Here is a 922,746-nt window from a genome sequence, read left to right as displayed (position 1 = left end):
AGGGTCTCAATCAGGACGGTATAATAGACCTCGGCCCCTTTGCGCACCCACGACCGCGCGGGCCACAGGAAGACGTTCTTGGCGGTTTGCTGAGATATGGTCGAGGCCCCGCGCTTTTTCTTAGTATGGCGGGCATTATATTTCTGGGCTTTTTCGATGGCTTCAAAATCAAAGCCGTCATGGCTACAAAAGCGGGCATCCTCGGCGCCAATCACGGCGGTTTGCAGGTGAGGGCTGATGTTTTTCATCGACACCCAGCGATGATCATAGCCTTCGCCTTCAAACAGGCGCTGGACCATCAGGAAGGTCACCGGCACCGGCACAAAGCGGTGGATCAGGACTGAGGCCACACTGAAGACAAAAAACCCAAGCACCAGCCCTAACAAAACCCGTCCCCACTTGACGGATTTAAGCTTTGCGAACAACCCCGACATCAAACGCCCTGAATAACCTTGCCCTGGAAACTATAGCTGATAAAGATTAATGGGTCGATTCAAACAGCCAGACATGGCCGTCTTCGTTGCCGAACAGGATGCGGGCCGCATCCCCTGATACCGCCAGCGCAGAGATGGGTGAGCCTTTTTCGCGCTGGATGTATTCAATACCCGTCGATTGCAGCTCAGCCACCCAGACCCGGCCATCGTCCAGACCTGCGGCCAGCACTGTATCATCTGGTGCGCCAGCCACAACCGTGATCATAGACGACTCATCGGCATTGATCTCAGACGCCTCTTCGCCCATCGGCCCGTTAGCCTTCAGAAACGGCCAAACCACCGCACCATTGGCCCCGGAAGTGGCCAAAAGCTTGCCCTTTGCAAAGAAGTCGATCGACTTGATCTTGGTCGGATAGCCACCCATGCGCATATCTTTGGAGTCGGATAACCGCCAGCCGTGCAGGGCGTTTTCCTGCATTGAGGTAACCACAAACTTACCATCAGGGGAGATGGCAATGCCGGTGTGCGATCCGGCCCATTTCAGCAGTTGCGGCTTTTGCGGGTGGATGCGCGAAAACCAGACATAGGCCCCATTATAAGAGGCGCAGTATAACTTACGGCCCTTCGGGTCGAACACCAGCCCTGAGACGCTGTTCGGGTGCTCGAAAATTTTGGGTTCAGTTTTTTTTGCCAGGTCATAGATATAGACCTTTTTGCCCGATGCCGCCGCCAGAAGCATGGCCTCGGCATTCACGGCCACAGAATCAAACCACGCACCCTTGATGTTCAAAAGCTCTATGGGCTGAGAATCCTTGGTCGTCCACACCACGCGCCCGTCATCACCGCCAGTAACCACGCCGACGCCGGTCGGGTGCATGACCGCGCATAAAATCCCGGCATTGGGGTGGGCGTCGAAACTCATATCGACATCGACAAACACCACCCGCCCATCGGACAAGGCGACAATCGCCTCATCGGCGGCATCAAACAGGGCGCTAACGACATAGGCGCCGTAGTTGTTTTGAACAGCAAAGGTCATTTTTATATTCCTCCTCCCCGGCGTGCGGGGGAGGTGTTGTCGAAAGCCTGAGACAACGGAGGGGGCAACACCGTCCTCCGTATTGCCCCCTCCGTCTTTTTGCTAAAGCAAAAATCCACCTCCCTCGCAAGCGGGGGCGGAGGCATTGCGAGCTTTAAGCCTTGATACAGGCTTCAAAACCGGCGCGCAGAGCCGCGTCATCGAGATGGCGACCGATAAATACTGCGCGCGAGAAGCGGTTTTCGCTGTCTTTCCACGGCGCTTGCAGTTCGCCTTCAAGGATCATGTGGACTGCCTGAAACACCAGACGCTTGTCTTCGCCCGCCACATCGATAATGCCCTTGGCGCGCAGAATATCCGGGCCTTTGGTCGCCAGAAGCTGGTCAATCCATTTGGTGAAACGCACCCCGTCCAGAGGCTTATCCGACGACAGAGATACCGAGCGGATTTCATGGTCATGGATCGGGTTCAGATGCCCATGATCATGAGCGTGACCATGATGGTGATGGTCGTGACCGCAGTGTTCGTCATGGACATGGCCCGCCTCACCGTGGGCCGGATTATGGTGGTGGTGCCCGTGAGAGTGATCATGATCATGGCCGCAATCATCGGCACAGTCCGGGCCGTGGTCGCCATGATTAGCGATGCCATCCATCTTCGACAGGTCAAAGCGGTGCTGGTTCAGCAGGCTTTTGATATCGACACCTGAACGCTCAGCCCGCAGAATGGTCGCCAGCGGGTTCAGGCCGCGGATACGGGCTTCAACTTCATTAAGCTCCTCCGGCGTCACCAGATCGGTCTTGTTGAGGATAACCTGATCGGCAAACGCGATCTGTTCCTTAACCACCCGATCGGCGTCCAACGCCGATTTAAAGTGCTTGGCGTCCACAAGGGCGGTCACACTATCCAGATAGGTTCTGGCCTTAACGTCTTCATCGACAAAAAAGGTCTGCGCCACCGGCCCCGGATCGGCCAGACCTGTGGTCTCGACGATAATGGCGTCAAACTGGCCTTTGCGGCGCATCAACCCTTGCAGGATACGGATCAGGTCGCCGCGCACCGTGCAGCAGACGCAGCCGTTATTCATCTCAAACACTTCTTCGTCGGCACCCACAATCAGGTCATTGTCGATACCGATTTCGCCAAATTCATTGACGATGACTGCGTATTTCTGACCGTGGTTTTCCGACAGAATACGATTGAGCAGCGTCGTCTTGCCCGCCCCCAAATAGCCGGTCAGAACCGTTACAGGGGTCTTAGTGGATACGGATGCAGTATCGGCCATAAATGCGCCTTCGCGATAATATACAGGACAGAAGTTGGGCTTTAAGTATGCTTTTTAAGTCTGAAATCAAGCGGCAAACGCTGCCCTGATCGTGCCTTGCGATATTTTTTGGTCATACCCCGGCCAATAATGCAGATTTGCGGCGGCTTTGCGATTGACTCAACAATAATCGTCTGTATAAGTCCGCCCCTCACGCCGGGCAGGCTTTTTCGTCTGTCGGGTTACCCGTTTATGGCGCGGGCTTGAAGTCACCTAATTCGGTTAATTTCAGGGTCTGCGCATTAGTCTATATAGATAAGAGGCGCTTGACCATGTACGCGGTCATTAAAACTGGCGGTAAGCAATACCGCGTTTCAGCCGGCGACCTTCTGGTCGTTGAAAAGCTTGAAGGCGAAGCGGGCGCACAAGTCCGTTTTGAAGAAATCCTGATGATCGGCGACGAAGCCGGTGCCGTCGTCGGCGCTCCGCTGGTTGATGGCGCTGCCGTCGTTGGCACTCTGGTCGAAACCCGTAAGGGCGACAAGGTTAAGATCTTCAAGAAGACCCGTCGTCAGGGCTATCGCCGTACCCGCGGCCATCGCCAGCATGAAACCGTGATCCGCGTCACCGGCATCGATGGTGCAGGTAAGTCCGGCACATGGGATGGCACGGTCTCGCTGACCACTAAGGCCGAGCTTAATGCCCGCGCCCGTAACCTCGCGCCTCGTGATGTTGCGGCTGCTGTCGAGACCCCTTCGGTTGCTGACGTGGCTGTGGCTGAAAAGCCCGCGAAAAAGGCTCCGGCCAAAAAGAAAGCCGACGCTTCGGACACCGAAGCTTAAGCGACAACCATTTTATTAGGAGGCCACCATGGCTCACAAAAAATCTGGCGGTTCGTCGCGTAACGGTCGCGATTCAGAATCCAAGCGCCTTGGCGTCAAGAAGTACGGCTCTGAAAACGTCCTTTCCGGCAACATCATTGTCCGTCAACGCGGCACCAAGTTCTTCGCGGGTGAAAATGTCGGCATGGGCCGCGATCACACCCTGTTCGCCACGGCTCACGGCCAGGTGAAGTTCACTACCAAGCGCGATAACCGCTGTTATGTGTCGATCATTCCGGCTGCTATTGCTGCCGAATAAGCCGATCTAAGACATGTTTCAGATCGTGCTTAACCCTTAAGCCCGATCTGAACTAAAGCGATAAGCGGGGAGTTCGGATCATACCGGCTCCCCTTTTTCTTTGCCCCGCGTTCAGTTTTCTAAGGACACACTCCGATGATATCGAAAGATTTCGGGGGCAGAGACTTAAGTTTAACGCCCCCCAGATTACACACGCCGCCCACAGCGACACGGATTGAAACCGACCGCCTGGTGTTAAGCCTGCTGACGTTCTCTGATGTCACCGCGCTGACGCAGGTGTTCGCTTCGGCGGAAACCGCGCGCATGACCCATGACATCCCGCATCCGTTCACGTTAGAGGATGCGTTTGGCTTTTTAAGCATGGCCATGACCCAACATTCGCGCCGCTTCCCTAAGTGGGGCGTGCGGTTGGGAGACAAGCTGATTGGCGTCCTGCTGTTTTCCGAAACCGTAGGTCAGGACAGCTTTGGCCCGCAGTTAAGCCTGTTCATTGCCCACCCGTACCAGAACCACGGTTATGGGACTGAGGCCGTAACCGCCGCACTTGGCTGGCTGCGTACACATGGCAGCTCAAAAGTCGTTCATGCGGCGCACTTTGCCGATAATGCCGCATCGGCTCAGGTTCTGATCCGTACGGGCTTTCTCTATACCGGGCGGCGCACGCAGGAATCCTCCCTGATGCGTCATGGCCCGCACACCGCCCTGCACCTGATCAAAATCCTCTAAAGTATAAGGGCCGCGTCCCTTATACTCACAGAGACTATTTGATATTTTTTCCCTTTTAGTTCACATACCCCTCATGAAGTTCCTCGATCAGTGCAAAATTTTCATCCGTTCCGGTAACGGGGGCGCGGGTTCCGTGTCGTTCCGCCGTGAAAAGTTTATTCCAAACGGTGGCCCCGACGGCGGCGACGGCGGTAAGGGCGGCGACGTGTGGATCGAAGCGGTCGAGGGCCTGAACACCCTGATCGACTATCGCTATCAGCAGCACTTCAAGGCCAAGACCGGCACCCACGGTATGGGCCGCCAGATGCACGGCGCCAATGCCGAAGACATCATCATGAAAGTCCCGGTCGGCACGCAGGTGTTTGAAGAAGATCAGGAAACCCTGATCGTCGACCTCGACACGGCCGGTCAAAAATATATGCTGGCCAAGGGCGGCAACGGCGGCTGGGGCAATACCCGATTCAAGGGCCCGGTCAATCAGGCCCCGACCTTTGCCTTGCCGGGTCAGGACGGCGAAGAACGCTGGATCTGGCTGCGCCTGAAACTGATCGCCGATGCGGGATTGCTGGGATTGCCAAACGCCGGTAAATCGACCTTTGTGGCTGCGTCTTCGGCGGCCAAGCCCAAGATTGCGGATTATCCGTTTACGACGCTCACGCCCAATCTGGGGGTGGTCGATCTGGGGCCGGAGCAGCGCTTTGTGATTGCCGATATTCCGGGCCTGATCGAAGGCGCATCTGATGGCGCAGGCTTGGGCACCCGTTTTCTGGGCCACGTTGAGCGTACCAAGGTGCTGATCCATCTGGTGGACGGTACACAGGAAGACCCGATCGGCGCCTATAAGATTATCCGCAAGGAACTTAAGAAGTACGATCCTGAACTGGCCGAACGTCCCGAAATCCTGGCGATCAATAAGGTTGACGCCATGGATGCCGACGCCCGCAAAGAGCTGGCCAAGGCGCTGAAAAAAGCCGCCAAGAAGACACCCTACCTGATTTCCGGCGTGACCGGAGAAGGTGTGCGCGAACTTTTGTTTGTCGCGTTCGGTATCATCAGCGGTAAGTCAACGGTGACTGAGGACAGCGACGATACGCCGGAAGCCGCCCCCTACACCCCGTGGGACAACTAAATCAGACATCATGTGGTTCGCCGGTCCCGCCCCTCTTTATCATTCTGTGCGGCCCGGTGCGTTGCGTACCGGCCTGCATCTGGAGCGCGGCATGACCATCGGGCTGTTCGGCGGCTCATTTAATCCAGCCCATGAAGGCCATGCCCATGTCGCCAATACCGCGCGCATCGCCTTGGGGCTGGATAAGATCATCTGGCTGGTATCTCCGCAGAACCCTTTGAAATCAAACCATGAAACTGCACCTCTGTCCGACCGCATCGACGCCATTCGCCCCTTCATCGGGCCGCGTGACATAATATCTGATTTTGAAACCCGCATTAAGGCGAACTATACGCTCGACACCCTACGCGCCCTCAAAGCCCGCTATCCCGGCGTCAGGTTTGTCTGGATCATGGGCGGCGACAGTCTGGCCTCATTCCATCGCTGGCGCGGCTGGACGCAGATCGCCCATATGATCCCGATGGCCATAGTGTCGCGGCCGGGTGCCTTGATGAACAGCCGTTTCTCACCGACCGCACGCCGTTTTGCCCATGCCCGCCACCCGCAAACCGCGGCCAAAACCCTTGCCCGTCAAAAGGTTCCAGCCTGGACCTATCTGACCGGCCCGCTCCATACCGCCTCATCGACGGCATTACGTAATTTACGGCGTAAAGCGGTCACATAGAGGTGGTCGCTCTTTCGTATCCATCAAATGATACCATTTGATGGGAAAACGCTCTAAAATTACCCACAGCCCTAACCAACGCGGATGACCTTGGCGATTTAATGTGCTAAGGTCTGCGCACTATCTGTAATCTAAGGAACCATGACACTGTCTCGTCAACCGGCCGAAACGGCCCCGTCCACCCTCGCTGATACCGGCGACTCTGCCATTGATCTCAGTAGCCTGTCCCCGGCGGACGGCGAAGATCTGGCGCTTGAAACCCTCATCCTCAACCGTCTGGATGACGATAAGGCGCAGGATATCGTCTGCATTGACCTGCGCGGTAAATCGTCCATGGCCGATACCCTGATCATCGCGTCGGGCCGTTCGCATCGCCACGTCGGCGCTCTGGCTGACCATGTGCTGCGCGCGCTTAAGGACTCCGGACACGGTAAGGCCAAGATCGAAGGCCTTCCGGCGTGCGACTGGGTATTGATCGATGTGGGTGATGTGGTCGTACACCTGTTCCGCCCGGAAGTGCGCGCCTTCTACAACATTGAGAAAATCTGGTCGGTTTCCGCGACCGGCACTGGCCATACGGTTTCTACCAACTAATCGCCCGCTCATATGAAGCTAATATTGGCGGCGGTCGGGCGCTTAGGTTCGACCCCTGAAAATGCCCTTGCCCGTGACTACCTTCAGCGCGCCTCCAATACGGGGCGCGCTTTAGGTTTGGGGCCTGCTGAACTGCTCGAAATCGAGACTAAGAAAACCAATAAGGCCCCCACGAAAGCTCAGGAAGCCGAAGCCATTCTGGCCGCCCTCGGCGAGGGTGTGGCCATCGTCACCTGCGACGAACGCGGGGAGCTTCTGACCTCACGCCAGATCGCCACCCGTATCGATAAGTTCAAGGATCGCGGTGAGCGCAAGATGGCGTTTGTGATTGGCGGGGCCGATGGTCTTGATCCGGAACTGGTGAAGACCTCCGCCTTTTCGCTGGCCTTTGGCCCTCAGACCTGGCCCCATGCTCTGGTTCGTCTTATGCTGGCCGAACAGATGTACCGCGCCACCACCATCCTTGCCGGGTCACCCTATCATCGGGATTGAGCGCGCCGCCGTTCCGCGGTATCTCTGCGTCATGATTTGGCGGTCAAACAGGGTCATAAGGTTTACCGGTCTGGCGGCAGCAGCCATGAGCGCGGTCGTGCTGGTGGCTGTCCCTGTGATGAGCCAATCGAAACCCCCGCTGTCCAAACAGGCGCAGGCCGAACTTGACGCCATCGATGCCCGCCTGAAAGCGGCTGAACGCACGACCGAAACCCGCCGCGCGTCGGCCCGCCAGATTGCCTCCGAGATCGAAAAGTTGCGTGAGCAGATCGTCGCGATCTCACGCCAGCAGGGCGCTTCCGAAAAACGCAGCGCCATCTACCGCGCCAAGCTTGAGACCCTCAATCAGATGGAAGCCGACCTGACCCGCAGGCTGGGGGCGGTACGGGCCAAGCAGTCGCGGCTGCTGTCGGCCCTGCAACTCTATTCGCGCAATCCGCCACCGGCGATTTTTGTGTCGTCACGCCGCGCCAATGACGCCGTGGTTGCCGCCATCATCATGAAGGAAATTACGCCGGAGCTGAAACTGCGCGCCGCCAAACTGTCCGAACAGAACAAAACCCTGATCAATGTCCGCCGCGCCGCCGCCCTGCAATCGGAAGCCCTGTTCGTGTCTGAGAGCGACGTGTCGGAACAGCAGGCCAAAATCGAAGCTCTGATCGCGGAAAAATACGGTCTGGAAGACCAGCTTTTGCGCGAAGCCGATGCGGCGGAACGTCAGGCCCTGTTGCTGAAAAGCCAGTCCGACCGGCTGCGCGGTAATCTGCCGCTTAAGGGACTGTTGGGGGCCACAAAAGATACCCGCCTCAAAGCCCCTCTGCTGGGTCGCAAGGTCGGTGATTTCGGCGTGGACGGCAGTCGCGGCCTGACGCTGGAATCGGCCCCCGGCGCGCAGGTGACAGCCCCCGGTGGCGGCACGGTCGAATATGCCGGGCCACTCGATACCTATGGGCAGGTCGTGATCGTGCGCACCGGCGCGGATGAACGGATCGTCCTGACCGGCCTTGGGCGGGTCTATGTCGATGCGGGCCAGACCGTGATCGCCGGTGAGCCGGTCGGGCGCATGCCCAACCTGTCGTCAAAAAAGACCGAACTTTATCTGGAGCTGCGCCGGGGTGAGACGCCGGTAAACCCCAATGCGCGCTTTGATCTGGCGGCATCTTGAGCGTTAACCGCCTGTTTGCCTCTGTTACGCCATAGTTGCATGTCTGGATAATTTTACGGTCACCCGCCTCGCCCCCTTGTAAATTATGGCAAGGCTCGTAACCTATGATGTTAGGCCAGTTGCGGCATATCTTTGTTTGGACAGCGTTTATGAAGAAGTTTTTGACGGGTGGCGTTGCGGCACTGGCCTTGGGGGTTGGTGCTATGGCCTATGCCAACCAGCCGGTATTCTCGCCAAAATCCGACACCTATGAGATGCTGGAGCTGTTTGGTGACGTCCTCGCCCTCGTTCAGCAGAACTATGTGGTCGAAACCGACGACAAAAAACTGATCGAAGCCGCCCTTGAGGGCATGCTGTCGTCCCTCGACCCCCACTCAAATTATCTGCCCGCCGAAGATTTTACTGATCTTAAGGAAAAAACGCGCGGCTCCTACGGCGGTCTTGGCCTTGAGGTGCAGTCCGAAGACGGCGCGGTCAAGGTCGTCACCCCTATGGACGACACCCCGGCGAGCAAGGCCGGGATCATGTCCGGCGACTATATCACGGCCATCAACGGCACCTCGATCCTGGGGCAGCGGCTCAATGACGCCGTCTCCCAGATGAAGGGCGAGCCCAAGACCGACATCACCATCACCATCGTCCGCGAAGGCCGCGATGAGCCGTTTGATGTCACCCTGACGCGCGAGATCATCAACGTCAAATCGGTCAAGGCGCGCATGGAAGGCGATTTCGGCTACCTGCGTATTTCTTCGTTCAACGAAAACACCGCCAAGGAAGCCCGCGACGCCCTGACCGAGCTTAAGGCCAAACATAAGCTCAAAGGTCTGGTGCTCGACCTGCGCAACAATCCGGGCGGTCTGCTTGATCAATCCGTAGGCGTGGCCGATATGTTCCTGGAAGGCGGCGAAGTCGTCTCCCAACGTGGGCGCGACACCTCCGATATCGTGCGTTATCACGCCAAAAAGGGCGACATGATGAAGGGCCTGCCCATCGTCGTGCTGACTAATCCGGGCTCGGCCTCAGCGGCGGAAATCGTTGCCGGTGCCTTGCAGGATCAAAAGCGCGCCTCGATCGTCGGTCTTACGACCTTTGGTAAGGGCTCGGTCCAGAGCGTGATGGATCTGGGCGAAGGCCGTGCCGTCAAACTGACTATCGCCCGCTATTTCACGCCGTCTGGCCGGTCGATCCAGAAAACCGGCATAGAGCCGGATCTTGAGGTAGCCCAAACCAAGGAGCAGGCCAAGATTATCGCCTCTTCGGCCTTCCAGTATTCGGAAGCCGCCTATAAAAACGCGCTCGATGCCGACGAAGGCAAGGCCCGCCGTGAAAAGCACGAGGTCTCCGAGGTGCCGCCAGAGGATTATGATACCAAAGCCGGTGACTTCCAACTGGCGCGCGCCCTTGATGTTCTGGGCTATAATGGCGATGTCAAAATGGCCGCAGCCCACCCGCGCGGTAAGGCCTACGCCGCCGCCGCAGACGCCAAGCCCGGTTCGCGCTTTGAAAAGAAGATGCAAGCCAAGGCCGCCGCTGCCAAAGATCCGGTGAAGACCACGCCTGCAACGCCAGCAGCCCCGGCCAAGCCACCGGAAACACCCGCTGAACCGGCGAAACCCGCCACGCCGAAACCCTGACAAATTTAACTTTCGTTAGTCTTTGTTAACTGTGAGTCGCGCATATTAGGTCAATGATCTAATATGCGCGTTTATTTTTACGATGCGCTTTCGGGTACGTCAGATGTTCGCTAAATTTAAGGCCACAAGCGCAGCGGCAGGATCGGTGTTTGGTAAGACACCGGCCAAACCCGGCCTTGACCTTAAGACCAGGCTGGCTCCCGTTCTGGCCACCCTCAGTAAACCCTATGTGGCCCCAAGTCTGGCGCTTGTGGTGTTTCTGGGGTTGGGTGCCACCTTTATCGCCCTGTCCTCCGATCCGGACGCCGGTTCCCCCAGCATCCGCGTTAAAATGTCGAAAGAAAAACCAGCCACCGCAGCGGTTACGACGGATGTACCCGTAGCCCCATCCGGGGCCGATGCCTTTACCATCGACTCTCTGGGTCTGTTTGCCGATGCCCCCGTAGGCATGCTGGACGCCAATGGTCAGCCGGTTGATAATCGAGCGGTCATTACCCTGCCCGGCGGTGATGGCAGCACGGCCAATGCGCCGAAACTGAGCGCCCAGCCTCTGCCGCCCGCGCCCATTTCAGGTTTATCACAACCGTCACCCCAAGGCCCGCTGCCAGCCATCGGGCCGAATGGCCAGACCCCGGCGCAGGCCTATGCCCGCCCATTCCGCAGTGATGGTCGCCCGATGGTCGCCCTGATTGTTGGCGGCTTAGGCATCAATCCCGCCACCACCAAGGCCGCGATTGAGCAATTACCCGCCGATGTGACCTTAAGCTTTGTGCCCTATGCCGATAATCTGCAGACCTGGATTGATCTGGCGCGCGCTCAGGGCCACGAAGTTCTGATCGAAATCCCGATGCAGCCGGTCAACTACCCCGATAATGACACCGGCCCGGACACCCTTTTGATCAATACCCGCGCTGATGACCTTAATCTGCGCCTAAACCGGGTTTTGGGCCGCGCTACCGGCTATTTCGGCGTCACCAACTATCAGGGCAGCGCCTTCCTGAAAGATCGCACCGGTGTCGGCGCTCTGACCGGCAGCCTGCGGGCGCGGGGCCTTGCCTTCATTGATGATGGTCAGGGCCGCGCTATTGACGGTGCCGCTGCCAACATGCCGCGCGCCAGTGCCGACCGCATCATCGATCAGTCCCTGACCGCCGCCGCCATTCAGGCGCAACTAGCAGGGTTAGAGACCGCCGCCAAAAGCCGTGGGCAGGCGCTGGGTACCGGCTTTGCCTATCCGGTGACGGTCGCGGCGGCGATTAAGTGGACGCAAACGCTCAATCAAAAAGGGCTGCAACTGGCCCCAGCTTCGGCTATAACGCGCCGATGAACGAAGATCATCTGAAAGCTTACCGCCCCAATGTCGGCATTGTGGTGGTCAATCGTGACGGCAAGGTATGGCTGGGCCATCGCTTTGGCATGACCGGGGCCTATGTCTGGCAGTTTCCGCAAGGCGGGGTCGATGACGGCGAAGAACTGGAGCCCGCCGCCAAGCGCGAGCTTTATGAAGAGACCGGCATGACCTCGGTCGAACTGATCGGCCGCACACAGGATTGGGTCATCTATGATTTCCCGCCCGAAGTGCTGGCACAGAAAAAGATCGGTCGCAATTTCAGGGGCCAGAAGCAGATATGGTTCGCCTACCGCTTTTTGGGCGACGATTCTGAGGTAAACCTGCAAGCCCACGGTGAGCAGGAGTTTGAGGCCTGGGAATGGTGTGATCTCGATAAAGTCATGGACCGGGTCGTGTCGTTCAAGCGCGAGTCCTATCGCGCGGTGATCGATACGTTCAAACCGCTGATTACCGGCTAAATTCGAGTATGACCGGATAATCAGGCAGATCGACAGTCACCTGCCCTTCACCGCCATAGGTTTTGACCGGTTCGTCGCTAATCAGCGGATCATAGAGCGCGCGGGCCTTGGCCCCATCGGGCAGCTTGACCGCCAAGGGCACCGTTGGATTATCCTTGCGCTTCCCCGCCTCACGGACCCAGATCTGGGTTTCGCGCCAGATCACCAGTTGCGTCACCCCATTCGCCTTATCGAGCGCCAGCGCGAAGGTTCCTTCCGGCAAGCTCAGGCGGACCTCAAGCGGACGCGGCGTGAAGTCCTTAGCGCCGCCAGCCTTGTCCTCAATGATGCGGATCAGGTTGCGCACAGCCGTCGCCGCCGGTTTGGGCTTATAGTGGTAATCAAACAGCCCAAAGTGCATCTCACGATGCGGCTCCAGCTTCTGATCCAGAAGTTCATAGAGATATATGCTCGACGCCCCCAGATGGTAGGCATCAAAAAGGCCCATCAGTATGCCCTTGGCCTGGGTGCGTTCATCGACCCCGATGACCAGCCAGTCGATTTCGGGATAGGTCGCATAGCCAAATTCAGTGACTACCCATGGCTTAAGACCATTCAGGCCCTTATGCGCCCCCTCGAAATGCGGGCGCGGCGGATTGCCGTTCTGGGCATAGACGTGCTTGTTGGCATAGTCCCCGCGCGGCCCCAAGGCCTGCGGCGCATCCGCACCTGTCAGGTCATAGATCGGCAGGGATTTCAGGCGCTTACGCTCACGGATCAGGCGAACGGTTTCCAGATGCGCCGCAATCGATGACGCCTCGGTCCGTTCATCGCCATAGGTCACCGGCGCATGGTCGATTTCGTTAAAGCCTTCGATAGCCACAATCCCGCCGGGATAGGCCCATTCGAGATTATCGATCAGATCAACAGGAATCTTTGGATCGTAGTTAGCCCCCGGCCCTTGCCCAAAGACCAGAATATTGAACTTCACGCCCTTTTTCATCAGGTTGGTATAGGTGTTCACACCGGTGCTGCCGCCGACCCAAGGAAACGGCGAGGAGTCGCGGATCAGCTTGATGCCGAGGTAATCCAGCGCCTTATAGACCTCATCGGGCGCGCGATATGATCCGTCAGTGTAGTTGATATGGGTATTTATACCTATCGAGTCGCGCACGTCCTGCGCCCGCAACGGGGTCAAGGTTTCGGCCCAGGCCGGGACAGCAGCGGCGACCAGCAAAGCGCACAGCAGGGTCTTGATCGGTTTCATGTTCAGGGCCTTGTGCAGATTATACCCGCACCCAACCTGCCATAAAAAAAGCCCCGCCGGAAGCGAGGCTTTGATCTTATGCGTTTGCCGACAGAATTAGTGCACGGTCTCAATATATTCGTCGGCGTGTTCGGCCAGAATGGTCATACCCGATGCGTTGACATCGGCAAAGCCGCCACGGACGTTGAACACCCGGCGCTTATCGCCATCAAGGATCACAACTGACCCTTCCGCCAGCGTCGTCATGAACGGTGCGTGGTTAGCCAGCACACCAAATTCGCCTTCGGTGCCGGGGGCGATAACCTGATCGACATCACCGGAAAAAAGTTCCTTTTCCGGGGTCACCAGCGAAACGTGAAGTTTGTCAGCCATGTTGGCTTCCCTGCTCCTGCGGTTTGCTAACGGCAAACCTCAAACAAAAATGCGAAACATTCCCGACGGGCCGCCCCTAGGGAATGTTTCACGATGCTGAACCGGGCTAAAGTACACTGAGCGCAACGCGCGAAGGACTTTAGTCCGAAGTTCTTAGGCCTCGCCCGCCAGACGTTCGGCCTTGGCGATAGCGTCTTCAATCGTGCCGACCATGTAGAAGGCGGCTTCCGGCAGGTGATCGTAATCACCGTTGCAGATGCCCTTGAAGCCCTTGATGGTGTCTTCGATGGTCATCAGAACGCCCGGTGTGCCGGTGAAGATTTCGGCAACGTGGAACGGCTGCGACATGAAGCGCTGGATCTTACGGGCGCGGGCCACGATCGCCTTATCTTCTTCGGACAGTTCGTCCATGCCGAGGATGGCGATGATGTCTTTGAGCGCCTTATACTGTTGCAGGATTTCCTGAACGCGGGTGGCGGTCGAGTAGTGCTCTTCACCGACAACGCGCGGATCAAGAATACGCGAAGTCGAATCGAGCGGGTCCACAGCCGGGTAGATGCCTTGCTCGGCGATTGAGCGCGACAGAACGGTGGTCGCGTCCAGGTGAGCGAACGAAGCGGCAGGAGCCGGGTCGGTCAAATCGTCGGCGGGGACGTATACGGCCTGAACAGAGGTGATCGAGCCCTTGTTGGTCGAGGTGATGCGTTCCTGCAGCTTACCCATTTCGGTCGCCAGCGTCGGCTGATAGCCCACGGCGGACGGGATACGGCCCAGCAGAGCCGACACTTCGGAACCGGCCTGCGTAAAGCGGAAGATGTTGTCGACGAAGAACAGAACGTCTTTGCCTTCGACGTCACGGAAATATTCAGCCTGAGCCAGACCGGTCAGGGCGACGCGGGCGCGCGCACCCGGAGGCTCGTTCATCTGACCATAAACCAGCGAGCAACGTGAGGTGCCGCCACCGCCATGTTCGTTCACCTTGGATTCGATCATTTCGTGGTACAGGTCGTTACCTTCGCGGGTACGCTCACCCACGCCAGCAAACACCGAATAGCCACCGTATGCCTTGGCGATGTTGTTGATCAGTTCCTGGATGGTCACGGTCTTGCCGACGCCGGCGCCGCCGAACAGGCCGATCTTACCGCCCTTGGCGTATGGGCAGATCAGGTCGATAACCTTGATGCCCGTGACCAGCAGTTCTGCCGAGGTCGCCTGATCCGCAAAGGCCGGGGCGTCAGCGTGGATCGGGTTGAAGAACTTGGTTTCAATCGGGCCAGCTTCGTCAATCGGCTCGCCAATGACGTTCATGATACGGCCAAGGGTGGCAGGCCCCACCGGAACGGTGATCGGGGCGCCAAGGTCGGTGACTTCCTGACCACGCACCAAACCTTCGGTGGCGTCCATCGCGATGGCGCGGACGGTATTTTCACCGAGGTGCTGAGCGACTTCGAACACCAGACGCGCACCCGAGGCGGCGTTCGTGGTTTCCAGAGCGTTCAAGATGGCGGGCAGATTACCATCGGGGAATTCGACGTCAACGACGGCGCCGATGATCTGGGTGAGGCGGCCTTTATTAGCCGTAATCTTTTGATGGGCGGACATGATAACCTCGTTTCACTTGAAAGTCCCTCGCGGTGCTCGGTGTACTTTCAAGTGGGTTGCGTTAAGGCCAAATTCTGGTTTGGGGCGGCCATGTTTGGGCAGTCTGGCACCAGAATTTGAAGTTGTTTACATTACTCATTTTTCTAAGGAAAAGTACACTTAAGCGTAAGCGAAGGACTTTTCCTTAGAGTCGTTTAGATGGCTTCAGCGCCAGCGATGATCTCGATCAGTTCGGTCGTGATCTGGGCCTGGCGTTTACGGTTATATTTCAAGTTCATCGCTTTGATCATTTCGCCCGCGTTGCGCGTGGCGTTATCCATCGCGCTCATCTGGGCGGCGTAGAAGCCGGCGGTGTTTTCCAGCAGGCTGGACAGGATCTGCACCGTCAGATTGCGCGGCAGCAGGGTTTCCAGAATCTCTTCTTCCGACGGCTCATACTGGTAAACCGCGTCCGACCCGCTAGAGGGCTCTTCGGCAGCATCAATCTGGGCCGGGATCAGTTGCTTGGGCGTCGGCACCTGCGAGATGACCGACTTAAAGCGCGAATAGAACAGGGTCACGACATCGGCGCGGCCATCGTTAAATTCAGCGACCGCCGCATCGGCGATCGGTTGCACGGCGTCCAGCGTCAGGACTTTGTGCGCCGACATATCAAAAGTTGCGATGATACGGTCAGCATATTGGCGCTTAAGCTGGTCATTACCCTTACGGCCAACGGTGATGATCTTGACACCCTTGCCCTCAGCGATCAGGCCGTTGATGTACTCGCGGGCCGCGCGCACGATCTGGGAGTTAAAGCCGCCGCACAAACCGCGATCAGAGGTCGATACGATCACCAGATGATTTTGCGTAGAGCCATTGCCACCCAGCAACACAGGCGCGCCGTCACCGGACACGCCCTTAGCCAGATTGGCGATGACAGAGGCCATACGCGCGGCATAGGGACGGGCATTTTCCGCCGCATCTTGAGCGCGCTTAAGCTTCGCCGCCGCCACCATCTGCATGGCTTTGGTGATCTTCTGCGTGGCTTTCACGCTGGCGATCTGGTTGCGCATGTCCTTAAGACTTGCCATTGGAACTCCTCTCATTCGAAAAACAAGTTTTCGAATGGGTTTATCTTGTTAGACAAGACCTGAGCTGGCTCAGGTCTTGGGTTTAGGCGAAGTTGCTGCCGAAATCGTTCAGCGCGCCTTTGAGCGTTTCTTCGAGTTCCGGCGACAGGGCCTTCTTCTCGCGGATGCTGGTCAGGAGGGCGCTTTGCTTGCCGTGCAGGTAGCTGATGAATTCACGCTCAAAACGGCCGATGTCGGACACGGCGATCTTATCGAGGTAACCACGGGTACCGGCATAGATCACACAAACCTGCTCTTCGACCTTCAGCGGCGAATATTGCGGCTGCTTCAAAAGCTCGGTCAGGCGCGCACCCCGGGCCAGCAGGCGCTGGGTGGCGGCATCGAGGTCAGAACCGAACTTGGCGAAGGCCGCCATTTCGCGGTACTGAGCCAGGTCACCCTTGATGGCGCCGGCAACCTGCTTCATCGCTTTGATCTGAGCGGAGGAACCGACGCGCGACACCGACAGACCGACGTTCACCGCCGGACGGATGCCCTGATAGAACAGGTCGGTTTCGAGGAAGATCTGACCATCGGTGATCGAAATCACGTTGGTCGGGATATAGGCCGACACGTCGTTGGCCTGGGTTTCAATGATCGGCAGGGCCGTCAACGAACCGGAACCATTGTCTTCGTTAAGCTTGGCGGCGCGTTCCAGCAGACGTGAATGGAGGTAGAAGACGTCGCCCGGATAGGCTTCGCGGCCCGGCGGACGGCGCAGCAGCAGCGACATCTGGCGATAAGCCACAGCTTGCTTGGACAGATCGTCATAGATGATCAGGCCGTGCATGCCATTATCGCGGAAATATTCACCCATGGCGCAGCCCGAGAACGGGGCCAGGAATTGCAACGGGGCCGGCTCAGAGGCGGTCGCGGACACCACGATGGTGTATTCCAGAGCGCCGTTTTCTTCGAGCGTCTTGACGATCTGCGCGATGGTCGAACGCTTTTGACCAATGGCGACGTAGATGCAGTACAGCTTGGCCGACTCGTCGGTACCAGCGTTAGCGGCCTTCTGGTTCAGGATGGCGTCGATGGCGACGGCGGTCTTACCCGTTTGACGGTCACCAATGATCAGCTCGCGCTGGCCACGGCCAACGGGGATCAGGGTGTCGATCGCCTTGATGCCGGTTTGCACCGGCTCATGGACCGATTTACGCGGGATGATGCCAGGCGCCTTTACGTCAACGCGGCGGAATTCAGTCGCTTCAATCGGGCCCTTGCCGTCGATCGGCTCACCCAGCGGGTTGACGACGCGGCCGAGAAGGCCCTTGCCGACCGGAACCTGCACGATTTCACCGAGGCGCTTAACTTCGTCGCCTTCCTTGATTTCGCGGTCTTCGCCGAAGATAACGACGCCAACATTGTCTTTTTCCAGGTTCAGGGCCATGCCCTTAACACCGGCCTTTGGGAATTCGACCATTTCACCGGCCTGAACCGAATCAAGGCCGTGAACGCGGGCGATACCGTCACCGACCGACAGAACCGAACCGACGTCGGAGACATCGGCGTCTTCACCGAAACCGGCAATCTGAGCTTTGAGGATGGCCGAAATTTCGGCGGCATTAATGTCCATGAGTATTACGCTCTCTTAAGGGCGAATTTGAGGGAATCGAGTTTGGTTTTGAGGGACGCATCAAACAGACGCGACCCGACGCGGACCTTAAGCCCGCCTAGGATGGCCGGATCGACCAAAGTAGTAATATCAGCCTCACGGCCCAGCGCCTTGGCCAGTTCCGCCTTGAGGTTTTTGAGTTGACCATCGTCAAGCGCCACCGCCGACGTTACGGTCGCGGTCACAATGCCTTTGTGGGCCGCATAAAGCGAATTGAAACCTGCAATCGTCGCCGCCAGTTGATCCAGACGGCCTTTTTGGCCCATCAGGTTCAAAGCTTTTGTGGTCAGGGCGTTCAGCTTGGCTTTCTTGGCAACCGCCAAAAGACCTTTAAGTTTCAGGTCACTGGCGAAGGCTTGTGACCCCAGCACGCGGCGCAGATCAGCGCTTTCCGTGATCAGGGCCTTAAGCGTGGCGAAGTCTTTGTAGACCGCTTCAAGGGCACCGCCATCGCGCGCCAGCTCGAAGATCGCTTTGGCATAACGATTGCCGACTTCGTTCTCTCTGAAAATATCGCTCACAGCTCATCCAAAAGATTTAATTATAAAGCACACGGACACCGCTACACGGATGGCGTTCTCATGGCGTGGATCGCGGCCTATTAGCATGTGACTTTGCGCATCGCAACCAAGCAAAACCGCATTGCCTGAAAAAATCTTGACACAATTCGCAAACAAAACCGCACAGAGTGCATTGCGCTATAGTATAATTGCCCTATCTAAGAATCTTATGCCCGGTTGCGCACGGCATGACAGCGTTTACCGCAACCGGCACAGTTCTTTATTCATGGCATCCGGTGCGATGCAAGGGGAGATAAATTCTAATGGACCAGATTCTGGCCCTGTTTGCTGATCCCGCCGTTTGGGCGGCGCTCGTTACACTTATTGTCATGGAAGTCGTCCTTGGGATCGACAATCTCATCTTCATTTCCATCCTGACCAATAAACTGCCCGAAGCCCAGCGCGCCCGAGCCCGCGCCATCGGTATCGGCGGCGCCTTGGTTATGCGTATCCTTCTGCTGTTCACCCTGTCGTGGATCGTGGCGTTGAAGGAGCCTGTGATCACGCTGATGGATAAAGGCTTTTCCTGGCGCGACATTATCCTGATCGTGGGCGGCCTGTTCCTGGTCTATAAGGCCACCAAGGAAATCAATCATGCCACCGAAACCCATGTTAAGGACGGCGAACTTGAGACCCACGAAAAGCCGCCGGTAACCAGCAACATCGCCGCCGCCATCGCTCAGATTCTGCTGCTCGATCTGGTGTTTTCAATCGATTCGATCCTGACCGCCGTCGGCATGACCGATCACCTGCCCATCATGGTCATCGCCGTGATGTTCGCGGTGTTTGTGATGTTCGTGGCCTCTGGCCCTATCGCCAACTTCATAGCCAAGCATCCGTCGATTGTCATGCTGGCGCTCGGCTTCCTGCTGATGATCGGTATGGTGCTGATTGCCGAAGGCTTCGGCGCTCACATCGAAAAAGGCTATATCTATGCGGCCATGGGTTTCTCGGCCTTTGTCGAGTTCCTGCAGATGTTCCGGCGAAAGAAATCCGGCACGGCGCATTAAAATACGCAAACCAGCCTGAGTTTTACGCCCCCGTCATCAAACGGGGGCGTTTTTATGAGAGGGACAGATGTGCGGACGCTTTAAACGCCACAGTAAATTCTGGGATTGCATCTTTGAGATTCTCAGCATGACGGCGCCAGCCCCGGACATTAGTGGCGATGATGAGATACGCCCGACCGACCTTTATCCGATTATCGGCGCGCGCCCGGAGGGTTACGCCGTAAAGTCCGCCCGCTGGAGCCTGATCCCGCGCAGCCACGTTGGGCCGGTCAAAGCGTTTAAACTGACAACCTTTAATGCCCGCATCGAGACCGCCGCCACATCAAACGTGTTTGCAACGCCGTGGCGCAAGCGCCATTGCCTGGTGTCCGCTGACGCCTTTTGGGAATGGTCGGGCGACAAGGGCCACAAGCAAAAATGGCAGATCACCCGCGCCGACAATCATCCGCTGATGTTTGCGGGGTTGTGGGACCGCGCCGAAACCGCCGATGGCCCCGTCACCAGCTTAACGATACTTACCCGTCCGGCCGGTGAAGACATGGCCCCCATCCATACCCGCGAGCCGGTCATTCTGCATCCAGACCAATGGCGGGACTGGCTCGACCTCGCATCTATCGCCGATCTGTCTCAACCGGCACCTGTCGGCACCGTTCGCGCTCTGACGGTAACCACCAGCGGTTCATTGTTATAGAAAACTATACGGGTCGATATCGGTGACTACGCGAATAATATTGGGCTTTTTCACGGTTCTCAACCACGCCGCCATAAAGGCCTGAAGGTCGCGGTTACGGTCAGCGCGCACTAAAAAGCGTTTGCGCCACTGCCCGCGTACCAGACTTAACGGCGCATCGGCTGGCCCGTAAACCTCGACCCCATCAGTATTGGGAATGGTCAGGGCGAGTTCGCGTGAAAACCGGTTAAGCTCAGCCTGATCCTTTGACGACATGATCACCGCCGCCAGCCGCCCGAACGGCGGAAACTTGGCCAGTTCGCGCGTCATCTGCTCATAGGCGTAAAAGGCCTCACGGTCCTGGGCCTTAAGCGCCTGCATCACCGGATGTTCAGGGCTGTAGGTTTGCAGCAGAGCCATACCCGCCTTGTGCGCGCGACCCGCCCGCCCGGTCGCCTGAGCCAGCAACTGAAACGTCCGCTCCGCCGCCCGTAAATCCCCGCCCTTAAGACCCAGATCAGCATCGACAATCCCGACCAGCGTCAGATTCAAAAAGTTATGACCCTTGGCCGCTGCCTGAGTGGCGACCAGTATATCGGTGTCATGGTCCTGCACCCGTTTGATCAGGGCTTCGGATGAGGCCGCATCGGGCGTGGTATCGGAGGAGAAAATCTCAGCCCGTGCCGCCGGAAAGCGCGACCGCACTTCCTCCAGAATACGCTCCACCCCCGGCCCGATCGCCGCCAGACTGTCGAGCGCCCCGCAGTGTGGGCAGCGATCCGGTTTTTTCATCGAAAACCCGGTCAGGTGGCAGACCAGCCGCCCGGTTGCCCGGTGTTCCACCAGCCAGCTATCGGTATTCGGCGCGGTCATGCGCTCTCCGCACGCCCGACACAGCACCAGCGGCGCATAGCCGCGCCGGTTCAGGAACAACAGCACCTGCTCCTTGCGCGCCAGAGTGCGCTCAATCTCAGCCACCAGCGGGGCCGACAGCCATAGCGGATCGCCCATCTCGGTCTTGCCCGGCGGATGGGCCTTCATGTCGATCAGGTGGATATCCGGCAGTTGCGCTGTACCGTGGCGCTCCGTTAGGCGTATCCACGCATAACGGCCCTTTTGGGCATTGCTCAGGCTTTCCAGCGACGGGGTCGCCGAGGCCAGAATGATCATGAACTTGTCACGGTGAGCGCGCACCACCGCCAGATCGCGGGCCTGATAACGCACACCCTCTTCCTGCTTGTAGGAGCCGTCATGTTCCTCGTCGACCACGATCAGATCAAGTTTACGGTACGGCAAAAACAGCGCTGAACGGGCCCCGACCACCAGCCGCACCTCACCGGAGGCCACCCCTTCCCAGATTTTGCGCCGCTGTGAGGGCGTGAGAGCCGAATGCCAGGGGACGGGATCGGCCCCAAACCGCGCCTTTAACCGCGCCATAACGGCTTGGGTTAGGGCAATTTCCGGCAGCAGGATCAGAACCTGCGCCTCTAAGTTGCGCAACAATGCGCGGGCGACCGATTCCAGATAAACCTCGGTCTTGCCCGATCCGGTCACCCCATCCAGCAGCACCGCACAAAACCCGCCCACGGCCTGTTTTTGACGCAGCAGTTCGTCGGCGGCGGCCTGAGAGGGATTAAGTGCCGGAGTCTTAAACTGTGGATTTGGGGCGGCGAATGCTTCAGCCTCGACCTCAACCCGCGCCAGTACGCTCTCAGTTTCCAGCCCCTTGATGACGGACGACGATACGCCTGCCGCCAAAGACAACTCGGTCAGACTGAGCGGGTGGACGGCCTGCTCCATGACCCGTTCCCGGGCCTTGGTCAGTTTCGCCGGTTGTGCGCCCGTCAGGACATAGGCCTGTTTTATGTGCGCCTTCGGGGTTTTAAGTGCACCAATGCAGCCATTCAGGAACACCCCCGGCGGGGTCAGGGTCCAGCCCGCCGCCCACAACCAGAACTCAAGACTGGCGCGCGGCACTGGCGGATCGTCGATTTTCGCCACGACGGCTTTGAGTTTGAAATGGGTCGCCTGCGTCGCCTCAACCGACGCCACCACCCCGCGCACCTTATGGTGGGCCAACGGCACCATGACATGATCGCCAACCTCAAGCGTCATCCCGTCCAGCACCGCATAGTCCAGCACCTCGGCCATCGGCGCTAAAACCGCAACCTTTGCCACCACCTGAGACGGCAGATCAAAATCTAACAGGGTGGGGTTGATATCGGACGGGCTCATAATCTAAAGTGAGATATAGGTTTTACGCGGGTTATCAAGACCGTTACGGTTAATCCGCCTGTTGGGGCTTAAGGGCATATGGCGACCGAAATCAGCGATAGCGAAAACGCGGCCCCTTCTGGCGTCCATGACGACTGGGCTGATGTGCGCGCGCGCCTGCCGCAATTTGCCGATAAGCTCAAGGCCGACCGGCCCTTGCTGGATAGTCTGGGCCTGAAACCGGCCTCACGTAATCTGATTGATTTCGGCCCGGCGGCGCTGGCGCGGCTTGAGGCTAAGGCCCTGAAAGATATCGATGTTCGCCGCCAGATGGAAGCCACAGCGCGAGCCAATTTCGATGCCCAAAACCAGACTCACGGCATGGTACTGAACCTGATGGAGGCGCGCAACCACTCCGATCTGGCCCGCCGCCTGAACGAGGAGGTCAAGCACCGCTTTGGGCTTATGGCCGCCACCATCGCCTTAGAGGATACCGGGCCGGTGCCGCTGGGGTGGAAGACGCTTGATTACGGCGGCGTCGATTACATCATCGGCGAAGAGGCCCTGTCGCTGCTGGGGCCCGATGCCGTGGCGCGGGTTCTGTTTGATGAGGACGTTAAGCGCATCAAAAGTGCGGCCGCCCTGCGCATTTCTCTGTGGCGTGAAGGCCGGCCGGGGCTGGTGTCATTCGGGTCGGCCGATTTCGACGGCTTTACGCCAGACATGGGCGCAGAACTGGTCGCCTTTGTGGCCCGCGTGGTCGAACGGGTAGCGGACCGGTGGCCGGTTTTGTAAATCGCAAAAAAGTTTGGCCTGAAGGCAAAATACGTTTTCTTTGGAAGTATCGTAAACAAATCCTTACGATTGAGCCCTAGCTTGTTACCATGATCCCGATTGATGAGGCCCGCCATCAGTGGTTACTGTACCTCAAGGCTCAGCGGCGCGTGGCGCCCAAGACGCTTGAGGCCTATGCCCATGCGACCGCGCTCTATTTCGGGCATCTGCGCGGAGCGATTGGCGATAATCTGAATCTGACTGATCTGTCTGAGCTGACGTCCGCCGATATCCGCGGCTGGATGGCCCATTTGCGCGCCAAAGACCTGCCCCTGTCGCCGCGGTCGCTGGCCCAGCATCTGTCGGCGATAAAATCGTTCCACAGCTATCTTGATCTGCATCTGGGGATCGCCAACACCCATGTCGCTCTGATGCGTGGGCCGCGCCTGAAAACCACATTGCCCCGCCCGCTCAATCAGGATCAGGCCATCGGTCTGATGCAGGACACTCTGATGCGCGACGACCTTGAACCGTGGGAAGCCGCGCGCGACCGGGCGGTGTTTATGCTGCTGTATGGCTGCGGGCTGCGCATTTCTGAGGCGCTGTCGCTGACGGTCAAGGACACGCCGCTGTCCGATACCCTGCGCATGATGGGTAAGGGCAACAAGATGCGCATTGTGCCGGTGCTGGATGAAGTGCGCGCCGCCATTGACGCCTACAAAGCCCAACAACCGTTTAGCCTGAAACCTGCTGACAAACTGTTCCGTGCTAAACGGGGCGGAGACCTGTCCGCCCGTCAGGTGCAGACCAGCATGGCCCATATGCGCGGACGATTAGGGCTGACCGATCGCGCCACCCCCCATGCCCTGCGCCATTCCTTTGCCACTCACTTGTTGGGGGCAGGGGCCGATCTGCGTTCCATTCAGGAATTGCTGGGCCACGCATCGCTCTCAACTACCCAAAAATATACTCAGGTCGATACGGAACGCCTGCTGAATGCCTATGCCGCCGCCCATCCGAAGGGCTAAAACAACTCCAGAAACCGCTGATACTGTGCCTCACCGCCACAGACCGCACCGCCATCGGCAATCGATGCCTTGGCACCCAAAGCCTGCGCGCAGGCCACCGCGGCAGAAACTATATCGCCCGCGATCACCGGATCATGAACCTGGACACTTTGCACCGACCCCGATAAGCCCTGACGCACCGGCGGCTGGTAGAGGCTAACGTTGCGCGACGTGGATGCCAATGAGGCTTTGCGAACATAGTCCATGCCGGTCAATTGCTCAGCCAGCGAGCCACGTCCGCTAATCAACGCCAGCCCCAGGGTCAGTTCGGCATAAGGCCCGCCGGTCTCGGCCTTTTGACGCAACACCGGCATGGGATCGGTCAGAGCCCTTTCAACATAGCCCATAGCAATTTTTCGACCGGCATCGTTGAGGCCCACCGGATCATTGGTGACGCAACCGCTCAAAGCCAGCAGCGCCGTTAACACCATACCTTTGAAAATGCGCATGACACCCCCGAAAACATCCCTCACGGCCTTATGCCATGAGGGCTGCAAGCTGAGAACCCGAAAAGGCTACTGCCCCTGCTTTTGTTTGACGGCCTCTTCCTTGGCGGCGGCGCGGTCTTCGGCATCAAAGGTCACCGGTGCCGGGGCGGCAGGGGCGGCCACGCCGTAGTCACGGCTCTTTTTAGCCAGGCGTTGCATGGTCTCGCGCAGAGCTGATTTATCAACGGCCATGGATTTGGTGCGTTCAATCCCCACGCCATCGGCATCGGAAAAGTTTGAGAAATCAGCGCCCAGGAACACCACTTCCCAACCGCGCTTTTTGGCGGCATCGAGGGCGTCTTTAGTACTTTTCTGGGTCATTTCGCGTGAGGCATTTTCCTGCCCGTCGGTCATGATGACGATGACGGCTTTTTTGGGATTATCCTTAGAGGCGGTGGCGATAATCTGGCCGATCGCATCATAAAGCGGTGTCATGCCGCGCGGTGAGGCTTCGGCATTGGTGAGATCCTGCCAGTTCAGCGGTGCCACCTTATCACGCAGAACATTGAATTGCAGGCCGTCCTGCGCATCAAACACCGCCAAAGTGACCCGCGTGTTCAGATGCCGGTCAAAGGGTTTTGAGGGATCGGACTTACCCACATTTTCAGCATAGGCGTTGACCGAACTTAAGGCCTCCGCCCACATCGACGACATGGAACCGGTACGGTCGAGCAGAATATAGGTATTGAGATCGGCAGGCTTTTGGCGAATATCAGCCTGAACATTGGACGCAACGCTTAATGATACTGTGAGGGCCATAGCGGCCAAAAGCAGCTTGCGCATCTTTCATTCCCCGTGCGGATCACAATGATCCTGAGACTGAGGCTGCGCGTGGATAAAGGCGCATACACGGCGCAATCATGGCGCGATATTTGTCTTTTAACGTCGGGATTGTGGCAGGGTTTTAGGCGCGCAGTTCGACCCGGATTTCGCCGCGGAACAATTGCTTGAGCAGATCGGCGTCTTTTAGCCCGATGATCGGCTTATTGCCGTCGAACATTTCCTCGGCCGCGATGCCGAGCGCTTCGCAGTAATCCAGCACCAGCGCCAGTTCATCGGCGTCGTAACCCTTAGCCACGCCAAAGGTTTTCATGCGCGTGCTGAAATCCTTGGGGCCGGACTCTTTGCCCAGCACATGGTCAATCAGCTTTTTGCGCCCGCGCGGGCCATTGAAGCGATAGAGCGCCGACATCAGCATCTGCGCCGCCTCGGTCAGATCAGTCGGTTTCGTGCGCGACAGGCAGTTATCACAATGGCCGCACGGCTTGCCCGCCCCTTCACCGAAATATTGCCGCACCATGTCCTGACGGCAGCCGGGTTCCATCATGAAGCGGTGAAAGCTGAGGGCCTTTTCCTGTGTGTGGCTTTGGGCCGGCACACCCTCACGATCGCGCAGGTTCTGACGGCGTAGCGCCCAGCCGAGATCGGTCGAGGTATAGAAGCACACCCCCGCCGCCGGTTTGCCGTCGCGCCCAGCCCGACCGACTTCCTGCCAATAGGCCTCCAGTGAGGCCGGCGGATCGGCATGGATCACAAAGCGCACATCGGCCTTATCGATGCCCATGCCAAAGGCGATCGTCGCCACCATGATCGGAGTATAACCGCTTAAAAACCGTGTCAGCCGGTCTTCGCGCTCCACCGCCGACAACCCGGCATGATAGGCTTCGGCGCGGTAGCCCTGATCTATGAGTTGCCGCGCCAGCTTTTCGGTGCCGTCGCGTGAGCCTGAATAGATGATACCCCCGGCCTTGGGCTGTTTTTTCAGCACCTCCAGAATGTGCTTGATCACCGGCCCCTTGCGGCGCACGAAGCGCAACGACAGATTGGGCCGGTCAAAGCTGCCTATAACCTCAGTAGCGTGGCCAATGCGCAGCGCGGCTTTTATGTCCTGACGGGTATGGGCATCGGCGGTGGCAGTCAGCGCCAGGGTTGGCACATTGGGAAACAGTCCCTTCAGTTGCCCCAGAGCACGGTATTCAGGCCGGAAATCATGGCCCCACTGGGACACGCAGTGGGCTTCGTCGATTGCAATCAGATTAACGTCAAGCTGCGCCAGCCGGTCAAGCACATAGGGCTGCACCAGTCCTTCGGGTGACAGATACAACAGATCAAGATCGCCGTCGCGGGCGGCATCCCACAGGCGGGCGCGCTCAGCCGAATTCAGCGACGAATCCATGCGTGCGGCGCGCACACCCTTGGCCTCAAGGGCCTGCACCTGATCGCTCATCAGGGCAATCAGCGGCGAAATCACCAGACCAAACCCTGGCCGGATCAGGGCGGGGATCTGATAGCACAAACTTTTCCCGCCACCGGTCGGCAGAATGGCCAGCACATCATCGCCGCGCAAAATCGCCTCAATGACCGGGGCCTGCTGGCCACGAAAGCGCTCATAGCCAAAGGTATCACGCAGGCACTTTACCGCCGCCGCCATATCAGCGGGCGCGGATGCGTCTGATAATTGCCGTAAGGCCTGACTCATTAAGCACTTTTCATGTGATTCTATATATCCTATGAGCTATAAGCCTATTCGGGGGGCCTTTCACAGTTCAAAAACAGGCGTGACGCTGCTTTAAAACGCGCGCATAATTTTGACGAAATTAACCCTGAAACTAAAGCGCTTTCCGAAAAGTGTAATGCGGTTTTCGGATACAAAAGCGCGACAGTCTGAAATTATTGATTTTTGGTGACCAGAGGACGTGCATGGCCCTGCAATTTAAACGACCCCCGCTGAAGGCGTTCATCTATTGGGCCACAGTGCTTGGGGTGTGGGCGATCATCTTTGTCACCGCCTTTATAGCGGTGTTTTCGTTTGGCCTGCCGTCGATCGACGATATCGATAAGGTCGAAAAACAGCCCGCCATCACCTATCTGGATCGCTCAGGTGCCCTGATCGCCGTGCAGGGGTCGCAGTCGGCACCGCCGGTTAATCTCGATGAATTGCCGCCCTATGTGCCCGCGGCGTTTCTGGCGGTTGAGGATCGCCGATTTTATCACCACCCCGGCTTTGATCCGGTCGGCATCCTGCGCGCTGCCATGCGCAATGCGACCAAAAAGGGTGGCAATCTGGCCGGTGGCTCGACCATTACCCAGCAGTTGGCCCGAAATCTGTTCCTGTCGTCTGATCAGAATATGAAGCGCAAGATTCAGGAACTGATCATGGCGGTCAAGCTGGAGCTGAAATTCACCAAAAAGGAAATTCTGGCGCTCTATCTCAACCGCGTCTATTTCGGTGCCGGTGCCTACGGAATCGAAGCCGCCTCGCAGCGTTATTTCAATAAACCGGCCAAGGAACTGACCATTGCCGAGTCGGCTTTGCTTGCCGGCATGATGAAGGGGCCGTCACGCTATTCACCCTTATCCGACAGCGAACGCGCCCAGAAACGTGCCGATATCGTGCTCAACGAAATGGTCGAAGCCCGCGTGATTACGCCGGAACAACGCAATGAGGCCGTGTCTAAACCGCTGAAAGTCACCAAGACTCTGGCCACCGCCCACGCGCTCTATTTCATCGACTGGCTAAGCAGCGAAGTCCAGCCAATCGCAGCTTCTGCCAAGGAAGATCTGATCGTTGAGACGACGCTTGATCTGGCCATCCAGACTGACGCCGAACGTGCCGTGCAGCGCATTATGGAACGCGATGCCAAGAAAAAGGTCGAACAAACCGCCCTTGTTGCCATTGATGGCGAAGGCCGGGTGCGCGCCCTGATCGGCGGGGTTTCCTATGCCGACAGTCAGTTTAACCGCGCCATCGAAGCCCATCGTCAGGCGGGATCGTCGTTCAAGCCGTTTGTCTATCTGACGGCTATGGAAGCCGGTTACAACCCGCTGACACCCGTGGTCGATGAACCGTTTGAAATCGGTGGCTGGTCGCCGGAGAACTACACCAAAAAGTTCTTAGGCCCGATGGATTTGCAAACCGCACTGGCCCAGTCGATCAACACCGTGGCCGCCCGCGTCGCCAATGATGTTGGCCGCGAAAATGTCGCCCGCACCGCCCGCCGCTTAGGCATCGATTCCAAGATCAATACCGATCCGGCTATGGCGCTGGGCACAGCCAGCCTGACCCCGCTTGAGATGGCGCGCGCCTATGTGCCGTTCTCCAACGGCGGCTATAAGGTCGCGCCCCACGGCATCATCCGCATCCGCACCACGTCGGGTAAAATCCTTTATCAGTACCGCGAAGATGTCCGCACTCAGGTCATCGCCAACACGCCGCTGGCCTATATGAACCAGATGATGCGTCAGGTGGTGATATCCGGCACAGGCAATGGCATCAAGATCCCCGGCAACTATGATCTGGCTGGTAAGACCGGCACGACCAGCGACTACCGCGATGCCTGGTTCGTCGGCTATACTGGCGGTTTCACCACCGCGGTGTGGGTCGGCCGCGACAACAATACCCCTATGGCCCGCGTGACCGGCGGCGGCACCCCCGCGGCGATCTGGCGCGATTTTATGGCTTCGGCCCTGACCCGCATCAAGACCAGCGCCATCCCCACCGGCCCGGTCAGCGAAATGGATGAGGCCGCCAGCGCGGCGGTCGATGAATTGCTGAACTCAAGCCCTGCGGCCAATGATAATGCCGTACCGCCGATGGTGACTATGGAGCCGATCCCAAACCCTGAAGATCAGCAACCAGCACCGACCGATGCGGACGACATTTTCTCCGAGGCCCAAAGGCGCAATCAGTAAGCGCTAACCGGCACCAAAGGCAAACAGGCTGTGGCCGTGGGTTTTCAGCCATTGCCGGGCCGGTTTGTAGTCGCCATATATGCGCTCAACCTCGGCCCAGAACGGCGGCTGATGATGCGGATGTTTCAGGTGGGCCACTTCGTGCGCGCAGACATAGGCAAACACCGGCTCCGGAGCCATGATCAGCCGCCACGAATAGCGAATGGCTTGACGCGACGGGGTGCATGATCCCCACCGGCCCTTGGGGTCGAAAATGGCCACTTTCACGCCGCTATAGCCAAGGCCTTGCGCATAGTCTTCTGTATAGGTTTGGGCGAACTCCAGCGCCTGCTTTGACAGATAGCGTCCCACCCGTCGGGCATAGGCGTCTTCCTGCCCGCCTGCGGTTAAGGTAAGCCCATCATCGGTTTTCAGAAACCGGGCCGCCGCCATATTGCCCGAAGATTTAAGCGCCAGAGTGCCACCCCGGTAAGGAATGTCCATATCCGGCGCAAACATGGCGACTTTAGGTTTTTTGGCGCTGAATTTGCGGACCCAATCAAGGCGGGTGCGCGCAAAGTCAATCGCCTGCGTAATCTCACGCACATGCGGCACGCTTAAGATCGCTTCGCCGGATTTATTGTCGATGCGCAGGGAGATACGTCGGGCGCGGCCATTAATTTTAAGGCGCAACGAGACGTCGTCCAAGGTCACGACATCGCCGTGCGTTAAGCCTTTAAATTCTGGCGACTCACGTTTCCATAGCATGAACCTAATTTAAAGCGCTTTCCGAAAAGTGTCAGCGGTTTTCGGAACCAAAAGCGCGACTTAAAGATTCGCATCCGTTTTCGCAATGAAGTCGCGGATTTTCGGATAGATGCTTTCGCGGAAACGGCGACCGTTAAATACGCCGTAGTGTCCGGCCCCCGCCTGCACATAAAGCTCTTTCATATCGGCGGGAATATTGGGACAAATTTCATGAGCAGCCTGAGTCTGACCCACGCCGGAAATATCGTCTTTTTCACCCTCGACCGTCATCAGGGCTATATCGGTAATGGCTTGCGGCTTCACAGTACGGCCGTTGTGGACCAACTCACCCTTCGGCAAGGCATGTTTCTGGAAGACCAGATCGATAGTTTGCAGGTAAAACTCTTCGGTTAAGTCAAGCACCGACAGATATTCGTCATAGAACTCCAGGTGCTTTTCCACGCCGTCGCCATCATCTTCGACCAGATTGCTGAAATAGCTTTTGAGCGCATCCATATGCCGCTCTTCGTTCATGCTCATGAAGCTATAGAGTTGCACAAAGCCCGGATAGACCCGGCGCCCGACCCCCGGATAAGGCGGCGGGACATTGTGAACCATGTTCGATTTAAACCAGGCGAACGGGCGTTCTTCGGCCAGATTATTGGTGACCGTCGGGTTGAAACGCGCATCAATCGGTGAGCCCATAAAGGTCATGGAGGCCGGACGGTTGGGATGATTATCCTCCGCCATCAGGCAGGCCGTAGCCAGAACCGGCGGCCCCGGCTGGCAGACCCCGACCACATGGATGCGTGAGCCGATGAACTCCAGCATCTGCTGGATGTGGTCCATGTAGCTATAGAAATCAAAACGGCCTTCCAGCACCGGCACCTGACGGGCATTGACCCAGTCGGTGATATAGACATCGTGATCGAGCAGAAATTCCTGCACCGTCCCCCGCAACAGGGTCGCGTAGTGACCCGACAGAGGTGCTACGATCAGCACCGCCGGCGCGGTTTTCTTGACGCCGGCCCGGCGCAGATCGGCATTGTCGCGCTGAAAGCGCAGCAGCTTTACCCACGGCGTCGACCAATCTTCGACAATCTGCACACGCACCGGGGTATCGTTGATGGTCACGCTGTCGATGCGCCAGTCCGGCTTACCGTACCGGCGTGTGACGTTGGAAAACAGCTCCGCCGAGGCATAAAGCGTGCGCCCCAGCGCGGTGTCGGAGGCCAGATTAGCTTTTGACCCCCAGAAATCACGGGTCATTTGCGCCAGTGCCCGCATAGGGGCTGCCGAATAATAGGCGTACTCATGAAGCGAATACAGCATCTGACTCTACCTTGGTTTATCCTGCCGCGGAGCGACACTTCACTAAACCCTATCACAGCAAAGCTGCCAATAGGTTACTGCGGCGCAAACCAAGATGTGATGAGCAGGTGCAGCATTTTCAAGCACCTGCCCTGAACTGATGTCACCGCATTTCCTTGCGTATCATGTCAGCGCTGTCTTTGGGGGATATTTCGCGCCCAAGGGGTAAGGCGAACTGTCCTTCCGGGTTCATCAGATAGATCACGGCCGTGTGGTTCATGGTGTAGTCGTCGCCTTCTCCCGATTTGGAATAGGTGGCGCGGTAAGCCTTGGCGATACCATCCACCTGTTCAGGCGTGCCGGTAAGACCAATGACACCACCGGGAAAGCCAGGGCTTTCGATATAGGACTTCATGGCTGCCGGACTGTCGCGTTCAGGGTCAACGGTGACGAACACGATCTGGAAATCCTTGGCCTTATCACCCAGCTCCTTTTGCACCGCCGACAGGTGTTGCAAGGTAAGCGGACAGATATCCGGGCAATAGGTAAAACCAAAAAACACCGCCGACCACTTACCTTTGAGAATGTCTTGCGTGACCACACGGCCATTCTGGTCGATCATGGTAAAATCACCGCCGACCTTGACTGACGGATCGACCTGAGCCGTGCCGCCGCCGGGTGCCGCCTTAAGCGTCGTGTACCAGTAAGACCCAATGAGTGCGAATAATCCCACAAAAATAATAAGGATAATTGTCAGGCGCGATTTCGTCATCTATTTACTCACCTCTGATAAGTTCCCGCCTCAATAGGCCATTCATGGATTTTAGCCAAACCTTTAAGCGGATCGGCCTTGATTTCAAGACGCTGGATCTAACCGCCGCCCCGCCTCTGGGCGGACGCGATCACCTGCGCCTTCGTACGCTGGTGTTCCTGCGCTGGCTGGCCATCATCGGTCAGACCGGCATGGTCTTGCTGGTGGCGTTTGGTTTTGGCTATGAAATCAATGTCGGTCTGTGTCTGGCCATCATCGCCGCTAGCGTCTGGCTCAATGCCCTGTTTATGCTGGGCGGGCGGTCGCGGTCACAACTTAAGGACTGGGAAGCGGCGGTTCAGTTAAGCTTTGATACCCTGCAACTGGCGGTGCTGTTGGGGGTGACCGGCGGGCTCAATAACCCGTTTTGCCTGATGCTGATAGCACCCCCGACAGTCGCTGCCGCCAACCTGCCGACCCGTCAGGGGATCGTCGTCATAGGCGTGGCACTCGCGGCCTCCGTCAGCCTGTTTTTCTGGTCGCTTGACCTGCCCTGGCATGAAGGTCAGTCGCTATATCTGCCGCCCATGTACCGGGTCGGGTTTCTGGCTGCCCTTCTGATCGGGATTGTATTCACCGCGGGCTATGCCTGGCAGGCCGCACTGGAAGCCAAACGCATGGAGCAAGCGCTTGAGGCCACCCGCGCCGTCATGGAAAAAGAGCACCGCCTATCGGCGCTTGGGGGCCTTGCCGCCGCGGCCGCCCATGAACTGGGTACGCCGCTGGGCACCATTCAGGTCGTGGCTAAGGAAATGATGCTGGCGCTCGATAAGGACGATCCGCTCCATGAAGATGCCGCCCTGCTGGTGTCGCAGTCAAAGCGCTGCCGCGACATTCTCAAGACCCTGTCGCAACAGCCGGAAACCGTCGATGAGGTTTATGACCAGATGCCGCTTAGGGCCTTTCTGGAAGAGGTCGCCGAACCGTTTCAGCATTTTGGCAAGACCATCCATATCGACATTTCTATGGACGGCGCAACCAGCAGCGCCATCACCATCAAACGCCGCCCCGAATGGCTGCATGCCCTGTCGGCCTTTGTCGAAAACGCCGTCGATTTTGCCGCCACTCAGGTGTGGATCAGGGTCGACATTTTTGATGCCCATGTGGCCTTAAGCGTCGAAGACGACGGTGCGGGCTTTTCTTCGGAAATCCTGGGCCGGCTGGGTGAGCCCTATGTGTCAACACGCCACAGTGACGTTAAGGCGCAACTGCGTCATAAGCCCGGTGGTATGGGGTTAGGGTTTTTCATCGCCAAGACCCTGTGCGAATATTCCGGCGCGGTGGTCAGCTTCGGCAACCGCGCAAGCCCAGATCGCGGGGCCTTCGTCAAGGCGATGTGGCGGCGCGATCAGATGCAGATTTCAGGACTGGAGCTATAAAATGGCCGATGCGGTAAGTGAAACCATAGCCAATCTGGCGGACAAGACCCTGATCCTGCTCGATGACGACGCGCCGTTCCGTCAGCGTCTGGCGCGCGCGCTGGAGGCGAGAGGCTTTCAGGTCACCGCCGTAGACAGCGTGGCTGGGGCTCTGACGGCTATTGCCGCCAACCCTCCGGCGTTCGGTGTCATGGATATGCGCCTTGAAGACGGTAATGGCTTGAAAGCCGTCGAGGCCCTGAACGCCAAGCGGCCAGATGCCCGCGCCATCATGCTGACCGGCTATGGTAATATCGCCACCGCCGTTGCGGCTGTGAAATCCGGCGCGATCGATTACTTATCAAAACCCGCCGATGCCGACGATGTGGTTAAGGCATTGCTGGCGATTGAAGACCACAGCCCCGCCCCGCCGGAAAATCCGATGTCAGCCGACCGGGTGCGCTGGGAGCACATTCAGCGGGTCTATACCCTGTGCGGCCAGAACGTGTCGGAAACAGCCCGCCGCCTCAACATGCACCGCAGGACCCTGCAACGTATACTGGCCAAGCGCGCGCCCAAATAATCACTCATCCGCGATAATGATATTGGGATTATCCGGCGGGATAAATTCAAACAGACCAATGTCCAGCGCCTTTTGCGGGCGATATGACATGAGCGGGTTTGCCGCCAGGGCCTGCACCTCTTCGGGGGTGAGGGCCTGACCGAGCGCTTTTTTACGCACGGCCCGCGCCTGAATATAGGGCTGAAGTCCTGCCGCCGGTTTCGCCACACGCTTGGGGATAATCTTCCAATAGGACAGGCTGAGCTGCCACACCGATGTGACTGGCTTTGTCGGTGCAGGCCAGCGCTGGCCCTGGGCCATAACGGGTGTGGTGCGTTTGGCTGATTTTACCGGCTCGGCCCGGCACATCAGGCGGGCAAAATTATCCGCCGCATCCGGTGTAAACCTTAATCCGGGCCGCGCATCCTCAAGCAGTTCGGGGTATTGCGCGCCGTAATAATCAAGGGCGGCACTTTCCGTCTCAAATTTCGGCCCCACGACTTCAGACACAAATTGTACGGATTTGCCGGATTCGGCCATGGCCTCAGATTCACGGGCCGCACGCGCAAACCCCTTCGATGCCCAGCTATTGAGGACATCGATGCCATGTAGGGCGATGGGGTAGCGCACGCTGGCCATGATCAGAACCTATCCAAAACCGTTGCCACTCTATAACGCGACCACAGGTTTCCAAAGGGTGAAGACGGTATGTTAAAAACAAATTTGACACGGCTCTATATTTTGGTATTTTACGAATTACCAAAATAAGGTATCTCTATGGCTGAAATCTATAAGGCTCTGGCTGACCCAACCCGAAGGCGGATTTTGGAACTCCTTCGGGAACAGGCCATGAGTGCGGGCGACATTGCTGATCAGGTTCAGGTGTCAAAACCGACCCTGTCCGGTCATTTCACCGTGCTCAAAACTGCGGGGCTGATCGATGTGACGCGGCACGGCACGACCTTAATCTACCGGCTGAATGTGTCGGTTCTGGAGGAGGCCATAATGTCCTTGATGACCACATTCAAGGTAGGGGAAGCGCGTGAGGTTGTATCGGAAAATGTCATCACAAAGACAACGGGGGTTTAAATGAAGTCGGGATTTGCGATCTTTTTTAATGTGGTGGTTTTAGGGGCTCTGGTAGCCGTTTCGCTCTGGGCCCACTCGATCCTGCCGGATGTTCCTATTGCCACCCACTTTAATGCTGCGGGTATGGCTGATGGCTTTCAACCCCGTGACATAGGTCTGGCCATCATGCCGGGAACACTATTAGTCATAGGCCTTTTGTTATGGGTTTTACCAAGGTTGATGCCGAACCAGAAGACACTTGAACGCTCGTCCGCAGCATATGCCGCCGTATGGATTACAACTGTCGCAGTTTTAGCCGTCGCCCACGGTTTCATAGTCAGCCGCGCCTTAGGCATTGATATGGATGTACGTCTGATGCTGATCGCACCGGGGGTAGTTTTCATCATACTCGGCAACTTCATGCCAAAAATGCGTCAAAACCGGATCATGGGCATCCGCACACCCTGGACACTCAAGAATGAGACGGTATGGGATCGCACGCACCGTTTTTCAGGAATTATATTCATGATGGCGGGGTCTATAATGATAATTGCGAATTTTATTCTACCGCCGGAACAGGCTGGTATGGCCATTTTTGTGTGCGGCATTGTCCCCGCATTTATTTGCGTGGCCTATTCCTTTCTTGTCGCCCGACAGCTCAAAGTCCGAAATTTACCATAATCGCATTTTGTTGAAGGCGGCGGAATCAAGTTGATTTACTATACAAAATCATCTGATTCGTTTTCGTCATCTTGAAAAGCCTGAATGTAGCGCATGGACGTATCCGCCATAGCCTTAGCCGTTGCCGGGGGATCGCTCGCTCTGGCTTTGTCGACGACCTTTTTGTCGTGGCGGCAGCGCGGCACTCTGGGGGCGCAGCGTGATGCGCTCAAAGCCGATCTTGGCCTGAAACAGACCATGCTGTCGGGAACTGGATGCCGCGACCTCGGCCTTTGATGAAGCGTTTCTGGCAGTCGAAGATGATATGGTGCGGCTGGTGTGGGGGGATGAAACCTTAAAAGCCTGCGCCGAGGCTCTGGGGGTGTCATATGGTGATTGTGATATTACCGACTGCGCACCGCAGGTCTTAGAGGCCTTGAGCCAAAGCTCCCCGCAGGCCGAAGCCGATCTCAAGGCCCTGATTGAGGCGGGTAAGCCGTGTCGGTTTGAAATATTCGCCGAAAAGGCCGTGGGCGTGGCGGGTAAGACCCTGATTGTCGAGGGCCGCCCGTCGGGTGCCACCGCCTGGATCAGGCTAGCCATAGCCGGGGCGCAGACCTCCCTGTCGTCGGGGCCGTTCGCCCAGATGGCCGAGCATTTGCCCGCCCCGTGCTGGATCGTCTCCAAAGACGGGCGTCTGGTCTGGGCCAATAGCGCCTGGTTGAAAGCCGTTGAAGCGGAAAGCCTTGCCGACGCCCGCGAACGCGACCTTAGCCTAGATCGCTCGGCTGACGCGCTGGTGCAGGAAGCTGTGGCCACCGCCAGCCACCGCGAAGGCTTCCGCTGGCTGACCCTTGATGGCCAAAGACGGGCCTTTGCCGTCACGGTCGAGCCGCTGTCCGAAGGCTATTTTGCCGCCTACGCGCTGGATGTCACCGAGGCCGAGGAAAGCCGCGATGCGCTGAAACGCCACGCCAAGGCCCACGATGAAACCCTTGACCGTCTCGAAGACGCCGTGGCGATCTTTGGGCCTGAAAAGCGCCTGACCTTCCATAACCGGGCGTTCGAGACCCTGTGGGATCTCGATCCGGCGTGGCTGGCGGAACGTCCAACCCACGGTGAGTTGCTGGATCGTCTGCGCCAGAAACGCCGCCTGCCGGAGATGGGCGACTATGCCAAGTGGAAGGCGCAAGAGCTTGAGTTTTATGGTCTCAAGGACATAGCCCCGGATGAGATGTGGAGCCTGCCCGGCGGCCGATCCCTTAAGGTCGTGCGTCAGCCGCATCCCCTGGGGGGACTGCTTACTCTTTATGTCGATAAAACCGACGAACTGAAACTCAAATCCCAGTTCAATTCTCTGATTCAGGTGCAGCGTGCCACGCTCGATCAGCTTCTCGATGCCGTCAGTGTGTTCGGGTCGGATGGACGGTTGCGGTTGCGCAACGCCGCCTTTGATGCCTTCTGGAACCTGTCGGCTGAAGATATGGTCACCATGATGGATTTTGCCGTCATGGCCGAACTGTGCCTGCCGCTGGTTCACGATAAGGGCTTCTGGGCCGAGCTTAAGGCGCGCGTCACCGATACCGATCCGATCGCCCGCGCCCCGCAGATGGGCGAGGTCCGCGTTTCGGACGGGCGGCTGGCGCGCTGGCGCGCCCAGCCTCTGCCGGATGGGGCGACCCTGGTGGCCTTTGCCGACATTACCGCCACCCGTAACCTTGAGCAGGCTATCGAAGACCGCGACATGGCGCTCAATGAATCGGTGCGGCTGAAACGCGAATTTGTGGCCAATGTGTCCTATGAACTGCGCACGCCGATGACCACCATTGTCGGCTATTCGGAACTGATGACTTCGCAGTCAGCGGGCCTTAACGAGAAACAACTAAACTATCTGACCGCCATCCAGAGCGCCGGTCGTGAACTGGCCCGCTCCATCGATGACGTACTTGATATGGCGCAAATGGATGCCGGGGAAATGCAGATTTCCCTATCGGACGTGACGTTTGGCACCATCCTGCATGATCTGTCACTGAGGCTGGATGGTGTGCTGGCCACGCGCAATCTGCGCTTTGAGCATATGGGCCTGAGCGATGATACCATGATCCGGGTCGATCCGCGCCGGCTGGGGCAGATGCTGGATCACCTGATCGACAATGCCCAGCGCAATGCGGCGGCGGATACGGCGATCGTGCTCAAAACCGACCGCGACGGCGACACCCTGCGTCTTGAGGTCAGCCACAAAGGCCGCGGGATTCCTTACGATAAACAAGCCCATATATTTGACCGCTATGTCGGCCGAGAGCGCGGCGGGCCGGGGCTTGGGCTGGCGCTTGTTAAGGCCCTGACCGAACTGCACGGTGGCTGGATCACCTTAGAGTCTGAGCCGTCCGAAGGGGCGACCTTCTCGATCCACCTGCCCCACCAGAACGATATCGAAGCGATAAAACCAGAAGCCGCACCGCAGGATGATGCCGCAGATACCGACGATAACACCGTCTGGGTGGCGTGAAAAAGGCGCGGGCTTAAAGCGCATTACGAAACGAAGTTCGGCGAAGCCAAAAGTGTGCAGCGGTTTTCGTACCCAAATGCGCGTAAAAAACTTTAGAGTATCGTCCCGATCCAGTCAGATCGGGACGATACTCTCACCCGCGCCCTAGTTTTTAAGCCTCTTCAATTGCCTTTCCGAACGGTTCACGCCCGTACCAGTTAATGTTGCGCGTCAGGATCATGACAATCGCAATGACCAGGAAGGCCGACACGGCACCGACCAGCAGGGCATAATCTTCCATCCGCATCAGGATATAGATCAGGCCGTAGAGCAGGCTGAACGCCCCAAGTGCGCCGATAAATCGCCACAGGCTTGAGAAAATCAGACCGGCATAGCCTGAGATCAGCAATACTGTCGCCCCGGCCGCCACCGCAAACGCAGCATCAAACCCGATCCGCTCCGCCAGCGACAGCAGAAGCAGGTAAAAGGTAATCTGCGCCAGTCCTACCAGAATATATTGCGCTGGATGCAGTTCCCGCTTTGAGGTGGTTTCAAACATGAAGTAGGTCAGAAAGACCAGACCGATAAACAGCAACGCATATTTCAGTGACCGGCCCACCGACTGATAGGGGTTGGTCGGCTCAACGAACGTCACCGACAGTTCCGAACGGCCAAGGTTAGACAACTGGCTGATGTCGACGGCGGCAGGCATACCCCGCGCCACAAACGGCACCGACCAGCTCGCCGCAAAGCCTTTTTTGGTGACCAGTTCACCCTGCGAAGGGGCGACCGCCGGATTGCGCGGCAGGCTGCGGGTCACAGGCAGGAAACCACCCCCAAAAGACGGGAAGTTCCAGTCGCCGGTGATTTTGGCCTCGGTCGTCTTGGCGAAGGCCAGAAAGGCGATTTTTTCCGCACCCGTAAAGGTCATATTGAGCGCAACATCGACCGGCTGATCCGGCGTCAGGCCCGCTACCGGCGTTGAAAACAGATCCATCGATCCGCCGCCTTCGTCGCCTGTGCCGGCCATGCCTTGCTGGCCATAGCCGGACGGCGCCAGCGTCAAAGCCGCGCCATTGACCCTGGCTAAGATATCGGTGCGCGCACCACGGCTATCCGAAGCGCCTGACAGAACCTGCGCATCCGCCCAGTTCAGCGTGGCCGTGGGCATGGCGGTCTGAACCTTAGTCAAATCAAAATGGGCTTTGAAGGCAATATCAGAGGTATAGACCGGCACACGGAACATCGAGCGGGCACGGACTTCGCTTTTGGTCGCGGCCGAGGCCTGCCCCGTGGTCGGGAACACGATCAACGTGCCGGATTCAGGCGCGCCAACCGTTCGGTTGCCCTTGGCATCAATGGCAACCTTTCCGGGGTTCGTATAGGGCACGGCGATCACCGGCCCCATAAACACCTGACGGCCGCCCATAAGGCCGCCAATTTCACGGGCCACGGTATCGGCCCGGTTGGTGCGCTCCATCAATAGACCGAACACAAGAAAGGCCGGAATAGACATAAGCACGGCCAGTACGCACACAATAATCAGTTTGCCGCCACGGGTGCGCATGGCCTGGGGTTTCGCTCTGAGCAGCGGGGGCGGCGAGGAGGTTGGGGTGACGAGGGGTTCCGTCATGGATAATATTCCTGAACCGGACATCGAGCAGGGATTGCCGTCCGGACGGGCAGAAACTAAAACATTTTTGAACGCCGTTCAAGATAAAATATGAACATAGTTCAAATTAAGTTATATGGTGCTATTTTGCCGCCGATGACCGCCCACGGCTGGGCCAGAGGCGAGAACGTTGCGCAGGCGTGTGTCATGACTGACAGGTAAAGGCTTAGGCCAAAACGCCTGAAACCACTGGGTGGTAAAGACCGCTATGTAATTCCCGTATTTTATTTAGGGGGACTTACAGCTTAGTGCTGGTTCTCTGGCAACTCGACCGTCAGGCCGTCGAGCGCGTCGGTGATGCGGATTTGGCAGCTAAGGCGCGAGGTCGGGCGGACATCCTGGGCGAAATCGAGCATGGACTCTTCCATCACCGACGGATTACCGACCTTTTCGAACCATTCCTCGGCGACATAGACATGACAGGTCGCGCACGCACAGGCCCCGCCACAATCAGCGTCAATGCCCGGCACGTTATTTTTGATCGCGCCTTCCATGACGGTGTTGCCGACCTTGGCGTCGATCTCGTGGCGCTCGCCGTTTTGTTCGATATAAATAATTCTAGGCATAAAGTTAATATGTAGCTCTGACGCTCTTTAATCTTGAGGAACCATGACACACGGCTCCAGAACCATCTAAAACCACACAGTTAAATTCTGGGAATTTTTCCAAGAACCTTGCAGCTATCCACTCGCTGACCGTGTAGTCATCCTTAGCTTTTTTCTCGTAACCATATTGTCGGCCTAAAACCATATCATCTCTGACATCACGCCCGTCTTTATGAACGAAACGAATGTTGAAATTCTCAAACTCTTTAATTTTACGCTGCATAGAACCGACAGTAATTGGCATACCCTTCTCCTACACGAGCTATTTTCCCGGCATAAGTTTTTTAATCTCAGCAATCGCCTTGGCGGGGTTAAGACCCTTGGGGCAGACCTGAGCGCAGTTCATGATGGTGTGGCAGCGGTAAAGCTTGAACGGGTCTTCGAGCGATTCCAGACGCTGCTTGGTCTTATCGTCGCGCGAATCCGCGATCCAGCGATAGGCCTGCAAAAGTGCTGCCGGGCCGAGGTACTTGTCCTGATTCCACCAGTAGGATGGGCACGAGGTCGAACAGCACGCACACAGGATGCACTCATAAAGCCCGTCCAGCTTATCGCGCGACGCCGGCGTTTGCAGGCGTTCTTTTTCAGGGTCAGGCGTCGTCGATTGCAGATAGGGCTCAACCGAGGCGTACTGCGCATAGAAGCCCGACAAATCCGGCACCAGATCCTTAACCACCGGCATGTGCGGCAGAGGGGCGATGGTAATCTCACCGGAAAACTCATCGTGGCCCTTGGTACAGGCCAGAGTGTTGCGGCCGCCGATGTTCATGGCGCACGATCCGCAAATGCCTTCGCGGCAGGAGCGGCGGAACGACAGGGTCGAATCGACGTTGTTCTTGATGTAGATCAGGCTGTCGAGCAGCATCGGCCCGTGAGCCTTGGAATCGACTTCGTACTTGTCCCAGCGCGGGTTCTCACCGGTTTCCGGATCAAAGCGATAGATCTTATAGACGCGGACATTCTTGGCACCGGACGGGGCCTTATAGCGCTTTCCGGTCTTGATCTGCGAGCGTTTGGGGAGGGTTAATTCAACCATAGTCTTGCAATCCCCTTAATAAACCCGCGCCTTGGGCGCGATATAAGCGATGTCATTGGTCATGGTGTAGGTATGGACCGGACGGTAATCGATATTGACCTTGCCTGACGACAGATCCAGCCACGCCAGGGTGTGCTTCATCCACTCATCATCATTACGGTTCGGGAAGTCCTCACGGGCGTGCGCACCGCGCGATTCCTGCCGGTTCAGGGCCGAGTTAACGGTAACCACCGCCTGACCGATCAGGTTGTCGTATTCCAGCGCTTCGATCAGGTCGGTGTTCCAGATCAGGCCGCGATCCTTGATGCCGATATCGCTGGAGGCCGCATAGATTTCGGCCATCCGGTTGACACCTTGCTGCAGGGTTTCACCGGTACGGAACACGGCGGCGTCTTCCTGCATGGCGCGCTGCATCTTAAGGCGCAGATCAGCGACCGGGGTCGAACCCGACGCCGTACGGAATTTCTCAAGGCGAGCCAGATGGGCATCAACCGCCGACTTGCCGATATCTTTGTGGGCCACACCGGGCTTGACCACTTCCTTGGCGCGCAGGCCGCAGGCGCGACCGAAAACGACAAGGTCGATCAAGGAGTTGGAACCCAGCCGGTTGGCGCCATGTACCGACACGCAGGCCGCTTCGCCCACGGCCATCAGGCCCGGAACCACAGAATCCGGATCGCCGTTGACCTTATTCAGCACTTCGCCGTGATAGTTGGTCGGAATACCGCCCATATTGTAGTGGACGGTTGGGATGACCGGGATCGGTTCCTTGGTGACATCAACGCCCGCGAAAATCTTTGCGGACTCTGAAATCCCCGGCAGACGCTTATGCAGCAGGTCGGGCGGCAGGTGATCCAGGTGCAGGAAGATGTGATCCTTATTGGGGCCCACGCCACGGCCTTCTCGGATTTCCATGGTCATCGAGCGCGATACGACATCGCGTGAGGCCAGATCCTTGGCCGACGGCGCATAGCGTTCCATGAAACGCTCACCCGCCGAGTTGGTCAGATACCCGCCTTCACCGCGCGCGCCTTCGGTAATCAGGCAGCCGGAACCATAGATGCCGGTCGGGTGGAACTGCACGAACTCAAGATCCTGCAGCGGCAGACCGGCGCGCAGTACCATCGCATTGCCATCACCGGTGCAGGTGTGGGCTGAGGTCGCCGAGAAATAGGCGCGGCCATAACCGCCGGTGGCCAGAATAACCAGATGGGCGCGGAAGACATGGATCGTACCGTCATCAAGCTTAAGACAGGTTACACCCCGGCAAACGCCGTCATCCATAATGAGATCCAGCGCGAAATATTCGATAAAGAACTCAACGTCTTCGCGCAGGGACTGACCATACAGGGTATGCAGCATGGCGTGGCCGGTACGGTCAGCCGCGGCGCAGGTGCGCTGCACCGGGCCTTCGCCGAAGTTCTTGGTCATACCACCGAACGGGCGCTGATAAATCTTGCCGTCTTCGGTGCGTGAGAACGGCACGCCCCAGTGTTCTAGTTCATACACCGCCTTGGGGGCGTTGCGCACGAGATATTCGATGGCGTCCTGATCGCCCAGCCAGTCCGACCCCTTAACGGTGTCGTACATATGCCATTCCCACTTGTCCTCACCCATATTGCCAAGCGAAGCGGCGACACCGCCCTGGGCAGCAACCGTGTGCGAGCGGGTTGGGAACACCTTAGTGATACAGGCGGTCTTAAGGCCTGCCTGACCGGCCCCAAGGGCGGCGCGAAGACCCGCACCACCGGCACCCACGACCACCACGTCATATTCGTGTTCAATGATCTTGTACGTCATGGATTAGACCTTAAAAGCGAGAAACAGGCCGCCCAGTGCTGCGATCAGCAAAAGCAGGCAAAAGATAAAACTGACCAGCTTGATCAGCCGGGAATTAGGGAAGTAATCGAGCACGTTGGCGTTAAGGCCCATATAGGTGTGCCAGACGGTGATCACAAAGGTGAGCGCCATCAGGCCCGCATTCAAAGGCATTCTCAGGAACGCCAGCGCGGCATCATAGCCCTGCCCCATCAGGCCGTAAGCGCTCCACAGCGCCCAGCCGGTCAGCACGATCAGGGCGATTGATGTCCAGCGTTCCGCCAGCCACTCCGCAGCCCCATGCTTTTCTGATTTCTTCCAGTCCTTTGAAGACCGTTCACGCAGATATGAATCGACCATTACAGCACCACCTTGCCCGTCGCTAACAGAACCGCCCAGAACCCGACCGTGAGCGCAATCCCCAGTATCAGCCCCCACCACGATAAGGCATTGGCTGACTTAAGCTCAAAGCCCAGCCCCATGTCCCAGATCAGGTGCCTGATGCCACCGGTCAGGTGAATGAACCCCGCCAGCGACAAACCGAACCATATGAACAGGCCAAAGGGCGATGCGGCAAACGACAAAAAGAGCGTGTAGGCTTGCGGGCAGCAGCCCGACGCCGTCAGGCCAATCGCCACCAGCCATGCGGCCACCAGAACCGCACCCACGACCAGCGCCAGCCCGGTCGCCCGGTGCAGGATCGAGGTCAACATGGTGATGTGGAAGCGCCAGACTTGCAAATGGGGGGAAAGTGGCCGGTAAACGGCTTTAGGAGCATTGGGCGGCTGCGTCATGGTATGGCCTTAGAGTCGCAGGAAAATCTATCCGAAATGTATGACAATTCGGCGTGGAACTTTTGGCGGTGTTTTAGACCTTGCAAGTCATCTGTCAATGATACGCGCCATCCTGCAAAGCGGTTTTTTGCCGGATTTGGGTATTTATTGACGAAATGTGCGATCAAGGCCCTTGGATTGACAAATTTATCGGTCTTTAATCATCTTTTAGATGAATGGGCTTTAACCAATTCTAAAAGCCGTGGCCAAACGCCGCAGATTCAAGCAATTGATTTTGATAATTATTATCAAGTTTAGTTGCCGAAGCTCGACCGCCCTCGCCGCCCATGATTTGCGGCGTCATCTGTTAACTTTCAGTGATGAGTAAACACCGTGTTGCAGGCTATTTTCTATCTGTCTCTGGCGCTTTCGGCCTCGCCATCCGCTGACCTGGCCACTGAAGTGCTGACGCGCGCAGATGCGCCTGCTTCCGCCGCGCAAAAACTGCAAGCTTCGTCCAAAAAGGCCGAGGCCCAGAAAGCGGCCAAGAAGAAGGCTGAGCAGAAGAAAACCTCATCCAAAAAACCGACCGCCAAAAAAGCAGCACCAAAGACCGAGGTCGCGAAAACAAAACCGGTTGAAACCGCAAAGACCCCGTGGGTCATGCCGGATAAGAAAGCCATCGCCGCGCAGCGCGCCAAGCCGCAGATGACGCAGGTAGTTAAGGCACCTGCACCTGCACCTGCACCTGCACCGTTAATTACGCCCCCTGCCGTACAGGCCGCAACACCTCAAACTCCGCCAGTTACTCAGTCGGGCACTCAGCCAGCCACTCAATCAGTCACTCCGGCGTCACAGCCTGCACAATCGATTGCCGCCTTCGTCGCCCCGGCAACTGTTACGCCACCCGTGTCCCCGCCCGCTGAGGCCAGCGAAACCCAGACCTCGCCGCTTAATCCCCTAGCCGATATATTGCCGCCCGAAGTTCTGGCTGCCGCCAAGGCTGAAGCCGCACAGCCTGAGACGAAGCGTCCTGAACCTGCCCCCTTGCCGGTCACCACTCCGGTGGCACCCGAAGTTAAACCCGCCCCGGTCATAACACCGGCTACAACCGTCGCTTCGACACCTGTGCTGACGGCCAAAACGCCTGATGCTGTCACCCCGCCCGCAACCCTTAGTGCGCCGATGGCCTCCAATATCGCCCCGGTCATGGCTCAGCCCAAGGCCGTCCTGCCCCCGGCGGGCCTGCCAACCACCGCCGCCAAAGCCGTTAAGGTCGAGGCCTATAACCGCGACTACGAAGGCCCGAAATCAGGCCGCGAACTGCAATATGATGCGGGCATTGCCCGCGCCTTCGGCTCCAAGGTCGGGCAAATGGGCAGCCTCGAAGGGTCATGGCTGGTGTCCGGTCAGGACGGTCAGCGTCTGTTGTCGCTGGAGCTGCGCGGCAAAACCGGCGGGCAGGTTGATGGCGCGTGGCGGGCCTTGTCGGGCGGGTTTGGGCTTAATCGCTCAGGGCTAGTGTCTGACGCTTCCTTAAGCGACAGCAATGAACTGTCGCTCAGCTATATGGAAAGAGGGGCGCGCACCCCGTCGCACCTTAAGTTACAAAAAAGCGAAGACGGGCGCTGGCGCGGCACCCTGACCGATGGCAGTGGACACGCGACCCCGGTGATCATGATGCCGGATCAGGCATCATAAGGCTTTGCGTAAAGCCGCAATCATATCGTCTGTGTGTGCATAAGGCTCGCTCTGGCCAAAGCCCCATACCGGCCCCGGCCAGGCAGGATCGGTAGAATTGCGGCCTATGACATGGATATGCAGTTGCGCGACCATATTGCCAAGATTGGCGATATTCAGTTTTTCGACCTTAAACCCCAGATGATCGGCGGCGGAGCGCACCAGAGTTTCAGCCACCCTGATGTCGCTCATCACATCCATAGTTTGCGCGTCCGATAGCTCGGTCAGTTCCCTGAAATCCGCAATCGTCGGCACCAGCACCAGCCACGGAAAGCGCGCGTCGTTTTGCAGGCGCACCTGACACAGGTTGAGATGCGCGATAAAAAGGGATGACGCTTCGATGCGGAGATCAAGCACAAACCCGTCATCAAGCCGGTAGTCGCAATCGAGACAGGGAACAGGTACGGTTGCGGTCATGGCAGGGCTCCTTCAACGCCCGTCTGTGCCAGATTTGTCGTCCTTTTGCATCACTATAAAGCTGACCGCGTATCAAAGACTTGCGAAAGGGTCTTAAGAGGATTAAGGCATCGCCATCTATTGCCGCACTGCAAAGAGGAGTTCCCATGGCGCGCGCTAAGATTGCTTTGATTGGTTCGGGTATGATCGGTGGGACGCTGGCCCACATCGCGGCCCGCGAAGAACTGGGCGATGTCGTCCTGTTCGACATTACCGAAGGCGTGCCGCAGGGCAAGGCGCTAGATATTGCCGAAGCGACCGCCGTGTTTGGCTCGGATGTCGCCCTCAAAGGCGCCAATGACTATGCCGATATCGCTGATGCTGACGTCTGCATCGTGACCGCCGGTGTGCCGCGCAAGCCCGGCATGAGCCGCGATGACCTGCTGGGTATCAACCTCAAGGTCATGAAGGCCGTGGGTGAAGGCATCAAGAAATATGCCCCGAATGCGTTTGTAATCTGCATCACCAACCCGCTCGACGCTATGGTATGGGCGCTGCAAAAGTTTTCGGGTCTGCCCGTTGAAAAAGTCGTCGGCATGGCTGGCGTTCTCGACTCAGCGCGCTTTGCTTACTTCCTGGCTGAAAAGACCGGCATTTCGGTCGAAGACATCCACGCCTGGACGCTCGGCGGTCACGGCGATGACATGGTGCCGATGGTGCGCCATTCGACCGTTGGCGGCCTGCCTCTGCCGGAACTGGTCGCTCAGGGCTTCCTGTCGCAGGACGAACTGGACGCGATCGTTAAGCGCACCCGTGGCGGTGGCGGCGAAATCGTGGCCTTGCTCAAGACCGGCTCGGCGTTTTATGCTCCGGCTGAATCCGGTATCGCCATGGCCAAGTCCTACCTGTCGGATAAGAAGCGCGTCCTGCCGGTCGCAGCTTTCCTCAATGGTGAATACGGCCTGTCGGGTCTTTATGTCGGCGTACCGGCGGTTATCGGTAAGGACGGGGTTGAAAAGGTCATCGAGTTCTCGACCAACGAGGACGAAAAGGCCATGTTCAAGAAGTCAGTCGAAAGCGTTCAGGGCCTGATTGCCGCCTGTAAGGAAATCGATCCGTCGCTGGCGTAGTTCGCTTCGAGCGAACTTTTCTTGACTTTTTAGCCAACATTGTGCATATTGCACACACGGAAAACAGACTGGCTGTGACAGTTTCCCCCGCCCGCTAAGACTACGGTCGATAAACGGGTTCTCGTGCAAAGCGGAATATTCAAAGGGTTGCCAGATACTTAAAAGGGCCTCTTCGGAGGCCCTTTTTCGTTACCTGCGGTTCGGAAATTTAGCCTTTTCACCGCGCAGGATTTTCGCCAAGGCCAGATCGAACTTCATTTCACCCGTATCCGCAGGGCGCTTACCCTTTTTCAGCGGATAGGCGCTGACGACAAACAGGTCAGCCCGCCTAGCATTATGACGCCGCAAGGTGAAAAAAACCGCGTAGCCGTCGCCGGATTGCGTCTCGACTCTCACCATATTGCCTTCACGAGTGGAGGCGACACGTTTAGTACCTAAAGCGCGAATAATCACGGGCAGAGAAAGGCTGTGTTCATACCTGACCTCACAAAATACACGCTGCTCATGACGCGCAGATTGGGTGGTGGCTATACAGTCGGCCAGAACATGCAGGCTTGGGTCAAATGCCTTAGTGAAACAATGGTCATTGAAGCGCACACTCACCGTTGCCGGTTCAGCGCTATCTCTGGGTAAACAAGAAAATTCAAATGGCTCCAGATGCAAAAGATCTATAATTACATCATTGACCCGACATTCGCTCCAATAGCTCATACTTGTATTTAGAAACGATTCCCGTTTTCAGGCAATATCATGACCCTGCCCCTGACTTCGCCGCTTGGCCCGACGCTTGAGACTGAGCGCCTGATCCTGCGGCCGCCCGTGCTTGAGGATTTCGACGCCTTTTGCGCCTTTCATGCCGATGCGGACGCCATGAAATTTCTGGGCGGTGTCAATTCTCCGCCCATCGTCTGGCGCGTCATGCGTATGATCGCTGGGGCGTGGGCGCTGGATGGATTTCACATGTTCAGCGTGATTGAAAAATCATCCGGTCAGTGGATCGGCCGGATTGGCCCGCTGTATCCGCACGGCTGGCCTGATCGCGAAGTCGGCTGGGGTATTTTGTCATCAGCCCAAGGCAAGGGCTACGCCAAGGAGGCTGCCACCGCCTGTATAGACTATGTGTTCGATGTGCTGGACTGGGATCATGTCATTCACACGATTGCGCCCGAAAACCACCCTTCCGCCAATCTGGCCAAGGCGCTGGGGTCATACAATCAGGGCGCAGGAAAACTGCCTGATCCCTATGCCAATGAGCCCATCAATATCTGGGGCCAGACGCGCGACGAATGGAAGCAGCGCAAACGCTGACCGAGTTCCTTATTGACGAAGCTAGATCACCGGCGCACGTTCAACACAAAACAGGAGCGCCCCATGATCGACACCCCCGTCATCGTCCACACCCACCGTCAGCCGACCGCGGTTATTCATCTGACCATACCGCGCGATCAGATTCAGGTGGTTATGGGCCCGGCCATTCAGGAAGTCATGGGCGTGGTCGGCGCCGAGGGGATCATCCCGCAGGATGCTTTGTTTTCATACCACTTAAGCATGTCGCCGGATGTATTCGATTTCGAGGTCGGCGTGCCGGTGGCGGAACTGATCGCGCCAAACGGCCGGGTTATCCCGTCGCATTTGCCCGCCGCCAGGGTCGCGCGCACCGTCTATCACGGTCCCTATGAAGGTCTGGCTGAGGCGTGGGGCCAGGTTGATCAATGGGTGGCCGATAATGGCTATGAACCCGTTGGCGATCTGTGGGAAGTTTATCAGGCCGGGCCGGAAACTGGCGATGACAGCTCTAAATGGCGCACAGAATTTAACCGTCCGGTAAAATAAAATCGCGTAACCCCGATTTCTGAATTGACTCATCTGGTCACACGGTTTATTTAACCATTTAGTTAATCATGAGTGTGCGTAATGTCCCTGAATACCCTACCTCCCGATCGTCTGTCGTTGACTCTCAACGCGCTGGCCGACCCGACGCGGCGGGCCATATTGGCGCGGCTGTCGCTTGGGGAAAGCACGGTCAATGAACTGGCGGAACCGTTCGAGATGAGCCTGCCCGCCGTCTCCAAACACTTAAAAGTGCTTGAGCGCGCGGGCCTGATCAGCCGCAGCCGCACGGCCCAGTGGCGGCCGTGCAAGCTGGAGCCAGAGCCGCTGAAGGAGGTCGATATGTGGCTCAGGGACTATCGCAAGATGTGGGAACAACGCCTCGATCGGCTGGAGGCCTATCTCAAGGAACTACAGGCCAAAGAGACGCCGGTGCAATCGGCAAAACCGAAAGATGATAGAGACGGAGATATCAAATGAGCGCAGCCCTGAAAGAGACACTGATGTCGGGCTTTGAGGTCAGCTTTCCGTCTGAAATCGAAATCGTCATGACCCGCGCGTTCAACGCCCCCCGCGCACTTGTCTACCGGCTGTGGTCGGAACCTGAGCATGTCCGTAACTGGTGGGGGCCTGCGGGGTTTGTGAATATAAATGTCGAGATGGATTTCCGTATCGGCGGGCGCTTCCACATCGACATGCGCGCCCCGGACGGCGTGGTATATCCGTGCGAAGGCACCTATCAGGACATCGTGCCGGATGAGCGCATCGTCTATGAAGGCGCACCCCATATCGAGCATCCGTGCGGCGCGGGTCTGCCGCCGAAAGCGACGGTTTTCATTACTTTTAAGGATGAACCTCAGCGCGACGGCACCTTGGGTACGAAATTGGTGCTTCATAGCCGGATGATCAGCGCCCAGCAGCGCGAAGACGCCATTGCCGGTGGCTTTGCGCAAGGGTGGGCGGAGGGCTTTGAACGGCTGGCGGATGAGCTTACTCAATTGCCGCGCTTTGAGATTGTCACCACCCACCGGCTTGAGGCGACACCGTCAGAGCTGTTTGCGCTGTTTGCCGACCCGGCGCACCTCAAACAATGGTGGGGGCCGGAGGGCTTTACCAGCACCATCCCCGCGTTCGAGTTCATTGAGGGCGGCGCATTTCGCATCATCATGCACGGCCCGGATGGCCGCGATCATGACAATCACAAACGCTTTGTCGAAATCGTCGCGGATGAGCGCATCGTCTTTGATCACTATCAGCCGTCGCACCAGTTCCGCATGACCATCGAATATGTGGGAGATGGCGATCATACTGACATGATCTGGCGCATGGATTTTGCACCGTCTGAACATGAAGCCATTCTCAAGGCCTTCATCCCGCAGGCCAATGACCAAAATTGCGCGCGGCTTATGGCCTATCATGCTCAACTAAAACAACAGGGGGAGATCTGATGCTGAAAACCATCGCCATAATTGTGGGACTGGCCATTGTGGCCGTGCTCGTCATCGCCGCGTTCCGGCCAAACAGCTTTCGCATCGAACGGCGCATCACCATCAAGGCCCCGCCCGAAGTCATCTATGGCCACATCAATGATTTCCACAAATGGCGTGCCTGGTCGCCGTGGGAAAACCTCGATCCCGATCTGGAGCGCACCTATATGGGCTCACCGTCCGGACTTGGGGCCGTCTATGTCTGGGAAGGCAAAAAGGCCGGGGCCGGACGTATGGAAATCATTGAACATTCGCCGTCCTCGAAACTGGTCATCAAGCTCGATTTCGTAAAGCCGATGACCACGACCAACACCACTGAAATTACCCTGACCCCGCAGGGCGATGAGACCGTCGTGAGCTGGGTCATGTACGGGCCCTCGCCCTATATGTCGAAGTTGTTTGGCCTGATTTTCAACATGGACAAGGTTGTGGGCAAGGATTTCGAAAAAGGCCTGCAATCCCTCAAAACCTTAAGCGAGCAATAACCCCGAACCCTCACACAGGAGCGATCATTATGCGTATCGAAGTCCACCTGAGTTTCAACGGCAACTGCGCCGAAGCGTTCGCGTTCTATAAATCCATTCTGGGCGGGGAGCTTTTCCTGTTCAAATACGAAGATGCCCCTGCCGATTCTGGCGGCACTGATCCGGCCCTCAAAGACCGTATCATGCACGCCACGCTCAATGTGGGAGAGACATCTTTCATGGGAGCGGATGCCCCGCCGCAGTGGGCGAGCACACCGCAAGGGTTCTGCGCCTCGATCGGGGTCGATACGGTTGAGGAAGCCACGCGCATCTGGGACGGCCTGTCTACGGGTGCCAAAATGGTGCAGATGCCGCTAGCGCCGACCTTCTGGTCGCCGATGTTTGGCATGTTGATCGACAAATATGATCAGCCGTGGATGATCAATACGGCGGCCCCAGAAGGCTATATGCCGGGCTAAACGCTTACAGACCAACTGACAAACACTGGCAAAATTAAACGGCCTGACCGCCGAATAATGATCTGCGCCCTCAATTCGCCCGCTTTTGGGCACTGAAATCTTACAATTCTAAGGATAAGGAAACATCTCATGACCACTGCAACCGACGACCGTGAACTGGTTCTGACCCGCACCCTTGATGCCCCACGCCATCTGGTTTGGCGCTGCTGGACTGAGCCGGAGCTTTTGACTCAATGGTTCTGCCCAAAGCCCTGGTATATCGATCAGGTCGCGTGGGACCTTCGCCCCGGTGGCCGCTCGGCTTTTGTCATGCACGGCCCGGACGGCGAGGTCATGCCCAATGACGGGGTTTTTCTGGAGGTCATAGATCAGGAAAAGATCGTCTCGACCGACGCCTATTCGGTCGGCTGGGTGCCCTCGGCTGATCCGTTCATGACAGCCATCGTGACCTTTGAGGACGCGCCGGGTGGCAAGACACTTTATGTCGCCCGCGCCCGCCACTGGTCACCGGAAAAGAAGCAACAACACGAACAGATGGGCTTTCACGACGGTTGGGGCGCTGCCGCCGACCAACTCGAAGCTTTAGCTAAGACTCTCTGAATAAAAGGAAACGCTGATGATAAAATATAGTCCCATGCTGTTTGGATTTTTGGCGCTGATCGCCTGTTCGCCCAAGCCCGGCGATGCACCGCCGCCGCAACCGGCCACCCTGCCGTCGGATATCGAGCAGATCGCCTCGACCGAAGCGCCAGCGGGTGATTATAAACTCGATAAATCCCATGCCAGCTTGACGTTCAAGGTCAACCATACCGGCTTTTCCAACTATACGGCGCAGTTCAAAAGCTTTGACGCCAACCTGAAACTCGACCCGAATGCGCCCGAAACCGCCTCGGTCAATGCGACCGTCGATGTCAAATCGCTGGATATCCCGACCCCGCCCGAAGGATTTTTGAACACGCTTCTGGGGCCCGTCTGGTTTGACACCGCCAAGTTCCCGCAGATCAGTTTTCGCTCGACCAAGGTTGATATGACAGGCCCAGATACCGCCAAAATCGACGGCGATCTGACGCTTAAGGGGGTGACCAAGCCGATCACGCTGGAGGCCAAGTTCAACGGCGGCTATGCAGGCTTTGCGCCCTATGATCCGGCGGCGCGCGTTGGGTTTTCGGCCAAGGGCAAGATCAAGCGTTCGGACTTTGGCATGACCTACGGCATCCCTGAACCCGGCACGACTATGGGCGTAGGTGATGAGGTCGAGATCATGCTGGAGGCCGAATTTACCGGGCCGCCGCTGGAAGCTGCCACCTCATCAGCCAGTGCGACGCCGACGAGCTAGCGGCTTACAGCCAACCATCGGCTTTCAGCGCTTTCTGAAAACTGCGGCTAACGGGCGCGCTTACCTCACCTTTCAGGCGGAAGGTGACGCGCCCGTTGTCTTTGATCACATCGTCTATGGCATCCTTGGCGACCCACCATGACCTGTGGGTCTGGGAACCTTCGATGCCGTCAAGTTCGCGAATAGCATCATAAAGCCGCATCAGGATCAGGGTCTGGCCCGCACTGGTGTGCACCCGCAGATAATGATCCTCCGCCGACAGGGCATAGATGTCGGCGTGTCGGAATTTAAACGGCAGGCGCTGGCGGAAAACACCCGCGTCCGACGCCATCTCATCTGAAACTGCATGGGCATGGCTCTGCATCGGTGTGCGGTTAAGCATATAATGCAGTCCGGTCATCGCCACGCAGATCGGCGCCACCGGCCCGATCAAAAACAGCAAATGCCGTAGCGTCAGGGATGAACCGGCCATCAGGTGGTTACCCAGCCAGACCATGGTGGTGATCGGCACAATGATCAGCCCCAGATGAATCAGTATCCTGACATTGGGGCGGTTATGGATGCGGATCACACGATCCATTATGAGGCTTACGCCCTGCGCGATCAGCGACCCGCCAATCATAAAACCCGTCCAGTACAAAAACCGCACATGCAGGGGAAGCGCCTGCGTGCCTGATGCCGCAATCGCCGTCAGAAACAGGGCCATGCCAATCGCGATACCATAGGTCTTGGCCCACGGCATCAACGCCTCGGTTATTCGCGAAGCGCGAACGACGGATGACGGCAGTTCACGAATTTCACGCGCGGATTGGCGCATAGCGGCAGGCGTCCTTTCAACATTTGCGCAAACCTACAGCCATCACTTGCCCATCGTCAAAGGAGAACCACCTGTGATCCGTAAACTGTTGCAGCATTTCATCCTGCCCACCCTGATTACGGTGGCGATTATCTACTTTGCCCTGCGCGGGATTGATAGTGGCGTCAAGGACAGCATGATCGCATCTTTCGGCAATGTCAGATCCCATGCGCCCAATCTGGCGCTGGTGATGTTGCAACCGACGGCTATCCAGATCCACCTGACGGCGGCGCTGCTGGCCTTCATTCTGGGGCTGGTTCAGATTCTTGGTCCCAAGGGCAAAATGCCCCACCGGATACTGGGATGGGTCTGGGTCGGACTTATGCTGGTCACGGCCATATCGAGCTTTTTCATCAAATCGATTAATCCGGGTCATTTCAGCCTGATCCACGCCTTGTCTGGCTGGACGGTGGTGGTTGCCCCCATGGTCATTTACTGGGCGCGTAAGCACGACATCAAGCGCCATCGTTCGACCGCCATAGGGTTGTTCATGGGCGGGCTGATCATAGCGGGTGCCTTTACCTTCCTGCCAGGACGGCTGATGTGGCGGGTCTTTTTTGGGTAAATATCAGCGATGTTAGCGCTAAAATAATATACCTTATACATACCGTTTCCTGAGATATGACAGCGCTAACATTATTTTTATAGCATGAATTTATACGATTTAATGGGCGTATTTTGTGTTTTGAGATTGCAAAATAGATGCAATTTAGCGCCTTTGAGCGGTTGCACACAAGTGTTTGGGACTTTATAAGGCAGCTTGGTCGCGGGACGGACAATGAGGTTCGCCCTCAAGTACCGTTCGCCAGGGGCTTACGCCCCAAAGATATTTCCAAGCTTTCGCAAAGCACAGACGGGTTCCATGAACATTCACGAACATCAAGCCAAGGCCGTACTGAAAGAGTTCGGCGTTGCCGTTCCGCGCGGCTATCCCGCGTTTTCCCCCAAGGAGGCCCTTGAGGCCGCCAAGAACCTGAAAGACGACTCCACCAAGGTGTGGGTGGTCAAGTCGCAGATCCACGCGGGTGGTCGCGGCAAGGGCAAGTTTGAAGGCTTAGGCGCCGATGCCAAGGGCGGCGTGCGCGTCGTCAAGTCTCCGGCCGAAGTCGAAGCCAATGCCGATGAAATGCTGGGCCGCGTCCTCGTGACCCACCAGACCGGCCCTGCGGGCAAGCAAGTCAACCGCCTTTACATCGAAGAAGGCGCTGACATTAAAAAAGAGCTTTATCTGTCTCTGCTGGTTGATCGCGTCACCTCGCGCGTTTCGATCGTCGCTTCGACCGAAGGCGGCATGGACATCGAAGAAGTCGCCCATTCGACGCCTGAGAAGATCCACTCCTTCACCATCGATCCAGCGACCGGCGTCTTCCCGACCCACGGACGCACCCTGTCGGCGGCGCTTGGCCTCAAGGGCGACCTGTCCAAGCAAGCCTATAAGCTGCTCCAGCAACTGTACGCGGCGTTCAACGCCAAGGACATGGACATGCTGGAAATCAACCCGCTGATCATCACCGGCGACGACCAGCTTCTGGTTCTGGATGCCAAGGTATCGTTCGATTCGAACTCCCTGTTCCGTCATCCGGACGTTCAGGCCCTGCGTGACCTGACCGAAGAAGACCCCAAGGAAATCGAAGCTTCAAAGTTCGACCTCAGCTATATCGCCCTTGACGGTGAAATCGGCTGCATGGTCAACGGTGCGGGTCTGGCCATGGCCACGCTCGACATCATCAAGCTTTACGGTTCTGAGCCTGCCAACTTCCTCGACGTCGGCGGCGGTGCCACGACTGAAAAGGTCACGGCGGCGTTCAAGATCATCACCTCCGACCCCAAGGTCAAAGGCATTCTGGTCAACATCTTTGGTGGCATCATGAAGTGCGACATCATCGCGACTGGTGTGATCACCGCCGTGAAGGAAGTCGGCCTTAAGGTTCCGCTGGTTGTCCGCTTAGAGGGCACCAATGTCGAACTGGGCAAGAAAATCATCAATGAGTCGGGCCTGAATGTCATCGCTGCCGACGATCTGGCCGATGCGGCCGCGAAAATTGTCAAAGCTGTGAAGGGCTAAGGTTCAGACATGTCAATCCTGATCAACAAAGACACCAAGATCATCACGCAAGGGTTTACCGGCGCGCAAGGGACCTTCCACTCCGAGCAGGCCATTGCCTATTACGGCACCAAGGTTGTTGGTGGCGTAACGCCGGGTAAGGGCGGCACGACCCATATCGGTCTGCCGGTTTATGACTCGGTCGCCGAAGCCAAAGAGCGTACCGGTGCCACGGCCTCGGCCATCTACGTGCCGCCGCCCTTCGCGGCTGACGCCATCCTTGAGGCCATCGAAGCGGAAATCCCGCTGATCGTCTGCATCACCGAAGGTATTCCGGTGCTGGACATGGTCAAGGTCAAGCGCGCCCTTTCGGGTTCCAAGTCGCGCCTGATCGGGCCGAACTGCCCCGGCGTCCTGACCCCGAACGAGTGCAAGATCGGCATCATGCCGGGTAACATCTTCTCCAAGGGCTCGGTCGGCGTGGTTTCGCGCTCCGGCACCCTGACCTACGAAGCTGTGTTCCAGACCACCAATGCCGGTCTCGGCCAAACGACGGCTGTTGGCATCGGCGGCGATCCGGTCAAGGGCACCGAGTTCATCGACGTGCTGGAGATGTTCCTGGCTGATGATGAAACCAAGTCGATCATCATGATCGGTGAAATCGGCGGTTCGGCCGAAGAAGACGCCGCTCAGTTCCTGATCGACGAAGCCAAGCGCGGCCGTAAAAAGCCAATGGCTGGCTTCATCGCCGGTCGCACGGCGCCTCCGGGCCGTCGCATGGGCCATGCCGGTGCGATCATCTCCGGCGGCAAGGGCGGCGCGGAAGACAAGATCGCCGCCATGGAAGCCGCGGGCATCAAGGTGTCGCCATCTCCGGCAGCCTTGGGCGAGACGCTTCTGTCAGTCCTTAAGGGTTAATCAATATCCTTAAATTATTCAGAAAAGGCGGTTCCGTAAGGTGCCGCCTTTTTTGTGGGCGAAAGCCATTTTCAGACACGAATGTCCGGTCATAAACGGAAATGAAAAATTCTTGTCTGACAATTGATTCACCCGTTTTTGCCGGTTCTCAACGGTCAAAAAAAAGAGTATGCGTAACGGGTGCTGCGAATGGTCTCAGCGCATCTTATCTTTGCCTAGTGCTCAAGGCAGGCGGTGTCGTCATTGGCCGCCTAAACCGAAACATGAAAGGGAAGCGGTGTCGTAATTGGCCGCTTCAGCAGGTAACCTCATGGCGGATGATTCCGGCCGACTAAATCAGGTGTTCGCAGAAACCTCGTTTCTGTATGGCGGCAATGCCGTTTTTATCGAACAAATTCAGGAAAAATGGGCCAAAGACCCCAGTTCCGTCTCCCCCGCATGGCGGGCCTTCTTCGATCAGTTGATGGACAGCCCATCGGTCGTCGCGAACAACGCTGATGCCGGGTCCTGGGCGCGCGACATTCCCGCCGTCCGCGATGAGCTGACCTCGGCCATGGACGGGTTTTGGCCCGCCGTCGAAGCCAAGGCTGCCAAGATGCCGGAAAAAGCCGCTGCAGCAGTGACCGGGTCTGCCGCTCCGTCACCGGAAGCCCTGCGCGCCGCATCGCGCGATTCCGTGCGGGCCCTGATGCTGATCCGCGCCTACCGTATTCGCGGTCACCTGCAATCGAACCTTGATCCGCTCGGTATTTCGCCCAAGGGCACCAACCCTGAGCTTGAGCCCTCGCACTGGGGCTTTACCGATGCTGACCTGAACCGTCCGATCTTCATCGATGGCGTTCTGGGCTTAGAGACCGCGACCTTAACCGAAATCATCACCATCCTTAAGCGCACCTATTGCTCGAACGTCGGCGTGCAGTACATGCACATCGCTGATCCGGCTGAAAAAGCCTGGATTCAAGAGCGCATCGAAGGCCGCGACAAGGAAATCACCTTCACCAAGGAAGGCAAGATCGCCATCCTGAAGAAGCTGATCGAAACCGAAGGCTTTGAGCGCTTCATTCACCGCCGCTTCCCCGGCACCAAGCGCTTCGGTCTTGATGGCGGCGAAGCCATGATCCCGGCGCTGGAGCAGATCATTAAGCGCGGCGGCGCGCTCGGCATGAAGGACATCATCCTCGGCATGGCCCACCGTGGCCGCCTGAACGTGCTGGCTGGTGTTATGGGCAAGCCCTATAAGGCCGTCTTCCATGAGTTTCAGGGCGGCTCGTCCCTGCCGTCGGACATCGAAGGCTCCGGCGACGTGAAGTACCACATGGGCGCGTCTTCCGACCGCGCCTTTGACGGTAACAACGTCCACCTGTCGCTGACCGCCAACCCGTCGCACCTTGAAATCGTCAACCCGGTCGTTCTGGGTAAGGCGCGCGCCAAGCAGTATTACCAGATCAAGGAAAAGAACGACGGCACGCTTGATCGTTCAGGCACCCTGCCGCTGCTGATCCACGGCGATGCCGCCTTTGCCGGTCAGGGTGTCGGCATGGAATGTTTCGCCCTGATGGGCCTTAAGGGCTATCGCACCGGCGGGACGATACATTTCATCATCAATAACCAGATCGGCTTCACCACCTCGCCGCACAATTCGCGCTCAAGCCCGTATCCGTCGGACGTGGCGCTGATGGTGGCGGCCCCGATCCTGCACGTCAATGGCGACGATCCCGAGGCCGTTGTGTTCGCGGCCAAGCTGGCGACCGAGTTCCGCCAGACCTTCGCCAAGGACGTCGTGGTCGATATGTTCTGCTATCGCCGCTTTGGCCATAACGAAGGCGATGATCCGACCTTCACCCAGCCGTTGATGTACGCCCGGATCAAGGATCACCCCTCAACCCGTGAGCTGTATTCGCAGCGCCTGATCGCTGAGGGTACGGTCTCTCAGGCCGAGGTTGATGGCTTTATCAAAGACTTCGACACCTTCCTCGATTCCGAATTTGAAGCCGGTAAGGTCTATAAGGCCTCTAAGGCCGATTGGCTCGACGGCAAATGGTCGGGCCTTGGCCTGCCTGAAGAAGATGAGCGTCGCGGTACCACCTCTGTGCCCCGCGCCAAACTTCTTGAAATCGGCCGCAAGATCACCGAAATCCCCAACCATGTCGATATGCACAAGACGCTGAAACGCGTTATTGAGGCCCGTCGCGCGGCGGTGGATTCCGGTGAGAATATCGACTGGGCTTTGGCGGAGCATCTGGCCTATGGCTCACTGCTCGACGAAGGCTTCCCCGTGCGCCTGTCCGGTCAGGATTCGGTACGCGGCACCTTCTCTCAACGTCACTCGGCCTTCGTTGATCAGACCACGGAAGAACGCTACTTCCCGCTTAATAATCTGCGCGAAGGTCAGGCTCAGTACGAAGTGATCGACTCGGCCCTGTCCGAAGAAGCGGTGCTTGGGTTTGAATACGGCTACAGCCTCGCCGATCCGAATACGCTGACCCTATGGGAAGGCCAGTTCGGCGACTTCGTCAACGGCGCACAGGTCGTTATTGACCAGTTCATCTCATCGGGTGAGCGCAAGTGGCTGCGCATGTCGGGCCTTGTGATGTTGCTGCCGCATGGCTACGAAGGTCAGGGCCCGGAACATTCGTCCGCACGCCTTGAACGCTTCCTGCAAGCCTGCGCCGAAGACAATATGCAGGTCGCTAACTGCACGACGCCGGCCAACTATTTCCACATCCTGCGCCGTCAGATCCACCGTCCGTTCCGCAAACCCCTGATCATCATGACGCCGAAATCGCTTCTGCGTCACAAGAAGGCGGTATCGACTCTGGCGGATATCTCTGAGGGGTCTAGCTTCCACCGCGTCCTGCACGACGACGCCCAGACCCGTCCGGAAGTCGCCGGCGTCAAGCTGGTGGCAGACGACAAGATCCGCCGCGTCGTTCTGTGTTCAGGTAAGGTCTATTACGACCTGCTCGAAGACCGCGAAAAGAAGGGCATCAAGGACGTTTATCTGATGCGTCTGGAGCAGTTCTATCCGTGGCCGATGAAGTCGCTGCTGACCGAGCTTGGCCGCTTCAAGAACGCCGAACTGGTTTGGTGTCAGGAAGAACCGAAAAATATGGGCGGCTGGACGTTTGTTGAGCCGTGGCTGGAACTGACGCTGGATAAGCTGAAAGTCAAAGCCAAGCGCGCCCGTTATGTCGGTCGTCCGGCTTCGGCCTCGACCGCTGCCGGTGTCATGAGCCGCCACCTCAAAGAGCTTGAAACCTTTCTCAATGAGGCGTTCGCGTAAGCGCGAGCGCCTTTTCCCCACACGCATTTTTCAAAATTCAAAATCGGAGCCTGAAACCTCATGGCTGATATCTTAACCCCCGTTCTGGGCGAATCTGTTGCCGAAGCCACCATCGCCCGCTGGACCAAAAAACCCGGCGACGCTGTCAAGAAGGACGAAGTCCTGGTCGAGCTGGAAACCGATAAGGTCTCCCTCGAAGTGGCCGCCCCCGCTGACGGCACCCTGTCTGAAATTCTGGTCGGTGAAGGCGATACCGTTGTCCCCGGCACCATCCTTGGCCGCATCGGTGCCGCCGGTGCCGCCGCCGCTCCGGCCCCAGCGGCAGCTCCCGCTGCTACACCGGCACCGGCCGCTCCGGCACCCGCCGCATCATCCCCCGCTTCGGGCAATTTGGTCGAAGTCAAAACCCCGGTCATGGGTGAATCGGTGGCCGAAGGCGCTATCGGCACCTGGCTGAAAAAGGCCGGTGACGCCGTCAAAAAAGACGAAGTTCTGGTCGAGATCGAAACTGATAAGGTTGCCGTCGAAGTCGCTTCTCCCGCGGATGGTGTACTGGCTGAAATCGTAGCCGCTGACGGTGCCACCGTCACGCCGGGTCAGGTCATCGCTAAGATCGCTGCTGGCGCATCGGCTGGTTCCGCTCCAGCCGCACCGGCACCGGCTGCAACGCCGGCACCCGTGGCGGCTGCGGCTGCCGCCCCCGCCGCATCTCAGCATCTGTCGCCGTCGGTGCAACGCATCACGACCGAGAACAACCTCGACACCTCCGCCATTGCTGGCACCGGCAAAGACGGTCGCATCACCAAGGGCGACGCTTTGGCGGCCCTGTCATCGCCTGCCCCGACACCCGTCGCTTTGGCGCCAACACCGTCGACCCCGGCAGCCCCGCGTCCCGCCGCCGCCCGCGAAGAGCGCGTAAAGATGACGCGCCTGCGTCAGACCATCGCCCGTCGCCTGAAAGAGTCGCAATCGACCGCCGCGCAATTGACCACCTTCAACGAAGTCGACATGTCGACCGTTATGAACCTGCGCAACACCTATAAGGATGCCTTTGAAAAGCGTCACGGCGTCAAGCTGGGTTTCATGTCGTTCTTCGCCAAGGCTGTGGTTGCAGCCCTGAAAGACATTCCGGCGGTTAACGCCGAAATCGACGGCACCGACATCATCTATAAGAACCACTATGACCTCGGCGTTGCCGTCGGCACCGATAAAGGCCTGGTGGTGCCGGTCCTGCGCGATGTCGATCAACTGTCGCTGGCCGGCATCGAAAAGGGCATTGCCGGTCTGGGTAAGCAGGCCCGTGAAGGCACCCTGTCGCTGGATCAGCTTCAGGGCGGCACGTTCACCATCACCAACGGCGGGATCTACGGCTCGCTGATGTCAACGCCGATCCTCAACATGCCGCAGGTCGGTATTCTGGGGATGCACAACATCGTCCAGCGCCCGGTGGTCGTGAACGGTCAGATTGTCGCCCGTCCGATGATGTATCTGGCCCTGTCCTACGACCACCGCATCGTCGACGGTAAGGAAGCCGTGACCTTCCTGGTCCGCATCAAGGAAGGCCTCGAAGACCCGCAGCGCTTTATCCTCGACGTCTAAAGTCAGTTACTGACTACCAGAAGGCCGCTCCATCCGGAGCGGCCTTTTTTGTTGGGCGATGCGACAGTCCATAGTAGGATCAGGCCGCAACTATCGGGGGGCGACTATGGATCGGTTCAGGATCTGGCTTTTAGTGATAGCGCTGGCCTTAAGCGGCTGTGCCGGAATCGAGCGCCCGCAGATGACCGCGCTTGAGCAGGCGACGGCTTTCCCCGGCGGCTTTGAGCGCGCCCGGTTTGCCAGCGACGACCCGCAATTGGCCCAAAAACTGGAAGCCGATTTACGCGGCAATTTCGCCGCTCACGGTATTGATGATTTCAACGTGCTGGCCTTATCCGGCGGCGGAGCCGATGGTGCCTTTGGAGCCGGGGTGCTCAATGGCTGGACAAAGCGCGGTGACCGGCCGCCGTTCCGGGTGGTGACGGGCGTGTCAACCGGCGCACTTATGGCGCCATTTGCGTTTCTGGGCACTGACTATGATGATGAACTGAAAGATGGCTATACCGATGGGCGCGCCAGCGGCTTATTGCAATCGCGCGGCGCACTCGCCCTATTCACGCCCGGGCTTTATTCCTCCAATCGCCTTAAAGCTTTAGTAGACAGCTATATCACCATCGACATGGTGATGGCGCTGGCGCGTGAGCACGCCAAAGGCCGGCGGCTGGTGGTGGCGACGACCAATCTCGATTCCCAGACCGGCGTGGTCTGGGACATCAGCGGCATAGCCCGTGAAGCCGTTGAATATGGCTGGGATCAGCGCCTCATAGATGCCCGCGATCTGATCCGTCAGGTACTGGTGGCCTCGGCGTCTCTGCCCGGCGCTTTTGAGCCTGTCATCATCCGCTCACGCAGCCCGGATGGCCGGATTCTCGAAGAAATGCATGTTGACGGGTCAGTGACGATGCCCTTCTTCCTGCTGCCAGAATCGCTGACCGATTGGGTTCTGCCACCAGACCTGTTTCGCGGCGGTCATATTTATGTGCTGATTAATGGCAAGATCGCGCCCGGGTTCGCAGTCACACCCTATAAACCCCTGCCTGTCGTGACTCGCAGCCTTGAGACCCTTACCCGGGCACAGGCGCGCACGACGCTGAACGATCTGTCCGGCTACGCAACCCGCAATAATATGAAGGTGTCGGTCATGGCCATGACGCCGGGCATTACCAATGGCGGGCTGATCGAATTCGATGCCGAAAGTATGCGTAAGGTCTATGACATCGGCTATCAGATGGGCGTGTCCGAAACCGCCTGGCAGGAAAAATAATGCACCTTACCGCCATGAATTAGCCTGTGGGCAAATTACGGTTAATAGGCTAATATCGCGCAGATTTCAGATGATCCGTAGGGGGCTCTAATGGATGCGGCTATGAAAATTCTGCGCTGGTTTATCGCAGCACTGGTGCTGGCCTATACGGTCTGGATTAGCTGGCCGGTCATTCAGGCCAAGGTGCTGGGTGGGCCCGATGAGCCGTTTGTGTCGTCCCGCGCCGCCGATGACATCGATCATCGTGGAGGTTTCAGCCTGCCCCCGTCGCGGGACCCTTACGCCCCGCCCTTTGAAGAATCCATTCAGGGCCGCACCGCCCTTGAAGCGATTGAGACCGACAATCAGCCGGTGATATGGTTGTGGGCGTCGGTCGTGGCGCTATATGTCATCGCCGCGTTTTTGTTCGCCAATGGCAATTTGCGCGCCGCCTTTGCTTATGGCCTGGGATTTATCGCCGATGTCGTCCTGACCTATCTGACCAAGGGCGAAGCGGGGGCCGGTATATTCGATAAGGTGCTTGAAATCCTGTCGGGCTGGGACCCGCGCTATGTGCTGACCTTGGTGGCGCTGGGCTTAGGGTTTATCATGGCGATGGCCCGTCTGCGGCCCGTTAACCGCCGCCCGTTCTGATTGTCGGCGCGTCCCCTAAAAAACATGCGATTTTCCTGCCAACAGGCTTGACCCATGGGGCTTAGGCTCCTAGGTCAAGGATACCATTTGATATGAAAAAAGGCAGCTATCATGGCGGACACGAACTTTGACGTAGTCATCATCGGCGGTGGCCCCGGCGGCTACAATGCGGCGGTGCGCGCCGGACAACTGGGCCTGAAAGCGGCGATCGTGGAATCGCGCGGCGTACTGGGCGGCACCTGCCTGAACGTCGGCTGTATGCCGTCAAAAGCTCTGCTGCACGCCTCGGAACTGTTCGAAGCCGCCTCCGGTGAATTTGCCCATATCGGCATCGAAGTCCCCGCGCCCAAGCTCAACCTCATCCAGATGATGAAGGCCAAACAGGACAGCGTCAACGCCCTGACCAAGGGTGTCGAATTCCTGATGAAAAAGAACAAGGTCACCTATTTCGTCGGCTTCGGTAAGATCGAAGGGGCCGGTAAGGTTTCGGTCACCGCCGCTGACGGTAAGGTCGAGCAACTGACCACCAAGCACATCGTCATCGCCACCGGCTCTGAGCCAACGCCGCTGCCGGGTGTCACGGTTGACCAAAAGCAGATTGTCGATTCCACCGGCGCCCTGTCGCTGCCGGCGGTCCCTAAGCACCTCGTCGTCGTTGGTGCTGGCATCATCGGCCTTGAGCTTGGCTCGGTCTGGCGTCGTCTGGGCGCCAAGGTGACCGTGGTTGAGTTCCTCGACCGCATCACGCCGGGCATGGACACCGAAGTCGCCACCCAGTTCCAGAAAATCCTGACCAAGCAGGGCTTTGCCTTTAAGCTCGGCACCAAGGTCACCTCGGCCAAGACCGGTAAGTCCGGTGTCAACCTGACCTTAGAGGCCGCCGCCGGTGGCAATGCCGAAACCCTGGAAGCCGATGTGGTTCTGGTCGCTATCGGCCGTCGCCCGTTCACCAATGGTCTGGGCCTTGATACGGTTGGCATCACGCCCGATGCGCGCGGCTTTATCGCCACCGATCATTTCAAGACCTCGGCCCCCGGCGTGTGGGCCATCGGTGACGTGATCCACGGCCCGATGCTGGCTCACAAGGCCGAAGAAGACGCCGTCGCCGTTATCGAACTGATCGCCGGTAAGGCCGGTCACGTCGATTATGATCTGGTGCCGTCGGTCGTCTACACCTTCCCCGAAGTGGCGTGGGTCGGCAAAACCGAAGACCAGCTTAAGGCCGCGGGTGTGCAGTACAAAACCGGCAAGTTCCCGTTCATGGCCAACAGCCGCGCCAAGATCAACCATGAGACCGACGGCTTCGTGAAGTTCCTGGCCGATGCCAAGACCGATAAGGTGTACGGCGTGCATATCCTTGGGCCGCAAGCCGGGGAAATGATCGGCGAAGCGTGCGTGCTGATGGCCTTTGGCGGCGCGTCCGAAGATCTGGCCCGCACCTGCCATCCGCACCCGACCCGCTCTGAGGCCGTTAAGCAGGCGGCTATGGGCGTCGAAGGCTGGACGATGCAGGCCTAGTGGCCTCACTCAAAAGTCCTTCGCTACGCTCAGTGTACTTTTGAGTGGTTCAATTAGCTTTAAGCCTCGGCAGCAATGCTGAGGCTTTTTGTTTTGAACAAATCACTTCAAAGAATCGTGAATTTATCATAGCCTCTAAATACAACTCATAATGTATCGGGGCTATTATGGCTGAAAACTTACCTTATCTAGTATCACCAGGCTCAATCAAAACTGCTTTAGAGCGCATAAGAAATGCCAGTGTGCCAGAGAGAGTTAATATAGATTTCATCTCCACAAAAATCTTAATTAAGGGCGGAACTGGGAAAGCAATCATACCATTTTTAAAAAAGATCGGCTTTGTATCTGCAGATGGAGTGCCGACTGATTTATATAAACAATTTCGCAATAAATCATCTGGAGGATCAGCCTTAGCAAAAGGCATCAAAAATGGTTATTCAGCGCTTTCATCAGCTAATGAATACTTTTATGATCTAAAAGATCATGAATTGAAAAATCTCATCATACAAGTATCTGGCCTAGATAAAGATAATAAAGTAGTTAGCCTTATATTTTCCACCCTTCAAAATTTGAAAAGTATGGCAACTTTTGATGCTGAAGAATCAGAAGAATTGGAACAAGAAATTCCCGTTTTGCCGATAAATTACAATGAAACCAAAGAATTTAAACAAGAAAAAACGGTTGGACTAAACCTATCTTATACAATAAACTTAAACCTTCCGGCCACAAGTGACCAATCAGTTTTTAACGCGATATTCAAAAGCCTGCGCGAAAATCTATTAAAGGTTGAATAAATGGATGCCGAGCACAAGATTAAATCATTTATTATGGGAAACCACATAATAAATGATGATTTAAATTCTGTAGAGAGTTTATACGCGATAAAATTAGGCCATATCTCGACTACAGAAACAAACATAGAGGATGTGTACTATCCTCAGTTTGAAGCTGCGGTTCGGACAGAGGCCGCATTAATGGCCAAACATTATGAGGTCATATATTGTCTCGAAAAATCAATCCGACAATTGATTTCCGAAACAATATCCGAAGTTGAAAAAACAGAAGAGTGGTGGGAAAGCCCGCGTGTACCGCCTCATATTAAAGGTGAAGTATCGAGCCGAATTACCAAGGAACGAGATGCAGGCGTAACACCTCGCTCAGATGATGAACTGGATTACACTACACTAGGTGAGTTAGCGGCCATAATCACCAGCAATTGGGACATTTTTGGCGGCATATTCTCTAAAGGGAAAAAGGCCGTTGAAAGAGTGATGGGTAACCTAAATACTTTAAGAGCCCCGATTGCACATTGCAGCCCTTTAGCCGAAGATGAAGTCCTACGCTTACAACTAACCATACGAGACTGGTTCAGGTTGATGAGCTAACCCAAGATTTTGGGTGCAGGGGCCGTGCCCCTGCTAGGCGTCGACCTCGGCGTCGAGGGCGTTTTCCTGAATGAACTCGCGGCGCGGTTCGACCAGATCACCCATCAGGCGGCTGAACATATCGTCGGCCAGATCGGGGTTTTCAGCATCGACCCGCAGCAATGTGCGCACGTCCTTATCGAGCGTGGTTTCCCACAACTGCTCGGCGTTCATTTCGCCAAGGCCTTTATAGCGCTGGATCGACAGGCCCTTACGGCCCGCATCCAGCACCGCCGCCACCAGATCAAGCGGCCCGCGAATGTCAGTGACCTTATCCTTGCGGCGGAAGATTGAGGCTTCGGTATAGAGATCGCCAATCGCCTCCGCACGCTCAGACAGACGACGCGCATCGGCTGAGTGCATCATGGCTTCGTCCAGAACGACCCGCTCCGTCACGCCCCGACGGATACGGGAGAATACATAACCGCCGCCTTCGCCGATCACCACCGACCAAGGGCCATCGCCGTCTTCGTTGCGGCGATCAAGGCGGATCGCGGCCTGAGCCATATCGGGGTTCGCGCCAAACAGGCCTGACAAAGCCGCCTGTTCGATGGCAAAGGCTGGGGCGCGCGACGACAGACGATCAACGCTCTGCTTTAAGGACTTGGCGGTGCGCACCTGTTCTTCGAGATCAAGGCCCATGACGCGCTCACCATTGCGCAGTTCCAGGGTCGCGTCCTGCACACCTTCTTCGATCAGGAAGGCGTCCAGTTCAGCGTCATCCTTGAGGTAGCGCGACGACTTACCCTTGGCGACCTTATAGAGCGGCGGCTGGGCGATGTAGAGGTAACCGTTGCGGATGACTTCGGGCATCTGACGGTAGAAGAAGGTCAGCAAAAGTGTGCGGATGTGCGCGCCGTCAACGTCAGCATCGGTCATGATGATGATCTTGTGGTAACGCAGCTTTTCGATATTGAAATCGTCGCGGCCAATGCCTGCCCCCAAGGCCACGATCAGGGTGCCGATCTGCTCAGACGATAGCATCTTATCAAAGCGGGCGCGCTCGACGTTCAGAACCTTACCACGCAGAGGCAGGATGGCCTGATTTTCGCGGTTACGGGCTTGCTTGGCCGAACCCCCGGCGGAGTCACCTTCGACGATGAAAATCTCAGATTTGGCCGGATCGCGTTCCTGACAGTCGGCCAGCTTTCCCGGAAGGGACGAGATATCGAGCGCCGATTTACGGCGGGTCAAATCGCGAGCCTTACGGGCGGCTTCACGCGCCGAGGCGGCTTCGATGATCTTGGAGACGATCTGCTTGGCTTCGACCGGGTTTTCTTCAAACCACTGGGTCAGCTTATCATAGACCAGCCCTTCGACCGCCGGACGCACCTCAGATGAGACCAGCTTGTCCTTGGTTTGCGATGAGAACTTGGGGTCCGGCACCTTGACCGACAGCACGCAGGTCAGGCCTTCGCGGGCATCTTCGCCGGTGACGGTGATCTTTTCCTTTTTGGCCGCACCCGACGATTCCATATAGGCCGTCATCACCCGCGTCAGCGCCCCACGGAACGCCGCCAGGTGGGTGCCGCCGTCACGCTGAGGGATGTTATTGGTGAAACACAGCATGGTTTCGTGGTAGCTGTCGTTCCATTGCAGCGCCAGATCCAGCTCAACCTTGTCACGTTTGCCGCGCACCGAGACCGGCGCCTTGATGATCGGCGACTTGGCCTTATCGAGATGGCGGACGAACTCAACAATACCGCCGTCATAATGCAGGATGATGTCGTAGGGTTCGGCTTCGCGCAGGTCGGCAAAGCGGATATGAACACCGGAGTTCAGGAACGCCAGTTCGCGGAGACGGTGCTCCAGGGTTTTGCGGTCAAATTCGATGAAGGCAAAGGTCGTGAGCGACGGGAAAAACGTCACTTCGGTGCCGGTGTATTCCTTGCCGTTGTCGCGCAGGGGCGCTTCGCCGGTGACTTTCAGTGGGCTGACGGTCACGCCGCGTTCAAAGCGAACCTCGTGCTTCTTGCCCTGACGATAGATGGTCAGATCGAGATAGTCGGATAGCGCGTTCACCACCGATACACCCACGCCGTGCAGACCGCCGGAGACCTTATAGGAGTTCTGGTCGAACTTACCGCCGGCGTGAAGTTCGGTCATGATGACCTCAGCCGCCGACACGCCTTCGCCTTCGTGGATATCGACCGGCACCCCGCGACCATCGTCGGTGACCGTGCACGAACCATCGGCATTGAGGATCACTTCGACGCGCGTGGCGTGGCCCGCCAGGGCCTCATCGATCGCGTTATCGACCACTTCGTAGACCATGTGATGCAGGCCCGAACCATCGTCCGTATCACCGATATACATGCCCGGACGCTTACGCACGGCGTCCAGTCCTTTGAGCACCTTAATCGAATCAGCGCCGTATTCCGCGGCCACCTGGTCTTCACCTTCGGCGAGGGTAGGATCGATAGGTTCGTCGCTCATGATTTTTCCAAACTTTAATCAACAAATTCCGTGAGTTGCCCGCCATCTATGCGGACACCAAGGGCGCGCCCGCGTAAGGCGTCAAACAGATTTCCATCCGTTCCCGTAAACAGTGTTTGTAGCCTTAAATGGGTGGTTTCGTCAAACAAAGCCGCCCTGCGGACGGGGTCTAAGTGGGCGGCGACTTCGTCCAGCAGCAGCACCGGATTGGGCAGGTCAGAGCGGCGAGACAGGCGCGACCCTTGCGCCAAAATCATGTTGAGCACCAGCGCCTTTTGCTCACCCGTTGAGCAGTCCGAGGCGGTGCGGTTTTTGTCGCGGTGAAAGACGCTAAGGTCCATGCGGTGTGGCCCGAACAGCGAGCGACCCGCCGCCGCATCACGGACGCGGGCACGACGATAACCGTCCAGCAGATCATCAGGATTATCGGCCCCCAGCAGGGCCAGATCAGCCTTGGGGAAGGCGCCGTGATGGTCTTCGATCTCAGCTTGCAAGGCCGCCAGCGCGCGCTGCCGTGACGCGATCATGCGCGCGCCGGATTCGGCCAGCCGTTGCTCAAGCACACTCAGCCAGCCGTCATCGGCAGGGCCGTGCACCAGCAGCTTCAGCCGTTCGCGCAAGGCTTTCTCATAGGCATTAACGACACTGGCGTGGGCAGGCTCATCGGCGAACACCAGCCGGTCAAAGAACCGCAACCGCTCGGCGCGGGCTTCAAGAAAGATGCGGTCCTGCGCAGGCGTTAGCCACACCAGCCGCAGATGATCCAACAACCGTGCCGCAGAGACGCTTTGGCCATCCAACCGCACACCGCGTTTATTGAGGTCGCGCGGGTCAGAGCCGGTGCCGATATTGATGTCATCGTCTTCGCTGATCAGCTTTGCGGCCACCCCCCACGGACGGCCCTTAGCCTCATCCGGGTTCTTGCGGCCCAGATCAGCCAGAGCGGCCCCGCGCAAGCCCCGGCCGGGGTTCAGGACGCTGATCGCTTCAAGGAGGTTGGTTTTGCCCGCGCCGTTGGGCCCAAACAGATAGGCGCTGCGCCCTGCCAGATCAAAATCCAGCGACGTATAGGATCGGAAATCGGTCAGGGACAGGCGGTGGATATAGGTTTTCACAGCCGGATACCTATCCCACTAAACCAAAAAAGCCAAATCAAAGCGAAGGGCAGCCCCTAGCTTTGATTTGACCTTATTGGATCGGTTAAAATGTACACCGAGCGTTAGCGAGGGACTTTTAACCGCTAGACTCGGAGCGGCATCAGCACGTACTGCACGCCCTGATCAGCCGGATCGATCACCAGCGTCGGTGACGACGCATCGTTCAGACGCAGTTCCACCACATCGCCGGTGATTTGCCCCATGACATCAAGGATATAGCGGGCATTGAAGCCGATTTCGATGGTGTCGTTATCGTAGTCAATCTCGGCCTCTTCGACGGCCTGACCGGCTTCGATATTGCGCACGGTCAGGGTCAGACGACCGGGTTCAATGGCCAGCTTAACCGAGCGGCTCTTTTCGGCGGAAATGGTCGACACCCGGTCAACAGCCTTGGACAGGACGCCGGAATCGACGCGCATGATCTTTTCGTTGTTCTTCGGGATCACGCGGCCATAGTCAGGGAAGGAGCCGTCGATAATCTTGGACGTCAAGGCCGCCTGACCGAAGTTGAAACGGATCTTGGCGGGGCTGACCGTCACTTCGACCGAGCCGGAACCATCATCGAGCAGACGACGGGCCTGATCGATGGTCTTGCGGGGCACGATCACGCCGGGGCCACCCATGGAGCCATCCGGGGCGGGCATTTCCGCCAGCGCCAGACGGTGACCGTCGGTGGCGACCGCACGCAGATAACCGGAGCCCTCTTCGGTCAGGGTGTGCAAATAAAGGCCATTGAGATAATAACGGGTTTCTTCGGTTGAGACCGCAAAGCGGGTCTTATCGATCAGGCGCTTAAGGTCTTCTTTCAGAACCTGAAAGGTCACACCTTCGTGGTCGCCGGACATGACCGGGAAATCTCCGGCCGGCAGCACCGGCAGGGCAAAGCGCGAACGGCCGGCCGATACGGTCAGGCGCGGGTCTTCGCCGGACGCGAACTTCAGTTCGACATCAGCGCCTTCCGGCAGTTTGCGCACAATTTCATAAAGGGTGTGGGCGGGTGCGGTGATCTGGCCCGGAATGGAGACAATGGCTTCGGCGACATCGACAATTTCCATGTCAAGGTCGGTCGCTGAAAACGACACCTGAGAGCCTTCGGCAGACAACAGCACATTGGACAGAATGGGGATCGTATTGCGGCGTTCCACCACGTTTTGTACGTGACCCAAAGCCTTTAAAAGCGCGCCCCGCTCGATGATCAATTGCATCTTATCGTCCTACTGGCAGTCTGTCCGGCGAGCCCTTTTGCCGTACCGGGAGGCGGACATTAGAAGTAAAATTTACCGGCGTAAAGGTCAATTTGCCCAATATAGTGGGGCGTGGGGTCTTAAGACCCCACATCTTCTTAAGGCATCTAAAAGGCAAAAAAAGATGCGGGGTCACAGACCCCGCACCCCATAACTTAATATGTGTTTTAGCCGGATTAGTTGCTACGCAATTTGCGGGTCAGGGCTTCTACATCGCGGGCGATCTGTTCGTCCGATTGCAGCAGTTCCTCGATCTTCTTCACCGCATGAAGAACGGTAGTATGATCCCGGCCACCAAAGCGGCGGCCAATGTCCGGATACGACCGCGTGGTGTGCTGCTTGCACAGCCACATCGCCACCTGACGCGGACGGGCCACGCTGCGCGTGCGGCGCTCCGACAACAGGTCGGCTTGTTTCAGGCTGAAATGATCAGCCGTCAGTTTTTGAATCTCATCAACAGTTACACGGCGCTCAACGGAAACCTTAAGGTTCGGTTGCAACAGGGCCATAGCTTCGTCCAAAGTCAAACTCCCCAGACGCGTACCTGCCGAAGCGGCAAGCGTATTCACCGCCCCTTCGAGTTCACGAATGGAACCGGGTACGCTGTCTGCTATAAATTGTAATACGTCGACATGCGGCATCCGGGACAATCCCAGACGACGCGACAGTTGTTCGAGCTTGCGCTCGATGATGCCTATTCTCAAGGCCTGATCGGCCACGTCCAAAGCACAGACGAGACCGGATGACAAGTGTGATCTTAGCCGTGCCTCGATTTCCGTAAGCTGGGTGGGCGGACGATCGGCGGTAAACACGACGCGGCGGTTCTTTTCGATCAGCGCCGTCAGGGTATGGAACAGTTCTTCCTGCGAAGAGGTCTTGCCGCCGATGAAATGGACATCATCGATGAGCAGCAAATCGGCGCTGCGGATGTCTTCCTTGAAGACGCTTTGCGAGCGATCCATCACCGCCTTGACGAAGGTATTGGTGAACTTTTCCGCCGTCAGATAGACAATCTTGGCGTCCGGGCGGCGCATCTTAGCTTCCCAGGCAATCGCGTTCAGAAGGTGGGTCTTACCGTAACCATAGGGGCCATGAAAAAACACCGGATTAAAATGACCATCGCCCCAACCGGCTACCTGCCGCGACATGGTGTAGGCGAACTCATTGCCGCGGCCGGCGACAAAGGTTTCAAAGGTCAGGCGATCCTGCAAACCGGCAATGCGGTTGAGATCAGCCCGCGCCTGAGCCAGAGCCTGAACGTGCGAGGCCTCATGACCAGACACCTCATTTGATTTTGCGACACCGGTATCGGCCATGATCGCCGCATCGTTTGCCTTCACCGACGACAAAGGCACGTCAGACTCTGAACGGCTTGCCGATTTCGCCACATCTAAGGTTTCCGACAGGGCCTTCTGGGCCTGCCGCTGACGCTCGCACGTATCGAAGTCGATGCGCGATTGCAGATCGAGCACCCGGCCTTCCGGATCAAACTGCGCCCATAACTCATGGATGCGACGCAGGGCATTACGCTGAAACCAGTCACGCGCATATACTGTCGGCGTCACCAGAACCGGATCACCGTCGATAGTGACCTTCAGCGCCGACGGCGCTACGTAAGAATTATAAGGCCCGTCACCCAATTCCTGGCGAAGCGCCGAAGCCACTTTGGACCATACCGTTTCAGGCAGGATCGGCGACCAGTTTGTTAAACCTGGCATTTTATTATCGCCCCGATCAATATTCCCCAAACCAACACTCAACTCTACCACCCTGAATTTTAAGCCACGCCACCTAAGCCAGACCCGCCATCTCAACAAACATTCCCCTGCACACCCAAACCTTTTAGGTGATCAATGCCTGTCGTCTTTTTAGTCAGCCCCGTTTTCACAGACGTTCATACCGGCCGCGCAGTTGCCTGCCCACCACCGGGATAAAATCTGCATTGTCTCTGTTTCCGGGCTCAAGGCTTTGTGAGTTTGCGCCCCAGATTATTGGCCTGAAAACCGCAAACGCCCCGTACACCAGAGACAGATTCTCCCGCACTGCCTGAGCATAACTCGTGCAATGTCCAATTCATCCGTGTTGGGATGGAAAGGGTGAAGAGACCTACAACTTAATCAAGCCAGCGCCCCGGTCAACGAATCTATTTGCAGAGCAGTGCGGAATTTTCTGTTGACTCCGGTAACCTATTCGCCCGCAAAGAGAATTTAATAAATCTTTTACGATTTATTTTTCGGTTTTTCCGAGTGGTTTTTGCGCACGCAATTCCACGCTTTCGGAAGGTTTAACGACACCTCACAAAGTGAAAAACTGAGATCACAATAGCGTTGAAATGACACCCATCAGCCATAACAAAAGGGCCCGTGCATAAGCGGTCGGGCCCTTCTGGAAAGGCTTAATCAGCAGTGGCCGCCCGCATCAGGGATAAACCCCGCACCGGCAGATCTTTAGTTAGGCAACCGCCAGCTTCTTCAGGGCTGCCGCCAGACGCGACACCTTGCGAGCGCCGGTGTTCTTGTGAACCACGCCCTTAGACACCGCACGCATCAGCTCGGATTGCGCTTCGACAAAAGCGGTCTTGGCCACAGCCACGTCGCCCGCACTCAGGGCTTCTTCGAACTTACGAACGAAGGTACGCACGCGCGAACGACGCGCCTTGTTAACTTCAGTGCGGCGGGCGATCTTGCGGATCGCCTTCTTGGCGCCGGGATTATTAGCCATTCATCACCTTTGGGGACGAGAGTAAACGAAATGCCTGCAAAAGCCGCCACGCGGCCCTCAAAGACAAGAATTTCAAGAGGGGCGGGATATAACCGAACGCCAGCTTGAGGTCAATAACGTAATTTGCAAATCTTCCCCATGTGGACAGGTGGCAGGGCCACCCGCCGATACGCCTTGCGGTGCAACGTCTTCATTTCTGACAAGTCGAACAAAAAAAGGTTGAGCGACCGGTGTGGACTTTGCGCTCAATTAGGCCCGCGCAGCCTTGCGTGAGGCACGGCTGGCCCTTGCGGTCATAGACCTTGAAGCGGTGCTGAAAATAGCCCAGTTCTCCCGACGTGGCCGCAAAATCGCTGATCGATGACCCACCCGCCGCTATGGCCTCCGCAATCACCGATTTAATCGCCGCCGACAGACGCTCTGCACCAACTGGGGCCAGGTCACGTCCGGCCATGTCCGGGCTCAAACGGGCCCGGTATAGCGCCTCACAGACATAGATATTGCCAAGACCCGCGATCAGCCCCTGCGCCATCAGCAGCGTCTTGAGATTGGCGGCACGGCCCGCAAATTGTGTCAGTAAAAATTCCGCATCCAGCGCCCCATCCAGAGGCTCAACCCCCAACCCCTGAAACCATTTCGAGGCAGAAAGCTCATCGGGCGTCATCAACAGCATAAACCCGAACCGGCGCGGGTCGTAATAATCGATCAGATGGGTCTGGTCATCTTTATTTGCGGTTACCGACATGTGCAGGTGTTTAGCGCCCGTATCGACCGAATGATAATAATTACCATCCAAAGCTTTCGCGGCATTGCCCCCCAATGGCGTTACCTGAAACCGGCCAGTCATACCCAGATGGGTCACCCACACATCTTCGCTATCCATATAGGCCAGCAGATATTTCGCCCGCCGCTCCAGTCGCACAACCGTAGCCCCATTCAGGCGCTCAGCAAACTGATCGGGGAAGGGGTAACGCAGGTTTGGCCGGTTTAGTCGCACATTCGACAGCACGGCACCTTCCAAAGACGGTGCTAATCCGCGCTTTACGGTTTCAACTTCGGGTAATTCGGGCACAAAACACTCCGCTGGGGGTCTGCCCCCTCCGTCACGTCGCTAACGCGCCGCGCCACCTCCCCCGTAAACAGGGGAGGAGAGATATACGAATACGGATTTATGTTGGCAACCTCTGGTCAAACGGGTGCAGGGTCTGCGACCCTGCTAGGCGGCTTTGATGACCTGAGAGGCTGGTTTTTGCGGCAGGTCTTCGTCCGGCAGGAACCACAGGCGCGGATCGAGGATGCGGTCTTCGGTGAGGGCAAAGCTCGCCCAGGGCAGGTCAGGCTTGGGGCGCTCAGAGGCGGCCACAATGGCGCGCAGTTCGGCGGCTGAGGTGACACCGACGATAACCGTCGATACCCCTTTGAGGTTCATGACATAGCTCAGGGCGGCATGAAGCGGGTCAGTCCCGGCCTCAGCCATGATCCGGCGCAGCTTTGACAGATGCGGCCCGAACGGCTGCAGGCTGGCGGGCAGGGTCTCACGCGGCACAAACAGCAAGCCCTGGGTGAAGACCGAGCGCACCTGCACTTCAACCCCCATGTCGGCCAGAGCCTCAAGCGTGCCGTCTTCGACCAGACGCTGGTCAAGGATGGAGACCGGCACCTGCATGATATCGGGCTTGAAGCGCTTGGCCAGCAGCAGGGGTTCATCGTCAATATGGGCGCTGATGCCGATTTTGGAGATCATGCCGTTGCCGCGCAGGGTTTCCAGTCGGCGCCACAGATCGGCACCACCGGCACCCATTAAATCTTCGGGGCAATCGACCAGAGCCGCATGGGCGCGCGCCAGACCCATATGGTCGACACTGCGTTTGAGGCGAGCTTCGATCCAGTCAAGTCCCTTATCAAGGCTTTGTGTGCGGATTTGCGGCTTGAACGGGGACGGAAACGGCCAGCAACGGCCTAAGATTCGTTCGACATCACCATCATAAAAGGCGACATCTATGGGCAGGATTTTGCAGTCGGCGGCATATTGCAGGATGTGGCGCACCTCATCCTCCGTCACCCGGCCGCGCGGGTTAGAAATACCGTAGTCGGTGCCAAACTGCGCCGAGCCAAGACCCAGGGCTGCGGTCATAGGCAACCGTCCGCCGTATCGCTGGCGCGGCCACTAAACCCATTGAAGATAAAGGTTTTCAGCGTCATAAAGCCTTGTTCAACACCCGATATTATGGCGCAGCCGACACGTAACGAATCCGCTGCTTTGGGCCATTACATCGAAAAGTGCTAAACAAGTTCTGAAGATTTCGGGGCCGTCGTGATCACGGCCCCTATTTTTATGGGTTATTTACAGCTTTCACCTGAAAAACCGTTACACCCCATATTTATTCGCCATTTAGATCATTATGTTTTCAGGTCAAAACATAATGATCTGGTTTAGTTTCAGTCCCTAGCCGGGCGGTGGCTTCGCCACCTTGGCCGCCGCCTCAATGGCGGCTTGAGCGGAATGTTTCCATTAAAAATCATTCCGCTCTAATCAGATGTCGAACAGGCGCTGACGGTCGGCCATACTGCGCACCGACACGTTCATATCGGTGACCAGACCATTGGCGATCGAGTACACCCAGCCGTGAATAGCGACCTGATGGCCCTGTACCCAGGCTGAGTGAATGATCGGATTGACCGACACGTTACGCACCTGAGCGATGACGTTCAATTCACACAGCCGGTCGATCTTGGCGCTATCGTCGTCAAAGGCCGACAGTTCGTGACGATGATCATGGGCGACATCGCGGATGGGCGACAGCCAGTGATCAATCAGGCCGTGATCCTTGGAGTCGATAGCCGCCCGTACACCCCCGCAGCCATAGTGGCCGACGACCAGCACATGCTTTACCTTAAGCACATGGACGGCATATTGCAGCACCGACAGGTAGTTGGCGTCCTGCGCCGGGGCCAGATTGGCGACATTGCGGTGAACGAACAACTCACCGGGATCGAGATTGACGATTTCGTTGGCGGGCACACGACTATCCGAGCAGCCAATCCACAGATAGTCCGGCGCCTGCTGGCGCACCAGCCGCGAAAAGAAATCCGGATCGACCCGCGTTTTTTCGCGCGCCCACAGGCGGTTATTTTCAATGAGGCTGTCAACCATGTCGCGGTGTCCTTTTCACTGAGAAAAACTACGTCACTGAGAGAAACTACCGGCGAGATAAGGCCAAGCCGCACCCCTGACAACCCCAAAAATGGTAAATGACGTGCCTATCCGATAAGGCCGCGTACAAAACCGATCACGATAGCGATCCCCTCGACCGCTTTGGTTAGGCCCACATCCATAAAGGCCCCGGCCTTAGTGAACGAGCCTTCTTTCAGCAGCAGGATCAGCACCACCGCCCCCAAAAGGCTTAATATCCCAGACAAAACATTGATCAGGCTCTGGGTCGGCGACACGGATTTACCCGACGCATAGCTGTCCACCCCTTCGGCGCGGCGCGTCATAGCTTGAAATTTCATCACAAAACCCCCGTCTGTTATCCCGTGCCAAGCTTACACGGCTTAAGGTAAATTACCACGAAGTTTCTGTGAAATCATCCGGTGTTACAGGGCCTGCCACAAAACACTTGTCATTGCTGAGCCTGTTTGCCAGACAGGGTAAACAAAATCAGGGAAAACCGTTCATATGGCCCATGACACCGCACCTGCCACTACCGAAAACGGCAGCAAAAAATCAGGACTCAGAACTATTGTCGCGGCCTCCGCTGCCGGTACGACCTTTGAATGGTACGATTTCTTCATCTTCGGCACCCTGACCAGCATCATCACAAAAAACTTTTTCAGCGGCCTGTCCGACACAGCCGGGATGATTTTGGCGCTGCTGACCTTTGCGCTCGGCTTTATGTCGCGTCCGCTCGGGGCGCTGATTTTTGGCCATATCGGTGACCGAAAGGGTCGCAAAGGCACATTCTTATACACCATCCTGATCATGGGCATAGCGACGGTTCTGATCGGGTTTTTGCCGACCTTTGAGCAGGCCGGGATCATAGCACCGCTGTTGCTGATGGCTTTGCGCATCGTTCAGGGTATCGCCATGGGCGGGGAATATGGCGGAGCTGCCATCTATGTCGCTGAACATGCCCCAGCCGATAAGCGCGGCGCGTTCACAAGCTGGATTCAGACCTCGGCCGGACTGGGGCTGATTGCGGCCCTGGCGGTCATTCTTTTGACCCGTACCCTCACCGGCGAAGAAGCGTTCGCTGACTGGGGCTGGCGGATACCGTTCATTATCTCGATCGGCCTTTTGGCGGTTTCGGTCTATGTGCGCACCAAGACGGCGGAAAGCCCGTCGTTCAAGGCCCTGCACGATAAGGGTGCGGTCGTCAAAGACCCGTTCCGTCAAAGCTTTGGCAAATGGAGCAATCTGAAAAAGGTTCTGATCGCCCTGTTTGCCTTCATGACCGCGCAGGGCGTGGTCTGGTACACCACCTTTTTCTACACTCAGGTCTTTCTGGAAAAGACGGTCAGGCTTGAACCCGCGACGATCAATTATCTGGTGATGGCCATGACCGTGCTGAGCGCGCCGCTCTATATTTTCTTTGGGTCTTTGTCGGACAAGATAGGGCGTAAAAAAGTCATGGTCACCGGCATCGCTGTGGCGGTGATCAGCTTCTTCCCCGGCTTTCATCTGATGGTGAAGTTTGCCAATCCGGCGCTGGATCAGGCCATATCAAAGACCCCGGTTCTGATCTTTGCTGATCCGCGCGATTGCTCGGTGCAGTTTGACCCGGTCGGCAAGGCGCAGTTCACCTCCCCCTGTGATCTGGCCAAGGGGATCGTGTCCAATCTGGGCGTGCCCTATCAGAGCCGCGCCTCTGAACCCGGTGCTGTGGCCGCGACCGTGCAGGTCGGCACGGAAATGGTCGCCATTCGCTCCGGTGCTGGTTTAGATACGGCTGAGGTGCGCGACCTTAAGCTTCAGGCCACCACTCAGATCAAGGCCGCACTGATTGCCGCCGGTTACCCTGAAAAAGCCGACCCGAAGCGGGCTAATCTATGGGGTGTATTCGCCGTGCTGATGGTCTTTGCGCTGGGGGCCACCGCCCTTTACGGGCCGATGGCGTCAATGCTGGTGGAGATGTTCCCGACCAATGTGCGCTATACGGCGCTCAGCTTGCCCTATAACATTGGCACCGGCTGGTTCGGAGGGCTGTTGCCCGCCATATCATTCTCGATGGTGGCGGGCTCAGGCAATATCTATTTCGGCCTGTGGTATCCGGTCATCATTGGGTCATTGGCGGTCGTGGTCGCGCTGATCTTTCTGAAAGATCATACCGGCCGCGACCTAGACACCATACCGGATGATGAATAATCAGCCTTAAACCGGCATCAAATCCGGATCGAACAGGGTCGTGAGACCTAAGATTTCCATCTCACTGGCCTTGGTGCGATAGACCGGAATCCCTTTCAGGAAGCTGATCACCCGGCCCTTATCGTAAAAGCGGGTCGCAAACGCCTCAATATCAAACAGGTCGCCGACAAGGTCGCCGATCCCGCCCGACAGGTAAATGCCACCGCGCGCCCCCATCATCAGGGCCGCATCTGCTGCCATCGCCGCATACCAGCCCAGACTGAGGCCAATGGCGCGTTTTGAGCGCGCTTCGTCGGCATAGGCGCGCGCCACAATCTCTTCGGGAGCCGGGGTCGGCACATCATCCTTGTCCAGTATAGCCAGGCAGCGCCACACTTCGGCCAGCCCGGAAATCGACACCGCCCGCTCGCGCGATACATGGCCGAACTTCTTTGCCATCAGCTCCAGCACCGCCGCCTCTTCGGCATTGGTGGCGGCAAGATCGGCGTGACCGCCTTCAGACGGCATGGCCGTCCAGTTGCCCATGCCGTCTGGCACCAGCAGCGCTACACCGAGCCCATGCTCAGGCCCGATAACCGCAATCGGCTGATCCGGTGTAGCATCCCCGCCGAAAATCTTTTCGCGCTCATGGGCTTCAAGCTGCGGCACCGCCAGCGCCTTGGCCACCAGATTATTGACGATATTGAGGCGCTGAATCCCCAACAGGTTACGGATATCGCCGCGTTTTAAGTGAAACCCGTAACGCACCAGCTCCACCACGCCATTGGTTTCCCAGCCCGATGTCGAAAAGGCCGCGCCCCTCAGACGCGGATTGCCGTTGGCCGACAAAAACTCCGTGATGTCGGCGTTAAACTCATCAAGACTTGAGCAGGTATAGTGCATAAACGCCCCCGGACGCTCACCCGGACGTGCCAAAGCCAGTTTCAGATAGTTGCCGCTTGAGATATCACTTAAAAGTACCGATTGTACCATGTTCCTGTATGCCCCTGTAATTTATGTCCGTTTTCGGATTTTCTTTATGTGTTACCGCTCACAGTAGGCGATAAGTCTTGATTAATCTTAAAAGCCACCGCAAATAAGCGCGAAATACGGTATGGCCTTCTCATGACTGTCTTAGCAAAAATCTGCGGTATCAATAGTTTTTCAGCCGCTCAGGCCGCCATAGATCATGGCGCGGGCTTTTTGGGGTTCATTTACTTCCCGAAAAGCCCGCGCCACTTGGGCGTCGATGCCGCACGATCATTGATGGAACAAGCAAAACAGCACGCCTTTACACACCAACTCAGAGTAAAGCGCGTCAGCGTCGTGGTAAACCCGGACAATGAGCTTTTGGATCACATTCATCGTGAGCTACAGCCGGATTTTATCCAGTTGCACGGTCATGAAACACCAGAGCGGGTCGCTGATATTCGCGCGCGCCTCAATGTGCCGCTCATTAAGGCCATCACCGTATCCTCAAAGGACGATGTGGCCGCCGCACGCGCCTATGAACCGCTGGTGGCGCACATGTTGTTTGACGCCAAACCACCGGCGGATGCGGGCCTGCCTGCCGGGGTCGGGGCCAAGTTCGACTGGACGCTGATGGAGGGCCACAAAGGCTCGGCCCCATGGTTTCTGGCGGGCGGGCTTGATCCGTGGAACGTGGCGGACGCTGTCGCCACCGCAAAAGCGCCGATGGTAGATGTTTCCTCTGGTGTAGAGCGCGGTCCTGGCTTAAAAGACGCCTCCCTGATCTCAAACTTTCTTAAAGCCGTAAAAGGCATTTAGAACTGATTGACCCCATAAGGAATGTCTCCCGTGTCCACTGAGTTATCCGAACCGGCTGTCCTGACCAACAGCTATAATCTGCCGGACGCCAAGGGGCGTTTTGGTGATTTCGGCGGGCTTTATGTGCCCGAAACCCTCATGCCGCTCGTGTTAGAACTGACGCAGGCCTGGGAAGACGCAAAAAAAGACGAAGCCTTCTGGGCCGAATATCATAGCCTTTTGAAGTTCTTTGTGGGCCGCCCGTCCCCGCTCTATTTTGCTGAGCGCCTGAGCGACTATTACGGCGGCGCCAAGATCTATTTCAAGCGCGAAGAACTGAACCACACCGGCGCGCACAAAATCAACAACTGTATCGGCCAGATCCTGCTGGCCAAGCGTATGGGCCGCACCCGCATTATCGCGGAAACCGGCGCGGGCCAACATGGCGTGGCCTCGGCCACGGTCTGCGCCCGCTTTGATTTACCGTGCCTCGTCTATATGGGCGCTCTTGATGTTGAGCGTCAAAAGCCCAATGTCTTCCGCATGAACCTGTTGGGAGCCACAGTTAATCCGGTGACGGCGGGCAATGGCACGCTCAAAGACGCCATGAACGAAGCCCTGCGCGACTGGGTCACCAACGTCCACGACACCTATTACATGATCGGCACCGCCGCCGGTATGCATCCCTATCCTGAGATGGTGCGCGATTTCCAGACTGTGATCGGTAAGGAAACCAAGCAACAGATCATGGAACTGGAAGGCCGCCTGCCCGATGCGGTGATTGCTGCCGTTGGCGGTGGCTCCAACGCCATTGGCATGTTCCACCCGTTCATTGATGATGAAAACGTCAAGCTGATCGGTGTCGAAGCCGCAGGGCACGGCCTTGATGTCTATAATGGTCACGCCGCCTCCTTAACCGGCGGGCGTCCGGGCGTCCTGCATGGCAACCGCACCTATCTGCTGCAGGATGACGACGGCCAGATCCTTGAGGGCCATTCGATCTCCGCAGGCCTTGACTATCCCGGCATCGGGCCGGAGCACGCCCACCTGTTCGATATTGGCCGCGCCCGTTATGTCAGCACGACCGATACCGAAGCATTGGAGGCTTTCCAGCTCACCTCACGGCTTGAAGGGATCATACCGGCCCTTGAATGCGCGCACGCCCTGGCGCGGGTGGGTGAGATCGCCAAAGACGTCGGCAAAGACGGCATTGTTGTGCTTAACCTGTCCGGTCGCGGCGATAAGGACATTTTCACGGTGGCAAACGCTATCGGTCAGCCCATGAGCGGTATGTAATGAGTATTTCCCGTATTGATGCCCGTTTCGCCCAGCTTAAGGCGGACAACAAGGCCGCGTTTGTGGCCTATATCATGGCCGGTGACCCCGATGTTGAGGCCTCATTCGAGGTGCTCAAAGGTCTGCCCGCGGCGGGCGCCGACATCATCGAACTTGGCTTTCCGTTCTCCGATCCGATGGCCGAAGGCCCGACCATACAGTTGGCGGCTGAGCGTTCGCTCAAATCCGGCACGAAAATGGCGCATGTGTTTGACCTCATTAAGCGGTTCCGCGCATTGGATCAGGACACGCCGCTGATCCTGATGGGCTATATGAACCCGGTCGAAAACATGGGCTATGAGCGCTTTGCCACGACCGCCTCTGAGGCTGGTGCCGACGGGGTGATCGTCGTCGATTGCCCGCCCGAAGAAGCTGATGGCCTGACTGATGCGCTGGATGCCAACGATATGGCGCTGATCCGGCTGGCGACCCCGACGACCGATGATAACCGCCTGAAAACACTGGTGAAACGCACCAAGGGGTTTGTCTATTACGTCTCAGTCGCGGGCGTCACAGGTGTCAAGTCTGCCAGTGCCGACAGTGTCAAAGACGCCGTCGCCCGCGTCCAAAAAGCCTCAAATCTGCCGGTCGTCGTGGGCTTTGGCATCAAGACGCCAGAGGCCGCCGCCGCTATCGCGCGGGTGGCCGATGGGTCGGTTGTGGGCTCGGTTCTGGTCGACGCCATCAAAAATTCTTTACCGGAAAAAGCGCCCGTTAACACAAAAGTGCTGGAAACGGCGGCCATTTTGGCTCACGCTGTTCATACTGCACGGCTATAAGCGTCTGGAGTCATCATACATGGCTATTGCCGACAAATTGGGTAAGGGTAGAGTATTGCCTACGAACGTCAGATCAGGTGACAAGTCAGGCGAGCGTCGTGAACGCGGCGGTTGGCTGGCCAAGATTGCACCGGGCGTCTCAAAGCTGGTGTCCAAGCGTGAAACGCCGGAAAATTTGTGGGTCAAGGATCCCGATACCGGTGAGATGATCTACCGCCCGGATCTGGAGGCCGCCCTGTGGGTCACCCCCAATGGTCGCCATATGCGCCTCAATGCCGAAACGCGCCTGCGCTATACCTTTGATGACGAGCAGTGGGAAACCATCGAATCCCCAAAAGTTTTTGAAGACCCGTTGAGCTTTTCCGACGGCAAGGCCTATACCGAACGCCTGAAAATCGCCCGCGAAAACACCGGCGAAGACGACACTATGGCGATCGGCTATGGCAAGGTTCAGAGCGTGGATTGCGTCGTGCTGGTGCAGGACTTTACCTTCATGGGCGGATCGCTCGGCATCGCCGCCGGTGAAGCCTTTATCTGTGCGGCCCGTGCCGCCGTTGCCCGCAAATGCCCGATGGTCGCCTTTACCGCGTCCGGTGGGGCGCGTATGCAGGAAGGCACGCTTTCCCTGATGCAGTTGGCGCGCACGACCCTGGCCATTCAGGAACTTAAAGCCGTTCAACTGCCCTATATTGTTGTCCTGACCGATCCGACCACCGGCGGCGTGACCGCATCCTACGCCATGTTGGGTGATGTGCATCTGGCGGAACCCGGCGCGCTGATTGGCTTTGCTGGCCCACGTGTGATTGAGACCACCATCCGCGAAAAACTGCCCGAAGGCTTTCAGCGCTCGGAATACCTCGTTGAAAAAGGCATGGTTGACCGCGTCGTCCCCCGCGACGAACTGCCCGCTGTCTTAGCCGCCCTGATGTCGATGCTCATGGGCGGCCGCCGGAAGGCAGGGTCTTAGACCCTGCACCCGTAAGTTATTTATTCAACGCTCACGAAAATAGCAGAATGATCAAAGCTCTGTTAGATGTACTTCCTATGTCAGAGTTGCATAAGTCCATGATTGCTGCTCCTTGGCTTATAGGTACTTTCGTACAGGAATGGAGCAAATTAGAATATACTACTACATCAACTATCTGCGCATTTAATGGCGCCGAATTTGATAAGCAAAGGTATGAATTTTTAAAAAATACATCTGAACAACCAAATTTACTGTTCGGAGCCGTAATATCTGAATTCCCAACTGAAGCTGATATTGTAAAGTCTAAATACTCTTACCTTTGTCCAATCCGCCATGACATCGTTCACGGTTTTTGGAATGGAATTGATGATGACGGAAACCTGTATGCAAAGCGTACTAAAAACAAAGTGAATAATACTTATAAAGTAAAATTCAGCCCACCTGAATTTGAACAACACATTAATTCCGTCAAGACGCTTAATCATGACATTTGGTGCTTACGATTAATGCATCAAAAGAAAGATTTTGAGTTTTTGCTTCCAAAATTTAAGCCTTTAATAGCCTAAATAGTTCGTCGTCCCGATTTGGACGATAAAACACCGGGTTAAGGAAAGTAAGAGCCCCCACCACCCTCTTCGCTACGCTCGACGGTCCCCCTCCCCAAACAAGTTAGGGAGGTATGATTAAGGTTATTTCTTATACCTCCCTGCCTGTGGCGGGGAGGGGGACCGCAAACCGTAAGGTTTGTGGTGGTGGGGGTTCTGGCTTTTCTTTATAAGGCCATATGACCGATAGATTGCTCCCCTTCGACGCCCCCCTGGAACGCCTCAAAGCCCTGCACCCCAAGCGGATTGACCTGACCCTGGAGCGCATGCTGCGGGTCTGCGCAGCGCTAGGCAATCCGCACGACAAACTGCCGCCCGTCGTCCATGTTGCGGGCACCAATGGCAAGGGCTCGACCCTCGCCTTCCTGCGCGCAATGGCCGAATCTGAGGGCTTAAGCGTTCATGTCTATACCTCGCCCCATCTGGTCAGATTTTGTGAGCGTATCCGCCTCAACGGCGCCCTGATCGATAATGACTATCTGGCCGATGTCCTAAACCGCGTTGAAATCGCCAATAACGGTCAGGCCCTGACCTTTTTCGAGGCCACCACTGCCGCGGCATTTCTGGCCTTTTCAGAACGGCCCGCCGATCTGTTGCTACTGGAAACCGGCCTCGGCGGGATACTGGATGCCACAAATATTATCGCGGCCCCCCGCCTGAGTATCATCACGCCGATCGACTATGACCATCAGGCGTTTTTGGGCAACGACCTGACCACCATCGCCAAACAAAAGGCCGGCATTATCAAACCCAACTGTCCGGTCATCAGCGCCCGTCAGGCCGAAGAGGCTGAAACTGTCATTGAACGTGCAGCCCTGCAACACCGCAGCCCTTTGTCGGTCATGGGGCAAGGGTTTGACGCTTACCGCGAAAACGACCGGTTGGTGTTTCAGGATGACGACGCCCTGTTAGACCTCTCGCTGCCGCGCCTGTCCGGCCCGCATCAGATTGATAATTCGGGATTGGCCATCAAGGCCGCGTTAGCGCTTAATTTTTCATCAGACGCCATTGATCGCGGCCTCAAAACCGCCGTCTGGCCAGGGCGGTTGCAAGCGCTCAAGGCTGGGCCACTCCATACCGCCCTGACGGACAAGGCCTCTGAGCTTTGGCTGGATGGCGGTCATAATCCTCATGCCGCCAAGGCTTTACGGGCGCACCTAGATATTTTGGGATCCAAAGACCCCAAACCCCTGAAAATGATCTGCGGATTGCTGAATAACAAAGACGCCGATGAATTTTTCGCGGCCTTTGACGGTTTGTCTCTGGAAATTGTGTGTGTGGGTTTCTCATCAGAGGCCGCCACCGATCCGGCGACACTGGCCGCCGCCGCCCAAAGCAAAGGGCTTACCGCGACGACCGCGATAAGCCCCTTAGAAGCCGTTAAAACCTTGCAAACCGATGCGCCGGTGCGCATCCTGATCTGCGGCTCACTCTATCTGGCGGGCGATGTGCTGGCTCTCTCTGAAGAGACTTGGCCCATCTAACAACTAAGCCTTAAGCGACGCCAGACTCGGCAAGCCATTCCAGAAGTTTAGCCTTCGGCATGGCGCCGACCTTCATCGAGGTCATCTGACCGTCCTTGAACAGCATCATAGTCGGAATACCGCGCACGCCAAAGCGCGACGGCGTCATAGGTGAATCTTCGATATTGATCTTGGAGACCACCAACTTATCGCCGTAAGCCTCTGACACTTCCTCAAGGATCGGCGCGATCTGCTTACACGGGCCACACCATTCTGCCCAGAAATCTACCAGAACCGGCTTATCGGACTTTAAGACATCGCTCTCAAAGGTCTCATCGGTAATTTTCACAGTCGCCATAATCAGCTTCCTATCCAAAGCGCATCCCGAAAAGTGTAAGCGGCTTTCGGATCAGATGCGTGACTTAATAAATTGTCACCGAACCAATTACGATTGATGACCAACTGTTCCCATAGGTAGTGAATGCTATGAAATAATCAATGGCGAATAATTAGCGCGACAGTTCAGCTAACCTAACCGTGATCAACTCATCGGAAAACGGCGTCAGTTTCGGCCCATCCGTCCACAACAGCGCCGCTTCGACTTTCGCCTTCGGATAGATTTGCCGCAGCAGGGCGACATAACCGGCCATCTGACGCTGATAGTCGATGGCGGCATCTTCGGCCCGATCAGGTGCTGGGCGATTTGATTTATAATCAATTACCCAGACGCGATCCTCACTGACCACCAGCCGGTCGATCCGGCCCGACAGATAGACCGGCTCACCACGCGCGTTGACACCGATCTGACCGGCCAGAGCCACTTCGGGACGGGATTTGGGCGAGAAGGCTTCGGCAAAGCGGTCATCATTCAGCACCGCCATGACCGAACCTATAATTTCCGCCCGCTGATCGTCATCAAGGTCAATCTGTTTGGCGAGATATTTTGCCGCCACCGCCTCGCGCTGATCAGCCGCCAAATCCGGCAGGATTTCAAACAGCTTATGGATCAGATTGCCGCGCCGGTACCGGCCTAAACCCTTTTGCATAGCCAGCGGCGACGGCGACCGCTCAGTCTCCGTCCGGTCGTCATCGCCCATTTGCGACACCGCCCGCCACACCGCCGACGTATCATCCTCACCGTAAGCGCCCGCGGTAAGAAACGCGGGCAGAGGCGATTTCACCCGTACGGACTTTTCGTCCGCCACATAGGTTCCAGCCCTGATGCCATAGATCATGACCTGCGCCCGACCCGGGTCATCGAGTCCAAAATCGGCCCGCAGCGCCATATCGACCGCCGATACCTCACTAGCTGGCAACCGTGAAAACGCATCCGCCGCCAGACCGTACCATGACCGGCCGGTGCCTGCCCGTTTGCCCTGATAGCCGCACACCGTCAGCCGATCGCGCGCCCGAGTCAGGGCCACATAGAACAGCCGCAAGGCTTCCTGCTCATCCTTTTCGGCCTTGGCGTCTTTGAAGCGGACAATCGCGTCGACCTTGCCGCGCTCCGGTTTGACATCGACAAACAGGCCGCCATCGTCATCCATCAGCAGCAGATCATCATTGCGGCTCGATTTGAAATTCGGTCCGATGGGGATGATCACCCACGGCGCCTCAAGACCCTTTGAGCCGTGCACGGTCATAACGCGGACGCGCTCACCGCCCTCTTCCTGCTCGCGCTTGATGTCGGAAGCATTGAATTCACACAGGTTTAGAAACGCTTCGACGCCGATATCGTCAATGCCTTCGCCCTTGAGCGCCAGCGCCAGGGTCTCATCCAGCACGTCCTCACACTCAGGCCCCAGCCGGCTCAGAAAGCGTTGCCGCATGGTCAGGCCGTTACCGTCACGCCGGTTCAGCAGCCGCGCCAGAAAATCGAACGCGGCCCGACGGGGCGCTTCGGCCAGAACCCACTGCATTAAACTGCGGGCATCATCAAACCGCCCGTCGTCGGACGGTTTTTGTAAAAGCGCACCCCACAATGAACCTGATCGACCTTGCGACAGATCGTACAAATCCTGTTCGCTCAGGTCGCACAACGGGGAGCGCAATACGCACGCCAGCGACAGATCATCACCGGGCTGCATCGCAAAGCGCATCAGCGTACGCAGGTCCTGAAAGGCAATATGCTCGGACAGTTTCAACCGATCGGCGCCGGATACCGGCACACCCTGTTGTTTCAGTTCGCGGATGATATTTTCAAACAGAGCATCGCGTTTGCGCACCAGTATCAGCACATCACCGGCGTGCATGGCCCGCCATTTATCCTTGACCATAATCCCACGGCCAGCGGAGATTTCGGATTTGATATGAAACGCCAGTTGCTGAGCCAGCCGCTTGGCTGGCGTCGCTCCGGTTTTATCGACCGGATCGACTTCGGTGCCATCGTCCTCAGTATCATCCGTCTCAATCGGCATAACCAGAGGCCACAATTCGATGCAGCCAATGTCATTACGCACGGCTGCGTGCCTCACCACATTGCTGGTGAAGGTCAGGGCGTAGGACAGATCCGGGTCGCCGTCATAGATCGCATCGACAAACCCCAAGACCTGCGGCAGGGAGCGGAAACTGTGGACCAATTCCGGGACTTTGAGCACCTGACCAGCACTGACGGCGGCCATATCGTAATATTGCCGCGTCTCAAGAAACTTATCCGGTCGTGCGCCCTGAAAGCCATAGATCGATTGCTTTTCATCACCGACCGCAAAGACCGTCCGCACGGCTTTGGTCAGTTTAAGGCTGGCTCCCTCACCGGCAAAAAACTCGGACGTCAGGGCCTTGACGATCGCCCACTGATCCTCAGACGTATCCTGCGCCTCATCGACCAGTATGTGCTCCAGCCCGCCGTCGAGCTTATAGAGTACCCAGGACGACATATCGGTCTGGTGTAGTAACCGGCGCGTCTGGACGATCAGATCCTGAAAATCGAGCGCCCCCGACCGGCGTTTCAGCGTGCGGTAAATCGCGCTGAAATCCATGAACAGCCGCAAGACATCAAAAGTCGTAAAGGCAATTTTTGCTGCATTATGCTGCGCATTAAATGTGAAGGCGTTCTGTGCCAGTTTGTCGATTGTCTCACGATCAGAAGCCAGCGTCTTTTGCGTATAAATACGACTGTTTATGTCGCCATCTTTTTTAAGAAAGATAGCCGCAAAACCCGTCGCGTTAAATTCTTCCCCCCTGAGATTTGCTTCGCAAAATGACAACAAGGCTGAACTGATTTTCTGGTTTGTTGCGTCATTCACGCTGGCAACAGATCGTGTCAGCGCAGCGATAACTTCCCAGTTAAGGCCACGCAGATAATTGCGCTCGATCTGCTCTGGCGTGACTACCTGATCAAATCCAAGTGATTGGTAAATAAATTGAATCCAGTTTGAACCCTCAGACTCTGCCTTTAGTTTAAGTTCCTCGAATTGTTCGGTTATATCTTCATGCTGCATCGAAAACTGGCGCAGCAATTTTTCGAAATTATTAATCCTGAGTGTACGGATAAGGCGGTCTCGGCTACTGATATCGCCATGTACCCCCTGATCATCATGAAGAGTCAGTAACTGCTCTTGCGCCCGTTCTTTAAGCGCCTTAGCCTCCAGGTCATCAAGGATTTTGAACGATGGTGACAGCCCCGCTTCCAGCGGAAACCGGCGCAGCAATTTTTCACAAAATCCATGGATAGTCTGAATTTTCAAACCGCCCGGCGTCTCCAGCGCGCCTGCAAACAAAGTCCTTGCGCGGGTCAAGTTTTCCGGGCTGATGTCCTCACCGATTTTGGCCAGTTGCTGCGACAGTTCCTCGTCCGCCATAACCGCCCAACCGCCCAGTTGCGCGAACAGCCGCCCCTGCATTTCCGCCGCCGCCGCCTTGGTGTAGGTGACGCATAATATATGCTCAGGCCGTGCTCCGCGCAGCAATAAGCGCGCCACCCGGTTCACCAAGGTCGAGGTCTTACCCGACCCGGCATTGGCGGTGACAAAGACATGGGCGGACGGATCAGCGGCGACATTTTGCGGGGTCATTCTTCGCCCTCCGAAGCGGGCTCAGGCGACGCATCCTCATCACCCATAATATGCCACTCATAAAGCCGGGCCAACTGATCGTAGTCGCCTTTTTTCTTAAGGTATTTCGGCGCGACCCACGACCGGTAGGGCTGTGACGTCTTGCCGTAAGCGTCGATGCGAGCCTTGAATTTATCTAGCGCCTGATTGGCCAGTTCGTCCGAGCTAACGCCTTTTTCCGCCACCGGTTTCAGCTTGGCCCCGTCCGGCGACAGGCGCACATAGAGCAGGTCGCCAATGGGCTTATCATGGCCCGTCCCGTCAAAAGTGCCATATTTCACAATCGCCGCCGTCAGGGTCAATTGCGGGAAAAAGCCCGCCACCGCCTCCTTCGCGGATGGCGGCTGACCGGTCTTGAAATCGAGAATATCGATGCCGTGCTCACGCACTTCGATCCGGTCGGCGCGGGCCTTAAGGGTGAACTTACCGCGCGCGGTTTCAAAATTATAAGCGCCCTCTTTTTCGATAATGAAGCGCGGTTTACCGGCGCGGCGCTCAGTTTCAAAACTCACAAAGTGCCGCGCCCAGTCACCAAACAATGGCCGTTGCAGCGCAATCTCGGCTTCGGTCAAATTCTCAGCGCGCAAGGCCTGTTCCATCAGATCCATAAACGCTGCCTCACCCGCCTCACCCAACGGATGTCCTTGCAGCACAAAGTTTTCCGCCGCCTCATGGACGGCATTGCCGCGCCGTCTTTGCTCAAACGGCTCATTGGCACGGTCGCGCAGTTTCAGATTCAAAATCCGCCCAGCGTATATGGCATAGGGATCGCGCACAAATTTTTCGACTTCGGTCACACTCATGGATGTGGGCCGCACTTCGGCGGGCGGACGCGGCTCCGGCCGCGCCGCCGGTTTTAGACTATCCGGCGCATCTGCCACCGCTTCGGACAGTTGATGGGCCCAGTCGGCAATGTGCGGGGCATCCGTGATCTCAACCTTCGCCCCCTGACACAGGGTTTTCAGCCGCCACAGCCAGCGCGACATAACCTGCGGCTCCCCTTCGCGGCGCTTACGGGTGATCAGCCAGACATCTTCCGCAGACGCCGCCTGGACAAAATCATGGGCGGCCAGTCCCGTGCGACGCTCCGGCGACGGCAGCCCCAGTGCTTTACGCATTGGGCGGGACAGAAACGGGTCAAGCGGCGGCGACTGCGGCCACACCCCGTCCTCAAGCCCCGCCAGTATGAGCCGGTCGGCCTTAACCAGACGCGCTTCGATCGCCCCCAAAATCAGCAGACGCGGATGGGTGTTGCCGCCGGTGCGCAGGGTCTCCGTCTTGATCATGTGGCCTATGATGCTGGCAAAATCATCGGCTGAGGTGACGTTAAAACCTTCCCCTTCGGTGATCAGGCCGGACAATAGCGCCGAGGCTGACGCCCCCGCCGCCCCCTGCCATAGCGCTTGACCGTCTTCCCGCGTCAGAGTTTCCGCCGCCGCGACAAAGGTGCGCACCAGTTCACTCAGGGCGCGCGGACCATCAAACCCATCGTGCCAAACGCTTATGTGGCTTGAAAAATCCAACCAAACGCTCTGCGCTTCCGGATATTTATCGAGCCGTGCCGTGACCTCCGCCATGTCACGCGGACGCACGGTTCTTAAACCCACCCGATCAATCAAATCGGCTTGATTGTGATACCGCCCGAATGGATGTTTAAGCACCGACAACAGCCGGACCGGATCAAGCGGGTCCACCGACAGCGCCAGAATATCCAGCAAAAACCGCCCGCTCAGGCTATGTGCCAACGGCTCACCGGCTGACGAGTCCGCGGCCAGCCCCCAACGGCTCAGGTGCGCACTGACCCGCCGCGCCAGACCGATATCCGGCGTGATCAGGGCGGCAATCTTATCCGGTATCTCCAGCGTTTCGCGCATCAACACCGCGATTTGCGTCGCCGCATCTTCGTCCTGACGCGCCTCAATCAGAGTTAAGCCCCGCAAACCTTCTGTGAACGGATCAAATCCCGATGAGTCAGCCTCAGATTTCATAATCGCAATCTGCTGCAGCCAGTCCTCAGTCGCCTGAGCCGGCCTGAGCGCCTCATTCAGCAGCCTGCGTCGCGCCCGTGGGCCGCGTTCGGTTTCAACCGATGCCGGCCATGTCTTTACCCCTGCCCGCTCGACGCCGTGCCGTTCCAGCAGCCGCTTCATCCCCCCCTGGGGGTGGGAATCCTCAACCTGACGCCACGCCTTATCATCCAGTGATAAATCAAGCCCCGGCAGCACCACCGCCCCTTGCGGCAGGTTCGCCACCAGCCCCATCAGATCGGCCATGGACGGCGCCGTGCCGGTCGATCCGGCCAGCACCAGCGGATGTTGCGGTGGGCGCAGGGTCCATTGTTCACCCAGCTTGCGGATCAGCGCCACCCGCCGCTGGGACGGGTCCATCAGGCCCAATTCATTCAGCCGCCGCGGCCATTCATGCACCACGATCGACAGGAATTTCGCCGACACCTGCCAGTGCCTGGCCCACTCATCAATCACATATTGCGACGCGGCTTCGTGATGAACCAGATCGTCCAGCCGGTCTGAGGCGTCCACCTCCTCCAGCGCCAGAGAGTCAAAAAACCCGCAGAGGGATGATGCCAATTCCAGCGCCACCTTCGACGTCATCTCATAGCCATCGGGCCGATAGTGGGCCATGACCAGCCGCGCCAGTTCAAACCGCCGCCGGGTTGAACTTAAGGCCGGCGGCAGATCGAGCGCTAGAAACTCAAGATCGAACGGCGGCTCGCCCTCATCCAGATCACCGATTGCCCGAACCTGCGGCAGCAAAAGCGCGCCGCCGTGCGCCAGTTCTGAAAAGGCCCGCGCCATGGCTCGCGCCCCACGCCGCGTCGGCGTCAGGATTTGCGCTTCGCTTAAGCCCAGCGATCCCAGATGGTCATAAAGCCCGCGCGCCAGATCATCCAGAAACGACCGCCCCGACGGGATCGAGTACCAACGAGGGCCCTCTGACGAAAATAGTCCGCTCATTAAACTACCTTAGCCAGTCTGGCTTCGGCGACATCGCGCGCGACCGGATCGCCGACGTGCATCCAGTCGCCGTGCATGACGCAGCCAAACAAACGCCCCGCCATAGCCTTTTCGCGCCATATCGGCGACAGAGAAAAGGCATCATCGGCCACATGGTCGGCAATATCGGGCTTGGAGATATGCACGCCCATATAGTTATAGGGGGCCGATGGCGCGTCGCCTCTGAACGCAATTCGTCCGTCATCGGACAATATAAAATCTCCTGCGCCGTCAAAGCCACTGGAACACTGCATTTGCGCCAGCATCAGGATCGCATCCATGCGCTCAGGGTCCCAGCGCGCGACCATATCGGCCATCGCCGCGCCGTCATCATCCTCAATCCACACACTGTCGATATTGGCGACAAAAATGGGATCATCCCCCAACAGGGGTCGGGCTTTTTTTAAGCCACCGCCGGTCTCCAGCAGCTTTTCGCGCTCATCAGAAATAACGATCTCGACATCGGAGCGTACCCTGAGATGCGCCTCCAGCCGGTCGGCAAAATAGTGGACATTGACCACACAGCGCGTAACCCCCGCCGCGATCAGCCGATCAATCATGTGGTCTATCAGGGCCTTACCGCCGACCTCCACCAGAGCCTTGGAACGGTCATTGGTCAGCGGCCGCATACGGGTACCGAGGCCCGCCGCCAGGATCAAAGCCGTTGTCGGTGCGTTCATGACAGCATGTCTCCGAAACCGTAAGTCTCAAACCAGTTGCGCACGGGTTTCAAATGCGCAGCCTTAAGATTACGCGACATGTGACCCCACATACGCGGCATAAAAGCTTCGTAACGCGGCTTTTTGAAATGAATGATCAGGCGGGCAAACACGCCCAAAATGCGCGCTTCATTGAGCGTCGCCAGCGCCTGATACATCTCCATAAACACATCCCGATCAATGCCGGGTCGTAATCTGAAATAATGCTCTAAGGCCGCCGCCTCAATTTCCGGTGATACATCCCGCCGCGCATCCTGCAACAATGAATGCAGATCCCAGCTTGGGTGACCTTTCAGGGCGTCCTGAAAATCAATCAGGCCAACGCGGCGATAGCCGTCACGATCCGGCAGCCACAGCAGGTTTTCGGCATGGAAATCGCGGTGAATAAAGACCGACGCCCCCGCCTCAGCCCGCGCCCGGATCGGTGCCCAGACCGCCTCCCAATCGGCCCGCGCCTGATCACTTAAGCTATGAGACGGATCATATTTTGGATACCATTCGACAAACAGATCGGCTCCGGTTTTCAGCGCCAGATCATCATAAACCAACAGTGGCCACCCACCCGGCAGGGTCTCAGGCGGCGGGGCTTGGTGCAGCACCGCCAGCGCCTCAACCGCTGACAGATAGAGGCTCATTTCGTCCTCGCCCTGCTCGATCAGCCGGGCAAACAGGCCGTCGCCCAGATCTTCGGACACTAGAAATCCGGCCTGCGCATCAAAGGCCACAATTTCCGGCGCCGACAGGCTTTGGCTGCGTAAATAGTCAGCGCAGGCCGCAAACGCCTCGATCCGGCCCGCTGACAACCGCGTCATGGCGAAATAGCCTAACCGTTTGCGCTCAGCATAATCAGCCAGTGGCGGACACGGGATCAACTCCGGCGACGGTGCCTGATCCATTAGCATCAGACTACGGCCACCCTCGCTCAACCGCTCATAACGGCGCGTCGACGCATCCCCCGGTAAGGGCTGGCGCGCCATGCCCTCAAGGCCGTGCGCCTTAAGAAAAGCGGTTTTTTGCGTCTCTCGGTCAGGGCTCATCGGTCTCTTATCTATAGTGGCCATGCGGGGTCAGGGTGGCGATACGTCCCTGATGTCCGTGCTCATCCTGACCCGCTTCGAGGCGGATTTCCAGATAATCTTCAAAGCTCAGATGGCCCAGTCGCTGCGGCCACTCAATCAGGCAGGCATGATCCTCCGCCAGTTCAAACAGGCCGATCTCATGAACCTCTTCGGGATCAGTCAGGCGGTAAAGATCAAAATGGGCGATATCTACGCCCTCAGCCTCATAGGTCTGCACGAGGGTAAAGGTCGGCGAGGGCACATCCTGATCAGAACTTGTCCGTGTACGGATCAATCCACGCGCCAGGCAGGATTTCCCGGCCCCCAGATCACCGGTCAGGTAGATAATATCGCCCGTTTTCAGGGTTTGGCCGACCCGCGCGCCTAAGCTTTCAGTCGCTGCCGCATCCTTTAGCCATACCGTTTCCGGCATCATGGCCCAACCTCCGTAAAGGCAGCGTCACCATGACAAAGCTGCGTTTCCACATAATCCTTCACCGCCGCACATACCACCGATACCTCTCCGGTGAGTTCGTCAGGTGTAATCACCGGCCCGACCGTCAGGTCAAAGCGCTTACCGGCCTTATTGAGCAGCTCCAAAAAAAGGGTCACATCGCGCAACTCTTTGGAAATCTTATCAAAACTATGGAACCACACGGAATTGGGGCCAGCCACATGCACCGGCACCATAGGGGCCTGATATTTCTGTACCAGCGACACCGCCGTGGTCGCCCAGTCCGGATCGCGCAACACACCGCCCCGCTTTCGCGCCAGCCGACCCGCCGGAAACAGCACCACGCACCGCTCTGCCTCAAAGGCCGCCTTAGCCGCCATCAGGGTGGCGCGGGTCTTTTCACGGGTGCGCTTGGCCTCAACCCACTCGACCGGGATCAGAACCTCACCAAGGCGCGGGCTGACGCGCAAAGCATCAGCATTGGCAAAAAAGATCAGGTCGTCGCGGCGCGTTTTCAGGGCATCATAGACCACCACGCCGTCCGCTATACCGGTCGGGTGATTGCACACCACTATACACCGGCCGGAAGCCGGCACGCGCTCAAGGTTTTGCATCACGACTTTAAGCGACAGCAGATTTGATACATGATCTAGGGCGGCCTGACCGGACAGAGGCGCTATCGCATCGGCCATGCGCACCGCTGCGCCGTAACCCAGAATGTTGTAAAGAGCGGGTCGCACCACCGGCCACAGGGGCGATGCGACCAAACGCGGCGCCCGCTCATGGATCAGCACATCAACAATATGCAGGCCGGACGGGTTAGCGGTTTTGGCCACGGATAGGCTATCAACAGTAAGGTCGTGCATGGGGCAGATGTTGCCCAAATGCACCTGCTTGGCAAGGTCAAATCTTTGGGTATAGACTGTGATCACAATGCACAGGAGGCCGTCATGAAAACCATTGCCCACTTTATCGACGGCGCGTATCGCCTCTGTCCCGATCAGCGCATGGGGCCGGTGTTTAACCCGTCTTTGGGCACGCAAAACGCGCAGGTTCAGCTTGGTGATGCCGCTGACCTGGAGGCCGCGGTGGCATCGTCTCAGGCAGCCTTTAAGGACTGGTCGCGGCTGAACCCTCAGCGGCGCGCACGGGTCATGTTCAATTTCAAGGCCCTGTTAGAGGCCCACATGGATGAACTGGCCGAACTGATTGCCCATGAACACGGTAAGGTCATCAGCGACGCCAAGGGCGACATTCAGCGCGGGCTTGAGGTCATTGAATTTTGTTGCGGCATCCCACATGCGCTCAAGGGTGAGTTCACCTATGGGGCGGGGCCCGATATCGACGTCTGGTCGATTCGTCAGCCGCTAGGCGTGGTGGCTGGTATTACCCCGTTCAACTTCCCGGCCATGATCCCGATGTGGATGTTTGGGCCGGCGATTGCCACCGGCAACTGCTTTATCCTTAAGCCATCGGAAAAAGACCCGTCCGCGCCCAACCGTCTGGCAGAACTGCTGTTGGAGGCGGGGGCACCCAAAGGCGTGCTCAATGTCGTCCACGGTGACAAGGACATGGTCGAGGCCATCTGCGCCCATCCGGCCATTCGCGCGGTCAGCTTTGTCGGCTCATCCGACATCGCCCACAGCGTCTATAGGATGTGCGCCGACACAGGTAAGCGGGTGCAGGCCATGGGCGGGGCCAAAAACCACGGCATCATCATGCCCGATGCTGACCTTGATCAGGCGGTTAAAGACATTATGGGTGCCGCCTATGGCTCAGCCGGAGAACGCTGCATGGCCCTGCCGGTTGTGGTAGCCGTCGGTGACAAGACCGCCGAGCGTTTGCGCGAAAAGCTGATCGCCGAGATCAAGACCCTTAAGGTGGGCGCAAGCACTGACCCATCCGCCCACTATGGCCCGGTGGTGTCGGCAGCGCACAAACAGCGCGTCTCGGACTATGTCGATCTGGGGGTGCGTGAAGGCGCGGAAATCGTGGTCGATAATCGCCATATCACCGTCGCGGGCTATGAAAACGGCTTCTTCATTGGGCCGGTGCTGTTTGATCATGTTAAGCCGCACATGAAAACTTATCAGGAGGAAATCTTCGGCCCCGTCCTGCAAATTGTGCGTGCTGAGAGTCTGGAGGAAGCCGTTACGCTGGCGTCCGACCACCCTTATGGCAATGGCGTCGCTATCTTCACCCGCGAAGGCCGGGCCGCGCGTGATTTTGCCCTGTCGGTTCAGGTCGGTATGGTCGGCATCAATGTGCCCATTCCCGTGCCGGTTGCCTATCATTCCTTTGGCGGCTGGAAGCGTTCGGCCTTTGGCGATATGAATCAACATGGTATGGAGGGCGTCAGGTTTTACACCCAGGTTAAAACCGTCACCGCCCGCTGGCCGCAACATCAGGCAGGGGACGGCGAAACCTCCTACATCATGCCGCAAATGGGGTAAGTATGACCAAGCCAAATGAGGCCAAACTTAATGAGGATAAGCGCCATCCCAAGGCGTTGAAACCTTACCTGACCCTGTGGGCCATCATGGTGGTGTGTGTGGTATTTGCCCTGATCGGTTTATATAATCTGTCCTGACCCTTAACAAACGCCGTGATAACAGTGTATCATGGTTAATATGGCTGCGTCGCAGCAGGGGTTTCGGGGGTTTTCATGCGTAAGTTTTTTCTGTGGGCGGCTTTAACGCTTCTGATCGTATCGACGGTCGTAGGGGTCGGCTGGTGGGCCTACTGGAACTATTTTGAGCGCTATAAGCCCATCACGGTCGAAAAAGAACAGGCCGCCATCCAAAAGCTGCTGGATTCGGCAGGCTATGTCGCCTCCGGCACCGAAGGCCCGCCGCTTTATGTGATCACCTTCCGCGACTGCAAGGAATGCAGCACCTATGAGGATCAGGAGTTTCCGAAATTCGCGGCCATTGGTGTCGACCGCCGTGTGATCGCCTTTGCCCCGGCTGATGTCGAGGGTCTGCAAAAATCAACACCGGCTGAGCGCTCGACCATTGCGGAGCTATGGCTGAACCGTAACTGGTCGCTGTATGAAGCCTGGCGCACCACGCCGGTTAAGGCCTGGGCCGCGCCCGGCATCCGTCCCGCTGATGGTGACTTGGCGCGCTCTGCGGTCGTGCAGGCCAGCCGCGATTTCAAGGATCAGCTTGAGCCTCTGTTGCGGGCCAATGGCGTCGAAGTGCGCTATCCGATCGTTATGTGGCGCGATAAGGACAATAAGCTTAAGGTCTGCGCCTGCTCGGACGAAAAGATGTATCATTTCGTGCGCGAGGATTTGGGTGCACCTGAAAAAGCTCCGGCGGGCAGCTTAGGTGAGACCGTGTCCCCCGCACCCGCATCATCTGAGGCAGCCGAGGCGGTCATCATCGCGCCCGAAGCCTACAGCGCCTCAGCCGAGCCCCAAGCTACCGGCGACTATGGTCCCGGCGCCCCGGAAGTCACCACGGTACAGTAGAAGCGTACGCTTTACGATCCCTGCCCTTGAAGGTACCTCCAAACTGACCCATTGGCAGTGATGATTAATTTAGGGGTGAGAAATGGCTTGGTTTAATAATCCAAAAATTGAGGCCGCAAGCCAGCCTTTTCGGCTGATGCTTCTCCCTCTGATTGGCGATGCCGTTGCTTCAATCTTTGAGCAGCAATGGTCTTTTCATCTGCCCTTTTTGTATCCATTAGCGGCGTTGATAGGCATCATACATGGTATTTGGAATTTGAAAAACAGGAAAGCATAGGCACATTTTTATGATTGGTCCCCGTGTCCCTCAAAACCATATAGGTAAATCGTGAGTAGCGCCGCATTGGTTTAATAACGGGGCGTGGGGTCTGTGACCCCACTACTTCGGCTGTAAGCGCACGATCCGGCCATCGACACTGTCATAGGCGACATAGATCAGACCATCCGGCCCCTGAATAACGTCGCGGATACGCTCGGCTTTGTCTTCCAGCAGCTTGGTTTCCGACACGACCTTAGTGCCGTCGAGCTTTAGATGGCTTAAATACTGAAATTTCAGTGCGCCGATAAACAGATCGCCCTTCCATGAGGGGAAGGCGTCGCCGGTGTAGAACAACATGCCCGATGGGGCGATCGACGGGTTCCAGTAATGCAGCGGCTGTTCCATGCCGTCCTTGGCCTTACCTTCACCGATCTTGGCACCGCTGTAATCGACACCCAAGGTAATGACCGGCCAGCCATAGTTTTTACCGGCTTCGGGCGCGTTGATTTCATCGCCGCCCTGCGCGCCGTGCTCATTGGTCCACAGCTCGCCCGTCGCCGGATTGATCGCCGCCCCTTGCATATTGCGGTGACCGTATGACCAAATTTCCGGCTTGGCATCGCTGCGGCCCACAAACGGGTTGTCCTGCGGGATGGTGCCGTCGCTGTTGATGCGGATGACCTTGCCGAAGGTATAGGTCAGATCCTGCGCCTTTTCTCGGTAAGATGCCCGGTCGCCGGTCGTGATAAACAGCTTGCCATCGGGCGCAAATACAATGCGCGACCCCCAGTGATTGTTGCTTTTGACCTTTGGGATTTGCTGCCAGATGACCTTGAGGTCGGTCAGGGCTTGCCCGGAAAATTTAGCGCGCGCCACGGACGTGCCCGCAACGCCCCCTTCACCGGGTTCGGAAAACGACAGATAGATATATTGGTTTTTGGCAAAGTCCGGATCGACCGCCACGCCCAAAAGCCCACCCTGTCCCGCGTCAGCTACCGCAGGCGTACCGCTGACCAGCTTAGGTTTGCCGTCCTTGGAAATGACCTGTAGCCGCCCGGCTTTCTCGGTCACCAGCAGACGCCCATCCGGCAGGAAGGCCATGCCCCACGGCTGCTCCAGCCCTTCGGCGAAGGTTACGACCTCAAAGGATTCAGTGACCGCCGCAGCAGGTGCCGCATTTTGTGAGGTCGCGGGTTTATTACACGCCGCCGTCACCGCCATCACACTTAGGGCAATGCCCATCATCCAGTTTGAGCGTTTCATATAACCACCTGCTGCTTTTATATTCAGGCTAGTTTAGAGCGCATCCCAAAAAGTGTTAAGCGGTTTTTGGATAAGATGCGCGTCAAAAAAAGCCACAAAAAACCCCTTTGTGAGGTCACAAAGGGGTTTAATGGTTTTCGTATAAGGTTTCGATTAACCTTCGGAAGCCTCGCTCTTGCTGGCCATCTGGGCGCGCAGTTCAGCACCCTTGGAGCCGCGAGTCGAGTTTTGCGAACGCTCGACGATACGGGCCGACTTACCACGGCGGTCACGCAGGTAGTAGAGCTTGGCGCGACGGACGACACCGCGACGCTTGACTTCGATACCGTCGATCATTGGTGACAGCAGCGGGAATACGCGCTCTACGCCTTCGCCGAAGCTGATCTTACGGACGGTGAAATTTTCATTGATGCCGGAACCGGCGCGCGCGATGCAAACGCCTTCGTAGGCCTGGACGCGTTCACGGTCGCCTTCCTTGATCTTGACGCTGACGCGGACGGTGTCGCCCGGCTGGAATTCAGGAAAGGATTTGCCGGCGCGCAGCTTGGCACATTCTTCGGCTTCGAGCTTTTGAAGCAGGTTCATCATAGTCTCCAATATTGTAGGTGCCGGTGGGCACACTGTTGAGGCTTAATCGCCTTTTGCCTGTGATTTGGAAAGATGCGCCGCCCACAGATCGGGACGTCGTTCTTTCGTGGTTGCCTCTCGCATCTGTTGCCGCCAGAGCGCCGCCTTTTTATGGTCGCCGCTTAACAGCACTTCGGGGATGTCGAGGCCCTCAAACGTCCGCGGTCTTGTATACTGCGGGTGTTCAAGGAGACCATCCTCAAAGCTTTCGTTATCAAGGCTGGCCGATGCGCCGAGAACCCCCGGAATAAGCCGCAACGTCGCCTCAATTGTCACCATCGCCGCCGACTCTCCGCCCGCAAGGACGGCATCGCCAACGCTGATTTCTTCGAACCCGCGGGCATCGAGCACTCGCTGATCCACCCCTTCGAACCGCCCGCACAGGACAATAAGGCCTTGGGCCTTAGACCATTCGCGAACCCGACCTTGCGTCAGTGGTTTGCCACGGGCACTCATGTAAATGAGCGGTCGATTGGAAACATCAATCGAATCAAGCGCTTTGGCGATTACATCCGCTTTGAGCACCTGTCCGGGGCCGCCACCCGCAGGGGTGTCGTCAAGGAAGCCGCGCTTATCGCTCGAAAAGGCGCGAATGTCCACCGTTTCCAGCGTCCAAAGCCCAGATTCTTTTCGGGCATTGCCGATGACCGATACATCCAGCGGCCCCGGAAAAGCTTCCGGGAACATGGTCAGCACCGACACAGCGTAAGGTCTTTGAGAATCTTCAGACATTGAATAATCCAGAATTGCCCCCCCTATATACCTCCCCAACTTGTTGGGGAGGGGGACCGCTTTGCGATAGCAAAGGGGTGGTGGGGGCACTTATCACGAAGCCCCCACCTTAGCAAATCAGTGTCTTAGCCGCAAAGTAAGTCCGATGGTCCGGGGCTGCGACAGGAAGGCGTTAAACGTCCCTGACTGGAACGGGGCACCAAACACGACCTGATAATAGGTCTCGTCGGTCAGGTTCTGACCCCACAGTTCGACCGCTACACTATCATCCGGTCTCAAAAGGGACAGACGACCGTTAAGGAGCGTAAACGCTTCCTGTATCTTAATCGCCGCCAGATCAGAGCCGGTATTATAGGCCGAATTATAACGCGCCGTCAGATTGGCCCGCAGCATCCAGTTCATCACCTCACGCTGGTAATCCACACCGGAAGTTACCGACCATTTGGGCGCAAAGGCCGCTCTGTGGTTGGTAAGCTTGGGCAGCCCCGCCACGGCTTGCGGCCCGAATTGGGCCTCGGCAAAGGTCGCCCCGCCCCACAGTTTCAAGCCCATCGACGGGATGCTGTAGCGCGTTTCAAACTCCACACCCCGCGATTTCAGCTCCGGGATCGATTTTACGAGAAAGCTGGTGCCCAAAAAGGTATTCAGCTGGAAATCCTCGAACGCCTGATCAAAGACAGCGGCATCCAGCGCCAGCCGCCCCCGCCACCACCGGCCTTTGAGACCGACCTCATAGGATTCGGAAGTTTCTGCCGCAAAGGATGTATCCTTATCGGCCGCAAACGTCGCCGTCTGCTCACGGTCGAGGTTGTAGCCCGCCCCTTTCCAGCCGCGCGCATAGGACACATAGGTCATCAGCGAGGGCAGGGCCTGCCATTTCAGACGAAACGATCCGGTCGTGGCGTCTTCTTCATGTTTTTGGCCATAGGACAGATTGTTAAACGCCGGATTGGCAAACGACTGACAGATCGTGCCGACCCCGCCGATATTGAGGCTTTGTGCCGCCGCACAGGCCACGCCGCCGTCAGAATTCGTATGGCGGCTGATCAGGGTCTTGTCCTGTTTATTAACGCGCAGACCCAAAGTCGCCGTCACGGTTTGAGTGAAATGCCAGCTATTGTCCGTGAACAGAGCGATATTACGCTCTTTCTGGTTATAGACATCATTCATGCCATCTCCCGCCCCAAAAGACTGGCCCACAGGCCGTCCAGTAAGCTGGGACACCCGGTTGATATTGCCACCAGCCGATAACAGCAGACCCAGATAGGGCTCATAGGCCGCGCCATAAATATACTGATCATGGCGGGTCAGGTCTTCGGACGACAGATAAAGACCCACCATCCAGTCCAGCTTAGGCGTGCGACCAGCCACCCGCAGTTCCTGGCTTAAGGTATCAAAGCGATTGCCAAACGCGCCGTCCGGTTCGCGGTAATAGATATCGGCTGATGAGAAATCCGCATCATAGCCATTGGTGTGATCCCAGTGACGGGCGGCCGTGATCGAGGTCAGATCGATCGTATCGGACAACCGCACCACGGTTTCAACTGACAGGCCCGCATCGACCAGCACCTGCGCGGTTGAACGGTTGGACCAGACTTCGCGGCCCTCGAGATTGATCGTCTGGGCCACACCGCTGTCGGGGGCCAAAAGGTCGATATAGGCCGAGGTCGCACCCTTTACCACGGCCACACCCGCGCAGCAGTTTTCATCGCGCTTGGTATAGTCACCGATCACACGCACGGTCACGGTGTCATTGGGCGCAAACAACAACTGACCGCGCACGGAGTAATAGTTCTGATCATTGTCGCGGTCGTCGCTACGCGGGCCATTGCCGGTATGGACTTTGTACTGACCCTCACGGCTGCGATAGGTCAGGTTCAGCGACCCGGCCACGGTCTCACTAAGCGGCCCGGTAGCATAACCGGAAACCCCTAGCGTGCCATGTTCACCGGCGGTCAGCTCCAGGGTCTGGCGTGGGGCCATTTCCGGTGCCTTGGTGACGACCTGAATAAGGCCGGCCGAGGCGCCCTTGCCAAACAGGCCCGACTGCGGCCCTTTCAGGATTTCAATACGATCCACCTCGCCCAGATCGCTCATGGCCGTGGCGGTACGCGCCCGCACCACGCCGTCGATCACCACACCGACCGAGGATTCCAGACCCGGATTATCGCCGACCGTGCCGATACCGCGCAGGCGGGCCGTGGTCTGGGCCTCGTTGGCGGTCGAGGTAATGATCAGCGATGGGGTCAGGCTTTGCAGGTCTTTGAGGTCATGGGCGCCTGCTTGCCTGAGTTGGTCGCCTGTGACGACCGCAACCGACAATGGCGTGGTCGCCAGCGGTTCAGCCCGTTTCTGGGCCGTGACCACGACTTCAGTTACATCTTCAGTGTCCGCATAGGCCGGTACGGCATATGCGCCCGCCATCGCCACGACGCTTGTCATGGCGGTAGCAGTTAAGGCCCTAGCGCTCCCCAGCGAGGCCTTAAAGGTTTTTGAGTGCATTAAATTTTCCAGTTACAGCTATGTCACCGTCAGGCAACAGGCGTTGCGTAGCCGGTTTTCAAACGGGTCACAAGCTATTTGCGGTTGATGATAACGCTTACCTTACGCTACGGAAACCAGAGCCGGTTTATGAATACCGGCCCATCCCTTATAGCACTTTCAAGCCCAGTTCGGACAGAAGTTCTGCGGCCTGAGCGCGCGAAATGGTCGCCCCTTTGAAGCGGCGGGCATCCTCAAGACGCACCCCGCCGATGTCCGTACCGCGCAGGTCAGCGCCTTCGAAACGGGCATTATCCAGGATCGCATCGCGCAGGGAACAATCCTCAAACACCGCTTTTCTGAAATCACAGCGTTGCAGATCGGCATTGTGCATATCCAGCGATTTCAGCGTCTGCTTGCTGAACGAAAACCCGCGCAAATGAGCATCGTTCAGGCGGCATTCTTCAAAGGTCACATCGATATTGCGACTGTCGCTGAAATTGGCACCGGTCAGCTTACAGCGCTTAAAGGTCGCCTGCGGCAGGACGGTGCCCTTGAATGAGGTGTTATTGAAATCGCAGGCGGTGAATTGCGCTTCGGTCAGATCAGCGGAGGTAAAATCAGCCTGCCCGCCCTTGCAGCCGATGAACTGCGCATGTTCCAGCTTGGCGGATTTGAATTTGGTTTTGCGCAGGATGCAGTCCTCAAACACCCAGCCGTTGAGAATAACATCCGACAGATCGATGGCTTCGACCTCGCAGCCGATAAGCTTTACCGGCTCGCCCTTATTGGCCAGCAACAGGATCGCGCCACGGTCAAGGATTTGGTCGGTGATTTGCATTTTTCCAGTTTTTCAAATTGATACAACGGTTTGAAATATAGCCTTGAGAATGTGGACGAAACAGAAAAATCGCGATATGTTGCCAAATTGTTCCCGCTTTATAGGTGAAATAATGACAGATAAGGACGCCGAACCCGTTCATCTCATAGAAGATGCAGATACCGGAGACAGATTTCTTGTTTATGGAACTGATAAAGGTTTGCGACTGGACATCCGATATGAAGGGGAAGCGCTATGGATGAGCCAAGCCCAGATCAGCCAACTTTTTGGTAGGGATGTTTCAACAATTTCCCGGCACATTAATAATGTGCTTGATGAAGGCGAACTGGAAGAATCGACTTCTTTGCAAAAAACGCAAACAACGACAGGTCGTCCAGCCATACTTTACAGCCTAGATATGGTTATATCCGTTGGCTATCGGGTCTCATCAACTCAAGCTACTATTTTCCGGCGTTGGGCAACCAGCGTTTTGGTTCAGTTCGCTACAAAAGGCTTTGTTGTAGATTCACAGCGCCTGAAACAGCCGGAAAATTTCGACCGGGTTACTGAGCTTCGCGAAATAATCCGCGATATTCGCTCAGACGAAGCTAACCTGTATCGAGAGCTTCGTTCGATATGCGCCATGTGCCAAGACTATGATGGAACAACAGAGTTGGCTCGCGAGTTTTATCAAAGAACTCAAGCTAAATTGGTCTATGCAGTGACATCATTTACGCCAGCCGAACTTATCGTAAAAAGAGCAGATTCAAGCGTAGACAATATGGGGTTACAGACTTGGCCACATGAAAATATTAGAAAGATAGATGTTACTGTCTCAAAGAATTATTTGGCACAAACTGAAATAAAAGAATTAAATCGATTAACATCCATACTTCTTGATATATTCGAAGATCAGCTTGATTTGGGTCGTTTGACGACAATGCAAGAAGCGCAGAACATTCTTGACCTACAATTAAAGCAGCTTGGTCGTACCGTCTTAAATACAGGTGGTTCTATAAAAGCTTCTGACGCTAAACGTAAAGCAGAATCTCAGTATGAGAAATATATACAAATTCGAAAAGAGGAGCGTCAACGAGAAGCGGATAAACAAATATCTTCCATAATTAAAGAAGTAAAAAAACTACCCAAAACGAAGAAAAAATAAAAGGCGACCCCTCAACGGGATCGCCTTTCGTTATCCTTACCCGTTCGGCTTTGCCAAGCTAACGGGTGCAGGGTCTAGACCCTGCTAGTCGCGGCGCGGACGGCGCGGCGGACGGCGGTCGCCGCGATCACCACGGTCGGAGCGCTCAGCACGTTCTTCCGACGGCACTTCTTCACCGGCTTCGATGCGGGCCGCGCGTTCAGCCGCCAGCTTTTCGGTCAGGTCTTCGCCGGTTTCCTGATCGACGACCTTCATCGACAGCTTAGTCTTGCCGCGATCATCAAAGCCCATGAACTTGACCTTGACTTCGTCGCCTTCTTTCAGAACGTCGGCAACCGTGGCGACCTTTTCGTTCTTGATCTGGGAGACGTGGACCAGGCCGTCCTTGGCACCAAAGAAGTTCACGAATGCGCCGAAATCGACGACCTTCACGACCTTACCGTTATAGATAGCGCCGACTTCAGGCTCAGAGGCAATCGACTTGACCCACTCGCGGGCGGCGTCGATCTTGGACTGCTCAGAGGCCGAGATCTTGATGGTGCCGTCGTCAGCAATATCGATCTTAGCGCCAGTCTTTTCGACGATTTCACGAATGACCTTACCGCCGGCGCCGATCACTTCACGAATCTTATCCGTCGCGATCTTGATGGTTTCGATCTTAGGTGCAAACTCACCCAGCTCTTCACGGGCGCCGGAAATGGCCTTGTTCATCTCTTCCAGGATATGCAGACGGCCTTCGTTCGCCTGACGCAGCGCCTTGGTCATGATTTCCTCGGTGATGCCGGGAACCTTGATGTCCATTTGCAGCGATGTGATGCCGTTGACGGTACCGGCGACCTTAAAGTCCATGTCGCCCAGATGATCTTCGTCACCCAGAATGTCCGACAGAACCGCAAAGCCGTCTTTTTCCAGGATCAGGCCCATGGCGATACCCGATACCGGCGACTTCAGCGGCACACCGGCATCCATCAGCGCCAGCGACGTACCGCAGACGGTCGCCATCGAGGATGAGCCGTTGGATTCGGTGATCTCAGAGACCACGCGCACGGTGTACGGGAATTCTTCCGCCGACGGCAGCATCGGACGGATAGCCCGCCAGGCCAGCTTACCGTGACCGATTTCGCGGCGACCGGGCGAGCCCATACGGCCGGTTTCACCGACGCTGTATGGAGGGAAGTTATAGTGCAGAAGGAACTTTTCTTTGTAGGTGCCTTCCAGGCTGTCGATGAACTGCTCATCATCGCCGGTACCCAGCGTCGCGACCACAAGTGCCTGAGTTTCGCCGCGGGTGAACAGGGCCGAGCCGTGGGTGCGCGGCAAGATGCCGACTTCCGACACGATCTGGCGAACCTTATCGACCGGACGGCCATCAACGCGGCGGCCGTGATCGATGATGTCACGACGCAGAACGTCGGCTTCACATTCCTTAAAAGCCGAACCGAAGATGGCGGCATCGACGCCGTCCGGGTTTTCATCGGATTTCACGAGAGCCGCGGCGGCCTTTTTCTTGGCGTCGCCGACGGCATTGCGGCGTTGCTCTTTACCCTGATGGGTATAGGCTTCGCGGATGTCATTGCCGACCAGAGCCTTGATCTGAGTGACGACCTCTGAGAAGTCTTCGGCTTCGAACTCGAACGGCTCCTTGGCGGCATGCTCGGCCATTTCGATGATCGCTTCGATTACCGGCTGCATGCCGGCATGAGCGAACATCAGCGCGCCCAGCATCTTGTCTTCGCCCAGTTCCTGAGCCTCGGATTCGACCATCATCAGAGCGTCTTGCGTACCTGCGACAACGAGGTCGAGCGAGGATCCCTTGGTTTGGTCGAGGGTCGGGTTCAGAACATATTCGTCATTGATCAGGGCCACGCGAGCACCACCGATCGGGCCCATGAACGGCACGCCCGACAGGGTAAGCGCTGCAGACGTGGCGACCATGGCCAGAATGTCCGGATCATTTTCCATGTCATGCGACAGGACGGTCACGACGACCTGAACTTCGTTCTTGAAGCCCTTAACGAACAGCGGGCGGATCGGACGGTCGATCAGACGCGACACCAGGGTTTCTTTTTCAGACGGGCGGCCTTCGCGCTTGAAATAACCACCGGGGATCTTGCCGGCGGCGAAGGTCTTTTCCTGATAGTTGACAGTCAGCGGGAAGAAATCCTGACCCGGCTTTGGCGAGCGTGCGTACACGACGGTGGCCAAAACTGTGGTTTCCCCGTAGGTGGCCAGAACCGCAGCATCTGCCTGACGCGCGATACGGCCGGTCTCAAGGGTCAGCTTACGGCCAGCCCAGTCAATTGTTTTTCTTTTGATATCAAACATATGTTTTTCTTTCAGTTCCCATCAGGCCCATTCCCAATGGTGCGAAGCGCTATCCGAAAAGTGCCCGTGTGTTGTTTTGGGGATTTTCGGACTCGAAGCGCGACATTTTAGATGTGCATCGATATTTTTAACTATGCCCGCGCCCAATATCGCATTTTACGCGAAAGTTCCATTGAACTTTTTGTTGAGGGGCGAATAGCCTGAATTCGCGGTAAAGCCCCGCGAATAAGCAAAAAGGGCTTGAGGTTTGGCCCCAAGCCCTTTTTGTGATTTTTACCGCAAAGATTAACGGCGGATACCCAGGGTCTCGATGATCGCCTTATAGCGGTCGGTGTCACGAGAAATGAGGTAGTCCAGAAGACGACGACGCTGCGAAACCATCTTCAGAAGACCGCGGCGGCTGTGGTTGTCTTTCTTGTGCGTCTTGAAGTGTTCGGTCAGATTGGTGATGCGCTCGGTGAGGATTGCAATCTGGACTTCAGCGCCACCCGTATCGGCTTCGGTGCGGGCGTGGGTATGGATCAGTTCGGCCTTACGGTCGGGAGTGATCGACATCGGGTTTCTCCTTATTGAGAAATTAAGGGTTTAAAATCCGGGTGGGCCATAGCTGGCCTGCCCGCAATTCGCACAGGGCCTGAACCTCACCTTCGTGACGCGCCTGAACTGTTCTGAGGTGTTCTTTGCGGCCCGCCTCACGGCGGATTTCAAAGGCACTTTTGAGCAGTTCCACTTGACGCGGCAGAAGGGTCAAAGCCTGACCCCGCTTGAGCTTAAAAGCCTCATCTTCGGTCACAGGCAACGCCGGGATGTCGTCCAGCGCCGTCTCAACCGGAAGCAAAGCCTCCAAGGAGGCGGCTCTATGCACCATTTCCGTCAGATTATCCAGTGTTTTTGTGTTGGTCAGGTCAAAGGCCCCGACGCGCTCCCGGCGCAGGTACGACACATGGCCGCACGCCCCCAGATCAAGACAGATATCGCGGGCCAGTGAGCGCACATAGGTGCCCTTGCCACAATGGAGTATAAACTCGGCTTCGTCAGGGCTAATGATGACCTCAAGGTGCAGATCAAAGACCCGAACCGTGCGGGCATCCAGCTCAACCTCAATGCCCTCGCGGGCCAGATCATAGGCGCGCTTGCCATCGACCTTGATGGCCGAAAAGGCGGGCGGCACCTGCTCGATGTCCCCAATATAGGCGGGCAGAACCTTAACGATGGCAGCCTCAGCCGGGCGCACATCGGACGCGGCCGTGACCTCGCCCTCAGCGTCATAGGTGTTGGTGGTCTGACCCCATTTGATGCGAAAGCGATAAACCTTATCGGCCTCCATCAGGTAGGGTACGGTCTTGGTCGCTTCACCGAGGGCTATCGGCAAAATCCCCGACGCCAGCGGATCGAGCGTCCCGGCATGACCGGCCTTCTGGGCATTGAACAACCGGCGGATTTTCGAGACCGCGTCGGTCGATCCCATATCATAGGGCTTATCGAGACAGACCCAGCCGCTGACCGGATCGCCTTTTTTAGTGCGCCCCATCAGTCTTGGTCATCTTCATCATGCGCCAAATCCTGCGCCACTTCCGGGCGGGAGAACAGCGCATTGAGGCGCGAGGCTTCGTTGAAGCTTTCGTCATGCAGGAATTTAAGCGCGGGCGTGAACTTCATGTCGATCATTCGGCCCAAAACGCCGCGCATAAACTTGGCATGGCGGTTGAGCGCATCAATGGCCGGCTTGACCTTCTCAGGAGAAACCCCCGTTAGCAGCCCCGCCCCCAGCGGCTCGACAAAGATAGTCGCATGACGCAGATCAGGCGAACAGCGCACTTCGGTCACAGTGATCGACACCCCGTGCAGGGCTTCGTCATGGATCTCTTCTTCGCGCAGGATTTCAACCAGCGCATGGCGGACCAGTTCCCCGGCGCGTAATTGTCGCTGTGTGGGGCCTATAGCTTCGGCCTTTTGGCCTTTGCCGGATGTATAAGATGCTCGTTTCATCCGCGCCTTATAAATCATTTTAATTAAAGCGCATCCAAAAAGTGTGACGCGACTTTGGGCGCCCTATTCGCATCTATGTTGCACCGCCGAAATATTTCTGCTTTTTAAGATGTGTAGGGTAGTGACGACCACATAAGGCTTAGTCACCGACAAAACTTCTGAAAGTCCCGATATTTGACACGGCCCTTGGTATGGGATTTGCAGTAACCACGGTCTAACCTGCCCGACACCGGATTATCGCATGGCCACCGCCTCGTTTTTCAGTTTGACACACCCTTCGCGTTCGATCGCCCTGATCGAGGGTGATGTCAAAATCAGCTATGGCGACCTGTCGGCGCGCTGCGATGAGCTGATGCAGCACCTGAAAACCTGCCTGCCGGGTCAGCGGTCGCTGGTGTTTTTAAGTGTGCGAAATGATGCCAAGTCGGTCGTGCGCTATCTGGCCTGTCTGCGGGCGGGCTATGCCGTCCATCTGTTTTCGGACTATGAGCCGGCGCGTCTGGATGACCTGATCACGCTATATAATCCGCATTTCGTGATCCGGCCCGAAGCGGCTGACGGTGACATCACAGCCCGCCACGCTCAGGATCTGGGCCTGCACCCGGACGTCAGTGTTTTAATGTCCACTTCGGGCTCAACCGGCACGGCCAAGCTGGTCAAGCTGTCGGTCAAGAACCTGCAAGCCAATGCCCGCTCGATTGCACAATATCTTGAACTGACGGCCAAGGACCGGGGGCTGCTCAATCTCAAATTCAGCTACTCCTTCGGTCTTTCCATCCTGCACAGCCATCTGTTGTGCGGCGGATCGGTCGTCTTAAGCGAAGCCTCGGTCACTGACGCTGACCTGTGGCAGGCGGTGAAGGCCCACAAAGTCACCGGCCTGTCCGGCGTGCCCTATAGCTTCGAAGTGCTGGAACGCAGCCGTTATCTGGGCAATCTGAAAACCCTGCGCTACGTCACTCAGGCCGGTGGTAAACTGTCGCCTGCGCTGGTCACCCGCTATGCCGGACTCAGCCAGCAACAGGGCTGGAAGTTCTATGTGATGTACGGCCAGACCGAGGCCGCCCCGCGCATGGCCTATCTGCCGCCTGACATGGCGACCCGCTACCCTGACTGCATTGGTCGCGCCGTCCCCGGTGGCCGCCTGTGGCTTAAGGGCGAAGACGGTACGGAAATCACCACCCCTGACACGCCCGGCGAACTGGTCTATGAAGGCGACAACGTCATGATGGGCTATGCGGAAAGCCTGCCCGATCTTGCCCGTGACGACCGGCTTGATCACCTGCTGACCGGCGACATCGCCTGCCGCAACGCGGACGGCCTGTTCTATATTATTGGCCGCGCCAAGCGGTTTATCAAACCCTTCGGTGTGCGGCTTAACCTTGATGATGTCGAACACAGGCTGCGGGAGCGTTTAGGCGAGGTTGCCTGCACCGGCACGGACGATAAGATCGTCATCGCCACCACCGCCGATACCGACATAGACGCTTTGAGCGCATGGGTCTGTGAAACCTATAAACTGCCGCCCTTTATGGTGTCAGTCCTTAAGGTTGAGGCTATTCCACGCCTGTCCAATGGCAAAACCGATTATCAGGCTTTGTTGCGACAGGCCGAACAGCCAAAGACCGTAGCCAATGGCCATTCGGCGCCCAGATCACGCTGGGACAGCATTGCCGCCATCTATACCGCCCTGTCCGGTGCCAAAATCATTTCCGGCCAATCGACCTTTGCGTCCCTCTCCGGTGATTCCCTGTCCTATGTGCAGATATCCCTGGCGATCGAGGACTATCTCGGTTTCCTGCCCGAAGACTGGGAAGTGCAAACCATAGATGCCCTCGAAGCCCTGCGCGGTCAGGTGGTGCCTGAGACCGCAGGCAACCGGCTGCATTATCTAAACACCTGCCGCGTGCTGATGCTGCTGATGGGGATTCCCTACCACGCCGCCATGGTCTTCAGTGAACATAAGGATTGGCTGATCACCTCAGCCCAAACCTCCCATACGGCCACGATTTTTGCGGCCACCACCCACAGCTTTCGGATGTTCGCTTTCTTTTTCATCAGCGGCTGTTTCTCGCTGTTGATCCTTAAGCGCGCCGATGTCAGAAAATGGCTGGATCGTCAGTTCGTGCGCCTGGGCGTGCCGGTCATTCTGGGCAGTCTGTTGCTGGCCCCCCTTGAAATGGCCGCCATAGCCTTTACCCCCGGTCGGGAGGGGCCGCCCGCCTCTGACTACTGGCTCAGCATGGTCACAACCCTGTCGCCGCAGTGGCTGACCCACCGCTGGTTCCTGATTACCCTTATGGCCCTGATTAGTCTGCTGGCGCTATTTTGGGTGGCCCATAAACGCGGCCTGGCCGGCCACCTGCCGCAGCGCTTTATCGATAAGGTCGGTGCCAGGCCCAATCTGGTCTGGGGTCTGATGCTCGTCTTTCTGTCCGGATGGGGGCTTGGGCTCGCTGCCTTGGGCCGGATTTTGAGCGCAGAACATGACCTGCTGTTTGGTGTGTACGAATATCGCTCGATACTGGCGTTCGGGCCGGCCTTCTTTCTGGGCGCTATACTGGCGGGGCAGCCTAAGCTGTTTAACTGGTTCCTCAAGCCGTCAGCCTTTGCCTATATCTTAGGGGCCGTGCTGATCTGTGTCTTTGTCTACTATGATCACTCTCAGACCCTCATCGGCAAGATTGCGCAAAACATCAACTGGCTGCCGTGCGGCTTATTGGGGACGCAGATTTTCCTCAGCCTGATGCACAAATGGGCCAATAAACCGCATCCGATGGTGGCACGGCTGCTCGATGCCTCCTTCGTCATCTACCTATGGCACATGGTCTTTGTGCTGGTGTTCAGCGCGGTGTGTATTGAGCTTGATCTCAATCCGATCCTGTCGATTGTCCTGACGACCGCAGGCACCCTGATCTGTTCGTGGGGCGTTTATCTGGGCATTGCCCGTTCAAAGATTTTAAGCTTCATCTTCAACGGCGGGCCATTGCGGATGGTTTGACCCGCGCTGGCCCGACGCTCCAAATCCTGTTATACGGTTAAAAAAACGCCTGCCCGATCAGGCGAAAGAACAGATATGGGGAAAATACCGTGGCGCCTGTCAAACCTGAATTCACTCCGCGGATGGAGGGTCTCGACGCTCTGCGGGGCTTTGCCCTGTTTGGGTTGTTCATCGTCCACATGCCGGAATTGTTTGAACTTTATTGGGCCCATCCGGTTACTGATCCGGCTCAGCTTATCTGGCACGATGTCATCTTCACGGTCTTTGCCGGTAAGGCCTTTGCGTTGCTGGCCCTGTGTTTTGGCGTGTCGTTTGTCATCATTATGGATCGGTCGGCCCAGAAGGGCGTCGATTTCACAGGCCGGTTTGTCTGGCGGTTGACCATTTTATTTCTGATCGGCTGCGCGCACGCCGTCTGGTATCGTGGTGATGTGCTGCAGGTTCTGGCGGTTATGGGCCTTTTCCTGCTGCCATTTTACCGGGTGAAATCCAATGCGGTGGTGGCCGCCATTGGTGTGCTGTTACTGCTCCAGCCGCTGATGTGGGTGCACATCATCAGCGGTCTGAACGGCGCCGACTGGGCCAATCAGCCCCTGAAATTCTGGAGCGCCGAAATCCCCGAAGTTTACTTAAGCGGCGGGTTTGCTGAGACCATCGCCATGAACATCAGCGACGGCCACGCCTTTAAATGGCTGTTCATGTATGAATCCGGCCGCCTCAGCCAGATTTTAGGTTTGTCGCTGATAGGCATGGTGTTGGGCCGGATCGGATTTTTCCGCGAACCGGTACGCTTTTCCGGCGAGCGCCTGACAGGGCTGGTTATAGCCTTCGTCGCCGCTATCGGGCTTTATTTCAGCCGCGGGTCTATCGCCGACCTCATGCCCGCAACCGAGGCCATGTTTATGCCCAAGTCTCTGTTTAGCGCATTTTTGTCGAGCCTGTTCGACCTCAGCGTCATGACCGTGCTGATGCTGGGGTTCATGAGCCTCTACTATAGCTTTGCCCATAAGGCGCTCAATGTGCTGGCCCCTGCCGGGCGGATGACTCTGACGCTCTATGTGGCGCAATCGCTGATGTTCGTGCCGGTCTTTTACGGTTACGGACTTGGGATGCACGCCACCATGACCCAGTCCGAGGCCGTACTGATCGGGCTTGCCGCCTTCGCCGCTCAGGTCGCCTTTGCCCATCTGTGGTTCAAAGCATTTCTTTACGGCCCGCTGGAGTGGTTGTGGCGGGCGGCGACCTATTTAACCGTCAAGGTGCCATTTACGAAGTCAAAAACGCCCTGAGCGGCACATATAGCCCCAACCGGTTATTCCACGCCGCCCGCTGCATCAAGGCGCTCAACCAGGCCACATAGGCCTGCGCCATCAGGAATGACAGGTCATAATAGGCGCGGATCATGTCGCTTAAGGCATCGGCCTGAGGCAACGGCATCTCAACCTCGTCGGCAATGGGTTGAAAACGGATCGGTTGGGCGGGCGAACCTTCCGCAGGCCTGAGCCCCATCGCCAAACCATACCGGACATAGGCCTCAAGCCCCGCACCATCATAGGCCCGAAGATGCGCTTCTGCCTCCGGCTGAGTTTGCCGACCCGCGTCAAAGGCATAATAGGCGAGAATTGCCCGACAGACCGCCATATCATAGGTGTGCTGGATGCGACCCTTATGGCTCATGACGCGGTGAGGGCTTGGGCGGTTTTCATTGACCGTTTCAAGCCGCGCCTTAATCGCCCGGATGCGTGGCTTATCGGTGTGCCAGTCGGCGCTGATCGTGCCGATATGGGCGTTTTGCACCCCGCACAGTCGCGCCAGACCGCGCTGGGTCAGATAGAGACTGTCGTCACTGAGACAACCCATGCCGACGCCATCATATTCGCCATAACGCGTTATGTAAACGTTTGAAATCTGGGGTTGTTTTCGCTTACGCCCTTTTTTTACAACCGTTTTGACGGCATCGGACATGACTTTTGACCCCTCTGTAGGGTGCCGATACTGCAACGCCAAATTGCGCCTGACAAGGGCAATTAACCCCGTATTAAGAGAATCTTTTGCGCGCGTTCACACGGTTCAGGAGAAGACAACCGTTTTACTGCCATTGATAATCACCCGCCGTTCCGCATGCCAGGTCACGGCCCGCGCCAGCACCCGCGCCTCGATATCCTGACCAATGGCGACCAGTTGTTCCGGGGTATGGCCGTGGTGAACGCGCTGCACGTCCTGCTCGATGATCGGGCCTTCATCAAGGTCTGAGGTCACATAGTGCGCCGTCGCCCCGATGATCTTGACGCCGCGCTGATGGGCCTGATGGTAGGGCTTGGCGCCCTTGAACGACGGCAGGAACGAGTGGTGGATATTGATGCAGCGCCCATCCAGTTTGCGGCTCATCTCATCCGACAATATCTGCATGTAACGCGCCAATACCACCAGATCGACGCTGTGATCATCGATCAGTTTCAGGAACTGCGCTTCCTGCTCGGCCTTGGTGTCCTTGGTGATCGGCAGATGGACATAGGCCAGGCCGTTCCATTCCACAAAGGAGCGCATGTCTTCGTGGTTTGAGACCACCGCCGCGATATCGACCGGCAGCAAACCTGCCCGCCAGCGGTGCAGCAACTCATAAAGGCAGTGGCCGAATTTCGACACGGCAATCAGCACCTTGGGCTTGACGCTCAGGTTATGGATTTTCCATTCCATCGCAAAGCGGTGCGCGATGGGCTTAAACCCTTCTTCGAGGATCTGCATCGGCGGCATACGTCCGCCCGCCTGACGGAAGACAACGCGGACATAGAATGTATCACCTTGCGCATCATTGAACTGGTTCGACTCGACGATCGAAATATCGTTGTCGTTCAGATAGCCCGACACCGCCGCCACGATACCGCGCGTATCCGGGCACTTAATGATCAGGACATAATGGGACGGATCGAAAAAGGTCGTATCAGGCACAGGCGTATTCCAAAGGTTTCCCCGCTATAGCAGGCAAATCTTTCGAAAAGTCAAAGGTTTCAATTGAAAGAAAAAAGGCGTGGGGTCATCGACCCCACACCCCTTAAAATGTCAGCGGCGAATCGAAAATCAAGCCTGAAAAACACAAAGGAGCGCGCGGCAAAAAAATGATAAATTAAACTTAGAAAAATTTTAGGAATGTTAACGAAAGATTAACATTTAACTTAAAGGACAAGTCGTGTAAATTGAATGAAAGGAAGCTAGGAGATTATGAAATGGACGAAGAAATTTTAAAAAGAGTGGGCAAAAGAATCGGGGACATGTCCGACCTTCCTGAGTCCCTAAAAAAACAACTCCAAATTAACAAGATGGATGAATTAGAGGAGAAAATTATAAATGTTATTGATTCATTTGATAAAATCGCAAACATAGATGAAATTTTAGTGGGTTTATATCGAAAATATGAACTTCTTTTAGAGCGTACATACCTATCTAACAAGCTGTACAGAATGACAAAAGCCAACCTGATAGAAAGCGTACGCGAAAAGAAGGGGGTTTATCGCAAGAAAACCGCGCGGGAGGATTGATGTGGGGATTGATTTTTAAATGAGGTGTGCTAGATATGGTTAAGGCCAACCGAACGAGTCGATTGGCCTTAACTGGGACAAGATGCATCTGCCCCATGCTGTGACAAGCTTGGCAAGTATAGGGTGTCCTTTCATTTTTTGCAAGACCGTCCCCGCTGAAGACGCTCTTGCGCCAACCTGAAAGGGTCATTCGATGACCAACGCTAACTCACTGTATCAAGCAGATAAGCCCGTCTTTGAAGTTTTTCCGACGGTTAACGCGCAATATTATTGGCGTGCAAAAGCCGCAAACGGGCGCATTTTGTGTCATTCGGAAAATTACACAACACGACAAGCGGCTGTAGATGGTGTTAACTCACTGATACGGAATATAAAAAAATATTATTAACTAAAAAAACACCCCGCCATTATTTGGCGGGGTGTTTTTAATAGCTTCGCTTAGGCCCAAACAACGTCTGGGCCTAAAACTTTTACATTAGGCTTAAAGCGTCCGCTTGATCTCTTCGACGGTGAAACATTCGATGAAGTCACCGGCCTTAAGATCCTGGAAGCCGTTGAAGGCCATACCACATTCCTGACCGACCACAACCGAATTGACCTCGTCCTTGAAGCGCTTGAGCGTCGAAAGGACACCCATTTCCTGAATGACGATGTTGTCGCGCAGGATACGCACACGCGCCCCCTTCTCGACACGGCCTTCGGTAACGCGACAGCCCGCAACCCTGCCAACCTTGGAGATGTCAAACACCTCAAGGACTTCGGCATTGCCGAGGAAGGTTTCGCGCTGGATCGGCGCCAGCATGCCCGACAGCACACCTTTGATATCATCGATCAGGTCGTAAATGATCGCATAATAGCGAATTTCCACGCCTTCACGTTCGGCCAGATCGCGCGCCTGCTTGGAGGCCCGGACGTTAAAGCCGATGATCGGAGAGTTGGAACCCTTGGCCAGTTGGACGTCAGATTCCGTAATCGCACCGGCACCCGAATGGATGATCCGTGCACGGACTTCGTCGGTCGCCAGCTTATCGAGCGAACCAATAATCGCTTCGGTCGAGCCCTGAACATCAGATTTGATGATCAGCGGCAGTTCCTTAAGGCGCTTATCCTGCAACTTCGACATCATGTCGGTCAGAGAGACAGCCCCCACCGGAGCCACCATCTTTTCACGACGCAGACGCTGACGGTACTCGGTGATTTCACGGGCACGGGCGTCGCTTTCGACCACGGCCAGAGTGTCACCGGGATCAGGCGCGCCGTCCAGACCGAGGATTTCCACCGGCTCAGACGGACCGGCCTCAGCCAGTTGTTCATTGCGCTCATTAATAAGGGCGCGCACACGGCCCCAGCTTGAACCAGCCACCACGATATCGCCACGCTTCAGCGTACCGCGCTTAACCAGAACCGTTGCCACCGGACCACGGCCCTTATCGAGCTTGGCCTCAATCACCACGCCTTCGGCGGTACGGTCAGGATTAGCGCGCAGATCAAGCACTTCGGCCTGAAGCAGCAGAGCTTCGATCAGATTATCAAGGCCGAGACCGGTCTTGGCCGAGACTTCGATAATCTGCGTGTCACCGCCCAGCGATTCCACCACGACTTCATGTTGCAGAAGCTCGTTGATGATGCGCTGCGGGTTCGCCTCATGCTTATCCATCTTGTTGACGGCCACGATCAGCGGCGTCTTGGCGGCACGGGCATGGTTAATAGCTTCAATCGTCTGCGGCATGACGCCGTCATCGGCTGCCACCACCAGAACCACGATATCGGTGACATTGGCCCCACGGGCCCGCATGGCCGAGAAGGCGGCGTGACCTGGGGTATCCAGGAAGGTAACCTTTTCACCCGCAGGCAAACGCACCTGATAGGCACCGATATGCTGGGTGATGCCACCGGCTTCGCCCGCAGCCACATCGGCTTTACGCAAAGCATCCAGCAGCGAGGTCTTACCGTGGTCAACGTGACCCATGACGGCCACGACCGGCGGACGCACAACGGTGTCGTCCGAATGGTCTTCAGCGTCGATAAAGCCTTCTTCGACGTCAGATTCCGAGACGCGCTTAACGGTGTGACCAAATTCGGTAGCGACCAGTTCGGCGGTATCGGTATCAATGATGTCGTTGATCTTGAGCATCATGCCCTGCTTCATCAACATCTTGATGATGTCAACGGCGCGGACAGCCATACGGTTAGACAGTTCCTGTACCGTAATGACGTCAGGAATAACCACTTCACGGGCCGTACGGGTCTGTTCGGCCTGTGAGCCTTTGCGCTTTTCGCGCTCACGTTCACGCGCACGTCTGACCGACGCCAGTGAGCGCATCCGGTCAGCCGAGCCCTCACCGTCACCGACAACAGCTTGCAAGGTAAGGCGGCCTTCACGGCGCTTAGGTTCACCACGGGTTTGCGAAACGGCCTTGACGGGCGCGCCGGCCTTGCCGCGCTTGCCGCGGGCATCATCATCTTCACCGACGCGGCCACGGACATCAGCCGGCTTACCGGCAGGCACAGCGCCGCGCGATGAGCGGATGCGGTCAACTTCGGGTGTCGCGGGCGCATTGGCCGAAACGCCTACGCCAGGACGCGGCGGACGCGGCGAATTGGCAGAATAACGAACGGTTTCACCACCGGCAGGCCTTGGACGATCGCCTTGCGGTCTGTCACCCTGCGGACGGTCACGGTTAAACGGCGGACGATCCCCTTGAGGACGATCACCCTGCGGGCGGTTGCCCTGATAGCCCGGACGATCCCCTTGGGGGCGATCACGGTTAAACGGCGGACGGTCACCTTGAGGTCTATCGCCTTGAGGACGATCGCCTTGCGGACGATTGCCCTGATAGCCAGAACGCTCACCTTGGGGACGATCCCCCTGCGGGCGGTCGCGGTTAAATGGCGGACGGTCACCTTGAGGGCGGTCGCCTTGCGGACGATTACCCTGATAGCCCGGACGATCCCCTTGAGGACGGTCGCCTTGCGGGCGGTCGCGGCCAGCTTGATAGGTCGTGGTTGGCCGATCCCCTTGCGGGCGGTCATTGCGGCTATCGGGGGTGCGCTGATCATAGCGCGGACGCGGTTGATCTTCGCGCGGCGCACGGGCCGGACGCGACAGGGCCTGATCGATAGCCGGATTAAGCTGAACCGAAGGCGCTTCCGCCTTAACGGGCTCAGGGGCCGGTGTCGGGGCGGGGGCGGGTGCTGCCACAGGCGCAGACGCCTCTGACTTAACAGGCTCAGCCGCAGGTGCGGGCTTTGAGGCGTCTTCGGCGGCGCGGCGGGCGGCATCGGCCTGCTGACGCTGACGGGTTTCAGTCTCACGGCGCTCCTGATCAACGCGCGCTTGCTCGATCACGCGGCGACGGGCATCCAGTTCTTCCTGACGCAACCCGCCGGGATTACTACCTTGCGGCGGACGCCCCCCAGATTGAGGACGGGACTGGCCCTGATTTTGTGTATTTTGCGGCTTAGGCGCGGCCATATTGCCTTCGATACGCGACCCGCCACCGGCGGGCGGCGGCACACCAATACGGCGCTTGGTTTCCACCACCACGGTCTTGGAACGGCCATGGCTGAAGCTTTGCTTCACCGTGCCGGTCGACACACTGCCGCCGACACGCGGCTTCAAGGTGAGAGGTGCCCGTGTATTGTCGCCTTTCGGCCCGTCGTTCTTATCGTTCGCGTCGCTCATTCGCTAGCTTATAATCCTTTAGGAAACGAAGATCGTTTCGCTCAACTACCAAGTCCGCAATATTGCCAAAAATGCAGGCTGTGGCCCGCTTAAGCAATGAATTGTGGCGTTCTCATACTGCCTTGGGCCTCAAAATACTAGGCATAATAGCCCCAAGGTCGATAATTCATCCGCGTATTAGCGCATTAATCGGGTGCTGTGGCTTGCGCACCCTCCGTATAGTTCCAGCCCGGTGGCACCAGCGGCACAAACCCTGACAGGCGCGTCACTTCATGCTTCCAGCGCCTGATGCGCTTACCGTTCACCAGCGCCAGATGGACCGCGTTCTCAAGGCCCAGCGCCAGACTTAGCTCGTCATTACTGAATAGTCCGCACACCTTCGGCGAAACCGAAGGGCCGCTGCCTACAGCTCTGGCCAGCGCCAAAATCTTTGAACGTCCGTCATCGGCACTATCCGTCGCTTCGATAATCCACGCGGCCTTACCGGAGCGGATACCGGCCATGACTTTTTCAAAGCCTAAGATAATCTCGCCTTCACGGCGCGCCATCCCGAGCAGATCAAGGCAGCGCCTGCGCAACAGATGACATACTGTGTCCGCCAGATCGGCATTCGCCTTGACCTGACGCTTAGCCGCGCGGGCAAACAGGTTCTTTTTGACCGCCAGATTAAGGCTGTCACGCGACGCCTTAACCCACAGGCCACGGCCCGGCAGCTTTTGCAGCAGATCCGGTGTCACCTGCCCGTCCGGGCCAATGACAAAACGGATCAGGCCCGCCACATCCGCCGCTTCACCAGAGGCGATGTCACGACGCTTCAGCCCCTTCACATGGGCAGGCTCGCACAGGATTTCAACCCCGTCCTCCGCAATCCGTTCAAAATCGGATGGGGAGGACAGGTTTAGATCATTATGAGGAACTACAACCGGATCATTGTTCGGGTTCGGCGACGTCATCTGCGGTCGCGCTCCCTTCATCATCTACGCCTTCAACACCTAAGTCATCAAGATCGGCATCCTCAAACTCAGGCTCAGGCGGGGCTTCAGGGGCTTCGATCCAGCCGGCAGCGACGCGGGCATTGAGGATCAGGCTTTCCGCGTCCGGCACCGACAGGCTAAAGCTTTCCAGCGCGCCAGCAATCTTGACCCGGTCAGCGCCGCGCTGCTCATAGCCGCCACGGATTTCGTCGGTCGCCAGATCGGCCAGATCTTCAACCGTCTTCACACCGGCTTCACCGAGCGCCACAGCCATGGCCAGGGTGAGACCATTAACGGTCAGCAGATCGTCATCGACGCCCAGAGCGACGCGCTTGGCATCCAGTTCCGCCACTTCTTTTTCAAGGAAGTCACGGGCACGGGCCTGAAGCTCAGAGGCGGTGTCTTCGTCAAAGCCTTCGATGACGGCGATTTCGTTTTCATCGATATAGGCCAGATCTTCGACCGTCGTGAAGCCTTCGGTCACCAGAAGCTGAGCGATAACCTCATCGACATCGAGCGCTTCCTGGAACAGGGCGGTACGCTCGGCAAATTCCTTCTGGCGGCGCTCAGAGTCTTGGGACTCGGTGATGATATCAACTTGCCAGCCGGTAAGCTGCGACGCCAGACGCACGTTCTGGCCGCGACGGCCGATCGCGAGCGACAGTTGCTCATCCGGCACGACCACTTCGACGCGGTCTTCTTCTTCGTCCAGAACCACCTTCGACACTTCGGCAGGTGCCAGAGCGTTGACGATAAAGGTCGCGTCATCGGGCGACCATTGGATGATATCGACTTTTTCGTTTTGCAGTTCGGCGACCACCGCCTGAACGCGCGAACCACGCATACCGACGCACGCCCCGACCGGGTCGATCGACGAGTCGTTCGAGAACACCGCCATCTTGGCGCGCGAACCAGGGTCACGCGACACCGACTTGATTTCGATTACGCCGTCATAAACTTCCGGCACTTCCTGGGCAAAAAGCTTAGCCATGAAGCCGCCATGAGCACGCGACAGCATGATTTGCGGGCCCTTGGTCTCACGGCGCACGTCATAGATATAGGCGCGGATGCGGTCATTGATCTGGAAGGCTTCACGCGGGATCGACTGATCGCGGCGCATGATGCCTTCGCCACGGCCCAGATCGACAACGACATTGCCGTATTCGACCCGCTTAACCGTGCCGCTGATGATTTCACCCACGCGGTCCTTGTATTCATCGTACTGCCGCTCACGCTCCGCTTCACGCACCTTATGGGTCACCACCTGACGGGCCATCTGGGTCTGGACGCGGCCCAGTTCAAACGGCGGCAGAACCTCTTCGTAGGCCTTGCCGACAAAGGCTTCCTTGTCGTCTTTCAGGGCGTCGGTCAGGGATTTTTGAGCGTATTCGTTTTCCAGCTCTTCGTCCGGCACCACGGTCACATAGCGGGTGATGGCCATTTCGCCGGTCTTGACGTCGATCTTGACGCGGATGTCGTGATCAGCGCCGTAACGCGAGCGCGCGGCCTTTTGGATGGCCTCTTCGATGGATTCGATAACCACATCCTTGCTGATCTGCTTTTCGCGCGCGACCGCGTCGGCAATTTGCAGCAGTTCAAGGCGGTTGGCGCTAATTCCGGTAAAGCTCATTGGGTGCGATCCTTATCGTCTTCATTATCTTGTTCGTCATCGAAGTCGTCATCATCAAACGCTTCGTAATCAAAATCTTCGTCGTCATTGGCAACGACACCATCATCGGCGTCATCGCCCCCGTCAAAATCGTCTTCGTCCTCATCCTCACCGGCTTCCCGGCGCGAGGCAGCCTTTTCAGCCCCCTGCTTCAGCAGCTCGTCGGTCAGGATCAGCTTGGCCTCAACCACCCACGCGAACGGCATAAGCGCGGTCTCTTCTTCGCCCTCCAGGTCGATGGCGACATGATCATCTTCGATACCGGCCAGAATCCCGCGAAAGCGCTTACGTCCTTCTGCCAGCCGGTCAAGCTCGATGCGGGCTTCTAATCCCTCATAGGTCACAAAATCCTTAAGGCGCGTCAGTGGCCGGTCGATACCGGGCGACGACACTTCAAGAATATATTCGCCGGTGATCGGATCAGCTTCGTCCATATAGGCCGAAATGGCCCGCGACAGACGCGCGCACTGGGCGACATTGATGTCACCGTCCACTTTACGTTCCGCCATGACCTGCAACCGGCGCGCCCCGTCGGGCTTATTGGAGCCCATCAGGCGCACTCGCACGATATCAAGGCCCAAAGCCTCGGCAATCGGGTCGAATATCTCGATAAGCTTACGATCTTCGGTCGTTTTGGCGCGCACGCTAGGTACTGTCTCCGCGATATATAAGTCCGGCCTTGCTGTTGTTTAGGCAACAAAAAAGCGGCTGGCCTTTCTATGGGCCGCCGCCGATAGCCCGAAGGCATCCGGTCGATGTTGAAGCCTGTATAGAACCGGATTTCGCATTTGCCAAGTTCTTTCTTGAAGACACGTTTTCAAGCCGTCCCGCGATCATACTTGCAGCAGTAAAGCTTTTATGGTTTGGCTGAGCGCTCATTTTACGGACGCCACAACCTTGTCTCAGACCGAACTGCCTGCGGAATCCAAAGCCCCGAAATCGACCGGACTGGTCAAGTCGTCGATGATCTATTCGGGCTTTACCCTGATCAGCCGGTTCATGGGTCTGGCGCGGGATCTGGTGGTCACGGCCGCTTTGGGGGCTTCCGGCACGATCATGGCCGATGCCTATGCGACCGCCATCAGCTTTCCCAACCTGTTCCGCCGCATCTTTGCCGAAGGGGCCTTTACGGCTGCCTTTGTCCCGGCCTATTCGCAGGTGCTGGAGAAAGACGGTAAGGACGCCGCCGATAAGCTGGCCCGTGATGCGCTGGCGACGTTGAGCGCCTTTACGATTGTCCTGACCGTGATCATCCAACTGGCCATGCCGTGGCTGATGACGGTTTATTCGTCCGGCTATCTCGACAACCCTGAAAAGTTCAACTGGGCGGTGCTGCTGACCCAGATCACCATGCCCTATCTTCCGTGCATGGTCATTGTCGCTTTGCTGTCGGGGGTTCTAAACGCGCGCGGCCGGTTTATAGTCTCAGCCGTCGCCCCCACGGTTATGAACCTGTTCATGCTGCTGGCCGTTTTGCCGTTTCGTAATAATCCGCAAGATGCCGCCGTCGCCCTGTGCTGGGCCGCCGCCGCATCAGGCGTCGCTCAGGCTGGCCTGCTGGTGTGGGGATGTCGCAAAACGGGCGCCAAAATCGGTCTGGCCCGCCCGACCTTGAGCCCCGAAATCAAGGGCCTGATCGTACTGGCGGTGCCCGGAGCTTTGGCTGCCGCCGCCACCCAGATCAATATCTTCGTCTCGCAATGGTTTTCCGGCAATGTCGATGGGGCGCGCACCTGGATGAGCGTGGCCGACCGGCTCTATCAGTTGCCGCTAGGTCTGGTCGGCGTGGCCATCGGCGTGGCGTTACTGCCCACCCTGTCAAAAGCCGTGCAGGCGCAAGATCACGACCGCGCCCAGACGGCCATGGACGAGGCGATGGTGTTTTCCATGGCCCTGACCCTACCCGCTGCCGCCGCCCTTTTGTTCATGCCGTTCTTCCTGATCGACGGCCTGTTTTCACGCGGGCTGTTTACCGCCCATGACGCTATGGAAACCGGCAAGCTGCTGTTCCATTACGGCTGGGGCGTTCCGGCCTTCGTGCTGACCCGCGTGCTGACCCCGGCCTTTTTTGCGCGCCGGGATACCAAAGGTCCGATGAAGTTTGCGCTGGTATCCGTCGCCCTCAATGTCGCCCTGTGTGTTGCGCTTTATCCCATCATGGGCGTGCCGGGACTGGTGGTCGCCACCTCCGCCTCCGCCTGGTCGAACGTCATACTGATGGTCTTTACCCTAATGCGCCGAAACACCTGGTCACCGTCACTTAAGGCACAAGCCTCACTGCTGAAAATAATCATAGCGGGCCTCGGCATGGGTGCGTTTTGCGCCGCCGCCAGCTATTTCCGCACAGCAATTGAAAGCCCCCTGCCCGATGCCGCCTCTAAGGAAATCGCCATTTTAGGCGTTTGTTTCGCGGGCATTTTGGTTTATGGCGGTCTGCTGATCTTGACCGGCGCGGTTCGACCTGCCGATCTTAAACGCATAATGAAACGTCAAAAGTAATCATGGCCACGCAACGCATTCTGTCCGGCATTCAGGCGTCCGGTTCGCTTCACCTCGGCAACTATCTGGGCGCGCTCAAGAAATTCGCCGACATGCAGGCGCTTGACGCTGAGCGCTATTACATGATCGCCGATCTGCACGCCATTACGGTCTGGCAGGACCCGGCGCAGCTTTTGTCACAAACCCGCGAAATCGCCGCCTGTTACCTGGCCGCAGGCGTTGACCCGGCAAAATCGGTGATCTTCCCGCAATCGGCGGTGCCCGGTCATGTCGAACTCGGCTGGCTGTTCAACTGCGTGGCGCGTCTAGGCTGGCTCGACCGCATGACCCAGTTCAAGGACAAGGCCGGTAAGGACAAAGAGCGCGCCTCGATCGGGCTTTACACCTATCCGGTGCTTCAGGCCGCCGATATCCTGCTCTACAAGGCCACCCACGTTCCGGTCGGTGAAGACCAGCGTCAGCACCTTGAGCTGACGCGCGACGTCGCCAAGAAATTCAATCACGACTATAAGGTCGATTACTTCCCCCTGCCGGAAACCCTTTATCAGGGGCCGGGGGCGCGCATCATGTCGCTTCGGGACGGTACCGCCAAGATGTCGAAATCCGACCCATCGGACAATTCGCGCATCAACCTGACCGACGATGCCGATACCATCGCCTCCAAGATCAAAAAGGCCAAGTCCGACGCTGAGGTATTGCCGTCCGAAGAGGCCGGTCTTGAGGGCCGTGCGGAGGCCAAAAATCTGATCGGCATCTATGCGGCTTTGGCGGGCGTGACGGTAGCGGATGTACTGGCCGATTTCGGCGGTAAGGGCTTTGGCGCGTTCAAACCGGCCCTGGCCGAGGTGGTAGTGGACAAAATGTCGCCTATCTCTGAGCGTCTGCGCGGGCTATTAAACGATCCGGCTGAAATCGACCGCGTGCTCCGCGCCGGTGCCGATAAGGCCAATGAAGTTGCCGCGCCAGTGGTAGCCGAAACCAAAAAAATTATGGGCCTTTGGAATTAGGGATATAGCAATGAAAAAGTTTGCCGTCTTTGCTTTTGCTGCGTTAACCTTAATAGCTTGCGACAACAAACAGCAAGCCAGCGTAGTTGCAGAATATGGCACTGCTTTTTTAACAAAAACACACGTCAAGCTTATCTTGACCGATTTTGGTATGCGCACGCCTTTGGGGCAAAATCCAAATACCGGTGCCTATGTGACTATCGAGAATAAAGGGAATGCCAATGAGCGTCTAATCTCGGCATCCTGTACGTGTGCAGCCCGTACCGAACTCCACACTATGTCGATGGCCGACGGTCAGATGTCGATGGCGGCCGTCCCCGAAGGGTTTGAAATCAAGGCGGGCGAAACCTTGGTGCTCGCCCCCGGTGGCAATCACATCATGCTATTTGACCTGACCACCCGCCCAACCGAAGGCTCTACGCAAAAAGTCACCCTGGTATTTGATATGGTCGGTGAGGTAACGCTCGATATGCCGGTGTCCATGACCCCCGCCGCACCCGCCGAACACTAAATCCCTTTCAGGAAATCCACAAAGGCGGCGATGGTGTCTTTGGTGGCTTGCGCATGATGACGCATCGGCTGGTTCGGCGGCCAGTCGATCGCAAAACCCGGTTCATCATAGGCATGGGTCGCGTCGAAATTTCTGGTTTCCAGCGGCAGACCTTGCGCCTTCAGATCACCAAACACCGAATGGGTAAAGTCTTTGGCCGTAATATGATCCTGACCTGAAACGATCAGCATTGTCTTCGGCCACCACCGCCAGCCATGTGTCGGCGTGCGTGATTTTGGCCCGATATAGGGATAGACCAGAAACAACCCCGCAACTCCGTGCAGCAGATCCGAGGTCTCCGGCTCCAGCGTCATCAGGTCCATGATCGTCCAGCTCCCGTGGCTCCAGCCGGCCAGCACGATCGTGTTCGTATCAACATCAGGACGTTGCTTCACCCCCCATAAGGCCGCTCTGACATCGACCGTGCGTTCATGGCCATGAAATAAAATCAGTGTACTGACGAATATGAATGAAAACCAGCGCTTCCAGCCACGGTGGCCGTAGGAATCGACCACAAACGCCCGCCAACCTGCCTCCGCCGCCGCCTTCGCATAGTCATGCAGGTGCGACCTTATCCCGCCGGAGCCATGAAACAGCAGCACCGCCGGACGCGCCACATCATCGTCCGGCCCATAGACCGTTATGTGCGGCATCAGCTTTGCCCAGTGGCCGCCGATATCGAACCCCGTCGTCACAACTCAACGTCCGTAAATTCAAACACCCGGTCGATAAATGCCATCATGGCCTGCAAAGACGCTTCGGTTGCCGCCTGATCATATTTCATGATCGCATTGCCAAAGCTTTCTTCCTCAAAGGCATGGGTGGCCTTGAGCGTCAGGGTCTCAATCGGCACCCCATCATCCTTAAGGCGCTGATACACTTTTTGCGCCGCCTTCACCGCCGACAGGTGATCCTTATCGGCCATAACCGCGAAGGTTTCCGGCTTATAGTGCCAGTTCTTAGATATGCTACGCGCTGGAAACGACAGGTAACTATAGACCAAAAACAAGCCCGCCACGGATTTCAAAATCGAAGGATCGGGATCGGTAAGCCCGACTTCACCTTTGCGGGTCAGTTTATGGGTCATCAGATCCATGATCGACCAGCCGCCGTGGCTCCACCCCGCCAACATGACCTTATCGGCGATCACATCCGCCCGTCGCGCTACACCCCACAGGGCTGCCAGCACATCCCCGGCCCGCTCATCGCCCTGAAAGACCGCACCGGAGCAGACCATGCTGGTCGCAAACAAACGACCCCAACCGCGCGGGGCAAAGGAATCGACCACAAAGGCCCGAACCCCCGCCAGCACTGCCGTTTCCGCGTAAAGGTGAATATGCGGCCGCAAGCCCCCGCAGCCATGAAAAAGAATGATCGCCGGACGCGGCAAATCATCCTTCGGGCCCAAAACCTCTATATAGGGTTCCAGCTTATGATAACGTGCGCTAACCGTATCCAAAACGCCCCCATAAACTCAGCACAAACCGCCACATTCACGGTTGCAATTCAATCTATGTTGCCATCATAGTGCCTGCCTACCCATATCTGTCAATCGGACGCGCCTAAATGACCACACCCAGAACCCCCCAACACTCGATCCTGCCTATGTTCACTGAGCGTTGGTCGCCGCGTGCGTTTTCGGAAAAGGCCGTGACTGACTCTGATATTCTGACCCTGCTTGAGGCCGCGCGCTGGGCACCGTCAGCGTCAAACCTGCAACCATGGCGGTTTATCTATGCCCTCAAAGACACGCCGGAATTTGATCAGATGGTTGAACTTTTGGTGCCGTTCAATCAGGGCTGGGCCAAATCTGCCGCCGCTTTGATCTTTACCGCCGCCGTGACCACCTTTGACGGTGAACGCCCCGTCGCCACCCACGCCTTTGATGCCGGAGCGGCGTGGATGTCGCTGGCGCTTCAGGCCCACAGCATGGGCCTGATCACCCACGGTATGGGCGGGGTTGAGTTTGATAAGGCGACCACGGCCCTGAACCTGCCGGATAATCTCAAACTAATCATGGCCATTGCCGTCGGTTATCAGGGCGATCCGGCCACCCTGCCCGAAGGTTTGCAAGCACGGGAAGCCCCGTCCGGTCGCCAGCCACTTGAGGTTATGGCCTTCAAGGGCTCGTTCTCTGGTGAGATCAAAGCTCCGTAAAACGTAAAAGGGCGGGAATTAATCCCGCCCTTTCTATTTAATGTCTAAACACGCGGATGCCGGTAAAGGCCATGGTCAGGCCCGCATCATCGGCGGCGGCAATGACATCAGCATCCTTGATCGACCCACCCGGCTGAATAACCGCCGTGGCCCCTGCTGCTGCCGCCTCAAGCAAACCGTCCGGAAACGGAAAGAAGGCTTCCGACGCACAGGCCGAACCCTTAGCCAACGAGTCGGTCAAACCCAATCCCTCCGCCGCTTCTTTGGCGCGCAAGGAGGCAATGCGGGTGGAATCGCGCCGGTTCATCTGACCGGCACCTATCCCCGCCGTGCGACCATCCTTGGCAAAGACCACGGCATTGGATTTGACGTGCTTGGCGACGGTAAAGGCAAACAGCATGTCCTGAATTTCGGTCGGTGTCGGCTGGCGCTTGGTGACGATTTTCAGATCCGACGGGGTGATGCGGGCCGTGTCGCGCGACTGGATCAAAAGGCCACCAGCGACCGAGCGGAACACATTACCGCCCGCCAGCGGATCAGGCAACGAACCCGTGACCAGCAAACGCAGGTTTTTCTTAGCCGCAAACACTTCAATCACATCGTCATCAACTTCGGGGGCGACGACCACTTCGGTAAAGACCTCGACGATCTTTTCGGCGGTCTTGCGATCCAGGCGACGGCTGAGGGCCACAATCCCGCCAAAGGCCGACACCGGATCGCACTCCAGCGCGCGCTGATAGGCGCTGATCAGATCCTCACCGACCGCCACACCGCATGGATTGGCATGCTTGACGATGACGCAGGCGGCGTGTGTCGCCGGATCAAACTCAGCCACCAGTTCAATCGCCGCATCGGTATCCGCGACATTGTTGTAGCTCAGTTCTTTGCCCTGTAGCTGACGGGCCGTCGCCACACCCGGACGGTTCTCACCGGTCTTGTAAAAGGCCGCGCTCTGGTGTGGGTTTTCGCCGTAACGCATGGTCTGGATGCGCGCCGCCCCGATGGTCAGGCGCTCAGGGGCCGCATCGTTCAGTTGCGCCGCAAACCAGGTCGAGACCGCGCTGTCGTAAGCCGCGGTGCGGGCAAAGGCCTTGGCCGCCAGCGATTTGCGGAGCGCCAAGGTAGTGCCGCCGGTCTCAGCTATGGCGGCCAACACCTGATCAACGCCCGCCTTATCGACGCACACCGCCACATAACCATGGTTCTTGGCGGATGAGCGGATCATGGCCGGGCCGCCGATATCGATGTTTTCAATCGCCGCCTCGAACGCGCCACCGGCCGCGATGGTGGCTTCAAACGGATAAAGGTCGATCCAGACGATATCGATCGGCGCAATATCATGGTCGGTCAAGGCCTTGGCGTGTTCGGGTGCGTCACGGTAGGCCAGCAGCCCGCCGTGCACTTTCGGATGCAGGGTCTTAACGCGGCCATCCATCATTTCCGGAAATTGCGTCAGATCGGCCACGTCCTTGACCGGGACACCCGCCGCGCCAATCGCCGCCCGTGTCCCGCCGGTCGAGATGATCTCAACCCCCGCCGCATGCAGGGCCTTAGCCGCCTCAATCAGTCCGGTCTTATCGGACAGGGAAATCAGGGCGCGGACGGGTTTGGCGAAATCGGGTGCAGGGGGAAAATCAGGCGCGGCAGGCATGGGGCATCCATATGTGGGGGGAGGAATTGCGCGCGGTTTACAATACAAACACCCGGATGACAACAAGGGCCACAGGCCCTTGACCCGTTAGTTAGAGCTAAACCTTCACCTACCATTCAATCCGATTAAAGCGTTCCAGTGAGTCGAGAAGCCTTAGCGATCGAGAAACGCAGCGCAGCGTACTTAAGTACGTGAGCAGCGTATCGCAGATTGATGAGGTTTTCGCAGACCACTGCAACGCTTTAATCGGCGGGTGCTAGTTTCCAGCGAACGCGCGTCGGGCCGTCAAGTCTGCACACGCCCCTAAGCGCCACGGTCGAGGTTTTACGCAACTGGCCTTTTTCAAACAGGTTGCCATGCTCTATGGTAACCTCTTTGGCATCATGGCGCAGTGTCCAGCCGCGCCCACTTAAACCGCGCAACAAAACACTTTTACGGTCACGCGACAACGACACCTGCACATCAGGGTGCAGCAGGAACCGGATCGTGAAGGGTGCTGCCATGGGCAGGTCAGGCTTGGCCTCGACCGGCACCAAGCGGTCTTCGCCGCGCAATTCGTCCTTATGCGGATCAACAAACAGCCGTCGCTCATGTTTCAGGCCGTATTTCGGCCGCCAGCCTTCGTGTTCCATCTCAAGCAGGGCGCCGGACTCATCGGATTCCACCCGGCGACTGCGCACGCGGTAACGTAAGCCCTCCAGCGTAAAGCCCAGCAGTTCAGCAAACTTGCCGCTGATCGGATTGAGGATGGCGCTTTCGCCGATGGTGACCGTATTGGCAGCCCCCGCGACCCGAAATTCCTGGCGCTCAGACTGCGGCGGCGACCAGCCCGGCCCGATAATCAGCTTATCAAACCCGCCCGATACCTCGAACGTCAGCGGATGATCGCAGGCGCCATAGCCCAGCAGCCCCGACTTAGGCTCACCGGCATCAGCAAATACCAGCAAGGATCGCCCATTCAGCCGGTGATAACGGCCATGCTCAAGGAATGTGGCGACCCGCGCCTGCGCATTGGGGCGGTTATCCTCATGCACCAGAGCCGGTGTCACCTGCTCTGCGGGCAAGGACTCTGAGCCCTGAAACGCACACAGCGATCCGTCCGGGTGGGTAAGCGTGCGTACGGCCCGCGTCAGTTTTTCGATATAGTCGGCCAGGTACTCCGGCAGAGGCAGGCCGCGTTGCGACAGGGCATCTTCGAGCAGCAGCAGATCATAGAGCAGGTTTAAGCCCTGCTCCGGATTGCGCGACGCATGGCACCCATCCGGCAGGACGGTGCGCTTCAACGCCTTGGGCAGCAGCCGTAAGCCGGTCTTGCGCAGATTATCACCGGCCTTGCCGCCCAGCACGCAGCCAACCAGCACCAGCGCCACCGCCTTTTGCGCAAACCACGACAGGTTGCGCGGCAGCCGCAGCAGATGACGCGCCTGCTGCACCAGAGACTGAGCCATAACGCCAGCCTCTTCCTCGCTGGCAAAGGTCGCAATTTTACGCGCAAACACGCTGACATTAATCAGACGGCGCGCCAGAATTTCCTGACCCCACACAAATGGCGTCCAGGTGCGAAAGGTCTTATGCCACAGCATATAGAGCCGCAGCCCTTCCTTCGCCCCGGCGTCGCCCTGCGTCATCAGATGCATCAGCCACGAAAAGCGGTGCAGCTCCAGCGCAAAGCCGCGATTGGGGCTGGGCCGGTTCCAAGGATCGCCGGACCCCTGCACGCTCATGCGCGCGCCCGCAAAGGCATAGCGCCCGGATAGAATGGCTTTGCCGATCTGGCTTGAGGCCGGTCTCACCTCATGAGGAGCGGCCTGAAACCCGTCCACAGCGGCACCGCCCAGCGTAAAGCGATAGCCCGGCATACCAAACACTTCGGCGCCGATCTGCTTTAAGGCAAAGGCCTTGACCACGGCCAACCACGGCACGCGGGCACCGGATTGCTGGCTTACAGGGCTGGACGACTCGTAATTCAGCATAGGCGGCTTAAAGGCCTTTCAGGGTCTTGATGTTCGTGGCATACATCATTGGGCCGCCCTTAAATACAGCCGTACCCGCGACCATGGCTGTGGCCCCGGCGGCAATACATTTGTGGTAATTCTTATCGTTGACGCCGCCATCGACCTGCAGGATCGCCGGGTGGCCGACGCGGTCAAGCTTTGTGCGGATCGTCTCAATCTTACGCAATTGATCGTCGATAAAGCTCTGACCGCCAAAACCCGGATTGACGCTCATGACGAGGATAAGATCAAGGTCATCCATGATCCATTCCAGCCCCTCGATCGGGGTGGCCGGATTAAGCACGACACCGGCCTTGGCGCCCAAAGTGCGAATCTGGCGCAGGGTGCGGTGCAGGTGCGCGCCGGATTCCGGGTGCACGCTCATGATGTCGGCACCGGCGGCGCGAAAGGCCTCAAGATACGGATCGACCGGTGCGATCATCAGATGCACATCGAACGGCAGATGTGAGTGGGGACGCAGAGCCTTCACCACATCCGGCCCGATGGTGATATTGGGCACAAAATGGCCGTCCATGACATCGATATGCACCCAGTCCGCGCCCGCTTCGGTAATAGCGCGCACTTCTTCGCCCAGTTTGGCAAAATCAGACGCAAGGATCGACGGGCAAATGAGGGGTGTGGTCATGACGGTCTCAGATGGTATCAGGTTAAAGACAGTGGGCGGCAGATGGTAAATGAAAGACTAATAGTGCGGATATCATCACACTCTTTTCAGATGCGCGACAAAGAATCCGTCCTGCCCGCCTTTGCGATGATGGGGTAGCAACCGTAACCAGCCCTCCGGCGTCACATCGCGGGCATCTAAGCCCAATTGGTCCTGAGCAAAAGCGGTATCAACGGCGGCGGTAGTAAAGTCTTTGTGACGACGCAGGAAAGCCAGAATTTGAGTCTCCCCCTCTTCGCGTTCCAGCGAGCAGGTCGCATAGACCAGACTGCCGCCCGGTTTAACGCGCGTAGCCACCGCATCCAGCATCCGGTGCTGAACGTCAGCCAGCTTTGAGACTTCTGAGGGCTTGGCCGCCCATAGCACATCGGGCTGACGGCGGAACGTACCCGTGGCCGAACAGGGCGCATCCAGCAGCACCACATCGAATTGCCGATCATCGTCAAAGCTTTCCGCGTCGACGCAGTGGGTTTCAGCGCTGAACTTCAGGCGGGTCAGGTTTTCCTCAACGCGCTTCAGTCGGTTTTTGGAGCGATCCAGCGCCACGACCTGCGCCCCCTTGGCCAGCAGTTGCAGGGTCTTGCCGCCCGGTGCGGCGCAGATGTCGATGGCGGTTTTTCCGGTCAGATCACCCAGCAAGGCGACCGGGATCGCCGCCGCCGCATCCTGCACCCACCACACGCCGTCGTCATAACCCGACCAGGTGCGCACATCGCCACGCAGGTTGGAGCGCAGGGTCAGTCCGCCAATGGCTTCGCCCTCCAGCGCCTCCGTGTGGGCCTTAAGTGCGTCCACATCGCGGAAGGTCAGGTCGGTCGCCGGTTCTTCGGTCAGGGCCATAGCGATGCCGCCCGCAGATTCTTCGCCGTAGGTTGCCTTCCAGCGCTGCCACAGCCAGTCGGGCACCAGCCGTTGCGGATTGACATCCTTAAGGCCACCCTCACGGATCAGACCGCGCAGGATCGCGTTGATCAGGCCCTTAAACGGGCGGGTATTGTTATTGCGCTCGGCCAGTTTGACCGTGGTTGATACGGCGGCGAAATCCGGCACCTGCATGAAGAAAATCTGCGCCATGCCGATACGCAATAGGGCCTTGGGCGCATCGGGTGGCATTTTCTGGGTTTTCTTGGCAATAATAAAATCAAGCTGACCCAACCGGCGCAGTACCAGCAAGGCCAGAGCGCGGGCAAAGGCGCGCTCGGATTCGCTCAAAGCCATAAATTCTGCCGACGATCCGGCCTCATCAAACCCGTTGCGCTTGGTTTGTGCGGCCGCGATCAGGTCAAGAGCGGCAATCCGCGCCCGCAAACCGATATCGTTATCCAGCGTTTCAGCATCATCCGAAATACGGGGATTAGGTTTGCCACCCGATTTCGGGGCAGAACGCGGTTTTGACATAAAAGAAGATCCTGAGAATAATAAAGCCGTCCTTTACAGGAAAGGACGGCTCCACATCAACCTTGCAAAAACAATTAAACCGCCCGACTAAACCGTTGGCACGCTGGTATAGCCCTGCGGCTTACGGCTGGCCCCCATGCGACCGGCCAGTTCAAATAGCGCCTTGACCCGGTTATCGGTATTGGGGTGGGTCGAAAACAGATTGTCCATGCGCTGCCCCGACAGCGGGTTGATGATGAACATATGCGCCGAAGCTGGATTGTGCTCGGCCTGATGATTGACGATCCCGCGCGCATAGGCTTCGATTTTCTTCAAGGCCCGCGCCAGACTTTCCGGGTCACCGCAGATTTCGGCACCCATACGGTCGGCGTCATATTCACGCGTTCGCGAAATCGCCATCTGCACGATCATGGCCGCAATCGGCGCCAGAACCGCCATCAGCAGCACGACGACGATATTGGGGCGATCTTCGTCCTGACCACCGCCAAAGAACATAGCGAAATTGGCCAGCGATGAAATCGCACCGGCCAGGGTCGCGGTCACCGTCATGATCAGGGTGTCGCGGTTTTTAACGTGGGCCAGTTCGTGGGCCATCACACCGCGGATTTCATCGCGATCCAGAATTTGCAGCAGACCGGTCGTCGCCGCCACCGCCGCATTTTCAGGATTGCGACCCGTCGCAAAGGCATTAGGCTGATCGTTCTGGATGATGTAAACCTTGGGCATCGGCAGATTGGCCCGCTTAGCCAATTCCACAATATCGTCATAATAGTTGCGCACCAGCGATGACGGCGCATTCGGCCCGACCTCTTCGGCGCGGTAGGCCTTAAGCACCATCTTATCCGAATTCCAGTAGGCGAAAATGTTGAGCGCCAGCGCTAAGCCCAAAGCGATCAGCATCCCCGTAGGCCCCGCCAAGGTCAGGCCGATCACGCCGAACACGGCGGTCATCCCTGCCAGAAGCATAAAGGTCTTAAACGGGTTCATCGGGTGGTATCTCCTTGTGAGAATGGGGGTTCAGGTTTAGATATTGCGATGACCCCCCGCGATTTCAAGAGGATCACGCCCTATGGCCAGCGATAAACCTGACACCGCATCCGAAACGCCGGAACCTTTGCCCGCTAAGGCTTTAACGCCACAAGCGCAGCGCGCTCTGGCCGAGGCCGCTGAGCGCCGCGCACAGGCTGATGCCGCCGAACAGGCCCGGCAAAAAGCGATCGAAGAGGGCGGCCCCGCAGGCTTAGAACCCACCCGCTACGGCGACTGGGAACGCAAAGGCATAGTCACGGATTTTTAGCAGGGTCACAGACCCTGCACTTGGAGCGAACCCGTCATTAGTTTTGAGTATCGGGGTGCAGGGGACAAGTCCCCTGCGAAATCCCTCATAATTACTTAGCCGCCGGACGTACAATACGCGGTTCAAGGTTTTGCTTCACTTCGCGGGCATCAAAGGCCATGGCGTCATTGGCGGGCTTCGGACCCTTACCGAAGATAACCTCGGCATTGGCTTCGTAGCGGCGGAATTCCTGGGTATCGACCTCATCAAAGGCGCTGTAGCCAAAGCCCCAACGGCTCCAGCGGTTGCGCTGATAATAGCGCCACGACAAAGATCCATAAAACGGGCTGTAGAACGGATCGCGGCTGACCGTGGTGCGATAGGTCTTGTTCTCTTCGGTATTGCGGTGGGCCAGCGTAAACCAGTCATAGCCGTTTTCCAGCGTCAGCTCCGCCGCGCGGAACAGCATATAGTCTTCAACCGTCTCACGCGGGGTTGAGGTATTGCCGGAGAAGCTCAGGCGGTAACGATTGCTCTCAATCCGCTGCTCCTGATAGCCACGGGCAAAGCTGGCCGACGATTTCGGGTCGGCTGGCTGATAAGGTGTCGGCGTCGCACAGGCCGCGAGCGTCAGGGCCGCAACACTTGTAAGAGCCAGTAAAATTTTACGCATTGGTTTCATGTCAAATTCCCCCGCTGTATGCGGTTATACTATCTCCCCCAAAGCTTATACGTCAATGTGGCTTTAATAGGTCACTTATAAAGGCCGCATCATCAGTAGCTCGTGAGCCGCATGGTAAAAGATCATGGCGGCAATCCCCATCAGCAGCACGCCGACCAGCAGATCGAACTTTTGCTTATTGTGCGGATCATTGAGCACTTTCGCCAGCCCCACCGCCCCAAGGCCATAGGCGGTCATGGAAATCATATCCATGCCGATGGTCGTGGCGGCAAAAACACTCATCTGGGCAGGCATGGGCCGGGTGATATCGACAAACGGCGGCAAGACGGCGCTGAAAAACAGGGTAACTTTTGGATTGAGTATCTGCACCCCAAAGCCGCGTTTAAACGTCAGCCACAGGCTATCTGAGGCAACGGCTGTGGGCAGAGCCACCGTTTCCCCGGCCAGATTGAGCCCGCCTTTGAAGGTATTAAACCCGATCCAGCCGAGATAGAGCGCACCCAGAACCGCGATGACCTGAAACACCATCGGCACGGCGAGTATCAGCAGATGAAGCCCAAAGGCCGCGGCGATAAACCAGATCAGGGTGGCGGCATTCAATCCGGCTATGGCGGAAAAGACGTGGGCGGGCTTACCTGACCGACCGGTAGCTATGGCAAACAGGTTAGCGGGGCCAGGCGCGATCGCCATCACGAACATGGCGACCAGAAAGGCAGAAAACTTGGACGGATCGACGGGCAGGGTCATGAGGGCGCTGAGTTTATGGGGCGCGGGGTCTGAGACCCCGCAGTTACTGTTCAATAGAAAAGCCCGACCTCATGGCCGGGCTTTTCTATTGAAGGATAAAGGCTGGGGCCACAAGCCCCAGACCCCCAAACTTATCCCCTCTGGTCGCGCTTAGCCGCCACCCGCAGACGCAGCGCATTAAGCTTGATAAAGCCTGCCGCGTCACGGTGATCATAGGCAACCTTGCCCTCTTCGAAGGTGACCAAATCCTGATCGTAGAGGCTGTAAGGGCTTTCGCGGCCGGTGATCGTGACATTGCCCTTATAGAGCTTGACCGTCACGCGACCGGTTACCTTGGCCTGAGAGTAGTCAATCGCGGCCTGCAGCATTTCACGCTCCGGCGAGAACCAGAAGCCGTTATAGATGATGCTGGCATATTTCGGCATCAGCTCGTCTTTCAGGTGCATAGCCCCGCGATCGAGCGTGATCGACTCGATCCCGCGGTGCGCGGCCAGCAGGATCGTACCGCCCGGAGTCTCATAGACGCCGCGCGACTTCATGCCCACAAAGCGGTTTTCGACCAGATCAAGACGACCGACGCCATTGTCGTGGCCGAGTTGATTGAGCTTGGTCAAAAGGGCTGCGGGCGACAAAGCCACACCATCAACGGCCACCGGATCACCGCGCTCAAAGTCGATAGTGAAGACGGTCGGGGTGTCGGGCGCGGCTTCCGGCGAAATGGTGCGCTGATAGACAAATTCGGGGGCTTCGACCGCCGGGTCTTCCAGCACCTTGCCCTCGGATGACGAGTGCAGCAGGTTGGCGTCGACCGAGAACGGCGCATCACCGCGCTTATCCTTGGCGATGGGGATCTGGTGCTGTTCGGCAAAAGCCAGCAGGGATTCGCGTGATGCAAACTCCCACTCACGCCAGGGCGCAATCACATTGATGTCCGGCTCAAGGCCATAATAGCCGAGTTCAAACCGCACCTGATCGTTGCCTTTGCCGGTCGCGCCATGACAGACGGCATCCGCGCCAACCTTGCGAGCGATTTCGATCTGCTTCTTGGCAATCAGAGGACGGGCGATCGAGGTACCGAGTAGGTACTGGCCTTCATAGACCGTGTTGGCGCGGAACATCGGGAAGACGTAATCGCGCACAAATTCTTCGCGCAGGTCTTCGATATAGATGTTTTCCGGCTTGATGCCGAGCAGTTCGGCCTTTTTGCGGGCGGGCTCCAGCTCTTCGCCCTGCCCCAGATCGGCGGTAAAGGTCACGACCTCAGCACCATATTCGGTTTGCAGCCACTTCAGAATGATCGAGGTATCCAGACCGCCGGAATAGGCAAGGACGACTTTTTTCACTGAGGGTTTATGGGCCGAGGTCATGGGGCAAAACCGCCTTAACAAGAGGGGACAAACTATGTCCGCGCGTTTAAGGCCACAGGGGTCGCGATGCAAGGATTAATGCAGACGCATCCGCTAAAGATCATCGTCACTAGTTGCAATAATCGACCCCGGTCACGTCGACAATTACGCTTTGCGCATTTTGCGAAACCCGGATTTTTCCAGAATAAAGCTCTTGACCATACTTATTCTTGCCGGTGGTGAGCACTATGGGCTCAAGACGAGTTTTGGTTCTTGCATCCTCATAGACATACCAGCCCGTAGCGGTCTTGGTTTCTGTTCGATTTAAAATCACAGCCTTACCATTAAGACGCAGCGTCGCTTTGCTGGTGAACTCAACAAGTGTGGGTTTGAATCCCTCTTTGTCCGCCTTATCCGATGCGCGTGACAGGCCGACAAAACAGTCACATTCACAACTGTCCTCAGTTGTGATCGGCTCCAGTTTAAGGCTGGCGCTTTGCGCCTCTGAGACAGCGAAAAAGCTCAACAACAAACCAGTAATATAACGCATCATTTGCCCCCCCGAAGTTGTTGAGACTTAAGGTATCAAACAATCGCCTTCATAAAAACTGAAAAACACCCGTTGGGCCGCCCCAAGGGTGTTTTTCACAGTATTGACCCGCTCAAAAGTACACTGAGCGTAGCGAAGGACTTTTGTGCGATCAAACCGTCACTTGCGTTCCAAGCTCGACCACCCGTCCCGGCGGAATATGGAAATATTCGGTCGGATTGGCGGCGTTTTTCATCAGGAAGATATAGAGCTTATCCTGCCACAGCGGCATACCGGAATTGGCCGAAGGCACCACCGAGCGGCGTCCTAAGAAGAACGAGGTCGACATGATGTCGAACTTCAGACCCTGTTTGCGGCACAAACCCAGCGCCTTGGGCAGGTTCGGGCTTTCCATAAAGCCGTAGGCAATCACCACTTTTTTGAAATCGGCATTGATGATTTCAATCGTCACCCGGTCTTCGGGGGCGACGCGCGGGGTGTTGGCGGTCTTGACGGTCAGGATGACGTTTTTCTCATGCAGAACCTTATTGTGCTTAAGATTGTGCATCAGGGCGACCGGCGCCACATCAGGGTCTGAAGTCAGGAAAATCGCCGTGCCTGATGCCCGGTGAGGCGGGCGGGCCTGCATCATGTCGACCAGATCATTGAGACCCACACTATCGCGGCGGGTCTTTTCGGTCAGGATCTGAGTACCGCGCACCCAGGTTGCCATGACAATAAACAGGGCCGTAGCAATCAGGATCGGCAGCCAGCCGCCGGTAAAGAAGCGCAAGGCATTGGCCGTCAGGAACGCCAGATCAAGGATCATGAAAGGAATGACAAAGGCCAGCACCTGCGCCCAGCGCCACTTCCACATCTGACGCATCACAATGGCTGCCATAGCGGTGGTGACCACCATAGTCCCGGTCACCGCCAAGCCGTAGGCATGGGCCAGAGCCGAAGAGGTCTGAAAGCTCAGCATGACCACCAACACCCCGATCAGCAGCATGGAATTGATCTGCGGCACGAAAATCTGACCCGATTGGGTCTCCGACGTGCGCAGGACATCCAGACGCGGCAGGAGACCAAGCTGGATCGCCTGCTGCGTCAGGGAAAACGCGCCGGTAATCACCGCCTGAGAGGCAATAAAGGTCGCCGCCCCGGCCAGCAGCACCAGCGGCAACCTGAGCGCCAGCGGGGCCATCTCAAAGAACCAGTTCAGCTCCTGAAACGGTGCGCCACTTTCGATCGATAGATCGAGCATCGACAGCGCCAAAGCGCCTTGGCCCAGATAGTTGATCGCCAGACACGGCAGCACAAAAAACAGCCACGCCGCCTGAATGGGCCAGCGTCCGAAATGGCCCATATCGGCCGTCAGGGCCTCGGCCCCCGTCACGGTCAGGAACACCGCCCCCAGCACAATAAAGCCCGCCAGACCGTGCTCAGCCAGAAATGTCACAGCATAATGGGGGCTGATCGCCAGCATAATATCGGGATGGGTAATGAGCTGACCGACACCGAGTGCGGCCATGACCGCAAACCAGACCATACAGATCGGCCCAAAGAACCGCCCGACTTTTTCCGTGCCGTGGCTCTGGATAAAGAACAGCCCCAGCAGCATGATAATAGCAATCAGCATCACCATCTGGGTGCTGATTGAGTCTTCAAGGCCCGGAATGGTGCGCAAGCCTTCAACCGCCGACAGAACCGAAATGGCGGGCGTAATGACCGCATCGCCGTAAAATAGCGCCGCCCCGATCACCCCCAACACAAAGATAAACGGCGTGCGCTTACCCATCGCGCGCATGGCCAGCGCCATCAGCGACAACACCCCGCCCTCGCCCTTGTTGTCGGCGCGCATGATGAAAAAGACGTACTTGACGGTCACGACAAGGATTAGCGCCCACAAGGCCAGCGACACCACGCCTAAAATCTCAGAACGGGTTACCCCGTCATGGGACGCCGCATGAAGCGCTTCCTTGAAGGCATAGAGCGGCGACGTACCGATATCACCGAACACAACCCCGACCGAGCCAATGGCAAGCGCCAGAAATCCGGCACCTTTGGCAGCCCCGTGGCCACCACCATGCCCGCCATTATGGCCAGAGGCAGCGGACTCGCCCGCAGGGGTGCCATCGCCGCAATCTGTTTTTGCAGCCGCCTCTTTATTCGAGGCCGCAGCATCCTTAGATATAGCGGTGTGAGGAGCGGTTTCGCCCGAAGTAGCTCCGGGTGTTGGCGACGCGGAGGAGGCGGCGTCGTCTTTTGGGGTATCCCCGATCATATGGTGTACTCTCCTGAGGGCGGAAACTACGTTACGCACACACGCACTACGTAAATACCCTCGTTTGAACGGCGGGCCTATTACGCCCTTTTTAAGATGGTTTCAATCGTTCTCCCTGCTTTTCACTATGAACCGGCCCAAAATTATCGTAACAATGTTTTGATCATGTCTGACAGTCAAAGATTTCCCGTAGCCGCCCATACGCTGGCTTATCTGGCTCACAGAGGCGCCTATTCACGCGAACAGGCGGTGTCATCGTCTGTGCTGGCCGCCTCCATTCCGACCAATCCGGTGGTCATCCGCCGCATGACGACCCAGCTTTCCAAGGCCGGTCTGGTTGCGACCTGTTCAGGGGTCTCCGGCGGGGCATGGCTATTGAAAAAAGCCGATGCCATTCATCTGGATGAAGTTCTGTCCGCCGTGCATGGCTGCGCGCATCTGGGCAGCGCCCCTCCCGGCGCCAAGGGCTGCCCCGTCGGGCAAGCCATCCCCAAGGCGGTCAATGAGGCCATGAAGGTCGCCAATAGTGCGGCGTCCGGGGCTTTGGCCAAAATCACCGTGGCCGATCTGATTGATAATATCTGAGGTATCCGTGTCACGACGTCTGGTTTTAATCACAGGGGCTTCCGCCGGTATCGGCCTGGCGTTCGCCCGCGTCTACGCCTCACACGGTTGGGACGTCGTGGTCACCGGCAGGCGGGCTGACCGGCTGGAAAAGCTGGTCGAAGAGATTAAGCTGCGCTTTGGCGTCGAAGCCTTTGCCGTGCCGGGCGACCTGTCCGATCCGGCCACCCCTGAAAAGCTGATGGCCGCCGTAACCGCCCTTGGCCGTCAGGTCGATGGTCTGGTCAATAATGCGGGCTATAGCGTCCCTGAAGGCTTTGTCGGCAATGTCTGGGACAGCCACCGCCATTTTCTTCAGGTTCTGCTGCACGCGCCAACCGAACTGGCCCACCGCGTCCTGCCCGGTATGATCGAGCGCAAGTTTGGTAGGATCATCAATGTCGCGTCTCTGGCAGCCTATCTGCCCGGATCGCCGGGCGATACGCTGTACGGGCCGGTCAAATCCTATCTGCTGAAGTTTTCGCAAGGCCTGCATCTGGAAACCCGCGACCACGGCGTCCATGTCTCGGCCCTGTGTCCCGGCTGGACTTACTCCGAGTTCCATGACGTCAACGGCACGCGCTCAAAACTGTCGCAGTCATTTCCGGAATGGGTATGGATGGGGGCCGACGAGGTTGCGCGCGAAGGCTATCTGGCGGCTGAGGCCAATCGTGCGGCGTGCGTGCCCGGTGCCCCTAATAAGGTTGCCGCGGCGGTGCTCAAGGTTCTGCCCGATGACTGGACGCTGGAGTTGGCCTCCGAGCGCCTGCGTAAGATCAACCGCTAAAGGTTTCTGAATTTACGCCCCATGCGCCGTCGCATAAGGGTGGGCAGCGGCGGGCGTGATGATGTCCTGCGTAATGACGCTTAAGGACGAGATAATGATCTGGATCGCCAGCGCACACAGGATCAGCCCCAGCACACGAATCACCACCACCATGCCAACCCGGCCCAGCAGTTTTGAGATCGTACCTGTAAAAAAGAACGTCAAAAAGATCGCCACAGCCGTCGACAAAATTGCCCCCAGACCGACCAACATCCCGGCCCAGCCATATTTTTGAGCTTCCCCGGCCTGAATGATAACGGTCGAAATGGCTCCCGGCCCGATCAGCAGGGGTATTGCAAACGGCACCACCAGCTTTTCAAAGCTGATATTGGCCGACGCCCGCCCGGTCAGGATTTTGACCTGCTTGTCTGCGTCCGGCTTTTCATTGACGTGCTCGACCTCTTCGAACATGGCCAAAAAGTCGCCGCGCGTCATATCAAGGCCCAACAGGAACAGCAAAATGCCGCCCGCGATGCGGAAGGCATCCATAGAAATGCCGAAAAATTGCAGCAGTTTCAGGCCTGTAAAGAAAAAGAAGCTTAAAAACAGCGCCGAAAATATCGCGATATAAAAGGTCAGCCACTTGCGCGTCGATTTTGAGTGCGACCGCGTCGCCGCCGCGAAAATCGGCACATTGCCAATCGGGTCAAGCAGGGCGAACAGGGTGATAAAAAAGTTGACGTAAAACTCAACCAGGTTCATGGGTGACCCGAATTTTGATAAGGCGAAGCAGGGATTTCGCGACCCTATCAAATCCCACCGTTCGGTTACAGCAGAAACTTTGAGGATTCCCCCATGATCAAGGCTGATCCGCGTCTTATCGTCGCTCTCGATGAACCGACCCTTGATGGTGCCCGCGATCTGGCCAAACGGTTGGGCGATCAGGTAAGCTTTTTCAAGATCGGCCTGACCCTGATGGCGCAGGGCGGTCTGAAACTGGCCTACGAACTGCGCGATCAGGGCAAGATGGTGTTTCAGGACTGGAAACTGCACGATATCGGCGCTCAGGTCGAAGGGGCGGCGCGCGCCGCCTCACTGGGGGCCTGTGATTTCCTGACCGTTCATGCCGAGCCGCAAGTGATGCGTGCCGCCGTCAAAGGGCGCGGGTCGTCCAAGACCAAGCTTTTAGGCGTCACCGTCATGACCACCCTAACCGATGCCGATCTTAAGGAAATGGGGTATACGGACAAAGCGCTCGATCTGGTGCTGAAACGTGTCGATCAGGCGCTGGAGTGCGGCATGGACGGCGTGGTCGCCTCGCCCTTGGAAGCCAAAATCATCCGCGCGCGCGTGCCCGCAGATTTTCTGATTGTGACCCCCGGTGTGCGCCCGATCTGGGCCGCTGCCAACGACCAGCAGCGCATCGCCACGCCGGAACAGGCGCTAGGCGACGGCGCGTCTCACCTTGTGGTCGGCCGCCCGATCACCGCAGCCGCTGATCCGATTGAGGCGGCACAAAAGATTTTAGCGGCGATTGCTTAAATCTCCTCCCTGCTTTGCGGGGAGGTGGCACGGAGCGAAAGCGACGTGACGGAGGGGTACGCTCGGCTTACCTATACCCCTCCGCCTCGTAAACTCGGCACCTCCCCACTGCGTAGGGAGGAGGAATTGAGATCATATCCACGAACCACTAACAGCCATTGCTGATAGCAAACACATAAACATAGTAAAAGCCGTTACCGCTATTCCTGACATAGCTGTAAATGCGCGCATTCCTTTGGTGTAGTAAGCCACTATAATTGTAAGAATTATACTTACAATCGGTAGAACGATTAAAATATCTGACATCCACTGAGAATTTGTAAGCGTCCCTGGCTCCACTCCAAATAGACGCCCCCAAAGAAAAGCTAAAAACGGAGCTATAAGCAAAAGAAGTAATTTCGGAAGGCCGATACGCGCTTCTTTATTTTTCCAAGGAAAGAAAATGAGTGCGCCAACAATACCAAAAACAAAAGCAGTCGGCGTGACTATAAAAAGCATTTTCAACGCTTTCTATTAATTGGCCGCGGGGCTTCAATCGCTGATTTCAAGCGGCGACGCACCATATGCTCTGCCGGTGCATCAGCGTCTTCGACCGGAATTTCGCCCTTAAAGTAAAAGCGCTGCCAGGCCTGTTTCATCGTCTCCGGATCGCGTTCTTCCAGCTTGGCATTAAACTCGGTGCGCTTTTCGGTCCAGACCTGATATTGCTTGAGCAGCTCCGGATCGGCATCCAGATATTTCAGCACCGGCTGCACCGTGTCCATTTTTTGATGCTCAACCAGATTGATAAAGCAAAACGGCTCGCCCTTATTGAAATAGACCCGACCCGGCCGCGTCATGATCCAGTTCATCGTAAACGGAAACGGCAACCAGTCGGTCTCGATCAGGCCTTCCAGCGCCTGAACCCCGTCCTTGACATGGTTGGGTGCGCCTGAACACCACACGGCCCAACCCGGCGGCGTGCGAAACAAATAGCCCGTGTGCATGGTCAAAATACCGTGCGTAAAATGCGACTGCACGAAATGGCCAAGGCTGTCGGTGGGATCGAGCGGGGTCAGTTTCAGGTCTTCGTTGCGCGGACCACCGTTCCATTCGGCCATGAAATCAACCGGACACAGGATTTCCCAGCCCGTCGTATTGGCCATGGTCAGCGGCAGGCAGCGGTAAGGAAAGCGCGATTGAAAGCTATCCATCCAGGCGCGGTCGGGCCGTCCGGGCACGATTTCCGGCGCGGGATCCTGCATCCTGAAGCACTCTAATTCCATTGGCCAATTCCCTAATGCGGTACACTCATGTAATGACCTTTCAAACCATTACCCTTAGCGAAAATCAACCTGCGAAAATGCCACATACCCAAGACAGCCTTTTGAAAATCCTTGATGATCTCGGTTTGGATACCACAACCCTCGAACACGAAGCCGTTTTCAAGGTCGGCGAAGGCGATGACATCAAGGCCGCCCTGCGCGGTGCGCACACCAAGAACCTGTTTTTAAAGGACGATAAGGGCAAACTGTGGCTGATCAGCGCTGAACAATCGACCCAGATTAACCTCAAGGCCCTGCCAAAATATATCGGCTCAGGGCGGCTGTCGTTCGGGTCAGAAGACCGGCTTTATGACGCGCTGGGCGTCAGGCCGGGATCGGTGACGGCGCTCGGCCTTATCAACGATCCCGACCACCGTGTGCAGTTTATTCTGGATAAACATCTGGCGGACGCCGATCACGTCAACTTTCATCCGCTGGTCAATACCGCCACCACCACCTTATCTCAGGCCGATTTCCGTACATTTATTGCCCATCTGGGGCCGGATCTGGTGGTCTTTGATTTTGATCAGGTTGAAGCCCGTCCGATTAGCTAAGGCCACCACTTAAACCCTTGCACCGGTTGCGGCCGCACCCCATCTTGATGTAAACAAGCTTTCCAATTCACAGGTATCCCAATGGCCGACAGCGACCTTATTATCGACGGCTCCGACGCCAATTTTCTGGCCGACGTCATCGAAGAATCCAAAATCCGTCCGGTAATCGTCGATTTCTGGGCGACCTGGTGCGGGCCGTGTCGGCAATTGACGCCCGCGCTCGAAAAGGTCGTCAGGGACGCCAAGGGTGCCGTTAAGCTGGTCAAGATCGACGTCGATAAAAACCCGATGATCGCCGGTCAGTTGCGCGTGCAATCCATCCCTACCGTCTATGCTTTTGTGGACGGTAAGCCGATGGACGGCTTTTTAGGCGCAAAGTCCGAATCCGAACTGCGCACCTTTATTGAACGCCTTGGTGTCGGCGGTGCAGGTGATGGCCCGACCATTGATGACGCGCTCGAACTGGCCGCGCAATCGGCCACCCAAGGCGATGTCACCAGCGCTATGGAAGCCTTCAGTTTCGTGCTGGAGCAAGACCCGCAAAACCTGAAAGCCATAGCGGGCGTTGCGCGCCTCTACCTCAAGGTCGGTGAACCGGAACAGGCCAAGGGCTTCCTCGATATGGCCCCCGCTGATACCAAGGACAGCGATATTTTGAGCCTGCGCGCCGCGCTTGAGCTGGCCGAAGATGCACCCGCCGATCTGTCGCCGCTCTATGATGCCATAAGTGCTGATCCGGCCAACCATCAGGCCCGCTTTGATCTGGCCAGGGGCCTCGCGGCCCACGGCGATATGGAAAAGGCTGTCGATGAACTGCTGACCATCATCAAGGCGTCGCCTGACTGGAACGACAGCGCCGCCCGCGATTATCTGGTCAAGATTTTCTTTGCCATCGGTCAGATGTCGGAACTGGCCAAATCCGGCCGCCGCCGCCTGTCCTCCATCCTATTTAGCTGAGTAGCTGCATGACCGATACGACCGAAAAACCGAATATCGAGATCGATCCGCGCCTGTTGGAGGTACTGGTCTGCCCGGTCACACGCCGTCCGCTGACCTATGATCGAACAGCGCAGGAACTGATCAGCCCAACCACCGGTCTGGCCTTCCCGATCCGCTCCGGCGTGCCGATCATGCTGGTCGATCAGGCCCGTAAGTTCGAGCCTCTAAAAGGGTAATGAAACTCCGTCAAAAGTCCTTCGGCTGCGCCTCAGTGTACTTTTGACGGTAAGCGCTAAAGTTCTTGGCCTTGTAGCAATCGCGGCAAATCGCCCGTTGCACCCCCGGCATCTTCCATAAAGAACCGCCGGAACACCCCGATCTGGTTGACCATGCCCATGCCTAAGCCCCGCAAAGGTCGCAGGATGGGGTTATTGTTGGAAAACAGATGCACAAACCCGTCGGTGGCCAGTGAGGTCGTCACATTGTCGAACCGCCGCCATTTGGCATAGCGTTCCAGCACCAGTTCCGATCCGATATCTTCACCCAGACGCGCCGCCTCAATCACCACTTCGGCCAAGACGGCCACATCTTTCAGACCCAGATTCAACCCCTGCCCCGCAATCGGATGAATACCGTGGGCGGAATCCCCTAAAAGCGCCAAACGCCATTTGTACATATCTTCGGCCAGACTTAAACCGAGCGGATAGATGAATTTCGGCCCGACCAGCTCGATCTCACCCAGAAACTCCCCGAACCGTTCCTGAAAATGGGCGAAAAACAGCTCATCACGCACGCCCATCAGGGCCTTGGCCTTATCATGGCTTTCCGACCAGACGATGCAGGCGCGATTATCGGTCAGCGGCAAAATCGCAAACGGGCCGGAGGTGAGGAAATACTCATAGGCGACGTGGTTATGGGGATGCTGCATCTTCACCGTCACCACCACAGCACTTTGGCCGTAGTCCCAGGCGATATTGCGGATACCGGCCCAGTCTCTGAGTTTCGATTGCCGCCCCTCGGCCCCGACCAGCAGCGGCGCACTTAAAACATCGCCGGTGTTCAACGTCACCGAAATGCGCGATGGGTTTTCTTCAATGGTTTCAATGGTCGCGGGGGCGATGACCTCAATCCCCGACGCCTTAATTTCGTTATAGAGCGCCGTGCGGATATGGCGGTTTTCGACCATATAGCCCAGCGGTTCATCGCCGGAGCGGTCTGAGATTTCCTGCGCGCGGAAATGCAGATAAAATGGCAAAGGCGCTTTGGTCGCCGCGCCCGGCAGATGGCCATCCGTGACCATGATCTCATCCATCCGGCACGACAGCGGGGCCAGCTTTTCCCCGACCCCCAACACATTCCATTGCCGGAAACAGCTATAGGCAATGGCCGAGGCCCGCCCGTCATAGCCCGCATCAAGCTGATCCGTTACCGGCTGCCGCTCGATCAACACAGGCTTAAGGCCATTTTTCGCAAGCGCCAGCGCCAAGGTCATGCCCGCCATGCCGGCACCGGAAATGATTACGTCACAGGTTTTTTCCATAGCGGTTTGATACCACTTTCAGCCGATGAAAACAGGTCAAAAAACCATAGGCTTTTTTTGATTTCGTAAACAGCTCTTAACCATATCCGTGGCAATTAGTCCCATTGTATCCGTTTAAAACCTTCGACTGAACCTATGGCCAGCCTGACCGCGACGATTATCACTCAACTGGAAACCCATGCCCGCCTGATCTGGCGCTCTGTGCCTATGGCGCGTCTGCGCGGCGCGTTTGTCATGTTGCTCGGTCTGGCCTGCCTGTTTGCGTTCGTAAGCTTTGATGCCAATGACCCCAGCCTGAACACGACCTCATCGCAGTCACCGCACAATATCCTGGGCGGATTTGGCGCGATTATCGCCGATCTGGGCCTGCAATCGCTGGGGGTCGCCGCCTGGCCGATGGCGCTGTTCATGGCCTATTTCGGCTTTCTGCGCATGATGGAAACCGACCCCGACGCCACCCGTAATTTCCTGCGCCGCCATAGTTTCTGGTCATTCCTGTTTGGTCTGGCCCTGGCCGCGACGCTGGCGCCCATCCATACCGGCAACCCCGATCCGGTGCTGGCCCAAAGCTGGGGTGGGTTCTGGGGCGAAGGTCTTCATGGTCTGCTGGCCAGCCTGTTCCATTTCATGAAGCTGCCCTATGGCGACATCATCGCGGCCATCATCTTTGCCGGTCTGGGCCTGTGGTGCTTTAACAATGCCCTGCGCCTGCGCGGCGACACCTACATGAAGATCGGCTCAAAGATCGCCTTTGGCATCCAGAATTTTGCCGCCACCATCGGCGTCAAAGCCCATGATCCGGACGCCGATTTTGATGAGCCGGTACGCAAAAAACCCAAAGCCAAGGCGACCAAGACCTTCATCGATGATACCCCGCCATTTGATGTGGCGCCTCAAACCGAACCGATGGTCGCCAGCCGCGAAGCCGCCCCGTTTGACGACGACGATGCGGATATGCCGTCTTATGACGACGACTACGCACCGGCGCCCAAAACGTCCCATGAGCCCAAGCTCGCCATCAAAATGCCCAAGGCCCCAAAGCCGGTGGTCGATGAGCGCCAGTCCAGCTTTGAGTTCTTAAAACCCGGCAATTTCCGTCTGCCGGAATTGAATATTCTGTCAAAACCCAAGCCCCGCGCCACCAGCTTTGACGAAGATGCTCTGCGCCAAAACGCCCGTATGCTGGAAAGCGTGCTGGCTGAATTTGGCGTCAAGGGCGTGATCGATCAGATCCGGCCCGGCCCGGTCGTCACCCTTTACGAACTGGCCCCGGCCGCGGGTGTCAAAGGTGCGCGCGTCGTGGCTCTGGCCGATGATATCGCCCGTAACATGTCCGCCCGCTCCTGCCGTGTTTCGATCGTTCAGGGCCGTAACGCCATCGGGATCGAACTGCCCAACGCCGTGCGCGAAACCGTTTACCTGCGCGACATGCTGGCCTCCGCCGAGTTTGAAAAGGCCGGTCACATCCTGCCGATGGTTTTGGGTGAAAATATCGGCGGTGAGCCCTATGTCACTGATCTGGCCAAAATGCCCCACCTGCTGATCGCCGGGACCACCGGTTCGGGCAAGTCGGTCGGGGTCAATGCCATGATCCTGTCGATCCTGTACCGCCTCGATCCGGAGCAGTGCAAGTTCATTATGATCGACCCCAAGATGCTGGAATTGTCGGTCTATGACGGCATCCCGCACCTGATCGCGCCCGTGGTGACCGACCCGAAAAAGGCCGTAGTCGCGCTCAAATGGACGGTCAAGGAGATGGAAGACCGCTACCGCCGCATGTCCAAGATCGGCGTGCGCAACGTGGCGTCCTTCAATGAACGCGCCAAAGCGACCGCCGCTGAGGGCAAGAACTTTATCCGTAAAGTCCAGACCGGCTTTGATGAAACCGGCCAGCCGATCTTCGAGACCGAGGAAATGGTGCCTGAGCCCATGCCCTACATCGTCGTGATCATCGACGAAGTGGCCGACCTGATGATGGTGGCCGGTAAGGACATCGAAGGCGCCGTTCAGCGTCTGGCTCAGATGGCCCGCGCCGCCGGTATTCACCTGATTATGGCCACGCAGCGCCCGTCGGTAGACGTTATCACCGGCACCATTAAGGCCAACTTCCCGACCCGCATTTCGTTCCAGGTGACCTCAAAAATCGACTCCCGCACCATTCTGGGGGAACAGGGTGCTGAGCAACTGCTGGGGCAGGGCGATATGCTTTATATGGCTGGCGGTGGCCGCATCACCCGTCTGCACGGCCCGTTTGTCGGCGATAATGAAGTCGAAGCCGTGGCCGAATATCTGCGCTCGCAAGGCTCGCCGCAGTACCTCGAAGACATCACTGCTGGCGGCGATGATGACGGTGAGGGCAGCGGCGATGGCGGCATGGGCGAAGGTGGCGGCTCCGGCGACGACCTGTACGATAAGGCCGTCTACTACGTCACCTTCGACCGCAAAGCCTCGACCTCCTACATCCAGAGAAAACTGCAAATCGGCTATAACCGTGCCGCCTCCCTGATGGAAAAGATGGAACTGGAAGGCGTCGTCGGCCCCGCCAACCATGTCGGCAAACGCGATATCCTCGTCGGCCCACCCCCAGGCCACTAGGGGCAAGCCCCTAGAACCGGAACTTAAGAACCTCCCCTGATTTCAGGGGAGGGTGGCTGCAAGCGCAGCGAAGCAGACGGGTGGGGTTAAATGTCAGGCTGTAACTGCGCCGGTATATCCATTTGCTGATGCAGAACCCGAATTACATCTATGTAGTCGGCCTGACTGATGTAAAAAACGACATAGGGAAATCGCGTTAATAAGCGATGGCGCAGTTCCGGTATATCAAGCTGCTCACCATAATGATTTGATCCAGCGTCCGGGTACTGCTCAATATGTCTGAACAGCGCATCGACGGCTTCAACAAAATCAGAAGCTACAGCGCCTCCCGCCTCGCGCAAATAATATGAAAATGCCGCTTCAATATCTGTGTCGACAAGCCTGCGGGTAATAACGGGCTTCATTCAGGAGGGTTTTTAGCGCGCTTTAGGAGTTCAGTCTTCGTTTCCGCCCAAGGACGCCCCAAAGGCGAATTCAGCCCGTCAATGATAAGGCCGCGCATTTTTTCTTTGTCGGCTTCGATAGCATCTTTGCGCACCAAATCACGCAGATACTCACTATGTGAACCATAACCACGCGCTTTGACACGCTCATCAATGAACGATTTCAACGTGTCTGGCAGAGAGATATTCATGGTGGTCATGTGGGGAGATTAACATCAATGGCAAAATTTGCCAACCTAACTATATGCCCACCCGATTATTCATGCCCCATTCAGGCGTAAACCGCTAAATCCATAATCAAGCGCAATCCAAAAAGTGGTTCCGGTTTTTGGAATAAATTGCGCGACTAAGGTTAAAGCCGAAAAAATGCCGCGCTCGGCACATAAAGCATTCGATAATTATGATTTTGGATTTATGGGTAAGCTTATGACGCACTACACCAAACGCGCTTTCATCGCAGGACTGGCAGCCCTTGCCGCCACGCCTGCGCTCGCCCAGAACAAGACCACCGGCACGACGTTCGTGCGTGTGCCAACCTTTGCGGCTGAGGATCAGGCCCGCATCAAACGCGCCACCGCCTATCTGCAAGCCTTAAGCGCCGCCTCCGGCCGGTTCGAGCAGACCGATTTCCGGGGTCGCGTGACCTCCGGTCAGTGGTGGCTGCAAAGGCCGGGTAAGATCCGCTTTGAATATGACGCCCCCTATTCCGTGCTGGTCGTGGCCGATGGCAAGAACGTCAATATGTGGGACCCGCGCCTGAAATCGTTTGATCAGTACCCGCTGTCGTTCACGCCGTTGTCGCTGTTTTTGTCGAAGCAAATTCGCCTCGATCAGGGCGTGATCGTCACCGAAGTCACCCGCACCACCGACGGTTTCCGCCTGAAAGCCCGCGATCGCCGCAAAGACGTCGAGGGCGCCATCACCATGACCTTCCGCGATCAGGCCGGTAAGCTAACCCTTGGCGACTGGACGGTGGTAGATGCGCAGGGCAAATCGACCCGCGTAAATTTGCTGACGCTCAATACCGCCGCGTCCCTGAAACCGTCGCTGTTTGTGCTCAATAAGTCGTCGGTCTCCAAAAACTGATACGCCAATTAAGCGAATTTAGCGCTTGCGGAAATATGTAACGGTGTTACGGTTTCGTCATGTGCTGAGAGCGACCTGTTGAGGTTAGCGGCTTTACAGACCCTCACGCACCTCTCTTGTGTGCATTTCCTTACGCTTTCGTGTTAAATGCCAATCCTTGAGCCCGCCCTGTTTGCAGAGCGGGCTTTTTTCTTTATATGCGCTCAGGAGCCGCGCAGGCTCGCCGCATTAGCGGCGGCGCACGGTCGTGCTTGCCAAGCCTCAAGACGAGGCTTGGAGGTGGTCTGTTAGGAATTATTTTATGCGATTGTCAGTGGTGTCATGGAACGTCAATTCGGTGCGTCTGCGCATGGAGCAGATCGCCAAATTCCTGAACGCCATTGATGTCGACGTCATCTGCCTGCAGGAAATCAAGTGCCAGGAACATGAATTTCCGCGTCAGGCCTTTGCCGACATAGGTTTCCCGCACATTCACATCGCCGGTCAAAAAGGCTGGCATGGTGTCGCCATCGCCTCACGCTATCCGTTTGAAGCCAATGAGCTTTTGCCGTTCTGCCGCCGGGGCGAAGCGCGCGTTCAGGCGATTGTCATAAATGGCGTCGAAATCTGGAACTTCTATATTCCGGCGGGCGGCGATGTGCCTGACCGCACCGCCAATGACAAGTTCGACCATAAATTGGAGTTCTATGAGCGGGTCAGCGCCCATCTGAAAACCCGCAATAAAGACCATCCGCTGCTGATCTGCGGCGACCTTAACATCGCCCCCGGTGAGTTTGATGTCTGGAGCCACCGCCAGATGCTCAAAATCGTCAGCCACACGCCGCAGGAGATCGAGGCGTTTGGTGAGTTTATAACTTCCGGCGACCTGTATGATCCGTTCCGCGACGCCTATCCGCTGCCTGAGAAAATTTTTACCTGGTGGAGCTACCGCTCTGCCGATTTCCGTAAATCAAATCGCGGCCTGAGGCTCGACCACATCCTGCTTAATCAGGCACTCAAAGCCCGCGCCACCGGCGACATTACCGCCAAAATCCACGACTGGGTGCGCGAATGGGAACGCCCCTCTGACCATGCCCCCATACAGGTAGAGTTTACGATTTAACTTTTAAGAACTCCCCCTGATGCAGGGGGAGCTGTCTGTGAGCGAAGCGAGCGACAGAGGGGGTTATTAACCCCACCCGTCATCCGATCCCAAGGGATCGTCTGCCACCCTCCCCTGTAATCAGGGGAGGTTCTAATTGAAGGCCACACAATGACTGATACCCCTCTAGAAGCCCAATTGCCCGCCCATATCTTAGCCAAGGCTGATGTTCAGCACGGCGAATATGCATGGCGGGTCAAAGACATCCCCCAAGTCGTCAAGGCGGCGGCGGACATGAACCTGCTGAACTTAGGCGGGCAGCTTCAAGTGCGCATTCCCGGCTGTATCGGTGAATGTGACTGGGTGGATGCCGACCCGGCAGCCATGGTGCCGCCCGATTTACCGTGGGAAGTGCGCGTGCGCATGGCGGCTGAGCTGTCCCATCAGGAAATGGCCGACCTGCAACAGCACTTTGATTTTCATCAGCAAATCCGCGAAGCCTTCCCCGCCCACGTTGAGCCCTATCTGGCCAGCGGCGGCAAAATCGAAGACGCCACCTGGTTTGTCTGGTACGTCATGGACGAAGCGGGCGATGCAGAGCATCAGGCGTCCCTTACAGAAGAATAGCTACAAAAAATCCCGCAGGCTTAACCTGCGGGACCATATTGATACCGTTAAAAGTACACTGAGCGAAGCGAGAGACTTTTAACGGAGTAACTAAAACTGCAACCGGTACCCGCCTGCATCGGTCATCAGCAGCCGCGCATTGGCCGGATCGGGTTCGATCTTCTGACGTAGACGATATACGTGGGTTTCCAGCGTGTGGGTGGTGACGCCGGCATTATAGCCCCAGACCTCGGTCAGCAGTTCTTCGCGCGTGATCGGCTTACCGCCCGCCCGATAGAGATATTTGAGGATATTAGTTTCTTTCTCGGTCAGGCGGACTTTTTTCTGAGCCTGATCGATCAGCAGCTTAAGCGCCGGTTTGAACTCATACGGCCCGATGCGGAAGGTGGCGTCTTCACTCGTCTCATGAGAGCGCACCTGAGCGCGGATACGCGCCAGCAGGACGGCAAAGCGGAAGGGCTTTGTGACATAATCATTGGCGCCCGCGTCCAGCCCCAGAATCTGATCGGAGTCGGTCGATTGCCCGGTCAGCATGATCACAGGCGTGGTCAGGCCCGATTTGCGCAGCAGGCGACACGCTTCACGCCCGTCCATGTCCGGCAGATCAACGTCCAGCAAAATGATATCGGCATTGATCGTCTTACCCAGCCGAATGCCTTCGGTGCCGTTATTGGCCTGGGTCACTTTGAACTCTTCGTGCAGCTCAAGCTGTTCAGCCAGAGCTTCGCGCAGTTCATCGTCGTCATCAACTATAAGCAGGGTTTTTTGTTGCACCATATTCCTGTAACTTATTTTTCTTTGAGTTTTGCCAACAATAGTGACGAAATGGTCAAGATTTTTACCGCAACCGCCCATGATATACCAGAGCAAAACCGCGGCGAGGTCGTTCTAAACCAACATAGGGTGCGTTGCGCGCTGGGGAAAGAGGGCGTTATTGCCGCCGAGGATAAAAGAGAAGGCGATTTGCGCTCTCCGCTGGGGGTGTGGCCGATCCGCTTTGTCTATTACCGGCCTGACCGTACCCCCGCCCCCAAGACCGTGCTGCCGCTTGTGGCGCTTACGCCCGATGACGGATGGTGCGACGATCCGGCCGATGAGGCCTACAATCAGCCGGTCAAACTGCCCTATAAGGGCCGCACGGAAAGCCTTTGGCGCGAAGACCATGTCTATGATGTCATTATTGTGCTGGGTTATAATGACGATCCGGTCGTGGCGGGGCATGGTTCCGCGATCTTTGCCCACGTCGCGCGTGAGGGATATGTCGGCACTGAGGGCTGTGTGGCGATGAAAATCGAGGATGTTCTGATGCTGCTGGAGCTGGCCGAACCGGACAGTGCGATTGAGATCAAATCTGCGTGAAGGTTGGTCAGTCTGTTCAGCGGCTACCAAATATTGCCGTACCGACACGAATTTCGTTCGATCCAAACCGTAAGGCGACCTCGAAATCGTCGCTCATGCCATAGGACAGGTGCGTGATCCCGTTTCGCGCGGCGATCTTTTGCATCAGGGCATAATAGGGGCCTTTGGGGCCATCGACCGGCGGGATGCACATCAGCCCTTCGATAGTCAGGCCATAGTCACGCACAGTTTTTTGCAAAAATGTATCTGCCTCGTTCGGTAAAATCCCTGCTTTTTGAACCTCTTCGCCAATATTGACCTGTGCAAACAGGCGCGGACAGCGGCCCTTTTTTTGCGCCGCATCAGCAATGGCGCGGGCGATTTTATCGCGATCAACCGTTTCAATCACATCGAAAAACCCAACCGCTTCTTCAGCCTTATTCGACTGCAATGGCCCGATCAGGCGCAGATCGAGACCGCTATAGACATCATCCCGCGCCGGCTCCCAGCGCTCGATCGCCTCCTGCACACGGTTCTCGCCAAAGGTGCGGTGTCCGGCCAATAGTACCGGCTCAATCACCTCCCAGGGCTGGTTTTTGGACACGGCGGTCAAGCGCGCAGCATCCGACGGCCGACCAGCAAGCTTTAAGGCCTTCGACATTTGCGCTACAATGCGCGCGTAAGCGACGGCCGATGCCGCCGGTTGGGTACTGATGACCATGACCTACAAAACCCGTTTTGCGTATATGATGAACAAGGCCAAAGACATAGCCCGAAGCGCGCGTATGTCCAGCCCCTTGATACATCTCAATGGCCACGCCCCAAAGACTCAGGGTCATGAACCGGCAACCGATCTGCCGCCCTTGTTTTTCTTTACCGACCCTGAGCGCACCCCGCATCCGGAAGATGTCGCCAGCCTCCTGCCCGCAGATTGCGGCATCATCTATCGCAGCTTTGGTGACAAACACGCCCCCGCCCATGCTCGCGTGCTCAAAGGCATAGCCGAGCAACGCGGGCTTAAGCTGTTGATCGGTAACGATGTCGATCTGGCGCTGGAGGTCGGTGCCGACGGCGTCCATTTGCCGGAACGTAATCTGGAGGCGGCCACAGACATACGCCGCCAGTATCCGCAGCTTTACATCACCGCCGCCTGTCATAGCCTGAAAACCCTGAACAGCGGCGGGATCAATGCGCTCGATGCCGTGTTTATCTCCCCGGTGTTTGCGTCAAACAGCCCGTCCGCCAATGGGATTGAACCTTTGGGCGCCAAAGGGGTTAAGGCCTTTTGCGAGCTGTCGCCTGTGCCGGTTTATGGTCTGGGCGGTATCAGTGTGGATACGGTCGACGCGTTAATGGGCACGGGCTTACGCGGTCTGGGCGCTGTCGATGCCTTCATGATCCAAGATGAGATGAGGGTTTAAGCGTGAAATGGCTTAAAATCGCCGCTTAAAACTTAAAGCGGGTTTCCAGACGAACGCGCGGCTTATCCTCGGCGTCCTGCTGTTGCTTGGTGACCGGCTTCAAAGCATTGGTCTTTTCGCCAAAACCGACCGAACCGCCGACGCGCAGCTTTGGGTTCACCTTATAAAAGGCCCCGGCTTCGACATCGTTCCAGCCCGAAGGCCGAACGGGCTGTTCGCTGACATCGACCTGCACGCCCCAGCGGCCACGGCCGTTGAGCTGGATCGACTTGGATTGCGGCTTGTTGAAGTTCGACGCCGGACTGGCCGCGGGCTCAGTCGTCACATTGGACGCCAGCGCCAGAGTGGCCTCAGACAGGCCTGAAACCTGAGTAGATGCGGACGGTTTAACTGATTTGCCTTGAGCAAGCGCAGGCATGGCCGAACCGGCTAATGCCAGTACCGCAACTCCCGCCAATATTTGCCCGAACCATTTCATCTTTTTATACTCGTTAAACGCGCTACACGACCTGAATATCGTCAGTATCTGCACCTAAAAATAACGGGTGTCACCCTTAGTCAGATTTTGCGACGGATATATGTCAAAAATCAATTAAGTCTGATCATATCAGTGGTCAAGCCAATCACGAAGAGTCAAACCGGGTTGCCCGGATTCCCTTGGACATTGTGTCACTTTAGCAACGCCTTATGGCTAACCTGCGCTTAACACCGCTTAACCGCGCCGTTCTGCGCTTAAGTTCACGAAACGCTTGTCAGACCCCCGCATCGCCATGCTATAGAACCGCAAACGGCGGCTAAACAGGGTTTGGCGGCTGTTTCAAAGCGGCTTATAATCATGACACACTTAAGTCCAGTTTCGCGACGATAAGGGTGATCATCCTAAAAGACTAATGCGGAGTGATCCTTCAGATGACCATTATTCGTAGCGCTGTGTTTGGTTTTACCGCGTTATCACTGCTTTCTTTAAGCGCCTGCGCCATGATTGGCAAAAAAGACGACACCGGCCCCGTCGCCGTATCGTCTGAAAACAAAGGTTTTTTAGGAATGTTCAAAGGCAGCCAGCCGGTTGCTAACACGACCGAAGCCGGTATCGGGGTCAATGCCTATCTGTGGCGCGCCTCGCTTGACACCATCTCCTTTATGCCGCTGACCTCGGCTGACCCCTGGGGCGGCGTGATCATTTCTGACTGGTACGCCAACCCGGAAAAGCCGGATGAGCGTTTCAAGACCACGGTCTATATTCTGGACTCGCGTCTGCGCGCCGATGCCCTCAACGTCACGGTCAATAAGCAGGTCATGCAAAATGGCGGCTGGATTGACTCGGCGGTATCGGCTCAGACCGAAATCGACGTGGAAAACGCCATCCTGACCCGTGCCCGTCAGTTGCGCCTGTCCAACGTCAATAAGTAAAACCAGACCGCCTTTAAAGCCTTAACTTCCCAAAACCCACCGGTTTAATGTCACGTTATAATCCCAAAGAGTCCGAACCCCGTCAGCGTCAAAGATGGGATGATAAAGGCGTGTTCCTGACACGCACCCCCGAAGAGGCAGAAGCTAAGGATAAGTACTATGTCCTTGAAATGTTTCCCTATCCTTCGGGCCGGATTCACATGGGCCATGTGCGTAACTACGCGATGGGGGACCTTGTCGCCCGTTATAAGCGCGCGCGCGGCTTTAACGTGCTTCACCCGATGGGCTGGGATGCGTTCGGTATGCCAGCGGAAAACGCGGCTATGGAGCGTGGCATCCATCCTAAGGGCTGGACCTACGACAATATTGCCGCCATGCGCGCGCAACTTCAGCGCTTAGGCCTGTCGATTGACTGGACGCGCGAATTTGCAACCTGTGATGCCGCCTATTACGGTAAGCAGCAAAAGTGGTTCCTTGACCTGCTGAAGCACGAACTGGTCTACCGCAAGGAAAGCGTCGTCAACTGGGACCCGGTCGACAACACGGTTCTGGCTAATGAGCAGGTTATCGACGGTAAGGGCTGGCGCTCAGGTGCCGTGGTCGAGAAGAAAAAACTGACCCAGTGGTTTTTGAAAATCACTCAGTATGCCGATGATCTGACCGAAGGTTTGGAGACGCTCGACCGCTGGCCGGACAAGGTACGCCTGATGCAGGCCAACTGGATCGGCCGCTCTAAGGGTTTGCGCTTTAAGTTCCAGTTTTCTGAACCGCGCACCGACCTGTTCGAAACAGGCCTGGAAGTTTATACCACCCGTCCGGATACGCTCTATGGTGCTGGCTTTGTCGCGGTGGCCGCTGATCACCCACTGGTCAAGACCCTCCCGCAAACCACTGAATTAACAGCGTTTCTTGAGACGGTTAAACGCGGCGGTACCACTCAGGAAGAGATCGACACCGGTGAAAAGCTGGGGTTCAATACCGGCCTTAAGGTCGCGCATCCGTTCGATGCCCACAAAACGCTCGATATCTGGATCGCCAATTTCGTCCTGATGGACTATGGCACCGGCGCCATTTTCGGCTGTCCGGCCCATGATCAGCGCGATCTTGATTTCGCCCGCAAATATGACCTGCCGGTTATTGAGGTCGTCCTGCCGCACGGTGAAAACCCGGATACCTTCAAAGTCGGTGATGAGGCCTATACGGGCCCCGGCAGCATCTTTAATTCCGGCTTCCTCGACGGGCTTGATATTGAAACCGCCAAGGAAACGGCGATTGCCACCATTGAGGCCAAGCATCTGGGCCGCGGCGCCACGGTCTACCGTCTGCGTGACTGGGGCGTATCGCGTCAGCGCTATTGGGGTTGCCCGATTCCGGTCATCCACTGCGAAGACTGCGGCGTCGTGCCCGTGCCGGACGATCAGTTGCCAGTGGTTCTGCCCGAAGACGTGACCTTTGATGTGCCCGGCAATCCGCTCGATCGCCACCTGACCTGGAAGCACGTCAAATGCCCGCACTGCCAAAAGGACGCGCGCCGCGAAACCGACACGCTGGACACCTTTGTCGACTCGTCGTGGTATTTCGCCCGCTTTACCGACCCGAAGGCGGATGCCCCGATTGATAAGGCCGCGGCCGATTACTGGCTGCCGGTCGATCAGTATATCGGCGGCATCGAGCACGCCATCCTGCACCTGCTCTATTCGCGCTTCATCACTCGTGCCCTCAATACCTGCGGCTATCTGGATGTGAAGGAGCCGTTTGCCGGTTTGTTCACTCAAGGCATGCTGACCCATGAGACCTATAAGACCGCCGCTGGCGATTGGGTCGAACCGGCTGATGTCGAACTTACCGCTGAGGGTAACAAACGCACGGCTGTCAAGCTTTCGACCGGCGAGGCTTTGAAAATCGGCGACATTGAAAAAATGTCGAAGTCAAAAAAGAACGTCGTCGCCCCTGAAGACATTTTTGATACCTACGGCGTCGATGCAGCCCGCCTGTTTGTATTGTCGGACTCGCCGCCTGAGCGCGACGTGCAATGGACGGCCTCCGGCGTTGAAGGGTCATGGCGCTTTACCTCCCGCGTTTGGGATCAGGTTGACAGTTTTCCGTCGGAACATATTACCGCAAAAAACGACGCTGCCGCGCAGGAAATTCGCAAGGCCGCCCATAAGGCCGCCAAATTCGTGACAGACGGTTTCGAGTCCTTCCGCTTTAACTCGGCCATCGCAAAACTATATGAATTCGTTAATGTTTTGCGCAATTCCGACGTCAATGAAACTGGCTCTGAAGCCCGCCGTGAAGCCCTCACGATCCTCGCCGGACTGATTGCACCCGTCACGCCACACCTGGCCGAAGAGTGCTGGACGCGTTTGGGTCATGACGGCTTGATCGTGGATGCCGACTGGCCGAAGTTTGATCCGGCTCTGGCCCAGGACGATGTCTACACCCTGCCCGTTCAGGTCAATGGCAAGAAACGCGGTGAGCTTCTGGTCAGACTTGGGGCGACCGAAGAGGAAATCCGCACATTGGCGCTTGAAGACGAAGCCGTTAAGCGACATCTTGAAGGCGTTACGATCCGTAAGGTCGTGGTGGTGCCGAACCGCATCCTGAACTTTGTCGTAGGATAACAGGTCATGATAAAGCCCGCAAAACTGGTTGTGGCGACCCTGATGGGGCTCAGCCTCTTAGGCGTGAGTGCCTGCGGGTTTCAGCCACTCTATGCTGACCGTGGTCTGGTCACGTCTCTGTCGCAAGTGGATATCGTGGTGCCCGATACCCGCACCGGCTACTTCCTGAAACAGGATCTGTCTAAGGGCCTGCTTGAGGATTCCAAGGCCGCCAAGCGCTATAAACTCGATATCACCCTGACCGAGCGTCGCTTTGGTGTGGGTCTGGGGCTGGATGACACGGCGTCACGCTATGAAATATCCAATAGCGTGGCCTATAGCCTGACCGATCTTTCAACCCGGCAAGTGGTCTATAAGTCCAATTTTGTTGATGCCACCACCTATGACGCCGCCGAAAGCCCGTATGCGTCTATGGCCTCGCAACAGGACGGGCAAGAGCGCGCCGCCGTCGGTATTTCCCAGAAAATTCAGGCCGATCTGGCTTTGTACTTTCATAATAAGAAATGAAGCTGGTCAAACGGCCTGAGATCGAGGCTTTTCTGGCCAAGCCGCAAGCGCCGATCAATGCCTGTCTGATCTACGGTAAGGATCGTGGGCAGGTTTTAGAGCGCGCCAATCTGCTGGCCTCCAAGATCGTCGCCGATCCGAAAGACCCGTTCAACGTCTCCATTCTGACCGACAGCGATATTGACCATGATCCGGCTAAGCTCGATGACGAGCTGACCGCGCAGTCGCTGATGGGCGGGCGGCGGCTGGTGCGTATCAAATTCAGTTCCGAAAAAGCCACGCTCGATAAGGCTATCGCCGCCAGCCTCAAGGCCCATGCCGCCGGTGAGTTCAACCCGGACGCCTTTTTCCTGATCGAGGCCGGGGGCTTAGGCACGGACTCAGCCCTGCGCCGACAGGCCGATAACGACAAGAATGTTGCTTCCATCGCCTGTTACGAAGACGAAGCCGGGGACGTGGCGCGCATGACCCGTGAAACCCTGCAGCAAAACGAGGTTAGCCTTAGCCCCGAAGCGCTCGATATCTTTGTCGCTCGTCTGCCGCGCGAACGCGGTGTGGCCCGTCAGGAGATTGAGCGCCTGTGCCTGTTCATCGGACCGGGTTCCAAACGCACGCTGGATGCCAAAACTTTAGAGGATTTCTTAGGGGTCGAGCCCGAAGCGTCTTTGTTTCAGGCCGCTCAGGATGCCTTTGGCGGCAAGATGAAACCTGCGCAAGCCGCCCTGCGCCGGGCCTTTGCCGAAGGCGAGGCCGGGACCGATGCGGTACGCGCCCTCAGCGGCCATTTCGCTAAAATCCGTCTGATCCAGACCCTGATTGGGCAAGGCATCGGCGCCAAGGAAGCCGCTAAATCGGCGGGAGTTTTTTGGAAACAGGAGGCTGAATTTTTGCGTCAGGTCAGATCGTGGCGGGAAGATGTGCTTGATCCGATTGCCCGCGAACTGATTGAAACCGATAAGGCCTGCAAATCGACCGGTATGCCCGACCTGCTGATCTCTGAGCGGCTCTATATGAGTATTGCCGGCCGCGCCAAGCGGCTTGGACTTTAATAAGCCGCGCCAAGCGGGGCCTCTGACTAAGACATCTTCATCAGGCGGCGGCAGACCTCATCAAGTTGTTCCAGGGACGCATAGCTCAGACGCAGTTCGCCCTTGCCGCCCTTGTCGTCCAGCCGCACCTTAAGGCCCAGCACATCCTGCAAATCCTGTTGCAGGGCCTTGGTGTCCGGGTCATCCCAATGACGAGGTTTAGAGGTCTTGGACGTTGTGCCCTGCCCTTCCTGACGGGCCAGCACCTCAGCCTGACGCACCGACAGACCTTTTTCAATAATCAGTTCGGCCAAGGCTGCCGGATCAGACGCCGTGGCAATGGCGCGCGCATGACCTGCCGACAAACGCCCTTCAAGTACATGATCCTGCACACTTTCGGGCAGGTTCAGCAGACGCAGCATATTGGCAATGTGTGAGCGGCTCTTGGACACGACCTGCGCCACCGCATCCTGGGTGCGCCCAAAGCGCTCCATCAACACCTTATAGGCCTTGGCCTCTTCGATCGCGTTGAGATCTTCACGTTGAACATTCTCAATAATGCCGATTTCCAGCACCTCAAGATCATCCAGATCGCGCACCAGCACCGGCACATTGCGCAGACCGGCTTTTTGCGCGGCCCGCCAGCGGCGTTCCCCGGCAATGATTTGAAATTCGTTCGTGCCGGCAATCGCGCGCACCAGAATGGGCTGGAGCACCCCTTTTTCCTTGATAGATGCCGCCAGACTGTCAATTTCAGCCTCACTGAAAACCTTACGCGGCTGATCGGGATTGCGTTTCAGCAACTCAATCGGCTGTTCCAGGCTCATCGATACCGGCCCTACCGGTGCATCCGCCGATTTAGTTTCAGCCTGCGGCGGTGTGACCGGCACGGGTGTTGCGGCTTCCCCCAACAGCGCTGACAAACCCCGGCCTAAACCCCTGTGTTTTTCTGACATATCAAATTCCATTAGATTTAGGGTTAAGCGGCCAGTTGGCGCTTACGGCGTTTTTCACGTGTGACCACTTCCTTGGCCAGCTTCAAATAGGCCTGACTGCCCGAACATTTAAGGTCGTAAATCAGCGCGGGCTTGCCAAAGGATGGCGCCTCGGACACGCGCACATTACGCGGTATCACCGTCTCATAGACCTTTTCACCGAAGTGACCGCGTACATCCTGCGCCACCTGGCCGGACAGAGCATTACGGCGATCATACATGGTCAGCACAATCCCTTGTATCTCAAGCTTCGGATTAAGGCTGCCACGTACCAGATCTATGGTGCGCATCAATTGCGTCAAACCTTCGAGCGCGAAAAATTCACATTGCAGCGGCACTAAAACCGCATCCGCCGCCGACATGGCATTGACGGTCAACAGGTTCAGAGACGGTGGACAATCAATCAGCACATAGGAATAGAGCATCTCAAATTCCGCCATCCGGTCCAGCGCATCGCGCAGCCGGTAAGAGCGGCGCTCGGCCTGCCCCAGTTCGATTTCAACGCCCGACAGATCGGGGTCAGACGGCAGGATATAAAGCCCCGGTACCAGGGTTTTGATGGCCATATCGCCGATCGGTTGCTGATCAACAATGACGTCATAGATGGTGGTGGTACGGGCAGACCGGGGCACACCGAGGCCGGTCGAGGCATTACCTTGCGGGTCGAGGTCGATCAGCAGCACGCGCTCACCGACTGCGGCCAAAGCCGTACCCAAATTAATCGCGGTCGTAGTTTTGCCGACGCCGCCTTTTTGGTTGGCAATCGCCAGCACGCGGGGTTTTTGGATGGCCTTATCTGACATTTTTCAAACTCCGGATATGCACCACACGCCCGCGCGGGTCGCTTAGAGATGAATACTTGTTTGAGGCGAATTGCCAAGCCTTTTCGGCTTCCTCAAGCTCGCTATCCACATTTTCACCTTTTAGAAACCATCCCTCAGCACCACGTGAAAAGAAACCATCGGCAAAGCCCAGCAGTTTTGGCAAAGGCGCCATGGCGCGGGCCGTCACCACATCGACTTTGAGCTTAACATTTTCAGCCCGGTCGTTGATAACGGTGGCGGGCAGATCAAGCGATTTTACGACTTCACTCAGAAACAGACAGCGCTTGGTCAGGCTATCGATCAGATAGACATGGGGTTTGGTTCCCGACGGTTCGGCGTGCTTCAAAAGTATGGCCAGCACCACACCGGGGAACCCTGCCCCTGCGCCCAGATCAGCCCAGGTTTTAGCGTCGGATGCGTGGTTGAGAAGCTGGGCAGAATCGAGCACATGCCGCGACCAATAGTGCGGCACAGTCGCCGGCCCGACCAGATTCATGACCTCATTTTTATCGGTTAGAATTTGCTGAAAGCGGGTGAGGTCTACGATCGCCTCGTGTTTCACGTGAAACACCAGATGCGACGCCATCTGTACAGGCGTCATAGGTACACTGTCACTCATCAGGCGACACGGGCTTTCAGGCCGCGCACATGGAACAAAAGTGCCGTCAATGCCCCCGGCGTCATGCCTTCGATACGACCGGCCTGGCCGACAGTTTTCGGACGGATGCGGTTAAGCTTTTCGCAGGCCTCGTTCGACAAAGCTCCGATGGCATTGTAGTCGAGATCGTCCGGCAGTTCGAGATTTTCATCCTTACGGAAGGCATTAATCTCGGCTTCCTGACGGCCCAGGTAGCCGGCATAGAGCGCGTCGATTTCGACCTGTTCAAACAGGTGATCGGCCCAGTCGCGAATTTCCGGCCAGATGGCTTCCAGCTTTGCACGGTCGCAGGTGTCATAGGCCAAAAGCTGCATGACATTACGTTTCTGACCGTCGCTGTTGACCTGAATACCGTGAGTGCGAGCCTCGTTTGGCGTTAGTTTCAGCTCTGCCGCACGGGCGCGCACCGTCTCAAGATTAACCTTTTTCGAGAGCCAGTGAGCTTTACGCGCCTCACCCATCACGCCAATGTTCAGGGCGATATCCGACAAACGCTGATCAGCATTATCGGCCCGTAATTTCAGACGGAACTCAGCCCGGCTGGTGAACACACGGTAAGGCTCGGTCACGCCCTTGGTGACCAAATCATCAATCATGACGCCGATATAGGCCTGATCACGGCCAAGGATGAGCGGGCTCTTGCCACCGGCCTGAGCGGCGGCATTGATCCCGGCCATAAGCCCCTGCGCCCCGGCCTCTTCATAGCCGGTCGTGCCGTTGATCTGTCCCGCCAGAAACAGGCCCGGCAGTTTTTTCAATTGCAGGGTCGGATACAGTTCGCGCGGGTCAACATAGTCATATTCAATCGCATAGGCGTAGCGTTTGATGACCACATTTTCCAGCCCTACGATCGTGCGCAAAAAGGCTTCCTGAGTGGCCTCAGATACCGAGGTCGAAATGCCGTTGGGATAGACGGTATCGTCGTCATAGCCTTCGGGTTCCAGGAAAATCTGATGGCTGGTCTTATCGGCAAAGCGCACCACCTTGTCCTCGATCGACGGGCAATAGCGCGGACCCCGACCCGACAGATAGCCACCGTAGACCGCCGATTCATATAGATGATCTTCGATGATCTTATGCGTTTGCGCATTAGTATAGGTAATGCCGCAGGTGATTTGCGGGCGGTCTATGCTGTCCGTCATCATGGAAAACGGCTGTATCTGAGCGTCACCTTCCTGTTTTTCAAGGATATCCCAGTTGATGGTTGTGCCGTCCAGACGCGCCGGCGTGCCGGTTTTCAGGCGGCCCATATCCAGTTTGAGATCATAGAGCCGCTGTCCCAGACCATTAGCGGGTTGATCCCCAAACCGTCCGGCCGAAGTGCGCTTATCACCGATATGGATGATCCCGCGCAAAAAGGTGCCTGTCGTCAGTACGACCGCCTTCGCGCGATACTCAACCTCTTCGGCATCAATCACCCCCACGACCTGATCGCCGTCCAGGATCAGGTCTTCGACGGCGGCGGCGATGATCTCAAGATTTTCGGTCGTAAACAGTTCGGCCTGCATGGCCTCGCGGTAAAGTTTGCGGTCGATCTGGGCGCGCGGACCGCGCACGGCAGGCCCCTTTGATCGATTGAGCACTTTGAACTGAATACCGGCCTTATCGGCCATCCTCCCCATGACGCCGTCCATGGCATCAATCTCACGCACCAAGTGGCCTTTGCCCAACCCGCCAATCGCTGGGTTACACGACATCTCACCGATGGTTTCCAGGCGATGGGTCAACAGCAGGGTCTTGGCACCCATGCGCGCCGACGCGGCCGCAGCTTCGCAGCCGGCGTGGCCCGCGCCAACGACAATAACATCCCAAAAGCGCAAGTGCGATTGCGACATATTCGGTCAAACTTTCAAACGGTATGAAGGAACGCTGCCTATATCAGATAGGAACGGGTGCGTCGAATCTTCAGAGGTTAAGGCGGCAATAATCTTCATTAACGAAGTGTTTCACGTGAAACACAGCGGTGTTTGCGCCTCATCTTTATCCAAAAACCGCAAACACTTTTTGGGATGAGGCGGGTTTACTTACCAATGCAAAAACTTGAGAAAATATGGTCGAGAACCTGCTCTACATCGGTGCGGCCATAAAGCGCATCAAAGCCGCTCATAGCCTGACGGATATCTTCGGCCATCAGTTCAGGCACGTTGAACCCGATGCCTAAAGACCGTTCCAGACTAAGGTCGATATCCCGAAGACGTTCAAAATGGCGTTCGCGTGTGGCGGAGGGAAATGTCGATAGGGAGAGTGCTTGCTCCAGATGGCTTTGCAGGGCCGATCTAACGGTTGCAACGCCCCGCTCGGTCGTCAGATCCGTTTCAAATATCTTCAGACCCAAACCAGAAAGTTCTCGTTTGACAGCACCGCGTACATCCACTGAAGACTGATCGATCTTGTTTAGGATAAGATAATCCCCCGTCTGAACCTGCGGCCAGCCAGAACTTAGGGCCTGTGAACTATCCACCACCCAGATGCGCAGATCGGCCTGCTCGCCCCGCACCCGCGCCCGACGGATACCCTCAAATTCCACCACATCATCGGTCTCACGCAAACCGGCGGTGTCATAGATCAGCGCGCTATAGGCCCCGATATGGATCGGCGCTTCGATCACATCGCGGGTCGTCCCGGCTATGGGGGCGACGATCGCCGCATCCGTTTGCAATAGCGCGTTGAACAGGCTCGACTTACCGGCATTAGGTTGACCCAGGATGGCAATCCGAAAACCTTCCCGAATTTGCCGGCCTTTTTTGGAGTCACTGATCGCCTGACCCAGTTCCGATTTCAGGCGGATAATATCGCCTATGACCTGATCAGCCAGTGCTTGCGGAATATCTTCGTCTGGAAAATCTATCAAAGCCTCAATATGAGCCAGAATTTTCAGCAGATCGCCATGCCATGTCTGGTACTGGACTTTCAAACCGCCGTCCAATTGGGTCAGAGCTTGACGCCGCTGAGCCTCAGACTCGGCATCGACCAGATCAGCAATCGCCTCGGCCTGGGTCAGGTCGAGCTTATTGTTTTCAAAGGCGCGCCGGGAAAACTCACCGGCCTCCGCATGACGCAACCCCATCTCGTTGAATATATGATAGAGCCGATCCAGAACGGCTCGCGAACCATGAACATGAAATTCGGCGCAGTCCTCGCCCGTAAAGCTATTCGGGCCTTTAAAGATCAGCACCAGCGCTTTGTCGACTACATCACCTTGCCAGGCCAGTTCGCCATAACTGGCAAATCGCGGCTTCGGCAATCGGCCAAGTAAGGCCGTGACAACCTCAAACGCCTGCGGGCCAGAGATGCGGATAACCGACACGCCCGCCCGGCCCTGTGCGCTGGCCAGAGCGAAAATCGTATGTTTCACGTGAAACACCTACTTTTTGGGAAACCCGCTCATGCCTGCGGACGCTGACATCTGGAACAGTTTCAGGAAATTATCCTGCATCTGAACGCCCAGACCTGACCAGGTCTTGAGCAGTTCTTCGGGCTGCATCTGGTGGATGTTCTTCTCAAAGCTGGCGCGGGTTTGTTCGACCAGAAATTCATTCAGCGGTGCGACGTCCGGCAGACCCAAAAAGGCGCGGGCTTCTTCAGGGGTACATTCGCAGTTTACGGTGACTTTCATCTCTATCTCCCAACAAGGCAAAACATAATTTCCTGATCACAATGATAGTCTTATTGTGATCAGGCAAGGGCGCCATATTGCCAACTTGGGCCGTCGCTGCTTAATGCAGCGAGCCTGCGCGGCCTCTGAGCGCATAAACAACCTGATGCATATGCATCAGGTATTCATGCTTTGGAAGAATTCGCCATTGGTTTTTGTCTGGCGCAGCTTATCGATCAGGAATTCGATCGCATCCTGAGGTCCCATCGGGTTGAGGATACGGCGTAGGACATAGGTCTTTTGCAGCACATCCTTCGGCGTGAGCAGGTCTTCTTTACGCGTACCGGACTTGAGGATATCCATCGCCGGGAAGACGCGCTTATCGGCAACCTTACGATCCAGCACGATTTCCGAGTTACCGGTGCCCTTGAATTCTTCGAAGATAACTTCGTCCATACGTGAGCCGGTATCGATCAGGGCGGTGGCGATAATGGTCAGCGAGCCGCCTTCTTCGATATTACGCGCGGCCCCAAAGAAACGCTTCGGACGTTGCAGAGCATTGGCATCCACACCACCGGTCAGCACCTTACCTGATGACGGCACAACGGTATTATAGGCACGGCCCAGACGGGTGATGGAATCGAGCAGAATGACCACATCGCGCTTATGTTCGACCAGACGCTTGGCCTTTTCGATGACCATTTCCGCGACCTGAACGTGGCGGGTGGCGGGTTCATCGAAGGTTGAGGCAATGACTTCGCCGCGCACAGTGCGCTGCATGTCGGTCACTTCTTCCGGGCGCTCATCGATCAGCAGCACGATCAGGTAACACTCAGGATGGTTGGCGGCGATAGATTTCGCGATGTTTTGCAGCATCATAGTCTTACCCACCCGCGGCGGCGCCACAATCAAGCAGCGCTGACCTTTACCCAAGGGTGCGACGATATCAATGATCCGGCCGGAACGATCGCGAATGGTCGGATCTTCCATTTCCATCGTCATGCGCTCATCAGGGTAGAGCGGCGTCAGGTTATCGAAATGAACCTTGTGACGGGTGGCTTCAGGGTCTTCAAAATTGATGGTCGCGACTTTGAGCAGGGCGAAATAGCGCTCACCCTCACGCGGGCTGCGGATCTGGCCCTCAATCGTGTCACCGGTGCGCAGACCGTAGCGGCGGATTTGCTGAGGGCTGACATAGATGTCATCGGGGCCCGGCAGATAGTTGGCTTCGGGCGAGCGCAGAAAGCCGAACCCGTCCTGGAGCACTTCGATCACGCCCGAACCTGAGATTTCGACACCCTCTTCGGCCAGAACCTTGAGGATCGCAAACATCATGTCCTGTTTGCGCATATTGTTGGCGTTTTCCACGCCGAGCGTTTCCGCGAACGCCAGCAGGTCCGCCGGGGACTTTTCCTTCAGTTCCTGAAGCGACATGGACTGCGGGTTGGCAATTTCTTCGGCGCCGTCCCCAGACTCATCACCCTCAGACTCATCACCGTTCAGGTCAAGTTCTGTCTCTTCAACCTCTTGCTCTGGCGTCGGTTCAAATTCGTTTTCGTCTTGCATAGACCTGGTCTCACGATGGCGGCGTCCGCGATGAATCACAGACGGTTTGTCTGCGATGCGCGAACCCATAAGGTTTAAATAGGACGCCAATAGCGAAGCGTCTTGAATGAATTTTTCTTGAAAAGGCCGTCCAGCAGAACCGTGGCGCCTGTCTTAAGATTTGAGGATCAGATCTAAACCCGATACATACCCAATTTAAGCGAAACCCTTACACCACGCTAAATTTGGGTCAAGTCAATTTTAAAGGAAGGATCAGGCCCCAAACTCCAGCGTCACGGCCAGAACCATGATGATGGCGATGACAAACGGCACTTCGTTGACGATACGCCAGTATTTTTCGGAGCCGATATCCTCACCGCGATCGAGCTTTTTAAAGGTCGCCGTCAGGTAATGATGCCAGCCGGTGATGGCGATAATCCCGGCGATCTTAGTCAGAAACCACGCTTGGGTAAGGAACCCTGCCCCACGCGCCTTATAATCGATATAGATCAGGCCGCACCCGAATATCCACGCCGCGATTATGGCCGGGTTCATAATCAGCTTGATTAGCTTGCGCTCCATCACCCGAAAGACGGAAACAACCTCAGCCTTATCGCGGTTCTGAATATGATAAATGAAAATCCGCGGCAGATATAACAACCCCGCCATCCACGCGATCACCGACAGAATATGCAGGGCGCGAAACAGATCGTAGTTCATTTTAAGCCGCCTTTAGCTTAGGGCAGTGGCTGTGGCAAGCCGCACAGGCATGGTCGCTAATGACCGCTTCGGTGGTCGCCAGCGCTTTCAGCACCTGATCCCCCAAGGCGCGGATATAGTCAGGGTTCGTGCCAACCGCCGGCACGCGAATATAGTCCTTCACCCCGGCTTCATCGGCCAGATGCTTATATTCGATATCCAGTTCCACCAGCGTTTCGATATGTTCCGACACAAAGGCAATCGGCACCAGGACGATGTTCTTACCCATTTGACCTGTTTTTGTGATGGTGCCATCGGTCGCCGGTCCAATCCATTTCAGCGGCCCTACCCGGCTCTGGTAACAGATCACATGATCGATGTCGGTGTTAAGTTCGGTCATGACCTTAGCCACGGTCGCTTCAACCTGCGCCTGATACGGGTCGCCTTCCTGAATGACTTTTTCCGGCAGACCATGCGCCGAAAACAGAATCCGGTAACCTTCCGGATTTTTGATATCCTTGATCGCCGCGCGGATCAGATCAACCTGCGCCTTAATGAAAAAGTCATTTTCCGGATAGCAGCACACCGCCGTCACCTTAGCGCGACCCTTATAGGCTTTCTTAAACGCCGACAGCGACGACAGGGTCGTGGTCTTGGAAAACTGCGGATAGAGCGGCAGAAGCACAATCTCATCCGGCCCCCACGCTTCGATCTCTTTGACCGTATCCTCAACAAACGGATGCCAGTAGCGCATACCGATAAAGGTCTTAACCTCAGCGCCAGTGATGGTTTTTTGACAGTGCGCCGCCAGAGCTTCACTTTGCGCCTGGGTTTGCGCCAATATAGGTGAGCCGCCGCCCATGAAATTGTAATTGGCCTGAGCCGATTTTTCGCGCGTCGCCGATATCAGCCGGGCCACAAAATGGCGCAGGCCAAACGGCAGGCTGATGATATATTTATCTTTGAACAGATTATAGAGAAACGGTTTGACGTCCTTGGATTCCAAAGGCCCGCCCAGATTGAACAATAAAACCGCAACTTTTTTCATCAGCCTCTGATCCGTTTCAGTGCATTTTCGACATGGGCGATCGGCGTATCGAGAAAAATACCATGGCCGAGATTAAAGATGTACGACCCCTGCCCCCAAGCCTCAAGCAACCGGTCAATGGCGGCCTCAAGGGCCACACCGCCCGATCTTAACACTACGGGATCAAGGGCGCCCTGGATTGGTTTTATCTTTTGTAACTCACGACCCAGTTTCAGAGGCGTGGCCGTCCCTAACGCCAGAGCCTCGACATTCACGGCCGCAAGGTAATCAAACAGCCGCACCTCAGACCCACGCGGAAAGCCGATGATCGGGAGGGTCACACCCAGTTCCCTCACCCGTGCGATCAGCTTTTTGTGCGGCTCAATGATCAGTTGGTCAAAGTAAGGATCGGGCAACCCTTCCGCCCAGCTTTCAAAGATTTTAAGCACTTGCGCCCCGGAATCGGCCTGCATCTTCAGGTAATGGGCCGACGCTTCGATAACAATATCCATAAGTTGCTCGACATAGACCGGATTGTCATAGACAAAGGCGCGGATCAGGGTGCGATCCTGGGCTTTGCGACCGTTGAGCATATAGGTCATGACCGTCCATGGCCCGCCGCAAAACCCGATCAGCGTCGTTTTATCCGGATCAATTGCGGCCCGCACCCGCATCAGGGTTTCACCGACGTTTTTAAGGTGCACGCCCGCCTGCCCCGCCAGATCGCGCATGGACTCTAATGACGGTAGTTCTCCTAAGACCGGCCCCTCACCGGCTTCAAAGGCGACGTTCTGACCCAAGGCCTGTGGGATCACCAGTATGTCTGAAAACAGGATCGCCGCATCGAATCCAAAGCGCCTTATCGGCTGCAAAGTGGCCTCAGCCGCCTTCTCCGGATTGAGGCAGAACGAGATAAATTCAGGTGTGGTGGCGCGTAAAGCCCTGTATTCCGGTAGGTAGCGTCCGGCCTGACGCATGAACCATACCGGGGGTATGGCTTGGGTCTGCCCACTTAAAGCCTTAAGGATCGGGGCCATAAGCACTGAGGAAGGTTCAATCGTCATATCTGCCACAACTATCTGGGTCAAGCCTGCCGTATTATCCGGATATGGGCTCCAATGACATAATAAAATAATAAAAGGAAGCAGTGGTAGTAGGTGGCTTAATGAACGGGACAATTTGGCGCACGCGGACGCTTATCACGGGTTTTTCACAGATCGGAATTAATGAAAAATTAACTTTTAACAGCCTGTGAAAAGTCGGGATAATTAACCAAATATTAGGAATCCTTAAAAATTTCTTAATGCTTAACGAGAGGTAAATATACAGGGTTAATGAAAGATTAACTTACCCACAACGGGCCCGATATAAAACCCCCAACGCGCCGGATTGGGGAAAATCACGGGGCGCTTGCAGGATATCTTAACCCTTTTCCCCAATCACAGGGGCAGGGCACAGAGCTTGACTTGACGGGGGAATTACGCACGAACTTATACGCGGGTTTTCCCCAAATTCGATACACAGATATATTTTTGAAAGTCTGATTTTATGACCTCGGACAGCCTGAAAACCTTATCCTCTAAGATCGGCACCTATTTTCATGTCCATCTGGTCTCGGATTCGACTGGTGAGACCCTTAATGCTCTGGCCAAGGCCGCCGCGGCCCGCTTTGAGGGCATTTTGCCGATTGAGCATATCTATGTGCTGATCCGCTCGCCTAAGCAGCTAGAGCGGGCACTGGTGGAGATCGAAAGCTTTCCCGGCATTGTGTTGCATACGATTGTCGATTCTGAACTGCGCACCAATCTGGAAATCCGTTGCCGGGAACTGGATATCCCCTCGATCGGTGTGCTTGACCCTATGGTGGTGGCGTTTTCGCGTTATCTTGGGGCGGCGGTCTCTAAGCGCATCGGCGCCCAGCACAATCTTGATAATGAATATTTCGAGCGCATCGAAGCGCTGAATTACGCCATTGCCCACGATGACGGCGCACTCGCCGACCGTCTGGCCCAGGCCGAGGTCATTCTGGTTGGTGTATCGCGTACCTCAAAGACACCGACCTGCATCTATCTGGCTCACCGCGGCATCAAGGCCGCCAATATTCCGCTGGTGCCGGGCCGTCCGCTGCCCGAAGAAATCGATAATCTGACCGAGCCTTTGATTGTCGGCCTGATTGCCTCACCGGAGCGGCTGATTTCTATTCGCAAAAACCGTCTGCTGTCGCTCAATAATGACGACCGGCCCTCGACCTATACCGATACCGAGGCCGTCCGCAACGAGATCATCGCCGCCCGCCGGTTTTTTGAGCGTAAAGAGTGGCCTGTGATCGATGTCACCCGCCGCAGTATCGAAGAAACCTCAGCCGCGATCATCAGCTTACTTAATGAAAAGCGGACAGGCAGGTTAGGCGGGATTTAAGTATCGCAGGGGACTTGTCCCCTGCACCCCGAAACTATAGTCAGGGCTAATCCGGTTAGCCGATACAACACCAAGTTATGGGTGCAGGGGGCTAGCCCCCTGCAAAAGGCCTTTACTTCATGACCTTAATCCTTGCCTCCGGCTCCAAAATCCGCGCCACCTTGCTGACCAATGCGGGTTTAGGCTTTGACATCATTCCCGCCCAGATCGACGAAGAGGCCATTAAGGATGAGTATCTTGCCCGCGCCCATAGCCCCAAATCGGTGGCCCTGAAACTGGCGCAGGAAAAGGCGCTCCACATATCCCTGCGGCACGACGGTCTGGTGATCGGGGCGGATTCGGTGGTTGAAATCGAGCGCGACCTGATCAGCAAATCAGACACCTTCGAGGCGGCCAGAGCCCTGCTTAAGCGCTTCAGCGGCCAAACCCATTATCTTCATTCCGCGGTGGCGCTGGCGCAAGGTGGGCAGATCATCTGGTCCCATGTCGGCACGGCTGAACTGAGCGTGCGCCGTCTGAATGATGCCTTTATCGACAGCTATCTGGCGCAGGCTGGCGAAGAGGTGCTGAAAAGCGTAGGCTGTTACCAACTCGAAGGGCTGGGCCTGCAACTGTTTGATGACATTCGCGGCGATTATTTTACCATTCTGGGCTTACCCATGCTGCCACTGCTGAACCAACTGCGTCATCTGGAGGTCATTGCATCATGATTGAGACCTTGCCCACAGGGGCGGCGAAAGTGGCTGGCGTGGTTGGCCAGCCGATCCATCAGTCGTTGAGCCCGTTTTTGCATAACGCCTGGTTGCGCGAATTGCGCCTCAATGGGGTCTATGTGCCGTTTTCGCCAAAAGATGAGCACGGCTTTGAACGGCTGATCCTGTCGTGCCGCACCAATGGCATCAAAGGATTGAACGTCACCGCACCGTTTAAGGAAATTGCCCTTAAACTGGCCGACAGCTATTCGGACATCGCACTTTCCTGCGGTTCGGCCAATCTGCTGACCTTTGATGACGAAGGCCATGTCCATGCGGATTCGACGGACGGGTTCGGTTTGATCCGGGCCTTTGAGCTACAGTCACCAGACTGCGACCTGACAAAGCCGGTGGCGATCATGGGGGCAGGGGGTGCGGCCCGCGCCGTGATCGCGGCCCTGCTGGCCAGGGGTTGCACGGATGTGCGCATTGTCAACCGTACCATCGCCCGTGCCGAAGAGTTGGTGTTTGTGTTTAAGGACGGCGTATCGGCATACGATGTTACCCAGATTGAGCGTGCCTTTGATGGGGTGACGGCCATCGTCAATGCCGCGTCCGGCGGGCCTTTGCCGCTGTTTGACCATGCGCCGGATCAGGCCACGGCGATGGATATGACCTATCGGCCACTCAAAACCGCGTGGTTACAGGCGGCGGAGGCGAGGGGGCTTAAGTTGGTCGATGGCCTGAACATGCTGATCGAGCAGGCGCGGCCATCGTTTGAAGCCTTTTATGGCGAAGCGCCGTCTGCTGAGTTTGATATCCGTGATCTGGCTCTGCGCTATCTTGGGGAAAGCCTGTGATTAAGCTGGGCCTGACCGGCTCAATCGGTATGGGCAAATCGACGGTCGCGAAGATGTTCGCGCATCTGGGCGTACCGGTCTGGGATGCTGATGAGGTCGTCCATCGGCTCTATGCGACCTCACAACCTCTGAAGGATAAGCTATGTGCGGCGTTCGGGGTGATCTTAAAAGACAACAGCATCGACCGCGCCCGTTTGTCGGAAATCCTGAAAGCTGATCTGTCGAAGTTTGCGGTGCTGGACGCTATTGTCCATCCCCTGGTGCGCGAAGACCGCGCGGTATTTATGGAAAGGCACGGGGACTCACCGCTGGTTCTGGCTGATATCCCACTGCTGTATGAGACCGGGTCTGAGAAAAACCTCGACTATGTTGTGGTGGTTAGTGCGCCGGCTGAGGTGCAAAAAGCCCGTGTCATGGCCCGCCCCGGCATGACTGAGGCCAAGTTTAATGACATCTTATCGCGTCAGATCAGCGATACTGAAAAACGTCAGCGGGCGGACTTTCTGATCCTGACCGATCAGCCGCTTGAGGCCACCCGCGCCGAGGTGGCGGCTCTCCACAAGAAATTACTATCTGGCGATCTGGACAAGCCCCAGCGAAGCAACCCATAAACTTTTTTAGTCGCTCTTTCTTATCCAATAAGTGGGGGCCACTTATTGGGAAAACGCTTAAGTATGGCCAGAGAAATTGTCTTCGATACCGAAACCACCGGCATTGACCCCAGGGCGGGGCACCGCTTGATTGAAATCGGCTGTGTCGAGCTTGAGGATCTTCTGCCGACGGGGCGCAGTCTGCACCGCTATATGGACCCTGAGCGCATTATCGAGGCCGATGCCACGCGCATCCACGGCATCACCAATGAGATGGTGGCCGGTAAACCAAAATTTGCCGATCTGGCCGAAGAATTCCTCAACTTTGTCGGGGATAGCCGCATCATCGCCCATAATGCCAGCTTTGACCGTGGCTTCATCAATATGGAACTGGAGCGCCTAGGCCGTGTGCCGCTGCCGGAAACCCAGTGGCTCGATACGCTTGAGATTGCGCGCAATGTCTTTCCGGGTATGGCCAATTCGCTGGATGCTCTGTGCCGGCGCTATAATATTTCGCTGGCCGAGCGCGATAAGCACGGCGCGCTTCTCGATGCGCGGCTGCTGGCCGATGTCTATCTGGAACTGATGGGCGGCAAGGAGCGCGGCCTCGATCTGGCTATGGCCAGTGACTTTGGCGAGGATGGACTGGCCTATAAGGCCAAACCCTATGGCTTGCGCCCGAAACCTTTGCCATCGCAAATTCATCCGGAGGAGGCGCAGGCTCACAAAGCCTTTATCGCCAAGTATCTGAAAGACAAGGCCCTTTGGCCTGCCGATACAAATTACCAATAAAAAAGCCGCCCCTGATCGAAGAACAGCTTCGAGATCAGAGGCGACCATTTAAATCCACTTAAAAGTACCCGAAAGGCGACTTTTTATCGCAGTCGGTTATGCCTGGCCGGCGGTTTCACCGATAGTCCCCGCAGACTTTTGCGACATGTAAAGCGCCGCGAAATCGATTGGCTCAACCATGAACGGCGGGAAGAAGCCGCCGTCAGCGGTGACATCCGCGATAATGCGACGGGCAAACGGGAACAGGTAGCGCGGACATTCGACCAGCAGAGTCGGCTCGACCATATGTTGCGGGACATTCGCCAGTTGGAACAGGCCGCCGTAAACCAGCTCGATATTGAATACCGGACCTTCAGGATTAGTGGCCTTAACCGACAGCTTAAGATCAACCTCAAACAGGCCATCCGGGCGGCCCTTGGCGTTCATTTCGACGCCCATATCGACTTCGGGGCGGACATCCATGCGCAGCGACTGAGGGGCGCGCGGGTTTTCAAACGAAAAATCGCGGATAAACTGGGCCAGAACCTGCATATTGGCGGGCAGGGCGGTGAGGCCATCGGTCTGGGCCCCGTTTTGGGTGTTGGCTTCAGGAGCCACGGTATCAGTCATAACAAAACAACTCCGGCTATGGGCGCAAGGGTGCTGCGACCCGCGCTTTTTAGTGTAAAAACGCTGCTATCACGCAAGAAAACAATAAGCAATCGAACTGAACGGTTCCGTTTCCTTAAACTTTCCCTATATAGATAGTAAATCAAACACGCAAAGTAAGAGAGTTTAAAGGGATGTCGGTCGAACTGGTTATATTTGCGGTCATTGCCGTAGTGGTTTTGTTCCAGCTTTATAATGTCTTAGGCCGTCGCGTGGGCTTTAAGGTCGAGGACAAGCCGACTCCCCGGATAAGCGAGGATGGTGACGGGCCGGTGCGCATCGAAAAAAAGCCCGAAGCGCCGAAGTTTCCCAACCTCGAAGCGCTCAAGGCTCGCGACCCGCAATTCAATGAAATCAACTTCATTGAAAAGGCGCGCGAAACCTATGAAGGCGTGGTCGTGGCCTTCACCAAGGGCGATGTCGATCCGGTCAAGGATCGTTTGGCCGACAATGTTTATAATGTGTTCTCAAAAGCTGTGCAAAACCGCGATCCGTCAGCGCCCAAAGAAACGGTCACCTTTGTCGATGGCCCCAAGGTCGATATGGAATTGATCGATTTCAAGGATGACTTTGCCCATATTCGTGTGCGTTTCCTGTCAGAATTGCTCTATCAGACCGAGGCCGCAAAGCCTGCGGAGCAGGCCGTGCCGGAAACCGATGTCCTGCCGGTGCCTGCTGAGGCGAAGAAAACCCATAAGCGCACCGCCGAATACTGGACGTTCCATAAGAACCTGAAATCCGGCAATAATCCGTGGCTGCTGGCCAAGGTCGAGGCGGCCAAAGCGTGAGGCTAAAGCTATTAGCGGGCCTTGCGCTGTCGGCAATGTTAGCCGCGTGCGCGCAAACCCCTAAACCTGTAACGCCGACCCCGCTGCCGCCGGCAATACCGAAGCCTGCGCCGGTTCCCGAACCGTCTTCGTCCCTCAAGCCCCTGGCCAGTTTGCCTGGATGGGGTCTGTCGGATTCTTTTGTGGCGTTTGAAGCCTTGCGCGGGACCTGCGCCTATAAAAAAGGCCGACAGTATCAGCGCGTGTGCGAAAAACTTAGCCACACCGATTTTGCCGATCCTGATGACATAAAGGCCTTTTTCGAGGCCAATTTTGCGGTCGAGGGTCTGGACGGTGAGGGGCTGCTGACGGCCTATTTCGTGCCGGAATATGAGGCTGTCAGTACACCCGATGCCGAATTTTCGCAACCTGTGCGGCTTAAACCTGCTGATCTGGTGATCGTGCGCGGCGATCAGATGTTCCCACCGCAAACAGCCACTAAGGTCGCGGCGCGCGTGGTTGATGGCCAGTATGTCCCCTATTACACCCGCGCCGAAATCGAAGCCCAGCCCGCCGAAACCCCGCTTTATATGCGACCGGAAGACTATTTCTTCATGCAGCTTCAGGGGTCGGGCTATCTGGAGTTGCCGGACGGTTCTAAGTTTCTGGCCGCCTATGCCGCCGATAATGGTCATCCTTTTGTGGGGATCGCAAAGCCCATGGTCGATCGCGGGATACTGGAAAAAGACAAATCTTCCGGCGACAATATCCGCGCCTGGCTGGCGGCCAATCGCGGCGACGTGGCGCGTGAGATGATGAATCTTAATCCGCGCTATGCCTTTTTCAAGATCGAAGATCCGCATGATCCCTTGGGTGCGGCGGGTGTGCCTTTGCCGGGCGGGTCAGCGATTGCGGTTGATCCGGCCCACCATCAGTACGGCGATCTCTATTGGATCGATGCCAATGCGGGCGCGTTAAAAGACGCCTTCCCGCAGTATCAGCGCATGGTTTCTGCGCTTGATACCGGAGGGGCCATTAAGGGTAAAATCCGCGCCGACCTCTATATGGGCCACGGCGCCCGCGCCGGCACCGAAGCGGGCAGGGTCAAGCATAAGCTCAAAATGTGGCGGATCGTGCCTAAACATTAAAGGCGGGCGTAACAAGCCTGAGTGTTAGCTCGCGGCAAGCGGTAACAAAATGTGTTAACCGCACGTTTCCAAATACTAACCATAATAAATGAGACAAGGCAGTAAAAGTGTAGATTCGGCGTGAACCTGTATGCGCACAGGCTTACGTCTTTAAAGCCTCTGCCATTCGGGAAACGCGTAACAGTATTAGGGCAACATAAATGGCAAGGTTTCTGACAGATCTTAAGGTTCTGAAAAAGATAGGGCTGGCTTTTGCCGCCATCGTTATAACCAGCCTGTGCGTCAGTGCGACGATCTGGATCGTGCAGGGTAAGCTGGCTAAATCGGCCCAGATGACCACCCACACCTATAATGTGCTCGATGAACTGACCGCCATTCAGTCCGCCCTGATCAATCAGGAGACGGGCTTGCGGGGATATCTGGTATCCGGCGATCAGGAATTTTTGGAACCGTTTCATGCCGGGGCAAAAGATTCAGTCACCGCCATAGCCAATGTTCGCAAATTAACGGCCGACAATCCTGAACAGCAGGCCCGGTTGGATGAGGTTGAAGCTTTGGTCAAAACCTGGAAGACGCAGGTTGCGGCCAAAGAACTGGAACTGATGGCCGATCCGGCTACGCAGGAGCAGGCCCGCAGTCTCGAAGGATCGGGTGCCGGTAAAGCTTCAATGGATGGGCTGCGCAAAAAAATTGGCGAAATGGCCGCTGAGGAAAAGACCTTGCTGTCTGAACGCACAATTGAGGCCCAGCACAGTCGCGACCTGATAAGCACGGTGACCGTTGCGGGCGGCCTTATCATACTGGCTATATCTGTCGGGGCTCTGGCGGGTCTTAACCAGGTGCTGGTCAAACCCCTGGTGGCGCTCACCAAAGCCATGCAGGACATATCCCGCGGCGTTGATAACATTCAGGTGCCCGGCACGGACCGCAAGGACGAACTGGGCGATATGTCCAAAGCCTTTGACGCCAATGCGCAGCGGATAGCTCGTATTGCCTCCGAGCAGGCCGAAACCGAAGCGCGTCAAATCATTGATCGGCGAAATGCCATACTGGAACTGGCTGACAGTTTTGAGCGCAATGTCGGCGGTATTGTCGAACTGGTCTCTGCGGCGGCCACGGAAATGCAGGCATCAGCCTCACAGCTTACAGCCACAGCACAGGAAACGTCGGCGCAGTCGGCGGCTGTTTCCGGTGCGGCCGAAGAAGCCGGGGCCAATGTCACTTCGGTTGCGTCTGCCGCTGAAGAATTGGGTGCGTCTGTCGGTGAAATCGGCCGTCAGGTGTCAACCTCATCCCAGATTTCCCATGATGCCGTGCGTCAGGCTGATGCGGCCGGCAGTGTCGTCAATGAACTTAATGAGGTCGCCGCCAGCATCGGCGGTGTGGTTGACCTGATCGCCGGTCTGGCCGGACAGACCAATCTGCTGGCGCTGAATGCCACGATTGAATCGGCGCGCGCCGGTGAAGCGGGTAGAGGGTTTGCGGTCGTAGCCTCAGAAGTTAAGGCGCTGGCGGCCCAGACGAGTAAGGCGACAGAGGAAATATCCAGGAAAATCAACCAAATTCAGGGCGCTACGGCCAAGGCCGCAGAGGCGTTCCAGAATATTACTGGCACGATTCAGAATATCAACAGCACCAATGCGGTCATTGCCTCAGCGGTCGAGCAACAGAGCGCGGCCACTCAGGAAATCATTGCCGCGGTTAATCAGGCCTCCATGGGCACTCAGGAAGTCACGCTCAACATTTCAGGTGTTGCCCAGGCGTCGGAACAAACGGGAGAAGCGGCCACCCAGGTCCTGGCCTCGTCCGGTGAATTGGCCCAGCAGGCCGAACGGCTACAGGCCGAAATGGATAAATTCCTGCAAACGGTGAGAGCGGCCTAAATAGTTATAAAGCTGGCCCGTGTGTCGTAAGCCATCGGGCCAGGCCTATACGTTCAAGGCGACCCTGATCGTCCGGATCAGCATATAGCCCAATATGCCGGTGGCGCACAAAAACACACAAAAGCGCAAAATGACGATGTTGTGCAGTGCTTGTATCAGCGAATGGACGATCCGGAGGCCCACATAGATCCACGCCAGCGTGATAAACAGTCGGTCGCCCCAACCGCTCAGATGAATGACGCTGCTTAAGGCATAAAACAGCACGGGCTGCTCCAGCAGGTTGGCGTAATTATCGGCCGGATTGTGGGCATAGGGCGGCAGTTGCGCCAGCATTCGCTTATCGGTCAGACGCTGTGGGTCGACCTTATGGGCAAACAAAGCTGTTATGCGGGCGGCATAAAGCCAAACCAGCATCAGCATCGTCCACGCAATCAGGGCCAGAACCGGGTGCAACATATCCGGTACTATAATCTGAAATTCCTAAGATAACGCCACCGCCCTCAAGAAGCGTAGCGTTAGGGCAACTAAAAGCACAAGGGGGCCGCGCTCAAGCAGCGAAGCGGTAGCGCGCCTAAAAAAATGCCCTCAAGCAGCGCAAGGGGGCAAGCCCCCTTGACCCGTAACGGGGAGCAAATCTCCTCCCTATTGAGCCTTTTGGCGAAGATGGGGAGGGGGACCGCGAAGCGGTGGAGGGGTATAACCCACAGAGTACCCCTCCGTATTTTGTCGCTACGCTCCCAAATCCACCTCCCCATGCCTATGGCATAGGGAGGAGAGTTTTTACCGCCGCTTGGTCGTTTTCTTCATCGAGCCCAGCAAGCCGCGCACCAGTTCGCGCCCAAGCGTGACGCCAATGGTGCGGATGACCGAAACTGCTACTGAGGTCACCGCTTTTTCGGTCGATGAGGCTTTGCGCGCCGGTTCCTTGACCGTGGTTTTGGTGATTTTCGCCTCTTCTTCTTCGACCACCTCGGCCTGTTTGCGTTTGGACAGGATTTCAAAGGCGGATTCACGGTCTTTGGCTTCATCGTAAACGCCACCAACGGGTGATTTGGCGAATACCGCCTGACGTTCCGCGTCGGTGGTTGCCCCCAGACGCGAGGCGGGCGGGCGGATCAGGGCGTGTGCGGTCACCGTCGGGCGGCCCTTTTCATCCAGCAGCGACACCAGCGCCTCACCGACGCCTAGGCCCTGAATGGCCTCGATGGTGTCAAACTCAGGATTGGCGCGGAACGAGTTGGCGGCGGCTTTCAGGCCCTTTTGTTCGGACGGTGTATAGGCGCGCAGGGCATGCTGGATGCGGTTGCCAAGCTGGGCCAGAACCGAGTCCGGCACATCGGCCGGATTTTGGGTGACGAAATAGATGCCGACCCCTTTGGAACGGATCAGACGCACGACCTGCTCGATCTTTTCCAGCAAGGATTTCGGCGCTTCGTTGAACAACAGATGGGCTTCGTCGAAGAAAAACACCATGCGCGGTTTTTCCGGATCGCCGATTTCCGGCAATTCCTCGAACAGTTCAGATAACAGCCATAGCAGAAACGTCGAATAGAGGCGGGGGCTGCCGATGAGTTTGTCCGCACACAGAATATTGATGTAGCCCTTACCCGACAAATCCGTGCGCATCAGGTCTTCGAGGCGCAGCGCCGGTTCGCCAAAGAACCTGGCGCCGCCCTGGGTTTCCAGCGTCAGCAACTGGCGCTGAATGGCACCGATTGAGGTCGTCGATACCTGACCATAGGTCGCCGAAATTTCCTTGGCATTCTCAGCCACATGGTTGAGCAGGGCGCGCAGATCGGCCAGATCCAGCAGCAGCAACCCTTCTTTGTCGGCCACATGGAAAGCGATGTTGAGCACACCTTCCTGCACGTCGTTCAGTTCAAACAGCCGCGATAGCAGCAGCGGCCCCATCTCAGAAATCGTCGCCCGGATCGGGTGGCCTTTTTCGCCAAAGATATCCCAGAAAATGACCGGCGCGGCCTTGGGCGCCAGATCAAGGTTCATGATCCTGGCGCGTTCGAGCAGTTTTTCATTTGGGCTGCCCGCCACCGCCACGCCCGACAGGTCGCCTTTGATATCGGCGGCAAACACCGGCACACCCGCATCGGAAAAGGCCTGCGCCAGGATTTGCAGGGTCACGGTCTTGCCCGTACCCGTGGCACCAGCCACAATACCGTGACGGTTCGCGCGGGTGAACAGCAGGGTCTGCGGGCCGCCAGAGGTCGGCGACTGCGAATATCCGACCAGAACGCCTGTTGTATCCGCCATGATCCTTAACCCTTCACGTTTTTGTGCAATATCGACCCCCAAAACCCTATGGCCTTAAGGGGGTGATATTCAAGATGTTTTTCGCGTAAACGGCGATTTGATCCGCGCGTGACTCACACAACTGTGATGCGAGCGCTTATGGTGCAATTCGCCTTTTGTGATAGTCTTTTATCATAAGCTTTTCATTGAGAAACGCTTTGATGGATTGTCCCAACGACTTCCCCCCTTAAGCTAGGACAGTCCCTATTTGAAGGCCCCTTTCCCCCATAGAGGCGCTTTCAAACAAGCCGTCAGCCCTGAATAAGGGCTGGCGGCTTTTCATTTGGACGCAAAGCGGCCGCTAAATAGTCACCCCATAGGTCACCGTGCCGGTATAGCCGTTTGTGGTGTCGCCGCTTAAGGCAATCGTCTGGGCGGCAAGCTGGGCCGCACTGTTGTCAGAGAAGACATTGTCGCTGGCAAAGGTAATGCGGCTCAGGTTGCTGACGCTGGCGCTATAGCCGCTGACATTGGCGTAGACGTATGCGCAGACATCGCGTGGCAGGGCAAACTGCGATGTCTTTAGCTTATTGGCGTAGGAGGTCGCCGCCGCCAGCGACGGATAAACCTCAACATGTAGGTGCGGCATCCGTCCGTCATAGCAGCCCGGGAATATGGTGGTAAAGGTCACCTGACCATTGGCGTCGGTCACCTGCACGCCGCGCAGATAGTTTTCGCCGGTCAGGGTATAGAGCGAATAAAGCCCGTCGCGGGTGCAATGCCACAGATAGATGACATATCCGGCCAGAGGCGCACAGCTATTACCCGAATTGACCAGAGTGATCGTAAGCGTCATCGGCAGGCCGGGAGCTGTACCGGACGCCGAACCGACCGAGGTGCGGATATCTGAGCGATTGATGCCGGATAAGGCCAGTACATTGATCACTGAGCCTGATGCCGTGTTGGAGCCATCACCGGGATAGGGACCGGCGGTTTCTTCGGCATAGGTGGTGCAGGTGCCGCTGGCGGTTGAGGATGACGAGGCCGAACTGGAAGTCGAACTGCTGGATGATGAACTTGACGAAGACGAGGCGCTGCTGCTGACCGTGGCGGTGGTTGTCCCGCCCCCTCCGCCGCCGCCACAGGCCGAGGCGAAGGTGGCCGTAAACAGCCCGCCGCCGATAATGGACAGGGAGCGCCTGCGCGAGGCGACGGATTTAATCAGATCCTGAAGGCTGCCTTCGTCCTTATGGAAAGGCTCATTGGGGGCGTGGGGGTGGGTCAAAGCTTTAAGTCCTTATTTTATGTGGGGACTTAAGGCTTACAAAGCCAATGCGGCAAATTCAGTAGCGCGGTTATGTCGGCTCTGTAACGATCAAACCGGACAGTAGATATCGCTGATGCCGCGTTCGCCGCCGGATTTCGACAGTTGCACCACCACATCAATCAGGCTGGACGCATAGGCCAGCGTCTCCTGGCGCGACAGGCTCATCCCGCCCTGCATGACCATCAGCGCCAGTTGTTCCAGCGCCCCTTGCGGTGAGTTGGCGTGGACAGTTGTGAACGATCCCGGATGGCCGGTATTGATGGCGCGTAAGAACGTGACCGCCTCAGCCCCCCGAATTTCGCCGACGATGATCCGGTCAGGCCGTAGCCGCAATGACGCTTGCAGCAGGTCATTGACCGTGACCTTGGCTTCGCCCAGTTCGCCCTTAACGGCCACAAGGCCGAGCGCGTTGGGTTGGTGAACGATGATTTCGGGCGTGTCTTCGACTAGAATAATGCGCTCAGACTCCGGCACGGTTTGCAGCATCGCGTTTAGAAACGTCGTCTTACCGGATGAGGTGCCGCCGGAAATCAGCACGGTCTTGCGCGCGAGCACGGCTTTTTTCAGGAAGCCGACCGGATCGCGGCGGGCGGCCACCTGATCCTGCTCACGAGTGGTATAGGTCGCGGCCTTGATCGGCCCGCGGTCATAGGCTTCAAGCGGGCGATTGACCATGACGTGGCGGCGGATCGCCAGAGCCCAGTTTTTACGCGTGGCGGGTGGGCCGATGACTTGCACCCGCTCACCGGTCGGCAGGGTCGCCCCCAGCAACGGGTTTTCGCGGTTAATGCCCTGATGGCTGATGCGGGCGATCTGGGCCGCCAGCCGACTGACCAGATGGTCATTGATGTCGGGCGCATCGAAACGCTGCATGTTCGGCTGACCGGAAATTTCCACCCACACTTCGCCGGGACGATTGACCATGACTTCGGTCACATCGGCGCGGTCCAGCCACTGACGAAAGGGCGCCAGATAGGTGCGGAGATAAACGCCTTCGGGGTGGAGCGGTTCAACGGCCATTAAAGCTGGCTTTCAATGGTAGCGGACGAATTCGTCCTGATAGGTTTCGGGTCAAGGGGGCTTGCCCCCTTGCTACTGGGTAAAATCGAGATCGCGGGAAGCAAACACCTGAATCGGTGTCCCTTGCGCGACCTTGATGGTGGGGGAGATCTTGGAGTCGGATTCGAGGGCTGCGGTCGCGGCATTGTTGGCGCCGCTGGCCGTGCCGATGACTACGGTGTTGGAGTTGTTGTCGTTGAGGGACGACGACAGGCCGCCGATGATCGACAACAACATGGCCGAGCCAAACCGCTTAAAGAAATGGCTGTCAACATCACCGGTGAGGCCCGCCTGACCCAAAGGATCGGTGGACGGATCAGCCAGTTGAATGGCCGTGCCATCAGGGCGGATCAGGCGCGTCCAGGTCACAAACAGGCGCTTTTGACCGCTCGACAGACCCGAACGATAGGCCCCGATCAGGCGCGAACCGCGCGGAATGATGACGCGACTGCCGTCAAAGCTTTTGATATCGCGCGACACCAGCGCCCGCGTATAGCCGGGCAGGTCGGAATTGAGCGCGGTTTCAAGCACCGCCGGGATCATGGTGCCCTGGGGGACCACAAAGCCCGGATTGTTGATCCGTGAGGCGCGGGCCTGAAAGGTGGCATCGACGCCGGTCAGGTCACCGACGCTGGGGCCACGGGCGGCCAGAACTGGCGATACCGGTGCTGAGCCGGGGGCGGCGGGCGCATTGGCACCGGGTTCAGGCGCGCTGACGTCATAGACCAGCGTATTGGCGCGGGGATTATTGTCAGGGCTCGCGGGCGGCGGTGCCCCATTTACCGGAACTGGCGGCTGCGGCTGCTCAATCGGGGGCACCGGCATGATCGGCCCCTCAGTCAGAGGTGTGGCCGGTTGATCCATAACCACCGATCCCGGCGGGGTCTGTGGCTCGGTTTGTGGCGGTGTTTGCGCGGCCGTTGGGTTTTGGCGATTATTGCTGAGTGTCACCAAGGTGACGGCCCCCAGAAACACCGCCCCCAATATGCCACCGGCCATGACCAGCGCGTCCTTGGCGTTTGATTTTTGCGCCACATCGGGCAGGGCGCGCGTCGAGGCGGCCTTAAGCTCAGACGAATCCATCTGGGTGCGCGGGTCTTTTTGCGGCTGAGGGGATGAGGACAGGTTATATTTCATTTTACTGGCCCTCCGACGGGGCGGCGGCATCGGTGTTGCAGCCGAACAGGCAGAATTTCTTCTTTTCCGGCTCCGGGCGCGGCTGAGGCGAATTGGCATCTAGCTGCGGCGGCGTGAAGCCTTCGTTATAAAGCACGGTACGGCCCTCACCTTTGCGCAGGGCGAAGGCCGGGGCGATTTGTTCGATCACGATATAGCCTTCGACATGGGCGAAATTGACCATGCTCTCGCTACCGTCATAGCCCAGCGCATAGATGGCCGGGATAACCAGACCCTGCGACCAGCGCATATAGGTTGAGGTGCCATCATCGAACACGCGCAACGGCACCAGATCAGCCTGACCCGAAAACGTATAGTCGGTATTGCGTTTTTCCGGCAGGCGGGATGCGGGCTCAACCTTTATCTGACCATCGGCGGTGGTCGTCATGGCAGTGGGTTCGGGATCGTACTGGAACCGCAGATCATAGGTGACCTCGCCGCGTTTACAGGCCGTCGTGTCGCGCGCGTTAAGCTCAAAGCTGTAGTTTCGCTTATCGGTCACCACCGTCATATTGGTATGGGCCGATCTGACGAAGGGCTTGATGAACATGATATTGCCGCGCTTATTGGGCGTGGCCTGCCACTGGGCGGCGTCACCGATGGCGATGTTCTCAACCTTTTCGTTGTCGGCAAACGACAGCATGGTTTGAAAGCCAAGGCAGGTATCAAGCTGAACGACCGCGCCGTCATCAAATTTGATGGTGCGAATACGGTCATCCGATCCGACCGCACTGACCTGAGCCAGGGCGGGCGCGCCAAAACTGAGCGCGGATGCGGTTAACAGGCAGATAAGCGGTAAGTGTCTCATGAACCCGGTGTCTTTGATAAGGGGGCGGTGGCCGGGGAGGGCGCATTTGCGCGGAACCTCTGGCCAAGGCCCTGAACAGTGTTGGCGCGGCGGGTGCCGGATGATGATGAGGCAGATGAGCCTGCGGCTGATTGCACGGTGCTCAAAGAGGTGCTGACGCTTTGCAGGCGGCTGGAATTAGAAACGGAGGTGGCGGTGTTTGAACCGGCGGTTCCCATCCGGTTGATCAAGCCTTGGGTTTGCAAAGCGGCAGATTGTCCGGCAGCCAGGGTCTGGGCAACCTGAATATTTTCAGGGGTTTGTGGCTCAGAGCGGCCTTTGAGCGGGTGCCAGCCTTTGAGCATATTAAACGCCGTCCACATCAAAAGCAGCAACAGCGTGGCATAGATGATCGAGCCCATGAACAGAATGACGATCGGTTGAATGTCATTGAGCGCTTTTAAGGGGTCGTTCGATATGGCCAGAATGACCGGACTGAGCAGGGTCAGGCAGGCTGAACCGCCTAAGACCACCAGCATCGGCACGAAGGCAAACCCGACGGCGGTGCGTAGCCAGCCCTCAAACAGGCCGCGCGTGGATGAAAACAGCGCAAAGATCACGAAGATCGGCCCGGTCGCCAGCAGCAGGGTCAGGATCAGGCGCGACAGGATGAGCGTGCCGACCGTTGATAGCAGCAGGATAAGCCCTGACCCCCACAGCAGGTCAGACGCGGTCGTCTTACCGTTGCGCATCAAAGATGTGGTGGTCTGCGCCGTCTGGGCGGTGGAGTTTTCTAGCGCGGTCGCGGCATCGGCGAAATGGATAAACAGCACATCCAGACGCCGTGAAAAGGCGATGGTCGCCCCGCCGGGGGAGCCGGTCAAGGCGGCGGCGATCTCATCCGGCCCACGCGTCAGCAGGTTATAGACAACCGTCTGATAGGCGGGCCAGGCGGTGACAAACGTCAGCACAAGACCGATCGCCAGCACACGCGGGCTCATGGTCGTTAAGGTCATGCGCGTCCGGCCGGTGATCAGGCCATAAGCCAGAAAGGCGATATAGAGCGTCAGAAGTGCGGTCAGCACCGAGCCCAGCATCCCGCCCGACCCGAACAGGCGGGCAAAGCTCGATTCCACGACCTGACTGATCTGGCAGTCGACGCTGATCAGGGCACCGGAAATACCCGTTGAACCTTCGAGTGGCATGGATGGGCAGGCGGATATCACCGGGGTCATGAGGCCCCCGCTTTCAGACGCGGCTCGTCTATCGCAGCGGGTTTGCCCGGATAGGGTGTCCCGACCAGAGGCTGCCACCAGTGGGCCGGATTGTCGCCCAACTCAGCGCGCAGTTCGTCCAGACGGCGCACGGTCGATTCGCGGCCCGACAGCACGGTCAAGAGGTCAGGCATGGCCGACAGATCAAGGCGGGCCACGACCGAATGATTGCCGTGCTTGACCAGAAATGCCCGCGCATGGGACGGCAGGGCGCGGATAAGGCCGACTTCGTGTTCGGACAAACCAAAGCCTTCGCCGTAATCGTCCATCTGGGCGCGCGGATTGGCCATGAAAATCTGGGTGGCGGATTGTTCGATAATCGCCGAGGAAATGCGGCTGTCGAGCGCATCTGATGCGCTTTGCGTGCCAAAGCCCAGAATGGCGTTGCGCTTTCTGAGGGTTTTCATCCAGTCGCGGATGCGGGCGGCAAAGATTTCGTCATCCAGCGCCTTCCAGCCCTCATCGATCAGGATCATGGCCGGATTGCCATCCAGCCGTTCTTCAACCCGGTGGAACAGATACATCATGATCGGGGTGCGCAGCGCCGGCTGATCCAGAAACTGGGTCATGTCAAAGCCGAGCACGCGGGCTTCGAGGTCGAGGTGATCGACTTCGTTGTCAAACAGCCACGCCCACTCACCGCTGCCGACCCACGGGGCCAGACGGGTGGCCAGATCGCCTTGCGACGGACGGCGTGACCCGCCGAGCAGTTCCTGGAAATAGCGCAGGCGACGATAGCGTGGTTCCTGCTCGAACTGGCTGTCGACGGCGGCGGCAATGACGGCGTCTTCGTCGGGAGCCAGCGGCGTGCCATCTCCGGTGATCAGACGGCTGATGAAATCGCGCAGAAACGCCCGGTTGGTCGCGGTATCGGGCAGTTGCAGCGGGTTAAAGCCGGTTGGCTCCCCGGCCCGCAGAGCGGCATAGTGACCGCCAATGGCGCGGATAAAGATTTCCGCCCCGCGGTCTTTGTCGAAGACGATGGTGCGCGGATTTATCTTCTGGGCCTGAGCGGCGAGGAAGTTCAGTACGACCGTCTTACCCGAACCGGACGGGCCGATAATGGTGAAATTGCCAAGGTCAGCCGCGTGGAAATTAAAGAAATAGGGCGTGGCCGAGGTCGTCTCCAGCACCGTAATGGCGTCGCCCCAGTGATTGCCGGCGGCCTTACCGAGCGCAAAACCGTGCAGGCTGGCCATGCCGGCAAAGGCCGAGTTGGAGATCAAAGCGCGGCGGGCGATATAGTTTTCATTGCCCGGAAACTGTGCCCAAAACGCCGGCTCCAGATTGATATCTTCGCGCACGGATATTGAGCCGATATCGGCCAGCGCCGAGGAACATTGCGCGGCGGCCTGATCGAGTTGCTCTAAGGTTGGCGTGCGCACCATGACCGACAGGTGATGCTCACCCAGCGTCGTCTGGCCGGATGCCAGCTCATCCTTGGCGTTCATCAGCCCGGCCCGCAGGGTCACGCCATCATCGTCGGCGGCGCGCAGACGGCGCAGGGCCAGACCCACCCGCTCAAGGCCAATTTGGCGATCCACAAACTGAAAGCTTTGCGACAGGGTCATTTCATAGGGCAGGTGCAGCAAGGCATCCAGCATCCCTGGCACCGCATGAGGTGGGTATTCCTTGACCGACAGCATGGCCCCGAAGCTTTTGGTATCACCGGCCGATTTCAGCTCCAGCGCATCGACGCCGACGCTTAGGCGCTGATAGGGGATGTAATGCCCAAGGTCGTCCTTGGCGGTCAGGGTCGGGCGCATAACCGGGCGCATTTCGCCGTGAAAAATGGCCGACAGCAGCTCCAGCGGCTCATTGCAGCGGCCATCCTTGGTGTCATAGCCGCCGAGCAAACGCGGGCCATAGCGCCCAAGGGCGGCCATTAGGGCTTCGCGCGCGGCATCGAGATCGCGCATATCGCGGTGGATTTCGGCTTCGCGGTCGGTGGCGCCACCGCCGAACATCTTGGCCAGACCTTCGGCCAGACCCGCCTTGCCCTTGGCCGGACGGCGTACGATGGTGATGAACAGGTCGTTGACGAACAACTGGCGCGAGCTTAAGCGCGCCTGCCAGCGGTCATTGATATGCTCGGCCACGGCATTATCGAACTGGCCGGAGGTTTCGACACTGACCTTACGGCGCAGGATATGGTGGTGCAGCACCAGCCGCGAATGACCGATCGCCTTAAGCGCACTTTCACGCAGGGCATGGAGCGTATTGAGGTCGGTGGTGTCGGCGGTTTCAAACCCGAACCCGTCGATATAGAGCGCTTGCATCAGCGAGCCATCGCGCAGCACGACGGTGGAATCGTTGAACAGGTGCGAATAGGGCAAGCGGTCGCCTATTCTCTGTTCCTTTGGCCCCAGACCTAAAAATCCGTTTACGGACATACACTAAAACCTAATTCAGGGCTTATAAGAATTACACCGCCAGAAGCGATAGTTTTTGATGCGCGGGCATTTCGAGACCTTAGTCAGCCACAGGTCGAAAATGCGCGGTTCACGCAGGCAGGCCAGATATCCGATCACATGGACCAAAAGCGCTATACCAAACGCCCAGAACGAGCGTGTGATCAGAAAAAACTCGGTCGTGACCACGCCATTGATGATGAAATAGCTGTAGGTCACGCCGCCAAACATCTGCGGCTGGGTCAGGGCGCGAAAGATGGGCGCTTTGACAAGATCGGTCATGGCCTGATCCTAACCGGCGGCGGACTGGATGCCGGCCACAATGGTCGCTGCCCCAAACAGAATGAACAACCCTAAGATCACGGTTGCCCCAAAGCGCCAGTTCATTCGTCCGGTGAGCATCATGAAGCCGACGGCGGCGACGGCAATCACGCCGACGGCCGTGGCGACATTGCCCAGCAAAGTGCCCTGTATCCAGTTAACGGCGCCCAGGATCGGGCTAGAGCCTTGTGGGTTCGACTGGGCGGTTTGAGCGGCTGCGGTTGTGGCGCTGATCGCATAGGCCAGAAGGGCAGCTACGGGGGCTAAAAACGAAGGGCGTTTCATGGCATATCTCTTAAGGAAAGGATCAGGAACAGGCCGTTTGCGTCACGGGTGTTTGGGTGTCATTTGGCATGGCTTTCGCCAGACTGTCGAGATTTTTGTCAATATAGCTGCGCGTCTCACGGTAAGGCGGAACACCTCCGTAGCGATTAACCGCCCCGGCCCCGGCATTATAGGCGGCCAGTGCCAGATCAAGCTGGCCATCAAACCGGTCAAGCTGCTGGCGAAGATAGGCGGCGCCGCCATAGATGTTTTGTTCCGGATCATGGGGATTGACCCCCAATTCGCGCGCGGTGGCCGGCATAAGCTGCATCAGCCCGATGGCACCACGCGGTGAGACGGCGGTTTGATTAAAGCTGGATTCCTGACGGATAATGGCGGCGATCAGGTCGGGACTTAGGTCAAAGTCGGCGGCGGCGCGGTTGATGGCGGCTTGATAGGGGTAGTTTGCCAGTGGCGATAAAGGCTTAACCGGCGGCAGAGACGCGCACACCGCTTGCAGGTCGCCCGCGCCATTGACCTCATACACCTGAGCGTGGGCAGTTACGACCAGCGCCGGGGCGCTGAGCATGATCATGACTGCATAGGTCGCTCTGATCGTCATAAATCCCCGTAGGCGTGGCTGAAGTCCTTCAAAAAAGCGCTTTATACGGACTATATGACGATTTGATGAATTACCGCCATTGCGTGTGACACAACCGTGTTTAGCTGGCGGTCGCGCGACCATACAGATGGCCCTTTTCGGCAAGGAAAACCAAACCAAAGGCGACCGCACCGCACAGGGCGGCCCCGAGCGGCAGTAGCGCGACATCACCGGTCCAGTGCTGACCGATAAAGCTGCCGATTATCGCACCCCCGACCATCGAGGTCACCCCTTGCAAGGACGCGGCGGTGCCCGCGACATGGCCGACCTTTTCCATCGAAATGGCTGCGAAATTAGAGGTCGACAGGCTCATGCAGGCCATGGTCAGGGTCTGGAAAATGATAAAGCTGATCAGGCTTTCATGGCCGGTTACCGCCCATAGCCAGTGCGCCAGAGCGGTGACGTTAAAGACACTGAGGGCTATGTGTGAAATCCGGCGTGACCCCAGCCGCTCAACAATACGGGCATTGAGTACCGAGCCCACCGCCATGCCGATGGCGCAGACGGCAAAAATCGGGGCCAGCAGTTGCGGGGCTTTAAAACTTTCGTTGAATATCTGCGGCATCAGCGAAATATAGGCGACGATGGTGGCCGTCATGAAGGTAATGGCCAGACTGTAGCATAAGGACGTGCGTTCGGTAATGATGAACGCGCTGACGCGCTTCAGGTGCGCCGGATTGGGGGGATTGCGGCGCTCCACAGGCAGGGTTTCCGGCAGCCGACGCCAGATCCACAGGGCCACAATGATACCGGCACCAGCCAGAATAAGGAAAATCGCCCGCCACGACGGCAGAACAAACAGAATGACCTGGCCCAGGCTGGGGGCCAGTACTGGCACCAGCAGGAACACCACATAGATCATCGACATGACCTTCGCCATGGTCGATCCGGCGTAGCGATCGCGCACGATTGAGCGCGGCACGACACTGGCGGACGCGGCTGCAATGCCTTGCAGAAAGCGCAGCAATATCAGCGCCCATAACTCTGTCGCGGCAGCGGCGGCCACAGACATGATAATATAGGCAAGGATCCCGAACAGCAGCACGCGTTTTCGCCCCAGCCAGTCCGACAGGGTTCCGAACAAAAGCTGACCCGCGCCCGCACCGGAGAAAAAGGCCACGACCACCCACTGCAGATGGTTCTGGCTTTCGGCCTTAAGATCAATGCCCATGAGGGGCAGGGCCGGCAGCATGGTATCAACCCCAAGTGCGGTCAGGGCCATGCAGGCGGCCATCATGGCCACAAATTCGCTGAATGACGGTTCAGGCTTTGCCGGGGTAAGGGGAGGGGTCATGACACGCACACACATACAAAAATGAGTGCGGTCTTTAACAGTTTACGGCCTAAAGCGCTAACGACATTTGCGCTGGTGCGGGGGCGTCATCGTTTTGGCTGTCGTCATCCAGAGACGACAGGGTCACCCCCAAAAGGCGTATACCTTTCATTATCGGAAACACGCCTGTCAGCAGGTCATGGCAGGTGGCGGCCACATCGGTGCGGCTATCAATGAGGGTGGTGCCGGTGCGTGAGCGGGTTATCTGCTGAAAATCGGCAAACTTGACCTTGAGCGTGACCGTACGGGCGCGGGTGTCGTGGTTTTCGACGTAGCGCCAGACCTTATCGATAATGGGGGTCAAGCGCATCTGTGCGTCCTCAAAGCTGTGGATATCCTCAAAAAAGGTATTCTCGGCCCCGATCGATTTACGCACCCGGTCGGGCTTGACGCGGCGATGATCGATCGCACGCGCCAGACCATAATAGTACGGGCCGGAAACCCCGAAATGATGCTGCAAAAACGGCAGGGTCTGGGCCTTGAGGTCAAGGCCGGTATAGATGCCGAGCCGGTTCATTTTGGCCTCGGTTGCAGGGCCTATACCGTGGAATTTGCCGACTTTGAGCGCTTCGACAAAGGCTGGGCCAGTCTTTGGGGTAATCACAAACTGGCCATTGGGCTTGTTCTGGTCGGACGCCATCTTGGCCAGAAATTTGTTGTAGGATATTCCGGCTGAGGCAGTAAGGCCGGTGATGGCCAGAATTTCGGCCCGGATATTTTGGGCAATTTCCGTGGCCGTGGGCATGGCTTTCAGATTTTCGGTTACATCCAGATAGGCTTCATCCAGCGATAGAGGCTCAATCAGCGGCGTGTAGGCGGCGAAAATCTCACGGATCTGGTTGGAAACGGCGCGGTACACCTCAAAACGCGGGGGCACGAAAATCAGTTCCGGGCATTTGCGCCGCGCCGTCACCGAGGGCATGGCAGAGCGCACCCCCCATTTGCGCGCTTCATAAGACGCCGCGGCCACCACACCCCGTTCGCGCACCCCGCCCACGGCCACCGACTTGCCGCGCAGGTCAGGGTTATCGCGCTGTTCGACCGACGCATAAAAAGCGTCCATATCGACGTGAATGATTTTTCTTAAGGCAGCGTCCATCTTCCTGTTCCATTATTTGTCGCTCTTTCTGATCCATCAAATGGCATCATTTGATGGGAAAACGCTTTAGAACAAATATAGAACATAACAGAAAATTCGGGCTTTGCAAGCCGGTCGGCGGTTCGGACTATTCCTCAGCCGAGGTCGGGATATAGGCCTGCACCTCAAGCTCGACCATCGCGTCGAACGCAAGACCCGCCACGCCAAACGCCGTGCGTACCGGCAGACGCGAGGGGTGGAAATAGGTGCGGTAGATTTTGTTGAACTCGCCCCACTTGGTCATATCGGTCATCATCACCGTGACCTTGAAGACATGTTCAAGGCCCAGACCGTACTTACCGAGGATTTCAGCCAGATTCGACAGGGTCTGCCGGGTCTGCGGCTCAAAGCCTTCGACCAGTGTGCCCTCAGAGTCGAGGCCGATCATGGCAGAGATATAGAGCACGTTGCCGACCTGCACGGCCTCAGAGAAAGGCGAACGCGGATGCGGGTGCAGGAAGAACTGAACCTCATCGGAGGGGGTCAGGCGGGTGCCGGGTTGGTGGGCGCCGGGCTTAAGCATGAGGGTATCTCCCGAAACAGGTATGACGTCTTTGTCCTTAAGGGCAAATTATGCGGGGACTTGTCAAGCCGTATATAGCTCACCGTCACGCACAATTAGGGGCCAGGGTGTAAGCTTTGCGCCCGCGCACGGCCCGCCGATGCAGGCGCCGTCATGGATTTTGAACAGGGCGCCGTGCCAGGAACACATGATTAGGTCGCCGCCGGACGTCAGGTAGTGATCCGGCGCCTGCGCCAGTGGCAGGCCGGCGTGAGGACAGGTATCAACATAGCCAAAAGCCGCCTCGCCCTGACGCACAATAAAGCCGTGGAAATAGGCGTCCCCGATTGTCAGCACATAGTTACGCGCAGTGCCGTCAGGGATTTGCGCAAGCGGACCGAGCGCAATGCCGGCGGGCGTCGAGGTTAAGCGTTCAGTCAGGTTTGTACTCATGCCGGATCGGCATCCGGTTGCACGGACGGGTGGGCCAGTCTTAACGCTTCATATTCGGATGCCCTTGCCTCGACGGCCAGAAGATGTGGATAGGAGCTCAGATCGGTCCCGAACCGGCGGGCGGAATAGAGCTGCGGGATCAGGTAACAATCGGCAAAGGTCGCGGTCGGACCAAAGCAAAAGCCGCGTCCATGCCGTGCCACCATTTTTTCCAGCGCGTCAAAGCCGGCGGTGATCCAGTGGCGCGCCCAGTCATCAATATGATCCTGATCGTGACCCAGTTTTTTGAGCCGCTTCAGCACCCGCAGATTATTGAGGGGGTGGATATCGCAGCCGATTAGGGCCGACATAGCGCGGACTATCGCCCGTTCATCTGTGCTTGCGGGCAAGAGTGGCGGGTTCGGATAAGTCTCCTCCAGCCACTCAAGGATAGCCGGGCTTTGGGTCAGCGTCAGGTCACCATATTCCACGGCGGGCACTAAGCCTTGCGGCGCAATGGCGGTGTAATCGGCGGCCGATTGTTCACCTGCACGCAGGTCATGGGACACCTGATGGTACGCAAGGCCCTTGAGGTTGAGCGCGATACGCACGCGGTACGCGGCACCGGAACGCCAATAGCCATGCAGGGTAAGTGTCGTCATCGAGATACCCTCATCACCCTCATTTAAGAAGCGGCGTGTTGAATCGGAATAGATTACAATTTTTGACGGTTTTGCCAAAAACATGTTAAGCTAAAACCACATGTAACTTAAGAGAGGCCAAATGAGTACTGCCTTAGTTACCCGGCTGTCCGTTGACGCCCTAAACAGCCTGAGAAAAACGCTCCCCGACTGGGACTTAGTTGGGGATGATGCCGCCTTGGAGCGCCACCTGCAATTTAAGGATTTTCGCGCCGCCTGGGCCTTTATGACCGAGGTCGCCCACTATGCCGAAGCGGTCGATCATCACCCGGACTGGCGCAATGTTTATAACCGTGTGGCCATACACCTGACGACCCATGATGCCAAAGGGTTGACTGAAAAAGACCTTAAGCTGGCGCGTTTCATTAATGATGCGGCGGCAGAACATCAGGGCGATACCATACATGCGCCGGTTCCTCACCGTTGAATAGATGGGCGCAAATGAAATGTCAGGCGTCGCTGCCGGTCTTGTGCGGATGACGAAAAAAGACCAGCAGGCGCGACCCGAAAAAATTCCAGAACACGACAATGGCGGTCGCCATTAATTGCGCCACCAGATAATGCAGGCCCATATTGTGGAACAGGCCAAACAGAAGGCCGTTCAAACAAAAGCCGATCCCCGTCACGCCTAAAAAGCGCACAAAGCGGAAATTGGCGGCATTTCCGGCCCCGGCCCCGGCGCGGAAGGTAAAGCGGCTGTTTAAGATATAGCTGACCGTCACCCCGCCGCAGAAGCCGATAGCATTCCCGATCTGCGGTTTCAGGTGCGCATATTCCACCAGCAAAAACAGGATCAGCGAATGGGTTAAGGTCGCCGTGGCCCCCACCATCAGAAAGCGGGCGAACTGACCGACCATTGGCCGGGCCAACAGCTTCATAATGCGGTGCAGCATGGGCTGTGTCACCGGATCGGGCGTGAACTTAAGGCCGGGTATCAAGAGGTCACCGTGAGCAAACGAAAAAAGCTTAAACGGCACTGAGCCTGTCAATAGCGTGAAAGTCAACGGCTTACACTCTGGGGGTTGAGCTATGCAATTTCAGTGGCATGACCGTCACACCTCACCAATATTGCAAACTATTCGATGTTGGAGAACCTTGTTCTTACAGCGTGGTTTATGCTTTATTAATTATTTAGGTGCGGCGCAGCATAAGCACTGGGTACGAGCGTAGTAGATTTTAAAAGCCATAAAAACGAAAGCCTTGTGATGACCTTTGCCCTCAAAGATATTCTTCGTCTGCCGGAACGGGCGATTGAACTTCAGGGCACGCTTGCCCGACACAATACGGGTGAACGCGTTAAACTGGATCGGCTGGATACCGCCATCGCGGCAGCCCTGGGGATTTGCGGTCTGATGGTGTCTTTGTGGGGCTTCAACCAGCTTGGGATGACCCTGGAAGACACGCGCGGACTTGATTTGTGGTTCCAGGGCGATATCTACCGCGTCACTCAGAACATGACCGATGCTGGCAGCGAACATTATCGTACCACAGTGCATCCGGCGGCCTCGATCCTGATTTCGCCCTTTGGCATCATCCTTACCAAGCTGGGCATGGCACCCTATGAGGCGGCTAGAAACATTATCCTGCTGTTTTCAGCCCTAAGCCTTGGGCTGATGTATGTCGCGCTGAGGTTACTGGCCATGCCCAGGGCGGTCTCGGCTTTGTTTGTCGGCGTCATGGCCTCCAGCGGCACGTTCATTCACTGGAACAGCGTCATCGAGCAGAGCCTGCCGTCGCAGATAACCATCATTCTGGCGCTGGTCCTGCTGGCCTATGGCCGCACAAAATCGCATATCTGGTGGATACTGATGAGTGCGGGCACGCTCAGCATCACGATCACAAGCTGGATGTTCGGGCTGATCGTGACCTTGGCGCGCTGGCCGATGCGGCCGGAAGGCGAGGTGGCCCCGCAGAGCAAGTTTTCCCTAAAAGCTTGTGTTGCCTATTGGATGAAGTCGCCCGTGATCCGTATCTCAGCCCTAGCACTGGGGATTATTTTTGTGCTGGCGGTGGTGCAGTTTTTCACCTTTAACGATGCCGGGCTGTTCTTTGATCCGCGCATTGTGAAAACCGAAGCCTATTTCGTGCAGCCGGTCGCAGGCGCCGCAGGCCGGCCGGGCTGGACGCCGTGGGAAAACCTTCAGTCGCTCTATATCACCACCCAGATTTCTCCGGCCCCCTATCTGCAGGTCATGGAGGTCTCGCAGTGGGTCAAAAAAGAATATTACATCATCAATAATCAACATTCGGGCTTTAGCCACACCGTGCCGGGCATAGCCGCGACCGTGGCGTGGGTCGTGCTGCTGGCGCTCGGCATCTGGGGGGCGATTGTCCATCAGCGCCTGCGTCCGGTGGCGATTGCGGTTGCGCTGATGATCGTGGCGGAGGGGGTACTGCATGTGCTGTACGGCGAACTGACGTTTCTCTATGCACCCTATGTCTTGCCGCCCCTGATCATACTGGCGGCCTTGTCGTGGTTCAGCCCGCACCGGCTTAAGGCGCTGGCTCTGGCGGCGGTGGTCATGGTGTGCGGCGGCATTAACAATGTCGGTCAGTTCACCACGGCGGTCGATATTGCCAAACAGACCGTGGCGGGTAATCCCCCAAAGATCGACCCGCCTTACTAAGGATATTATGTTGCGGGATGTGCTTTAAGCCAGCGCTTCGTGCATGATGCGTGTGGCGTTGGCCATCAGGGTAAAGGTCAGGTTCTTGGCAGGCAGGGACGTAAAGGTCGAACCGTCCGCCACAATCAGGTTCTCAAAGGGCCGCAACCGACCGGCGCGATCAGTCGTGAAGTCGCCGCCGTCACTCAGCATCGGCATCACACCGGCATAGTGCACGCTGGCCCCCATCGGGCGCAGCCGCGTCATCGGTGGCGGGGCGAAACAACCCATATCCATCAGGAAGTTGCGGAACTTTGGCACCACCCGCTTGATACGATCAGCTTCATCCGCCGACGGGGTATAGGTGATCACCAGCCGATGTTTGCCATCTTTACCCGGCTCCAGCGACACGGTGTTATCCACTCTACGGGTATCAGCGAAGTTGATATTGACCAGCCCCAGCGCGCCATGAATATTGCGGAAAATCCCAGTCGCAGTGCGCATTCCGACGGGTAAGGACTGCGCCACCGGATGAATAAGCGCAGTGGTCAGCGTCGTCATCAGCCCATGCACATAGTCATGGGGATGATCCATAGGCGCACCGATGGCGAGCTGATTATACTGATAGCTGTTGTCATCAAACGGTGAGCCGACCCGCGCCAGATTGATGAACGGCATCAGCACCTGACGATTATCCATCAGGCCCGATAGGGCTACGTCCTGCCCTGTGTGGTGTAGTGACTGCAACAGTATGCGTGCGCTGCCGATCGTGCCCGCCGCCAGCACCAAAGTCTCAACGGGCAGGGTAAGGGTTTCACCATCCTCAAGACGATGGGCCACGATCTGTTTCACACGGCCACCATCGTCAAATTCAAACCGGTCGACGCGCACACCGGGCACATAGGTAAAGCCCGGTTGTCGGCGCAGATGCTCCAGCGTGACCGACGGCGTATAGATCGACTGGGTCGGGCAGCCCCACAGGCACCGACCGCAGCGCGAACAGGCGGGACGGCCGTCATGATCCTGAGACAGGGAGGCGATACGGGCACGGCCCAGATACATATTGTGTTTGGCGGTCAGCTTGGCGCGTTTGGCCGAATAGGTCGCCAACAGATGCTGCGAGTGCTCATCCATCGGGATCGGCGTTTGCAAGGCGTCGTGGGTCGGCATGAAGGCCGACAGGTCATCATCGGTGACCCCGCTGACACCGATGCGGCGCGCAACCTCGCTATAGGCCGGCTCCATATCTGACCAGCCAATGGGGAATGCCTCAAGCTCGCCATCCGTGAACGGATAGGACCCGGCTGTCCAGGCCTGCGCCAATCCGCCACCGGCATAGGACGACAAGGGCGCAATCCCGGCGACCTTTTGATCGGCACCGATGACATCCCGCAGGACGTATTCTTTTGATGGCGGAAAGCCGTAATATTCGCTGCCGTTTGAGGGCAGTATCAGGGATGAGTAGTCCTCGCCCAGAAAATAGGATACAGGGTCTTCGAGGTCGGTTTTCAGGCCATTGAGCGATGTGCCGGGCAGGGCCGGTTCAGGGCCGGTAACGCCGATATCGATCAGGGTCACGGTGCGACCTTTCTCTAGCGCAGTCTGGGCGGCATGGACAGCAGAGGCCCCGCCGCCGATGATGACGAGGCTTTGTTTTGTCGCTCTTTCTGATCTATCAAATGATTCCATTTGATAGGAAAACGCTCTATCGCTCATGACCGCGCTCCCTTACCCTTACGGCCCAAAATCAGCTTGGCCGGAATGAAGATCAGCGCCCCCAGCACCACCCCAAAGGCCGCTTCGATCCCGCGCAAAACCATGAATGGCCAGGCCATGCCCTTCGGGTCAGGGGCATCCAGTTCATGAAAACTGGGCGGGGCCGATTCCAGCAGAGCCATGGTCAGCACCAGCTTGGCGCGCACGACCGATTGCCGCCCCAACAGGCCGGTGAAACTGTCGGTCAGCCACACCCCAAACGCGCCGGAACGCGCGACCTTGAGCAGCAGGCCCTCAAAAGCGCCAATGGGCTCCAGCGGATGGCGGCGGTGGAAATCGATATATTTGCCTTCCTGATAGGCCGTGCCACCGATCCGGGTCAGGTGGCGGGCGAACAGGTAAAACTCCTTGCCCAGTGCTGAATCGGAGTTCGTATGGGCGCCTTTGGGCGGAACGATCCGCGCATCCAGCGCCTGCGGGGCGGGCAGATATTTGGCCATCAGCGGATGCGGACTGGCGACCGCATCATTGGCAAAGGCCGCTAACTGACCGCTGGTGAACGGCAGGAATTTGAATAACAGGCCCTCAACCGCCGCCAGCGATGCGCGCATGACCGCCAGCGGCAGATGCACAAATTTCGCGGGTTTTTCGGCGTGGTTAAGGGTGCGCAGCTTGGTCAGCAGGCCATGCATATCAAAGGTTTCCGCACCCCCGACTTCGATGGTGGCACCATTGGCATCGTCTGCAAAAGCCAGTTGCGCCAACAAACCGGCCACGTCATCTGAGACCACCGGCTGCACCCGGCTCAGGCCATCGCCAAACACGGGGGTGACAGGCAGGCCCGCCAGCTTTGACAGATTGGCCTGCACGGCTGAATCCGGCCCGAAAATCATGGTCGGGCGAATAATGGTCCAGCTTAGCGGCGCGGCCGATACCAGCGCTTCGGCGGCATTGCGCGAGTCGGCATAGACATAGTGCTTACGATCGGTGAATTTGGCGGCAATGCTGGAGATATAGATGAAGCGCGCCACCCCGGCGGTGACCGCTGCATTAACTAGGGTACGGGTGGCTTCGACGTTTTCGCGCATATAATCTGCCGGTCTCGCCTTACCGGCAAGGCCGGCACAGTCGATGACGATCTCATAGCCGTTGAGGGCATGGGCGTAGTTTTGCGGTTCCAGCAGATCTGACCTGATCCAGACCACGCCTTTGGGGGCATCCTGCGGGCGGACATTGCGATCGATGCCAAGCACTACATGACCGGCGTTTGCCAGTAAGGCGCACAACCGGCTGCCAACCTGACCCGCAGCACCCGCGACCACAATTTTACGCACCTTGAATAGCCTCTTTCAAAATCAGATTACCAGATCGGCAGCGGTTGAATATAGGTGAAGTTTTGCATGGTCAAAATCACACGATAGAAATTCCACAGAATGGTCACGACCATAAAGGCGCTAAACGCCTGCTGCCAGCGCCCTTTGAGTGAGGCCCAGTAAACGGCGGTCAGCATCACAAGCGCCGGGACAAAGTGGGCAAAATGCTTGGTCTGACGCCAGTCAACCAGACTAAAGCCAATCGCGCCGATGGCAAACCACAGCACCAGAAACCCAACGCCCTGGCGGATGCGCCGCCCGCCGTAGATGAGCGCCAGACCAAAGGCGATCATGGTCAGCCAGCCATAGTGGGTAGTGAACTGCATCCACAGCTCACCGGCGGACGGGTAAACCCAGTCGCTATGGGCAACGACCTGATCCTCAGCCGCCTTAAGCCGCCCGATCAGATGATCATAGATATGCTCTTCGTAAAAGTCGCGGGGATCAACGGCAAAGCCGTAGGCGATAAACGCCATCCAGCCGACGAGAAACCCCAGACAGATGCCAAGCCCGGCCCGCACGTCAGTACGCGCTATAACCTTTTGCCACGCCCCTTTGATGCCGTCGCTAAACAGGCCCTTTAGCCCGCCGTCCATAAGGAAACGCAAACCGACATGCACCGGTGTGGCCATGGGCAAAAGCGCACCCTTCTGATCGGAGATTGACGACATGAATGACGCCCAGAAACCCCGGCGGCGATCGCTGTCAACCGGATCGGTCACATTCGGGCCGTGGGTGAACAGGCCGGTGGCGCGCAGATAGAAATAGGCGCTGCACACCAGCCAGAAATTACTGATCGCCATATAGCCGCCGTAGCTGGAGCGAACATAGATTTCCGGGAAGGTCGCGTAAAATACCCCGGCCCCGGCCGCGGCAATCAGCGATCCCGACAGGCGATGGACCAGAAAGCCAAGCGGGAAAATGATCAGAAAACTCAGGAAAATATTGGGTGTGCGCGTCGCCAGCAGCAGAGGTGTTGCATTAAACTGCACAAACGACTGATCCCAGGCCGCCTTACGATCAAAGGCCGGGTCTTTGGCAGCGACGGAGGCGTCATAATAATATTTGAAGCCGTCGATCTGGTCTTCAAACAGAGCCCCTTCGCCGATCCAGAAATGCAGCATCAGCGGGTGGGCCAGATAGAACCGTGTGCCGCGATTGGTGACCATGTTGGGCGTGCCGTCATTGATCATGCCATAGGCGGTCGCCTGAAGCTCCATGTCCTGATCTTCGAGCTGCGGCACGAACTTGGTCGCCCCCATGAACGATTGCAGGTAAAACAGGGCCGCCACTGCCAGCAGAACGGCGGGCAAGGGCTTGACGATCTCGGTCAGGTCGAACCACTGACGCTTAGTGCCAAACCACAGGCCCGCATTGACGATGAGGGCAAGACCGACCACGAACGCGATGCGGCTGGTTGGGCCCGGCAGGGGCATCAGCAACAACCACACGGCGGCTGAGGCCAGAATAGAAATGATAACGACCCGAAACAAAAGGACGACAAAATCACGCTCGCGCATGTCCGACCAGGCCAGACCGGGCAGGATCATCATCATCAGACCCGCAAAAAACGGCTGAAAAACTTCCGGCAGGACTTTGAGGCTAAAAAGCCCAAGCACCAGCGGCAGATTGAACGCCAGTACACGGATAATCAGGGCGGTGGGCACGGATTTGGGTGTCACGGGGGTCAGGTCAGAGGTCACAATCTATCTCCGGCCGTGTTCGGCAAAGGCTGCCATCGAGGCAGGCGTTTCAAGGTCGTTGGTGATGGTCTCAGCGGAACTGGCGACTTCCTGCACGATATAGACGGGGCGGGGTTTAATCTCGTTGAAGATACGGCCGAGATATTCGCCTAAAATCCCGATACAGATTAACTGCACGCCCCCTAAGAACAGCATGGCGACCATCATGGTGGCCCAGCCTTCGACCGTGATGCCAAAGGCCCACTGCACGAACACGGACGCAAGGTAAAGAAACGCCAGCGCCGACGCGCCGTAGCCCATCCAGGTCGCGACCTTAAGTGGGGTATTGGAAAACGAGGTAATGCCGTCAAAGGCAAATTTCAGCATTTTCTTGAGCGGGTACTTGGTTTCCCCGGCAAAGCGTTCATCGCGGTCATAGAGGACGAAGGTCTGCGGGAAGCCGACCCAACTCACCAGCCCGCGAATGAAGCGGTCTTTTTCACGCATGGCCCGCAGTTCATTGGCCACCCGGGCAGAGATCAGGCGGAAATCACCGACATCCTGCGGGATGTCGATATTGGAAAGCGAGCGCAGCAAGCGGTAAAAAATTGCTGCGGTCCACAGCTTGAACCTGGTCTCACCTTCGCGGCGGGCGCGTTTAGCATAGACCACGTCAAAGCCGTCGCGCCATTTTGTGATCATCTCGTGGATCAGTTCAGGCGGGTCCTGCAGGTCGGCATCGATAAAGACTATGGCGTCGCCGCATGCGTGATCAAGGCCGGCGGTAATGGCGATCTGGTGGCCGAAATTACGCGAAAACTTGACGACCTTGACGCGCGGATTGGTGGCCGCAAATTCGCTCATGATCTTAAAACTGTCATCACGGCTGCCGTCATCGACATAGATCATTTCATAATCCAGCCCATCGAGGCTTTCCATGACGGCCTGAGCGCGCGCATGAAACGCCTGAATACCTTCCGCTTCGTTATAAGCGGGGGTCACCAGAGACAGCAAAGGTTTGCGCGTCATGTCACTTGCTCCGTATTGGGTTGCGGCCATGACGCGGTGCAACACCTGTGCCATATGAACCTTTGAAGATCAGGCAAGAACCTGATCCAACCTCACGCCACTCAAACTCATAAAACTCTGAAAAATAGTGCTTTAGGTACTAATGCCACCATCGATGATCAGGGTCTGACCCGTGATCATGCGCGCCCCATCGCTCAGGAAAAAGCGTACGGCGTTTAGGATATCATCCTCATCAGCCAGCCGCCCCAGCGGCGTGCGGCCCACAATCTGCTTGAGCTGTGATGGGCTAAGGGTCGATGACATTTCAGTCGCCACATAGCCGGGGGCGACGCTGTTGACCGTGATTTGACGCCTACCCAGTTCGCGCGCCAGAGCCCGACTAAACCCATCGACACCCGCCTTGGAGGCCGAATAGGCCGACAGACCATTATAGCCACGCGTGCCGATGATCGAGGAAATATTGATGATCCGCCCGCCCTGGTTCTCGGATGGCTTTTGCGCCAGCATGACCTTGGAGGCGGCGCGCGCCATCTGAATGGTGCCGAGCAGATTGATCTTTATGATCCGCTCGCTCTCGACATTGGGGAAGGAGGCCAGAATCCCGGCCTGAGCGACACCGGCATTGTTGACCAGACCCCACAGGCCATCCTCGCCCGCCCATGCGACGGCGGCTTCGACAAAGGCATCAACCTGATCGGCTTCACCGACTTCGCAGGCCTGCCAGAAGAAGTATTGACCATATTCGGGATGGGCCTCAAGGCGGGCAATATTGTCGGTTTTCTTGCGACTACAGGTCGAGACGCGATAACCGTCGGCCAGAAGACCTTCGATCATCACCGCGCCCAAACCGCGGCTGCCGCCGGTGACAATAACGTGACGCATAACTATCCCTTTTTATTGGCAGCCGAGACCGCGATCTTATCGACAAAATTAAGTGATCTGGGCACCGAATAGGCGGGCAGGGCTTCGCGGCAGGCGGTCAGGATCGCCTTACGGGCAGCCTTTTCATCGGCCCCGGCCTCAAGCACCACATCGGCCGCGACCAGCGCGCCGGTGACCGGATTGGGCTGACCATAGACGCGGGCCTCAACCACCCCATCCTGTTTCAGGATCAGGGCCTCAACCGGCAAAGGGTAGACCTTTGAGCCGCCGACATTGATGGTATTGTCATCACGGCCCAGCACCTTAACGCGGTCTCCGGCCAGTTCGACCAGATCGGCGGTGGCGAGCCAGCCATCATCCAGCAGCGGTTGTGACGCCGCTGACAGGTAACCCGACATCATATGGGGGGTCTTGATTTGCAGGAAGCCGTCCTTGATACGAAGGGCCACGCCGGAGGGTGCAGCCTCAAGCCATGCCGCCGGAAAGCCTTCAAGGCCGTCGTGAACCGCATAGACCACGCCCGCTTCAGTTGAGGCATAGGTGTGGGTGACGCGGGTGTCGGGGAAGGCTTTACGGATACGGTCAAGCGTCGCCTGATCCGCCGCTTCGCCGCCCAGGGTAATCTGTTGAAGGCTTAATTGCGTGGGATCAGCGACCATCAGGAACGACCGCCAAAAGGTCGGCGTGCCGGAAATATGGGTGCCGTTCCAGTGGCGGCTAACGTGATAGAATCCGCCGATAGTGCGCTCGGACGGTGTGATCAGCAGACCGCCCCACAGAGCCGCGGTCAATGACACTTGAATACCGGCAAAGCCGGTCGGCTGATAGGTCAGCACCCAGCGCCCGCCCTGATCGGGACGGCGCTTGACGCCGGCCTTGGCCTTGGCCAGCAGGCTTTGCAGGGAGTGGCCAGCGACCTTGGGCATACCCGTCGTACCCGACGTCATCATATAGATGCGGCTCTCAGATGGCGATGGCGTGGCGGTGCGCCAGTCCCGCTCTCCGTTCAGCACCAGCCCAATGCCGTGTTCGGCGCAGATGGCCTCTATACGGTCCTCGGCAATCGTGGTGTGGGCGATGAACAGATCCGCCCCCGCCCGGTCGCAGGCATCGATCGCTTCAAGGATCAGGGCGGAATCGTCACTGCGCACCAGAACGCGGGAAATCCCGCGCTCGGTAATGGCCGCCGACAGGTCATCGGCGCGTGCCCGGATATCGCCGCGGGTGAACAGGGCTTCGCCCCGCGCCACCAGCGGCGTGTCGTCTCCGGGTATGAGATCCAGCCCCATCCGCATGTGATTAACGCACGTAAAGCTTGGTCAGCTCACCGACCGTCTTGAACTCAATGAAGCCCTTGGCGAATGGATCAAAACCGATCTTCTTTTCCAGCTCGGACACGAGGGTAGCCAGATCAAGCGAGTCGATACCGAGCTCATCACCCAGAACTTCGGTGGCAGGGGTGATTTCCGGCACGTCGAGGCCCTTATCGTCCAGGGTCTGGCTGATGATTTCAACGATGGCGGCGTAGATTTGGTCTTCGGTCATAGGATACTCCTTAGTTTGGTTTAGAACAGGTGGCCGCGTCTTTGAGCGTGGTGCGCAGATCGCCCACCACTTGCTGGACGCGGAGGTGACGGGTTTCGGCCTTGAGGTGATAGACCGTGTCGAAAAACAGCGATTCATCGAACACATAATCCGACGGCGGGCGCGGGGCCTTGACGGCATCAGGGCCGGTGGTCAGCGCCGTATGAACGCTGTCGATCTGGGTTTTGTTGGCGGCGTAATAATGGCGCATGGTCGGGGTGTAGGACATGACCACATGCACGCCCTTGGCCTCCATCGCCTTGGCATAGGCCTTGATGGCGGGCACAACCGTGGGGTCGATGCCGGTGTTGTACAGTTTGGTGCCCTCTTCGATGTCGCCGGTCCAGGTCACACCCTTATGGCCCACCAGGTCGCCGGTCGGGGCAAAGCTTTCAAAGGATTCAACCTCAATCAGCGTATCCAGCAGGTCGTCGCCGGCCTTATCGTCTTGGGGTTTGAACAATTCACCGCGTGCCGCCTGATTGCCGATGCGCAACAGCTTGGATTGAGCCACGAACGGGATGGCCGAGACGGCCTCACCGATTTGTTGTGGCGTAAGATAAGTAATAGCGGCAGGGTTGGTCTTGACGATGGCGTAAAGATCCTTGCCCGACCCTTCGATCGGCTTGCCAAAACTGTCCCATTCAAAGGCGATGACGATGATGTCGCCGGGCTTCACATCGTCAGCCACTTCGCGCATCAGATAACGCACGCCGAAATAGCCGTTAAGGCCCATATTGACCGTCGGACAGCCGGTTTCGCGCTCAATCAGGGTTGAATCCATACCGTAGGACAGGTTCGATCCGCCGACCAGAACAATCTTCTTACCCGGCAGGGTCGATAGGCGGTCGTGCTTCAACAGGGTCGCGCGGGCATAGTCATTATCATCGGGGATGCCCAACACCACCGCCATTAGGGTGGCGACGGACGCTGCACCCAATAGCGCCAGACGGCCTAGCAGACTAAGTGCACCCTTGGGCTTTGCGGCCATCTCTGGCAGCGCCGCGTCACCTTCATTTGGTTTTGGCGTTTCGCTGTCCATCATCAGAACCTGAAATAGATGAATTTTTGGTCGAGGTTGTAATAGGCCCCCAGAATGACGACAGCGACCGTGGCGGCATAGACCAGACCCCAGCGCTGCCATGACGGCAGAGCGCGGTAGATAGTGCCGACCTTGGCATGATCCTTATACCATTCCGGAGCCATGACCACGATGATGCCGAGGATCGCCAGCGCCATTTCGGCCAGCTTACCATCGATCACAGAACGGATGCCGCCCGCAAAACTACCCCAGCCGGTGTGCATATGGGTGATGATATAGCCGGCATCGGCCAGCGAGTCTGAGCGGAAGAATATATAGGCAAAGCAGACCAGGAAGAATGTCACGCCGATTTTGAGCGCGCGGTAGGTCTTGGGGCGCTTGGTCAGGCCGGAGTTTTTGGCAAACTTGTTCCACGGCTTTTGCGCCAGCAATGACACGACCACATAGGTGCCGTGCAGCGCGCCCCAGACGATGAACGTCCAGTTGGCGCCGTGCCAGAAACCCGATACCACAAAGGTCAGCATCATCCCGGCCAGCATCAGATTATACATCTTAAGCCCGGTCCAGCGGCTGCGCGAAAACGGCGTATAGACGTAGTCGTTAAGCCATGAGCTCAAAGATATATGCCAGCGCTTCCAGAAGTCCTGAATGGAAACCGCAAAATAGGGGCGATTGAAGTTTGGCAGCAGCTTGATCCCAAACACCATGGCGGCACCGAGCGCGATATCGGTATAGCCGCTGAAATCAAAATAAAGCTGAAAGGCATAGAGCCAGGTTGCAAACACCATGGCCACGCCGTCAAAGGCATGGGGATCATCATAGACACGGTTGACGAACGGCGCGATCCGGTCAGCGACCACGACTTTTTTGAACGCGCCCCACAGCATCAGTTGCAGGCCCGCGGTCATTAAGGCGTAGTCAAAGCCTGTGAGGGGGCTGCGCAGTTGCGGCAGCAGGTTCTTGCCGCGCTCAATGGGGCCCGCGATCATTTTGGGGAAGAAGAACACAAAGGTGCCAAACACCCATGGATCGCGCTCGGCTTTGTCACCTCTGAAGGTGTCGATCAGATAACCGATCATCAGGAAGGTGTAGAACGAAATCCCAAGCGGCAGGATGATGTTCAGAACCGGGACATCATAGGACGCCCCAAACCAGCCAAACAGGCCGCGCAAAGTTTCATTGAAGAACGAGGTATACTTAAAACCGACCAGATTGAGCACCAACAGCACAATGGCGATGGTCAGGATCATCTGCTTTCGGGGCTTATCCTCGGCCTTTTCTATCGCGAGTGCGAAATAGTAGACGAGGGTTGCTGCCACCAGCAAATGCACAAGAAACAAAGGCCCTGACCAGCCATAAAATACCAGACTGGCGATCAGCAAAAGGGGTAGGCGCAGACGCTGTGGCATCAGCATGTAGCTGACCACAGTCGCTATAAAAAAGACAATAAATTCAATTGAATTGAACAGCACTTGTCAGTCAGCCCGCTTTAAAAATTACCTGTAAAATCCATACTCCGGCATCACCAGAAACGGGACGAAAAACCCGCCGGTGCGAAACGCTGAGCAAGGACCATGCCTAAACTCCGCGAGTGTCTGGATAATACCCCAAAATAATATACGCCAACTTTCAGGCGGTCTGACGGGATTCTGCAAATAATAGATAATTAAGCATAAATTACACTTGCCCGTCGCAATCCTGCCCATCGGTCACCCAATATGACACCTTAACGTCAAATAACAGCGTTGGGAAGAGCGAACACGGACAAATGTTGCAAAGCAGCATAGGCACTGCGCCTATATGGCCACAGGTGCGGGATTGTCAGTTATGAGCGGCCATTGCTGGCCGCCTGAATTTTTAGCCTTTGCGCTTGATGTGTTTTAACTCAAAGCCATCAACCGTGCCATTCCGGTCAGTCTCGGCCATATCAAAGGCCATGGTCGGGCCGCTGGTGAATTCTGTGCGGCTGACGCGGCCATCATTATTGCTGTCAAAGGTCAGCATCATGGCTTTGAACTTTTGGCTGCGTTCGCCGTAGGCGGCAAGCCGGGGTATGTCCTTATCGGTGAGGTAGCTATCGCCGTTGCGGTCGAACTTGCTGAATTGCGTGCCGCGATGGGCTATAAATTCCTGACGGGTTACCATGCCGTCGCGATTGGCATCAGCCGCTTCGAGGCGGTCGGCCAGACGGTCAGGGTCGGCGGCTTTGGGCTGGGCGTGGACAGAGGTCGCGTTCAAGGCCAGCACGGCGGCCAGGGCATAAAAGGTTCGAATCATCGGAGTGTCCTAAGTTAAAATGAAAGCGTGTCCGGTTCCGCCACCGCCGTGGGGAGCTGCGGCAACGGAACCGGCGTAACCAGTGTGGAAGGGTAAACACACCGGAAGGGGAAAGTTTAACGAGTGGGGCAGGCGATGGTGGCGCCTGATGCGTCACGGCAGGTCGCTGACCGGGTCACGCCGGTGGTGGAATCGTAGCTTGTCGTGCCGCTATAGCTGTTGCCGGTCTGGGCGTTGGTGACATCCGTAGCGCGCGAGCCGCTTACCGTACCGTCGGCCGTGCGGGTAAAGCCACCGTCTGAGGTGGCGGTGCCTCTGTCGCCGGTGACGCCGAACTTGCCGGAGTGGGTTGCTGAGCCATCCGGATTGACGGTTGTGGCTGATTTGCGGGCACCGGCGGCGCCGTCATCGGTGCGGAAAGCCCCGCCACTGGCGGCCGTGGTTGAGCCATCGGCATTGGTGCGGGCACCGCGGGCGCGGACATAGGCATTGCCATCGTTGGAACCGGCGGCGGCGACACCGTTCTGGCCACGGGCACGGATGCGGCCTTCGGCGGCAATCGCGCTCTCGGCCAGGGTGATCAGACTGAGGGTACAGACGGTAAGGGCGAGTAATGACTTTTTCATAGCGGATCTCCAGTATATCGATCAGGTTAGGGGCCAGGATTTTTAGCCATGTCGTGATGACGCCCCGATACTGGAACCAGCGGGTTACGACGCCATGTCGCCAAATGGCGAAGGTGTGACCAGACGTGACATAAGGCCGCCGGTGTCATGGTTTGTAACATCTTGGGGCGGGTGCGGCGGGATCCGTGCGGCTATAGATATCGGCATGAGCTTCGGGAACAGACCATGGGCATGACTAAGGGCAAGATTGCGGTACTGGATGACGATCAGGAAATGCGCGGTCTGCTGCAACGGTATTTGAGCGAAAATCAGTATGGGGTGCGCACCTTTGGCGAGGCGGCGTCCCTCTATAAGCACCTGACGCGCGAAGTGGCCGATCTGATTATTCTCGATCTGATGATGCCGGGTGAGGATGGCCTGTCGGTGTGCCGAAGGCTGCGGGCGGGTGGCGACATGACGCCGATCATCATGCTGACCGCCAGAGGCGATCCGGTTGACCGGGTGATCGGCCTTGAGATGGGGGCGGACGATTATCTGGGTAAGCCCTTTCTGCCGCGTGAGCTTTTGGCGCGGATCGATGCCGTGCTGCGCCGCCGCTCAGGCACGTCCACGGCCCTGACCGGAGACGGGCAGGTTCGGTTTGGCCGGTTTTGCCTCGATCTGGCGCGCATGAGCCTGACGCGGGACGGGGTGAACATTGACCTGTCGACGCGGGAGTTTGTGCTGCTGAAAACTCTGATCGATCATGCGGGCAGGCCTCTGACCCGCGCCCGCATCATTGATCTGGCGCTGGGGCGCGATGCCGAGGTTACGGATCGTGCGATCGATGTTCAGGTGGCCAGATTACGAAAGGTCATCGAAGATGATCCCGCCAACCCGGTCTGGATAAAGACGGTCTGGGGTCACGGCTATGTCTTTGCGTCGGATACAGGGGTGCAAAATCCATGAGACCGACAACGCTTTTACGCCAGACCTTGGCGGGCACCATACTGATTGTGATCCTGAGTCAGGTTCTGACGATTGCGGCGATGAGCCTGCTGGTCGTGCGGCCCCAGATCGACCGGGCCGCCCGCATGATGGCCCAGAATGTCGTGACCCTGACCCAAGGCTATAATGCGGCGGCCCCTGAAACGCGCACCGCCATGATCCAGCGCTTGAAAAACTCTACATATCTTGAGATTTGGACGGGTGATACGCCGCCTGACCGCTCCGGCCCGCCGCCGCGCTATATGGAGCGGCGGTTTATGCGCGCCCTGGCCGATCAGCTGGATACCCAGAGCCAGATGTCGTGGCGAACCGACGGTAACCGCAAACTATGGGTACAGGTCTATCTGGGGGATGATCCCTATTGGATCAGCTTTAAACCGAGGGCGTTTACGGCCCCCAATGGCGTCATCATCGTTTTGGGCGTGATTGCGGTCGCCCTGTCGTCGGCCATGGCCTACTGGCTGAGCCGCAAGCTGGTTCGCCCGCTGGAGGACTTACGGGTCGCGACCGATGAGTTACACCTGTCGTCAGGGCCTCCGGCCCTGCGCGAAGACGGCCCCGCCGAGATCGCCGCCCTTAGCCGCAGTTTCAACGCCATGACGGCCCGGCTCAATCAGGCCGACGCCGACCGGACGTTGGTTCTGGCCGGAATTTCCCACGACCTGAGAACGCCTCTGGCCAAGCTGCGGCTGGTGCTGGATATGGCCGATATTGAGGATGCCGATCTGCGCGCCAGTGCGGGCCGTCAGATCGATACCATTGAGCGCATCCTGTCGCAGTTCCTGCAGTTCGCGCGCGGCTATGAGCAGGAACCCAAGGGTCTGATCGCGGCGGGCAGTTTTATGAATGACCTTGGCCGGGATTATATCGACCGTGACGTGTATTTTGAGGCGTCACCAGGTCTTGTCTTTACGGGGCGGCGTGAGGCCCTGCGTCGGGCGGTCATCAATCTGATTGAAAATGCCCTGCGTTATGGGGCGGTGCCGGTTGAGGTCAGTGCGTGCGCTGTGGCGGGCGATATCATCCTTACAGTGCGTGATCAGGGGGCGGGCTTTGGTGCGGATGAGGCTGCACTCTATCGCCAGCCCTTTGTGCGCGGTGACGATGCCCGCCAGCCGCATCTGTCTGAGGCAACCGGCGGCACAGGTCTGGGGCTGGCCATGGTCGATCAGATTGCCGTTTTGCATGGCGGACAGTTAGAATTTGAGCGTTCTGATAACGGGTTTGAGACGCGATTGGTGCTCAAGGACGCGCTTCGCCGTTAAGCTATTTCACCGCCAGCACAATACCCACAAGGATAGCGACATAGTGGGCCGAGGCGCCCGCCAGCACATGGCCATGCCAGATGGCGCGGCGAAATTTCAGGCGCTTATTCATGTAAAAAATCGTGCCCACGCTATAGAGCACGCCACCCGCCGCCAGCATAATCAGAGCGGGCATGGGCACTTCGCGGATCATGGGCTTGATCGCAATCAAAATCAGCCAGCCGAGCGCCAGATAGAACACGATCCAGATGACCTTGCTCAGGTGCGGCAAAAACAGCTTTCCGGCCATGCCCAAGCCCGCCAGCGTCCAGACCGCCACCGTCATGCCGATCGCCCAGCCGCCCTCCAGCGCCTGAGTGGTAAAGGGCGTGTAGCTGGCGGCAATCATCAGGAAAATGCCAGCGTGGTCCAGCCGTCGCAGAAACGGCTGCCAGTTCGGCTTGGCGAAGTTATAGGCGGTCGAAAAGGCCAGCATGGCGACAAAGCCAAGCGCATAGACGCTGACGGCGGCGACCTTGCCCAGATAGCCGTGGCTTATGGCTAATCCGAGTGCAATGCCGCCCCCAAACAGGGCCATGCACAGGCCGACCACATGCACGATCAGGTCGGCGCGACGTTCCGTAGGTGTGGGGTAATGGTCAGATGTAACGACAGATGAGGTCATGGAGTTGGAGCCTGCAAGCGACGTAACGACTTTTCGTCACTATAATAGGGCCTCAAAACCAGATCAAGCCAATCACATTCGGTTCAGAATGATTACACCGTAAGGGTTTCCTTAACGTCACCTGTCTTTTTGCGTCGGAAATGCCAGTAGGTGAGGGCGCTTACCAGTGCGGCAAAGAAACACCACACGGATGGGTAGTTAAGCCTGAAAAAGCTGTAGGCCACGGCAAAGCCCACCACCATGGCCGTGCCAATCACACGCACGCTGACATGGCTTGAGATAAAGAACGCTGCGCAGGTCGCGACCACATAGGCGCTGCGGATCCAGAACCCGCCCCCGACCGGATTGGTGTAGACCAGACACTGATTGACCATTTGCACGGCCACGCCGTATTTCAGGATGATCATCAGCGTAAAGGCGGCCACGGCAACCCCCAGCAGCAGAACCACCTGCATCAGCCGTTTGCGGATCAGGTCAGGCTCGATCAGCAGAATCGACAGGGGTATGATGATCGGCCAGATCACCCCGATAAATACGGCGTAACCCTGGGTCAGGGCGTGGGTGGCCGCCCCGGTTCCCATTTGTGGTAACAAGACCCACAGGCAGCCTTCGATAAATTGCTGGATGGCAAACAACAGCGGCACAGACGCGAATGGCCGCTCAGTCTTTAATTGCGTTTCGCGCAGGGCCATGACGCCGGCCGTGGCGATAAAGGCGCTGGCGGCAAAGCTGACCGGGGCCGAAAAACACATGCTGATACCCTCCGTATACCCGGCAAAGGTGACGTGCTTTTCGGTAGCTGTAAACTAATTCCCCGGTGCATAGGGAAATTTCAGCGACTTATAATAGTCCAGCGACTTTTCCGGCGCGGCATAACCGGCGGGCAGCGGGCGTTTGGAGATCGACTGGAAATAGGCCACCGACGCATCGCGCCACCATTTGGCCTCGCGTTCCTGAATCATCAGATTGGTCGCCACCGCCTCAAAGCGTTGCGCATCGACATAAGGCTTAAGCGACGCCCAGCGATTGCGCATTGTGGTCACATCAGATGCGCCTTTGGAGTAGGTCACCGCCACTTCATCCCACAGGGTACGTCCCGATTTGACCGTATAATCCCACGGCAAATGATGGAACCACAGCAGATAGCGCTCATCCATGGTCTTTGGGTCAGCCCAGAGTTTGGCGGCTTTTGGGGTGTACTGAGCAATGGCGTTCGAGCCGTTGTTCATCCGGTCAAAGCCAATCCCGTTCGCATCGGCCTTATGATAATAGACCGGGTTCCAGTCGGCGCGCTCCAGATTATCGACCCACGGTCCCGGCCCATAGTGGTGGCCGGTATCCATCAGATGATGCAGCCCCAGCGGCGTCATGTAATCGGCCACGGTTTCGCGTGAGGTCATCATCATATCGACCACCGGTGCCACAAAGGCCGGATCATTGGAAAAGGTCATACGGGCCCAGTCATCGGCAATGGCGCGCGATGAAGCCTGCGGGTTCCAGGCCAGCCGCCCGAAAGCGTACCAGTTGGCCTGATCGAAATCAGAACCCGACCAGTTGCGATCCATGCCGATATTGGCCACACCCGCAATACCGGTCAATGTGTGGTTATCGACCGTACCTTCGACGACCTTGGCGACGGTGTTGCCCGCCTTACCGTTTGCAAAGGTGTCGGTTTTCAGCGCCTCTTCGTAATATTGGCCGAGGTAGGCGAGGTGGGTCGAAAAGCCGAGATATTCTTTAGTGATCTGGAATTCCATCATCAGCGGCGTCTTCGGCATGGCCCCGAACAGGGGGTGGAAAGGCTCACGCGGCTGAAAATCGATGGCGCCGTTCTTGACCTGCACCAGCACATTGTCAGCAAACTGACCATCCAGCGCCTTGAACTCATCATAGGCCTGCTTGTGGCGGTCATCGGGCTTTTCGTGGCTGTAGACAAAGGCCCGCCACATGACGATGCCGCTATGCGGTTTTAACGCCTCGGCCAGCATATTGGCCCCATCGGCATGGCTGCGCTTATAGTCCTGCGGGCCGGGCTGGCCCTCACTATTGGCCTTGACCAGAAAGCCGCCAAAATCGGGAATAGCGGCATAGATTTCATCCGCCTTGGCCTTCCACCATGCGCGCACGGCGGGGTCGAGCGGGTCGGCGGTTTTGAGACCTCCCTCTTCTATCGGGGCCGAAAAGCGCGCCGACAGATAGACCTTAATACCATAGGGGCGGAAGATATCGGCCAGGGCCGCGGTCTTGGCGATATAGGTTGGGCTCAACGATACCGCATTGGAATTGACATTGTTCAGCACCGTGCCGTTGATCCCGACCGAGGCATTGGCGCGGGCATAGTCGGTATAGCGCGGGTGCTTAACATCCGGCAGCTTCCACCAGTCCCAGATGGTCGTCCCCGCATAACCGCGCTCAACTGAGCCATCGAGATTATCCCAGTGATTGAGGACGCGCAGCTTGACCTTTGGGGCCTCGGTGATGTTGAGGCGTTCCAGCGGCTGGCGGGTCTGGATCAGTTTCAGATATTCAAACACACCATAAAGCACGCCGATATCGCGGTTGGCGGCGATGATCGTCACCGGCTTATCGTTCAGGCGCACGGTGCGGATAACATAGCCTTCTTCGCCAGTCTTGGTCAGGTCAGGATTAATGAGGGCGATGGCCGCAGAGCCGGACGGCGTGCCAATGATGATGGCGTTATCGCGGAGGGTGCCGGTCTCGATCATCTTGCCCGACAAGCCGCTCAAGCCGCGCTCAAGCTCTTGCGCGGCGGCGATCAGCGTGGGGGTGGCACCTTCGGAAACGATCGCGGTGGCAGGGATGACATAGCCCGCCTCGACCGGACGGTATCTCTGCCACAGGTCATAGCCGTCCTCGGCCTGCGCCGGTAGCGCTAACATAAGGGCGCAAACCGCCACTATCCATCGCAACATCTCAAACCTCCCGTATTTTCGTTTATAATTTATAGGCCTGCTTGGCCAGTTTGTAGCTTAGATCATAGGCGACCTCGGCGGCCTCATCTTCATCAAGGCGATGCTCCGCCACCAGTCGCGCCAGATGCCCGCAATCCATGCGGCGCGCGACATCATGGCGGGCGGGAATGGAGAAAAAGGCGCGGGTGTCGTCATTAAAGCCGACGGTATTATAATAGCCGCCGGTCTCGGTCATCTGGTCGCGGAAACGGCGCATGCCTTCGGGCGAGTCGTGGAACCACCACGGCGGGCCGAGCTTCAGCGCCGGATAATGACCGGCCAGTGGCGCCAGCTCACGCGCATAGACGGTTTCATCGAGCGTAAAGACAATAAAGGTCAGGCGCGGATCGTTGCCATAGGCATCAAGCAGAGGTTTCAGCGCATGGACATATTCGGTCGCCAGCGGAATATCCGCGCCCTTATCACGGCCAAAGCGACTGAGCACATGCTGGTTGTGACTGCGGTACACGCCCGGATGCAGTTGCAGCACCATACCGTCGTCAAGGCTCATGCGCGCCATTTCGGTCAGCATCTGCCCGCGGAACAGGTCGGCCTCATGGGCGCTAAAATTACCGGAGCGGATTTTGTTATATAGGGCCGCCGCCTCTGACGGCGACAGATTGGCAGTGGTGGCGCGGACATGGCCGTGGTCGGTTGAGGTCGCACCGGCTTCGCGGAAAAAGGCGCGGCGGTTTTGGTGGGCCTTCAGATAGCCCGCAAAGGTGGTTATATCTTCGCCCGCCAGTTGCCCGAACCGTTCAAGATTATCCGCAAATCCGACATGCTCCGGGTCCATGACCGGATCGGGGCGATAGGCGGTAACGACACGCCCGCCCCAGCCACTGTCGCGGATTTTCTTATGGTGGCGCAGGTCATCGAGCGGCCCTTCGGTGGTGGCGATGACCTCGATATTAAAGCGCTCAAACAGGGCGCGTGGCCGAAAGGCGTCGGTTTTAAGGCTTGCGTCCATCACCTCATAATAGTGATCGGCGGTCTCTGGCGTCAGGGTGACGTCAATGCCGAACACGTTTGAGAACACCCAATCCAGCCACATGCGCGACGGGGTGCCTCGGAACAGATAATAGTTTTCGGCAAAGGTTTTCCAGATTTTGCGCGGGTCGGCCTCAAACGGTGTGCCGTCATGGGTGGCGATCCCCAGCGCTGCCAGATCCACCCCTTGCGAATACAGCATCCGGAACACATAGTGATCCGGCACGATCAGAAGCTGCGCCGGATCGGGAAAGGCTTCATTATCGGCAAACCATTGCGGGTCGGTATGGCCGTGCGGGCTGATGATCGGCAGGTCTTTGACCGTCTGATAAAGCCTGCGGGCAATATCGCGGGTGGCGGGATCTGCCGGCAGCAGCCGGTCGGGATGCAGTTTCAGCACGGCCATGAACTTAAGGCCCCTACCAGTTAAACAGGGTGCCGTCCTGCAGGCGGTTCACCGGCAGATAGGCGCGCTGATACGGATACTTGGCGGCCAAGTCTTCGTCGATATCGACCCCCAGACCCGGCGTTTCATTGACCATCAGGTCGCCGTCCCTGAAATAATATTGATGCGGGAAAACCTCATCGGTGGCCTCGGTGTGGCGCATATATTCCTGCACCCCGAAGTTCGGGATCGAGACATCGAAGTTGAGCGCTGCGGCCATACAGACCGGCGACAGGTCGGTAGCCCCATGACAGCCGGTGCGGACATTATAGATGTCGGCAAAGGCGGCGATCTTCTTGAGGTGGGTCAGCCCACCGGCATGGACGACCGTGGCGCGGATATAGTCGATCAACTGGTTCTGGATCAGATCCTTGCAGTCCCAGATCGAGTTGAAGATTTCCCCAACGGCCAGCGGCGTGGTCGTGTGCTGACGGATCAGGCGGAAGTTTTCCTGATTTTCGGCCACGACCGCATCTTCCATCCAGAACGGACGGTAGGGCTCCAGATCGCGACCCAGACGACCGGCCTCGATCGGGGTCAGGCGGTGGTGAACATCGTGCAGCAGGTGAACCTCGTCGCCCAGGGCGTCACGGGCGGCGGCAAACAGTTTCGGCACGACGCGCATATAGGCTTCCGTCGACCAGACATTCTCAGTCGGCAGGTCGGCATCGGCGGGTTCATAGAACATCTTGTCCTTGGAAACGCCGTAGGTCGAGGCCAGACCTGGCACCCCGCATTGCAGGCGGATGGCCTTATAGCCCATGGCCTTATAGGACTGTGCCACCTCAATGGTGTCTTCAATCGAGGTGCCGTTGGCGTGGCCATAGACCATCACCCCGGTGCGGCACTTGCCACCCATGAGCTGATAGACCGGAAGCCCCGCGACCTTACCCTTGATGTCCCACAGCGCCATATCGACGGCGGCGACGGCCGACATGGTGACCGGCCCCCGACGCCAGTACGCACCGCGATACAGGAACTGCCAGATGTCCTCGATCTGGTGCGGGTCGCGGCCGATCAGGCACGGGATGACATGGTCTTCCAGGTAAGACACAACCGACAACTCGCGGCCATTGAGCGTGGCATCGCCCAGACCATAGACACCTTCGTCGGTCATGATCTTGAGCGTCACAAAGTTGCGGCCAGGACAGGTGACTATAACCTTGGCGGACGTGATTTTCATATAGCGTAAGACTCCAAAGCCACAGCCTGAGACGACCCGCGTCATATTCAAAAACGCGATAGAGGTAGGTCAGGCCGTTGTATTAAAAGAAGTTCCGTTCCCTGGTGTCATGACCTGTGGCCATGATCTGTGGTTTTAGCAAGCCGATGGGTTTTACGATTGCGCAACTTTGTCACGCAATTGGTATGACCTATTTTCATATATAACTCAAATCTGCCGCAAGAGTGCAAGCTTTTTCTGAAAGGCGTGTGGCATTAAGATAGACTGGAGCCGCCAATTTCGGAGGAATTTGTATCATAAGGCGCTTATTTATAGTACAAGTAAGCGCTGTCATACAGCGATAAAGTCTGCGTCCTTATTGGCCTGACCAGGGGCAAAACGGTCAGGGCCGTTATTAAGCGTTAAGTCTTTCTAAAGCGGTGCAAATCAGGCATAGGTAGAGCGCTGATACGGCTTTGGGCCGTCCGGATACATGAACACAGATGTCTGAACCGAAGAAACTTTACCGCCGAATTGCCGATTCTATTGCGGCTGATATTCAGTCTGGGCGCTACAAACCCGGAGACCGCCTGCCGCCGGAGCGTGATCTGGCCGTGCAGTACGGCGTCAGCCGACCCACCTTGCGCGAAGCCATGATCGCGCTGGAAATCTTAGGCATGATCGAGGCCAAGCATGGCTTAGGGATCATTGTCACCAAGACCAAACCTGATCCCCTGCCGTTCTCAGATTCTGAAATCGGCGCCTTTGAACTGATCGAAGCGCGCCGGCTGCTTGAGGGCGAAGTGTGCGCCCTGGCGGCGACCCTGATCACTGATGAGCAGGTGACGGAGCTTGAGGGGCTGGTTAATCAGATGCACCACGCCGACCCTGAGCGGGCCGAGCGGGCCGACCGAGAGTTCCACGTCCTGATTGCCAAGATCAGCGGCAATGGCGCGATTGCGTCCTGTGTAGAAAACCTGTGGGACTGGCGTTACCGGTCACCGCTGGCGCGCAATATTCTGGCGCGGGCGGCTAACCTCGGCATGGGGGCGCGCATCGATGAGCATGGCGGCATTCTGGCCGCGCTCAAAAGCCGCTCTGGCAACGCCGCCCGTCAGGCCATGCATGACCATCTCGACCGGGTGATTGAGCATCTGTTGAACGCGACCGAAATCGTAGCGGTTGAGCGCGTGCGTCAGGCCAATTCCGAACGTCGTCAGGCCATCGCCCGCCGCCTCAAAGGGGTGACAGATTAAGGCATTGCCAACGCCTTAATCTCGCGACACACCCGTCAGTTATTACCGCCGATCAGATCACCAAAGCCGCCCAGCACCGAGCCTTCGCCGCGCGACTGACCACCACCGCCAGCGGCGGCCAGAATCCGGCCCGACAGGCGCGAAAACGGCAGGGACTGAATCCACACCTTACCCGGCCCGGTCAGTTGCGCAAAGAAAACGCCTTCACCGCCGAACAGCATGGATTTCACACCGCCCGCGGCAATCAGATCGAAATCAATCGTATCGGTAAAGGCGGCAACGCAGCCGGTATCGACATGCAGTTGTTCCCTGGCTTTCAATTCGCGCTCAATGACCATGCCGCCGAACTGCACGAACACCCAGCCATCGCCTTCAAGCTTTTGCATGATGAAGCCTTCGCCGCCAAACAGGCCGGTCATGATCTTGCGCTGGAAATGGATGCCGATCGATACGCCCTTGGCTGCGGCCAGAAACGAGTCCTTCTGGCAGATCAGACGCCCGCCATATTGATCGAGCTTAAGCGGCACGACCACGCCCGGTACCGGCGCGCCAAAGGCCACCCGCGCCTTACCGGTGCCATTATGGGTAAAGACGGTGGTGAACAGGCTCTCACCCGTCAATAGGCGCTTACCTGCCCCCAAAAGCTTGCCCATAAAGCCGCTTTGCTGGGCTGAGCCGTCGCCAAATACGGTAGTCATGCCAACATGGGCATCTTTCCAGACCATGGCGCCGGCTTCGGCGACCGCGCTTTCGCCGGGATCGAGCTCGATTTCGACAAACTGAAGTTCTTGCCCTTTGATTTCATACTCAATGTCATCGGCCACGCCTGACGCCTTATGGTGGGTGCGTTCGCCAAAGCCTGTGGGATAGTCAGTCATGAAATTTATCCTGTTGTGAGTGCGCCTGATATTTAGCACAGGCCCGCGACCCGCTTCACCTTAAAACAAATTCACCTGACGCAATGGCGCGCAAAATCGATTGGCAGGGCTAAGATTTCACCTTATGGTCGCAGCGGGTTTGTACGGGGGGCGTGGGGTGAATTTTTTAATCGGCAAAGCACTGGGGATGGGCTTTTCAATATTATCGCGCTGCGCTGTGCCGATTATTGCTGCGGCTCTGATCATATATGTTCTGCCTTTTATAGCCTACTATTACACGGTCGAAATGCCGATGGGCTATGTCGATGACGGATTCCGGTCGTGGGTGGAAATGCCGACGGTCGGCATGCCAAAGCTGGTGCTCGGTTTGATAATCGATGCTGTCTCTAAAATCATATTCATCACTGTAATGGTTGCGGCGGGCCGGGATGAACACGCGTCGTTTGCAAGTGTATTCAAAGCTTTAGGCAATAAGTTCCTGACGATGTTGGGGATCATAATTACATCAAATCTGCTGATAATTACTGCAGCTATTTTTTTCGTAATACCCGGCATCTATGTGGCGCTGATCCTGTCTGTAGTCTTGCCTGTAGCGGTCATTGAAAACCGCGGCATCGACGGCAGTCTCAGGCGTTCCGGCGATTTGACGCGCAATCAGCGCTGGCGATTGCTTGGATTTTTCATGATTGTCGGTGTGATATTGATAGGTGTAGCCGCACTCCTTTTTACACCAATTGAGTTCCTGTTGGACGGCGGCACTATCCCGCTTCTAACGTCAGCCCTGCCTGTGTTTAATCTGCTGTCAGAAGCCGTTATTTCCGTGTTGCTTACTGCGTTTACGGTTTCTGCATACCTTCGCCTGCGCGACCTCAAAGAAGGCCACCGTCCTGAAACTGTGGCCGAAATCTTCGCCTAACTCATATACTCAAAAAAGGGAGAGCCTTATGAAATTTACGATTGGAAACACGCTCAACGAAGGTTTTGGCCTGTTGTCGCGCCACTTTAGCACGATCTTTATGGTCGGGCTGGTCACCTATGCCTTGCCGCTGGTGGCGGGGTTGGTCATTCTGGTGATGACCACCGGCTTTAATCTGGCGGGCAATCCCGATCCATCGACAATGGATAGCTCATGGTGGAGCGGCTTTGGCATATATATGGTGATCGCCATAGTCGCCAGTCTGGTCACCTTGTCGATGATCACAGAGATTGTCGTCAAAGACCGGTTTGAGTTCGGGGCGGCGTTTGGCCGGGCGCTTAAAAACATCATCCCGCTGATTATCATTACCCTGCTTTATACGCTGGCCATGATGCTGGGCATGATCCTGCTGATCGTACCGGGTTTTATCGTCATGCTGATGTTTTATGTCGTCATGACAGCCTATATCGCCGAACCGGGCCTTGGCATCGGCGGCGCATTTAAGCGCAGCCGTGAACTGACCAAGGGCCACCGCTGGGGCATTTTGGCGATCCTGCTGATCGTCGGCATCTCGATCGGGATCTTAAGCGCCATCATCACTATTCCTTTGGGCATGGTATCGGAAAGCTCAAACAGCCCCGTTGTCGTCGCCATATCGGGCCTGGTGAGCGCGTTCACGTCGATCATCAGTCTGGTATTTGCGATTGCCGTCTATACCAGCCTGCGCCGCGCGAAAGAAATCCACACGCCGGATGCGGTCGCTAACATCTTTTCGTAATTGAGCGTTACTCTTGATAATAAAAAGCCTCCGCAATCGCGGAGGCTTTCTTTTGATTAGCGCACGTCGTCGTGCTTATCTTTGCGGCGTTTGCCGAGCAGCATCCGGCTTTCCAGATGGGCCCGCAACGCCGCATAAAAGGCGCGCAGGAAGGCTTCATCGGTCGGCATATCGTTGGTATTTTTAGGATCGTCCCAGCCGATGCGGGTCTTGATACGGGTGGCTACCGCCGCCATGGTCGCGGGCCTGCGTTCGCGTAAGACTTCCTCCAAAACCCCCAGTTCTTTCTCGCCATAAGCCTCAATCTGGGCGCGGGTAAAGATAATGCCGCTGCGACGGTCAGCCTCGGTGTCGGCCAGATCAATCCCCAGACTTTGGCGCGGCATATGAACGACGCGGGTGCCGCCCAGAAAATCGCCCAAGCGGGCCTGATCGCGATTAAACAGCGGCAGCAGGGCCAGAACCAGCGTCCACAAAAACGCCGACAGCGCCACCCAGCCCCCGCCCTGCATGGTCATGCCCATCAGGGTCAGCGGCAGATAAAACTCGACCTCACGCAGCATATTGCGGGTAATGACCATCACCGGCGTCAGGTGGCCGCCGTCATTGGCAATGACCCTGATTTTCAGCACCCGCTTACCCGGCGTCGCGGCGCGCGGCCCCATCTCAAACGCCATGAAATAGCCGGTGCGCACAAAGAACATGGCCATGAAAAACAGGATCATCAGGATGTCGCCCAACCCCTTGGCGCGCTTCCAGTCGACCTGCTCAAACGGCAGAATAAAAAACAGCAGGATCAGGGCCACCGGGGCGGCAATGATGATCAGGTAATCAAGGATAAACGCCCCCAAGCGCTCGGCAAAGGTGGCGGTAATGAACGGCAGGCGCACGCCTTCGGGGGTGGTGATGTAGGTGACGCGCCGCTGATACTTGCCCTGCGCATCAAAGCTTAAGGTGTCATCCAATATAGGGGCGGTCTTAACGGCGGCCATGATCAGCCTCCTCAAACCTAAGCGTCAGACGTTTCCCAGCTTGCGTAAAATAGACCACCCAGACCACCAGCATGACCGCACCGACCCCAAACCGCGCCGAAGTGCCGGTGATTAGCTGTCGCCCAAAGCCTTCGAGCAGTCCGGCCAGCAGCAGCATGATGGCGACCCCCAGCATGACGGAGCCGGTCAGCTTACCGGCGTCAACCAGAGCGGCTTTGCGCGTCAGATTGCCAGGGAACATGATCCGCCGCGCCATGTGGAAACCGGCGGCACCGGCCAGCACAATGGCCAGCAACTCGGTCGTGCCGTGAATGCTCAGCCAGCCCGCGAAATCGACCAGCAGACCCTGGCGCGCGAACAGCCACAGCATGGCCCCCAGCAACATGCCGTTATGCAGGATCAAAAGGGCGGTCGGTATACCCGCAATCACCCCCAGCGCAAAGGCAAAGATCGATACCTGCGTGTTGTGCGACATCAAAAAGACCGAAAAAAACGCCAGTCCATCGGTGCGGCCCTGAAGCGTTTCTTTCAGATCGGCGGCCGAGGCCGACAGATTGCGCCCGCCTGCCATGTCTTCGCCGACCAGTGCGGAATACCAGCTCTGATCACCCGCACACAACAGCCAGCCCGCGACGATGCCGATCACCAGGCAGGCCAGAGATAACCAAAATTCAGACCCGATGCGGCGCACACTTTCGGGCCACTGCCGCCCAAAATAGCCGGTCAGAATGTCCTTAAACCGCGCATGGGGACCGTAGATGCCCATATAGGCGCGGGCACATAAGCCCTGAAGATAGCCGATCAGATTGCGGTCGAGCGAGATCGAGCGCGCCATCGACAGCGACGAGACGGCCGAGCGATAAAGCACCGGCAGGTTCAGCAGTTCATCGGTCGAAAAGCTGTTGAGTTTGCCCTGATCGAGGCAATCCAAAGCCCGGCTTAAGGTGCGCCAGTCCCGTTCGCGCGCATCACGAAACTTCTGGCTCTTGAGTTGCAGGGCAGGTCTTGCGGGGTCTTCATTGTTCATGTGATCCTCCTACAACCGGTCGGCTTGCTTGAGCGCCAGATATTTGGTGACGATGAGCGTAGCCATTTGCTCGGTCGGGGCTTCCAGCACCTCAATCCCCTGCCGGCGCAGCAGGGCATGGACGGTTTCGCGCTGGGTCAACAGGCGCTGGGCGAAAATAGCGCGGCTGACATCTTCGGGTGTCAGCGGTGGTCTGGAGGCAAGGTCTTCGAGCACTTCATCGCGGAAGGCCACAAAGATGATGACGTGCTTTTTCGACAGGCGATTGAGCGCCTCCAGCATCAGATCGGCGCTGATCTCATCGATAAAATCAGTGAACAGTACGATCAGCGAGCGCCGCCCAATGCGCGAATTAAGATCGGCCAGAGCCAGGGTATGATTGGACTCTTCGGCCATATCCGATAGCGACGATAGCTGATGTTTCAGCACCTCATAGCCCTGCATGCCCGACACCTGCGGGGCGATATGATAGGGCTGTGACGCAAAGGCAAAGCTGCGGATATTGTCGCCGATTTTAAGCGCGCAATAGCCGAGCAACAGTCCGGCATACAGCGCCCGATCCAGCCGTTTGATGCCAAGCAGCGGCTCCCCCATCAATCGTCCGGTATCAAAGGCCAGCACGATGTGGTGGTTACGTTCGGCCTGAAATTCCCGCGACAGCAGTTTGAGGTGGCGAGCCGACGAGCGCCAGTCAATTCGGCGCGGGTCCTGACTGGCGTCATATTCGCGCAGGGCATGAAATTCCGAGCCATTGTGCAACTGGTTTTGTACCCGGACACCGTAGATGCTGTCGTAGGAAAACAGCTCAGATGCGTCGTGTTGCACACCTTCTATATCCGGGGTCACAATGATCTGGCGATCCAGCGTCAGGCGCTTTTGTATCCAGATCAGGCCCAGAACCCCGCGATAACGGATATGGATATCCTCCAGGACCGCGACGCCGCGGGCGTGGGCTTTGAGCGCCAGTTCGGCGTGGAAGGCCCCCGCGTCGTCTGTGATCGGCTGGGCCATGTCTGTGACGACCAGCAGGTGATTGGCGCCAAACCGCACCTCCAGCGAACCCGGTCTGCGACCCGTGAAGGTCAGGCTAAATGGCCAGACATAGTCCCGGCCCACGCCCATACTGCGCGGAGTTTTCAGATCGAGCGTCAGCGTGCGCGATAGCGGCGCAAACAGGCCGTCAAACAACCCTAGCCCCAGAACCCCCAGCATGACCAGCGGCGCCCAGACCCAGCCTTGCGGCCACGCCAAAGCCAGCCCGACGCTTAAGGCGACGCACAGGATAAGGATCGTAATGAGGCGGGCGGTGGGATACATGATTATCTGGGGATCTCAACGCGTTCCAGCAGGCTTTGCAGCACGCTGTCGACATTGGCGCCTTCGATCTCCGCCGACGCCGACAACAGCACGCGGTGGCGCATACACGGGGCATAGAGCGCCTTGATATCGTCGGGCAGCACATAGTCACGGCCATCCAGTGTGGCGCGCGCCCGTGCGGCCCGGGCCAGCAGCGCACCGGATCGCGGCGATGCGCCGACGCTCAGTTGCGCTACTTCGCGGGTAGCCCGGATCAGATTGACGATGTAGTTGAGATTGGCATCATTGAGCTTGACCTGCGCCACTGTATCAATGGCCTGAGCCAGGGTTGTGGCATCGATGACGCGGCTTATATTCAGCGTGGTGTCAGTGGCGGCGGCATTGCCCGACAGGCTGACGATGCGGCGTTCTTCCTCGATGCTGGGGTAGCTTAAGATGTGCTTGAATAAAAACCGGTCAAGCTGGGCTTCGGGCAAGGGATAGGTGCCCTGCTGTTCAATCGGGTTCTGGGTGGCGATGACCGTAAAGCGTGCGCCCAGATCGTGGCGGGTGCCATCCAGCGTCACAAACCGTTCCTGCATGGCCTCAAGCAGGGCGGCCTGAGTCTTGGGCGGGGTGCGGTTGATTTCGTCGGCCAGCAACAGATCGCAGAAGATCGGCCCTTTGCTCAAGGAAAAGCTGGAGGTCTGAAAGTTAAACAGGTTCGACCCCAGAATATCGCCGGGCAGCATGTCTGGCGTGAACTGGATGCGGCCAAAGCGCAGATCAAGCGACTGACAAAAGGCCCGCGCCAACAGGGTCTTGGCGGTGCCGGGCGGCCCTTCGAGCAGGATGTGGCCGCCGGAAAACAGCGCCACCAGCATAAGCTCGACCGTATCGGCCTGACCCACCACCGCCTTGGCGATTTCGGCCCTGAGCTGGTCCGCTAAGGATTTAATGTCGGATATTTGCACGGTGTCAGCTCTCCGTTTTGGATGGGATGGTGCGGGATTTAGGGGCACCCGTTTCAAGACGCCATTGATGCAGGCGCTGACACAGGCTGATGAGGTTGGCGGGCGTGGTCACTTTGGTCGCGTCGCGGGCGATGGCGCTATAGGTTTCGGTGGTTCCCGTGCGCGCGCTCAACTGATCGGCCAGCTCATCGGACGACAGGGTGGCGTGGCCCATATAGCCGCGGGCTTTAAGGGCGGCATCGCGCATCATCTGGGCATAGAGCGGGGCCAGTTTCGGCTCGCGTCCGGCCTTACCCAGCAGGCGCGCGGCATTGTCCGCCAGTATGCTAACCCCGCGCCCCAGCGGTGCCGATTTGGTCATATCATGGGCCGGGCCAAAGCGAGCAAAGGCCGCCCACATCAGCCCAAGCCCGAGCACCATAAAGCTCAGAGGCACAGCAATAAACGGTGGCGTGGCGATATGGTGCAGCAGGCTTTTGTCGACCGAGTGGCCATTAAAGGTCAGGTTAAACACAACCGACGGCGGGGTGGATGATTTGCCACGCACAGCATCAATCAGGGTCAGGGCGGTTATGACTTTTTGCGGGTCGCCCAAGATCTGGTTGTTGAGTAGGTCGGGGTCGGTCAGTAGATAGACCGGCTGTGTGTACGGTTTCTCACCCGTCAGGGCATTGACCCGGGCCAGTACGATTTCACCCTTTGGGCCGGTCAGGATAGGGGTGAGTTTAGCCGTCGCCACGACCGATTGCAGGCCCTTGATCTTACCCACCTTAAGCGGGGCCGTGAACAGGGTCTGTCCCGCTGTGGGTTGCAGGGTCAGGGTGCGCGAGACCTTGGTGGGGGCGCGGGCAAACTGATAATCGACTGGCACCACAGGCCGGGTCATGATTATCTTTTCACCGGCTTTTTCAAGATCAGATGTCTCGGTTCGGGTGTCCGACAGCAATCGCATCAGATCAAGCAAAGTGCTGTAAGGCTGGGCCCATTCGTTTTGCGACCAACGCGGACGGGTACGGTGCGGTGCGGCCTGCCATTTCGGCAGTACGATCAGGACAGCGTCCCCTTGCGCGTCGTAAAGGATGTAATCGGATTTGGCCTTATCCGCGCCACGGGTGGCTTCACCTATGTCTTCGGGGCCACTGACCGATGTGCGCGTTTCCGCCACCTTGCGTCGGGCGAGGATGGCTTCATATTCACGGTCTGAGCTATCTTCGGATGCCGCCTCCTCCGCGCTCGCTGAAGACGCCGTCTGACCGCTTTCAGCAGTATCAATCGTGTCAGCGGCAGGCTTTTCCAAAGCATAGAGCGCAAATACGCTATCGACATCTTCGAGCGTGATAATCTCAAGATCATAGCTCTGTTGCGGGCCGGTTTCGCGCCGGTTGATATCGCTGCGGTAACCGCGCGCCTCCAGCAGTTTATAGATACCCTTAAAGCCGTGGGGCGAGATTGCGCCGGCATCGGCTGACTGCGGGCTGTCCGGATCGAAGGACGGCGAAATCAGGATCAGGGCCGCCGTCGCAAACAGGCCGACACACAACAGGCCGACGATCATCGGCAACATACGATTAAGCGGGGGCAGGCGGAAGTTAAGTTTCATCAGCCGATCCCTTCGATGGCGACGAAATCGACATAGGCCTGACGGCAGGCGTCGAACCCTTCGCGCCCGACCCGGATACCGGCGAAATAGCTCATTTCAACCCAGCGCGTGATTTCCCCGAACGCGGGCCGTGCATCCAGCGGCAGCAGCGGATGGCTTAGGATATCGCGCGACGAATAGTGGGTGCGCACCAGATCAGGCCGGTAAGCGTTCAGATCAGCCACCGACCTCAGTAGCAGCAAGTGCACGGCTTCATCATAGTCACCCTTGGCCGCCAGGGCATCGATATCGTGCAGCAGGGCGGCGGCGGCATCCTTGGTGGGCCGCCACATCGTCTCAGGTTTCATGACATCGCGCGGCAGGAAGCGCTCAATCTGCTGGCGGATCAGCATCCGCACAAACGGCGACAGCACCAGCACCGCCAGCGCAAACACCAGCAGATAAATCAGCCACGGCAGGATGGGCCCCAGCGGCGCCAGAATTTTGCCGATTGCGGTGATGACATCGCCCAGCCCGTGCAGCACGTCTTTGAGCCATTGCGGCATCTCGGTCTTGGGCGGGTTAACCTGAGTGAAGTGGGTCTGGATATAGCCGCTGCCATTGACGTCATTGATCAGGCTGCGGGCCTGATCCGGTGTGACGGGCGCGTTTACGGGCGCGGCCGCCGATGCGGAAACGCTCGCGTCTGTCTGATTGCTGGAAAGCCTAAGCCCCATAACCTCTCCCCACCCCACGACCATAGGCTGAGCCCGGAAATGGGTCAATCGGCAATTGGAAGTGGGTGACTTTTAACGGTAATTTTTGCCCTCTCCTGACCGAAAACAGATCACCCATAAAGGGTCTACAGAGCGCCGTTAAGGCGGCACTGACAGCCCGCGCGTTTGAGTCCCATTCAAAACTTATATTTGGCCCCCTATAAACAGGTTCAGGTTTACGGAGGTTTTCGTCATGCGTCACTTAAGATTTGCCGCCGGTATTTTAGGCGTGGTTGGCTTTGCCCTGCGTCTGGCGGAGGATGTTCGTTTGCATCGTCTGCGCAAACGTCTGGCACGGGTGTCGGATGAAACCTTCCTGAAGACGGCCCGCAGTTTGAATGCCTTTGAGGGCAGTCTGGCGCGTCTGGCTTTGGAAACATCCGTAAATGACGATGTGCGCGCCTTTGCCGATCATGTGCTGGAAAAAGAAGGCGATGTGACGGGCGACCTGATTGAGATCATGGATGTGGATCAGGCGCCAGATCAGCACTTTAAGCCGATTTACCATGGCTGGGTCGACGATTTACAAAAGGCGAAAGCGGCTGAGTTTGATCAAGCCTTTGTCGATGTGGGACAAACCGTTTATCAGGGCGCCTTGTCGGTATTCGAAGCCTATGTCCGTGACGATGGTGCCGGCACACTCAAAACCTATGCCGCCCGTAACATCCCGCGACTTCAGGCCCGCCTCAGTCAGCTTCAGGCGCTTGATCTGTCCGCGCCCCAACCCATTGAAGCGGTGATTTAACCCGGTGATGGCCGGGCGCGCGGAAGGCGTCGATAACGCGCTGATCACGGAACTCATCACACCTCTGTCACCTGAGTTGTTTTAAGGCGATAATACACTTAAGTTGGTAGGCTTAAGAGCGCATCCCGAAAACCGGAGGCCTGCCGTATGATACCAGAACTGACTACACCAAGACAGACCGCTATCGTTCTTGGCCCCGGTGAGGGCCGCCGCTATCCGCTCGGTCGCATGACCAGCATCTTTAAATCCGATGGTGAAGAAACTTCCGGCCGCTATTCGATCTCGGAATGGTGGCTTGAGCCCTATACCCGCGGGCCGGGCAAGCACGTCCATAGCGACAACGAAGACATCTTTTATGTCATCGAAGGCCGCGTCGCCTTTCTGGTTGGGGATCAGTGGATTGATGCAGCCAAAGGCTCGTTCGTGCGCGTGCCCGCCGGTGTGATCCATGATTTTGAAAACCAGTCGCCCGACCGTGCCGGTCTGCTCAATATCTACATTCCCGGCGGTTTTGAGGATGATATGCCGGGGATCGTTGACTGGTTTCAGAAAAATCCGGTTGATTAAGCGCATCCCCAAAAGTGTGAAGCGGTTTTTGGATAAGATGCGCGCAAAAACAAAAATTTAGCGCACAAAAAACCCCGGCAGTGATGCCGGGGTTTTTAACTTGATTACATCGGCCCGCCGCCACCGGGGCCACCGCCCCAGTTGCCGCGTGGCCCACGCGGGCCTTGCTGGGTATCATCGGGCTGGTTGCCGCGCACCTCACCAAAGACGTAACGCAGAGACAGGTAGGCGATCTGGCCTTCCTGAACCCGTTTGCTATAGCCGCGTTGAACATCGCTACGGAAGTAGGTCGTGGTATCTGCCGATTCTAAAACATCGCTCACTCTCATCGTCAGGTTCAGCTTATTGCTGAACTTATGGGAGTAGTTGATGTCGAGGGTCGCGAGCGGATCGGTGTAGCTTTCGCGGTCGATGCGCTTACCCTGAGTGTTGATATTAAGCCCCAGCCGATCCTTGGCCGTCAGATCATAGTCGAGATTCACTCGACCGCTGACATTGGTCCCGGTGCGGACATAGGGCACGCTGTTGCGGTCGACGGAGTCGATTTCAAAATAGGTAACTGTGCCGCTGGTGCGTAGCCGTAGTTTGGGCGTCAGGCGACCGTCATATGAGGCTTCAAACCCGCCGGATTGCTGCTCCCCCAGGTTGGCGCGGGTCCGCAGCAGAACCGTATCGGAAATGAAGTAGCTGACCGGCGCAATGACCTTAGAGTCTTTGCTGTAAAAGGCTTCAACATTATAGCTGTGGCCGCTTTTCTGGTATTCATAGCGGACGCTGAACTTATCGGTTTCCTGTGGCTTCAGGTCAGGATTACCGGCACTGGCATACTGATCATTATTGTAAACAATCGTGCCATCAAGTTCCTGACCGAAGGGGCGGCGGATACGGCGCGAATAACCGACCCGCAGACGTTCCGCCTGCGACAGGACATAGCTGACATTCACGCTGGGGCTGACATTGGTATAGCTGTTTTTCGTTCCAAGACCCGTCTTGATCTCAAAGTCAGTTTGCTCGACACGCAATCCGCTGCTGACGCTCAGCTTATCGGTATAGGCCTTGCTGTAGTTGACATAGCCCGCGCTGATGGTCTGCTCGGTTTCAAAGCGTGTGTCCTGCGGAGGAATATTTGTGGTCCCACCCGTGCGCACCGTGACGTTGCGGCTGCTGTTTTCGCGGCGTTCAATTTCAAAGCCGGTAGCAACATCACCGCCCCAAAGGCCATGGGTATAGTCGCCGCTGAAATCGAGATTCTTGTCTTCGGATTCGCGCTCACGAATATCACTGCCATCCGCCACGGCCGGCAGGGCATAGACGGTCGTGCCGACATCCTGCCGGTCGCCGGTACGCACCGAATAACGAAGGTTGAATTTCAGGGTTTCGCCTTCGGTGTCGCCTCTGTGGTCGTAACGCAGAGTACCTTCGACATTATCGCTGTTATCGGCGCCACGGCTTATGCGGGCATAATCACGGGTCAGAATGCCATTCTGATCGTAGTCCTGGCTGCTGGTGACACCGTTGCTGCTGCCTTCACGGCGGAAGTAATTAACATTGGCGGCCAGGGAGTCATTGTCATTGATCTGATAGGTCAGGCCACCATTCATCATTACCATGTCACTCAGTGATGGCGACGAAGATTGGGTCACTGACCGCGTTTCTTCGCCGGTCAGTTCATTGATGCGGGTTCTATCCGACATGCTCTCATTGGGGCGGCCATCGTGGCGCATGCCGATGCTGCCGTTAATGACCAGTTTGGGCGTGAGTTGTTTCCCGCCGGAGAGATTGGCACCGTAGCGATCATTTGAACCGCCGTTAAGGGTGAGCGACGGGCGCTGAACTATGGCGCGCCCACGCTTCATCACGATATTAATGATGCCGCCTGAGCCTTCGGAAGAAAACTGCGCGCCCGGATTGTTCATGATCTCAATGGAGTCGATATCGTCCGACGCCAGGGATTGCAGGGTTGTCGCCCGATTATCGCCCTGCAAGGCCGCAGACGGCTTGCCATCAACCAGAATGGTCACGCCCGATCCGCGCAGGGTGACATTGCCTTCAGGATCGACATTTACGCCCGGCAGCTTGTTCAGGGTCTCACCAACAACACTGGTGGGGGTGTCGGGATCGGCCTTGGGGTCGAAAACCTGACGGTCGGCGCGGTTTTGCGGGCGCTCGGCAGCCACGGTCACGGTCGTGGTCGGGCCTTCCTGCGCTTCGGCCTCAATCGGGGTGGTTTTGAGGTCTTCAGGTTTCTTTTCGGTCGCAGGCTGCTGGGCCTGAGCCGGGGTTGTCGTCTGAACAGGTGTCTGAATGGGCGTTTGGGCCGGTGTCTGAGGTTGCGTTTGCGCCCACACAGGCGCGGCCAACACCAGCGCCGCCAGAGTGCTGAGCGCCGTGCCGTTCCTCAAAGCCCGAAAACGCGAACCGGCCAAGGAACCAGACAGAGATAGATTATTATTTTTCATTATTAGGTCTTCTTCGGAAGAGTGGTATTTGTCGGATTATACGCAAGGCCTGTTAAATTTCCGTCGGATATATGGCAAGGAGTCTTGCGGCCAAAAGATGTTCAGTCCGGATTGCCATTGCGCAGATGCAAAAATGACGCACTTTATGTCAGGGGTGTATGAATCTTTTCTTTAGTGAAAATATATGCGCGAAACCTTTACGCTTTTACCGGGATCGCTGCCTGTGTATGATCTGAATTGACTGTTTAAGATCAATAATAACATAGCGGGAGAAAACCATGCGATCTTTATATCTGGCCGTGGGCCTTATGTGTGCGGCTGCACCCGTAATGGCGCAGGGTACGGCTGAGGCCCCTAAGCCGCTTTACCGTGATCCGGTGTTTGACGGGGCGGCGGATGCGTCGATTGTCTATGATGCACCTAATGCTCAGTGGAAGATGTTCTACACCAACCGGCGCGCGTCCCTCAAATTCCCGGATCCCAAGGATGCGCGCTGGGTGCACGGCACACCGATTGGTGTTGCGACCTCGACCGATGGTCTGACATGGCGCTATGGCGGGCAGGCGGCGATTCCGCAAAGCTGCACCGGTGAGACCCTGTGGGCGCCGGAGGTATTCAAGGACGGTGACACCTGGCATATGTGGCTGACGGTTGTGCCGGGGGTATTTACTAACTGGAACCATCCGCGCCACATTGTCCACCTGACCAGCTCTGATCTCAAAACCTGGGACTGCGGTGAAACGCTCGATCTGGGCGATAAGGTGATCGACGCCAGCGTCATCAAGATTGGTGACGGCTACCGCCTGTGGTTTAAGGATGAGCGCAAGGGCTCACGGCTGTTTGCCACCGATTCCAAAGACCTCAAGACCTGGGTGCAGAATGACACGCCGGTGGTTGATATCGCTGCCGAAGGGCCAAAGGTATTTCGCTTTAAAGGTCGCTACTGGATGGTGGCGGATGCGTGGAAGGGCTTAATCGCCTTAAGCTCTGATGACGCGACGAACTGGACACTGCAAGCGGACCGTCTTCTGGAACGGCCGGGCACCCAACCCACCGACACCAACAAAGGCCAGCATCCTGATATCGTCGTCAATACTGATGATAAGGGCAATGAAAAGGCCTTCATCTATTACTTCGTCCATCAGCATAATGAGGTTGAGGCCAAAGCCGATCCATACTGGAACCAGCGCACGGTCATCCAAGTCGCCGAACTGAAATATGTGGATGGCAAGCTGACGGTGGATCGCAACGCGCCGGTCGATGCCACACTTTATGCGCCGAAATAGGGTTGATCCGGTCGGACGCGGGGGGCTATGCTAGAGGCCTCCCCAATCTTTTGTGAGTTACCCATGTCCCATCTGTTCGACCTGACCGGCAAACGCGCCCTGATTACCGGCGCCAATCGCGGACTGGGGCAGGCGATGGCGGTCGCTCTGGCCGAAGCAGGGGCCGATATTGCCGCCGTCGGCAACAATACGCCGGATGAAACCAAGGCCAGGGTTTTGGCGCTTGGCCGCAAGTTCGTGTTCATCAAGGCCGACCTGACCTCGACCGCGCCGATCAGTGAGATCGTGTCCATGACGATTAATGCGCTGGGCGGGATCGATATTCTGATCAACAATTCCGGCATTATCCGCCGCGCCGACAGCGTCGATTTCACCGAAGACGACTGGGACGCGGTGATGAACGTCAATATCAAATCGGCATTCTTTATGTGTCAGGCCGTGGGCCGCCACATGATCGCGCAGGGGTCGGGCAAGATCATCAATATCGCCTCCATGCTGTCGTTTCAGGGCGGCATCCGCGTACCGCCCTATACGGCCTCGAAGTCGGGCATTGCCGGCATCACCAAGCTGCTGGCGAATGAATGGGCCTCTAAGGGCCTCAATATCAACGCCATTGCGCCGGGGTATTTTGCCACCGACGTGACGTCTCAGCTACAGGCTGATGCCGAGCGCAACAAGGCGATCCTTGACCGTATCCCGGCTGCGCGCTGGGGCGAGCCTGACGATCTGAAAGGGGCAGCGGTGTTCCTGTCGTCAAAGGCGTCGGACTATGTTAACGGCGCGATCATCCCCGTCGATGGCGGCTGGCTGGCGCGGTGAGGCGGTCGAGGATAGTTTTGGGCGCAGTCATTATCGTGACCGTTCTGGCTGCGATTTGGGCATGGCCAAAAATATCCCGCTTTTTAGATGTGGACGCATTTCTGGACTCAGGTGGCCGGCTTGCAGAAGACGGAAGTTGCGAACATTAGGTTGGCATTATTCGTCCGTAGTCCTACATTATGTCGATGAGTGTTGCCTTTACCAAAGACGAAGATCACGAAGCCGCCGCGGCCAATCTGCCGGATCGGCCGATCTCGCCCCATCCTAATCTGGTCACGCCGCAGGGCCTGAGCCAACTGGAAGCCGCCTTTGCTGAGGCCAAGGCCGCCTATGGTGCCGCGCAGGCGTCGGGCAGCATCAACGAAGACCGCACCGCTATGGCGCGGGCGACGCGCGATCTGCGTTATTATACGGCGCGTTTAGGCTCAGCCCAGCGCATCGCGCCGGTCAGTCATCCCGAAACGGTCGTATTTGGCTGCACGGTCACAATTGCGCGCGAAGATGGCCGCACTCAGACCTTTCGCATCGTCGGTGAGGATGAGGCCGATCCGGCGCAGGGCAGCATTTCCTATGTCTCGCCGCTGGCCCGCGCCCTGCTGGGTAAATCCGTGGGCGATGAGGCGCAGGCGGTGGGCGCCGACATCGAAATCACCGCTATCCGCTAAGCTTTACGGCACAATCGTTACAAACAGATAGGTGGCGAAGATCACCAGATGGGTCACCCCCTGAAGAATAGTGGTGCGGCCAGTGCCGAGGGAAAAGATCGAGACGACAAACGAAAGCAACAATAATATCATCGACTTGGGATCAAGCCCCAGCGCCAGCGGCCAGTTCATAACAACCGACAGTACCGCCACGGTCGGAATGGTCAGGCCGATGGTCGCCAGCGCCGACCCTAGCGCCAGATTAAGGCTGGTCTGAATCCGGTTGCGACGGGCAGCCTTGACGGCGGCCAGACTTTCCGGGGCCAGCACCAGACCGGCGATCAGCACCCCGACAAAGGCTAAAGGTAATCCTGCGGCCCCGACGGCGGCTTCGATATGGGGCGACAGGCTTTTGGCCAGAAGGACCACCCCAACTAACGCAACAATAAGCGCACCGACGGCGATCCAAGTCTGCATGTGGGTGGGCGGCTCGGCATGGACATCCTGCGGCAGATCGCCATCGCCTGCCGGCAGGAAATAATCGCGGTGGCGAACCGTCTGTACCAGGACAAAGGTGCCATAAAGGATCAGCGATACCACGGCCACGAAGATAAGTTGCGGCGGGGAATAGAATGAGCCGGGTGCGGAGGATGTAAAATTAGGTAGGATCAGCGACAAAGACGCCATCGCCGCCAGTACGCAAAAGGCCGAACTGACGCCGCGCAGCACAAATTTCTGCTCATGGTGGCGTGCGCCCCCGACCAGCAGACATAAGCCCACAATCCCGTTCATAATGATCATCACCGCGGCAAACACCGTATCGCGCGCCAGCGTCGCCTTTTCGCCCGGATCGGACATCATCAGAGACACAATCAGGGCGACTTCGATAATGGTGACCGCAATGGCCAGCACCAGAGTCCCGAAGGGTTCACCAACCTTATGGGCCACCACCTCGGCATGGTGAACGGCGGCCAGCACACAGCCCATCATGATGATGGCGGCGACAATAACCCCGAAAAGCCCCAGATAGGCGGCGTGCAGCGCTATGGCGAGCAAGCCGGCCCCAGGAACCACCAGACTCCAGATCGGCAGCACCGGCACGTCCTTGGTGTGGGGCGTCTTAGCGGTGTCGGGATTGCCGGATTGGGCCATGCTTAGTCCTTAAAAATATCGTTTAGCTCGCCCCCATAGAATTAATCCCCTATCCGGCCGGTCATGTCCACCTCAAGGGATTGATTTAGTTCGATTTCAGGCCAATTTTTTATGACGGCAGCCAACCGTTAAAGGCCCGGCACTGTCCCCAGACGATCCTCAGCCCAGATTTGGGCTTGAGTTTCAGGGGCGACATTGCCGCCGGACAGGATCACCAGCACCGTTTGCGGCTCCGTCTGTGTGCGCAGATATGCCACCACACCGGCCATGCATCCGGCTGAGGTTGGCTCAATAGTCAGTTTCAGCAGATGGGTCAGCCATTGGGTCCAGTAGATGATATCATCTTCTGAAACCTCAAGCACCCCCGCGGTCTGTTTCAGAAAGGCCAATGTCCGTTCACTGACATAAAGGGTGCGCACGCCGTCGGCAATCGTATCGGGCGCCTGATCCCACTTGAAGATTTTACCGTCGCGCAAGGTGCGGGCGGCGTCATTGGCATTGAGCGGCTCGACCCCAAACACCTTTGTGGCCGGGGAAGCGGCCTGCGCGGCCAGATAAGTACCCGATACCAATCCGCCACCGCCACAAGGGGCGAACACCGCATTAAATGCGGGGCCATCCTGAAAGGCTTCCAAGGCCGCGGTGCCCTGACCGGCCATGACGCGGTCGTCGTCATAGGGATGGATGAACGCAGCACCTTGGTCGATGACGGCCTTAACCGCGCTTTCGGCTTCCTGGCGGGTTTTGGTGACCACCACCTCAGCCCCATGGGCGCGGGTGGCGGCGATCTTAAGCGATGACGCCGTTTGCGGAATAAAAATGGTCGCTTTCAGGCCCAGGATTTTGGCTCCATAGGCCACGGCCTGAGCGTGATTACCCGACGAAAAACAGGTGACGTGATCAGGCATTGCCCCCTGTTCTTTCAGAGTCAGGAGGGTGTTCATCGCCCCGCGCACCTTGAACGCGCCAATTTTTTGCAGGTTCTCGCACTTAAAGATGATGCGATGGCCAAGCATGGCGTTAAGCGTGGCCGACTCCATCAGCGGCGTGCGGTGAACGAAACCAGCGATGCGGCGCTGGGCGGCAATAATATGATCGGGCGTATTCATACGGGTCTCTTAGACGGGTTTATCAGCGCCGTCAGATCATCTTTGGTGTCAATATCCTGCACTATAGCCTCGGTGCCGACCTCAAGCCGCAAAACGCGGTAACGACCGCCGGTGATCAGGCCGCGCGCGCCTGTGTCGCCGGACAATGCGCGCAGGTCATCGAAGCAGGCGGCGGCAAACAACACCGGATGGCCGTCGCGGCCTTTATGGGTGGGCACCACAATATCGCTACCGGTGAGATGATCCGCCAGTTGCCGATAGACCTCCTGCGGGATCAGCGGCATATCCCCCAGCACCACAAACACGCCGTCGCACAGGTCAAGTGATGCTACTCCGAGCGCCAGCGACCAGCCCATACCCGCATCGGCATCAGGATTTACAATCACCCTGACGCCATCGGGGGCCGGGGTCTGTGCGCGGGTGACGACGATGCGCTGATCCAGTCCCTCAGTGGCCGCAATAGCGGCGTCAAGCACGGTGCGGCCATTTATCTGCGCCTTAAGCTTTTCATCTGTCCCGAACCGCCGTGACGCCCCGGCCGCCAGTATGATCGCCGCCAGTGTCATGATTTGCGCCAGTGTTCGATAATCTGCGCCATGATGGACAGGGCGATTTCCGGCGGGGTTTTGGCCCCAATATCCAGCCCGACCGGCCCATGGATACGCGCCACATCGGCCTGACCGCGCAAGGTTTCCAGACGGGCCTGATGGGCGCGTTTGCTGCCTAAAGCCCCGATATAAAACGCCGGACTGTTAAGAGCGGCCTTAAGGATCTGCGGTTCAAAAGCATGGTCATGAAAAAGCGTCACCAAAGCGCTGTTGGCATCCAGTAAATCAGCGTCGAAATCGCCGTCGCCGCGCAGAGGCCGCACATTAGGCAGGGCCTGCTCAATCATAGTGTCAGGGCTATAGATAACCGTTTCCATCTCGGCCATAACGGCCAGTTGCGCCAGCATAATCACTATCGGGCCTTGCCCCACGATCACGATCCGCCCATTAGGCCGGTAGTGGCGCACAAATCCGCCCGTCACCATCTGCGCGGGCTTACGGGCGGCGTGCGCATCCGCAATTTGGCGCACCTCATCATCGCTAAGGGTCACGGCAAAATGGATGTCTAGCCCGGCCCCGCACGGCAAAGTAATGTCCTTAAAACGCGAGCCTTCACCGTAGCGCTCAATATAATCCGAACCCTGATCAATAGCGGCGATCGCATCATGCACCAGTGCGGCTTCAGCACAGCCGCCGGTGATCATGCCGACGTGGCGACCGTCTTCGCACACGGCCATCTGCGACCCCACCGGGCGCGGCGACCCGCCGGTGGTAGCGATCAGGGTCAGGAGCGCGCACCGCCGACCCTCACCCCGCCAGCCGAGGTAGGTATCGAGCACATAGTCCTGATAGTGCGGGGGGTCGATCTGCACTCAGGCCCGCGCCGCTTTCGCAATGGTTTCCGGCAGCAGGGGCAGCTTCCTCACCCGTACGCCGCTCGCCGCAAAAATGGCATTGCATACGGCGGGTATCACGGGGGGCAGGGCGGGTTCACCCAGACCTGTTGGCCCATTATCCGACAGCTCAAAATGCAGGTCGATATGCGGGGCCTGCGGCATACGGATCATGGGTATGTCCTGGAAATTGCTTTGAACCGCGCGGCCTTTTTCAAAGGTAATCTCTGACATCATTTCCCCAATGCCGTCCATGACCGAGCCTTCGACCTGATTGGCGGCCCCGGTTGGATTGATGATGGTGCGGCCAACATCGCCAACCACCCAGACCTTAAGCACTTTCCAGGTACCGTCGTCTTCGACCTTGACCTTAGCCACTTCGGCAAAATAACCCTGATGGCTGAAATAGGTCGCCACACCATAGCCTATACCGTTACCCGATTTCGCCGTGTCCCAACCGCTGCGGCGTCGCAAGGTGTTGAGCACAGCCTTCATACGCTTGGCATTATAAACCGGGCCGCGCCCTTCGGCAGGCTGCGGAGGGTTCGCCAGAGCCGCCTCGACCAGTTCCTGACGCAGAGTGAAGGGGTCTTTCCCTAATGCGCCTGCGATTTCATCAAGGAAACACTCATGGATAAAGCCGAGCGCATTTGATGACGGCGCTCGCAGATACCCGGTCGGGATCAGGGTTTCAATCAGGTGCTGCTCAAGGGCATAGTTTTTACTTACCAGCGGCACAAATTCATGGGGCGTGATGCCCGCCCCCTGCGCCACCTTGCCGTCGCGCGCAAAGGTCACAGCGCGGGCCTTATAGGCTGTGATCTTATCCCCCTCAATCGCCGCCTCCAGTTTGTGATAATTGCCGGGACGGAAATAGTCATAGGCGACATCATCCTCGCGCGTCCAGACCAGCTTGACCGGCACGCCCGACTTTTGCGCAATGACTGCCGCCTCGACCATATAGTCGTTTTCCAGCCGGCGCCCAAAGCCACCGCCGCAGCGGATCATATGGATGGTGATCTTATCTTCGGGCACACCCAGCGCCTTAGCGACATGGGGCCGGCCCCAGGACGGAGCCTGAGTGGGTGCCCAGATTTCAACCCCATTAGCCGTGACTTTTGCGGTGCAGTTCTGCGGCTCCATCGGGACATGGGCCAGAAATGGCGCCTCAAACCAGGCCTCAATCTTTTTAGACGATTTCGCCAATGCCGCGTCCGCATCGCCCTGGGCTTTGATGGATTCACCCTTGGTTTTTACCAACTCCGCAGCCTTGGCGGCATAGGTTGCACTATCGTGGGGCGCGCCCACCCCGTCATCCCAGACGACCTCTAGCTGTTCGCGTGCGGCCCTGGCGTACCACCATTTGTCGGCAACAATTGCCACCCCATCCTGAAGGCTGTGGAAATCGCCGGAGCCTTGCAACGTAAAGACATGGGTGATGCCTTTTAAAGCTTTGATGGCATCGATATTGGCCGATTTCAGTTTCGCGCCGTACACCGGCGGCTTGACGAAGACGGCATATTTCATGCCGGGAACCACCACATCAATACCGAAGATCGGCTTGCCTTCGACGATGGCCGGACTGTCGTAACCGCCTTTGGATTTACCGATAATGGTAAAGGCGCTGTCCGGTTTTAAAGTCACACTGGCCGGATCGGGCAGCTTCAGCTTAGCCGCAGTCGCCACCAATTTGCCATAGGGCACCTTCGTGCGTGAGGCTTTGTGGTGGACGACACCGGCTTCGACCGTCAGTTCGGCGGCAGGTTTTTTGAGCACCGCCGCCGCCGCTTCGATCAGCACGGCCCGCGTGGCCGCACCCACCCGGCGCATGGGTTCATAGTTCATCGGGGTCGACATCGACCCGCCCGCAAACTGCGCCCCAAAGCGTTTTTCGTCAGCCGGAGCGGTCTCGATTTTTACCTGTTCCCACGCCACATCCATCTCTTCGGCGATCAGCATGGGCAGCATGGTTTTGATGCCCTGACCGATCTCAGGGTTCTTGGCGCGGATGGTGACCGTGCCATCAGGGGCTATGGCGACATAATCGCCCACACGGGTAGCCCCCTCATTGGCCGCCACGGCATCAAAGCCGAACCCGACCACAAGCGTACCACCGGTCGCCAAACCCGATGCCAGAAACAAACGGCGTGAAGGTTTAAAAGAAGCGTCATCCATAGTTTAAGCCTCCCGCGTGTCGGTCAGTGCCATGCCGGCGGCTGATTTAATGGCCTCACGGATGCGCTTATAGGTGGCGCAGCGGCACAGATTGCCTTCCATAGCCGCATCAATGTCATCGTCCGTGGGTTTGGGGGTGGTTTGCAGCAAGGCCGCCGCCGACATGATCTGCCCGGCCTGACAATAGCCACACTGCATGACATCCCACGTCCAACCACGCCTTTTGCAGAGCCTTGCCCTGAGCGGTGGCCCCTATGGCCTCAATCGTCGTGATCCTGGCCCCGGCGTCCAGAGATCCCACCGGTGTGGCGCAGGCGCGGGTGGCCACCCCATCAACGTGAACGGTGCAGGCTCCGCATTGGGCGACCCCGCAGCCGAACTTTGTGCCAGGAAGCTCAAGCTCATCGCGCAGCGCCCATAGCAGCGGCATGTCTTCGGGCACATCAAGCCTGTGCGCCTTGCCATTAACGGTAAGTGTGATCATCCGCCTGCCTCCCGAATTCCCTGATGCCAATAAGGTTATATCAATTCGGGATCATGGCAACTCTGTGGCCAGTAAAACTCGCGTGACGCAAATTTCATCTTTACAGTCAAACTTAATAAGGATATTTAATATCCTTAAGGATAAAATACATCCTTATTAATCTCGCAAGGAGCCTGAAATGACCCAACGTCTTAATTATTTTCAACAATCGCCCGAACTGGTTAAGCCCTACATGGCCTTGGCCGTGGCCTTGAAATCCAGCGCCATCGAAGACACGATCCGATCATTAGTGGAAATCCGCGCCTCTCAGATGAATGGCTGCGCCTTCTGCGTCGACATGCACATTAAGCAGGCCCGCATCCACGGTGAGCGCGAACTGCGCCTGCATCATGTGGCTGTGTGGCGGGAATCGCCGCTGTTTTCGGCGCGCGAGCGGGCCTGTCTGGAATGGACGGAGGTGCTGACCAAACTGCCGGAGCATGGCGTGTCGGACGACATCTATAGCCGTGTCCGCGCCGAGTTGTCGGAAAAGGACATCTCTGACCTGACTTTCCAGGTCATGGCCATCAATAGCTGGAACCGCGCTAATGTGGCTTTTCAGACGGTTCCGGGATCGGCGGATGCCCAGTTCGGTCTGACGGCGGCGGGCCTGAACTGATCTCAGGTTTTGGCCAATACCCAGTTGGCGCTTTTGGTCCACAGGTCGGCAGGCACTTCCTGCTCCAGTGTGCCGATCAGCGCCGACAGGGTTTGGCTCTTAAGGCTTTCGCGCCACGCATCATCGGCCTGCCACATGATGCGGGCGATGGCGCAGGGTTTATCATCACAGTGGTCAGCGCTGCGGCAGGGGTTATTATTACGGATATTGTTGCACGCAAAGGTGCGGCCTGACCCTTCGACCGCCTCAACGACATCCAGAAAGGTAATCGCGTCTGCGGGCCGTGCCAGCCGGTAACCGCCGCTGGGGCCGAGCGTGCTTTCGACAATCCCCGCCTGCGACAAATGTTGCAGAGCCTTGGATAAATACTCTTTCGGCACGCCGTGAAATTCCGCCAGATCCTTGGTCGAAAGATATTTACCTGCCGGAAGCCCTGCCAGAATAGCGCAGCAATGCAGCACCCATTCGACCTGATTTTTGAGGATCATCGCACACCCGATCACGCTCTGAACCCGTCGATATTACGGATTTGTATTGTCCTTAATAAGGTGGTCGGTGTTGAAAATCAAGTTACTAGATTATCAGTATCGTAACCCCCTGATGGTCAAGGGTAATATCAACGGACTTTTATGGCGCGGACTTTACCGTTAGGTTGTCGCGACGATTGCAAAAAGGCGTTGCCCATGCTGGCCATTATCGGCGGAACCGGTCTTTATCATCTGGATCACCTTAGCGTTATCGACACAGTGGAGGTTGATACGCCCTTTGGTGCGCCGTCAGGGCCGATTGTGCGGGCCGAACTGAATGGGCAGGCGGTGTGTTTTCTGCCGCGTCATGGCCGCCACCATCAGTTCCTGCCCCATGAGGTCAATTACCGCGCCAATATCTACGCCCTGAAGGTTTTAGGGGTGACGCAGATTCTGGCGGTGTCAGCGGTGGGGTCTCTGCGCGAACACCTGCAACCGGGGCAACTGGTGCTGGCGTCGCAATATATCGACCTGATCAAATATCCGCGTGAAAAGACCTTTTTCGGCGGCGGCTTGTCGGCACACATTTCGACGGCAGAACCCGCCTGCCCCGACATGACGCGCTGGGTGCGAAAGGCGGCGGATCAGCGCAATCTTCTGGTGCATTCCGGGGCTACCTATGCCTGCGTCGATGGTCCGCGTCTGGGCACTAAGGCCGAGAGCGAATTTTTGCGCACCATCGGCGCCGATCTGGTGGGGATGACTCAAGTGCCGGAGGTCTTTCTGGCCCGTGAAGCCCAGATCAATTACCTAAGCCTCAATATCGTCACCGACTATGACTGCTGGCGCGACGATGATCACGCCAGCATCGCTGCGATCATGGCCCGCTTTAATGACACGCTCGACCATGTGCGCGGTCTGCTGAGCGATCTGGTCGGAGGTGAACGCGCGCCAGTCAACGACATCTATCGCCGCACGCTGGAGGGTGCTTTGATGGTGCGGCGTGAGACCTTAAGCCCGGATAAGGCCGCTTTGCTGGACGTGCTGTCATCATAAATCTCTGCTCTGGTAGCGGGCCGGTTGCCGGTCAGGCTGTTCCTTAAGCCAGACGCGGAAATCGGCGTGCAGGGCATGGAAATCCCAGCCGCGGTAATGTTTGCGCAGATGTTCCAGCGTGTCTTCGGTAATGTAGTTGACCGGCTCAAGCGGCACGGCTTCGGGCATGCCTGCCGGTTTCGGCTTTGCGGGCTTCACGGGCGCGGCCCTCCCCTGCCCTGCTGTCGTTGTTGTGGCTTCGGGTTCCGGGTCAGCCTTTACTTCGGTTTTGGGGCGACGCACCATATGCAACAGCGGTTCGCGCGACGTGGCGGCCTCAATCAGGCTAAGATCAATCCCGGGCAAATCATTGCGTTTGACGATAGCGTTGATCTCGAACTTAAAGCGCCGGTACTGACCTTCGGCGCCGGACTTTTCAAACAAAGTCGGCAGCGCAATGGCAAAGCCCGCCTCCCCGGCCCCGCCGGCATGTTTGCGCGCGACCTTATAGAGCCAGCGCTCGCGCCCGCCGGTAATATCGAAATAGGCCTGATCGATCGACAGAACGCCGCCCGCCATCAGCACGCCGTCATAGAACCAGCTTGATAAGGACAGGCTTAAGCCGCGCGAGCGCTGTGTCTTTTCGTCGATGAGCTGGCTCCAGTTATCGAGCCAGGAAAAGGTCGCTTCACGGCGGTTGTCGGGGCTGCGGATATTGGTCTTGACGGTTGTCGATTGCAGCCGGTCCAGCGCTTGCCCCAGCAGTTCATAAGACCGCCCCGAGGGGCTGCGACCGATGGAGCGCAGCAGGTCGTAAGGCATGATATTCAGGGTGCGCGGTATGTCGTTGAGCCGGCGCTGCTTCATATCATTGAGCACACTGGCGCAGTAGATCAGTATGTCCGCGTCCCAGATGGTGGCCATACCGTAATCGGGATTACCCGACACATGGACAAAAGTCTTACCGTCGGGGGAGGTGTAGTCGATGGGCTTGAGGCGCTTGGACTTGGCCAGCGAAAAGAACGGTCGCTCCATCATCTCGCGCTGGTCGCGCAGGGCAAGATCGGCCAGATAGGGCAGGAAGAGATCGATCTGTTCGGACTTGTCGGTGGACATGATGGCCTTTAGTGAAAAGTTTCTTTGAGGAAACTTTGGGGTCACAGACCCCAAACCCCATAACAATTAAAGCGATTCCAGCAGGGGTGTGACTCGATAGTATTGGGGCGAGGGGCCTGCGGCCCCTCAAAGCTAAAATTTAGGCCTGCGGCCCCTCAAACTCTAAATTTGTTTCCTCAAGGAAACTTATGGCTTCAACCCCTTGCCCTGTGCGGTGAGCGTCATCAGCGCCTGTCGGAACAACTCCATCAGTTCCGCCTCGGACGCACCCGATCCGGCATGAAGCCGCAGCGACACCCCATTGCGGTTAGAGGCTGTGACACTCAGCGCCACCCGACCGGACGGGGCGGGCAGGGTGACAAGGGCGTCATTGGGTTCAGTCTTGCCCGTATGGGTCAGCAGGCGCACCACCTCCGCCGCGGTCACCGGCGCGATCCCTTCGGCTTGGCGGTTGGCTTGCAGGGCGGCAATCTTTGCGGCCCCTTCACGCAGGGCCTCCAAAAACGCCGTATCACCCGCCGCTTCCAGCGCCTGAATACGCTGTGCCAGTGGGTAGCAGGTCGCCAGTTGAATATCTGCCGGGGTGGCAAAGGCCGAAACCGCCCAGTCGGGCAGGGCGCCCACGGTCAACATCTTCGACAGCCAGCCCTTCGACAGGCGCAACCGTTCGATCATGCGCACCTGCTTGCCGCCGTAATGCAGGTCAAGGGCCTTAAGGTAGGTGCGGGCGCGCTCAAAATCCGAGACATCCTTACGGGCGCGGTTTTCAATGTCGGAAATGCGAAAGGCCGCTTCGTCATCCAGCGTATAGACCTGGGCCAGAAACAGCAGGTCGGGATAGCTGTTGGCCCGCAGCCAGCTAATGGCGAAATGGCGGCGCGATCCGGCAATGACTTCGTAATCGTGCGCAAGGTCGCCCTCGACCCGGCGGACAATAGCCGGAACTTTCTGGCCGCCTTCGGCCAGTATGGCGTCGATCAGGTCGCGGCAATTATGTTCCGTGAGTGACGCCTGATGGCGTGGATTGCCGCCCCAGATGCGCACCCGGGCCGGATCGAGCCAGAGCTGGGTGACCTGACGGACTTCACCCGACGCCACGCGGGCCAGAGCCGACTCGCGCACCATGAGGGTGGCGGCGGATTGGGTTGAGGCGGGTGCGGATGAGGGCGGCGGGGCGGATACGGAGGGCAGGGGGGCCGTATCCGGTGCGCTTTCGCTTAAGGCATCATTGAGCAGGGCAGACAGATAATCGGACTGACGTTTTGACATGAAAAGGTCTCCTTAACCGGCAATTTCAAGAGCGGGCGTGCGCTCAGTATCGCCGCGTCCCCAGCGATGGCGGATAAGTTGTTCGATCTGGCCCAGAGCTTCGTCGATATTGGTGCGGCAGCGCTTATGGGTCTTGGGCGTGCCGATGGGCCGTTCCAGCTCATAGATGGTCATCATGCGCAGGGCCGCGTGGCTGATTTCGGCCGATTCCAGTATGGGCACCGGAAGGAGGGCCGGACCAAAGGTCTGGGCCATGATCCGCTGCAACATGGTGTGGCTGGGGTCATTGGCATCGAATTTGGAGCATAGCAGGCGGCAAAAGTCATACTCTACGCGGATGCCGGCAGCCTGAAGCTGGGTAATCACCTGCGACATCATCGACAAAAACTGCACGGTCGAGCAGAAATCCGGCGTGGTCGCCGCCAGCGGCACCAAAAGGGCATTGGCCGCCTGCATTACCGCCAGGGAGATTGTCCCCAGAGCGGGGGGCGGGTCGAGCAGCACGACATCATAGTTTTGCGCCAGTTCAGCCAATCCGGCCTTCAGCTTACGGAATCGCGCCGCCAGTGTGCCCCCGCCGCCAGAACCGGCCGCCGCCAGAACCGGCCGCCGCCAGCTCATATTCGACATCGAACATCTGCAGGTTGGACGGAATGATATCGACATTGGGCCAGATGGTCGATTTGACCGCGTAGTGCAGGCTGTCCTCGGTCGGCTCGATCGACAGATAGGGATACAGCGTCTCTTCGCGGCGGATGGCAAAGTGCGGATTGAACCCGAACAGGGTCGTGGTCGTGGCCTGACTGTCGCAATCGACGACCAGCACGCGATAGCCCTTGACCGCCAGATAGTGAGCCAGGTGGGTGGTCACGGTCGATTTGCCGACCCCGCCCTTAAAGTTCTGCACCGTAATGATGGCGGGCGGCGCATTATCGGGGCGGCGCGGGGACGCCCCTAAGACTTGGCGCATATTGAGCAGGGCGGGCATATCATAGCCCAGACGCCGACCGGTTTCGCTTTCCGGCGGGGCGGGCAGGCGGCCGTCCTGTTCGGCCATGCGAATGCGGTTGGTTGAGCAGCCCAACAGTTCCGCCGCCTCGGCAATCCCTAAGCGGACATTCAGCGCCTTAACCGCGCCGGGCAGAAAGGCCGTCCGGCGCAGGCGCTCGACCATCTGCTCACCGGATGAGGCCAGTTGACCGATACGTTCGGCCTCGGCAGAATGATGGGCGCCTAGTTCCAAATCCGGGTATGTGATCGATAAATTATGGTTTTATCGATCATGATGATCTATAAAGTGATCGATAAGCGAAGGGTTTATCGATCATGACCGAGGCGATCTGGAACTGGCAGCATCCGCAATGGCCTGAATTCATCTGGGACGCGCACGGTTTGCGAATCGCTGAGGCCCGCTTTCTTGAGCGGGCCGGGGTGGTCATTGGGGCCTCCCGCCATCTGAGCGACGATGACAGGGCCGGGCTTCAGGTCGATATCCTCAGCCTTGAGGCGCTCGATACCTCTGCCATTGAGGGCGAGCGGCTGGACCGCGTCAGTGTGCAGTCATCTATCCTCAAGGAACTGGGCCTGAGCGCACCGCCGCGCCGCGCCGGGCCTGCCGAGACCGGTATTGCCCAGGTGATGGTCGATCTTTATCAGAACCTGACCACGCCCCTTACCGAAGCCGACCTGAAATACTGGCACCGACTGGTCATGAATGGCCGGACCGACATTGAACGGGCAGGAGACTATCGCACCGACCATGAACCGATGCAGATTGTCTCCGGTGCGGTGTATGACCCGAAGGTTCATTTTGAAGCGCCGCCGTCGGAGAGGGTAGGGGGCGAAATGGCCCGTTTCATGGATTGGGTGACGGCCACGGCCCCCGACGGGCCGCGCGCCTTACCGGCCATCACCCGTGCGGGCATTGCCCATCTGTGGTTTGAGAGTATCCACCCGTTTGAGGATGGCAATGGCCGGGTTGGGCGGGCGATCATCGAAAAACTGCTGGCACAGGGACGAGCAGGGGGCTCAAATACCGATCAAAGCACGGGTCTGATTACCGGTATCGCCGGGGCTGTCCTTAAGCACCGTAAGGCCTACTATGCCGAACTGGACAGGGCCTGCCGGCGGCTGGATATCACCGAATGGCTTGTCTGGTTTTCTGAGCGGGCGCTTGAGGCCCAGACCCGCACCCTCAAGCAGATTGAGTTTGTACTGGCCAAATCGCGCTTCATGGAGCGTTTTCGCGGGCAGCTTAATGCGCGTCAGGAAAAGGCCATTTTGCGCCTGTTTGCCGAAGGCCCGGATGGGTTCAAAGGCGGCTTAAGTGCCGCCAATTATATGACAATCACCGGCGCTTCCACCGCCACCACGACCCGCGACCTGTCCGACCTGACTGAGCTTGGCGCCCTGACCCGCACCGGTGAGCGCAAATCCACCCGCTATCACCTTAGGCTGGAGTAGGGGGGTTACGTCCCTTCGACCTGCCGACGCAGAATACCAGACACCGTCAGGATCATGAGGGATGTTACCAGCCAGCCCATAAGGGAGTAGAGGGCCTTGGCCCAGCGCCAGGCAACGGCAGAGTCGCGCGTTGATATTTCACACTGGGATTCCTGATGCAGATCGATAGCCGGAATAAACACGTCAATGGCGTACAGGGACGGTTGAATATTGTTGCCGCACGGGAGTTCATCTTCAAACTGATCCGGTGCCTTGGTTAAATTTAAGGGGTTGTCGTAGATAAGGCTTAGAGTATCGCCCAAAGTCTCAGTGTTTTGAGCTGGTCTTTGGGCGAACCGTGGTTGAATCTAAATTCGCATTCTTTGAGGAACAAGAAGAAGTTTTGACGAGGAATGCCGTTGTATTTTCGCAAGACACGCTTGGCCTGGTTCCAGAAATTCTCGATGCCATTGATGTGGTTCTGCTTGTCGGCAAACGGCTTGGAGTGATTGATACGGCTGTGATGGAACTCGGATACATCAAGTGCGCTGTAACTGCTGAATGTATCTGTATAGACGATGCTATCGGGTTGAATTTTCTTGCGAATAATCGGCATTAGGGTCGCCGCCTTTGCGTCTGGTATGGGCACGACATAGACCTTCCCGCCCCGTTTCAGCAAGCCGAAGACAGGCACCTTGCCAAGCGCGCCGCGCCCTCTCTTGCCTTTGCGCACGCCCCCGCAATAGCTCTCGTCAACCTCGACTTCCCCGCCGAGCAATTCTTCCTGTGCTGCAGCCTGCTCAACAATCAGTTCTCGGACTTTGTGGTAAAATAAGGCTGCTGTGTTAACCTGCAAGCCTAACACATCCGCAGCCGAACGCGCGGTCACTTCCAGAACGAAAAATTCCAGAAGCCTATTCGGCACTTTTCGGCTTAATTTACAGCGCTTTATTCCCATATGGCCACCATAGATAAGTTGCCTTATCTACGACAGCCCCATCCTGAGATTCTGATTATGCCCGACCCGGCCATGGAGTTGTCACGGCTGCTGGGCGTTGAGCGCCTCACCGCCAGTTCGCGGGCCCGACTTGATGAAGCCCTGTCCCGAAGCCAAGAACTGATGTCATGACCTTTCGCTTTTTGCATAGCTCAGACCTGCATCTGGGCAAGCCGTTCGGCAATGTTTCCGATGATCTGCGCGGGCGGCTGCGCGAGGCCCGCCACACCGCCATAGACCGGCTGGCTCAAAAAGCCCGCGACCACGGCGCACAGACCATACTTCTGGCAGGTGATACCTTCGATACCGAAACCCCCAGTGCCCCCGTGCTGCGGCAGGCGCTGGCCGCCATTGCGGGGCATAGCGATCTGACTTGGGTGATGCTGGCGGGCAATCACGACAGCCTGATGGCCGAAGACCTGTGGCAGAAGATCAGCGCCGATCAACCCGGCAATCTGATGCTTGTGCCAGAGACTAAACCCGTGTGGATTGCACCTGATGTCGCTGTCCTGCCCGCCCCGTGCACCACCCGCCGTCCGGGCCGTGATCTGACGGCGTGGATGGATGAGTGTGATACGGGTAATGCGATCCGTATCGGTCTGGCCCACGGCGCGATCCAGACCTTTTCCGAGGACGGTAATGTGGCGGATGTTATCGCCCCTTATCGGGCCCAGCGGGCGCGGCTCGATTATCTGGCGCTGGGGGACTGGCACGGTCAGATCAGGGTCAATGACCGCACCTGGTATAGCGGCACACCGGAGCCTGACCGCTTCAAGCACAATAAACCGGGGGCGGCGCTGATGGTCACCGTCGATGGGCCGGGAGCTACACCTCTGACCGAGCCGGTGGAGACGGGCAGTTTTGAATGGCGCACGCTGAACCTTGAGCTTTTGTCCGGCGAAGATGCGGCCGCCACCCTGCTCCAGCGCCTGCCGGTTTCGACACTGCGGCGGCAGATATTGCTGCGCGTGATGGCGCAGGGGCGCACGACTCTGTCCGGCCGTACCGCCCTTGAGGCCGCCCACAGGCGGGTCGCGCCGGAATTTGCTGAGGCGCAGTTGCGCGCAGAAGGCCTGATGACCGATTGCGACCAGACCGATCTGGCGGGCCTTAACGGGGCCGGTGCGCTTAAAGGGGCCGCGCAAAGCCTGATGGATCAGATCAACGATGAGACCTTATCGCCTGAGCGGCGCGATGTGGCGCAAGCTGCGCTTATCCGCCTGTTCAGCTATTGCGAGGCCTATCCGGCATGAAACTAACGGCCTTAAGACTGCACAATGTCCGCCGGTTCGCAGGGTCGGGTATCGCCATTGAAAACATCGGCGACGGCGTCAACATCCTGTGCGAAGCCAATGAATTTGGCAAATCGACCTGCTTTGACGCCCTGCATGCCCTGTTTTTCCAGCCCGCCTCAGGCAGGCCAGCGGCCATTCAGGCCCTGCAACCCTATAGCGGCAGCCCGGTTATTGAGGCTGATATTACCACCCCAAAGGGTCAGTTCCGGCTCAGGAAACAGTATCTGGGCGGCAAGAAAGCCCAAGTCACCGATCTGTCCGCCGGGCGGCTTATCGCTCAGGCCGATGAGGCCGAAGCCTTTATTTCTGAGCTGATCAGCGGCGGGGCGGCGGGTCCGTCTGGACTGTTGTGGGTGCGTCAGGGCGTCACCGGCCTTGAAACGCCGTCAAAGACCGAACTCAACGCCGAAACCAAGGCCCGCGAAACCATACTGACCTCGGTGCAGGGCGAGGTCGAAGCCATCACCGGCGGCAGGCGGATGCGCGCCATCATGGAGGCGTGCGAGTTTGAGTTATCAAAGCTGGTCACTGCCACCCATCGCCCTAAAGCCGGCGGCCCTTATGAGATCGCCCTGTCCGCGCGAGATGCTTTACAAGCCCGCGTCACAACCCTTCAGGCAGAGGTTGACACCCTGCACGCCGCGCTGGAACGCCGGCGCACCGTGCGGCTGCGCCTGAGCGAACTGGATAACCCCGACGAAGACGCTGCCCGTCGTCAGGCTGTTGAAACCGCCACCCACGCCCGCGATGCCGCCCGCCTCTATGATGAGCGTTTTAAAGCCCTCACTGCCCAGGCCGATCTTACCCAGTCTCAGGCTAAACTCACCGCCGAAACCCGCGATAGCTACCAGAACGCCCTGAGCCGCTACGACGCGATCACCGGTGACCTGAAGACCGCCACAGAGCGCCACACTCAGGCGCAGCATGAGCGCGAAACCGCCCAGACCGCCAGCGACCACGCCCTCACCGCCCAAGGTCAGGCCGAGGCCGAGGAAAAGGACATGCGCACCCTGCTCGACCGGCTGGAGCGGGCCTTGCGGGCCAAGGCCGCCGCCGAACAGATCAGCCGCCTCAAAGACGCCCTTACCGAAGCCGAGACCTTGCGTCAGACCATAGAACGGGCCGAAGCTGACCTGCGCGCGCTGGCATTACCGGCCAAAGAGGTTGAGGCCCTCGAACAGCTTGAGATGGACATTGCCCGCCTTGATGCCGCCGGTAAGGCTCAGGCGACGCGGGTGCGTATGGACTATGCGCCCCAAACAGCCGCGCGGATCAGCCTCAATGACACCCACCTACCCGATGGGGCTGAGGTTGCGGTGACGTCCCCGTCGTCGGTATCCCTGCCGGGTCTGGGCGTTCTGACCCTCTGCCCGGCCCCCGTTGATGAAAGCGTCTTGCAGGCCCTGATGGGCGATCGTGCCGCCCTTTTGAAGCGGCTTGGGGTGGATCATCTGGCGCAGGCCCGGCTCAGGCAGCATCAGGCCCAAGCCCTGAGCGGGCAGATCGCCCTTGACCGGCAGCGCCTCAAACACCTGGCTCCTGACGGGCTGGACGCTGTGCGCGATAGTTTGGCGCGGTTGGAGGCCGAAAACGCGCCCCAAACTCAAGAGGATTTGGAACTGAAAGGTGACCCGGTTCAGGTGCGCGCGGCTCTTGAGGCTGCGGGCGCACGGGTCGCCGCCGCCCGTCATCAGGTGACTGAGACCCGACCCTTGCGCGATATGGCCGTGCAATCGGTCATGGATCGTCAGGCCGATCTGACCCATCTCAGCAATAGCCGCGATGGCCTTGAGGCCCTGCTGGGGGCTGCGAGTGAGCGCCCTGCCCATCTGCAAGGCCTGATTGACGCAGCCCAATCCGCCCATGAGGCGGCGGTTACGGTGCAGGCGCAACTCGAAACCTTAAGCGCAAAACCGATGAATCTTGAAAATGCCGAGGCCGCCCTGCGACGCGCGCAATCGGTGCTCGAAGGGGTTGAGCGCGAAAAAAACGATCTGCGGCAGGCGCTGGCCCAACTTACCGGCAGCATCAGCGCCCAATCCGGCCGCGCGGTCGAAGAAGACCTGGCCGAAGCGCTTGACCAGCTTCGCAACCGGGACGAAGCGGTTAAACGCTTTGAGCACGAAGTGGCTCAGCTGCGTCACCTCAAGGAGACTCTGGGGGCGGCCCATACTCAGGCGCGTGAGCATTATTTTGCGCCGGTTTTAGGCGAACTGCGCCCGCTGCTAGGGCTGTCTGCTGCCGGACGTCATGACACGCAATGGCCTGGCCGAAGAGGTCGGGGTTTTAAGCGGCGGCATGAGGGAGCAACTGGCCATATTGACCCGGCTGGCCTTTGCGCGGTTGATGGCCCGCAACGGTCGCCCCGCACCGGTTATACTGGACGATGCTCTGGTCTATTCCGATGATGACCGGATCGAGAAGATGTTCAACGCTCTGCACCGTCAGGCTATGGATCAGCAGATCATCGTCTTTTCCTGCCGCCAGCGCGCCTTTTCCAACCTGGGCGGCCACCGGCTGCGGATGACCGACTGGACGCCGCAAATCACCTGAAACCCAACACTATCTTCTGAACAGGGCGATATAATCGTAAAAGACAAACAGGCGGTTTCGCCTTTGGCCCGTGATTTCCGTCAGGACATTTTGCTGGACAAGGTCGCTGATCAGAGATGCGGCTGTATTGTGGGTTGTCCCTAAAATCCCTGCTGCCATTTTCACATCAATGACCGGCCGGGCATACAAATGACGCACAAGACTATGTACATTTTCCTGCCGCCTATGGCTAAAGCGCGGCAAAACTTCGCGCTCAAGGCGTTCCTTCAGCGCCAGTATGGCCTTGAATACGCCCGCCGACGCCCGCGCCGTTTCTTCAACGCCATGCAGGAAAAAGATCAGCCAATCACGCATATGGTGGCCTTGTCGCACACCCATCAGGTGATCAACGTAGGCGGTTTTATTGCGCTCAAAATAATCCGATAAATAAAGGGCAGGCTTAATCAGCAGTTTCTCGGAAGCCAGATAAAGTGAAATCATCAACCGGCCCAACCGTCCGTTACCATCTAAAAACGGGTGGACAGTCTCAAACTGATAATGGGCTATGGCAATCCGGATAAGTGGCGGCACAATCACCTGCTCATCATGCAGAAATTTTTCCAGATCGCTCATCAAATCAGCCACATGATCATGATGCGGCGGGACGAAGACCGCGTTTTTCAAGCTGACACCGATCCAGTTTTGGCTGATGCGAAACTCGCCAGGACGCTTGGTTTCACCGCGCACCCCTTCCAGCAGTATGGCATGGGTTTCACGCAGCAAACGATTGGATAAGGGCAGGTGCTCAAGCCGGTTTATAGCAAATGTAATCGCCCGGATATAGTTTTGCACCTCGCTCCAGTCATCGCGCGCTTCGGGTGACAGATCATCAGCATCCATAAAGGCATCTTCGATACTGGTCTGGGTACCCTCAATCCGGCTGGACTGAGTGGCTTCCTTGGCCACATACATGCGGATAAAGAAATCGATGTCAGGAATGAGTTGGGCAAAGGCATTCAACTCCCCCAGCGCCCGGTCGGCCTGCCCCAAAAGCTGCAACACTTGCGGATCATCAATAACCCAATCATGGTGGATCAGGGTTGGCCGGAAGCTTTTATATTCCAATTGGGGTTCAAGATTTCCGGCATGATAGTCACGTAAGTACATATCAAAAAACCACCCAGTTTCTACAATAAGAAAATTCTTATGTCAGATCCGCAGACAATTCTATCCATTATTTCAAATTTTAGTGAGTTTCTGACATAAGCGTCGGCCTAATGTCAGAATTTATCGTTTTCCAGGCTTGCTGTTCTGTAGCTCGCGGCAATCCTGTAAGCACCAGACTTGGGTAAAGCCTGCGATACTGCATCAAAGTTAGGCTCGAACCGGGTCAGGAGTTTGGTCATCTTGTCAGAGATTTCCTTGGCGTCCTGAGTGTTGTCGATTTCTTCAGAGTTTTTCTTAAAAAATCTCGAATATTTTGTTCCTGTATCTGTTGCCTTAACTCCAAAACCAATGCTTTTAAACTCTTTGTTTTCTGTCACGCTCTTGATTGTCTCAATGAGATTATTTCGGGAGTTTTGATCAGACATTGGGCCAACCTCGGCAATAAGCCTTAGCTTCCCCTTCATATCTTTAGCTTCCACTAGTTCAAACCGGCAGATCAGCGGTAGACCCGCCCACCATTTTTCACAGCCCGGCCATTCAGTCTCCCAGCCACCCAACGCATTGACCCAGGTTTCCGGCAGGAAACTCCATTGATAATGGTTGATGCCCGAATAGACATAGGCGTTCGATCCCACACTAAACCGGTCACCCGCGTGACGGTTTTCGCCGCACAGGGCTTCGGCGGCAAAGTTGAAATCGGTACCCGCCCCGTGATCCATGATAAAATCCAGCACCTTTTTGTGCTGGCGATAAAGGTCGCGCGCCAGTTGTTCCGCGTCGTTCTGTTGCTGGCTCATGCCGGTTTCTTCCTCAATGATTTCGATATAGTGGCGCAGGAAGGTGGTCACTTCCGCGCCTAGGGTCTGGCCCGCCTGGGCGATCAGGGGCGACAACAGGCCCGCCACCGCTTCGTAATTAATCGGCGCATAGGCCGGATCGTGCGGCTCCTCGTCCCACAGGGTCAGGAAAATGCCGCGCACGGTCATGCCGGGATAAATCGCCATGACCTTTTCGGCATATTTGGAAAGCTGGCCTTTGTGCTGACGGCTGTAATATTTGTTCTCGATCACAAAGGCCCACTTTTTCAGGGGCGAGAAAACGAAGATATCGATATGCTGCCATTCGCGCCGGATTTCGACATCGCGCAGATCGGCCTGCACAATATCAAGCGCGGAAGGTGACCCGCCCTGCCCGCGCAAAGCTTCACTTAAGAACGCTTTCAGGAACCGGTCGCCCAGACCGTGGGTTTCGCGCGGATCCATCAGCCAGCTTAAGATCGACGAATGGCGGATTTCCATCCCCTCCATCTTCATGACCCGGATCGGATTGAAGCGGTTGAGATAGGCCCCCAGCCGTTCCAGATCGCCATTGTTGACGAATAGGGCCTCAAGATCTTCAGTGGTCAGTTCGGTATCCATGGCCCTCCCCTATCTTTCCAGTGCGCGCACAATCAGGCTGCACCGGCGCGTGATCGCCTCAACGACCCGGTTCAGCCCCCTATGACCCCCAGCGGGCAGGGCTTCGACGGCCGCGATGGCCGCCGGTAACTGATCGGTGACCGCCCCGGCCAGAACCCGCACCCGCTCAAGGGCCAGCTTTGACGACAGGCCGCAGGTATCGGCTTCCCGCGCCCAGTGGTGGCCCTCGATATAGTCGCCGCGCCGTTTGCCCCCGACATCGAGCGCCAGATTTTCAGTAATCCCGTCAAAGACTTTCGCGCACATCACATCATAGATGGGGGCCAGTTCCACCCCCTCAGCGCGGATCAGCACCGAATAGTTTTTCAGGTGCGCATCGGTATTGCAGCACAGCACATTGAACACCAGCATGTCCCATAGCCGCAGCACATCGGCCCCGCCGCCGATGGCGCGCAGGCGGTCCATCATGGCCGCAAAACTGCCTTTCGTGTCAGTTGTATGGTCGTGCTGATACTTGGCCGAGGGCGGCAGGCCCAGAGCCTGACAGAAATCCTCCTGATGCAGACGGCGCAGATGGTCGCCTTGCGTCAGGCGGTCATAGCGTTCGACCAGCAGATAAGTCCGCGCACCCGCCCGACCGGTCGTGACCTTGGGGGCGCGCAAGCCCACCATCCCAGCCAGGGTCAGACACAGGGCCTCATTATGCACCCCGCCGGGCAGGCGCGGGCTGTCGGGTTTCAGGATATGGCTGGACGCCGCGCCATTGAGGGGAATGGCCACCGCCCCCTCACCCGTTAGCCGTACGGCCAGCTTGGTCTGCACGCCGGCCAGCGACATCGACACCCCGTCCTCACCGGCCAGAAACGGCTTTTGCGGCAGTTCATTAATGACGCGCTCAAGGTCGGCCTCTGAGCCAATTGCGCGCGCCTCGCCGCCCGTCGCCCCCCGCTCGCCAAAGGAGATCGCCCCCGACGTGTCGCGCCCGATGCGGGCCAGCAGCCCCAGAATGTCCGTATACGGCACATCCAAAAGCCGGGCCATCATCCGCAGGGCGTCGCTGTCTTCCGGCAGCAGATTGATCAACCACGGCGCGACCACTTCCCATGGATAGGGTTCAGCCCGCAGCGGCAAAGTCGTTGAGATGGGAAACGCCCCCGGCTGTGCCAGCCAGTCGCGCGCATAGCTAAACCCCGGCGCGGCCTCACCGGTAATGATCTCGCCCACAAGATAGCGCTCATAAAACAGTTTCATGGCGGGTCGGCTCACAAGGGCGGCAGGGCGGACGACGCCCCGGCCGGTGCAAACAGAGTATCAATCCGCATGCCGAGGGCTTCCGCCGCCGCTAAGGCGGGCGCCAGATAGCTGGTGCCCTTACCGCGTTCCAGCTCGCTGATGAACCGCCGGTTAACGCCGATCAGACCGGCCAGATCATCCTGCGTATAGCCCAGCGCCTTACGTCGGGCCTTGATGGCCTTACCAAACGCCTGCGCCAGTCTCTGTTCTGCGGTTGTCAACGCCATGCCCTGCTCCGTGATACGCAGGTGTATCATAGGGCGTCCCCATTAACAATAAGCTACGCAGGTGTAACATTTGCACCTGACCGCTTTAAATGCTGCATAGGTGTAACATTTTAGGGCTTACGTCCCCAACCCGCCAAACCAGCCCTTAACGGTCGTTGCCCCCTGCTCTATGGCGGATTTATTATTTAACCGCGCATGGGCCCGCAGGACAGCTTCCTGATTGGTGGCACTCAAGCGGGCAAAGGCCGGCTGGCCCGGCACCGGCGCATTATTGACGCAGGCCATTTTGAGCTGCGGGATTTCGGTATCGATGCACAGGTTCAGATCAGCCACCGCCGCGTCCTGCTGGCCGGTCGTAAAGCCCACCAGAACATAGGTCGGCAGGAAGGGTTTGCGATCGTTAAACGCATTACTGCCCATATCGGCAACCGCCTTGGCCTGCGGCCACGATTTGAGGGTCACCAGAATATCAACGTGATCCTGATAGGCCGCGCCCGACTGAAACGGCAGCTTATGGGCGGCGGTGAAAATGGTACTGGCCAGCTTTAGATTACCCTCCGCCGTCAGCACCCGCGCCAGTTCATTTTGCACCATGGTGGAGGTTTTATAGGGCGTCAAAGCGGCCCGGTTAACCGCCCGTCGCGCGGCCTTGATGTCACCGGCCTGCCGGGCAGCAATGCTTTCATCGACAGCCAAAACGGCGGTTTCGGCGTCTTTAAATTCCTTGCGGCCCTTAACGACGGTGAGCCAATCGGCCGGTTTGGGCAGATCAGTGCCGCCGTAAGCTTCTTCGATATATTCGGTCAGTTCTTTCAGGCGCACCTCCGGGTCACGGTGCTGGGCTTTCATGGCTTTTTTGACGGTTTCGGTGACCCCTTTGCGGACAGTCCGGTTCACATCGTTCCAAACCGAGGACAGATTTATCTTTTGCAGGAAATTCGCATCCGTCGCCGCCGAGGCCTGCAGCGACTTGGCCTGAACGGCGGACACTTCCATCAGGGAGGTTTCGACGGAATCGCCCAGCGCTTCAAACAGTTTTCGTTCCCGGCCCTCAACCTCGGCTATGGTCTGAAACGCCTTACCCGCCCCGCCTTCGGCATCGTAGCCCGCCTTGGCCGCCAGATCAAAGCCTATGGCATCGGCCTCGTCCTCATTGGCCTTGGCGACCACAGGATATACCGCAACGTCCAGCATCATACGGATCTGCGCCGAAGAGTCCCCGGCCCGCTGCTGGGCCGAGACCAGCTTAATCTTATCCTGACTGCTGATGGTCAGGGTCTGGCTTGTCTCCGACCATTCCTGTTTTGAGACCTTGGACGCAAAATAATAGGCGTCCGAAAGCTTGGACAGCATGGCGTTGCGCTTGGCGATCTCACCGTTGCGGCGCAGGTGTTTAAGCGCCAGGTGAGCATATTCGTGCGCCAGAATAAACGCTACCTCGTCCTCACTTGTGGCCCCGACCAGCAGCCCCAGATGCACCTTAATGCTGTTGTCCGCCAGCGCTTCGGCCCGGTACGCCCCGGTGCCCGCGATATGGATGGTCACCCCTTCCGGCTTAGGATAGGGCCATTGCGCCGAAATCCGGTCCAGCATCTGCTGCAACGATTTGCGGGTCTCAACCATGTTCAGCCGGCGATCCTGATACTCGACCCGGTTCATGGCGCTGAAACCGGCCTTAAGGGTTGGGTCGCTCATCGGTTCGGGCTTAAGATCCTGCGCGGCAATCTGGCAGATGAATTTGCCCTTTTTGCCATCGACCGCGTATTTCAGCCCCCCCATGCTGGGCAGGCTTAACCGTGACTTGGGCACCGGCCCGCAGCCATAGGCCGCTTGAGCCGCCGGTGTCATTTGCGCGTCGGCCCCTGACGCCGCGATCATCATCAGAGCGATCAGGGATGTGGCGCCAACCCGCCCCCTCTTCACAATGGCCAGGTGCGTCATCTGGGCCCTCCGGTCGATGGCTTACATCCGCCTGAGCCAGAGGAACTGCCGGCATTGTGACCGGCGTTTTGCTGACCGGACGCTACCGCTGCCGTAACATAACCCGTAGGGCAGACACTGCCGGTCCACATTACCTGCGCCTGCATGACGTAGATGGTCTTGTCGTCATTATTCTTTATACCGAGCAGCGCAGGTTCAGCCCGATCAACGACCTGGGCTTGCAGATGTGGCAGCCTGCGCTTATCCTTTTGCAGCTTTAAATCCTCTTTAATATCCACATTATCTATGAATTTGCCCTCCTTATCGAAAAGCTTGATCTTCGCGACCCTCCATCCGGTAATAAAATCCTCAGCCGTTGCCGAAGTCGCTAATGTAGATGCCAGAACTAAAGCACTCAGACACACAATAAGACACTGTTTCATCATGATCTCCTAGGCTTGAATCGGTTTATGCTTGATCGGGAAATTAACGGTCATCCAAAGTCTGGGTCGGCTTCAATTTAGCCGCTTCGATCTTGGCGAATTTCTCAGTAATTGAGTCCAGATTGAACCAACGCTGCACCCCTTCCAGATGCAGGATCAAAGGCTTTAATTGAGATATGCTCTTCAGGCCGTCCGACACAGACGCGGCAATCTCTTTTCGCATCTGGAATATGCCAAAGCCGATAGAGGTCTGATAAACACCTAACCAGTTGATCGGCTCCGGAGCACCTATATTCTGAGCACAAAATAGTGCCAGCCACAGCAATGAAACGCTAAACAGAAACATAGTCAGGTATAAAATTATGTTGGTGCGTTGGATAAATTCTATAAACCGCAGCCACCAACTTATTTTTTCAACCCGCACCTTTATCAAGGTTATGCTTTCACGCTCCACCCCTGCCGCGGAAACATATTCAGCGTGAGCCTCAACCGTAGTGACATTGATGCTTTCGGTCGCAATCTCGCTGTCGTTTTTGTTCAGATTTTGCCTTTTGTGAAAACACAGCCCAACCGTACCTAGAATAAGCAATGCCCACAAAAGGCCCGTTTCAATAAAATCGCTTTTGTCGAAAACACCGCCGCTAATCTGACGGTAACCAGGTCCCCATTTGATAAGGTTATCCAGGGCCATGGCGTGCAGGAACACACCTGGTACATTTCCGTGTACGGGACTTAGTATCCAGTCGGCGCCAGCAACATCCTTAATGCCAACTAGAACCAGGCGGTTGTGTAGCAGCTTGTGAACTAACTCGCTGGGCAAAACCCCGGCCACATCGTGATATGGAGCATTTAAGCTATGCAGACACGCCGTTTCCGTAGTCTCAGAGTGGTTCCTCAGAGCCGTATCGATCTGTCTCCACAAATGTCTCTCCGCACAGACTGGTGTAACCCGAGAGGCCCGATTGATAATATGCTGCAAAGCTATACCGTCGTCTGCGGGTTCAGCAGTTTTTGCGAAGGGTTTCAACCCCGCGCCCCACACAACGCTTTGCGAGTTATAGAACGCCGCAGGCCAAGGGATATGCTCCGGCGTAAATTCTTTGATGTCCTCAGACTTAAAACTGAGATCAGGAGCCGGGTCCGGCAGTTCCAGTCTGTTTACCAGTGCGGCGCATTTTTCGTCCGGGCTGGTCCCTCTGGACAGACAATGAGCAGCGAACAAAGCACTGGCGGGTGAGAGATCATAATGAGCGACACCGCGCTCGCTATGCTCGCCCTCCCACCTAAGCGTTGGGTATTCACGGGGATTAACCGTAACCGTCGACATGACACTGCGTAAGGCCAGTTGACTTTGGAAAGGCGTCCAGCGGTTGGTGATCTCCGGCGTGACCCGGCCTAGAATGACCGGTATTCCCCCAGCATCAGTTATACATTCAATTTTGTTAACGGGTGACATCTGACATTCAGGTAGCGATCCCCACGCGCTATAGTTGGTGGCCTCCTCAATGGCTTCTAATAACCTGAACTGACCGCAATGGATGGCTTCATAATTCATGCCTTCTAAGGGCTCGCAACCGGCCTTTTCTCTGTCTAGTTCAACCAGACTGCCCGTGAAGATGAAATCTAAAAATACCGCCTTCGGTTTAATATCGTGGCTCTTGCCGGCTTTATCCGTATGAAGGCCAGTCGTTAGCTGGGTCAGAATATTGGCATAATCCGTATATGAAGGCGGCCAGTACCGGATCGAGCCATAGTCATACATGCTGTTGGCATAGGCATCGTCGAGATAAACCACACTAACTGGTGCCCCCTCTTTGTCAGGTTGATACTGGTTCGCCAGCAGACGCTGGTAAATCTCTTCGCTTTTGCGCTTGGACTCGGAATCCAAACCCAAAATATTGAGCTTAGAGACCAGAAGGGCCCCTAAGGTGAAAACGAGACTGGCCAGAATTATCCGCACCAGAGGCAAGCCTTTGAATAACCGGAGAACCCATAAGGCCGGCTTCATAATGCTATCGAGTAATCTCTTGCCCCTGTGTAATGTCACATCCCTTCCGGGGTTTCACGCCCGGCCCCTGCCCTGATCCCCTCAGGCCCAGATAAGGTAACACGAATTTTACAATGGTAAACCCTTAGTTAATAAGCCCGCGCGCTCCACTCATAGGGGTCATTTTGACTTCAAAAAATATCTAATAAATCAAACACCTCGTTAGAGGGGTTATAGATAGAGTTAGATAAGTTAAGAGCCGTGCGGGTATGTAAAAAGCCTTGAAAACCAAGGATTTCGTAAAACGTCCGGTTCCTGATGTACCGGGTTTTTGTTCCTGATGTATCAAGGCAGGTGTTCCCGAAGTACCGGGGATGTGTTCCCGATGTGCCGATAGACGTTCCTGATGTATCGAAGGTCTGAGGATAGGGGCGGTTTTTTGAATCAGTTTTGGCGAATCAGCGGCCAAACTCGTTCAAATGATTCGGTGATAAGGGCGGGGATGGATGTCTGTGGATTTGGACATGTCACTTCAGGAACGCTTTTTGGTTTCGGCGTAAAAGCGCGGACGTTCAGCCCTTATAGATATTGAGCTGAAAGCGGTTCTTTTCGTGATAGCGCTTCACAAAGCCGATAAAATGCGCAGCGCAGTGACTTAACTTGCCCTGCCTGACGTGATTTTGGTGGGATAACGGTTGCGCTCAACTAAGGTTCACAACGGCTCGGCCTATAGTAATGTTTGTTATCCAGGGAGATACGATGTGGCTCGCTCGCTGGATGTGCGGGGCTGCGGGGCGTGGGAGGTGTGAAAATGCTTTCTTCCGTGGGCGGTGCACCGTGGTGGACGGCAGCTACGACTCTTTGCGGCGGATCGGCCTTGAGGGCCACATTTCTTCGGCGTGACCTGTCAGACGTTAAAGAACAGAAAAGCCGCCGAATACAGGTTCGGCGGCTTTTTCACTACATGGCCGGTTCGGGCTGAGGCATGGTTTTCATCTGCTGTTTCTTGAGCGCGTCCATTGCCTTGGCCAGATCCTTGGCCTGAGTGTCGCTCAGGTACTTTTTGGCCTTTTCGAAAATCTCGCCCTCTTCTTCTTCGACGTGATGTTCGACCGAGTGCTTAAGCTCGCCGAAGTGGATCAGCCATTCGGAACTGTCCGCCGACAGGCCGCTGAGTTTATCGAGGAATTCACGGATTTCGTCATGCTCATGATCGGCATGTTCCATCTTTTCCTCAACCGACTTAGCGCGGGTGGCGTCAAGCACCGCCTGATAAAAGGTCTTTTCTTCCGTGTCGGCGTGCAGGGTCAGTTCCATCTTGATCTGCTGAAACAACTGTTCGCGCTCACTGGCCGTCGGTGACGCCACCACCTGCTCCATCAGATTAGCAACCTTGCGGTGGTCTTTTTTGAGATAGCCGTAAATATCCATGTCCGTATCCTCGTTTTAAGCCCCGCTTGCCGCCGAGATAATGTCGGGATGGGGATAAGGACGATATGGCGGAACCGCTCACGCCTGCAAAGAATGGATAAGACCGAAGTTATTGATTTTGCGAATTATTTTCAGTTATAATTTCAACGCTTCGGTCATCAGATCAAACCCTTCGGCGATGATGGCCTCGGATGCGGTAAGCGGTGCCAGCAGACGGATGGTATTGCCGTAAACCCCGCACGACAGCAGGATCAGGCCCAGACCTTGCGCCTTCGTGGTCACCGCCTTAGTCGTGGCGGCATCGGGGGTAAAGCTGCCGCGCTCAGACACGATATCAAAGGCGACCATGGCCCCTAAGCCGCGCACCGCACTGATCGGCACAATATCATTACGCTGAGACAACGCGTGCAGCCGGGCCAGAAAAAACGCCCCCTGACGGTTGGCGGCGTCGAGCAGGTTTTCCGTCTCAATCACCTCAAGCACGGCCAGAGCTGCGGCACAGGCGACCGGATTACCGCCATAAGTGCCGCCAAGGCCACCCAGCTCCGGCGCATCCATAATGGCGGCCTTACCCACCACGCCGGACAGCGGATAGCCGCCCGCCAGTGACTTGGCCATAGTGATCAGGTCGGGTTTGACGTCATAGTTTTCCATGGCGAACATCTTACCTGTGCGCCCAAAGCCGGTCTGAACCTCATCGGCGATCAGAACAATACCGTGGTCGTCACACAGTTTGCGCAAGGCCCGCATCAGTTCAGGCGGCGTGATCAGGAACCCGCCTTCACCCTGCATCGGCTCAATGATAATGGCTGCGACCGCCGAAGGGTCAATATCGGCCTTGAACAGATAGGACAGGATTTTCAGGCTGTCTTCAACGGTGATGCCGCCCGCTTCGGTCGGGAACGGAACGTGATAGACCCCCGCCTGAGACGGGCCCAACCCTTTCTTGTAGGGCACAACCTTGCCCGTAAGCGCCGAGGTCAGGGCGGTGCGGCCATGAAAGCCGCCGCTAAAGGCGATCACCCCATCCCGGCCGGTATAGGCGCGGGCGATCTTGATGGCGTTTTCGACCGCTTCGGCACCTGTCGTCAGAAAGGCGCTTTTGGCCGGCCCGCCGATGGGGGCGAGCGCGTTCAGCTTTTCGGCCAGCGCGATATAGGGCTCATAGGGGGCGACCTGAAACGCGGTGTGGGTATAGGCGTCAAGCTGGGCCAGAACGGCGGCCTGTACCTTCGGGTGACGATGGCCGGTATTTAAGACCGCGATCCCGCCCGCAAAGTCGATATAGCGGCGTCCATCTACGTCCCACAGTTCGGCATTTTCGGCGCGAGAAGCGAAAATCGAGGTGGCGTGACCAATGCCGCGCGCAACGGCTGAGTGGCGGCGGGCCATGAGGTCGGCGGCTTTGGATGACATGGTAAGCCTCAATAAATGTGATCACAAAGTTTTGGGCTGAAACGGTATAATGTCAAGTCACGGATCAGTGGGTCAGGTTAGCTTATCGGCTGATAATAAAGACAAATTTCTATTGAAACCAAACGTGATAAATCATCATACCAGTTAACCAAATAAAAGGCTGTACGGGCATATTATGCCCGTATAGGTTATTTTTTGTAGCGTGTTTCAAAGGGTTAATGATGCGTTAATTTCATTACGGGCTGAGTATTATTCAGGGGCAATTGATATGACGGTCGCGGTTATTGATAACCGAGCGCTGCCTTTGTGGTGGTTACTGCCGCTTTGGGTGGTTATCTGTCTGAATATCTGGAGTCTGGGCAAGGGCGCTCAGGCTGTGGTGGACATGCCGGAAACTGCAGCCCCTGATGTCATTGCCTCAACCCAAACGGTGCCGTGGACCTTCTTTCATAATGTGTTCGACTTTCCGCTGGTGGAGCGGGAAGAGATTGTGGTGCCGGCTGTGCCGGGCCACCGGGCGCTCCGTGTTAAGGTGCCTAAGGCTGGTCATGACCCGTGGAATGTGCTGGTTCATACCAACACCGCAAAGCCAATCCAGCGTGGCGACCGCATCGAAGGGCGGGTGTGGCTGCGGCTGGATCGCGCAACGCAAGGACAAGATACCGGCCGGGCGACCTTAAAGCTTCAGAACGCGCGCTCTCCGTATACCTCCATGCAGGTGCTTCATCTCATCCTGACGCCCCAATGGCAGGAATTTACCGTCACCGGCATTGCCCCTCACGACTTTAAGGCCGGTGAGGCCAATCTGGTTGTTTATCTGGCCGGTCAGGCCCAGACTGTCGATGTCGGCCCCGCGACCCTCTATAATCGCGGTCTGCCCCAACCTTAAGAGGTTCGTCTGGACAGACTCGGGGTTTCCTCAATAATCACGGCGATCGCCTTGGTGATCAGATCGCGCATCAGGGCTTCGGCGGCCGCACCGTCACCGGCCTCAATCAGAGTGTACACGCGCACATGGTCATTGTGACTGTCGGACGGCTCGCGCGCCAGGCTGGTCAGGCTGATCGACAGGGTCAGCGCCGTATCGATCAGGGGGCGTAACTGGCGGTAAAACGGATTGCCCGACGCCTCCAGGATGTGGCCGTGGAATTCGATGTCGTGACGGATGCTTAAGGCCCGGTCATTGTGATGGCGGATCATCAGGTCGAGGCTTTGTTTGATGCTCTGTAAGGCCGCCGGGTCGCGTCCCTGTCCGGCGTGACGGGCCGCCAGTTGCGCCGCCATCGGCTCAAAAGCCAAACGCACCTGATTGAACTCAAGGATAAGTTCGGGCGTCAGGGGGCGCCGCGTCAGCCAGCGCAGCACCTGCGGGTCGAGCAGGTTCCAGCGGCTGAGTGGTTCGACCTTGGTGCCCAGCCGCGGGCGCGCACTCAACAGCCCCTTGGCGGTCAACATCTTTAGCGCTTCACGGGTTACGGTGCGGCTGGTGTGGTTGCGGGTGCAGATATCCGCCTCGGTCGGAAATGGCGTGGCGTCATAGGCACCCATGACAATGGCCTGCCCCAGATGTTCCAGCAGGCTGTGGGTCAGGCTTAAACCGTAAGACGGGATCATCGGCAGCTCGCAGGCTCTGTGTAAAGTTACACCTTTGCGATAGTGGCCACACCTTAGGGTGTTTGTCCACTGCGGCAGCGAAGGCGATATTACCGCTTTCTTATAAAGTCATCACCATAAACCCATATAGAATTTCAGGCACGGGCCGTAGGACAATGGTCATCAGTATTTGTGGTGACCGGAGTTTGATCATGAAGCACGACCTCAGCATCGACCGCGCCGATATCGACAGCCCGCTTAATGGCCTGGGCTTCGGGCGTTTTAGCGACATCGTCTCAGGGTCTCTGTTTCGCGGGACGAATGACCGGGTGCGTAGCCGTGTGATCAGTGAGTGCGATCTGGGCATTGATTTCGGCGCTTTTCGCACCAGTCCGACCGAGATTATTCAAACCGATATGGGCCGTGATACGACATCAGGCCGCAGGTTTAGTCTGGCGCAGATTGTGACATTGGCCCTAGTGAGTGTGATCGTTATGGCGGTGGCGGCCTATGGGTATATCTATGCAACCGAACCCTATAAGGTGTCGGGTCTGCTCGAATACTATCTGATGTATCTGCCCATTCCGGTTGATTATAACTAGAGCGGAATGATTTCAATTGAATCACTCCGCTCAGCCGCCACCAGCGGCGCGGCCAAGGGGACGGAGCCCCGCTTAGGCTGAGGGAAACCCCCTGATGTGGCGGGCAAAGAACGCCAGTTCAATCGACACCAGTTGCCGGTAGCTCTCGTGCATTAGCGTTGTGGGCGAAGGCGCACCCTTGGCATCAAGCGTGAAAAGCCCTAACTCAGCGCCTTCGTGAACCAGATTTGTGACCTGGGTTTTCGACAACCCGAACTGCGCGGCAATCGCTGAGCGGCTGGGGCACTCACAACCGTTAAAGTGAGCGTACATAAGGGCAAATGTCAGGGGCGCACCCCCTTCCCGTCCGCGGAAGAACGGAAAAAACACCGGCAGGGCCTCATTCATAGCGGGGCCTAGGGCAAACTCAAAACCGCCCGTGGCCCACAGCCGGACAACAGCCATTTTATCTTCCATCAGAATCTGGCTGCAGCGCAGACGTGGGTGCAGAATATCAAGGCTGATGGCGGCGCACATCACCCGCTTACGAACAAATCGCATAAGACGATCGGTCGGCACATAGAATTTACGCCGGTTATCATCAGGATCACGCTCGACCTTAACAAAGCCGACCACCTGCATCAGCCCCAGCATGGTCTTAAGGTGGCGGGGGCTGCTGTCATAGGTGGCGCAGGCCTGAGCTAACTCAGTATAGGTTACGCCGCCGCGCTGGTCGTTAAGCCATTTCACCGCGTGCCGGTGCAGCAGATACCCGATAATTCTGAACCTGTGCTGCTGGGCAATAATCTTATTGAGGTGGCGCTGGCTTTTGCGAAACTGAATAAGATCAGAGGTATATTCGATCAGGGCCGTGTCAAACTCAGGGTGGACACTAAGTTCGCGGGCTTCGTGAATTATGTGCGCAACGCCGCTGCGATCAACCTGGCCGTCCAAAGCTTACCCCCCACACCTCACAGGTTCTATACACACCGTATGTCGAATCAGGTGCGTTTGTGATCACGCATTTAACCCATAGCCCCCCGCCCGTGTCTACCAATGTACGCATGAGGAGGCAATGAATGGCGTCGTTAAACAGACCAGAGGATACAGCCGGCATACCGGAAGCGCTTATTGTTGAGGATAGCCTGGCGCAGGCGCACATCATATCGCGCATGATCGAGGCTCAGGGCTGGGCCTGTCGGCATTGCCCGACCCTGCAGGAAGCCTATGATGTGCTGAGCGCCCGAAAAGCCCGCGGACGGACTATTCAGGCGCTGTTTCTGGACGTGTTTGTGGGCGCCTATGACGCGCTTGCCCATGTCACCCGCATGAAAACCTTTACCAAAGGGGCGCCTCTGATCCTGATGACGGCGGGGGGCGGCCATGAGGCCACAGAGACGACGCTGAACCGGGCGCGCCAGACGGCGGCGGACTTTGTCCTGCGTAAACCGTTCGCGCCGAACCATGTCTGTCACATTTTTGAGACCTGTTTTGCCGTACCGGGACAGGCTGTGCCACGTAAACACGTTGTGGTTATCGACGGTAATGCCGGGATAAGGGCGCACATCCGGCGGGTTCTGGAGACGGGCGGCTACCGCGTCAGTGATTTTGCCGATGTCGATAGTGCCGTTGAGCGCGTCGATATGGTCCATGTCGATCTGGTGCTGTGTGAGGTCATCATGCGCGGCACCGGCGGTCTGCGCGGTATGCACCGTATCAAACAGACCTTTCCGCACATTCAGGTGGTGGCCATGTCGGCCGGGGTTGAGGGCCGGATCAGCGGGGCGCGGGCCTTAAGCATGAGCCGCCAGATGGGTATTGATGCGCAACTGCCCAAACCCTTTGGCGACGATGATCTGACCCAGTTGATCGGGCTGATGCTGACCGATGCGGCTCTGATCGATTAGCGCCCGCTTTACGAACGGCACCAGCCACCGTATCCTTACACATCATCAGCAGGATACGCATCATGACCGGAACAATCCGCATTGGCATTGGTGGCTGGACCTATGAGGACTGGCGCGGGCCGTTTTATCCTGACGGTCTGGCCCAGAAGCGTGAACTGGAATATGCCGCACGCCAGATGACGGCGATTGAGGTCAACGGCACCTATTATGGGTCTATGAAACCGGCGTCCTACATCAAATGGTTTGAAGAGACGTCGGAGGATTTTGTCTTTACGCTCAAAGGGTCGCGCTACACCACCAACCGGCGCGTGCTGAGCGAAGCGGGTGAGTCGATCGAAAAGTTCATCACCTCTGGCATCACTGAGCTTAAGCACAAACTGGGGCCGATCAACTGGCAGTTCATGGCCACCAAAAAGTTCGACCCGGTGGATTTCGAGGGGTTCCTGAAACTATTGCCCAAACGTCATGACGGCATCGATCTGACGCACGCGGTTGAGGTCCGCCATGACAGCTTTCGCTGCGCGGAATTTGTGCAGATGGCGCGCCACTACGGCGTCGCGGTGATCACGGCGGCGGACTCGGAGTTTCCGCAAATCGCCGATGTGACCGCGCCGTTTGTCTATTTGCGTCTGATGGGTACGCGGGAAGGCGAGGCGAAAGGCTATAGCGAGGCCGAACTTGATGCCTGGGCGACGCGGCTGAAAACCTATGCCGCCGGGAAGGTGCCGGATGATCTCGACGCGGTTGAGCGCACGACCGATAGCAAGGGTCGCGATGTCTATGCCTTTGTCATCAGCGGCCATAAGGTGCTTAATCCGGCGGCGGCCATGGCGTTGATTGACCGCGTGAAGGGCTGAGGGTTACGGGTGGTTGGAAGAGCCCCCACCACCCCTTTGCTACGCAAAGCGGTCCCCCTCCCCGGCGCGCCGGGGAGGTATAATTTTCTTATACTCCCCCGGTGTACCGGGGGAGATGTCACGAAGTGACAGAGGGGGGCCTTGCGAACTTTTGGGACTTAACTGCTGTCGGTGATGACACTCGGAACACTTTCCGGCAGGACCAGCTTGACCTCACCGCGGGCGACGCGCCAGTACATCTCGCCGCCTTCGGCCTCAAACCACGGCGGATGCTGCGTGGCCAGAATCGTCCGCTCATCCAGCCACAACAGGCCGGTTTTCGGATCGAGACGCGGCGGGCATTTCGGCGCCTCCTCTGCCTCGTCCAACAGATCATCATCAAGGTCGTCATTAATCTCAGAACCAAAATCGGGTTCCGACAAATCAAGGCCCTTGATGCGCGTGATCAGCTCATCGGGTGTGAGGGTTTGCGCCTCCGAAACAGGCTCGATTTTGGGGCGGAGTTTTGGGGCCAGTTTCGCGCACACCGTCTCATGGTTTTCGCGCAAAGCCGCCAGCTTCAGGCCGAGCTCTTCGCGGCTGCGGGCGACCTCTTCGGGGGTGAGTTGTTTAGATTCCGTGCGCTCTGACGCATCGACGCGGGCGTAGATGCGCTCTATCAATAGGCCCGTGCGCGTCATTTGCTCCAGTTCCGGTACATCGCCCGGCGACGGCAGATCGCCCAACCGCTCCAGCATCCGGTCGGCAAAGGCCCGCAGACGCGCGCGCCGCTCTTGCGGCGTGTAGCGTTCAGCTGTGTGCGGGTCGGATGTCATCCCCTAAGCATGGGGGGAATTGCGAACTGAGGGGATAAGTTCTCTTCTCCTCCCCGTGCCATAGGCATGGGGAGGTGGCTGCAAGCGTAGCGCAGCAGACGGAGGTGGCGGCGCAGACAGTGCCAGTGCACAGACCTTATACCCATGAGCGGTGGTGGACACCAGGGCGGCGCTGTACCCCTCCGTCTCGTCGCTCACGCGCCGATCCACCCCCCCCATCTTCGCCCAAGGCTCGATAGGGAGGAGAAAAAGGCGCCGACTTGTCCGTCTGCATCACGTTACGGGTGCAGGGGCGAGCCCCTGCCGGCTCAAAACATCGTGAACAGACGGTGTTTTAAGGTCTTAATGCGTTCCTGACGGTTGATTTTTATAATTACCATGGCTTTCTTATGGGAAATAGCACAGGTATTAAACGTACAATTTGTGCCAGCCACCGTTACTAAGTTGTTTGCGGTTAAAGGCGGCGTATTTACGCCGGACCCTACTTCAAGATACTGGAATTTTACCTGACAAACCCGGTTTGTCAGCCGGTGGAGGTGCGCGTTCATTTCATATTTGAGGTCGGATCATGCTGCAAGAACAGACTGTGGGAGTGGGGTCATCGGATATGGCCTTTGAAATAGCTGATTTACCGGTGGTGGCACCGCAATCCAGCCAACGGGCGCAGTCTGCCCCTAAAATCCGCCGCGCGGCCATTATGGGTAATTTTCCGCCGCGTATGTGCGGGCTGGCGACCTTTACCCGCGATATGTATGCCTGCCTGTCGCGCGCCTTACCCAAGGCCGGCTGGCGGGTGATTGCCATGAATGATCCGAATGGTGCCTATGACTATCCGGACGTGGTCACCGACCAGATTGCGCAGAACGACCCGGAGGCCTATCGCCGTCTGGCGGCAAGCCTTAATGCGGACGGTATCGATGTGATGTTCGTGCAGCATGAGTTTGGCATTTTCGGCGGCCCGGCCGGAGAATACCTGATCGAATGTCTTGAGCGCCTGAATATGCCAGTGGTGACGACCCTGCATACGGTGTTGGAAACGCCCAATGACGACCAGAAGCGCGTCATGGCGGCGCTGATCCGCGTATCATCGACCTTGATCACCATGGCCGAGCGCGGGGCGAAAATCCTGCGCGAGGTCTATAAGGTGCCCGATGCCCAGATCCTTGTGGTCCCGCATGGCGCGCCGTCGCGCCCGCTGGGGGATACGGAGCGATTTAAAGAAGTGTTCGGCGTGGGCGGGCAAAAAACCCTTATGACCTTTGGCCTTTTGTCGCCTAACAAAGGCATAGAGACCATCATCAGGGCCTTGCCGGATATTCTCGATAGCACGCCGGACTTAAGTTATCTGATCGTAGGTGCCACCCATCCGCATCTGGTGGCCGCTCAGGGCGAAGCCTATCGTGAGGGCTTGATGGATATGGCGCGGCAGTTGGGTGTTGAGGATCACATCGTCTCTGTGAACCGCTTTATGGATGATGCCGAACTGATCGATATTCTTCAGGCGACCGATATCTATGTGACACCCTATCTGACCGAAACCCAGATCACGTCGGGGACCTTAAGTTACGCACTGGCGCTGGGCCGCCCGGTGGTGTCGACGCCGTACTGGCATGCGGCAGAGGCGCTGGCGGACGGGGTTGGGATCATCTGCCCGTTTGAAGACAGCGCGACCTTTGCGCGCGAAATCTCCAACCTTCTGACCTCGGACGAGCATCGCGCCGCCATGTCTCAGCGCGCCTATGACTATGCCCGCCCGTCGCGCTGGAGTGCGGTTGCGGACTCTTATGTCAACCGCGCCGCCGCCGATATAGACACCGGAAAGATCGCGGCCGGAAACATCGCAGGCGTGCCCATAAAGCCTGAGCGCCCCCGCGATTACCTGACCCATCCGCCGTCGTGGGAAGCCATTGAGCGCATGAGCGATGACTGCGGCATTTTTCAGCACGGCAAGTTCCGGCTGGCCGATCGCAACCATGGCTACTGCACCGATGATAATTGCCGCGCTTTGTCGCTGATCGCCCTGCAATCGGGGTGGGTCGAAGAAAGTGCGACCCGTGACCGGCTGGCCTATACCTACGCCGCCTTTGTCAATCACGCCTGGACGGGTGAGCGGTTCCGCAACTTCATGGACTATGGCCGTCACTGGCTGGATGACGGCGGATCGGACGATTGCTGTGCGCGCACGCTGGAGTCCCTGATCGACACGGTGCGCTCAAACCTGCCTGATGACTTAAGGTTATGGGCCAAGGAACTGGCGCAGCGCGTTATCCCTCAGAGCGAAAACTGGACGTCGCAGCGCTCGCGCGCCATACTGATCCGGGTGCTGTCGCGCGCCCTTGGCCAAGTCGGGGATGAAGGCGATATCCGCGCCCGCATCCGTGAACTGAGCCGGTTGCTGCGCAACGGTCTAAGCGACCATAGCAACGGTAGTCATGCATGGTTTGAGCCTACCTTGAGTTATGACAATGCCCGCCTGCCGGAAGGGCTTATTCTGGCCGGCGAAACCTTAAGCGATCAAAGCCTGATTGATGAGGGGACGGAGGCTCTGTCGTGGCTGATGGCGCAGCAGACCTGCAGCAAAGGCGGTCATTTTCGACCCGTGCCGACCTCGCGCTTTGATCAGGGCGGCCAGACCGTGGCGCTATTTGATCAGCAGTCGCTGGAGGTGCAGGCGACCCTCAATGCCTGCCTGACAGCGTGGCGGGTAACACAGGATACGCGCTGGAAGGACGAAGCGTTTCGGGCGTTTGCGTGGTTCCACGGCGAAAACGATCACGGCCTGTCGCTGATTACTGCGGATGGCGGCTGCTTTGACGGCCTGACGCCGGAAGGCTGCAACCAGAATCAGGGGGCGGAGTCACTTTTGGCCTATCACCTGAGCTGGACTGCCATGATGGCCAACCTTTAAGTGAACACAGTACGGGGACAACCAATGACCAATCTTAACCACAGCCCGATCGTGCTGACGGCCAATCCTGAGCGCGTCGTCTTGCGTCCGTTCTCAATCTCGGTGCAGCCGACCGGGTCGGCGCAGGGCAGCGCATCGCGTGCTCACCGGATTTGCAACCAGCTTGTCAGCCTGACGCGGGAGCAGTGTCAGGCGGAGCTGGCCAATGTGAACCGCGACTTTCAGGGCCGGCACTGGCAAACCCGTGAAATCTTCATCGACCGCTTCAATCAGATTCAGCAACTGATCGGCGGTATGGATAATCTGGATGACGATCACCGGGCGCTGATCGGGGCCTATTTTTCCCATGAGTACAGTTTTGAAGCCGCCGCCGTCATGAACCCGTCGGTTGTGCCGCACCCGGATCAGTCGGCCATGGCGGAAGGCCATGTGCGCTTTATCATGTCGCTGCGGACGGTGGGCGAAGGACATATTTCGACCATCTCCTTCCGTGAGGGTGTGCTGAGTACCGACGGCAATATCGAGCTTAAGGACGAAAGCGATTTTGTGGTCGCCGCCTCTCCGGCCAGGGATTTTGGTGCGGACGGGCCGGTGGAACTGCGCCGTCATGCCGCCTGTAATATTTCCTCGACCGTGATTTTTCCGATCACCCGCGCTCAGGCCAACGGGATTGAAGACCTGCGCATGGTGCATTTTCAAGATGAGAATGGCCGCTCGACCTATGTCGGCAGTTACACCGCCTATTCCGGGCGTGAGATCGGGTGTGAGCTGTTTGAAACCGATGATTTCATGACCTTCCGCCTGTCGCCGTTTCGCGGTGAGGCCGCCCGCCATAAGGGGCTGGCGCTGTTCCCGCGTAAGATCAATGGCCGTTACGCCGCCATTGGCCGTCTTGATCACGAAAGCCTGTATTTCCTGGAGAGCGATGACCTGACGGTGTGGAACTATGGCGACCGGTTCATTGAGCCGGTCTATCCGTGGGAACTGGTGCAGATGGGTAATTGCGGCTCACCGATCGAACTGGACGAGGGCTGGCTGTTGCTGACCCACGGCGTCGGGGCCATGCGGCGCTATTCGCTGGCGGCGGCCCTGCTTGACAGGCACGACCCGCGCAAGGTCATTGCGCGCTCAACCGTGCCCTTGCTGTCGCCGGATGAGGAAACCCGCGAAGGCTATGTGCCGAACGTGGTCTATACCTGCGGCGGTATGCGGGCGGGTGAGTGGATCATGATCCCCTATGGTGTCGCCGATTCGTCGATCCGGTTCGTGACGGCGCGCATCTCAGATATCCTGAATCATCTGGGTGTCGGGGCCGAACAGGCAAGCCAGCCGATAGTCGAGCCGGTGAAGTAGATGTGAACGGCGCACGGTCTGGGTGATGGGTCTTAGGGGATTGTTTTGTTAAGAAATGTGGATCATCATCCCGCGCCAAACGCCCTCTGATTTGACTTAAGGCAGACCGAATATGGACGACAATGCCCTCCGCCGCCCCGCAACGACTGGACAGGATGAAGCCAGGCTGGATGAGGGCGGAGCAGGGCCTGCACTGATCGCCGCCTTTGCTGCGGCCCTTGGCGTGCCGCCTGAGCAGCTTATCCCGGCGCAAAGTGCCTTTGTCCACCAGATTGTTGAGGATTACGATCCGGAAGAACTGTCCGATCTCGCCCCCGCTGATCTGGCGCACCATCTGGCCGAATTCTGGGCCATGGGCGATGTCCGCGAAGGCGGCAATCAGGTGCTGACCCGTCTTACGGCGGCGGGCGGCTATGATATTTTAAGCGTCATTCAGTCGGATGCGCCCTTCATCGTCGAAAGCCTGATGGGCGAGCTGATCGATCAGGGCGTGTCGATCCGTTCGATGTTCCATCCGGTCGTGGCGGTTGACCGCGACGATACGGGCCGCCGGGTTGAAGGCGAATCTGGCAAAGAATCGATGATCATGGTGTTTGTCGAGCGCCAGCCGACGGAGGTTCATGGCCGGATTCTGGAGGGGGTCGATAAGACCCTGAATGATCTGAGGCTGGCGGTGCTGGATTTCCCGCGTATGCTCAAGTTGCTGGCCCATGAAATCGAGGCGCTGGAGGGTTTAAACGCTAAAATCGATCCGGCCATACTGGATGAAAACCTGGCCTTTCTGCGCTGGGTGCAAAACAACCACTTCGTCTTCTTAGGCGCCAAGGGCTATGTCTATCCGCGTGACGCCGATGGCGGTTATACGCAGGAGGGGCCGCTTAACCTGCTGCAGGAAGGCTTTGGCATTTTGCGTGATGCCGACCGTCCGATCCTGCGCCGCTCATCGGAGCCAGCGGTTCTAAGCGCGCAAATTCTCAATCAGCTTGAAAACTCTGAGCCAGTGACGGTGGCCAAGGCCAATCTTAAATCCCGCGTCCACCGCCGGGTTTACATGGACTATATTGGCATCAAGCGGTATGGCGAGGATGGCAAACCGTCCGGTGAAGTGCGTTTTGTCGGCCTGTTCACCTCTGAGGCTTATGATCGTCCGGCATTCGAAGTGCCGCTGATCCGCAAAAAGGCCGATTATGTCCTGACCCAATCCAAGGTCATTGGCTTCAATAACGGCGGCTATGCCGATAAGCGCCTGAAAAACATCATTGAGACCTATCCGCGCGATGAACTGTTCCAGATGGAGGCGGCGGATTTGCTGCGCATTTCGCGCGGTATATTGCACCTGTCGGACCGGCCGCGGGTGCGGATATTTACCCGCCCTGATCCGTTTGACCGCTTTATCTCTGTGCTGGTATACATCCCGCGTGAGCTTTATCAGGTCGTCCTGCACCAAAAAATCGGGACGCGTCTGGCCGATGCCTTTATGGGGCGCGTGTCGGCGGTTTATCCCTATGTCAGCGACAGTTTGCTGTCGTGCCTGCACTACATTATCGGCGTGACGCCGGGCGATCATTTCGATCCGTCGGTGTCCGACCTTGAAACCGATATCGAAAACCTGACGCGGGCGTGGCCGCAAAAGGTTGAGGCTCTGGTTCACGACGGTGACCCGCAAACCCTATTGGGGCTGGACGCCTTTCCAGGCGATATCCGCTGGCATGCCTGGGCGCGGGCCTTACCGAGCGGCTATCAGGAGCGTTATGACCCTTATGAAGCCGTTAAGGACATCTGGTATCTGTCGCGGCTGGAGGCGTCATCGCCGCTCAATTTGCGCGCCTATCAGCGGCTGGAGGATTCAGAAACCCAGTTTGCCTTTAAGCTTTATCAGCGCGCCCGCACGGCCATTGCCCTGTCGGATATCCTGCCGATCCTTGACAATATGGGCCTGAAAACCCTCGAAGAAGACGGTAGCGAGGTCATTGTCGACGGGCCGGACGGTAAGACCTATTTCTGGGTACACGAATTCATCGTCCATTCGCCGACAAAGATCACGGATTTCGCTGCCTTCAAGCAGCGCTTTGAGCAGGGGGCCTTGGCCCTGTGGCAGGGGCTGACCGAAAACGATGGCTTTAACGCCCTGCTGGTGACGGGGGCGGATTGGCGTCAGACCGCCTTGCTGCGCGCCTTGTGCCTCTACCGCCAGCAATCGGGCCTTGATCCGTCGCCCGGGGTGCAGCAGCAGGCCTTGCGTGAAAACCGCGACGTGACCGAAGCCCTGTGGCGCTATTTTGAGCTGAAATTTGATCCCGCAAGCGGTGATGTTACGGCCCGCACAACCGAGGTTGAGGCGGCCAGAACGCGCATCGATACCCTGCTGCAAACCGTATCCAATTTTGAGCAAGACCGTGTGCTGCGCCGTCTGGCGGCCCTGATCGGGGCTATGGTGCGCACCAACTATTATCAGTTGAATAACGATGGCCAGCCGAAAACCTATATCTCGTTCAAGGTCAAAAGCCGTGACCTGATCGACCTGCCCGACCCCAAGCCGTTCCGCGAAATCTTTGTCTGGTCGCCGGATGTCAATGGTATTCATCTCCGGTTCGGGCCGGTGGCGCGCGGGGGGCTGCGCTGGTCCGACCGCAAGGATGATTTCCGTACCGAAGTGCTGGGCCTCGTTAAGGCGCAACAGGTCAAGAACGCCGTCATTGTGCCGGTCGGCTCCAAGGGCGGGTTCTTCCCTAAATCCCTGCCCAAGGGCGGCACGCCCGATGCCATCCGCAATGAGGCCATTCGCGCCTATAAAACCTTCCTGTCGGGACTGCTCGACCTGACCGACAATATCGGCCCCAAGGGTGAGATTGTGCATACGGCCTCGGTCGTCATGTGGGATGAGCCCGACCCCTATCTGGTGGTGGCCGCCGACAAAGGCACGGCGACGTTTTCGGATATCGCCAATGGCGTGTCAGCCGATTACGGCTTCTGGCTGGGCGATGCCTTTGCCTCGGGCGGCAGCGTCGGCTATGACCACAAGGCGATGGGCATTACCGCGCGCGGAGCGTGGGAGGCGGTTAAGCGCCACTTCCGCGAATTGGGCAAAGACATTCAGTCTGAACCGTTCACCGTCGTGGGTGTGGGCGACATGTCGGGCGATGTGTTCGGCAATGGCCTGTTGCTGTCGCGCCAGACCAAGCTGGTCGCGGCCTTCGATCACCGTGATATTTTCATTGATCCCAATCCGGATGTGGCGGTTTCGTTTGCCGAGCGGGAACGGCTGTTTGCCCTGCCGCGTTCCTCCTGGCAGGACTATGATAAATCCCTGATCTCGTCAGGCGGCGGCATCTTTTCGCGCGGCCTGAAATCGATCGACCTGACGCCGGAAATCAAGGCCCTGCTGGGGATCGAGGCCGATGCGGTCTCTCCGTTCGATCTGATGCAAGCCATCCTTAAGGCCGAGACCGAACTGCTCTATTTCGGCGGCATTGGCACCTATATCAAAGCCCCGGCCCAGTCCCATCTTGAGGTCGGTGATAAGGCCAATGACGCCATCCGCATCGATGCCACCGACCTGAGGGTTAAGGTGATCGGGGAGGGGGCTAATCTTGGCATGACCCAGGCCGGCCGGATCGCGGCGGCGCAAAACGGGGTGCGGCTCAATACCGACGCGATTGATAATTCGGCGGGCGTCGATTGCTCCGACCATGAGGTCAATATCAAGATTCTGCTGGGCTCACTGGTCACCAATGGCCGTATGACCATGCCGGAGCGCGATGCACTGCTGGCTTCGATGACCGATGATGTTGCAGCCCATGTGTTGCAGCATAATTACCGCCAGACCCTGGCCCTGACCCTGCAGGAAGCCAGCGCCTTTGCCGATAATGGCGCGGCCCAGATGTTCATGTCGGGGCTTGAAAAACGCGGGAAACTGGATCGCAAGGTCGAGGGCCTGCCGTCCAATGCGGCGCTGGAAGCCCGTAAGGCCCAGTCCCAGGGGCTGTTCCGGCCGGAACTGGCGGTCACGACCGCCTATGCCAAGATCGTTTTGTTTGATGATATTGTGGCCTCATCGGCGCCTGATGATGCGGCCTTTGAGCGGATGCTGATCGATTATTTCCCGCACGCCCTGCATGGCTATGTCGCTGAAATCAACGGCCACCGTCTGAAGCGGGAAATCATCAGTACGGTTCTGGCCAACGATATCGTCAATATGACCGGTGCCAGCTTCCCGGCCCGGCTGATGAAATCCGCCGGTGTCGATGCGAAGACGTTTGTGCTGGCCTTTGAAGGGGCGCGGCGGCTGTTTGGCCTTAATGCCTTGTGGGATCAGGTCTCGGCGCTGGATAATATCATTCCGGCGTCGGCCCAGACCGCGCTCTATCAGGAAATCGCCCTGTTCCTGCGCCGGCAAACCTACTGGCTGGCGCGTCGGTTCGGCACAGAAGGTAAGGCGGTTGATGAGTTGGTCTCAGATTATCAGGCCGGTGTCTCTGAATTGTTGGCCCATGGGCCTGATCTGATCAGTGTGTATGACAGCGGCAATGTCGCGCGCCGACTTGAGCGCCTCAAAGCGGCGGGTGCGGATGAAGCCCTGGCGGGCCGGATCGCCTATCTGCGCTCGTTCACCAGCGCTACGGATATTATCGACCTGTCGGTAAAGCATGGCTTTGACCTTAAGGCGGTGGCGCGGCTCTATTATCTGGCCGGTGAGCGGTTTGGCTTTGATCGCCTGCGGGCCGGGGCGAATGAGCTGTTCAGCGCCGATCCGTGGGACCGCATGGCCCTGCGCCGCCTGACCGAAGACCTGCTGGCGGAGCACAAAAGCGTTGTGGCGGCGATTTTAGGAAGTGGTCCGGCGCTTGACCATCCCGCGGCGCAACTGGCCGATTGGGCTGAGGCGCACAAAGCGCTTATTGATCCGGCCCGTCAGATGATAGAAGATATCGAGCAATCCACTCAGGGGGCCGCCGCCTCCTGGAGTTTTGCCAAGCTGACCATCGTCAATGCGGTGCTCAGGGAATGGATCAACAGGTTATAGGGCCCCTTCGTGCGCAAATTTTTGATTATTGCCGACGATTCCCCTGAGTTTCAGGCCGCGCTCACCTATGCCTGCGGGCGCGCGAAAGCGACCCAAGGGGTGGTGACCTTGCTGCGGGTTCTGCCGGAAACCGACTACACCCAATGGGCCGGTGTGCGCGATGAGATCGAGCGCGAACAACGGGCTGAGGCCGAGTCCCTGCTGTCCAAACTGGCCGATATTGCCGCTGTTAAATCGGGCCATCCGGCGGAAATCATTATCAAGATCGGGGCCGTGCGTGATGCCATCAAGGCCCTGATCTCTGAGGATCGCGGCTTGAAAATTCTGGTGCTGGCGTCGGCTTCGGGCCGGGATCCGGGGCCGCTGATCTCCAGCTTGATGCGTGATGGCGTGGCCAGTCTCGGCGGGGGGCGGCCCATACCGATCACCATCGTGCCGGGCGATCTGGATGAGGCGGCGATTCTTGATCTGGTCTGATGGGGCTTGTTTTTTGGGCGCTTTAGGGCCATCTACCGGTTAATCATAGGAACTGCCCATGTTTATCCAAACCGAAGCCACGCCTAATCCCGACGTCATCAAGTTCATCCCCGGCCGTGAGGTTTTAAGCGGCGGCTCACTGGATTTGCGCACTGAGACTGAGGCGGAAAAATCACCGCTGGCTTTGGCCCTGTTTCAGATTGACGGCGTATCGGGCGTCTATTTCGGCCATGATTTTCTGACCGTGCGCCGTGACCCGGAATCGGGACTGATCTGGGCGCAAATCAAGGCACCGATACTGGCCGCCATCATGGATTTCTATAGTTCCGGCAAGCCAATTTTGACGCAAGCCGAGGCCGAAAAGGACGCGGTCGTCTATGAGGGCGAACTGGGTCAGATCGTGGCCGAGATCAAGGAACTGCTCGATACGCGGGTGCGTCCGGCGGTGGCTCAGGACGGGGGCGATATCGAGTTTGATCGCTTTGATGAAGATAGCGGGACATTATGGCTGCATATGCGCGGGGCCTGTTCGGGGTGCCCGTCATCATCGGCAACCTTGAAACAGGGTGTTGAATCGCTGATGAAGCACTATGTCCCCGAAGTAAAGCATGTGGAGTCGGTGCTTTAGGTGCTGGGACTGGTTGTCGATACCTCGGTCGGTGCCTGCACGGTCGGACTCTATGAAAACGGCCCGAATGGCCTGACATGCCTTTATGATGATACCGCACTGATGAACCGTGGCCATCAGGAACATATCGGCCCGCAAATCTGGAATTGTTTCCATAAAGCTGGAATTAATCCAAAAGCCCTTAATCGTGTCTGTGTGACGCTGGGGCCAGGGTCATTTACCGGGCTTCGGGTAGGTTTATCCTTTGCCAAAGGTCTAGCCGAAGGCGCGGGCGTTGCTTTACGCGGCTTTTCAACCTTAGAGGCGATGGCCGCGTTTGAGGGGCTTACGGACACGCGGCGTCTGGTGGTGATCGAGGCCGGACGTGGGCAGGTCTATGTGCAGGCCTTTGACGGTATGGCCGCCATAACGTCGCCTATACCATTGAATATTAATGATAATGAGGGCTTAAGTGCCTATGCGAACACCCTGCCGGACGTGGGGATTCTGACCGGCAATGGCGGCGATCATGTCCGGTCATACTGGCCGCAAGCTTTGGTCATACCGCAGATTTGCCCCTCAACTCAGGCCATGGCGCGTCTGGGATTTGATGATTTAGACCGTTCAGATGTTAAACCGGTCTATATTCGTGAGCCCGACGCCAAGGTGTCCGACAAACGGATTGTCCGCTTCGATACGGAGCGTCCACCGGCATGATTATTGAGGATATTGGTCAATATACGCCTGATATTTCTATAATCCACGAACAAAATTTCGATTTTGGCTGGAAAGATTCTGAATTTATAGAAATATTGTCCAAAAATACGACCTTGGCTAAATGCGTAAAAATAAATGATGAAATTCAGTCATTTATGTTTTTGTCATTTATTTCCCAAGAAGCAGAAATATTAACGCTGGCGACCCGTAGCGATGCGCACAACCGGGGTCTGGCCACCGCGCTGTTGGCCGCCGTTATCGATGACCTGAAAGGGCGCGGATGCGAGAGCATTTTCCTAGAGGTCGCGGTCGATAATCCGGCCGCACTGGCACTTTATAAAAAGCTCGGCTTTGAGCGGGTGGGCAAGCGTAAATCCTACTATAGTCGCCGCATCGGCCCGCCGGTCGATGGTCATGTGCTGCGGCTTGATCTGTCCGGAGGCTGAATTTGGCGTGACGCCTGCGACATTCTGTCTTGCGCTTGCGGTCATCAATCCTTAACCTGTGCTTATCGCGTTGAAACCGCGTCGAATAAAGCTAAATACGGGAGCGTTGTCCTCATGGATCGTATCGAAAAGCAGTGCATTGAAAAAGGCATGCGCATGACCGATCAGCGCCGCATCGTCGCGCGCGTCCTGTCTCAGGCGACCGATCACCCGGATGTTGAGGAGTTGTATCGCCGCGCCGCTGCTCTTGATCCGCATATTTCGCTGGCGACCGTGTACCGCACCGTGCGCCTGTTTGAAGAAGCCGGTGTGGTCGAACGCCACGATTTCGGTGACGGTCGCTCACGCTATGAACAGGCTGGTGACGACCACCATGATCACCTGATCAATATCAAGACCGGTCAGGTCATCGAGTTTTTCGATCAGGAAATCGAGTCCTTAAAGGAAGCCCTGGCGCAAAAACTGGGCTTCAAGCTGGTCGGCCATAAGCTTGAACTTTACGGCGTACCGCTCGACGAAGACACAAAGGTTTAAGACGTCCTTAAAGTCGCCTATACACACGGAGCTTCAATAGAGCCTTGTGGATAAAATCCTGTCTTCTCTCTTGAAAAAAAAGGCCCAAACGCTCATAAGCACCCCATGAGTGAAACCGCATCTCCCGAACAGCCCGCTGTTCAAACGACGGGCCAAAAACGCCTGCATATTAAAACCTACGGCTGTCAGATGAACGTCTATGACAGTGAGCGCATGGCCGATGTTCTGCGCCCGCTCGGCTATGTCATGTCCGATGCCCCCGAAGATGCCGATCTGGTGTTGCTCAACACCTGCCATATCCGTGAGAAGGCCGCCGAAAAGGTCTATTCCGAAATTGGCCGCCTTAAAGAGTTGCGCGAAGACAAAGAGGCTCGCGGGGGCGGACGCATGACCATTGCCGTCGCCGGGTGCGTCGCTCAGGCCGAAGGGGCTGAGATCATGAACCGGGCGCCTGCGGTTGATCTGGTGGTCGGGCCGCAGGCCTATCATCAGTTGCCGGAGTTGATTGCCCGCACCACCCGCGCCCGTGGTGAGCGCCTGATGGCTGATTTTGCGGCCGATGAAAAATTCGATAAGCTGCCGGTTGAGCGCGAAGTTTCTGGCCCGACCGCATTCCTTACCGTGCAGGAAGGCTGCGACAAGTTCTGCACGTTCTGCGTGGTGCCCTATACGCGCGGCGCGGAATGGTCGCGTCCCGTGGCGCAGATTATGGACGAAGCCCGCCGTCTGGCCGATAAGGGTGTGCGCGAAGTCACCCTGTTGGGGCAGAACGTCAATGCCTTTAATGGCGCGGACGCAAGCGGTGCAGAATCGACCCTGGCACGTCTGATTGAGGCGCTGGCCGGGATCAATGGCCTTGACCGCATCCGCTATACCACCAGCCATCCTAATGACATGGGCGACGACCTTATCCGCGCCCACGCCGATATCCCGCAACTGATGCCTTACCTGCATCTGCCAGTGCAGTCGGGCTCGAACAAGATTTTGCGCGCTATGAACCGCAAGCACAGCCGCGAAAGCTATATCGAGCTGATTGCGCGCATCAAGGCGGCCAATCCCAACATCGCCATGTCCGGTGACTTCATCGTCGGCTTCCCCGATGAAACGGATAAGGATTTCGAGGACACGATGGACCTGATCCGTCAGGTCGAATACGCCTCGGCCTTTTCGTTCAAATACTCAAAGCGTCCGGGTACGCCCGCTGCCGCCATGCCGGGTCAGGTTGATGACAAGGTTGCCGATGAGCGCCTGAAAGCGCTTCAGGCCCTGATCATCGAGCAGCAGCAGGATTTTAAAGCCGGTCTTGTGGGCCGCACCATCGACGTGCTGTTTGATAAGCGCGGCCGCCATAACGAACAGGGCATTGGCCGCTCGCCGTGGCTGCATTCGGTCTTTGCCGAAGACGCCGCCCATCTGATCGGAAAGATCGTGCCGGTCAAAATTGTGGCTCTGGGTAATAACAGTTTGCAGGGTGAACTGATTAAGGAACTTGTTTGAGCACCGTAACTGACGACTTTATCGAACTGAGCGAAGACGGGGTTCTGGCCCTGACCGGACCGAATGAGCGCTATCTGGCGCTGATCGAAGCGGCCTATAATGTGCTGGTCGAAACACCGGGCGGGGGCTTAAGCGTCACCGGCGATGTGGCGGGCCGTCAAAAGGCCAAGGCGATATTTGCAGCCCTCAAAAAACGCTTTGATAAGGGCCTTGATATCTCTGAGGCCGATGTGCGGTTACTGATCCAGAACCCGATGGGTAAGACCCCGGCCTGGGCCGATCATCACTCTAATTCCCATGTCGTCGTCATGGGCCGCAAGGGCGCGGTCGTGCCTAAGACCGAAGGTCAGGCCGGTTATTTTCAGCAGCTTTTGACCAAATCGTTGGTGTTTGGCCTCGGGCCCGCCGGATCGGGCAAGACCTTTCTGGCGGTGGCGCACGGCACGCAGCTTTTGATGAAGGGCGCGGTCGATCGGCTAGTGATCGCACGCCCTGCCGTTGAAGCCGGTGAAAAGCTGGGCTTTCTGCCCGGTGACCTGAATGAAAAGGTTGACCCCTATATGATGCCGATCTGGCAGGCGCTGGACGATATTCTGGGGGCGGACGGTTTGCGCAAGCGGCGTGAGCGCAATGAGATTGAGGTGGCGCCCCTGGCCTATATGCGCGGCAGAACGCTGTCGAACGCCTATGTCATTATCGATGAGGCCCAGAACACGACTAAGCAGCAGATGAAGATGGTGCTGACCCGTCTGGGCGAAGGCTCCAAGATGGTGGTGACCGGCGATCCGTCGCAGGTCGATCTGCCCAATGCGCGTGAATCAGGTCTGGCCCACGCGGTCAGTCTGCTGGGGCGGCTGGAGGGTGTCGGCGTATCGCGCCTGACCGCCGATGACGTGGTGCGTCATGAACTGGTGGCGCGGATCGTACGCGCCTATGATAACGAATTTAAGGAATCCTGATGGAAAGTCCGGTTTTGGTGGATATCGAAGTTGAGCATGAAGACTGGCTCGACGTGCTGCCGGAGGCCCCGCACCTGATCCAGACGGCGATTGAGGCGACCTTTGCGCATCTGGAAACCAGCCAGCAGGCCGATATCGTCGTGTTGCTGACCGACGATGCCGAGATGAAAGATCTCAACAAGCAGTACCGCCAGAAGAACGCCCCGACCAATGTGCTGTCGTTTCCGGCCCCCAAGATTGCAGGCGTGACCGACATCGCCCATCTGGGGGACATGGCGCTGGGGCTTGAGACCTGCGTGCGTGAGGCCAAGGAGCAGAACAAGACTCTGGCCAACCATGTCACACATCTCAGTATACACGGCGCACTGCATCTATTAGGCTATGATCATATGGTTGAGGCGGAGGCCCAGGAGATGGAAGATCTTGAGCGCGCCGTCCTCAAAAGCCTGAATATTGCCGATCCCTATTTGACAGACGAGACCTGATATCCTTAGGCCGTAAACTCATAAATTTCATGATATTGGTGTGAGGCCGTTTGTGCGGATACCAGGAGGGAAATTGCTGGAAATGCCTACATTTTCAAAATTTTACGACGCCGTAGTCCGTGCAGACGGACCACATCCTGCGGACGGCGAAATGGCGTCATACTGCGTCGGAAATAGACTTGAACAGGGGACGGCCCTGATCTGCGTCGATTTCCTAGCATTATTTAGCCCTTTCAGCCGCCAATATCATGAAATTTATGAGTTTACGGCCTAACATCATGCCCAGCTCCGACGACCCGGCGAGTCCATCGCCACAGACATCCTCAAAAAAATCCATTCTGTCCCTGTTTGGCTGGGGCAAACCCGCCGCTGAGGACGCCGACGCGGACCCCCTCAGTCCGGCTAAGGATGTCGCCGCCGACCTCATTAATCATGCCCGTGAATTTCAGACCCTGCGCGTGGCCGATGTCATGACGCCGCGGGCGGATATTGTGGCGGCCGATGTGTCTTGTACTCTGGCGGACGTGGTCAGGATCTGTATCGAGAGCGAACATTCGCGGGTGCCGATCTTTCGCGAAACCCTTGATGATCCGATCGGGGTTCTGCATATCAAGGACCTGCTTAAGGTGCTGTCGCCGGAGAATGCCGACGGCTCAGGGCTGAACTGGGCCGAGCCGATCCTGCACCGCCTGAGACGGGATGTGCTCTATGTGCCGGTGTCGATGAAGGCGCACGAACTGCTGCTGCGGATGCAGGCCGAGCGCACCCACATGGCCATGGTCATTGATGAGTTTGGCGGCACCGACGGTCTGGTGACGATGGAAGACCTGATCGAAGCCGTGGTCGGTGACATCGATGATGAATATGATGATGACGCTGCCCTTGATGTTATCGAACATGGGGCGGGCGTGATTGAGGCTGATGGCCGGGTTGAGCTTAAAACCCTTGAGGAGCGGTTGGGGTTGGAGCTTTACCCTGAAGATACCGAAGAAGAGGTCGACACACTGGGCGGGCTGGTCGCCGTTCTGGCGGGGCGGGTGCCGCGCCGCGGGGAAGTGGTGCGCCATAAATCCGCGGGCTTTGATATCGAAGTCATGGATGCCGATACCCGTCGCATCAAGCGCCTGCGCCTGCATCCGCTGACTGAGGCGCAATTGTCCGAAGATACCGACAGAGACGAATAAGGGTGCAACATGCTTTCAGCGGATCTCCGAACACGGATTGCGGCGTTCGGCCAAAAGCTTTCGCCCTTAAGGCGTTATCTGGGCCCCAAACGGCTGGCGGCGCTGGCCGGGGCGTTGGCGGCGCTGACTCATCCGCCGTTTGGGTTTTTGCCGGGTCTGTTGGGGTACGGCCTGCTGCTTTATGTGCTTAATGGCGATCTGGGGCCAAAACCGCTGAGGCGGGCGTTTGCGGTCGGATTCTGGGCCGGGTTTGTCTATTTCCTGATCAGTTGTTTCTGGGTGGCCGAAGCGTTTCTGGTCGATGCGGAAACCTTTGGCTGGATGGCCCCGTTTGCGGTCATGATCCTGCCCGCCATGATTGCCTTTTTCTGGGGTCTGTTTGGCATAGTCTATGCGCAGTTCGCGCCCAAATCCGGCGTGAAAAGCCTGTTGTGTTTTGCGGTGTGGTTCTGTGGCTTTGAAATGATCCGTGGCTGGATATTCACCGGCTTTCCGTGGAATCCGGCGGGCGCAGGCTGGATGGCGGGCTCGGCCCTGTCGCAGATGGCGGCTTTGGTCGGGGTTTACGGCCTGAGCCTGATCACCGTCATGGCCTTTGCCAGTGTCGCTATCATCAAACCGGCACTGGGTCTTAAAGGCTATCGGCCGGTCATGGTCGCGGCGGGGGCCTTACTGGTCTGTTTTGCCTTTGGTCAGTATCGTTTGATCAGTACGCAGATCACACCGTCCACGACCTCGGTGCGGCTGGTGCAAACCAATATCGGTCAGGAGGCCAAATGGACGGAAAGCGAGTTTTCCCGCATTGTCCGCGACTATGTGACCATGACCCACGCGACCCCCAAATATGCCAAATGGTCGGCGACGGGTGCGGATTACGGGCGACGTCCTGATATTGTGATCTGGCCCGAAGGGGCGTTACCGGCCTCGGCAGAAGAATTATTCTCAGCCAGTTCATGGACATCAGAGGTGTTTGCGCGGCTTCTCGAACCGGATCAAACCCTGATGATGGGGGTCTATCGCTCTGATCTTGATAAGGGCGGGAATATGGTCTGGCGTAATACCATGCTGGTTATTCAGCAAAAAGCGCATGAAACGCGCATTGTGGCGGCATACGATAAATTTAAATTAGTCCCGTTCGGAGAATTCCTGCCGTTTGAAAATTTACTGACTAAGATTGGTGTGAAAAACCTGGTCAATATTGGCGACGGTTTCACGCCCGGCGACAGAACAAAAGCGATGACTGTAGATGGTATACCATCTTTTTTGCCGCTTATTTGTTATGAGGGACTGTTTCCGACGCTTGATCAAAGTAATTACAGCTTTGGAAAACCGGATAAACGGCCGCAATGGATTGTTAATATTTCAAATGACGCCTGGTTTGGCCCAACAAGTGGCCCGATTCAGCATTTAAATCTGTCAGCCTATCGGGCTATAGAGCAAGGTTTACCTATGGTGAGATCAACACCAACGGGAATATCTGTGGTTGTTGATCCGCTGGGTCGAGTAATACCGTCAACTAAACTTGGGGTAGGGCGTGCGAGTTACATTGATGTAATGATACCAAAAGCGGTAAAACTAACCACCTATGGAAAATTCTATGTCATTTATGTAATCTTTATTTCAATTTTTAGCTTGATTCTTCTGCCGTATAATACTTTGTTAGGGCGGGTCAAAAAAACCAGTTAAGCGATAGCGGCGTATGTGGCTCATAGCGATTAAATCTGGTGACCCAAGCCTTTAAGGTCAGGCATAGTTTTTTACAGAGGCAAAAATTGGACGATAATTCAAAAACGGACCGGTCTCCTAACCCGGTCGATCTCCATGTCGGGGCGCGCGTGCGTATGCGCCGTAAATTTTTGGGCATGTCACAGGAAGGTCTGGCCGAAACTATCGATCTGACGTTCCAGCAGGTTCAAAAATATGAGCGCGGGTCGAACCGCATCAGCGCCTCAAAACTTTATGAAATCTCTAAGGCCCTTAAGGCGCCGGTGGCCTACTTCTTTGAGGGCTATGGTCAGTCAGAGGCGGTCGAAGGGTTCTCGGAGTCCGAATCTGAACAGTTCGTGCACGGGTTCCTGATGACGACCGAAGGCATCGAATTGGCCGAAGCCTTTCCGCGCATTAAAAACAGCAAACAGCGTCGGCGTATTCTCGAACTGGTTCGCACCCTGGCTGAAGACGAGGACGCTTAACTTTATTCGTCTAAAGTCTGCACATTTCGAGCCTGCAAATAGGCCCCGTCAACTGGCGGGGCCTATTTGCGTCATGATAGGCCTTGAACTCATATAAACATATCTTTATATGGTTATGACATTATTCATGCGGTGGAGCCCATTATGCGTCCTTCCTATATCTTTACATCCGAAAGCGTTTCTGAGGGACACCCTGATAAGGTGGCTGACCGCATTTCCGACGTCGTAGTCGACGCTTTTTTAGAGCGGGACCCAGAAGCACGCGTCGCCTGCGAAACCATGGTTACCACTAATCGTATCATCCTGGCCGGTGAAGTGCGTGCCGGTGACGACCTTATCGAGGATATCATCGGCGGTCTGGAACATAAGGTTCGTCACGCGGTTAAGGACATTGGCTACGCTCAGAAAGGCTTTCACTGGGCCGCCGCCGACTATGCCTGCCACCTGCATGCGCAGTCGGCCGATATCGCCATGGGCGTTGATGCCGGTGACGAGAAGGACGAGGGTGCCGGTGATCAGGGCATCATGTTCGGTTATGCTACCGACGAAACCGAAGAAAAAACGCCCGCCCCGCTGCAATGGTCGCATAATATCCTGCACCGTCTGGCGCTGGCCCGCCATAGCGGTGAGGCCAAGTCTCTGGAGCCTGACGCCAAGTCCCAGGTGACCGTGCTTTATGAAAACGGCGTGCCCAGCCGTATCCTGAAAATTCTGGTGTCACACCAACACCATGATGGCCTGACCCCCGCAGATGTAGCGACCATTATCAAACCCCTGGCGCTTGAGGTTTTGCCCGAAGGCATGGTGACCGATGAGACCGAATGGCTGGTCAATCCGACCGGCAACTTCGTCATTGGTGGTCCTGATGGTGACGCCGGCCTGACGGGCCGTAAGATCATTGTCGATACCTACGGCGGGGCCGCTCCGCATGGCGGCGGCGCGTTTTCGGGTAAGGATCCGACCAAGGTTGACCGTTCGGCGGCCTATGCCCTGCGCTATCTGGCCAAGAATGTCGTGGCGGCGGGTCTGGCGAAAAAATGCACGCTTCAGGTATCATACGCGATTGGGGTGTCAAAGCCGCTGTCGTTCTATGTCGATACCCACGGCACCGGCGAAGTCGATGCTGAGGCGCTGGAAAAACTGTTGCCGGAACTGATCGGGGGCCTGACGCCGCGCGCGATCCGCACCCATCTGGGCCTGAATAAGCCGATCTATGAGCGCACGACCGCCTATGGCCACTTTGGCCGGACGCCGGATAATGACGGTGGGTTCTCATGGGAAAAGACCGATCTGGTGGATGCGCTTCGCGGAGCGTTCTAGTCGAGCCTAATTGAAAGTTTTAGGGTCTAGGGGGCTTGCCCCCTAGAATTACTGACTAATTGGCCCTAAAAGCGCCGCATGACCGACGACACCAAATCTCAAGATACCCCAACCTGGGGGCCGATGCGCTCATTCGGACGCATAAAGGCGCGCACTCTAAAGCCGCGTCAGGCCAGCCTGTTCGACAGCCTTTTGCCGCAGATTGTGCTGGATGACGCGCGGGTGGCAAGGATCGTGGCTGATCCCCGCACCGAATATGCCGATGCTACGGAAGTCTGGCTTGAAATCGGTTTCGGTGGGGGTGAGCATATGGCCGCCCAGGCCGGTCGTCATCCGCATGCCCTGATCATGGGCGGGGAGCCGTTTTTGAATGGTGTCGGTTCGGCCCTGCGCTATATTGACGAAGCGGGACTTAACAATGTCCGCCTGCTCGCCGGGGATGTGCGCCCGCTGATAGACCAGTTGCCCGACGGATTTATCGAGCGCATCTTCATCATGTTCCCCGACCCGTGGCCCAAGGCGCGCCACCATAAGCGCCGCTTTATTCAGTCGGATACCATCGCCGCTTTTGCAAGGGTGCTAAAAGACGGCGGGCGGGTGCGCTTTGCGACCGACTGGGCCGACTATGCCGACTGGACGCTGGAGCGGTTTTTGAAAAGTCCGGATTTTATCTGGCCCGCCGAAGGTCAGGCCGCGTGGAATTTACCGCCCGCTGATCATGTCACCACGCGCTATGAAGAAAAAAAGCTGGGCGATTGTGCGCCGGTCTTTTTCGATTTTGTCAGAAAGGCGCGGTAGTCACTTAATGGTGCCGCAAAACTCGCCTGACGCGCTAAAGTTCGGCACGAATGCAACAAAAATCAGATTTAGATAAGTTTTTTGAAAAAACCCCTTTTCAGCCGACTGAAAATGAGACTTAAATGAGGCACGGTTTCGAGGGGCGGGGGCCCGCAGCGTACAGATGGAAAGCCTGCATAAGACTTCGGGGGCAGTGGTCTTTGCTTTCCTTATTTTACATCTGACAAATCATCTGGTGGGGCTGCTGGGCATGGACGCGGCCCTTCAGTTCATGGACGCTGTGCGTCTGGTCTACCGCCATCCGGTGGTCGAGATGGGTCTGTTTCTGGCCCTGACCTTACAGATCATCACCGGCTACGCCCTGTGCCGCGACATCTGGACGGAGCGCAAGGACATCATCCATCAGCTACAGGCGGCGTCCGGTATCTACATGGCCGTCTTTATGATTGTGCATGTCGCCATGATCGGGGTGGCGCGCTATGTGTTCAATCTCGACACCAATGCCTATTTCATCGCCGCTCAGTTTCAGGTCTGGCCGTGGCAGTATGTGGCGTACGGCTTTTATGGGTTGGCGATCATGGCGCTGTTTACCCATATGGGCTGCATCACCTTTGATATCTTCAAGAAAAAGAACCGGCCCGCCGCATGGGTTATGCTGTTGCTGGTCGTCGGTATCGGCGGTTATGTGACCTGGCTGCTGATGGCCATGTACGGCGGCTATCTCTATGGCATTGAGGTGCCCGAAGAATATTCCCGTTTCGGAATATAGTGTTAGCGGGCGAGTGACGCCCGCGCCTTGGCCAGAACCTTTCCGGTCTGCTTCATCTCCGGATCAAGCACTTTCAGCAGCTCTTTTTTAAGCAGGGATTTCTGGTTCTTGTTAAGATGCGCGTGATCGTCATTGGCCGGATTGACGTAGAACGCATCGACCGCGCGCTCCCCGTAACAATCAATATGGGCCGAGGCGATATTCAACTTCGCCTGACTTAAAGCGTCGACGATATCCGCCAGCAGCCCGGAGCGGTCGCGTCCAGACACTTCGATAATGGTGGCGTGATTGCAGCTATCGTCGTCAAACACCACCGTCGGCGCAATCGCAAATGCCGCCATACGCGCCGCCAGCGGTTTGCGGCCCATCTCCAGCGGCTTGGCTCCGCCCACCGCCGCCTTTTCAAGGGCGCTTTGGGCCAGTTTCAGGTTGCGTTCGGTATCGTGGCCATAGGGCAGGCCCTGAATATCCTGAACGTAGAAAATATCGAGCGCCAGCCCGTCTTTTGAGGTGAACACCTGCGCGCCGACGACATTGGCCCCTAAATTCGCCAGTGCCCGTGACAGGTCGGCAAACAATCCGGGCCGGTCCTTGGCGGCCACAGACAAAGCCGTAGCGTTGCGCTTGGGGTCAACATAGGCCAGAGCCGAGGGATGACCGGCCTCGGCCGAGCGCGCCAGCACGGCATGATCCAGCACTTCGCTTTCGCTAAACGCCACCACATAGGAATCTTCCATGGTGGCCAGCCAGTCGCGGATATCCGGCTTTTGGGCAATCAGATGGCTGCGAGCGGCCTCAGAGCGTTCGCGGATATTCTCACGCGCAAAGCCCGCCGCATCAGCTTCACGGCCACCGCGGAACACGGCCTCGGTGGCGTGCAGCAGATCGCGCATCAACTGGCCTTTCCAGCCGTTCCACACACCGGGCCCGACCGCGCGGATATCGGCCACCGTCAGCACCAGCAGCAGCCGCAGACGCTCAGGGGTTTCGACTATGCGCGCAAAGGCGGCGATAGTTTCAGGGTCGGACACATCGCGTTTTTGCGCAAAATCCGACAGCACCAGATGATTGCGCACCAGCCATGCCACCTGATCAATCTGCCAGTCCTTGAGGCCCAGCCGCTCGCACGCCTTACGCGCCGCCCGTTCGCCGCCGATTTCCTGACCGTCCTCGCCGCCCTTACCGACGTCATGCAGCAGCATGGCCAGATACAGCGTCTCTTTGTCGGCCAGATGCGGCAGGATCGACGACGACAGCGGGTGGTCTTCGGTATAGCGGCCGGTCTCGATATCGCGAATAATGCCGATGGCGCGCAGGGTATGATCATCGACCGTATAGGCGTGATACATATTGAACTGGGTCTGGGCGACGATATGGCCGAACTCAGGGATATAGCGGCCCAGCAATCCGGTCTCGGTCATCAGGGACAAGGTGCGGTACGGATTTTTGCCACGCACCAGAATATCAAGAAACAGCTTGGCGGACTTAGGGTCGCGCCGCAAAGCCGGATTGATCAGCTTCAAATTGCGGTTGATGGCGGTAAAGGCGTCCGGGTGCAGGTCAAGCTCCAGCCGGTCAGCCATCTTGAACAGCGAGAACATCGCTTCGGGCGACTTGATGAAGATGTCCGGCGATTGCACGCTTAAGCGGCCCGCGTCGATAATAAAGCCCGGATGGTCGGGCTTGGCCAGCGACATGATCGACGACTGGATCATGTAACTGAGTTTACGCAGCGGCTTGGTTTGTTGGGCCTCAAGCTTGGTACAGAAAATGCGGGTTAGCGCGCCCACTTCCTTGGTGACCACAAAATAGCGGCGCATGAAGCGCTCAACGGCCGGCTCACCATTTTTATCGATATAACCCATGCGCTGGGCGATTTCGGGCTGAACATCGAACCCAAGCCGGTCATCGCCCCGTCCGGAAATGATGTGCAGCAGGATGCGCACCTTCCACAGAAACTCAAAGGCGGCGAGGAAGGTGGTGCGTTCCTTATCGGTCAGGATGGTTTCCAGCGCGAACCAGCCCTTATTGACCGGTGACGGCGTGGTGCCCGCTAAGAACTTGGCCAGCCAGAACAGGGTATGCAGATCGCGCAGGCCCCCCTTGCCCTCTTTGACATTGGGTTCAACCACATAGCGGGCGTCGCCTAACTTGGCGTGGCGGGTGTCACGTTCATCAAGCTTGGCGGCAATAAAGGCATAGGCGCCGTTGCGGATAACGTCCGACGCCAGCTTGTCTTTCAGGTTCTGCACCAGATCAAGATCACCGGCGATGGGCCGGAACTCCAGCACGGCGGTCAGGATCGTGTGATCATTCCTTGCATATTTCAGGGTTTCATCGACCGTGCGCGAGGCATGGCCTACCTTGAAGCCCAGATCCCACAGGCTATAGAGAATGAATTCGATCACGCTTTCTGAGTGCGGCGTTTCGCGCCAGGCCCTAAGAAACAGAAGATCGATGTCGGAATAGGGGGCAAGCTCACCCCGTCCGTAGCCACCCACGGCGACCAGCGACAGGCGCTCACCCTCGGTCGGGTTGCGGGCGCGGTAAACGTGGGTCAGGGTAAAGTCCCACAGGGCGCTAATGATTTCATCGGCACATTTCGACACGGCACGGGCAGTCGATAGCCCGCCTTTTTCCTGGTCGATATTGGCCAAAATGCTTTCGCGGCCCTGATCCCAGGCCTCTTTCAGGATCGCAATGGCCCGCCGCCTGAGATCATAGACATCGCCCGTCGAGTCCTCATAGGCCTGCGTCAGCTTCTGACGCAGGAGCTGTCCGTTGATGCGGAACTGGTAAGGATGCGGGTGGGTATGGGTCAACATGTACTACAGGTGGTTATGCGGCTAAGGTTTAGCAACTTAAGCCTCGATCTTAACCAGAGTCCGTAAACGATAGATGACCTCTAAGGCTTCTCTGGGGCTTAAATCGTCAGGGTTTAGCGCCAATAACGCTTTTTCGGCTTCGGATTGTTGTTGCGGTGCAGCATTTTTGACCGGCTCCGGTTGGAGGCTGGCAAACAACGGCAGATCATCGAGCTTAAGCCGGGTGGCGTTTTCGGATTCCAGCCGCTCCAGAATATCGCGGGCGCGGGCGACCACCCGTGGCGGCATACCAGCCAGTTTGGCGACCTGCACGCCGTAAGAGCGATCCGCCGCCCCTTTTTTAGCTTCGTGCAGGAAGATCAGATCGCCATTGTGCTCCTTGGCGGTCAGCGAAATGTTCTCACAGGCCGACAGCAGTTGCTCCAGCTTTGACATCTCATGATAGTGGGTCGCAAACAAGGCTCGGCATTTGATAGTTTCATGCAGATTTTCAGCCGCCGCCCAAGCGATGGCCAGTCCGTCAAAGGTCGCCGTACCGCGCCCGATTTCATCCAGAATAACGAATGATCGATCCGTCGCCTGACTTAGGATCGCGGCGGTTTCGACCATTTCCATCATGAAGGTTGAACGGCCCTGCGCCAGATCATCCCCGGCCCCGACGCGGCTGAAAAGACGGTCAACCACCCCAAGCTTAAGCGATGCGGCAGGCACATAAAGCCCTGCCTGCGCCATGATGATCAGGATGGCGTTCTGGCGTAAAAAGGTCGATTTACCGGCCATGTTCGGGCCGGTGACCAGCGACAGCCGCGCGCCCGCTTGCCCCGACGCATCAAGGCAGCAGTCATTGGGCGTAAACGGCTTGCCCTCAGACCGCAAAGCTTGCACCACGACCGGGTGTTTCGCACCCTTGGCATCAAACAGCGGGCCGTCGAAAATAACCGGACGGGTGGCCTCATGATCCTCAGCCCATTCGGCAGCGGCGCAGGCGACATCGAGCGCGCAGACCGCGTCGAACATCTGCTGCAATTCGTGGGTCAGATGACGCACCTCTTCGCGCAGGTCCTCGAAAATGGCCAGTTCCAGCGTCAGGGCATCGGAGGCGGCGCGTTGAATCCGGCTATCGAGATCGATCAGTTCGGTGGTCGAATAACGCACCTGATTGGCCAGGGTCTGGCGATGGATGAAATGCGCGGCATTAGGTAACGTGGCAATACCTTCGGCCTGCTTGGCCGACAGTTCGATAAAGTAGCCGAGCACGCCATTATATTTGATCTTGAGCGGCAGGCCCGTCTCGCCCTGAAGTTGGGCTTCCAGTTGCAGAATGACCTGACGGCTATCGTTCCTTAAATTGATCGCAGCGTTGAGATTAGCGTTATAGTTCGGGCGAATAAAGCCGCCGTCGCGCGCCATAAGCGGCGGTTCATCGACCAGCGCCTGACCTAAGCGGTAGTTCAGCGCCTCCACCGCTTCGGAAGGCGTAAGCGACGTAATCTGGGCCATAATCTCAGCCGGATGGGTATCGAGCGCCGAGCTATCGCGATCCGCCGATTGCAACAGATTGATCAGTCCGCCCGCATGGCTCAGGCAGTCCTTGATGACCTTAAGGTCACGCGGGCCGCCGCGCCCAAGACCGAGCCGTGACAGGGCGCGCGCCATATCCGGCAGGCCGCGCAGGGTATTGCGAACCTCCTGACGAAGGCCTCTGCGTTCGATCAGCCATTCGACGGCATCAAGGCGGGCGTTGATCGCAAGCGGATCAATCAACGGTCGCGCCAGCCGCGCCGACAACAGGCGCGAACCGCCCGACGTCATGGTGCGGTCGATGGCGGCGATCAGGGAACCTTCGCGCCCGCCGCGCTGGGCCCGGTCAATTTCGAGCGAGGCGCGGGTTGACGGATCAATGGCCAGAAAGGTCTGGGCCCCCAGCCTGCGCGGGGCTTTTAAGACCGGCAGCTTACCGGCCTGAGTGACATCGATATAGGCGGCAATCAGGCCAAGCGCCGAGACTTCTGCCGGACTGAACGCGCCAAAGCCGTCAAGCGTTTCAACGCCATATAATCGTTTCAGGCGGGTAAGTCCGGCTGCCGGATCGGACAAGGCCGCAGCTTGAGGCTGAATGACGCCGCCCAAAACCTTGACCAGACCGTAAACCGCCTCATCGCCCAGCAGGCGGTCGGCCACCAGAGTCTCAGACGGACGAAGCGCCGACAGGTGCGACCCCAGACTTTCCGGTGTGACCTCAAGACATTCGACGTCGCCGGTCGACAGTTCCACACATGCCAGCGCCATGACCCCGGCCCGCGCAGATATGGCCACCAGCCGGTTGGCGCCACTGGCCTCCAGCAAACTGTCTTCGGTCAGGGTGCCGGGGGTGACGATGCGCACAATGCCGCGTTTGACGACCGATTTTGAGCCGCGTTTCTTGGCCTCGGCCGGGTCTTCGAGCTGATCGCACACGGCGACGCGGAAACCGGCGCGGATAAGCTTGGCTATATAGGCTTCGGCGGCATGGGCAGGCACCCCGGCCATAGGGATGTCTTCGCCCTGATATTTCCCGCGTTTGGTGAGCGCCAGCCCTAACGCGGCGGCGGCTTTTACGGCATCATCAAAGAACACCTCATAGAAATCGCCCATGCGAAAAAACAGCAGCGCATCGGGCTGAGACGCCTTGGTTTCAATATATTGCGCGATAACGGGCGTCGCACCTTCTAAGCGCGCCGCCAACTCATCAGGGGTAATTTCGGGTGCGGAAAACGAAGCATTCATGTCCATAACTTAAACACTGTTAACCTTTGTGCCTAGCTATTATGCAGCACATTACACAGTCATTTTTCAAAGCCTTAGTTGACCCAAGGGTAAGTGTGCGCGCCCAAAGAAACAAACGCATATTTTAAGTGAAGTTTTGTGCGCACAAATTTTAGTCGCCTTTGTCGTTAAGGTGTTGATATAAAGCCCGTAAAATAAAAATCACCGGGAATTTATAATATAAAAGGCCGAATTGAGTATCTCATGCCAATTGAAAAACAAACCTTCAGTGATGAAGAAGCGCTAAACCTTCACCAATTTCCGCAACCGGGCAAGATTGCCCTGATGGCCACCAAGCCTATGGCGACGCAGCGCGATCTGGCGCTGGCCTATTCGCCGGGCGTGGCCGTGCCGGTGCGCAAAATTGCTGAAAACCCGGACCTTGCCTACGATTACACCGCCAAAGGGAACATGGTGGCGGTGATATCGAACGGCACGGCTATTCTGGGGCTGGGCAATCTGGGGGCGCTGGCCTCAAAGCCGGTCATGGAAGGCAAGTCGGTGCTGTTTAAGCGCTTTGCCGATATCGATAGCTTTGACATCGAAGTCACGACGCAGGACCCGGATGAGTTTATCACGGTGGTGAAAAACATCACGCCAGCGTTCGGCGGCATCAACCTCGAAGACATCAAGTCGCCGGAATGTTTCATTATCGAGTCCGCCTTGCAGGATATGGCGGATATTCCGGTGTTCCATGATGATCAGCACGGTACGGCCATTATAGCCGCCGCCGGTTTGATCAACGCGCTTGAGGTCACCGGCAAACGCTTTGAAGACGTTAAGGTCGTGCTGTGCGGTGCCGGGGCTGCGGGCCTGTCATCGCTGGGCCTGATCAAAGCCATGGGCGTGAAACCTGAAAACACCACGGTCGTCGATATCCACGGCGTGGTCTATAAAGGCCGCACCATCGATATGGACCAATGGAAGTCGGTTCACGCCACTGATACCCCTAAGCGGACTCTGGCTGAGGCTATGGTCGGGGCGGATGTATTCTTAGGGCTGTCGGCCAAGGGCGTGCTGACGCCGGAAATGGTCGCCACCATGGCCCCTCAGCCGATCATCTTCGCCATGGCCAACCCCGATCCGGAAATCACCCCCGAAGATGTGGCCAAGGTCAGATCCGACGCCATCGTCGCCACAGGTCGTTCAGACTATCCCAATCAGGTCAATAACGTCCTGGGCTTCCCCTACATCTTCCGCGGGGCGCTCGATGTTCGCGCCCGCCGCGTGAACCATGAGATGAAGATCGCCTGCGCGCAGGCTCTGGCCCAACTGGCGCGCGAAGATGTGCCGGACGAAGTGGCCGCCGCCTATCAGGGCCGCCATCTGAAATTCGGGCGCGACTACATCATCCCGTCGCCGTTTGACCCGCGCCTGATCTGGTACGTGCCGCCGTTTGTCGCCCAAGCCGCCATGGACACCGGTGTGGCGCGCAAGCCGATCGAGGATATGGAAGCCTATCGCAAGGAACTGGCTCAGCGCCTCGATCCATCGGCGGGTTTCCTGCAAAACATCACGGCCTCGGTGCGGTCGCGCCCCTCTAAGCGCATCGTGTTTGCCGAAGGCGAAGACATTCGCGTTATCCGCGCCGCCCATGCCTTTAAGGCGCAAGGGCTCGGCACGCCGATCCTGTGTGGCCGTGAAAGTCTGGTCCACGAAAGTATGCGCAAAGCCGGCCTCAATCCGGCCGAAGAGGGCATTGAAATCATCAATGCCCGTCTGACCGACCGTCGCGACGCCTATGCGCAGCTTTTGTATTCCCGCCTGCAACGCAAAGGTTACCTGAAGCGCGATGTGGAGCGTCTGATCAACCTCGACCGTAACTCGTTTGCCGCCGCCATGCTTATTTCCGGGCATGCCGACGGCATGGTGACCGGCCTGACGCGGTCTTTCGATCAGGCCTTTGAGGACGTGCTGCGCGTGGTCGATCCGGCACCCGGCGGGCGTGTTATGGGTATGTCGATTATATTGGCTAAGGGCAAGACGGTGTTTATCGCCGATACGACCGTGGCCGAACTGCCGACCCCGGAAGAGCTTGGCGATATCGCGATCGAAGCGGCTATGGCGGTGCGCCGCATGGGCCATACGCCGCGCGTCGCGTTCATGAGCTACACCACCTTTGGCAACCCGGCGGGGGAGCGCGGTGAACGTGTGGCCCGCGCCGTGGAACTGCTCGAAAAGCGCGGCGTCGATTTCGAGTTCGAAGGCGATATGCCGCCTGACGTGGCGCTCAATCCTGATACCTGGGCCAACTATCCGTTCCAGCGCCTGACGGCTCCGGCCAATGTGCTGATCATGCCGGCCATCCAGTCGGCCTCTATCGGCACCAAGCTGATCGAGGCTTTGGGTGGCGCGACGGTGGTCGGCCCGCTGCTGCTCGGTCTGTCAAAGCCGGTGCAGATTTGTCAGTTGTCGGATTCGGTCTCGAAAATCCTGACCATGGCGACCTTTGCCGCCTATGATGTGCGCGCTGATATCGGCGGGTAAATATATTCCTGAATGCATTATATGCATTCAGGCAAGACCGACCGGTCGTCCGAACTTATGTGAGGAGCCCTGCGGCGCGTGAGCAAAAGAAATCAAACCGGCTGAGTATCCTCAGCCGGTTTTTTCATGTCCGGATCATAGGCGCGGATCACCCATATGGCTAATATGATCGCCACCACGCCGATCAGGGCTGTGTAGGTGAAAAACAGCATATAGCCCGCGCCTAATGCGTGGGGTGATACGCCCAAAGTCTCCGCCGGTTTGGCATAGGCTATGGCAGGGGTATTGGCAAAAACCCCACTGACCCACGATTGCCCGTCCGAAGCCTTGGCTGACTCTTCGACAATCTTGCCGGATTGTGATGCCAAAAGCTTACCCGGTAAGGCATAGAGCGAGGTAAACAGCGCATATTGCTGCGCCGCATAGCCTTTGGAGATCAGCGACGACATATAGGCGATCAGCACTGTGCCCGCGACCCCGCCGGAGGCATTATCGATGCCGAGCGCGATTGAAAACGCCATCACGTCATTGCCTTTGGTCGCCAGCCACGCATAGGCGAGGTTGGACAACGACCCCACGATCGCACCGAAAATCAGCGAAAACTTGATGCCGAAACGGGTCATGACGATCCCGCCCAGCGCCACCCCGGCCATGGTCATGATGACGCCGAAAATTTTACGCACCTCAGCGATAACCGGCAGGTCAAAGCCCAGATCGACATAAAACGCACCGTTGACGTTGAGCACAAAATCCGAGACACGGTAGATGCAGATCATGGCCAGTATCAGCCAAGCGATGTTTTCGTAGCGCTCAAAAAACGCCACGATAGGCACCACAAAGGTCTGGCGCAGATAGGCTCCGGGACGTGTCGGTGTGCCGGGCAGCGGCAGGCACGCCATGACCAGCAGCCCTAGCCCGGAAAGCACGGCGGGTAATTGCAGAAAGATGCCGGTTTCACGCGCCGTCCAGACGGTTTTGACGGTATCAAAAGCTGACTCACTTGGGAACAGGCCTTTGAACAGGTCGACATTGGCGGTAAGGCCTGCGCCCAACAGGCAGATGGCGATCAGCATGACCAGCAACCGACCGGCCCATTCCAGTGCCTCCAGCGCCGGGCGGGCTTCGGTGTCGCCATAGTCGATGGGCCGCACCTTATGTTCGGTTTCCTTGGGCGCAAACAGCACGGCCAGAACGCCTATGCCCATCAACGCGGCCATCAGCGCATAGGCAAAGCCCCAGCCCAAGGTGTCGGCCAGCAGCAGCGGCACAATACCGGACACGAACGGGGCGATGCGCGCGCCCCAGGCGGTGGCCGTGGCCAGAACCGCCTGATTATCGGTGGAATCGCCCGCGGTTTCGATCCGCCAGGCATCAATCACAACGTCCTGTGTCGCCCCGGCAAAGCCGATCAGTATGGCGACCAGCGCCATGAGGGGAAGCTGAGTTTGCGGATTAAGCGTCGATATCGCCCACAGCCCAAACATGATCACGACCTGACTGAGCAATATCCAGCCGCGGCGATGGCCCATCAGGTAGGTCAGGCCGGGGATGCTGATGCGGTCAAGGACCGGTGCCCAGACGAATTTCAAACTGTAGACAAAGGTCACCAGCGAGAAGTAGCTTATGGCGGTCAGCGATAAATCTACGCTGCGCAGCCATATCGACAGGGTATCGAAGATCAGCGACAGCGGCAGGCCCGACGCGAACCCCAAGCCTATCATCACCAGAGTGCGGCGCTGAAAAAAGATTTTCAGAACATCCTTGAAACTCTTTTTGGGGGCCGCCCCTGTTTTATCAGTCATGAACGCTATGAAATCCCGTCGATCAAATCACGCCTTAGCCAATTTGGTAACGCGAAACCGGACGGGGATAAAGCCTTAAGTTTGCGCGGTTTTGGGGGTCCAGGTCACCAGCATCTGACGCAGGGCGTTTATCTCGATCGGCTTGGTCAAAAAGTCGTTCATCCCGGCTTGAAGGCAGGCGCGGCGGTCTTCGTCATAGGCATTGGCGGTAAGGGCTACGACCGGGGTGGTAATGTTCATGGCCCGGATCTGGCGGGTGGTGCCCAGACCATCAATGCCGGGCAGGCCCAGATCCATAAACACAATATCGAAATTACGCTCTGGCAGGATGGCGATGGCGTCTTCACCGGAGCAAACCCGCTCGACCAGACAGCCCTCCCGTTGCAGCAGGATCTTCGCCAGCAATGCGTTGACGGGGTTGTCCTCGACCAGAAGCACATGCGGTTCACCGCTAATCTTTACCTCATCTGTGCCGGTTATGCGTTCATCGTCATCATTGGCGGGCCGTGCGGTGGTGCGATTAGGGTTTTGGCTGTGCAGGGCTTCGATTTGTTCTTTGAGCGATTTCCGGCGCAGAGGTTTGATGAGATAGCCTGCCCAGCCCAGTTCCCGCCATTGTGGGATCTCGGCACGCTGCTCAGGTGTCAGCAGGATCAGGCAGCGCAGACCGGGTGCAGTGACGGGCCCTTCGCTCATATGGCTGCGGTCGGCAAGGATTATGCTGGCCCCTTGCGCCGTGTCACTCAGGTGAACCTCTGTGCCATAGGCGCTCAGGTGGGCCTGTGCGCCCTCAAGCAGGGATTGATTGGCTGACACCAGCGTAACCTCAGACGGCATATCTAGGTCCGCTGTCTTTTTTCGCAGGCTGTAGGGGGCGCGAAATTCAACAGCGAAGGTTGAACCCGTGCCTATTTCGCTGTCGAGGGTAAGCGTACCGCCCATGGCCGCAACCAGTTTTTTGACGATCATCAACCCAAGGCCCGCGCCGCCGTAACGTGCCGCATCGCGTTTAGGGTCAACCTGGCCATATTCTTCGAAAATACGGGTGCGGGCCTCAAGCGGGATACCGGGGCCGGTATCGGTGACGCTAAACCGGATAAGCCCGGCGCGGGTCAGCCCGACATGAATAAGCACCCCGCCGGTTGTGGTGAATTTCAGAGCATTGCCGGCCAGATTGAAGAGGATCTGACGCAGGCGGCCTTCGTCAGCCTGAATGGTTTCAAGCTGGGGATCAAGGCTCCAGACGATCTCAATGCCCCCGCTATAGGCGCGCGGCGACAACAGCTCGGCCACCCCTTGCAGCAGGGATTCCAGATCGACGCGCGTGGTTTCAAGCTCAATATGACCGGCATCAATGCGCGCATAATCCAGCAGGTCATTGACCATCGACAGCAGATGTTCGCCGGAATCGCGGGCGGTGCGAATATAGGATTCCTGTTCCGCGCTGATGTCGGTGCGCGACAAAAGCGATAACATACCCATGACCCCATTTAGGGGTGTGCGGATTTCGTGGCTTAATAGCTTGAGGAAATCTTCGCGGCCTTTTAGGCTTTCTTCGGCGGCAAGCGTTTCGGCAAGCTTTGCCTCAAACTCATCCGCACTGAAATTTTGCGCACCTTGGTGAGCGGTCATAGACTCCCCCATACAGATAATTCTTACCAGACCCTGATCTTAGACGTAAAAAGTTAATGTCCCGCCAAAAAGCTTGCCGCTTTCGGTGAAGAAACCATTTGTGCCCCTTCGCTTTGCGTGGTGCGACGGTAAATCAGAGCTTCGGCCATGTGGCGACGCAGGATGGGTGTGGATATACCTGACATGGCGCTTTCCAGATCCGCAATGGTGCGCGCCAGTCGCACGCAGCGCGTCCAGCCGCGTGCGGACAGGCCGCTTTGCTGTGCCGCTTGGGTGAGCAGGTCGCGGGCGGTGTTATCCAGCGGACTAATGGCGTCAAGGCCCGCGCCGTAAGCCGTGGCATTAAGTGTGTTGTCGGATGATAGCCCAAGCTGTTCTGCGCGCCTGATTTGAGCTTCGCGGGCGGCTACCACGCGCGCGGCGACCTCTTTTGAGCCTTCTACCGGCGGGGGCAGGGCCATGTCGGCGGCCGTCACCGGTGGGACATCGATTTGCAGGTCGATGCGATCCATCAGCGGGCCGGAAACTCGGCCTTGATAATCGCGCAGGCATTTTGGAGCCTTACCGCACGCGCCCTTGCCGACGCCGCCATAACCGCATCGGCAGGGGTTCATAGCGGCGACAAGCTGAACTCGGGCGGGATATCTGATGTGATTATTGGCGCGCGCCACCACAATTTCGGAGGTTTCCAGCGGTTGACGCAGAGAATCCAGCGCCTGTGGTGAGAACTCCGGCAGTTCATCTAAAAACAGCACCCCGTTGTGGGCCAAGGACACTTCGCCGGGTTTGGCGCGCATCCCGCCGCCGGTCAAGGCCGCCATAGAGGCCGAGTGATGAGGGGCGCGGAACGGACGATCGCGCGTCAGTTCGCCCTTATTCAACAGGCCTGCCATCGACCAGATTTGCGAGGTTTCCAATAATTCGCGTGAGGTCAGAGGCGGCAATATGCCCCGCAGCCTTTGGGCCAGCATCGACTTGCCCGATCCCGGTGGACCCACAAATAACAGATTATGGCCGCCCGCCGCAGCGATTTCGAGCGCGCGCTTGGCCAGTTCCTGACCCTTGACCTCATTGAGGTCCATCGGTTTGGAAGGTAGTGAAATTTCACCCGGTTCAGGCCGCGACAGCAGGCTATGGCCCTTAAAGTGGTTGATCAGGGCAATCAGCGACCGCGGCGCAAGGATAGGCACATCACCGGCCCAGGCGGCTTCGCGGCCGTTGTCTTCAGGGCAGATCAGTCCCATACCAAAGCTTGAGGCGGCCATAGCGGCGGGCAGGGCACCGGTGATAGCCCCGATGGAACCATCGAGTTGAAGCTCACCGACACAGACATAGTTATCGAGCGCGTCCTGCGGGATAATGCCCATGACCGACATCAGCGCCAAAGCGATGGGCAGATCGAAGTGAGAGCCTTCCTTGGGCAGGTCGGCAGGCGCCAGATTGACGACGATACGCTTACCCGGCCACCCTAAACCCAGTCCCGCAAAGGCCCCACGCACCCGCTCCCGGCTTTCGGCGACGGCCTTATCCCCCAGACCGACGATGGAAAAGGCTACCTGTCCGCCGGTGAGCTGAATTTCGGCTTCGACCCGGCGGGCCTCTGCCCCTTCAAAGGCAATGGTAGTTACGCGCATGTAGAAATGCCTTTTACGGAATAATTATGCGGGGAGTGTGGAATCAAACGCAGAACTTATCCACAGCTCATCATATTCTCAAAGACAAATCAAGAACAAAAAATGAACAAATGCGCAATAAAGCCCATGCGCCGTTTAGGGCGTGCCCAATAGGGCTTACGGATAACGATTTAAGGTCAGGTGGGGAGGCGTTTCTGTTCTATCCGATCCCACAAAATATCCCCGGCATCAACCCCCTCAAACGCCTTAAGTTGTACCGCGCCCGTGGGTGAGGTGACGTTGATTTCGGTCAGGTAATCGCCGATGACATCAAGGCCCACAAACATAAGACCTTTTTCTTTGAGCACCGGGCCTACGGCAGCGCAGATGTCCAGATCACGTTTTGTTAATTGCACGGGCTCGGCCACGCCGCCCACGCGCAGGTTGGAGCGTACCGCATCTTTTGGGGGGACACGGTTAATGGCACCGACAACTTCGCCATCGACAAGGATGATGCGCTTATCGCCAAGGCTTACGGCGGGGATGAATTTTTGTAAGACCAGCGGCTCCCGGCTGATCGAGGCGTGCAATTCAATCAGGGCATCAAGATTACGGTCACCGGCTTTGAGCTTGATGATGCCGGAACCGGCCGCGCCATGCAGGGGCTTTAGAATGACATCGCCATGCTTTTCGTGAAAGGCGTTGAGGGCGACCGGATCGGCGCTGATCAGGGTCGGGGGCTGAAGGCCGTCAAAGGCGGTTGCGAACAGCTTTTCCGGGCAATCGCGCACGGCGGTCGGGTTATTGACCACCAGAGTCTGCGGGTGGATGCGATCGAGCAGGTAGGTGGCGGTGATGTAGGCGATATCAAACGGCGGATCCTGGCGCATCAGCACGACATCTATGTCGGTGTGCAGGTTCAGGGTTTCATAGTCACCGGCGCTGACATGATCGCCCTTGATGGGGCGCAGGGTGACCTTGCGGGCGCGGGCATAGACCTTGCCGTCTTCGAGCGAGAGGTGGGCGGGATCGTATACCCAGAGGCTGTGGCCCCGGTTTTGTGCGGCCATCATCAGCAGAAAGGTGGTGTCGGACGCGATATTGATATTTTCAATCGGGTCCATCTGGATGGCGACGCGCAAGCTCATAACACACCTCTTAGTTTAAGCTTTTATATAGGCCAATCAAAAGCCCGCGCAATGACGGCGCGGGCTTTTAAATTTATAGTCTCAGCCGGGGCTTACTTCTTTTTCAGTTCCGCCAGAATATCGGCCAGAAGTTCCTGTTCGGTAGGTCCTGCCACCACGGCGGGCGGCGGCGGGGGTGGCATCAGGCGGTTGATCGCCTTGATGATCATAAAGATAGCCGCGCCAATAATGACGAACTGGATCAGGGTGTTGATAAACAGGCCGTAGGATATGGCAACTTCCGCCACATCACCGGCGGCGGGTTTCAACACCCACTTAAGCTCGGAAAAATCAACGCCACCGGTCAGCATCCCGATCGGTGGCATGATGATATTGTCGACCAGCGAGGATACGATTTTACCGAACGCGCCGCCGATGACCACACCGACCGCCAGATCGATGACGTTGCCGCGCATTAGAAAGGTTTTGAATTCAGAGACAATGCTCACAACCGGCATCCTTTGAAGTTATAAATTTCGGACGTTAGGTTCAGCGGTTCGCTAAACTAATGGCAGCTATGATTATTCGTTGTCGTCGCCGCTCAGGTTCAGGCGCTCACGCAGTTCTTTGCCGCTTTTGAAAAAGGGCACATGCTTGGCGGGGACGTTGACGGATTCGCCGGTGCGCGGGTTGCGGCCAACGCGGGCCGGGCGCGAGCGCACCGACAGGGCGCCAAAACCACGCAGTTCAACGCGACCGCCTTTTTCGAGGGTGGAGATCATCGAGTCCAGAATCAGATTCACGACCCGCTCGACATCTTTTTGAGTCATATGCGGATATTCCGACGCCAGACGCTCAATGAGTTCGGACTTCAGCATTTACTCCCCCAAGAGTTTAAAGAAGATAATGGGTTAAACCAGCCAATGTAACCTTGAAGCGGTGAGCATGATTTAAAATGAAAGGCAGTTCAAGGGGTTATTTAGTGTTAACGCTTATGTTACCGCTAACAAATGCAGCGGCTGTGCGGTTTAAGCAATTATACCTTGGTAAAAAATATGGAAACCATAAAAAAGCTCCCGCATCCGGTATTGGGTGCGAAAACCCTATAGGATGCGGGAGCTTAATTGGATAATGCCGACAGAGCCGCGTGAGGCGGCCTTGTCGGCATTATATCAAGGATTACTCCTTAGTGGCGCCGCGCAGAGCTGCACCCAGGATGTCGCCGAGCGAAGCGCCCGAGTCCTGAGAGCCGTACTGCTCGATAGCCTGCTTTTCGTCGGCCATTTCAAGCGCCTTGATCGAAACGCTGACCTTGCGGGCCGCCTTATCGATGTTGGTCACCTGAGCGTCGATGCGGTCACCGACAGCAAAGCGTTCAACGCGTTGCTCGTTGCGGTCGCGCGACAGGTCCGACTTACGCACGAAGGCGCTCATCGGGGCATTGTCGTCGCCGAACTTGACTTCGATGCCGCCCGTGGTGACTTCAGTGACGGTAACCGTCACGGTCTGGCCCTTACGGTAGGTGTCGCCGGTCATTGGATCTTCGGCCAGTTGCTTGATGCCGAGGCTGATGCGTTCCTTGTCGACATCAACGTCCAGAACCTTGGTCTTGACGACATCGCCCTTCTTGTACTTGGCGATAGCTTCTTCGCCGGCCACGTTCCAGTCGAGATCCGACAGGTGAACCATGCCGTCGATGTCGTTTTCAAAGCCAACGAACAGACCAAATTCGGTCGCGTTCTTGACTTCACCTTCGATGGTTGAACCGATCGGGTGGGCCGAAACGAAGGCTTCCCATGGGTTTTCCTGAGCTTGCTTCAGGCCCAGAGACACGCGGCGCTTGGAGGCGTCAACTTCGAGGACGACCACGTCAACTTCCTGAGACGTCGATACGATCTTGCCCGGATGGACGTTCTTCTTGGTCCACGACATTTCCGAAACGTGCACCAGACCTTCAACGCCCGATTCCAGCTCAACGAAGGCGCCGTAGTCGGTGATGTTGGTGATACGACCGGAGAACTTGCCGTTGACAGGGTACTTAACGTCAACATTTTCCCACGGATCGGATTGCAGTTGCTTCATGCCGAGGCTGATGCGCTGGGTGTCCGGGTTGATCTTGATGATCTGAACGCGAACCTGATCGCCAACCGCCAGAACCTGCGACGGATGCGACACGCGCTTCCAGGACATGTCGGTGACGTGCAGCAGGCCGTCAATGCCGCCGAGGTCAACGAACGCACCGTAATCGGTGATGTTCTTGACGACGCCGTCACGGATTTCGCCTTCGGCCAACTGACCGACCAGCTCAGTACGTTGTTCTGCACGGGCTTCTTCGAGGATGGCACGACGCGATACGACGATATTGCCGCGCGGACGATCCATTTTCAGGATGGCGAAAGGCTGTTCCTTGCCCATAAGCGGAGCCACGTCGCGCACAGGGCGGATATCGACTTGTGAACCCGGCAGGAAGCCCGAAGCGCCGTCCATATCGACCGTAAAGCCGCCTTTGACACGACCCACGATCGTACCCATGACCGGCTCGCCCTTGTTGAAGATAACTTCTAGGCGGGTCCAGGCTTCTTCGCGGCGGGCTTTCTCGCGGCTGATGACCGCTTCGCCCATGGCGTTCTCGACGCGCTCAAGATAGACTTCGACATTGTCGCCGACCTTAAGTGCGGCGCCGGCTTCGGTCGAGCCAAATTCTTTCAGCGGGATACGGCCTTCGGTCTTCAGACCGACATCGACGATGACGAAGTCTTTTTCGACACCGACGACCAGACCGTGGACGACCTGACCTTCAAGCATTTCGCGGCCATGAAGGCTTTCGTCGAGAAGCGCGGCGAAATCGTCGCGCGAGGGATTATAATCGCTCATATAGATCTTTGACTTTGTTGGCGCATGTCTCAGGGGCGTTGATGGCGATACGTCAGGACATAAGGATATCCGGCGCATGGCCTGACCCGAAGGGGGCGGCTTTCGTGAGTAGATTTTTAAGGGGATTCAGAGTCCGGTTGGTGTTAGGACGCTAAATGAGAAACCGCAGGTCAAAGACCCTGATAGCGACCGTAGTGATCCTTATAAGCGCAGCGCCGGGTAAATTTGGTGACGTTTAAACGCCACCACGGCGGGCCTTCACGATGGATCGCGCAGCTTCGATGGCCGCTTCTATATCTAAATTAGTGGTATCAAGCAAGACCGCATCGCGGGCCATCTCCAGCGGGGCGCTGGAACGCGAGCTGTCGCGCTCATCGCGGATGCGGATATCACTCAGCACATCCTCAAACGTAAGCGCCGAATTGGCCTTGATCAGTTGCAAAAAGCGGCGTTTGGCGCGGGTCTCAGGCTCTGCGGTGACAAACAGCTTAACCGTCGCGTCGGGGGCAATGACCGTGCCGATATCGCGGCCATCGAGCACCGCGCCGGTAGATTGATGGGCAAAGTCGATCTGGAATTGTTTTAACGCCGCGCGCACTTCGGGGATGGCGGCGACGCGGCTGGCCCACTCACCGGCCTCACGCCCACGTAAGGCATCGTCTTCGAGCAGGGTCGGGTGGATGAACTGGGCGGCTTCGCCTAAAGTCTTGGCATCCTCCAGATCAAGGCCCCGCTCGCGTGCCACATGTCCAACCGCGCGGTACAGCAAGCCGGTATCGAGAAACGGCAGGCCGTAGTCGGCAGCAATGATTGAGGCCAGCGTGCCTTTGCCGGACGCCGCCGGACCATCAAATGCGATCAGAAGAGGGGACATGGAAACCTGATTTAGCGAACGAACTACGGATTAAACCGGAATGAATTTTTAGCAAGGCTATAGATGGTTGACCTGCGAAAATGCAACGTCTTTAGCGTGAAAAGGTGACGTACAACAAATTGGGGTTACATTTTCAAAAGAGTTAACTAATAGTAAACCATGGAGCCGTCGGGGGGCGTATGGATATCTCATCGGAACAATTTTGGTCTGGAGCTATTTTCGCTTTAAGCGTCATTTGCGGACTCCTGATCATTGCTTGGCCCTTTAGGCGCAATCGTAAGCAAAAAACCGATATCACTAAAGCTGCAATCTCGCTTCAATCCGAGGTGGTTAAAGCAAGAGATATGTTGCAAATTTATTTCGACAAAATAAGTAAAATTGAGGAAAAGTATAAAAATGGTGATATTGACCTATCAAGACAATTGCCAATGCTAAAGCTTCATTTGGATGATGTTCAGTTAAGTCAAAAGTATTTAACCGATTGCGCTAAAATAGAAAAAAGAGGTCAATCTTTTATTCTACCTTATAATAAAAGATATCTTTATGAAAGAGTGGCGCGATATGCTGTTATGTTTTATTTTATGATAGGGCTTTTAAAAACCTCAAAAGTTTCAGGATTTATGAGATCAACAAAAATGCTTGAGGAATACATAACTCAGAGGCACAATAGTTCTGTAAAAAAAGTTATAACTGATGCATTTGCAGAGGATTATTTCGACGAAAATGCTTATAATATTTATGTAAATTTAAGCTCGGAAAGATCTATATTTATAGAGCCTGACGGAAAAGATGTAACATTCAAAGATTTGATAACAGATTTAGAATCGGTCGTTCGCCACAGTCAGGCCCTGTTCTAGCTCGCTATTCAAACGCCATCTCAACGCCGACACTATTCAGGTCGCGCCAGTAGCCGGGATAGGTCTTGGCGGTGCAGGCCGGGTCAAGGATACGCAGGCCTTCAATCACTAACGCGGCCTGTGAAAAGGCCATCGCGATACGGTGGTCATGATAGGTGTGGATATCGGCCTGTATCGTTTTTCCGATCAGGGTGCGGTCGGGTGTAATCAGCAAATCGTCACCAATCTCTTCGGCCAGACCGGGTTGGATGCGGTTCAGTTCGGTGGCTACGGCATTGATGCGGTCACATTCCTTGACGCGCAGATTGGCAATGCCCACAAATCTGACCGGATGGTTATTAAAGGCGGCCAGAACAGCAATGGTCGGAATGGAGTCCTGCATCTGGCTGCCGTCAATGACGGCGGGCAGGTTAGGGAACTGCGAAATAAAGTCATAAGCTTTGGCGTCGGGCTGCATCATATCGCCGGGGGCGATGCCTATGTCGATGTCAGTACCCAGCAGCGCATTGATGCCCCAGATATAGGTGGCGGCACTGGCGTCCGGTTCGACCCAATAGTCGCGGGCCGCATAGGGGCGGTTGGCGATGTCCCAGCTTAACGGGCTGGTCTGGGTGATGTCAGCGCCGAACGCCTTCATACATTCTAAGGTTATGTCGATATAGCCGCGCGCGCCGATATCGCCGTCCTTGACCTTAAGGCTGAACGGTGTGTTGCCCTTGGTTCCCGCCATCATCAGGGCGGAGACATATTGGCTGGACAGGCTGGCATCGACCTCGATGGCGCGATTGGCAAAACCGCCATTGCTGGTGACTGTCACCGGCGGACAGCCGGTGGGGGCGGTGGCCGTCACACCGGCCTCATTCAACGCCTGAACCAGAGGGGCGATTGGGCGTTTCTGCATATGCTCATCGCCGGTCAGGATGGTGGTGCCGGTGATATTGGCGGCGGCGGCGGTTAGAAAGCGCACAGCTGTGCCGGCATTGCCCAGAAACAACGGCTCAGATGACGGCTTAAGCGTGCCTGAGCTATCGATCACAAAATCGGTTTCACCCGCATCCTCAACCGTCACGCCAAGCTGTCTTAACGCCCGCGCCATATAGGTTGTGTCATCGCTTTTGAGCGCGCCGCTGATGTGGCTCTTGCCGCTTGCCAGAGCCGCGATCAGCAGCACCCGGTTGGTGATCGACTTCGATCCGGGCAAGGCGATCTGGCCACTCAGGACGCGTTTCGGACATTTCAGCCTTACGGCAATGGCAGGATTGGGCATGTGAAAGGAGGTCATGAGGGCTTACTAGCAAATAATGGCCAATTCACAATCATCATTTGCGGGCATTTAGCGACGCGTCATCAGGCGGCTTTGCGTTAACCCGCACGCTTGCAGTGCAAAAACACGATAAATTTTAGGGGCGGGGCATATTTAAGCCTTTGACAGATGGCCTCTCTAGTGGCATGGGCCAAGACTCAAAAATTTCTGTGTGCCCGGATGACCGGGCCCGCAAACCAAAGCTGAAAATCCTGACGAACCGCTTCAAAGGATTTTCTCCGTATATTCTAAAGAAGGACGTCTCGTGGCTGATCCCGCCTTAGGTACCAAACAGCTTTGCCCGAATTGCACGGCAAAATTCTACGATCTGCAAAAACGCCCGGCCCACTGCCCCAAGTGCGCCTTTGAATTCGATCCCGAAGAAGCGATCAAGGTTCGCCGGGTGCGCACGCGTGCCACGCCGACCGACTATGAAGATACAGACGAAGAGGCCGAAGATCAGGTCAAGGGCAAGGTCGGCGATGACGAGGATGATGAAGAAGAACCCGAAATCATCACCCCGGAAATCGACGAAGTGGTTGCCGATGATCCGGTGCTGATCGACGAAGACGAAGACCTCGATCCTGCCGATCCGGCGCGCATTACCCCTGATGCGGTCGATATGGACATCGAAGATGCCGACCTGGTTGACGATGCTGACGATGATGATGTGCCGTTCCTCGAAGATGAGGATGACGATACCTTCGATGAAGATATCGATGGCATCGGCCCGGAAAAAGACGAAGACATCTAAACACGCTTACTTTAAGTTTGGGCCGCATCCCGCAAAGGGTGCGGCCTTTTCTTTGGGCGCAAAGATTCAAGATAACGGCTTGCGAAAAATTTGGAAAAGTTTGAAAAAGGGCTTGCGCTCCAAATTTGCCTGCACTAGAAGTCGCCGCCTCGGACGCGACACGCGGTCTGAGACCATTTTGATAATGGGGCTTTAGCTCAGTTGGTAGAGCGCTTGCATGGCATGCAAGAGGTCAGCGGTTCGACCCCGCTAAGCTCCACCAAAACAACCCCGCCATTGTGCGGGGTTTTTTGTTGCCCTGATCACGGGATTTCCACGGAACTTGTTTTGCCATAAGCTGCGTATCGATATTTTATCGCGCCATTTCATAAACATGATCGTAGTGGCTAAGGGGGGGGAAATGATCTCAGAACATTTCGTGGGTGCATAGGATATGCGCCTTAAGCCTGAACCCACACCGGTAATTCTAAAACGTCAGGGCGGCTTAAATGTCTGGCATTCCCTGTGGCTGCGGGCGGTGCTGGTATTGGGGCTGGTGGGGATTGCTTTAGCCGGACACTGGTTTGACCGTGAGGGGCTAAGGGATAATATCGACGGTGAGGTCTCATTCTCCGATGTCGTCTATTTCACAGCGATTACGGTCACCACGGTCGGCTACGGCGATATCGTGCCGGTCACGGATCGCGCACGGATGTTTGATACCTTTGTGGTCACGCCGGTGCGTCTTTTCATATGGATTATTTTCTTAGGCACGGCCTATACTCTGGTCTTAAAAAGTACATGGGAGCAGTTGCGAACGTGCATGATCCGTCAGGGGCTGAACAATCACATCATCGTCTATGGTTATGGCGCGACCGGCGAAGCGGCGGTCACTGAACTGCTGCGTCAGGGCGTTAAGCCGCAGGATATCGTGGTCGTCGATCAGTATACGGCGCGTATTGCGCTGGCCATCGAGCGCGGCGTGACCGGCATCGAAGGTGACGCCACCATGAATGCCGTGCAAGATGCGGCCTGCATCAGGACGGCGCGGGCGGTGATAATTTCCACCCATCGCGACGATTCCGCCATTCTGATTGTGTTGAGTGCGCGCCAGATGAACCCGCACGTCTCGATCAGCGTGGCGGTGCGGGCGGCGGAAAACGAAGACCTGATGCGTCAGGCTGGGGCCAATAATGTCATCAATCCCGTCAGCATGGGCGGGCATCTGCTGGCGCGCGCGTCCGAAGGCCGGCATGTGGTCGAATACATCACCGATCTGGCCTCTGCTGATGGCCGTGTGGTTTTGAGGGAGCGCGAAATTACCGCCAAAGAAGTGGGGAAATCTCTGGAAGCGCTAACCACCGGCAAGGGCGTGCGCATCTGTCGGGCCGGTAAAATCTACGGTTACTGGGAGGTTGAGACCCATGCGCTTCAGGCCGGTGACGTGATCGTGGAAATCGCGCGAACCCATCCCCATGAGACGGTTCAGGCCTGATCACAGTGACTCTGACCGATTACATATCTGCGCCGATCCTAAGTTCGGCCATTTTGGTTATGGCGCTGGCGCTGTTTGTGTCGGAAAAAGTGCGTCATGATCTGGTCGCCCTGATTGCGCTGATGGCCTGTCTGCTGACCGGTTTGGTTTCACCAGACGACGCCTTGAGGGGCTTTGCTGATCCGGCGGTCATTGCCGTGGCGTCTGTGCTCGTGGTGGGTCGAGCGCTTGAAATGACCGGCGTGGCGTCAAAACTGGCGCGGGTTATCATTCCGCCCAAGGCCCCGTTTAGCGTGCAACTGATCCTGCTGATGGGCGGGGGTGCGCTGTTGTCGGCCTTTATGAACAATATCGCGGCTCTGGTCATCACCATGCCGCTGGCGGCGGAAATCGCGCGTCAGAATAAACGGCCGGTCGGGTCAACCCTGATGCCGTTATCGTTTGCAACCATTCTGGGCGGGATGACGACTTTGATCGGCACGCCCGCCAATATGATCCTGTCGTCGGTGCGTGAAGACCGGCTGGGCCAGGGGTTTGGTTTTTTCACTATGGCCCCGGTCGGGATCATCGTCACCGTGATTGGGGTTGTGTATCTGGGCCTTGTCGGCTGGCGGCTGTTGCCGGTGCGTAAAGGGGCTGGGCGGGCTGCGGATACGCCGTGGCGGGTGCTGGAATTGCAACTGACCGAAAACCTTACCCGCACGCGCAAAGACATTGTCGCCGAATTGCGCGGTACGACCTCACGCTTGCTGGCCTTTATCCGGCGCGAAAAGGTGCTGGAATGGCCATCGGATAATAAGCTGAAACGCCTTGATAAACTGCTGCTCTTGTCGCGCTCAGGCCGCTCACTGATCGAAGAGAAGATTAGCTTTAAGGTCGCCCCGGCGCTCACCGATCCCGATCATGTCACCGCGCGCATGGTGGTGGCGCACGGTTCCCCCCTGATCGGGGAATGGCATGATGCTGTCCGGCAACGATCCGACGGCGATCTGCGCGTGACCGCCGTAGGCCCAAAGGCAGCCGTGATGCGTAAACCCTTATCACAACTGACCATTCAAACCGGTGATCAACTTTATATCACCGGACGGTCGGAAGCGATTGCAGCGTTTGGGGCGAGAGAAAGATTGTTGGAAATCGACCGCAATGACCCGGTGCCGGTCAATCTGCGCACCGCCGCCTGGACCGTGGGTATTTTCGTCACCGCCATTTTGGCCATCGTCTTTGCCGATGTGCCGCCGGCAATCAGCTTTCTGGCCGCGGCCATTATCATCGCAGGCGCAAAGCTTATTCCGGCGCGGGAAACCTATAAGTCAATCGACTGGAGCATTATTGTTCTGTTGGCAGCCATGATCCCGGTCGGCGGCAGTTTTCAAGCCAGTGGTGCGGCCAGTATTGTGGCTGAAACCATTGGCGGCGTCCTGACCGGATTGCCGCTGGTGGGGTGTCTGGCGGCCATGTGCGCCCTTACCTTGCTGCTGTCGATCCTGCTCAACAATGTCGCGACCGCCGTGATCATGGGGCCGCTGGCGATCCAGTTGGCAGGGATATTGGGCGTGTCACCTGATGCTATGCTGCTGGCGGTACTTGTTGGGACATCGTCGGATTTTCTGACGCCGATTGGTCACCAGAACAATCTGTTGGTCATGGGGCCGGGGGGGTATCAGTTCACGGACTATATCCGCATGGGCTTCATATTGTCGCTGATTGTGGTGTCGACCTCGGCCTTTGTACTCAGCGCGATCTATAGCTGATACCCACATAAAGGGCGCGGCCTTCGCCGGGGTAAAAATGGCGGCCATCATTGCCAAAGGCATTGGCGATGACATTGGTGGTGGTGACATAGGTCTCATCAGTCAGGTTGCGCAGGTCGGCATAGACTGACCAGTCCGCATCCACAGGCTTCCAGTTGGCGCGCACGCCCCACACCGTATAGCTCTCAGTTTTTAAGGTATTGGCCATATCGACCGGATAGCCCTGCGGTGTCCATTCGACATTGGGAGTCACCGTCACAGGCCCGATATCATAGCCCAGTTCGGCGCGCACATAATGTTCCGGTGCCCCCGGCAGGACATTATCGCCGTAAACCGGATCATTGCGGAACCGGAAGCGGCTATAGGTATAGGCGGCGTTAAACGACACCGTGTCGCTCAATCGCCCGCCCGCGCCCAGTTCAAGACCGGCATGACGTGTGCGGTTGGCATTAACGGCTTCGGAGGAGCCATCCGGCTGACGCAGGATGATAAATTCTCCGTCGATTTCGCTATTGTAGACGGCGGTCTGCCAGTGGATATCGTTCAACTTCCCACGCGCACCTACCTCAAGCGTGGTGGCGCTCTGATCATCAAGGCTGTTAAAGCCCGGCCCGTTACCGCCGGACAACTCGCTTAAAGTGGGCGGCTCATAGGAACGGCTGAGATTGCCAAACACCGTCACGGCTTCACCATCATAGCGCAACCCAAGCCGCGGGCTAAGGCCGTTGAAATCACGGTCGCGCCATTCAGAGGTGGGAAAATGCTGCGCAATATTACGTTGAACTGTGGCCGCCTGAAGTCCGGCAATGGCGGTGGTATGGTGGGCGATCAGGTGCTCATATTGCGCATAGGCCTCAGTCGTCAGGGCCTCAAGGTCGCGCCGGACAATGGCGGTGGTAGGCATGCCGCCCGAATTGACGAAACGCTTTTCTTTTTCAAGCCCGTAATAGACATTCAATCCCGCCGTAAAGCGATTGGGCCGGAGACCGTAGCCGTACTTAAGGCGCACACCGGTTTCGCGCGACTGGCTCTGGATCGCGACGGTCACCGGCGTATCCAGAGCGCGGTAGCTGGCGTAGATCACGCCCTGCCATTCCGACAGACCGTCAGTGTATGTACCACGGTACGCTACCCGCCCCAGATCGACATCGCGCTGGAAACGCCCCGTCACATTGGCCGGATTGGCGCGGCGCGGGTCGGCGGCGAGTTCAGCGAGGGACAAGGTGCCGGGTATTTGCGCCTCGGCGTGGCTGAGTGTCAGGAACAGACGCTGCTCGAACTGATCGGTGGTCTGCCAGCCGAAATTGGCGGCGATGCGGGTGGATTCCTGGCCATTATTGCGGCGGTAGCCATCTTGCGCCAGATAGGTGGCGGCGATAAATCCATCCACCGCGCCATGCGCAAAACCGTACCGCACAAGATGATGCTGATGGCTGTCCGGCCCGCCCTCTAACCGCAGGCCGTAACCGCTGTCACGGCCCGTTGGGGTGATCATATTGATCGAGCCGCCAAGCTGCGTGGCTCCCTGCTCCAGCGCATTGGCCCCTTTGAGGATCTGCATATTGGCAATCAGCCACGGATCGATGGTGTTAAATTCAAATCCGCCGTCGGCCGAATTGACCGGCACCCCGTCCTGAAGCAGCAAAATCCCCCGCCCCTGAAAGGTGCGGGTAAGCCCTGATCCGCGCACGGATAGCCGCAGCGATTCCGCCCCGTTGCGCGGTTGCGCCACTATCCCCGGCGTGAAATCGACCATGTCTTTGAGCGTAATCGCCCGCCGGTCAGCCCAGTCATTTTCGGTAAGGAACTCGGTCGCTCCGGGAACATCGCCGGTTTTCTGACGCAAGCTATCCAACGGATCGCGCGCGGCTCTGTCACCCTCAACCACTACGGTCGGGGTTTGAGCCAGTGCGGAGCTGGCCATGAGCGCCATCAGGTAGGGCAGCCGGCAGATCACCATTTGACCGGCTTTGGATTGCGTTCGTCAAAGTCCATCTGGTGCCAGTACGGATAGGGCTTGGGTCGCGTAGACGCCCCATCCAGGCGCGCCACCTGATCCGGCGTCAGATCCCAGCCAAGCGCGCCGAGGTTCTGCGTCAATTGCGCTTCGTTGCGGGCGCCGACGACGATATTGGCCACCGTCGGGCGTTGCAGCAGCCAGTTAAGCGCCACTTGTGGCACGGTCTTCTCGACCTCAGCGGCAATCTCGGTCAGGATATCGACGACATCATAGAGATAGTCCTCATCGACTGTTGGCCCGCCGGCATCACCGCCCTGAGCAATGCGGCCTTCGCTGGCTTGAACGCCGCGGCGGATCTTACCGGTAAGGCGTCCCCAGCCGAGCGGCGACCACACCATGGTGCCGACGCCCTGATCCTGCGCCAGCGGCATCAGTTCCCACTCATAGTCGCGCCCGATCAGCGAGTAATAGCCCTGATAGGCCACGAACCGGCTCAGGCCATAGCGGTCGGCGGTGGCCAGCGACTTCATCAGGTGCCAGCCGGAATAGTTGGACGCGCCGATATAGCCGACCTTGCCCGACGTGATCAGGGTATCGAGTGCTGACAGCATTTCTTCGGGCGGGGTCAGGGCATCATAGCCGTGCATGAAATAGACATCGATATGATCGGTGCCAAGCCGTTTCAGACTGGCCTCGGCGGCGCGCACAATATGATAACGCGATGAGCCTTTGTCGTTGGGGCCGGAGCCTGTGGTAAAGGTCGCCTTAGTCGAAATCAGCACCTGATCGCGGCGACCCTTGAGGGCCGCGCCCAGAATTTCCTCTGATGCGCCTGATGAGTAGATATCGGCAGTATCGAAGAAATTGAGGCCGTGATCGAGGCAGACATCAATCAGGCGTGAGGCTTCGGAGACATCGGTCGCCCCCCACTTGGCGAACATATCGCCCTTGCCGCCGAAGGTGCCGGTACCGAAGCTTAAGACAGGGACTTTCAGACCCGATCGGCCAAGTTGACGATATTGCATGGGGTAGCTCCTTATGAATAGGCATTGCTCATCTAAGGCGTGGCATTCAGGATTTAAACCACCTGTGCCGTCAAAATGTGAATATCTTTTACAAGCCGGTTGGAACGACAACAGCCATGCACAAAAACATCTTGATCCGTTACAGAAGACAATCGTACCTCTAGGCGACAGTAATTTTACGGAGCTTGCACATGGGACAGCTTATTGATCTAAAACGACCGGACGGTGGCCAGTTCCAGGCCTATGTGTCCGACCTTGATCCGTCACGCGCCAGCGTGATCGTGCTTCAGGAATGGTGGGGCCTGAACGATCATATCAAGTGGATCGTTGACCGTATGGCGGGTGAGGGCCGCTTTAACGCCATCGCCCCCGACCTTTATCATGGCCGCGTCACCGGCGATGCCGATGAGGCCAGCCACATGATGAATACGCTCGATTTTCCGGGCGCGGTCCATCAGGACATTGTGGCTACCCGTGACTATTTGAAAACGAAAGGCGGCAAGGTCGGCATTATGGGCTTTTGCATGGGCGGGGCGCTGACCATTGCGGCGGCGGCCCGCCTAGACGGCTTTGCGGCGGCGGTCTGCTATTACGGTGTGCCACCGAAGGAATTTGCCGACCCTAAGGATATCAAAATCCCTCTGCAGGGCCATTTCGGCAGTCAGGACGATTGGGTCACTCCGCAGGTCGTCTCCGACATTCAGATTGCCATGGTTGGTGCCGGAAATCCACCGGAACTGTTCAGCTATGAGGCTGACCATGCCTTTTTCAATAAGACCCGTCCGGAGGTCTATAAGGCCGAAATTGCCGAGCAGTCGTTTGCGCGCACTCTGGCCTTCTTCAAGACCCATCTGGCGTGACGGCGTTTACCACAAGATCAGTCAAATCCAATTGTCGGCTGTAGTTTTGCGAACCTAAACTAATGTATAGGTATGGATAGACTTCCATTGACTAGGCGCTTCCCCTTGCCGGGGCTAAGATTGAGCGACAGATCGCAATAGACATAGCAAGGCAATGGACATGGCAGAACCAAGCCGGACGGCAGGGGCCCCCGCTGATGGTAACGGCAACGTGGGGCAGGTCACGCTGCTGGCCATGGCCGTTGCCTGCGGCATCGCGGTCGCTAACATTTATTATAATCAACCCATGCTTGGCATAATCGAGGCCGAGTTTCAGCATCAGCCGATTACCGGCATGGTACCAACCGCCACTCAAATCGGCTATGCGCTGGGGTTGTTCCTGTTGCTGCCTTTGGGTGATCTGATCAATCGACGGCAGATGATTATTGTCCAGTTCATCATTCTGGCGGCGGCATTAGCCTTGGCGGCCCTTGCCCCATCTGCCTGGATGCTGGTCGCAGTCTCTGTCATCGTCGGAGCCTGCGCCACTGTCGCCCAGCAGATCGTCCCTTTTGCGGCTTCGCTGGCCGTGCCTGAAAAGCGTGGGGCTACCATTGGCACGGTGATGGCTGGTGTGCTTTCGGGCATATTATTGAGCCGGACCCTGTCAGGGTTTGTCGGCGAACACGCCGGATGGCGGGACATGTTCTGGATCGGCGTACCGTTAGCACTGGTTGCCGCCGGCCTCATGTTTGCGGTTCTGCCGCATCACACGCCGACCTCGACGTTGCGGTATCATGAGGCGATCCGCTCACTTGGGCACCTCTGGCGGCGTCATCCATCGCTCAGGGCCGCCACGATCATTCAGGCCTTAATGTTTGCGTCATTCACAGCGTTCTGGACGATTCTGGCGCTTTATCTTGAAGGTCCGAAATTTCGTCTCGGCGCGGATATCGCGGGCCTGTTTGGCATTATCGGTGCGGTCGGGATATTTGCTGCCCCACTTGCAGGGCGGGTGGCGGATAAAAGGGGGCCGCATTTCGTGGTCTGGCTGGGGGCCGGCCTGACCATTGCGGCCTGGCTGATCTTTGGCGTCTGGGCATCGATCATCTCACTGGTCATCGGGGTCATAGTGCTCGATTTTGGCATACAGAGCGCGCTTATTTCTAACCAGCATATCGTCTACGCCCTTGATGCCGATGCGCGCAATCGGCTCAACACTGTGTTCATGACCGGCATGTTTTTGGGTGGGGCGACCGGCTCAGCGCTGGCGATGCTTGCCTGGGGTAAGGGGGGATGGGGCGCTGTCTGCTGGCTTGGCGCCGCACTGGGCCTTACCGCGTTTGCAGTCAAATTCACCCATCATCGCCGCCATCCGTAAATGATTTCCTGAATGACTTGGGAGCGCTCGCAAAGCTTAGGGCTGCGTGGATTTGCGAGACGACGACGGCCCCTTCACCCACGGCGGCGGCGACCCGCTTAGTTGATCCCGCCTGGACGTAGCCTATGGCGAAGACATGGGCAGACTGGTTTCAAGGGCTATGGCTACAGTGCCGGTGCCCTGTGCAACTGTTGCGGCGAAATATTTTAGCGAACTATTCGCTGCTGGCTGTGGCTGCTCCTGACATATTAATAAGCCAGAGCCGTGGAAATTGCATAACACGTAGGTTATAGCTGCCCGGTCGAAGTTCGGGGGGCTTGTTTAAATTGTGGGCAGTTTGCAGGCGTTACGTCATAAGATTGTTACCTGTTGTGGTAATGCCATAATCTTTGCCAACCTAAGCGGCGTTCAACCGGCATCTGAGGGTAATGGCGAGGTTTTTAATGTCTCGCCGCCGTCACTTGAAACTGCCTTGTCGGCATTTGTACGTCCCCCAAATATTATGAATTCAGTGTCTTAACAGTTAGAAGAAAGTTCAGATCTACTTGATCAAGGCGTTTTTCGCTAAGGGGGCATAACTTTTAAAGGTAACAGTATGGCGCGACGTGATCTCTTACCCACGGATATTCTGACTCCGGCCCTCGATATGGTGGCCGAGGAGGGGTTAGGAGCGCTTACCCTGCGTCCGCTGGCACAGCGCACCAACACCAGCGTTTCAGCCCTGACCTACCATTTCGGCGTCAAGGACGATCTGCTGCGTCATCTGATCAGTACGGCCCGCACTGAGGATCAGGCGTTTTTCGATGGCTGGCGGCGGCGGTTGGATGCGGTGAATAGCCTGTCATCAGTCGAGATGGCCAATCTGGTCGAAGCCATACTGAGCGATATGGTCAACTGTCATCAGCGCCGCGCCCTGTTTTTCAGCGAACTGGTGCAGGCCAGCGCCCATCAACCGGGCGTGGACATAATGCTTTTGCCGTGGCTGGACGATCGGCTTCGGTTCTGGCGCGACCTGACGGGGCGTCTCAGTCCGGCAGCAGATATCGATATGGCCGAGGTGCTGCACGCCTATGCGATTGATGAAACCGTGCACGCTCTGGCGCTGGAGGCGTTGCCCGCCTATCGCTGGCTGCGGCGTCTGACGGTGCGGCGTCTGTTTACGGGTTTTGTCAGTGCAGGCCCAGCGGCGGGTGATGCTGATCTGTTTCGGGTGTTTTACGACGAACTGGGACAATTGCCGGATGCCTTCGGCGTTGACCATGAAGCGGCGGCCCTTAATCACAAGCAGGCCGCCATTGTCGGTCATATCTCCGAACTCATCGTCAGTGCGGGGATTGAGGCCGTCACCCATCGGGCGGTGGCTGGGCGGGCAGGGGTGGCGGCCTCAACGCTCGCTTATCATTTCCGCACGCAGGAGGATCTGGTCAAGGCCGGGTTAGAGGACATCATCCGCCGGCTCCAAACGCAGGTCAGCGACCTGACGGCCGATGGCGGACGGCAGACCTTTGTGCGTGAGGTCAGCCATCGGCCCTATTCCAGTATTGAAATTGCCCGCGCCACCTTTGCTGTCGCCCTGTCGGCGACCCGCAGGCCGCAGCTTTTGGCCTGTGCCGCCGACATGCGCCGTCGCCGCGGGATCAATCTGCACAAAATACTTAAGGCCGAATTTCCCGACCCGCGCTTTGATCCGCTGGCCGCGCAGGCTCTGTCGGTGGCGGCCATTGGCCAGATTGTTCTGTCTGGTTCCAAAGGCCATACTGAGGCGTCGCGCGATGCCACCGAAAGGCTTGAGACTTTAAGCGGCATCATCCGCCAAAAACTTTCATAGCCATATGTTATCACGTCCGGCGACCTGACGGGGAATGTACCACATGACGCCTTCACGAACCGAACCGCTGAGTTGGGCGCAGGTTATGGCCCTGTCAGCCCCGACCTTTGCCTTTGTGGGCTTCGAAGGTTCGGTCAGCATTTTTTTGCCCACCTATCTGAGCACGCATATCGGCCTGTCCTTGGCGACGATTGCGGCCCTGATGTTTGCTATACGGCTGTGGGATACGCTCAATGACCCGCTGATGGGCGCGGTTTCGGACGCGACGCGCTTTAGCTATGGACGTCGTAAGGTCTGGATCGTGGCGGGTCTGCCGTTGGTGCTGTCCGGCACGGGCTTTGTCTATTTTGCGCCGCCTGACCTGAGCCTGTGGCAGATGGCGGCGGGCCTGTTCGTTCTGACGGCTGGCTGGACGATGATCAATGTGCCGCATGGAGCCTGGGCGCTGGAGATTGGCCAGACCCCGCAGGCGCGTATGAAGATCTTTGGCCTGAGGTCTGCAGCCGGTCTGCTGGCCATGCCTATATTTGTGCTTGGCCCGGCCGTGCTGGAGCGCATGGGCCACAACAATGTCGCCGCCCATATGGCCCTGATCGGTGCTTTGATTCTCATCGTGCTGCCGGTGGCTGTGGTCTGGATGCTGTGGCAGACGCCGGATACGAGCGGTCAGGGGCGGCTTGACGTACGGACGGTGTGGCGGGGTTATGGTCTGGCCTTTTCAAAGCGGGCCTACTGGCCGCTGGCGGCCCTGTTCGGCGGGGCCGGGGCCTATTACGCAGTGGATGCCGGGCTTTATCTGTTTCTGGTGCGCTATGGCATGGGGTTGCCGGAGTGGGGGGTTAGTCTATTGCTGGTTCAGACCGTCTGCGGGCTGATAGGGATTGGGGTGTGGATCCAGCTTCACCATCGCTGGGATACCCGCCCGACGCTCAGGCTGGTTCTGGGGCTTCAGATTGTGTTCTGTCTGATCCTGCTGATCCTGCCGAAAGGCGAGGTCTGGCCATTTGCCCTCTATAGCGTGGCGCGCGGCCTGATGAGTGGGGCGGTATTTACCTTGTTGCGGGCCCTTCTGGGGGAATTACTGGATCAGGAACGCGACGCCGATGGGCGAAAACCGGCGGGGGCATTTTATAGCGCGTTTCATCTGGTGCTGAACCTGGCGGCGGCGTCGGTCACCTTTATTCTGTTCCGGGCGCTGGGGGCGGTGGGTTTCGATCCGCGCCTGCCGGTAACCAGTGAGGCTCAGGCCGAGGCCGTGCGCCTGGCGGCTGTGATCGGCCAGTTCATACCGTTGGTGTTTATGCTGTGGGTGCTAACGCGACGGATGGTGACGCCCAAGGTGTGAATTCGTACAAATGTAACGCAATGGTCGTTTAAGTGGCTTTTTAAGGCGATTAAAATCGAACAATCGTCACGCAACCGTCATGTGTTGATGCTATTTCCCCGCCATCATAATCGGCCAGAGGGGTTTGCCATGTCTTTTTCCAAAACGTCTTCAGGGACTTTCCGCCGCGTCCTGAGTGCGGCGTTTATCACCGGCGTCAGCGCCTTGCCATTCGCACAAGTGTCTGCCCAGAACGCCGACCAAAGTGCCGCGCCTGTTGAGCTGGAAACCGTTGTCGTCACGGCCCAGAAGCGGTCTCAGGCCGTTAAGGACGTGCCTCTGGCCATCACGGCCTTTACCGCATCGGATATCGACCGCGAAAATTTCACGGATTTCGAACGTCTTTCGACCCGCACGCCGGGCTTTTTTGTGCAGCAATCGACCGACTCGTCAGCTAGTTTTGTCATGCGCGGCATCGAGGCCGGCAATGCCGGAGCCATTGCTGAGCCGTCGATTTCGTTCTTCCTAAATGATGTTGACACCTCACGCTCGCGCGGCCTGCTGAAGGAACTGTTTGACGTTGAACGTGTCGAAGTCGCCAAGGGCCCGCAGGGCACGCTTTATGGCCGGGGCTCCGAAATCGGCGCGGTGGCGGTCTATACCAAAAAAGCCAATACCGGGCTTTATGACTGGAACCTGGAAGGCCAGCTTGGCAATTATGATCTCTATAGCGTCGGCGGCATGATTAACGTCCCGCTGGTGGAGAATAAGCTGGCGTTACGTGTCGCGGCCCGCCGCCGTGAGCGTGAGGGTTTTCAGGATATTCTGTCCGCCAGCAAACCTGCCGGCAGCGACGATCTGTGGGCGGCGCGCGTATCGCTGCGCTATGAGCCGTCCGACGAGATGGCCTTTGACCTGATCGTTGATCATCAGGCCGATAATGATAACGCCACCATCACCAAGGCCCTGTCGGTGGCCTCACCCGGCACCGATACGAACCCGTTTACAACCTTTGACCGTAACGCGTTGCCCGTGCCGCAGCAGCGCCGCCAGACCGGTGTGACCCTACTGGGCGACTGGAAACTGAGCGATAGCTGGACGCTGAACTCAATCACCGGCTACCGCGAAGTGACGTTTCAGGAATCGTGGGACGGTGACGGCACCAGCTATCCGTTTATCCTGCCGGTCAATAATCCCGACAATCAGTGGCTGACCAGTCAGGAATTCCGCCTGCGCTATGACAATCAGGGCCGCTTCAAGTCGGTGATGGGTGTGTCTTTTTATAAGGACCGCACCAAGAACGAGCTGAGCTTTATCATCAATGAGCAATATCTGCTGGCGGGCTTTCCGCGCGTCCTTACGCCGGTAACGACCTTTATGGGCATGCCGGTGACCACAGGCAACCAGACCGATCTTTATAGTGCCCTTAGCCGCGATTCGGTCTCGGCCTATGGTAACATCACCTATGCCGTCACCGACCGACTGGTGGTCGATGCGGGCCTGCGCTACACCCGTGACGACGCGACCGTCCGGCAGCGCTCCACTGTCTCGACCATCGATGGCATTGCCCCGATCGCCTTGAGAAACGGTTTGTCCAATTCGCTCGGTCAGACCTTTAGCCATTCGGAAACCTACGGCCTGACCACCCCGCGTCTGGCCGTGACCTATAAGCTCAATGACACCATGAATATCTATGCCGGTGTTTCCAAAGGCATTAAGGCCGGTTACCCGCAGATCAGCTTTGCCGCCCCGGTTGGTGGTGTCGCTCAACCCGCCTACAGCGAAGTTAAATCCGAAGAGGTCATCAATATCGAGGTCGGGTTCAAGGGCAACATCGCCCCGCGCACCTATGTCGAAGCCATCGCCTTTAGCTATGACTATAATGACTTCCAGACCCGCTCACAGGATCTGACCAAGGGCACGATCAATGCCGGTAAGGCGTCAGCCTATGGGCTTGAACTGCTGGGCCGCACCAAGATCACGCCTGAACTGACCCTGAACGGCAGCTATACCTATCTGCACACTCAGTATGACGAGTTCTTTGAGGTCGTAGGCGGCACTTTGGTTGACTATTCCGGCAACAGCTTCCGTCTGGCGCCTGAGCACACCGCCTCAATCAGCGCCGACTATCGTCGTCCGATCAGTGCCAACTGGCAGGGTTATGGCAATGTCAACTATTCGTGGAAGTCGGAATATTTCTTCAACAACGACAATCTTACCAATGAGCGTCAGGAAGCGTTTGGCCTGACCGATCTGCGCTTAGGCGTTGAGCGTCAGGATGGCACTCTGCGCTTAGAAGCCTATGCCGAGAACCTGTTCGACACTCAATGGTACCGCGATGTCGGTAATACCGGAAAGTCTTTCGGCATTTCCACCGTCATTCCGGCCGCCCCCCGCTTCTTCGGCGTGCGCCTGACCGTTTCGAAATAGGTATTCAGGCTCCCCCCTGAACGCCGTTTCGAAATCAGAGGCCATCCGTTCTGATCCGCTAAATCCGGGCGGGTGGCCGCCTTTTTTGAGAGTTCTTCACATGAAATATCTGCTGATAGCGGCGGTTGCCGCCGTGACCTTGGGGCAGGGTGCCGCCGCCGAGGATTTCGACACCGCCCCGCGCGATCTGAAACTCAATGAGATTCAGGTGCTGGGCACGCATAATTCCTATGCCCGCCCGGTCGATAAGCGCCTGCTGGCCGTGGTTGATCCGATCCTTGACAAGCTGATGGCGCAGTTTTCAGCCAATATGTCAGATGCCGACATGGCACGTTTCAAGGAGGAGCACCCCAGCGGTATGAAGCTGTCCGAAGGGCTTAACTATGATCATCCTGATCTCAAAACCCAGCTTGAGGCCGGTTTGCGCAGTCTTGAAATCGATGTCAATCCTGACCCTGAGGGCGGCCATTATCTCGATCCGGCCGGTTATCGATTGCTTCGGGCGCAGGGCGTTACCGACCTGCCGGCGCATAACACGACCGACCTGGATAAGCCCGGTTTCAAGGTGCTGCATGTGCCGGATATCGACTTTCGCAGCCATTGCCCGACGCTTAAATTGTGTCTGACTGACTTGCGCGAATGGTCGGATGCCAACCCAAGGCACGTACCCGTTTTTATCCTGCTGGAAGCCAAGTCTCAGGGCATTCCGATCCTTCCCGACCCGACCCCGGCGGTCCCTTTCGATAAGGCGCGCTTTGATGAACTGGATCAGGAAATCATCAGCGTGCTGGGCCGTGACCGCCTGCTCACCCCGGACGATGTGCGCGGCCACTATCCGACCCTCAATGCCGCCATCAGGGCCGGCAACTGGCCCAAACTGTCCAAAGCCCGCGGCAAGTTCATTTTCCTGATGATCACCGCCAATGGCCCGGCCAGCACACGCCTCTATCTGGACGGTCATCCGTCGCTTAAAGGCCGGGTCGCCTTTCTGCGCGCCGAGCCGGGCGAGGATCACGCCGCCTTTTTGATGTACGACAATGCCCTTGTGCGCTCTGAGGAGATAAAGCGCTATGTCAGCGAAGGCTATCTGGTGCGCACCCGCTCGGACATCGAAACCTATGAGGCCAAGACCAATGACATGACCCGCGCATATGCCGCCTTCGACAGTGGCGCGCAGGTGGTCTCCACCGATTTCTTCCGCCCCGGCAATGCCTACGGCACTGACTATGTGGTGACCTTGCCCTGCGGTGGTGCGGCGCGCTGCAATTCGCTCAAATGCCCGCCAAACCCGTGAGACGCCGACGGTTTGGAGTCTAGCGGCCTATTGTGAGACCGGCTGGGATCCGGTCAACAGGCCAGAGGCCCGAAAGGGTACAGGGTTAGACAGGTCTATGTTCAGTCGGGTCACATCGACAACGCCATAAGGCTGTTGCGTGGTGGCGTTAACGCCGGCGTCTCCGGCGGCATTCAGCCTCCATAGATTAGCCACGCCAAAATCGCCTTGAGTCAGAGTAAAGGGATCTGTGTCGCCATGCACCAGCAAAACCGGCTTTCCGAACCGTTGCGCGTTAGCCGTCAGGGCCTGCCGAACTGAGAAAAAGCCATCGCAGTCATTAGCCACGCGCTTTGTAACCGCATCACGGCAAGGACGGTCTGAGCTCGCAACGGTCATGTCGGCTTGCATCACGACAATCACCGCTTTTGCTTTTTGCTGTTTTGCCCGATCAAAGGCCGCGTTCAGCCACTTTACATTGGCCTTGTCACGGTAATCGGCCGCCCGCGCCGCCTGATTCAGGTCGTCGCCCATGACGGCGTCCCGCCCGTTGTTCGTACCACTGACGTTCACAGTGACGACGATAACATTGGCGAAGTCCAGGCGAGCGTTTTCCGGCAATTTGCGCGACCGAGTGTAGGTCATCGTTGCCGGAACCACCACGTCACGGCTAAAAAACAGGCGGCGAAGGGTATCTAATCTTTTCAATTCCGAAAAGGGTTTGCCGGTTGTGGGATCGACTTTCCGATCACAGTCGGTCCATTCATTGTCGCCGGGTGTGTAGATAACCGGCAGGGGGGCGAGTGCGTTCAGAAGTGACTGGAACCGGCTGTCGTGTCGGCCACAGATGTCTCCCCCGGATTGAATATCACCAACATGCAGGACAAATGATGGATTGGCAGCTTTGGTTGCGGGCAGGGCGCGCGCCAGCATAGCTTCGTCGGCTGATGTGTAGGGTGTATCGCCAAATACAACCACTTCAAAAGGCGCAGAAGCAGACGAGGTTAAGGGGGCGGGTTTCGGCCCTGTAGTACAGGCCGCCAAAGCCATGGCCAAAACTAAGCTCAACACCTTTATGGCTGTGCGCACGAATTATCTCCTTAACCTCTTGGCCTGGAAAATCAGGTTAAGCCATGAACTGTACCAGACAAATAAGACACGTTTCTGATCGGCTGGATCTAAAAACGTGTCTTAATGTCTTTGGGTACATGGCGTCAAATCAGAAGCGGACGCGCAAAGATACGGTCGTGGTACGCGGCGCCCCCAGGAAATAGCGGGTCAGCGACCGCCCGGTGGGATTAGCCAGGGTCGCCCCGAATTCGGGTTGTGTCGCCGTCGCTCCAGACACCGACGCGATATAGTCCTCATCGGTCAGGTTATCGACATTGAGCTGGAGGCGGATGTTGTTGAGGTCATAGTGGCCGGTCAGGCCAAAAACCGTGTAATCAGGGATCATATCGACGCCGACCTCCTGAAACGTGTTTTGCAGCACAATGTGCGCCCCGACACGTTCCCCGACATAGCGCCCATTAAGCACGATGCGGGCATTAGAGACCGGTGACCAGCCGAGCTGCACGAAGGCCGAGTGTTCGGCAATATCGCGCACCCGTTCACCGCCAATAATGGCCAGAGAGGCCAGTTTCAGCCGTTCCGCGCTGCCGGCCGCCGGATCATCATGGCGCGCATCTATCCATTAGTAGGCGCCGTAAAGGTCAACTTGCCCGAAATCGTAGAAGCCGGTGACATCAAAGCCTTCGGTGACCTGTCCCTGTGTATTGGCGGCCTTGGTGGCCACATTGCCGCGCACGATTTCGTCCGGATCAACGCCGACTGTCGATATGGGCACAATGCCGACATTCTGCTTCAGATCAACGCGGTACGCCTGAGCCGAAAAAGCCGCCTGATCCGTAACGTAACGCAGGCCCATATCCAGATTTTCAGTGGTCACCGGCTCAAGCTGACCCGGCGAGATAATGGCGGTTGAGCCTAAGAAGGCGTCTTCTGGGATGCCGGCGAAGTTTTTGGCGTAACCCCCAAACACTTCCCAGCCGCTGCCAAGCTTATAGTTAGCGCCGATCTTTGGGTTGACATCGGACTGCTGCGAGAACGACACAACCGCTGAATATTCAAGCGGTGAACGGGCCTCGTAGCTGAGGTCATACCAGGTCAGGCCCAGATCAACCGTCAGGCGGTCATCAAGCGCTTTGATCTCATCCTGAGCGTATAGCATGGTGCTCTTGAGTGTCGCTTCACGGGCATATTCAACATAATTCAGCTTAGAACGGTCATAGGCCGCTGAGGTCGCAGAATTGATGACCTGGTAGAAATTGCGCTGTTCGCTGCTTTCGCTTTTTTCATACCATGACCCAAAGCGCAGGGTATGGGTAAGGCCCGTGTCGGCCCACAGGTCGCTGATGATCAGTTCGTCGGTCAGGCCGACGCGGTCACGATCACGCGGTGTTACGCGCATGTCAGCGGGACCGCCCACCGCATTGGAATTGCGCACCGTCGTCAAGGCCGGGCGGATAGCGCCGCCATTGGCATTATAGCCCATCACCGCATAGGGGTTGCCACCGGTCAGGATTCGCGAGCGATCCTGATAGCGAAAGGACTCACCGCGCAGGGTTTGATAATAGGGGGTGATTTTCAATGTAACATTGGCACCGAGCACCAGATCGGCGATGACGTAGCTTAAGAAATCTTCTCGGGTGCCGCCCAATGCACCGCCGTAGTTAACATCCACAGCCGGAATGCCGGAGACGGTATCGGTGGCGAAGTCCCAGTCAGGGTTGGCGCGAAACTGCGCCAGGGTGATGATATTGAAATCATTGTCGGCCTGCTCATTATACGACAGACGACCGGTCAGGCGTGAGCCGTTGCCGAAGCTTTTGACGACCTTGGCTTCGTAGTGGTCGCGTTCGGATGAGCGGCTGTCAGGCCCGGTCCAGATATCGTTGCTTTGGGTGGAGGCGCTGAGATAGGCGGTGAGGCCGTCGGCGATTTCACCGGTATCAACGCGGGCAAAGGCGCGGCCAAAATCAAATGACCCAAGCCCGCCTTCGAGAGTGACGCCAAAATCCTTTCTCGGCTGGTCGGTGACGAAATTGACAAAGCCCCCCAGCGCAAACCGCGACGGGGCACCAATATCCCCGGCGCTTTGCGATACGACGATTTGGCCCACATTCGAGGATTCGATAAAGCGTGCGGGCGGCGAGCCGCCATTAAAACGGGAGTCGCCCGTCGGCACGCCATCAAGCGTCAGGCCAATCTGTTCATCGGTCAGGCCGCGCATGTACATTTCAAAGGAGAAGGTGCCGCCGCGGGAGTCGCCGGTCGCCACGCTCAGGCCCGGCACCTTGTTAAGGCTTTGCATAATGTCAGCCCCTAATGGCCGTTCATTAATGTCGTCCTTGCCGAGGGTAAAGGTCGCGCGCGTCAGGCCCGACCCAAAACGGCGCCCGACAACAATGACTTCTTCAGTGCCTGAGGCGCCAGGTGCCGCCTCCGGCGTGGTTTGCGCAGAAACACTGGCGGCGAACAGGCCGGTCAGGGCCGTTGTGAGCAGCAGAACGTAGGTTTTCATTTTGGTCCCCTTAAGGCTGAAAATAGAAAAATTCAGTGAAACGTTTAAGTATTCTATCGCCATCTGTGTGAAGGCTTGTCTAAGGCCTCGGTCTTCGGCGATGTCTGATGAGCGTGGGTTGATACGTCTCCGGCCTATATACGGCTAAAATGACAGTTTCATTGCGTCGTTCGACGCAAAGCGCGCAAGTTTGCTATGTGCTATTGAAACGTTTCATTTAATGGGCATGTGTGCCCCGGATGCCACGGCGATCTGCCGAAGCGACTGGGCATGGTAAACGCAATCGCCGCCAGAGCAGGCGTGAGTCCGGCGGTCAGCTGCCAAGGCAAAAAGATCACAAGGGGCGGGAAGTGGATTTACGCTCAATAAGGGCGGTTTCAAACACCACCTTGCGGCGCGGCTGTGCGCGCGACTCAACGCGGCGGAGCAGGGCATCAATGGCTTCGGCGGCCATCTCTTCGACTGGCATTTCAATGGTGGTCAGGGGCGGTGCTGATATTTGCGCCCAGGGAATGTCGTCGAAACCTACGACTGACAGATCATCGGGCACTCTTAGACCAGTGCGCGACGCGTGTTGAATGACACCTAACGCGATCAGATCAGCACCGGCAAAAATGGCCGTCGCGTCACGGCGTTCAATAGCCATGCGGACGTCGGCCTCCAGATCGTAAGAGAAGGCGTTGGTCAGGTTAAACACCAATCCGGCATGCTGCTCGATAAAGGCAATCGCCCCGGCACAACGCTCACGCATGCTGAGAACGCTCATGGGGCCTGAGACCACACCAATGCGTTTGTGCCCCAGCGCTACCAGATGCTCCGCCGCCAGACGGCCACCAGCATGGTAATCGGCATGAACTTGCTCTATGCCGCCGACGGTACGGTCGATGACCACGGTGGGCGTATCGTTGATCAGGGCGGTGCCATTTTCGAGGTCATGTATGGGGAACCACACAATCCCGTCAACGCCGCGCTCGACCATTAAATGCATAGCTTTGCGTTCCTGGTTTGGGTCACCTTCGGTATCGGTCACGAAGACACAGTAACCCTGAGCGCGGGCGCTGCGAATCACCGATTGCGCCAGGGAGGTGAAGAAGGGGTTGGCAAAATCCGGCAGGATCAGACCCAATGCCCCCGTGCGTCCCGTGCGCATGGCTCGCGCCGACAGGTTCTGACGATAGCACATCGCCTCGGCGATCTTGAGAACGTGTGCGCGCACCTGATCGCCTACGGAACCTGTGCCATTGATGGCATAAGACGCGCTGGCGAGGGATACTTCGGCGGCCTTGGCCACGTCTTTCAGCGTCACGCGCTTGGCAGATTTGACATCTGCGGGATCTGTGGACACGGTAACCCTGACTAAATTCAGTGAAATTTCACTGAATCTATCATCAAGATGATTTAATGCCAATAATTTCAGAGAAAATTCTATTATACCGAGGTCACCGGCTTACTGATTTTGCGAAATAACATATTAAACGCTTCACTTAAATTTGAACCCTATAGCGTCGGACGAGTGTCTTTCACGGCAATGTCCAGAAAATATGATCCATACAAACGCCGGGTTAGTGTCTGCAAATGGGATTTTCCCGCTAGACGGTATGTTATTCGCTAAACTTGGCGGGCGCGTTACTGGGGAGCTATGCCCCTAGCGGCTACAATTTTTGAGCAACGGGCAGGCTGACAGCTTTTCATCCTGCCCGCTTTGATGCCCGCCACTTTACTTAAACCCCTTTAAGACGCCCTGACATTCGCCAGGAACCTGTCCATCTCAAGGTGCAGACGCTCGGCTTGTTCGGCCAGTTCATTGGAAGACCCCAAAACCTGACTAGCGGCGGCACCGGTTTGCTCGGCAGCTTGTGAGACGCCCGATATGTTCGATGTCACCTCACTGGTCCCGAGGGAGGCCTGATTGACGGCCTGAATGATTTCGCTGGTGGCCGCGTTTTGCTGCTCCACTGCCGAGGCGATGGCCGCGCTGGTTTCGCAAAGCTGACGGATCGTGCCAGATATACCTTCGATAGCGGCGACCGCGCGCCCCGTTGACGCCTGTATCTGGGCGACTTTTGCAGAGATATCGGTAGTCGCGAGAGCGGTTTGACCGGCCAGTTGCTTGACTTCTGAGGCGACAACCGCAAAGCCCTTACCGGCATCCCCAGCGCGCGCAGATTCAATGGTCGCGTTGAGCGCCAGCAGATTGGTCTGACTGGCCAGACCCGAAATCACATCAATAACGTCGCCGATGCTGGTGGCGACGGCGTTGAGATCTAAAACCACCTGCGCTGCCTGAGTGGCCTCGTTAACGGCTTCACTTGAAATTCTGGCCGATGCTTCTACCTGGCGGCCAATTTCCGAAACCGAAGCCCCCAGCTCTTCAGCCGCACTGGCGACCGAGGTGACGTTTGTACCCGCTTCTTCGGCGGCGGCGGATACGGCGACCGATTGCGCGGCTGTCTCTTCAGCCGTGGCGGTCAACTGGGTGGCCGCGGCCTGCATTTCGGTGGCCGCCGCGGAGACTAAGGTCACGATCCCGCCAACTGACTTTTCAAAATCATCCGCCAGTTTTAGCGTATCGGCCTTGCGTTCCCGGGCGGCGATCGCTTCTTGTTCGCGCTGACGCTCAGCCAGATCGGCGACACGTTTGGCATTGTCGCCAAAGGCCCGCGACATCGCCCCGATCTCATCCTTACGCTCGGCACCGGGTACCTTAACATGGTCCTCACCGCGTGCCACAGCCTCCATGGCGGCCGTCAGGCTGACAATAGGCCTGACTAACTGACCACGGGTGAAAAATAGAGCAATCGCCATGCCGGCAACCACGCCGGCTGCGGCCACCGCAATCATGATCAGGATCGCCCGAGTCCCCTGAGACTTGGCGGTATTGGCCAGATTGGTTCCGCGTTGATCGATATGATCGACATAGGCCTTGACACTGTCTTGCAGGTCATCAGCTCTTTGGCGACTGATCTGAACCTGATTAATCAGAGCCTGCTGTTTCTCACCGGCAGTAATCTGGCCTTCGAACTGACGTGCCATTTGAAAAGTGGTGTTTAGCGCGTCCAGATAGTGGGCGTAATGGGTCTTAATTTCAATTAACTGCGCCTTTTCCTCGGCATCAGCCGTGGCTTCGGCCGCCGCCAGACGCTCGGCGAACTGTTGCTTGTTCAGTTGAACGACTTCATCTGAACTGCCGATGTTTACAGCCGAGGTGTCCCCCACGACACGATACTCGGCCCGGTTCAAAACGATAGCGTTCTCACTCATCCGGGCCGCCTGTGTCGCGGCCGTATTCACCTCGTTGACAGTGATCAGGCTGTCGTTTGAAGTGTCGATGCGCAAAACACCAAACATGGCTACAATCGCGGTTACGGCGGCCATCATGCCTACCAGTAAAAACAGTTTGGTTGCGATATTCAGATCTTGTAGTTTCATAACCGTCTAACCCCTCATGCGTACAAAAAACATAATTTAATCTGTATGTTGTGTAGGAGGATTGACGATTAGGGTAAGATGCGGGTTAACCGATCGGTTGAAATTCTGTGATTGATTGTGGTAAAATGATAATAGGGCCTTCTTTTTAAGCCGCTGCGTCTATGCTGGCGTAAGAAATGGCGAGCTGGCCGTCATTTGTAAGGCTGTATTGCACGCCACCGTTTTTGAAAGCGGTGAGAATGGCTTCTATACTTTTATCCTTGAAGTACCCGCTAAGGCGACCGGTTGTGGTCGTCATGCGTGATATTGTGGTGCTGGATATTTTCGAGCGTTGGGATACATCGGTGTGTGTCCAGCCCAGCAGGCTACACAGGGCCCGAATGGTGGCCCCGGTCACCAGTTTTGCCCCCGTTTGGATATCCAGTCCCGGTAAGGCGTGGCTGAGGGGGCCACCTGGCGCTTCAATCAAAGCGCCGTTCCACTCGATAATTACGCCCTTTGAGTCCCGTTCAGGGTAGGCTTTATAATTATATCGGCGAACTTTTGCGTCTACGCATAAGATATCTATGTGCAATGAAAACGGCTGATCACCGGACAGCGCTTTCTTAATCGATTGAACCGAACCGCGTCTTTCGTCGTCAGCAATATTTGCCTCCCAGGCGCTGCCAAGTGCTGACGGGTGTTGCTGCAAAGCGCCCCGCGTCACATAGTCAAATAAATGGCCGTGACTATCGATGCGAAAGACGCAATCGACGCCAGTCGATCGCATGATTGTATCGATGCGTTGAGCCATCTCGCGGTTCATGCGCTGGAAGGCTGCCTCTTGAGTCACGTCCCGTAAGACGCCTACGAACTTCTGTGTAACCCCCATCTCATTGGTTAGGGATCGGAAGTCGATATAAATGGAACGTATCAGGCCGTTAGATTTCAGGACTCTGAAAACCGAAGGGTGGGGGGATATGCCCGTGCGCATCAAAACAAGAGCGTCCCGAAAAGTTTGCCTGTCCTGCGGGTGCAGGGCGTCAATTATGTTGTTAATGATATCACTTACACCCAAAGCTATGCCGAACAACTCGCGAAAGCCATTTGATAACGTCCATGCGCCACCATCAACCGGGATTTCGATCATACCCGCGTGTAGAGCGCCCTCTAAGATGGAAAGTTTATGTACGGATGACAGGGTTCTCGCATAGGGCATTAAGGGGGTCCTTAGATAATCAGCCTTACCGCCCTTACCTTGCTCCACTGACCTGGAATTTAACCTTGCTTTTGGATGGTTCTTACCACCTGTTCGGGTGATAACTGAGCTCTAAAAGATTTGATACTGAATTTAGCAGTATCCCCAATTCTGGCGACCCTGCCGTGATTATCTTCATTGGGCGGCTGACCAACGCCGAAGGCCTTTAGCGGAAACCGCTTTGTAAACCCTTATGGACGCATTTAAATTTTATTTTTGGGTGCGTAGTTCTAAATACATAAACGCAGTCGTAAACTCCGTTCAGAAACGGTAAGTTCGTCCCGCAGCCTCACAACACACTAAGACAGGTCATGTCCATGTTAGAGAAGAAAAACACCATCCTTATCGTGGATGATGAGGAAGAAATCCGCAAAATGCTCAACATCTTTCTGGATGTGGCGGATTTCAAAGTCTGTGAATGTGAGACCGGCAAGCAGGCCCTGCGGATGAGCGCTTCGGTGCGCCCCGACCTGATCCTGCTCGATCTGGGTTTGCCGGACATGGACGGTAAGGATGTCATCACCCAGATCCGTGAGTGGTCGAATGTGCCGATCGTGGTTTTGACGGCCCGTTCCGAAGATCTCGATGCCGCCCCGGCCCTGAACATGGGCGCAGATGACTATGTCACCAAGCCGTTCTCAGCCGAAGTGCTGCTGGCGCGCATCAATGCCAACCTGCGTAAGTGGGCGGTCAAGGAAGTTGGTGAGCCTGATATCTCGCACGGCCCGATCCGCATGGATCTGGTGCGCCACGAAGTCTTCATCAATGATGAGCGGGTGGCCTTTACGCCCAAGGAATATGACCTGCTGCGTTACTTCCTGGTCAATCGCGGGCGGATGCTGACCCATAAGCAAATCCTGAAAGAAGTCTGGGGGCCTGCCCACCTTGATGATACGCAATATCTGCGCGTCTACATCGGTCAGGTGCGTGAAAAGCTTGAGACCGTACCGGGTCTGGGTAAGTCGATCGTCTCAGAATCCGGTATTGGCTACCGCATGGATCTGGTGATGTAAGCGAAATTTCACCCCTATGTCTAACAACCCCTTGGCCTGTGCCGAGGGGTTTTTTCATGTCTTATCGCTTACTTATATTCAGATTGAAACTAGGTTTTGTTTCTTTATCGGCGGAAATTTAATGTGGACATTGAGGCATCGCCGCACGCGCTAAGGTTAAGCCGTTTACACTGAATTACGCGTTTTCGTCCCGATTATGCGGAAGATGCGCTAAAGGAGGAATACCATGCTCAACTGGATTATCACGTTCTTTATTCTGGCGGTCGTGGCCGCGTTCTTTGGCTTCGGGGGTCTTGCCGGCACGTTTGCTGACATCGCCAAATTCATCGCCGTTATCTTTGTGGTGCTGTTTGTCGTAGGTTTGATCTACCGTATGGTGACCGGCCGCAACGCCAACCCGCCACTATAAAGCTACACTATTTTAAGCGACAAAAACCGGCCTGGGAGGGCCGGTTTTTTTTTGGTGTGAATTGTGGAGCCTTACTTCGGCCAGCACAGCTTGAATACGGCGCCGCCATCCTCATGGTTGGTGACTGACACCTGCCCGCCCATCAGCGTCATAATGTGGCGGCACAGGGTAAGCCCCAGACCTGTGCCCGCGTTTTGCTGGTCGGCCTTGCTGAGGCGGGTATATTTATCAAAGATCAGGGTCTGCTTATCAGTGGGGATGCCCGCGCCATGGTCGCGGATGCGTACGCACGGGTGGCCGTCTTCGAAGCCCAGGCTGATCTCGATGACCGGCGCTTCGGCCCCGTCCGGGCCACGACTGCCGCCGTGTTTTAAGGCATTTTCAATCACCAGACCAATGGCGCGCGCTGACAGCATAGGATCGCTGACAAAACCATCATCACCGGCGCCGCGAATGACCTCGATCCGTCCGCGGGCCTTGAGCGGACCCAGCCGCGTCAGGGCGTCCTGCACGAGCTGATGAAGGCCGACCGGCTGCGGGCGGGGCCTGACCGCCTCCGCTTCAAACTTAGCCATATCGAGAATGTTGGTGATGAAGTTATCCAGCCGGTAAGCTTCGGTCAGGGCTGACCCGATCAGGGTTTTGCGCTTATCTTCCGACAGGCGCGCCCCCATCAGGTTGATCACTTCCAGCGATCCGATGACTGTGGACAGGGGTGTCTTAAGGTCATGAGACACCGCCGACAACATCTGCCGGTGCAGGTGCTCGCGGATTTCATCGTGAGACTGCCCGTCCAGTGACGCCGTACCGGAGACATGGTTCGTCGATGTGCCATTTTCGCTGACTTTCGACGGGGGCGTGTGATCACTTTTCATAGGATGTCATTACCAATACAACGCCACCAAGGTCAAACAAAGACGGTGATCACGCGATAAGATTTAAGCGGAAAAAGAGGGAGCAAGCGGTGAACTTGCTCCCTCTCGGATCAGGCTGCGGATGCGGACGGGGACTGAGCGCAATCGCAAACCTGAATGGCTGGGGTTAAAATACGCCGAAGACAAACAGCAAAATAATAACCGGGATCGGGATGCCTAATAGCCAAAGGAATAAGGGTTTCATGATGTTTACTCTTTACGTTGCGGGATTGCCGTCCGTGGCATCCTCAGCCTTTTGTTCGGTGGTCTCAGCGCCTTCCTTGATATTGTCGCCCAGACGCTCAGCCGGGGTGCGATCCTCAAGCTGTTCAGCGGCCTTATCCACCCCTTGAGGCAGGGTATCGACCGCATCACCGACCCGCTCTCCGGCGGTGCGATTATCGGGCATGTTCATGAATACGGCCGCGGCCACGATGACCAGCAGGCCAATGAGGGAGGCAATAACAAGGTTCTTATTCATCGCGATAACCCTCCGCGCGCGTCACATAGAGCGCAATATCGTTAAAGTCGTCATGGACATCATAAAGGTCTTCGAACAGCGGTTCAGGCCGAACCTCAATCGCGTCATATCCACCGGCGTAAGGCTGCACCACAGGATGCGCAGGGGGTGTATAACGGGTCGCAGTATAGGCAGTCATGGGTGTCTCCTTTTTTGTTATGTGGGTTCAGGACGGCTTAATGGCCGAGGCAATGCCGGTTGCGGGGCTTAGCTCAGAGGGCTGTCCAAAAGAATTTTCGATGGCAGGGATGAGCCTGTTGATCCGCTTAAGGGCGTGTCTAAGCTCATCAGTTTTGCGGGCGTCATCATCGGTCGAGGGCTGACCGCCTTCGTCATCGAGACGCAGATATTCTTCGAGGGCCAGGGATATTTCTTTTTGCGCCTCATAAAGACCGCTCAGGCCGCGGTTGCCGATTTTGCGGGCGGCATTAAGCCCTTCACAATAGGTCTTGGCCCAGCGGTTAAGGTTCTCGATGCGCGATTTCACGTCACCTTTAAGGGCGGTGTTTTCCACGCCGTCCATCAGGCGGCGAATGTCCTTGGCCAGACACTGGGCGGCATCAAGCGAGGTGGCGTAATCCGTAGTGGGTGCTGCGACCGCGTCCACAGTTGGTTGCGAGGCTTGCGGCACAATCGATCCCATAACCTCATGGTCGGATGCGGTATCGAGCGTCTCTGTTTTTTGAACATCAAGCACGGCAGGCTCTCCTTGTGGCTGCGGGGTCGTTAAGCCGACTATAGGCTTAAGCCTCGCAAGGCATCAGTGCGTGAGTCGAGAGCGGAAAATCAGAGCCACATAAAAAAAGCCCCTTACGCTTTCCTTAGGGCAGGAGGCGAAAGGGGCTTGATATTTCAGCTAAAATTAACGAGTCAGATCGTGTTCCAGTCGCCGCCCAAGGCGCGGATCAGGCGCACACTGGACTGGTACTGGGCCGCTTTGACCTGCAAGGCTTGTCGCCGTGTACGTAGTTCCGACCGCTGGGCATCGAGCAGATCAAGCTGCGACACATAGCCGTTACGATACCGCGATTGCGACAGGTTGAGCGCACGGGTGGCGGCGTTCAATGCCTCGGTCTGGGTGCGGGCCTGTGCCTCAAGGGTCTGGCGGGCGGCCAGTTGATCCTCAACATCGGCAAAGGCGACCAGAACCTGCTGCTGGTAGCCGGCAAAAGCAATCTCAAGATCACCCTTGGCCAGTGCAATACCGGCATTACGGCGGCCACCGTCAAAGATGGCCTGAGCCAGCAGCCCGGTCAGGGACCAGTTGCGGCCGGCATCTTCGAACAGATCACCCAGATCCGACGACGCATAACCGCCAGAGGCCGTGAGCGTCAGCGATGGGAACCACGCGGCCTTGGCGATACCGACGCGGCGTTGGGCGGCCTGCATCGAAAGTTCCGCCGCCTGAACGTCCGGACGGCGTTTCAGCACGTCGGACGGGATACCGGCAGGCACGACCGGCACATGACCGGCCCACGGCTGAGACGCCCAGCTTTGGGATTCCACATCAAAGGTCGTCGCCACCTCACCCGTCAGCACGGCCAGCGCGTTTTCGATCTGGGCGCGCTGACGATCAAGGGCCAGAAGCTCGGACTCACTGGACGACACTTCGGTCTGAAGGCGCGCCACATCCAGTTCGGCGACATCACCGGCCTCAAAACGTCTTTGGGTAACGTCTAAGGTGGTGCGGTAGGCGGTGAGCGTATCGCGCACAATGGCCCGTTCTTCATCAAGGGCGCGCAGGGCAAAGTAGGTTTCCGCCACGGTGCCCGCAATCAGAAGCCGCGTGTCGGCCAGCAGAGCTTCGGACGCCTGCGCATCCAGACGGGCCGCCTTGGCGGCACTGAATAGCTTGCCGGTGATATCGACTTCGTAAGACAGGTCGATGCCAGCACTATGCAGGGTCGAGGCTTTGGGGTCCTGGCCCACGTCGGAGGCACGGGTGGAACCGGCACTAATCCCCACCTGCGGGAACAGGCTGGAACGGGCCGATTTGACCAGAGCTTTTGATTGCTCCAATCGAGCAGCAGCGATGCGGATGTCGGTGTTGCGGGCCAGTGACCGCTCGATCAGGCCATCTAAGGTCGGATCGGCAAACACCTTCCACCACTGACCCATGGCCAGGGCAGGGGTGGCCGCCGTTGCCGGGGCCGCTTCGCCCTTAAAGGCGGGCGGTGGCGCGGTCAGGGCGGCTGAGTTTAGGGGTTCGGTGGCGCACCCTGCGAGGAGCAGGGTGGCCAGCGATAGGGTGGTGATAGATTTAAGCATGAGGATTTCCCTCTGTGTTTGCCGATAATGATACCGGCGTACCTTCGATGACCGGGTGACCGGCATCGTCGGTGTGCGGGGTGTGGGCCTTAAGCGGACGGTTGCCGCTGAGGGCGCGTAAGGTGACGTAGAAAACCGGCGTCAGGAACAGGCCAAAGATGGTCGCCCCGATCATGCCTGAGAACACCGCAACCCCCATCGCGTGGCGCATTTCCGAACCGGCACCGGTAGAGGTGACCAGCGGCAGCACGCCCATGATAAAGGCAATCGACGTCATCAGGATCGGCCGCAATCTGAGGCGCGAGGCCTCAATGGCGGCGTCGAGCGGTTTTCGTCCCGCCAGTTCCAGTTCGCGGGCAAATTCTACGATCAGAATGGCGTTCTTAGCCGATAGCCCGATCAGGACGAACAGGCCGATCTGGGTGAAGATGTTATTGTCACCTCCGGATACCCAAACCCCGAACATGGCTGCCAGCAAGCCCATCGGCACGATCAGGATGATCGATAGCGGCAGGATAAGGCTTTCGTATTGAGCGGCCAGCACCAAAAAGACCAGCAGGATGACCAGAGCAAAGATGATGGTCGATGAGTCCCCGGCCAGAATCTGCTGATAGGTCAGGTCGGTCCATTCATACTCGATGCCGGGGGGTAAGACCTCGGCGGCGATCTTCATGGCCGCAGCCTCAGCCTGACCGGACGAGAAGCCGGGGGCTGGGCCGCCGTTGATATCCGCCGTCAGATAGCCGTTATAGCGGCTGGCGGTCACCGGCCCGAACGATGGGTCGATCTTCATCAGGGCCGACAGCGGGATCATCTCACCCGTGTTGGAGCGCACCTGTAGCTTACCGATGTCTTCGGCGCGGGCACGGTAAGGCGCGTCGGCTTGCAGACGGACGGAATAGGTGCGGCCAAAACGGTTGAAGTCGTTGACGTATAATGACCCCAGATAGATCTGCATGGTCTCCAGCACGTCATTGACATTGACGCCCAACTGACGGGCCTTGGTGCGGTCGATGTCGGCATAGATTTGCGGCACATTGACCTGATAGTTGGTGAATACACCGGCCAGTTCAGGGGTCTGATAGGCCTTGGCGACAAAGTCCTTGGCGGCCTTATCGAGCACGTCGGAACCTAACGCGCCGCGGTCCTGAAGCTGCATCTTAAAGCCGCCGGTGGTGCCAAGCCCCAGAATAGGCGGGGGCGGGAAGACGACCACATAGCCGCCAGCAATCGACTGGAACTTTTGGTTCAACGCTCCGGCAATGGCTCCGGCGCTGGTTTCCTTGGTGTGGCGGTCATGGAAGGATTTCAGCGGCATGAATACCACCGCCTGATTGGACGCCAGGGTAAAGCCGTTGATCGACAGGCCGGGGAAGGCCAGCGTATCGGCAACCCCTTCCTGCTTCATGGCAATGGCGCTCAGTTCGCGGGCGACAGCTTCGGTGCGATCCAGCGTGGCCCCTTCGGGCAGTTGCACCATGCCGACCAGATAGGCCTTGTCCTGCGCCGGAATAAAGCCGTTAGGCACGGTCTTAAACATGACCATGGTCAGGCCGACTAGAGCCAGATAAAGGCCCATCATCAGGGCTTTGCGCGGAATGATGCCGCCTAAGCCCTTGGCATAGTTATTTGAGCCGGCCTTAAACAGCTTATTGAAGCCATTAAAGAACCCGCCCAGCCATTTGTCCATGAAACGGGTCAGGCCGTCCTTTGGGGCATCATGGCCTTTGAGCAGCAGAGCCGCCAGAGCGGGCGACAGGGTCAGGGAGTTAACCGCCGAAATCACGGTCGAAATCGCAATGGTCAGTGAGAACTGACGATAGAACTGACCCGACAGGCCGGTGATGAAGGCCAGCGGCACAAACACGGCCACCAGCACCAGAGCGATGGCGATGATAGGGCCGGAGACTTCGCGCATGGCCTGATAGGTGGCTTCACGCGGGGTTTTCCCGGCTTCGATATTTCGTTCGACGTTTTCGACGACGACGATGGCGTCATCGACCACGATCCCGATCGCCAGCACCAGACCAAACAGGGTCAGCGCGTTAATGCTGAACCCGAACAGGTGCATGACGGCGAACGTACCGATGACCGAGACCGGCACGGCCAGCAGCGGGATGATCGACGCGCGCCAGGTTTGCAGGAAGATGATGACCACGATCACCACCAGAATGATGGCTTCAATCAGGGTGTGGATGACGGAATCGATCGATTCCTGCACATATTCGGACGTATCATAGGCGATGCGGTAATCGACGCCTTCGGGCATGGACTTTTTCAGTTCGTCCATGGTGGCGCGGATATCGCGTGACAATTGCAACGAGTTGGCCCCGGCCATTTCATTGATCGGGATACCGACGGCGGCTTTGTTATTCAGCAGTGAGCGCAGGGCGTAATCGGCGGCCCCTAGTTCGATACGGGCAATGTCGCCCAGACGGGTGACGGCACCATTTTCGGATTTGACGATGATTTCGCGGAAATCCTCTTCGGTCTTGAGGCGGCCTTGGGCATTGACCGACATTTGCAGGGTGATATCGGGCACGCCGGGCGAAGACCCGATGGTGCCCGCTGCGGCCTGCACGTTTTCCGACCGGATGGCTTGCGCGACATCAGAGGCGGACAGTCCGCGTTCGGCAACCTTTTGCGGGTCAAGCCAGATACGCATTGAGTATTCGCCGCCGCCAAACATCTGCACGGGGGCAACGCCCTTAATCGATTGCAGACGGTCCTTGATGTGGATCAGAGCGTAGTTGCGCAAGTAATTCACATCATAGCGGTCATTGGGCGAATAAAGATGCACCACCAGCGGCAGGGATGACTGGCTCTTTTGCGTCGTCACACCAAGGGCGCGCACATCAGCCGGCAGGCGGGCTTCGGCCTGAGAGACGCGGTTTTGCACCATCTGCTGGGCAAGGTCGGCATCGGTGCCGAGCTTGAAGGTCACGGTCAGGGTCATGGCACCATCAGAGGTGGCGGTGGAGGACATATAGAGCATGTTCTCAACGCCGTTGACGGCTTCTTCGATGGGCGTGGCCACGGTTTCAGCTATCACGTTCGGGCTGGCGCCCGGATAGACGGCGCGCACGACGACCTGCGGCGGCACGACTTCGGGATATTCCGATACCGGCAGGGTGCGAAGCGATAACAGCCCCGCCACCAGGATCAGAAGCGACAAGACCCCGGCGAAAATGGGCCTGTCGATGAAGAATTTGGACAGATTCATAGCGTTGCCCCTTTGGTTGGGCGAGAATTTGAATAATTTGATTTCTTAGAACTCCCCCTCCAGGAGGGGGAGTTCTTGTGTTAGGCCTTGGGCTTGCCGACGTCAGTCATGGCGACGATCTGCGGGGCCACGACCGCACCGGGGCGGATGGCTTGCAGGCCGGTGACCACGATCCGTTCTCCGGCTTTCAGGCCAGAGGTGACGATCTTCAGACCATCAACCGTGGCCCCCAGCGTGACTTCGCGGTATTCGACGGCGTTATCCTTGCCGACGACCCACACGAAGCGCTTGGACTGATCGGTGCCAACTGACAGTTCGTGGATCAGCACGGCGGGCCGGGTTGAGGCTTCGCCCATGCGCACGCGCACGAACTGGCCGGGGATCAGCTTGCCATCGGCGTTGGAAAAGACCGCTCTGGCCCTGACCGTACCGCTTGAGGCATCGAACTGGTTGTCGATCAGTTGCAGCTTGCCGGTCACCGGCTCACCGCCGCCGACCTCCAGCGTTACCGGCACCCGTTCAAACGCAATGCTACCACCGGCGCCCTTAAGCTCTGACAGGGTGCGGGTGATGACCTCTTCGTTGGCGTCAAAGCTGGCATAGATCGGCGATACCGACACCAGCGACGTCAGCACAGACGACGAAGGGCCAGCCGCTACAAGGTTGCCTTGCGTGACATCAATACGCCCGACCCGGCCGGAGACCGGCGCGCGTACCTGAGTGTAGCTAAGGTTCAGGCTGGCCGACTGTAACTGGGCCGAAGCGGCGGCGAGGTTGGCCTCAGCTTCCTGAAGGTCATTCTGGCGGCTTTCGGCCTCACTGCGGGAAATAGCATTATCCGCCAGCAGGCGTTGGGCGCGGGCTTCCTCCGAGCGGGTCAGGTTCAGACGGGCGGAGGCGGCGGCAACTTGCGCCTTGGCGCGGGCGTATTCGGCGGCGTAGGGGGCGGGATCGATGGTGAACAAAAGATCGCCATGACGCACCAAAGCGCCTTCGCGGAAGTGCACCGACTTGATTTGCCCAGCAACGCGCGGGCGGATTTCGACGCGTTCAACGGCTTCTAATCGGCCGGAGAACTCTTCCCAGGCCGTGACATTGCTCTCGGTCGTGATGGCGACGCCAACCGGAATGGCCGGTGCGGCGGCAGTAGCGGTTTTGTCGGCGGCGGCGGTTGAGGATGACGCGATGATCAGGCCGCTGGTGGCGGCGCCGAGCACCAGAAGCGACGCACCGGCAACCACAAGGGTCTTGCGTCGTTCCTTATAGAACTGGGAAAAAGAGAAAGTGCGCATGTGAGTGTCCTTCGGGGAGAAAGGGGTAAAATTTTTAAGGTACGCGATCACGTAAGGCCCGCCGTCAGCGCGGGAAAGGGTCATTTTAGCTCTTGAATAACCGCGAACGTGATCTATTTATGTACTGGTTCGCAAATTAATAGACCCGGAACCGCGTTTTGTAAATAATTTTGTACTAATTCGCATAAAATTAGTTCATAACGGGTGGGTCGCCGCTCAAAATCCCGGTGCGGCATTTACGCATTGGCAATTAACACTTGATGCGGTTACACTTGGGGCAATGTCGGCAGTGGCTTGAAACACTGGCGGGCAATAATAAGATAAGGGGCGTCACGCGCGGCACAGATGTGGCTGCGTTTAGGAGTATTGGGTATCATGGTTCACTATCGTGCCGACGTCTGGTCCAAGGCATCGCCCCAATCTGATGGGATTAAGTCCGATGGAATTGAGGTTGAAGCGGAACTGGAACTGCCGGAAACGGCGGAATGTGCTGGAAAAGCCGTTGACGATGCCGCCTGTGCCTATGCCCGCGTCAGCCGTGCCCGTGGCCGTCCGCGCGCCTATGATCCGGGTGAAGTTCTGGATAAGGCGCTCAAGGTTTTCTGGCAAAAGGGCTTTGCCGCCACGTCGCTGGATGATCTGGTCGAAGCGACCGGCGTCAATCGCCCCAGCCTCTATGCCGGGTTTGGCGATAAGGAATCGCTCTATCTCAAGGCCATGCAGCGCTACCGCGCCCGCACGGACAGCCAGCTTGATGCCGTGCTGACCTGTAGCGGGCAAAATGATACGGTGCGATCAATTATCCGGCGCTATTTTGACATCATGATCGATACCTATACTGGAGAGGCCGAGCATCCGCTGGGCTGTGCGTTCATGTGTACGGCGCTGAACGAAGCGCCGCAGCACGAGAGCATCCTTGAGATGCTGCAAAACACCATTGATCAGTTTGACACCCGCTTTGAGACCTTTTTCGCTCAGGCCCGCGATATGGGGTTCATCCGTCAGGATCAGGACCCGAAGGCCCTGTCGCAGATGATTATTGGCCTGACCGCCAATCTGGGGGTGCGCGCCCGCGCCGGCGCCAGCCGCGAAATGCTTCAGGATATGGTTCGCGGGACAACGGCGTTATTGTTCGGCGCATAAGTCTTTTGCGCAGCGCACGATTGCCTGCTCATCCTGTGGCTGGGTAAGCGCCAGATCGTGCGCGCCGCCGCCTCAGAGGCGTGAGGGTATCCGGGACAGGACGGGGGAGATAGCCTGCCTAAAAGGGGATAAGACTGAAAAAGATATGGCTGAAATGTGGTTTAGCCTAATACCATCCCGCCCCGGATGGTTAATAGCAACACCTTGAAACCCGTTTGTCACTCATAATCCGATGCACATAGGTTTCATATAGTGAAACTTATGTTGCAAACTATTGCAACTCTGAGTTACGTTGCGATCAGGCCCTGACCACACCCAACTTATTTGACAATATATCGGGCAGTATGGGCTTTGAAATATAGTCGTCCATCCCGGCCTCCAGACAGCGCTCGCGGTCTCCGGCCAGAGCATGGGCGGTGACGCCAATAATGCGCTGCGGTGGCAAACCTCGCTCAGTTTCCAGCTCACGAATACGGCGGGTCGTCTCCAGCCCGTCAAGGCCATGCATCTGCACGTCCATCAGAATGGTGTAATAGGGCTTATCAGCCGCCATGATCATATCCAGCGCCTCAAGACCGGATTCCACGGCCACGGCCTTAAAGCCCATGTCCTCCAGCATCAGGGTCGCCACCATGATGTTGGGCGCATAGTCTTCAACGATCAGCACGGTTGGCATGGTATCAGCATTGACACTGCGCGCGACCGGCACGGGGGCGACCGGACGCGCAGGCGCTGCGGGTGCCGCGCGTTTCAGCTTGAGCTTAACATGAAACACCGAGCCGCGGCCTTCGTGACTATCGACTGTGATGGTGCCGCCCATAAGCTCAATCAGTGACTTGGCAATCGACAGACCAAGGCCCGATCCGCCAAAGCGCCGGGTAATGGTTTCATCAGCCTGGGTGAAGGTATCGAAAATCAGCGGCAGCTTGGAGGCTTCGATACCGATGCCGGTGTCGCGCACGCTGATGCTAAGTTCCGCCAGATCGCCGTAGACACTGCGCAGATCGGTGATGACCTCGATTTCGCCCTGATCGGTAAATTTCAGGGCATTGGACACCAGATTCATGATGATCTGTTGCAGGCGGGTGCGATCGCCTAGCAAGCCAGCGCCCTCCGTGCGATCGGTCATGACTAGCTTTAAGCCTTTGCGCGCGATGTCAGACTCAAACATCACCCGGATATCGTTGAGGATCTCACCGGGCACAAAGGCGATGGTTTCAAGGTCAATGCGGCCATCTTCGATCCGGCTGATATCCAGAAGGTCATTGATCAGTTTCAGCAGCAAATCGGCATTGGTGCGCAGGGTATCGACCATTTTTTGCTGATCACCGTTGAGCGGCGATTTGGCCAGCAAGGTCGCAAGGCCATTGACCACGTTCATCGGTGTGCGGATTTCATGGCTCATGGTCGCCAAAAACCGGCTCTTGGCCTCGGAGGCGGCTTCGGCCTTCTCCTTGGCGGCCTTTAGCTCCTCCTGCTGGTGCGCGTTTTCACGCAGCAGACGTTCCTTGGTGTAGGCCGCCAGCATGATCGCGGGCAACAGGTCGAGATAGGTCTGGTTGACGTCCTTAACCGCATAGTCAGCCGCACCGTTTTCCAGCGCCTGCAAGGCGATGCGCTCATCCCCCCCGGCCGTCAGGATCACGGCGGGCGGCACCGGGTCGAGGTCAGTAATGTGCGACAGCAGCTCAAGCCCGCTCATCCCCGGCAGATTATAATCGATCAGCAGCAGGTCGTAATCGGTCTTTTGAATCAGCGCCAAAGCCTCTTCGGCGGTTTCGACCGTCTCCACGATCAGGCCGTTGCGGGCCATACGCTTTTGCAGCAGACGCGCCAGAGCGGCATCATCTTCAACATACAAAACATGCTCAAGCGTCGCCGGCACCGCCGATCGGTTCGGGCGGCGGCCATCAGCCGATATCGTCGCGGACACTGGTTTCATTCTTTCATCCCTGATTATGGGGAACCTTAACGACATTGAGCATGAGCCCCAGCTTACGGATCGCATCCGCAAAGGCTTCATAACCCACAGGCTTGGTCATATAGACATTGCAGCCCAGAGCGTAACATTCGTCTATGTCTTTAGGGTTATCAGTCGTGGTTAAGACGATGACCGGAATGTTTTTCGTGTGCTCATCGGCCTTGAGGCGGCGCAGAATCTCAAACCCATCGATTTCCGGTAAGTTGAGATCGAGCAGGATCACTGTCTTATCGTGCTGATCCGGACGGCGCTTGTCGTTAAAGAAATAATCAAGCGCCGCCGCCCCGTTCGGGACATGGACAATCTGATTGGCCACGCCAGCGCGCTCAAGATTCTTGATGATCAGGCGGGCATGGCCTTCATCGTCTTCGATCATCACCAGCTTGAAAGGTTCGTTGAACAACTTGATCATGCCTGTTGCGCCTTTCGGACCGGCAGGGCCTGAGCGGCAGAGGCCAGGACGGTATTTGCCTCATCGGGCACATCATTGACCCCGTTGCGACGCGGCAGGCGCACAAAAAAGGTCGTGCCCACGCCAACGGCGGATTCAAACCAGATGGCGCCATCCATCTTGCGTAGGGTGGTTTTGACAAAGCTCATGCCGATGCCCAAACCCCGCACATCGGAGGTATTGCGGGCGCGGCGGAATATCTCGAAAATCTTACCCGAGTCCGCCGCATCGATCCCGCGGCCATTGTCGCGGATGTAAAAGACAAAATCGCGAGCCGTTTGCTGGCTGCCGATTTCAATCCGTCCCTTGCGCTCGACGGTGAGATATTTGACGGCATTATCAAGCAGGTTGGAGAACACCTGCTCCAGAGCCAGAGCGTCGGTCACCAGTTCCGGCAGATCATGGACGATGACCTCGGCGCCCTTGTTCTGGATTTCAAAGCTTTGCGCGCCGATGCACTTATCGATAATGGCGCGGGAATCGACCCTCTCATAGCGATGGACATAACGCCCGATCCGCGACAGGTCGAGAATTGCGGTGGTTAAGGTATCCATGCGCTCAACCCCCTTGCCGATAAAGGTCAGGGCTTCGGGGATATCGCGGTGCAGGTTGAGATCGATCTTTGACCAGTCTTCGGGTTTGATGCTGTCCTTATAGGGCGTCAGCGTGTCCGAAACCTCAGCGATCGCCATGTCCAGTTCGCGCGAGAATCCCTTAAGATTGACCAGCGGCGAGCGCAGATCGTGGGAGGTAATATAGGTGAAGGTTTCCATGTCGGCATGAAGCTGACGCAGTTCCTCCTCACGGTTTTTCTGGTCGGTAATATCGGTATGAGCGCCGACCATGGAGCGCATCCGGCCATCGTCTCCGCGCTGGGCCACCGCGCGCGACATGATCCAGCGCCAGGTGCCGTCCTTATGGTGCATACGAAAGACATTGGTATAGAGCGCCGATGGCCCTTCGCGGAAGGCCTTAAGCGTGGCCAGGGCCGCATCCTTATCGTCAGGGTGAATCAGGTCTATGGTGGCTTTGAAATCGTCCTTGATGTCCGCCTCATCATAGCCGAGCATCGACTTATATTCCGGCGACATATACATGGAATCATTGATAAAATTATATTCAAAGACGCCGTCATTGATGCCGTTCAGCACGGTTTTGAAGCGCTCTTCTGAACGCCTGTGGGCATCTTCAAAACGCTGATTGGCGACCTCCAGATTGATGATGGTCACGGTCCCGACCAGCAGGATACCGATCATCAGCACATTGCCGAGCACGATCACCGTCAGAAAATTGTTCTTCTGCGACTGAGCGGCCTTGGATTGCAGACGTAATGTAACTCCACGCCTTGCAATGCTTTGATCCAGCATCTGACGCAGTTCGTCCATCTGGGCTTTTTGGGCGTTGAGCGCCGCACTTGACGGCGATCCGGCGCCCCGGGTGCGCACGTCGGTAATCTGATCGGCCAGCAGCTTTTGATAATTATCAATGACCTTAAGCCAGCTATTGACCTCTTCGCGGGCGGCCACTTCGGGATAGGTCGTATTACGAAGATTGACGATCCAGCTTTGCAACCGCGCATAGGCCGTGAAATAGGGATCCAGAAAGGCCTCATCGCCGGTCACCATAAAGCCGCGCACACTGGTTTCCATATCGACCAGATCAATGACAATAAGGCGGCTCTGGTCGATGACCTGAGATTGATACAGCGAAAAGTCGTTGTGGGTCTGAACCTTGTTGTACTGCTTATAGAGCACAAAGCTGAACGTGACGAACGCCAGAGATATCAGGCAGAACACCGCTATGTAATAGTGTTTTCGCGCGATCGCCCAGGGCAGTTTCATAACAAGGCAGTTTCATAAGTTAGAACCAGTTTAAACGGGTGTAGCCAAAGCCACACCCGCCGTCGTCGATTGAACTATTGCTTACCGGCGTCCTGAATGACTTCGCCGGTGGCTTCGACATCCTTGCCGACGCCCTGAACCGTATTGCAAGCTGCCAGAACGGGCAGTGAGACTACGAATAACATAATGGCCAAGCGCTTCATATTAGCTCCGATTGATGTATGGGTTGATTACCCGATGCCGTAGACCCCGAAAAACGACAGTACTTAATCAGAACGTAATGTAACAATAGGCGCGCCCTCGCAAAAAATAAGGAACCCATAAGTTTGGTTAATATAAGTTTAACTGTGCTTATGGCGTTACAGTCCACCCTACAGCTTGCGGCCAGCCTTAAAGCCCTCAGTAAAGGCATGGATGACGCCTTCGGGTTTATGGTCATCGCCCGCACGCTCACTATGGCGATCCGCGCGGCCATCATTGGCGATCAGATCAATATTCTGGCGCACATTGCGCCACAGCTTGCGGGCGGCATAGAGGCTAAGGCCCACCACCGCAGCCACCACGATCGCAGCCACAAGCGTCGCCGCTAACGGCCCGTTACTGGGCGCAATCCAGATATAAAGCCCCGCAATCAGGCCGCAAAAGGCCACGCCCGCAATCAGCATCAAAAATATGCCGATCATGATCAATCCGGTCAGCGACGCCAGCAGCTTTTCAACAAACGGAGAGGCGGTTTTCAAGCGGCGGCTGACGCCAAAAACATCAATCAGCTTACCGGCCAGAGGTGCCACCACCGGCGCCAGTAACGATAATCCAGCCAGATTCCAAGCCATGCTTTAGTCCCCCAAAAAACCGAAATAAAAAAAACCGGCAATGTCACTTAAAAAATAAGCGCCATCACCGGTTTTACAAAAAATAGGTTTCGGCTATTAGCGGCGGGTCAAAAGCGCGCCCAGGATAAAGCCAACACCCAGAGCGACCATGCTGGAGCGCACCGGATTGGTTTTAATCTCGGATTCGACATTGTGGGAGACGTGGCTGACTTCGTCGACCGCCTGATCATAAATATGACGCACCTTTTGGCCGGCATCCGAAGCATAGTGCGAGACATCGTCCATAACGCTCTTGGCTTCGCGCTCAACCTTGTGCAGAGCCTCGCGGGCCGACGTCTTCACATCATTTTCGGCCAGACCTTTGGTGACACCGGCGGCGGTTTTGGTGGCTGCGGACAACATGGGTTGTGCCTCCTGAAGATGTTGAGGGAAAAGAAAGGGTTACACGTTCACGGGCCGTAAGAACCGGCTATACAGCAAACCGTAAGGTCGGGAAACCTTATGGCTTAAGAGTTCGGGGCAAGGGGGGCTGGGGTCGGGGTGAACCCTTAAGGGGTCTGCCTTTCGCCCGTTCCTGAAACCCGTGAACGTGATGATAGCAGGTTATTCAGCGCCAGTTAAGGATACCATATGGCGTGTGAGTCCGCCATGTAAAAAAGCCATAAGGGCGAGCCCGCCTGTCTGAAATTTTACACATGCGCCCCTAAGCGCCTGCCTCATACTTATGCCCATGTTGCTATGATCTGTCTTCTGCGGTGACGTAACCGGAGCCGCTGACATTTCATCCCTCATAGGAGACTTAAACCATGTCTATCAAAGGTAAGATTAAGGAAACCGCCGGTGCCGCCGAAGAAGAACTGGGCGAAGCTCTGGATAATGAGAAAATGGCTAATGATGGCCGCCGTCTGCGTAATGAAGGCCGCCTCGAAGACGGCAAGCTGCCCAAGGTCACCAAGGTCGGCTCAGAGAAATAGATCTGTTTTTTTAGATTTGTGACTTCCTCAGAAAACTTCAAAGCCCGCACATGATGCGGGCTTTTCTTTTTTATTTTTAGCCCCTTGCCGGGCGGTGGCTACGCCACCTTGGCCGCCGCCTCAGTGGCGGCTTGAGCGGAATTTTTCCATAAGTCATTCCGCTCTAAAAAAAACCGCCCCGGCCATGCGCAGCCGAAGCGGATAATAGTTGCAGGGAGGAAACCCATGAAATGGGCCTGATCTTTATGAGCCGACAGTTGAGCGATTGTGAGGCGCATACATGTCCAGAATGGGGCCATTTGGTACGATGCCGGTCGGATTGATGTTCAGGTGGCTTTGGTAATAGTGGCCCTTGATGTGCTCAAAATTGACGGTCGCGGCGATATCAGCCGTCTGGAAAATATCGCGCACATAGGCCGACAGATGAGGGGAATCGGCAATCCGGCGCAGATTGCACTTGAAATGCCCGACATAGACCGGATCAAACCGAATCAGGGTCGTGAACAGGCGGATATCGGCCTCGGTCAGAATATTGCCGACCAGATAACGCGCACGCGACAACCGATCTTCCAGCCAATCCAGACTGTCAAACAGCGGCACCACCGCATCTTCATAGGCGTCCTGCGTGGTCGCAAAACCCGCCTTATAGACCCCGTTATTGACGGTGTCATAAACGCGAGCATTGACCGCATCGATCTCAGCGCGCAGATTTTCCGGATAATAGTTCCCCGGTTTTGCGCTCAAGCCATCAAACGCCTCATTAAACATGCGGATGATTTCGGAGCTTTCATTACTGACGATGCGGTTTTGATGTTTGTCCCACAGCACCGGCACGGTCACCCGCCCGCTGTAGGTCGGGTTATCGCGCGTATAGACCTCATGCATGAACTTAGCCCCCAGCGGATCGGGCACAACGCCGGGGCCCTCAGCAAACGTCCAGCCGTCTTCGCGCATAATCCAGTGAACCACACTGACCGAAATCAGATCCTCCAGTCCTTTGAGGTGGCGCACAATCAGGGTGCGGTGCGCCCAGGGGCAGGCCAGACTGACATAGAGGTGATAGCGTCCGGCCTCGGCTGTAAATCCGCCCTCACCCGATGGGCCGGGCGCACCGTTAGCCGTTACCCAGTTACGATACTGAGCCTCGGTACGAATAAAGCGCCCGTTTGAGGCTTTGGTGTCATACCACTGATCCTGCCACTTACCGTCAACCAAAAGGCCCATATCAGACTTCCCTGTGTGAAAGCCCTCCACTCGACTGAGGGAGGGCTATATTATTGAATTTAAGCCGCCAGTTTCAGCAACTCAGCGGTCGCCGCTTCAATCGCTTCGGCCTTGAACTCCGGCCCAAAGGCGATTTTCTCAGCACGCACCACGGTCACATCAGTGATGCCGATAAAGCCGAGCATAGTCTTGATGTGACCTTCCTGAAAATCGATTGCCGCTAGCGGGCCTTCGGAATAGAGACCGCCACGGGCCAGAACGATAATTGCCTTCTTGCCTTTCAGCAGACCTTCCGGGCCGGCCGCAGTGTAGCGGAATGTGCGACCGGCACGCAGGACATAATCAAACCACGTCTTGAGTAAGGCCGAAATACCGAAATTATACATTGGCGATCCGATAACCAGAAGGTCAGCGGCTTCGAGTTCAGCAATCAGAGCATCCGAGGTCTGCGACAGTTCGATCTCGGCAGGATTTTCACCGGCGGTTCCGGCAAAACCGGCGATATTTAGGCTCGACAACGGCGCCAGCGGGGCCTTGCCGAAATCATGTTCGGTAAAGGTAGCCAGCGGATTAACGGCGGCATATTTGGCCTTAAACGCGTCGGTTAATTGTGCGGAAACCGAGCCGTCACCGGTGGCGGCGGAATTGATGATCAGGACTTTAGACATGATAAATCTCCTTAAAAGGTTGGAAACCGTAATAGTTACGGTTATCTATTTGGGCCTGATGCGGGCGTTAGATGCGCACGCATCAGAGAGGTTGTGAGGGCCTCAAAGCCCCTCCCGCATAGTTAGCGGCTCTGCGGGAGGGGCATTTGCATCAGGGCGTACTAAAATTTGCCGCTCTGATAATCGGCAAAGGCCTGATGGATTTCCTGCGGCGTGTTCATGACGAACGGGCCGTGGCGGGCGATGGGCTCTTTCAGCGGCACACCCGTCACCACCAAGGCGCGCGCACCGTCAGAGCCTGCGGTTAGCACCAGCGACTGACCGGCCGTCAAAACCGCCGCCTGTCCTTTGGTGACCACCGTGTGGTCAATCTCAACCGCGCCGTCGAACACATAGACAAAGCCATCGTGACCGGTCGGCACCGGCAGACCGATATCGCCATCAGCCTTCAGCGTGACGTCGACGATAAATGGCTGCGTGGTCGGGGAGGCTATCGGGCCTTTCAGGTGGCGATACTCACCGGCAATGACCTTGAGGTGGGCATCGTCATAGGTGATCTCAGGGATAGTCGCCGCCGGAATATCCTGATACTTGGGATCAAGCATCTTTTCCTTGGCGGGCAGGTTAAGCCAGAGCTGAAAGCCCTGCATCAGGCCATCTTCCTGCTCAGGCATTTCCGAATGAACCAAACCGCGCGCGGTCGTCATCCACTGCACATCACCGGGGCCGAGCAGGCCTTCGTTGCCTTTTGAGTCCTTATGGCGCATCCGTCCAGCCAGCATATAGGTGATGGTCTCGAAACCACGATGGGGATGATCCGGGAAACCGGCAATATAGGCCGAGGGATCGTCAGAGCGGAACTCATCCATCATCAGAAACGGATCGACCGCGGGCAGGGCCTGAGTGCCGAGCACACGGTTAAGCTTGACGCCGGCGCCATCGGTAGCGGGGATGCCGCGCACCAGACGCGCAACAGACCGTGTCTTATCCGATGTGTTGTCGCGTACGATGGAATTGGTAACGGACATTTTCGTATTCCTCCTTAAAAGGTGAAATGATCTTGTGAGACGATATATAGGCCGCTATGGTCGTTGCCAGAAGATACTAAATCGGAACACTGGTGTTGCACCATATGGAACAGCTAAAAGTCGATATTGATGACCTGTCGGCCTTTTTTCTGGTTATTGAGACCGGCAGCTTTGCGCGCGCGGCTGATCGTTTAGGCACCTCAAAATCGATCATCAGCCGCCGGGTCATGCGGCTGGAGGAGACATTGGCGGCGCGATTGCTGACCCGCGGGGCCAAGGGCACGCAACCGACCGATGTCGGCCAGACCTATTATGAACGCGCCCGCGAAGCTCTGGCCCAGCTTGAGGCCGCCGGTGAAGCGGTGGCGGAGGCCGTATCCGATGTCGCAGGCCCGATCCGCCTGTCTGGCCCCTTAAGTTTCGGCGTCACCCATCTGGCGCGCGCTTTGTCGGAATTTGCCGCCGCCTATCCGCGGGTGGAACTTGATATTTCGTTCGACGATCATTCGGTCGATCTGATCGGCGGCGGTTATGATCTGGCGGTGCGCATTGGCGAACTGGCCGATTCGTCGCTGGTCGCCAAGCGTATCGGTAAGGTCCATACGGTCACGGTCGCTAGCCCGGCCTATCTGGATGCCTATGGCAGGCCTGAACATCCTGATGATCTGAGCCACCATCGTGGCATCCACTATACCAATGTCGCGCCAACCGTGAACTGGCGCTATGCCGATGGCGACGGCTTCAAAAGCTACCGCATTAACGGTATCATGCGCTCAGACAATGGCGACATGATGCTGGAGGCGGTGAAATCGGGATTAGGCATCGCGCGGCTGCCGACCTTTATCGCCAGCCGTGCCATCCAATCCGGCGAAGTTGAGGCCATATTAAAGGCCTATGAACGGCCACCGGTGCCCATGCACGCCGTTATGCCGCCGGGTAGGGCCACCACCGCCCGCGTGCGCGCTTTGGTCAGCTTTTTGAACCTGAAATTCGGCACCGAGCTGCTTTAATTTTTCGCGGGTTTGTTGCGCAGCAATTTGTAATAGAGCCGATCAGGCATGTAGCGCAACGCCTTGATCAAAACCGTCAGGCGCTTAGGGAAATTGATCTCAAACCGGTCAGACAAAAGCCCCTTCATGATCCTTGCAGACGCATCTTCGGGCGTGAGCAGGAACGGCATCTGAAAGCTGTTTTTATCGGTCAGGCGAGTTTTGACAAAGCCCGGATTGACCAGTTGCACCTTGATGCCACTGCCCGCCAGATCGAGCCGCAGATTTTCGGCCAAATGGATGATGCCTGCTTTTGATGCCCCATACCCAATAGCATTGGGCAGGCCCTTGATGCCCGCCAGCGATCCGGTCAGGACAATATGGCCGCGGCCCCGCGCCATAAAGGCGGGCAAAACCGGCTCCAAAACCCGAAACGCGCCCATGAAATTGGTGTCGGCCACCATGATCGCCGTATCCGCATCATAGCGCGTGGCCGACATCGGCTCATAGGCTCCGGCATTATAGATGACCATGTCGGGCATACCTCTGGCCTTATTGAGCGCCGCCCAGGCCAGATCAACAGAGGTTTGCTGTGTCACATCAAGCGGGTAGACGCCGTGGCCGTCGCCTTTCAGTTCGGATTTTAGCGCCTCAAGCTTGGTCTGATCCCGCGACGACAGGGATAATTTCGCGCCCGCGGCGGCCAGATCACGCGCCAGTTGCGCGCCGATACCGGTGCTGGCGCCAATCAGCCAGATATGTTGGTTTGTGAGTGACATGAACCTGATACGCGCCACCACGCCCAAAGGTTCAGATCAAACCCGATTTTTCAAGCCGATCACGCAGGGGTGACAGTTGCTCTTCATACCGCCTCCACGCACTCACCCCTTCGCGGTTGATGGGTTTGCGCACCTGAGCCGAACTGGCGGTCGCCACCGCCCCTTGGGCTTCGTGTGGCGACAGGCAGGCGTCCTCAAACGGCAGGTCGCAGGCCTTAAGCAACCGCCGGATTTCAAATTCCGGACACTCGATCAGGGTCTCAAGCTTTACGTCGATCACCCCAAACGCCTGCCAATGATCCATCAGCGTACGGTAGTGGCCATAGTGAGCGGCCAGATCATCAAGACTGTAGGACCAGCGGTGGGCATGGGCGAACAACAGTTTATAGGCCCCGAACAGCGAATCCATCGGGTCGCGTCGGACATGGATAATCAGGGCATCAGGCCAGGCCCGTAGGATCAGACCGACATAGTCATGATTGTGCGGCAGCTTATCAATCGTATGGCCCGCCCCGTTATGCAGATAAGCCGTTTCCGCATCATAATATTGCGCAAAAATTTTGGGGTCAGTGGCTGCCGCCGCCGAAATGGTGCCCGCATCCAACAGGTTGCGCCCCGGTGCCCCTGAGCCATGTTTGACGCCCAACCCGAAGGTTTGCAGTTCCCCCAGAGCCTGCACATCCGAATGGGCGGTCAGGATGCGCTCAACCAGGGTCGTGCCCGATCGCGGCAGGCCGACAATGAAAATCCGACGCGGCCGATGGTCAGTCTGTGCGGCGGCGGGCGGATACGAAATATGCGTCCGCCAGGCATCCACAATCGCGGCTTCCTCAGTGGCGTCCCACGGATAGACCTGCTGCGCGGCCTTTGCCCCGGTTTGCAGATAACCCCATGCCTGAGCAGGATCGCCCAGATCATCATGTTCCTTAAACAGCGAATAGTTCAGGCGGGCTGTGTCAATCACGCTTGTCGGTTTCAGAGCCTTGAGTCGGTCGATGTGGTGGCTATCCGCTGACCACTTTTTCAACCTCGCCAGCCCCAGATGAGCGGAAAAATGATCACCCGCCGCCACTGCCCGTTCATAGCTATATTCAGCGGCGTCCAAATCGCCCAGAAATTGCTGCACCCCACCAAGATTATACCAGTAATCGGCTACCTTGGGGTCAGAGCGCACCGCCACTTCCAGCAGCGGCACGGCATCTTCGGGCCGCCCCGCCTGCGATAAGGCCGTGCCAAGGATATTCAAACTGGCCCCATCGGTCAGGCCGCAGTTCAGGGCATCCCTCACCACTTCGCAGGTCTCACGACCCCGCCCCAGTGTCACCAGCGCCCGCGCTCTCTGCACCCAAAACCGGCCCTGCGCCGGCGTATTGGCCGGTGCGCGTCGCGCGCCTTCGGCCAGCACCTGCTCGGCCTCATTGAACGCCTGCGCCATCATGGCCGTGGTGCCCCAGATATACCAGCCATCCAGCCGATCAGGGGCCAACTCGGTCGCCTGACGCGCTGCGGCTATCGCGGTTTTCAGATCGCCCCGCCTTCGGGCGGTGGCCGCCTGCGCGATCAGATTATCGGCATGAGCATTAAGCGTCGTCATAAGCATCCATAGAAAAACCTCCTGCCATCATAGGCAGGAGGTTACTTTAAACAAACGGATTATGATCAGAACTTTTTGTTGATCGATACGCCGATGACACGCGGACGGATCGGGATAAAGAACTTACCCTGAAGGCCGTAGGTGGCCTCACCCTGCTGGGCGACATAGGCATATTCATCAAAGACATTGTTGACGAACAGCTTGACGCCGACAGTATCCATAGGCTCCCAGCCGAACGACAGATTGGTCTGGCTGAACCCTTTCAGTTCGGCATAGTCGAGGTTGGGCGATCCGTTCTTGATCGGCTCGGCCGAGGTGGTGATACCTGACGAATAGGAATAGTCGGCATGGAGCGTCATTGGCCCATAGTCACCGAACGGCAGCATATAATCCGCAGCCAGCGACACCTGCTGCTCCGGCGTACCGGGTAGGGTTGTGCCATCATAGAATTCCGACACAAAGCTGTCGTCGGATGTGTCATCGGGTGTGCCGCCATCGTCAACCGGCGTGAAGTCTTCGCTGATCTTGGCATTGGTGTAGGCATAACCAAAGCTCAGGGTCAGGGCATCGGTCGCCCTCCACAGGGTTTCCAGCTCAACACCCTTGGAATTGGCTTCACCGGCATTGGCGATGATCGGCAGATTACCCGGTGCCAAGGAAGACAACTGCACGTCCTGCCACTTGATGTTGAACAGGGCGGCATTGACCGTCAGCTTACGGTCAAACCATTGCGAGCGCACGCCGATTTCGTAGTTATCGACGGTGTCCGGTGCATACTGGCGCTGCGCGTCGATAATGCCCACAAACTGGCCGCCGCTCGGCAGCAAGTTAACCCCGCCGCGGCGGAACCCTTGTGAGAAGGTGCCGTAAACCATCACATCCGGCGTCCACTGATAGGAGGTATTCAGCTTATAGATCGTGTCTTCGACTGTCGATTTACCGACCGAATCCGAGCAATTGATCGCCGACGAATTGGGATCCTCATAAAGCGGCAAGGCAGTACATTCGGTCGATTTTTCAATCAGCTTAAAGGCCCGCGCCCCCCCGGTGACCTGCCACGCATCATTAATATGCCAAGTCAGTTCACCAAACGCCGCCCACTCGCTGTAGAGCACATCAGACTTGGCGAAATATTCCAGATCATCGGTACGCGTCGCCCCGATAAACTGGGTGAAGCCCGGCGTATATTCCGACGATGTGCCCCAGGTGCCTTCGTTGGCATAGTAGAGGCCAGCCACATAATCAAAGCTGCCGCCGTCACTGGACACCAGCCGCAGTTCCTGCACGGCGGACTCGAAATCATCAAGCTCGGTCGTGAATGAGCGGAAATCGGGATAGCTTTCGTAGCCGAAGCCTAAGCCCAACAACAGGTCGGTCTGGTCACGATGCCCAAGGCCGGTTTTTTTGGTGTAAGACGTCGAAGAAATCAAATCGGCAAAGCCCAGATCATATTTCATCTCTAAGGCGGTTAACTGATAGTGCATCGAATAGGGTTCTTCGAAGCGCAGACCGATATCGTAATCGCCCAAAACCTTACCAGCATTGGCCGCATAGTTATAAGACGGATAGGAGTGGCTGTAGCCATCGCCGGTGCCATCGGCGGGCGGCAGCAGGGCAAAACCGGGATTGCCGCCGGTGCGGCCACCGGATTTAGAATTGTCGGTATAGTAGCTTAAGGTCGCCTCGAAATTCTCAGTCGGCGTCCACAGAAGCGATGCCCGCGCCGTGGTGCGCTGTTCGAAATCGAGGTCGGTCTTGGGGCCAGTCAGAACAAACGGATAATCGGTAAAGCCTGAGTCATCAAGGTACTGCGCAGCAACCCGCACGGCTAGTTTGTCTTCGACCAGCGGCATATTGATCATGCCGTTGACTTCGTATGAGACGTCATCGGCTTCACTGATCTGGTACACCTTGCCACCGGCAGAGGCCTCAAACTTCATCTTCGGATCGGCCACGATATAGCGGATCGCCCCGCCCAATGAGCCGGAGCCATAGAGTGTGCCCTGCGGCCCGCGCAGCACTTCGACGCGTTCGATGTCGAATATCTTGGGCTGGTTGGTGACCGGCGTGTCATTGATATAGGTCGCCACCGAGCCGTTATCGCCCAGGGTTGAGGCCCGCAGCGGATCGACCGACAGGCCGCGCAGGATGATGGAGGCATCATCGCGTGAGCCGACATCGCGCACAGACAATCCCGGTATCGCGCGCGAAAGTTCAGACAGCTCGGTAATGCCCTTGGTGCTGAGGTCACTGGCCCCAATAACCGAAATATTATAGGGCACTTTTTGCACGCTGGTGGCGCGGCGGGTGGCGGTGACAATCACCTCCGTTACATCGGCGGCCGGATCTTCCTGCGCCATGGCGGGCAAGGCAGCACCCATGTTTAGCGCTGCGACCGAAGCCGTCGCCAATAAAGCCAGATGAATTCCGGCTTTCCCTGTCACTCTTTTATGTGTCGTCATAAATCTATCCCCTGAACACAACAAACCCATGCCAAACCCAGACCCATTTTGGACGCACAAACTCGCACACGCAAAAGGTTGCGCGGGATCACTGACTGCTTATGCAGCCTTGGGTTCAGCTCTTGGAGAACCCACAGGCTCACACATGTTTTTTGGCAGCGCAATATAAATATTGTTAATTAAACAATTATCAGTCTGCGGATTGTTTTTCACAAAATTCATATATTTCAGTCTTTTAACAAAACCTGCCCTGTGGCTTTTATGACGCGCTTTTGAAGTATCGAATTTTTCAACGGCGATGTGATCACGGTGACGCGCGCAGAGATTTAGGTTAAAATACCACCCGACCCCGTCTCAGGCCAACGCGTAAGGAGGCGCAGACCATGACAACCCATCTTAAAATCCTGTCCGAAGGTTCCTATGCCGGGAACCCGCGTAATGAAGACCGTCTGGGCTACGTCGGCGACGCGGCGTGGTTGATGGATGGGGCAACCGGACTTGGGCCCTCCAAATTCAGCGATAAGACGGACGCCGAATGGCTGGTCGGGGCGATGTCCGGCTTTCTGACCGAAACCTTTACCAACGACCCGGAAGTCGACACACTCGATGCTTTAAGCCACGCCATCGAAGCGGTCGGTGAAGGTTATAGACGTGCCACCCACAACGCCGACCTTGAAGCCTTTGCAAGGCCATCCGCCGGTTTGTCGCTGGTGCGGGTTAATGGTGAGGATGTGGAATTGTCGCATCTGGCCGATGTGAAGGCCTATGTGTTTGACAAAGTCGGCGGCTATAAGGTGTACGGTGGCGGCCCGCTGGAAGCGCTCGACAACAGCGCGTTAGAGGCCCTGCGTAAGGTGCAGGCTCAGCAGGCCGAGCCTGATCTTAAGGCCGCCCGCGAAGAGATCAATCCAGTCCTGCGGCAGAACCGCGCCCTGATGAACACACCCGATGGATACTGGGTGCTGACGCTTGATCCGGTCTGCCTTGAGGGGCTGAAAACCGAATATCTTAAGGCCGCCGATATCAGCTATATTTTGCTGGCTACCGACGGATTTTACGACCTGTGGGAAAACTATGTCATTGGCGGCCTGCACGACATTAAGCGCCGCCTGATTGCCGGAGAAGACGATACCATCATCTCTGAACTGCGCCGCATCGAGACCGACGATCCCCACGGCATCAAGCATACGCGCTTTAAGCTGCATGACGATGCGTCCTGGCTGTTGCTGGCGATCGAAGGCTTTGGCGAAAAGGCCAGATCGCGCACAGGCCCGGAACGGCGGGAGTAGCTAAAAGACTATGTGTTTTTAATCAGAGTACGGATAGGCTCAGGCGATGAAGGTTTATCCGCTATGAAGTTTTACCTGAAAAGTGCTGACGCCTGGGCCGCGATGGCGCAGGCCTGTGAACAGGCCACCACCTGCATTGATTTCGAACAGTACATCGTGCGCGACGATGAGGTCGGACAGCGCTTTTTGGGCCTTCTGGCCCGCAAAGCGCGTGAAGGGGTCAAGGTGCGCATTGTGCTGGATGCGTTCGGCAGCCGCACCCTGCTGACCAGTAAGGTGCTGGACGAAACCCGCAAATCCGGTGCCAAAGTCATATTCTATCATATGCAGAAGCCGCGTCGCTTTGTGCGGATCGGGGGCCTGTTTCCGCGAACCCACGCCAAATTGCTGCATGTCGATGATAGCGCAACCTATCTCGGCAGCATGTGCATGGCCGAGTATATGCGCCACTGGCGCGACACTATGGTCGCCCTCGAAGGCCCGGCTGCCATCGCCGCCCGACGCGATTTTGATGTACTGTGGCGCGATCTGGATGACGGGCAACTGGACGGTGATCCGGGCATCATCGGCGGCAATCGCGGCGGGGTTTATCTGGCGCAAAACCCCAAGGGCGGACAGCGGCCGCTTTATGAGGCACTGTTGGCCGCCATTATGACGGCCCGCCATTCGATCCGGCTGGCCACACCTTATTTCTTTCCGCCCAAGCGCCTGCGCCGTGCCCTCAGAGATGCGCAAGGCCGCGGGGTCAAGATCAGTCTTCTACTGTCGCAACATACCGATGTCGCCATAGCCGATCTCATCACCCATGCTCTGCTGGGGCAGTGGCGGCGGCTGGACTATGACGTGCGTCTTTATCAGCCGACGGTGCTACACGCTAAATACGCCGTAATCGACGACGATTGGGCGACCCTTGGCAGTTGCAACTTTGATCACTTAAGCCTGATCCTGAACCGCGAATGTAATCTGGTGATGCGCGATCCTGGCGATGTGGCTTTGCTGGCCGCACAGTTTGAAGAAGATTGCCGTCATGCCCTGCCCGCCGGATCAGCCACAGTCGTGAAAACACGTTGGCACAACCGGCTGATCGGGCGGCTTGGCGCCATGATCTCTCAGGCTTTGTAAGATGAAAATTCTGTTCAGCAATCTGGGTTATGCGACCGGCATCAGCGGCAGCCTGTATCACCACGTTACGCGCGTCTATCGCCACCTGTATCAGGCCCCCGCGCAGCAACGCCGGGTGCTGGCGCAGTTCCGCCAGATCATGGAGGCTGAAAAACCTGACCTGTGCTGTCTGGTCGAGGTTGACCGGGGATCACTCCATTCAGGTTTTTTTAACCAGATCAAGGCCTTGCAATGCGCCCAGTACGACACCTTTGATATTGCCGACAAATATGGTGAGGGCAGCCCGTTTTCGCGCCTGCCGTTCCACGAGGGCAAAAGCAACGGCTTTCTGGCGCGCGCAGCCTATCCGTTTTCCCGTCTCTATTTTCGCCATGGCACCAAACGCCTGATCTACCGTATCGAGATGGATACGGGTTTGACGGTGCTGTTCGCTCATTTTTCGCTCAAACCCGTCGTCCGCCAGAACCAGTTTGAAGAGATCGCCGAACTGGTCGCAGGCATTGGCGGCGAGGTCATAGTGCTGGGGGATTTCAATACGCTGGGTGGTCTGGGCGAACTCGACAGCCTGCTGGCGGGAGGTCGCTTAAGACTGCTCAACCGGCGCGATGAGGCGACCTTCACCTTTCATCAGTGGCAGCACACGCTTGATCTATGCCTCTATACCCCGGGCTTAGAGACGCGGCTTGACCTTAGCATTATTCCGCAGCCGTTTTCAGACCATGCCGGACTTTTGGTGAATATAGATTAGGCCGCTGCCCGGCGGCACGCTCAACCATGGCCGTGACGATCTCAAGCCCGTCCACGGCATAAACCGCACCGCCGACACTTAAACCCAGACACAGCTCTATCCGGTCAGCGCCACCTTCGACCGCCGCTATGAATCCGGCGGGACTATCGACACAGATTTCGTGCCAGATCGCCGTCATGACATCACCGTCTCAACATCCATGCCGTTGGGAGCCCCCTGAGCCAGCAGAATGGCCCCCTCAATGGCATCATGTTCCGGCACCGCCAACACCGACCGCGTCCAGGGCGCCAGCCACGGCGTTAAGGCATCGGCCATACCCCCGACCAGACAGATTTTCGGCGCGCCGATCTCATTAAGCCGCGCCAGATATTTCCCCAGATCCTGAGCGGCGCGCTCAACTATGCCGACAGCAATCAGATCGCCATCCGCCGCATGGGACATGATCATGGGGGCCAGGGTTCCGTAATCGCCGGGGCGCGCAACCGTCGCCCATTTGACGACATCCGACGGATGACCGCCAAAGTGGGCCATGACCGCGCGGGTAAAGGCGGTGTGCGGGGCCAGCCCGTCAAAGCCATGCAGGGCCGCGCGGATCGCTTCGCGCCCCAGCACCGCCGCCGAGGCATCGTCATTGACCTCAAACCCCCAGCCGCCAACGGCATGGCCGCGCCCGCCAACCCAGGCGTAGCCCGCCGAGCCGGTGCCGGTAATCATGATGGCGCCATCACGGCCTGAAAACGCCCCAAGACAGGCGGCATGGGCATCGGTGGCGGCATTCGCAAAGGCAAAGCGTGGGCCCGCCGCGATGGTGCGTTCACAATCGGTAGCGGTGGTAATCCCTGCCAGACCCAGGCCAAGGCTGGTGTCACTGAAAATCGCGCGCGTCAGGTGAGCCTGCGCCAAAGCCCCGTCGATGGCATCAAGGATGTGGGTCCAGATCAGATCCAGCCCCAGCCGGATATTGGCCGATCCGCCAACTCCTTCGCCCAGCAACGCTCCGTCACCGGTCAAGCCCGAAGGTGCTTCCGCGCGCAGACGTGCCCGGCATTTGGTGCCGCCACCATCAATACCAATATAGAACATAATCGGCTTCATTTTCCGGCGACCTTTCGGGTGCCTGCTTTGAAGCCCATAATAGCAAAGAACAGGATATAGAGATAGGTTGGGACTGATGTGGTTTCCATGGATTGCACAATGCCTCTTATAAGGGTCGCTATATAACCTATTTGCCGCTTTGGTATTATTTAGTAAAATTGTATAATGGTTGCCTTGTCCAGAAAATATTGGCAATTGAAGCGGCGCACATAAATCAGACCTTAAAAGCCCTTTTGATAAAGGCGTTTGCAGTGATTAAGTGTTCTTTGTGCACGGGCCTTAGATCGTGCAAGCCATGTGATCATTGTGATTGGTTTCATATTGGACATGTAACCAATGCCAACTATTTGAAACTTAAATATCATTTAGTTCCACGATGACATCGTAGACGTCACCACGATAGTAGGACTGTGTGAACTCAGCCGCACGACCGTCGGACAGGAACCCACGACGCTCGATAAACAGACCCGGATCACCGGCCCGGATACCGAGCGTTTCGGCCTGATCGCTCGTAAAGGAGATGGCGCGCAGACGCTGGAGGGCCCGAACCGGTCGATGCCCCGCCCGCTCCAGTGCCTCATACAGTGAGTTATGAACCGCCTCAATCGAGGGCAGGCAATAGCCGGGTATGGTCGAATATTCGAGCGCCATGGTCGCATCATCGGCATAGCGGATCCGGTGAAACCGATAGACCAGAGACCCCGGTGACAGGCCCAGAGACAGGGCTTCTTCCGGTGTCACGGCCCCTGCGGATTTAGACACCCAAACGCTGTGGGGCTTACGCCCGCGTGAGATCATGTCTTCGGAAAAGGACGACAGTTTGAAGAGACTTTTATCGACGCGGGTGGCCACAAACGTGCCCGCCCCTCGGCGGCGGGTCAGCAGTCCCTCAGAGACCAGGCCATCAATCGCCTTACGCACCGTAATGCGTGAAACCTCGAAATCTTCGGCCAGGTCGCGCTCCGGCGGGATGGCATCTTCGGCCAGAATAATCCGGTTTTTGATCGCTTCACGCAGCACTTTTTGCAGTTGCAGGTAAAGGGGTGCCGGATCTTCTTTGTGCAGACGTCCAACCGCCTCGATAAACGACATTCTGCGCGCTCCGCCATTCAGGGCGGTCTTTTGCGTGCCGCCAGTCTGATAGAATATCTATTATATTGGTATGCATCCGTCAAATTCAAAACGGATCGCTTAAGCGACGTATCGGGCGCGCTTAAGTTCACCTATAAATGTAGCCTAACCCCTTTAATATGTTGCTTTTGTCTTAAGGGCATTCAAATTTCAGCCAAAACAATGTCCTGCGGATATTTTTGCGGTTACGTTACGGGAGCGGCCAAATTGGTCCTATATAAGTCTGTGTTTGAAAATTTACGCCCTTCCCTAAACCCTGACCTGCGACTAGGCTGCGCGAACATAAAAACAGATGCTGCAAACCCCCAGGAATTCCATGTCTAACCCCTTCATGTCCGCCCTTATAGCCTGCGCCGTCATTAGCCTTACAGCCATCGGCGCTCAGGCCGAAACACAGCTTCTGACCGGTGCCTATAGCGACGGCGCCTTCAAAGGCATGAAGCTGTTGACGTTTGACGCAGACCGCGATGAGTTCACCATCATCAAGTCATTTGAATCGATAGAAAATGCGTCCTTTGCGCTTTACGATGCTGACAATGGCCGCCTCTATGTGACGGGTGAGGCCGATACCGGTCAGGTCGGGGCTTTTAAACTGTCCGAAGATCATATGACCCTGATGCCGCTGGGCTATGTGTCATCTCTGGCGGGCTCGCCCTGCTATCTGGCGCTCAGCCCTGACAAATCCCGGTTGGCGGTGGCCAATTATCACGGCGATATCGTGTCGGTCTTTAAGATTGATGCGGCAAGCGGCGCCATTCAGAGCGACCCGGACGTGCTTAAGGGGACGGACGCCACAAAGATGGGACATGCCCACTGGGTGCAATGGTCACCCGAAGGCGACAAAATCTACATGGTCGATCTGGGCCACGACGAAGTGCGTGCCTATCCTTATGATATCAAGACCGGGGCGATCGGCGCGGCGACCCGCGCCTTTAAAACACCGGTGGGTTCAGGCCCACGCCATCTGGCCTTTTCGCCGGATGGACGGTTTGCCTATGTAGTGACCGAATATGCCAATACCGTCATCGCTCTTGAGCGCGAAGCAAACGGCACCCTGACGGAACTCCAGACCGTTTCCACCCTGCCTGCCGATTATAAGGAAAAGTCATTTGCCGCCCACATTCAGATAAATTAGGCGGGCGACACCCTCTACATGACCAATCGCGGCCATAACAGCCTGAGCGTGTTCCGCATCCACGCCGATGGGCAGCTTACACCGCTTCAGACCATTTCTACCGGTGGTGACTGGCCACGCTTTTTCCTGTTGCTTGAGGATGAGAAACGCCTGCTGGTCGCCCACCAGAGGAGCAACGACATCCGCACGTTTCACATCAATACCGACGGATCACTGGCCGCGACGCCCGCTAAGTTTGCCCTGCCCAAGCCGGTGATGATCGTGCCGCTAAGATAATTACAGTGCGGCGTCGCCTTTGTCAGCCACGCGGATTTCATCAATATCTTCGGGGGCATAGCCTGCGGCGACCAGACTGCTCATGAGATATCCGCGCACAGCAGGGGTTGGCTCAACGCCGTCAACACAAACCAGAGTGACCTTAGTGCCATCATCGACCACAAAGGCGGCAATCTGCGGCGTCAGAGGTGATGGCGATGTCATATTTGCCGATATCAGACGGGTATAGGCATGGGCGACCTGATCCCGATGCACGCCACTGACATAGCCCTTGTAGAGCGCGGTCACGCGCGTACCGCCGACCATAACGGTGTCAAACCCGCTGACCTCAGGCCGCGCTACAGGCTCAGCAAGCGATGGCACGGTAAGCAAGGCGCTCAGCAGACTGGCGGCAATAATCGTTCTGATGGATGAGAACATGGCGGTAAACCTTTCGGGACACCGCCTATATGGGACGCTTTTTGGGCTTTGCCAGACCATCGCGCTTTAAAATGTAACCACGCCTCCTACAGAGCCATGGCTGTTACATTTGCGTTACACTAAGGATCAGGGATTGATATCGGAATTGTAGTTTGGGCGTATACCGGCCTCACGCATGGCCTGAAGGCTTAGGATGCCCAGAATTTTTGGTGCGCCTTCGGTACCCTTGGCCACAATACCATCCACATCATAGCGATAGTCGCCAATATGGAAGAGGGCCGGGTTCTGACGGTCCTTAAAGGCCTGAAGCGGTTGTTCAGCCCCTTCGATACGGACCCAGGCGCTGTCATATAATCGGATACTCATCAAAATATACTCTTAGGATAAATGGCTAAAAAAAACCCGCGACACGGCTAAGGGGCTTCATAGCACGCCGCTTCGCGATGTGGGATGCTATTTGGAATAAAATTTATGTCATAGGGCGCGAACCTTAAAATAATGTCGCCAGTCCGGTGATTTCCATCTGGCGGGCTGTGGTTCTAAATACCGGAATATCATGCACATAATCTGCGAATGTGCCTTTATTGAGATAGCCCCGGCAAAAGCGTTCCGCATCGAACAGATCATCGATCAGATCCAGCAAGGCTCCGGTCAGATAGATCCCGCCGCGCGCCCCCATGATCAGGGCGACATCCGAGGCCATCCCCGCCAGCCAGTCGGTCACGATACCAATAGCCTCCAGCGCACGCCGGTCGCCGGCGCGGGCCCGTTCAACCACGCCTGCCGCATCCGTCGTTGTCACCGGCACGCCGTCAATCAGGCTGAGCGTTTCCCACACCGCAACGAGGCCGTTCAGCGAAATGCCCATCTCGCGTGATACGTTGCCAAAGCGGTGTTGCATCACCTTAAGGACAGCCCATTCGCGGTCTGTTTTCACCGGCAAATCCGAGTGCCCGCCTTCACCGGGCAGGGCCGTCCAGCCGCCCGCACCATCAGCCACAAGGGCTGCCAGCCCCAGACCATAGTGCGGCCCCAGCACGGCAATTACGGTCTCTTCGGCGTTTTCACCGCCGCAGATTTTTGACCGCTCATTGCGCTTCAAGCTCGGAATGGCCAAGGCCCGCGCCACGAAATTATTGACCAGATTGACCCGCTGAATATCCAGCAACTGCCGCAGTTCATCGCGCGATAAGGTCATATTACCTTCGGGCAAATGGATGATGCCGTCATCCTCCCAACCGCGCGAGGACACCGCCGCCCCTTTCAGGCGCGGATTGTCCTTTCGTTTGAGAAAGTCGCGGATCGCGCCGTCCAGATCGCTGCGGCCGGCACATTCATATTGTTCCGCCAACTGAGGCCTGTGGCCCGGATCGGCCAGAGCCAGATTGACATGCGATCCCATAGACAGATCGCACAACAGAACCTGATCGCCCATTGCGTACTCCTGATGTTACTTGTCCCTGCGTGGCGTCTGATGCGCCCATTTATGGATCAGGAGTATCGGTCCCATTTCATAAGAAAGAAATAATAAACCTTAAGGCGTAAATCCCTTGCAAGCGCTTGTCCGGAAGCGTTTGGGCTTTAGGGCGTTAAACTCAGGCGGCCTTATGTTCAGTATGGGGCTCCGGTCCAAAGGCGCCCAGAATATGCCGGATCATGCCCTTGGCGAGTTCTTCCTCACCAAAGAAGACTGTGCCTAGTTTTTCTTCGCGGATAAAGTTCATCTCATCTTCGCTGTGGGTACGGATCACCAGTTTTATACCGGGGTTAAGCCTTTGGGCGATCTCGCTCATCCGGCGGACATTAAGCGAATCCGGCGTGGCGATAACCAGCATGGCGGCATGTTGAATGTGGGCCTGAATCAATACTTCGGCTTCGGTGGCGTCGCCCGATACGGCCACCTTGCCCATCTGGCGCAGGTCTTCGACCCGTTCGCGGTTTTGCTCGGCGACCACATAGGCGATGTTCTGGGACTCCAGCGCATCAGCAATGCGTTTGCCCACCCGGCCGAAGCCCACCAGAACCACCTGCCCTTTGAGGTATTTTGCCTCTGTCGTTTCGGGCAGTTCGGCATAGGGGTCTTCGCGCTGATCAAGCGTGCGACCGATTTTGGTATGTGTCGTCAACCAGCCCGCAAAGGGCTTAATACCGGCAAACACGAACGGGTTAAGCGCGATAGAGATAATCGCCCCCGCCAGCACCAGCGACATGCCTTCCGGCGGCAGCAGGTTCAGCGACATGCCAAGACCGGCCAGAATAAACGAGAACTCACCGATCTGCGCCAGACTGGCCGATACGGTCAGCGCCGTCTTGAGCGGATAGCGGAAGAACAACACCAGCCCGGCCGCGGCAATGAATTTACCGATGACGATAATAGCGACCACACCCAGAACCTGAAGCGGCTGGGTCAGGATAATTTCCGGCTTGAACAACATGCCGACCGAGACGAAAAACAACACCGAAAAGGCATCGCGCAGCGGCAGGGTTTCTTCGGCGGCCCGGTGGCTGAACTGAGATTCGCGCATCACCATGCCTGCGAAGAATGCCCCCAGCGCAAACGACACTGAAAACAGTTCCGCCGCTCCGAAAGCGATCCCAATGGCCACCGCCACCACCGACAGGGTGAACAGTTCGCGCGATCCGGTGCGCGCCACCTGCCATAATATCCACGGCAGGACGCGCTTACCGACAATCAGCATTAGGGCGATGAACGCCCCGACCTGCAATAGGGTCTGGCCGATCGTGACCCAGATGCCCGCCGACACGGTCGCCTCCTTGCCTGACAACAGGCCCGACAGCGGCGGCAGCAGCACCAGCACCAGAACGGTCACCAGATCTTCGACCACCAGCCAGCCGACCGCGATCTTACCGTTCATGGTATCGATCAGGTTACGAGCCTCTAGCGCCTTGAGCAGCACCACGGTCGAGGCACAGGACAGGCACAGGCCAAACACAATCGCAGGCCCGACAGCCCAGCCCCACATCATAGCCATCCCGGCACCTAAGGCCGTCGCCAGTCCCATTTGCACAATCGCTCCCGGAAGGGCGATACGCCGCACCGACATCAGATCATTGAGCGAGAAGTGTAATCCCACCCCAAACATCAGCAGCATGACGCCAATCTCAGAAAGCTGCGAGGCTATACCGGCATCTGCGACAAAGCCGGGGGTGGCCGGACCAATCAGAAACCCCGCCACCAGATACCCGACCAGTGCCGGCAGCTTGATGCGCTCAGCAATAAAGCCAAACACCAGCGCCAGCCCAAACCCCCAGGCAATCGTCGTAATCAGCGAGATATTATGATGATCCATGCGTCGGGCGGCCTCTCCTGAATTATGATCGGTGTATTGCGCGTAAAGCGCACCCCTTCGGCTGCGAAAGCCCGGTCGGCAAACGCAACACTCAAACTCTGTACAAGTCTCAGGAGACCGATCTTTGAGCGTATTTGGGGAACAGGCATAACGAAAATACGCCCTTAGGCCGTAATTTCAGGTCTAAGGTGGCAAAGGTCAAGTCTTAAGATGTATAATTGAGACTTATTTTTCAAATAAATCTGATGTGTTAGTTTTTATACAAGCCGAAGCCAAAACTAATCTGGTTCAGGGGTTATGGAAAAGCATGAGATCAGAGGCGGGTGGAATATTATCTGAGGGCCGATCACGATTGGGCGGTCGTGCCGTCCAGGCCAGCACATAGACCTCGCCTTTCGGGCCTTTGGTCTCAACGGTATTGATCTGCTGACCGTCCGGCACTGCGATGCGGGCTTTCAAGCGATCCGCAACGGACGCGACTGTGCGTTCTTCGATCAGTTTGAGATTATCCGCATTGATGACAAACTCTATGGCCTGCCCCAGACGAACGACCCGCACCACCAACCGCCCCTGATCCAGCGGGCGCGCCCCTTCGACAAAGAGTTCACTGTTCAGAGAGCCCGTGCCTTTGAAATCCCAGCGATAGCCCTGCCAGTCACTTATCTGACGCCGGTTCCAGCGGTTGCCCTCACGCCGCGCCACCCAGATCTGGGTGTTGCCGGCCTGATCATGCTTATGGTAGGTGATCAGGACGCGCCCCTGATCATCGAACCCCACAACCGTATTATTGTTGATCATCCCGCCCTTGACCGGCACCGGATCAACGATATCGGCCTCGGATAGACGTATCGGCAGGGCAAGCGGGCGGCCATCGGCGGCCTGCCAGTTGATCAGGTCGCGGCTTTTGGCATAGCTTAAGTCATGATTGGTTTCAGCGTGCGGGCTGTCGCGCCATACCCAGGCTATGTGGAAAAGCCCGTCCGGCCCCTGCACCGGCCCGACGAAATAGGCATTGCGCTTGCCCTCACCATCGACCAGCGGGGCCGAGGTCAGCGCCTTCCAACTACCCATTGTTTCATCATAGATATTGTAGATTTCGTTGCCCCGGCCGGATGTGCCATCGCGGTATTTGAAGATCAGCTGACCGGCATCATCTTTCAGAAACACCGGATAGGTCATGGCGGTCTCTTTGGCCGCATCAACCATGACCGGCACGCGCTTTAGGGTGCGGACATCGCCGGACGGATCGCTACGGAAATAGGTTAGCGGGTCGACATGCATATTGCCCGCCACATGAACGGCACCGTCTTTATCAAGGGCGATGGCAATCAGGTTATGACTGTCCCAGCCCAGCCAGGTATCGACCTTATGATAAACCCAGTGGGCCGGATTGTTGAGCGGGCGTTGCGCCACGCTCAATTGGCGGTTCGCATCATAATAGGCGACGTAAATGTGGGAGGCTGAGGTCGTGACCGCAAAGCCGACACTGTGCCCGGCCCAGACCTTATCGATCGCCTCTACGGACTGCGCCTGAACCAGAGGTGCAAACAAAAGTGCCGCGATGACCATCAGATATTTCAGCATCATGAACCTTAAGATATCCGGCGCGGAAAATAGAGCACCGCCTCCGGTCGCCACAGCCCTTTGAGGTCAGCATAGGGCACGACATAGTAATCACCCATGCACGCCCCGATCACATGGGGCAGATCGGTCAGGGAAAACACCAGCCCCTTATCGTTGAACGACAGGCTGTAGTCGTGGTCAAAGCCCTCACCCAGACAGTCCTCTGGTGCTTGCTGTTTAAGGTCATAGGCCGATCCCGGCTGTAGTTTGGCCAGTAAATGGCCATATTCCGGCCCATCCAGTTTCAGCAGCCGGTTGATATCCAGAACCTCACCGCGGCGCAGGTCATAGAGTGCATACCGGAAACTGTTATTGGGATAGGCCCCGCCACAGTATGTCGAGCCGCCTTCGCGAATGGCCATGACGGTTTCGGTGATAAAGCTGACCTCAGAGTCATAATCCTCCCAGCCGCCCAGAGTGCCACCACCAGCCTCTTCGGATTGGGCACGACAATCGAGGCCGTACTGGGTCATGCGGTAGCGCTCGCGGTCCAGCAGCCGGTTGACCCGCGTCAGAATATCCAGTGACGGATGCCGCGACAGGCGTGGATAATGGATGCCGGTGCCCTTATCGGTCGCCATGACATAACCGACCGCGCCCGTACGCACCTCCGGCCCGTAGGTGGTCGTGGCCGCCAGTTGCCGCCACAGATAGGGATTATCGCTGACCTCATAGTCGCTCAGGTCATCAAGGGCGTAATAAAGCTCCGCCGCCTCCTGCACTGGCATCACGGCACTCACCTTGCGATCCCCGACCGATTTCAGCATCACCGGCAAACCGCTTAAGCGTCCGGCGGCGATCCATTGTCCGCTCAGGCCATCAGGGCGCGGCGTCAGGGTAAAGCTGGCTTTTGCCGGACACTGATCGCTTTGCAGATAACAGGCCGGGTCATATTCGCGCAGGATCAGGCGCACCCCGCGCCGTTCCACACCCAACTGAATATGGGCACGGTGCTGACGATAGAAATAGCGGGCCGCCGACACGTCCTGCCCCGCATCCGTCCGGGTGCTCAAAATCTCCAGCACAATGGGGTGTTTACCGAGCGTGCCTTCATAGACCTGCTGATGGATCACGGGGACAGCCTGCGCCGCAACGGGGCTGCTGAACACGGCCATAGCGGCCCAGATGGCCAATGCTGTGATACGCAAAGCGCGCGCCTTCCCCTCTGTGACGAACCCTCTTTATAGCGCCCGCATCCCACCTTGCAAAGGCCCTATAGATTCTGGGCAGACAAGGATGGGGCAGGATTAAGATCGGGGCAGCTATGACGGCAAGATAGCATGCCGACCCAGATTAGGTGGTTGCAAATCCGTCCGCCGTCGGCGTCAGAAGGAGTGACACGCAACACCAGCATCTAATGGTCGTGATAAATGCTTAGGGTTGAGGCCGCCCACCTCGCTTACTTGGGGGGGAGGGGGAGCGGGCGGCCTCTGTCAAACGGCTGATTGATTTAGCGGATCAATCGGCCGCGTGAACGGCACCATTGCTCATCGACTTTTTGGCAAACCAGATGAGCGGCACAAGCAACAGCGTCAGCCAGCCCGAAATCCGGAAGAAGTCGAGCGCAGCCTGCAGGTAGGCCTGTGACATGACCTGAGAGGTGATCACGCCGACCGCCTGCTGCATCGACAATCCCGCCGCCTGTAGCTTTTGGAGGGCCTCGATCCACAGGGGTGAACCGGAACTCATGGTCTCGGCCAACCTCGTTTGGTGTACGGATTCCATACGGTCCCAGAGGGTGGTGGCCAGAGACGCGGCAAAACTGCCGGCGGTGATGCGGGCAAAGTTCGACAGCCCCGAAGCCGCCGGGGTCTGATTGGGCGCAACATCGGCCATAGAGATGGTAATCATCGAAATGAAGAAGGTCGACATCGCCACACCCTGAACCAGCAACGGTATGACCAGCGCGGTGAAATTGGCATCCGGCGTGTAGCCTGAGCGCATGAAGAACGACAGGGCAAACATCAGGAGCGAAAAGGTCGCAAGGACGCGCGCGTCGGTCTTACCCAACAGCCGGGCCGCAAAGGGCGTCAGGATCACCGCCACAACGCCGGAGGGGGCTGCGACGAGACCTGCCCAGGTCGCGACATAGCCCATGTTCGATTGCAGCCAGACCGGCAACAGCAAACCGTTCCCGAAGAAGATGGCGTAGGCGATACAGAGCGCTATGGTGCCCAACGTAAAGTTACGGTTCTTAAACATCGACAAATCGACAATCGGGTTTTTCTCATGCAGTTCCCAGATCACCCAGGCGATGAAAAAGACGATGGCGAGGATCAGCTCAATCACGATGGCGGGCGATGAGAACCAGTCGGCTTCTTTGCCGGTATCGAGCATTACCTGTAACGCACCGACCCATATGACCAGCAGCGCAAAGCCGGTGGTATCGACCGGCACTTTGCGGGTCGGGGTCTCACGCGATTTCATGTTCTGCCAGCAGACGAAGGCGCAGAAAATGCCAATCGGGACATTGATCAGGAATATCCATTCCCACGCATAGTTATCGGAAATATAGCCTCCTAAAATTGGCCCGCAGATCGGCCCGACCAGCGTCGTCATCGACCACATGGCCAGGGCCGTCGCGCGTTTTTCTGGCGGAAAGATCATGATCAGCAACGCCTGAGAACCGGGGATCATCGGCCCGGACACCAGCCCTTGCAGGATGCGAAACCCGATCAGCCCTTCGATATTCCAGGCGATGCCGCACAGGAACGAGGCGAAGGTGAACAATAGTACCGATAAGGTAAAGACGCGCACCACCCCAAAGCGGCCCATCAACCAGCCGGTCAGCGGCACAGAAATACCATTGGCGACGGCGAATGAGGTGATAACCCATGTGCCCTGCGATGAGGATACCCCCAGGTTACCGGCAATGGTCGGCAGTGACACATTGGCGATGGTCGAATCGAGCACCTGCATAAAGGTGCCAAGCGCCAGCGCAATCGCCGTAATGGTCAAGGTTGAACCAGTCAGCGGCGGTGGCATGGCCGGTTCAGTTCCGGCCGTGGTTGCGGGTGAGGCCATGATGGCGCTCCCTTATAATAAGAATTTATTTCACGGCGCAGGTTATTTCACGGCTTTAGGCGCGTCAGCGATATCGATCTTCGCCTTCATCGACAGGCCAACCCGCAGCGGATGGGCGGCCAGTTCCTTGGGCTCAAGGTCGATACGCACCGGCAGGCGCTGAACCACCTTGATCCAGTTGCCCGACGCGTTCTGGGCCGGGATCAGCGAAAAGGCCGAGCCCGTGCCACCGGAAATGCCGCGCACCGTGCCGTGGAATTTGACACTGTCGCCGTAAAGGTCTGAGGTCAGCTCAACCGTCTGGCCCGGCACGACGTTTTTAAGCTGCACTTCCTTGAAGTTGGCATCGACATAGGCGTGGGTGATCGGCACGACCGCCATCAGCGGCGTACCCGCCGTCACCTGCTGGCCGACCTGAACCGACTTGCGGGCGATGATACCGTCCATGGGCGCGCGCACGACTGTGCGTTCAAAGGCCAGCTTGGCGGCATCGACCTTGGCCTGGGCGGCCAGAACTTCGGGGTTGCCGCCCGGTGTGAAACCGGCGATGCGGACATTGTTGTTTTCGCGCGACCCAATGGCGGCCTGATAGGTGGCCTGCGCCTGAGCCTTGGCCGATTGGGCCGCCGCCAGAGCCGCCGCCGCGCGGGCATATTGGTTCTGGGCGGTCGACAATTCTTCCTGAGAGACGGCACCTGACGCAATCAAAGCCTTGCGACGGTTAAGGTCGATCTGGGCGCGCTCATAGTCGGATTGGGCTGACTTGATCTGGGTGTCGGTGGCGGTGATCTCGGCCTGACGGGCGTTCATCTGAGCCTGCAAGGCATCATCGGACGCGTAATAGCCTTGTACACGGCGGGTAGCCAGCGCCAGATCGGCCTCGGCTTCGGCCAGAGCAATACTGGCGTCGGCATTATCAAGCTCGACCAGAATATCGCCAGCCTTGACGACCTGCGTATCCGTGACGTGGATCTTGGCAATCGGGCCGGGGACAAGGGCATTGACCTGCGCGGTTTCGGCACCGACATAGGCATTGTCGGTTTCAACATAGTGCGAACCGACCAGAAGATAGTAACCGCCCCATGCTATGGCGGCAGCGGCTACACCGGCAGCCAGATAGGTCAAAAGGCGCTTGCGGCGGTTGGCGGCCACGGCGACTTTAGCTTCGGGGCTTAAAGCGGCATCAGCAGTTGGGGAAGCGGGTGTGGACATGGGGGTATCGCTTTCTGTAAAAATCAGTAGTCGCCGCCAAGTGCGCGCACCAGCGCGACCTCAAGGCTTAAGGCACGGGATTTCAAATCGGTGACGGTCTTGCGCTGGGTCAGCAGGCTCTGTTCGGCCTGCAATAGCGTGGTGTAGTTGCTAAGCCCGCCGTCATAGCGCAGCTTGGTCAGGCGGTAGGCCTCTTCATAGCCATCAAGGGCCAATTGCGAGTCCTTCAGGCGGCCCTCTAAGGCACGCTCAGACGCCACCACATCAGCGACGCTGTGCATGGCGTTGACGATGGCCGCGTTATAATCTGCCACGGCGGCGTCCTTATCGGCCTTGGCACCGCGCAGATCGGCTTTGCGCTTGCCACCATCGAACAGGGGCAGGGTGATGGCGGGGCCGATATTGGAATTGGTGGTGCCCTCTACGCTTAAGTCGCCCAGCCAGACCTTACCCACAAACGCCATCAGATTGACATTGGGATAAAAGGCGGCCTTGGCGCGTTTAACGCCTTGGGTTGAGGCCTCGGCCCGCCATTTGGCGGCGACCACATCCGGGCGGCGACCGATCAGATCAAGATCGATGCGTTCAGGCACGGTAAAGGTGGCGGGCGCTTTGAGCGCCGGACGGGTCAAAGATTGCCCGTAATCCGGGTCGCGACCGGCCAGAGCCGCAATCAGATTGCGGGTCGCGGCGATCTGCTCATCAATGGCACTGACGTCGGCGCGGGCGGCGGCGGAACCGGCATTGGCCAGTTGCAGTTCAGCGCGATTGGTCAGGCCGTTATCGAATTTTTGCTGCACCAGACTGGCACTATCGCCGCGAACCTCAACGGCGCGCAGGGCCAGATCACGCTCATCATAAAGACGGGCCAGATCAATATAGGCGGTGGCAATCGACGTGGTCAGAATCAGTCCGGCCTGAGCCATGTCGGCCTCAGACGCCTTAGATTGAGAGGACGCGGCGGCCACCGCAGCGCGGTTCCTGCCCCAAAAGTCCAGTTCCCAGCCAAAGTTCAGACCGGCAACGCCGAGTTCATCGAGATTAAGACTCTCTTCACCTTCAGCGCCACCCGATGAGTTCAGCTTTTGGGCGGTGCCGAGGAACGACAGGGCGGGCACATCGGCACCCTTAGAGCCGTCGAAACTGGCCTTGGCTTTGCGCAGACGGGCTTCGGCAACGGCCAGGGACGGCGATGTATTTATAGCGTCGGACATAAGCTGATCAAGCCGCGGGTCGCCATAACGCATCCAGAACGGATGGGCGGGCAACTTGAAGGTGGTGGCGACATCGAGCGCCTCAGATTTGGGGGCAGCAGTCGCGATATTTGCGCCGCCGCTAAGGGCCAGAAGGCTTACACACACAATAAGAACCGATTTAAACCGGCGTTCAGGGAAAAGACGATCCATAGGCATTATCCTTAAAACAACCGTACGGTACGGTCATTTTTCTTGCGCATTTATACCTGTCATGATAGTTTGTCAATGACCGTACCGTACGGTACGATGAAGTTTTTGTAACGGGCAGGGTTTGACACCGGCCCGTGAAGTATAGAAAACAGGACTATGCCGGATCAAAAGGTAAAATTGGATAAAGATGCGCGCCGTGAGGCCATCCTCGATGTGGCCAGCGAGATTTTCTATGAGGAAGGCTTTGACGCCGCCTCCATGTCCACCATTGCGGCGCGTCTTGGCGGCTCCAAGGGCACGCTATATAACTACTTCAAAAGCAAAGAAGATTTAGTCGAAGCGTTCGTGCAGCGCCACTGCGCCGTGCACCAGAGCGAGATCGAGGGATTATTGCTGGCCGATAAGGGGCTTTATCGCGACTCGCTTTTGTCATGGGGCCGCAAATATGCCCGCATCACCACCCGCGAAAAAACTCAGCGTAATTTCCGTCTGATCACCTCGATTGCCGAGCGCTGGCCCGATGTCGCCAGACTGTTTTATCAGGCTGGTCCCAAAAAAGGTGCCGAACGTATGGTGGAGTTTTTGCGCAAGGCCGAAGCGGCGGGTGAGTTCAAATTTGATGATGTCGAACTGGCCGCCCATCAGTTCATCGCCCTGTGCCAGAACCGCCACCTCAAGGCGCGTTTCATGAATTACGGCGAACCGCCCAGCGAAGCTGAAATCGATGTTGAGGTGACCTCGGCGGTTAAGGTGTTTTACGCGGCTTACGGGTGCAAATGATAATGCCGCCAAACCTTATAGTCTGGCGGCATTTGAGGCCTGTTTAAAGATATTTATCGAACCATTTTAGCAACTCTTCCCACCCCTGCTTGGCCGGGCCTTCCGCATAGCTGGGGCGATAGTCGGCATGGAAAGCGTGTTTGGTGCTCGGATAAACGATGATGTTGGACGGTTTGTTAGCGGCCTTGAGGGCAGCATTCATCTTATCGACATCGGCCTGCGGGATGCCCGCATCGTCAGAGGCGTAAAGGCCCAGAACCGGCTTGTTAAGGGCTGGCACGACATCGAGCGGCCATTTGCGATCTTCCTTGCCTAAGAACTGATCGACCGGCGGGCGTTGCAGGCGACCGTACCACGCCACACCGGCCTTGACGTCCGGGATGCTGGCGGCGGCCATCCAGGTTACCGCACCACCCCAGCAGAAGCCTGTAACACCGACACGGCTCATATCGGCAAAGTTCTTCTTGCCAAACATGGCGCGTTTCTGACCCAGATCCGGATCGGTCTTGAGCCAGTTCAGCGTGGCGGTCATATCATCCATGACCTGACGATTGGTGGCGGGTTCAACCAGATCCTTGATCTTTTCAAAGTCGGTCACCGCGGCGGCATTGCCTTTGCGGGCAAAGAAATCAGGGGCCACGGCGACATAGCCCTTGTGGGCCAGACGGCGGCAGACATCGCGGATATAGTCATGGACGCCGAACACTTCGGAAACGACGATGATCACCGGTCGGTTTTTAGCCTTTTCCGGCATGGCAATATAAAGCGGGATCTCGTATTTGCCTTCAGAACGCAGGGTCTTGATTTTCAGGCTCTGGGTAAACAGGCCGTCAGTGGGCGTCGTTATGGCCTGCGCATGGACAGGCCCGGTCGCCAGCGCGTAGCCAGCAAAGAAAAGACCGGCCACGCCGCGGCGGCTTAGGTGAAAATCCTGCGGTTCGGCGCCTTCTGGTCGCGTCAGGTTAAGCACGGGGGGCATATAACTCTCCAATAGTTTGGGCACGATCTGGCACGATTTTTATAAAAAAGCGGTATGGTAAATGGGCGTAAGGCTAAGACGGCTTATGATTTATTAACCTATTTTGCCCTGTGCGCCTTCAATGTGCAACCTCTTGTGAAACCGTATGGGCTACATATCTATGGGTGCGGTTGTGAAATTCCGGGCCGAAAGACCGTAAGAAATTTGTGACTATAGGCCTTGCGCATCCTATGAGTGTTCCCATATCCGCTTTAGGTTTTCAGGAGACACCTCTTGAAAAAATCCTCAATTTCAGCTTTTCGGGGATGGACATTCGCAGCGCTTAACGCATAAGGCTCGATAAACCCATTCGCCATAACGGAGTAGACTTAAACCTCATGAGCAAGATCATCGGTATTGACCTCGGCACCACCAATTCGTGCGTGGCCGTAATGGATGGCAAGAATCCCAAGGTTATTGAGAACGCCGAAGGTGTGCGCACGACCCCGTCCGTGGTTGCCCTTATGGACGACGGCGAGCGTCTGGTCGGCCAACCCGCCAAGCGGCAGGCTGTGACCAACCCTTCAAATACCTTCTTTGCTATCAAGCGCCTGATTGGCCGCAAGAGCAACGACCCTATGGTCGAGAAGGACAAGGGCATGGTGCCCTACGAAATCTCCAAGGGCCCGAACGGCGACGCCTGGGTCAAGGCCCACGGCAAGGACTATTCGCCCCAGCAGATTTCCGCCTTCACGCTGATGAAGCTTAAGGAAGATGCCGAAGCCTATCTGGGTGAAACGGTAACGCAAGCTGTCATCACGGTGCCTGCCTATTTTAACGACGCCCAGCGTCAGGCCACCAAGGATGCCGGTAAGATCGCGGGCCTAGAAGTTCTGCGTATCATCAACGAGCCGACGGCGGCTGCTCTGGCTTACGGCCTCGACAAAGACCACAACAAGAAGATCGCGGTTTATGACCTCGGCGGCGGCACCTTCGACGTGTCGATCCTTGAGATCGGTGACGGCGTGTTTGAAGTGAAGTCTACCAACGGTGACACGTTCCTCGGCGGTGAAGACTTCGACATGCGTGTCGTTGACTATCTGGCTGACGAGTTCAAAAAGGAAAACGGCGTCGATCTGCGCTCCGACAAGCTGGCCCTGCAACGCCTGAAAGAAGAGGCGGAAAAGGCTAAGAAGGAACTGTCGACGGTCGCTCAGTACGACCTGAACCTGCCGTTCATCTCGATGAACGCGTCGGGTCCACTGCACCTGAACCTCAAGCTGACCCGCGCCAAGCTGGAATCTCTGGTCGAAGATCTGATCCAGAAGACGATCGCGCCGTGCCAGCAAGCCATGAAAGATGCCGGTCTGAAGGCGTCCGACATTGACGAAGTCGTCCTCGTCGGTGGTATGACCCGCATGCCGAAGGTGGCTGAGGCCGTGAAAAACCTGTTCGGTCGTGAGCCGCACAAGGGTGTGAACCCGGACGAAGTTGTGGCCCTTGGTGCCGCTATTCAGGCCGGTGTTCTGCAAGGCGACGTCAAGGACGTGCTGCTGCTCGACGTGACGCCGCTGACGCTTGGGATTGAGACCCTCGGTGGCGTGTTCACCCCGTTGATCGAACGCAACACCACCATCCCTACCAAGAAGTCGCAGACCTTCTCGACCGCTGATGACAATCAGTCGGCCGTGACGATCCGCTGCTTCCAGGGCGAGCGTCCGATGGCGGCCGATAACAAGCTGCTGGGTCAGTTCGACCTCGTCGGTATTCCGCCCGCACCGCGCGGTATTCCGCAGATCGAAGTGACCTTTGACATCGACGCCAACGGCATCGTGCAGGTTCACGCCAAGGACAAGGCGACGAACAAAGAGCACTCGATCCGTATTCAGGCCAATGGCGGCCTGTCGGATGCCGATATCGAGCAGATGGTCAAGGACGCCGAAGCCAACAAGGCTGAGGACGAAAAGCGCAAGGCCCTGATCGAAGCCCGCAACCAGGCCGATGCCCTGATCCATTCGACCGAAAAGGCCGTCAAGGACTTCGGTGCCAAGATCGGCGCTGATGACAAGGCGGCGATTGAGACCGCCCTGTCTGACCTTAAGTCGGCCAAGGACGGCGAAGATGTCGAAGATATCAAGGCTAAGCATCAGGCGCTGCTGACCGCATCCATGAAACTGGGTGAAGCCATGTATGCCGCGCAAGGATCTGGCGAAGAGGCCGATGATGCGGCTCAGGCCGACGACGGCGTCGTTGATGCCGACTTTGAAGAAGTTGACGGCGACGACAAGAAAAGCGCCTAAGCGGGCGTTTACCTAAACAGGGGGAGTCTTTGGAATCCGAAGACTCCCCTTTTTTATGAGTAGTGCGGGTTTAAGCTCTCTGTGGGTCTGCGGTTGGGTATGGCTTTTGCAGAGAAGTTAGAAGATTGAATCAAAGGACACGTCCTCACATGGCGCGTGATTATTACGAAATTCTGGGCGTCGCGCGCGATGCGGACGATGCGGCGCTGAAATCGGCCTTTCGTAAAAAGGCTATGGAGCATCATCCTGACCGTAATCAGGGTGATGGCGACGCCGAAGGCCGCTTCAAGGAAGTCAACGAAGCCTATTCGGTACTGTCGGACCCTAACAAACGCGCGGCTTATGACCGCTATGGTCATGCTGGTGTGAATGGCCAGCAAGGCGGCTTTGGCGGTGGACGCGGGGGCGCAGGCTTTGACAATGTCGAAGATATTTTCTCGGAAATGTTCGGCGATATTTTTGGCGGCGGCGGGCGTCGCCCCCAAGGCCCACAGCGCGGCGCGGATGTCCGCTTTGACTACGAAATCTCATTAGAACAGGCCTATACCGGCGCAGACGTTGAAATCAATGTGCCGACGACGCTTACCTGTGAGGTCTGCGACGGCACTGGGGCTAAGGCGGGCTCAAAGCCTCAGACCTGTCACACCTGCGGCGGTCAGGGCCGTGTGCGCTCTACCAATGGTTTCTTTGCGGTGGAACGCACCTGCCCGACCTGTAACGGTCAGGGGCAGGTCATCAAGGACCCCTGCACCAATTGTCGCGGTCACGGTCAGGTGCGCGCCGACCGTAAGCTCAATGTCCGTATTCCCGCCGGCGTCGATGACGGTGCGCGTATCCGTCTGACCGGCGAAGGTCAGGCCGGAACGCGCGGCGGCCCCAAGGGTGATCTCTATATCTTCCTGAGCGTGGCCGAGCATGACCTGTTTGAACGCGACGGTCTTGATCTGCATTGTTCCATTCCGGTGGCGATGGCGACTGCGGTGCTGGGCGGCAATATCGAAGTGCCGTGCCTGATGGGCGGGGCCGGTTGCGACGGTCAATGCAAGCTGGAGGTCGCTATCCCCGAAGGGGCGCAGACCGGCCACAAGGTCAAGATCAAGGGCAAGGGTATGCCGGCGCTTAATGGCCGCCAAAAAGGCGATCTGCTGGTGGAACTGTTTGTTGAAACCCCGACCCGTCTCAATGCCCGCCAGAAAGAACTGATGCGTGAGTTTGCGACCTTGGCCGAAGAGGAGCAAAATTCCCAAAGTCAGGGCTTTATGAAAAAGGCCAAACGCTTCTGGGAAGATATCACGGGTGCTGCGGCGCAGTAGGACTTAAGAACTCCCCCTCTTGGAGGGGGAGCTTTTATTTGATGTCATGACATCAAATAAAAGAGGGGGTAAACTGCCTATACAATTCATTTTGTTGCCTGTAGTTACCCCACCACCGCTGCGCTAACGCTGGCGGTCCCCGCCACCGGTCGCCCGGCTCCCCTCCAAGAGGGGAGGTTCTTTAATATTCGGAGACACCTCCATGACCCAAACCCTCCGCTTTGCAGTTGCCGGTGCGCGCGGGCGCATGGGTCAGGCCGTGCTTAAGGTGCTGAATGAACGCGGGTTTGAGGTCGCAACCGCCTTCGATAAGGGCGATGTGATTGACCTGTCGGGGGCTGATGCGGTCATCGATTTCACCACCCCCTATGCCAGTATCGACATTGCCCATGCCTGTGCGGACGAAGGCGAGACCCGCGGCAAGCCTTTGGCGCACATTATTGGCTCGACCGGCTGGATGCCTGCCGAAGAACAGTCGCTGAAAACCCTGACCGATCGGGTAACCATTGTGCGCGCCGGTAATTTCTCGCTCGGCGTCAACATGCTGATGGGGCTGGTCAAACAGGCCGCGGCCAAGCTGCCCGCCGAAGACTGGGACATCGAAGTCCTTGAGGCTCACCATAAGCGTAAGGTCGATGCGCCGTCCGGCACTGCCCTGATGCTGGGGCAGGCGGCGGCTATCGGTCGTGAGGTCGATCTGGGCGAAGCCAAGGTCGCCGCCCGCGACGGCCTGACCGGTCAGCGCGTGGACGGTACGATTGGTTTTAGCGTCATTCGCGGCGGCGGCATTATCGGGGAACATAGCGTGCTGTTTGCGTCGGAAGACGAGATTATCACCTTGTCGCACTCGGCGCGTGACCGCACCCTGTTTGCGCGGGGCGCTATCGAGGCCGCCCTGTGGGCGGCAGATAAACCTGCCGGGGCCTATGACATGCAGGACGTTTTAGGGTTTAATTGACCTCCGTAAAAAGTCCTTCGCTGCGCTCAGTGTACTTTTCACGGGATCAGTTTTGAAAAATCGGGTTTGGGGAGGCCCTTCACTCGATTTTACTTTTGATTTTGAATTATTTTAGCCAACCGTTGAAAGGTAAAGCGCTCAAAGCCTCTGCTGTCCAGGCATCGTTGACATCGCGGATACGAGCCTTGGCGGCGTCCGCTTTTAGCGCCCTAAGCTCCGGATCATTGGTGACGCTCACAATCGCCTCTGCGGCGGCATCCACATCGGGATCGGCCCAGACCTGTTCATGGTCGCGCGCAATCCAGAACGGGCGGAACGGCTCATAGGTGCCGGTCGGGTCTTTGATCTCAATCAGCCGTGACGGGATCAGATAAGCTGACGCTTCATCCATAAAATCGACATTGCCGGACCAGCCGGTGGCGATCACGCTGACCCCCAGCGTCATGGCTTCGGCCAACGTCAGGCCAAAGCCTTCGGCACGATGCAGCGAAATCAGGGCATCAAACGACGCCATGAAATTATTGATATCGGTATCGCTCAGGCGCTCGGTGAAAAAGCGAATATCGTCACGCCCGGACATATAGCTATCAAGGCGGGCGGCGATATCAGGATCTCGGCGTAAGTCCTGAACTTTTAAGGTCAGTCGGGCCGTATCACAGGAGGCCGGAAAAGCTTTGATCCACGCCTCCAGCACCGCCCACGGATTCTTGCGCGCCGAAGACGATTTGGCATCGAACAGACACAAAAACTCAGTCCGGTCATGGCTCAACCCAAAGCGGTCGCGGTCGGGGCGCGCCTGATCGACATCAAACATTGGGTGCGGCATGACCCGCAGACGCGGCGTCAGATCAGGCCGGTTAGCGGCTTCAAAGGCACGTTTAACCCCGTCACGTACAAAGACGCTTGGTACCCAGATTTCATGCAGATAATCCGCCGTCCATACCCAATAATCGGGCGCTTTAGGCGTTTCCCACGCCCAATAGGCAATGCGGTAGCGGTCCGCCCACTGATCCGGCGCATGGGCCAGGAAGGCGACCATGACTTCGGGGGAGTTGGCATGAATATACCACACACCGCCGGGCGCCATGTCGGGAAGGCGGGCCTTGCCATCAATAAAGTGCTTAAACGCGGTGCGCAGATCGTGAACGACAGGCGCGTAACCTGCGGCTTGAAAGCCTTTCAGCGACAACTGACCGCCACGGGCAATGCCGGAGGATTCGTTCAGGAAACCGGAGACCAGCACCGGCCCCGGTGTGGGCACATCACTGTCGGCGGCTTTGCGCCATGGGCCGGATTTGAGGCGCGCCAGTCCCAGAATGCCGCCATGAATGAGGGGCAGGCGGTATTTGAGCGGAATACTGCGGATATTAAGCATAAGCCTTTATGGCAAAGACCAGTAAATATTTAAAGACCGGTGTTAAAGACCCAACCAGCGGCGGCGCTGCGACCAATAGGTCTCGAACTGATCAGCCAGACCCGCGTCTTCAAAGGTAATGACCTTGACCTGATGGTCACCGGCGGGATCGGAATGAATCGAAATGGAATCCGCATCCTGCACGGCAGCGGCTTCAACAAACTTGAAAAACGCACCGAAGAAAGCGTCACTCTCAGATTCTGAACTCAAGTCGTACTGAAGGCTGACCATTGTGTTCTCCTTAACCGGCACAATAAAGCCGTACCCGATATAAATATGCGATAGGGGGCATAAAAAATCGAAGCGGTTTTGTGCGATGCACAATTCGTTAATAGAACCCTAATATAGACCCGGAGTCAAAGGTGCAGCCAGCCTTTTCGCCCGTTAACCCCAATAAAATAAGGTAAACGGGTGCGGATGTGACCATTAAGTCGCGAAACTGTCGCATATTGGGTCACGACCGTTTTTAAATTCCCGTAAGAGGGATATTGTCAGATCACGTCAGCTTTGTCGCGCGCAGAAGATTTGGTTTCCGGCAGCAGCAACTTCTTGATATTACGCGCCAGTTTTTAGGCGAGTGTCGCGGCGCGCTTAGGTTCAGGCTTGCTGTCAGGTAGCAAAAGTTTCTTGATATTGCGCGCCGCTTGGCGAATACGGTGCTCGTTTTCGACCAGCCCGATGCGCACAAAGCCTTCGCCATATTCCCCAAAGCCGAGACCGGGAGCGACCGCGACATGAGCCTCTTCAATCAGCAGCTTGGCGAATTCAATCGAGCCCAGATGCTTGAACTTATCCGGTATCTCTGCCCAGGCAAACATTGACGCAGGTGGTGGCGGAATATCCCAACCGGCACGCTTCATGGAATCGATCAGCACATCGCGGCGCGATTTATAGATGTTGCGGATTTCCTCAACATTATCCTGCGGGCCATTAAGGGCTGCGGCGGCGGCAACCTGCATCGGGGTGAAGCCGCCGTAGTCGAGGTAGGACTTGACGCGGGCAAGGGCTGCACAGATTTCCGAATTACCGACCACCATGCCGACGCGCCAGCCGGCCATGGCATAGGTCTTCGACAGCGAATTGATCTCGACCGAGCGCTTGATGGCGCCCTCGACCTGAAGGATCGACGGCGGCGGGTTGTTGTCGAAATAGATTTCCGAATAGGCAATATCCGACAGCACGATCAGATCGTGCTTTTCAGCGATGCGGATGATTTCTTTGTAGAAATCAAGATCAACCCATTGGGCCGTCGGATTGGACGGATAAGACACGATCAGCACCGACGGCGTCGGCACGGAATGTTTCACGGCGCGCTCAATACCCGACAGATATTGCTCCGGCGACAGGGCCGGTACGTGGCGGATAACGCCGCCGGCCATCAAAAAGCCAAAGGCATGGATCGGGTAGGCCGGATTAGGGCAGATGACCGTATCGCCGGGGGCCGTAATCGCCATAGCCAGGTTGGCAAAGCCTTCCTTGGAACCGAGTGTGGCGACCACTTCGGTATCGGGATTGAGCTTAACCCCGTAACGGCGGTCGTAATAACCGGCCATAGCTTTGCGCAGACCCTGCACGCCTTTGGAAACCGAATAGCCGTGGGTCTTGGGCTTTCTGACCGTCTCGACCAGCTTATCAACAATGTGCGGGGCGGTGTCCATGTCAGGATTGCCCATGCCGAAATCGATCACGTCGGTGCCCGCCGCTCGCAGACGCGCCTTCACCTTGTTGACTTCTTCGAAGACATAGGGCGGTAGGCGGCGAATACGGTAAAAGTCACGCATGACAAAGCTATCCAGACAGGGAACGCGGGGGCTAATGTGGCCTGCACATATACCCGATCATGGCGAATTGTCATCCCGATATCGGGTGATTTTTAGGAAATTTTATCACGAAACAATAAGGTTTATTGCGCTGTGCGTTTTCCGAACTACTCCACCGTCACGGATTTGGCCAGATTGCGCGGTTGGTCAACATCGGTGCCTTTGTGGACGGCAGTGTGGTAGGCCAGAAGCTGGATCGGTACCGAATAGATGATCGGGGCGATGAACGGATCGCAGGCTGGGCCCTTGATGATTTTCAAAGACTTAGCCGCATCGCCGGACAGGGCAGGGACTTTTTCCGGCACGCAGGTGATCATGATGACGCGGCCACCACGGGCGGCGACTTCCTGCACGTTGGAGGCGGTCTTTTCAAACAGTTCATCGTCGGGGGCGATGACCACGACCGGGGTTTTTTCGTCAATCAGCGCGATCGGGCCGTGTTTCAGCTCACCGGCCGCGTAACCTTCGGCATGGATGTAGGAGATTTCCTTGAGCTTGAGCGCGCCTTCCAGCGCCAGCGGGAACATAGCCCCGCGCCCCAGATAAATGACATCGCTTGATTTCGACAGGTCAATGGCCGCGACCTTGGACAGTTCCGAATCCATCACCAAAGCATGCGAGATCAGACCGGGGGTCTCCAACAGTAACTGCACATAGTGAGCTTCCTGAGCCGCATTGATCTTACCACGCTGAACGGCGGCGCAGACCACCAACGACAGCAGGGCCGACAATTGCGCCGTAAACGCCTTGGTCGAGGCGACGCCGATTTCCGGCCCGGCATGGGTTGGCCACAGGATATCGGCCTCACGCGCCATGGTCGAGGTATGGACGTTCACCAGCGCTGCGGTTTTAAGCCCCTCACCGGCGCACCAGCGTAGCGCCGCTAAGGTATCCGCCGTCTCGCCCGATTGCGATACCGCCATGGCGAGAGAGCCTGCCGTCATGGCCGGGGTGCGGTAGCGAAACTCAGAGGCCACTTCGACATCGACCGGCAGTCCTGCGATTTTCTCAAAGGCATATTTGGCGATGCAGCCGGCATAATAGGCGGTGCCGCAGGCGATGATTTGCAGGCGGGTGATGTCTTTGAAGTCGAGGCTGGCCTTGATATCGGCGCGCACGGATTTGCCGACCGGATCGAGATAGGCCGACAGGGTGCGCTGGCAGCTTTCGGGCTGTTCATGGACTTCCTTTTCCATGAAGTGCCGGAACGCACCTTTTTCGACCAAAGCCGCCGACGCCGGAACCGTGGTGGCGGGGCGGTTGACGCGAAAGCCTTTGTGGTCAAACACTTCGGCGTCAGTGCGGGTGACGATGACCCAGTCGCCTTCTTCGAGGTAGGTGACGCGACTGGTAAACGGGCCGACGGCCAGAGCGTCAGACCCCAAGAACATCTCGCCCTCGCCCCAGCCAATAACCAAAGGCGATCCACGCCGCGCGCCAAGCATCAGCTCATTTTCGCCGTCAATCAGGATCGCCAGCGCATAGGCGCCGTGCAGACGGCCGAGCACCGCTTTGAAGCCGTCCTTGATCGATACGCCGGTTTTCAGCGTGGCATCAAGCAGATGGGCGATGACTTCGGTATCGGTATCGGAGGTAAATTCATGGCCCGCCGTGATCAGTTCAGTTTTAAGTTCCGCAAAATTTTCGATAATGCCATTGTGCACCAAGGTCACAGCACCTGACGTATGCGGGTGAGCATTGCGCACACTCGGCGCGCCGTGGGTGGCCCAGCGCGTGTGGCCGATGCCGACCGTACCGGTGATGGGGTCATCCGCAATGACGGCTTCAAGGTTTTTGATCTTACCCTCGGCGCGGCGGCGCTGGGTTCCGTTTGGCGTGACAACTGCAATACCCGCCGAGTCATAGCCGCGATATTCAAGGCGGCGCAGGGATTCCAGCAGGCGCGGGGCGGCCTCAGATTTGCCGATAATGCCAATAATGCCGCACATATGAGAGGTCTCCGGGTTAAATTTTTATACCTGTAGCGCGAATATGCGATTTTTTATTAGCACACAAAAATGAGTTTCGCCATAAATCCCTGTGACAGAAAGTTTCTGAAACCGAGGTCATTAAGCTGAATAACAAAGATTTTTTATTTTATGCTTACATTTTTGTGCGATTATATTTTATCTACGCAATGAATAATTTGCAAAATATTTGGATTTTGTTGCAATTGTCATGCGTGCGCTGTAAATTACGTGCACAAACGCTGTGGAGCCTTTAGATGAGCGAACCTAAGTGGGAAAGATTGCTAAGTGCTTTAGGCGCGTCCGGCATTTCGATCAAGGATGTGGCCGATGCCGCCGGTGTGGCGCAATCGAGCATCTTTCGCGCCCTTAACGGCCAAACCAAGTCCCCGCGTCCTGAAACGGTCGATAAGATGGAAGCGGCGTTTGTGACGCTGGCGACCCAGAAAATCAACGACTATCGCTCGGCGCTCACGCTCTACGGCTTTAACCCGATCAAATCCAAAAACGAAGAATTGGCCTCGCACATGACCAGCCTTAACAAGACCCGCAAATATTTCGGCACCGATGGTATCCGTGGCCGCGCCAATACCTTCCCCATGACCGCCGAAGTCGCCTACCGTGTGGGTATGGCGGCGGGCAAGATGTTTATGTCGTCGGACGATCGCCGCCATCTGGTGGTCATCGGCAAAGACACGCGCCTGTCGGGCTATATGATTGAGCCGGCGCTGGTGGCGGGCTTTACCTCGGTCGGCATGGACGTGCGCCTGTTCGGGCCTCTGCCAACGCCGGGGGTGGCGATGATGACGCGCTCGATGCGCGCCGATCTGGGGGTGATGATCTCAGCATCCCATAACGCCTTCGCCGATAATGGCATCAAGCTGTTCGGGCCGGACGGCTATAAGCTGTCCGATGAGGTTGAACTGGCGATTGAGGCCCGCATGGATGGCAATATTCTGGACGGCGTGGCGGAACCCCATCAGCTTGGGCGGGTGGTGCGTGTCGATGACGCTCAGTCGCGCTATGTTGAGATCACCAAGGCGTCGTTTCCGCGCCATCTGCGCCTGAAAGGGATGCGCATCGTCATCGATTGCGCCAACGGTGCGGCCTATAAGGTGGCCCCACTGGCGCTCTATGAACTGGGCGCCGAAGTGTTTCCGATCGGGGTGTCGCCGGATGGCCTGAATATCAACAATAAGTGCGGCTCGACCTATCCGCAGACCATGGCCGAGGCCGTCAAAACCTACCGCGCCGATATCGGGATTGCGCTCGATGGTGATGCCGACCGCCTGGTGATCTGCGACGAAAAAGGTCAGGTCATCGACGGCGATCAGATCATGGCGATCATTGCGGCGGCCTGGGCGAAAAAGGGTCTGCTGCGCGGCGGCGGGCTGGTGGCGACGGTCATGTCGAACCTAGGCTTAGAGCGCCTGATGCAGTCAAACGGTCAGAGTTTAGAGCGCACCAAGGTCGGTGACCGCTATGTTATGGAGCGGATGCGCGAAGGCGGCTTTAATCTGGGCGGCGAACAGTCCGGCCACATTATCATGAGCGACTATGCCACGACCGGCGACGGCCTGATGGCGGCCTTGCAGGTACTGGCCGTGCTGGTCGAATCCGACAAGCCGATGAGTGAGCTAGGCAAGCAGTTCGATACCGTACCGCAGTTGCTGAAAAATGTCCGCTTCTCAGGCGAAAATCCGATGGAAAAGGATGTCGTCAAAAAAGCCATTGCCGCCGGTGAAGCCGCCCTCAAAGGCTCCGGCCGGGTGCTGGTGCGTCCCAGCGGCACTGAGCCTCTGATCCGCGTCATGGCCGAAGGTGATGATGAAAAGCTGGTCAAATCGGTGGTTGAAGACATCGCCGCAACGATGGTGTAGCTTTTTAGCGCGCACCTTAATCCAAAAACCGTTTACACTTTTTGGGGTGCGCTACTCTTCCCTAATCGTGCGCCGTCCGGCCTCTATCTCTTTCTGTTTCTGCCAATAGGCGGCCCCTTCATAGGGCTGAAACAGGGTACGCGGCGCGCCCTTTTTGGTCATGACGGCAAATATGTTTTGCGCCGGATCATAAAACAGCGTGTCGCCATTATTGCGCATGATCGTCTGGGTGCCCTTGGGCGGTGTGTGCACGAAGCCATGCACAAACACGACGTAATCCTCATAGGTTTTAATGCCGAAGGTTGGGCCGTGCTTTTCGAAATGATAGGTGGCATTTTCATAAGCCGAATATTTGCGGTTGGTCGACCATAACGGCCAGTCGGCATAACGGGTCTGAGTGATTTCACCGGCGGGTTTCGGCACCTTGACCTTAAGCACCGGCCCGTCAAAGGCGGGGGCAGGCCGTGGGGTGGTATCAGGTGGCGGCGTGGTTGGTGCGGCTTCCGGTTCGGCCCAGACCGGCGGTTTGGGGGCAGGCGCTATCTGCTCAGACGGCGACGTGCCCTGACCGTCGGGCAAAACGGCGGATGGTCCCGCATCGCAGGCGGCGATAAACAACGCTAAAAACCCAAATAAGCATAATGGTTTAAACCTGCCCACCTTGCTTTTCCTCCCCCGTCAGGCCATGTAGGGAGCCAGATATGTCATAAGACCTGCCACCGGAAAAGGGAATTACGGCATGGCCGCACCGGCTCAAAAGCGCGTTCTGCTGATCATCGGCGGCGGGATTGCGGCCTATAAATCCTTAAGCCTGATCCGGTTGCTGCGGACAGCGGGCATCGGTGTGCGCGTGGTGCTGACCGAGGCCGCCAAAGAATTTGTCACCCCTTTAAGCGCCGGTGCGCTCAGCAATGATAAGGTCTATACCGACCTGTTTGACCTCAATGACGAAGCCGAAATGGGCCATATCGCCTTGTCGCGTTCCGCCGATCTGGTGGTGGCAGCGCCTGCGACCGCCAATATGATGGCTAAACTGGCGAATGGTCTGGCCGATGATCTGGCAGCCACCCTACTGCTGGCCACCGATAAGCGTGTGATGATGGCCCCGGCTATGAATGTGCGCATGTGGCATCATGCGGCGACCCAGCGCAATGTCGCAACCCTTACCGCCGATGGCGTCCTGATGGTCGGCCCCGAAGAAGGCGATATGGCCTGCGGCGAATTTGGTCTGGGCCGGATGGCCGAACCGGAAACCATTTTCAAGGCGATTATGGCGCACCTTAACCCCCGCACGGGTGCGCTGGATGGCAAGCATGTCCTGATGACGGCCGGCCCGACCTTTGAACCGCTTGATCCGGTGCGCGGTATCACCAATCGCTCTTCGGGTAAGCAAGGCTATGCCATTGCCGAAGCGCTGGCGTCTGAGGGTGCCACGGTGACGCTCATTTCCGGCCCAGTATCTCTGCCCACGCCCGAAGGGGTGGAGCGCATTGATGTCCGCACGGCGCTTGAAATGTTTGATGCCGTCCACGCCCACTTGCCCGCCGATGCCTTTATTGGCGTGGCCGCCGTCTCCGACTGGCGCGCGCAAACCGTGGCAACGGATAAGCAGAAAAAATCCGCCAACAACGATGAACTGACCCTTACCCTGATCAAGAACCCGGACATTCTGGCCTCGGTCGGGCTGCACACGACGCAGCGCCCGACCCTGGTGATCGGCTTTGCGGCGGAGACGCAGAATCTGGAAGTCTACGGCAAGACCAAGCTGCGCACCAAGGGCGCGGACGCCATCTTTGCCAACGAGGTCGGTGACGATAAGGTCTTTGATCAGGACACCACCAATATGATGCTGATTGATGCCCACGGCCCGACGGCGGTCAAGCGCCTGACTAAGGCCGAGGTGGCGCAGGACATCACCCACTATGTAATTAACCGACTGACTTGAGATATTAATGACCATCACTGCCCAGATCGTACAGCTTCCCCATTCCGCCGGTTTGCCATTACCCGCCTATGAAACGCAAGGTTCGGCGGGGCTTGATCTGCGCGCCGCCGTGCCCGAAGGTAAGCCCATAACGCTGAAACCACTGCAGCGGGCGCTGATCCCGACCGGCCTTAAGATGTCGGTGCCGCTGGGCTATGAGATTCAGGTGCGGCCGCGTTCAGGGCTGGCGCTCAAGTTCGGCATTACCTGCCTCAACTCACCGGGCACGGTCGATAGCGATTATCGCGGCGAAGTCGGCGTCATTCTGATCAATCTGGGCGCGGAAGATTTCGTCATCAATCGCGGCGACCGCATTGCCCAGATGATTGTCGCTCAGCACGCCCGCATCGATTGGACAGTGGTTGAAACCCTGGACGATACCGTGCGCGGCGCAGGCGGGTTTGGCTCCACCGGACGATAACAATTTAGCTTCTGTGACACATTCAGCACGCCTAAAACCTTTACGGCGGCGTCAAAACGCGACACCCTGAAAAACGGCGTTATCTTGAGTCGCCGCTCAAACCAAGGTGCAGCCATGTCGCAAATGGTGGAATATCTTTGGCTGATTATGGACGGGGTGTGGGCCGCGTGTACGTCGCTCAATGTCGTACCGATGATTGTGGTGGCGAGCCTTATCGGCCTTTTCCAGGCAAAGGCGGCGCATTTTATGGTCAAGGCCCTGATGTGTCTGGGGCTGGCGATCCTGATTGATGCGCTGTGGCCGCTAACCTTTGGCGGAGATATGGTCGTGCCGGCCATTACCCAGCTTGAGGTTCAGCTTCAGATGGTGATGCTCTATGGGCTGGGCTATCTGATCCTTAAGGGTATGGTTCGGGTCAGACGGGCCATTGCCCTGACCCCGTCCCAAAATGCAGCCAAGCCCGAATCTACGAAAACCGATTGACGGCTTTGAATTAAGAACATATCATGAACAATTATGAAAAAATCGCTCAAACATCGGTTGGCCATACTCTCGGATGCTGCCAAATATGATGCCTCGTGCGCGTCAAGCGGCACGACCAAACGCGATTCCTCGCGATCCGGGGGCTTGGGCTCAACCGAAGGGTCAGGTATCTGTCATGCCTATGCGCCGGATGGGCGCTGTATTTCCCTCCTCAAGATTCTGCTGACCAATTTTTGCATCTATGACTGCGTCTATTGCATCAACCGCTCGTCGTCCAATGTTGAGCGGGCACGCTTTACGGTCGATGAGGTCATCTGGCTTACCTTAGAGTTTTACCGGCGCAACTATATTGAGGGGCTGTTCCTGTCGTCAGGGATTATCCGCTCATCGGACTATACGATGGAGGAAATGGTGCGGGTGGCGCGGGATCTGCGCTTCAAACATAATTTTCAGGGCTATATTCACCTCAAAACCATCCCCGATGCCTCCGCTAAGCTGATCGAAGAGGCGGGCCTGTTTGCTGATCGTCTGTCAATCAATATCGAACTGCCGACCGATGCCGGGGTTGAAGCGTTCGCCCCGCAAAAACATCCGGCCAATATTCGCCGCTCGATGGGCGAATTAAAGCTTAAGATCGACGAAGCGCGGGAGCCGACACTGAAAACCAAACGCCGCAAACGCTTTGTGCCGGCGGGCCAGTCGACCCAGATGATCATCGGCGCCGATGTCACCAATGACGCCACCATCCTTGGCACCAGCGCGCGGCTCTATGGCGGCTATCAACTCCGGCGGGTCTATTATTCGGCCTTCAGTCCCATTCCGGATTCCTCGCAACATCTACCGCTGATCAAACCGCCGCTGATGCGGGAGCACCGGCTCTATCAGGCCGACTGGCTTTACCGGTTTTATGGCTTTGATATTGCGGAAATCACCCACGGTCGGGCGGACGGCATGCTTGATCTGGAGCTTGACCCAAAGCTGGCCTGGGCGCTGGCAAACCGTGATCGCTTTCCAGTCGATATCAATCGTGCTGACAAAGAAATGTTGCTGAGGGTGCCGGGCTTTGGGGTCAAGACGGTGATGTCGATCCTGACCACACGTCGTCACAAGCGCCTGAAAATGGAGGATCTGGCCCGGCTCAAGGTGTCACTGAAAAAGGTCAAGGCGTTTGTGGTGGCGGACGGCCATACACCCATGAATCTGCTCGATGCCAGTGACCTCAAGGCCATGTTCATGCCGCGTCCGGAGCAGTTGAGCCTGCTATGAGGATCGTCATCGACCGGCGTGGGGATTTTGAGGAATGGCGCGAACACGCGCGACACCTGCTCTGTGCGGGCATCCAGCCTGACGCGGTGGAATGGCTGGACAGAGAGACGCTGAAAGACGATCTGTTTGGCGCGGATAAAGCAATCGCTGAAACCAAGGCCACCTTTTCCGTGCCGCGTGCCTTTGTCGAATGTGCGCAGGTTGTGGTCTGTCATGCCGATCTGGCGGCTTATGCGGTGCTCTACAGACTGCTGTGGCGGTTGCAGACGGAGCGCCATCTGCTGAGCATCACGACCGATCCTGATGTGGTCCGCGCCCATCAGATGGCCAAGTCGGTCGGGCGCGACAGCCATAAGATGAAAGCCTTTGTGCGTTTCAAGGAACTTCCCGCACTGGAGGGAAGCGCCCGGCGACAGTTTCTGGCCTGGTTTGAGCCGGATCATTATATCGTCGGCCGCACCGCCGGTTTCTTTCAGCGGCGCTTCACCGATATGGACTGGGTGATCGCCACGCCGAAAGGATCAGCAAGCTGGGATGGTGATGCCCTGACGGTCTCCGCCCAACCCGCCCGCAATCCTGAACTGGTGGATGACACCGATGATCTGTGGCGAACCTATTTTGCCAATATCTTCAATCCGGCGCGTCTGAAGGTGAAGATGATGCAGACCGAAATGCCGAAAAAATACTGGAAGAACCTGCCCGAAGCCGACCTGATCCCTGATTTGATCGCCGGGGCCGAAGACCGTGTGCGGGCCATGGCGGCAAAACCAGCAACGACGGCCCCGAAATTTCATTACCGCATCCACAAAATAAAAGGGTGAGCCGCGAGGCTCACCCTTAAAGTGCGAAATGTTTTCAGACCTTACGCCTTTGTATCAACTGCCGGATCGTCGCTGGTGTCAGTCTCATGGGCATAGGCGCTGGTTGCGGCGGCAGCCGCTACCGTGTTGGCTGAGGTCTTGGCGGCGGTCGCCACCATGGCCGGGCGGATGATGCGCCCAAACAGCTCATAACCGGTCTGCATCACATTGACGACGGCACCGCCGGTCACATCTTCGGCCGGGACTTCCATCACCGCCTGATGCAGGTTCGGGTCGAACTTGTCGCCCCTGAGTGGGTTGACCTTCTTGACGCCGTTTTTCTCAAAGGCCTGCGACAGTTCCTTTTCGGTCATGTCGATGCCGAGCACGAAGTTCTTGAACGCGGCGTCTTCAATATCCTTCGGCGCCGATTGCAGGGCGCGCGCCAAAATGTCGGCCACGCCCAAAAGATCGCGTGAGAAACGCTGAATGGCAAAGGCGCGGGCGTCGTTCATTTCGCGCTCGGTACGGCGCTTGACGTTTTCAACCTCAGCGGCATAGCGCAGAGCCTGTTCCTTCAGGGCCGCGTTCTCGCTTTTGAGCGCCTCAAGTTCGGTCAGCAAGATTTCGGTGGCGTCCTGCTCCAGATCCGCGCCGCCCTCTTCCAAATTCTCGTCCGTCATATCTGTCCCTTGATAAATCACAGAGCGCATTCCGAAAAGTGTAAGCGGTTTTCGGAATCAAATGCGCGTTAAACAAATTAAGCCACCCGCCTTTAGTCCAGCAGGCGGCCTAAAATTTTGGCGGTGTAGTCAACAAGTGGGATGATCCGCGCGTAATTCAACCGTGCCGGGCCGATTACACCGATGGCGCCCACGACCTTCTGACTTTGACCGGCCATGTAAGGCGCTGCAATAACAGCCGAACCGGATAAAGAAAACAGTTTCGATTCCGATCCGATGAAAATTCGCACACCTTGCGCGTCTTTCACATCATCCAGCAGCTCGATCAGCTCTTCTTTTTGCTCCAGATCTTCAAATAATGATCTCACCCGCTCAAGGTCATCCAGGCTAGAGGCCTCCAGCAGGTTGGCCCGCCCGCGCACGATCAGGGCGCGCTTATTACCTTCTTCACCCGACCAGGCCGCCAGCCCCTGATTGATCAGAACCGATGCCGCTTCATCCAGTTTCTGGCGTTCTTCGGCCAGTTCAGCGGCCAGTTCGCGCTTGGCCTCCCCCAGTGTGCGACCACGGATACGGGCATTGAGATAGTTCGAGGCTTCGATCAGCACCGACGGCGTGGTTCCAAGCGCCACGGTCATTAAACGGTTTTCCACCCGACCGTCATCATAGACCAGTACCGCCAGCGCCTGATCCGGCCCCAGCAGGATAAATTCGACATGCTTGACTCCGGCCTCAAAGCTGGGGGTCATGACCACGCCCGCCCCACCGGCCAGACCCGACAGCATGGAGGAGGCTTCGCGCAAGGCCACATCAAAGCTGCGGCCTTTAGAGGTCAGGCGGGCTTCGATATCGCGTTTGGCGTCTTCGCTCAGGTCGCCGATCTCCAGCAAACCATCGACAAACAAACGAAGTCCATGATGGGTCGGTAACCGCCCCGATGAGGTGTGCGGCGCGGACAAAAGCCCAAGATGCGCCAGATCCTGCATGGTGTTGCGAATAGAGGCCGGAGATAGCGACACGCCACTGCGCGATAAGGTACGCGATCCGACCGGCTCCCCGGTTTCCAGATAGGTCTCAACCACCTGCCGGAAAATGTCACGGGCCCGCGCATCCAGCTCGGTCAGGGAGGCGCCGGACGATAATATAGTAGATGCGCTTAAAGGGGATCTGATCATTGCCTTTAAGGATAGGGTTCTTATGGGCCTATGGAAAGATATTTTTGTGTCTTCAAAATGCCATCAATGGGGTAAAATCTCGCTCATATACATAAGGAGGCGGGGTGATGGGTAAGGGGATAATCCGGGCGTCGGTCATGGCGGTGGCAACGCTTGCGGCCGCATCGGCGGTGGCGCTGACGGTGTCAAAGCCGGATACAGGCAAAACGCAGGTCTATGGCCCGCTGCGTGAAAGTGATGAGGTCATTAAACCTCTGCCGCCTGAATATGAAACTGAGGCGGCCCCCGACAACAAAGGGGTTGAGCCGTTGCGGGCCGATATCATCCGCACCGACAAGTGGAAAAAGCGCGGCATCACCAAAGACAGCAGCGAAAATATCTTCCTGAAGGACAATGACACCTATATCTGCGCCAATCAGGACTGTTCGGTGGCGCGTAAACTGCCCGAACGTCGGGATTAGCCCTCGTTCGGCTTGGATAGCGCCTTGGGTTGTGATTTGCAGGCAGACCTGATACGGCAGGGTCCATTGTTTTCGGGGTCTTAAGTCCATGTCTCAGTTCGAAGCTTTAAACGCGCTCAAAACCATCCGTCCGTCTGGCCGCAAGCCGGATCAGTTACGGGCGGTGACGATTGAGACCGGCGTAACGCGCTATGCCGAAGGCTCATGCATGGTCTCGTTCGGTCATACCAAGGTGCTGGTGACCGCCAGCGTCGAACAGGGCGTGCCGCCTTTCCTCAAAGGTAAAGGTCAGGGCTGGGTCACGGCCGAATACGGCATGTTGCCACGCTCGACCCACACCCGTTCGCGCCGTGAAGCCGCCGCCGGTAAGCAGTCCGGGCGGACACAGGAAATTCAGCGCCTGATCGGCCGGTCTATGCGCGCGGTCGTTGACCTGAAAGCGTTGGGTGAGCGTCAGATCACCATCGATTGCGATGTTATTCAGGCCGATGGCGGCACCCGCACCGCGGCGATTACCGGGGCATGGGTCGCGTTGTCGATGGCCTGTAATTATCTGCTGGCCGAAAAAGTCATCTCGAAAAACCCGATTCTGGATCAGATCGCCGCCATTTCGTGCGGGATTTTTGCGGACACACCGGTGCTGGATCTCGACTACGAAGAAGACTCGAACGCCGAAACCGACGCCAATTTCGTTATCACCGGCTCTGGCGATGCCGTCGAAATTCAGGCGACCGGCGAAAAGCGCGGCTTTTCACGCGATGAATTTAATGCCCTGTTCGATCTGGCTCATGCCGGGGCGACCGAGCTGTTTGCCTTGCAAAACAAAGCGTTGGGAAAGTAATTACTTATTCGGGCGTGGTCTCGGTCCACTCCAGCAGGTCATGGGGCTGGCACTTCAACGCCCGACAAAGCGCATCAAGTGTGCGCAGCCGTACCGCCACCGCTGCCTGATCACGCAGGACTTCGAGGTTGCGCACGCTGATGCCGGTGCGGTCGGACAATTCAACGATCGACAACCTGCGCTGGGCCAGAAGTTCGGTAAGACGTATACGGATCATATCGTGAGGTCAGCTTCCTGCCGCAGACGTGCGCCTTCTTTAAAGACCTCGGCCAGCACAAATACCACCAAGACCGAGAACCATGTCGTGACCGCCCGCACACCATAGACCGGCTCAAGGTGCAGGCCGTAGGCGCGTTCGACCAGAAACCGCGCGGCATATCCAAAGACCTCCAGCCCGCCCAGACCAAACCCGATCCAGCGTAAGCGGCGGGTATTGTCGGGGTGAAAGACATCGCCTTCGGCAAGCGTACGAAACACCTGCCGCGTCCAGTGCATGATGATCATATATCCGCCCAGCGATATCCCAAAGGCCAGCAGCAATACCGCTTGCGATCCGGCGTCCAGCGGCACGGACACATTTAGCCGGGTGACCACTTCGGTCGCGAGGGTGGGTACGGACAAAAGGCTCAAAGTCGCCAGCACAAGCCCGATAATCAGCCCGAACAGGCCGAAATAGACGACATCCAGCGCCGTCTTCAACAGGCTGGAAATCGATCTGGGCCCTAAAAACCGCATGGAAATTGCCTTAAACCTCAAGACCTAAGTGTCAGATGGTGCGCCACGATAATCATTTTTAACAAGGGCCGCCACCTAATGTTTTGTAATGTGCGCGATGTCACATTTGGGGCTTTTCATTTTGCGGCGCATCGTTACAAAGAAACAAACGTCCATAGCCAGAGCCTTACATGAGCCTTAAACTGATCTCCGGTGAAGAACTGATCGCCGCCACCCACAATCCGGGCAAGGCGAAGGAGATATCATCCCTCCTTGGCGGGCGGTTTGTGGTCATCAGCGCCAAAGACGCGAACGTGCCGGAGCCGGATGAGACGGAAAACTCTTTTATCGGCAATGCTATCCTGAAGGCCCGTCATGCGGCCATGACGGCGGGCATCGTGGCCCTGGCCGATGATTCCGGCCTCAGCATTACCGCATTAAAAGGCGATCCGGGTATCTATAGTGCGCGTTGGGCCGGGCCGGATAAGGATTTCCGCCGCGCCATGGAAATCATCGATCACAAATTGCTGCAGGCGCAGATCCATGACGCGCAGTTCACCACCCATGCCTGGTTTACCTGTGCTTTGGCGGTGGCGTGGCCGGAGGGACATGCGGTGGTTTTTGAAGGCCGCATCGACGGTGATATCGTCACCCCCAGAGGTGCTGGTGGTTTTGGCTATGACCCGATCTTTCAGCCCAAAGGTTACGGCCTCACCTTTGCCGAAATGCCCGAAGCGCAAAAAGACAGTATCAGCCACCGCCATCTGGCGTTTGAGCAGTTAAAGGCCGCGCTGTTTGATTAATACAGTCGCCCTTTATGTGCACTGGCCCTATTGTTCGCGCATCTGCCCCTATTGCGATTTCAATGTCACACGCGATCGCGGGCAAACGGCGCGTCAAACCGCTCTGTTTGAAGCCATTCTCACCGATCTGAAAACCCATGCGGATCTATTGGGGCCGCGCCATCTGGTCAGTATTTTCTTCGGCGGTGGTACTCCGTCCCTGATGAAGCCCGAATGGGTGGCCGAAATTGTGGCGACGGCGCGGGCCTTGTTTCCCTTCGATGGGAATATCGAGGTGTCGCTTGAGGCCAATCCTACCGATGCGGAAATTGCGCGATATGAGGCGTTCAAAGCGGCGGGCATCAACCGTCTGTCGCTGGGGGTGCAATCGCTGAATGACCAGGCGCTGAAATTTTTAGGCCGCAACCATTCGGCGCGTGAGGCCCAGATCGGGCTTGAGACGGCGCGAGCGGTGTTTGGACGGGTATCGATCGATCTGATCTATGCCCTGCCGGATCAGATCCTGTCCGACTGGGCCGACGAGCTGACGCTGGCGGCGCAGCTAGGGATCGAGCATATCTCGCCTTATCAGCTAAGCCTTGAGCCGGGGACGGCCTTCGGGCGTGCCGCGCGGCGCGGTACGCTCAAAATCCCGCCACCTGAGATGGGCGAGGCCTTTTATAATAAGACCCAATCTGTCCTAGAAAGTCTGGGGTTTGAGGCCTATGAGGTGTCAAACCATGCCAAGGGCCGCGCCGCTCAATCGGCTCATAATCGCGCTATCTGGGAGGGTGTCGATTATATCGGCGTGGGCCCCGGAGCGCACGGCCGTTTGACCCTACCAACGGATGGGGAAAACGGGCAGCCGCGACCCAATAAAGAGGCTGCGCATGGCCGTTTGACGATCAATGATGTGCGTTATGCAACCGTTGCCCTGTCCGATCTGCTGACCTATACGGCCCAGGTTCAGATGACTGGCAGCGGTGTCGCGCGGGAAGCCCTGACCCCCGAAGCCGCCGACGAGGAGGCTTTGATGCTGGGCCTGCGATTGCGTGACGGCGTTGATCTTGAGCGGTTTAAAACCCTCGATATCCGTGCGCGGGCCATGAGCCTGATCACTGACCGCTTTCTTAACATCGAAAATAATCGCCTGAGCGCCACACCCAAAGGCCGGGTGGTTTTGGATCGCCTGCTTTATGAGTTATTGTCCTGATATGTCCGAATCCCTGTTTGCTCCGCCGCCCCGTCCTGTTGAGCCCGGTCTTTATTGTGTGGCGACACCGATCGGCAATCTGCGCGATATAACCCTGCGCGCGCTCGACGTCTTGAGGGCCGCCGATGTCGTGCTGGCCGAAGACACGCGCATGGCCGGAAAGCTTCTGGGGGCTTACGACATCAAAAAGCCTCTGCTGCGCTATGATGACCATGCCGGGCCGCAGGTCTTGCCGCAAATACTTGACCGTCTGCGCGAAGGTCAGGTGGTGGCGCAGATATCCGACGCCGGTACACCCTTGGTCTCCGATCCCGGATTCCGGCTGGTACAGGCCGCGCACGACGCCGGTTTGAAAATCCACCCCATCCCCGGCGCGTCGTCGGTTTTGGCGGCGCTGTGTATCGCCGGTCTGCCGACTGACCGGTTTATGTTCGCAGGCTTTACGCCCAACAAAACCACGGCTCGCCAGCGCTTTCTGGCCGAGTTCAAATCCTTAGCCACAACCGTAGTTCTGTTTGAAACCGGCCCGCGCTTGCATGATAGTTTGAGTGATATGCTGGCGGTTCTGGGTGACCGCGACGCGGCGGTATGCCGCGAACTGACCAAGCTTTATGAGACCTGCGTGCGCGGGCGCCTAAGCGCGCTGGTGGCCGATCCGGCCTTGCTTGCGCCCAAGGGTGAGATCGTCGTCGTGCTGGGCCCACCAGAGGATGTGGCGCCGTCGCGGGACAATATCGATGAGGCGCTGAAATCGGCGCTGGAGACCCTGTCGCCGTCGGAAGCCGCGCAGAAACTGGCCCAGATTTATGGGCTGCCGCGCAAAGAGATTTATAATCGCGCGCTGAAGCTGAAAGATCATGACCAATAGATCAGAACGCGGATCAAAGGCCCACCGGCGCGGCCACTGGGCCGAATATATCGCCTTGATACATTTAATGCTCAAAGGCTATCGCATACTGGGGTTTCGCCTGAAAATCCCGCAGGGGGAAATCGATATATTGGCCTTAAAAGGCAACCGGCTGGCGATGGTCGAGGTCAAGCAGCGCCGCACGGTGGCCGAAGCACTTGAGGCCGTCACACCCGATCAGCAAAACCGGCTGTGGCAGGCGGGGTTATCGCTACAGGCCAAACGCAAAAACCTGTCGCGCTTTGATCTGAATATTGATCTTTACGCCGTCGGGCCAATGGCCTGGCCGGTGCATATCAAAAACGCTTTTATCGATATGCCGGGTCTATAGGGCCAATCTATAGTGATAGTATGATCACCGCCGCCAGGGTCACCAGAGACGCGGCAATGGCAATAACGCCCAGGCTTTGACTCTGCCTTAAGGCGGTTTTCAGTTCCTGAATCTTGAGCGCATTGGCTACCGTCAGCAGGCTTTCGCCGTCCTCTTCATCGCGCAGGCGTTCGACCAGCCGATCAAACAGCCTGCGTCCTTCGGCCAGGGGCGACAGTTCGCGCGAAATCCACGCCTTAACGACGGGCTCTGCCGCTTCCCACAGATTATGGGTCGGATACATGCGCCGCGCGACACCTTCAACGCTGACCATAGTTTTTTGCAGCAGCACCAGTTCGGGCCGCAGGTGCATGTCAAACTGCGCTGTAATTTCAAACAGTTGCTGCAACAGCCTGCCCATCGACACATCGGTGGCGGCAAGGCCCAGCACCGGCTCACCGACAGCACGCAGGGCCTGCGCAAACGTATCGACATCCTGATGCTTTGGGACATAGCCGGCTTCAAAATGAACCTCGGCCACGCGCTTATAGTCGCGCTGCAGGAACCCCCACAGCATTTCGGCCAGATAGCGCCGCTCTTTGGGTTTCAACCGACCGATGATGCCAAAATCGATGGCGATCAGCTTATCGGGTGCTTCGCAGAACAGATTGCCTTCGTGCAGATCGGCATGGAACACACCGTGGTTAAGCGCCTGCGACAAAAACGCCCGGATCAGGTTGTCGGCCATGGCCTTGCGCTCAATGCCGGGCTGGGTCAGGGCGTCCGGGCGGCTTAAGGCCACGCCACGCGCCCATTCGGTGACCATGACGCGCTTTGAGACATAGCTCCACACCACCTTGGGCGCGCTCATAAACGATTCTTCGTTGATGATTTTACCCAGTTCATCGGCGGCGGAGGCCTCAAGGCGCAGATCAAGCTCAAGCAACAGCGATTTCGCGACCGCTTCGACAAAGGCCTGTGGCTCCAGACGGCGGGAGGCGGGCGACAGGGTGTGCACCATCTTCGCCACCAACCGCATCATGGCGGTGTCGCGGGCGATGGTGTCTTCAATGCCGGGCCGTAGGATCTTGACCGCGACCGTGCGGCCGTCTTTGAGGACCGCCCGGTGGGCCTGCGCGATCGAGGCGGCGCCTATAACTTCGCCAAATTCGATGAATAGCTGATCGACGGGGCGCTCTAACGCAGCTGCCACCGCCCGTTCGGCCACGGATTTGGGAAACGGCGGCAACTGATCCTTAAGGTGACGCAGATCGTCGGTAAATTCGTCGCCGAAAATATCAGCCCGCGTCGACAGCACCTGACCCAGCTTGATAAACGCCGGCCCCAGTTGCTCAAAGGCGGCCGCATAGCGCATGCCGACCCGCAGTTTTGGGCCTTTCTTGGTCCCTTTTTGGGCAAACAACGCGCGCAGCACATTGGCCGGAAAGCGCCAGATCGGCGGCAACTGATCGCTGACCTCAACCGGGATCAGGGCGTCATGCTTTAGGAGCACAAGCCCTGAGCGGATCAGGCGCGATAAGGAACTCAAGGTGGAAACCATATCTCCGCCTTACGCCCATCCGTGATGCAGCGCACAGACTCCGCCGGTGAAATTGGTATAGGTTGCGCGCTTAAAACCGGCCTCAGTTAACATCTGCGCGAAACGATCCTGATCGGGGAAGCGCTTGATGCTTTCGACCAGATACTGATAGGACTCGCGGTCACCGGCCACCATCTGGCCCATGAACGGGATGACCTTGAATGCATAGGCATCATAGACTGACGCGATCACGCCTGATTTCGGATGCGAAAACTCTAAGCACAGGAACCGCCCGCCGGGTTTCAACACGCGTTTGGCTTCACGCAGGGCCTGCGACACATCAGCGACGTTACGGATGCCGAACGAGATGATGTAGGCGTCGATGCTGGCGTCATCGAGCGGCAGGTTCATGGCGTCTCCAACCGTCCAGGTCAGTTCCGGCTCAGTGCCTTTGGCGATACCCGCTTCAATCATGGCCTGATTGTAGTCGATGACGCGGATCTGGGCGTCTTTGTCCGACCCACGTCTGGCTTTGGCGCGCCGTGCCAGCTTAGCCAGCCTGCGGGCGATATCACCGGTACCGCCCGCGCAATCGACAATGATTTCACCGGGCTGAGGATTGAGGCGCGCGCAGGCGGCGTCTTTCCACAAATGATGGACACCGACCGACATGACATCGTTCATCACGTCATATTTGGACGCGACGTTTTTAAAGACGCCGTGTACCAGATTGACCTTTTGTTTCGCATCGGACTTCTCGGAAGCCAAAGGTCGAGGTTTTACCACCTGATGCGGCGGAAACCGTGTCAGAAGAGGTGAGATGATCGGGGGAAATCTGGGACTGGCTCATGGCCTTTGCCATAGCCTGAAACCGTAGCTTTGGCGATAAAAAATCTTGGCGAAAAAAACTGGGGGGTTCCTATGCTTTTCCTTCGGCCTTGTCCGAGGCACGCCGGTATGGTCCGGGATAGGCGGCATTTTTGCGGCGCCGGCGGTCCGGGCCAGTATAGGTCGAGCATTTGACCCAGGCGCGTTCATTCTCAATGACGCTTTTCATGCGGCTGATCAGGCCCTGCGCCGTCAGGGGCTTGGCCACAAACTCGTTGACCCCGGCATCGCGCGCGGCAATGACCTTGGAACGGTCAGTGTGGCCGGTCATCATGATGATCGGCACATAAGGGTGCGGGCTGTCGGTGCCGGTGCGCAAAAGCCGGGTAAATTCGATACCGTCGATCGTTTCCATCACAAGGTCGACAATGATGACGTCAGGGCGCCAGTCACGCACGATCTCAAGGGCTTCGGCCCCGTCCGAGGCTTCGCGGATATTGGTGATCCCCATGGCACGCAACATGGTGCAGACGATAACCCGCATGTAATGGTTATCATCCACTACCAACGCCATGACACGGGAAAAATTACTCAAAACCGTCTACCCAAAAGGCTATTCCTGATCCGAAAGTCTTAACCTCACCCCACAGGCCAAATCGGGTGCCTGAAAAGGGTTTAAATCTTCCTGTAAGATAATTTGGTTAATTCACAAAACAAAGATTGATCTTTCATTAAATCAGCTATTCTTTTGCAACAAATATTGCCGATGAGCAAACCCTTGGGGTGCGTCATGGTGCAGCAAACAAGGCGGGGCAAACATGTTCGACTGGCAAAACCGTACCGTGATCACGGGGGCTGCGGCGGTACTTATCTCCGGGTTTTGCGTTGGGTTCTTAACCGCCAAGGCGACCGAAGGCGGCGGGCGGGTCAATCGCTCATCGGAGGCCGTGTCGATCAGTGAGACCGTCGGTAATCTCTATGGTAAGCCACGCGACAAAAATGCCCCGCGTGCCGCCGATAAAAAACCGGCCGGGTTTGCCGTCTGGAAACAAAGCCTGGATACCTCAGCGGCGTCACCGCGCGCCTGCGTCGAGTTCAGCCGCGACCTTGATCCGTCGAAACCCTACGGCGATTATGTGCTGGTCTCGCCTGAATTACCGTCGGCCCCGGCCGTGTCGGTCAAGGGGGCAAACCTGTGTGTATCCGGGTTTGGATTTACCGACCGGCGCATCACCCTGCTGAAAGGCCTGCCGGGTAAGGGCAATGATAAGCTTGAGAAAAATGTCGATCTTGACTTTGCCTTTGGTGAAAAGCCGCCCTATGTCGGCTTTGCCGGTGAAGGCGTCATCCTGCCGCGCGAAGATTCCGACGGTGTGGCGGTTGAAACGCTCAACGTCACCGCGCTTAACTTTGAGGTTTGGCGCGTAGCGGACCGCAATCTGGTCCGGCAAAATATCTCCGCCCCCGATCCGGTCTCAGAGGGTGATTACGACTATGAATGGGGCGAAGACAGCCCCAATGAAAACGGCGGTAAGGTCTGGTCGGGTAAGGTGGCGGTACGCGCCGGCAATGGTGAGCGGATTACGACGGTTTTCCCGCTGGGGGCGGTGCTGAAAAACCTCAAACCGGGCGCCTATGTCATTAAGGTGCGCGATGCGTCGGGTGGACGCGATAAGGCGCAGTATGACCAGCCCGCTCAGGCGCGTCGCTGGATACTCTATACCGACATGGCGCTGATGACCTATTCCGGCAATCCGGCGTCGGGGGCAGGCCTTGATGTGGTGGTGCGCTCCCTGAAATCGGCCAAGCCCTTAAGCGGCGTGCGCGTGGCCTTAGTGGCGCGTAACGGCGAAGATCTGGCCGAAGGACGCTCCGGCAGCGACGGGCGGGTGCGCTTTAATCCGGCCCTGCTGAAAGGCGAAGGGGCACTGACGCCCAAGATGGTCATGGCCTATGGCCCCGCCGAAGACTTCACCGCCCTTGATCTTGACCGGGCGCCGGTTGATTTGTCAGCCAAGGGCGTCGGCGGGCGGCAGGATGAGGCAGTGACCTCTGGCCGTGCCGGTGCGGGCATGGTCGATGGTTATCTCTATACCGATCGCGGTATCTATCGTCCGGGGGAGACAGTGCATGTGGTCGCTCTGGTGCGCGATCCGCAGGGTAAGGCCCTTAAGGACCGTAAGGGCGCGCTTATCGTCACCCGTCCGTCCGGGGTCGAAGCCTTCCGGGTGAAATTCGATAAGTCCGAAAACGGTTATGTCGCCGCCGATATCGCCCTGCCCAAATCGTCCCCCCGCGGTCAGTGGCAGGCCCGGCTTGAGGTCGAAGGGATCGAAGGGGCGTCGGGTTCGGCAGCCTTCGCGGTCGAAGATTTCGCGCCTCAGCGGCTGGGCGTCGATATTGCCGCCGATGCCGATAGACCCCTGACCCGGCCCGATGAAGCGCGCGCGGTGCGGGTCAATGCGCGGTTCCTTTATGGGGCGACAGGCTCCGGCCTGACGGTGGGCGGTGAGGCGCGGGTGCGGGCGGACACCAACCCCTTCCCGGCCTTTAAAGACTATCGCTTCGGCAATGAGCAAAACCCGTTTGAGGAAAAATATGTCAATCTGCCCGAAACCGTCACCGACGGTCAGGGGCAGGCGACCTTCCCGCTGGAGGCCTCGGTGGCGGGCGATACGGATCAACCGCTATCGGTGCTGTTGACCTCATCGGTGTTTGAACCGGGTGGGCGTCCGGTCAAGGAATCGGCGACGCTCCGTATACGGACAAAGCCGCTCTATCTGGGGGTTAAGATCGACGCTCAGGACACCAAGGGTAACGAAGCGCCGCGTCTTGGGTTCAATATCATCGGGGTCAATGCGCAGGGACAAAAGATTGCGGCCTCTGGCGTTAAGGTGCGGCTGGTCTCTGAGAACTGGAACTACGACTGGTATCAACAGGATGGCCGCTGGGCGTGGCGGCGCACCGCCCGCGATGTGGTCGTGTCGGAAACGAACTATGATCTCAACGCGGGTACCGGCCTGAACTTTGCCCGTAATCTCGACTGGGGCGATTACCGGCTTGAGATCGAGCATCCCCAAACGGGGGCGCGCACCGTCGTGCGCTTTGCCTCCGGCTGGGGTAATCCGGCCAAGTCCGCTGATGCGCCCGATTTCGTGCGTTTGTCGGCGGGCACAAAAGCCTATGTGCAGGGCGACACCATCACTCTGACCCTTAAACCACCCTATGAGGGCGAAGCGCAAATTGCGGTCGCGTCTGACCGTCTGATCGACATGAAACATGTCCGCGTGGGTGAAGACGGCACGACGGTGCGCTTGAAATCCGATGCCAGTTGGGGCGGCGGAGTCTATATCATGGTCTCGGTCATGCAGCCGCGTGATCCGGTCGCCTCCCCCAAGCCGCGCCGGGCGATGGGCCTGATCTATGTGCCGCTCGATCCCAAATCGCGCAAATTAACGGTCGCCGTCGATACCCCGAAAGGCACGCCGCAAAAGCCGGTGATCGATAAGGCTGGCGACGCCTGGCTTGAGGTGCCGGTCAAGGTATCAGGGGCCAAGCTGGGCGAACGGGCGCGTCTGTCGCTGGCCGTGGTCGATCAGGGCATCCTCAACCTGACCAAGTTTAAGGCCCCTGATCCGATAAGCTGGTATTTTGGCAAGCGCGCGCTGGGGGTCGATTACCGCGATGACTATGGCCGGCTGCTGGATCCCAATCTGGGGGCTCCGGCAGAGCTTAACTATGGCGGCGATCAGATCGGCGGCGAAGGCCTGACCGTCACCCCGATCAAGACCGTGGCCTTGTGGTCAGGCGTGGTGGAAACCGGCTTTGACGGTAAGGCGATCGTGCGGCTTAAGGTGCCGAAATTCAACGGTGAGCTTAAGGTCATGGCCGTCGCCTGGACCGATGAGGCGGTGGGGTCATCACAGGAGACGATCACCGTGCGCGAACCGGTGGTAGCCGAACTGGCCCTGCCGCGCTTTCTGGCCCCCGGCGATAAGGCTTTTGCCACGCTGGAGCTTAATAATGTCGAAGGCAGATCAGGCCTTTACGAAGCGGTGGTGACCGGCCTCAAAGGGTTGTTCGTCCAATTCAAAAAAGCCTTTAATCTGGGCACCGGCCAGCGGGTTCAGGAAGCCATTGAAATCAACGCCCCGCAGCGGGCCGGGATTTCGGCGGTCAATCTGTCGCTCAAGGCCGAGGGTTACAGCTTCAACGAAGACTACCCACTGCAAACCCGCAACGGCTGGGGCACGCGCACCCAGGTCTTTACCGAGCAACAGGGCGTGAACCAGACCTATGCGCCGTCGCGCGCACTGCTTGAGGGCTTGCAACCCGGCACGATCAGCATTCAGGTCTCCTATTCGCCGTTCCGCGGTATCGATCCGACGCCGCTGGCGGCAGCACTCAACCGTTATCCCTACGGCTGTACCGAGCAGATATCGTCGGCCGCCTATCCGTGGCTTTATGTGTCGCCGTCCCTGACCGATGCCAAAACTTCGGCGCGCGGTCAGATGATCCTCAAACAGGCGGTGGGCCGGATACTGGATCGTCAGTCGGCGGACGGTGCCTTTGGTCTGTGGAAAGCCGGTGACGGTGCCGCCGAAGGGTTTGTCGGGGCCTTTGCTACCGACTTTATCCTTGAGGCACAAAAACAGGGCGTCTATGTACCGCAAGAGGCACTCGATAAGGCCATGAATGCCATGCGTGATATGTCGCGGCCGGATGGATTCACATCAGTCAATTACCGGCTGAAAGCCTATGATGGCGGCTGGTTCGGTCTGCAAAAGGACGACATTACCGCCCAGATCAGATCGCGCGCCTCGGCCTATGCGCTCTATGTTATGGCTAAGGGCGGCAACGGTGATCTGGCGCGCCTGCGCTGGTATCATGATGTGCAGTTCAAATCCGAGCGCTCACCTTTGGCCCGTGCGCAGGTGGCGGCGGCGCTGTCGATGATGGGCGATAAGGCGCGTGCGCGCTCCGGCTTTAAACAGGCGGTGCAGGCGCTGGGCTATAAAGACCCCCATGACTGGTACCAATCGCCGCTGCGTGATCTGGCCGGGGTGACGGCGCTGGCCTATGAAGCGGGGGAAACTGGCATTGCCGCCGATCTGGCCAAACGGTTGGAAACCTCCATGAAAGATCCTGAGCGGCTGAACACGCAGGAGCAGGCGTTTATCCTGCGGGCGGCGTCCTATATGCTTAAGGCTGCGGGGCCGATAAAAATCGACGCGCAAGGGGTGGCGATCATCCCATCACAAGGGTCGCTGGCGCGTTATAATGTCGGGGCGGTGGCGCAGGCGCGTTTCAAAAATACCGGTTCCGGCCCGCTGTGGCGGACGGTGACGGTAACGGGTAATCCGCTGATGGGGCCACCGTCTGAGAGCAAGGGCTTTACGCTGGAAAAAGCCTATTACACACTCGATGGCGCGCGGATTAATCCGGCGCAATTGACCCAAGGTCAAAAGGTTTTGGTGGTGATTTCGGGCCGGTCATCCTATGCCCAGACCCGCCCGATCGTGGTTGACGATGCCCTGCCGGCGGGCTTTGAGATCGAGACGACGCTTACCAATGAAGACACGAATGCTGGGCCGTTCCGGTTTGCGGGAACCTTGTCGGCGCTGGATGCGCAGGAAGCGCGCGATGACCGCTATGTCGCCGCCCTTGATGTCAGTGCGGCCAATGGTTTTGCCATGGCCTATATTGCGCGGGCGACCACGCCGGGGGATTTCTATCTGCCGGGCGCCGAGGTGAAAGACCTCTACCGCGCCGATCTCTATGCCCGTACGGCGGGATCGCGAGTGACCATTGCAGGGCGGTAAAACCTCCCCTGTTGCAGGGGAGGAGGGAGGCCCGACGGGCCGGAAGGTGGGGTAATGCGCCAGTGGCTTGTCAGGTGGCTTGCCCCCTCCGTCGCCGGTAACCGGCGACACCTCCCCCGTAAACAGGGGAGGAGGATACCTATCCTCATCAAATCCCTGATCGGGTTCCTCGCGGTTCAGGTGGTCGTCGCGGCGGTGAACTTTATCCTTCCGCCGGATATGTCCAAGGCCCAAAAGGCCTCGGCGGTGGCGCTGGATCGCAACGGCGTCTGGCTGAGGGCCTTGCCGGTCGATGACGGGCGCTGGCGCATCAGGGCCGATATTCAGCGTACGGACAAAAGCTTTGTGCGCCATTTGCTAACCATCGAGGATGAGCGCTTTTATCTTCATCACGGTGCCGATCCGCTGGCGCTGATACGGGCCTTTTCCTCTAATATTCAGGCAGGCTCCGTAGTGTCGGGCGGATCGACAATTACCATGCAGACGGCGCGGTTGTTGTCACCCAAGGACCGCACCTACCTGTCCAAGCTGATCGAAGTGGTGCGGGCGGTGCAGCTTGAGGCCCGTTACACCAAACGCGAAATCCTGTCGATCTATCTGACCCTGGCCCCTTACGGCGGCAACCTTGAGGGGGTGCGCGCGGCCTCACTATCCTATTTTGGCCATGAGCCGGAAAGCCTGACGATTGGCGAACAGGCCCTGCTGATTGCCCTGCCCCAAGCCCCCGAAGCGCGTCGTCCCGACCGTAACCCCAAGGCCGCGCTGAATGCCCGCAATGAGGTTTTGCTGCGCCTGCAAGATAGGGGTGCGATTACGCCCGCCGTGACGCAAGAAGCGATGGAGGAACCGCTGGTGACGCGCCGGGCGGCCTTTCCGGCGCTGGCCTGGCATGCGGCGGGCCGTCTGGCGCGACAGGTCGGGGGCTTAGAGGCGACGGTCATCACCACCATCGATGCGCCGTTGCAGGCGCGGCTGGAGGCCTTGGCGCGGCAAACCGCGGCAGCACAAGGCCTGAACAGTTCGGTCGCCATCATGGTGGTTGACATCAAAACCCGCGCTGTCAGGGCCAGTGTCGGCTCCGGTGGTTTAGATCGCGCGGGGGGCTGGATCGATATGATGCAGCGGGTCAGATCGCCGGGATCGAGCCTGAAACCCTTTATCTATGGCATTGGCTTTGAAGACGGCGTGATCGCCCCCGAAACCCGCCTGATGGACGTGCCGACACGCTTTGGTGACTATCAGCCCGAAAATTTCGACCGGGTATTCCACGGCGAGGTGTCGGCCAAAGACGCGCTGGTCAATTCGTTGAATGTCCCGGCAGTAGCGGTGCTGAACCGAATCGGGGCCGAAGGGTTTTCCTCAAGGCTGGACGGGGCGGGTATTCATCTGATCCGGCCCAAGGCGGGGCTGAAGGAGGCCGGTCTGGCGCTGGCGCTCGGTGGAGCCGGGATTAAGCTGTCTGATCTGGCGTCGCTCTATGCGGCCTTGGGGGACAATGGCGTGGTCAAGCCGCTGGCCTGGACGGAAACTGAGGCCCGGCTGCGGCCATATCAGCCTGGATCGCGACTGATGACGGCGGAGGCGGCGCAAAAAACATTGGCGATATTGCGGGAGACGCCTGCGCCGGCGGGGCGGTTGCCGGGGGCGCTGATGAAATCGGCCAATCGTCCGGCCTATAAGACCGGCACATCCTATGGCTATCGTGATGCCTTGGCGGTGGGGGTGGCGGGCGGACATGCCATATTGGTCTGGACGGGGCGACCTGATGGCGGGGCGCGGGCCGACATGACCGGACGCGATGCGGCGGCACCTTTATTGTTCGATGTGGTCGATCAGTTGCAGGCACCCGCGCAATTGCCGAATGTGCTGACGCCGGATCGCCCGCCGGAAGCCTTGAAAGAGATGAAAACCGTAAGTGCCGGGCCGGTGATCCTGTTTCCGCCCGATGGATCAACGGTGTTTGTCGAGGTACGTGCGCGGGGAGCGGACGGCGATTTTACGCTCAAGCGCGGCCTGAAACTGTCGGCGCGGGGCAAGGGTTTGCAATGGTATGTCAATGGCGAGGCCCTGCCCAAGGCCGACGGCGCACCCTTATGGTATCCGGCTCAGGAAGGGTTCTATGATGTGGCGGTGGTCGATGACCAAGACCGCGTCCGCCACGTTAAAGTGCGGGTCAAGGCTGTGGAATAACTTGCTTAGTTACGGGTCAAGGGGGCTTGCCCCCTTGTTAGGCCTTCATATCCAGCAAACGACCGGTGGTTTCGTTGACGGTTTTGATGACGCTGATATTGGCTTCAAAGGCGGTGCGGGCCTGGATCTGATCGACGAAATCGCTGACGATATCCTTACCCTGAGCGATGTCCTGAACCGTTTTGACCGCACTTTTGTCAAAGCGCGCCTGTGCGCTCATCAGCCCACCGATGGCTGTGTTTAATGCCAGCATGATACTCTATCCGAAATGAAAGCCCCCGCCGCATGCGAGTGTCTGAAGCTCAAAATGCGCTCGAAAGATTAAGCTTGTGGATAAAAGTTGAGTAAACGGGTTTAAACCATAAAACCCAGATTCGACGTGGCGAAGTTGCCGAGATTCGGCAAAACTCCGGGCAGTTCGGTGTTTGAAACCCCAAACCAGCGCGCCAGGGTCGCGGCAAACTGATCGACCGAGGTGGTTGGCAAAAGTCGGCCCTGACCCACCTGTTCATCGTCGGTGATGGATACGGTTGGCGCGGTGCCGTAGAATTTACGGCCATTGACCGCCCCGCCCATGATGAAATGGTGGCCGCCCCAGCCGTGGTCGGTGCCGTCGCCGTTTGAGGCCAGGGTTCGGCCAAAGTCGGAGGCGGTGAAGGTGGTGACCTTATCAGCCACCCCCAGCTCAAGGGTGGCCTGATAAAAGGCCAGCATGGCTTCATCAAGTCGCGCCATCAGGCCTGGGTGATCTTCCATCAGGCCGTCATGAGTATCAAACCCGCCGAGCGACGCGAAATAGATCTGGCGTTTGGTGCCCAGCGTATTGCGGGCCCCGATCATGCGGGCGATGATTTTAAGCTGGTTGGCCAGCGAATTGTTCTGACCATCCGGGTTAAAATTGGTGGTCAGGTTAATGGGGGCGATAGCATTATTGACCGTGCCCTGAAGGTCGATGCTGCGTCGGACGACCTTGGCATATTCTTCTTCCATCACATGCGTACGGCCCTGAGTCAGCAGGGTATAGAGCGCATCCTGGACATTGTCATTGCCGGTGGCGATATAGCGCAGGGCATCGATCGAGACCGCGCCATTAGAGCCGACCTGATATTGCAGCGCGTTTTGGCCCGACAGGAAGACGGCGTTACCGGCGGCGGAAATGCAGGTCATGGTCGACAGGCCATTGGACGACAGGGCAAGATCGCCCATCAGCCCGCCCCAGCCGACGGTCGCCCCCTCTGAGCCCAGCGCTTGCCACACCGACTGCTGGTCATTGTGCGAAAACAGCTTGGGCGGCAAAGGATAGAGCGTGCGGTTGGGGTGCTCATATTGCGCCAGGGTCAGCGGTGTAATCAGCGGCCCGACATTAAGCTGCACGCCGAGGCGGCCCTGATCAAACAGGGCTTTCAGGCCCGGCAGGGACGGCGACAGGGCATATTGCAGGCCGTGCGGCAGGGTCTGACCGGTCGGGGTCAAAGCGGTGGCGGCAAGATCGGCCCGGTCATAGGCAATGCTGCCGCGGATTGTGCTGTAAAGCGCATGGTTGGTGGCATCATAGGGCACAACCGTATGGGCATGGTCGTTGCCACCATAGAGAAAGATGCAGACAATGGCCTTATAGTCGGTGGCGTTGAAGGCGGCGGCTTCGCCAAAGCTGGCCAGATTCATGGCCAAGGGTGCTGCCACCCCCATTCCGCCCAATGCAGCGGCACGGCTAAACAACGCGCGGCGGGTCAGGTCTTTTGAGCGGTTGATGTGCATCTTAAGGCCTCACTTCTGGATCAGATATTCAGGGCTGGCGATGACCAGCAGGAAGGCCGACCACATGCGGTCGATTTTCTGGGCGTCGGTCGAGGTGGCACTGACCGGCACGGAATCGAGCGCGGTCTTGATCAGGCTGACCGTGGCGGGCGAGAGCTGATCGCCGGTCATGTAAAGGTTCAGCCAGTTCACCAGCGCCGTCGTATCCGTCACCATCGTCAGCGGCCGGGTATAGGTCAGGTCGATGTCGGCATAACCGTTCTTCATGACGTGGAGTGTGAAATTCAGATAGCTGGCGATCGAGCTTTCATTGACCAACTGGAACTCCGGCGCCACCGCATTGCGGTCGGCCAGCGTCGTATTGGGCGGTACATAGCCGGGGCGGAAGAAGTTGAACACCGAGCCTGAGCGCAGCGGGCTTTGGCCCAGACCGAAATCAGGATTGGTCAGGTCATAGATTTCGTATTTACCACTCCAAGACGCAAATCCGGCCGTGCGCAGCAATTGCACGAACCGGATCATCGGCTCACGCAGTTTACCCGCCGTGTCGGCGGTCGGTACCGTGAGCGCTTCCGGATCGTTAAACAGGGCCTTCCAGAAGGCTTTGAGATCGCCGCGCACGCCGGAGCCATTATTATTAAACGCTGACGCGACCCGGTTGATATAGGCGGCACTTGGGTTTGAAGTCACCAGCCGCTGGATCATGGCCCGCGCAAAGAACGGCCCGACATTGGGGTGGTTGAACAAAGCATCGAGTGCGGTTTTGAGCGCGGCTGTGCCTTCGGTATTTGCGGGGATATTTGTCCCCAAAAAATTGACCTCCAGCATCGAATGTTTGCCGGCCGTTAGTTTCATCGGGTTCGTAACGTAGCGGGTATTGGGGATCGGGTAGTTCAGGCCGGGGACCGGGTTAGGCGTGGTCGTCACGCCGGTCAGATCGCGCTCATAGCCGGTAAAGACCCGCGCCAGATTGGTGACATCGGACTGGGTGTAGGTCTCAAGCTTGGCGCCGGTAAGCAGATCCGTCTTGATCGAGCCATCGTTATTGAGCTGATAGAGACCAAGGGTGAAAAGCTGCATCACCTCACGGGCATAGTTTTCATCCGGCTGCCGGCCTTGGGCGTTTTCCTTCTCGTTACCGAGCGTGTTGAGATACATGCCCATAGCCACGCTTAAGGTCACGTCCTCCAGCAGGGTGCGGAAATTGCCAAAGGCGTTTCGGGCCAGCATGTCCCAATAGGCGGCGATGCAGTAGGGCGGATAAAAGCCATCGATGGGATTAAGCGACACCACAAAATGTTCGGACAGGGCCAGTGCGATGCGTTTGCGTAACTGATCCGGGCTGGTCAGTACCTGATTCCAGATCATCCAGTCGCCGAACACCGGATTAAAATAGGTCTGCTCAGAGGTTATGGCATTGTGGCCGCGCGAATCCAGCCAGGCCACGCCCGTTGGCCCCGGTGCCTCGTTCATGCGGGCGTCGAGCCAGCCGGAGATGCCCAAGGACTGAACGCTGCTGACATCGGATTCCGAGGCTGAAAACTGCGCCTGCAGCAGGAATCGTGCGGCCTGAGAGGTGCTGACCGGTGTGATCGGCGGGGGTGGAGGGCTGACCCCGCTACCGGAGCCACCACCGGAACCTCCGCCCCCTCCGCCGCCACAGGCGGACAAGAGCAGGGAGGCCGCTGCGATAGCGACGGCGGCGGGATGTATATCGGGCGTGCGTTCAGACCTGTCCGCGCCGTTTGCGTCAGTGTCCGGTACTACCGTCTCTGCCGTGTCCATGGATGCCGCCCCGTATGCCCCTTATGCAAGGATTACGAGGCTGGCACGCAAAGGTTAAGGATTTTCAACAACGGAGATATATGGTTGCCGTTAAGCCTATATTCCTAATGCCATCCTTATAAACAGCTTATGACCTGAATAAACAGCTTATGACCTGAGCGTCGCGCCAGCTTTCCCCGCAGCAGCGATGATCTTTTGCGAGACGGCCTCGATATCGGCATCGGTCAGGGTCTTGTCCTGCGGCGTCAGGGTGACTTCGACCGCCACGGATTTGTGACCCTCAGCCACGCCTGCGCCGGTATAGATATCAAACACCTGAGCGTCGGAAATCAGCGCCTTATCCGCACTCTTGATGGCGCGCACCAGATCACCGGCGGCCAGAGTATCCTCAGCCACAAATGCGAAATCGCGGGTCAGGGGCATGAGGTTCGATATACTAAGCGCGCCCTTCGATTTGCCGGATTTGGCCTTGGGTTGCGGCAACAGGTCAAGTCTGATCTCAAAACCAACATGGCCTCCGCCGGTCACCGGCCCGTCAAGATCGAGGGTTTTCAGTACGCTGGGGTGCAGTTCGCCAAATTCGGCCAGCACCTGCTTTGGCCCCAGTTGCAAGCGCGCCGACCGACCCGGATGCCAGTGCGCCGTGTTTGAGCCCTGCACCAGTTGAAGGGACGCCACCGGCACATTGATCTCTTCCAGCAGGCGCATCAGGTCGGATTTGAGCGCGAACAACCCATCCTCACCGGTGGCACCCCAGTGGCGCACCTTGGTTGGGGCCTTAACCGCCGTAATCACGGTTTTCTGATCGTTCGGTTCATCGCCAAAATAGACCGGCCCGATTTCAAACAGTTGCGCCCCGGCAAAGCCCTTAGACGCATTGCGACCGGCGGCTTCGAGCAGGTTGGGCAGAACGGACGGGCGCATACAGTTCAGTTCCGAGGCGATCGGATTAGCTAGCACCAGTTTATCGTCGCCGCCGCCGAACAGTTTGGCCCAGTCCTGACGCATAAACGACCATGTCACCGCCTCGCTGTAACCAAAGGCCGCCAGAGCGCGGCGGGCCGTGCGGGCGCGGGCTTGTTGGGGTGTCAGGACGCCGCCGTTTTTTGGTGCGACCGTCGGTAACGGCGTCGATGGGATTTTGTTGAAGCCATAGATGCGCGCGACTTCTTCAACCAGATCGGCCTTACCGTCTACATCGCGGCGGAAGGACGGCACGGAGACGGTCCACGGCCCGGAACTATTTTGGGTTTTCGTCACGCCAAACCCAAGGGCGGTCAGGATGGTCTCAATCTGGTCGTTTGGCACCTCAAGGCCGGTTAGCTTCTCGACATAGGCTGGATCGAAGGTCACATCGGCGCGGCGGGCAGGGGGCGCGCCTTCGACGACGATCTCTGAGGCTTCGCCGCCGCACAGGTCAAGGATCAGACGGGTGGCCAGTTCAAGTCCCGGCACGACCGATTCCGGGTCTACGCCGCGGGCAAAGCGATAAAGGGCATCCGAGGTGATCTTGGTGTCACGGCCCGTCTGCGCCGTGCGGATCGGGTCGAACCAGGCACATTCGAGGAAGACATCGGTGGTTTGCTCATCCACTTTTGTGGATTCCCCACCCATAACGCCGCCAAATCCTAGGATCTGTTTGCCGTTGTCAGCCAAAATTACGCAAGTATCTAGAGTTATTGGGTAATAATAACCATCAATAGCCTGCAAGAGGACGCCTGCGGTTGGGTATTTATCAGCATTTTCTCCATGAAGCTTATCACGCAAATACCTGCCTGTGTTTGCCTCAATCACATTTCCTGACAGCTTGGCCAGATCATAAACATGGAGCGGGCGCGCACGGTCGAACGACAGGTAGTTGGTGATATCGACCAGAGCCGAAATGGGCTTGAGGCCAATAGAGGTCAGCTTATCCTGCAACCACTTGGGCGAGGGGCCATTCTTTACGCCGCGAATAACGCGCCCGGAAAAATAGGGGCAGGCGTCGCCATCGACCTTGACCGAAATCGGCGACGGGAAGGTGCCCCTGATCGGCTCTATGGCCTTATCCTTGAACGTGCCCAAACCGGTGGCGGCCAGGTCGCGGGCGATGCCGTGCACGCCCAGCCAGTCGGGACGGTTGGGCGTGACTTCGAAATCGATGACGGGTTCGGCACCAAACACCACGGCGGCAGGTGTGCCGACCGCCAGATCGTCGGACAGTTCCAAAATACCGTCGCTCTCATCGGACAGTTGCAGTTCGGAGGCTGAGCACATCATGCCGTTGGAGATGACACCACGCACCGGCTTTTCGACCAGGGTGACATCAAGGCCCGGCACATAAGCCCCGATTGGCGCATAGATGGTGGTCATACCGGCGCGGGCATTGGGCGCGCCGCAGACGATTTCTTTGCGGCCGTCGACGGTATCGACCTGCAAGACCTGCAAACGGTCGGCGTTGGGGTGCTGGGCGGCAGATACGACCTTGGCGACGCTAAAGGGTTTCAGCAGCTTGGCCGGATCGTGAATGTCTTCGACCTCAAGCCCGGCCATGGTCATGGCGTCGGCTACCGCATTTATGTCGGCGTCGGTGTCGAAGTGATCTTTGAGCCAGCTTAGGGAGAATTTCATGTTCTTGACTTTGTATTGGGGTCAAGGGGTCTGTGACCCCTCGTCTTACTTAACTTAGGCCGCTTGCGTTATTCGGTGCGCTAAACCCGCTAAAGCCATAGTGGTTCAGCCAGCGGGTATCGGCGGCGAACATATCGCGCAGATCGGGCACGCCGTATTTGAGCATGGCCAGACGATCAACACCCATGCCAAAGGCAAAGCCCTGATACGCGTTCGGGTCGATCCCGCAGGCGGTCAGCACATTCGGATGCACCATGCCGGAGCCTAAGATTTCCATCCACTTGTCGCCGTCACCGATTTTCAGTTCATTGCCGTTGCGGGTATAGCGCACATCCATCTCTGCCGAGGGTTCGGTGAACGGGAAGTGGTGCGGCCGAAACTGGGTGATGACCTTATCGGTCTCAAAAAAGCGGGCGATAAAGGTGTCGAACACCCATTTCAGGTGGCCCATGTGGATGGTTTTGTCGATCACCAGACCTTCGATCTGATGGAACATCGGGGTGTGGGTCTGATCGGAATCGTTGCGGAAGACGCGCCCCGGCACGATCAGGCGAAACGGCGGCTTGCCAGAGATCATGGTGCGGATCTGCACCGGTGAGGTGTGGGTGCGTAAAAGTTTCCTGATCCCGCCTTCATTGGGGTGGAAAAAGAAAGTATCGTGCATTTCCCGCGCTGGGTGCTTTTCCGGAAAATTGAGCGCGGTGAAGTTATGGAAATCGTCTTCGATATCCGGCCCTTCGGCGACCTCAAAGCCCATGTCAGCGAAGATGGCAATCATCTCATCCATGACCTGCATGGTCGGGTGGACGCCGCCCTTGGGGCGAGGGGCCGAAGGCAGGCTGAGATCAACGCGCTCGCGCTCAAGCCGTTTGGTCAGGTGCTCAGCCTCAAGTACATCCTTGCGGGCATCGAGCGCGGATTGAACCTGATCGCGCACGGCATTGATGGCCGCCCCCGTGGCTTTGCGGTCTTCGGGCGGCAGGGCGCCCAGCGTCTTCAGCAGGCCGGAAATGCGGCCAGTCTTACCCAGCGCCGAGACGCGCACGGCATCAAGCGTGGCAAGGTCCTGGGCTGCGGCAATTTCAGCCTCGATTTCGGTTTGTAACGCGGAATAATCGCTCATGATCGGATCAACTCAAAGCCTTTGCAGGCCGGTTGTTTAGGCGAAAGCCCCGCGTCATGAAAGCAAAAAATGTTTCCGTGTCCCGCTTAGGCCAGGTCCAGTCTGGCCGCGCCAAATCCTGCCGGATCAGACAGGGATGGCTTGCCGTCTTCGATATGACCGCTTAGGCGCAGTTTACTCGCACCCGAAGTCAGGCTCAGATCGTACCAGTTATGGCTAGCGGCCAGATCAACGGTCACCAGACGGGTTTCCTGCGGCGTCAGGGCGATCGTCTGGGCCGGGGCGCCGTAGGCTTCGTCGCGCAAAATGACGGTCAGCGGGGCTTTGGTCAGATTACGCAGTTCCAGTCCCTTTGGCCCCCAGTCACAGGTGAAGGCGGCTTGCCCTTCGATCCGGCGGAAAAACCCGTTCGGGCCGGATATCCACAGATTAACGGTATCTTTCAGCGGCATGGCGACGGCCTTACCGGCGTTCACCGTAAAGCGGCGCGGAATGGCGGCCAGGTTATCCATGTCATAGACATGAAAGACAGCCGCCCCTGCGAGACTATTATTGGTCAGGCTGAGCTGGCGATCAGCGGTTACACCGCACCCCAAGTCATAGGGCGTGGTCCGGCGCGGCCGTTGGCCCTGTGCCTGAACCGGTGCAACCAGAGTTTCCGGCGCCTGCGGCTTGGTCTCACCGCTTAAGCTTCGGGCGCGGTCGGCCAGTTCCGTGGTTTGCGGCATGGCGGCAAAAAACGGCTGGTCATTGGGCGTTTTGAAATCGAAACATGAGGTCAGATCACCGCACACGGCCCGTCGCCAGGCGGAGATATTAGGTTCTGATACGCCAAAACGGGCCTCAATAAAGCGGATGACCGAGGTATGGTCGAACACTTCTGAGGCGACATAACCACCCTTTGACCACGGCGAGATCACATACATCGGCACGCGCGGGCCAAGGCCGTAAGGACGGTTGCGATATTTATCGTCGCCCTGATGATATTCGGGCTCCGCCCCTTCAGCAAAGCCGAGCGGTGTGCCGTTTTCATCCAGGGATGGCGGTGCGGGCGGCGGCACATGGTCGAAATAGCCGTCATTTTCGTCGAAATTAATCAGGAAAACGGTCTTGGCCCAAACTTCAGGATTGGCGGTGAGGGCATCAAGCACCTTGGCGGTATAATCGGCCCCTTGGGCGGGTGATGAGGTCGACGGATGCTCAGACCCCTCAGCCGTGCCGACGATCCATGACACCTGCGGCAGTTTGCCCGCCAGCACATCCTCTTTGAGCTTATCCAGATCGCGGGTGCGCACCGACCGCTTCGCCAATTCAGCCAGCTTGCCACCGGTCGCTTTGTCCGCAGCGCGATAGGTCTTGAAGCCGACGAGGGGGTTGTCGGTGAAGTTATCCTTCATGTCCTGATAGACCTGCCACGACACACCCGCGGCACTCAGGCGTTCAGGATAGGTCGTCCAGTCATAGCCGCCGTGGCCTTTGGGATCGTGCTTCATGTCGTCATAGCCGTTGTCGATAACGGGGCCATTAGGGCCGACGTTTTTACCGGCCCAGTGGAATACCCGGTTCGGATTGGTGCCCGAATGCATGGCGCAAAAGTAAGCATCACACAGCGTAAAGGCATCGGCCAGCGCATACTGGAACGGGATGTCGGCGCGGGTAAAATAGCCGAGCGAATGATTGTGCTTGGCGGCCGGCCAGTTATCCATGCGGCCGTGATTCCAGGCGTCCTGCGCATCCTTAAGGCTGTGGGGCGTGCCCTCGACCCGCATCAGGCGGAAATCCTTGGCGGTATTGAGTGCAAACGGCGCGATCAGACGCGTCTTATCCTCCTCACGCGGTTGGGCAAAGACGGTGCGGTCATGCGCCACAGGGATGGGGAAGCGGTCGCCAAAGCCCTGCACCCCGTTCATAGCCCCGAAATAGTGGTCGAACGAGCGGTTTTCCTGCATCAGGATGACGATGTGCTCGACATCTTTGATTGTGCCGGTACGCACTTTTGCCGGAATATCTAGGGCGCGGGCAATGGCCGGAAAGGCAGCGAAGCCTGCGGCGGCCTTAAGCAGGGTGCGACGATTGTGGGGCATGGCGGTCATCCTTGGATAAGCCCTATGCCATAGCCGCACCGTTTGTCATATTTGTTACAGTTCAGGCCGCGTTTGATTTTTTCTCTGTATCGATCTTTTCCATCTTGGCCTCATCGAAAAACGACGGGTGATGCTGGCGGATATCGTCGAGCCACACTTCAACCTGCCCCGATTTTAGGGCAAAGGGTGATTCTTTCTTGCGGAACATGTCCCGGAGACGGCGTTTGGCGGGCATCAGGCGCACGGCCTCGTGCGGGCCGCTCTCGCGCATCAGTTCACGCAGGATCTTGCGCGTGGCCGTCAGCTTTTGGGCAGATTTCATGATGGCACTAAGGTTCATGACTTCACTCCGTCACGATAGGTCTGATAGCGGCCGCGTTCCATGCTGAGGATCGAGATCGGGCGCGCCACGCTCGACTCTTTCATCAGTTCATGCTCGATCACGGGCAATTCCATGAACTTTTGCGCATAGTCGGCTAAGATACCGGCATTGGCTGAATCCAGCAATGGCCCCAGCTTGGAGCTTACCCGGTGCCAGCGTTCCATGCGGGCCACATGCAGCCCAGCGTGCGGGGCCATTTGGGCGATGGGGCGCAAGGTTTTCACCAACTCATCTGACAGTTTGCGGTTGGTCTGGCCGATGGTGCCGCCGATTTCTTTGATCACCGCCAGCAGGATATCTTCGGTGGCGTGCAGGGCGTGGTGCTCATATTCCGGCATGGCCCCGGTCAGGAAGGCGCGCGTCAGATCATCCTGGGCATAGGTTTCAACAATAACCGGCTCTGAGGCCGCACTGGGGCTGTCGCTGCGCAATATGCGGTATTTAAGCGTGCCGCCAAACGCACCGATAAACTCCATCGACACCATGGCGGGCAGGGCATCGGCGGCCCCGAAACCGGCGATCACCAGCCCGGTCGTATAGCCATAGGTATGTTCCGGCAGCCACTCCAGTAGCAGGGATTCGGCGGCCAGTTTCAGCACCTCTCGCACCAGCGATTCCGGGTACTGAGCGCCCTCAAAAATGCGGCCCATTTCCTCGCTTAAAGTAGTGCCGATATGGGCATAGATGTAGTCGGTCAGGGCTTGCCCAGCCTCGATCCGGCGGCGGGGCAGGGGATCGCGGGTCTTGCCCGTGTGATCCGTGGCCGTGATCGGATCGACCGCCTCAAACAGGATATCCTCACGCAGAGCGCTTAAGGCCCGTGTGGCGATATCGGTATTGACGGGACGGGCGAACTCCCAGCCCAGCTTGACCATACCCGCCGCGTAATCGAGCAGAAAGCCACGGATATAGACGGAAAAACTCTGCTGTTCGGCGTTGGCATGGGGCGTCAGGCCCAGTCCCGATACGTCGGACAGGCCCGCAATCATCGCCTTAGCATAGGCCTTGACCGAGCCGATATCGGGTGTGTGCTGAAGCTTAAACTGACCGAACACTGTCTTCCACGGCAAGCCCCCGAAATCGCCACCGCCATAGATCATGGCGGCTACCGGCCCGCTGTCATCGATGACGAAGATCTTTTCGACGCCGGATTGCGAGACACGATATGCCTCGCCGTCAGAAATGGTGACCGCGCTGTCGGCCCCCATAACGACGGCCTCAAGATTCATCAGTAATACTTCGCTGGTCACGCAAATTCCCCCGCCGTCCCCATATAGTTAATCAACCATAGCTGAGGCCAAAAGGAAAGCCGGGTGTCAGGACTCCGGCATGAAAAAACCCCGCCATCCGAAGATGACGGGGTTTAATCTCAATCTTTTCAGATCAATTAGGCAGCTTGCAGAGCGGCGCGAACCTTATCGGCAATGGCCTTGAAGCCATCGGCGTCGTGCATCGCGATGTCCGACAGAACCTTACGGTCGATGTCGATCGCAGCGACGGTCAGGCCGTGGATGAACTGCGAATAGGTATAGCCTTCGATACGGGCAGCCGCATTGATACGCTGAATCCACAGAGCGCGGAAGTTACGCTTCTTGTTGCGACGGTCGCGGTACGCATATTGACCAGCCTTATCGACGGCGGCCTTAGCGGTGCGGATGGTATTCTTGCGGCGGCCGGAAAAACCCTTAGCCTGGGCCAGAACTTTTTTGTGTTTGGCGTGTGAAGTTACGCCTCTTTTAACGCGAGCCATGTTTCAGGTTCTCCTTAGGCGTAGGGCATGTAGGATTTGATCTTGATGGTGTCGGCATCCGACATCACCTGCGTACCGCGGTTCTGGCGGATGTACTTGCCATTGTGCGAGATCAAACGGTGGCGCTTACCGGCAACGCCGGCCTTTACCTTGCCCGAGGCCGTGAAGCGGAAACGCTTCTTGGCGCCCGATTTCGTCTTCAGTTTTGACATTTCATATACAGCGGGATTAGCGCTGTCCTCTGGATAGAAGAAATATCCGCCAAGGCATGTCATGGGCCCGGCGAACTTGGGAAGGCGGGTCATTACAGGATAAGGACTTTGATGGCAAGCGGAGTCTTCTACCGAATACCCATCTTTTGTGCCGCCTTATCAACCTGAAGCGCCATCCATGCGGCGGGCAGGCATAATACCGCGCCAAACAGGATCGGGGCGTCCGGCCCGAACCGGCTAAACAGGAACCCGGCAAGTATAGGGCCTATGATACGGGCGACCGCCCCCATCGACATATTGAACCCCAGCATTGCCCCTTGCCGGTCGGGCGGGGCGGCTTTTGAGATCAGGGCCGAGATGTTGGAAAAAACGACGGCCTGACCCACCGTGCCGAACATGACAATTGGCGCGATCAGTATGGCCCACTGATTAGCCCCCTGAAGGATAAAGCTGGCCCCAAATAGCGCAAGTCCGCCCGCCATGACCCTGGCTTCACCATAGAGCCTGACCAGACGGCGGGTGAGTACCACCTGCATCAGGGCGGCGGTGATGCCGATGCACAGGAATATCATGCCGATATCCTGCGGGCCCCAGTTGTAGCGGTGCTTGGCCCACAGGGCGAAGATCGACTCCAACCCTGCAAAGGCGCCCATATAACAAAGCGTGGCGATGATTACGCGGCTGATGACCGGATTGGCGCGAGCCTCGCTGAACGCACCTAAGAAATCAGGCGGCTTGGCATGGCTTTTGGGGCGGCTTTCCTTGACGAAGAACACGACCCCCAGAGCGGCAAGGCCCGCCATAACGGCGGCGGCATAGAGCGGCAGGGCGTAGACCTCATCGCCGGAATTACCGGCATCGCGCGCCAGTACTCCGCCGATAAACGGGCCGATGATGAAGCCAAGCGAGAACGCCGCCCCCAGCAGGCTCATGCGTGACGCCCGCTGATGGGGTTCGGACATATCGGAAATATAGCCCTGAATGGTCGAGATATTGCCGGACCCCAGACCGCTCAAAAACCGGATGAAGATCGCCAGCCAGATATTGCCGCACAGAGCAAGGGCGACATAGAACAACACATTGGAGGCAGTGGTGACCAGCAAAACCGGCTTGCGTCCCAGCCGGTCGGACAGCCAGCCCCACAAAGGCTCGGCAAAAAACTGTCCTAGGCTATAGGCTGAAAACATCAGCGCAACCTGAAACGGCCCGGCGTTGAGATGCTCAGCAAAAAATGGCAGCAGCGGCATGACGATGCCGAAGCCGACCATATTGACGAACACGACCGAAAACAGCGCCACCAGCGCGCCATTATCGCGCAATCCGTCCCTTATGCCCTTGAAAAACGGTGGTTTGGGCGCGTGAGGTGGCTTGGGCGGCGAGGAGGCGCCCGCGTCGGAAACCAAACGCGTTTCCGGTTTTTCGGGCAGGGGTACAGGGTTCGACATAGGGCCACTTTGCAGTATGGGGCGCGGGCTATAGACAATTTGACCGCAGGTGCGAGGGCGTTTTGATGGAGGCGTTATGTACGCCGTGGCGAAGCATATGGCCAGTCATGACTTGACATTATTTAAATGTTCTTGATATGTTCCGAATTGAAAGGTGCAAGAACATGCCCGCAGCCAGCCCCGAAGACGACATAAATTCGAGTAACCTCAACTGGTTATATCTCGACATGAATTCCTATTTCGCCAGTGTCGAGCAGCAGGATGACGTGCGCCTGCGTAACCGTCCGATGATTGTCGTGCCGGTGACCTCGGACTATACCTCAGCCATTGCCGCCAGCTATGAAGCCAAGGCGCTGGGGATTAGAACCGGCACCAGTGTCAGGGAGGCGCGGGCGCTGTGTCCGGCGATCCAGATTCGTGAGGCACGGCCGGACCGCTATGTTCAGGTGCATAACCGCATATTGGAAGAGGTTGATCGCACTTTGCCAATCGAAAAGGTCTGCTCGATTGATGAGGTCGCGTGCCGACTGACGATGGGGCAACGCCATGAGGCGGCAGCTAAAGCTTTGGGCTACCGGATTCAACAAAATATCATGGCCAATATCGGCGAATGTCTGAGGTCGTCTATCGGGATTGCGCCGTCACGGATGCTGGCCAAGACCGCGGCGGATATCGTCAAACCGTTGGGGCTGACCGTGCTTAGGCAGGACGACTTGCCGGGGAAGTTGCTGGATCTGAAGCTGAACGACCTGCCGGGGGTGGGGGCCTCGATGAACCTGCGGCTGAACAAGGCGGGCGTGTTCACCGTGGCGGAACTCTACGCCTTGCCCGCGCCACGTCTGCGTCAGATCTGGGGCGGGATCGGCGGCGATAATTTCTGGTACAGCCTGCACGGCATTGACCCGCCGGAGATGGATACCGTCCGGGGATCGATCAGCCATTCCCATGTACTGGCGTCCGATCTGCGCCCGATTGAGGCGGCGCGCGGGGTGGCCCGGCGGCTGGTGGCCAAATGCGGGTCGCGGCTGCGGCGCATGGGCTATAAATGCGGGGGCTTACATCTGTCGATCCGCGCCGACCGGGGTGATGGCCGCGCTCAGGCCGAGGCCCATTTCGATGTTACCGCCGACAGTTTTCGGATGATTGAGGTCATGGACGGCTTGTGGCGGCACTGTGCGGCCAAACTGAACAGCCCGCGCGTGAAAAAGGTCTCGATCACCTGTACGCGCGTCATACCGGCCGATCTGCCGCCTGATCTGTTTGGCTGGACGCCGGAAGGGGCCGAAGATGCGCGCCACATGCTGGTGCTTAAGGCGCTGGACGGGTTAAATCAGAAATTCGGCAAGGACGCCGTCACCATCGGGCCGCGCACCAAGGTGCATGGTTTTGTCGGCGCGAAGGTGGCCTTTAACCGGATACCGGAAAACGCCGAATTCTGGGAGTAAAAATCGCGGTATTTGGCCATCTAATACGCAGTCTGCGCTGGCAGGTACCTGAATGTACCTGCGGCGCTTGCCGGCTATTATATGCCTCAAATCTCACGATTTTCAGGCCGGTGATTAGATGCGGATGACGTAGGTTTTCAGCGTCGTTTCAACCACTTCCCAGATGCCGGTAAAGCCGGGGCGGATAACGAACTGCGATCCGGCGGTAAGGGTAACTGATGACGCGCCGTCTTCGTGCAGGATAGAGACGCCCTCAAGGATCGTGCAAAACTCCCATTCGTCGTAAGCGGTCCGCCATGACCCCGGCGTTGATTGCCACAAACCGCTGAACACGGTTTCATCCGCTGAGGTTTCCAGATTCCACGTCAGATGCTGCGGCTCACCTGAGACTATCCGCTCAGGCAAAGGCCCGCCCACTTCCGGCTCCGGCAACGCATTACGATCAAACACCAATAGCTTTGACATAGTCGCTCCAAGAAAAATGCCTCAGCATTAATGCTGAGGCATTTAAATGATTAAAGTAAAAATTATCGAAGAACCGCTTCGAGATAATTTTTTCAAATCAGCAAACATCGAAAAGTATTTTGGCTTTAGCCAAAAACTTTATCGATGAGTTCTATTTCGGCGCCAAAATCATGATCATCTGGCGGCCTTCCATACGGGGCTCGTACTCGACCTTGGTGGTGGCCTCGAAATCGGCCTTCACCTTTTGCAGCAGCTTCATGCCCAGTTCCGGGTGGGCCATTTCACGGCCGCGGAAACGCAAAGTCACCTTGACCTTATCGCCTTCGTCAAAAAAGCGGGTCATGGCTTTGGCTTTTACCTCATAATCGTGAATATCGATATTGGGGCGCAGCTTGATTTCCTTGATTTCGACAACCTTTTGCTTCTTGCGCGCTTCGGCCTTTTTCTTCTGCTCCTGGAAGCGGAACTTGCCGTAGTCGAGAATTTTGCAAACGGGGGGATCAGCAGTCGGAGACACTTCGACAAGATCAAGACCGGCTTCTTCGGCAGCTTCGATCGCTGCGGAGGTCGGCATGATGCCTTGTTTTTCGCCATTGTGGTCGATCAACAGAACGCGCGGAACCTTGATGTCCTGATTGATACGGGGGCCGTCCTTAGTGGGCGGTGTTTGAATGGGGCGACGAATAGTTAGTCTCCTGATATTGTTAATACGGTTTGCGCGAAATTTTAAGGGTCGCGTCACGCGCGCGATTATGGACTATAGTAGGGCTGCCGATCAATCCCCTGCCGCCGGAAAATAGGCGCAATCGGTTAATTTTCGGATATTAGCCGCTTTATGCATGTAAGTGTGCGCCCCTGACCGTTTCAAGACAGCAGACGGCGATAGATGTCAAGGGTTGCCGCGCACATGGCCTCTAATGTGAACTGAGCCCGGACATGCGCCATGCCTTTGGCACCCATAGCGCCCCGCTCGGTTTCCGGCATATTCAGGGCGCGCTCGATGGCGTTTGCCCATATGTCAGCATCGCCCGGCGTAATCAGCCAGCCGGTATCGCAGTCAATTACGGTCTCAGACGTCGCGCCATGATCGGCGGCCAGAACAGGCTTGGCCATAGCCTGCGGCTCAACCGCCGTGCGGCCGAACGCTTCGGGTTCAACGGACGGGGCCAGCGCAAAGTCGCACAGCATAAAGGCGGCCGGCATATCGGCGCAGTGGCCGACCATATAGACCTGATCATTCAGGCTATAGGTATCAATCAGCCCTTTAAGGTGGCGCTCATAATCAACGCGCCCTTGAGAATCACCCGCAAACACGACGCGCACATCCGTGAGGCCGCGCTGTCTCAGGCGGTGCAGGGCTTCTAAGATCAGTTCATGACCCTTCCAGCGCGTCAGCCGTCCGGCCAGCACAAACAGGGGGCGGATATCGTCCGCACGCAAATCCCAGGCTTTGCGTAAGCTTTCGACCTGTTCCCCTGTGACGCGGGTGGGGTCAAAGCGCTGTATATCAACGCCGCGCGGGACGGTTATGACCTTACCCGCATCGACACGGTAGTGGCTCAAAATATGGCGGCGGGTAAATTCGGAATTGGCAATGGTGAGATCTGCGCGCACCATCCACGAATTGTACCAGCGTTTCAGCTTACCCCTGGCCTTATAGATGCCGTGATAGGTGGTGAGACTTTTGACCTTGCAGGCTTTGGCGGCATTGATGGCGGCAAGTGCTGGCGCGCGCGAGCGGACATGGACGATATCGACCTTAAAGGCGCGGATAATTTTTTTCAGGCGGAAATAGTTCTTAAGCTGTTTCAGCGGGTTCTTGGAATGCACCGGCAGGGGGATAAGGACGGCACCGGCGGCCTTGAGGCGGCCTTCCATACGGCCGCCTTTTGAGGCGACGATCGCCCGACCACCGGCCTTGACGATGGCCTCAGCCATATCAAGCGTTGTCTGCTCGACCCCGCCGGTATCGAGGTTGGGCACGACCTGTAGCACGCAGTGGGGAAAGGAGTGGTCCGGCGTATCCGCCATTTTGATCTTTCGGGAAGGGTAGTAAGTCTGATATGGCGACCTTATGACCATGAACCCTGATGATAATCAAGATGCGGTCCGTTTTTGGCGAACCCAGAGCGGCCACGACCTCGCTTACCGGCAAATCACGGGCGCTGGCCCGACCGTGCTATGGTTGGGCGGGTTCAAATCCGACATGACCGGCACGAAGGCGCAGGTTCTGGCGGATATGGCGGTGCGCGCAGGGTTTGGTTTTGTGCGCTTTGACTATTTCGGTCATGGCGCAACCGGAGGGGACTGGAATGCGGCCCGCGTCGGCCTGTGGCGTCTGGATGTGCTTGAGGTGGTTGATAATCTGACTGAGGGGCCGCTGGTGGTCGTGGGCTCCAGCATGGGCGGGTGGATGACGACCCTGCTGATGAAGGATCGGCCGGAATGGATCAAAGGGGTGGGCTTTATCGCGCCGGCGCCGGATTTCACGCACGAATTGATGCTGCCGAATTTGAACCCGGAAGAACGCCGCGCGCTGACGGTTTCCGGGGCCTTTGTCATGACCGGCTATGATCAGGATGTCGCCATGTCGCAGGCCTTTTTTGATGAGGCCAAAGACCATCTGGTGTTTGGGGCACCGCTGACATTCGACGGGCCGGTGCGTATTCTGCACGGTATGAAAGACGATGTGGTGCCGTGGTCGCACGGCGTGAAACTGGCCGAACATATCTCCGGTAATGATGTGCGCCTGACCCTGATCAAGGACGGCGATCATCGTTTGTCGGGCGCAAAGCACTTGAAGTTGCTGACGGCGATGGTTCAGGAACTCATTGACGCGTAGATAGCCGCTAATCCTTCGCGATAAGTCGAATATTGCGGCCGCCAGCCCAGTTCGGCCTTGGCCAAGGCATTGGAAACGCGTTTGTTTTCGGCATAAAAACGCTTCATGCCGCCCGACAGGTTCGGATCATCAAAGGCAATTTCCGGCGGCACCTCAAACCCATAGGTTTGGGCCGCATAGACCAGCACCTCATCGGCGGGGGCCGGTTCATCATCGCACAGATTATAGATGCCGCCGGGGCGGGGACGTTTGACGCTGGCCATCAGGGCGGTGGCGCAATCGCTGTCATAAAGGCGGCTGAACACCTGACCGGGCTTATGGATGCGGCGGGCGGTGCCATCCGTCAGACGTTCCAGCACATTGCGGCCGGGGCCATAGAGTCCGGGTAAGCGAAACACGGTCACGCAATCGCCCGTATGCTGGCCAAGGCCGAGCCACTGTTGTTCAGCATCCACACGGCGCTGGCCTTCGCGCGAAATAGGATTAAGGGCGCTGTCCTCAAACGCCCAGCTGCCGCCACGATCGCCGTAAACCCCCGTCGTCGACAAATAGCCAATCCAGCGGCGGCGAGGCGCCGCTGCCGAAACCAAAAGGGGGCTAAGGGCGGTGAAGGCGGGGCAGCCTTCGTCATTTGGGGCAGCGGTCAGTAGGATGACTGTGGTCTGTTCGACGGCGGTTTTAAGGGCCGTTGGGTCGGTGGGATCAACCGCGATGATGCCCTGCGCCGTCAGTTCAGAGCGCTTTTCGGGGGCGCGGGCAGTGGCTGAAATGGTGTATCCGTCGGCGCGTAAAGCCTCGGCAAAGGCCGCGCCGATAAAGCCATAACCGAATATAAAGGCGTGTTTAAACAACGCCGGCCCGCAGCACATCATGGACATGCAATATGCCAACGGGGATGTTGTTGTCGGTTACAAACAGCACGGTGATGCGCTTTTCGTTCATGATCTTGAGCGCCTCAGCCGCCAGCATGGTGGGCGATACGGTCAGCGGTTTTGCGGTCATGACCTCAATGGCGGTCTTATCCATCAGGCCGTCCATATGGCGGCGCAGATCGCCGTCGGTGACGACCCCGATCAGGTGGCCATCGCCATCCACTACCCCGACCGCGCCAAAGCGTTTTTCGGTCATGGTAATCAGGGCGGTCGGCATGGGCGCGGATTGCGCGACCAGCGGCACTTCAGTGCCGTGCATAAGATCGGACACAGATTTCAGCGCCGCCCCCAGCTTGCCGCCGGGATGATAGGTGCCAAAATCCTGCGCCGTGAAGCCGCGCTTTTTCATCAACGCTACCGCCAGACAGTCCCCCAGCGCGATTTGCAGGGTCGTTGAGGTCGTCGGGGCATCAACCCCGTCAAACGCTTCGGGCGCATTCGGAAAAATCAGCGGAATATCGGCGGCCTTGCCGAGCGCGCTGTCGGCGCGGGCCGTGATGCCGATGAGGGTAATGCCAAAGCGCTTGGAATAGGCGATAACATCAGCCAATTCCTTGGTTTCCCCCGATTTCGACAGGGCCATGATCACGTCGTCAGGCCCAACCATGCCCAGATCGCCGTGGCTGGCTTCGGTGGCGTGCACAAAAAACGCCGAGGTGCCGGTTGAGGCAAAAGTCGCGGCAATTTTCTTACCCACATGGCCGGATTTACCGACGCCGGTCAGGATGACGCGGCCTTTGTGGTCAAACAGGGTGTCGATGGCCCGTTCAAAATTATCGGCCAACGGGCCGCGCTCCAGAGCGGTGGCCATCTGCATCAGGGCCTCGGCTTCGATTTTCAGGACATTACGGGCGGCTGACAAACTATCGGACATAAGATCTCGGAAATTATTGAGCGGCGGCGGCAGAGGCCGCGGTTTGGGCTTCGGTGGCCTTAAGGGCAGCTTTTTCAGCGGCAAGGCGTGCGGTCTCAGCCTGCTTATGGGCTTCGCGGGTGGCGCGCTCACGTTCCATGCGCACGAAGTCGGGCAGTTCAATATCTTTCCCGAACGGCGCGGGTGAGCGTGATCCGATCCCTTGTGGCCACACCAGACTAAGCGCGATCATGATCAGCGCCACGGCGGCCATTACGGGATAAAACAGTTTGTCGGGCATTCGGCACCGCCTTGTGAATATGGGTGGCGTTATAGGCCCGCCTAAGTCATCACGTCAATTATTAGGCCTGTAAATATCAAAGGCGACCTGAAAATCAGGGTCAGTGACGATGGTGTCATCACTGAGGCCATAGCGACCCGGTGGGATAAGCTTGAAGGCCCCCGGCACCAGCGGCAGGTTGAGCGTTTCCCCCGCCTTAGTGCCCACCATAGACAGCACAAACCCTTCTTCGCGGTTGGCGCGGATCAGCCGTCCGGCCAGAATCTCATAGCCCACCAACTCATCATGGGCGTCAATGTCGTTCAGGCGCACAATCACCACGGCACCACGCATGGCGGTCAATATCGGATCATGACTATCGGCAAACACCTCCGGCGCCAGTTCGTTCCACAACGATTTGGCGGGTTCAGGGGGGAGGTGTTTTTTTAGTCTCTGTCGCATGAAGACAAATTCAACCGGTATAGGCGAAACGCGGCACGGTTCCGTCCTCAGTCTGAACGGATTCTGTGAACATGGAAAGCGGCCTGACCCATAACCGTGCGTCACCGGCACTCTGGGCCTCTGGCGCGTACAATACCATGACCTCTTCGGTTTCTGAGTGGGTGACGGTGCCGAACACGATGTAATATTTGCCCTTATAGTGGCGGTAGTGGCCGCTCTTTAAGGTGCTTGCGTAAAAATCCGCCGCAAAAGGCTTACCCGTATCGAAAGCAGGAGCAGTCATGATATATGTTACCTATATGAACCGGGGGGATTATAGACAACGAAACTCAAAGTGAAGCCTTTAATCATGCACCGCGTCCTTATTATCGCAGGCTCTGACCCCTCCGGCGGGGCGGGCATTCAGGCCGATCTGAAAACCGTCACTTGCCTTAAGGCTTACGGCATGACGGCGATCACGGCGCTTACCGTACAAAATACGCTGGGGGTGACGGACGTGTTTCCGATCCCCGAAGAAGTTATTGCCGCTCAGGCCATGGCCTGTATCGAAGACATTGGCGTTGATGCCGTCAAGACCGGTATGCTGGGCTCTATTGGTGTGGTCGAAACCGTGGCCAGCGTGCTTGATCTGGCCGGCGATGCCTTTCGCGTCATTGATCCGGTCATGGTGGCCAAGGGCGGTCACAGGCTTTTACCCGAAGCGGCGATCGACGCCATCCGCCATCTGTTGATCCCGCGCGCCGATCTGTTGACCCCCAATGCGCCGGAAGCCGCCGTTCTGACGGGTATGTCTGTTGAAAATCACGATGACCTGCAACGGGCGGGGGAGGCTTTGCTGAAAATGGGGGCCAAGGCGGTGCTGATGAAGGGCGGGCATGTTGAGGGCGACGTGGTCTGTGACCTGCTGATGACCGGAAACCGCGTCGTGCGTTTTGAGGCTCCGCGCATTGAGACCCGCCATACCCACGGCACCGGCTGTACCCTGGCCAGTGCCTGTGCCGCCCTTTACCGCGAGGATATGGCCCTTGAGGGCATGGTGGATAAGGCGCGGGCCTATGTGCTGAATGCCATAAAGGCCGCCCCCGGTCTGGGGGGCGGCCATGGCCCGTTAAAACATAACTGGGCGATATAATTTTTTGTCGCGCATTTTATCCAAAAACCGCTTCACACTTTTTGGAATGCGCTTTGGTTAATATCTACGCCCATTGTAGTCGCGGCTATTATAGGCAACCGCGCGCGACAGGTCCTGGGTGCGGCGGTTGAGGATTTGCATCTCACGCCCGTCTATGCCGCGGCCTGAGCGTTCAAACTGATGCGACAGGCGCTCAAGATCGCGCAGTTCGGCCCGCAGGCGGTATTCTTCGCGACGGCTCAGATTGCCGTGGCGCGCGCCACGATCAATCTGGCGATCCAGTTGATCAAGGCGGTAATCGATACGGTCATCGCGATGATCACGACGGTCTTCGCGGTAGTCGTGGCGGTTGTGGTCATAGCGGCTGTCGGCCATAGCGGGGACCGAAGCGGCGGCCATACCCGCGCAAGCAAACGCGGCAATGGCAAAAGCTTTAAACTGGGTTTTCATCTTTACGTCTCCTGTTGTGGGTTGGCGCTGTCTCTCAGCGTTGAGATCATTTAAGCACTTGCCACCTGAGCCGTTCCTGAACGGTGCGGTTCATATTCCGTTCAGCCAGATGAATGGAAAAACATATGATTACAGAGCGCAAAAAAGCCTCCCGAAGGAGGCTAATTTGTTCTCTTTTCTCCTCCCCACTAAGTGGGGAGGAGAAGGGCTAGTAGCGGCGGGTCTGACGATCGTGGGTGTTGTACGCCACCTTTTGCGACAAACGATCAATGCGTGAGGTCAGGATATTCATTTCCTGACGATCGTAGCCGCGGCCGGAACGCTCAAACTTGTTCGACAGCTTTTCGATGTCGCGCAATTCGCCTCTCAGGCGGCTGGCTTCGTTACGGTTCAGTTCGCGGGTGCGGACACCACGGTCAATACGTTCATCAAGCGTATCGAGACGACGCTCGACGCTGTTTTCGCGAACGTGCGAATGGGGCGAGTCGGCCAGAGCGGCGGTAGAGGCAGCGCCCATCGACAGGGCAACCAAAGCCGCGGCGGTGAAGGTCTTGATCGTTTTCATAACTTGGCTCCTTAGAAGCGCATCCCGAAAAGTGTGAAGCGGTTTTTCGGAAAAGATGCGCGTTGATACAAATAGGTTCAGCGCTTAATCTCAGCGTTGACGCCATATAAACATACCGCCCCTGAGCCGAACCTGAACGGTGGGGTTCATCTTCGGTTCATGAGCGTAAATGATTTTGGGATAAGACCCCTTGTGTTTGGCGGGCTTTGGACGCAAAAGGCGCTCACCGTTTTACACATCCGGGGTGCCTTCGATGACCGCCAAACCTGCCCGCTTGATTGAGAGACCATGGTTCTCCTCCGGCCCGACCGCCAAGCGTCCCGGCTGGACGCCGCAGGCCTTGAGTGCCGCCCCTGTGGGCCGCTCAAACCGGTCTAAGGTCACGGTCGGTCGGATCAAGGAAGCGCTGGAGCTGACCCGCGATATCTTAGGCATCCCCGCTGACTATCAGGTCTTCATGACCCCGGCGTCGGATACCGGTGCGTTCGAAGCGGCGATGTGGAATCTGCTGGGACTGCGTAAGGTTCAGGTGGTCGCTTTTGAAAACTTTGGGCAGTTGTGGGCCGATGATGCCGTAAAGCATCTGAAACTGGATGCCGAGGTTTTGTCGGCACCTTATGGCCAGTTACCGGATCTGAGCCGGATCGATCCCGAAGCCGATCTGATTTTTCCGTGGAACGGTACGACCTCTGGCGTGAAGGTGCCGGATGCCGCGTTCATCAGCGATGATCATCAGGGTCTTGTGTTGTGTGATGCGACGTCGGCGGCTTTCTGCATGGATTTGCCGTGGGAAAAGCTGGATGTGACGACCTTCTCCTTTCAAAAGGCGCTGGGCGGTGAAGCGGGCATTGGCGTGCTGATCCTGTCCCCGAAGGCCGTTGAGCGGCTCAACACCTTCGATCCGGGCCGCGCCATCCCCAAGGTCATCCGCCTGCGCAAAGGTGATGCCGCCGACATGACCATTCTGGGCGGCGATGCCATCAACACCTATTCGTTTCTGGTGATCGAAGACTATCTTGATGCCCTGAAATGGGGTTTGCGCGAAGGCGGGTTAGAGGGGCTGATTGCGCGCTGCGAGCAGAATTTTACCTATCTGCGCGAATGGGTCGAAGCGACGCCGTGGATCGATTTTGTGGCCGAAAAGGTTGAAACCCGCTCGACCACCTCGGTATGCCTGAAGTTTGTTGACCCGGCTATTGTCGGCCAACCGGCTGAGGTTCAGGCCAAGCTGGCCTCTAAGGTCAACGCTTTGCTGGAAGGTGAAGGGGTCGCCTATGATATTACCGGCTACCGCGCCGCCCCTCCGGGCCTGCGTATCTGGTGCGGCTGCACGGTCGATGCCGATGACATCTGCGCCCTGCTGCCGTGGCTGGAATGGGCTTACGCTGAGGCGCTGGAACACATCTCGATATAATCGAGATGTGTTCCAATTTTTTTGACGCGCATTTATTTCCGAAAACCGCTTCACACTTTTCGGAATGCGCTATGACAATTTGAACTGTCTGTAGCTTAAAAGCAGCAGTGGCAGGGAATTTTCGCATATACGGGCAAGGCTCTGGCGCAAATGCACCAATCAGTTGATAAGTTGCGCGGCTGTATTTCAGGGATTTATTCATGATTAAATCGGGTTTTGTGGGCGCATTAGCCTTGGGCGTGGTGATGCTGGCCGGATCGGCATCGGCGGGTGAGATTTATGGCGGGGCCTATGCCCATGACGTGACCTTTCTGGGCGAAGCGCTCGGCATCGGCGCGGCGGGCCGTGAAGGCGGGGCTGATATTGAGCTCGGTTGGCGCTCGGATAAAAAAGAAACCTGGGATTTCTTACGCCACCCCAGCGTCTATGTGATGGCCGCCGTCAACACTCAGGGCGATTCCAGCCATATCGCCACGGGCCTGACCTGGAAGGTCAATTTCGGTGAAACGAAAAAGTGGTTCGTGCGTCCGGGCTTTGGCCTGGCCTACACCGATGGCTATGATGAGCTTCCCGATTTCCGCACACCGGGCCTGTCGCAGGAAGAAATCGCCCGCCGGGTCGCCATGCGTGACGACCATATCGAATTTGGCTCAAAGTTGCTGTTCCAGCCCAATATAGCCCTGGGTTATGACCTGAGCGAGCGCACCTCGATCGAGCTGGCCTATATCCATCTGTCGAACGGTCAGATTCTGGGTCAGGGCAAGAATCAGGGCCTTGATGATCTGGGGCTGCGCGTCAGCTATAAACTCGGCAAGTAAAGCGGAATGATCGTTAAAGGGATCATTCCGCTTAAGCCGCCATTGCGGCGGCGGCCAAGGTGGCGTAGCCACCGCCCGGCGAGGGACTAAAATAAGTTCAGAACCCATATTGTTTCCATTGAAACGATATGGGTTTTTTGTGCGACGAAACCGCACCGGATCAAAAAGTCCGTTACATCCGGTTAAACCGCAGATGTGAACCAGTTTGCGGTTTCAATGTCGGGCTTAATGGTCTAAAGCGCATGCCGAAAAGTGTGAGCGGTTTTCGGCTAAGAATGCGCGTCTGAGTTCAAAGCCTGCAACCGCTTGAATTATGTATTCGCCCGCACCGGAAGCTTTCAGACGCTCTCCGGCGGGCTTTTTTGCGGAGAACGTGAACCTTGGCCAATGTGACCGTTGTGGGTGCCCAGTGGGGCGACGAAGGTAAGGGTAAGCTGGTTGACTGGCTGTCCAATCGCGCCGATGTGGTGGTGCGCTTTCAGGGCGGTCATAATGCGGGTCATACCCTGGTGGTCGATGGTAAGGTCTATAAACTGTCACTCCTGCCGTCCGGCGTGGTGCAGGGTAAGTTGTCGGTTATCGGCAATGGCGTGGTCGTTGACCCGTGGGCGCTGTTTGACGAAATTGCCCGTGTTGAGGCGCAAGGCCTGAGCATAACCAACGAATTGCTGGTGCTGGCCGACAATGCCTGCCTGATCCTGCCGATCCACCGCGAACTGGACGCCGCGCGTGAAGCCGCTGCCGGGGCCGCCAAGATCGGTACGACCGGGCGTGGTATCGGCCCGGCCTATGAGGATAAGGTTGGCCGTCGTGCCATCCGCGTCGGTGACCTTGAGGATTTTGAGGCGCTGGATGCCAAACTGGATCGTCTGCTGACGCACCATAATGCCCTGCGTCGCGGGCTCGATCTGGCCGAAGTGAATAAGGCCGAACTTCTGGCCGGCCTGAAAGAGATTGCGCCGCGCCTGCTGTCGTTCGCCAAGCCCGTCTGGTATGTGCTTGATAAGGCAAAGCAAGACGGTAAGCGTATCCTGTTTGAAGGCGCGCAGGGTGCGCTTTTGGATATCGACCACGGCACCTATCCGTTTGTGACCTCCTCCAACACGGTGGCAGGGCAGGCGGCTGCGGGGTCCGGCATGGGCCCGCGTTCAGCCGGCTATGTGCTGGGTATCCTCAAGGCCTATACCACCCGCGTCGGCTCCGGCCCGTTCCCGACTGAACTGTTCGATGAGATCGGTGAGCGCATTGGCCGGGTGGGTCATGAGTTTGGCACCGTTACCGGTCGCGCCCGCCGCTGTGGCTGGCTGGACGCCGTGCTGGCGCGCCAATCCATTGCCATCAACGGCATTGACGGCATCGCCTTGACCAAGCTCGACGTGCTGGACGGGATCGAGACCCTAAAAATCTGCGTCGGTTATAAACTGAACGGCGACGTCATCGACTATCTGCCGTCGGGCATCAAAGCCCAGAGCGTGATCGAGCCGGTCTATGAGGAATTAGAGGGCTGGTCGGAATCGACCCAAGGGGCGCGCTCGTGGAAAGACCTGCCCGGCAATGCGGTCAAATATGTTCGCCGCATCGAAGAACTGATCGGGGCGCCGGTAGCGCTTCTGTCCACGTCTCCGGAACGGGAAGACACCATCCTGATGCGCGATCCGTTTCAGGATTAATTATCTCTCCTCCTCCCTACGCCAGCGCTTATATCGCGCAGCGGTAACGCACTTAAGGCGTGGGGAGGTGGCAGAACGCCTTTGGCGGGCTGACGGAGGGGTACATAGCCATCATTGAGAACGCTTAAAAGAAAAGTAAGAATACCCCTCCGTCTGCTCGTTAACTCGCATCCACCTCCCCACTGCGTAGGGAGGAAAATTAGCTTGCGATTAATGTTACCGCCCTCAGAGATGAGGGCCTTTTTTGTTGCAATGATACCGCGCAAATAAAATCTATTTTTACTAATAAGGCTTAGAGTGCGGTAACATTCACTACGGCTGGAACACTGTGTTTTCTCTCGACCCAAAGCTCGAAGCCAAAATTAAGCCCCACGTCAAGCGGGTTCTGGTGCTGGAAAGCAATCCGGCCTATGCGCGTATCCTCATGGATATGCTGCGGGTTCTGGGGACTGAGAAAACCATAGTTGAGACCAATGACCGCCGGGCCATGATGATCTGCGAAGACATGGACCCCCAGTTGATTTTTTGCGATCTTCGGGCGCAAAATCTTGAGGGCGCTAAGTTCGTCACGGCCGTGCGCCGGTCGGACATGAAATGCCGCAAGATCCCGATCATCATGATGGCGTCGAACGACTTGCCGGAAACGCTCAAAGAGGCGCGCGACTGTGGCGCCGATGAGATCATGAAAAAGCCGTTCGCGTCGGGTGATTTGCTGAAACGGCTTGAACATGCCGTCACAAAATCCCCGCCGTGGATTGAGGCGGTCATGTATGTCGGCCCTGATCGTAGGCGCTTTAACTCAGGTGCCGGACCGCGTAAACGGGCACCGGAGACTATGTCGGACGGTATGAAGCGGATTGAGCAGAGTGTGCGCATTTTGCGCGCCGCCGCCGATCAGTTTGATGTTGACCGTAAGCAGGCCAATCGCGCGATCGTGGCCCAGCTCGAAGTCTTGGTCCCGGCGTGCAAGGCGATCAGCGATCCCGGCTTCAAAGGGGCGGTGACGGAAATTTTCATGGCCTATAAGGGCGGCACCCTGAGCGGCGATAGCTTGCGCGGGCCGGTGGCGACGCTGGCCAAGCTGTTCCGCATCGATGATCCGCCCAAAAGCGAAGCGGTCGCTTAGCTATTTTAGCCCCTCGCCGGGCGGTGGCTCCGCCACCTTGGCCGCCGCCTCAGTGGCGGCTTGAGCGGAATAATTCTATCAAAAGTCATTCCGCTCTAAATAATAAAGCAAAATCCAAGCGTCGGGCCGCCCCGAGCTTGGATTTTACAGTATTGAAACGATAAAAATGTATTTGACGCTTTAGCGTCGAAACTTTTTATCGAGATATTTTTAGGCCAGTTGTTGTGAACGGGCCGCTTCCATCATTGCTTTTTGCAGCTTTTCAAAGGCGCGGACTTCGATCTGGCGGACGCGCTCACGCGACACCCCAAACCGTTCCGCCAGTTCCTCAAGCGTCACCGGCTGGTCTTTCAGGCGGCGGGCCGTCAGGATTTCACGCTCACGGTCGTTCAGTTCGACCATAGCTTCTTCGAGCAGGCCCATGCGCAGGGAATGTTCTTCGGACTCAGCCAGAACCGTCTCCTGATTCTCAACCTTGTCGTCGACCAACCAGTCCTGCCATTCTGAGTCACCCTCGGCGGCGCGTAAGGGGGCATTGAGCGACGAGTCCGGTGAGGACATGCGGCGGTTCATGCTGATCACGTCATCTTTCGAGACGCCCAGCTTGGTGGCGATCTGCTCAACCTGATCGAATTTCAGGTCACCGTCTTCGAGAGCCGAAATTTCGGACTTCACCTTGCGCAGATTGAAGAACAGCTTCTTTTGCGCCGCGGTGGTGCCCATTTTCACCAGCGACCATGACCGCAGGACATATTCCTGAATCGAGGCCTTGATCCACCACATAGCATAGGTCGCTAGCCTGAAACCGCGGTCAGGATCGAACTTCTTGACCGCCTGCATCAGGCCGACATTGCCTTCACTGATGACTTCGCCCATCGGCAGGCCGTAGCCGCGATAGCCCATGGCGATCTTGGCGACTAGCCGCAGGTGCGACGTCACCAGCCGGTGCGCCGATTTGGAATCCTGATGCTCCTGCCAGCTTTTGGCCAGCATGAACTCTTCGTCCTTGGCCAGCATCGGGAATTTACGAATCTCGGACAGGTAACGGTTAAGGCCGCCATCGGGTGACAGTACCGATGGGTTTGGAATAGCTACGGAAGTGCTCATCTGCGTATCCTTGACCGGCCCGTCGCCATAGGTGATCTGGGCCTCGTTTGTGTCTGCCATGATGCGTGTCCTTTAAAGCCAGCCCCCGGTAATAGCCCTGGGTTCTACCTGAACCTCGCGGCAATTACATGGCGTGCATCAGAAGATACGATCAATGATCAAATCCAGATGTAGGTATCGGCTAAATGAATTAAAAGGGGTAATCCCCGCAATGAGGAATTATTTTTATGCGAAGCTGCACAAAATAGAAATTAAGGGGCGAAAGTCATCAGCTTAAGGTGGGTATCATCCGTAATCTCCACATCTTATACGACAAAAAGGCGATGCATAACAGGTGTTTTCAGCTTTTTGGCCGGATCACAACTCTGTGAGCCCGGTGAGCAGGTTTTGAAAATCATCTGGCGGAGGGGCGTCAAAGCTCAAAGCCTCGCCCGTTATGGGGTGAACAAAGGCCAGATGGGTGGCGTGCAGCGCCTGACGGGTGAAGTTCAGTTCCCGCAGCAGGGCCTGCACGGGGGCTGCCGGAGCACCTGAGCCATAGACCGGATCACCGAGGCAGGGCGCGCCCAGATGGGCCATATGGACGCGAATCTGATGGGTGCGGCCGGTTTCCAGCTCGCAGCGCACCAGTGAGGCGGCGGGTTTGGTGCCGCCAAAGCTTGCCTGAACCGTGTAATGGGTGGTGGCTTCGCGGCCGCCGGCCTTAAGCACCGCCATTTTCTTGCGGTCATGGTGGGAGCGGCCGATCTGGGTGGTGACGGTGCCCTTTGTGGCCTTGGGCGTACCGCGCACGATCGCCAGATAGGCGCGGCCGATGTCGTGTTTGGCAAATAGCGCGCTTAGGCCGTGATGGGCGGCATCGGATTTGGCGGCGACCATAACGCCCGACGTGTCCTTATCGAGGCGGTGGACAATGCCGGGGCGCAGCACCCCGCCTATGCCGGATAATGTGTCGCCGCAGTGATGGAGCAGGGCGTTGACCAGCGTGCCGTCTGGCGTCCCCGGTGCCGGGTGCGCGGCCATGCCAGAGGGTTTGACGACCACAATCAGATGGGCATCTTCATAAAGAATCTCAATCGGCAGGTTTTGAGGCTGCGGAAGCGCGGCAATCGGCGCGGGTATGGTCAGGCTGTACTGACCGGCCTTGGCCTTATGCTTGCCGTCAGGGATGAGGTGGCCCTCAAAGGTCAGGCGGCCTCCGGCAATGAGGGCTTGTAAGCGCGCGCGTGAAATATCGGGGGCTGCCTCACCCAGAACTGCCATCAGGGCACGATCCAGCCGCTCTCCGGCGGCATCGGACGTAAGAACGAGGTCAACAACCTGCCCGTCGCTTTGCGCCGAAGCCTCCAGCAGATCGTCATCAATGTCTTCGTCTTGGGCGTCTTGGGGTGTCATATGTGCAGCTTAATCGAAAAAGCGCCGGAAGATGGCTTCCGGCGCTTAAACTTATCATTCAATGATCTGAATGAATTACGAAATGTCTTCGTTGATCAGGCCGATCTTGAAGTAACCATTTTCCTGAAGCTCGTTCAGAACCTTCATGAACTCTTCGTATTCAACGTCCGGTTGGGCGCGCACCAGAACGCGCTCATCGGTCGGGTTCGGGCTGGCCAGAGCCGCGGCTAGATCAGCGGCCAGAGTTTCGATGGTCACCTGCTTAGTGCCGACATAATAGGTGTCCTTGTCCTGAATGGACACGAACACAGGGTCTTTCTTTTCTTCGAGCGGGTTCAGCGGTGCCGATGCGGGCGGCAAGTCCAGCTTGATCGACACGGTCGCCATAGGTGCCGACACCATGAAGATAATCAGCAGAACCAGCATGATGTCCACGAAGGGCGTCACGTTGATGTCAGAATTCTGTTCGACAGTATAGCGTGAACCGCCACCGCCACCGAGCTTCGCGCCCATATGCACACTCCCTAAAAGCCCGTGTGGCTTAAGCCTGCGGGGCGTCGTAAATCTCAGGTTTGCGATTTAGGATAATTAACAGGCGTTTGTAAAGCCCATAAAGCCCTATATCTGTAACCTCATGTGATGAGATTAAATTATTTTAATCGGAGTGCGCAAGCCCTTAAATACAAACGCCCCGCAGAATAATCAGCGGGGCGTTTAATTCATAAAAACTTTATAATTACCGCGCCCGCTTACCGTGACTGGCTTAGGCGGATAAAGCGTTCCTGCAGCGCCAGATTGGTCTCAAACACGCCCGTAAAGCTGGTGGTGATGGTCGAGACGTGTTTGTGGTGCACGCCGCGGGTGGTCATGCACTGATGCTCGGCGTCAATCAGGATAGCGATTCCTTCCGGATTCAGAGATTCCTGCAAGGCTTCGGTGATCTGCTTGGTCAGGGTTTCCTGAGTCTGCAGGCGCTTGGCGTAGATTTCGACGACGCGGGCGATTTTGGAAATCCCTACCACCTTATCGGTCGGGACATAGGCGACATAGGCCTTGCCCAGAAACGGTGCCATATGGTGCTCGCAGTGGCTTTCGACGTCGATATCGCGCAGCATGACCATGTCATTATAGCCCTGCACGTCCTCAAAGGTGCGCGAAAGCTCCTTCTTCGGGTCAGCGGTGTAGCCCTGGAACCACTCATTGTAGGCATCGACAACGCGCTTGGGCGTATCGATCAGGCCTTCGCGGGTGGGGTCGTCACCGGCCCAGGCCAAAAGCGTGCGTACGGCGGCCAGAGCTTCATCCCGGCTGGGGCGGGCGGGGTGCGCTTTGGGGGTCGGGGTAAGATCATTGGCGGCGTTTTCAGACACGGTGCCATGATTGGGGTCAAAACTGTCCATTACATCTCTCTATGAGGGCCGAGTGGCGCCGGACCGACGGGCCCGGAATGACGCGTGGCATCCCTCTGCGGTCTATGAACTTACGCAAAGCGCGCCTATTTAGATGAAATCAGCGCCAAAATTTACGTGCAGTCATGACCTAACCGCGTCTATATGGGGCGAATGGCGGTTATTACAACCGAAAAATACTTATATCCTACTTAAGTCTGGCTTATGAAACTAACGATCTACGACACGCTTGAGCGGAAAAAGCGCGAGTTTGAACCGAAAAATCCGGAGCGGGTCACGCTCTATGTCTGTGGGCCGACGGTATATAACTACGCCCATATCGGTAATGCCCGCCCGGTCGTGGTGTTCGATGTGCTCTATCGCCTGCTGCGCCATATCTACGGCGAACAGCATGTCATCTACGCTCGCAACATCACCGATGTTGACGATAAGATAAACAAAAAGGCGATGGATGAGGGCGTCGATATCTCCGTCATCACTAATAAATTTGCCGATATCTATAATGCCGATATGGCGGCATTAAACGCCCTGCCGCCGACCTACCAGCCGCGCGCGACCGATCACATGCCCGACATGGTGGCGATGATTGAAAAACTGATCGAACGCCAAGCGGCCTATGTCACCGACGATGGCGAAGTGCTGTTCCGCGTGGCCGATTATGACGCCGGCTCAGGCCGCTATGGCAAGCTGTCGGGGCGATCATTGGATGATATGATTGCCGGCGCGCGGGTCGAAGTGGCTGAAAACAAGGACGATGCCGCCGATTTTGTGTTGTGGAAGCCGTCAAAGCCCGGTGAGCCGGTCTGGCCGGGGCCACGCAACCCTGAAACCGGAGAGGTTCTGCCGGGGCGGCCGGGCTGGCATATTGAATGCTCCGCCATGAGCGAAGCGGTGCTGACCCTGCCGATTGATATTCATGGCGGCGGTCAGGATCTGATTTTCCCGCACCATACCAATGAGATTGCGCAGTCCTGCGCCACCCACGGTCATGACGATCCGGCGGCCTATGCTCGCTACTGGATGCACAATGGTTTTCTCGATATGTCCGGCGAGAAGATGTCGAAGTCGCTTGGCAATGTGGTTCTGGTCCACGATCTGACCAAACAATATCCGGGTGAGGTAATCCGCTGGGCTTTGTTGAGTGGTCACTATCGCTCGCCCCTCAACTGGACGCCTGAACTGCTGGAGCAGAGTAAGAAAAATCTGGATCGTCTCTATGGCCTATGGCGGCGTACAGTTCACCTGAATGCCTTGATGGAAGAGACCGCTAGTCGTGATCCTATGGACCACGGCTTTTATCCCGCGGAGCAGCAAGCGGAAGTTAATTTGTGGCCGCTTTTGGATGATCTCAATACTCCGCAACAGCTTGCAGTCATCTTTGAGGCAGCTTCGGCGCTCGAACGCGAACTAAGCTCTAGTGAACCAAGAGACAAGTATATGGCTTGGTTGCGTGCATCTATTAAGCAGGCTGCTGATATTCTCGGCATCCTCCAACAAGACCCCGAAATTTGGTTCAAAGGCGGTGCGTCGGACGATCTGACTGCTAAGGTCGAGGCCTTGCTGGTCGCCCGCACAGAGGCCCGCGCCGCCAAAAACTGGGCCGAGGCCGACCGCATCCGTGATGAACTGAACGCGCTCAAGGTCGAGGTGATGGATTCACCCACGGGTGCGACCTGGAAACTCAAGGCAGGAGTATAGCTGTGGCTGTAAAGGTTGAATATCGCATCGGCATCGCCGCCCCGGTCGATCACGTCTATGAGGTCATTGCCGACATCAACAACTGGCCGCAATGGTCACCGATCCATAAACATGCCGAAGCGACCCTGAAATTCGGCGGGCCGTTCCACGTCATTGAGCATTACGAAGGTCTGGGCGATTGGGAGGTCAAGGGTTTCCTGTCCGACTGGTCGCCGATGTCACACCTGCATATCGGCGTGCCCAAGCGCTTTTGGGAAGGCAGCCTGACCCGCTATTTCGAGATGGAAGAACTGTCGAAAACCGGCTCCAGCTTTGCGGTAGGTGCCCTGTTCGGCGGGTATTTCTCGGAACGCGAGGGCAAGCTTTACCGCCCGCATCTACGCAAAGGGTTTGAAGCCATGGCTACGGCCTTGAAAAACCGCGTGGAAGGCACGATTTCAAGTTCATGATCGACGAACTTTATTCCCGCGAAATCCTGAAACGCACGACGCAACTCATGCACGTCGGGCGGCTTGAAGCCCCCGACGGCACCGCCGAGCGCGCCTCAAAACTGTGCGGCAGTCATATCGTCGTGGATGTCAAAATGGACGGCGATGTGGTGGCCGATTTTGCTCACGATGTCGAAGCCTGCGCCCTGGGGCAGGCAAGCGCGGCCATCCTCAGCCAGCATGTGATTGGGGCGACGACCGCGGAAATCACCGCCGCCCGCGATGCGCTTAAAGCCATGCTTAAGGGCGAGGACGCCACATTCCCTGACCGCTTTGCCGATCTGGTGATCCTGAAATCGGTCAAGGATTTCCCGGCCCGCCATACCTCAACTCAACTGGCCTTTGAAGCGACGGTTGCGGCTATAGAAAAAGCCGCCTGATCGTCTCAGGCGGCTTTTTAAATTACAGTATCGACTGACCCGTCGAGGCCCAATCCTTCATAAAGGCATCCAGGCCCTTATCGGTCAGCGGATGCTTGAACAGCTCCATAAACACCGACGGCGGCAGGGTGGCACAATCGGCACCGGCAAGCGCCGCATCGGCGACATGCTTTGAATTGCGCACAGACGCCGCCAGAATCTCAGTGTCAAACTCATGCATGTCATAAAGCTGACGAATATCGTGGATCAGGCCCATACCGTCGGCGCCGTGATCATCCAGACGGCCAATGAACGGCGACACAAAGGTCGCGCCCGCCTTGGCGGCCAGCATGGCCTGAGAGACCGAAAAACATAGGGTCACATTGGTCATCAGCCCTTGCGCCGACAATTCCTTGGTGGCTTTGAGGCCCTCAACGGTGAGCGGCACCTTGACCACGACGTTAGTGGCGATCTTGGCCAGTTTTTCGCCCTCTAATATCATGTTTTTGGCGTCGTTTGATACCACTTCGGCTGAGATCGGGCCGGGCACCAGGTCGCAGATTTCCTTAATGACCTCAAACATATTGCGGCCGGACTTGGCGATAATGGTCGGGTTGGTCGTGACCCCGTCGATCAGACCGGTTTCCATAAGTTCAGCCAGCACCTTGGTGTCGGCGGTATCAGCGAATAATTGCATTATCTGGGCTCCTGAATTCCCTTGGGCGTATATCGGTTCTACGCTGTTGAGCCAAGGATTTTTCCCAATACAAGCGTGATATGCGAGGAGTTAAGAATGCTTTTCAAGAGCTATTGGATTTGTAGGTTGCCAAATTATTTTTATATCTTAGACGTAAATATATACCTTCAAAAAGGCGTTAGCCGAATCGTATGAACGGAATAATTATGGTAAAGAGTAAAATTCGTGTCGCTATAACCTGCGACCTTTACCGTTTCAAACCCGGAAAAAGCGAAGTTTCTAACTTCCAGAACCGTAACCTTAGGTGGTGTTATGAATTGATCCAAAAAGCTCTGATCAGTAGCGGAGATGTGGAACTTTCATTAGTGAATGCGCCTGAAGACCCAGAACTTTTTCAAGCGTGTTTTGGTAGTGCTGAGGCCTATGAAAATTATATCATAAATTCTGAGAGTGCTTGGGCTAAAAATTATGAGGCCGCTTCGCCCATATTATTTGCGAGCCTTTATGACCAACTATTAAATCAGGATTTAGTAGTTGGTTTTGAAATGCCGCCCTCTATTCGAAATCGGCTGCATACTGATAGCAAAAGATACATAAATCTATTTATTCATCCTCTAAGATTTTTGAAAGACCTCGCCTTTGGAGCAACATCCAATTGCCCACAGATAGAGTCATGTCTCGCTAATTTACAGTTCGATCCATCGGAGATATCCACCCAGGTCAGTCGGTTTAAAGCTTTTTTTATGAGATCGCAGCACCCCGCTTGTCATTTACCTGATGGTATCCCCTTGCTAATCGGGCAAACATCCGCTGATAGTGTTGTTATTAAGGATGGTACCTTTGCCACCTGGCAAGATTATGCTGGGGTGTTAAGTGAACGGCTAAAACCATATAATACCGTAGCATTCCTGGAGCATCCAGGCAGGTCTAACAGCAGCCACATCACAGAATTTTTACGTAGCCGACTTGGCAAAACTGTTATCTCCATGAGGGGTAATAGCTACGGGTTATTATTTTCCAATCCTGATATTCCTGCGATCATAACCCTGTCGTCGTCTTTGGGTGTTGAAGCTCAGGCTATAGGACATGATACGCAGTTTTTGATATCTGACCCAAGACTCAAGTTGTCGAGTCAAGGCATTGAACACCCTATGCATTTTTTAGGTCACTCAATCCTCACTGAGACTTTTTGGAAGGCGTTGATAGGAAAAGGAGACGTTTCTGAATTGCACGAAAAGGGCGCTTTCTTTTTAGGGGATAACCTGGTTCGTAATAGCTTGGATGCTTGGGCATTTAGGGCGTTGCAATATGAAATCAAAATTGAACCGTCCGTGCGAACAATTTTGCCATCAGTTAGCTCTGATGAAAATGAAGTCAAACTATTGGCATCTGCTTTTACAGGAACGCCATCAATACATGACCAAAAACTAGACGTATCTGTAGCGCTGGCGGAAACACAAGGTATAGCACTTGGTGTCCTTGATAAGCCCCTTTCCCTTTCGCAAAATTGGACCTTGCCCATATCATCACGTCAAAGCGGTCACTACTTCAGGAGTGGTTTCCATGCTAGCGAGCACTGGGGAATATGGTCAGGCAGCGTGGTATCAGAACTTGTTATTCCTGTAAGTGTAGGCGCCTCGTCATATGCTCGAATAGTTTTGGAAATGGAAATAGGTATTTATGACGGGGCTTCGTTATCTGCCCCAGTTTTAAAAATATCTGTAGGCGACTATGCAACAGGGTATGTCCTTTTTCGTACTATGAATTCGGAACCGCAAACAGTGTCTTTTGAAATTTTATCTCAGCAACCAGAATTGGTCATTGGTTTTAAACAGACACATCTTGTAAGCCCAAATCAGATTAACGGCAGCCCTGATACACGCTTACTCGGATTTAGTTTGAGTCGCGTAAGTGCACGATATATTGAAAGTGTTAAAAGCGTTGATGATTATCGACCCGCCGCGCCATCTGTATGGGGTGTGCTGTCCGAACCTATAGAATTGGATGCCAGGCAATCTTCATGACCATAATTCTGGAAAACGACATCATGCTCGATCAGATAAGTTCTTTGAACGCAGCCTTTTCTAAACGTGAACAAGATCTTGTAAACGATATTGCCAGCTTATCTGCGGAGCGTGATCGCTTGTTGGAGCAGGTCGGGGCCAATGACTTGCGGCAACAACTGGCCTCAAATGACCAAGCCTTTGCCGATCTTACCGAGGAGTTAGAGCGGGTTCGTTCTAATGCGAATGAAGTCAATGCAAAATTTCATTCTGCTCAAGCCGATGTTTCGCTCTTAATAAAAGAGTTGCAGCTTATCAAAGAAAAAGAGCAGGCATTAATAATCGAAAACAGAAAGCTTGAGCGGGCTTCATGTGAGCAAACACAAGAAGTAAAAAACAAACTAGATGCATACTTGCATGATCAATTAAGTCGTGAAAGGGAAATAAATGCTGTAATCCTAAAACTTCACGACCAGTACATGTCTTACTTAGGGTTCAGTATAGGAGTTCAAAGTGAGCGCGACGCAAAATTTGGATCACTTATTGAGGCTTTGCGAAATGATATATATTACAAGGAGAAAAAAGCTGTAGAAAGCTTTGCCGAGCGTGATGTTTGGCAAAACAAATACAATGAATTAAAAGATATAATTTCTCTGCAAGTCGGTCAAGTTGCGGAAATGTTAAATCAGTGCAAAGCTCTTGTTGAGGAGAATAAGAGCGTTATTTCTGATCATAAACTTATTATTGAAACGTTAAATTGCTATGAAGATCAAGGAGGCGCTATTCTAGAGCATAATAAAGATGAAGACAATTCAAAAATTTGCAAAAACCTTGATGAACTTATTGATCTTTATGATCAGAACTTTATTTCGTCAGCGTATTATAATTTACTGCTAAGGGCGCCGGATACTGCCGGGTTTAATTATTACCTGAATAGGGTGCGCGCAGGGTATGACAAACGCCACATAGTCTTTGAGATGAGAACCTCTGTTGAAGGGCGTAAGGCTGGTGTCGAGCTGCCGGGTTTGATTACAGGAAGACCGCTTTGGCGACGTATTGCAAGCCATTTGAGGGGCTTTTTACATGCGGTGATTGGAGTATCCGCTATTGAGAGGCAACTTCGTCGTGTCGAAAACCAACAAGGCCGATTTCGCAATGAAATTATTCAAATACTAACATCTAAACAATACTCTAAAAGCGAGCGCTTTAATAAAGAGTTTTATTCAAATTACAAACATAAAGACCTTAAATATACCAATCTTGAGACGAATAAGCACATTGATGGTATGGAAATCATAGGGATTAACCCTCATTTACAGGAAAAAGAAAACGAGGATCTTCTTTTCTTCGAACTTTTGACTAAAAAGCATTAGCATTCAAACTAAATGAGGACGGCATGAAAATTGTACTGGATTTGCAGGGCGTACAAGGAGAAAGCCGAAATCGGGGAATTGGCCGTTATAGCCTATCACTCGCTAAAGCATTAATCAAAAATCGGGCTGATCATAACGTTATTATCGCGTTAAATGGGATGTTTACGCAGACGATAGCGCCCATACGTGCGGCCTTTGAAGGGCTATTACCGCAGGAGAATATCAAGGTCTGGGATGCTGTTGGCCCAACTTCGCCTTTAATGCCGGGTAGTGCGTGGCGTTCAGATGTTGCTGAACTGTCTCGTGAGGCATTTCTTATGAATTTGGAGCCCGACTTTGTACACATATCGAGCCTGTTTGAAGGTTTTGGTGATGACGCTGTGCATTCTATCGGCCGGTTGCCAGGTCGCTGTCCGACCGCGGTTACTTTTTATGATTTAATTCCTTATATGCAAAAGGAGATATATCTAACGCCTAACCCGAACTACGAAGCCTTTTATAACCGCAAGATTGAGGATTTAAAACGAGCTGATCTTTTTCTGGCGATTTCAGAATCTGCCCGTCAGGAATTGATAACGGAGCTTAATATTCCTGGTGACCGTATTGCTAACATTATGGCGGGTGTGGATGGTAACTTTATACCCACTGTCCCTGGCGATTCCGATAAGCGGGCTCTATTCACAAAGTTTGGTATTGATAAGCCCTTTATTATGTATTCCGGCGCCACGGATGAGAGGAAGAACCACCTACGCCTTATACGTGCCTTTAGTTTGCTGTCCGCAACGCTTCGTGAAAAATATCAATTGGTATTCGTTGGAAGCCTTCCAAGCGAACATAAGCTGCGGTTTGAGCATGAGGCGGCTCAGTGCGGTTTGCCGTCAAGATCTCTGATTATAAGCGGCCGTGTTAGTGATGTCGAATTAGCGCAACTATATTCTACCTGCGATCTTTTTGTATTTCCGTCATGGCATGAAGGTTTCGGGCTGCCGGCATTGGAAGCGTTATCATGTGGAGCGCCTGTAATTGGGTCTAATACAACAAGTATTCCTGAAGTTATAGGCTTAAGTCGTGCTTTGTTTGACCCTTTTGATGAGAGGTCGATTTCGGCAAAAATGCAGGAAGTGTTGAGTGATCCTGCGTTTAAAATGGCTCTGCGCGAGCATGCCGAAACTCAATCTGGACTGTTTTCTTGGGATATCAGTGCAAAGCGTGCCCTGGACGCTATGGAAGCTCAATACAATGCTTCGAATGTTGTTCGCGTGTCTGACCTCCCCGACTACAGTAAATTTATTGTCCCCCTCATAGCTAAGGAACTTAAAGACTCCTACGCGCTGCACAAGCCCGAAGACCAAGAAGTCAAAGAGCAGTCAATCTGTATTTCCCAAAATGGACATAAGGGGATGCGCCAACTTTTGATTGATATATCTGAGTTGGTACACCGAGATTCCAGAACAGGCGTTCAACGAGTAACCAGAAGTTTGCTTAAGGAAATATTAAGTAACCCACCTGCCGGTTTTGATGTTCAGGCTGTATATGGTCGTCATGACCAAGCAGGATATAGATATGCAAGGCGGTACCAGGCTAATTTCACCTGTTCAGGTGATCCAAAAATCGAAGATGATTCTGTTAAAATATCATCAGGAGACATTTTTATAGGGTTAGATCTTCAACATGATGTAGTCATTGCCAATAAATCTTACTATTCGTATCTTAGGCTTTGCGGAGTGGAAGTTTATTTTATAGTATATGATATATTGCCATTAATTATGTCAGATAAATTTCCTGATTATCTGCCTCCTCTGCATGAGGCATGGCTAAAAATAATCTCTAACTCGAATGGTTTATTGTGTATTAGTGATGCGGTTGCTACGGATTTGAGCAAATGGCTCATCAGGAATGGCCCTAAACGGATAAGTCCTCTATCTTTCGGATGGTTTCATATCGGCGCTGATATTAAGGGGTCGCAGCCGAATGATGGTTTGCCCGAAGAGGCTGAGGTAACTCTTAATATTCTAGCCTCTCGTCCGACCTTTATTATGGTCGGTACAGTTGAGCCTAGGAAAGGCTATGCTCAAGTGCTCGCAGCGTTCGAAGATCTTTGGCGGGGTGGTGTAGATGTAAACTTGGTAATTGTTGGGCGGGAAGGGTGGAATGTCAGCAAACTTGCTGAGTCGATTCGTAAACATAATTACTCTGGCGCGCGTCTTTTTTGGTTAGAGGGTATAAGCGATGAATATCTTGAGCATATTTATGACGTCTCTTGCTGTCTAATAGCTGCATCAGAAGGTGAGGGGTTTGGACTGCCTATTGTAGAAGCCGCTCAACATGGTTTGCCGGTTATCGCACGAGATATTCCCGTATTCAGGGAGGTTGCCTCTGATGCTGCTCATTATTTTTCAGGCGCTGAGCCCAAGGCGATCAGCGAATGCTTGCTCAATTGGCTGAGCAGCCGTCAAGATGGAATTGCGCTTGGGGAAATTAAGCCTAACTGGTTAACATGGAAGCAAAGTGCCCAAAACCTCCTAAATGTTATTATCAAAAATAGATGGCAATATAACTTCTCAAGTGATGTTGATAACAATACGGACACAGATTTGATCAATCTGTCAGTGAAGGCTACCCAACTTCTAGGTAGGCAAGCGCATCAAATTCATGAAAATACCCTCTTCGTTGATGTTAGTGAAGTTATCAGAAAGGATAGTCGAAGCGGGATTCAACGCGTTACGAGAGGGATATTCTCGGAATTAATAAAGAATCCACCTGATGGCTTTCGCATCATGCCCGTTTATGCCGACCTAAACACTGTAGGCTATTATTGTGCGCATGATTTCCTGTTTTCCTCTCACAATCTTCAGAACCTTGATGTTCCTGACGAGCCATTGAAGCCTAAGGACGGGGATATATTCCTTGGCTTGGATTTGCATTTAGGTTTGGCGCCGCGACAAGAGGGATTTTTAGCGGGATTTCGAAATGCTGGCGTGAAGGTCTATTATATCGTATATGATCTTCTGCCGTTGCTTATGCCTCATGCCTTCCCAGACGGCACTGAAGACGGATACCGGCATTGGTTACACAGCGTAACAAAAAATGATGGTATAATCTGCATATCGCGTGCTGTGGCTGATGAGTTGGATCGTTGGCTTGAAGCTCACGGCGAAGGTGCCAACGACATTAATATCGGTTATTTTCATCTGGGCTGCGATATCAAGAGCACCACGCCTTCAATAGGTATTGAACCCATACATCGGAATACTTTGGACCAACTTAGATCAAAGCGTGTATTCCTGACGGTTTCAACAATTGAGCCCCGTAAAGGGCACCGGCAAATTCTTGAGGCTATGAATTTACTCTGGGCACAGGATAGTGAGCTGGTTTGGGTAATTGTCGGTTCCAAAGGCTGGAATGTAGAAAATTTGAGTTCTGATATTATTAATCATCCGCATTTTGGCTCAAATTTGATATGGTTGAAAGATGTGAGTGATGAATGTCTCGAAGAGCTCTACGCTATCTCAGACTGCCTGATATTTGCCTCTGAGGGCGAAGGTTTTGGTCTGCCGCTGATTGAGGCTATGCATCACGGTTTGCCTATTATAGCGCGTGATTTGCCGGTGTTCAAAGAGGTGGCCGGGGAATATCCGGCGTATTTTAATGGCATGGAACCTGATGATCTGGCGGGCGCGATTAAGGCGTGGCTTGCGCTGTCTCCAGAGCCTAAACAACGGTTTGTTAAAGATATAGAACGTCTGACCTGGGCGGGCAGTGCGGATCAATTGCAGCGAAGCCTTATTGACGGTGACTGGTATAAAAAGCGAAAATCAAAGCGTTCTAGGGTCTATAAAGCGCACGACCGCCGGTTTCACACAGCTAATGGGCAGCGCACGCAAGATGGAGTTCGAAGCAATGGTGAGGCGGGATTTTTGTTGTTTGGGCCATATGTAGCCATAAGTCCCGGAAACTATTCTATAAAGGTTAAGGGGCGCTCCGCGACTAAGGGGAGCGGGGCCAGTTTTGTTGACGTGGCCGCAGATAAGGGCCGGTTGGTTCTGTCTAAAATGGCGCTAAAGCCTTTAAGTCATGACGAGGTTTTGGCGGACTTTACCATTGCGTCCACCCAACCTATTGTCGATTTGGAAATCCGTGTATGGGTAGAGGCTAACCATCTTGTTGAAGTGACTGCAGTGGAAATTAAGGATTTAAATTCTGTCGAAATTGAATAGATGCGCCTACGAATTTATAATGCATTCGAAGGCGCATAATTAATTAGGACATATATGTAAGGGGGGCTAAATAGTTTAAGCTTTGCCCTGTAATGATATCAGTTTTTTGCAAAGTTATATTTGCCGTCCGGACGTGGTATTCATGAGCTGCCGTGCTCTACAAAAATAACGTTCACCCACATTCTAAAGCGATAATAAAGACACTAATTGCAATATGTATAAGCGCCCAAAACGCTGTAATGAATTTAAAATATGAAGTGTGGTGCCGTCTTGCCGACGTGCTGAATGTCGTTTAAACCAGTTGTGATTTTTTAGGGGTAACTGATGACCGATACGAAAAAATACTGGGCTAATGCTATTTGGGGCAAAAGCGACCCATATTCAGACGCCAACCAAGACCTGGTTGATTTGCAAGGTTGGGCCAGTGACAATATATATTTGACTCACGCTATAGAGGAGTTGAAGCCGAGGCTTGTTGTCGAAATCGGCGTCTGGAAGGGGGGGTCGGTTATCACTATGGCGCGTCGGATGAAAGAACTTGGTATTGATGGAGCGGTGATCGCAATTGACACATGGCTTGGCGCGTCCGAGCATTGGATAGACGAAGAATGGCACGCTAGCTTAAGGCTGCAAGGCGGATATCCATCGCTTTATAAAACTTTCGCGGCAAACATAGTTAGCCAAGGCTTGCAAAATTACGTCATCCCCCTGCCCCTAGACTCAATAAACGCAGGAGAGGTTTTAAAGCGTAAGGGCTTGGTGGCGGATATCATTCACATTGACGGCGGCCATGATTTGAAATCAGTCACCGGAGACTTGGAGATGTGGTGGCCGATGTTGCGCCAGGGAGGCCTATTGATTGGCGATGATTACCACCCATACGGGGAAACATGGCCAGAAGTGAGAGAGGGATTTCATAAGTTTTTCGAGGTTGATTATATCAGAAATACTGGCGGTAAATGTGTAATTATGAAGCCTACTATTGATCCCTCAATTGAGATGTAACAGATAAATTTAATTAGGTTTGATACTTTAGCACGGTTGCAGAATTCAATTAGCGGAAAAAAATATGAACAAAATTCTACTTCCCACCATATCGGCGGATGGCCAGGAGACAACTTATGATATGGGGGTGCTTAGGACATTGCACTCCATATCATCTGAGCCTTGGACAGGTAAAAGTGGTCGTGCCCTTTGGGGCGAGTGGAGTCATCCGGGTGAGGGGAGCAGAAGTCTTACGTCAATTATGGAGGGACCGATTGGATATCATTGGGGTAAGGTTCTAAAACCGGGCCACATTGCTATTGATATAGGCGGGCACTCTGGGGATACAGCGATACCGATGGCATTAATGAGCTATGATAATAGTTCTCAGTGTAAGGGCAGCGTTGTTGTCGTTGAGCCAAATCCTGCTGTATTGCCGGTTTTACATGTTAATTTAGCGATGAATACGCATATTGGTGATTTCTATGTGGTTCAGGCGGCAATTACTAACACTGACATGGACGAAATTGAATTAGCCGATCATGGTAACGCCCAGTGTAACGGAGGTGTTTTGGATGGCGGGCTCTCCAGAGATGTTGCGCAGCATCTGAAAAATGTTGCGGGCACCAAATATATGGCTCGTGGCGTAAGTATGGAAACGCTTTTCAGAAATATTGAAACTGAAATTAAGCAGCCGGTCGGTTTTATAAAAATTGATTGCGAAGGTTATGATAAAGAAATACTGAGGCCTTGTCGTGACTTGTTTGCCCGAATGAAGCCGGTTTTATTTGTCGAATGGTTTGCTTGGTTTGCACATGAGGATGATCAGGATCTTTTCAAGGTTATAGAATCTATTGATTATGTTCCTTACGATCCTATTACTCTGAAATTAGCTAATGTACAAAATCGTATTGGCGATCTGATGTGTTTCCATAAAGACGATATCCCCAATTATGTTTCTTCGTAATATCCATTCGGCGGCGTTAATATTGCTCAATCTCGGGATTCTAAAAATAATAATAAGTGCTTTAGCGCGAGTTGTGCGTTCGAACGCAGCCTTGCGCCGGGTTATGCATCGGATCATTGACCTGTTTCCCGCATCGCTCAAACGCAGGCTTGTGGCCATAGCGCCACCAACTCCAGAGGAAGCCGGCATAATTGCAGCGATCGGTACACCTGTCGATCCGGGCTTGCTGGGTGAGGTGAAATGGATCTATGACCGCCTTCGTAACTAGGTTTTATAAACGTCAGGCGGTTGGGTATGCGGCTATGTTTGGATTTGCAAGTTCTGCAGGGCGAATCCGCCGAAAGAGGCGTCGGCCGCTACTCTGAGGGTTTGGCAGATGCCATCATAGGCACAGGCCAGGCGGATGTTACAGCCGTTCTAAACACGGCTCTGCCGTCGAGATTCGAAAAGGCGTATGATTGGGCACAGAAACGACTCCCAAAGTCGGCAATCCGTGTTTTTCGCGGCATGGACCGGACTATGGGGCTGATCGCGGGTAATGAAATACGCCAGCAAAGAGCCGCGGGATTATATGATGCTTTTGTGCGGCGACTAGGCGTTGATGCCTTGCATACTCCGGCTCCTTTTGACGGCATGGGTGATGAAACGGTTATAGGTGACCGCCGGCTAGGGGTTGATAATCACACTCTCCGATTTTCTACGCTTTATGATTTGATCCCCTTTCAGGAACCTGAACTGCATCTGGCGGATGCCCGCTATAAAGCTTGGTTTGACTCACGGCTGGCCGTGCTAAAAACCTGTGACGGTTTATTCGCTATTTCTGATTATACTCGTAAGGTCGCCATTGATCAGGCGGGTATCGATCCGGCTAAAATCGTCACGATCTTTGCCGACGCAAGCCCCTTGTTCAAGCCGCTTGATTTTACGCCTGACGAGCGTCGTGCTGTTCTGCATCGTTTTAGCATCACTAAGCCATTCATCATGCATACGGGCATTCTTGAGGCCCGAAAAAATGTAGCTTGTCTTGTGTCGGCATTCAGTAAGTTACCCGATGAGATGCGCCACCGTCATCAACTCGTCCTCATAGCCAATGCGACGCAGGCCCAGAAGCGAGATGTATTGAACTATGCCGCCAAGTGCGGGCTTGTGCCTGGAGACATTGTGTTTCCGGGCTACGTGGTGGACGAAGATCTAGTTAAAATCTACAATCTGGCTCAAATAACTATAATGCCCTCATTTACTGAGGGTTTTGGATTGCCGCTGTTGGAAGCCATGAGGTGCGGTACGCCTGTGCTTGGTGCCGACACGACGAGCATTCCTGAGGTCATTGGTTGTGATGACTATACCTTTGACCCGTTCTCGTCCGATGAATTGGCGCTCAAAATCCACAGCCTGTTGAATGATCGAGGCGCGTGGGAAGCTGGACGAAGTCATGCGCTTAGACAGCAAGCCTTGTTCTCATGGAAGCGATCGGCTGAGTTGGCCATGGATGGTTTTTCAGAATTGACGAACCGCCATTCAGCCAGGGGCGATGATTTTGATGTCAAATACACCTTTTTAGGTAGAAAAGTTCAAATAGATAACGATGCTATCGATATTCAGGCCTCAGAACAGCCCAATTTTGATCGAAGCCGACTGCCTTTGGTCGTTATCGAAGGCAACTGCCTTACAAACGCCCAAGAAAAAACTTTAAGCGAAGGGCCTGCAATTATATTACATGCGCATGATGTCGTCCGCATTAATACGTCTCCATACCTGCGCTATTTAACAAAAGGCTATGGTGGTTTGCGTGATGAGAATCTAAGCATCGACGTTAATTCATTGCGAAACATACAAGGTGCATTGTTTCTTGGCGCTTTTGAGCCAGGATATAAACTATCATCTTCAACGCGTCAGGGGCTACGGTCTGCTTCGTCCCAAATCACGCCAATATTAGAGCTTCTGACCCAGTTGCCTAACCATTTTCCGTCAGAAGATGCCACGGAATTGGCAGTTCTTATGGGGTCTAATTTATTACCACATAACCGCCCCCCTGCACTTCTGGTCGATATTTCTGAACTAGTCCACAGGGATGCAAAAACAGGCATTCAACGTGTTGTACGCAGTATTTTGAGGCATTTTCTCTCTATGGAAACAATTTACCGGGTTGAGCCTGTTTATCGTGAGGGGGATTATTATAAATATGCGCGTGCTTATACGTCCAGATTTTTGGATTTACCAAATTTAGAAAATGTTGATACCTACGTAACATTTTATTCAGGTGATATCTTTCTTGGCCTTGATCTGGACGCAACGATTTCCGAGGGGGCAATGCAAGCATTGCTGCGTGAGCGAATGAGAGGAGTCAAATTGGTATGGGTGATATATGATATGCTGCCAGTTTTAAGACCTGAGTGGTTTGACGTTGGTCTCGGCGACGCCGTCAATAATTGGGTCAATCGTATTGAAGTTTGTGCGGATCAATTGGTTTGCATATCTCGAGCAGTTGCTGATGATGTTTTAAGTCATTTGCAATGCCAAAAACCTGATCGGATCAGAGACCTAACTTTGTCGTGGTGGCATTTAGGTGCAGATTTAGGTAATATCGTACCTACACGCGGGATAAGTTGCTCTCATCAATCTCTTTTAGATCAAATCTCTGCCGAGTGGCCAGTATTTCTAACTGTCGGGACTATTGAACCTAGAAAGGGAATTCGCAGACTTTTAGATGGCGCTGAGGCGTTTTGGAAATCTGGCGGAAATGCCAGCTTCGTACTAGTGGGCAAGCAAGGGTGGGCGGTTGAGCCGCTCATTAAATATTTGTCTTGCCATCCTGAAATGGGACGCCGATTGTTTTGGTTTAGTGAGGCTTCAGATGAGGTTCTGGAGAGCCTTTACATGCGTGCAACGGCTGTAATATTGCCAAGTGAAGGTGAAGGATTTGGATTGCCGTTAGTCGAAGCTACTCGACACGGAAAGCCCGTTTTAGCGCGTGACTTGCCTGTATTTAGGGAGATTGGCGGAAAAAGCCCTTACTATTTTAATGAGAAATCCGGGCGTGAATTTGCGGATTCAATTAATACGTGGTTGAAAATGCAAAAAAAATACAAAAAGGCTGCAGGGTCACTTAAGGTCAAAACTTGGGCAGAGAGTGCTAATGATTTATACAATGCAGTTGTAAATCACCAAGAATACAAAGTCTGGCGACGGGATGTGTGATTTTTAAGCATTATCTGATGAAGCCTTAAGCTGATCTTCCCCCAATTGTTTGCGAATAACATCCTCATCAAGCTGAGGTAATTGAATTAATGTAGCAAAGTCGCGGGAAGCGTTTAACATAGCCTCAAGGCTCTGCTTGGGGAACTCTGTAAACCAAAAATCGTTTGTACCATACCTTAGGCATGGAAAAATTATTGCTTGCAAGGTTAAGTAAGAATATAGTCCAAATTTGGTATGCGCAGACTCGCCTTCTTTAAATTGGTTTAGGTGGTGAAGCGGAACTGGAAACGGTTCGCAATCAAAATAAGCATTTATGTCGCCTACCCACAGTTCTTCATGTATCATCCCTTCCCACCGAACCCGCGGAGTATTACGGTAAAGTCTACGGTGGCTTTCAATGCGTTTTTCGGCAGATTCGATAATCGTGCCTATATTAGTTAGGTCAAAATCCGGCGTTTTTACATAGTTTAAACGCGTCAAATCAAATGCATTAGTTTTCGTAGTTTCCAGTATCGACTTAGCTGCTATAAAATCAGCAGCATTAATGTACTCGTCGCAATCAATGGCTAAAATCCATTCGGTTTTTGCACGTTTAGCGCCATAATTTCTTGGGTGAGCAAAACCAAAATCATAAAGATTTTCACGACGGTAGTTTAGTACTAAATCATCTTTATCAAGTATTTCATCATAAATGGAATGACTTTCGTCAGATGATCCCATGTCGACTATTATTACCTGATTACTTATGGATTTAATCGGTGCCAAAGTATGCCTTAGCAGACTTTCTTCATTATAGGCAATTATTACCGATGTAATTTCTGAAGACATAATTCACCCGAATCATTTATATTATTGCGATACAAAATGCCCGCCGATAACTTCGGGGTCGGTTTCATACATTTTTATAATCTCATCAGGATCACCGACGGCAACTATCTGGCCTTTTTTTAGATAAACGGCCTTATTGCAGATGCTCTTTATGATGTTTGTAGAGTGAGAGGCTAAAACAAGGATCCGCGACTTTTTTACATAGTCGGTTGTACGTTCAACCGCGCGTGATAAGAAATTAATATCACCTGCTAGTAACCATTCATCCATTAAGACGACATCAGGCTCAAAAGAAGTGGCAACGGCGAATGTAAGCCTGCCAAGCATGCCGGAAGAGTAGGTATGTACAGGTAAATCTATGAAGTGGCCCAAATCTGCGGCAGCTACTATCTCATCAATATTATCAAGAACTTTCTCACGTTTAATGCCGCGATAATAACTTAACAAAAGTATATTTTCTCGTCCTGATATTTCCATGTCCAGCCCGAGGGTTGTGTTCAGAGCTGCGGAAATTTCACCATGCACAGTCACAGTGCCTGTTGTGGGGGCAATTACACCGGCCAAGACTTTTAGAAGTGTTGATTTGCCAGCCCCGTTGTGGCCAACGAGTCCAATTCTATCCCCATCTTTAGCAAAGAGGGTAATGTTTTCAAGAGCGCGAACGCTGACAACATCCCGACCGGTTTTGAATAAGGAGCCTCCAACCAGTGATGCCGCAGAACGCCGGAGCGATTTGGCTGACACGGAATATATAGGTAGATAGCAAGATACAGAGCGCAATTCTATGGTCATGTTCACAGCCAAAAATTTATATAGCGTTTGTATTGATTAAAAAGAAACACCGTGACGGTCGTTCCGATCAAAAACATTACGGTGCAAAATATGAAGCTGTTAACAGGCACGTTATGTTCGAAGATAGGGGCGCGTATCAGCTCTATCAAATGATAGATCGGATTAAAGAGCAAGTAGGGGCTTTGCGCTGAAACTTGTGACGGCATCCATATGACAGGGGTAGCAAACTGAGCGAGCAACAATGTGTATTGTGTCATTTGCGCCATGTCCCTAAAGCGAGCGCAAAGCATGCCTAAACATATTGATATCCAGAACATATTTGCAACAACCAGAATTAAGCCTGGAATAGCAAATATAATTTTATAATCGACATTATATCCTGCAACTACAAATGTTATTAAAACGGCAATCAGGTAATGTAAAAATACAATGCAGTTTCTTACGATACCTCTAAGTATAACTGTTGAATAGGGAATGGAAACTGATTTTATAAGGCTAGCATTGGCCTGAAATATAGCCGTAGAGTCAGTAATTATTGCAGATATCAGGTTCCATGCCGCAAGGCTAATGGCTATAAAGGGTAGGTAGGTTCCAGGGTTTGATCTCATAATTTGACTGTAGAGAAATCCAACGCCAATAATAGTCGCTCCCAAGCCCATTACTAACCATAATGGACCGAGCACACTTCGCGCATATCTCTGTTTAATGTCTTGATAGCCTAAAAAAAGCCACAAACGCCACTTTGTAAAGCCATCTAAGACATCAATGTATCCATTCCAAGAGCGTGTTGATACACTCAAATTATCTGCCATATTTAGCCACTTTACTGAAATTATTGATGATGAGTTAGCAAGGGACCTGCATGTGCGTCAAGGGCGGCTGCTCAATGATTCTTCTTTTAAGGTGCTTCTGACTTATGAGGCTGCGTCTGTCCATGTGCGGAATTTGCCTATTATTTCTACAAAAATATAAACTTAGTTCCTAGTTTTAATTTTAGGCTGCAGTTGCAGATTTGTATAAGCTTTTTTCATAGGCGCTTTCGATTTTATAATCACCAACTTTTTTTGGGAGGCTCGGGTTGACCCGCTACCCATTTCTTGGCCACCCGAAACTGGAATTTCCTGCGGTTTGGGATCAGGGCGCGGCGGGTACCGCGGAGCCATAAACGTGTGATATCGGTGGTCACTGTGGGTCGGACTTCGATGTAGTTCTTGCGCCAAGACTCCATCTTGTCTCCGGCGTCGTCAAGGCTCATGAACCAATGGGCGTTAAGGCACTCTGCCCGGAATTTGCCATTGAGAGACTCAATGAAGGCATTGTCCGTCGGCTTGCCGGGCCTCTATAAGTCAAGCGTGACCCTTTGTGTTAAGCCCACAGGTCTAGATCACGGGAGATGAACTCTGAGCCCTGATCGACCCGAATGGCCTTGGGGTAGCTGGCCCGTTTGCAGACCTTCTCCAGAGTCTGCACGACGTCTTCGCCGGATAGGTATAGCGAGGGTCGATTGCCGGCGAGAAGCTAGAGAACGTCCCAGCGACCGTCAGAATGCGCAGCTTTCGTCCCGTACAGAGTTGGTCGTGGACAAAGTCCATGGCCTAGGTATCGTTATGCTCGGTGGCTTCGCAGCGACCTTCCCGAAGCTTGGCTTTCACGCGCCGCTTCGGTGTTTAGTTCCTGACCTGAAGGCCCAATTCATTGTAAAATCTGTAGAGGGGCGATCCATCCGAAGGGCCCGACAGACTCGGCGGACCGACACCTGCCAGGCGACAATCACCCGATCGACAAGCTCACGCTTGGCGGCAGGCCTTAGCGCTTTTTTTCCAGAACATCTTGGAGCATGGCCTTAATCAAGCGGAAGGTCCGCGACAATGCGTTTCAACTTGGCATTCTCTTCTTCCAATTGACGCATTCGCCGCATCTCTGACGGCATCAAGCCAGCGTACTTTTTACAGAAGTTGTATAAGGTTGCATCAGATATTCCGGCCTGCGGCAGGCCTCGGCTACCGCCACGCCGTCGTCCGCCTGCTTCAAAATGAACGCGATTTGCGACTCCGTGAACTACAACTTCTTCATGAAATTCTCCTCATCCTGCATCCGGGATCTTAATTGGAAAATTCCAGTTTTAAATGGACTCAATTTCCGGGGGGGCAGGTCAGGCTCTGTCAGGTGTTTAAAAAGGGCAAGTCAAGTTTCTCTTCGAGGGAGGGATTAATTGGCTTGAATGTCGTGATATGGATGCTTATGGAGGAATAGCGTCTAGGCTTTAAGATTTTTCGAATGGGATGGGTATGTCTAAAGTTGCTATCGTAACGGGTGTCGGAGGGCAAGACGGTGCGTATCTGGCGGAATTATTGCTCGAAAAGGGCTATACCGTTTATGGCACTTACCGCCGTACCAGTTCGGTGAATTTCTGGCGTATTGAAGAGGTCGGCATTGAAAAACACCCCAACCTACATTTGGTCGAGCATGATCTCACCGACCTTTCATCAAGTATTCGTCTAATAGAGAGAACCCAGCCTTTAGAAATATACAACCTGGCGGCTCAGAGCTTTGTCGGTGTGTCCTTCGATCAGCCAATTACAACGGCCGAGATTACGGGTATTGGGCCCGTTAATATTTTGGAGGCCATCCGAATCGTAAACCCGAAAATCCGTTTCTATCAAGCGAGTACTTCGGAAATGTTCGGTTTGGTGCAGGCTGTCCCGCAAAAAGAAGATACCCCGTTTTACCCCCGCAGCCCCTATGGAGCGGCAAAGCTCTATGCACACTGGATGACAGTAAACTACAGAGAGAGCTTTGGAATATTCGGTAGCAGCGGGATCCTATTCAATCACGAGTCGCCGTTACGCGGGCGTGAATTTGTGACCCGCAAAATTACTGATAGTATGGCAAAGATTAAACTGGGTCAGATGGATGTACTTGAGCTTGGGAACCTGGACGCTAAGCGTGACTGGGGTTTTGCGAAAGAGTATGTTGAGGGCATGTGGCGCATGCTTCAGGCAGATGAGCCTGATACATATGTCCTGGCTACTAACCGAACTGTGGCAGTCCGGGATTTTGTTTCGCTCGCCGCAAAAGCTGCCGGTTTTGAACTTGAGTTTAAGGGCAAGGAGGAAAGCGAAGTCGGAGTGGATGCTAATTCCGGGAAAGAAATTGTTCGTATAAATCCTAAATTCTACCGTCCTGCCGAAGTTGATTTGCTTATTGGAGATGCGTCTAAAGCTAAAACCAAATTGGGTTGGGAAGCGAGAACCACTTTGGAAGATTTATGTGCACTAATGGTTGAGGCCGATATTCGGCGTAATATTCAAGGGTTTTCATTTTAATTAATGAAAAGGTTCCGGATGACTTTTCTGCTACAGCTAAAATTAGGGCGTGACGATGGAGAAGAGACTTCTGATTACCGGCGTAAGTGGTTTTGCAGGCAGGTATTTAGCGCCGCTTATGGTTGACTCTGGCTATAGAGTGTTTGGAACCGTTCATAGTGATGCCGAGCTAAAACAGGATGGAGTCGAGGTTTCTTATCAGGTTGATCTTCGGGATTTTAATGCGCTTAGACATGCCATTCAGTCTATAAAGCCGACTCATGTTGTGCACTTAGCAGCAATATCTTTTGTCGCGCATGAAAATATTAATGAGATTTATGAGACTAATATTGTCGGGTCCAGAAATCTGCTGAAATCACTTGATACGCTTGAGGTTAAGCCTGATGCAATCTTGTTGACTAGTTCTGCAAATGTTTATGGAATATCATCACAATCTGTTTTTTCGGAGATAGACGAAGTAAATCCTGCTAATGATTATGCCGTTAGTAAGTTGGCGATGGAGTATATGTCCAGGCAATTTTTGGAGCGTCTAAATATCATAATAGCGCGGCCATTTAATTATACAGGCCGAGGACAGTCTGAAAATTTCTTAATACCTAAAATTGTAAATCATTTTAAAAAAGGTGCTGATTTTATAGAATTGGGAAATACGGACGTATCGCGTGATTTTTCTGATGTCCGCACAGTTGTTGAATATATGAAGCGTCTTATTGAGACTCCGGCCTGTATCGCGAATATATACAATATATGTTCTGGAGCTCCTCATAGTCTGGATCATATAATTAAGACATGTGAAAAAATTACAGGCAGGAATGTTTCTGTTAGGGTTAACCCCAGCTTTGTAAGAAGAAATGAAATAAAAACCTTGTCAGGTAATCCGCAAAAATTAATTAATTCTGTTGGGTTTGTAAACAAACACCCTATTGAAGAGACTTTGGCATGGATGTTGAATGTTTAATATTTGTAAATTAAGATATTAATAAATTTAAATAATCGCCATACATGCTTTTCCCTAGCTTGGTAGCTAATCTTGATAGTTGGTGATCAGATATATACCCTCGCCGCCACGCCACTTCTTCAGGGCAGGCGATTTTAAACCCTTGGCGTTTTTCGATAATCCGGACGAACTCGGCCGCTTCCAGCAGGCTTTCCGGCGTGCCGGTATCAAGCCAGGCATAGCCCCGTCCAACAGTCATAATCTCCAGTTCGCCGCGATCGAGGTAAGTGCGGTTGATGTCAGTGATTTCAAACTCACCACGCGCGGAGGGGGTGAGGCTGGTGGCGATATCACATACCTTATGGTCATAAAAATATAGCCCGGTCACCGCCCAGTTGGATTTGGGATTTTGCGGCTTTTCCTCAATCGAGACGGCACGCATGGCCTTATCGAACTCGACCACGCCATAACGGTTCGGGTCAGACACCTGATGGGCAAACAGGCAGGCGCCGTGGGTGAGCTTGGTGGTTTGCTCCAAAATGGTGGCCAGATTTGAGCCGTAGAATATGTTGTCTCCAAGGATAAGGCAGGACGGTTTTCCGTCAATGAAATCGGCACCAATGACAAAGGCCTGAGCAATGCCCTGCGGCTGCGGCTGGGGGATGTAGGACAGCTTAATGCCCCACTGGCTGCCGTCGCCGAGCAGCTTTTCAAACAGGGGCAGGTCGTGCGGTGTGGTGATGATCAGTATATCGCGAATGCCCGCCAGCATCAGGGTGGTCAGCGGGTAATAGATCATGGGTTTGTCGTAAACCGGCATCATCTGTTTCGATACGGCCAGTGTCATCGGATGCAGACGCGTACCCGTGCCGCCCGCCAGAATAATACCCTTCATGCCGTCTCTTTTCTTTTGGATTCGCCAGACATCATTTCATCCAGACACGTCATGAGGCTGTGACGCCAGGGTGGAAGCGCAAGGCCATAAGCCTGTGATATTTTACGACAATCAAGGCGTGAATTGGGCGGTCGTTTCGCGGCTGTGGGAAACTGCGCGCTTGGGATGCGGATAAGTTCAGGGCGGCGCATGCCCCGTGCCGCCAGATCGGTGAATACGGCATCGGCCAGATCTGCCCAACTGCCGCTGTCGGGGGCGGTGAAGTGAAACAGGCCGCGCAGGGCGGGATCGCGGTCGTTGCCCAGCCGTTCGCAGACGTTCAGCAGGGCATCTGCCAGATCACGGGCTGAGGTCGGGCCGCCATACTGGTCATCGACCACCCTGACCTCGTCGTGGGTATGGGCCAGTCGGTACATGGTCTTTACAAAATTATGGCCATAGGGCGAATAAAGCCATGAGGTGCGCACAACGACATGCCCGGATTCGGCAAGAACGGCCTGCTCTCCGGCCCGCTTGGTTCGCCCATACACATTGATGGGGGAGGGCCTATCCGTCTCATCGTAGGCACCGGTTTTTAGGCCGTCAAAGACATAGTCGGTCGACAGATGAACCAGCGGAATATTCAGGGCGGATGTGGTGTGCGCCAATATTGCGGGGGCCGTGGCGTTAACCTGCTCGGCCATGTTTGCATCAGACTCCGCCTGATCGACGGCGGTATAGGCAGCAGCGGAAATCACGGCATCGGGTTTGATGGCCGTAATGGCCGGGCCGATACTGTCAGGGCGGCTAAGATCGAGCTGCGGCCGCCCGATGGGGATTATCTCTATATCGCTGTAGTTTTGTGCGGCGGCGATCAGGGCGCTTACGACCTGGCCTTTCGTTCCGGTAACGGCAATGCGCATGGTTATGACCTGAGCATGCCTAAGCGTTCGCCGGTGTAGACCCGTTCCCGTAATGGCCCCCACCACGCTTCGTTATTAAGATACCAGTCGACGGTTTTTTCAATGCCGCTGTCAAAGGTTTCCTGCGCGCGCCAGCCCAGTTCGGTCTCAAGTTTGGTGGCGTCAATGGCGTAGCGGTAATCGTGGCCGCGCCGGTCCGGCACAAAGCTGATCAGGCGGTCATGCGGGGCGCTGCGGGGGCGGCGCTGATCCATGAGGGCGCAGACGCGGCGAATAACGTCTATATTGGTCCACTCATTGCGGCCACCGACATTATAGGTCTGCCCCGTGCGGCCGCGCATGGCGATGAGGTAGAGCGCGCGGGCATGATCTTCGACATAGAGCCAGTCGCGGATGTTGGAGCCGTCGCCGTAAACCGTAAGCGGCTTACCCTCCATAGCGTTGAGGATATTGAGCGGGATCAGCTTTTCCGGGAAATGATATGGCCCGTAATTATTGGAGCAGTTGGTGATGATCACCGGCAGGCCATAGGTACGGTGCCAGGCCATTGCCAGATGATCAGACGCGGCTTTGGAGGCTGAATAGGGTGACGAAGGACTATAGTTGGAGGTTTCGGTGAAGCGGCCTTCGTCACCCAGCGAGCCGTAAACCTCATCGGTTGAGACATGTAAAAAGCGGAATTCCTGCTGGGCCTCGGCCTTAAGCGATAACCAGTAGTTTCGCGCTGCCTCCAGCAGAGTGAAAGTGCCGACCAGATTGGTTTGCACGAAATCACCGGAGCCGGTGATGGAGCGATCGACGTGGCTTTCGGCGGCTAGATGCAGGATGTGGGTCGGTTGAAAGCTGTTGAGGGCGGCACTCACCGCCTGCGCGTCGCAAATATCGGCTTTCAGGAAACGGTAATGTGGTGAGGTCTCGATGGGGGCCAGAGATTCCAGATTACCGGCATAGGTCAGCTTATCAAGATTGAGCACATCCGCGCCGATTTCCGATATCAGGTACCTTACGACCGCCGATCCGATAAAGCCGGCGCCGCCGGTGACCAGAATTCGCATATCAAGCCTCAAATCATCTCAGCCAGCCGGGGCTGCATTTTGTCTTTGGGCGACAATATAACCAAAGCCGGATCAAATGGCCATGCCACACTGAGGTCGGGGTCATCAAAGGCGATTCCGGCCTCATGTTCGGGGCTGTAAGGATGGGTTACCTTGTAAAAGACCTCGGTATCGTCTTCCAGCGTGACATAGCCGTGGGCAAAGCCTTCGGGCACCCACAACTGCTCGCCGCCGGAGGCCGTCAGGGTTTGCCCCAGCCAGCGCCCAAAGGTGTCTGAACCTTTGCGGATATCGACCGCGACATCAAAGATTGAGCCTTTGAGGCAGCGCACCAGCTTGCCCTGTGCGGCGGGCGCAATTTGATAGTGCAGCCCCCTTAAGGTCGCGCGATCTTTCGACAGGGCCTGATTGTCCTGTACGAAGATGACATCGGCCACGGTCTGGCGAAACGCATCATCGCGAAAGGCTTCAAAGAAATAGCCACGCGCATCTTCGTGCCGTTTGGGAAGGATCAGGGCGGGGCCTTTAATCTCAAAATGCCTGACGTGCATAAGTGGCCTTTATGGACTGTATGGACGCGCGGCTTATAGGATGCCCCGTCGTGATTGTCTTGCCTTATGCGCTAAAATCTGTATTACGCACGTAAATGTCCACATCCTTAAAAACCGATGCCCCGAAGGTGGGGTTTGTCTCGCTGGGTTGCCCCAAGGCGCTGGTCGACTCTGAGCGCATCCTGACCAAGCTGCGCCTTGAGGGCTATGACACCGCCGCAAGCTACGCCGGGGCTGACGTGGTGGTGGTGAATACCTGCGGGTTTCTCGATTCGGCCAAGGAAGAAAGCCTGAACGCCATCGGTGAGGCTTTGGCCGAAAACGGCAAGGTCGTGGTCACTGGCTGCATGGGCTCTGAGGCCGATATGATCCGGGCGCGCTTTCCCAATGTGGCGGCGATCACCGGCGCCCATCAGTATGACGCGGTTATGGACGCCGTCCACAATATCGTGCCGCCCAGACCTGATCCATTTAGGAATCTTATTCCTGATAACGATCCCGGCGTGCGCCTGACGCCCAAGCATTATGCCTATCTCAAGATTTCCGAAGGCTGCAATCACCGCTGTAGCTTTTGTATCATCCCGCAGCTTCGCGGCGATCTGGCCTCGCGCCCGATTGCCGACGTGCTGAAAGAGGCCGAAATCCTGGCCCAGAGCGGCGTCAAGGAACTGCTGGTGGTCTCTCAAGACACCTCGGCCTACGGTCTTGACATTAAATATGCCCAAGGAGAATGGCGCGGTCAAAAGTGGGATGCGTCGTTTGAGGATCTGGCCCGCGGTTTGGGCGAGTTGGGCATCTGGGTGCGGATGCACTATGTCTACCCCTATCCGCACGTCAACAGCGTCATTCCGCTGATGGCCGAGGGCAAGATCCTGCCCTATCTCGATATCCCGTTCCAGCACGCCTCGCCCAAGGTGCTCAAGGCTATGAAGCGGCCGGGCAATCAGGATCGCACGCTGGAGCGCATCCGCTCATGGCGCGAAATTGCGCCCGATATCACCATCCGCTCGACCTTTGTGGTTGGCTTTCCGGGCGAGACCGAGGCCGATTTCAACTTCCTGCTCGACTGGCTGGAAGAGGCGCAACTGGACCGCGTCGGGGCCTTTGCCTATGAGAATGTCGATGGTGCCCCGGCCAAGGACTTACCCGACCATGTGCCGGAAGAGGTCAAGCAGGATCGTCTGGCCCGCTTCATGTCGGTGGCAGCGCGCATCAGCGCCCAGAAGCTGCAAACCAAGGTCGGTCAGGTTGTGGACGTGCTGGTCGATGACATCCGCGCCGATGGCACAGGCGTGGCCCGCACCAAGGGCGATGCCCCGGAAATCGACGGCCATATCTACCTTAAGGGCTTCACCGGCCTTAAAGTCGGTGAGTTTGCCAGAGCCAAGGTCATCCGCGCCGATGCGTTTGATCTTTACGGCGAACCCGAAGGCCTGATCAAGCTTGACCGCCTGCCGACAGCCCGTCCAAAAGGCAAGGTCCACCGCATTATTTCGCGGTTTTAAGGGGCGATCCAGAACCCAAACCTCAGCAGCGGGTGGGTAATGTCTTTCAGCGGCCAGTCATAGTCGGCGGCGGCTTTTTTCAGCACCCGGCGCGGGGACAAAACCCAGACCCGCTGCGACAGATGCCAGCCTTCGATCGTATGGGATTTGGGGATGAAGTAGATGTCGCGGGCGTCCATTTCGATACTATGGATATCGCTCAGAGGTATTTCCTGGCCATCGGGGGCTACGAAAACCTTACGCGCCGGATCATAGGCGAACAGGGGTTTGTCTATGACGCTTAGGGCGATCATACCGCCCAAAGCGACCCACATCACCAGCACAGCCAGCCCCTGTCCCTTGGCCAGCATCAGCCCGCTCCAGAACGGGGACGCGATCAAAAGCGCAATCGTATAGCTGTTGAGTACGCTGCCACTCCAGTAAAGTTCAGTGAGCGCATGGGGCTGAGACGGTCTGAGATTCATATGTCATGGTGTAACCATAATTTTCGTCGCAATCCACGCCTATTTATGGCTCAGTTGACCAAGTGTCGCAAAGGGTTCCGGTAATGCTGTCTTTTAACAAATCACCTGCCCACACTTATGAGGAGCGCTGGTGGTCATCTGATGACAGCCTGCGCCTTTATGCGCGTGATTATGCCGGCGCTGGTGGGGGCATCCATCTGCCGGTCGTGTGCCTGCACGGCCTGACGCGCAACAGTGCCGATTTCGAAGGGGTGGCGCCCTACATCGCCGCCACGGGCAGGCGCGTGATCGTGCCGGATATCCGCGGGCGGGGCTTTTCAGACTATGACACTGACCCGAAAAACTACCATCTGTGGACCTATGCCAAGGACGTGCTCGATCTGTGCGATGGCTTAGGGATCGCACGAGCGATCTTTATCGGCACGTCCATGGGCGGCTTAACGACTATGGTTTTGTCGACGCTCAGGCCCGCCCTGATCAAGGCCGCCGTGCTCAATGATGTCGGGCCTGTGCTGTCGGCCAAGGGCCTAACGCGCATCGCCGGTTACGCCGGAAAGAACCGCTCTGAGATCAAGTCCTGGCATGAGGCCGCCGACTACGCCCGCCTGCATAACGAAGTGGCCTTTCCGGACTATGGCCACAAGGACTGGATGGCCTTTGCCCGCCGCCTGTTTCGTGAGGGCGATGACGGGCTTAAGCTGGCCTATGATCCGGCGATTACGATTCCCGTCTCTGCGCCGACCTCTCCGGCCGTCTATGACATGATGCCGCTCTATATGTCGCTGAGTACCGGCAGGCCTCTGCTGCTGGTGCGCGGGGCGCTGTCCGACCTGATCGAGGATCACGAAGTCAAGGTCATGCAGGGCATCTCACCTGACCTGACGCGCGTCGATGTGGAGGGCGTCGGCCATGCGCCTATGCTGACCGAAGCCTCATCAAAAGCGGCGGTTCTGGAATTTTTGCAGGATTTGCCGTAGGTTTATTGAACATGCGCGGGCCGAACCCATATATTTCAAAGCGCATTCCGAAAAGTGTGAAGCGGTTTTGGCTGCGCCGAACTCTGTTTCGGACTCAAATGCGCGCTAAAAATGGGTTCAGGGGATAGGTTAGATGGCGCGCACGGTAATTTTTGATAGTCCCTACCTGTTAGGCTTTGACCATACGCGCGCGTTGATCGAGCGGTTGGGACGCGTGTCGGAAAACTATCCGCCCTATAATGTCGAAGCCCTGTCTCACCACCATATCCGCATCAGCGTGGCGGTCGCGGGCTTTACGTCTGATCATCTGAAACTGGCCCTGACCGGGCAGTTGCTGACCCTTACGGCGCAAAAAGACGGTGAACCCGAAGACGCCGAGGCCCGTGATTTCCTCCATCGCGGCATCGCCCAGCGCGGCTTTACCCGCAGCTTTGTCATCGGCGACGGCATGGAAGTGACGGCGGCGGTTCTGGAATATGGCCTGTTGCATATCGACCTGAAACGCCCCGAACCGGATGACAAGGTTAAGCTTATCCCCATCATTAGCCGCTAGCAGGGGCACGGCCCCTGCACCCGGAATGTTTTTGTATTGCAACCCTTTATAATGTTGAAAGGGCCAAATGCTGGTTGATTTGTTATGCTGAACCGTAGATGCGAATCGAGTTTAGATACTATTCTCTTCTAATAGTTATCTTGGGCATTGGGTTGCGGTAATGAGAGCTCTTGAACATCTCGATTGGTATTCCCGGTATAAGGACAAGTCGAATAAAGTTTGCCCTTACTGCGCTAGCCATCTTTTTACCCCTGAAATACCTAGCGATAAAGAACACCTGATCGGTAGGAGGTTTGTTCCGACAGGTTCATTTGAACGCGATGGCCGCTTTAATTTTCAGTTTCGCGCGTGTCGTGATTGCAATGGTGTAAAAGCCGAACGTGAACGGCATGTATCATCAGTGACGCTCTATAATGGATTGCCGCTTTACGACGAGGACGTTCGAGCTATCGCAATTAACAAAGCATCGAAAGACTTTCACCCCGACAAAAAGGGAAAAGTGGTTATGGATGCTCACGGCGAAATGAAAGTCTCAGGTAAAATGGGGCAAATACCGATGACTTTTGGGCTGCACTCGCCGCCGCAATTGAATTCCGACTATGTGCGTGATCTAGCCTTCTTCCACATTCAGGGTCTCGGCAGCATGATATCGACGCACGACCATCTGAAAATCGAAGGTATGGGTATCATCCCTTATGGTACGCTGTATTCTTTTGGCTTTTTTCAACACTCCGATTGGGGCAACGTCCAACTCATCGAACTTGCCCGACGATTTCAAGGGCTTCAAGAAATCTTGCAACTGGACACGGCCGCCGGCTTTTTCCGCGCCATCATCTATAAGGATGCTCCAAGCGGCGACTGGTATTGGATACTGGAGTGGAACAAAGTTTGTCGCGTTTATGGTGCCGTTACCAAGGACGGCCAGCGACCACTTCTTTACGCTGATCTGCCTCAGCATAAATGGGTTCAAGTGTCCCCCACTCGACGCATGCGCGTGAATATCGCTCTACAAGAAGACAAGGGCGATATTTTTCAGCGTCATTTCCAATAATCCCCTACAACCAACCTTCCCGCCTTGCCATCCTGATGGCAAGGCGAAGCAACTTATCCCCCCTGTTCGTGTTTCCCCCATGCTAAGGGGATGACTGCCGATGCGCCGACATCTTTTGACCTGAAAGAACGCTTCACGCCCGAAGAACGGCGGGCGCGGCTGCGGGCCTTTGCCGACCGAATGCTGGAGCGGCTGGGCGATCTGCCGTCGCCGTATGATGCGCCTGAGCTAGAGCAGATGGCGCGCGCAGGGCTGCTGATCGAGCGCATCTACGCCCGCGTCGATGCGTCCGAGCGCACGGCCTCAAAGCAACTCACACCTGAAGAGGTCGCCCGCAGCCGCGAAGAGTTCGGCCTGAAACTGGCGGCTTTGCGCGAAAACCATGACGCGGTGTGCGCCAAACTGGCCCCAAAACTCAGCCCCCAAATGGCACCTGTATCAGAGGCGCAAACCCTCACGCCGGATGAGTTAATCACGCGCATCAAGGGCCTTGATTTGTCGGAACCCGATTTCGGGATTGATGACGCGTTCGATGATGATCTTGATGACGATCTGGTAGACGAGCCAGAGGAGGCGCCGCAAACCTCGCCACGCCTTGATCCGAAAACCGGCCTGTTGTGGCTGGATGAGCGGACGATTCTGGCCACTCAGCATCCGCCGTGGTTTGAAGCCGAAGGTGGCGAGATGTACTGGCGGGTAGCGCGCGGTGAGGTGAAGCTGGTCTTGCTGGATAGCATCACCGCTGGCATCACGGACAGCAGTTAAGGCCCAAAAGTTCGCAAGAGCCCCCCTCTGTCACTTCGTGACATCTCCCCCGGTACACCGGGGGAGTATAAGAAAATCATACCTCCCCAATGCGCTCAAGCAGCGAAGCGGTAGCGCGCTAAAATGCGTTGGGGAGGGGGGCCGCTTTGCGTAGCAAAGGGGTGGTGGGGGCAAACTTTTAGTCAAGCCTATATAGCCCGCGCCTATTGAAGAGTCTGAAAGATCGACCTAAAGTTTAAGTCTAATCAGGTTTGCTCGCGCTATGCATTTTTTTCTCTTTATCTTGCTCGTGATATTTTTGCTCATTTGCGCCGGTTTATTCGGATACCCAGCCTGGTTATTTTATCGGGGCATCAGGTATGGCGAAATCACAGTAAGAAGAATGTCAACATTCCCTTTTAAGAGCATGCTTCCGCTGGAAAAGATGGTTAGGAAAGCGCGTAGTCCAATAGAATTTTATGTCGCTATGGCCCGTAATCTGCTTTTTCTGCTTTTGGTCGCGGGAGCGGCCATATTCGCAGTCTATAGCTTTTTTAAAGGGTAATTTACGCGTCAGGCCGCGTGCGTATTACCGCCGCTGTCGGCCAAAAGCGCATAGAGGGCATCATTGGTATCAAGTGCGCGCAATTGCTCACGCATCGATTTTTGGCGCAGGGCCCGCGAGACCTTGGCAAGCGCGCGCAAGTGCTCGGAACCCGCCTCCGGCGGTGCAAACAACGCAAACACCAGATCGACCGGCACATGGTCGATCGAATCATAATCGATCGGGCTTTCCAGCCGCACGAAGATACCGCGCATCTGGGTCAGGCCCTCAAGCGCCGCATGGGGCACGGCAACGCCTAAGCCCACACCGGTAGAGCCCTGCTTTTCGCGGTCGACCAGCGCATTGAAAATAACGTCGGCGTCCATCTTGAACAGCTTGGCGGCATGCTCGGCCACCGCCTGCAAGGCCTGACGCTTAGAATTTACACTGACATGACCGTTAATCGAATGACGATCCAAAAGCCCGTAGAGAGACATTATACTTCCAGGTTGAGCGCAGGCAGGGAGACTCCTCCCCTGCAAAACCTGCGCCGGATTTATCAGGCCAAGCCCCCATGTTAAGAGACCTGAAGGCGATGCGCCCCCAAAGACCGCACCGGTATTTTAGTCCCCCGCACTTAGAGGCGGGCGAGATGTGCCTTATAGGGACGTCACCGGCACGTCAACCGTTAAGCGGTTACACTTTAACGTGCGCGGGCGTCCCTATAAGGGCAGTTATAGAGCGGATAAGGATCAGGCCACCGAGCGGGCGCGGGTGCGTTCCGGATCGATCCAGCCGATATTGCCGTCCGGACGGCGATAGATGACCGACAGGCCACCATGGGCGGCATTACGGAACATCAGCACCGGGTAGTTCGACATGTCCATTTCAAGCACCGCGCCCGACACCGTCATGGTGCGAAGCGGCGCTTCGGTTTCAGCGATAACCATAGCCTGCGGCGGGGAGTCATGATCCCAGCCATTGACGGCCTGACCGTCATCATAGTCCTCAAGCGGGTCGTCACCGGTGTTGTCATACCTAAGCACGGTAATGGACGCCAGTTCCTGCGACGGCGACGGGTTATGGTGGTTTTTCAGGCGGCGCTTGTAGCGGCGTACACGCGTCTCGATGCGATCAAGGGTGCCGGTAAAGGCGGAGTGGGCGTCGCCGCCAGTGCCGCTCGACACGAGCGTCTGGCCGGAGGCGAGGCGGACCCAGCAGTCGGCCTTAAACAGATGGCCTTGCTTGGACAGGGTCACCTCGGCTTCACCGCCACGATCGAAATACTTAGCGATGCCCGCCGACAGCTCCTGCTCGATGCGCTCACGCAGCGCATCACCCACTTCAACCTGTTTTCCGTTGACTTGTATTTGCATAGCTTGATCTACGCTCCATTTTTAGAGGGTTTGGTGTCCGCGCCCCTGTCCGGCCCCATAGGGAACATGCCGGGCGAGTTGTAAAACGCTTTGCAGATCATGGGCTTGTGCCTCATGGTGACCTCATGGGAGTGGGGCGAGGACCGCGCGTGGAGGTTACGCGCATCCTCACCTTACGCTCTTTGGCGGCCCTGTTAAGTCACTAAAATGTGTGCGCCAAATGCGCGTCCATTTGCCGCTTAGGGGTTGAATCCTTACGTGAAATTAAGCGTAAGCCTGTAGAGTGCGCCGCAGCCTTACTTAAGTTGGCGCTTGCGCTCGACCGATGAGGGGATGCGCAGGGCTTCGCGGTATTTTGCGACCGTGCGGCGGGCGATATCGACCCCGGCCTCTTTCAGGATTTCGACGATCCGGTCATCGGACAGGATTTCCCCCGATGACTTCTCTCCATCGATAAGGTTCTTAATCTTATGGCGGACTGACTCGGCGGAATGGGCTTCGGAGCCGTCATTGGAAGAGATCGAGGAGGTGAAGAAGAACTTCAGTTCAAATACCCCGCGCGGGGTCGAGACGTACTTGTTTGAGGTCACCCGACTGATGGTCGATTCGTGCATCCCCACCGCATCAGCGACGGTCTTGAGGTTCAGCGGGCGCAGGTGTTCGACGCCGTAAACCAGAAAGGCATCCTGCTGGCGCACGATTTCGGACGATACCTTAAGGATGGTGCGGGCCCGTTGATCGAGGCTCTTGATCAGCCAGTTGGCCTGATTGAGGCATTCGCTAAGATAGGTTTTTTCTTCGCTGGAGCGGGCGCCGCCCACGACCTGAGCATGGTATTTCTGATCGACCAGCACACGCGGCAGGGTGTCGGTATTGAGGTCAACCCGCCAGCCGCCGGTCGCATCCTGACGCACAAACACGTCCGGCACCACGGTCTGCGACGGCTCAGAGCCAAAGGCCGCGCCGGGGCGCGGCGTCAGGGCCTTAAGCTCACGGATCATGTCGCTCAGGTCTTCGTCATCGACGCCGCAAACCTTACGCAGGGCGCTCAGGTCACGCCGGGCCAACAGTTCAAGATTATCGATCAACGCTTCCATAGCCGGATCGAAGCGATTGCGTTCAATCAGTTGCAGCTTAAGACATTCGGGGACGCTGCGGGCCATTACGCCGGTCGGCTCAAAGCCGTGGCAGGTGGTAAGCACCTTTTCAACCAGCGCCGGATCGCAGCCCAGCCGGTCGGAGATTTCGCTGAGGTCAGCGCGCAGGTAACCACCCTCATCGACCCCGTCGATCAGAACCTGCGCAATGGCCATTTCGGGTGCACTGAACCCGGCAATCAGGGCCTGATCGGTCAGATGTTCCTGCAGCGTTTTTTCGCGGGTGAGGGCGCGTTCCATGTCCTCATCGCCGTCAAAACTGCCGCCGCCCTTACCGGCCTTGGACCAGTCGACCATAGGGCCATCGGACATATCGGCAGACGACGCGGCGCTATCGGGCTCACGCACGGTCGGGGCTTCATCGCCGTAAAGATCAGAGTTTGAGGCATCAAGGTCTGAGCCGGCGCGCAGCGAATCGCCGTCGCCCAGTTCCAGTTCGCGGCCATCACTTTCAAAGGTTTCGCGCTCAGATTCGGGGCCGGTATCAGAGACGGGCTCGGTATCTTCGCGTTGCAGAAGGGGGTTCTTTTCTAACTCGGCCTCAACCACGGCTTCGAGTTCGAGATTTGACAATTGCAGCAGCTTGATCGCCTGCTGCAACTGGGGCGTGATGACCAGCCCCTGTCCCTGTTTGAGTTCTAACCTTTGCCCGAGTGCCATGCCGTGATGATGCCCGCCAATGGTTAATGAAATGCCTCGCCCAGGTAAACGCGTTTGACTTCCGGATCGTTGCGGATTTCCTCCGGCGAGCCCTCAAACAGGACTTCGCCGCTATGGATAATCGACGCGCGATCAATGATATCAAGCGTTTCACGGACGTTGTGGTCGGTAATCAGTATGCCGATGCCACGGGCCTTAAGATAGGTAATGACTTCGCGGATGTCGGCAATCGCCAGTGGATCAATCCCCGCAAAGGGTTCATCCAGTAACATAAATGAGGGTTTGCCAGCGAGGGCGCGCGCGATTTCGACGCGGCGGCGCTCACCACCCGACAGGGCTGTGGCCGGAGAGGTACGGATATGGGTGATGCGCAGTTCCTCAAGCAGGCGGCTGACATCATCGGCAATTACGGAGGGATTTGTCTCATTGAGTTCCAGCACGGCCTTGAGGTTTTCCTCAACCGTCATGCCGCGGAAAATGGAGGCTTCCTGCGGCAGGTAACCTACGCCCATGCGGGCGCGCTGATACATGGGCTGGGAGGTAATATCCTGCCCGTCCAGCATGATGGTGCCGTAGTCAGCCTCGACCAGACCGGTGATCATGTAAAAGCAGGTAGTTTTCCCAGCACCGTTCGGGCCGAGCAAGCCAACGACTTCGCCGCGCCCGACGCGCAGGGATACGCTCTTGACGACGGTGCGCTCGCCATAGGTCTTGCCTATGCCGTCGACGCTGAGCCCGTCAGAGGTCGTGTCGGAAGTGTCCGTCATGGTGTCCAGGTGTTCAATCACGGTAGCACTATCCCTCATGCCTCTTAAAATTACCCTAAACAGGCGAAAAATAACCGCATCTGACGCGGGATTGTGCCTTAAGGGCCGCCTATTGAGCGGGTTTGCTGTCCGGATACAGCACGGCGCGGACCCGGCCCTTGGATGGGGTGCCCGGTGTGGCATCCATGGTGGTGCGACCGGCGGCGACATTATAGACCAGACGGTTGCCGGTCATGACGTTCTCGCCCTGAGTGACGATGACGTCACCGGTGACGACCATGGTGTCATCCGCGCTGGTGTAAACGGCCTTGTCGCCCTTGATGACCTGAGTGCCATTGACGAAATAGAGGTTGCCATTGGCTTCGATGCGGTCGACTTCACCCCAGCCGGTCCCGCCGGGCTTGGTGCCGTGGAACATCTTGACGTTGTCGGCGCGCAGGCGGGTATTGTCCTGCAGGATCTCAACGCGGCCGGTGTAGGTCTGCAACCGCTCAGGCTCGGAGGCAGCAAAATCATCGCTGCCGATCGAGATAGGGCCGCGTTTCGGTGACAATTGCGCCCAGGCTTGCGGGGCCACGGCCCCCAGACTAAGGGCGGCCATGATCATAAGCGTAGAGGTGTGTTTGCGTGACATGATATCAGGTGCCTTTGTAAATAGCGGACGCATCAATTGTTAATCGTAACCCTGACCTGCGTTGAGCCCTTGCCTTTGATGGCGATATGGCGGCCATTGTCAGAAATAATATAGGATTCACCCTTAATATGACCGGTGGGGCCAAAACCTTCAATAGGTTTATTACCCCTGACGGTCGAGGTGTTAAGGTCGACAATCGCTTCCTGAGTGCGGAAGCTGAAATCGTTCGGGCCACCGTTTAAGACCACATCGCCTTCGACGGTAAAGGTCTTATCGGGTTCGTTATAGACCCCTTTTAAGCCCTTAAGCAGGGTCGGTTTGCTGTTGTCGCTTTTCAGTTCCATGCTGGGGGCATTGACCGAAATGACCGGCGCACTATTGCCGCGCCGGATGGCCTCAAGGCCGCTGATGATATAGCGGTCGCCGTTATTGGTCTGGCCGAAAAAGCGCGGGTTGGTCATGCGAATATCAGCCTGACTGGCCTGATAGACGTTGAGCGAATTAAGGATGCTCTGGACGATGACCCACCCAACAATGGCCACCAGAGTGGCGACAATTAGTCCCGGAAACACCAGCCGCAGCAGCTTGATACGGCGGGAACGACTGCGCCAGGCCTGAGCCTGTTTCAACAGACGTTGCTTCTGAGCCTGCGCGTCTTCAACCAGGTCATAGGTCACCATCACCGGATCAAGAGTATCCGGCGCGACAGGAGACGCAGATGTCATCGGGTTCAGAGCCATGCTGCCTATATAGAGCTTAGATTAAGACCATTCAAAGATTTAAGATCAGAATTGGGGTTTTAAGACCAGGAATGGGCGAAGATATCGCAATCTTCCCAGCCTGCCAAATCAAGGGCGACCCGGTGCGGCAGGAAGTCGAAACATTTTTGCGCCAGTTCGGTGCGGCCTTCGCGGGCCAGCATCAGATCGAGCTTGGTGCGCAGGGCATGCAGATGCAACACATCCGAGGCCGCATAGGCCAGTTGTTCAGGCGTTAGGGTCTCCGCCCCCCAGTCGGACGATTGCTGGGCCTTGGACAGATCAAGGCTCAACAATTCACGCACCAGATCCTTCAGGCCGTGGCGGTCAGTATAGGTGCGCGCCAGTTTAGAGGCGATCTTGGTGCAATAGACCGGGGCCGTCACCACCCCCAGATGAAGCTGGAACATGCCAATATCAAAGCGGCCATAGTGGAACAGCTTAAGCACCTTCGGGTCAGTCAGCAGGGCCTTGAGGTTCGGGGCCTGATAGGTCGGACGCTGCATCCGCACCACATGGGCATGGCCGTCACCGGACGACAGTTGCACCACGCACAGGTCATCGCGTCGAAAGCGCAGGCCCATGGTTTCAGAGTCAATGGCCACAACCGCCCCAAGGTCAAGGCCGTCCGGCAGGTCGCCATCATGGTAAAAAGTGGTCACGCGCGAAGTCCTGAATAATACTATGAAAATCGTACCTTTCGCCTAAGCCATGTCAGGGCCTTCGTCAATTCACGCCTGTTCAAAGGGGTGGTTTCAGGCCAAAGATATGCGATGCGAAATAAATATTTTTGATTTATTAAATAACTGCATGGACAGTGCCGCAATGAAAACAATATTGAAATCTTGTGGGATGGCCGCCGTCTTGGCCGCAGTGCTGACCGTGCCCGCTCACGCCGATATGATGATCCGCGACGGACAGGTGGTGGAGGCATCAGGTGCGCCGTTTGTCATGCGCGGCATCAATCACGCTCACCTGTGGTTTCCGAACCGGACGGAGCGGGCGCTGAAAGACATTGCCGCAGCGGGGGCTAATACGGTGCGCATCGTGCTCGGCAACGGTGTGCGCTGGAACCGGACGTCTGAGCGGACGGTGCGCCAACTGATTGCACGCTCAAAGGCCGCCGGTTTGATCACGGTGCTGGAGGTCCATGACACGACCGGCTACGGCCAGACCGGAGACGGCGCGGCCAAGGATGCCGCCACCATCGCTCAGGCTACGGACTATTGGATTGAGATTAAAGACGCCCTGATCGGTCAGGAGGATTATGTCATCCTCAACATCGCCAATGAGCCATCAGGCAACGGGGTGGCGGAAAGCTACTGGGTGGATGAACATAAGGCCGCCATTGTCCGCTTACGGGCAGCTGGCTTAAAAAACGTCATCATGGTCGATGGCCCGAATTGGGGGCAGGACGGATCGCAAACCATGCTGCGTCGGGCGCGGGAGGTGTTTGAGGCTGACCCGCTGAAGGCGACGATGTTCAGCGTCCATATGTATCAGGTCTATAGCAATGACGCCGTGATCAGGGCCTATCTCGACGGGTTTCGGTCGCAGGGACTAGCCTTGGTAGTCGGTGAATTTGGACCGGATCACGAGGGCGAACCGGTCGATGAGGCGACGATCTTTGACCTGACGAACCAGCATGGCATCGGCTATCTGGGCTGGTCATGGTCGGGTAATGGGCCAAAGGCGCGTGATCTGGATATGACGGTGAAGTTTAATGCCCGCCACATAACGCCGTGGGGCGAGCGTATCATTCACGGTGAGGGGGGCATCAAAGCGACCTCAAAACCGGCGGCGATTTTTGGGCAAGCCACCGAAAAACCGCCGGCCCGTAATATATTCAGCCGCTGGTTTGGAGCGGAATGACTTCCGCTCAAGCCGCCACTGAGGCGGCGGCCAAGGTGGCGTAGCCACCGCCCGGCGAGGGACTAAAAATAATGATTAATCCGCGAGCAGGTGCAGTTCATCTATGGCGCAGATGATGTGATAAAGGCTCGACGCCGGTGCCGGTTCATCGACAAACGACCCATCGGGGTTCATCTTATCAAGATAAAGACCGGCAATATCGGTGTTCAGGTAAAGCTCTAACCCACGCGCGGCGGTGACGGCCTTACCGACTGCAAATGCTTTATCCTCATCTGTTTCGGCCACGCTATAAAGGGCCACATAGGCTTTCATGCGTTCGGTCTGCGCCCACAGGCGGGCCTTTTGATCCTTGGGTGAGAAGTCGTCCCACAGTTCAAAAATGGTCACATTGCGGTCATGGTCAGTGCCGTGGTTTTCGGCAATCTCGATCAGCCGTTTGGCGGGCGCGATAAAGCGGGTATCACCGGTAATTCCAGCCCAGCGGATCAGCAGCCACGCCCATTCAAACTGATGGCCGGGTTCAATGATGCGGCCCATCTCACCCTCAACCGGGTTCCAGTCGCCGTCGAAATATTCGCGCAAAGATCCCGTTTCAGGGTGCAAAAACTTATCGAGGCAAAGGGCCGAAATCTCTGCGGCAACCTCATGCCATTTGTGATCGCCCCCCGCTTCGATCCACGCCAGACAGGCCTCAAACATGTGCATGTGCGGGTTGGTCTTGAGCGGCAGGGTGCGGGGATTGGCTTCTTCAAAGCCGCGCACCGGATGCTTATAGTGGGTCAGCAAATGGTCGCGAATGGCCACACCGGCGGCTTCCAGCGATTTATCGTGCGGGCGCACCGTAAACGCCGACGCATAGGCCAAAAGGGCAAAGGCGTGGTCGTAGAAATCGAATTCACCCTTGATGACGCTGCCGTCGGGGGCCAGCACGGCATAGAGCAGGCCTTCGGGTGTGCGGGCCGGGCCGGATAGCCACTTAAGGCCCTGATCAATGGCGGCGTTGGTCTCACCCGAATAGCCCATGCGCTGGGCGAGGGCATAAGAATAGACCTGACGAGCCGCGACACGGGTGCGGCGCGGATCATCAACGGGCTTTGCGTCCAGCCCAAGCTTCTCAAAAAATCCGCCTTTTTCAACGTCGCCGCCGACCTCCCACCACATAGGGAGAGCATGGTTGAACAACCAGAATTTCAGGCGGTTTTGCGTATCGGTTAAGGCGGACATGATGGGGCTCAATCAGGCGTGTGGCGGCAGGGACTTTGCGGCTTCGGCGGCTTTTTTGACCTCTTGCGCCAGCGACAAGGGTGCTACCAGCACCCCGGCAGGTGTCGAGATGATCATAGTATCCCGCATGCCGATCACGGCCACCGGCGGGCCTTCGGCGCGGATCAGGCAGTTCTCGGCATCGATCAGGATTTTTGGGCCCATGCTGTGGTTGCCGTTTTCATCCTTGGCGCCCAGACGCCACAGTTCGCTGAAACCGCCGACATCGGCCCAGCCGATATGACAGGGCGCGACTGCGGCCTTTTCGGTGTTTTCCATGACTGCGTAGTCGATGGAGATCGACGGGCACATCGAAAACGCTTCGGCTTCCAACTCAATGGTCTCGGCGTGGCGGTGGGCCTTGGCAAACGCCGCCTCAGAGGCCGACAGAACTTCGGGGGCATAAGCGCGCAGTTCTTCGATCATCACCTGCGGGGAGAACAGGAAAATCCCGGCGTTCCAGTCATAGCTGCCGTCCTCCAGATAGGTTCTGGCGGTGTCCAGATTGGGCTTTTCAAGGAAGCGGCGCACGGCAAAAATACTGTCCGTTAAGGCCTCGCCGCGTTGAATATAGCCGTAGCCGGTTTCAGGGCTAAGCGGGCGGATACCAAAGGTCACGATCCGCTCGCGCGCCACGTCGGCGGAGGCCAGCACCACCTGACGGAAGGCCAGCGGGCGGGTGATGACGTGATCGGCTGGGGCCATCAGCACCAAGGCTTCGGGATCGTACTCCATGGCGGCCAGGGCTGCGACGGCGGCAACCGCGGCGGTATTGCGGGCCATCGGCTCGACAATAATAGCCTGCGGGCTGCGACCGGCCTCAGTTAATTGATCAAGCGCCACCGCCCGGTGGGACTTGCCACAGATCACCATGGGTTTCAGGAAATTGTCGCCCGACAAACGCAGGGCGGTTTCCTGAATCATGGTGTTTTCGGTGCCGAGGGCATGGAACTGCTTGGGCTTTTCAGGGGTCGACATCGGCCACAGGCGCGTGCCTGAACCGCCCGACATGATCACCGGCAGAATTTTTAACGTCATGTACCTCAACCCCAGTTAGTCTGTATTTATAGTTATAGTATGGCGTCTATGGACGTCCGCCAAGAGGATTTACCCCTTACGGGATTAAATCTCCTGGTTGAATTTGCCGATCTCGGAATAATTCGCCAGACGCGGTTTGATTTCCTTACGGAACAGATCGCGCATGTCGTCTTCGGAGCGTAAGGATTCGACCACAACCACCAGTTCCGGCTTGTTCGAGGAGGCCCGCACCAGCACCCATGAGCCGTCGTCTAAATGGACGCGAGCGCCATTGACCGTGATGACCTCAAGGATCTTGCGGCCCAGAATTTCACCACCGGCGGCATGCAGATCGACATATTCCTGAACGATGCGTTCCAGCACCTGATACTTCACTTCGTCGCCGCAATGGGGCGACATGGTCAGCGACGTAAAGGCCTGCGGCAGGGCCGATTTCAGTTCTGACAAGGACTTGCCCGGATTACGTTCCATCATGGCAAGGATTGCACCGGCGGCGACCAGACCATCGTCATAACCGCGGCCAATATCACCGGCCAGGAAGAAGTGGCCCGACTTTTCAAACCCGGCCAGAGCGTTCAGTTCGGCGGTCTTGCGCTTGATGTAGGAGTGGCCGGTTTTCCAATAGACGGTGGTGGCCCCGTTCTTCTTGAGGATTTCGTCGGTCTTATAAAGGCCGGTCGATTTGACATCGACGATGAAGGTCGCGTCCTTATAAATTTCGCTCAGGTCGCGGGCCAGCATCAGGCCGATCTTATCAGCAAAGATTTCTTCGCCGGTATTATCGACCACGCCGCAGCGGTCGCCGTCGCCATCGAAACCGAGCGCCAGATCGGCGCCGTATTCTTTGACGGCCTTCGACATTTCGACCAGCATTTCGTGGTCTTCCGGGTTCGGATTATATTTCGGGAAGGTGTTGTCAAGCTCGCAATCCATCTCGATCACCTCAACGCCCATAGCGCGCAGGGCCTGAGGCGCAAAGGCGCCCGCCGTGCCGTTGCCACAGGCGCAAATGACCTTAAGCGGACGGGTGACTTTGGTCTTGGCGACCACATCGGCCAGATAGCGTTCCTGAACGCCCTCAACCAGCGTCAGGCTGCCACCGGATTTTTCGACACCCAGACCGCCCATGACGATCTCTTTCAGGCGGCCCATCTCGTCCGGCCCGAAGGTCAGCGGGGCCTGACAGCCCATCTTGACGCCGGTCCAGCCGTTGTCATTGTGGGAAGCGGTGACCATGGCCACGCACGGCGCGTCCAGATCAAACTGCGCAAAGTAAGCGATCGGCGACAGGCACAGCCCGATATCGAGCACTTCGCAGCCCGATTGCAGCAGGCCGATGATCAGGGCGTTCTTGATATTGATCGAATAGGAACGGTAGTCGTGCCCGACCACGATGCGCGGCTTTACCCCGCGTTCCTGCACATAGGTGCCAAGGCCAAGCCCCAGAGCCTGAATGCCCAGAAGGTTGATTTCGTCGCCAAACAGCCAGCGCGCGTCATATTCACGAAAGCCTGTGGTCTTAACAAAGGCCTGAGTTTCGTTTTCAAACGTATTGGCTTTGATGTCAGTTCTGGGTTTCAGAGTCATGGGGTGTCCGTCAGTGATCGCGGATTAATTAAAAAAGGGCGAGAGGGCGGCGCGGGCCGCATCACCCAGATCGGCACGCTTCAAGGCCATGGCGACATTGGCCCGCAGAAGGCCGATCTTGTCGCCGCAGTCATAAGTGGTGCCATCATATTCAAGCGCATGGAAGCTTTGGTCCTGCATCAGCTTGAACATGGAATCGGTAAGCTGGATCTCACCGCCAGCACCTTTTTCCTGGGTGGCCAGATAATCGAAAATTTCCGGCTGAAGGATATAGCGACCAGAGACAATCAGATTGGACGGGGCGGTACCCTTGGCTGGTTTTTCGACCATGCCGGTCATCTTGTTGAGGCGGCCATTTTGCGATTCAAGGGCGACCACGCCGTACTGGTGGGTCTGGTCGTGCGGCACCTGCTCAACGACGATGATATTGCCGCCGACTTGATCATAGGCATTGATGGCCTGTTTCAGGGCGGAGACCTCAGAATCCATCACCATGTCGGGCAGCAGGACGGCGAACGGTTCATCACCAATAATGTCGCGGGCGGCATAAACCGCGTGGCCGAGGCCGAGCGGCTGCATCTGGCGGATGAAGCTCATCTCACCGGGCTTTGGCAATTCAGCCAGAAGTTCATCCAGAATAGCGGTTTTATTCTTGGCGCGTAACTGCGCCTCAAGCTCGACCTGATGGTCGAAATAGTCTTCGATCGAGCCCTTGGCGCGGCCAGTGACGAAGACGAAATGCTCAATCCCGGCGGCGCGCGCTTCGGCCACCACATAGGACAGGATCGGGCGGTCAACGACGTTCAGTAATTCTTTGGGGACAACCTTGGTGCCCGGCAACACACGCGTCCCCAGACCGGCAACCGGCAGGACCGCTTTACGAACTTTGGATTTGGTCAAGTGAGACCTCTCGAAATAAGAAAAACAAAAGAAATGGGCTACAAAAATATTTCGCTTATGCAAAATAATAGGCTAAAGCCAGATGACGGGAACCGCAATGGCCCATTTGTAATTTTTTAGCATCACGAATGTAAATTTTATTTAAATTGAAGCGGTTAAGGTTAAGAAAATCAGGCCGCGCGATATCCGGAGCGATTTTATATGTCAAAAGCTGTATTGGTGGCGGGCGGTGCGGGTTATATCGGGGCGCAGACCTGCAAAGTCTTGCACCAGTCGGGTTATATACCTGTAACGCTTGACAGTTTGGTGACCGGCCATGAAGGGGCCGTCAAGTGGGGGCCGCTGATCAAGGCAGACCTGCGTGACCGCGAGGCGATCCTTAAGGCCATCGAGACTTACGGCATCACCTCGGCCATCCATTTCGCAGCCTTTAGCCTTGTCGGCGAAAGCACGCGCGATCCGGCCAAATATTACGATAACAATGTCGCGGCGGCGACCGCCTTTACCTCGGCCCTGATCGAGGGCGGCGTTAAGGCGATGGTGTTTTCATCGACGGCGGCCACCTATGGGACGCCGCAAAGCGATCTGATCCCGGAAACCCACCCGACCTTGCCGATCAACCCATATGGGGCGTCCAAGCTGGCCTTTGAGCAGGCGCTGTACTGGATGGGGCAGGCCCACGGCCTCAAGCACACCATTCTGCGCTATTTCAATGCCGCTGGCGCTGACCCGGACGGTGAGATCGGCGAAAGCCACCTGTGCGAGACCCATCTCATTCCGCTGATGTGTCAGGCCGCTTTGGGTAAGGGCAAGCCGCTGACCGTTTTTGGCACCGACTATGACACCCGCGACGGCACGCCAGTGCGCGACTATATCCACGTCGTCGATCTGGCCACCGCCCATGTGGCCGCGATTGAGCGCTTATTGGATGGCGGCGACAGCCAGATTTTCAACGTTGGCACGGGTGAGGGCCTGACGGTGCTGGAGGTCATCAAAATGGCCGAGAAGGTGTTGGGCATAGAGGTGCCGCACAGCTTTGGCCCGCGCCGTGAGGGGGACCCTCAGGCGCTGGTGGCTGATGTGGCCAAGATCAAGTCCATGCTGGACTGGCAGCCGAAATACAGTGATCTGGAAACCCTGATCCGCACGGCGGCCCATTGGCAAAAAACACGGCCTTATTAATCTGAGATGATACGGGTCTATTAAAGGCCCGCTAACGGTAAGCGTCTTAAGCTATCCTTTTTTAATTATATATTTTCCGGAGTTTCACCATGCATTTAATGAAGCGTATTCTGGTTACCGGCGGGGCCGGCTTTTTAGGGTCTCACCTGTGTGAGCGGCTGCTGGGCGAAGGGGCCCATGTCATCTGCCTCGACAATTTTTACACCGGCGCGCATGTCAATATTCAGCACCTGCGCGACCATCCGAATTTTGAACTGCTGCGCCACGATATTACCCATCCGCTGTTTATCGAGTGCGATGAGATCTACAATCTGGCCTGTCCGGCCTCACCCATTCACTATCAGCGCGATCCGGTGCAGACGATCAAAACTTCGGTCATGGGCTCGGTCAACATGCTGGGCCTGGCCAAGCGCCTGAAGGCCAAGATTTTTCAGGCCTCAACCTCAGAAGTTTACGGCGACCCCAGCGTCCACCCTCAGCCGGAATCCTACTGGGGCAATGTCAACACTATCGGTCCACGCTCCTGCTATGATGAGGGCAAGCGCTGCGCTGAGACCCTGTTTTTTGATTATCGCCGCCAGCATGGCCTGAACATCAAGGTGGTGCGGATATTCAACACCTACGGCCCGCGCATGCACCCCAATGATGGCCGGGTGGTCTCAAGCTTTATCGTGCAGGCCCTGATGGGGCGCGACATCACCATCTTCGGCGAAGGCCTGCAGACCCGCTCATTCTGCTATGCCGATGACCTGATCGAAGGCTTTGTGCGCCTGATGAACACCCCCGATGACATCACCGGCCCGATCAATATCGGCAATCCGGGGGAGTTTACCATGCTGGAACTGGCGCAGATGGTGATCGACATCACTGGCTCGAAATCAAAGATCGTCCACATGCCCCTGCCGCAGGATGACCCCAAGCAGCGCCGCCCGGACATCACTCAGGCGCAGGAAAAGCTGGGCTGGGAGCCGAAGGTGCCGCTGCGTGAGGGCCTGACCAAAACCGTCAACTATTTCGATGGGCTGGTGAAAAACGGCGCGCTTGAGGGCATGTTCAAGTTTTGATCCCACAGTCGATAGCGAAATAAAAAAGCCCGCCGGTGAGGCGGGCTTTTTCTTGATCAGGGGCGACCGATGCTGGTGTAATCAAAATTCTTCGAGCGCACTTCGGAGGGTTTATAGACATTGCGCAGATCGACCATGACCGGGGCCTTCATGACCGATTTGACGCGGTCGAGGTCAAGGGCGCGGAACTGATCCCACTCAGTCAGGATGACCATGGCGTCAGCACCGGCCACCGCATCATACGGATTGGCCTTATAGTCCACATCGCTCAGCAGCTTTTCGGCTTCATGGCGGCCTTCGGGGTCATAGGCCTGAATGGTGGCACCGGCAGCCTGAAGGGCGGGCACGATATCCAGCGACGGGGCGTCGCGCATATCATCGGTGTTGGGCTTAAAGGTCAGGCCTAAGATTCCAATTGTCTTGCCGGAAACATCACCACCGAGCGCCTTTTTGATCTTTTCGGCCATGGCCTTTTTGCGTGAGGCGTTGACCGCTACGGTGGCTTCGATCAGCTTGGTCGGCGTGCCATAGTCGGCAGCGGTTTTCACCAGAGCCAGCGTATCCTTGGGGAAGCACGAACCGCCATAACCGGGGCCAGCGTGCAGGAACTTGGTGCCGATCCGGTTGTCCAGCCCAATGCCACGGGCCACAGCCTGCACGTCAGCCCCGACAGCTTCGGATAAATCGGCCATTTCGTTGATGAAGGTGATCTTCATGGCCAGGAAGGCGTTGGCGGCATATTTGATCAGTTCTGAGGTGCGGCGACCGACAAACAGCAGCGGGCTCTCATTCAGGTTCAGCGGACGGTAGAGCTCACGCATCACATTGCGGGCGCGTTCATCCTCGGTGCCGACGACGACGCGGTCAGGGCGCTTGAAGTCGCTGATGGCGGCCCCTTCGCGCAGGAATTCCGGGTTGGAGACGACCGCAAATTCGGCGTCCGGGCGGCGCTTTTTGATGATGGCTTCGACCTCATCGCCGGTGCCCACCGGAACGGTCGATTTATTGACGATGACGGTAAAGCCATCCATCAGATCGGCGATTTCTTCGGCGGCGGCATAGACGTAAGACAGGTCAGCATGGCCATCGCCGCGCCGTGACGGCGTGCCAACCGCAATAAAGATCGCATCGGCCGAGGCGATGGCTTCTTTCGGATCGACGGCAAAGAACAGGCGGCCTTCGCGCACATTGGTTTCGACCAGTTTATCAAGGCCCGGCTCAAAAATCGGAATTTCCCCGGCTTGCAGCCGCTCAATCTTTGAGGCGTCCTTATCGACGCAGGTCACGATATGGCCGAAATCTGCAAAGCAGGCGCCGCTGACGAGGCCTACATATCCTGTACCGATCATGGTTACGCGCATGACTATATCCTAATGTCTAAAAATACCGGACGAATATGCCGGAAATGCTGTCAGAAATCGTGAACGCGCCGGGCATGTCCGGGCATCACGCTGTGAAAAATATGGATTAAATCCTAAACCTGATGAAGCGTAGCTACGGGGTAATCCCTAAATCTGTTGGCGGCTTCGCGCGCGATTGTCAATAGATTTACCACGCTCAAACCGTGCGCTCGCCTGATGTATGAAACTGAAGGTCATAAGTTAAGGTTTATGATCTATTCTGTCCCCGCAATTTGATAAGAAATATTTTCAGCAACCCTTTTCAGATTGCGAACTTAGGTGATCTTTGGTTTAGACTGGCTTCATAACCATAAAGCCTGTGCGGCGGATTGATTGCGTTTTCATGATTAGCTTTTTCAAAAATCTGTTTTCAAAGCGCAAGAGTGACCCTGTGCCGATCGTTGACCGGCTGACCTATGCCATCGGCGATATCCATGGCCGGGCTGATTTGTTCAGCCGCATGCTTGATACCATCCGCGAAGACTCCTACGCCTATCAGGAAAAGCCCAGGGTGGTGTTGCTGGGCGATTATGTCGATCGCGGACCGGCCTCTGACAAGGTGATCGAAACGATCCTAAAGCTTAAGGACGAGATCTGGTGCGACCTCGAAGTCCTGATGGGTAACCATGAGATGTCGCTGATCAACTTCCTCGAAGATCCCGAAAGCGGGGCGACCTGGGTGCAGCACGGGGGTGGTACAACCCTTATGAATTATGGGGTTCAGGCACCGCCTTTGCGCAGTGATGCTGAGGCCTGGATCGAGGCGCGCGACCAGTTTGGCAATAATTTGCCGCGCGCCCACCTCGAGGCCATCTGCGCTATGAAGCTGATTGTCTACGGCGGGGACTATGTATTTGTCCATGCCGGGGTCAAACCCGGTGTGCCGCTGGATGATCAGGACGCCACGACCCTGTTGTGGATACGGGCTGAGTTCTTATCGGCGACCAAATCCTGCAACTATGTCGTCGTTCATGGCCACACGCCGACGCCCGAACCCTTTAACTCTACCTGGCGGGTCGGGGTAGATACCGGCGCCTATGCCACGGGGGTCTTAACCTGTGTGCGACTTCATAATGAAACGCGCCAATTTATCCACGTAACATAAAAATGGCATATTAATTGCACAGTTTACACGCCGGGTAGTTCTGTTGTGAAGTTAACCATTTACTTATTAAAAGTCATGGAAAAACACATATCATAATTGGAACTTTATATCCGTATCCGTTATCTGAATTTGCGCCGCAACAAAAAATTGAAAGATATTTTTGGGTTGAGGCAGGAGGCTTAGCGTGCACGTATACGTAAAAAAGATTTTCTTAGTATTGGCAACGATACTCATGGTTTCGGTCGGGTCGGGCGGTCTTGCCTTTGCCCAGATTCAGGCCCAAACCCAGACATCTGCGTCTGAGTCCGCGGCCCAAGTGGCGCCGGTGACGACCTTATCTACCGCAGTTGCGAGCGTTGACGCCTATAAATATAAAATGGGCGCCGACGATAAGATCCGGGTCATCGTCTTTGGTGAACCTGACCTGAGCGGCGAATTCGTCGTCAATGGTCAGGGCACGGTCGCCCTGCCCCTGATAGGCGAAGTTAAGGCGATGGGCCTGAGTGTGAGAGAGCTGCAGGAACAATATGCAGCCGTCCTGCGCGAAGGCTATCTTAAGGACCCGCGCGTCAGCATCGAAATTCTGACGTTCCGGCCCTTCTATGTTCTGGGTGAAGTCAGCCGTCCGGGCGAATATCCTTACGTCAACGGCATGACCGTGATGAATGCGGTGGCGCGAGCACAAGGTTTCACCTATCGCGCGAACAAGAAAAAGGTCTATATAAAAAGTGCTGACTCTGCTGAGGAGCGCGCTGTCGATCTGACGCAAACTCTAACCGTGCAACCCGGCGACACCATTCGGGTCACGGAACGATATTTCTGATATGATGCGCGGGGTGATTCCCGCCCATTAATGCGCACCTGAACTTGTAATGAAGGTGTGCATGACGAAAATGTCGGGCGTCTTTGTGTGTGTGGCGTATCGACATGAATTTTTTTAAGAAGAGCAATAGCCTATGGCGGAAGTCGTGAACCCAGTCGAAGCGCGTGACATTGATGATGCGGGCTTTGATGTGTTAAGTTTCATTGCCGATTTCCGCCGCTATATTCTGCTGTTCGGTCTGGTCTTTATAGCTATATTCGCGCTCATTCTGGTGCCTCTGGTCACTCAGGCGCCGAAATACACCGCCGAAGCCAGCGTCATGATCGATCCGCGCATCGTCAATACCTCGCCGGGCAAGGAAGTTGTCTCTGACCTGCCTGCAGATACCGCGACCATCGATACCGAGGTTGAAATCCTGAAATCGACCGCTCTGGCGGAACGGGTTATGACGGATCTTGATCTGGATCAGGATCCTGAATTCAACCCCTATATCGGTGAACGTAAAAAGTTTCTGGGCTTTATCGGCGACAACCAGCCGATCAAAAAAGCGGCCACCGCTGACGAGGCCGATGCCCGCCGTCAGGTGATCATCAACAAGATTCTCAAGCGGGTTTCGGTTAAACGTCAGGGCGCTACCCGCGTCATCAATATCCGCTTTACCAGTCTGTCGCCGTCAAAGGCGGCCACGATTGCCGATGCCTGGGCGCGGCTCTATCTGGTGCAGCAGCAGGAAGCCCGTGTCAGCACGACCCGCGATGCCTCGAACTGGCTCGATTCGCGCCTGACCGAACTGCGGGCGCAGGTCGAGACGGCTGAGCGCGCCGTGCAGCAATATAAGATCGCCAACAACCTGATGAGTTCCGAGGGCGCGACCCTAACCGAGCAGGAAATCTCCAATCTCAATACTCAGATGGCCGGGGTTAAGCTCGACGAAGCCGCCGCCGCCGCCCGTCTGGCGACCGCCAAGCGCCAACTGGCGACGGGCTCGTCCGGCGATGATGTCGGTGAGGCGCTCAATTCCGGCGTCGTCCATTCGCTGCGCACCCAAAGCGCCGAGGTCAGCCGCAAAGTGGCCGAACTGGAGTCCCGTTATGGGCCACGGCACCCGGAAATCCTCAAGGCCAAGCGTGAAAAAGAAGACATCGATGCGCAAATCCGTGCCGAAATCACGCGCATCATCTCAAACCTTGAGGCGCAGGTTCAGGTGCAGCGTCAGCGCCGCGGTGCGCTGGAGCAAAGCGTATCCCAGACCCGCGGCACTCTGGCCGGTAATAACCGCGCTCAGGTGCGGCTGAATGAGCTGGAACGCGACGCCATGGCCGCGCGCACCATCTATAATTCCTATCTGGAACGCTTCAAGGAAACCTCCTCTCAGGAAGGCAATAACCGCGCTGATGCCCGCATTGTCGCCACCGCCAAGCGTCCGACCAATCCGAGCGAGCCGCGTATTCCGCTTAGCATTGCCCTGGCGTTCTGCGGGGCGCTGGGGGCGGCAACGACCGTCGTGATGGGCCGCCGCGCCCTTGACCGGACGATTACGACCTCTAACGAAGTTGAACTGCATCTGGCCCAGCCCTATCTAGCCGGTCTGCCGCTGTTGAATGTCTCGCTCGATAAGGCGGCGGCCAAAATGGACCCGTCCACCTATCTGATGGAAAAACCGCTGTCGGTGTTTGCCGAAGGTTTCCGGACACTTAAAACCTCGCTGATCTATGGCCGTAATGGTGAGCGCGCACAGGTTATCGCCGTCACCTCCGCCCTGCCGGGTGAGGGTAAGACGACAGCCTCAATCTGCCTGGCCCAGGTCATTGCCATGGCCGGTCAATCGGTGGTGGTGGTCGATTGCGACCTGCGCCGTAAGTCATTGAATAAGTTCATCGGCCATAAGGTTGAGCAGGGCTTGCTTGAGGTTCTGGCGGGTATGGCGACCATTGATGATGTCGTGGTCGATGGACCCGGCGGCAAGCTCAAACTGCTGCCTCTGGCGCAGGATACGGATACCACTAAGGACGTCTTTGGCTCTCTGGTTATGGACTATCTTATCCACCGTCTGCGCCGCCGCTATGATATTGTTATTCTGGATACGGCGCCGGTTCTGCCGGTGGTGGATACGCGGGTTCTGGCACGCAAGGCCGACGTGGTCGCCATGCTGGTACGCTGGCGCAAGACCCCACGCGAAGCCGCCCGCAGCGCGTTGCAAATTCTGATTGACTCACAGGCCCCGCTTAGCGGCGTGGCCCTGAGCCAGATCGATGTCCATAAGCAGGCCAAGTATGCTTACGGTGAAGGTGCGTTCTACTACGAGGAATATAAAGACTATTACATGCAGTAACCCCGCTGGCGCATAATATGCGTCAGGCAATCCTCCGGGGCAGCCTTTTTATGGGTATCAAAGCCTATGTTGGTAAAGCTTAAATTTAATGTAGTTATCGCGGTCCCGGTTCTCAATGAGGCCGGGGTTATCGAGGGGGTGGTGCAAAACCTGCTTGATAGTTCCGCCGACATTCAATCCTGTGTCGTGGTGGTTGCTGATGGCGGCTCCAGCGATGGTACGGCTGATATTGTACGCAATCGGTTTGGCGATCATGAGCGCGTCAAACTGCTTCATAATCCGGGGAAGCTGCAAAGTGCCGGGGTCAATCTGTGTGTGCAGGAATTTGCCCATCCGCAAGGGGTTCTCATCCGCTGTGATGCCCATTCGGATTATCGGGCCGATTTCATCACCCGGCTGTTGACGACGCTTAATGACACTGGCGCGGATTCTGTGGTCGTGCCGATGGATTCGGTGGGCTTTAGCTGCCTGCAAAAGGCGGTGGCGTGGGTGTCTGATACGCCGCTGGGCTCCGGCGGGGCCGCCCACCGCGGTGGTCATGTCAAAGGCTTTGTCGATCACGGCCATCATGCGGCGTTCAAGGTCGCCAGCTTCATCCATGCCGGCGGCTATGACCCGACCTTTTCGCACAATGAAGACGGTGAATTCGATAATCGTCTGCGGGCGCGTGGTGGCCGTATCTATATGGATAGCGATATCCGCCTGAAATATTTCCCCCGCGACAGCCTGATTAAACTGTTTCGGCAATATTTCAACTATGGCTGCGGGCGGTCACGTACCGTCCGTCGTCATCCGGGCTCTATCCGCCTGCGTCAGATGGCGGTGCCGCTGCATCTGATATTGCTGCTGACCTCTCTGGCCCTGCTGCCGGTGTCAGGTGTGTTCGGGCTGTGGCCGCTGACCTATCTGTTTGTGCTGACCATCTATTCGCTGATGATCACGGCCAAGCGTAAATCGGCGTGCGGACTGTTGGCGGGGCCTGCGGCCTTTGCCATGCATACCGGCTGGGCGCTGGGGTTCTTCTATGGGTTTCTGGCCGTCCGCGAACGCCGATGGATCCCCGAAGATGTGGTGACCCCGGCCGTCGTTACCGAAAGCCTTTCCTAGGCGTTTACGACCTAAAACTACAACCTGATTTGCAGGCGTTTGTTATCGGCAACATTGCGCTTGAACTTCTGGCGCACAAAGCCGATCAGTGTCGGCAGAACTGCCATGGTCGAGCCCAGGCTACTGGCCAGGAAATCAGCGACATTGCCATCGCGTCCGGTGCTGGTTTGCAGCACTTCGGCCACCGCGCTAATGGTGATGCAGAATAACAGAATACTGCCCCGGCGCGTGGTTTGGGTCGCCAGCAGCAACAGCGACGCAAAGCAGTAAAAGGTCAGGACGTGGGCCTCTTTGTCGCTCATGCCCAGTTCAAACGGCAGGGTCTGATATGGCCCAAGCAGAAACACGAACAGCCAGATAGACACCATAAGCACGAGTCCGCGCAACGCCAGCACAGGCAGGGACAGGGTCATGGTTTGCCATCCTCACGATAAGGCTTATTAGGATTTAATTAATCCTATTAAAGCCAAAGCGTGAGTCTAAACAAGGAAAAATGTTGCGATTGCGTAACGTGGGTCTTTATCTGTGTAAGGTTTTTTGTTTTGCCGCATTTTTTAACGACGAACCGGTGTCCACTTCGTCGAAAAATGCTTACAACAGATTAGCCAGTCCCATGACAACGGCCGTCCACACCGATCCGCAAAACAGCACCAGAGCCGTCACCGTATAGACGGTCGGAATTTTTTGGGTTTCCGGCGACGGATCAGGAAACGGCATCGACAACTGTGTGCGCAGATTGTCCTGAAGCTTTTGCGCCGGAGATGGCACATGAACGTAGTGCGCGGCGTCTGAAACTTGGGTCAGATGGCTGCGGTCGCGCTTGGCGGGTGCGGCCGGTCTGGTGACATCGCGCGTCACGACATCGGTGGCGTCTTCGAATGACGGGACTAAGTTGAGCTCAGGCATATTCTATCCCTGCAAAAAATCTATAATCCTACAGTAACTCATCGGCCTTAAGTAATCGTTTCAAACCTTAATAAACGGAAGGTAAATATAAGAGGGCTGTAAATTATATCTCTATTAACCATGAAATTTAACGTCACCTTATTTGTGAATCCGCTAAAGGTTAGGGCAAGATGAGGTGGTAATATGAGCAGGCAATCTCAGGCAGTTTTCCTTGTGCGCATGGCCGTTGCTGTACTGGCGGTCATTTTGGCGGTTCTGATGTTTGGGCCGTTTCAGGGGCGCGAGCAGGAATTGGGACTAAGTGATAAAGAGGCGCACGTTCTGGCCTTCTTTGTCTTGAGCTTGCTGGCGGTGACGGCCTTTCCGCGTGTCCGTAAGTGGGATGTCGGTCTGGCCTGCCTGATCGTTGCGGGCTTAAGCGAAATCATTCAGATGTTTACCGGCCGCAGCGCCAGCCTTTATGACTGGCTGGCTGATGCGACCGGGGTGGTCATGGCGATTGCGCCCATGAACTTTGCCGCCTGGCGCGCTCAGATGCGCGGGGGTAAGCGCTGGAAGCGTCGGGCTACGGATCAGTTTGCCAAGGAGGTCATCGCCCGCCGACCTACACCGCCGACCCTGGCCGGGGTGCGTCGCCGCCGAACCAGCGAAGTGTCTTAAATACAGAACAGCGGCCCGCTAAAGGCCGCTTTTTTTATGATGTCTGGAGATCGTCCGTTTCCGATGATCGGTGAATATGGCCGACGACGCGCGGCGGGACGACATATTTGGTGCCCGCGATCACCCCGAACAGACAGGCTACGAAGATGCCGTAATCCGGTGTCGTCCCGACCAGAGATGCGCAGACCAGAACCGGCAGGACGGACAACTTGGCACCGTGCAAAATCACCTTAAGCTCTTTTTGCTCAGGCCTGACGCGGGCCGAGATAAGCTGGATCAGGAAGATGGCGAACAACAGGGCGCCGATAAAGCCGGTTGCCGCCAGAATATTGACGAAGAAGTTCGACGTTCGCACCGAGCCGGCCCCCACACCAAAGCCCTTAGTGTCCCAGAAATTCTGCAGGGCGTAGGTGTTCCATGATGACCGCTCCAGATAGGACAGGGACTGGGTCTTGTTGAGCAGCATCTCATCGACCAGATTGAAAATGATCTCTCGCGTGGCGGGCAGGGCCATCAGGCCGATGAAGCCGAGAAGCCCCAGAATGGAGATGACCCCCAGTTCCTTGGCCACACGGGCGCGCAAGGCCATGTCGCCATTAATGGCCTTATGGATGCTGTCGGCAAAATGCAGGCCGACGATGACAATAATACCGACATAGGCCGTCGATGACGTAGACAGGCCAGCAAACAGAAAGCCCAGACCAATGGCGGGCATGACCACCCACTTGGTCATCTTGGGCGAATAGAGCTGACGCATGAACAATAGCGGGCCGAGCAGGGCGATGACCAGCGTACCATAGGATGACGCTTCCGGCATCAGACCGACCGTGCGGCGCACGCCGCCGCTGACTTCCTGATCGACCAGCATGGCATAGCTGGCGTTACGGAACATTTTGAGCATGTCGGTCTTGCCAGCTATGCCGAAAACGAAATCTATCATGCCGGTCGCGATGGCAGCGATCATGGCGTACAAAATCGCCTTGGTGAAGGTCTCTTTGAAATCCGGCAAACGCGCCATAGTCGCCATGGCGGTGACAATCATGAATGAGATGATCAGGTACAGCGACTGGGTGATATTGGAGGTCGTCGGATAGAGCGGCGTCAGGGCGTAAGAATAGCTGGTGGCCAGACGCATCGGGATGACGTACATCTCACCGGCAAACAGGCTCGGCAGAATAAAAGCGCCCACCACCGCCACCAGGGTGAACAGGCCTAAGATACCGACCCGACTGGGGTTAACCAGAGTCCGCGTATAGATTTGCGCGGTTTTCTGCATCCACAAAAGCTTGCCGATCAGGAACAGAAACGCCACCGGGGCTGCCAGAATACTGGCGCCTGCGGTCAGGGCAGGGGGAATGAGCGCCAGAGCGCCGAAGCTGGTATAGACCAGTGCCGTGATCAGCAGGAAAGACGGAGGCCGCGTCAGGCCGTAAATCAGGATCAGCAGACAGAGTATCGAAATTGGGGTCACGTCTTTGGTCCTTTTCGCGCCCTTGAGGGCGCCCGTCGGGAAGCCCGAACAGGGTTATTCATAACGGCGGCATTTTTCAAGCGGCTTTTCCCGGGGTAGCGGCGGGGGCCAGCAGTTCGAGAATCTGACGCGCCGTGCGGGCCCAGCTATAGTGGGACGCTTTGAGCCGCCCAAGGCTGACATAGGCCTGACGCAAAGTCGGATCGGTAGTGAGGGCGCTGATCTGGCGGACCCAGTCCTGGGGCTGATCAGGGTCGGCATAGAGCACCGCCTCACCGCACACTTCCGGTAACGCGCCGCACGGGGCTACTATCGCCGGGCAGCCCAGCAGCATGGCCTCAAGCGGCGGCAGACCAAACCCCTCTGTGCGCGACGGAAAGGCAATGCACAGGGCGGAGGTCATGAGCGCGCTTAAGGCTTCATCGCTGATGGGCCCGGCGGCGATGATGTTGTCACTTAAGCGCACCTCGGTCAGGGATTGCAGGGCGTTGCGATCAGCGCGGCCGAACAGAACCAGCTTAAGGTTCGGCAGGTCGGTAAAGGCTTCCAGCAGCACTTTGATATTCTTGTGGCTCTGGGTATTGGCCAGGCCGATGACATAGCCGCCTTCGCTCAGATGAAGTCGCTCAAGCACGGACCGATCCGGCCGCACCCGCAGGACATGGTCTACGCCATTGTGCACCGCGGTGATTTTGGCGGCGGGGGCTATGCCATAGTGGATCAGTTCCTGTTTAGAGAATTCCGACACCGACAATATCTGCTGGCTGCGATGACCAAGCCACGGCTGGATAAAGCGATACCACAGCCGAAACGGGACACTGTAGGATTTGGGCGAGGCGTGCACTTGCGCGTCATGCAGCATGGTCACGGCATCCAGGCTTAAGGCCGGACCGAGGTTGCACAGGTTCAGCAGTCGCGTGCCGCGCGCCAGGTACGGCAGGTCGACCTGTTCCCAGACATTGCCGCCAAAGCGACCGGCCGTGCGGGTAGGAATGGTTTTGAGGCCCAGTCCGACAATGGCTTCGGTGGCGGATTTAGGGGCGACCAGTTCAAAAGTGATCTGATCACGAAGCGCCGAATCAAGGGTGATGAGGCGGTCAAGCTCGCGCACGATTTCCATAGCCACGCGCTGAACGCCGGTCATATGGGCGCCCATGAACTTGCCATTAAGTGTTACGCGAACCGGATGCATAGTTATAGCCTAACCGCGCATAGCCTGTTTTTCCAGCATGACCGGGCCGGGTTTCAGTTCAATCACCGGACTGGGTGGTAGGTTGTCGGCCCTGAGGCAGTCTTCGATATGACGGCGCAGGCGCTCAACGAAGATCGGCTTGGCAAAGCTGGCGGCGTGGGCGCTTAAGGTCGCGGGATCGAAGCTTTCGTGGCGGGTTTCCATCTCTTCGACGGCAGCCAGCAACGATTCAACCGTCTGTTCTTTGAACAATATGCCGGTCTTGCCATCCACGACGGTTTCAAGCGCGCCGCCCTTGGCGTAGGCAATCACAGGCCGTCCGCTGGCCATGACTTCAAGCGGGATGATACCGAAGTCCTCAACGCCGGGGAAAACCAGAGCGCGGCAATGGGCAAAGTGATGGGCCATGGCCTTATCATCAACTGAGTCCAGAAACTGCACATTCGGGCCCGCCGAGGCTTTGAGTTTTGAGTCGGCACCGGCACCGATCACCACCAGCGGCTTGCCGGACTTGGTGAAGGTTTCAACCGCCAGACTGACCTTTTTATAGGGCGTGATCTGACCGGCACACAGGTAATAGTCACCGGGGCCGTCAGCATTGCTGGCCAGAGGCACAAAGCGCGAGGTATCGACCGGCGGATTAATGACCTTGGCTTCCCGGCGGTAGAATTTCTCAATGCGCTTGGCGACATAGTGCGAATTGGCGATGAAATGGTCGACCCGTGAGGCCGTCGTCACATCCCACACCCGCAACATGGGGGCGGCGATTGACATGACCAGGCGGCCCATAAAGCCCATGCTGGAGCGGTACTGGTCGTACAGATCCCAGATGTAGCGCATAGGCGAATGGCAATAGCAGATATGGGTCGCATCCGGGCGGGTCACGATCGCCTTGGCAGGGCCGGCTTCGCTGGAGATCACCAGATCATAGCCGGTCACATCGAACGATTCGATGGCGAACGGCATGAGCGGCAGCATGGCCTTATAGTGTTTCACCCCACCGAATTTTTGCAGGAACGAGGTGTGGATTTTATGTTTCAGGATTGTGGGCGACAGCTTAGCCGGATCGGCCACCAAAGTGAAAATATCCGCATCCGGATAAAGCTCACACAATGCTTCAAGTACCCGCTCGCCCCCGCGCATGCCGACAAGCCAGTAATGTACAAGGGCGACTTTCATTGCGTAACTGCGCGTCCTTCGGCGTGAATTGGTAATGTGTCAGTTAATAATGGTTAACACATATTACGGTTGTATAACGTGGGTTTGTCAAAGGCAATAAGCTGCTGAACTCACTGGATTTTCGATTCCGTAAAAAACGCAGTGAACATATGCGCCGTGCCATCAATCCCGGCTATAGCCAATTTCAGCAAGAAGAGTGCCATGCGAAGCTATGTCGCAGCTTGTCCCCGAAATTTATTGAATTTTTATTTTGCAGCACACAAAAAAAGCGGCAGGTGAGCCTGCCGCCTTGGGTTTTTGAGGTGCGCCGTAAGCCCTAATATGAGCCCTTTTGTAACAGTACCGCCGGTAACGTTTTTACCAGGATCATGATATATATGCCACACGAATGCTTGCGGGCAAACAGGCGATCCATGGCTACGCGGCGGCTGTAGCTGACATCGTTACGTCCCATAACCTGCCACAGGCCGGTAATGCCAGGCAGCACGGACACGTAGTTTTTGAAGGAGCGGCCATATTTGACCACTTCGGAGTTAACAATCGGGCGTGGCCCGACAAGGCTCATTTCACCGCGAATGACATTGAGCAACTGAGGCAGTTCGTCGACGCTGGTTTTACGTAAGATGCGTCCCAAAACGGTAATGCGCGGGTCATTCTTGAGCTTTTGTTCAGCGTCCCACTCGGCGCGGGCTACCGGATCGTTCAGCAGGATTTCACGTAAAATCTCATCAGAGCGCACATGCATACTGCGTAATTTGAAGCAACTAAACTCACGGCCGTTCAGGCCGATACGCTTTTGACGATAAAGGGCAGGCCCGCCATCCTGAAAGCGAATCAGCAGGGCGATCACCACAATCGCCGGCGCCAGAAATATCAACGCGCTCAAACTAATCATCAGATCAAGGCAACGAATAACACCATGATTCAGGCGACGCAGTCTGGCCCGCTTTCCGGCCTTCTCGCGCGCCTGTGGGGTGCGTACCTTAAATCCGACGGAGACGCTGTTTTCCATACTTGCCGCAGACGGCGTATTGATCAACATGATCACCTCTCCAAAACTGCACAGTCAGTATTTAAATTGACGGGCAAACTGTCAATGATTTGTCCCGCATTGCACAATGTATGCCATAAAAAATTTCAGCTTGCGCTCTTTGCGCAACTGATGGCGACCAGAATATAAAAACTTGCGAAAAACTGTTGGTTAACAGCTTCGCTCGCAATGGGATTCCCCTGATGGTTGATTAATCTTTTCAATCAAAAGGGCATCTTATGTGTTAAAAATGAAGCCCTGTGCATCGTTTTGATGCCGCTAATTTGTTTTGTTTGGACTTAACAGCTTTTTGCAATTATTTCACTACCATTAGTTCAGATGCGTGTCAAAATCGATATTGCGCCGCACAATTAACTATGAGACGATGGGACGAGAGCCGAAACATGTCGACCTTTTTCGCAAGATTAGTATCTTTTTGGTTTGTGATAATAAGTTTGACGCTGACCGGTTTGGGGACAGCGGGACTGGCCTATGCACAGGGCACCGAGACGCAGGGGGCAGGGGCCGTGTCCCAAACCCAGACATATCAGGCCCAGACACCTCAAACTCAGACGGTAAGTGCTGACGCTTACAGTTATAAAATGGGCGCCGACGACAAGATTCGCGTTATTGTCTTTGGTGAGCCCAACCTGAGTGGTGAATTTGTCGTCAATGGTCAGGGTACGGTTGCCCTACCACTGATCGGTGAGATCAAGGCGGCGGGCCTGACCGTCACCGAATTGCAGGATAAGTATGCCGCGGTCTTACGTGAAGGCTACCTCAAAGACCCGCGCGTCAGCATCGAAGTTCTGACCTTCCGACCCTTCTATGTTTTGGGGCGAGGTTAGCCGTCCGGGTGAATATCCTTACGTTAACGGCATGACGGTCATGAATGCGATTGCCCGCGCGCAGGGCTTTACCTATCGGGCTAACAAAAAGAAGGTCTACATCAAAAGTGCCAATTCCGCTGAGGAACGTGCAGTTGAACTGACCCAGACCCTGACGGTGCAACCTGGCGATACTATCCGCGTAACAGAACGATATTTCTGATGGCGCAACCAAGATTTAGTTAAGCGTTTAAGATTATAGACCGGTTATCAGACTGGTCGTTTACCATTATGGCATACCCGTCGTGACCTTCATTGGGAAGGCACGTAAAACTTTACTCTCTGGCATGGACCTTATGCAAAAAAAGAAACTCCTCACGCTGACGCTGATCCCGGCTATGTGCGCTACGGCCGGAATCGCCGGAGCTCAAGATTACTTTGTACAGGAAAAGGACAAGAATTCGTCGGTGGCTGCGCGCGTACCGGCGGGCTATGAACCTTTGGGCATCCGCACCGGCGGTTTTGACATCTATCCCAAGGTCGATATGGGGCTTGAGCGCTCGGACAACATCTTCTTTAGTGATACGGCCAAAGAAGAAGACATGATCTTTACGGCCCGCCCGGAGGTTCGCGCTCAATCACGCTGGAGCCGCCACGCCCTGATGGGGTCGGTTTACAGCAATATCCGCCGCTACGGTGATAACGACACCCAAAATTCCGAAGACTGGGGCGCCAACGCCTATGGCCGCGCCGACATTACGCGGTTCAGCAATGTTTACGGGACGATCAATCTGGGTCGTAACAGTGAATCGCGCGGTGACCCGTCGTTGAGCGAAAACATCGCTGAGCCGGTCAAGGTGAAAAACAACGGCTTTGTGCTGGGCGGGCAGTTCACCTTCAACCGCCTGCGCTTTGGCGTCGATGGCGGCATCAGCGAGCTGGACTACACCGATGTGCGCACAACCGATCTGGTCAATTTCCCATCCGGGATTCAGGATCAGGACAATCGCGACGTGAAGTTCCATCGTCTGGGCCTGCGCGGTGATTACGCCCTGAGCCCGGATACGTCGGTCTTTGTCACCTATGAATATAATGAGCGCAAATATGATCTGGCCTCAGCGGCGGCTGAGCGTGACTCCAACGGCTACAATATCTCGGTCGGTGCGGCGTTCGACCTGACGGATCTTCTGCGCGGTGAAGTGCGGGCCGGCTACCTGATGCAGGACTATGACAACTTCGCCTATGCCACGGCGCGCGGCTCGTCCTTTAATGCGCAGATCGAATGGTTCCCGACCCGTCTAACGACGGTTAACTTCAACGCGGGCCGTTCTATCAACGAAACGCCCTACGCCGGGGCATCAGGCTTCCTGTCGACCCAGCTTAGCGTGACGGTTGACCATGAACTGCTGCGCAATCTGGTACTGTCAGCCGGGGTGCTTCACTTTGATGATGAATACCGGGGTCTGGACCGTAATGATACACGCGATAGCTTAACCTTGGGCGGACGCTATCTTATTAACCGCCGTCTGACCCTTAAGGGCGAATATATGCATTCAAAGCTGGGTTCCGAGGGGGCCTCGGCCTTCCGTGATTATACTCATAACAGCATTAAGTTTACTTTAGGCGTGCAATATTAACGCATGCCGGGCCATGATATCGTTTTGATGTCATGGCCCGCATTTTCTGGTCCCTATGTCTTGGCCCCTATTTTGCAAAATGGCCTTTGGGTTCCCAAAAAATGGCTCACGGGTTCCATAACTGAACAAGTGCCGGAAAGATCTGTCATATGAAAACGCGTGATAATTATGGAAAAAGCAGCTCGGACGACGAAGCCGGTCTGGACCTTCGCGGGTTAATCGCTGATTTCCGGCGTTACTCGCTGCTATTTGGCGTGGTGTTCTGCACCGCCTTTGTCCTGATCCTGTTTCCGCTGCTGTCTCAGACACCGAGATATGTGGCATCATCAGCCGTGATGATCGATCCGCGCTCTGTCAATATCACCAATGCCAGTGAGCAGGTGCTGTCGGATTTGCCGCAGGACGCCGCCACCATCGATACCGAAGTGTCCCTGATCAAGTCGGCCTCACTGGCGGAGATGGCCATTCGGGAGCTGGAACTGGATAAGGACCCGGAGTTCAACCCGTTCCTTAATCCCCGCAAGAAATATTTTGGTCTGGTGACCGAGCCTCAGCGCCCCGAAGCGGCCTTGACGCCGCTGGAGAAAAAGGCTCGCCAGCAGATCATCACCAATATCGTGCTGGGCGGTCTGACCGTGCGCCGTGAGGGCACGACACGCGTCATCAATATCAGCTATTCCAGCACCTCGCCGGAAAAGGCCATGCGCATCGCCGATGAGTGGGCCAACTTCTATCTGGCTCAGCAAATGGAAGCGCGCTTTGAAGCGACCCGCAGTGCCTCCGGCTGGCTCGACTCGCGCCTTGATGAGCTGCGCGGTCAGGTCGAAGCTGCCGAACGTGCGGTTCAGCAATATAAAATCGCCAATAACCTGATGAGCTCGACCGGCTCTACCCTGACCGAGCAGGAAATCTCCAGCCTCAATCAGCAACTGGCCGTGGTTCGTGTTGACGAAGCCGAAAGCGAAGCCCGTCTGGCTACCGCCCGCCGTCAGCTTGCCGCCGGTTCGACCGGTGAAGATGTCGGTGAAGCTCTGAACTCCGGCGTGGTTGCCAATCTGCGCTCGCAAAGCGCCGAGGTCAGCCGCCGCGTGGCTGAGCTGGAGGCCCGTTACGGCCCGCTGCATCCTGAAATCATCAAGGCCAAGCGCGAAAAGGCCGATATAGATCAGCAAATCCGCAACGAAATCGCCCGTATCATCTCTAACCTTGAAGCCCAGGTTCAGGTTCAGCGTCAACGTACCTCGTCTCTGGCGGGCAGCGTCGGTAACGCCCGTGGCGTGCTGGCCGGTAATAACCGCGCTCAGGTTCGCCTGAACGAGCTTGAGCGTGACGCTCAGGCCGTCCGCAGCCTCTACGAATCCTATCTGGAGCGTTTCAAGGAAACCTCGTCGCAGGAAGGCATGGCTAAGTCCGACGCCCGTATCGTGGCTAAGGCTAAGCTGCCGATGGGCCCATCGTCGCCCAAGGTCTCCTTAAGCGTCGCTCTGGCGCTGGTTGGGGCCTTTGGGGCCGGTGCCGCCGCGGTTCTGGGGCGTCGGGCCTTCGACAGCGTCCTGACCACCTCGACGGACGTTGAGCGTCATCTGCGCCAGCCTTATCTGGCTGGTCTGCCGGATCTGGCCTCGACGGTTGAAAAGGGTCATAAGCGCACCGACCCGGTCACCTATGTGACCGAGAAGCCCCTGTCGGTCTTTGCCGAAGGCTTCCGCAGCCTGAGAGCGTCCCTGCTCTATACCCGTGACGGCGAGCAGGCCCGTGTCATCGCCCTGACCTCCTGCCTGCCCGGCGAAGGTAAGACCACGGCGTCCATGTGTCTGGCTCAGATTGTCGCTATGGCGGGGCAGACGGTGGTTGTGGTTGATTGCGACCTGCGCCGTAAGTCGATCAACGCCTATGTTCAGGATCAACCCGAAGCCGGTATTCTGGAAGTACTGGACGGCTCGGCCACGCTTGATCAGGCCCTGACCGATGGTCCTGGCGGTAAGGTCAAGCTCCTGCCGGTCAAGCCGGAAAGCTATACCACCCGCGACGTATTTGGTGATCCGTCGATGGACGGCCTGATCGCTGAACTCAAAGAGCGCTTTGATGTGGTCATTATGGATACCGCGCCGGTGCTGCCGGTGGTTGATACCCGTATTCTGGTGCGTAAGGTCGATGCCGTGGTCATGCTGGTACACTGGCGTAAAACGCCGCGTGACGCCGCCCAGAAGGCCCTTGATCTGCTTATCAGTGCCGATGCGCCGATGGCCGGTGTGGCCCTCAGCCAGATCGACGTCAACCAGCAGGCCAAATATGCCTACGGCGACTCCGGCTTCTACTATAAGGCTTACAAGGGCTACTACACCGAGTAGGTCACCCGGACATGTTAGAGCAAATTTCGATCGAATTGATCCGAAATTTGCTCTAATTCTTTGTTTTGTCGCTCTTTCTGATCCAAAAAGTGGATCCACTTTTTGGGAAAACGCTCTAAACAAAAAAGCCCGCGATCATTATGGTCGCGGGCTTTTTTGTTGCCAGAGTGTCATATCAGTACATTGAGCTTTTCTTGAACAGCCGCTCATCCATCTGGGTGAGGACGATGCCGATCACCGGGCCGCCGGTTTGTCTCAAACTGGACAGGGCGGCTTTGACGGCCCGCATCGGGGTCTTGGCCCAGCGCACCAGCATAATGGTCTGATCGGCAAATTTTGTGAGAATCTGGGTTTCGGCAATGGCCAGAACCGGCGGCGTATCGAGAATAACAATATCGTACTTGTGGCGCAGATAGGTAATGAAGCGATCCATGATCGGGGCTTCGAATACGCCGGTGACATCGCGATCCTTGCGCGGCGCCAGCAGATAATCAACGCCGATATCGTCATTAAGGATCACATCTTCCAGATTGGCATCGCCTTGCAGCACTTCGATCAGGCCGTTTTCGGCCCGACGCCCCAAAGCGCGGCTCAAGCCCGGGCGGCGCAGATCGCATTCAACCACAATCACTGACTGACCGGACATGGCCATGACTCTGGCCAGACAGACCGAAGTGGTCGATTTGCCCTCCGACGGCAGGGGCGAAGTGATGGCGATAATCCCGCCATGATCATTGGCCGTATAGAGCAGGGAGGTGCGCAAACCTCGAAGCCCCTCGGCAAAGGCGGAACCCGGATTCTGAATGACATAATCGGGCAGGGACAGGGGGGCGGGCAAGGAGGGGGGCGCATTTTTGGACGGGGATTTGACCTTAACGAGCGTCGCCAGATGCGGCAGCCCCAGCTTATAGCCGATATCGCCGGGGGCGATGATGCCGGTTTCAAAAATCTGACGAGTGAACACGCCGCCAACACCGGCCACCGTGCCGAGGCCCAGCGCAATGACAAAGGCCAATATCAGATTGGGGGAGCTGGGTGCCGCGGGGATACGGGCCAGAGAGATCAGGCGGGCATGAATGTTCTGCGCCGGATTGGCCGTAAGGGATTGTTTATAAAGGTCAAGATAGTGCTCAAAGATTTCCTGAGCCACAGCCGCATCATTTTCAAGCTGGCTGAGACCGGCGCTGGCGCTATTGGCGTAGACCAGTTGGCCGGTGGCGGCCCCCAGACTGGACTGGGTCTGGCTGAGGCGGCGGCGGTCAATATCAACCTCGGCTTCGAGACTGGACAAAAGCCGGTCGCCTTCGGTACGAATTTGCTGATCGATATCGGAAAGCTGATCCTGAGCGGCGATGACCTGCGGGTGGCGCGGGCCATAGGTCGTTTGCAGGTCGGCAATCTGGCGCGTGATCTGGGCGCGTTTTAAGCGCAAGGTCGTCAGGACGCGTGAGCCAACGGGGCCTGCCATTTCGGCGCTGACGCCGGTATTTTGCAATTGCTGGCGGGCGGTGGCGAGTTTTGCCTCCTGCTCGGCCAGATCGAGTTTGTTACTGGCGACCTGCCGGTTCAGGGCTGAGATTTCGCTTTCAGTCAGGGTGGCTGTGCCCACCGTCATCAGGTTATTGGCGACCTTATAATTAGCCAGAGCTTCTTCGCGGGCCAGCACTTCGCCGCGCAGTTTATCCAGCCGTTCGGCCATACCGCTGCCGGCACTTTGCAGTTCGGCCTGATTCTGATCGATCTTCTGGGCGATATATTGCAGGCTCCATTCATTGGCGACATCGGCGGCCAGTTCGGGCGACGGCGATGAATAGTTCAGATAGACGATGCGAGTGGTTTCCTGGCGTTTGATCTTCAGACCATACAATAGCGCCCCGGCAATGGCGCGCCGTCTTTGGGCTGCCTTTTCCTCTGGCGTTTGGGCGGGTTGCGAGGATTGCGCGCTGGTGTCAGTCTTGTTTGCCGTTTTGGGATCAACCGGTTGCGGCGCAAAGGCCGGATGCTGATCCAGTTTTAGCGACTCAACAACGCGCTCGGCCAAAGACACCTGTTGCAGCAGCACCAGTTCCGTATTGACCTGAAGCGATTCCGGCGTGTCATCCTGAGGCAGTTGCACCAGAGCCTCATTTTCGGGGGTCAGGGCCACATTGCGGGCATCGAGGGCTACGATCGCGGTGGCGGTATATAGCTTGGGGCGGCTGCTCAGATAGAGATAGGTGAGCGCAAATACGCCCACAAACAGCGCTAAAAATATCCATATATAACGGCGATAATCAAAGCCGATGGAGCGCAGATCAAGGCGGATTTGCAGAATATCTTCGCGATCCGCCGCGATGTCGAAGGTTTCAGGCTTCATGTAAAATGCTTTTCCGCTGAAATATGAGCGCGTCAGATATAAAAGGCTGACCGGTGCCCGCACGCGGCCGTAGCCAGTCTATTTCAGGTATTATTTATGACCAGAATGTTAACACATAATGTTAACACGCACCTGCTGCGCTTCACAAACGGATAAATATCGACGCCCTACAGCCAGGGGGTGATTCGGGCGGTTTCCGAGATCAGCCAGCGCGCACTCTCAAGGGGGAAATCCGTGACGGGGTGATCGCTTAAGGTGCGCAGCATCGTCCGGCGGCGCGGCATGTCCGCCAGCATTTCATCGGGTGCCAAGAGTAGCTGCTCGAGTTTATCATCAGAGATCGGTAAAGTCAGGGCTTCGTCCGAGAACAGATCGCTGACCCCAAAGACAAGCGCCGAAAGACGTGCCGCAAATTGTGTAGTATTGAAAAGCCCCTGAAGGCGGGCCTCCTGTTGCAGGGCGTTGATTTCTGCGGGCGACATCTGGCGCAGGGCTGTCAGCAGATCCATAGCATAGCTACCACCCGGTTGACGGTTGTAAATAGCTTTCACAAGATTCATCGCCGAGATAAGCGCGATATACTTTGTGTTTGGGGTTGGAATACTGTTTGAGCCCAAATTAACCTTAACAGGATTGCTCATAAATCTGTCAACTCGGCGGGGTGCGGGCGATCCGGGCTGCTGCAGACGGTGGTGCAGATCGACCGAATGGGGGCCGGACGAATCAGTGAACAGGTGTTGCTCACCCAGAAACAGACGCCACCATAGACGGTGACATTCTGCCGGAACTGAAAATCCAGCGGCGACAAGCACTTCGCGGGCGCGGGAGAAGTCTTTTCTGGCCACGAGCAGGTCGGCATCGACACTTTTTTTCGAAAAAAAGTCGCCGTAGAGAATTTTTTGTTGCAGCGGACCCTTATAAAATACGTGGTTAATGCCCGCAGATTCTAGCGTCAGGTGAGTTTTGTGAACCAGGTGAAGGATGCGGGAATTGGTTAATGCGACCTTCTTGGTTTCACTTATGAAGTCTTTATAGTGCGGTGCATCATGCTCGTAGGGGGGGAGGGTGCGTGCAAAAAGCACACCAAGCTTGTTTTTGCGGGCATAATCAATTGATTTTTCAGTATTTTTAGGCGCGTCAATTGGGGATTTGGGCGCGTGTCCGGGATCAAGCAGTTGGGCCAGATTCAGACACAGAAGGCTCATGCGCCGGTCCTCAATAAAAAGAAATGATAAAAACGGATGTAAAGTAGTTGGCAGCACTATACATCATTTATGTTGAGAAATCCTTAGGCTTGACTTTAAGCACTGAATATGAGAGATTTTTTTCGTTATCCAAAGGGGTACGCCCCATATCGGAGATTATTGAAATGACGCAAGTTAAGGCTGTTTACGAAGCCCCGACCGTTGCTAAGGTCGGCGACTTTGAAACCACCACCCAGAACACGGGTACCGGTGGTACGCTGGATGCCTCCTTCCCGGTTGGCACCCCGTTTGCGGATCTGACCTTCTCTTAAGGCCGGGCCTGTGAGTAAAGAGTTCTAAAATGCCCGGCGGGTTTTATGTCGCCGGGCATTTTTTACATATATTATCTTAGTTTCAAAATTTTTAATCCGGAGTGGTTGCGTGGCGCTGGTGAATTCTTCAATCATTACGGCGTCGGGCGATGTGGTCGGCACGGAACTGGCCGGTGGGCTGGCTCTGCTGGATTTACGCACCGGCAGCTATTTTAACCTCAATCAGACCGGCGCCTATGTCTGGTCGCAGATCGAAGGCTCGGCCAAGACGATTGGCGATATTTTGGGCGCGATGACGCAGGCCTATGATGTCAGTGCCGACGTTCTGGAACAGGATTTGCAGACTTTGCTGACGCAATTGTCAGAACAGGGCCTGATTGCCGTCAGCGCGTAAAGCGTCTGACCGTCGGCCCAAACTTGGATACATAAAGCCATGCAGACGGCTTGGAAAAATATCCTGTCGGGAACCAAATATTTCGCGCTGAACCTCTATTTCCGCGCCTATATCCTTGCCTTTGGATACAAGCGAATAAAGCAGCACATCCGTGAAATTGAGGGGCCTCCGGCCCCGCCGTGGGAAGCCCGCCGGGTCGGATGGTTTGTGTTTAAAACCGCCAAACCCATTCCCGGCGCGACCTGCCTGTCACGGGCCATGACCGCACAATATATCCTGAAACGGCATGGTTTCGGGTCATCGTTATGTCTCGGTGTCGCCCAGAGCGATAAACCGGGCGACAAGGGGCTGTTGGCCCACGCCTGGGTCATGAGCGGCGATCAGGTCGTGGTTGGCAATGAATCGGGTGAGCTTGAGCGCTATAAGCTGCTGACCCGGATGGGTGCACGGATCCCTTGAGCGCAATTGCCGGTGTTTTCCTGACGTTTGAGGCCTCAGCGCGTGATCTGGTATTAACCATGTTGCGGGCCATGCCCTATCGTGCGCCGGATGGAACCGAGGTCTGGGCGGAGGGGCGCTCTGCCCTGGGTATGGGGCTGATGCGCACCCTGCCCGAAGACCCGGCTCAGCCGACCATTTTTGAAGGCCGTACTGTGCGCGCCGTGGTCGATGCACGGCTGGATAACCGCCCCCAATTGCTGGCCGCCCTCGATATCACGAACGAAAGCCTGTCCGAAGGGGCGCTGATATTGGCGGCATGGCGGCGGTGGGGCGATGACTGCGTAGATCATTTCATTGGTGATTTTGCGTTCATTATATATGATGCCGACACGGGGCGCATTTTTGCCGCCCGCGACCATATGGGCGTTAAGCCGCTATTCTATCGCGCCGACGGGGCCGGACTGGCCTTGGCCAGTGAACCCAAGGTGCTGGCCGCACCGGGTGCGCCGTTCAGTGATCTGGCGCAGGTCGGACTGATTGAGGCCGATGTGGCCGATTTCATGACCGGGCAACTGCCGCGCGATCACCGGGTGGTTTATGACGGCCTGTGGCGGGTGCCGCCGGGACACATACTGACGGCGGGCCCAGATCATGTGCCGACCTTGACCTGTTACTGGCAGGCCGCCCCAGATGCGACGATAACCGACAAAAGCCCGCAGGCCTTGCGCGCCTTGCTGACCGAGGCGGTGCGTTGCCGCCTGCGTTCCACTCAGCCGGTGGCGGCTCTGCTCAGTGGCGGGCTGGATTCAACCTCGATCGCCTGTCTGGCCAGCCAGTTGCAACCCGGTGATCCCATCGACAGTTTTTCCGTAGTGTTCGACAAGACGCCGGAATTGAGCGAGCGCGACTATATAGATGCCGGTATCGCCCACGCCCATTTCCGTCCGCGCCATGTGGCCATGGATGGTTACGCACCGTTTGGTGATTTCGAGGCGCTTCTGGCGCTTGAGGGGCGGCTGTTCGGCGCGCCGGGTCTGCGGATGACCAGTTCTCTGTTCCAGCGGGTCGGGGCTGAGGGCTTTCGCGTCGTCTTTGAAGGCCACGGCGGCGATGAGGTATTATCGCACGGCTACGGCCGGTTTCATGAACTGGCGCAGCAAGGCCGCTGGCGGGATCTGTGGGCGCAGACCCGTGCCTTTTCCGGCCTGTATGGGCAGGGGCGGCTGGGGCTGTTTATCCTGTTGTTCATTCGTTATGCCCGTTTCAAGGGTTCCCATAGCTTGCGGCGTATGGCCGCGTGGTTTCAAAAGCGCTGGCCCAAGGCTGATCGCGACGTTTTATTGACGCCAGAGTTTCGCGCGCGCGCAGCGGCGGACCACCGCCCTCAGCATCAGGACGAAGCGTCCCAGCATACGGCCTTTCTGCAATCGCCGGGGCTGGCGTCCAGCCTTGAGGTGCTTGAGGCCGCTGCCGCCGGGGCCGGCCTTGAAGCGCGCTTTCCGTTCTTTGATAAGCGGGTGGTCGAGTTTTGTTTGTCTCTACCGTCAGAAGCCAAGCTCGATCAGGGCCATGTCCGCCTGATCCTGCGTCAGGCGATGGAGGGCGTTTTGCCCCCCAAAGTCCAATGGCGGCGCAGCAAGTTCGATTTCGCGCCCCATATCGCCTCGGGTCTGTTGGCGCATCACCAAGACCTGATGCGTGACGTGATTGAGCATAACCGTGATAATGTTGCGACCTTCGTTGACCTTGAACGGGTGAAAACATCGCTCAATCGGTTGCGGCAAAAGGGGGCGAAGGTTTCGGCCTATGATTTGCAAGCGGTATGGCGAACCGTCGCCTTATCGCTCTGGCTGCGGCACAGCCAGGGTAAAACCCATTCAAATTGATACACAATTTGGTGGTGCCGTGGTCTGAGCCCGGCAGGAGTGGCGTTTTTGTAAAATTTAATGCGTACGCTCACTGGAAAACCTTTGATGACCAAGCCTCTCTTTCGTCACACAGCCTATGGGCTGACGATCCATTCCGAGATCGAACTGCCGGAGCTTTTGCCGTCAGATAATGACGTAGCCGATCTGGTGATCCGGTGCGCGCCGATCGGGCGTGACCTGCCGGTGGGGGCACCTGGGACCTTCTTTGAGTTTAGCCGCGACCTTCAGATGCTGGACTGGGCCGCGGTCGGTAAGTTTGAGATCCGTGGATCATCTGAAATTGTGGTCGATGCGCGCGCTGATGTGCCGGAAAAGATCGTGCGCCTGCCGCTGCTGGGGCCGGTTATGGCCATGCTGTTGCATGTGCGCAGCCTGATGGTGCTCCACGCCAGCGCGGTGCTGATTAATGGCAAGGGCGCGGGCTTTCTGGGTGACAAACGCGCTGGAAAATCAACCACCGCCGGGGCTTTGGTCGGTAAGGGTTATCCGCTGCTGACCGATGATGTGCTGGCTTTTGATTTTAAGCCGGATGTGCGCATCCTGCCGGGCTTTCCGCAGATGAAGCTGACCGATGAATCGGCGGCGTCCGTGGCGATTGAACACGCCCGCCGGCTGGAAATGATCGACGTGCCGGGCTTTGATAAACGCCAGCACAGCGTCAGTGCGCATTTTTCCAATGACTATGCCGTGCCGGGGCGTCTATATGTGCTGGAACGCGGGCCGCAGGCGCAGATCATCGACTTAAGCCCGCTTGAGGCGTTTCGCGCCCTGATGCGCTTTTCCTATCTGATCCGTTTTGGCAAAGAGGCTTTGTCGGCGGGCAGTGCGCCGGGATTTATGCAGCAATGCGCCTATCTGGCCGAATTAGGTGTGGTCCGGCGGTTGGTTGTGCCGGATTCGCTGGAGCGCTTAGGCGAAGCTGTGGCTATTATAGAGCATGACCTTGGCTGATACCCGCGATTCGCCCCCAAAAACCGGCCAAAAAACCGGAATGCAAAGTGGCCTTAAGACCTGGCAGCGCTGCCGGTCCTTGGCGGCTTACGTTCTGTCGGTATCGCGCAAACGCTCAATCTTATCCGTTGTCTTCCTGATTTTGGGCAGCTTCAGCGAAGGGGTATCGCTGCTGCTGCTGTTGCCGCTGTTGCAGTTCATCAGCGCGCAGGGTGGCGGCACAGTCCTCGACCTGCCGACCGGGCCATTGGCACCGGTGCTGGGGGCGTCGTTTCAGATTGAGCTGTGGCTGATTCTGGCTGTCTTTGTCGCGGTGGTGACCGTCGGGGCACTGTTTGCGCGGTTCAAGAATATCTACATGTCGGCGCTGCTGGTCGATACGGTCAACCGCCTGCGCATCGACCTGTTTGCCAGCATATCAAAGGCCAGATGGTCGGCGGTGGCGCGCAAACGTACGGCGGACCTCGATCACGTCCTAACCGGCGATATCGACCGGGTGCAGACGGCGACGGCCAGTCTGTTTCTGCTGATCCAGAACGCGGTGTTTTTATGCGCCTACATGCTGCTGTCGCTGATGATCTCGTGGCAGATGACGGCGATTGCGGCGGTGGCCGGGGCCCTGGTGTTTGTGGCCTTGCGCCCGATCCGTAAGCAGGGCGCTATCTTTGGCGATAAGCTGACGACCGAGCGCCAGCGCCAGTACCGCACCATCAGCGATTTTCTGGCGGGCCTTAAGGTCACCAAAAGCTTCAACGCCGAACCGCGCTACATCGCCGAACTGAACGGCACGTTAGAGCGGATGCGCGGCGATCTGATGCGTTATACCCGCATCAATTCGCTCGGGACGACGCTGTTTCAGATCTTAAGCGCGGTCATGGTGTGCGTGTTTATCTATGTCGCCTATGCCGTCTACGCCATGCCGTTTTCGCGCATCATCGTGCTGCTGGTGATCTTCATGCGCCTGTCGCCGCGCTTTACCGGCACGCAGGATCATCTGCAGAACGCCATTATCAATTTACCGGCGTTTGAGACCATGCAGCGCGTCAAGGCTGACTGTGACGCCGCCGTGGAAATCCCGCAGGCCGCGACGACGCTGTCCCCGTCGGGGCTAAAGCACAGCCTTGATTTCGAGGCGGTGAGTTTTTCATACGGTGATCATCTGGCGGTCGATGCCGTTAGCTTCAGCCTGCCCGCCCGCCAGATAACGGCCATTGTTGGCCCCTCCGGCGGCGGCAAGAGCACCATGGCCGATCTGGTCATGGGCCTGTTGATGCCTGATAGCGGGCGCATCCTGATTGATGGGGTGGCTTTAGAGGCCGCGCATGGGCCGTCATGGCGCACTCACATTGCTTACGTCCCGCAGGAAACCTATCTGCTGTCGGCAACCGTAGCGGAAAACCTGAAAATCGCAGCGCCCCATGCCACGGTGGAGGATATGTGGCACGCGCTGCGGCAAGCACAGGCGGCGGCTTTTATTGAGCGCCTGCCGCAGGGGCTGGAGACACCGGTCGGCGACGGCGGTATCAAACTGTCGGGCGGAGAGCGTCAGCGGGTGGCGCTGGCGCGCGCTCTGCTGCGTCAGCCGGCGCTGCTTATCCTTGATGAATCGACCAGCGCGCTCGACCGCGAAAATACCCAAGGCATTTTGTCGACCATTGATGGCTTACGCGGTCAGATGACCGTGCTTTTGATCACTCATAATCCGGTCGTGGTTGAATGCGCCGATAAGGTGATCACGGTTGAGGGCGGGCGCGTATTAGATCATGGTGAGGCTCATGACTAAATACTGTGCGAGCAAGGCTTGCCTTAGTCCGTTTATGAATTGTTTTGGTTCACGGGCTATTATGGCTCAGGTTTTAAGTGAATCGTATAGGTTTTTAATTTTCCGGAACTCATTAGTGTGACCATGCGGGTACTCTATCTTGTGCATGATCTGGAAGATGCGGCGGTACGTCGCCGAACCCTTATGCTTGAGGCGGGTGGGGCGAGCGTCTATCTGGCGGGCTTTCGGCGAGGACCAAAACCGGTCTCAGAGTCTACGGATAAGATCATCGATCTGGGCGAAACCCGTAACGGTGCCTTTGCCCATCGCGCCGCCAAAACCCTGACCACCGCGCCGTCGCTGATCCGGGCGCTGGGGGATAGTAAGCCCGACATTATCATCGCCCGTAATCTGGAGATGCTGTTTCTGGCCCGTCAGGTCGCCCGCCGGTTCAAGCCCGCCCCCGTCATTGTTTACGAAAGCCTCGATATCCATCGCCTGCTGCTGCGCCGCGATTTTATCGGCGCCCTATTGCGTGGGGCTGAACGCAGTCTGATGTCGCGGGCATCGCTGGTCGTCACCAGTTCCCCGGCCTTTGTTGAGAACTATTTCGTGCCCATGCAGAACCTGACCCTGCCGGTTTTCCTGCTGGAGAATAAGGTGCTGGACTTGAGCGGCCGCGTTGTGGGCGTTCCGGCGGCTAAAAAGACAGACGGGGTTATCACCATCGGCTGGTTCGGGGCCCTGCGCTGCCGGAAATCACTGGACCTGCTGTCCGCGTTAACACGCCTCATGGCGGGCAGGGTCAAGGTCGTTATGCGCGGCAAGCCCGCCTATAATGAGTTTGAGGACTTCGACGCACAGGTCGCGGCTGAGCCCCATATCACATTTGAGGGCCCGTACAGTGCCGAAGATTTGAGCGCGCTTTATGCCGCGGTCGATCTGACCTGGGCGATTGATTTCTTTGAAGAAGGCCAGAACTCAAAATGGCTGCTGCCCAACCGGCTTTATGAAGGCAGCCGCTATGGTTCGGTGCCGATTGCCATGAGTGGCACGGAAACCGGAAGTTTTGTCAGCCGTCACGGCCTCGGCCTGACCCTGGATGAGGCTACACCGCAGGCCTTGATGGCGCTGTTTGAGACGCTCACCCCGGATTGCCTGTCGGCCTTGCGGGCGACCCTTAAGGCCTGTCCGCCGTCTCTGTTTACCGCCACCCGTGACGATTGTGTGGGTTTTGTCGACCGCCTGAAAACATTGCAGGTGGCGCATGCGTGACGCGGGACTGGCTATGAATTTACCGACGGCAGACCCTGTGCGTACCGAAAAGGTATTGGTGGTAGTGCCGTGCCTGAATGAGGCCGCCCACATCGGTAAGCTGCTGGACTGGCTGCTGCGTACCGAAGGCGAGGCCGGGTCTCTGATCGTGGTTGCCGATGGAGGATCGAGCGATGGCACGCAGGATATTGTGCGCCGCTATGTCGATGATGGCGCGCCGGTACGGTTGCTGCACAATCCGAAGAAAATCCAGAGCGCGGGTATCAATCTGGCGGTCGAGCGCTATGGGAATGATGCCGAATATCTGATCCGCATCGATGCTCACGGCACCTATCCGGAGGATTTTTGCGAGCAACTGATGGACGAGGCCCGCAAGGTCGGCTGTGCGTCGATCGTGGTGTCGATGAACACTATCGGCGCAGGCGCATTCCAGAAGGCCGTAGCCATCGCCCAAAATTCCCCGCTCGGCAATGGCGGCTCAAAACACCGCGTGGTCAATAAGGGCGAATTTGTCGATCACGGCCACCATGCCCTGATGCGTATTAAGGCGTTCCGCGAAGTGGGCGGTTATGACGAAAGCTTTGCCCACAACGAAGACGCGGAACTGGATTTCCGGTTGCGCAAGATCGGCTACTACATCTGGATGACACCGAAAACCGTTATGGAATATCTGCCGCGCACCACCGCTAAGGGCCTGTTTAAACAGTACCGCGGCTATGGCAGTGGCCGTATTCAGAATATCCTCAAGCATAAACAGACGCCGGGCCTGCGTCAGATCATTCCGGCCATGGTGCTGCCGTCGATCGTGATGGCGCCGCTGGCCGCGATCTGGTGGGTGTGCGCCCTGCCGCTGATCGGATGGCTGTGCCTGTGGGGCGGGTTGTCGGTGATCGAGGGGGTGCGGACGCGCTCGGTTGAGGGAGTCATGTCCGGCTATGCCGCCATGACCATGCACGTTGCCTGGTCGGTCGGGTTCTGGAAAAAGTGGTTTGAGCTGAAATTTAAAGCGGCTTAGGGCTTAAGGCCCACCTTATTTTATTCTGTTATTTTTAGGGCTCACATGGCCGATATCGATATCTGTATCTGTACGTTCCGGCGTGAGCATATTGTCACCACCCTGCGCTCACTTGTGGGGCTTGACGTGCCCGCGAACCATTCCGTGCGGGTGATTGTTGCCGACAATGATGAGGTGCCGTCGGCCAGAGACCGGGTCGAGGCGATGGGGCCGGAGGTGCCGTTTCCGATCAGCTATATCCATGCCCCAAAGGCCAATATTTCCGTGGCGCGCAATGCCTGCCTTGAGGCGGCGACCGGGCGCTATACCCTGTTTATCGATGACGATGAACTGGTCACGCCCGCATGGTTGAAAGAGATGGTAACGACCGCGCAATCCAGCGGTGCCGATGCCGTTCTGGGGCCGGTGAGGGCGCTATATCCTGATGGGATAGACACCTGGATCAGGGACGGGGATTTCCATTCGACCTACCCGGTGATTGTCGGTGATGAGATACTGACCGGCTATACCTGCAACGCACTGCTGGATCGCCAGTCGGATAAGGTTAAGGGCTTAAGGTTTGATCTGTCGCGCGGCAAAAGTGGCGGCGAGGATACCGACTTTTTCACGCAAATCTATCGACGCGGCGGCACAATCGCCTATGCGCGTGACGCCTGGATCGAGGAACCTGTGCCGCCTGCGCGCGCCAGTTTCAGGTGGCTGCGCGACCGCCGGTTTCGGTCAGGCCAGACCCACGGCCGCTTGATCCGTGAGGGTGGCCTGACGCGTCCGATCGTGGTTGAGCAGGCGATTGCGGCTGGTAAGGCCGGTTTCAGTTTTGCGTCAGCGGCGTTGACCTTCTGGTCCCGCGTCAAGCGGCGACGCAATATCTTACGCGGTGCGCTCCATCTGGGGACGATTTCCGGCCTGTCGGGCTCCAAAGAAATAAGTCAATACTGAAAGCGGTCTCGGTGTGGTTAATTCAGGCTTTTCAATAGGATTTTTGTTGGGTGCGCTGCAAAAAGAATTTTACGATCCCCCCGTTTGCCACTAAAGTCTGAGCCTATAGATTTTGATTTTTGTTATTACCGATTTTTCCAAGGCCGGCTTCAATGACCGACGCGATAAAAATCCTCGGCAGTGTGGCCGGGGTCGTACAGCAACACCTGCCCTATGTTCTGGCCAACCGTCGCGATGTGACCTGGAAAGAGGACGGCAGCCCCGTAACGGTCGCCGATGTCTTTCTGGAAAATGCCATTAAGGATCATCTGACCGGCCTGATGGGCGATATCAATTTCGTCGGCGAAGAAAGTTACGCAGTAGGGGCGGCGGACGATAAGGACTGGACGGCGGTACTTGATCCGATCGATGGCACGGAGAATTTCTGTTCCGGCTTGCCTGAATGGGGCGTGTCTCTGTCGATCTGGCATAAGCGCGAACATGCCGCTTCGATGCTGATGGTGCCGGAAATGGGCTTAAAGCTCATGACCGGCGATACAATTGAGTACCAGACGTCGCGGATCATGGGCTTCTCGTCCTCGATAAACGACAGGCTGGTCGAAATGATCCCCGTCGGCGGCGAAGCCCGCATCATGGGCTGTGCCGTTTATAACCTGTTTAATGTCGTGCGCGGATCGCTGGCGCGGTTTGTCAATCCGGCCGGTGCCAAAAGCTGGGACATGCTGGCGGGTGTTCAGCTTGCGCGTGAGCACGGCTGTGAAGTTATTGTTGAAGGAGCTGCTTATGACGGACGCTATCTCGAACCTGATCGGAAACATCGCTTCGACATACGCCACCGACACGATCTTCATCCTCGGTAAAGGCCCGTCGATTGATCAGATCGATCCGCAGATTTTTGCGGGTTCTCTGGTCATTGCCATGAATGATGCCGAGCGCATCGCCCCCGCCGACATCAGCCTGTTCCATGCGGCATGGGCCGCTGACAGCGTGCAGGCCAATGGTTTAAAATCGCGCGCCTACCTGACCTCGACGCCGCTAAAGGCCGCTGACCGGTCGGTGGTGCAACTGCCGCACACGCCGCTGACGCAAGAATCCGCTGATCTGATGATGCAGCGCTTTCAGGCCGGTGATCTGGTCATCGAGGACATTCTGTTCATCACGGCTTTGCAGGTCGCGCGTAAAGTCGCCGCGGTTCGGGGGCGTCCGCAGACGGTTTACATGGTCGGTCTTGATTTTAGCTATGACGGCAGTCAGGCCTATAGCGAGCGCATCGACAGCGATTTTTCCCATGCCCGCGACGCCGACCGTAAGATGGTGTTCAACACCCAGGAATTCTATTTCCTGAACGCGCTCTATGTCCTTAAGGGCTCTGAGATCGAAGTTCGCCACGTCGGCACCAAATCGTTCAGCGCGCTATCGCCGACCGAACTGAACGCGCAACTGGGCACGCCGGAGCCGCTTGCGGCCAGCGACAATATCCATAAGGTTGATGTCATTGCTGAGCTGACCACCAACCATTTTGGCGACCGTTTGCGGCTTGAGCGTATGATTCGCTCCGCCAAGGCAGCCGGGGCAGACTACATCAAATTGCAAAAACGCGATGTTGAAAGCTTCTATTCGGCCGAGCAACTCAAAGCCCCATATGTATCGCCGTTTGGCTCGACCTTTGGCGATTACCGTCATCAGTTGGAACTGAGCAAGTACGATTTCGTGTTCGTTGATACCTTGTGCAAAAGCCTTGGCATGGGCTGGTTTGCCTCGATCCTCGATAAGCCATCGTTTGAGTTCATGCTGGATGTCAAACCGGCTATGGTGAAACTGCCGTCGACCATTTCAGAGCACACCGATTATCTGGAATATGTCTCGAAAAACTATACCGGTTCGGTGGTGTTATCGACCGGCATGACTGATGAGGCCTATGAGCGCTGGGTGCTCGATAATTTCACGGCTTGCGAAAAACTGATTCTGATGCAGGCCAATTCGGCCTATCCGACCCCGGCCGAAGACACCAATATCGCGGTGGTGCGACGCTACCACGAACTGTCGGCACAAAATCCGCGCATCGTACCGGCGTTTTCGAGCCATGATTTCGGCTGGCTGGGTTCGGCGCTGGCGGTGGCGGCGGGTGCGCGCATGGTCGAAAAGCATGTTAAGCTCGGCAATACCGAATGGGCGCACTTTGATGCCGTGGCGGTTGATTTGACGACCCCGGCCTTTAAGGAATATGTCGATCAGATCCGCCTGACCGAACGCATGGTCGGTTCCGGCGAAAAGCGCGTCAACAAAAGCGAGCACCACAAATACCGCGTGGCGCAGGCTTAATAGGTCAAAGGTTCTTTACGTGTCGAAACCGAAATGTGTGGCCTTAGTGCCCGCCAAGGCCCATTCCGGGCGTCTGCCTGAGAAGAATCTGCGTCCGTTTGTCGGCGAAAAATCCCTGCTGGATGTCAAGCTGGAGCAGTGTAAGGCGTCCGGTGTTTTTGATGAAATTTATGTCTCCAGTGAGGCCGATAAGGTTGCCGAATACGCCACCCGTCACGGCGTAGACTTCCTGCTGCGCAATCCGAAATGGTCGAGTGATGCCACCCCCTGGTCGGAAGCCCTGGTTGGGCTTTTGGACGAAATGCCGGTCGATGACGACACCTATGTGGCCATAGTGCCCGTGACCACGCCGCTGTTTCATCGCTACGGCGATGCGGTGGCGATGCTGGAGCAGGATGGCCGTGACAGTGTGATGTCGCTCACCGCCCATAAGCATTATTTTTTGAACCCGGATTTCCTGCCGATCAATTATCAGTGGGGGCCGTGGCATTCCTACAGCCAGAATATCAAGCCGCTGTATCAGATGAACTGCGCCTTTTGGGTCGCCAAAAAAGGCGTGATGAAGCGCAACCGTTTTCAGGTTGGCGACCGTCCGGCCTTCTTCGTCACCGACGCGACCGAAGGCATGGATATCGACACGCTGGAGGAATTTGAGGTGGCGCAACTGCTGTTCCAAAAGCGGTTCGGCGCATGAGCCTGACGCCGGTTGAGCTTAGGGTCGATGCGGCGCTGCTGGAACGGTTTCGCGCGGCGGGCGTCCTCTTTTCCTACGACCGGGCGGAAATTGCCAAGGGCGAGGGCTGGCTGAGCCAGCTTGAGAGCTACACGGTGAAACAACCGATCCGTATCGAAGGGCCGTGCGCTTTTTACGGCGGGCCCTATTCCCCCAGCCGCTGGTTTGCGGGCAGCGGCCTGTGCGACTTGGGGGCGGCGTCCTACTCTCATTCCCCATTGCCCGAAGGTTTGACGGTCGGGCGTTACTGTTCGATCGGCAAGGGCCTGCGCTTTATCGATTTTGCCCATCCGACCGAGTGGGTGTCATCGTCGATTGCGTTTTTCCGGCCAGACAATGTGCCCTATCTGTCGCCGCTTTATGATGCGCTTGAAGCGCGCAATGGTGAATTTACGCCGACGGCTTATGATCCGCGCCGGGGGCTTGGCTATCCGGTGATCGAACACGATGTCTGGATCGGCGATAATGTGACGCTGGGCTTAGGGATAACTATTGGCACCGGTGCGGTTATCGCCGCCAATGCCACCGTGACCAAGGATGTGCCACCCTATGCCATAGTCGGTGGTTTGCCCGCCAAGGTTCTGAAATATCGCTTCGCGCCGGAGGTGATCGAGGCGCTGCTGGCCGCGCGGTGGTGGACCTATGCCCATGCCGATTTTGCAGGCTTAGACTACACCCAACCTGTGGCCTTTGCCGAAGGGCTAAGGGATGCAGTCGCCGCCGGTCGCATAGCGCCGTGGCAACCGGCTGTGGTGGAATTACCCGGAGCGGCGGATGACTGAGCGGGGCCGATACGATACGATGTTTCTGATCAGCACGCCGATCCAGTATCTCATGGCGCGTCTGATTGTCTCGGCCTATTTTCCGGGGCGGCATCTGGCGGTGGTGTACCGCGACGGCCATGATTTTCGCTCCATTTTCGATGAGATAGACGCCCGGTTTTTGGGGCCGTCGCCGTTTGATTATATGGGCTTTGATGAGGCGCTGGCGTCTGATCTGCCGCGCCCCAAACGCCTGTTTATCAGCTACCGGTTTTACCGCTTTGCGGTCGAGACCTATTACCGCTTTAAGCCTGAAATCCTGTGCGCCTATGAGGACGGCTTTTCGCTGCATATCGATCATGACTATGGCAACAAATCCCTGAATGATCGCAATCCGCGCTATGTCGTCTCGGATGCGATCAAGGCCGTGGCGCGAGCCACCGGATTAAAACCTTCGGCGCGGCCCAAATTTGTCCGGCTGAGCCGCTTTCACGAGGTCTATAGCGTTTTTCCTGATGTGGTCGGTTTCAAGCTGGGGACGCCGCATTTTTCAACGCGACAGGCCTTTAAGGACAATCTGTTTAAGCCCGAATCCGATAGAGCGGGTGTAGGGGAGTGTCTGTTCCTGTCGCAGCCTTTGTCCAATCTCGGCATGATGACGGACCCGGAATATCTGCGCCTGCTTGAGGCCATATTGGCCGATCTGGCCACCCGTTATGACCGTGTCTATTTCAAGCCGCATCCGCGTGACGGTGAGGCGGTGATGAGCGTGATTGCGGGCCAGCCCAAATGCGTGCCCTTGCCGGAATTCTACAGCCGTATGCCCGCAGAGTTTTATCTCGGCCATCATCCCGCGACCGATGTATACGGCTTTATGTCCTCGACTCTTTTCTATGTGCCGGCGGTGTTTGGCACCAAGGCCTATACACTGGCGCCGTTGCTGGATCGCTGGCCGGGGGGGAATGAAAAATTGCGCGACTACTGGCAAGCCATGAAGCCGCTGCTGACCAAGGCCAATGTCGGCGACTATGCGCCGGAAATTGTTAACCGATGACTGATGATCAGATCACGGTATCGATAGTCATCTGCACCCGCAACCGCGCCCACAGTCTGGGCGGGACGATCGACTCGCTTATGGCGCAAAGTACTAAGCATAGCTGGGAAGCCTTGCTGGTCGATAATGCCTCGACCGATGCCACAGCCGAGGTCATCAGCGCGGCGGCGCAACGCGATCCGCATCTGCGCTATCTCAGTGTGACGCGCATCGGGCTGGGGGCAGCGCGTGACGCTGCCTGGCGGCAGGCGCGTGGGCGGATTACCGCCTTTACCGACGATGACTGCTACCTTGAGCCAGACTATATAGACCGGCTGGTTGAGGCGTGGGCGGATTATCCCGATGCGGGTGTGATCGGTGGGCGCATCCGGCTGCATGATCCTGATGATGCCGCCATTACCATTGATGAGCGCAACCTGGCTGAGGTCTATCCGGCGCGGGCGTTCCTTAAGGCGGGGGCCCTGCATGGTGCTAACCTGACCTTCCGTCGTGAGGTTCTGGAGGCCACGGGTGGGTTCGACCCTGAACTGGGGGCGGGGACACAATTCCCGTGTGAGGATATTGATGCGGTGGCGGCGGGTGGTCTGGGCCGGGTATCCGGCGCGCTTTGATCCGCGCTTTCAGGTCTCGCACCACCATGGCCGCAAAGCTGCCGACGTGCCGCGTATTATGGAAGGCTATGATCGGGGGCGCGGGGCCTATTTCATGAAATATATCCTGCGGGCCGATAGCCGCGCGGCCTATATGTCAGCGTGGCGCGACAGCCTGCGCCACTCTTACGGGCCTGAAGGGTTTCAGGCCCGTAAGCGCGAACTGAGCTATGCCTTGCGTTGGTTGAAATCGCGCAGGGAATATGCGGCTATGGCTGTGGTCTGCGTGGTCGCGCCGGTATTGATCGTTGTCACCTGGCTTAAACGCAAACTGTCTTAAACCGGCTTACGCTTCAAAATCCGGTTAAGTATCGGCTGGGCCTGAGTTATGATCGGTGCCACCAGTGACCTGCCGAAAATCAGAATACCGGACACATAAATCACCGCCCCGATAAAGCTGCCGGTTATGACGACAAACCAGAGATTGTCATAGATACCGAACAGAACCGGGCGCAGGCTCCACACCACCGCGGCCATAAACAGGGCAACCAGCAACGGCACCAAGGGCTTACTGAGCGCCGTCAGCACCGGAATGTCGACAAAGCGCTTAAGCTGATACTGCTGGTACGGCAGGGTCAGATAGCTTCTGAGAGCATAGGCGGCGGCAATGCCCACCAGACCCCACGGCAGGGCCAGCCAGGTGAACAATATGGTCAGGGCCAGTTGCAGGGCGGCCACCTTGGTGATGGCCCCCGGCTTATTGACGGCGGCCAGCATACCCGGTGATATGTAGTTAAACACAAATGGCACGATCATCAGGGCCAGCACCTGCGAGATCTTGCCCGTGCCCGTCCATTGTTCCGAGAATATGAGCTGGATAATTTCTTCGGCGAGTGCCGCATAGCCCAGCAGCAGCGGCAGCACCAAAAGCCCCACTATGCTGATCATGCGATAATAGGCCGCTTTCAGTTTTTCAGGCTCATGCTGCAATTTCGAGAAGGTCAGCATGGAGACGCTGCCGATCGGGGCCAGCGCCAGTTGGCCGATCAGTTCGTACATGCGCCACGCAATGCGGTATCGGCCAACCTCGGCCTGACCGTAGTTGCGCGAAATCAGAATGTCACCGACACGACCCATCAGCAGCCACAAAAGCTGATTGAAGGTTGTGCTGAAACTGAAGCTGGCGATCTGGCGCAGCATCGAGGGCGAGAACCGCACCTTCGGCACCCAGCGCGAGGCCACCCAGGCCATGATAACGCCGAGTATGGCCCCGACCCAGGCCTGCACAACCAGCGACCACACCCCCAGCCCCATCAGGGCGGCGGTAATGCCTGAGATGCCGGAGACTATGCTGGCTATGGCGGCCTGAATCGCAAACAGCTTATGCTTATATTCGCGCGTCAGGCGCGCCCCGTGAATACCGGCCAGTGACGATATCGGCAGGGTCAGGGCCAGCGCCTGAAGGATATGGGTGACGTTGGTGTTATGGATCATCTGCGCGTAAAAAGGGGCTGCGATGATCACAATCGTGGCTACAATGGTGCTCAGGCCAAAATTGGCCCAGAACGCCGTGTCGGCCATTTCTTCTTCGAGAACGTGTTGGCGAATAATCGCATCGCCAAGACCGGCGCTGGCGAAAATGCGGCTGACATCAAGGAAAAGGGCTGCGAGCGCAAACAGGCCAAAATCTGAGGGGCCCAATATCCGCGCCAGACAGACGAAGATGACAAAGGTCGCCCCCGTGGACCATAGCACCCGTAAGACCGACCATAGAATGGAGGTGGTGGTGCGCTGTTTCAGATCCTGATAACCGTCAGCCTCGGTCTTACTCATATTAAAGGCTCATAACTAAATTAGGTGATACATGGGGGCGCTGCGTACCGGAATGTTCCGGCGGCAACTTAAACGCAGATAATTGAAAACTATGTAAAATGTGGCTGTAACGCTTGAAATGTCCGGTGACAGGCTGGGGCGACGTTATAGTGTTCGCAGGCTTTGTGCAATTTGAATGATCGTTTTGTTTGCATCGCACAACCGCTTGCCAAGGGCTGAGAAAAATGGTCTTTTAAGCCCACATTCTGGCGCAGGGTTTATCGGCTCTGCGGCGTCATTTAATTTTAAACGATTAGTATCGTTATTACCTTTGGCTTTATTACCTCTGGCCATGATTGTCCGTGGCTTCATTTTGGGCACGCTTTATGTTCATCAGCGTTATTATGTGTACCCGCAATCGCGCCGAACAGTTGCGGCGCGTGCTGGAGACGGCCGCCGTCATGACCGTCCCGGACGGGCTAGACTGGGAAATGGTGCTGATTGATAACGGCAGTTCCGATCACACGCCAGATGTTGTCCAAAGTTTTGCTGACCGTATTCCGATCCGCTATGTGCTGGAGCCGAAGGCGGGTTTGTCCAATGCCCGCAACCGCGGTGTGGCGGAGGCCACAGGTGAATATATCTGCTGGACCGATGATGATGTGCTGATCGATCCGAACTGGCTGTCGGCCTATGCACAAGCCTTTGCGCAAAACCCGCAGGCCAGCGTCTTTGGCGGGGTGATTGAGCCCGTGCCGGAAACCGAATTGCCGGCGTGGTGGCGCGAACATGCCGATGGTTTATTGAATGTATTGGCTGCCCGTGATTTCGGGCCGGACGTGCGTCCTTTGTCACTCGAAGGCCATATACTGCCGTACGGTGCCAACTATGCCCTGCGCGGTGAGGCGCAGCGCAAATATCTCTACGATCCGGGTCTTGGGGTTGGGCCGCACCATAAACGTCTGGGCGAAGAAACCGCCGTCATCCGTGCGATCATGCGTGACGGCAGTGGTGTGTGGGTGCCCGGTGCCCGCGTGCGTCACATGATCCCGGCGGCGCGCCTGACCTATGACTATGTGGGGGTTTATTACCGCTCGGTCGGGGAAACCTGGGCCTATCTGGCGCATCATGGCCGTGAAAACTTCATCGATCCGGTGCCTGTTACAGGTGTAAGAATTGGGAATGTGCCGGTGTGGGTGCTGAAACGGCGGCTGCGGCACTGGCTGGGCTATAAGGTCAGGGCTATGTCCGGCAATATCGGCAGTTCTTTGTGGCACTGGCGCAAATACAGCTATTTTTCGGGCGCGGCCGATTTCTGGCGCCGTGAGAAAAGGCCCGCCGCATGATTACCATCGGCGTTGTCATACCGTTTTATCAGCGGGAAAAGGGAATCCTCAGCAAGGCCTTAGAGTCTGTGGCTGCGCAATCGTTGCCGGAAGATGTCCGGCTTGTCGTCGTGGTGGTCGATGACAGTTCCCCCTTGCCGGCTAAGGAGGCGCTTGAAGGCGTCACCCTCCCGGCCCCGCACCAGTTGATCACGATCCGGCAGGCCAATGGCGGGCCGGGCGGGGCGCGCAACGGCGGGCTGGACTATCTTGATCCGGCTGAGGTCGACTATGTGGCCTTTCTGGATTCCGATGACACCTGGTCGCCTGATCATATTGCTGAGGCGCTCAAGGTGCTCAATGGCGGGGCGGATTTCTACTTTGCCAATTGCGGCTTTAATGATGTCGACTCTTTCAGCCACTGGAATTACATCAAGGCTCGTCACGGCACATTTGGTAGCTATTCACCTGAGTTTGGCGAACTGACCTCAACCGAGGCCGTCAGTGCCATCGTCGATGAATGCCTGCCCCATGCCTCTCAGGTCGTTTATGATTTTCGCCGCCACAGCCGGGTGCGCTTTGATGCGTCCTTTCGTCAGGCCTGCGAAGACCGCTTGTTTTTCATGGATCTCAGCCGCGAATGTGACCGCATCGTCTATACGACACGGTTGATGGGACAGCGCGGAAAAGGGGTGTCGATCTATGATGAAACCCTGGCGTGGGGATCACCCAACGCCCCCAACCGTGTCATCGAAGAATTGCGCTTTCGCCAAAAAATGATGTCGGTCAGCTATTTCGGGGTGGCGAAAAAGTTGCGTATCTTCGGGTCGGCCCGCCAAAGGGTTGATCATCTGCTGTTCCTGATTTTGAGAAACCTGCGCCATAATCCTGAGATCGCAAAGGCGGCGATCGGCAGGTTTGTGCGCGAAGTGCCAATGTTTGGCCTGTTTCTGCCGGTGTCCGTGATCAGCCTGCCGCTGCATTATCTGGCGCTGCGGCGTCAGGCCGGTCTGAGTTAAACCCTCAATTGATCGCCTGACTATTACAATTTACTAAAAGGTTAATGACTGATAACCATGTTCTGCGAGGCGTTGGCGCAGAATGGCGGTGGTCATGATATCGGTCATTATTCCATATTTTCAAAAAGAGACCGGCATTTTAACGCGCGCGTTAGACAATATCGCGGCGCAGACGGTTCAGCCATTTGACATTATCATTATCGACGACAGCAGTCCGTTGTCACCGGACAATGAGGTGGCCATCAGAGCCGAGGCCGAGCGGGCGCGCATCCGTATCATCCGCCAACCTAATGGCGGCCCCGGTGCTGCGCGCAATCGGGGGCTGATGAACCTGAGTCTGGATACCAAATATGTGGCCTATCTCGACTCCGATGACGAATGGGAACCGCACCACCTTGAACGGGCTACGGCGGCCCTGAGGGGTGGGTTTGATTTTTACCTGTGCGACTATTCCTGGCCGGGGCGATCCTCGACAAGGTTTACCCAGTGCCGAATGTTTGAGAACCGTGCGCCGCTTAATGGTCATGCCGATTTTTACGATCTGAGCCGGGATTTTTTTGAGGTTATTTTTTCGCAATATCCGGCCCATATTTCAGCGTCAGTTCTACGTGTAAGTTCACTGGGCCACTTGCGGTTCGATACGCGTCTGCGCCGAAGCTCAGAAGACCAGATGTACTTTCTGGCCATAGCTCAGGCGGGAGCAAGAGTTGTTTTTGATAACCATATGGGCATGTGCCTGAATAATGGTTATAACCTTTACCGCAATCATAAATCGGGCAGCATCCAGTTCTCTGAAGCCTTGTTAGGCAATCTCTATTATCACCGCTTGTTGGGTAGCGGGGCGGTGCAGATGCCGGAACCGCTTAAGGTGCGCAACCGCAATCATATTCGCGGCAACGCGATTGGCTTTGCCAAGTCTGAGATCAAGTACGCGCTGAAATCCGGTCGGACTGATCCGGTGCGCTGGTATAAGATGCTGAGGCTTTTTTTCGCACCAGCTCAGCGTTTGCGCCCGCCGTTCGTTTGATAGACTTGGGGACTGCATTTGTCTTGCGTTGCGGTATGGCGGATGCGATAAATATCTGAATTTTCCTTAAATCATATTTCACAGGGCTTTATAAAAGCCAGCCGTTTAGGGGCGTAAGCGTCATGAATATCCTGTTTAGTTTCGGCAATGGTCACTTTCCGGAATTCAGCGGCGGGGTGCAGTCCAGTACCGACTATCTGGTCAAGGCCATGCAGGCACGCGGCCATAAGGCGTCGGTGCTGTGTTCGCTGTTCGGGGACGGTACTTTCGGGCTTGTGGCCCGTTTGAAGATGAAGCTGACCCGCAAACCGTGGGCGACGGATACTGGTCTGGGCTACGATGTTCGGCGGGCATGGAAGGCTTTGGACGTGGTGCCGACGCTGGTGAAAGACGATCGTCCCGATGTGGCGGTGGTGCAGTGTCACAACACCGTGCCGATTGGGGCTGAACTGCAAAAGCAGGGCGTGCCGCTGGTGGTCTATTTTCGCAATGTCGAATTTGAGGAACTGGGCGGCGATCCGCGTCAGTTTCAGGGCGCGCAGTTTATCTCAAACTCCCAGTTTACCCGTAACCGGTATCGTGAGGCGTTTGGCATAGACTCGCACGTCATCCCGCCGTCGATCGATGTGGCCAAATATGAAACCGAGACGACCGGGCGTTATGTCACCTTTATCAATCCGGTCGCCAAAAAGGGGCTGGACCGCGCCCTTGAGATCGCGGCCCTGTGCCCGGAGATAGAGTTCCTGTTTGTTGAAGGCTGGCCACTTAATGCCGAACAGGAAGCGTCGCTGAATGCGGCCATTGCGCCGTTTAAAAACATCACCTTCATGCGCCGCACCTCTGATATGCGCAACGTCTATGGCCAGACCAAAATCCTTTTGGCCCCCAGCCAGTGGGAAGAAACCTGGGGGCGGGTCGCGTCTGAGGCTCATTGCAGCGGCATACCTGTGCTGGCGGCCAATGTCGGTGGCTTGGGCGAGGCGGTCGGCCCCGGTGGCGTTTTGATGCCGGTGGGAAGCGACACGGCGGATTGGGCGGCGGAGTTAAAGCGGATGTGGTCGGACAGCGATCATTATGCCGCCCTGTCGCAGACGGCGCGGGCCTATGCGCGTCGGCCAGAGATCGATCCGGCGGCTCAGATCGATCAGTTTGAAGCGATTTTGGTTCAGGCTTCGGGCAGCGGGAAAAGATAACGCACATCGCTGTTGGCGGGCGGCGCGGGCGGCGACGATAACTTGTCGCGCAACACGCCGCTTACGACCGGCAGCCATGAGACCGGATCGCCCAGCAGAGCCATTACTGTCGCCACCGCCCCCTTATCGCGTTTGAGATCAAGATAGTGACGATGGCGATAGCGGTTACGGGTCTGGGTTTCGTGCAGGGCTATGGCTTGGCGCTCAGGTGCCGACAGGGGCAGGGCCAACAGATCATGATCAGCATCGGCCAGCCGGCGCAGATCTTCGGTGCGGTGCTGACCGCTTAAGGAATTGGGGCGCACGACCGCGCCATAACCCAAGGTCCGTGTGGTTTTGAACCGCCCGCCTGCCGCCAGCATACGGGCATAGAGGTCGTAATCTTCGCCCAGCCGCAGGCCCTCATTATAGGACAACTTGTGGGCCTTGAGGAAGGCCAGACGGATGACGGGTTTTAGAAAGCCCAGTTCGCCGCGGTGCATGTCATCGCGCGTCAGGTTGCCCAGCACAAAATCTTCAAGGCTTAGGGGGTGGGCATCATCCGTACCCTTGATCTCAAGCGGCGCATCGTAGCCCGTTGGCACAAAGGCGATATTATCAGCGATCATGTCCCAGTCGGCGTGCGGCAACAGGCGGGTAAAACGACCGGGCAACAAAAAGTCATCGGCATCGAGAATGGCGGCCAACTGCCCGCGGCAGACCTCAAGCGCCCGGTTGCGGGCATAGGCGGGGCCATGGTTTTTACCAAGCGACATGACCTCAACCCGTCCGCTACCATCATCGGCATCGCGCGCCACCTGGGCGGTCGTATCTTTTGAGCCATCATCAACGACGATGACCTGTATAACCTCAGGTTGATTAAGGGCTGACGTGATGGCTCTGACGATGGTATCCGCCGAATCCTTGGCCGCAATAATCACGCTGACGCTGGTGGGCAAAAACTTAGGCTCCGTTGAGTTTACAGACAAGCGACTCCGGGAACTGGCAGGCATCACCGGGACGGGTATAGGCCACCCAGTCCACCAGCATGTACAGAGGCTTTTCCGGTTCAATGAAGGTGCCCATCCAATCCGTCAAGGTATTGGTGCCCCACAGGCTGAAAAAGATTTTCTGGGCATTTGACGGCAGGGGGGCGGGGCTTTCAAGCGTGCGGACCAGCACGCCGTTGATGTAATATTTGATGCTGTCGGGTGCCCAGACGAAGGCGTAATTGATGTAATCGCTGTCGGCACTGTAGGGCAGCTTAGGCAAGGTAGCGCCCATGCCCTTGCCGTTCACATAACCGCCGCTTTGGGCGACGCTGGTGTCTTTCAGCAGGACTTCCCAGTCGATCTCATCGTGCGGTTTGCCCTGAGTCGCCCCGATATAGGTAAAGAAAGCACCGTTCAGGCCCGAACCTTTGGGCGTTTTCATGCGCGCTTCGTAGGTGCCATAGCCATAGGTGGCCTTGGTCTGGATTTCACCGCAGCTAAACAAACGGTCAGCCATGGGTTTTTTCTGGAAGCGCAGGTTCAGATTGCCTTTGTAGGCAAAGGTTTCATGCATCGACCAGCCGCAGTTTTGATGGGCACCGTTGCTCCAGCCGTGGGACACGTACCAGAAGGTCTTATCAACCTTATCGAAGTTATCGACGAAGGACGCGCCGCCGGTGACTTGAGCCGTAGCTGGTTGTATCGCAAACAGGGATAAGGCGGCGGTGGTGGCCGCCAGAAACGGCTTGAGCACGGGCTTTAACACTGATCCGGTCATGGCATGTCTCCGCAGAAAGGGGCGATAGCTTAGTCTGACAGACGCCTCAAACGGTCAAAGGGCAGTGCGAACCGCTCATGCTCAGACTAACAAGCGTGCAAATATAATCAACCCGTTCCGTGACAGATTTATACTCAAGACCAAACTGGCTTTAGGCTATACTTAAAGGCCTGAGCGCACAAGGCAAAGACGATATCGGGAAGATATCCTATATTACCTGATTACCTGTAAAAAACAGATGTGGTTTCACACCGATTTAAGGTAAAGATCGTCCCAGAATTCTGAGGCCCGTTCAGAACTGAACTGGGTGTCACAGCCCGCGCGGGCCTGATGGCGCATGGTGCGGTACTGATCGGGGGATTCCAGCAGGGCCTCCAGCCGTTCAATGCCCTGACGAGCGAAGCGCTCAACATTTCCGGCGAACAAGTCCTCGAAGGCGCGGGTGCTGCGGGCGAACCAGTGCGGGCGCCAGTCGGGATCGCCTTCGGTGACGGCCGGGTCAAGCATGATGCCGTTAACCCCGTCCTTGATAAACTCCGGCAGGGCCCCCTGAGCTGAGGCTATGACCGGCGTACCCTGGGCCAGGGATTCGATGGCGCTGTAGCCAAAGGTGTCTGAGAAGGTCAAAAGGGTCGAGGCATAGCTGTCGCCGAGCAGTTTCACGACGCCGGTATTATCAAGCTTTGGGATATGGCGGACATTGGGCAGGTCGAGCAGTTTCAGGTAGGGCTCGTAAAATTCCGGATTGGTCGGGTCTGACCAGATATGGCCGCCGTACTGAAGCGAAGACACGATGGTAAAGGTAAAGGGCAGCTTTTTCTTAAGGCTCAGTTCGGCCATGCGGGCCATGGCGCAGCCGCCTTTGCGGGCAAAGTGATTGCCGATAAAGCTGATCTGGTAATTATCAGGCTGCGGCAGATCGCCGATGTCCGCCACCTCCGGCAGTACCATATTGGGATAGCGCACTTCGGCCTTGGCCCGCAGGGTAGCTTTTTGGGCTGGGCTGAGGTCACTGGCGGCCAGATCACGTTCAAAGTTTCTCAGGGCGTAGTCTGAAATGGCGATGATCTTACGGCACTTCGACGACAGCAGGCGCTTATAGAGAAAGTGGTGATAGGCGGGTTTGTCCTCGATGCCGAAAATGCGCGGCAGGTGCGATTCAAAGCCGATAATATAGGGCTTTGTGGTGACGGGGACACGGTTGAAGGCATGCAACAGATCGCTACCCAGTTCATCGACCGGATTAAAGACCGTCACCCCGTCCAGTGTGCCATTGACCCGGTTGAACGGGACGAAGCGGCGATTGCGTACCCTGTGGCGCGAACGGCGCGGACCGTTAAAGGCCCAAGGATACCCGGTAGGTGCTAACACCTTGATTTGCTTGTCCATCGTATTGGTCTCGAAGTGATACTACAGGCGTGATGAGCAAAAACTGTACCAACGCAGGAACTATCATCTCCAGAGCGACGATGTGGCAGGCATGCCGAGGTGGAAACTCGACCTGATATTAACCTTTATTAAGAATTTATAAACCCTGATTTTTAACCAGCGCCTCAAAGTCGGCGTCGGTTTTACCGCTGAACCGTATCAGGCTACCTCGTAAGATAAGCTCAATGGCTTCGCGCAGCGGTACGGTTTTAGGGACAAGACCGCCCAGATGGGCCTTGATCAGACCGCGTTCACGGGCATCAGCGGCGGTGGTGAAGGCCGGATGCTCCAGAAAATTCTGGCGCACCGCGGCGGGCGTCGCCTTCCATGTGGCTCGTTGCAGGGTCTGGATAGCGCGTTTCAGATTGAGTTCGCGCTGCATATAGGCGGCCTTATCGCCGCCATTACGGGTGGTCGCGGCTTCGTTTTCCATCCACACCGCCAGAGGCTTCATGGCCACATAGATCGGCTCGGTCAGGATGAAGGTGCGGATATATTCCTGCAATACCGCGGTGCAGGTGCAGGTGATCTCGATCGGGCTTTTTGTATGACGCGTCCAGAACAGGCCACCATTGGAGACGCCAATACCCATGATCAGCGACAGCCGGAACATTTCCGGCGTATAGATCCCCTCTTTGAATAGGTGATCGAGTACGCCGTCTGTGCTTAAGGTCGGCACCTCGACATGGCTGTTGAACTCGGTGATCTGGTTGCGCAAGACCAGATTGACCTTATGGTCGCGCACGACAGCGATGTTTTCGGCCATAAACTCCGGCAGCAGGTAATTGTCATCTTCCAGCACACAGAAATAGTCGGCATCGCGCGGATTATTCAGGGTGAAACAGGTATTGATGTTGGCGGAGGCGTATTTCTGCGGCTTGTTTTGTGTGTAGTGAATACGCGGATCGGCCAGTTCGCGCACCACTTCACCCCCCGCCGCTTCCGGGTCATCGTCGTAGATGTCGCACACCCAGTTTTCCCAGGTCTGTTGCTGCAAAGAGGTCAGGGCGCGCCGCAAAAGCTCCGGGCGCTTATAGGTCGGCATCCGTACATGGACGAGGCCAGTTTCAGGGCCGTCGGGTAATTCCGGCATGATGAAATATCCTTAAATAAAATAAACTCGGTACGCTTTAGAGAAAATTTCGATCCAATTTGATCGAAATTTTTTCTAACTCTTTGTTTTATCGCTCTTCTTAATCCATCACATGAAGCCATGCGATGGCGAAACGCTTTAAAAATCAGGTAACCGGCGCGGGCTCAGTCGGTTCAGATTTTGGCTTTGACGGCGGGCCGGGGCGCAGGCGTTTGCGGACATAGCGCGTGGATGGGCGTCGCTCAGACTCCTCCTTTTTCAGGCTGTAGACGCAGATGGCATAGACCAGCATCGACACATCGCTGAACCCGAAGAAGACCTGCACTTCGCCGAAGCTGCGGTAAAGAATGAACAGCATGAACATGACAAAGAACATCTTCTCCGTCGTCGGGGCAATAATCAGTTTATAAAGTGCGGCAATGAAGGTGCCGAGCAGGATCACCGACTGGATCGCCACGCCGATAATGCCGATTTCCACCGCATTGGAAATATAGAGATTGTGGAAATGGAAGCCGCCGCCGGATTTAACGCCAAACTTGAGCCACAGGGCTTCGGCGTCAGGATTGCCAATCACCCAGTAGGCGCGGTAGCCAATGCCGAGCATCGGGTGTTCACGGATGTGGGCAAAGGCGATGTCCCACAATTCGGTCCGTCCGGTCAGGGTCGGGTCCTTACCAAAATAGCGCAGCACGCTGGCGAACATGTCGCTGAAATAGGGGGCGAGCGCCAGACCGGCGACAATGGCCGCCCAGGTGGCAAAGGTCAGAATGGTTATGCGTTGAATGGGCTTCCAGCTACGGGTCAACTGAAACAGCACCATCATCATGACCGGCGGGACAAGGCCCATGATCACCCCGGCCGACTGCGCCTTAAGCAGCAGAAACGGACAGATCGACATGATGCCAAGCGCCACGATCTTAAGCGTGATTTTGACCCGTTTCTCATAAATAAGCGCCAGCGAGAACAGAAACACCATGGCGATGACGGTGGCAAACGCGTTCTTACTGGCGAAAATCCCTTGCCAGGCACCGGCTCCCGGACGCGCACCGAAAATCAGGCACAGGGCCAGCACCATCAGGTTGCAGACAAACAGTATGAAAAACAGATTGCGCGGGGCGACGCGGGTGGCAATCACAATGGCGATAATCAGGGTCAGGGCCAACTGAAAGCCCTGCCGCGCCGTCACCGCCGGATATTGCGACCAGAAGATCGACAGCAGGCAATAGACCGGCAGGATCAGCAGATACCAATGCTTGTTGAGCGCAATCAGGCTGAGCTTAGTGCGATGAAGCATCAACAGCGCGCCAAAAACCAGAAAGGCCAGCGCCGCCCGTGAGGTAAACAAAGGCTCCAGCATCAGGGCCGCCAGACACAGGCAGGTCAGAATGATCGGAATATTAAAGCGCATAATGACGCCGGGATCATAGGGAACCCTGCGGCCCTTATGGGTGTCTTTTTCCTGAACATCTTGGCGGGTAGCCGTCATGACAGAGGTCTTTCTTTGGTGCCGGTAAGTCCGGCTATGTTTCTGCGCGGCAGATACCCTGCCGCATTGACCGCCGCCGGTCCGTCGCACACCACGATCAGCGCTTCCGGATTGCCAAGCCTTTCGGCATGGTTCCAAAGGTCGCGGTATGTGGCAGGGTCTGTCAACAACGGCTCCGTCATAAACCCGTCAGGCACAGTGACTGTGGCGAATGTATCAGCCTCCTGTTGCATGGCAAGGGCTTTAAGTCTGGTGAGGGAATCCGCACCCAGCGCTTTATCGCACAGGATGAGGGCCTGAGCCTTCGTGCCAGCAGAGGCGGTAGTGGATGGCAGGGCCTCTGGGCGGGCGCTGCGTTCGCGCAATGAGCGGTAAAGATTCCCAATCAGGGCAGGGGCGCGGGCCAGTATGCCAATCGCCTTAGTCATCTGCTTCGCCTTAATGGCCGCGACCAGCCGCTCATAGGCCAGATCGGTTTCCATGCCCTTCATACGGGCGTTAAGCGCAGCCTGAACCGGCGCATCAAACGGGCCGCAGTCCGCGACAAAGCGGTTATGATTATCGATCATGTCAGTGAGGATTGTCTTAGACATGCGGTGCGAGATCGAGCCGCCGTGGCGACGGTACAGATAGGTCGGATCGGGTACGACATAGCCTTTGGCTCCGCCCGCCAGCAGACGCACCACCAGATCATAATCTTCGGCGACCTTTAGACCGGTGTCGTAACGCAGCGCGCTTAAGCTTTCCCGCCGGATCAGAGGCTTGATGTAGCCCAGCGTTGGCAGTCCGCTGCGGGCCGTATTGGCGCGAATAAACAACTCGGTGGTCAGGTCAAACGGTTGGGTCAAACCATGATCCAGCATCAGGAACGATATCGGCTGGCTGTTGTCATCATGGAAATGCAGGAGATCATCGGCCACCAGATCGGCATTATGATCGCGGGCGGCAGCCAGAAGCCGCTCCAGCCGTTGCGGGTGCTGGTAATCGTCGGAATCGACAATGGCGATCCACTCGCCACGAGCGGCATCAAGCGCGCGGTTGCGGGCCCTGGCCGGGCCGCCATTTTCCGGCGCTTCGATCAGCCTGACCCGGTCGTCTTCGGCCATGATGGCACGAATAATTTCAACACTGTTGTCAGGGGAGGCATCATCCGAGACGATGATTTCGATATCGCGCACGGTCTGCGACAGGGCCGAGGTCAGCGCCGCGTTCAGAAACCGGCCACCGCGATAGTTGGCCATAATAATGGACACTAAAGGACGGCCAGTCATTTCGGGCGTGGCGGGGGGCAAGGTCATCCTGATCCGGTTTTGTCGCAGATATAGGGCGACTTTAGGGCGGATGTGTTTACGGTCTGTAAACCCTTGCTGCGATGCGGTGGATAGTTACGCCATGGTCATGGGTTTAAGGCCCAGTTCGGCAAACAGATGGGCGTCCGATCCACGCTCAGGGTTGGGCGTGGTCAGCAACTGATCGCCAACAAAGATCGAATTGGCTCCTGCCATGAAACATAAGGCCTGAAGCTCCTCGCTCATCTCATTCCGGCCTGCCGACAGCCGCACCATTGAGTGCGGGCAAACGATGCGGGCGACGGCGATAGTGCGCACAAATTCAATCCCTGAAATGCCGCCCTCAATGCGCGCCTTATCGCCCAGAGGCGTGCCTGCCACCGGCACCAGATTATTGATCGGGATCGAATCCGGGTGGTGGCGCAGGGTCGCCAGTTGATGCAGGAACGAGACGCGATCAGCGCGGGCCTCCCCCATGCCGGTAATGCCGCCGCAGCAGGTTTTCATGCCGACATTTTTGACGGCCTCGAGCGTATCGAGGCGATCCTGATAGGTGCGGGTGGTGACCACGCTGTCGTAATATTCGGGCGAGGTATCAAGGTTGTGGTTGTAGTAATCAAGGCCTGCGTCTTTAAGGGTTTTGGCCTGATCCGGCGTGATCATGCCAAGCGTCGCGCAGGTCTCAAGCCCCAGCGCTTTGACGCCGCCGATCATGGTGGCCAAGGCCGGGACATCGCGGTCTTTCAGATCGCGCCATGCCGCCCCCATGCAAAAGCGTTGCGCTCCGCTGTCACGGGCGGCTTTGGCGGCGGCCAAGACTTCATCCACGGGCATCAGTTTTGAGGCCTTAAGGCCAGTTTTAAAGCTGGCCGACTGGGAGCAATAACCGCAGTTTTCGGCGCAACCGCCAGTCTTGATCGACAAAAGCTGCGATAGCTGAACTTCAGACGGATCAAAGCTCTGACGATGGACGGTGGCCGCGCGGAACACCAGTTCCATGAACGGCAGGTCAAACAGATCAGCGATCTCCGCCTTTGACCAGTCGTGACGAACTGAAACCTGAACGGGATGTACGCTGTCGGCCAAGAGACGGTCTCCTTCTTTGATCGATGGATTAGACCGAAACGCCCCGTAAGGTCAAACGGGCTTGCCAAATCAGCCAGACTATTCTTTGCTGTGCGCCTTAGTGTGGGGAACGATATGCCCAAGGGCCAGCACCGGATTCCGGCGTCGCAAATCATTGATGAACTGGCGGGCAGCCTTGATGGCGACCGGGTCAGTGTCGGTGACCTGCTGGCGCGGCTGGAAGGGCGTGGGATCGGTTTGTTGCTGATCATTCTGGCCCTGCCGATCTGTATTCCCAACGTGCCGGGCATATCAACAGTCTTTGGCCTTTTGCTGCTGCCGCCGTCGATCCAGATGCTGCTGCACCATAAGGCTTTGTGGATGCCGGGCTTCGTCAAGCGCTGGGATTTCAAGGGGGAGGATTTCCGAAAGGTGCTTAAGGCCTGCGCGGGTGTATTGCGTAAGGTTGAATATCTGGCGCGACCGCGCTGGGTGTTTCTGACGCGCGGGCCGGCCATGATCTATCTGGGTTTACAAACCCTGGTCATGGCCCTGATCCTATTGCTGCCCATGCCGGGGGCCAATGTCATTCCGGGGGTGGCGGTGGTGCTGACCGGGCTGGCCATCCTGCAACGTGATGGTATCTTCATGCTGGCGGGGCTTTCGGTGGCCGCAGGCGCCGTAGCCTATGTCTATTACTTTGCCCACTATGTCGTTGATTTCACGATCTGGGCGTACCAGGCCAGCGTGGGTTGGATCGAACAGATTGCCCAAAACTTTCCCATATAAAGATATCTTTATATCTTTATTGCATCGTCTCGCGTCTGCCGTTATAAAGCAGGGAACATTTGAAACGAGATGAGGCGAACCCTATGGGCGACTATATTGTAAAAGACTTGGGCCTGGCCGATTGGGGCCGTAAGGAACTGGACATTGCCGAAGGCGAAATGCCCGGCCTGATGGCGACCCGCGAAGAATATGGCCCTAAGCAGGTCCTCAAAGGGGCGCGTATCGCCGGCTCCCTGCACATGACTATTCAGACCGGTGTGCTAATTGAAACCCTGCAAGCCCTCGGCGCCGAAGTGCGCTGGGCGTCGTGCAATATCTTCTCGACCCAGGACCATGCCGCCGCGGCGATTGCCGCCAAGGGCACGCCGGTATTTGCGATTAAGGGTGAAACCCTTGAAGAATACTGGGACTATGCGCACAAGATTTTTGAGTGGCACGATGGCGGCTATCCGAACCTGATCCTTGATGACGGTGGCGATGCGACCCTGCTGACCGTTCTGGGCCCGAAAGCGGAACAGGATGCCTCCGTGCTCGACAACCCGACCAATGAGGAAGAAGAAGCGCTCTATAAGGTCATGAAGCGCTATCTCAAGGAAAAGCCCGGTTTCTATTCGGCCATCCGTGACGCCATTATCGGCGTATCGGAAGAAACCACCACCGGCGTCCACCGCCTGTACCAGATGGCCCAAAAGGGCGAGCTGCCGTTCCCGGCCATCAACGTCAATGACTCGGTCACCAAGTCGAAGTTCGACAACCTTTATGGCTGCCGCGAATCGCTGGTCGACGCTATCCGCCGCGCCACTGACGTCATGCTGGCCGGTAAGGTCGCGGTTGTGCTGGGCTATGGCGATGTCGGTAAGGGTTCGGCCGCATCACTTCGTAACGGCGGCGCGCGCGTGATCGTCACTGAAGTCGATCCGATCTGCGCCTTGCAAGCCGCGATGGAAGGCTATGAAGTCCGCACGGTTGAGGACGCCGCCGCTCAGGCCGACATTTTCGTCACCGCCACCGGCAACAAAGATGTGCTGCGCCTTGAGCACATGCGCGCCATGAAGCACAACGCGATTGTCTGTAACATCGGCCACTTTGACTCTGAGATTCAGGTCGCGTCGCTGAAGAACTTCAAGTGGGACGAAATCAAGCCGCAGGTGCACCACGTCGAATTCCCGGACGGCAAGAAGATCATCCTTTTGTCCGAAGGTCGTCTGGTCAATCTGGGTAACGCCACCGGCCACCCGTCATTTGTGATGTCGGCATCGTTCACTAACCAGACCCTGGCGCAGATTGAGCTGTGGACCAACAATAAGGCCTATGAAAAACAGGTTTATACCCTGCCGAAGAAGCTGGATGAAAAGGTCGCACTTCTGCACCTTGAAAAGCTGGGCGCTAAGCTGACTATGCTCAATCAGGAGCAGGCCGATTATATCAATGTGCCGGTCGAAGGCCCGTATAAGCCGGAGCATTATAGATACTAATATCGAAAGTCCTTCGCTGTCGCTCAGTGTATTTTCGATATTGAAAACTAAAAAACCCCAAGCCAACGGCTTGGGGTTTTTTGTTTGCAGATTGCCCCCTCCGTCTTTCTCGCTACGCTCAAAAGCCACCTCCCCCGCAGAGCTACGCTTGCAGGGGCGGAGGAATTATGCTGACTTTCTCCTCCCCTGTTTACGGGGGAGGTGGATGGCAGAAGGCCAGACGGAGGGGGCAATGGACGCACTTTATACCATAATCGTAGAATGCGAAGGTGGCACATATATTAGTCAGGTTAATGCTAAAGACGAGCGTCAAGCTTTATTAAAATGGTGCCAAACGTTTCCTTTAGAGGACAAGGTGCCTCAAAACGTGAAACCTTTAGTACATGAAGTTTACACGGAACTAACAGAATATGACGATGAAATAACAGCCTTAAACGGCCTCGTCTCAGCTTGGTGTGCTGATCAGCTATTCAATGATAAACATACCGGTATCAACATCATCAAAACAGCGCCTTAATCCTTTAATTCATTCGGCACCTTGCCGCCGTTTTCGGCCAGCTTTTTCATGACCTGTTTGTGCAGCCAGATATTGTCATCGGCTGAGCCATCATAAGCCCCGCTGAATCCAAGCTCTTCGGCCAGTTCTTTACGCGCTGCATAGCTGGAATCAAGATCAAGTAGCTTCATCAGATCGACGATCGAGGTGCGCCAGTTTGACGGCTGACCATAGTCTTTGGCCAACTGTTCCATAATGGCTTCGACATCGACGGGTTCCATCACCTCAACCGGCGCGGGGGCCACGGTCGGCGCGGGTTGCGCCGCTGCCGGTGCGGAAGGTGCCGCTGGCGTAGGTGCCGCCTTTTTCTTTCCGAAAATAGCGTCCTTGATTTTTGAGAAAATACCCATGATCCGGCTCCTTGGAATGCGCGTTAAAAAAATGGCGTGTTAAGGGCAAACCTTAACACGCCATAAGAGCTGTATCTTGTGCGCCGGTATCACAATATCCGGCGCGGTCTGTTTGTAAGGAACTTATCAGGGCGGTGTTTACTTCACCTTTTTGAACTTCAAGGTCATGCGGTCGGACTCGCCAATCGCATCATATTTGGCGCGGTCAAAGTCCGCGGCGGGTTCCTGACCACGGGCCGCACTTGTGCGAATGGGCTTAAGCGTCCAGACACCAAACGGATGGTCTTTGGTGTCCTTGGGGTTGGCGTTGATTTCGGATTTCGCGACCAGTTCAAACCCGGCTTTTTTTGCGGCTTCGATCACATAGGATTCCGGTACATAGCCGGTGCCGGCCTTCGGGTCTGAGCCTTCCGGGGCGCGGTGCTGTTCGACAGCTAAAATGCCACCGGGCTTAAGCATGGTATTGAACGCGCTCATATAGGCATCGGTTGTGCCGTCCTGACGGGCCCAGTTGTGGAAATAGCGCGCCACCAGAACCATATCGACCGAACCGGCCGGGACTTCATTGACCGTGGGCGACAGGGTATAGGCTTTGACATCGCCCATGATGGCCGGATCACCGGCAGAATAGTTGGCGACATTGCCGACGGCTGCCACATAGGCCCCGCCGGTTGCCTTGGCGTAGGGGGCCAGAATCTCGGTCCACCAGCCTTTGTTGCCAGGGTTGACATCAACCACGGTCATGCCGGGTTTAAGGCCCCAGAAGGTCAGGGCTTCGACCGGATGGCGGTACTGATCGCGGGCGGCATTTTCAGGCGCGCGCCACGCGCCAGAGGCGGCGGCTTTCAGGGCTGCATCTTCGGCCATAGCCGGTGCGCTTACGCAAACTATGGCCGCCCCCATGAGGGCTGCGCCGAACATCCGATGGAAATTGGTCATGAATAGCTCCCGTTATTCTCTGCTGGTTTAACGCCATTAGAGCCCCTTTCCGTCGCCATAACAATATTGCAGGTCATCATTATTGCTGTTTTTGGCAACGCGGGATAAACACAAGTCTGTTGGTTAAGGGGAACAGTTTCATGACGGATATTCACGGGTTTGCAGCGGCTCATCTCGGCCCCGTCAAAGATGCGTTCGCGGCTAATTTTGCCGAAGGTCATGAGCGTGGGGCGCGCTTTACGGTGGTGCAGGACGGGGAGGTGATCCTCGACCTGTGGGCTGGATCGGTCGACCGGGGCGGCGAGGTTGCGTTTACCGATAAGACACTGGTGCCGGTGTTTTCCTCGACCAAGGCCGTCACCGCCCTGATGATCGCGCGGCTGGTCGATCAGGGTAAGCTGGATTATGAAGCCACCGTCGCCAGCTATTGGCCAGAATTTGGTCAGAACGGCAAGGATCAGATTACGCTCGGTCAACTGATTTCTCATCAGGGCGGGATTCCGGGTTTTGATCCGCCACGCGCGCCGGAACTGTGGTTCGATATTCCGGCGGTGCTTGAGGCGATCTGCGAACAAACGCCGCTGTGGACGCCGGGCGAAGGGTCAGGTTACCATCCCTATACGACCGGCTTTATGCTGGGCGAGCTTTTCAGACGCGCCGATGGCCGCACGCTGGGGACGGCGTTGCGTGAGGATATTGCGGGTAAGTACGATCTGGATCTCTATATAGGCACGCCCGAAAGTGAATTTGACAGGATCAGCGACCTGCAAAAACCCTCAACCGTGCCCAATTTCGGTGAGGTCGATGACATCAAAAAAGCGGCGTTTCTGAACAAAGGCGCTTTCCCCGGCGGTCGCGGATCGGCGGAGTGGCGCTCGCTTGAAATGCCTGCCGCCAACGGTCATGCCACCTCTGAAGCGCTGGCGAAGTACATGAACATCATTGCCACCGGCGGCTTTATCGGCGGGGATCGGGTGATATCTTTGAGCGCGTTAGGGCAGGCCTTGCGTGAACGCGTCTATGGCCCCGACCGCGTCCTGCCCTTTAAGCTGTCGTGGGCGGCAGGCTTCCTGCGCAATAAAAACATTCTCATCTACGGCAAGAACGAACGCGCTGTCGGTCATTCCGGCAATGGCGGGTCGATGGTCATGGCCGATCCGGATAAGAAGCTGTCGGCGGCCTATGCCATGAACCGGCAATCCAATTACCTGATCGGTGATCCGCGCTCGGTACGGCTGATGGATTGTGTTTATAACTGTATTTAAATGCTTTTTTCAGAGAAGGGATACCCCCTCTGATATAAATCAATGATTTATATCAGCTCCCCCTGCAACAGGGGGAGTTCTCATTGAGCCACGCGATCAAGGTAGGCTTCCGAGCGCATCTCTTCCAATCGTGACACCGTACGCTCGAACTCAAACGCGCCGTCGCCCTTGGGGTAGAGATCCGCCGGTTCGGCCTCGGCCAGAACGACCAGCTTGGTGCCTGCCTCATAGAGCGCGTCAATAAGGGTCACAAACCGGCGGGCTTCGTTGCGTTTATCGATGCTTAAGCGCGGCACATGGTCGATAAAGACGGTGGTGAAGCGCTCCGCAATCGCCAGATAATCTTGCGCGCCATTATTGGCCGCGCACAGCTCAGCAAATGACGCCCGCAACAGGGGCCCCGCCGCCCGCTTGAACTCTAAGCGACGCTCATTGACCTCAAGGCACGCACCGGTTTCCGTCAGGTTTTTGGTCAGCTTGGCCCACAGGGCGTTGTAGGTGGCGACCTCAGTACCTGACTCTGACGGCGTGAAATAGACCTTTGAGCCTTTGAGTCGATCCAGCCGGAAATCCTTGGGGCCCTTGACCTCAAGCACCTTCATCTTTTCCGCAATCATACGGATAAACGGCGCAAACAGGTCGCGGTTCAGGCCGTTTTTGTAAAGCTCATCCGGGGCCCGGTTAGAGGTGATGACGACGATCACCTTGCGCGCAAACAGGGCTTCAAACAGCCGCCCCAACATCATGGCATCGGCAATATCGGTGACCTGTAGCTCATCGAAACACAGCAGTTTCGAGCGCTTGGCAATCAGTCCGGCAATCGGCGCAATCGGGTCATCGCCTTTATGGGTGCCAAAAATGGCTTTGCGCGTCTTCGCGTCGCTTTCGCGCCATTGTTTCACATAGCCGTGCACCTCGGCCATAAAGGTGTGAAAATGGATGCGGCGCTTGGACGGGAATCTGATCTGATCATAGAACAGATCCATCATCATCGACTTGCCGCGACCGGGCAGGCCCCACAGATAAAGTCCGTAAACTCGCGGGCTGATCCCTAAAAACTGCCGCCAGAATGATTGAGAGCGGTAAATCTTACATTCCAGTTTGATCAGCACGTCAATCGCCGCACTCTGGGCCGGATCGGGGGTCAGGTCGCCGGATTTGATCAGGCGTTTGTACTGGGATTTAATGGCGCTGCTCATGCCGTCAGCCTTAGCAAAACTTGATGATGATCGCGTTAAAAAAATGCCGCATCTGCGTAAAGCCTGCCCACTGTGTCAAATCGGCGCGTTTATCACCCGGTAACAGAAGGTTTTAAGCCTGCGGATCGGTTTTTTGCACACCCCCTGTTAACGCTTAACTGGCAGCGTTCTTGCTTGGGTTTGTTTCGGAATGTTTCATTTTTGGAAAGCCGCGTGAACGGTGGTGAAACATCGAAGCAAAGGGAGTGTCCGATGAAGGTTCTATGCGTTGAGGATAACAGCACCCATTCCCGCATGATCGATCTCATGCTGGCGGCGACCGGGGTTGAGGTCGACTTTGTCCGCAATGGCGAAGAGGCGGTCGAGGCCTATCAGGAAGACGAATATGACGCGATCCTGATGGATATTCAGATGCCGGTCAAATCGGGCATAGAAGCCACGCGCGAAATCCGCCAGATCGAAGAAGGCTTCCACCTTAGCCACTGTCCGATCCTGCTGGTGACCAGCAATGATGACGAAGACCACATTAATGAGGGCCATGCCGCCGGCGGCGACGGGTTCCTGAAAAAGCCGTTTACTTCTGAGGGGCTTTTGGGGGCGCTGGACCGCGTCCTGATCGGGGCCAACCGCACCGGGTTGCACAGCGTGCTCAATGCCAATCACATATACTTTCGATAGTTCTGCTGAATAACCAGATTACGAAAAAGCGTTTTCATTATCCACACACTGCTGTATAGGGCGCGCATCCGTTTTTGCGTGCGCGGTCGAAGTCGAAAAGCACGCATATCGGCCGCAGATTACGGCCAGTTGAGGAGTATGCGCGATGTCTTATCGTGTTGCAGTTGTAGGCGCTACCGGCGCCGTGGGTCGCGAAATGATGGCGACTCTCGAAGAAGTCAATTTCCCGATTAAGGACATTTACGCGGTCGCTTCGCGCAAATCGATTGGGGTTGAAGTCTCATTCGGCAACCGCACCCTCAAATGTCTTGATCTGGAAACCTTTGATTTCACTAAGGTCGATATCGTGCTGATGAGCGCGGGCGGCGACGTGTCTAAGGCCTGGTCGGAAAAGATCGGCAAGCTTGGCCCGATCGTCATCGACAATTCCTCGGCCTGGCGTATGGACCCGGACGTGCCGTTGATCGTGCCGGAAGTGAACCCGGACGCCATCTGGGACTGCAAGAAAAAGAACATCATCGCTAACCCGAACTGCTCGACCATCCAGATGGTTGTGGCCCTAAAGCCTCTGCACGACGCGGCGGTGGTTAAGCGCGTCATCGTCTCGACCTATCAGGCGACGGCCGGTGCCGGCAAAGAAGGCATGGATGAGCTGTGGAACCAGACCAAGGCTGTATTCGTCATGGGCGATGTCCCGGCCAAGAAGTTCTCCAAGGAAATCGCTTTCAACGTCATTCCGCACATCGACGTCTTCATGGAAGACGGCCAAACTAAAGAAGAGTGGAAGATGAAGGTCGAGACGAAAAAGATTCTCGATCCGAATATCGAAGTGTTTGCCACCTGCGTGCGCGTGCCGGTGTTTGTTGGTCACTCGGAATCGATCAATGTCGAGTTTGAAAACCCGATCGACGAAGACGAAGCGCGCGAAATCCTGCGCGAAGCCCCCGGCATTTCCGTGATCGATAAGCGCGAAGCGGGCGGCTATATCACGCCAAAAGAATGTGTCGGTGAGTTTGACACCTTCATTTCGCGTATCCGCAAAGACCCGTCAGTCAAGAACGGTCTCGCCTTCTGGTGCGTGTCCGACAACCTGCGCAAAGGCGCGGCGCTCAACGCCGTGCAGATTGCACAGCTTCTTGATGAACGTGGGGTTCTGACGCCAGTTACAGCTTAAAGATCGCTCATAAAAGGTGATCGTTTTAGCCGGCAGAACCCCCAAGGTTCTGCCGGTTTTTCGTTGTTTGCCCCTTCATAATCTTGTACCCGATGACCTGTATCGTTTGATACATTTTGCAAAGTATAATGCCATGTCCTCCCCCGGCACATCTTCACAACCTTCCGGTTCTTTCCTGACCTCGCCCATCGGGCTGGCTATCATGTGCTACGGCGTATGGGGCTTTGCGCCGCTGGCCTATCTGCCGCTCAAAGCCATTGATGCCGGGGCGCTGGAGATTATGGCGCATCGATCCGTGTGGGCGCTGCTGTGGTCGTTCGGTCTGGTCATTCTGACCAAGCAACTGCCCGAAGCCATGTCCTATTTCCTCAAGCCCAAGCTGGCGCTGCTGCTCCTGTTATCGTCGGTGATGATCGCCATCAACTGGGGCGTGTTCGTGTGGGCGGTGACCAATCAGCACACCATGGAAACCTCGCTGGGGTACTACCTCAACCCGCTGATCAATATGGCGGTGGGGGCGGCGTTCTTCCGCGAGCGGCTCGATATCTACGGTAAGATCGCCATCGGCATGGCGGTGGTCGGTGTCGGTGTGCAGGCTTTGGCGCTGGGCCATATTCCCTATATCGGCCTGACCATCGCCATTAGTTTTGCCGCCTATGGCATCATCCGTAAGCAGGTGCCAGTCACGGCTCTGGGCGGACTGTTCGTTGAGTGCGTGTTCCTGTTTGTGCCGTCGATCATCTATCTGTGGTGGTTTGAAGCGACGGGGCAGGGCCATTTCTTTGATGCGCCGTCCAATGCCTTCTGGTTTATCCTGACCGGGCCGGTGACCGTGCTGCCGCTGGCGCTGTTTTCATTCGTGGCGCGCCGGTTGGCCCTGTCGACCATGGGCTTTATCCAGTTCATTGCGCCCACCATCAGCTTTTGCATCGGCCTGTTTCAGGGCGAACTGTTCACGCCTTTGCGCGCTCTGTCGTTCGCCTTTATCTGGGGCGGGGCGCTGATTTTCGCGTTTGGGGCCTGGCGGCGGTTTAAGGAACTGAAAACGGCCGCCTGAATTATGGCCTGGAATTATGCCGTGTTTTTTAATCCGGCATGATCTCCGGGCCACATCGGCTCAGGGGCCAACGCCACGGCGGGCCGTCCGAACAGGTAGCCTTGCATGAGTTTCACGTCCATATCCTGTAAAGCGGTGTATTCTTCGACGGTTTCGATACCTTCGCAAATGACCTGAATATCCAGTTCGGTCAGTATCTTAATCGTGTTTTTGAGGATAACGCGCTTAACCCGGTCTTTATCGATATCGCGGATAAGATCCATGTCGATCTTGACCAGATCCGGCTGGAACTTCGATAGCAAGCTAAGGCCCGCATAGCCTGACCCAAAGTCATCAATCGCCGTCTTAAAACCCATGGCGCGATAGGATCGTAAGATGTTCAGCAGATGGACGGTGTCAAGCTTCTCGGTTTCCGTGAACTCGAAAATGATATTCCGTAGCGGGAAATCATTTTTCATCGCCGCAGCTAAGGTAAGTCGAATACAGGCGCGCGGCTCATAAACGGCGTTGGGCAGGAAATTGATCGACAGGTGCGTGCCGTTTTGGGCGAAGTTCAGACCGGCGGCCAGCTCAATGGCCTTAACCCGGCAGGCCTGATCAAAGGCATAGCGGTTTTGGTCTGACACCTGAGACAAAACCTGGCCAGCACCTTCGCCATTAACGCCGCGAACCAGGGCTTCGTGAGCAAACACGAAGCCTTCCGCCACATTGACTATCGGCTGAAAGGCCATGGTGATCGGCAACTCAAAGCCGACCCCATCGCGGCAGCCGTTACAAGAGGTTTTATCAGACATGCGATGACTCCAGATGCCAGATAAAGTAATCTAAACTGAAATCATTAAAAACTTTCTGTAGGCGGCGGTTTCACCCGCGCCTTTACAAACTCAGGATTTCACGGGCGCGTTTAAGGTGCAGGCGCTCGATCATCTCACCGTTTACCGACACCACGCCGGCTAAGGCATTTTCCGGCGCTTCATAGGCCAAAAGCACCGCCTGCGCCCAGGCGATCTCGGTGGCGTTGGGCGAGAAGGCGATCTCGCAGCCTTCGATCTGAGACGGGTGGATCAGGCTCTTGCCATCAAAGCCCAACGCCTTGCCCTGCACACATTCGGCGCGGAACCCGGCTTCGTCCTTAAAGGCATTATATACCCCGTCGAGCGCGATCAAGCCGTAAGCGCGGGCATAGAGCACGATCTGGCTGAGGGCATAACGCAGTTCAATGCGTTTGGGCGTCGAGGCGGCGCGCAGGCCGCTGCGCAGATCGTTAGGCCCGGCGATCAGCCCCTTGAGCGGCTGCTTACCGGACAGTTTGGCAATGTCGGGTAATCTGACCACTCCCATCGGGGTCTCGATCATGGCCCACAGATCCACTTCGGGCATCATAAAGGCCATGTCCTCAATCGCCTGCGGGCTGGCGACCTTGGGGATGACAATGCCGTGCAACCGTCCGGCGGCAAACAGGTCACCAAAGGCTTTTAAGTCCGGCTCCGCTGTCTCCGGATTGACCCGCACCATGCGGTAAGGTGTCGCGAAATCACCGGCCCCGGCGGTCTCGATCAGGCCCTCAAGTGCTGCCGCCTTGACTGTGTCGCCGACGGCGTCCTCAAGGTCAAAAATCAACGCGTCGGCCTTCAGGCTATGCGCTTTCGACAGGGCTTTGGGGTTGCCGCACGGGATAAACAAAACGGAACGGAACATGGAAAACCTTATGCGGCTGGGCTTCTGTGGATTTTGAACACCTTATCGACCTGAGTCTCCAGTTTTTTGGTCCACTCAAGCTCAAAAGCGTCGATATCGGTTTTAAGCTGTTCCATCGTCGTGGCGCCAATGATGGTTGAGGTCACAAACGGGCGGCTATCGACGAATTTCAGGGCCAGTTGCTCAGGCGATAATCCCAAGATCCGCGCCAGGTCAACATAGGCATCAATGGCCTCGATCCCGCCCGGTCGTTCATAGCGCCCCAGCCGTTCAAACAGGGTCTTGCGCGCGCCGTCAGGTCGCGCCCCGCCCTGATACTTGCCGGTCAGATAGCCCTGCGCCAGCGGGGAATAGGCCAGAAGCCCAACCTGCTCACGCAACGCCACCTCAGCCAGCCCATATTCAAACACGCGGGTGACGAGGTTGTAACAATTCTGGATCGACGCCGGGCGGGGCAGGCCGCGCTTATCGCTCTCGGCGATAAAGCGCATCAGGCCCCACGGGCTCTCATTCGACACGCCAAAATGGCGGATATTGCCCTTTTTGATGTGGGCGTCGAGGCTTTCCAGAATGGTCTCAAACGCCTCATAGTCGGCGTCATAATCAACATAGCTGTGGAAGCCAAACCCCGGATAGCGCCGGTCGGGCCAGTGCAATTGATAAAGGTCGATATAGTCGGTTTGCAGGCGTTTCAGCGATCCCTCGACGGCCTCATCGATATGGGCGCGGGTGTGGCGCGGGCCGCCTCTGATCCACTTCATCATGTCTTCGCGGCCGGTGACCTTGGAGGCCAGAACGATGTCCTGACGCTTGCCCGTCGCCTTGAACCAGTTGCCGATAATGGTCTCAGTCGCTCCGTAAGTTTCGGCCTTGGGCGGCACGGCATAGACCTCAGCGGTATCAAAGAAGTTGATGCCGCGGGAGGTCGCATAGTCCATCTGGGCGTGGCCCTCGGCCGCGGTATTTTGCTGCCCCCAGGTCATGGTGCCCAGACATACGCGGGAGACCTTAATGCCGGTGCGGCCCAGTTCGGAATAGTTCATCAAAAACTCTCAAAATTTCATGGGTTTGCCGTCTATCACGAAGCCTTTATAGAATTGTGAAGGCGGGACTTGCGAAGAATTGGCAATTTCACCATATAATATGCTACACTAAGCTTTAAGTTCCATATGGTTGGAAACGGCAAAAGGGAAATTTTTCTAATGAGTGACTATAAAGGTCAATACTCTTCGGCACCTACGGTTGACCTCGCCTATGACGAGGGCTTACGTAAGTTCATGCTCGGCGTCTACAACAAGATGGGGCTGGGCCTCGTTGTAACGGGGTTGCTGGCTGCCGTTGTCGCCTTCGTACCGGAAGTGACGGCCTTGTTCTTTCAACGGACCGCAACGGGCGGTATGGGCTATACGCCGCTAGGTATGGGTGTAGCTTTTGCGCCTTTAGTCATCCTTTTGGGGGCGGGCTTTGTAATGCGTAACCCTACGACTACGTCTACGGCGATCCTTTATTGGCTGATAGTTGGCCTGATCGGGCTTTCCATGGGCGTGTTGGGAATAGTCTACACAGGCCAATCCATTGCCACTACTTTCTTCGTGACGGCGGCTGCCTTTGGTGCGCTAAGCCTTTTTGGTTATACAACCAAGAAAGACCTTTCGGGTATGCGCACGTTCCTTTTAATGGCGACCATAGGTCTGATTATCGCTGTGCTTGTAAATATGTTCCTGATCAAGAGCGGCATTACTCAACTGGTAATTAGCGCAATCGGTGTTCTTATCTTTGCAGGCTGGACAGCCTACGACACCCAAAATCTAAAGCGCACCTACTATGCTTTGGGCGGTAATGAGGCTGGCATGGCTATGGCCACCAACTATGGCGCGCTAAGCCTCTATATTGACTTCATCAATATGTTCCAGTTCCTGCTGGCCTTTATGGGCGTGCGCCGGGATTAATCGGGATTAAATACAGTGTTGAAACCCCTCTGGAAGCCAAACCGGAGGGGTTTTTTCGTTAACCCTTTGCACACAAAACCATCACAGATGTGCAATACCCCTGACATCGACGCGGTTTAATCAACCGTTCTGATCGCTGGATCAGGGGGCTACACTATGAAGCTGTCGCGTCGTCGTGCGTTACTGTCACTGGCTGCCGTAGGTAGCGCGCCCGCTTTGGGGGCGTCTGAGGTTTCGCCGCAGCTCAAAGGTCTGCACTTCGCGCACGGTGTGGCGTCGGGTGATCCGCTCCATGACCGCGTAATCCTGTGGACGCGGCTGTCGGGGGCGCAAAAGCCGACCCAAGTTACCTATGATATTGCCACCGATGAAGCCTTTACGCAGATCATAACCACCGGCAAATTAACGACCGATGCGGGGCGTGACTATACGGTCAAGGTCGATGCTGCGGGCCTGAAACCCGGCGCCACCTATTATTACCGCTTCCGCGCCGGTGAGGCCTTATCACCCACTGGCCGCACCCAAACCCTGCCCGAAAACACCGATAAGGTGGTCATGGCGGTGGCGTCGTGTTCGCTGCATCCGAACGGCTATTTCAATGCCTATAAAGCCATTGCCGAATTGCCGGAAGTCGATGTGGTCGTGCATCTGGGCGACTATATCTACGAATATGGTGCGGCGGTTACCGCCTACGGCATGACCAATGGCCAGATGCTGGGCCGTATCCCTCAGCCGCCCCATGAGATCGTCAGCCTTGATGACTACCGCCTGCGTCATGCGCAGTATAAGGCCGATCCAGACCTTCAGGCCGCCCATGCCCGCGCCGCGTGGATATGCGTATTTGACGACCATGAGATCACCAATGACCCCTGGTACGGCGGTGCCGAGAACCACAATGCTGGTGAAGGCGACTGGTTTGAACGCAAGGCCAAGGGCTTAAAAGCCTACCGCGAATGGATGCCGATCCGCGATCCTCAACCGGGGCAATTGTCGGACGCCATCTATCGTTCCTTCCGCTTTGGCAAGCTGGCTGAACTGATCATGGTCGAGACCCGCCTGCTGGCGCGCTCAAAGCAACTCGATTACCAGCATGATGTTGAAATGCTGACCCTGCCCGACGGTACGCGCCAGCTTAATGTCGAGGCTTTCCGTAAAAAGCTCAACGATCCGGCCCGCGAACTGTTCGGGCCAGAGCAGCGCCAGTGGCTAAAATCGACTCTTAAATCATCAACCGAGGCGGGCGTACGGTGGCAGGTTCTGGGCAATCAGGTCGTCATGGCCCGTGTCGCTGGCCCCGATGTCAATAAGGTGCTGGGGCCGGAGAAAATCAAAACCCTCATGCCCATGATGCCGCTTGAGGCGCAAAAGTACCTGACGGCCATGATGGGCCTGTTCAGCCAGAACCCGCCCCTGCCGCTTAATCTGGATGCCTGGGATGGCTATCCGGCCGAGCGTGAGCGCTTTTACGACATGATCAAGGCCACCAACGCGCGCGCCGTGGTGATATCGGGCGACAGCCACTGTGCCTGGGCCAATCAGCTTCATGATGCGCAGGGGCAGCAAGTCGGCGTTGAACTGGGCGTGACCTCGATCACCAGCCCGACCCGCTGGCTGGATAAGATCCTGCCGGGCTACGAACTGGCCAAGGGGCTGGCCGAGGTCAACCCAGAAGTCCTTGATGCCGATGACAATTATAATGGATTTATCCGCCTGACCCTGACGCCGGATCAGATGATCGGTGAGTGGATGACGGTATCGACCATCACCTCGCGCGAGTTTACGACGGCGTCACAAAAAACCTTTGTGGCCCGCGCCGAAGATAAGCGTGCGGGGCCGCTCACAGTCGTGTGAAGGCCTTGAAAACGGCACGGTTAGGGCGCACCTCATGAGCATCAGATTGTTCATTGTTTTAACGCGCATTTGAATCCGAAAACCGCTGCACACTTTTCGGAATGCGCTCTTGAGGATTAGCCCATGTCTCTGCTTGCTCCCGAAAAAACCGCCGTATCCGTGGATATGTATTCCATGACCGTCCCCGTTCTGGTGCGGGCGCTCAAAAACCTGTCGCATCTGCTCGACAAAGCCGAAGCCCATGTCGAGGATAATGGCTTAAAGCCCGAAGACATGCTGGGGGCGCGGCTGATCGAGGATATGTTGGCTCTGGTCAATCAGGTGCAACTGGCGACCGATACCGCTAAGGGGGCCGTGGCGCGTCTGGCGGGCGTCGAAAACCCGTCTTTTGCCGATATCGAAACCACCTTTGATGAACTGCATCAGCGTATCGATAAGACGATCGAGTTTATTAATTCCGTTGATCGTGACCTGTTTGACGGGGCTGAAACCCGCGATGTCACATTGAAAGTCCGCAGCGGTGACATCCATTTCAAAGGCTATGACTATCTGACCGGCTTTGTGCTGCCGAACCTGTTTTTCCACGTCACGACCGCCTACGGCATCATCCGCCATAAGGGCGTCAAGATCGGTAAGCTGGATTACCTCGGCCCAAGATAAGACAACAGATATCATCCAAATTGCCACAGCCCTGCGCGGATTATCTGCGCAGGGCTGTCTCGTCATTGAACTGTGGTTAATTTTGGTTAATACTCAGCCTTAGTAGGGTGGCGTGGGTTGAAGTTTCCGGCGGAAGCGTTAAGGCGGCCTGAACGGCTGGGGGTGAAATGGTGTTTCCCGATTCCATAGAGGTGGCGGCTGGGCTGGTCTTTGTGTACCTGCTGATCAGCGTGATCACGACTATTGCGCGGGAATCGCTGGAAGGCTTTGTCAAAAGCCGTGGCCGGATGCTGGAACGCGGCATCACCGAAATGCTGGGCCGCCATCACGGACGCGGGGCTGAGAAATATGCGCTGGTCAAGGACTTTTATACCCACCCCCTGATCCAGTCACTGTACCAAGGCGACTATTCCACGCCGGATAAGCGCAAATTCCGCGCCGGACGCAACCTGCCGTCCTATATCTCATCGAACAGCTTTGCCGCCGCCCTGCTTGATATTGTCGCTGATAAGGGCGGCTATTCGACGATTGAGGGCCGCGATATCAACAATCTGCTGGAGGCCTCAGAACGCTTAGAAGATCAGCGTCTGAAAAAAGTCGTGCAATTTGCCCTGTGCTCCAGTGGCGGTGACTATGTTCAGGCTCAGAAACAGATCGAAAACTGGTACGATGCGTCGATGGTGCGGGTGTCGGGCTGGTACCGGCGCGATACCCATAAGATCGTGTTCTGGTCGGGGCTGGCCGCCTCAGTCATCCTGAATATTAACACCTTTGTTATCGCCGACAGTCTGTACCGCGACCCGACCCTGCGTAAGGTGGCGGTAGCCAAGGCCGAAGCCTATATCGAACATAGCCGGGTCCAAACCGAACCTCGGCCGATCACGATTGACGCGCTGCCGTCGTCCGAAGTCGCTGCCGATGTTTCAACCGCGGCGGCTCCGGCCATGGTCGCCCCGCCGGCGGTTCTGGCGGAACCGGCCCCCAATGCCGACATGGCCAAGACCTGGCAAAATCTTGAAACCGAAAAAGACTATATTGATACGCTCGGCCTGCCGTTGGGCTGGAACGACAACACGCTGGAGTCGATGGAGCGCTTTTTCAACATTGCCGTTCCGGAAGATCCAAACGCCCCTTCTGAGACGCCCGCCAATCCGACCGGTGTGCGCGGCTGGTTTGACACCCAACTGGATTATCTGGTCAAACTGCTGGACGTGCGTATGGACGCCGAAGACGCGCTGGTGTTCGGCGGTAATTTCCTGCGCAATACCATCGGGCTTTTGACCATTATGCTGGGCTGGCTGATGACGGCCTTTGCCATCACCTTGGGCGCGCCGTTCTGGTTTGATATCTTAAACCGCCTGATGGTCATCCGCTCGACCCAAAAGCCCAAGGACGCGACCTCAACCGGCTCTCCCAATCTGTGGAATATTATTGGTGAAACCCCGCCTACCTCACCGCCGCCTGCCGCTGTGGCCAACTATTCCGGCGGCTATGTATCCTCAGCCCAATCCCCGCTGATTACCGCGCGCCTAGTCTCAAAGGTAGAGGATCAGGAAGCTCTGGCGGCAATCGATCCCCATGAGCGGCCCAGAGAAGAGAGTTAGGGGCGCAAGCATGGTGGATGTTGTTCAGGCGCATTTGATCGCCATGGTGCCGAAAATCCGGCCTGACCGGGCTTTGAGCTATGCCGAAGCCATCAATGACGTGCTGGCCGATGCCGAGATCGACACCGCCCAACGGCTGGTGCATTTCATGGCCCAGATCGCCCATGAAAGTGCAGGGTTTTCGGCGCTGGTCGAAAGCACCAACTATAAAAATGCCGCCTATCTCGATAAGACCTTCAGCAATGTCAAAGGTCTGGCCCACGGCGCAGGCCCTGATCGCCAAAGGGCCGGTCGCTATCGGTAACTGCATCTATGCCAACCGGCTCGGCAACGGCAACGAAGCCTCCGGCGACGGTTATCGCTATCGCGGGCGCGGTTTCATGATGATTACGGGTAAGAATAATTACCGCGAGGTCGAAGCCTATTCCGGCCTGCCGGTCATCGCCCACCCCGAACTTTTGGGACAGGCCGGCCCGGCCGCCCAGGCGGCGGCGCGGTTCTGGCTGACGCGCAATATCAACGTAGCGGCGGACGCCGATGATATCTCTGAGGTCACTCGCCTGATCAACGGCCCCGCCCGCCACGGCCTTGACCAGCGCCAGAGTTGGCTGAATAAAACCAAGGCCATCTGGCTGTAGTCACAGCGAAGTGTAGCGGTAGTTCTTGCCGTTTCTGCGCGGGCGTCCCATCTTCTGGTTTTGCTTAGACCGGAGCCCACGCAATGATCAATCTTTATACCTGGCGCACGCCTAATGGCCGCAAGATTTCCATTGCGCTCGAAGAATTTGGCCTGCCGTACACGGTGTTTCCGATCGATATCTCCAAGAATGAACAGTTCGCGCCGGACTTTCTCAACATCTCCCCCAACAATAAAATCCCAGCCATTGTTGATGAAGATGCGGGCGGCCTGAGTGTCTTCGAATCGGGCGCGATCCTGATCTATCTGGCGGAAAAGACCGGCAAGTTCCTGCCCGCGTCAGGTGCTGCCCGCTACAAAGTGCTGGAATGGCTCAACTGGCAGGTGGGCGGCATGGGGCCGATGTTCGGGCAGTTCGGCCATTTCACCGTCTATGCGCCGGAGACAATCCCCTATGCGGTTGAGCGCTATACCGGTGAGGTGCGCCGCCTGCTGGGGGTGCTCGATAAGCGTCTGTCCGAGGCCGCTTACGTTGGCGGCGATGACTATTCGATCGCCGATATGGCCATCTTTCCGTGGCTGGCGGGTTTGACCACCGGCTATAAGGCCGAAGCGCTTTTAGACGGTTTTAACTATGTTCAGGCTTACATTGATAAAATAGCTGCGCGTCCGGCGGTTGGGCGTGGTATGTTAGTTCCGCAGGTCTGATCCGGCATGTGAGTTGAAAGATAAAAAAACAAATGAAGCCTTTCCGTGCCCCGGCTAACCCGTTCACTGTGTGGACCGATCTGGCCTTTAAGACCACCGAGATGATGATGGCGTCTGCCCATGTCATCAATCATCGTACCACTCAGATGATGAACTCTGATCCGATCCCCAGTGCGGCGGATCAGGCCGAGTTTAATCTGATGTCGCAGGAAAAGGTTGAGGCGGCGCATGAATCGATGTTTGCCATGACCCGCTATATGATGGGGCTGAACCAGCAGATTGGCACTGAGACCTTTAAACACATGATGACGGGCACCAGCGATTTTATGTCGCTGGCGTTCAGTCAGACGCCTGAGCAGATGATGACCCGTCAGGCCAAGCTGATGCAGACCCTGACCGATAGTGCGGTCAGTGCGTCTCACCTGAGCCACACGACGGCGACGCTTGTGAACCGGGGCCTGAAGCCTATCCATCGCCGCGCTACCGCCAATGCCAAACGGCTTGGCACCAAGGGCAAATAACAATCCATTTGCGGCGGGCCATCGTATCTAAGCCATATTAGATAAGGGTGGTGTGATGGCGCATTTTCTTGTTATTGCCGGTTCAAGCGATATAGGCCGGGCGACCAAAGATCTGTTGACGGCGCACGGGCATGACGTCACCTCCACGGCCCGCCAGCCTCAATCCGGTGACATTACGCTCGACGCCACCGACTTTACGGCGGTTGAGCAGGCGTTTTCAAAAGCGACTGAAACGCACGGATCCATCGACGGCGTGGTCAATTGCGCCGGATCGCTGTGGTTAAAACCTGCCCATATGACCAGCGCAGAACAATATAGAGCCGTGATGGATGCGTCTTTGACCACCGCCTTTGCCGTGGTACGCGCGGCGGCCAAGCATATGACGGCGGGCGGATCGGTGGTGCTGATATCCTCAGCCGCCGCTCACGAAGGCCTGGCCAACCACGAAGCTGTTGCGGCGGCCAAGGCGGGCGTTGAGGGCTTGATACGCTCGGCGGCGGCGACCTATGCCGGTCAAAATCTGCGCTTCAATGCCGTGGCCCCCGGTCTGGTGCAGACGCGGATGACGAAAGCGCTAACCGCCAATGATATGTCGCGCAAAGTCTCGGAGTCCATGCACGCTTTGGGGCGGTTGGGTGAACCCGATGATATCGCCCGCGCGATTGTGTTCCTGCTTGATCCGGCCAATGACTGGATCACCGGTCAGGTGCTGGGCGTCGACGGCGGCTTAGGCGGCATCCGGCCGCGCACTAAAATATGACGACCTTAAGAGTTGTTCTGGGCGATCAGTTATCGACGCGGCTTGAGATTATTCGCACCGCCGACCGGGCCAATGATGTGATCTTGATGGCTGAGGTCGGTGATGAAGCCGGCTATGTTAAGCACCATGTCAAAAAGATCGCCTTTGTCTTTGCGGCCATGCGTCACTATCGGCAGGCTTTGACGCAGGCGGGATACACGGTACGATATGTCAAACTGGATGACCCTGAAAATACCCATAGCCTGACCGGTGAGATAGAGCGGGCGGTGAAAGAACTGAACCCGTCCGAAGTCATGGTGACAGAGGCCGGGGAATGGCGGCTGAAAGAGGCATTTGAGGCTTTGCAGGCGCACCTAAGCGTACCGATGACGGTCTTGCCAGACACGCGGTTTTTGTGTTCGCACGATGAATTTGCGGCCTGGGCCGATGGCAAAAAAGAACTTCGGATGGAGTTTTTTTATCGCCACATGCGGGCGCGCTATAATCTGTTGATGGATGCGCACGGCAAACCCTGCGGCGGCCAGTGGAACTTCGACAAAGATAACCGCCAGCCGCCGGTCAAAGGCCTGACCGCACCGAAGCGGCTCAGTTTTAAAAAAGACGCCATTACGCGCGAGGTGCTCGATCTGGTGCGGGATCGCTTCCCGGATAATATCGGCAGGCTGGAGCCATTTCATTTCGCGGTCACCCGTACGCAGGCTCTGAAAGAACTGGATCATTTCATAACCCATTGCCTGCCATCATTTGGCACCTATCAGGACGCGATGGTGACGGATGAGCCCTATCTCTATCACTCGCTGATGGCGGCCTATATCAATATCGGATTCCTCTATCCGCTAGAGGTCTGCCAAAAGGCCGAAGCCGCATATCGCGATGGCGTGGCACCGCTTAATGCCGCTGAGGGGTTTATCCGTCAGGTTTTAGGCTGGCGCGAATATGTGCGCGGCATTTACTGGCGGCACATGCCGGATTATGCCGACATGAATGAGCTGGGTGCCCGCGAAGACCTGCCGTGGTTTTACTGGGATGCAGACACCAAAATGCACTGCGTCAAACAGGCCGTTACCCATACGCTGGATCACGCCTATTCCCACCATATCCAGCGGCTGATGATCACTGGTAATTTTGCCCTGCTGGCCGGGCTTGAACCGCGTCAGGTTCATGAATGGTATCTGGCGGTCTATGCTGATGCCTACGAATGGGTGGAATTGCCCAATACGCTCGGCATGGCGCTGCACGCTGACGGCGGGATTATGGCCTCAAAGCCCTATGCGGCGGGCGGCAACTACATCTCGAAAATGAGTAATTTCTGCCAAAGCTGTCACTATGATGTCAAGGATGCGACCGGAGATAGGGCCTGCCCGTTTAACAGTCTCTATTGGGATTTCATGAGCCGCCACCGTGATCGCTTTAACGGCCACCATCGACTGAACTATGCCTATGCGACCTGGGACCGGATGGGGGAGGCAAAGCAGGCCGCTTACCGCGCCCGCGCCGATCAGGTCAGGCACCTGATGCATGAGGGGGCGTTATGAAGCCCACTCGCTATACTAAATCGACCTTGCCGTCTAAGGTGTGCGTGACCTGTGGCCGTCCGTTTAACTGGCGTAAAAAGTGGGCAAAGGTCTGGGATGAGGTCAAATATTGCTCAGATCGGTGCCGAAAGGGTTAAGCCGTTAAATCCGCCAGTTTCGCGCTCGTCACCCGCACCGCATCGTCAGGCGATAAGCCTACCAGTAACCCGCGCTGGCCGCCATTGATCAGCACCTGATCAAACAGGGTGGCCGTCTCATCGATCGCGGTCGGTGTGGCTTTTCTCTGACCGAACGGGCTGATGCCGCCGACTTTGAAACCGGTCAGGCGCTCGGCATCCGCTGGCTTCATCATGTTGGCCGATTTGCCGCCAAAGGTGGCTGCCAGTTTCTTCATGCTGACTTCGCAATCGGACGGCACCACCACGCACACCGGCTTACCGTCAACCTCCGCCATCAGGGTTTTGAACACCTGCTCTGGGGCTTTGCCAAGCGCTTGCGCCGCCTGTAACCCGACGCGCGGGGCGTTCGGATCATAGTCGTAGGGGAATAGCTCAAACGCAATTCCAGCCCTGGTCAGGGCGGCGGTGGCGGGTGTGGTCTTGGACATGGCAGCGTTCCTTTGCGCCGCTGTTTAGACCAATATCCGTCAGGCGATCAATACCGTGACACCATCCGGCACGGGCAGTCGGGCGCGCGCGTAGCCTCAGCGACATAATCAGGGCGCGGACTGTCATGATAAACTTCGCCCTGATAGTGGGCGCTCACCCGGCGGGCTTTGCGGTCGTGGCGGTGATCATGTTTACGGCAGTCATGAGCGCGAGTCTTGTGGTGATGATCGTCGCGGTAATAGCCGTCACCTTGATAAAGGTTCTGGTAGTGCTGTCGCTTGGATTCGGAATAGGCGTAAGGGTTGTGTCCGCAGGCGGTAAGTAAAGGCACGGCGCAGGTCAGACCGATAATGAGAAATGCCTTTATGCGCATAGTGGGCTCCTGAAAAGGTTAATCAAAGGTTAACACGATTTAAGCGCGTGCGATGTCACGGCGTCAAGGCGGCTCGGCTATCGGGCGAAGATCGTTTTGCGTTGCGAAAAATGTGTCGATTTTCTGGTAACGATGCTTGTGATCATAAAAACCTCATGTTATTAAGAATAATTCTCAATTCGGGTTTGCGGGTTTCTATTCGTCAATGTCGTCTTTTTCTGGCTTAGGCGCGTCCTTCTGGCGCAATCAGTTGCGTCAGTGGCACTGGATCAGTTCCGCCGTCTGCCTGATGGCCATGTTCCTGTTTTCCGTGACGGGCTACACGCTCAATCACGCCACTGACATCGAAGCCAAGCCTAAGATCGACACCAAGGAAGTCACCCTGACGCCTAATCAGTTGACTGCGTTCGACGGGGCGCAGGACAAGGCCGATTTGCCGGTGCCCGCTGTGCACATGATCCTTGAATCCTCCGGCATTGATGTCGAAGGCTATGAAGCCGAAGTCAGCGAGGGGGAAATCTATATTCCCATGCCCAAGCCCGGTGTTGATTCCTGGGTATCAATTGAGCGCGACACCGGCCTTATGACCTATGAGCGAACCGATCGCGGCGTCATTGCCATTCTGAATGACCTGCATAAGGGCCGTAATTCCGGCCCGGCCTGGTCGTGGTTCATCGATATTATCGCGCTGTTTTGCGTGATCTTTTGCCTGACCGGGTTCGGGCTTTTGTGGGTCTATGCCAAGTCCCGCGCCATCACCTGGCCATTGATCGGATTTGGGGTTCTGGCCCCGTTCATCCTGTTTATGGTCTTTGTACATTAACAACGGCTGCGGGATGCGGTCGGTATTTTGATAAGGGTAGAGTCATGTTCAAAGTTACTCAGGTTTCGGGTTGGGGGGCCGCGTTTGCCGTGGCTGGGGGTATGGGGGCCGCGGCGGGCGCATCTGCCGCCGAGCTTGCCGTCACCGTCGAGGTGCCGCGCCTGACCGTCGCCGAATACCATAAGCCCTATGTGGCTGGCTGGATTGAAACGGCTGATGGGGCGCACGCCGGCAATCTGTTTGTCTGGTACGACGTCAAGATGAAGGACGACGGCGGCAAGAAGTGGCTCAAGGATATGCGCGCCTGGTGGCGCAAAAGCGGCCGTTCCCTGACCACTATGCCTGACGGTCTGGCCTCAGCCACCAAGGCACCGGGCCGCCAGACAGTGAACTTTACGCAGGCCAATGGCCTGAAAGGCATCAAGCCGGGCCAGTATAACCTTGTCATCGAAGCCTCACGCGAAGCCGGTGGCCTTGAGATCGTGCGCGTGCCACTCAACCTGACCAAGGCGTCGAACGGTTCGGGTAAAGGGGCCAGCGAGCTGGGGGCCATCAGCTACACCTATAAGCCGTAACCCATGTTTGTGGCCGCGCCAGACGATGTGCGCATCTTTATCCCGCCGGTCAATGTGCCGCAAAAGCCGCCTGCCGATGCCATCATCACGACCTTGAGCGGACAGGCGTTTGGCACGTCATGGCAGGTCAAGGCGGTCTTGGGGCGGGGTGATGCGACTGAGGCGCGGGCGCGGATTGAGGCCTGTCTGGACGAGATCGACGCTCAGATGTCGCCCTATAGGCCGTCATCGGATTTGTGCCGGTTCAACGGGGCAGGGCCGTGGCAGCATGTGACGCTGCCGCCTATGTTACTGGGTGTGGTGGCTAAGGCGGTTGAGGTCGCGCAATTGACGGACGGCGCGTTTGATCCGTGTCTGCTGGAGGCGGTTGAGACCTGGGGGTTTGGATCGCGCGCGGTCGATACCGGCCTCCCGCCAGAGCCGGTGCGGGACGGGCTGAAAACGCGACCTTCTGACTGGCGCGATTTGGTGGTGCAGGACGGCGGGCTGATCCATCCCGAAGATCTGCGGCTTGATCTCAACGCCATCGCTAAGGGCTATGCCGTTGATTGCCTGATGGATATTCTGCGCGATGAATTCGATGTCGTGTCGGCTTTGGTCGAAATCGGCGGGGAGTTGAAGGGGATCGGCGCGCGCCCTGATGGTCAGCCATGGTGGGTGGAGATTGATCGGGTGCCGGGTGCAACATTTGGGCGTAGTCTGATCGCACTTTGTGATCAGGCGGTGGCGGTGTCCGGCGACTGGCGGCGCTATTTTGTGCATGATGATAAGACCTACGCCCATACGATTGATCCCGTCACCGGATGCCCTCTTGATAATCGCATGGCGGGGGCGGTGGTGATGGACAAAGATTGCTGGCGCGCCGATGCTCTGGCCACCGCCCTGATGGTGATGGGGGCTGCCCGCGCTATGGCATTTTGTGCGCAGCACGGCGTTGCCGCTCTTATTATGGTGCGGGACGATGAGCATATAATTGAACGCTTAAGCCCGCTGATGGCGGCCTATGGGACTGAAGAGTAAGAGATGGGATTGTCGCAGATCATAGCCGAGGTGCAGGGCGATCCGGTCACATGGGCCTGGGTGCTGGGGGCAACTGCGCTTTACCTGATCATGTGCGCGGTGATATGGGCCGGTGAGCGGAAAAAAGCGCGCCTCAAGCGTGAGGCGGCGGCAGGTGCGACCCCGTGGCTGGTCGTCTATGCCTCCCAGACCGGTCAAGCCGAAGAGATTGCGACGGCGACACTTAAGCGCCTCACAGACGGCGGGCAGGTCGCGCGCATTATCGATATGGCTGACCTGAAACTGAGTGATCTGGAAAGCGCGCAGCATGTCCTGTGTGTGGCCTCGACGACTGGCGATGGCGATGCGCCTGATAGTGTCTTGGGGTTCGAGGCCAAGGTCATGAACGATGGCGCGGTTCTCAGTCACCTTGATTATGCGGTGCTGGCTCTTGGCGATAAGTCCTATGCCGATTTTTGTGCGTTTGGGCGTAAGGTTTATGACTGGCTGCGGGCCAGCGGGGCCAAGCCCTATTTTGAGGTGATCGAGGTCGATGATCTTGATCCGGTGGCGCTGAACCGGTGGTATGGAAATCTGTCGGATCTAGGGGCCAAGTCGGAGGCATTTGATCCCAAAGCGGCTTACGGTGCATGGCAATTGAAAGCGCGCGAATGCCTTAACCCCGACAGTGACGCCTCGAAACTTTACCGAGTGGTTCTGGAGCCCGAAAGCGGCGACTTGCCGGATTGGCAGGCCGGTGATCTGGCAGAAATCATGACCCCAGATGGCCATGTCCGTGACTATTCGCTGGCGTCCCTGCCGGTCCAAGGCGCGGTTGAACTCTATGTGCGGGCGGTCATCAAGGATGACGGTGCGCGCGGTCTGGGGTCGGGCCTGCTGACCCATGACTTAAGTGTCGGTCAGACGGTTATGCTGCGCACAAAACCGCACAAAAATTTCCATACCCCTGAAGGTGACGGGCCGCTGCTGCTGATCGCGGCGGGGTCGGGCCTTGCCGGGCTCAATGCCCATATTGATGCGCGGTTGTCGGTGGGCCATAAGGCCAATTGGGTCATCTATGGCGAGCGCCATCCGATCCGCGATGGCGCCCTGTGCAAGGCGCTGACGGCGCGCGTGCAGGCCGGTGAGTTGAGCGATCTCAGTTTGTGTTTCTCCCGGCCCGACAGCTGCCAGCGCACCTATGTGCAGGATGCCCTGAGTACCGCCTCTGATCGGGTGCGCGATTTTCTGACGGGTGGCGGCGCGGTTATGGTCTGCGGCGGGCTGTCGATGGGGCAGGGGGTCGATAAGGCCCTGCGCACGATCATGGGCGATGATTGGGCGGATCAGGCTCTGGCTGACGGACGCTATCGCCGCGATCTTTACTGACAACTAAGGCGAGCACGCACGGTTAGTCCAAATTCAAACGTGATATAATCATATAAAGATATGTTTATATCTTTATTGACTCTTCAGAATGCGCACCCTATAGCTGTGCGGGTCGTGGTTCTGCGTCGGTTGCCAAACCGGCGCGGCTAAGAGGGAAGCCGGTTAAACTCCGGCGCTGCCCCCGCAACTGTGCGCGGTAAGCTAAGGTTCATATGCCATTGGGGGACTTATGCCCCTGAGAAGGCGGACTTAAGCCCTGACCCGTGAGCCAGGAGACCTGCCAGCGACCTCATATTTCACCCGGAGCGGAGGGCTCAGGCGGTGCGTCCTTAGCCCGCAGCCGCTGCGGGCGCGCAGGCGCATGGCCAGAACCTTACGCTCACAGCACAGAGGTTACCGTGTCATCTATTATCCCCGTCGCATCTTTAGGCACCCCGCGTATCGGCCTTAAGCGCGAACTTAAATTCGCCCTCGAATCTTACTGGTCGGGCAAGTCCGACCAAGCAACTCTCCTGCAAACCGCCAAAGATTTGCGTGCCGTCAACTGGGCGCGGCAAAAGGCGCGCGGGGTCGATATCATCCCGTCGAATGATTTTTCCTTATATGATCAGGTGCTGGACACCAGCCTGATGGTCGGGGCGATTCCGGCGATTTATGGCGAGGCGGTTGACCTCGATACCTATTTCGCGATGGCGCGCGGCAGTCAGGCGGGTCACGTCGAGACCTGCGAACATGGCCATGTTCATGGCAACGGGCATGGCGTGTCGGCGCAGGAAATGACCAAATGGTTCGACACCAATTATCACTACATGGTGCCGGAATTTAACGATGATCAGACATTCAAACTGACATCGTTAAAAGCCGTCGAAGAGTTTTTAGAGGCCAAGGCGCTGGGTTATCACACCCGTCCGGTTCTGGTCGGGCCGGTCACCTTCCTTAAGCTGGGCAAGGGGCTGGCGAACCCCCTGTCGTTGATTGAGCGCCTGATCCCGGTCTATGTCGAGGTGCTGAAAGCGCTGGCGGACGCTGGCGCTGACTGGGTGCAGATCGATGAGCCGGTACTGGTGCTGGACGGGGATGCTGAAACGACGGCCGCCCTGCAAAAAACCTACGCAGCATTCGCCAAAGAGGTGCCGCAAATCAGCATAATGCTGGCCAGTTATTTCGGTGGGTTGGGCGATAATCTGGAGACGGCGGTGAACTTGCCGGTCGCGGGTCTGCATGTCGATCTGGTGCGCGCACCGGAGCAGCTTGAAGCGGTTGTGCAGGCTGCACCAAAGACGCTTACCCTTTCGCTGGGTGTCATCGATGGCCGCAATATCTGGCGCGCCAATCTGCCCGCCGTGCTTGAGCGCCTGAAAATTGTCGCCGACCGTGGCAACCTTCAGATCGCGCCGTCCTGTTCGCTGCTGCATGTGCCGATCGACCTTAATCTGGAGACTGCGCGCATTCCGAAAAGCGTGCAGCGGTTTTCGGATTCAAATGCGCGACAAAACAAAGGGCTCGATGAGGATGTCAAATCCTGGCTGGCCTTTTCGCTGCAAAAAATGGACGAATTGTCGGTAATGTCCAAAGCGCTGTCGGGTGGTGATGTGGCCACCGAACTGACCGCCTCGGCAGAGGCCGCCGCGGCCCGCGCCGCCTCGCCCAAGGTCCATGATGCGGCGGTTAAGGCGCGTCTCAAAGCCGTGACGCCAGATCAGGCTCAGCGCAAACATGCCTTTGCCATTCGCGCCGACCTGCAACGTCAGGCGTTTAACCTGCCCGCCTTTCCTACCACCACTATCGGCTCGTTCCCGCAAACCTCTGAGGTGCGCAAGGCCCGTTCGGATCACGCCAAGGGTGCCATCGACGATTCGCAATACGACGCCTTCCTGAAAGCCGAGACTGAACGCGCCATCCGCTGGCAGGAAGACATCGGGCTTGATGTGCTGGTCCACGGCGAGTTCGAGCGCAACGACATGGTGCAGTATTTCGGTGAGCAGTTATCCGGCTTTGCCTTCACCAAACACGGCTGGGTGCAGTCCTATGGTTCGCGTTGCGTGCGCCCGCCGGTGCTGTATGGTGATGTCTCGCGACCTGAACCGATGACGGTTTCATGGTGGCAATATGCCCAAAGCCTCACTGAGAGGCCGGTCAAGGGGATGCTGACCGGGCCGGTGACCATCCTCAATTGGTCGTTTGTGCGTGATGATCAGCCGCGCTCGGAAACTTGCCGCCAGATTGCGCTCGCCATCCGCGATGAGGTGTCTGACCTTGAAAACGCAGGGGCTAAGATGATCCAGATCGATGAAGCGGCCCTGCGCGAAGGTTTGCCGCTGCGGCGCGGCGACTGGCAAGCCTATCTCGACTGGGCGGTCGAGGCGTTTCGGTTGTGCTCGACTGGCGTATCCAATGACACCCAGATCCACACCCACATGTGCTATTCGGAGTTCAACGACATCATGGACGCCGTGGCGAACATGGACGCTGATGTGATTTCTATTGAGACATCACGCTCCAAGATGGAACTGCTCGATGTCTTCAAATCGAAAAAGTATCCAAATGAGATCGGGCCGGGCGTCTATGACATCCATAGTCCGCGCGTACCGGAGGTGAGTGAAATGACCGAGTTGATGTCACTGGCGCGGCAACGGCTTAATGATGCCCAGCTTTGGGTCAATCCCGACTGCGGCCTGAAAACCCGTAAGTGGGATGAGGTCAGGCCGGCTCTGGTCAACATGGTGGCCGCGGCTAAGTCACTGCGCGAAACGGCTTAACCCTTAAGGGCTGCCTCGACGCAGGCGATCAGCGTTTCAGCCTCAAATGGCTTACGCAGGAAACAGGAGGCCCCGCCCGCCAGGGCGCGGGCCTCAATGTCTTTTTCCGGATAGGCGGTCATAAACAGGCGCGGAATATTCGGGCCCTGGGTGCGCATCTGATCCTGTAACCCCAGACCCCCCATGCCGGGCATCTGAACGTCGGTGATGACAAGGCCGATGGCCTCATGCCGGGCGTCGCTAAGGAATTGCTCGGCCGAGGCGAACGACAGCGTGGCATAACCGAAGGATCGCAGCAGACTGATCAGCGCTTCACGCACGGATTCATCATCATCGATAACGGCGATGATAACACCACTCAGTGCTCGGGAAAGCGCGGAACTACACACCGGGCGGGGCCCTTTATAAGACTCCGGAAGTCGGTATGGCTGCCGGTTATAGTTATCACTATGCCAGCCTGACGATTAAAGAGATATCATACGATGGTTTAAGCTCGGATTAGCGGCCGTTCGGGTCAAGGCCCAGGCTGCGGGCCATGGAGACCAGTTCCGCCAGCGACCGGGCCTGCATCTTTTTCATGGCGTGGCCCCGATGAATCTTGACGGTAATTTCGCTGAGCGACATCTTGCCGGCGATCTGTTTGTTGAGCAGGCCTGACGTGACAAAGGCCATGACTTCCTGCTCGCGCGGGCTCAATGCGCTATAGCGTTCGCGTAAGCTCAGCAGGCTTTTTTCACCCTGACGGCGCTCACGATCAAAGCTTATCGCCGAAGCCACCGCATCCAGCATATCCTGATCGCGAAACGGCTTGGTCAGGAAATCAACGGCGCCGGCTTTCATGGCCCGCACCGACATCGGGATATCGCCGTGGCCGGTCATGAAGATAATGGGGATATGGAGATTCTGACGCGCCAGTTGGCTCTGGAACTCAAGACCGCTAATGAGGGGCAGACGGATATCAAGCACCAGACAGGACGGGGCATCGGGCAGGCTGTGGGCCAGAAACGCCATGGCCGTGGAAAAGCATTTGACCTCAAAGCCCATGGAGCGAAACAGGCTGGATAAGGCCTCGCAAACGGCGGCATCATCATCAACGATAAAGACGTGCGCACTATACATGGTCAGGGCCGGGGGCAAGGGTGCGTTCATGGAGCGACGCCGGCTAAGATCGAAGGCAGGGTGAATTGCATGACGGTGCCCGTTTGACTGCGGGTGGCGGGAGAGGTCCATATCTGGCCGTGGTGAGCGTGTATGATCGAGCGGCAGATTGACAACCCCATGCCCATACCCTCGTCACGGGTCGAAAAAAACGGACTGAAAACGTCCTCAACATGATCGGCCGGAATGCCAGACCCGTTATCCTCAACTGTGGCTTTCACCCTGTGCTGGTCATCCAGAGTTGTGGTGATGATGAGGCGGCGGCTATGGCTGCTGATGTCGCTTAAGGCATGGATGCTGTTGAGCATGAAATTGATGATGACCTGTTGTATCTGGATTTTATCGCCCATCACCTGCGGCAGATCATCCGCCAGTTCAAGCTGCAGGGCCACCTGATGGCTGTTGATTTCGTGCCGCGTCAGTAAGACCGCATCATGAATTATATCGTTGATGTCGAGCGGTTTCGACTGGGGCTCGGCCTTTACCGACATGGCCCGCAGTTTCCAGATGACGTCACTGGCGCGCCGGCCTTCGCTGATGATACGGGCAATGGCGCTGTGAGCCTCTGACATATCCGGCTCAGGCCGGTTTAACCAGCGCAGGGCCGCCTCGCCATTGGTGACGATCGCCGCCAGCGGCTGATTGACTTCGTGGGCAATTGAAGCCGTCAGTTCCCCAAGCGTTGTCACCCGGCTGACGTGGGCCAGATCAGCCTGGGCCTTGGCCAGTTCCGTCTGCGACTGCACCCGGTCGGTAATATCAAGCACACATACCAGCACATGGGCAAAGGTCGGATCATCGACCGGAAAGGTCGTGGCACACACGATATCGCGGTACTCACCATCCAATGCGCGGATCTGGGTAAGGGTTTCACAGGACGGATCGCCCCGCGCCAGCGCCCGCAGCAAGGCCTCAAACGATGGCATAGTCTCCGGCACAAAGATGGTGCTAAGCGAGGACATGAACTGATCCTTACGCGTCCCCTTAACCAGTTTTACCGCCGTTTCATTAATATCGATGATCCGGACCAAACCGACCGCCTCGATAACAAATTCCGGGTGGGTCGCGATATAGCGGTCAAGGTCGTCTATGCCTTGGGCGCGCAACTCGCCAAAGCGGACCACGACGGCGCTATAGTCTTCTTCCCAAATGCCAAAGCGCGTCGTCTCAAAGATCGAGCGAAAGCGCTGTTCGTTGGCCTGCAATATGCGGGTGGCCGATTGCGTCTTTAGTGCCAGAGCGGTGGCGATGACGATGGCGGCGATGCTGATCAGGGCGCGAATAAAGGGCGGGGCGGTGACTGCATCGATCTGCCCGCGGGTAAGGTCCTGACCATGTCCCGAAATATAGCTGATGATCGTCAGGGTCACGCACAGGGCTGATAGGATAATCAGACCCTTACGCCGGCAAAAATTGGCCGACATCAGGATCACCACGACATAAAGCACGGCCACAGCCGTCCCCAGTGGCACCAGCGTGTCGATCAGGAAAATGGCGGCGATCAGCACCGCCGTGCAGGCTTGAAAAAAGAGCATATCCTCAGACAGCAAGGGTTTGCCGTTGCCGTTCAGCGTCAGCCATGTCGGCAAATTAGTAGCGGAAGACATAAAATAGCGCCCGGAAAGCGAACTAGGAAAATGTATATTAGCGAAATAAGATATGCTATTATGGCGAGTTGCGCCATTGTTTTTCAGGCTTAGGGGCGTTTGTCGGCCTATACCTTGGTATAGGGTCCCCTGAACCTAAACCTTAAGGTGATCTCTCCTCAAGTAGAATTGCCGACATGGCCTGCCTTGGGTCAGGATAGGCAATCAGAGCGATTTGGTATTCTGGAATCGGCTCACGTCAGGAGATATCTCATGCACCCCCAGTTCACAGACACGCCGGTGTCGTCCTTTGCCTCGCCGTTTCGCGCACCCCAAAAATCGGAACACTTAAGCCTGCGTGAAGTCAGCGTGGTGCGCCTGATTGGTCAGGGCCTGTCCAATAAGCATATCGCCCGCCGGTTAGGCGTCACGCCGGAAACGGTCAAGTCTCACGTAAAGAACATCTTCGTTAAGTTGTCAGTGCGTAACCGTGCCGAAGCGGCTTTTCGCGCCGAAAAGATGGGCATTATGGTTTAGGTCTTAGGTTTGGTCTTTTCGGCCTTTTTGCGCACATAGAGCGTCTTATCGACTTCGGCGATGATCTGGCCATCGTCATCGATAATGTCAACTTTCAGCACCGGCTCGGTCTTGCCATTCAGGTCGGCCATATCGCGGATCTGCATGGCCTCGTCTTGACTGAGCCGAAACAGGGCCCGTACCCGCCCGCGACCCGGACGCACAAAGCGGATCGACGCGGCCTTGTCCCAGACGATGTAGTCCTTGCCCAGTTGCATCATCAGCATCAGCATGAAAAACGGATCGGTCATGGCATAGAGCGACCCGCCGAACTGGGTGCCGACGATATTGCGGTTCCACCAGGTCAGCTTCATGGCGACATCAATTTCGGTATAGTCGTCGCTCATGCGCGTGACCTTGATTCCGGCCCCCAGCAGCGGCGGATAGAAGTTGATGTTTTTGACGAGGAAAGGCTTTTTCATGTGTCTCAAGCTACCCTGTCTGGGATGTTCTGACCAGATTGTCGTAAGGGCAGCCGATACGATTATTTACATAAGCAAACCCACGCCTTATATAACTCCTACCGGACGAGACGCGCCGTACCCGGTAGCCTTGCGCTGCGGCTTTCCCGCCGAAAGACAAGACGACGCATTGTTTCAACCTTTGAAAGGATGCGCAAATGTCTTTGCCCTGGATTTATCTGATTATCGCGGGTGCGTTAGAAGTTTGTTGGGCGATCGGGCTTAAATATTCCGAAGGCTTCACAAAGCCCATTCCCTCGGCCTTTACCCTTATCACCCTGGCCTTAAGCATGTATCTGCTGGCCAAGGCGGCTGCGGATTTACCCATCGGCACGGCCTATGCGGTCTGGGTGGGTATTGGTGCCTTGGGGGCGGCTATATTGGGTATTTTCCTGTTTCAGGAAGCCGTAACCCCTTTAAGAATTCTATTTCTGGTTATGCTGCTGGTGGCGATTATTGGCCTGAAAGCCACCGCACATTGAACCTCGCTACCACTTGGCCCAGGTTCGGCGGTTCAATATCAGGTGGTGCGCCGTTAAAAAGGCAATCGAACCCACGACACCGATGACAACGGCGGCGGCGGTGCCTGCGCCTAAGCCGAGCACGAAACTGACCGTATAGGCCATGATGGCACCGAATATGCCCAGGACGATGTTAAACCACAGTTTGCTGTTAATTTTGGCCATCATCGCAATCAGCCCGGCCACAGCGCCAATCAGGGCGCCTGTGGCCATTGCCACGATCCAGCCGATCTGAATGTCTGTCATAATTGTACCTTCGGCACCGCAACGTTTAAAGGTTAGACATGCGGGTCGGGATGTAAGATTAAAATAGTTCAGCGCCGCACAGGTTATAAATAACCGATAGAATTTAATATTTTATCTAATTCTTAGGCCGATCAGGTCTTTAGGACGGCGGCGACCATTTTGAGAAAATCAGGTATGGCAAAGGGCTTGGGTAAAATGGCATTGGCGCCGGCGACTTCGGCTGCGGCCAGCACATGCAGGGCGCTGATTTTGGAGTTGGCATCCTGCGACATGGCGATCACCTTGATGTGGGGCCAGTCCTTGCGGATCTGGCCGATACCGGCGATGCCGCCAATGCCAGGGATCAGGATCGAGGTGATGACCATGTCCAGAAGGCTCAGGTTATGATCGAAAAAGGCATCTTCCATATTCACGGCTTCGGAGACGGTATAACCGACCTGACGCAGCACCAGCGTGACCTTGGTGCGCAGCAATTCATCGTCTTCGATGACCAGTATGTGATGCTCGGTACGTCGGGCGCGGTGATAGCTGGCCGTCTCATCCAGTATGGTTTTCAACTGATCCTTGTTGAAGGGCTTGGTCAGGGTGAACTCAGCCCCCGCCGCCCTGGCACCGGCGATCTGAGCTTCAAGCGCCTGGGACCCCCACTGGTCATGGGCCACGATCAGAAGCGGCGTAGACGGCGCCAACCTTCGGATGTCATCAATCCGGTCGGTCAGATTGACCCCGTCGATATTGGCTTCAAACATCAAAAGCTTAAAGCGTTCCGATTTCATCAGGTCAAACGCAGATGAGGGATCAAAGCTGACGATGGCTGGCCATTTCTGGTCATCCAGCATCGTCGCAATATACTGAGCCTCCGCCCGGTTTGGATTTAAAACCAGAACACTGCTGTGGCTCATAATGACGTCTGAAAGCTCCTGTTTCAGATTTTATTATGATGAGCTTCAGTTAATAAGTAAAAAATGACCTGTCCACAATAAGCCTGTATGTGGTTGCAGGATTGGGTAAGCTTGCTGTTTTGCAGGGGCGGGGATAAGATTACGGTGTGACCATAATATTATCAGTCAGACATCTCAGGGCAGATCCATGACCAAAGCCGCCGATACCGTCTATTCAGCGTTGCAGGGGTGGCGGGATAATGCGGTTAAACCGCTGATTGTCGGTATCTGCGGTGCACAAGGTTGTGGCAAATCGACCCTGGCGGCTGAGGTGCGGCAACGGCTGGAAGGCGAGGGTGTGAGGGTGGCTGTACTGTCGCTTGATGACCTTTATCTGTCGCGGCAGCGCCGGGCCGATATTGCGGCCCGCTACCATCCGTTGTTTGCGACGCGCGGTGTGCCCATGACCCATGATGCGCCTTTGGGAGAGCGGCTGCTCGAAAACCTGAAAGCCGGACGGGCGACCCTGTTGCCGCGCTTTGATAAGGCCGCCGATCAGCCGCATCCGTCGCAAGCCTGGACTCCGGTGACCGGGCCGGTCGATGTGGTTTTGTTTGAAGGCTGGTGCGTTGGGGCGATTTCCCAAGGCTATGATGATCTGATCGATCCGGTAAATGGCTTTGAGGCCGAACACGACCCGGACGGCATCTGGCGGCGCTATGTCAATCAGGCCCTGATGGGCAGCTACGCGCGCCTGTTTGGCTATATCGACCGGCTGGTGCTTTTGGCCGCGCCCGATTTCGAGGTGGTGACACGCTGGCGCACCGAGCAGGAACACGACCTGAAACAACGTCTGGCCAAGGACGGCCGCACCGGCGAGCATGTCATGAGCGATGATGAGGTGGCGGCCTTTGTCCTTGCCTATGAGCGTCTGACCCGGCATATCCTGAGCGAAATGCCCGCCCGTGCCGATCTGGTGCTTAAGCTTGATACTGATCGGCGCGTGACGGATGTGATCTCAGGAGAGGATAACCGATGACCTATACCCCGACCGCTGCCCGCTATGACACCATGCCCTATAGCCGCTGCGGGCGTTCGGGGCTGAAACTGCCCGCTATATCTCTGGGCCTGTGGCAGAATTTCGGGGGTACGGATGTGTTTGAAACCGGCCGCGCCGTCCTGCGCCATGCCTTTGATGCGGGCATTACCCATTTCGATCTGGCCAACAACTATGGCCCGCCTCCGGGATCGGCTGAGGAAAACTTCGGTAAGGTTATGGCGTCCGATTTCAAGCCCTATCGTGATGAAATGGTTATCTCGACCAAGGCCGGATGGGATATGTGGCCGGGACCGTACGGTGGCATCGGTGGGTCGCGCAAATACCTGATCGCGTCGTGTGACCAGAGCCTTAAGCGCATGGGCCTCGATTACGTCGATATCTTTTACTCGCACAGGGTCGATCCGGAAACCCCACTGGAAGAGACGATGGGCGCGCTGATCAGCCTGCACCAGCAGGGCAAGGCGCTATACGTTGGGATTTCGTCCTATTCGCCGGAACTGACGCGTAAGGCCGCGGCGATTTTGGCGGCTGAAAACGTACCGCTGCTGATCCATCAGCCGTCCTATTCGATGCTCAACCGCTGGATTGAAGACGGGCTGCTGGATACGCTTGAGGATTTAGGCACGGGCTGCATCGCCTTTTCGCCGCTGGCGCAGGGCTTTCTGACGCGCAAATATCTGAACGGTGTGCCCGCCGATGCGCGTGCGGCCAAGGCCGGATCGTTCCGTCAAGGCCTGATCACGCCGGAAAATCTTGAGCGCATCCGCCAGCTAGATTTGATAGCCCAAAGCCGCGGCCAGTCGCTGGCCCAAATGGCGATTGCCTGGGTGCTGCGCGATCCGCGGGTGACTTCGGCCCTGATTGGCGCGCGCAATGTCGAGCAATTGGCGGATTCGCTCAAAGCCCTCGATCGTCTCGATTTCAGCGCGGAGGAACTGGCGCAGATCGACACCCATGCCGTCGATGGCGGGCTTAATATCTGGAAGGTGTCGTCGGAACTATAGTTTGGCGCGCAATTGATCCGAAAACCGGTGTCCACTTTTCGGATTGCGCTTAACCATACCGGCTTAGGTTCAAATCCCCCGTCTCGATTTCCGGTTTTACGCCGCTAATCAGGTCGGCCAGCACCCGCCCTGAGCCGCACGACATGGTCCAGCCTAGCGTGCCGTGGCCGGTATTGAGCCACAGGTTATTATAGCGCGTGGCCCCGATCACCGGCGTACCGTCGGGGGTCATCGGGCGCAGGCCCGACCAGAACTTGGCCTGAGACTGATCGCCCGACCCGCCGAACAGGTCTTCGACCGAAAAGGTCAACGTCTCTTGTCTTATGGCGGGCAGTGCCTTCGAAAACCCGGCGATTTCGGCCATGCCGCCGACGCGAATGCGTGACCCTAAGCGCGTAATGGCGATCTTATAGGTTTCATCCATCACGGTTGACATGGGTGCCTTCGCCTCATCCACGATCGGCACGGTGATCGAATAACCCTTAACCGGATAGACCGGCACATCGAGGCTAAGCGGTTTCAGAAACGCCGGACTATAGCTGCCGAGCGCACACACAAACGCATCGGCTTCATAGTCGCCTTTTGTGGTCTCAAGCGCCACGATGCGCCCGCCCTCACGGCGTAGGCCGGTCATGGCGGTGTCAAAGATAAACTTCACCCCTAAGGCCTCGCAGCGCGTCGCTAAGGCATTGGTAAAGATAAAACAGTCGCCGGTTTCATCCTGCGGCAGGCGCAAGCCGCCGACGATTTTCGATGTATCAATCCCCGGCTCAATGCGCGCACATCCGGCGGGGTCAAGCACCTCGAACGGCACACCGCCCTCAGTCAGAACCTCGGTGTCCTTACCCACCCCGTCCATCTGTTTCTGGGTGCGAAAGACCTGCAGGGTGCCCAGTTCGCGGTGATCATATTCGATGCCGGTTTCACCCCGCAGCGCGATCAGGCAATCGCGGCTGTAGTCGGCAACGCGCACCATCCGGCCCTTGTTGGTATGGTAGGCATCGTAGCTGCAGTTGAGGTACATCGCCCCCATCCATTTCAGGGTGTCGATATCAAACATCGGCTGGATGATCAGCGGGGCGCGCTTCATGAACAGCCATTTCAGCGCTTTTTGCGGGATGCCGGGGGCCGCCCACGGCGACGAATAGCCGGGCGAAATCTCACCGGCATTGGCAAATGAGGTTTCTAGCGCGGGACCGGACTGCCGGTCGATGACTGTGACGGCGTGGCCAGCCTTTGCCAGATACCAGGCCGAGGTCACGCCGATAACGCCTGCGCCTAAGATAATGATTTTCATGACGATACCGGGATATAATGGCGGAAGTAACGTGACCCCAACTGGGTCAAAATCTCATAGGATATGGTGCCCGCATCGCGCGCCAGATCATCGACCGACTGGTGCGGGCCGATCAGTTCAACAAAGCTGCCCGTCGGTAACGCATCCGGTTTCAGGGCGGAGATATCGATGATAATGCTGTCCATCGATACGCGGCCTAAGATCGGCAGGCGCACGCCCTCAAACCATGCCGCCCCCCGGTTGCTCAGAGCGCGCGGCAGGCCATCGGCATAACCGGCCGACAAGGTCGCCAGCCGCATCTCGCGTTCCGTTATAAACGTACCGCCATAACCGATGTGTGCGCCCGCAGGCACGGTGCGGGTCTGGGTGACGGCGATATCGAGGCGTACAACCGGCTGCATCGGATTGGGCCGCCCGTCATGGGGCACGCCGCCATAAAGCGCGATACCGGGGCGGATCAGGTCATGATGATAGGCGGGGCTGAGGAAAATCCCGCCGGAATTGGCAAAACTTACCGGCACATTGGGAAAGCGTTCCATCGCCCGTCGCATAGCTTTGAGCTGATAGCCATTGGCGGTATTTTCCGGCTCATCGGCGCAGGCCAGATGGCTCATCAGCAGGCGAATATCGAGCCCTTTGGGAGGTGCTACCAGAAAGGCGTCCAGTTCATCGGTTGATAGCCCCAGACGCGACATGCCGGTATCGGCTTGAAGTGCACACGGCAAGACGCGGCCCAGGCTTTGCGCACAGTCCGCCCAGCGTGCAACCTGGTCCACACCATTTAGCACCGGAATAATAGCTTGCGCCGCACATATGGCCTCGGCCCCCGGCGGCAGACCATTCAAAATATAAAGCCGCGCATCGCCGGGCAGGTGCGGGCGCAAGTCAAACGCTTCATGGGCCAGCGCCACAAAAAACTCACGGCATCCGGCGGCATAAAGCGTCTGGGTGACCGGGATGACACCTAAACCATAGGCATTGGCCTTGACCACGGCACCCGCCACGGCGTGCGGGGCCTTAAGTTTCAGGCGCGCGTAATTATCCGCCAGCGCCCGCAGATCTATCCGAAGGCACCCTCCGGCACCTGATGACAGGGTTTGTAACAACAGATTGCGCATCAACCGCCCGCAAAAGTTTGGTTTCTGATGTAAGGATAGGGCAATGATCGTTGAATGTCAGATTGTTTTGTCGCTGAAAATGCGTAATTAAGCGGGATATTGAAACAATCTGCGAATGATGTGGAGTTTTCGTGATGCAGGCTCTCGATGCGATCGATCGCAATATTCTCCGTCATCTGAGGGAAAATGCCCGCCTTAGCAATGCGGCCCTGGCCAAGGCGGTGGGGTTATCACCCTCGGCCTGCTTGCGGCGGATCAATATTCTGGAACAATCGGGGGTCATCCGCGGCTATACGGCGCTGGTTGGCGATAGTCTGGGCGAAGACGGCATTGCGGTCATCATCCGCATTTCGCTGGAGAAGCAGACCGAAGCCTCATTTTCACGCTTTGAAAGCGCGGTGCGTCGCCATCCGGAAATTCGTGAATGTCTGCTGATGACCGGCGATTCCGATTATCTGCTGCGGGTCGATGTCGACAGCGCCCACGAATTTGAGCGCATCCACAATGATGTGCTGTCCAAACTGCCGGGGGTGCAGCGTATACACTCCAGCTTTTCGATCCGCAATGTGCTGGCGACACAACGAAAAAAGTAGCGGGAAAAAAGTAGCCGCGCAGGTGGTTGCCCGCGCGGCTATTTTTTAGATTACGCGCATGTGAATCCAAAAACCGCTTTCACACTTTTTGGCATGCGCTTATGGCTTAACCTTTGATAAAGGCCAGCAGGTCGGTATTGATGACGTCCGCGTGGGTCGTGCACATGCCATGGGGGAAGCCCTTATAGACCTTAAGCGTACCGTTTTTGAGCAGCTTGGCTGACAACAGAGCGGAATCGGCAATAGGCACAATCTGGTCGTCGTCGCCGTGCATGACTAAGGTTGGTACGTCGACAAACTTAAGGTCTTCGGTAAAATCAGTCTCGGAAAATGCCTTGATCCCATCATAGTGTGCCTTGGCGCCGCCGACCATGCCCTGCCGCCACCAGTTTTGAATAGAGCCCTGAGAGACGGCGGCACCGGGGCGGTTGAAGCCATAGAACGGGCCTGAGGCGACATCGAGGTAGAACTGGGCGCGGTTATCAGCCAGGGCCTTGCGGAAGCCGTCAAAGACTTCGATCGGCAGACCGCCGGGATTGGCGGGTGTTTTGAGCATGATCGGCGGCACGGCCCCGATCAGCACCAGCTTGGCGGCGCGGCCCTTGGGCTGGCCATATTTGGCGACGTAGTGCAGGGCCTCACCGCCGCCGGTGGAATGGCCGATATGGACGGCGTTTTTCAGATCAAGATGTTCGACCACAGCCGAGACATCAGCCGCATAATGATCCATATCGTGACCGCCCCCAACCTGGGTGGAACGGCCATGGCCGCGGCGGTCATGGGCAATGACGCGAAAGCCTTTGTTTAGGAAAAACAGCATCTGGGCGTCCCAGTCATCACCGGACAACGGCCAGCCGTGATGGAAGACAATCGGCTGGGCGGTTTTGGGACCCCAGTCTTTGTAAAATATTTCGACGCCGTCCTTGGTTTTGACGTAGCTGGTATGCATGGTTTTAGCTCCTGATAGTTTAGGGATTAAGGATTGGGCCGCGGCGGCACCGCTCAGGCTGGCTCCACTGAGGCTGGTTGCGGCGATCAGCCCGGTGGCACCCGTCAGCACGGTGCGGCGGGAAGATTTCAGAATATCGGTCATGGTTATAGTCTCCGGACGACCCGTGCTGAAATGGCTTTGGGGCGTGATTACGGGCGGACTATAGCCACTGCCGTGCGTCCGGTCGCGGGCGGCAACGGGGGATAGGGCGGGGTTTTGGGATGAGTTTGCCTATACCTGCGTATAGGTTACGCGACCGCCGCCTTTGGCAGATGGGCCGGACAATGATGGCGCAGGAACTCACCGTGGCTGGGCAGGGTATCGACAAAGGCCGGCAATTGCCGCGATACGGCGCTGAGTGTCGCCTCAAGATCGCTGTGGCTGATGTGATTGGCTTGCGGCAGATAGCTGCGTGGCCGCACACCCATCCCTTCCATCACCGATTGCCAGGACGGGGCGCGGAACAGTTCATCAACCCCTTCGCGTAAGGCGCCATTGAGGCGGAACAGTTCGAGCTTTTCCCGTAAGGTCTGCGGCACGGGGGCGCATCTGACATCGCGCCAGAACGGCGTGTCGTCGCGCTCAGTCGTGCAATAGTGCAGCACCACGAAATCCTTGATCTCGGTATAATCGGCCGCCATGCGCCGGTTATATTCGCGGATCAGGGTCGGATCGCAATCGCGCTCAGGGAAGTAGCGCAGCAGGAAATCCATCGCCCGGTAAATCAGGTGAATGGCGGTCGATTCCAGCGGCTCGATAAAGCCGGACGCCAGCCCGACGGACACGCAGTTTTTCGACCACAGTTCCGAACGCATCCCGGTCTTGAACGGGATGATCATAGGCTTGGTGACGGCCTCACCCTCGACCTGCGCCATCAGGGCGGCCACCGCCTCATCGTCGGAAATATGCTTTGACGAAAAGACATAGCCATTGCCCGCCCGGTGTTGCAGCGGGATGCGCCAGCGCCAGCCCGCACTTTGGGCTTGGGCGTAGGTATAGGGATGGGGCGGGTTGATGTTTTCGGTCTGTACCGCCACCGCCCGATCGCACAGCAATTCATCGGACCAGTCGATAAAGCCGGTTTTCAGCGTCTGCGCGATCAGCAGGGCGCGAAAGCCGGTGCAATCGAGAAATAAATCACCGGTGATCTCACGCCCGTCCTTGAGTTCAACGCTGCGGACAAAGCCGGTGTCATGCTGATGGACCTGACCGACAATGCCTTCATGACGGATGACGCCATTGCCTTCGGCATGGCTGCGCAGGAATTTGGCTGCCAGAGACGCATCAATATGCAGTGACATGGCCGCCGAACCGATGGGTGTATTGCGCGCCTTTTGCGGCAGCATGAACTTGCCCGCATGGGCCATGACGGCGGCAGGGGCAAAGTCCTGAAGCCCGGACGGATGGCCTGCCTGTTTGGCACGCAGCCATAACTGATAGAAATTAAGCGCGGTGCCATTTGACACCCTGACCGGGCCGCCGATATTTCCAAACGGATGGAAATATGTCTCGCCCTTTTTTCGCCAGTCATCGAAGCGGATACCGAGCTTGAATGATCCTTGCGTCGCCTGAATGAAGTCCTGTTCGTTGATGCCGAGATTGCGCAGCAACTCAAGGATTGGCGGCACGGTCGATTCCCCGACGCCGATGGTGCCGATCTGCTCGGATTCGACCAACGCGATCTCAAACCGGCCTTTGGGCAGGTAGTGGCTCAGGATCGCCGCGCACATCCAACCGGCGGTGCCTCCACCCACAATGACGATTTTTGTGATGGCATTGTCAGTCATGTTACGCACTCGCTCTTGCGGGGTTAGCCATGCGGTTGCAGTAGTCGAGATAGTCCTGATGGGTCGGGGCCTTGGCGACGGTGGTTGTGATGAAGTCGGCCATTTGTTTACAAGCCTCTATCATGTCATCGCGTTTCAGGCCGTCGGTAGCCGGATCATAGGCCTGCGGGTGCCAGCCATAACCGTCATAGATCGCCAGCCAGCTTTGCGGGTGGAACATCTCCCAGCGGTAGCGCACAAAATGGCCGCGGGCCTTATAAAGCTCGATCTTATGGCGCAGGGTGTCGGGCAGGTCGATCGTTTTACAGGCCCGCCAAAACGCGGTGTCGTCACGATCAGACGCGTAATAGTGCAGGATGATAAAATCGCGCACCCGCTCAAATTCGCGACGCGACATATCGTTATATTCGTCGGTCAAAGCAGGGTGAAAACCCTTATCGGGAAATAGTTGTTTCAGCTTTTCGATGCCGGTTTGAATGAGCGCGATCGAGGTCGATTCCAGCGGTTCCAGAAATCCTGACGACAGGCCAATGGCGACGCAGTTTTTGGCCCAGGCCTGTTGGCGCCGGCCGGGGCAGAATTTGATCTGACGCGGTTCAAAGAGCATCTTGCCCGGCACATTGGCGGTGAGGGTCGCAAGCGCCGTCTCATCATCGGTAAAGTTCGACGCATAGACATAGCCATTGCCGCGCCGGTGCTGCAAAGGGATGCCCCACTGCCAGCCCGCGTCGCGGGCGGTGACTTCGGTATAGGGGGCCGGTGCCAGGCCGGTGGTTTCTGACTGCACCGCATAGGCGCGGTCGCAGAACAGCCACTGGCCATAGTCTTCGTATCCCACACCCAGCGCCTTACCGATCAGCAGGGCCTGAAAGCCGGTGCAGTCGATAAACAGGTCGCCGCCCACCGTAGTGCCGGTGTTGATACCCAGCGACCGGATGTGCCCGCTGTCGGGATCAAGATTAACGGCTTCAATCCGCGCGTCGATATATTCAACCCCCAGACCCATCGCAAAGGTGCGCAAATAGTCGGCATAAAGTCCGGCATCGAGGTGATAGGCCCAGTCAAAGAACGCGCCGTAAAATGGAGCTTGACCGGCGGGCATGGCGAATTTTCCGGCCTTGGCCAGAGCCGCGCCTAAGCAATAGTCATCAAGGTTGGGCGCGTGTCCTTCGGCGCGTAAACGACTCAAAACCTGCAGGAAAGCGACGTCGCCAAAGTCTTCGCCGTAGCCGCCAAAGGGGTGAAAAAAGGTCGTGCCTTTGCGGTTCCAGTCCTTAAAGGCGATGGCCAGTTTGATGGTAGCGCGGGTTGCACGCACCATCTCCATCTCATCAAGGCCGAGGCTTTGGGTAAAGGTGCGGATGGTCGGAATGGTAGCTTCACCGACGCCGATGGTGCCGATGTCTGAGGCGGCGACCAGACGGATTTTAACCGGCGTATTCTGGAAATGTTTGGCAAGCGCCGCCGCCGTCATCCAGCCTGCCGTGCCGGCACCGGCGATGACAATGGTGCTGATGGCCTTATCCATATCGCGTTTCCTGATGGTTATATTTTGGGGTCAGGATGGGCGCATCGCGTGCGCGGATCAACTCAAAAAAGTGGCTTTAAAAAGCGGCCCAAAAAGCTGCGAAAAGGGAGGGAGGCTCCCTTTCGCAGTTCAGTTGGGGAAAGATTGGCGCGACACCATAGGCGTCGCGCCAAAGGCTTAGGCTACGCAACGAACGTATCCTAAAGGATTTAAGCCCTTACCACTTGGCGCGAACGCCGATAGTGATGCGGGGCTCATACTCGTTCTGATAGGCAAATTGGGTCTTGCCCTCAGCGAACTTATAGTAATAGCTCTCGATCTCGCCGGTGATGTTGGAGCCGTTGAGATAGAGCGACAGCTTCGGATTGATGTCATAGGTCGCGTTGACATCGACATATGAGCTTTCTTCCTGATAGGTCGGAATGTTGTCGCCGCTCAAAGTCGCCAGACCCTGCACGCGGTCGGAGCGGTAATTGTAGGCGACGCGGAACTGGAACTTTTCGTCCTGATACCAGCCAACCAGATTGTACTGATGCTCTGAGTTGTTGACGAACGGCAGCTTGTCACCATCGATGCCGCGACGGTTTTCGGTCGAAGGCGAGAAGGTGTAGTTGGTATCGACCCCGAAGTTCGACAAAATGCCGCCGTCAAGGAAGTCATCGAAGGCAAACTTGCCGCCGATTTCAACGCCTTGCACCTTGCCGCCGTCGCCCTGAATGTTGAGCGAAACCGGCACGTCATATTCTGGTGAGCCATCTGGGTTCGGGAACCGTCCGGTGGTCGATCCGCCGGTGACGAAGCTTTCGATATCGATATAGAACAACGCCACGTTCACCATCGACGCCCGGCCGAGATAGTATTCAGCCGCTGCATCGAAGTTTTTGGCCCGCCAGGGGTTGAGGCCTGGGTTGCCGCTGCGTTCGGCACTGGTCACGATCCGGCCACCGGAGCCGTTGTCGGCGGTGTTGATCTTCAGGCCACCGCCGTAGGAACCGAGGTCAAGCGGTTGCATGGTCTTGGCAGCGGCGAAGCGGAAGCGCAGCTTATCCGAATAATCATAGATCATGTTGAACGATGGTAAAACGTCCGTGTAGCGGTTCTGGTCGAACACATCGCCGATGTCTTCGTTGGTGTCGCCATAAGGATATTGAGTCGGATCGGTGACGTTCTGGCGGACATCGATCTTGGTATTGATGACGCGCACGCCGACATTACCGCGGATCTTTTCACCGACTTCGAAATCACCGGCCAGATAGGCGGAGTTTTCGGTCAGGTCGACATCGTAGGACTGACCCGGCACGATGACGCGGTTAGCGCCGCCGAAGACGCGCTTCATGAACGCGGCCGCATCGTCAAAGTCACGCGGATCAGCGGCCCAGAAGCCGGGGATGCCCGACGTGATGCCACCCAGATCGGTCACGAAGATCGGGTTATTGTACTGATCAAGGCGGGTCGGACGGTTGACGGTGTAGGGCTGGAACACCATGACACTGGGGTTGGTGGCGGACGGTACCATTTCGCCACGGGCGCAGCGCGGATTGTCCATGACTACGTCGATGGCTTTCCACTGGGCCGCACAGCCAGCGCTCTGGACGACACCGTTCTGGTCCTGCTTGCCGGCATAGAAGTCGGAGAACAGGTGGAACTGGGTGATCGAGACATCGCGCTTGGAGGAGCGGATGCCGCCGTTAACCTTGGTGAACAGGCCAAAGGCCTTTTCATCGAAGGTGTAGTGGGCGTCAAAACGGGCGACCTGAAGCGTCGATTCAGCTTCGTTATTACCTTCGGACGAGAACGCACCGACGGCATAGGAGCCGAGGTTGGCCATGTAGTCCTTCAGGGTCTTGCCCGCGCCTAAGCCACCACTGATCGGGGTGTCAAAGCCTGACCAGACCGGGCTTTCGCCTGAGATGTCATAGTGAAGCTGCGGGTTCTCCCCGTAACCCTGTGGGTTCGGATTGATATAGCAACCACCCTGATTGCCGGTGATGCTGTTGGAACGGCGCGACGCATCAAAGGTGTCGCAGATTTCCTTCGGATAGAAGGTGCCGCGTGTACGGTCATCGGCATTGCGGAACAGGTTGAACCGGCCCGGAGCATACTGCCAGTTCGACAGGTCGCCCTGAACCTGACCGTTCATGCTCAGGCGGTTGGCGTCTGCCGAGATCAGGCGGGCCTCATAGGTGAACTTGCCGCCGTTATCGTACTTCAGTTCCAGATTATAGTTATAGGACTCGGACGTATTGGTGCGGTTGACAGTGAACGAGTTCACCCAGTGAGCGTTGACGTCATATTCGTCGACCGTCAGCCACGGACGGCCGTTGGAGCCGGTTTGGCCGCTGTCGGCGGAGACATCCGGCTGGGCCCAGACCCCAAAGGCGGCGCCGTCCCAGCGGTTGGAGATATTGATACCGATGGCGCGGTTATAGTCCTCAAGCTTGGCGTAGAAACCTTCGGCCACAAACGTATAGCCTTCGCCAAAGCGAGCCTCGAACGCGAGGCTTGCGCCCAGACGCTTGCGCTCATTGGTGCGGCTGAAGCTTTCAAAACCGTGTGGCGACACAAAGTTCTGCGGGGCCGAGCCACCCCAGTCGTTGTTGCCGGACAGGCCGACCACGCCGGAGAAATTGTTGGCCAGATTGACGTTCGATTGCGCGACTGACGCCATGAAGCCGATATTGTCATTGCGCCATGACCCCAGCACGTTGGCAACATAGTCATCGCCTTCGCTCATGTCGCCGCGCTGGCCCTCAATCGCCCCGGCCAGGGTCAAGCCTTGACCAAACTGGAACGGACGACGGGTTTGCAGGTCGATGGTGCCGGAAATCCCCGACAGAGCATTGGTCGGCTCGGTCGATTTATAGACGACAACCGAGTTCATCAGTTGCGACGGCACATCCAGCAGGTTCGGCTGGGCCGAGCCAAGGTTACCGGCCGACAGATACTGCTCACCGTTCATCAGGGTGATGACCTGCGACAGGCCGCGGATATCGACGGTCGAGCCTTCGCCGGCGTCACGGCGGATCTGCACGCCCGGAATACGCTGAACCGAATCGGCAATGGTGGTGTCGGGCAGCTTGCCGATATCTTCGGACGAAATGGCATCGACAATGGCGACTTCCTTGCGCTTGATGCCGACCGACTTCAGTTGTGAGGCGCGCACGCCGGTCACGACGACAGTTTCAATATCGCTATCGGCGGCGGGGACTGCGTCTTGCGCGGTGGCGGCGGTGGACAGTGCCAGTGAGAGTGCGGCCACGGATACGCCGGCCCCCAGCGCCAGACTGAGCTTGCGGCTTAAGGTTCGCCCATATGGGCGGTGGTTTCGTGTTTGGATTGTCATAGTTTCGTCCCTGTAAGTTGTTCTCGAACGCGGTTTAAACTGACTGCATGTGTTTGAAACCTGACCTTACGAACCCTTTTTTGTCTTGACCGCTAAGTTTATGTCTTTTTATGGTAACGTTATCATGTCTTGCGGACATTTTCGCAGGAAGTGGGATTTGTATTGAATAAATTGAATAATTCATAAAATGTCTTCCCTGTCACAGCACTTTTGTCGTGCTTTTTGACCTTCCGACGGATGGTTTTCGTCATGAAGTGTTGTTGATTTCACAAAATGCCTCATTTTTGTCAATAATAAATGTCATCGATGTCATAATGCGGGGCCAAATGGCTGGACATTGCGCGAATTGTGTGGCTTCACTGCATCATAAACAATGTTGGAGCGGGCGAATCTGTCTTAAAATCCAACCTCAAGCCCATGCCGTAAATTGACCGACCATGACCACCATATATGATGTCTCAAAACTGGCCGGGGTGTCCGCCAAGACCGTGTCGCGGGTTCTGAATGAGCCGGATCGGGTCAAGACGGCGACCCGTGAGCAGGTTCTGGCGGCCATGAAGACGCTGGATTACAGCCCCAATGCCTCGGCGCGGCAGTTGCGGCTGGGCGGGTTTTCCTCGATCGGCCTGCTGCTGGAAGATCCGGCCTCCGGCTACCAGAGCCGTTTCCATCAGGCCCTGCTGACCGCCTGCATGGAAGCGGGCAAATATATGACGGTCGAGCTGTTCGAAGGCGTTATGCCGGACTGGCAGGCGCGGGTGGATCGCTTCCTAACCGAAGGGCGGGTACGCGATCTGATCTTGCTGCCGACCCTGTGTGATTTTGCGCCACTAAAGGATTTGCTGCGCGAACGCGGGGCGCGCGCCGTGCTGATTGCGCCCTCGGTCCATGATCCGCACTTTCCGTCGGTGGTCATGGATGACCGGGCGGCGGCGCGTCAGATCATCGAATATCTGTTTTCTCTGGGCCATACGCGCATAGGCCATATCACCGGTCATCCCGATCACTCGGCCACGATCCTGCGGCGTTCGGGTGTCATCGAAGCCTATGATGCCAGGGGCCTGCCGCGCCCAAAGCCAGAGCTGTTCGCCAGTGGCGATTTTATGTTCAAAAAGGGCATTGAGGCGGCGGAGACGCTGCTGTCCTTGCCTGAGCCGCCGACCGCGATTTTTGCGGCCAATGATGAAACAGCGGCGGCGGTGGCTATGGTCGCCCATCGCCGGGGCCTCAGCATACCCGGTGATTTGTCGGTGGTTGGCTTTGATGATGCGCCGATTGCGTCTGCCGTCTGGCCGCAACTGACGACCATCGCCCAGCCGTACCTTGAGATGGCGCGTAAGGTCGTCCATCTGGTTGATACCTGGGATCAGCAAAGCACGCAGTCGGGTTTCGTCAGCACGTACCTTACGCCGCATGAACTGGTTATCCGTGAATCGAGTGGACCAGTGCCGAAAGTCTGATGATGCAGGGACGTTTTGACGCGGTAAAAAAGGTAAGAAGGCGTTAATTTTACCACCCATGCACTTGCGAATTATTTGCATAGGTGCTACCCAGCCTGCCGGATATCATTGCGGGTAGTGGGCATGGGTGTGCAGGCGGCGTTCGCGCCAAATATTAGGCCAAATACTAAATCTGAAACGGGACGCGCCCTTAAGCCTTCTGCGACTAAGGCCGCGCGCGTATCGCCAATAGCCATTGCCGTGGCTTTATCCATCGCCGTTCATGCCGGTATTGGCCTTTATTTTGTCACCATGCGCTTTGTCATGCCGCCTGCTCAGGCTTCCCTTGAGGAGGCGATGCTGGTCGAGATGTACCTGCCGCAGATCGAGCCCGATAAGCCTAAGCCGTCACCGGCACCGCCCAAACCGCAACCTGTCAGCATGTCGCCCATCAAGACCCGCGTCATTGATACGCCTGTGGTCTCAAATGTCGCTCCTCTGGTCATGGCCGCAGTGGAAGCGCCTAAAACCGTCGCTGCCGCTCCGGTGGTTGCCCTGCCATCACCTGTGCCCGCCCCCGCCGCAGAGCGGTTTGTTGACGTCGATGTCGATCAGGCCTTGTCGCGTAATCCGGCCCCGCCATATCCGCCTAAGTCCGTGCAGATGCGTGAGCAGGGCGTGGTCTGGCTGCGGCTTATGGTGCGTGCCGATGGTGGCGTGGGTGAGGTGCAGGTCAAAACCTCCAGCGGCTCCCTGCGTTTGGATGGTGCCGCCAGACAGGCCGTCAAGACCTGGAAGTTTACCCCAGCCCGTCGCAATGGGCAGGCCGTCGAGTCCTGGGTCAATGTACCCATTCGCTTTAATCTGAAATCTTAGTCTCCATTGGGAACCTTAACGACATGAAATTCACCAAAGGTCTTATCAGTTCGCTGGCGCTTCTGGCCGCACTCGGTCCAGTCAGCGCCGTCGCCCATAGCCAGTGGCTGTTGCCATCGGCCACTCAGGTTGAGGTCTCGACCAACCCGCAACGCCCGACCTATGTCACAGTTGATGCGGCGTCGTCTAACGGTCTGTTCTATGCCGACCATAACGCCATGCGCCTGACCGGCCTGCAAATCACCGGCCCGGATGGGGCGGCGGTTGAGGCGGAGAACGTCTCAACGGGTAAGTTGCGCTCGACCTTTGATGTTAAGCTGCTTAAGCCCGGCACCTACCGCATCGCCTCGGTCAATAATTCGGTCATGGCCACCTATAAAAAGGACGGTCAGGATGTGCGTTTCCGCGGCACCGAAGAGGCCTTCGCCAAGGACGTCCCGGCAAATGCCGAAGGGTTGACCGTATCGCGCAATTTTGGCCGGGTTGAGACCTTTGTGACCTCAGGTGCGCCGACCGACATCAAGGCGATCGGTAAGGGCCTTGAAATTCTGCCTTTGCAACCGACAACCGATCTGGTGCTGGGGGAGGTCGCAAAATTCCGCGTGCTGGTTGACGGCAAGCCAACGTCTGGCCTGTCGATCAAGATCGTTCCCGGCGGGGTACGCTACCGCGGTGCGCTCAAGGATCAGGTTCTGAAAACCGATGCCAACGGTGAGTTTTCGATCAAGTGGGAACTGGCGGGGGCCTATTGGGTCAACACCAGTTATCCGCCGCGTCCGGAAGCTGACGATGATGATGCACCCGTTGGTGGTCCGGCGGCGGGAGGCCAAGGTGGTGGCATGGGTGCGCCGCGTGGCCCGATGGCTCCGCTGCGCATGTCCTATTCGGTTACGCTTGAGGTCATGCCGCAGTAGTTACGCGCATATATTCAAAGGTAAAGGGCTGCTCATTTCGCGATGAGCGGCCCTTTTCTTTACGCGTGCATTTGTGTCGGATGTGAAATGTGTTGGTTTTTTGCCACATTTTTTGCAAGTTGATAATGAAAGTCAAAAACTGGTCATTTTGCACTTGCAAAAGACGGGATTAGGTTTAATCGGGCTTGCGAATGATTATTAACTGCGGGATGCGGCTGATAGTCTCTCGATATTCACAAGTACGGAAAACCAAAACCCATGACCAAAATTCGCAGCCGTAAACACAGCGTCAACCGCTATCTGGCCACCGTCGCCGCCGTAGCCCTTCCGGCCATACCCCTCATCGCCCACGCTCAGGCTGCCGAAGAAAAAACCCTGAAAGAAGTCACGGTCACGGCCACGGTTGATAAGTACAAGGCTGAACTGACTTCACCTAAATATACTCAAGCCTTGGTCGATACGCCTAAGACTGTGACGGTCATCACCAAGAACATCATTCAGGAACAGGGTGCCACAACCCTGATGGAAGCTCTGCGCAATACGCCGGGTATCACCATGCAACTGGGTGAAAACGGTAATACGTCATCAGGTGATACGTTCCAGATGCGTGGCTTTTCGGCGCAGTCTTCGCTGTTCCTCGATGGCATTCGCGATCTGGGTGCCGTGACCCGCGATACCTTTAACATCGAGCAGATCGAAGTGGCTAAGGGCCCGTCCGGTTCGGATGGTGGCCGGGGTTCGTCTTCGGGCTATATAAATCTGGTGTCAAAGCTGCCGACCCTTCAGGATGCCTCTTCGCTTCAGGCCAACCTGACCTCGGAGGGGGGGCTGCGGGGTGCGGTCGATGTCAATTACAAGGTGGGTGATACCGTCGCCTTCCGCCTAAACGCTTTCTCTCAGGACAATGATGTTCCGGGGCGCGATGAAGTTAACAATTCAGGCTATGGCATTGCGCCGTCTCTGGCTTTCGGTCTGGGTACCCGTACCCGCCTTTATGCCTTTGCCCAACATGTGAAGCAGGACAATGTCCCTGACGGTGGCATCCCCAGCATCGGTCTGGAAGGCTTCTATAATGCCAACGCAGCAATCATGGCGGGTGCCAAGGTTGATCGTGAAAATTTCTATGGCTCAGTTAACGATTACGAAAAGACCGAAGCCAACATGCTCACGGTCAAGTTTGAGCATGACCTGAACGAAAACACTTTTATCACCAATACGGCACGTTACGGTAAAACCTCAATGGACCGTGTCCTTACGGGTGTTAACGCGATTACGGCTGTAAGCGCTGACCCCGCAACCTGGACCCTGAGCCGATCGCGTCAAGGCGTGGATCAGGAAAATGAAATCCTGGCCAACCAGACCAGCATCGTCACATCCTTCACCACAGGCGGAATTGAGCACGATCTGTCGGCTGGGGCCGAAGTCATGTATGAGCGTCAGAAGACCCTGACTCTGGCTACGTCCATACCGGGGACGCCCACCGCGTTAATTCCGGCAATCCCTGCGGCTAATCTTTATAATCCTAATGCCAATGTTGCCTTGCCGCCTCTTTTGCATACGGGCGCTATGACCGAGGGCAGCACCACGACCCTGTCAATTTATGCCTTTGATACCATTAAGTTAAATGAACAATGGTTGATCAATGCGGGCTTCCGCTCGGACACTTATTCAACTGAAACGGATATCATTACGGTCCAGGGTCTGGTCGCGGCGGGGGCTGTGCAGACCATTCCTGCGGGCACAAAACTGGCCTCGCACATTGAAGGCGATGATACAGTGTTTAGCTGGAATGTGGGCACGGTCTATAAGCCTCTGCCGAACGGTTCGGTCTATGCGTCGATTGCCAATTCGGTGACACCTCCGGGCGGTGCGAACTTCACCCTGAGCGAAAGCGCCACCTCGACATCGAACCCGAACCTCGATCCGCAAGAAACCCTCAACTACGAAGTCGGCACGAAGTGGGATTTACTGAATGAGCACCTATCGGTGACGGCGGCATACTACCGCACAGAACACGAGAACGAAATCGCGACCGACTCTGATCCGTCGTCTGAGGTTCGCGTCGTCCAGTTCGGTAAGCGCATCGTTGAAGGTGTGGAACTGAGCGTGGTCGGTAAGATCAGTGACAAATGGAGCATTATGGGTGGCATCGCGACCATGGACACAGAGATTACCGAAGGCTCGACCGGTAACAATGGTAATGGCGCGGCGGCCCGCTGGTCTCCGGACCTGACCGGCACTGTCTGGACGACCTATAAGGTACTGCCTAAACTGACTATCGGTGGCGGTGCGCGCTACACGTCTGACCAAAAGCGTGTGGTTGATCCGACGGCCAATGTCTCAACCTCCAACGTACCTGAAATCCCGTCCTATTGGGTGGTGGATGCCATGGCAGCCTATGATTTCAACCGTGATGTGGCTCTGCGTTTGAATGTCTATAACCTCTTCGATGAAGACTATATCGCCACGCTGAATAACTCCGGCGCGCGTCTAACCATGGGCCAGCCACGCTCGGCAACCTTGAGCCTGAGCTACAAGTTCTAATCAGGCTTGGTACGACAAAAAGAACGGCCCCCGTTATGATGACGGGGGCTGTTTTTGTTGGGAAAACCTGTAAAACGGTATCAGGAGATAACTATAATGATGCTGCATATTCCCGAAGTGTTAAGCTCTGATCAGCTTGAGCATATTCGCGCGGGCCTTAACGCGGCACCGTGGCAGGACGGGGCGGCCACCGCCGGGCCGCAGGCCGTGCAGGTCAAGCACAATCGCCAACTGCCCGCCGACGCGCCCCAGTCTCAGATCTTGGCTGATATAGTCACAAAGGCGCTTAAAGCCCATCCGCTGTTTGTCTCGGCCGCCCTGCCGCACCTCATCCTGACACCGCGCTTTAATGCCTACGAAGGCGGGGGGCATTACGGTAATCATGTCGATAGTGCCATTCACTTTGATCCGCTGAAAAACATCAGTGTGCGCACCGATGTCTCCTGCACCGTGTTTCTGAACGACCCCCCAGACTATGACGGCGGCGAACTGATTGTTGAGGATACTTACGGCGCCCATGAGGTGAAACTTAAGTCCGGGGATGCCATACTCTATCCATCAACCTCCCTGCACCGAGTCGAGCCGGTCACGCGCGGGGTGCGGCTGGCGTCGTTTTTGTGGGTGCAGAGCATGGTCAGGGACGATACCCGCCGTCAGATGTTGTTCGATCTGGACATGACCATTCTGAAGCTGCGGCAGACCCTCGGCGACTGTGCCGAAGTGGTAGCGCTGACGGCGCACTATCATAACCTTCTTCGCCAATGGGCCGACTTATGAAGGGCGAACTGTGACCATACTGACCGCCATCCCCCGCGATATCGTCAGTCTTAGCGACTATGAGCGCTATGCCCGCGCACGGCTGGATGATAATGCTTGGGTCTATCTGATGAGCGGGGCGGGTGATGAACTGACCCTGACCGATAATATGCAGGCCTATCAGCGCATCAAACTGGCGGGGCATGTGCTGGGGAATGTGGCGGGCGGCCATACCCGGTTGGAGCTGCTGGGGCGGGCCTTGCCGCATCCGATATGTGTGGCGCCTATGGCCTATCATAAACTGTTCCATCCGGACGGGGAGGCGGCGACCGCTATGGGGGCTGGTGCGGTCGGGGCTGGCATGGTCATAAGCTCGCTGGCGTCGGTGTCGTTTGAGGACATTGTGGCCAAGGCCACCGATCCGTTGTGGCTGCAACTCTATCTGCAACCGGATCGGGGCGTGGTACTTGAGATGGTGCGTCGGGCTGAAAGCCTTGGGTTTGCTGGGCTGATGGTCACGGTCGATGCGCCGCTGGCGGGGCTTCGGAACCGGGAACAGCGGGCGGGATTTGCGCTGCCGGACGGGGTGAGGGCGGTCAATGTTATGTCGCCGTCCACGCCTTTGCCGCCGCTTTCTGCCGGTCAGAGCGTAGTGTTTGATGGCCTGATGGCGCAGGCGCCGACCTGGGCAGATATGGAATGGCTGACCGGCCAGACCCAATTGCCGGTGATGCTTAAGGGCATACTGACGCCCACGGATGCGGTGCGGGCTTTTGAGGTCGGGGCGGCGGGTGTGGTTATATCCAATCATGGCGGGCGTATTCTGGATGGCCTGCCTGCCACGATTGAGGTTCTGCCCGCTATAGTCGCAGCTACCCAAGGGCGCGGGCCGGTGCTGATCGATGGCGGTATCCGGCGCGGCAGCGATGTTTTCAAGGCACTGGCACTCGGGGCGTCTGCGGTGATGATAGGCCGTCCGGTCATGCACGCGCTTGCCACCGCCGGGGCTTTAGGGGTGGCGCACGCCATCCGCACCCTGCACGAGGAACTGGAAGTGGTCATGGCCTTAAGTGGCTGCGCGACTCTAAAGGATATCTCGCCTGCGCATCTAATTACCGCGCGGCCATAACTGTGGCCTTAAAATAACACCAATGAAAATCAATGTAGATTTCATTGTCAGACCTAAAAATACGTCTTAAGGTGGTCATGTCCGGCGACCTTAACCTATCGACTCCCTCTATAGGCCTAGGCTTGCGCCCAAACTGGCCCCACATTAAGGCACCCGTCAGGACGCACACACCTGACGGGTTTCTTTTATATTTAAACTAATCTTGAAAATATTATTACCCATAAAAAAATGGGTTTAATTGCGCCGACCTGCCGGACGGATCTGCAATCCCATGTCGCGCTCAATCTTTTCCCGCAGTTGCAGGCGCTTGGTCAGCGAATAGGTGTTGAGGCAAATGGTAAAGGTGGCACCAATCAGTTCAGCCACCTCAGTTTCGCCCTCGGCTTCGGCGATCGATTTGATGTAATCCAGCGCGGCTATGACATTGTGAATGGTCTGCTCGCCGTTATCGAGATCGTCCAGAGAAAAGACTTCCGGTGCTGTCTGGTTCATGTGCCTGCCCCTTACGTTGCTTCCAAAAGCCCCCGCCCTCGAAACCGTAAGAGCCAAGCTAATCGGAATAATTATGCCTGTGCATCACGAGAATACGTGATGCTGGCGCTAGATCATTATGTTTTAAGATGGAAACATAATGATCTAAGCTTATCTTAAGTCCCTCGCCGGGCGGTGGTTATGCCACCTTGGCCGCCGCCTCAGTGGCGGCTTGAGCGAAATGATTCCGTCAAAAATCATTCCGCTTTAAAGGCGTGAGATCAGGGATGAATTATGCCGGCCATGACCGCCTTGACGACCGCTTGGACGCGGTTGGTGACGTCGAGTTTGCGGAAAATATGGCGCATATGGGTGTCAACCGTGTTGCGGCTGATGGTCAGTATGGAAGCGATATCTTCATCGGTCTTGCCGGAGGCGACCCATAGCAGGATTTCCTCCTCTTTTGGGGTCAGTACCGCAAAGGTCTGGGTTTCTGACCTGGCGTACAGGCGCTTATAGGCCGCATAGAACTGCGTGCAGTAGGCGCTGATGAGATCTAGGTTTTTCAGACAGGCATTACTGCGTTCACGGGACGCCAGAGCGACCCCGGCGATCTGGGCTCGTGACCCCTTAAACGGTATGCCAATGCCGTTATTAAGGCCAGCGTCTTCGGCCATACGAAACAGACTTATCTGCGTTTTGGTCAGGGCGTTCTGTTTCTCAAGGTCGGACCACAGAAAACCCCAGTGATGGGTAGCGGCGGCTCTCAATACCGGATCAATGCGCGCCACGTCTTTTTCCACATAGTATTTTTGCCAGTCTTCGGGGTAGCTGACAAAGATGCTGCTGCGATTGTGCTCCGGCGGCAGATCAAGATCGCGCGGTATCGAGAAATTGACCTGATCATAGCCAAACCGGTGCATCGCCGACGTGAAGGTGCCAAACAGCTCATCAGCCGTTGCGGCGCGGGCCGTATCCGCGATAAAATCTTCGAAACGATGGGTACCGGTTTTATGCAGCATGACTTGAATTAAGGCTGTGTTGGGTTCACGCTACACGGCAATTGTGATCACGGCAACGACTAAGGTTGTAGCCAGCTTAGGGTAGATAATAATGGCTTTGGCAGTGTCTTCTGATTTCGACGGCGGTAATATTGAGGTTGTGGCTATAGATGGCGTCCGGGCCGATCTGCGCATCCGTAAAGACACCCAGGCGGGCTGGAGCCAGTGGTTTTATTTCCGGGTCGATGGTGAAATTGGTCAGCCGCTGACCCTGACCCTCAAAGACGTTAATCAATGCTCATACCCGGACGGCTGGGATAATTACCGCGCACGCGTCTCAGAAGATGGGGAGGTTTGGCGTCAGTGCGATACCCGCTATGAAAACGGCGATCTGATCATCAGCTATACGCCGCAAACGCCGGTCGTGTGGTTTGCCTATTTTGCCCCCTATGGCCTCAAGCGCCATGAGGAACTGCTGCACCGGGCCGCCGGGGCGGGGGGCAAGCTCGACATCATCGGTCATTCGACCGAGGGGCGGCCCATTTCACGCTTGCGGTTAGGCAGTGGACCCAAAAAAGTGTGGTTTCTGGGGCGGCAGCACGCCGGCGAAACCATGGCGAGCTGGTGGATGGACGGGGCGGTGGCCCACCTGATGAAAACCGGCGACCCGGCGGTGGCAGAACTGCTGTCGAAAGCGACCGTCTATCTGGTGCCGCTGGTTAATATCGACGGCGCGTTCCACGGCAATCTGCGCGCCAATGCGGCGGGGCTTGATCTGAACCGGCAATGGCACATTCCGCCCGAAAATGCGCCGGAAGTGGCCGCTATCCTTAAGGCCATGGACGATACGGGCGTCGATTTCATGATGGATGTTCACGGTGACGAAGCCATTCCGCATGTCTTTATTGACGGCTGCGATATCGATGTGAAATCGACTCCGGTCCAAAAGACAGGCTGTCAGGACTATTATGCGGCGCTGCTGAACGCCTCACCGGCCTTTCAGACCACCTATGGCTATCCGCCCAACTTTGGGGGTGATGACGCCCCGACCATCTGCGCGCGCGCCGTGCCCCGTCGCTATGGCTGTGTCGGGATGACGCTGGAAATGCCTTTCAAGGACAGTCTGGATGTGCCCGATGCTGAACAGGGCTGGTCGCCTCAGGCCAGCGCCGATCTGGGTGCGGCCTGTCTTAAGGCGCTGAACGAAATCCTTTGACCCTGAAAACTCACGCCTTTTGGCGGCGGTCGGGCTGATCCTGTTCCATGTAGCGCAGAACCAGATCGGCCGACATGGGCTTTGAGAAATACCAGCCCTGAATGTAGTCGCCGCCCAGTTCGCTCAATATTTCATACTGGGCTTCGGTCTCGACCCCTTCCATCACGCAGGTCAGTCCCATATCCTGACATAGCACGATCAGCGAGCGCACGATCTTAAAGCTGGCTGGATTGGTGTCGATGTCCGAGATGAAGCTCTTGTCGACCTTGATCTTATCCAGCGGCAGCTTATGGACGTGGCTAAGCGAGGAATAGCCGGTGCCGAAATCATCGAGCGAAATGCCGCATCCCAGGGCCTTCAAAGCGTCAATCGCCCGGCGAGCTTGGATGAAATCACTGGTGATCGAGGTTTCGGTGATCTCAAAATCTATGCGCTTAGGGTCAACCCCGCTTTGGTTGACGCAGGCGATAATCTGCACCACACCTTCGGCTACGGCAATGTCCTGCGCCGACAGATTGATCGAAATGCGCATCTGATCCGGCCAGGTCGCCGCCGCTCTGAGGGCCTTTTGGATCAATATCTTCGTCATCGGCCGGATCAGCCCGGCGCGTTCGGCGATGGGAATGAACCGGTCCGGGCCAATGGCACCCAGGAACGGGCTTTGCCAGCGCGCCAAAGCCTCGAAGGCCGCGATACGGCCGGTGCGGGCATCAACGATCGGCTGATAGACCACCGACAATTCACACTCCAGATCGGCTGCCTGCAGGGCCTGCTCGACCACGCTGTGCTCATGGATCAGCTTCTCATGGGCCTGCGAGAACAGCACAGTCTGCCCGCGCAGGTGGCGTTTGGCGTAGTAAAGCGCATAGTCGGCCCGCTCAAACAGGCCATCAGGGGTATTGGCGGAATCCGGGAAGGTGGCAAAGCCGATACAGGCCGAAATCTGAGCGTGTGAGGCGCCAATGTCATATGGCAGGCGCACGACATCGCCCAGTTTTTTACCTAACGCCATCAGGTCTTCGTCACTGGGATTACCCGTCACGATCAGCCCGAACTCATCACCGCCCAACCGCGATAAAATGATGTTGGCGCCACACAGGTCTTGCAGGCGGCGACCGGCCTCCACCAGCACCCGGTCGCCGGTAGCATGGCCGTAGGTGTCATTGACCGGCTTAAAGCCATCCAAGTCTACAATGCCAATGGCGAAACGGTCACCACTTTTGTGGCAGATTTCGAACGTCAGCGTCAGGGCGGCGAAGAACCGTCTGCGGTTTGGCAGGTCGGTCAGGCTGTCGAGATTGGCGATACGAAAGTTATCATCGCTCAGGCGTTCGGTCTCTGCCTGCTTGCAGATCAGATCCTTGCGCGATTGCACCATATTGGCAAACTCGCGGTAGTAGACCATCAGAATAAACACCATAGCAATCGATACGATCGCCAGATTGATCGCCACGGCACGCAAGGCCGTATGGCCTTGCATCAAAAGAAAGATGGAAAAGGGCGCATTGGCGATGAGTATAACGCTGAGTGCTGCCGAGCGCAGACTCATCAGGCAGAAGATGCAGCCGATGACCGTCAGTGCCAGACAAAAAGCCACCGCGCTTTGGGCATAGGCGTCGCCATACTGATAAATAATGAGGCCGTACGTAGTGTAAGACGCTGTCAGCAGCGATGCCAGTAAATTAGTGAGTTTGAGGTGTTTCAGGGCCTGCTCGTCGCTGACGGTTTTGCCGCGACGCCGGAACCAGACCCAAAGCCGGACAGCACAAATCATAAAAAAGCCAGCGGGTATATACAGAGACAACCACACAGGGGCTATGTCATGATAGGTGATGCCGATGGCAATCGAGGTCGAGGCCAGGATCAGATAAAGCAGGGGTAGCTGTTTGGACAGGGCGTCAAACTGGGCGCGCACCAACTCGGTATTGTCCGACTGGACACGGAAGAGATTAATCAGGCGTACAAAGGGCGACGGGGACAAGGGCTCAACCTGCGGACGGCGGACAAAACGTCCGTTCACGAATTCTTCGATTGAGGGAATTCTAGCAGGCTTAGATAAACAAACCTTTACGCGCGGCGTCGATATTTTCAGGGTTTGTTTTGGCTGCTAACCACCTGAAAAAACAGAAAAAAAGGCCACTTCATCGCCATCATTCAGGGCTGTGTCATCGCGTGTTTTGGTCTGGTTGACGCTCATGTGAATATCGGATGGTTTCAGGGCCTGCGCGGCCAATAGGTCTCTAAATACCGTATCACGCAATTGGTGCAGGTTCAGGCCTGTTTCATGCGCCACGGTGATTTCGCGCTGGCCGATCAGGTCAGATATTTTCCCGAAAAATAAAATGCGGATCATGTGGTTTCCTTAACAGGGCTTTGTAACCATATAACCAGATAAGACGAATTTACAGTCACATTCGCGCGGTTTTTCTGTTCACGATCAGGCTTTTGATGTAGCCTGACCTACAGGTTTGATATGACGTCTTTATACCAGTCTTCGCCCCTTACGGCCCGCGCCGATGTTCATGGCCGCCGCATTTCCTATGTACGGATTTCGGTGACGGATCGCTGCGACCTGCGCTGCACCTACTGCATGAGCGAGCGCCAGACCTTTTTGCCGAAATCAGCGCTGTTGTCCTATGAGGAACTGGAGCGCTTAAGCCTGTTTCTGATGGATCAGGGGGTAAAAACCCTGCGCATCACCGGTGGCGAACCGTTGGTGCGCAAAGGCATATTGGGCTTTCTGAAACGGGTGGGTGCGCATGTCGAAACCGGGCGTCTGAAAGAACTAACCCTGACGACCAATGGGACATTGCTTAAGGACGCCGTGCCCGATCTGGTGGCGGCGAATATCAAACGCATCAATGTGTCGATGGATAGCCTGAAACCCGATGTGTTCGGGCGCATTACGCGCGGCGGGGATATCACCAAGGTGATCGAAGGGATCGAGACGGCGCAAGGCTCAGGCATCAAAATCAAGCTGAATGTGGTTGTGCTGGCGCGTGATAACCGCGCGGAAATTTCGGACATTATCACCTGGGCGCACGGACGCGGGATCGATGTCTCGCTGATTGAGACCATGCCGCTGGGTGATGATATTGCGGGCCGCGAGGATCAGTTTGTATCGTTGCGCGATGTCGTACGCGACCTGTCATCGTTCTGGAGCCTTGAGCCTTTACGTGAAAAAACCGCGGGGCCGGCGCGTTATTACCGTGTTGCGGAAACCGGCGGTAAGCTGGGGCTGATCACGCCGCTCAGCCATAATTTCTGCGACGATTGCAACCGGGTGCGGGTGACCGCCACGGGTAAGCTCTATATGTGTCTGGGGCAGGAGGATCATGTCGATCTGGCCGCCGCGTTGCGGGCTGATCCGACCGATGCTGGCCTTGATGCCGCCTATACCGAAGCCCTCAGCCATAAACCCCGCCGCCATGAATTCCTGATTGAATCGGGTACAGTGCGCGGCGTGGGCAACCGTACCATGTCCGTCACCGGAGGATAGATTTTGCTGCCCCTTACCGACACTGACCGCGCCTATATCGGGGCCGGACGCATCCATGAAGACCGCCCGTTCAAATCCGTCAATATCGCCATACTCACCGTATCCGACACGCGCACGGCGGAAAACGATACCTCCGGCGATGTACTGGCGCGTCGGATCACTGAGGCGGGCCATCATCTGGCGGCGCGCGATATTGTGCGCGATGATGTTGAGCATATCCGCGGCGCGATCCGCACCTGGATTGCGTCAGGTGATGTCGATGTGATCATAACCACCGGTGGCACCGGCATTACCGGCCGCGATGTCACCCCTGAAGCGGTCGAGCCGATGTTTGATAAACGCATCGAAGGCTTTTCGACCATTTTTCATATGGTCAGTTTCCAGACGGTCGGCCTGTCGACCCTGCAATCGCGGGCCTTGGCGGGGCTAATTGACGGCGTGTTTGTGTTCTGCCTGCCGGGTTCAAACGGGGCGTGCAAGGATGGCTGGGATAAGGTCATCCGCTGGCAATTGGATAGCCGTCATGGGCCATGCAACATGGTCGAACTGATGCCCCGATTAAAGGAGTAACCAAATGGCTGCGCTCAAAGGCATAACCGTCGATCAGGCCGCTGATTTTCTGCGCATGGTGGCGCCGAAACCGCGCACGCAGAAGGTGAAGCTGGAAAAAGCGCGCGGTCGGGTGCTGGCCGAAGATGTGCTGGCCACCCGCGATCAGCCGCCGTTCAATGCCTCGGCCATGGATGGTTATGCGGTGGTGGATCTGATCAGCGACGAGGCCCTGCAAAAAGAGCCGCTGACGGTGGTTGGCGAAAGTCTGGCCGGGCGGCGCTTCAAAGGGGATCTGATTGCCGGTGAGGCGGTGCGCATCTTTACCGGCGCGCCGGTACCAGCGATGACCAACGCAGTTATCATTCAGGAAAATATCGACCGGCAATCAGATCTTATTTTCGTGCAACCTGATGGCTGGGCCTCTAAAAGCGATAATATCCGTCCGCGTGGTGGTGATTTCAAGGCGGGCGAGGTCTTGCTTAAGGCGGGACAAATCCTTGATCCGTGGGCGTTATCGCTGGTCGCGGCTGCCGGATACCATAAGGTTGTTGTGCGCAAAAAACCGGTGGTGGCGATCCTCTCCAACGGCGATGAACTGGTGCGGGTAGGTGAAAAACCAAAATCCGATCAGATTTTTGAATCCGGCTCTCACGCCCTGATAGGCCTGGTCGAACAGTGGGGCGCTAAGGCGAAATTCATAGGTGCTGCCGGGGATTCGGTGAAATGCATCCATAAGGCACTCAAAGGCGTGAAAGCCGATCTGATTGTTACCATCGGCGGGGCCAGTGTCGGCGATTACGATCTGGTCAAACCGGCGCTGGAACAACTGGGGCTACAGGTCGATTTCGCCAGCATCAATATCCGGCCCGGCAAGCCGACATGGTTGGGCAATCTCGAAGACGGCACCCGCGTTTTGGGCCTGCCCGGCAACCCGGCCTCGGCCATGGTCTGCGCGCAGTTGTTTTTGCGGCCCTATATCGAGGCGGCTCTCGGCCGCTATGAGGCACGGCCTATGCTTGCCGCCAAACTGACTGCCGCACTCCCTGCCAATGGCCCGCGTGAAAGCTGGCTGCGAGCTGTGATCACCCATGATGATAAGGGCCAGCTTAAGGTCACGGCCCTGCGCGATCAGGACTCGTCGCTGGTGACGGTATTTGCCAAATCCAATGCCTTGCTGCGCCGCCCTTCCGACGCTCCGGTTGTGAAGACCGGCGATCTGGTGCCGGTTTTGCCGCTAGATCGTTTGTTGTAAGCTTAGATCGGCCAGACTATTGATATTGGTATAGGCGCGTTCATCGGTGGGGGTGAGGGTGCTGATCTTTTGCGTGCTCAAAAACCGCAAAACGCCCAAGCCACCATCAGCCTGACGCAAGGCCTGATCAAGGGCCGCAAACACGGACGGCTGCCACAAGGCGCATAGAGGATGATCGCGCAGACCCTTAATGTAGATGATATCCGCGCCCGACACCATCTGGGCGGTTACCAGCGATTTGACCATGGTCGCGGGGATATGCGGCATATCGCACGGCAGGCTGATCATCGATTTGGCTTTCATCCGTATGGCCGCTTTAAGTCCGGTGTGGATGCCGCTTAAGGGGCCGAGATTGGCAGTGGCCGGATCATCATAGATCAGCGGGGTTTTCAGGGTGCGCAATTGCGTGGCCACCGGCGATATCGGCTCCCCGGCATTGATCAGAAGCTGCGATACTTGCGGGGTCAGGGCGGCTATGGCATGGCTGATCAGGGGCGCGTGATCATAGATGGCAAACGGCTTATTGCCGCCCATCCGCTGGCCCTGCCCCCCCGCCAGGATCACGCCCACAATCATGCTGTCTGTACTTTCGGCCATGCTTGAAGTGTAGCGGACGCACCCATCCGTGCAAAGCGGAAAGCCTCACCGACTCCGATCAGAACGGGGCCTTCATAAGCGGCTTCCGCGACCTGTGCGGCCAGTTCGTTTAAACGTCCCTTGATGGCACGGGCGTAAGCGCGGCCAGCGTTTTCGACGATGATGATGGGGGTGTCGGCGATGCGGCCCGCCGATAAGAGCCGCGCTTCGATATGGGCGGCATTGTGCGATGACATGTAAAACACCAGCGAGGTTTGTGGATCGCAGACGGCGGATTCTTTCAGGTCAATCGAGCCGTCCTTGGTGCGGCCGGTCAGAAAGGTGACCGAACGGGCTTCGCCGCGATGGGTGAGCGGGAATGAAAACTGGGCTGCGGCGGCGGAGGCTGCGGTGACGCCGGGCAGGGTTTTGTGCGCAATATTGTGGGCCTCAAGGTAGTCGCGTTCCTCTTCGACGCGACCAAATACCGACGGATCGCCGCCTTTGAGGCGCACCACATGCAGCCCTTTTTTGGCTAACCGCACCATCAGGGCATTGGTCTTGTCCTGCGGCACCGACAAGCGGTCACCGCGCTTACCGACGCAGATCTTGACGCATTTTGCGGGGGCCAGAGCGATGATATCTTCGCTGACGAGGGCATCATAAAGCACCGCCTGCGCCGATTGCAGAGCTTTCAGCGCCCCCAGCGTCAGGTGATCGGCATCGCCAGGGCCTGCGCCGACTAAGGATACAAAACCATCACGCATGAACCGGTTCCTTTGTGATCGCCCGTTTCAGCAGGCACTGTTTCAGTTCACCCTTGCACGATCCGCAGGAGGTGCCGGCGGTGGTGGCGTCACCGATGTCATCGACAGTCTTGGCCCCGTCATCGATGGCAGCATTGATGGCGATTTCGCCCACTGACCGGCAGGCGCAGATAATGCGGCCTTTGTCGGCCATCCCCGGCAGACGCCCGATCAGCAGGGCGGCGCGGTCGGCAGGCTTAAGTTCGGCATCGCCAAACCGCTCCAGCAGCCAGTCACGCGGCGGCAATTTTTTATGGATCGGGGCCAGGAACATCGCCCGCGTAATCCGCCCGTCCTCAACCTGCACCCGCCGCGTCAGGCCGGTGGTCGCATCTTCCAATATAAGGTTGGCCTCGACCATCGACATATCGACCGGCGCAATTCCGGCGATCTCGAAACAGTCGGCATGGGCGTGGGCGGTGCGCCGCCAGATAGTGTCATCGCTCCACGTCGGCAACTCACCATCGAAATCACGCGGGGCCATGACAAAGCCGTGCCAGGCTTCGTTATAGGCACGGACATGGGCAGGCGTATGCTTGAACTCCGGCTGACCCGACATCGGATCAACGGCGGGGTTGATGAGTTGGTTTGAGCGGCCAAACGGCGCGAACTGCTTCGTCCAGTGCATGGGAATATGCAGGCTGCCTTCGCGCACATCGTCGGTCACGCGGGCCTTGAGAATGGCCTCACCATAGGCCGTGGTCACGACTGCCAGCCGCCCGTCCTTGATGTGCAGACGACGGGCATCCTTGGGGTGGATATCGAGCAGCGGCTCGGTGATATGGCGGTTCAGTTCCGGTGCTAAAGCCGTGCGCGTCATTGTGTGCCAGTGATCGCGCACGCGGGCCGAATTGAGGTGGAACGGGAAATCATCCGTGGTCTGATTGGCGGGGCTGCGCACAATCGGCGGCACTAATCGCGCGCGACCATTTGGGGTGTTGAACTGACCATCTGCGAACAGACGATCCCCCGGCAGACCACCCTTTTTAAACGGCCAGCGCACCGGCTGAAGGGCGTCATATTCGGCCTTTGTCATACCCGTGAGGCCACCCAGATCAAGGAAGCGTTTGCCGTCATTTTCAAAGGCGGTCAGGCCAGCATGTTCGGCAAAAACCTCATCCGGCCCGGCCCAATTGAAAGCCGATACCCAGTCAGGATTCATGCGGCGGGCGACGTCGGCGATGATCGCCCAGTCAGGCCGCACGGAACCCGGCAAGGGAGTGAGGTTCCGCTGACGCGAAATGACCCGCTCTGAGTTGGTAACCGTGCCGTCTTTTTCGCCCCACGCTGCGGCGGGAAACTGAATATGGGCCATGTCCATGGTGTCGGTACGCGCGATCACGTCCGATACGACCACCAGTTCGCAGTTCGACAGGGCCTCATGAATTTTGTTGGTATCCGGCATGGACACCATCGGATTGGTCGCCATGATCCAGATAGCCTTGACCTTACCCAAACGTACCGCCTCGAACATATCGACGGCTTTTAACCCTGCCTTGGGCGCGATGGTTGGTGAGCCCCAATAGCGTTGGACGAGGGATTTTGAGGCCTCATCAAAATCCATGTGGGCGGCCAGCATGTTGGCCAGCCCCCCAACCTCGCGCCCGCCCATGGCGTTGGGCTGACCGGTGATCGAGAAGGGCGCGGCCCCCGGCTTGCCGATCTTGCCCGACAACAGGTGGGCATTGATCAGCGCCAGCCCTTTGTGGACGCCCGACGATGACTGGTTTGAACCCATCGAAAACAGGCTGACGACCTTGGGCGTGTGCAAAAATCCGTCGTAGAATTTTTTGAGATCAGCGACTGAAATACCGCAATCTTCGGCTATGGCGTCAAGGCTCTGGTCGTCGGTGCTCAAAGCCGCCATCAGGCGCGAATAGCCTTCCGTGTGGTGATCGATAAAGTCATGATCGAGCGCGTCGCGGGCAATCAAGTGCGCGCACAATCCGTTCCACAGCCGCACATCGGTTTGCGGTTTAATCATCAGATGCAGATCGGCGGCCTTAGCGGTATCGGTGCGCTTGGGGTCGATGCAGACGCGGAACTGGCCCTCACGGCTCTCGATCCGGCGGTACAGCACCGGATGGGTCCAGGCAGCGTTGTGGCCTGAGAACACCAGCATGTCGGCCTCAGTTAAGTCGTCATAGGTTCCGGGTACCAGATCAGCCCCGAACGCCTGCTTGTGGGCGGCGACGGCGGACGACATGCAAAGGCGCGAATTGGTGTCGACATTGGCTGTGCCGATATAACCCTTGGCCAGTTTGTTGACGGCGTAATAATCCTCAGTAAGAAGTTGACCCGACACATAAAACGCCACCGCGTCTGGGCCGTGATCGCGGATAATTTGCGCAAATTTAGCGGCGACGGTATCCAGAGCCTCGTCCCACGATACCGCCTCTAACTGGCCATGGCGGCGGATGCGGGGTTCAAGCAACCGACCCTCTAAGCCGAAGGTGTTACCAAGTGCGGTACCTTTGGAGCACAGCCGACCCTGATTGGCGGGATGGGTTTCATCGCCGGTCACGGTCATCTGGCGGTTATTGATGACAGCCTTAACCCCGCAGCCGACGCCGCAGTAAGGGCATGTAGTTGCTTGCGGGGAAGGGGGCACGATAACCTATCTCATCCCTAAAAAAATGCGCTCGTTCTCGATTTTAAGCGGCACGGTCGGGGTGCAGCCCTTACCGGCATCGGTGCCGACCGCTTCGCCGGTTTGCAACGAAAACGACCAGTTATGCAGCGGGCAGGCGATATGGCGGCCGTGGACGATGCCTTCGGACAAAGGCCCACCCTTGTGCGGGCACTTGTCCATGACGGCGTAGTATTCGTTATCGACCGTGCGAAAGACGGCGATGGCCCCAAGGTCAGTATCGACACGGCGCGCGCCTTGATACGGCACATCAATGGCCGCGCCCACATCTATCCAATTGAGCGTAACATTGGCGTTCATCACGCAGTCTCCGTAATATGATCTTGTGATGTGCCTTCGCGTAAATCAGCCAGTGGCGAAAAGACCTTGGCCGGTTCGGATTTCGGAGCATGTTCCGCCCACGGATCAACCTGAAACACGGCTTGGGATTCGAGGAACCGGGCCTTGAGGTCAGCGCGGGTTTCTTCGTCAAACAGTTGGGTTTTGACAAACTCCAACCCGACGCGCTCGATCCACGGGGCGGTGCGTTCCAGATACCAGGCGTCTTCGCGGTAAAGCTGAACAAAGGCCATCGAATAGTCACGCGCTTCGGCTTCGGTGGCGACCTTGCACAACAAATCGGTGCCGCGCAGGTGAATACCGGCATTGCCGCCGACATGCAGTTCATAGCCGGAGTCCACGCAGATAATACCAAAGTCCTTGATGGTCGCTTCGGCGCAGTTACGCGGACAACCGGACACCGCCATCTTGAACTTATGCGGCATCCATGAGCCCCAGGTGTCCTGCTCCAGCTTAATGCCAAGCCCGGTCGAATCCTGCGTCCCGAACCGGCACCATTCAGAGCCAACGCAGGTCTTGACCGTGCGCAGGGCCTTGGCATAGGCGTGGCCGGAGACCATGCCTGCGGCATTCAAATCCGCCCAGACGGCGGGCAGGTCGGCTTTTTTGATGCCGAACAGATCCAGCCGCTGACCGCCGGTGACCTTGACCATCGGCACATCGAACTTGTCGCACACATCAGCAATGGCGCGCAGTTCCTTAGCTGAGGTCACTCCGCCCCACATGCGCGGTACAACTGAATAGGTGCCGTCTTTCTGGATATTGGCGTGGTTGCGTTCATTGACAAAGCGTGAGCGCGGATCGTCATGATATTCGCGTGGCCAGGCGCACAGCAGGTAATAGTTCAGCGCCGGACGACAGGATGAACAGCCATCGGGCGTGGTCCATGTCATCGCCTGCATGACATCGGGGATCGTCTTGATTTGTTGTTCAACGATAGCTTTTCGCACGACCGCGTGGCCATGGTCAGTACATTTGCACATCGGCTTGGGGCCGGTCTGGGCCTTGAACGCATCGCCCAAAGTCACCTTCAGCAGTTGCTCGACAATGCCGGTACACGACCCGCAACTTGCCGAAGCCTTGGTGCAGCCGCGCACCTTATCGAGGTTGTCCGCGCCCCCGCAGATCGCTTCAACCACAGCCCCCTTGGTAACGCCGTTACAGCCGCACACTTCCGTGTCGTCGGGCCATGCTGCAACGGCGGCATTAGGGTCCACGCCGGCTAAAGCCTCCGTCACCGCCTGACCAAAGATCAGGGTGTCGCGGATATCGGCAATGGTTTCGCCTTTTTTGATCAGGTCGAAATACCACGCCCCGTCAGCGGCTTCGCCGAACAGCACCGTGCCGACCAGTTTATTGTCCTTGACCACTACGCGCTTATAGACGCCGCGACCGGGATCGCGGAAGACGATGTCTTCGCAGCCTTCGCCGCCATTGAACTGACCGGCGGAATAGAGATCGACGCCGGAGACCTTAAGGCGGGTCGCCAGTTCCGAGCCGTAATAGGCGGCGTCCGGGTTCTTACCCGTCAGCACATCGGCCAGGGTCCGGCACATATCCCAGATGGGTGCGACCAGACCATAACAGGCCCCGCGATGCTGCACACATTCACCGACCGCGAAAATGCTGGGGTCTGAGGTACGCATCTGGTCATCGACCACAATGCCGCGCTCTACGGTTAGGCCCGCCGATTTGGCCGGTTCAACGTGTGGGCGGATGCCGACGGCCATGACCAGCAGCGAGGCCGGGATGATGCGCCCGTCTTTGAGTTTCAGCCCCTCAACGTGGGTTTCCCCGACAATGGCTTCGGATTGAGCGCTGAGGACCGAGATCACGCCGCGTTCCAGCAGCGCTTTTTCCAGCAGGCGACCCGCGGCCTCATCAAGCTGGCGTTCCATCAGCACATCGACAAGGTGAATGACGGTCGATTTCATACCGCGCTTGGCCAGACCGTAAGCGGCCTCAAGACCCAACAGGCCGCCGCCGATCACGACCGCTTCGCCACCGGCATTCGCGGCCCTGGTCATCAGGTCGACATCGTGCAGATCGCGGAACGCGACCACGCCCTGAAGGTCAGAGCCCGGCAGGGGCAGGCGGATCGGATCGGAGCCGGTTGCCAGAATCAGATGATCATAGCCGATGGCTTGACCGTCATGCAGAATGACCTGCTTGGCGACGCGATCTATCGACTGCACCCAGTACCCAAAATGGGTCTTGACGCCATTGGCATCGTACCAGGCATCAGAGTGGGTGACGATATCGTCAAAGCTTTTCTCACCGGCCAGAACCGGCGACAACTGAATACGGTCATAGGTGGCGCAGGCTTCGGCGCCGATGATCGAAATGTCAAAGCTTGACGAATCTCGCTTTAAGATTTCCTCGACGATGCGGCCACCGGCCATGCCGGCTCCGATCACCACAATGCGTTGTTTGTTGTCCATAACGGCGGCCCTCAAGGGGTGAAAGGTTGCGTTTTGGCCAAAAAAAATCCCGCAACCCTTGGGGCGCGGAGCCTTTACGGGTTGCGGGACATCTTTGTCCTATGGAGCCATCACCTGTCATCATTGACGGGAAACGGCGAATTTAATTAGACCCTCATTGGTCTGTGATTTTATTACGCCTGTCTTTTGCAAAAATGTCAAACTGAAATTGTGCGGCGCGTTGTTTTCAGTTTAGATAGCCAAAACAGAGCGGGGGATATGTCGCTATGGCCGTTGCCACCACACGCCTTAAGGCTGCCATAGGCTATAGCAGCCATATTGGGCGGCGTAGTGATAATCAGGATTTCGCCGCCGCGTGCCTTGCCGATGCGCGCTCACATCACGGGCTGGTCGCCGCGGTGGCGGACGGGGTCGGCTCGCGCAAGGGCGGGCGGGTGGCCGCCGAACTGGCTGTGCGCTCCTTTATTGACGATTACCTCAGCCAGTCTGAAGCCCTGTCGCCGCAAAAGACCGCCGGTCGGGCGCTGGAGAGCATCAACCACTGGATTCACCTGCAAGGGATCAAGGACGAAAACCTGAAAGGCATGGCCTGTGTCTTCACCGGCATTGTCATCAAGGGGCGTCGGCTGCACAGCTTTCATATTGGCGACACCCGCCTTTATCGCCTGCGCGAAGGGGCGATGGGGCTTTTGACCCGCGACCATAAGCCGGATGGGGCCGAAGCCTCGAACTTTATCACCCGCGCCATTGGCTTTGATGAAGCGGTACGCATTGATTACCGCGTCCACGATGTCATGCCTCATGACCGGCTATTGCTCTGTTCGGACGGGGTGCATGGTAAGCTAAATGATACCCAGATCGGCAATATTCTGGCGCAGCGTTTATCGCCGGATGAAACCGCCAAAAAGCTGATTGATCTGGCGATGGAGCTGGGCGGTGATGACAACACGACCGCTCTGGTCATCGACATTTTCGAGCTGCCGCCAGCCACGGTGAAGGATCTCGATGCCTTTATATCGCGCCTGCCTATGCGCGATCCGCCGGAGGTGGGCGAGGAGATTGACGGTTTTAAGCTGGAGGCCATGCTGTCGGACGGCATCTATAGCCGTGTTTTCCGCGCCCGTGACCTGAATGAGCCGCGTACGGTCATCCTGAAGTTCCCTAAGCCCCATAATCTTCAGGCCGATACCTCGGCCCGTCAGGCCTTTGTGCGTGAGACCTGGGTGGCCAGTCGCGTGCAGCATATCTGGATCGGTTCGGTTTTGCTGCTGCCGCCCAAGCGTCAGACCTGCCTCTATGTGGCCCAGCCCTATTATGAGGGCGAGACCTTAGAAAAACGCCTGTCGCGCAAGCCCGCGGTGTCGCTGACAGAGGGGCTGGATATCGCCATCAGGCTGGCCAAGGCGCTGGGGTCGCTGCACCGCGCAGGCGTCATCCACCGTGATGTGAAGCCGGATAACATTATCCTGCTGCGCGATGGCGGGCTTAAGCTGCTTGATCTGGGCTTTGCGCGTTTGCCGCTGCTGGATCAGCCGATAGGGATTATTCCGCCGGGGACGGCCAACTATATGTCGCCGGAAATGTTCGATGGCGAATGGGGCAATGAGCAGTCCGATATCTTCGCGCTCGGCGTTACCATCTACCGTATGTTCTCCGGCGGGGCGTTTCCTTATGGTGAGTCCGAGCCGTTCACCAAACCCAACCTGACCCGGCCGGATTCGCTGCTGAAAAAACGCAAGGACCTGCCCGCGTGGCTGGAAAGCCTGATTGTGCAGGCCTTGGCGCCCGATGCCACTGAGCGTTTTCAGGATGGGTTCGAGATGGCATTCAAGCTGGAAAGCGGGGCCTATGCGGCGGCCCCGACCTCACTCAAGCAGCGCTATTTCGAGCGTTTCCCCCAGCGCTTCTGGCAGTTGACGACGCTGATCCTGTTTATCGTTCTGCTGCTGGTGCTGGGCAGCGGACTGCAAATCACGCCGGAACTGATGCGGGGTTTTCTGGATCGGTTGGGGTAGCCAGAAAAATATACTCCCCTGCCTGTGGCGGGGGAGGTGGCATTGAGCGTAGCGAAATGACGGTGGGGGGCTTCTTAGAGAAAGAGCCCCCACCACCCCTTTGCTACGCAAAGCGGTCCCCCTCCCCATCTTGATGGGGAGGTATAAAAAGGATTAAGCAGGAACCGGTTCGAACTTGACCACGCGGTCATGTTCCTCAAGGAAGCTGACGATCTCTTGGCGGCAACTCATGAAACTGCGGTCATTGTAAAGCTCTCGGCGCACCCGCGGACGCGGTGAGGTGACGTCAACAATCTTGCCAATCGTCGCCTTGGGGCCGTTCGACATCATCACCACGCGATCCGCCAGCAGCACGGCTTCATCGACATCGTGGGTAATCATCAAAACCGTGGCCTTGATGCGGTCGTGCAGTTCCATAACCGTGTCCTGCAAATGGCCGCGAGTCAGGGCATCCAGTGCGCCGAACGGTTCATCCAGCAGCAGCACCTTGGGCTCCATGCTGAGGGCGCGGGCGATACCGACGCGTTGTTTCATGCCGCCGGAAATTTCGCCGGGGCGCTTATCCTTGGCGTGGGTCATCTTGACCAGATCGAGATTGTTCATAACGCGCTCATGAACCTTTTTCATGCTCTCAGAGTGGCCATAGAGTTTGTTGACCGCCAGCTTGACGTTCTCATAGACCGTCATCCACGGCAGCAGGGAGTGGTTCTGAAACACTACGGCGCGCTCCGGGCCGGGGCCGGTGATTTCCTTGTTTTCCAGCAACGCTGCGCCCATAGTGACGGGCACCAGCCCCGCCACCACGTTCAACAGGGTCGATTTCCCGCAGCCGGAATGGCCGATGATCGAGATAAACTCGCCCGTTTGAACGCTTAAGGACACATTGTCGAGCACATGGGAAATCACCCCGTCGCGCTCAAAATCGACATAGATATTTTCAAGGGAAAGAATGGGTTTTTGCATGAGGAGGCTCCTTAATTCCCTCTCCCCGTTTACGGGGAGAGGGTAGGGTGAGGGGCAATAAAGGTTAGGGGCAAATATTGATCAGTCGGCGGTAGTCCCACGCGACACATACTGACCCAGCATGGCCACCAGACGGTCCAGAATAAACCCGACCATGCCGACCCACATCAGGGCAACGATGATGTCGGACATGCGCGACGAATTGTACTGATCCCAGATGAAGAAGCCGATGCCGACCCCGCCCAGCAGCATTTCCGAGGCGACAATGGCCAGCCAACTCATGCCGACACCGATGCGCAAACCCGTGAAGATATGCGGGGTGGCGGCGGGCAGCATGATCTGGAAAAAGAACTCGACCGGATGCAGGCGCAACACCTTGGCGACATTGAGATAGTCCTGCGGGATATTGCGCACACCGACGGCGGTATTGATCACGATCGGCCAGATCGAGGTGATGAAAATCACAAACAATGCCGAAGGTTCCGCCTCGCGCAGGGCTGCCAGCGAAATCGGCAGCCACGCCAGCGGCGGCACGGTGCGAAAGACCTGAAAGATCGGATCAAGGCCCTTACGCGCCAGATCGACCGTGCCGATAAACGCACCCAACAGCACACCCGCAATGGCCGCCAGACCAAAGCCGATCCCGACCCGGCTGAGTGAGGTCATGACATGCCAGAACAGGCCTTTGTCGACCCCGCCGCGATCATAGAACGGGTTGAAAATCAGTTCCTGCGATTCCATCAGCACCATAGAGGGCGCGGGCAGCCCGCCCGGAAAGGCGTTGGAGATCACTTCCCATATCAGCAGGAAGGCGGCGATGGTCAGGGCGGGCATCAGCCAGGTCGAGACCTTATCCGCAAACTTACGCAGCTTGGCGGCATTGATCTGCTTTTGCTGGGCGAGCGCGATCGGATCGCGTGGGGTGACGCGTGTAGCGACGGGAGAGGCATCTTTGGTGTGAGTCTCTGGCACAGATGCCTCTCCCGTCGCGAGTTTAGGTGTATCGAAAGCCATGTCAGGTCTCCGCGTTAAGCCAGTTTCTTGATCGGCTGGCTGTTGAGATAGGCGGCAGGGTTGGCCGGATCGAAGACCTTGCCATCGAAGAATTTCTCAACACCGCGCGAATCCGACGCCGGGGTCTTGATGCCGTATTGCTTGGCCACTTCGCGCCACAGGTCGGCACGGTTGACCTTATTGACCAAAGCCTGCGTATTCACCGCATCATCGATAATGCCCCAGCGCTTGTTCTCAGTGACGAACCAGGCATCGTGCGACTTGTACGGGAAGGCGGCGAAATCGGCCCAGAACTTCATCAGGTGTGGAGAGCCGGTGACATTGCGGCCATCGCCGTAATTGATCTTGCCCTGCAGACGCGGGACAATGTCATTGATCGGCACATTGATGTACTGACGACCGGCCGCAATGGCGCACATGGCCTGACGGTTGGCGTCGCACCATTGTTGAGCTTCCATAGTGGCGGCGATCAAAGCCTTGGCGGCATTTGGATATTTATCAACCCAATCAGCGCGCATCCCCAAAGCTTTTTCAGGATGGTTCATCCAGATTTCGGAGGTGGTCGTGGCGGTATAGCCGATCTTTTGATTGACCAACTGGCCGTTCCACGGCTCGCCCACGCAGAAGGCATCTTGCGTGCCAGCCTTCATATTGGCGACCATCTGAGGCGGCGGAATGACGATGGTGGAGCAGTCGGTATCAGGGTTCACGCCCGCCGCCGCCAGCCAGTAGCGCAGCCACAGGTCATGGGTGCCGCCGCGATAGGTCATGGCGACCTTGGCCATGTTGCCAGCAGCTTTCATCTGGGCGAACTTGGCCTTAAGGCCCTCCGCATTGAGGCCAACCTTAACGGCCTTAAGATCGTTGCCGACGCTGATGCCCTGACCATTGGTATTGAGACGGGTCAGAATATACATCGGGGTTGGGCGGGCACCGACACCCAGTGTAAACTGGTACGGCATGGGCGACAGGATATGCGCGCCGTCGATGCCGCCGCCCTTGGAGCCCAGCACGATATTATCGCGGGTAGCGCCCCATGAGGCCTGTTTCAGCACCTCAACATCGGGCATGCCGTACTTGGCGAACAGGCCGCGTTCCTTGGCGATAATCAGCGGTGAGGCGTCGGTAAGCGCGATGAAGCCCAGACGGGCCGAGGCGACTTCCGGCCCCTTTCCGGCTGCCCAGGCTCCGGACGGCAGGGCCAGCTTGGCGGCAGCCAGCGTCAGGGCCGCGCCCGTCAGGAGTGTGCGGCGTGAGGGCTGGATGTCAGCAGAAAGCGCGCTAGAGACCGCATTAGATTTGATATCAGTCACGTTTTTAATTCCTCTTAAATCTTAATGAAATCAGCATGAAAAATGTATTCGACGCATCGCGGCGAAACTTTTTCATGAGCGCTAAAGCTTGTATTCAAGGCCGACCCACACCTTGGTGCGGGAGGCGGGTGCAGCGGTGTTGGCGCGCTCAAAATCGGCATATTTCAGCATCAGGCTGAGGTTTTTGGTCAGGCCCGCGGTCGCCAGCGCATCCCATTCCGTGCCCAGCGCCTGCCCCGTGCGTTCGGTCTCAAGGTCGCGGTAAATGACCGTAAAGGTCGGGTTCATCAGCCACGGCACCTTGGTGTGAGTGGCGGCGATCAGGCTGAAATTCATGTCCTTGATGCCATTGATGTGGGTTTTGTTACCGCCAGTGGCCGAGAACACATCCGACCAGCCCTGAAAGGCATGGACGGTCCCAAGCGGTGTGATGAAGCCCTGCGTGCCGTTGCCCTCAAGCACTTCGTAGTTCAGCTTGGCGGTGAAGATGTCGTAGGTAGCGCTGACATCAGCCGAATATTGCGCCAGTTTGAAATCGGCGGGGTTGTTGGCGTAGTCCTTTTGTTCGGCGTACTGGGCGGCATAGGCCAGCTTGAACATCGAGGCCCACAGGCTGCCGGTGGCGCGCACCCCGTACGTATTGGTCGATGAGGCGGCGGCATTGTCGAACTCAAGCGCGTAGTCAAAGGCTTGCAGTTTCAGGGCTTCTGACACCGAATAGGTGGCGTTCAGGACATGGGACTGCGAATCCCAGTCGCGTTGTTCGGCTAAGATCCGGTTGACGCCGGTGATATAGGCATAGGTCAGTTTCAGCTTGCCAATGGCGGTATCGATGCGGGCGGCGTCAAAGGTTTGCTCATCCTGACGCCAGCCGACCGAACCGATAAAGCGCTGATCATCAAGGGCGATGCGCTGACGGCCAACGGTGACGGTCGTAAAGGCCGAGGGCGTCCATGTCAGTTGCAGGCGATTGACCTCAGTCACTTCCGGATCAGCAACGACCGCAAACGCGGTTTTACCGTTCAGGTTTGAGTTATAATCGCCGTCAAGGGCACGGACATCTTCTATTTCGGCCAGCAGTTTCAGGCCCTTGAATTCACCGGACTGAAAACCGGCGCGGTTGCGCCAGGTTAAGGCACCGGTTTCACGTAAGCCGGCTTGCGTGACGTTTTCAAATCTCAGGCGGGACTCAAGTATAGGTTTTGAGGCCTGTAATGCCTCAGCAATCGTATCCTCGGCGAAAGATGATGTTGAGATACCAGCACATGTCAATGCAGTGGTCGCGCAGAAAAAAAAGCGCAGGTTCCCGATAGGCTTAAGTTTTGCCACTTTTAATATCCCCAATGTGTGAGCAAAAAAAAACGCCTCAAGAATTTTTCACACCGAAAACCGATGCGATCAAAACTTGAGACGTCACTGTCTTTATGATGGAGGTTTAAACGCCGTCCTTGGCGAATAAAAACGCTTTAGCCGTCCTTGGCTATACTCTAAGCCTCATCCTGATTTTTAATTTCGTCAATGGAAATTCGTGCATTTGCGAAATATTTTTCATATCAGGCGGTGCGGTGCAGCAAAAATGTCACGAAACTGCCATCTAAGCCGTTATTTCCAAGGCTTTGCGACGCTTTTAGGTGTGCCGCTTGAATAGTTTCTTTTGAAATTACCGACTTAATCGCTCAGGCGCTGCGGAAAATGCCGCCGTCAAACAGCTCATTGGCGGGCATTAAAATGGGGTTGGGTGTGGCGTCCAGCGTCCACGGCAGGGGCTCACCGCCTTCGGTTTTTTCATCGGTTGTGGGAATATCCAGCCCCAGAGACGCCGCCGCCTGCCGCCACAGATCGGGACGGTAGATCTGGCGGGCAATGGTGTCAAAGTCGTGCTCAGGTGTCGTAAGCCCCCAGCGCACAAACTGGCCCATGAACCATTTGGCATGACTGATCCACGGGAAGGTTGTGGTTTGCGGGTCAAGCAACAGGCCCGCCCCTTCGGTCGACAGGGCCAGTTCAATGGCCTCTAATGGCGCCCCGACATAGCCCGGTTGCGCTAGAATTTTGGCCAGATCGGCGGTGTCGGCCGCCTTTGCCCACTGGGCGGCTTTGAGAAGGGCGCGCACCAGAGAAATCACCCCGTCAGGGTTCTCGACGGCCCACGGTTCGCGCACCCCTAACACCTTTTCGGGTTTGAGCGTCCAGAAATCGGGGTCGGAAAACAGCACCTGCCCGTCGCCGTTAAGCTGCGCCATCTGTGGCCAGGGTGAGCCGGAGCAAAAGCCGTCGATCACTCCGTCGCGCAGGGCATCGGCCATCCGCGACGGCGGCAGAACCACCCATTGCACCTGACGGTCAGGATCGATCCCCCCGGCGGCGACCCAGTGGCGCAGCACGAAATGGTGGGGCGAATAGGCAAAGGGCATGGCCAGCACGACCTTGGGAGCCCCCGCCGCACGCCTGCGCGAAATCTCGTCACGCAGGGCGCGGGCGGTGTCGAGCAGCTTGGCCTTATCGTCATGAATAAGCGCCGTCATCAGGCGCGAAGACACGACCACGCTGTTGCCATTGGCCCCCAGCGCCATCGGGGCAATGATCTTGCCCAAAGTCGGCCCCAGCCCTAAGCCCCGCGACAGCGGCATGGGGGCCAGCACATGGGCGGCATCCAGCAGGCCGTACGACATCTTATCGCGGATGTTTGACCAGTTGGCCTCACGGCTTAAGGTCACATCCAGTCCTTCGGCGCTGTAATAGCCCAGCGCCTCGCCCAGCAGCACAAGGGCCGAGTCGTTAAGCGGGCTGAAACCGATCTTAAGGCTTAGAACCATTATCCTTCTCCCGGTTTCAAAAGGCCGGATATAGCCAGAATATCGGCGGCGACGGCGGCCATCGGCCGACCGGTATCCATGGCATGCTTGCGCAAAATCTTATAGGCGTCGTCTTCGCTGATCCCGCGTGAGGTCATCAGAACGCCCTTGGCGCGATCGATGCTCTTGCGGGCGGCAAGATCGGCCTTGGCCTTGGTCAGATCGGCCCGCAGGGTCTGCATCAGGTTAAACCGATGGGTAGCCACCGTCAGGATCGACGCGACTCGATTCGGCGAATAGCCATCGACAATATAGGCGGCGACGCCTGCCTCCAGCGCCTCAGCGGTCGTATTTGCGTCTGAGCGATCCACAAACATAGCGACAGGCCGCGGGGCCTGCTCATGGGCGATCTGGAGCGCATCGAGTGTGTCACGGTCAGGACTCTCGCAGGCGATGATCACCATCTCAGGATTAATGTCCTTAAGGCGCGCCAGTTCAAAGCGCGGCCAGTGATGGATGGTCGCATCCTGATGAGCGCTATCCGCGCGGATGCCTTCGGCCACCAGGGCCGCGCGGGCATCATCGGGATCGATAATCAGGACGTTCATGCGAGAAACTTTTAGCAAGGCGGTGAATCGCCCCTTACGGCTATGCTATAAATGCTGCATCGCGCAAGAGGGCAGGTTGCATCAAATGACGCTTAAGTGACAAAAAATCAGGCCATCTTGACGCGAGGGGGCCATATCGCTTATGTGTGGGGATAACAGCGATTGGGGAACTGGCCAACGGAGGTCAGTGTTCCGGGACGAACCGGACAGTCGTAATTCAACCTTACATTCCCCCACACGCGTGTTTACGCACGTCTTGTCATCGCAGGTTCGTCATGATCTCCAAAGACTTCCTTAAGGCCGGGCACGCCCCGACTCTGTTTTCTGCCTTTCTCTATTTCGACATGAGTTTCATGGTCTGGGTGCTTTTGGGCGCGCTCGGTGTGCAGATTGCCGCCGATCTTGGCCTGACCCCCGCCGAAAAAGGCTTCATGGTCGCCGTACCCATTCTGACCGGCGCTTTGCTGCGCATGGTCAGCGGCGTGATGGTCGACCGTATCGGCCCGAAGATGACCGGCGCGATCAGCCAGATGATCGTGATTGCCGGTTTGTTGCTGGCGTGGCTTTTGAACGTCAATAGCTATGAAGGTATTTTAGCCCTCGGTGTTGTGCTGGGCGTGGCCGGATCGTCGTTTGCCGTGGCCTTGCCGCTGGCCTCGCGCTGGTATCCGCCGCAGTATCAGGGCATTGCACTCGGTATCGCGGGCGCGGGTAACTCCGGCACCGTGTTTGCGTCTTTGTTTGCGCCGTCATTGGCTAAGGCGTTCGGCTGGTCGACCGTGTTTGGTCTGGCGGCCATCCCGCTGATCATCGCCTTTGTCATCTACATGCTATTTGCCAAGGACGCACCGGATCAGCCCGCGCCTAAGAAGTTTGAGCAATATCTGAGCATTCTCAAGGAACCCGATGCCTGGTGGTTCATGCTGTTTTACGGCGTCAGCTTCGGCGGGTTTGTGGGCTTAAGTTCCTCGCTCAACATCTATTTCAACGTCGAATATGGGCTGGGGCCGGTCATTGCGGGCTTCTTTACGGCGGCGTGTGTGTTTGCAGGCTCTCTGGTGCGCCCGATCGGTGGCGGTCTGGCCGACAAAATCGGTGGCATCCGCACCTTGTCGATCATGTATGTGGTGGCGGCGATCGCTCTGGTGATCATGAGCGTGAAACTGCCCAGCGCCTATGCGACCCTGGGCGTGCTGATTGTCGGCATGAGCGCGCTCGGCATGGCCAATGGCGCGGTCTTTCAACTGGTGCCGCAGCGTTTCCGCAGCGAGATCGGCGTGATGACCGGGCTGGTCGGCATGTTCGGAGGCATTGGCGGTTTTTATCTGGCGGCCAGTCTGGGTCTGTCCAAACAAGCTCTGGGCAGTTATCAGCCCGGCCTGATCGGCTTTGCGGTGCTGGCGGTAATTGCGTTTGGCGGCCTGACCCTGATCAAGCGGCGCTGGCGCACGACCTGGGGTGCGGCCATTGCCGATGCCCGGATTTAACCTAAAGTTTTAGTAGCGTAGCGTAAAAAAGACCTGCCTTCCCCATTAGGCGGGTCTTTTTACTTATGCCAAGGTCGGAGAGACCAGCGACTGATGCAGGGATACCCCCGCCACCATGCCGTCTGCGACCGCCAGACTGACGGCGTGCTGAGGCCGGGCGACATCACCAGCCGCATAAACACCAAGGATAGTGGTCTGGCGACGGTCATCGGTAGTGATAAACCGCCCCATAGGGCTGTCCTCAATGGCGCAGCCTAATTGCTCGGCAATAGGGCTGTTGAAGCGAGTTTCCGCGCCGATAAAAAGGGCGCTAATATCGTGTATGCGGCCATCATTTAAACGTACAGCCGACAGGGCTGTGCCATTACCTTCAAGGGCGGCGACAGGTGCTGTCTCTATGGTAATGTTGCGGGCCGCCAAAAGCCTGCGGGCCTCATCGGTTAGTATATCAAGCCCATTGGTGAAGAAGGTGGCCGGCCCCCAGTCGGAGACCAGTTCGGCCTGATGCACCGACATGGGGTGCGATGCCAGCACGCCGATCTGGCCTCCGCCGATCTCATAGCCGTGGCAATAGGGGCAATGCAGCACGCTTTGTCCCCAGCGGTCTTTAAGGCCTGGAATTTCAGGCAGAATATCAGACCGGCCCGACGCGATCACCAGTTTTGCGGCCTCTACCGTTCGGCCCGAATCGGTTTCAACGCTAAATCCGGCGGCCGTTTTTTGGGCCGACACTGCGCGACCGCTGTGAAATTCCACGGTCGGATAGGCGCTTAACTGGGCGCGGGCCGTCGCCAGAATATCGGCAGGCGCTACCCCGTCCTGCCCCAGAAAACCGTGGGCGGCTGCGGCAAATCGATTGCGTGGTGATCCGGCATCAATCACCAGAACCCTGCGGCGGGCGCGGGCAATATAGGTCGCGGCGGACAGGCCGGCGAAACTGCCGCCGATAACAATGGCATCGTAATTCATTCTGAATCTCCTTTGGTTTTAAGGTGTCGGTTCCACATGTCGGCCAGTGTCGTTTGACCGAAGGGCTCCATGCGTTTTTGAAAATCAGCCGTCAGATCGGCCAGAGTGATGGTTTTCAATCGTGCCATCAGCAGAGCCTCGGCGGCGGTCATGGCGTCATCAAGGGCGGCATTGACCGCCTGCTCGACCAGACAGCGCGGATTGTCAGAACGGTGGCCAAGGGTGAACAGGTCGGTGATCCCCAGCGCCTGATGGATGTCAAACAGCGTGATGGCAGCCGGGGACTCACTCAGCACCCAACCGCCGCCGTGACCTTTTTCGGACGCGACAAAACCGGCTTCACGAAGGCCTGCCATTGTCCGGCGGACCACGACCGGATTGGTGTTCAGCATGACGGCCAGTTCCGCCGAGGTGACGGGGCGGTCTAACTCGATCATGTGGATCAGCACATGCAAAACGGAGGACAGGCGGTTATCATGTTTCATGTAACTTTAAATGTTACATGACGGGGTGCGCGTCAAGATGTGAAGCAAATTATTTTAGTTTTTGGCTTTATGCCGGTCCATCCACAGCAGGGTCATGATGATCGCAAAGGCAAACACCGCAAGGCCCGCCGCCAGTTGGTGGGCCTCGTCCCAGCGCAGTTGTTCGACCAGTTGGTAGATGCGGATCGAGATGACTTCGGTCTTGCCCGGAATAGAGCCGCCGATCATCAGCACCACCCCGAACTCACCGATGGTATGGGCAAACACCAGCAGCGCCGCGGTCACAAAGCCTCTGCGCGACTGGGGCACGACCACCTCAAAAAAGGTGCGCAGACGCGACGCACTTAAAGATGAGGCGACATCGAGTTGCTTGGGGTCGATGGCAGTAAAAGCATTGCGGATCGGCTGAACGGCAAATGGCAGGGAGTAGAACACCGATCCGATAACCAGCCCCGCAAACGTAAAATTCAGGGTACGGATACCGAACGGTTCAAATAAAACCATCAGCGGACTGTTCGGCCCCATCGCCACAAGAAGATAAAACCCAAGCACGGTCGGCGGCAGGACGATAGGCAGGGTGGTGATGGCGGTCACCACATCCTTAAAAACGCTATGGCCGCGCGCCAGCCACCAGGCCAGAGGGGTGGCGATCAGCAGCAGCAGCACTGTCGTTACCGACGCCAGCGACAGTGTAATATAGATCGCGTCCCCAAGCCCTTCGCTGTCCACGGTCAACGCACCTCATAGCCGTATGCGCGAATGATCCTCATCGCTTCCGGCGATTTTAGAAAGGTCAGCCAGGCCCGTGCGGCGGTGTTTTTATTACCGTTTTTGAGCAGGATGACCTGCTGATCGATAGGGGAATAATAGGATTTCGGCACAACCCAGCGCGACCCTGCCTTTGTGCGATGGACTTGGGACGAAGCCACAAACCCAAGCTCCGCCGATCTGGTCGAGACGAAGTTGTAGGTCTGCGCGATCGACGTACCCTTGACGATTTTGGGGGCTGCCGCTTCATAAACGCCTAGTTTTTTGAGCGTCTCAAGGGCGGCCACCCCATAAGGCGCTGTGCCAGGGTCTGCGATGGCCAGTTTAGTAAATTGGCCGCTTTTGAGGATCGCCCCTTTGGCATCGATCAGTTTCGGATCGGCGCTCCATAGTACCAGCGCCCCGTAAGCATAGACAAAGCGCGTACCCTTTACCCCCAGACCTTCGGCTTCGGCTCTGATGGGCCGTTCGGCATCTGCGGACATAAAGACCTCATAGGGCGCGCCGTTCATGATCTGGGTATAGAACTGACCTGACGGCCCAAAGCTCAAACTCGCCTCATGGCCGGTGCGCGCCTTGAATGCGGCGGCTACGTCCTTAGCGGGCTCCGTGAAGTTGGCGGCGACCGCCACCTTGACCTCACCGGCATGACTGGGGACCGCCATAGGCAGGAACATCATCAGGCAAAGTAACTGGCGCAAAAACATGGACATCCCCAATATAGGCATTTCAAACTTTACGACCCGACCGGATTCAGAGCAACCTTTATCGATTTTGTGCGCCGCAATAAGGTGGATGGTTTGCAGGGGTATTTTAAACAATGCACGCCAATTAACTCCAAAAAAATCATTATTTTATAAAAAGGTACGTGAATTCGGTCCTGTGGCGGCATTATTCGCCATCGGGTTATTTTCTGAGTTGATGAATTCAACTTATGGATTTTATTTGGAGCCAGAATGTTCCGCGTTATTTCCTGCCTGACCGACCAGCATGATTGGGTTTTGGTGGCCTTGGCCGCCATCGTCTGCATTGTGTCGTCATTTGCCGCTGTGAACCTCATGCACCGCGCCACGGCCACCGATGGCAAAGCGCGCCTGAAATGGCTAATGACCGCGGGTCTTGCGACTGGATTTGGTATCTGGGCCACCCACTTTATCGCCATGCTGGCCTATGATCCGGGGGTGTCCACGGGCTATGATCTCAATCTGACGATCCTGTCTCTGGTGATGGCGATCATCGTGACGGGCGCAGGGATCGCCTTGGCGGTGACCGCGGATTTCAAGGGCGCGCAGGCCAGCGGCGGGGCATTAGTCGGGGCGGGTATCGGTTGCATGCACTATATGGGCATGACGGCGATGCAAATGCCGGGCTATATTTCCTGGCAACTGGATCTGGTTCTGGCCTCGATCGTTCTGGGCATGGCGTTTGGGGCCGTGGCCTTGATGGTAGCGGCGCGCGCCAAGACATGGAAAAGTATTACGGCGGCGACGGGGCTTTTGGTGCTGGCGATTGTCTCCCACCACTTTACCGCCATGGGTGGGGTAGTCATTACCCCCGATCCGGCGCGGGTTATTGGCGGTCTGATACTCAAACCGGACAGCATGTCGCTGGCGATTGCGGTGGCGGCTGTGTCGGTTCTGGCTGTGTGTTTGTCGGCCGTGGTCATGGGGCGCAGGCTTGATGCCGCTGTGGCCGAGTCTGAGCGTACTTTTAAAATTCTGGTCGAAGGCGTAACCGATTTTGCCATCTACATGCTGGATGAGCATGGCCACATAAATAACTGGAACGCTGGGGCCCAGAAAATCAAAGGGTTTAGCGCCTCAGAGGTCGTGGGAAAGCATTTCTCGTGTTTTTATCCCCAAGATCGCCGCGAAAGCGGGGCACCGGAACACGCTCTGGCGACGGCGCTGGCGAGCGGACGTTACGAAGAAGAAGGCCTTCGGTTGCGCAAAGGCGGCGAGACGTTCTGGGCCCATGTTACCATCACGCCCGTGCGCGATGATAACAACACCCTGCTCGGTTTTGCCAAGATTACGCGCGATGTCACGGCGCGCAAAACTGACCATGAGCATCTGCTGAATTTGTCGGGTAATCTCGACATGGCCCTTACCCACATGTCGCAGGGGTTGTGCCTGTTCGATAAGAATGAGCGACTGGTCCTTAGTAATCAGCGCTTTACCGAAATGTTCAACCTGCCCCCGGAAGCGGTGTTTGAAGGCGTCAGTTTTCGTCAGTTGATCGAGCAAGGGCTAACCGCCCGCGACGGCGTCATACCGGATAAGACAACGGTGCGTGAAGCCTACGCCAAGCACAAGGCCCTGCTTTATACGGCGGGTGGTGGAACTCTGGTGGTCGATGCGTCGCAAAATACCGTCATTGCGATGATCTATCGCCCTATGCCGCACGGCGGTTGGGTGGCGACCTATACCGATATTACGGCTCAGCGTCGCGATGAGGCCCGGATTGCGCATATGGCCCGTCATGATGGCCTGACCGGTATGCCTAATCGTGAACATTTTACCGACTACCTTGATCAGGAACTGGCATGGGCGCGCAGGCATAATGCCAAACTGGCGGTAATTGCCATTGACCTTGATCGCTTTAAGGAGATCAACGACACCCGCGGACATGCCGCCGGCGATGAGGTGCTTAAAATCATGTCAGCCCGTATGCAGGGCGTTTTGCAGGGCGATGAATTTGTCGCCCGTTTTGGCGGTGATGAATTCTCTGCGGCGAAACGATTTGAACATGAGGCGGAACTGACCGACTTTATCGAACGCCTGTCAGGGGCTATAAGCCAAACCATCGATCTTGATGGTTTTGAACTGACGCCGGAAGGCAGCCTTGGGGTCGCCATCTTCCCACAGGATGCCGATAAACGCGACCCGTTGATGAATAATGCTGATCTGGCGCTGTACCGCGCCAAGGCCAGCCACGGCGAGGGGTTCTGTTTTTACGAAGCCCGCATGGATGAAGCGGCCCGCGACAGACGCGCCATCGCCAAGGACCTGTGGGAAGCCATCAAGAACGACGAATTCCAAGTGTACTACCAGATCCAAAAATCGGTCTCAACCGGTGAAACGACGGGCTATGAGGCCCTGCTGCGCTGGATACACCCCATGCGCGGGTTCGTCTCTCCGGTCGATTTCATACCTGTCGCTGAAGAATGTGGTGCGATCCTTGATATCGGTGAGTGGGTCCTGGAGACCGCCTGCCGTGAAGCCGCAAGCTGGGATAATGACGCCAGGATCGCGGTCAATCTGTCGCCGGTTCAGTTAGGCAATGTCAATCTGGTGCAGGTGGTGCATGAGATTCTTATCAAGACTGGACTGTCGCCCAAACGGCTTGAGCTTGAAATCACCGAGTCGACCATTATTGGCGATAAGGTGCGGGCGCTGCATATTCTGCGTCAGATCAAGGCGCTGGGGGTGACGATTGCCATTGATGATTTCGGCACCGGCTATTCGTCGCTCGATACGCTCAATTCCTTCCCGTTTGACAAGATTAAGATCGACCGGTCGTTCCTGATGGAAGCCGAACAAAGCCCGCAGTCGCTGGCGATCATCAAGGCGATTCTGGCACTCGGCAAAAGCCTGAACGTGCCAGTGCTGGCCGAAGGGGTTGAGACCGAGACCCAGCTTAACCTGCTGCGCTCAGAGGGTTGCGATGAGGCGCAGGGCTATCTGCTGGGTCGTCCGGCACCTATGTCCGGTGAGGATATCAGAAAAACGTCTAGCGAAGAGATTCGAAGAGCGAAATCGGCTTAGGTTTTGGCTGTGGTGGCGGCCTGTATCAGGCCGTCAATGCCGCGGTCCAGCGTAGTCAGCGACTTAGCAAAGCATAGTCGCAGGATCGGTAGTTCGCGGCCCGTCGGGCAAAAGGCCTGAAGCGGGATAGTCGCCACGCCGCCGGTCTCTAAGGCGTGGTGGGCAAAGGCCAGCCCGTCCATCCTAAGGTTCAGCGGCGTCAGGTCGATGTTCAGGAAATAACTCCCGTCAGAAGGTAAAATCTCAAACCCGGCATCACGGAGACGGATCGCCATATGATCGCGGGCAATGCGCAGTTCCTCCCGCGCCTCATCGAAACGCGCTGATGGCAGGCCAAGACCGTAAGCCACGCCATGTTGCAGGTTGGGCGGGGTTGAAAAGGTGATGAACTGATGGGCGCGGGCGACCTGATCGATCAGAGCTTGCGGCCCGCACACAAAGCCGACTTTCCAGCCGGTAAGGGCAAACAGCTTGCCCGCCGATCCGATTTTCATGGCCCGGTCTTTGAGGCTGTCGATATGCAGGACGCTGAGGTGAGGTTGGTCAAACACTACGTTTTCCCACACCTCGTCACTGATGACGACGGCATTATATTGCGCACAAAACCGTCCAAGGCTTTCCAGTTCATCCCGCGTCAAGGCGTGGGTCGTTGGGTTGTTGGGCGTGGTGATCATGACCAGCTTAGTGCGGTTCGAAAAGACAGCTTTCAGATCGTCGTCGTCAAAGCGCCAATGCGGCGGCTTAAGCGGCACAATCTTAGGCACGCCGCCCGCGCGCTCAATCAGCGGGATATAGGCATCGTACATCGGCTCAAACACCACCACCTCATCGCCGGGCGTGATGAGCGACAACAGGGCGGCGCAGATTGCTTCCGTCGCCCCGGAGGTAATCAGCACGTTGGCTGTATCAAGATTCAGGTTCTGAGCGCGGCCATAAAACGCCGCGACCGCGTGGCGCAAATCCACTAAGCCGCACATTGGCGGATACTGGTTTGACTGGTGGATCAGCGCGTCTGCCGCGGCCCGGCGGACATCTTCAAATCCGTCGCTTTCCGGAAAGCCCTGCCCCAGATTGACGGCCCCAAGTTCCCGCGCGCGCAAAGACATGGTTTCAAAAATCGAGGTTTTCAGATCACGAAAGATGGGGTTCATACGGGCTCCGGCAGGCAAGCGCATTCCGAAAAGTGTGAAGCGGTTTTCGGAAAAAAATGCGCGTTAAACAAAAAAAACTAGAGCAAAATTACAATCCATTGGTCGTAATTTTGCTCAAGCGCTTACGCTGTTTTTATTTATAGGCCTACGTTATTTTAAAGTGTTAAATTTTACCGCATCGATGGGGTGTTGGTAACTTTTTGCTAACCCTTTTTTAGTCAGTATCGGCCCTTCATAAAGGGTCTTTACAACATGCTCGCGCGTTTTAAAACAAAACCCGCCGAGATCAGCTTACGCGACGTCGGTCACAGCGATCTCAATGTCTTTTTTGCGCAGCAGCAGGATGCCGAGGCCAATCATATGGCCGCCTTCACGCCGCGCAATCCGTCCGACCGTATTGCGTTTGATAAGTTCTGGACTCACATCCGCACTGACCCGACCATCCTTCGCCGCACCATTCTTTGGGAAGGCCAGATCGCGGGCAGCATCGTCAGCTTCGACTGCATGGGCGTGCGCTGCGTCGGTTATTGGCTGGGGCGGGAGTTTTGGGGCCACGGGATTGCGACCGAGGCTTTAGTGCAGTTCCTAGAGATCGAGCCGAAACGCCCGCTGTTTGCGCGCATCGCCTTTGACAATCTGGCCTCTCAGCGCGTGCTCGAAAAATGCGGGTTTAGCCTGATCGGTCATGACCGCTATTACGCCGAAGCGCGCAAGACAGCGATCCGCGAAAACGTCCTGCGGCTTACCTGAATATCCATACCATCAGGGCCGTGACGGCAATCAAAGCGACCGATAGGATGCGGTAGTTCTGCCAAAACGGCACGAACTTAAGCGCCAGGGTTTCCCGTTGCCACAGATCGCCGGAGAAGGTCAGCGGGTTGACGGGCTCAGCCTCGGGTGGGGCGGTCATCAGACTGGCGATGGCGGTCGCAATCAAGCTTACCGCAAAGATCACGAAGGCTGATTTCAGGAAGTGCAGATCAATGGTGTGAATGATTTCCACGCCGATGAAAAACACCACGCTCAATAGTGTGCCGAGGATCAGTCCCGCTTTCGCGCCCGCGTCATTGGCCCGTCGCCAGAACAGGCCTGCAAAAAATACCGCGGCGACCGGCGGCACGAAATAGCTTAAAATCGCCTGCAAATATTGCCACAGACTGTCGCGCATGGCCCCGATCATCGGCACCCACAACATCGACAGCAGCATGAGGATAACGACCGTGATCCGGCCCGCACGGATCAGGGCGGTATCGCTCATATCCGGCCGGAACCTTCTCACAAAATCCATGGTGACCAAAGTCGAGGCCGCATTATAATTGGCCGCCAGCGTCGAGATGATGGTGGCCAGAAAGGCGGCGATCAGTATGCCCAAAATGCCGGTCGGCAGCAATGTCAGGATCAGGCTGGGGAAGACCTGATCGGGGCGCGCAAGGTTCGGGAAAATCAGCAAGGCCGCGACACCGGGGATACACAACAAAAACAAAGAACTGAGTTTCAGCAACCCCGCAAACAGGCCGCCCCAGCGCCCGTGATCGAGCGACCGGGCCGCCAGCATCCGCTGCACCATGAACTGATTGGTACACCAGAAATAAAAGCCGATGATCAGCCCGCCGGTCACCAGCCCCGTCCACGGCATGACCGGATCGCTGTCGGGCCGGATCAGGCTGAGGTGCTCAGGCGGCACGCCGTTTTTAATCGCCTCCCATCCGCCCGCAGCGTTCACCGTCAATACCGCCACAATCACGCCGCCGATCAGCAGAATCACCGCCTGAATGGCTTCGGTCACCATGACGGCGCGCAGGCCGCCGATGATCAGGAATATGCCCGCACACAGGGCCAGCACGCACGATATCTGCCACAGGGCAACACCGGGCAACAGGATTTGCAAAAGCACCCCGCCCGCGAACAAAGCCCCCGCCGTATCGGCCAGTACGCACAGGAAAATGGTTAGACCCGACAGGTAAGTGCGCGCAAATTGCGAATAGCGCCGCTCAAGGAACTCCGGCACGGTGAACACATTCGAGGACAGATAGGTCGGCAGCACAAACGCGCAAAACAGCGGCAGGACCAGCGTGCCCATCCACTCATAATTATGGACATTAATCCCGTGCGCATAGGCTGATCCGGGCAGGCCAATCATGCCGACGGCGGTCATGTTGGAGGCAAACAGCGCAAAACCGATCATGTACCAGGGGGCCGAGCGGCCTACCAGAAAATGATCGCGGGCCTTGTCGGGATTTAGCGCGCCGGTGCGGGCCATCAGCGCCAACGTGACCAGCCCGATAAGATAGGCCGCGATGATAACACCGTCGACCCAAGATAACTGAAACCCTGCCATATTGTCCCTGCGGTTTTTTCAGGGAACATGACAGGGTTTGGGGCTGTGCGCTAGTTGTCAGAATGGAAACGACGCACCACGACAATGCCCCAGCGATAGGCCATGTCTTTGTTTTCTCGCGCTTGAATGAGCGGGCTGTCGGCGACATCACCGAGCGCTTTTTCCGCGTTCACAAAGGTGCCTATGCCGTATTGCTTGATGGGGGTCATCATCAGAAACGCTACGCCCACGTTCTGCACCCCGCCACCCAGATTATAGGGGGCAATGCCGGTGGCGGCGGATTCTTCCGGGTCGATGCCGAAAAAGGCCTGATTGGTTTTTTTATCACCACCGCGCACATAGGCCAGGCTTTGCAGCAGACCGATCTTGGTGATGTCCTGCCGGGAGGCCGACACCTGCCAGGCCGACCCTTCGGATTGGCCGCTGATGTCCTGACCGATCCGGCCGCCGATCGAGACATTATCGAGCACCCGCACATAGGCATAGGTGGCCGTGTCCCAGCCACGATCCGGCAGGACGAGGCCCTCAACATTTGATTGTCCGGCATAGCGTGGGCGCAACTGAAACCCGACGCGGACCTTGTCGCGCAAAATGGCATTATAGCCCAGCCCATCAAGGCCGTTGGCATAGAGGCGGTTTTTATAGTTGAATGACCCCCAGGCGGTGATGCGCACCTGGTTGGGGTCTTTGCCACTGGGGCTGAAGCCATAGACCGGGCCCGCGCCGACATCGAGCGTCCAGGTTTTGGGCGCTTCGACGGCCTTAAACGGCTGGGCCTGAGCGTGGGCCATTTGAGCTGTGGTCATCACGGCCAGAGAGGTCATCAGGGCGGCGGCAGTTTTCAACATGGTCGTGTCTTTCCTTGAGCGCTGGCACCCACATAGGATGTTACCCGGACAGATCAACCCTTAGCACCTGCAAAAACAAAGTATCTATAGGTTTTGCAGTGCAAATTTGATTGCTTGCCCGCCGCCGGGGGCGAGGTTCAGGGCAATAGTGTCGCGGGCCGTCAGGGTATGTGTCTCGATGACATAGTGATGGCGGGTATCGGTGCGGTAGTCGGTATCGTCCGCGTCCCGGTAGATGGTCGCTTCGTAGTTTGTGCCCGCATCCAGAAAATCGAGAGACACGTCCAACTGACGCGGCTGTTCATTGGTCGCCGCGCCCAGATACCAGTCATCCGATCCGCGGTCTTTACGGGCTATGGTTACAAACTCCCCAACCTCGCCGTTCAGCACGCGGGTGTCGGCCCAGTCGGTCGGCACGTCCTTGATGAATTGAAACGCCTCCAAGTGCTGCTGATAGTTCTCAATTGTATCGGCGGCCATCTGCACTGGCGAATAGATAACCACATAAAGCGCCAGTTGCTTGGCCACGGTCGAATTGAGCGGCTGATTCACCCCTTCCAAACTCAAAATCCCCGGCGTGAAATCCATCGGCCCGGATAGCAGGCGCGTGAACACCAGATTAAGCTCATGCTCCGGCGGATTGGGCGGGTTGCCCCAGGCGTTATATTCCATGCCGCGCGCGCCTTCGCGGGCAACCCAGTTGGGATGGGTGCGGCGCAGGCCGGTATCTTTGATCGGCTCATGTGCGTTGATACTGATCTGGCGTTTGGCGGCCTCGGTGACGACTTTCAAATGATGGCGCGACGCGGCTTGACCGTCATGCCAGGCGTAGTGGTCGCGGCCATGATCATCAACCGTGCGGAACCCGCCTGCATCTGACACATAGCCGGTCTTGACGGAGTCGATGCCCAGCCGCTGATAAAGGTCTAGGGCGGCCTCAAGCTGGGATTCATAAAGCGCGGCATTGCCCGCCGTTTCGTGGTGGCCGACGATGCGCACACCTTTGGATTTGGCGTAGGCGCAGACGGCCTCCAGATCGAAATCGGGATAGGCGGTAGTGAAATCAAAGGTGCTGCCGTCCGCAAACCATTCCGCGTCCCAGCCGGTGTTCCAGCCTTCGATCAGCACGCCGCGAATGCCGTGCTCGGCGGCAAAATCTATATAGGCCTTCGCGCGCTGCGTGGTGGCGCCGTGCTTTTCACCTGATCCCCACGTCGCCAGTCCTAAGTGCATTTCCCACCAGATACCAATGAATTTGTGCGGTACGACCCATGACACGTCGCCCAGCGCATTGGGTTCATTGAGATTGAGGATAAGGTCGTTTTCAACAAGCCCGCCCGCGTTACCCGCGATCTGCACCGTCCGCCACGGAGTATCAAACGGAGCCTGACGCACCACCTTTGGGCCAATGCCGGACGGCGACAGATTGGCCTTTAAGACCTGCCCGGTCGACCGCCGAAGCCACATGGCCGAATAGTCAACGAGCGCGGCTTCGTGTAGGGCCATATGCAGGCCAGATGCGGTGCGCAGCGTAATCGGGGTGTGGGCCTGTGAGACCTCGGCCAGCGGGGTTTTATTGTAAAGATACTCGTATCGGCTCCATTCCCCCGCCGGAATCCACCAGGCGGTGGCCGGTTCGGTAATGGCAAATTCGGTCTGTTCCTCAACGATATTGACGGTTTTTAGCTGAGGCTGGTCGGGGAATTCATAGCGAAAACCAAAGCCGTTATCGAACAGTCGGAACACCACAGTAATTTTGCGCAAAAGCCGGTTGCGCTCGGTCAGGTCGATGCGCAGTTCGGTATAGTGATTGCGTACAAACTGCCGCTCCCCCCACGGTAGTTCCCAGGTCTCATCGTGCTGGGATTGTGATTGGCCGGTCAGGGTCAGGTTGCGCTCCCACTTCGGCTGATCGGCAAACAGAAACCCCAGTTTCGACGGAGAAATGATCTCCTCACCAAAGCGCGTAATGGCATAGGTGGCGTGGCCTTCGTTGCCTATGCGGATTTGAACCGTGATTGAGCCGTCGGGTGAGGCGGCCTGCGCCACCACCTCACCGGCGCGCGCCGACGGAACGGCAAAGGCGGTAGTGGCGGTGGGGGTGGCAGAGCCGGTCATGAGCGGCCACCGGCATCAGAGCGCAGGGCCAGCCCCAGCTTGCGCACATCCTGCCCCAAGGCCATGACCTGCTCGACACTCATCCCCATCGTCTCCAGCATATTGTGCGGGATGCAGACGGCTTTTTGCTTCAACGCCTTGCCCGCGTCGGTCAAGGTGATGCGCATCACCCGCTCATCGTTGAGGTCACGGGCGCGGTTGATGTAGCCAGTCGCCTGCAAGCGCTTAAGCAGCGGCGTCAGGGTGCCGCTGTCAAGAAACAAGGGCTTGCCCAACTCGCTGACCGACTGATCATCCTTTTCCCACAACAGCAACATCACCAGGTACTGCGGATAGGTGAGATTAAGCGGGTCCAGATGCGGCTTATAGGCGGCCGCAAAAGCATGGGCGGTCGAATGGACGGCAAAACAAATCTGGTTATGCAGCCACAATTCAGGGGTTTCGGACATCTCTGACATTTTTTATCCTTTAATATCAGATGGGTAGCATATTTTTGTAAAAAAATCAATTAAATTGCACGCAATACAATTGACAAAACATTGTGCACAATTTAATTATCAACCATCGAATTTGAACGACTGGCTTTGTTTCATAATTCGCAACACTGAATTACAAATTTCATCACTTTTGCGAACGGATGGCTTCCGTTAGCTTTAATTCACAAACCGGAGAAACCCACATGACTACTAAGATCAATGCACTCTATACCGCCCATGCCCGCGCCACCGGCGGCCGCGAAGGCACCGGCTCCACTGACGACGGCAAGGTTTCCGTCAAGCTGTCGACCCCAAAGGAACTGGGCGGCGCTGGCGGTGACGGCACCAATCCTGAGCAATTGTTCGGTATCGGCTATGCCGCCTGTTTTATTGGTGCCCTGAAATTCGTTGGTGGCCGCGATAAGGTCACGGTCCCTGCTGACACGGCCATCGACTCATCGGTCGGTATCGGTCAGATCCCCGGCGGGTTCGGCCTTGAAGTCACCTTGAAGATTTCCCTGCCGGGCGTTGAGGCCGAAGCGGCCGATCGCCTGATCGCGGAGGCCCATAAAGTCTGTCCGTACTCCAACGCCACACGCGGCAATATCGAAGTGACTTTGATCCGCGCTTAATTATGCGTCACTTAAGATGGCCTGATCAGCAGGGGGCTTTCCTTGTCGATCAGGCCGTTTTCGCGTGCTACCAGTGTCGGGATCAGGATCTGGCCCGTCACATTGGTGGCCGTGCGTACCATGTCGATAATGCGGTCAATCGCCGCCAAAAGCGCCAGACCTTCCAGCGGCAGTCCGGCGGCAGTCAGGGTAAGCGTCAGCATGACCGTGGCCACACCCGGCACGCCTGCGGTCGCCAGTGACCCCAGTATCGAGCTGATATAGATGATCACGATATGAGCGGGTGTCAGATCAATCCCGAAATAGTTGGCGGTGAAGATCGAGGCGATGGCCGGGTAAATCGCGCCGCAGCCATCCATCTTCATATTGGCCCCCAGCGGTACGGCAAAGCCCGCATAGGACGGCGAGAGTTTGAGATTATTGATCGCTGAATTGAGCGACACCGGCAGGGTGCCGAGCGACGAGCAGGTAAAAAACGCCGTCTGCTGGGCCTGAAATACGCCTTTGTAAAACCCGCTGACCCGCAGGCCATGCAGCTTGAGCAATATGGGATAGATCACAAACACATGGATCAGGCAGGCCAGATAGATCGCGCCGATAAAGCCCAATAAGGGCGTCAGGCTTTCCAGCCCATATGAGCCAACCACAGAGCCAATCAGGCCGAACACCCCGATGGGTGTCAGTCGGATAACCCAGCGGGTGATCTGAAACATGACCTGCGAACCCTGCTCGACGATGCGGCTTAAGGATTCGGTTTTATCACGCAAAGCCGCAAGGGCCGCGCCGACAATGATAGCGACAAACACAACGCTCAACACCTGCCCCTCGGCGAAGGCGTCGATGATATTGGTGGGGACTATGCCTAAGAACACATCGACGACCGGCGGGATGTCCTTGGGCTTAAGCTCGGCCAACGGCAGGCCGGTCAGGCCGAGCCCAGGCTGAAACAAGTGGCCGATCCCAAGCCCCAGCGTGACCGCCAGCGCCGAGGTGATCATGAACCAGAGGATCGTCTGCACACCTAATTTAACCGCCTTGCCGCCGTCCTGATGGCCGAGTTTGGCAATCGATGAGGCGATGGTGAAAAACACCAACGGCACGATCAGCATCTTGATCAGCCGTAAAAACAGATCGCCGATCGGCTCAACATAGGGCACGGCCCGTTCGCCAAAGATCACCCCCACGGCAATACCGGCGACAAGGCCAATCACGGTGCGCAGCCAGAATGGGATTTTATTAAGCAGGCTGAGCATGGACATTACCAAGGGACTGAGGACGTCAGAGATATATGGGCCAAACCCTGACTGTCAAATAGAGGGTATTAGTCGCGGATTTGCGGAGGCTATAGATTTCCTAACACATTGGTTTTAATTGCGATGACGATAAAAACTCATCCCTAGGCTCAGAAAATGTCAACAATCACGGGGGCTTCGCCTGACGCTCAAGTTAAAACCTTGAGGCGGCGCAGATTCTGGCTTATGGAACCTAAAGTTCACTCACGGCGTCCATACTCAGATAATGTTGTCCCAGCGAGCCAAATACACCATCCGCGCCATGCAGGAATTGGCCAAGGCGCCGGCGGGTGAAACCTTGCAGGCCGGGGAACTGGCCGAGCGCATCAAGGCGCCGCTGCATTTCCTTGAAGGCATATTGCTGGAATTGCGCCGCGAAGGGCTGCTGATTTCGCGTCGCGGACGTTCCGGCGGCTATGCCTTGGCTAAGCCCGCCGATCTGATTTCCATTGCTGATCTAATCCGTCTGGTCGACGGACCGCTGGCGCTGACGACCTGCGCCAGCCGCACCGCCTATGCGGAGTGCGAGGATTGCCCGACCCCCGAAGATTGCCAGTTGCGCAATATTCTGGTCTCTGCCCGTGACGCGGTGGCGCGCGTGCTAGAAGGGGCAACGATTGCTCGGCCCATACCGAATTTACCTGTATCATAAGTTTCATTAGGGTCTGCCTATGTTAAGCGTTCTCGATATCTTCAAGATCGGCATCGGCCCCTCCAGTTCACACACCGTTGGCCCCATGCGCATCTCCACGCGCGCGCTGGCGGATGCGGCGGCGGCTGGTGTGCTTAGCAAAGCGGCCCGCGTGCGTATCGAGCTTCAGGGCTCACTGGCCCTGACCGGCATAGGCCACGGCTCAGATAAGGCGGCGGTGCTTGGGCTATTGGGCGCGGAACCCGATACGGTCGATCCCGACTGGGCCGAAGCGACCTTTCTTCAGCTTAAAACCGCCACCGAAATCGCCCTGCACAATGGGCCGGTGGTGCCGTTCAATTTCCGCCAAGATGTCGATTTTCGCGGCGATATAGTCCCGCGCCTGCACCCCAACGGCCTGTGTGTGCGACTTTACGATGCGGTCGGCGTGGTGATTTTCGAGCGCACCTTCTATTCGGTCGGCGGCGGGTTTATCGCCTCAAGTGAGCAGTTATCGCGGCCCCCTGAAAACGACCTGATCGGGATTGCGGGTAAGGGCGCTTTGCCGTTTGGCTCGGCGGCGCAATTGCTGGAACATTGCGCGCAGCATGGCATCAATGTCTATGACGTGGTGTTGGTCAACGAAGATGCCAAACGTCCACGCGCTGAGACCGATGCCGGGCTTAAGCGCATCTGGGACGCTATGGACGGGTCGATTGATCGGGGATTGCGGATTGAAGGTATTTTGCCGGGGGGCCTGAGTGTGCGCAGGCGCGCCTCAAGCCTTTATGAGACCTTGACGAGTGAGAGCCATAATCAGGAATCTGAGCGGCTGTTTGACTGGCTCAACGTGTTTGCGATGGCGGTGAACGAGGAAAACGCCGCCGGAGGCCGGGTGGTCACGGCCCCTACTAATGGCGCGGCGGGGATTATCCCGGCCCTGATCCGCTATTACTGCGCGCAAGATGGCTGGATCGATGAGGATACGAAGGCGGACGGTAAGATCGGGCGGTTCCTGCTGACGGCGGCGGGGATCGGCATGATATATAAGCAGCGCGCGTCGTTATCCGGTGCTGAAATGGGCTGTCAGGGTGAGGTCGGGGTCGCCTGTTCCATGGGGGCGGCGGGGCTGTGCGCGGTATGGGGCGGCACGGCGGCCCAGATCGAACACGCGGCTGAGATCGGCATGGAGCATAATCTGGGCCTGACCTGCGATCCGGTCGGCGGCCTGGTGCAGATCCCGTGCATTGAACGCAATGCCATCGGCGCGGTTAAGGCCGCCAATGCCGCGCGCCTGTCCTTGCGCGACCATAGCGAACATAAGGTTACGCTCGATCAGGTCATCGAGACCATGCGCCAGACCGGCCTCGATATGTCGTCAAAATATAAGGAAACCTCACAAGGCGGCCTGGCCGTCAATGTGGTCGAGTGTTAGCGCGAAGCCAATTCATTTTGCTTTTGATTTCTGCCAGCGCTCGCGAATATCATCAAGGAATGTATTGGCTTCCGCAGGTGATGTGAAAATTCGCTTTGGGATCAGTATGGATGAGTATCGATCTGGGAATACAAAGATCACCTTTTTAGATTCAGTAACATTATGCAAGCTGCTCCATTTGTAACGAACTTCCTGATCCATCAGGGATGAAATCAACTGATCATCTGTCAGGCTTACATGCATTGCTCCTTTGGCAAAGTGTGTTGTTTTGAACGTCAACAAACCCGAGGCCATACATAAGACTTGAGTTATAAAGGCAGCGGCTATCAAAACTAAGATAAATACTAAAAAACTTAAAACCAAACGTATTCCGAAATTCAGATCGCTAGCTACTGAATAGCTGATGGCAGCCACTCCCAGCGGTAGCGGCAAAAAAATAAGCCATGACGTCCACTTCCTGTAATAACGTAAGACAAATACCAACTGGAAATGCGCATATTCCTGGAAGGTAATTTTGTAAGGGGGAAGGGACATGCTCTGGCTCATACCCTTTTTATGGTTGTGCCTCTTGGAAAAGGCAAGGGCTCGTTTGGTAGTTATGTAAGACTGTAGCGCCTAAAAGCTACGGTTTAATATAACCACTATCGCTTAACCAGTCGCGCAACCGCGCGGGCCAGTCATGGACGGATTTAAGCGATGACCGGTCACCCATATTAAAGGCATGGCTGCCGCGGGCGAAATAATGCAGCTCAACCGGCACATCGTAGGGTGAATAAAGATCAAGCAGGGTGTTGAAGGTTTTAACCGGGCCTTTGTCATCATAGGCAGTCAGAAGAAACGCGGGCGGCGGGGCGGTATCAAGCTTTGTGGGCAACCCCAGCGGACCGGAATAGATTTCGATAATGAAATCGGGCCGGGCGCTGATCCGCTCCACCGGATCGGCGGCTTTAAGATTGCCGTAAAAGCCTGAAAAACTGACCATGTGGACCAGTTCGCCCCCGGCGGAAAAGCCCATTACCCCGATGCGGTTGGGATCAATGCCGTAGTCCGTGGCATGGGCGCGGACATAGCGGATGACGCGCCTCAGATCCGCCGCCCCATGGGCCTCTATGTCGTAGTCAGCTTTGCCGTTGTCTTCGCGCCCCAGCCGGTATTTCAACGCAAAGGCGGTGACGCCCAGCCCTTGCAGATATTTGGCGGGCTTAATCCCTTCGGAATTGAACACCAGATTTTCATGGCCGCCGCCGGGGACGACAATGATGGCGGTGCGGCTATGGTGGGCCGGATCGGGGGCATAGACTGTGACCGAAGGATTATGGACGCCGCGCACCCACCAGTCGGCGGCTTTTTCGGGCTCGTCTTTCAGGGCTTCAAATCCCGGCGCGCCGTTTGACCATAGATGGGTGACGGTTTGGGCCTGCGCGCTTAAGGCAAGGCCCGCCCACAGGGCGAACGCGATGGCGGTTCTGAACATGAATTAAGCTCCCCGAATTATAGTTTTGGGGCAGCCTAAATCTATAAACAGACCTTAAGCAAGGGTTTCGGTAGCAGCGTGGGTAGTGTCGTAGTCGGCGGCGACGCGCATTTCGCGGATCGGGCGGACGATATCGATCGATTGCTGATAGAGCGGATCGGCTTTGTAGGCATCAAGCGCGGCCTGATCGGCAAATTCGCCGTAAACCACCACATCGACGACATTCCCCAACTGATCGACCTTTTCATTGAGGGCGATCTCAAGCTTAGAAGCATGAGGAATCTGGGTGAGGATACTCAAACCCTTTTGGACCGTCAGACGGTCGATCCCGTCCTTACAGCTAAACATGACTATATGTCTGATCATGGCTGAGGTCATAGAATCTTGAGCGCCTGAAAACAAGAGGCCTATCCCCTAAAGCAAAGCCTTTTTACGGGTGGCGTTGATCAGGTGTGCGGCGGCAAGCATGAGCGCACCCACTATGCTCAGTGGCGCTTCATAAGGCAGGAGCGGCGGATAAAAGGCCGCGATCCCCAGCAGGAAAATGCCCAGTCCGCCAAAGCCGGAGATGCGGTAATCGCGCCAGCCGCCGGAGCGCCAGAAAGCCCAGACGCTTAACGGGGCCGCAATCAGCACCAGTACCTGATGGATCAGCTCGCTTTCGCTGAACTGACCAAACACCGGCAGGCCCGCCGCCAGAACCGGCAGGATCAGGCAGTGCGCCAGACACAGGCCCGACAGGCCGATGGAAGCGGCGTCCAGCATCTGCGTCGTCGGTTTGTGAAAATGGCTCTGACCCATGAGGGAGGTGTTTCCTTGACTTGTTTTTCTGGCGCGCATCTTTGTCCAAAAACCGCAGTACACTTTTTGGGATGCGCTCCGTACCGATGCACATATGTTATAGCATAACTTTTTTCAAGGGCGCGGGCGTCCTTTGTTTGTGTTATATTATAACATTTTCTTGATGTCCAGACCTAAAAGCAAGCTGTGCGATTACCGAGCCGGTTCGATATGAACCACCTTATAGCCCTTGTCTTTCAGGGTTTTCAGGATCAGCGGCATGGCCTGAGCGGTAACCTCTTGTGCATCGTGCAGCAAAATAATGCCGCCCTTGCCCTCCAGATTTTTCATCAGCCGGTCAGTGACCGTTTGGGGCGTCTCATCGGGGAGCCAGTCATCGGCGGCGGCATCGATCGAAAAGACCGTGTAGCCGCTGACCTTGAGCGCGTTCATCAGATCCGGCGTCTCCCCCAGGTATGGAAACCGGTAAAATGGCGCGGCCTTAGCCCCCAGAACCTTGGCCGCTGCATCGCGGGTGGCATCAAAGTCCTTGATCTGATCAGCGGGCGGTAATTGATTCATGGCGTCGTGCTTATAGCTGTGCAAACCGACGCTGTGGCCGTCTGCGACCACCTGCCGGGCCAGATCGGGATAGGCGGTCAGATTATTGCCCTGCATGAAAAATGTCGCCTTGACGCACTGGTCTTTTAACGCCGCCAGCACGCGCGGCGTCGTTTCCGGGCGCGGGCCGTCGTCAAAGGTAATAACGGCTTCATCTTTCGCCAGGGCTAAAGGGCCATGCTGGGCGGTGCCATAGGCCTGCCCTTTATAGCCTGAGATGTTAAGCGTGCGGGCGGTGCCCATCGCATCAGTCCCGCAGGCATAGGCGTGGCTCGCGCTGGCCATCAGCACAGCGCTGAGCGCTAAAACCGAGCATTTCATTAGACTTCCCCGTTTTATTTTTATGTGGTCATCTTTATGCCCGCAAAGGCCCCTAACGACCAGAGGGAGCTGTGAAAAATTTGGGTCGGTTGACTTGGAAGCCCTGCCCTTTACAACCGTACTATAGATGTGAGGGAACGGAATGCGCGCGATCCTGCTGGCCCTGATGGCCGTTTTGACTATCATGGTGCCTGCCGCTGAGGCGCGTCAGACGTCTTCGCTCAATGCGGGCTGGCTGTTCAAGCGCGAGGACATTCCCGCCGCGTCAGCTGCCGGGTTTGACGATAAAACATGGCTTAAGGTCACCTTGCCAAACACTTTCAATGCCGGTGATGGCGCCGATGGCGGCAGTTATTACCGCGGGCCCGGGTGGTATCGCAGAGCGCTTGATCTCAAAGCCCTGACCGCGCGCGACCGGCTCTATCTGCAATTTGATGGGGCGGCACTGGTCACCGAAGTATGGGTCAATGGCGTGCGCATCGGCCGTCATGATGGCGGCTATTCGACCTTCCGGTTTGATATCACGCCGGCGGTTAAGGCGGGCTCTAACCTGATTGCGGTGCGGGTCGATAATGCCGCCTGGCCGCACATCGCGCCGCTGGGCGGGGATTTCACTATCTTCGGTGGGCTCTATCGCGGCGTGTCACTGATACAAACAAGCGATGCCGGATTTGACCTGCTTGATCATGGATCGCCGGGGGTGGCGGTGACCGCCACGCTCAATACGCGGCGTGAAGCGGAATTGAACATCGTCACAAGCTTACGCAACAGCCGCAAAGGCACGGCCAATCTGACCATCCGCACCCGCGTCTTCAGCGAAGGCCGTGAGGTGCTGGCGCTATCCAAAGGTGCGCGCCTGCGGGCAGGACAGGCCCTGCAACTAACCCAGGCAGGCATCATCGTCAGGCCCAGACTGTGGAATGGCCGCGTCGATCCGCACCTCTATAATGTCGTCACCGAAGTGTCCGAAGATCGCGGCCTGCTCGATCGGGTCGTGACTCCGTTCGGGGTGCGCACGGTTGAATTTGACGCCAACCGCGGCCTGCTGCTCAACGGTCAGCCCTATGCGGTGCATGGTGTTAATCTTCACGCCAGCCGCGCCGGTGTCGGGGCTGCCATGAGCAACACCGACATTTCCGAAGACTTTGATATGCTGGATGAACTGGGCGTGACCGGGGTGCGGCTGGTTCATTATCCCCACGCTCAACGCGCCTATGAGGAGGCCGACCGGCGCGGGATTTTGATCCTGACCGAGGTTCCGATCAACAGCTTGGTGGCCGACACCCAAGCCTTCCGCGCCAATGCCGCTCAGCAGGTGCGTGAGTTGATTCGCCAGAATATCAACCATCCCAGCGTCATCGCCTGGGGGATTGGCAATGAGGTCTATGCGACCGAATCCCATGTGGCCAACATCCTGATGGAGCTGAATAATGTCGCCATCGAAGAAGACGACAGCCGCCCGACGATCTATGCCCACTGCTGTCAGGCCGATAATGACCCCAAGGCGATGCAAAGCCAGTTGATCGGCTTTAACCGCTATTTCGGCTGGTATGCTGATGACTTTGCGAAAATGGGCACCTGGGCCGATGGGTTCCACAAGGCTTTTCCGGAAAAGCCGTTCGCGGTTACCGAATATGGCGCGGGCGGCAGTGCTTCGCATCAGCAGTATCCGGCAGGGCGGACGGACCCCAGCTCCGGCTGGCACCCTGAGCAGTATCAGACCCTGTACCACGAAGCGAACTGGGCCGAATTGTCGCGTCGGCCGTTCATTTGGGGCAAGTTCGTCTGGCAGGGCTTTGATGCCGCCTCCGATGGCCGCAACGAAGGCGAGCAGGCGGGCATCAACGATAAGGGCCTGATCACCTATGATCGCCGGATCAAGAAGGATGGGTTTTACTTCTATAAAGCCCAGTGGTCGCAGGCCCCGCTGGTCTATATTACCTCACGCCGCTATACGGATCGCAAAATCGCCTCGACCGATGTTAAGGTCTATAGCAATCAGCCAAGTGTGACCCTGAAACTCAACGGCGCGGTCATCGGCACCCAAAAGCCGGTGGGTGGGATCGTGATTTTCAAATCCGTCATCCTTAAGGAAGGCATTAACGAAGTCACGGCTGAAAGCCCCAGGACCTCCGATAAGGTCGTGTGGCGGTTATCGGTGCCGGTGCCGTCGCTGGTACGGGCCGACCGGCCCTAAACCGTAAGCGGGTTACTTTAAAGTGCCTGCTTGCGCGGGAGAAGTCCGCGCCCATATGTGCGGAAACGAAAGGCTCATCCATGACCGATAAACCTCAAACCCTGCGCATCGATATCTGGTCGGATATCATCTGTCCGTTCTGCTGGATCGGTAAGCGCCAGTTCGAGATCGCTCTGAAAGATTTCGCGGGCCGCGATCAGGTTGAGGTCCATTATCATGCCTTTCGCTTGTCGCCCGATCAGCCGGTGACGCCGGTCAAAGACATGCTGCAACTGAAATACCGCATGACCCCGGAGCAGGTCGCTCAAAATCAGGCGCGGGTGGTTCAGATGGCGGCCAGCGTTGGCCTTGATTATCATCTGGAAAGTACCCTCAACGGCGATACGCTCAAGGCTCACCGCCTGATCAAACTGGCCGAAGATCACGGTCTGGCGGCCGAGATGATTGAGCGGCTTTACCGCGCCAATTTTACAGAAGAACAGTCGCTGTTTGACGATGCGGTGCTGGTGACTCTGGCCGCAGGGGTCGGGCTTGAGGCGGAGGCCGTGACCGCCTTTCTGAAAACCGACCGCTATGCCGATACGGTGCGCGAGGAACAGGAGTTTATTACATCCAAAGGGGCGCAGGGCGTGCCATTCTTTGTGCTCAATAACCGTTATGCTCTGTCCGGGGCGCAACCGCCGGAAGCTTTTACGCAGGCGCTGAATTCCGCATGGAAAGACATCGCGCCTCAGACCGCGGAGGGCGAAGCCTGCGGGCCGGACGGTTGTGCGATATAGTCTGGACAAGTCAGCTTACAGCCTGTAATCAGATAGCCATGACCAAGACCGCTTTCATCGTAGCCGCCGCGATTATTATCATCACCGAACCGGTGGTGGGATAGCGCGCGTCTGAGGTCAGAACCGTCGCCAACCCGCCCAGGAGGCGGGTTTTTTTATGCCGGGCTTCCTGAGTACCAATCTACTTAAAGGAGCCACCATGTCGCTAAATTCCCAGCCGAAACTTTACATGCTGTGCGGCAAGATCGCCGCCGGTAAATCGACCCTGTCGACGAAGCTTGCCACCCGGCTTCATACGGTGGCGATCAGCGAAGACGCCTGGCTGGCGCGGCTCTATAAGAGCCAGATCTCAAGCCTTGATGACTATGTGTTCTATTCGGCCAAGCTGCGTGACGTGGTCGGCCCCCATGTCGAGGATATGCTGCGGGCGGGGCTGTCGGTTGTGCTCGATTTTCCGGCCAATACCCGCACTCAGCGCCGCTGGATGCGCCAGCTTTGCGTCAATGCCAATGCCGGTCACGAACTGCATTTTCTCGACACGCCTGATGAGGTCTGCCGCCAGCGCCTGAAAGCCCGTAACCTCAGCGGCGCGCACAACTTCGCCGCCACCAGCCGCGATTTCGGCATCGTCAGCGGCTTTTTTGAACCCCCTCACGCCGATGAAGGCTTTGAGGTGATCCGGCATGAACTGATGGCGTTGGCGTGAAGGTGTCAATTCAGTGGACGACGCAGGGCCGGGTATGTATCGTTCCGGCGTTTTACCACTAAGGGGGATGATGTCCATGAAGCTTCACGGCATTGCGATAATTCTGGGTCTGATGACGGCCTCTCCGGGGTGGGCTCAAACCGCGTCGGAGACTAAGCCTGCAGAGGAGGCCAAGGCTCAGGACGGCACCCAGTCCTCGCAGTGGATGAGCGATGTCAAAGGCGACAATCTGCAATCGGCAGTCATGACGCCCATGACCGATCTGAACCTGCGTAAGCTGGAGATACCGGAGATTCTGCTCAAAGCCTCGGCCAATGCCTATGACCTGACCGGCATGGACACATGTCAGGCTTTAGAGGCCGAGATCAGCCAGTTGAGCGATGTTCTGGGCATTGATTTTGACGCTCCCGCTCTGACGGATGGACGCAGCCTGACGGATAAGGCCAAGCATCTGGCCGGACATGCCACGGTCGGGGCGGTACGTGACGCCAGCGGCAGCCTTGTGCCCTTCCGCGGCATCGTGCGTAAGGTGTCGGGCGCGGATAAATACCAGAACGAGATCGACACGGCGATTGAAGCCGGGCGTGTGCGCCGCGCCTATCTTAAAGGGGTCGGCATCACCAAAAACTGCGCCCCGCCTGCCGCACCACTTTGGTTCGTTCCGGAAAAGGCCGCCGCTAAATCTGCACCTAAGTCCAAAGCTAAAGCCAAGCGCTAATCATTTCGCTTGCGATGGCCGTGGCAGGCGGTAGTCTCATGCCTTCAGACATAAGGGATGCTGTCATGACACTTACCAAGGTCATCAAACTTGCCGGATTGGGTGTGGCGCTGGTAGCCCTGACCGCTGCCGAAAAACCCGCGCTGTCGCCGCAGGAAATCGTCGATGCCGCTCCGCCGACCGCGTGGAAGGACATCCCGGCCAGCGACATGGTCGTAATCCGTTTTAAAGACGGCACGTCATCGGTTCTGCAACTGGCACCGGAGTTCGCGCCGGTTCATGTGGCCAACATCAAGACTCTGGTGAAAACCGGCTGGTTGAATAGCGCCGCCCTGATCCGCGTGCAGGATAACTATGTCACCCAGTGGGGCTATCCCGATGCCGAAGAAGCGCCGCTGCCCGCCGGCGTGATCAAGACCCCGCCTGCCGAATATGAACACGCTCCGTCAAAAAATTTCAAGCCTCTGACCTATAAGGATAGCTTCGCCGCCGAGGTCGGTCATGTCGCGTCCTGGCCGGTGGCGACGGATGGCCAAAGCCAGTGGCTGACCCATTGCTACGGCATGATCGGTGTGGCGCGCGATGTGGCCCCCGATACCGGTTCAGGCAGCCAGCTTTATGCGGTCATCGGTCAGGCCCCGCGCGCGCTTGACCGCAATGTGACGCTGGTCGGCCGGGTGATCGCGGGGATGGAAAACCTCAGTGCCCGCCCGCGCGGCAGCGAAGAGTTGGGCTTTTATAAAACCCCACCCGAAGAGGGCCAGTTTACGTCTGTATCTCTGGTCAGCGACCTGCCCGAAGCCGAGCGCCCAAGGTTTCAGGTCATGGATACCGACAGTGCGACCTTCGCCGACTGGGTTAAGGCGCGCGCCAATCGCTCAGGCACATTCTTTGTGAAATCGGCCGGGGCGATAGACATCTGCAACGCTACCGCCCCGATCCGCAAGGTTCCGTAAGGCCTATTCCGCCGGCTGGGTTATCGGAGCCGGCTTTTTGCGGCCATGGAACAGACGCTCCAGCGCCAGATAGATGACCGGCGTCGAAAACAGCGTCAGTATCTGCGACACCAGAAGGCCGCCGACGACGGCAACGCCTAAGGGCTGGCGCAGTTCCGCGCCCGTGCCGTGGCCGATCATCAGGGGAATGGCCGCCAACATGGCCGCAATCGTGGTCATCATGATGGGACGAAAACGCGTGATGGCGGCTTTGTAGATGGCCTCATCGGCGGACATGCCGCCGTTTCTCTGGGCATCGAGGGCGAAATCGACCATCAGGATGCCGTTCTTTTTGACGATCCCGATCAGCAGGATCACCCCGATCAGGGCCATGATTGAGAAATCAAGCTGGAACAGCCACAGGAACAGCACCGCGCCTATGCCCGCCGACGGCAGGGTCGACAGAATAGTCAGCGGCGTCGAGAAGCTTTCATACAGCACGCCCAAAATGATGTAGACCGCCAGCACCGCCGCCAGAATGAGCAATGGTTGGCTCTTGAGCGAGTCCTGAAAGATCAGGGCCGCCCCTTGCGGTTCACCGGTGATGGTGTCGGGCATATTGATTTCACCGCGCAGGCGCTCAATGTCGGCGATCGCATCCCCCAGCGCCACCCCTTTGGGCAGGTTGAAGGAGATGGTCACCGCCGGGAACTGACCGTAGCGGTTAATCGACACCGGCCCGGAGGTCGGGGCTTCGCGGGTCGTCACCGCCGATAACGGCACCATTTCCTGCGTCAGGGGTGAGCGCAGATAGAAGTAATCCATGCTGTCGACGCGCTTGGCCAGTTCATCATCAATGCCCAGAATGATCTTATACTGATTGACCTGAGTCTGGAATTCGTTGACCTGACGCTGGGCATAGGCATCGTACAGGGCCTGATCGATATCATCGACGTTGAAACCATATCGCGCTGCGGCCACCCGGTCGATGGTCAGGTTCTGCATCCGCGCCCCCAGTTGCAGGTTGTGGCGCACGTCGCGAAAGCCCGGACTGTTGCTCATGGCGTCCGTCATACGATCCGACCACTGGGCCAGTTCGTTGTAGTCCTGCCCCTTAAGCACATAGACATATTGCGCCGATCCGCCGCCCGCCGACAGGTTGATATCCTGAGCCGAGCGCAGCGACAGGGTTATGCCGGGAATTTTCGCCGCCTGCGGACGGATGCGGTCGATGAACTCTTCGGACGACACATCGCGTTGATCGCGGTCCTTGAGCACGATAAAGAAGCGCCCGTTCGACCAGCCGCCACCGCCGCCGCCGCCGATGATGTTGTTAAAGCCGGAAACCGCCGGATCCTTGGCGATAATATCCTGAAGCAGTTTTTGCTTAACCAGCATGTCTTCGTAGGAAATGTCATCCGCGGCCTGAGTGGAGCCCTGCACAAAGGCCGTGTCCTGTAGCGGGAAAAAGCCCTTGGGTATCCATACATAGCCCGCAACGGCTATGGCGACGGTGATGAAGAAGGTGACCAGGGTCAGGCCCTGATGGCGCAGCACGACCTGCAAACTGCGGTCATAGAGATTTTGCAGGCGGGTCGAGAAATCCTTTGAAGTGTCGTGGTGTTTCGGGGCTTTCATGAAGCGCGCGGCCAGCATGGGGGCCAGCGTCAGGGACATGACCACCGAAATCAGCAGGGACACCGTGATGGTCACCGCAAATTCAAAAAACAGCCGTCCGACAATGCCGTCCATGAACAGCAGCGGAATAAAGGCGGCAATCAGCGAAAAGGTGATCGACAAGACCGTAAAGCCAATCTCGCCCGCCCCTTTCAGGGCCGCGGTTTTGGAATCTTCGCCCAGTTCCATATGGCGGTGGATGTTTTCGACCACCACGATGGCGTCATCGACCACAAAGCCAACGGCGATGACCAGCGACACAAGGGTCAGGTTATTCAAACTGAAACCCAGCACATACATGGCCGCAAAGGTCGCGACCAGCGATGAACCCAGCACCGCCGCCACAATCAGCGTCGCCGAGACCTGACGCAGGAACAGCCCCATAACCAGCACGACGAGGATCAGGGTAATAACCAGCGTAAGCTCAACTTCGTGCAAAGAGGCGCGGATAGTGCGGGTACGGTCGTTGAGCACTTCGACCTTGGTGGTGGCGGGCAGGGCCTTGGTCAGGTTCGGCAGAGAGGCGCGGACGGTATCGGCGATCTTGACGACGTTTTCACCGGGCTGACGGGTAATGGCGATGCCCAAGCCGCGCTGACCGTTGGGGAAAGCGGCGGAATAGAGATTTTCAGGCCCCAAAGTCACGGTCGCCACATCACGCATATAGACCGGCGTTTGGTCGCGATAGGCGATGATGACGTTCTGATAGTCCTCAGCGGAAAAGATCTGGTCGTTGGTCGCAAAGGTCGACAGGGTATTGCGCCCCGGCACGGTGCCCTTGGCGCGGTTGACCGAGGCTTCCTGCAGGGAGGTGCGCAGATCCTGCATTGTCAAACCGTAAGAGGCCAGCCGGTCAGGCTGGGCGGCGATGCGGATGGCCGGTTTCTGGGCACCGAAAATGCGCACTTCGCCCACGCCCGGCAACTGATTGATCTGACGGGCCAGATTGACATCGGCCATGTCCGAAAGCTGGGTCAGATCCATGTACGGATCATTGATCGTCAGGATCAGCACCGGCGAGTCTGCGGGGTTGAGCTTACGCCAGGTCGGCAGGTTCGGCATGTCGTCGGGCAGACGCCCGGACACCGAATTGATCGCCGCCTGCACTTCCTGCGCGGCGCTATCGATATCCTTGTTCAGCTCGAACTGGAGGGTGATATTGGTTGACCCGATCGAGTTGGACGAGGTCATTTCCGTGATGCCGGGAATGGCGGTAAAGGCGGTCTCCAGCGGTGTGGCGATCGCGGATGCCATAGTGTCAGGTGACGCACCGGGCAGGCCCGCATTGATGCTGATGGTCGGGAAATCGGCTTGCGGCAAGGGTGCGACCGGCAGACGCGGGAAGGCAAACACCCCCAAAAGCACAATGGCCAGAGTCAGAAGGGCCGTCGCCACCGGACGGTTGATGAACCACGACGAAAAGCTGGAATAGCTGCCTTGACCCGGCGTTTTTTCTTTCGGCTGCGGATGATCCATTATTTGGCCCCTTGTGCGGGAGCCTTGGCCGCTGGTTTGGCAGCCCCGGCGATATCTTCGCCACCGGGCTTGACGCGTTTGACCGCGGCATCCGGTTGCAGGCGCGAATGGCCGTCGGTGACAATCTCGTCGCCCGCCGCAACACCTTTGCTGACCACAACATAGTCATCGTTCTGATAGGCGGTTTCGACCGGCACGATCTGAGCCTTATCGGCCACGATTTTAATGACAAACGGCCCTTCGAGGCCCGGACGCACAGCTACCGTCGGCAGGGTCAGGGCATTGGTGCTTTCGTTCAGGGAAATATCGGCAATGACAAACTGGCCCGGCCACAGGGTTTCACCGGCATTATCAAAGATGGCGCGGATCTGCACCGTGCCGGTCCCGGCCTGCACCACATTATCGAGCGCGCTGATCCGGCCCGTCGCCAGAACCTCACCTTTTTCGCGGTCCACAGCCTTAACGGTGATGCCACCGGAACGCTTCATGCCCTCAATCAGATCGCCCTGCACCGTCTGCGGCACGGAAAAGACGACCGAAATCGGGTTAATCTGGGTGACGGTCGCCAGCCCTTCCGTCGAAGAAGCACTGACCAGATTGCCCGGATCAACGCGGCGGATACCGATGCGGCCCGATACCGGTGAGGTGATGCGGGTAAATGACAGCTGCACCCGGGCGTTTTCAACGGCGGCCTCATCCATCTGGACGGCGGCCTTGGCCTGCTCGACCGCCGCCTTTTGCTGATCAAGGGTCTGTTGCGGGATGGCGTTGATTTCAGCCAGAGACTGATAGCGCTTAAGGTCGGTTTCCGCCACCAGCAGACGGGAGCGATTGGTCGCCAGTTGGGCCTGGGCGCTTTGCAGGGCGGCCTTGAGGCTGCGGTCATCGATCACCGCAAGAAGTTGGCCTTTTTGAACAAACGCGCCTTCATCAAACAGCACCTGAGTGAGCACGCCGTCGACCTGCGGGCGCAGGGTCACAGAATTGAGCGAGGTCACCGAACCGACCACCTTAAGGTCATGGGCAATGGTGCGGGTTTCCGCTCGAACCGTCACGACCGGCACCGGCGGGCGGCCCTTGCCCTTGTCATCACTCTCCCCCTTGGGCCACAAAAAGAAGGCCGCGGCCGCGACAACAACGACACCGGCAGCAATGGCCAAAGGGACGGGTTTGATCATAAGGGTCTCTTGAAAATCAGGCTGAACGCAAGGGCAGGTGAAATCGCAACCGAAGGTCTGACAATTTCGCTACCAAGCCTTTAACGTGGCACGTCTGAAAATCCTTCGCAAAAAATAAAATTCACCGATGAAAAAGAGCAACAGGACATTTAGTAGCATCCAAACAAAGAAAAGCCCCCGGATCGACCGGAGGCTTTCAAGTTTCTGATGATTACAGGGACGCAATGATCAGGGATAAGATTTCGGTCAGGAAGACGCTTCATCAATCAGCTTACGCATGGCCTCAAGATAGGCCACGAAGGCGGCGCGTCCGGTTTCAGTCAGGATTACGGTCGTCTGGGGTTTCTTACCGACAAAGGCCTTAGATATCTCGACATAATCGGCCTCCTCCAGTTTGCGCAGCTGCACCGACAAATTGCCGTCACTGGATTGGGTTTTTTGTTTGAGGGTCGTGAAATCAGCCGATCCGGCGGTCGACAGATAGGCCATGACCCCCAGCCTTAACCGCCCATGGATGACATCGTCGATACGCTCGATATTAAAATCGTCCATCAGCGCTTACGCCTTTTTCGCCTGTAGCATAATGATCAGACCCGGCACGGTCGCAAACAGGATCAGGCACGCCGTATAGGCCAGGAACTGCTCAGGCTCACCCGCCATGAAGGAGGTGCCTGCCGCCCCCAAAAACGCTCCGAAACAGACAAACTTCAACCAGCCCTGACCGGAAATGGCCGACACGATCCACCAGCCGAGGCCATATAGCACAAGGATCGCCGGGGCCAGCATGGACAGAGTGGCCTCCATCTGCTCCATGTGGGTGCCGGCCACAATCAGGCACATGGCGATGACGAAAATCGCAAAGCCAATGCCTGACCAGATGTTGCCGATAGCGACATTCATAGTCCCGCCGTGACCGTATTTTTTGATCGAACTGCGGATGCTCAATATGGCTAGAACCGCATAGAGTAACCCGGCTGCCAGCCAGTTGACGGCAATAAACCACGGATTGGGCAGGGGGATCATGTGCGTCCAGAAACCGTAGTGAATAAGGCTGGCCGCCCCAAACGTGATGCCCGCCCAGAATAAGGACCCGCCGTTGATGATTGGGCGTCGGCCACCATCCTGAGCCAGGGCCTTCATATAGTCGATATCGTTTTTCAGCGTCAAAGGATCTGACATGTTACGCGGCCTCCTTGCCGTATGATTTTCCCGCTCAAGGTGAGCATGAAGGTATAATTGCAAAAGAACTTTATTTTGTAAAGTTCTTTTTTGGCAGCGATCATTACGTATTTGTTATCTTGCCAAAATCACACCGAACGCTCTAGTTTCATACCCAACGAACCCGTCCGCCATTTGTGCGTATAAGGGTATGGCTTTCATTGCAGTAAGGCTGGGCAATCCTATATGACTAAGACCGAACTCCTCTCCGGCGCTCATAAGGGCGCGTTTCTGGGCCTGTGCATGCTAATGGGTGTGCTTTCGCCCGCGACTGTCAGGGCTGAAATGACCACACAAAATACGACTGCCGCCGAAGCTTCCGATCCGCGCCAATATCTGGAAGAGGTTGAAGGCGAAAAAGCGCTCGACTGGGTACGCGCCCAGAACGACCGCACCCTGACCCAGTTGATGAAAGACCCGCGCTTTGAGAAAAACCGCGAGGCGGTGCTCAAAATTGTTGAGGCCAAGGACCGCATCGCCTCACCAGGCTTTGCCAAGGGCGGTAAGGTCGATAATTTCTGGCAGGACACCGACCATGTGCGCGGCATCTGGCGGCGCACGGACTGGAGCGCCTATGCCGCCGATAAGCCGGTGTGGGAAACCATCCTCGATATCGATGCCCTGTCCAAGGCCGAAGATAAAAACTGGGTCTATAAGGGCTCAAACTGCCTGCCGCCGGATGAGACTCGCTGCCTGATCAGCCTGTCGAACGGCGGCAAGGATGCCGTCACCGTGCGCGAATACGACACGCTCACTAAGTCATTTGTGAAGGGCGGCTTCGACCTGCCTGAAGGCAAGCAGGTCGTGGTGTGGAAAGACAAGGACACGCTTTATGTGTCGCGCGAATGGACGCCGGGGGAGGTGACACCTTCCGGTTATGCGTTTGTCACGCGCGAACTGAAACGCGGCCAAAAACTTGAGGACGCCAAGGAAATCTTCCGTGGCGACCAAGCTGACATGATGGCCTACCGCTCTGTGCTGCGTGACATCGACGGCAACTACGTCATGGACATGCAGACCCGCCGCCCGTCCTTTTTTGAGGTGATCGATCAGTTCATCACGTCTGACGGCCCGGTCAGCTTCCCTCTGCCGCTGACCTCGGAAATGTCGGCCTATTATGAAGGCCAGGCGGTCTACAGCCTCAAGGATAACTGGACCAGTGCCAAGGGCACGACATTCACCTCCGGCAGCGTGATTGCGTTTGACCTCAAGACCGGGTTGAGCGACCCGAAAAACATCGAGCCGGTGGCCGTGTTTACGCCCGATGCCCACCAGTCTGTTGAAGGTATAGCTCAAACCAAAAACCACATCGTCCTGCAACTGTTGTCCAATGTGACCGGCGAAGTCAGAAGCTACAGCTTTAAGGGCGGCGCATGGTCGTATAAGGCCATAAAACTGCCGGAAAATGCCACCTTATCGGTGTCATCGGCCGATGACGATTCCGATAAGATTTTCGCCTATTCGACCGGCTTCATCCAGCCCTCGACCCTTTACCGCGCCGATGCGGCCACCGGTGAGGCCGAAAAGATAAAGTCCAGCCCTGCGCGCTTTAACGCTGAGGGCCTTAAGGTCGAGCAACGGTGGGCAACCTCCAAAGACGGCACCAAGGTGCCTTACTTTGTTGTGGCGCGTAAGGATACCAAGCTGGATGGCAATACCCCAACGCTGCTTTATGCCTACGGCGGCTTTGAGATCGCCATGACCCCGTCCTATTCCGGCGGCATGGGTAAGCTGTGGCTGGAAAACGGCGGCGCCTATGTGCTGGCCAATATCCGTGGCGGCGGTGAGTTCGGCCCCCAGTGGCATGAGGCGGGGCTGAAAACCAACCGTCAGCGCATCTTTGATGATTTTCAGGCGGTGGCCGAAGATATCATCGCGGCCAAGCTGACCTCGCCGCGTCGTCTGGGTATCATGGGCGGATCGAACGGTGGGCTGTTGATGGGCGTGCAACTGACCCAGCGGCCTGACCTGTGGAATGCCGTCGTCATTCAGGTGCCGCTGCTCGATATGATGCGCTATCATACCCTGCTGGCCGGGGCGTCCTGGATGGGAGAGTACGGCGATCCGGCTGATCCGGTCGAAGGCGCGTTCCTGAAATCGATCTCGCCCTACCACAACCTGAAAACCGGCGTGAAATACCCCGAACCGCTGTTTGTGACCTCAACCAAGGACGACCGCGTTCACCCCGGTCATGCTCGCAAAATGGCGGCTAAGATGCAGGAAATGGGCTTGCCGTTCCTCTATTACGAAAACATCGACGGCGGCCATGCGGCGGCGGCAAACTTACGCGAAACCGCCAAACGCAATGCTATTGAGTATACTTACCTGATGCAAAAGCTGATGGATAAGTAAATCAAACGCGGAAAAGTATTTGGGCTCAGGATATTATCCTGGGCCCAAAACTTTATCCGCGATGTCTAATTATTCTGATTATGGCGGTTCTTGATGGCGTGGGCGAGGCTGGCCTCAAAATCCATCATGATATCGGCAAATTCCGCGCTCGATAGCTGCTTACGGCCATTCTGGGTCTTTTGCATCCGGAACGACCAGAACGACGAGACGTGGTTGAGGGTGCCAATCGATTCCCCCAGTTCCGCAAACAGGCTCAAACCGTTAAACAGGAACCGGCGAAACGGTGCCGGATCGCGGCTTTTGACCAGAGCGTTGTAGGCGGTGTCATAGCTGTGCAGGGTGCGCCCGGCCCGGGTCAGGGTATCGACGACGCCGCGCGCAATCCGTGGGCGGGCCTTGCGCAAATACTCCTTGGTCAGTTCATCGAACGATCCCGACGGCTGGTAGGAACCCAAGCCCGTCAGAACTTCGCGCAGTTCGTCCTGAAGCTCGACATGCCGCCACTTGTAATACAGAAATCCGCGCCATGAGAATATGCCGTCGCGGAATTCTTCGTCCGACATGCCGAGCGCCTTTTGCAGCGGCCGCAGTTCGAGGTCGAGCTTATCCGATAAAATCTTGTTGCCGAGTTTCAGCGACGCCTTACCCGCATCAACGCCGATCGCTTCCAGCACCAGACGCTCGATCTCTGCACTGGTGAAACTGGCCATACGGGTCAGATCGGCTGAAGACAGACGCAGATAACATAGCGCGGGCTTGACCCCTTTGCGCGCCAGCGTATCGCGCACCAGAAACGGATCAAGCGACGGCAACTGATCGAGATATTTCAGGATGCGCACGTCCGGGCTTTTGGCCGGATCGTCCATGTTGAGATAGGTCTTAAGCGTCTGATCAAAGCCGATCTGGTCGATAAAGAATGACCGGCCGCCCAGACGCAGATCATGGGGGTCGAACGGTAAAATGACCTTGGTCACCTGACGGCGTTGATTGTGATAAAGCCCGCGCTCATTTACCCGCAGGCTGTGCTTTAGAATAATGGCGCGGTTAAGCTGGCTGTTCTCAAAAAACGGCTGTTCCTTATAGGTCGGATCATCGGCGTAAAAGACATAGACCTGCGACAGGTTCAGCACCCGGCTGGTGGCCGAGGTATAGGTCAGATTGCCAAGATTACGCACTTCGCGCGTTGTCTTGAAATGGCTCTGAGTTAAGGCTTTTGCCAGTGCGGCCATAGGGTACTCTTTGTTACTATAAGGGGGGCGCGGTCATCCTAAAAGGCCACGCTGTCATGTTGGGTGATGTTGAGCAGGCTGTCCTCAAAATCCATGAGAACATCGACATATTCCGGAGCCGACATGCGCATGTGCGGACCGCTCTGGACCATGCGGTATTTCCAGAAGGAACCGATGTGGCCCAGAATGCCGATATTTTCGCCCAATTCATAAAACAGGTTGGGTCCATCCAGCAGAAAGTGACGGAAAGGGCTGGGATTTTTCTGTTCGACCAGAGCGGCATAGGCTTGATCATAGACGGCCAGCGTACGCCCGACGCGCTTTATGGCCTCGACGATGCTGCGGGCCAGACGCGGGCGGGCCTCCTTGAGGTACTCTTTAAGGCTGTCTTCTGAAGTGTTGTAAGGCTGATAATTAGCCAGCCCGTCCAGCACTTTGCGCATTTCTTCCTGAAGCTCGATATGACGCCATTTGAAGTACAAAAACCCGCGCCATGAAAAAATACCGTCCGAGAATTCTTCGTCGGTCATGCGCAGGGTCGCCCGGAGTGGCCACAATTCCTTATCCAGTTCATTGGACAGGATCTTGCCGGCCAGCTTGACCGAGCGATATTGCAGAGCCTCGCCAAAGGCCGTGATCACCAGGCGCTCAATCTCAGCATTGGCAAAGCCGATCATCTGCTGGACATCGACCGGTGAGATTTTGAGATAGCAAGTCGCCGGTTTATAGCCACTGCGCGACAGGTGTTCACGCACCAGAAACGGATCGAGCGATGGCAGAACATCCAGCAATTTTAAGACCTGAACGTCATAGTTCTGATTGAAATCGTCGGTGTTGAAATAGCTGCGGGCAAAGCTGTCAAAGCCGATCTGGTTGACGAACACCGACCGTCCGCCCAGTTTCAGGTCGTTCGGATCAAACGGCAGGATGACTTTGGTGGCGGTCCGGCGATGGCGCGAAAACAACATCCGCTCATTGGAGCGCAGGGTGTGCTTGACCAAGATCGCCTTATTCATCTGACTGTCCTTGAAAAAAGGCTTCATCAGATAGTCTTTGTCCTTGGAACTGCTCAGATAGATCTGCGACAGATTTAAAACCCGGCTGGTCGAGGCCGTCTCCCCCAGGCTGGCCAGATTGCGCACGTCACGCCCGGTCGCTGTCTGCATCCCAGCTGTACTATCGTTCATTTTTCGGGCGGCTGCGTTCATGTTCAGGGCTCTTAAGCGGTCAGTTTGCGGTGTTTTTTACGCTTGGATACCAGTCGTTCCAGATGCTGCACGGTTTTGGTGGCCTCACGGTGATCGGCGAGGTCGATGGTATTCAACCGGGTCAGCGTATCGATATGAATATCAACCACTTCGGGGTCAGTATCTTCGCCCAATGCTACCGCATAATCGTTTAAAGAGTGTGTAGCCTGCTCAATCAACCTAAGGCGCAGTGCGTGGGCGCGCTTTTCCGCATGCATGATCCGCCCGACCATGTAATCGAGCAGTTTCTTGTCCAGTCCGCCGCGGGCCTGCATCAGAACCCGCAGGGAATTCAGTTCCACCGACAGGGTTTGCTGGAATATCTCGCGCTGCACATTATCGGCGGATTGCTCAATATCGTCGATCCGTCGCAGAACCCCCTGATAGGTTGTGTGGGTCTTACGCCTACGGCACGGGCCGATATAATTGGCCGAAACGACGAAATTGCGTTTACGCGTCAGGGTCGCCAGTACGGCCTTTAGCAGGCCGGCGGTTGAGAACGGCTTGATGACAAACTCATCGACCCCGCAGTTGCGGGCATGGGTCACGTCCTGGGATTTTTGCCGACCGGTCAGCATCAGTACCGGCATTTTGGGATTCAGAAAGCGCGGGTCTTCTTCCACCGCCGCCCGACGCAAGGACAGAACCAGTTCAACACCAGACATACCCGGCAATTCCCAGTCGAGCAGCATCAGGTCAGGATTGTGCGAGGTCAGAAAGCCGATGGCCTCTTCGGCCGAGCGGGCAGGCAGCAGACGCGTGAAACCGGCGCCGCGCAGAAGCTCAAGGATCATACGGCGTGAGGCATCATGATCCTCAACGACCAGTATATTCACCGTCGCGGGATTGATTTTTCGCTGCGCGCGCAGGGTTTGGTAGGTCAGGTTTGACATTAGCCCGTATGATCTTGTGCAGATGCGTAAAAGACTACAGCAAACCTGTTAATTCAAGCTTTAAGCCTTGATAAATCAGGGTTAATTGAAATTAAGCATGATGGCTTACTCAAAATAAACCAAGGTTTGCTAGTGTGAATTCCATGAAACGTCGCGCCCTTATCTCTGCCTTGCTTTTCCCAGTCTTCGCCTCGGTCGCACCACAGGCTCTGGCCAGTGCGCCTAAGGAAAAGAAAAAGGGCGGCGGGCCCAGCTTTACCCAACTGACACCGATCAGCGTGTTTATCCCGCGACGCGACGGGCGTCATTCCACCATGACCATTGAGATGGGCCTTGATGTCAAAGACCCGAAGCTGGCGGAACTGGTGCCCGCCTATATTCCGCGTTTGCGCGATGCCTATGTCAGCCGGATCCAGTCCTATGGCCTGCGTCTGCGCGAAAACAGCCTGGTCGATCCGGGCTTTATTACCCGTGAGCTTCAGGCCGCGACCGACCAGGTGCTTAAACGCTCTGGAGCCACCGTGCTGCTCGGCACGATGATGATAAACTAATCCAGCATCTGCCACGAAAAAGCCCTTTCCGGACGCGAACATGGGCTTTCGTTTGTCGCGCATCTGATCCAAAAACCGCTTCACACTTTTGGGGATGCGCTCTAACATACCCTTTCGCTTCACCTTATGGGGAAAGGTTGCGCCATGACTAACCACGGACCATTCGAGCAGGGCCTGAAACTTATGGGTGCGCAGCAGCAGCTTGCGACGCGCAGCCTGCTGAATCTGGTTGAGATGATCACCGCCTCATCGCACCGTTACGCCTCCCAGACCACGGCCTTTGCCGAGGATGCGGTGCGCCTGATGAAAGAGGCCTCCGCCGTGCGTGATCCGCAAGGCTTAACCGACCTGCAAAAAGAATGGACGCAAACCTGCGTCAAATATTCCGAAAATCAGGCCCGCACGACCATGCAGTTTGTCGAACAATGCGGTAAGCAGGCACTTAATACCGCAGCCAATGCCAAGGCCATCGTCAAGGGTGACGTCACAGCTCCCCCCTCTGGTGAAGCGCCACCCACTGAATAGAGTCTACCTGTCCTCAACCTCCCCATTCTAAAGGACTAAATCATGCTTAAAGGTAAAACCGCCCTGGTGACCGGCTCCACCAGCGGCATCGGCTTGGCCGTGGCTAAAACGCTCGCCGCCAAGGGGGCCCACGTCATGCTCAACGGGCTGGGCGATGCTGCCGAGATCGAGGCCATCCGCGCCGCTATGGCCAAGGACTACGGCGTCGAGGTCGGCTTCCACGGCGCCGACCTGACCAAGCCGGATCAGATTGAGGATCTGGTGAAAACCACGCAATCGAAACTGGGCGGGGTCGATATCCTGATCAATAATGCCGGCATCCAGTTCGTGGCCCCGATTGAAGAATTTCCCGCCGCCAAGTGGGATGCCATTATCGCCATCAACCTGACCTCGGCCTACCACACCATTCACCACAGCTTTGCGGCCATGAAAGAAAAGGGCTGGGGCCGGATCGTCAATATGGGATCGGCCCACGCGCTGGTCGCCTCACCGTTCAAGTCGGCCTATGTCGCCGCCAAACACGGCATCTTAGGCCTGACTAAGACGATTGCCCTTGAGGGCGCAGAGTTCGGCATTACCTGTAATTGCGTCTGCCCCGGCTATGTGCTGACCCCGCTGGTCGAAAAGCAAATCCCCGACACGGCCAAGGCCCGCGGCATTACTGAGGAACAGGTCATTAAGGACGTGCTTCTGGCCGCTCAGCCGACCAAGAAATTCGTCGACGAAGACGATATCGCTGAAACCTTCGCCTTTCTGTGTTCGGATGCCGCCAAGTCGATTACCGGCACGCATATTTCGGTCGACGGCGGCTGGACGGCGTAGAGGTCTCAACGAAAAGTCCTTCGCCCTAGAAGCGTTGCTCTAACGCTTCGCTCTTTGAGAGCAGCCTCAGTGTACTTTCCGTTGTAAGTTAAGATAGGTATTGTCAGACTTTTAAATTGCACATTGGTTTCCAGCCATTTAGTCTCCTCTGATAAGCTGCAAAAGCAAACATCAGGGAGAGCGAATATGGTCTGGAAATCGGTGTGCATAGCTGCGCTATTGAGTGCAATGGCCGCACCTGCGTTTGCGCAAACAACACCAAAAACCTGGACGCCTGACAACGGCAACGGCACCTTTACCAACCCGCTGTTTTACGATGAGTTTTCCGACCCCGACATGATCCGCGTCGGTGATTGGTTCTATCTGACCGGCACCACTATGCACACCATGCCGGGCCTGCCGATCCTGCGCTCCAAAGACCTCGTCAACTGGGAATTTGTATCCTACGCACTCGACAAACTCGACCTTGGCCCACAGTTTCGGCTTGAGGACGGCAAGAGCATCTACGGTCAGGGTATCTGGGCGCCCAGTTTTCGCTATAACAATGGCACGTTCTATATCTTCAGCAATGTGAACGGCCAGAAAACCCAGATCTTCACCGCCACCGACCCAAAAGGCCCGTGGAAGCGCACCGAAATGAAGCGCTCCATGCACGACCTGTCGGTGCTGTTTGATGACGACGGTAAGGCCTATGCCATCTGGGGCTATCAGGGCATCCGCATGGCGCAACTGAGCGATGACCTGACCGATATTATTGAGAGCACCGAAAAGGAAATCATCCCCCCGAACGCCGGCATGGGCGAAGGCGTGCACTTCTATAAGTTCGATGGCAAATACTATATCACCAGCGCCTGGTACATGGACCGCATGAAGATGCCCGCCGCGCGCGCCGATAACATCTGGGGGCCCTATGAGGTCAATCCGGCCATCAGCATCGACGAAGATTTCGGCATGATGGAAGGCCACCGGTTGGGTGATATGTGGGCCAAAAGTGACACCGGCCCCTATGTGATCAACCCACCAAACCCCGCCCCTAATGGCCGCTTATCGCTGCATCAGGGCGGTATCGTTCAGACCCCCGCCGGCGAGTGGTGGGGCTTTTCGATGATGGATTATAATTCGATCGGAAGGCTTGTGGCACTGTCGCCGATCACCTGGAAAGACGGCTGGCCATACTTCGGTTTACCCGGTAATCTGGGGCGTAATCCGCGCACCTGGGTCAAGCCGAAAACCGCCGAACCACAGCCCATTAGTGTGCCTTATGAACGCAGTGATGCGTTTTCCGGTGCGGCGCTCAAACCCATCTGGCAATGGAACCATGTGCCGGTGGATGGCAAATGGTCACTGACCGAGCGACCCGGATATCTGCGCCTGAAATCCCTGTCTGCGAAATCGTTCTGGGAGGCCAAAAACAGTCTGACCCAACGCGCCATAGGGCCAATGTCAACGCCGACCGCTATTCTGGAAACCGGCGGGTTAAAAAATGGCGATGTGGCAGGGCTAGCGCTTCTGAACCGGCCCTATGCGTGGATCGGGGTTGAAAAAACCGCAACCGGTCTGGCGCTCGCCCACCATGATCAGCAGACCGGCAAGGCCGCGCGGGTCAGGATCACCGCGACCCGTGTGTGGCTGCGGGCCGATTGTAATTTCCTGACCGAAAAGGCCCGTTTCAGCTATTCGACCGATGGCAAAACCTTCACTCCGATAGGTGCCGACTTTACGATGGTCTTTCAGCTTAAGACCTTTCAGGGCGTGCGCTATAGCCTGTTTAACTACAACACATCAGGTATTGAAGGCGGCCATGCCGATTTTGATGCCGTCGATATCCATGAACCCTATCCGCAGGGGCTGATGAAACCGATCCCCTATGGCCGTACCATCACCCTGAAAAGCGATCAGTCAGCGGCGGGCCTGTCGGTCAAAGGCGGCGCGTTGGTGCCCGGACAACCAGTGCCGTTTGAGGTCATCGACATGGGATTGGGCAGGGCGGCATTGAAAACTGGCGATGGCAATATCAGCGTGGCGGACAATGGCTCGGTCAGCCTGAAATCCGGCACGCCCGTCACAGCGCAAAGCTTTCAGTGGATTGAGACCCCGGTGGGTGAGTTGGCCCTGATGTCGCTGGTCAACCACCGTTTCCTGCGCCTAGATCCGAAAACGCAAGTCATCACCGCCGACAGCCCTGGCCCGCAGTCTGATGGCAAGGACGGGGTGCGGTTTATCTGGACGGCGGAGTAGGCAGTGGGCTATCGCTCAGCCACCCAACCCAGTCTCAGGTTCACGCCGCCACAAACCTTGGCCCCAGTCATGCCGCCGACAACGGCAGTCCCAAGTCCCAGAGCCGAAACAAAGGCTGAGAAATCGCTAAACCCGCTTATGTTCGGGCAAAAGCTTTGTACCACCATGGCGGCTTCGCCGCTCATATAGCGTTTGGCCTCAAGCACCGCCGATGCCGTGCGATGTAAGAGTTGATATCGCAACGCCCCATGTGGCTCAGGATCGATACACAGAAGTTCACCCAACAACTCAAGTCTTTTCAGCTTTCCAGAACTGGGCGTGGGCGTCAGCCACTCAGCGATCGTGGGCCCAAAGGTTTCATCGAGCTTGCTTTCGATTGCCAGCACACCGATCTTGTCTTTCAACGCTACGATAGCCATGAGGTCAGTCTGACTGGGTCGCCCGCCATCCTGAAGCCTGACGCCTCGCTCTAAAAAGGCATCAATCAGCCGCGCATCAGCGAAAACTGCATCCCCTTTCAAAACGTCAGCCACTGAATTTGGGATAGCATTGGCCGCGAACCAACTGTCGGCCAGACACTTGGCGGAGCGGCCTTCCTTCCAGTGGATTGCGGCCCCCAGATGAGGGATAACGTCCTCAGGACACTTAATGGGCACATGGATACGGATCAGGCTATCAGGTTTCATACGCCGTCCATGCCCGAACCAATGCTGTTAAGCAATCATCCACACGCCTAAGATGAACGCTTACTCCACCTGCGCTTCGACCTTGGCGAGGGTTTCGCGGGCTTCGTCGGCGGCGCGCTGACGCTCCCACATGCCGTAATATATACCCTGCTGGCGCATAAGATGATGGTGGGTGCCGCGCTCAGCCACTACGCCATCTTTCAGCACCAGAATCTCATCCGCCCCCACCACGGTCGACAGTCGGTGGGCGATCACCAGGGTCGTGCGGTTCTGCGAAACCTCATCCAGTGAGGCCTGAATTTCGCGCTCGGTATGGGTATCCAGCGCCGATGTCGCTTCATCCAGTATCAGGATCGGCGGCGCTTTCAGCAGGGTGCGGGCGATTGCCACGCGCTGCTTTTCACCGCCCGACAGTTTCAGGCCGCGCTCACCGACTTCGGTATCAAAACCCTTGGGCAGGGAGGCGATGAAGCCTGCGATCTGGGCCTTATCGGCGGCATCCTCGATCTCAGCGCGTGATGCCCCGGCCCGGCCATAGGCGACATTATAGGCGATGGTGTCGTTAAACAGGACGGTGTCCTGCGGCACCATACCGATAGCGTGACGCAAAGACGCCTGATTGACGGTGCGAATATCCTGACCGTCGATTTCAATCGACCCACCCTTAACGTCATAAAACCGAAACAGCAGCCGCGAAATGGTCGATTTACCGGCACCCGATGGGCCCACAATCGCGACAGTCTTACCCGCCGGGACTTCAAACGATACGCCTTTCAGGATCGGCCGATCAGCATCGTATGAAAAGACCACGTCCTTGAATGCAACCGCCCCTGCAACGATCTTAAGGTCTGCGGCATTCGGATCGTCGACCACTTCGGCCGGCTCATCCAACAGCTTGAACATTGAGTCCATATCAACCAGCGAGGTGGTGATTTCGCGGTAAAGCGTGCCGATGAAGTTAAGCGGAATGGAAAGCTGCATCATAAAGGCGTTGATCATTACAAAATGACCGACCGTCTGGGTGCCGCGTGACACTTCATAGGCCGACATGAGCATCACAATGGTCATGCCGATCGAGAAGATGATCGCTTGGCCCAGGTTCAGCCAGGCCAAGGAGGTATAGGTCTTGATCGCCGCCTTTTCATAATCGCCGGTGGCTTTGTTGTAGCGGTCAGATTCCAGCCGCTCATTGCCGAAATATTTGACGGTCTCAAAATTCAGCAACGAATCCACAGCCTTGGACATGGAATCGGTGTCGGCATCGTTCATGTCCTTGCGGATCTGGATGCGTTTATTGGACGCCCACACCGAGAACCAGACATAGATCACCACCGTGACCACCACCACGACCACATACATGACGCTGAACTGATTGGCGATGATGGCCGAGGTCAGCACAAACTCGATCAGGGTAGGTATAGCGATCATCATGGTCAGGCGGATGATGGTCTCAATGCCGGTCTTACCACGCTCGATCACCCGCGACAGGCCGCCCGTGCGGCGTTGCAGGTGGAACCGTAAGGACAGATTATGCAGGTGCACAAAGGTGCGGTTGGCCAGACCCCGCACCGCATGTTGACCGACCGCCGCAAATAAAGCGTCGCGCACCTGATTGAAGCCGTTGGACAGTAACCGCGCCACGCCGTACGCCACGACCAGAATGATCGGAGAGGCAATCAACAGCCCCATCATGGACGGGGCCTCGCCTTCGCCAGACAGCGCATTTGTCGCCCATTTATAGGTGTACGGAATAAAGACCGTCAGCACCTTACCCAGCAGCATGAACACCATCGCCAGCACGACCTGCATCTGAAGGTCGGCGCGGTCCTTGGGCCACAGATAGGGCTTAAGGAAGTCGATCGTGCCCTGAAAACTGGCATTGGGTCGCGTCATAGGCCCGTTTTGGGGCGCGTTTGAGAAAGATTGCGTATCGGGAGCGGGAGGAGCCATCAGGTCAGGCGCTTTCGGCAAAGGCTTTGGGAGTCACGCCTATATAGGGCGATGCGCTTTTAAAACCAAACCTTGCGGCCATTTATTTTGAGCCTTTGAATTTTTGTCCAGTTCCGATAGAGTTTGATCATAAATAATCATATGGGAGACTGCCCGATGTACTTGGTCCGCCGTTTTTTGCTCGCCGCCGCGTTGACCTGCCTGAACGCGCCCGCGTTTGCCGCTGAGGCGCTTAAGCCGATCCGAGTGATATTAGTCGGCGATTCGACCATGACCGACAAATCCGGCTACGGCAAAGGCTTCTGCGCCCAATTCAAGCCCGAAGTGGTGACATGTGTGAATGCTGCGCGCGGCGGGCGTTCCTCCAAAAGCTACCGCGTCGAAGGCCTGTGGGATAAGGTCATGGCCGATCTGCCGGTGGGCAATTTCGACAGGACCTATGTGCTGATCCAGTTCGGTCATAATGACGGCTCAAAGCGCCCGGAACGCCATACAGATATTGAAACCGAGTTCGGCCCGAATATGCGGGGCTATGTCTATGACGTGAAAAAAGCCGGGGCCGTGCCGGTGCTGGTCACACCCCTGACCCAGCGCCATTTCAAGAATTTCAAAGTCCAGAATGATCTGTTGCCGTGGGCGCAGGTCACCCGCCTGATCGCCCGCACCACTGACACCACCCTGATTGATCTTTATGCCGAAGGGCAATCAAAAGTGCAGGAGATGGGTATTGCGGAATCGCTGACCCTGGCCGGTCAGCCGATCCCGCAAAATGTGCTTGATGCCGCACCTTCCGGCACAACCGTGCCTGCCGTTTTCACCGACGCCTCTCAAGGGCAAGGCAGCGCGCAGGCCTTTGACTACACCCACACCGGCCCAAAGGGCTCAGACTATTTCGGTAAGATGGTGGTCGACCTGTGGGTCAAGGCCGATCAGAAGATCGCCGCCTATGTCATCGGGCAGGTTCAATAGGTGATGTTCTCTGGGCTGTTTGACAATCCTATATGGTGCGCTAAAAAGAATTTGTCCGACATATCGGGCGCTGCTGTGGCGGCGCGCGATGAAGCCATAATAATATCGGGATCGGGCACCCAATCTACTGAAACGTCCTTGTGAGAATATAATGTCGAACCTTACCCGCTTTTCACGCCGCGGTTTTGTGATCGCTGCCGCCAGTGCCTCTGCCAGCGCTGCGGCTACGCCGTCCTTTGCCCAAACGCCGCCCAAACCGATCAATCCGCTGGTGCGTCAGCGCGCCGATGCGCAGATCATGCAGCATGATGACGGCTACTATTATTTTACTGCCACGGTGCCGGAATATGACCGCCTGATCGTGCGGCGGTCACGCACCATTGCCGGTTTGCAAACCGCCGGTGAAGTTGTGATCTGGAAGCGTCCGACCGAGGGCAAGATGGGCGGCTATATCTGGGCGCCGGAAATCCATCACTTTGACGGCCAGTGGCATCTTTACTTTGGCGCGGGCGATAAGGGTGAGCCGTTCCGCGTGCGTACCTATGTCATCTCAAGCCCCGATCCCAATCCGCTGACCGGCCGCTGGGGCAAGCCGGTGCAGGTCGAAATGCCATGGGATACATTTAACCTCGATGCCACCACCTTTGTCCACAAAGGCGTGCGCTATCTGTGCTGGGCGCAGAAGGAGCCGGGGATTGAGACCAACTCTAACCTTTATCTGGCACCATTAGCTTCGCCGTCGAAACTGGCCGCCCCGCCGGTGCGTCTGACCATTCCGACCTATGATTGGGAAATCGTCAAATATAAGGTCGCTGAGGCCCCGACCGTCCTGCATCGTAATGGCCGCTTGTTCCTGACCTATTCGGCCAGTGCGACCGATGAGAACTATTGCCTGGGCATGCTAACCGTCGACGAAAACGCCGACCTGATGGATGCAGCTTCGTGGTCCAAGTCGCCGGTGCCAGTGTTCAAAAGCTCAGCCCAAAACAAGGTCTGGGGCCCGGGCCACAACAGTTTCACGGTCGATGAGCAGGGCCGCGATGTTCTGGTTTATCACGGCCGCGACTACCAGAAAATCACCGGCAATTCGCTGTTCGACCCGAACCGCCACACCCGCGTTCAGCCCTTTGGCTATACGGCTGATGGCGTGCCGGACTTTGATGAGCCGGTCGCCAATGGCGCGTGGAAAGACTAATACATACACCCCTGAGCCAAGGCTCAGGGGTGATTTTTTCTATAGCCGGTCGATGTCCTTAGGCGGTTTATTCGTTGCCTATAGTTGATGCATCGTCAGTTTTTCTCGCTTGCGTATTATTCAGAACTTTCTGAGGGCAGGAGTTCACTTGGCGGAGGAGGTGGCGATTGTATGGGGCCGTCATAATCGTAAAATTGGCGCACAGCCTCAAAATACTCTTTGTCTTCTTTTAGAATTTTGCGCATTTTTGGAGTAGAACAAAAGGCAGTTTCAAAGACGCTTTTGGGTGTGCGGAAGTAGCACTCTTCCTCGGCCATCCAGTCAGGCAGAACCTCAATCGGATTTACGGCGGCATCCTTACGCAGAATCAGTGTTTCCAGTTGCCGTGCTGTCTTGACAAAAAACCAGCGATCCAATGACGCCTCATCAAGGCGTTCGGTGTCCTTTTCGTTGCGGGGCAGACCTTTCGCCATCGTCTTAACCGGCAGAGCTTTTAGTCCGGCATGTGCGCGCTCAAACTGTCCGGTTTCACGATATACATTCAGTACCCTCAGGCGCAGGATCAGGGATTGTGTGTCTTCTCCGCTAACAGGCAAGGGCTCGGCGACTTTAAGGAAAAGATCACGATAACGGGTCTTTTTATCAGGATCATTATCGACGTACCATGTGGCGCGCAGCAAATCCTGCGCATAAATCACAGGGCTTGGATTGAGTTGATACTCAAGCCAGGCTGCACGGTAAAACGGGCTTTCGGTATTGGTCATGTGCCGGTATTCGTCTGAGGCGATGAGCTTGGCCAATGATTTCAGGTCTTCGGCTGAAAACTCCCTATAGAGAAGCAAATGATTATCCGGACATTCCGGTATGGGTACATAGCCGCGGCTCGTTCCCAAAGGGCGGCCATCCGGTCTGGCGCCATAACCGAACCATGATCCATAGACGGTGGCTTCGAACTTCGCGCCGCCTATCGGGCAGGTAAAGTCTTTCCCCACCAAAGTTGTTGCTTCGGCTTGTATCGGTGCGATCAAAATACATAGGCCCATTAAGGCTGGAGTCGTGAGCCGCATCTTCCCCTCGTTTAGTCAACCGCCCTGACCATACAAGGTTGTGGGGGAACGGCAACTGACTACTGCGGCGTCAGGCTTACCAGCACCACATCATTGCTGTGCATGGCCAAGGTCACAACGCCCGTACCATCCGCGCCGATGCGGATCGTCTTTTGGGATTCCGGCGCGTCCTTAGTCAGGCTGTGCATCTGCTTGATCTGAGCGAGCGTCAGGTCTTTCGGGGCACCCAGTTCGATATAGGCCGAATAGGCGTCGTTTTTCTTATAGCCGGTGCGGTGGATTTTCAGCGCATTAACGGCCCCGTTCTCAGTCGCCGCCCAGACCTGAACATCCGCAGACGGGATCTCAAACCCTTTCAGGGCATTTAGGTACTTATAGGCAAACCACGACGCCTTACGGATACCTTCGCGTTTGTGCCATTTGCCTCTTCCGATTATATGATTATACTACAATTGATAGCGCTATCATTTGCACGGGGTCAAGCTATATAAACCCGGCAAACACAGGGAACCCACACATATGACCGAAGCTTCGCGTCGCGCGATATTTAAATCTCTGCTGGCCGGTGCGGCGGCTGTGCCTTTGGCGGGGCAGGCCCAGGCGGTTGCCGCTCAAGTGTCGGCAAAGGCACCCGAAACGCCAAAGTGGGGACGCGGCATCGAAGGCCAGCGCAAGGCCGATCTGGGGGATGGGACTTATCTCAACCCGATCGTGGCGGGTGATCACCCCGATCCGACGATCTTAAAAGACGGCGACGACTATTACATGACGTTTTCGTCGTTCTATTCCTATCCCGGTCTGATCATCTGGCACTCGACCGATCTGGTCAATTGGGCACCGGTAGGCCCGACCCTGTTTAAGCCGCTCGGCACTATCTGGGCGGTTGATCTGTGTAAGCACAATGGCCGCTATTTCATCTATATTCCGGCGGCACCTGGTGGCGGAGACTGGTCGATCTATGCCATCTGGGCCGACGATATCAAGGGGCCGTGGAGCGAGCCGGTCGATCTTAACATCCGCGGCTGCATCGACCCCGGCCATATCGTCGGTGAAGACGGCAAGCGCTATCTGTTCGTCAATGGCATCCGCAAGATCCGCCTGACCGATGATGGGCTGGCGACCGACGGCGTGCTTGAGGACGCTTACCAGCCGTGGATGTATCCGGACGATTGGATCACTGAGAACTTTGCCCCGGAAGGGCCGAAACTGCTGCGGCATGGGGAGTATTTTTACCTGGTAACCGCCGTGGGTGGCACAGCAGGCCCCGTCACCGGCCATATGGTCATCGCCGCCCGCTCAAAGTCCATTCATGGCCCGTGGGAGCATCATCCGCACAATCCGCTGGTGCGTACCTTGAAGACTGAGGAACCATGGTGGTCAAAGGGGCACGCGACCATTATTGAGGGGCCATCCGGCGACTGGTGGCTGGTCTATCACGGCTATGAAAACGGCTTCCGCACCCTTGGCCGCCAGACCCTGCTGGAGCCGATGGAGTGGACACCGGACGGCTGGTTCCGGGCGCTGGGTGGTGACCTGTCAAAGCCCTTGCTCAAGCCCAAAGGTGGGAAACTTAGTAAGGCCGGTTTTGCCCTGTCTGACGATTTCAGCCGTGACCGTTTCGGCGTGCAGTGGGCGTTTCATGACCCGAAACCCGATGAGATGACGCGGGTTAAACGCGACCATAAGTCCCTGCGTCTGACCGGGCGCGGCACGTCGCCCGCCGATTCCTCGCCCTTGACCTGTGCGGTCGGTGACCGATCCTATGAGGCCGAAGTGACGCTGGAACTGGACGGGGCGGCGGAGGCCGGAATCCTTCTGTTCTATAACCATAAGGCCTTTGCTGGGTTAGGGTTCGATGGCGCACAGACCTGCACTTGGCAGTACGGCGAGGATCAGGCCTGGAACCGTCAGGAGGTCGCTTCAAAAACCGTTCGGGTGCGCCTGACCAATTATGACAACGTCGTTACCTATCATCACTCGGTTGATGGCGGCAAAACCTGGGTGCGCCACCCGACCCGCATGGAAGTGGCGGGTCTGAACCATAATGTCTTCGGTGGGTTTTTGGGGCTTAAGCTGGGCATCTACTGCACCGGCGATGGCGCTGTGACCCTGCGGGATTTCAGCTATCGCGGCCTCAACGCGTGATTTGAGACGGTGCGGCGAAGGCACCCACCACCACATCTCATCGCTGCGCGATTTCGTGCGCCCCCCGGCACCGGCCGCCCGGCTCCCCAACACGTTGGGGAGGTATTAAATTTCTTATACTCCCCCGGCGTGCCGGGGGAGGTGGCGGGACGCGAAGCGTCCTGACGGAGGGGGGCTTGCTCTGTTCGCCATCCTCGCCAAAACTGCCAGACGTTATCGGCAAACCCGGCCACGGCGAAGACCGCGATAATGAGATAGAGCATGGATTATCGAATCTGCTTGTTCGCGGCTTGCCGCTCTAAAAATGTCTCAACAAGGAAAGTTGCAACGGCTCCTGCCATATTTACGGCTAGGCTGGCATGGCGAGGTGATGGTTTAACCGGCAAGGCTCCTCCACGACCATGCGCGTCTGATAGCCGATTTCGCAGTGTTCCAATCCCATTTACCAGTGTCATTGCGCCCCCTAAAATAGCTTTAATGGCTTCTTCGCTATGTTGGGAAGGGGCAAGGTTCAAAATCTTAGCTGTGCTAGCATATAGTTTGGGCAGATCATCTTTATCTGTGTAACTTTCGCCAGTTTGATCAAGAATGCGCTTAGTCACGGTCTCTAGTAGAGTTCGGGCAGTTGTTATTGCTCCTTCCGGATCGGTATTGCGGCGTGAAAGTGCTTTTGTCCAAACTGCATGAACACCGTCTGCGTCAAACTTCTCTAAAACATCTAAAGCTACTTTGTCACTCGGAGCCGCATTGCGCCCATCAAGGTAATCCATCAATGGGGTGAACGCTAAGGTAATAATCTGCCTGCGCTCGGCATATGTACCGGCTTCATTTTTTATATAAGGCCAAAATGCATCAAGATTACGATGAGTGCGTACAAACGTAGGAAGCAGATCACGAATAGATATATCTGCCATAAATTCCCGTCGTAAGTACTCATAAACATGGTTATCTTGAGAGCCGCCTGTCGCCGACGCTATAAGAATACCTTCCAACATACTTGCACGCTCAACAATCGCGCTTGGTATTTCGTTGATGTTTAACATTTCACTACCCCATTATTTTAGACATTATTAAACTGAGTCATAATGAAATGCGATCACCATACCTTTGACATTTTGCCCGCAAAGCCTTATCGCCACGGGCATGTCAAATACCCCCGCCACCGAAGCGCCGCGGCGCAGAACCTTCGCCATCATCTCCCACCCGGACGCCGGTAAGACGACGCTGACCGAGCATCTGCTGCTGGCGGGCGGATCGATCCGCGCCGCAGGCCAAGTGCGGGCGCGTGGTGAAAACCGCCGCACCCGCTCCGACTGGATGAAGATCGAAAAAGAACGCGGGATTTCGGTGTCGTCATCGGTGATGACCTTTGAACACGACGGCAAGATGTTCAACCTGCTCGACACACCCGGCCACGAAGACTTTTCGGAAGACACCTATCGCACGCTGACTGCCGCCGACGCTGCCATCATGGTACTGGACGCCGCTAAGGGCATCGAGCCGCAGACCCTGAAACTGTTTGAGGTGTGCCGCCTGCGCGACATCCCGATCATCACCTTCATCAACAAGATGGACCGCGAAGCCGAAGACGCCCTGGCCCTGCTGGATGAGGTGGCGTCAAAGCTGCAACTGGACCCGTCGCCGCTGTACTGGCCCGCCGGTTCCGGCAACCGCTTTCGCGGCATGATCGAGCTGAAAACTGGCCTGTTCTACCCGTTCACCAAGCGCGATTCTGGCGCCGAATATGATCAGGGCCACGAAGCCCCCGCCCCCGTCGACGAAGCAGTAACCAAAGGCTGGATGAACCCTGACGAACTGGCTGAACTGAAAGACACCGCCGAATTGCTGGAAGGCGGGTTTAAGCCGTTTGAGGTCGAAGCGTTCTTAGAAGGCCACATGACGCCGGTGATTTTCGGCTCGGCCCTGCGCCACTACGGCGTCAACCAACTGCTTGAAGCGATTGGCACTTTCGCGCCTGCCCCCAAAAAGGTCAAGGCCACAAAGGCCGGGGCCGACACCCTGGTTGACCCGACCGAGAAAGAGGTCACCGGCTTTGTGTTCAAGGTGCAGGCCAATATGGACCCGAACCACCGCGACCGTATCGCCATGCTGAAACTGACCTCCGGAAAGTTCCAGCGCGGCATGAAACTCAAAGTACAGAACACCGGTAAGCAGTTATCGGTCAACGCGCCGATCATGTTCTTTGCGTCCGACCGCGAACTGGCCGAAGATGCTTTTGGCGGCGACGTCATCGGCATCCCCAACCACGGCGTTTTGCGGGTTGGGGACTCGTTGTCCGAGACCGGCACGGTGCGCTTTGCGGGCCTGCCGAACTTCGCGCCGGAAATCCTGCAGCGGGTGCGGGTGAAAGATCCGCTTAAGGCCAAGCATCTGAAAAAAGCGCTGGAATCCCTGGCCGAAGAAGGTGTCACCCAGTTGTTCAGGCCCTCGATCGGGTCGGACTTTATCGTCGGCGCCGTGGGCCAGCTTCAGTTTGAAGTCATGGCCGACCGTCTGGCCAATGAATATGGTCTGGATTGTGTATTCGAGCCGTCGCCTTACGCCGAAGCCCGCTGGCTGGGTGGGGATGCCGCCAAGGTCGAGGACTTTGCCGGTAAGCATCGCGGCGCCATGGGCACGGACATCGACGAGTATCCGGTGTTCCTCGGCAAATCGGCATGGGAGATCAACTATGTGGCCGAGCGCTATCCCGATGTGCAGTTTTTGAGAACTAAGGAACGCGGTTAGTTTCGGTTAGGGTGGAGTAATGAGCAGGCAGAATTGGATCGGAATCGGGATTATGATCCTGTCTTTCGCCGGGTTCTTTTGGCACGGCTACCAATTTGAACTTTGGGGCAAATATCTTCAATTTCGATGGGCATCTCTTGGGTGGCTTGGCTGGGTGCTTTTGGCGGCATTTGGTGGTGGCTACATGACCGGCGGCGCTAGAGACGGAGTCAAAGGCTCACTATCTGTAGGTGGACTGTTACTAGGCGCGCTAATAGTTGGCATTTTGCTCGGCAACTACCGCTGATACCTCCGTACGCCTTTAAGCCCCCCTCCGTCAGCCTTACGGGTGCCACCTCCCCCAACAAGTTGGGGGAGTGTGAATTAAACGCCTTAAGCGGTGAGGTGTCTCATAACTTACGGTTTCACCGCCTCGACCGCCGCGATAAAGGCCTTCATTTCTGCCGGGGTGCCGACCGTGATGCGGCTCATGTTCGGCCATACCGGCCAGTTGCGGCCGATGGCGACGCCTTTGGTCAATATCGCCTGCTGTACCGGCTTGGCGGGGGTGCGCCAGTCGACCATAAAGCAGTTACACAGGCCCTTGGTCGATGTATAGCCCAGCGCATTCAGGCGGGCGATGGTCCAGTCGCGGGTGACACTGATCGCCTCGACCCGTTTGGTGATCTCACCGTAGTTTTTGAGCGAAGCCGTGGCTGCCGCAATCGCCGGGACCGGCAGCATGTAGGGCGAGGGGCTGCCCCAGTCCATCAGCGGCTTGATCAGGTCGGGTATGGCCAAAGTATAGCCCATGCGCATCCCGGCCATGCCATATACCTTTGAGAAGGTCCGCAAAATGACGACATTGGGGTATTTCGCCAACAGGGCCGTCGATTTCTGCGTCGGCGTATAGTCGATATAGGCCTCATCAATCAGCAATATAGCATCGGGTTTGATATGGGCCGCCAGCCATTCGATGTCGGCCAGAGGCGTCAGGGTGCCGACCGGATTGTTGGGATTGCAGATGTAATAGAGGCCTGCATCCGGATCGGCGGCCAGCATGGCCTTGACATCGTGGGCCAGATCCGACGGGCGCACCGGCACATGGGTGACCTTATATCCGGCATCGGTGGCAATGCCAGCCGCCATTTCAAAGACAGGGGCGGCGACCACCAGCCCGCGCGTGGCTGAGCTATAGGCGCGCACGAGGCGGTACAGCGGGTCGGACGATCCGGGCCAGGGCACGACCATGTCCGGTGCCACGCCGTCAATGGCGGCGAGGGTTGTGATCAGGTCTTCGCGCTCGGTCCCCGGCGCATAGCGGTTGGATTTCGACAGGGCGGCAGCGGCGGCGGCCACCGCCTGCGTAATTGGGCCTTCCGGGTGTTCATTGGCGTCAATCCGGACATCAGCCTTGACCGTCACCGGTTGGGCCAGAGCCGGTCTGACAAACTGTGCCGCGCTGGCACCCAAAGCCAGAATGGTCGCGACCGCCCGCCGCGAAGGTCCGTGAATATCGTCTGCCATGCCCACCTCCGTTGAATTCCTGAAGGTAAGCATAGGCGCATTTGAAACTTTTATTCAAATGCGAAAATGCCCGCCACGGGGTCGCGGCGGGCATAATTTATGCGAATAGGTAAAGATTAGTCGCGCAGAAGCTCGTTGATGCCGGTCTTGGAGCGGGTTTGGGCATCGACCGTCTTGACGATGACGGCGCAGTAGAGCGACGGGCCACCCTTGGGGTCAGGTAAGGTGCCGGGCACAACGACCGAATAGGCAGGCACGCGGCCACGGTGAATTTCGCCGGTCTCACGGTTGACGATCTTGGTTGAACCCGACAGGTAAACGCCCATGGCCAGCACCGAGCCCTGTTCCACGATGACGCCCTCGGCCACTTCGGAGCGCGCGCCGATGAAGCAGTCGTCTTCGATAATGGTAGGGGTGGCCTGCAGCGGTTCCAGCACCCCGCCAATGCCGACGCCGCCCGACAGGTGGACGTTCTTGCCGATCTGGGCGCAGGAACCGACTGTTGACCAGCCGTCGACCATCGAGCCTTCGCCAACATAGGCCCCGATGTTTACAAACGAGGGCATCAGGACGACGTTCTTGGAGATAAATGCCCCGTGACGGACAATGGCACCCGGCACGGCGCGGAAACCGGCGTCGGTGAAGTCATCAGCCTTCCACTTGGCGAACTTATTGGGCACCTTATCCCAGAACGGGCCGATCGGGGCCTGCTCGAACAAACCGCGGCCGGTGTGCATCAGGTGATTGGCGCTCAGGCGGAACGACAAAAGGACGGCTTTCTTCAGCCATTCGTGGGTGACCCAAACGCCGTCGATCTTTTCAGCCACACGGAACCGGCCATTGTCGAGCAGGCCGAGCGCCTTTTCGACCGCGTCACGATAGGGGCCGTGATAGGCGGGTGTCAGCGTATCGCGTACCGCCCAGGCGGCTTCGATATCGTCGTGAAAGGCGGCAAGATCAGACATGGGGGGCTCCTTTATTCATCCGCCCCGACTTAAGGGCATAGGCCCCGCGGATCAAGCTATTTTGCCGCCTCGCGATTAATCACATAGGCTTCTTGAAGAAGGCCTTGATCCTTCATGAACTTAGCCATGCTCTCATAGGTGGCAGTGCGGATTTGGCCCTTGTGGTCATCCAGTTGCAGCCGATCGTCGGCCATGGGGCCGAAGGTTCGCTGCAGGAAGTTGGTTTTTACCGGCGTCGGCTGATAGTGGGCGCTGAGGTTGGCCTTGATCTGGGAATAGTTGGTAGTTTCCCACGCCCCAGATGCGATGACATCCAGCATGAACTCATTGCAGTTCTGGTATTTGGCAGTGAGCGGATTGGCCACCAGCGCATAGTCGCGGATGTGCAGGGCCTCATACTGCGATGAGGCCATAATTTGCAGGATGCGTCTTTGCATTTCAGGGCTTGGGATGATCACCGCCACATCATCAACCGCCGTGCCGCGCACGAAATCGAGCGGGAAATCCTGTTTCAGATAGGACTGATTGGTCGGCAGCGTTGTGCCGTCGCCGTGATAGAGATTATTGACGCCGTAGCCCTTAATCACCCGCCCGTCGGTCAGGGACGTATTGCCATAGGCCCAAAAGGCGCCGTGGGTGTAGGAAATGCCGTCCGGCAATTTGTCGCGGGTACGACCGGTGCGAAACACGATGGCTAAACGAGCACCTTTGGCCGCCAGATTATTCTCGATCTGCTTGGCGAAATCGGCGGCTTGCGGTGCTGTCAGATGGGCCGATACGGTGCGTGCACTAAAGCCGGAGTCGCCCTGAGTGGGCTGGGCGGCCATGGCGGGTGCGGCGATCAGCAGGGCAGCGCATAATGGCAAAAGGTGTTTATGACCGATCATTGGGTTTTCGCCTTGTCAGTTTGAACTGGGCCAGTTTGAGCTTGGCCCGCTTGCGTCTTAGCGTCGTAAGGCACCTGCGGCGCGGGCTGGGCCACGACGGTTTCCGGCGACACTTCTAAGGGCGTGTTGGCCGCTTCCCACAGGGCTTCACCGGACGAGCGGGCGACCATGCCGGTGCTTTCAGCGGCGGAACCGGCAATCACTACCGGAATAGCCACAACCCCGGACGCCACCTGCACGCCGGCTGAAGTCAGTTGCGCGGTGGCAACCGCCGACTCGCCGGAGGCATCAGATGTGTTGGTTACACTGTCCTGCGCAAGGGCTGAGGTGGTGAGGCATGCGGATATGAGTAATGCGGTATAAAATGGCTTTAGCATTTGGTAGCCCTATGTTTTGTGAACGCTGTTCAATTTAAAGTGTACCAAGAGCTGGGTGGAGTCAACTAATATTTTGAACGACGTTCAATTTAATCCGTATGCAGGAAAATTTTAAGCGACGGACTGCGGTGATGAACAAAATCATCGGCATTGGCCGCCGCATGTGGCCCGACCAGAACCGTAGTCATCCCAAGCTCTGCCGCCGGTTTGAGGTTCTTGGGGCTGTCCTCAAAAAACACTGACTGCTCGGCCACCACGGCGTGCTTTTGCATCATGCGGTGAAAGGTGGCCAGATTTGGCTTAGGGATCAGGTCGGCATGACCCAGATGAAAGACATCCTCAAACAGGTGCGTCATGCCCAGTTTATCCAGGATGCGATAGGCGTGGTGCTCGTCGCCATTGGTGAACACCAGCTTACGGCCCTCTAAACCCGCAATGGCCGCGTTCAACGCCTCATCTGGCAGCAGGCCATCCAGACTGACATCATGGACTTCGTTCAGAAACGCATAGGGATCGATCTGATGATGGGCCATCAGCCCGGCCAAAGTCGTGCCATGCTCATACAGGTATGATTTCTGGAGCTGGTAAGCTTCGTCGCGCGACAGGTTGGTTTGGCGCATCACAAAGGCGGTCATCTTGCCTTCGACCAGCGCCATGACCTCGGCTTCGGGCGGATACAGCGTATTATCGAGGTCGAACAGCCAGACTTGAGTATCGCGCAACTGACTGATCATGATTTCTTTTTCAATGCTCTTAAAGCCACCAAGGCACCGAAGGCAAAGACTGGGGAAGAATAGGATAACAGATCAGATTTTAGTGCAATTCCTGTAATAGCGGTGGTGAAAAACACTCCAAAGCCAATCATCCATTGAGCAAAAGTAATGTTTTTCATGAGTGCATTATCCCTGATTAACTAACCGGATCGCGGGTGATCAGTGTGCCTGCCCCATGTTCGGTGAACAACTCAACCAGCATAGCGTGAGGGCGGCGGCCATCCAGGATAACCACAGCCTCAACCCCCGCTTCGACCGCGCTGATGGCGGTTTCAAGCTTGGGGATCATACCGCCGACGGCCACGCCGTCTTCGATCAGTTGGCGGGCCTCAGACACCGTCATCTGGCGGATCAGGTCTTTGTCACCATCCAGAACGCCGGCAATATCGGTCAGCAGCAACATACGCTTGGCGTTAAGCTTACCGGCCACAGCACCCGCGACCGTATCAGCATTGATGTTGTAGGTCAGGCCGTCTTCGGCGACACCAATCGGCGCAATCACCGGCACATAATCATGCTCAGGATCGTTGATCAGTGTGCGGAGCAACTTATCGTCCACCACCTTTGGCTCACCGACATAGCCCAGATCGACGACCTGCTCGATCATCGAATCCGGGTCTTTTTTGACGCGGGTGGCTTTTTCGACCATCAGCAGTCCGGCGTCCTTCCCGGACAGGCCGACGCCGCGCACATCGGCTTCCCGGCCGGCGCGGGTGATCCAGTTGGCGATTTCCTTGTTGACCGCGCCGGACAGCACCATTTCGGCGATTTCCATGGTCGCATCATCGGTGACGCGCAGGCCGTCCACGAAGGTCGATTTGACGCCCGCCCGATTGAGCATGGCCGAAATCTGCGGCCCGCCGCCGTGGACCACCACCGGAGAAATACCGAGCAGTTTCAGCAGCACGATATCGCCCGCGAACAGTTTAGCCACCGCCTCATCGCCCATGGCGTGACCGCCGTACTTTATGGTCACGATCTCCCGATCATAGATCTGGATATAGGGCAGGGCTTCGGCCAGGGTTTTTGCCGTCGCCCAGCCTTTTTCTTCGAGTTCGGTGTCGGATTGGGTTTGCTTGATCATCAGACGTGTATGTAAGCCTTATCGGAAATTATCGCTGTAAACTGTGACAGCTACATCACGCGCCGCATACAATATATGGTGGAGCCTGTCATTATATGATTGAGGCTGTGCGATATATATGTGGTGGTTATGCCAGTCTATCTGGCAGCCGATGCAAACTTTGCGAACATATCGGCGAAGGTCAGGCGGGTATCTATATTCAGATAGACCCGCATCTGGCGTCCGTGCGGGTTGTCGGCATAGCGCGCCGCATCTGTAATCAGAGGTGTTGGCCTGACCACATAGGCACTTGAGTAGCTATCGGGATCGAATGAGGATTGCAGGGCGGTTAGCGTCACCAAGGGGCTGTCACCCAAAATATAGGTCTCGCCAAGGTTTTTGACCTTAGACATTACCTTTTCGAGTTCGGTTAGAAGATATGCCCCAAGCTTGCCTGCGGGGCGCAGGCCTGAAATCAATTCAGCATGGCTGATGTTAAGCTGGCGATAGACATTGCGCGGCACCTGCCAGATTTCGATGTCCGAGTCATTGAACACCGTCTTAACGGCCTCCAAATTAATCGTTGTATTATATTCTGAATCCCGTCTGGGAGGGACATCAGGCAGAAGGTCACCATGTTCATAACCGCCAATCCAGACAAGCTTCATTCGCTTGCCGATTTTAGGCTCCAGTTTCAACGCCTCGGCCAATTCGGTAAGCCCTGCCCCGGCGGCATAGTAAAGCGGCAGTTGGGTGTCGTCACGCATCGCTTCGGTAATGATGCGCTCAGCTGCCTGAGTTTTCCGGGGCGTGGCGCCCTTTGGCGAGGCGGCATTATATCCGGCGACGACGGGCGGCTGATGGGTAAGCTGCATCAGGCCGTAAATCTTTGTGACCTTAACCACCGCATTATCAGCCTGAGTCGTTGAGCTATCCAGAAAGTCGTTGACGTGGATATGGGAGCCAATAACCAGCGGAATTTCGATAGACGGTGAGGCCAGATGGTGCGCCAGTTGAAACAAACCATCAGGGTCACCTGAAAAGTCATTATCAATGATAACGCGCTGCCGCGGCAAACTGGTCAGGGCTTCGGCTTTGTGAGTAAAAAGAGCGAGCCCAGTAAGCGCCAAACTGGTTGTCAGCAACCGGCGTCTGGGCAGCGACGTGACGGTATTTTTGCCCTGATCCATTCCACGACCCCCTCGATTTTTTTTCTGATAAGGCAAGTTATAACCGCTACATCTCAGGGGGCAAACCTAAAGCGTAACCCCGCACGCCATCATGATTTCGGCGCGCAGTTCGGGGATGCCTAAGCCTTTTTCCGAAGAGGTGGCGATCACGAGCGGGTGGGCGGCCGGACGCTTTTTGATGGCGTTCTGGCTTTCGGCCACGACCTTTTCCAATTCCGCAGGCTTGATCTTATCGGCCTTGGTCAGGATGATCTGATAGCTGACGGCGGCCAGATCGAGCGCATCCATAGGCTCATTATCCACGCTTTTCAGGCCATGACGGGCATCGATCAGCAGATAGGCGCGCTTAAGGCTGGGGCGACCACGCAGGTAATCACGGCCCAGATTCTGGAACTTCTTGACGGTGGTCTTGGACGCGCGCGCCCAGCCGTAGCCGGGCAGATCGACCAGACGCAGCTTTTCCTCCAGCACGAAGAAATTGACCTCGCGCGTGCGGCCGGGCTCATTGGAAGCCCGCGCCAGATGGTTTTGCCCGACCAGCGCGTTGATCAGGCTGGATTTGCCGACATTTGAGCGTCCGGCAAAGGCCACTTCCGGCAGGTCGTCGGGTGGCAACTGCTCAATCTGGGCCGCGCCCATGAGAAAGCGGACAGGCCGCGCGAACTGTATCCGCGCGGCCTCCAGAACGTCTTCGCTGTAAAGCGGCTCGGTCAACTAGATATCCTTTTTCTTGCGCGAACGCTTAGTGCCGCTTGCAGAGGTGCCACCTGAGATGACCTCGCCCTTGATAACCTTGCCGTCATCGTCGCCCGCGGTGGCCGTGATCGTCGCGGTTTGCGTCGTCTCAGCCGTCGGTTTTCTAAACTTACCGATAAAGGTATCGATGGGATTTTCGACCTTGAGGCGGGTGCATGATTGAGTATTGCTGAGCGATGGTCAGCACGTTCGACCAGGTCCAGTAGATCAAAAGGCCTACCGCGAACGGTGCCATGATGAAGGTGAACATCAGCGGCATGAACGCAAAGATCTTGCGCTGAATGGGGTCGGGCGCGGGCGGGTTCATGCCTTGCGTCAGCCACATGGTGAAGCCGTACAGAATGGCGACAATGCCGATATGCAACGGCCCGCCGAGGATCGAGCCAATCAGCGGCACGGCTGCAGGATCGTAAGGGATCAGGCCAAACAGGTTAAAAATGGTCGACGGATCGCGCGCCGACAGATCGTTGATGTAGCCAAAGAACGGCGCATGACGCATTTCGATGGTGACGAACAGCACCTTATAGAGCGCATAAAAGACTGGAATTTGCAGCAGCATCGGAAGGCAGCCGGTCATCGGATTGACCTTTTCCTTCTGATACATGTTCATCATTTCGATCTGCATCTTTTGGGCGTCGCCCTCATACTTTTTCTTCAGTTCCTCGACCTTGGGCTGAAGCATCTTCATCTTGGTCATGGATTCGTACGACTTGTGCGCCAGCGGATAGAAGATCAGCTTGACCACAACCGTCAGCCCCAGAATGGCCAGACCGAAATTGCCCATGAACTGATAAAGCTGATCCAGAACCCAGAACATCGGGCGGGTCAGGAACCAGAAATTACCCCAGTCGATGGCCTTATCGAACGACGGCAGCCCCAGGTTTTCCTGATAGGCGGTAAGGATGGTGGCGACCTTGGCACCGGCAAACAGGTGGTGGGTTTCGGTGATCTGTGTGCCGGGGGCAATGGTCACTGGAGCTGCGACATAACCAGCCTGCAAGACCTGAACGCCTTCAACTTCCGACGCACGGAAGGCGGCTTTCACCTTTTCGTTCTGGGCTGGAATAACGCTGGCCATCCAGTATTTGTCGGTGATGCCGAGCCAGCCGCCGGTCGATTCCGATTCAAAAGTCTTTTTCTTCTGCCAGTCTTTGTATTTGAACTCTTTCAGCTTGTTGTCAAACACGCCGACCCCGCCTTCGTGCAGGATCATGTTGGTGCCGAGCTGGTCAGGCACGCCCTGACGGGTCACGCTGGCATAGGGAGCAACGGTGACCGCAACGCCGGAGGTATTGATGACCTTTTCGGTAATGGTGATCATGTAGTTTTCGTCAACGGCGTAGGTGCGCTCAAAGCGCAGGCCCGCACCATTGTCGTAACCTAAGACGACATTCTTACCGACGCTCAAAACCGTACCGGATTGCAGCGTCCATTGGGTCGAGGCATTCGGCAGGCCATTGATGTTCTGACCCAACCACCCAGAGTCGGCGAAAAAGGCGTGCTTGGCCCCTTCCGGGCGGAACAGTTCAACCGCCGGAGAGTTCTTGTCGATCGTCTCTTTGTACTTGGTCAGGAACAGATCATCAAAGCGCGCGCCGGTCAGCGACAGCGACCCTTTCAGAGACGGCGTATTGATCTGCACGCGCTGCGTCAGGCCGACGGCTTTTTCACGCGCCACGGGGGCGGCCAGTGTTACCGGCGCAGGCGCGGCACCGGCCACAGGCGTGTTGGCCTTGGCGACGGCGGCGGCTTTCTCGCGCGCGGCCTGTTCCTTTTCCATCTGTGGGTTCAGGACAAAGAACTGATAGCCAAACAATATCACCATCGACAGGGCGATAAAGAGGAACATATTGCGGTTGTCGGCGGTCTTGTTGGGCGTCATCGACAGTCTTTATTCAGAGGTTAAGGTACAAATTGTCCGGTGGAGCGGCCCGCCATCAGCGCGGGCTTTGTTTGGGCGACAGCCTTATCAGGGCGCGTCTTATATCGTCAAGCAAACCTTGCCAATCACGCGAACAGGTGCCGGGCTTAGGGGGGGCGTCTTTCACCGGTGTATCGGCGCGCGCGATCAGCACATAGTCATGACCGGCCACGCCAAGCTCAGGGATCAGCGCTTGTGCTGCGGCTCTCAATCGACGCTTGGCCCGGTTGCGGACGACGGCACCGCCGACCTTTTTGGTGGCGGTAAAACCTACCCTTATGTCATCTGACCCGTCCTCACGCGCGCGCATCTGCACCACCACACAGCCTTGCGCCCGGTAAGAGGCCTTGGCGGCGGCGAGGAAATCTGCGCGATCGGTCAAACGCTTAATCATGATAAGCCCAGATGCACAAAGAGCCCAAAGTCGTTAAACCAAGGGCTCTTTGAATATTATGCGAGGTATAAAGCGAAGACGCTTTAAGTTTTTAGAAAACTTAGGCAGTCAGGCGCTTACGACCCTTGGCGCGGCGGCGCGCGACAACTTTTTGGCCGTTCTTGGTGGCCATGCGCGAGCGGAAGCCGTGACGGCGCTTGCGCACGAGTCGGCTTGGCTGGTAGGTGCGTTTCATGGTCTGCTCCGATTAAGGACGATAGCCCTCAATGAATTGAGCTACCTTAGTAAAGAGGCGCGTGGATATGACAACAGGCCGCGATTGTCAACGGCATTTAGCCCTTACGCCATAAGAATCTATGATGTATTATGAAAATTCAAACGGATTCAAAGCGCGACCGCTTAAAAGTCCGTCATGACATAACCTAACGGCTTAATCTAAAGGTCTCATATCGGGTGTTCGATCTCGCGACGTCCAGAAAGCCGGAAAAAAAGCCCGGACACAAAGAAAAAGTGCCCGACAGCACCCTTCTGGGTCTGCCGTCAGCACTGAAGCCCGACGGTTGGGCCCTGCGCGCTGGCGGTCATCGCAACGGTGAGCCCGATACATCTTATGCCAGCGTGCAGTGGGCGCAGCGGCTTTATATACTGCTGGCGCGGGCCGGATACTGGAGTGGGCGCATCTTAAAGCGTCTGCGCAGCGTGTTCACCGGATTGTCGGGACGTCTGCTGATCATCAGCGCCATATTTGTGGTGGTGGTTGAAGTCCTTATTCTCATTCCGTCATTGGCCTCGTTCCAGGAACGCTGGCTGATCGACCGCATCCGTCAGGCCGAAATTGCATCACTCGCTCTGGATGCCTCAAGTGAAAAGACCGTGACTGAGGATTTGTCGCGTCAGCTTCTGACCAGTGCCGGGGCCAAGTATCTGGCTATCCAGAACAGCAAGGGTACGCGCGACTATGTGCTGTCGGACTTTAATATCACGGTCATCCCTGACGTGATTGATCAGCGCACCAGCCGTTCGGATATTCGCAGCGACATCGCCTATCTGTGGGGGCCGTGGCGCACCCTGATGGGGCAGCCAGACCGGCTTATCCATACCGAAGCCGTGCCCAAGGTGCGTAAAGGCGGCGAACTGATCGAAATCATCGTGCCGGCCGAGCCCCTTAAGCAGGAGCTGAAAGCCTATATAGTGTCGATGTTGCGCATGTCGCTTACCATTTCGGTGGCGGCTGGGATTTTGGTGTTCGTGGGGCTTTCTATATTCATTGTGCGTCCGATCCAGAACCTGACCAAGGTGATCGCCAGTTTCAAGGCCAATCCCGAAGACATGACCAATGCGCCCAAACTATCCGGGCGGCGCGATGAAATCGGCCACATCGAAGAAGAACTGGCCGCCATGCAGGCTGAGGTTCGCCACGCCCTGACCTCACGGGCCAGGCTGGCCGCCTTGGGGCAGGCGGTGTCCAAGATCAATCACGATTTGCGCAACATGCTGACCTCGGCCCAGTTGGCGTCGGACCGGCTGGCGGCGTCGCCCGATCCGATGGTGGCCAAGGCCCTGCCGCGGCTGGAGCGCGCCCTCGACCGGGCGCTTAATCTGGCCCAGAACGTGCTCAACTACGGCAAGTCCGATGAAGTGGCGCCTCGTTTCCAGATCCTGAAACTGCGCGATATGGCCTATGCGGCGGCTGAGGATGCGGGTCTTGGCCTGACGCCCAAGTCGCCGGAGCCGGTGCGCTTTGCGCTTAAGGCCCCCAAGGGCTTTCATTTCGAAGCCGATCCTGAGCACATGCACCGGCTGCTGGTCAATCTGATGCGCAATGCCCGTCAGGCCATAGAGCGTCAGCCCAACCGGCAGGTGTATGATTCCACCGCTCGCAAAGGCCCGCTGGGACGGGTGACCCTGACGGCCACAAAGTCCGTCGATGAGGTGATCCTGACCGTGTCCGACGATGGCCCCGGCATCCCCGAAAAAATCCGCGAGCAGCTATTCAGGCCGTTTTCGGCGTCGGCACAGGCCGATGGTTCCGGGCTTGGGCTGGCGATCGCGCGCGAACTGGCGCAAACTCATGGCGGTGATGTCCATCTGGCGCAAACCGGCCCGGACGGCACGACGTTCGAGATCAGGCTGCCGCTCAAAAGTTAAAGGTATCTGCTTTGGACTTTGAAGATTTGATGGAATTATCGCGGGATAGTTATGTCTCGCAGTTTGCCAGCTTTATTGAAAAGCAGCAAGCCTTGCATGAACAAGGTGCTCCCGAAGTCAAGTTTCAGCTTTCCGATCAAAGCGGCCTTTATCGCCGCCTATATTGCGCGGACTATGCCTCCGGTGGCGAGGGCGGGCAGATTGTTGAAATGACGCCCGATGAAGAGGTCAGTTTTGACCCGATTTCGGTATCTCTGGGTGAGCTGGAAATGACGGTTCAACGCCTGAACTGGCATGATGTGACCCTGACCCTGGAGGGGGAGGCCCTCCCCCCCGATGCGTTTGGCGAATGGTTTGAAATCTGGTTCGATCCGGAAGACGTCAATACCGACTGGGACTCGAAATTTTCCAGCCACGTCCATTCGCTGCTGCTCGACGGACACGATATCCATGTCGATTTTGGCACCGCCCCGGTCGAAGCGCTGGTGGAGCTGTTTGTTCTGATTGAGGGCGCGGGCGTTAAGGCGGCGACGGTGTCTTAATCTCCTCTCCCCGCTTGCGGGGAGAGGATTAAGGTGAGGGGCTTACTTAGCCAGCAACCGCTCAACAAATACCGGGACAACCTCCGTCGCAGGCCCCATGATCTTTTCATCAAACAGGTTGTGGCCCAGTGATGGTTCCAGATTTAACTCAACCGTATGGGCACCCGCGGCCCGCGCCTCCTGCACAAAGCCCGCCGCCGGATAAACATTGCCAGACGTGCCGATTGAGACGAAAAGCTCGCAGGCGCCAAGCGCGTCATAGATCGCCTCCATCTCCAGCGGCATTTCCCCGAACCAGACGATATGCGGCCGCATAAACCCTGTATCATCAAACGGTGACGGCGCGTTCGGGTCGATATCTCCGCTCCAGTCAATCACCCGTTCCGTCACAGTGCAGCGCGCTTTCAGCAGTTCGCCGTGCATATGTATCAGCCTGAAACCGGCCTTTGGCGGCAGGGCCGCATGGGCGCGGTCATGCAGGTCATCAACATTCTGGGTTACCAGCAGGATATCGTCGTCCCATCCACTGGCCAGCCGCGCCAAAGCGTCGTGCGCGGCATTGGGCGCAACCTCAGCCAACTGACGGCGACGCTGGTTGTAGAAATCCTGAACCAGAGCCGGATTGGCCGCATAGCCTTCGGGCGTGGCCACCTCTTCGACCCGGTGACCGCACCATAGCCCGTCTGATGCTCTGAAGGTCGGCACACCTGATTCCGCCGAAATCCCTGCCCCAGTCAGGATGACGATGTTCATGGCTGACCTTTCAGCACGGCGCCCTCTCCCAATTTTCCTTTAAGAACGACGCCTTCGCGTCGGGGGTCAGCTCCGCCGTCATAGCTGCCATCCGGCATACGCATAATGCCGTGGATGCCGGATTCTTCGCCCGCAGACGCCGTGATGTTATAGCCCATACCGGTCAGAGCCGTGACTACCGCAGGGTTCATCAGACCGGTTTCGATGCGCAGGCTGTCGCCACGGGCAATGACATTGGGCAGGGCAGCGGCATCGCTGACACTCATGCCCCAGTCCAGCACCGCCACCAAAGTTTTTAAGTTATAGCCCAGAATGTTCGACCCGCCGGGTGAGCCGATCAGAGCCACGACCTTGCGATCTTTATCCAGCACAATGACTGGCGACATGGATGACCTTGGACGCTTACTACCTTCGACGGCATTAGCGGCTTTTTGACCGTCCGCCATGACCGGCGAGAACGAAAAATCGGTCAGTTGGTTGTTCAAAAAGAAACCGCCGACCATCCGGCCGGTGCCGAAAACACTTTCGACCGTGGTGGTCATGCTGACCGCATTGCCATAGGCGTCCATAATCACAAAATGCGATGTGCCCGCCGGTTCATGGGTATTGTCGGGGGCCATGGCCACGCTCATAGAAGGGCTGCCCTCCTTGGGGGCGGGCGACGGCGTGCCGGGTGTGATCGTGGCTGCGCGTTCCGCCACATAGGCCGGATCAATAAATCCCTCAGTCGGCACCCGCACAAACGCCGGATCGGCGACATACTGATCGCGGTCGGCATACATCAGCTTTTCGGCCTCAATCAGGGCCGACCAGCCGCGGGCATCATCCTTGCCCCACGTACTCATGGGGAAGCGCTCCAGCAGTTGCAGGCCCTGAATCAACGACACCCCGCTGGAGGGAGGTGGCGGCGCGCACACTATATAGACGCGGTACGGCCCGCATACCGGTGCCTGCTTAAGGGGGCGGTAGTTGGCGAAATCTGAGGGCTGCAAATCACCGGGCAGCGGCCCCTGATGGGTGCGGGCGATGATCTGATCGACCAGCGGCCCGGACTTGAAAATCGCCGCCCCATCCTTGGCGAGGGTTTTCAAAGTTGCGGCATAGGCAAGATTGGTCTGAATATCGCCGGTGGTTTTAAGCCCGCCCTGACCATTGCCCCAGTAGGTGCGGTAATCCTCGGTCCTGGACTGGGGGAAGCGTTCGCTTTTCAGGTAATTGCCCAGACGCGGGGAAATGGTGAAGCCGCTCTCCGCCAGCGTGATCGATGATCCGAACAGATCATGCCAGGGCAGCTTGCCGTGGTCCTTATGGGCGGCCTCCAGCATAATGACGGCGCCCGGCACGCCGGTAGCACGACCGGACACGATCGCCTCACCAAACGGCAGGGGTTTGCCGTCGCGCATAAAGAGGTTGCCGTCTGCTGTGGCCGGTGCCACCTCCCGCCCGTCATAGGTCGTCAGGGTTTTGGTCTTGGCGTCATAATAGGTCATGAACGCCCCGCCGCCGAGGCCGGAGCTTTGCGGCTCGACCAGCCCCAGCGTCGCCTGTACCGCCACCGCCGCGTCAATGGCGGTGCCGCCAGCGTTTAATATATCCATCCCGGCTTTTGAGGCCAGTGGGTTGGCAGCCACCACGATCGGGGTGGTTTTTGCCACCTCCGTGGCACCCTCCTTAGCGGAAACGTGCGCGCAGGCCCCGATGAGAAGGCTTAAGGCAACCACAGAGGTGAAAGTGATACGGCGGGCGAAATGATTATGCATTTTGTAAACTTAAGGACGCAGATGCAAAAAGACAAACTCAAATCCGCAGCAACGGTTTGATCAACAGGAAAACCGAAAAAATAGCGCCCCTGCCGTCATTTTGATCTTGCCTTTGCGCGTCTAAGCGACTAATTGTCCGCCCTCGCTGGCGGGCAAGCCTGTTATGCGACATGAAAAGTGCGCACTCGTAGCTCAGCTGGATAGAGCATCAGACTACGAATCTGAGGGTCGGGCGTTCGAATCGCTCCGAGTGCGCCATTTTTTCCTATAAAATCAATAACATAGTGAATTTCGACGTATAGAGTGTGTTACACTTTTTACAGTTTTGAACCCTATGTGTTACAAATTCAAACATAGTGGCTTTGTTATGCTTCTGTTTTATATGAATTTTTCCAGATTATTGGTAGTCTGAGGCTCTTTGAAAAGGAGTCTGCGGCTCTTTAAAAGGCCGCTTTTGGGCTGGCTTATGTTGGCTTCCCATAATGGAAATTAGGCAACTCAGCCCTATCGCGCGTGCCTTAAATAATATCGAAAATGCTAGGCCCTGTTGGCAAAACAGTTTGGTTAAGTTTTAGGGCCGGGTTTCGTTCAGAAATCCGGCCCTAAATTTTTAGTATGGCTATTGCCCCCGGACACTCAGGGTTTGCTGATCCAGCGTGACCGTTGTTGTATTGGTGATCCTGGTCGCTGAATCTCCGGTCATGACCTTATAGGTGCCGCCTTTGATCGACCAGCGGTTGTTCTTGGGGTCAAAGGTTGAGATAAGGCGTGGATCAACCGTCAGCGACAGGGTCTTGCTTTCACCCACCTTCAACTCAGTGCTGGTGAAGGTCCCAAGACGTTTAGGCGCTTCCCACCCGGCATCCTCCACGGGCGACACATAAATCTGGGTAACGGTTCGGCCCGGATATTTTCCGGTATTTTTGACATTTAACGATACGCTTATGGTCTTACCGGCAGGCTGGGCCGACAGGGATGAGGTCGAAAAGGTCGTATAGCTCAAGCCGTGACCGAACGGGAACAACGGCTGCAGATTTTTCTTGTCAAACCATTTGTACCCTACGGCTGCCCCTTCGATATCGTAATCCGTGTGGGGGTGCGGGTCGTCAAGCTCGCTCAACTTGGGATCGCCGTCAATCTTGGGGCGTGGCAGTTGCGCCACGGAAGCCGGGAAGGTCACGGGCAGGCGTCCCGATGGGTTGATCTCCCCCGTAAGCACGCGGGCGATGGCTTCGCCGCCGGACGTTCCGGGATACCAGGCTTCGAGGATCGCGCCAACCTTGTCCAACCAGGGCATGACCACCGGGCCACCGGTTTGCAGAACCACAACCGTCTTACGATTAGCCTTGGCCACCGCACTAATGAGCGCGTCCTGATTGCCGGGCAGATTAAGATCCGGGGTGTCCAGCCCCTCAGCCGTCCATTGGGTACCAAAAACAATGACAATGTCGGCATCGCGCGCGGCACGGGCGGCGGCCTTGATATCCTTCCCGTCATGGTAACTGACGGCGGCGCTTGACCGGGCGGCTATGGCTTTCAGCGGTGAAGACGCGTAAAAAACCGCCTTACCCAAAGGCTCTTCAAAGCTCTGGAAGCCTGTGGCATAGACCTGAGATGAGCCGCCGCCTGACAGGACGCCGAAATCGGCGTGACCGCCTATCAGGACAATCTTTTTCGCCGTTTTCGACAGGGGCAGCAGGCCGTCATTTTTTAACAGCACCAGACTTTGTTCGGCGGCGGCCTGAGTTATCTTTGCATGTGCCGCAAAATCGATTAAGGCGGACTGATCGCCTTTTACGGGCGTATCGACCACACCATTGGTAAACATCGCCCAAAGTACGCGGCGCGCCATGTCATCAAGGCGTGACCGGCTGACGTGACCATTATTGACGGCTTCGGCTAAGGCGGCGTGGAAATAGGGGGAACGGTCGAAGGCCCAGCCTGATTGCTGGTCGAGGCCGGTATTGGCGGCGGGGATCGTCGAATGGGTGCCGCCCCAGTCCGACATGACATAGCCTTTGAAGCCCCAGTCTTCTTTTAAGACCTTATTGAGCAGCCAGTCATTCTCGCATGAGTAAGCACCATTAATCCGGTTATAGGCGCACATTACCGATCCGGGATTGCCAATCTCATAGGCAATCTGGAAGGCCAGCAGATCCGACTGACGCGCCGCCGGCTCAGCGATTTTCACGTCGATATGGTTGCGATTGGTTTCCTGAGCGTTAAACGCAAAATGCTTCATCGTCGAGATAATGCGATTGGACTGAACGCCCTTTATCGCATTGCCGGTTATGACACCGGCGAGTAGCGGATCCTCACCGCTATACTCAAAATTACGCCCATTGCGAGGCTCACGTATCAGGTTCATCCCGCCCGCCAGATGTACATTGAAGCCCGACAGGCGGGCTTCGTTCCCGATCATCGCCCCGCCGTCGAAAGCCGCATCGGGGTTCCAGGTGGCCGCTGTGGCCAGACCGGATGGCAAGGCCGTGCGCAGGCGCGGTGTCGGCGAAGATTGAGTGGCCACGCCAATGGCGGCGTCCGTCTCCCACTGGGCTGGGATTTGCAGGCGCGGCACCCCTGGGACGTAGCCCGCCGAGTAAGGCAAGCCGTCTTTCGGGGGCTCGAAGCGTTTTACACCGCCACCCATCCAGTCCGCATTGGTAGAATAATAACCAAAAACCAGCAGCAGTTTTTCGGACTGGGTCATGGCTGCGATTGCGGCATCCGCGCGCGCTTCGGCGCTCAATGTCGAATTGAGCCACGGCCCATCGAGTGGGGCAGGCGGCGCATCGGCCATGGAAGGTGATGATAGTCCTATGATAGCCAGCGCGCTGACACAGGTCATGAATAGTCGTTTTATATTCACAGTAACTCCATACGGATAAGGGGATTTAGACGCGAAGAGACTGACTGGCGCGTACCGGCGGTGTCAGGATGATGTGTGCCGTGAGGGTTGCCAAAGCCATAAACGCGGTCATGGCCCCGGAGGTAAGGAACACCACGGGGCTCAGCGAAATATGCGTATCAAAGGCGCTTAACCACAAGGACATGGTGAGCCAGGATAGGGCAGTGGCCGCAATACTTGCGATGACCATCGGCTTTATAAATGGTGAAAGTCGCAAGTAGATAATATCTGCCAAACTGGCCCCAAGGGCGCTGCGAATGGCGATTTCACGGCACCGGCTTCGGGCAAGATAGATGGAGAGACCGGTAAGGCCGAGGATAGACAAACAGATACCGACAACGGACAGGAAGCCGAACGCCCATCCTTGCCGTTTCATATCCTGATACACCTCACTAAGATAATCTGAATAAAAATAGCGGTATATCGGATTTGTGTTTGGATATTCCTGATCCCATAGCCGATCAATTTTCGACAGGGTTGCGGCCTCAGTGCCGGGTTTTAAACGGACATTCAGGCGTGTGAAGAAAAAGGATTGGTTGTCAAAGACCATGGGCTGCAGCGGCTTGCGAACTGTATTGGTGCGCATATTGTCGACGACGCCGATGATCTTGGATCTGTGACGTGTGTGATCGGCTTCATAATCTAAAAATTGGCCTATGGCGTCCTCAGGCTGACGATACCCCAGGGCCTCTGCTGCCGATCTGTTAAGGATCACTTCGACCGGTGGTGCCTCAGCAAAATAAACGCCTGAAAAGTTATTCCCCGCCAGAATCTGCACGCCGAACATCGGGAAAAAGTCCGCATCAACTGACTGCCGATTGAATTGAATAAGCTTTCCTGATGGCACCGCCGACCATGCGGGACGAATATTCCTCTCTTCGGGAATGAAGCGCGAGTGGGCTGCATCTTCAACGCCGTCTAAAGACAAAACGCGCTTTTTGAAACTTTCATCTTGTCCGGCATTCGCATAGACAACGATTTGCAGGATATTACGGGCGTTAAAATTCAGCGCCTGACCGGTCGCGAAAACCCACTGACTATAGACGGTTTGCGAGGAAATGAGCAAGGTGATCAAAAGTGTGAACTGCACGGCAATCCAGCCGACCCGGCTCATATAGGAGCGTCCGCTATCGATATGGTGTGATGTCCGCAGGGGTTCGGCCGAGAGGATAGTCGCCGGGTATAGTCCGCCCAATAGTCCGGTGATGGCGGCGGTGAGGGCAAACCCTATGGCGAGGCCAGGTGACGCCCAGACGGAGAGTTCAGTCCCCAGACGGGGGTTGATAACCGGCAGGAGCCTTTCCATTAGCGCCAGAGCTAAAATGGCGGCAAAGGCATTGATCACAACCGCTTCTGATATCACATGAAAAAACAGATGATGACGCCTGGCACCTAAGGTCCTGCGTATCGTCATTTCGGCTTTTCGTTCGTCGATTTGTGCGGTCAGTAAGCCCGCAAAATTGACGGTCGCGAGAAACAGGATGATGCCCGCGACGGCAATCATGGCAATGACGGTATCCTTGTGACTGCGCGGGGCTATCTGACTGTCGGCTTCCGGTTGAAATCGCAGGTCAGGCAAAGGAATGAGATTAATTTCTGCCGGAATACTATGGGGGCTCTGCCAGTTTTTGAGCGCTATGTTTCGGATCGTATCGGCCTTGAGCGTAGCTCCGGGAACCAGCCGAACAAATACGTAGCATGACGCCCATTGCCAGTCCGGATGCTGATCCAGAACTGTCAACATGCTGTACGACGACAGCCCGGAGACGAAAATTTCCCGGTTTAGGCTGGTGTTTGGCGGAAAATCGGCAAGAACGGCGGTGATCTCGATCGGGGAGGCACCATTAATAAACAGGGTCTGCCCTACGACATCCTCACGGCCAAAGTAATGCAATGCCATCCTTTGGGTTAAGGCCATTGTGTACGGTTTGCTTAATGCCGTTGACAGATCACCGGAGACCGCCTTAACGCGCAAAACATCAAAGATGTTTGGATCGGCCCAGTAAAAAAGTTCCAGCGATTCCCGTCGCGGTGATCTGACGGACCATTCGACCTGAGCGAGGCGGGCTGTGGCCTCGACCGCCGGAGCTTCGGCCACCAGCCACCGCGCCAGACCTGCGGGCGATTTATCACTGCTGATAACCGGGCTGTTATTCGGGCTGTAAACGCTGGTCGCTATGAAGACATTATCTGCATCCGGCAGGAAGCGGTCGAAACTTAGCTCGTCCTTGACATAAAGGCCGATGACTATGGCCGCCGCAAAGCCGATCGCCAATCCAAACACATTCAAAAGGTTCACGCCCCAGAAACGCAGGAGTGACCGGAAGACGTGGATGAAACCGGAAAGGTGCCAAATCATTACAGGCGGCGCCGTGAAAACTGAATACGCCCATCCAGCATCTCCACCACACGTTCAGCCTGATCTGCCTGACTGGCAGAGTGCGTGACAACGACAAGTGTGCTTCCCTCCTGGTGGAGGGCCTTTAAAATACCAAAAATCTGGGCCGCATTTTCCGAGTCAAGGTTGCCTGTGGGTTCGTCAGCGAGGATAATCGCAGGCCGCCCGACTATGGCGCGGGCAATGGCACATCTTTGCTGTTGCCCCCCGGATAACTGTCGCGGCAAATGATCCGCCCGATGGGCTATGCCTACTCTGTCCATCGCCTCCATGACCCTGTGGCGGAGGTTATGACGGCCATCGTGCTTGTAAAGCAGCGCCAGTTCGATATTTTCGTAGACGCTCAGGCTTTCGATCAGATTAAAGCTCTGGAACACGAAGCCAATCTCGCGGGCCCGTAAACGGGCGAGCTGACTGGCATTGCAATCCGCCAAATTGTGAGCGTCATAAAGATAACTTCCGGCTGACGGGCGCTCCAGAGTGCCCAGAATATTCAGCAGGGTGGACTTTCCGCATCCTGACGGGCCGCAAATGGCCAGAAATTCGCCCGGATCGATGTCGAGCGATATGTCTTTCAGTGCCTCAAGCCGCTTTGTCCCGGTCTCATAATTAAAGTACACGTCGCGCAAACTGATCAACGGCATAATATGACTATTCGCTCCGGTTGGCCTGTTTGCATAAACTATGTCGAATTGGTTTAACACATCAACCACGCAAGCTATGTCTTAGAGTAGATTTCGCTCCGGTTGGATCGAACATTTACTCTAAGTTTCTGTTTTGTCGCTCTTTCTGATCCATAAAATGATGCCATTTGATGGGAAAACGCTCCAGGCGGCTTTAATGGACAGACTTAATATCTATGCGAATTATACCACACGGGTGTGCCGTTTCTTCGGGGCCGTCATGCTACTTTTTGCGTTTTTCCCAACGATTCACTCAAGCGCATGGCATGGGCGCGCAAAGCCGCTATGCAGCACTCTAAACGGCGGCCGTTGGATGTGCTCATGTACGGTACGGTCAGGGCCGCGATAAAGCCGGAGCCGTCAAAGATCGGGCATGACAGATCGATGATGCTCGGCATGAGTGAATTCTCGACCTGAGCAAAGCCACATTCTGCAATTCTTGAAACGCTGGCGGTGAGATTGTCACGGTCATCTGCGCCGAGTGCAAGGGGGGCTATTTCCGAGGGTGCGTAGCCCTCAATGCCTGAGGTAAACGCCATAAAAACATGGCCTGGAGATGAGCTTGATATGGGGTAGCGGTAACCGACAGGGACGTTAACCCAGAATGGGCTTAGGGGTTCGTGCTTAGCAATCACCATCATATCGGACGCTAATGGAATTGACAGATTACACGATAGGCCCAGGTTTTCGCAGAGCTGCTTCAATATGGGGCGGGCGTGGATGACGACGCGGTCTTGAGGAGATATGCTGGGCAGCAGATCCCATATCTTACTTGTGGCTTCGTACAGGCCGGAGGGTGTGGTTTTGGATATATAGCCGCGCTTTCTCAATACCGTCATTGAACGATATAGGGTCGCGAGGGGAATGCCGAGGTCTATTGAAAGGGTTGAGGCCGAAACCGGGGCGGCGCACTTTGCTAAGTATTCCAGAATATTTAAACCCGCATTCAGGGTGCGCTGAGGAATGTTATCAGAGTCCATAGAGGGGATATTTGATAAATAGCGGATATTATCGCTTTCGCGAAATGCTGGGGTGGCGTTAAGCATCTGAGCGTTTCCCTGATTTGTTTTCTCCATCTTACTCCAGGAGTCACTTTTGGGCTAACTGGCGAAAAATATTTGACTTTTTAGGGGTTGAGAGATTACTTAAATACACAATTGTCCGCACTGACCGAAATCGTACATGTCAGCCTTAAGAATATTATTTATCGATGATGATTTAGGTGTGCTCAAAACCGCTGAACTGCTCTTGCAGAAGGCTGGTTATGATTTTCGTGGTGCGCAAAGTCCGTCAGAAGCCTACAGTTTTTTGGCAACTGAACCGGCGGATGTCATTTTGCTTGATCTGAATTTTTCGCGCGCCCAGATGTCTGGTGAAGAAGGTTTGCTGTGCCTGCAAAACCTTCGCAGGCATGACCCTGATGCCGCGGTTTTGATTGTCACCGGTCACAGCGGTTTGAATGTGGCGGTTCAGGCGCTACGCGCCGGGGCCCATAACTTCATCATGAAGCCGTGGAATAATGAGCGTCTGCTGGCAGCGATTGAAGAGGCCGCCAGCCAGAGAGGGGCGATTAAGATTGACCGGGAGGCCGATGATGCCGCAAGCGAAGACGCCGGATTAATCATCGGTGAATGTGACGCGCTTACGCGCATAAAGGAGCTGATAACGCGGTATGCCCGCCTGACCGCGCCGGTTTTATTGGTGGGTGAAAACGGCACCGGCAAAAGCATGCTGGCGAATGTTTTGCACCGGCATTCCGGGCGTAGCAGCCTTAAGGTTTTAGAGGCGGATCGGCTGGATATGGCCGATTTATTAGGCCTGACGGATACGACGGTCGTGCTTGAAAATATTGATCAACTTGACGCCGCTAACAGTTTGCCACTGAGTACATGGCTTCAGAATGCGGGCTCGCTTAACACGCGGGTTGTGGCAACAACGTGCCGGCGCCGTCATGATCTGACTATCCAAAGATCGCTGCTCTATGCCCTCAGTACGCTCGAAATAACCCTTCCGCCGCTTGCCGACCGGGGCAATGATCTGGAACTTCTTTCCAATCATTTTGCGCGCGTTTTTGCCATCAAGCAGGGCCTTGGCCCCCGGTCTTTAGCCCCTGAAGCCATTGTGGGTTTGCGGGCATTTCCATGGCCGGATAATCTTCACGCACTGCGCAGGATCATTGAGCGCGCTGTGGCCGAGTCGGACGGCCCGATTATCTCATTTTCTGATCTTGATTTGTCTTCGGCTACATCGACTGAGACAAGTAGCGGGCTTAACCTTGAACGCTCTGAAAAATATGCGATAGAAGAAGCGCTTAGTCGTCATAATTTTAATATTTCAAAGGCGGCCGTCGAACTTGGGGTTACGCGTCAAACCTTGTACCGCCGCATGGCCCGACATGGCCTTTAAGGCACGTCATTGGCATTTGATGACTTTGGCGGCGCTGATTGTCGGCACAGGCTTCACCTGGGATGCGGCCCAAAAGCAGCTTTGGGCCAATATGGCGCTGGGTATCCTCGTAATGGTCGGATGCCTTGTCATGGCGCTTCAGCACAAGTCCCCGGTTTTGCAGGATCCACCCGCCTTTAGGCCAGATAAATTGCCGGGGGGAGACCCCCTGGCGGCCCTACTCGATCAGGTAGCGATTCCGCTCTTCAAATTTAGTCCGGAAATGGGCATGCAGGCGGTAAATCTGGCCGCCCGCAGTTTGTTTCGAACCGATGATCTGGTCGTGAATGTCCCTGACAATCTCTATCAGGTCGTTATGAATGCCGAACTGGGCTCAAGACATTCGGTTGTGCTGTTTGGCCGGACCTATGCCATTGCCATCAGCGAAATTACAACGGCCCATGAAAAGCTCCGTCTGGTCAGTCTTACCGATATACAGCCAGAAATCCGTATCGCCGAAGCTACGGCCTTGCGGGATTTATTGAGAGTTCTCAGTCATGAAATCATGAACTCCCTGACCCCTGTAGCCTCGTTGGCTGACGTTGCCCGCAGTTATCTTATCGACGAAAACACCCCCGCCTCGAAAGCGGCACTCAAAGCGCTGGATGTACTGGCCAAGCGCGCCGATAGCCTTTCACGCTTTATAGAAGCCTATCGGGCATTGGCACGACTGCCTGATCCCGCGCTTCGTTCGGTCGATGTCGGCACCCTGATTCAGGATATTGTTCAGGTGTTTCGCCAAAGCCCTCTGGCGAGCAATATCAGTATCCGGATCGATATTCAGAAGCATTGCCCGCGCTTTGATCTGGATGAAACCCTGATGGCGCAGGCGCTTCTTAATATTTTGAGTAATGCCGCCGAAGCGACCATCGGAATGCCGGTAGCCGGCCAGATTCAGGTGTCTATGGAGTGCGATTCCGATGAAGCCAGAATACTTATCTCTGATAATGGCGGCGGCATTCCAGAGCCTCTTGCCGGGCAGATTTTCCACGCCTTTGTAACCACCAAGGCGAATGGCACGGGAACTGGCCTCAATCTGGCGCGCCAGATTGCGTTGGCCCATGGCGGGGATCTCATCTTTATGGGCGCGAGGGCTCCCGCTTGGAGTACCGTTTTTTGTTTTATAGTACGGACGTCACCCAGAACCCTTAGGATTTGATCTGGGGATTTGAGCTGCCAGGGGTGGCACCGAGTAAGGTCGATAGCTGCAAGCTTGCCTCCTTAAGAGAGGCGACACAGTCTTCGATACTTACGCTGAGTTTGCTTTTTATATACGGAATAGTCAAAGCGGCGACTAAGCCGTTGTCGCTAAAGATTGGGCTGCATATGTCGGTAATGCTGTCCGCATACTGGCTTTTTGCGACCAGATGCCCTTCTGCCCGGGCGCGATCAGCTTGGGCTTCAAATGTTTCTCTCTCTTCCGGTGTCAGGTTTGGCTGAAGCGCTGTTCGCCAGGCTTTGCGAACCTTTGGGCTTTGAAACGCATAAAAAACCGCGCCGGAGGCTGTATCGGTGATATTTTGCCGATATCCTACCCGAATATGGAAACTGGGTATGCCGGGCGCGTCCATCTGACCGACGACCACGATTTGATCGTCCGACACCACGACAATATGACAAGCCTGAAGGATGTTTTCGGCAAGTGACCTCATCACCGGAATAGCGTGATCGAGGAGGTTTTTGCTTACGCCCCGCGACATGGCCAAAGAAAACAGCTTGTTCGTAAGCTCATATCCGCTTTGATTCTCAGCCATGGCCACATAGCCGCGTTTTTCCAGAACCTGAACCATCCGGAACAATTCGCTCACAGACCGGTTCAGTCTTTCAGAAATCTGCTTGGGGCTTAATGGACGCGGTGCAGACGCTAAAAGCTCTATAATATCAAGCCCTTTTTCAAGGGCTGGTGCGCGGTACCGCAAATCATTCGCATCGTCTTCATCATGATTTTCGGGTTTTCGTCTTGCCATGATCAATCGAACGCCACGCTGGTTGTTTTGTTATACATATTGGGGCCTTGAAAGCGGCGTTGCAGAAGGGGGGCAGGCCATCAGCAGACCCAAAACGAGTTTCGCCAATGAACACCATAAATGGAAACCTAAGTCAATTTTTGGTCGGTATCTGATATAATTAGTCAGTATAAATCAATGTTATTTTATTTATGAAATTTCGCATTGCGTATGATTTGGCGTCTGGTGCCCATATGATGGTTCATTTGGAAGCGAGCTCATTAAAAAGAGACTGAATTGTTTTAATTTAATTGCTTTTTATCGCTTTTATATAAGTTCGGGACTCTAAATGCTTTGAAATTCCTGGGCATGGAGAGCAATTTTTTAAAGCAAAATTTCTATATAAAATTTAATTTTATATTTGATTTTAAATTCTGTCTGTTTTAGGGTCGATTTGTGAGCGAGTGCTCATGGCTTGTGTGAATCGTATTGTTCGATCCCGTTTGTTAGGCTCAGTAACTCCTTCCGCGTGAGGCCTTAACGGTTTTATCCCCTTGTCCTGCGTCCTGCGGCAAGGGGATTTTTTTGGCCGCGTCGCGTCTATAGGCCATGGTTGAGCTGGGTTGCAAAGTTGCAACATATAATCGATTTATATATGAAGCAAAATTTTAAACTTGAACGAAATCGTCTAAGGGCATTTTATGCGCGTGAGACGACAAATCGACAAGGTCGTCAAAAACAAAATAAGGGGCTGCAACAGTTTGGCCCCAAATATGAGGGAACCCAGGAATGAAATCGCTAAAAGTGATGTTGTGTGCGGGCGTATCGTCTCTTGCTGTAGCAATGGTGGCGGTGCCTGTTTATGCGCAGAATGCGGCTCCTGCGGTCGAGTCTGCGGACGAAGCCGACACGGTCGTGGTCGTTACGGCGCGCCGTAAGGCGCTGCAGAGCGCTATTGAGATCAAGAAGAATTCTGACACGATCGTCGATTCGGTTGTGGCTGACGAAGCCGGTCAGTTGCCTGATGCATCTATTACCGAGGTGCTGCAGCGGGTTTCGGGGGTTACGGTTTCCCGATTTGCATTTTCACAGGGTGGTACGCCAAGTTTTCAGGTTGAGGGCACCGGGGTTACGGTGCGCGGTCTGCCCTATAATTCAAGCACGCTCAATGGCCGTCAGGCGTTCAGCGCCAATGGTGCCAGCGGTTTGATGTGGGATGAGGTAACGCCTGAGCTGATGGCCGGTGTGGATATCTATAAGGCGTCCCGTGCGGACATTCTCGAAGGCGGGGCTTCGGCCATCGATTTGAGAACGCGCCTGCCGTTTGATTACAAAAAGCCTGCCTTGGAACTCTCTGCGGGCGCCAGCTATGGCGACTTGTCCGATAAGGTCTCTCCGAATATCTCAGGCTTGGTATCGCGCCGTTTCGATACCAAATTGGGCGAGATGGGCCTTCTGTTCGATATCGCCCATAGCGAGCGCTATGAAGGTAATGACAATGCGCAAATGGGCGCCTACGCGCTTCAGATTAATCCGGAAAGACCTGAAAATGACAATACGGCGCTTGTGCCGACGGGGTACAACTGGAATCAGGGGCGCAGTGAGCGGACCCGTGATGGTGTTTATGTGGCCTATCAGTGGGAGCCGAAAGATGAGCTGACCCTAACGTCAACCCTGTTCTACTCTCAGAAAAAATCCAAAACCTACGGGCGTGGCGGTGGATGGAGTGTGGATCCCACCTTGTCGGCTCAGAATATCCCGACAAATGCCACCTATGATTCCAACGGTGCCATGGTGAGTGGTGACTTATATGTGGGGGCAACCGGTATCGGTGATCCGGTCTTTGGCTGGGGCGGGAACAACTGGCTGCTGGAGTATCTGCCCAGGTCAGACCCCGCCTATGAATATATCTGGGCTTTTGACTGGTCACCGGATTATCAGGGCACGCCTGGGGATACGATTCTGGATCAGGACTGCCGCTCAACCTATGGGTCAACCTCAACCTCACAGCCAAGTATCGATTGGGGCAAGTGGGGGCAGCCGGGTATGTTCTTCTGCCAGCCCACGGGTGGGAGCACTGGCACGCCGCTTAATTTGACCGGAAGTGCCAGTGCCAGTGATAGTACGTCGTCTACGCTGGACTGGAGCACAAGCTTCGTGTGGAACCCTACGGATAATATGCGCGTCAGGGGGGCGTTGCAGTTTGTCCATTCGGTCGCCGAAGGACGTAACATGGGGGCGGGCATCACGCAGCGAAGCGAGGGTTTGACGCAGGCCAGCTTTGATGTGACCGGTGATGTGCCCAAACTCGGCGGCTTCAACGCCGCGGCTTTGGTCGATACCGATACCGCTCACTTCGCCCAATTCTCTTACAATGGGGCGGATAATGAAGGCACGGCCATTGCCGCCAATATCGATGTTGATTACTCACTTAATGAAGATAATTTCTTCAAGTCCGTATCCTGGGGTGTTCGTGCTGCGGTTCGTGAAGAGCGCGATAATTTCATAGGCACCTATTGGGCACCGATTTCAAAAGACTGGGTGGATTACACATACCCCAGCGGTCAAAATCCGGACAATATCGGCTATCGCGCTTATCTGACAGGGGATTACGCGATTGGTGTCATTAGCCCCTCTGACTATGAAGTCTATGACTTTCCTAACTTCATGGGCGACGATACAAACTCTCCGGGGGCTGTATTGGTGCCTAGCGAATCCCTGCTCAAATCTTTTGACTGGACGCGTCTGGCCAGCTTCAGTGAAGATGTGGTCAATGGCGGCCTGACGCCACAGGAATACTATGACCTGAATATCGACCAGAACCTTGGTGTTACCAATACGGACATCCGCAGCACGGCAATTTATGTTCAGACCAAATTCGGCAGCGAAGGTTTTGGCATCATTCCTCGCTTCACTGGTAATATGGGCGTGCGTGTCGTCAATGGGCGTTTACGCGGCGACGGAAACTTCAGGGTAAACCAGGCGGATGCCTTTTACCTGAATGTTTCGGACGCGTCATCTGCGTTGAGCGGGATACCACAAGGGCGTTTGTATCAGCCTATTCCCGGTTCTACGCTGCGCGAAAAAGAGATTAGATATATACGGGTATTGCCGTCGGTGAACGTCAAGTTTGATGTCTCCTCGGAGGTTGTCGTCCGATTTGCGGCGTCTCAGGGGGTCAGCCAGCCAAACCTGAATGACATCAGGGCGGGCGGAACTATTGAGCCAAATCTCAAGGCACTGATCGGTCAGGGCGGCGCAAGCATCAATTATCTGGAAACCATGACCAGCCGTGGCGGCGGGGCGGATATGAAGCCCGTAAGCTTCACGAACCTTGATCTGACTTACGAATGGTATCCAAGAAATGGCACCTATGCCTATATCGACGTCTTCGCCAAGGATATAAAGAATCAGGATCTGTACGACGCCTTCTATCAGACGCAGTCAACACCCCTGCTTGATGTGACGGATCCGAATAATCCGGTCGAGGTTTCGGTGGATATACCCTGGTTCTATGTCCAGAACCGGACGACCTCCGCCTCTGAAAAAGCCAAGATCCGCGGTGTTGAAATCGGTGGACGTACCTTCCTTGATATGCTGCCGTCACCGTTTGATGGCCTGGGTATCAGTGCTAACTTCACCTATGTTGACAGTGAGAATCCGGCGCTGCTGGCCAACTCGGTCAAGGGGGATGGCTATGTTCCGGACGGTCTTGATGACCCGCGGTGTAACACGGTTAGCAACGGCGATCCGTGTCTGGACCCGAGCTATAACCCTGATTTCGGAACCATGCCCTATTATGGCATGTCGAAGTATTCGTATAACGTGGAACTGTACTACAGCAAGGGCGCGTTCAACACACGTCTGGCCTACAACTGGCGCTCAAAGCAACTTATGGGCACCAGCGCCAACCCGCTGTCATATGTTGGCCGGGGTGGTGGACCACGCATCTGTACCGCCTGTACCGATAGCAGCTCTCAGGGCCGCATCTGGGATATGGTGCCGATGTGGAGTGACGATGCCGGGTTCCTTGACTGGAGTCTGGATTACAAGCTCAACAACAATGTCTCCTTCGGCGTTCAGGCCAACAACCTGACCAATACCAAGTCGAAGACACTACAGGAGCCGCTGCCGGGTGTGTTCCTGCGCTATGATACCTATGTGTCAGACCGCCGCGTAAATGCGTACTTGCGGATGCGTTACTAGTTAGGTGTATTAAGGCGGGAGCGCTGCGATATGCAGGCTCCCGCTTTTCTTAGGCCGTGTTTTTGCAGGCTCCGGAACAAACCTGAATGGCGCTTACACGAAAAAAAGTCATCATAGTCGGCGGCGGTACGGCGGGATGGGTCACGGCGGCTTACCTTGCTAAAATCCTGTCTTATGGCTTGCCATCGGGTCTGGATATTACCCTCATTGAATCGCCGGATATTGGTATTATTGGCGTTGGTGAAGGCACGTTCCCCAGCATCAGAAAGACATTCAGCCGGATAGAGCTTGATGAAGACAGTCTGGTGCGTGAGGCTAGTGCTACCTATAAGCAGGGCATCCGCTTCGTGAACTGGCGTGGCGCTCTCGATAAGAACAGCGAAGATTATTATTTTCATCCGTTCCAGATTTCATCCCAGCACTCACAATTCGACGTTCTGCCCTACTGGCTGTTAGGGGCGGCGGGAGAGGCTTCCTGGGGCAGCGTCAGCACGATTCAGGAGCAAATCGTCAATGATAAACGCGCCCCTAAGCTGATCAACCATGCGGGCCATAACGGTCTGCTGAACTATGCGTATCACTTTGATGCGGTGGAACTCTCAAGGCTGTTGCGCCGAAAGGCTAAATCGTTTGGCGTCACCCATATCGAAGACACGGTCGATGCGGTTAGGGCCGGCGAAAACGGCTTTATCGAAAAACTGGTAACGCGGGCGCATGGCGATCAGACAGCGGACCTGTATATCGATTGCACAGGCTTCAAAGCGCAACTGATCGGTCAGGCTTTGGGCGTGCCGTTTAAATCCCTGCGCTCACAGCTTTTCACCAACCGGGCCGTGGCCCTGCAGGTGCCTTACGATCAACCGGGCAAACCGATTGAATCCCAGACCATTTCCACGGCTCAGGAAAATGGCTGGACCTGGGATATCGGGTTGGTCGGGCGTCGGGGTGTCGGCTATGTTTATTCGACGGATCATACGACTGATGAGCGCGCCGAGCAGGTCTTACGCGAATATGCCGGACCTGCGGCGCGATCCTGTGATGTCCGGTTTTTGAATTTTGAAGCGGGCTACCGGCAGACCCACTGGAAGAATAATTGCGTGGCCATCGGCCTGTCGGGCGGATTTATTGAGCCGCTCGAAGCGACCGGTATTGGGTTCGCTGAAATCGCGTCGGTCATTCTGTCCAATCTGTTCCCCTGGGAACATAGTTACGAGGTTTGCGCGCAGCAATTTAACCGCTTCATGACGCGCCGCTATGAGCATGTGGTTGACTTCATCAAGCTGCATTACTGTTTGACGCAGCGTACGGATACAGACTTCTGGCGCGACAATGTCCGCCCGGAAAGCCTTTCCGATGATCTTAAAGATCGGCTGGAGCGCTGGCGCTTTCGTCCACCATCGTTTCTGGACATGGATCCCAATCACGACATCTTCACCGAGGCAAACTGGCAGTATGTCCTCTATGGTATGGGCTATAAAACAGATATCAGCGCTCAGGCCGGTGTCTACAGGTACTTCGAGGACGCCAAGACACAGTTTGCGGAGATAAGACGCCAAGGCGACCACGCCTTATCGATATTGCCCAAGCATCGCGACCTGATTGAGCAGGTTCGGCTGCATGGCTTTAAGCCCCCCAGCCTTGCTTAGCGGTCGGGTTGAGTGGCGCACCGATGCCTGCGGTGTCGATACATTGCGCCCGCGCTTTCGCTGGACGCTCAAAGCTGACGGCCCACTGTACAATAGGTTCCAAAGCGCGTTCAGAATCCATATCGTCGACAGCAGGGGCTGTGCGATTTTCGACATCGGGAAAGTAGTATCGGGCGCTCTGCGATATCAGCCTGATAAAGACATTTTGCTGTGCCACAGAGGCGCTGTGACTGGTTTCTGACCGTTAGGACGAAGCGGGTATTTCCTCCGGTAAGGCCCATGCCGGCAAGTTCGTTACCGGAATTTTTGCTCCCTCTCAGAACCTGGCAAAACGGATCGCCGGTCAGCCGCAGGGGGGGCTGGCTATTTTCAGCTCTCCCGGGCCAAACCGACCCTTCTGCGACGTGGAGGGTTTGCTCTCTTAACGCCTACGCCTGAACGCTGTAACCCCTGCCGCCGCTCATTGAAGGCGGCGGTAAGGCCGGCCTGAAAAAGCCATGCAAAGTGATTAATATCAGTATCTTGATGCTATTTTAAATCTATGTGCGTCTTTTTTATTTTGCTGTTGAAATGTAATTTTATATGCGGCAATATAAATCAACTAAATGCCCGAAGTGCGCGCTCTGAGCAGAGACTGCACTTTGAGGACAAAATACACAGGAATGAATATGGCGGGCATAAGTAAGCGAGATTTATTGGGTGGCGTACCAGCCGTGGCGGCGCTTGGCACCACAACTCTTGCGGCGAGTACGGCCAAGGCGGGTGAGGCTGGCTGTGTGCCGGGCATAGCGCCGGATGCAAAGCCTGAGTACCGTCTGCCGATGGCCGGAGGGCCGTTTCAGGAAAGCGTCGCCTACACGGCGCAGGACCTTCGCTTCACTACGCTGGGTGAACCCAAGCAGTCGGTCGTGGTCACATCGCTGGGACGCGCGGCAGGGCATGAATCGCGCCGGGTCAAACGGGTGAGCCTGTTGGGGGTGAAGAAAGCCTTGACCTTCCAGCAGACCGATAAGGCACTGGTGATCGACTTGCCATCGGCCTTGCCGACGCGCCACGCCAGCGCTTTCAAGATAACATTTCAGAGCTAGAGCGATATGCCGAAACGAAGTTCGGCGGAGCCCAAAGTGTGAGCGGTTTTCGGCGACTACATTGCGACTAAAATGCGTAAAGACAAGCCGCGCATTTCAATAATGCGCTGCCCCTATTCAGGTTTCCGCGCGTGCGGTCTTCAGGAAGAGACAATGAAATTTAGAGATATTTTGATCGGAACCGCAGCCATTTTGTCGGCTGTTTCCGGAGTGATACCCGCTCAGGCGCAGGCACAAACCCCTGCGGGCCACATGCAGGGCGTGAAGACGGATCGGCTTTATGTGGGGGCCAACTATCAGCCCGTTGACCGCACGCCCAAACAGATCACTCAGGACATTGCCCTGATGAAAAAGGCGGGCTTTACGGTCGTGCGAATGGGCGATCTGTCCTGGGACTATTTCCAACCCGCGGAAGGGGTGTTCACCTTTGAGGCGTTCGATAAGGTCATGGCCGAGATGCATGCCGCCGGCATCAAGGTCATCGTCGACATTCCCGGTCAGCCCGCACCGATGTGGTTGCATAAAAAATATCCCGGCGTCGATCTGGTGACGCAGAACGGCACGCGTCTTTATGCCGCCGAACGCTATATGGATAACACCAGTGATCCCGACTATCAGCGACTGGTCGCTGAGCTGGCTGAGGCCATGACCAAGCGCTATGGCAAGCATCCCGCGACCATAGCCATCGGTTACAATAACGAAATCGGCAACGGTTTCATGTCCTATTCTGAGGCTGACAAGGACAGATTTGTTGTCTGGCTCAAGAAAAAATACGGCAATCTGGAAAGCCTGAACAAGGCCTGGGCCACCCAGCGCTGGTCGCGCACACTCACCGACTGGGATCAGATTGAGCTGCCTTACGGCGACGGTCCTGGCCCGTTTGAGCGTTACCTTGATCTGCGCCGCTACTGGTCAGAGGTCACTATTCATAACCTGATGATCCTTGAAAATGCTCGCCGTCGCAATGCGCCGGACAAACCGGCGATTTCCAATCTGTGGGACTCAAGCGGTCGCAAGGGCTTTGATTATCTCTCGACCTATAAGGACTACGTCACGCACGGCTCGCACGGATTTTACAACGGCGATGCTATCAGTGGTGGCTATGAGACCATGATGATGCGCGGTGCTTCGCCGAACCCAAGCTGGTACGTTGAGTTTCAGGCCGGTGGCGGCGGCTATTATGGCTATAAGGGCCGGTCGCGCATGTGGGCCCATTTCGGGCTGGTCAATGGCGCTCAAGGGTTGCTGGCCTGGACGTTCAACAGCCACCGGGGCGGTGAGGAGCAGGCTCTGTTCGGCCTGGTCGATCACGACGACACGCCGTCATGGAAGCTCGACGAATGGGGCGGGATCGCTAAAGAATTCAAGATGATGGAAAAAATGGGTTTTCCACGTCAACTGAAACCAGAAGTCGCCATCGCCTATTCGTTTGAAGCCAAGGTCGCCTCAGCGCCCAAAAGCTGGTCAAACACGGTAGCGCAATACTACACCACCGATTACATGGTGCATGCCCATAACGCGTTTTCGCCGGTCTATAACGACAATATCGATGTGTCGGTCATCAATATCGGCCCTGAAGATCTCAGCCGCTATAAGATGGTGGTGGTGCCGGGTATCTATTTGATGGATCAGGCCGCGGCGGACAATATCCGTAAGTATGTCAAGAATGGTGGCACGGTCATCATGACGGCCATGTCGGATAAGGTGGATGAGACCAACCAATGGTTCAGCACCCCGCTGCCGGGGCGCCTGACCGACGTGTTCGGCCTTACGACCAAAGAGTTCTATCGCAGTTGGGGGCCGCTGACGGGCAAGCTGGGTGAAACCGACTTCAGCACGACCATCAACTTCTACGAAGTGCTCGAACCGACAACTGCCAAGGTGCTGGGACGCATCACCAATGTCGAAGGCTCGCCCCCGATCGCCACGGTCAACACCTACGGCAAGGGCAAGGCCATCTATGTCGCAACCCCGGCCCAACCGTCGATCATGAAGCCCCTGTACCAGAGCCTGTATGCGCAGGTCGGTATCGTACCGGGCCCGAAAACACCGGAAGGGGTTTATGCCCGCACCGTCAATGGCCGCACGCTTTATGTAAACGCCTCATACGGCCCAAAAGACGTGGTTCTGGACGGCAAGAAAACCGGCCTGCTGTCGGGCAAGACCTACACCGGAACCCTGCACCTCCCGGCTGATGGCGTTGAACTGATCGAGTAGGTATCTACCACAATGGCTCAGGGTGAACCATTTCAATGATGCGATGGCGTCGTCCTGAGCCTCTTTTGCCCCCGCCCGTGAAATGCAAGACCGTGAAATATTAGTCCTTATATCGGAATAGCTAACATGACCTTCAATCTTTCCCGAAGAACCTTTGCATCGATGATAGCGCTAACGGCGGCGACATCCGCTTCTGGTGCCATGGCGCAAGGCCGTGTTGCGCGGCAGGCCACGCTTGATCTTACCAAAGCGACTACGCCGGTTGATCGCTTCTTCGATTTGTCCGTTGGCGCAGACTATTCCGGCACAACCATTCGCGAAGCCAATCTGGCGCAGCTTGAAACCGCCGTGGATGAGCTGGGGTTCCGCTACATCCGCTTCCACGACATCTTCCACGACGACTTGGGCACGGTGAAACTGGTCGACAATAAGGTCGTCTATGACTGGACCAAGATTGACTATATGTACGACCGCTTCCTGAAGATGGGCATCCGGCCGTTCATTGAGCTGGGCTTCACCCCTTCGGCTATGAAGTCGGCGGATCAGACGATCTTTTACTGGAAGGGTAATGTCTCCCACCCGCGTCTCGACATGTGGGAGCATCTGATCGATGCCTTTGCGCGTCACCTGATCGCCCGCTATGGCCTCGAAGAAGTACGCACATGGTATTTCGAGGTGTGGAACGAGCCGAACCTTGATGGTTTCTGGCGGTTTGCCGATCAGGAGGCTTATTTCGCGCTTTATGGCGTCACCGCCCGCACGCTTAAGGCCGTCGATCCTAAGCTTCGTGTCGGCGGCCCGTCGACCGCCGGTGCGGCGTGGGTGCCCGAACTGATGGCCTATGCCAAGGCGACCAATACGCCGGTCGATTTCGTCACCACCCACACCTACGGCGTCGACTATGGCTATCTCGACGAAGAAGGCAAGATGGACCTCCAGTTGTCGAAGAACCCCAACGCCGTCATCGGTGATGTTAAAAAGGTTCGGGCCGAGATCGAAGCTTCGCATTTGCCCGGTACGCCGCTGTACTTTACGGAATGGAGCACCAGCTACAATCCGCGTGACATCAGCCACGATTCCTATGTCGCCGCCCCCTATATCGTCAGCAAGGTTCGGGGCGTTCAGGGCGTGGCTCAGGGCATGAGCTACTGGGTTTATTCCGACCTGTTCGAAGAACCGGGCCCTCCGGGCGGCCCCTTCCACGGCGGTTTTGGTCTGATGACTAAGGACGGCGTGCGCAAGGCGTCATGGTTCACCTATAAATACCTTAACGCGTTGAAGGGTATGGAAATCCCCACCACAGACGCGCAGGTCTGGGCGGCTGTCGATGGCCAGTCGGTTGCGGCGGTTCTGTGGGACTTCCAGTTGCCGGATCAGAAGGGCAGGAGCAATGGCACCTTCTTCAGCAAGCTGGTGCCCAACCGCAAATCCGAGCCGGTGAAACTGAGCCTGACGGGCCTGACCCCCGGCAAATTCGCGCTCAAAATCAACCGGACAGGTTACAAAAAGAACGATGCCCAATCTCTGTGGATTGAAATGGGCTCGCCCCAGGAACTGACGCCCGCGCAACTGGCAAAGCTGCAGGACGCGACCCGCGACCTGCCCGAAACCGAGCGTGTGGTGACGGTTGGCCGCGATGGAACGGCCGAGGTCAGGGTGGCGATGAACACGAACGATGTCGTGCTGGTCAAGCTCACCCCGCTGGGGTGAGCCCATCAGGCATACGCAGGATGACGAACATGACGAACCCCATTGATCCCCATCGCCGCAAGTTCATGTTGGCGGCGGGGGCAGCCCTTGTGCCCATGACGTTTGCCAGCCTTGCGCGCGGCGCAGAGCCAGGGGCTGCTCAGCGCTCAATGGGTGCGCCTGTAGTCTATCCCAGCTACAATACCCGTCCGCTGGCACCCGATGCCAGCAGCATGGCCAGCAAGGCAATTCAGATCGCCGCGCGCATAAAGCTTGGCTTCAATATCGGCAATACGCTTGAAGCCATTGGGGGCGAAAACGCCTGGGGCAACCCGGACATCAGTCAGGCTCTGGTGAATGCTGTCAAGGCCAGAGGGTTCGACGCGATACGCCTGCCGTGTGCCTGGAACCAGTACGCCGATCAGAAAACGGCGAAAATCAGCGAGGACTGGCTTAACCGCGTCAAGACGGTCGTCCAGTATTGCATCAATGCCGACATGTATGTCGTGCTCAATATTCACTGGGACGGCGGCTGGCTGGAAAACAACGTCACCGTCGCGGCCAGAGACCGGGTCATCCCCAAGCAGCGCGCCTTCTGGGAGCAGATTGCCACCCACCTGCGTGACTATGACGAGCGGCTGATTTTCGCCAGCGCCAATGAGCCCAACTGCAAAACCGCTGAGCAGATGGAGGTGCTTTATGCCTACCATCAGACCTTCGTTGATACCGTAAGGTCGACGGGTGGCAAAAATGCATACCGCACGCTTGTCCTGCAGTTGGCCGAAACCAATATCGAGCTTGCAGAGCCTCTCTGGAACAAGATGCCGGCCGACACCGTGCCAGATCGGCTGATGGTCGAAGCCCATTACTACACCCCCGCACAATTTGCGATCATCAGCGAGGACGCGAGCTGGGGCAAGATGTTCTACTACTGGGGCAAGGACTTCCACTCCACACTGGAGCCGGAACGCAATGCGACCTGGGGCGAGGAAGATACGGTCGATGAACAGATGGCGATTCTGAAGCGCCTGTTCACGGATAAGGGCATTCCCGTCATTCTTGGGGAATACGGTGCCATGACTCGCAAAGGCCCGTTCGATCTGGAAAAGCATCTGGCGTCGCGCAATTACTGGCTGGCCTATGTCACCCAGATGGCCCTCGAGAATGGTGTGGTGCCGTTCCTGTGGGATACCGGCGACCTGATCGACCGGCGCACGCAGGCCTTACGTGATCCGCAAGGGCTAAACGCACTCCTGATCGGGGCTGGCAAAAAATAACTGCGGCGGCTTCAAGCCAATGCAAAGGGGACGGAAACCACAAAATGACAACACTATCCAACAGCAACCGCCGCAGATTTTTGCTGGCTGCCGGTGCCTCACTGGTGCCGCTCAGCCTGATCAGTTGTGGCGGTGGGGGCGGCGGTGGCGGCAGTTCCGGCGGCGGTTCTTCATCGTCATCTTCATCTTCATCGTCAATTGCGCCGGTCGTCCAGCCGACAACCATGACGAATGGCATCCCGATCGTCGTTGATCAGTTCGGTTATCTGCCGGGGCAAGCCAAGATTGCAGTCGTGCGTGACCCGCAGAGTGATAATCTGGGCACCACATCGCAGGGCGACCCGATTGTCAGCTTCGATGCGGCCGATTCCTTTGCACCCGGCACGGTCTATGACGTCGTGAACGCCGCGACCAATGCGGTTGTGTTTACGGGCGGGCTGACAGCGTGGAACGGCGGGGCGACCGACCCCAGCTCTGGCGACAAGGCCTGGCACTTTGACTTCAGCAGCGTGACGACACCGGGTGAGTATTTTATCCGCGACACCCAGCGCAATGTGAAGTCCTACACCTTCAAGATCGCGGCAGATGTTTACCTGCCCGTGCTTAAGGCGGCGGTGCGTACTTTCTACTATCAGCGCGCCGGTCAGGTAAAGCTGGCGACCCATGCCGGGGCCAACTGGGCGGATGGCGCATCGCATGTCGGGCCGGGTCAGGACCGAAACGCGCGCCTGTTTACGGCACAGGCTGATCCCTCGACCGAGCGCGATCTGTCGGGCGGCTGGTATGACGCCGGGGATGCGAACAAATATACCAGCTGGGCGGCGGGCTATGTGACGGCGCTGCTCTATGCCTATTTCGAAAATCCGACCGTCTGGGGCGATGATTACAACATCCCCGAATCCGGCAACGGCATCCCTGACATCATTGACGAAGCCAGGTGGGGCCTTGACTGGCTGAAAAAAATGCAGGACGGGGCCGGTGGTGACGCCGTCCTGTCTATCGTCGGCCTCGGCGGCGGCAGCCCGCCGTCTTCCATTACAACCCCCAGCTATTATGGTCCGGCCAGCACCTCCGCCACGCTCAGTACTGCCGGGGCTTTGGCGCTTGGGGCAAAAATTCTGGCGGGTTTTCCCGCGCTTTCCACCTATGCCGCAGATCTGCGCATCCGTGCCGAACGCGCCTGGACGTGGGCGGTGGCCAACCCCAATGTGCTGTTCCAGAACAATGATGCGGCCTACGGCTCTCAGGGGCTGGGGGCCGGACAGCAGGAAACCGATGATCGCGGGCGTCTGATGGCCAAGCTGCAGGCAGCGATCTATCTGTACGCTTTGACGGGCAGCAGCGTGTACCGCGATTTCGTCGATGCGAACTACGATGAGGCTAATCTGGTCCGATACGGCAACTATGTGACGGCCTATGAAACCGGGATGCAGGATGCCCTGCTCTACTATGCCAGCCTGCCGGGAGCCACGACTACGGTCGCTAATTCGATCCGAGCCCATTACGTCAACGGGGCCAATGGCGAATATGTGTGGGGCAAGATTACCACTAAGGCCGATCCGTACTACGCCTTTATCTTTGACTATATCTGGGGCAGCAATTCGGTCAAAGCCAATACGGGCCTGATATTCACCACACTGAACACCCACAATCTGGGTACCGCCCATACAGCGACGGAAAATCTGAATGCCGCCGCGCACTACATCCATTACCTGCACGGCGTGAACCCGCTGGGCCTGTGCTACCTGACCAATATGTCCAGTCTTGGGGCGGAAAAATCAGCCAACGAGATCTGGCACTTCTGGTTCTTTGATGGCACCCCGTGGGACAGCGCGGCTACCTCCGCTTACGGCCCGCCTCCCGGCTTCCTGCCCGGTGGTCCGAATAAGGGCCAGTGGAACTGGGGTGACCGTTGTCCTTCGATCAGTTCGCAGTGTGGCACCACGCGGCCATCTCCACCTTATGGCCAGCCGGGGCAAAAATCCTACAAGGACTTCAATACCGCCTGGCCGCTGAACTCATGGCCAATCACGGAAAACTCCAACGGCTATCAGGTGGCCTATATCCGCCTGTTGTCCCGGTTTGTTTAGAGCGTTCCCAGTGGCGGAAGGCTCTCGGCACAGCGTAAGGGCAGGATAGCGCAGGTCGAGTTTCTGGGCTATGATTCGGTGCCGTTTGAACTGGGTATGGACGGTCTGACGGTCAAATTACCAGACGTAAAACCGGCCTTCACGCCTGTGCTCAAAATCACCGGCCAAGGTATGGTCTGAACCGGAAAAAGGAAACGCTAAAATGAAACCAGCCATCCTGATGGGTTGTATATCAGCACTGGCTCTGATGTCGGGTGTAGCTCTGGCCGCAGCCCCATCGGGTCTGGATGCCAATGGTCATCTCATGGGTGTGGTGGCCCCCTCTGAGGCCGGGTTTACCTTCACGCGCCTCACGAATGGCGTGCAGGTAAGGTACGCAGGTGTCACCAAAAATATCATTTTCTACGGCCCCGAAGCGGTGCGGGTCAACGCCAACCTCGGCCAGAACTTCTGGACCGCGCCCAGCCTTGTCGTGATTGATAAGCCCGACCCGATTGCCTTCGACATCCGGGAAACAGCAACGGCCCTGACTATCGTATCCAAGAAACTAACGATTGTTGTCGATAAGCGCTCCGGGGCCCTGACGTTCACGGATGAGGCGGGCAAGGTCTATACTTCTGAGCGTGCGCGCCAGCCCGAAACCCTGAAGCCGGTCGAGATTTCCGGTGCGCCCACCTATGAGGTCAGCAACAGCTTCAACCTCAAGCCGGATGAAGGCATTTTCGGCTTTGGATTCGTCGGCGAGGGCGAACTCAATCGCCGGGGCAAGGAACTTCTTCTGGTCCAGACCAATACCGGGATCATCATCCCTGTGATGATGTCGTCAGAACGCTACGGCATCCTGTGGGACACCTATTCGGTTATGAAGTTCAGGGACGATGCGGACGGCGCGACCCTGTGGGCGGAAAGTGCGCCGGGGGGCGTCGATTATTACTTCATGGGCGGCGACAATATGGACGCGGTCGTGGCGGCCTATCGTGATCTGACGGGGCAAGCGCCCATGTACCCAAAGCAGGCGTTTGGCCTGTTTATGAGTAAGGAACGCTATCAGACTCAAAACCGCCTGCTTGAAGTGGCGCAGACCTTCCGCAAGGAGCAGTTTCCACTCGATTACATTGTGCAGGACTGGCAATACTGGGGCTCCGACAAGGACGGTACCTGGAGCGGCATGATCTGGGACAAGGATCGCTTTCCTGATCCGGAGGGCGTGATCCGCGATATTCACGACCTAAATATGAAGCTGATGATCTCGATCTGGCCGTCGGTGGGCAATGATACGCAACTGGCCAAAGAGCTTGATGCAAACGGTCTTCGTTTTGAACCGCTGCACTGGATATCGAAAAAGGCGCGCATCTATGACGCCTTCAGCCCTAAGGGCCGTGAAATCTATTTCAAACACATCAAGACGGGCCTGCTGGACAAGGGTGTGGATGCGCTCTGGATGGATGGCACCGAAGTGGAGGTCGGCACGGCCGTACACAATCCGGATGAGGTTGTCAGAGACATCAAAGGCCTGGGCACCAATGCCCTGGGTGATTTCACGCGCTACCTCAACCCCTACACGCTCCTGACGACCCAGGGCACCTATGACGGCCAGAGGGCGACCAGCAACAAGCGCGTCTTCACCCTGACGCGCTCGGCCTGGGCGGGTGCACAGCGCACCGGGGCCGCCTCATGGTCCGGCGACAACTCGGCAAGCTGGAAGACGCTGGCCGAACAGATAGATGGCGGTGTCAATGTCACCATCACCGGCAATCCCTACTGGACGCAGGATACCGGTGGCTTTTTCGTCAATGATTTTCAGGGCGGCGAGCAAAACCCGGCCTACCGTGAGCTTTTTGCGCGCTGGTTCCAGTACGCTGCGTTCAACCCGATCATGCGCGTCCACGGCACCAGCATCGAGCGCGAGCCGTACATCTTTAAGGATCTCGATCCGCAGATGTATCAATCGCTCATCGGCAGCGTCAATCTGCGTTACCGCCTGCTGCCCTATATCTACAGCCTGAACTGGAAGGTGACGGATGAGGGCTATACCCTGATGCGCGCCGTGCCGATGGACTTCCCCGACGACCGCGCGACCCATGCTATCAGCGACACCTTCATGTTTGGGCCGTCACTGCTGGTTCATCCGGTTACCCGCCCGATGTATCACTTTGGCGACCCGCCTGCCGAAACCATTCCGGCGGCCTATCTGCGCACAAACGGCGGGCAACCGGGTCTCGAAGGCCAGTATTTTGCCGGTGAGGCTTTCGATACGCCCAAAGGCAAGGTCATCGATACCCAGATCGATATGAACTGGCCGGGGCCGCCTCTGGCGGAACCGCCCGCGGGGCTTACCAGCCTCGATCACTTCTCGGCCCGATGGGAGGGGGTGATTATCGCCCCTGAGGACGGCGAGTACGAAATCGGGCTGGAAGGGGATGATGGCTTTCGTCTCTTCCTCGACGGGCAGACGGTTGTTGAGGACTGGAAGAATGGGCCCAAACGCTACAAAAGCGTGAAACGTGTGCTTAAAAAGGGGCAAAGCCTGCCGGTCAGGATAGACTACTATCAGGGTGAATATGATCGCGGTCTGCGGCTGGCCTGGCGCACGCCGACACAGTTGCGCGGTCTGGAAACCGCCGAAAAAACCCTGAACCTGAAGATGGAAACCTATCTGCCGAAGGGTAGTGACTGGTACGATTTCTACACCCATCAGCCGTTCACAGGCGGCCAGACCGTGGCCCGCGAAGCGCCTCTGGATATTATCCCGCTTTATGTCCGAGCCGGTTCAATCCTGCCGATGGGCCCGGTGCAGCAATATGCAACGCAAAAGCCCGAAGCCCCCTATGAAGTCCGCGTCTATCCCGGCGCTGATGCCGCCTTCACGATCTATGAAGACGACAACGAGACCTATGATTATGAAAAAGGTGAATATGCCACCTATCAACTGGTCTGGAATGATGCGGATCGCACGCTGACGATCGGCGCGCGCAAAGGGACATATCCGGGCCTTGTTCCGACGCGGATACTCAATATCGTCATCGCAGACCCCACCAATGCGAGCGGTGGCGCACCGGCGCAGGTAAGCCGCACCGTCAGCTATTCCGGCAAACCGGTAACGGTCAGGTTTAAATAGCACGGGACGGGATCGACAAGGTTATACGTATGCAAAGACGATGGGTACTCAAGGGGCTGGCCACAGCCGGTATGCTGACGGCGGCGACGCGGGTGCAGGCGGATGACCTCTATGGGTGGGGGCGTTTGTCCGAGGACTGGTGGGCGGCGCGGCATAAGGCGATTTTGGACTTGGTTGCCACAAAACCTGACCCAGAGGTGATCCTGATCGGGGACTCGCTTACCCAGAACTATGAAAAAGCCATTCTGCCGGATGAGAATTTCCAGCCGACCTGGCAGCGTTTCTATGGCCCGCGCAGGGCTTTAAATCTGGGCTACAGCGGCGACACGACCTCAAACGTGCTATGGCGGATTCAGAATGGTGAAATCGAAGGCCTCAACCCCAAGGTCGCCATCCTTCTGGTCGGGACGAACGACACCGACTATGCGGGTAGGGATGCCCAACAGACGGTGCGGGGTATTGACGCCGTCGTGGCCGAACTGGAGCGGCGCCTGCCGCAAAGCCATATCCTGTTGCTGGGGCTGTTGCCCAGTCAGGTCAGCGAGACGAAAACGGCGACGGACAGAGCGGTCAATGCCCATCTGGCGTCCAATTATGAGCTAAATCCCCGCGTCACCTATCTGGATATTGGCTCGGTTTTCATGAGACCTGACGGTAGCCTGAACACGGCAATATTCTATGATCCGCGCTTAAAACCGCCGCGCCGCCCCCTGCATCCTGATACCAAGGGGCAAGGCCTGATGGCGCAGGCGATTGAGCCGACGCTGGCCCGGCTTTTGGGGCGGGCGCCCGTTATGCCGCTTGAGGCTATGACGCAGGTCAATACGGCCCTGATCCCGGTGCCGCGACTGGAAATCGATTCCTATGACTGGTACGCGCGGCATCAGGCGGTAAAGGCGGCGGGGCGGAAAATGTCGCCTAAGGTGGTGATGATGGGCGACTCCATCACGCACTTCTGGGGCGGCACGCCGGTGGCGCAGCGGGCATCGGGGCAGGAAGCCTGGGACAGCTTGTTTGGCCAAACTTCTGTGTTGAATCTTGGTTTTGGCTGGGACCGGACTCAGAATGTCCTGTGGCGGCTGCGTCAGGGAGAGTTTGACGGCCTGACGCCGGACTGGGTGGTGCTCAATATCGGCACCAATAACCTGACCGGGTCTGCCAATGCGCGGGCCAGCACCCCGGCCGAGGTGGCCGAAGGTGTCGGTGCCATAGTCGCGGATATCCGGACAAGATCACCGAAGACCCGTATCATCGTCATGGGCATTTTTCCGCGCGGCTTTTCTGCGGACGATTCCCTGCGGCCCTTGATCCGCGATAGCAACCGCCTGATCAAGGCGCGCCTGAACGGGCTGTCTCATGTGACCTTGCTCGATATCGGTGGCCAGTATCTACATGAGGATGGTCAGCTCCGGCGCGATCTGATGCCCGACTCGGTCCACCCCAATAATGCCGGGTATGAGGTATGGGCGCGTGCGCTGTCTGGCGTTCTGTCCTGACAGCTAGCCAATATTCACAAACAGATTGGCGGTCAGGCGGCCCGTTCGCGGATCGTCGGGCAAGGTATCGACGCCCGCCATTTTCGCGCTGTGCAACTGACCGGCGCGGTAAAGAATAAGGCGGTTGGCGACCGGTTCGATATAGGCAATCTCTTCGTAAAGCGCCTGTAGCTTGCTGTGGGGGCTGCCCTTGTACGCCTCCAGTTCAGCATTGCGTTGCTGGTAACTGGCCTGACTTTTGGCCGGGGAGACCACTTCGAGGCCGGTGGCCTTATGGCGGTAAAACGCAGTGCCGCCGTAATCGTGGGCACTCAGGAAATGCACGCTCGCATAGGCATTGGGCTGGGTGGCGTCGGCATGTGGGATCACCTGATCCGGCATCAGATCAGCCGTAAGTACGGTCGCCAGCCCATAAAATCCGAATGACGTAGGGCGCGGCCCCGCCACATAGCCGAACACGCTTTCCAGAGGTCTGCGCAGGGCGGCAAGAATATTCGGCATATAGCTAGCGGGCAGGGGGGCAACCCGCCCCGGATAGCGTGATGTGGATGGCGGCGGGCCAAAGGTCGTGTGCTCAGCGGCAAACGCAACCATGGCTTCAACATTGATCAGCGCCTGATCAACAATAAAGACGGGCTGTTGCTCATGGCCGATTTTTTTAATCTCTACCCTGGCGTTGGGGTTGAGAGCCACACCGGGAATATCGACGGCGCGTGAAGCGTGCATCATAGGGCGTTTCCGTTTTTGTTTGTTTTAGGTTTATGCTTTTGGCTTTTACGCCAAACTCTTGCTCAACCCTTTCAGGATCGCCGCGCGCTGTTGCGGCGTCAGTTCGCCCAGTAAGCCACGCAGGGTTTCGGGCAGGTGATCGGCGACGGGATCAGACTGATGGAAGATGAAGTGGTCGAACATCGCCTTCCACGCACGGTTCTGGGCGGGCGGCAGGTCGCGCACGGTCACAATGGCGCTCATCAGCGCCAGCATCGGCTGAGGCGTTTGGGGATTTTGCAGAACCGCCGGATTCCACCAGTAATTGATCTGCATGTTGAAGGCCGCATCTGACATGACCTGATGCCACCACATATAGGGTAAGAACAAAACATCACCGGGCTTAAGCTCGGCCATCTGACCCGCCGCCAAAGCTTCGCGTAGCCGGGGGAAGCGCTCGAAATCGGGCTTGTCTATATCGGCCATTGAAGCCGGTACGCCTGAGACCGTATGCTCCAGCGGGCCGATGTAGAGGTTTTTCGTTTGCTCCGGCGGGAACAGGATAAAGCGCTTGGTTCCGGCCACCATGCAGACCAGATTGTCGTTCAGATCAAAGTGCGTCGGGGTGATCGACTGATTGCCGATCCAGACACGCGGGGCCGCATCTACGTCCGGCAGGCGGTTGGCTTTGGACAGCTCAGGAAAATGAAGGCCCAGCGGTGCTGATTGAATATAAACCCTCTCGTCGGCAGCACCTCTCGCCAGTAGCCGCATGCGCTCAAGCACGGCCCCCATGGGCATGGCACCGCGCTGAAAGTTGAAGCCGCGACCGCTTTCGTCATAAAAGTAACGCCCGTCGCCACCCGTTGCCTGCCGAAAGACCTCAGCCGGTTTGCCCGCATCGAAGCCTTTAAGATAGTCGATCAGAGCGTCAACAGAAGACTGGCGAACCAGAGGCCAGTCGGCCACCGCACCTCTGAAAATCACCGGGGCGTCCCGTCCGGCAACTGCCGCAGCGATCTGGTCGCTTCGCATATCATTGCGGTCTTCAATCGGCGTAAATGGGGTCATGAATAGGGCTCTTACGTCCTGCCTGTGGGTGTCTGGATTTCACGAATATGCGAATCGCTGTGGCCGCCGGAAAGGGCTCATCAGTATAACTTGACGTGCCGAAACACAGTAACGTATGCGTGTGGAAAAGGGGGAGACAATCTTTATGCAGCCGGTCAAAAATGTCATCGTCGTCGGAGGCGGCACCGCGGGCTGGATGGCCGCAGCGGGTCTGTCGGCAAGTTTCGCCTCCAATAGTGTTGCTGTGACCGTGGTGGAGTCCTCGGAAATCGGCACGGTGGGGGTTGGCGAGGCGACGATTCCACCGATCCGTCAGCTTAATCTGATGCTGGGTCTGGATGAGGATGAGGTGGTGCGCAAAACCAACGCCACCTACAAACTGGGTATCGAATTTGTCAACTGGGGCGCATTGGGCGACCGCTATTTCCATCCCTTTGGCGATATCGGCCATGATCTGGGCGGTGTGCCGTTTCACCATCACTGGCTGCGCACGCGGGAGGGGGCGTTTTCGGACTATGCGCTGACCACGCTTGCGGCCTATGCCGGGAAGTTCGGCAGGCCCCAGGACTATCCGGGAAATGTCCTGTCCAAGATGTCCTATGCGCTACATTTTGATGCTGCACTTTATGCCGGTGTCCTGCGCGAAGTATCGCTCAAAAAAGGGGTGACGCACATCGATGCCCGGATTTCGGGCGTGAACCTCAATAGCGAGACCGGGTTTGTGGACAGCATGCAACTGTCAGATGGCCGAACCCTTACGGCAGATCTGTTTATTGATTGCTCAGGCTTTCGGGGTCTGCTGATCGAAGAGGCCCTCAAGACCGGTTATGTCGACTGGTCGCACTGGCTGCCGATGAACCGCGCCATAGCGGTGCCGAGTGCTGTCACAGGCCCGGCCCCGCCCTATACGCGTGCCACAGCCGGACGCGCGGGCTGGCAGTGGTGCATCCCGCTGCAGCACCGTGTCGGCAATGGCCATGTCTATTGCAGCGATTTTATCAGCGACGATGAGGCCGAAGCCGACCTGCGGGCCAATCTGGACGGGCCAGCGATCGCCAGCCCCAGACCGCTGCGTTTCACCACGGGTCGGCGGCGCCTGACCTGGAACAAGAATGTGGTCGCTCTGGGTCTGGCCTCAGGCTTTGTTGAGCCTTTGGAATCTACCAGTATTCATCTGGTTCAGCGGGGTGTGGCCATCCTCACGTCGCTGTTTCCGGCGCGCGGGATCGTTCAGGCCGAGGTCGATCTTTATAACAAGCGCATGACGGCGGAATATGAGAATGTCCGCGACTTCGTGATCGCGCACTATAAGCAAACCCAACGCGACGACACGCCGTTCTGGCGTCAGGTGCGCGAGATGCCGGTGCCGGACAGTCTGGCCAACCGAATGGCTGTGTTTGCCAATATGGGCCGTCTGGTTATTGACTCCCATGAACTGTTTAAAACAGAAAGCTGGAGCGCGGTCCTGCTGGGGCAAGGGCTGTGGCCCGCAGGCTATGACCCGCAAGCCGACAAGATACCCCTCATTGATGCGCGAAATGCCCTGCGCAAGATCAAGGGCCTCATTCAGTCCGGGGTGGACACCTTACCCGGTCACGATGAATTCCTTAGCGGGCGGCGGGCGCAATTGTGACCGGTTTGTCATGGCTTTTCTGCGGATTGATGCAATTTTTCCCGCTATTTTAAGTACTTTGGTCCGATAGGGTCTTTCCTTTTGGCGGCAGGGATGTGATTTTCAGGGCCAGATAATAAAGGCAAGCGCCTATGGCCTCAGACATCCTCGCCCAGACCGTACAGACAGCACCCGCCATGCATCATGCCGCTGAAATGAGTGGCCAATATGCCGTGGGGATTGTGTTTCTGACGGCGGCGGCGGTGTTTGTGCCGCTGTTCAATCGCTTTAAAATTTCGCCGGTTCTGGGCTTCCTGATGGTCGGCGTCATTCTGGGGCCGGACGGGCTGGGGCGGCTGGCCGACATGTGGCCGGTGCTGGCCAAGTTTACGGTTACCCAATCCGAAGACATACATAATCTGGCGGAACTGGGCGTGGTGTTCCTGCTGTTTGCCATTGGGCTGGAGCTGACGTGGGAACGCCTTAAGGCCATGCGGCGGATGGTGTTCGGCCTTGGGATGCTGCAGATCATCCTGTGTACGCTGGTGCTGTTTGGGCTGTTCCTGATGATGAAGCGCCCGCCGGAAAGTGCGATCGCGCTGGCCATGGCGCTGGCCTTGTCATCGACGGCCATGGTCATGCCGGTGCTGGCGGAACTGAAAAAGCTCAACACCGCCACCGGCCGCAGCGTGTTTTCGGTTCTGCTGGCGCAGGATCTGGCGGTGGCCCCGATCCTGATTACGGTCATTGTGCTGGCGGGCGGCGAAGGCGGGCCGACCGGGGTGCAGGGGGTTCTGGCCATCATCCCATCGATTGTGGTTATGGCGCTGCTGGTGCTGGGCGGACGTATGCTGCTGCGGCCATTGTTTAAATCGGCGGCGCTGACCAAGAGCCCGGAAATCTTCATGGCGGCCTGTCTGCTGGTGGTGCTGATGTCAGGGCAGGCGGCGGTCATGGCCGGTTTGTCCATGGCTATGGGCGCGTTTGTGGGCGGGCTGCTGCTGGCCGAGACCGAATACCGGCGCGAAATTGAACTGATGATCGAGCCGTTCAAGGGGCTGCTGCTGGGGCTATTTTTCGTTACCGTCGGGGCGCGGCTCGATATCGATGCGGTCCTCGCCTCGCCGGTGCTGGTTCTGGCGCTGGCGGGTGGCCTGATCGCGCTTAAGGCGGTGGTGGTCTATCCGCTGGCGCGGCTTTACGGCCTGCCGCGCGCTGCGGCGCTGGAAGTGGCAGCCCTGCTGGGGCCGGCAGGGGAGTTTGCGTTTGTTATTATCGATGAGGGCATGGGCCGCAACCTGATCGATCCGCAAATAGGTCAGGCGATCATTCTGGCGGCGATCATTAGCCTGTTCTTGCTGCCGGTAATCGGCTCTACCGTGACCCGGTTTACCAAACGCCTCAGCCCGCAAAAGGAAGCCGAACCGTCGGCAGCGCCCGACATTATCACCGAAGTCCCCAATGAGGTTCTGGTGGTCGGCTATGGCCGTGTCGGGGAACTGGTGGTCGATATGCTGGGGCGACACAATATCAGCTTCACGATCGTCGATGTGAACCCAAGGGTGACCTCACGGGCGCGGTCGCAACATCTTGAAACCTGGTATGGCGATGCGTCCAATGTCGAGTTTCTGGCGCGGCTGGGGCTTGAGCACCGCAAAGCGGTGGTTGTGACGGTATCGAACGCCGCCTTTACCGATAATGTCGTTAAGGCCGTGCGGTCATTGCGCGACGATATCTGCCTGATCGCGCGGGCCAGAGACGCCCATCATGCCGAGCGCCTGTATGAATTGGGTGTGACCGATGCCGTGCCGGAAACGATCGAAGCGTCTCTGCAACTGGCGGAAAATACGCTGGTTGATCTTGGGGTGCCGATGGGGCTGGTGCTGGCCTCGATCCACGATAAGCGCGATGAGTTCCGGGCGCGGTTGGCGGCCCATGCGCCGGAAGGGCGCGGGGCGCGTCTGCTGCGTTCAACCAAACGCGAGCCTAAGCCCACGGAAAAGGTGGTTTAGGAGAATAGTCATACTCCCCCAGTTTACTGGGGGAGGTGGCGGCGAAGCCGACGGAGGGGGGCTTTGGCATTAGCGGGCTGTGGAAAAGTGCCCTCCCCAATAAATTGGGGAGGTATAAAAACTACTTATGCCCGTTTTCCAGTCGGGTGCGCAAACTGTCGATCTCGTGGAAAAAGCGCTTGCGGATTTCGGCGGCGAACGGGTTGTCGCGCTCAATCGACATAAACAGCTCATCACTGTCGCCGGAGACCAGACCGACGCCTTGCATCAGTAAGTCATAGGAACGCGTGGTGTGTTCGGTCGGTAGCGGACCCATGCCGTTGAGCACCTTGGCGATCAGGTGAGTCAGGCCCTGCACGGCGGCCAGGGCGCGGTCATGGACTTCGGGGGTGGTCACTGACACCTTGAGGTCGAGGGTTTTCTCAAGAAACTTTACAATCGGCGGCAGATGGCGCACGCGCACCGGGCAGACGACGATTTCCATATTATGGATGCCGTAGCGCGCCGACTGCGGCCCGAACAGCGGGTGGGTACACAGGACGCATACCGATTTGGGCAGGGCGTCGGTCAGCCACTGGGCCGGGTTGACCTTGACCGAGCCGACATCGATGACCAGCGCATTGAGCGGCACATGGGGGGCGATCTGCTCCGCCAGCGCTTTCAGCGTGCGGATAGGCGTCGCCAGAATAACGATCCTATTGGCGGCGGCTTCCTCTAACGAGACCAGCTCGACATTGTGGCGTTTGGCATAGGCTTTGGCTTCGGGCGAGGGGTCATAGGCCCGTATGTCAAAGTAAGGCGACAGATGGCGCACAATCAGGCGGCCAAATGCGCCGAGACCAAACAAACCGAGTTTATGAACTTTTTTAGGCACGCAACGCCGCCGTATATAGTTGAGGAGGGTCGCCTTGGTAACACATCGCCAAAGTTGAGGCGAGGTGAAAGGGTCGTAAATCTTACGAAAGCGTAAGCTTTTATACGAAACGAGCGGGGTTGCATAAAAACTTATACCAAACGCCGGTATTAAATTGCAAAAAGCAGCCTTAAATCTGGCTCTTGCGTGCAAAAAAGCGCCCTAATTTGACGCCTCTGCTTGTTTGTTGCAAGCGCAACAATGTAATTTGTGGCAAATACTGTCTGGCGGCAAGTCGTATCATTTAATACTACTTGCCGCCGAAATAGATGGGTTACTGGCGGCGTTTTTTGCCCTTGCCATCGCGGGGGGCTTCAAGGGCCTGCTGCATCGGCGTCTTGGATAGGGTGTCGAGGGTGAGGACACCGTCGACGTCCTTATCCAGCAGACGGAAGCGTGCCAGAGAGGCGGACTCCCATTCGGCGGCAGTGATCTTGAAGTCGAAATTAGCGTCGGCGCCGCGCACGGGCTGCGGCTCATTGATCAGGCTGAACTGGGCGGCCCCGGTAATCTGGCGCTGATAGGGCTGGTTGGTCAGGGGCTTGCCTTCGGCGTCGGTCGTCCTACCTTTGGGCGGTTGGGTGATCATCGGGACGTGTGAGAGGATTTCAGGTGCCAGTTCTTCCTCATATCGCGTGTTTTCCGGTGAGGAGATCGCACCATTTTCGTCCTTATCGATAACGGCGAAATAGCGTTTGGCGTCGGCCACGTACTCTGCTCGTGTCAGTTTGCCATCACCGTCAGCATCGGCCTTTTTGAACCAGTCGGCGACCGGATAGGGGGCCGGGGTTTTGGCGCGAAAAACTTCACCCGACGGGCTGAAGAAAATCTGGTTGATTACCGGGCGATCAGGGCCACCTTCGGGTGGCATTTGCGCGACTGCGGGGGCCGTCAGCGCCAGCAAAGGCAGGAGGAGGAAAAAGCGGGTCATGGGTTATTCCGTTATCAGTAAACGTATCAAACTAAGCTGACCTGTGCGGGGATTTCATGGTGATTTGATGTCCGTAAGGAAATAATAAGAGCGGGGACGAAAAATGTGCAGGCCGGACAATTCTGCCGGATAATAACGACAGGTTTTTATGTATTCGCTGAAATAAACAGGTGCTTATTGCCTGTATATTGATGGGTATGGCCATGATTTTGTGTAGTTATTGAAATGATTGTTAATTCAACGGGTTGTTAAGTAAGTGCTGGCCTTTTTTAGGTGTTTTGGCAATTGGGCTGAAACTCTAAAAGGAGGTACATATGCAGATCGGTAGTTCGACATCTGCCTATTCCAGCACCGCCCTGTCGCAGATGCATTCAAAACTGTTCAGCAGTATTGATGCCGACGGGGACGGCAAGATGACCCTGGCAGAACTGGAATCTTCGCAGGCCACCAGCAAATCAGGCAAGGCGCAATCGTCTTCGGCGAGCGCTTCGGCAACGTCTTCTGCGGCTGAACGATTCTCGGTCATGGATACTGACGGTGACGGTTCGGTCACCGAAGACGAAGGTCTGGCGTTTTTCACCAGTTCTATGTCGTCGGATACCATGGGCGGCATGTTGCAGGCCCAAGAAGCTGGTCAACAAGAAGGGACACGTCCATCCGGCCCGCCGCCCTCCGGTGGTGGCGGTCAGGCGCCCCAAACTTTTGATGAGCTGGACACCAATCAGGACGGCACAGTTAGTCTTGATGAAATGCTGGCCTCATCAGAATCTGAGGACAGTGCCGACACATCCATGATCGAGGAACTGTTCAGTCATATGGATGCCGACGGCGATGGTTCGGTGACTGAGGACGAAAAAACGGCCTTTGATGAGACTATGAAGGCTAATGGTCCGCCGAAGGGGCCGCCGCCCCAAATGACGTCTGAGGTCACATCCGCGACATCGACCGAAGCGGCTGTGAGCGATGCGACCGTTAGTGATGAAACGGCGTCTAAAATCGCCAACCTGACGGCCCAGTGGATGACCTCAATCTATCAGGCTCTGTCGGAAGGCACTAAGCAGACCTCGACCACGTCGGTGGCGGCATAAAAGCGCATGCCAAAAAGTGTGTAGCGGTTTTTGGACTCAATGCGCGTCTATAAAGCGAAAACGAGCCAGAACGGCTCGTTTTTTTTTTGCGAGAAACTAATCCTCAAGCCTTTGCCATTCGCGGCGGATATTAGCCCACGCGTAATCCAACAATAGATAGTAAACCACCGTCATGACGTAGCGGATCGTGTCCACGGCCCAAAAATACTGAGCCGTCATGGCAAGACACAGGGTCGCAACCATGACCCAGGCGGCGATCATCAGCTTTTTGGGCATATAAAGGCGGGACAAAAACGACATAGGCCAGACCGTGATTTCAATTAACACGCATACAGCTTATCAAAACGTCATTGCCGGGACGTTAAAACTTATAAGCGGCGCACAAAAATGTCAGTAAGATGAAATTTCGGCCAAAGTCGGGCTACCCTACTGATTTTTTATGGGCAGGCGTCTAAGTGATCCCGTGTCGCTGTGGCAGGGACACGACAGATAAGGCTTTGGTTAGATTGATGAACGTAAGTTTAGCGGATGATGCGGCATGGCCCGAAGGCATAGTTGAGAACGGCCTGCGGGTTCTGGTGGTCGATGATAATCGTCAGTCGGCGATGACGCTGAAATGGGCGATCGAAGGCTGGGGCGATGAAGTTGTGGCCTGCTATGACGGCCCGACCGCCCTTCAGATCGCGCGTGAGTTCAGGCCCGATGTGATCCTGCTCGATATCGGTATGCCGGGCATGGATGGCATTGCGGTCTGCCAGGGCTTACGCGCCGCACCTGAAACCCGCAGCGTGAAAATTATAGCCCAGACCGGCTGGGGCGATGACGCCATGCGCCGTAAAACCGCTGAAGCGGGCTTCGATCTGCATCTCGTTAAGCCGGTCAATTTCGATGTCCTGGGCGATATGCTGGCCTTGCTGCGTATGTTGCCAAAATCGGCCTGAATGTGAACCGATCCGGTCATCCCAACGAATAAGCATCAGGAGAATAATCATGCGCAAAGCTATGAGTGTAATCATGCCCGCTGTATTGTTGGGCACGGCGATGCTGGTCAGCGGCTGTTCGACCCTGTCGCGTGGGCCAGTGGGGAATACGGCGGTGCCGCAGCCGGCTAAGGCTGTCGATATCGCCCGTTATCAGGGACTGTGGTACGAAATTGCCCGCTATGAAAACGGCTTTGAAAAGGGCTGCGAAGCGGTCACGGCGCATTATGGCCCCTTACCGGATGGCAAGATTGAGGTGGTCAACACCTGCCACAAAGGCGCAGTCGACGGCCCTGCCTCCACCGCTAAGGGCAAGGCTAAGGTCGTAGATGGCAGCCAGAATGCCAAACTTAAGGTGTCGTTCTTTGGCCCGTTCTATGGTGATTACTGGGTTCTGGATCGGGCCGAGGATTACAGTTGGGCGATCGTCGGTGAGCCGTCCGGGCGGTATTTATGGATATTAAGCCGCACCGCCAATCTGTCTGAGGACGAACGCACGACCCTCATAAAGCGGGCGGGTGAACTGGGCTATGACACTGCGCTGATCCGTCCGGTTAAGCACTAAGCTTATTGAATTTTTGCATATGGGTGGGCCACTGTACCCTTTGTTAATAGAGGGGCGTCATGGCTGATATCGGCTACAACATACTCATCAATAACCGCTCCGGCACGGTACTCAATATGGGCCAGCCGGCGATTGAAAGTGCGATCGAGGCCAGTGGCATTGCCGTAAACGAGCTGTGTTTCTGTGAGCCCGAAGACATGGCTGAGACTTTGGCGCGGATGGCCAAATCCGATGCGCCTCTGCTGATCGGCGGAGGTGACGGCACTATCCGCGAAACGGCCTCAGCCTTGGTGGGTAATAAAAAGGCCTTTGGCGTTTTGCCGTTCGGCACCATGAACCTGATGGCCAAGGATTTGAACCTCAATTCGTTGCAGGCGGCGCTATCGGCCTACGGCGAAGGTCATGAAATTCAGGATGTTGATGCCGGTTTTGTCAATGGCGAGATTTTCCTATGCTGCGCCAGTATCGGCACCATGCCGCAGGCGTCGGTGTTTCGCGAAGAAAACCGCACGCGCTATAATATTCTGCTAATCCCGCGTCTGTTCCTGTTTGTGGTCGATCACCTGGATAAGAACAAACGCCAGCGTATCAGACTTCAGATCGACGGGGCGCGCTTTAAATTTCGGGCCGCGGCGGTGGTGATTTCCAATAACCGCTTTGCCGAGACAACAAGCTGGACCGAAAGCAATTTTAAGCGCCAGTCTTTACAAGGGGGCGAGCTGGCCATCTATGCCTCAACGACCAAATCGCGTCTGTCACATTTTCGGTTTTTGTTGCGCCTGATGATCGGCAACTGGATGAAAGACCCTGACCTGTCAGAGCAGATCGGTAAGCGCATGACGCTCAATACCCACCGCAAAAAGGAACTGGTGTCGATTGACGGCGAGGTCGCCGAACTGATGACGCCGCTTGTGTTCACGATTAAGCCGCGCCATATCCAGATGCTGGTCCCGCAGCCCAAGGATGCGGAGGCAGCATGAAGATAGCCCATATTTCCGACCTGCATTTCGGGGCCCACGAAGATGAGGTGCGCGATGCTTTGCTGGCCCATCTGAACGGGGCGGAGCTTGATCTGGTGATTGCCAGCGGCGATATCACCCAGTCGGCGACGGTCGATGAGTTCGAGCAAGCGCAAGCCTTCTTCTCGCGCCTGACCTGCCCGTTGTTATGCATCCCCGGTAACCACGACCTGCCCGGTATGGACCTTGAGCGTTTCATCAGCCCGTTTGGCCGCTATAAGCGCTTTATTGCTCAGGAACTGAATCCGCAGTTTCAGTCGGAACTGGTGCAGGTCAAGGGCATCAATTCGGCCCGCATGATCCTGCCGCACTGGAACTGGGCCAATGGCTCAATCAGCCGCCCCCAGTGCCGTGACATCAAGCGCACCTTTGCGGCCTCAACTGCGCCGTGGCGGGTGGTCACGGTTCATCATCCGGCCATGAACTCCAAGGACTTTCCACTTGATGTCAGCCTGTTCAACGTGCGGCGGTTCTTATCGGCGGTCGATGAGGCTAAGGTCGATGTCGTGCTGGCTGGTCATCAGCACCATGCCTATATCGAGCCGCGCGTCATGGACGGGCATACGACCTTGTTTCTCAATGCCTCGACCGGCATGTCGCACCGCATCCGCCGGCAGCCTCACGGCTTTAATATCTTGAACTTTGCGCCCACCAGCGTGCGTATCGACATGCTCAGATATGACAGAGGGCAATTCACGATCTTTGAAGCCATGAGTCATAGTAAGTAGGTTTATCACCTAATCCGGCGTGGTTACCGGCGCAGGCGGCTTTGATCCGTCAATACGTTTGGCCGACAGGATGGTGACCGGCTCGGCCAGCATTTGCCCGTCCCAGCCGCTTTCGAATTTTTCTTTGGTGATCTTGCCGTTCAGGATTTTTTTGACCACATCCATGCCCTTGGTGACCTTGCCGAACGCGGCGAAACCGTCCGGGTCGTCCTTGCCGGCATCCATATAGGTCATGTCGCCAACCGAGATGGTAAAACCGTTTGAGGCTGTGCCGACATCATAACGGGCCATGGAAATCGTACCGTCCGTGTGGGTCAGGCCGGTCATTTTAGTCGATTCATGGGCAATGGGCGGGAACTTATGGCCGTTGGCGGTGGCCTGCACAAAGCCGCCCTTATAGGACTTCATAGCCCGCCAGAAATTAGCGCCTTCGAACTTACCGGAATCGACGTAGCGCAGGAAATTAGCGACCGTGATCGGAGCCTTTTTGCCGTAAAGCTCAATGACGATTTCGCCCTTGGAGGTTTCAAGCGCCACGGTCGTGATATCGGGTAAAACCGGCGGAGGGGGCGGTGGTGGCGGAGTCGGCATGACCGCCGGTTTCTTGGGCTCCGGCTTTTTCGGGGCTTCCGGCGGCTGAAAACAGGCGCTTAAACCCGCGCCCACAAACCCCAGTGCGCCTAACAAAAAATGACGTCTCATGCCGTTTTTACTCCGTAATTTAGGGGAGTATCAAAATTCCTTGACGGCTTGGCAAGCCACTAACCAACAAAAAAAGAGCGGGCCATATGACCCGCTCTTTCCAGACGAATTTAAGACTTCGCGCTTACAGAGCGACCACGCCGCCGTCATTTTTGGTGATGACGATTGTGGCTGAGCGCGGACGACCTGCCGCCGTGCCGGACTGGCTGTAAGGCCAGTTGGACGACGGAGCCGATGCCGAGCCACCTTCACCCGGATGCTGGATGTTAACAAACAGGGTGCGACCGTCCGGCGTCGAGTCAATGCCGGTGATCTCACATTCCTTTGGCCCGACCAGGAAGCGGCGAAGCTGCATGCCCGGTGCCTTACCGACAAAGGTGGCCTGCGTGGCCGTAGCCCCACCCGAGCCGGTGTTGGTGATGGTGCGCGCAGCACCATCGCCGACCGTACCTGGCATGGCCGCCAGCATCATGCAGTTCGTCACGTCCGTATAAGCACCGTCGTCGGTTTGAATCCACAGCAGCGGATTGACCAGACCGGCGGCATTGCTGGGGCGTGAGAACCACAGACCATCAGGGCTGGAGAAATCGTTGGTGGCATCAAGGCCGGAGATGTTGATGTTGGTGGCATCCAGATCAGCCCCAGCCCCGAACAGGTAGATATCCCACTGGAAGGCGGTTGATTCCGGGTTATTGGCGGCTTCCTTGAGACGGATGATATGACCGTTCGGGTTGCCGAAGTTGTTCGAAGCACCGACCGGATCATTGTAGTGACGCGGGTTGGCGGCGTTGGTGCCGGCCAGAGGACGGTTCGAGGCATTGTTGTTGGTCAGGGTCAGGTAAACCTCGCCATTGGCGGGGTTGACGGCGGCCCATTCCGGACGGTCCATCTTGGTCGCACCCAGCACGTCGGCGGCCAGACGGGTATTGATCAGCACATCGGCCTGATTGGCGAAGGCGTAGGTCGGATTGGCGGCGGTCAGAACACCGGTGCCAAAGACCAGCGGCAACCAAGCGCCCTGACCCGTGGCATCGAAGCGGGCGACATAGAGCGTGCCGTTATCGAGGTATTTGTCACCGACGGCCAGACGATCGCTGGCGTTGGCATCCGCCGCATCCCAAGGGGTTGCCGACACGAACTTATAGAAATATTCGCCGCGCGAGTCGTCGCCCATATAGAAGACCGGCTTACGACCGGCGACGAAGTTGGCAGGCCAGGCCCCTTCATGGCCCATGCGGCCAAGCGCGGTGCGCTTACGCGGGGTTGAATTGGCATTATACGGATCGATTTCGACCACCCAACCGTACTGATTGGCCTCAAAGCGGTAATCGCCGGTGCCATCAGCCGCCTTGGTGGTGTCGACCGTGACATTCCACTTTGAGAAATTGGCCTGATCGGCGGCATTGGCGGCGGTGACCGTGGCCCAGTTATTGGCCCCGGCAGCGCCTTGTGTCACGCCATAACGGTTAAGCGATGTCACTTGTTTGGCGCTGCGGTTGGCGTTGTCACCGGCGGCGCGGCGGAAGTAACCGGCCCAGTTTTCTTCGCAGGTCAGATAGGTGCCCCAGGCATTGACGCCGTTAGCGCAGTTGTTGATCGTGCCGCGACCGGCGGTGCCGTTCGTCGAATAGACGGTCTTGATTTGATCGTCGCCGCGCACCGGTCCGTTGAACACCATCGGCGTCAGCGGCGTAATACGGCGGTTGAGCGCACCACCCTGAACATAGTTCCAGGCACCGGTAGAGGCGCGGGTCACTTCGACCACGGCGACGCCGTGACATTCGATTTCCTTGATGGCCTCGGATTCCAGACGTGTGGCCCCGGCGGTAACGCCGTTCACGTGCAGGTACGGTGCGGTGATGTTTTCATGGTTCATGACCAAAAGCCCGCGGGTCGAGCTATTGACATCGCGCGCCGTACCCGTGGCCGCCAGGCCGAAATAGGCCATGCCGTCGTGGTGGTCGCCAGCGCGCCCGGCAAAGTTGGTGTCGGAACCATCATTGGCATAGGCCGCAACGCCTGCCAGGATTGGGTCGCCCAGACGGTAAAGTACCGAAACCGTATAGCCTTCGGGTACCGTGACGATGTCGTTTTTGTTCTTGGCCACGGCGGTGAAGCCCAGCACCGCGGGGCTGACCGTTACGGTCGCGTTGGCCGAAGATGGAAAGCCCGCTGTGTTCTTAGCCGTAAAGCTGAACACCAGCGGAGTGGCTGCCGAAACGCTGGGGGCCATGAAGGTGGCGGTGGCGGTATCAGCACCAGATAGCGTAACCGCCGGACCAGACACTTGCGTCCAGGATACGCTGGACGAACCTGACGCCGTACCGGTCAGGGTAACCATGCGGCCAGAGGTGGTGGCGCCTGCGCCGCCCGCCGATACTACGGCCAGCGGTGCCTTGTCGTCGTCATCGCTGCCGCAGGCGCTCAGGCCGAACAGGGCGGCGACTGAGGCCATACCGCCCAGAATCTGGCGGCGGGAATTACGCTGTTCGATAACATCGCTCAGGCTTGGGTTGTTCGATGTATTTAACTGAAAATCGCCGTCATCATGACGACCGGTAAGTTTGATATCGGACACAGCGCCCTCCAAAAAGTGTGTGGAGGGTAATTAATGACCTTGTTGTGTGTAGGTCTTTTACCAGGTCTGTATTTGTTTTGTGACAGATGGGTTCAAGGTCGCGGTCTGATCACCCCATTTACTGGAAGCGGGAAAATTGAGGATGATCGACCGCAGCAGCGTCAATGGCGGGCTGCAATTCCGCTTTCGCAAGAGACAGGTCGAGATCGGAATGTTTGTCCATAGTAAATATACGCTCACAATAAGTATAAAGCGTATCTACATCAATCTTTGAAAAATCAAAGGTCATAACTGTCATTCCTTATTCAAATAACGTATCAATTATGACTAAATTAAAATAAGGTTTCTATGCAAAATTGCATTATTATTTAACTCAACAATTCCGAATATATTTTCAAGCATCGCCATTAAATACATAAAAAAGAGCGGGCCTTTCGACCCGCTCTTTCCAATTAACATGTGAGCATTTTTGCAGGGCTTGGCCCGAAAAAATGATCTCGATAATGAGCCGGGGAAAAGTACACTGAGCGTTAGCGAAGGACTTTTCCCCGAATGGATTAGAAATCCATACCACCCATGCCGCCCATGCCGCCGCCGCCCATTTGAGGCGCTGCCGATTCCTTCTTAGGGGACTCGACCACAGCCGCTTCGGTGGTGATCAGCAGGCCCGACACGGACGCCGCGTCTTGCAGAGCTGTACGCACAACCTTGGCCGGGTCGATCACGCCGTCAGCGACGAGGTCGACATACTGCTCGGTCTGAGCGTTGAAGCCAAAGGTCGGCGAAGCATTGTCCAGAACCTTACCCACAACGATCGAGCCTTCGACGCCGGCATTTTCCACGATCTGACGGATCGGGGCCTGCAGGGCGCGACGGACGATGTTGATGCCGGCGGTTTGGTCATCATTGTCACCCTTAAGGTCGGTCAGGGCCAGCGATGCCTTCAGCAGCGCCGTACCACCACCGGGGACGATACCTTCGTCAACGGCGGCGCGGGTCGCGTTCAGGGCGTCATCGACGCGGTCCTTCTTTTCCTTAACTTCGACTTCGGTCGAACCACCGACGCGGATCACGGCAACACCACCGGCGAGCTTCGCCAGACGCTCTTGCAGCTTTTCCTTGTCGTAGTCAGAGGTGGTTTCTTCGATCTGGGTCTTGATCTGAGCGACGCGGCCTTCGATCTCGGACTTTTCACCGGCGCCATCAACGATGGTGGTGTTGTCCTTGGTGATCGTGACCTTCTTGGCGCGGCCGAGCATGTCGAGCGTGACCGACTCAAGCTTGATACCAATGTCTTCGCTGATTACTTGACCGGCGGTTAGGATTGCGATGTCTTCCAGCATGGCCTTGCGGCGATCGCCGAAGCCAGGGGCCTTAACGGCTGCTACGCGCAGGCCGCCACGCAGACGGTTGACCACCAGGGTCGCCAAGGCTTCGCCTTCAACGTCTTCGGCAACGATCAGCAAAGGCTTGCCCGATTGGACAACGGCTTCGAGAACCGGCAGGATCGGCTGCAGCGACGAGATCTTTTTGTCGAAGATCAGGATGTAAGGGTCTTCGAGGACCGCTTCCATCTTGTCAGGGTTGGTGATGAAGTACGGCGACAGGTAGCCGCGGTCGAATTGCATGCCTTCAACGACATCCAGTTCGGTTTCAGCGGTCTTGGCTTCTTCTACGGTGATGACGCCTTCGTTGCCGACTTTTTCCATCGCCTTAGCGATCATTTCGCCGACTTCTTTGTCGCCGTTAGCCGAAATGGTGCCGACCTGAGCGATTTCAGCGTTGGTCGTGACCTTCTTCGACGACGCCTTGATCTGGGCGACGGCGATGATGACGGCCTTGTCGATGCCGCGCTTTAAGTCCATCGGGTTACGGCCCGAAGCGACGGATTTCAGGCCTTCGACGGCAATGGCCTGGGCCAAAACGGTCGCGGTCGTGGTGCCGTCACCGGCCTTGTCGTTGGTCTTGGACGCGACTTCGCGGATCAACTGAGCGCCGAGGTTCTCGAAACGGTCAGCCAGTTCGATTTCCTTGGCGACCGAAACGCCGTCCTTGGTCGAACGTGGGGCGCCGAAGGATTTTTCGAGGATGACGTTACGACCCTTGGGGCCCAGCGTTACCTTCACAGCGTTGGCGAGGATGTTGACGCCGCGCAAAATCTTATCGCGCGCGTCGGAAGCAAATAATACGTCTTTAGCAGCCATTTTAGTGTTCCTAGGTTGGTTGCGTTATTGGAATTTCAGGCGGAGCGCTAAAACTAGCGGTTCACGATACCCAAGATGTCGGATTCTTTCAGGATCAGCAGGTCTTCGCCGTCGATCTTGACTTCGGTGCCGCCCCACTTACCGAACAGGACGCGGTCGCCAGCCTTGACTTCCAGAGCGACGATGTCGCCCTTGTCGTTACGGGCACCGGGGCCGACCGAGACGACTTCGCCTTCTTGCGGCTTTTCTTTAGCGGTATCGGGGATGATGATCCCACCCTTGGTCTTGGCTTCTTCTTCTACTCTTTTGACCACAACGCGGTCGCCCAGCGGACGAAAGCTCATGAGATGTCTCCGATTCAATATGGAAAGGTTGTTAGCACTCGACACATGTGAGTGCTAACGCACCCTTGAGTTAGTGTCGCGCCGGAAAAGAGTCAAGGACGGGCTATAAGAAATTTTTGTGAGTTTCCGCCATTCCGCCGGAGATGTGTTGAAAACTCACGGTAAAAGGACTTCGGTCATCAGCGGAAAGTGATCGGATATGACCTTGCCTTCAAAACTGTCGGTCAGGGTGCCAAAGCGGGTGACCCGAAGTCTGCGATCAATAAATATGTGATCTATGGCCTCGCCATCGGTGCGGCGGATATCAAAGCCATTGTAGGTGCCTTTCGGGCCAAAGACGATCGGGCTGACACTGCGGGCATCGCGTAAGGGGCCTGCGTTCAATATCCTGTAGGGCGCGCTTTTGGGGCCGGTATTGAAATCGCCCATGATAATAAGAAAGGCATCGGGGGCAGGCGCTAAGGCCATAATCTGGCGGGCGCAGTTTTCGCGGGCCTGCGCGCCTTTGTGATCAAAGTGGGCATTGCGGATATCGAGCACCTGACCACTGACCCGGTCGCGCAGGATCAGACGGGTAAAGGTGCGCGGCAGGTCGGCATCGGCGTCCTTTGACGGACGATCCGGTGTTTTTGAACACCACAGGGTCTGGGCTGACAGGCGCTCAAAGCGGTCGCGGCGATAAAAGATCGTGGTGGTTTCGCCCGCTTCGGCTCCGTCATCCCGTCCGACGCCGTAATGCGCGTAGCCGCTAAGGTTTTGGGTCAGATAGCCGACCATAGGGATCAGGGCTTCCTGCACGCCGAAAATATCAGGATCGTTGAAGGCGATCTGAGCCGCCATGTGCGGTCGGCGCTCCGTCCAGGGCGGCACATCGTCGGGATTATCGTAGCGGATATTGTAGCTCATCAGTAAGAGCGGTGTTTCCGCGTGGGCGCTGTTGACCAGAGATGTGGCCCAGATCATGACGAAACAGGTAAGTAAAAGCGCTTTCATGCTGTTGATCTACACGCGCTATGTATCGGTTTTATAATGCGGGTTCGGTAATTTCCAGACCCTGCGTTTTCAGTTTCTGCAACGCGCCGCCCTGCGACAGGAGCGCGCTGAGCGGCAGGACGATGACTGATTTCCCCCGCGTCTCCAGCGCTTTAGTGATCGATCCCACGGTCTGGTCAATCGTGCGCCCCAGCATGGCCGAGGTTGAGGGCGCGCCTTCAAGGCAGGCCAAAAGGGCTGAGTCCGGTGACAGTTTTTGCACGGTTTTCAGATCGCCGTGCCCCCAGGCTTCCGTCGCCGCGCGGGCATTTTTTGTGGAAAATTCGATCTCATCCAGCGTGGCGCGCACGCACGACATTTCCTGTGTCTTGGAGAACTGACCGACGCGCGAGATGATCTTGGCCGCACTATAAGAACCGGTCGGTCGGGTTTTGAGCCGGTCTTCCTTGGCGAACCGTTTCAGGGTTTTCTCAGGATCAAGCGTGGCGATCTGCGCCTTTTCGTAGATGTCCGCGCGCAGGGCTGCCGCCGCCCACAGGGGCGAAGCCTTCTTATACTTATCGCGATCAAGACCATAAGCGTCCGCCAGAGCATAGAACCGTTGTGAAATGTCGCTGGGCAGAACCTCATCCAGCTTTTTACCAAGCGGCAGACGTTTGTTCATCTGCAGTTTGGTCAGGCCGATCAATCCGACCTCGGCTTCGGGGGCGGTCAGCAGGACGTTGGACTGTTTCAGCACCCGGCGGATGCGCGCGTCGTCCCATGGGATGCGCTTCACCATGACCGGCATGGCGCCCAGGATATAAACCTCGGAGTCGCCTTTTTTGACCCGCCAGATCGCTGGTCCCGGCAGGTTGGCGGTGACCGTGACTTCGGTTATCCATTCGGCGCCGTCCTGAGCAAATTCGGGCGCTGATACGGTTTCCTGCGCCGGGGCAGTAAGCGGTAGCGCCATAAGGGCGGCGGTGATGAGCAGGGCTTTGGTCATGGCTACAATATAGTCTCCAAAACCGTGACCGGAATAGGGCGTCACTCTATGCCAGTGGTTAAATCACTTTCACGGGCATCATATTCCAGTATGTCGCCGGGCTGACATCCCAGCAGCAGGCAAATCTTCGACAGGGTATCAAACCGCATACCCTTGACCTTACCTGTGCGTAGCAAGGACATCTGAGTTTCCGATATGCCGACCTGCGCGGCCAGATCTTTTGCGCGCATCTTTCGGCGCGCCAGCATGACATCAAGAGTTACGCGGACAGGCATCAGACAAAATTACTCAGTTCAGAGGTAAGTTTTTCACGTTTGACCTGCATCAGGCGGATGCGCTCCGCCAGACAATAAAGGATAAGGCCGATCAACAGGGCAATGGTCGCGTGGAAAAAATCGATGGAAAGGCCCTGCCGCGGGGCGATGTCGTTGCCGTAGATATTTTGCCGAATCCACAGACTTGATCTCACAAAAAGCGCTATTGATCCGGCCCCAAGGCACAGTCCGCTGCGTTTCAACCCCTTGATTAGTATGGGTTCCAGCACTGTGTCAGGCTTTACCCGCGCAATCATGTCCGCCCCGAACCAGATCGCCAGCGCATAAAACACAAACGGCAATACCGGCAGCCCACCTTGCAGCACCGCGAACCCCAGCCGGTAAGGATCGCCTTCCATCATACTCCATAACTTTGGCAACTGAACCACTATGACGATGGCAAATACCGTCAGCGGTAAACCCACCATCAGCTTTAGCGGCCAGTAAGTAAAATTGGATAGTTTTTTCATCGCGTCCTCCCGTGTGCCGTGTTTTTTATCAGACAAAGCTGTCCATTTCCGATTTCAGCGCCTGCCCCTGCTGCGCCATAAGGAGTAGCACTAGCTTGGCAAGAAATATTTATCTTATATGTATATAAATTTAAATGAAACTTAAATTTAAGGCATTTGCAGAAGCTTATTATAGATGCGTCTTAGCCTTTGGTGGAACTGATTTCAGAATAACCCGGTGCAAAGAAAAAGACGCGCCAATTCCTCAGGTTATGCGCCAGCACGTTGACGACCTGTGGGTTGCAAAAATACAGTAGAGAGAAGTGGTGGTTGGAGGCGGGATCGAACCGCCGACCTGTGGGTTATGAATCCACCGCTCTAACCATCTGAGCTACCCAACCACGGGTTCTGTCCTTGCCCTTCACGGCGGAGTAGTCAACGCCTTTAGGGAAGGGCCACGCCTATAACCAATAAGGCGGATGGCTTCAAGCCTATTTATACCAGAGACGATAATATCTGTGAAAGACGCGCAGCCCCCGCGTCCTGACCGTAGGTATCAAGGGCCATGGTGCGTGCCATATCCGCGCGGGCAAGGGTGGCGGGCCAGTCATCCATGGTGGTGGTGATGGCCTGAGCCAAAGCCTGTGCATCCTGCGATGCACACAGCCCACCAAGCGGGGCAGAGCCTGTGGGCTGCAAAATCTCACGCGGGCCGTCGATATCGAAGGCAATGACGGGCACGCCCGCGGCCATGGCTTCGGTCACCACAAGGCCGAACGGTTCAACCCTTGATGCCAGGACAAACAGATCAAGCCCCGACAGATAATCGGCGGGGCTGTCCACCCAGCCGCAAAATTCAACGCGATCACCAAGGCCAAGGGTGGCGGTTTGGGCTTCAAGCGCGGCTTTTTCCGGCCCGTCGCCGGCGATACGCAGCCGTACCTCACGTCCGCCGCGCACCAGTTCAGCCACAGTCTCAAGCAGGATATCAAAGCCCTTATTGACATGCAGCCGCCCCAGCGCGCCGATGACCGGCACGTCTGTGGGGGCGGACTTGACCGGACGGGCCTCCAACGGTGCGAAGTTGGGCATGTCGAAAATGGTAAGCTCAGGGTGTGCGTTGTGCAGGGCGTCACGTACGGCGCGGCTGACGGTTAAGGCGGCACGGGCCCTGGCGATATCGCGTTTGAAGCGAAAATTATGGACCACGGCCACCGTCTTACCGGCCCCGCCGCTTAGGGGGTGAACGGCGGTGGCGATGGCGCGGTTGCCGTGACACAGGATCAGGTCAGGCTGAAACCGCGAGACGTGACGACGCACGGCAAGCGCGGCCAGCGGGTCATGGCTGAAATGCGAGACAATCGGCGCAAAGGGTGCCGTCAGGCGCGCCAGTTCGCCCTGCGGGTGGCCAAGGCTCATGACCTCATGATCGGCGGCCAACAGGGCCTGATGGTAGCGCACGGCCATGGTCTCCAGACCGCCACGGCCTTTGGCCAGCATGAGATTAAGTATGCGCATGTTGTCTTCCGTTTCTAATCGCTGGTGATAGGACGGTTTTCTTCGGAAATCCATATTTTTGCGCATTAACCGTTTTTCATGACTTGGCGCGGCTTTAGGGATGTACTAGGTAGATATTAGCAAAAACGCCCCCGTTTCGGGAAAACTTTATCGGTTTTTGCCCCTGGGAGAAAATAAGTTGTCCGATAATATTGACGAGCTGGATGCCAAAATTCTTGATCTCATTCAGGAAGACGCCAGTCTGTCGGTGGCTGAAATCGCCGAAAAGGTCGGCTTGTCGCCGTCACCGTGCTGGCGGCGCATCAAACGGCTGGAAGACATCGGCGTGATCAAAAAGCGCGTCACCGTGCTTGATCCGGAAAAGCTGGGGCTGGGGTTTGAAGTCTATGCCGGCATTAAGCTGTCGGTGCCGTCGCGGGAGAACCTTGAGGCGTTTGAAGCTAATCTCGACAAATGGCCGGAAGTGGTGTCATGCGCCACGGTCACGGGCCGCGAAGACTATATGCTGCGGATCATGACGCGTGACATGCATGCCTATGACGACTTCCTGCGCGATCAGTTGCTTGCCTCCGATTTGGTGTCTTCGGTTGAAAGCCGCATCATTGTCCGCTCCATTAAAACCACTACGGCGGTACCGCTTAAACTGGTGATCGGCGACCGTATGACGAATTCGTAAAACTAGAGTGGAATGATTTTTCTCATGAATCATTCCAATCAGCCGCCATTGCGGCAGCGGCCAAGGCGGCGGATGCTGCCGCCCGGCGAGGGCAAAAGAAAGGATGGATATGAGGCAGCTTTGGGGGCGATTGAGGGCTGTTTGGTGTGCGGGTCTGATGGCGTTCGCGGTCTTGCCGGTTTCCGCCCAGACGGTTGACCCTGACTCTGATCTGGGCCGGTTTCGCGCCTTACGAATCGAAGCCGCTCGCGCCGTGCAGGCCCAGGAATGGGATAAGGCGGTCGCCGCCAGTGATGAGGCCCTGAAGATTATGCCGTCATCGGGCGCGCTGCTGCTGTTGTCGGCTCAGGCCCGTGTCGGGGCCGGTAAAACCGCTGAAGCGAAAGCCAGCCTGCGCGACTATCTGGCGCGCGGCATGGTCGTCAGTAAATCCAGCTATCCGCAACTGTCGCCTTTGTGGGACGCCAAGCTGGACCAGCAACTGATCGCCAATAGTGAACCGATCGGCACGTTCAAGCCGGTGCAGCGCCATGCGGCCTTGAGCGTGGCGGAAGGGCTGGCGATTGAGGCGAAGTCCGGCAAAACCTATCTCAGCGCTCTGAGCCGTGGGGCGGTTAATGTCGTCAATAATGGCGTGCTGAATCCGCTTTATAGCTTGCCGGAAGGGGTTGGGGCCTATGGTCTGGCCTTGCGTGGTGATGACCTGTGGGTGGCGACCTCTTCCGGGGCGGTCACCAAAGGCTATGATCCGGCTAAGCCGGCGTTGGCCGAAGTGCTGCACATCGACCGCCTGAGCGGGCAAATCAAGGCCCGCTTTACGGACGAGACGGCACCGCGCCGGTTCGGCGATATCTTCGCGGGCAAGACCGATCTTTATGTTAGCGATGGCCAAAAGGGTGAGGTGCTGCGCCTTAATAACTATAGCGGTGCGTTTGAGGTGCTGATCCCTGAAGGCTATATGGGCTCGCCGCAAGGGTTGGTCGAAAACGAAGCCGGCAATGTGCTGATTGTCTCTGATTACAGTTCCGGGCTTTACCGGATCAATCTCGACAGTGGCGATATGGATCGGCTGGAAGCACCCGCCAATATCACCTTGCTCGGCGTTGATGGCCTGGCCCGCTATGGCAATGACCTGATCGCCATTCAGAACGGCATCAAGCCTGACCGGATTTTGCGCCTGCGCCTGTCGGCGGACTGGAAAACCATCAGCCGCGCCGAAACCTTGCTGCGCGGGGGCGAAGGGCTGCGCGAACCGACCGGGCTGCAGGTGGTCGGCAATAAACTGATCTTCATCGCCCGCAGTCAGTGGTCCGATGTCGGAGCGGACGGCACGCCGCTCAGTGTCACCCCCGGCCCGGCGATCGTGGGCGAGATGGTTCTGAGGCCGTAGCCCATGAAGCCCCGCCTGAAACTCGATATCGGTTTTAAAGACCTGTTGTCAGTGTTCATGCCGGTGGCCGAGGATGAGGCGTCACTAAGATTAAAGATTGCCTGTGGGTTTGGGGGTGACCGGCCCGTAGTGGCGGGATTGTCGGTGCGTACCCTGTTTGATGCGGCGCTGACCACCCTGATCCCCGAATTGGGGGCAGGATCGATCGTCATGAGTGCGGTCAATATCGAAACCATGCGCATGATCGCCGAGAGCCACGACCTTGATGTCCATGCTGTCGATATCGTCTCGGAAACCCTGTTGCCGACGCCGCAAGCCCTTGAGGCCGCACTGAAAAACAGCGGCGCGCGCATTGTGGTCATCGCTCAGCTTTATGGCGCGGTATCGGACTTAAAGCCGCTGGCTGAGGTCTGCCGCCGTTATGAGGCCGTGCTGATCGAGGATGCCGCTCAGGCCTTTTGCGGTGATTTCCATCGCGGCGATCCGGCGGCCGATCTCAGCCTGTTTTCGTTCGGCCCGGTCAAGCGGGCGACGGCGCTAGGCGGGGCCGTGGCGGTAGTCAGCGCACCTGAGCGGGCTGAGGCCATGAGCGCGATCCTGAATCACTGGCCCATGCGCGGCAATGGCTGGCTGCGGGCGCGGGCAGTGAAGATTGCGGGGCTTAAGCTGGCGTCATCGCCGCTGATCTATGGGCTGATCATCCGGTTGCTGGAGGGGATGGGTATGGACCCTGACGCCACTATCGGTCGGCTGGCGCGCGGATTTTCTGGGGGCGATATCCTGACCCAGATCCGCTACCGTCCGCCGCGCACCTTGCTCAGGCTGCTGGCGCGGCGGTTGGGGCAGGTCCATGACCTGAGAAAACGCCGTAACCGCGCCATAGAGGTGGCGATCGGCCTGCCCAAAGGGGCGACCCTGCTGGCGACCGACGCCACAAAAAACGCTTACTGGGTCATGCCGGTGGTGTGCGGAGACCCGGATGAGGTGGTGGTGCGCGCACGGCGTCAGGGCATTGATGTGACCCGTGGCGCGACCTCCTTACGTGCGTTCGGCAGCCCGCGTCAGGCCCCGGCGGCGCATAATCTGATCCGGCGGGTGGTGTACTGGCCTTTGTAATGGTGTGGAAACTCTTCACAACGGATTGATCAAAAAAGACTTGCTAGAATTTAAAAATGCGACTTATTCTCAATTTATCGCGTGGCCATCCGCCGGGAGTAAGTCCTATGATTCTGTTAAGCCTGGGGGCCGTCACCCTGTCGCAGCTCATTAGCGAAACCGATTGTCAGCCGATAAGGCCCCCGTTACCGCAGGCGTCCCATCTGTCGCGATCTCATATCGCGCCCGTCAATGTCCTGTGGCCGTATGAACCGGGGCTGGAAGACGGTGAATCGGCGTCCGATTTGACGTAACTGCGATATATGAAAACTTCGGCGTTTCAAAATGCTGTATGGTTAACAGTTTTACTTTACCTGCGTTAATCCTTGTGTCAGTCTGATGACAGGTTCAGCCGTCATGGCTGGCATTAAACCTGCTTAATAAAAGCTTAAGGGCATCGAAACTGGTTTAAACCGGCACGATGGCCCGGATAAAAGGTAAATTGTAACAGGGTAAAGTGATGGAAACGAAGGCTTTTAAAGTCATTGCAGGTTTGTTGGCGGCGTCGGTTGTTCTGTGCGGGGCGCAGATGGCTTCGGCCAAGACGATTCTGCCCGCTATGACGGCTGAGTCATTGTCTCCGGTCTCTGATGCGGCTCTGGGCGGTGATTTTGATGGTGATGGCCGCCGTGATGAGGTCATGGTGGTGCGCGATCAAACTCGTGACCGCCTCGATATCCGTGTTCGCCTGAACCGTGTGGACGGTGCTCAGGACATTAAGGTCACATCGGTTTCGGCCAGAGAAGGCTATAATCTGCGCATTGCCGGTGATGAAACCTTCCGCCGTGACTGCGGCGATGGCGCGGCCTGCGCGTCTGAGAGCTTCCGTGCGCCCCATGACAGTGTTCTGGTCAGCCTGGATGCCGGTATGGATGTTCTGGTCTACTGGAACGGTAAGACCTTTGAGCAGGATTTTGTGTCGAGTGACGAAGTGCTGATGCGGCGCGCCCTGTCGGCGCTCTATGCGCTGGACCGATAAGCCTAAACCTAAGTTTGGTTAACAAAAAATCTTTTAAATTTAAGAGTTTAATAAGGAAATTCTTAAGCCTGTTGCCTGTAGACGATGACTTTCAATGTCATCGTAAGCTCAGGGGAGGGCATAACGATCATGGGCCGGTCTGCGGACTATTCATCACAAAACTGCGCCGTGGCGGCAGCACTGGACGTCGTCGGCGATCCGTGGACTCTGCTGATCATCCGCGACGCCTTTCGCGGGATTTCCCGCTTTGATCAATTTCAGGAAAAACTGGGTTTGGCGCGCAATGTGCTGGCGTCGCGGCTCAAGATGCTGGTGGCCGAGGAACTGCTGTCGGCGCGCGTCTATAATGAACGGCCGCGTCGTTATGAGTATATCCTGACCGCCAAGGGGGCCGATCTGGCCCTGACCATCACCGGGCTCTATGTCTGGGGCAAGAAACACGTTTACGGTGAGCATAAGTCGCGCGTCGAGATATTCCACAAAAGCTGCGGCCATCCGCTGGTTGAGCCGATCTGCCACTGCGCCCACTGCGGTGAGGCGATGGAGCGCAAGGATCTGGTGTTTGATCGCGACGAAGACGCTATCACCATCGGCGAACTCAAGGCCCTTAAGGGGCAGCCCATCTAAATCAAAGGGACTGTACGCGCGATAAAGCCGCCGCCCAGAACGCGGTCGGTATCTTCCGGGTCATACAGCACGCAGGCCTGACCCGGTGCCACCCCTTCTTCACCCGCCATAAAGCGCATGATGGGCTGACCGGCGCTATCGAGGTCAAGCTGTGCGGGCACTGGCGGGCGGGTCGAGCGCACGCGGGCCAGAACTTCGGTTTTCTTCGCGGCCGCCGCCGCAAAGCTATCGTCATCGCCCAACCAGTTCAGTTCCTTCAGCGCCAGCGCGCCGGTCAGCAGGGCCTCGCGTGGGCCAACGATGACGTGCTTTTTCACCGGATCAAGCCGCACGACAAACAAAGGCTCCCCCACCGCGACATTGAGGCCGCGGCGCTGACCGATCGTATAGCTGATGATGCCATCGTGCTGCCCCAGAACGCGCCCATCAATGTGGACGATATCACCGGCATCGCGGCCTGAGCCCTTGGCGTGCCCGGCCGGTCGCAGCCGGTCGATCAGGTTGGTATATTTGCCTTCTGGCACAAAGCAGATGTCCTGACTGTCGGGTTTGTGGGCGATTTTCAGGCCCAGTTGCCGTGCCAGATCGCGTACCTGCGGCTTTGGGATGCGCGCCAGCGGAAAGCGCAGGTAATTAAGCTGTTCCTGGGTGGTGGCAAACAGGAAATAGCTCTGGTCGCGCGCCTTATCAGCGGCACGGCGCATCTGCACCTGATTGCCGCGCACCTCACGCTCGACATAGTGACCGGTGGCCAATGCCTCGGCACCCAGATCGCGGGCGACATCCAAAAGGTCACGAAACTTGACGGTCTGATTACAACGGATGCACGGCACCGGGGTTTCCCCGCGCAGATAGGAATCGGCAAATTCTTCGATCACGCTGTCCTTAAATCGGCTTTCGTAATCCAGCACATAGTGCGGGATGCCGATCTTTTCCGCCGCCACGCGGGCGTCGTGAATGTCCTGACCGGCACAGCAGGCCCCGCTTTTCTTGAGCGCCGCGCCATGATCATAGAGTTGCAGGGTCACCCCAATGACTTCGTAGCCCGCCTGATGCAGCAGGGCGGCGACCACGGTCGAATCGACCCCGCCGGACATGGCCGCGACAATGCGGCTGCCCACGGGCAAGCCGACGCTATCGCGCACGGCGGCGATGGCGGCGACCATATCGGCATCTTCGATCACGGGTACAGGGCACGGTGTCATCCGCCCCATATAATTCAAGTGAACCTAAAATTACAGGGGGTGGTTACTTTAAGCTGCAAACTTATGGCGGCCGCTTGACAGGCGGGGTCGCAGGTGGCCTAATTGTGATCACAAATTCAAGCTCTTAATGCGTGGTGCGATCTCCATGAGCCTGACGTCCCCCCTGATCCCGATAACCGCTGTGGCTGACACCAAGGCTGAGGTTATTTCCGCCCTGAAAACTGTGTTCAAGCCTGATCAGGGTTTTGTTGACGGGCAGTGGAGGGCTGCGGCGTCGGGTGCCACCTTTGATAATATTGCTCCGCGCGATGGCACGCTGACCAATCAGATATCAGCCTTTGACGCTGCCGATGTCGATGGGGCGGTGAGGTCGGCGCGAACCGCGTTTGAAGATGGCCGCTGGAACGGGCTGGCCCCGAAAGCGAAAAAGAAAATCCTGCATAAACTGGCCGATCTGATGGCCGAACATGCTGAAAATCTGGCGCTATTGGAGACGCTCGATACCGGCAAACCGATCCGCGATGCGCGCGCGGTCGATATCCCGCTGGCCATCAATTCGGTACGCTACTATGCCGAAGCGCTCGATAAGATTTATGGCGAAGTCGCCCCGTCGCCGGATACGCGCCTGTCCTACGCGGTCCATGAACCGTTGGGGGTGATTGGTGCGATAGTGCCGTGGAATTTCCCGCTGCATATGGCCATGTGGAAGGTCGCCCCGGCGCTGGCCATGGGCAATTCGATCGTCCTGAAACCGGCGGAAAATTCGTCGATGACCGCGCTTTATACGGCGGCACTTGCCATTGAAGCGGGGGTTCCGGCGGGGGTTTTCAACGTCATTCCGGGCCTTGGTCAGGTGGCGGGTGAAGCTTTGGCGCGACATATGGAGGTCGATATGATCGCCTTCACCGGCTCCGGGCCGGTTGGGCGGCGGCTGATGGTGGCGTCAGCGGAATCGAACCTCAAACGGGTGTCGCTGGAGCTGGGCGGTAAGTCGCCCCAGATTGTATTTGCCGATTGCCCGGACATGGAGGCCGCCGCGCAAAACGCTGCCTGGGGCGTGTTCTATAATCAGGGGCAGGTCTGCACCGCCGCGTCGCGTCTGCTGGTCGAAGACAGCATCCGCGATGAATTTGTGGCCAAGGTTATGGCGGTGGCCAAATCCATTCGCGTCGGCGACCCGTATGACCCCGATACCCAATTTGGGGCCATGGTCTCTGAGCGCCAGATGAACACCGCGCTTGATTATATCGCCAAGGGGCAGGCGGACGGCGGGCAGGTTTTGATGGGCGGCGGTCGTGTGCAATCCGATACGGGTGGTTTTTATGTTGAACCGACCTTGCTGGACAACATCACCCCCGGCAATATTCTGGCGCGCGAGGAAGTGTTCGGGCCCGTCCTGTCGGTGCTGACCTTTAAGGGTGAGGCGGAGGCGTATCAAATCGCCAATGATACCATCTATGGGCTGGCTTCAGGTGTATGGACCGCTGATATCGGCCGGGCCATGCGGTCGGCCAAGGCGTTGAAAGCTGGCCTTGTGTGGATCAATGGCTGGGATGCCTGCGATATCACTCTGCCTTTCGGGGGCTTTAAGCAGTCTGGCTTTGGCCGCGATCGCAGTCTTCATGCTCTGTATAAATATGCCGACTTCAAGTCAGTCTCGATCAGTTTTTAAAGGGGGATGGCTATGAATCTTACCGCCGCGCACAAGGCCCTGCTGGGCAAACGTATATTGGCTCATGCCAATCACGACAGCTTTCCGGTCACTAATCCGGCGAACGGTCAGGTCTTGTGCCATGTCCATAACGCGGGGCCAAAAGAAACGCTTGAGGCGATTGATGCGGCCCATGCCGCCTTTGCCGATTGGGGCGCGCAGCCGCAAAAGGTGCGGTCGGATATTCTCAAAAAATGGTTCGCCCTGATCCTTGAGCACACGGAGGATCTGGCGCAGATCGTGACGCTTGAGCAGGGCCGGGCGATTCGCGAAACGCGTGGCGAAGTCGCCTACGGGGCAGGCTTTGTCGAATGGTTTGCCGAAGAGGGCCGTCGTGCCTATGGCCGCACCATCCCCGCCAATGTGCCGGGTAAGCAACTGGTGACCATCCAGCAGCCGGTCGGTGTGGTTGCGGCCATCACCCCGTGGAATTTCCCGATTTCGATGATCACCCGTAAAGTCGCACCGGCCTTATCGGCCGGCTGTACGGTGGTGTTAAAACCGTCCGAAGAAACGCCGTTGTCGGCGTTAGCTTTGGTGGAACTGGCCAAACAGGCGGGTTTGCCGGACGGGGTTTTGCACATCATCTGCACGACCAAGGCGGCCGAAGTCGGTGAAATCCTGACGTCTGATCCGCTGGTCAAAAAGTTCTCATTCACCGGATCGACGCCGGTCGGCAAAAAGCTTTATGCCCAGTGCGCCACGACCATCAAAAAGATTTCGCTGGAATTGGGCGGCAACGCTCCGGTGCTGGTGTTTGACGATGCCGATATTGAGGTAGCCGTGACGGGGGCTATGGCGTCGAAATACCGCAATGCCGGTCAAACCTGTGTCTGCGCCAACCGGATATTGGTGCAGGCGGGGATTTATGACGCCTTTGCCGGCAAGCTGGCTGAGGCCGTGCGGGCGCTGAAACTGGCCGACGGCATGGATGAAGCCACGCAAATTGGACCGCTGATCAACCAAAAAGCCGTCGATAAGGTCGATGCACTGGTTAAGGACGCGACGGGTAAGGGCGCGAAACTGACCGTTGGCGGCGGGGTCGATTCGGATCAGGGGCCTCTGTTTTATAAGCCCTCCGTCCTGACCGGCGTGACCCACGATATGCGCATTTTTAATGAGGAAATCTTCGGGCCGGTGGCGTCTCTGATCAAGTTCAAGGATGAAGCCGAAGGGATCAAACTGGCTAATGACACACCGTTTGGTCTGGCGGCCTATGCCTTCACCAAGGATGTGTCGCGCGCCTGGCGGGTGGGTAAGGCGCTTGACTACGGCATGGTCGGTCTGAACGACGGGGTGATGTCGACAGAGGTAGCCCCCTTTGGCGGTGTCAAAGAATCCGGCATCGGTCGCGAAGGGGCGATTGAGGGCCTCGAAGAATATATGGAAACCAAGTTCCTGAGCTTTGGGGCGCTGTGATGGTGGCGTCACTGCCCGCCGCCACCCATGACCTGAACACGCCGCTGATGGATTTCATCCTGTCGGAAACGGCGCGGTTTCTGGATGAGCGTCCCAACACCAAAGCCTTGGCCGAAAGGTCAGGTCATGTCTGGCGGGGCGGGACGCCGATGCACTGGATGAGCGACTGGGCCTCCCCCATTCCCATCTATGCCGCCCGTGCCGAAGGGGCTAAATTATGGGATGTCGATGGCTTTGAATATGACGATTTTTGCCTAGGCGACACCCCGTCGATGTTTGGCCATGCCCGCCCGGAAATCGCCCGCGCCATAGCTGAGCAGGCGAAAAACGGCATGGGCTTTATGCTGCCGACTGAGGCCGCCGTTGAAGTCGGTGAATTGCTGACGCAGCGGTTTGGCCTCAGCAAATGGCAGGTGGCCACCACAGCCTCCGATGCCAACCGTGCCGTCATCCGCTGGGCGCGGGCGATCACCGGGCGACCGAAAATTCTGATCTTCGACGGCTGTTATCATGGCATGGTCGATGATGCCTTTGTGGGGCTTGAGGACGGTACACCGGTCATGAAAAAGGGCCTGATCGGCCAGGTGGCGGATTTCACCGACACAACGACCGTCATACCGTTTAACGACCTTGATGCCCTCGAAGATGCCCTGAAATATTGTGATATCGCCTGCGTGCTGTGTGAGCCGGTGATGACTAACTGCGGCATGATTGCGCCTATTGACGGGTTTCATGAGGCTATGCGCGCCTTGACCCGCAAATATGGCACCCTCTTGGCGATCGATGAAACCCATACCCTGTCGTCGGGCTATGGCGGCTATACCCGCGCCCACGGCTTAGAGCCCGATATGTTTGTGGTCGGTAAGGCGATCGCGGGCGGGGTGCCTGCCGCAGTGTGGGGTGTGACGGATGAGGTCTCCGCCCGCATGGATCAGGCGCAGGCGGCCATCGGCGCAGGCGCCAGCGGGATCGGCACGACCCTGTCCGGCAATGCTCTGGCCATGACCGCCATGAAGGTCATGCTGACCGAGGTCATGACTGAGGCGGCTTTCGCATATATGATCAAAGGCGCTGAAAACCTGGTAAAGCAGTTGCGGGCGGTTATCGCCGAACAGGGGCTGAACTGGAGCGTTGTCCATGTCGGCGCACGGGTGGAACTGGTGTTTGCAGGTCATTCGCTGCAAAATGCCGCGCAGATGCGTGACGCCATGAATCCTTTAGACCTTAAAGCCCTTCATCTTTATCTGATCAATCAGGGCCTGCTGATTGCGCCCTTTCACAATATGATGCTGATATCCCCATTGACATCGCCAGACGCTGTCGCCCGTCTGGTTGCGGCGATATCCGCATTTGGGCGCATCATCCGGCCAAATTAAAAAATGTGATCACATGGCGAATATTGCGTGACGGACGGGGCCGTTCGCTCTTAAGGTGAGGCTTGCAACCGCGTGCTAAACTGCTGGCCAACCCATGAGTGCCCTATGACCGAACCTTATTTGCCGCCGCATCCGATGGTCGCCACGCCTGATGAAGCCAAGGCCTTCCTTGAGGCCCATCCGCATCTCAACTATTTCGAGATCCTGTTTACCTCGATGACCGGGGTACCGCGGGGTAAGCGTCTGCGCCGCCATGAACTGCTGCCGATTTTTGAATATGGTCGTTTTTTGCCGGGCTCGATTCTGGTGGTCGATACGCTGGGGGCCGACTGCGAAGAGACCGGCCTTGTCTGGGAAGACGGCGATGCTGACCGGATCGCGCGCCCTGTGCCGGGGACGCTGACCGAGGCCCCGTGGCTGGGCGATGATGTCGGTCAGGTCATGCTGTCGCTGTATGAGCTGGACGGCACGCCCAATGACCTTGATCCGCGTCACGTTCTGCAGAGGGTGCTGGAGCGCTATAAAGCCGATGGTCTGACGCCGGTGGTAGCGTGCGAACTGGAATATTATCTGGTGGACATTGAGCGCGGCCATGATGGTCAGCTGATGCCGGCCAGGGGTTTTAACACTGGTGAGACCCCGCGCGGCATTCAGGTCTACGGCCTGCCCGAAGTTGAGGCCCATGGCGAGTTTTTCCGCACCCTGTGGGAAACCGCCGATGTCATGAATATCCCTTTAGAGGGGGCGATTTCAGAATTTGCGCCGGGGCAGGTTGAGTTGACCCTGAAGCATAAACCCGATGCTTTGCGCGCCTGCGATGATGCTGTGCTCTATAAGCGCATGGCCAAGGGCGTGGCTTTGTCGCTGGGTATCGAGGCGACCTTTATGGCCAAGCCGTGGGCCGATCGCGCCGGATCGGGCTTCCATGTCCATATCTCAGTGGCCGACAAAGACGGCAAAAACCTGTGCGCGTCCGATGATCCGCAGGGCTCAGACCTGCTGAAAACCATGATCGGTGGCATGAAAGACCATCTGGCTGATTGCATGGGCATTCTGGCCCCCGGTGCTAACAGCTTTAAGCGCTTTAAGGCCAATTCCTATGCGCCGGTCGGCCTGACCTGGGGGGTGAATAACCGCACTGTGTCTTTGCGCGTGACGGCGGGGCCATCGCACACCCGCCATGTTGAGCACCGCGTTGCCGGGGCCGATGCCAATCCGTATCTGGTTATGGCCGCCATTTTGGCCTGCGCCCACCACGGCATTACGCATAAAACCGATCCCGGCCCGGCGGTAGTCGGAAATGGCTATGAGGTCGCCGCCAAGACGGGGGCTAACCTGCCGACCAACTGGTATGCGGCGGTTGATTATCTCGACAAATCGGCAACCTTGCGCGACTATTTGGGTGACCGTTTCGTCGATATGTATGTCAAGGTCAAGCGCACCGAACAGGCGCGGTTTTATGAGGAAGTCACGGCGCTCGATTACGACTGGTATTTGAGAAACGCCTAAGTTTGTGCGCTGTGGGCGCTGTGATCACACTTAAGAGTTGACAGAGGGTTAATCCCGTATTCTGTTACTAATATTACGGTTTCATGAAGGGGGTTTCATGATGAGGCCCGCGAATATCAAGGAGATCAGGATATGAGTTCACCTCGCCATCTGGCTAATCGTCGTTCCTTACTCGCGGGGCTGGGGGCTGCGGCTGTCGGCATCAGCTTCTCGGCCTGTTCCAAGCCCGCCGAAAAGGCCGCGACCGACGGGGCCGAAGAGCCCAAGCTGAACTTCTATAACTGGGACACCTATATTGGTGAAACGACCCTTGCGGACTTCAAGACCGCCACGGGCATCGACGTCAACATGCAGTTGTTCGCCACCAATGACGAATTGTTCGCCAAGCTTAAGGCGGGTAATTCCGGCTTTGACGTGATCGTCCCTTCGAACGAATTTGTCACCCGCATGGGGCAGGCCGGTCTGCTGAAAGCGCTGGATCACGCCAAGATCCCCAATATGAAGAATATTGACCCGCAGTATCTGAACCCCAGCTTCGATCCGGGCAATAAGTTCTCGGTGCCCTATACCTGGCTGGTCTTAGGTCTGGGTTATCGTAAATCGAAGTTCAAGACCGTGCCGGATAGCTGGAAATACGTCTTTGACAGCGCCGAATATAAGGGCAAGATCGCCCTCCTGTCGGAATCTGCGGATCTGATCCGTCTGGCCGCGAAATATAAGGGCGTCAGCCTCAACAATATCTCGCCCGAAATGCTGACTCAGATCGAAGCCATGCTGGTCAAGCAAAAGCCCAATATCCGCGCCTTCCACGAAGATAACGGTCAGGACATGCTGCAAGGCGGCGACGTCGATATCGTGATCGAATATAACGGCGATATCGCGCAGGTCATGGCCGAAGATGACGACATCGGCTTTGTGGTCCCAAAAGAAGGCAGTCTGCTCAATTCTGATACCCTGTGTATCCCCGCCGATGCGCCGCGTCCGAACAATGCCCATGCCTTCATCAACTATATCCTTGATGCACAGGTAGGGGCCGAAATCTATAAGACGATCTTGTATCCGTCGCCAAACGCTGCCGCCAAGGCGCTGATGCCAGACGATTATAAGAACAACCCGGTTATCTTCCCGCCGGCGGATATTTTGGCCAAGTGCGAATACGGCAACTTTGAAGGGGCCGAAAAAGCGTCGCAGTATGAGGAAATGATTACGCGGGTCAGGGCTTCGTAGCCTTTCCTTCTCCCTGCGTGCGGGGAGAAGGTGATCCGTTAGGATCGGATGAGGGGCATTCGGGCGCCCGGCCCCTCACCCAACCCTCTCCAGTAGTCTCAGTTGCGCTATCGCTGCGCTGTCTGAGCGCTGCGGGGAGAGGGGGCGCCGTTGCAAGGGGACTGCGATGGAACAAAGCTGGCGGCAGGCGAAGTCAATTTTCGGGCTGCTGCTGAGTGCGCCCCTGTTTTGGCTGGCCTTTTTCTTTATTGTGCCCATGGGCATTGTCTGGCTCTATTCGTTCGGGGAAAACCGCGGGCTGGTCGATATTGCCTTTACCGGCACCTGGAAGAACTACGCCCGCGCGCTGGAGCCGCTGTATCTCGGCATATTCGTTAAATCGCTTTATGTGGCAGCGCTTACGACCTTTCTATGCCTGATCGTTGGCTTTCCGGTGGCGCTGGCCATTACCTTTGCCGCCGATAAGTGGAAGCCGTGGCTGCTGCTTTTGATCATGCTGCCGTTCTGGACTAACCTTCTGATCCGCACCTATGCGCTGATTGCGGTGTTGCGTACCGAAGGCTATGTCAATCAAACCTATGAGTTTTTATGGACGAATGCGGGTGGATTAATGACGCTGGTGGGCTTAGCACCGCTGGGCGAGTTTCAGCCGCTTGATCTGCTGCATAATAATTTCGCGGTGATTTTTGGCCTCGTCTACGTCCACCTGCCGTTCATGATCCTGCCGCTCTATTCGACCCTCGACCGGATGGACCGCTCGCTTTTGGAAGCCTCGCTCGATCTGGGGGCTGGCCATTTTCGTACCCTGTGGTCGATCGTCGTGCCGATGTCTGCGGCGGGGATCGCGTCGGGTATACTGATCACCTTCATTCCCGCACTCGGCGCTTATCTGACACCGGATCTGCTCGGCGGGCCGGAATCGCAGATGATCGCCAATGTCATTGAACGGCAATTCAAACGCGCCAATGACTGGCCGTTCGGGGCGGCCCTGTCGTTCCTGCTGGTCTATCTGACCTTCATCGGCATCGCCATTCAGGGTATGCTCGACAAACAAAACCGGGGGAGGGCGGCCTGATGACCCAGTCTGTTGCCAAGGTTAAAAAGACCCCGCCCGGCCCGCTCGAATATATGCGCCGCTGGCCGATGCAGGCCTGGCTGGTCGGGGTGACGGTGTTTCTGTATGCGCCGCTGATCACCCTGATGATCTTTTCGTTCAACGACAGCAAACGTAACATCGTCTGGCAGGGCTTTACCCTCAAATATTACGTTAAGGCCCTTACGAATGAGAGCCTGATTCAGGCCTTCACCAACTCGCTGGTGATTGCGTTTTTCTCGACCATCATCAGTGTGGTCGTAGGCGCTATGGCCGCGATCCTGTTGTGGCGCTTCCGCTTTCCGGGCAAGACGGCGCTGGACGGCGCTATGTCGATCCCGATCGTTGTGCCGGAAATCTGCATGGGTGTGGGGATGCTGGTATTCTTCGCCAAGGTCTTTCCGTGGCCGCAAGGCATGATCTGGCCGCTCAATCTGGGGGCCATCATCATCGCCCACGTCTCGTTCTCCTTCCCGTTCGTGGCGGTGGTGGTGCGCGCACGACTGGCGTCATTTAACCGCGAACTGGAAGAGGCGGCCAAGGATCTGGGGGCGTCAGAAATCCGAACCCTGCTGGATGTGCTGGTGCCGCATATCAAGCCATCTTTGCTGGCGGGTGGGCTTTTGGCCTTTACCCTGTCGCTCGATGATTTTGTGATTACCTTCTTCACCGCCGGGCCCGATACGGTCACCTTCCCGGTCAAGGTCTATTCGATGGTGCGCTTCTCCGTCACCCCCGAAGTCAACGCCGCCTCGACCATCCTTATTGTGGTGACGGTGATCTTGACCTTCTTTGCACTGAAATTCCAAGGTTCTGACGCCCTGACCGCCGGTCATGGCGCTCCTGAGAAAAAGTGAGGCTGAACATGTTTGACGAAACCGCAAAACCGGCTGAGGCTCAGGGCAAGACCATCATCAGCTTCAAAAACGTCTCCAAACGCTTCGGCAAAAACGTCGCGGTCGATAATGTTTCGCTCGACATCAAAGAGGGCGAGTTCTTCTCCCTGCTGGGACCGTCGGGCTGTGGCAAGACGACTTTGCTGCGCATGTTGGCCGGGTTTGAAATGCCGTCGGATGGGCAGATTCTCATCGACGGTAATGACGTGTCGCAGGTCTCGCCTAATAAGCGGCCGGTGAACATGGTGTTTCAGTCCTATGCTGTCTTTCCGCATATGACCGTGCTCGATAACGTCGCTTACGGGCTGAAAATGGATGGGGTGCCCAAGGGCGAGCGGCTGGCGCGTGCCCAGGAAGCGCTGGAATTGGTCAAGCTCGGCGGGTTCGGGGAGCGCAAGCCCGATCAGATGTCGGGCGGTCAGCGTCAGCGGGTGGCGCTGGCGCGGGCGCTGGTCAAAAAACCGCGCGTGCTGTTGCTGGATGAGCCGTTATCGGCGCTTGATGCCAAGCTGCGCGATGCCATGCGCACGGAACTGACCCTGCTTCAGGAAAAGGTCGGCATCACCTTTATCATGGTCACCCACGATCAGGATGAGGCGTTGGCCATGGCGACGCGCTGTGCCGTCATGAACCGCGGCCTGCTGCAACAGGTGGCGACACCGTTTGATCTTTATGAGTTTCCCAATTCGCGTTTTGTGGCCGATTTTATCGGCAGCGTGAACCTGTTCGAAGGCACGCTCGATGTCGATGAACCGGATCACGCCATCATCAATACGACCGATATCGGGCCCATTTACCTCGACCACGGCGTGACGGGTGCGACCGGTGCAACCGTCTGGGCGGCGGTTCGGCCGGAAAAGATCGAGATCGACAAATGGGATGCCAAGCCGCTCAAGATGGAAGATGCCCCCGAAGGCTACAACATCATCGCCGGTGAGATTAAGCATCTGGTCTATCTCGGTTCGGAAACGGTCTATGAGGTTGAGGTTGCAGGCGGGCGCATGGTCAAGGTGTTGCGCTCGAATCTCACCCGATGGGATCAGGAAGACTTCACCTGGGACGAAAAAGTATGGCTGTCGTTCAATGCCTGCGCCCCGGCGGCGCTCCTAAGTTAAATGAAACCCCTGATCGGTATTTCCTGTTGCAACCGTGATGTCGGCGGTGAAAACGCCCAGACCGTCAAGGATCGCTACGTCAAGGGCGTGATCGAATATGCCGACTGTCTGGCAGTTCTGATCCCGGCTATCACGACCGGATTTGAAGCAAAAACTCTGGCCGGTAAACTCGATGGCCTGATGCTGACCGGCTCGACCTCCAACATCGACACGCGCTTTTATGATCCTGACACCCCGGCAGGCGAGGGGCCGTTTGATATCGATCGCGACAGCGTGTCCTTTGCCATGATCGAAGCCATGATCGATGCGCAAAAACCAGTGTTTGGCATCTGCCGCGGCTTTCAGGAAATCAATGTCGCCTTGGGCGGGACACTGCGGCGCGATCTGGGCCCCACGCATCATGCGCCCGAGCGCTCAAGCAGCGAAGCGGTAGCGCAAAATAAAATCGCCACTTTCAACGACATGTTCGAGTTTGGGCATGACGTGACCCTTATCGACGGCGGTTTTTTTGAGGAACAACTCGGCGGAAACCTCTGGGTAAATTCGGTCCATTTTCAAGGCGTAGCGCGGTTGGCAGAGGGACTGACTATGGAAGCCGTAGCCCCCGATGGCATCATCGAAGCGTTCAGTGCTAACCTTGGCGGATCGCAGGTCGTGGCCGTGCAGTGGCACCCCGAATGGCGGCCCGCTGACTATCCCGACCGGCAGGCATTTTTCCAGTGGCTAGGTCAGGCCGCGCGCGGTGAAGCGGTGGTTTAAATAGGCACAATAAAATTGTGATCACAATTTTATTGGCGCGGACGTAAATTTCTGGCAGACCTGTTGCACTCCTTTTTTCCGGAAATAATGCTATGAGCCAGCCACTGAAAAACTACGATATTGCCGAACTGAAGCGTCTTGATCTGGCGCATCATTTGCCGGCTCAGGCAGACTATAAGCTGCTGGAAGACATCGGCGGGTCGCGCATTATTACCCGCGCCGAAGGCTCGACCATCTATGACGGCGAAGGCCATAGTCTGCTGGATGGCATGGCGGGGCTGTGGTGCGTCAATGTCGGTTACGGGCGCGATGAACTGGCGCGTGCGGCCTATGAGCAGATGCTGGAACTGCCTTATTACAACACGTTCTTTAAGACCGTGACGCCGCCGCCGGTGCGGCTGGCCACCAAGATCGCGGAAAAGATGTCGGTCGGCAATCCTGACCTTCAGCATGTATTTTTTAACTCGTCCGGGTCTGAGGCCAATGACACGGTGTTGCGGTTGGTGCGCTATTACTGGCAGCTTAAGGGCGAGCCGGATCGCAATATAATCATCAGCCGTCGCAACGCCTATCATGGCTCAACGGTGGCCGGGATGTCGCTGGGCGGCATGACCTTCATGCATGCTCAGGGCGGGCCGATGGTGCCGGGCATTGAACATGTCCGCCAGCCCTATCAGTTTAACGAAGGCTTTGGCCAAGATCCGGCGGCCTTTGCGCAGGCTTGCGTCGATGACATAGAGGCGCGTATTCTGGCCGTGGGCCCTGACAAGGTCGCCGCCTTTATCGGTGAACCGGTCCAGGGTGCGGGCGGGGTGATCATCCCGCCGGAAGGCTATTGGCCCAAAGTTGAGGCCTTGTGCCGCAAATATGGCATCCTGCTGATTTGTGATGAGGTCATCTGCGGGTTTGGGCGCTTGGGCCAATGGTTTGGCCACCAGCATTACGGCATCAAGCCTGATGTGATTGCTATGGCCAAGGGTATGTCGTCGGGTTACCTGCCCATTTCGGCAGTCGGGGTGTCGTCAAAGATTGTCGATGTGTTGAAAACCGGCGGTGATTTCGTCCACGGCTATACCTATTCCGGCCATCCGGCAGCGGCGGCCGTGGCCTTGGCCAATATCGAGATTATCGAACGCGAAGGCTTGGTTGAACGTACACGTAACGACACCGGCCCTTATCTGGCCAAGGCGTTGAAGCGGTTGGACGACCATCCGCTGGTCGGTGAGGCGCGCTCGCTGGGCCTGATCGGGGCGGTCGAGATCGTGTCAGAAAAAGGCACCAATCATCGCTTTAAGGGCGCGGAAGGCACGGCCGGGCCGATCGTGCGCGACCTGTGCATCAAGAACGGCCTGATGGTGCGCGGCATTCGCGACAGCATCGTCATGTGTCCGCCGCTGATCATCACCCATGAGGAAATCGACCGGATCGTCGACATCATTGAGCAGTCGCTGAATGAGGCCGAGCCACAACTAAGAGCGCTTTAAGCGTTTAAGGGCCCCCACCACCATCCACGTTCGAAAGCGAACTTGATGGCCCCCCTCCCCAACTGCGCTGCTTGAGCGCAGTTGGGGAGGTATAAGGTGTTGGTTTATGTCCGCCCATCAGTATTTTCGCGCAGCGAAAAACTTATGGGTGAGACTAATCCAGCGGCGGCTTGGCCACTGGCAGCCGCTGAAACACCGAACGCGTCAGGCAGGAAAACACCAGTCGTCCGGCCTCATCCAACAGGTCGTGCTGAGCAATGACCACGCCCTTGGTGTCACCGACCGCGTCCTTGCCCATCACAGTCAGGCGCCCGCGCAGCAGTTCCCCCGGCGGCGGATTGCGTGACCAGCGCAAGGCATCGACCGCGAGGCGCTTGGTCTGCGGCCAGCCCTGTGACGCTTCGGTTTCAAGCCGCGACCACAGCGTAAAGATCAGGGCATCGGGAATACCGTCTTTTAAATCCCAGGTTGGCGCGTAGGTCTTACAAAACGCCGCAAGATCCTCCTGACTGATGACGCCAGCACCGATAGAGGCGACCTGACCGATCCATAAGTCATCAAAGGCTGCAGGCATTGGGTAGAACTCCGTGTATAAGGCTTTTGATTGTCTTTAAGCTGAGTTTCACCGGTCGGCAATGGCTGTTATGCACAGGGTCAGGCGCTGAGTGTCTGAACGCAAAGGGTACGCACCTGATTGTCACAAATGTGGGCTATGGGTGGCGTGCAACTTGAAGCCTTTACACTAAATGCCGCCAATGCCAAAAAACCTGTATCAATCAGGCACAATCATGGCATCGTCGGCGCGGTTGTATTGATTCTCAAAACGGGCTGTGTTTCAGTCCGGCATCGGCGGGCGTAACGCACGCCCTATACAGTGCCGTTGTGGGTATGATCTATTGACAGTAAGAGCTGATCTGACGGGAGTATCGGAAGATGAAAGCGCGGTCTTTGAAAGCGGGCAGTTTCGATCAGGGTGCCGTAGGTTCGGCAGACCATGATCTCTCGCCGCTTGGCCGTGAGCCTTCGGTCGTCATGACGCACGATCAGGACCAAAATCAGTTAAACGACTATGATGAGGTCGAAGCCGCCGCGCGTGCCGATACGCTGGCGGGTGAGCCGCTGGCCTCTGACTTGAACATAAGCGCCCATGCCGACCCGCATTACGGGGTGGTGCTGGGGGACATCCTGCGCTCAGCGCGCGAAGCGTCTAACCTGACGCTGGATCATGTGGCCGACATTACCCGTGTCCGCCGCAGCTATCTCGAAGCGTTTGAAACCGGGGCGCTGGATCTGATGCCGGCGCGGCCGTTTGCCATCGGCTATGTCAAGGCCTATGCCAAGGCGCTGGGGCTTGACGAAGAAACCATGGCCGACTTGCTCAAGCGTGATCTGGCCGATCCGGCCCCGACCTTGCGCGCACCGATAGGGGCGGCGATGGACGAGGTGCAGCCTTCTTACGGGCGCTATGTTGCCGGGGCTATCGTTGTGGTCGGGGCGGTCATTATCTGGAATGTGCTGCAGCGCCAGCCGGAGCTTTTCAAGGCCCGTGACGAGACGCCGACCGTAACCACGCAGGGCTGGTCTCAGGGGGTGCCGATTGTGCGCGACGGCGTGGTCTATGTGTCTAAGCCCGGTGCGCCGCCCATGGATCAGGATGTTCCGGTGCCCTATGTCACGCCGGGTCTGGAGGTCGGTTTTGCCGAGATTGAGGCCGAAAAGGCCCGTAACGGCACCGGCACGGCGTCGCCCGCCGACAGCCTTCAGATGCGCAAGGCCTTTAACCCCAAAGGGGCGGTCTTTGGGGCCCCGCCGGAGCAATCCAGCGTGGTCATTCAGGCCAAGCGCAGTGTCAATCTGGTGCTGCGCTCTAACGAAGGTCAGGTCTATTTTGCCCGTCAGTTAGGGGCCGGGGAATCTTATCGCGTCCCCAATGCCACAGCGGTGCCGATGCTGGTCGACGTATCGGATGCCACGGCGTTTGAAGTCTATTACGACGGCGAATATGCCGGTGGGCTGGAGGGCACCAGTACGCCCACCGCCCGTATCAATGCCCGCGCCCAGCAAACGGCCAAGCTGATGGACGCCCAGCAGGCTGAGGCCCGTCCGGTAGCCCCCCCGCGTCCCAAGATCGAAAAGCCGAGGGCGCGACCGATGCCGACGGAGCCGATCCCCTATCAGCCCGCCCAGCCCGTACAGGCTCCACCGGCGCAACAACCGGCAGATCAGACCATACCTTATTAACGCTCAACCCCTTTTATTGCGAGGCGAAAAGCCTTAAGTAGGGGGCAGGTTACAGAGGTGGTCTATGAGTTCTCACCAGCACGTTCGTCCGTGGCGCATGATCGAGCGCCGCAAAAGCCGTAAAATCCGCGTGGGCTCTGTCGAGGTCGGGGGCGATGCGCCGATCACGGTTCAGTCCATGACCAATACCCTGACTTCGGACGCGCAGGCGACCTTGCGTCAGATTGCGGCCTTGGAAGAGGCTGGTGCCGATATTGTGCGGGTGTCGTGTCCGGATGTGGAGTCAACTCAGGCGCTCAAGACGATTGTCGACAACACCGCTATCCCCATCGTGGCGGACATCCATTTCCACTATAAGCGCGCCATTGAGGCCGCTAAGGCCGGGGCGGCGTGCCTGCGGATTAATCCCGGCAATATCGGCTCAGCCGACCGGGTGCGTGAAGTGGTGCAGGCGGCTAAGGACTATGGCTGCTCCATGCGCATCGGGGTTAATGCCGGGTCGCTGGAGAAGGAACTGCTGGAACGCTATGGTGAGCCATGCCCCGAAGCCATGGTTGAAAGCGCTTTGTTCCACGCCAATATCCTGCGCGATCATGATTTCCATGAGTTCAAGATTTCGGTCAAGGCGTCGGATGTCTTCCTGACTGTGGCCGCCTATCAGGCCTTGGCCGATGCTATTGACTGCCCCCTGCATATCGGCGTGACCGAAGCGGGGCCTTTGCGCACCGGCACGATCAAGTCGTCAATTGGTTTGGGTAATCTGCTGTGGGCCGGGATCGGTGATACCATCCGCGTGTCGCTGGCCGCCGATCCGGTCGAAGAAATCAAGGTCGGCTTTGATATCCTGAAAAGCCTCGGCCTGCGCCACCGCGGTGTCAACATCATCGCCTGCCCGTCGTGTGCGCGGCAGGGGTTCAATGTCATTGATACGGTCGCCAAACTCGAAGAACGGCTGGCGCACATCTCAACACCCATGTCACTGTCGATTATTGGCTGTGTCGTTAATGGACCCGGCGAAGCGCTGTTTACCGATGTTGGCTTTACCGGCGGCGGGGCAGGGGCCGGCATGGTCTATATGGCCGGTAAGCCCGATCATAAATTAGCCAATGGCGATATGATCGAACACATCGTCGAACTCGTAGAACGTAAGGCTGAGGAACTGAAGGCGCAAGAGGCGCCGGTTGCGGCCACGGCGGCTGAGTAAAGATACGGTGAATTTGATGCGGGCCATAAGAGCGTTTTTAGTGTGCCTTATGGCGTTTTGGGGTGGGCAAGCATTTGCCGAACCGGTGAAAACCGCGCACCTGACGACCGAACTGGTTGCCGAACATAAGGCGGTGGCTAAGGGCGGAGACATCTGGATCGCGATCCGCCATGAGCCGCTCAAAGGATGGCACACCTACTGGCAAAATCCCGGCGATACGGGATTGGCACCTGTGGTCAACTGGTCGCTGCCGGATAAGGTGACGGTCGGAGAGCCGCAGTGGCAAACGCCGGAGCGTCAGCCCTATATGGGTCTGGTCAATTATGGCTATAGCGGTGGGACCTACCTTTTTTATAAGCTTACCAATGGCACGGCGCTGGGTGACGGCGATATACTGCCGCTTAAGGCCCGTGTTGATTTTTTGGTTTGTGAAAAAGTCTGCGTGCCTGAAACGGTCAATGTTAGCCTTAACCTGCCGGTTGGGCCCTCAGGCGGGGCTGACCGGACGTTTCAGAAAGCGTTTGAGGCCCTGCCGAAACCGGCACCGGCTGGATATTTCCGTAAAGCCGGTAATATAGTCGAATTGGGCTTTCCGGCGGCTGATACTTCCGAAATGTTCGAAAAGCCAAGCGGCGCCTATTTCTTTCCTATTACCGCGGGTGCTGTCCCGCCCGCCGCCGATCAAAAGCTCGATACCGGGGCCGACGGATTTACGCTTAAGGCCACAGCGGCAGATGATAAACCGCTGTCCGGCGCGGTGACTGGCGTGATCGCCTTTCCGAACGGCGACAGTTATCAGGTCACTCTGAATGAAGGTGCCATCCCGCATAATCTGCGCGGTCTGGGGGGCTTAAGTGCGGCATCCGGCGAGGTGTCGGTGGTGGGCGTCATCATCGCGGCCGGATTTGCCTTTGTCGGCGGGATTATCCTCAACCTGATGCCGTGTGTGTTCCCGATCCTGTCCATGAAGATACTGGCCGTATCGCGGGCCGGTCAGGATCACAAACTGGCGCGCCATGAGGCCCTGCTGTACGGCGCCGGTGTCATCATAAGCTTTGTAGCACTCGCTGTAATGATCACTGCGGCGCAGTCCCTGGGAGCTGCGCTCGGCTGGGGTTTCCAGCTACAGTCGCCGTTTGTGACGGCCGCCTTAAGCATTGTCATGTTGCTGGTAGCCCTCAACTTGTCGGGGTTGTTCAATATCGGTTCCAGCGTTCAGGGATTTGGCGCAGGCATGGCGGTGAAAAACCCCTACATCGGCGCGTTCCTGACCGGCGTGCTGGCGGTGGTGGTGGCAGCACCCTGTACCGCACCGTTTATGGCGACCGCCATCGGGGTGGCACTGGCGCAGGGCGGCTTCGTCAGTTTTGTGATCTTTTTGGCGCTGGGCATCGGGTTTGCCCTGCCGATCGTGGGGCTGACCTACGCAATCACCTATTTTCCGGCCTTAGCCAAACGCTTGCCCAAGCCCGGCCCGTGGATGGATAGATTCAAGCATATACTGGCCGTGCCCATGTATCTGGCGGCGCTTTGGATGGTGTGGGTATTTGCCCAGCAAGTGTCGGGCTGGGGGCTATTTGCGTTGATCATCGCGTTGGGCCTGATTGTGCTTGGCGTGGTGCGCACCCTCATTCCTGCCGCCACGCGCCCGGTGTTACTGGGGTTAGGTATTGTGCTGGCGGTCGCTTCCGCCGCCCAGACCCGCGCCGTCACCACCCCCGCCGCGGTAAAGGCCGATGTGCCCTATGAAACCTTTTCGGTCGAGCGCATCGCCCAACTACGCGCTGAGGGTAAGAACGTCATGGTCGATCTGACCGCCGCCTGGTGTGTGTCCTGTAAGGTCAATGAGCGGCTGGTGTTTCATACCGATGAGTTCGCGAAGGCATTGAAGGCCACCAACACGGTTTATATGGTCGGCGACTGGACCAATCAGGACGCGCGCATTTCGCAGTACCTCAGCCGCTATGGACGCTCCGGCGTGCCGCTCTATGTCTGGTATGGCCCAAAGGGTGCCGAGCCGGTCATTCTGCCGCAACTGCTGAACAAGGGCGAGGTGATAAAGATGATGGGTGAGCGTTAGTCGGCGGCTTTCGCCAGCCAGATGGTGGCACCTCCGCACGTAATATCGCCGACGACGCGATCCAGAATCACAAACCCGTTGGTAGCCAGCAAGGTCTCATAGTCATCAAGGCTAAGGCTAGCGTGATAAAGGGGCTCATTGCGCCAGCACCCTATTGTCTCATCCCGTTCTGATCCGCTGGTAAACATCAATGGAGCGGAGGGCCTTAGGTGATGGGCAAAAACCGTAAACATCTGGGCCTGATCCTCGGGGACAAGATGAAACAGGCTATGCCAGGCGATAATCCCGGCGAACCTATGATCAATATCAAGTCTGCGCATATCGCCAACGACCCAGGTCTGTTCAGGGAAGCGCTGGCGGCACAGCGAAATCAGCGATGGTGAGCTATCGACACCGGTGACGCTCAGTCCTGCGGCCAGAAGCTCAGGGACAATTGGCCAGCCGGAGCCGCAGCCGAGATCCAGAATAGAGGCCTCTGGCAGGGCAGCTTCGGTAAATCGCCTGATCCATACGGTTTCACCTTCAGGGCGTGACTGATGGCGATCCGCATCCCATTCGCCCGCATGATGCTCATAGAGGGCAATGATGTCATCGGCGGGTGTGGGCATGGGGCGAGCCTATTGAAACTCCAGCACGCAGTCCATGCCTGACTGAACCGTAGCCGGAGTGGTGATCACGTCGATATTGTCGCTGAGAAGGGCCGATAGCTCGTCGAGCGTGTGTTTCAATTCGGCGTCGGTTTTGGCGGTGATCAGGGCGTCGTGTTTGAGCTTAAGATCAATCGACACGCCCTTAAGTACGCATTTCAGATCGTTATCTGTGCCACGCGCTTTCATGTCGAGATGGGCTTTCAGGTTCTGTTCGGATAACGCGCCTATATCTTCGGCAAATGCCTGAAACTTCCCGTTGGCCAGAAGTGTCAGCGATGGAGCTTTGGCGTATGTATCGCTGCGGGTCCTTAATCTACCCGCCTGTTTGATGATCCCGGAATAGGGTTGTTGTTTGGCGATGGCATTTACCGGCGCAGGCGTGGTCGCGCAGGCGCTGAGCGGAATGGCAATAAGTGTCAGGACAAGCAGGGCATATCTCATAGTCCCGATATGCCCCAATCCGCCCAATAATGGGTTAACGTCTATGCGCCACCACCAAGGGCTTGATAGAGTGTGGCCTGCGTGATCAGCCGGTTCAGCCGGTTGGCATCGACGGCCTGTTGCGCTGACCGCAAACTTTCCTGTGCATCCAGCCATATCCGCAGGCTGACTGCGCCGGTACGATAACGCAAAGCATAAAGCGCTTCGGTCTTTTGCGCGGCGGCCAGACTTTGCTCCAGCCGTGCCCCCTGAATGGCCAGTTGGGTCTGGGCCGACAGGGTGTTGTCGACATCGCTAAACGCCTCAAGCATCGTCTGGCGGAAGTCGATGACGGCGATCTCATAGTCGGCTTTGGCGACTTTGATATTGAGGCGGTTCTGGGCGAAGTTCAGAAACGGCAGGGTCAGGCCCGCGCCCAATGTGCCAATCGGGTTTTTCACAACGTCCGACAGAGCCGTCGATGATCCGCCCGCAGAGCCGGTCAGAGACAGCGCCGGATAATAGGACGCGCGGGTGGCATCCACGCCCGATAATGTCGATCTGAGGCGATATTCAGCGGCCTTAAGATCAGGTCGCCTGCCTAGTAATTCGGCGGGTAATCCGGGGGCAATGGCGGGGAGGTCTGCTGTGGGCAGGGTCGTGGCTTCCTGATCGGCGGGCACGACGTCACCGTTCATCAACAGTGCCAGGGCGGCACGGTATTCGACCTGTTGCTGCTGAAGCTCGCTCAAGGCCGCGATCTGGGCATTGACGGTCTGGTCGGCCTCACTGACCTCAATGCCGGACACCGATCCGGCATCATGCTGGGCAGTGACCATGGCCCGAACGCGCTGGGCGTAGTCGAGGCTGGCCTGAGCGTTACGGATGCGCTCATGGGTATAGGCGATCTGCCAGTAAAAGGTCGCCGTCGTCCCGATCAGACTGAGGCGCGTGGCCTCTAGGTCTTCGGAGGTGGCCTCGGCCTCCCATTTGGCGGCATCGGTCTGCGAGGCCAGTTGGCCCCACAGATCGGCCTCAAAGCTTACCCCGACACGGGCGCTATAAGACTCGCCGTTGTCGCCGGGGGCCGTATCGTTGAGCTGCTTTGAGGCATCGAGGTTGCCGGAGACTTGCGGAAACTGATCAAGTCGGTAAACGTCCGTGCGCAGTCTGGCCTGACGCAGGCGAATGGCGGCGGCGGCCAGATCGTTATTGCTGGCCAGTACCTTATCAATCACGGCGGTGAGTTTAGGGTCGTTGAAACCCTCCCACCAACGATCTGTGGCCCCATAGGCACCCGAGGCCGGGGCATGCTGAAACGCGGACGGGATATTGACTGCCGGGGTCTCATAGGGCGTGTGCAGGCAGGCGCTTAAACTTACCGACGCCAGCAGAATGGCAACAAGCTGTTTTTTCATAGTCTAATCCCTCGCTAAGGCCGCGACCGGATCAAGCCGCGCGGCGTTACGCGCCGGCAGGAAGCCGAAGATGATCCCGATCAGGGTGGAGCAGCCAAAGGCCGCAATTATGGATGACATCGAATAGACCAGCCGGAAGTCGGTTGAGAACTGCGCAAAGATCACCCCGAACAACAGGGCAACCACAATCCCCAGCACCCCGCCGATCAGGCAGACCAGAACCGCCTCGATCAGGAATTGCTGCAATATATCGCGCTGACGGGCCCCCACCGCCATACGCACGCCAATTTCCGACGTGCGTTCCGTGACCGACACCAGCATGATGTTCATCACCCCGATGCCGCCGACGATCAGGGAGATGACCGCAATCGCTGAAATCAGCACCGTTAGGGTCTGGGTGGTGGCGGTGATGGTTTTGCGGATCTCATCGGTGTTGATAATGAAGAAATCCTTGGTGCCGTGCCTCTGGGTGAGCAGGTTGGTCACCCCGGCTTCGGCAATGCTGGATTCGGTGTCATCGTTCACCCGCACGGTAATGCTGCGCAAGGTGGTGGTGCCCAGCATGCGCGCGTTAACCGCCGTATAGGGCATGTAGATATTCATCGAATCCCCGCCCCCGCCAAAGCCTGAGCTCGAGGCCTCGACCACGCCGATAATGCGGGCTGGCGTTGAACCCAGCAATATGACCTCACCAATCGGATCGCCCGCAAATTTGAGCGTATTGACTGTGTTCTGATCGATGACCACGTCCTGAGCGGTGGTGGCGATTTCCTCATCCCCGAACAGGCGGCCGCTCGATAATTCCACGCCCTTAACGCGGAAATATTGCGCGCCGACGCCGTTGACCTGACCGGTATTGGCGACGGCCCCGTAGCGCACCGTGACGGAGGATCGCACGGTTGGCGTCACGCTATCGACATAGGGTTGCCGTGCCAGCGCATCGGCATCGGCGACCACCAGGGTGCGGATAGCCCCCGACCTTCGGTCGCCAAAGCCTGAGCCCGGCATGATCTCCAGCGTATTGGTGCCAATGGATGAGATTTGCTCCAGCACCTTTTGGCGTGATCCGGTGCCAAGTGCGACCACGCACACCACGGAGGCAATGCCGATGATGATACCGAGCATGGTCAGAAATGTGCGCATGCGGTGGGCATTCATAGCCAGCAGCGCCATCTGGAACGCTTCACGGAAGCTATCGATCAGGGCACCAATCCCGTCACGGCCTTGCGCGGTAAGGGCGGGCAGGGGCTCATGATCGGTTTCGCCTTTGCCTGCACCGGGCCGGTCGTCAATGATTTCGCCGTCGCGAATTTCAATGACCCTCTGGCAATGGTCGGCCACGTCGCGGTCATGGGTGACGATGATGACCGTGTGGCCATCGGCGTGCAGCCCTTTGAGGATGCGCATGACCTCTTCGCCGGACTTGGTATCGAGCGCGCCGGTCGGCTCATCGGCCAGCACGATCTCACCGCCGTTCATCAGGGCGCGGGCAATCGATACGCGCTGCTGCTGGCCACCCGATAACTGTCCGGGCCGGTGCTGGGTGCGGTCGCCTAATCCCAGCCGTTCCAGCAAAGAACGGGCGCGGTCTTTGCGGGCCTCGACCGGCACACCGGCATAGATCGATGGTACTTCGACATTACCGAGCGCGCTCAAATCCCCCAGCAGGTGATAGCGCTGAAAAATAAAGCCAAAATGCTCACGCCTAAGTTCGGCCAGTTCATCGGGTTCCAGAGCCGCCGTTTCGCGCTCGCCGACCCGGTACACCCCGGCGGTGGGGCGATCAAGACAGCCCAGTATGTTCATAAGGGTCGATTTCCCCGAACCGGATTGGCCGACAATGGCGACCATCTCACCGGCCTCAATGGTCAGGTCGATGTCTTTCAGGACGGTGATCGTCCCTTCCCCGGCCGGAAATTCGCGCCGGAGTTTTTCAACTTTTAAGACGGGCGGTTTCATGATCAGCGCCCTTTACAGTCCGCCCTGCGGGCCGCGCCGCATGCGTTGTGAGGTATCGCTGGGGCCGGAGGCAGCTTGCGCGGTCACGACCTTTTCTCCGGCTTTCAGGCCCGACTTGACCTCGACATTATTACCGTCATTGAGCCCGATGGTGATCTTACGCGGCGTGATTTTCTCATCGGCCCCCAGAACCTGCACGGTGTAATTGCCGTCACGGTCAGGTTTGCCTAGTGCGGTTGACGGGATGGTCAGGACGTTCTTGGCACTGCCGAGCACGATGGTGACATTGGCGGTCATGAAGGTGCGCAGGGCCCCGTCGGCATTATCGACATCAAAAATGCCGTAATAATAGATGGCGTTGGAGGCGGTCGAGGTATCGACGCTGTCGCTTTCCTTGATCGAATCCGGCGCAGGTGCGATCGAGCGCAGCGTGGCCTTATAGCGCCTGCGCGAATCGCCCAGGGTGGTGAAATAGACCTCCATACCTTCGCGGACATTGATGACATCGGCCTCGGAAATTTCGGCCTTTATGGTCATGCGGTCGAGCTGGCCCATTTTAACGATGGTCGGAGTCGTCTGGTTGGCGTTGATGGTCTGGCCTTCCTTAGTGACGATGGCCAGAACGGTGCCGTCAATCGGGGCGGTGATACGGGTATAGCCGAGATTAACTTCGGCGGTGTTGCGCGACACTTCCGCCGAGGCGATCTGGGCGTCGATGGCTTTCAGGCTGGCCTGAGCGCTTTTATATTCGGTCTCGGCCGTCTCGAAATCGGCTTTCGAGCCCGCATCGGCCTTATAAAGCGTGGCCTGACGGTCATAGTTGAGTTTGGCAGCGGCTAACCGCGCTTCACCTTCGGCGCGCTGGGCGCGGACATTGTTGATATTGGCTAGCGCCGTTTGCAGGGCGTTGTTTTGGGTGGCCGAATCAATCTCGGCAATCAGGGCGCCTTTTTTAACCTGATCCCCCAGTTCAACCTTAAGGGAAGTCACCCGCCCGGAGGTCTGGGCCCCGACGCTGACCAGGGTGTAGGGCTCCAGCGATCCGGTCGCCAGTACCGTCTTTTCGATGTCTCCCATCTGGGCCGGGGCCGATATGACCGGTGCGGCCTTGGGCTTTGAAAAGAAAGCAGCCTTAAGGCCCCATCCAGCCATAACCAGAACCAAAACCCCAAGCCCGATCATCAGGGCTTTGTTGTCTTTACGGAAAAATTTCGACGCCATAAGTCTATTGCCTCATTAGACGGCCCCCGTAAGGCAACGGGCGCACACACTTCAGTTTTTTAGGAACTATGGATAGGCCGCGTTTTGTAAGGTTGCCATTATAAGTTCCGCCCGCCACGGCAGGTTTCGTTAAGCGACTTAACACGCGAATACGCTCAGCTTATGTCGGTTGATTTTACAAACCGCACGTTTGACGATAGTTATTATGGCGATGCCTCAGACAGGGGTTTGAAAAAACTTGTCTCTTGGGGCCGGATGTTCTATCGCCACACCATGACCGATAACGCCCCCAACACCAAAGATTTCCGTCCTGAAGCCCGCGCCCCGCGTGGGTTTGCTGATAAGCGCGCATCCCAGATTGCGGCCGAGCGTCGTCTGATCACGGCGGTGTCTAAGGTCTATGAGGATTTTGGCTTTGAGGCCCTGCAAACCTCGGCCTTTGAATATGCCGATGCCTTGGGTAAATTCCTGCCCGACGCCGACCGTCCCAATGTCGGCGTGTTCGCGGTTGAGGATGATGATGAGCAGTGGATGGCGCTGCGCTATGACCACACAGCCCCGCTGGCACGCTTTGCCGCTCAAAATTGGGACAGCCTGCCCAAGCCCTTCCGCCGCTATGCCTTCGGGCCGGTGTGGCGCAATGAAAAGCCGGGGCCGGGCCGTCTGCGTGAGTTTGTGCAGTGCGATGCCGATACCGTAGGTACTGATCGCCCCGAAGCCGATGCTGAAATCATCGCTCTGGCCGTGGCCGGTTTCAAGGCCGCCGGTCTGCCCGCCGGATCGACGGTGCTTAAGATCAATAATCGTAAGCTGCTGAACGGCCTGCTGACCAGTCTGGGCGTGGTTGATGCGGGGCAACAGATGGGTGTGTTGCGCGCTATTGATAAGCTCGACCGGCTAGGGATGACCGGCGTTGAACTGCTGCTGGGCGGTGGGCGCAAGGATGAGTCAGGCGACTTCACTAAGGGCGCTAACCTAAGCGATGCTGCCATCGCCGCGGTGCTGGCTTTCGTGGCGGCGGGTAACGCGGAGCGTTCCGTGGTGCTGGATCGACTGGCGGCCGTTCTGGCCAATTCACCCGAAGGTATGGCCGGGCTGGATGATCTCAGCCGCATTGGGGCGACCCTGAACGGTTTAGGTGTCAGCGAAGCGGATGCCATCTTCGATCCGTCGATTGTGCGCGGTCTGGAATATTACACCGGTGCGGTATTCGAAGCCGAACTGTTGCTGGAAACCCGCGATGAAAAGGGTGAACTGGTTAAATTCGGCTCGGTCGGTGGCGGTGGTCGCTACGACGATCTGGTGGCCCGCTTTACCGGCGAGAAGGTTCCTGCGACCGGATTCTCGTTCGGTGTGTCGCGTCTGGCGGCGGCTCTGGCTCTGACCGAAGGCGGGAAAGCCGCCCCTGTGCGCGGGCCGGTGGTGATCATTGCCTTTTCTGATTCGGACATGGGCGAATATTTCAAACTGGCGTCAGAAATCCGCGCGGCAGGCATTCCGGCGGAAGTTTATCTGGGCCGGTCGGGCATGAAGGCGCAGATGAAATATGCTGACCGGCGCTTATCCCCGGCGGTTGCCATGATTGGCGGCGACGAGTTGGCTAATGGTACGGTTACCATCAAAGATCTTGATCTTGGGCGCGAAATGGCTGCGGAAATTTCAGATAACAAAGCCTGGCGCGAGGGGCGTCCGGGGCAGGTCACCCTGCCGCGTCAGGACGCCATTAACCATTTGAAAACCATTATTAAATCTTCGTAAATTCTTTGACAGCGTTGTCAAATGCTGCGCAGTATTCACTGCGTAACGATGTTACGCGTTGTAATTATGTCGCAGGCCTGAAAAGGCCACTTTATTTTTGACATAATGTTATAAAATCTATTGACACCGTCGCCGAAAAACTGTTTTGTCGGTCTCAAGAGAACGGAACTTTCCCCCGAAGAGGAAAGTCGGTTCCCGGCGTTTCGGGGAGGAAACGCCTGCATAACAAAGAAGGGCCTGTCAGAGATTATCCCCCTCAGACAGGCCCTTACTTTTTGTACCCAAAAGCCTGTTTTCGGCATTAATTGAATATCAAAATAAGCCCGCCGCGAATATTTTGACAAATGTGTCAAAATGTAATTACGCTTGCTTGATTTTGCGATGATGCATCAGGCGGGTGAAATAAAAGTATTGACCGTAAGGCGCCCGGTGCGCGGATCATCGGTCAATGGGCTGCCGCCGAGCAGGGCCGAGTGCAGGCAATTATTGCGATAGACAATCAGGCGATCAAAGGCGGCGTCGACGGCGGCAATCATCTCATAGGCCGGGGTTTGGGCGCTGGTATAATGATCGGGCACGCCACGTCTCAGGTCGTCTGCGGCGTGCTGGTCGAACGGGCTCATCTGAATTTGGGCTCACCGTTTCAAAGCCGGTGGCGCGCTGTCGGAAAAAGCCGGTTCCGCCGTGAGGGCCATCGCAAAAATAATGCACAACCGCCAGCCGGAACGGATCAGTCGAATCGAAGTGCGGGATGCGCTGATAGGGTTTGAGTTATGAGGCGGCCAGGGTCGCCAGCGCCATAAAGCTATGGAATTGCAGGGGGGCCGATTTGGGCAATCCAAACCCCTGATGCAGAATGGGTTGCAGGGCCATGGCCAGGGCCTGACCGTAAGCCTCCGGCATGGGTGCGTTCAGCCCCGGATAGGCAGAGTTGTCGGGCCGGGTGAACGGGCTTTGGGTGGCCAGTGCCAGAACACCCTGCGGGTTTTTCAGCACATTATCGATAATCAGCAGGGGCTGTCGCTCGCGGCCGATGTGACGGGCCTCAAGGCGCGCCGCCGGATTGAATTCGGGCGTAAAATCAGGCGTTGTCATAATCACAGGCTTTTGCAGGTGGCGCGCATCAGCCAGCTTATCTGGTCTTCGACAGCGTGGCTGGGGATGGCGATGATGCGTTCCTCCAACGCAATGACCACGATGCCGTGGACCGCTGAAAACAAGGTGCGGGCGGTAACGGTCACGGCCATATCGTCGGCATCCGGCATCAGACGCTTAAGTGGGGCGGCGACATGACCAAACAGGCCCAGTTGCGCGCTGATGTTCCATTCGGGCAGGGGGCGACTTTTCAATCGCATCTCGAACAGGGCGCGCCATAGCAGCAGATTGCTGCGCGCAAACCGGTAATAGGCATGGGCAACGGCCTCAAGCCGCGCCACAGCGTCTTCCGGGGTGACCATGGTGGATCCGGCGGCCTCCGTCAGGGCCTGATCAAGGCGGATCATGGTGCGCTGGGCTGCCCGCAGATACAGCATCTCCATATCTTCGACCAGATTATATAGCCCGCCCAGAGCAATACCGACATCGGCGGCCAGATCGCGGGCCTTGAGGCTGTCTATGCCCTCAGCGGCAATGCGCTTTTCGGCGGAATCGATCAGGGCGTCTAGCTGAGCCTGACGGCGGACTGTGGTCGCTGTGGACGGGGTTGGGGCGGTATGGGCAGCGGGCGGCATGAGCGCATCCTGATAAAAATGAACATTGTTCAAAATATCTATTGAACAATGTTCAAATATATTGTACATATCTGTTCGTGAACGGCGTTCATAACACATTGTATCCCCGTGTTAAAGCGTCCATTCATGTTTCTGCCTATGGGGTGGCCCGCATAATCCTATTGAGGTTAGCGGGGCAGATCGGGGGCGGGCGGCAGTTTGCCAATGGCTGCCGCCCGAAGCCATGACCCCAATACAGAAACGTCCGGCTTACCGTGCGCGCGGCACCGCGTGGGGATATTCAGGTTTCAAAGAGCAAACACATGGCTCGCTTTAAATTTTCGGCTCGCACCACTATGATCCTGGGTTCGGCCCTGATGATCGCGCCGGTCGGCATATTGCTGGCGGTTTTCGTGAGCGCGGGGCAATTGCCGTCCGACACCTATGATATGTCGGGTCACTTTGGGCGCTATCAGGCGCAGGCGGAAATCGGTGCCGGTATTCTGACCGCAGGTGTGTTGCTGCGTCTGTTCGGCCTTCTGTGGTCGGATCGTCGCAGGTAGAGACTAAGATAGCGCCCGGACTATGGCCGTCTTTAACCGGCGGATCAGGCCGGGCGTCAGATCGCCTAACACGCCCTTGTCATGGGGGCGCAGATGGGCGGTCGGGTCACCATGACTGCCGAAGATGTAGTAGTCGAACATAGCCTTCCACAGGCCGCGCTGATCCTCCGGCAGGTCGCGTATAGCCAGCATGGCATGATATAGCGCCTCATAGGGAGCGGCGGGCTGAGTGGCCTCGTTCCACCAGTAATTGACCATGACATTGACCGGGCTCAGCGAATGAACCTGATGCCACCAGCCGTAAGGTATATAGAGCGCATCGCCCGGCTCAAGCTCAACCGTGGTCATCTGCGCCTGAGCCTCGGCAAAGCGCGGATGGCGCTCCAGGTCGGGATTTTCGATATCGACCATGCTGACCGGCACGCCGCCAATGGTGCGGTCGAACGGGCCGGGATAGAGATTGACCACCTGTTCCGGCGGAAACAGGTGAAAGCGGCGCTGGCCCGCCACCACGCAGGCGACATTATAATTGAGATCGTTATGTGCCCGCGTCACCACGCCGTTACCGATCCAGATGCGCGGCTCCACGTTCGGCAGGATGTCGAGGTGGTTTTCCACGCCAAAGCCCGGCATGTGCTTTGAGATGATCGCGGACTGAAGGCTGATGCCCTGCGGGTGAGGATTGTCGCGTGCCTTCAGAATTTCAGCCAGGATTTGCGGAATGGGGGCTGGACCGTGGCTGAAATTATAGGACTGAGTGTCCATGCCATAAAACAGCCGCCCGTGCGCCTGCGGTGGGGCCACATAGACCCCGGCGGGTTCGCCGGTGTCGTGGCCGTTTATATAGTCAATAACGGCTTCATCTGAGCGTTGCGCCATATGCACGGCGGGCCAGTGCGCGACCTGCGCCCTAAGCACGGCCGGGGCCGCTTCACGCCGAATCTGGCTGAACAGGGCCGGTGTAACGTCACGATAGTCTTTTAGATCCGGCATGAAATCCTGTCCGTTAAGCGCGGGGCGGTCGATTACCTTAACACCCCTGATGGGCACTTATGTTGGCAAAAATGCATCACTTTGGCGCAACACGTATAATTGTATACGTTATTAAGAGGGATCGTATAATTTATAATTGACGGATCGTCGAGACGATGGTTTGGTCAATTGTGTCAGAATTATTGCGCCTATTTATAAACGGGCGCGTGTCGCCTATCAGCATAAGGGGATTTTTATGCAAACGACTAAGAAACGTGCCGTAATGTTAGCCGGAGCGGCCTTTTCGGCCCTGCTTACCGGCCTTTCGGCGGCTCCTGTGTTTGCGCAGGACGCCCCTGCCGAGCCGGTGGCCGAAGAGGCGGTGCAGGAAGTGGTCGTCACGGGTACCCGTATCCGCCGTCCGAACCTCAAGAGCGCCTCACCGATCACCACGGTGAGTTCGGAAGAAGTGCAGCTTCAAGGCGCTATCGCGGTTGATAGCTTTCTGAACGATCTGCCTATGTTTACGGCAGACGCCAATGAAAACGGTTCTAACGGTTCAGATGGTACAGCGCGCATTAACCTACGTAATCTTGGCTCCAGCCGAAACCTGGTGTTGCTGGACGGGCAGCGTTTCCTGCCGACCCTTGGGGTTGATGTAAACTTTATTCCGTCTACCCTGATTGAGCGCACTGACGTCATGACGGGTGGCGCATCGTCGGTGTACGGCTCGGATGCAATTTCAGGCGTGGTAAACTTTATCACCAAGAAGAACCTGCAAGGTGTTCGGATAGATGCCAATTACAGCATCTATAATCACCAGAATGACGACAGCTATCTGCGCGGCATCAACACTGCCAAAGGCAACGAGTTGCCTGATAAGAATGTCTGGGATGGCGCTAAGACAGATTTTAACATCGCTGCGGGTAGCAATTTTGAAGATGGCAAAGGCAATGTGACGGCCTATTTCGGGTACCGCAAAATGGATGCGGTGACTCAAGACAGCCGTGACGTGTCTAACTGTGCACTGAATGCGTCCGGAACCAATGGTTCCGACTTAAGCTGCGGTGGTTCGCCCCAGCATGGCTATGGCCGCTTTCTTGTGCTTGATGAAGATAACCCCTTTTCTGGCAATGACTATTCTAACGCCAAAGACGGCTCCAAGACCTGGGCGTTGACAGATTCTTCATATGACTACAATTACGCACCGACGAACTACTTCCAGCGTGACAGCGAGCGTTATACGGCCGGTGCATTTGCTCATTATGACCTCAATGAACACGCTCAATTCTATGGTAGCTTCATGTTCATGGACGATCACTCCGTGTCTCAGGCTGCTCCATCAGCGATCTGGTTCTACAATCCGTTTACCATCAATTGTGATAACCCCTACATGAGCACGGCGCAGCGTTCTATCCTATGCGCCGGAGCCACAGCTCAGGCGACGGGTGAAACCAAGGCCTATGTGACCATGCGGGCGGTTAACGGTGAGCCTCGCCGTAACGATATGCGTCATACCGATTATCGCTTCTCCGGGGGTGTTAAAGGGCAGATCAATGATGCCTTCTCGTATGACGTCAATTATATGTACGCCAGCATACTTGATCGCGCGAATTACCAGAACGATATCAATCAGAATAAGGCCGCACAGGCACTTCAGGCTGAAACTGTCAATGGCGAGATCGTCTGTAAGGACACAAGTAACGGCTGCGTCCCTATCGATGTTTTCAGCGCGACGGGGCCTACGGCGGCAATGTATGAGTTCCTATATGCCCCGACCTATACGAAGACTGACCAGACCCTGAAAAGTTTTGGCGGCTTTATATCGGGTGATCTTGGGCGTTATGGTGTAACGTCGCCATGGGCGGCTGATGGTCTTGCCATGGTTCTGGGTTTCGAGCATCGTGAAGAAACGCTCGACACGCGTTATGATCAGGTGCAGCTTGATGCGGGACAAAATGATATCGACGGTAAGGTAAAGGCTGAGGAAATCTATGCCGAACTTGATGTGCCGATCGCATCCGATAAGCCTTATATCAACAGCCTCGATTTATCACTGGGTTACCGTACGTCGACGTTCAACGTATCCTCATCGACAGTCTCAGGCATCGAAAAGGACACGGAAACCTACAAAATTGAGCTCAAATATTCACCGACCCCTGATGTACTGTTCCGCACAAGCTATAACAAGGCTATGCGCGCGGCCAATATTTCTGAGCTTTTCGCCGCGCAAGGGGTGGGCAACTCGTCCTATGACGATCCCTGCTCTAAGGGTAATCTGAACCTTGCCGAGCACCCGACCCTTGAGGAGTGCATGCGGACGGGCGTAACAGAGGCCCAGTACAATAATAAGTCCATTATTGATTGTGCGGCAGGCGTGTGTACCGCTTTAGGGGGTGGTAATCCGAACCTTGATCCGGAAACGGCTAAAACCCTTACCTATGGTTTTGTTCTGACGCCGCAGGCGATACCGGGGCTTTCAGTCAGCCTGGATTATTTCGATATCCATATTGATGACTACATTGGCACGATTTCACCCAGCGTTACGATGTCTCAGTGCATCAGCACAGGTGACCCATACTACTGTAACCTGATCAACCGTGCCTCCAATGGTGTCCTGACGTCTCCGAACTTACAAACGGATGGCTATGTCATCGCAACCAATCTGAATACGGGTTACCTTGAAACGACGGGTTTTGATGTCACCGCTAATTACACCTTGAAGACTGACGAACTTTTTGGCGCGGACTACGGCAGTGTCAATTTTGCCATGGTGGGTACGCTGCTTAAGTCGCTGGAAACCGAGGTTCTACCGGGGCTGGGGTCTTATGACTGTACAGGCCTGTTCGGGCCAACCTGCGGTCAGCCATCGCCTGAGTGGCGCCATAATGTGCGTGCGACCTGGAACCTGCCCTGGAAGGATGTCGTCTGGGCACCAGAATCTCTGTCTATCAACTGGCGCTATTTTGGTGAGGTTAGCCTGACCAATAATACCAGCGATCCTTATCTCACGGGTACAGTATCAGAGCGTAATGCCAAGATCGAAGCCTATAACTATATTGACGTGGCGGCGAGCTATAAGCTGCGTGGTATGGCCATTCGCGTCGGTGTGAACAACCTGTTTGATAAGGCCCCTCCGGCGGTTGCCAACGGTTTGCTCTACAGCTTCGGCAACGGAAATACCTATCCCGGCACCTATGACGCCTTGGGACGTATGGTCTTCGTAGGGCTTTCCGCAAAGTTCTAATCTAATCCCCCGGAACGGGCGGGTAGCTTCGGCTACCTGCCCGTTTTACGTTTCAGTCCATCTTTGATGGGCCTGAAATCAAAGCGTCGGCATGCCAAAACGATTGAGGCAGGTCCGGCGCTTTTTTATTTGCATCAGCATCAAATGTCGGAGGCCGGTATGCCAGGCAGCTTTAATCGCCGCAGCTTTCTCAAAGGATCAACGCTGGCAGGGGTAGGCGTTGCCGCCGCAGCCCCTGTCGCCATCGCCGCCCCCAAGCTGTTGCCCGTCGATCAGGTATCGACGCAGGGGCAAACGCGTCTGTCGTCGTTTACGTCGGACGGTACGCAATGGACGGTCTATGAAGACCAGACCCGTCGCGACGGCCAGATCAGCTTTGTCTCAGGCAAGGGCGCGTTTAGGCTCGATAAACGACTGGCGGCTTGTTTCGATGATATAAAGCCGTCCTATCTGGGGCTGGCGCTCAAGGATATCTGTCTGGCGGACGCTGATTTGCTGGCGGATAAGCTGCTGGAAAATGGTGATCCTGATCCGGAGCAGGTGCGTCGTGCCGCCCCGCCGCTGGGGTGGAACTACACGCGCGAATCCCTGTGGTGGCGGATGCCGTGGACCAATTTTGTCGGCACCCGCCAGCAGGGCGACACCATGCCGATCTTCCCCAACGGGCGCACGCGCGGCTACCGGCCGGAGCATGATTTTCCGGAACTGGAGGGCGATGACGGCGTGAAAACCCGCTGGGAAGGGCTGCTCGGCGGTTGGCTGCCAGCGATCCATAAGATCATTCAGGTGTCCGACACCCGCTATTATGACCTGCTGGTGTTTGCCGATGTTAATGCCCCTGATGAGCTGTTGGTGCAAACCTGGCACCGCACGGTGCAGTACGATAACGGTAAGGCCGTCAAGACCAGCTTTGGCTATTCGTACGCGCCGTTCCCGCCGCGCCGAACCGTGCCGAGCGCAGAAGATTTTTATGCGGCTCTGTTCGCCTTTGCCGGTTACTGGCAGAATGAGGTCAAGGATCAGGCGGCGGTGACCCTGCCGGACAAAGCCTTGGCCGACATGGTCAGCCATGCCTTTGCCAAGGAACTGATCACCCGTCCGCGCGGGGTCTACCCCAAATACGGTGTCGTTGACCGCGACTATTTCGGGCCGGAATATGATGGATTTCAGGACATTCTGACCTCATCGCTTTACGCCAATCTGGAGTGGGGCCGCTTCGATCAGGCCAAGACCGTGCTGGAAAACTATTTCGATCAATTCGTCTATGATGACGGCATGATCAATATGCGCGGGCCGGAAGTGGCGCAGTTTGGTCTGACTTTGAGCTTGCTGGCGCGCTATCTGCATTACACCGGTGATCTGGCGACCCTTAAAAAATATGCCGGTAAAATCAGCAATACCGCCGTCCTGCTGGCGGAAATGCATGATCTGAGCCTTAAGAAACCGGCGGCTGATGCGGGCTTTGGCCTGATCGATGGCTGGAGCGAGTCTGATGCCTGCCTGCATCCGGACCCCAGCCTGTGGTGGAAACCGTACTGGAACAATTCTTCGTTCACGATCCGGGGCTGGCGCGACATAGCGCGCGTCTGGCCGCTGATCAGCCCGGATCAGGCGGGGCAGGCCGCAGGCTGGAACCAACGCGCCGATCAGTTGCAGGCACAGTTGGTCAAGTCAGTGCGCGCCAATATCCGTCATGACCTGAAACCGGCCTATCTGGGTGTTTTGCCAGGCCTCAAGCAGACCCACCGTGAGGCTCTGGCCGAAGCGCGCGCCAAGAAACAACGCACGGAGCAAGGCTGGGCCCACCGGGTCTATGCCGAATTGCTGCAAGCCGATGTGCTGCCGGATGATCTGGCCAGCATAGTCATCGATGCGGTGCGCGGTCATGGCGGCACCTCGATCGGTGTGCTGGCCAACTTCTCGCCAGCCAATGAAACCAATCGCGATCAATTGGGCTTTATCTCCTATGGTTATGCCCAGCAATTGCTGCGCTCAGACCGTATCGAAGAATATCTGCTGTTCTTACATTCGCACCGCTATCATTCTCATACGCCGGGCACCTGGGTGGCCGGTGAGGTGTCGGACATAGACGGTGGCTTGCCGCTCTATTGCGTACCCGCACAACTGACGATCCCCAAGCTGGTGCGTTGGGCGCTGGTGTTCGAGGCCTCCGATACCGACACGCTTTATCTGGGACGGGCGATCGCGCGTGACTGGATAGCATCGGGAGAACCTGTGGCCATAACGGGCGCGCCGACCCGCTGGGGTGCCGTTGATTTCAGCGTACAGGGGCAGGGGGCATCGATCCGCGGGCAGGTGGCGTTTGCCGGTCAGTCGCGACCGAAAGAGGTTCATCTGCGGTTGCGGGTGCCCAAGGGTAAGACGCTGCGGCGGGTGCTGATTAACGGCAAATCCGCCCGTATCGTCGGTCGCGAAAAGGATACGGTGGTATTCTCACCGGCGGGTGTTGCGGCGTTTACGATTGAGGCGATGTTAGCCTAAAGCGCATCCCCAAAAGTGTCAGCGGTTTTGGGATCAAGATGCGCGTCTAAAAAATAAGAGGGGCTTTTCGGCCTCTCTTCTTATTTGTCATCACTGTACGGACTTTTGCCGCCGTCCGCGATAAACTGATCGGTGCGCGTCTCGATCACCGGCAAAGGCACCGACCCCAGATCGAGCATGGCGTCGTGGAAATTGCGGATGTCGAACCTGTCGCCCAATGCGGCTTCGGCTCGGCGGCGGGCCTTCCAGATCGCCAGTTCGCCCATATAGTAGCTGAGGGCCTGACCCGGCGTGTTGATGTAGCGGTCGGTCTCGGTGGTGATCTCATGCTCACTCAGGGCCGTATTATCACGCAGGAACGCCAGCGCCTGATCACGGGTCCAGCCCTTGGCATGCATCCCGGTATCGACCACCAGGCGGCAGGCGCGCCACATCTGATAGGTCAGCATCCCGAAATGCTCATAGGGCGTGTGATACATGCCCATCTCGACCCCCAGCCGTTCGGCATACAGCGCCCAGCCTTCGCCATAAGCTGAGATGTAGCCGGACTGGCGAAACTCCGGCAGGGTCTTGTTTTCGAGCGCAAACGGCATCTGCATGGCGTGGCCCGGCGCGCCTTCGTGCAGCGCCAGTGCGGGCAGGGTATAGAGCGGGCGGGATTTAAGATTATAGGTGTTGAGGATCAAAACCCCCGGCCCGCCATTGCCGCCGGTATTGTAGGGGGCGATGGCTTCCGGCGTCGGGATAACGGCAAAGCGCTGACGCGGCAGACGGCCGAACCATGTGGCCGATTTGCCGTCAAATTCTTTTGAAATCCACGCGCCGCGATCAAGGAATTGCTGCGGTGTATCGACATAGAACTGCGGGTCGGTGCGCAGGAAATCGTTGAACTCCTGTAGCGTGCCGGAGAACTTGACCTCTTTCATGACCTCAAGCATTTCGGCCCTGATCTTAGCCACCTCATCAAGGCCTATCTGATGTATCTGATCGGGCGTCATATCCAGCGTCACATATTCGCGGATCAGAGCCTGATAATAGGCCTTACCATCGGGTAGGTCATAGGCGGCAATCGTGGTGCGGGCCTTGGGCATATATTCGCTGCGCAAGAAAACCAGCAGTTTTTTATGCGCGGGGATAACCTTATCGGTGATGGCCTGCATCCCCAGACGGCGTAATTCAGCCTGTGTCTCTGCCGGGATCGAGGTGGGTATGGTCTTGAACGGGGCGTAGAAATTAGTGTCGGTGGCGGCCTTACCCTCATAGGGGATGGATACCGACGAGTCGCGCCCCTGAATGGAAATGCGCGAGGGCGTAAAGCCGCGTTTCAATCCCGCCCTGAGATTATCCGTGCTCTGATCAAAGAAGCGCGGGACGTCGTTCAGCCAGGCGATATAGCGCCGATACTCAGCTTCGGTGCGCAGGTTTTTGGGGATGCCCCAGCTCAGGCCGTTCCAGAATCCGAAGTTCATTTCAAAGCTACGAAAATTCTGATCCGCCAGTTGGGTGTCGATCTGATGGCGGTAGACGATATAGTTGATCTGCTGTTCGCCAGACAGTGTCTTCGGATCGATTAGGTCAAGGGCGGTCTTAACCTCACGCCACTTTTTCAGTTTGGCGTCCTGCGCAGCCTTTGAGACGTCAGGCATGGCGGTCCGGGGTTTCGTCGCTTTCGCGCGGGCCAAGGCTTTGCCGCCATGTCCATTCCGCCTCATAAATGGCGGTGAAGGCCGCATCAGGCGATACGGCCGCCGCCGCGCTTTCGGCGGCGGCAACCGTGGCCATCGTGCCTGAAAGCAAACTGGTGGTCAGGTACAGGCTCATCAGCAGGGGGCGCACAGGTGTGGGGGAAACTATCGGCATCTTTGGACTTGCCTCACGGAATATTACAGCTATGCTAAAATTGTATACGGTATAATTAATTCTGTGCAACAGGCTTTGACCGTTCGGTGCGTGTATGTTTACAGCAGATAAGGGTGATAAGGCATGAGCTCGGTAATGTGGCGTTCGCTCCTTTTGGCCACGGCCATGTCTTTGCCGGTGGCGGCATATGCCGCGCCGGACGTATCGGGACGGGCCGAGTGGGAGCAGCCCGAAGTGGTTTCAGTCAATCGCCTGCCCATGAAAGCGACCTTCTTCAATTATGAAACGGTCGATAAGGCGGTGGCGGGCGACATGGCCGCTTCTGCCAACTATCTGTCGCTGGATGGCACCTGGAAGTTTGCCTTTTCAAAGACGCCGGAAACCCGTCCGGTCGATTTCTATAAGCCCGACTATGACGTCTCCGGCTGGGGCACGGTGCAGGTGCCGGGCATACTTCAGGCGCAAGGCTACGGCACGCCGATATTCAGCGGGGCCGGTTACCCGTTCGGGGCCAATGAGCCGTTCGTCAAGCATGAGGTCAATGAGGTCGGGTCTTATCGCCGTGATTTCGACCTGCCCGCAGGCTGGGATGGCCGCGATGTCATCCTGCATATCGGTGCGGCGGGGGCGGCCTATTATATCTTCGTCAATGGCGAAAAGGTCGGCTATTCCGAAGATTCCAAACTGCCGTCCGAGTTTGATCTGACAAACTATGTCAAGGTCGGCAAAAACACCATTTCGATTGAGCTTTATCGCTATGCCGATGGATCATATCTGGAGGATCAGGATTTCTGGCGCCTGTCGGGATTTGAGCGCAGCGTCTACCTCTATGCCGAAACCAAGACACGACTGGCCGATTACACCGTCAAGGGCCTGCTCGATAAGAGCTATACGGACGGGGTATTTAGCCTTGAGGCCGAACTGGGCGGCACCAAGGGATCCGGGACGATCACCGCCACGGTCTATGATGGCGAGATCGCGGTTCTGAAAACCTCCGGTCGCGCCACGACAGCGGCGGCGGCAAAGCTGTCCGGCACCATCAAAAACGTCAAACCCTGGTCGGCCGAAACGCCGAACCTTTACCGCATGGTCATTGAATATCGTGACGGTAAGGGCAAGCTGATCTCGGCAACCTCTAAGAAAATCGGCTTTCGCACGGTTGAGATGCGAAATGGCGAAGTTCAGGTCAATGGCAAGCGCGTGATGATTAAGGGCGTCAATCGCCATGAGCATGACCCGCACACCTTCCGCGTGGTGTCGCCGGAGACGACGCGCAAGGACATGGAACTGATGAAGCAGGCCCACGTCAATGCCCTGCGTCTGTCGCACTATCCGAACGATCCGCACGTCTATGATCTGGCCGATGAATACGGCCTCTATGTCATGGATGAGGCCAATATTGAGAGCCATACCTATATGGCCATGATCCGCGACATCGATCAGCGTTATAAGGCGCAAATGGGCTATAAGCCGCACTGGTACGCGGCCCACCTGGATCGTGTGGCGCGCATGGTTGAGCGTGATAAGAACGTCACCTCGGTCATCTTCTGGTCGCTGGGCAACGAAGCCGGTATCGGGCCTGCGTTTGAAAAATCGGCCAAGTGGATTCGCGATAATGATAAGACCCGCCTGATCAATTTCCTGGGCCACGGCACGATCGGGGAGGAGCATCGCCCGAACGATTATGTCGATATCTATGCGCCCATGTATGACGACATTGAAAAGATGGCCGACTATGCTCAGGATGAACGCTATAGCCAACCGATGATCCAGTGCGAATACGCCCACGCTATGGGCAATTCGCTCGGTAATCTTGAGGAATACTGGGAAACCATCCGCGCTCACAAAAAGCTGCAGGGCGGTTTTATCTGGGACTGGGTGGATCAGTCGATGATCCGTAAAAACGATGCCGGCAAAGAATACTGGGCGCAGGGTTTTGATTATGCCGATGGCTCATGGGAAGATACGGCGACCATTGGGGATGGCGTCATTCAGGCCGACCGCACCCCTGATCCGGAATATTTTGAGCTGCAAAAGGTCTATTCGCCGGTGGTGTTTGAGGGCGACCCAAAATCCGGTAAGGTCACGGTGGTCAACCGGAATGACCTGATTGACCTCAGTGGCTATGACTTCGGCTGGAAGCTGGAACGTGATGGCATCGCCGTCAAGACGGGTGCGCTTGAGCGCATCAATGCCCCCGCGGCGGGCCGCTCAGAGATAGCGCTTGATCTGGGTGCCGTTAGCTATGATCCGTCGGCGGAATATGTACTGACTTTGTTTGCCACCGCCAAAGACGACCGTATGCCGGGACTACCCAAAGGGTCGTCGATGGGCTGGACGCAGTTTGTGATGCAGGCCGCAAAGCTCGCACCGGTCACGACTGCCGGTTCGGTGAAGGTGGCAAAATCTGCGGCTCAGGTTGAACTGTCCGCAGGGTCCACGCGCCTGACGCTCGATGCCAAAACCGGTGAGATCAAATCCTACGCCGTCGGTGGTGAGACTTTGCTTAGCGGCGGCACGCCCTATTTCTGGCGCGGCCTGACCGACAATGATGACGGCACCGGCGTGGCCACCAGCCACGCCATCTGGAAGAGTTTGAGCGAAAAGCGCACGTTGGAAACCCTCGATGTGTCTGATGACGGTGAGGTCAAGATCGGCTGGCGCGTCGGGGCGGGGTCGGTGAAATTCACCACCACCTACAGGCTCTATGGTAATGGCACGCTGGAGGTTAAGGCCGACTATGTGCCGGTGCGCGATGATCTGCCCGATCCGCTGCGGGTTGGAATGAAGTTCTCCAGCAATCCAAAGCTTACCAATATCGAATGGTACGGTCGCGGGCCGCAGGAGAGCTACTGGGACCGCAAGACCGGTGCCGCTATCGGCCTTTATGCGGGCAAGGTCGCGGATCAGTATCACGACTATATCCGCCCGCAGGAGAGCGGCAACAAGACCGATGTGCGCTGGATGGCGCTTAAAACCGATGCCGGGGCAGGGCTTAAGGTGACCGGTCATCAGCCCTTATCGGCCAATGCCCTGGCCTTCCCGGTTGAGGATCTGTACCTGCAACCGGTGGGCAAACGCCATAGTTCCGATATTACGCCCCACGGTGACGGCACGCTTATGATCGATGCCGTGCAATCGGGTGTCGGCGGTGATACCGGCTGGAACTGGGTCGGGCGGCCACTGATGAAATACCGCATCCCGCACGCGCCCTTAACCTACAGCTTTACCCTCTCGCCTGTTGATAAATAAGGCAGCGGTCATACCGGCGACACATTGCGGCCTGATGCTATTTCCATCGGTTTCATGAGGTCTGTGATGATTAAGTTAATGGCGGTTATGGGTGTGGCGGCGCTGGTTTTGGGTGGGTGCGCGGCTATGCCGATGGGCGGTGCAACTCCCGATGCCACTGAGACCCTGTCCGTATCGGTTGGCCCCTGCTTTGGGTTCTGCCCGGTCTATAAGGTGTCGATGACGCCGCAAGGATTAGTCAGCTATGACGGCGAACGTCACACAGCCGTTTTGGGGGCGCGCACCCTTGATAAAGGGCCGCGCGGTTATCGCGCCGTCAGTCAAAAGCTGTCGGCGTTCAAACCAACCCGCGGACAAACGGCGGATACCCAGTGCGAGCAGCGCATCAGCGACCAGCAGCATTACCGCATTGTCTGGACCGCGGCCGACGGTACTGAAACCGTGCTTCAGCACGACAAAGGCTGCCGCTCACCCGCCAATGACCAGCTTAACAAGGTTCTGGAAAGCCTGCCACAAACTCTAGGCATTAGTGACTGGGCCAAGCAGGAAACCCGGCCTGGCGTTTCGCGCGGATAAGCACTTTCCAAAAAGTGTGAAGCGGTTTTTGGACTCAAAAGTGCGATAAAATAAGCCTGATTATTTCTGCGTCTTTTTTAGCAGGGCGGTCAGGTCATCCTTCCAGAACTTGGCCCAGGTATGGGTGCCATGACCGCGCGTATCCGGTGACGACGGGATCAGGCGATAGGTCACGCTCTTGAGACGCGGCAGGGCTTTTTCCGGTATGCCCAACTCTGGCGGATTGATGAAGTCATCGCCGGAATTGATCCATACGGTCGGGGCGGTGATTTTTTCCAGGTTAGGCCACGGATTATAGGTGCGTGACGCGTCGAACTGATAGATGAAATCATTGGCATCGCGCGACGCAATATCCTTTTCAATCCGTTCACGGATATTGGCCTCAGCCTGCGCGCGTGTCGGGAACTGGGCCTGAAGATATTCCGGTGCGCTGCCCGCCATGACCGACAGGGCCGCCGCCGTGCGCAGGCCCTGAACCGGCTGGGTCGCGTAGTTGCCGTCTTGCCAGGCGGGATCAGCACGGATGGCATCCATAGCGGCGACGCGCCACATGCGGTTACGGCCGGCGATTTCAACGGGCTGACACGCCATAGGCATGAGTGCGTCGGCAAAATCAGGGTGCGCCTCCGCCCACACAAAAATATGCATGCAGCCCATCGAGGTGCCAAATATCAGCCGCAAATGATCGATCTTAAGCGCGCTTTTCAGCATCTGACGCTGGGCTTCGACCATGTCGTCATAATCATATTTCGGAAACGCCATGCGCAGCCCATCGCTGGGTTTAGACGACGCGCCATGACCGATATTGTCGGGCAGGATGATGAAATAGCGAGTGATATCGAGCGGTTGACCGGGGCCGTAAAGCTCATCGGCAAACTGCGGCACCAGAAACTGCGCGCCTGAGCCGCCGGTGCCGTGCAGGATCATAACCGCATTATCGACCTGACCCTTGGCATCATAGTGCGGCGTACCCAGGGTGCGGTAATGCATCTTAAGTTCGGCTAAGGTTTCGCCGGAGTTGAAGCGAAAATCTTTCAGGGTCACGCTGGCCTGCTTGGCGGCATTGGCATCAAACGCCATGACGGGTGTGGCTACCAAAACGGCCCCGATCAGAGCGGCACTCAGATGTACTTTGAATGATTTCAACCTCAGTTTGGTCATGACGGGCTCCGGTAAGCGGTTGCGCGATAAAAGACGCGTGAACAGGTGGGCTGACGGTTGACATCAAAGTATATCGTATACAACATACAATTCAGTGATGTTCAAACAGGTGGCAGGGTTTATGGCGCGATCAGCAGTTTCACTTTTTCTGGGTTTGGTGTGCGCGGTCTCTCCGCTGGCCCTATCACAGACCGCTTTGGCGCAGATAGCAAGCCCGCCCGCCGCTCAGGCGGGGCAAACCGCCGATCAACGCCTGAAAGCGCTTTATGAAGCCGAGTGGACCTGGCGTCAGGCGGAGTATGGCCGCTCCGGGCCGGGCCGGGGCGCAAGTTCGGATAAGTTGCCCAGCGTCACGCCGCAAACCTATGCCCGCCGGCTGGCCTATTGGGATAAGGTGCTGGCCGAACTGAATACATTGCCGGTGGCGCAGTTATCGCACGATGAAAAGATCAATTACGATGTGTTTATGGCGTCGGTGTCGGCTGAGGCTAATCAGATTCGTTTCAAGACCTATGAAGCGCCGTTCAATTCCGACAGCTTTTTCTGGACCGGCATGAACCCGCGCACGCCGTACCGCACGGCGGAGGACTATAGCAAATACTTAAGCCGGATGAAGGACATCCCGCGCTATTTCGATGAGAACACTATCAATATGAAGGCGGGGCTAAAGCGCGGCTGGACTGTGCCCTATGTCTCAACCATCGGTCGCGAAAAAACGATGGAGGCCTATACTAAGGCCGACACGACCAACCCGTTCTATGAAGCCTTTGCGCAAATGCCGGACACTATTCCGGCGGCTGAGGCGGCCGCGTTAAAGGCAGAGGCACAAAGCCTGATCCGCGATACGGTCGCCCCCGCCTATGTCAAGCTGCACACATTTTTCACCAAGGAATATCAGCCCAAGGCCCGCCGCGACATAGCTGCCTATAGCCTTCCCGATGGCAAGGCGTTTTACAAAGCGCGGATGCAGGAGTTCATCACCCTCGACCTGACACCCGATGAGGTCCACCAGACCGGCCTGAAAGAAGTCGCCCGTATCCGCGCCGACATGGAAAAGACCATGAAGGATTCAGGCTTTACCGGCACCTTCCCGGAGTTTCTGGTGTTCATGCGCACTGATCCGCAGTTCTATGCCAAGACACCGCGCGAATTGCTGTCCTATTCGGCCTATGTCTCCAAAAAAGCCGACGGAAAACTAAAGGATTTTTTCAACGTCCTGCCGCGCTATCGCCATGCCATTTTGCCGGTGCCGGATGCGGTGGCACCCATCTATACGTCGGGTCGCGGCGGCCTCGATAGCTGCCTGATGAACACCTACGATCTGCCGTCGCGCCCACTTTACAACCTCGCGGCCCTGACCCTGCATGAATGTACGCCGGGCCACAGCTATCAGGCGGCGGCGGCGTTAGAGGCCCCGCCACGGCCTGATTTCCGGCGTGGTACAGGCTTTTCCGGCTATGGCGAAGGCTGGGGGCTTTATACCGAATGGTTGGGCACTAAGATGGGCATCTATGAAACCCCCTATGAGGAGTTCGGCCGTCAGACCTTTGAGATGTGGCGTGCCGCTCGTCTGGTGATCGACACGGGTATGCACACCAAGGGCTGGACCCGTCAGCAGGCGGTCGATTACCTGACCGAAAATACCGCTCTGGCGCCGCTTGATATCAACAACGAGATCGACCGCTATATCGCCTGGCCGGCGCAGGCTCTGGCCTACAAGATCGGTGAGCTTAAGATGCGTGAGATGCGCACGCTTGCGGAAACCGAACTGGGCAGCGATTTCGATCAGCGCACCTTCCACGACACGATCCTGAATATGGGCTCTGTGCCGCTGACGACCTTTGAGTCGGAAATGAAAGCCTATATCGCCGCTGAAAAAGTACGTGCGCAAACTAAAGCCACGACGACACCTGTGGCCAACTGATGTCTGGATCGTCCATGAAAAAATACCTCAGCGCGGTGGCCGTGGCTGCCCTCTCACTTGCCTCCACCGCCCCCGCCATGGCCGCAGCCCCGACGGTCAGCGATTATGAACGCTCGATCGGCCTGCGTGAGGCTTGGGTCGGGTTTGCGCAAAATATCGCCGAACCGGGTCACTGGATCGACGGTACGCACAAATATGTCTATCGCCGCACCGTGCCGGGCGGATTTGAATTTGTCATGCTGGATGCCGATACGCAAACCAAGGCTCCGGCCTTTGACCATGACCGATTGGCGGCTGCCTATAGCAAGGCAATGGGTAAAACCTATAGCGGCCTAAAACTGCCGTTTACCGAAAACTTCACCTCCATGCAGATGACCGATGCGCAGACGGTGAGTGCGCGTCTCAACGAGGTGACATGGATATGCACGCTGACGGATTATGTCTGCGCGCGGCAGGTCGATAAGCGCCAGCCGCGTGGCTTTGGGGTTGTGCGTGATCTTAAGGTGCCTGCTGATAATACCCCAAAGCCGTCGCCCGATGGTAAGTGGGTAGCCTTCGTTCAGGGCTATAATATCGCGTTGCGGCCTGCTGCGGGTGGTGCGGTGACGGTCCTGTCGACCGACGGCTCAGAGGGCAATTTCTACGATCCGGAATCGATCGTCTGGGCTCCGGATTCGGGTAAGCTGGCGGCTTACCGCGTAACCCCCGGCTATCGCCGCGAAGTGACACGGGTAATCTCATCGCCGCCCGATCAGGTGCAGCCCAAGGTCGATGTTCAGCTTTACCCAAAACCCGGTGACGCCATCGATATCGACCGGCCCGTCCTGTTCGATGTGGCCGACAAGCGCCAGATCAATGTGCCCTCTGAGCTGTTTGCCAATCCGATTCAGATGGGCGATCTGAAATGGCGTAAGGATAGTTCCGGGGTACGCTTTGAGTTCGATCAGCGCGGCCATCAGCTTTACCGCCTGATTGAGATCGACGCTGCGTCGGGCATGCCGCGCGTGGTTGCCGAAGACACCAGCAAAACCTTCATCAACAGCTATAGCCGCAGTTTGGCGCTGGATGTCGGCGGTGAGGGCAAGGAAGTCATCTGGATGTCAGAGCGTGATGGCTGGAACCATCTTTATCTCTATGACGCCAAAACGGGTAAGGTCAAAAACCAGATCACCAAAGGCGACTTTGTCGTCCGTCAGGTCATCAAGGTCGATGAAAAAACACGCCAGATATGGTTCGCCGCCAACGGTATGCGCCAAGGCGAGGACCCGTATTTTCAGCACTATTACCGCATCGATTTTGATGGTCGCAATCTGACGCCGATCACCAAAACCGATGCCTTTCATGATGTCGCGTTTTCATCGGACATGCAGTTTCTATGTCGATACCTATTCGCGCGTCGATTTGCCGAATATCGCCAAGCTGCATAAGGCCGATGGAACTGAGGTGGCGCAGCTTGAAACGCCCGATATTGCGCGGTTGCTGGCGGCGGGTTTCAAGCCGCCGGAAGTGTTCACCGCCAAGGGCCGTGACGGTAAAACCGATATCTGGGGCGTGATCGTCCGCCCGCAGAACTTTGATCCGAACAAAAAATATCCGGTCATTGAAAACATCTATGCCGGGCCGCACTCGTCGTTTGTGCCTAAGACCTTTTGGCCGTTCGGCCCGCACTCCAGCGGCGATAAGGTCGTGGGGATGCAGGCCCTGGCCGACATGGGCTTTATCGTGGTGCAGATTGACGGCATGGGTACGCTCAACCGTTCCAAGGCCTTCCACGATAAGGCGTGGAAAGATATCGGCGACACCGGCTTTCCTGACCGCATCGCCTGGCATAAGGCCGCCGCCGCCAAGTACGCCTATTACGACATTAGCCGCGTCGGGATTTACGGCGGCTCGGCCGGTGGTCAGAACTCCCTAAGCGCGCTGGTGTTCCAGCCTGATTTCTATAAGGCGGCGGTCGCCTATGCGGGTTGTTTCGACAACCGCATGGATAAGATCGGCTGGAACGAAGCCTGGATGGGCTGGCCGATCGACGACAGCTATTCGCGCTCATCCGGCGTCGATAATGCCAAAAACATGACCGGCAATATCCTGCTGGTCACGGGCGAACTGGATATGAATGTCGATCCGGCCTCAACCCTGCAGGTCGTCAATGCCCTTATCAAGGCGCGTAAGGATTTTGATCTGCTGATCGTGCCGAACGATGGTCATGGCGCGCTCAGAACTACGGGTGATGTGTCCTACGGCCTGCGCCGGCAGTATGATTTCTTCATCCGCCACCTTCAGGGCGAGGTCACCCCGGACTGGAACGCCCTGCCGCAAACCGCCGCTAAACCGGCGACGGGAAAATAGGTTAAGTTGGGCTTCCCTGTATTGCTTGTGACGAGTGCGGACTATTTTCGCTTGATTTTGATCTAAATTGCGCGTTAATTTGTCCTATAATTAACGGCGATAATCGCTCAAAAAGGCAACAGGGATTCAGGAGATGATCAGGAAAGCTATGCGCCATATGGTGCTGGCCGTGGTGATGTGTGCATCGCTCATGGCCGCTTCAGGTGCGGAGGCCCAAACCAGCGCCCGTCAACAGGAACGCGAGCGTCAGGCCGCTCTGATACGCGAACGCGATGCTGCCGAAGCGCTTAAGGTGACCGCCCGACTGATCGCAGACAATCAAATTCCGTGTGAAATCACCGAGGCGGGCACTCTGCCCGCCGTCGAGATTGTGCAGGACGTTAAGTCCGTGGCGGCTGATGTCTATGAGGTGGTCTGCAAGGATCAGCGCGGTTATGTGCTGCTGAGCGCGAAATCAAAACTGATCGGCGATCCTATGGGCTGTCTGCAGGCCGCAGAGTTGGCTAAGGCATCGCCGGGAAGTCCGGTCTGTAAACTTAAGGCCAACCGCGCGGCCCATTACTGGCTGACGGATACGGCCAAAGCCAAAATCCCGAACTGTCAGATTGCCGGGGCGCGTTTCATCAGCCACAGCCCCGCCACCAATACCGAAGTCTATGAGATCAGTTGTAAGGGCGTCTCCGGCGGCATTTTCACTGTCCCGACCCATAAGGCTGCTGATAAGACTGTGGGGTATCTCAACTGCCTCAAAACCGCTGATACGGCGCTCAAATGTGAACTGACGACACAGGAACTGGCCACCCAGACCCTGAACCCTCTGGTCAAAAAGAATGTGCCCGACTGTACGGTGGCCAATGCCCGCTTTGTGGGCGCCACCAAGGACGCCGAATATTATGAAATCGGCTGTCAGAGGAAGGCCGGTTTTGTCATGGTGACCGACCTTGACGCCGGTTTCAAGGCGACGGTCGGCTGCGATAAAGCGGCCTCGATCGGCGGCTGCAAATTCACCGATACGGCGGCTCTGGCGGCGGCGGGTAAGGCGAAAGCCGATGAGGCTAAGGCTAAATATCAGGCAGCCTATACGCAGGCGCTGAGCCAAAATAACGTCGCCTGCACCTTCACTGATTTCCGTCGCATCGGGCGTGACAGCGCCACCAATCGCGATGTGGCTGAGTTCAAGTGCCCGGAAGCGGCCCATGGCCTGATGGCCTTCATTCCCGATGCGGGCAAGACGGAAAAGTTTGAGAGTTTCGACTGCTATGTAGCCACCGTCAACAAACTCGACTGCGCGCTTACGACCGCCGATGAGCTTAAGGCTCATCTGCAAACCCTGTCGGTAGGTCACAAGTCGATTAAGCCCGACTGCGTGATCGGTGAGGCCCGCTATGCCTTTGAAAACGCCGGGCAGGTGGTGATGGAAATCGCCTGCGTCAACACCCGTGGCTATATCGCCGTGCTGAACAAGGCGCGCACCGCCCTTAATCCCGCCGTGCCCTGCCACATCGCGGCCACCAATCCGGGGGTTCCGGAAAAGTGCTCGATCAAGGGCAATGGCACTAAACAGGATTAAATCACGCCGGACCTCGGCCAAATGCAACTAAGCACGATTCCAGATGTGCATGACGGCATAGGCGCGCCATGGCCGCCAGTTCTGCGAGGCCGCTTCCGCCTGTTTTGGCGTCAGGCGTTTAGGCAGATCGCGGCTGAGGTTATTGAGCACAGCGATGTCTTCCTTTGGGAAGGCGTCCGGCCATCTTAAGGCGCGCATGGCGATATAATGGGCAGTCCATGGACCAATGCCGGGGATGGTGGTGAGCTGTGCCACGACCGTTTCTGGCTTGATCCCGGCCTCCAGGCTCAGTTCGCCTGAGGATACCTTTTGCGCGACTGCAATCATGCATTTGGCGCGGCGGCTGATGATGCCTAAGCGGGCAATGTCGTCGACCGTGGCGGCAGCGATCCGTTCCGGGCGCGGACTAAGGCGGGTCAGGCCCTCGATCGGGGTGGTGACCGGCGCACCGAAGGCTTCGGCAAAGCGGCACGACAGGGTGGTGGCCGCCTTGACGGTCACTTGCTGGCCCAGAATGGCGCGCATGGTCATTTCAAAACCGTCAAATGCCCCCGGCACGCGCTGGCCGGGATTAAGTTCTACCCACGGTTTGAGTAGGGGGGCTTCGGATAGTCGCGCGGCGATCACATCGGGACGGGCCTGAAGGTCGAACAGGTTTTTCAACCGTCCCAAAAACGCGGGCAAGACCGGCAAAAGGGCGGGCGCGATATCGACCATAAGGGCGTTTTTGTGCGCAGCATTTTGCACCTGTACCCAGCCGGTGTGGCCGCCCAGCTCAATCGTGCGGGCATAAAAATCCTCACCGACGACATCGACACCGGTCATGACGCGGCCTTTCAGAAAGGCCAGTATGCCGTCCCAGTCATAGGGCGGGCGATAACTCAGTTGCAGCGATAAGCTATCCGAATCGGCGGCACCTGCCGATTTGCGCAAGGCCGAAGGTGTCAGGGCGTAGTGTTTCTGAAAGGCATCATTGAACCGGCGCAGGCTGGAAAACCCGCTGGCAAAGGCAATTTCGGTTACCGGTAGCCGGGTTTCGGTCAGTAATTGCTTGGCCAGCAGCAGCCGCCGCGTCTGGATCAGCTCAATAGGGGACACCCCCAGTTCCGCCTGCACAATGCGCCGGATCTGACGAGCACTCAGGTCGAACTGGTCGGCGATGTCCTCAAGTCCGCTGTCGCCCGAAATAACGCCTTCTTCGAGCCGGTGGGCAATCAGGCTGGCGATGCGACCAGAATCATCGATGGGGGCCAGACCCGGTGCCAGTTCAGGCCGACACCGTAAGCACGGGCGAAACGCGGCTTTTTCGGCAGCTTCGGCACTGTCAAAAAAGCGGCAATTATCGGGCTTTGGCTTTTTGGCAGGGCATATCGGACGGCAGTAGATGCCGGTCGAGGTGACGCCCATAAAGAACACGCCGTCAAAGCGCACGTCGCGGGCCAGTGAGGCGTTATAATAGGTATCTTCGCGGTTCATGGGAAAAAGACTAGCATGTTTTTGAGCGCGTACCGGCCATTTTCGGACATTATATTTACGCTCAAACGCCGCGAGGCTCGTCGCAGGGGCGACGGCGGGCGGTCGCCCTTGCCAAGCCAAAGATTGGCTTGGAGGTATAATTTCACAAACGGGAGAACGCAAATATAATGTCCGAAAATGGCCGGTGTTAGAATTCATTATTCGCCATAATCGACCTCTGATATAATCCTGCCCGGAGGCGCTTATGCCCAAAAGTTCACCACCTGCCGAAACCATCCATTACGCCACAGGCCCGTCCAGTCTGGGGGCGGTGCTGGTTGCCCAAAGTACCGCCGGTCTGTGCAGTGTGATGATCGATGACGACCCGAAGGTTTTGCGGGATCAGTTGACCCTCAGATTTCCCGATGCCGAACTGATCGAAGACGTAGCTGGGCTTAGAGCCGTTTTGGCGCAAGCCATCGCCCTGATCGATGCGCCCGCTGCGGCTTATGACGGCCCGCTTGATCTGCGCGGCACGGCATTTCAGCAAAGCGTATGGCGGGCCCTGATGACGGTGCCGGCGGGGCAGACCCTGACCTATTCCGAATTGGCGCAGCGTGTCGGTAATCCAAAGGCCGTGCGCGCGGTAGCTGCCGCCTGCGGCGCCAACCGTATCGCGGTCGTCATTCCCTGCCACCGCATTATCGGGAGAAACGGATCACTTATCGGCTATCGCTGGGGGGTTAAGCGCAAACAATCCCTGCTGCAACGTGAGGAGAGAGGTAATGGATACGCTTGATCTTTCCATAGTGCGCGACAATCCGCGTCTGGCCGACACACCGCGTCTGATGCGCGAACTGGATGCGCAGGGCTGGGGCCTGCTGCCGGGCCTGATCAGTGCCGAAGAGTGCGCTGATCTCAAAAACCTGTGGGCGGCCGACCCGGCGTTTCGCAGTCACATCCATATGGCGCGCCACGGCTTCGGTAAGGGCGAATATAAATATTTCACCTATCCCCTGCCGCCGCTGATCTCGACCCTGCGTCATGAGCTTTATGAAATGCTGGCCCCGGTCGCCAATCGCTGGAACGCCTATATGGATATTGCCACGCGCTATCCTTTGCGGCTTGAAGAGTTTCTGGCGCGCTGTCACGAAGCGGGGCAGGGGCGGCCGACGCCGTTGCTGCTGAGCTATCATGACGGTGATTATAACTGCCTGCATCAGGATCTGTACGGAGAGCATATTTTTCCGCTGCAGGTGGTCGTGCTGCTGTCGGAGCCGGATGAGGATTTCACCGGCGGGGAACTGGTGCTCACTGAGCAAAGACCGCGGATGCAGTCACGGGCTGAGGTTGTGCCACTGTATCGGGGCGACGCTGCGGTCATAGCCGTGCATCACCGTCCGGTCAGGGGGACGCGCGGCAATTACCGCGTCACTATGCGTCACGGCGTTAGCCCGATTCGCACAGGTGAGCGCTTTGCCGCCGGTATTATTTTCCACGATGCGGCCTGAATGGCGGAGACTCTGGATTTATTTGGGCAGAGCGGCCCGCAAGCCCTAAGTGACGGGGCCGTGCTTATACGCGGATTTGCTCTGGCGCAGGCTGAGGCCTTGATCGCCGACATTGAGGACGTGGCAGCACAGGCTCCGTTTCGCCGCCTGATGACACCGGGGGGCAAGCCGATGTCGGCCGCCATGACCAATTGCGGGGCTGCGGGCTGGGTGTCTGATCGGCGCGGCTATCGCTATGAGGCCTGCGATCCGCAAACCGGCAGGCTATGGCCTGATATGCCGGACGGGTTTCGTGACCTGGCGGTTGAAGCCGCGCAGGCAGCGGGCTTTGAGGGGTTCGATCCGGACGCCTGCCTGATCAACCTCTATGGGCCGGGGGCGCGTATGTCCCTGCATCAGGACCGCGATGAAACCGATCTCAGCCAGCCGATTGTGTCGGTGTCACTGGGACTTGAGGCGGTCTTCCTGTGGGGCGGTATGGCGCGGACTGATCCGACACAAAAGATCATCTTGCGGCATGGCGATGTGGTGGTGTTCGGTGGGGCTTCGCGGCTCAGGTTTCATGGCATCGCCCCGCTGAAACCGGGCCACTGTCCGGGCATCGGCGCGCGACGGTACAACCTGACCTTTCGGCGGGCTATTTGAGAATACCAGCCCCGACGCCGTAAATGGCGGCGGCCACCCGGTCGGTGACATTCAGCTTGGCATAGATGCGGCGCATGTGGGTGTCGATGGTGTGGGTTGAGACCTCAAGGATGTTGGCGATAACGCTGTTGGACTTTCCCCGCGCCACCCAACTGAGGATTTCGACTTCACGCGGCGACAGGTCGGCTTGCTTTGACTGGCTTTGCAGGATCAGGTCGCAATAGCGTAAATGAGCCCCCTGAAAGATGATCTGCAATTCCTGACGTAAAACCGCAGGGACGGCCATTTTGATTTCAGGTAGTCCGACCGAACACAGGGCGCGCCGCCCCATCGGCCCATAAAGCGGAAACGCCAGACCGTCACCCACATTATAGGCCAGATAATTCGTCACATACTTACGGATTTCCGGTGAGGTCGTGGTGTCGCGCAGGTCTTCGTTCATAATGTCAGACCAGCAGAATGGGGTGATGGCGGTGCGCGCATACTCCATAACCGGCGAGATACTGATGTAATCATTTTCTATGAAGTGCGCGACCCAGTCCTGGGCAAAGCCTTCGGAGGCAATCAGGGGCTTTTCCTGATCAAGTGCGCCCAGCGGTGGGATATGCATGTAGGTCAGGCTGGTGAAGCCCTTCCGGGCGCGAAACTGATTGAGTAACGCCCATATGTCATCGAAATTTTCGGCACGGTGAATCCGGTCCAGATAGTCCTGAAGACCCGGTTCATCACTCTTTGCTGCCCGGCCCATGACTCCCGCCCCATGTTTCGGTCACGCGCTATCGGGATTCGATTGGCGTCGAACCCTGTTTAGCCCATGCGGGCGGCGGACACCACATCAAAACAAGGCTGTCCCTTTCAAGTCAGCGTTATCAGCGGTGGAATGTATCCGGCTCCGGTTGCCCGGCCAAGTTACCCAGCCAGAGCCAGACCGTCCGTGTGGCCAAACAGCATGTCGGGGATAAGCCGGCACAAGGCGTTGGCGCTCAGCGGACGGTGAAGGAAGTGATCGCATCCGGCATCAAACAGACGCTGGATGATCTGACGCGACGGATCGGTGGTGGTCACGAGCGCCCTCGGTTTGACCTCAAGGCCGCTCATCCAGTCGAGTAGTCCCAGAGCATTGATCCGCGACGGCTGATGGTCGATCAGCACGGCACCATACGATTCGCCAGCCAGTAAGGCCTTGGCTTCGGTTTCGGAGCGGGCAATGTCGAAATCTGCCCCAAGGGCTGTCATCATATAGCGCACGAACACCAGATTGGCGTCGCAGTCATCAATGATCAGCAGTCGTGGAAGAGGGGCGGTGGTCACAGCCGTAATCCTTATGGGGAACAAAAGGTACGCTTGAACTGATCGTGAGGCATTCCGGAAAAATTAGCGGTTTTTATGGAAAGCCTGCACGCGATACGCAACATTCCGTTGCACGGGGCCATGTACTCAGGGGGGGAGCGGCACATTGACCCCGCACAGGAACAAAGAAAAACGCCCTTTGCTCCATCAGAGACGCGCACTCATAACGTCTCAAACCGGATGTTCGCTTTATGAGGGAATTATCCGTGGACGTCATGTCACGTAGTTACGGGACACCCTATCCTTAAGGGTTTTTGAGGCTGACGGTACGCAAAAGGTATGATGTTAAAGCTGCCTGTGGCGCGAGTGTATACTATGTATGCATCATAAGGTTTTGTTTTTATGAGTATCTTGCCCTCATGGTATGTGGCCGCTATTTTGACCAGCCACTGGGTAAACTATGGTTTATCCAAAATCGGAGACAGGTATGACCACTCAAGACGCCGCACCGTTTGTTATCGAAATGAAGGTGCGTGATTCGGAATGTGACGCCCAAGGCGTGGTCAATAACGCCAATTATCTGGTCTATTGCGAACATGCCCGCCATGAGTTTCTGGAGGCGCACGGGGTGCATTTCAAGGATCTGGTGGCGCGTAATATCTTCCTGATGGTGGCGCACATGGATCTGACGTTTCTCTCGCCGCTTACCGGCGGGGAGCGGTTTGAAGTAGCCTCAACCGTTCAGCGCCATGGCCCGCGCGCGCGGTTTGAGCACGTCATCACGCGCTTGCCGGAACGGACCGTGTGTCTCAAAGCCCATGTCGATGTTATCTGCAAGATCGATGGCAAGCTTACGCGCGGGACATTTTTTGAGGCGTTTGGCTGAGCGACGTTGAGGCGGGGTGGGCCCACAGCGACAGGTAGGACGCAATCGAAGCCTGCGGCATGGGCCGTCCGATCAGAAAGCCCTGGGCCTCGTCGCAGCCATTGCTGCGCAAAATCTCAAGCTGGCTTTCGGTTTCGACCCCTTCGGCCAGTACCGGCACCCCGATAGCATGACCCAGACCAATGACGGCCCGCACAATGGCCTTGGCATGGCCGTTGCGTTCCAGATCACTGATGAAGGCGCGGTCGATCTTGATCTTGTCGAACGGGAAAATCTGAAGATAGCTGAGCGACGAATAGCCGGTGCCGAAATCGTCCATGGCGATGCTGACGCCCAGCATCTTGAGACGTCGCAGAATATGCAGCGCCCGGTCAGTATTCTGGATCAGCACACCTTCGGTCACTTCCAGTTCCAGCCGTGACGGCGCAAGCCCCGTGCGGATCAGGATGTCGTGGACGTGATGGGCCAGATCGCCGTCAAATATCTGTAGCGGCGACAGGTTGACGGCGATGGTGAGCGGCATGTCCCATGTGGCGGCGGTGGTGCAGGCTTCTTTCAGTATCCACTCGCCCAGAGGCACAATCAGCCCGGCTTCTTCGGCGATGGGGATGAAAATGTCGGGGGCGATGGCCCCAAATTGCGGATGGTTCCAGCGCAGCAACGCCTCAAAGCCCAGCACAGTCTGATCGCTCAGACGCAGTTGCGGCTGATAGGCCAGAGATAATCCGCTGGCCCCGTTGGTCATGGCGTCGCGCAGGTCGTGCTCAAGACGGCGGCGGTGATTGACGGCATCGGCCATGCTGGCGTCAAAGGCGCAGGCCCGGTTGCGGCCTTCGCTTTTGGCACGGTAAAGGGCCATGTCGGCATGGCGGATCAGAAGGTCGATATTGGCGGCATCCTGCGGGTAGAGCGCATAGCCCAGACTGGCGCTGACCATGCCCGCCGTCAGCGGGACGTGATCCATGATCGCGTTGCGCACGGCATGGATCAGGTGTTCGGCCCGCAGTCTGGCGTCTTCGGCAGACTTTACGCCGGTCTGGAGCAGCATGAACTCATCCCCGCCAAGCCTCGCAATGACATCGGTCTTGCTGGAATGTTCGATCAGGGTGCGCGCCACGATTTTGAGCACATCATCACCGACCGGATGGCCCAGAGTGTCATTGACCTCCTTAAAGCGGTCGAGGTCGATAACATGCAGCGCCAGTGCAGATTTACGGCGGCGGGCGCGGATAGCCTCTTCGCTCAGGCGGCGCTGAAAAAAGGTGCGATTGGGCAGGGCGGTCAGGGCATCATGGTGGGCCAGAAACTGCAACCGGTCTTCATAGTCACGCTTTTCAAACGCCAGCGCACACAGGCGGGTGCAGATATCGACCATGCTTTGCATGAACGGGGTTAGGGTGATGGCGCTATGGCTATAAAAGGCAAAGGTACCCGCCACGCGACCGCACTTGTTTTTAACCGGTGTCGACCAGCAGGCATTGAACCCCATGGGCGCGACCAGTTGGGTATAGCCTTTCCATAGCGGGTCGGTGGCGATGTCGTTGACCAGCACCGGCTCCCCGCGATAGGCCGAGGTGCCGCAGGAGCCGACCGATGGGCCAATCGGCACCCCATTCAGCGCCTGTTTATAGCTGTCGGGCAGTTGCGGTCCGGCCAAAGGGCGGATGCGCCCGTCCTCGTCAATCCGCTGGATCGACATGGTAATGCCAGGCAACAGCTCTTCGGCCTCAAGGCAGATCAGGGTCAGGATGTCGCTTAAGGCCTTGTCCTGAATCAGAGCCTCCAGCACCTTTTGTTGCAGGCTCTCGTACAGCTTGCCATAGGTGATGTCAGTAACGGTGGCCACTAGCCACAGCTTGCCTGCGTCATCGCGAACCTTGGTGACGGAAAAACCGCCCCAGATCGGGTGATGATCGCGATTGTAAAGCAGGACTTCGCCATCACATGAGGATTTGCGGCGCAGGGTTTTCAGGGCGCTTTCAATCGCCCCGCGTGAGGCCGGTTGATCACGGCACAGATCATAGATTGAGCGCTTAAGCAAGGTGCGGCGGTCAAGTCCGGTCAGGGCGGAAAAGGCATTATTGGCGTAAATAAACCGTCCGCGCACATCCATGACGATAACCGCCACATGGGTCTGGTGGATCGCACCGGCCATGAGGGCGGAGATACTGGCGGGAATAGTGTCGTGCGTATTCTGGCTCTGTCCGGTCATCGTACCTGCCGTGTAATTATCAAATAGCGCGCAAACTGACGCAAAGCCTAACAGGACAGGTTGAATAAAGTGATAAATGTTAAGCTTAACGCTCCGGTGAAGCCGTACGTGCCCTAATGTCGCAGACACGGATTGCGGCTTTCTTTCCCTTTGGACTCTGCTAAGGTGTGAGAATGAGTTGCACAAAGGGCGCTAAGGTTTGTCATGAGCGCTGATGATCCAACAAATCCGGCGGATAAGTACCGTATGACGCCTGCGCGCCTGATCTGGCTGGTGGCCGGGTTGGTCATGGTCGGGCTGGGGATTGTGGGTGCGTTTTTGCCGCTGATGCCATCGACCATTTTTTTGATTATGGCGGTGTGGTGCTTTGGCAAGTCCTCGCCCCGGCTTGAGGCGTGGCTGCTTAACCATCCGCGCTTTGGGCCGACCTTGCGTAACTGGCATGAGCGTAAGTCCATATCCCGCCCGGCCAAGGTCATGGCGCTGGGGGGCATGGCTGTGGGCTACGGCCTGTTCTACTGGGGGGCGCGACCGAATATTTACGTGGCGGCGGGGGTGTTGGTGGCTATGGCGGCCTGTGCGGTCTATGTGGCGAGCCGACCGGAATAAGCCGTAAGCGCATCCCAAAAAGTGTGCAGCGGTTTTTGGATTCAGATGCGCGACAAAAAATTAGAACGCTTCGGATTGAATGTCGGTATCGCCGCTAAACCATGCTCGTTTCATCCCGGCTGAGCGGAACGGCACCTGCACTTCGCCCGTTCGGCTGACGCTGATCAGCCCGCCTTCGCCGCCGAAATCGACCACTTCTTGCAGAGCCGCCGCGGTGGCCTCACTTAAAGACTGACCGGCCTTCAGGCGGTAGGCTATCTGGGCTGCGACCTGCGCGCGGATGAAATATTCGCCCTGACCGGTGCAGGAGACGGCGACCTCCGCGTCGGCCCAGGTGCCTGAGCCAATCACCGGTGTGTCCCCGACCCGGCCCGGTAATTTGCCGAACACGCCTGCGGTTGAGGTGCCCGCTGCAAGATTCCCGTAGCTGTCCAGACACACGCACCCGACCGTACCGTGCGCTAACGTCCCCGGCGGGTGATTGGACTCGAACAATCCGGCGCGGGTGAAATAGGTTTCGGGATTGCTCAGGGCTTTAAAGCCTTGGCTCTGTGCAAACCGGCGTGCGCCGTCTCCAGCCAGAAAGACATGGGGCGTGCGCTCCATCACCGCACGGGCGACATCGATCGGGTTGCCGTAACCCTGCAAGGCGGCGACGGCCCCGCAGGATTTGTCGACGCCATTCATGATGCTGGCATCCAGTTCAAACTCGCCGTTGAGGTTGGGTGAGGCACCCTTGCCTGCTACATAAAGCCCGGAATCCTCCAGCGCGCGCGCGGTGTCGGTCACGACATCCAGCGCCGTCGCTCCGCCCATAAGCGCCGTGCGGGCCGCCTCAGCAATACGGCGCATATCAGCGATTTCGGCGCTGTAGTCGCGGCCAGCCTTGGCACCGGCACCGCCGTGAAGGGCAAAAGCGATCATGTTCGTCTCCGGTATCGTCTCTGGTGAAACTGCCCTTATCTCCGCGTCCGGGCGGGGTCAATCCATATTCAAAGCGTCACGGCACAGACGGCGGGGCGCAGGCTTATGGCTGATCAGGATCAGGCCGCGTGGTTCGGCGTTCAGCCGCGTCTCCAAGGCATCAATCAGGCGGGTTTCGGTCATGGCATCCAGCCCTTCGGTCGGCTCATCCAGGATCAGGATCGGCGCATCGCGCAACAGGGCGCGGGCGATGCCGAGGCGCTTTTTCTCGCCGCCCGATAGCGTAACCCCGCCATCGCCAATCCATAAATCAAGCGGTTTTAACGTCAGTTGCGCATCGCTAAGCGCCGCGATCATCATGGCGTCAAGCTCGGCTTTTGAGTAGGTTTTAAGGGCCTCGGTTGAAAACGCCATCTTGAGATTGTCGCGGATGGTACCATTGAGCGGCGTGGCATCCTGCGGGCTTAGGGCGAACAGGCGGCGGTCAAATTGGCCCTGGTTTGCCTCGGCGGGGCGCAGCCCCATTAGCGTCTCAACCAGCCGGGTCTTGCCCGCCCCCGACGCACCGGAAATCAGCAGGCGGGTATCGCGATCCAGCCGGAAGCTTTGAACCTTAGCGGTCAGCAGGCCTTCGGTAAGGGAGGCCTTGCTATTGGTGGTGTGTGGCATGGCCTGATCGTACAGATCAGCGACACGGGTTTCGGCTTCATCAAAAACACGCTTTTGGCCAAAGGCTTTCAACAATGGCGCAGAACTTTCAAACCCGACGGTAACCGCCAGCACCGCCAGCGCCAGCAGGGGCAGGTCATGGCCGCGATGGGTTAGAAACAGTACGGCTAAGGTCACCCCCATGACCACCAGCGACACACTTTGGATCAGGCCGTCCAGCGATATCTGACCGGATTTTGCGGCGGCCAGATCGCCTTCCCGCGCGGCCATATCGGCCAGCAGGCGCTCGCTCAGGTCATAGGCGGCAATATCCGGCGTCAGGGGCAGAATCTCAAAGAACCGCTGTTTCAGACCGCCCAGAATGGCCTGTTCGCGCTGAGCCTGATCGTGGCGGGCGGTTTTCTGTCCCAGCCACATACCGGCCCCAAGTGTCACCCCCAGACCGGCGATGAAAATAGCGGCAGCCCACGGCGACAGAAACAGACTTAAAGACACTGCCGCGATAATCCCGCCGATAGCCGATGCAGGCGCACTTTGGGCTACCAGCCGGTTTTCCAGCACGGTGATGTCCTGCACAAAGCGGGCGGAGGTCTCACCACGGCTGAGTTTCAGAGTGTATTGTGGATCGGCGGCGGCGATACGCGAAAACAGGTGCGGGCGCACGACCGCCAAAGCTCGCAAGGCCGCCGCATGGCCGCTGTAGCGTTCGACGTAGCGCAAAAGCGTGCGTGCAATGGCCAGAAAGCGTATGGCCGCACTGGGCAGCAGATAGTTGAACATCTGCACCGCCACGCCACCGACAGCCCCGGCAATCGCGGCCCCGGCCAGAAACCAGCCCGATACCCCCAAAAGGCAGACGGCGGCGACACTGACCGCGGCGGCACTTAAACCTGCGGTCATCAGATCGCTGCGGAACGGGCGGGTGGCCTGCTTGAAATAGGTCTTAAAGGCGCTCATAGCGGCACCACCTTATCCGCCAAAGCTTTCAGGGCCTTAGAGTGGGTGGCCATGATGACGGTGCGGCCTGTGAAACCCCATATCAGAGCCGCGATAATGTCAGCTTCTGCGGCGGCATCCAGATCGGCGGTCGGTTCATCCAGTATCAAAATCGGCGCGGGTTTCAGCAGGGCGCGCGCGAGGCCAATCCGGCGGCGCTCACCACCCGACAGGCCCGATCCGCGCTCATCCAACAGGTGATCCAGCCCATCCGTCCGTGCGGCAATGATGGCCGACACGCCAGTGATATCAAGCACAGCCTGCATGTCGGCATCCTTTAACGCGGTGTTCGACAGCCGCAGATTGTCGCGAATAGTTCCGGCCACTATCGGCGTGTGTTGCGACATCCACGCAATCGACGGCGCTATGGTCATGCCAGCAGTCAGCGGCGCTCCGTCGATCCGGATATGACCATCAAACGCCTCAGACGGGTTGAGCAGGCGGCGCAGCAGGGTCGATTTGCCGGAACCGGTATCGCCGGTTATGGCCACGACTTCACCGGGTGCGGCCTCAAAACTAACCGGCCCGATGCGGTAATCGGGATCATCCTCAAAACGGGCGACCACGTTATCAAACACAATCGCCGGGGCGGCTGTGATCGGAAGGATCGTGGCCGCATCACTCAGGCGCGGGGTAAGCTGCATCAGCCGCTCGGTCGCCGCCACGGCGGTTTGCTGATCATGATAGGCGGCACTGAGGCGGCGCATGGGGGCATAGACTTCGGGGCTCAGGGCCAGCGCAAAAAACGCCGCCGTAAAGGCATCTCCACCCTTGAAATCCAGAACCTCCGCCACCGGAAATGGCAGGAGGCCGAGCAGGGCAAAACCGCAATAGACAGCGACCAGCGCCACGCCCAACGCGCTGAAAAACTCCAAAATCCCGGAGGCGGTAAAGGCGATTTTCAGCACGCTTAAGGTGCGCTCGGACACTTCGCGGGCTGCACGGTTAACGGCGGTGGTCTGGGCGGGGCCATTATCAAAGCTTAAGATCAGTGGCAGAGCGCGCATGCGGTCGGCAAACAGGCTGGACAGACGCGATAAGGCATCAAGCTGCTGACGCGATTGGGCAGAGGTCGTCAGGCCTGACAGCGCCATCAGTGCGACAAAGGGAAGCAGTGTGCCCATCAGGATCAGGGCCGACAACGGGCTCATCACCGCCACGACCGCAATCAGGATCAGCGGCGTGATCGCCGCCAGAGTGCGCGCCGGCAGAAAGCGGGCGTAGTATCCCTCCAGCGCTTCGGTATCTTCAAACAGTGACGTAAGTTTTACCGCGTGGGTTGCGGAAAGTCCTTGGCTGCGCAGCAGTCTTCCGGTAATATCCATACGAACTTTAAGGATAATGGCGCGCGCTGCCCTGTGGTTAAGTTTTTGAATTAAATAGCCTAAAACGGCTTTGGCGCAGAGGGACGCCACCAGAATCAGCACCGGCCCAAAAAGATGCGCTCCACCTGTACCATAAAGCCTTAGACCGCCCAGAATGGCGCTTAAGGCACCGGCAAATCCGACGACGGCGGCCACGTCTAACAGGCTCAGCATGGCCGCCAAACGTGACGGGCCTGTGGCCAGGGTTTGCCACTGTCTGAGGCATCTGGCGGGCTTTAGTTCCGGCGGGGGCGTAGCTGAGGTGCCCGTGGGGTGCGACATTTGGTTCCTGTATCTGGCGTGAGCTTACTGTTACAGCGCGGACATTAGGGCGCTTCGGGTGGGCTGTTAAGTGATTTTGGCTCTCAAAAGCGTCGTGAAATTAGTCAAGCTGTCTGTGCGTGTCTATTGTCATAAAGGTTTCACACGGATTTCGTGACACTATGCCGCATGACGGGAATACGATTTGTATAGGATAATTATCGGAATGTTGAACGGGCACGGGGAATTATTATGGATTTAAGTACCGTCGAGTTATCGCGTCTGCAGTTTGCTTTGACTGCGCTTTATCACTTCTTGTTTGTGCCGCTGACGCTCGGCCTGTCCTTCATGCTGGTCATCATGGAAAGCGTCTATGTGCTGACGCGGCGCGAAATATGGCGGACCGTCACCCGTTTTTGGGGGACGCTGTTCGGGATCAACTTCGTGCTGGGCGTGGCCACGGGTCTGACCATGGAGTTTCAGTTCGGCACCAACTGGTCGTATTTTTCGCACTTTGTCGGCGACATCTTCGGAGCCCCGCTGGCGATCGAAGGGTTGATGGCTTTTTTCCTGGAGGCCACCTTTGTTGGTCTGATGTTCTTTGGCTGGGATAAGCTGTCGCGGGTCGGGCACCTGATGGTGACCTTTCTGGTGGCGCTCGGTACCAATCTGTCGGCCCTGTGGATTCTGATCGCCAATGGCTGGATGCAAAATCCGGTCGGTGCGGAGTTCAATCCGGCCACCATGCGCATGGAAGTTAATGACTTTATGGCCGTGCTGTTCAACCCGATCGCTCAGGCCAAATTCGTCCATACGGTGTCGGCCGGTTATGTCTGTGCGGCGGTATTCGTGCTCGGCGTTTCGGCCATCTATCTGCTTAAAGGCAAGTGGGTGAGTGTCGCCAAGCGTTCCATGGCGGTGGCGGCGGCCTTTGGTCTGGCGTCCTCCCTGTCGGTGGTCGTGCTGGGCGATGAGTCAGGCTATGCCCTGACCGATAACCAGAAGATGAAGCTGGCCGCGTTAGAGGCTATGTGGCACACCGAACCGGCACCGGCGGGGCTTACCCTGTTTGGTATTCCGAACATGCAGACCCAGCATACCGATCTAGAGATTAAGGTACCCTATGTGCTGGGCCTGATTTCGACCCGCAGCCTTGATCGCCCGGTGGTGGGTATTCTCGATCTGGTCGATCAGGCCGAGGCCCGCATCCGTTCCGGTATTTTGGCCTATGACGCGGTTGAAAAGCTCAAAGTCAATGACACCGACATCGCTGCCCGCGCCCAGTTCGAAGCGCACAAGCGTGATCTGGGTTACGGCTATCTGCTAAAGGCTTATGTCAGCGATCCGCGTAACGCCACCAATGAGCAGATCGTCAAGGCGTCACTGGATGTCATTCCGAACGTGCCGGTCATGTTCTGGACGTTCCGGATTATGGCGGGCATCGGGGTGGCTATGATTGCTCTGTTTGCGGCGGCCTTCCTTCTGGTGTCGCTGCGTAAGGCCGAACATACGCGCTGGTTCCTGCGTCTGTGTGTGCTGGCTATGCCTCTGCCGTGGATTGCTATCGAAGCGGGGTGGATGCTGGCCGAAATCGGGCGTCAGCCCTGGGCAGTCGAAGGGGTTCTGCCGACCTTTATGGGCGCCTCTTCCCTGACCAAGTCGCAAATCTGGATGACCATTGTCGGCTTTACCCTGATGTACGGTACGCTGGCGGTCATCGAGGTCAGGCTGCTGCTCAAAACGATCAAAAAAGGCCCCTATGCCTCCAAGATGGGCCACATGCACGACGAGGCCGAAGCCAGCCCGCTTGAGGGTGGCAAAGGCGTCACCGGGCCCGCTTAAACAGATATTCAGGAAGAATAATCATGGAAATACCTTTGGATTTTGAAACCCTGCGCGTTATCTGGTGGGCTCTGATCGGCATCCTCCTGATCGGGTTTGCCATCACCGATGGCCACGATATGGGGGTCACCGCCCTGCTGCCGTTTGTTGCGAAAACCGACGAGGAGCGCCGCGCAGTCATTAATACGGTGTCGGCGACCTGGGAAGGCAATCAGGTCTGGTTCATCCTGGGTGGCGGCGCCATCTTTGCGGCCTGGCCGTTTGTCTATGCGGTCAGTTTCTCAGGCTTTTATCTGGCGATGTTCGTGGTGCTGATGGCCATGATCCTGCGGCCGGTCGGCTTTAAGTACCGCTCCAAGCGCTCGGGTAAGGCCTGGCGACGGAACTGGGACTGGGCGCTGTTTGTCGGCGGCTTTGTACCGACGCTAGTTTTCGGTGTGGCCATTGGCAATGTCCTGCAAGGGGCGCCGTTCCGTCTCGACAGTGATCTGCGTATTACCTATGAGGGCGGTCTTTTGGGGCTGTTTACGCCGTTCACCGTTTTGTGCGGTCTGACCTCGGTGGCTATGGTGGTGCTGCAAGGGGCGACCTGGATCGGTCTGAAGCTGGAGCGTGGTGAGGCTCATAAACGCGCCATGACCTTTGGCTTTGTCGCCGGTATTGCTCTGATCGTCTTGTTTGCCATCGGCTTCCTGTTCCTCAAATTTGGCAATCTGGGTTATCAGGTGGTCGGCGATGTGGCCGCAAGCGGGGCTTCTAATCCGCGCCGCGCCGAGGTCGTACCGATGGCGGGCGGCTGGCTTACCAACTACGTGACCTATCCGTGGATGTGGATCGCGCCGATTGTCGGCTTTGCTGGCCCCGTGCTGGCGCTGGTGGGGCTTAAGGCTCGCTCTGAGGTGCTGGCCTTTGGCGGATCGTCGCTGGGGATTTTTGGCATTATCGGTTCGGTCGGTGCGTCCATGTTCCCGATCATCCTGCCGTCGACCTTGGATGCCAAGTCCAGCCTTCTGGTCTGGACGTCCTCCAGTTCGCATCTGACCTTGTTCATCATGCTTTTGGTGACGCTGATATTTCTGCCGATCGTGCTGGCCTATACAGCATGGGTTTACAAGGTTCTGTTTGGCCGGGTGGGGATCGAGAACATCAGGACGAACCCGGACATGTATTAAGATCATGGGGGGAAAAACTTTCCCCCATGTGCCCCCTTTGTTTGTCTCATGGGTAAACCCAGGTTTCCCCATGACCCCCTTCCTGATATCGAGGAAAATTTCTTGGGGCGGCCCGTTGAAATTTTCCGCTTTTTTATTCGGCGTTGCCGAAATGGAGATTAGAAAATGTGGTATTTTACGTGGGTTTTGGGCTTAGGTCTGGCGGTGACCTTCGGCATCCTCAACGGCATCTGGTTTGAGTTTCTGACCGAAGACGATCCCGATGCCGAAGATCCGTTTAAGGATTAAAGCGCATTGGCTACGCCTAACATTGTTTCCGAAAAGTGTGCAGCGGTTTTTGGACTCAAATGCGCGTTAAAACTAAAACTTTAGAGCAAAATAAAGCCCCGGAAGATGACTTCCGGGGTTTTATTATTTGATACGTGGTTTACTCGGCGGCGGCGGTTATGTTCACCTGCGGCCGGTGGATCTTGTTCACGAACGAAAACAGGAGAGAGCGCACCAGATCATCCTCCGACTTAGAGGCGATCTGGAATAGACGCTCCAGGTCTTCCGGTTCGATGACATGGGTTTCGTTCTGGCTGACAACCTCAAAGATGCCGGGCATGACTGGCGCCTGTGTTTCGTCAATATCCGTCAGATCTTCGGTCAGCTTTTCGCCGTCACGCAGGCCGATGAATTTAATTTCGATATCGCGTCCTGCCTTGAGGCCATAGAGCCGGATCATGCGCTTAGCCAGATCGACGATCTTCACCGGCGTGCCCATTTCCAGCACATAGAGGTTCGGCATATCAGCTTTGGACTTGGTGTTCTGTAACGCCGCCTGCAGTACAAGTTGAACCGCCTCAAGGATCGTCATGAAAAAGCGCTCGGCCTTGGGGTCGGTGATGGTGATCGGCCCGCCGCGCTCAATTTGGGCGCGGAACAGCGGCACGACCGAGCCGGTCGAGCCCAACACATTGCCAAAACGCACGACGCAGGCCTGAGTGTAGGCAGAAGATTTGAGGCCATTATGACGGATCAGATGTTCCGCCAGACGCTTAGTAGCCCCCATGAGCGACGACGGGGCCACGGCCTTATCCGACGAAATCATGACCAGTTGAGCCACCTTACAGGCATTGGCGACTTCGATCAGATTTTGCGTGCCCAGCACATTGGTCAGCACCCCCTCGGACGGGTTTTGTTCAACCATCGGGACGTGCTTTAAGGCAGCGGCATGAAAGATAATGTCGGGGCGCTCCGTCCGCACGATGGTCATCAGGCGTTCCTTGCGACGAATGTCACACAGGATCGCCCGCTTGGTCATGCCGAACCTGGCCTTAAGGCTTAGGCTCTGGTCGATGGAATAAAGCGCCAGTTCGGAATTTTCAACGAGGCTGACATGCGTGGCCCCCATTTCGGCGACCTGTTGGGCAATCTCGGAGCCGATCGATCCGCCGGCGCCGGTAATGAGTATGCGCTTACCCTTATAGAACTGCTTGAGTTCACTGAGGTCAAGGCTCACCTGCGGGCGATGGAGGAGATTTTTGTAGGCGATTTGATCGTCACCAGACGGAATGGTCAGGCGCTGCGGCTTTTTTCCGAAAAAAGGTGTGGAGGCCAAAAGGCGCAACATCTGGAAATGCACAGGGCCCATCTAATCCAAACCGAAAAATAGTCTAACGAAATCAATCAGCACTCAAATCACAAAATCAGCCTATCATAGCAAAGGTAAATGACACTAATAAAATGCCTAATTGCGTAGATTTCGGAGCTTTCTGTGGTTTTTGTGTTTGATAATGAGTTCGCTTTGGGCACAAATCTTGTTGAGAATAAGGAACTGGTAAAAAATCTTAGGTTGTAACCCAAAAAAACGGCATAAATTTCGTTTGCGTCGACAGGCACGCGCCGCGAGCGATTCTGAGGTGCTATAAAACCGTATTTGCGTTCTGGACTATTTCTACGCTTTGCCTGCGTCGTTGGTGTCGGTTATGGTACGTCATGGATCATCTGATTGTACGGTTATTGCCGGAGGCCTTGGATAGTATCGCCGCCTTTCGTGAGTTTTCCGAAGGGGCGGCGGATGGTGCTATCGTCACCTTTACTGGCAAGGTGCGCGGCGTCGATAAGGCAGGACAGGACGTCGATCATCTGTACCTCGACTGGTATCCCGGCATGACTGAGGCAAGTATGGAAGCGATAGCCCACGCGGCCTGCGCGCGTTTTCATGTGGCGCGGGTCATGGTGCTGCATCGCTGCGGGCAGGTTCAGGCGGGCGAAGATATTGTCTTTGTGGCCGCCGCCTCGGCCCACAGGCGGGCCGCGTTTGAGGCGGCGGATTACATGATGGACCGGCTGAAATCAGAGGCCGCGTTCTGGAAGCGCGAGCAGGGCGCCGGGGCGGAACGCTGGATTGAGCCGACCGCCGCCGATCAGGCCGACAGAAAAAGGTGGGAAGATGGATAAGTCAGAGCGCAATCCAAAAAGTGGGCACCGGTTTTTGGATGAAATTGCGCGCCAAGATAAATTATCGCATATCGGTGGCGATGGTCGCGCGCAGATGGTTGATGTGTCCGAAAAAGCCGCCACGGCGCGGGTGGCCACGGCGCGCGGGCGGCTGATCTGTGCGGCGGAGACGGTGGCGATAGTCCGTGATGGCAAGGCGCCAAAGGGAGCGGTGATTACTACCGCCGAACTGGCGGGTATCATGGGCGCCAAGCGCACGGCTGATCTTATTCCCCTGTGTCACCCTCTGGCCCTGTCCAAGGTCGAGGTCAAAATCACGCCTATGGATGATGGAGCCGGTTTTGCCATCGAAGCCATCGTGAAGACCACCGGCCTGACCGGGGTTGAGATGGAGGCGCTGACGGCGGTCAGTGTAGCGGGGCTGACGCTTTATGACATGCTCAAGGCGGTCGATAAAACCATGCGCCTGGAGAGAATCGAAGTCACGTCCAAGTTGGGCGGAAAATCCGGCGACTGGACGGTCTGAACGGGTATAAATTTACGCTCCCCACACAATAAAAAGGCCTCACGGGAACCATGAGGCCTTTTTAATGGGAGGAGGAAAAATAATTAAAAGAAAGGCTTAAGCTAATTATTCCGCCATTATAGAGTTGACGGGACACCTAATGGGTAGACCGGCAGGGAATAAAAAAGCCATAGGGAAAGTGCTTCCATCAGGCTTAACCACCGTTAAGCTTTTAGCCTGTCTTGGTGACGTTATTAATACAGATTAGCGCGAATACCGAGCCACAGACGACGTCCGGCTGAGCCGTAGTTCGCTGCCGTTTCATAGTCTTCGTCAGTGGCGTTCTCAACCCGGCCAAAGACGGTGACCGTGTCGTTGAGGCGGTATGCCGCCCGCAGATCGACCAGAGTATAGGCACCCAGCTCGCGGGTGTTATAGATATTCTCAAACGACTTGCCGGCATAGCGCGCCGAGGCACCGAGCGATAAGGCATCGGTGGCCTGCCAGTCGATATGGGCATTGGCCAGATGCTTAGGGGCGCGACCCAGATCGTTCTTATAGGTCAAGCTGTTCTTGGCATCGTCGCGGGCGATGATATGGCTGTAGTTACCGGATATCTTCACCACATCACTCAGGTCGCGCGCGGCTTCAAGTTCGATGCCGTAGGCCTTGGTCTGGGCGATATTGCCATAGGTGAAGGTCGACATATCGTAGTCGATCTGGTTTTCCGTCTTGCGGCCAAAGACCGACACGCCATAGCGGCCATTGTTGGCACCGTAAACATCAACGCCGAAGTCGATATTAGTGGCCTCTTCGGGCTTCAACGCGACATTGCCCGACCAGCCGTCATAAAGCTGATAAAGGCTGGGGGCCTTAAAGCCCTGACCCAGACTGGCGTGCAGAACCACGGCATCACTAAGCGCATAGGCGGCGGCGATCTGGCCGATGGTGTTATCGCCAAAGGTCGAGTGGTCGTCGCGGCGGACGCTGGCGTTCAATGTCAGGGCGTTGATATCCTGACGGACCTGCGCGAACAGGCCGTTTAGCGTTACCGATTTGACAAGGCCGGTGGCGATGATTTTAGAACGCTCAGACGATGCCCCAAAGACGAACTGGGTGGCTTCCGACAGTGTGAACGCGCCGGTATAGTCATAGCTGAATTGCCGACCCTCAAAAGGATAAGAGGTCGCATTGGCCAGATCCGAGGTTTCGCGCTCGGTCTTGGTCTGGCTGATGGTGACGCTGTTTTTCAGGCGGCCCTCAAGCATCTGGTTATAGTAACCGACGCTGGCGACACTTTCATCCTGTGTACCAAAATCAAGAGTATCGGCCAGAGCAAACGACGCATCATAGCCGTCAAAATCATAGTCGCTTTCGGTGTGGCTCAGGCGGGCCCGCAGGCCCGATGTCTCGGTCAGGGCGTAGTTCAGATAACCGTTGAGGTGCTTTTGTTCAAAGCCGTCTTTCTCGGAACCCGTGCGCAACGATGACACACCTTCATCGTCGATATAGGCCCCTGACAGGCCCCAGGTCAGACGATCCGCCTTGCCGCCGATTGAGGCGCGGGCCGTGATGTAATCCTCAAGCCCCTCAACCGATACACGCGCTTCGAATGGCTTTTTCGGGGTGCGGGTGGTGATGGCGACCACGCCGCCGATGGCCTGAGAGCCCCACAGGGTCGATAGCGGCCCGCGCAGGACTTCGACCCGCTCGGCGTCATTCAGCGCCAATAGGCCGAGGTTCAGACCGCCGCCGATTTGCGACGGGTCACCCAGTTTCACACCATCGATCAGGAACAGGCTGCGGTCGCTTTCCGCACCTCTGAAACGGGCGGTGCCGACCTGACCGGGGCCGCCGGTTTGGGCGATCGAAACGGACGGCGACTGGGCGATCAGGTCGCTGAGGAACAGTTCCTGACGGGTTTCAATGGTCTCGGCATCAAATACGGTGACGCTCTGGCCGACCTTGGACAGGGCGACAGGCTCACGGGTCACGGTGACCACGACTTCAGTAATTTCACCGCTATGGGCGTGGCCGGCCACGGTCATCAGGGCCAAGGCCGAGGCGGTGGTAAGCGCGGCAATAAGGTAGGTTCGCATGGGTCGTATAGTCTTTCGCAGACGAAGCAACAGCCACGGATCATCGATCCGCGCTGTCAAACATATCGCCGCTCAGGAAAGGCTCCCGCTCTTGTGACACACCCCGATCACGCAAAGGACGACAGCAAAGGGCAGGTCTCCTGACTTGCGCCTCAGACATTTGCGGCCGCCTTCCCGAAGTTACCTTCAGTGGCATATGGCCGAAAACTCAGCGCTTACAGTTGCGGGGACAGTCCGGGGTTTACACCCGGTTCCCTATTAAGCCGTTCTCACGGCACCTCTTGCACGGCCGGGGCATTAGGCCGTTTGCGGTCGGGGGTCAAGGGTTTAGATGCGGTTTTTGGACGCTTAAGCCTTGACCCTGCGGGCATTTTCGGGTTTGCCAGAGGTATCTTATGAAACGAGGGTGTGATGAAAATTTGGGCAGGGATATGTGCGGCGGCGTGGATGATGGCCTCAACTGTGGTCGCGCAGGCTGCGGGGTTTACCTCTATCACCGACCTGAAAATCGCCACCGATCTGGCCCACAGCCTTAAGGCCGATAAATCAAAGCGCGTGCTGGTGGTGTTTGACATTGATGACACCCTGCTGACCGTGCCGGGCGACCTGGGCTCCGAAGGCTGGCTGGGTGGCAAGCTTGACGGGGCACAAGGCGAGCAGCGCAATGTGATCCTTTATGAGCAGGCCCTGTGGCTGACCCTGGCGGGTCTGAAGCCCACGCAGGATGACGGTCCGCAGCGGGTGCGCGACCTGCAATCGGCAGGGATTCCGGTCTATACCCTAAGCGCGCGCGGGTCCGAGTTACGCGGGGCGACCGAGCGGGCGCTGATGGCCGTTGGCTATGATTTCAGTGGCGCTCCGGAATGTGAAAAGCCGCTATGCACCCGTCGCGGGCGTCTGGGCGATGACGAAATTCGCAAGGCTGCCGGAAAGGTCAAGGTGACCCTGCCCGAGGGACCGCACCGCGACATTACCGTCTCAGACGGTATCATGCTGGCCGCTGGTCAGGACAAGGGCGTGATGGTTCAGCTTCTGGCGGCATCTATCAGCCGGAAACCCTTTACCGATATCGTCTTTGTTGACGACAGCCGCCGCAATATCGATGATGTTGTGCGCGCCGCGACCACCACGTCGAATCTCACATTCCACGTTTTCCGCTATGAGAAAATCTGGCTGCGTAACGTCGATTTGCATGACAATCCGGCCCGCCTCAAGGCCGCCGATGCGCAGTCGGACGCTATCCGCGCCAGCCTGTGCGCGGCGTTCGACAGCGTACTATGCGGCTATAGCTACGGGTTTGGACGCAGGGATTAATTCCCGAACACATAGACCTTGGTAGGGCGGACGTAGACGGTATCGCCCAGTTTCAGGTCGCTGGCGTCGGAATCGTGGGCGTGCTGGGTCTCGAACACCGTGCCGTCCTCGGCCTGCACTTCAAGGCGCAGATTGGCACCGGCCGGCAGGATCGATAACACCTTACCCTTAAAGCCCGGCCCGTCTTTGGACAGGTGGGCATCGAACGGGCGGAAACGAACCACTTGTGGCCCTGTCAATTCACCTGAAACAACGGCGGGTGCGGTAAAGCCCTCGAATTTCGCTTCTGCGCCACTGACCGTCGCCGTGACCTGATTATTGGTGCCGAGGAAATCGAACACGAAGCTGGAGACCGGTTTACGGTAAAGCTCAAGCGGTTTGCCGATCTGCTCAATCTGGCCATCTTTCAGCACCACGACGCGGTCGGCAAGGTCGAGGGCTTCTTCCTGATCATGGGTGACGAAGATGGTGGTCACGCCGGTTTCGTCATGGATGCGGCGCAGCCAGCGGCGCAAATCCTTGCGCACCAGAGCATCGAGCGCGCCGAACGGTTCATCCAGCAACAGAATGCGCGGCGAAATGGCCAGCGCCCGTGCCAATGCCACCCGCTGACGCTGACCGCCGGACAGTTGTGATGGGAAGCGCTTACCCAGGTCTTCAAGCTGAATCAGTTTCAATAAGCTCTGAACCTTGGCCTTGATCTCAGCCTTTGAAGGGCGATCTTTGGCCGGGCGGACGCTAAGGCCAAAGGCGATGTTCTGCTCGACCGTCATGTGGCGGAACAGGGCGTAGGATTGAAACACCATGCCTATGCGGCGTTCGCGCGCGTTCAGCGCCAGATAGTCTTCGCCCTCAAAGGTCACGCTGCCGGAATCGGGCTGATCAAGACCGGCCAGCAGACGCAGCAAGGTGGTCTTACCCGATCCCGACGGGCCAAGCAGGGCGAGGAACTCACCCGAATGGGCCTCAAAAGACACATTGTCGAGGGCCGCGAAATCCGAGAAGCTTTTGGTGATGTTTTGAACGGTCAGGGACATAATATTCGGGTTCTCGAAAAGCGGTTAGTGCCTGCGATGGGCGGCAAGCTCGTCGGCAAAGCGCCACTCAAGCAGGGTTTTAAGTATCAGGGTCACAATAGCCAGCCCCGCCAGAATCGACGCTGTGGCAAAGGCCGCGACCGTATTATATTCGTTGTATAACACTTCGATATGCAAAGGCAGGGTGTTGGTCAGGCCGCGAATATGGCCGGAGACGATGGACACCGCCCCGAACTCACCCATGGCGCGGGCGGTACACAACAAAACCCCGTAGGTCAGGGCCCATTTGATGTTGGGCAAGGTTATGCGGAAAAACACGTCCCAGCCGCGCGCGCCCAGGGTGACGGCGGCGATTTCTTCATCCGTACCCTGATCGAGCATCAGCGGAATCAGTTCACGCGCCACGAACGGTAGGGTGACCAGCACCGTGGCGATGACCAGCCCCGGCAGGGCAAAGACGATGCGGATATTATGGGCATCCAGCCACGCGCCGAACCAGCCATGAGCCCCGAACAGCAGTATCCACACCAGACCCGAAATGACTGGCGACAAGGTAAACGGCAGGTCAAGGACCGACAGCAGCAGGCCCTTGCCCGTGAACTCAAAGCGCGTGATGCACCAGGCGGCGGCAATGCCGAATACGGCGTTCAATGGTACAGCGATGGCGGCCACCAGTAGGGTGAGTTTGATGGCGCTAATAGCGTCCGGTTCCAGTATGGCCGCGAGATAGGGGGCGACACCGGTTCTGAACGCTTCAAACAGCACATTGACCAACGGTAGGACGATGACCAGCGCGATCCAGAACAGGGCAAAGGCCAGAAGGGCGATGGCGGCCGGTGATTTGGGTGCTTCGGGAGCTTTGACTTTCATGCGCGGCCTCGGCGGGACAGGAGCACCTGAACAAAGTTGGTGACTAGCAGGATGGTGAACGACAGGGCCAGCATGGCGATGGCCACTGACGCCGCACCGGCATAGTCAAATTCTTCGAGCTTGATGACGATCAACAGCGGCGAAATTTCGGAAATATAGGGCATATTACCCGCAATAAAAATGACCGAGCCATATTCCCCGACCGCGCGGGCAAACGCCAGAGAAAAGCCGGTGATCAGGGCGGGCGCCAGTGACGGTAAAATCACCCGGATGGCGGTCTGCATTGGGGTGGCCCCAAGGGTCAGGGCGGCTTCTTCGACCTCGGCATCAAACTCAGCCAGAACCGGCTGAACCGAACGCACCACAAACGGCAGGCCGATGAATACCAGCGCGATAAAAATCCCGATCGGCGTATAGGCGATCTTGATGCCCATCGGGTCGAACAATGAGCCTACCCAACCATTGGGGGCATAAAGGCTCGACAGCGACACACCGGCCACGGCGGTCGGCAGGGCGAACGGCAGGTCAACAATGGCGTCGATAATCTTCTTGCCCGGGAACTCATAACGCGTCAGCACCCACGCTACGATAAGGCCGGCAAACAGATTAACCAGGGCGGCCCAAAAGGCGGTGGTAAAGCTCAATTGCAACGCCTTAAGGACGCGCTCATCGGTGACGGTGCGGATAAAGCCGTCAAGTCCGGCTTCCCAAGGCCTGAGCACCAGCGCCACCAGCGGCAGCAGCACGATCAGCGACAGATAGGTCAGCGTGATGCCTAATGACGCATGAAAGCCCGGCAGGACGTGCTGGGTTCTGTGGGTAGCCTTGGGCGGCTTAAAGCCTTCGGGTTTTATCTGATGCGGCGAACGCCCGTTTGTCTCCAAGCGGGCGTCTCCGGCAGATATAGGGGTGTCTGTCGTCATGGATTACAACGCTCACGAAAACGGGGGCCGTTTAGGCTTTGAAGACTTTGGCGGATATTTGATCAAACAGGGCGCCCTGCTCGAAGTGGCGGGCATTAGCCGTGGTCCAGCCGCCAAAATCCTTATCGATATTCAGTTGCTCAATGGCCGGAAAACGGTCAGCAAACGATTTGAGCACGTCCGCGTTGGTCGGGCGGTAAAAATGCTGCGCCGCCAGGGTCTGGGCGTCTTCGTCATAGAGCCCTTCCAGATAGGCCTTGGCCAGCGCTTCGGTGCCATTGGCCGCGACGTTTTTGTCAACCCAGGCGACCGGCGTGTCGGCGGCAATAGACAGCGACGGATAGACGATGTCGAACTGAGCACCATCCTTGGCCGCGCTCATCAGGGCCTCGGATTCCCAGTTGATCAGTACGTCGCCCTGACCGCGCTGAATGAAGGTCGTGGTCGCCCCGCGCGCACCGGTATCCAGCACCGGCACATTTTTAAACAGGGCCTCCAGGTAAGCCTGCGCCTTACCTTCATCGCCATTGTTAGCCCGCAGGGCCCAGCCATAGGCGACCAGATAGTTCCAGCGTGCGGCCCCCGATGTCTTCGGGTTCGGTGTAATGACCTGAACGCCGGGTTTTACCAGATCGCCCCAGTCCTTGATGCCCTTGGGGTTGCCTTTGCGCACCAGCAGCAGGATGGTCGAATTATAGGCGACGGAATTGTTCGGCAGGCGTGACGCCCAGTCGGCGGCCAGCAGGCCGGTGGCGGCCACCGCGTCGATATCGTGGGCCAGAGCCAGTGACAGGACATCGGCCTTCAGGCCATCGACGACCGCGCGCGCCTGCTTGCCCGACCCGCCGTGGCTTTGGTTGAAGGTCGGAGCCGGTTTGCCGCCGGTGGCGTATTTTTTGGCAAACAGGGAATTATAGGCGGCGTAAAATTCGCGGGTCGGGTCAAACGATACATTCAGTAAGGATTGGGCGGCCGGCTTGGCACAGGCCGAAAGGGCCGTCGCCGTACCGGTCATCAGGGCGGCACCGGTTACGGTTTTCAGAAACTGGCGCCGGGAGGCATCTGAATTCTTCATATTCGGTCTATCCCTATGTTCGGTATGTCAGCGTTCTGTATGTCAACTTTGCCAGTCGCTTGCGAGACTATCAAAGCCTTAAGGTCAGCGCAAATCAGGAACGCGTAAACGCTCCGGATGCCAGAGAGTTGATTAATTCCTACCCGGTGGTTGTTGTTTAAACAACTGCCGCGGTCAGGTCATGCGACGATTTTTCAGCAATCCGGTTAGCTTCTCTAACCAATCAGCTTTCATATATCAGTTGCCAAGATATCAGTTGCCAAGGGGGGCGCGAAATGATTGTAAAGGCACACAACTGTATACGGAATTTTCCATGTCCCAGCCGATTTCTGAGCGTACCCGCCTGACCAGTGCCACCCATGAGCGTGAGCCGTCTCACCGCGCCGTTAATGTCGGCGTTGAGCGCGGCTCGACAGTTCTATATGCTCGCGCCGAGGATCTTTATAACGAAGACATCAAGCCCGGCTATGGCATTGAGGGGCTTAGCACCCAGCGCGAACTGATGCGCCTGATGTGCGACCTTGAAGGGGCGACGGACGTGTTCCTGCTGCCGACGGGGTTGTCGGCGCTGACCTTGGCCATCACCGCTTGTCTTAAGGCCGGGGATGAGGTGGTGTGCGTCAATAGCTGCTACGGCCCGATCCGGCGGTTCTTGCAGTCCCAGATGGCGCGGTTTGGCGTGACCAGCCGCTATTATGAGGCCGGTGCCAGTGTGGATGAGGTCATGGCCCTGACCAACGATAAAACAGCCCTGATCATCGTCGAATCGCCGGGGTCGCTGACCTTTGACATTCAGGATATCCCGGCCATTGCCAAGGCCGCCAAAGCGCGCGGTATCCTGACGCTTTGTGATAATACCTACGGTGCCGGTGTGCTTTTCAAGCCACTGGAGCATGGTGTTGACATGTCAATGCAGGCCCTGACCAAATATGTTGGCGGCCATTCCGATATCCTAATCGGCACGGTGGCGGTCAAGGACAAGGCGTTGGCCAAGCGCCTGGATGACACGACGCGGGCGTTTTCATTTTTTGCCTCGGCGGATGAGAGCTATCTGGCTATCCGTGGTTTACGTACGCTCCATTTGCGGCTGGAACGCAGCGGCCAGTCGGGACTTGAGATCGCGCGCTGGCTGGAAGGCCATGATCTCGTGGAGCGCGTGCTGCATCCGGGGCTGGAATCGTTTCCGGGCCATGCCTTATTTAAACGCGATTTCACCGGCTCAAACGGTCTATTTTCGGTGGTGCTGAAAGGCGGCAATATCGCTGCGTCGTGCGCGTTTTTGAACGCGCTAAAGCTGTTCGGGCTGGGCTTTAGTTGGGGCGGGTTCGAGAGTCTGGCTATCCATTTTGAGCCGCAACTCATCGGAAGGATCGGGCCAAAGCCAGAAGGCTCGCTGATCCGGTTCTATATCGGCCTCGAAGACCCGGCTGATCTCAAGGCTGATATCGCGCAGGCGCTTGAGGTTTACCGCGCGGCCATAGGCTAGGCGGCTTTCTTAGGCACTTCAACGCCGTCATCAAACTGCGGCACGCCCGGTTGCGTGGCATCCAGCGAAAAGCGCGGGGTGAGCGGACTTTTGGCGCCATTGAAACCGCCAAAGGCTTTGAGTAAACGGGCGTAGATAATCTTGGCCGCCTCAAACGGCAATACGCGCTTGTCGATATCCGGTTTCCAGCCGAACCAGCGGCGCAAACAACCATTGGCGTAGAGCACATTGGCGCGCCAGATGGCCGCTGGTGTCATGAATTCAATCGACATCGACACGTTGACCATGTCGTGATTGACGATGCGGTGCGGGGCATTTTGCGGCCAGGTGATCATTTCACCGGGCTTAAGGTCGTGTACCATCGCCGCCTCATCCCACGCGGCCTCATAGGGCAGTTGCTCATCGCTTTCACGCAGGGCAATACCTTCGAGGTCGGGGTTCGAGACGAATGGCGAGGTTGGCGGATAGACATAGAGTTTTTTAACACCGCGCACCTGCCACAGCATCACCAGCGGGATATCAAGGTGGTAAAACACATGGGCCTTGGGTGAGGAAATCAACAGACCCAGATCGGGCTTCAGGGTCTTTTGACCGCTCTCAGCCTCCAGTTCGGCAAACATCCGCCCGCACAGCTCATTAAAGGCCGGATCGGCGTGATTGACCTTGCGCAGATTGAGCCATAACCGTCCGGCCCTGACTCCGTCCATCAGGGCGCGGCCATCAAGGCCGGAGCGCCTGCCCAGATACCACTGTCCCCAGTTGGACGGGTCGTAACCCATGCTGAACACTTCGAGCTTATCTTCAGGATAGCGGTCGATAAGATCAATTAGAGCTTGGTCCGTGAATAGCTCAGAGCCCGCTAAAGTGTGCGAAAACAGCAGAGTTTTTTTCGTGAAATTGTGGCGGTGGTCGTCCGACCATGTCAGCAGTCCGATCATAATCTCATCTTCCGGGGGCGTTGGTTTTGAGCAGGGCGGTACCGTAAAAGCCGAGCTTAAACGGCGGAAACCAGATCAGTTTGCCGAGGCCCCGCGCGCATTTATCGAGGGCGCTTGCAGCCCCTTTGGCACGCATCAGCGTCAGCAGCCCGCCCCAAATCCCAAACATCACGGTCTGAACCGCGCCATTGATCATCCAGTAGGCGCAGGTGAATGGTTTGGGCGGGGTGTGCGCCATGGCCGAGGTTGATGGTCCCTGACCATAGGCAAAGGCGCGGGCCAGAGTGTAGTTCAGGGTTGAGCGGCTCTGCGGGACATCTTCCCACACGACGGCATCTGCGGCCCAGGCCATGCGTTTACCCTGCTCACGCAGACCGTAAAACAGCTTATCGTCCTCACCACCGCAGTCATTGCGATCGACCGAAAAAACCTCATGAACCTGCGGCAGGGCGGCGCGGCGCAGCAGGCTGTTGCCGCAGCCATAATAGTGGTCAATCAGTCCTGTATCGCTCGGCCCAAAGCGCGAAAAGAAGGCTTTGAAATAGGCGGGATATTTGACATGGGTGGCCATCAACCGGGCGCTGACCGGGCCGAACACGACATCGGCACCAAGTGCGCTCTGGGTGGCCAGCATTTTCGATAACCAATCAGACGGCGCCTCTTCGTCATCATCCAGAAAGGCGATGAAATCGTCATCGGTCGCCGAAAGCGCCGTATTGCGGGCATTGGCCACGCCGGTTGCCGGTTCGTGCAGATAGGCGATTGGCATATCGGGGCTGTCAATGGCCGCGATCACCTCACGCGCTGACGCTTCCGGAGAATTGTCGCACACGATAATGCGGGTGGCGACATGATCTAGGCCGGTTTGCGCCAGCACGGATCGCACCGCCAGCTTCAAGCCCTCCGGGCGGCGAAAGCTCGGAATAATCACACTGAGGCGCACGGCGGTAAAGCTATGCGGCGGGGCCGGTTTCATCAACGGCCCTCCGGTGATTTCAGGCGCTGCGGCATGGCCCGCACGGCCCGCCACAGGCCCTTAAGGCGATCCGGCGTATTAAGTTCAAGCGCACAAATCTGATCGACGCGCCGGCTCAGGCGGTTGGCGATTTCGCCCAGACGCGGCGGCAGGGACTGACCGGCTTCACGCGCCCATGCGGCCCTGCGGGCGCTGAACCGGCCGCCCGTGGTGTTGCCATAGACGCGGCCGTGGGTAACGACGCGATGGCTGTTGCCAAAGGCGTTTTTGTAATGCTGCTCACCGGTCGACAGGTCGTAATAGGTCACGCCGTCGGCCTTAAGCGCATCGCCACACCCCATCAGGAATACCTGACCGGGCGAGAAGGCGCTGAACGCCGGATCAAAGCTGGATATCCATGGGTGCATGACATCGCCCAGCCTTACACCATAATGGAAAATAATCCCTTTACCGCCCGCCGTCAGGGTTAGCATCTGCCCGCGTAGGCCTTCAGAAGGCGCAGCAAATAGTTGCCGCATCAGGGCTTCGACCCAAACGGGGGCCAGAAAATCATGCAGGCCAGTAAGGCGGGTCTGCTCACGTTTCAGGCGCAGCATGGTCTCGAAATGGTCAGGATCGCGATCAGGGGTAATAAAGCACACCTCACCGTGCTGCTCTTCAAGGCGGCGGCGCAGACGGTTTATATTCTTGGCATGTTTATGCGGAATGTGATCAAGCGGCTGGGTGAGGTCGATCCCGCAGGCATTGTCGGTCTCCCCGCCGATATCGCCAAACACACCGTACGGATCGATCAGGCCGATGACCTGAAACCGGTCGATGCAGGCAAGGCTCAGGGCCTCGGCTATGGTAATATCGGGGTCGGGAATACTGATCAGGGCGGTATAGTCTGAAAACGGGGCGCCGACGGGTCTGGCCAATCCGCCGGGGCGGCGATGGTGGGGCAGAAAGCCGACTGTTTGGCCTTTGCGGCGATAGATGGCGACCCAGACATCATCGCGCACCTGGGCGATGACCTGCGCAAATTCCAGCGACAGCAGGGGGGAGCGTAAATCGGGCGTAGCAACGACCATATCGCGCCATGACTGCACTTCGGATGCACTCAGGTCATGGGGGCGGATAAGGTCACAGGTTGTCATGGGTCGAGAACACTAATCGTTTTTATAAAGGGTGCAGACCCATACCGAGGTCATAATCGTACCTAGCTGTAAATATTCAGTTGGTTTCGAAACATTTATTTCCGAGCGTCGTGACAATTATAAATCTGTAAAATTTGCGCGTCATTATGACAAGGGTGCTTGACATATTGCACGATCTAAATGTAAAGGGTGTTTGTCTTATTGTTAAGGAGGGTTGATATGACAAAAGGAAAATTAAGCGGACAGGTGGCGATCTACGCCATTCTGGGGATAGGCGCGCTGCTTGGGGGTGTAATTGGATATCTGGAGGGGGCAGGTATTGCCGACATCAGACAGAATCCGCAACTGGCTATGATTGTGGTCACGGTCTTTATATTGCTGGCTCTGGCGTTCAGCATTGTGTGGTGGCGATCCAGTGATGAAGCGGTGCGCGAAGCCCATAAATGGGCGTGGTACTGGGGCGGGTCATGCGGCCTGCTGGTGGTTATGCCGATCTATTTCTTGTCGGTGGCCACCGGCGGCGACTTTGGTGAGAGCTTTATGGCCTATTTCAACGCGCAAGGATCGGGATTTGAGTTTGGTATCATGACCGGTTTGATCCCGCCGATTATTGGCTATGTGATCGCTTGGGGCATCTGGTGGTTGAGGCATAGATAATGAAAAACCGTATCAAGGTTCTTCGGGCCGAACGCGACTGGTCACAGGCCGATCTGGCCGACCGGCTGAGCGTTTCACGCCAGACCATCAATGCCATCGAGACCGAAAAATACGATCCCTCACTGCCGCTGGCCTTCAAAATCGCTGACATATTTCAGCAACGGATCGAAGACATATTTCTGCCGGATCAAAAAGCTTAAGTTCGAAAATCATAGGAAACCTCATGTTGAAATCTTTTAAAACTATGTTCAAGGCGCTTGTAGTGGCCGGTGTGGCGCTTTTGCCGGGTGTCGCCACTGCGCAGGACGCCAAAACCGGCACCCCGCTGATGTGGGTGGTGACGGATGCGGATTCGACCGTCTATCTGCTGGGGTCTATTCACCTGCTAAAGCCTGACATGCAATGGCAGGATGCCCGCATCAAAACCGCGATGGCAGGCTCAAAGGAAATGTGGTTGGAGATCGCCAATCTGGATGATCAGGCCGCCGCCGGTTCGGCCTTTCTGAAACACGCCATCAACCCCAAGGGCAATCTGACCGAGGGCATGAGCGAGTCCGATATCGCCCGCCTTAATCTGGCGCTGGATCAGCACGGCATCCCGATGGCGCAGGCGCGTAACCTTAAACCCTGGGCCGTCGGGTTGCTGATCACGGTGAAATCCATGGTCGATGCCGGTTATGATCCGAGCTCCGGCGTCGATAAAACTCTGCTGGATCAGGCCAAAGCGGCGGGAAAGCCGGTTAAGGGCTTTGAAACCATTGAACAGCAGATGGGCTTTTTCGGCAGTTTTGACGAGGAAACCAGCCGCCAGTTCCTGATTGATGTGCTTAATCAGGAAGAGGAAGGCAAGGCCCTGCTGGAGACCATGCTTACCGCCTGGCATACCGGCGATGTAGCCACGCTGGAGCGGATATTTACCGAAGAGATGATGGTCAAGACGCCTAAACTATACGAAGTGCTGCTCAAAGGCCGCAACCAGAACTGGGTGCCGCAGATCGAACAGATTCTGGCCGGTTCCGGCACGTCCCTGATCGTGGTCGGTACAGGCCATCTGGTCGGGCCGGACGGCGTGCCGACCCTGTTGAAAGCTAAGGGTGTTAAGGTCGATGCCCTCAAGTAACTCATGACCAATAATCATAATCCAGGCCGCGCTTTTTTATTGACATTGGGGATAAATTTCCCCAAAAGGCCGCTCTAAGTCCTACTTAGGTTCTTTAATCTCCTCTCCGTTTGTTCGGAGAGGATTTTATCTTTTGGGATGTTACCATGAGCCAGTCAGATCATCTTTTCGGTGTTTACAGTCGCGCCCCCATCGAGGTTGAGCGCGGTGAAGGGGTTAACCTTTACACCAAGGATGGCCGACGGTTTCTTGACTTCGTGCAGGGCATTGCTACCAACGGGCTTGGCCACGCCAACCCGATCCTGATCGATGCCGTGACGAAACAGGCACAGAAGCTATGGCATGTATCGAACATTTTCCGCATACCGGATCAGGAAGCTCTGGCCGAGCGCCTGTGCGCCGACAGCTTTGCCGATCAGGTGTTCTTCACCAATTCCGGCACCGAAGCGGTCGAATGTGCGCTGAAACTGGCGCGTAAATATCACGCCGCCAAGGGTAATCCTGAGCGCATTGATGTCATCACGTTTCAAGGCGCGTTCCACGGCAGATCGTACGCGGCGGTCAATGCCGGTGGCAACGACGCTTATCTGACCGGATTTGGCCCTAAGCTGCCGGGCTTTGTGCATCTGCTGTTTGGTGACCACGAAGCCTTGAAAGCGGCCGCGTCGGCACCGACGGCCGCAGCCATTCTGGTTGAGCCGGTGCAGGGCGAAGGCGGCACGCGCGCCGTGCCGAACCAATGCCTGCAAGGGTTGCGCGACCTGTGTGACCAGTACGGCCTGTTGTTGATGTTTGATGAAATCCAGTGCGGTATGGGCCGGACGGGTAAGTTGTGGGCCTATCAGTGGTCGGATATTGAGCCTGACGTTCTGATGACCGCCAAGGCCCTGGGCGGTGGGTTCCCGATCGGTGCTTGTTTGGCCACAAAGGACGCAGCGTCCGGCATGGTCGTCGGTGCTCACGGTTCGACCTTTGGCGGCAATCCGCTGGCGATGGCGGTTGGGCTTGCGGCCTATAATGAACTGTCGAAGCCTGAAACTCTTGAGCACGTTAATGATGTGTCCAACTACCTGCGTCAGCAGCTTCAGAGCCTGATCGCCACCTACGGCGATGTCATTGAGGAAGTGCGCGGCAAGGGACTTCTGGTTGGCATCAAGGTCAAGCCGCTCAACCGTGAGGTCATGGCTCTGGCGCGTGATGCCGGCATACTGATTGCGGGCGGATCGGACAACTGCGTACGTCTGCTGCCGCCGCTCAATGTCACACTCGATGAAGCCCGCGAAGCCATTGGCCTGCTGGAAAAAACCTTCATCGCCGCCCGTGAAAAGGCCAAAGAGACGGCATAACAGGGGCCGGACATCCAAAATAAAAGGGGGTACAGATGACCCGTCACTTTCTCGACCTCTGGGCCTTAAGCCCGGAGGATATCCGCTCTATTCTCGATGACGCCCATGCGCGTAAGAAAGCCCGCCTCGGCTGGCCGAAAGGGCGCGTCGATGCCGATGCTCCGGCCAAAGACCGCGTTCTGGCCATGATTTTCCAGAAAAACTCGACCCGCACACGCTTTTCGTTCGACGCGGCCATCCGTCAACTTGGCGGTGACGGCATTATCTCGACCGCCAATGACATGCAGCTTGGGCGTGGGGAAACGATCGAAGACACCGCCAAGGTTCTGTCGCGCATGGTCGATGCCATCATGATTCGCGCCAACCGCCATGAAGATGTCGAGCAATTGGCCGCCGCATCAACGGTGCCGGTCATCAACGGCCTGACCGACAAGAGCCATCCGTGTCAGATCATCGCTGATCTTCAGACCATCGAAGAACATCGCGGGCCAGTGGCCGGTAAGACTTTAGCGTGGATCGGCGACGGCAATAATGTCTGCGCCTCGTTCATCCATGCAGCACCTAAGCTTGGCTTTTCATTGAACATCGCCTGCCCACCGCAATATAGCCCGTCAGCGGCCGATCTGGCGCACGGGGCAGGGGCGAAGATCACCGTCACCCACGACCCGAAAGCTGCGGTTGCCGGTGCCGATGCCGTCATGGCCGATACCTGGGTCAGCATGGGCGATACCGATTACGATGAGCGCATGACGGCCCTTGGCCCCTATCAGGTCAATGAAGCCCTGATGGCGCTGGCTAAGCCCGACGCCCTGTTCCTGCACTGCCTGCCCGCCCATCGCGGCGAGGAAGTCACCGCAGCCGTTATCGACGGCCCGCAATCGGTCATCTGGGACGAGGCCGAAAACCGGATACATGCCCAAAAATCCATCCTCGCCTGGTGTTTTAAAAAGGCTTGAGTTTGGCGATCTGCGGCGTTGTCATCGCTTGCGGGTACTATCTGTACCCGCGGGCGCTCGACGCCTGGCATCTCATCCAAACTGAAGCCTTTTTAGGGGCTGTGTGAGGTTTAATACGGCTGAAATGCGGGCTGGGGATTGCCGCCGACGAGGGCGAAGATGTGGACCAGCAGGATGATCGCGGCGGTGCCGGACAGCAGCATGATCAGTCGGTAAGGGACAAGTCTGACGGCATCGGTTTTGAGATTGGGTGGCCGCGCCCCCAGATAACCGCTGAGGATGCACGCTAATACGGCGGCAAAAAACATGATGAGCGTGGTGCCAAGATCAAATTCCATGTTTGCGAATATGGTAGGAATGTGGCGCGGCGCAAGGCTTTCACGGTATTTTCCCTTATCAGGCGTTTATATAATGCGGCGGTTCTCCACAGGAGAATGGCGTTATCCCAATAGATGGTGGTTAACAAAAGGTTTACACGCAAGATGATGGTGGTTAGCCTCATACATTGCATAAGTAGGGGATTCGCATGTCTGCGGGCACGCCATGGAGTGTTAAGGGTATAGATTCTAAGGCGCGCGAAGTCGCCAAGGATCTGGCGCGCCGGTCTGGCATGACCCTAGGGGAATGGCTTAATCAGGTGATTCTGGAGGGCGATGAGCCCGAAGCCGATCCCCGCGAAAATCGCGGTCGCCGTCCCTATGTACCACAAAACGATTATCAGCCGGAAACCGGTGAAGACTATCCTTCGGGGGGCGGGCGTATGAAGCGCACCTACACGTCATCACGTCATGATGAAGAGTTTATCAACCGTCCGCGCCGGTCGGCGCCAGCCTTTTCCTCCGTGGCGGCACGCGAACGTGCGGCCCGTTATGAAGATGATTATGACCGCTATGAGCGGGGGGGCGATGGGCGTTACCCGGCTGAGCACCCATCAGAGCGTCACAGCTCCGGTTCCGAAGACCTGTCGCGGGTGGCCCGCGCTCTGGAATCTCTGGGCTCGCGCATTGAAACCTCTGAGACCCGTTCGGCGTCGGCCGTGCGCGGTGTATCTCAGGCAGTTGAGGGTTTGCTGACCCGTTTGGAGCGTACCGAAGCGGGGGTTGCCGCGCGCACAGAACATCTGGCCGAAAAGCTGGAAAGCCACGCCGACGACGTGTTCACCTCGCGCGAGCGCCTGATGCGTACCGAAGAAGATCAAGCGGTGCTGGCGGAGCGTCTTGAGGCGGCGGAACGTCTGGTTGACGCGCAGGCGGAACGGCTTGAGGGCCTGTCCGGTCATCTGCGCGAAGAACGCGAACGGGTGGCCCGGCTTGAGGCCGAGTTGCGCGCCCCGCAGCAGCAGGAAAATATCCGCGCCCTTGAAGGGGCGCTGGGCAAGATTTCCAATCAGCTCTATGAAACCGATGTCCGCAACCGTGAAAATTTCAAGGATGTGCGCTCCGACATGCTGGGCCTGTCGCACCGTCTGACCCAGATGGAATTGCGTGATCCTGATGCGGCGGCCCAAAGCCTGATCGATAAGGTTGTGGCCCAGGTGTCCCAGCGTCTGGATAGTGCCGAGGCCCAGACCTCGACGGCGCTGAAAACCCTTGAGCAAAGCTTTGCTGCACTGGATTCGCGCCTGCTGCGGACCGAAGAGCGCGGCGATGTGTCGGACCCGGAATCGGTGCAGTCTCTGCGCCGTCTGGCCGATGATCTGACTCGCCGGATCGATGAGGCGCGCGTTGAAATTGCCCGCTCGCTCGAAGATACCACCCATCATAATATCGAGCAGGCCTTAAGCGGCGTGCACGAACAATTGGCGCAGGTCGATCAGCGTTCGGCTAAAGCCATTGAACAGATGGGCCATAATGTCCTAAAGGTGGCTGATAATCTTAACCGGAGAATGACGGGCGTGGAGCGTCAGGGCCATGACGCGGCAGATCGTTTGAACGCTGAGATTCGCCGGGTGGCGGATTCGGTGGAGGTTCGCTTTGCGCGTCAGGACGGTCAGCATTCTCAGGCGCTGGAGCGTCTGGGGGGCGAGATCGCCCGCATTTCTGAGCGCCTGTCGAGCCGTATTTCCGAGAGCGAACGCCGCACGGCGCAGGTTCTGGACGGGGTGCAGGAACACCTGCGCCAGACCCATGAACATACCCATACTGAGTTGGGTGAGCGTATCCGCCAAAGCGAAGCCCGCACTGCCCAGATCCTTGAGGAAGCCCGCGCCCGTATTGAGCAGCGTCTGAGCAAGGCCGAAAGCCAGCAACTGGCGGAACGTATGACGCGCGCCACACCGGCACCAGATGTCCTGCCCAGCGCCTTTTCGGTGTCGCGGTCCCGCTATGCGCCGTCACCGGAACCCGTCGTCGAAGACGTTGTGGATGTGGTCGATGACGCACAGGTCGACGCCGAACTGGACGCGGCGACGGTCACCCGCTTTGACTTTACGCCGCCGGTGGCTGAGACGGTTGAGGAAGATACGGACTCAGATGACCTCGACCTGACCGGGCATCTGCTGAAAAACGTGACCGGCTTTGGTGAAGAGCGTGCCGACAATGGCCTGCACGACGCGAGGTTCAAGCCCGATTACGATCCGTTTGAGGACGATCTGGATGCCCCGGCATCTTCGGCTGAGGCGGATCCTTTCCGCGAGGACGATGAGGCCGATCCGTTCGCTGATGTCGCTCTGTCGCGTAAGACCGCGCCGCATCTGCGTCACGACCGCGATCCGTTCGCCGATGAAGCGGATGGTGACAGGGCGGCTGATATTTTTGATGATGAGCCTCTCAAAGGCTTTGGGGCGCGCCGCGACGAAGAGACCCCTGAAGAAGCCCCGGTCTCCGTCTCCACGCGCGATGCCCTGGCGGCCGCGCGGGCGGCGGTGCGCGCCAGCCTCGAAGACGCCGATGATCGCCGTCCGGGTTTAGGGGGCTTGAAGCTTGGGGCCTCACGCACACGCGGAGCTGTGGCGGATAAGCCTGTCAAGACGGCGGAACCCAAAACCAGCCCAAAAACGGGATTGGGCGAAACCCTGAAAAAAGCTTTTAAAGCTTCGTCTGTGGCCGTGGCCCTGACCGCGGTCGGCGCAGGTGGTTATGCCGTATTGCGCGATGAGGGTAACTCTGGCCAGCCGCCGGCCAAGCGTGGTGCGGGCACAGAGGCACCTGCGGCACCCATTGCCGCTGCCGCCATCACCCCGCCAGTTGAAGATCGCGCCGCACTGGAGCGGCAGTTTCAGGACGCCGTTCAGGCCCTGACCGCCAATGATCCGGTCGGTATTGATAAGCTCAAGGCCGTGGCCAATCAGGGCTATGCTCCGGCTCAGTTCCGCCTGGGGCGGATCTATGACGGCGAAGAAGGTTTCAGCGGCATTACACCGGACAAGACGCAGGCCCGTTTGTGGACGCAGCGTGCCGCCGAAGGCGGTGTGTCGCGCGCCATGCATAATCTGGGGCTGATGTATTATGCCGGTGACGGCGGCCAGCCGGATCGTGGTCAGGCCGCGACCTGGTTCCGGCGTGCCGCCGAGCGCGGCATTGTCGACAGCCAGTATAATCTGGGCATCATGTACCGCGAAGGTATTGGCGTCACGCTCAACCCGACCGAAGCCTATAAGTGGCTGCTGATTGCTGAGGCAGGCGGCGACAAGGAGGCCGCTCAGGCGGTAGCTGATCTGAAAGCCGAACTGTCAGCCCCTCAGCGCCGGATCGCTGAGTCTCAGGCCAACGGGTTTCAGGCGGTAGCAGATGATGCGGCGACGCTGGCGGCAGCACCATCTGCGCCACAACCCTGAGCGTCTGTTCAGACTCTGTTCAGTTAATCGCGCTAAGCTTGGTTAACGGCCTGCATCTGTGTGGGCATCGCGGTCGATTAGTGCCTTTAAACCTGAGCCTGTGAACGTGGAAATCTACCTGCCCATTGCCGAAATGTCGGTCAATGTCCTGATCATGGTCGGGCTTGGGGTACTGGTGGGGTTTGTGTCGGGCCTGTTCGGTGTCGGCGGCGGATTTCTGATGGCGCCGGTTCTGGTGTCTCTGGGGATTCCCCCCTCGGTCGCCGTGGCCTCACAGGCCGGGCATGTGCTGGCGACCTCAACCTCCTCGGTCATGAGCTATAGCCAGAGCGACAGCGTCGATTACCGCATGGGCGCGGTCATGGCCGCAGGCGGCGTGGTCGGTGCTATTATCGGCGTTGAAATTTTCCGTATTCTGCGATTGTTGGGGCAGATCGATCTGGTGGTGTCTGTGGCCTATCTTTTGGTGCTGGGCTCCATCGGCGGCATGATGCTGAATGAATCACTGTCGGCCATGCTGCGCCGCCGTAAGGGCGAATCGCCCCCCCGGCCCAAGGTCAAGCGCCCGGTGTGGATATATGGCTTGCCGTTCAAGATGCGCTTTCCGCGTTCGGGACTTTATATCAGCTTCATCCCTCCGGCGGGGGTTGGTCTCTTAGTCGGGATATTGTCAGCCATGATGGGTGTAGGTGGCGGCTTTTTGATTGTGCCCGCCATGATCTATGTCCTGCGTATGAAGGCGTCGGTCGTGGTCGGCACCAGCCTGTTTCAGATTATCATCACGACCTTGGTGACCATGATCCTTCAAGCCGTGCGCAACCACAGTGTCGATATGATTCTGGCGCTGATCCTGCTGGCGGGCGGGGTCGTCGGCGGGCAGGCCGGTATCCGCATGGCCAACCGCTTTCGCGCCGATGAACTGCGCGCGATCATGGCGGTGATTATCCTGATGGCCGGATTGCAGATGGGACTATCGTTGTTTGTGCCGCCGCAGGATCCGTTTGTCCTCGTACCCACGGGGCAGCAATAATGGTCGCCGTCCTTCCCCCCGCCATACCACCGGCAATCGTTCAGGCCCTGCCCGAAGCGGCACCGTCCTCGAACATTCTCTCGACCGACCTGACCCAGAACCGCATCGAGGTATCGTCCTCGTTTCAGGGGGCCAAGGTTGTGGTCTATGGCGCGGTCGTCGAAAGCCGGGATCAGCCATCCGATGTGGTGGTGGTTGTCTCCGGCCCCAAGGCCTCGATGCGCCTGATCCGCAAGGTGCAGGTGGCGGGCCTGTGGCTCAACAGCCGCCCGGTGGTATTCGAAGGCGCGCCGGGCTTTTACATGGCTGCCTCATCTCAACCGCTGGATCGGATTACCGGCTTTTCCAACCGCCGCCGTCTGGGGCTGGGGGTCGATTATATCGCCATGGATACGCCGCGCGACACCAAGGTCGTGACGCGCTACGGCGTGCGCGATGTGGTGGTCAACAGCCTTGAGGACGATTACCTGGAGTGGCGGCAGGCGGTGACGCGTCTGAAACAGAAATCCAGCCTCTATAGCGACAATCCGTTCGGGGTGCGCTTTGTCGACCGCAACCTGTTTCGCGCTGAGATCGATCTGCCGTCAGATGCCCCGATCGGCACCTATAAGGCCGAGGTCTGGCTGTTTCGCGATGGGGAGCCGGTCAGCTACAGCGCCAAACTGCTGCGGGTCGAAAAAGTCGGATTTGAGCGCTTCATCTATGACACCGCCCACCGCAGGCCTTGGATGTACGGCATTGTCAGCGCCCTGATCTGCATCGGGCTGGGCCTTGGGGCGTCACGCATTTTTCAGCGGCGTTAAAACTGCGCGGGTTTTGTGTATTGGTTTTGCGCGCGTGGATGTTTAAGTTGTTCGGGTGACTCGCGATGATCCCCAACCCCCGATAACTGATGAGACCAAGCCCGCCGTCCTGCCGGATGCGCTGCCTTTGAGTTTCCGCGAAGTCTTGCCGGGGCAGTCTCTGGCCTTCCTGCCGTCCAAAGCGGGCCTGAGCAATGGCCATCAGACCCGCCGGATCGAGATCGTGCATTTGCGCGAACTGTGGGGCCGCGAAGCCGTGCTGGTCGCCAATGCGCCGTTTATCCGTCAGCGCCTGTTTGCAGGCCGCGGCCACCGCGAAGTGCAGCATTTCGATGTGCTGGAACTGTTCGCCTTTGTGCGTCCGGCGCAGTTTTGCGCCCCGTCAGTCGCAGGTCTGGCGCAGATTATGGGCTACGGCGAGCCGGACGGGCCGGAAGAGGGCGCGTGGGTTCTGTTTCGGGTGGCCGAAGATCTGTTGTCTGAACTGGCCGCCGCATCGGTGCCCTTCCGGTTGATGGCGCGGGCCAGCCTCAATTTCATGGCCAAAAACGGCTGGGTGTGGGCGGGCGCGGTTGAGGCGGCGCTGGCGCGCAATCCGCTGCCGGCCGATTTTGTAATCCCGCCAGCCCTTGAGGTCTGGTCGCTGCTCGACGAATGGGAGGATCAGGCCCCGGACGTGCCGCCCAAATCGGTATCGGTGACTGAGGACGAAATCGCTGACGCCTTGTCGCGCCATCTGGTTCGGGCCGGTCTTGATGAACGCCGCCCTGAACAACTGGCCTTTGCCCAGTCGGCGCGGACGATCTTTCAGCCGAAATGGGTGATGGATCAACCGCACATGGTGCTGGCCGAAGCGGGCACCGGCGTGGGTAAGACGCTGGGGTATTTGGCCCCGGCCCAAGCCTGGGCGCAAAAGGCGCAGGGCAAGGTGTGGGTATCGACCTATACCCGCGCCCTGCAAAAACAGATTTTCAATGATACCCGTGCCCTGTTTGATACCGATGCTGAGCGCCAGATGAAGGTGGCGGTGCGCAAGGGCCGGGAAAATTATCTGTGCCTGCTGAATTATCAGGAACGGCTAACCGCGGTCACGCAAACGCCGGGGGAAGCGATCATTGCGGGCCTGATGGCGCGCTGGGTCGTCTATAGCCGTGACGGCGATATCATGGGCGGGGATTTCCCGACCTGGTTGCCGTCATTATTGCCGGTGGGGTCGGGGGCGCACCTGTTTCAGTCGCTTAATCCGGCGGCTCTGGTTGACCGGCGCGGGGAGTGCATCCATTCGGCCTGCGCCCACTACCGGGTGTGCTTTGTCGAAAAGAGTATTCGTAAGGCGAAATCGGCCCAGATCGTCATCGCCAACCATGCGCTGGTTATGGCGCAGGCGGCTTACGAGTTGCACGCCGCCCAAAAGGCGAATTTAAAAGCGACCGATGACCGCAGCGAAGAACCGTCCGAAGTGCCGGTGCTGTCGCGCCTGATCTTCGACGAAGGCCACCATGTCTTTGAGGCGGCGGATTCGGCGTTTTCGACCGCTTTGTCGGGGTTCGAGGCGGCGGAACTGCGGCGCTGGATACGCGGCAACGAAGGCCACCGCAGGCGCTCACGCGGTCTGGAGCAGCGGTTAGGTGATTTGCTGGCCACGCGTGAGACGGCGCAGGATGCGCTCAAGGATCTGATCCGCGCCGCCCATGTCCTGCCGCAGGAAGGCTGGTCTCAGCGCCTGACGACGCGCACCCAATCGGGCAACATGATGGAGCCGCTGGGGCCGATTGAGGCCCTGCTGGCCACGGTCATGAAGCAGGTTGAGGTGCGTCAGGCCGACACCACCTCGCGCTCACGCTACCGCGCGGACACAGAGGCGGGCGGTGAATGTGAGGCTCATCCGTGCCTGCCCGAAGTGGCTGAGGCATCAAAGGCGGCGGCGGTGGCTTTGCGCGGGATCGAAGCGCCGCTGCTGGCGCTGGTGCGGGCGATTGAAGATGTTCTTGACGCTGAAAATACCGAACTGGAACCGCAGGAACGCATAAGGCTTGACGGGGCCTTGCGCGGGCTGGAGCGGCGGGCGCGCATCACGCTGCCGGCGTGGCGGGCTTTGTTGCAGCGTATGGCCAATGATGAGGATGAGACGAAACCGCCATCCAATCAACCGGCCTTTGTCGATTGGTTTGCCGCTGAGGCGGTGGGGGGGCGCGTGGTCGATGTCAGCCTTAACCGCCACTATGTCGACCCGTCGATCCCGCTGGCGGAATATGTGCTCAAACCCGCGCATGGCGTGCTGATGGCGTCCGCGACCTTAAGTGACGGAACCCATGAGGATCGGTTCGCTTTGGCGCGGCAGCGGACGGGCGCTAATCATCTGGTCATGGGGGCCAAGGATGTGCGCATTACCTCGCCGTTTGATTATGGCGAGCAGGCACGGCTGTTTGTGGTCACCGATGTCGCCCGCGACGATGCCCGCGCGCTGACGGCCGCCATGCGGGCGCTGTTTCTGGCGTCGCGCGGCGGGGGACTGGGGCTGTTTACCGCCATTCGTCGCCTCAAGGCCGTCTATGAGCATCTGCACCGTCCGCTGGCCGAGGCCGGGATATCGCTGTACGCGCAACACGTTGATCCGCTTGATGTATCGGACTTGGTCAGCGTGTTCCGCTCAGAGCACAATTCCTGCCTGCTGGGTACGGATGCGGTGCGCGACGGTATTGACGTGCCGGGTGGTGCCTTGCGGCTGATCGCCTTTGACCGGGTGCCGTGGCCGCGGCCGGATGCTCTGCACCGGGCACGGCGGGAGCATTTTGGGGGACGACTTTATGACGACGCATTGGTGCGAGCCAAACTGGCGCAGGCCTTCGGGCGGCTGATCCGGCGCAAAGACGATAAGGGCGTGTTCGTCATGCTCGATTCCGCAGCCCCGACGCGTCTGTTTGAGAGCCTGCCCGACGGCGTGGTGTTGCAACGCTGCACACTGGCCGAGGCGCTTACGGCGATTGAGGCGTTTTTATTTCCGACCTAAGAACTCCCCCTGTTGCAGGGGGAGCTGTCTTTGAAGTAACCTCAAAGACAGAGGGGGTAATATCGGACGATCCGGTTGTCTGATGCGCCAGTTACCCCACCACCCCCTTCGGGGTATCCTCCCCTCCAACAGGGGAGGTTCTGTGACTTAGAGGGACGCGCCCGTGACCGACGACACATTGACTGCCGCCGAGACACCCAAAAAAGCGCCGACCAAATGGGGGCTGGCCTGGCCGTTCCTGATCGTGCTGATCGCCCTTGGCCTCTGGAGCGCCTACTGGATCTATATGGCCCGTCAGGTCGAGAGCAACCTGACCGCTCATCGTGAGGCTTTGATCCGCGCCGGTTATCATGTCCAGTATGATCCTGTCAGCGTGCGCGGCTACCCTTTCCGCATGTTTATGGAATTTAAAAAGGTTGAGGTCGTGGCCCCGTCGGGTAAGGGCTTTGCCGCACCCGTGATTGCGGCCGAAGCCAATGCCTATGCGCTCGATAAGTGGGTGATGGTCGCCGAAAAAGGTCTCACCCTGTTGCGCGGCCGGCATGAAGGCCTTGATCTGGGGCAGGTGACGGTGACCGGCGATGCTCTGCGCGCCAGCGTATCGGGTCTGTCGAAGCCCATCTATGATTTGGCGATTGAGGGGCTTAATCCGGTGTTTGTGTCCTCCGATCCGGCGCGGCCCTTTGCGCTCAACGGGGCCGAGCGGTTCGAAGCCTATCTGCGGCCCAATGCCAAGACCGCCGATATGGCCGATATTCTGGTGCGCCTCACCGGCGCCAAGGGCGACCCGTTAAGTCTGGCCGGCAAGATCGGTCAAACCAAGCCGTTTACCCTGCACTGGGAGGCCAGCGTCAACCACCTGTCGCAGTTTAAGGGCGTCGATTGGGGCCAAAGCGTTGAGACCTGGCAAAAGGGCGGCGGGGCGTTGAGTGGCCTTAAATCGTCGCTGAAGATCGAGGAACTTAATCTGTTTCTGGAAAGTGACCTGATGAGCGTCGATAGTAATCGCCGCCTGAACGGTCAGCTTAAGCTTGAGATTTCTGGCTCAGGCGATCCGTTCGGATTTTTACTGTCAACCGGTCTGATTGATGCCAAGTATGAGCCCCTGGCACGGCCACTGGTTGGGGTGCGTATTGTGGCCGATAAACCGGTGGTCATGAATTTTGAATTCCGGGACGGCGGCACCTATACCGGCCCGCTTAAGGTCTCTGACGCACCGACCGTTTTCTAAAGGCTAAAAAGTTTCAATTGCATCAATGTGATAGGCGATGGCGGCCGCAAAAGCCCGCTTGCGGGCTGCCGGTGAAATGGCTATGTAAGATCATCCTTATGACGCAAAGTGACGACTGTTTTGACAGCACACCATCACCAACCTGTTGACGCTCCGTCCCTTGACGCTTTGCGCCAGCGCATAGATCAGATCGATGCGGAACTGTTGAGCCTTGTCGATACGCGCGCCAGTCTCGCCCAGGCTATCGCCCATGCCAAGACTATGCCCAAGACCCATGATGAGGCGGCGCTTGAAACGGTGCACCGCGAACGGGTTCCCGCAGCGCATGTCTCCCTGTTGCGTCCTGACCGTGAAGCGCTGCTGATCCGTAAGTTGTTGGCGTCACCGGGCCGTAAAGTCTCCGATGCCGTCATTATCCGCATATGGCGTGAACTGATCTCCGAATCCTTGCGTATTCAGGGTGCAGATCGCGGGGGTCTGCACCTTAATTTATGGGCGGGCGATAAGGCTGAGGTGACGTTATGGGCCCGTCAGCGCTTTGGAGCGGCTCCGGCTATCCAGCAGGCTGCCGATCCGGTTTCAGCCATAACGGCGGCGCGTGATCCGCGCCATGTCGGGGTCATCAGTCTTGACCCTAAGGGCGGGGCGTGGTGGGCGCGGTTGCTGGCGGAACCCCATGTCCGCGTTATGGCCGCCCTGCCGGAAGAGGCGAGCGGTCGACCGCGGGCGCTGGCGGTGGCATCTTTGCTGCCTGAACCGACCGGCAATGATGTGACCTTTTGGGTAACCGATTATGCCGGGCCGGATCATAAGCTAAGTGATATCCTGTCCCAGCGGGGTCTGATCGCCGATCCGATTTGTCAGGCATCGGGCTTGAAACTATGGTCGCTTACCGGCTATGTGCAGGAAGATGACGACCGCCTGAGCGGTTTTGGCAGCTTGTCCGGTGTGATTGGCGCGGCCGCCCGGATCTATTGAAAGTTTAAGCTCATGACCGATATCCTGACCCGTTTGCCGCAACCGAAACCCGGCATCATGGATATCCATGCCTATGTCGGCGGAAAATCAAAGATCGAAGGTGTTGCCGAACCGATCAAGCTATCGTCCAATGAGAATGCGCTGGGGTGTTCAGCCAAGGCTTTGGCCGCCTATGATGAGGCTCGCGCCAAGCTGTTTCGCTATCCCGACGGGCTGGCCTCGCCTTTGCGCGGGGCTGTATCAAGTTATCACGACCTTGAGCCGGAGCGCCTGATTTTCGGCAATGGCTCGGACGAAGTGTTTGGGATGCTCAACCAGACCTATCTGCAACCGGGCGACAATATCGTCACCGGTGAGTTCGGCTTTCTGGCCTATCGCATCAGCGCTCAGGCCTGCCAGTCGGAGGTACGTCTGGCACCGGAGCCGGAGTTGCGGGTCGAAATTCCGCGCCTTCTTGAACTGGTCGATGATCACACCAAGATCGTCTACATCTCCAACCCCGCCAACCCGACCGGCACCTGGAATACACCTGAAGAGATCGCCTACCTGCGCTCAGAGCTTGATCCGTCGGTCATTCTGGTGATCGATGAAGCCTATGCCGAATTTGCCGATGAGCCGACCTGGGAGACGTCGTTTGGTTTGGCGCGCGCCCACGACAATATTGTGGTGACGCGGACCTTTTCCAAGATTCACGGTCTGGCCGGTTTGCGGGTTGGCTTTGGCTATGCACCGATCGGTATGATTGAAGCGATGGAGCGGATGCGTATGCCGTTCAACATCAATCTGCCGGCCCAGTATGCCGCCGCCGCGGCCTTAACGGATCAGGCCCATATCGATGCCTCGCGCCAGCAGGTGCTGAACTGGCGGCCACGCCTTATTCAGGAAATCCGCGCTCTGGGATACCGGGTGGAGCGTTCGGCCGGAAACTTCCTGCTGATCCATTTCGACAGCGAGCAGATGGCATCCGATGCCAATGATCACCTGATGCGTGAGGGCATCCTCATCCGCTGGGTCAAGAACTATGGTTTGCCCAAGGCTTTGCGGGTAACGGTCGGCAAGGACAATGAAAACCGTGCCTTCCTCGAAGCCTTAGCGCGCTTTAAGGCTTAGACAAAGCAGCTTTGGCAGCCCCTTTGCAGACATCCTCCCATACGTCTCAAAATGAGGATGGGGTAGGGCTGTGGGTCGTGCAGAGACTATATGGAAATTGCCGCAGATCGTTCTGCGTCGGGCCTTTGGGCACCTGACCCGCCGCGACTATCACCTGGCCATGCTGATATTCTTAAGCGTGTTTATCTTCGCGTTTGTGGCTAATTCCTGATCAGAGCTTGCCTTCCTTGACCCCCAGCGCATCAGCCAGACGCATCCTGGCCGAACCGGGTCGCAGCGGCTTTTGCTGGTTCTCGTGCGGTTTCCAGCCGGACAGGGTAATGATCTCAAACGTCGCCGTAACCCGCCCGTCATCCTGCACGAACCGTTCCTGATAGAGTGCAAAGGCGCGCTCAAGGATCGCCTTATTCAAACCTTTGCGCGGGCGGTCATGCAGGATGTTGGTCTCCCCCATCGCCCGCAAATCCTGAAGCAGGCGCAACGGGTGCGCATAGGTCACGCTGACCTTATCAGCATCGACGACCGGCATGGCAAAACCCGTGCGCTTCAACAAATCGACCAGATCATAGCTTTCCGCAAAGGGTGCGATACGCGGGCCATAGCCGCCGCGCACCTCAATCTCAGCCTCCATCAGGACGGCGCGCAGTTCTTTGAGCGTCTCCCCACCCAGCATCGAACCGATAAACAGCCCGTCGCCTTTCAGCGCCCGACGGATCTGCACCAGCACACCCGGCAGATCATTGACGCTGTGCAGATTAAGGGGGGCTACGATCAGATCGAGCGTATCATCGCCGAACGGCAGGGCCTCTTCGTCCAGCACCATCTGGAGGTGGCCATTGCCCGTCCGCCCGCGGGTCATGCCGTGCGAAATATCGGCCTCGATTAGCGTGCCGATCTTGGTTGAGGCATGGGATGATTTTAAACACTTGCCAAAGGTGCCGTCTCTGGCCCCAATATCGAGTGTCAGATCAAATGTGCGGTTGATGGCGCTTAGGGTATCTAAGGCATCTTCTACCGCGCGGATTTTCAGGAAACTGGCTGCACCAAAGCCTTCGGCCACGCGGTCGAGGCGGCGGGCGAGAAGCGAACGGTCAAAAAGACGCGGGGGAGCTTGAGTCATGGGGCCGGGGGATAGGGGACAATGAATAACAGATGGGCGTTCATAGGCGAATTGCCAACCAAGGTTAAGGGGCTGATCGCAGATAATGGCCGTAATGCCGTGCGCGGCGTGATTGATGCCATCTATCCGGCCCAGTTGCTGGACCGCGATCCCCATGATCCGGTCAATTACGCGGCCCCCAATGAGGCGATGATGCTGGGGGGCCTGTCGGCGGACACTTGGGGTCAGATCCGGTTTTTAAGCGATGAGGGCTGCGATATGTGTGCGCGGCCGCTGGCGGGGGGCATTTATCTGGGGGCCGGGGGGCGTTGCGAAGGCTGCACGTTAAAACCGTTTCCGTTTGTGCGCACGCGGGCGGCCTGTCTTTATGGGGAGGCGTCCAAAAGCCTGATCCTGCCGTTCAAACATGCTGACCGCACCGATATCGGGCCGATGTTTACGCAGTGGATCGGGCGGGCGGCGGCAGAACTGATCAGGGACTGCGATGTTATCGTGCCGGTGCCGCTGCATTGGACGCGACTGTGGACCCGGCGCTACAATCAGGCGGCGGAGATCGCCCGGCCTCTGGCGCGGCAGTATGATAAGGACTATCTGGCCGATGGCCTGCGCCGGATTAAGGCGACCAAGCGCCAAAGCTCCCGAACCGAGAGGACCAAAAACGTCAAAGGTGCGTTTGTCGTGACGCCTGCGGGTACGCGGCGCTTAAGGGGCCGTCATGTCGTGCTGGTGGATGATGTGTTCACGACCGGCGCAACCGTGCGGGCCTGCGCCGAGGCTTTGGTGGCCGTCGGGGTGCGCCAGGTCGATGTGGCGGTGATCGCCCGCGCCGCCCCGGATATGGATGCGGCACTTTAATTATTCTGCATCTGGATTATATACAGTTTAATATTACACGTCAGCGGAAGTTGTTTTATGGCCAAGATCGAAATCTACACCAAACCCTACTGCCCCTATTGTGAGCGCGCCAAGGCGTTGTTTGACAAAAAAGGGGCTGCCTACGAGGAGTTTGTGGCCTCCCATGACCCGGAACTGCGCGCCCAGATGAATCAGCGCTCCGGCCGCAGCACCTATCCGCAGATCTTCATCGATGGCCTGCATGTCGGCGGGTGCGATGATCTGGTGGCGCTCGATTCGCGCGGCGGGCTTGATCCGTTGCTGGCAGGATAAATCGTGCCTGATACGCTTAAAATCGCCCTCATTCAGTTGACCACACCCGCCGATCAGGCGGCGGCGTTGGCTCAGGCTGTGCCGCTTATTGAGCGGGCGGCGGCGGAGGGCGCGCAGCTTATCCTGACGCCGGAATGTTCCAACCTGATGGAAATCCGAAAGGATCAGAAGGGCCTCAAGGTCACGGTAGCGGAGAAAGATGTATGCGTTCAGGGCTATCGTGATCTGGCGCGGCGATTGTCGGTGCCGATCCTGATGGGGTCGGCGATCGTGATGGAAAACGAGGGTGAACTGCGCTCAAGCAGCGATAGCGGTAGCGCGACTAAAGACCACCATGCCGTCAACCGTACCCTGCTGATCGGGCCGGACGGTGAGCTTATCGACGTCTACGATAAGGTGCATCTGTTCGATGTCGAACTGGCGAACGGTGAATCCTATAAGGAAAGTAACGGAATCACCGGCGGTACCCGTGCGGTGGTGGCAGATGTCGCGGGCGTCAAACTGGGCATGAGCATTTGCTATGATGTGCGCTTTGCCTATCTGTTCCGGATGCTGGCCAAGGCCGGGGCATCGGTGATCACCACGCCGGCGGCCTTTACTCAGCCTACGGGTAAGGCCCACTGGGAAGTGCTTTTGCGGGCACGGGCGATTGAAACCGGCGCGTTTGTGCTGGCTCCGGCGCAAGGGGGGCTGCACGAAGATGGTCGCAAGACTTGGGGCCATTCTCTGGTGGTGGGGCCGTGGGGTGAGGTGATCGCGTCGCTGGATCACGACCGGCCTGATGTGCTGTTCGCCACACTGGATCTGTCTGAGGTGGCTAAGGCACGGGCGGCGCTGCCGCAGCTTAAGCACGATCGGGATATCGTCCTGTCATGATCCGTTACGCGTTAAGGTGTCCGCACGCCCATGAGTTCGAGGCGTGGTTTTCATCCTCCTCCGGTTTTGAGGATCAGCAGACGCGCGGGCTCATCGAATGTCCGATGTGCGGCGCAACCGAGGTTGAAAAAGCCATTATGGCCCCCAGCGTGCGCACCACCAAGGGCAAGGATCCGGTTGCGGAAGCGCATAGGGTCATGGCCGAAGCCGCCTATCAGATGCGCCAGCATGTCGAAAAGAACTTTGATTATGTCGGGGAAGGCTTTGCCAGGGAAGCCCGCGATATCCATGAGGGCTATTCCAAAGACCGGCCCATTTACGGCGAAGCGACCCCGCAGGATGTCAAATCCCTGATCGAAGATGGCGTGCCGGTGATGCCTCTGCCGGTGATGAAGCCGGTAGCCCCTCAATCCGATGTGCCGGTTGTGCCGTCACCGGCCCCAAAACCTGCGGGTAATTCAAAACTGAATTAAAAAAAGCCCGCCAATCTGGCGGGCTTTTCGTATTTAGGCTTCTTCGGAGGTGGGCTCGGCCTCAGCCTTTTTGCGCCGTGGCGCACGCGGCTTTTTGACCGCCTCAGCAGGGGCGTCATCCGCTTCAGGGGCGCTAGAGACCGCTTCGACCTCACGCGGGATACGCGGGGCGCGCAGGAAAGCCGGCAGGTGGTCGGCATCGACGCTGGCGGGTGGCGGTGTAAAGGCGGGTTCTGAAACCGGTGCCAGAGGCACGGGCGCTAAGGGCACCAAAGGCTCGGTCGAGGCGATGACCGGCGGCGCACCCAGCGGATCAGCGATAATCTGCTCCTGTTCGTTCAGGCGCTGACTGCGACGGCGCTCATAGCGCTCACGGCGGGTTTCGCGGCGATTACCATCGGCATCAAATTGGTCACGCTCAGGGCCACGGTCGGCGGCTACGCGCTCAGGAGCACGATCTGGCCCGCGCTCAGGACGCGGCTCACGCGGTTCTCTGGGCTCGCGCGCCTCATAGGGGCGGTCGCGATTGCGGTCACGGTCATTACGGTCGCGATTGCGATCGTTACGATCCCGGTCGTTGCGATCACGATTATTGCGGTCGCGGTTGCGGTCATCATTGCGATTGTCGTTTCGGGGGCGCTGATCGCCTTCGGTTGAGGCGTCACCGGCCTCATAGGCTTCGGTCTCGGTCGCTTCGGCCTGAACCTCACCATTTTCGTTTTCGCCGTCGCCGTCTTCTTCGACATCATAGAAGTTCGAGAACGGGTCACGCACCACAAATTCAGATACCGCACGGGTCGGCTGCATCTGGCGGATCAGGCGGAAATAATGCTCGGCATGTTGCAGATAGTTTTCGGCCAGAACCCGGTCGCCGGACGAATTGGCGTCACGGGCAAGCTGCTGATATTTTTCGTAGATGGTCTGGGCATTGCCGCGAACCTTGGCACCTTCCGGCCCGGTCGATTCGTAGGCGCGGTTGGGATTGTTGTTCTGCTGACCAGAGGGTTTAGTGGTATTGCGATTCCGGCCACGTTGCCGTTTCATACCCCTGAAATCTTTCATGTGTGTGCGACCGTTCTATACGCTTCGCCCGCAGTGGGGCGGCAAATTTTCGTAAATCCAGCAAATGCTTATGGTTATTCGGATGGATACGACCATAGTATTTGGTGATGTCTTTTGGGTCGGTTTGTGCGCGCGGGGTGGCCCCGTATGAAATACCCGTCGTGCGCCCGACCAGCCTGCTTCGCCCAATTTACGTGATACGGACTATTCGTATCACCGCAGGCGTTAACAAGGGATGGAAGACACCCCTTGATTAGCGGCAAATCTATCAAACGCCAAGCGATTTTTTAAAGGACGAACTTTTGACCGATCACGATGCGCGGGTTTGTTGACAGGTCAAGCAGGGTGTGGACGTTGATGAATCCCGCCTCTTTCATAAGCTTTTCAACGGCTTCGGATTGATCGAAGCCGATTTCGATATAGGCCATGCCGTCTTTTTTCAGGACGCGGAAAACATCGGGGATAAGCTCGATATAGGCTTGCAGGCCGTCCGGTCCGCCGTCCAGCGCCAGAATCGGGTCGTGTTCTTTCACTTCCGGATCCAGGGTCGGAATCACTTCTGAGCGGATATAGGGTGGGTTTGAAGCGACAAAATCAAAGCTGTCATCGGCCATGCCGACCGCCCAGGAGGTGCGTAAAAATGCCGCACGTCCCGCAAGGCCCAGATTGGCGGCATTTTCGCGCGCTACGGCCAGGGCTTCTTCGGAAATGTCGGTGCCTAAGCCCCGTGCGGCGGGTCGCTCGGCCAGAATCGACAGCAGAATTGCGCCCGAACCGACGCCCAGATCGGCGACCTGAAACGACTGGCCCTCTTCGGTGCGCTTCAATATCAGATCGACCAGACACTCGGTCTCCGGGCGCGGTGACAGGACGTGGGAATTGATGTTGAGCATCAGCTTCCAGAAGCCCTTGCGGCCTAAGATTCGCGACACGGGCATCCGCTTGAGGCGCTTTGACAGATAATCTTCGAGGGTGGCGACCTGATCGGCGGTCAGCGGACGATACGGGTCGGTGACGATTTCGGTGCGTGAGGCGCCGGTGGCGGCCTCCAGCAGCAGGCGGGCATCGATGGCCGGGGAATCGAGCCCTGCGGCCTTGAGACGGGCTTGGGCGGATTTCCAGGCGGTGACGAGGGTAGTTGTGGTTTCGGTCATAGGTGGTTCCGTTTGTTCCTCTCCCCGCAAGCGGGGAGAGGGAAGGGTGAGGGGCCTGGGGCGGATCGGGAGTACGGCAAAATGACATTGCCCCTCATCCGGTTTTCGGCCTTGCCTCAAACCACCTTCTCCCCGCAATCATAGCGCGCTAACGCTGCGCTGTTTGAGCGCAAAGAGGGGAGAAGGCGTTCAAAAATGCCGCGCCACCATCATATAGTTGACCGCTATATCGTTCGACAATGCCCATTGGTCAAGTATCGGGTTATAGCTGACCCCCACGGCCGGATCAGGCGTCAGGTCAGTTTCCGACAAAAAGTCCTCGATCTCGGACGGTTTCAGAAACTTATTCCAGTCATGGGTCCCTTGCGGCACCCAGCGCAGCACATATTCGGCGGCGACGATCCCCAGCGCAAAGGCCTTGGTGGTGCGGTTAAGCGTGGCCACAAACATCAGCCCGCCGGGCTTAACCAAAGACGCGCAGGTTTTCAGGAACTCACGCGGATCAGCGACGTGCTCGATCACTTCCATGCACAGGACGACATCAAACTGAGGCTCACCCGACGCCGCCAATTGTTCAACCGTCTGGGCCAGATAGCGGATATCGAGCCCGCCTTGCGCCGCGTGGGCCTTGGCCGTGCCGATGTTTTTCTCAGACGCATCAAGGCCGGTGACCTCAAACCCCATCCGTCGCATGGGTTCACTCAACAACCCGCCGCCGCAGCCGACATCGAGCAGGCGCATGTTCACGAACGGTTTTACATCATCTCCATCCAAATGAGGGAAGTGCATCAGGCACGTATCGCGGATAAAGCGCACGCGGGTCGGGTTGAACTTGTGCAGAGGCGCAAATTCGCCCTTCACGTCCCACCATTTGGCAGCCAACGCTGAAAAACGGGCCACTTCAGCTTCGTCGATCGAAAATCCACTCGCCGGTGAATTTGTCGCATCAGTTACGGGTTTTTCGGAATTTTCACCGCCAGATGCCGCGAAAGCTTGCGTTTCGGGAATATTTTTTCGCGTAAGCGCCATTTTTTATGTCCATTTCGCGGGCGAAACCGCAGCGCAACTCTTGCCGCGCGGCTTTTGTGTCGCTAGATATGCCCGCCTTAAGCGACGGGCAAGCTTTAAGAATAGGTCTTCATAGCATCTTTTGTACGTCAAACAGTCAGGATTTGTATCAGAGTGACTCGCTTAGTCATGAAATTCGGCGGCACGTCGATGGCCGATCTGGAGCGCATCCGTCGGGCGGCGCGTCTGGTCGCGGCTGAAGTCGATGCCGGTCATAATGTTGCCGTCGTGGTCTCGGCCATGTCGGGCAAGACCAACGAACTGGTCGCCTGGACGGACGGCGCCGGTAAACCAACCGGCAAGGCCATCGAAGGCGATGACGAATATGATGTCGTCGTGGCCTCCGGTGAGCAGGTGACCGCAGGTCTGCTCAGCATGGTTCTGCGCAATATGGGCTATGACGCCATCTCGATGATGGGCTGGCAGGTGCCGATTATTACTTCCGACGTGCACGGTAAGGCGCGCATTCAGGACATTCCGCCCGCCAAGCTTGAAACCGCGCTTGATGCCGGTCAGATCGTGGTCGTGCCGGGTTTTCAGGGTGTGACCGAATCCGGCCGCATAACCACGCTGGGCCGGGGTGGCTCCGATACCTCGGCGGTCGCTGTGGCCGCGGCGGTCAAGGCGATCCGCTGCGATATCTACACTGACGTCGACGGAGTCTACACCACCGATCCGCGCGTGGAATCAAAGGCCCGCCGCCTCAAGAAGATTTCATTTGAAGAGATGCTGGAAATGGCGTCCCTTGGGGCCAAGGTGCTTCAGACCCGCTCGGTCGAGCTGGCCATGGGGCAGCGTATGCCGGTGCGCGTGTTGTCTTCCTTCGTGGAGCCGGGCGAAAACATTGATCAGGGCACCATCGTGTGCGACGAGGACGAAATCGTGGAAAAGCATATTATTTCCGGCGTGGCCTTCAGCCGTGATGAAGCCAAGATCACCCTTTTGGGCCTGCCGAATAAGGTCGGCGTGTCGGCGGCAGTGTTCTCAAAGCTGGCGCAGGCCAATATCAATGTCGATATGATCGTGCAGTCGGAAAAGCGCTCAGGCGACTATGCCAACCAGTTGTTCACGGTCGGACGCCGTGACGCTCAGGCGGCGGCGGATCTGATGACAGCAGCCAAGGACGAACTGGGCTTTGACACCCTGAAAGTCGATGAAAGCGTCGCCAAGGTCTCGATCGTAGGCGTCGGTATGCGCTCGCACACCGGCGTGGCGGAGACTATGTTCCGCGCTTTGTCGGACAAGGGTATCAACATTCAGGTAATTTCGACTTCTGAGATCAAGATCTCGGTGCTGATTGATGAGGCCTATACCGAGCTTGCCGTGCGCGCGCTTCATGCGGCTTACGGCCTCGACAAGATCGGCGTCTAACAGGCTTTTAAATAATCCGTATACAAAGGCCCCGGAAACGGGGCCTTTTTCAATTTCAGATGTTATTAACCATAACCTTATACCATTGAGCGAGGGGCGTGACCAGCATGGGTGTGGTCAAATAGTACGGGGTTGAAATGTTTAATAATTTACCGATGATGGTTAAGGTTGTGGTTCTGCTGGTCGCGCTAGGACTGGTGTCGCTGGGGGCGGGGGTGTTTGCCACGTCGCAGACCTCTGGTATTGGAAAAAGCTATAATGAGGCCTTGAGCGGACCTTCGCGAGCCAATGTCGCTCTGGCGCGGGCCGGGCGTCACATCGTCTGGACCTCGCGCTCGATCATGAAGCTGATCATCGCGCGTACTCCGGAAGAGGCCACTAAGGCTAAGGCCGAAATCGCTGATGGCCATACCAAGGTGGGCCAGGAACTTGATATCGCCGCCGAGCGTATGCCGGCCCAAAAAGCAGAAATCGACGCCATTCGCCAGAGTTTCCAGTCAGTGAACCAGTCGAGCTGTGCGCGCACCATTGAACTGGCTGAAACCGGGCAGGTCGCTGCCGCAACTGATTTGATGAACGAACAATGTGGCCCTGACCTGATGACGGTAATGTCCGGCATGACAGCGCTGATTGAGCGCACGATTGCTGACAATGAGGCTCTGGCGGGTAATCTCGACAAGGCGGTCAAAACATCGGGCCAGATCACGCTGGCGGTATTGCTGGGCGGTTTAGTGGCCATGCTGGGTCTTGCGGTCTGGCTGGTCCGCGCAGGCATTGTCAATCCCATCCAAAGCCTGATTGCGACGATGCAGTCGATGGCCAAGGGGGAGCTTAACCTCACCGTGGCGGGACAAAATCGTAAGGATGAAATCGGGGCCATTTCGCGCACCACGGAGGTCTTCCGTCAGGGGTTGATGGAGGCTGAAAATCTGCGGGCCCTGGCCACCCGCACCGAAGCCGAAAATGCTGAACGTATGCGGGCGGATCGTCATGCCATCGCCGATGATTTCCAGTCCAAGATGGGGGCGCTGGCCAATGCGTTCGTGTCCGCCTCGGGGGAAATGTCCGGCGCGGCCCAGAGCCTGTCGGCAACCGCCGAAGAAACCACCCGTCAGGCTCAGGTCGTCTCCGGCGCTGCTGAAGAAGCCGCGGCCAATGTCCAGACCGTAGCGGCCGCGACGGAGGAAATGGAAGCGTCTGTGCGCGAGATCAATACTCAGGTTGCCCGTGCCGCGCATGTGGCCGCCGAAGCGTCCGACGAGGCCGCCCATACCGAAGCCGAAATCCGCGCCCTGTCCCAAGCGGCGCAAAGCATTGGTGACGTGATCAGCCTGATCAATGATATCGCGTCCCAAACCAATCTTCTGGCCCTGAACGCAACCATTGAGGCGGCGCGGGCGGGTGATGCGGGCCGGGGTTTTGCGGTTGTCGCGACCGAGGTCAAGGCCCTGGCCACCCAGACGGCACGGGCGACCGAAGATATCGGGCGCAAGGTCGAAGAAATTCAGGCGGCGACCCAGCGCACGGTCGGCTCCATCGAAAGGATCGTCGCGACCATCACCGATATTCGCACGATTTCATCCAATGTGGCTTCAGCCGTTGAACAGCAAGGGGCGGCGACCAGCGAAATCGCGGGCAATACCGCCCGCGCGGCGGATGGTACCGCGCAGGTGACCGAGAACATCTTCGGCGTCGGTCGGGCGGCGGAAATGACCGGTGCCGCGTCCACCCAACTGATGGGCCTTTCAGGCAATCTGGCCGAACGGGCGGAAAACCTTCAGGTTGAGGTTCAGGCCTTTGTGCAGCAACTGCGTGCCGCCTGATCACCTAGGTCGCTGGACGATTACGGATATGTGACGGGAAAAGCGCTCTGCGATTTGTCGCAGGGCGCTTTTCTGTGGTGTATGAAGCTGAAAAATATAATATTAACGCGCAAGCTATCTAAGGGGACGCGTACGATATGAAATCCGGTCTTGCCATCAAGGGTCAAAGAGGGCTGCTGCGCCAGATCCGTGAGGTCATGGCCGACGGCACGACCGCACAGGTCAGACTTGATGCCGTGGTGCGCATCATTGCCAATTCGATGGTCGCCGAAGTTTGCTCGATCTATCTGCGTCGCACTTCCGAAGAACTGGAACTGTTCGCCACCGAAGGCCTGAATCGCGCGGCTGTGCACAATACCCGCCTGCGCCTCAGTGAAGGTCTGGTCGGTGAAGTCGCCCGCGCTGGTGCGCCGCTCAATCTGTCGGATGCGCCGGCTAATCCAAACTTTGCCTACCGTCCGGAAACGGGCGAAGACCCCTATAACTCATTCCTTGGCGTGCCGTTGCTGCGTGGGGGGCGGACCATTGGCGTTCTGGTCGTGCAGAACCGTGCCATGCGTCACTACCAGGAAGAAGAGGTCGAGGATCTTCAGATCATCGCCATGGTTCTGGCCGAAATGGTGGCGGCGGGCGATCTTCAGGTCTTTGATGAACTGAAAGACATTGAGCTTGCGCCCCATAAGCCGGAGCGGCTCAAGGGGGCAGCGTTTTCTGACGGTATCGCCCTTGGGGTCGTGATCCTGCACGAGGTGCCGGTAACGCCTGAGCATCTGTTGTCGGATGATCCGGTCGCCGAAGAGGTGCGTCTGCTGACCGCGATTACGTCGCTGCGGGAACAGATCGATCAGATGTTTGAGGGCCAGCACGGTCTGGCCGGGCCAACCTTTGACGTGCTCGAAACCTATCGCATGTTTGCTCATGATCGCGGCTGGACGCGCAATTTGGTCGAGGCGGTGCGCTCCGGTCTGACCGCCGAGGCCGCCGTTGAGCGGGTGCGTAACGAACAGCGCGCCCGCATGAATTCGGCGCGCGACGCCTATATGCGTGAGCGCCTGCATGACCTCGAAGACCTCGCCAACCGGCTGCTGCGGGTGCTGGCGGGCAAGAGCACGGTGGCGCGCGAAATCCCTGAAAATTCCATTCTGGTGGCCCGTGATCTGGGCCCGGCTGATCTGCTGGAATATGACCGCAAGAAGCTGAAAGGCATCTTGCTCGAAGAGGGCTCCGCCGCCGCCCATGCCGCGATTGTGGCGCGTGCCCTGCAAATCCCGTGTGTGGGGCGCTTAAGCGGTCTGCGCGACCGGGTCAGTCAGAACGATGCCGTCATTGTCGATGGTGAAACCGGCGAAGCCTATCTTCGCCCGCGCCCTGACATTATTGGGGCTACCCACGCCCGTATGGATGTCCGCGCTCAGAAACGCGCTGAGTTCATCAAGATCAAGAACGTCCCGGCCATTACTAAGGATGGCCACAGCGTCGCCATGCTGATGAATGCCGGGCTGGAGTTCGATCTTGAGATTATGCACGAAACCGGCGCCGAAGGGATCGGCCTGTTCCGGACCGAATTTCAGTTCATGGTCTCTGAGGATCTGCCGCGCCTTAAGCGCCAGACCGAGCTTTATGAGCGGGTGATGGATGAGGCGGGCGATAAGCCGGTCACCTTCCGCACGCTCGATCTGGGGGGCGATAAGATACTGCCCTATATGGAGACCGAGCGCGAAGAAAACCCGGCTCTGGGCTGGCGCGCGGTGCGTATGGGCCTTGATCGTCCGGCCCTGCTGCGGATGCAGATACGCGCCCTGATCATCGCCGCCCGCGGGCGCGAGTTGCGCATCATGTTCCCGATGGTCGCCTCGATCGATGAGTTCCGTCAGGCGCGCGAATGGGTCGATGTCGAAATGGCCTGGGCCAAGCGTCGCGGCAGGGCCTTACCGTCAGTGCTGCGGGTCGGGGTGATGATCGAATGTCCGTCCCTGCTGTGGCATCTGGATGCCCTGCTGCCGATGGTCGATTTCGCCAGCGTCGGCACCAATGACCTGACGCAGTATCTGTTTGCTGCCGACCGCACCAATCCGCGCGTGTCGGAGCGCTATGATGTGCTGTCGCCGCCGATGCTGCGGGCTCTGTCGTCTATCCGTCAGGCGGCAGACGAGAGCGGCACGCCGGTTTCAGTCTGCGGTGAAATGGCCGGGAAGCCGCTGGAAGCCTTTGTGCTGGTGGCGCTGGGCTTTAACCGCCTGTCGATGCCGCCCGCAGGGTTGGGCCAGGTCAAGCGCATGATCCTAAGCTGCGACCGTGAGGCGGCGTCAAAGGCGATCACCCGCATGATGACGAGTTCCTATAGCTCGCTGCGCAGTGAGATACTGTCACTTGCCAGAAAGCTTAATGTAGACCTGTAAAATCGCGGTCTTTGGCCGATTAATACGCGGTCTGCACTTGCAGGTACTAAGTGTACCTGCGGCGTTTGTCAGCTATTACTCGCCTCAAATCTCACGATTTTACGTTTGGTGGGCTGTAAGGCAGAAAGCAAAGAGTTCCCGTGGGGCCGCCCCCAGGGAACTCTTTTCGATATTGAGCCACCGAAAACGTATTTTGGCGAAAGCCAAAAACTTTTCGGTGAGTATCACTTCATCATCGCCATAGATTGCGACACGGTGGTCGTGCCGCGGGCCGACGTCTGAATGCGGGTCTTGACCGGCGGGGCAATCTCTATGGCCAACAGCGCGTCGATCTCTTCGACCTTGACCGGCTTGGAGAACAGGAAGCCCTGAATGATCGGGCAACCGGCCTGTTTCAGGATGCTGCGCTGCTGCTTGGTTTCGACCCCTTCGGCAACGATGTTGAGATGCAGGGCCTTGGCCAGCTTGACGATGGCGCGGATGACCGCATCGGCCTCGGCATCGACCCCAAGGTTCGAGACAAAGGAGCGGTCGATCTTGATCTTATCGACCGGATAGCGGCCAAGATAGCTTAAGCTCGAATAGCCCGTACCGAAATCATCAAGGGCGATAGTAAAGCCCATATTGCGCAGATCCTTAAGGATGATCTGGGTCTGATGATCGTCGTTCAGCAGCACGCCTTCGGTGATTTCGATCTCGATGCGCGTGGCCGATACACCGGTCTCCGCCATCATGTCTTTCAGGCGCGCAATAAACTGGCTGGAACGCAACTGGGTGGCCGAAACATTGATCGCGACCTTAAGACCCGGCCAACGGTGGCTGTCCATCATGGCGCGGCGCATGATCACAGCCCCCAGATCGATCATCAGGTTGCACTCTTCGGCCAGCGGAATGAAATAGCCGGGCGAGATCGGGCCGCGCTCACGGTGCGTCCAGCGGGCGAGCGCTTCGACGCCGACAATGGTGCCGAAATGATCGACCTGTGGCTGATAAACCACGTCGATTTCTTCGCAATGAATGGCTTCGCGCAGGCCGGTTTCCAGCATCTTACGCAGCTTGATGGTCGCGTCCATTTCAAGCTCGAAGAAGGCATATTGACCACGGCCCAGTTCCTTGGCGCGGTAAAGGGCCAAATCGGCCTGCCTTAAGGCTTCAGCCGACTCGACATCGGCATCGCTGATCAGAGTGACACCAATCGAGCAGGAGCAGAACACCTGACCGGAATCCAGCGTCACCGTGCCGGTCAGGTTTTCCTGAATGCGCTTGGCCAGGGCCGAAGCTGAATGGCCGTCGGTATCGGTCTGGATAATCACAAACTCGTCGCCGCCCAGACGGGCCAGGGTATCCCCGGCACGGATCATCGACGATATCCGGCTGGCGCAGTTTTTAATCAGTTCATCGCCGGCCTGATGGCCGAGCGTATCGTTGACATCCTTGAAGCGATCCAGCCCGATACAGAAGACGGCGACATTGCCACCCAGGCGACGTACACGCTCGGTCGCCTGGGTTAAGCGATCGGCAAACAGGGTGCGGTTTGGTAGGCCGGTCAGGCCATCGTGCAGAGCCATGTGCTTAGCTTTTGCCTCAGAGGCAATCAGGCTGCGGGCGGCGCGCTGGGACTGGTGCAGCATGAGTACAGCAACTGCCCCAAGGCCCAGCGAGACCAGAAGTACGGGGCCAAGCGCGCCGATAAACAGCTTACGGCCCGGTGTTTCCGGCATCCATGACAGGTGTAAAAGAGCGCGGCTTTCCTCGTCAAGAAAGATGACATTGGCGCTACCGGGTTGGGCCGTCTGGCCGGGACGCAGCATGCGTACCTTGTTTAGGGCATAGCTTTCGGCCAATGTGTTAAGTTCCGGGGCGGAAATCTCACGGGCGCCTAGAATAACAAAGGGTCGTTCACGCGTGATATGACTCTTACGGTCAGTGCTGATAAGGGCCGCCCCAAAGGCATAGACGCGGCCATTGACCTGAATGAGCTTACCATACTTGGTGCGGGAGGCATCTTTTTGAATAAGCCTGCGCGTTTTTGGATCGAAATTACTGCGCACGTCTAAAAGCAGGCTGCGCGCTTCTGACGAAAACCCGTTATAACTGCGCGCCGGAATTTCACGGCCACGGCGCGACGCATAGACCGGCTGATCCTTGTCGTCCAGCAGATAAGACAGCTCAAAGCCCAGAATGTTGCGCATATAGTCGCCGTAAACATTCTGCACCCACTCAGGATTATAACTATGGTCTGTGTTGCGTACCGCCTCATCCCAAATGGCCATGGGGTTGAGCAGAACGGAGGTTTCACTAACCATATTGTGGATGCCAGCGCGAACCAGATTTTCTTCACGTACGCGGGCGGCGCGGTCGGTTTGTTCGGCCCATACCCACAGGCTCCCCACCAAGGCGCACACGGCGGCCAGTACGATCAGCGCCATCGGCGCGATCAGTTTAAATTCACTACGTTCTTTGGTCACCAAAGGCCTCATTTTGAGGGGAAAGCATTTTACTGTGGTTGGTTGTACACGAAAGTTATTAAATTAACGCAAACGGAAATCCTTGTAATTTAAGGGGTTGTAAAGGTTTGTATGGGGCGTGATCACTTGATTTGAGGGCTGTTTTACGGGTAGGTTTCACGCATGAAACCCCTTGACGGGCAGGGCTTTGCGATGTCTTAAAGGCGGGAAACTGAGCGCATCAAAGGGCAGCGTATTATGAAACTCATTATCGGTACAGGTTCACCATTCGTCCGTAAGTGCCGGATTGCGGTGCGTGAAAAAGGTCTGACCAATCAAGTTGAAGAATTTGTGACGGCTGCGACCGATGATGCGCCCGAACTTTTGGCTATCAATCCGATCTCTCAGATCCCCGCCCTGCAAACCGATGATGGTGTCAACTATTTTGACTCTGGCCTGATCTGTCAGTGGCTGGATGCGCATTTCGATAGCGGCTTAAAGCTCTATCCGATGGGTGGCGAAGCCTACTGGCGGGCGCGTCGTCTTGAGGTGCTGGCCGACGGCCTGCTGGAAATGACGGTGAAGATGGTGCTGGAAAACCGCCGTCCGGAATCCGAGCGCTCGGCCATGTGGCTGGCGCGTTGGGAGCGCAATCTGATGCGCGGCTTTGCGGTGGCGGAAGCGGAATGTCCGACGCTGGATGAGGTTGAGCAGCATGGCCTGGATATGGGGTCGATTACGCTGGCGATTGCGGCGACCTATCTGGAGTTCCGTTATCCGCACATCGAATGGAAATCAACCTCGCCCAATCTGGTGGCTTTGAAAACGGCTTTAGAAAAGCGGCCAAGCTTTATTGATACCTATCCGCGATAGGTGCTAAAGGCACCGTCACAGTTTGATGAAGGTGTTCCCAGTGATCCGTCTGCCGCAACAAAAGCTTGATCAGGTGCTTGATCGGTTCAAAATGATCGAAGCCCGCATGGGTGCGGTCACTGACGGCGTTGAGATCGTCAAGCTGTCGAAAGAGCACGCCGAGCTTAAGCCGGTGGCCGAAGCGGTCGAGCGCGTGCTTAAGGCCCGCTCGCAGGTGCCGGAGCTTGAGGAACTGATCGCCCTCAAGGACCCGGAACTGTCGCCGCTGGCCGAAGACGAATTGCAGGAACTGAAAGAACAATTGCCCGAACTGGAGCGCGGCGTGGCGCTGTTGCTGGCGCCGAAGGACAAGGACGAAAACGCCTCGGCCATCCTCGAAGTCCGTGCCGGCACCGGCGGGGACGAAGCGGCGATCTTTGCGGGCGACCTGTTTCGTATGTATAGCCGCTATGCGGCGGCGCAAGGCTGGCGGGTTGAAATCGACTCGATCAGTGAGGGCGATGCCGGCGGCTATAAGGAAATCATCGCCTCGGTCACCGGCGATGGCGTGTTCGGCAAGATGAAGTTTGAGTCCGGTGTTCACCGCGTTCAGCGCGTCCCCGCCACCGAAACCCAAGGGCGCATCCATACCTCGGCGGCCACCGTGGCGGTTCTGCCCGAAGCCCAGGATGTTGAGATCGAAATCCTCGACAAAGACATCCGCATCGACACCTATCGCGCGTCGGGTTCCGGCGGGCAGCACGTTAACAAGACCGATTCGGCGGTGCGGATCACCCACATGCCGTCGGGCATCGTGGTGACCTCATCCGAAAAATCGCAGCACATGAACCGCGCGATTGCCATGCGTAACCTGAAAGCGCGGCTGTACGATCAGCAGCGTCAGGCGCTCGATACCGCCCGCTCTGATGCGCGTAAATCTCAGGTCGGCTCTGGCGATCGGTCGGAACGCATCCGTACCTATAACTATCCGCAAGGCCGTATCACCGATCACCGCATCAACCTGACCATCTATAACCTGCCGCAGTTTATGGAAGGGGAGATGGACTCCATGATCAACGCCCTGATCAATGAGGATCAGGCCGAGCGTCTGGCCATGCTTGAAGATGAGATGGGCTAGTTAGAACCTCCCCTGTTGCAGGGGAGGAGGGAGGCCGTCAGGCCGGAAGGTGGGGTCATTGCCCCTCTGATATTTGAGCTATGGCTCAAATATCAGCTCCCCCTGCAACAGGGGGAGTTCTAGGAAAGGTGTTTAATGTTCACGATTTCCGGACTGTACCGCCATCCCATCAAAGGCTTTACGCCGGAGCCGCTTCAAGTCGCAACCTTGGTCGAGGACGGCTTTTTTCCGTTTGACCGGCTTTATGCGCTGGAGGTCGGGCCGTCGGGCTTTACCGCCGAAGACCCTCAGTTCCTGTCCAAAATGAAGTTTGCGGTGCTGGCGCGCTTTGCGGCCGTGGCCCGGCTAAAAACCCGCTATGATGAGATTGCCGAGACCTTTCGCATCGAAGATGAGGACGGTTCGGTTGAGGTGTTTGACCTGACGCAAGCGGTGGCCAGGGCCTCACTGGCGCGCCACGTTGAAAACGTGCTGGCCGCCCATGAAGATTATGATCCTGTGCGCTTTCCGCTAAAGCTGCTGGAAACGCGGGCCGATCATCACCGCTTTACCGATTCGGCCAAGGGGTTTGTGTCACTGCTCAACCTCAATTCGCTGAAGGATTTAGGCGCGAAGATTGGCCGCGATCTTGATCCGTTGCGCCTGCGGGCCAATGTGTGGATGAAGGGGCTGCCGCCATTTGTGGATCATGACTGGGTGGGCAAGACGATTAGGCTGGGAGATCACGGGCCGGAGCTTGAGGTTTTGAAACCGATCGTGCGCTGTGTGGCCACCCATGTGAACCCGGATACCGCTGAGCGCGATGTAGATCTGGTGGGGGCATTGTTTGAGCACTATGGCCGCCGTGACTGCGGTATCTATTGCCGTGTCATCCGCGCAGGCACTGTGCGCGTCGATGATATTGGCCATGTGATGTGACGTAAAAGAACTCCCCCTGTTGCAGGGGGAGCTTTGCGCATATCTCTATGTGCGCAAAGAGGGGGTAAGCTTACGGAGGTTTTACCCCACCACCGCTGCGCTACGCTTGCGGTTCCCCTCCCCTCCAAGAGGGGAGGTTCGTGCGACAAAATTCCACATCTGCTCCCCCTTGTGTGATCCATATATCACACCATATCAGGTTCATGTCGGCGGTTGCTCTCGTGAGGATCGCCCATAATTTCCGCCTTATGAGGGGATGCCATGAACATCGAAAAATATACCGAAAAGACCCAGTCCATTATCCGCGCCGCGCAAACCTTAGCGCAGGCCAATAGCCACCAATATTTCACGCCGACCCACCTGCTTAAGGCCATGCTGGACGACAAGGACAGCCTGTCGAAGCACCTGATTGAGCTGGCGGGCGGCAATGCCACGGCCTTCACCGGCGCGGTCGATCAGGCGCTGACCAAGCTGCCTGCGGTCACGGGCGCAGGTCAGCAGCTTTACATGCACAATGACACAGCCAAGGTCTTTAACGACGCCGAATCCGAAGCGGCCAAGGCGGGCGACAGTTTTGTCACGCCTGACCGATTGCTGATCGCCATCGCGGGGCTTAATGATAGCGCGCCCCTACTCAAAGCCGCCGGCGTCACCGCCAAACAATTACAGGAGGCGCAAGTGAACTTCCGCAAAGGCAAACCTGCCAATTCCGCCTCGGCCGACGAAGGCTTTGATGCGCTTAATAAATATGCCCGCGATCTGACCCAAGCCGCGCTTGACGGCAAGATTGACCCCGTCATTGGCCGCGACGAAGAAATCCGCCGCACGATTCAGGTTCTGGCGCGTCGTACCAAGAACAACCCCGTCCTGATCGGTGAGCCTGGGGTGGGTAAAACCGCCATTGTCGAAGGGCTGGCCATGCGCATCATCAATGGTGATGTGCCGGAGAGCTTGAAGGACAAAAAGCTGTTTTCGCTCGATATGGGTTCGCTGATTGCGGGTGCCAAATACCGCGGTGAGTTCGAGGAACGCCTTAAGGCCGTGCTCAACGAGGTGACGCAAGCCGAAGGCCAGATCGTGCTGTTTATCGACGAAATGCACACGCTGGTCGGGGCCGGGAAATCGGACGGCGCCATGGATGCGTCGAACCTGCTCAAGCCCGCTTTGGCGCGCGGTGAACTGCACTGCGTGGGCGCCACGACCCTTGATGAATACCGTAAGCACGTCGAAAAAGACGCAGCTCTGGCCCGCCGGTTTCAGCCGGTGTTTGTCTCGGAACCGACCGTTGAGGACACGATTTCGATCCTGCGCGGCCTGAAAGAAAAGTACGAAGTCCACCACGGCGTGCGCATTTCCGACAGCGCCATTGTGTCGGCGGCGACCCTGTCCAACCGCTATATTGCGGATCGCTTCCTGCCGGATAAAGCGATTGATTTGATTGATGAAGCGGCGTCGCGCGTGCGCATGGCGGTAGATTCCAAGCCAGAAGAACTGGACGAAATCGACCGCCGCGTCGTGCAGCTTAAGATCGAGCGCGAGGCCCTCAATAAGGAAACCGATGCCGGTTCCAAAACCCGTTTGGAAAAGCTCAGCGAAGAACTGTCCGAACTGGAATCGCAATCGGCTGATCTGACGCAAAAATGGAAGGCCGAAAAGGATAAGGTCGGGGCCGCCGCCGTGGCGCGTGAAGCGCTCGATCGGGCGCGGATTGAGCTGGCCAATGTCCAGCGCGCCGGTGATCTGCAAAAGGCGTCGGAGATCCTGTACGGGCAAATTCCCGCGCTGGAAAAGCAATTGGAACGGGCCGAGGCCACCTCTCAGGAAGCCCCCCTCACGCCGGAAGTCGTGGACTCATCCCAGATCGCGCAGGTCGTGTCGCGCTGGACCGGCATCCCCGTCGATAAGATGCTGGAAGGCGAGCGCGATAAGCTGCTGCGCATGGAAGACGAACTGCGTAAGCGGGTCGTGGGCCAGGATGAGGCGCTGGAAGCCGTGTCCGATGCCGTGCGACGCGCGCGGGCGGGCCTGAAAGACCCGAACCGGCCGATCGGCTCGTTCCTGTTTCTGGGGCCAACCGGCGTCGGTAAGACCGAGTTGAATAAGGCTTTGGCCGAGTTCCTGTTTGACGACGAAGCGGCCATCACGCGACTGGATATGTCCGAATATATGGAAAAACATTCCGTCTCACGCATGATCGGCGCGCCGCCCGGCTATGTCGGTTATGACGAAGGCGGGGCCTTGACGGAGGCGGTGCGCCGTCGTCCCTATCAGGTCGTGCTGTTCGATGAGGTCGAAAAGGCCCACCCGGATGTGTTCAATATCCTGCTGCAAGTGCTGGATGATGGACGCCTGACGGACGGGCAGGGGCGTGTGGTCGATTTCCGCAACACCCTGATCGTCATGACGTCGAACCTGGGCTCACAATATCTGGTCAGCATGACCGAGGACACGGATATTGAAACCGTGCGGCCTTTGGTCATGGACGATGTGCGCCGTCATTTCCGGCCGGAGTTCCTCAACCGGATTGATGAGACTATCCTGTTCCATCGCCTCGGTCGGGAAAACATGGCCGCCATCGTCCGCATTCAGCTCAAAGGCATTGAAAAGCGCCTGTCTGAGCGCGGCATGAGTCTGGTGATTGATGACGCGGCCCTAAGCCATCTGGCCGAGCGCGGCTATGATCCGGCTTATGGTGCGCGCCCGCTGAAACGGGTCATACAGAAAGAACTGGTCGATCATATCGCCAAGCAAATCCTCAGCGGCGCACTGGCCGATGGCGATGTCATCAGCGTCGGCTACGACGGCGAGGAACTGGTGATCGCCAAACCCACCGTCAACTAGCAGGGACTTAGTCCCTGCACCCGATTGACCAGAGGTTGCTAACAGAACGCCCTTTCGCTTGCGGAAGGGCGTTTTGGGTTGCAAGTGTAAAGTTATGCGACGATATTCTGCTCATGGATAACTCACATGATGAATATATCGGCAAGCGTCTGCTTATAGGTATAACCTTCGTTGACGCGGATGATGTCGTTCTCGAACAATTCCAAACCCACGGCATTATTACCTCGATCAATGATCGAGATGGTGTGACTATCGAGCAAGCCAACGGCGCTGGAATTTTTTATCTGCCGCCAGATGTAGAGAATCTGCATGAAGCCGCAGCCGGTGAATATAGACTTAGGGCCACTGGCGAAATCGTTGTCGATCCTGATTATTTAACGACATGGACAGTTGAGACGGCAAAATCAGAAGAGATACCTAATTATACCGCATCAGGCTTCGGGCCATTTTCTCGTAACAACTGATTAGGGCCGCTGCACCAAAACCCCGCGCCAGCCGAGGCCATCATAGGTCTCATAGCCCGGCGTTTTGTGGTAGGCGGTGATAGTGCCGTCAGGGTCGCGGTAGTGGCCCGACTCGCGGCCATCGGACTTGATCTGCAGCCGCTCAGACAATATACCCTTACCGTCGGAAGACGCGATGATCAGGCCTGACGCATCGACCAACAGGGCGCGGGTCTTGGCGCGTTCTTCGTCGCCCAAACGGATGCCGGTCATGATCGTCTGGGCTTGCGGCTGCCAGTCGAAATGCACCCCTAAAATCCCCAGAAGCTTGCCGTCCGCTTCGCCGCCCGCGCGTACACCTGTGGCATAGGTCGCAATTTGTGCGCCGTTCAGCAAAGGCTCCGTGGTGATATCGGCGACGGCGAAATCATTACCGCTATGCAGGGCGCGGGCGCGCTGAAACCAGTCACGATTGCTGACATTGTGTCCGGCGACCCCGTACTGGCCCGGCCGACCTGACGCGATGATGTTACCGCTTAAATCACACAGCCACAGATCAATATAGACCGTATAGGCATCAAGGATGACGCCCAGCCGCTTTGAGGCGTAGGCGCAATTGTCGGCCGCAGGATCGGCGGCGGCCTCAACCATCGCCGCATCGGTCGCCCACCAGCGCACATCGCAGGTGCGCTCATAGAGGTTGCGGTCAATTAGCTCGATGGCGTTGAGCGCCAGATCGGTCAGGCGCGCACCCTGACTTTGCAGGGCCATGTCCTGCGTCAGTTTTTCAAGTGTGTCGAACTCTCCACCCAGTTCTTTGGCCAGAGCTGCTGACAACCCTTCGACTTCGGTGGAAATGCCGCGCACTTCGTCAGCAACGACCGAAAACCCACGGCCGAGCTCACCGGCGCGATTGGCTTCGATCAGGGCGTTGAGCGCCAGAATCTTGAGCATGTTGGTGACCGAGCGAATGTCACGCACCTTACCGTTGGTGACCGCCTTGGCCTTGGCGGTGTGGGCGATAATGTCATTGACGCTGACAGATTTTGTGGCCGAGACTATAGACACGGTCCCCCCTAGTGATACCGGCTGAGTGGTAAGATATGCAACCATCTGCCGGAAATGTTAATTAACTATAAAGGCCGAACGAGGGGGCTCACATTTCGTATACTATTTTAGGTGAGGGGTGTGCATAATCTAAGAAGTGTCGTCATTTGCGACAGCTTATTAGAGCTTATCCATAAGTGAATACCAGCTCAGGCCCGCAATCAGGGCCGGGGTGCGTAAACGTCGCCCGCCCGGAAATGGCGCTACGGGCAGACGGCTGAGCAGGTCGATATCGCGGCCATCGCCAGATACGGCGTGCGCGAGCAACTTGCCGAAATAGGGGGCCAGCACTACCCCCTGACCGGAATATCCGGCGGCGCACAGGAAATTACGGCTAAGCTGGCGCACAAAGGGCGCACGAGTAAGCGTGATGGCCAGTGTCCCCCCCCAGCCGTGGCTGATGGTAACGTCAGAAAGCTGTGGGTAAATTTTCAGCATGTTCTTGCGCACAAAGGCGCGGATATCTTTCGGGAACCACGGCATGTAGTTTTCGCCGCCGCCAAACAACAGGCGGTTATCGGGCGTCTTTCGCCAATAATTGACGACAAAGCGCGAGTCAGCGGCGGCATAGTCGTTCGGCAATATCGCCGGATCGGTCAGCGGATCGGTCGTCAGGATAAAGTTGTTGATCGGCAGAACCTTCGCATCGGCCTCATCGCTCAGGCCATGCATATAGCCGTTGCCGCACAGCAAAACATGATCACAGGTGACGCGGCCCGTTTCGGTCAAAACCTCATAGCTGTCGCCTTTTGGGGTAACGCTCGCCACACGGCTGTGTTCATAAATCTGCGCCCCCAGTGTGCGGGCGGCCCCCGCCATACCGAGCGCCAGTTTCAGCGGGTGCAGATGGCCGCCGCCCCTATCCAGTATCCCGCCGTGATAGACATCGGTGCCAAGCTCCGTGGCGACGTCGGATTTGGTCAGGACGCGGGTTTGGTCATAGCCATAGTTTGTGCGCACAAACTCGGCATAGGCAATGTCGTCGTCGGCAAACTTCGGGCGGTGCCAGGCGTGGATCAGCCCGCGTTTGACATCGCAGTCGATGCTGAACTCATCAATCAGTCCGTGCAAACTGGCCATCGCGGCTTGCGACATATCCCAGAAGGCGCGGGCGTCATCTGGCCCAAACAGGCTTTCCAGATACTGCGGATCCAGGCGCTGACCGACATGCATCTGTCCGCCATTGCGCCCTGACGCGCCGGAGCTGACGCGCGCCCCTTCCAGCAGGACGCATTCTATGCTGCGCCGCCGTAACTCTATGGCCGCCCCCAGACCGGTATAGCCCCCGCCGATGATGCAGACATGGGTGCGAACATCGCCGCTCAGCGCGGGTGCTGCCGCCGGAATGTCGGCGGTCTGGGTGTACCAGGAGTCTGCGGGATGGCCGGTGTTTTTCATTCTAATGCCCCGTCCGTCTTTTGCTGGCGCAAAATCCACCTCCCCCGCGTTGCAGGGGAGGAAAATGGGCTACACGCTGAGTAGCAAGAACTCCCGTTCCCACGGGCTGATGGTGCGCATGAAGGTCTCATATTCGTGCTGCTTGACGCGCGAATAGGCGGTGATGAACTGCTGGCCCAGAATCTCGGCTACCGGCTCAGAGCGCTCCATCTTGATCAGGGCCTGAATGAGGCTGTAGGGCATGTCGCCGGACGGCACCTCGCTCATGTCGGTATCGACCGGGGCAGCCGGTTTATTGGCCTCAATCATTCCAAGATAACCGGTCGCCAGTACGCCTGCGATAGCCAAATACGGGTTGGCATCCGAAGACGGAATCCGGTTCTCAAGCCTACGGTTTTCGGCGTCCGATGGCGGCACGCGCAGACCTGCGGTGCGGTTATCATAGCCCCAGTGGGTGTTAACCGGCGCGCCTGACCCGCGCGTCAGGCGCCGGTACGAATTGACATAGGGTGCCAGCAGCGAGGTGATCGCCGGCATATATTTCTGCTGACCGGCGATGAAGTGGAAAAAGGCTTCGGTCGGCTCACCGGTTTTGGGGTCGGAAAACAGGTTGTTGCCCGTCTGCGCATCCAGAACCGACTGGTGAATGTGCATGGCCGAACCGGGCTCGAGCGCCATCGGCTTGGCCATAAAGGTCGCGTAGATATCGTGCTCCAGCGCCGTTTCCTTGATGGTGCGCTTGAACATGAACACCTGATCGGCCAGTTCAAGCGGATCACCGTGGCGCAGATTGATTTCCATCTGGGCCACGCCTGATTCGTGGATCAGGGTGTCGATCTCAAGCCCCTGACTTTCCGAATATTCGTACATGTCCTCAAACAGGGCATCAAATTCATTAACCGCCGAAATCGAATAGCCCTGACGGCCGGTCTCAGGCCGCCCGGAACGCCCTGTCGGGGGCTTGAGCGCATAATCGGGGTCGATGTTCTTTTCGACCAGATAGAATTCAAGCTCTGGCGCAATGACCGGCTTCCAGCCTTTGTCGTGATAGAGTTTGAGCACGCGCCGCAAGACCTGACGCGGGCTTTCCTCAACGGGGCGGCCATCGGGCAGAAAGGCGTCGTGGATGATCTGAGCGGTTGGATCGTTCGCCCACGGCACGACGCTTAGGGTGTTGAAATCAGGCCGTAAAAACACGTCGGTATCGCTTTGTACCGTGCCGACAATGCCTTCTAAATCCGGAAAGTCACCGGTGATGGTTTGATAGAAAATCGACAGCGGCAGGTTCATGGAACCGACCTGAATAAACTTGCGCACCGGCATGATCTTGCCGCGGGCGACACCGGCAAGATCCGGCACCATGCACTCGATTTCTTCGATATTCTGGGAGGCGCACCAATCAGCCGCTTCACGGATGTCTTTGGCGCCGCGCTTGTTATAGCCGGTTTGGGGACGTTTGGATTTGGACTTCATGATTGCCTTCTGGGCTCATTTTTATCAAAGACTTACAGGTCTTTATGGTGATTTGATATTGATCATGGCCGCTTAAGCTATATTTTCAACCTTTAAATCACGGTGGCCTCTAAGCGCCACGGAAATGTGATCACAAAGGCGCAGATCTTAGAGCGCATGCCGAAAAGTGTGAAGCGGTTTTCGGAATCCAATGCGCGATAAAACAAAAAACTTAGAGCATTTCAACGATCAAAGTTGATCGGGAAATGTTCTATTCCCGCCGTTTGCGGGCGCGCTATTCCAATCGAATCCCTTTGTCGTGTTTCCGGCCTCAAGGCTGGTGGCATGGTGTTTCATCCGCTTCATATCGGAGACCAACCCATGAACATTTTGAGAGACTATATCCCCCACTGGCTGATCGTAGTGGGGGCGGCGGTTCTGTTTTTACTGATCGGGCTATTGGTGGCGCGGCTATTGATGGCGTCGGCGCGCAAGTTAGCCAGCCTTAATGCCAGCGCTCCCTATCAGTTCAATGTTCACCGCCTGCGCAGGCCGCTGTACATGGTCATACCCCTGCTGATGGCGATCATTGCGGTGCGCCTGACCTGGCCGGAAGCCTCGGCCAATCCGTTCTATGAGGGTGTGATTAAGATACTGGCGGTCAGTTTTGTATACTGGCTGGCCGTCAGTATTGTCGGCATGGTGTCTGCCGCCGTCATGCGCCGTTATGATGTCAATGTGCGTGACAATCTGCGGGCGCGGCGCATTCAGACCCGGATTGTGGTCGTGCGGCGCATCGTGTCCTTCCTGCTGTTCCTGATCGCGCTCGCCGCTGTGTTCATGATGTTTGAAAGCCTGCGCGGTTTGGGGGTTAGTCTGCTGGCGTCCGCCGGTATGGCCGGTCTGATCATCGGTTTTGCCGCGCAAAAGACGCTGGGCAATCTGCTGGCCGGCATTCAGATCGCCATTGCCCAGCCGATCCGCATGGGCGATGCGGTCGTGGTCGAAGGCGAGTGGGGCTGGATCGAAGAAATCACCCTGACCTATGTGGTTATCCGCATCTGGGACCTGCGTCGTCTGGTGTTGCCGATCAGCTATTTTATCGAAAAGCCGTTCCAGAACTGGACGCGCAATTCGGCCGATATCATAGGCTCGGTCGAATTGTTCGCTGACTATTCTTTGCCGATTGAGCCGTTGCGTGCCGAACTGGTGCGCATATTGAATGAGACCAAGCTGTGGGATCAAAAGGTGCAGGTCGTTCAGGTCACTGAGGCCGAAAGAGATGTCATCAAGATCCGCATTCTGGTAAGTGCGGCGGATTCCCCCACCGCCTGGGATCTGCGCTGTCTGGTGCGGGAAAAGATGGTGGGCTTTATTCACGCCAATTATCCGCACTGCCTGCCCAAGACACGGGCCTTGCTGGAGCCTATGGAAACCGATGCCCGAATTTTACCTCACTGACCCCGATGACCCGCGCCTTGAGCCTTACCGTGATGTCAAAGACCGTGACCTGACCGGGCGGCAGGGCCTGTTTATGGCTGAGGGCAAGGTGGTGCTGGAGCGGCTGTTTGCTTCGCCCCTGTGTGAGACGGTCAGCGTCCTTACCACACCGGCGCGGCTTGAGGGCTTAAGCGTGCCCGATGATGTGCCGGTCTATGTCGTGGATCAAACGGTGATGGATGACGTGGCGGGCTTTCCGATCCATCGCGGCTATCTGGCGCTGGGGCGATACGTCCCGCCGCAAACCCTTGAAGATATTCTGGCGCGTCAGGGGCGGCTACGGATTATGGCGCTAAGTGCCATTGCCAATACCGACAATATGGGCGGGCTGATGCGCAATGCGGCGGCCTTTGGCGTCGATGCGGTGGTGCTGGATAGTGCCTGCTGCGATCCGTTGTACCGTAAGGCCATCCGCGTCAGTGTTGGGGGCGCTCTGGTGGTGCCGCATTATCGGTTAGGGGTGGGGCAGGGTTTGCTTGACGTTCTGAGCAACCACGGCCTGACCGCCTATGCTCTAAGTCCAGCGGGTGATGTGGTGCTGGATCAGATTATGCCCGCTGAACGGTCGGCGTTTTTACTGGGTGCCGAAGGGCCGGGCCTGAGCCGCGGCATTCTGGACGCCGCCATCAGTGTGCAGATACCCATGCACGGCGGCTTCGACAGCCTGAATGTCGCTACCACCAGCGGGATCGTGCTCTATCATCTGTGTCGCTAATTGAGGCCCTTATAACCCTTAAACCAGGTCGCAAAGCGCTCCAGTCCGTCTTTGAGCGGGGTGGAGGGGGCGTAACCCGTAACGGCCTTGAGCTTTGAGACATCGGCATAGGTCGTGGTGACATCACCTGGCTGCATCGGGCGCATGATCTTGTTGGCCTCACGGCCGAGCGCGGTCTCAAGTGTGGAAATCATGTCCATCAGGCCGACCGGCTGATGGGCGCCAATATTGTAGATCTCGTTTTTGCCACCGGCGGGTGGATGATCAAGAACGCCGATAATGCCCTCAACGATATCGTCGATATAGGTGAAGTCACGGTGCATATGACCCTCACCATAAACTTCGATGGCCTCACCCTTCATGATCTTTTCGGAGAAGCTGAAATAGGCCATGTCGGGGCGGCCCCACGGGCCATAGACCGTAAAGAACCTTAAGCCCGACTGTGGAATGCCGTACAGGTGGCTGTAGGTCGTGCTCATCAGTTCGCCAGAGCGCTTGGTGGCGGCATAGAGCGAGACGGGCTCATTTACGCGGTCATCTTCGCTAAAACCGTCACCGGCCAGAGGACGGTCGCCGTACACGGATGACGACGAGGCGTAGACCAGATGCTCAAAACCTTGGGCGGCACGGCAGGCCTCAAGGATGCTCAAATGACCCTGAAGGTTTGAGCGCTGATAAGCAAACGGGTTTTCAATCGAATAGCGCACCCCGGCCTGGGCGGCGAGGTGAATAATGCGGGTGATGCCGGCGTCAAGCACCAGTGCCTTGACGTCATCGGCATCGGCCACATCCATCTTGACGAAACGAAAGGCCGGGTGATCATTAATCTGCTTCAGGCGGGCATCTTTTAGGGACGGATCGTAATAGTCATTGACAATATCAATGCCGACCACGGTTTCGCCGCGCGCCAACAGGGCGCTTGCTACGTGAAAGCCGATAAAGCCCGCTACGCCCGTTACCAGTATTGCCGTCTTAGCCAATGTCACCGAACCCTTTGACTGCCGTTCCCTGCGGGCGTGTTTAGCCGCCAAACACCGTCCCGTCACGCACAATATAGGTATCAGGCTTAGAAAAGGTTTATGGCAGATCGAACTTTAGTGGGCGGTTTCAGGCTGGAAGGAGGCCAGAAGTTCCAGCGACTCCAACAGGATCGTCCGCATGGCTTTTTCAGCCCCCACCGCATCGCCGTTTTCAATCGCCACCAGAACCGCTTCGTGGGCAGGGATGGAGGCGGTATGACCGGCGATCTTATTGGTCAGGCCGATGGAAATGCGCAGTGCGGTATTGATCAGGGCCCTCAGTTGCAGGAAGAACGGATTGCCCGACGCCTTAAGGATAGCCACATGAAAGTCGATATCGGCCAGCAGCGCCAGATCATGCTCACCGGCTTCGTTGCGCATGCCGTTCAGGCCGTCCCTGATGGCGCGGATATCGGCCTTATTGGCACGCTGGGCGGCGAGGGCGGCGGCCACCGGCTCAATCGCCAGACGCACCTCGGTGAATTCGCGGTAAATCTTGTTAGAATATTGCCGCTCCATCAGCCAGCGCGTGACATCGGGATCGAGCAGGTTCCAGTGGGTGATTGGCTCGACCTTGGTGCCTTGACGCGGGCGGGCGCTCAAAAGGCCCTTGGCGGTCAGCATTTTAACGGCTTCGCGGGCGACGGTGCGGCTGGCGCCAAAGCGGATGCAAAGCTCCGCTTCGGTTGGAAAACCGCTTTTGTCAAAATCGCCGATCACGATCGATTGCCCCAGGGTCTCAAGCAGACCGTATGTGAGGCTGGAGCCACGTTGGGTACGCATGTTTCTCTACCTTGCCTTTTTATGCTCGCTTGGCGGGAGTCATTATATATGAAATTGTGGACGGTTACCTTTAATCGGCAAAAAACGGTGATTTTGTCCAGTTTAAATGGCTGCAAACACACATTTTTTGCCAAGGCGCAGGTTTTTCAGGAACGGTTCTGCCTCCCCCGGCCACTCAATTTCGTGAACTTCCCCTATTGGACACGCTTTTCAATGATAGCGCTATCAATTTTGACTTGCTGTTTCAATTTTTGATGATACACAAATTTGTAAGATAAAATAGCTCACCGCGTGCCAAATAAATAATACCGCGGCAAGGGCAAACATCGGGAAGAGATGGTGAAGGGACATCCCACTTGCGGCTGAGAGCGCGGCGCATGACGCTGGCGCACGCTTGGCGTATATTCCCGGCAAACAAATGATGACTTCAGAGGGAGCCGGGTAACCGGAAATTCAGTATGATATCCGCACACGCAAAGCTGACGCGTCGTTTTCTGATGGGCGCCTGTGCTAGCCTGATGGTGGTGTCGTCGGCAATGCCAACACTGGCGCAGGTCGCGAATGAGCTGCCGCGTATTGAAAAAAAGAATGGCAAGGCCGCTTTATTTGTCGACGGTGCGCCCTATCTGATCCTGGGGGCGCAGGCCAATAATTCGTCCAACTATCCGTCGCAACTGCCCAAGGTCTGGCCAGCATTGAAGGACATCCACGCCAATACGCTGGAGATTCCGGTGGCGTGGGAGCAGATCGAGCCCAAAGAAGGTCAGTTCGATTTTTCCTATGTCGATGAACTGGTTAAGCAAGCCCGCGCGAACAATGTCCGGCTGGTGCTGTTGTGGTTCGGGACGTGGAAGAATACCTCGCCCAACTATACGCCGGACTGGGTGAAGCTGGACAATAAGCGCTTCCCGCGCATCACCAAAAAAGACGGCACCATGTCCTACTGCCTGTCGCCGATGGAGCGCACGACGCTGGAGGCCGACAAAAAGGCTTTCGTCGCCCTGATGACGCACCTGAAAAAGATCGACGGCGATCAGCACACGGTCATCATGATCCAGCCGCAGAATGAGAGCGGCACCTATGGTTCGGTGCGTGACTATTCGGCCAAGGCCGAGAAGGTGTTCGCTGGTCAGGTGCCTCACGCGCTTCTGAAAAAGAAGGGTATCGCTAAGGGTGGGACGTGGGCGGACGTATTCGGTAAGCACGCTGATGAATATTTCCACGCCTGGTATATCGCCAGCTACATCAACGAGATCGCAGAAGCTGGACGCAAGGTCTATGACCTGCCGATGTTTGTGAACGCAGCCCTGCGTGAGCCTTTGCTTGATGTCGGGCCGGAGACCTATTCGTCGGGCGGGCCAACCCACAATGTCATTGATATCTATCAGGCGGCGGCCCCGGCCATCGATATCGTAGCCCCCGATATCTATAAGCGCGACTCGGCCAATTACGAGGCCGCCCTTAACCACTATTCAAAGCATAACAATCCGCTGTTCGTACCGGAAACAGGCTCTGACAGCGAGTTTGCCCGCTATATTTTTAGCGTGCTGGGCCGTGGCGGGATAGGGTTTTCACCCTTCGGCATCGACTATACCGGCTACACCAACTATCCGCTGGGCGGCAAAGACATCACCTATGAGGGGTTGAAGCCTTTCCGCGAAAAGTATGCCCTGTTTGCGCCGATGATGCGCGACTGGGCGAAAATCGCCTGGGAAAAGCCGGTCTGGGGTGTGGCCGAAGCTGACGACCGCAAGCCGCAGTCGATTGACCTTGGCGGCAAGTGGAAGGTCGATGTCATGTACGGTGAGTGGCAGTTTGGCCTGACCGAATGGGCTTGGCTGGGTAAGATCGATCCGGTGCCGGGCCGTGAGAAGCCCAATGGCGGTATCGTCATCGCGCAACTGTCCGAAGACGAGTTTCTGGTTACTGGCGTCCATGCCCGCCTCAATTTTGGCGTGGGCGACAAGCAAAAAGGTAAGAACCTGATCTTCCGCGCGGTGGAGCAGGGCCATTTTGAAAACGGCAAGTGGGTGGTAGATTTCGTCTGGAACGGCGATCAGACCGACTACGGCCTTAATCTGACCGGGGAACCGGCTGTCCTTAAAATCAAACTCGCTACCTATTAAACGATACAGGGAAGACGATTATGAAACCATTTATCTATGCTCCGGCGTTTGTCGCATTACTGATGGCCAGCACGACGCTTGCTGGCTCATTTGAAAAAACAGCGACCGGCATTGTGGTCAAGCCTGATGCGGGCCCCGCCAAGGAAGTGCGCCTTGAGGTCATTAACGACTCGATCATCCATGTACTGGCGGTCGATGGTCCGGCCCGCCCGCAGATCGAATCCCTGATGGCGATGGCCAAGCCCGAAGGCAAGTTCACGGTCACTGGTGCTGCCGATACCGTCACGCTTGATGCCGGTAAGGCCAAGGCCGTGGTGTCCCTGAAAAGCGGGCTGATAACCTTCAAGGACGCCAGCGGCAAGACACTGCTGACGCAGGCCAAGGCCGACATCAAGCCGGTTATGGTTGAGGGTAAGCCCTATGTCGCGACCCATGCCCAGTTCAATAAGGGTACGTCTGAGGTTTTCTACGGTCTGGGCCAGCACCAGAACGCCCAGATGAACCTGAACGGCGAAGATGTCGAACTGCGCCAGCACAATATGGACATCGGCATTCCGTTTGTCGTCTCCGACATGAACTACGGCATCCTGTGGGACAACAACTCGGTCACACGCTTTGGTAACCCGATCCGCTTCGGTCTGGCCAGCCGCGACCTTAAATTGCAAGGGCTGGACGGCAAGGCCGGTTTGACCGCCAAGTACTATGTCGACGGTAAGCTGATTCTGACCCGCAGCGAGCCGGATATCCGCTACCAGTTCCTGAGCGATGTCGACAAATATTGGCCGAAAGACGCGGCACTTTCCAAGGAAGCCACGACAGGCAAAAAGGTCAAGGTCGTCTGGGAAGGCACCATGACGTCCGACCAACCGGGCGTGCATAAGATGCGCCTGTTTGCGTCTGACTATGCGATCCTCAAAGTCGACGGCAAGACCCTGTTTGATCATGATATCTGGCGCATGGGCTGGAATGCCTGGTACAACAATTTCGAGCAGAGCTTTGAGGCCGGTAAGCCGGTTCCGCTCAGCCTCGAATGGGAGCCGTCAGGCGGCCTGATCTCCCTGCATCACTCCAACCCGGAACCCGATGCCGATAAGCACTCGCTGCGCTTTACCTCTGAGGCAGGCACGGGCCTGAACTACTATTTCATCGCGGGCAAAGATATCGAAGGCGTGATCGGCGGTTATCATCATGTCACCGGCACCCCGCCGATGATGCCGAAATGGGCCTACGGCTTCTGGCAGTCGCGTCAACGCTATGAGACCCAGGATCAGTTGCTGGGCGTGCTCAAAACCTACCGCGACAACAAATGGCCGATCGACAACATCGTGCAGGACTGGTTCTACTGGCCGCAGGATCAATGGGGCAGCCACAAGTTCGACCCCATTCGCTTCCCCGATCCGCAAAAGCTGGTCGATGAGGTCCATAAGCAAAACGCCCGCATCATGATTTCGATCTGGGGCAAGTACTATCCGAACACTGATAACTATAAGGAGTTCGAAGCCAAGGGCTATATGTGGACCAAGAACGTCGAACTGGGCTATAAGGACTGGGTCGGCCCGGGCTATCTCAACAGCCACTATTCGCCCTATAACAAAGAAGCCCGCGACATCTATTACCGCCAGATGAAAGAAGGTCTGGTGAAATATGGCTTCGATGCGTGGTGGATGGACAATACCGAGCCTGACGTCCGCTCAAATACCTCACCGGAAGAGTTCGCTGAACTGATCACCCCGACCCAGATGGGGCCGGGCGCTCTGGTTCACAATGCCTATGCCACCATGAACACGCAGGCCATGTATGACGGCCTCAAGGTCGATCAGCCCGATACGCGCCAGTTCATCCTGACCCGCTCAGGTTTTGCCGGTGTGCAACGCAACGCGGCGGCCCTGTGGTCGGGCGATGTCGTCGGCACCTGGGACAACCTGTTCGATCAGATCTCAGCCGGTGTGCAGACGGGCTTCTCCGGCGTGCCCAACTGGACGCACGACATCGGTGGTTATGCGCAGGAAACGCGTTTTCAGGGTAGCGATGTCGGTGGGCTCCAAGAGAACCGTGCCGCTGGCGGCACTGGCACCGCCGAAGACCTGAAAGAATGGCGTGAGCTGAACCAGCGCTGGTGGCAGTTCGGGACGTTTAGCCCCCTGATGCGCTCACACGGCGAAGGGGTGAAGCGGGAAATCCACGAAATCTCGCCCGAAGGCTCGCCCATGCGCGCCAACATGGTGTGGTTCCTGGAACTGCGCTACCGCCTGATGCCGTATATCTATTCGGCGGCGGCCGACAGCCACTATACTTCGGCGCCGATTATGCGCGGCTTTGCCCTTGATTTCCCGACGGACGCCAAGGCTAAGAACGTCAACGACCAGTATATGTTCGGCAAGTCGATCCTGGTCGCTCCGGTGACGAAGTATCAGGCGACGTCGCGCAGTGTCTACCTGCCGATGGGCGCTGACTGGTATAATGCCTATACCGGCGCGAAAACCACAGGCGGTCAGACGATCACGGTTGACGCGCCGCTCGATCAGATCCCGCTGTTTGTCAAATCCGGTGCGATCGTGCCTATGGGGCCGGTCATGCAGTATGTCGACGAAACACCGGACGCACCGCTGACCCTCAACGTCTATACCGGCGCCGACGGCAGCTATAGCCTCTATGAAGATGACGGTGTCTCCAATGCCTACATCAAGGGGCAGTTCAGCCGTATCCCGTTTGCCTATAACGACAAGACCGGCGAACTGAAGATCGGGGCGCGTTCGGGCAGCTATAAGGGCATGGTGGCCAACCGCACGTTCAAGGTCCGCTTTATCAAGGACGGTGGCAAAACCACCGACTTTGACGCAGCCGACCGGACCGTGACCTATACGGGCAAGGCTGTGACCGTGAAGCGGTAAGATTGCGGTCTTTGGCCATCTAATACGCAGTCTGCGCTTGCAGGTACTAAATGTACCTGCGGCGCTTGCCGGCTATTATATGACTCAAATCTCCCAATCTTATATTCGAGCCTGATTTTAAAGAAAAACCCCCGCCGGATCGCTCCGGCGGGGGGTGTTATTTGCGCTTGAACGGCAGGGGCCGGTCGGGATCGATGTTCAGGCTCACCAGCCACGCCCTGACGGCCTCGACCTTGCGGGCCTGTTCCAGCTTTTGTTCGCAGATCATGTCCTCGACCGCCCACATATAATTACGCAATTGGCGCGCATAGCGGCTGATCGGGCAGCAGGGGTCATCAACAGGCATTAAGGCGCGGGTTCCTTATGGGCGGACTAAACCAGAGTCTGGCCGGTGATTTTCAGCACCGGCGTTGCGGCCGGACGCTGAGCGGGCAGTTTCACATTTAGTCCGTCTGGAGACAATTCAAATTCCAGAGGTTGAGCTATACCCAAAAGTTCGACACGTTCAATAGTGGCTTTGGAAGTGAGCGTATTTTTTGCGAACGTGGTTATGAGCATCTGCCCGCCTTCGGGCCAGTCCTGAGCCAGCGCATAAAGCGCGCCGTCCTTGGTGGTGAAGCGAATATCCTTATCGGTAAAAGGTTTGGCAGCGGCTTCGTTCTGGTGACCGGCGCCGACTTCGGTTGGGCCTTCGCCAAAAGTATGCCAGGCGCGGGTGCCAAAGATAGCCTCGCCATTGACGGCCATCCACGCCGCCATGTCCTTAAGGATCGCCACTTCTTTCTCGTCGATTTCCCCATTGCCGCGAATCGGAATCGACAGCAACAGGTTGCCATTCTTTGAGACCGCATCGATCAACAACTGGATAACCTGCTTGGCCGATTTATAGCCATCGCGCTCATAAAGGGCGCGGTCGTAGTGCCAGTTGCCAATGCAGGTGCAGGTCTGCCAGTATTCAGGCCGCAGGTAGGCCGACGCCCCGCGCTCGACATTGTTGGTCAGGGCCTTGGCCTGAGTGGCATCCAATTTGTTACCAGTCACCACAGCTTCGTTTTTGCCGTGCCATTTGGTGGATTGGTTATAGAAATAGGCGGTGGCCTCAAGCCCGACACCGGCTAGTGGCGTGACATAGTTGTCCATATAGACAAAATCGGGTTTGTACTTATCCATCAGGTCGTTCTGACGAGCGAGCCACTGCTTGGCGTAATAGGGGTTATTCTTCGGCTGAGCTTCGGTCCAGTCGCCGGAGGTCTTGTCGTTAAACGCCTGCATGTCTTTGATGGAGGTAATGCCATCGGGCGGGACCATGCCCTCGGCCGGGCCGGTATAAAGTTCCTGCGGGTCGAGGCCCTCCCACCATGTGCCCTTGCCGTCTTTTTTGGTCAGGCGGAAGGCGTCATAGCGCACGCCCTGCATCGGCCCCTCGGCGTCATAGCCATAGGCCGTCTGCCACCAATGCCAAGCATGGGCCGAGTGATTGGAGACGCCAAAGCGCAACCCTTGCGCCTTCACCAGCTTTTCCCAAGTACCTACAATATCCTTTTTTGGGCCGACGCGGACACTGTTCCAGGCGTGATATTTGGAATCGAACAGATCGAGGTTGTCGTGGTGATTGGCCATAGCCACGAAATATTTCGCGCCCGCCGCCTTATAGAGCTGGATCAGTTTTTCCGGCTCCCACTTTTCGGCGCGCCACTGACCAATGATCTCCATAAAGCCGGTTTTGCTGGGGTGACCATAGTGTTTGACGTGGTGATCGTAATAATGATTGCCCTGCATATACATCTGGCGGCCATACCAGTCGCCGGCCTCCGGCACGCACTGCGGCCCCCAGTGCGCCCAGATGCCGAGCTTGGCGTCCTTAAACCATTCCGGGGTCTGATAGTTCTCAGACAAAGACTCCCAGGTCGGTTTGAATTTGACGGGTTTAGCTTGGACGGCAGGTGCCATTGCGGCGGCAGTCAGCGCCGAACCGGAGGCCAGAAGATCGCGACGGGTGGGGGTCATGGAATGGCCTCTTCAAACGGAATAGCGGGCAGATCCTGGTCGGAATAGAGATTAACATAGGGTGCGTCGGCCCAGGCATAGCGCACGAATTTGGCCTGCGGTGTATTGGCGGCTTTGAGCGTGACGGTCATGCCCGACACATCGGTGGCCGTGAACCGGCAGGTTTTGGCCGCATCACACACTTCAAACCCGATGGCCTGAGCCGAGGAATAGGCTCTGAGTGCGGCATCAAAGGTGATGACGATATCGGTGCCGCTGCGCACGACGGTCACCGGCTGCGGGCCACCGGAGACGACAGCCTCACCATAGGCGACTTTGCGCGCCGCCAGTGCCAGACGCTGCCCCACCACGTTTTTTTGGGTCGGGTGGATATCGACGCGGTCACCAATATCTATGGTGACGGCCAGTCCGGTTTTCGAATCATTATTAACGGTTTGACGCTGGGCTTCGCGCAGTTCGGCCCATGCCGATTGTACTGGCAACTTGGCCACTGGCCCGAAATTGGCCAGTTGCACGACCAGAAACGGCAGGTCAGGGGCATCGAATGCTCTGCGCCAATCCTTAATCATTGCGGGCAGCAGGCGGGCATATTCGGCAGCCTGTGAGACATTGGCCTCGCCCTGATACCACGCTGCCCCTTTGAGGGTGTAAGGCGCAATTGGGGCGATCATACCATTATAAAGGTTGGTCAGGCCGCTGTTCGCAAGCCACGGTGTCGTGGGTGAATTTTTAAGCGCCGACAGCGGGGCCGAGACCTTATATTTCCACTGGGCGGGCAGGGTGATGCTCGATCCGTCCGCAAAGGCGATGCGCCGGTCTTGGGGCTTGCCCCACAATCCTCCGCCCCCGCCGGAATCATAGGCGCGGACGGCAATGACGTTTTTACCGGCCTTAAGCGTCCCCTTGGGGATGGCGTAGGTGCGCGGCGCGTTCCAGCTTTCGGTCGCCCCGACGACCTTGCCGTTGACAAAGGTGGTGTCGCCGTCATCTACGGGGCCGAGTTCAATCGTGGCGGCCTGTTTTGCCTGTGCGGCTGTCAGCGTGACCGAGCCGCGGTACCAGATCACCCCGTCGAAATAGGTTAGCTCCGGCTTGCCTGCACTTTCCCAGAAGCCATTGGCGGTGATTGTGTCCCAGTCGCGGTCGTCGAAATCGCGCGTTGCCCAGGTCGCCTTAAGCTTGGCGTCAGGTTCATTGGCCTGCCACCAGTCGAGCATGACCGCCTGCCACTCGGTTTTAGCGCGAGCCTGATCGCGGCTGTAGGTTTTCAAGGTCTCAAGGCCCTGATCATAGGTTTTCAGATCGCGCAGGGCAGGCTCGGACATCCACGACTGAATGGTGGTACCGCCCCATGACGAATGGATCATGCCGATGGGGGCGTTTTGGGTTTTTTGCAGTGCCTTGGCCATGTAATAGCACACCGCCGAGGTATCGCCGGTTGTCTCCGGCCCGACTGCGCGCCACTCAAGGCGCTTGGGCAAGGTGTCCAGCGGGTTTGGTTGTGCATTCCGATCGACCGTCACAAAGCGAATATCAGGATTGGCCGAGTTCTGGATCTCGTTATAGGCATTGGTGGCGTATTTGGTCTGAAATTCCATGTTCGATTGGCCCGAACACAGCCAGACATCGCCCATGACGACATCGTTCAGGGTTGTGGTCGCAGAACCGCTGGTGGCCTTAAGGGTGTATGGCCCACCGGCCTTGGTGGCGGGCAGGGTCACCGCCCACTCACCCTTGGCGTCGGCGGTTACAGGTACCGACGCGCCTGCCAGTTCAACCGTGACCGGCGCGTTCGCAGCCGCTCGGCCCCAAACCTTAACCGGCGTGTCCCGTTGCAAAACGGCATGGTCGTTGAAGATATGGTCAAAAGCGACCTGCGCCTCTGCCGGAGCCGCTACACTCAAGGTCGCAATGGCCATCAATAAAGCCCGCATGATATCCCCCTATTTATTGGCCGCTTCCGGCAGTTTGAAATCACCATACAATACACCCCTACCATCCGTGCCGATATAGAGTCGGCCAAACACCTTGGGGTCGCCCGCCATGACGCCGCGGATCGAGCCGAACTGCTTTGACGGCGTGGTCAGCCTGACCCAGCGTGCCCCCAGATCGGATGAGAAATAAAGCCCTTCGCGGTCATTAAGCTTACCCCACACAAACAGGGCCGGATAGGTTTCACCCGGAGCCGATTTGCCAAAGGCTACCGACCAGGCTTCCTGAAAACCGGGCAGAGTGGAAAAGGTCTTGCCGCCGTCATCGGAGACATTAAGCGCGTTCCAGCCGCCGACCCAAAGATGGCCCTCATGGCCGGGAGCGGCCCTCATCCGTCCGCCCCAATCGACGGCGCTCATTGTGGCGACCTTGAACGTCAACCCATCGTCTTCGGAGGCATAGACCGTCTTTTTGCGGTTATCATAAAGGTAGAATTTCTTAGGGTTCACCCGGTCGGCAATCGGGAAGATATGGCTTTCACTGTTGACCGGTGCGCCCGTCGATTTGACCCAGGTCTGGCCTTTGTCGGTAGACACATAGGGCTCAGACTTGGCGGGCATCCACACCCACGACGCGCCGTCTGCCGATACCCCAATGCCCATAGTCTGGTAATCAGTGCCGGTGACGGTGGGGGGGCGTGACGCAAAGCCGGTCCAGGTCTTTCCGCCATCTTCGGAATAATAGCCAAACGGCGGCCGGTCGGAGGTGCGCACGATCAGGCTGGGCTTGGCCTCGGCGAAATCCATGCCGCGCGTGTGGACGCCATTGGGATGGAAATAGGTCGAATTCTGGGCCGAGGTCAGGTCGTCATGGCGGAACCCGCCGATATCGCCCAGCGCCGAAAACACGGGTGCGCCCACCGGTGGCGAGACCAGTTCCAGAACGGCGGTTTCTTCCAGTCCCTGATTGGTAAAGCGCCAGTTGAGCTTTGAACCGGTATCAAAGCTGGCCAATTCGCGGTTTTCCCACAGGCCATAGCCAGTGACGTAGAACACCCGGCTGGAATCAAACGGATCGATATCGATATCGCCGATCCAGTGGCCGAGGTGGTCATGGCTGCCGCCCGCATAGGGCAGTAACCATGGGGCTTGGGATGTGTCGAATGTCGATTTTTTGCTGAGCGGCGTCCACGATTTGCCGCCATTGGTCGAGCGGAAAATCTCATCGCCTGAACCCCAGCGGTTAAGGGTCGAGACCACCAGCGTGCCGGGTTTTTGCCTGTCCAGCGACAGGCCCGCATAGCCGAAGGTTTCCGCTGTGGGCTTAAGCGGGGTGATGTCGTCCCATTTGCCGGTAGTCGGATCATAGGTCTTGACCGCGCCGTCCTTGACGCCGTTGGGGCCGACACTATCCGAAAACGTCAGGAACAACTTGCCGCCCGCATCGAATTCCGCGTGGTGGGGCATCAGGCCCTTGGGTGTGCCCGAAACCGCCGCCCATGAGGTGCCGCCGTCCTTTGAGACATAAAGGCTTTTGCCGTCCCTGGCCTCCGCACCGGCATAGAGACTGCCTTTACCGTCCGGTAGTGCCCACAGGATATGGTCGGCGGGCAGGGCAGTCTTTGTCCACGTCAGACCTGCATCCTCGCTGCGCCACAGGCCGTCGCGGCTGGTGCCCAGCCACAGGGTTTGCGGGTTTTTCGGATCGACCACAAGGCGCTCACCGGTAGAGCGGCCATCGGCATTGCCGCCCAGCCAGAACGGCAGTTCGGTCTTGGTGAAGGTCTTGCCGCGATCCTTGGAAATCAGGATCGCGCCTTTACGGGCATTGCCGCCGAGATATTCACCGGCGGCCAGATAAACGCGATCAGGTTTTTGGGGATCGAGACCGATCGAGAGCACACCATAAAGCTGCGAATCGGCCTTGCCCAGAAAATCGAGCATCTGGACCCAACGGCCAGCTACGGGATCAAAGCGATAGGCCCCGCCAATGTCAGTGCGGGCATAGACCAGGCCCTTTTCGGTCGGATGAAACACCACGCCCGGTACAAAGCCACCGCCCAGGATTTCGACATTTTGCCAGGCATAGACCGGTGCCGTGGCCGGTTTAGGGGCGGGCGCTGGGGTTTGCGCCAGGCTGATTGATGTGAGCGCTAACATGGCGGCCGAGACCCCAGCCGCAATTAAACCTTCCCGTACCATAGTTGCTTCCCGTTATATTTTTGGGCCTGTCTTTTCGGAGACGGTGCAAACTTAATTTTGCGTTTGCGAAGATGCGTGCCGAACAAGCCTTTGATATTTGTAGGATAAATTAAGCGCAAAAACGCAAAATTGGCAAGGTGGAAAAGATTTTACATGTGAAAATCGCGCCGTTTGCTTTGAGCGCCAAAGCGGATTATGGCTATAGCTGGTTGATTACATATCATTTTCATTATCATCGCCGGGGAAAGCGAGTGGTAATAAAATGAATAAGCTAGGGGAACAACTTGGCGAGAAAAGTCGGGCGTCGCGGCGGCAATATAGTGACTATTCATGATGTGGCGCGTCATGTGGGCGTATCGCCCATGACCGTGTCGCGGGTCATCAATGGCGAAAAAAATGTGCGTGAGGAAACCCGTCAAAAGGTACTGGCCTCGGTTGAGGCGCTCAACTATTCGCCGAATATGGCGGCGCGCAGTCTGGCGACGCAGGATGTGGCGCGGGTGGCGCTTTTGTATTCCAACCCGTCCTCAGCCTATCTCAGCGAGTTTTTGTTAGGCATCCTTGAGCAAAGCGCCCAGAGCGGTTGCCAGTTGACTATTGAAAGCTGTGACGGCCCCGAAGGGGCGGCGTCGGCGATTGAGAAGTTGAAATCCACCGGCACAGACGGAGTTGTCTTGCCCGCACCCCTGTCGGATTCAACGCGCGTGGCCAAGGCGCTTAAGGATCTCAATATCCCGTTTGTGGGCGTGGCGACGGCGCGGCCCTCACCGGATATAACCTCGGTCAGTATTGACGACTATAAGGCCGCCTATTCGATGACTAAGCGCCTGATCGCGCTGGGGCACCGCCGGATCGGCTTCATCAAGGGGCACCCGAATAACTACGGCAGCCAGCTTCGCTATGACGGCTTTGTGGCGGCCATGGCCAAGGCCGGGCTTGAGGTTGACGATTCGGATGTGGTGCAGGGTTATTTCACCTATCGCTCCGGCTTTGATGCCGCCGAAACCCTGCTGGGGCGTGAGGAACGGCCAACGGCGATTTTCGCCTCCAACGATGATATGGCCGCAGGGGCCGTGGCGACCGCCCATCGGCTGGGTCTGGACGTTCCGTCGCAGGTCTCGATCGTGGGATTCGATGACACGGCCATGGCGACCATGGTCTGGCCGGAACTGACGACGGTGCGTCAGCCGATCTCGGACATGTCGGCTTTGGCGCTTAAACTGTTGCTGGATCAGATCCGGGCCAAGCGTACCGGCGTGTCCTATACGCCGATCCGTGAAATCCGGGATTTCTCCCTGATTGAGCGCCAATCGTCGGCTGCGGTAAGTGATACCTGAGTTTTTATACGTCATGTAAAATCTGATGGGGATGGCCCCAAAATTCGCACTGCGATATGAGTGTTTTGGCTTGACATGAGCCTGTCGGCAGCGCAAATGGTAGCGCTATCATGGCGTAAAAGCTAACGGCGCGTTCAATTTTGACGGTTTTGGCAAAAATGCCAGATCCGCCATGACGTTGAGTGTGTGCGTTTTGCCCAAATGCGCACAAGAAAAATTGAGGAAAAACAAGGCCATGCCAAATGCCGACCACAGCCTGATCAGCGCCCTTCCGCAGGACTGGCGCGACGCAACCCTGATCGGACGCATCCTTCTGCCGGAAGGCCCGACGCCGGTTATGGTGCGCGGTGGTAAGGTTTATGACATGACGCCGGTGGCGCCGACCGTGGCGCAACTGATGGCGGTGTGGCCTGAAAAGGGTGCGCCCAGCGGCGGGAAACTGCTCGGTGACCTCGAAGGCTTTAACTTCACGACCACATGGTCGGGTGAGGCATCTAAAGACAAACTGCTGTCACCGATTGATCTGCAATGCGTCAAGGCAGCCGGGGTCACCTTCGCTGTGTCGGCGGTTGAGCGCGTCATCGAAGAGCGCGCCCGCGGCGATGCCGATAAGGCGCAAGGCATCCGTGATGCCCTGAAAGAGCGTATCGGGGCCGATATCCGCTCGGTCGTGCCGGGGTCCCAAGATGCCGCCAAGCTGAAAGATGCCCTGATTGCCGATGGCATGTGGTCGCAATATCTCGAAGTGGCGATTGGCCCGGACGCCGAAGTGTTCACCAAGGGGCCGGTGTTGTCATCGATCGGTTGGGGCGACGAAGTCGGTATTCGATCGGATTCGACCTGGAACAACCCCGAACCCGAAGTGGTTCTGGTGGTCGATCCCAAGGGCCGTCCGGTTGGGGCCATGCTCGGCAACGATGTCAATCTGCGCTGCTTTGAAGGTCGTTCGGCGCTGCTGCTGGGTAAGGCCAAGGACAATAACGCTTCGACCGGCCTTGGGCCGTTCATCCGCATGTTTGACGACACGTTTGGCATTGACGATGTCCGTCAGGCCAAGCTTGATCTCGATATCACCGGCCCTGAAGGCTATGTGCTTAAGGGCAAGTCGAGCATGACTGAGATCAGCCGCGATCCGTTGGAACTGGTGCGCCAGACCCTGAGTGAGCATCAATATCCCGATGGCTTTATCCTGATGATGGGCACGCTATTTGCCCCAACCCAGGACCGTGACGTTCCGGGCCGTGGTTTCACCCATAAGGTCGGCGATATCGTCAGCGTATCGTCGCCAAAGCTTGGCACCCTTACCAACCGCGTGGTGACCTCGAAAGACGCGGCACCGTGGGCCTACGGCATTGTTGACCTGATGCAAAATCTGGCCGGTCGCGGCCTGCTGAATACCAAAAAAGTACAGCCGCACGACGCGGTCGCGTAAAAAATAAATACAACTAAAGAAAGTATGGGGACCGATGTCGTCGGCAATCTATCCAAGCCTTAAAGGTAAAAAAGTACTCATCACGGGCGGCGGTTCCGGCATCGGGGCGGGCCTTGTGACGGCCTTTGTGCAGCAAGGCGCGCGCGTTCACTTTATCGATCTGGTCGATGAGGTATCGGCCACGCTCGATACCGGCGTGCTGGGGGTAGCCCCCACATTCTATAAGTGCGATCTGACCGACACCCCGGCCTTAGAAGCCGCGCTGGCCGCCGTTCTGGCCGATGGGCCGGTTAACATTCTGCTGAACAATGCCGCCCGCGATGACCGTCACACCCTGTCGGAAGTGACCTCGGAATTTTTCGATAAGAACATCGCTGTTAACCTCAAGCATCTGGCCATGACGACGCGCGTCATTGCACCGGGCATGAAGGCTGCGGGTGGGGGCGCGATCATCAATTTTGGCTCGATCTCCTGGCACTTAGGTCTGCCCGATCTGGTGCTTTATGAGACCGCCAAGGCGGGCATCGAGGGCATGACCCGCGCGCTGGCGCGTGAGCTTGGTCCCGACAATATCCGCGTCACCTCGATCATTCCGGGCAATGTCAAAACCCCGCGCCAGATGAAGTGGTACACCCCCGAAGGTGAGCGCCAGATCGTCGAATCGCAATGCTTGCCGGGTCGGATCGAGCCTAAGCATGTGGCGTCTCTGGCGCTGTTTCTGGCGTCGGACGATGCGTCGCTGTGCACCGGACATGGCTACTGGATCGACGCGGGATGGCGCTAGGGATTTCACCGAAAAGTTTGGCGCGGTGCGCCAATACATTTTCGGTGGAAAGAAAATATACCTCCCCAATTGCGCTCAAGCAGCGCAGCGGTAGCGCACTAAAATGCGCCGGGGAGGAGGCCGCACGAGCCGAAGGCGAGATGTGGTGGTGGGGGTAATGTCCGTGCCGGATTCCCCCCTCTTGATGCCGATGCAGGCATCGCCATCAAGCTCCCCCTGCAACAGGGGGAGTTCTAAAAAAACGCAAGGTGGGAGCAATGAGCGGTAATTTTGAGGTCACCTGCGTCTGGGACTTGAAGGCCATCTTGGGCGAAGGCCCGATCTGGTCGGCCAAAGACCACGCCGTCTGGTTTGTCGATATCAAGTCATCGAAAATCCATCGCTATGACGTCAGCATCGGCTCAAAACAGTCCTGGACCGCGCCGTCACCGTGCGGCTTTATCGCCCCGCGCAAACGCGGCGGCTTTGGTGGTCGGCTGCAAGAGCGGGCTTTATCTGTTTGAGCCCAAAACGGGCGATTTTACACTCCTGACGCACATTGAACCTCACCTGCCGGGCAACCGCCTGAATGACGGCTTTGTCGACTCAAAAGGTCGCCTGTGGTTCGGGTCAATGGACGATAATGAAGCCAATCCGACCGGCGCGCTCTATCGCTATGATGCGCGGGGCTTAAAGAAAATGGATGATGATTACGTCATCACCAATGGCCCTGCGGTCAGCCCGGACGGCAAAACCCTCTATCACAACGACACCCTGAAAAAGATCATCTACGCCTTTGATCTGGATGACGACGGCGAGATCGCGGGCAAGCGCGTCTTTGCGCGTCTGGACGAAGCCGGACATACCCCACCGCATGGCGAAGGCTATATGGATGGGCCGGTGGTCGATAGCGCGGGCAATGTCTGGAACGCACTGTTCTTTGGCTGGGGTGTCAACTGTTATGCCCCCGATGGCCGCCTGATCCACAAGGTTAAATTCCCCGTCTCCAATGTCACCAAGATTGCCTTTGGCGGACGCGATTTGAAAACCGTGTACGCCACCACGGCCGCCAAGGGATTGTCCGCAGACGACATCGCCGCCCAACCTCTGGCCGGTGGCCTGTTTAGTTTTGAAGCCGATATTTCCGGCCAACCGCAATATGAGATTGATCATGTCTAAACGCATTCCCGCCACGCCCAATGGTCGTTTCCGCTCTCAGGAATGGTTCGAGGCTCCCGGCCATATCGACATGGCGGCCCTCTACCTTGAGCGGTTTATGAACTACGGGCTGACGCCCGCGGAACTGCGCTCAGGCCGTCCGATCATAGGTATCGCCCAGACGGGCTCGGACATATCGCCGTGCAACCGCATCCACCTTGACCTTGCCGATCGCGTCAAGGCCGGTATCCGCGATGCGGGTGGGGTTCCGATGGAGTTTCCGTGTCATCCGATCTTTGAAAACTGCCGCAGGCCAACGGCGGCCATCGACCGTAACCTCAGCTACATGACGATGATCGAGATCCTGCACGGCTATCCGATCGACGCCGTGGTGCTGACGACCGGTTGCGATAAGACGACGCCCGCAGGTATCATGGCCGCGACCGCCGTCGATATTCCGGCCATTGTCCTGTCGGGCGGACCGATGTTGGACGGCCATCACGAAGGCGATCTGGTTGGTTCCGGCACCGTCATCTGGCGCTCACGCCGTAAGCTAGCGGCCGGTCAGATGACCGAGGATGAGTTTATCGAAGCGGCTGCGGCTTCTGCCCCCTCAGCGGGCCATTGCAACACCATGGGCACGGCCTCAACCATGAATGCGGTTGCCGAAACGCTCGGCCTCAGCCTGCCCGGCTGTTCGGCCATTCCGGCGCCTTATCGTGAGCGCGGGCAGATGGCCTATGAGACGGGTAAGCGCATTGTTGAGATGGCGTGGGAAGACCTAAAGCCCTCGAAAATCCTGACCCGTAATTCGTTCCTCAATGCCATTGCGCTGGTCGCGGCGGTCGGCGGTTCGACCAATGCCCAGCCGCATATTGTGGCCATGGCCCGTCACGCCGGGGTTGAACTGACCGATCAGGACTGGATGGCCGCTTACGATATTCCGTTGATCCTCAATATGCAGCCTGCGGGTAAATATCTGGGGGAGCGCTTCCACCGCGCCGGTGGCGTACCCGCTATCCATGTCGAACTGCTCAAAGAAAACCTGATCGACGGCGATGCCAAAACCATTACCGGAAAAACTTTGGCGGAAAACGTCATTGGCCGTGAAACCAAAGACCGCGAGATGATCTATACGGTCGCAGACCCGATGATGGAGCGGGCCGGTTTCCTTGTCCTCAAAGGCAATTTGTTTGACTTTGCCATCATGAAAACCAGTGTGATTTCGGATGAATTCCGCACGCGCTATCTGTCCACGCCGGGTCAGGAAAACATCTTTGAAGCCAAGGCGGTCGTGTTTGATGGCTCGACCGATTACCATGAGCGCATCAATGATCCGGCGCTGAATATCGACGAAAACACCATACTGGTCATCCGTGGCTCCGGCCCGGTCGGCTGGCCCGGATCGGCCGAGGTCGTCAATATGCAGCCGCCCGATGCGCTGTTGAAGCGCGGGATCACCTCTCTGCCGACTCTGGGCGATGGCCGTCAATCGGGCACGGCGGATTCGCCGTCGATCCTCAACGCCTCACCCGAAAGCGCGGTCGGTGGCGGGCTGGCGTGGCTCAGAACCGGCGATGTCATCCGCATCGACATCAATACCGGCACCTGCGATGCGCTGGTGGCTGATGACGATATCGCGGCCCGCAAGGCTGAGGGTATTCCGGCCTATCCGGCCAGCATGACGCCGTGGCAGGAAATCTACCGTCAGACGGTCGGGCAATTGCATACGGGTGCGGTCATGGAACCGGCGCTAAAATTTACCCATATCGCCGATCAGATGCCGCGCCATAACCATTAATCGAGTTTGAAATAACGGGAGAAATCCCGGCAGTCGCTGCCTATTTTCTCGCGAACAAGGGTGTATTCGCTTGAAAATGACAGCGCTGCCATTCATAGATTTGAGACCGATACGCGCGCGGGCAACAACGCTTAAATTCCGCACACAAGCGCGACGGATCAGAGGCGGACGCATACACCCAATCGGGCGTGTGCGCTGACACAACAGGGTGCATCACCATCGTGGGGATGGCCTTCAGGAAGGAAGCTATCAATGACCTCGTCACTGGCTAAGGTGAATATGGGGCTTGTCATGGGGCTGGCGATCGGTGCCGCTCTGGGGGGCCTTTTGTTCGGCTACGACACCGCCGTTATTTCGGGTGCGGAAGCCTCAATCAAGCATAACTACATCCTGCCGAATATGGCATGGGATGAAACCCAAAAGAACTTTTTTCACGGTCTGGCGGTCGGTATTGCGCTGCTGGGCTGCGTGATCGGCTCAGCCATCGCAGGGCCACTAGCGACCAAGTTTGGCCGCCGGGTCGGCATGATGATTGCCGCCGCTCTGTTTTTCGTATCGTCCATTATGTCGGGCTTTCCGGAAACCTTTATCGCCCCGATGGGCACACTGGGCGTCGATACCCTGTGGCCCTATATGATCTACCGCGTCTTTGGCGGGATCGCGATCGGTATGGCGTCGCTGATTTCGCCGATGTATATCGCGGAAATTGCCCCCGCCAAGCACCGCGGGTTGCTGGTGTCTTTGCAACAGATCGCCATCGTTGTGGGGATTACGCTGGTCTATTTCGTCAATATGAAAATCGCCGAAGCCGGTAATGGCGACGACACCTGGATTCACGCGCTCGGCTGGCGCTACATGCTGGCCTCGTGCGCTATTCCGGCCGCTCTGTTCCTGACGGCGGCCTTCCTGATGCCGGACACCCCGCGCTGGTACATGATGAAGGGCCATGAGGCCAAGGCTGAAAAACTGCTGCATGAACTGAACGACCCGGATACGGCCAAGGCCACCATGGTTGAAATCCGCGGCAGTCTGGTCAACCATTCGGGTAAGCTGTTCTCGTTCGGGGCAGGCGTTCTGGTGGTTGGTATCCTGCTGTCGGTCTTTCAACAGGTCGTGGGCATTAATGCCGTGCTTTATTATGCCCCCAGTATGTTCAAGAATGTCGGCATGGAAACCAATGCCGCCATGCTGCAAACCGTCATAATGGGCGTGGCAATGGTGGTGTTCACCATTATCGCCCTGTTCACCGTCGATAACTGGGGGCGTAAGCCTCTGTTGATCCTCGGCGCCGTGGTCATGGCCGTGTCGCTGTTTTTCTTGGGCTATCTGTACCAGACCCACCAACAGGGCATGATCTTCCTGGTGACGGCTATCGTCTATATCGCCGGGTTCTCCCTGTCGTGGGGGCCGATTGTGTGGGTGCTGCTGGCCGAAATGTTCCCGAACTCGATCAAGGGCACGGCCATGTCGATTGCGGTCGCGGCCCAGTGGATCGCCAACTATATCGTGTCTCAGACCTTCCCGATGATGGACGGTAACTCGACCCTGATCGCCTTGTTTAACCACGGTTTCTCGTTCTATGTGTATGGGACGTGTTCGGTTCTGGCGGCAATATTCGTGTGGAAATTCGTGCCTGAAACCAAGGGCAAGACCCTGGAGGCCATCGAAGGTCTCTGGAAAAAGCACTGATAATGGCGTAGACTTGATCTGCATCTAAACGGCGGCGGGGTGCATAGCCCCGCCGTTATGGCTTATAAAACTATAAAAAATAAAACCGGGAAGGCCGCCATCATGTCCGATATTACAGAGGGTGATACGCTCACCCTCAGCCGTGCGCGTGACGCCGTGTGCACGCTTACCGTCGCCGATACGCAGCTAAGGATCGCCCCGCATCTGGGAGCCTCGACCTTGAGCCTGACCCATAAGGGCCGCGATTATTTGCGGCGAGCACCGGATGGGGCAGGCGATGTGTTGCAGACCGGCAATTTCCTACTGGTGCCGTTTGCGAACCGCATCAAAAACGGACATTTTGTCATTGGCACCAAGGACATTCAGCTTAAGCCCAATCTGGGCGACCATCCCCACACCCTGCACGGTCAGGGTTGGCGTGCGGCCTGGCAGGTTGCGGAGATATCAGATTCGCGGGCGCGGCTGGTGTTTGACCATAAGGTCGGGGAATGGCCGTGGGATTACCGGGCCGAAGTAATCTATGAACTGCGTGACGGGGGCTTAAGGATCTATCTGTCGGTGACCAATCTGTCGACCTGCGCCATGCCGGCGGGGCTGGGCTTTCATCCCTATTTCCTAAAAACTGAACAGACGCGTCTTAAGGCCCATGTCGAGGGCGTGTGGCTGTCGAGCGACGACTGCCTGCCGACCGAATGGCACGGCGGTATCTATCGCGGCAAGGACTGGACGAATGGCGATGTGGTTGATGCCGAGCAATTGCTCGATCACTGTCACACCGAATTTAATGGCCGGTTTGATATCTTTGAGGGCGAAGAGGCGACGCTGACCGTCAAGGCCTCACCCGACTGCCACTGGCTGCATATCTATGTGCCGCCGGGGGAGGATTTCTTCTGCGCCGAGCCGGTCAATCACATGCCCGATCCGTTCAATAAACCCAATTCCGGCCTGAAATGCCTTAAGACCGGTGAAAGTGCGATGATGTGGATGGACATGACCCTGCATGGGTGACTCATTTCTATTATGATTTGGCTCTATAAGGTGTTACTCGCCTAGATATTTTTGGAGACATATCATGACCTCTACGGTTAGCCGTCGCAGTGCATTAATTACAGCTATAGGGGCCGGGGGGCTGATCATGACGTCCGCCCAAGCAGTAGCGCAGTCGGGATCAAGTCCTGCTGTTAAATCTTACCAGCCGGAGATGCTGCCATTTGATCCCAAAAGCCTTGCATGGTTGTCGGAAAAAATCCTTACCAGTCACCATGACAATAACTATGTCGGTGCTGTTAAACGCCTCAACATGATCGGGGCCGACTTTGCTAAATTGGATATGAAGGCAACGCAGGGATTTGTGCTTAATGGCCTAAAGCGCGAGGAACTGTTGGCCTTCAATTCGATGATTTTGCATGAGATATATTTTAAGTCTCTGGGCAAAAGCGCTTCACGTCCCGGTGCAAAGTTACTGCAGCAGATCGAAACAGATTTCGGTAGCTTTGAACGCTGGACGCAGGAATTTGCCGCCATGGGCAAGGCTTTGGGCGGCGGATCGGGGTGGGTATTGCTGTCCTGGTCACCACGGGCAGGGCGCTTGGTCAATCAATGGGCGGCGGATCATACGATGACCGTTGCAGATGGCACGCCGTTACTGGCACTGGACATGTATGAGCATGCTTATCACATGGATTACGGTGCGAAAGCTTCCGCCTATGTGGATGCATACATGTCCAACATTGAATGGTCGTCTGCCGAAAGAATGTTTAGCAAATATTCGGGCTGACCCGTGCGGCCACTTAATTCACCCAGCCGCCGTCGATAATATAGGGCTGGCCGGTGATAAAGGCGGATTCGTCGGAGCCTAGGAATACCGCCAAGGCGGCCAGCTCTTCGGCCTTGCCGAAGCGGCCCATGGCCTGACGCGACGTGAACTCGCTGTAGGCTTTATCGAAGTCGCCGGTGTCGCGCAGGCGTTGCAGCAGGGACGGGGTCTCAACTGTGCCGGGGCAGATGGCGTTGCAGCGGATGCCTTGGGCGACGAAATCGGCGGCCACAGCCTTGGTCAGGCCGATAACGGCGGCCTTGGTGGCGCAGTAGGCAAAGCGGTTGGGGATGCCTTTGATAGAAGAGGCGATCGACGACATGTTGATGATCGAGCCCCCGCAGTTCTTGATCATATTCGGCAACACCGCGCGGATCAGGCGGTACTGGGCGGTGACGTTGAGGCTGTTGGAAAAGGCCCAGTCGTCTTCGTCGCAGTCAAGGATCGTGCCCGCGTGTACAAAGCCTGCGCAGTTATAGAGCACGTTGATGTTTGGAAATTCGGCGGCGATGGCCTTGATAGCTTCGGCATCGGTGACATCGAGCTTACGCGCCGTGACGCCGGGGATGCCGGAAAGTTCGGCCAATGACGCATCATTGATATCGGCGGCGATGACGTGGGCACCTTCGCGCACGTAAGCTTCGACGGTGGCGCGGCCAATGCCTTGTCCGGCGGCGGTGATCAGGGCGGTTTTGTTTTGCAGTCTCATGTCAGGCTCGCTTTAAAGGTAAGCATGAAGGGCCAATCGGCTCGAACGCCTTATAGGTGAGGATAAATTCCTGGTGGCCGAGGGCTTCGGATTTGGTGCGGGCACCGGCAGCGACCTTAAGCACCAGATCAGTGATCTCCTGCCCCACGTCATCCAGCGTGGCGCGGCCTTCCATGATCCGGCCCGCATCGATATCCATGTCTTCGGACAGCTTGCGATAGGTTTCCGGATTGGCGCAAATCTTGATGACCGGCGAAATCGCTGAGCCCACGACCGAACCTCTGCCCGTGGTAAACAGGGTCAGGTGCGCCCCGCAGGCGATCAGTTCGACGATTTCGGCATTGTCGGAGATATTGGGAAAGCCAAAGCGCGGCTCACCGTCCGGCACCACATCCAGCAGGTAAAGCCCGCCGGTCGGTGGCTGATCACCGGGTTTCAAGATGCCACAGATCGGGGCTGACCCGGACTTGGAATAAGCCCCCATCGACTTTTCTTCCTGGGTCGTCAGCCCGCCTTCGGCATTGCCGGGCGCAAACGATCCAAAGCCCATAATGGTGTAATAGCGTTCGGCCTTTTCAACGCTTTTCTCTAACGCGGCCCCCAGCTCCGGTGTGACGGCCCGGTCGGCCATGATGGTTTCACAGCCGACCAGTTCGCCGGTTTCCTCAAAGATACAGGCCGCCCCCGCCGCCCCAAAAGTATCGAATGCGCGCCCGACCGCCGGATTGGCGGTGATGCCTGAGGTGCCGTCCGAACCGCCGCAGATGGTGCCGATAATCAGTTCGGAAATGTCCATATCCACGCGTGGGGCTTGAGCGGCCATGGCCTGCATCCGTTTGACCGCTTCGACGCCTTTTTGAATGGTCGAGGCGGTGCCGCCGGAATTCTGGATCACCAGAGTCTCAACCGGCCGGCCTGACGCTTCGATGGTGGTTTTTAGCTGCTCACGGTTAAAGCTTTCGCAGCCGAGCGAGATCAGCAGCACACCACCGACATTGGGGTGAGTGGTCAGGGCCTGCATCATCTTGAAGGCATAGGCATTGGGATAGCAGCCCGGAAAGCCGATCAGATGAACTTCGGGCGTAATCCCGATGGTCGCGGACGCCAATTGATCATAGTCCGTAAAGCGGTTGACGATGCCGCGCGCGACATGGTGGGCACATTCGACCAGATAGGCAACGGCAATGACATTGCGGATGCCTTTGCGGCCATCGGGCCTGAGATACGCGTTGCGGATGGTCATCAGCCGACGATCTTTCGGGTGTGGGAGGAAATATAATCGCTTTTCATATTGTGCAGATGGACGTGATCGCCGCGTTTGGCGTCCGCTGTCATGGAGCCAATCGGCGCGCCGTATTTCAGGATTTTATCACCGGCCTGCAAATCGCCGCGCGCGACCTTATGGCCGACCTCAATGGCGGCCGGGATGATGACGGTGTCGCCGTCAATGACCGTTTCAAAGCCCGCCGTAATGGGGGCGCGGCACACCAGCACATTGTCGTCGGGGTGCAAAAGGATAAGGGGGGAAATCATGCGGATACAGGCGTTTCAGGTGTCGGGGCAGGTGTCGGGGAGTTGGGCGGTATCAGCCCGCCGGTTTTCAGGTCATCCCACAGGGCGGGCGGAATCGGGTGGTGAAACAGGGCAGCATTGCTGCGCACCTCGTCGGGCGTGGCCATGCCGGGAATGACGCTGACGACCGCCGGATGAGCCAGCGGAAACTGTAAGGCCGCCGCCGCCAGGGGGACATGGTGATCGGCGCAAATGGCTTCGATGCGCCGCACCCGCGTGATGATCTCAGGCGGGGCGGGGGCGTAGTCGTAAAACGGTGTCCGGCCATTGCCTGCACCGGTAATTAGTATGCCGGAATTGAACGGCCCGCCCAGAATGATCGAGACGCCGCGTGCCACACAGCGGGGCAGAAAGGCCGTCAGTGGTGCCTGTTCCAGCAGGGTATAGCGGCCCGCCAGCAGGACGGCGTCCAGATCGGCGTGATCCAGCACCTGGTCACAAATTTCGGTCTCGTTGACCCCCAGCCCGATGGCGCCGATGCTGCCTTCGGATTTCAGCGTCTGCATGGCTTTGAGGCCACCGCTAAGGAACGCTTTCAGGTGGTGATCATGATCATCGCCATGGGTCAGGCGGCCCAGATCATGGGCCAGCAGAATATCGATCCGTTCGCGCTTCAGTCGGGTAAGGCTCGACTCGAACGATCGCATCACGCCGTCATAGCTGTAGTCGAAATGTTCCTCGAACGGGTCGCCATCAACAAAGCCATGGCGCTGGGTTCCGGACGGGGGCGGGGCGATGGGCGTCAGGACACGCCCGACCTTGGTGGAGACGATCACGTCATGCGGCAGGACGGCCCCTAAGCGACGCTCACTCAGGCCATGGCCGTAACGCGGGGCGGTGTCGAAATAGCGAATACCCGCCTCAAGGGCCGTGGTCACGCAGGCGCTCGCCGCCTCATCGCTCAGCGGGCGATAGAGATTGCCTATGGCGGCGGCCCCAAACCCAAGGGCAGGGACGCGCACACTGGTGCGGCCAATTAAATTCAAGGTGTCAGCCCCTGACATTATGACGTTTCCGGTTAGGTTTCATTTATAAATGAAATCGTTGTTACTGATAAAAGTAAGCTTTTGGCGCGCACAACTCAAGGCTTTTGTACGCTCAGCGAGAAAAAGCCGCCTATCGGATGGGGATGCGTTCGACGGTATCAACGCCACCGAGCGATTTCGATATGGTCTGAACGGCGGTCTGGAGTTTGCGGGTGGCGTCCTCAAGGCTTTCGCTACCGAGCGAGCGGATATAGGGGATGGTCAGGGCGGCGATGACGGTGCCGTCGCTGAAGATCGGGCAGGAAATATCGGTGATCCCGTCTGTGAAATCCGAGCGGCGCTGCACATAGTTGTTTTTCTGGGCAAACTGGCACAGCTCATCAAAGGTGCGCCAGGTATCAGGCGCAGTCTCCGCCATCAGTTGGGCGCGCCAGACTTCCTTCATCTTATGCGGCTGAAAGCTGAACAGGGTGACGCCGGAGGTCGATTTCACGACCGGGGCCTGATGGCCGACCCGTACCGAAAAGCCGAGATCGCCGGGCGCTTCGACGCGGGCGATAACGACGATCTGGTTGTCGGAGGCGATGGCGATATGACATGACTGGCGCGTCGATTCGCTTAAACCCTGCATGACCGGCATGGCGCTGGCCAACAGGTTCTGGCTGGGGCCACGGCTCATGCCAAGCGAGAACAGCTTATTGGTCAGTTCCAGCCCGTCGCCGCGCAGGGCCGGGGCCACATAGCCGCGGTTTTCCAGCACCTGCACCATGCGGAATAATTCGCTGACCGAGCGGTCAAGATGGGCTGATATCTGCGACAGGGTCAGCGGGCGTTTATGGGCCGCCAGCAGTTCCAGCACATCAAGGCCTTTTTCTAACGCCGGGGCGCGGTATTTCAGGACGGTGGTTTCGGTATCCTTATCGTCGTCACGCAGATTTTGGTGCAGATTCATAGCGTTACCCCTGGTTCAGATTTAATTTTATAAAAGGATTTGGCATTGGTTTCGAAAATTTTATGAATGTTATTGGCAGGCAATGCCCGCAGATGGTGGTCAACCTGATCGAACCATGACCGGTAAGATTGGCGCAGATTGACGACCGGCCAGTCCGAGCCCCACATCACCCGATGCGGCCCGAACTGTTCAAGCAGGTGGTCCACATAGGGCCACAGATCATCAATCGGCTGACCCGGCATCATTTCGGTGACCAGCCCTGACAGCTTGGCGTGGACATTGGGGTTATGGGCAATGGCGGTGATCTGCGCGCGCCAGTGCCGCGTCTCTTCCGGATGGCTGTGACGGTGGGCAATCGGGGGTTTGGCGCCGTGATCAATGACGATGCGCAAAGCCGGGCAGGTCTTCGCCAGCCGCTCAATCGCGGGCAGGTGGCGGGTAAAGATCAAGGCGTCGAAGGTAAGGTCGTGGCGGGTGAGCGCTTCAAGCGCCGGTGCCACGGCGGGCTGATTGATCCAGTCGTCATCGGGCAAGGATTGCAGCATGGGCCGCACGCCTTTGAATTTGGGCTGCTGCGCCAGATGGGCGATGCGGTCGGCGGCACCGGGGGGCGACATATCGACCCAGCCGACGACGCCTAAGATCAGATTGTCATTGCCCGCGACTTCAAGCAGCCAGTCGGTGTCGGCGTCATGAGCTTGCGACTGCACCACTATGGTGCCGGACAGGCTGACGCCCACCGCCTCCGACCTTAGATCCTGCGGCCTAAAATCCCGGTAGATCGGCCCAAGATCGGACGTAGGCCATTCGTGGCCGTTGCGTCCGATCTGCCAGAAGTGATGGTGGGCGTCGATGACCATCCGACCCTCAGTGTGTGGTGGCTACGGGCGTCGCGCTAAGGGGGCGCTTGGGCGATTTCAGCCCGTACCAGGCGATAACGACAAAGCACAAGGCGGGGATGAAGATAGAGGTGCGGATATGCGACGCATCCGAAATCAGCCCCATCAGCGGCGGCAGCAAGGCCCCGCTGACGATGCTCATGACCAGAAGCGATGAGCCGGTTTTGGTCAGCGGCCCAAGGCCATCCACGGCGGTGGCGAAAATCGTCGGGAACATGATCGACATAAAGAACGATGTCGCGGTCAGGGCATAGAGGCCATATAGTCCGCCTGCGGTTGCCGCATAGGCGCACAGGCCGATATTGATGACGGCAAAGACAGCCAGAATTCGCACTGGCGACAGGCGGCTCATCAGGGCCGTGCCAACAAACCGGCCAACGGCAAACAGGATCAGGGCGATGAACAGGAAGTTAGCGGCGTCTTTTTCCGGCATGGCCAGTTCGGACTGGGCGTAGCGGATCATGTAGCTCCAGATCCCGACCTGTGCGCCGACATAGAAAAACTGCGCCATCACGCCAAACAGGAAGTGGGGTTTGGCAAACAGGCCGCTTAAAGAACGTCCGGCAGAGAGGTTTTCGCCAGTATGTTCGTGGGTGTTTTCGGTCGCGGCGGCCGGGAACTTCGACAGGGCTACCAGCACCGCCCAGGCAATGATGATGGCACCGATGATCAGATACGGCACCTGAACGGCCTGAGATTCGGAAATGTAAAAGGCCTGACGGGCCTGATCAGACAGGGCGCTCAAAGACGATTCGTCATGCTCGACCCCCGACAGTATATACTCCTTACCGACCCAGATGCCGGTAAGCGACCCCAGCGGATTAAAGGCCTGCGCCAGATTAAGCCGGAAGGCGGCCTTTTCGGGCGGCCCCAGCACGGTGATCAGCGGATTGGCTGAGGTCTCTAAAAACGCTAGACCTGACGCGATCACAAACAGCGCGCCTAAGAACCAGCTATATTGGTGATTGTCAGCGGCGGGATAAAACAGCAGGGCCCCGGCGGCAAACAGCAACAGGCCCGCAATCACCGCCGCCTTGTATCCAAAGCGGCGCATGAACAGCCCCGCCGGAATGGCCAGCAAAAAATAGCCCATGTAAAAGGCCGACTGCACCAGACCTGATTGCAGGTCGGTCAGGCTGAACGCCTTTTTAAACTGGGGGATCAGCACGTCATTGAGATTGTTGGCCATGCCCCAGAAAAAGAACAGACTGGTAATCAGAATAAGGGGCCAGAGCGCACCCGTTGCCGGGCGCGACGTGTCAGATGCGCGCATGAAATATCCTCAACCTGTGTGGGCGTTATTTTTTAAAGTCGCCCTTTGCAAAGCAAGACATCACATATAAACCAAATCGTCAAATATGAAATTTACATCATTGTCAAAAAATGTCGGCATGGATAAAAATGCCACGTATAACCTTAAAGGCAGGAGACGCCACATGACCTTGAACCGATATTGTTTCGCCCTTGATCTGCATAATGATGCCGCTTTGATCGAGCGTTATAAGGTCTGGCATCAGCCGGGACAGGTGCCTGCGGCGATTGTGGCTTCCATTCGTGACGCCGATATCCGCAGTATGGAAATCTGGCAGGCGGGGGATCGCATGTTCATGATCATGGAAACTGGGCCAGCGTTTTCAGCGACGGCTAAGGCGGCGGCGGATGCCGCCTCAGAAGACGTTCAGGCGTGGGAGCGCCTGATGTGGGCGTTTCAGAAGCCTCTGCCGTTTGCCAAAGCGGACGAAAAATGGGTTGAAATGACCCGTATTTTCGACCTGACGCAGCAGCCATAGGCGACATACGCAAAAAAGCGCTTCACAGTTCCGGTCTGTCGGGATATCTGACGAAACAAATTGCCGGACAAATGGTCCAGGCAACCAGACATGATGAATTATATGATAATTGCCTTGGCCGAGAGGTTCGGCTAAGGGCATGGCAGCAGGTTTCAAGTGCAGGGAAAGCGTTGATGTTCGGTTTCGGTAAAGCAAAAGCACAAAAAGGGGCAACCCAAACTCAGACCCTTAAGATCGGTCTGATCGGGCTGGGCAAGATCGCGGTCGATCAGCATATCCCGTCCATCCGCGCCAATAAAAACCTTGAACTGGTCGCCGGTGCCAGCCCAGGGTCGCGTCCGCAAGGGGTTGTGGCCTATAACACCCTGGCGGAAATGCTGAAAGCCCACCCGGAGATCGAGGCGGTCTCCGTCTGTACGCCGCCGCAGGTGCGGTTGAGCGTTGCGCGCGAAGTCATTGAGGCCGGTCGTCACGTTTTCCTTGAAAAGCCGCCCGCAGCGACCATGGGTGAGGCCGAACTTATCCGTGATCTGGCTAAGGCCAAAGGCGTCTCGGCCCTGGCGAGCTGGCACTCACGCTATGCCCCGGCGGTCGAAGCGACCCGCAAATGGATGGGTGAGCGTCCGATCAAGTCGGTCCATATCGTCTGGAAAGAAAATGTTCGCCAATGGCATCCGGGTCAGACCTGGATCTTTGAGGCTGGTGGCATGGGCGTGTTCGATCCGGGTATCAATTCCCTCTCGATCCTGACGCGGATTGTGCGCGATATCGTAATCGTTAAATCAGCCGATCTGCATTTCCCGTCCAATTGTCAGGCGCCGATTCAGGTCGAAATGAACATGCAGACCGATCTGGGCCTGCCCATTCGCGCCGATTATGACTTCCTGCAAACTGGCGTGCAGACCTGGAGCATTTTTGTGGAATCCGAGGCCGGTGAAAAACTGACCCTGTCCATGGGCGGCACCGAGCTTGAGATTGACGGCAAGACGATCATCAAGGAAAAAGAGGCTGAATATTCAGGCCTTTATGCCCACTTCTATGATCTGGTCAAAAGCGGCACCTCGGATGTTGACCTGAGCCCGCTACGGGTTGTGGCGGATGCCTTTATGGTCGGCAAACGCATCGAAGCTCCGGCCTATATCGAGTAATCTCGCCGGATGGGGGAAATCCGGTGGCGAGGCGACAGACGATGCGCTAAGGTTAATGCGGGTTCAACGTCTTGGAATGGGGGGAGGCATGGCTTTGCGGCAAATCAGTTTGGCAGCAGTAACCGGCCTCATCCTGTTGGGGGCGTGCGATAAGCCGCAACCGGCTAAGCCCGCTGTGCCCGATGACGCCTTACCCGCGACCGTGCCGATCCGTGTTGACGACAGCTATATGCAGTCCGAAATGCGGGCACCACGCTCCAGTACCGCTGACCTGCCGCCGCAGGCCGCCAAGTTTATCACCGCGCTCAATAGCGACGATGAAAAGCTCATTCTCGGCTATCAGAGCTTTGAGGATATGTACTCCGAAAAGGGCAAGCTCAATCAGGTTGAGCGTGACCATATCCAAAAGGCCTTGCGCCCGCTGTTGGCATCAGGCTCAATCGCCATCAAGGAAATCGATCGCGCCGATCACGAATTTACGGTGCTCTTTTATCTGACCGAATATGCTGATCAGATGGAAGACGAAACCTTCCTGCGCCAAAGCTATCTGACCGCCTATTTCGCCTGCCGGTTTGATGATACGGGTGGTTCATGGAAACTGGCCCCGCCCGCGGTGTGTTTCTCTGAGACCGATGGCCCGTACGGGTAACAGGCTAAGGCCTCCGGGCGTTTATTTCCCTGACAACCGCCCTAGGCTGCAGATAGCCGTCCCGTCGGGCTGAAATTCTCCCTTGACTTAGAGCGCACTCTAACTCGTAGGTTCCTATGCGTCGTGGCGAGAAAAGGGTGTTCATGAAGATTGGTGAACTTGCGAAGCGTTCAGGATTGTCGGCTCACACCATCCGTTATTATGAGCGGATAGGGCTGCTGCCTTATGCTTACAGAAATCAATCGAGCCAGCGTGACTACGACGCAACTATCCTGATCTGGATCGAGTTTCTGAACCGTCTAAGAACGACCGGAATGCCGATCCGAGATATGCTGCGCTATGCAGTCTTGCGGGAAAGCGGCGTCGACACTGAGGCTGAGCGCCGTCTTATACTTGAACACCATCGTGAACGGGTTCGCGCCCATGTAACGGAGCTGAACGCCTCTCTTCTTGTCCTCGACGCCAAGATGGCCGGTTATGCCGGCTCGCAACAGAGGATAAATGAGTATGACACACCACCACCAGAGCGCAGGCGAAAGCCGACTGGAACGCGGGCGGCGCGCACTCGCTGAAATCGACGGTGATGCCGGACATAAGGTCGTGGCCGCGCTGGCTGACATCGCCCCCGACTTCGTAACCTATTTGTTCGAATTTCCTTTTGGCGACATCTATAGTCGCCCGGGCCTTAATCTGCGCGATCGGGAGATCGCCACCATTGCGGCCCTGACGGCTATGGGTAACGCAACCCCTCAACTGAAAGTCCATATCGACGCGGGCTTAAACGTGGGGCTGACTCAGGAGGAGATTATTGAGGTCATCATGCAGATGGCCGTTTATGCGGGCTTCCCGGCCGCGCTTAATGGATTGTTTGCGACGAAGGAAGTTTTTGAACAGCGCTCAAAGGCTTAACGGGATCAGCAAAAGCCAAGCTTCTGAGAGGTTGAAACAGACCGTGTCATCCCGGTTCGCAGAGTTGGTGATTCTTCTAATAAAAATTATTTTAGTTTATTTTGATAGGTTAACATAAATAGGGTGATTTTTTAAGTATGTTGCCGTGGATGGTGAACCTAAAAATAATGCCCTGAAATCGAAGTTTCAGGGCATTATTTTTTCAGTAATTGAGACTTGATCCGCTTAAACTTTAGGATCCGCAATAAATTCAGGCTCCGGTGCATGGGTGCGGGTGACCTTGGCGACCCGCAGGGCATTGGTTGAGCCTGATTTTCCAAACGGCATACCCGCGACGATAACGATATTTTCGCCCACTTCGGATATGCCTTCGGTACGCGCCAATTGCGTGGCGACGGCGACCGTTTCCGACATCGAATGGGTCACGGGCGCGGTCGTGGCATGCACGCCCCAGGTGATGGCCAGACGGCGGGCGGTTTCTATATTCGGCGTCAGACCTAAGATCGGCACGTTCGGACGTTCGCGCGCTACCCGAAGCGCCGTTGAGGCCGAGTTGGTCAAGGCCGCAATCGCCGACGCGTCAATGGTTTGCGCGACCTGACGGGCTGCGGCGGCCATGGCGCCGGACGTGGTTTTTTCAGGCTCTGGACGACGGCGATCGGTGTTGGCGCGCCAGCCCTCGTCGGTTTCAACGCGAGCGACAATGCGGTCCATGATGGTTACGGCCTCGATCGGGAACTGGCCCGCGGCGGTTTCAGCCGACAGCATGACGGCATCGGCACCGTCAAATACGGCGGTGGCGACGTCCGACGCTTCGGCGCGGGTAGGGGTCGGCGCGGAAATCATCGATTCCAGCATTTGGGTTGCCACGACCACCGGCTTACCCATCATGCGCGCCGACTGGATAATACGCTTTTGCGCCAGAGGCACTTCTTCGGGCGGCAGTTCGACCCCAAGGTCGCCGCGGGCGACCATGACGGCATCGGACAGCGCCATGATTTCTTCCAAATTATCAAGCGCTTGCGGTTTCTCCAGCTTGGAAAGCACCCATGCCCGGCCTTTAATGATTTCTTTCGCTTCGAGCACGTCTTCGGGGCGTTGAACGAACGACAGGCCGATATATTCAACCCCGCGTTCCAGGGCGAATGCCATATCTTCGCGGTCTTTTTTGGTCAGGGCCGGGATCGGCAGCACCACGTCGGGGACGTTGACGCCCTTGCGGTCGCTGAGGCGGCCACCGTTAATGACCACGGTTTCGAGATGGTCTTCGCGGACGTGGGTGACTTTGAGTTTCAGCTTGCCATCATCGAGCAGCAGGTGCGAGCCGATCTGGGCCGCGGCAATAATCTCAGGATGTGGCAGGTTGGCACGGCGGGAATCGCCCGGTGTCGGATTCAGATCCAGCCGGAACGTCTGACCATTATTAAGAACGATGGCACCGCCCATGAAGCGGCCAACCCGCAGTTTCGGACCCTGAACGTCAGCCAGAATACCGATCGGGTGCTTGGTGCGCGCCTCAAGCTCGCGGATCAGATCGATATTGCGGCCGTGATCTTCGTGGCTGCCGTGGGAGAAATTTAGGCGGAAAACATCGGCACCGGCCTGAAACAACTGCTGGAGCATTTCGGGGTTCGAGGAGGCAGGGCCCAATGTGGCGACAATTTTGGTACGACGGCGGCGAAGTATCTTCAAGGCAGGACTCACTAACAGTTGGGTATTGACGACTCAGCGGCCTTGTAGAGCTGAAAGCGGTAGATGCAGCGCTTTTGTCCCGGCCGGGCTTGTTGCTGCGACAAAGCGCTGCTTCTTAACGCCTGGTCAAGTCATATTTTTATAACAAATAGTAAAAATGAGGCCCGCAAGAGTGTGTAAAATTGACACAATGGTCAAAACTTTACGCTTAAAATCTTTTTTACGGACTATTTGTGTGACTTTTGCGTCAGCATCGCATATTTTTATGGCAGCGCTGTCAATCTTTAGTAGCTTCTCATTGATATTATGATATCGCTACCATTCAAGAGTGCCCGTTTCAGTGTGTTTTTGGTTTTTAAACATATCTGCGGCAGGGTGCCGGACGACAGTCAAACTGGAAGGGTTTCAGGTTAAGGGCGCAATTGCCGGACGTGGTGTGTACGTTCCGGGCTTCCTCATACATCCTCGAATATCCGCCCTTTTTGACTGAATAACTGTGATCGCGGTTCACAATTCTCAGAGAGACTGCCCATGCAGGCAATCTCCGGGCCGGGATCATCAATTTTGGGACGCATTCAATCACACCGGCTGCAAAGACCGGAGATTGAGCCTTGGTTTATTTAGAGGGAGGAGTTTTATGAAAAACTCACGTACTGCGCTTAACGGGCGCAGCGTTTACAGCATCGCGCTTAAAAACGGGGTATCTGCAGTGGCACTTGCTGCGCTGGCAGCGGCTCTGGCCATGCCGGCCATGGCACAGGACGCTCCGGCCGAAGATTCGGACGTGACCGAAGTGGTCGTCACCGGTCAGCGCGCCCAGATCAAAACGGCGCAAAAGATCAAGAGAGATGCCGAAGTGGTCGTCGATTCGATCACCGCGGTTGACATTGGCGCCCTGCCGGACCGATCGGTATCTGAAGCCCTTCAACGGGTTGCAGGTCTGCAAATCCAGCGCGCCTCTGAAGCGCGCGATCCAATCCGTATGACCGCTGAAGGTGGCGGGGTCGTCATTCGCGGTCTGACCTGGGTACGTTCAGAGACCAATGGCCGCGATATCTTTTCGGCCAAAAATGGTCGTTCGCTGAGCTTCGAAGATGTGTCGGCTGATTTGCTGGCCGGTGTTGATGTCTATAAGAACCCGGCTGCCGATATGATTGAAGGCGGGATTGGCGGCACGGTCAATCTGCGCACGCGCCTGCCGTTCGATTCGCGTAAGCGCATCATGGCCTTCACCATCGACTCGACTTACGGCGACCTTCAGAAAGATTATCTGACATCGGGCAGCGTGGTTTACTCTGATCGCTGGGACACCAAAGTCGGTGAAATGGGTCTGTTGCTCAACTACTCGCTTGGCAATGTGGGTAACCTGACCAATGTGATCGCGGTTGACCGTTATGTGAATGCTGAAACCGCCGCCGGTGATGATGTGTTGGTGCCGAATACCATGGGCTGGCGCACGATTGACTGGACCCAAAAGCGCGAAGCTGTGGCCGCAGCCTTTCAGTGGCGTCCGAACGACAGCCTTGAGTTTACCTTGCAGGCTTTCCATTCCAAGGCGACGCCCGAGAATACCGAATACAATGTCGGATTCTATAACGACTCTGGTGAAATGACGAGCCTTTACACCGAATCGGGCGGCGTGCGTATGCCGACGGCTTCGGCTGCGACCTACGGTTATGACTCCTCGGGCACCTTTGAAAACGGCACAGTTTATGGTGCTGGTATCACCGCGAACACCCGTTACGGCAAAGATGTCAAGACGACCACGGATATCGCTTTAGCGGCCAAGTGGTACGTCAGCGACAAACTGACCCTAACCGGTGATATTCAGTACATTAAATCGACGGCTGAAATCCTGTCGAATACGGCTTTTGTGCAGTATTGTACCGAAATGGTCGGTGGTAGCTGCACTGTTGCCGGTAAGGCTGATGCCAGCATCGATCTGCGTGGCGACCTGCCCAAAATTAGCATCCTAGACAGCGGTGAAGACATTCAGGCCAATTACTATTGGGCCGCCGCTATGGATCATATCGAAGATAACGAAGCCGAACAAAAATCGATCCGCCTCGATGGCCGTTACGATTTCGACGACGGAAGCTGGCTGAAATCTTTTAAGTTCGGTGCCCGCACCACCGACCGCGACTACATCACGCGCCAGTCCAACTGGAACTGGGGTGCGCTTAGCCATCAGTACTGGGGCTTTCTATCCGGCGGCGTAAGCCAACCGGTCTATCTTGACGAAGCCGGTGGCTGGGATGTGGGTTGGGCGTCTTCGCCCGCCAATGCCAACCTGCCCGCCCAGTCGGAACTTGTAAGCTTTGACAACTTCATGCACGGTGATGTACCGGTGCCAGGCAATATCTGGTTCCCTTCGGAAGGTCTGGTTTCGTCGGGTCCGCAGGCGATGTATGAGCAACTTAAGGCCACGGAAACGGCAGGCTGGGGTTGGTCACCGGCCACACTCACCAACCAAGGGGCTGCCGGCCTCAACACACAGAACGAGCAAACCAAAGCCGTTTACGGTCTGATTCGCTTCGGGGGTAACCTCGATAGCTGGGGTGGCCGTGAAGTTGACGGGAATATCGGCGTTCGTGTCGTTAAGACCGAAACCGATGTGGGGGAATCCTTCGTTACGACCACGGCGCCGACATCTGTCGTCAGCTGCGTAGATACAACACAAACGGCCGGAAATTGCGCGGTTTACAATAGCGTGATTGCGTTCGGTGCGGCCAGCTTCCCGGTTAGCGGTGGTACGGAATACACCAATGTCCTGCCGAGCCTGAATCTGCGTCTGAAATATTCAGATCAGCTTCAGTTCCGCTTTGCAGCCTCCAAGGCCATTGTGCGTCCGGAAATGTCATGGCTATCGCCTTATACGACCCTGGGGTCAAGCTTTACGACAGTGGCGCGCACGACACCGGATGGCCCGGATGCCGGTTCTGATCCCGATCCGATTTTGGACGGTAACGGTAATCCGACCTACTATGTGCAGTCCTACAGCCTGACCGGTCAGGGCGGAACCGCTGATATCCAGCCGGTCGAAGCCAATCAGTATGACCTGACGGCGGAGTGGTATTTCGCCCCGACCAGCAGCTTGACGCTGGCGCTGTTCCGTAAGGACATGAAGAACTATATCTATGTTCAGTCAATACCGGAAACCTACACCAATAATGGCCAGACCCTGACGTTTAACGTTAACCGTTATGTGAATGGCTCAGAAGAAGGCAAGGTCGAAGGGTTTGAAATCGCCTACAATCAGTTCTTCGACTTCTTGCCGGGTATCTGGTCAGGGCTCGGGGCGCAGGCCAACTATACGCGCATCGAATCTTCGGGCGGGCGTAATCCGGTGGTGTCGATCTCCGATGGCAACCAGGTATCCAATTCCAACCTGAATGATCTGCCTCTGGAAGGCATGTCACCTGACAGCTACAACCTTGCGGTCATGTACGAAAAGTACGGCATCTCGGCGCGTCTGGCATATAACTGGCGCTCTGACTACCTCTACACCACCTCGGCGGCCAATGTGAACCGTCCGATGTGGGCTGAGGCCTACGGTCAGCTTGATGGCTCAATCTTCTACGACATCACGCCGAAATTCAAAATCGGTATCCAGGGCACCAACCTGGGACGTGATGTGGCCTATACCCGTGTATCGAGCGACCTGAGCCGTCCGCTGGAGACGCAATACTACTCGGCGACCAAGACTGATCGCCGTATCTCTTTGGTGCTGCGCGGCAGCTTCTAAACTAGAGGTGACGACCAGAGGCTTCTCCCGTATAATGCGGGAGAAGCCTTTTTCTTTTGAAAATTTGCGCTCTTTTGGGGGGCGTTTATGCAAAACCCGATCAATAAGCTGATTATCGCGGGCGGAGGCACCGCCGGATGGATGACGGCGGCGGCTTTGAGTGTGGCCCTGCCGAAATCGGTGGAGATATTGCTGATCGAATCCGAGGATATCGGCACGGTCGGCGTTGGCGAAGCGACCATTCCCACCATCCGAAAATTCAATGAACATCTCGGTTTGAATGAGGGCGAATTTATCCGCTCGACCGAGGCGACGTTTAAACTCGGCATCGAGTTTCTGGGCTGGGGCCGCAAGGACAGCCGCTACTTTCACGGCTTTGGCGATTATGGCGCTGATCATCAGGCCATCAGCGCCTATAGTTTATGGCGGCGGTTGCGGGCTGAGGGCGATGACACCCCGCTGGAGGCATGGTCTCTACCGGCAGCGCTGGCCTATGCCAACCGGTTTTTCCCGCCCAATCCCGATCCGCGCTCACCGATGCATGACTACACCTATGCATACCATTTCGATGCGGGATTGTTTGCAAAGTTTCTACGGAGTCATGCCGAAGCGCGTGGGGTTAAGCGGCTCAACGCCAAGATTACCGAGGTTGTTTTACGGCCAGAAGACGGCTTTATCGACGGCCTGCGCCTTGATAATGGCGCGGTCGAGTATGCCGATTTTTTCATGGACTGTTCCGGCTTTCGCGGGCTGCTGATCGAAGGCGCGCTCAAGGCCGGATTTACTGACTGGTCGCACTATCTGCCAGTCGATCGGGCATGGGCGGTTCCGTGCCAAACCCGCGGTGAGTTAACGCCCTATACCCGTTCTACCGCCCATGAAGCCGGCTGGCAGTGGCGCATCCCGCTGCAGCATCGTACCGGCAACGGCCATGTGTTTGCGTCGAACTTTATCGATCAGGACAAAGCCCTGGATACCCTGATGGCAAATCTGGACGGCATGCCGTTGAAAGATCCGATGCTGATCCGTTTCAAAACCGGCCATCGCACTAAAATCTGGGACAAAAACTGCCTGTCGTTGGGTCTGGCGTCGGGGTTTCTTGAACCGCTGGAATCGACCTCTATCAATCTGGTTCAGACCGGTATCACGCGCTTCCTTGACCTCTATCCGGGCCGCGATTGCGATCCGGGGCTGATACATGAATATAATCGTCAGATGACCCTCGGTTATGAGCGGGTGCGCGATTTCATTATTCTACATTACAGACTTAATGAGCGTCAGGACGGGGAACTGTGGAAATATTGTGCTCACATGCCTATACCGGATGAGTTGCAGCAAAAGATCGACATATTCTCGCGCCGCGGTCATGTGGTGATGTTTGAAGAGGATCATTTTGCGCGCCCAAGCTGGCAGGCGGTGTTCAATGGTCAGGGTGTGATTTCACAAACCTATGATGGTCTGACCGACCGGTTACCGCTTGATGAATTGCGCCAGCTCATGCGTGGGCGGCGCGACGCGATTGCCCGTGTCGTGCCGCAAGTGCCACTGCACAGCACCTTTATTGCGCAGCATTGCCCATCGCAAAACTTCATGGCCGCCAGCTAAGATGGGCGCGCCGCTGAATATTGTTATTGTGGGCGGCGGCACGGCCGGGTGGATGACGGCGGCGGGGCTGTCGCTGGCCTGCCCGCCGCAACTGGCGACCATCACCCTGATAGAGTCCGATGATATCGGCACGATTGGGGTGGGTGAAGCCAGCATACCCTCGATCGCCCATTTCAACAGCCTGCTGCGCATTGATGAGCGCGAGTTTATGGCTAAGACCCGTGCCACTTTCAAGCTTGGGATCGAGTTTGTCGGTTGGGGTGGTGAGGGCCAGAGCTATATGCACCCGTTCGGCAGTTTTGGTACCAATTTCGATCTGGCCGCGTTTCACCATTACTGGCTGCGTCTAAAACAGATGGGTGAAGGCGGGGACATACTCGACTACAATCTGAGTGCCGTTTTATCGCGTCAGGGCCGGTTTGCCCCACCATCACCGGATAAAAATTCACCGTTATCGTCTGTGGTCTATGCTTACCATTTTGATGCCGGGCTTTATGCGCGATATCTGCGTAGTTATGCCGAGGCGCGGGGGGCGCGCCGCCTTGAGGGCATGATCACTCAGGTCGGTCAAAACAGCGAAACCGGCTACATCGAAGGGGTGACCCTGAAAGACGGTCGCGTCATTGCCGGGGATTTTTTTATTGATTGCTCAGGCTTTCGCGGCCTGCTGATCGAAGGGGCGCTCAAGGCCGGTTTCGAAGACTGGTCGCACCTGCTGCCGTGTGATCGGGCGGTGGCGGTGCCGTCTGAAAACCCGGCGCAGTTGACGCCCTACACCCGTGCCACCGCCCGCAAAGCCGGATGGCAATGGCGTATTCCACTACAGCACCGCACGGGTAACGGATTGGTCTACAGTTCGTCTCATATGAGCGATGACGAGGCCGCGCAAACGCTCCTCAGTAGCCTTGAAGGCAAGGCGCTGGCTGATCCGCGACCTATTCGGTTTCTGACCGGACGGCGTAAATCAGCCTGGGTGAAAAACTGTGCGGCGGTGGGATTATCAGCCGGCTTTCTGGAGCCGCTGGAATCGACCTCGATCCATCTGATCCAGAAGGGGGTGAGTAAGCTGATCCAGTGCCTGCCGCGGCAGGCGACTGCTGGGGGGGCTTTTGCGCCTCACCTTATGGATCACTTCAATCGTGAGACCCGCCATGAATACGAGGATGTGCGGGATTTTCTAATGCTGCACTATAAAGCCAACGCTCGTGACGGGGCGTTCTGGCGGTATTGTCGTGAGCAGGACATCTCAGATCGCCTGAAAGCGCGCATGGATCTGTTTCGCGAAAGCGGGCGCATCTTTACCGGCGAGACGGAGCTTTTCCGCGACCCAAGCTGGCTGTCGGTGATGTTGGGGCAGGGGATATTTCCGCAGGATTATGACCCTCTGGCGGATCGCATGACGATTGATGACATTCGCCAAAATCTCGCTCACATTAGCCGTACATATTTGCGTAGCGCCGCCCAGGCGCCTCGGCATGAGGACTTCCTGCAACAGCATTTCGGCAAACCTAATATCGCGACTGAAATCGTGTAACCCGGCACCGCGAATATACGAATCAGCAATGGTGCGGTGCAAAATCGGCATTAACGTCAAAAAAACTTAAGTTACGAAATTTTTTCATGAAATTTTCGCGTAAGGGTTAATTTTCGTCTTTTAAGGGCGCTTTTGCAATTGTCTGGCAAATTTGTTGGCTAATTATAAGTACTTGCTGAAAATCAGTCTTTTCACGATTTGCGCCTTAAGAGCGAAAAATGAAAAAAATTGACGTTCGCAGGTTTTTTCAGTTGCAAATTAACTCCAAAACGCGCTTTTTGAAATTTGATTTATTTAATCGGGAAGGGCCTATAAAGAGCCTTCGTCACCGAACACAGGGTAGGGTACATGTCCGAACCAACACCTAGCGCCAAAAAAGGCTCCGGCCTTGTCCTGGCGGTCATCTATGTCACAGCGCTTTTCTTCATATGGGCGTTCGTCACTAATTTGCTAGATCCGCTTTTGAAGGCCATGAAAACGGTCTTCACACTGAATAACCTCGAAGCCAACCTGACTGGCTTTGCTTTCTTCATAGCCTATGGGGTCATGTCGTTCCCCTCGGCAGCTTTCCTTTCAAAATTCGGCTATGCCAAATCGGTTCTGCTTGGCCTTGGCGGTATCGTCATCGGCTGTCTGATCGCGCTGGTGGCCACCAAGGTTCAGATTTATCCGGTCTTCCTGGTCGCCTTGTTCACCATGGCGTCAGGGGTCACCCTGCTTCAGGTTGCGGCCAATCCGTTGATCGCCTCGCTGGGCTCGGCCAAGGATTCACACTTCCGGCTTAACCTGTCGCAAGCCTTTAACTCGCTGGGTGCGGCGTGCGGCATGTTCTTCGGCGCACAGTTCCTTTTGGGCGGCGACATCTTCAAGGAAGAGGTCGTTGTCACCGAAGCCCTGCGTCAGGAAACCCTGGCTTTCGTGGGCAATGTCTACTTCCTGATCGCCGCCGCTCTGGCTGTGTTCATCGTCGCCATCTGGCTGGTGCGTCAAAAGATCACCGATGCCGCGCCAAAGATGGGCCATCTGGTATCGCCGTTCTCAGCGCTACAGTCTAAGTGGGCCAATCTCGGCGCTATCGGCATCTTCCTTTATGTCGGTGCGGAAGTCGCGATTTCGCTGAACCTGCTTTTGTTCCTTGAGCAAAAAAATATCTTTGCTCTGGGCGCTCAGGATGCGGGTAAGCTGATCACCTTCTACATGCTGTTTGCCATGATCGGTCGCTTTGCCGGTTCGGCCATGTTGAAGTTCATCAAGGGCTATATCCTGCTCGGCGTATTTGCCGTCGGTGCGATGGCCATGTGTCTGGTGGTTATCTTCTCCAATGGTCTGGTGCCTGCGGATATGAACTCCAGCGTCAACCTGCTGGGCGTCAACCTGCCGCTGACCACCGGCGTCATTCCGGGCTTTGCGGCTCTGCTGGTGGGGCTGTTTAACTCGATCATGTTCCCGACCATCTTCACCCTGACACTGGAGCGTTCAACGGCGGCCACTTCGGCCACGTCGGGCCTTCTGGTGCTGGCGATCGTCGGTGGTGCGTTCCTGCCGCTGGTGTTCGGTTACATTACCGACATGACCGGCAGCCGTAACCTCGGCTTCATCGCGCCGCTGATCTGTTATGTCTATGTGTTGTGGTTTGCGATCGTGGCCCCCAAGGCCCCGACCCATGCCATCGAAGAAGGCGTTGCTAGCGGCCATTAATCTGGTCGTCTACGCTGAACTGTAAACGAGGGCCCCTGCTTAAGCCTTAAAACAGGCAGGGGCCTTTTTATTTGAGTTAAACCAAACTGAGTAATCTGGGTATTCTGGGATAAAAGATGCTTTATATTGGCGTTGATTTCGGGGGCACAAAGATCGAGGCGGCGGCGCTGTCAACAGATGGCACTTTCCTGAGCCGCCAGCGTGAGCCCAATCCCGGCAGTTATCCGGCGGCTATTCGTCTGGTGCGTGACCTGATCGCACGGGTGGAGGCTGAGGCAAAAACCAAGGCACCGGAACTTGAGCGTGTTAGCGCTACCGTAGGAATCGGCTCGCCCGGTTCCATGTCGCCGCGCACCGGAGTCATGCGCAATTCAAACTCCACCTATCTGAATGGCAAGCCGTTCCGTCAGGATCTGGAAAGCGCACTGGGGAGGCCGATAAAGCTGGCCAATGACGCCAACTGTCTGGCGCTCAGCGAAGCCGTCGATGGGGCGGGTGCTGGGGCGGGCTCCGTCTTTGCGATTATTGTCGGCACCGGCTGCGGAGGCGGGCTGGTCGTCAATGGTCATCTGGCCGAAGGTGCCAATGGCATTGCCGGGGAATGGGGCCATATGTCCCTGCCGTGGCCTAAGCCTGAGGAGTATCCCGGCCCGAAATGCTGGTGCGGCCTGCATGGCTGCCTTGAGACCTGGGTGTCCGGCACCGGCTTTGCCCGTGATTTCGTGGAAACCACAGGACGGCATATGAAGGGCGAGGACATTATCGGGGCCATGCGCGCCGGTGATCGTGACGCCATGGCGGCCTTTGACCGCCTGCTTGGCCGGTTGGGCCGCAGCATGGCCTCAATCGTGAATATCCTCGATCCGGAAGTCTTTGTATTCGGGGGCGGGTTGTCGAACGTGCCTGAAATCTATGAGCGGTTGCCGGGGATGATTGAACCCTATGTCTTTTCCGATAGCTGGCAGGCGCGCCTCAGTGCCGCTCGTTGGGGGGATTCGTCCGGCGTGCGCGGGGCGGCCTATCTCTGGCGGGACAACTAGATCCTCGCCGGGCGGTGGCGGCTTGAGCGGAATGTTTCCATTAAAAGTCATTCCGCTCTAATCGATTTTTATCTGGCAGATCAGTTGTTTTTAAGACAGATAATGTCTGCGTAATTCATTAAAGTGGTCGCGGCGTTATGGCGAAGATCGGATTCAGGGTTGGGGTGGCAATAGGTCTGTGGATGGCGATGTCCGCCATGGCTCAGGCGCAATCGCCAAAACCTGATGGCCCGGCGGTCAGGACGGCCCAAGGCGCGCTGATGGGCGAAACCGGCCCCAACAAAAGCTTTGCGTTCAAGGGCGTGCCGTTTGCCAAGGCTCCGGTCGGAGATCTGCGCTGGCGCCCGCCTCAGCCGGTTGCGGCGTGGAAGGGCGTGCGGCTGGCTCAGAAAAGCGCACCGGCCTGTTTGCAGGTGTCCTATGGCTGGAACGAAAAGGACGCGGCCTCCAGTGCCGAAGATTGCCTTTATCTGGAACTGCGCACCCCGACCCTTGAGACCGGTGCCAAAAAGCCGGTCATGGTCTTTATCCATGGCGGTGCCAATCGCGCCGGGGGCGGGGCGGGCACCATATCGTCGGCCATGGTCGATGACGGGGTTGTGCTGGTCAGCCTGCAATACCGGCTGGGGATTCTGGGGTTCATGTCCCATCCGGCCTTAAGCGCCGAAAGCCCGTACAAGGTTTCGGGCAACTATGCTCTGATGGATATGATCGCGGGCCTTGAGTGGGTGAAGGCCAATATAGCGGCTTTTGGCGGCGATCCGGACAATGTCACGATCTTTGGCCACAGTGCGGGCAGCCACGATGTCGGGTTGCTGCTGACCTCGCCCTTGGCGAAGGGCTTGTTTCATAAGGCGATCATGCAAAGTGGCACGCCACAGTTCGGCATGGCCCCGCGCACCCTGACCCAGAACGAGGCTTTGGGCGTCGAACTGGCTAAAACCGTCGGATCGCGCACCGAAAAAGATCCGGCCAGCGCCCGCGCTCTGGCGGCCTTGCGGGCGGCACCGGCCAAGGCCCTGCAAGCGGCGGCGGATAAGTTGGATGCCCCGATCCCTGACGACAGCTTCATCTGGCTGCAACCGACCGTGGATGGCTATGTCCTGCCGCGTGCGCCCGAAGATGTGTTCATGGATGGCGATCAGGCCAAGGTGCCCCTCATCATCGGTATGTCGGCGCGTGAACTGGGGCTGCACGGCGGTAAGGAGGCGGTCTACAGCACCATCCAGCACGAATTTGGCGAACGCGCCTTTACCGCCAAGCGCTATTATAAGCTTGATATCAACCTCGATCCGCCCGCCGATCCGGTGCTGGGCTCTGCCGATCTGCAACTGGCGACCGATATCAGTTTCCGCTGTCCGTCGGCGTGGGTGGCCGATCATCAGGCCTCAATCGGTCAAAAGGTCTGGCTCTATCAGCTTGAGGTCGATGCTGACCCGGCTAAGCCCGCAGGCCACGGCTCGGAGCTGGCCTTTGTGTTCAACCGTCCGCCCGCCGGGGCAAGCTTAAGCGCGTGGCCGCCGATGTTGTCTTACTGGGCCGGTTTTGCTGCCACAGGGGTGCCAGGTGGCCCCAACCTGATGGCGTGGACGGAGTATGGCCTTGACGAAAACTATATGACGTTTTCGCGTACCGGCCCGGTGGTGCGTCAGCGTCTGCGCGGGGGCATTTGCGACCTGCTCAACCGGCCTTAAAGCGCATCCCCAAAAGTGTACGCGGTTTTGGGAGTAAGATGCGTGTTCTCTAAACCGACGCCACAAACAGGCCGTCGCGGATAGCATCGCTTAAGAACGCGTAGAGATCCCCCTGGTCATCGCCATTCAAGCCTTTGAGGGTCTGGCACAGGTTTTCCGTATCGAGGAGCGTACTCAAAAACTGGTCCTGCTGCGGACTGAGGCGTATCTGACGCGCGGCGTGATTGCGATCCCGCCAGACCAGAATAAGATCGCTGGCCGGGACAACCTCAATGGCGGTCACATCTGTGGTTTGAAAGGCCTGATGCAGACTGAGGACATCAAAGCCAACGTGCAATATGTGCACGGACGGATGCAGAGCCACCGGCAACTCCCCCTCATCCAGCAAGAAGTCGTCCATGTCCAGCCGGTAGGCATCTGCGCCCTTACGCGCTTCGGAGATCGCCCATTCCAGTTGCACCAGGTCGTAGAGGTAGGGAAACGCACCCAAAGGCGGATGAGCCTGACAATGGGCGGCAAAACCTGGCGGGCTGCCCCAGCCATCATACGACACAAGGCTATCACGCACATAGGCGGCGCACAGATCCCTGAACGCTCCGTCGCTCAGGACCGAGCGGGTGACAGGGTAGCTGGCGTGCAAAAGGTCATGCAGGTGTTCAATCTGATCCTGCCGACGCGCCATAAGTCGGGCGCGCGCAATCTCAGCCCGATAGTCAAGCGCGCCCGAGGCTGATCCGCAGCGATAGGTCAAAATGTCGGTCAGACTGATGTTTGCCGTGGAGAGGGTGCCTGCGGCTGCGGGGACAGGGCTATGGTTATCGTCAGTCATCGAACAGTATCCCCAAAATGCGGGCCAAAACACTCAGCCGTTGAGTAAACACGGCTCTGTTTGCCTTACGGTTCAGCTATCCGTCAGGTTACATCCCGTATAAAATATTTGAGGGTTTGGGTTCTTATGACAAAAAGGGTCGATTTTTTTTGAGAATGTGTAACGATCAGACCCATGGCTGCGTATTATCCTGAAACATGGCAGAAGTGGATGCGGGCGGCGCTGGACGGCGATGCTCAGGCTTACCGTGATCTGCTGATGAGTATCAGACCGTTTCTGGTCGGCTATTTTTCCCGCCGCCTTAATGCCGGACATCACGGGCAGGCGGAGGTTGAGGACCTGGTGCAGATGACCCTTTTGAGCCTGCATGAAAAGCGCGCGACCTATGATCGTTCCGCGCCGTTTGTGCCATGGCTTATGGCTGTGGCCCGGCATAAACTGATCGACTATGTGCGCAAAACCAAAAAGGCCGTTCATGTGGAACTGGATGATAGCTTATGCGCTGTTGATGGCTATGGGCCGGCCCTGGCCAGACGCGATGTAGCAATCCTGCTGACGCAACTGCCCAGGGATCAGGCGCGAGTGATCAGGCTGCATAAGCTTAAGGAGCTGAATGTTGAGGAGGTCTCGCGCGTGACCGGCCATAGCATGGCCAATGTGCGCGTCATGGTCCACCGCGGCGTCAAGCGGCTTCAGGCCCTGATTGCCGGTGGCGCCTTATGACGCAGGTCGTGATCGATAAACTGGTGGAGGATTTAAAACCGATACCCGCGCTGCGGTCGGCCCATTTGTGGGGCGTGGGGGCCCTGATCATTGCTCTGACGGCGATCTATGTCGTTAGTCGGTTTGGCGTGCGGCCGGAATATCTGGCCATGATGCACCTGACCTTTACCGTCAATGAAGCGGTCTATGGTAAGCCGCTGCTGTTACTGTGGGCGGGGTTAGCTTGCCTGTGGGGTGTTGCCCGGCTTTACAGACCAGAGGGGCAACTCGGAGGCACGGTCTGGGCCTTTATGACAGCGCCGGTTATTCTATTGCTGCTGAATATCGCGCGTCAGTTCGCAGAAATGGGCGTGATCGAAAGCCTGAGCCGCGTCGATGACTATGCCTCACAATGCATCATTACCAATTTTTTTGGCGGGCTGATCGCATTTGGCCTGCTGTGGGCGCTGTGGCTGCGCAAAGCCGCACCGGCCCGGCCGGCGGTATTCGGTGCCATGGCGGCGGTAGGTGTGGCGTGCCTTGTGGCGGCTACCTATGCGCTCCGCTGTGACCGCGATGCGCCCACCTATGTGCTGGTCTGGTACGTTCTGCCTATATTGGCCGTGGGCGGGGTGGCCGGGCTTATGTCGCGGCGGATGTTGCGGTGGTAGGGTTTAGTTGGTCTTCATCAGGGCTTCACGGATCGGCAGGAAGCGTTCATTGAACGGCAGGATGGCAGCCCCCATGGGTGCGGCGTCTATCGCCAGGGCCGCCCGCGTGACCGGCGCAATCTTGGGAATGCGATCACTCAGCCTGGCATAGGCTTCGTTCAAGCGAGCACACAGCTTTTCGATGAGGCTGGCAGGCAGGCGTCCGCCAATATAGTGGGCTTCGGGGTTTATGGCGCAACTGAGCGTCAGAAACGGGTCATGCAGGTGGGCTGCGGCTATTTCGATCCAGTCATCAACAAGGCTTAAACCTTCCGGCGACAGAGTCTCCAGATCGGTCGGGGTCGATACCCTATGGCCTGCCGCATTGAGATGGGCGTAGAGCGCATAAAGCGATACGGCGTCCTGCAGAGAGGCCGCGGTGTTCGTACCGTCAGGGTTTTGGCGTACAATTGGCAGGAAGCCGATTTCACCGCTACGGCCGTGGGTGCCGCGGAAATAGTGGCCATTAATGACCAGCCCGCCCCCCAGACCAGCGCTGATAAGCGTGTAGATAAAGCTGGAGGTTTGCAGGCCATGACCAAACTGCATTTCACCAATGGCGGCGGCCGTGGCATCGTTTTCGAGGCTGACCGGTACGTTGAGGATCGCGCCGAACCGTTCGGCCACATCAATCTGCGACCAGACTTCGTAGGCTTCGGGACGGTTGGGAAGGCGCACACGGCCCAGATCGTCAGGCATACCCACACCAATGCCGATCAAACGGTCAAAATCTATGGCACGGTCCGCTCTGATCTGCTCAATCGCCGCCGTGAAGAAGTCCACAACCTCATCGGGCATGGCGAAATGAACCTCGCGGGATATGCGGGCGCGAACCTTGCCTTCAAAATCGAGGGCTACCACGGCGATGTGGTCACGATCGATATTCAACCCGATAGAAAAGGCGCCGTCCGGGTTTGCCACCAGCTTGGTCGCCGGTTGGCCACGTCCGCCCAAAAGCCGGCCAGCTTTCAGGATCATTTTGTCATCCAGCAGACGCTTAGTGATATTGGCAATCGCGGGTGCCGTCAGGCCCGTGATCTGCGCCAGATCGGCGCGCGTAATAGGACCGTTGGCACGCACAGCCTGAAGGGTGACACGCTGGTTGTGATCGCCCGCCCGCTCAAGATTTGTGCCCGACATACCTTCACCGTAGTTGGCCGGTTTGGCGGCGCTGCGGTCGCTATCGAAGCGTTCATCTGCGCTCATAATCGGGGCTCCTATAAAAATGCCATCCAAACAGTCGCTTTCCGTATATTGATCGGGTTAAAGAAAATTGAAATATTTAATTTGTGTCTAGGGGTAATTTGAGGACTCGTCCAATCGGCGGGTTCATTGCGGTCATAAAGGCACAGGCCGCCGAAAAAGCATCGATGTTATGAGATGTGTGCGCTTTGTCACGGGCGGATTAAGATTTTTTAGTCTGATGATGTCATTCCTATGAGTTGCTGAGTTCGCTTGCTACCATTGCGTTAGGAACGAGATGATGAGCGATATTTTTCCAGGCTTATCTGTGGCGGATGTGAACGCATTAGTGCATTCCATCGAGACCTTGGGGTACGGTGTCATTAAAAATGGCCTGTCCGAGGCGGTACTGGCCAAAACCCGTCGCTTTGTCGAAGAGCGCGTGCGCGCCAATCGCGGCGAATATCTGCACTTTACCGGTGCTGAGGCGGTCGCGGGTACGCTGTTGCAAGACCTGTCCAAGAGTAAGAATTTCCAGAATATTTGCCGCTTAATTTATGAGCGCGGCGTGTCACCTTCACCGCCGTCGCCCCGGTTTCATCTGGTGCTGCGCTGTCTGGCCGGGGAGACTGGTCAAAAGCACGCCTATTATTTTCATTACGATTCCTATGTGCTGACGGCGCTGGCCCCGGTCATTATTCCGACTGAGGGGCAGACCGGCGACCTGATCCTGTTTCCCAATGTCCGCCGTATACGCAGGCACTATGTGACCAATCTGTTTGACAAGATTTGTCTCGATAATCCGGTCACCCAATGGGCTTTGCGCACCGCCGTGCTGGCCGGATGGCTTAAGCCCGTCCGCTTAAAGATGGAGCCGGGCAACATCTATCTGTTCTGGGGCTACCGCACGCTGCATACCAATGAGCCATGTGACGTAGACAGGATCCGCTCGACAGCCCTGATGCACTACGCAGATCCCCATGCGCAAAGCTGGCTGAGGCAGAAACTGGGGCGGGCTTAGGCATTGGCCTCCGGGTCGAAATAGTTCTCAAAGATCGCCGTGTCGACAAGGTTCAGATTGTACTGAAAAACATCGATAAATTCATGCAGGCCCGACGCGATGATGTCGTCGGCTTTTGAGCCCTGAATACTGCCGATCAGGGTTTTCATTTCCCGCATGGCCAAGGACGGCGCATCGGCATTACCGCACAGCAAACCCAGCGAAAACGCTGCCGATTCCAGCGTAAAGCTGACCGAACGCGGAAATGCGGTTGAGAACAGTAAAAACTCCGTCACATTGCGGTAGTTGATCGAGTGATATTGCTGGCGATACATTTCCAAGGCATCAACCGATTTCAGAACCGCTCCCCACTGCACCGTATCATAGGGGCTGTCGATGACCTGACCGCGCGGCAGCAGCAGGAAGTATTTGACGTCGATCAGGCGGGCGGTTTTGTCGGCCCGTTCCAGCATCTGGCCCAGATGGGCGAACTGCCAGCTTTGGTCGCGCGACATGGTGTTGTTCTTAAGGCCGGTGAAAATGTAGCCACAGCGGCGCACAAACTCATAATAGTCCTGAAGGTCGGCAATCGAGCGCTTACGGCTCTGGGCCTGGGTCAGGTGGTACAGTTCATTGATCATCTCCCACATCTCGACCGGGATAATTTCGCGCACCGTGCGAGCATTTTCACGCGCCAGATAGATGCTGGAAATGATCGAGTTGGGGTTTTTCAGATCAAAGGTCAGGAATTTGACGACCGATTTTTCATCGGCGACCGAATAGCGCTTGGAAAAATCCTCATCATCGCCGGAGGTGGCGATCAGCGGATACCACTGGGTCGAATCCTTATCGAGCGACAGGTCGAGCATCAGGTGGGTGTTGACCGTGATGAAGCGCGCGACATTATCGGCGCGTTCAAGATAGCGGCTCATCCAGTAGATCGAGTTGGCGACTCTACTCAGCATTTGCGCCCCCTTCCACGACCGTGGTGTCATCGCCCAGAACCCAGGTGTCCTTAGAGCCACCGCCCTGAGACGAATTGACCACCAGCGAGCCTTTTTTCAGGGCCACGCGCGTCAGACCGCCGGGCAGGGTGAAAATCTCTTCGCCGTACAGCGAATAGGGGCGGAAATCGACGTGACGGCCCTCAATGGCATTGCCCACAAGCGTTGGTGCCCGCGACAGGCTCAGCGTCGGCTGGGCGATATATTCGCGCGGCTTGGCCTTGATCAGGGCGGCAAATTCTTTTTGCTCGGCTTTTGTGCTTTTCGGGCCAATCAGCATCCCGTAGCCGCCCGACAGATTGACCGCCTTGACCACCAGCTTATCAAGGTTAGCCAGAACGTATTCGCGCTCTTTATCGTCCTCGCAGATATAGGTCGGGACATTGTTGG

825 protein-coding genes, 3 tRNA genes, 7 pseudogenes and 2 riboswitches (2 of these 837 only partly in view) are annotated in these 922,746 nt (G+C 57.0%); of the genes and pseudogenes, 397 read left to right on the top strand and 438 right to left on the bottom strand.

The genetic code is table 11. The features are described 5' to 3' along the window. The 3 genes from mtgA to OVA03_RS12240 all read right to left on the bottom strand — a co-directional run. On the bottom strand, positions 1 to 434 hold the 5' portion of the coding sequence (gene mtgA / locus OVA03_RS12250; RefSeq protein ID WP_267524994.1) for a monofunctional biosynthetic peptidoglycan transglycosylase. 271 nt of this gene lie to the left of the window's left edge; only the first 434 of its 705 coding nucleotides appear in the window; its start codon is at positions 432 to 434; its stop codon lies beyond the left edge, outside the window. 46 nt (positions 435 to 480) lie between these two features. Then, positions 481 to 1,473: a WD40 repeat domain-containing protein gene (locus OVA03_RS12245; RefSeq protein ID WP_267524992.1), complete on the bottom strand. Its 993-nt coding sequence runs from the start codon at positions 1,471 to 1,473 to the stop codon at positions 481 to 483. Between the two features lie 154 nt (positions 1,474 to 1,627). Further along, positions 1,628 to 2,758 (bottom strand): CobW family GTP-binding protein, encoded by a 1,131-nt coding sequence (locus tag OVA03_RS12240; RefSeq protein WP_267524990.1) that lies wholly within the window; start codon positions 2,756 to 2,758, stop codon positions 1,628 to 1,630. Positions 2,759 to 3,069: 311 nt separating this feature from the next. On the opposite strand from OVA03_RS12240, the gene rplU reads away from it, so the two are divergent. The 11 genes from rplU (at position 3,070) to OVA03_RS12185 (ending at position 12,090) form a co-directional block, all read left to right on the top strand. Continuing rightward, positions 3,070 to 3,579: a 50S ribosomal protein L21 gene (gene rplU, locus OVA03_RS12235; protein ID WP_267524988.1), complete on the top strand. Its 510-nt coding sequence runs from the start codon at positions 3,070 to 3,072 to the stop codon at positions 3,577 to 3,579. A 28-nt stretch (positions 3,580 to 3,607) separates the two neighbouring features. Then, complete coding sequence (rpmA, locus tag OVA03_RS12230; RefSeq protein WP_189484742.1) at positions 3,608 to 3,877, top strand: 50S ribosomal protein L27; 270 nt, start codon at positions 3,608 to 3,610, stop codon at positions 3,875 to 3,877. A gap of 135 nt (positions 3,878 to 4,012) precedes the next feature. After that, complete coding sequence (locus OVA03_RS12225) at positions 4,013 to 4,603, top strand: GNAT family N-acetyltransferase (RefSeq protein WP_267524985.1); 591 nt, start codon at positions 4,013 to 4,015, stop codon at positions 4,601 to 4,603. A 73-nt stretch (positions 4,604 to 4,676) separates the two neighbouring features. Continuing rightward, entirely contained in the window at positions 4,677 to 5,732 is a 1,056-nt protein-coding gene (obgE, locus tag OVA03_RS12220) for a GTPase ObgE (protein ID WP_267524983.1), read from the top strand. Between the two features lie 10 nt (positions 5,733 to 5,742). After that, on the top strand, positions 5,743 to 6,396 hold the full coding sequence (locus tag OVA03_RS12215; protein WP_267524981.1) for a nicotinate-nucleotide adenylyltransferase: 654 nt from the start codon (positions 5,743 to 5,745) through the stop codon (positions 6,394 to 6,396). A 141-nt stretch (positions 6,397 to 6,537) separates the two neighbouring features. Continuing rightward, the gene (rsfS, locus tag OVA03_RS12210; RefSeq protein WP_373295577.1) at positions 6,538 to 6,990 is read left to right on the top strand and encodes a ribosome silencing factor; all 453 of its coding nucleotides are present in this window, start codon (positions 6,538 to 6,540) and stop codon (positions 6,988 to 6,990) included. A 12-nt stretch (positions 6,991 to 7,002) separates the two neighbouring features. Continuing rightward, on the top strand, positions 7,003 to 7,482 hold the full coding sequence (gene rlmH, locus OVA03_RS12205; RefSeq protein WP_267524979.1) for a 23S rRNA (pseudouridine(1915)-N(3))-methyltransferase RlmH: 480 nt from the start codon (positions 7,003 to 7,005) through the stop codon (positions 7,480 to 7,482). 85 nt (positions 7,483 to 7,567) lie between these two features. Further along, entirely contained in the window at positions 7,568 to 8,647 is a 1,080-nt protein-coding gene (locus tag OVA03_RS12200) for a murein hydrolase activator EnvC family protein (protein WP_267524977.1), read from the top strand. A 149-nt stretch (positions 8,648 to 8,796) separates the two neighbouring features. Beyond that, complete coding sequence (locus tag OVA03_RS12195) at positions 8,797 to 10,281, top strand: S41 family peptidase (protein WP_267524975.1); 1,485 nt, start codon at positions 8,797 to 8,799, stop codon at positions 10,279 to 10,281. A 103-nt stretch (positions 10,282 to 10,384) separates the two neighbouring features. Continuing rightward, positions 10,385 to 11,608 (top strand): divergent polysaccharide deacetylase family protein, encoded by a 1,224-nt coding sequence (locus OVA03_RS12190; RefSeq protein WP_267524973.1) that lies wholly within the window; start codon positions 10,385 to 10,387, stop codon positions 11,606 to 11,608. Next, positions 11,605 to 12,090, top strand: coding sequence for an RNA pyrophosphohydrolase (locus tag OVA03_RS12185; protein ID WP_267524971.1), 486 nt, complete (start codon positions 11,605 to 11,607; stop codon positions 12,088 to 12,090). Before OVA03_RS12190 ends, OVA03_RS12185 begins: the two co-directional genes overlap by 4 nt. On the opposite strand, the gene OVA03_RS12180 is transcribed toward OVA03_RS12185, so the two are convergent. From OVA03_RS12180 to OVA03_RS12155, 6 genes are all read right to left on the bottom strand, one after another. Beyond that, complete coding sequence (locus OVA03_RS12180; RefSeq protein ID WP_267524968.1) at positions 12,080 to 13,336, bottom strand: hypothetical protein; 1,257 nt, start codon at positions 13,334 to 13,336, stop codon at positions 12,080 to 12,082. The genes OVA03_RS12185 and OVA03_RS12180 overlap by 11 nt on opposite strands. Positions 13,337 to 13,432: 96 nt before the next feature. Continuing rightward, complete coding sequence (locus OVA03_RS12175) at positions 13,433 to 13,708, bottom strand: ATP synthase F1 subunit epsilon (protein ID WP_267524966.1); 276 nt, start codon at positions 13,706 to 13,708, stop codon at positions 13,433 to 13,435. 153 nt (positions 13,709 to 13,861) lie between these two features. Next, positions 13,862 to 15,310 carry a F0F1 ATP synthase subunit beta gene (gene atpD / locus OVA03_RS12170; RefSeq protein ID WP_267524964.1) on the bottom strand — a complete coding sequence of 483 codons (1,449 nt, stop codon included), beginning with the start codon at positions 15,308 to 15,310 and terminating at the stop codon, positions 13,862 to 13,864. Positions 15,311 to 15,504: 194 nt separating this feature from the next. After that, positions 15,505 to 16,383, bottom strand: coding sequence for a F0F1 ATP synthase subunit gamma (locus OVA03_RS12165; protein WP_267524962.1), 879 nt, complete (start codon positions 16,381 to 16,383; stop codon positions 15,505 to 15,507). Between the two features lie 82 nt (positions 16,384 to 16,465). Continuing rightward, positions 16,466 to 17,998 carry a F0F1 ATP synthase subunit alpha gene (atpA, locus tag OVA03_RS12160; protein WP_267524960.1) on the bottom strand — a complete coding sequence of 511 codons (1,533 nt, stop codon included), beginning with the start codon at positions 17,996 to 17,998 and terminating at the stop codon, positions 16,466 to 16,468. Positions 17,999 to 18,003: 5 nt separating this feature from the next. After that, positions 18,004 to 18,558: a F0F1 ATP synthase subunit delta gene (locus tag OVA03_RS12155; protein ID WP_267524959.1), complete on the bottom strand. Its 555-nt coding sequence runs from the start codon at positions 18,556 to 18,558 to the stop codon at positions 18,004 to 18,006. A gap of 302 nt (positions 18,559 to 18,860) precedes the next feature. On the opposite strand from OVA03_RS12155, the gene OVA03_RS12150 reads away from it, so the two are divergent. Both OVA03_RS12150 and OVA03_RS12145 read left to right on the top strand, forming a co-directional pair. Then, positions 18,861 to 19,607 (top strand): TerC family protein, encoded by a 747-nt coding sequence (locus OVA03_RS12150; protein WP_267524957.1) that lies wholly within the window; start codon positions 18,861 to 18,863, stop codon positions 19,605 to 19,607. 67 nt (positions 19,608 to 19,674) lie between these two features. After that, complete coding sequence (locus tag OVA03_RS12145) at positions 19,675 to 20,298, top strand: SOS response-associated peptidase (RefSeq protein WP_267524955.1); 624 nt, start codon at positions 19,675 to 19,677, stop codon at positions 20,296 to 20,298. Here the strand turns inward: OVA03_RS12145 and OVA03_RS12140 are convergent. Further along, on the bottom strand, positions 20,293 to 22,512 hold the full coding sequence (locus tag OVA03_RS12140; RefSeq protein WP_267524953.1) for a primosomal protein N': 2,220 nt from the start codon (positions 22,510 to 22,512) through the stop codon (positions 20,293 to 20,295). The genes OVA03_RS12145 and OVA03_RS12140 overlap by 6 nt on opposite strands. 78 nt (positions 22,513 to 22,590) lie before the next feature. Between OVA03_RS12140 and OVA03_RS12135 the strand changes: the two genes are divergently transcribed. Both OVA03_RS12135 and OVA03_RS12130 read left to right on the top strand, forming a co-directional pair. Beyond that, positions 22,591 to 23,286, top strand: coding sequence for a DUF484 family protein (locus OVA03_RS12135; protein ID WP_267524951.1), 696 nt, complete (start codon positions 22,591 to 22,593; stop codon positions 23,284 to 23,286). Positions 23,287 to 23,375: 89 nt separating this feature from the next. After that, complete coding sequence (locus tag OVA03_RS12130; RefSeq protein WP_267524949.1) at positions 23,376 to 24,293, top strand: tyrosine recombinase XerC; 918 nt, start codon at positions 23,376 to 23,378, stop codon at positions 24,291 to 24,293. On the opposite strand, the gene OVA03_RS12125 is transcribed toward OVA03_RS12130, so the two are convergent. From OVA03_RS12125 to OVA03_RS12115, 3 genes are all read right to left on the bottom strand, one after another. Beyond that, positions 24,290 to 24,781, bottom strand: coding sequence for a hypothetical protein (locus OVA03_RS12125; RefSeq protein WP_267524947.1), 492 nt, complete (start codon positions 24,779 to 24,781; stop codon positions 24,290 to 24,292). The two genes, OVA03_RS12130 and OVA03_RS12125, sit on opposite strands and share 4 nt — an antisense overlap. Before the next feature lie 66 nt (positions 24,782 to 24,847). Beyond that, positions 24,848 to 25,603 (bottom strand): vWA domain-containing protein, encoded by a 756-nt coding sequence (locus OVA03_RS12120; protein ID WP_267524946.1) that lies wholly within the window; start codon positions 25,601 to 25,603, stop codon positions 24,848 to 24,850. A 121-nt stretch (positions 25,604 to 25,724) separates the two neighbouring features. After that, positions 25,725 to 27,299 (bottom strand): RecQ family ATP-dependent DNA helicase, encoded by a 1,575-nt coding sequence (locus OVA03_RS12115; RefSeq protein ID WP_267524944.1) that lies wholly within the window; start codon positions 27,297 to 27,299, stop codon positions 25,725 to 25,727. Between the two features lie 221 nt (positions 27,300 to 27,520). Between OVA03_RS12115 and OVA03_RS12110 the strand changes: the two genes are divergently transcribed. Beyond that, on the top strand, positions 27,521 to 29,512 hold the full coding sequence (locus OVA03_RS12110) for a transglycosylase domain-containing protein (protein WP_267524942.1): 1,992 nt from the start codon (positions 27,521 to 27,523) through the stop codon (positions 29,510 to 29,512). 3 nt (positions 29,513 to 29,515) lie between these two features. On the opposite strand, the gene OVA03_RS12105 is transcribed toward OVA03_RS12110, so the two are convergent. The 3 genes from OVA03_RS12105 to OVA03_RS12095 all read right to left on the bottom strand — a co-directional run bounded on the left by OVA03_RS12105 (position 29,516) and on the right by OVA03_RS12095 (position 32,321). Then, the gene (locus OVA03_RS12105) at positions 29,516 to 30,205 is read right to left on the bottom strand and encodes a M48 family metallopeptidase (RefSeq protein WP_267524940.1); all 690 of its coding nucleotides are present in this window, start codon (positions 30,203 to 30,205) and stop codon (positions 29,516 to 29,518) included. Between the two features lie 114 nt (positions 30,206 to 30,319). Continuing rightward, a complete protein-coding gene (locus OVA03_RS12100; protein WP_267524938.1) occupies positions 30,320 to 31,570 on the bottom strand; it encodes a polyhydroxyalkanoate depolymerase in 1,251 nt (416 codons plus the stop codon). Positions 31,571 to 31,712: 142 nt separating this feature from the next. Further along, complete coding sequence (locus OVA03_RS12095) at positions 31,713 to 32,321, bottom strand: SCO family protein (protein ID WP_267524936.1); 609 nt, start codon at positions 32,319 to 32,321, stop codon at positions 31,713 to 31,715. A 44-nt stretch (positions 32,322 to 32,365) separates the two neighbouring features. On the opposite strand from OVA03_RS12095, the gene OVA03_RS12090 reads away from it, so the two are divergent. Together OVA03_RS12090 and OVA03_RS12085 are read left to right on the top strand one after the other, a co-directional pair. Then, on the top strand, positions 32,366 to 33,739 hold the full coding sequence (locus tag OVA03_RS12090; protein WP_267524934.1) for an ActS/PrrB/RegB family redox-sensitive histidine kinase: 1,374 nt from the start codon (positions 32,366 to 32,368) through the stop codon (positions 33,737 to 33,739). Position 33,740: 1 nt separating this feature from the next. Further along, positions 33,741 to 34,301, top strand: a complete 561-nt coding sequence (locus OVA03_RS12085) for an ActR/PrrA/RegA family redox response regulator transcription factor (protein WP_267524932.1) — start codon at positions 33,741 to 33,743, stop codon at positions 34,299 to 34,301. On the opposite strand, the gene OVA03_RS12080 is transcribed toward OVA03_RS12085, so the two are convergent. Then, positions 34,302 to 34,919, bottom strand: a complete 618-nt coding sequence (locus OVA03_RS12080; RefSeq protein ID WP_267524930.1) for a hypothetical protein — start codon at positions 34,917 to 34,919, stop codon at positions 34,302 to 34,304. A 138-nt stretch (positions 34,920 to 35,057) separates the two neighbouring features. Here OVA03_RS12080 and OVA03_RS12075 point away from each other — a divergent pair, with 138 nt between their 5' ends. The 4 genes from OVA03_RS12075 (at position 35,058) to OVA03_RS12060 (ending at position 38,517) form a co-directional block, all read left to right on the top strand. Next, positions 35,058 to 35,369: an autorepressor SdpR family transcription factor gene (locus OVA03_RS12075; RefSeq protein WP_267524928.1), complete on the top strand. Its 312-nt coding sequence runs from the start codon at positions 35,058 to 35,060 to the stop codon at positions 35,367 to 35,369. Beyond that, positions 35,370 to 36,029 (top strand): SdpI family protein, encoded by a 660-nt coding sequence (locus OVA03_RS12070; RefSeq protein WP_267524926.1) that lies wholly within the window; start codon positions 35,370 to 35,372, stop codon positions 36,027 to 36,029. A gap of 93 nt (positions 36,030 to 36,122) precedes the next feature. Next, positions 36,123 to 36,305, top strand: coding sequence for a hypothetical protein (locus tag OVA03_RS12065; protein WP_267524924.1), 183 nt, complete (start codon positions 36,123 to 36,125; stop codon positions 36,303 to 36,305). A gap of 28 nt (positions 36,306 to 36,333) precedes the next feature. Beyond that, on the top strand, positions 36,334 to 38,517 hold the full coding sequence (locus OVA03_RS12060; RefSeq protein ID WP_267524922.1) for a PAS domain-containing sensor histidine kinase: 2,184 nt from the start codon (positions 36,334 to 36,336) through the stop codon (positions 38,515 to 38,517). 151 nt (positions 38,518 to 38,668) lie between these two features. Here the strand turns inward: OVA03_RS12060 and creD are convergent, their stop codons facing one another. The 7 genes from creD to sdhC form a co-directional block, all read right to left on the bottom strand. After that, positions 38,669 to 40,129, bottom strand: coding sequence for a cell envelope integrity protein CreD (creD, locus tag OVA03_RS12055; RefSeq protein WP_267524920.1), 1,461 nt, complete (start codon positions 40,127 to 40,129; stop codon positions 38,669 to 38,671). 284 nt (positions 40,130 to 40,413) lie between these two features. Then, a complete protein-coding gene (locus OVA03_RS12050; RefSeq protein WP_267524918.1) occupies positions 40,414 to 40,734 on the bottom strand; it encodes a 2Fe-2S iron-sulfur cluster-binding protein in 321 nt (106 codons plus the stop codon). A gap of 4 nt (positions 40,735 to 40,738) precedes the next feature. Continuing rightward, on the bottom strand, positions 40,739 to 41,017 hold the full coding sequence (locus OVA03_RS12045; RefSeq protein ID WP_267524916.1) for a hypothetical protein: 279 nt from the start codon (positions 41,015 to 41,017) through the stop codon (positions 40,739 to 40,741). A gap of 18 nt (positions 41,018 to 41,035) precedes the next feature. Continuing rightward, positions 41,036 to 41,809: a succinate dehydrogenase iron-sulfur subunit gene (locus tag OVA03_RS12040; protein WP_267524914.1), complete on the bottom strand. Its 774-nt coding sequence runs from the start codon at positions 41,807 to 41,809 to the stop codon at positions 41,036 to 41,038. 15 nt (positions 41,810 to 41,824) lie between these two features. Then, positions 41,825 to 43,609, bottom strand: a complete 1,785-nt coding sequence (gene sdhA, locus OVA03_RS12035; protein ID WP_267524912.1) for a succinate dehydrogenase flavoprotein subunit — start codon at positions 43,607 to 43,609, stop codon at positions 41,825 to 41,827. Positions 43,610 to 43,612: 3 nt separating this feature from the next. Continuing rightward, positions 43,613 to 43,987, bottom strand: coding sequence for a succinate dehydrogenase, hydrophobic membrane anchor protein (gene sdhD / locus OVA03_RS12030; protein WP_267524910.1), 375 nt, complete (start codon positions 43,985 to 43,987; stop codon positions 43,613 to 43,615). Further along, on the bottom strand, positions 43,987 to 44,340 hold the full coding sequence (sdhC, locus tag OVA03_RS12025) for a succinate dehydrogenase, cytochrome b556 subunit (RefSeq protein ID WP_267524908.1): 354 nt from the start codon (positions 44,338 to 44,340) through the stop codon (positions 43,987 to 43,989). The genes sdhD and sdhC overlap by 1 nt, the downstream gene beginning before the upstream one ends. Before the next feature lie 6 nt (positions 44,341 to 44,346). On the opposite strand from sdhC, the gene OVA03_RS12020 reads away from it, so the two are divergent. Next, positions 44,347 to 44,718: a hypothetical protein gene (locus tag OVA03_RS12020; protein WP_267524907.1), complete on the top strand. Its 372-nt coding sequence runs from the start codon at positions 44,347 to 44,349 to the stop codon at positions 44,716 to 44,718. A gap of 75 nt (positions 44,719 to 44,793) precedes the next feature. Then, complete coding sequence (locus tag OVA03_RS12015; protein ID WP_267524905.1) at positions 44,794 to 46,101, top strand: hypothetical protein; 1,308 nt, start codon at positions 44,794 to 44,796, stop codon at positions 46,099 to 46,101. Here the strand turns inward: OVA03_RS12015 and OVA03_RS12010 are convergent. Continuing rightward, complete coding sequence (locus OVA03_RS12010) at positions 46,096 to 46,557, bottom strand: HIT domain-containing protein (protein ID WP_267524902.1); 462 nt, start codon at positions 46,555 to 46,557, stop codon at positions 46,096 to 46,098. The genes OVA03_RS12015 and OVA03_RS12010 overlap by 6 nt on opposite strands. Positions 46,558 to 46,703: 146 nt before the next feature. Here OVA03_RS12010 and mdh point away from each other — a divergent pair, with 146 nt between their 5' ends. Next, a complete protein-coding gene (gene mdh, locus OVA03_RS12005; RefSeq protein ID WP_267524899.1) occupies positions 46,704 to 47,666 on the top strand; it encodes a malate dehydrogenase in 963 nt (320 codons plus the stop codon). 189 nt (positions 47,667 to 47,855) lie between these two features. On the opposite strand, the gene OVA03_RS12000 is transcribed toward mdh, so the two are convergent. After that, on the bottom strand, positions 47,856 to 48,263 hold the full coding sequence (locus OVA03_RS12000; RefSeq protein ID WP_267524897.1) for a hypothetical protein: 408 nt from the start codon (positions 48,261 to 48,263) through the stop codon (positions 47,856 to 47,858). Positions 48,264 to 48,413: 150 nt separating this feature from the next. Between OVA03_RS12000 and OVA03_RS11995 the strand changes: the two genes are divergently transcribed. From OVA03_RS11995 to OVA03_RS11960, 8 genes are all read left to right on the top strand, one after another. Then, the gene (locus OVA03_RS11995; RefSeq protein ID WP_420710507.1) at positions 48,414 to 48,974 is read left to right on the top strand and encodes a GNAT family N-acetyltransferase; all 561 of its coding nucleotides are present in this window, start codon (positions 48,414 to 48,416) and stop codon (positions 48,972 to 48,974) included. Between the two features lie 63 nt (positions 48,975 to 49,037). Continuing rightward, complete coding sequence (locus OVA03_RS11990; protein WP_267524892.1) at positions 49,038 to 49,499, top strand: GyrI-like domain-containing protein; 462 nt, start codon at positions 49,038 to 49,040, stop codon at positions 49,497 to 49,499. Positions 49,500 to 49,580: 81 nt separating this feature from the next. Continuing rightward, positions 49,581 to 49,976 (top strand): ArsR/SmtB family transcription factor, encoded by a 396-nt coding sequence (locus OVA03_RS11985; protein WP_267524890.1) that lies wholly within the window; start codon positions 49,581 to 49,583, stop codon positions 49,974 to 49,976. After that, complete coding sequence (locus OVA03_RS11980) at positions 49,973 to 50,944, top strand: SRPBCC family protein (protein WP_267524888.1); 972 nt, start codon at positions 49,973 to 49,975, stop codon at positions 50,942 to 50,944. The genes OVA03_RS11985 and OVA03_RS11980 overlap by 4 nt, the downstream gene beginning before the upstream one ends. Then, positions 50,944 to 51,468 (top strand): SRPBCC family protein, encoded by a 525-nt coding sequence (locus tag OVA03_RS11975; protein ID WP_267524885.1) that lies wholly within the window; start codon positions 50,944 to 50,946, stop codon positions 51,466 to 51,468. The genes OVA03_RS11980 and OVA03_RS11975 overlap by 1 nt, the downstream gene beginning before the upstream one ends. A 29-nt stretch (positions 51,469 to 51,497) precedes the next feature. After that, a complete protein-coding gene (locus OVA03_RS11970) occupies positions 51,498 to 51,926 on the top strand; it encodes a VOC family protein (RefSeq protein WP_267524883.1) in 429 nt (142 codons plus the stop codon). Positions 51,927 to 52,055: 129 nt separating this feature from the next. Next, positions 52,056 to 52,526, top strand: a complete 471-nt coding sequence (locus OVA03_RS11965) for an SRPBCC family protein (RefSeq protein ID WP_267524880.1) — start codon at positions 52,056 to 52,058, stop codon at positions 52,524 to 52,526. A gap of 16 nt (positions 52,527 to 52,542) precedes the next feature. Next, on the top strand, positions 52,543 to 53,262 hold the full coding sequence (locus OVA03_RS11960) for a YceI family protein (protein ID WP_267524879.1): 720 nt from the start codon (positions 52,543 to 52,545) through the stop codon (positions 53,260 to 53,262). Between the two features lie 4 nt (positions 53,263 to 53,266). Here OVA03_RS11960 and OVA03_RS11955 read toward each other — a convergent pair whose 3' ends face one another. Continuing rightward, positions 53,267 to 54,079, bottom strand: a complete 813-nt coding sequence (locus OVA03_RS11955) for a LytTR family DNA-binding domain-containing protein (protein ID WP_267524877.1) — start codon at positions 54,077 to 54,079, stop codon at positions 53,267 to 53,269. Between the two features lie 73 nt (positions 54,080 to 54,152). Between OVA03_RS11955 and OVA03_RS11950 the strand changes: the two genes are divergently transcribed. From OVA03_RS11950 to OVA03_RS11900, 10 genes are all read left to right on the top strand, one after another. Continuing rightward, positions 54,153 to 54,683 carry a DUF2306 domain-containing protein gene (locus tag OVA03_RS11950; protein ID WP_267524875.1) on the top strand — a complete coding sequence of 177 codons (531 nt, stop codon included), beginning with the start codon at positions 54,153 to 54,155 and terminating at the stop codon, positions 54,681 to 54,683. 297 nt (positions 54,684 to 54,980) lie between these two features. After that, positions 54,981 to 56,183: an ADP-forming succinate--CoA ligase subunit beta gene (gene sucC / locus OVA03_RS11945; protein ID WP_267524873.1), complete on the top strand. Its 1,203-nt coding sequence runs from the start codon at positions 54,981 to 54,983 to the stop codon at positions 56,181 to 56,183. Between the two features lie 9 nt (positions 56,184 to 56,192). Next, positions 56,193 to 57,080, top strand: coding sequence for a succinate--CoA ligase subunit alpha (gene sucD, locus OVA03_RS11940; RefSeq protein WP_267524871.1), 888 nt, complete (start codon positions 56,193 to 56,195; stop codon positions 57,078 to 57,080). A 310-nt stretch (positions 57,081 to 57,390) separates the two neighbouring features. Continuing rightward, the gene (locus OVA03_RS11935; RefSeq protein ID WP_267524869.1) at positions 57,391 to 60,363 is read left to right on the top strand and encodes a 2-oxoglutarate dehydrogenase E1 component; all 2,973 of its coding nucleotides are present in this window, start codon (positions 57,391 to 57,393) and stop codon (positions 60,361 to 60,363) included. A 60-nt stretch (positions 60,364 to 60,423) separates the two neighbouring features. Further along, positions 60,424 to 61,962: a 2-oxoglutarate dehydrogenase complex dihydrolipoyllysine-residue succinyltransferase gene (gene odhB / locus OVA03_RS11925; RefSeq protein ID WP_324291003.1), complete on the top strand. Its 1,539-nt coding sequence runs from the start codon at positions 60,424 to 60,426 to the stop codon at positions 61,960 to 61,962. 106 nt (positions 61,963 to 62,068) lie between these two features. Then, positions 62,069 to 63,226, top strand: a complete 1,158-nt coding sequence (locus OVA03_RS11920) for a patatin-like phospholipase family protein (RefSeq protein WP_267524866.1) — start codon at positions 62,069 to 62,071, stop codon at positions 63,224 to 63,226. Positions 63,227 to 63,328: 102 nt separating this feature from the next. Next, a complete protein-coding gene (locus OVA03_RS11915) occupies positions 63,329 to 63,859 on the top strand; it encodes a hypothetical protein (RefSeq protein WP_267524864.1) in 531 nt (176 codons plus the stop codon). A gap of 111 nt (positions 63,860 to 63,970) precedes the next feature. Continuing rightward, on the top strand, positions 63,971 to 65,377 hold the full coding sequence (gene lpdA, locus OVA03_RS11910) for a dihydrolipoyl dehydrogenase (protein WP_267524863.1): 1,407 nt from the start codon (positions 63,971 to 63,973) through the stop codon (positions 65,375 to 65,377). Between the two features lie 167 nt (positions 65,378 to 65,544). After that, complete coding sequence (locus tag OVA03_RS11905) at positions 65,545 to 66,171, top strand: DUF5343 domain-containing protein (RefSeq protein ID WP_267524861.1); 627 nt, start codon at positions 65,545 to 65,547, stop codon at positions 66,169 to 66,171. Next, the gene (locus tag OVA03_RS11900; protein ID WP_267524859.1) at positions 66,172 to 66,762 is read left to right on the top strand and encodes a Swt1 family HEPN domain-containing protein; all 591 of its coding nucleotides are present in this window, start codon (positions 66,172 to 66,174) and stop codon (positions 66,760 to 66,762) included. Positions 66,763 to 66,795: 33 nt separating this feature from the next. Here OVA03_RS11900 and gyrB read toward each other — a convergent pair whose 3' ends face one another. From gyrB to OVA03_RS11855, 9 genes are all read right to left on the bottom strand, one after another. Continuing rightward, the gene (gene gyrB, locus OVA03_RS11895) at positions 66,796 to 69,237 is read right to left on the bottom strand and encodes a DNA topoisomerase (ATP-hydrolyzing) subunit B (RefSeq protein ID WP_267524856.1); all 2,442 of its coding nucleotides are present in this window, start codon (positions 69,235 to 69,237) and stop codon (positions 66,796 to 66,798) included. A gap of 14 nt (positions 69,238 to 69,251) precedes the next feature. Further along, positions 69,252 to 70,352, bottom strand: a complete 1,101-nt coding sequence (gene recF / locus OVA03_RS11890) for a DNA replication/repair protein RecF (RefSeq protein WP_267524854.1) — start codon at positions 70,350 to 70,352, stop codon at positions 69,252 to 69,254. A 125-nt stretch (positions 70,353 to 70,477) separates the two neighbouring features. Then, positions 70,478 to 71,599 (bottom strand): DNA polymerase III subunit beta, encoded by a 1,122-nt coding sequence (gene dnaN, locus OVA03_RS11885; RefSeq protein WP_267524852.1) that lies wholly within the window; start codon positions 71,597 to 71,599, stop codon positions 70,478 to 70,480. A 215-nt stretch (positions 71,600 to 71,814) separates the two neighbouring features. Beyond that, positions 71,815 to 73,356 (bottom strand): chromosomal replication initiator protein DnaA, encoded by a 1,542-nt coding sequence (gene dnaA, locus OVA03_RS11880; RefSeq protein WP_267524850.1) that lies wholly within the window; start codon positions 73,354 to 73,356, stop codon positions 71,815 to 71,817. 733 nt (positions 73,357 to 74,089) lie between these two features. Next, positions 74,090 to 74,359 carry a 30S ribosomal protein S20 gene (rpsT, locus tag OVA03_RS11875; protein WP_189484805.1) on the bottom strand — a complete coding sequence of 90 codons (270 nt, stop codon included), beginning with the start codon at positions 74,357 to 74,359 and terminating at the stop codon, positions 74,090 to 74,092. A gap of 190 nt (positions 74,360 to 74,549) precedes the next feature. Next, entirely contained in the window at positions 74,550 to 75,431 is an 882-nt protein-coding gene (mutM, locus tag OVA03_RS11870; RefSeq protein WP_267524847.1) for a bifunctional DNA-formamidopyrimidine glycosylase/DNA-(apurinic or apyrimidinic site) lyase, read from the bottom strand. 144 nt (positions 75,432 to 75,575) lie between these two features. Continuing rightward, entirely contained in the window at positions 75,576 to 76,493 is a 918-nt protein-coding gene (locus tag OVA03_RS11865; protein ID WP_267524845.1) for an aldo/keto reductase, read from the bottom strand. Positions 76,494 to 76,892: 399 nt separating this feature from the next. Continuing rightward, on the bottom strand, positions 76,893 to 77,513 hold the full coding sequence (locus OVA03_RS11860) for a carbonic anhydrase (protein WP_267524843.1): 621 nt from the start codon (positions 77,511 to 77,513) through the stop codon (positions 76,893 to 76,895). A gap of 107 nt (positions 77,514 to 77,620) precedes the next feature. Beyond that, the gene (locus OVA03_RS11855; RefSeq protein ID WP_267524842.1) at positions 77,621 to 77,872 is read right to left on the bottom strand and encodes a hypothetical protein; all 252 of its coding nucleotides are present in this window, start codon (positions 77,870 to 77,872) and stop codon (positions 77,621 to 77,623) included. 166 nt (positions 77,873 to 78,038) lie between these two features. Here OVA03_RS11855 and OVA03_RS11850 point away from each other — a divergent pair, with 166 nt between their 5' ends. Continuing rightward, positions 78,039 to 79,724, top strand: coding sequence for an MFS transporter (locus OVA03_RS11850; protein ID WP_267524840.1), 1,686 nt, complete (start codon positions 78,039 to 78,041; stop codon positions 79,722 to 79,724). A 6-nt stretch (positions 79,725 to 79,730) separates the two neighbouring features. Here the strand turns inward: OVA03_RS11850 and OVA03_RS11845 are convergent, their stop codons facing one another. Next, positions 79,731 to 80,696 (bottom strand): glucokinase, encoded by a 966-nt coding sequence (locus tag OVA03_RS11845; RefSeq protein ID WP_267524838.1) that lies wholly within the window; start codon positions 80,694 to 80,696, stop codon positions 79,731 to 79,733. A 132-nt stretch (positions 80,697 to 80,828) separates the two neighbouring features. On the opposite strand from OVA03_RS11845, the gene OVA03_RS11840 reads away from it, so the two are divergent. The 6 genes from OVA03_RS11840 (at position 80,829) to OVA03_RS11815 (ending at position 86,640) form a co-directional block, all read left to right on the top strand. Then, the gene (locus OVA03_RS11840; RefSeq protein ID WP_267524836.1) at positions 80,829 to 81,491 is read left to right on the top strand and encodes a phosphoribosylanthranilate isomerase; all 663 of its coding nucleotides are present in this window, start codon (positions 80,829 to 80,831) and stop codon (positions 81,489 to 81,491) included. Between the two features lie 21 nt (positions 81,492 to 81,512). After that, positions 81,513 to 82,766 carry a tryptophan synthase subunit beta gene (trpB, locus tag OVA03_RS11835; RefSeq protein ID WP_420710425.1) on the top strand — a complete coding sequence of 418 codons (1,254 nt, stop codon included), beginning with the start codon at positions 81,513 to 81,515 and terminating at the stop codon, positions 82,764 to 82,766. Further along, the gene (gene trpA / locus OVA03_RS11830) at positions 82,766 to 83,584 is read left to right on the top strand and encodes a tryptophan synthase subunit alpha (RefSeq protein WP_267524833.1); all 819 of its coding nucleotides are present in this window, start codon (positions 82,766 to 82,768) and stop codon (positions 83,582 to 83,584) included. Before trpB ends, trpA begins: the two co-directional genes overlap by 1 nt. A 19-nt stretch (positions 83,585 to 83,603) precedes the next feature. Continuing rightward, on the top strand, positions 83,604 to 84,551 hold the full coding sequence (locus OVA03_RS11825) for an acetyl-CoA carboxylase carboxyltransferase subunit beta (RefSeq protein ID WP_267524831.1): 948 nt from the start codon (positions 83,604 to 83,606) through the stop codon (positions 84,549 to 84,551). Between the two features lie 47 nt (positions 84,552 to 84,598). Next, entirely contained in the window at positions 84,599 to 85,117 is a 519-nt protein-coding gene (locus tag OVA03_RS11820) for a hypothetical protein (RefSeq protein WP_267524829.1), read from the top strand. Between the two features lie 218 nt (positions 85,118 to 85,335). After that, complete coding sequence (locus OVA03_RS11815; protein ID WP_267524827.1) at positions 85,336 to 86,640, top strand: bifunctional folylpolyglutamate synthase/dihydrofolate synthase; 1,305 nt, start codon at positions 85,336 to 85,338, stop codon at positions 86,638 to 86,640. A 10-nt stretch (positions 86,641 to 86,650) separates the two neighbouring features. Here the strand turns inward: OVA03_RS11815 and trxA (OVA03_RS11810) are convergent, their stop codons facing one another. From trxA (OVA03_RS11810) to OVA03_RS11780, 7 genes are all read right to left on the bottom strand, one after another. Further along, a complete protein-coding gene (gene trxA, locus OVA03_RS11810) occupies positions 86,651 to 86,977 on the bottom strand; it encodes a thioredoxin (protein ID WP_189484817.1) in 327 nt (108 codons plus the stop codon). Positions 86,978 to 87,128: 151 nt separating this feature from the next. Further along, positions 87,129 to 90,632: a double-strand break repair helicase AddA gene (gene addA, locus OVA03_RS11805; RefSeq protein ID WP_267524822.1), complete on the bottom strand. Its 3,504-nt coding sequence runs from the start codon at positions 90,630 to 90,632 to the stop codon at positions 87,129 to 87,131. Beyond that, positions 90,629 to 93,646 (bottom strand): double-strand break repair protein AddB, encoded by a 3,018-nt coding sequence (gene addB / locus OVA03_RS11800; RefSeq protein WP_267524821.1) that lies wholly within the window; start codon positions 93,644 to 93,646, stop codon positions 90,629 to 90,631. Before addB ends, addA begins: the two co-directional genes overlap by 4 nt. Next, a complete protein-coding gene (gene murU / locus OVA03_RS11795; RefSeq protein WP_267524819.1) occupies positions 93,646 to 94,365 on the bottom strand; it encodes an N-acetylmuramate alpha-1-phosphate uridylyltransferase MurU in 720 nt (239 codons plus the stop codon). The genes addB and murU overlap by 1 nt, the downstream gene beginning before the upstream one ends. After that, a complete protein-coding gene (amgK, locus tag OVA03_RS11790) occupies positions 94,362 to 95,441 on the bottom strand; it encodes an N-acetylmuramate/N-acetylglucosamine kinase AmgK (protein ID WP_267524817.1) in 1,080 nt (359 codons plus the stop codon). Before amgK ends, murU begins: the two co-directional genes overlap by 4 nt. 7 nt (positions 95,442 to 95,448) lie before the next feature. After that, positions 95,449 to 95,898: a tRNA (adenosine(37)-N6)-threonylcarbamoyltransferase complex ATPase subunit type 1 TsaE gene (tsaE, locus tag OVA03_RS11785; RefSeq protein ID WP_324291002.1), complete on the bottom strand. Its 450-nt coding sequence runs from the start codon at positions 95,896 to 95,898 to the stop codon at positions 95,449 to 95,451. After that, the gene (locus OVA03_RS11780; protein ID WP_267527721.1) at positions 95,895 to 96,782 is read right to left on the bottom strand and encodes a GNAT family N-acetyltransferase; all 888 of its coding nucleotides are present in this window, start codon (positions 96,780 to 96,782) and stop codon (positions 95,895 to 95,897) included. The genes tsaE and OVA03_RS11780 overlap by 4 nt, the downstream gene beginning before the upstream one ends. 84 nt (positions 96,783 to 96,866) lie before the next feature. On the opposite strand from OVA03_RS11780, the gene OVA03_RS11775 reads away from it, so the two are divergent. From OVA03_RS11775 to OVA03_RS11760, 4 genes are all read left to right on the top strand, one after another. After that, on the top strand, positions 96,867 to 98,369 hold the full coding sequence (locus OVA03_RS11775; RefSeq protein WP_267524815.1) for a CoA-acylating methylmalonate-semialdehyde dehydrogenase: 1,503 nt from the start codon (positions 96,867 to 96,869) through the stop codon (positions 98,367 to 98,369). Between the two features lie 2 nt (positions 98,370 to 98,371). Next, positions 98,372 to 98,506 carry a hypothetical protein gene (locus OVA03_RS11770; protein ID WP_267524813.1) on the top strand — a complete coding sequence of 45 codons (135 nt, stop codon included), beginning with the start codon at positions 98,372 to 98,374 and terminating at the stop codon, positions 98,504 to 98,506. Positions 98,507 to 98,581: 75 nt separating this feature from the next. Then, on the top strand, positions 98,582 to 99,391 hold the full coding sequence (locus tag OVA03_RS11765; RefSeq protein WP_267524812.1) for a hypothetical protein: 810 nt from the start codon (positions 98,582 to 98,584) through the stop codon (positions 99,389 to 99,391). A gap of 82 nt (positions 99,392 to 99,473) precedes the next feature. Beyond that, entirely contained in the window at positions 99,474 to 99,668 is a 195-nt protein-coding gene (locus OVA03_RS11760) for a hypothetical protein (RefSeq protein ID WP_267524810.1), read from the top strand. A 102-nt stretch (positions 99,669 to 99,770) separates the two neighbouring features. Here the strand turns inward: OVA03_RS11760 and OVA03_RS11755 are convergent, their stop codons facing one another. The 5 genes from OVA03_RS11755 to OVA03_RS11735 form a co-directional block, all read right to left on the bottom strand. Next, on the bottom strand, positions 99,771 to 100,913 hold the full coding sequence (locus OVA03_RS11755; RefSeq protein WP_267524808.1) for a PQQ-dependent sugar dehydrogenase: 1,143 nt from the start codon (positions 100,911 to 100,913) through the stop codon (positions 99,771 to 99,773). A 153-nt stretch (positions 100,914 to 101,066) separates the two neighbouring features. Next, positions 101,067 to 101,498 (bottom strand): 50S ribosomal protein L19, encoded by a 432-nt coding sequence (gene rplS / locus OVA03_RS11750; RefSeq protein ID WP_189484828.1) that lies wholly within the window; start codon positions 101,496 to 101,498, stop codon positions 101,067 to 101,069. A 45-nt stretch (positions 101,499 to 101,543) separates the two neighbouring features. Continuing rightward, on the bottom strand, positions 101,544 to 102,272 hold the full coding sequence (gene trmD / locus OVA03_RS11745; protein WP_267524806.1) for a tRNA (guanosine(37)-N1)-methyltransferase TrmD: 729 nt from the start codon (positions 102,270 to 102,272) through the stop codon (positions 101,544 to 101,546). Between the two features lie 117 nt (positions 102,273 to 102,389). Next, complete coding sequence (locus OVA03_RS11740; RefSeq protein ID WP_267524804.1) at positions 102,390 to 104,714, bottom strand: TonB-dependent receptor; 2,325 nt, start codon at positions 104,712 to 104,714, stop codon at positions 102,390 to 102,392. Positions 104,715 to 104,922: 208 nt separating this feature from the next. Beyond that, positions 104,923 to 105,594 (bottom strand): pentapeptide repeat-containing protein, encoded by a 672-nt coding sequence (locus tag OVA03_RS11735; protein ID WP_267524803.1) that lies wholly within the window; start codon positions 105,592 to 105,594, stop codon positions 104,923 to 104,925. 112 nt (positions 105,595 to 105,706) lie between these two features. On the opposite strand from OVA03_RS11735, the gene rhuM reads away from it, so the two are divergent. Beyond that, complete coding sequence (gene rhuM / locus OVA03_RS11730) at positions 105,707 to 106,738, top strand: RhuM family protein (protein ID WP_267524801.1); 1,032 nt, start codon at positions 105,707 to 105,709, stop codon at positions 106,736 to 106,738. Positions 106,739 to 106,822: 84 nt separating this feature from the next. On the opposite strand, the gene pnp is transcribed toward rhuM, so the two are convergent. From pnp to rbfA, 4 genes are all read right to left on the bottom strand, one after another. Continuing rightward, positions 106,823 to 109,063, bottom strand: coding sequence for a polyribonucleotide nucleotidyltransferase (pnp, locus tag OVA03_RS11725; protein ID WP_267524799.1), 2,241 nt, complete (start codon positions 109,061 to 109,063; stop codon positions 106,823 to 106,825). A 285-nt stretch (positions 109,064 to 109,348) separates the two neighbouring features. Continuing rightward, positions 109,349 to 109,618 carry a 30S ribosomal protein S15 gene (gene rpsO / locus OVA03_RS11720; RefSeq protein WP_267524798.1) on the bottom strand — a complete coding sequence of 90 codons (270 nt, stop codon included), beginning with the start codon at positions 109,616 to 109,618 and terminating at the stop codon, positions 109,349 to 109,351. 22 nt (positions 109,619 to 109,640) lie between these two features. Then, positions 109,641 to 110,594 carry a tRNA pseudouridine(55) synthase TruB gene (truB, locus tag OVA03_RS11715; protein ID WP_267524796.1) on the bottom strand — a complete coding sequence of 318 codons (954 nt, stop codon included), beginning with the start codon at positions 110,592 to 110,594 and terminating at the stop codon, positions 109,641 to 109,643. Further along, complete coding sequence (gene rbfA / locus OVA03_RS11710) at positions 110,594 to 111,052, bottom strand: 30S ribosome-binding factor RbfA (RefSeq protein ID WP_267524794.1); 459 nt, start codon at positions 111,050 to 111,052, stop codon at positions 110,594 to 110,596. The genes truB and rbfA overlap by 1 nt, the downstream gene beginning before the upstream one ends. A gap of 241 nt (positions 111,053 to 111,293) precedes the next feature. Here rbfA and OVA03_RS11705 point away from each other — a divergent pair, with 241 nt between their 5' ends. Further along, positions 111,294 to 114,053 (top strand): AMP-binding protein, encoded by a 2,760-nt coding sequence (locus tag OVA03_RS11705; RefSeq protein ID WP_267524792.1) that lies wholly within the window; start codon positions 111,294 to 111,296, stop codon positions 114,051 to 114,053. Positions 114,054 to 114,142: 89 nt separating this feature from the next. Beyond that, positions 114,143 to 115,342: a DUF418 domain-containing protein gene (locus OVA03_RS11700; RefSeq protein ID WP_267524790.1), complete on the top strand. Its 1,200-nt coding sequence runs from the start codon at positions 114,143 to 114,145 to the stop codon at positions 115,340 to 115,342. Here OVA03_RS11700 and OVA03_RS11695 read toward each other — a convergent pair. Next, positions 115,320 to 116,018, bottom strand: a complete 699-nt coding sequence (locus OVA03_RS11695; protein WP_267524788.1) for a hypothetical protein — start codon at positions 116,016 to 116,018, stop codon at positions 115,320 to 115,322. The two genes, OVA03_RS11700 and OVA03_RS11695, sit on opposite strands and share 23 nt — an antisense overlap. A 105-nt stretch (positions 116,019 to 116,123) precedes the next feature. Next, a complete protein-coding gene (purU, locus tag OVA03_RS11690; RefSeq protein WP_267524786.1) occupies positions 116,124 to 117,002 on the bottom strand; it encodes a formyltetrahydrofolate deformylase in 879 nt (292 codons plus the stop codon). A gap of 275 nt (positions 117,003 to 117,277) precedes the next feature. Between purU and OVA03_RS11685 the strand changes: the two genes are divergently transcribed. Both OVA03_RS11685 and OVA03_RS11680 read left to right on the top strand, forming a co-directional pair. Next, positions 117,278 to 117,589 carry a hypothetical protein gene (locus OVA03_RS11685; RefSeq protein WP_267524785.1) on the top strand — a complete coding sequence of 104 codons (312 nt, stop codon included), beginning with the start codon at positions 117,278 to 117,280 and terminating at the stop codon, positions 117,587 to 117,589. A 193-nt stretch (positions 117,590 to 117,782) separates the two neighbouring features. After that, entirely contained in the window at positions 117,783 to 117,977 is a 195-nt protein-coding gene (locus OVA03_RS11680) for a YegP family protein (protein ID WP_267524783.1), read from the top strand. Positions 117,978 to 118,070: 93 nt separating this feature from the next. Here OVA03_RS11680 and infB read toward each other — a convergent pair whose 3' ends face one another. From infB to rimP, 4 genes are all read right to left on the bottom strand, one after another. After that, complete coding sequence (infB, locus tag OVA03_RS11675; RefSeq protein WP_267524780.1) at positions 118,071 to 121,274, bottom strand: translation initiation factor IF-2; 3,204 nt, start codon at positions 121,272 to 121,274, stop codon at positions 118,071 to 118,073. A 185-nt stretch (positions 121,275 to 121,459) separates the two neighbouring features. Next, entirely contained in the window at positions 121,460 to 122,227 is a 768-nt protein-coding gene (locus OVA03_RS11670; RefSeq protein ID WP_267524778.1) for an RNA-binding protein, read from the bottom strand. Further along, a complete protein-coding gene (gene nusA / locus OVA03_RS11665; RefSeq protein WP_267524776.1) occupies positions 122,202 to 123,878 on the bottom strand; it encodes a transcription termination factor NusA in 1,677 nt (558 codons plus the stop codon). The genes OVA03_RS11670 and nusA overlap by 26 nt, the downstream gene beginning before the upstream one ends. Beyond that, complete coding sequence (rimP, locus tag OVA03_RS11660) at positions 123,875 to 124,561, bottom strand: ribosome maturation factor RimP (RefSeq protein ID WP_267524774.1); 687 nt, start codon at positions 124,559 to 124,561, stop codon at positions 123,875 to 123,877. The genes nusA and rimP overlap by 4 nt, the downstream gene beginning before the upstream one ends. A gap of 253 nt (positions 124,562 to 124,814) precedes the next feature. Between rimP and murJ the strand changes: the two genes are divergently transcribed. Genes murJ through OVA03_RS11645 form a run of 3 tightly spaced genes read left to right on the top strand, consistent with a single transcriptional unit; the run spans position 124,815 to position 127,934 of the window. Next, a complete protein-coding gene (gene murJ, locus OVA03_RS11655) occupies positions 124,815 to 126,416 on the top strand; it encodes a murein biosynthesis integral membrane protein MurJ (RefSeq protein ID WP_267524772.1) in 1,602 nt (533 codons plus the stop codon). Between the two features lie 2 nt (positions 126,417 to 126,418). Further along, a complete protein-coding gene (trpS, locus tag OVA03_RS11650; protein ID WP_267524769.1) occupies positions 126,419 to 127,423 on the top strand; it encodes a tryptophan--tRNA ligase in 1,005 nt (334 codons plus the stop codon). A 10-nt stretch (positions 127,424 to 127,433) separates the two neighbouring features. After that, on the top strand, positions 127,434 to 127,934 hold the full coding sequence (locus OVA03_RS11645) for a copper chaperone PCu(A)C (RefSeq protein WP_267524767.1): 501 nt from the start codon (positions 127,434 to 127,436) through the stop codon (positions 127,932 to 127,934). On the opposite strand, the gene OVA03_RS11640 is transcribed toward OVA03_RS11645, so the two are convergent. Together OVA03_RS11640 and OVA03_RS11635 are read right to left on the bottom strand one after the other, a co-directional pair. Next, complete coding sequence (locus OVA03_RS11640) at positions 127,931 to 128,668, bottom strand: dienelactone hydrolase family protein (protein ID WP_267524765.1); 738 nt, start codon at positions 128,666 to 128,668, stop codon at positions 127,931 to 127,933. The two genes, OVA03_RS11645 and OVA03_RS11640, sit on opposite strands and share 4 nt — an antisense overlap. Further along, entirely contained in the window at positions 128,665 to 129,432 is a 768-nt protein-coding gene (locus OVA03_RS11635; RefSeq protein ID WP_267524763.1) for a dienelactone hydrolase family protein, read from the bottom strand. Before OVA03_RS11635 ends, OVA03_RS11640 begins: the two co-directional genes overlap by 4 nt. Positions 129,433 to 129,539: 107 nt before the next feature. On the opposite strand from OVA03_RS11635, the gene OVA03_RS11630 reads away from it, so the two are divergent. Beyond that, positions 129,540 to 130,130 (top strand): nitroreductase family protein, encoded by a 591-nt coding sequence (locus tag OVA03_RS11630; protein WP_267524761.1) that lies wholly within the window; start codon positions 129,540 to 129,542, stop codon positions 130,128 to 130,130. 37 nt (positions 130,131 to 130,167) lie between these two features. On the opposite strand, the gene purH is transcribed toward OVA03_RS11630, so the two are convergent. The 5 genes from purH to htpX form a co-directional block, all read right to left on the bottom strand. After that, entirely contained in the window at positions 130,168 to 131,781 is a 1,614-nt protein-coding gene (purH, locus tag OVA03_RS11625) for a bifunctional phosphoribosylaminoimidazolecarboxamide formyltransferase/IMP cyclohydrolase (RefSeq protein WP_267524759.1), read from the bottom strand. A gap of 242 nt (positions 131,782 to 132,023) precedes the next feature. Next, positions 132,024 to 133,754, bottom strand: a complete 1,731-nt coding sequence (locus OVA03_RS11620) for a heparinase II/III family protein (RefSeq protein WP_267524757.1) — start codon at positions 133,752 to 133,754, stop codon at positions 132,024 to 132,026. A gap of 7 nt (positions 133,755 to 133,761) precedes the next feature. Then, positions 133,762 to 134,421 carry a ribulose-phosphate 3-epimerase gene (gene rpe / locus OVA03_RS11615; RefSeq protein WP_267524755.1) on the bottom strand — a complete coding sequence of 220 codons (660 nt, stop codon included), beginning with the start codon at positions 134,419 to 134,421 and terminating at the stop codon, positions 133,762 to 133,764. 75 nt (positions 134,422 to 134,496) lie between these two features. Then, on the bottom strand, positions 134,497 to 135,858 hold the full coding sequence (locus OVA03_RS11610) for an RsmB/NOP family class I SAM-dependent RNA methyltransferase (protein WP_267524753.1): 1,362 nt from the start codon (positions 135,856 to 135,858) through the stop codon (positions 134,497 to 134,499). A gap of 87 nt (positions 135,859 to 135,945) precedes the next feature. Further along, complete coding sequence (gene htpX / locus OVA03_RS11605; protein WP_267524751.1) at positions 135,946 to 136,845, bottom strand: zinc metalloprotease HtpX; 900 nt, start codon at positions 136,843 to 136,845, stop codon at positions 135,946 to 135,948. A gap of 82 nt (positions 136,846 to 136,927) precedes the next feature. Here htpX and OVA03_RS11600 point away from each other — a divergent pair, with 82 nt between their 5' ends. Continuing rightward, entirely contained in the window at positions 136,928 to 137,155 is a 228-nt protein-coding gene (locus tag OVA03_RS11600; protein ID WP_267524750.1) for a DUF1674 domain-containing protein, read from the top strand. A 91-nt stretch (positions 137,156 to 137,246) separates the two neighbouring features. Here OVA03_RS11600 and OVA03_RS11595 read toward each other — a convergent pair whose 3' ends face one another. The 5 genes from OVA03_RS11595 to OVA03_RS11575 all read right to left on the bottom strand — a co-directional run bounded on the left by OVA03_RS11595 (position 137,247) and on the right by OVA03_RS11575 (position 142,722). Next, positions 137,247 to 137,816: a CC0125/CC1285 family lipoprotein gene (locus OVA03_RS11595; RefSeq protein ID WP_267524749.1), complete on the bottom strand. Its 570-nt coding sequence runs from the start codon at positions 137,814 to 137,816 to the stop codon at positions 137,247 to 137,249. A 75-nt stretch (positions 137,817 to 137,891) separates the two neighbouring features. Next, positions 137,892 to 138,563 carry a LysE family translocator gene (locus OVA03_RS11590; protein ID WP_267524747.1) on the bottom strand — a complete coding sequence of 224 codons (672 nt, stop codon included), beginning with the start codon at positions 138,561 to 138,563 and terminating at the stop codon, positions 137,892 to 137,894. Between the two features lie 131 nt (positions 138,564 to 138,694). Further along, positions 138,695 to 139,930 (bottom strand): argininosuccinate synthase, encoded by a 1,236-nt coding sequence (locus OVA03_RS11585; protein WP_267524744.1) that lies wholly within the window; start codon positions 139,928 to 139,930, stop codon positions 138,695 to 138,697. 109 nt (positions 139,931 to 140,039) lie between these two features. Continuing rightward, entirely contained in the window at positions 140,040 to 140,462 is a 423-nt protein-coding gene (locus OVA03_RS11580; protein ID WP_267524742.1) for a hypothetical protein, read from the bottom strand. Between the two features lie 148 nt (positions 140,463 to 140,610). Next, positions 140,611 to 142,722, bottom strand: coding sequence for a potassium transporter Kup (locus tag OVA03_RS11575; protein WP_267524740.1), 2,112 nt, complete (start codon positions 142,720 to 142,722; stop codon positions 140,611 to 140,613). Positions 142,723 to 142,887: 165 nt separating this feature from the next. On the opposite strand from OVA03_RS11575, the gene OVA03_RS11570 reads away from it, so the two are divergent. Together OVA03_RS11570 and OVA03_RS11565 are read left to right on the top strand one after the other, a co-directional pair. After that, positions 142,888 to 143,307: an Rrf2 family transcriptional regulator gene (locus OVA03_RS11570; RefSeq protein WP_267524738.1), complete on the top strand. Its 420-nt coding sequence runs from the start codon at positions 142,888 to 142,890 to the stop codon at positions 143,305 to 143,307. Between the two features lie 7 nt (positions 143,308 to 143,314). Next, the gene (locus tag OVA03_RS11565; protein WP_267524736.1) at positions 143,315 to 144,112 is read left to right on the top strand and encodes an SDR family NAD(P)-dependent oxidoreductase; all 798 of its coding nucleotides are present in this window, start codon (positions 143,315 to 143,317) and stop codon (positions 144,110 to 144,112) included. Positions 144,113 to 144,124: 12 nt separating this feature from the next. On the opposite strand, the gene OVA03_RS11560 is transcribed toward OVA03_RS11565, so the two are convergent. Continuing rightward, complete coding sequence (locus OVA03_RS11560) at positions 144,125 to 144,853, bottom strand: MarC family protein (protein ID WP_267524734.1); 729 nt, start codon at positions 144,851 to 144,853, stop codon at positions 144,125 to 144,127. A 96-nt stretch (positions 144,854 to 144,949) separates the two neighbouring features. Here OVA03_RS11560 and pyrF point away from each other — a divergent pair, with 96 nt between their 5' ends. Next, positions 144,950 to 145,633, top strand: a complete 684-nt coding sequence (gene pyrF, locus OVA03_RS11555; RefSeq protein ID WP_267527720.1) for an orotidine-5'-phosphate decarboxylase — start codon at positions 144,950 to 144,952, stop codon at positions 145,631 to 145,633. Between the two features lie 132 nt (positions 145,634 to 145,765). On the opposite strand, the gene OVA03_RS11550 is transcribed toward pyrF, so the two are convergent. Next, a complete protein-coding gene (locus tag OVA03_RS11550) occupies positions 145,766 to 146,131 on the bottom strand; it encodes a hypothetical protein (protein WP_267524732.1) in 366 nt (121 codons plus the stop codon). Positions 146,132 to 146,133: 2 nt separating this feature from the next. Further along, positions 146,134 to 146,898 (bottom strand): DUF6065 family protein, encoded by a 765-nt coding sequence (locus tag OVA03_RS11545; protein WP_267524731.1) that lies wholly within the window; start codon positions 146,896 to 146,898, stop codon positions 146,134 to 146,136. Between the two features lie 77 nt (positions 146,899 to 146,975). Here OVA03_RS11545 and OVA03_RS11540 point away from each other — a divergent pair, with 77 nt between their 5' ends. From OVA03_RS11540 to OVA03_RS11530, 3 genes are all read left to right on the top strand, one after another. Further along, a complete protein-coding gene (locus OVA03_RS11540) occupies positions 146,976 to 147,491 on the top strand; it encodes a prolyl-tRNA synthetase associated domain-containing protein (RefSeq protein WP_267524729.1) in 516 nt (171 codons plus the stop codon). An 81-nt stretch (positions 147,492 to 147,572) separates the two neighbouring features. Continuing rightward, entirely contained in the window at positions 147,573 to 148,448 is an 876-nt protein-coding gene (gene trxA / locus OVA03_RS11535; RefSeq protein ID WP_267524726.1) for a thioredoxin, read from the top strand. 8 nt (positions 148,449 to 148,456) lie between these two features. Continuing rightward, positions 148,457 to 148,666, top strand: a complete 210-nt coding sequence (locus OVA03_RS11530; protein WP_267524724.1) for a Trm112 family protein — start codon at positions 148,457 to 148,459, stop codon at positions 148,664 to 148,666. 56 nt (positions 148,667 to 148,722) lie between these two features. Here the strand turns inward: OVA03_RS11530 and OVA03_RS11525 are convergent, their stop codons facing one another. Next, positions 148,723 to 149,970: a UbiH/UbiF/VisC/COQ6 family ubiquinone biosynthesis hydroxylase gene (locus OVA03_RS11525; RefSeq protein WP_267524722.1), complete on the bottom strand. Its 1,248-nt coding sequence runs from the start codon at positions 149,968 to 149,970 to the stop codon at positions 148,723 to 148,725. 135 nt (positions 149,971 to 150,105) lie between these two features. Here OVA03_RS11525 and OVA03_RS11520 point away from each other — a divergent pair, with 135 nt between their 5' ends. After that, positions 150,106 to 152,565 (top strand): DNA translocase FtsK, encoded by a 2,460-nt coding sequence (locus OVA03_RS11520; RefSeq protein ID WP_267524720.1) that lies wholly within the window; start codon positions 150,106 to 150,108, stop codon positions 152,563 to 152,565. Positions 152,566 to 152,651: 86 nt separating this feature from the next. Here OVA03_RS11520 and OVA03_RS11515 read toward each other — a convergent pair whose 3' ends face one another. Beyond that, a complete protein-coding gene (locus OVA03_RS11515; RefSeq protein ID WP_267524718.1) occupies positions 152,652 to 152,969 on the bottom strand; it encodes a type II toxin-antitoxin system RelE/ParE family toxin in 318 nt (105 codons plus the stop codon). Beyond that, positions 152,966 to 153,199 (bottom strand): ribbon-helix-helix domain-containing protein, encoded by a 234-nt coding sequence (locus OVA03_RS11510; protein ID WP_267524716.1) that lies wholly within the window; start codon positions 153,197 to 153,199, stop codon positions 152,966 to 152,968. The genes OVA03_RS11515 and OVA03_RS11510 overlap by 4 nt, the downstream gene beginning before the upstream one ends. Positions 153,200 to 153,434: 235 nt before the next feature. Between OVA03_RS11510 and OVA03_RS11505 the strand changes: the two genes are divergently transcribed. From OVA03_RS11505 to OVA03_RS11495, 3 genes are all read left to right on the top strand, one after another. Next, positions 153,435 to 154,094, top strand: a complete 660-nt coding sequence (locus OVA03_RS11505; protein WP_267524713.1) for a LolA family protein — start codon at positions 153,435 to 153,437, stop codon at positions 154,092 to 154,094. Positions 154,095 to 154,395: 301 nt separating this feature from the next. Further along, a complete protein-coding gene (gene xth, locus OVA03_RS11500; RefSeq protein ID WP_267524711.1) occupies positions 154,396 to 155,196 on the top strand; it encodes an exodeoxyribonuclease III in 801 nt (266 codons plus the stop codon). 150 nt (positions 155,197 to 155,346) lie between these two features. Beyond that, entirely contained in the window at positions 155,347 to 155,802 is a 456-nt protein-coding gene (locus tag OVA03_RS11495; RefSeq protein ID WP_267524709.1) for a hypothetical protein, read from the top strand. A gap of 90 nt (positions 155,803 to 155,892) precedes the next feature. Here OVA03_RS11495 and OVA03_RS11490 read toward each other — a convergent pair whose 3' ends face one another. Then, entirely contained in the window at positions 155,893 to 156,579 is a 687-nt protein-coding gene (locus OVA03_RS11490) for a response regulator transcription factor (protein WP_189484874.1), read from the bottom strand. 48 nt (positions 156,580 to 156,627) lie between these two features. Between OVA03_RS11490 and OVA03_RS11485 the strand changes: the two genes are divergently transcribed. Continuing rightward, positions 156,628 to 157,161, top strand: a complete 534-nt coding sequence (locus OVA03_RS11485) for a L,D-transpeptidase family protein (RefSeq protein ID WP_267524706.1) — start codon at positions 156,628 to 156,630, stop codon at positions 157,159 to 157,161. A 16-nt stretch (positions 157,162 to 157,177) separates the two neighbouring features. On the opposite strand, the gene OVA03_RS11480 is transcribed toward OVA03_RS11485, so the two are convergent. Then, complete coding sequence (locus OVA03_RS11480) at positions 157,178 to 157,861, bottom strand: YggS family pyridoxal phosphate-dependent enzyme (protein WP_267524704.1); 684 nt, start codon at positions 157,859 to 157,861, stop codon at positions 157,178 to 157,180. Here OVA03_RS11480 and OVA03_RS11475 point away from each other — a divergent pair. After that, positions 157,860 to 158,561: a thiamine phosphate synthase gene (locus OVA03_RS11475; RefSeq protein ID WP_267524701.1), complete on the top strand. Its 702-nt coding sequence runs from the start codon at positions 157,860 to 157,862 to the stop codon at positions 158,559 to 158,561. The two genes, OVA03_RS11480 and OVA03_RS11475, sit on opposite strands and share 2 nt — an antisense overlap. 25 nt (positions 158,562 to 158,586) lie before the next feature. Here the strand turns inward: OVA03_RS11475 and OVA03_RS11470 are convergent, their stop codons facing one another. Further along, positions 158,587 to 159,039 (bottom strand): NtrZ family periplasmic regulatory protein, encoded by a 453-nt coding sequence (locus OVA03_RS11470; RefSeq protein ID WP_267524700.1) that lies wholly within the window; start codon positions 159,037 to 159,039, stop codon positions 158,587 to 158,589. Positions 159,040 to 159,470: 431 nt separating this feature from the next. Between OVA03_RS11470 and OVA03_RS11465 the strand changes: the two genes are divergently transcribed. The 4 genes from OVA03_RS11465 to holA are packed head-to-tail and all read left to right on the top strand — an operon-like array spanning position 159,471 to position 164,151. Next, positions 159,471 to 159,971 (top strand): DUF3576 domain-containing protein, encoded by a 501-nt coding sequence (locus OVA03_RS11465; protein ID WP_267524698.1) that lies wholly within the window; start codon positions 159,471 to 159,473, stop codon positions 159,969 to 159,971. A gap of 47 nt (positions 159,972 to 160,018) precedes the next feature. Further along, positions 160,019 to 162,595 (top strand): leucine--tRNA ligase, encoded by a 2,577-nt coding sequence (gene leuS / locus OVA03_RS11460; RefSeq protein WP_267524696.1) that lies wholly within the window; start codon positions 160,019 to 160,021, stop codon positions 162,593 to 162,595. A 6-nt stretch (positions 162,596 to 162,601) separates the two neighbouring features. Beyond that, complete coding sequence (locus OVA03_RS11455) at positions 162,602 to 163,102, top strand: hypothetical protein (RefSeq protein WP_267524693.1); 501 nt, start codon at positions 162,602 to 162,604, stop codon at positions 163,100 to 163,102. Continuing rightward, complete coding sequence (gene holA / locus OVA03_RS11450) at positions 163,099 to 164,151, top strand: DNA polymerase III subunit delta (protein WP_267524691.1); 1,053 nt, start codon at positions 163,099 to 163,101, stop codon at positions 164,149 to 164,151. The genes OVA03_RS11455 and holA overlap by 4 nt, the downstream gene beginning before the upstream one ends. Before the next feature lie 26 nt (positions 164,152 to 164,177). Here the strand turns inward: holA and OVA03_RS11445 are convergent, their stop codons facing one another. The 10 genes from OVA03_RS11445 to hemE all read right to left on the bottom strand — a co-directional run bounded on the left by OVA03_RS11445 (position 164,178) and on the right by hemE (position 174,537). After that, positions 164,178 to 165,086 carry a ParB/RepB/Spo0J family partition protein gene (locus tag OVA03_RS11445; protein WP_267524689.1) on the bottom strand — a complete coding sequence of 303 codons (909 nt, stop codon included), beginning with the start codon at positions 165,084 to 165,086 and terminating at the stop codon, positions 164,178 to 164,180. 23 nt (positions 165,087 to 165,109) lie between these two features. Then, positions 165,110 to 165,928: a ParA family protein gene (locus tag OVA03_RS11440; protein ID WP_267524687.1), complete on the bottom strand. Its 819-nt coding sequence runs from the start codon at positions 165,926 to 165,928 to the stop codon at positions 165,110 to 165,112. After that, positions 165,918 to 166,550: a 16S rRNA (guanine(527)-N(7))-methyltransferase RsmG gene (gene rsmG / locus OVA03_RS11435; RefSeq protein ID WP_267524685.1), complete on the bottom strand. Its 633-nt coding sequence runs from the start codon at positions 166,548 to 166,550 to the stop codon at positions 165,918 to 165,920. The genes OVA03_RS11440 and rsmG overlap by 11 nt, the downstream gene beginning before the upstream one ends. A gap of 17 nt (positions 166,551 to 166,567) precedes the next feature. Beyond that, positions 166,568 to 168,442: a tRNA uridine-5-carboxymethylaminomethyl(34) synthesis enzyme MnmG gene (mnmG, locus tag OVA03_RS11430; protein ID WP_267524683.1), complete on the bottom strand. Its 1,875-nt coding sequence runs from the start codon at positions 168,440 to 168,442 to the stop codon at positions 166,568 to 166,570. A 185-nt stretch (positions 168,443 to 168,627) separates the two neighbouring features. After that, a complete protein-coding gene (mnmE, locus tag OVA03_RS11425) occupies positions 168,628 to 169,962 on the bottom strand; it encodes a tRNA uridine-5-carboxymethylaminomethyl(34) synthesis GTPase MnmE (RefSeq protein ID WP_267524664.1) in 1,335 nt (444 codons plus the stop codon). A gap of 9 nt (positions 169,963 to 169,971) precedes the next feature. Beyond that, positions 169,972 to 170,223, bottom strand: coding sequence for a DUF6489 family protein (locus tag OVA03_RS11420; protein WP_189484888.1), 252 nt, complete (start codon positions 170,221 to 170,223; stop codon positions 169,972 to 169,974). Positions 170,224 to 170,379: 156 nt separating this feature from the next. Continuing rightward, positions 170,380 to 171,768: a transcription termination factor Rho gene (gene rho / locus OVA03_RS11415; protein ID WP_267524659.1), complete on the bottom strand. Its 1,389-nt coding sequence runs from the start codon at positions 171,766 to 171,768 to the stop codon at positions 170,380 to 170,382. A gap of 252 nt (positions 171,769 to 172,020) precedes the next feature. Next, positions 172,021 to 172,467 carry a CopD family protein gene (locus OVA03_RS11410; protein WP_267524657.1) on the bottom strand — a complete coding sequence of 149 codons (447 nt, stop codon included), beginning with the start codon at positions 172,465 to 172,467 and terminating at the stop codon, positions 172,021 to 172,023. A gap of 1 nt (position 172,468) precedes the next feature. After that, on the bottom strand, positions 172,469 to 173,497 hold the full coding sequence (gene hemH / locus OVA03_RS11405) for a ferrochelatase (protein WP_420710506.1): 1,029 nt from the start codon (positions 173,495 to 173,497) through the stop codon (positions 172,469 to 172,471). Next, entirely contained in the window at positions 173,494 to 174,537 is a 1,044-nt protein-coding gene (gene hemE / locus OVA03_RS11400; protein WP_267524653.1) for a uroporphyrinogen decarboxylase, read from the bottom strand. Before hemE ends, hemH begins: the two co-directional genes overlap by 4 nt. Before the next feature lie 484 nt (positions 174,538 to 175,021). Here hemE and OVA03_RS11395 point away from each other — a divergent pair, with 484 nt between their 5' ends. The 5 genes from OVA03_RS11395 to dnaQ all read left to right on the top strand — a co-directional run bounded on the left by OVA03_RS11395 (position 175,022) and on the right by dnaQ (position 178,825). Beyond that, complete coding sequence (locus tag OVA03_RS11395; protein WP_267524652.1) at positions 175,022 to 175,891, top strand: pyruvate, water dikinase regulatory protein; 870 nt, start codon at positions 175,022 to 175,024, stop codon at positions 175,889 to 175,891. Positions 175,892 to 176,010: 119 nt separating this feature from the next. After that, on the top strand, positions 176,011 to 176,601 hold the full coding sequence (locus OVA03_RS11390; RefSeq protein ID WP_267524651.1) for a Maf family protein: 591 nt from the start codon (positions 176,011 to 176,013) through the stop codon (positions 176,599 to 176,601). Further along, positions 176,598 to 177,443, top strand: a complete 846-nt coding sequence (locus OVA03_RS11385) for a shikimate dehydrogenase (RefSeq protein WP_324291001.1) — start codon at positions 176,598 to 176,600, stop codon at positions 177,441 to 177,443. The genes OVA03_RS11390 and OVA03_RS11385 overlap by 4 nt, the downstream gene beginning before the upstream one ends. Continuing rightward, positions 177,440 to 178,054, top strand: coding sequence for a dephospho-CoA kinase (gene coaE, locus OVA03_RS11380; protein WP_267524649.1), 615 nt, complete (start codon positions 177,440 to 177,442; stop codon positions 178,052 to 178,054). Before OVA03_RS11385 ends, coaE begins: the two co-directional genes overlap by 4 nt. Before the next feature lie 63 nt (positions 178,055 to 178,117). Then, positions 178,118 to 178,825, top strand: coding sequence for a DNA polymerase III subunit epsilon (gene dnaQ / locus OVA03_RS11375; RefSeq protein WP_267524647.1), 708 nt, complete (start codon positions 178,118 to 178,120; stop codon positions 178,823 to 178,825). A gap of 96 nt (positions 178,826 to 178,921) precedes the next feature. Here the strand turns inward: dnaQ and secB are convergent, their stop codons facing one another. Then, entirely contained in the window at positions 178,922 to 179,434 is a 513-nt protein-coding gene (gene secB / locus OVA03_RS11370; RefSeq protein ID WP_267524645.1) for a protein-export chaperone SecB, read from the bottom strand. 173 nt (positions 179,435 to 179,607) lie between these two features. Between secB and OVA03_RS11365 the strand changes: the two genes are divergently transcribed. The 3 genes from OVA03_RS11365 to OVA03_RS11355 all read left to right on the top strand — a co-directional run bounded on the left by OVA03_RS11365 (position 179,608) and on the right by OVA03_RS11355 (position 183,271). Then, positions 179,608 to 180,261: a Tim44/TimA family putative adaptor protein gene (locus tag OVA03_RS11365; protein ID WP_267524644.1), complete on the top strand. Its 654-nt coding sequence runs from the start codon at positions 179,608 to 179,610 to the stop codon at positions 180,259 to 180,261. 182 nt (positions 180,262 to 180,443) lie between these two features. Next, positions 180,444 to 181,388: an MltA domain-containing protein gene (locus tag OVA03_RS11360; protein ID WP_324291000.1), complete on the top strand. Its 945-nt coding sequence runs from the start codon at positions 180,444 to 180,446 to the stop codon at positions 181,386 to 181,388. Between the two features lie 200 nt (positions 181,389 to 181,588). Continuing rightward, positions 181,589 to 183,271 (top strand): methyl-accepting chemotaxis protein, encoded by a 1,683-nt coding sequence (locus tag OVA03_RS11355; RefSeq protein WP_267524642.1) that lies wholly within the window; start codon positions 181,589 to 181,591, stop codon positions 183,269 to 183,271. A 45-nt stretch (positions 183,272 to 183,316) separates the two neighbouring features. On the opposite strand, the gene OVA03_RS11350 is transcribed toward OVA03_RS11355, so the two are convergent. The 16 genes from OVA03_RS11350 to maiA form a co-directional block, all read right to left on the bottom strand. After that, the gene (locus OVA03_RS11350; protein ID WP_267524641.1) at positions 183,317 to 183,727 is read right to left on the bottom strand and encodes an MAPEG family protein; all 411 of its coding nucleotides are present in this window, start codon (positions 183,725 to 183,727) and stop codon (positions 183,317 to 183,319) included. A gap of 324 nt (positions 183,728 to 184,051) precedes the next feature. Continuing rightward, a complete protein-coding gene (locus tag OVA03_RS11345; protein WP_267524640.1) occupies positions 184,052 to 185,539 on the bottom strand; it encodes a helicase HerA-like domain-containing protein in 1,488 nt (495 codons plus the stop codon). 340 nt (positions 185,540 to 185,879) lie between these two features. After that, positions 185,880 to 186,803 carry an intradiol ring-cleavage dioxygenase gene (locus OVA03_RS11340; protein WP_267524639.1) on the bottom strand — a complete coding sequence of 308 codons (924 nt, stop codon included), beginning with the start codon at positions 186,801 to 186,803 and terminating at the stop codon, positions 185,880 to 185,882. Between the two features lie 90 nt (positions 186,804 to 186,893). Beyond that, positions 186,894 to 187,865, bottom strand: coding sequence for a P-type DNA transfer ATPase VirB11 (gene virB11 / locus OVA03_RS11335; protein WP_267524637.1), 972 nt, complete (start codon positions 187,863 to 187,865; stop codon positions 186,894 to 186,896). A 72-nt stretch (positions 187,866 to 187,937) separates the two neighbouring features. Further along, a complete protein-coding gene (locus OVA03_RS11330) occupies positions 187,938 to 189,041 on the bottom strand; it encodes a TrbI/VirB10 family protein (RefSeq protein WP_267524635.1) in 1,104 nt (367 codons plus the stop codon). A gap of 1 nt (position 189,042) precedes the next feature. Then, a complete protein-coding gene (locus tag OVA03_RS11325; RefSeq protein ID WP_267524633.1) occupies positions 189,043 to 189,888 on the bottom strand; it encodes a TrbG/VirB9 family P-type conjugative transfer protein in 846 nt (281 codons plus the stop codon). Then, a complete protein-coding gene (locus tag OVA03_RS11320; protein WP_267524632.1) occupies positions 189,885 to 191,102 on the bottom strand; it encodes a type IV secretion system protein in 1,218 nt (405 codons plus the stop codon). The genes OVA03_RS11325 and OVA03_RS11320 overlap by 4 nt, the downstream gene beginning before the upstream one ends. Continuing rightward, the gene (locus OVA03_RS11315) at positions 191,099 to 193,534 is read right to left on the bottom strand and encodes a VirB4 family type IV secretion/conjugal transfer ATPase (protein WP_267524631.1); all 2,436 of its coding nucleotides are present in this window, start codon (positions 193,532 to 193,534) and stop codon (positions 191,099 to 191,101) included. Before OVA03_RS11315 ends, OVA03_RS11320 begins: the two co-directional genes overlap by 4 nt. Positions 193,535 to 193,549: 15 nt before the next feature. Further along, complete coding sequence (locus OVA03_RS11310; RefSeq protein WP_267524629.1) at positions 193,550 to 193,834, bottom strand: type IV secretion system protein VirB3; 285 nt, start codon at positions 193,832 to 193,834, stop codon at positions 193,550 to 193,552. Positions 193,835 to 193,843: 9 nt separating this feature from the next. Beyond that, positions 193,844 to 194,158, bottom strand: coding sequence for a TrbC/VirB2 family protein (locus OVA03_RS11305; RefSeq protein ID WP_189484908.1), 315 nt, complete (start codon positions 194,156 to 194,158; stop codon positions 193,844 to 193,846). 22 nt (positions 194,159 to 194,180) lie between these two features. Then, complete coding sequence (locus tag OVA03_RS11300) at positions 194,181 to 194,759, bottom strand: lytic transglycosylase domain-containing protein (RefSeq protein ID WP_267524627.1); 579 nt, start codon at positions 194,757 to 194,759, stop codon at positions 194,181 to 194,183. A gap of 100 nt (positions 194,760 to 194,859) precedes the next feature. Then, entirely contained in the window at positions 194,860 to 196,092 is a 1,233-nt protein-coding gene (locus OVA03_RS11295; protein WP_267524625.1) for a multidrug effflux MFS transporter, read from the bottom strand. Positions 196,093 to 196,141: 49 nt separating this feature from the next. Continuing rightward, positions 196,142 to 197,230, bottom strand: a complete 1,089-nt coding sequence (dinB, locus tag OVA03_RS11290; RefSeq protein WP_267524623.1) for a DNA polymerase IV — start codon at positions 197,228 to 197,230, stop codon at positions 196,142 to 196,144. Between the two features lie 127 nt (positions 197,231 to 197,357). Continuing rightward, entirely contained in the window at positions 197,358 to 197,792 is a 435-nt protein-coding gene (locus OVA03_RS11285) for a RidA family protein (protein WP_267524621.1), read from the bottom strand. 63 nt (positions 197,793 to 197,855) lie between these two features. After that, positions 197,856 to 198,224, bottom strand: a complete 369-nt coding sequence (locus OVA03_RS11280) for a Rieske (2Fe-2S) protein (protein WP_267524619.1) — start codon at positions 198,222 to 198,224, stop codon at positions 197,856 to 197,858. Further along, on the bottom strand, positions 198,221 to 198,865 hold the full coding sequence (gene maiA / locus OVA03_RS11275; protein WP_267524617.1) for a maleylacetoacetate isomerase: 645 nt from the start codon (positions 198,863 to 198,865) through the stop codon (positions 198,221 to 198,223). The genes OVA03_RS11280 and maiA overlap by 4 nt, the downstream gene beginning before the upstream one ends. A gap of 121 nt (positions 198,866 to 198,986) precedes the next feature. Between maiA and OVA03_RS11270 the strand changes: the two genes are divergently transcribed. Continuing rightward, on the top strand, positions 198,987 to 199,331 hold the full coding sequence (locus OVA03_RS11270; RefSeq protein ID WP_267524615.1) for a 4a-hydroxytetrahydrobiopterin dehydratase: 345 nt from the start codon (positions 198,987 to 198,989) through the stop codon (positions 199,329 to 199,331). Between the two features lie 22 nt (positions 199,332 to 199,353). On the opposite strand, the gene OVA03_RS11265 is transcribed toward OVA03_RS11270, so the two are convergent. After that, the gene (locus tag OVA03_RS11265; protein ID WP_267524613.1) at positions 199,354 to 199,842 is read right to left on the bottom strand and encodes a GtrA family protein; all 489 of its coding nucleotides are present in this window, start codon (positions 199,840 to 199,842) and stop codon (positions 199,354 to 199,356) included. A 267-nt stretch (positions 199,843 to 200,109) separates the two neighbouring features. On the opposite strand from OVA03_RS11265, the gene OVA03_RS11260 reads away from it, so the two are divergent. Then, on the top strand, positions 200,110 to 201,531 hold the full coding sequence (locus OVA03_RS11260; RefSeq protein WP_267524611.1) for a hypothetical protein: 1,422 nt from the start codon (positions 200,110 to 200,112) through the stop codon (positions 201,529 to 201,531). Positions 201,532 to 201,555: 24 nt separating this feature from the next. On the opposite strand, the gene OVA03_RS11255 is transcribed toward OVA03_RS11260, so the two are convergent. From OVA03_RS11255 to OVA03_RS11205, 11 genes are all read right to left on the bottom strand, one after another. Continuing rightward, positions 201,556 to 203,226, bottom strand: coding sequence for a GMC oxidoreductase (locus tag OVA03_RS11255; RefSeq protein WP_267524609.1), 1,671 nt, complete (start codon positions 203,224 to 203,226; stop codon positions 201,556 to 201,558). Next, the gene (locus OVA03_RS11250; protein WP_267524606.1) at positions 203,223 to 204,560 is read right to left on the bottom strand and encodes an NAD-dependent epimerase/dehydratase family protein; all 1,338 of its coding nucleotides are present in this window, start codon (positions 204,558 to 204,560) and stop codon (positions 203,223 to 203,225) included. Before OVA03_RS11250 ends, OVA03_RS11255 begins: the two co-directional genes overlap by 4 nt. Positions 204,561 to 204,586: 26 nt before the next feature. Then, a complete protein-coding gene (locus OVA03_RS11245; RefSeq protein WP_267524605.1) occupies positions 204,587 to 206,302 on the bottom strand; it encodes a hypothetical protein in 1,716 nt (571 codons plus the stop codon). Positions 206,303 to 206,305: 3 nt separating this feature from the next. Then, on the bottom strand, positions 206,306 to 207,310 hold the full coding sequence (locus OVA03_RS11240) for a glycosyltransferase family 2 protein (RefSeq protein ID WP_267524603.1): 1,005 nt from the start codon (positions 207,308 to 207,310) through the stop codon (positions 206,306 to 206,308). 132 nt (positions 207,311 to 207,442) lie between these two features. Beyond that, complete coding sequence (locus OVA03_RS11235; RefSeq protein ID WP_267524601.1) at positions 207,443 to 208,192, bottom strand: SDR family NAD(P)-dependent oxidoreductase; 750 nt, start codon at positions 208,190 to 208,192, stop codon at positions 207,443 to 207,445. 2 nt (positions 208,193 to 208,194) lie between these two features. Beyond that, the gene (locus tag OVA03_RS11230; protein WP_267524599.1) at positions 208,195 to 209,487 is read right to left on the bottom strand and encodes a class I adenylate-forming enzyme family protein; all 1,293 of its coding nucleotides are present in this window, start codon (positions 209,485 to 209,487) and stop codon (positions 208,195 to 208,197) included. Between the two features lie 4 nt (positions 209,488 to 209,491). Next, positions 209,492 to 209,737, bottom strand: coding sequence for an acyl carrier protein (locus OVA03_RS11225; protein ID WP_189484929.1), 246 nt, complete (start codon positions 209,735 to 209,737; stop codon positions 209,492 to 209,494). A gap of 10 nt (positions 209,738 to 209,747) precedes the next feature. Next, complete coding sequence (locus OVA03_RS11220) at positions 209,748 to 210,821, bottom strand: hypothetical protein (protein WP_267524596.1); 1,074 nt, start codon at positions 210,819 to 210,821, stop codon at positions 209,748 to 209,750. After that, positions 210,821 to 212,290, bottom strand: coding sequence for an MBOAT family O-acyltransferase (locus OVA03_RS11215; protein WP_267524594.1), 1,470 nt, complete (start codon positions 212,288 to 212,290; stop codon positions 210,821 to 210,823). Before OVA03_RS11215 ends, OVA03_RS11220 begins: the two co-directional genes overlap by 1 nt. Before the next feature lie 385 nt (positions 212,291 to 212,675). Further along, a complete protein-coding gene (locus tag OVA03_RS11210; protein WP_267524592.1) occupies positions 212,676 to 213,095 on the bottom strand; it encodes an EF-hand domain-containing protein in 420 nt (139 codons plus the stop codon). A 116-nt stretch (positions 213,096 to 213,211) separates the two neighbouring features. Continuing rightward, the gene (locus OVA03_RS11205; RefSeq protein ID WP_267524590.1) at positions 213,212 to 213,721 is read right to left on the bottom strand and encodes a hypothetical protein; all 510 of its coding nucleotides are present in this window, start codon (positions 213,719 to 213,721) and stop codon (positions 213,212 to 213,214) included. A 225-nt stretch (positions 213,722 to 213,946) separates the two neighbouring features. On the opposite strand from OVA03_RS11205, the gene OVA03_RS11200 reads away from it, so the two are divergent. Both OVA03_RS11200 and OVA03_RS11195 read left to right on the top strand, forming a co-directional pair. Further along, positions 213,947 to 214,669 (top strand): response regulator, encoded by a 723-nt coding sequence (locus OVA03_RS11200; protein ID WP_267524589.1) that lies wholly within the window; start codon positions 213,947 to 213,949, stop codon positions 214,667 to 214,669. Then, complete coding sequence (locus OVA03_RS11195; RefSeq protein WP_267524587.1) at positions 214,666 to 215,973, top strand: ATP-binding protein; 1,308 nt, start codon at positions 214,666 to 214,668, stop codon at positions 215,971 to 215,973. Before OVA03_RS11200 ends, OVA03_RS11195 begins: the two co-directional genes overlap by 4 nt. A gap of 1 nt (position 215,974) precedes the next feature. Here the strand turns inward: OVA03_RS11195 and trhA are convergent, their stop codons facing one another. From trhA to manD, 5 genes are all read right to left on the bottom strand, one after another. Beyond that, the gene (gene trhA, locus OVA03_RS11190; protein WP_267524585.1) at positions 215,975 to 216,637 is read right to left on the bottom strand and encodes a PAQR family membrane homeostasis protein TrhA; all 663 of its coding nucleotides are present in this window, start codon (positions 216,635 to 216,637) and stop codon (positions 215,975 to 215,977) included. A 92-nt stretch (positions 216,638 to 216,729) separates the two neighbouring features. Continuing rightward, positions 216,730 to 217,389 carry a DUF6629 family protein gene (locus OVA03_RS11185; RefSeq protein WP_267524584.1) on the bottom strand — a complete coding sequence of 220 codons (660 nt, stop codon included), beginning with the start codon at positions 217,387 to 217,389 and terminating at the stop codon, positions 216,730 to 216,732. A gap of 54 nt (positions 217,390 to 217,443) precedes the next feature. Then, positions 217,444 to 219,570 carry an alpha-glucuronidase family glycosyl hydrolase gene (locus tag OVA03_RS11180; protein ID WP_267524582.1) on the bottom strand — a complete coding sequence of 709 codons (2,127 nt, stop codon included), beginning with the start codon at positions 219,568 to 219,570 and terminating at the stop codon, positions 217,444 to 217,446. Positions 219,571 to 219,592: 22 nt separating this feature from the next. Further along, the gene (gene uxaC, locus OVA03_RS11175) at positions 219,593 to 221,005 is read right to left on the bottom strand and encodes a glucuronate isomerase (RefSeq protein ID WP_267524580.1); all 1,413 of its coding nucleotides are present in this window, start codon (positions 221,003 to 221,005) and stop codon (positions 219,593 to 219,595) included. A 13-nt stretch (positions 221,006 to 221,018) separates the two neighbouring features. After that, a complete protein-coding gene (gene manD, locus OVA03_RS11170) occupies positions 221,019 to 222,227 on the bottom strand; it encodes a D-mannonate dehydratase ManD (RefSeq protein ID WP_267524578.1) in 1,209 nt (402 codons plus the stop codon). Between the two features lie 482 nt (positions 222,228 to 222,709). On the opposite strand from manD, the gene OVA03_RS11165 reads away from it, so the two are divergent. Continuing rightward, positions 222,710 to 223,462 (top strand): FadR/GntR family transcriptional regulator, encoded by a 753-nt coding sequence (locus tag OVA03_RS11165; RefSeq protein WP_267524576.1) that lies wholly within the window; start codon positions 222,710 to 222,712, stop codon positions 223,460 to 223,462. Between the two features lie 35 nt (positions 223,463 to 223,497). Here the strand turns inward: OVA03_RS11165 and OVA03_RS11160 are convergent, their stop codons facing one another. Further along, a complete protein-coding gene (locus tag OVA03_RS11160; RefSeq protein ID WP_267524574.1) occupies positions 223,498 to 224,340 on the bottom strand; it encodes a TIGR00266 family protein in 843 nt (280 codons plus the stop codon). A 124-nt stretch (positions 224,341 to 224,464) separates the two neighbouring features. Here OVA03_RS11160 and OVA03_RS11155 point away from each other — a divergent pair, with 124 nt between their 5' ends. Together OVA03_RS11155 and OVA03_RS11150 are read left to right on the top strand one after the other, a co-directional pair. Next, positions 224,465 to 225,256 carry a glycerophosphoryl diester phosphodiesterase membrane domain-containing protein gene (locus OVA03_RS11155; protein ID WP_267524572.1) on the top strand — a complete coding sequence of 264 codons (792 nt, stop codon included), beginning with the start codon at positions 224,465 to 224,467 and terminating at the stop codon, positions 225,254 to 225,256. 28 nt (positions 225,257 to 225,284) lie between these two features. Continuing rightward, positions 225,285 to 226,034: a hypothetical protein gene (locus OVA03_RS11150; RefSeq protein WP_267524570.1), complete on the top strand. Its 750-nt coding sequence runs from the start codon at positions 225,285 to 225,287 to the stop codon at positions 226,032 to 226,034. A 56-nt stretch (positions 226,035 to 226,090) separates the two neighbouring features. Here the strand turns inward: OVA03_RS11150 and OVA03_RS11145 are convergent, their stop codons facing one another. The 6 genes from OVA03_RS11145 to OVA03_RS11120 are packed head-to-tail and all read right to left on the bottom strand — an operon-like array spanning position 226,091 to position 232,663. Then, the gene (locus OVA03_RS11145; protein ID WP_267524568.1) at positions 226,091 to 227,026 is read right to left on the bottom strand and encodes an RDD family protein; all 936 of its coding nucleotides are present in this window, start codon (positions 227,024 to 227,026) and stop codon (positions 226,091 to 226,093) included. Then, positions 227,013 to 228,053, bottom strand: a complete 1,041-nt coding sequence (locus tag OVA03_RS11140) for a stage II sporulation protein M (RefSeq protein ID WP_267524566.1) — start codon at positions 228,051 to 228,053, stop codon at positions 227,013 to 227,015. The genes OVA03_RS11145 and OVA03_RS11140 overlap by 14 nt, the downstream gene beginning before the upstream one ends. 9 nt (positions 228,054 to 228,062) lie before the next feature. Further along, on the bottom strand, positions 228,063 to 229,370 hold the full coding sequence (locus tag OVA03_RS11135) for a DUF58 domain-containing protein (RefSeq protein ID WP_267524565.1): 1,308 nt from the start codon (positions 229,368 to 229,370) through the stop codon (positions 228,063 to 228,065). A 2-nt stretch (positions 229,371 to 229,372) separates the two neighbouring features. Continuing rightward, complete coding sequence (locus OVA03_RS11130; protein WP_267524563.1) at positions 229,373 to 230,323, bottom strand: AAA family ATPase; 951 nt, start codon at positions 230,321 to 230,323, stop codon at positions 229,373 to 229,375. Between the two features lie 4 nt (positions 230,324 to 230,327). Then, complete coding sequence (locus OVA03_RS11125; RefSeq protein ID WP_267524561.1) at positions 230,328 to 231,923, bottom strand: hypothetical protein; 1,596 nt, start codon at positions 231,921 to 231,923, stop codon at positions 230,328 to 230,330. Further along, the gene (locus tag OVA03_RS11120) at positions 231,923 to 232,663 is read right to left on the bottom strand and encodes a hypothetical protein (protein WP_267524559.1); all 741 of its coding nucleotides are present in this window, start codon (positions 232,661 to 232,663) and stop codon (positions 231,923 to 231,925) included. The genes OVA03_RS11125 and OVA03_RS11120 overlap by 1 nt, the downstream gene beginning before the upstream one ends. A gap of 208 nt (positions 232,664 to 232,871) precedes the next feature. Here OVA03_RS11120 and OVA03_RS11115 point away from each other — a divergent pair, with 208 nt between their 5' ends. Continuing rightward, the gene (locus OVA03_RS11115; protein WP_267524557.1) at positions 232,872 to 233,423 is read left to right on the top strand and encodes a DUF4142 domain-containing protein; all 552 of its coding nucleotides are present in this window, start codon (positions 232,872 to 232,874) and stop codon (positions 233,421 to 233,423) included. A gap of 147 nt (positions 233,424 to 233,570) precedes the next feature. Beyond that, on the top strand, positions 233,571 to 233,990 hold the full coding sequence (locus OVA03_RS11110) for a cupin domain-containing protein (protein WP_267524555.1): 420 nt from the start codon (positions 233,571 to 233,573) through the stop codon (positions 233,988 to 233,990). 104 nt (positions 233,991 to 234,094) lie between these two features. Here OVA03_RS11110 and OVA03_RS11105 read toward each other — a convergent pair whose 3' ends face one another. Continuing rightward, entirely contained in the window at positions 234,095 to 236,449 is a 2,355-nt protein-coding gene (locus tag OVA03_RS11105; protein WP_267524553.1) for a TonB-dependent receptor domain-containing protein, read from the bottom strand. A 278-nt stretch (positions 236,450 to 236,727) separates the two neighbouring features. Between OVA03_RS11105 and OVA03_RS11100 the strand changes: the two genes are divergently transcribed. The 3 genes from OVA03_RS11100 to greA all read left to right on the top strand — a co-directional run bounded on the left by OVA03_RS11100 (position 236,728) and on the right by greA (position 239,219). Further along, positions 236,728 to 237,735: a glycoside hydrolase family 43 gene (locus tag OVA03_RS11100; protein ID WP_267524551.1), complete on the top strand. Its 1,008-nt coding sequence runs from the start codon at positions 236,728 to 236,730 to the stop codon at positions 237,733 to 237,735. 63 nt (positions 237,736 to 237,798) lie between these two features. Beyond that, positions 237,799 to 238,554, top strand: a complete 756-nt coding sequence (gene kduD, locus OVA03_RS11095) for a 2-dehydro-3-deoxy-D-gluconate 5-dehydrogenase KduD (RefSeq protein ID WP_267524549.1) — start codon at positions 237,799 to 237,801, stop codon at positions 238,552 to 238,554. Positions 238,555 to 238,739: 185 nt separating this feature from the next. Beyond that, positions 238,740 to 239,219: a transcription elongation factor GreA gene (greA, locus tag OVA03_RS11090; RefSeq protein ID WP_267527717.1), complete on the top strand. Its 480-nt coding sequence runs from the start codon at positions 238,740 to 238,742 to the stop codon at positions 239,217 to 239,219. A 3-nt stretch (positions 239,220 to 239,222) separates the two neighbouring features. On the opposite strand, the gene OVA03_RS11085 is transcribed toward greA, so the two are convergent. From OVA03_RS11085 to OVA03_RS11060, 6 genes and pseudogenes are all read right to left on the bottom strand, one after another. Beyond that, the gene (locus OVA03_RS11085) at positions 239,223 to 240,350 is read right to left on the bottom strand and encodes a calcium:proton antiporter (protein ID WP_267524548.1); all 1,128 of its coding nucleotides are present in this window, start codon (positions 240,348 to 240,350) and stop codon (positions 239,223 to 239,225) included. Between the two features lie 128 nt (positions 240,351 to 240,478). Then, on the bottom strand, positions 240,479 to 241,459 hold the full coding sequence (locus tag OVA03_RS11080; protein ID WP_267524546.1) for a serine/threonine dehydratase: 981 nt from the start codon (positions 241,457 to 241,459) through the stop codon (positions 240,479 to 240,481). Continuing rightward, positions 241,456 to 242,025 (bottom strand): nucleotidyltransferase family protein, encoded by a 570-nt coding sequence (locus OVA03_RS11075; RefSeq protein WP_267524544.1) that lies wholly within the window; start codon positions 242,023 to 242,025, stop codon positions 241,456 to 241,458. The genes OVA03_RS11080 and OVA03_RS11075 overlap by 4 nt, the downstream gene beginning before the upstream one ends. Continuing rightward, positions 242,022 to 242,879: an XdhC family protein gene (locus tag OVA03_RS11070; protein WP_267524542.1), complete on the bottom strand. Its 858-nt coding sequence runs from the start codon at positions 242,877 to 242,879 to the stop codon at positions 242,022 to 242,024. Before OVA03_RS11070 ends, OVA03_RS11075 begins: the two co-directional genes overlap by 4 nt. Beyond that, positions 242,880 to 245,075: a xanthine dehydrogenase family protein molybdopterin-binding subunit gene (locus OVA03_RS11065; RefSeq protein ID WP_267524540.1), complete on the bottom strand. Its 2,196-nt coding sequence runs from the start codon at positions 245,073 to 245,075 to the stop codon at positions 242,880 to 242,882. A 3-nt stretch (positions 245,076 to 245,078) separates the two neighbouring features. Beyond that, positions 245,079 to 245,559: pseudogene (locus OVA03_RS11060) on the bottom strand ((2Fe-2S)-binding protein). A gap of 178 nt (positions 245,560 to 245,737) precedes the next feature. Between OVA03_RS11060 and OVA03_RS11055 the strand changes: the two are divergent. Beyond that, entirely contained in the window at positions 245,738 to 246,217 is a 480-nt protein-coding gene (locus tag OVA03_RS11055; protein WP_267524538.1) for a carboxymuconolactone decarboxylase family protein, read from the top strand. 2 nt (positions 246,218 to 246,219) lie between these two features. Here the strand turns inward: OVA03_RS11055 and OVA03_RS11050 are convergent, their stop codons facing one another. Beyond that, on the bottom strand, positions 246,220 to 246,705 hold the full coding sequence (locus OVA03_RS11050) for an RrF2 family transcriptional regulator (RefSeq protein ID WP_267524536.1): 486 nt from the start codon (positions 246,703 to 246,705) through the stop codon (positions 246,220 to 246,222). Positions 246,706 to 246,900: 195 nt separating this feature from the next. Between OVA03_RS11050 and mtnP the strand changes: the two genes are divergently transcribed. Continuing rightward, positions 246,901 to 247,740 (top strand): S-methyl-5'-thioadenosine phosphorylase, encoded by an 840-nt coding sequence (mtnP, locus tag OVA03_RS11045; RefSeq protein ID WP_267524534.1) that lies wholly within the window; start codon positions 246,901 to 246,903, stop codon positions 247,738 to 247,740. Here mtnP and OVA03_RS11040 read toward each other — a convergent pair. The 4 genes from OVA03_RS11040 to OVA03_RS11025 all read right to left on the bottom strand — a co-directional run bounded on the left by OVA03_RS11040 (position 247,735) and on the right by OVA03_RS11025 (position 251,347). Continuing rightward, on the bottom strand, positions 247,735 to 248,835 hold the full coding sequence (locus OVA03_RS11040; protein ID WP_267524532.1) for a replication initiator protein A: 1,101 nt from the start codon (positions 248,833 to 248,835) through the stop codon (positions 247,735 to 247,737). The two genes, mtnP and OVA03_RS11040, sit on opposite strands and share 6 nt — an antisense overlap. A gap of 186 nt (positions 248,836 to 249,021) precedes the next feature. Then, entirely contained in the window at positions 249,022 to 250,104 is a 1,083-nt protein-coding gene (locus OVA03_RS11035; protein ID WP_267524530.1) for a ParB/RepB/Spo0J family partition protein, read from the bottom strand. Between the two features lie 12 nt (positions 250,105 to 250,116). Next, positions 250,117 to 250,725, bottom strand: a complete 609-nt coding sequence (locus OVA03_RS11030; RefSeq protein ID WP_267524528.1) for an AAA family ATPase — start codon at positions 250,723 to 250,725, stop codon at positions 250,117 to 250,119. Continuing rightward, positions 250,652 to 251,347: an AAA family ATPase gene (locus OVA03_RS11025; RefSeq protein WP_267524526.1), complete on the bottom strand. Its 696-nt coding sequence runs from the start codon at positions 251,345 to 251,347 to the stop codon at positions 250,652 to 250,654. Before OVA03_RS11025 ends, OVA03_RS11030 begins: the two co-directional genes overlap by 74 nt. An 83-nt stretch (positions 251,348 to 251,430) precedes the next feature. Between OVA03_RS11025 and OVA03_RS11020 the strand changes: the two genes are divergently transcribed. Further along, the gene (locus tag OVA03_RS11020; protein WP_267524524.1) at positions 251,431 to 252,567 is read left to right on the top strand and encodes a Fic family protein; all 1,137 of its coding nucleotides are present in this window, start codon (positions 251,431 to 251,433) and stop codon (positions 252,565 to 252,567) included. Between the two features lie 5 nt (positions 252,568 to 252,572). On the opposite strand, the gene OVA03_RS11015 is transcribed toward OVA03_RS11020, so the two are convergent. Together OVA03_RS11015 and OVA03_RS11010 are read right to left on the bottom strand one after the other, a co-directional pair. After that, positions 252,573 to 252,869: a hypothetical protein gene (locus OVA03_RS11015; RefSeq protein WP_267524523.1), complete on the bottom strand. Its 297-nt coding sequence runs from the start codon at positions 252,867 to 252,869 to the stop codon at positions 252,573 to 252,575. Continuing rightward, the gene (locus OVA03_RS11010) at positions 252,854 to 253,504 is read right to left on the bottom strand and encodes an IS1595 family transposase (RefSeq protein WP_267524520.1); all 651 of its coding nucleotides are present in this window, start codon (positions 253,502 to 253,504) and stop codon (positions 252,854 to 252,856) included. The genes OVA03_RS11015 and OVA03_RS11010 overlap by 16 nt, the downstream gene beginning before the upstream one ends. Positions 253,505 to 253,671: 167 nt before the next feature. Between OVA03_RS11010 and OVA03_RS11005 the strand changes: the two genes are divergently transcribed. From OVA03_RS11005 to OVA03_RS10995, 3 genes are read left to right on the top strand one after another with little or no spacing between them, the layout of a single operon-like run. Continuing rightward, positions 253,672 to 254,796: a metallophosphoesterase family protein gene (locus OVA03_RS11005; protein ID WP_267524518.1), complete on the top strand. Its 1,125-nt coding sequence runs from the start codon at positions 253,672 to 253,674 to the stop codon at positions 254,794 to 254,796. Further along, positions 254,793 to 257,246 (top strand): hypothetical protein, encoded by a 2,454-nt coding sequence (locus OVA03_RS11000; RefSeq protein ID WP_267524516.1) that lies wholly within the window; start codon positions 254,793 to 254,795, stop codon positions 257,244 to 257,246. The genes OVA03_RS11005 and OVA03_RS11000 overlap by 4 nt, the downstream gene beginning before the upstream one ends. After that, the gene (locus OVA03_RS10995) at positions 257,137 to 257,391 is read left to right on the top strand and encodes a hypothetical protein (protein ID WP_324290999.1); all 255 of its coding nucleotides are present in this window, start codon (positions 257,137 to 257,139) and stop codon (positions 257,389 to 257,391) included. Before OVA03_RS11000 ends, OVA03_RS10995 begins: the two co-directional genes overlap by 110 nt. 9 nt (positions 257,392 to 257,400) lie before the next feature. On the opposite strand, the gene OVA03_RS10990 is transcribed toward OVA03_RS10995, so the two are convergent. From OVA03_RS10990 to gabT, 9 genes are all read right to left on the bottom strand, one after another. Beyond that, a complete protein-coding gene (locus OVA03_RS10990) occupies positions 257,401 to 258,537 on the bottom strand; it encodes a Fic family protein (protein WP_267524513.1) in 1,137 nt (378 codons plus the stop codon). Between the two features lie 113 nt (positions 258,538 to 258,650). Then, a complete protein-coding gene (locus OVA03_RS10985; protein WP_267524511.1) occupies positions 258,651 to 259,955 on the bottom strand; it encodes a PD-(D/E)XK nuclease family protein in 1,305 nt (434 codons plus the stop codon). Between the two features lie 9 nt (positions 259,956 to 259,964). After that, the gene (locus OVA03_RS10980; RefSeq protein ID WP_267524509.1) at positions 259,965 to 261,206 is read right to left on the bottom strand and encodes a type II toxin-antitoxin system HipA family toxin; all 1,242 of its coding nucleotides are present in this window, start codon (positions 261,204 to 261,206) and stop codon (positions 259,965 to 259,967) included. 11 nt (positions 261,207 to 261,217) lie between these two features. Then, a complete protein-coding gene (locus OVA03_RS10975) occupies positions 261,218 to 261,505 on the bottom strand; it encodes a helix-turn-helix domain-containing protein (protein ID WP_267524507.1) in 288 nt (95 codons plus the stop codon). A gap of 87 nt (positions 261,506 to 261,592) precedes the next feature. Further along, positions 261,593 to 263,416, bottom strand: coding sequence for a M48 family metalloprotease (locus OVA03_RS10970; RefSeq protein ID WP_267524505.1), 1,824 nt, complete (start codon positions 263,414 to 263,416; stop codon positions 261,593 to 261,595). Further along, positions 263,413 to 263,841, bottom strand: coding sequence for a hypothetical protein (locus OVA03_RS10965; RefSeq protein ID WP_267524503.1), 429 nt, complete (start codon positions 263,839 to 263,841; stop codon positions 263,413 to 263,415). The genes OVA03_RS10970 and OVA03_RS10965 overlap by 4 nt, the downstream gene beginning before the upstream one ends. 40 nt (positions 263,842 to 263,881) lie before the next feature. Beyond that, the gene (locus tag OVA03_RS10960; RefSeq protein WP_267524501.1) at positions 263,882 to 265,798 is read right to left on the bottom strand and encodes a CHASE2 domain-containing protein; all 1,917 of its coding nucleotides are present in this window, start codon (positions 265,796 to 265,798) and stop codon (positions 263,882 to 263,884) included. Between the two features lie 987 nt (positions 265,799 to 266,785). After that, positions 266,786 to 267,256, bottom strand: coding sequence for a hemerythrin domain-containing protein (locus OVA03_RS10955; RefSeq protein ID WP_267524499.1), 471 nt, complete (start codon positions 267,254 to 267,256; stop codon positions 266,786 to 266,788). Between the two features lie 135 nt (positions 267,257 to 267,391). Continuing rightward, entirely contained in the window at positions 267,392 to 268,672 is a 1,281-nt protein-coding gene (gene gabT / locus OVA03_RS10950; protein ID WP_267524497.1) for a 4-aminobutyrate--2-oxoglutarate transaminase, read from the bottom strand. 268 nt (positions 268,673 to 268,940) lie between these two features. Here gabT and OVA03_RS10945 point away from each other — a divergent pair, with 268 nt between their 5' ends. Further along, positions 268,941 to 269,561, top strand: a complete 621-nt coding sequence (locus tag OVA03_RS10945; RefSeq protein ID WP_267524495.1) for a hypothetical protein — start codon at positions 268,941 to 268,943, stop codon at positions 269,559 to 269,561. Here the strand turns inward: OVA03_RS10945 and OVA03_RS10940 are convergent. After that, positions 269,558 to 270,286 (bottom strand): FadR/GntR family transcriptional regulator, encoded by a 729-nt coding sequence (locus OVA03_RS10940; RefSeq protein ID WP_267524493.1) that lies wholly within the window; start codon positions 270,284 to 270,286, stop codon positions 269,558 to 269,560. The two genes, OVA03_RS10945 and OVA03_RS10940, sit on opposite strands and share 4 nt — an antisense overlap. Positions 270,287 to 270,477: 191 nt before the next feature. On the opposite strand from OVA03_RS10940, the gene OVA03_RS10935 reads away from it, so the two are divergent. Then, positions 270,478 to 270,867, top strand: coding sequence for a hypothetical protein (locus tag OVA03_RS10935; RefSeq protein WP_267524491.1), 390 nt, complete (start codon positions 270,478 to 270,480; stop codon positions 270,865 to 270,867). A 72-nt stretch (positions 270,868 to 270,939) separates the two neighbouring features. Here the strand turns inward: OVA03_RS10935 and OVA03_RS10930 are convergent, their stop codons facing one another. Then, positions 270,940 to 271,800 carry a hypothetical protein gene (locus OVA03_RS10930; protein ID WP_267524489.1) on the bottom strand — a complete coding sequence of 287 codons (861 nt, stop codon included), beginning with the start codon at positions 271,798 to 271,800 and terminating at the stop codon, positions 270,940 to 270,942. 125 nt (positions 271,801 to 271,925) lie between these two features. On the opposite strand from OVA03_RS10930, the gene OVA03_RS10925 reads away from it, so the two are divergent. Together OVA03_RS10925 and OVA03_RS10920 are read left to right on the top strand one after the other, a co-directional pair. After that, complete coding sequence (locus tag OVA03_RS10925; RefSeq protein ID WP_267524488.1) at positions 271,926 to 272,753, top strand: response regulator; 828 nt, start codon at positions 271,926 to 271,928, stop codon at positions 272,751 to 272,753. 62 nt (positions 272,754 to 272,815) lie between these two features. Next, complete coding sequence (locus OVA03_RS10920; RefSeq protein WP_267524487.1) at positions 272,816 to 273,610, top strand: DUF72 domain-containing protein; 795 nt, start codon at positions 272,816 to 272,818, stop codon at positions 273,608 to 273,610. 158 nt (positions 273,611 to 273,768) lie between these two features. Here the strand turns inward: OVA03_RS10920 and OVA03_RS10915 are convergent, their stop codons facing one another. Further along, positions 273,769 to 274,425, bottom strand: coding sequence for a hypothetical protein (locus OVA03_RS10915; RefSeq protein ID WP_267524485.1), 657 nt, complete (start codon positions 274,423 to 274,425; stop codon positions 273,769 to 273,771). A gap of 568 nt (positions 274,426 to 274,993) precedes the next feature. Between OVA03_RS10915 and OVA03_RS10910 the strand changes: the two genes are divergently transcribed. The 17 genes from OVA03_RS10910 to OVA03_RS10830 all read left to right on the top strand — a co-directional run bounded on the left by OVA03_RS10910 (position 274,994) and on the right by OVA03_RS10830 (position 295,694). Beyond that, complete coding sequence (locus OVA03_RS10910; RefSeq protein ID WP_267524483.1) at positions 274,994 to 277,333, top strand: glycosyltransferase family 4 protein; 2,340 nt, start codon at positions 274,994 to 274,996, stop codon at positions 277,331 to 277,333. Between the two features lie 24 nt (positions 277,334 to 277,357). After that, complete coding sequence (locus OVA03_RS10905) at positions 277,358 to 278,686, top strand: glycoside hydrolase family 130 protein (protein WP_267524481.1); 1,329 nt, start codon at positions 277,358 to 277,360, stop codon at positions 278,684 to 278,686. Between the two features lie 112 nt (positions 278,687 to 278,798). Further along, on the top strand, positions 278,799 to 283,709 hold the full coding sequence (locus tag OVA03_RS10900; protein WP_267524479.1) for an NAD-glutamate dehydrogenase: 4,911 nt from the start codon (positions 278,799 to 278,801) through the stop codon (positions 283,707 to 283,709). Between the two features lie 9 nt (positions 283,710 to 283,718). Further along, positions 283,719 to 284,186 carry a universal stress protein gene (locus OVA03_RS10895; protein ID WP_189484985.1) on the top strand — a complete coding sequence of 156 codons (468 nt, stop codon included), beginning with the start codon at positions 283,719 to 283,721 and terminating at the stop codon, positions 284,184 to 284,186. Positions 284,187 to 284,244: 58 nt separating this feature from the next. After that, entirely contained in the window at positions 284,245 to 284,814 is a 570-nt protein-coding gene (locus OVA03_RS10890) for a NifU family protein (protein ID WP_267524476.1), read from the top strand. Next, a complete protein-coding gene (gene tsaB, locus OVA03_RS10885; RefSeq protein WP_267524474.1) occupies positions 284,815 to 285,510 on the top strand; it encodes a tRNA (adenosine(37)-N6)-threonylcarbamoyltransferase complex dimerization subunit type 1 TsaB in 696 nt (231 codons plus the stop codon). Beyond that, positions 285,507 to 285,956, top strand: coding sequence for a ribosomal protein S18-alanine N-acetyltransferase (gene rimI / locus OVA03_RS10880; RefSeq protein WP_267524471.1), 450 nt, complete (start codon positions 285,507 to 285,509; stop codon positions 285,954 to 285,956). Before tsaB ends, rimI begins: the two co-directional genes overlap by 4 nt. Before the next feature lie 114 nt (positions 285,957 to 286,070). Further along, positions 286,071 to 286,490 (top strand): Fur family transcriptional regulator, encoded by a 420-nt coding sequence (locus tag OVA03_RS10875; protein ID WP_267524469.1) that lies wholly within the window; start codon positions 286,071 to 286,073, stop codon positions 286,488 to 286,490. Between the two features lie 105 nt (positions 286,491 to 286,595). After that, positions 286,596 to 287,987 carry a tRNA (N6-isopentenyl adenosine(37)-C2)-methylthiotransferase MiaB gene (gene miaB / locus OVA03_RS10870; protein WP_267524467.1) on the top strand — a complete coding sequence of 464 codons (1,392 nt, stop codon included), beginning with the start codon at positions 286,596 to 286,598 and terminating at the stop codon, positions 287,985 to 287,987. Continuing rightward, complete coding sequence (locus tag OVA03_RS10865) at positions 287,984 to 288,946, top strand: PhoH family protein (protein WP_267524465.1); 963 nt, start codon at positions 287,984 to 287,986, stop codon at positions 288,944 to 288,946. The genes miaB and OVA03_RS10865 overlap by 4 nt, the downstream gene beginning before the upstream one ends. Then, a complete protein-coding gene (ybeY, locus tag OVA03_RS10860) occupies positions 288,946 to 289,431 on the top strand; it encodes an rRNA maturation RNase YbeY (protein ID WP_267524463.1) in 486 nt (161 codons plus the stop codon). Before OVA03_RS10865 ends, ybeY begins: the two co-directional genes overlap by 1 nt. Before the next feature lie 278 nt (positions 289,432 to 289,709). Continuing rightward, positions 289,710 to 290,615, top strand: a complete 906-nt coding sequence (locus OVA03_RS10855; RefSeq protein ID WP_267524461.1) for a hemolysin family protein — start codon at positions 289,710 to 289,712, stop codon at positions 290,613 to 290,615. A 9-nt stretch (positions 290,616 to 290,624) separates the two neighbouring features. Beyond that, on the top strand, positions 290,625 to 292,301 hold the full coding sequence (gene lnt / locus OVA03_RS10850) for an apolipoprotein N-acyltransferase (RefSeq protein WP_267524459.1): 1,677 nt from the start codon (positions 290,625 to 290,627) through the stop codon (positions 292,299 to 292,301). 155 nt (positions 292,302 to 292,456) lie between these two features. Next, a complete protein-coding gene (locus OVA03_RS10845; RefSeq protein WP_420710424.1) occupies positions 292,457 to 292,807 on the top strand; it encodes a helix-turn-helix domain-containing protein in 351 nt (116 codons plus the stop codon). A gap of 141 nt (positions 292,808 to 292,948) precedes the next feature. Beyond that, positions 292,949 to 294,127, top strand: coding sequence for a methionine adenosyltransferase (gene metK, locus OVA03_RS10840; RefSeq protein ID WP_267527716.1), 1,179 nt, complete (start codon positions 292,949 to 292,951; stop codon positions 294,125 to 294,127). Between the two features lie 78 nt (positions 294,128 to 294,205). After that, positions 294,206 to 294,925, top strand: coding sequence for a tRNA (guanosine(46)-N7)-methyltransferase TrmB (gene trmB, locus OVA03_RS10835; protein ID WP_267524455.1), 720 nt, complete (start codon positions 294,206 to 294,208; stop codon positions 294,923 to 294,925). A gap of 163 nt (positions 294,926 to 295,088) precedes the next feature. Further along, positions 295,089 to 295,694 carry a hypothetical protein gene (locus OVA03_RS10830; protein WP_267524452.1) on the top strand — a complete coding sequence of 202 codons (606 nt, stop codon included), beginning with the start codon at positions 295,089 to 295,091 and terminating at the stop codon, positions 295,692 to 295,694. A gap of 2 nt (positions 295,695 to 295,696) precedes the next feature. On the opposite strand, the gene OVA03_RS10825 is transcribed toward OVA03_RS10830, so the two are convergent. Together OVA03_RS10825 and mutS are read right to left on the bottom strand one after the other, a co-directional pair. Beyond that, a complete protein-coding gene (locus tag OVA03_RS10825; protein ID WP_267524450.1) occupies positions 295,697 to 298,519 on the bottom strand; it encodes a [protein-PII] uridylyltransferase in 2,823 nt (940 codons plus the stop codon). Positions 298,520 to 298,555: 36 nt separating this feature from the next. Beyond that, complete coding sequence (mutS, locus tag OVA03_RS10820) at positions 298,556 to 301,285, bottom strand: DNA mismatch repair protein MutS (RefSeq protein ID WP_267527715.1); 2,730 nt, start codon at positions 301,283 to 301,285, stop codon at positions 298,556 to 298,558. 243 nt (positions 301,286 to 301,528) lie between these two features. On the opposite strand from mutS, the gene OVA03_RS10815 reads away from it, so the two are divergent. Next, positions 301,529 to 303,811, top strand: a complete 2,283-nt coding sequence (locus OVA03_RS10815; protein WP_267524448.1) for an NADP-dependent malic enzyme — start codon at positions 301,529 to 301,531, stop codon at positions 303,809 to 303,811. A 92-nt stretch (positions 303,812 to 303,903) separates the two neighbouring features. On the opposite strand, the gene OVA03_RS10810 is transcribed toward OVA03_RS10815, so the two are convergent. From OVA03_RS10810 to cmk, 8 genes are all read right to left on the bottom strand, one after another. Then, positions 303,904 to 305,613 carry an AmpG family muropeptide MFS transporter gene (locus OVA03_RS10810; RefSeq protein ID WP_267524446.1) on the bottom strand — a complete coding sequence of 570 codons (1,710 nt, stop codon included), beginning with the start codon at positions 305,611 to 305,613 and terminating at the stop codon, positions 303,904 to 303,906. A 75-nt stretch (positions 305,614 to 305,688) separates the two neighbouring features. Beyond that, positions 305,689 to 307,245, bottom strand: coding sequence for a response regulator (locus OVA03_RS10805; RefSeq protein ID WP_267524444.1), 1,557 nt, complete (start codon positions 307,243 to 307,245; stop codon positions 305,689 to 305,691). 53 nt (positions 307,246 to 307,298) lie between these two features. Then, positions 307,299 to 308,879, bottom strand: a complete 1,581-nt coding sequence (locus OVA03_RS10800) for a YifB family Mg chelatase-like AAA ATPase (protein WP_267524442.1) — start codon at positions 308,877 to 308,879, stop codon at positions 307,299 to 307,301. A gap of 176 nt (positions 308,880 to 309,055) precedes the next feature. After that, positions 309,056 to 310,006, bottom strand: coding sequence for a glutathione synthase (gshB, locus tag OVA03_RS10795; protein ID WP_267524440.1), 951 nt, complete (start codon positions 310,004 to 310,006; stop codon positions 309,056 to 309,058). Positions 310,007 to 310,098: 92 nt separating this feature from the next. Further along, the gene (gene mscL / locus OVA03_RS10790; RefSeq protein WP_324290998.1) at positions 310,099 to 310,494 is read right to left on the bottom strand and encodes a large-conductance mechanosensitive channel protein MscL; all 396 of its coding nucleotides are present in this window, start codon (positions 310,492 to 310,494) and stop codon (positions 310,099 to 310,101) included. Between the two features lie 72 nt (positions 310,495 to 310,566). After that, positions 310,567 to 310,863, bottom strand: a complete 297-nt coding sequence (locus OVA03_RS10785) for an integration host factor subunit beta (protein WP_189485006.1) — start codon at positions 310,861 to 310,863, stop codon at positions 310,567 to 310,569. Positions 310,864 to 311,164: 301 nt separating this feature from the next. After that, positions 311,165 to 312,859 (bottom strand): 30S ribosomal protein S1, encoded by a 1,695-nt coding sequence (rpsA, locus tag OVA03_RS10780; RefSeq protein WP_267524437.1) that lies wholly within the window; start codon positions 312,857 to 312,859, stop codon positions 311,165 to 311,167. Between the two features lie 235 nt (positions 312,860 to 313,094). Next, entirely contained in the window at positions 313,095 to 313,733 is a 639-nt protein-coding gene (gene cmk, locus OVA03_RS10775; RefSeq protein ID WP_267524436.1) for a (d)CMP kinase, read from the bottom strand. Between the two features lie 179 nt (positions 313,734 to 313,912). On the opposite strand from cmk, the gene OVA03_RS10770 reads away from it, so the two are divergent. Continuing rightward, complete coding sequence (locus OVA03_RS10770; protein ID WP_267524435.1) at positions 313,913 to 314,590, top strand: hypothetical protein; 678 nt, start codon at positions 313,913 to 313,915, stop codon at positions 314,588 to 314,590. A 4-nt stretch (positions 314,591 to 314,594) separates the two neighbouring features. Here OVA03_RS10770 and OVA03_RS10765 read toward each other — a convergent pair whose 3' ends face one another. Further along, on the bottom strand, positions 314,595 to 315,872 hold the full coding sequence (locus tag OVA03_RS10765; RefSeq protein WP_267524433.1) for a 3-phosphoshikimate 1-carboxyvinyltransferase: 1,278 nt from the start codon (positions 315,870 to 315,872) through the stop codon (positions 314,595 to 314,597). Positions 315,873 to 316,158: 286 nt separating this feature from the next. On the opposite strand from OVA03_RS10765, the gene OVA03_RS10760 reads away from it, so the two are divergent. From OVA03_RS10760 to OVA03_RS10745, 4 genes are all read left to right on the top strand, one after another. Continuing rightward, positions 316,159 to 316,647 (top strand): TIGR02300 family protein, encoded by a 489-nt coding sequence (locus OVA03_RS10760; protein WP_267524431.1) that lies wholly within the window; start codon positions 316,159 to 316,161, stop codon positions 316,645 to 316,647. Positions 316,648 to 316,833: 186 nt separating this feature from the next. After that, positions 316,834 to 316,909, top strand: a tRNA-Ala gene (locus tag OVA03_RS10755). A 171-nt stretch (positions 316,910 to 317,080) separates the two neighbouring features. Next, entirely contained in the window at positions 317,081 to 318,121 is a 1,041-nt protein-coding gene (locus OVA03_RS10750) for a potassium channel family protein (protein WP_267524429.1), read from the top strand. A 5-nt stretch (positions 318,122 to 318,126) separates the two neighbouring features. Continuing rightward, on the top strand, positions 318,127 to 319,872 hold the full coding sequence (locus OVA03_RS10745; RefSeq protein ID WP_267524428.1) for an SLC13 family permease: 1,746 nt from the start codon (positions 318,127 to 318,129) through the stop codon (positions 319,870 to 319,872). Here the strand turns inward: OVA03_RS10745 and OVA03_RS10740 are convergent. Beyond that, positions 319,853 to 321,796, bottom strand: coding sequence for a TonB-dependent receptor family protein (locus OVA03_RS10740; RefSeq protein WP_267524426.1), 1,944 nt, complete (start codon positions 321,794 to 321,796; stop codon positions 319,853 to 319,855). The genes OVA03_RS10745 and OVA03_RS10740 overlap by 20 nt on opposite strands. Positions 321,797 to 321,825: 29 nt before the next feature. Then, complete coding sequence (locus OVA03_RS10735; RefSeq protein ID WP_267524424.1) at positions 321,826 to 322,857, bottom strand: aldo/keto reductase; 1,032 nt, start codon at positions 322,855 to 322,857, stop codon at positions 321,826 to 321,828. Positions 322,858 to 323,048: 191 nt separating this feature from the next. Between OVA03_RS10735 and OVA03_RS10730 the strand changes: the two genes are divergently transcribed. From OVA03_RS10730 to OVA03_RS10705, 6 genes are all read left to right on the top strand, one after another. Continuing rightward, positions 323,049 to 323,717 (top strand): dienelactone hydrolase family protein, encoded by a 669-nt coding sequence (locus OVA03_RS10730; protein ID WP_267524422.1) that lies wholly within the window; start codon positions 323,049 to 323,051, stop codon positions 323,715 to 323,717. A 160-nt stretch (positions 323,718 to 323,877) separates the two neighbouring features. Continuing rightward, the gene (locus tag OVA03_RS10725) at positions 323,878 to 325,077 is read left to right on the top strand and encodes an MFS transporter (protein ID WP_267524421.1); all 1,200 of its coding nucleotides are present in this window, start codon (positions 323,878 to 323,880) and stop codon (positions 325,075 to 325,077) included. 595 nt (positions 325,078 to 325,672) lie between these two features. Further along, the gene (locus OVA03_RS10720; RefSeq protein WP_267524419.1) at positions 325,673 to 326,905 is read left to right on the top strand and encodes a TetR/AcrR family transcriptional regulator; all 1,233 of its coding nucleotides are present in this window, start codon (positions 325,673 to 325,675) and stop codon (positions 326,903 to 326,905) included. 43 nt (positions 326,906 to 326,948) lie between these two features. Beyond that, positions 326,949 to 328,250, top strand: coding sequence for an MFS transporter (locus tag OVA03_RS10715; protein ID WP_267524418.1), 1,302 nt, complete (start codon positions 326,949 to 326,951; stop codon positions 328,248 to 328,250). 129 nt (positions 328,251 to 328,379) lie between these two features. Continuing rightward, positions 328,380 to 330,659, top strand: a complete 2,280-nt coding sequence (locus tag OVA03_RS10710) for a TonB-dependent receptor (protein ID WP_267524415.1) — start codon at positions 328,380 to 328,382, stop codon at positions 330,657 to 330,659. Between the two features lie 100 nt (positions 330,660 to 330,759). Continuing rightward, a complete protein-coding gene (locus OVA03_RS10705; protein ID WP_267524414.1) occupies positions 330,760 to 331,953 on the top strand; it encodes a phosphatidylinositol-specific phospholipase C1-like protein in 1,194 nt (397 codons plus the stop codon). 27 nt (positions 331,954 to 331,980) lie between these two features. Here the strand turns inward: OVA03_RS10705 and OVA03_RS10700 are convergent, their stop codons facing one another. The 5 genes and pseudogenes from OVA03_RS10700 to OVA03_RS10675 form a co-directional block, all read right to left on the bottom strand. After that, entirely contained in the window at positions 331,981 to 333,021 is a 1,041-nt protein-coding gene (locus OVA03_RS10700) for a metallophosphoesterase family protein (protein WP_267524412.1), read from the bottom strand. Positions 333,022 to 333,151: 130 nt separating this feature from the next. Next, positions 333,152 to 335,515, bottom strand: a pseudogene (locus OVA03_RS10690) (TonB-dependent receptor). A 334-nt stretch (positions 335,516 to 335,849) separates the two neighbouring features. Next, positions 335,850 to 336,860 (bottom strand): LacI family DNA-binding transcriptional regulator, encoded by a 1,011-nt coding sequence (locus OVA03_RS10685; RefSeq protein ID WP_267524409.1) that lies wholly within the window; start codon positions 336,858 to 336,860, stop codon positions 335,850 to 335,852. 386 nt (positions 336,861 to 337,246) lie between these two features. Next, the gene (locus OVA03_RS10680; RefSeq protein WP_267524407.1) at positions 337,247 to 338,944 is read right to left on the bottom strand and encodes a methyl-accepting chemotaxis protein; all 1,698 of its coding nucleotides are present in this window, start codon (positions 338,942 to 338,944) and stop codon (positions 337,247 to 337,249) included. A gap of 145 nt (positions 338,945 to 339,089) precedes the next feature. Further along, complete coding sequence (locus OVA03_RS10675; protein WP_267524405.1) at positions 339,090 to 340,073, bottom strand: PAS domain-containing protein; 984 nt, start codon at positions 340,071 to 340,073, stop codon at positions 339,090 to 339,092. A gap of 419 nt (positions 340,074 to 340,492) precedes the next feature. Here OVA03_RS10675 and OVA03_RS10670 point away from each other — a divergent pair, with 419 nt between their 5' ends. Beyond that, on the top strand, positions 340,493 to 341,194 hold the full coding sequence (locus OVA03_RS10670; RefSeq protein ID WP_267524403.1) for a response regulator: 702 nt from the start codon (positions 340,493 to 340,495) through the stop codon (positions 341,192 to 341,194). A 226-nt stretch (positions 341,195 to 341,420) separates the two neighbouring features. Further along, a complete protein-coding gene (locus tag OVA03_RS10665; RefSeq protein ID WP_189485023.1) occupies positions 341,421 to 341,603 on the top strand; it encodes a DUF1328 domain-containing protein in 183 nt (60 codons plus the stop codon). A 71-nt stretch (positions 341,604 to 341,674) separates the two neighbouring features. Here OVA03_RS10665 and OVA03_RS10660 read toward each other — a convergent pair whose 3' ends face one another. The 7 genes from OVA03_RS10660 to OVA03_RS10630 all read right to left on the bottom strand — a co-directional run bounded on the left by OVA03_RS10660 (position 341,675) and on the right by OVA03_RS10630 (position 349,820). After that, a complete protein-coding gene (locus tag OVA03_RS10660) occupies positions 341,675 to 342,478 on the bottom strand; it encodes a sensor histidine kinase (RefSeq protein ID WP_267524400.1) in 804 nt (267 codons plus the stop codon). 256 nt (positions 342,479 to 342,734) lie between these two features. Further along, on the bottom strand, positions 342,735 to 342,998 hold the full coding sequence (locus tag OVA03_RS10655) for a hypothetical protein (protein WP_267524398.1): 264 nt from the start codon (positions 342,996 to 342,998) through the stop codon (positions 342,735 to 342,737). Then, a complete protein-coding gene (locus OVA03_RS10650; protein ID WP_267524396.1) occupies positions 342,991 to 343,176 on the bottom strand; it encodes a hypothetical protein in 186 nt (61 codons plus the stop codon). Before OVA03_RS10650 ends, OVA03_RS10655 begins: the two co-directional genes overlap by 8 nt. Positions 343,177 to 343,203: 27 nt before the next feature. Then, positions 343,204 to 343,734: a hypothetical protein gene (locus OVA03_RS10645; RefSeq protein WP_267524395.1), complete on the bottom strand. Its 531-nt coding sequence runs from the start codon at positions 343,732 to 343,734 to the stop codon at positions 343,204 to 343,206. Between the two features lie 173 nt (positions 343,735 to 343,907). Then, complete coding sequence (locus OVA03_RS10640) at positions 343,908 to 345,305, bottom strand: efflux transporter outer membrane subunit (protein WP_267524393.1); 1,398 nt, start codon at positions 345,303 to 345,305, stop codon at positions 343,908 to 343,910. Further along, the gene (locus tag OVA03_RS10635) at positions 345,298 to 348,528 is read right to left on the bottom strand and encodes an efflux RND transporter permease subunit (protein ID WP_267524391.1); all 3,231 of its coding nucleotides are present in this window, start codon (positions 348,526 to 348,528) and stop codon (positions 345,298 to 345,300) included. The genes OVA03_RS10640 and OVA03_RS10635 overlap by 8 nt, the downstream gene beginning before the upstream one ends. Before the next feature lie 80 nt (positions 348,529 to 348,608). Next, on the bottom strand, positions 348,609 to 349,820 hold the full coding sequence (locus OVA03_RS10630; protein WP_267524390.1) for an efflux RND transporter periplasmic adaptor subunit: 1,212 nt from the start codon (positions 349,818 to 349,820) through the stop codon (positions 348,609 to 348,611). Positions 349,821 to 350,195: 375 nt separating this feature from the next. Here OVA03_RS10630 and OVA03_RS10625 point away from each other — a divergent pair, with 375 nt between their 5' ends. Beyond that, a complete protein-coding gene (locus OVA03_RS10625; RefSeq protein ID WP_267524387.1) occupies positions 350,196 to 350,963 on the top strand; it encodes a TetR/AcrR family transcriptional regulator in 768 nt (255 codons plus the stop codon). 298 nt (positions 350,964 to 351,261) lie between these two features. Here OVA03_RS10625 and OVA03_RS10620 read toward each other — a convergent pair whose 3' ends face one another. From OVA03_RS10620 to OVA03_RS10595, 6 genes are all read right to left on the bottom strand, one after another. Beyond that, positions 351,262 to 352,905, bottom strand: coding sequence for a hybrid sensor histidine kinase/response regulator (locus OVA03_RS10620; RefSeq protein WP_267524385.1), 1,644 nt, complete (start codon positions 352,903 to 352,905; stop codon positions 351,262 to 351,264). Between the two features lie 4 nt (positions 352,906 to 352,909). After that, positions 352,910 to 353,356: a response regulator gene (locus OVA03_RS10615; RefSeq protein ID WP_189485062.1), complete on the bottom strand. Its 447-nt coding sequence runs from the start codon at positions 353,354 to 353,356 to the stop codon at positions 352,910 to 352,912. Then, complete coding sequence (locus tag OVA03_RS10610) at positions 353,353 to 355,236, bottom strand: ATP-binding protein (RefSeq protein WP_267524382.1); 1,884 nt, start codon at positions 355,234 to 355,236, stop codon at positions 353,353 to 353,355. The genes OVA03_RS10615 and OVA03_RS10610 overlap by 4 nt, the downstream gene beginning before the upstream one ends. Before the next feature lie 74 nt (positions 355,237 to 355,310). Continuing rightward, positions 355,311 to 355,439: an entericidin A/B family lipoprotein gene (locus OVA03_RS10605; protein WP_267524381.1), complete on the bottom strand. Its 129-nt coding sequence runs from the start codon at positions 355,437 to 355,439 to the stop codon at positions 355,311 to 355,313. 168 nt (positions 355,440 to 355,607) lie between these two features. Then, positions 355,608 to 356,069 carry a hypothetical protein gene (locus OVA03_RS10600; protein ID WP_267524380.1) on the bottom strand — a complete coding sequence of 154 codons (462 nt, stop codon included), beginning with the start codon at positions 356,067 to 356,069 and terminating at the stop codon, positions 355,608 to 355,610. A 96-nt stretch (positions 356,070 to 356,165) separates the two neighbouring features. After that, complete coding sequence (locus OVA03_RS10595) at positions 356,166 to 356,471, bottom strand: hypothetical protein (protein ID WP_267524379.1); 306 nt, start codon at positions 356,469 to 356,471, stop codon at positions 356,166 to 356,168. A 404-nt stretch (positions 356,472 to 356,875) separates the two neighbouring features. On the opposite strand from OVA03_RS10595, the gene OVA03_RS10590 reads away from it, so the two are divergent. Then, positions 356,876 to 357,043: a hypothetical protein gene (locus tag OVA03_RS10590; RefSeq protein ID WP_189485057.1), complete on the top strand. Its 168-nt coding sequence runs from the start codon at positions 356,876 to 356,878 to the stop codon at positions 357,041 to 357,043. 243 nt (positions 357,044 to 357,286) lie between these two features. Here the strand turns inward: OVA03_RS10590 and OVA03_RS10585 are convergent, their stop codons facing one another. The 3 genes from OVA03_RS10585 to OVA03_RS10575 form a co-directional block, all read right to left on the bottom strand. Then, positions 357,287 to 358,267 (bottom strand): glutathione S-transferase family protein, encoded by a 981-nt coding sequence (locus tag OVA03_RS10585; RefSeq protein ID WP_267524378.1) that lies wholly within the window; start codon positions 358,265 to 358,267, stop codon positions 357,287 to 357,289. A 59-nt stretch (positions 358,268 to 358,326) separates the two neighbouring features. Next, positions 358,327 to 358,935 (bottom strand): FMN-dependent NADH-azoreductase, encoded by a 609-nt coding sequence (locus OVA03_RS10580; protein ID WP_267524376.1) that lies wholly within the window; start codon positions 358,933 to 358,935, stop codon positions 358,327 to 358,329. Between the two features lie 161 nt (positions 358,936 to 359,096). After that, positions 359,097 to 359,963 carry a pirin family protein gene (locus OVA03_RS10575; protein WP_267524374.1) on the bottom strand — a complete coding sequence of 289 codons (867 nt, stop codon included), beginning with the start codon at positions 359,961 to 359,963 and terminating at the stop codon, positions 359,097 to 359,099. Between the two features lie 104 nt (positions 359,964 to 360,067). On the opposite strand from OVA03_RS10575, the gene OVA03_RS10570 reads away from it, so the two are divergent. Further along, on the top strand, positions 360,068 to 360,973 hold the full coding sequence (locus tag OVA03_RS10570) for a LysR family transcriptional regulator (protein ID WP_267524372.1): 906 nt from the start codon (positions 360,068 to 360,070) through the stop codon (positions 360,971 to 360,973). Here OVA03_RS10570 and OVA03_RS10565 read toward each other — a convergent pair. The 3 genes from OVA03_RS10565 to OVA03_RS10555 form a co-directional block, all read right to left on the bottom strand. After that, positions 360,970 to 361,731, bottom strand: coding sequence for an SDR family NAD(P)-dependent oxidoreductase (locus tag OVA03_RS10565; RefSeq protein WP_267524370.1), 762 nt, complete (start codon positions 361,729 to 361,731; stop codon positions 360,970 to 360,972). The genes OVA03_RS10570 and OVA03_RS10565 overlap by 4 nt on opposite strands. A 31-nt stretch (positions 361,732 to 361,762) precedes the next feature. Beyond that, a complete protein-coding gene (locus OVA03_RS10560) occupies positions 361,763 to 363,325 on the bottom strand; it encodes a tetratricopeptide repeat-containing sulfotransferase family protein (protein WP_267524368.1) in 1,563 nt (520 codons plus the stop codon). A gap of 65 nt (positions 363,326 to 363,390) precedes the next feature. Then, positions 363,391 to 365,787, bottom strand: coding sequence for a TonB-dependent receptor (locus OVA03_RS10555; RefSeq protein ID WP_267524367.1), 2,397 nt, complete (start codon positions 365,785 to 365,787; stop codon positions 363,391 to 363,393). Between the two features lie 383 nt (positions 365,788 to 366,170). Here OVA03_RS10555 and OVA03_RS10550 point away from each other — a divergent pair, with 383 nt between their 5' ends. From OVA03_RS10550 to OVA03_RS10540, 3 genes are all read left to right on the top strand, one after another. Beyond that, positions 366,171 to 367,076 carry a protein phosphatase 2C domain-containing protein gene (locus OVA03_RS10550; RefSeq protein ID WP_267524365.1) on the top strand — a complete coding sequence of 302 codons (906 nt, stop codon included), beginning with the start codon at positions 366,171 to 366,173 and terminating at the stop codon, positions 367,074 to 367,076. A 63-nt stretch (positions 367,077 to 367,139) separates the two neighbouring features. Beyond that, on the top strand, positions 367,140 to 368,198 hold the full coding sequence (locus OVA03_RS10545; protein ID WP_267524364.1) for a phospholipase D-like domain-containing protein: 1,059 nt from the start codon (positions 367,140 to 367,142) through the stop codon (positions 368,196 to 368,198). 1 nt (position 368,199) lies between these two features. Beyond that, the gene (locus tag OVA03_RS10540; RefSeq protein WP_267524363.1) at positions 368,200 to 368,946 is read left to right on the top strand and encodes an endonuclease/exonuclease/phosphatase family protein; all 747 of its coding nucleotides are present in this window, start codon (positions 368,200 to 368,202) and stop codon (positions 368,944 to 368,946) included. On the opposite strand, the gene OVA03_RS10535 is transcribed toward OVA03_RS10540, so the two are convergent. The 3 genes from OVA03_RS10535 to OVA03_RS10525 all read right to left on the bottom strand — a co-directional run bounded on the left by OVA03_RS10535 (position 368,894) and on the right by OVA03_RS10525 (position 371,133). Next, entirely contained in the window at positions 368,894 to 369,124 is a 231-nt protein-coding gene (locus OVA03_RS10535; protein ID WP_267524361.1) for a copper homeostasis protein CutC, read from the bottom strand. The genes OVA03_RS10540 and OVA03_RS10535 overlap by 53 nt on opposite strands. Then, entirely contained in the window at positions 369,121 to 370,041 is a 921-nt protein-coding gene (locus tag OVA03_RS10530; protein ID WP_267524359.1) for a BadF/BadG/BcrA/BcrD ATPase family protein, read from the bottom strand. The genes OVA03_RS10535 and OVA03_RS10530 overlap by 4 nt, the downstream gene beginning before the upstream one ends. A 354-nt stretch (positions 370,042 to 370,395) precedes the next feature. Continuing rightward, positions 370,396 to 371,133 carry a GntR family transcriptional regulator gene (locus OVA03_RS10525; protein WP_267524357.1) on the bottom strand — a complete coding sequence of 246 codons (738 nt, stop codon included), beginning with the start codon at positions 371,131 to 371,133 and terminating at the stop codon, positions 370,396 to 370,398. A 331-nt stretch (positions 371,134 to 371,464) separates the two neighbouring features. Between OVA03_RS10525 and OVA03_RS10520 the strand changes: the two are divergent. Continuing rightward, positions 371,465 to 372,583: pseudogene (locus OVA03_RS10520) on the top strand (lactonase family protein). On the opposite strand, the gene OVA03_RS10515 reads toward OVA03_RS10520, so the two are convergent. From OVA03_RS10515 to OVA03_RS10475, 9 genes are all read right to left on the bottom strand, one after another. Next, entirely contained in the window at positions 372,584 to 373,003 is a 420-nt protein-coding gene (locus OVA03_RS10515) for a hypothetical protein (protein WP_267524356.1), read from the bottom strand. A 126-nt stretch (positions 373,004 to 373,129) separates the two neighbouring features. Next, on the bottom strand, positions 373,130 to 373,369 hold the full coding sequence (locus tag OVA03_RS10510) for a hypothetical protein (RefSeq protein WP_189485038.1): 240 nt from the start codon (positions 373,367 to 373,369) through the stop codon (positions 373,130 to 373,132). Positions 373,370 to 373,493: 124 nt separating this feature from the next. Next, positions 373,494 to 374,438: a glucokinase gene (locus OVA03_RS10505; RefSeq protein ID WP_267524353.1), complete on the bottom strand. Its 945-nt coding sequence runs from the start codon at positions 374,436 to 374,438 to the stop codon at positions 373,494 to 373,496. A gap of 160 nt (positions 374,439 to 374,598) precedes the next feature. Next, positions 374,599 to 376,314, bottom strand: coding sequence for a YbaL family putative K(+) efflux transporter (gene ybaL, locus OVA03_RS10500; RefSeq protein ID WP_267524351.1), 1,716 nt, complete (start codon positions 376,312 to 376,314; stop codon positions 374,599 to 374,601). A 288-nt stretch (positions 376,315 to 376,602) separates the two neighbouring features. Further along, positions 376,603 to 377,901, bottom strand: coding sequence for a BNR repeat-containing protein (locus tag OVA03_RS10495; RefSeq protein WP_267524349.1), 1,299 nt, complete (start codon positions 377,899 to 377,901; stop codon positions 376,603 to 376,605). 5 nt (positions 377,902 to 377,906) lie between these two features. Beyond that, on the bottom strand, positions 377,907 to 379,085 hold the full coding sequence (locus tag OVA03_RS10490) for a hypothetical protein (RefSeq protein WP_267524347.1): 1,179 nt from the start codon (positions 379,083 to 379,085) through the stop codon (positions 377,907 to 377,909). A 310-nt stretch (positions 379,086 to 379,395) separates the two neighbouring features. Next, positions 379,396 to 380,961, bottom strand: coding sequence for a DHA2 family efflux MFS transporter permease subunit (locus tag OVA03_RS10485; protein WP_267524345.1), 1,566 nt, complete (start codon positions 380,959 to 380,961; stop codon positions 379,396 to 379,398). A gap of 42 nt (positions 380,962 to 381,003) precedes the next feature. Continuing rightward, positions 381,004 to 382,173, bottom strand: coding sequence for an HlyD family efflux transporter periplasmic adaptor subunit (locus tag OVA03_RS10480; protein ID WP_267524343.1), 1,170 nt, complete (start codon positions 382,171 to 382,173; stop codon positions 381,004 to 381,006). A 23-nt stretch (positions 382,174 to 382,196) separates the two neighbouring features. Further along, the gene (locus OVA03_RS10475; protein WP_267524341.1) at positions 382,197 to 383,579 is read right to left on the bottom strand and encodes an efflux transporter outer membrane subunit; all 1,383 of its coding nucleotides are present in this window, start codon (positions 383,577 to 383,579) and stop codon (positions 382,197 to 382,199) included. Between the two features lie 177 nt (positions 383,580 to 383,756). Between OVA03_RS10475 and OVA03_RS10470 the strand changes: the two genes are divergently transcribed. Beyond that, positions 383,757 to 384,359, top strand: a complete 603-nt coding sequence (locus tag OVA03_RS10470; protein WP_267524339.1) for a TetR/AcrR family transcriptional regulator — start codon at positions 383,757 to 383,759, stop codon at positions 384,357 to 384,359. Positions 384,360 to 384,402: 43 nt separating this feature from the next. On the opposite strand, the gene OVA03_RS10465 is transcribed toward OVA03_RS10470, so the two are convergent. Beyond that, positions 384,403 to 385,338 (bottom strand): dienelactone hydrolase family protein, encoded by a 936-nt coding sequence (locus OVA03_RS10465; RefSeq protein ID WP_267524337.1) that lies wholly within the window; start codon positions 385,336 to 385,338, stop codon positions 384,403 to 384,405. A 377-nt stretch (positions 385,339 to 385,715) separates the two neighbouring features. Between OVA03_RS10465 and dnaK the strand changes: the two genes are divergently transcribed. From dnaK to dapB, 3 genes are all read left to right on the top strand, one after another. Continuing rightward, complete coding sequence (gene dnaK / locus OVA03_RS10460; protein ID WP_267524336.1) at positions 385,716 to 387,617, top strand: molecular chaperone DnaK; 1,902 nt, start codon at positions 385,716 to 385,718, stop codon at positions 387,615 to 387,617. A 149-nt stretch (positions 387,618 to 387,766) separates the two neighbouring features. After that, positions 387,767 to 388,930 (top strand): molecular chaperone DnaJ, encoded by a 1,164-nt coding sequence (gene dnaJ, locus OVA03_RS10455; protein WP_267524334.1) that lies wholly within the window; start codon positions 387,767 to 387,769, stop codon positions 388,928 to 388,930. Between the two features lie 202 nt (positions 388,931 to 389,132). Then, a complete protein-coding gene (gene dapB, locus OVA03_RS10450; RefSeq protein WP_267524332.1) occupies positions 389,133 to 389,888 on the top strand; it encodes a 4-hydroxy-tetrahydrodipicolinate reductase in 756 nt (251 codons plus the stop codon). A gap of 106 nt (positions 389,889 to 389,994) precedes the next feature. On the opposite strand, the gene OVA03_RS10445 is transcribed toward dapB, so the two are convergent. The 4 genes from OVA03_RS10445 to glmS all read right to left on the bottom strand — a co-directional run bounded on the left by OVA03_RS10445 (position 389,995) and on the right by glmS (position 395,071). Next, entirely contained in the window at positions 389,995 to 391,263 is a 1,269-nt protein-coding gene (locus OVA03_RS10445; protein WP_267524330.1) for a glycosyltransferase, read from the bottom strand. 42 nt (positions 391,264 to 391,305) lie between these two features. After that, on the bottom strand, positions 391,306 to 391,533 hold the full coding sequence (locus OVA03_RS10440; RefSeq protein WP_189485076.1) for a hypothetical protein: 228 nt from the start codon (positions 391,531 to 391,533) through the stop codon (positions 391,306 to 391,308). 338 nt (positions 391,534 to 391,871) lie between these two features. Further along, positions 391,872 to 393,083, bottom strand: coding sequence for an LL-diaminopimelate aminotransferase (locus tag OVA03_RS10435; protein WP_267524327.1), 1,212 nt, complete (start codon positions 393,081 to 393,083; stop codon positions 391,872 to 391,874). Between the two features lie 146 nt (positions 393,084 to 393,229). After that, entirely contained in the window at positions 393,230 to 395,071 is a 1,842-nt protein-coding gene (gene glmS, locus OVA03_RS10430) for a glutamine--fructose-6-phosphate transaminase (isomerizing) (protein WP_267524325.1), read from the bottom strand. 275 nt (positions 395,072 to 395,346) lie between these two features. Between glmS and glmM the strand changes: the two genes are divergently transcribed. Further along, entirely contained in the window at positions 395,347 to 396,969 is a 1,623-nt protein-coding gene (gene glmM, locus OVA03_RS10425; protein WP_267524323.1) for a phosphoglucosamine mutase, read from the top strand. 51 nt (positions 396,970 to 397,020) lie between these two features. Here glmM and OVA03_RS10420 read toward each other — a convergent pair whose 3' ends face one another. Beyond that, positions 397,021 to 397,587 (bottom strand): hypothetical protein, encoded by a 567-nt coding sequence (locus OVA03_RS10420; RefSeq protein WP_267524321.1) that lies wholly within the window; start codon positions 397,585 to 397,587, stop codon positions 397,021 to 397,023. A 121-nt stretch (positions 397,588 to 397,708) separates the two neighbouring features. Here OVA03_RS10420 and coaBC point away from each other — a divergent pair, with 121 nt between their 5' ends. From coaBC to OVA03_RS10395, 5 genes are all read left to right on the top strand, one after another. Beyond that, on the top strand, positions 397,709 to 398,914 hold the full coding sequence (gene coaBC / locus OVA03_RS10415) for a bifunctional phosphopantothenoylcysteine decarboxylase/phosphopantothenate--cysteine ligase CoaBC (RefSeq protein ID WP_267524319.1): 1,206 nt from the start codon (positions 397,709 to 397,711) through the stop codon (positions 398,912 to 398,914). Between the two features lie 7 nt (positions 398,915 to 398,921). Further along, positions 398,922 to 399,374: a dUTP diphosphatase gene (dut, locus tag OVA03_RS10410; RefSeq protein ID WP_267524317.1), complete on the top strand. Its 453-nt coding sequence runs from the start codon at positions 398,922 to 398,924 to the stop codon at positions 399,372 to 399,374. Between the two features lie 114 nt (positions 399,375 to 399,488). Continuing rightward, positions 399,489 to 399,857 (top strand): hypothetical protein, encoded by a 369-nt coding sequence (locus OVA03_RS10405; protein ID WP_267524316.1) that lies wholly within the window; start codon positions 399,489 to 399,491, stop codon positions 399,855 to 399,857. A gap of 33 nt (positions 399,858 to 399,890) precedes the next feature. Next, on the top strand, positions 399,891 to 401,123 hold the full coding sequence (locus OVA03_RS10400; RefSeq protein ID WP_267524315.1) for a putative DNA modification/repair radical SAM protein: 1,233 nt from the start codon (positions 399,891 to 399,893) through the stop codon (positions 401,121 to 401,123). After that, complete coding sequence (locus OVA03_RS10395) at positions 401,120 to 401,944, top strand: TIGR03915 family putative DNA repair protein (RefSeq protein WP_267524314.1); 825 nt, start codon at positions 401,120 to 401,122, stop codon at positions 401,942 to 401,944. Before OVA03_RS10400 ends, OVA03_RS10395 begins: the two co-directional genes overlap by 4 nt. A 41-nt stretch (positions 401,945 to 401,985) precedes the next feature. On the opposite strand, the gene grpE is transcribed toward OVA03_RS10395, so the two are convergent. Both grpE and hrcA read right to left on the bottom strand, forming a co-directional pair. Next, positions 401,986 to 402,606, bottom strand: coding sequence for a nucleotide exchange factor GrpE (grpE, locus tag OVA03_RS10390; protein WP_267524312.1), 621 nt, complete (start codon positions 402,604 to 402,606; stop codon positions 401,986 to 401,988). A gap of 92 nt (positions 402,607 to 402,698) precedes the next feature. Continuing rightward, entirely contained in the window at positions 402,699 to 403,781 is a 1,083-nt protein-coding gene (gene hrcA / locus OVA03_RS10385) for a heat-inducible transcriptional repressor HrcA (protein WP_267524310.1), read from the bottom strand. Positions 403,782 to 403,888: 107 nt separating this feature from the next. Here hrcA and OVA03_RS10380 point away from each other — a divergent pair, with 107 nt between their 5' ends. After that, positions 403,889 to 404,242, top strand: coding sequence for a hypothetical protein (locus OVA03_RS10380; RefSeq protein WP_267524308.1), 354 nt, complete (start codon positions 403,889 to 403,891; stop codon positions 404,240 to 404,242). Positions 404,243 to 404,366: 124 nt separating this feature from the next. Further along, entirely contained in the window at positions 404,367 to 405,083 is a 717-nt protein-coding gene (gene rph, locus OVA03_RS10375; protein WP_267527712.1) for a ribonuclease PH, read from the top strand. Between the two features lie 4 nt (positions 405,084 to 405,087). Here rph and OVA03_RS10370 read toward each other — a convergent pair whose 3' ends face one another. Together OVA03_RS10370 and OVA03_RS10365 are read right to left on the bottom strand one after the other, a co-directional pair. After that, on the bottom strand, positions 405,088 to 405,300 hold the full coding sequence (locus tag OVA03_RS10370; protein WP_267524306.1) for a helix-turn-helix domain-containing protein: 213 nt from the start codon (positions 405,298 to 405,300) through the stop codon (positions 405,088 to 405,090). Continuing rightward, on the bottom strand, positions 405,297 to 405,818 hold the full coding sequence (locus OVA03_RS10365; RefSeq protein WP_267524304.1) for a DUF2975 domain-containing protein: 522 nt from the start codon (positions 405,816 to 405,818) through the stop codon (positions 405,297 to 405,299). Before OVA03_RS10365 ends, OVA03_RS10370 begins: the two co-directional genes overlap by 4 nt. Positions 405,819 to 405,988: 170 nt before the next feature. Between OVA03_RS10365 and rdgB the strand changes: the two genes are divergently transcribed. Genes rdgB through OVA03_RS10345 form a run of 4 tightly spaced genes read left to right on the top strand, consistent with a single transcriptional unit; the run spans position 405,989 to position 409,030 of the window. Beyond that, on the top strand, positions 405,989 to 406,600 hold the full coding sequence (rdgB, locus tag OVA03_RS10360) for an RdgB/HAM1 family non-canonical purine NTP pyrophosphatase (protein WP_267524302.1): 612 nt from the start codon (positions 405,989 to 405,991) through the stop codon (positions 406,598 to 406,600). Then, positions 406,593 to 407,792 (top strand): radical SAM family heme chaperone HemW, encoded by a 1,200-nt coding sequence (gene hemW, locus OVA03_RS10355; protein WP_267524300.1) that lies wholly within the window; start codon positions 406,593 to 406,595, stop codon positions 407,790 to 407,792. Before rdgB ends, hemW begins: the two co-directional genes overlap by 8 nt. Position 407,793: 1 nt before the next feature. Continuing rightward, complete coding sequence (rsmI, locus tag OVA03_RS10350) at positions 407,794 to 408,660, top strand: 16S rRNA (cytidine(1402)-2'-O)-methyltransferase (RefSeq protein ID WP_267524298.1); 867 nt, start codon at positions 407,794 to 407,796, stop codon at positions 408,658 to 408,660. Continuing rightward, a complete protein-coding gene (locus OVA03_RS10345) occupies positions 408,650 to 409,030 on the top strand; it encodes a YraN family protein (RefSeq protein WP_267524296.1) in 381 nt (126 codons plus the stop codon). Before rsmI ends, OVA03_RS10345 begins: the two co-directional genes overlap by 11 nt. A gap of 7 nt (positions 409,031 to 409,037) precedes the next feature. On the opposite strand, the gene ubiB is transcribed toward OVA03_RS10345, so the two are convergent. From ubiB to OVA03_RS10330, 3 genes and pseudogenes are all read right to left on the bottom strand, one after another. After that, positions 409,038 to 410,570, bottom strand: coding sequence for a 2-polyprenylphenol 6-hydroxylase (ubiB, locus tag OVA03_RS10340; protein ID WP_267524295.1), 1,533 nt, complete (start codon positions 410,568 to 410,570; stop codon positions 409,038 to 409,040). Between the two features lie 9 nt (positions 410,571 to 410,579). Next, positions 410,580 to 411,399, bottom strand: a pseudogene (locus tag OVA03_RS10335) (class I SAM-dependent methyltransferase). Positions 411,400 to 411,468: 69 nt separating this feature from the next. After that, a complete protein-coding gene (locus OVA03_RS10330) occupies positions 411,469 to 411,939 on the bottom strand; it encodes a response regulator (RefSeq protein WP_373295579.1) in 471 nt (156 codons plus the stop codon). A gap of 256 nt (positions 411,940 to 412,195) precedes the next feature. On the opposite strand from OVA03_RS10330, the gene OVA03_RS10325 reads away from it, so the two are divergent. Both OVA03_RS10325 and pbpC read left to right on the top strand, forming a co-directional pair. Then, positions 412,196 to 417,199, top strand: a complete 5,004-nt coding sequence (locus tag OVA03_RS10325; RefSeq protein WP_267524292.1) for an alpha-2-macroglobulin family protein — start codon at positions 412,196 to 412,198, stop codon at positions 417,197 to 417,199. Positions 417,200 to 417,394: 195 nt separating this feature from the next. Next, complete coding sequence (gene pbpC / locus OVA03_RS10320) at positions 417,395 to 419,389, top strand: penicillin-binding protein 1C (protein WP_267524289.1); 1,995 nt, start codon at positions 417,395 to 417,397, stop codon at positions 419,387 to 419,389. A 37-nt stretch (positions 419,390 to 419,426) separates the two neighbouring features. Here pbpC and OVA03_RS10315 read toward each other — a convergent pair whose 3' ends face one another. From OVA03_RS10315 to OVA03_RS10265, 11 genes are all read right to left on the bottom strand, one after another. Further along, the gene (locus OVA03_RS10315) at positions 419,427 to 419,642 is read right to left on the bottom strand and encodes a flagellar basal body rod C-terminal domain-containing protein (protein ID WP_267524287.1); all 216 of its coding nucleotides are present in this window, start codon (positions 419,640 to 419,642) and stop codon (positions 419,427 to 419,429) included. A gap of 101 nt (positions 419,643 to 419,743) precedes the next feature. Then, positions 419,744 to 421,147, bottom strand: a complete 1,404-nt coding sequence (locus tag OVA03_RS10310) for a DUF1501 domain-containing protein (protein ID WP_267524285.1) — start codon at positions 421,145 to 421,147, stop codon at positions 419,744 to 419,746. Positions 421,148 to 421,156: 9 nt separating this feature from the next. After that, complete coding sequence (locus OVA03_RS10305; RefSeq protein ID WP_267524283.1) at positions 421,157 to 422,932, bottom strand: DUF1800 domain-containing protein; 1,776 nt, start codon at positions 422,930 to 422,932, stop codon at positions 421,157 to 421,159. Between the two features lie 147 nt (positions 422,933 to 423,079). Continuing rightward, entirely contained in the window at positions 423,080 to 425,542 is a 2,463-nt protein-coding gene (pheT, locus tag OVA03_RS10300) for a phenylalanine--tRNA ligase subunit beta (RefSeq protein ID WP_267524281.1), read from the bottom strand. Positions 425,543 to 425,591: 49 nt separating this feature from the next. Beyond that, entirely contained in the window at positions 425,592 to 426,665 is a 1,074-nt protein-coding gene (gene pheS, locus OVA03_RS10295) for a phenylalanine--tRNA ligase subunit alpha (protein ID WP_267524279.1), read from the bottom strand. Positions 426,666 to 426,751: 86 nt separating this feature from the next. Further along, complete coding sequence (locus OVA03_RS10290; RefSeq protein WP_267524278.1) at positions 426,752 to 428,749, bottom strand: phosphocholine-specific phospholipase C; 1,998 nt, start codon at positions 428,747 to 428,749, stop codon at positions 426,752 to 426,754. 61 nt (positions 428,750 to 428,810) lie between these two features. Continuing rightward, the gene (locus tag OVA03_RS10285; protein ID WP_267524276.1) at positions 428,811 to 429,089 is read right to left on the bottom strand and encodes a hypothetical protein; all 279 of its coding nucleotides are present in this window, start codon (positions 429,087 to 429,089) and stop codon (positions 428,811 to 428,813) included. Beyond that, the gene (locus OVA03_RS10280) at positions 429,086 to 430,381 is read right to left on the bottom strand and encodes a hypothetical protein (protein WP_267524273.1); all 1,296 of its coding nucleotides are present in this window, start codon (positions 430,379 to 430,381) and stop codon (positions 429,086 to 429,088) included. The genes OVA03_RS10285 and OVA03_RS10280 overlap by 4 nt, the downstream gene beginning before the upstream one ends. Positions 430,382 to 430,518: 137 nt before the next feature. Then, a complete protein-coding gene (gene rplT, locus OVA03_RS10275; RefSeq protein ID WP_267524272.1) occupies positions 430,519 to 430,881 on the bottom strand; it encodes a 50S ribosomal protein L20 in 363 nt (120 codons plus the stop codon). A 14-nt stretch (positions 430,882 to 430,895) separates the two neighbouring features. Further along, positions 430,896 to 431,093 (bottom strand): 50S ribosomal protein L35, encoded by a 198-nt coding sequence (rpmI, locus tag OVA03_RS10270; protein ID WP_189485106.1) that lies wholly within the window; start codon positions 431,091 to 431,093, stop codon positions 430,896 to 430,898. Positions 431,094 to 431,221: 128 nt separating this feature from the next. Next, positions 431,222 to 432,538, bottom strand: a complete 1,317-nt coding sequence (locus OVA03_RS10265; protein ID WP_267524269.1) for an MFS transporter — start codon at positions 432,536 to 432,538, stop codon at positions 431,222 to 431,224. A gap of 164 nt (positions 432,539 to 432,702) precedes the next feature. Here OVA03_RS10265 and OVA03_RS10260 point away from each other — a divergent pair, with 164 nt between their 5' ends. Then, positions 432,703 to 433,983, top strand: coding sequence for a Y-family DNA polymerase (locus OVA03_RS10260; protein ID WP_267524267.1), 1,281 nt, complete (start codon positions 432,703 to 432,705; stop codon positions 433,981 to 433,983). Between the two features lie 114 nt (positions 433,984 to 434,097). Here OVA03_RS10260 and OVA03_RS10255 read toward each other — a convergent pair whose 3' ends face one another. From OVA03_RS10255 to OVA03_RS10245, 3 genes are all read right to left on the bottom strand, one after another. Further along, positions 434,098 to 434,448, bottom strand: coding sequence for a cupin domain-containing protein (locus OVA03_RS10255; RefSeq protein ID WP_267524265.1), 351 nt, complete (start codon positions 434,446 to 434,448; stop codon positions 434,098 to 434,100). Positions 434,449 to 434,599: 151 nt separating this feature from the next. Continuing rightward, positions 434,600 to 435,121, bottom strand: a complete 522-nt coding sequence (gene infC, locus OVA03_RS10250) for a translation initiation factor IF-3 (protein ID WP_189485992.1) — start codon at positions 435,119 to 435,121, stop codon at positions 434,600 to 434,602. Positions 435,122 to 435,312: 191 nt separating this feature from the next. After that, positions 435,313 to 436,479 (bottom strand): glycosyltransferase family 4 protein, encoded by a 1,167-nt coding sequence (locus OVA03_RS10245; RefSeq protein WP_267524263.1) that lies wholly within the window; start codon positions 436,477 to 436,479, stop codon positions 435,313 to 435,315. A 43-nt stretch (positions 436,480 to 436,522) separates the two neighbouring features. Between OVA03_RS10245 and OVA03_RS10240 the strand changes: the two genes are divergently transcribed. Beyond that, positions 436,523 to 437,290, top strand: a complete 768-nt coding sequence (locus OVA03_RS10240; RefSeq protein WP_267524261.1) for an alpha/beta hydrolase — start codon at positions 436,523 to 436,525, stop codon at positions 437,288 to 437,290. Here the strand turns inward: OVA03_RS10240 and OVA03_RS10235 are convergent. Genes OVA03_RS10235 through OVA03_RS10215 form a run of 5 tightly spaced genes read right to left on the bottom strand, consistent with a single transcriptional unit; the run spans position 437,269 to position 440,100 of the window. After that, a complete protein-coding gene (locus OVA03_RS10235) occupies positions 437,269 to 438,141 on the bottom strand; it encodes an SDR family oxidoreductase (protein WP_267524259.1) in 873 nt (290 codons plus the stop codon). The genes OVA03_RS10240 and OVA03_RS10235 overlap by 22 nt on opposite strands. Continuing rightward, positions 438,134 to 439,096, bottom strand: coding sequence for a KpsF/GutQ family sugar-phosphate isomerase (locus OVA03_RS10230; RefSeq protein ID WP_267524257.1), 963 nt, complete (start codon positions 439,094 to 439,096; stop codon positions 438,134 to 438,136). The genes OVA03_RS10235 and OVA03_RS10230 overlap by 8 nt, the downstream gene beginning before the upstream one ends. A 13-nt stretch (positions 439,097 to 439,109) precedes the next feature. Beyond that, a complete protein-coding gene (locus tag OVA03_RS10225; RefSeq protein ID WP_267524255.1) occupies positions 439,110 to 439,376 on the bottom strand; it encodes a hypothetical protein in 267 nt (88 codons plus the stop codon). A gap of 54 nt (positions 439,377 to 439,430) precedes the next feature. Further along, positions 439,431 to 439,817, bottom strand: coding sequence for a hypothetical protein (locus OVA03_RS10220; RefSeq protein WP_267524254.1), 387 nt, complete (start codon positions 439,815 to 439,817; stop codon positions 439,431 to 439,433). A 10-nt stretch (positions 439,818 to 439,827) separates the two neighbouring features. Beyond that, positions 439,828 to 440,100, bottom strand: a complete 273-nt coding sequence (locus tag OVA03_RS10215) for a DUF1653 domain-containing protein (protein WP_267524252.1) — start codon at positions 440,098 to 440,100, stop codon at positions 439,828 to 439,830. Positions 440,101 to 440,166: 66 nt separating this feature from the next. Between OVA03_RS10215 and thiD the strand changes: the two genes are divergently transcribed. Further along, entirely contained in the window at positions 440,167 to 440,949 is a 783-nt protein-coding gene (thiD, locus tag OVA03_RS10210; RefSeq protein WP_267524250.1) for a bifunctional hydroxymethylpyrimidine kinase/phosphomethylpyrimidine kinase, read from the top strand. A gap of 57 nt (positions 440,950 to 441,006) precedes the next feature. On the opposite strand, the gene OVA03_RS10205 is transcribed toward thiD, so the two are convergent. Continuing rightward, positions 441,007 to 441,399 carry a hypothetical protein gene (locus OVA03_RS10205; protein ID WP_267524249.1) on the bottom strand — a complete coding sequence of 131 codons (393 nt, stop codon included), beginning with the start codon at positions 441,397 to 441,399 and terminating at the stop codon, positions 441,007 to 441,009. Positions 441,400 to 441,607: 208 nt separating this feature from the next. Then, positions 441,608 to 441,964 (bottom strand): hypothetical protein, encoded by a 357-nt coding sequence (locus tag OVA03_RS10200; RefSeq protein WP_267524247.1) that lies wholly within the window; start codon positions 441,962 to 441,964, stop codon positions 441,608 to 441,610. Positions 441,965 to 442,217: 253 nt separating this feature from the next. Here OVA03_RS10200 and OVA03_RS10195 point away from each other — a divergent pair, with 253 nt between their 5' ends. The 4 genes from OVA03_RS10195 to OVA03_RS10180 all read left to right on the top strand — a co-directional run bounded on the left by OVA03_RS10195 (position 442,218) and on the right by OVA03_RS10180 (position 446,992). Then, complete coding sequence (locus OVA03_RS10195) at positions 442,218 to 443,378, top strand: phosphoserine transaminase (RefSeq protein WP_267524245.1); 1,161 nt, start codon at positions 442,218 to 442,220, stop codon at positions 443,376 to 443,378. Between the two features lie 200 nt (positions 443,379 to 443,578). Further along, a complete protein-coding gene (locus OVA03_RS10190) occupies positions 443,579 to 444,196 on the top strand; it encodes an acyloxyacyl hydrolase (protein WP_267524244.1) in 618 nt (205 codons plus the stop codon). 380 nt (positions 444,197 to 444,576) lie between these two features. Next, the gene (locus OVA03_RS10185) at positions 444,577 to 445,866 is read left to right on the top strand and encodes an adenylosuccinate synthase (protein WP_267524242.1); all 1,290 of its coding nucleotides are present in this window, start codon (positions 444,577 to 444,579) and stop codon (positions 445,864 to 445,866) included. A gap of 328 nt (positions 445,867 to 446,194) precedes the next feature. Next, positions 446,195 to 446,992 (top strand): response regulator, encoded by a 798-nt coding sequence (locus tag OVA03_RS10180; RefSeq protein ID WP_267524241.1) that lies wholly within the window; start codon positions 446,195 to 446,197, stop codon positions 446,990 to 446,992. A 210-nt stretch (positions 446,993 to 447,202) separates the two neighbouring features. Here OVA03_RS10180 and rpoH read toward each other — a convergent pair whose 3' ends face one another. The 4 genes from rpoH to folE form a co-directional block, all read right to left on the bottom strand. Then, on the bottom strand, positions 447,203 to 448,099 hold the full coding sequence (gene rpoH / locus OVA03_RS10175; RefSeq protein ID WP_267527711.1) for an RNA polymerase sigma factor RpoH: 897 nt from the start codon (positions 448,097 to 448,099) through the stop codon (positions 447,203 to 447,205). A 357-nt stretch (positions 448,100 to 448,456) separates the two neighbouring features. Then, a complete protein-coding gene (locus OVA03_RS10170; protein WP_267524239.1) occupies positions 448,457 to 449,494 on the bottom strand; it encodes an RluA family pseudouridine synthase in 1,038 nt (345 codons plus the stop codon). 75 nt (positions 449,495 to 449,569) lie between these two features. Continuing rightward, a complete protein-coding gene (locus OVA03_RS10165) occupies positions 449,570 to 450,007 on the bottom strand; it encodes a biopolymer transporter ExbD (protein ID WP_267524237.1) in 438 nt (145 codons plus the stop codon). A gap of 236 nt (positions 450,008 to 450,243) precedes the next feature. Beyond that, positions 450,244 to 450,894 carry a GTP cyclohydrolase I FolE gene (folE, locus tag OVA03_RS10160; protein ID WP_267524235.1) on the bottom strand — a complete coding sequence of 217 codons (651 nt, stop codon included), beginning with the start codon at positions 450,892 to 450,894 and terminating at the stop codon, positions 450,244 to 450,246. Positions 450,895 to 451,107: 213 nt separating this feature from the next. Between folE and cysS the strand changes: the two genes are divergently transcribed. Genes cysS through OVA03_RS10145 form a run of 3 tightly spaced genes read left to right on the top strand, consistent with a single transcriptional unit; the run spans position 451,108 to position 453,469 of the window. Continuing rightward, the gene (gene cysS, locus OVA03_RS10155) at positions 451,108 to 452,601 is read left to right on the top strand and encodes a cysteine--tRNA ligase (RefSeq protein WP_267524233.1); all 1,494 of its coding nucleotides are present in this window, start codon (positions 451,108 to 451,110) and stop codon (positions 452,599 to 452,601) included. Positions 452,602 to 452,603: 2 nt separating this feature from the next. Next, positions 452,604 to 453,050: an SRPBCC domain-containing protein gene (locus OVA03_RS10150; RefSeq protein ID WP_267524231.1), complete on the top strand. Its 447-nt coding sequence runs from the start codon at positions 452,604 to 452,606 to the stop codon at positions 453,048 to 453,050. Further along, the gene (locus tag OVA03_RS10145; RefSeq protein ID WP_267524229.1) at positions 453,047 to 453,469 is read left to right on the top strand and encodes an iron-sulfur cluster assembly scaffold protein; all 423 of its coding nucleotides are present in this window, start codon (positions 453,047 to 453,049) and stop codon (positions 453,467 to 453,469) included. Before OVA03_RS10150 ends, OVA03_RS10145 begins: the two co-directional genes overlap by 4 nt. A 22-nt stretch (positions 453,470 to 453,491) precedes the next feature. On the opposite strand, the gene fsa is transcribed toward OVA03_RS10145, so the two are convergent. Continuing rightward, positions 453,492 to 454,145, bottom strand: coding sequence for a fructose-6-phosphate aldolase (fsa, locus tag OVA03_RS10140; RefSeq protein WP_267524227.1), 654 nt, complete (start codon positions 454,143 to 454,145; stop codon positions 453,492 to 453,494). A gap of 206 nt (positions 454,146 to 454,351) precedes the next feature. On the opposite strand from fsa, the gene OVA03_RS10135 reads away from it, so the two are divergent. The 7 genes from OVA03_RS10135 to OVA03_RS10105 all read left to right on the top strand — a co-directional run bounded on the left by OVA03_RS10135 (position 454,352) and on the right by OVA03_RS10105 (position 466,887). Next, a complete protein-coding gene (locus tag OVA03_RS10135) occupies positions 454,352 to 456,169 on the top strand; it encodes a hypothetical protein (protein ID WP_267524225.1) in 1,818 nt (605 codons plus the stop codon). Next, the gene (locus OVA03_RS10130) at positions 456,166 to 457,521 is read left to right on the top strand and encodes a DUF4214 domain-containing protein (protein WP_267524223.1); all 1,356 of its coding nucleotides are present in this window, start codon (positions 456,166 to 456,168) and stop codon (positions 457,519 to 457,521) included. The genes OVA03_RS10135 and OVA03_RS10130 overlap by 4 nt, the downstream gene beginning before the upstream one ends. Positions 457,522 to 457,544: 23 nt before the next feature. Next, positions 457,545 to 461,738, top strand: a complete 4,194-nt coding sequence (locus tag OVA03_RS10125) for a glycosyltransferase family 4 protein (RefSeq protein WP_267524221.1) — start codon at positions 457,545 to 457,547, stop codon at positions 461,736 to 461,738. Positions 461,739 to 462,062: 324 nt separating this feature from the next. Then, on the top strand, positions 462,063 to 462,743 hold the full coding sequence (locus OVA03_RS10120; protein ID WP_267524220.1) for a class I SAM-dependent methyltransferase: 681 nt from the start codon (positions 462,063 to 462,065) through the stop codon (positions 462,741 to 462,743). Positions 462,744 to 462,807: 64 nt separating this feature from the next. Then, the gene (locus OVA03_RS10115) at positions 462,808 to 463,689 is read left to right on the top strand and encodes an FkbM family methyltransferase (RefSeq protein WP_267524218.1); all 882 of its coding nucleotides are present in this window, start codon (positions 462,808 to 462,810) and stop codon (positions 463,687 to 463,689) included. Between the two features lie 73 nt (positions 463,690 to 463,762). Continuing rightward, positions 463,763 to 463,957, top strand: a complete 195-nt coding sequence (locus OVA03_RS10110; protein ID WP_267524216.1) for a hypothetical protein — start codon at positions 463,763 to 463,765, stop codon at positions 463,955 to 463,957. 38 nt (positions 463,958 to 463,995) lie between these two features. Continuing rightward, positions 463,996 to 466,887, top strand: coding sequence for a glycosyltransferase family 4 protein (locus tag OVA03_RS10105; protein WP_267524214.1), 2,892 nt, complete (start codon positions 463,996 to 463,998; stop codon positions 466,885 to 466,887). A gap of 3 nt (positions 466,888 to 466,890) precedes the next feature. Here OVA03_RS10105 and OVA03_RS10100 read toward each other — a convergent pair whose 3' ends face one another. The 4 genes and pseudogenes from OVA03_RS10100 to OVA03_RS10085 form a co-directional block, all read right to left on the bottom strand. Further along, on the bottom strand, positions 466,891 to 467,715 hold the full coding sequence (locus tag OVA03_RS10100) for a glycosyltransferase (RefSeq protein ID WP_267524211.1): 825 nt from the start codon (positions 467,713 to 467,715) through the stop codon (positions 466,891 to 466,893). Between the two features lie 21 nt (positions 467,716 to 467,736). Further along, entirely contained in the window at positions 467,737 to 468,507 is a 771-nt protein-coding gene (locus OVA03_RS10095) for an ABC transporter ATP-binding protein (RefSeq protein ID WP_267524209.1), read from the bottom strand. 2 nt (positions 468,508 to 468,509) lie between these two features. Beyond that, a complete protein-coding gene (locus tag OVA03_RS10090; RefSeq protein ID WP_267524207.1) occupies positions 468,510 to 469,319 on the bottom strand; it encodes an ABC transporter permease in 810 nt (269 codons plus the stop codon). 377 nt (positions 469,320 to 469,696) lie between these two features. Next, positions 469,697 to 470,550 (bottom strand): annotated as a pseudogene (locus tag OVA03_RS10085) (integrase core domain-containing protein); the annotation flags it as partial. 245 nt (positions 470,551 to 470,795) lie between these two features. On the opposite strand from OVA03_RS10085, the gene gmd reads away from it, so the two are divergent. After that, a complete protein-coding gene (gene gmd / locus OVA03_RS10080) occupies positions 470,796 to 471,833 on the top strand; it encodes a GDP-mannose 4,6-dehydratase (RefSeq protein ID WP_267524205.1) in 1,038 nt (345 codons plus the stop codon). Positions 471,834 to 471,888: 55 nt separating this feature from the next. Further along, positions 471,889 to 472,791 carry a GDP-mannose 4,6-dehydratase gene (locus OVA03_RS10075; RefSeq protein ID WP_267524203.1) on the top strand — a complete coding sequence of 301 codons (903 nt, stop codon included), beginning with the start codon at positions 471,889 to 471,891 and terminating at the stop codon, positions 472,789 to 472,791. Between the two features lie 10 nt (positions 472,792 to 472,801). Here the strand turns inward: OVA03_RS10075 and rfbA are convergent, their stop codons facing one another. Genes rfbA through rfbC form a run of 4 tightly spaced genes read right to left on the bottom strand, consistent with a single transcriptional unit; the run spans position 472,802 to position 476,173 of the window. Beyond that, on the bottom strand, positions 472,802 to 473,665 hold the full coding sequence (rfbA, locus tag OVA03_RS10070) for a glucose-1-phosphate thymidylyltransferase RfbA (RefSeq protein WP_267524200.1): 864 nt from the start codon (positions 473,663 to 473,665) through the stop codon (positions 472,802 to 472,804). Further along, positions 473,662 to 474,567, bottom strand: a complete 906-nt coding sequence (gene rfbD / locus OVA03_RS10065) for a dTDP-4-dehydrorhamnose reductase (protein ID WP_267524198.1) — start codon at positions 474,565 to 474,567, stop codon at positions 473,662 to 473,664. Before rfbD ends, rfbA begins: the two co-directional genes overlap by 4 nt. Before the next feature lie 2 nt (positions 474,568 to 474,569). Further along, positions 474,570 to 475,622 carry a dTDP-glucose 4,6-dehydratase gene (gene rfbB, locus OVA03_RS10060; protein WP_267524196.1) on the bottom strand — a complete coding sequence of 351 codons (1,053 nt, stop codon included), beginning with the start codon at positions 475,620 to 475,622 and terminating at the stop codon, positions 474,570 to 474,572. An 8-nt stretch (positions 475,623 to 475,630) separates the two neighbouring features. Beyond that, positions 475,631 to 476,173: a dTDP-4-dehydrorhamnose 3,5-epimerase gene (gene rfbC, locus OVA03_RS10055; protein WP_267524194.1), complete on the bottom strand. Its 543-nt coding sequence runs from the start codon at positions 476,171 to 476,173 to the stop codon at positions 475,631 to 475,633. Positions 476,174 to 476,268: 95 nt separating this feature from the next. On the opposite strand from rfbC, the gene rimO reads away from it, so the two are divergent. Continuing rightward, entirely contained in the window at positions 476,269 to 477,678 is a 1,410-nt protein-coding gene (gene rimO, locus OVA03_RS10050; RefSeq protein WP_267524193.1) for a 30S ribosomal protein S12 methylthiotransferase RimO, read from the top strand. Here rimO and OVA03_RS10045 read toward each other — a convergent pair. Then, positions 477,675 to 478,142 carry a hypothetical protein gene (locus OVA03_RS10045; protein ID WP_267524191.1) on the bottom strand — a complete coding sequence of 156 codons (468 nt, stop codon included), beginning with the start codon at positions 478,140 to 478,142 and terminating at the stop codon, positions 477,675 to 477,677. The two genes, rimO and OVA03_RS10045, sit on opposite strands and share 4 nt — an antisense overlap. Before the next feature lie 83 nt (positions 478,143 to 478,225). Here OVA03_RS10045 and OVA03_RS10040 point away from each other — a divergent pair, with 83 nt between their 5' ends. The 4 genes from OVA03_RS10040 (at position 478,226) to OVA03_RS10025 (ending at position 481,488) form a co-directional block, all read left to right on the top strand. After that, positions 478,226 to 479,119 carry an alpha/beta fold hydrolase gene (locus OVA03_RS10040; RefSeq protein ID WP_267524189.1) on the top strand — a complete coding sequence of 298 codons (894 nt, stop codon included), beginning with the start codon at positions 478,226 to 478,228 and terminating at the stop codon, positions 479,117 to 479,119. Between the two features lie 133 nt (positions 479,120 to 479,252). Beyond that, entirely contained in the window at positions 479,253 to 479,672 is a 420-nt protein-coding gene (locus OVA03_RS10035) for an Hsp20 family protein (RefSeq protein WP_267524187.1), read from the top strand. A gap of 160 nt (positions 479,673 to 479,832) precedes the next feature. Then, positions 479,833 to 480,723 (top strand): hypothetical protein, encoded by an 891-nt coding sequence (locus OVA03_RS10030; RefSeq protein WP_267524185.1) that lies wholly within the window; start codon positions 479,833 to 479,835, stop codon positions 480,721 to 480,723. A gap of 90 nt (positions 480,724 to 480,813) precedes the next feature. Then, on the top strand, positions 480,814 to 481,488 hold the full coding sequence (locus OVA03_RS10025; RefSeq protein ID WP_267524183.1) for a hypothetical protein: 675 nt from the start codon (positions 480,814 to 480,816) through the stop codon (positions 481,486 to 481,488). Between the two features lie 552 nt (positions 481,489 to 482,040). On the opposite strand, the gene ptsN is transcribed toward OVA03_RS10025, so the two are convergent. The 7 genes from ptsN to OVA03_RS09990 form a co-directional block, all read right to left on the bottom strand. Next, a complete protein-coding gene (ptsN, locus tag OVA03_RS10020; RefSeq protein ID WP_267524181.1) occupies positions 482,041 to 482,508 on the bottom strand; it encodes a PTS IIA-like nitrogen regulatory protein PtsN in 468 nt (155 codons plus the stop codon). 255 nt (positions 482,509 to 482,763) lie between these two features. Beyond that, positions 482,764 to 483,387: a ribosome hibernation-promoting factor, HPF/YfiA family gene (gene hpf, locus OVA03_RS10015; RefSeq protein WP_267524179.1), complete on the bottom strand. Its 624-nt coding sequence runs from the start codon at positions 483,385 to 483,387 to the stop codon at positions 482,764 to 482,766. A gap of 296 nt (positions 483,388 to 483,683) precedes the next feature. Further along, the gene (gene rpoN / locus OVA03_RS10010) at positions 483,684 to 485,204 is read right to left on the bottom strand and encodes an RNA polymerase factor sigma-54 (protein WP_267524177.1); all 1,521 of its coding nucleotides are present in this window, start codon (positions 485,202 to 485,204) and stop codon (positions 483,684 to 483,686) included. A 23-nt stretch (positions 485,205 to 485,227) separates the two neighbouring features. Next, complete coding sequence (gene lptB, locus OVA03_RS10005) at positions 485,228 to 485,971, bottom strand: LPS export ABC transporter ATP-binding protein (protein ID WP_267527710.1); 744 nt, start codon at positions 485,969 to 485,971, stop codon at positions 485,228 to 485,230. A gap of 109 nt (positions 485,972 to 486,080) precedes the next feature. After that, a complete protein-coding gene (gene lptA / locus OVA03_RS10000) occupies positions 486,081 to 486,605 on the bottom strand; it encodes a lipopolysaccharide transport periplasmic protein LptA (protein ID WP_267524175.1) in 525 nt (174 codons plus the stop codon). A 32-nt stretch (positions 486,606 to 486,637) separates the two neighbouring features. Then, the gene (lptC, locus tag OVA03_RS09995; RefSeq protein ID WP_267524173.1) at positions 486,638 to 487,330 is read right to left on the bottom strand and encodes an LPS export ABC transporter periplasmic protein LptC; all 693 of its coding nucleotides are present in this window, start codon (positions 487,328 to 487,330) and stop codon (positions 486,638 to 486,640) included. A 74-nt stretch (positions 487,331 to 487,404) separates the two neighbouring features. Next, positions 487,405 to 488,025 (bottom strand): ribonuclease D, encoded by a 621-nt coding sequence (locus OVA03_RS09990; protein WP_267524172.1) that lies wholly within the window; start codon positions 488,023 to 488,025, stop codon positions 487,405 to 487,407. Between the two features lie 190 nt (positions 488,026 to 488,215). Here OVA03_RS09990 and OVA03_RS09985 point away from each other — a divergent pair, with 190 nt between their 5' ends. Further along, complete coding sequence (locus tag OVA03_RS09985) at positions 488,216 to 489,235, top strand: glycoside hydrolase family 5 protein (RefSeq protein WP_267524170.1); 1,020 nt, start codon at positions 488,216 to 488,218, stop codon at positions 489,233 to 489,235. Positions 489,236 to 489,310: 75 nt separating this feature from the next. Here OVA03_RS09985 and OVA03_RS09980 read toward each other — a convergent pair whose 3' ends face one another. The 4 genes from OVA03_RS09980 to OVA03_RS09965 form a co-directional block, all read right to left on the bottom strand. Continuing rightward, entirely contained in the window at positions 489,311 to 490,459 is a 1,149-nt protein-coding gene (locus OVA03_RS09980) for an AGE family epimerase/isomerase (RefSeq protein WP_267524168.1), read from the bottom strand. A 12-nt stretch (positions 490,460 to 490,471) separates the two neighbouring features. Then, entirely contained in the window at positions 490,472 to 491,536 is a 1,065-nt protein-coding gene (locus OVA03_RS09975; RefSeq protein ID WP_267524166.1) for a mannose-1-phosphate guanylyltransferase/mannose-6-phosphate isomerase, read from the bottom strand. Between the two features lie 84 nt (positions 491,537 to 491,620). Further along, the gene (locus tag OVA03_RS09970; protein WP_267524163.1) at positions 491,621 to 493,123 is read right to left on the bottom strand and encodes a phosphomannomutase/phosphoglucomutase; all 1,503 of its coding nucleotides are present in this window, start codon (positions 493,121 to 493,123) and stop codon (positions 491,621 to 491,623) included. A 24-nt stretch (positions 493,124 to 493,147) separates the two neighbouring features. After that, positions 493,148 to 494,023, bottom strand: coding sequence for a UTP--glucose-1-phosphate uridylyltransferase (locus OVA03_RS09965; protein ID WP_267524161.1), 876 nt, complete (start codon positions 494,021 to 494,023; stop codon positions 493,148 to 493,150). Positions 494,024 to 494,224: 201 nt separating this feature from the next. Here OVA03_RS09965 and galE point away from each other — a divergent pair, with 201 nt between their 5' ends. Together galE and OVA03_RS09955 are read left to right on the top strand one after the other, a co-directional pair. After that, entirely contained in the window at positions 494,225 to 495,205 is a 981-nt protein-coding gene (gene galE / locus OVA03_RS09960; protein WP_267524159.1) for a UDP-glucose 4-epimerase GalE, read from the top strand. Between the two features lie 98 nt (positions 495,206 to 495,303). Next, on the top strand, positions 495,304 to 496,269 hold the full coding sequence (locus OVA03_RS09955; RefSeq protein ID WP_373295591.1) for a UDP-glucuronic acid decarboxylase family protein: 966 nt from the start codon (positions 495,304 to 495,306) through the stop codon (positions 496,267 to 496,269). 56 nt (positions 496,270 to 496,325) lie between these two features. On the opposite strand, the gene OVA03_RS09950 is transcribed toward OVA03_RS09955, so the two are convergent. Next, positions 496,326 to 497,630, bottom strand: a complete 1,305-nt coding sequence (locus OVA03_RS09950) for a UDP-glucose dehydrogenase family protein (RefSeq protein WP_267524158.1) — start codon at positions 497,628 to 497,630, stop codon at positions 496,326 to 496,328. Between the two features lie 382 nt (positions 497,631 to 498,012). On the opposite strand from OVA03_RS09950, the gene OVA03_RS09945 reads away from it, so the two are divergent. The 4 genes from OVA03_RS09945 to OVA03_RS09930 all read left to right on the top strand — a co-directional run bounded on the left by OVA03_RS09945 (position 498,013) and on the right by OVA03_RS09930 (position 503,036). Further along, positions 498,013 to 498,774, top strand: a complete 762-nt coding sequence (locus OVA03_RS09945) for a metallophosphoesterase family protein (protein WP_267524155.1) — start codon at positions 498,013 to 498,015, stop codon at positions 498,772 to 498,774. Between the two features lie 217 nt (positions 498,775 to 498,991). Continuing rightward, complete coding sequence (locus OVA03_RS09940; protein WP_267524154.1) at positions 498,992 to 499,597, top strand: polysaccharide biosynthesis/export family protein; 606 nt, start codon at positions 498,992 to 498,994, stop codon at positions 499,595 to 499,597. 133 nt (positions 499,598 to 499,730) lie between these two features. Next, positions 499,731 to 501,929, top strand: coding sequence for a GumC family protein (locus OVA03_RS09935; RefSeq protein ID WP_267524152.1), 2,199 nt, complete (start codon positions 499,731 to 499,733; stop codon positions 501,927 to 501,929). Between the two features lie 66 nt (positions 501,930 to 501,995). After that, a complete protein-coding gene (locus tag OVA03_RS09930; RefSeq protein ID WP_267524151.1) occupies positions 501,996 to 503,036 on the top strand; it encodes a glycosyltransferase family 2 protein in 1,041 nt (346 codons plus the stop codon). 17 nt (positions 503,037 to 503,053) lie between these two features. Here the strand turns inward: OVA03_RS09930 and OVA03_RS09925 are convergent, their stop codons facing one another. Then, positions 503,054 to 503,449 (bottom strand): VanZ family protein, encoded by a 396-nt coding sequence (locus OVA03_RS09925; protein WP_267524149.1) that lies wholly within the window; start codon positions 503,447 to 503,449, stop codon positions 503,054 to 503,056. Between the two features lie 178 nt (positions 503,450 to 503,627). Beyond that, a complete protein-coding gene (locus tag OVA03_RS09920) occupies positions 503,628 to 503,942 on the bottom strand; it encodes a hypothetical protein (protein ID WP_267524146.1) in 315 nt (104 codons plus the stop codon). A 183-nt stretch (positions 503,943 to 504,125) separates the two neighbouring features. Here OVA03_RS09920 and OVA03_RS09915 point away from each other — a divergent pair, with 183 nt between their 5' ends. Beyond that, positions 504,126 to 504,602, top strand: a complete 477-nt coding sequence (locus OVA03_RS09915; protein WP_267524144.1) for a VanZ family protein — start codon at positions 504,126 to 504,128, stop codon at positions 504,600 to 504,602. 34 nt (positions 504,603 to 504,636) lie between these two features. Here OVA03_RS09915 and OVA03_RS09910 read toward each other — a convergent pair whose 3' ends face one another. From OVA03_RS09910 to OVA03_RS09900, 3 genes are all read right to left on the bottom strand, one after another. Then, entirely contained in the window at positions 504,637 to 506,073 is a 1,437-nt protein-coding gene (locus OVA03_RS09910) for a hypothetical protein (RefSeq protein ID WP_267524142.1), read from the bottom strand. Between the two features lie 76 nt (positions 506,074 to 506,149). Continuing rightward, on the bottom strand, positions 506,150 to 507,265 hold the full coding sequence (locus OVA03_RS09905) for a glycosyltransferase family 4 protein (protein WP_267524140.1): 1,116 nt from the start codon (positions 507,263 to 507,265) through the stop codon (positions 506,150 to 506,152). Between the two features lie 9 nt (positions 507,266 to 507,274). After that, the gene (locus tag OVA03_RS09900; RefSeq protein ID WP_267524139.1) at positions 507,275 to 508,444 is read right to left on the bottom strand and encodes a glycosyltransferase; all 1,170 of its coding nucleotides are present in this window, start codon (positions 508,442 to 508,444) and stop codon (positions 507,275 to 507,277) included. A gap of 149 nt (positions 508,445 to 508,593) precedes the next feature. Here OVA03_RS09900 and OVA03_RS09895 point away from each other — a divergent pair, with 149 nt between their 5' ends. Beyond that, positions 508,594 to 508,764 (top strand): hypothetical protein, encoded by a 171-nt coding sequence (locus OVA03_RS09895; RefSeq protein ID WP_267524138.1) that lies wholly within the window; start codon positions 508,594 to 508,596, stop codon positions 508,762 to 508,764. Here OVA03_RS09895 and OVA03_RS09890 read toward each other — a convergent pair. Continuing rightward, on the bottom strand, positions 508,761 to 509,486 hold the full coding sequence (locus OVA03_RS09890) for a sugar transferase (RefSeq protein WP_267524136.1): 726 nt from the start codon (positions 509,484 to 509,486) through the stop codon (positions 508,761 to 508,763). The genes OVA03_RS09895 and OVA03_RS09890 overlap by 4 nt on opposite strands. Before the next feature lie 443 nt (positions 509,487 to 509,929). Here OVA03_RS09890 and OVA03_RS09885 point away from each other — a divergent pair, with 443 nt between their 5' ends. From OVA03_RS09885 to OVA03_RS09870, 4 genes are all read left to right on the top strand, one after another. Next, positions 509,930 to 510,322: a polysaccharide biosynthesis/export family protein gene (locus OVA03_RS09885; protein WP_267524134.1), complete on the top strand. Its 393-nt coding sequence runs from the start codon at positions 509,930 to 509,932 to the stop codon at positions 510,320 to 510,322. Between the two features lie 40 nt (positions 510,323 to 510,362). Continuing rightward, positions 510,363 to 510,524 (top strand): hypothetical protein, encoded by a 162-nt coding sequence (locus OVA03_RS09880; protein ID WP_267524132.1) that lies wholly within the window; start codon positions 510,363 to 510,365, stop codon positions 510,522 to 510,524. A 133-nt stretch (positions 510,525 to 510,657) separates the two neighbouring features. Next, positions 510,658 to 511,938 (top strand): outer membrane beta-barrel protein, encoded by a 1,281-nt coding sequence (locus OVA03_RS09875; RefSeq protein ID WP_267524130.1) that lies wholly within the window; start codon positions 510,658 to 510,660, stop codon positions 511,936 to 511,938. A 149-nt stretch (positions 511,939 to 512,087) separates the two neighbouring features. After that, positions 512,088 to 514,289: a GumC family protein gene (locus OVA03_RS09870; protein ID WP_267524128.1), complete on the top strand. Its 2,202-nt coding sequence runs from the start codon at positions 512,088 to 512,090 to the stop codon at positions 514,287 to 514,289. 175 nt (positions 514,290 to 514,464) lie between these two features. Here OVA03_RS09870 and OVA03_RS09865 read toward each other — a convergent pair whose 3' ends face one another. Together OVA03_RS09865 and OVA03_RS09860 are read right to left on the bottom strand one after the other, a co-directional pair. Next, complete coding sequence (locus OVA03_RS09865; RefSeq protein WP_267524127.1) at positions 514,465 to 516,645, bottom strand: GumC family protein; 2,181 nt, start codon at positions 516,643 to 516,645, stop codon at positions 514,465 to 514,467. Between the two features lie 167 nt (positions 516,646 to 516,812). Further along, on the bottom strand, positions 516,813 to 517,850 hold the full coding sequence (locus OVA03_RS09860) for a nucleotidyltransferase family protein (protein ID WP_267524125.1): 1,038 nt from the start codon (positions 517,848 to 517,850) through the stop codon (positions 516,813 to 516,815). Between the two features lie 164 nt (positions 517,851 to 518,014). Here OVA03_RS09860 and OVA03_RS09855 point away from each other — a divergent pair, with 164 nt between their 5' ends. From OVA03_RS09855 to OVA03_RS09780, 16 genes are all read left to right on the top strand, one after another. Then, on the top strand, positions 518,015 to 518,161 hold the full coding sequence (locus tag OVA03_RS09855; protein ID WP_189485179.1) for a lasso RiPP family leader peptide-containing protein: 147 nt from the start codon (positions 518,015 to 518,017) through the stop codon (positions 518,159 to 518,161). A 109-nt stretch (positions 518,162 to 518,270) separates the two neighbouring features. Continuing rightward, positions 518,271 to 518,555, top strand: coding sequence for a PqqD family protein (locus OVA03_RS09850; protein WP_189485180.1), 285 nt, complete (start codon positions 518,271 to 518,273; stop codon positions 518,553 to 518,555). 39 nt (positions 518,556 to 518,594) lie between these two features. Then, positions 518,595 to 519,014, top strand: coding sequence for a lasso peptide biosynthesis B2 protein (locus tag OVA03_RS09845; protein ID WP_267524121.1), 420 nt, complete (start codon positions 518,595 to 518,597; stop codon positions 519,012 to 519,014). Continuing rightward, positions 519,011 to 520,882 carry an asparagine synthase-related protein gene (locus OVA03_RS09840; RefSeq protein ID WP_267524119.1) on the top strand — a complete coding sequence of 624 codons (1,872 nt, stop codon included), beginning with the start codon at positions 519,011 to 519,013 and terminating at the stop codon, positions 520,880 to 520,882. The genes OVA03_RS09845 and OVA03_RS09840 overlap by 4 nt, the downstream gene beginning before the upstream one ends. Positions 520,883 to 520,969: 87 nt before the next feature. After that, positions 520,970 to 521,875 carry a hypothetical protein gene (locus tag OVA03_RS09835; protein WP_267524117.1) on the top strand — a complete coding sequence of 302 codons (906 nt, stop codon included), beginning with the start codon at positions 520,970 to 520,972 and terminating at the stop codon, positions 521,873 to 521,875. Further along, positions 521,862 to 523,658 carry an ABC transporter ATP-binding protein gene (locus OVA03_RS09830; RefSeq protein WP_267524115.1) on the top strand — a complete coding sequence of 599 codons (1,797 nt, stop codon included), beginning with the start codon at positions 521,862 to 521,864 and terminating at the stop codon, positions 523,656 to 523,658. Before OVA03_RS09835 ends, OVA03_RS09830 begins: the two co-directional genes overlap by 14 nt. Positions 523,659 to 523,781: 123 nt before the next feature. Further along, positions 523,782 to 524,912 carry a glycosyltransferase gene (locus OVA03_RS09825; protein WP_324291048.1) on the top strand — a complete coding sequence of 377 codons (1,131 nt, stop codon included), beginning with the start codon at positions 523,782 to 523,784 and terminating at the stop codon, positions 524,910 to 524,912. Next, positions 524,905 to 525,927, top strand: a complete 1,023-nt coding sequence (locus tag OVA03_RS09820) for a glycosyltransferase family 2 protein (RefSeq protein ID WP_267524111.1) — start codon at positions 524,905 to 524,907, stop codon at positions 525,925 to 525,927. Before OVA03_RS09825 ends, OVA03_RS09820 begins: the two co-directional genes overlap by 8 nt. Before the next feature lie 45 nt (positions 525,928 to 525,972). Continuing rightward, positions 525,973 to 526,866 (top strand): glycosyltransferase, encoded by an 894-nt coding sequence (locus OVA03_RS09815; RefSeq protein ID WP_267524109.1) that lies wholly within the window; start codon positions 525,973 to 525,975, stop codon positions 526,864 to 526,866. Between the two features lie 152 nt (positions 526,867 to 527,018). Further along, positions 527,019 to 527,726: an inositol monophosphatase family protein gene (locus OVA03_RS09810; RefSeq protein WP_267524107.1), complete on the top strand. Its 708-nt coding sequence runs from the start codon at positions 527,019 to 527,021 to the stop codon at positions 527,724 to 527,726. Continuing rightward, a complete protein-coding gene (locus OVA03_RS09805) occupies positions 527,650 to 529,188 on the top strand; it encodes an N-acetylneuraminate synthase family protein (protein WP_267524106.1) in 1,539 nt (512 codons plus the stop codon). Before OVA03_RS09810 ends, OVA03_RS09805 begins: the two co-directional genes overlap by 77 nt. 19 nt (positions 529,189 to 529,207) lie before the next feature. Continuing rightward, a complete protein-coding gene (locus tag OVA03_RS09800) occupies positions 529,208 to 529,882 on the top strand; it encodes a cytidylyltransferase domain-containing protein (RefSeq protein ID WP_267524103.1) in 675 nt (224 codons plus the stop codon). Further along, positions 529,879 to 530,703, top strand: coding sequence for a CatB-related O-acetyltransferase (locus OVA03_RS09795; RefSeq protein WP_324290997.1), 825 nt, complete (start codon positions 529,879 to 529,881; stop codon positions 530,701 to 530,703). The genes OVA03_RS09800 and OVA03_RS09795 overlap by 4 nt, the downstream gene beginning before the upstream one ends. Continuing rightward, a complete protein-coding gene (locus OVA03_RS09790; RefSeq protein ID WP_267524101.1) occupies positions 530,696 to 531,736 on the top strand; it encodes a polysialyltransferase family glycosyltransferase in 1,041 nt (346 codons plus the stop codon). Before OVA03_RS09795 ends, OVA03_RS09790 begins: the two co-directional genes overlap by 8 nt. Further along, positions 531,733 to 532,347 (top strand): glycosyltransferase family 2 protein, encoded by a 615-nt coding sequence (locus tag OVA03_RS09785; protein WP_267524099.1) that lies wholly within the window; start codon positions 531,733 to 531,735, stop codon positions 532,345 to 532,347. Before OVA03_RS09790 ends, OVA03_RS09785 begins: the two co-directional genes overlap by 4 nt. Beyond that, a complete protein-coding gene (locus OVA03_RS09780; protein ID WP_267524097.1) occupies positions 532,301 to 532,666 on the top strand; it encodes a hypothetical protein in 366 nt (121 codons plus the stop codon). Before OVA03_RS09785 ends, OVA03_RS09780 begins: the two co-directional genes overlap by 47 nt. Here OVA03_RS09780 and OVA03_RS09775 read toward each other — a convergent pair. Further along, the gene (locus OVA03_RS09775; protein WP_267524095.1) at positions 532,663 to 534,159 is read right to left on the bottom strand and encodes a lipopolysaccharide biosynthesis protein; all 1,497 of its coding nucleotides are present in this window, start codon (positions 534,157 to 534,159) and stop codon (positions 532,663 to 532,665) included. The genes OVA03_RS09780 and OVA03_RS09775 overlap by 4 nt on opposite strands. A 144-nt stretch (positions 534,160 to 534,303) precedes the next feature. After that, positions 534,304 to 534,492 (bottom strand): hypothetical protein, encoded by a 189-nt coding sequence (locus tag OVA03_RS09770; protein WP_267524093.1) that lies wholly within the window; start codon positions 534,490 to 534,492, stop codon positions 534,304 to 534,306. A 32-nt stretch (positions 534,493 to 534,524) separates the two neighbouring features. Here OVA03_RS09770 and OVA03_RS09765 point away from each other — a divergent pair, with 32 nt between their 5' ends. From OVA03_RS09765 to OVA03_RS09750, 4 genes are all read left to right on the top strand, one after another. After that, positions 534,525 to 535,484, top strand: coding sequence for a glycosyltransferase (locus OVA03_RS09765; RefSeq protein WP_267524092.1), 960 nt, complete (start codon positions 534,525 to 534,527; stop codon positions 535,482 to 535,484). Next, entirely contained in the window at positions 535,481 to 536,482 is a 1,002-nt protein-coding gene (locus OVA03_RS09760) for a glycosyltransferase family A protein (protein WP_267524089.1), read from the top strand. The genes OVA03_RS09765 and OVA03_RS09760 overlap by 4 nt, the downstream gene beginning before the upstream one ends. A gap of 94 nt (positions 536,483 to 536,576) precedes the next feature. Beyond that, positions 536,577 to 537,509, top strand: coding sequence for a glycosyltransferase family 2 protein (locus OVA03_RS09755; protein WP_267524086.1), 933 nt, complete (start codon positions 536,577 to 536,579; stop codon positions 537,507 to 537,509). Between the two features lie 122 nt (positions 537,510 to 537,631). Continuing rightward, entirely contained in the window at positions 537,632 to 538,702 is a 1,071-nt protein-coding gene (locus tag OVA03_RS09750) for a glycosyltransferase (protein ID WP_267524084.1), read from the top strand. Here the strand turns inward: OVA03_RS09750 and OVA03_RS09745 are convergent. The 7 genes from OVA03_RS09745 to bioB form a co-directional block, all read right to left on the bottom strand. Beyond that, a complete protein-coding gene (locus tag OVA03_RS09745) occupies positions 538,675 to 539,640 on the bottom strand; it encodes a glycosyltransferase family 2 protein (RefSeq protein WP_267524083.1) in 966 nt (321 codons plus the stop codon). The two genes, OVA03_RS09750 and OVA03_RS09745, sit on opposite strands and share 28 nt — an antisense overlap. Positions 539,641 to 539,644: 4 nt before the next feature. Next, the gene (locus tag OVA03_RS09740; protein WP_267524080.1) at positions 539,645 to 540,451 is read right to left on the bottom strand and encodes a family 16 glycosylhydrolase; all 807 of its coding nucleotides are present in this window, start codon (positions 540,449 to 540,451) and stop codon (positions 539,645 to 539,647) included. 246 nt (positions 540,452 to 540,697) lie between these two features. Beyond that, on the bottom strand, positions 540,698 to 541,840 hold the full coding sequence (locus OVA03_RS09735) for a glycosyltransferase family 4 protein (RefSeq protein WP_267524078.1): 1,143 nt from the start codon (positions 541,838 to 541,840) through the stop codon (positions 540,698 to 540,700). A 136-nt stretch (positions 541,841 to 541,976) separates the two neighbouring features. Further along, positions 541,977 to 542,972, bottom strand: coding sequence for a glycosyltransferase family 2 protein (locus tag OVA03_RS09730; protein ID WP_267524075.1), 996 nt, complete (start codon positions 542,970 to 542,972; stop codon positions 541,977 to 541,979). Between the two features lie 145 nt (positions 542,973 to 543,117). Further along, positions 543,118 to 544,458, bottom strand: coding sequence for an O-antigen ligase family protein (locus tag OVA03_RS09725; protein WP_267524072.1), 1,341 nt, complete (start codon positions 544,456 to 544,458; stop codon positions 543,118 to 543,120). Next, on the bottom strand, positions 544,455 to 545,756 hold the full coding sequence (locus tag OVA03_RS09720; protein WP_267524070.1) for a glycosyltransferase family 2 protein: 1,302 nt from the start codon (positions 545,754 to 545,756) through the stop codon (positions 544,455 to 544,457). The genes OVA03_RS09725 and OVA03_RS09720 overlap by 4 nt, the downstream gene beginning before the upstream one ends. 87 nt (positions 545,757 to 545,843) lie before the next feature. Beyond that, positions 545,844 to 546,833 carry a biotin synthase BioB gene (gene bioB, locus OVA03_RS09715; RefSeq protein WP_267524068.1) on the bottom strand — a complete coding sequence of 330 codons (990 nt, stop codon included), beginning with the start codon at positions 546,831 to 546,833 and terminating at the stop codon, positions 545,844 to 545,846. A gap of 114 nt (positions 546,834 to 546,947) precedes the next feature. On the opposite strand from bioB, the gene OVA03_RS09710 reads away from it, so the two are divergent. The 3 genes from OVA03_RS09710 to OVA03_RS09700 all read left to right on the top strand — a co-directional run bounded on the left by OVA03_RS09710 (position 546,948) and on the right by OVA03_RS09700 (position 549,593). Beyond that, complete coding sequence (locus OVA03_RS09710) at positions 546,948 to 547,601, top strand: exopolysaccharide biosynthesis protein (RefSeq protein ID WP_267524066.1); 654 nt, start codon at positions 546,948 to 546,950, stop codon at positions 547,599 to 547,601. A gap of 83 nt (positions 547,602 to 547,684) precedes the next feature. Further along, positions 547,685 to 549,076, top strand: a complete 1,392-nt coding sequence (gene ahcY / locus OVA03_RS09705; RefSeq protein ID WP_267524064.1) for an adenosylhomocysteinase — start codon at positions 547,685 to 547,687, stop codon at positions 549,074 to 549,076. Between the two features lie 205 nt (positions 549,077 to 549,281). Next, the gene (locus tag OVA03_RS09700) at positions 549,282 to 549,593 is read left to right on the top strand and encodes a hypothetical protein (protein WP_267524061.1); all 312 of its coding nucleotides are present in this window, start codon (positions 549,282 to 549,284) and stop codon (positions 549,591 to 549,593) included. On the opposite strand, the gene OVA03_RS09695 is transcribed toward OVA03_RS09700, so the two are convergent. Further along, a complete protein-coding gene (locus tag OVA03_RS09695; RefSeq protein ID WP_267524060.1) occupies positions 549,590 to 549,982 on the bottom strand; it encodes a DUF3597 domain-containing protein in 393 nt (130 codons plus the stop codon). The genes OVA03_RS09700 and OVA03_RS09695 overlap by 4 nt on opposite strands. A gap of 138 nt (positions 549,983 to 550,120) precedes the next feature. Next, the gene (locus tag OVA03_RS09690) at positions 550,121 to 550,921 is read right to left on the bottom strand and encodes a class I SAM-dependent methyltransferase (protein ID WP_267524057.1); all 801 of its coding nucleotides are present in this window, start codon (positions 550,919 to 550,921) and stop codon (positions 550,121 to 550,123) included. 140 nt (positions 550,922 to 551,061) lie between these two features. Between OVA03_RS09690 and OVA03_RS09685 the strand changes: the two genes are divergently transcribed. Then, positions 551,062 to 552,186 carry a serine hydrolase domain-containing protein gene (locus tag OVA03_RS09685; RefSeq protein ID WP_267524055.1) on the top strand — a complete coding sequence of 375 codons (1,125 nt, stop codon included), beginning with the start codon at positions 551,062 to 551,064 and terminating at the stop codon, positions 552,184 to 552,186. Positions 552,187 to 552,266: 80 nt separating this feature from the next. Here the strand turns inward: OVA03_RS09685 and zapE are convergent, their stop codons facing one another. Further along, positions 552,267 to 553,385, bottom strand: coding sequence for a cell division protein ZapE (gene zapE / locus OVA03_RS09680; RefSeq protein ID WP_267524053.1), 1,119 nt, complete (start codon positions 553,383 to 553,385; stop codon positions 552,267 to 552,269). 252 nt (positions 553,386 to 553,637) lie between these two features. Between zapE and OVA03_RS09675 the strand changes: the two genes are divergently transcribed. The 3 genes from OVA03_RS09675 to rarD all read left to right on the top strand — a co-directional run bounded on the left by OVA03_RS09675 (position 553,638) and on the right by rarD (position 556,294). Beyond that, a complete protein-coding gene (locus tag OVA03_RS09675; protein WP_267524051.1) occupies positions 553,638 to 554,063 on the top strand; it encodes a response regulator in 426 nt (141 codons plus the stop codon). 145 nt (positions 554,064 to 554,208) lie between these two features. Further along, positions 554,209 to 555,237 (top strand): aspartate-semialdehyde dehydrogenase, encoded by a 1,029-nt coding sequence (locus tag OVA03_RS09670; RefSeq protein WP_267524049.1) that lies wholly within the window; start codon positions 554,209 to 554,211, stop codon positions 555,235 to 555,237. Positions 555,238 to 555,370: 133 nt separating this feature from the next. Continuing rightward, entirely contained in the window at positions 555,371 to 556,294 is a 924-nt protein-coding gene (gene rarD / locus OVA03_RS09665; protein ID WP_267524048.1) for an EamA family transporter RarD, read from the top strand. A gap of 14 nt (positions 556,295 to 556,308) precedes the next feature. Here rarD and OVA03_RS09660 read toward each other — a convergent pair whose 3' ends face one another. The 3 genes from OVA03_RS09660 to OVA03_RS09650 form a co-directional block, all read right to left on the bottom strand. Further along, positions 556,309 to 557,088: an EAL domain-containing protein gene (locus tag OVA03_RS09660; protein ID WP_267524046.1), complete on the bottom strand. Its 780-nt coding sequence runs from the start codon at positions 557,086 to 557,088 to the stop codon at positions 556,309 to 556,311. An 82-nt stretch (positions 557,089 to 557,170) separates the two neighbouring features. Beyond that, the gene (locus OVA03_RS09655; protein WP_267524045.1) at positions 557,171 to 557,992 is read right to left on the bottom strand and encodes an HpcH/HpaI aldolase/citrate lyase family protein; all 822 of its coding nucleotides are present in this window, start codon (positions 557,990 to 557,992) and stop codon (positions 557,171 to 557,173) included. 8 nt (positions 557,993 to 558,000) lie between these two features. Then, positions 558,001 to 559,035: an aldo/keto reductase gene (locus OVA03_RS09650; RefSeq protein WP_267524042.1), complete on the bottom strand. Its 1,035-nt coding sequence runs from the start codon at positions 559,033 to 559,035 to the stop codon at positions 558,001 to 558,003. Between the two features lie 159 nt (positions 559,036 to 559,194). Here OVA03_RS09650 and OVA03_RS09645 point away from each other — a divergent pair, with 159 nt between their 5' ends. The 11 genes from OVA03_RS09645 (at position 559,195) to OVA03_RS09595 (ending at position 568,354) form a co-directional block, all read left to right on the top strand. Further along, positions 559,195 to 559,941: a Bax inhibitor-1/YccA family protein gene (locus tag OVA03_RS09645; protein WP_267524040.1), complete on the top strand. Its 747-nt coding sequence runs from the start codon at positions 559,195 to 559,197 to the stop codon at positions 559,939 to 559,941. A 156-nt stretch (positions 559,942 to 560,097) separates the two neighbouring features. Further along, positions 560,098 to 561,792, top strand: a complete 1,695-nt coding sequence (locus OVA03_RS09640) for an alkaline phosphatase D family protein (RefSeq protein ID WP_267524038.1) — start codon at positions 560,098 to 560,100, stop codon at positions 561,790 to 561,792. Between the two features lie 123 nt (positions 561,793 to 561,915). Then, positions 561,916 to 562,452 (top strand): DUF1993 domain-containing protein, encoded by a 537-nt coding sequence (locus OVA03_RS09635; protein ID WP_267524036.1) that lies wholly within the window; start codon positions 561,916 to 561,918, stop codon positions 562,450 to 562,452. A gap of 167 nt (positions 562,453 to 562,619) precedes the next feature. After that, a complete protein-coding gene (locus tag OVA03_RS09630) occupies positions 562,620 to 564,056 on the top strand; it encodes a hypothetical protein (RefSeq protein ID WP_267524034.1) in 1,437 nt (478 codons plus the stop codon). A gap of 10 nt (positions 564,057 to 564,066) precedes the next feature. Continuing rightward, a complete protein-coding gene (locus tag OVA03_RS09625) occupies positions 564,067 to 564,360 on the top strand; it encodes a hypothetical protein (protein ID WP_267524032.1) in 294 nt (97 codons plus the stop codon). Further along, on the top strand, positions 564,299 to 564,694 hold the full coding sequence (locus OVA03_RS09620; RefSeq protein WP_267524030.1) for a glycoside hydrolase family 19 protein: 396 nt from the start codon (positions 564,299 to 564,301) through the stop codon (positions 564,692 to 564,694). Before OVA03_RS09625 ends, OVA03_RS09620 begins: the two co-directional genes overlap by 62 nt. An 83-nt stretch (positions 564,695 to 564,777) precedes the next feature. After that, positions 564,778 to 565,401 carry a glutathione S-transferase N-terminal domain-containing protein gene (locus OVA03_RS09615; protein WP_267524028.1) on the top strand — a complete coding sequence of 208 codons (624 nt, stop codon included), beginning with the start codon at positions 564,778 to 564,780 and terminating at the stop codon, positions 565,399 to 565,401. Positions 565,402 to 565,433: 32 nt separating this feature from the next. Beyond that, complete coding sequence (locus tag OVA03_RS09610) at positions 565,434 to 565,922, top strand: polyhydroxyalkanoate granule-associated phasin (protein WP_267524027.1); 489 nt, start codon at positions 565,434 to 565,436, stop codon at positions 565,920 to 565,922. A 55-nt stretch (positions 565,923 to 565,977) separates the two neighbouring features. Further along, the gene (locus OVA03_RS09605; protein WP_267524025.1) at positions 565,978 to 566,682 is read left to right on the top strand and encodes an SDR family NAD(P)-dependent oxidoreductase; all 705 of its coding nucleotides are present in this window, start codon (positions 565,978 to 565,980) and stop codon (positions 566,680 to 566,682) included. Beyond that, entirely contained in the window at positions 566,679 to 568,217 is a 1,539-nt protein-coding gene (locus OVA03_RS09600) for a cryptochrome/photolyase family protein (RefSeq protein ID WP_267524023.1), read from the top strand. Before OVA03_RS09605 ends, OVA03_RS09600 begins: the two co-directional genes overlap by 4 nt. Next, positions 568,214 to 568,354, top strand: coding sequence for a DUF2256 domain-containing protein (locus tag OVA03_RS09595; RefSeq protein ID WP_267524021.1), 141 nt, complete (start codon positions 568,214 to 568,216; stop codon positions 568,352 to 568,354). The genes OVA03_RS09600 and OVA03_RS09595 overlap by 4 nt, the downstream gene beginning before the upstream one ends. Here OVA03_RS09595 and ybaK read toward each other — a convergent pair. Both ybaK and OVA03_RS09585 read right to left on the bottom strand, forming a co-directional pair. Continuing rightward, positions 568,351 to 568,824, bottom strand: coding sequence for a Cys-tRNA(Pro) deacylase (gene ybaK, locus OVA03_RS09590; protein WP_267524020.1), 474 nt, complete (start codon positions 568,822 to 568,824; stop codon positions 568,351 to 568,353). The genes OVA03_RS09595 and ybaK overlap by 4 nt on opposite strands. Before the next feature lie 47 nt (positions 568,825 to 568,871). After that, positions 568,872 to 569,198, bottom strand: coding sequence for a hypothetical protein (locus OVA03_RS09585; RefSeq protein WP_267524019.1), 327 nt, complete (start codon positions 569,196 to 569,198; stop codon positions 568,872 to 568,874). Positions 569,199 to 569,403: 205 nt separating this feature from the next. On the opposite strand from OVA03_RS09585, the gene OVA03_RS09580 reads away from it, so the two are divergent. The 5 genes from OVA03_RS09580 (at position 569,404) to metE (ending at position 575,743) form a co-directional block, all read left to right on the top strand. Further along, entirely contained in the window at positions 569,404 to 570,021 is a 618-nt protein-coding gene (locus tag OVA03_RS09580; protein ID WP_267524017.1) for a PepSY-associated TM helix domain-containing protein, read from the top strand. Positions 570,022 to 570,065: 44 nt separating this feature from the next. Further along, complete coding sequence (locus OVA03_RS09575; RefSeq protein WP_267524015.1) at positions 570,066 to 570,596, top strand: DUF2271 domain-containing protein; 531 nt, start codon at positions 570,066 to 570,068, stop codon at positions 570,594 to 570,596. Between the two features lie 3 nt (positions 570,597 to 570,599). Next, positions 570,600 to 571,616, top strand: coding sequence for an FAD:protein FMN transferase (locus OVA03_RS09570; protein ID WP_267524014.1), 1,017 nt, complete (start codon positions 570,600 to 570,602; stop codon positions 571,614 to 571,616). A 3-nt stretch (positions 571,617 to 571,619) separates the two neighbouring features. Next, the gene (locus OVA03_RS09565; protein WP_267524012.1) at positions 571,620 to 572,984 is read left to right on the top strand and encodes an NADPH cytochrome P450 oxidoreductase family protein; all 1,365 of its coding nucleotides are present in this window, start codon (positions 571,620 to 571,622) and stop codon (positions 572,982 to 572,984) included. A gap of 109 nt (positions 572,985 to 573,093) precedes the next feature. Then, a riboswitch (cobalamin riboswitch) is annotated at positions 573,094 to 573,284 on the top strand. A gap of 107 nt (positions 573,285 to 573,391) precedes the next feature. After that, complete coding sequence (gene metE, locus OVA03_RS09560) at positions 573,392 to 575,743, top strand: 5-methyltetrahydropteroyltriglutamate--homocysteine S-methyltransferase (RefSeq protein WP_267527709.1); 2,352 nt, start codon at positions 573,392 to 573,394, stop codon at positions 575,741 to 575,743. On the opposite strand, the gene OVA03_RS09555 is transcribed toward metE, so the two are convergent. The 3 genes from OVA03_RS09555 to OVA03_RS09545 form a co-directional block, all read right to left on the bottom strand. After that, positions 575,740 to 576,132 carry a response regulator transcription factor gene (locus OVA03_RS09555; RefSeq protein WP_267524010.1) on the bottom strand — a complete coding sequence of 131 codons (393 nt, stop codon included), beginning with the start codon at positions 576,130 to 576,132 and terminating at the stop codon, positions 575,740 to 575,742. The genes metE and OVA03_RS09555 overlap by 4 nt on opposite strands. 109 nt (positions 576,133 to 576,241) lie before the next feature. After that, entirely contained in the window at positions 576,242 to 576,892 is a 651-nt protein-coding gene (locus OVA03_RS09550; RefSeq protein ID WP_267524009.1) for a response regulator transcription factor, read from the bottom strand. Then, positions 576,889 to 578,508 (bottom strand): sensor histidine kinase, encoded by a 1,620-nt coding sequence (locus OVA03_RS09545; RefSeq protein WP_267524007.1) that lies wholly within the window; start codon positions 578,506 to 578,508, stop codon positions 576,889 to 576,891. Before OVA03_RS09545 ends, OVA03_RS09550 begins: the two co-directional genes overlap by 4 nt. A gap of 252 nt (positions 578,509 to 578,760) precedes the next feature. On the opposite strand from OVA03_RS09545, the gene OVA03_RS09540 reads away from it, so the two are divergent. Then, positions 578,761 to 579,024 (top strand): response regulator transcription factor, encoded by a 264-nt coding sequence (locus OVA03_RS09540; RefSeq protein WP_267524006.1) that lies wholly within the window; start codon positions 578,761 to 578,763, stop codon positions 579,022 to 579,024. On the opposite strand, the gene OVA03_RS09535 is transcribed toward OVA03_RS09540, so the two are convergent. Further along, the gene (locus tag OVA03_RS09535; protein ID WP_267524004.1) at positions 579,021 to 579,485 is read right to left on the bottom strand and encodes a DUF4442 domain-containing protein; all 465 of its coding nucleotides are present in this window, start codon (positions 579,483 to 579,485) and stop codon (positions 579,021 to 579,023) included. The genes OVA03_RS09540 and OVA03_RS09535 overlap by 4 nt on opposite strands. Before the next feature lie 203 nt (positions 579,486 to 579,688). Between OVA03_RS09535 and OVA03_RS09530 the strand changes: the two genes are divergently transcribed. Next, positions 579,689 to 580,006, top strand: coding sequence for a DMT family transporter (locus OVA03_RS09530; protein WP_267527708.1), 318 nt, complete (start codon positions 579,689 to 579,691; stop codon positions 580,004 to 580,006). Positions 580,007 to 580,012: 6 nt separating this feature from the next. Here OVA03_RS09530 and OVA03_RS09525 read toward each other — a convergent pair whose 3' ends face one another. Then, complete coding sequence (locus OVA03_RS09525) at positions 580,013 to 580,291, bottom strand: hypothetical protein (RefSeq protein ID WP_267524002.1); 279 nt, start codon at positions 580,289 to 580,291, stop codon at positions 580,013 to 580,015. A gap of 131 nt (positions 580,292 to 580,422) precedes the next feature. Beyond that, positions 580,423 to 581,193 (bottom strand): response regulator, encoded by a 771-nt coding sequence (locus tag OVA03_RS09520; protein ID WP_267524000.1) that lies wholly within the window; start codon positions 581,191 to 581,193, stop codon positions 580,423 to 580,425. A gap of 187 nt (positions 581,194 to 581,380) precedes the next feature. Here OVA03_RS09520 and OVA03_RS09515 point away from each other — a divergent pair, with 187 nt between their 5' ends. Together OVA03_RS09515 and mgrA are read left to right on the top strand one after the other, a co-directional pair. Then, entirely contained in the window at positions 581,381 to 582,211 is an 831-nt protein-coding gene (locus OVA03_RS09515) for a kinase (RefSeq protein WP_267523998.1), read from the top strand. Next, positions 582,208 to 583,236: an L-glyceraldehyde 3-phosphate reductase gene (gene mgrA / locus OVA03_RS09510; protein ID WP_267523996.1), complete on the top strand. Its 1,029-nt coding sequence runs from the start codon at positions 582,208 to 582,210 to the stop codon at positions 583,234 to 583,236. Before OVA03_RS09515 ends, mgrA begins: the two co-directional genes overlap by 4 nt. Positions 583,237 to 583,285: 49 nt before the next feature. On the opposite strand, the gene OVA03_RS09505 is transcribed toward mgrA, so the two are convergent. Together OVA03_RS09505 and alr are read right to left on the bottom strand one after the other, a co-directional pair. Next, the gene (locus OVA03_RS09505) at positions 583,286 to 584,533 is read right to left on the bottom strand and encodes a D-amino acid dehydrogenase (RefSeq protein WP_267523994.1); all 1,248 of its coding nucleotides are present in this window, start codon (positions 584,531 to 584,533) and stop codon (positions 583,286 to 583,288) included. Continuing rightward, on the bottom strand, positions 584,530 to 585,651 hold the full coding sequence (gene alr, locus OVA03_RS09500) for an alanine racemase (protein WP_267523992.1): 1,122 nt from the start codon (positions 585,649 to 585,651) through the stop codon (positions 584,530 to 584,532). The genes OVA03_RS09505 and alr overlap by 4 nt, the downstream gene beginning before the upstream one ends. Before the next feature lie 134 nt (positions 585,652 to 585,785). Here alr and OVA03_RS09495 point away from each other — a divergent pair, with 134 nt between their 5' ends. Beyond that, on the top strand, positions 585,786 to 586,244 hold the full coding sequence (locus tag OVA03_RS09495; protein WP_267527707.1) for an Lrp/AsnC family transcriptional regulator: 459 nt from the start codon (positions 585,786 to 585,788) through the stop codon (positions 586,242 to 586,244). Positions 586,245 to 586,350: 106 nt separating this feature from the next. Here the strand turns inward: OVA03_RS09495 and OVA03_RS09490 are convergent, their stop codons facing one another. The 4 genes from OVA03_RS09490 to OVA03_RS09475 all read right to left on the bottom strand — a co-directional run bounded on the left by OVA03_RS09490 (position 586,351) and on the right by OVA03_RS09475 (position 593,893). Then, positions 586,351 to 587,337, bottom strand: coding sequence for an alpha/beta fold hydrolase (locus OVA03_RS09490; RefSeq protein ID WP_420710423.1), 987 nt, complete (start codon positions 587,335 to 587,337; stop codon positions 586,351 to 586,353). A gap of 146 nt (positions 587,338 to 587,483) precedes the next feature. Further along, positions 587,484 to 589,022, bottom strand: coding sequence for a tryptophan halogenase family protein (locus OVA03_RS09485; protein ID WP_267523990.1), 1,539 nt, complete (start codon positions 589,020 to 589,022; stop codon positions 587,484 to 587,486). A 1-nt stretch (position 589,023) separates the two neighbouring features. Further along, entirely contained in the window at positions 589,024 to 590,550 is a 1,527-nt protein-coding gene (locus tag OVA03_RS09480) for a tryptophan halogenase family protein (protein WP_267523988.1), read from the bottom strand. 217 nt (positions 590,551 to 590,767) lie between these two features. Next, complete coding sequence (locus tag OVA03_RS09475; protein ID WP_267523987.1) at positions 590,768 to 593,893, bottom strand: TonB-dependent receptor; 3,126 nt, start codon at positions 593,891 to 593,893, stop codon at positions 590,768 to 590,770. Positions 593,894 to 594,330: 437 nt separating this feature from the next. On the opposite strand from OVA03_RS09475, the gene OVA03_RS09470 reads away from it, so the two are divergent. The 6 genes from OVA03_RS09470 to OVA03_RS09445 all read left to right on the top strand — a co-directional run bounded on the left by OVA03_RS09470 (position 594,331) and on the right by OVA03_RS09445 (position 601,551). Next, positions 594,331 to 595,353: a LacI family DNA-binding transcriptional regulator gene (locus OVA03_RS09470; protein WP_267523985.1), complete on the top strand. Its 1,023-nt coding sequence runs from the start codon at positions 594,331 to 594,333 to the stop codon at positions 595,351 to 595,353. A gap of 240 nt (positions 595,354 to 595,593) precedes the next feature. Then, entirely contained in the window at positions 595,594 to 596,208 is a 615-nt protein-coding gene (locus tag OVA03_RS09465; protein WP_267523983.1) for an energy transducer TonB, read from the top strand. A 23-nt stretch (positions 596,209 to 596,231) separates the two neighbouring features. Then, a complete protein-coding gene (locus tag OVA03_RS09460; RefSeq protein WP_267523981.1) occupies positions 596,232 to 597,122 on the top strand; it encodes a DUF4198 domain-containing protein in 891 nt (296 codons plus the stop codon). 258 nt (positions 597,123 to 597,380) lie between these two features. Next, entirely contained in the window at positions 597,381 to 599,666 is a 2,286-nt protein-coding gene (locus OVA03_RS09455; RefSeq protein ID WP_267523979.1) for a catecholate siderophore receptor Fiu, read from the top strand. Between the two features lie 96 nt (positions 599,667 to 599,762). Further along, positions 599,763 to 600,443: a Fe2+-dependent dioxygenase gene (locus tag OVA03_RS09450; RefSeq protein WP_267523978.1), complete on the top strand. Its 681-nt coding sequence runs from the start codon at positions 599,763 to 599,765 to the stop codon at positions 600,441 to 600,443. A gap of 10 nt (positions 600,444 to 600,453) precedes the next feature. Next, positions 600,454 to 601,551 (top strand): alpha-hydroxy acid oxidase, encoded by a 1,098-nt coding sequence (locus tag OVA03_RS09445; RefSeq protein ID WP_267523977.1) that lies wholly within the window; start codon positions 600,454 to 600,456, stop codon positions 601,549 to 601,551. A gap of 234 nt (positions 601,552 to 601,785) precedes the next feature. On the opposite strand, the gene OVA03_RS09440 is transcribed toward OVA03_RS09445, so the two are convergent. Next, positions 601,786 to 602,043: a hypothetical protein gene (locus tag OVA03_RS09440; protein ID WP_267523975.1), complete on the bottom strand. Its 258-nt coding sequence runs from the start codon at positions 602,041 to 602,043 to the stop codon at positions 601,786 to 601,788. 260 nt (positions 602,044 to 602,303) lie between these two features. Then, a complete protein-coding gene (locus tag OVA03_RS09435) occupies positions 602,304 to 603,044 on the bottom strand; it encodes a helix-turn-helix transcriptional regulator (RefSeq protein WP_267523973.1) in 741 nt (246 codons plus the stop codon). Positions 603,045 to 603,135: 91 nt separating this feature from the next. Here OVA03_RS09435 and OVA03_RS09430 point away from each other — a divergent pair, with 91 nt between their 5' ends. After that, the gene (locus OVA03_RS09430) at positions 603,136 to 604,239 is read left to right on the top strand and encodes a M14 family metallopeptidase (protein WP_267523971.1); all 1,104 of its coding nucleotides are present in this window, start codon (positions 603,136 to 603,138) and stop codon (positions 604,237 to 604,239) included. A gap of 10 nt (positions 604,240 to 604,249) precedes the next feature. On the opposite strand, the gene OVA03_RS09425 is transcribed toward OVA03_RS09430, so the two are convergent. Next, positions 604,250 to 606,259: a putative bifunctional diguanylate cyclase/phosphodiesterase gene (locus OVA03_RS09425; RefSeq protein ID WP_267523969.1), complete on the bottom strand. Its 2,010-nt coding sequence runs from the start codon at positions 606,257 to 606,259 to the stop codon at positions 604,250 to 604,252. A gap of 87 nt (positions 606,260 to 606,346) precedes the next feature. Further along, the gene (locus OVA03_RS09420; RefSeq protein ID WP_267523967.1) at positions 606,347 to 606,592 is read right to left on the bottom strand and encodes a MoaD/ThiS family protein; all 246 of its coding nucleotides are present in this window, start codon (positions 606,590 to 606,592) and stop codon (positions 606,347 to 606,349) included. Positions 606,593 to 606,712: 120 nt separating this feature from the next. On the opposite strand from OVA03_RS09420, the gene moaA reads away from it, so the two are divergent. The 3 genes from moaA to glp are packed head-to-tail and all read left to right on the top strand — an operon-like array spanning position 606,713 to position 609,542. Further along, a complete protein-coding gene (gene moaA, locus OVA03_RS09415) occupies positions 606,713 to 607,738 on the top strand; it encodes a GTP 3',8-cyclase MoaA (RefSeq protein ID WP_267523966.1) in 1,026 nt (341 codons plus the stop codon). Between the two features lie 6 nt (positions 607,739 to 607,744). Further along, positions 607,745 to 608,308: a molybdenum cofactor biosynthesis protein B gene (gene moaB / locus OVA03_RS09410; protein ID WP_267527705.1), complete on the top strand. Its 564-nt coding sequence runs from the start codon at positions 607,745 to 607,747 to the stop codon at positions 608,306 to 608,308. Between the two features lie 4 nt (positions 608,309 to 608,312). Next, positions 608,313 to 609,542: a gephyrin-like molybdotransferase Glp gene (gene glp, locus OVA03_RS09405; RefSeq protein WP_267523965.1), complete on the top strand. Its 1,230-nt coding sequence runs from the start codon at positions 608,313 to 608,315 to the stop codon at positions 609,540 to 609,542. On the opposite strand, the gene OVA03_RS09400 is transcribed toward glp, so the two are convergent. The 5 genes from OVA03_RS09400 to nirB are packed head-to-tail and all read right to left on the bottom strand — an operon-like array spanning position 609,525 to position 616,354. Then, positions 609,525 to 610,139 (bottom strand): molybdenum cofactor guanylyltransferase, encoded by a 615-nt coding sequence (locus OVA03_RS09400; RefSeq protein ID WP_267523963.1) that lies wholly within the window; start codon positions 610,137 to 610,139, stop codon positions 609,525 to 609,527. The two genes, glp and OVA03_RS09400, sit on opposite strands and share 18 nt — an antisense overlap. Continuing rightward, positions 610,115 to 610,885 carry a uroporphyrinogen-III C-methyltransferase gene (gene cobA, locus OVA03_RS09395; protein WP_267523961.1) on the bottom strand — a complete coding sequence of 257 codons (771 nt, stop codon included), beginning with the start codon at positions 610,883 to 610,885 and terminating at the stop codon, positions 610,115 to 610,117. Before cobA ends, OVA03_RS09400 begins: the two co-directional genes overlap by 25 nt. Continuing rightward, positions 610,878 to 613,535 (bottom strand): nitrate reductase, encoded by a 2,658-nt coding sequence (locus OVA03_RS09390; RefSeq protein ID WP_267523959.1) that lies wholly within the window; start codon positions 613,533 to 613,535, stop codon positions 610,878 to 610,880. Before OVA03_RS09390 ends, cobA begins: the two co-directional genes overlap by 8 nt. A gap of 6 nt (positions 613,536 to 613,541) precedes the next feature. Continuing rightward, entirely contained in the window at positions 613,542 to 613,874 is a 333-nt protein-coding gene (gene nirD / locus OVA03_RS09385; RefSeq protein WP_267523957.1) for a nitrite reductase small subunit NirD, read from the bottom strand. After that, positions 613,874 to 616,354, bottom strand: a complete 2,481-nt coding sequence (gene nirB / locus OVA03_RS09380) for a nitrite reductase large subunit NirB (protein ID WP_267523955.1) — start codon at positions 616,352 to 616,354, stop codon at positions 613,874 to 613,876. The genes nirD and nirB overlap by 1 nt, the downstream gene beginning before the upstream one ends. A 266-nt stretch (positions 616,355 to 616,620) precedes the next feature. Between nirB and OVA03_RS09375 the strand changes: the two genes are divergently transcribed. Then, on the top strand, positions 616,621 to 618,369 hold the full coding sequence (locus tag OVA03_RS09375; RefSeq protein ID WP_267523953.1) for a bifunctional protein-serine/threonine kinase/phosphatase: 1,749 nt from the start codon (positions 616,621 to 616,623) through the stop codon (positions 618,367 to 618,369). A gap of 153 nt (positions 618,370 to 618,522) precedes the next feature. Here the strand turns inward: OVA03_RS09375 and OVA03_RS09370 are convergent, their stop codons facing one another. The 6 genes from OVA03_RS09370 to OVA03_RS09345 form a co-directional block, all read right to left on the bottom strand. After that, the gene (locus OVA03_RS09370) at positions 618,523 to 619,332 is read right to left on the bottom strand and encodes an ABC transporter ATP-binding protein (RefSeq protein ID WP_267523950.1); all 810 of its coding nucleotides are present in this window, start codon (positions 619,330 to 619,332) and stop codon (positions 618,523 to 618,525) included. A gap of 81 nt (positions 619,333 to 619,413) precedes the next feature. Next, entirely contained in the window at positions 619,414 to 620,241 is an 828-nt protein-coding gene (ntrB, locus tag OVA03_RS09365) for a nitrate ABC transporter permease (protein WP_420710505.1), read from the bottom strand. Between the two features lie 119 nt (positions 620,242 to 620,360). Next, a complete protein-coding gene (locus OVA03_RS09360) occupies positions 620,361 to 621,611 on the bottom strand; it encodes a CmpA/NrtA family ABC transporter substrate-binding protein (RefSeq protein ID WP_267527704.1) in 1,251 nt (416 codons plus the stop codon). A gap of 129 nt (positions 621,612 to 621,740) precedes the next feature. Then, positions 621,741 to 622,988 carry an alginate export family protein gene (locus tag OVA03_RS09355; RefSeq protein WP_267523948.1) on the bottom strand — a complete coding sequence of 416 codons (1,248 nt, stop codon included), beginning with the start codon at positions 622,986 to 622,988 and terminating at the stop codon, positions 621,741 to 621,743. A gap of 347 nt (positions 622,989 to 623,335) precedes the next feature. Then, complete coding sequence (locus tag OVA03_RS09350) at positions 623,336 to 624,475, bottom strand: ABC transporter substrate-binding protein (protein ID WP_267523947.1); 1,140 nt, start codon at positions 624,473 to 624,475, stop codon at positions 623,336 to 623,338. Beyond that, positions 624,475 to 625,062 (bottom strand): ANTAR domain-containing response regulator, encoded by a 588-nt coding sequence (locus OVA03_RS09345; protein ID WP_189485289.1) that lies wholly within the window; start codon positions 625,060 to 625,062, stop codon positions 624,475 to 624,477. Before OVA03_RS09345 ends, OVA03_RS09350 begins: the two co-directional genes overlap by 1 nt. A gap of 275 nt (positions 625,063 to 625,337) precedes the next feature. Here OVA03_RS09345 and OVA03_RS09340 point away from each other — a divergent pair, with 275 nt between their 5' ends. Next, the gene (locus OVA03_RS09340; RefSeq protein ID WP_267523946.1) at positions 625,338 to 626,549 is read left to right on the top strand and encodes a nitrate/nitrite transporter; all 1,212 of its coding nucleotides are present in this window, start codon (positions 625,338 to 625,340) and stop codon (positions 626,547 to 626,549) included. Between the two features lie 63 nt (positions 626,550 to 626,612). Here the strand turns inward: OVA03_RS09340 and OVA03_RS09335 are convergent, their stop codons facing one another. Genes OVA03_RS09335 through modA form a run of 4 tightly spaced genes read right to left on the bottom strand, consistent with a single transcriptional unit; the run spans position 626,613 to position 629,478 of the window. Continuing rightward, on the bottom strand, positions 626,613 to 627,518 hold the full coding sequence (locus OVA03_RS09335) for an NAD(P)/FAD-dependent oxidoreductase (RefSeq protein WP_267523945.1): 906 nt from the start codon (positions 627,516 to 627,518) through the stop codon (positions 626,613 to 626,615). Then, the gene (locus OVA03_RS09330; RefSeq protein ID WP_267523944.1) at positions 627,515 to 628,003 is read right to left on the bottom strand and encodes an Rrf2 family transcriptional regulator; all 489 of its coding nucleotides are present in this window, start codon (positions 628,001 to 628,003) and stop codon (positions 627,515 to 627,517) included. Before OVA03_RS09330 ends, OVA03_RS09335 begins: the two co-directional genes overlap by 4 nt. 54 nt (positions 628,004 to 628,057) lie before the next feature. Beyond that, on the bottom strand, positions 628,058 to 628,732 hold the full coding sequence (modB, locus tag OVA03_RS09325) for a molybdate ABC transporter permease subunit (protein WP_267523943.1): 675 nt from the start codon (positions 628,730 to 628,732) through the stop codon (positions 628,058 to 628,060). A gap of 2 nt (positions 628,733 to 628,734) precedes the next feature. Then, positions 628,735 to 629,478 (bottom strand): molybdate ABC transporter substrate-binding protein, encoded by a 744-nt coding sequence (gene modA / locus OVA03_RS09320; protein WP_420710422.1) that lies wholly within the window; start codon positions 629,476 to 629,478, stop codon positions 628,735 to 628,737. Here modA and OVA03_RS09315 point away from each other — a divergent pair. Then, positions 629,477 to 629,752, top strand: a complete 276-nt coding sequence (locus OVA03_RS09315; RefSeq protein WP_267523942.1) for a hypothetical protein — start codon at positions 629,477 to 629,479, stop codon at positions 629,750 to 629,752. The two genes, modA and OVA03_RS09315, sit on opposite strands and share 2 nt — an antisense overlap. Further along, positions 629,728 to 632,538, top strand: coding sequence for an EAL domain-containing protein (locus tag OVA03_RS09310; RefSeq protein ID WP_267523941.1), 2,811 nt, complete (start codon positions 629,728 to 629,730; stop codon positions 632,536 to 632,538). Before OVA03_RS09315 ends, OVA03_RS09310 begins: the two co-directional genes overlap by 25 nt. Here the strand turns inward: OVA03_RS09310 and OVA03_RS09305 are convergent. Next, positions 632,535 to 633,689, bottom strand: coding sequence for an aminotransferase (locus OVA03_RS09305; protein WP_267523939.1), 1,155 nt, complete (start codon positions 633,687 to 633,689; stop codon positions 632,535 to 632,537). The genes OVA03_RS09310 and OVA03_RS09305 overlap by 4 nt on opposite strands. A gap of 252 nt (positions 633,690 to 633,941) precedes the next feature. Here OVA03_RS09305 and OVA03_RS09300 point away from each other — a divergent pair, with 252 nt between their 5' ends. Next, positions 633,942 to 634,439: a GNAT family N-acetyltransferase gene (locus tag OVA03_RS09300; RefSeq protein ID WP_267523937.1), complete on the top strand. Its 498-nt coding sequence runs from the start codon at positions 633,942 to 633,944 to the stop codon at positions 634,437 to 634,439. Here OVA03_RS09300 and OVA03_RS09295 read toward each other — a convergent pair. The 4 genes from OVA03_RS09295 to OVA03_RS09280 form a co-directional block, all read right to left on the bottom strand. After that, positions 634,432 to 636,027: a sodium:solute symporter gene (locus OVA03_RS09295; RefSeq protein ID WP_267523935.1), complete on the bottom strand. Its 1,596-nt coding sequence runs from the start codon at positions 636,025 to 636,027 to the stop codon at positions 634,432 to 634,434. The two genes, OVA03_RS09300 and OVA03_RS09295, sit on opposite strands and share 8 nt — an antisense overlap. 50 nt (positions 636,028 to 636,077) lie before the next feature. Further along, entirely contained in the window at positions 636,078 to 636,875 is a 798-nt protein-coding gene (locus OVA03_RS09290) for a MipA/OmpV family protein (protein ID WP_267523933.1), read from the bottom strand. Between the two features lie 84 nt (positions 636,876 to 636,959). Next, positions 636,960 to 638,993 carry a glycoside hydrolase family 97 protein gene (locus tag OVA03_RS09285; protein ID WP_267523931.1) on the bottom strand — a complete coding sequence of 678 codons (2,034 nt, stop codon included), beginning with the start codon at positions 638,991 to 638,993 and terminating at the stop codon, positions 636,960 to 636,962. Continuing rightward, positions 638,990 to 639,451 (bottom strand): MarR family winged helix-turn-helix transcriptional regulator, encoded by a 462-nt coding sequence (locus OVA03_RS09280; protein ID WP_267523929.1) that lies wholly within the window; start codon positions 639,449 to 639,451, stop codon positions 638,990 to 638,992. Before OVA03_RS09280 ends, OVA03_RS09285 begins: the two co-directional genes overlap by 4 nt. A 221-nt stretch (positions 639,452 to 639,672) precedes the next feature. Here OVA03_RS09280 and OVA03_RS09275 point away from each other — a divergent pair, with 221 nt between their 5' ends. Then, positions 639,673 to 640,101 carry an organic hydroperoxide resistance protein gene (locus OVA03_RS09275; protein ID WP_267523927.1) on the top strand — a complete coding sequence of 143 codons (429 nt, stop codon included), beginning with the start codon at positions 639,673 to 639,675 and terminating at the stop codon, positions 640,099 to 640,101. Positions 640,102 to 640,112: 11 nt separating this feature from the next. On the opposite strand, the gene OVA03_RS09270 is transcribed toward OVA03_RS09275, so the two are convergent. Next, entirely contained in the window at positions 640,113 to 641,354 is a 1,242-nt protein-coding gene (locus OVA03_RS09270) for a dicarboxylate/amino acid:cation symporter (protein WP_267523925.1), read from the bottom strand. Between the two features lie 265 nt (positions 641,355 to 641,619). Here OVA03_RS09270 and OVA03_RS09265 point away from each other — a divergent pair, with 265 nt between their 5' ends. Together OVA03_RS09265 and OVA03_RS09260 are read left to right on the top strand one after the other, a co-directional pair. After that, positions 641,620 to 642,045: an RrF2 family transcriptional regulator gene (locus OVA03_RS09265; protein ID WP_189485310.1), complete on the top strand. Its 426-nt coding sequence runs from the start codon at positions 641,620 to 641,622 to the stop codon at positions 642,043 to 642,045. A 19-nt stretch (positions 642,046 to 642,064) separates the two neighbouring features. Next, positions 642,065 to 643,459, top strand: a complete 1,395-nt coding sequence (locus tag OVA03_RS09260) for an L-serine ammonia-lyase (RefSeq protein ID WP_267523922.1) — start codon at positions 642,065 to 642,067, stop codon at positions 643,457 to 643,459. Between the two features lie 12 nt (positions 643,460 to 643,471). Here the strand turns inward: OVA03_RS09260 and OVA03_RS09255 are convergent, their stop codons facing one another. The 5 genes from OVA03_RS09255 to OVA03_RS09235 all read right to left on the bottom strand — a co-directional run bounded on the left by OVA03_RS09255 (position 643,472) and on the right by OVA03_RS09235 (position 646,655). Continuing rightward, positions 643,472 to 643,993, bottom strand: a complete 522-nt coding sequence (locus OVA03_RS09255; protein ID WP_267523920.1) for a YcxB family protein — start codon at positions 643,991 to 643,993, stop codon at positions 643,472 to 643,474. A gap of 88 nt (positions 643,994 to 644,081) precedes the next feature. Beyond that, positions 644,082 to 644,933, bottom strand: coding sequence for an alpha/beta hydrolase (locus OVA03_RS09250; protein ID WP_267523918.1), 852 nt, complete (start codon positions 644,931 to 644,933; stop codon positions 644,082 to 644,084). A gap of 54 nt (positions 644,934 to 644,987) precedes the next feature. Then, complete coding sequence (locus OVA03_RS09245) at positions 644,988 to 645,299, bottom strand: Dabb family protein (protein ID WP_267523916.1); 312 nt, start codon at positions 645,297 to 645,299, stop codon at positions 644,988 to 644,990. Positions 645,300 to 645,347: 48 nt separating this feature from the next. Then, positions 645,348 to 645,734, bottom strand: a complete 387-nt coding sequence (locus OVA03_RS09240) for a MerC domain-containing protein (protein ID WP_267523915.1) — start codon at positions 645,732 to 645,734, stop codon at positions 645,348 to 645,350. A 192-nt stretch (positions 645,735 to 645,926) separates the two neighbouring features. Then, positions 645,927 to 646,655, bottom strand: coding sequence for a polysaccharide deacetylase family protein (locus tag OVA03_RS09235; RefSeq protein WP_267523913.1), 729 nt, complete (start codon positions 646,653 to 646,655; stop codon positions 645,927 to 645,929). A gap of 142 nt (positions 646,656 to 646,797) precedes the next feature. Here OVA03_RS09235 and OVA03_RS09230 point away from each other — a divergent pair, with 142 nt between their 5' ends. From OVA03_RS09230 to OVA03_RS09210, 5 genes are all read left to right on the top strand, one after another. Continuing rightward, the gene (locus tag OVA03_RS09230) at positions 646,798 to 648,852 is read left to right on the top strand and encodes a glycoside hydrolase family 2 protein (protein ID WP_267523911.1); all 2,055 of its coding nucleotides are present in this window, start codon (positions 646,798 to 646,800) and stop codon (positions 648,850 to 648,852) included. Positions 648,853 to 648,932: 80 nt separating this feature from the next. Further along, positions 648,933 to 649,631 carry a DsbA family oxidoreductase gene (locus tag OVA03_RS09225; RefSeq protein ID WP_267523909.1) on the top strand — a complete coding sequence of 233 codons (699 nt, stop codon included), beginning with the start codon at positions 648,933 to 648,935 and terminating at the stop codon, positions 649,629 to 649,631. A 199-nt stretch (positions 649,632 to 649,830) separates the two neighbouring features. Continuing rightward, positions 649,831 to 650,337, top strand: coding sequence for an AAA family ATPase (locus tag OVA03_RS09220; RefSeq protein WP_267523907.1), 507 nt, complete (start codon positions 649,831 to 649,833; stop codon positions 650,335 to 650,337). Positions 650,338 to 650,413: 76 nt separating this feature from the next. Further along, positions 650,414 to 651,055 carry a hypothetical protein gene (locus OVA03_RS09215; protein WP_267523905.1) on the top strand — a complete coding sequence of 214 codons (642 nt, stop codon included), beginning with the start codon at positions 650,414 to 650,416 and terminating at the stop codon, positions 651,053 to 651,055. 65 nt (positions 651,056 to 651,120) lie between these two features. Next, a complete protein-coding gene (locus tag OVA03_RS09210) occupies positions 651,121 to 652,011 on the top strand; it encodes a peptidylprolyl isomerase (RefSeq protein ID WP_267523903.1) in 891 nt (296 codons plus the stop codon). 3 nt (positions 652,012 to 652,014) lie between these two features. Here OVA03_RS09210 and OVA03_RS09205 read toward each other — a convergent pair whose 3' ends face one another. The 4 genes from OVA03_RS09205 to OVA03_RS09190 all read right to left on the bottom strand — a co-directional run bounded on the left by OVA03_RS09205 (position 652,015) and on the right by OVA03_RS09190 (position 657,500). Next, entirely contained in the window at positions 652,015 to 655,143 is a 3,129-nt protein-coding gene (locus OVA03_RS09205) for an efflux RND transporter permease subunit (RefSeq protein WP_267523902.1), read from the bottom strand. Beyond that, the gene (locus OVA03_RS09200; protein ID WP_267523900.1) at positions 655,143 to 656,321 is read right to left on the bottom strand and encodes an efflux RND transporter periplasmic adaptor subunit; all 1,179 of its coding nucleotides are present in this window, start codon (positions 656,319 to 656,321) and stop codon (positions 655,143 to 655,145) included. Before OVA03_RS09200 ends, OVA03_RS09205 begins: the two co-directional genes overlap by 1 nt. A 246-nt stretch (positions 656,322 to 656,567) precedes the next feature. Then, complete coding sequence (locus OVA03_RS09195; RefSeq protein ID WP_420710421.1) at positions 656,568 to 656,873, bottom strand: winged helix-turn-helix domain-containing protein; 306 nt, start codon at positions 656,871 to 656,873, stop codon at positions 656,568 to 656,570. Between the two features lie 6 nt (positions 656,874 to 656,879). Next, the gene (locus OVA03_RS09190; protein ID WP_267523899.1) at positions 656,880 to 657,500 is read right to left on the bottom strand and encodes a hypothetical protein; all 621 of its coding nucleotides are present in this window, start codon (positions 657,498 to 657,500) and stop codon (positions 656,880 to 656,882) included. Between the two features lie 225 nt (positions 657,501 to 657,725). Here OVA03_RS09190 and OVA03_RS09185 point away from each other — a divergent pair, with 225 nt between their 5' ends. Beyond that, positions 657,726 to 659,891: a prolyl oligopeptidase family serine peptidase gene (locus OVA03_RS09185; protein WP_267523898.1), complete on the top strand. Its 2,166-nt coding sequence runs from the start codon at positions 657,726 to 657,728 to the stop codon at positions 659,889 to 659,891. Positions 659,892 to 659,956: 65 nt separating this feature from the next. On the opposite strand, the gene OVA03_RS09180 is transcribed toward OVA03_RS09185, so the two are convergent. From OVA03_RS09180 to OVA03_RS09170, 3 genes are read right to left on the bottom strand one after another with little or no spacing between them, the layout of a single operon-like run. Then, positions 659,957 to 661,120: a hypothetical protein gene (locus OVA03_RS09180; RefSeq protein ID WP_267523897.1), complete on the bottom strand. Its 1,164-nt coding sequence runs from the start codon at positions 661,118 to 661,120 to the stop codon at positions 659,957 to 659,959. A gap of 38 nt (positions 661,121 to 661,158) precedes the next feature. Next, a complete protein-coding gene (locus OVA03_RS09175) occupies positions 661,159 to 662,307 on the bottom strand; it encodes a hypothetical protein (protein ID WP_267523893.1) in 1,149 nt (382 codons plus the stop codon). A gap of 32 nt (positions 662,308 to 662,339) precedes the next feature. Further along, positions 662,340 to 663,260 carry a response regulator gene (locus tag OVA03_RS09170; RefSeq protein ID WP_267523891.1) on the bottom strand — a complete coding sequence of 307 codons (921 nt, stop codon included), beginning with the start codon at positions 663,258 to 663,260 and terminating at the stop codon, positions 662,340 to 662,342. A gap of 143 nt (positions 663,261 to 663,403) precedes the next feature. Between OVA03_RS09170 and OVA03_RS09165 the strand changes: the two genes are divergently transcribed. The 4 genes from OVA03_RS09165 to OVA03_RS09150 all read left to right on the top strand — a co-directional run bounded on the left by OVA03_RS09165 (position 663,404) and on the right by OVA03_RS09150 (position 667,396). After that, a complete protein-coding gene (locus OVA03_RS09165) occupies positions 663,404 to 663,811 on the top strand; it encodes a Tat pathway signal protein (RefSeq protein WP_267523889.1) in 408 nt (135 codons plus the stop codon). 144 nt (positions 663,812 to 663,955) lie between these two features. Further along, positions 663,956 to 664,336 carry a phasin gene (locus OVA03_RS09160; protein WP_267523887.1) on the top strand — a complete coding sequence of 127 codons (381 nt, stop codon included), beginning with the start codon at positions 663,956 to 663,958 and terminating at the stop codon, positions 664,334 to 664,336. Between the two features lie 42 nt (positions 664,337 to 664,378). After that, a complete protein-coding gene (locus OVA03_RS09155; protein WP_324290995.1) occupies positions 664,379 to 665,158 on the top strand; it encodes a 3-hydroxybutyrate dehydrogenase in 780 nt (259 codons plus the stop codon). Between the two features lie 186 nt (positions 665,159 to 665,344). Next, positions 665,345 to 667,396, top strand: coding sequence for a glycoside hydrolase 43 family protein (locus OVA03_RS09150; RefSeq protein WP_267523884.1), 2,052 nt, complete (start codon positions 665,345 to 665,347; stop codon positions 667,394 to 667,396). Between the two features lie 8 nt (positions 667,397 to 667,404). On the opposite strand, the gene OVA03_RS09145 is transcribed toward OVA03_RS09150, so the two are convergent. Both OVA03_RS09145 and OVA03_RS09140 read right to left on the bottom strand, forming a co-directional pair. Continuing rightward, positions 667,405 to 668,082 carry a DUF6946 family protein gene (locus OVA03_RS09145; protein ID WP_267523882.1) on the bottom strand — a complete coding sequence of 226 codons (678 nt, stop codon included), beginning with the start codon at positions 668,080 to 668,082 and terminating at the stop codon, positions 667,405 to 667,407. 60 nt (positions 668,083 to 668,142) lie between these two features. After that, complete coding sequence (locus tag OVA03_RS09140; RefSeq protein ID WP_267523880.1) at positions 668,143 to 669,975, bottom strand: ABCB family ABC transporter ATP-binding protein/permease; 1,833 nt, start codon at positions 669,973 to 669,975, stop codon at positions 668,143 to 668,145. A gap of 213 nt (positions 669,976 to 670,188) precedes the next feature. Between OVA03_RS09140 and OVA03_RS09135 the strand changes: the two genes are divergently transcribed. Both OVA03_RS09135 and OVA03_RS09130 read left to right on the top strand, forming a co-directional pair. Next, positions 670,189 to 671,001 carry a GDSL family lipase gene (locus OVA03_RS09135; RefSeq protein WP_267523878.1) on the top strand — a complete coding sequence of 271 codons (813 nt, stop codon included), beginning with the start codon at positions 670,189 to 670,191 and terminating at the stop codon, positions 670,999 to 671,001. A 151-nt stretch (positions 671,002 to 671,152) separates the two neighbouring features. Then, a complete protein-coding gene (locus tag OVA03_RS09130) occupies positions 671,153 to 672,196 on the top strand; it encodes a family 43 glycosylhydrolase (RefSeq protein ID WP_267523875.1) in 1,044 nt (347 codons plus the stop codon). Positions 672,197 to 672,312: 116 nt separating this feature from the next. On the opposite strand, the gene OVA03_RS09125 is transcribed toward OVA03_RS09130, so the two are convergent. Together OVA03_RS09125 and OVA03_RS09120 are read right to left on the bottom strand one after the other, a co-directional pair. Further along, complete coding sequence (locus OVA03_RS09125; protein WP_267523873.1) at positions 672,313 to 673,263, bottom strand: hypothetical protein; 951 nt, start codon at positions 673,261 to 673,263, stop codon at positions 672,313 to 672,315. A gap of 59 nt (positions 673,264 to 673,322) precedes the next feature. Then, positions 673,323 to 673,451: a hypothetical protein gene (locus tag OVA03_RS09120; RefSeq protein WP_267523870.1), complete on the bottom strand. Its 129-nt coding sequence runs from the start codon at positions 673,449 to 673,451 to the stop codon at positions 673,323 to 673,325. 331 nt (positions 673,452 to 673,782) lie between these two features. On the opposite strand from OVA03_RS09120, the gene OVA03_RS09115 reads away from it, so the two are divergent. Next, a complete protein-coding gene (locus OVA03_RS09115) occupies positions 673,783 to 675,408 on the top strand; it encodes a family 43 glycosylhydrolase (RefSeq protein WP_267523868.1) in 1,626 nt (541 codons plus the stop codon). Positions 675,409 to 675,674: 266 nt separating this feature from the next. Here OVA03_RS09115 and OVA03_RS09110 read toward each other — a convergent pair whose 3' ends face one another. Then, entirely contained in the window at positions 675,675 to 676,451 is a 777-nt protein-coding gene (locus OVA03_RS09110) for an abortive infection family protein (RefSeq protein ID WP_267523866.1), read from the bottom strand. Between the two features lie 100 nt (positions 676,452 to 676,551). On the opposite strand from OVA03_RS09110, the gene OVA03_RS09105 reads away from it, so the two are divergent. Together OVA03_RS09105 and OVA03_RS09100 are read left to right on the top strand one after the other, a co-directional pair. After that, complete coding sequence (locus OVA03_RS09105; RefSeq protein WP_267523864.1) at positions 676,552 to 678,156, top strand: peptide chain release factor 3; 1,605 nt, start codon at positions 676,552 to 676,554, stop codon at positions 678,154 to 678,156. Between the two features lie 52 nt (positions 678,157 to 678,208). Beyond that, positions 678,209 to 678,442, top strand: a complete 234-nt coding sequence (locus OVA03_RS09100) for a hypothetical protein (protein ID WP_267523861.1) — start codon at positions 678,209 to 678,211, stop codon at positions 678,440 to 678,442. Between the two features lie 110 nt (positions 678,443 to 678,552). Here OVA03_RS09100 and OVA03_RS09095 read toward each other — a convergent pair whose 3' ends face one another. The 12 genes from OVA03_RS09095 to rpmH all read right to left on the bottom strand — a co-directional run bounded on the left by OVA03_RS09095 (position 678,553) and on the right by rpmH (position 688,223). Next, positions 678,553 to 679,662 carry an aminotransferase class I/II-fold pyridoxal phosphate-dependent enzyme gene (locus OVA03_RS09095; protein ID WP_267523859.1) on the bottom strand — a complete coding sequence of 370 codons (1,110 nt, stop codon included), beginning with the start codon at positions 679,660 to 679,662 and terminating at the stop codon, positions 678,553 to 678,555. 116 nt (positions 679,663 to 679,778) lie between these two features. Further along, entirely contained in the window at positions 679,779 to 680,627 is an 849-nt protein-coding gene (dapD, locus tag OVA03_RS09090) for a 2,3,4,5-tetrahydropyridine-2,6-dicarboxylate N-succinyltransferase (RefSeq protein ID WP_267523857.1), read from the bottom strand. A gap of 56 nt (positions 680,628 to 680,683) precedes the next feature. Beyond that, positions 680,684 to 681,514, bottom strand: a complete 831-nt coding sequence (locus OVA03_RS09085; RefSeq protein ID WP_267523855.1) for a DUF2145 domain-containing protein — start codon at positions 681,512 to 681,514, stop codon at positions 680,684 to 680,686. Further along, positions 681,511 to 681,891, bottom strand: coding sequence for a hypothetical protein (locus OVA03_RS09080; protein WP_267523853.1), 381 nt, complete (start codon positions 681,889 to 681,891; stop codon positions 681,511 to 681,513). Before OVA03_RS09080 ends, OVA03_RS09085 begins: the two co-directional genes overlap by 4 nt. An 89-nt stretch (positions 681,892 to 681,980) precedes the next feature. Further along, positions 681,981 to 682,625 carry a pyrimidine 5'-nucleotidase gene (locus OVA03_RS09075; RefSeq protein ID WP_267523851.1) on the bottom strand — a complete coding sequence of 215 codons (645 nt, stop codon included), beginning with the start codon at positions 682,623 to 682,625 and terminating at the stop codon, positions 681,981 to 681,983. Then, positions 682,622 to 682,783 carry a hypothetical protein gene (locus OVA03_RS09070; protein WP_267523849.1) on the bottom strand — a complete coding sequence of 54 codons (162 nt, stop codon included), beginning with the start codon at positions 682,781 to 682,783 and terminating at the stop codon, positions 682,622 to 682,624. The genes OVA03_RS09075 and OVA03_RS09070 overlap by 4 nt, the downstream gene beginning before the upstream one ends. 17 nt (positions 682,784 to 682,800) lie before the next feature. After that, positions 682,801 to 683,748: an acetylglutamate kinase gene (gene argB, locus OVA03_RS09065; RefSeq protein WP_267523847.1), complete on the bottom strand. Its 948-nt coding sequence runs from the start codon at positions 683,746 to 683,748 to the stop codon at positions 682,801 to 682,803. A 137-nt stretch (positions 683,749 to 683,885) separates the two neighbouring features. Further along, positions 683,886 to 684,917 (bottom strand): nucleoside hydrolase, encoded by a 1,032-nt coding sequence (locus tag OVA03_RS09060; RefSeq protein WP_267523843.1) that lies wholly within the window; start codon positions 684,915 to 684,917, stop codon positions 683,886 to 683,888. A 66-nt stretch (positions 684,918 to 684,983) separates the two neighbouring features. After that, entirely contained in the window at positions 684,984 to 685,631 is a 648-nt protein-coding gene (yihA, locus tag OVA03_RS09055) for a ribosome biogenesis GTP-binding protein YihA/YsxC (protein ID WP_267523839.1), read from the bottom strand. A 151-nt stretch (positions 685,632 to 685,782) separates the two neighbouring features. Beyond that, positions 685,783 to 687,555, bottom strand: coding sequence for a membrane protein insertase YidC (yidC, locus tag OVA03_RS09050; protein ID WP_324290994.1), 1,773 nt, complete (start codon positions 687,553 to 687,555; stop codon positions 685,783 to 685,785). 55 nt (positions 687,556 to 687,610) lie between these two features. After that, a complete protein-coding gene (gene rnpA, locus OVA03_RS09045) occupies positions 687,611 to 687,988 on the bottom strand; it encodes a ribonuclease P protein component (protein WP_267523835.1) in 378 nt (125 codons plus the stop codon). A gap of 100 nt (positions 687,989 to 688,088) precedes the next feature. After that, positions 688,089 to 688,223, bottom strand: a complete 135-nt coding sequence (gene rpmH / locus OVA03_RS09040) for a 50S ribosomal protein L34 (protein ID WP_189485385.1) — start codon at positions 688,221 to 688,223, stop codon at positions 688,089 to 688,091. 275 nt (positions 688,224 to 688,498) lie between these two features. Between rpmH and OVA03_RS09035 the strand changes: the two genes are divergently transcribed. After that, entirely contained in the window at positions 688,499 to 690,136 is a 1,638-nt protein-coding gene (locus OVA03_RS09035) for a sensor histidine kinase (protein WP_267523831.1), read from the top strand. Between the two features lie 11 nt (positions 690,137 to 690,147). After that, the gene (locus tag OVA03_RS09030) at positions 690,148 to 690,678 is read left to right on the top strand and encodes a hypothetical protein (protein ID WP_267523829.1); all 531 of its coding nucleotides are present in this window, start codon (positions 690,148 to 690,150) and stop codon (positions 690,676 to 690,678) included. Positions 690,679 to 690,720: 42 nt separating this feature from the next. Here OVA03_RS09030 and cobB read toward each other — a convergent pair whose 3' ends face one another. After that, positions 690,721 to 691,431: a Sir2 family NAD+-dependent deacetylase gene (gene cobB / locus OVA03_RS09025; RefSeq protein WP_267523827.1), complete on the bottom strand. Its 711-nt coding sequence runs from the start codon at positions 691,429 to 691,431 to the stop codon at positions 690,721 to 690,723. Continuing rightward, complete coding sequence (gene ggt, locus OVA03_RS09020) at positions 691,428 to 693,086, bottom strand: gamma-glutamyltransferase (protein WP_324290993.1); 1,659 nt, start codon at positions 693,084 to 693,086, stop codon at positions 691,428 to 691,430. The genes cobB and ggt overlap by 4 nt, the downstream gene beginning before the upstream one ends. Before the next feature lie 286 nt (positions 693,087 to 693,372). Here ggt and OVA03_RS09015 point away from each other — a divergent pair. Next, positions 693,373 to 693,449: transfer RNA gene (locus OVA03_RS09015), tRNA-Arg, on the top strand. Between the two features lie 361 nt (positions 693,450 to 693,810). Here OVA03_RS09015 and OVA03_RS09010 read toward each other — a convergent pair. The 4 genes from OVA03_RS09010 to OVA03_RS08995 all read right to left on the bottom strand — a co-directional run bounded on the left by OVA03_RS09010 (position 693,811) and on the right by OVA03_RS08995 (position 700,226). Beyond that, complete coding sequence (locus OVA03_RS09010) at positions 693,811 to 695,991, bottom strand: glycoside hydrolase family 3 C-terminal domain-containing protein (RefSeq protein WP_267523823.1); 2,181 nt, start codon at positions 695,989 to 695,991, stop codon at positions 693,811 to 693,813. A gap of 94 nt (positions 695,992 to 696,085) precedes the next feature. After that, positions 696,086 to 698,458 (bottom strand): ABC transporter permease, encoded by a 2,373-nt coding sequence (locus OVA03_RS09005; RefSeq protein WP_267523822.1) that lies wholly within the window; start codon positions 698,456 to 698,458, stop codon positions 696,086 to 696,088. Continuing rightward, positions 698,458 to 699,141: an ABC transporter ATP-binding protein gene (locus OVA03_RS09000; RefSeq protein ID WP_267523820.1), complete on the bottom strand. Its 684-nt coding sequence runs from the start codon at positions 699,139 to 699,141 to the stop codon at positions 698,458 to 698,460. Before OVA03_RS09000 ends, OVA03_RS09005 begins: the two co-directional genes overlap by 1 nt. Positions 699,142 to 699,398: 257 nt before the next feature. Then, the gene (locus OVA03_RS08995; RefSeq protein ID WP_267523818.1) at positions 699,399 to 700,226 is read right to left on the bottom strand and encodes an IclR family transcriptional regulator; all 828 of its coding nucleotides are present in this window, start codon (positions 700,224 to 700,226) and stop codon (positions 699,399 to 699,401) included. A 136-nt stretch (positions 700,227 to 700,362) separates the two neighbouring features. On the opposite strand from OVA03_RS08995, the gene OVA03_RS08990 reads away from it, so the two are divergent. Both OVA03_RS08990 and OVA03_RS08985 read left to right on the top strand, forming a co-directional pair. Beyond that, positions 700,363 to 701,586, top strand: coding sequence for a sigma-54-dependent transcriptional regulator (locus tag OVA03_RS08990; protein WP_267523816.1), 1,224 nt, complete (start codon positions 700,363 to 700,365; stop codon positions 701,584 to 701,586). Continuing rightward, positions 701,576 to 702,784 (top strand): sensor histidine kinase, encoded by a 1,209-nt coding sequence (locus OVA03_RS08985; protein WP_267523814.1) that lies wholly within the window; start codon positions 701,576 to 701,578, stop codon positions 702,782 to 702,784. The genes OVA03_RS08990 and OVA03_RS08985 overlap by 11 nt, the downstream gene beginning before the upstream one ends. Here the strand turns inward: OVA03_RS08985 and OVA03_RS08980 are convergent. Continuing rightward, positions 702,774 to 703,592 (bottom strand): IclR family transcriptional regulator, encoded by an 819-nt coding sequence (locus OVA03_RS08980; protein ID WP_267523812.1) that lies wholly within the window; start codon positions 703,590 to 703,592, stop codon positions 702,774 to 702,776. The genes OVA03_RS08985 and OVA03_RS08980 overlap by 11 nt on opposite strands. A gap of 768 nt (positions 703,593 to 704,360) precedes the next feature. On the opposite strand from OVA03_RS08980, the gene OVA03_RS08975 reads away from it, so the two are divergent. Together OVA03_RS08975 and OVA03_RS08970 are read left to right on the top strand one after the other, a co-directional pair. Next, positions 704,361 to 707,777, top strand: a complete 3,417-nt coding sequence (locus tag OVA03_RS08975; RefSeq protein WP_267523809.1) for a TonB-dependent receptor domain-containing protein — start codon at positions 704,361 to 704,363, stop codon at positions 707,775 to 707,777. 86 nt (positions 707,778 to 707,863) lie between these two features. Further along, positions 707,864 to 709,423, top strand: coding sequence for a tryptophan halogenase family protein (locus OVA03_RS08970; protein WP_267523807.1), 1,560 nt, complete (start codon positions 707,864 to 707,866; stop codon positions 709,421 to 709,423). Here the strand turns inward: OVA03_RS08970 and OVA03_RS08965 are convergent. Continuing rightward, on the bottom strand, positions 709,401 to 709,640 hold the full coding sequence (locus OVA03_RS08965) for a hypothetical protein (protein WP_267523806.1): 240 nt from the start codon (positions 709,638 to 709,640) through the stop codon (positions 709,401 to 709,403). The two genes, OVA03_RS08970 and OVA03_RS08965, sit on opposite strands and share 23 nt — an antisense overlap. 451 nt (positions 709,641 to 710,091) lie before the next feature. Between OVA03_RS08965 and OVA03_RS08960 the strand changes: the two genes are divergently transcribed. From OVA03_RS08960 to OVA03_RS08930, 7 genes are all read left to right on the top strand, one after another. After that, positions 710,092 to 710,511, top strand: coding sequence for a hypothetical protein (locus tag OVA03_RS08960; protein ID WP_267523805.1), 420 nt, complete (start codon positions 710,092 to 710,094; stop codon positions 710,509 to 710,511). Between the two features lie 153 nt (positions 710,512 to 710,664). Beyond that, complete coding sequence (locus OVA03_RS08955; RefSeq protein ID WP_267523803.1) at positions 710,665 to 712,728, top strand: beta-galactosidase; 2,064 nt, start codon at positions 710,665 to 710,667, stop codon at positions 712,726 to 712,728. A gap of 126 nt (positions 712,729 to 712,854) precedes the next feature. Beyond that, a complete protein-coding gene (locus OVA03_RS08950; RefSeq protein ID WP_267523802.1) occupies positions 712,855 to 714,438 on the top strand; it encodes a GH39 family glycosyl hydrolase in 1,584 nt (527 codons plus the stop codon). A gap of 29 nt (positions 714,439 to 714,467) precedes the next feature. After that, complete coding sequence (locus OVA03_RS08945) at positions 714,468 to 715,694, top strand: glycoside hydrolase family 5 protein (protein WP_267523800.1); 1,227 nt, start codon at positions 714,468 to 714,470, stop codon at positions 715,692 to 715,694. Between the two features lie 44 nt (positions 715,695 to 715,738). After that, on the top strand, positions 715,739 to 717,784 hold the full coding sequence (locus OVA03_RS08940; RefSeq protein ID WP_267523798.1) for a glycoside hydrolase family 9 protein: 2,046 nt from the start codon (positions 715,739 to 715,741) through the stop codon (positions 717,782 to 717,784). Positions 717,785 to 717,986: 202 nt separating this feature from the next. After that, positions 717,987 to 720,902: a TIM-barrel domain-containing protein gene (locus tag OVA03_RS08935; protein WP_267523795.1), complete on the top strand. Its 2,916-nt coding sequence runs from the start codon at positions 717,987 to 717,989 to the stop codon at positions 720,900 to 720,902. A 29-nt stretch (positions 720,903 to 720,931) separates the two neighbouring features. Beyond that, positions 720,932 to 722,398 (top strand): GDSL-type esterase/lipase family protein, encoded by a 1,467-nt coding sequence (locus OVA03_RS08930; RefSeq protein WP_267523792.1) that lies wholly within the window; start codon positions 720,932 to 720,934, stop codon positions 722,396 to 722,398. Between the two features lie 3 nt (positions 722,399 to 722,401). Here OVA03_RS08930 and OVA03_RS08925 read toward each other — a convergent pair whose 3' ends face one another. Together OVA03_RS08925 and OVA03_RS08920 are read right to left on the bottom strand one after the other, a co-directional pair. Further along, on the bottom strand, positions 722,402 to 723,127 hold the full coding sequence (locus OVA03_RS08925; protein ID WP_267523790.1) for a DUF6445 family protein: 726 nt from the start codon (positions 723,125 to 723,127) through the stop codon (positions 722,402 to 722,404). 45 nt (positions 723,128 to 723,172) lie between these two features. Continuing rightward, positions 723,173 to 724,177, bottom strand: coding sequence for a cupin-like domain-containing protein (locus OVA03_RS08920; protein WP_267523789.1), 1,005 nt, complete (start codon positions 724,175 to 724,177; stop codon positions 723,173 to 723,175). A gap of 145 nt (positions 724,178 to 724,322) precedes the next feature. On the opposite strand from OVA03_RS08920, the gene OVA03_RS08915 reads away from it, so the two are divergent. Both OVA03_RS08915 and OVA03_RS08910 read left to right on the top strand, forming a co-directional pair. Further along, positions 724,323 to 725,810: a tryptophan halogenase family protein gene (locus OVA03_RS08915; RefSeq protein WP_267523788.1), complete on the top strand. Its 1,488-nt coding sequence runs from the start codon at positions 724,323 to 724,325 to the stop codon at positions 725,808 to 725,810. 131 nt (positions 725,811 to 725,941) lie between these two features. Next, positions 725,942 to 727,801: a cation:proton antiporter gene (locus tag OVA03_RS08910; protein ID WP_267523787.1), complete on the top strand. Its 1,860-nt coding sequence runs from the start codon at positions 725,942 to 725,944 to the stop codon at positions 727,799 to 727,801. A gap of 121 nt (positions 727,802 to 727,922) precedes the next feature. Here OVA03_RS08910 and OVA03_RS08905 read toward each other — a convergent pair whose 3' ends face one another. Together OVA03_RS08905 and OVA03_RS08900 are read right to left on the bottom strand one after the other, a co-directional pair. Continuing rightward, positions 727,923 to 728,675: a prephenate dehydrogenase/arogenate dehydrogenase family protein gene (locus tag OVA03_RS08905; RefSeq protein ID WP_267523785.1), complete on the bottom strand. Its 753-nt coding sequence runs from the start codon at positions 728,673 to 728,675 to the stop codon at positions 727,923 to 727,925. 313 nt (positions 728,676 to 728,988) lie between these two features. Next, positions 728,989 to 729,645 carry a hypothetical protein gene (locus tag OVA03_RS08900; protein ID WP_267523783.1) on the bottom strand — a complete coding sequence of 219 codons (657 nt, stop codon included), beginning with the start codon at positions 729,643 to 729,645 and terminating at the stop codon, positions 728,989 to 728,991. 314 nt (positions 729,646 to 729,959) lie between these two features. Between OVA03_RS08900 and OVA03_RS08895 the strand changes: the two genes are divergently transcribed. Then, positions 729,960 to 730,733, top strand: a complete 774-nt coding sequence (locus tag OVA03_RS08895) for an EF-hand domain-containing protein (protein WP_267523781.1) — start codon at positions 729,960 to 729,962, stop codon at positions 730,731 to 730,733. A gap of 96 nt (positions 730,734 to 730,829) precedes the next feature. On the opposite strand, the gene OVA03_RS08890 is transcribed toward OVA03_RS08895, so the two are convergent. After that, positions 730,830 to 731,033, bottom strand: a complete 204-nt coding sequence (locus OVA03_RS08890) for a hypothetical protein (RefSeq protein WP_267523779.1) — start codon at positions 731,031 to 731,033, stop codon at positions 730,830 to 730,832. 209 nt (positions 731,034 to 731,242) lie between these two features. Here OVA03_RS08890 and OVA03_RS08885 point away from each other — a divergent pair, with 209 nt between their 5' ends. From OVA03_RS08885 to OVA03_RS08870, 4 genes are read left to right on the top strand one after another with little or no spacing between them, the layout of a single operon-like run. Then, complete coding sequence (locus OVA03_RS08885) at positions 731,243 to 731,674, top strand: response regulator (RefSeq protein ID WP_267523776.1); 432 nt, start codon at positions 731,243 to 731,245, stop codon at positions 731,672 to 731,674. Between the two features lie 49 nt (positions 731,675 to 731,723). Beyond that, complete coding sequence (locus OVA03_RS08880) at positions 731,724 to 732,278, top strand: lipocalin family protein (RefSeq protein WP_267523774.1); 555 nt, start codon at positions 731,724 to 731,726, stop codon at positions 732,276 to 732,278. Positions 732,279 to 732,337: 59 nt separating this feature from the next. Continuing rightward, entirely contained in the window at positions 732,338 to 733,258 is a 921-nt protein-coding gene (locus OVA03_RS08875) for a diacylglycerol/lipid kinase family protein (protein WP_267523772.1), read from the top strand. Next, positions 733,255 to 734,025: a metallophosphoesterase family protein gene (locus OVA03_RS08870; protein WP_267523770.1), complete on the top strand. Its 771-nt coding sequence runs from the start codon at positions 733,255 to 733,257 to the stop codon at positions 734,023 to 734,025. Before OVA03_RS08875 ends, OVA03_RS08870 begins: the two co-directional genes overlap by 4 nt. 9 nt (positions 734,026 to 734,034) lie before the next feature. Here the strand turns inward: OVA03_RS08870 and OVA03_RS08865 are convergent, their stop codons facing one another. From OVA03_RS08865 to OVA03_RS08815, 11 genes are all read right to left on the bottom strand, one after another. Beyond that, on the bottom strand, positions 734,035 to 734,727 hold the full coding sequence (locus OVA03_RS08865; RefSeq protein ID WP_267523768.1) for a peptidylprolyl isomerase: 693 nt from the start codon (positions 734,725 to 734,727) through the stop codon (positions 734,035 to 734,037). 124 nt (positions 734,728 to 734,851) lie between these two features. Further along, a complete protein-coding gene (locus tag OVA03_RS08860; protein WP_267523766.1) occupies positions 734,852 to 737,305 on the bottom strand; it encodes a PhoX family protein in 2,454 nt (817 codons plus the stop codon). Positions 737,306 to 737,423: 118 nt separating this feature from the next. Beyond that, positions 737,424 to 737,594, bottom strand: coding sequence for a hypothetical protein (locus tag OVA03_RS08855; RefSeq protein ID WP_267523764.1), 171 nt, complete (start codon positions 737,592 to 737,594; stop codon positions 737,424 to 737,426). A 268-nt stretch (positions 737,595 to 737,862) separates the two neighbouring features. After that, the gene (gene groL / locus OVA03_RS08850; protein WP_267523763.1) at positions 737,863 to 739,509 is read right to left on the bottom strand and encodes a chaperonin GroEL; all 1,647 of its coding nucleotides are present in this window, start codon (positions 739,507 to 739,509) and stop codon (positions 737,863 to 737,865) included. A 53-nt stretch (positions 739,510 to 739,562) separates the two neighbouring features. After that, positions 739,563 to 739,853 (bottom strand): co-chaperone GroES, encoded by a 291-nt coding sequence (groES, locus tag OVA03_RS08845; protein WP_189485402.1) that lies wholly within the window; start codon positions 739,851 to 739,853, stop codon positions 739,563 to 739,565. Positions 739,854 to 740,009: 156 nt separating this feature from the next. Further along, positions 740,010 to 740,846 (bottom strand): endonuclease/exonuclease/phosphatase family protein, encoded by an 837-nt coding sequence (locus tag OVA03_RS08840; protein ID WP_267523760.1) that lies wholly within the window; start codon positions 740,844 to 740,846, stop codon positions 740,010 to 740,012. Between the two features lie 31 nt (positions 740,847 to 740,877). Next, entirely contained in the window at positions 740,878 to 741,834 is a 957-nt protein-coding gene (locus tag OVA03_RS08835; protein WP_267523758.1) for a TraB/GumN family protein, read from the bottom strand. Positions 741,835 to 741,875: 41 nt separating this feature from the next. Then, entirely contained in the window at positions 741,876 to 742,109 is a 234-nt protein-coding gene (locus OVA03_RS08830; RefSeq protein WP_189485404.1) for a helix-turn-helix domain-containing protein, read from the bottom strand. Beyond that, positions 742,109 to 742,618 carry a hypothetical protein gene (locus OVA03_RS08825; RefSeq protein WP_267523754.1) on the bottom strand — a complete coding sequence of 170 codons (510 nt, stop codon included), beginning with the start codon at positions 742,616 to 742,618 and terminating at the stop codon, positions 742,109 to 742,111. Before OVA03_RS08825 ends, OVA03_RS08830 begins: the two co-directional genes overlap by 1 nt. Positions 742,619 to 742,921: 303 nt before the next feature. Continuing rightward, a tRNA-Met gene (locus tag OVA03_RS08820) sits at positions 742,922 to 742,998 on the bottom strand. A gap of 94 nt (positions 742,999 to 743,092) precedes the next feature. Beyond that, on the bottom strand, positions 743,093 to 744,115 hold the full coding sequence (locus OVA03_RS08815) for a glycosyltransferase (RefSeq protein WP_267523752.1): 1,023 nt from the start codon (positions 744,113 to 744,115) through the stop codon (positions 743,093 to 743,095). Between the two features lie 178 nt (positions 744,116 to 744,293). Between OVA03_RS08815 and OVA03_RS08810 the strand changes: the two genes are divergently transcribed. The 6 genes from OVA03_RS08810 (at position 744,294) to OVA03_RS08785 (ending at position 748,942) form a co-directional block, all read left to right on the top strand. Next, complete coding sequence (locus tag OVA03_RS08810) at positions 744,294 to 744,791, top strand: Lrp/AsnC family transcriptional regulator (protein WP_267523750.1); 498 nt, start codon at positions 744,294 to 744,296, stop codon at positions 744,789 to 744,791. Positions 744,792 to 744,948: 157 nt separating this feature from the next. After that, the gene (locus OVA03_RS08805) at positions 744,949 to 746,181 is read left to right on the top strand and encodes a hypothetical protein (protein WP_267523748.1); all 1,233 of its coding nucleotides are present in this window, start codon (positions 744,949 to 744,951) and stop codon (positions 746,179 to 746,181) included. Positions 746,182 to 746,184: 3 nt separating this feature from the next. After that, positions 746,185 to 747,297, top strand: coding sequence for a DegT/DnrJ/EryC1/StrS family aminotransferase (locus OVA03_RS08800; RefSeq protein WP_267523746.1), 1,113 nt, complete (start codon positions 746,185 to 746,187; stop codon positions 747,295 to 747,297). Positions 747,298 to 747,404: 107 nt separating this feature from the next. After that, positions 747,405 to 747,590 carry a hypothetical protein gene (locus tag OVA03_RS08795; protein WP_267523745.1) on the top strand — a complete coding sequence of 62 codons (186 nt, stop codon included), beginning with the start codon at positions 747,405 to 747,407 and terminating at the stop codon, positions 747,588 to 747,590. A gap of 206 nt (positions 747,591 to 747,796) precedes the next feature. Further along, complete coding sequence (locus OVA03_RS08790; protein ID WP_267523743.1) at positions 747,797 to 748,315, top strand: hypothetical protein; 519 nt, start codon at positions 747,797 to 747,799, stop codon at positions 748,313 to 748,315. A gap of 129 nt (positions 748,316 to 748,444) precedes the next feature. After that, positions 748,445 to 748,942, top strand: coding sequence for a winged helix-turn-helix transcriptional regulator (locus OVA03_RS08785; RefSeq protein ID WP_267523742.1), 498 nt, complete (start codon positions 748,445 to 748,447; stop codon positions 748,940 to 748,942). On the opposite strand, the gene mnmA is transcribed toward OVA03_RS08785, so the two are convergent. Further along, complete coding sequence (gene mnmA, locus OVA03_RS08780) at positions 748,939 to 750,147, bottom strand: tRNA 2-thiouridine(34) synthase MnmA (protein ID WP_267523740.1); 1,209 nt, start codon at positions 750,145 to 750,147, stop codon at positions 748,939 to 748,941. The two genes, OVA03_RS08785 and mnmA, sit on opposite strands and share 4 nt — an antisense overlap. Positions 750,148 to 750,292: 145 nt before the next feature. Between mnmA and OVA03_RS08775 the strand changes: the two genes are divergently transcribed. The 10 genes from OVA03_RS08775 (at position 750,293) to OVA03_RS08730 (ending at position 762,736) form a co-directional block, all read left to right on the top strand. Then, complete coding sequence (locus OVA03_RS08775; protein ID WP_267523738.1) at positions 750,293 to 751,819, top strand: aldehyde dehydrogenase; 1,527 nt, start codon at positions 750,293 to 750,295, stop codon at positions 751,817 to 751,819. Positions 751,820 to 751,831: 12 nt separating this feature from the next. Next, positions 751,832 to 753,277, top strand: coding sequence for an NAD-dependent succinate-semialdehyde dehydrogenase (locus OVA03_RS08770; RefSeq protein WP_267523736.1), 1,446 nt, complete (start codon positions 751,832 to 751,834; stop codon positions 753,275 to 753,277). Continuing rightward, the gene (locus OVA03_RS08765) at positions 753,277 to 754,653 is read left to right on the top strand and encodes an aspartate aminotransferase family protein (protein ID WP_267523734.1); all 1,377 of its coding nucleotides are present in this window, start codon (positions 753,277 to 753,279) and stop codon (positions 754,651 to 754,653) included. Before OVA03_RS08770 ends, OVA03_RS08765 begins: the two co-directional genes overlap by 1 nt. A 135-nt stretch (positions 754,654 to 754,788) precedes the next feature. After that, entirely contained in the window at positions 754,789 to 756,162 is a 1,374-nt protein-coding gene (locus tag OVA03_RS08760) for a glutamine synthetase family protein (protein WP_267527700.1), read from the top strand. Between the two features lie 132 nt (positions 756,163 to 756,294). Beyond that, the gene (locus OVA03_RS08755; protein WP_267523732.1) at positions 756,295 to 757,389 is read left to right on the top strand and encodes an ABC transporter substrate-binding protein; all 1,095 of its coding nucleotides are present in this window, start codon (positions 756,295 to 756,297) and stop codon (positions 757,387 to 757,389) included. Between the two features lie 166 nt (positions 757,390 to 757,555). After that, a complete protein-coding gene (locus tag OVA03_RS08750; RefSeq protein ID WP_267523730.1) occupies positions 757,556 to 758,464 on the top strand; it encodes an ABC transporter permease in 909 nt (302 codons plus the stop codon). Next, positions 758,464 to 759,339, top strand: coding sequence for an ABC transporter permease (locus tag OVA03_RS08745; protein WP_267523728.1), 876 nt, complete (start codon positions 758,464 to 758,466; stop codon positions 759,337 to 759,339). Before OVA03_RS08750 ends, OVA03_RS08745 begins: the two co-directional genes overlap by 1 nt. Before the next feature lie 8 nt (positions 759,340 to 759,347). Next, positions 759,348 to 760,493: an ABC transporter ATP-binding protein gene (locus OVA03_RS08740; RefSeq protein ID WP_267523726.1), complete on the top strand. Its 1,146-nt coding sequence runs from the start codon at positions 759,348 to 759,350 to the stop codon at positions 760,491 to 760,493. Next, entirely contained in the window at positions 760,494 to 761,252 is a 759-nt protein-coding gene (locus OVA03_RS08735) for a gamma-glutamyl-gamma-aminobutyrate hydrolase family protein (RefSeq protein ID WP_267523724.1), read from the top strand. 92 nt (positions 761,253 to 761,344) lie between these two features. Further along, positions 761,345 to 762,736 (top strand): aminotransferase, encoded by a 1,392-nt coding sequence (locus OVA03_RS08730; protein WP_267523722.1) that lies wholly within the window; start codon positions 761,345 to 761,347, stop codon positions 762,734 to 762,736. A gap of 154 nt (positions 762,737 to 762,890) precedes the next feature. On the opposite strand, the gene OVA03_RS08725 is transcribed toward OVA03_RS08730, so the two are convergent. After that, positions 762,891 to 763,310 (bottom strand): acyl dehydratase, encoded by a 420-nt coding sequence (locus tag OVA03_RS08725; RefSeq protein WP_267523720.1) that lies wholly within the window; start codon positions 763,308 to 763,310, stop codon positions 762,891 to 762,893. A gap of 359 nt (positions 763,311 to 763,669) precedes the next feature. Here OVA03_RS08725 and OVA03_RS08720 point away from each other — a divergent pair, with 359 nt between their 5' ends. The 3 genes from OVA03_RS08720 to OVA03_RS08710 all read left to right on the top strand — a co-directional run bounded on the left by OVA03_RS08720 (position 763,670) and on the right by OVA03_RS08710 (position 768,261). After that, positions 763,670 to 764,977 carry a helix-turn-helix domain-containing protein gene (locus OVA03_RS08720; RefSeq protein ID WP_267523718.1) on the top strand — a complete coding sequence of 436 codons (1,308 nt, stop codon included), beginning with the start codon at positions 763,670 to 763,672 and terminating at the stop codon, positions 764,975 to 764,977. Between the two features lie 64 nt (positions 764,978 to 765,041). Continuing rightward, positions 765,042 to 766,181, top strand: a complete 1,140-nt coding sequence (gene ispG, locus OVA03_RS08715) for a flavodoxin-dependent (E)-4-hydroxy-3-methylbut-2-enyl-diphosphate synthase (protein WP_267523716.1) — start codon at positions 765,042 to 765,044, stop codon at positions 766,179 to 766,181. 49 nt (positions 766,182 to 766,230) lie between these two features. After that, a complete protein-coding gene (locus tag OVA03_RS08710; protein WP_267523714.1) occupies positions 766,231 to 768,261 on the top strand; it encodes a protein-disulfide reductase DsbD family protein in 2,031 nt (676 codons plus the stop codon). Here OVA03_RS08710 and OVA03_RS08705 read toward each other — a convergent pair. The 5 genes from OVA03_RS08705 to OVA03_RS08685 are packed head-to-tail and all read right to left on the bottom strand — an operon-like array spanning position 768,258 to position 773,929. Further along, positions 768,258 to 768,869: a class I SAM-dependent DNA methyltransferase gene (locus OVA03_RS08705; RefSeq protein WP_267523711.1), complete on the bottom strand. Its 612-nt coding sequence runs from the start codon at positions 768,867 to 768,869 to the stop codon at positions 768,258 to 768,260. The genes OVA03_RS08710 and OVA03_RS08705 overlap by 4 nt on opposite strands. Positions 768,870 to 768,878: 9 nt before the next feature. Further along, a complete protein-coding gene (locus tag OVA03_RS08700; RefSeq protein ID WP_267523710.1) occupies positions 768,879 to 769,352 on the bottom strand; it encodes a hypothetical protein in 474 nt (157 codons plus the stop codon). A 41-nt stretch (positions 769,353 to 769,393) separates the two neighbouring features. Then, positions 769,394 to 770,749, bottom strand: a complete 1,356-nt coding sequence (locus OVA03_RS08695; RefSeq protein WP_267523708.1) for a TolC family protein — start codon at positions 770,747 to 770,749, stop codon at positions 769,394 to 769,396. Between the two features lie 3 nt (positions 770,750 to 770,752). Beyond that, positions 770,753 to 772,708, bottom strand: coding sequence for a MacB family efflux pump subunit (locus OVA03_RS08690; RefSeq protein ID WP_267523706.1), 1,956 nt, complete (start codon positions 772,706 to 772,708; stop codon positions 770,753 to 770,755). A 12-nt stretch (positions 772,709 to 772,720) separates the two neighbouring features. Continuing rightward, positions 772,721 to 773,929, bottom strand: coding sequence for an efflux RND transporter periplasmic adaptor subunit (locus tag OVA03_RS08685; protein WP_267523705.1), 1,209 nt, complete (start codon positions 773,927 to 773,929; stop codon positions 772,721 to 772,723). A 255-nt stretch (positions 773,930 to 774,184) separates the two neighbouring features. Between OVA03_RS08685 and hisS the strand changes: the two genes are divergently transcribed. Beyond that, positions 774,185 to 775,687, top strand: a complete 1,503-nt coding sequence (gene hisS / locus OVA03_RS08680) for a histidine--tRNA ligase (RefSeq protein ID WP_420710504.1) — start codon at positions 774,185 to 774,187, stop codon at positions 775,685 to 775,687. A 389-nt stretch (positions 775,688 to 776,076) separates the two neighbouring features. Here the strand turns inward: hisS and OVA03_RS08675 are convergent, their stop codons facing one another. From OVA03_RS08675 to OVA03_RS08665, 3 genes and pseudogenes are all read right to left on the bottom strand, one after another. Continuing rightward, positions 776,077 to 776,310, bottom strand: coding sequence for a DUF6445 family protein (locus OVA03_RS08675; RefSeq protein WP_267523702.1), 234 nt, complete (start codon positions 776,308 to 776,310; stop codon positions 776,077 to 776,079). Then, positions 776,225 to 776,782: pseudogene (locus OVA03_RS08670) on the bottom strand (DUF6445 family protein). The gene OVA03_RS08675 and the pseudogene OVA03_RS08670 overlap by 86 nt, the downstream one beginning before the upstream one ends. 2 nt (positions 776,783 to 776,784) lie before the next feature. Next, complete coding sequence (locus OVA03_RS08665; protein WP_267523700.1) at positions 776,785 to 777,417, bottom strand: TetR/AcrR family transcriptional regulator; 633 nt, start codon at positions 777,415 to 777,417, stop codon at positions 776,785 to 776,787. 302 nt (positions 777,418 to 777,719) lie between these two features. On the opposite strand from OVA03_RS08665, the gene OVA03_RS08660 reads away from it, so the two are divergent. Further along, positions 777,720 to 777,959, top strand: a complete 240-nt coding sequence (locus tag OVA03_RS08660; protein WP_267523698.1) for a hypothetical protein — start codon at positions 777,720 to 777,722, stop codon at positions 777,957 to 777,959. Between the two features lie 3 nt (positions 777,960 to 777,962). On the opposite strand, the gene OVA03_RS08655 is transcribed toward OVA03_RS08660, so the two are convergent. After that, positions 777,963 to 778,952, bottom strand: a complete 990-nt coding sequence (locus tag OVA03_RS08655; protein WP_267523696.1) for a cupin-like domain-containing protein — start codon at positions 778,950 to 778,952, stop codon at positions 777,963 to 777,965. 235 nt (positions 778,953 to 779,187) lie between these two features. Between OVA03_RS08655 and OVA03_RS08650 the strand changes: the two genes are divergently transcribed. Then, positions 779,188 to 782,178 (top strand): TonB-dependent receptor domain-containing protein, encoded by a 2,991-nt coding sequence (locus OVA03_RS08650; RefSeq protein ID WP_267523694.1) that lies wholly within the window; start codon positions 779,188 to 779,190, stop codon positions 782,176 to 782,178. Positions 782,179 to 782,337: 159 nt separating this feature from the next. Further along, on the top strand, positions 782,338 to 784,680 hold the full coding sequence (locus tag OVA03_RS08645) for a twin-arginine translocation signal domain-containing protein (protein WP_267523692.1): 2,343 nt from the start codon (positions 782,338 to 782,340) through the stop codon (positions 784,678 to 784,680). Between the two features lie 80 nt (positions 784,681 to 784,760). On the opposite strand, the gene OVA03_RS08640 is transcribed toward OVA03_RS08645, so the two are convergent. Both OVA03_RS08640 and OVA03_RS08635 read right to left on the bottom strand, forming a co-directional pair. Continuing rightward, positions 784,761 to 786,326, bottom strand: coding sequence for a DUF885 domain-containing protein (locus tag OVA03_RS08640; RefSeq protein ID WP_267523690.1), 1,566 nt, complete (start codon positions 786,324 to 786,326; stop codon positions 784,761 to 784,763). Further along, positions 786,319 to 786,540, bottom strand: a complete 222-nt coding sequence (locus OVA03_RS08635) for a hypothetical protein (RefSeq protein WP_267523688.1) — start codon at positions 786,538 to 786,540, stop codon at positions 786,319 to 786,321. The genes OVA03_RS08640 and OVA03_RS08635 overlap by 8 nt, the downstream gene beginning before the upstream one ends. 135 nt (positions 786,541 to 786,675) lie before the next feature. Between OVA03_RS08635 and OVA03_RS08630 the strand changes: the two genes are divergently transcribed. Continuing rightward, positions 786,676 to 789,792 (top strand): glycoside hydrolase family 2 TIM barrel-domain containing protein, encoded by a 3,117-nt coding sequence (locus tag OVA03_RS08630; protein WP_267523686.1) that lies wholly within the window; start codon positions 786,676 to 786,678, stop codon positions 789,790 to 789,792. Between the two features lie 66 nt (positions 789,793 to 789,858). Then, positions 789,859 to 790,368 carry a DUF6438 domain-containing protein gene (locus tag OVA03_RS08625; protein WP_267523684.1) on the top strand — a complete coding sequence of 170 codons (510 nt, stop codon included), beginning with the start codon at positions 789,859 to 789,861 and terminating at the stop codon, positions 790,366 to 790,368. Positions 790,369 to 790,428: 60 nt separating this feature from the next. Here OVA03_RS08625 and OVA03_RS08620 read toward each other — a convergent pair whose 3' ends face one another. After that, on the bottom strand, positions 790,429 to 791,529 hold the full coding sequence (locus OVA03_RS08620; protein WP_267523682.1) for an alpha/beta fold hydrolase: 1,101 nt from the start codon (positions 791,527 to 791,529) through the stop codon (positions 790,429 to 790,431). Between the two features lie 121 nt (positions 791,530 to 791,650). Between OVA03_RS08620 and OVA03_RS08615 the strand changes: the two genes are divergently transcribed. From OVA03_RS08615 to OVA03_RS08600, 4 genes are all read left to right on the top strand, one after another. Then, on the top strand, positions 791,651 to 793,453 hold the full coding sequence (locus OVA03_RS08615) for a DUF885 domain-containing protein (protein WP_267523680.1): 1,803 nt from the start codon (positions 791,651 to 791,653) through the stop codon (positions 793,451 to 793,453). Positions 793,454 to 793,467: 14 nt separating this feature from the next. Beyond that, complete coding sequence (locus tag OVA03_RS08610; RefSeq protein ID WP_267523679.1) at positions 793,468 to 794,880, top strand: DPP IV N-terminal domain-containing protein; 1,413 nt, start codon at positions 793,468 to 793,470, stop codon at positions 794,878 to 794,880. Beyond that, positions 794,795 to 795,802 carry a S9 family peptidase gene (locus OVA03_RS08605; RefSeq protein WP_267523677.1) on the top strand — a complete coding sequence of 336 codons (1,008 nt, stop codon included), beginning with the start codon at positions 794,795 to 794,797 and terminating at the stop codon, positions 795,800 to 795,802. The genes OVA03_RS08610 and OVA03_RS08605 overlap by 86 nt, the downstream gene beginning before the upstream one ends. Positions 795,803 to 795,935: 133 nt before the next feature. Further along, positions 795,936 to 797,372 (top strand): hypothetical protein, encoded by a 1,437-nt coding sequence (locus OVA03_RS08600; RefSeq protein ID WP_267523676.1) that lies wholly within the window; start codon positions 795,936 to 795,938, stop codon positions 797,370 to 797,372. A 27-nt stretch (positions 797,373 to 797,399) separates the two neighbouring features. On the opposite strand, the gene OVA03_RS08595 is transcribed toward OVA03_RS08600, so the two are convergent. Continuing rightward, positions 797,400 to 798,848, bottom strand: a complete 1,449-nt coding sequence (locus OVA03_RS08595; RefSeq protein ID WP_267523674.1) for a DNA-3-methyladenine glycosylase 2 family protein — start codon at positions 798,846 to 798,848, stop codon at positions 797,400 to 797,402. A 244-nt stretch (positions 798,849 to 799,092) separates the two neighbouring features. Here OVA03_RS08595 and OVA03_RS08590 point away from each other — a divergent pair, with 244 nt between their 5' ends. Genes OVA03_RS08590 through alkB form a run of 3 tightly spaced genes read left to right on the top strand, consistent with a single transcriptional unit; the run spans position 799,093 to position 800,983 of the window. After that, complete coding sequence (locus tag OVA03_RS08590; RefSeq protein WP_267523672.1) at positions 799,093 to 799,626, top strand: methylated-DNA--[protein]-cysteine S-methyltransferase; 534 nt, start codon at positions 799,093 to 799,095, stop codon at positions 799,624 to 799,626. After that, complete coding sequence (locus OVA03_RS08585) at positions 799,613 to 800,338, top strand: 2OG-Fe(II) oxygenase (RefSeq protein WP_267523670.1); 726 nt, start codon at positions 799,613 to 799,615, stop codon at positions 800,336 to 800,338. The genes OVA03_RS08590 and OVA03_RS08585 overlap by 14 nt, the downstream gene beginning before the upstream one ends. Further along, positions 800,339 to 800,983 carry a DNA oxidative demethylase AlkB gene (alkB, locus tag OVA03_RS08580; protein WP_267523668.1) on the top strand — a complete coding sequence of 215 codons (645 nt, stop codon included), beginning with the start codon at positions 800,339 to 800,341 and terminating at the stop codon, positions 800,981 to 800,983. Here the strand turns inward: alkB and OVA03_RS08575 are convergent. Both OVA03_RS08575 and OVA03_RS08570 read right to left on the bottom strand, forming a co-directional pair. After that, a complete protein-coding gene (locus tag OVA03_RS08575) occupies positions 800,976 to 801,731 on the bottom strand; it encodes a helix-turn-helix transcriptional regulator (RefSeq protein WP_267523666.1) in 756 nt (251 codons plus the stop codon). The genes alkB and OVA03_RS08575 overlap by 8 nt on opposite strands. A 161-nt stretch (positions 801,732 to 801,892) precedes the next feature. Beyond that, positions 801,893 to 802,294, bottom strand: coding sequence for a response regulator (locus tag OVA03_RS08570; protein WP_189485449.1), 402 nt, complete (start codon positions 802,292 to 802,294; stop codon positions 801,893 to 801,895). Between the two features lie 466 nt (positions 802,295 to 802,760). Between OVA03_RS08570 and OVA03_RS08565 the strand changes: the two genes are divergently transcribed. Continuing rightward, on the top strand, positions 802,761 to 803,159 hold the full coding sequence (locus tag OVA03_RS08565) for an acyl-CoA thioesterase (RefSeq protein WP_267523664.1): 399 nt from the start codon (positions 802,761 to 802,763) through the stop codon (positions 803,157 to 803,159). Here OVA03_RS08565 and OVA03_RS08560 read toward each other — a convergent pair. Continuing rightward, complete coding sequence (locus OVA03_RS08560; protein ID WP_267523661.1) at positions 803,125 to 805,371, bottom strand: EAL domain-containing protein; 2,247 nt, start codon at positions 805,369 to 805,371, stop codon at positions 803,125 to 803,127. The genes OVA03_RS08565 and OVA03_RS08560 overlap by 35 nt on opposite strands. Positions 805,372 to 805,575: 204 nt before the next feature. Here OVA03_RS08560 and OVA03_RS08555 point away from each other — a divergent pair, with 204 nt between their 5' ends. After that, positions 805,576 to 805,980, top strand: coding sequence for a YbaN family protein (locus OVA03_RS08555; RefSeq protein WP_267523656.1), 405 nt, complete (start codon positions 805,576 to 805,578; stop codon positions 805,978 to 805,980). 60 nt (positions 805,981 to 806,040) lie between these two features. On the opposite strand, the gene OVA03_RS08550 is transcribed toward OVA03_RS08555, so the two are convergent. Genes OVA03_RS08550 through OVA03_RS08540 form a run of 3 tightly spaced genes read right to left on the bottom strand, consistent with a single transcriptional unit; the run spans position 806,041 to position 810,215 of the window. Further along, positions 806,041 to 806,904, bottom strand: a complete 864-nt coding sequence (locus OVA03_RS08550; protein WP_267523654.1) for an isoaspartyl peptidase/L-asparaginase family protein — start codon at positions 806,902 to 806,904, stop codon at positions 806,041 to 806,043. A gap of 57 nt (positions 806,905 to 806,961) precedes the next feature. Further along, positions 806,962 to 808,530 carry an ATP-binding cassette domain-containing protein gene (locus OVA03_RS08545; protein WP_267523652.1) on the bottom strand — a complete coding sequence of 523 codons (1,569 nt, stop codon included), beginning with the start codon at positions 808,528 to 808,530 and terminating at the stop codon, positions 806,962 to 806,964. Further along, positions 808,527 to 810,215 carry an ABC transporter ATP-binding protein/permease gene (locus OVA03_RS08540; protein WP_267523650.1) on the bottom strand — a complete coding sequence of 563 codons (1,689 nt, stop codon included), beginning with the start codon at positions 810,213 to 810,215 and terminating at the stop codon, positions 808,527 to 808,529. Before OVA03_RS08540 ends, OVA03_RS08545 begins: the two co-directional genes overlap by 4 nt. 231 nt (positions 810,216 to 810,446) lie before the next feature. Here OVA03_RS08540 and OVA03_RS08535 point away from each other — a divergent pair, with 231 nt between their 5' ends. From OVA03_RS08535 to cydX, 3 genes are all read left to right on the top strand, one after another. Further along, positions 810,447 to 812,036 (top strand): cytochrome ubiquinol oxidase subunit I, encoded by a 1,590-nt coding sequence (locus OVA03_RS08535; protein WP_267523647.1) that lies wholly within the window; start codon positions 810,447 to 810,449, stop codon positions 812,034 to 812,036. Positions 812,037 to 812,059: 23 nt separating this feature from the next. Then, positions 812,060 to 813,208, top strand: coding sequence for a cytochrome d ubiquinol oxidase subunit II (gene cydB, locus OVA03_RS08530; protein ID WP_267523645.1), 1,149 nt, complete (start codon positions 812,060 to 812,062; stop codon positions 813,206 to 813,208). A 165-nt stretch (positions 813,209 to 813,373) separates the two neighbouring features. Further along, positions 813,374 to 813,496 (top strand): cytochrome bd-I oxidase subunit CydX, encoded by a 123-nt coding sequence (gene cydX / locus OVA03_RS08525; protein ID WP_267523643.1) that lies wholly within the window; start codon positions 813,374 to 813,376, stop codon positions 813,494 to 813,496. A 139-nt stretch (positions 813,497 to 813,635) separates the two neighbouring features. Here the strand turns inward: cydX and OVA03_RS08520 are convergent, their stop codons facing one another. After that, positions 813,636 to 814,844, bottom strand: a complete 1,209-nt coding sequence (locus OVA03_RS08520) for an SDR family NAD(P)-dependent oxidoreductase (RefSeq protein ID WP_267523640.1) — start codon at positions 814,842 to 814,844, stop codon at positions 813,636 to 813,638. 344 nt (positions 814,845 to 815,188) lie between these two features. Here OVA03_RS08520 and OVA03_RS08515 point away from each other — a divergent pair, with 344 nt between their 5' ends. Beyond that, positions 815,189 to 815,653, top strand: a complete 465-nt coding sequence (locus tag OVA03_RS08515; RefSeq protein ID WP_267523638.1) for a molybdenum cofactor biosynthesis protein MoaE — start codon at positions 815,189 to 815,191, stop codon at positions 815,651 to 815,653. Further along, a complete protein-coding gene (gene moaC, locus OVA03_RS08510) occupies positions 815,646 to 816,179 on the top strand; it encodes a cyclic pyranopterin monophosphate synthase MoaC (RefSeq protein WP_267523637.1) in 534 nt (177 codons plus the stop codon). Before OVA03_RS08515 ends, moaC begins: the two co-directional genes overlap by 8 nt. Positions 816,180 to 816,412: 233 nt before the next feature. Here moaC and OVA03_RS08505 read toward each other — a convergent pair whose 3' ends face one another. Next, on the bottom strand, positions 816,413 to 818,257 hold the full coding sequence (locus OVA03_RS08505) for a TonB-dependent receptor plug domain-containing protein (RefSeq protein ID WP_267523635.1): 1,845 nt from the start codon (positions 818,255 to 818,257) through the stop codon (positions 816,413 to 816,415). Positions 818,258 to 818,369: 112 nt separating this feature from the next. Next, positions 818,370 to 818,554: riboswitch (cobalamin riboswitch) on the bottom strand. 114 nt (positions 818,555 to 818,668) lie between these two features. Here OVA03_RS08505 and OVA03_RS08500 point away from each other — a divergent pair. Beyond that, on the top strand, positions 818,669 to 819,571 hold the full coding sequence (locus OVA03_RS08500; protein WP_267523633.1) for a DUF2608 domain-containing protein: 903 nt from the start codon (positions 818,669 to 818,671) through the stop codon (positions 819,569 to 819,571). Here the strand turns inward: OVA03_RS08500 and OVA03_RS08495 are convergent. From OVA03_RS08495 to OVA03_RS08480, 4 genes are read right to left on the bottom strand one after another with little or no spacing between them, the layout of a single operon-like run. Then, positions 819,568 to 820,608: a sulfate/molybdate ABC transporter ATP-binding protein gene (locus OVA03_RS08495; RefSeq protein ID WP_267523631.1), complete on the bottom strand. Its 1,041-nt coding sequence runs from the start codon at positions 820,606 to 820,608 to the stop codon at positions 819,568 to 819,570. The genes OVA03_RS08500 and OVA03_RS08495 overlap by 4 nt on opposite strands. 24 nt (positions 820,609 to 820,632) lie before the next feature. Continuing rightward, complete coding sequence (gene cysW / locus OVA03_RS08490) at positions 820,633 to 821,478, bottom strand: sulfate ABC transporter permease subunit CysW (RefSeq protein WP_267523628.1); 846 nt, start codon at positions 821,476 to 821,478, stop codon at positions 820,633 to 820,635. After that, a complete protein-coding gene (cysT, locus tag OVA03_RS08485) occupies positions 821,475 to 822,401 on the bottom strand; it encodes a sulfate ABC transporter permease subunit CysT (RefSeq protein ID WP_267523626.1) in 927 nt (308 codons plus the stop codon). Before cysT ends, cysW begins: the two co-directional genes overlap by 4 nt. A 31-nt stretch (positions 822,402 to 822,432) precedes the next feature. Next, complete coding sequence (locus tag OVA03_RS08480; protein ID WP_267523624.1) at positions 822,433 to 823,476, bottom strand: sulfate ABC transporter substrate-binding protein; 1,044 nt, start codon at positions 823,474 to 823,476, stop codon at positions 822,433 to 822,435. Between the two features lie 313 nt (positions 823,477 to 823,789). Here OVA03_RS08480 and metC point away from each other — a divergent pair, with 313 nt between their 5' ends. Continuing rightward, entirely contained in the window at positions 823,790 to 824,962 is a 1,173-nt protein-coding gene (metC, locus tag OVA03_RS08475) for a cystathionine beta-lyase (RefSeq protein ID WP_267523622.1), read from the top strand. Here metC and OVA03_RS08470 read toward each other — a convergent pair. Genes OVA03_RS08470 through OVA03_RS08460 form a run of 3 tightly spaced genes read right to left on the bottom strand, consistent with a single transcriptional unit; the run spans position 824,959 to position 828,012 of the window. Further along, the gene (locus tag OVA03_RS08470) at positions 824,959 to 825,900 is read right to left on the bottom strand and encodes a hypothetical protein (RefSeq protein ID WP_267523620.1); all 942 of its coding nucleotides are present in this window, start codon (positions 825,898 to 825,900) and stop codon (positions 824,959 to 824,961) included. The genes metC and OVA03_RS08470 overlap by 4 nt on opposite strands. A gap of 4 nt (positions 825,901 to 825,904) precedes the next feature. Beyond that, a complete protein-coding gene (locus OVA03_RS08465) occupies positions 825,905 to 826,876 on the bottom strand; it encodes a glycosyltransferase family 2 protein (protein ID WP_267523618.1) in 972 nt (323 codons plus the stop codon). Then, positions 826,876 to 828,012 carry a GNAT family N-acetyltransferase gene (locus OVA03_RS08460; RefSeq protein ID WP_267523617.1) on the bottom strand — a complete coding sequence of 379 codons (1,137 nt, stop codon included), beginning with the start codon at positions 828,010 to 828,012 and terminating at the stop codon, positions 826,876 to 826,878. The genes OVA03_RS08465 and OVA03_RS08460 overlap by 1 nt, the downstream gene beginning before the upstream one ends. A 219-nt stretch (positions 828,013 to 828,231) precedes the next feature. Here OVA03_RS08460 and OVA03_RS08455 point away from each other — a divergent pair, with 219 nt between their 5' ends. The 5 genes from OVA03_RS08455 (at position 828,232) to argF (ending at position 832,091) form a co-directional block, all read left to right on the top strand. Further along, positions 828,232 to 828,669, top strand: coding sequence for a hypothetical protein (locus tag OVA03_RS08455; protein ID WP_267523615.1), 438 nt, complete (start codon positions 828,232 to 828,234; stop codon positions 828,667 to 828,669). Beyond that, the gene (locus OVA03_RS08450; protein ID WP_267523613.1) at positions 828,669 to 828,869 is read left to right on the top strand and encodes a helix-turn-helix transcriptional regulator; all 201 of its coding nucleotides are present in this window, start codon (positions 828,669 to 828,671) and stop codon (positions 828,867 to 828,869) included. The genes OVA03_RS08455 and OVA03_RS08450 overlap by 1 nt, the downstream gene beginning before the upstream one ends. A 23-nt stretch (positions 828,870 to 828,892) precedes the next feature. Continuing rightward, positions 828,893 to 829,789 carry a TraB/GumN family protein gene (locus OVA03_RS08445; RefSeq protein WP_267523611.1) on the top strand — a complete coding sequence of 299 codons (897 nt, stop codon included), beginning with the start codon at positions 828,893 to 828,895 and terminating at the stop codon, positions 829,787 to 829,789. Between the two features lie 146 nt (positions 829,790 to 829,935). After that, positions 829,936 to 831,135 (top strand): aspartate aminotransferase family protein, encoded by a 1,200-nt coding sequence (locus tag OVA03_RS08440; RefSeq protein WP_267523609.1) that lies wholly within the window; start codon positions 829,936 to 829,938, stop codon positions 831,133 to 831,135. Positions 831,136 to 831,170: 35 nt separating this feature from the next. Further along, the gene (gene argF, locus OVA03_RS08435; RefSeq protein WP_267523607.1) at positions 831,171 to 832,091 is read left to right on the top strand and encodes an ornithine carbamoyltransferase; all 921 of its coding nucleotides are present in this window, start codon (positions 831,171 to 831,173) and stop codon (positions 832,089 to 832,091) included. 110 nt (positions 832,092 to 832,201) lie between these two features. On the opposite strand, the gene OVA03_RS08430 is transcribed toward argF, so the two are convergent. Continuing rightward, the gene (locus OVA03_RS08430; protein ID WP_189485472.1) at positions 832,202 to 832,429 is read right to left on the bottom strand and encodes a hypothetical protein; all 228 of its coding nucleotides are present in this window, start codon (positions 832,427 to 832,429) and stop codon (positions 832,202 to 832,204) included. 188 nt (positions 832,430 to 832,617) lie between these two features. On the opposite strand from OVA03_RS08430, the gene OVA03_RS08425 reads away from it, so the two are divergent. From OVA03_RS08425 to OVA03_RS08390, 8 genes are all read left to right on the top strand, one after another. Beyond that, positions 832,618 to 835,866: a hypothetical protein gene (locus OVA03_RS08425; RefSeq protein ID WP_267527670.1), complete on the top strand. Its 3,249-nt coding sequence runs from the start codon at positions 832,618 to 832,620 to the stop codon at positions 835,864 to 835,866. Between the two features lie 106 nt (positions 835,867 to 835,972). Beyond that, positions 835,973 to 836,896 (top strand): sulfite exporter TauE/SafE family protein, encoded by a 924-nt coding sequence (locus OVA03_RS08420; RefSeq protein WP_267527669.1) that lies wholly within the window; start codon positions 835,973 to 835,975, stop codon positions 836,894 to 836,896. Beyond that, positions 836,896 to 837,699 carry a TIGR02186 family protein gene (locus OVA03_RS08415; protein ID WP_189485475.1) on the top strand — a complete coding sequence of 268 codons (804 nt, stop codon included), beginning with the start codon at positions 836,896 to 836,898 and terminating at the stop codon, positions 837,697 to 837,699. Before OVA03_RS08420 ends, OVA03_RS08415 begins: the two co-directional genes overlap by 1 nt. 55 nt (positions 837,700 to 837,754) lie before the next feature. Continuing rightward, a complete protein-coding gene (locus OVA03_RS08410) occupies positions 837,755 to 840,709 on the top strand; it encodes an ATP-dependent DNA helicase (protein ID WP_267527668.1) in 2,955 nt (984 codons plus the stop codon). A gap of 163 nt (positions 840,710 to 840,872) precedes the next feature. After that, positions 840,873 to 841,940, top strand: a complete 1,068-nt coding sequence (locus tag OVA03_RS08405) for a DUF2125 domain-containing protein (RefSeq protein ID WP_267527667.1) — start codon at positions 840,873 to 840,875, stop codon at positions 841,938 to 841,940. 108 nt (positions 841,941 to 842,048) lie between these two features. After that, positions 842,049 to 842,918 carry a chorismate mutase gene (locus OVA03_RS08400; protein ID WP_267527666.1) on the top strand — a complete coding sequence of 290 codons (870 nt, stop codon included), beginning with the start codon at positions 842,049 to 842,051 and terminating at the stop codon, positions 842,916 to 842,918. 12 nt (positions 842,919 to 842,930) lie between these two features. After that, the gene (gene hisC / locus OVA03_RS08395) at positions 842,931 to 844,028 is read left to right on the top strand and encodes a histidinol-phosphate transaminase (RefSeq protein ID WP_267527665.1); all 1,098 of its coding nucleotides are present in this window, start codon (positions 842,931 to 842,933) and stop codon (positions 844,026 to 844,028) included. Between the two features lie 70 nt (positions 844,029 to 844,098). After that, positions 844,099 to 844,239, top strand: a complete 141-nt coding sequence (locus OVA03_RS08390; RefSeq protein ID WP_189485480.1) for a hypothetical protein — start codon at positions 844,099 to 844,101, stop codon at positions 844,237 to 844,239. Here the strand turns inward: OVA03_RS08390 and OVA03_RS08385 are convergent, their stop codons facing one another. After that, complete coding sequence (locus OVA03_RS08385) at positions 844,240 to 845,148, bottom strand: class I SAM-dependent methyltransferase (protein WP_267527664.1); 909 nt, start codon at positions 845,146 to 845,148, stop codon at positions 844,240 to 844,242. Between the two features lie 21 nt (positions 845,149 to 845,169). Between OVA03_RS08385 and OVA03_RS08380 the strand changes: the two genes are divergently transcribed. The 4 genes from OVA03_RS08380 to OVA03_RS08365 are packed head-to-tail and all read left to right on the top strand — an operon-like array spanning position 845,170 to position 847,664. Next, positions 845,170 to 846,003, top strand: a complete 834-nt coding sequence (locus OVA03_RS08380) for a ComF family protein (RefSeq protein WP_267527663.1) — start codon at positions 845,170 to 845,172, stop codon at positions 846,001 to 846,003. Positions 846,004 to 846,060: 57 nt separating this feature from the next. Next, on the top strand, positions 846,061 to 846,315 hold the full coding sequence (grxC, locus tag OVA03_RS08375) for a glutaredoxin 3 (protein ID WP_267527662.1): 255 nt from the start codon (positions 846,061 to 846,063) through the stop codon (positions 846,313 to 846,315). Positions 846,316 to 846,318: 3 nt separating this feature from the next. Beyond that, positions 846,319 to 847,191, top strand: a complete 873-nt coding sequence (locus OVA03_RS08370) for a carbon-nitrogen hydrolase family protein (RefSeq protein WP_267527661.1) — start codon at positions 846,319 to 846,321, stop codon at positions 847,189 to 847,191. Further along, a complete protein-coding gene (locus tag OVA03_RS08365) occupies positions 847,188 to 847,664 on the top strand; it encodes a DUF1178 family protein (RefSeq protein WP_267527660.1) in 477 nt (158 codons plus the stop codon). The genes OVA03_RS08370 and OVA03_RS08365 overlap by 4 nt, the downstream gene beginning before the upstream one ends. Positions 847,665 to 847,697: 33 nt before the next feature. Here the strand turns inward: OVA03_RS08365 and OVA03_RS08360 are convergent, their stop codons facing one another. The 3 genes from OVA03_RS08360 to ubiG all read right to left on the bottom strand — a co-directional run bounded on the left by OVA03_RS08360 (position 847,698) and on the right by ubiG (position 850,909). Continuing rightward, positions 847,698 to 848,708 (bottom strand): DUF4167 domain-containing protein, encoded by a 1,011-nt coding sequence (locus OVA03_RS08360; RefSeq protein WP_267527659.1) that lies wholly within the window; start codon positions 848,706 to 848,708, stop codon positions 847,698 to 847,700. A gap of 305 nt (positions 848,709 to 849,013) precedes the next feature. Then, entirely contained in the window at positions 849,014 to 849,880 is an 867-nt protein-coding gene (prmC, locus tag OVA03_RS08355) for a peptide chain release factor N(5)-glutamine methyltransferase (RefSeq protein WP_267527658.1), read from the bottom strand. Between the two features lie 189 nt (positions 849,881 to 850,069). After that, the gene (ubiG, locus tag OVA03_RS08350; RefSeq protein WP_267527657.1) at positions 850,070 to 850,909 is read right to left on the bottom strand and encodes a bifunctional 2-polyprenyl-6-hydroxyphenol methylase/3-demethylubiquinol 3-O-methyltransferase UbiG; all 840 of its coding nucleotides are present in this window, start codon (positions 850,907 to 850,909) and stop codon (positions 850,070 to 850,072) included. Between the two features lie 153 nt (positions 850,910 to 851,062). On the opposite strand from ubiG, the gene OVA03_RS08345 reads away from it, so the two are divergent. The 3 genes from OVA03_RS08345 to ptsP all read left to right on the top strand — a co-directional run bounded on the left by OVA03_RS08345 (position 851,063) and on the right by ptsP (position 856,541). After that, entirely contained in the window at positions 851,063 to 852,319 is a 1,257-nt protein-coding gene (locus tag OVA03_RS08345) for an aspartate kinase (protein WP_267527656.1), read from the top strand. Positions 852,320 to 852,456: 137 nt separating this feature from the next. After that, positions 852,457 to 854,142 carry a methyl-accepting chemotaxis protein gene (locus OVA03_RS08340; protein ID WP_267527655.1) on the top strand — a complete coding sequence of 562 codons (1,686 nt, stop codon included), beginning with the start codon at positions 852,457 to 852,459 and terminating at the stop codon, positions 854,140 to 854,142. A gap of 137 nt (positions 854,143 to 854,279) precedes the next feature. Continuing rightward, positions 854,280 to 856,541: a phosphoenolpyruvate--protein phosphotransferase gene (gene ptsP / locus OVA03_RS08335; protein ID WP_267527654.1), complete on the top strand. Its 2,262-nt coding sequence runs from the start codon at positions 854,280 to 854,282 to the stop codon at positions 856,539 to 856,541. A gap of 224 nt (positions 856,542 to 856,765) precedes the next feature. On the opposite strand, the gene OVA03_RS08330 is transcribed toward ptsP, so the two are convergent. Further along, positions 856,766 to 859,009: an EAL domain-containing protein gene (locus OVA03_RS08330; RefSeq protein ID WP_267527653.1), complete on the bottom strand. Its 2,244-nt coding sequence runs from the start codon at positions 859,007 to 859,009 to the stop codon at positions 856,766 to 856,768. Between the two features lie 237 nt (positions 859,010 to 859,246). Between OVA03_RS08330 and OVA03_RS08325 the strand changes: the two genes are divergently transcribed. The 5 genes from OVA03_RS08325 to OVA03_RS08305 all read left to right on the top strand — a co-directional run bounded on the left by OVA03_RS08325 (position 859,247) and on the right by OVA03_RS08305 (position 865,201). Then, positions 859,247 to 859,861, top strand: coding sequence for a glutathione S-transferase N-terminal domain-containing protein (locus OVA03_RS08325; RefSeq protein WP_267527652.1), 615 nt, complete (start codon positions 859,247 to 859,249; stop codon positions 859,859 to 859,861). Positions 859,862 to 859,904: 43 nt separating this feature from the next. Beyond that, complete coding sequence (prfA, locus tag OVA03_RS08320) at positions 859,905 to 860,978, top strand: peptide chain release factor 1 (RefSeq protein ID WP_267527698.1); 1,074 nt, start codon at positions 859,905 to 859,907, stop codon at positions 860,976 to 860,978. A gap of 135 nt (positions 860,979 to 861,113) precedes the next feature. Then, positions 861,114 to 861,896: an MOSC domain-containing protein gene (locus OVA03_RS08315; protein ID WP_267527651.1), complete on the top strand. Its 783-nt coding sequence runs from the start codon at positions 861,114 to 861,116 to the stop codon at positions 861,894 to 861,896. Between the two features lie 261 nt (positions 861,897 to 862,157). Then, complete coding sequence (clpB, locus tag OVA03_RS08310; RefSeq protein ID WP_267527650.1) at positions 862,158 to 864,737, top strand: ATP-dependent chaperone ClpB; 2,580 nt, start codon at positions 862,158 to 862,160, stop codon at positions 864,735 to 864,737. A 113-nt stretch (positions 864,738 to 864,850) separates the two neighbouring features. Further along, positions 864,851 to 865,201 (top strand): hypothetical protein, encoded by a 351-nt coding sequence (locus OVA03_RS08305; RefSeq protein ID WP_267527649.1) that lies wholly within the window; start codon positions 864,851 to 864,853, stop codon positions 865,199 to 865,201. On the opposite strand, the gene OVA03_RS16985 is transcribed toward OVA03_RS08305, so the two are convergent. The 3 genes from OVA03_RS16985 to OVA03_RS08290 form a co-directional block, all read right to left on the bottom strand. Next, on the bottom strand, positions 865,202 to 866,248 hold the full coding sequence (locus OVA03_RS16985; protein ID WP_324291047.1) for a methyl-accepting chemotaxis protein: 1,047 nt from the start codon (positions 866,246 to 866,248) through the stop codon (positions 865,202 to 865,204). It lies immediately after the preceding gene. A 159-nt stretch (positions 866,249 to 866,407) separates the two neighbouring features. After that, complete coding sequence (locus tag OVA03_RS08295; protein ID WP_267527648.1) at positions 866,408 to 867,685, bottom strand: NAD(P)/FAD-dependent oxidoreductase; 1,278 nt, start codon at positions 867,683 to 867,685, stop codon at positions 866,408 to 866,410. 69 nt (positions 867,686 to 867,754) lie between these two features. Beyond that, positions 867,755 to 869,158, bottom strand: coding sequence for a glutamine synthetase family protein (locus tag OVA03_RS08290; protein WP_267527647.1), 1,404 nt, complete (start codon positions 869,156 to 869,158; stop codon positions 867,755 to 867,757). 360 nt (positions 869,159 to 869,518) lie between these two features. Here OVA03_RS08290 and OVA03_RS08285 point away from each other — a divergent pair, with 360 nt between their 5' ends. Both OVA03_RS08285 and OVA03_RS08280 read left to right on the top strand, forming a co-directional pair. Beyond that, positions 869,519 to 870,598, top strand: a complete 1,080-nt coding sequence (locus OVA03_RS08285) for a mechanosensitive ion channel family protein (RefSeq protein ID WP_267527646.1) — start codon at positions 869,519 to 869,521, stop codon at positions 870,596 to 870,598. Then, positions 870,576 to 871,352 carry a TrmH family RNA methyltransferase gene (locus OVA03_RS08280; RefSeq protein ID WP_267527645.1) on the top strand — a complete coding sequence of 259 codons (777 nt, stop codon included), beginning with the start codon at positions 870,576 to 870,578 and terminating at the stop codon, positions 871,350 to 871,352. The genes OVA03_RS08285 and OVA03_RS08280 overlap by 23 nt, the downstream gene beginning before the upstream one ends. Here OVA03_RS08280 and OVA03_RS08275 read toward each other — a convergent pair. Continuing rightward, positions 871,349 to 872,332: an NAD-dependent epimerase/dehydratase family protein gene (locus OVA03_RS08275; RefSeq protein WP_267527697.1), complete on the bottom strand. Its 984-nt coding sequence runs from the start codon at positions 872,330 to 872,332 to the stop codon at positions 871,349 to 871,351. The genes OVA03_RS08280 and OVA03_RS08275 overlap by 4 nt on opposite strands. A gap of 114 nt (positions 872,333 to 872,446) precedes the next feature. Beyond that, positions 872,447 to 873,154 carry a FadR/GntR family transcriptional regulator gene (locus OVA03_RS08270; RefSeq protein WP_267527644.1) on the bottom strand — a complete coding sequence of 236 codons (708 nt, stop codon included), beginning with the start codon at positions 873,152 to 873,154 and terminating at the stop codon, positions 872,447 to 872,449. Positions 873,155 to 873,612: 458 nt separating this feature from the next. Here OVA03_RS08270 and OVA03_RS08265 point away from each other — a divergent pair, with 458 nt between their 5' ends. Both OVA03_RS08265 and OVA03_RS08260 read left to right on the top strand, forming a co-directional pair. Continuing rightward, on the top strand, positions 873,613 to 875,280 hold the full coding sequence (locus tag OVA03_RS08265) for a DUF5597 domain-containing protein (RefSeq protein WP_267527643.1): 1,668 nt from the start codon (positions 873,613 to 873,615) through the stop codon (positions 875,278 to 875,280). A gap of 20 nt (positions 875,281 to 875,300) precedes the next feature. Then, complete coding sequence (locus tag OVA03_RS08260; RefSeq protein ID WP_267527642.1) at positions 875,301 to 878,171, top strand: TIM-barrel domain-containing protein; 2,871 nt, start codon at positions 875,301 to 875,303, stop codon at positions 878,169 to 878,171. Positions 878,172 to 878,328: 157 nt separating this feature from the next. Here OVA03_RS08260 and OVA03_RS08255 read toward each other — a convergent pair whose 3' ends face one another. From OVA03_RS08255 to OVA03_RS08240, 4 genes are read right to left on the bottom strand one after another with little or no spacing between them, the layout of a single operon-like run. After that, a complete protein-coding gene (locus OVA03_RS08255) occupies positions 878,329 to 878,517 on the bottom strand; it encodes a hypothetical protein (RefSeq protein WP_267527641.1) in 189 nt (62 codons plus the stop codon). 26 nt (positions 878,518 to 878,543) lie between these two features. Next, a complete protein-coding gene (locus OVA03_RS08250) occupies positions 878,544 to 880,178 on the bottom strand; it encodes an alpha-L-fucosidase (protein ID WP_267527640.1) in 1,635 nt (544 codons plus the stop codon). Beyond that, complete coding sequence (locus tag OVA03_RS08245) at positions 880,175 to 882,112, bottom strand: sialate O-acetylesterase (RefSeq protein ID WP_267527639.1); 1,938 nt, start codon at positions 882,110 to 882,112, stop codon at positions 880,175 to 880,177. Before OVA03_RS08245 ends, OVA03_RS08250 begins: the two co-directional genes overlap by 4 nt. A 9-nt stretch (positions 882,113 to 882,121) precedes the next feature. Then, positions 882,122 to 884,269, bottom strand: a complete 2,148-nt coding sequence (locus OVA03_RS08240; protein ID WP_267527638.1) for a sialidase family protein — start codon at positions 884,267 to 884,269, stop codon at positions 882,122 to 882,124. Positions 884,270 to 884,595: 326 nt separating this feature from the next. On the opposite strand from OVA03_RS08240, the gene OVA03_RS08235 reads away from it, so the two are divergent. The 8 genes and pseudogenes from OVA03_RS08235 to OVA03_RS08200 all read left to right on the top strand — a co-directional run bounded on the left by OVA03_RS08235 (position 884,596) and on the right by OVA03_RS08200 (position 894,268). After that, positions 884,596 to 885,648 carry a LacI family DNA-binding transcriptional regulator gene (locus OVA03_RS08235; protein WP_267527637.1) on the top strand — a complete coding sequence of 351 codons (1,053 nt, stop codon included), beginning with the start codon at positions 884,596 to 884,598 and terminating at the stop codon, positions 885,646 to 885,648. Between the two features lie 235 nt (positions 885,649 to 885,883). Then, positions 885,884 to 887,080, top strand: a complete 1,197-nt coding sequence (locus OVA03_RS08230) for a fumarylacetoacetate hydrolase family protein (RefSeq protein WP_267527636.1) — start codon at positions 885,884 to 885,886, stop codon at positions 887,078 to 887,080. 34 nt (positions 887,081 to 887,114) lie between these two features. Further along, a complete protein-coding gene (locus OVA03_RS08225; protein WP_267527635.1) occupies positions 887,115 to 887,864 on the top strand; it encodes an SDR family NAD(P)-dependent oxidoreductase in 750 nt (249 codons plus the stop codon). Between the two features lie 257 nt (positions 887,865 to 888,121). Beyond that, a pseudogene (locus OVA03_RS08220) lies at positions 888,122 to 889,022 on the top strand (SMP-30/gluconolactonase/LRE family protein). Then, positions 889,015 to 890,802 carry an IlvD/Edd family dehydratase gene (locus tag OVA03_RS08215; protein WP_267527634.1) on the top strand — a complete coding sequence of 596 codons (1,788 nt, stop codon included), beginning with the start codon at positions 889,015 to 889,017 and terminating at the stop codon, positions 890,800 to 890,802. The pseudogene OVA03_RS08220 and the gene OVA03_RS08215 overlap by 8 nt, the downstream one beginning before the upstream one ends. Positions 890,803 to 891,054: 252 nt before the next feature. Next, the gene (gene xylE / locus OVA03_RS08210) at positions 891,055 to 892,491 is read left to right on the top strand and encodes a D-xylose transporter XylE (RefSeq protein WP_267527633.1); all 1,437 of its coding nucleotides are present in this window, start codon (positions 891,055 to 891,057) and stop codon (positions 892,489 to 892,491) included. 102 nt (positions 892,492 to 892,593) lie between these two features. Beyond that, complete coding sequence (locus tag OVA03_RS08205) at positions 892,594 to 893,499, top strand: aldose 1-epimerase (RefSeq protein ID WP_267527632.1); 906 nt, start codon at positions 892,594 to 892,596, stop codon at positions 893,497 to 893,499. 64 nt (positions 893,500 to 893,563) lie between these two features. Continuing rightward, positions 893,564 to 894,268 (top strand): superoxide dismutase, encoded by a 705-nt coding sequence (locus OVA03_RS08200; protein WP_267527631.1) that lies wholly within the window; start codon positions 893,564 to 893,566, stop codon positions 894,266 to 894,268. A 13-nt stretch (positions 894,269 to 894,281) separates the two neighbouring features. Here the strand turns inward: OVA03_RS08200 and OVA03_RS08195 are convergent, their stop codons facing one another. The 7 genes from OVA03_RS08195 to fucP form a co-directional block, all read right to left on the bottom strand. After that, positions 894,282 to 895,016: an SDR family oxidoreductase gene (locus OVA03_RS08195; RefSeq protein ID WP_267527630.1), complete on the bottom strand. Its 735-nt coding sequence runs from the start codon at positions 895,014 to 895,016 to the stop codon at positions 894,282 to 894,284. Between the two features lies 1 nt (position 895,017). Next, positions 895,018 to 896,259: a UxaA family hydrolase gene (locus OVA03_RS08190; protein ID WP_267527629.1), complete on the bottom strand. Its 1,242-nt coding sequence runs from the start codon at positions 896,257 to 896,259 to the stop codon at positions 895,018 to 895,020. Then, the gene (locus OVA03_RS08185) at positions 896,259 to 896,549 is read right to left on the bottom strand and encodes a UxaA family hydrolase (RefSeq protein ID WP_267527628.1); all 291 of its coding nucleotides are present in this window, start codon (positions 896,547 to 896,549) and stop codon (positions 896,259 to 896,261) included. Before OVA03_RS08185 ends, OVA03_RS08190 begins: the two co-directional genes overlap by 1 nt. Then, the gene (locus OVA03_RS08180) at positions 896,546 to 897,574 is read right to left on the bottom strand and encodes an aldo/keto reductase (protein ID WP_324291044.1); all 1,029 of its coding nucleotides are present in this window, start codon (positions 897,572 to 897,574) and stop codon (positions 896,546 to 896,548) included. The genes OVA03_RS08185 and OVA03_RS08180 overlap by 4 nt, the downstream gene beginning before the upstream one ends. A gap of 130 nt (positions 897,575 to 897,704) precedes the next feature. Further along, positions 897,705 to 898,526, bottom strand: a complete 822-nt coding sequence (locus OVA03_RS08175; RefSeq protein ID WP_267527626.1) for an IclR family transcriptional regulator — start codon at positions 898,524 to 898,526, stop codon at positions 897,705 to 897,707. Continuing rightward, the gene (locus OVA03_RS08170) at positions 898,523 to 899,386 is read right to left on the bottom strand and encodes an amidohydrolase family protein (RefSeq protein ID WP_267527625.1); all 864 of its coding nucleotides are present in this window, start codon (positions 899,384 to 899,386) and stop codon (positions 898,523 to 898,525) included. The genes OVA03_RS08175 and OVA03_RS08170 overlap by 4 nt, the downstream gene beginning before the upstream one ends. Before the next feature lie 7 nt (positions 899,387 to 899,393). Then, positions 899,394 to 900,698, bottom strand: coding sequence for an L-fucose:H+ symporter permease (fucP, locus tag OVA03_RS08165; protein WP_267527624.1), 1,305 nt, complete (start codon positions 900,696 to 900,698; stop codon positions 899,394 to 899,396). A gap of 163 nt (positions 900,699 to 900,861) precedes the next feature. Between fucP and OVA03_RS08160 the strand changes: the two genes are divergently transcribed. From OVA03_RS08160 to OVA03_RS08140, 5 genes are all read left to right on the top strand, one after another. Then, entirely contained in the window at positions 900,862 to 901,215 is a 354-nt protein-coding gene (locus tag OVA03_RS08160; protein ID WP_267527623.1) for an L-rhamnose mutarotase, read from the top strand. Positions 901,216 to 901,388: 173 nt separating this feature from the next. After that, positions 901,389 to 902,363: a Gfo/Idh/MocA family protein gene (locus OVA03_RS08155; protein ID WP_267527622.1), complete on the top strand. Its 975-nt coding sequence runs from the start codon at positions 901,389 to 901,391 to the stop codon at positions 902,361 to 902,363. An 88-nt stretch (positions 902,364 to 902,451) separates the two neighbouring features. Continuing rightward, on the top strand, positions 902,452 to 903,012 hold the full coding sequence (locus OVA03_RS08150; protein WP_267527621.1) for a hypothetical protein: 561 nt from the start codon (positions 902,452 to 902,454) through the stop codon (positions 903,010 to 903,012). Positions 903,013 to 903,155: 143 nt separating this feature from the next. After that, positions 903,156 to 903,584 (top strand): MerR family transcriptional regulator, encoded by a 429-nt coding sequence (locus tag OVA03_RS08145; protein WP_267527620.1) that lies wholly within the window; start codon positions 903,156 to 903,158, stop codon positions 903,582 to 903,584. Continuing rightward, on the top strand, positions 903,520 to 903,921 hold the full coding sequence (locus OVA03_RS08140; protein WP_267527619.1) for a carboxymuconolactone decarboxylase family protein: 402 nt from the start codon (positions 903,520 to 903,522) through the stop codon (positions 903,919 to 903,921). The genes OVA03_RS08145 and OVA03_RS08140 overlap by 65 nt, the downstream gene beginning before the upstream one ends. Positions 903,922 to 904,146: 225 nt before the next feature. On the opposite strand, the gene pyk is transcribed toward OVA03_RS08140, so the two are convergent. Next, complete coding sequence (gene pyk, locus OVA03_RS08135; protein WP_267527618.1) at positions 904,147 to 905,613, bottom strand: pyruvate kinase; 1,467 nt, start codon at positions 905,611 to 905,613, stop codon at positions 904,147 to 904,149. 637 nt (positions 905,614 to 906,250) lie between these two features. Here pyk and OVA03_RS08130 point away from each other — a divergent pair. The 6 genes from OVA03_RS08130 (at position 906,251) to OVA03_RS08105 (ending at position 916,929) form a co-directional block, all read left to right on the top strand. Further along, positions 906,251 to 909,358 (top strand): TonB-dependent receptor, encoded by a 3,108-nt coding sequence (locus tag OVA03_RS08130; RefSeq protein WP_267527617.1) that lies wholly within the window; start codon positions 906,251 to 906,253, stop codon positions 909,356 to 909,358. Positions 909,359 to 909,445: 87 nt separating this feature from the next. Then, positions 909,446 to 910,963, top strand: coding sequence for a tryptophan halogenase family protein (locus OVA03_RS08125; protein WP_267527616.1), 1,518 nt, complete (start codon positions 909,446 to 909,448; stop codon positions 910,961 to 910,963). A gap of 1 nt (position 910,964) precedes the next feature. Next, the gene (locus tag OVA03_RS08120; RefSeq protein WP_267527615.1) at positions 910,965 to 912,497 is read left to right on the top strand and encodes a tryptophan halogenase family protein; all 1,533 of its coding nucleotides are present in this window, start codon (positions 910,965 to 910,967) and stop codon (positions 912,495 to 912,497) included. A 348-nt stretch (positions 912,498 to 912,845) separates the two neighbouring features. After that, the gene (locus OVA03_RS08115) at positions 912,846 to 914,195 is read left to right on the top strand and encodes a sugar MFS transporter (RefSeq protein ID WP_267527614.1); all 1,350 of its coding nucleotides are present in this window, start codon (positions 912,846 to 912,848) and stop codon (positions 914,193 to 914,195) included. Between the two features lie 116 nt (positions 914,196 to 914,311). Further along, the gene (locus tag OVA03_RS08110; protein WP_267527613.1) at positions 914,312 to 915,235 is read left to right on the top strand and encodes an ROK family protein; all 924 of its coding nucleotides are present in this window, start codon (positions 914,312 to 914,314) and stop codon (positions 915,233 to 915,235) included. Positions 915,236 to 915,417: 182 nt separating this feature from the next. Next, complete coding sequence (locus OVA03_RS08105; RefSeq protein ID WP_267527612.1) at positions 915,418 to 916,929, top strand: carboxylesterase/lipase family protein; 1,512 nt, start codon at positions 915,418 to 915,420, stop codon at positions 916,927 to 916,929. Positions 916,930 to 916,978: 49 nt separating this feature from the next. Here OVA03_RS08105 and OVA03_RS08100 read toward each other — a convergent pair whose 3' ends face one another. After that, positions 916,979 to 917,758 (bottom strand): hypothetical protein, encoded by a 780-nt coding sequence (locus OVA03_RS08100; protein ID WP_267527611.1) that lies wholly within the window; start codon positions 917,756 to 917,758, stop codon positions 916,979 to 916,981. Between the two features lie 174 nt (positions 917,759 to 917,932). On the opposite strand from OVA03_RS08100, the gene OVA03_RS08095 reads away from it, so the two are divergent. Both OVA03_RS08095 and OVA03_RS08090 read left to right on the top strand, forming a co-directional pair. Further along, positions 917,933 to 918,481 carry a sigma-70 family RNA polymerase sigma factor gene (locus OVA03_RS08095; RefSeq protein ID WP_267527610.1) on the top strand — a complete coding sequence of 183 codons (549 nt, stop codon included), beginning with the start codon at positions 917,933 to 917,935 and terminating at the stop codon, positions 918,479 to 918,481. Next, complete coding sequence (locus OVA03_RS08090) at positions 918,478 to 919,131, top strand: DUF1109 domain-containing protein (RefSeq protein WP_267527609.1); 654 nt, start codon at positions 918,478 to 918,480, stop codon at positions 919,129 to 919,131. The genes OVA03_RS08095 and OVA03_RS08090 overlap by 4 nt, the downstream gene beginning before the upstream one ends. Positions 919,132 to 919,134: 3 nt before the next feature. Here OVA03_RS08090 and OVA03_RS08085 read toward each other — a convergent pair whose 3' ends face one another. Next, positions 919,135 to 920,376, bottom strand: a complete 1,242-nt coding sequence (locus OVA03_RS08085) for an ROK family transcriptional regulator (RefSeq protein ID WP_267527608.1) — start codon at positions 920,374 to 920,376, stop codon at positions 919,135 to 919,137. Positions 920,377 to 920,650: 274 nt separating this feature from the next. On the opposite strand from OVA03_RS08085, the gene OVA03_RS08080 reads away from it, so the two are divergent. Continuing rightward, a complete protein-coding gene (locus OVA03_RS08080) occupies positions 920,651 to 921,373 on the top strand; it encodes a hypothetical protein (protein WP_267527607.1) in 723 nt (240 codons plus the stop codon). Here the strand turns inward: OVA03_RS08080 and OVA03_RS08075 are convergent. Both OVA03_RS08075 and OVA03_RS08070 read right to left on the bottom strand, forming a co-directional pair. Continuing rightward, positions 921,370 to 922,317 (bottom strand): alpha-E domain-containing protein, encoded by a 948-nt coding sequence (locus OVA03_RS08075; protein ID WP_267527606.1) that lies wholly within the window; start codon positions 922,315 to 922,317, stop codon positions 921,370 to 921,372. The two genes, OVA03_RS08080 and OVA03_RS08075, sit on opposite strands and share 4 nt — an antisense overlap. Then, positions 922,307 to 922,746, bottom strand: partial view of a circularly permuted type 2 ATP-grasp protein gene (locus OVA03_RS08070; protein ID WP_267527605.1) — the end only. It continues 1,030 nt past the right edge of the window; 440 of the gene's 1,470 nt are visible here — the last part of the coding sequence; the start codon falls outside the window, past its right edge — the gene reads right to left on this strand; its stop codon occupies positions 922,307 to 922,309. Before OVA03_RS08070 ends, OVA03_RS08075 begins: the two co-directional genes overlap by 11 nt.

This window comes from Asticcacaulis sp. SL142 (genome assembly GCF_026625745.1).
GTDB lineage: Bacteria > Pseudomonadota > Alphaproteobacteria > Caulobacterales > Caulobacteraceae > Asticcacaulis.
The sequence above is the reverse complement of the archived record's forward strand: the minus strand, read 5'-3'. Positions and strand labels throughout refer to the sequence as shown.

What these genes read in the sequence shown, in the direction of transcription:
- OVA03_RS12245 (WP_267524992.1), bottom strand. Translation starts at nt 1,473, where the DNA reads ATGACCTTTGCTGTTCAAAACAACTACGGCGCCTATGTCGTTAGCGCC.
- OVA03_RS12240 (WP_267524990.1), bottom strand. Translation starts at nt 2,758, where the DNA reads ATGGCCGATACTGCATCCGTATCCACTAAGACCCCTGTAACGGTTCTG.
- rplU (WP_267524988.1), top strand. Translation starts at nt 3,070, where the DNA reads ATGTACGCGGTCATTAAAACTGGCGGTAAGCAATACCGCGTTTCAGCC.
- rpmA (WP_189484742.1), top strand. Translation starts at nt 3,608, where the DNA reads ATGGCTCACAAAAAATCTGGCGGTTCGTCGCGTAACGGTCGCGATTCA.
- OVA03_RS12225 (WP_267524985.1), top strand. Translation starts at nt 4,013, where the DNA reads ATGATATCGAAAGATTTCGGGGGCAGAGACTTAAGTTTAACGCCCCCC.
- obgE (WP_267524983.1), top strand. Translation starts at nt 4,677, where the DNA reads ATGAAGTTCCTCGATCAGTGCAAAATTTTCATCCGTTCCGGTAACGGG.
- OVA03_RS12215 (WP_267524981.1), top strand. Translation starts at nt 5,743, where the DNA reads ATGTGGTTCGCCGGTCCCGCCCCTCTTTATCATTCTGTGCGGCCCGGT.
- rsfS (WP_373295577.1), top strand. Translation starts at nt 6,538, where the DNA reads ATGACACTGTCTCGTCAACCGGCCGAAACGGCCCCGTCCACCCTCGCT.
- rlmH (WP_267524979.1), top strand. Translation starts at nt 7,003, where the DNA reads ATGAAGCTAATATTGGCGGCGGTCGGGCGCTTAGGTTCGACCCCTGAA.
- OVA03_RS12200 (WP_267524977.1), top strand. Translation starts at nt 7,568, where the DNA reads ATGAGCGCGGTCGTGCTGGTGGCTGTCCCTGTGATGAGCCAATCGAAA.
- OVA03_RS12195 (WP_267524975.1), top strand. Translation starts at nt 8,797, where the DNA reads ATGAAGAAGTTTTTGACGGGTGGCGTTGCGGCACTGGCCTTGGGGGTT.
- OVA03_RS12190 (WP_267524973.1), top strand. Translation starts at nt 10,385, where the DNA reads ATGTTCGCTAAATTTAAGGCCACAAGCGCAGCGGCAGGATCGGTGTTT.
- OVA03_RS12185 (WP_267524971.1), top strand. Translation starts at nt 11,605, where the DNA reads ATGAACGAAGATCATCTGAAAGCTTACCGCCCCAATGTCGGCATTGTG.
- OVA03_RS12180 (WP_267524968.1), bottom strand. Translation starts at nt 13,336, where the DNA reads ATGAAACCGATCAAGACCCTGCTGTGCGCTTTGCTGGTCGCCGCTGCT.
- OVA03_RS12175 (WP_267524966.1), bottom strand. Translation starts at nt 13,708, where the DNA reads ATGGCTGACAAACTTCACGTTTCGCTGGTGACCCCGGAAAAGGAACTT.
- atpD (WP_267524964.1), bottom strand. Translation starts at nt 15,310, where the DNA reads ATGTCCGCCCATCAAAAGATTACGGCTAATAAAGGCCGCCTCACCCAG.
- OVA03_RS12165 (WP_267524962.1), bottom strand. Translation starts at nt 16,383, where the DNA reads ATGGCAAGTCTTAAGGACATGCGCAACCAGATCGCCAGCGTGAAAGCC.
- atpA (WP_267524960.1), bottom strand. Translation starts at nt 17,998, where the DNA reads ATGGACATTAATGCCGCCGAAATTTCGGCCATCCTCAAAGCTCAGATT.
- OVA03_RS12150 (WP_267524957.1), top strand. Translation starts at nt 18,861, where the DNA reads ATGGACCAGATTCTGGCCCTGTTTGCTGATCCCGCCGTTTGGGCGGCG.
- OVA03_RS12145 (WP_267524955.1), top strand. Translation starts at nt 19,675, where the DNA reads ATGTGCGGACGCTTTAAACGCCACAGTAAATTCTGGGATTGCATCTTT.
- OVA03_RS12140 (WP_267524953.1), bottom strand. Translation starts at nt 22,512, where the DNA reads ATGAGCCCGTCCGATATCAACCCCACCCTGTTAGATTTTGATCTGCCG.
- OVA03_RS12135 (WP_267524951.1), top strand. Translation starts at nt 22,591, where the DNA reads ATGGCGACCGAAATCAGCGATAGCGAAAACGCGGCCCCTTCTGGCGTC.
- OVA03_RS12130 (WP_267524949.1), top strand. Translation starts at nt 23,376, where the DNA reads ATGATCCCGATTGATGAGGCCCGCCATCAGTGGTTACTGTACCTCAAG.
- OVA03_RS12125 (WP_267524947.1), bottom strand. Translation starts at nt 24,781, where the DNA reads ATGCGCATTTTCAAAGGTATGGTGTTAACGGCGCTGCTGGCTTTGAGC.
- OVA03_RS12120 (WP_267524946.1), bottom strand. Translation starts at nt 25,603, where the DNA reads ATGCGCAAGCTGCTTTTGGCCGCTATGGCCCTCACAGTATCATTAAGC.
- OVA03_RS12115 (WP_267524944.1), bottom strand. Translation starts at nt 27,299, where the DNA reads ATGAGTCAGGCCTTACGGCAATTATCAGACGCATCCGCGCCCGCTGAT.
- OVA03_RS12110 (WP_267524942.1), top strand. Translation starts at nt 27,521, where the DNA reads ATGGCCCTGCAATTTAAACGACCCCCGCTGAAGGCGTTCATCTATTGG.
- OVA03_RS12100 (WP_267524938.1), bottom strand. Translation starts at nt 31,570, where the DNA reads ATGCTGTATTCGCTTCATGAGTACGCCTATTATTCGGCAGCCCCTATG.
- OVA03_RS12095 (WP_267524936.1), bottom strand. Translation starts at nt 32,321, where the DNA reads ATGACGAAATCGCGCCTGACAATTATCCTTATTATTTTTGTGGGATTA.
- OVA03_RS12090 (WP_267524934.1), top strand. Translation starts at nt 32,366, where the DNA reads ATGGATTTTAGCCAAACCTTTAAGCGGATCGGCCTTGATTTCAAGACG.
- OVA03_RS12085 (WP_267524932.1), top strand. Translation starts at nt 33,741, where the DNA reads ATGGCCGATGCGGTAAGTGAAACCATAGCCAATCTGGCGGACAAGACC.
- OVA03_RS12080 (WP_267524930.1), bottom strand. Translation starts at nt 34,919, where the DNA reads ATGGCCAGCGTGCGCTACCCCATCGCCCTACATGGCATCGATGTCCTC.
- OVA03_RS12075 (WP_267524928.1), top strand. Translation starts at nt 35,058, where the DNA reads ATGGCTGAAATCTATAAGGCTCTGGCTGACCCAACCCGAAGGCGGATT.
- OVA03_RS12070 (WP_267524926.1), top strand. Translation starts at nt 35,370, where the DNA reads ATGAAGTCGGGATTTGCGATCTTTTTTAATGTGGTGGTTTTAGGGGCT.
- OVA03_RS12065 (WP_267524924.1), top strand. Translation starts at nt 36,123, where the DNA reads ATGGACGTATCCGCCATAGCCTTAGCCGTTGCCGGGGGATCGCTCGCT.
- OVA03_RS12060 (WP_267524922.1), top strand. Translation starts at nt 36,334, where the DNA reads ATGGTGCGGCTGGTGTGGGGGGATGAAACCTTAAAAGCCTGCGCCGAG.
- creD (WP_267524920.1), bottom strand. Translation starts at nt 40,129, where the DNA reads ATGACGGAACCCCTCGTCACCCCAACCTCCTCGCCGCCCCCGCTGCTC.
- OVA03_RS12050 (WP_267524918.1), bottom strand. Translation starts at nt 40,734, where the DNA reads ATGCCTAGAATTATTTATATCGAACAAAACGGCGAGCGCCACGAGATC.
- OVA03_RS12045 (WP_267524916.1), bottom strand. Translation starts at nt 41,017, where the DNA reads ATGCCAATTACTGTCGGTTCTATGCAGCGTAAAATTAAAGAGTTTGAG.
- OVA03_RS12040 (WP_267524914.1), bottom strand. Translation starts at nt 41,809, where the DNA reads ATGGTTGAATTAACCCTCCCCAAACGCTCGCAGATCAAGACCGGAAAG.
- sdhA (WP_267524912.1), bottom strand. Translation starts at nt 43,609, where the DNA reads ATGACGTACAAGATCATTGAACACGAATATGACGTGGTGGTCGTGGGT.
- sdhD (WP_267524910.1), bottom strand. Translation starts at nt 43,987, where the DNA reads ATGGTCGATTCATATCTGCGTGAACGGTCTTCAAAGGACTGGAAGAAA.
- sdhC (WP_267524908.1), bottom strand. Translation starts at nt 44,340, where the DNA reads ATGTTGACCTCGATCCTGCACCGGGCGACCGGGCTGGCGCTGGTCGTG.
- OVA03_RS12010 (WP_267524902.1), bottom strand. Translation starts at nt 46,557, where the DNA reads ATGACCGCAACCGTACCTGTTCCCTGTCTCGATTGCGACTACCGGCTT.
- mdh (WP_267524899.1), top strand. Translation starts at nt 46,704, where the DNA reads ATGGCGCGCGCTAAGATTGCTTTGATTGGTTCGGGTATGATCGGTGGG.
- OVA03_RS11990 (WP_267524892.1), top strand. Translation starts at nt 49,038, where the DNA reads ATGATCGACACCCCCGTCATCGTCCACACCCACCGTCAGCCGACCGCG.
- OVA03_RS11985 (WP_267524890.1), top strand. Translation starts at nt 49,581, where the DNA reads ATGTCCCTGAATACCCTACCTCCCGATCGTCTGTCGTTGACTCTCAAC.
- OVA03_RS11980 (WP_267524888.1), top strand. Translation starts at nt 49,973, where the DNA reads ATGAGCGCAGCCCTGAAAGAGACACTGATGTCGGGCTTTGAGGTCAGC.
- OVA03_RS11975 (WP_267524885.1), top strand. Translation starts at nt 50,944, where the DNA reads ATGCTGAAAACCATCGCCATAATTGTGGGACTGGCCATTGTGGCCGTG.
- OVA03_RS11970 (WP_267524883.1), top strand. Translation starts at nt 51,498, where the DNA reads ATGCGTATCGAAGTCCACCTGAGTTTCAACGGCAACTGCGCCGAAGCG.
- OVA03_RS11965 (WP_267524880.1), top strand. Translation starts at nt 52,056, where the DNA reads ATGACCACTGCAACCGACGACCGTGAACTGGTTCTGACCCGCACCCTT.
- OVA03_RS11960 (WP_267524879.1), top strand. Translation starts at nt 52,543, where the DNA reads ATGATAAAATATAGTCCCATGCTGTTTGGATTTTTGGCGCTGATCGCC.
- OVA03_RS11955 (WP_267524877.1), bottom strand. Translation starts at nt 54,079, where the DNA reads ATGCGCCAATCCGCGCGTGAAATTCGTGAACTGCCGTCATCCGTCGTT.
- sucC (WP_267524873.1), top strand. Translation starts at nt 54,981, where the DNA reads ATGAACATTCACGAACATCAAGCCAAGGCCGTACTGAAAGAGTTCGGC.
- sucD (WP_267524871.1), top strand. Translation starts at nt 56,193, where the DNA reads ATGTCAATCCTGATCAACAAAGACACCAAGATCATCACGCAAGGGTTT.
- OVA03_RS11935 (WP_267524869.1), top strand. Translation starts at nt 57,391, where the DNA reads ATGGCGGATGATTCCGGCCGACTAAATCAGGTGTTCGCAGAAACCTCG.
- odhB (WP_324291003.1), top strand. Translation starts at nt 60,424, where the DNA reads ATGGCTGATATCTTAACCCCCGTTCTGGGCGAATCTGTTGCCGAAGCC.
- OVA03_RS11920 (WP_267524866.1), top strand. Translation starts at nt 62,069, where the DNA reads ATGGATCGGTTCAGGATCTGGCTTTTAGTGATAGCGCTGGCCTTAAGC.
- OVA03_RS11915 (WP_267524864.1), top strand. Translation starts at nt 63,329, where the DNA reads ATGAAAATTCTGCGCTGGTTTATCGCAGCACTGGTGCTGGCCTATACG.
- lpdA (WP_267524863.1), top strand. Translation starts at nt 63,971, where the DNA reads ATGGCGGACACGAACTTTGACGTAGTCATCATCGGCGGTGGCCCCGGC.
- OVA03_RS11905 (WP_267524861.1), top strand. Translation starts at nt 65,545, where the DNA reads ATGGCTGAAAACTTACCTTATCTAGTATCACCAGGCTCAATCAAAACT.
- OVA03_RS11900 (WP_267524859.1), top strand. Translation starts at nt 66,172, where the DNA reads ATGGATGCCGAGCACAAGATTAAATCATTTATTATGGGAAACCACATA.
- gyrB (WP_267524856.1), bottom strand. Translation starts at nt 69,237, where the DNA reads ATGAGCGACGAACCTATCGATCCTACCCTCGCCGAAGGTGAAGACCAG.
- dnaN (WP_267524852.1), bottom strand. Translation starts at nt 71,599, where the DNA reads ATGCAATTGATCATCGAGCGGGGCGCGCTTTTAAAGGCTTTGGGTCAC.
- dnaA (WP_267524850.1), bottom strand. Translation starts at nt 73,356, where the DNA reads ATGCCAGGTTTAACAAACTGGTCGCCGATCCTGCCTGAAACGGTATGG.
- rpsT (WP_189484805.1), bottom strand. Translation starts at nt 74,359, where the DNA reads ATGGCTAATAATCCCGGCGCCAAGAAGGCGATCCGCAAGATCGCCCGC.
- OVA03_RS11865 (WP_267524845.1), bottom strand. Translation starts at nt 76,493, where the DNA reads ATGACCGCAGCCCTGGGTCTTGGCTCGGCGCAGTTTGGCACCGACTAC.
- OVA03_RS11860 (WP_267524843.1), bottom strand. Translation starts at nt 77,513, where the DNA reads ATGGTTGACAGCCTCATTGAAAATAACCGCCTGTGGGCGCGCGAAAAA.
- OVA03_RS11855 (WP_267524842.1), bottom strand. Translation starts at nt 77,872, where the DNA reads ATGAAATTTCAAGCTATGACGCGCCGCGCCGAAGGGGTGGACAGCTAT.
- OVA03_RS11850 (WP_267524840.1), top strand. Translation starts at nt 78,039, where the DNA reads ATGGCCCATGACACCGCACCTGCCACTACCGAAAACGGCAGCAAAAAA.
- OVA03_RS11845 (WP_267524838.1), bottom strand. Translation starts at nt 80,696, where the DNA reads ATGGTACAATCGGTACTTTTAAGTGATATCTCAAGCGGCAACTATCTG.
- OVA03_RS11840 (WP_267524836.1), top strand. Translation starts at nt 80,829, where the DNA reads ATGACTGTCTTAGCAAAAATCTGCGGTATCAATAGTTTTTCAGCCGCT.
- trpB (WP_420710425.1), top strand. Translation starts at nt 81,513, where the DNA reads ATGTCTCCCGTGTCCACTGAGTTATCCGAACCGGCTGTCCTGACCAAC.
- trpA (WP_267524833.1), top strand. Translation starts at nt 82,766, where the DNA reads ATGAGTATTTCCCGTATTGATGCCCGTTTCGCCCAGCTTAAGGCGGAC.
- OVA03_RS11825 (WP_267524831.1), top strand. Translation starts at nt 83,604, where the DNA reads ATGGCTATTGCCGACAAATTGGGTAAGGGTAGAGTATTGCCTACGAAC.
- OVA03_RS11820 (WP_267524829.1), top strand. Translation starts at nt 84,599, where the DNA reads ATGATCAAAGCTCTGTTAGATGTACTTCCTATGTCAGAGTTGCATAAG.
- OVA03_RS11815 (WP_267524827.1), top strand. Translation starts at nt 85,336, where the DNA reads ATGACCGATAGATTGCTCCCCTTCGACGCCCCCCTGGAACGCCTCAAA.
- trxA (WP_189484817.1), bottom strand. Translation starts at nt 86,977, where the DNA reads ATGGCGACTGTGAAAATTACCGATGAGACCTTTGAGAGCGATGTCTTA.
- addA (WP_267524822.1), bottom strand. Translation starts at nt 90,632, where the DNA reads ATGACCCCGCAAAATGTCGCCGCTGATCCGTCCGCCCATGTCTTTGTC.
- addB (WP_267524821.1), bottom strand. Translation starts at nt 93,646, where the DNA reads ATGAGCGGACTATTTTCGTCAGAGGGCCCTCGTTGGTACTCGATCCCG.
- murU (WP_267524819.1), bottom strand. Translation starts at nt 94,365, where the DNA reads ATGAACGCACCGACAACGGCTTTGATCCTGGCGGCGGGCCTCGGTACC.
- amgK (WP_267524817.1), bottom strand. Translation starts at nt 95,441, where the DNA reads ATGAGCCCTGACCGAGAGACGCAAAAAACCGCTTTTCTTAAGGCGCAC.
- tsaE (WP_324291002.1), bottom strand. Translation starts at nt 95,898, where the DNA reads ATGATGCCGGAAACGGTATGGCTAAAGGATGCGGCAGCGACTGAAAGC.
- OVA03_RS11780 (WP_267527721.1), bottom strand. Translation starts at nt 96,782, where the DNA reads ATGCACGACCTTACTGTTGATAGCCTATCCGTGGCCAAAACCGCTAAC.
- OVA03_RS11775 (WP_267524815.1), top strand. Translation starts at nt 96,867, where the DNA reads ATGAAAACCATTGCCCACTTTATCGACGGCGCGTATCGCCTCTGTCCC.
- OVA03_RS11770 (WP_267524813.1), top strand. Translation starts at nt 98,372, where the DNA reads ATGACCAAGCCAAATGAGGCCAAACTTAATGAGGATAAGCGCCATCCC.
- OVA03_RS11765 (WP_267524812.1), top strand. Translation starts at nt 98,582, where the DNA reads ATGCGTAAGTTTTTTCTGTGGGCGGCTTTAACGCTTCTGATCGTATCG.
- OVA03_RS11760 (WP_267524810.1), top strand. Translation starts at nt 99,474, where the DNA reads ATGGCTTGGTTTAATAATCCAAAAATTGAGGCCGCAAGCCAGCCTTTT.
- OVA03_RS11755 (WP_267524808.1), bottom strand. Translation starts at nt 100,913, where the DNA reads ATGAAACGCTCAAACTGGATGATGGGCATTGCCCTAAGTGTGATGGCG.
- rplS (WP_189484828.1), bottom strand. Translation starts at nt 101,498, where the DNA reads ATGAACCTGCTTCAAAAGCTCGAAGCCGAAGAATGTGCCAAGCTGCGC.
- trmD (WP_267524806.1), bottom strand. Translation starts at nt 102,272, where the DNA reads ATGTCTGAAGATTCTCAAAGACCTTACGCTGTGTCGGTGCTGACCATG.
- OVA03_RS11740 (WP_267524804.1), bottom strand. Translation starts at nt 104,714, where the DNA reads ATGACAAGCGTCGTGGCGATGGCGGGCGCATATGCCGTACCGGCCTAT.
- OVA03_RS11735 (WP_267524803.1), bottom strand. Translation starts at nt 105,594, where the DNA reads ATGCAAATCACCGACCAAATCCTTGACCGTGGCGCGATCCTGTTGCTG.
- rhuM (WP_267524801.1), top strand. Translation starts at nt 105,707, where the DNA reads ATGACAGATAAGGACGCCGAACCCGTTCATCTCATAGAAGATGCAGAT.
- pnp (WP_267524799.1), bottom strand. Translation starts at nt 109,063, where the DNA reads ATGTTTGATATCAAAAGAAAAACAATTGACTGGGCTGGCCGTAAGCTG.
- rpsO (WP_267524798.1), bottom strand. Translation starts at nt 109,618, where the DNA reads ATGTCGATCACTCCCGACCGTAAGGCCGAACTGATCCATACCCACGCC.
- truB (WP_267524796.1), bottom strand. Translation starts at nt 110,594, where the DNA reads ATGGGGCGCACTAAAAAAGGCGATCCGGTCAGCGGCTGGGTCTGTCTC.
- rbfA (WP_267524794.1), bottom strand. Translation starts at nt 111,052, where the DNA reads ATGAAACGAGCATCTTATACATCCGGCAAAGGCCAAAAGGCCGAAGCT.
- OVA03_RS11705 (WP_267524792.1), top strand. Translation starts at nt 111,294, where the DNA reads ATGGCCACCGCCTCGTTTTTCAGTTTGACACACCCTTCGCGTTCGATC.
- OVA03_RS11695 (WP_267524788.1), bottom strand. Translation starts at nt 116,018, where the DNA reads ATGTCCGATGCCGTCAAAACGGTTGTAAAAAAAGGGCGTAAGCGAAAA.
- OVA03_RS11685 (WP_267524785.1), top strand. Translation starts at nt 117,278, where the DNA reads ATGGACGAAGAAATTTTAAAAAGAGTGGGCAAAAGAATCGGGGACATG.
- OVA03_RS11680 (WP_267524783.1), top strand. Translation starts at nt 117,783, where the DNA reads ATGACCAACGCTAACTCACTGTATCAAGCAGATAAGCCCGTCTTTGAA.
- infB (WP_267524780.1), bottom strand. Translation starts at nt 121,274, where the DNA reads ATGAGCGACGCGAACGATAAGAACGACGGGCCGAAAGGCGACAATACA.
- OVA03_RS11670 (WP_267524778.1), bottom strand. Translation starts at nt 122,227, where the DNA reads ATGACGTCGCCGAACCCGAACAATGATCCGGTTGTAGTTCCTCATAAT.
- nusA (WP_267524776.1), bottom strand. Translation starts at nt 123,878, where the DNA reads ATGAGCTTTACCGGAATTAGCGCCAACCGCCTTGAACTGCTGCAAATT.
- trpS (WP_267524769.1), top strand. Translation starts at nt 126,419, where the DNA reads ATGGCCACGCAACGCATTCTGTCCGGCATTCAGGCGTCCGGTTCGCTT.
- OVA03_RS11645 (WP_267524767.1), top strand. Translation starts at nt 127,434, where the DNA reads ATGAAAAAGTTTGCCGTCTTTGCTTTTGCTGCGTTAACCTTAATAGCT.
- OVA03_RS11630 (WP_267524761.1), top strand. Translation starts at nt 129,540, where the DNA reads ATGACCACACCCAGAACCCCCCAACACTCGATCCTGCCTATGTTCACT.
- purH (WP_267524759.1), bottom strand. Translation starts at nt 131,781, where the DNA reads ATGCCTGCCGCGCCTGATTTTCCCCCTGCACCCGATTTCGCCAAACCC.
- OVA03_RS11620 (WP_267524757.1), bottom strand. Translation starts at nt 133,754, where the DNA reads ATGCTGAATTACGAGTCGTCCAGCCCTGTAAGCCAGCAATCCGGTGCC.
- rpe (WP_267524755.1), bottom strand. Translation starts at nt 134,421, where the DNA reads ATGACCACACCCCTCATTTGCCCGTCGATCCTTGCGTCTGATTTTGCC.
- OVA03_RS11610 (WP_267524753.1), bottom strand. Translation starts at nt 135,858, where the DNA reads ATGTCAAAACCGCGTTCTGCCCCGAAATCGGGTGGCAAACCTAATCCC.
- htpX (WP_267524751.1), bottom strand. Translation starts at nt 136,845, where the DNA reads ATGAACCCGTTTAAGACCTTTATGCTTCTGGCAGGGATGACCGCCGTG.
- OVA03_RS11600 (WP_267524750.1), top strand. Translation starts at nt 136,928, where the DNA reads ATGGCCAGCGATAAACCTGACACCGCATCCGAAACGCCGGAACCTTTG.
- OVA03_RS11595 (WP_267524749.1), bottom strand. Translation starts at nt 137,816, where the DNA reads ATGAAACCAATGCGTAAAATTTTACTGGCTCTTACAAGTGTTGCGGCC.
- OVA03_RS11590 (WP_267524747.1), bottom strand. Translation starts at nt 138,563, where the DNA reads ATGACCCTGCCCGTCGATCCGTCCAAGTTTTCTGCCTTTCTGGTCGCC.
- OVA03_RS11585 (WP_267524744.1), bottom strand. Translation starts at nt 139,930, where the DNA reads ATGACCTCGGCCCATAAACCCTCAGTGAAAAAAGTCGTCCTTGCCTAT.
- OVA03_RS11580 (WP_267524742.1), bottom strand. Translation starts at nt 140,462, where the DNA reads ATGATGCGTTATATTACTGGTTTGTTGTTGAGCTTTTTCGCTGTCTCA.
- OVA03_RS11575 (WP_267524740.1), bottom strand. Translation starts at nt 142,722, where the DNA reads ATGATCGGGGATACCCCAAAAGACGACGCCGCCTCCTCCGCGTCGCCA.
- OVA03_RS11570 (WP_267524738.1), top strand. Translation starts at nt 142,888, where the DNA reads ATGTCTGACAGTCAAAGATTTCCCGTAGCCGCCCATACGCTGGCTTAT.
- OVA03_RS11560 (WP_267524734.1), bottom strand. Translation starts at nt 144,853, where the DNA reads ATGAACCTGGTTGAGTTTTACGTCAACTTTTTTATCACCCTGTTCGCC.
- OVA03_RS11550 (WP_267524732.1), bottom strand. Translation starts at nt 146,131, where the DNA reads ATGCTTTTTATAGTCACGCCGACTGCTTTTGTTTTTGGTATTGTTGGC.
- OVA03_RS11545 (WP_267524731.1), bottom strand. Translation starts at nt 146,898, where the DNA reads ATGGAATTAGAGTGCTTCAGGATGCAGGATCCCGCGCCGGAAATCGTG.
- OVA03_RS11540 (WP_267524729.1), top strand. Translation starts at nt 146,976, where the DNA reads ATGCCACATACCCAAGACAGCCTTTTGAAAATCCTTGATGATCTCGGT.
- trxA (WP_267524726.1), top strand. Translation starts at nt 147,573, where the DNA reads ATGGCCGACAGCGACCTTATTATCGACGGCTCCGACGCCAATTTTCTG.
- OVA03_RS11530 (WP_267524724.1), top strand. Translation starts at nt 148,457, where the DNA reads ATGACCGATACGACCGAAAAACCGAATATCGAGATCGATCCGCGCCTG.
- OVA03_RS11525 (WP_267524722.1), bottom strand. Translation starts at nt 149,970, where the DNA reads ATGGAAAAAACCTGTGACGTAATCATTTCCGGTGCCGGCATGGCGGGC.
- OVA03_RS11520 (WP_267524720.1), top strand. Translation starts at nt 150,106, where the DNA reads ATGGCCAGCCTGACCGCGACGATTATCACTCAACTGGAAACCCATGCC.
- OVA03_RS11515 (WP_267524718.1), bottom strand. Translation starts at nt 152,969, where the DNA reads ATGAAGCCCGTTATTACCCGCAGGCTTGTCGACACAGATATTGAAGCG.
- OVA03_RS11510 (WP_267524716.1), bottom strand. Translation starts at nt 153,199, where the DNA reads ATGAATATCTCTCTGCCAGACACGTTGAAATCGTTCATTGATGAGCGT.
- OVA03_RS11505 (WP_267524713.1), top strand. Translation starts at nt 153,435, where the DNA reads ATGACGCACTACACCAAACGCGCTTTCATCGCAGGACTGGCAGCCCTT.
- xth (WP_267524711.1), top strand. Translation starts at nt 154,396, where the DNA reads ATGCGATTGTCAGTGGTGTCATGGAACGTCAATTCGGTGCGTCTGCGC.
- OVA03_RS11495 (WP_267524709.1), top strand. Translation starts at nt 155,347, where the DNA reads ATGACTGATACCCCTCTAGAAGCCCAATTGCCCGCCCATATCTTAGCC.
- OVA03_RS11490 (WP_189484874.1), bottom strand. Translation starts at nt 156,579, where the DNA reads ATGGTGCAACAAAAAACCCTGCTTATAGTTGATGACGACGATGAACTG.
- OVA03_RS11485 (WP_267524706.1), top strand. Translation starts at nt 156,628, where the DNA reads ATGGTCAAGATTTTTACCGCAACCGCCCATGATATACCAGAGCAAAAC.
- OVA03_RS11475 (WP_267524701.1), top strand. Translation starts at nt 157,860, where the DNA reads ATGACCTACAAAACCCGTTTTGCGTATATGATGAACAAGGCCAAAGAC.
- OVA03_RS11480 (WP_267524704.1), bottom strand. Translation starts at nt 157,861, where the DNA reads ATGGTCATCAGTACCCAACCGGCGGCATCGGCCGTCGCTTACGCGCGC.
- OVA03_RS11470 (WP_267524700.1), bottom strand. Translation starts at nt 159,039, where the DNA reads ATGAAATGGTTCGGGCAAATATTGGCGGGAGTTGCGGTACTGGCATTA.
- OVA03_RS11465 (WP_267524698.1), top strand. Translation starts at nt 159,471, where the DNA reads ATGACCATTATTCGTAGCGCTGTGTTTGGTTTTACCGCGTTATCACTG.
- leuS (WP_267524696.1), top strand. Translation starts at nt 160,019, where the DNA reads ATGTCACGTTATAATCCCAAAGAGTCCGAACCCCGTCAGCGTCAAAGA.
- OVA03_RS11455 (WP_267524693.1), top strand. Translation starts at nt 162,602, where the DNA reads ATGATAAAGCCCGCAAAACTGGTTGTGGCGACCCTGATGGGGCTCAGC.
- holA (WP_267524691.1), top strand. Translation starts at nt 163,099, where the DNA reads ATGAAGCTGGTCAAACGGCCTGAGATCGAGGCTTTTCTGGCCAAGCCG.
- OVA03_RS11445 (WP_267524689.1), bottom strand. Translation starts at nt 165,086, where the DNA reads ATGTCAGAAAAACACAGGGGTTTAGGCCGGGGTTTGTCAGCGCTGTTG.
- OVA03_RS11440 (WP_267524687.1), bottom strand. Translation starts at nt 165,928, where the DNA reads ATGTCAGATAAGGCCATCCAAAAACCCCGCGTGCTGGCGATTGCCAAC.
- rsmG (WP_267524685.1), bottom strand. Translation starts at nt 166,550, where the DNA reads ATGACGCCTGTACAGATGGCGTCGCATCTGGTGTTTCACGTGAAACAC.
- mnmG (WP_267524683.1), bottom strand. Translation starts at nt 168,442, where the DNA reads ATGTCGCAATCGCACTTGCGCTTTTGGGATGTTATTGTCGTTGGCGCG.
- OVA03_RS11420 (WP_189484888.1), bottom strand. Translation starts at nt 170,223, where the DNA reads ATGAAAGTCACCGTAAACTGCGAATGTACCCCTGAAGAAGCCCGCGCC.
- rho (WP_267524659.1), bottom strand. Translation starts at nt 171,768, where the DNA reads ATGCAAGACGAAAACGAATTTGAACCGACGCCAGAGCAAGAGGTTGAA.
- OVA03_RS11410 (WP_267524657.1), bottom strand. Translation starts at nt 172,467, where the DNA reads ATGAACTACGATCTGTTTCGCGCCCTGCATATTCTGTCGGTGATCGCG.
- hemE (WP_267524653.1), bottom strand. Translation starts at nt 174,537, where the DNA reads ATGACGATTGAACCTTCCTCAGTGCTTATGGCCCCGATCCTTAAGGCT.
- OVA03_RS11395 (WP_267524652.1), top strand. Translation starts at nt 175,022, where the DNA reads ATGACCTCGGACAGCCTGAAAACCTTATCCTCTAAGATCGGCACCTAT.
- OVA03_RS11390 (WP_267524651.1), top strand. Translation starts at nt 176,011, where the DNA reads ATGACCTTAATCCTTGCCTCCGGCTCCAAAATCCGCGCCACCTTGCTG.
- OVA03_RS11385 (WP_324291001.1), top strand. Translation starts at nt 176,598, where the DNA reads ATGATTGAGACCTTGCCCACAGGGGCGGCGAAAGTGGCTGGCGTGGTT.
- dnaQ (WP_267524647.1), top strand. Translation starts at nt 178,118, where the DNA reads ATGGCCAGAGAAATTGTCTTCGATACCGAAACCACCGGCATTGACCCC.
- secB (WP_267524645.1), bottom strand. Translation starts at nt 179,434, where the DNA reads ATGACTGATACCGTGGCTCCTGAAGCCAACACCCAAAACGGGGCCCAG.
- OVA03_RS11365 (WP_267524644.1), top strand. Translation starts at nt 179,608, where the DNA reads ATGTCGGTCGAACTGGTTATATTTGCGGTCATTGCCGTAGTGGTTTTG.
- OVA03_RS11355 (WP_267524642.1), top strand. Translation starts at nt 181,589, where the DNA reads ATGGCAAGGTTTCTGACAGATCTTAAGGTTCTGAAAAAGATAGGGCTG.
- OVA03_RS11350 (WP_267524641.1), bottom strand. Translation starts at nt 183,727, where the DNA reads ATGTTGCACCCGGTTCTGGCCCTGATTGCGTGGACGATGCTGATGCTG.
- OVA03_RS11345 (WP_267524640.1), bottom strand. Translation starts at nt 185,539, where the DNA reads ATGGCGGATACAACAGGCGTTCTGGTCGGATATTCGCAGTCGCCGACC.
- virB11 (WP_267524637.1), bottom strand. Translation starts at nt 187,865, where the DNA reads ATGGCCGTTGAACCGCTCCACCCCGAAGGCGTTTATCTCCGCACCTAT.
- OVA03_RS11330 (WP_267524635.1), bottom strand. Translation starts at nt 189,041, where the DNA reads ATGAAATATAACCTGTCCTCATCCCCTCAGCCGCAAAAAGACCCGCGC.
- OVA03_RS11325 (WP_267524633.1), bottom strand. Translation starts at nt 189,888, where the DNA reads ATGAGACACTTACCGCTTATCTGCCTGTTAACCGCATCCGCGCTCAGT.
- OVA03_RS11320 (WP_267524632.1), bottom strand. Translation starts at nt 191,102, where the DNA reads ATGACCCCGGTGATATCCGCCTGCCCATCCATGCCACTCGAAGGTTCA.
- OVA03_RS11315 (WP_267524631.1), bottom strand. Translation starts at nt 193,534, where the DNA reads ATGTCCGTAAACGGATTTTTAGGTCTGGGGCCAAAGGAACAGAGAATA.
- OVA03_RS11310 (WP_267524629.1), bottom strand. Translation starts at nt 193,834, where the DNA reads ATGACCGATCTTGTCAAAGCGCCCATCTTTCGCGCCCTGACCCAGCCG.
- OVA03_RS11305 (WP_189484908.1), bottom strand. Translation starts at nt 194,158, where the DNA reads ATGAAACGCCCTTCGTTTTTAGCCCCCGTAGCTGCCCTTCTGGCCTAT.
- OVA03_RS11300 (WP_267524627.1), bottom strand. Translation starts at nt 194,759, where the DNA reads ATGACGATCAGAGCGACCTATGCAGTCATGATCATGCTCAGCGCCCCG.
- OVA03_RS11295 (WP_267524625.1), bottom strand. Translation starts at nt 196,092, where the DNA reads ATGACCCCTCCCCTTACCCCGGCAAAGCCTGAACCGTCATTCAGCGAA.
- dinB (WP_267524623.1), bottom strand. Translation starts at nt 197,230, where the DNA reads ATGGACGCTGCCTTAAGAAAAATCATTCACGTCGATATGGACGCTTTT.
- OVA03_RS11285 (WP_267524621.1), bottom strand. Translation starts at nt 197,792, where the DNA reads ATGCTTAAGCCCGGCGCCCACCAACCCGGCACCCGCCTGACCCCCTCC.
- OVA03_RS11280 (WP_267524619.1), bottom strand. Translation starts at nt 198,224, where the DNA reads ATGAGTACAAACCTGACTGAACGCTTAACCTCGACGCCCGCCGGCATT.
- maiA (WP_267524617.1), bottom strand. Translation starts at nt 198,865, where the DNA reads ATGACGACACTTACCCTGCATGGCTATTGGCGTTCCGGTGCCGCGTAC.
- OVA03_RS11270 (WP_267524615.1), top strand. Translation starts at nt 198,987, where the DNA reads ATGAGTACTGCCTTAGTTACCCGGCTGTCCGTTGACGCCCTAAACAGC.
- OVA03_RS11260 (WP_267524611.1), top strand. Translation starts at nt 200,110, where the DNA reads ATGACCTTTGCCCTCAAAGATATTCTTCGTCTGCCGGAACGGGCGATT.
- OVA03_RS11255 (WP_267524609.1), bottom strand. Translation starts at nt 203,226, where the DNA reads ATGAGCGATAGAGCGTTTTCCTATCAAATGGAATCATTTGATAGATCA.
- OVA03_RS11240 (WP_267524603.1), bottom strand. Translation starts at nt 207,310, where the DNA reads ATGACGCGCAAACCTTTGCTGTCTCTGGTGACCCCCGCTTATAACGAA.
- OVA03_RS11235 (WP_267524601.1), bottom strand. Translation starts at nt 208,192, where the DNA reads ATGCGTCACGTTATTGTCACCGGCGGCAGCCGCGGTTTGGGCGCGGTG.
- OVA03_RS11230 (WP_267524599.1), bottom strand. Translation starts at nt 209,487, where the DNA reads ATGCGGATGGGGCTGGATCTCATACCCGGAGACGACACGCCGCTGGTG.
- OVA03_RS11225 (WP_189484929.1), bottom strand. Translation starts at nt 209,737, where the DNA reads ATGACCGAAGACCAAATCTACGCCGCCATCGTTGAAATCATCAGCCAG.
- OVA03_RS11220 (WP_267524596.1), bottom strand. Translation starts at nt 210,821, where the DNA reads ATGATGGACAGCGAAACGCCAAAACCAAATGAAGGTGACGCGGCGCTG.
- OVA03_RS11210 (WP_267524592.1), bottom strand. Translation starts at nt 213,095, where the DNA reads ATGATTCGAACCTTTTATGCCCTGGCCGCCGTGCTGGCCTTGAACGCG.
- OVA03_RS11205 (WP_267524590.1), bottom strand. Translation starts at nt 213,721, where the DNA reads ATGAAAAAGTCATTACTCGCCCTTACCGTCTGTACCCTCAGTCTGATC.
- OVA03_RS11200 (WP_267524589.1), top strand. Translation starts at nt 213,947, where the DNA reads ATGGGCATGACTAAGGGCAAGATTGCGGTACTGGATGACGATCAGGAA.
- OVA03_RS11195 (WP_267524587.1), top strand. Translation starts at nt 214,666, where the DNA reads ATGAGACCGACAACGCTTTTACGCCAGACCTTGGCGGGCACCATACTG.
- trhA (WP_267524585.1), bottom strand. Translation starts at nt 216,637, where the DNA reads ATGACCTCATCTGTCGTTACATCTGACCATTACCCCACACCTACGGAA.
- OVA03_RS11185 (WP_267524584.1), bottom strand. Translation starts at nt 217,389, where the DNA reads ATGTGTTTTTCGGCCCCGGTCAGCTTTGCCGCCAGCGCCTTTATCGCC.
- OVA03_RS11180 (WP_267524582.1), bottom strand. Translation starts at nt 219,570, where the DNA reads ATGTTGCGATGGATAGTGGCGGTTTGCGCCCTTATGTTAGCGCTACCG.
- uxaC (WP_267524580.1), bottom strand. Translation starts at nt 221,005, where the DNA reads ATGGCCGTGCTGAAACTGCATCCCGACCGGCTGCTGCCGGCAGATCCC.
- manD (WP_267524578.1), bottom strand. Translation starts at nt 222,227, where the DNA reads ATGAAAATCACGTCCGCCAAGGTTATAGTCACCTGTCCTGGCCGCAAC.
- OVA03_RS11165 (WP_267524576.1), top strand. Translation starts at nt 222,710, where the DNA reads ATGTCTGAACCGAAGAAACTTTACCGCCGAATTGCCGATTCTATTGCG.
- OVA03_RS11160 (WP_267524574.1), bottom strand. Translation starts at nt 224,340, where the DNA reads ATGACTGACTATCCCACAGGCTTTGGCGAACGCACCCACCATAAGGCG.
- OVA03_RS11155 (WP_267524572.1), top strand. Translation starts at nt 224,465, where the DNA reads ATGGTCGCAGCGGGTTTGTACGGGGGGCGTGGGGTGAATTTTTTAATC.
- OVA03_RS11150 (WP_267524570.1), top strand. Translation starts at nt 225,285, where the DNA reads ATGAAATTTACGATTGGAAACACGCTCAACGAAGGTTTTGGCCTGTTG.
- OVA03_RS11145 (WP_267524568.1), bottom strand. Translation starts at nt 227,026, where the DNA reads ATGGCCGCCGTTAAGACCGCCCCTATATTGGATGACACCTTAAGCTTT.
- OVA03_RS11140 (WP_267524566.1), bottom strand. Translation starts at nt 228,053, where the DNA reads ATGAACAATGAAGACCCCGCAAGACCTGCCCTGCAACTCAAGAGCCAG.
- OVA03_RS11135 (WP_267524565.1), bottom strand. Translation starts at nt 229,370, where the DNA reads ATGTATCCCACCGCCCGCCTCATTACGATCCTTATCCTGTGCGTCGCC.
- OVA03_RS11125 (WP_267524561.1), bottom strand. Translation starts at nt 231,923, where the DNA reads ATGAAACTTAACTTCCGCCTGCCCCCGCTTAATCGTATGTTGCCGATG.
- OVA03_RS11120 (WP_267524559.1), bottom strand. Translation starts at nt 232,663, where the DNA reads ATGGTCGTGGGGTGGGGAGAGGTTATGGGGCTTAGGCTTTCCAGCAAT.
- OVA03_RS11115 (WP_267524557.1), top strand. Translation starts at nt 232,872, where the DNA reads ATGCGTCACTTAAGATTTGCCGCCGGTATTTTAGGCGTGGTTGGCTTT.
- OVA03_RS11110 (WP_267524555.1), top strand. Translation starts at nt 233,571, where the DNA reads ATGATACCAGAACTGACTACACCAAGACAGACCGCTATCGTTCTTGGC.
- OVA03_RS11105 (WP_267524553.1), bottom strand. Translation starts at nt 236,449, where the DNA reads ATGAAAAATAATAATCTATCTCTGTCTGGTTCCTTGGCCGGTTCGCGT.
- OVA03_RS11100 (WP_267524551.1), top strand. Translation starts at nt 236,728, where the DNA reads ATGCGATCTTTATATCTGGCCGTGGGCCTTATGTGTGCGGCTGCACCC.
- kduD (WP_267524549.1), top strand. Translation starts at nt 237,799, where the DNA reads ATGTCCCATCTGTTCGACCTGACCGGCAAACGCGCCCTGATTACCGGC.
- greA (WP_267527717.1), top strand. Translation starts at nt 238,740, where the DNA reads ATGAGTGTTGCCTTTACCAAAGACGAAGATCACGAAGCCGCCGCGGCC.
- OVA03_RS11085 (WP_267524548.1), bottom strand. Translation starts at nt 240,350, where the DNA reads ATGGCCCAATCCGGCAATCCCGACACCGCTAAGACGCCCCACACCAAG.
- OVA03_RS11080 (WP_267524546.1), bottom strand. Translation starts at nt 241,459, where the DNA reads ATGAATACGCCCGATCATATTATTGCCGCCCAGCGCCGCATCGCTGGT.
- OVA03_RS11075 (WP_267524544.1), bottom strand. Translation starts at nt 242,025, where the DNA reads ATGACACTGGCGGCGATCATACTGGCGGCCGGGGCGTCACGGCGGTTC.
- OVA03_RS11065 (WP_267524540.1), bottom strand. Translation starts at nt 245,075, where the DNA reads ATGGATGACGCTTCTTTTAAACCTTCACGCCGTTTGTTTCTGGCATCG.
- OVA03_RS11055 (WP_267524538.1), top strand. Translation starts at nt 245,738, where the DNA reads ATGACCCAACGTCTTAATTATTTTCAACAATCGCCCGAACTGGTTAAG.
- OVA03_RS11050 (WP_267524536.1), bottom strand. Translation starts at nt 246,705, where the DNA reads ATGATCCTCAAAAATCAGGTCGAATGGGTGCTGCATTGCTGCGCTATT.
- mtnP (WP_267524534.1), top strand. Translation starts at nt 246,901, where the DNA reads ATGCTGGCCATTATCGGCGGAACCGGTCTTTATCATCTGGATCACCTT.
- OVA03_RS11040 (WP_267524532.1), bottom strand. Translation starts at nt 248,835, where the DNA reads ATGTCCACCGACAAGTCCGAACAGATCGATCTCTTCCTGCCCTATCTG.
- OVA03_RS11035 (WP_267524530.1), bottom strand. Translation starts at nt 250,104, where the DNA reads ATGTCAAAACGTCAGTCCGATTATCTGTCTGCCCTGCTCAATGATGCC.
- OVA03_RS11030 (WP_267524528.1), bottom strand. Translation starts at nt 250,725, where the DNA reads ATGAGCTGGCGGCGGCCGGTTCTGGCGGCGGCCGGTTCTGGCGGCGGG.
- OVA03_RS11020 (WP_267524524.1), top strand. Translation starts at nt 251,431, where the DNA reads ATGACCGAGGCGATCTGGAACTGGCAGCATCCGCAATGGCCTGAATTC.
- OVA03_RS11010 (WP_267524520.1), bottom strand. Translation starts at nt 253,504, where the DNA reads ATGGGAATAAAGCGCTGTAAATTAAGCCGAAAAGTGCCGAATAGGCTT.
- OVA03_RS11005 (WP_267524518.1), top strand. Translation starts at nt 253,672, where the DNA reads ATGACCTTTCGCTTTTTGCATAGCTCAGACCTGCATCTGGGCAAGCCG.
- OVA03_RS11000 (WP_267524516.1), top strand. Translation starts at nt 254,793, where the DNA reads ATGAAACTAACGGCCTTAAGACTGCACAATGTCCGCCGGTTCGCAGGG.
- OVA03_RS10995 (WP_324290999.1), top strand. Translation starts at nt 257,137, where the DNA reads ATGAGGGAGCAACTGGCCATATTGACCCGGCTGGCCTTTGCGCGGTTG.
- OVA03_RS10990 (WP_267524513.1), bottom strand. Translation starts at nt 258,537, where the DNA reads ATGTACTTACGTGACTATCATGCCGGAAATCTTGAACCCCAATTGGAA.
- OVA03_RS10985 (WP_267524511.1), bottom strand. Translation starts at nt 259,955, where the DNA reads ATGGATACCGAACTGACCACTGAAGATCTTGAGGCCCTATTCGTCAAC.
- OVA03_RS10980 (WP_267524509.1), bottom strand. Translation starts at nt 261,206, where the DNA reads ATGAAACTGTTTTATGAGCGCTATCTTGTGGGCGAGATCATTACCGGT.
- OVA03_RS10975 (WP_267524507.1), bottom strand. Translation starts at nt 261,505, where the DNA reads ATGATACACCTGCGTATCACGGAGCAGGGCATGGCGTTGACAACCGCA.
- OVA03_RS10970 (WP_267524505.1), bottom strand. Translation starts at nt 263,416, where the DNA reads ATGACGCACCTGGCCATTGTGAAGAGGGGGCGGGTTGGCGCCACATCC.
- OVA03_RS10965 (WP_267524503.1), bottom strand. Translation starts at nt 263,841, where the DNA reads ATGATGAAACAGTGTCTTATTGTGTGTCTGAGTGCTTTAGTTCTGGCA.
- OVA03_RS10955 (WP_267524499.1), bottom strand. Translation starts at nt 267,256, where the DNA reads ATGGATATTTACGGCTATCTCAAAAAAGACCACCGCAAGGTTGCTAAT.
- gabT (WP_267524497.1), bottom strand. Translation starts at nt 268,672, where the DNA reads ATGTCATCCAAAGCCGCCGACCTCATGGCCCGCCGCCACTCAGCCGTT.
- OVA03_RS10945 (WP_267524495.1), top strand. Translation starts at nt 268,941, where the DNA reads ATGACGGTCGCGGTTATTGATAACCGAGCGCTGCCTTTGTGGTGGTTA.
- OVA03_RS10940 (WP_267524493.1), bottom strand. Translation starts at nt 270,286, where the DNA reads ATGATCCCGTCTTACGGTTTAAGCCTGACCCACAGCCTGCTGGAACAT.
- OVA03_RS10935 (WP_267524491.1), top strand. Translation starts at nt 270,478, where the DNA reads ATGAAGCACGACCTCAGCATCGACCGCGCCGATATCGACAGCCCGCTT.
- OVA03_RS10925 (WP_267524488.1), top strand. Translation starts at nt 271,926, where the DNA reads ATGGCGTCGTTAAACAGACCAGAGGATACAGCCGGCATACCGGAAGCG.
- OVA03_RS10920 (WP_267524487.1), top strand. Translation starts at nt 272,816, where the DNA reads ATGACCGGAACAATCCGCATTGGCATTGGTGGCTGGACCTATGAGGAC.
- OVA03_RS10915 (WP_267524485.1), bottom strand. Translation starts at nt 274,425, where the DNA reads ATGACATCCGACCCGCACACAGCTGAACGCTACACGCCGCAAGAGCGG.
- OVA03_RS10910 (WP_267524483.1), top strand. Translation starts at nt 274,994, where the DNA reads ATGCTGCAAGAACAGACTGTGGGAGTGGGGTCATCGGATATGGCCTTT.
- OVA03_RS10905 (WP_267524481.1), top strand. Translation starts at nt 277,358, where the DNA reads ATGACCAATCTTAACCACAGCCCGATCGTGCTGACGGCCAATCCTGAG.
- OVA03_RS10900 (WP_267524479.1), top strand. Translation starts at nt 278,799, where the DNA reads ATGGACGACAATGCCCTCCGCCGCCCCGCAACGACTGGACAGGATGAA.
- OVA03_RS10890 (WP_267524476.1), top strand. Translation starts at nt 284,245, where the DNA reads ATGTTTATCCAAACCGAAGCCACGCCTAATCCCGACGTCATCAAGTTC.
- rimI (WP_267524471.1), top strand. Translation starts at nt 285,507, where the DNA reads ATGATTATTGAGGATATTGGTCAATATACGCCTGATATTTCTATAATC.
- OVA03_RS10875 (WP_267524469.1), top strand. Translation starts at nt 286,071, where the DNA reads ATGGATCGTATCGAAAAGCAGTGCATTGAAAAAGGCATGCGCATGACC.
- miaB (WP_267524467.1), top strand. Translation starts at nt 286,596, where the DNA reads ATGAGTGAAACCGCATCTCCCGAACAGCCCGCTGTTCAAACGACGGGC.
- ybeY (WP_267524463.1), top strand. Translation starts at nt 288,946, where the DNA reads ATGGAAAGTCCGGTTTTGGTGGATATCGAAGTTGAGCATGAAGACTGG.
- OVA03_RS10855 (WP_267524461.1), top strand. Translation starts at nt 289,710, where the DNA reads ATGCCCAGCTCCGACGACCCGGCGAGTCCATCGCCACAGACATCCTCA.
- lnt (WP_267524459.1), top strand. Translation starts at nt 290,625, where the DNA reads ATGCTTTCAGCGGATCTCCGAACACGGATTGCGGCGTTCGGCCAAAAG.
- OVA03_RS10845 (WP_420710424.1), top strand. Translation starts at nt 292,457, where the DNA reads ATGCGCCGTAAATTTTTGGGCATGTCACAGGAAGGTCTGGCCGAAACT.
- trmB (WP_267524455.1), top strand. Translation starts at nt 294,206, where the DNA reads ATGACCGACGACACCAAATCTCAAGATACCCCAACCTGGGGGCCGATG.
- OVA03_RS10830 (WP_267524452.1), top strand. Translation starts at nt 295,089, where the DNA reads ATGGAAAGCCTGCATAAGACTTCGGGGGCAGTGGTCTTTGCTTTCCTT.
- OVA03_RS10825 (WP_267524450.1), bottom strand. Translation starts at nt 298,519, where the DNA reads ATGTTGACCCATACCCACCCGCATCCTTACCAGTTCCGCATCAACGGA.
- mutS (WP_267527715.1), bottom strand. Translation starts at nt 301,285, where the DNA reads ATGAATGCTTCGTTTTCCGCACCCGAAATTACCCCTGATGAGTTGGCG.
- OVA03_RS10815 (WP_267524448.1), top strand. Translation starts at nt 301,529, where the DNA reads ATGCCAATTGAAAAACAAACCTTCAGTGATGAAGAAGCGCTAAACCTT.
- OVA03_RS10810 (WP_267524446.1), bottom strand. Translation starts at nt 305,613, where the DNA reads ATGACTGATAAAACAGGGGCGGCCCCCAAAAAGAGTTTCAAGGATGTT.
- OVA03_RS10805 (WP_267524444.1), bottom strand. Translation starts at nt 307,245, where the DNA reads ATGACCGCTCACCAAGGTGCGCAAAATTTCAGTGCGGATGAGTTTGAG.
- OVA03_RS10800 (WP_267524442.1), bottom strand. Translation starts at nt 308,879, where the DNA reads ATGCGCGTAACTACCATTGCCTTTGAAGGGGCAGAGGCCCGCCGGGTC.
- gshB (WP_267524440.1), bottom strand. Translation starts at nt 310,006, where the DNA reads ATGAGCTTGCGCGTCGCCATCCAGATGGACCCGATTGAAAATATCAAT.
- OVA03_RS10785 (WP_189485006.1), bottom strand. Translation starts at nt 310,863, where the DNA reads ATGCTGAAGTCCGAACTCATTGAGCGTCTGGCGTCGGAATATCCGCAT.
- rpsA (WP_267524437.1), bottom strand. Translation starts at nt 312,859, where the DNA reads ATGAGCGATTATAATCCCTCGCGCGACGATTTCGCCGCGCTTCTCGAC.
- cmk (WP_267524436.1), bottom strand. Translation starts at nt 313,733, where the DNA reads ATGTCCCCTCTTCTGATCGCATTTGATGGTCCGGCGGCGTCCGGCAAA.
- OVA03_RS10770 (WP_267524435.1), top strand. Translation starts at nt 313,913, where the DNA reads ATGGATATCTCATCGGAACAATTTTGGTCTGGAGCTATTTTCGCTTTA.
- OVA03_RS10765 (WP_267524433.1), bottom strand. Translation starts at nt 315,872, where the DNA reads ATGACCTCCTTTCACATGCCCAATCCTGCCATTGCCGTAAGGCTGAAA.
- OVA03_RS10750 (WP_267524429.1), top strand. Translation starts at nt 317,081, where the DNA reads ATGCGCCTTAAGCCTGAACCCACACCGGTAATTCTAAAACGTCAGGGC.
- OVA03_RS10740 (WP_267524426.1), bottom strand. Translation starts at nt 321,796, where the DNA reads ATGGCCAGCTCCGCACTGGCTCAAACCCCGACCGTAGTGGTTGAGGGT.
- OVA03_RS10735 (WP_267524424.1), bottom strand. Translation starts at nt 322,857, where the DNA reads ATGCAATATCGTCAACTTGGCCGATCGGGTCTGAAAGTCCCTGTCTTA.
- OVA03_RS10730 (WP_267524422.1), top strand. Translation starts at nt 323,049, where the DNA reads ATGGGACAGCTTATTGATCTAAAACGACCGGACGGTGGCCAGTTCCAG.
- OVA03_RS10725 (WP_267524421.1), top strand. Translation starts at nt 323,878, where the DNA reads ATGGCAGAACCAAGCCGGACGGCAGGGGCCCCCGCTGATGGTAACGGC.
- OVA03_RS10720 (WP_267524419.1), top strand. Translation starts at nt 325,673, where the DNA reads ATGGCGCGACGTGATCTCTTACCCACGGATATTCTGACTCCGGCCCTC.
- OVA03_RS10715 (WP_267524418.1), top strand. Translation starts at nt 326,949, where the DNA reads ATGACGCCTTCACGAACCGAACCGCTGAGTTGGGCGCAGGTTATGGCC.
- OVA03_RS10710 (WP_267524415.1), top strand. Translation starts at nt 328,380, where the DNA reads ATGTCTTTTTCCAAAACGTCTTCAGGGACTTTCCGCCGCGTCCTGAGT.
- OVA03_RS10705 (WP_267524414.1), top strand. Translation starts at nt 330,760, where the DNA reads ATGAAATATCTGCTGATAGCGGCGGTTGCCGCCGTGACCTTGGGGCAG.
- OVA03_RS10680 (WP_267524407.1), bottom strand. Translation starts at nt 338,944, where the DNA reads ATGAAACTACAAGATCTGAATATCGCAACCAAACTGTTTTTACTGGTA.
- OVA03_RS10675 (WP_267524405.1), bottom strand. Translation starts at nt 340,073, where the DNA reads ATGATCGAAATCCCGGTTGATGGTGGCGCATGGACGTTATCAAATGGC.
- OVA03_RS10670 (WP_267524403.1), top strand. Translation starts at nt 340,493, where the DNA reads ATGTCCATGTTAGAGAAGAAAAACACCATCCTTATCGTGGATGATGAG.
- OVA03_RS10665 (WP_189485023.1), top strand. Translation starts at nt 341,421, where the DNA reads ATGCTCAACTGGATTATCACGTTCTTTATTCTGGCGGTCGTGGCCGCG.
- OVA03_RS10660 (WP_267524400.1), bottom strand. Translation starts at nt 342,478, where the DNA reads ATGAAAAGTGATCACACGCCCCCGTCGAAAGTCAGCGAAAATGGCACA.
- OVA03_RS10655 (WP_267524398.1), bottom strand. Translation starts at nt 342,998, where the DNA reads ATGAATAAGAACCTTGTTATTGCCTCCCTCATTGGCCTGCTGGTCATC.
- OVA03_RS10650 (WP_267524396.1), bottom strand. Translation starts at nt 343,176, where the DNA reads ATGACTGCCTATACTGCGACCCGTTATACACCCCCTGCGCATCCTGTG.
- OVA03_RS10640 (WP_267524393.1), bottom strand. Translation starts at nt 345,305, where the DNA reads ATGCTTAAATCTATCACCACCCTATCGCTGGCCACCCTGCTCCTCGCA.
- OVA03_RS10635 (WP_267524391.1), bottom strand. Translation starts at nt 348,528, where the DNA reads ATGAATCTGTCCAAATTCTTCATCGACAGGCCCATTTTCGCCGGGGTC.
- OVA03_RS10630 (WP_267524390.1), bottom strand. Translation starts at nt 349,820, where the DNA reads ATGCGCACTTTCTCTTTTTCCCAGTTCTATAAGGAACGACGCAAGACC.
- OVA03_RS10625 (WP_267524387.1), top strand. Translation starts at nt 350,196, where the DNA reads ATGGTTCACTATCGTGCCGACGTCTGGTCCAAGGCATCGCCCCAATCT.
- OVA03_RS10620 (WP_267524385.1), bottom strand. Translation starts at nt 352,905, where the DNA reads ATGAAACCAGTGTCCGCGACGATATCGGCTGATGGCCGCCGCCCGAAC.
- OVA03_RS10615 (WP_189485062.1), bottom strand. Translation starts at nt 353,356, where the DNA reads ATGATCAAGTTGTTCAACGAACCTTTCAAGCTGGTGATGATCGAAGAC.
- OVA03_RS10610 (WP_267524382.1), bottom strand. Translation starts at nt 355,236, where the DNA reads ATGAAACTGCCCTGGGCGATCGCGCGAAAACACTATTACATAGCGGTG.
- OVA03_RS10605 (WP_267524381.1), bottom strand. Translation starts at nt 355,439, where the DNA reads ATGAAGCGCTTGGCCATTATGTTATTCGTAGTCTCACTGCCCGTTCTG.
- OVA03_RS10600 (WP_267524380.1), bottom strand. Translation starts at nt 356,069, where the DNA reads ATGGCTTGGAATCTGGCTGGATTATCGTTACTGGCGCCGGTGGTGGCA.
- OVA03_RS10595 (WP_267524379.1), bottom strand. Translation starts at nt 356,471, where the DNA reads ATGTTGTCCGCAGCCACCAAAACCGCCGCCGGTGTCACCAAAGGTCTG.
- OVA03_RS10590 (WP_189485057.1), top strand. Translation starts at nt 356,876, where the DNA reads ATGTCTATCAAAGGTAAGATTAAGGAAACCGCCGGTGCCGCCGAAGAA.
- OVA03_RS10585 (WP_267524378.1), bottom strand. Translation starts at nt 358,267, where the DNA reads ATGGGCCTTTTGGTTGACGGTAAGTGGCAGGATCAGTGGTATGACACC.
- OVA03_RS10580 (WP_267524376.1), bottom strand. Translation starts at nt 358,935, where the DNA reads ATGTCTAAAGTCCTGATCATCAATTCCGCCGCCACCGGTGACGGCTCG.
- OVA03_RS10575 (WP_267524374.1), bottom strand. Translation starts at nt 359,963, where the DNA reads ATGTCCGTTACCAATTCCATCGTACGCGACAACACATCGGATAAGACA.
- OVA03_RS10570 (WP_267524372.1), top strand. Translation starts at nt 360,068, where the DNA reads ATGGAACAGCTAAAAGTCGATATTGATGACCTGTCGGCCTTTTTTCTG.
- OVA03_RS10565 (WP_267524370.1), bottom strand. Translation starts at nt 361,731, where the DNA reads ATGTCACTCACAAACCAACATATCTGGCTGATTGGCGCCAGCACCGGT.
- OVA03_RS10560 (WP_267524368.1), bottom strand. Translation starts at nt 363,325, where the DNA reads ATGACGACGCTTAATGCTCATGCCGATAATCTGATCGCGCAGGCGGCC.
- OVA03_RS10555 (WP_267524367.1), bottom strand. Translation starts at nt 365,787, where the DNA reads ATGACGACACATAAAAGAGTGACAGGGAAAGCCGGAATTCATCTGGCT.
- OVA03_RS10550 (WP_267524365.1), top strand. Translation starts at nt 366,171, where the DNA reads ATGACAACCCATCTTAAAATCCTGTCCGAAGGTTCCTATGCCGGGAAC.
- OVA03_RS10545 (WP_267524364.1), top strand. Translation starts at nt 367,140, where the DNA reads ATGAAGTTTTACCTGAAAAGTGCTGACGCCTGGGCCGCGATGGCGCAG.
- OVA03_RS10540 (WP_267524363.1), top strand. Translation starts at nt 368,200, where the DNA reads ATGAAAATTCTGTTCAGCAATCTGGGTTATGCGACCGGCATCAGCGGC.
- OVA03_RS10535 (WP_267524361.1), bottom strand. Translation starts at nt 369,124, where the DNA reads ATGACGGCGATCTGGCACGAAATCTGTGTCGATAGTCCCGCCGGATTC.
- OVA03_RS10530 (WP_267524359.1), bottom strand. Translation starts at nt 370,041, where the DNA reads ATGAAGCCGATTATGTTCTATATTGGTATTGATGGTGGCGGCACCAAA.
- OVA03_RS10525 (WP_267524357.1), bottom strand. Translation starts at nt 371,133, where the DNA reads ATGTCGTTTATCGAGGCGGTTGGACGTCTGCACAAAGAAGATCCGGCA.
- OVA03_RS10515 (WP_267524356.1), bottom strand. Translation starts at nt 373,003, where the DNA reads ATGTTCTCATCCATCAGAACGATTATTGCCGCCAGTCTGCTGAGCGCC.
- OVA03_RS10510 (WP_189485038.1), bottom strand. Translation starts at nt 373,369, where the DNA reads ATGAGTATCCGATTATATGACAGCGCCTGGGTCCGTATCGAAGGGGCT.
- OVA03_RS10505 (WP_267524353.1), bottom strand. Translation starts at nt 374,438, where the DNA reads ATGGGCGATCAGGTTCTGTTGTGCGATCTGTCTATGGGATCGCATGTC.
- ybaL (WP_267524351.1), bottom strand. Translation starts at nt 376,314, where the DNA reads ATGGATCATCATAATATCTCGCTGATTACGACGATTGCCTGGGGGTTT.
- OVA03_RS10495 (WP_267524349.1), bottom strand. Translation starts at nt 377,901, where the DNA reads ATGATGCTGAAATATCTGATGGTCATCGCGGCACTTTTGTTTGCACCT.
- OVA03_RS10485 (WP_267524345.1), bottom strand. Translation starts at nt 380,961, where the DNA reads ATGGCCTCACCCGCAACCACGGCCGGAACTGAACCGGCCATGCCACCG.
- OVA03_RS10480 (WP_267524343.1), bottom strand. Translation starts at nt 382,173, where the DNA reads ATGTCCACACCCGCTTCCCCAACTGCTGATGCCGCTTTAAGCCCCGAA.
- OVA03_RS10475 (WP_267524341.1), bottom strand. Translation starts at nt 383,579, where the DNA reads ATGGATCGTCTTTTCCCTGAACGCCGGTTTAAATCGGTTCTTATTGTG.
- OVA03_RS10465 (WP_267524337.1), bottom strand. Translation starts at nt 385,338, where the DNA reads ATGCCCCCCGTGCTTAACCTGACGCGACCAGAAGGCGCCGAACCGCAG.
- dnaK (WP_267524336.1), top strand. Translation starts at nt 385,716, where the DNA reads ATGAGCAAGATCATCGGTATTGACCTCGGCACCACCAATTCGTGCGTG.
- dnaJ (WP_267524334.1), top strand. Translation starts at nt 387,767, where the DNA reads ATGGCGCGTGATTATTACGAAATTCTGGGCGTCGCGCGCGATGCGGAC.
- dapB (WP_267524332.1), top strand. Translation starts at nt 389,133, where the DNA reads ATGACCCAAACCCTCCGCTTTGCAGTTGCCGGTGCGCGCGGGCGCATG.
- OVA03_RS10445 (WP_267524330.1), bottom strand. Translation starts at nt 391,263, where the DNA reads ATGCTTAATATCCGCAGTATTCCGCTCAAATACCGCCTGCCCCTCATT.
- OVA03_RS10440 (WP_189485076.1), bottom strand. Translation starts at nt 391,533, where the DNA reads ATGGTCAGCCTTCAGTACGACTTGAGTTCAGAATCTGAGAGTGACGCT.
- OVA03_RS10435 (WP_267524327.1), bottom strand. Translation starts at nt 393,083, where the DNA reads ATGCGTGACTTTTACCGTATTCGCCGCCTACCGCCCTATGTCTTCGAA.
- glmS (WP_267524325.1), bottom strand. Translation starts at nt 395,071, where the DNA reads ATGTGCGGCATTATTGGCATTATCGGCAAATCTGAGGCCGCCCCGCGC.
- glmM (WP_267524323.1), top strand. Translation starts at nt 395,347, where the DNA reads ATGAGCGAACCTAAGTGGGAAAGATTGCTAAGTGCTTTAGGCGCGTCC.
- coaBC (WP_267524319.1), top strand. Translation starts at nt 397,709, where the DNA reads ATGGCCGCACCGGCTCAAAAGCGCGTTCTGCTGATCATCGGCGGCGGG.
- dut (WP_267524317.1), top strand. Translation starts at nt 398,922, where the DNA reads ATGACCATCACTGCCCAGATCGTACAGCTTCCCCATTCCGCCGGTTTG.
- OVA03_RS10405 (WP_267524316.1), top strand. Translation starts at nt 399,489, where the DNA reads ATGTCGCAAATGGTGGAATATCTTTGGCTGATTATGGACGGGGTGTGG.
- OVA03_RS10400 (WP_267524315.1), top strand. Translation starts at nt 399,891, where the DNA reads ATGAAAAAATCGCTCAAACATCGGTTGGCCATACTCTCGGATGCTGCC.
- OVA03_RS10395 (WP_267524314.1), top strand. Translation starts at nt 401,120, where the DNA reads ATGAGGATCGTCATCGACCGGCGTGGGGATTTTGAGGAATGGCGCGAA.
- grpE (WP_267524312.1), bottom strand. Translation starts at nt 402,606, where the DNA reads ATGACGGACGAGAATTTGGAAGAGGGCGGCGCGGATCTGGAGCAGGAC.
- hrcA (WP_267524310.1), bottom strand. Translation starts at nt 403,781, where the DNA reads ATGATCAGATCCCCTTTAAGCGCATCTACTATATTATCGTCCGGCGCC.
- OVA03_RS10380 (WP_267524308.1), top strand. Translation starts at nt 403,889, where the DNA reads ATGGGTAAGGGGATAATCCGGGCGTCGGTCATGGCGGTGGCAACGCTT.
- OVA03_RS10370 (WP_267524306.1), bottom strand. Translation starts at nt 405,300, where the DNA reads ATGATCCGTATACGTCTTACCGAACTTCTGGCCCAGCGCAGGTTGTCG.
- OVA03_RS10365 (WP_267524304.1), bottom strand. Translation starts at nt 405,818, where the DNA reads ATGCGGTTTTTAGGGCCCAGATCGATTTCCAGCCTGTTGAAGACGGCG.
- rdgB (WP_267524302.1), top strand. Translation starts at nt 405,989, where the DNA reads ATGAGCCTTAAACTGATCTCCGGTGAAGAACTGATCGCCGCCACCCAC.
- rsmI (WP_267524298.1), top strand. Translation starts at nt 407,794, where the DNA reads ATGTCCGAATCCCTGTTTGCTCCGCCGCCCCGTCCTGTTGAGCCCGGT.
- OVA03_RS10345 (WP_267524296.1), top strand. Translation starts at nt 408,650, where the DNA reads ATGACCAATAGATCAGAACGCGGATCAAAGGCCCACCGGCGCGGCCAC.
- ubiB (WP_267524295.1), bottom strand. Translation starts at nt 410,570, where the DNA reads ATGGTTTCCACCTTGAGTTCCTTATCGCGCCTGATCCGCTCAGGGCTT.
- OVA03_RS10325 (WP_267524292.1), top strand. Translation starts at nt 412,196, where the DNA reads ATGTTCGACTGGCAAAACCGTACCGTGATCACGGGGGCTGCGGCGGTA.
- OVA03_RS10315 (WP_267524287.1), bottom strand. Translation starts at nt 419,642, where the DNA reads ATGCTGGCATTAAACACAGCCATCGGTGGGCTGATGAGCGCACAGGCG.
- OVA03_RS10310 (WP_267524285.1), bottom strand. Translation starts at nt 421,147, where the DNA reads ATGCACATCAACCGCTCAAAAGACCTGACCCGCCGCGCGTTGTTTAGC.
- OVA03_RS10305 (WP_267524283.1), bottom strand. Translation starts at nt 422,932, where the DNA reads ATGGACACGGCAGAGACGGTAGTACCGGACACTGACGCAAACGGCGCG.
- pheT (WP_267524281.1), bottom strand. Translation starts at nt 425,542, where the DNA reads ATGAAATTCTCCCTAAGCTGGCTCAAAGATCACTTCGACACCGACGCC.
- pheS (WP_267524279.1), bottom strand. Translation starts at nt 426,665, where the DNA reads ATGAGCGATTATTCCGCGTTACAAACCGAAATCGAGGCTGAAATTGCC.
- OVA03_RS10290 (WP_267524278.1), bottom strand. Translation starts at nt 428,749, where the DNA reads ATGCCCCACAATCGTCGCACCCTGCTTAAGGCCGCCGCAGGCTTCGCT.
- OVA03_RS10285 (WP_267524276.1), bottom strand. Translation starts at nt 429,089, where the DNA reads ATGAACCTTAGTGCCATCATGAAATCTGCCCAAAAGCTGACGGCCACG.
- rplT (WP_267524272.1), bottom strand. Translation starts at nt 430,881, where the DNA reads ATGGCTCGCGTTAAAAGAGGCGTAACTTCACACGCCAAACACAAAAAA.
- rpmI (WP_189485106.1), bottom strand. Translation starts at nt 431,093, where the DNA reads ATGTCAAAACTGAAGACGAAATCGGGCGCCAAGAAGCGTTTCCGCTTC.
- OVA03_RS10265 (WP_267524269.1), bottom strand. Translation starts at nt 432,538, where the DNA reads ATGTCGAACCCTGTACCCCTGCCCGAAAAACCGGAAACGCGTTTGGTT.
- OVA03_RS10260 (WP_267524267.1), top strand. Translation starts at nt 432,703, where the DNA reads ATGCCCGCAGCCAGCCCCGAAGACGACATAAATTCGAGTAACCTCAAC.
- OVA03_RS10255 (WP_267524265.1), bottom strand. Translation starts at nt 434,448, where the DNA reads ATGTCAAAGCTATTGGTGTTTGATCGTAATGCGTTGCCGGAGCCGGAA.
- OVA03_RS10245 (WP_267524263.1), bottom strand. Translation starts at nt 436,479, where the DNA reads ATGGCGGATACGCCGGACCACTCCTTTCCCCACTGCGTGCTACAGGTC.
- OVA03_RS10240 (WP_267524261.1), top strand. Translation starts at nt 436,523, where the DNA reads ATGACCATGAACCCTGATGATAATCAAGATGCGGTCCGTTTTTGGCGA.
- OVA03_RS10230 (WP_267524257.1), bottom strand. Translation starts at nt 439,096, where the DNA reads ATGTCCGATAGTTTGTCAGCCGCCCGTAATGTCCTGAAAATCGAAGCC.
- OVA03_RS10225 (WP_267524255.1), bottom strand. Translation starts at nt 439,376, where the DNA reads ATGCCCGACAAACTGTTTTATCCCGTAATGGCCGCCGTGGCGCTGATC.
- OVA03_RS10220 (WP_267524254.1), bottom strand. Translation starts at nt 439,817, where the DNA reads ATGCGACAGAGACTAAAAAAACACCTCCCCCCTGAACCCGCCAAATCG.
- OVA03_RS10215 (WP_267524252.1), bottom strand. Translation starts at nt 440,100, where the DNA reads ATGACTGCTCCTGCTTTCGATACGGGTAAGCCTTTTGCGGCGGATTTT.
- thiD (WP_267524250.1), top strand. Translation starts at nt 440,167, where the DNA reads ATGCACCGCGTCCTTATTATCGCAGGCTCTGACCCCTCCGGCGGGGCG.
- OVA03_RS10205 (WP_267524249.1), bottom strand. Translation starts at nt 441,399, where the DNA reads ATGAAAACCCAGTTTAAAGCTTTTGCCATTGCCGCGTTTGCTTGCGCG.
- OVA03_RS10200 (WP_267524247.1), bottom strand. Translation starts at nt 441,964, where the DNA reads ATGAAAACGATCAAGACCTTCACCGCCGCGGCTTTGGTTGCCCTGTCG.
- OVA03_RS10195 (WP_267524245.1), top strand. Translation starts at nt 442,218, where the DNA reads ATGACCGCCAAACCTGCCCGCTTGATTGAGAGACCATGGTTCTCCTCC.
- OVA03_RS10190 (WP_267524244.1), top strand. Translation starts at nt 443,579, where the DNA reads ATGATTAAATCGGGTTTTGTGGGCGCATTAGCCTTGGGCGTGGTGATG.
- rpoH (WP_267527711.1), bottom strand. Translation starts at nt 448,099, where the DNA reads ATGAGCACTTCCGTAGCTATTCCAAACCCATCGGTACTGTCACCCGAT.
- OVA03_RS10170 (WP_267524239.1), bottom strand. Translation starts at nt 449,494, where the DNA reads ATGACACCCCAAGACGCCCAAGACGAAGACATTGATGACGATCTGCTG.
- OVA03_RS10165 (WP_267524237.1), bottom strand. Translation starts at nt 450,007, where the DNA reads ATGGGCGCGAAGCTCGGTGGCGGTGGCGGTTCACGCTATACTGTCGAA.
- folE (WP_267524235.1), bottom strand. Translation starts at nt 450,894, where the DNA reads ATGGACAGTTTTGACCCCAATCATGGCACCGTGTCTGAAAACGCCGCC.
- cysS (WP_267524233.1), top strand. Translation starts at nt 451,108, where the DNA reads ATGAAACTAACGATCTACGACACGCTTGAGCGGAAAAAGCGCGAGTTT.
- OVA03_RS10145 (WP_267524229.1), top strand. Translation starts at nt 453,047, where the DNA reads ATGATCGACGAACTTTATTCCCGCGAAATCCTGAAACGCACGACGCAA.
- fsa (WP_267524227.1), bottom strand. Translation starts at nt 454,145, where the DNA reads ATGCAATTATTCGCTGATACCGCCGACACCAAGGTGCTGGCTGAACTT.
- OVA03_RS10135 (WP_267524225.1), top strand. Translation starts at nt 454,352, where the DNA reads ATGGTAAAGAGTAAAATTCGTGTCGCTATAACCTGCGACCTTTACCGT.
- OVA03_RS10130 (WP_267524223.1), top strand. Translation starts at nt 456,166, where the DNA reads ATGACCATAATTCTGGAAAACGACATCATGCTCGATCAGATAAGTTCT.
- OVA03_RS10125 (WP_267524221.1), top strand. Translation starts at nt 457,545, where the DNA reads ATGAAAATTGTACTGGATTTGCAGGGCGTACAAGGAGAAAGCCGAAAT.
- OVA03_RS10120 (WP_267524220.1), top strand. Translation starts at nt 462,063, where the DNA reads ATGACCGATACGAAAAAATACTGGGCTAATGCTATTTGGGGCAAAAGC.
- OVA03_RS10115 (WP_267524218.1), top strand. Translation starts at nt 462,808, where the DNA reads ATGAACAAAATTCTACTTCCCACCATATCGGCGGATGGCCAGGAGACA.
- OVA03_RS10100 (WP_267524211.1), bottom strand. Translation starts at nt 467,715, where the DNA reads ATGTCTTCAGAAATTACATCGGTAATAATTGCCTATAATGAAGAAAGT.
- OVA03_RS10095 (WP_267524209.1), bottom strand. Translation starts at nt 468,507, where the DNA reads ATGACCATAGAATTGCGCTCTGTATCTTGCTATCTACCTATATATTCC.
- OVA03_RS10090 (WP_267524207.1), bottom strand. Translation starts at nt 469,319, where the DNA reads ATGGCAGATAATTTGAGTGTATCAACACGCTCTTGGAATGGATACATT.
- gmd (WP_267524205.1), top strand. Translation starts at nt 470,796, where the DNA reads ATGTCTAAAGTTGCTATCGTAACGGGTGTCGGAGGGCAAGACGGTGCG.
- OVA03_RS10075 (WP_267524203.1), top strand. Translation starts at nt 471,889, where the DNA reads ATGGAGAAGAGACTTCTGATTACCGGCGTAAGTGGTTTTGCAGGCAGG.
- rfbA (WP_267524200.1), bottom strand. Translation starts at nt 473,665, where the DNA reads ATGAAGGGTATTATTCTGGCGGGCGGCACGGGTACGCGTCTGCATCCG.
- rfbD (WP_267524198.1), bottom strand. Translation starts at nt 474,567, where the DNA reads ATGCGCATTGCCGTTACCGGAACGAAAGGCCAGGTCGTAAGCGCCCTG.
- rfbB (WP_267524196.1), bottom strand. Translation starts at nt 475,622, where the DNA reads ATGCGAATTCTGGTCACCGGCGGCGCCGGCTTTATCGGATCGGCGGTC.
- rfbC (WP_267524194.1), bottom strand. Translation starts at nt 476,173, where the DNA reads ATGCACGTCAGGCATTTTGAGATTAAAGGCCCCGCCCTGATCCTTCCC.
- rimO (WP_267524193.1), top strand. Translation starts at nt 476,269, where the DNA reads ATGTCCACATCCTTAAAAACCGATGCCCCGAAGGTGGGGTTTGTCTCG.
- OVA03_RS10045 (WP_267524191.1), bottom strand. Translation starts at nt 478,142, where the DNA reads ATGAATCTCAGACCGTCTCAGCCCCATGCGCTCACTGAACTTTACTGG.
- OVA03_RS10040 (WP_267524189.1), top strand. Translation starts at nt 478,226, where the DNA reads ATGCTGTCTTTTAACAAATCACCTGCCCACACTTATGAGGAGCGCTGG.
- OVA03_RS10035 (WP_267524187.1), top strand. Translation starts at nt 479,253, where the DNA reads ATGGCGCGCACGGTAATTTTTGATAGTCCCTACCTGTTAGGCTTTGAC.
- OVA03_RS10030 (WP_267524185.1), top strand. Translation starts at nt 479,833, where the DNA reads ATGAGAGCTCTTGAACATCTCGATTGGTATTCCCGGTATAAGGACAAG.
- OVA03_RS10025 (WP_267524183.1), top strand. Translation starts at nt 480,814, where the DNA reads ATGACTGCCGATGCGCCGACATCTTTTGACCTGAAAGAACGCTTCACG.
- ptsN (WP_267524181.1), bottom strand. Translation starts at nt 482,508, where the DNA reads ATGTCTCTCTACGGGCTTTTGGATCGTCATTCGATTAACGGTCATGTC.
- hpf (WP_267524179.1), bottom strand. Translation starts at nt 483,387, where the DNA reads ATGCAAATACAAGTCAACGGAAAACAGGTTGAAGTGGGTGATGCGCTG.
- rpoN (WP_267524177.1), bottom strand. Translation starts at nt 485,204, where the DNA reads ATGGCACTCGGGCAAAGGTTAGAACTCAAACAGGGACAGGGGCTGGTC.
- lptB (WP_267527710.1), bottom strand. Translation starts at nt 485,971, where the DNA reads ATGACGGACACTTCCGACACGACCTCTGACGGGCTCAGCGTCGACGGC.
- lptA (WP_267524175.1), bottom strand. Translation starts at nt 486,605, where the DNA reads ATGTCACGCAAACACACCTCTACGCTTATGATCATGGCCGCCCTTAGT.
- lptC (WP_267524173.1), bottom strand. Translation starts at nt 487,330, where the DNA reads ATGACATCTGCGTCTCCTGTCGCGCCGGATACTCTTGATCCGGTGATG.
- OVA03_RS09985 (WP_267524170.1), top strand. Translation starts at nt 488,216, where the DNA reads ATGGCCGCCGTCTTGGCCGCAGTGCTGACCGTGCCCGCTCACGCCGAT.
- OVA03_RS09980 (WP_267524168.1), bottom strand. Translation starts at nt 490,459, where the DNA reads ATGTCCGCCTTAACCGATACGCAAAACCGCCTGAAATTCTGGTTGTTC.
- OVA03_RS09975 (WP_267524166.1), bottom strand. Translation starts at nt 491,536, where the DNA reads ATGACGTTAAAAATTCTGCCGGTGATCATGTCGGGCGGTTCAGGCACG.
- OVA03_RS09970 (WP_267524163.1), bottom strand. Translation starts at nt 493,123, where the DNA reads ATGACTCTGAAACCCAGAACTGACATCAAAGCCAATACGTTTGAAAAC.
- galE (WP_267524159.1), top strand. Translation starts at nt 494,225, where the DNA reads ATGTCAAAAGCTGTATTGGTGGCGGGCGGTGCGGGTTATATCGGGGCG.
- OVA03_RS09955 (WP_373295591.1), top strand. Translation starts at nt 495,304, where the DNA reads ATGAAGCGTATTCTGGTTACCGGCGGGGCCGGCTTTTTAGGGTCTCAC.
- OVA03_RS09950 (WP_267524158.1), bottom strand. Translation starts at nt 497,630, where the DNA reads ATGCGCGTAACCATGATCGGTACAGGATATGTAGGCCTCGTCAGCGGC.
- OVA03_RS09945 (WP_267524155.1), top strand. Translation starts at nt 498,013, where the DNA reads ATGATTAGCTTTTTCAAAAATCTGTTTTCAAAGCGCAAGAGTGACCCT.
- OVA03_RS09935 (WP_267524152.1), top strand. Translation starts at nt 499,731, where the DNA reads ATGGCGGAAGTCGTGAACCCAGTCGAAGCGCGTGACATTGATGATGCG.
- OVA03_RS09930 (WP_267524151.1), top strand. Translation starts at nt 501,996, where the DNA reads ATGTTGGTAAAGCTTAAATTTAATGTAGTTATCGCGGTCCCGGTTCTC.
- OVA03_RS09925 (WP_267524149.1), bottom strand. Translation starts at nt 503,449, where the DNA reads ATGACCCTGTCCCTGCCTGTGCTGGCGTTGCGCGGACTCGTGCTTATG.
- OVA03_RS09920 (WP_267524146.1), bottom strand. Translation starts at nt 503,942, where the DNA reads ATGCCTGAGCTCAACTTAGTCCCGTCATTCGAAGACGCCACCGATGTC.
- OVA03_RS09915 (WP_267524144.1), top strand. Translation starts at nt 504,126, where the DNA reads ATGAGCAGGCAATCTCAGGCAGTTTTCCTTGTGCGCATGGCCGTTGCT.
- OVA03_RS09905 (WP_267524140.1), bottom strand. Translation starts at nt 507,265, where the DNA reads ATGCATCCGGTTCGCGTAACACTTAATGGCAAGTTCATGGGCGCCCAT.
- OVA03_RS09900 (WP_267524139.1), bottom strand. Translation starts at nt 508,444, where the DNA reads ATGAAAGTCGCCCTTGTACATTACTGGCTTGTCGGCATGCGCGGGGGC.
- OVA03_RS09895 (WP_267524138.1), top strand. Translation starts at nt 508,594, where the DNA reads ATGCGCCGTGCCATCAATCCCGGCTATAGCCAATTTCAGCAAGAAGAG.
- OVA03_RS09890 (WP_267524136.1), bottom strand. Translation starts at nt 509,486, where the DNA reads ATGTTGATCAATACGCCGTCTGCGGCAAGTATGGAAAACAGCGTCTCC.
- OVA03_RS09880 (WP_267524132.1), top strand. Translation starts at nt 510,363, where the DNA reads ATGAATGCGATTGCCCGCGCGCAGGGCTTTACCTATCGGGCTAACAAA.
- OVA03_RS09875 (WP_267524130.1), top strand. Translation starts at nt 510,658, where the DNA reads ATGCAAAAAAAGAAACTCCTCACGCTGACGCTGATCCCGGCTATGTGC.
- OVA03_RS09870 (WP_267524128.1), top strand. Translation starts at nt 512,088, where the DNA reads ATGAAAACGCGTGATAATTATGGAAAAAGCAGCTCGGACGACGAAGCC.
- OVA03_RS09865 (WP_267524127.1), bottom strand. Translation starts at nt 516,645, where the DNA reads ATGAAGCCTGAAACCTTCGACATCGCGGCGGATCGCGAAGATATTCTG.
- OVA03_RS09860 (WP_267524125.1), bottom strand. Translation starts at nt 517,850, where the DNA reads ATGAGCCTTCTGTGTCTGAATCTGGCCCAACTGCTTGATCCCGGACAC.
- OVA03_RS09855 (WP_189485179.1), top strand. Translation starts at nt 518,015, where the DNA reads ATGACGCAAGTTAAGGCTGTTTACGAAGCCCCGACCGTTGCTAAGGTC.
- OVA03_RS09845 (WP_267524121.1), top strand. Translation starts at nt 518,595, where the DNA reads ATGCAGACGGCTTGGAAAAATATCCTGTCGGGAACCAAATATTTCGCG.
- OVA03_RS09835 (WP_267524117.1), top strand. Translation starts at nt 520,970, where the DNA reads ATGACCAAGCCTCTCTTTCGTCACACAGCCTATGGGCTGACGATCCAT.
- OVA03_RS09830 (WP_267524115.1), top strand. Translation starts at nt 521,862, where the DNA reads ATGACCTTGGCTGATACCCGCGATTCGCCCCCAAAAACCGGCCAAAAA.
- OVA03_RS09825 (WP_324291048.1), top strand. Translation starts at nt 523,782, where the DNA reads ATGCGGGTACTCTATCTTGTGCATGATCTGGAAGATGCGGCGGTACGT.
- OVA03_RS09820 (WP_267524111.1), top strand. Translation starts at nt 524,905, where the DNA reads ATGCGTGACGCGGGACTGGCTATGAATTTACCGACGGCAGACCCTGTG.
- OVA03_RS09815 (WP_267524109.1), top strand. Translation starts at nt 525,973, where the DNA reads ATGGCCGATATCGATATCTGTATCTGTACGTTCCGGCGTGAGCATATT.
- OVA03_RS09810 (WP_267524107.1), top strand. Translation starts at nt 527,019, where the DNA reads ATGACCGACGCGATAAAAATCCTCGGCAGTGTGGCCGGGGTCGTACAG.
- OVA03_RS09805 (WP_267524106.1), top strand. Translation starts at nt 527,650, where the DNA reads ATGACGGACGCTATCTCGAACCTGATCGGAAACATCGCTTCGACATAC.
- OVA03_RS09795 (WP_324290997.1), top strand. Translation starts at nt 529,879, where the DNA reads ATGAGCCTGACGCCGGTTGAGCTTAGGGTCGATGCGGCGCTGCTGGAA.
- OVA03_RS09790 (WP_267524101.1), top strand. Translation starts at nt 530,696, where the DNA reads ATGACTGAGCGGGGCCGATACGATACGATGTTTCTGATCAGCACGCCG.
- OVA03_RS09785 (WP_267524099.1), top strand. Translation starts at nt 531,733, where the DNA reads ATGACTGATGATCAGATCACGGTATCGATAGTCATCTGCACCCGCAAC.
- OVA03_RS09780 (WP_267524097.1), top strand. Translation starts at nt 532,301, where the DNA reads ATGCGGTGGCGGCGGGTGGTCTGGGCCGGGTATCCGGCGCGCTTTGAT.
- OVA03_RS09775 (WP_267524095.1), bottom strand. Translation starts at nt 534,159, where the DNA reads ATGAGTAAGACCGAGGCTGACGGTTATCAGGATCTGAAACAGCGCACC.
- OVA03_RS09770 (WP_267524093.1), bottom strand. Translation starts at nt 534,492, where the DNA reads ATGGCCAGAGGTAATAAAGCCAAAGGTAATAACGATACTAATCGTTTA.
- OVA03_RS09765 (WP_267524092.1), top strand. Translation starts at nt 534,525, where the DNA reads ATGTTCATCAGCGTTATTATGTGTACCCGCAATCGCGCCGAACAGTTG.
- OVA03_RS09760 (WP_267524089.1), top strand. Translation starts at nt 535,481, where the DNA reads ATGATTACCATCGGCGTTGTCATACCGTTTTATCAGCGGGAAAAGGGA.
- OVA03_RS09755 (WP_267524086.1), top strand. Translation starts at nt 536,577, where the DNA reads ATGATATCGGTCATTATTCCATATTTTCAAAAAGAGACCGGCATTTTA.
- OVA03_RS09750 (WP_267524084.1), top strand. Translation starts at nt 537,632, where the DNA reads ATGAATATCCTGTTTAGTTTCGGCAATGGTCACTTTCCGGAATTCAGC.
- OVA03_RS09740 (WP_267524080.1), bottom strand. Translation starts at nt 540,451, where the DNA reads ATGACCGGATCAGTGTTAAAGCCCGTGCTCAAGCCGTTTCTGGCGGCC.
- OVA03_RS09735 (WP_267524078.1), bottom strand. Translation starts at nt 541,840, where the DNA reads ATGGACAAGCAAATCAAGGTGTTAGCACCTACCGGGTATCCTTGGGCC.
- OVA03_RS09730 (WP_267524075.1), bottom strand. Translation starts at nt 542,972, where the DNA reads ATGCCGGAATTACCCGACGGCCCTGAAACTGGCCTCGTCCATGTACGG.
- OVA03_RS09725 (WP_267524072.1), bottom strand. Translation starts at nt 544,458, where the DNA reads ATGACGGCTACCCGCCAAGATGTTCAGGAAAAAGACACCCATAAGGGC.
- OVA03_RS09720 (WP_267524070.1), bottom strand. Translation starts at nt 545,756, where the DNA reads ATGACCTTGCCCCCCGCCACGCCCGAAATGACTGGCCGTCCTTTAGTG.
- OVA03_RS09710 (WP_267524066.1), top strand. Translation starts at nt 546,948, where the DNA reads ATGCCCAAGGGCCAGCACCGGATTCCGGCGTCGCAAATCATTGATGAA.
- ahcY (WP_267524064.1), top strand. Translation starts at nt 547,685, where the DNA reads ATGGGCGACTATATTGTAAAAGACTTGGGCCTGGCCGATTGGGGCCGT.
- OVA03_RS09700 (WP_267524061.1), top strand. Translation starts at nt 549,282, where the DNA reads ATGGCAGAAGGCCAGACGGAGGGGGCAATGGACGCACTTTATACCATA.
- OVA03_RS09695 (WP_267524060.1), bottom strand. Translation starts at nt 549,982, where the DNA reads ATGGGTATTTTCTCAAAAATCAAGGACGCTATTTTCGGAAAGAAAAAG.
- OVA03_RS09690 (WP_267524057.1), bottom strand. Translation starts at nt 550,921, where the DNA reads ATGACCAATTTCCATCGGATGTTCGGCGCAGCCCTCATGGGGGCGGCC.
- OVA03_RS09685 (WP_267524055.1), top strand. Translation starts at nt 551,062, where the DNA reads ATGACGGATATTCACGGGTTTGCAGCGGCTCATCTCGGCCCCGTCAAA.
- zapE (WP_267524053.1), bottom strand. Translation starts at nt 553,385, where the DNA reads ATGAGCAGCGCCATTAAATCCCAGTACAAACGCCTGATCAAATCCGGC.
- OVA03_RS09675 (WP_267524051.1), top strand. Translation starts at nt 553,638, where the DNA reads ATGAAGGTTCTATGCGTTGAGGATAACAGCACCCATTCCCGCATGATC.
- OVA03_RS09670 (WP_267524049.1), top strand. Translation starts at nt 554,209, where the DNA reads ATGTCTTATCGTGTTGCAGTTGTAGGCGCTACCGGCGCCGTGGGTCGC.
- rarD (WP_267524048.1), top strand. Translation starts at nt 555,371, where the DNA reads ATGTCCTCCCCCGGCACATCTTCACAACCTTCCGGTTCTTTCCTGACC.
- OVA03_RS09660 (WP_267524046.1), bottom strand. Translation starts at nt 557,088, where the DNA reads ATGTCTGATAAAACCTCTTGTAACGGCTGCCGCGATGGGGTCGGCTTT.
- OVA03_RS09655 (WP_267524045.1), bottom strand. Translation starts at nt 557,992, where the DNA reads ATGTTCCGTTCCGTTTTGTTTATCCCGTGCGGCAACCCCAAAGCCCTG.
- OVA03_RS09650 (WP_267524042.1), bottom strand. Translation starts at nt 559,035, where the DNA reads ATGAACTATTCCGAACTGGGCCGCACCGGCATTAAGGTCTCCCGCGTA.
- OVA03_RS09645 (WP_267524040.1), top strand. Translation starts at nt 559,195, where the DNA reads ATGAGTGACTATAAAGGTCAATACTCTTCGGCACCTACGGTTGACCTC.
- OVA03_RS09640 (WP_267524038.1), top strand. Translation starts at nt 560,098, where the DNA reads ATGAAGCTGTCGCGTCGTCGTGCGTTACTGTCACTGGCTGCCGTAGGT.
- OVA03_RS09635 (WP_267524036.1), top strand. Translation starts at nt 561,916, where the DNA reads ATGTCTCTGCTTGCTCCCGAAAAAACCGCCGTATCCGTGGATATGTAT.
- OVA03_RS09630 (WP_267524034.1), top strand. Translation starts at nt 562,620, where the DNA reads ATGGTGTTTCCCGATTCCATAGAGGTGGCGGCTGGGCTGGTCTTTGTG.
- OVA03_RS09625 (WP_267524032.1), top strand. Translation starts at nt 564,067, where the DNA reads ATGGTGGATGTTGTTCAGGCGCATTTGATCGCCATGGTGCCGAAAATC.
- OVA03_RS09620 (WP_267524030.1), top strand. Translation starts at nt 564,299, where the DNA reads ATGTCAAAGGTCTGGCCCACGGCGCAGGCCCTGATCGCCAAAGGGCCG.
- OVA03_RS09615 (WP_267524028.1), top strand. Translation starts at nt 564,778, where the DNA reads ATGATCAATCTTTATACCTGGCGCACGCCTAATGGCCGCAAGATTTCC.
- OVA03_RS09610 (WP_267524027.1), top strand. Translation starts at nt 565,434, where the DNA reads ATGAAGCCTTTCCGTGCCCCGGCTAACCCGTTCACTGTGTGGACCGAT.
- OVA03_RS09605 (WP_267524025.1), top strand. Translation starts at nt 565,978, where the DNA reads ATGGCGCATTTTCTTGTTATTGCCGGTTCAAGCGATATAGGCCGGGCG.
- OVA03_RS09600 (WP_267524023.1), top strand. Translation starts at nt 566,679, where the DNA reads ATGACGACCTTAAGAGTTGTTCTGGGCGATCAGTTATCGACGCGGCTT.
- OVA03_RS09595 (WP_267524021.1), top strand. Translation starts at nt 568,214, where the DNA reads ATGAAGCCCACTCGCTATACTAAATCGACCTTGCCGTCTAAGGTGTGC.
- ybaK (WP_267524020.1), bottom strand. Translation starts at nt 568,824, where the DNA reads ATGTCCAAGACCACACCCGCCACCGCCGCCCTGACCAGGGCTGGAATT.
- OVA03_RS09585 (WP_267524019.1), bottom strand. Translation starts at nt 569,198, where the DNA reads ATGCGCATAAAGGCATTTCTCATTATCGGTCTGACCTGCGCCGTGCCT.
- OVA03_RS09580 (WP_267524017.1), top strand. Translation starts at nt 569,404, where the DNA reads ATGTCGTCTTTTTCTGGCTTAGGCGCGTCCTTCTGGCGCAATCAGTTG.
- OVA03_RS09575 (WP_267524015.1), top strand. Translation starts at nt 570,066, where the DNA reads ATGTTCAAAGTTACTCAGGTTTCGGGTTGGGGGGCCGCGTTTGCCGTG.
- OVA03_RS09570 (WP_267524014.1), top strand. Translation starts at nt 570,600, where the DNA reads ATGTTTGTGGCCGCGCCAGACGATGTGCGCATCTTTATCCCGCCGGTC.
- OVA03_RS09565 (WP_267524012.1), top strand. Translation starts at nt 571,620, where the DNA reads ATGGGATTGTCGCAGATCATAGCCGAGGTGCAGGGCGATCCGGTCACA.
- OVA03_RS09550 (WP_267524009.1), bottom strand. Translation starts at nt 576,892, where the DNA reads ATGAACGCACCCTTGCCCCCGGCCCTGACCATGTATAGTGCGCACGTC.
- OVA03_RS09545 (WP_267524007.1), bottom strand. Translation starts at nt 578,508, where the DNA reads ATGTCTTCCGCTACTAATTTGCCGACATGGCTGACGCTGAACGGCAAC.
- OVA03_RS09540 (WP_267524006.1), top strand. Translation starts at nt 578,761, where the DNA reads ATGCACCCCCAGTTCACAGACACGCCGGTGTCGTCCTTTGCCTCGCCG.
- OVA03_RS09535 (WP_267524004.1), bottom strand. Translation starts at nt 579,485, where the DNA reads ATGAAAAAGCCTTTCCTCGTCAAAAACATCAACTTCTATCCGCCGCTG.
- OVA03_RS09525 (WP_267524002.1), bottom strand. Translation starts at nt 580,291, where the DNA reads ATGACAGACATTCAGATCGGCTGGATCGTGGCAATGGCCACAGGCGCC.
- OVA03_RS09520 (WP_267524000.1), bottom strand. Translation starts at nt 581,193, where the DNA reads ATGAGCCACAGCAGTGTTCTGGTTTTAAATCCAAACCGGGCGGAGGCT.
- OVA03_RS09515 (WP_267523998.1), top strand. Translation starts at nt 581,381, where the DNA reads ATGACCAAAGCCGCCGATACCGTCTATTCAGCGTTGCAGGGGTGGCGG.
- mgrA (WP_267523996.1), top strand. Translation starts at nt 582,208, where the DNA reads ATGACCTATACCCCGACCGCTGCCCGCTATGACACCATGCCCTATAGC.
- OVA03_RS09505 (WP_267523994.1), bottom strand. Translation starts at nt 584,533, where the DNA reads ATGAAAATCATTATCTTAGGCGCAGGCGTTATCGGCGTGACCTCGGCC.
- alr (WP_267523992.1), bottom strand. Translation starts at nt 585,651, where the DNA reads ATGCGCAATCTGTTGTTACAAACCCTGTCATCAGGTGCCGGAGGGTGC.
- OVA03_RS09495 (WP_267527707.1), top strand. Translation starts at nt 585,786, where the DNA reads ATGCAGGCTCTCGATGCGATCGATCGCAATATTCTCCGTCATCTGAGG.
- OVA03_RS09490 (WP_420710423.1), bottom strand. Translation starts at nt 587,337, where the DNA reads ATGACCGATATTCTGAAATCTTCCCGCCGCACCGTGCTGACGGGTGCC.
- OVA03_RS09485 (WP_267523990.1), bottom strand. Translation starts at nt 589,022, where the DNA reads ATGACTGACAATGCCATCACAAAAATCGTCATTGTGGGTGGAGGCACC.
- OVA03_RS09480 (WP_267523988.1), bottom strand. Translation starts at nt 590,550, where the DNA reads ATGGATAAGGCCATCAGCACCATTGTCATCGCCGGTGCCGGCACGGCA.
- OVA03_RS09475 (WP_267523987.1), bottom strand. Translation starts at nt 593,893, where the DNA reads ATGACAATCCAAACACGAAACCACCGCCCATATGGGCGAACCTTAAGC.
- OVA03_RS09470 (WP_267523985.1), top strand. Translation starts at nt 594,331, where the DNA reads ATGACCACCATATATGATGTCTCAAAACTGGCCGGGGTGTCCGCCAAG.
- OVA03_RS09460 (WP_267523981.1), top strand. Translation starts at nt 596,232, where the DNA reads ATGAAATTCACCAAAGGTCTTATCAGTTCGCTGGCGCTTCTGGCCGCA.
- OVA03_RS09455 (WP_267523979.1), top strand. Translation starts at nt 597,381, where the DNA reads ATGACCAAAATTCGCAGCCGTAAACACAGCGTCAACCGCTATCTGGCC.
- OVA03_RS09450 (WP_267523978.1), top strand. Translation starts at nt 599,763, where the DNA reads ATGATGCTGCATATTCCCGAAGTGTTAAGCTCTGATCAGCTTGAGCAT.
- OVA03_RS09440 (WP_267523975.1), bottom strand. Translation starts at nt 602,043, where the DNA reads ATGAACCAGACAGCACCGGAAGTCTTTTCTCTGGACGATCTCGATAAC.
- OVA03_RS09435 (WP_267523973.1), bottom strand. Translation starts at nt 603,044, where the DNA reads ATGCTGCATAAAACCGGTACCCATCGTTTCGAAGATTTTATCGCGGAT.
- OVA03_RS09430 (WP_267523971.1), top strand. Translation starts at nt 603,136, where the DNA reads ATGGCTTTGGCAGTGTCTTCTGATTTCGACGGCGGTAATATTGAGGTT.
- OVA03_RS09420 (WP_267523967.1), bottom strand. Translation starts at nt 606,592, where the DNA reads ATGATCCGCATTTTATTTTTCGGGAAAATATCTGACCTGATCGGCCAG.
- moaA (WP_267523966.1), top strand. Translation starts at nt 606,713, where the DNA reads ATGACGTCTTTATACCAGTCTTCGCCCCTTACGGCCCGCGCCGATGTT.
- glp (WP_267523965.1), top strand. Translation starts at nt 608,313, where the DNA reads ATGGCTGCGCTCAAAGGCATAACCGTCGATCAGGCCGCTGATTTTCTG.
- OVA03_RS09400 (WP_267523963.1), bottom strand. Translation starts at nt 610,139, where the DNA reads ATGGCCGAAAGTACAGACAGCATGATTGTGGGCGTGATCCTGGCGGGG.
- cobA (WP_267523961.1), bottom strand. Translation starts at nt 610,885, where the DNA reads ATGCGTGATGGTTTTGTATCCTTAGTCGGCGCAGGCCCTGGCGATGCC.
- nirD (WP_267523957.1), bottom strand. Translation starts at nt 613,874, where the DNA reads ATGAACGCCAATGTTACGCTCAATTGGATAGATGTGGGCGCGGCCATT.
- nirB (WP_267523955.1), bottom strand. Translation starts at nt 616,354, where the DNA reads ATGGACAACAAACAACGCATTGTGGTGATCGGAGCCGGCATGGCCGGT.
- OVA03_RS09375 (WP_267523953.1), top strand. Translation starts at nt 616,621, where the DNA reads ATGGCCGTTGCCACCACACGCCTTAAGGCTGCCATAGGCTATAGCAGC.
- OVA03_RS09370 (WP_267523950.1), bottom strand. Translation starts at nt 619,332, where the DNA reads ATGCAAAAACCCATTCTTTCCCTTGAAAATATCTATGTCGATTTTGAG.
- OVA03_RS09350 (WP_267523947.1), bottom strand. Translation starts at nt 624,475, where the DNA reads ATGGTTCTAAGCCTTAAGATCGGTTTCAGCCCGCTTAACGACTCGGCC.
- OVA03_RS09345 (WP_189485289.1), bottom strand. Translation starts at nt 625,062, where the DNA reads ATGAACGTCCTGATTATCGATCCCGATGATGCCCGCGCGGCCCTGGTG.
- OVA03_RS09340 (WP_267523946.1), top strand. Translation starts at nt 625,338, where the DNA reads ATGATCTCCAAAGACTTCCTTAAGGCCGGGCACGCCCCGACTCTGTTT.
- OVA03_RS09335 (WP_267523945.1), bottom strand. Translation starts at nt 627,518, where the DNA reads ATGAATTACGATGCCATTGTTATCGGCGGCAGTTTCGCCGGCCTGTCC.
- OVA03_RS09330 (WP_267523944.1), bottom strand. Translation starts at nt 628,003, where the DNA reads ATGAAACATGATAACCGCCTGTCCTCCGTTTTGCATGTGCTGATCCAC.
- OVA03_RS09315 (WP_267523942.1), top strand. Translation starts at nt 629,477, where the DNA reads ATGGACATCCCCAATATAGGCATTTCAAACTTTACGACCCGACCGGAT.
- modA (WP_420710422.1), bottom strand. Translation starts at nt 629,478, where the DNA reads ATGTTTTTGCGCCAGTTACTTTGCCTGATGATGTTCCTGCCTATGGCG.
- OVA03_RS09310 (WP_267523941.1), top strand. Translation starts at nt 629,728, where the DNA reads ATGTTCCGCGTTATTTCCTGCCTGACCGACCAGCATGATTGGGTTTTG.
- OVA03_RS09305 (WP_267523939.1), bottom strand. Translation starts at nt 633,689, where the DNA reads ATGAACCCCATCTTTCGTGATCTGAAAACCTCGATTTTTGAAACCATG.
- OVA03_RS09300 (WP_267523937.1), top strand. Translation starts at nt 633,942, where the DNA reads ATGCTCGCGCGTTTTAAAACAAAACCCGCCGAGATCAGCTTACGCGAC.
- OVA03_RS09295 (WP_267523935.1), bottom strand. Translation starts at nt 636,027, where the DNA reads ATGGCAGGGTTTCAGTTATCTTGGGTCGACGGTGTTATCATCGCGGCC.
- OVA03_RS09290 (WP_267523933.1), bottom strand. Translation starts at nt 636,875, where the DNA reads ATGTTGAAAACTGCCGCCGCCCTGATGACCTCTCTGGCCGTGATGACC.
- OVA03_RS09285 (WP_267523931.1), bottom strand. Translation starts at nt 638,993, where the DNA reads ATGACCGGCTCTGCCACCCCCACCGCCACTACCGCCTTTGCCGTTCCG.
- OVA03_RS09280 (WP_267523929.1), bottom strand. Translation starts at nt 639,451, where the DNA reads ATGTCAGAGATGTCCGAAACCCCTGAATTGTGGCTGCATAACCAGATT.
- OVA03_RS09275 (WP_267523927.1), top strand. Translation starts at nt 639,673, where the DNA reads ATGACTACTAAGATCAATGCACTCTATACCGCCCATGCCCGCGCCACC.
- OVA03_RS09270 (WP_267523925.1), bottom strand. Translation starts at nt 641,354, where the DNA reads ATGCTCAGCCTGCTTAATAAAATCCCATTCTGGCTGCGCACCGTGATT.
- OVA03_RS09265 (WP_189485310.1), top strand. Translation starts at nt 641,620, where the DNA reads ATGTTGTCCCAGCGAGCCAAATACACCATCCGCGCCATGCAGGAATTG.
- OVA03_RS09260 (WP_267523922.1), top strand. Translation starts at nt 642,065, where the DNA reads ATGTTAAGCGTTCTCGATATCTTCAAGATCGGCATCGGCCCCTCCAGT.
- OVA03_RS09255 (WP_267523920.1), bottom strand. Translation starts at nt 643,993, where the DNA reads ATGTCCCTTCCCCCTTACAAAATTACCTTCCAGGAATATGCGCATTTC.
- OVA03_RS09250 (WP_267523918.1), bottom strand. Translation starts at nt 644,933, where the DNA reads ATGTTCAGAACCGCCATCGCGTTCGCCCTGTGGGCGGGCCTTGCCTTA.
- OVA03_RS09245 (WP_267523916.1), bottom strand. Translation starts at nt 645,299, where the DNA reads ATGATCAGACATATAGTCATGTTTAGCTGTAAGGACGGGATCGACCGT.
- OVA03_RS09240 (WP_267523915.1), bottom strand. Translation starts at nt 645,734, where the DNA reads ATGGGTCAGAGCCATTTTCACAAACCGACGACGCAGATGCTGGACGCC.
- OVA03_RS09235 (WP_267523913.1), bottom strand. Translation starts at nt 646,655, where the DNA reads ATGAAATGCTCGGTTTTAGCGCTCAGCGCTGTGCTGATGGCCAGCGCG.
- OVA03_RS09230 (WP_267523911.1), top strand. Translation starts at nt 646,798, where the DNA reads ATGCGCGCGATCCTGCTGGCCCTGATGGCCGTTTTGACTATCATGGTG.
- OVA03_RS09225 (WP_267523909.1), top strand. Translation starts at nt 648,933, where the DNA reads ATGACCGATAAACCTCAAACCCTGCGCATCGATATCTGGTCGGATATC.
- OVA03_RS09220 (WP_267523907.1), top strand. Translation starts at nt 649,831, where the DNA reads ATGTCGCTAAATTCCCAGCCGAAACTTTACATGCTGTGCGGCAAGATC.
- OVA03_RS09215 (WP_267523905.1), top strand. Translation starts at nt 650,414, where the DNA reads ATGAAGCTTCACGGCATTGCGATAATTCTGGGTCTGATGACGGCCTCT.
- OVA03_RS09210 (WP_267523903.1), top strand. Translation starts at nt 651,121, where the DNA reads ATGACACTTACCAAGGTCATCAAACTTGCCGGATTGGGTGTGGCGCTG.
- OVA03_RS09205 (WP_267523902.1), bottom strand. Translation starts at nt 655,143, where the DNA reads ATGGATCATCCGCAGCCGAAAGAAAAAACGCCGGGTCAAGGCAGCTAT.
- OVA03_RS09200 (WP_267523900.1), bottom strand. Translation starts at nt 656,321, where the DNA reads ATGATCAAACCCGTCCCTTTGGCCATTGCTGCCGGTGTCGTTGTTGTC.
- OVA03_RS09195 (WP_420710421.1), bottom strand. Translation starts at nt 656,873, where the DNA reads ATGGACGATTTTAATATCGAGCGTATCGACGATGTCATCCATGGGCGG.
- OVA03_RS09190 (WP_267523899.1), bottom strand. Translation starts at nt 657,500, where the DNA reads ATGTCAGATCCTTTGACGCTGAAAAACGATATCGACTATATGAAGGCC.
- OVA03_RS09185 (WP_267523898.1), top strand. Translation starts at nt 657,726, where the DNA reads ATGACTAAGACCGAACTCCTCTCCGGCGCTCATAAGGGCGCGTTTCTG.
- OVA03_RS09180 (WP_267523897.1), bottom strand. Translation starts at nt 661,120, where the DNA reads ATGGCCGCACTGGCAAAAGCCTTAACTCAGAGCCATTTCAAGACAACG.
- OVA03_RS09175 (WP_267523893.1), bottom strand. Translation starts at nt 662,307, where the DNA reads ATGAACGATAGTACAGCTGGGATGCAGACAGCGACCGGGCGTGACGTG.
- OVA03_RS09170 (WP_267523891.1), bottom strand. Translation starts at nt 663,260, where the DNA reads ATGTCAAACCTGACCTACCAAACCCTGCGCGCGCAGCGAAAAATCAAT.
- OVA03_RS09165 (WP_267523889.1), top strand. Translation starts at nt 663,404, where the DNA reads ATGAAACGTCGCGCCCTTATCTCTGCCTTGCTTTTCCCAGTCTTCGCC.
- OVA03_RS09160 (WP_267523887.1), top strand. Translation starts at nt 663,956, where the DNA reads ATGACTAACCACGGACCATTCGAGCAGGGCCTGAAACTTATGGGTGCG.
- OVA03_RS09155 (WP_324290995.1), top strand. Translation starts at nt 664,379, where the DNA reads ATGCTTAAAGGTAAAACCGCCCTGGTGACCGGCTCCACCAGCGGCATC.
- OVA03_RS09150 (WP_267523884.1), top strand. Translation starts at nt 665,345, where the DNA reads ATGGTCTGGAAATCGGTGTGCATAGCTGCGCTATTGAGTGCAATGGCC.
- OVA03_RS09145 (WP_267523882.1), bottom strand. Translation starts at nt 668,082, where the DNA reads ATGAAACCTGATAGCCTGATCCGTATCCATGTGCCCATTAAGTGTCCT.
- OVA03_RS09140 (WP_267523880.1), bottom strand. Translation starts at nt 669,975, where the DNA reads ATGACGCGACCCAATGCCAGTTTTCAGGGCACGATCGACTTCCTTAAG.
- OVA03_RS09135 (WP_267523878.1), top strand. Translation starts at nt 670,189, where the DNA reads ATGTACTTGGTCCGCCGTTTTTTGCTCGCCGCCGCGTTGACCTGCCTG.
- OVA03_RS09130 (WP_267523875.1), top strand. Translation starts at nt 671,153, where the DNA reads ATGTCGAACCTTACCCGCTTTTCACGCCGCGGTTTTGTGATCGCTGCC.
- OVA03_RS09125 (WP_267523873.1), bottom strand. Translation starts at nt 673,263, where the DNA reads ATGCGGCTCACGACTCCAGCCTTAATGGGCCTATGTATTTTGATCGCA.
- OVA03_RS09120 (WP_267523870.1), bottom strand. Translation starts at nt 673,451, where the DNA reads ATGCACAGCCTGACTAAGGACGCGCCGGAATCCCAAAAGACGATCCGC.
- OVA03_RS09115 (WP_267523868.1), top strand. Translation starts at nt 673,783, where the DNA reads ATGACCGAAGCTTCGCGTCGCGCGATATTTAAATCTCTGCTGGCCGGT.
- OVA03_RS09110 (WP_267523866.1), bottom strand. Translation starts at nt 676,451, where the DNA reads ATGTTAAACATCAACGAAATACCAAGCGCGATTGTTGAGCGTGCAAGT.
- OVA03_RS09105 (WP_267523864.1), top strand. Translation starts at nt 676,552, where the DNA reads ATGTCAAATACCCCCGCCACCGAAGCGCCGCGGCGCAGAACCTTCGCC.
- OVA03_RS09100 (WP_267523861.1), top strand. Translation starts at nt 678,209, where the DNA reads ATGATCCTGTCTTTCGCCGGGTTCTTTTGGCACGGCTACCAATTTGAA.
- OVA03_RS09095 (WP_267523859.1), bottom strand. Translation starts at nt 679,662, where the DNA reads ATGGCAGACGATATTCACGGACCTTCGCGGCGGGCGGTCGCGACCATT.
- dapD (WP_267523857.1), bottom strand. Translation starts at nt 680,627, where the DNA reads ATGTCTGATCTTGCCGCCTTTCACGACGATATCGAAGCCGCCTGGGCG.
- OVA03_RS09085 (WP_267523855.1), bottom strand. Translation starts at nt 681,514, where the DNA reads ATGATCGGTCATAAACACCTTTTGCCATTATGCGCTGCCCTGCTGATC.
- OVA03_RS09080 (WP_267523853.1), bottom strand. Translation starts at nt 681,891, where the DNA reads ATGCTAAAGCCATTTTATACCGCATTACTCATATCCGCATGCCTCACC.
- OVA03_RS09075 (WP_267523851.1), bottom strand. Translation starts at nt 682,625, where the DNA reads ATGATCAGTCAGTTGCGCGATACTCAAGTCTGGCTGTTCGACCTCGAT.
- OVA03_RS09070 (WP_267523849.1), bottom strand. Translation starts at nt 682,783, where the DNA reads ATGAAAAACATTACTTTTGCTCAATGGATGATTGGCTTTGGAGTGTTT.
- argB (WP_267523847.1), bottom strand. Translation starts at nt 683,748, where the DNA reads ATGATCAAGCAAACCCAATCCGACACCGAACTCGAAGAAAAAGGCTGG.
- OVA03_RS09060 (WP_267523843.1), bottom strand. Translation starts at nt 684,917, where the DNA reads ATGGATCAGGGCAAAAATACCGTCACGTCGCTGCCCAGACGCCGGTTG.
- yidC (WP_324290994.1), bottom strand. Translation starts at nt 687,555, where the DNA reads ATGACGCCCAACAAGACCGCCGACAACCGCAATATGTTCCTCTTTATC.
- rnpA (WP_267523835.1), bottom strand. Translation starts at nt 687,988, where the DNA reads ATGATTAAGCGTTTGACCGATCGCGCAGATTTCCTCGCCGCCGCCAAG.
- rpmH (WP_189485385.1), bottom strand. Translation starts at nt 688,223, where the DNA reads ATGAAACGCACCTACCAGCCAAGCCGACTCGTGCGCAAGCGCCGTCAC.
- cobB (WP_267523827.1), bottom strand. Translation starts at nt 691,431, where the DNA reads ATGAACATCGTCATCCTGACTGGGGCAGGGATTTCGGCGGAATCAGGT.
- OVA03_RS09010 (WP_267523823.1), bottom strand. Translation starts at nt 695,991, where the DNA reads ATGGCCGATGCGCCGCCTGCCCCACTCGATGGGCCGTGGCTCAATTCG.
- OVA03_RS09005 (WP_267523822.1), bottom strand. Translation starts at nt 698,458, where the DNA reads ATGATTTGGCACCTTTCCGGTTTCATCCACGTCTTCCGGTCACTCCTG.
- OVA03_RS09000 (WP_267523820.1), bottom strand. Translation starts at nt 699,141, where the DNA reads ATGCCGTTGATCAGTTTGCGCGACGTGTACTTTAATTATGAGACCGGG.
- OVA03_RS08995 (WP_267523818.1), bottom strand. Translation starts at nt 700,226, where the DNA reads ATGCTTAACGCCACCCCAGCATTTCGCGAAAGCGATAATATCCGCTAT.
- OVA03_RS08990 (WP_267523816.1), top strand. Translation starts at nt 700,363, where the DNA reads ATGTCAGCCTTAAGAATATTATTTATCGATGATGATTTAGGTGTGCTC.
- OVA03_RS08985 (WP_267523814.1), top strand. Translation starts at nt 701,576, where the DNA reads ATGGCCTTTAAGGCACGTCATTGGCATTTGATGACTTTGGCGGCGCTG.
- OVA03_RS08980 (WP_267523812.1), bottom strand. Translation starts at nt 703,592, where the DNA reads ATGGCAAGACGAAAACCCGAAAATCATGATGAAGACGATGCGAATGAT.
- OVA03_RS08975 (WP_267523809.1), top strand. Translation starts at nt 704,361, where the DNA reads ATGAAATCGCTAAAAGTGATGTTGTGTGCGGGCGTATCGTCTCTTGCT.
- OVA03_RS08970 (WP_267523807.1), top strand. Translation starts at nt 707,864, where the DNA reads ATGGCGCTTACACGAAAAAAAGTCATCATAGTCGGCGGCGGTACGGCG.
- OVA03_RS08960 (WP_267523805.1), top strand. Translation starts at nt 710,092, where the DNA reads ATGGCGGGCATAAGTAAGCGAGATTTATTGGGTGGCGTACCAGCCGTG.
- OVA03_RS08955 (WP_267523803.1), top strand. Translation starts at nt 710,665, where the DNA reads ATGAAATTTAGAGATATTTTGATCGGAACCGCAGCCATTTTGTCGGCT.
- OVA03_RS08950 (WP_267523802.1), top strand. Translation starts at nt 712,855, where the DNA reads ATGACCTTCAATCTTTCCCGAAGAACCTTTGCATCGATGATAGCGCTA.
- OVA03_RS08945 (WP_267523800.1), top strand. Translation starts at nt 714,468, where the DNA reads ATGACGAACCCCATTGATCCCCATCGCCGCAAGTTCATGTTGGCGGCG.
- OVA03_RS08940 (WP_267523798.1), top strand. Translation starts at nt 715,739, where the DNA reads ATGACAACACTATCCAACAGCAACCGCCGCAGATTTTTGCTGGCTGCC.
- OVA03_RS08935 (WP_267523795.1), top strand. Translation starts at nt 717,987, where the DNA reads ATGAAACCAGCCATCCTGATGGGTTGTATATCAGCACTGGCTCTGATG.
- OVA03_RS08930 (WP_267523792.1), top strand. Translation starts at nt 720,932, where the DNA reads ATGCAAAGACGATGGGTACTCAAGGGGCTGGCCACAGCCGGTATGCTG.
- OVA03_RS08925 (WP_267523790.1), bottom strand. Translation starts at nt 723,127, where the DNA reads ATGATGCACGCTTCACGCGCCGTCGATATTCCCGGTGTGGCTCTCAAC.
- OVA03_RS08920 (WP_267523789.1), bottom strand. Translation starts at nt 724,177, where the DNA reads ATGACCCCATTTACGCCGATTGAAGACCGCAATGATATGCGAAGCGAC.
- OVA03_RS08915 (WP_267523788.1), top strand. Translation starts at nt 724,323, where the DNA reads ATGCAGCCGGTCAAAAATGTCATCGTCGTCGGAGGCGGCACCGCGGGC.
- OVA03_RS08910 (WP_267523787.1), top strand. Translation starts at nt 725,942, where the DNA reads ATGGCCTCAGACATCCTCGCCCAGACCGTACAGACAGCACCCGCCATG.
- OVA03_RS08900 (WP_267523783.1), bottom strand. Translation starts at nt 729,645, where the DNA reads ATGACCCGCTTTTTCCTCCTCCTGCCTTTGCTGGCGCTGACGGCCCCC.
- OVA03_RS08895 (WP_267523781.1), top strand. Translation starts at nt 729,960, where the DNA reads ATGCAGATCGGTAGTTCGACATCTGCCTATTCCAGCACCGCCCTGTCG.
- OVA03_RS08890 (WP_267523779.1), bottom strand. Translation starts at nt 731,033, where the DNA reads ATGTCGTTTTTGTCCCGCCTTTATATGCCCAAAAAGCTGATGATCGCC.
- OVA03_RS08885 (WP_267523776.1), top strand. Translation starts at nt 731,243, where the DNA reads ATGAACGTAAGTTTAGCGGATGATGCGGCATGGCCCGAAGGCATAGTT.
- OVA03_RS08880 (WP_267523774.1), top strand. Translation starts at nt 731,724, where the DNA reads ATGCGCAAAGCTATGAGTGTAATCATGCCCGCTGTATTGTTGGGCACG.
- OVA03_RS08875 (WP_267523772.1), top strand. Translation starts at nt 732,338, where the DNA reads ATGGCTGATATCGGCTACAACATACTCATCAATAACCGCTCCGGCACG.
- OVA03_RS08870 (WP_267523770.1), top strand. Translation starts at nt 733,255, where the DNA reads ATGAAGATAGCCCATATTTCCGACCTGCATTTCGGGGCCCACGAAGAT.
- OVA03_RS08865 (WP_267523768.1), bottom strand. Translation starts at nt 734,727, where the DNA reads ATGAGACGTCATTTTTTGTTAGGCGCACTGGGGTTTGTGGGCGCGGGT.
- OVA03_RS08855 (WP_267523764.1), bottom strand. Translation starts at nt 737,594, where the DNA reads ATGACCTTTGATTTTTCAAAGATTGATGTAGATACGCTTTATACTTAT.
- groL (WP_267523763.1), bottom strand. Translation starts at nt 739,509, where the DNA reads ATGGCTGCTAAAGACGTATTATTTGCTTCCGACGCGCGCGATAAGATT.
- groES (WP_189485402.1), bottom strand. Translation starts at nt 739,853, where the DNA reads ATGAGCTTTCGTCCGCTGGGCGACCGCGTTGTGGTCAAAAGAGTAGAA.
- OVA03_RS08840 (WP_267523760.1), bottom strand. Translation starts at nt 740,846, where the DNA reads ATGAAAGCGCTTTTACTTACCTGTTTCGTCATGATCTGGGCCACATCT.
- OVA03_RS08835 (WP_267523758.1), bottom strand. Translation starts at nt 741,834, where the DNA reads ATGACCAAAGCCCTGCTCATCACCGCCGCCCTTATGGCGCTACCGCTT.
- OVA03_RS08830 (WP_189485404.1), bottom strand. Translation starts at nt 742,109, where the DNA reads ATGCCTGTCCGCGTAACTCTTGATGTCATGCTGGCGCGCCGAAAGATG.
- OVA03_RS08825 (WP_267523754.1), bottom strand. Translation starts at nt 742,618, where the DNA reads ATGAAAAAACTATCCAATTTTACTTACTGGCCGCTAAAGCTGATGGTG.
- OVA03_RS08815 (WP_267523752.1), bottom strand. Translation starts at nt 744,115, where the DNA reads ATGCGCATACTTAATCTCATGCTGGCCAAAGGCCGTGGCGGTCTGGAG.
- OVA03_RS08805 (WP_267523748.1), top strand. Translation starts at nt 744,949, where the DNA reads ATGGCGTTCGCGGTCTTGCCGGTTTCCGCCCAGACGGTTGACCCTGAC.
- OVA03_RS08800 (WP_267523746.1), top strand. Translation starts at nt 746,185, where the DNA reads ATGAAGCCCCGCCTGAAACTCGATATCGGTTTTAAAGACCTGTTGTCA.
- OVA03_RS08795 (WP_267523745.1), top strand. Translation starts at nt 747,405, where the DNA reads ATGATTCTGTTAAGCCTGGGGGCCGTCACCCTGTCGCAGCTCATTAGC.
- OVA03_RS08790 (WP_267523743.1), top strand. Translation starts at nt 747,797, where the DNA reads ATGGAAACGAAGGCTTTTAAAGTCATTGCAGGTTTGTTGGCGGCGTCG.
- OVA03_RS08785 (WP_267523742.1), top strand. Translation starts at nt 748,445, where the DNA reads ATGGGCCGGTCTGCGGACTATTCATCACAAAACTGCGCCGTGGCGGCA.
- mnmA (WP_267523740.1), bottom strand. Translation starts at nt 750,147, where the DNA reads ATGACACCGTGCCCTGTACCCGTGATCGAAGATGCCGATATGGTCGCC.
- OVA03_RS08775 (WP_267523738.1), top strand. Translation starts at nt 750,293, where the DNA reads ATGAGCCTGACGTCCCCCCTGATCCCGATAACCGCTGTGGCTGACACC.
- OVA03_RS08770 (WP_267523736.1), top strand. Translation starts at nt 751,832, where the DNA reads ATGAATCTTACCGCCGCGCACAAGGCCCTGCTGGGCAAACGTATATTG.
- OVA03_RS08765 (WP_267523734.1), top strand. Translation starts at nt 753,277, where the DNA reads ATGGTGGCGTCACTGCCCGCCGCCACCCATGACCTGAACACGCCGCTG.
- OVA03_RS08760 (WP_267527700.1), top strand. Translation starts at nt 754,789, where the DNA reads ATGGTCGCCACGCCTGATGAAGCCAAGGCCTTCCTTGAGGCCCATCCG.
- OVA03_RS08755 (WP_267523732.1), top strand. Translation starts at nt 756,295, where the DNA reads ATGAGTTCACCTCGCCATCTGGCTAATCGTCGTTCCTTACTCGCGGGG.
- OVA03_RS08750 (WP_267523730.1), top strand. Translation starts at nt 757,556, where the DNA reads ATGGAACAAAGCTGGCGGCAGGCGAAGTCAATTTTCGGGCTGCTGCTG.
- OVA03_RS08745 (WP_267523728.1), top strand. Translation starts at nt 758,464, where the DNA reads ATGACCCAGTCTGTTGCCAAGGTTAAAAAGACCCCGCCCGGCCCGCTC.
- OVA03_RS08740 (WP_267523726.1), top strand. Translation starts at nt 759,348, where the DNA reads ATGTTTGACGAAACCGCAAAACCGGCTGAGGCTCAGGGCAAGACCATC.
- OVA03_RS08735 (WP_267523724.1), top strand. Translation starts at nt 760,494, where the DNA reads ATGAAACCCCTGATCGGTATTTCCTGTTGCAACCGTGATGTCGGCGGT.
- OVA03_RS08730 (WP_267523722.1), top strand. Translation starts at nt 761,345, where the DNA reads ATGAGCCAGCCACTGAAAAACTACGATATTGCCGAACTGAAGCGTCTT.
- OVA03_RS08725 (WP_267523720.1), bottom strand. Translation starts at nt 763,310, where the DNA reads ATGCCTGCAGCCTTTGATGACTTATGGATCGGTCAGGTCGCCTCTATC.
- OVA03_RS08720 (WP_267523718.1), top strand. Translation starts at nt 763,670, where the DNA reads ATGAAAGCGCGGTCTTTGAAAGCGGGCAGTTTCGATCAGGGTGCCGTA.
- ispG (WP_267523716.1), top strand. Translation starts at nt 765,042, where the DNA reads ATGAGTTCTCACCAGCACGTTCGTCCGTGGCGCATGATCGAGCGCCGC.
- OVA03_RS08710 (WP_267523714.1), top strand. Translation starts at nt 766,231, where the DNA reads ATGGCGTTTTGGGGTGGGCAAGCATTTGCCGAACCGGTGAAAACCGCG.
- OVA03_RS08705 (WP_267523711.1), bottom strand. Translation starts at nt 768,869, where the DNA reads ATGCCCACACCCGCCGATGACATCATTGCCCTCTATGAGCATCATGCG.
- OVA03_RS08700 (WP_267523710.1), bottom strand. Translation starts at nt 769,352, where the DNA reads ATGAGATATGCCCTGCTTGTCCTGACACTTATTGCCATTCCGCTCAGC.
- OVA03_RS08695 (WP_267523708.1), bottom strand. Translation starts at nt 770,749, where the DNA reads ATGAAAAAACAGCTTGTTGCCATTCTGCTGGCGTCGGTAAGTTTAAGC.
- OVA03_RS08690 (WP_267523706.1), bottom strand. Translation starts at nt 772,708, where the DNA reads ATGAAACCGCCCGTCTTAAAAGTTGAAAAACTCCGGCGCGAATTTCCG.
- OVA03_RS08685 (WP_267523705.1), bottom strand. Translation starts at nt 773,929, where the DNA reads ATGGCGTCGAAATTTTTCCGTAAAGACAACAAAGCCCTGATGATCGGG.
- hisS (WP_420710504.1), top strand. Translation starts at nt 774,185, where the DNA reads ATGTTCTATCGCCACACCATGACCGATAACGCCCCCAACACCAAAGAT.
- OVA03_RS08675 (WP_267523702.1), bottom strand. Translation starts at nt 776,310, where the DNA reads ATGAGCCCGTTCGACCAGCACGCCGCAGACGACCTGAGACGTGGCGTG.
- OVA03_RS08665 (WP_267523700.1), bottom strand. Translation starts at nt 777,417, where the DNA reads ATGCCGCCCGCTGCCCATACCGCCCCAACCCCGTCCACAGCGACCACA.
- OVA03_RS08660 (WP_267523698.1), top strand. Translation starts at nt 777,720, where the DNA reads ATGGCTCGCTTTAAATTTTCGGCTCGCACCACTATGATCCTGGGTTCG.
- OVA03_RS08655 (WP_267523696.1), bottom strand. Translation starts at nt 778,952, where the DNA reads ATGCCGGATCTAAAAGACTATCGTGACGTTACACCGGCCCTGTTCAGC.
- OVA03_RS08650 (WP_267523694.1), top strand. Translation starts at nt 779,188, where the DNA reads ATGCAAACGACTAAGAAACGTGCCGTAATGTTAGCCGGAGCGGCCTTT.
- OVA03_RS08645 (WP_267523692.1), top strand. Translation starts at nt 782,338, where the DNA reads ATGCCAGGCAGCTTTAATCGCCGCAGCTTTCTCAAAGGATCAACGCTG.
- OVA03_RS08640 (WP_267523690.1), bottom strand. Translation starts at nt 786,326, where the DNA reads ATGCCTGACGTCTCAAAGGCTGCGCAGGACGCCAAACTGAAAAAGTGG.
- OVA03_RS08635 (WP_267523688.1), bottom strand. Translation starts at nt 786,540, where the DNA reads ATGCCGATAGTTTCCCCCACACCTGTGCGCCCCCTGCTGATGAGCCTG.
- OVA03_RS08630 (WP_267523686.1), top strand. Translation starts at nt 786,676, where the DNA reads ATGTGGCGTTCGCTCCTTTTGGCCACGGCCATGTCTTTGCCGGTGGCG.
- OVA03_RS08625 (WP_267523684.1), top strand. Translation starts at nt 789,859, where the DNA reads ATGATTAAGTTAATGGCGGTTATGGGTGTGGCGGCGCTGGTTTTGGGT.
- OVA03_RS08620 (WP_267523682.1), bottom strand. Translation starts at nt 791,529, where the DNA reads ATGACCAAACTGAGGTTGAAATCATTCAAAGTACATCTGAGTGCCGCT.
- OVA03_RS08615 (WP_267523680.1), top strand. Translation starts at nt 791,651, where the DNA reads ATGGCGCGATCAGCAGTTTCACTTTTTCTGGGTTTGGTGTGCGCGGTC.
- OVA03_RS08610 (WP_267523679.1), top strand. Translation starts at nt 793,468, where the DNA reads ATGAAAAAATACCTCAGCGCGGTGGCCGTGGCTGCCCTCTCACTTGCC.
- OVA03_RS08605 (WP_267523677.1), top strand. Translation starts at nt 794,795, where the DNA reads ATGATGTCGCGTTTTCATCGGACATGCAGTTTCTATGTCGATACCTAT.
- OVA03_RS08600 (WP_267523676.1), top strand. Translation starts at nt 795,936, where the DNA reads ATGATCAGGAAAGCTATGCGCCATATGGTGCTGGCCGTGGTGATGTGT.
- OVA03_RS08595 (WP_267523674.1), bottom strand. Translation starts at nt 798,848, where the DNA reads ATGAACCGCGAAGATACCTATTATAACGCCTCACTGGCCCGCGACGTG.
- OVA03_RS08590 (WP_267523672.1), top strand. Translation starts at nt 799,093, where the DNA reads ATGCCCAAAAGTTCACCACCTGCCGAAACCATCCATTACGCCACAGGC.
- OVA03_RS08585 (WP_267523670.1), top strand. Translation starts at nt 799,613, where the DNA reads ATGGATACGCTTGATCTTTCCATAGTGCGCGACAATCCGCGTCTGGCC.
- alkB (WP_267523668.1), top strand. Translation starts at nt 800,339, where the DNA reads ATGGCGGAGACTCTGGATTTATTTGGGCAGAGCGGCCCGCAAGCCCTA.
- OVA03_RS08575 (WP_267523666.1), bottom strand. Translation starts at nt 801,731, where the DNA reads ATGGGCCGGGCAGCAAAGAGTGATGAACCGGGTCTTCAGGACTATCTG.
- OVA03_RS08565 (WP_267523664.1), top strand. Translation starts at nt 802,761, where the DNA reads ATGACCACTCAAGACGCCGCACCGTTTGTTATCGAAATGAAGGTGCGT.
- OVA03_RS08560 (WP_267523661.1), bottom strand. Translation starts at nt 805,371, where the DNA reads ATGACCGGACAGAGCCAGAATACGCACGACACTATTCCCGCCAGTATC.
- OVA03_RS08555 (WP_267523656.1), top strand. Translation starts at nt 805,576, where the DNA reads ATGAGCGCTGATGATCCAACAAATCCGGCGGATAAGTACCGTATGACG.
- OVA03_RS08550 (WP_267523654.1), bottom strand. Translation starts at nt 806,904, where the DNA reads ATGATCGCTTTTGCCCTTCACGGCGGTGCCGGTGCCAAGGCTGGCCGC.
- OVA03_RS08545 (WP_267523652.1), bottom strand. Translation starts at nt 808,530, where the DNA reads ATGAGCGCCTTTAAGACCTATTTCAAGCAGGCCACCCGCCCGTTCCGC.
- OVA03_RS08540 (WP_267523650.1), bottom strand. Translation starts at nt 810,215, where the DNA reads ATGTCGCACCCCACGGGCACCTCAGCTACGCCCCCGCCGGAACTAAAG.
- OVA03_RS08535 (WP_267523647.1), top strand. Translation starts at nt 810,447, where the DNA reads ATGGATTTAAGTACCGTCGAGTTATCGCGTCTGCAGTTTGCTTTGACT.
- cydB (WP_267523645.1), top strand. Translation starts at nt 812,060, where the DNA reads ATGGAAATACCTTTGGATTTTGAAACCCTGCGCGTTATCTGGTGGGCT.
- cydX (WP_267523643.1), top strand. Translation starts at nt 813,374, where the DNA reads ATGTGGTATTTTACGTGGGTTTTGGGCTTAGGTCTGGCGGTGACCTTC.
- OVA03_RS08520 (WP_267523640.1), bottom strand. Translation starts at nt 814,844, where the DNA reads ATGGGCCCTGTGCATTTCCAGATGTTGCGCCTTTTGGCCTCCACACCT.
- OVA03_RS08515 (WP_267523638.1), top strand. Translation starts at nt 815,189, where the DNA reads ATGGATCATCTGATTGTACGGTTATTGCCGGAGGCCTTGGATAGTATC.
- moaC (WP_267523637.1), top strand. Translation starts at nt 815,646, where the DNA reads ATGGATAAGTCAGAGCGCAATCCAAAAAGTGGGCACCGGTTTTTGGAT.
- OVA03_RS08505 (WP_267523635.1), bottom strand. Translation starts at nt 818,257, where the DNA reads ATGCGAACCTACCTTATTGCCGCGCTTACCACCGCCTCGGCCTTGGCC.
- OVA03_RS08500 (WP_267523633.1), top strand. Translation starts at nt 818,669, where the DNA reads ATGAAAATTTGGGCAGGGATATGTGCGGCGGCGTGGATGATGGCCTCA.
- OVA03_RS08495 (WP_267523631.1), bottom strand. Translation starts at nt 820,608, where the DNA reads ATGTCCCTGACCGTTCAAAACATCACCAAAAGCTTCTCGGATTTCGCG.
- cysW (WP_267523628.1), bottom strand. Translation starts at nt 821,478, where the DNA reads ATGAAAGTCAAAGCTCCCGAAGCACCCAAATCACCGGCCGCCATCGCC.
- cysT (WP_267523626.1), bottom strand. Translation starts at nt 822,401, where the DNA reads ATGACGACAGACACCCCTATATCTGCCGGAGACGCCCGCTTGGAGACA.
- OVA03_RS08480 (WP_267523624.1), bottom strand. Translation starts at nt 823,476, where the DNA reads ATGAAGAATTCAGATGCCTCCCGGCGCCAGTTTCTGAAAACCGTAACC.
- metC (WP_267523622.1), top strand. Translation starts at nt 823,790, where the DNA reads ATGTCCCAGCCGATTTCTGAGCGTACCCGCCTGACCAGTGCCACCCAT.
- OVA03_RS08470 (WP_267523620.1), bottom strand. Translation starts at nt 825,900, where the DNA reads ATGATCGGACTGCTGACATGGTCGGACGACCACCGCCACAATTTCACG.
- OVA03_RS08465 (WP_267523618.1), bottom strand. Translation starts at nt 826,876, where the DNA reads ATGAAACCGGCCCCGCCGCATAGCTTTACCGCCGTGCGCCTCAGTGTG.
- OVA03_RS08460 (WP_267523617.1), bottom strand. Translation starts at nt 828,012, where the DNA reads ATGACAACCTGTGACCTTATCCGCCCCCATGACCTGAGTGCATCCGAA.
- OVA03_RS08455 (WP_267523615.1), top strand. Translation starts at nt 828,232, where the DNA reads ATGACAAAAGGAAAATTAAGCGGACAGGTGGCGATCTACGCCATTCTG.
- OVA03_RS08450 (WP_267523613.1), top strand. Translation starts at nt 828,669, where the DNA reads ATGAAAAACCGTATCAAGGTTCTTCGGGCCGAACGCGACTGGTCACAG.
- OVA03_RS08445 (WP_267523611.1), top strand. Translation starts at nt 828,893, where the DNA reads ATGTTGAAATCTTTTAAAACTATGTTCAAGGCGCTTGTAGTGGCCGGT.
- OVA03_RS08440 (WP_267523609.1), top strand. Translation starts at nt 829,936, where the DNA reads ATGAGCCAGTCAGATCATCTTTTCGGTGTTTACAGTCGCGCCCCCATC.
- argF (WP_267523607.1), top strand. Translation starts at nt 831,171, where the DNA reads ATGACCCGTCACTTTCTCGACCTCTGGGCCTTAAGCCCGGAGGATATC.
- OVA03_RS08430 (WP_189485472.1), bottom strand. Translation starts at nt 832,429, where the DNA reads ATGGAATTTGATCTTGGCACCACGCTCATCATGTTTTTTGCCGCCGTA.
- OVA03_RS08425 (WP_267527670.1), top strand. Translation starts at nt 832,618, where the DNA reads ATGTCTGCGGGCACGCCATGGAGTGTTAAGGGTATAGATTCTAAGGCG.
- OVA03_RS08415 (WP_189485475.1), top strand. Translation starts at nt 836,896, where the DNA reads ATGGTCGCCGTCCTTCCCCCCGCCATACCACCGGCAATCGTTCAGGCC.
- hisC (WP_267527665.1), top strand. Translation starts at nt 842,931, where the DNA reads ATGACCGATATCCTGACCCGTTTGCCGCAACCGAAACCCGGCATCATG.
- OVA03_RS08385 (WP_267527664.1), bottom strand. Translation starts at nt 845,148, where the DNA reads ATGACTCAAGCTCCCCCGCGTCTTTTTGACCGTTCGCTTCTCGCCCGC.
- OVA03_RS08380 (WP_267527663.1), top strand. Translation starts at nt 845,170, where the DNA reads ATGAATAACAGATGGGCGTTCATAGGCGAATTGCCAACCAAGGTTAAG.
- grxC (WP_267527662.1), top strand. Translation starts at nt 846,061, where the DNA reads ATGGCCAAGATCGAAATCTACACCAAACCCTACTGCCCCTATTGTGAG.
- OVA03_RS08365 (WP_267527660.1), top strand. Translation starts at nt 847,188, where the DNA reads ATGATCCGTTACGCGTTAAGGTGTCCGCACGCCCATGAGTTCGAGGCG.
- OVA03_RS08360 (WP_267527659.1), bottom strand. Translation starts at nt 848,708, where the DNA reads ATGAAACGGCAACGTGGCCGGAATCGCAATACCACTAAACCCTCTGGT.
- prmC (WP_267527658.1), bottom strand. Translation starts at nt 849,880, where the DNA reads ATGACCGAAACCACAACTACCCTCGTCACCGCCTGGAAATCCGCCCAA.
- ubiG (WP_267527657.1), bottom strand. Translation starts at nt 850,909, where the DNA reads ATGGCGCTTACGCGAAAAAATATTCCCGAAACGCAAGCTTTCGCGGCA.
- OVA03_RS08340 (WP_267527655.1), top strand. Translation starts at nt 852,457, where the DNA reads ATGTTTAATAATTTACCGATGATGGTTAAGGTTGTGGTTCTGCTGGTC.
- ptsP (WP_267527654.1), top strand. Translation starts at nt 854,280, where the DNA reads ATGAAATCCGGTCTTGCCATCAAGGGTCAAAGAGGGCTGCTGCGCCAG.
- OVA03_RS08325 (WP_267527652.1), top strand. Translation starts at nt 859,247, where the DNA reads ATGAAACTCATTATCGGTACAGGTTCACCATTCGTCCGTAAGTGCCGG.
- OVA03_RS08315 (WP_267527651.1), top strand. Translation starts at nt 861,114, where the DNA reads ATGTTCACGATTTCCGGACTGTACCGCCATCCCATCAAAGGCTTTACG.
- clpB (WP_267527650.1), top strand. Translation starts at nt 862,158, where the DNA reads ATGAACATCGAAAAATATACCGAAAAGACCCAGTCCATTATCCGCGCC.
- OVA03_RS08305 (WP_267527649.1), top strand. Translation starts at nt 864,851, where the DNA reads ATGGATAACTCACATGATGAATATATCGGCAAGCGTCTGCTTATAGGT.
- OVA03_RS08295 (WP_267527648.1), bottom strand. Translation starts at nt 867,685, where the DNA reads ATGAAAAACACCGGCCATCCCGCAGACTCCTGGTACACCCAGACCGCC.
- OVA03_RS08290 (WP_267527647.1), bottom strand. Translation starts at nt 869,158, where the DNA reads ATGAAGTCCAAATCCAAACGTCCCCAAACCGGCTATAACAAGCGCGGC.
- OVA03_RS08285 (WP_267527646.1), top strand. Translation starts at nt 869,519, where the DNA reads ATGAACATTTTGAGAGACTATATCCCCCACTGGCTGATCGTAGTGGGG.
- OVA03_RS08280 (WP_267527645.1), top strand. Translation starts at nt 870,576, where the DNA reads ATGCCCGAATTTTACCTCACTGACCCCGATGACCCGCGCCTTGAGCCT.
- OVA03_RS08270 (WP_267527644.1), bottom strand. Translation starts at nt 873,154, where the DNA reads ATGCGTACCCAACGTGGCTCCAGCCTCACATACGGTCTGCTTGAGACC.
- OVA03_RS08265 (WP_267527643.1), top strand. Translation starts at nt 873,613, where the DNA reads ATGATATCCGCACACGCAAAGCTGACGCGTCGTTTTCTGATGGGCGCC.
- OVA03_RS08260 (WP_267527642.1), top strand. Translation starts at nt 875,301, where the DNA reads ATGAAACCATTTATCTATGCTCCGGCGTTTGTCGCATTACTGATGGCC.
- OVA03_RS08255 (WP_267527641.1), bottom strand. Translation starts at nt 878,517, where the DNA reads ATGCCTGTTGATGACCCCTGCTGCCCGATCAGCCGCTATGCGCGCCAA.
- OVA03_RS08250 (WP_267527640.1), bottom strand. Translation starts at nt 880,178, where the DNA reads ATGACCCCCACCCGTCGCGATCTTCTGGCCTCCGGTTCGGCGCTGACT.
- OVA03_RS08245 (WP_267527639.1), bottom strand. Translation starts at nt 882,112, where the DNA reads ATGCGGGCTTTATTGATGGCCATTGCGACCTTGAGTGTAGCGGCTCCG.
- OVA03_RS08240 (WP_267527638.1), bottom strand. Translation starts at nt 884,269, where the DNA reads ATGTTAGCGCTCACATCAATCAGCCTGGCGCAAACCCCAGCGCCCGCC.
- OVA03_RS08230 (WP_267527636.1), top strand. Translation starts at nt 885,884, where the DNA reads ATGCCAAATGCCGACCACAGCCTGATCAGCGCCCTTCCGCAGGACTGG.
- OVA03_RS08225 (WP_267527635.1), top strand. Translation starts at nt 887,115, where the DNA reads ATGTCGTCGGCAATCTATCCAAGCCTTAAAGGTAAAAAAGTACTCATC.
- OVA03_RS08215 (WP_267527634.1), top strand. Translation starts at nt 889,015, where the DNA reads ATGTCTAAACGCATTCCCGCCACGCCCAATGGTCGTTTCCGCTCTCAG.
- xylE (WP_267527633.1), top strand. Translation starts at nt 891,055, where the DNA reads ATGACCTCGTCACTGGCTAAGGTGAATATGGGGCTTGTCATGGGGCTG.
- OVA03_RS08205 (WP_267527632.1), top strand. Translation starts at nt 892,594, where the DNA reads ATGTCCGATATTACAGAGGGTGATACGCTCACCCTCAGCCGTGCGCGT.
- OVA03_RS08200 (WP_267527631.1), top strand. Translation starts at nt 893,564, where the DNA reads ATGACCTCTACGGTTAGCCGTCGCAGTGCATTAATTACAGCTATAGGG.
- OVA03_RS08195 (WP_267527630.1), bottom strand. Translation starts at nt 895,016, where the DNA reads ATGAGACTGCAAAACAAAACCGCCCTGATCACCGCCGCCGGACAAGGC.
- OVA03_RS08190 (WP_267527629.1), bottom strand. Translation starts at nt 896,259, where the DNA reads ATGACCATCCGCAACGCGTATCTCAGGCCCGATGGCCGCAAAGGCATC.
- OVA03_RS08185 (WP_267527628.1), bottom strand. Translation starts at nt 896,549, where the DNA reads ATGATTTCCCCCCTTATCCTTTTGCACCCCGACGACAATGTGCTGGTG.
- OVA03_RS08175 (WP_267527626.1), bottom strand. Translation starts at nt 898,526, where the DNA reads ATGAATCTGCACCAAAATCTGCGTGACGACGATAAGGATACCGAAACC.
- OVA03_RS08170 (WP_267527625.1), bottom strand. Translation starts at nt 899,386, where the DNA reads ATGGTCATCGACGCCCACCATCACTTCTGGCAGATCGGACGCAACGGC.
- fucP (WP_267527624.1), bottom strand. Translation starts at nt 900,698, where the DNA reads ATGCGCGCATCTGACACGTCGCGCCCGGCAACGGGTGCGCTCTGGCCC.
- OVA03_RS08160 (WP_267527623.1), top strand. Translation starts at nt 900,862, where the DNA reads ATGACCTTGAACCGATATTGTTTCGCCCTTGATCTGCATAATGATGCC.
- OVA03_RS08155 (WP_267527622.1), top strand. Translation starts at nt 901,389, where the DNA reads ATGTTCGGTTTCGGTAAAGCAAAAGCACAAAAAGGGGCAACCCAAACT.
- OVA03_RS08150 (WP_267527621.1), top strand. Translation starts at nt 902,452, where the DNA reads ATGGCTTTGCGGCAAATCAGTTTGGCAGCAGTAACCGGCCTCATCCTG.
- OVA03_RS08145 (WP_267527620.1), top strand. Translation starts at nt 903,156, where the DNA reads ATGAAGATTGGTGAACTTGCGAAGCGTTCAGGATTGTCGGCTCACACC.
- OVA03_RS08140 (WP_267527619.1), top strand. Translation starts at nt 903,520, where the DNA reads ATGACACACCACCACCAGAGCGCAGGCGAAAGCCGACTGGAACGCGGG.
- OVA03_RS08130 (WP_267527617.1), top strand. Translation starts at nt 906,251, where the DNA reads ATGAAAAACTCACGTACTGCGCTTAACGGGCGCAGCGTTTACAGCATC.
- OVA03_RS08125 (WP_267527616.1), top strand. Translation starts at nt 909,446, where the DNA reads ATGCAAAACCCGATCAATAAGCTGATTATCGCGGGCGGAGGCACCGCC.
- OVA03_RS08120 (WP_267527615.1), top strand. Translation starts at nt 910,965, where the DNA reads ATGGGCGCGCCGCTGAATATTGTTATTGTGGGCGGCGGCACGGCCGGG.
- OVA03_RS08115 (WP_267527614.1), top strand. Translation starts at nt 912,846, where the DNA reads ATGTCCGAACCAACACCTAGCGCCAAAAAAGGCTCCGGCCTTGTCCTG.
- OVA03_RS08110 (WP_267527613.1), top strand. Translation starts at nt 914,312, where the DNA reads ATGCTTTATATTGGCGTTGATTTCGGGGGCACAAAGATCGAGGCGGCG.
- OVA03_RS08105 (WP_267527612.1), top strand. Translation starts at nt 915,418, where the DNA reads ATGGCGATGTCCGCCATGGCTCAGGCGCAATCGCCAAAACCTGATGGC.
- OVA03_RS08100 (WP_267527611.1), bottom strand. Translation starts at nt 917,758, where the DNA reads ATGACTGACGATAACCATAGCCCTGTCCCCGCAGCCGCAGGCACCCTC.
- OVA03_RS08095 (WP_267527610.1), top strand. Translation starts at nt 917,933, where the DNA reads ATGGCTGCGTATTATCCTGAAACATGGCAGAAGTGGATGCGGGCGGCG.
- OVA03_RS08090 (WP_267527609.1), top strand. Translation starts at nt 918,478, where the DNA reads ATGACGCAGGTCGTGATCGATAAACTGGTGGAGGATTTAAAACCGATA.
- OVA03_RS08085 (WP_267527608.1), bottom strand. Translation starts at nt 920,376, where the DNA reads ATGAGCGCAGATGAACGCTTCGATAGCGACCGCAGCGCCGCCAAACCG.
- OVA03_RS08080 (WP_267527607.1), top strand. Translation starts at nt 920,651, where the DNA reads ATGATGAGCGATATTTTTCCAGGCTTATCTGTGGCGGATGTGAACGCA.
- OVA03_RS08075 (WP_267527606.1), bottom strand. Translation starts at nt 922,317, where the DNA reads ATGCTGAGTAGAGTCGCCAACTCGATCTACTGGATGAGCCGCTATCTT.